General features: G+C 61.6%; 555 protein-coding genes, 27 pseudogenes and 1 other annotated feature (1 of these 583 cut by a window edge). Of the genes and pseudogenes, 342 read left to right on the forward strand and 240 right to left on the reverse strand.

Annotated elements, in window-relative coordinates; genetic code table 11:
• The 3 genes from B0G80_RS40940 to tauA form a co-directional block, all read right to left on the reverse strand.
• On the reverse strand, positions 1-52 hold the beginning of the coding sequence (locus tag B0G80_RS40940) for an ABC transporter permease subunit (RefSeq protein WP_241974999.1). It extends 764 nt beyond the left edge of the window; 52 of the gene's 816 nt are visible here — the first part of the coding sequence; the start codon lies at positions 50-52; its stop codon lies beyond the left edge, outside the window.
• A 97-nt stretch (positions 53-149) separates the two neighbouring features.
• Positions 150-965 (reverse strand): taurine ABC transporter ATP-binding protein, encoded by an 816-nt coding sequence (locus tag B0G80_RS40945; RefSeq protein ID WP_116123225.1) that lies wholly within the window; start codon positions 963-965, stop codon positions 150-152.
• Between the two features lie 32 nt (positions 966-997).
• Positions 998-2,056, reverse strand: a complete 1,059-nt coding sequence (gene tauA, locus B0G80_RS40950) for a taurine ABC transporter substrate-binding protein (RefSeq protein WP_116123226.1) — start codon at positions 2,054-2,056, stop codon at positions 998-1,000.
• A 301-nt stretch (positions 2,057-2,357) separates the two neighbouring features.
• On the opposite strand from tauA, the gene B0G80_RS40955 reads away from it, so the two are divergent.
• On the forward strand, positions 2,358-3,884 hold the full coding sequence (locus B0G80_RS40955; protein WP_116123227.1) for a PLP-dependent aminotransferase family protein: 1,527 nt from the start codon (positions 2,358-2,360) through the stop codon (positions 3,882-3,884).
• 38 nt (positions 3,885-3,922) lie between these two features.
• Here B0G80_RS40955 and B0G80_RS40960 read toward each other — a convergent pair whose 3' ends face one another.
• Together B0G80_RS40960 and B0G80_RS40965 are read right to left on the reverse strand one after the other, a co-directional pair.
• Positions 3,923-4,675, reverse strand: coding sequence for an IclR family transcriptional regulator (locus tag B0G80_RS40960; protein WP_106277671.1), 753 nt, complete (start codon positions 4,673-4,675; stop codon positions 3,923-3,925).
• Between the two features lie 118 nt (positions 4,676-4,793).
• Positions 4,794-5,630 carry an IclR family transcriptional regulator gene (locus tag B0G80_RS40965; protein WP_116123228.1) on the reverse strand — a complete coding sequence of 279 codons (837 nt, stop codon included), beginning with the start codon at positions 5,628-5,630 and terminating at the stop codon, positions 4,794-4,796.
• A 205-nt stretch (positions 5,631-5,835) separates the two neighbouring features.
• On the opposite strand from B0G80_RS40965, the gene B0G80_RS40970 reads away from it, so the two are divergent.
• Together B0G80_RS40970 and B0G80_RS40975 are read left to right on the forward strand one after the other, a co-directional pair.
• Complete coding sequence (locus B0G80_RS40970; protein WP_116123229.1) at positions 5,836-7,491, forward strand: GMC family oxidoreductase; 1,656 nt, start codon at positions 5,836-5,838, stop codon at positions 7,489-7,491.
• A gap of 190 nt (positions 7,492-7,681) precedes the next feature.
• Complete coding sequence (locus tag B0G80_RS40975) at positions 7,682-8,992, forward strand: MFS transporter (RefSeq protein ID WP_106276977.1); 1,311 nt, start codon at positions 7,682-7,684, stop codon at positions 8,990-8,992.
• A 119-nt stretch (positions 8,993-9,111) separates the two neighbouring features.
• Here B0G80_RS40975 and B0G80_RS40980 read toward each other — a convergent pair whose 3' ends face one another.
• From B0G80_RS40980 to B0G80_RS40990, 3 genes are all read right to left on the reverse strand, one after another.
• Positions 9,112-9,489, reverse strand: coding sequence for a type II toxin-antitoxin system VapC family toxin (locus B0G80_RS40980; protein ID WP_116123230.1), 378 nt, complete (start codon positions 9,487-9,489; stop codon positions 9,112-9,114).
• On the reverse strand, positions 9,489-9,719 hold the full coding sequence (locus B0G80_RS40985) for a type II toxin-antitoxin system Phd/YefM family antitoxin (RefSeq protein WP_116123231.1): 231 nt from the start codon (positions 9,717-9,719) through the stop codon (positions 9,489-9,491). The genes B0G80_RS40980 and B0G80_RS40985 overlap by 1 nt, the downstream gene beginning before the upstream one ends.
• A gap of 133 nt (positions 9,720-9,852) precedes the next feature.
• On the reverse strand, positions 9,853-10,617 hold the full coding sequence (locus B0G80_RS40990) for an IclR family transcriptional regulator (protein ID WP_116123232.1): 765 nt from the start codon (positions 10,615-10,617) through the stop codon (positions 9,853-9,855).
• A gap of 204 nt (positions 10,618-10,821) precedes the next feature.
• Between B0G80_RS40990 and sauS the strand changes: the two genes are divergently transcribed.
• From sauS to B0G80_RS41045, 11 genes are all read left to right on the forward strand, one after another.
• On the forward strand, positions 10,822-12,267 hold the full coding sequence (gene sauS, locus B0G80_RS40995; protein ID WP_116123233.1) for an acylating sulfoacetaldehyde dehydrogenase: 1,446 nt from the start codon (positions 10,822-10,824) through the stop codon (positions 12,265-12,267).
• Positions 12,264-13,919, forward strand: a complete 1,656-nt coding sequence (locus tag B0G80_RS41000; RefSeq protein WP_116123234.1) for an AMP-binding protein — start codon at positions 12,264-12,266, stop codon at positions 13,917-13,919. The genes sauS and B0G80_RS41000 overlap by 4 nt, the downstream gene beginning before the upstream one ends.
• Positions 13,920-13,987: 68 nt before the next feature.
• Positions 13,988-15,370, forward strand: a complete 1,383-nt coding sequence (locus B0G80_RS41005) for an MFS transporter (RefSeq protein WP_116123235.1) — start codon at positions 13,988-13,990, stop codon at positions 15,368-15,370.
• A 269-nt stretch (positions 15,371-15,639) separates the two neighbouring features.
• Positions 15,640-15,942 (forward strand): DUF4148 domain-containing protein, encoded by a 303-nt coding sequence (locus tag B0G80_RS41010; RefSeq protein ID WP_116123236.1) that lies wholly within the window; start codon positions 15,640-15,642, stop codon positions 15,940-15,942.
• A gap of 89 nt (positions 15,943-16,031) precedes the next feature.
• The gene (locus B0G80_RS41015) at positions 16,032-16,388 is read left to right on the forward strand and encodes a DUF4148 domain-containing protein (protein ID WP_116123237.1); all 357 of its coding nucleotides are present in this window, start codon (positions 16,032-16,034) and stop codon (positions 16,386-16,388) included.
• 472 nt (positions 16,389-16,860) lie between these two features.
• Positions 16,861-18,414 (forward strand): SulP family inorganic anion transporter, encoded by a 1,554-nt coding sequence (locus B0G80_RS41020; protein ID WP_258879261.1) that lies wholly within the window; start codon positions 16,861-16,863, stop codon positions 18,412-18,414.
• 306 nt (positions 18,415-18,720) lie between these two features.
• Positions 18,721-20,028 carry a TolC family protein gene (locus B0G80_RS41025; protein ID WP_116123239.1) on the forward strand — a complete coding sequence of 436 codons (1,308 nt, stop codon included), beginning with the start codon at positions 18,721-18,723 and terminating at the stop codon, positions 20,026-20,028.
• Between the two features lie 13 nt (positions 20,029-20,041).
• Positions 20,042-21,517 carry an efflux RND transporter periplasmic adaptor subunit gene (locus B0G80_RS41030; RefSeq protein WP_116123937.1) on the forward strand — a complete coding sequence of 492 codons (1,476 nt, stop codon included), beginning with the start codon at positions 20,042-20,044 and terminating at the stop codon, positions 21,515-21,517.
• A gap of 82 nt (positions 21,518-21,599) precedes the next feature.
• Positions 21,600-24,821, forward strand: coding sequence for an efflux RND transporter permease subunit (locus B0G80_RS41035; protein WP_116123240.1), 3,222 nt, complete (start codon positions 21,600-21,602; stop codon positions 24,819-24,821).
• A 6-nt stretch (positions 24,822-24,827) separates the two neighbouring features.
• Positions 24,828-25,508 carry a heavy metal response regulator transcription factor IrlR gene (gene irlR, locus B0G80_RS41040; RefSeq protein WP_116123241.1) on the forward strand — a complete coding sequence of 227 codons (681 nt, stop codon included), beginning with the start codon at positions 24,828-24,830 and terminating at the stop codon, positions 25,506-25,508.
• Positions 25,505-26,896 (forward strand): heavy metal sensor histidine kinase, encoded by a 1,392-nt coding sequence (locus B0G80_RS41045; RefSeq protein ID WP_116123242.1) that lies wholly within the window; start codon positions 25,505-25,507, stop codon positions 26,894-26,896. The genes irlR and B0G80_RS41045 overlap by 4 nt, the downstream gene beginning before the upstream one ends.
• Positions 26,897-27,018: 122 nt before the next feature.
• Here the strand turns inward: B0G80_RS41045 and B0G80_RS41050 are convergent, their stop codons facing one another.
• Together B0G80_RS41050 and B0G80_RS46270 are read right to left on the reverse strand one after the other, a co-directional pair.
• Positions 27,019-27,291, reverse strand: coding sequence for a DUF4148 domain-containing protein (locus tag B0G80_RS41050; protein WP_116123243.1), 273 nt, complete (start codon positions 27,289-27,291; stop codon positions 27,019-27,021).
• A 242-nt stretch (positions 27,292-27,533) separates the two neighbouring features.
• Positions 27,534-27,797 (reverse strand): hypothetical protein, encoded by a 264-nt coding sequence (locus tag B0G80_RS46270; RefSeq protein ID WP_181920172.1) that lies wholly within the window; start codon positions 27,795-27,797, stop codon positions 27,534-27,536.
• Positions 27,798-27,933: 136 nt separating this feature from the next.
• Here B0G80_RS46270 and B0G80_RS41060 point away from each other — a divergent pair, with 136 nt between their 5' ends.
• Positions 27,934-28,242 (forward strand): DUF4148 domain-containing protein, encoded by a 309-nt coding sequence (locus tag B0G80_RS41060; protein WP_116123244.1) that lies wholly within the window; start codon positions 27,934-27,936, stop codon positions 28,240-28,242.
• A gap of 60 nt (positions 28,243-28,302) precedes the next feature.
• On the opposite strand, the gene B0G80_RS41065 is transcribed toward B0G80_RS41060, so the two are convergent.
• The 4 genes from B0G80_RS41065 to B0G80_RS41080 form a co-directional block, all read right to left on the reverse strand.
• Positions 28,303-28,884, reverse strand: a complete 582-nt coding sequence (locus tag B0G80_RS41065; RefSeq protein ID WP_116123245.1) for a hypothetical protein — start codon at positions 28,882-28,884, stop codon at positions 28,303-28,305.
• 34 nt (positions 28,885-28,918) lie between these two features.
• Complete coding sequence (locus B0G80_RS41070; RefSeq protein WP_116123246.1) at positions 28,919-29,647, reverse strand: hypothetical protein; 729 nt, start codon at positions 29,645-29,647, stop codon at positions 28,919-28,921.
• 158 nt (positions 29,648-29,805) lie between these two features.
• Positions 29,806-31,170, reverse strand: a complete 1,365-nt coding sequence (locus B0G80_RS41075; protein WP_116123247.1) for a sigma-54 dependent transcriptional regulator — start codon at positions 31,168-31,170, stop codon at positions 29,806-29,808.
• Positions 31,155-32,663 carry a HAMP domain-containing sensor histidine kinase gene (locus B0G80_RS41080; protein WP_116123248.1) on the reverse strand — a complete coding sequence of 503 codons (1,509 nt, stop codon included), beginning with the start codon at positions 32,661-32,663 and terminating at the stop codon, positions 31,155-31,157. Before B0G80_RS41080 ends, B0G80_RS41075 begins: the two co-directional genes overlap by 16 nt.
• 338 nt (positions 32,664-33,001) lie before the next feature.
• On the opposite strand from B0G80_RS41080, the gene B0G80_RS41085 reads away from it, so the two are divergent.
• Together B0G80_RS41085 and B0G80_RS41090 are read left to right on the forward strand one after the other, a co-directional pair.
• Positions 33,002-34,264, forward strand: a complete 1,263-nt coding sequence (locus B0G80_RS41085; RefSeq protein ID WP_116123249.1) for an MFS transporter — start codon at positions 33,002-33,004, stop codon at positions 34,262-34,264.
• 69 nt (positions 34,265-34,333) lie between these two features.
• The gene (locus B0G80_RS41090; protein WP_181196471.1) at positions 34,334-34,765 is read left to right on the forward strand and encodes a response regulator; all 432 of its coding nucleotides are present in this window, start codon (positions 34,334-34,336) and stop codon (positions 34,763-34,765) included.
• 40 nt (positions 34,766-34,805) lie between these two features.
• On the opposite strand, the gene B0G80_RS41095 is transcribed toward B0G80_RS41090, so the two are convergent.
• A complete protein-coding gene (locus tag B0G80_RS41095) occupies positions 34,806-35,135 on the reverse strand; it encodes a helix-turn-helix transcriptional regulator (RefSeq protein WP_116123250.1) in 330 nt (109 codons plus the stop codon).
• 87 nt (positions 35,136-35,222) lie between these two features.
• On the opposite strand from B0G80_RS41095, the gene B0G80_RS41100 reads away from it, so the two are divergent.
• The 4 genes from B0G80_RS41100 (at position 35,223) to B0G80_RS41115 (ending at position 39,151) form a co-directional block, all read left to right on the forward strand.
• On the forward strand, positions 35,223-36,320 hold the full coding sequence (locus B0G80_RS41100) for an NADH:flavin oxidoreductase/NADH oxidase (protein ID WP_116123251.1): 1,098 nt from the start codon (positions 35,223-35,225) through the stop codon (positions 36,318-36,320).
• A gap of 235 nt (positions 36,321-36,555) precedes the next feature.
• Positions 36,556-37,587 (forward strand): MerR family transcriptional regulator, encoded by a 1,032-nt coding sequence (locus tag B0G80_RS41105; RefSeq protein WP_116123252.1) that lies wholly within the window; start codon positions 36,556-36,558, stop codon positions 37,585-37,587.
• A 29-nt stretch (positions 37,588-37,616) separates the two neighbouring features.
• Positions 37,617-38,240: an RNA polymerase sigma factor gene (locus tag B0G80_RS41110; RefSeq protein WP_116123253.1), complete on the forward strand. Its 624-nt coding sequence runs from the start codon at positions 37,617-37,619 to the stop codon at positions 38,238-38,240.
• Between the two features lie 233 nt (positions 38,241-38,473).
• Complete coding sequence (locus B0G80_RS41115) at positions 38,474-39,151, forward strand: dihydrofolate reductase family protein (RefSeq protein WP_116123254.1); 678 nt, start codon at positions 38,474-38,476, stop codon at positions 39,149-39,151.
• A 94-nt stretch (positions 39,152-39,245) separates the two neighbouring features.
• Here B0G80_RS41115 and B0G80_RS41120 read toward each other — a convergent pair whose 3' ends face one another.
• Together B0G80_RS41120 and B0G80_RS41125 are read right to left on the reverse strand one after the other, a co-directional pair.
• Positions 39,246-40,016 (reverse strand): DUF4410 domain-containing protein, encoded by a 771-nt coding sequence (locus tag B0G80_RS41120; RefSeq protein ID WP_408969231.1) that lies wholly within the window; start codon positions 40,014-40,016, stop codon positions 39,246-39,248.
• A 756-nt stretch (positions 40,017-40,772) separates the two neighbouring features.
• Entirely contained in the window at positions 40,773-41,222 is a 450-nt protein-coding gene (locus B0G80_RS41125) for a hypothetical protein (RefSeq protein ID WP_116123255.1), read from the reverse strand.
• 351 nt (positions 41,223-41,573) lie between these two features.
• Here B0G80_RS41125 and B0G80_RS41130 point away from each other — a divergent pair, with 351 nt between their 5' ends.
• A complete protein-coding gene (locus tag B0G80_RS41130) occupies positions 41,574-41,999 on the forward strand; it encodes a phasin family protein (RefSeq protein WP_106277025.1) in 426 nt (141 codons plus the stop codon).
• A 197-nt stretch (positions 42,000-42,196) separates the two neighbouring features.
• On the opposite strand, the gene B0G80_RS45550 is transcribed toward B0G80_RS41130, so the two are convergent.
• On the reverse strand, positions 42,197-42,481 hold the full coding sequence (locus B0G80_RS45550) for a hypothetical protein (protein WP_147309982.1): 285 nt from the start codon (positions 42,479-42,481) through the stop codon (positions 42,197-42,199).
• Between the two features lie 98 nt (positions 42,482-42,579).
• Here B0G80_RS45550 and B0G80_RS41135 point away from each other — a divergent pair, with 98 nt between their 5' ends.
• Both B0G80_RS41135 and B0G80_RS41140 read left to right on the forward strand, forming a co-directional pair.
• The gene (locus tag B0G80_RS41135; protein ID WP_116123256.1) at positions 42,580-43,029 is read left to right on the forward strand and encodes a DUF2844 domain-containing protein; all 450 of its coding nucleotides are present in this window, start codon (positions 42,580-42,582) and stop codon (positions 43,027-43,029) included.
• 11 nt (positions 43,030-43,040) lie between these two features.
• Positions 43,041-44,318 (forward strand): DUF3443 domain-containing protein, encoded by a 1,278-nt coding sequence (locus B0G80_RS41140; RefSeq protein ID WP_116123257.1) that lies wholly within the window; start codon positions 43,041-43,043, stop codon positions 44,316-44,318.
• 83 nt (positions 44,319-44,401) lie between these two features.
• On the opposite strand, the gene B0G80_RS41145 is transcribed toward B0G80_RS41140, so the two are convergent.
• Positions 44,402-46,243, reverse strand: a complete 1,842-nt coding sequence (locus B0G80_RS41145) for an adhesin (RefSeq protein ID WP_116123258.1) — start codon at positions 46,241-46,243, stop codon at positions 44,402-44,404.
• Between the two features lie 339 nt (positions 46,244-46,582).
• Positions 46,583-47,866: a putative zinc-binding metallopeptidase gene (locus tag B0G80_RS41150; protein ID WP_116123259.1), complete on the reverse strand. Its 1,284-nt coding sequence runs from the start codon at positions 47,864-47,866 to the stop codon at positions 46,583-46,585.
• A gap of 333 nt (positions 47,867-48,199) precedes the next feature.
• Here B0G80_RS41150 and B0G80_RS41155 point away from each other — a divergent pair, with 333 nt between their 5' ends.
• From B0G80_RS41155 to B0G80_RS41220, 14 genes are all read left to right on the forward strand, one after another.
• Positions 48,200-51,673 (forward strand): DUF2126 domain-containing protein, encoded by a 3,474-nt coding sequence (locus B0G80_RS41155; protein ID WP_116123260.1) that lies wholly within the window; start codon positions 48,200-48,202, stop codon positions 51,671-51,673.
• 29 nt (positions 51,674-51,702) lie between these two features.
• Positions 51,703-54,339 (forward strand): circularly permuted type 2 ATP-grasp protein, encoded by a 2,637-nt coding sequence (locus B0G80_RS41160; RefSeq protein WP_116123261.1) that lies wholly within the window; start codon positions 51,703-51,705, stop codon positions 54,337-54,339.
• Positions 54,336-55,226 (forward strand): transglutaminase family protein, encoded by an 891-nt coding sequence (locus B0G80_RS41165; protein WP_106277035.1) that lies wholly within the window; start codon positions 54,336-54,338, stop codon positions 55,224-55,226. Before B0G80_RS41160 ends, B0G80_RS41165 begins: the two co-directional genes overlap by 4 nt.
• A gap of 328 nt (positions 55,227-55,554) precedes the next feature.
• Positions 55,555-57,693 carry a fimbria/pilus outer membrane usher protein gene (locus tag B0G80_RS41170; protein ID WP_116123262.1) on the forward strand — a complete coding sequence of 713 codons (2,139 nt, stop codon included), beginning with the start codon at positions 55,555-55,557 and terminating at the stop codon, positions 57,691-57,693.
• A 456-nt stretch (positions 57,694-58,149) separates the two neighbouring features.
• Positions 58,150-59,103: a hypothetical protein gene (locus B0G80_RS41175; protein ID WP_116123263.1), complete on the forward strand. Its 954-nt coding sequence runs from the start codon at positions 58,150-58,152 to the stop codon at positions 59,101-59,103.
• A gap of 61 nt (positions 59,104-59,164) precedes the next feature.
• On the forward strand, positions 59,165-60,370 hold the full coding sequence (locus tag B0G80_RS41180; protein WP_116123264.1) for an HlyD family secretion protein: 1,206 nt from the start codon (positions 59,165-59,167) through the stop codon (positions 60,368-60,370).
• A gap of 11 nt (positions 60,371-60,381) precedes the next feature.
• Positions 60,382-62,490 carry a peptidase domain-containing ABC transporter gene (locus B0G80_RS41185; protein WP_116123265.1) on the forward strand — a complete coding sequence of 703 codons (2,109 nt, stop codon included), beginning with the start codon at positions 60,382-60,384 and terminating at the stop codon, positions 62,488-62,490.
• Positions 62,483-63,787, forward strand: a complete 1,305-nt coding sequence (locus B0G80_RS41190; protein ID WP_116123266.1) for a TolC family outer membrane protein — start codon at positions 62,483-62,485, stop codon at positions 63,785-63,787. The genes B0G80_RS41185 and B0G80_RS41190 overlap by 8 nt, the downstream gene beginning before the upstream one ends.
• A gap of 176 nt (positions 63,788-63,963) precedes the next feature.
• Positions 63,964-64,386: a MarR family winged helix-turn-helix transcriptional regulator gene (locus B0G80_RS41195; protein WP_106277045.1), complete on the forward strand. Its 423-nt coding sequence runs from the start codon at positions 63,964-63,966 to the stop codon at positions 64,384-64,386.
• 81 nt (positions 64,387-64,467) lie between these two features.
• Entirely contained in the window at positions 64,468-64,890 is a 423-nt protein-coding gene (locus B0G80_RS41200) for a MarR family winged helix-turn-helix transcriptional regulator (RefSeq protein ID WP_106277047.1), read from the forward strand.
• An 85-nt stretch (positions 64,891-64,975) separates the two neighbouring features.
• A complete protein-coding gene (locus B0G80_RS41205) occupies positions 64,976-66,076 on the forward strand; it encodes an HlyD family secretion protein (protein ID WP_181920174.1) in 1,101 nt (366 codons plus the stop codon).
• Between the two features lie 7 nt (positions 66,077-66,083).
• The gene (locus B0G80_RS41210; protein ID WP_116123268.1) at positions 66,084-67,655 is read left to right on the forward strand and encodes a DHA2 family efflux MFS transporter permease subunit; all 1,572 of its coding nucleotides are present in this window, start codon (positions 66,084-66,086) and stop codon (positions 67,653-67,655) included.
• Between the two features lie 10 nt (positions 67,656-67,665).
• Positions 67,666-69,099: an efflux transporter outer membrane subunit gene (locus B0G80_RS41215; RefSeq protein ID WP_116123269.1), complete on the forward strand. Its 1,434-nt coding sequence runs from the start codon at positions 67,666-67,668 to the stop codon at positions 69,097-69,099.
• Positions 69,100-69,169: 70 nt separating this feature from the next.
• On the forward strand, positions 69,170-70,357 hold the full coding sequence (locus B0G80_RS41220; RefSeq protein ID WP_116123270.1) for a thiolase family protein: 1,188 nt from the start codon (positions 69,170-69,172) through the stop codon (positions 70,355-70,357).
• On the opposite strand, the gene B0G80_RS46525 is transcribed toward B0G80_RS41220, so the two are convergent.
• Positions 70,324-70,554, reverse strand: coding sequence for a hypothetical protein (locus tag B0G80_RS46525; RefSeq protein ID WP_147309983.1), 231 nt, complete (start codon positions 70,552-70,554; stop codon positions 70,324-70,326). The genes B0G80_RS41220 and B0G80_RS46525 overlap by 34 nt on opposite strands.
• Here B0G80_RS46525 and B0G80_RS41225 point away from each other — a divergent pair.
• The 5 genes from B0G80_RS41225 (at position 70,553) to B0G80_RS41245 (ending at position 74,711) form a co-directional block, all read left to right on the forward strand.
• Entirely contained in the window at positions 70,553-71,830 is a 1,278-nt protein-coding gene (locus tag B0G80_RS41225) for a NupC/NupG family nucleoside CNT transporter (protein ID WP_116123271.1), read from the forward strand. The two genes, B0G80_RS46525 and B0G80_RS41225, sit on opposite strands and share 2 nt — an antisense overlap.
• 15 nt (positions 71,831-71,845) lie before the next feature.
• Entirely contained in the window at positions 71,846-72,235 is a 390-nt protein-coding gene (locus B0G80_RS41230) for a cytidine deaminase (RefSeq protein ID WP_116123272.1), read from the forward strand.
• A complete protein-coding gene (locus B0G80_RS41235) occupies positions 72,232-73,197 on the forward strand; it encodes a nucleoside hydrolase (protein WP_116123273.1) in 966 nt (321 codons plus the stop codon). Before B0G80_RS41230 ends, B0G80_RS41235 begins: the two co-directional genes overlap by 4 nt.
• Positions 73,198-73,408: 211 nt before the next feature.
• The gene (gene panE, locus B0G80_RS41240) at positions 73,409-74,344 is read left to right on the forward strand and encodes a 2-dehydropantoate 2-reductase (RefSeq protein ID WP_116123274.1); all 936 of its coding nucleotides are present in this window, start codon (positions 73,409-73,411) and stop codon (positions 74,342-74,344) included.
• 67 nt (positions 74,345-74,411) lie between these two features.
• On the forward strand, positions 74,412-74,711 hold the full coding sequence (locus B0G80_RS41245; RefSeq protein ID WP_116123275.1) for a hypothetical protein: 300 nt from the start codon (positions 74,412-74,414) through the stop codon (positions 74,709-74,711).
• An 86-nt stretch (positions 74,712-74,797) separates the two neighbouring features.
• On the opposite strand, the gene B0G80_RS41250 is transcribed toward B0G80_RS41245, so the two are convergent.
• The 7 genes from B0G80_RS41250 to B0G80_RS41280 are packed head-to-tail and all read right to left on the reverse strand — an operon-like array spanning position 74,798 to position 81,681.
• The gene (locus B0G80_RS41250) at positions 74,798-75,844 is read right to left on the reverse strand and encodes an ABC transporter substrate-binding protein (protein WP_116123276.1); all 1,047 of its coding nucleotides are present in this window, start codon (positions 75,842-75,844) and stop codon (positions 74,798-74,800) included.
• 32 nt (positions 75,845-75,876) lie between these two features.
• On the reverse strand, positions 75,877-77,004 hold the full coding sequence (locus tag B0G80_RS41255; RefSeq protein WP_116123277.1) for an FAD-binding oxidoreductase: 1,128 nt from the start codon (positions 77,002-77,004) through the stop codon (positions 75,877-75,879).
• Positions 76,997-78,430 carry an NAD(P)/FAD-dependent oxidoreductase gene (locus tag B0G80_RS41260; RefSeq protein ID WP_116123278.1) on the reverse strand — a complete coding sequence of 478 codons (1,434 nt, stop codon included), beginning with the start codon at positions 78,428-78,430 and terminating at the stop codon, positions 76,997-76,999. Before B0G80_RS41260 ends, B0G80_RS41255 begins: the two co-directional genes overlap by 8 nt.
• On the reverse strand, positions 78,427-78,849 hold the full coding sequence (locus B0G80_RS41265) for a (2Fe-2S)-binding protein (RefSeq protein ID WP_116123279.1): 423 nt from the start codon (positions 78,847-78,849) through the stop codon (positions 78,427-78,429). The genes B0G80_RS41260 and B0G80_RS41265 overlap by 4 nt, the downstream gene beginning before the upstream one ends.
• Positions 78,849-79,643: an ABC transporter permease gene (locus B0G80_RS41270; RefSeq protein ID WP_106277067.1), complete on the reverse strand. Its 795-nt coding sequence runs from the start codon at positions 79,641-79,643 to the stop codon at positions 78,849-78,851. Before B0G80_RS41270 ends, B0G80_RS41265 begins: the two co-directional genes overlap by 1 nt.
• A gap of 39 nt (positions 79,644-79,682) precedes the next feature.
• On the reverse strand, positions 79,683-80,597 hold the full coding sequence (locus tag B0G80_RS41275; RefSeq protein WP_116123280.1) for an ABC transporter permease: 915 nt from the start codon (positions 80,595-80,597) through the stop codon (positions 79,683-79,685).
• Entirely contained in the window at positions 80,590-81,681 is a 1,092-nt protein-coding gene (locus B0G80_RS41280) for an ABC transporter ATP-binding protein (RefSeq protein ID WP_116123281.1), read from the reverse strand. Before B0G80_RS41280 ends, B0G80_RS41275 begins: the two co-directional genes overlap by 8 nt.
• Here B0G80_RS41280 and B0G80_RS45560 point away from each other — a divergent pair.
• Positions 81,680-81,889, forward strand: a complete 210-nt coding sequence (locus tag B0G80_RS45560) for a hypothetical protein (protein WP_147309984.1) — start codon at positions 81,680-81,682, stop codon at positions 81,887-81,889. The genes B0G80_RS41280 and B0G80_RS45560 overlap by 2 nt on opposite strands.
• A gap of 95 nt (positions 81,890-81,984) precedes the next feature.
• Positions 81,985-82,863 carry an IclR family transcriptional regulator gene (locus B0G80_RS41285; protein ID WP_116123282.1) on the forward strand — a complete coding sequence of 293 codons (879 nt, stop codon included), beginning with the start codon at positions 81,985-81,987 and terminating at the stop codon, positions 82,861-82,863.
• 63 nt (positions 82,864-82,926) lie between these two features.
• Here the strand turns inward: B0G80_RS41285 and B0G80_RS41290 are convergent, their stop codons facing one another.
• The 7 genes from B0G80_RS41290 to B0G80_RS41320 all read right to left on the reverse strand — a co-directional run bounded on the left by B0G80_RS41290 (position 82,927) and on the right by B0G80_RS41320 (position 90,950).
• Positions 82,927-84,507 carry an OprD family outer membrane porin gene (locus B0G80_RS41290; protein WP_116123283.1) on the reverse strand — a complete coding sequence of 527 codons (1,581 nt, stop codon included), beginning with the start codon at positions 84,505-84,507 and terminating at the stop codon, positions 82,927-82,929.
• Positions 84,508-84,684: 177 nt separating this feature from the next.
• Positions 84,685-85,710, reverse strand: a complete 1,026-nt coding sequence (locus B0G80_RS41295; RefSeq protein ID WP_116123284.1) for an ABC transporter ATP-binding protein — start codon at positions 85,708-85,710, stop codon at positions 84,685-84,687.
• Positions 85,707-86,705, reverse strand: a complete 999-nt coding sequence (locus tag B0G80_RS41300; RefSeq protein WP_116123285.1) for an ABC transporter ATP-binding protein — start codon at positions 86,703-86,705, stop codon at positions 85,707-85,709. Before B0G80_RS41300 ends, B0G80_RS41295 begins: the two co-directional genes overlap by 4 nt.
• A 1-nt stretch (position 86,706) precedes the next feature.
• The gene (locus tag B0G80_RS41305) at positions 86,707-87,621 is read right to left on the reverse strand and encodes an ABC transporter permease (protein ID WP_181920175.1); all 915 of its coding nucleotides are present in this window, start codon (positions 87,619-87,621) and stop codon (positions 86,707-86,709) included.
• Positions 87,622-87,624: 3 nt separating this feature from the next.
• Positions 87,625-88,563, reverse strand: a complete 939-nt coding sequence (locus B0G80_RS41310) for an ABC transporter permease subunit (RefSeq protein ID WP_012426329.1) — start codon at positions 88,561-88,563, stop codon at positions 87,625-87,627.
• A 16-nt stretch (positions 88,564-88,579) separates the two neighbouring features.
• On the reverse strand, positions 88,580-90,196 hold the full coding sequence (locus B0G80_RS41315; RefSeq protein ID WP_116123286.1) for a peptide ABC transporter substrate-binding protein: 1,617 nt from the start codon (positions 90,194-90,196) through the stop codon (positions 88,580-88,582).
• A 181-nt stretch (positions 90,197-90,377) separates the two neighbouring features.
• Positions 90,378-90,950 (reverse strand): cupin domain-containing protein, encoded by a 573-nt coding sequence (locus B0G80_RS41320; protein WP_012426331.1) that lies wholly within the window; start codon positions 90,948-90,950, stop codon positions 90,378-90,380.
• A gap of 922 nt (positions 90,951-91,872) precedes the next feature.
• On the opposite strand from B0G80_RS41320, the gene B0G80_RS41325 reads away from it, so the two are divergent.
• The 9 genes from B0G80_RS41325 to B0G80_RS41365 all read left to right on the forward strand — a co-directional run bounded on the left by B0G80_RS41325 (position 91,873) and on the right by B0G80_RS41365 (position 103,762).
• Positions 91,873-93,414, forward strand: coding sequence for a peptide MFS transporter (locus B0G80_RS41325; protein ID WP_116123287.1), 1,542 nt, complete (start codon positions 91,873-91,875; stop codon positions 93,412-93,414).
• A gap of 220 nt (positions 93,415-93,634) precedes the next feature.
• Entirely contained in the window at positions 93,635-95,107 is a 1,473-nt protein-coding gene (locus tag B0G80_RS41330; RefSeq protein WP_116123288.1) for a PLP-dependent aminotransferase family protein, read from the forward strand.
• 157 nt (positions 95,108-95,264) lie between these two features.
• The gene (locus tag B0G80_RS41335) at positions 95,265-97,346 is read left to right on the forward strand and encodes a bifunctional 2',3'-cyclic-nucleotide 2'-phosphodiesterase/3'-nucleotidase (RefSeq protein WP_116123289.1); all 2,082 of its coding nucleotides are present in this window, start codon (positions 95,265-95,267) and stop codon (positions 97,344-97,346) included.
• A complete protein-coding gene (locus tag B0G80_RS41340) occupies positions 97,343-98,089 on the forward strand; it encodes a tetratricopeptide repeat protein (RefSeq protein ID WP_116123290.1) in 747 nt (248 codons plus the stop codon). The genes B0G80_RS41335 and B0G80_RS41340 overlap by 4 nt, the downstream gene beginning before the upstream one ends.
• Positions 98,090-98,518: 429 nt before the next feature.
• Positions 98,519-98,971, forward strand: a complete 453-nt coding sequence (locus tag B0G80_RS41345; protein ID WP_035559188.1) for an HU family DNA-binding protein — start codon at positions 98,519-98,521, stop codon at positions 98,969-98,971.
• 402 nt (positions 98,972-99,373) lie between these two features.
• Complete coding sequence (locus B0G80_RS41350; protein ID WP_012426335.1) at positions 99,374-100,783, forward strand: circularly permuted type 2 ATP-grasp protein; 1,410 nt, start codon at positions 99,374-99,376, stop codon at positions 100,781-100,783.
• A 164-nt stretch (positions 100,784-100,947) separates the two neighbouring features.
• Positions 100,948-101,898: an alpha-E domain-containing protein gene (locus tag B0G80_RS41355; RefSeq protein WP_106277087.1), complete on the forward strand. Its 951-nt coding sequence runs from the start codon at positions 100,948-100,950 to the stop codon at positions 101,896-101,898.
• A gap of 12 nt (positions 101,899-101,910) precedes the next feature.
• The gene (locus B0G80_RS41360) at positions 101,911-102,711 is read left to right on the forward strand and encodes a transglutaminase family protein (RefSeq protein ID WP_106277088.1); all 801 of its coding nucleotides are present in this window, start codon (positions 101,911-101,913) and stop codon (positions 102,709-102,711) included.
• Positions 102,712-102,889: 178 nt separating this feature from the next.
• Entirely contained in the window at positions 102,890-103,762 is an 873-nt protein-coding gene (locus B0G80_RS41365) for a proteasome-type protease (protein ID WP_106277090.1), read from the forward strand.
• A 237-nt stretch (positions 103,763-103,999) separates the two neighbouring features.
• Here B0G80_RS41365 and B0G80_RS41370 read toward each other — a convergent pair whose 3' ends face one another.
• Together B0G80_RS41370 and B0G80_RS41375 are read right to left on the reverse strand one after the other, a co-directional pair.
• The gene (locus B0G80_RS41370; RefSeq protein ID WP_116123291.1) at positions 104,000-105,187 is read right to left on the reverse strand and encodes a porin; all 1,188 of its coding nucleotides are present in this window, start codon (positions 105,185-105,187) and stop codon (positions 104,000-104,002) included.
• A 416-nt stretch (positions 105,188-105,603) separates the two neighbouring features.
• Positions 105,604-106,935 carry a YihY/virulence factor BrkB family protein gene (locus B0G80_RS41375; protein WP_116123292.1) on the reverse strand — a complete coding sequence of 444 codons (1,332 nt, stop codon included), beginning with the start codon at positions 106,933-106,935 and terminating at the stop codon, positions 105,604-105,606.
• A gap of 255 nt (positions 106,936-107,190) precedes the next feature.
• Between B0G80_RS41375 and B0G80_RS41380 the strand changes: the two genes are divergently transcribed.
• Positions 107,191-107,730, forward strand: coding sequence for a YbaK/EbsC family protein (locus B0G80_RS41380; RefSeq protein ID WP_116123293.1), 540 nt, complete (start codon positions 107,191-107,193; stop codon positions 107,728-107,730).
• A 232-nt stretch (positions 107,731-107,962) separates the two neighbouring features.
• Here B0G80_RS41380 and B0G80_RS41385 read toward each other — a convergent pair whose 3' ends face one another.
• The 4 genes from B0G80_RS41385 to B0G80_RS41400 all read right to left on the reverse strand — a co-directional run bounded on the left by B0G80_RS41385 (position 107,963) and on the right by B0G80_RS41400 (position 113,006).
• Positions 107,963-109,450 (reverse strand): SulP family inorganic anion transporter, encoded by a 1,488-nt coding sequence (locus B0G80_RS41385; protein ID WP_116123294.1) that lies wholly within the window; start codon positions 109,448-109,450, stop codon positions 107,963-107,965.
• Between the two features lie 249 nt (positions 109,451-109,699).
• Complete coding sequence (locus B0G80_RS41390) at positions 109,700-110,290, reverse strand: YSC84-related protein (protein ID WP_106277098.1); 591 nt, start codon at positions 110,288-110,290, stop codon at positions 109,700-109,702.
• A 213-nt stretch (positions 110,291-110,503) separates the two neighbouring features.
• Complete coding sequence (locus B0G80_RS41395; RefSeq protein WP_116123295.1) at positions 110,504-111,892, reverse strand: FAD-binding oxidoreductase; 1,389 nt, start codon at positions 111,890-111,892, stop codon at positions 110,504-110,506.
• A 352-nt stretch (positions 111,893-112,244) separates the two neighbouring features.
• A complete protein-coding gene (locus B0G80_RS41400; RefSeq protein WP_106277102.1) occupies positions 112,245-113,006 on the reverse strand; it encodes a 3-oxoacyl-ACP reductase in 762 nt (253 codons plus the stop codon).
• Between the two features lie 1,193 nt (positions 113,007-114,199).
• On the opposite strand from B0G80_RS41400, the gene B0G80_RS46275 reads away from it, so the two are divergent.
• On the forward strand, positions 114,200-115,258 hold the full coding sequence (locus B0G80_RS46275) for a hypothetical protein (protein WP_181920176.1): 1,059 nt from the start codon (positions 114,200-114,202) through the stop codon (positions 115,256-115,258).
• A 425-nt stretch (positions 115,259-115,683) separates the two neighbouring features.
• Here the strand turns inward: B0G80_RS46275 and B0G80_RS46280 are convergent, their stop codons facing one another.
• From B0G80_RS46280 to B0G80_RS41425, 3 genes and pseudogenes are all read right to left on the reverse strand, one after another.
• A complete protein-coding gene (locus tag B0G80_RS46280) occupies positions 115,684-116,163 on the reverse strand; it encodes a hypothetical protein (RefSeq protein ID WP_181920177.1) in 480 nt (159 codons plus the stop codon).
• A 266-nt stretch (positions 116,164-116,429) separates the two neighbouring features.
• The gene (pdeM, locus tag B0G80_RS47575; RefSeq protein WP_309568818.1) at positions 116,430-117,122 is read right to left on the reverse strand and encodes a ligase-associated DNA damage response endonuclease PdeM; all 693 of its coding nucleotides are present in this window, start codon (positions 117,120-117,122) and stop codon (positions 116,430-116,432) included.
• A pseudogene (locus B0G80_RS41425) lies at positions 117,102-119,732 on the reverse strand (ligase-associated DNA damage response DEXH box helicase); the annotation flags it as partial. The gene pdeM and the pseudogene B0G80_RS41425, both read right to left, overlap by 21 nt.
• 218 nt (positions 119,733-119,950) lie before the next feature.
• Between B0G80_RS41425 and B0G80_RS41430 the strand changes: the two are divergent.
• The 3 genes from B0G80_RS41430 to B0G80_RS41440 all read left to right on the forward strand — a co-directional run bounded on the left by B0G80_RS41430 (position 119,951) and on the right by B0G80_RS41440 (position 121,786).
• Positions 119,951-120,826, forward strand: coding sequence for a carbon-nitrogen hydrolase family protein (locus tag B0G80_RS41430; protein ID WP_116123299.1), 876 nt, complete (start codon positions 119,951-119,953; stop codon positions 120,824-120,826).
• Positions 120,823-121,224 carry an FKBP-type peptidyl-prolyl cis-trans isomerase gene (locus B0G80_RS41435; protein ID WP_041759096.1) on the forward strand — a complete coding sequence of 134 codons (402 nt, stop codon included), beginning with the start codon at positions 120,823-120,825 and terminating at the stop codon, positions 121,222-121,224. The genes B0G80_RS41430 and B0G80_RS41435 overlap by 4 nt, the downstream gene beginning before the upstream one ends.
• A 100-nt stretch (positions 121,225-121,324) precedes the next feature.
• Positions 121,325-121,786 carry a DUF488 family protein gene (locus B0G80_RS41440; protein WP_116123300.1) on the forward strand — a complete coding sequence of 154 codons (462 nt, stop codon included), beginning with the start codon at positions 121,325-121,327 and terminating at the stop codon, positions 121,784-121,786.
• A gap of 48 nt (positions 121,787-121,834) precedes the next feature.
• Here B0G80_RS41440 and B0G80_RS41445 read toward each other — a convergent pair whose 3' ends face one another.
• The gene (locus B0G80_RS41445; protein ID WP_106277115.1) at positions 121,835-122,065 is read right to left on the reverse strand and encodes a DUF2964 family protein; all 231 of its coding nucleotides are present in this window, start codon (positions 122,063-122,065) and stop codon (positions 121,835-121,837) included.
• A 335-nt stretch (positions 122,066-122,400) separates the two neighbouring features.
• Here B0G80_RS41445 and B0G80_RS41450 point away from each other — a divergent pair, with 335 nt between their 5' ends.
• Positions 122,401-123,474 (forward strand): DUF6765 family protein, encoded by a 1,074-nt coding sequence (locus B0G80_RS41450; RefSeq protein ID WP_116123301.1) that lies wholly within the window; start codon positions 122,401-122,403, stop codon positions 123,472-123,474.
• Between the two features lie 27 nt (positions 123,475-123,501).
• Here the strand turns inward: B0G80_RS41450 and B0G80_RS41455 are convergent, their stop codons facing one another.
• Positions 123,502-123,738, reverse strand: coding sequence for a hypothetical protein (locus B0G80_RS41455; protein ID WP_116123302.1), 237 nt, complete (start codon positions 123,736-123,738; stop codon positions 123,502-123,504).
• A gap of 57 nt (positions 123,739-123,795) precedes the next feature.
• Positions 123,796-124,107 (reverse strand): hypothetical protein, encoded by a 312-nt coding sequence (locus B0G80_RS41460; RefSeq protein ID WP_116123303.1) that lies wholly within the window; start codon positions 124,105-124,107, stop codon positions 123,796-123,798.
• 583 nt (positions 124,108-124,690) lie between these two features.
• Between B0G80_RS41460 and B0G80_RS41465 the strand changes: the two genes are divergently transcribed.
• The 3 genes from B0G80_RS41465 (at position 124,691) to cls (ending at position 127,448) form a co-directional block, all read left to right on the forward strand.
• The gene (locus B0G80_RS41465) at positions 124,691-125,530 is read left to right on the forward strand and encodes an H-NS family nucleoid-associated regulatory protein (RefSeq protein WP_116123304.1); all 840 of its coding nucleotides are present in this window, start codon (positions 124,691-124,693) and stop codon (positions 125,528-125,530) included.
• Positions 125,531-125,552: 22 nt separating this feature from the next.
• Positions 125,553-126,038 carry a hypothetical protein gene (locus tag B0G80_RS41470; RefSeq protein ID WP_116123305.1) on the forward strand — a complete coding sequence of 162 codons (486 nt, stop codon included), beginning with the start codon at positions 125,553-125,555 and terminating at the stop codon, positions 126,036-126,038.
• 147 nt (positions 126,039-126,185) lie between these two features.
• Positions 126,186-127,448 carry a cardiolipin synthase gene (gene cls / locus B0G80_RS41475; protein ID WP_116123306.1) on the forward strand — a complete coding sequence of 421 codons (1,263 nt, stop codon included), beginning with the start codon at positions 126,186-126,188 and terminating at the stop codon, positions 127,446-127,448.
• Between the two features lie 12 nt (positions 127,449-127,460).
• Here the strand turns inward: cls and B0G80_RS41480 are convergent, their stop codons facing one another.
• From B0G80_RS41480 to B0G80_RS41510, 7 genes are all read right to left on the reverse strand, one after another.
• Complete coding sequence (locus B0G80_RS41480; RefSeq protein ID WP_258879183.1) at positions 127,461-128,417, reverse strand: hypothetical protein; 957 nt, start codon at positions 128,415-128,417, stop codon at positions 127,461-127,463.
• On the reverse strand, positions 128,411-129,205 hold the full coding sequence (locus B0G80_RS41485; RefSeq protein ID WP_116123307.1) for a MetQ/NlpA family lipoprotein: 795 nt from the start codon (positions 129,203-129,205) through the stop codon (positions 128,411-128,413). Before B0G80_RS41485 ends, B0G80_RS41480 begins: the two co-directional genes overlap by 7 nt.
• Positions 129,202-130,287 carry a formylglycine-generating enzyme family protein gene (locus tag B0G80_RS41490; RefSeq protein ID WP_116123308.1) on the reverse strand — a complete coding sequence of 362 codons (1,086 nt, stop codon included), beginning with the start codon at positions 130,285-130,287 and terminating at the stop codon, positions 129,202-129,204. The genes B0G80_RS41485 and B0G80_RS41490 overlap by 4 nt, the downstream gene beginning before the upstream one ends.
• Before the next feature lie 7 nt (positions 130,288-130,294).
• On the reverse strand, positions 130,295-132,241 hold the full coding sequence (locus tag B0G80_RS41495; RefSeq protein ID WP_116123309.1) for an arylsulfatase: 1,947 nt from the start codon (positions 132,239-132,241) through the stop codon (positions 130,295-130,297).
• 158 nt (positions 132,242-132,399) lie between these two features.
• Positions 132,400-132,948, reverse strand: coding sequence for a hypothetical protein (locus B0G80_RS41500; protein WP_116123310.1), 549 nt, complete (start codon positions 132,946-132,948; stop codon positions 132,400-132,402).
• A 112-nt stretch (positions 132,949-133,060) separates the two neighbouring features.
• Entirely contained in the window at positions 133,061-133,708 is a 648-nt protein-coding gene (locus B0G80_RS41505; RefSeq protein ID WP_106277134.1) for a response regulator transcription factor, read from the reverse strand.
• Between the two features lie 2 nt (positions 133,709-133,710).
• Entirely contained in the window at positions 133,711-135,120 is a 1,410-nt protein-coding gene (locus B0G80_RS41510) for a cache domain-containing protein (protein ID WP_116123311.1), read from the reverse strand.
• A 256-nt stretch (positions 135,121-135,376) separates the two neighbouring features.
• On the opposite strand from B0G80_RS41510, the gene B0G80_RS41515 reads away from it, so the two are divergent.
• Together B0G80_RS41515 and mctP are read left to right on the forward strand one after the other, a co-directional pair.
• Positions 135,377-135,574, forward strand: coding sequence for a DUF3311 domain-containing protein (locus B0G80_RS41515; protein ID WP_012426370.1), 198 nt, complete (start codon positions 135,377-135,379; stop codon positions 135,572-135,574).
• Positions 135,571-137,052 (forward strand): monocarboxylate uptake permease MctP, encoded by a 1,482-nt coding sequence (mctP, locus tag B0G80_RS41520; protein WP_116123312.1) that lies wholly within the window; start codon positions 135,571-135,573, stop codon positions 137,050-137,052. The genes B0G80_RS41515 and mctP overlap by 4 nt, the downstream gene beginning before the upstream one ends.
• 74 nt (positions 137,053-137,126) lie before the next feature.
• On the opposite strand, the gene B0G80_RS41525 is transcribed toward mctP, so the two are convergent.
• Positions 137,127-138,371 carry an FAD-binding oxidoreductase gene (locus tag B0G80_RS41525; RefSeq protein ID WP_116123313.1) on the reverse strand — a complete coding sequence of 415 codons (1,245 nt, stop codon included), beginning with the start codon at positions 138,369-138,371 and terminating at the stop codon, positions 137,127-137,129.
• A gap of 275 nt (positions 138,372-138,646) precedes the next feature.
• Here B0G80_RS41525 and B0G80_RS41530 point away from each other — a divergent pair, with 275 nt between their 5' ends.
• The 4 genes from B0G80_RS41530 to B0G80_RS41545 are packed head-to-tail and all read left to right on the forward strand — an operon-like array spanning position 138,647 to position 143,345.
• The gene (locus tag B0G80_RS41530) at positions 138,647-139,426 is read left to right on the forward strand and encodes a DUF3348 domain-containing protein (RefSeq protein ID WP_116123314.1); all 780 of its coding nucleotides are present in this window, start codon (positions 138,647-138,649) and stop codon (positions 139,424-139,426) included.
• Between the two features lie 10 nt (positions 139,427-139,436).
• On the forward strand, positions 139,437-142,055 hold the full coding sequence (locus B0G80_RS41535; RefSeq protein ID WP_116123315.1) for a DUF802 domain-containing protein: 2,619 nt from the start codon (positions 139,437-139,439) through the stop codon (positions 142,053-142,055).
• Positions 142,052-142,699 (forward strand): OmpA family protein, encoded by a 648-nt coding sequence (locus B0G80_RS41540; protein WP_116123316.1) that lies wholly within the window; start codon positions 142,052-142,054, stop codon positions 142,697-142,699. Before B0G80_RS41535 ends, B0G80_RS41540 begins: the two co-directional genes overlap by 4 nt.
• The gene (locus tag B0G80_RS41545; RefSeq protein ID WP_116123317.1) at positions 142,692-143,345 is read left to right on the forward strand and encodes a DUF2894 domain-containing protein; all 654 of its coding nucleotides are present in this window, start codon (positions 142,692-142,694) and stop codon (positions 143,343-143,345) included. The genes B0G80_RS41540 and B0G80_RS41545 overlap by 8 nt, the downstream gene beginning before the upstream one ends.
• Positions 143,346-143,398: 53 nt before the next feature.
• On the opposite strand, the gene B0G80_RS41550 is transcribed toward B0G80_RS41545, so the two are convergent.
• On the reverse strand, positions 143,399-143,692 hold the full coding sequence (locus B0G80_RS41550) for a zf-TFIIB domain-containing protein (protein ID WP_116123318.1): 294 nt from the start codon (positions 143,690-143,692) through the stop codon (positions 143,399-143,401).
• A 90-nt stretch (positions 143,693-143,782) separates the two neighbouring features.
• On the reverse strand, positions 143,783-144,535 hold the full coding sequence (locus B0G80_RS41555; protein WP_116123319.1) for a TerC family protein: 753 nt from the start codon (positions 144,533-144,535) through the stop codon (positions 143,783-143,785).
• Between the two features lie 121 nt (positions 144,536-144,656).
• Here B0G80_RS41555 and B0G80_RS41560 point away from each other — a divergent pair, with 121 nt between their 5' ends.
• Positions 144,657-145,535 (forward strand): LysR family transcriptional regulator, encoded by an 879-nt coding sequence (locus B0G80_RS41560; protein WP_116123320.1) that lies wholly within the window; start codon positions 144,657-144,659, stop codon positions 145,533-145,535.
• Here the strand turns inward: B0G80_RS41560 and B0G80_RS41565 are convergent.
• Together B0G80_RS41565 and B0G80_RS41570 are read right to left on the reverse strand one after the other, a co-directional pair.
• Positions 145,511-145,972: a hypothetical protein gene (locus B0G80_RS41565; protein ID WP_106277154.1), complete on the reverse strand. Its 462-nt coding sequence runs from the start codon at positions 145,970-145,972 to the stop codon at positions 145,511-145,513. The two genes, B0G80_RS41560 and B0G80_RS41565, sit on opposite strands and share 25 nt — an antisense overlap.
• A 210-nt stretch (positions 145,973-146,182) precedes the next feature.
• Positions 146,183-146,377: a hypothetical protein gene (locus B0G80_RS41570; RefSeq protein ID WP_116123321.1), complete on the reverse strand. Its 195-nt coding sequence runs from the start codon at positions 146,375-146,377 to the stop codon at positions 146,183-146,185.
• Positions 146,378-146,708: 331 nt separating this feature from the next.
• On the opposite strand from B0G80_RS41570, the gene B0G80_RS41575 reads away from it, so the two are divergent.
• Positions 146,709-147,044: a VOC family protein gene (locus B0G80_RS41575; RefSeq protein WP_309568819.1), complete on the forward strand. Its 336-nt coding sequence runs from the start codon at positions 146,709-146,711 to the stop codon at positions 147,042-147,044.
• A gap of 118 nt (positions 147,045-147,162) precedes the next feature.
• Here B0G80_RS41575 and B0G80_RS41580 read toward each other — a convergent pair whose 3' ends face one another.
• The gene (locus tag B0G80_RS41580) at positions 147,163-147,483 is read right to left on the reverse strand and encodes a DUF4148 domain-containing protein (RefSeq protein WP_116123323.1); all 321 of its coding nucleotides are present in this window, start codon (positions 147,481-147,483) and stop codon (positions 147,163-147,165) included.
• Positions 147,484-147,671: 188 nt separating this feature from the next.
• Between B0G80_RS41580 and B0G80_RS41585 the strand changes: the two genes are divergently transcribed.
• A complete protein-coding gene (locus tag B0G80_RS41585) occupies positions 147,672-147,869 on the forward strand; it encodes a hypothetical protein (protein ID WP_116123942.1) in 198 nt (65 codons plus the stop codon).
• 98 nt (positions 147,870-147,967) lie between these two features.
• Positions 147,968-148,747, forward strand: coding sequence for a hypothetical protein (locus B0G80_RS41590; protein ID WP_116123943.1), 780 nt, complete (start codon positions 147,968-147,970; stop codon positions 148,745-148,747).
• Between the two features lie 165 nt (positions 148,748-148,912).
• Here B0G80_RS41590 and B0G80_RS41595 read toward each other — a convergent pair whose 3' ends face one another.
• Positions 148,913-150,409, reverse strand: coding sequence for a HAMP domain-containing sensor histidine kinase (locus B0G80_RS41595; RefSeq protein WP_116123324.1), 1,497 nt, complete (start codon positions 150,407-150,409; stop codon positions 148,913-148,915).
• Positions 150,406-151,143, reverse strand: coding sequence for a response regulator transcription factor (locus tag B0G80_RS41600; protein ID WP_116123325.1), 738 nt, complete (start codon positions 151,141-151,143; stop codon positions 150,406-150,408). Before B0G80_RS41600 ends, B0G80_RS41595 begins: the two co-directional genes overlap by 4 nt.
• A 266-nt stretch (positions 151,144-151,409) precedes the next feature.
• On the opposite strand from B0G80_RS41600, the gene B0G80_RS41605 reads away from it, so the two are divergent.
• Together B0G80_RS41605 and msrA are read left to right on the forward strand one after the other, a co-directional pair.
• The gene (locus B0G80_RS41605) at positions 151,410-153,284 is read left to right on the forward strand and encodes a cytochrome c biogenesis protein DipZ (protein ID WP_116123326.1); all 1,875 of its coding nucleotides are present in this window, start codon (positions 151,410-151,412) and stop codon (positions 153,282-153,284) included.
• A 55-nt stretch (positions 153,285-153,339) separates the two neighbouring features.
• Complete coding sequence (msrA, locus tag B0G80_RS41610; RefSeq protein WP_116123327.1) at positions 153,340-154,080, forward strand: peptide-methionine (S)-S-oxide reductase MsrA; 741 nt, start codon at positions 153,340-153,342, stop codon at positions 154,078-154,080.
• A 1,420-nt stretch (positions 154,081-155,500) separates the two neighbouring features.
• Here msrA and B0G80_RS47580 read toward each other — a convergent pair.
• A complete protein-coding gene (locus B0G80_RS47580; protein ID WP_258879184.1) occupies positions 155,501-155,752 on the reverse strand; it encodes a hypothetical protein in 252 nt (83 codons plus the stop codon).
• Between the two features lie 268 nt (positions 155,753-156,020).
• Between B0G80_RS47580 and B0G80_RS41615 the strand changes: the two genes are divergently transcribed.
• Positions 156,021-157,790: a hypothetical protein gene (locus tag B0G80_RS41615; protein ID WP_258879185.1), complete on the forward strand. Its 1,770-nt coding sequence runs from the start codon at positions 156,021-156,023 to the stop codon at positions 157,788-157,790.
• Positions 157,791-158,088: 298 nt separating this feature from the next.
• Here the strand turns inward: B0G80_RS41615 and B0G80_RS41620 are convergent.
• Positions 158,089-158,308 (reverse strand): annotated as a pseudogene (locus B0G80_RS41620) (MerR family transcriptional regulator); the annotation flags it as partial.
• Between the two features lie 139 nt (positions 158,309-158,447).
• Between B0G80_RS41620 and B0G80_RS41625 the strand changes: the two are divergent.
• The 3 genes from B0G80_RS41625 to B0G80_RS41635 all read left to right on the forward strand — a co-directional run bounded on the left by B0G80_RS41625 (position 158,448) and on the right by B0G80_RS41635 (position 161,914).
• Positions 158,448-159,122, forward strand: coding sequence for an HAD family hydrolase (locus B0G80_RS41625; RefSeq protein ID WP_116123329.1), 675 nt, complete (start codon positions 158,448-158,450; stop codon positions 159,120-159,122).
• Positions 159,123-159,491: 369 nt separating this feature from the next.
• Complete coding sequence (locus B0G80_RS41630) at positions 159,492-160,454, forward strand: response regulator (RefSeq protein ID WP_116123330.1); 963 nt, start codon at positions 159,492-159,494, stop codon at positions 160,452-160,454.
• 23 nt (positions 160,455-160,477) lie between these two features.
• Entirely contained in the window at positions 160,478-161,914 is a 1,437-nt protein-coding gene (locus tag B0G80_RS41635; protein WP_116123331.1) for a sensor histidine kinase, read from the forward strand.
• 69 nt (positions 161,915-161,983) lie between these two features.
• Here B0G80_RS41635 and B0G80_RS41640 read toward each other — a convergent pair whose 3' ends face one another.
• The 5 genes from B0G80_RS41640 to B0G80_RS41660 all read right to left on the reverse strand — a co-directional run bounded on the left by B0G80_RS41640 (position 161,984) and on the right by B0G80_RS41660 (position 166,573).
• Positions 161,984-162,949, reverse strand: coding sequence for an alpha/beta hydrolase (locus B0G80_RS41640; RefSeq protein WP_116123332.1), 966 nt, complete (start codon positions 162,947-162,949; stop codon positions 161,984-161,986).
• Positions 162,942-163,457, reverse strand: a complete 516-nt coding sequence (locus B0G80_RS41645) for a thioesterase family protein (protein ID WP_258879186.1) — start codon at positions 163,455-163,457, stop codon at positions 162,942-162,944. Before B0G80_RS41645 ends, B0G80_RS41640 begins: the two co-directional genes overlap by 8 nt.
• A 135-nt stretch (positions 163,458-163,592) precedes the next feature.
• The gene (locus tag B0G80_RS41650) at positions 163,593-164,558 is read right to left on the reverse strand and encodes an L-carnitine dehydrogenase (RefSeq protein ID WP_116123334.1); all 966 of its coding nucleotides are present in this window, start codon (positions 164,556-164,558) and stop codon (positions 163,593-163,595) included.
• A gap of 78 nt (positions 164,559-164,636) precedes the next feature.
• On the reverse strand, positions 164,637-165,566 hold the full coding sequence (locus B0G80_RS41655) for a 3-keto-5-aminohexanoate cleavage protein (RefSeq protein WP_106277179.1): 930 nt from the start codon (positions 165,564-165,566) through the stop codon (positions 164,637-164,639).
• A 41-nt stretch (positions 165,567-165,607) separates the two neighbouring features.
• Positions 165,608-166,573, reverse strand: coding sequence for a choline ABC transporter substrate-binding protein (locus B0G80_RS41660; protein ID WP_116123335.1), 966 nt, complete (start codon positions 166,571-166,573; stop codon positions 165,608-165,610).
• Positions 166,574-166,916: 343 nt separating this feature from the next.
• Here B0G80_RS41660 and B0G80_RS41665 point away from each other — a divergent pair, with 343 nt between their 5' ends.
• Together B0G80_RS41665 and B0G80_RS41670 are read left to right on the forward strand one after the other, a co-directional pair.
• Complete coding sequence (locus B0G80_RS41665) at positions 166,917-167,942, forward strand: GlxA family transcriptional regulator (RefSeq protein WP_116123336.1); 1,026 nt, start codon at positions 166,917-166,919, stop codon at positions 167,940-167,942.
• Between the two features lie 109 nt (positions 167,943-168,051).
• Positions 168,052-168,378, forward strand: coding sequence for a DUF4148 domain-containing protein (locus tag B0G80_RS41670; RefSeq protein ID WP_106277185.1), 327 nt, complete (start codon positions 168,052-168,054; stop codon positions 168,376-168,378).
• Between the two features lie 195 nt (positions 168,379-168,573).
• Here B0G80_RS41670 and gabD read toward each other — a convergent pair whose 3' ends face one another.
• Positions 168,574-170,034: an NADP-dependent succinate-semialdehyde dehydrogenase gene (gabD, locus tag B0G80_RS41675; RefSeq protein ID WP_116123337.1), complete on the reverse strand. Its 1,461-nt coding sequence runs from the start codon at positions 170,032-170,034 to the stop codon at positions 168,574-168,576.
• A 10-nt stretch (positions 170,035-170,044) separates the two neighbouring features.
• Positions 170,045-171,328, reverse strand: a complete 1,284-nt coding sequence (locus B0G80_RS41680; RefSeq protein WP_012426408.1) for a 4-aminobutyrate--2-oxoglutarate transaminase — start codon at positions 171,326-171,328, stop codon at positions 170,045-170,047.
• Between the two features lie 123 nt (positions 171,329-171,451).
• Here B0G80_RS41680 and B0G80_RS41685 point away from each other — a divergent pair, with 123 nt between their 5' ends.
• Positions 171,452-172,957 carry a PLP-dependent aminotransferase family protein gene (locus B0G80_RS41685; RefSeq protein WP_116123338.1) on the forward strand — a complete coding sequence of 502 codons (1,506 nt, stop codon included), beginning with the start codon at positions 171,452-171,454 and terminating at the stop codon, positions 172,955-172,957.
• 18 nt (positions 172,958-172,975) lie between these two features.
• Here the strand turns inward: B0G80_RS41685 and B0G80_RS41690 are convergent, their stop codons facing one another.
• The 5 genes and pseudogenes from B0G80_RS41690 to phnC all read right to left on the reverse strand — a co-directional run bounded on the left by B0G80_RS41690 (position 172,976) and on the right by phnC (position 176,891).
• The gene (locus B0G80_RS41690; RefSeq protein ID WP_116123339.1) at positions 172,976-173,548 is read right to left on the reverse strand and encodes a PIN domain-containing protein; all 573 of its coding nucleotides are present in this window, start codon (positions 173,546-173,548) and stop codon (positions 172,976-172,978) included.
• Between the two features lie 3 nt (positions 173,549-173,551).
• Entirely contained in the window at positions 173,552-174,010 is a 459-nt protein-coding gene (locus B0G80_RS41695) for a helix-turn-helix domain-containing protein (protein WP_106277691.1), read from the reverse strand.
• Positions 174,011-174,126: 116 nt separating this feature from the next.
• Complete coding sequence (gene phnE, locus B0G80_RS41700; RefSeq protein WP_116123340.1) at positions 174,127-174,969, reverse strand: phosphonate ABC transporter, permease protein PhnE; 843 nt, start codon at positions 174,967-174,969, stop codon at positions 174,127-174,129.
• A pseudogene (phnD, locus tag B0G80_RS41705) lies at positions 174,966-175,944 on the reverse strand (phosphonate ABC transporter substrate-binding protein). The gene phnE and the pseudogene phnD overlap by 4 nt, the downstream one beginning before the upstream one ends.
• Before the next feature lie 41 nt (positions 175,945-175,985).
• Positions 175,986-176,891, reverse strand: coding sequence for a phosphonate ABC transporter ATP-binding protein (gene phnC / locus B0G80_RS41710; protein WP_116123341.1), 906 nt, complete (start codon positions 176,889-176,891; stop codon positions 175,986-175,988).
• A 291-nt stretch (positions 176,892-177,182) separates the two neighbouring features.
• On the opposite strand from phnC, the gene B0G80_RS41715 reads away from it, so the two are divergent.
• The 4 genes from B0G80_RS41715 to B0G80_RS41730 all read left to right on the forward strand — a co-directional run bounded on the left by B0G80_RS41715 (position 177,183) and on the right by B0G80_RS41730 (position 185,085).
• Positions 177,183-178,217 carry a M14 family zinc carboxypeptidase gene (locus B0G80_RS41715; RefSeq protein ID WP_116123342.1) on the forward strand — a complete coding sequence of 345 codons (1,035 nt, stop codon included), beginning with the start codon at positions 177,183-177,185 and terminating at the stop codon, positions 178,215-178,217.
• A complete protein-coding gene (locus B0G80_RS41720; protein ID WP_116123343.1) occupies positions 178,214-179,014 on the forward strand; it encodes an alpha/beta fold hydrolase in 801 nt (266 codons plus the stop codon). The genes B0G80_RS41715 and B0G80_RS41720 overlap by 4 nt, the downstream gene beginning before the upstream one ends.
• Positions 179,015-179,183: 169 nt before the next feature.
• Positions 179,184-184,025 carry an NAD-glutamate dehydrogenase gene (locus tag B0G80_RS41725; RefSeq protein ID WP_116123344.1) on the forward strand — a complete coding sequence of 1,614 codons (4,842 nt, stop codon included), beginning with the start codon at positions 179,184-179,186 and terminating at the stop codon, positions 184,023-184,025.
• A 154-nt stretch (positions 184,026-184,179) separates the two neighbouring features.
• On the forward strand, positions 184,180-185,085 hold the full coding sequence (locus B0G80_RS41730) for a cation diffusion facilitator family transporter (protein WP_116123345.1): 906 nt from the start codon (positions 184,180-184,182) through the stop codon (positions 185,083-185,085).
• Between the two features lie 16 nt (positions 185,086-185,101).
• On the opposite strand, the gene B0G80_RS41735 is transcribed toward B0G80_RS41730, so the two are convergent.
• The gene (locus tag B0G80_RS41735) at positions 185,102-186,082 is read right to left on the reverse strand and encodes an aldo/keto reductase (protein ID WP_116123346.1); all 981 of its coding nucleotides are present in this window, start codon (positions 186,080-186,082) and stop codon (positions 185,102-185,104) included.
• A gap of 233 nt (positions 186,083-186,315) precedes the next feature.
• Between B0G80_RS41735 and B0G80_RS41745 the strand changes: the two genes are divergently transcribed.
• Positions 186,316-187,389, forward strand: coding sequence for a purine nucleoside permease (locus tag B0G80_RS41745; RefSeq protein WP_116123348.1), 1,074 nt, complete (start codon positions 186,316-186,318; stop codon positions 187,387-187,389).
• Positions 187,390-187,611: 222 nt separating this feature from the next.
• Here B0G80_RS41745 and B0G80_RS41750 read toward each other — a convergent pair whose 3' ends face one another.
• Together B0G80_RS41750 and B0G80_RS41755 are read right to left on the reverse strand one after the other, a co-directional pair.
• Positions 187,612-187,917: a DUF4148 domain-containing protein gene (locus B0G80_RS41750; protein ID WP_106277210.1), complete on the reverse strand. Its 306-nt coding sequence runs from the start codon at positions 187,915-187,917 to the stop codon at positions 187,612-187,614.
• A gap of 242 nt (positions 187,918-188,159) precedes the next feature.
• The gene (locus tag B0G80_RS41755) at positions 188,160-189,164 is read right to left on the reverse strand and encodes a LysR family transcriptional regulator (RefSeq protein ID WP_106277212.1); all 1,005 of its coding nucleotides are present in this window, start codon (positions 189,162-189,164) and stop codon (positions 188,160-188,162) included.
• Positions 189,165-189,347: 183 nt separating this feature from the next.
• On the opposite strand from B0G80_RS41755, the gene B0G80_RS41760 reads away from it, so the two are divergent.
• The 12 genes from B0G80_RS41760 to B0G80_RS41815 all read left to right on the forward strand — a co-directional run bounded on the left by B0G80_RS41760 (position 189,348) and on the right by B0G80_RS41815 (position 204,802).
• Entirely contained in the window at positions 189,348-190,202 is an 855-nt protein-coding gene (locus B0G80_RS41760) for an alpha/beta hydrolase (protein WP_116123944.1), read from the forward strand.
• Between the two features lie 45 nt (positions 190,203-190,247).
• Entirely contained in the window at positions 190,248-191,504 is a 1,257-nt protein-coding gene (locus B0G80_RS41765) for an efflux RND transporter periplasmic adaptor subunit (RefSeq protein WP_106277213.1), read from the forward strand.
• A gap of 56 nt (positions 191,505-191,560) precedes the next feature.
• Positions 191,561-194,746, forward strand: coding sequence for an efflux RND transporter permease subunit (locus B0G80_RS41770; protein WP_106277215.1), 3,186 nt, complete (start codon positions 191,561-191,563; stop codon positions 194,744-194,746).
• 13 nt (positions 194,747-194,759) lie between these two features.
• Positions 194,760-196,352 carry an efflux transporter outer membrane subunit gene (locus B0G80_RS41775; RefSeq protein ID WP_116123349.1) on the forward strand — a complete coding sequence of 531 codons (1,593 nt, stop codon included), beginning with the start codon at positions 194,760-194,762 and terminating at the stop codon, positions 196,350-196,352.
• Between the two features lie 182 nt (positions 196,353-196,534).
• Positions 196,535-197,002, forward strand: a complete 468-nt coding sequence (locus B0G80_RS41780; RefSeq protein ID WP_116123350.1) for a helix-turn-helix domain-containing protein — start codon at positions 196,535-196,537, stop codon at positions 197,000-197,002.
• Positions 197,002-197,604 carry a PIN domain-containing protein gene (locus B0G80_RS41785; RefSeq protein ID WP_116123351.1) on the forward strand — a complete coding sequence of 201 codons (603 nt, stop codon included), beginning with the start codon at positions 197,002-197,004 and terminating at the stop codon, positions 197,602-197,604. Before B0G80_RS41780 ends, B0G80_RS41785 begins: the two co-directional genes overlap by 1 nt.
• Before the next feature lie 343 nt (positions 197,605-197,947).
• Positions 197,948-198,787 (forward strand): MetQ/NlpA family ABC transporter substrate-binding protein, encoded by an 840-nt coding sequence (locus B0G80_RS41790; RefSeq protein WP_106277221.1) that lies wholly within the window; start codon positions 197,948-197,950, stop codon positions 198,785-198,787.
• Positions 198,788-198,830: 43 nt separating this feature from the next.
• The gene (locus tag B0G80_RS41795) at positions 198,831-200,225 is read left to right on the forward strand and encodes an LLM class flavin-dependent oxidoreductase (RefSeq protein WP_116123352.1); all 1,395 of its coding nucleotides are present in this window, start codon (positions 198,831-198,833) and stop codon (positions 200,223-200,225) included.
• A 15-nt stretch (positions 200,226-200,240) separates the two neighbouring features.
• Positions 200,241-201,401: a methionine ABC transporter ATP-binding protein gene (locus B0G80_RS41800; RefSeq protein WP_116123353.1), complete on the forward strand. Its 1,161-nt coding sequence runs from the start codon at positions 200,241-200,243 to the stop codon at positions 201,399-201,401.
• Complete coding sequence (locus tag B0G80_RS41805; RefSeq protein ID WP_116123354.1) at positions 201,394-202,050, forward strand: methionine ABC transporter permease; 657 nt, start codon at positions 201,394-201,396, stop codon at positions 202,048-202,050. Before B0G80_RS41800 ends, B0G80_RS41805 begins: the two co-directional genes overlap by 8 nt.
• Before the next feature lie 160 nt (positions 202,051-202,210).
• Entirely contained in the window at positions 202,211-203,413 is a 1,203-nt protein-coding gene (locus tag B0G80_RS41810) for an acyl-CoA dehydrogenase family protein (RefSeq protein WP_116123355.1), read from the forward strand.
• Between the two features lie 60 nt (positions 203,414-203,473).
• Complete coding sequence (locus tag B0G80_RS41815) at positions 203,474-204,802, forward strand: Nramp family divalent metal transporter (protein WP_106277230.1); 1,329 nt, start codon at positions 203,474-203,476, stop codon at positions 204,800-204,802.
• Positions 204,803-204,947: 145 nt separating this feature from the next.
• Here the strand turns inward: B0G80_RS41815 and flhC are convergent, their stop codons facing one another.
• The 7 genes and pseudogenes from flhC to B0G80_RS41850 all read right to left on the reverse strand — a co-directional run bounded on the left by flhC (position 204,948) and on the right by B0G80_RS41850 (position 209,423).
• Positions 204,948-205,517, reverse strand: a complete 570-nt coding sequence (flhC, locus tag B0G80_RS41820) for a flagellar transcriptional regulator FlhC (protein WP_106277232.1) — start codon at positions 205,515-205,517, stop codon at positions 204,948-204,950.
• Between the two features lie 14 nt (positions 205,518-205,531).
• Positions 205,532-205,852 carry a flagellar transcriptional regulator FlhD gene (gene flhD / locus B0G80_RS41825; RefSeq protein ID WP_007177882.1) on the reverse strand — a complete coding sequence of 107 codons (321 nt, stop codon included), beginning with the start codon at positions 205,850-205,852 and terminating at the stop codon, positions 205,532-205,534.
• Between the two features lie 661 nt (positions 205,853-206,513).
• A pseudogene (locus tag B0G80_RS41830) lies at positions 206,514-206,901 on the reverse strand (YeeE/YedE family protein); the annotation flags it as partial.
• 176 nt (positions 206,902-207,077) lie between these two features.
• Positions 207,078-207,614, reverse strand: coding sequence for a GNAT family N-acetyltransferase (locus tag B0G80_RS41835; protein ID WP_116123356.1), 537 nt, complete (start codon positions 207,612-207,614; stop codon positions 207,078-207,080).
• A 72-nt stretch (positions 207,615-207,686) separates the two neighbouring features.
• A complete protein-coding gene (locus tag B0G80_RS41840) occupies positions 207,687-208,589 on the reverse strand; it encodes a helix-turn-helix domain-containing protein (RefSeq protein WP_116123357.1) in 903 nt (300 codons plus the stop codon).
• A gap of 133 nt (positions 208,590-208,722) precedes the next feature.
• A complete protein-coding gene (locus tag B0G80_RS41845; protein WP_116123358.1) occupies positions 208,723-209,025 on the reverse strand; it encodes an addiction module antidote protein in 303 nt (100 codons plus the stop codon).
• Positions 209,022-209,423: a type II toxin-antitoxin system RelE/ParE family toxin gene (locus tag B0G80_RS41850; RefSeq protein ID WP_408969281.1), complete on the reverse strand. Its 402-nt coding sequence runs from the start codon at positions 209,421-209,423 to the stop codon at positions 209,022-209,024. Before B0G80_RS41850 ends, B0G80_RS41845 begins: the two co-directional genes overlap by 4 nt.
• 245 nt (positions 209,424-209,668) lie before the next feature.
• On the opposite strand from B0G80_RS41850, the gene B0G80_RS41855 reads away from it, so the two are divergent.
• The 6 genes from B0G80_RS41855 (at position 209,669) to B0G80_RS41880 (ending at position 212,592) form a co-directional block, all read left to right on the forward strand.
• The gene (locus B0G80_RS41855) at positions 209,669-210,037 is read left to right on the forward strand and encodes a nuclear transport factor 2 family protein (RefSeq protein WP_116123359.1); all 369 of its coding nucleotides are present in this window, start codon (positions 209,669-209,671) and stop codon (positions 210,035-210,037) included.
• A 25-nt stretch (positions 210,038-210,062) separates the two neighbouring features.
• Positions 210,063-210,590, forward strand: coding sequence for a hypothetical protein (locus B0G80_RS47585; RefSeq protein ID WP_258879188.1), 528 nt, complete (start codon positions 210,063-210,065; stop codon positions 210,588-210,590).
• Positions 210,584-211,048 (forward strand): RbsD/FucU family protein, encoded by a 465-nt coding sequence (locus B0G80_RS41865; RefSeq protein ID WP_116123360.1) that lies wholly within the window; start codon positions 210,584-210,586, stop codon positions 211,046-211,048. Before B0G80_RS47585 ends, B0G80_RS41865 begins: the two co-directional genes overlap by 7 nt.
• 155 nt (positions 211,049-211,203) lie before the next feature.
• Complete coding sequence (locus B0G80_RS41870; protein ID WP_106277696.1) at positions 211,204-211,611, forward strand: VOC family protein; 408 nt, start codon at positions 211,204-211,206, stop codon at positions 211,609-211,611.
• Positions 211,612-211,823: 212 nt separating this feature from the next.
• On the forward strand, positions 211,824-212,255 hold the full coding sequence (locus tag B0G80_RS41875; protein WP_106277245.1) for a DoxX family protein: 432 nt from the start codon (positions 211,824-211,826) through the stop codon (positions 212,253-212,255).
• A 64-nt stretch (positions 212,256-212,319) separates the two neighbouring features.
• A complete protein-coding gene (locus B0G80_RS41880; protein WP_106277247.1) occupies positions 212,320-212,592 on the forward strand; it encodes a hypothetical protein in 273 nt (90 codons plus the stop codon).
• Between the two features lie 116 nt (positions 212,593-212,708).
• On the opposite strand, the gene B0G80_RS41885 is transcribed toward B0G80_RS41880, so the two are convergent.
• From B0G80_RS41885 to B0G80_RS41895, 3 genes are all read right to left on the reverse strand, one after another.
• A complete protein-coding gene (locus tag B0G80_RS41885) occupies positions 212,709-214,187 on the reverse strand; it encodes an MFS transporter (protein WP_116123361.1) in 1,479 nt (492 codons plus the stop codon).
• Between the two features lie 617 nt (positions 214,188-214,804).
• Entirely contained in the window at positions 214,805-216,307 is a 1,503-nt protein-coding gene (locus B0G80_RS41890) for a hypothetical protein (RefSeq protein WP_116123362.1), read from the reverse strand.
• Positions 216,304-217,053, reverse strand: a complete 750-nt coding sequence (locus tag B0G80_RS41895) for a hypothetical protein (protein ID WP_116123363.1) — start codon at positions 217,051-217,053, stop codon at positions 216,304-216,306. The genes B0G80_RS41890 and B0G80_RS41895 overlap by 4 nt, the downstream gene beginning before the upstream one ends.
• Positions 217,054-218,450: 1,397 nt before the next feature.
• Here B0G80_RS41895 and B0G80_RS45565 point away from each other — a divergent pair.
• From B0G80_RS45565 to B0G80_RS41930, 5 genes are all read left to right on the forward strand, one after another.
• Complete coding sequence (locus B0G80_RS45565; protein ID WP_147309985.1) at positions 218,451-218,930, forward strand: hypothetical protein; 480 nt, start codon at positions 218,451-218,453, stop codon at positions 218,928-218,930.
• A gap of 1 nt (position 218,931) precedes the next feature.
• Positions 218,932-220,650, forward strand: coding sequence for a hypothetical protein (locus tag B0G80_RS41910; RefSeq protein WP_116123365.1), 1,719 nt, complete (start codon positions 218,932-218,934; stop codon positions 220,648-220,650).
• 219 nt (positions 220,651-220,869) lie between these two features.
• Positions 220,870-221,430: a hypothetical protein gene (locus B0G80_RS41920; protein ID WP_116123367.1), complete on the forward strand. Its 561-nt coding sequence runs from the start codon at positions 220,870-220,872 to the stop codon at positions 221,428-221,430.
• Between the two features lie 2 nt (positions 221,431-221,432).
• On the forward strand, positions 221,433-222,989 hold the full coding sequence (locus B0G80_RS41925) for an AAA family ATPase (RefSeq protein ID WP_116123368.1): 1,557 nt from the start codon (positions 221,433-221,435) through the stop codon (positions 222,987-222,989).
• Positions 222,990-223,329: 340 nt separating this feature from the next.
• Positions 223,330-223,722: a helix-turn-helix domain-containing protein gene (locus B0G80_RS41930; RefSeq protein ID WP_116123946.1), complete on the forward strand. Its 393-nt coding sequence runs from the start codon at positions 223,330-223,332 to the stop codon at positions 223,720-223,722.
• 61 nt (positions 223,723-223,783) lie between these two features.
• Here the strand turns inward: B0G80_RS41930 and B0G80_RS41935 are convergent, their stop codons facing one another.
• Together B0G80_RS41935 and dcm are read right to left on the reverse strand one after the other, a co-directional pair.
• Positions 223,784-225,418 (reverse strand): hypothetical protein, encoded by a 1,635-nt coding sequence (locus B0G80_RS41935; RefSeq protein WP_147309986.1) that lies wholly within the window; start codon positions 225,416-225,418, stop codon positions 223,784-223,786.
• A 183-nt stretch (positions 225,419-225,601) separates the two neighbouring features.
• Positions 225,602-226,930, reverse strand: a pseudogene (dcm, locus tag B0G80_RS41940) (DNA (cytosine-5-)-methyltransferase).
• A 524-nt stretch (positions 226,931-227,454) separates the two neighbouring features.
• Between dcm and B0G80_RS41945 the strand changes: the two are divergent.
• Positions 227,455-227,985: a hypothetical protein gene (locus B0G80_RS41945; protein ID WP_116123370.1), complete on the forward strand. Its 531-nt coding sequence runs from the start codon at positions 227,455-227,457 to the stop codon at positions 227,983-227,985.
• Positions 227,986-228,276: 291 nt separating this feature from the next.
• On the opposite strand, the gene B0G80_RS41950 is transcribed toward B0G80_RS41945, so the two are convergent.
• The 5 genes from B0G80_RS41950 to B0G80_RS41970 all read right to left on the reverse strand — a co-directional run bounded on the left by B0G80_RS41950 (position 228,277) and on the right by B0G80_RS41970 (position 233,975).
• Positions 228,277-229,305, reverse strand: coding sequence for a transposase (locus tag B0G80_RS41950; protein ID WP_116123371.1), 1,029 nt, complete (start codon positions 229,303-229,305; stop codon positions 228,277-228,279).
• A gap of 1,070 nt (positions 229,306-230,375) precedes the next feature.
• Positions 230,376-231,491 carry a hypothetical protein gene (locus B0G80_RS41960; protein ID WP_116123373.1) on the reverse strand — a complete coding sequence of 372 codons (1,116 nt, stop codon included), beginning with the start codon at positions 231,489-231,491 and terminating at the stop codon, positions 230,376-230,378.
• Positions 231,492-231,709: 218 nt separating this feature from the next.
• Complete coding sequence (locus tag B0G80_RS45570) at positions 231,710-232,540, reverse strand: hypothetical protein (protein WP_147309987.1); 831 nt, start codon at positions 232,538-232,540, stop codon at positions 231,710-231,712.
• Positions 232,541-232,656: 116 nt separating this feature from the next.
• Positions 232,657-233,226, reverse strand: coding sequence for a hypothetical protein (locus B0G80_RS41965; RefSeq protein WP_147309988.1), 570 nt, complete (start codon positions 233,224-233,226; stop codon positions 232,657-232,659).
• Positions 233,227-233,360: 134 nt separating this feature from the next.
• Entirely contained in the window at positions 233,361-233,975 is a 615-nt protein-coding gene (locus B0G80_RS41970; protein ID WP_116123375.1) for a hypothetical protein, read from the reverse strand.
• Between the two features lie 308 nt (positions 233,976-234,283).
• Here B0G80_RS41970 and B0G80_RS41975 point away from each other — a divergent pair, with 308 nt between their 5' ends.
• Complete coding sequence (locus B0G80_RS41975; protein WP_147309989.1) at positions 234,284-234,949, forward strand: hypothetical protein; 666 nt, start codon at positions 234,284-234,286, stop codon at positions 234,947-234,949.
• Between the two features lie 207 nt (positions 234,950-235,156).
• Here B0G80_RS41975 and B0G80_RS41980 read toward each other — a convergent pair whose 3' ends face one another.
• The 4 genes from B0G80_RS41980 to B0G80_RS41995 are packed head-to-tail and all read right to left on the reverse strand — an operon-like array spanning position 235,157 to position 240,724.
• Positions 235,157-236,056, reverse strand: a complete 900-nt coding sequence (locus tag B0G80_RS41980; protein WP_116123377.1) for a TniQ family protein — start codon at positions 236,054-236,056, stop codon at positions 235,157-235,159.
• Between the two features lie 3 nt (positions 236,057-236,059).
• Positions 236,060-237,703, reverse strand: coding sequence for an AAA family ATPase (locus B0G80_RS41985; RefSeq protein WP_116123378.1), 1,644 nt, complete (start codon positions 237,701-237,703; stop codon positions 236,060-236,062).
• Entirely contained in the window at positions 237,687-239,876 is a 2,190-nt protein-coding gene (locus tag B0G80_RS41990) for a Mu transposase C-terminal domain-containing protein (RefSeq protein WP_116123379.1), read from the reverse strand. Before B0G80_RS41990 ends, B0G80_RS41985 begins: the two co-directional genes overlap by 17 nt.
• The gene (locus B0G80_RS41995; protein ID WP_116123380.1) at positions 239,876-240,724 is read right to left on the reverse strand and encodes a TnsA endonuclease N-terminal domain-containing protein; all 849 of its coding nucleotides are present in this window, start codon (positions 240,722-240,724) and stop codon (positions 239,876-239,878) included. Before B0G80_RS41995 ends, B0G80_RS41990 begins: the two co-directional genes overlap by 1 nt.
• 207 nt (positions 240,725-240,931) lie before the next feature.
• On the opposite strand from B0G80_RS41995, the gene B0G80_RS42000 reads away from it, so the two are divergent.
• From B0G80_RS42000 to B0G80_RS42055, 12 genes and pseudogenes are all read left to right on the forward strand, one after another.
• Positions 240,932-241,165 carry a DUF6471 domain-containing protein gene (locus B0G80_RS42000; RefSeq protein WP_116123381.1) on the forward strand — a complete coding sequence of 78 codons (234 nt, stop codon included), beginning with the start codon at positions 240,932-240,934 and terminating at the stop codon, positions 241,163-241,165.
• A 191-nt stretch (positions 241,166-241,356) separates the two neighbouring features.
• Positions 241,357-241,671: a hypothetical protein gene (locus B0G80_RS42005; RefSeq protein WP_116123382.1), complete on the forward strand. Its 315-nt coding sequence runs from the start codon at positions 241,357-241,359 to the stop codon at positions 241,669-241,671.
• Positions 241,672-242,247: 576 nt separating this feature from the next.
• Positions 242,248-242,460 carry a BPSL0761 family protein gene (locus B0G80_RS42015; protein ID WP_147309990.1) on the forward strand — a complete coding sequence of 71 codons (213 nt, stop codon included), beginning with the start codon at positions 242,248-242,250 and terminating at the stop codon, positions 242,458-242,460.
• Between the two features lie 137 nt (positions 242,461-242,597).
• Positions 242,598-242,975 (forward strand): hypothetical protein, encoded by a 378-nt coding sequence (locus tag B0G80_RS45575; RefSeq protein WP_147309991.1) that lies wholly within the window; start codon positions 242,598-242,600, stop codon positions 242,973-242,975.
• A gap of 35 nt (positions 242,976-243,010) precedes the next feature.
• Positions 243,011-244,146 (forward strand): IS3 family transposase gene (locus B0G80_RS42020; protein WP_408967691.1). Its coding sequence is split into 2 segments (ribosomal slippage): positions 243,011-243,275 and positions 243,275-244,146, totalling 1,137 coding nucleotides; the frame shifts between segments, so codons are not numbered across the junction.
• A 537-nt stretch (positions 244,147-244,683) separates the two neighbouring features.
• The gene (locus B0G80_RS42025) at positions 244,684-245,424 is read left to right on the forward strand and encodes a hypothetical protein (protein ID WP_116123385.1); all 741 of its coding nucleotides are present in this window, start codon (positions 244,684-244,686) and stop codon (positions 245,422-245,424) included.
• Positions 245,425-245,591: 167 nt separating this feature from the next.
• On the forward strand, positions 245,592-245,921 hold the full coding sequence (locus B0G80_RS48360; RefSeq protein WP_116123386.1) for a MerR family DNA-binding transcriptional regulator: 330 nt from the start codon (positions 245,592-245,594) through the stop codon (positions 245,919-245,921).
• Positions 245,922-246,341: 420 nt separating this feature from the next.
• Entirely contained in the window at positions 246,342-246,545 is a 204-nt protein-coding gene (locus B0G80_RS42035; RefSeq protein ID WP_116123387.1) for a hypothetical protein, read from the forward strand.
• On the forward strand, positions 246,542-247,228 hold the full coding sequence (locus B0G80_RS42040) for a hypothetical protein (protein ID WP_116123388.1): 687 nt from the start codon (positions 246,542-246,544) through the stop codon (positions 247,226-247,228). Before B0G80_RS42035 ends, B0G80_RS42040 begins: the two co-directional genes overlap by 4 nt.
• Positions 247,229-247,467: 239 nt before the next feature.
• Positions 247,468-247,935, forward strand: a complete 468-nt coding sequence (locus tag B0G80_RS42045) for a hypothetical protein (protein WP_147309992.1) — start codon at positions 247,468-247,470, stop codon at positions 247,933-247,935.
• Positions 247,936-248,128: 193 nt separating this feature from the next.
• A complete protein-coding gene (locus tag B0G80_RS42050; RefSeq protein WP_147309993.1) occupies positions 248,129-248,404 on the forward strand; it encodes a helix-turn-helix domain-containing protein in 276 nt (91 codons plus the stop codon).
• Between the two features lie 443 nt (positions 248,405-248,847).
• Positions 248,848-248,977, forward strand: a pseudogene (locus B0G80_RS42055) (TIGR00366 family protein); the annotation flags it as partial.
• Between the two features lie 525 nt (positions 248,978-249,502).
• Here B0G80_RS42055 and B0G80_RS42065 read toward each other — a convergent pair.
• Entirely contained in the window at positions 249,503-250,681 is a 1,179-nt protein-coding gene (locus tag B0G80_RS42065) for a DNA cytosine methyltransferase (protein ID WP_116123392.1), read from the reverse strand.
• 627 nt (positions 250,682-251,308) lie between these two features.
• Here B0G80_RS42065 and B0G80_RS42070 point away from each other — a divergent pair.
• Positions 251,309-251,587: an HU family DNA-binding protein gene (locus B0G80_RS42070; protein WP_116123393.1), complete on the forward strand. Its 279-nt coding sequence runs from the start codon at positions 251,309-251,311 to the stop codon at positions 251,585-251,587.
• Positions 251,588-252,119: 532 nt separating this feature from the next.
• On the opposite strand, the gene B0G80_RS42075 is transcribed toward B0G80_RS42070, so the two are convergent.
• The 7 genes from B0G80_RS42075 to B0G80_RS42105 all read right to left on the reverse strand — a co-directional run bounded on the left by B0G80_RS42075 (position 252,120) and on the right by B0G80_RS42105 (position 258,849).
• Positions 252,120-253,436, reverse strand: coding sequence for an IS701 family transposase (locus tag B0G80_RS42075; RefSeq protein ID WP_116123394.1), 1,317 nt, complete (start codon positions 253,434-253,436; stop codon positions 252,120-252,122).
• Between the two features lie 62 nt (positions 253,437-253,498).
• Positions 253,499-254,083, reverse strand: coding sequence for a serine dehydratase beta chain (locus tag B0G80_RS42080; protein ID WP_116123395.1), 585 nt, complete (start codon positions 254,081-254,083; stop codon positions 253,499-253,501).
• Positions 254,084-254,232: 149 nt separating this feature from the next.
• Positions 254,233-255,147 carry an ABC transporter substrate-binding protein gene (locus B0G80_RS42085; protein ID WP_116123396.1) on the reverse strand — a complete coding sequence of 305 codons (915 nt, stop codon included), beginning with the start codon at positions 255,145-255,147 and terminating at the stop codon, positions 254,233-254,235.
• Positions 255,148-255,215: 68 nt separating this feature from the next.
• Positions 255,216-255,806 carry a flavin reductase family protein gene (locus B0G80_RS42090; RefSeq protein ID WP_258879189.1) on the reverse strand — a complete coding sequence of 197 codons (591 nt, stop codon included), beginning with the start codon at positions 255,804-255,806 and terminating at the stop codon, positions 255,216-255,218.
• Positions 255,766-257,085, reverse strand: a complete 1,320-nt coding sequence (locus B0G80_RS42095) for an LLM class flavin-dependent oxidoreductase (RefSeq protein ID WP_116123397.1) — start codon at positions 257,083-257,085, stop codon at positions 255,766-255,768. The genes B0G80_RS42090 and B0G80_RS42095 overlap by 41 nt, the downstream gene beginning before the upstream one ends.
• 40 nt (positions 257,086-257,125) lie before the next feature.
• On the reverse strand, positions 257,126-257,920 hold the full coding sequence (locus tag B0G80_RS42100) for an amino acid ABC transporter ATP-binding protein (protein ID WP_181920224.1): 795 nt from the start codon (positions 257,918-257,920) through the stop codon (positions 257,126-257,128).
• Positions 257,921-257,925: 5 nt separating this feature from the next.
• Entirely contained in the window at positions 257,926-258,849 is a 924-nt protein-coding gene (locus B0G80_RS42105; protein WP_116123399.1) for an amino acid ABC transporter permease, read from the reverse strand.
• A gap of 264 nt (positions 258,850-259,113) precedes the next feature.
• Between B0G80_RS42105 and B0G80_RS42110 the strand changes: the two genes are divergently transcribed.
• Positions 259,114-260,022 carry a LysR family transcriptional regulator gene (locus B0G80_RS42110; protein WP_116123400.1) on the forward strand — a complete coding sequence of 303 codons (909 nt, stop codon included), beginning with the start codon at positions 259,114-259,116 and terminating at the stop codon, positions 260,020-260,022.
• A gap of 501 nt (positions 260,023-260,523) precedes the next feature.
• Here B0G80_RS42110 and B0G80_RS42115 read toward each other — a convergent pair.
• A complete protein-coding gene (locus B0G80_RS42115; protein ID WP_116123401.1) occupies positions 260,524-261,768 on the reverse strand; it encodes a CdaR family transcriptional regulator in 1,245 nt (414 codons plus the stop codon).
• A gap of 173 nt (positions 261,769-261,941) precedes the next feature.
• Here B0G80_RS42115 and B0G80_RS42120 point away from each other — a divergent pair, with 173 nt between their 5' ends.
• The 9 genes from B0G80_RS42120 (at position 261,942) to B0G80_RS42160 (ending at position 272,863) form a co-directional block, all read left to right on the forward strand.
• Entirely contained in the window at positions 261,942-263,309 is a 1,368-nt protein-coding gene (locus tag B0G80_RS42120) for a CaiB/BaiF CoA-transferase family protein (RefSeq protein WP_258879190.1), read from the forward strand.
• 40 nt (positions 263,310-263,349) lie between these two features.
• Positions 263,350-264,102: an acetoacetate decarboxylase gene (locus tag B0G80_RS42125; protein ID WP_116123403.1), complete on the forward strand. Its 753-nt coding sequence runs from the start codon at positions 263,350-263,352 to the stop codon at positions 264,100-264,102.
• A gap of 35 nt (positions 264,103-264,137) precedes the next feature.
• Positions 264,138-265,070 (forward strand): 3-hydroxyacyl-CoA dehydrogenase NAD-binding domain-containing protein, encoded by a 933-nt coding sequence (locus B0G80_RS42130; RefSeq protein ID WP_116123404.1) that lies wholly within the window; start codon positions 264,138-264,140, stop codon positions 265,068-265,070.
• A gap of 45 nt (positions 265,071-265,115) precedes the next feature.
• The gene (locus B0G80_RS42135; protein WP_116123405.1) at positions 265,116-265,901 is read left to right on the forward strand and encodes an enoyl-CoA hydratase-related protein; all 786 of its coding nucleotides are present in this window, start codon (positions 265,116-265,118) and stop codon (positions 265,899-265,901) included.
• A gap of 48 nt (positions 265,902-265,949) precedes the next feature.
• Positions 265,950-267,740, forward strand: coding sequence for an acyl-CoA dehydrogenase (locus tag B0G80_RS42140; RefSeq protein WP_116123406.1), 1,791 nt, complete (start codon positions 265,950-265,952; stop codon positions 267,738-267,740).
• A 13-nt stretch (positions 267,741-267,753) separates the two neighbouring features.
• Positions 267,754-269,451, forward strand: coding sequence for an electron transfer flavoprotein-ubiquinone oxidoreductase (locus tag B0G80_RS42145; protein ID WP_116123407.1), 1,698 nt, complete (start codon positions 267,754-267,756; stop codon positions 269,449-269,451).
• A 167-nt stretch (positions 269,452-269,618) separates the two neighbouring features.
• Entirely contained in the window at positions 269,619-270,368 is a 750-nt protein-coding gene (locus B0G80_RS42150; RefSeq protein ID WP_116123408.1) for an electron transfer flavoprotein subunit beta/FixA family protein, read from the forward strand.
• Between the two features lie 15 nt (positions 270,369-270,383).
• Complete coding sequence (locus B0G80_RS42155) at positions 270,384-271,331, forward strand: electron transfer flavoprotein subunit alpha/FixB family protein (RefSeq protein WP_116123409.1); 948 nt, start codon at positions 270,384-270,386, stop codon at positions 271,329-271,331.
• A gap of 233 nt (positions 271,332-271,564) precedes the next feature.
• Positions 271,565-272,863, forward strand: a complete 1,299-nt coding sequence (locus B0G80_RS42160; protein ID WP_116123410.1) for an NAD(P)/FAD-dependent oxidoreductase — start codon at positions 271,565-271,567, stop codon at positions 272,861-272,863.
• A 161-nt stretch (positions 272,864-273,024) separates the two neighbouring features.
• On the opposite strand, the gene B0G80_RS42165 is transcribed toward B0G80_RS42160, so the two are convergent.
• Positions 273,025-274,677, reverse strand: a complete 1,653-nt coding sequence (locus tag B0G80_RS42165; RefSeq protein WP_116123411.1) for a methyl-accepting chemotaxis protein — start codon at positions 274,675-274,677, stop codon at positions 273,025-273,027.
• Positions 274,678-275,147: 470 nt separating this feature from the next.
• Between B0G80_RS42165 and B0G80_RS42170 the strand changes: the two genes are divergently transcribed.
• From B0G80_RS42170 to B0G80_RS42190, 4 genes and pseudogenes are all read left to right on the forward strand, one after another.
• Positions 275,148-276,791, forward strand: coding sequence for a fatty acid--CoA ligase (locus B0G80_RS42170; protein WP_116123412.1), 1,644 nt, complete (start codon positions 275,148-275,150; stop codon positions 276,789-276,791).
• Positions 276,792-277,291: 500 nt separating this feature from the next.
• A complete protein-coding gene (locus tag B0G80_RS42180) occupies positions 277,292-278,032 on the forward strand; it encodes a 3-ketoacyl-ACP reductase (protein WP_116123948.1) in 741 nt (246 codons plus the stop codon).
• A gap of 531 nt (positions 278,033-278,563) precedes the next feature.
• Positions 278,564-278,794: pseudogene (locus B0G80_RS47590) on the forward strand (DUF445 family protein); the annotation flags it as partial.
• A gap of 66 nt (positions 278,795-278,860) precedes the next feature.
• Entirely contained in the window at positions 278,861-279,631 is a 771-nt protein-coding gene (locus B0G80_RS42190; protein ID WP_258879264.1) for an SDR family NAD(P)-dependent oxidoreductase, read from the forward strand.
• 34 nt (positions 279,632-279,665) lie between these two features.
• Here B0G80_RS42190 and B0G80_RS42195 read toward each other — a convergent pair whose 3' ends face one another.
• A complete protein-coding gene (locus tag B0G80_RS42195) occupies positions 279,666-282,377 on the reverse strand; it encodes a LuxR C-terminal-related transcriptional regulator (protein ID WP_258879191.1) in 2,712 nt (903 codons plus the stop codon).
• A 273-nt stretch (positions 282,378-282,650) separates the two neighbouring features.
• Here B0G80_RS42195 and B0G80_RS42200 point away from each other — a divergent pair, with 273 nt between their 5' ends.
• The 8 genes from B0G80_RS42200 to B0G80_RS42235 all read left to right on the forward strand — a co-directional run bounded on the left by B0G80_RS42200 (position 282,651) and on the right by B0G80_RS42235 (position 291,068).
• On the forward strand, positions 282,651-283,907 hold the full coding sequence (locus B0G80_RS42200) for an acyl-CoA dehydrogenase family protein (protein WP_116123417.1): 1,257 nt from the start codon (positions 282,651-282,653) through the stop codon (positions 283,905-283,907).
• A gap of 51 nt (positions 283,908-283,958) precedes the next feature.
• Complete coding sequence (locus B0G80_RS42205; protein WP_116123418.1) at positions 283,959-285,074, forward strand: trans-acting enoyl reductase family protein; 1,116 nt, start codon at positions 283,959-283,961, stop codon at positions 285,072-285,074.
• A 61-nt stretch (positions 285,075-285,135) separates the two neighbouring features.
• A complete protein-coding gene (locus B0G80_RS42210) occupies positions 285,136-286,377 on the forward strand; it encodes a thiolase family protein (RefSeq protein ID WP_116123949.1) in 1,242 nt (413 codons plus the stop codon).
• Between the two features lie 72 nt (positions 286,378-286,449).
• Entirely contained in the window at positions 286,450-288,054 is a 1,605-nt protein-coding gene (locus tag B0G80_RS42215; protein ID WP_116123419.1) for an AMP-binding protein, read from the forward strand.
• A 147-nt stretch (positions 288,055-288,201) separates the two neighbouring features.
• Positions 288,202-288,951 (forward strand): electron transfer flavoprotein subunit beta/FixA family protein, encoded by a 750-nt coding sequence (locus B0G80_RS42220; protein WP_116123420.1) that lies wholly within the window; start codon positions 288,202-288,204, stop codon positions 288,949-288,951.
• Positions 288,952-288,968: 17 nt separating this feature from the next.
• Positions 288,969-289,916 carry an electron transfer flavoprotein subunit alpha/FixB family protein gene (locus B0G80_RS42225; RefSeq protein ID WP_116123421.1) on the forward strand — a complete coding sequence of 316 codons (948 nt, stop codon included), beginning with the start codon at positions 288,969-288,971 and terminating at the stop codon, positions 289,914-289,916.
• Positions 289,917-289,930: 14 nt separating this feature from the next.
• Positions 289,931-290,227, forward strand: coding sequence for an acyl-CoA dehydrogenase C-terminal domain-containing protein (locus tag B0G80_RS42230; RefSeq protein ID WP_116123422.1), 297 nt, complete (start codon positions 289,931-289,933; stop codon positions 290,225-290,227).
• A gap of 139 nt (positions 290,228-290,366) precedes the next feature.
• On the forward strand, positions 290,367-291,068 hold the full coding sequence (locus tag B0G80_RS42235; protein ID WP_258879192.1) for an OmpW family protein: 702 nt from the start codon (positions 290,367-290,369) through the stop codon (positions 291,066-291,068).
• A gap of 69 nt (positions 291,069-291,137) precedes the next feature.
• On the opposite strand, the gene B0G80_RS42240 is transcribed toward B0G80_RS42235, so the two are convergent.
• On the reverse strand, positions 291,138-292,385 hold the full coding sequence (locus B0G80_RS42240) for a CdaR family transcriptional regulator (RefSeq protein WP_116123424.1): 1,248 nt from the start codon (positions 292,383-292,385) through the stop codon (positions 291,138-291,140).
• Between the two features lie 353 nt (positions 292,386-292,738).
• On the opposite strand from B0G80_RS42240, the gene B0G80_RS42245 reads away from it, so the two are divergent.
• The 12 genes from B0G80_RS42245 (at position 292,739) to B0G80_RS42300 (ending at position 304,371) form a co-directional block, all read left to right on the forward strand.
• Positions 292,739-293,011: a YtcA family lipoprotein gene (locus tag B0G80_RS42245; protein WP_116123425.1), complete on the forward strand. Its 273-nt coding sequence runs from the start codon at positions 292,739-292,741 to the stop codon at positions 293,009-293,011.
• 15 nt (positions 293,012-293,026) lie between these two features.
• Positions 293,027-294,082, forward strand: a complete 1,056-nt coding sequence (gene mdtN, locus B0G80_RS42250) for a multidrug transporter subunit MdtN (RefSeq protein WP_116123426.1) — start codon at positions 293,027-293,029, stop codon at positions 294,080-294,082.
• Complete coding sequence (locus tag B0G80_RS42255; protein ID WP_258879193.1) at positions 294,079-296,190, forward strand: FUSC family protein; 2,112 nt, start codon at positions 294,079-294,081, stop codon at positions 296,188-296,190. Before mdtN ends, B0G80_RS42255 begins: the two co-directional genes overlap by 4 nt.
• Entirely contained in the window at positions 296,187-297,671 is a 1,485-nt protein-coding gene (locus B0G80_RS42260) for an MdtP family multidrug efflux transporter outer membrane subunit (RefSeq protein WP_116123427.1), read from the forward strand. Before B0G80_RS42255 ends, B0G80_RS42260 begins: the two co-directional genes overlap by 4 nt.
• On the forward strand, positions 297,671-298,159 hold the full coding sequence (locus tag B0G80_RS42265; protein WP_116123428.1) for a MarR family winged helix-turn-helix transcriptional regulator: 489 nt from the start codon (positions 297,671-297,673) through the stop codon (positions 298,157-298,159). The genes B0G80_RS42260 and B0G80_RS42265 overlap by 1 nt, the downstream gene beginning before the upstream one ends.
• Positions 298,160-298,177: 18 nt before the next feature.
• Positions 298,178-299,116, forward strand: coding sequence for a LysR family transcriptional regulator (locus B0G80_RS42270; RefSeq protein WP_116123429.1), 939 nt, complete (start codon positions 298,178-298,180; stop codon positions 299,114-299,116).
• Positions 299,117-299,393: 277 nt separating this feature from the next.
• Positions 299,394-300,194, forward strand: coding sequence for an acetoacetate decarboxylase (locus B0G80_RS42275; RefSeq protein WP_116123430.1), 801 nt, complete (start codon positions 299,394-299,396; stop codon positions 300,192-300,194).
• A gap of 22 nt (positions 300,195-300,216) precedes the next feature.
• The gene (locus B0G80_RS42280) at positions 300,217-300,999 is read left to right on the forward strand and encodes a 3-hydroxybutyrate dehydrogenase (protein WP_116123431.1); all 783 of its coding nucleotides are present in this window, start codon (positions 300,217-300,219) and stop codon (positions 300,997-300,999) included.
• Between the two features lie 9 nt (positions 301,000-301,008).
• Positions 301,009-302,265 carry a patatin-like phospholipase family protein gene (locus B0G80_RS42285; protein WP_116123432.1) on the forward strand — a complete coding sequence of 419 codons (1,257 nt, stop codon included), beginning with the start codon at positions 301,009-301,011 and terminating at the stop codon, positions 302,263-302,265.
• Positions 302,262-302,519: a hypothetical protein gene (locus B0G80_RS46285; protein WP_116123433.1), complete on the forward strand. Its 258-nt coding sequence runs from the start codon at positions 302,262-302,264 to the stop codon at positions 302,517-302,519. Before B0G80_RS42285 ends, B0G80_RS46285 begins: the two co-directional genes overlap by 4 nt.
• A gap of 145 nt (positions 302,520-302,664) precedes the next feature.
• A complete protein-coding gene (locus tag B0G80_RS42295; RefSeq protein ID WP_116123434.1) occupies positions 302,665-303,522 on the forward strand; it encodes a mechanosensitive ion channel family protein in 858 nt (285 codons plus the stop codon).
• Between the two features lie 165 nt (positions 303,523-303,687).
• Positions 303,688-304,371, forward strand: coding sequence for a Crp/Fnr family transcriptional regulator (locus B0G80_RS42300; RefSeq protein WP_116123435.1), 684 nt, complete (start codon positions 303,688-303,690; stop codon positions 304,369-304,371).
• Positions 304,372-305,059: 688 nt separating this feature from the next.
• On the opposite strand, the gene B0G80_RS42305 is transcribed toward B0G80_RS42300, so the two are convergent.
• Positions 305,060-306,244, reverse strand: a complete 1,185-nt coding sequence (locus B0G80_RS42305) for a serine hydrolase (RefSeq protein ID WP_116123436.1) — start codon at positions 306,242-306,244, stop codon at positions 305,060-305,062.
• Positions 306,245-306,699: 455 nt separating this feature from the next.
• Here B0G80_RS42305 and B0G80_RS42310 point away from each other — a divergent pair, with 455 nt between their 5' ends.
• The 6 genes from B0G80_RS42310 to B0G80_RS42335 all read left to right on the forward strand — a co-directional run bounded on the left by B0G80_RS42310 (position 306,700) and on the right by B0G80_RS42335 (position 315,969).
• Positions 306,700-307,872, forward strand: a complete 1,173-nt coding sequence (locus B0G80_RS42310; protein ID WP_116123951.1) for a porin — start codon at positions 306,700-306,702, stop codon at positions 307,870-307,872.
• 275 nt (positions 307,873-308,147) lie between these two features.
• Positions 308,148-309,071 carry a LysR family transcriptional regulator gene (locus B0G80_RS42315; RefSeq protein ID WP_116123952.1) on the forward strand — a complete coding sequence of 308 codons (924 nt, stop codon included), beginning with the start codon at positions 308,148-308,150 and terminating at the stop codon, positions 309,069-309,071.
• Between the two features lie 22 nt (positions 309,072-309,093).
• Entirely contained in the window at positions 309,094-309,768 is a 675-nt protein-coding gene (locus B0G80_RS42320; protein WP_116123437.1) for a response regulator transcription factor, read from the forward strand.
• 247 nt (positions 309,769-310,015) lie between these two features.
• Entirely contained in the window at positions 310,016-313,294 is a 3,279-nt protein-coding gene (locus tag B0G80_RS42325; RefSeq protein ID WP_116123438.1) for an efflux RND transporter permease subunit, read from the forward strand.
• Entirely contained in the window at positions 313,284-314,489 is a 1,206-nt protein-coding gene (locus tag B0G80_RS42330; protein WP_116123439.1) for an efflux RND transporter periplasmic adaptor subunit, read from the forward strand. The genes B0G80_RS42325 and B0G80_RS42330 overlap by 11 nt, the downstream gene beginning before the upstream one ends.
• A complete protein-coding gene (locus B0G80_RS42335; protein WP_116123440.1) occupies positions 314,482-315,969 on the forward strand; it encodes an efflux transporter outer membrane subunit in 1,488 nt (495 codons plus the stop codon). The genes B0G80_RS42330 and B0G80_RS42335 overlap by 8 nt, the downstream gene beginning before the upstream one ends.
• A gap of 210 nt (positions 315,970-316,179) precedes the next feature.
• On the opposite strand, the gene B0G80_RS42340 is transcribed toward B0G80_RS42335, so the two are convergent.
• Both B0G80_RS42340 and B0G80_RS46290 read right to left on the reverse strand, forming a co-directional pair.
• The gene (locus B0G80_RS42340; RefSeq protein ID WP_116123441.1) at positions 316,180-316,647 is read right to left on the reverse strand and encodes a porin; all 468 of its coding nucleotides are present in this window, start codon (positions 316,645-316,647) and stop codon (positions 316,180-316,182) included.
• Between the two features lie 54 nt (positions 316,648-316,701).
• Positions 316,702-316,845 (reverse strand): hypothetical protein, encoded by a 144-nt coding sequence (locus tag B0G80_RS46290; protein ID WP_181920179.1) that lies wholly within the window; start codon positions 316,843-316,845, stop codon positions 316,702-316,704.
• A gap of 426 nt (positions 316,846-317,271) precedes the next feature.
• On the opposite strand from B0G80_RS46290, the gene B0G80_RS42345 reads away from it, so the two are divergent.
• Positions 317,272-317,562 carry a DUF4148 domain-containing protein gene (locus B0G80_RS42345; RefSeq protein ID WP_116123442.1) on the forward strand — a complete coding sequence of 97 codons (291 nt, stop codon included), beginning with the start codon at positions 317,272-317,274 and terminating at the stop codon, positions 317,560-317,562.
• Positions 317,563-317,904: 342 nt separating this feature from the next.
• On the opposite strand, the gene B0G80_RS42350 is transcribed toward B0G80_RS42345, so the two are convergent.
• From B0G80_RS42350 to B0G80_RS42365, 4 genes are all read right to left on the reverse strand, one after another.
• Positions 317,905-318,591, reverse strand: a complete 687-nt coding sequence (locus tag B0G80_RS42350) for a response regulator transcription factor (RefSeq protein ID WP_116123443.1) — start codon at positions 318,589-318,591, stop codon at positions 317,905-317,907.
• Positions 318,592-318,627: 36 nt separating this feature from the next.
• A complete protein-coding gene (locus B0G80_RS42355; protein WP_258879194.1) occupies positions 318,628-320,028 on the reverse strand; it encodes a HAMP domain-containing sensor histidine kinase in 1,401 nt (466 codons plus the stop codon).
• 7 nt (positions 320,029-320,035) lie between these two features.
• Positions 320,036-320,713, reverse strand: a complete 678-nt coding sequence (locus tag B0G80_RS42360; protein ID WP_116123444.1) for a response regulator transcription factor — start codon at positions 320,711-320,713, stop codon at positions 320,036-320,038.
• Between the two features lie 301 nt (positions 320,714-321,014).
• The gene (locus B0G80_RS42365) at positions 321,015-321,389 is read right to left on the reverse strand and encodes a hypothetical protein (RefSeq protein ID WP_116123445.1); all 375 of its coding nucleotides are present in this window, start codon (positions 321,387-321,389) and stop codon (positions 321,015-321,017) included.
• A 369-nt stretch (positions 321,390-321,758) separates the two neighbouring features.
• Here B0G80_RS42365 and B0G80_RS42370 point away from each other — a divergent pair, with 369 nt between their 5' ends.
• The 8 genes from B0G80_RS42370 (at position 321,759) to B0G80_RS42405 (ending at position 335,733) form a co-directional block, all read left to right on the forward strand.
• Positions 321,759-322,073, forward strand: a complete 315-nt coding sequence (locus tag B0G80_RS42370) for a DUF4148 domain-containing protein (protein WP_116123446.1) — start codon at positions 321,759-321,761, stop codon at positions 322,071-322,073.
• Between the two features lie 373 nt (positions 322,074-322,446).
• On the forward strand, positions 322,447-323,745 hold the full coding sequence (locus B0G80_RS42375; protein WP_116123447.1) for an MFS transporter: 1,299 nt from the start codon (positions 322,447-322,449) through the stop codon (positions 323,743-323,745).
• Between the two features lie 636 nt (positions 323,746-324,381).
• Complete coding sequence (locus tag B0G80_RS42380; RefSeq protein ID WP_116123448.1) at positions 324,382-325,674, forward strand: ATP citrate lyase citrate-binding domain-containing protein; 1,293 nt, start codon at positions 324,382-324,384, stop codon at positions 325,672-325,674.
• Positions 325,675-325,723: 49 nt separating this feature from the next.
• The gene (locus B0G80_RS42385; RefSeq protein WP_116123449.1) at positions 325,724-328,426 is read left to right on the forward strand and encodes a CoA-binding protein; all 2,703 of its coding nucleotides are present in this window, start codon (positions 325,724-325,726) and stop codon (positions 328,424-328,426) included.
• A gap of 116 nt (positions 328,427-328,542) precedes the next feature.
• Positions 328,543-329,880 carry a 2-hydroxycarboxylate transporter family protein gene (locus B0G80_RS42390; protein ID WP_258879265.1) on the forward strand — a complete coding sequence of 446 codons (1,338 nt, stop codon included), beginning with the start codon at positions 328,543-328,545 and terminating at the stop codon, positions 329,878-329,880.
• 130 nt (positions 329,881-330,010) lie between these two features.
• Positions 330,011-331,885 carry an ATP-binding protein gene (locus tag B0G80_RS42395; protein ID WP_116123451.1) on the forward strand — a complete coding sequence of 625 codons (1,875 nt, stop codon included), beginning with the start codon at positions 330,011-330,013 and terminating at the stop codon, positions 331,883-331,885.
• On the forward strand, positions 331,878-333,236 hold the full coding sequence (locus B0G80_RS42400) for a sigma-54 dependent transcriptional regulator (protein ID WP_116123452.1): 1,359 nt from the start codon (positions 331,878-331,880) through the stop codon (positions 333,234-333,236). The genes B0G80_RS42395 and B0G80_RS42400 overlap by 8 nt, the downstream gene beginning before the upstream one ends.
• A gap of 616 nt (positions 333,237-333,852) precedes the next feature.
• Positions 333,853-335,733, forward strand: a complete 1,881-nt coding sequence (locus B0G80_RS42405; RefSeq protein ID WP_258879195.1) for a diguanylate cyclase — start codon at positions 333,853-333,855, stop codon at positions 335,731-335,733.
• Positions 335,734-335,927: 194 nt separating this feature from the next.
• Here B0G80_RS42405 and B0G80_RS42410 read toward each other — a convergent pair whose 3' ends face one another.
• Complete coding sequence (locus B0G80_RS42410) at positions 335,928-337,100, reverse strand: porin (protein ID WP_116123454.1); 1,173 nt, start codon at positions 337,098-337,100, stop codon at positions 335,928-335,930.
• Positions 337,101-337,510: 410 nt separating this feature from the next.
• On the opposite strand from B0G80_RS42410, the gene B0G80_RS42415 reads away from it, so the two are divergent.
• Positions 337,511-337,831: an ATP-binding protein gene (locus B0G80_RS42415; RefSeq protein ID WP_181920181.1), complete on the forward strand. Its 321-nt coding sequence runs from the start codon at positions 337,511-337,513 to the stop codon at positions 337,829-337,831.
• Between the two features lie 370 nt (positions 337,832-338,201).
• Here B0G80_RS42415 and B0G80_RS42420 read toward each other — a convergent pair whose 3' ends face one another.
• The 5 genes and pseudogenes from B0G80_RS42420 to B0G80_RS42440 all read right to left on the reverse strand — a co-directional run bounded on the left by B0G80_RS42420 (position 338,202) and on the right by B0G80_RS42440 (position 342,439).
• Positions 338,202-338,669: a LysR substrate-binding domain-containing protein gene (locus tag B0G80_RS42420; RefSeq protein WP_181920182.1), complete on the reverse strand. Its 468-nt coding sequence runs from the start codon at positions 338,667-338,669 to the stop codon at positions 338,202-338,204.
• A gap of 14 nt (positions 338,670-338,683) precedes the next feature.
• Complete coding sequence (locus B0G80_RS46295) at positions 338,684-339,118, reverse strand: hypothetical protein (RefSeq protein ID WP_181920183.1); 435 nt, start codon at positions 339,116-339,118, stop codon at positions 338,684-338,686.
• 327 nt (positions 339,119-339,445) lie between these two features.
• Positions 339,446-340,451 (reverse strand): annotated as a pseudogene (locus B0G80_RS42430) (IS110 family transposase).
• Between the two features lie 309 nt (positions 340,452-340,760).
• Positions 340,761-341,576 (reverse strand): FUSC family protein, encoded by an 816-nt coding sequence (locus B0G80_RS42435; protein WP_147309995.1) that lies wholly within the window; start codon positions 341,574-341,576, stop codon positions 340,761-340,763.
• A gap of 383 nt (positions 341,577-341,959) precedes the next feature.
• Positions 341,960-342,439, reverse strand: coding sequence for an acyl-CoA thioesterase (locus B0G80_RS42440; protein WP_258879196.1), 480 nt, complete (start codon positions 342,437-342,439; stop codon positions 341,960-341,962).
• 298 nt (positions 342,440-342,737) lie between these two features.
• On the opposite strand from B0G80_RS42440, the gene B0G80_RS46300 reads away from it, so the two are divergent.
• Positions 342,738-342,905 (forward strand): hypothetical protein, encoded by a 168-nt coding sequence (locus B0G80_RS46300; protein ID WP_181920184.1) that lies wholly within the window; start codon positions 342,738-342,740, stop codon positions 342,903-342,905.
• 575 nt (positions 342,906-343,480) lie between these two features.
• Positions 343,481-344,209: a response regulator gene (locus B0G80_RS42450; protein ID WP_116123459.1), complete on the forward strand. Its 729-nt coding sequence runs from the start codon at positions 343,481-343,483 to the stop codon at positions 344,207-344,209.
• Between the two features lie 11 nt (positions 344,210-344,220).
• Here the strand turns inward: B0G80_RS42450 and B0G80_RS42455 are convergent, their stop codons facing one another.
• A complete protein-coding gene (locus B0G80_RS42455; protein ID WP_116123460.1) occupies positions 344,221-346,701 on the reverse strand; it encodes an ATP-binding protein in 2,481 nt (826 codons plus the stop codon).
• A gap of 27 nt (positions 346,702-346,728) precedes the next feature.
• Positions 346,729-347,106 carry a response regulator gene (locus tag B0G80_RS42460; protein WP_116123461.1) on the reverse strand — a complete coding sequence of 126 codons (378 nt, stop codon included), beginning with the start codon at positions 347,104-347,106 and terminating at the stop codon, positions 346,729-346,731.
• Between the two features lie 452 nt (positions 347,107-347,558).
• On the opposite strand from B0G80_RS42460, the gene B0G80_RS42465 reads away from it, so the two are divergent.
• The 7 genes and pseudogenes from B0G80_RS42465 to B0G80_RS42495 all read left to right on the forward strand — a co-directional run bounded on the left by B0G80_RS42465 (position 347,559) and on the right by B0G80_RS42495 (position 355,710).
• A complete protein-coding gene (locus tag B0G80_RS42465) occupies positions 347,559-348,104 on the forward strand; it encodes a sorbitol dehydrogenase family protein (RefSeq protein WP_116123462.1) in 546 nt (181 codons plus the stop codon).
• 33 nt (positions 348,105-348,137) lie between these two features.
• Entirely contained in the window at positions 348,138-349,781 is a 1,644-nt protein-coding gene (locus B0G80_RS42470; RefSeq protein WP_116123463.1) for a GMC family oxidoreductase, read from the forward strand.
• Positions 349,782-349,879: 98 nt separating this feature from the next.
• Positions 349,880-351,208: a cytochrome c gene (locus B0G80_RS42475; RefSeq protein ID WP_258879197.1), complete on the forward strand. Its 1,329-nt coding sequence runs from the start codon at positions 349,880-349,882 to the stop codon at positions 351,206-351,208.
• 56 nt (positions 351,209-351,264) lie between these two features.
• On the forward strand, positions 351,265-352,443 hold the full coding sequence (locus B0G80_RS42480; protein WP_181920185.1) for a porin: 1,179 nt from the start codon (positions 351,265-351,267) through the stop codon (positions 352,441-352,443).
• A gap of 268 nt (positions 352,444-352,711) precedes the next feature.
• Positions 352,712-353,349: pseudogene (locus B0G80_RS42485) on the forward strand (IS6 family transposase).
• 371 nt (positions 353,350-353,720) lie between these two features.
• Positions 353,721-355,313 (forward strand): methyl-accepting chemotaxis protein, encoded by a 1,593-nt coding sequence (locus B0G80_RS47925; protein ID WP_116123466.1) that lies wholly within the window; start codon positions 353,721-353,723, stop codon positions 355,311-355,313.
• 205 nt (positions 355,314-355,518) lie between these two features.
• Positions 355,519-355,710, forward strand: a complete 192-nt coding sequence (locus B0G80_RS42495; RefSeq protein WP_116123467.1) for a hypothetical protein — start codon at positions 355,519-355,521, stop codon at positions 355,708-355,710.
• Positions 355,711-355,720: 10 nt separating this feature from the next.
• Here the strand turns inward: B0G80_RS42495 and B0G80_RS45580 are convergent, their stop codons facing one another.
• Entirely contained in the window at positions 355,721-355,993 is a 273-nt protein-coding gene (locus tag B0G80_RS45580) for a hypothetical protein (RefSeq protein WP_147309996.1), read from the reverse strand.
• 100 nt (positions 355,994-356,093) lie between these two features.
• On the opposite strand from B0G80_RS45580, the pseudogene B0G80_RS42500 reads away from it, so the two are divergent.
• Both B0G80_RS42500 and B0G80_RS42505 read left to right on the forward strand, forming a co-directional pair.
• Positions 356,094-356,560, forward strand: a pseudogene (locus tag B0G80_RS42500) (IS3 family transposase); the annotation flags it as partial.
• Positions 356,366-356,482, forward strand: a sequence feature (AL1L pseudoknot). Its footprint overlaps the pseudogene before it by 117 nt.
• A 405-nt stretch (positions 356,561-356,965) precedes the next feature.
• Positions 356,966-357,889 carry a LysR family transcriptional regulator gene (locus B0G80_RS42505; RefSeq protein WP_116123468.1) on the forward strand — a complete coding sequence of 308 codons (924 nt, stop codon included), beginning with the start codon at positions 356,966-356,968 and terminating at the stop codon, positions 357,887-357,889.
• A 52-nt stretch (positions 357,890-357,941) separates the two neighbouring features.
• On the opposite strand, the gene B0G80_RS42510 is transcribed toward B0G80_RS42505, so the two are convergent.
• Both B0G80_RS42510 and B0G80_RS42515 read right to left on the reverse strand, forming a co-directional pair.
• Positions 357,942-360,023 (reverse strand): FUSC family protein, encoded by a 2,082-nt coding sequence (locus tag B0G80_RS42510; protein ID WP_258879266.1) that lies wholly within the window; start codon positions 360,021-360,023, stop codon positions 357,942-357,944.
• Between the two features lie 359 nt (positions 360,024-360,382).
• Positions 360,383-360,691, reverse strand: coding sequence for a DUF4148 domain-containing protein (locus tag B0G80_RS42515; protein ID WP_116123470.1), 309 nt, complete (start codon positions 360,689-360,691; stop codon positions 360,383-360,385).
• A gap of 376 nt (positions 360,692-361,067) precedes the next feature.
• On the opposite strand from B0G80_RS42515, the gene B0G80_RS42520 reads away from it, so the two are divergent.
• Positions 361,068-362,150 carry an FUSC family protein gene (locus tag B0G80_RS42520; RefSeq protein ID WP_116123471.1) on the forward strand — a complete coding sequence of 361 codons (1,083 nt, stop codon included), beginning with the start codon at positions 361,068-361,070 and terminating at the stop codon, positions 362,148-362,150.
• A gap of 22 nt (positions 362,151-362,172) precedes the next feature.
• On the opposite strand, the gene B0G80_RS42525 is transcribed toward B0G80_RS42520, so the two are convergent.
• Positions 362,173-363,084, reverse strand: a complete 912-nt coding sequence (locus B0G80_RS42525) for a LysR substrate-binding domain-containing protein (protein ID WP_116123472.1) — start codon at positions 363,082-363,084, stop codon at positions 362,173-362,175.
• A 118-nt stretch (positions 363,085-363,202) separates the two neighbouring features.
• Here B0G80_RS42525 and B0G80_RS45585 point away from each other — a divergent pair, with 118 nt between their 5' ends.
• The 19 genes and pseudogenes from B0G80_RS45585 to B0G80_RS42610 all read left to right on the forward strand — a co-directional run bounded on the left by B0G80_RS45585 (position 363,203) and on the right by B0G80_RS42610 (position 380,860).
• On the forward strand, positions 363,203-363,463 hold the full coding sequence (locus tag B0G80_RS45585) for a hypothetical protein (protein WP_147309997.1): 261 nt from the start codon (positions 363,203-363,205) through the stop codon (positions 363,461-363,463).
• 151 nt (positions 363,464-363,614) lie between these two features.
• Positions 363,615-365,291: an NAD-dependent malic enzyme gene (locus B0G80_RS42530; protein WP_181920186.1), complete on the forward strand. Its 1,677-nt coding sequence runs from the start codon at positions 363,615-363,617 to the stop codon at positions 365,289-365,291.
• Between the two features lie 165 nt (positions 365,292-365,456).
• Positions 365,457-365,870 (forward strand): succinate dehydrogenase, cytochrome b556 subunit, encoded by a 414-nt coding sequence (gene sdhC, locus B0G80_RS42535; RefSeq protein ID WP_116123474.1) that lies wholly within the window; start codon positions 365,457-365,459, stop codon positions 365,868-365,870.
• Between the two features lie 2 nt (positions 365,871-365,872).
• Positions 365,873-366,241 carry a succinate dehydrogenase, hydrophobic membrane anchor protein gene (gene sdhD / locus B0G80_RS42540; protein WP_116123475.1) on the forward strand — a complete coding sequence of 123 codons (369 nt, stop codon included), beginning with the start codon at positions 365,873-365,875 and terminating at the stop codon, positions 366,239-366,241.
• A gap of 2 nt (positions 366,242-366,243) precedes the next feature.
• On the forward strand, positions 366,244-368,019 hold the full coding sequence (sdhA, locus tag B0G80_RS42545; RefSeq protein ID WP_116123476.1) for a succinate dehydrogenase flavoprotein subunit: 1,776 nt from the start codon (positions 366,244-366,246) through the stop codon (positions 368,017-368,019).
• Positions 368,020-368,043: 24 nt separating this feature from the next.
• Complete coding sequence (locus B0G80_RS42550) at positions 368,044-368,748, forward strand: succinate dehydrogenase iron-sulfur subunit (protein ID WP_116123477.1); 705 nt, start codon at positions 368,044-368,046, stop codon at positions 368,746-368,748.
• 1 nt (position 368,749) lies between these two features.
• Positions 368,750-369,019, forward strand: a complete 270-nt coding sequence (locus B0G80_RS42555) for a succinate dehydrogenase assembly factor 2 (protein ID WP_116123478.1) — start codon at positions 368,750-368,752, stop codon at positions 369,017-369,019.
• A gap of 137 nt (positions 369,020-369,156) precedes the next feature.
• Positions 369,157-370,563, forward strand: a complete 1,407-nt coding sequence (locus B0G80_RS42560; protein WP_116123954.1) for a lyase family protein — start codon at positions 369,157-369,159, stop codon at positions 370,561-370,563.
• Positions 370,564-370,672: 109 nt separating this feature from the next.
• Positions 370,673-371,962 (forward strand): NAD(P)/FAD-dependent oxidoreductase, encoded by a 1,290-nt coding sequence (locus B0G80_RS42565; protein ID WP_116123479.1) that lies wholly within the window; start codon positions 370,673-370,675, stop codon positions 371,960-371,962.
• Positions 371,963-371,975: 13 nt separating this feature from the next.
• On the forward strand, positions 371,976-372,437 hold the full coding sequence (locus B0G80_RS42570; RefSeq protein WP_116123480.1) for a peptidylprolyl isomerase: 462 nt from the start codon (positions 371,976-371,978) through the stop codon (positions 372,435-372,437).
• A gap of 122 nt (positions 372,438-372,559) precedes the next feature.
• A pseudogene (folC, locus tag B0G80_RS42575) lies at positions 372,560-373,859 on the forward strand (bifunctional tetrahydrofolate synthase/dihydrofolate synthase).
• 56 nt (positions 373,860-373,915) lie between these two features.
• The gene (locus B0G80_RS48365; RefSeq protein ID WP_220377517.1) at positions 373,916-374,071 is read left to right on the forward strand and encodes a thiamine pyrophosphate-dependent enzyme; all 156 of its coding nucleotides are present in this window, start codon (positions 373,916-373,918) and stop codon (positions 374,069-374,071) included.
• Positions 374,072-375,028: 957 nt separating this feature from the next.
• Positions 375,029-375,286, forward strand: a complete 258-nt coding sequence (locus B0G80_RS46535; protein WP_116123481.1) for a transposase — start codon at positions 375,029-375,031, stop codon at positions 375,284-375,286.
• A 7-nt stretch (positions 375,287-375,293) separates the two neighbouring features.
• Positions 375,294-375,434 carry a hypothetical protein gene (locus tag B0G80_RS46540; RefSeq protein WP_220377518.1) on the forward strand — a complete coding sequence of 47 codons (141 nt, stop codon included), beginning with the start codon at positions 375,294-375,296 and terminating at the stop codon, positions 375,432-375,434.
• A pseudogene (locus B0G80_RS46545) lies at positions 375,413-375,886 on the forward strand (transposase); the annotation flags it as partial. The gene B0G80_RS46540 and the pseudogene B0G80_RS46545, both read left to right, overlap by 22 nt.
• A 310-nt stretch (positions 375,887-376,196) precedes the next feature.
• Positions 376,197-377,327 (forward strand): annotated as a pseudogene (locus B0G80_RS42595) (NAD(P)/FAD-dependent oxidoreductase).
• 515 nt (positions 377,328-377,842) lie between these two features.
• On the forward strand, positions 377,843-379,237 hold the full coding sequence (locus tag B0G80_RS42600; protein WP_116123955.1) for a cytochrome ubiquinol oxidase subunit I: 1,395 nt from the start codon (positions 377,843-377,845) through the stop codon (positions 379,235-379,237).
• Positions 379,238-379,281: 44 nt separating this feature from the next.
• On the forward strand, positions 379,282-380,268 hold the full coding sequence (cydB, locus tag B0G80_RS42605) for a cytochrome d ubiquinol oxidase subunit II (protein WP_116123483.1): 987 nt from the start codon (positions 379,282-379,284) through the stop codon (positions 380,266-380,268).
• A gap of 130 nt (positions 380,269-380,398) precedes the next feature.
• Entirely contained in the window at positions 380,399-380,860 is a 462-nt protein-coding gene (locus B0G80_RS42610) for a peptidylprolyl isomerase (RefSeq protein ID WP_116123484.1), read from the forward strand.
• A 446-nt stretch (positions 380,861-381,306) separates the two neighbouring features.
• On the opposite strand, the gene B0G80_RS42615 is transcribed toward B0G80_RS42610, so the two are convergent.
• Positions 381,307-382,356: a LysR family transcriptional regulator gene (locus tag B0G80_RS42615; RefSeq protein ID WP_258879198.1), complete on the reverse strand. Its 1,050-nt coding sequence runs from the start codon at positions 382,354-382,356 to the stop codon at positions 381,307-381,309.
• On the opposite strand from B0G80_RS42615, the gene budA reads away from it, so the two are divergent.
• Complete coding sequence (gene budA / locus B0G80_RS42620) at positions 382,324-383,103, forward strand: acetolactate decarboxylase (RefSeq protein WP_116123486.1); 780 nt, start codon at positions 382,324-382,326, stop codon at positions 383,101-383,103. The genes B0G80_RS42615 and budA overlap by 33 nt on opposite strands.
• 69 nt (positions 383,104-383,172) lie before the next feature.
• Positions 383,173-384,858, forward strand: a complete 1,686-nt coding sequence (gene alsS / locus B0G80_RS42625; RefSeq protein ID WP_116123487.1) for an acetolactate synthase AlsS — start codon at positions 383,173-383,175, stop codon at positions 384,856-384,858.
• Positions 384,859-385,485: 627 nt separating this feature from the next.
• On the opposite strand, the gene B0G80_RS42635 is transcribed toward alsS, so the two are convergent.
• From B0G80_RS42635 to B0G80_RS42655, 5 genes are all read right to left on the reverse strand, one after another.
• Positions 385,486-387,078: an ATP-binding protein gene (locus tag B0G80_RS42635; protein ID WP_116123489.1), complete on the reverse strand. Its 1,593-nt coding sequence runs from the start codon at positions 387,076-387,078 to the stop codon at positions 385,486-385,488.
• 59 nt (positions 387,079-387,137) lie between these two features.
• The gene (locus tag B0G80_RS42640; protein ID WP_116123490.1) at positions 387,138-390,257 is read right to left on the reverse strand and encodes an efflux RND transporter permease subunit; all 3,120 of its coding nucleotides are present in this window, start codon (positions 390,255-390,257) and stop codon (positions 387,138-387,140) included.
• Positions 390,254-391,384 (reverse strand): efflux RND transporter periplasmic adaptor subunit, encoded by a 1,131-nt coding sequence (locus B0G80_RS42645; RefSeq protein WP_181920187.1) that lies wholly within the window; start codon positions 391,382-391,384, stop codon positions 390,254-390,256. Before B0G80_RS42645 ends, B0G80_RS42640 begins: the two co-directional genes overlap by 4 nt.
• 77 nt (positions 391,385-391,461) lie before the next feature.
• Positions 391,462-393,075 (reverse strand): efflux transporter outer membrane subunit, encoded by a 1,614-nt coding sequence (locus B0G80_RS42650; RefSeq protein WP_181920188.1) that lies wholly within the window; start codon positions 393,073-393,075, stop codon positions 391,462-391,464.
• Between the two features lie 113 nt (positions 393,076-393,188).
• The gene (locus tag B0G80_RS42655) at positions 393,189-393,866 is read right to left on the reverse strand and encodes a response regulator transcription factor (RefSeq protein ID WP_116123493.1); all 678 of its coding nucleotides are present in this window, start codon (positions 393,864-393,866) and stop codon (positions 393,189-393,191) included.
• 166 nt (positions 393,867-394,032) lie between these two features.
• Here B0G80_RS42655 and B0G80_RS42660 point away from each other — a divergent pair, with 166 nt between their 5' ends.
• The 5 genes from B0G80_RS42660 to B0G80_RS42680 all read left to right on the forward strand — a co-directional run bounded on the left by B0G80_RS42660 (position 394,033) and on the right by B0G80_RS42680 (position 399,137).
• Positions 394,033-394,716 (forward strand): response regulator transcription factor, encoded by a 684-nt coding sequence (locus tag B0G80_RS42660; protein ID WP_116123956.1) that lies wholly within the window; start codon positions 394,033-394,035, stop codon positions 394,714-394,716.
• The gene (locus B0G80_RS42665; RefSeq protein ID WP_116123494.1) at positions 394,703-396,082 is read left to right on the forward strand and encodes a HAMP domain-containing sensor histidine kinase; all 1,380 of its coding nucleotides are present in this window, start codon (positions 394,703-394,705) and stop codon (positions 396,080-396,082) included. The genes B0G80_RS42660 and B0G80_RS42665 overlap by 14 nt, the downstream gene beginning before the upstream one ends.
• A gap of 535 nt (positions 396,083-396,617) precedes the next feature.
• Complete coding sequence (locus B0G80_RS42670; RefSeq protein WP_116123495.1) at positions 396,618-396,833, forward strand: hypothetical protein; 216 nt, start codon at positions 396,618-396,620, stop codon at positions 396,831-396,833.
• Positions 396,826-398,046 carry a RimK family alpha-L-glutamate ligase gene (locus B0G80_RS42675; RefSeq protein WP_147309998.1) on the forward strand — a complete coding sequence of 407 codons (1,221 nt, stop codon included), beginning with the start codon at positions 396,826-396,828 and terminating at the stop codon, positions 398,044-398,046. The genes B0G80_RS42670 and B0G80_RS42675 overlap by 8 nt, the downstream gene beginning before the upstream one ends.
• Positions 398,043-399,137: a phosphoserine transaminase gene (locus B0G80_RS42680; RefSeq protein WP_116123497.1), complete on the forward strand. Its 1,095-nt coding sequence runs from the start codon at positions 398,043-398,045 to the stop codon at positions 399,135-399,137. Before B0G80_RS42675 ends, B0G80_RS42680 begins: the two co-directional genes overlap by 4 nt.
• A 459-nt stretch (positions 399,138-399,596) precedes the next feature.
• Here the strand turns inward: B0G80_RS42680 and B0G80_RS42685 are convergent, their stop codons facing one another.
• Positions 399,597-399,974, reverse strand: coding sequence for a hypothetical protein (locus B0G80_RS42685; protein ID WP_408969332.1), 378 nt, complete (start codon positions 399,972-399,974; stop codon positions 399,597-399,599).
• Between the two features lie 30 nt (positions 399,975-400,004).
• Here B0G80_RS42685 and B0G80_RS48370 point away from each other — a divergent pair.
• Positions 400,005-400,199 (forward strand): annotated as a pseudogene (locus B0G80_RS48370) (IS6 family transposase); the annotation flags it as partial.
• Between the two features lie 279 nt (positions 400,200-400,478).
• Here the strand turns inward: B0G80_RS48370 and B0G80_RS42695 are convergent.
• Together B0G80_RS42695 and B0G80_RS42700 are read right to left on the reverse strand one after the other, a co-directional pair.
• Positions 400,479-400,847 (reverse strand): dihydrodipicolinate synthase family protein, encoded by a 369-nt coding sequence (locus B0G80_RS42695; RefSeq protein ID WP_116123498.1) that lies wholly within the window; start codon positions 400,845-400,847, stop codon positions 400,479-400,481.
• A 567-nt stretch (positions 400,848-401,414) separates the two neighbouring features.
• Positions 401,415-402,542, reverse strand: a complete 1,128-nt coding sequence (locus B0G80_RS42700; RefSeq protein ID WP_116123499.1) for a porin — start codon at positions 402,540-402,542, stop codon at positions 401,415-401,417.
• Positions 402,543-403,026: 484 nt separating this feature from the next.
• Between B0G80_RS42700 and B0G80_RS42705 the strand changes: the two genes are divergently transcribed.
• From B0G80_RS42705 to B0G80_RS42745, 9 genes and pseudogenes are all read left to right on the forward strand, one after another.
• Positions 403,027-404,058 carry an ABC transporter substrate-binding protein gene (locus tag B0G80_RS42705; protein WP_116123500.1) on the forward strand — a complete coding sequence of 344 codons (1,032 nt, stop codon included), beginning with the start codon at positions 403,027-403,029 and terminating at the stop codon, positions 404,056-404,058.
• A gap of 3 nt (positions 404,059-404,061) precedes the next feature.
• Positions 404,062-404,895 (forward strand): ABC transporter ATP-binding protein, encoded by an 834-nt coding sequence (locus B0G80_RS42710; protein WP_116123501.1) that lies wholly within the window; start codon positions 404,062-404,064, stop codon positions 404,893-404,895.
• Positions 404,895-405,734, forward strand: coding sequence for an ABC transporter permease (locus B0G80_RS42715; RefSeq protein WP_116123502.1), 840 nt, complete (start codon positions 404,895-404,897; stop codon positions 405,732-405,734). The genes B0G80_RS42710 and B0G80_RS42715 overlap by 1 nt, the downstream gene beginning before the upstream one ends.
• A 36-nt stretch (positions 405,735-405,770) precedes the next feature.
• Positions 405,771-407,156 carry an FAD-dependent oxidoreductase gene (locus B0G80_RS42720; RefSeq protein ID WP_116123503.1) on the forward strand — a complete coding sequence of 462 codons (1,386 nt, stop codon included), beginning with the start codon at positions 405,771-405,773 and terminating at the stop codon, positions 407,154-407,156.
• A complete protein-coding gene (locus B0G80_RS42725) occupies positions 407,153-408,334 on the forward strand; it encodes a CaiB/BaiF CoA-transferase family protein (protein WP_116123504.1) in 1,182 nt (393 codons plus the stop codon). The genes B0G80_RS42720 and B0G80_RS42725 overlap by 4 nt, the downstream gene beginning before the upstream one ends.
• Positions 408,331-409,104 (forward strand): enoyl-CoA hydratase-related protein, encoded by a 774-nt coding sequence (locus B0G80_RS42730; RefSeq protein ID WP_116123505.1) that lies wholly within the window; start codon positions 408,331-408,333, stop codon positions 409,102-409,104. Before B0G80_RS42725 ends, B0G80_RS42730 begins: the two co-directional genes overlap by 4 nt.
• Positions 409,104-409,439 carry a ferredoxin gene (fdxA, locus tag B0G80_RS42735; RefSeq protein WP_116123506.1) on the forward strand — a complete coding sequence of 112 codons (336 nt, stop codon included), beginning with the start codon at positions 409,104-409,106 and terminating at the stop codon, positions 409,437-409,439. The genes B0G80_RS42730 and fdxA overlap by 1 nt, the downstream gene beginning before the upstream one ends.
• A 9-nt stretch (positions 409,440-409,448) precedes the next feature.
• The gene (locus B0G80_RS42740; protein ID WP_116123507.1) at positions 409,449-410,363 is read left to right on the forward strand and encodes a LysR family transcriptional regulator; all 915 of its coding nucleotides are present in this window, start codon (positions 409,449-409,451) and stop codon (positions 410,361-410,363) included.
• A 205-nt stretch (positions 410,364-410,568) separates the two neighbouring features.
• Positions 410,569-412,010: pseudogene (locus tag B0G80_RS42745) on the forward strand (NAD-dependent succinate-semialdehyde dehydrogenase).
• 422 nt (positions 412,011-412,432) lie between these two features.
• Here B0G80_RS42745 and B0G80_RS42750 read toward each other — a convergent pair.
• Positions 412,433-412,984: a hypothetical protein gene (locus tag B0G80_RS42750; RefSeq protein ID WP_116123508.1), complete on the reverse strand. Its 552-nt coding sequence runs from the start codon at positions 412,982-412,984 to the stop codon at positions 412,433-412,435.
• A gap of 423 nt (positions 412,985-413,407) precedes the next feature.
• Here B0G80_RS42750 and B0G80_RS42755 point away from each other — a divergent pair, with 423 nt between their 5' ends.
• The 4 genes from B0G80_RS42755 (at position 413,408) to tnpC (ending at position 418,692) form a co-directional block, all read left to right on the forward strand.
• On the forward strand, positions 413,408-414,640 hold the full coding sequence (locus tag B0G80_RS42755; protein ID WP_147309999.1) for a hypothetical protein: 1,233 nt from the start codon (positions 413,408-413,410) through the stop codon (positions 414,638-414,640).
• A gap of 1,671 nt (positions 414,641-416,311) precedes the next feature.
• Positions 416,312-416,728: an IS66-like element accessory protein TnpA gene (tnpA, locus tag B0G80_RS42765; RefSeq protein ID WP_116123511.1), complete on the forward strand. Its 417-nt coding sequence runs from the start codon at positions 416,312-416,314 to the stop codon at positions 416,726-416,728.
• On the forward strand, positions 416,725-417,069 hold the full coding sequence (gene tnpB / locus B0G80_RS42770; RefSeq protein WP_116123512.1) for an IS66 family insertion sequence element accessory protein TnpB: 345 nt from the start codon (positions 416,725-416,727) through the stop codon (positions 417,067-417,069). Before tnpA ends, tnpB begins: the two co-directional genes overlap by 4 nt.
• A 78-nt stretch (positions 417,070-417,147) precedes the next feature.
• The gene (gene tnpC, locus B0G80_RS42775) at positions 417,148-418,692 is read left to right on the forward strand and encodes an IS66 family transposase (RefSeq protein WP_116123957.1); all 1,545 of its coding nucleotides are present in this window, start codon (positions 417,148-417,150) and stop codon (positions 418,690-418,692) included.
• 1,148 nt (positions 418,693-419,840) lie between these two features.
• Here tnpC and B0G80_RS42785 read toward each other — a convergent pair.
• Positions 419,841-421,142, reverse strand: a complete 1,302-nt coding sequence (locus tag B0G80_RS42785; RefSeq protein ID WP_116123514.1) for an MFS transporter — start codon at positions 421,140-421,142, stop codon at positions 419,841-419,843.
• 398 nt (positions 421,143-421,540) lie between these two features.
• Here B0G80_RS42785 and B0G80_RS42790 point away from each other — a divergent pair, with 398 nt between their 5' ends.
• On the forward strand, positions 421,541-422,281 hold the full coding sequence (locus B0G80_RS42790) for a response regulator transcription factor (protein WP_106277253.1): 741 nt from the start codon (positions 421,541-421,543) through the stop codon (positions 422,279-422,281).
• 20 nt (positions 422,282-422,301) lie between these two features.
• Here B0G80_RS42790 and B0G80_RS42795 read toward each other — a convergent pair whose 3' ends face one another.
• Positions 422,302-423,207 (reverse strand): dihydrodipicolinate synthase family protein, encoded by a 906-nt coding sequence (locus tag B0G80_RS42795; protein ID WP_116123515.1) that lies wholly within the window; start codon positions 423,205-423,207, stop codon positions 422,302-422,304.
• A gap of 349 nt (positions 423,208-423,556) precedes the next feature.
• Between B0G80_RS42795 and B0G80_RS42800 the strand changes: the two genes are divergently transcribed.
• The 6 genes from B0G80_RS42800 (at position 423,557) to B0G80_RS42825 (ending at position 428,420) form a co-directional block, all read left to right on the forward strand.
• The gene (locus tag B0G80_RS42800; protein ID WP_116123516.1) at positions 423,557-424,513 is read left to right on the forward strand and encodes a 4-hydroxyproline epimerase; all 957 of its coding nucleotides are present in this window, start codon (positions 423,557-423,559) and stop codon (positions 424,511-424,513) included.
• Positions 424,510-425,637 (forward strand): FAD-binding oxidoreductase, encoded by a 1,128-nt coding sequence (locus B0G80_RS42805; RefSeq protein ID WP_116123517.1) that lies wholly within the window; start codon positions 424,510-424,512, stop codon positions 425,635-425,637. The genes B0G80_RS42800 and B0G80_RS42805 overlap by 4 nt, the downstream gene beginning before the upstream one ends.
• Positions 425,630-425,908: a 2Fe-2S iron-sulfur cluster-binding protein gene (locus tag B0G80_RS42810; protein ID WP_116123518.1), complete on the forward strand. Its 279-nt coding sequence runs from the start codon at positions 425,630-425,632 to the stop codon at positions 425,906-425,908. Before B0G80_RS42805 ends, B0G80_RS42810 begins: the two co-directional genes overlap by 8 nt.
• Positions 425,905-427,191 (forward strand): FAD-dependent oxidoreductase, encoded by a 1,287-nt coding sequence (locus B0G80_RS42815; RefSeq protein ID WP_116123519.1) that lies wholly within the window; start codon positions 425,905-425,907, stop codon positions 427,189-427,191. The genes B0G80_RS42810 and B0G80_RS42815 overlap by 4 nt, the downstream gene beginning before the upstream one ends.
• A 121-nt stretch (positions 427,192-427,312) precedes the next feature.
• Positions 427,313-428,080 carry an AraC family transcriptional regulator gene (locus tag B0G80_RS42820; RefSeq protein ID WP_116123520.1) on the forward strand — a complete coding sequence of 256 codons (768 nt, stop codon included), beginning with the start codon at positions 427,313-427,315 and terminating at the stop codon, positions 428,078-428,080.
• A 10-nt stretch (positions 428,081-428,090) separates the two neighbouring features.
• The gene (locus B0G80_RS42825; protein ID WP_106277267.1) at positions 428,091-428,420 is read left to right on the forward strand and encodes a hypothetical protein; all 330 of its coding nucleotides are present in this window, start codon (positions 428,091-428,093) and stop codon (positions 428,418-428,420) included.
• Positions 428,421-428,536: 116 nt separating this feature from the next.
• Here B0G80_RS42825 and B0G80_RS42830 read toward each other — a convergent pair whose 3' ends face one another.
• From B0G80_RS42830 to B0G80_RS42840, 3 genes are all read right to left on the reverse strand, one after another.
• Positions 428,537-428,797: a hypothetical protein gene (locus B0G80_RS42830; protein ID WP_106277269.1), complete on the reverse strand. Its 261-nt coding sequence runs from the start codon at positions 428,795-428,797 to the stop codon at positions 428,537-428,539.
• A 143-nt stretch (positions 428,798-428,940) separates the two neighbouring features.
• A complete protein-coding gene (locus B0G80_RS42835) occupies positions 428,941-429,273 on the reverse strand; it encodes a hypothetical protein (protein ID WP_106277271.1) in 333 nt (110 codons plus the stop codon).
• 192 nt (positions 429,274-429,465) lie between these two features.
• A complete protein-coding gene (locus B0G80_RS42840; protein ID WP_116123521.1) occupies positions 429,466-431,349 on the reverse strand; it encodes a bifunctional sugar phosphate isomerase/epimerase/4-hydroxyphenylpyruvate dioxygenase family protein in 1,884 nt (627 codons plus the stop codon).
• Between the two features lie 314 nt (positions 431,350-431,663).
• On the opposite strand from B0G80_RS42840, the gene aroQ reads away from it, so the two are divergent.
• Genes aroQ through B0G80_RS42855 form a run of 3 tightly spaced genes read left to right on the forward strand, consistent with a single transcriptional unit; the run spans position 431,664 to position 434,456 of the window.
• Positions 431,664-432,119 carry a type II 3-dehydroquinate dehydratase gene (aroQ, locus tag B0G80_RS42845; RefSeq protein ID WP_116123522.1) on the forward strand — a complete coding sequence of 152 codons (456 nt, stop codon included), beginning with the start codon at positions 431,664-431,666 and terminating at the stop codon, positions 432,117-432,119.
• Complete coding sequence (locus B0G80_RS42850; RefSeq protein WP_116123523.1) at positions 432,116-433,030, forward strand: shikimate dehydrogenase; 915 nt, start codon at positions 432,116-432,118, stop codon at positions 433,028-433,030. Before aroQ ends, B0G80_RS42850 begins: the two co-directional genes overlap by 4 nt.
• Before the next feature lie 49 nt (positions 433,031-433,079).
• On the forward strand, positions 433,080-434,456 hold the full coding sequence (locus B0G80_RS42855) for an MFS transporter (RefSeq protein ID WP_116123524.1): 1,377 nt from the start codon (positions 433,080-433,082) through the stop codon (positions 434,454-434,456).
• Positions 434,457-434,531: 75 nt separating this feature from the next.
• On the opposite strand, the gene B0G80_RS42860 is transcribed toward B0G80_RS42855, so the two are convergent.
• From B0G80_RS42860 to B0G80_RS42880, 5 genes are all read right to left on the reverse strand, one after another.
• Complete coding sequence (locus tag B0G80_RS42860) at positions 434,532-435,227, reverse strand: TetR family transcriptional regulator (RefSeq protein ID WP_116123525.1); 696 nt, start codon at positions 435,225-435,227, stop codon at positions 434,532-434,534.
• 94 nt (positions 435,228-435,321) lie between these two features.
• Positions 435,322-436,602 carry an FAD-binding oxidoreductase gene (locus B0G80_RS42865; protein ID WP_116123958.1) on the reverse strand — a complete coding sequence of 427 codons (1,281 nt, stop codon included), beginning with the start codon at positions 436,600-436,602 and terminating at the stop codon, positions 435,322-435,324.
• Positions 436,603-436,734: 132 nt separating this feature from the next.
• On the reverse strand, positions 436,735-437,517 hold the full coding sequence (locus B0G80_RS42870; RefSeq protein ID WP_116123526.1) for an anti-sigma factor domain-containing protein: 783 nt from the start codon (positions 437,515-437,517) through the stop codon (positions 436,735-436,737).
• Positions 437,517-438,086, reverse strand: coding sequence for an RNA polymerase sigma factor (locus B0G80_RS42875; protein WP_106277286.1), 570 nt, complete (start codon positions 438,084-438,086; stop codon positions 437,517-437,519). Before B0G80_RS42875 ends, B0G80_RS42870 begins: the two co-directional genes overlap by 1 nt.
• A gap of 231 nt (positions 438,087-438,317) precedes the next feature.
• Positions 438,318-439,250 (reverse strand): dihydrodipicolinate synthase family protein, encoded by a 933-nt coding sequence (locus tag B0G80_RS42880; RefSeq protein WP_116123527.1) that lies wholly within the window; start codon positions 439,248-439,250, stop codon positions 438,318-438,320.
• A gap of 132 nt (positions 439,251-439,382) precedes the next feature.
• Between B0G80_RS42880 and B0G80_RS42885 the strand changes: the two genes are divergently transcribed.
• Both B0G80_RS42885 and B0G80_RS42890 read left to right on the forward strand, forming a co-directional pair.
• Complete coding sequence (locus B0G80_RS42885; RefSeq protein ID WP_116123528.1) at positions 439,383-440,366, forward strand: LysR family transcriptional regulator; 984 nt, start codon at positions 439,383-439,385, stop codon at positions 440,364-440,366.
• Between the two features lie 196 nt (positions 440,367-440,562).
• On the forward strand, positions 440,563-443,643 hold the full coding sequence (locus B0G80_RS42890) for a transglycosylase domain-containing protein (RefSeq protein ID WP_116123529.1): 3,081 nt from the start codon (positions 440,563-440,565) through the stop codon (positions 443,641-443,643).
• A gap of 52 nt (positions 443,644-443,695) precedes the next feature.
• Here the strand turns inward: B0G80_RS42890 and B0G80_RS42895 are convergent, their stop codons facing one another.
• The 6 genes from B0G80_RS42895 to B0G80_RS42920 form a co-directional block, all read right to left on the reverse strand.
• Positions 443,696-444,922 carry an ROK family transcriptional regulator gene (locus B0G80_RS42895; RefSeq protein WP_116123530.1) on the reverse strand — a complete coding sequence of 409 codons (1,227 nt, stop codon included), beginning with the start codon at positions 444,920-444,922 and terminating at the stop codon, positions 443,696-443,698.
• Between the two features lie 30 nt (positions 444,923-444,952).
• Positions 444,953-445,750, reverse strand: a complete 798-nt coding sequence (locus B0G80_RS42900; RefSeq protein WP_116123531.1) for an ATP-binding cassette domain-containing protein — start codon at positions 445,748-445,750, stop codon at positions 444,953-444,955.
• Between the two features lie 19 nt (positions 445,751-445,769).
• Positions 445,770-446,756, reverse strand: a complete 987-nt coding sequence (locus B0G80_RS42905) for an ABC transporter permease (protein ID WP_106277298.1) — start codon at positions 446,754-446,756, stop codon at positions 445,770-445,772.
• Positions 446,757-446,846: 90 nt separating this feature from the next.
• Positions 446,847-447,851, reverse strand: coding sequence for a sugar ABC transporter substrate-binding protein (locus tag B0G80_RS42910; RefSeq protein WP_116123532.1), 1,005 nt, complete (start codon positions 447,849-447,851; stop codon positions 446,847-446,849).
• Between the two features lie 447 nt (positions 447,852-448,298).
• On the reverse strand, positions 448,299-449,063 hold the full coding sequence (locus tag B0G80_RS42915; protein WP_116123533.1) for a flagellar brake protein: 765 nt from the start codon (positions 449,061-449,063) through the stop codon (positions 448,299-448,301).
• A 251-nt stretch (positions 449,064-449,314) separates the two neighbouring features.
• Positions 449,315-450,346, reverse strand: a complete 1,032-nt coding sequence (locus tag B0G80_RS42920) for a LacI family DNA-binding transcriptional regulator (RefSeq protein ID WP_106277303.1) — start codon at positions 450,344-450,346, stop codon at positions 449,315-449,317.
• Between the two features lie 194 nt (positions 450,347-450,540).
• Here B0G80_RS42920 and B0G80_RS42925 point away from each other — a divergent pair, with 194 nt between their 5' ends.
• From B0G80_RS42925 to B0G80_RS42945, 5 genes are all read left to right on the forward strand, one after another.
• Positions 450,541-451,695 carry an ABC transporter ATP-binding protein gene (locus B0G80_RS42925; RefSeq protein WP_116123534.1) on the forward strand — a complete coding sequence of 385 codons (1,155 nt, stop codon included), beginning with the start codon at positions 450,541-450,543 and terminating at the stop codon, positions 451,693-451,695.
• 11 nt (positions 451,696-451,706) lie between these two features.
• Complete coding sequence (locus B0G80_RS42930) at positions 451,707-453,692, forward strand: beta-galactosidase (RefSeq protein ID WP_116123535.1); 1,986 nt, start codon at positions 451,707-451,709, stop codon at positions 453,690-453,692.
• A gap of 87 nt (positions 453,693-453,779) precedes the next feature.
• On the forward strand, positions 453,780-455,033 hold the full coding sequence (locus B0G80_RS42935) for an ABC transporter substrate-binding protein (protein WP_116123536.1): 1,254 nt from the start codon (positions 453,780-453,782) through the stop codon (positions 455,031-455,033).
• Positions 455,034-455,329: 296 nt separating this feature from the next.
• Positions 455,330-456,307 (forward strand): carbohydrate ABC transporter permease, encoded by a 978-nt coding sequence (locus B0G80_RS42940; protein WP_106277311.1) that lies wholly within the window; start codon positions 455,330-455,332, stop codon positions 456,305-456,307.
• Between the two features lie 10 nt (positions 456,308-456,317).
• A complete protein-coding gene (locus tag B0G80_RS42945; protein ID WP_106277313.1) occupies positions 456,318-457,169 on the forward strand; it encodes a carbohydrate ABC transporter permease in 852 nt (283 codons plus the stop codon).
• 179 nt (positions 457,170-457,348) lie between these two features.
• On the opposite strand, the pseudogene B0G80_RS42950 reads toward B0G80_RS42945, so the two are convergent.
• Positions 457,349-457,660 (reverse strand): annotated as a pseudogene (locus B0G80_RS42950) (transposase); the annotation flags it as partial.
• 206 nt (positions 457,661-457,866) lie between these two features.
• Complete coding sequence (locus B0G80_RS42955) at positions 457,867-460,224, reverse strand: tetratricopeptide repeat protein (protein ID WP_116123537.1); 2,358 nt, start codon at positions 460,222-460,224, stop codon at positions 457,867-457,869.
• Positions 460,225-460,364: 140 nt separating this feature from the next.
• Between B0G80_RS42955 and B0G80_RS45590 the strand changes: the two genes are divergently transcribed.
• The gene (locus B0G80_RS45590) at positions 460,365-460,790 is read left to right on the forward strand and encodes a hypothetical protein (protein ID WP_147310000.1); all 426 of its coding nucleotides are present in this window, start codon (positions 460,365-460,367) and stop codon (positions 460,788-460,790) included.
• 243 nt (positions 460,791-461,033) lie between these two features.
• Entirely contained in the window at positions 461,034-463,025 is a 1,992-nt protein-coding gene (locus tag B0G80_RS42960) for a tetratricopeptide repeat protein (protein ID WP_116123538.1), read from the forward strand.
• A gap of 60 nt (positions 463,026-463,085) precedes the next feature.
• Here the strand turns inward: B0G80_RS42960 and B0G80_RS48375 are convergent.
• The 4 genes and pseudogenes from B0G80_RS48375 to B0G80_RS46310 form a co-directional block, all read right to left on the reverse strand.
• Positions 463,086-463,218: pseudogene (locus tag B0G80_RS48375) on the reverse strand (transposase); the annotation flags it as partial.
• Between the two features lie 239 nt (positions 463,219-463,457).
• Positions 463,458-464,252 carry an alpha/beta hydrolase gene (locus B0G80_RS42975; RefSeq protein WP_116123539.1) on the reverse strand — a complete coding sequence of 265 codons (795 nt, stop codon included), beginning with the start codon at positions 464,250-464,252 and terminating at the stop codon, positions 463,458-463,460.
• Positions 464,253-464,367: 115 nt separating this feature from the next.
• Positions 464,368-464,718, reverse strand: a complete 351-nt coding sequence (locus B0G80_RS42980; RefSeq protein ID WP_116123540.1) for a DUF4148 domain-containing protein — start codon at positions 464,716-464,718, stop codon at positions 464,368-464,370.
• A 62-nt stretch (positions 464,719-464,780) separates the two neighbouring features.
• Positions 464,781-464,930, reverse strand: a complete 150-nt coding sequence (locus tag B0G80_RS46310; protein WP_181920190.1) for a hypothetical protein — start codon at positions 464,928-464,930, stop codon at positions 464,781-464,783.
• Between the two features lie 466 nt (positions 464,931-465,396).
• Here B0G80_RS46310 and B0G80_RS42985 point away from each other — a divergent pair, with 466 nt between their 5' ends.
• The 4 genes from B0G80_RS42985 (at position 465,397) to B0G80_RS43000 (ending at position 469,188) form a co-directional block, all read left to right on the forward strand.
• Positions 465,397-466,641, forward strand: coding sequence for a Crp/Fnr family transcriptional regulator (locus tag B0G80_RS42985; protein WP_116123959.1), 1,245 nt, complete (start codon positions 465,397-465,399; stop codon positions 466,639-466,641).
• 72 nt (positions 466,642-466,713) lie between these two features.
• A complete protein-coding gene (locus B0G80_RS42990) occupies positions 466,714-467,478 on the forward strand; it encodes a flagellar motor protein (protein WP_012426485.1) in 765 nt (254 codons plus the stop codon).
• Between the two features lie 49 nt (positions 467,479-467,527).
• Positions 467,528-468,196, forward strand: coding sequence for an OmpA family protein (locus B0G80_RS42995; protein ID WP_116123541.1), 669 nt, complete (start codon positions 467,528-467,530; stop codon positions 468,194-468,196).
• A 137-nt stretch (positions 468,197-468,333) separates the two neighbouring features.
• Positions 468,334-469,188, forward strand: a complete 855-nt coding sequence (locus B0G80_RS43000) for a helix-turn-helix transcriptional regulator (RefSeq protein ID WP_116123542.1) — start codon at positions 468,334-468,336, stop codon at positions 469,186-469,188.
• Positions 469,189-469,277: 89 nt separating this feature from the next.
• Here B0G80_RS43000 and B0G80_RS43005 read toward each other — a convergent pair whose 3' ends face one another.
• Complete coding sequence (locus tag B0G80_RS43005) at positions 469,278-469,838, reverse strand: thioredoxin family protein (protein ID WP_116123543.1); 561 nt, start codon at positions 469,836-469,838, stop codon at positions 469,278-469,280.
• Between the two features lie 209 nt (positions 469,839-470,047).
• On the opposite strand from B0G80_RS43005, the gene B0G80_RS43010 reads away from it, so the two are divergent.
• From B0G80_RS43010 to B0G80_RS43020, 4 genes are read left to right on the forward strand one after another with little or no spacing between them, the layout of a single operon-like run.
• On the forward strand, positions 470,048-470,419 hold the full coding sequence (locus tag B0G80_RS43010; protein ID WP_106277324.1) for a GFA family protein: 372 nt from the start codon (positions 470,048-470,050) through the stop codon (positions 470,417-470,419).
• Positions 470,416-470,538, forward strand: coding sequence for a hypothetical protein (locus B0G80_RS47610; protein ID WP_258879199.1), 123 nt, complete (start codon positions 470,416-470,418; stop codon positions 470,536-470,538). The genes B0G80_RS43010 and B0G80_RS47610 overlap by 4 nt, the downstream gene beginning before the upstream one ends.
• Positions 470,539-470,545: 7 nt before the next feature.
• The gene (locus B0G80_RS43015) at positions 470,546-471,286 is read left to right on the forward strand and encodes a response regulator (protein ID WP_012426490.1); all 741 of its coding nucleotides are present in this window, start codon (positions 470,546-470,548) and stop codon (positions 471,284-471,286) included.
• Complete coding sequence (locus B0G80_RS43020; protein WP_116123544.1) at positions 471,283-472,608, forward strand: HAMP domain-containing sensor histidine kinase; 1,326 nt, start codon at positions 471,283-471,285, stop codon at positions 472,606-472,608. Before B0G80_RS43015 ends, B0G80_RS43020 begins: the two co-directional genes overlap by 4 nt.
• A gap of 30 nt (positions 472,609-472,638) precedes the next feature.
• Here the strand turns inward: B0G80_RS43020 and B0G80_RS43025 are convergent, their stop codons facing one another.
• Positions 472,639-474,312, reverse strand: a complete 1,674-nt coding sequence (locus B0G80_RS43025; RefSeq protein ID WP_116123545.1) for a cyclic nucleotide-binding domain-containing thioredoxin-disulfide reductase — start codon at positions 474,310-474,312, stop codon at positions 472,639-472,641.
• A gap of 316 nt (positions 474,313-474,628) precedes the next feature.
• On the opposite strand from B0G80_RS43025, the gene B0G80_RS43030 reads away from it, so the two are divergent.
• The gene (locus B0G80_RS43030; protein ID WP_116123546.1) at positions 474,629-476,545 is read left to right on the forward strand and encodes an SMP-30/gluconolactonase/LRE family protein; all 1,917 of its coding nucleotides are present in this window, start codon (positions 474,629-474,631) and stop codon (positions 476,543-476,545) included.
• 85 nt (positions 476,546-476,630) lie between these two features.
• Positions 476,631-476,963: a DUF2322 family protein gene (locus B0G80_RS43035; RefSeq protein ID WP_116123547.1), complete on the forward strand. Its 333-nt coding sequence runs from the start codon at positions 476,631-476,633 to the stop codon at positions 476,961-476,963.
• Positions 476,964-477,079: 116 nt separating this feature from the next.
• Here the strand turns inward: B0G80_RS43035 and B0G80_RS43040 are convergent, their stop codons facing one another.
• The 5 genes from B0G80_RS43040 to B0G80_RS43060 all read right to left on the reverse strand — a co-directional run bounded on the left by B0G80_RS43040 (position 477,080) and on the right by B0G80_RS43060 (position 482,219).
• The gene (locus tag B0G80_RS43040; RefSeq protein WP_106277333.1) at positions 477,080-478,081 is read right to left on the reverse strand and encodes a transketolase family protein; all 1,002 of its coding nucleotides are present in this window, start codon (positions 478,079-478,081) and stop codon (positions 477,080-477,082) included.
• Positions 478,078-478,923 (reverse strand): transketolase, encoded by an 846-nt coding sequence (locus B0G80_RS43045; protein WP_116123548.1) that lies wholly within the window; start codon positions 478,921-478,923, stop codon positions 478,078-478,080. Before B0G80_RS43045 ends, B0G80_RS43040 begins: the two co-directional genes overlap by 4 nt.
• Positions 478,924-478,961: 38 nt before the next feature.
• Positions 478,962-480,290 (reverse strand): MFS transporter, encoded by a 1,329-nt coding sequence (locus B0G80_RS43050; RefSeq protein ID WP_116123549.1) that lies wholly within the window; start codon positions 480,288-480,290, stop codon positions 478,962-478,964.
• Positions 480,291-480,373: 83 nt separating this feature from the next.
• Entirely contained in the window at positions 480,374-481,123 is a 750-nt protein-coding gene (locus B0G80_RS43055) for an SDR family NAD(P)-dependent oxidoreductase (protein ID WP_116123550.1), read from the reverse strand.
• Between the two features lie 199 nt (positions 481,124-481,322).
• Positions 481,323-482,219, reverse strand: coding sequence for a LysR substrate-binding domain-containing protein (locus tag B0G80_RS43060; protein ID WP_116123551.1), 897 nt, complete (start codon positions 482,217-482,219; stop codon positions 481,323-481,325).
• 383 nt (positions 482,220-482,602) lie between these two features.
• Here B0G80_RS43060 and B0G80_RS43065 point away from each other — a divergent pair, with 383 nt between their 5' ends.
• From B0G80_RS43065 to B0G80_RS43080, 4 genes are all read left to right on the forward strand, one after another.
• Positions 482,603-484,147, forward strand: a complete 1,545-nt coding sequence (locus tag B0G80_RS43065; RefSeq protein WP_116123552.1) for an ATP-binding cassette domain-containing protein — start codon at positions 482,603-482,605, stop codon at positions 484,145-484,147.
• Positions 484,148-484,198: 51 nt separating this feature from the next.
• Positions 484,199-485,194: an ABC transporter permease gene (locus tag B0G80_RS43070; RefSeq protein ID WP_116123553.1), complete on the forward strand. Its 996-nt coding sequence runs from the start codon at positions 484,199-484,201 to the stop codon at positions 485,192-485,194.
• A gap of 38 nt (positions 485,195-485,232) precedes the next feature.
• The gene (locus B0G80_RS43075; RefSeq protein WP_258879200.1) at positions 485,233-486,255 is read left to right on the forward strand and encodes a substrate-binding domain-containing protein; all 1,023 of its coding nucleotides are present in this window, start codon (positions 485,233-485,235) and stop codon (positions 486,253-486,255) included.
• Between the two features lie 98 nt (positions 486,256-486,353).
• Positions 486,354-487,241 carry an amidohydrolase gene (locus B0G80_RS43080; protein WP_220377533.1) on the forward strand — a complete coding sequence of 296 codons (888 nt, stop codon included), beginning with the start codon at positions 486,354-486,356 and terminating at the stop codon, positions 487,239-487,241.
• Positions 487,242-487,383: 142 nt separating this feature from the next.
• On the opposite strand, the gene B0G80_RS43085 is transcribed toward B0G80_RS43080, so the two are convergent.
• Positions 487,384-488,223 carry a metallophosphoesterase gene (locus tag B0G80_RS43085; protein WP_116123555.1) on the reverse strand — a complete coding sequence of 280 codons (840 nt, stop codon included), beginning with the start codon at positions 488,221-488,223 and terminating at the stop codon, positions 487,384-487,386.
• Positions 488,224-489,541: 1,318 nt separating this feature from the next.
• Here B0G80_RS43085 and B0G80_RS43090 point away from each other — a divergent pair.
• The 14 genes from B0G80_RS43090 (at position 489,542) to B0G80_RS43155 (ending at position 502,367) form a co-directional block, all read left to right on the forward strand.
• Positions 489,542-489,718 (forward strand): Flp family type IVb pilin, encoded by a 177-nt coding sequence (locus B0G80_RS43090; RefSeq protein ID WP_116123556.1) that lies wholly within the window; start codon positions 489,542-489,544, stop codon positions 489,716-489,718.
• 141 nt (positions 489,719-489,859) lie between these two features.
• Positions 489,860-490,396: a prepilin peptidase gene (locus B0G80_RS43095; protein ID WP_116123557.1), complete on the forward strand. Its 537-nt coding sequence runs from the start codon at positions 489,860-489,862 to the stop codon at positions 490,394-490,396.
• 37 nt (positions 490,397-490,433) lie between these two features.
• Positions 490,434-491,267: a Flp pilus assembly protein CpaB gene (gene cpaB, locus B0G80_RS43100; RefSeq protein WP_116123558.1), complete on the forward strand. Its 834-nt coding sequence runs from the start codon at positions 490,434-490,436 to the stop codon at positions 491,265-491,267.
• 87 nt (positions 491,268-491,354) lie between these two features.
• Positions 491,355-493,160, forward strand: a complete 1,806-nt coding sequence (locus tag B0G80_RS43105; protein ID WP_116123559.1) for a type II and III secretion system protein family protein — start codon at positions 491,355-491,357, stop codon at positions 493,158-493,160.
• Positions 493,161-493,183: 23 nt separating this feature from the next.
• The gene (locus tag B0G80_RS43110) at positions 493,184-493,477 is read left to right on the forward strand and encodes a hypothetical protein (RefSeq protein WP_116123961.1); all 294 of its coding nucleotides are present in this window, start codon (positions 493,184-493,186) and stop codon (positions 493,475-493,477) included.
• A gap of 46 nt (positions 493,478-493,523) precedes the next feature.
• Positions 493,524-494,726, forward strand: coding sequence for an AAA family ATPase (locus B0G80_RS43115; RefSeq protein ID WP_116123560.1), 1,203 nt, complete (start codon positions 493,524-493,526; stop codon positions 494,724-494,726).
• A gap of 54 nt (positions 494,727-494,780) precedes the next feature.
• On the forward strand, positions 494,781-496,148 hold the full coding sequence (locus B0G80_RS43120) for a CpaF family protein (RefSeq protein ID WP_116123561.1): 1,368 nt from the start codon (positions 494,781-494,783) through the stop codon (positions 496,146-496,148).
• Positions 496,149-496,175: 27 nt separating this feature from the next.
• Positions 496,176-497,153 carry a type II secretion system F family protein gene (locus tag B0G80_RS43125; protein WP_116123562.1) on the forward strand — a complete coding sequence of 326 codons (978 nt, stop codon included), beginning with the start codon at positions 496,176-496,178 and terminating at the stop codon, positions 497,151-497,153.
• Positions 497,154-497,197: 44 nt separating this feature from the next.
• Positions 497,198-498,154 (forward strand): type II secretion system F family protein, encoded by a 957-nt coding sequence (locus B0G80_RS43130; RefSeq protein ID WP_116123563.1) that lies wholly within the window; start codon positions 497,198-497,200, stop codon positions 498,152-498,154.
• Positions 498,155-498,180: 26 nt separating this feature from the next.
• Positions 498,181-499,050 (forward strand): sterol desaturase family protein, encoded by an 870-nt coding sequence (locus tag B0G80_RS43135; RefSeq protein ID WP_116123564.1) that lies wholly within the window; start codon positions 498,181-498,183, stop codon positions 499,048-499,050.
• A complete protein-coding gene (locus B0G80_RS43140) occupies positions 499,047-499,613 on the forward strand; it encodes a TadE/TadG family type IV pilus assembly protein (RefSeq protein WP_116123565.1) in 567 nt (188 codons plus the stop codon). Before B0G80_RS43135 ends, B0G80_RS43140 begins: the two co-directional genes overlap by 4 nt.
• Position 499,614: 1 nt before the next feature.
• A complete protein-coding gene (locus B0G80_RS43145) occupies positions 499,615-500,244 on the forward strand; it encodes a TadE/TadG family type IV pilus assembly protein (RefSeq protein ID WP_116123566.1) in 630 nt (209 codons plus the stop codon).
• 73 nt (positions 500,245-500,317) lie between these two features.
• Complete coding sequence (locus B0G80_RS43150; RefSeq protein ID WP_258879201.1) at positions 500,318-501,646, forward strand: vWA domain-containing protein; 1,329 nt, start codon at positions 500,318-500,320, stop codon at positions 501,644-501,646.
• Between the two features lie 7 nt (positions 501,647-501,653).
• On the forward strand, positions 501,654-502,367 hold the full coding sequence (locus tag B0G80_RS43155; protein ID WP_116123568.1) for an isoprenylcysteine carboxylmethyltransferase family protein: 714 nt from the start codon (positions 501,654-501,656) through the stop codon (positions 502,365-502,367).
• A 65-nt stretch (positions 502,368-502,432) separates the two neighbouring features.
• On the opposite strand, the gene B0G80_RS43160 is transcribed toward B0G80_RS43155, so the two are convergent.
• The 5 genes from B0G80_RS43160 to B0G80_RS43180 form a co-directional block, all read right to left on the reverse strand.
• Positions 502,433-503,599: an MFS transporter gene (locus B0G80_RS43160; RefSeq protein ID WP_258879202.1), complete on the reverse strand. Its 1,167-nt coding sequence runs from the start codon at positions 503,597-503,599 to the stop codon at positions 502,433-502,435.
• The gene (locus B0G80_RS43165) at positions 503,596-504,390 is read right to left on the reverse strand and encodes a DeoR/GlpR family DNA-binding transcription regulator (RefSeq protein WP_106277372.1); all 795 of its coding nucleotides are present in this window, start codon (positions 504,388-504,390) and stop codon (positions 503,596-503,598) included. Before B0G80_RS43165 ends, B0G80_RS43160 begins: the two co-directional genes overlap by 4 nt.
• Before the next feature lie 185 nt (positions 504,391-504,575).
• On the reverse strand, positions 504,576-506,105 hold the full coding sequence (locus B0G80_RS43170; RefSeq protein ID WP_116123963.1) for a PepSY domain-containing protein: 1,530 nt from the start codon (positions 506,103-506,105) through the stop codon (positions 504,576-504,578).
• Between the two features lie 74 nt (positions 506,106-506,179).
• Positions 506,180-508,558 carry a TonB-dependent receptor gene (locus tag B0G80_RS43175; protein WP_116123569.1) on the reverse strand — a complete coding sequence of 793 codons (2,379 nt, stop codon included), beginning with the start codon at positions 508,556-508,558 and terminating at the stop codon, positions 506,180-506,182.
• 82 nt (positions 508,559-508,640) lie between these two features.
• A complete protein-coding gene (locus B0G80_RS43180; protein WP_116123570.1) occupies positions 508,641-509,051 on the reverse strand; it encodes a DUF2946 domain-containing protein in 411 nt (136 codons plus the stop codon).
• Between the two features lie 264 nt (positions 509,052-509,315).
• Between B0G80_RS43180 and B0G80_RS43185 the strand changes: the two genes are divergently transcribed.
• On the forward strand, positions 509,316-511,460 hold the full coding sequence (locus B0G80_RS43185) for a tetratricopeptide repeat protein (RefSeq protein ID WP_116123571.1): 2,145 nt from the start codon (positions 509,316-509,318) through the stop codon (positions 511,458-511,460).
• Here the strand turns inward: B0G80_RS43185 and B0G80_RS43190 are convergent.
• Complete coding sequence (locus B0G80_RS43190) at positions 511,453-512,409, reverse strand: LysR family transcriptional regulator (RefSeq protein ID WP_116123572.1); 957 nt, start codon at positions 512,407-512,409, stop codon at positions 511,453-511,455. The genes B0G80_RS43185 and B0G80_RS43190 overlap by 8 nt on opposite strands.
• Before the next feature lie 103 nt (positions 512,410-512,512).
• On the opposite strand from B0G80_RS43190, the gene B0G80_RS43195 reads away from it, so the two are divergent.
• From B0G80_RS43195 to B0G80_RS43205, 3 genes are read left to right on the forward strand one after another with little or no spacing between them, the layout of a single operon-like run.
• Positions 512,513-513,628: an aryl-sulfate sulfotransferase gene (locus B0G80_RS43195; protein ID WP_116123573.1), complete on the forward strand. Its 1,116-nt coding sequence runs from the start codon at positions 512,513-512,515 to the stop codon at positions 513,626-513,628.
• A gap of 38 nt (positions 513,629-513,666) precedes the next feature.
• Positions 513,667-514,995 (forward strand): uracil-xanthine permease family protein, encoded by a 1,329-nt coding sequence (locus B0G80_RS43200; RefSeq protein WP_116123964.1) that lies wholly within the window; start codon positions 513,667-513,669, stop codon positions 514,993-514,995.
• A 53-nt stretch (positions 514,996-515,048) separates the two neighbouring features.
• Positions 515,049-516,155 (forward strand): porin, encoded by a 1,107-nt coding sequence (locus tag B0G80_RS43205; protein ID WP_116123574.1) that lies wholly within the window; start codon positions 515,049-515,051, stop codon positions 516,153-516,155.
• Between the two features lie 69 nt (positions 516,156-516,224).
• Here the strand turns inward: B0G80_RS43205 and B0G80_RS43210 are convergent, their stop codons facing one another.
• The 5 genes from B0G80_RS43210 to B0G80_RS43230 all read right to left on the reverse strand — a co-directional run bounded on the left by B0G80_RS43210 (position 516,225) and on the right by B0G80_RS43230 (position 520,937).
• Positions 516,225-516,821: a molybdopterin-dependent oxidoreductase gene (locus tag B0G80_RS43210; RefSeq protein ID WP_116123575.1), complete on the reverse strand. Its 597-nt coding sequence runs from the start codon at positions 516,819-516,821 to the stop codon at positions 516,225-516,227.
• A 339-nt stretch (positions 516,822-517,160) separates the two neighbouring features.
• Positions 517,161-518,096, reverse strand: coding sequence for a PLP-dependent cysteine synthase family protein (locus B0G80_RS43215; protein ID WP_116123576.1), 936 nt, complete (start codon positions 518,094-518,096; stop codon positions 517,161-517,163).
• A complete protein-coding gene (locus B0G80_RS43220; RefSeq protein WP_116123577.1) occupies positions 518,093-519,322 on the reverse strand; it encodes an MFS transporter in 1,230 nt (409 codons plus the stop codon). Before B0G80_RS43220 ends, B0G80_RS43215 begins: the two co-directional genes overlap by 4 nt.
• A gap of 4 nt (positions 519,323-519,326) precedes the next feature.
• A complete protein-coding gene (locus tag B0G80_RS43225; RefSeq protein ID WP_116123578.1) occupies positions 519,327-520,124 on the reverse strand; it encodes an alanyl-tRNA editing protein in 798 nt (265 codons plus the stop codon).
• A gap of 30 nt (positions 520,125-520,154) precedes the next feature.
• Positions 520,155-520,937: a serine O-acetyltransferase gene (locus B0G80_RS43230; protein ID WP_258879203.1), complete on the reverse strand. Its 783-nt coding sequence runs from the start codon at positions 520,935-520,937 to the stop codon at positions 520,155-520,157.
• 269 nt (positions 520,938-521,206) lie between these two features.
• Here B0G80_RS43230 and B0G80_RS43235 point away from each other — a divergent pair, with 269 nt between their 5' ends.
• Both B0G80_RS43235 and B0G80_RS43240 read left to right on the forward strand, forming a co-directional pair.
• Positions 521,207-521,755: a carboxymuconolactone decarboxylase family protein gene (locus B0G80_RS43235; RefSeq protein ID WP_116123580.1), complete on the forward strand. Its 549-nt coding sequence runs from the start codon at positions 521,207-521,209 to the stop codon at positions 521,753-521,755.
• A gap of 109 nt (positions 521,756-521,864) precedes the next feature.
• A complete protein-coding gene (locus B0G80_RS43240; protein WP_116123581.1) occupies positions 521,865-522,722 on the forward strand; it encodes a helix-turn-helix domain-containing protein in 858 nt (285 codons plus the stop codon).
• Positions 522,723-522,788: 66 nt separating this feature from the next.
• Here the strand turns inward: B0G80_RS43240 and B0G80_RS43245 are convergent, their stop codons facing one another.
• The 5 genes from B0G80_RS43245 to B0G80_RS48380 form a co-directional block, all read right to left on the reverse strand.
• Positions 522,789-523,982: a porin gene (locus B0G80_RS43245; RefSeq protein ID WP_116123582.1), complete on the reverse strand. Its 1,194-nt coding sequence runs from the start codon at positions 523,980-523,982 to the stop codon at positions 522,789-522,791.
• A gap of 187 nt (positions 523,983-524,169) precedes the next feature.
• Positions 524,170-525,525: a cytochrome c gene (locus tag B0G80_RS43250; RefSeq protein ID WP_116123583.1), complete on the reverse strand. Its 1,356-nt coding sequence runs from the start codon at positions 525,523-525,525 to the stop codon at positions 524,170-524,172.
• The gene (locus tag B0G80_RS43255) at positions 525,522-527,300 is read right to left on the reverse strand and encodes a GMC family oxidoreductase (protein WP_116123584.1); all 1,779 of its coding nucleotides are present in this window, start codon (positions 527,298-527,300) and stop codon (positions 525,522-525,524) included. The genes B0G80_RS43250 and B0G80_RS43255 overlap by 4 nt, the downstream gene beginning before the upstream one ends.
• Entirely contained in the window at positions 527,300-528,034 is a 735-nt protein-coding gene (locus B0G80_RS43260) for a gluconate 2-dehydrogenase subunit 3 family protein (RefSeq protein ID WP_116123585.1), read from the reverse strand. Before B0G80_RS43260 ends, B0G80_RS43255 begins: the two co-directional genes overlap by 1 nt.
• Positions 528,035-528,305: 271 nt before the next feature.
• Complete coding sequence (locus B0G80_RS48380; protein WP_181920191.1) at positions 528,306-528,536, reverse strand: hypothetical protein; 231 nt, start codon at positions 528,534-528,536, stop codon at positions 528,306-528,308.
• 67 nt (positions 528,537-528,603) lie between these two features.
• On the opposite strand from B0G80_RS48380, the gene B0G80_RS43270 reads away from it, so the two are divergent.
• From B0G80_RS43270 to B0G80_RS43285, 4 genes are all read left to right on the forward strand, one after another.
• Entirely contained in the window at positions 528,604-528,924 is a 321-nt protein-coding gene (locus B0G80_RS43270; protein WP_116123965.1) for a DUF1330 domain-containing protein, read from the forward strand.
• Positions 528,925-529,204: 280 nt separating this feature from the next.
• Positions 529,205-530,107 (forward strand): LysR family transcriptional regulator, encoded by a 903-nt coding sequence (locus B0G80_RS43275; RefSeq protein WP_116123586.1) that lies wholly within the window; start codon positions 529,205-529,207, stop codon positions 530,105-530,107.
• 200 nt (positions 530,108-530,307) lie between these two features.
• Entirely contained in the window at positions 530,308-532,263 is a 1,956-nt protein-coding gene (locus B0G80_RS43280; RefSeq protein ID WP_116123587.1) for an aconitase family protein, read from the forward strand.
• Positions 532,264-532,384: 121 nt separating this feature from the next.
• Positions 532,385-533,851 carry an MFS transporter gene (locus B0G80_RS43285; RefSeq protein ID WP_116123588.1) on the forward strand — a complete coding sequence of 489 codons (1,467 nt, stop codon included), beginning with the start codon at positions 532,385-532,387 and terminating at the stop codon, positions 533,849-533,851.
• A gap of 39 nt (positions 533,852-533,890) precedes the next feature.
• Here B0G80_RS43285 and B0G80_RS43290 read toward each other — a convergent pair whose 3' ends face one another.
• Positions 533,891-535,822 (reverse strand): SMP-30/gluconolactonase/LRE family protein, encoded by a 1,932-nt coding sequence (locus B0G80_RS43290; protein WP_116123589.1) that lies wholly within the window; start codon positions 535,820-535,822, stop codon positions 533,891-533,893.
• Between the two features lie 293 nt (positions 535,823-536,115).
• Positions 536,116-536,769: a FadR/GntR family transcriptional regulator gene (locus B0G80_RS43295; protein ID WP_116123590.1), complete on the reverse strand. Its 654-nt coding sequence runs from the start codon at positions 536,767-536,769 to the stop codon at positions 536,116-536,118.
• 222 nt (positions 536,770-536,991) lie between these two features.
• Here B0G80_RS43295 and B0G80_RS43300 point away from each other — a divergent pair, with 222 nt between their 5' ends.
• Genes B0G80_RS43300 through B0G80_RS43315 form a run of 4 tightly spaced genes read left to right on the forward strand, consistent with a single transcriptional unit; the run spans position 536,992 to position 542,095 of the window.
• Positions 536,992-538,776 (forward strand): gamma-glutamyltransferase family protein, encoded by a 1,785-nt coding sequence (locus B0G80_RS43300; RefSeq protein ID WP_116123591.1) that lies wholly within the window; start codon positions 536,992-536,994, stop codon positions 538,774-538,776.
• Between the two features lie 48 nt (positions 538,777-538,824).
• Positions 538,825-540,237, forward strand: coding sequence for an MFS transporter (locus B0G80_RS43305; protein WP_116123592.1), 1,413 nt, complete (start codon positions 538,825-538,827; stop codon positions 540,235-540,237).
• Positions 540,238-540,270: 33 nt separating this feature from the next.
• Entirely contained in the window at positions 540,271-540,825 is a 555-nt protein-coding gene (locus B0G80_RS43310; RefSeq protein ID WP_181920226.1) for a GAF domain-containing protein, read from the forward strand.
• Between the two features lies 1 nt (position 540,826).
• Positions 540,827-542,095, forward strand: a complete 1,269-nt coding sequence (locus B0G80_RS43315) for an MFS transporter (protein WP_116123593.1) — start codon at positions 540,827-540,829, stop codon at positions 542,093-542,095.
• 25 nt (positions 542,096-542,120) lie between these two features.
• Here B0G80_RS43315 and B0G80_RS43320 read toward each other — a convergent pair whose 3' ends face one another.
• Positions 542,121-543,101, reverse strand: coding sequence for an LLM class oxidoreductase (locus tag B0G80_RS43320; protein WP_116123594.1), 981 nt, complete (start codon positions 543,099-543,101; stop codon positions 542,121-542,123).
• A 48-nt stretch (positions 543,102-543,149) separates the two neighbouring features.
• Positions 543,150-545,513 (reverse strand): DNA polymerase II, encoded by a 2,364-nt coding sequence (locus B0G80_RS43325; RefSeq protein WP_116123967.1) that lies wholly within the window; start codon positions 545,511-545,513, stop codon positions 543,150-543,152.
• A 230-nt stretch (positions 545,514-545,743) separates the two neighbouring features.
• On the opposite strand from B0G80_RS43325, the gene B0G80_RS43330 reads away from it, so the two are divergent.
• Complete coding sequence (locus B0G80_RS43330; protein WP_012426540.1) at positions 545,744-546,169, forward strand: PRC-barrel domain-containing protein; 426 nt, start codon at positions 545,744-545,746, stop codon at positions 546,167-546,169.
• A gap of 196 nt (positions 546,170-546,365) precedes the next feature.
• Here B0G80_RS43330 and B0G80_RS43335 read toward each other — a convergent pair whose 3' ends face one another.
• From B0G80_RS43335 to B0G80_RS47620, 12 genes are all read right to left on the reverse strand, one after another.
• The gene (locus B0G80_RS43335; protein ID WP_116123595.1) at positions 546,366-547,376 is read right to left on the reverse strand and encodes a DUF2891 domain-containing protein; all 1,011 of its coding nucleotides are present in this window, start codon (positions 547,374-547,376) and stop codon (positions 546,366-546,368) included.
• 203 nt (positions 547,377-547,579) lie between these two features.
• Complete coding sequence (locus tag B0G80_RS43340; RefSeq protein WP_116123596.1) at positions 547,580-548,920, reverse strand: FAD-binding oxidoreductase; 1,341 nt, start codon at positions 548,918-548,920, stop codon at positions 547,580-547,582.
• Positions 548,920-550,212, reverse strand: coding sequence for an FAD-binding oxidoreductase (locus tag B0G80_RS43345; protein WP_116123597.1), 1,293 nt, complete (start codon positions 550,210-550,212; stop codon positions 548,920-548,922). Before B0G80_RS43345 ends, B0G80_RS43340 begins: the two co-directional genes overlap by 1 nt.
• Before the next feature lie 71 nt (positions 550,213-550,283).
• A complete protein-coding gene (locus B0G80_RS43350) occupies positions 550,284-551,861 on the reverse strand; it encodes a DUF3138 family protein (RefSeq protein ID WP_116123598.1) in 1,578 nt (525 codons plus the stop codon).
• 38 nt (positions 551,862-551,899) lie between these two features.
• Positions 551,900-552,811 (reverse strand): ABC transporter permease subunit, encoded by a 912-nt coding sequence (locus B0G80_RS43355; RefSeq protein WP_106277415.1) that lies wholly within the window; start codon positions 552,809-552,811, stop codon positions 551,900-551,902.
• Positions 552,808-553,782: an ABC transporter permease subunit gene (locus tag B0G80_RS43360; protein ID WP_116123599.1), complete on the reverse strand. Its 975-nt coding sequence runs from the start codon at positions 553,780-553,782 to the stop codon at positions 552,808-552,810. Before B0G80_RS43360 ends, B0G80_RS43355 begins: the two co-directional genes overlap by 4 nt.
• Complete coding sequence (locus B0G80_RS43365) at positions 553,779-554,942, reverse strand: ABC transporter ATP-binding protein (protein ID WP_116123600.1); 1,164 nt, start codon at positions 554,940-554,942, stop codon at positions 553,779-553,781. The genes B0G80_RS43360 and B0G80_RS43365 overlap by 4 nt, the downstream gene beginning before the upstream one ends.
• 212 nt (positions 554,943-555,154) lie before the next feature.
• Positions 555,155-556,276, reverse strand: a complete 1,122-nt coding sequence (locus B0G80_RS43370) for a polyamine ABC transporter substrate-binding protein (RefSeq protein WP_106277421.1) — start codon at positions 556,274-556,276, stop codon at positions 555,155-555,157.
• Positions 556,277-556,349: 73 nt separating this feature from the next.
• On the reverse strand, positions 556,350-557,795 hold the full coding sequence (locus tag B0G80_RS43375; RefSeq protein WP_116123601.1) for an aspartate aminotransferase family protein: 1,446 nt from the start codon (positions 557,793-557,795) through the stop codon (positions 556,350-556,352).
• A 27-nt stretch (positions 557,796-557,822) separates the two neighbouring features.
• On the reverse strand, positions 557,823-559,157 hold the full coding sequence (locus tag B0G80_RS43380; RefSeq protein WP_116123602.1) for a glutamine synthetase family protein: 1,335 nt from the start codon (positions 559,155-559,157) through the stop codon (positions 557,823-557,825).
• Between the two features lie 32 nt (positions 559,158-559,189).
• On the reverse strand, positions 559,190-559,984 hold the full coding sequence (locus tag B0G80_RS43385; RefSeq protein WP_116123603.1) for a gamma-glutamyl-gamma-aminobutyrate hydrolase family protein: 795 nt from the start codon (positions 559,982-559,984) through the stop codon (positions 559,190-559,192).
• 302 nt (positions 559,985-560,286) lie between these two features.
• Positions 560,287-560,508: a hypothetical protein gene (locus tag B0G80_RS47620; protein WP_370577238.1), complete on the reverse strand. Its 222-nt coding sequence runs from the start codon at positions 560,506-560,508 to the stop codon at positions 560,287-560,289.
• Positions 560,509-560,966: 458 nt separating this feature from the next.
• On the opposite strand from B0G80_RS47620, the gene B0G80_RS43395 reads away from it, so the two are divergent.
• From B0G80_RS43395 to B0G80_RS43405, 3 genes and pseudogenes are all read left to right on the forward strand, one after another.
• Positions 560,967-561,518: a cupin domain-containing protein gene (locus tag B0G80_RS43395; protein ID WP_106277429.1), complete on the forward strand. Its 552-nt coding sequence runs from the start codon at positions 560,967-560,969 to the stop codon at positions 561,516-561,518.
• Between the two features lie 102 nt (positions 561,519-561,620).
• A complete protein-coding gene (locus B0G80_RS43400) occupies positions 561,621-563,114 on the forward strand; it encodes an aldehyde dehydrogenase (protein ID WP_116123604.1) in 1,494 nt (497 codons plus the stop codon).
• A gap of 10 nt (positions 563,115-563,124) precedes the next feature.
• Positions 563,125-563,469, forward strand: a pseudogene (locus B0G80_RS43405) (arginase family protein); the annotation flags it as partial.
• A 25-nt stretch (positions 563,470-563,494) separates the two neighbouring features.
• Here B0G80_RS43405 and B0G80_RS43410 read toward each other — a convergent pair.
• The 4 genes from B0G80_RS43410 to B0G80_RS43425 all read right to left on the reverse strand — a co-directional run bounded on the left by B0G80_RS43410 (position 563,495) and on the right by B0G80_RS43425 (position 567,105).
• Positions 563,495-564,691 carry an MFS transporter gene (locus B0G80_RS43410; RefSeq protein WP_116123605.1) on the reverse strand — a complete coding sequence of 399 codons (1,197 nt, stop codon included), beginning with the start codon at positions 564,689-564,691 and terminating at the stop codon, positions 563,495-563,497.
• Positions 564,688-565,221, reverse strand: coding sequence for a MarR family winged helix-turn-helix transcriptional regulator (locus tag B0G80_RS43415; protein ID WP_106277435.1), 534 nt, complete (start codon positions 565,219-565,221; stop codon positions 564,688-564,690). Before B0G80_RS43415 ends, B0G80_RS43410 begins: the two co-directional genes overlap by 4 nt.
• A gap of 113 nt (positions 565,222-565,334) precedes the next feature.
• Positions 565,335-566,354: a VTT domain-containing protein gene (locus tag B0G80_RS43420; RefSeq protein WP_116123606.1), complete on the reverse strand. Its 1,020-nt coding sequence runs from the start codon at positions 566,352-566,354 to the stop codon at positions 565,335-565,337.
• A 334-nt stretch (positions 566,355-566,688) separates the two neighbouring features.
• Positions 566,689-567,105, reverse strand: a complete 417-nt coding sequence (locus B0G80_RS43425) for a cupin domain-containing protein (RefSeq protein WP_106277439.1) — start codon at positions 567,103-567,105, stop codon at positions 566,689-566,691.
• A gap of 176 nt (positions 567,106-567,281) precedes the next feature.
• Here B0G80_RS43425 and B0G80_RS43430 point away from each other — a divergent pair, with 176 nt between their 5' ends.
• A complete protein-coding gene (locus B0G80_RS43430; RefSeq protein ID WP_116123607.1) occupies positions 567,282-567,887 on the forward strand; it encodes a peroxidase-related enzyme in 606 nt (201 codons plus the stop codon).
• Positions 567,888-567,982: 95 nt separating this feature from the next.
• Here B0G80_RS43430 and B0G80_RS43435 read toward each other — a convergent pair whose 3' ends face one another.
• Both B0G80_RS43435 and B0G80_RS43440 read right to left on the reverse strand, forming a co-directional pair.
• Positions 567,983-569,233: an MFS transporter gene (locus tag B0G80_RS43435; RefSeq protein WP_116123608.1), complete on the reverse strand. Its 1,251-nt coding sequence runs from the start codon at positions 569,231-569,233 to the stop codon at positions 567,983-567,985.
• Positions 569,234-569,340: 107 nt separating this feature from the next.
• A pseudogene (locus tag B0G80_RS43440) lies at positions 569,341-570,278 on the reverse strand (LysR substrate-binding domain-containing protein).
• A gap of 234 nt (positions 570,279-570,512) precedes the next feature.
• Between B0G80_RS43440 and B0G80_RS43445 the strand changes: the two are divergent.
• Positions 570,513-571,244: a DUF899 family protein gene (locus tag B0G80_RS43445; RefSeq protein WP_116123968.1), complete on the forward strand. Its 732-nt coding sequence runs from the start codon at positions 570,513-570,515 to the stop codon at positions 571,242-571,244.
• 117 nt (positions 571,245-571,361) lie between these two features.
• Here B0G80_RS43445 and B0G80_RS43450 read toward each other — a convergent pair whose 3' ends face one another.
• Together B0G80_RS43450 and B0G80_RS43455 are read right to left on the reverse strand one after the other, a co-directional pair.
• Positions 571,362-573,335 (reverse strand): bifunctional diguanylate cyclase/phosphodiesterase, encoded by a 1,974-nt coding sequence (locus tag B0G80_RS43450; protein WP_116123609.1) that lies wholly within the window; start codon positions 573,333-573,335, stop codon positions 571,362-571,364.
• 185 nt (positions 573,336-573,520) lie between these two features.
• Positions 573,521-573,904: a hypothetical protein gene (locus B0G80_RS43455; RefSeq protein ID WP_106277448.1), complete on the reverse strand. Its 384-nt coding sequence runs from the start codon at positions 573,902-573,904 to the stop codon at positions 573,521-573,523.
• 350 nt (positions 573,905-574,254) lie between these two features.
• Between B0G80_RS43455 and B0G80_RS43460 the strand changes: the two genes are divergently transcribed.
• Positions 574,255-574,533, forward strand: coding sequence for an HU family DNA-binding protein (locus tag B0G80_RS43460; RefSeq protein ID WP_006049832.1), 279 nt, complete (start codon positions 574,255-574,257; stop codon positions 574,531-574,533).
• A 203-nt stretch (positions 574,534-574,736) separates the two neighbouring features.
• On the opposite strand, the gene B0G80_RS43465 is transcribed toward B0G80_RS43460, so the two are convergent.
• From B0G80_RS43465 to B0G80_RS43475, 3 genes are all read right to left on the reverse strand, one after another.
• Positions 574,737-575,855 carry a 3-deoxy-7-phosphoheptulonate synthase gene (locus B0G80_RS43465; protein ID WP_116123610.1) on the reverse strand — a complete coding sequence of 373 codons (1,119 nt, stop codon included), beginning with the start codon at positions 575,853-575,855 and terminating at the stop codon, positions 574,737-574,739.
• Positions 575,856-575,982: 127 nt separating this feature from the next.
• Positions 575,983-576,822, reverse strand: coding sequence for a DUF72 domain-containing protein (locus tag B0G80_RS43470; RefSeq protein WP_116123611.1), 840 nt, complete (start codon positions 576,820-576,822; stop codon positions 575,983-575,985).
• 92 nt (positions 576,823-576,914) lie between these two features.
• Positions 576,915-577,664, reverse strand: a complete 750-nt coding sequence (locus B0G80_RS43475) for a TetR/AcrR family transcriptional regulator (RefSeq protein WP_116123969.1) — start codon at positions 577,662-577,664, stop codon at positions 576,915-576,917.
• 298 nt (positions 577,665-577,962) lie between these two features.
• Here B0G80_RS43475 and B0G80_RS43480 point away from each other — a divergent pair, with 298 nt between their 5' ends.
• From B0G80_RS43480 to B0G80_RS43495, 4 genes are all read left to right on the forward strand, one after another.
• Complete coding sequence (locus tag B0G80_RS43480; RefSeq protein WP_116123612.1) at positions 577,963-579,144, forward strand: isovaleryl-CoA dehydrogenase; 1,182 nt, start codon at positions 577,963-577,965, stop codon at positions 579,142-579,144.
• Positions 579,145-579,193: 49 nt separating this feature from the next.
• Positions 579,194-580,801: a carboxyl transferase domain-containing protein gene (locus B0G80_RS43485; RefSeq protein ID WP_116123613.1), complete on the forward strand. Its 1,608-nt coding sequence runs from the start codon at positions 579,194-579,196 to the stop codon at positions 580,799-580,801.
• A gap of 41 nt (positions 580,802-580,842) precedes the next feature.
• Positions 580,843-581,628 (forward strand): enoyl-CoA hydratase/isomerase family protein, encoded by a 786-nt coding sequence (locus tag B0G80_RS43490; RefSeq protein ID WP_116123970.1) that lies wholly within the window; start codon positions 580,843-580,845, stop codon positions 581,626-581,628.
• An 81-nt stretch (positions 581,629-581,709) separates the two neighbouring features.
• Positions 581,710-583,764: an acetyl/propionyl/methylcrotonyl-CoA carboxylase subunit alpha gene (locus B0G80_RS43495; RefSeq protein ID WP_116123614.1), complete on the forward strand. Its 2,055-nt coding sequence runs from the start codon at positions 581,710-581,712 to the stop codon at positions 583,762-583,764.
• 38 nt (positions 583,765-583,802) lie between these two features.
• Here the strand turns inward: B0G80_RS43495 and B0G80_RS43500 are convergent, their stop codons facing one another.
• The 4 genes from B0G80_RS43500 to B0G80_RS43515 form a co-directional block, all read right to left on the reverse strand.
• A complete protein-coding gene (locus B0G80_RS43500; RefSeq protein WP_116123615.1) occupies positions 583,803-584,594 on the reverse strand; it encodes a phosphate/phosphite/phosphonate ABC transporter substrate-binding protein in 792 nt (263 codons plus the stop codon).
• 27 nt (positions 584,595-584,621) lie between these two features.
• Positions 584,622-584,900 (reverse strand): DUF1488 family protein, encoded by a 279-nt coding sequence (locus B0G80_RS43505; protein ID WP_012426572.1) that lies wholly within the window; start codon positions 584,898-584,900, stop codon positions 584,622-584,624.
• A gap of 221 nt (positions 584,901-585,121) precedes the next feature.
• Positions 585,122-585,733 carry a uracil-DNA glycosylase family protein gene (locus B0G80_RS43510; protein WP_116123616.1) on the reverse strand — a complete coding sequence of 204 codons (612 nt, stop codon included), beginning with the start codon at positions 585,731-585,733 and terminating at the stop codon, positions 585,122-585,124.
• 45 nt (positions 585,734-585,778) lie between these two features.
• Positions 585,779-586,321, reverse strand: coding sequence for a DUF488 family protein (locus B0G80_RS43515; RefSeq protein WP_116123971.1), 543 nt, complete (start codon positions 586,319-586,321; stop codon positions 585,779-585,781).
• A gap of 143 nt (positions 586,322-586,464) precedes the next feature.
• Between B0G80_RS43515 and B0G80_RS43520 the strand changes: the two genes are divergently transcribed.
• Positions 586,465-587,268, forward strand: a complete 804-nt coding sequence (locus B0G80_RS43520) for a hypothetical protein (protein WP_116123617.1) — start codon at positions 586,465-586,467, stop codon at positions 587,266-587,268.
• Positions 587,269-587,306: 38 nt separating this feature from the next.
• Here B0G80_RS43520 and B0G80_RS43525 read toward each other — a convergent pair whose 3' ends face one another.
• The gene (locus B0G80_RS43525) at positions 587,307-587,885 is read right to left on the reverse strand and encodes a TetR/AcrR family transcriptional regulator (RefSeq protein WP_106277460.1); all 579 of its coding nucleotides are present in this window, start codon (positions 587,883-587,885) and stop codon (positions 587,307-587,309) included.
• Positions 587,886-588,006: 121 nt separating this feature from the next.
• Here B0G80_RS43525 and B0G80_RS43530 point away from each other — a divergent pair, with 121 nt between their 5' ends.
• Positions 588,007-588,984, forward strand: a complete 978-nt coding sequence (locus B0G80_RS43530) for an SDR family NAD(P)-dependent oxidoreductase (RefSeq protein WP_116123618.1) — start codon at positions 588,007-588,009, stop codon at positions 588,982-588,984.
• Between the two features lie 266 nt (positions 588,985-589,250).
• On the forward strand, positions 589,251-589,652 hold the full coding sequence (locus B0G80_RS43535; RefSeq protein ID WP_116123972.1) for a hypothetical protein: 402 nt from the start codon (positions 589,251-589,253) through the stop codon (positions 589,650-589,652).
• 184 nt (positions 589,653-589,836) lie between these two features.
• Here the strand turns inward: B0G80_RS43535 and B0G80_RS43540 are convergent, their stop codons facing one another.
• Entirely contained in the window at positions 589,837-590,292 is a 456-nt protein-coding gene (locus B0G80_RS43540; RefSeq protein ID WP_116123619.1) for a ribonuclease, read from the reverse strand.
• A 425-nt stretch (positions 590,293-590,717) separates the two neighbouring features.
• Between B0G80_RS43540 and B0G80_RS43545 the strand changes: the two genes are divergently transcribed.
• From B0G80_RS43545 to B0G80_RS43585, 9 genes are all read left to right on the forward strand, one after another.
• Positions 590,718-592,964 (forward strand): polysaccharide biosynthesis tyrosine autokinase, encoded by a 2,247-nt coding sequence (locus B0G80_RS43545; RefSeq protein ID WP_116123620.1) that lies wholly within the window; start codon positions 590,718-590,720, stop codon positions 592,962-592,964.
• 92 nt (positions 592,965-593,056) lie between these two features.
• Positions 593,057-594,334, forward strand: coding sequence for a Vi polysaccharide biosynthesis UDP-N-acetylglucosamine C-6 dehydrogenase TviB (gene tviB / locus B0G80_RS43550; RefSeq protein WP_116123621.1), 1,278 nt, complete (start codon positions 593,057-593,059; stop codon positions 594,332-594,334).
• A 77-nt stretch (positions 594,335-594,411) separates the two neighbouring features.
• On the forward strand, positions 594,412-595,443 hold the full coding sequence (locus tag B0G80_RS43555) for an SDR family oxidoreductase (protein ID WP_116123622.1): 1,032 nt from the start codon (positions 594,412-594,414) through the stop codon (positions 595,441-595,443).
• 85 nt (positions 595,444-595,528) lie between these two features.
• Positions 595,529-596,896: a murein biosynthesis integral membrane protein MurJ gene (gene murJ / locus B0G80_RS43560; RefSeq protein WP_116123623.1), complete on the forward strand. Its 1,368-nt coding sequence runs from the start codon at positions 595,529-595,531 to the stop codon at positions 596,894-596,896.
• Positions 596,893-598,053 carry a glycosyltransferase family 4 protein gene (locus tag B0G80_RS43565; RefSeq protein ID WP_116123624.1) on the forward strand — a complete coding sequence of 387 codons (1,161 nt, stop codon included), beginning with the start codon at positions 596,893-596,895 and terminating at the stop codon, positions 598,051-598,053. The genes murJ and B0G80_RS43565 overlap by 4 nt, the downstream gene beginning before the upstream one ends.
• A gap of 52 nt (positions 598,054-598,105) precedes the next feature.
• Positions 598,106-599,230, forward strand: a complete 1,125-nt coding sequence (locus tag B0G80_RS43570; protein WP_116123625.1) for a glycosyltransferase family 4 protein — start codon at positions 598,106-598,108, stop codon at positions 599,228-599,230.
• 70 nt (positions 599,231-599,300) lie between these two features.
• A complete protein-coding gene (locus tag B0G80_RS43575; RefSeq protein WP_116123626.1) occupies positions 599,301-600,491 on the forward strand; it encodes a glycosyltransferase family 4 protein in 1,191 nt (396 codons plus the stop codon).
• A 38-nt stretch (positions 600,492-600,529) separates the two neighbouring features.
• Positions 600,530-601,267: a DUF2334 domain-containing protein gene (locus tag B0G80_RS43580; protein WP_116123627.1), complete on the forward strand. Its 738-nt coding sequence runs from the start codon at positions 600,530-600,532 to the stop codon at positions 601,265-601,267.
• A gap of 109 nt (positions 601,268-601,376) precedes the next feature.
• Positions 601,377-602,309 carry a hypothetical protein gene (locus tag B0G80_RS43585; RefSeq protein ID WP_258879204.1) on the forward strand — a complete coding sequence of 311 codons (933 nt, stop codon included), beginning with the start codon at positions 601,377-601,379 and terminating at the stop codon, positions 602,307-602,309.
• A 22-nt stretch (positions 602,310-602,331) separates the two neighbouring features.
• Here the strand turns inward: B0G80_RS43585 and B0G80_RS43590 are convergent, their stop codons facing one another.
• Positions 602,332-603,507: a glycosyltransferase gene (locus B0G80_RS43590; protein ID WP_116123973.1), complete on the reverse strand. Its 1,176-nt coding sequence runs from the start codon at positions 603,505-603,507 to the stop codon at positions 602,332-602,334.
• A gap of 467 nt (positions 603,508-603,974) precedes the next feature.
• On the opposite strand from B0G80_RS43590, the gene B0G80_RS43595 reads away from it, so the two are divergent.
• The 6 genes from B0G80_RS43595 (at position 603,975) to B0G80_RS46550 (ending at position 612,065) form a co-directional block, all read left to right on the forward strand.
• Positions 603,975-605,036, forward strand: a complete 1,062-nt coding sequence (locus B0G80_RS43595) for an EpsG family protein (protein WP_181920192.1) — start codon at positions 603,975-603,977, stop codon at positions 605,034-605,036.
• Between the two features lie 312 nt (positions 605,037-605,348).
• Positions 605,349-606,485: a glycosyltransferase gene (locus B0G80_RS43600; protein ID WP_116123630.1), complete on the forward strand. Its 1,137-nt coding sequence runs from the start codon at positions 605,349-605,351 to the stop codon at positions 606,483-606,485.
• 181 nt (positions 606,486-606,666) lie between these two features.
• Positions 606,667-607,365: a FadR/GntR family transcriptional regulator gene (locus B0G80_RS43605; RefSeq protein ID WP_116123631.1), complete on the forward strand. Its 699-nt coding sequence runs from the start codon at positions 606,667-606,669 to the stop codon at positions 607,363-607,365.
• 177 nt (positions 607,366-607,542) lie between these two features.
• A complete protein-coding gene (glmS, locus tag B0G80_RS43610) occupies positions 607,543-609,360 on the forward strand; it encodes a glutamine--fructose-6-phosphate transaminase (isomerizing) (RefSeq protein ID WP_116123632.1) in 1,818 nt (605 codons plus the stop codon).
• A 43-nt stretch (positions 609,361-609,403) separates the two neighbouring features.
• On the forward strand, positions 609,404-611,053 hold the full coding sequence (locus B0G80_RS43615; RefSeq protein WP_116123633.1) for a hypothetical protein: 1,650 nt from the start codon (positions 609,404-609,406) through the stop codon (positions 611,051-611,053).
• A gap of 844 nt (positions 611,054-611,897) precedes the next feature.
• Complete coding sequence (locus B0G80_RS46550) at positions 611,898-612,065, forward strand: hypothetical protein (protein WP_158608185.1); 168 nt, start codon at positions 611,898-611,900, stop codon at positions 612,063-612,065.
• A 44-nt stretch (positions 612,066-612,109) separates the two neighbouring features.
• Here B0G80_RS46550 and B0G80_RS43620 read toward each other — a convergent pair whose 3' ends face one another.
• Positions 612,110-613,333 (reverse strand): GDSL-type esterase/lipase family protein, encoded by a 1,224-nt coding sequence (locus tag B0G80_RS43620; protein ID WP_116123634.1) that lies wholly within the window; start codon positions 613,331-613,333, stop codon positions 612,110-612,112.
• Positions 613,334-613,749: 416 nt separating this feature from the next.
• Here B0G80_RS43620 and B0G80_RS43625 point away from each other — a divergent pair, with 416 nt between their 5' ends.
• Positions 613,750-616,815 carry an acetoacetate--CoA ligase gene (locus tag B0G80_RS43625; protein ID WP_116123635.1) on the forward strand — a complete coding sequence of 1,022 codons (3,066 nt, stop codon included), beginning with the start codon at positions 613,750-613,752 and terminating at the stop codon, positions 616,813-616,815.
• 28 nt (positions 616,816-616,843) lie between these two features.
• Here the strand turns inward: B0G80_RS43625 and B0G80_RS43630 are convergent, their stop codons facing one another.
• The 5 genes from B0G80_RS43630 to B0G80_RS43650 all read right to left on the reverse strand — a co-directional run bounded on the left by B0G80_RS43630 (position 616,844) and on the right by B0G80_RS43650 (position 621,611).
• Positions 616,844-617,788 (reverse strand): peptidoglycan-binding protein, encoded by a 945-nt coding sequence (locus B0G80_RS43630; protein WP_181920193.1) that lies wholly within the window; start codon positions 617,786-617,788, stop codon positions 616,844-616,846.
• On the reverse strand, positions 617,788-618,489 hold the full coding sequence (locus B0G80_RS43635) for a hypothetical protein (protein ID WP_116123637.1): 702 nt from the start codon (positions 618,487-618,489) through the stop codon (positions 617,788-617,790). Before B0G80_RS43635 ends, B0G80_RS43630 begins: the two co-directional genes overlap by 1 nt.
• Entirely contained in the window at positions 618,486-620,309 is a 1,824-nt protein-coding gene (locus B0G80_RS43640) for a hypothetical protein (RefSeq protein WP_116123638.1), read from the reverse strand. The genes B0G80_RS43635 and B0G80_RS43640 overlap by 4 nt, the downstream gene beginning before the upstream one ends.
• Positions 620,310-620,527: 218 nt before the next feature.
• Positions 620,528-620,980, reverse strand: coding sequence for a hypothetical protein (locus B0G80_RS43645; protein WP_116123639.1), 453 nt, complete (start codon positions 620,978-620,980; stop codon positions 620,528-620,530).
• 7 nt (positions 620,981-620,987) lie between these two features.
• A complete protein-coding gene (locus B0G80_RS43650; protein ID WP_116145405.1) occupies positions 620,988-621,611 on the reverse strand; it encodes a glycoside hydrolase family 25 protein in 624 nt (207 codons plus the stop codon).
• A gap of 723 nt (positions 621,612-622,334) precedes the next feature.
• Between B0G80_RS43650 and B0G80_RS43655 the strand changes: the two genes are divergently transcribed.
• Complete coding sequence (locus B0G80_RS43655) at positions 622,335-624,020, forward strand: hypothetical protein (protein WP_116123641.1); 1,686 nt, start codon at positions 622,335-622,337, stop codon at positions 624,018-624,020.
• A gap of 163 nt (positions 624,021-624,183) precedes the next feature.
• Here B0G80_RS43655 and B0G80_RS43660 read toward each other — a convergent pair whose 3' ends face one another.
• Complete coding sequence (locus B0G80_RS43660) at positions 624,184-624,696, reverse strand: universal stress protein (protein ID WP_116123642.1); 513 nt, start codon at positions 624,694-624,696, stop codon at positions 624,184-624,186.
• Positions 624,697-624,903: 207 nt separating this feature from the next.
• A pseudogene (locus B0G80_RS47625) lies at positions 624,904-625,104 on the reverse strand (hypothetical protein); the annotation flags it as partial.
• Between the two features lie 44 nt (positions 625,105-625,148).
• On the opposite strand from B0G80_RS47625, the pseudogene B0G80_RS47630 reads away from it, so the two are divergent.
• Positions 625,149-625,418 (forward strand): annotated as a pseudogene (locus tag B0G80_RS47630) (AraC family transcriptional regulator N-terminal domain-containing protein); the annotation flags it as partial.
• A 15-nt stretch (positions 625,419-625,433) separates the two neighbouring features.
• On the opposite strand, the pseudogene B0G80_RS47635 reads toward B0G80_RS47630, so the two are convergent.
• The 3 genes and pseudogenes from B0G80_RS47635 to B0G80_RS43680 form a co-directional block, all read right to left on the reverse strand.
• A pseudogene (locus B0G80_RS47635) lies at positions 625,434-625,580 on the reverse strand (IS630 family transposase); the annotation flags it as partial.
• 97 nt (positions 625,581-625,677) lie between these two features.
• Complete coding sequence (gene cax, locus B0G80_RS43675) at positions 625,678-626,676, reverse strand: calcium/proton exchanger (RefSeq protein ID WP_116123644.1); 999 nt, start codon at positions 626,674-626,676, stop codon at positions 625,678-625,680.
• A gap of 62 nt (positions 626,677-626,738) precedes the next feature.
• Positions 626,739-627,056, reverse strand: a complete 318-nt coding sequence (locus tag B0G80_RS43680) for a potassium channel family protein (RefSeq protein ID WP_181916827.1) — start codon at positions 627,054-627,056, stop codon at positions 626,739-626,741.
• Between the two features lie 1,535 nt (positions 627,057-628,591).
• Between B0G80_RS43680 and B0G80_RS43690 the strand changes: the two genes are divergently transcribed.
• The 8 genes and pseudogenes from B0G80_RS43690 to B0G80_RS43725 form a co-directional block, all read left to right on the forward strand.
• On the forward strand, positions 628,592-628,990 hold the full coding sequence (locus tag B0G80_RS43690; protein ID WP_116123647.1) for a hypothetical protein: 399 nt from the start codon (positions 628,592-628,594) through the stop codon (positions 628,988-628,990).
• Positions 628,991-629,491: 501 nt separating this feature from the next.
• The gene (locus B0G80_RS43695) at positions 629,492-631,888 is read left to right on the forward strand and encodes a phosphoketolase (RefSeq protein WP_116123648.1); all 2,397 of its coding nucleotides are present in this window, start codon (positions 629,492-629,494) and stop codon (positions 631,886-631,888) included.
• A 91-nt stretch (positions 631,889-631,979) separates the two neighbouring features.
• Positions 631,980-634,532 (forward strand): phosphoenolpyruvate--protein phosphotransferase, encoded by a 2,553-nt coding sequence (ptsP, locus tag B0G80_RS43700; protein WP_116123649.1) that lies wholly within the window; start codon positions 631,980-631,982, stop codon positions 634,530-634,532.
• A gap of 22 nt (positions 634,533-634,554) precedes the next feature.
• The gene (gene ptsG, locus B0G80_RS43705; protein ID WP_116123650.1) at positions 634,555-636,384 is read left to right on the forward strand and encodes a PTS glucose transporter subunit IIBC; all 1,830 of its coding nucleotides are present in this window, start codon (positions 634,555-634,557) and stop codon (positions 636,382-636,384) included.
• 18 nt (positions 636,385-636,402) lie between these two features.
• On the forward strand, positions 636,403-638,901 hold the full coding sequence (locus B0G80_RS43710; protein ID WP_181920194.1) for a glycogen/starch/alpha-glucan phosphorylase: 2,499 nt from the start codon (positions 636,403-636,405) through the stop codon (positions 638,899-638,901).
• Positions 638,888-640,978, forward strand: coding sequence for a glycogen-debranching protein (locus tag B0G80_RS43715; RefSeq protein ID WP_116123652.1), 2,091 nt, complete (start codon positions 638,888-638,890; stop codon positions 640,976-640,978). Before B0G80_RS43710 ends, B0G80_RS43715 begins: the two co-directional genes overlap by 14 nt.
• Positions 640,979-641,472: pseudogene (locus tag B0G80_RS43720) on the forward strand (hypothetical protein). It abuts the gene before it with no gap.
• 85 nt (positions 641,473-641,557) lie between these two features.
• Positions 641,558-642,079 (forward strand): annotated as a pseudogene (locus tag B0G80_RS43725) (DDE-type integrase/transposase/recombinase); the annotation flags it as partial.
• Positions 642,080-642,193: 114 nt separating this feature from the next.
• Here the strand turns inward: B0G80_RS43725 and B0G80_RS43730 are convergent.
• Positions 642,194-643,954, reverse strand: a complete 1,761-nt coding sequence (locus tag B0G80_RS43730) for a SulP family inorganic anion transporter (RefSeq protein ID WP_116123653.1) — start codon at positions 643,952-643,954, stop codon at positions 642,194-642,196.
• A gap of 938 nt (positions 643,955-644,892) precedes the next feature.
• On the opposite strand from B0G80_RS43730, the gene B0G80_RS46320 reads away from it, so the two are divergent.
• Complete coding sequence (locus B0G80_RS46320) at positions 644,893-645,291, forward strand: hypothetical protein (protein ID WP_181920195.1); 399 nt, start codon at positions 644,893-644,895, stop codon at positions 645,289-645,291.
• A gap of 221 nt (positions 645,292-645,512) precedes the next feature.
• Here the strand turns inward: B0G80_RS46320 and B0G80_RS47930 are convergent, their stop codons facing one another.
• Positions 645,513-645,824, reverse strand: coding sequence for an RNA chaperone Hfq (locus B0G80_RS47930; protein ID WP_309568814.1), 312 nt, complete (start codon positions 645,822-645,824; stop codon positions 645,513-645,515).
• 264 nt (positions 645,825-646,088) lie between these two features.
• Between B0G80_RS47930 and B0G80_RS43745 the strand changes: the two genes are divergently transcribed.
• Entirely contained in the window at positions 646,089-647,084 is a 996-nt protein-coding gene (locus B0G80_RS43745; protein WP_116123654.1) for a LysR family transcriptional regulator, read from the forward strand.
• Between the two features lie 197 nt (positions 647,085-647,281).
• On the opposite strand, the gene B0G80_RS43750 is transcribed toward B0G80_RS43745, so the two are convergent.
• The 4 genes from B0G80_RS43750 to B0G80_RS43765 form a co-directional block, all read right to left on the reverse strand.
• On the reverse strand, positions 647,282-648,463 hold the full coding sequence (locus B0G80_RS43750) for a porin (RefSeq protein WP_116123655.1): 1,182 nt from the start codon (positions 648,461-648,463) through the stop codon (positions 647,282-647,284).
• Positions 648,464-648,768: 305 nt separating this feature from the next.
• Positions 648,769-649,221: a tyrosine-type recombinase/integrase gene (locus tag B0G80_RS48385; protein WP_408969397.1), complete on the reverse strand. Its 453-nt coding sequence runs from the start codon at positions 649,219-649,221 to the stop codon at positions 648,769-648,771.
• Positions 649,215-649,844: an integrase arm-type DNA-binding domain-containing protein gene (locus B0G80_RS43760; RefSeq protein ID WP_116123657.1), complete on the reverse strand. Its 630-nt coding sequence runs from the start codon at positions 649,842-649,844 to the stop codon at positions 649,215-649,217. Before B0G80_RS43760 ends, B0G80_RS48385 begins: the two co-directional genes overlap by 7 nt.
• Positions 649,798-650,157, reverse strand: coding sequence for a hypothetical protein (locus tag B0G80_RS43765; RefSeq protein WP_408969399.1), 360 nt, complete (start codon positions 650,155-650,157; stop codon positions 649,798-649,800). The genes B0G80_RS43760 and B0G80_RS43765 overlap by 47 nt, the downstream gene beginning before the upstream one ends.
• 157 nt (positions 650,158-650,314) lie before the next feature.
• On the opposite strand from B0G80_RS43765, the gene B0G80_RS43770 reads away from it, so the two are divergent.
• Positions 650,315-651,013: an IS6 family transposase gene (locus B0G80_RS43770; RefSeq protein WP_116123659.1), complete on the forward strand. Its 699-nt coding sequence runs from the start codon at positions 650,315-650,317 to the stop codon at positions 651,011-651,013.
• 72 nt (positions 651,014-651,085) lie between these two features.
• Here B0G80_RS43770 and B0G80_RS48390 read toward each other — a convergent pair whose 3' ends face one another.
• A complete protein-coding gene (locus tag B0G80_RS48390) occupies positions 651,086-651,460 on the reverse strand; it encodes a transposase (RefSeq protein ID WP_408969401.1) in 375 nt (124 codons plus the stop codon).
• Between the two features lie 684 nt (positions 651,461-652,144).
• On the opposite strand from B0G80_RS48390, the gene B0G80_RS45595 reads away from it, so the two are divergent.
• The 3 genes and pseudogenes from B0G80_RS45595 to B0G80_RS48395 form a co-directional block, all read left to right on the forward strand.
• Positions 652,145-652,495, forward strand: a complete 351-nt coding sequence (locus tag B0G80_RS45595) for a hypothetical protein (RefSeq protein WP_147310003.1) — start codon at positions 652,145-652,147, stop codon at positions 652,493-652,495.
• A 478-nt stretch (positions 652,496-652,973) separates the two neighbouring features.
• Positions 652,974-654,275, forward strand: a complete 1,302-nt coding sequence (locus B0G80_RS43780; protein ID WP_243856376.1) for an ATP-binding protein — start codon at positions 652,974-652,976, stop codon at positions 654,273-654,275.
• 182 nt (positions 654,276-654,457) lie between these two features.
• Positions 654,458-654,697, forward strand: a pseudogene (locus tag B0G80_RS48395) (hypothetical protein); the annotation flags it as partial.
• On the opposite strand, the gene B0G80_RS46555 reads toward B0G80_RS48395, so the two are convergent.
• Complete coding sequence (locus tag B0G80_RS46555) at positions 654,587-654,859, reverse strand: hypothetical protein (RefSeq protein ID WP_220377535.1); 273 nt, start codon at positions 654,857-654,859, stop codon at positions 654,587-654,589. The pseudogene B0G80_RS48395 and the gene B0G80_RS46555 overlap by 111 nt on opposite strands.
• Positions 654,860-654,968: 109 nt before the next feature.
• Here B0G80_RS46555 and B0G80_RS46560 point away from each other — a divergent pair, with 109 nt between their 5' ends.
• From B0G80_RS46560 to B0G80_RS48400, 8 genes and pseudogenes are all read left to right on the forward strand, one after another.
• Entirely contained in the window at positions 654,969-655,538 is a 570-nt protein-coding gene (locus B0G80_RS46560; protein WP_258879205.1) for an efflux RND transporter periplasmic adaptor subunit, read from the forward strand.
• 63 nt (positions 655,539-655,601) lie between these two features.
• Positions 655,602-655,859 (forward strand): annotated as a pseudogene (locus B0G80_RS47655) (efflux RND transporter permease subunit); the annotation flags it as partial.
• 28 nt (positions 655,860-655,887) lie between these two features.
• Complete coding sequence (locus tag B0G80_RS47660) at positions 655,888-656,454, forward strand: efflux RND transporter permease subunit (RefSeq protein ID WP_258879206.1); 567 nt, start codon at positions 655,888-655,890, stop codon at positions 656,452-656,454.
• Between the two features lie 203 nt (positions 656,455-656,657).
• Positions 656,658-657,217: pseudogene (locus tag B0G80_RS47665) on the forward strand (efflux RND transporter permease subunit).
• Positions 657,218-657,260: 43 nt separating this feature from the next.
• The gene (locus tag B0G80_RS47670; RefSeq protein WP_116123660.1) at positions 657,261-657,494 is read left to right on the forward strand and encodes a hypothetical protein; all 234 of its coding nucleotides are present in this window, start codon (positions 657,261-657,263) and stop codon (positions 657,492-657,494) included.
• A 527-nt stretch (positions 657,495-658,021) separates the two neighbouring features.
• Positions 658,022-658,396, forward strand: coding sequence for an efflux RND transporter permease subunit (locus B0G80_RS47675; protein WP_258879207.1), 375 nt, complete (start codon positions 658,022-658,024; stop codon positions 658,394-658,396).
• On the forward strand, positions 658,357-658,464 hold the full coding sequence (locus B0G80_RS47680) for an efflux RND transporter permease subunit (RefSeq protein ID WP_258879269.1): 108 nt from the start codon (positions 658,357-658,359) through the stop codon (positions 658,462-658,464). Before B0G80_RS47675 ends, B0G80_RS47680 begins: the two co-directional genes overlap by 40 nt.
• 314 nt (positions 658,465-658,778) lie before the next feature.
• Positions 658,779-659,062: efflux RND transporter permease subunit (locus B0G80_RS48400; protein ID WP_408969405.1), on the forward strand; the 284-nt coding region annotated here is incomplete at its 3' end.

The raw sequence follows: 659,062 nt of genomic DNA on the forward strand, positions 1-659,062 counted from the left end.
GTCCCGGCACGCCGAACGTGTCGCCGGGCCGGGCGGGCTTCTTCGCGAGCATACGAGGTCCACGACCCGGTCTGCGCGGCGGTCGGACCGGCGTGTTCGTCTCCATGGGCGCGGCCTCGCCGTGCAACACGGCATGAGCGGATTTAGAACTAAGCATGAGCGACTCCCGCCTCGGCGCCGTGCATCTTCTCGTCGCCGTAAATGATGTTGAGAACCTGCTCGCGCATCGCGATGAAATCGGGACTCGATTTGATCGCCCGTGCGTCGCGCGTTTCGAGAAAACGGCGATTGAAGTCCAGTTCGTAGGTATGCGTGATGCGGCCGGGACGCGGTGACATCACGATCAGCCGGCTCGCGAGGAACAGCGCCTCCTCCACGCTGTGCGTGATGAAGAAAAACATCTTGTTGGTCTTCTTCCAGACGTCGAGCAGAAGCTCCTGAATGGTTTCCCGAGTGAGCGCGTCGAGCGCGGCCATCGGCTCGTCCATCAGCAGCATCGCCGGATCGCAGGTGAGCGCGCGGGCAATGCCGACGCGCTGCTGCATGCCGCCGGAGAGCTGATAGATCATGTGCTTGTGGAAGTCCTGCAAGCCGACCAGCGCGAGATTGCGCACGGCAATTTCGCGCCGCTGCGCACGCGGCACGCCTTGCAGCTTGAGGCCGAATTCCGCGTTGTCGATCACGTTCAACCACGGCAAGAGCGCATGCTTCTGGAACACCACGCCGCGGTCCGCCCCCGGCCCCGCGATGGGCTCGCCGCCGAGCAGCAACTCGCCGCGGCTCGGTGCGATGAAGCCTGCCATCAGCGATAACAACGTGGTCTTGCCGCAGCCGGATGCGCCCAGCGCGACCACGAAGTCACCCGAGCGGATCGTCAGGTTGATATCGTCGAGCGCCTGCACGGTCTGGCCGGGGCGCCGCCCCGGAAACACCACGCTCACGTTTCTGACTGTCATGTTTTCCATGTTGCCTCCTGATCTCGCGGATCACGGTTACGTCATTTGAGTTGCGCGGCGGCTTCGGCGTAAGCCGGTGTCACGAATTTTGAGTAGTCCGGCAACACGGTGCCGATCTGCTTCTGGCTCTTCAGGAACTCCGACGTGTCCTTCAGTGCGAGCGCGGCGCGGCTCGTCGTACCGCCGCCCAGCCATTGCGCGGATGCTTGTTCGCTCACCGTGGGGAACGCGTACAGCGACAGCGACGCCGGCACTTCCGCCGGCGAGCCGCCGATCATCTTCGCGATGGCCGCCGCTTGCGGCGAGCTGGCATTCCATTGCGACGGATCGTTACGGTACTGCTGGTCGGCGTCGGCGATCGCCTTGACGAGTTTCACCATGAAGTCCTTGTGTTCCTCGCCCCATTTGCGATCGACCACAATGCCGTCGAAGGTCGGCTTGCCGAGCTTCGAGAGGTCGCCGGAGGTGATCAGCACCTTGCCGCTTTTCTTCAGTTCAGCGAGCGCAGGGTCCCACACATAGGCGGCGTCGATGTCGCCGCGCGACCAGGCCGCGACGATCTGATTGGGCTGCATGTTGAGAATCTTCAGGTCAGACGGATTGATGCCCCAGTGCTGCAGCGCGAACATGGTGTGATAGTGGGTTGTCGACACGAACGGCACGCCGATGGTCTTGCCCTTCAGGTCCGCCGGCTTCGTGATGCCCGAGCCGTTGCGCACCACCATCGCTTCGGCCTGGTTGATGTTGTCGAGAATCCAGAAGAGCTGCAGATCGAGGCCCTGGCTCACGGCGGCGGCGAGCGGGCTGGAACCGATCACGCCGACCTTGACGTCGCCGGACGCCAGCGCGGTTGCGACCTTCGCGCCGGACTCGAACTGCCGCCAGTTGATCTTGTAGCCGGTGGCCTTTGCGATCGACCCGTTCGCGATGCCGACCACCCACGGGTCGACGATCTGCTGATAGGCAATCGTGATTTCCTTGTCCTCGGCGTGGGCGGGCGTCGCCGCGAAACACGCCGTGGCGGCGCAAACCAGCGACAGGATGCAACGTGCCGTCCGGTGGAACCACGGCCGTAATGTCGAGTTTTTATGGCGTTTCATAATAGGTCTCACAATAGGTTTGATCAGCGGTTTGATCAGCGGGTTTCAACAGCGGCTGTCGGTGGAGCATGGAACTCGTATGACCACGACGGGTGCTTGTCCCAATCGCGTTGGACGGGGTGAGTCGAGTATCGTCAGTAAAAAATAGAGCAAGTTAGTGCCAGACGGCGCCGATCGTTGAGTCCACATCGGCGCGTCAAGCCGTTCTGGCCGGCCCGCGCCGTCGCCGCTCACGCGGCAGAAGGCTCTCACGTGCAGCGCCGGCGTGACTGGCGCGGCTCGTTCACTTTCAGGAGGAAGCATGTCTAGCCGTACAGCGACGGCCCTTTGGACGCAGCGTTTCCAGCGTCCGAGCGACTCGAACATGAGCCTGCAAGGGCAGATTCGCCAGATGCTGGTGGCTGCGATTCTGGATGGCCAACTGCCGCCGCAGACCGCGTTGCCGTCCAGCCGGGAACTGGCCGATCAACTGAGCGTCGCGAGAAATACGGTCGTGCTGGCGTACCAGCAGCTCGTGGAGGAGGGCTATCTGATTTCCCGCGAGCGCAGCGGGCACTTCGTCAATCCGGCGATGCTGGAGGGACGGCACGGCTTCAAGGCGGCGCAGACGGTGCCCGGCAGCGAGCAGGAGCACGCGCCCGCGCGCCCCGATTGGGGCCAGCGCGTGCAACGTCGGCCGTCCGCGCAGCGCAATATCGTCAAGCCGGGCAACTGGCAGGATTACGAATATCCCTTTATCTATGGGCAATTCGACCAGTCGCTCTTTCCGACCAACGACTGGCGGGAATGCTGCATGAAGGCGCTGTCGGTGATGGAGATCCGCAATTGGGCGCCCGACCTGATCGGCCGCGACGACGACACGCTGATCCAGCAGATCCGCACGCGCGTGCTGCCACGGCGCGGCGTGTTTGCGATGCCGGACGAGATCGTCATCACAATCGGCTGTCAGCAGGCGTTATATCTGATCGCCGATCTGCTCGCGCGTGAGCGCACCGCGGTGGGATTCGAAAACCCGGGCTACCCGGACGCGCGCAACATCTTCGAGAACCGCAACGCGCAACTCATACCGCTGCCGGTCGACGAGGGTGGCGTGCGCCCCGTTGAAGACGCGCACCTGTTCGCCCAATGCGACTATGTCTACGTGACGCCGAGCCACCAATGCCCGACCACGGCCACCATGCCGATCGAACGCCGGCATGCGTTGCTGGAACTGGCGCAGAAGCACGACTTCGTGCTGATCGAAGACGACTACGAGAGCGAGAACAACTTCTCGGGCCTGCCGCATCCGGCGCTCAAGAGTCTGGATAAGGCTGACCGCGTGATCTACATCGGCAGTCTTTCGAAGACGTTCGCGCCGGGCCTGCGGCTCGGCTATATCGTCGGTCCCCGCGAACTGGTGCAGGAATTGCGCGCGTTGCGCCGCCTCATGGTGCGGCATCCGGCGGCGTACATTCAGCGTGCGTTCGCGACGTTTCTCTCGCTCGGCCATCATGACGCGCTGCTTCGCCGATTGGCCCACGCTTATCGCGAGCGCGCGCTGGCGCTGATGGCGGCGCTCGATACGTACCTGCCCGAAGCGCGTCACATCCCGATCACGGGTGGGGCGTCGTGCTGGGTGGAAGGTCCGCCCTGGCTCGACGCCGTACGTCTTGCCGACGACGCCGAACAGCAGGGCATTCTGATCGAACTGGGCGGCGTGTTCTTCATGGACGGCCTGCAGCAGAAGAACTGCTTCCGGATGGGCTTCTCGGCGATCAAGCTCGACAAGATCGACGCCGGCGTTCGCCTGCTGGCCGAACTCGTGCGCAAGCAGAAGCCGGCGCTTTAACCGCGCCTGCCGTCAGAGACACGCGAAGGGCGCTCGCGTCAGAAGGTTGCCGCGAGTTCCCTGGCGGCTTCCTGAAGGCGCGGCACGAATTCGAGCGCGCGTGAGAGCGGCGCGCGCGAAACCGGCGCATGCACGGCGATCGCCGCGATACAGGTGCCGTTCGCATCGACCACGGGCGCCGCCACGCACACGATGCCGGCCAGAAACTCTTCGTTATCGATCGCGATGCGCTTGTGCGCAGTGCGGTCGAGTTCCGCTTCCAGTAATTCCGGATCGGTGATGGTGTTTTGCGTGAAGCGTTCAAGCTTCAGCGCGCGCACGAGCGCCGAGCGCTGTTCACGCGGCAGCATGGAGAGCAGCAGCTTGCCGCTCGCGCTGCAATACGCGGGGACATGCGAACCGGGTTTGAGATCGAGGCGCAGCGGCCACGGCGCTTCCATGCGGTCGAGGTACAGCACCTCGGTTTCATGCAGCATGGTGAGATTGCAGGTCTCGCCGAGATCGGCCACCAGACGCGCGAGGATCGCATGACGCAGGCGCCGCGCGCCGGAATGCATCACGACGCCCAACGCGAGCTGCGCGAGCCGCGGCCCGATCACGTACGCGTTCTTCTGGCCAGGCTCGCGGATCACCAGACCGCCCGCCTCCAGCGAAGCCAGCATGCGATGCAGCGACGCCTTGGGCAGCGCGACATCTTGCGCGATGTCGGCAAGCGAAACCGGGCCGTCCGTGTTGACGAGGTGTTCGAGCAACGCAAACGCGCGCAGCGTCGGAGTGTCCGCTTTGGTCATGCCTGCCGTTCCGGAAAATGGATCGGCGTCATTGTACAACTCGGCTTCGGGTCGTCCGGCCTTGGCGTCGCGGCCCGGGGGCTCTGCCGTGTCTAACGGATCGCTCATGGGAAAGGCCTCAGCGCTCATGGTACGGATGCTCAGTGGAAGGGCCGGCGGATAACAGCGGGGCGAGCTTCAGCGCCGCGTCCTTGAGTCTTGGCACGGCCTTCAGCAAATCGTTCAGACTCGCGCGCGCGGTCGGCGCGTGAATCGCCAGCGCGGCGAGCACGTGCCCATTGCCGGCATCGCGCACCGGCACCGCGACCGCCACCATGCCGCGCACCAGTTCCTCGTTGTCGATGCCGATCCCGCGCACCGCGAGCCGGTCGAGTTCCGCTTCAAGCAGATTCAGTTCCGTCAGCGTGCTCTGCGTTCTGCGCTCCAGCGTCAGCCGCGCGAGAACGGGACGGCGCTCGGCCGGCGGCATCTGCGAGAGAAACAGCTTGCCGCTCGCGGTGCAATGCAGCGGCACGCGCGTGCCGGGCTGCAGATGCAGGCGCAGCGGCTCGGCGGTCTCCACGCGCTCCAGATAGAGGACAGTGTCGCGGTCGAGCGCGGTGAGGTTGCACGTCTCGCCGAGCGTCTCCACCAGTGAGCGCAGCACCGAACGGCAGGCTCGCCCGAACGTGTTATTCGACAGCGTGGTGAGCGCCAGCTGCGCCGCCTTCGGGCCCAGCGTGATGCCGCGATCCGTGCCGCGCGAATCGGGCAGATGCGTTACGTAGCCCTGCACTTCGAGCGATTCGATCAGCCGCATCAGCGTGGCCTTGGGAATGTGCAGGCGCAGCGAGAGTTGCGAAAGCGAAGACGGCTGTCCCGCGGCCGCGAGCTGCTCGAGCACGGCCAAGGCGCGCAGCGCCCGTGAATCCTCGGCGAGAGGTTCACCGCGTGGGGACGAGCAGGGTGCTTGCATACGCTTCCTTGCGATCGATCAGTGGCTGTCCAGCGTCCGCGTACGTTGCGCGGGCCGGCCGGTCATTTCCGAAAGTGAAACAAAAAGCGCTGTTTCTGTTTCAGATGAGCCGATAGTAGCGGGAATTTCTTGATCAGGAAACGGGCTGAACATAAATTTCAACGAAACATACCGTTTTTTATAAAACATGCAGGAGACAGGTCACATGGCAGACCGATTCGACTTCGTCGTCGTCGGCGCGGGATCCGCGGGTTGCGTGCTGGCGAACCGGCTTTCCGAAGGCGGCCGCTACTCGGTGTGTCTACTCGAAGCCGGTCCCGCCGACCGCTTCATGTGGATTCATATCCCCATCGGCTATGGCAAGACGATGTTTCACCCGGTCTACAACTGGGGCTTCTATACCGATCCCGATCCGAACATGCACAATCGCCGGCTCTACTGGCCGCGCGGCCGCACGCTGGGCGGCAGCAGTTCGATCAACGGTCTGATCTATGTGCGTGGACAGCGGGACGATTACGACAACTGGGCACGGCTCGGCAATCGCGGATGGAGCTGGCAAGATTGCCTGCCGTATTTCAAGCGATTGGAACATAACGAACTGGGTGAAGGTCCGACGCGCGGTGTCGACGGACCGTTGTGGGCTTCGACGATCAAGCAGCGCCACGAACTGGTCGACGCGTTTGTCGCGGCCTCGAATTCGTTAGGCGTGGCAAGCATCGACGACTTCAATACGGGCGATCAGGAAGGCGTCGGCTACTATCAGCTCACCACCCGCCGCGGGTTTCGCTGCTCGACAGCCGTGGCTTATCTCAAACCCGCGCGGCAGCGGCAGAATCTGCATGTGGAAACCGATGCGATGGCTTCGAAGATTCTCTTCGAAGGCACCCGCGCCTGTGGCGTGCAGTATCGGCAACATGGCGAGTTGCGCGAAGTGCGCGCCAATCGCGAAGTGATTCTGACGGCCGGTGCATTGCAGTCGCCGCAATTGCTGCAACTGTCCGGCGTGGGGCCGGCCGCGCTGCTGCGCGAGTTCGGCATTCCGGTGGTGGCCAATCGCGCGGGCGTCGGCGAGAACCTGCAGGACCATCTGCAAATCCGTCTGATCTATGAAGTGACGAAGCCGATCACGACCAACGATCAACTGCGTTCATGGACGGGGCGCGCGAAGATGGGCCTGCAATGGGCGCTGATGCGCAGCGGCCCGCTCGCGGTCGGCATCAACCAGGGCGGCATGTTCTGTCGCGCCCTGCCTGAAGAATCGGCGACGCCGGATATCCAGTTCCACTTCTCCACGTTGTCGGCGGACTCCGCTGGTGGCAACGTCCACGATTTTCCCGGCTGCACTTACTCGATCTGCCAGTTGCGCCCCGAATCGCGCGGCGTGGTGCGTATTCGCAGTGCCGATCCGCGTGAGGCGCCGTCCATTCAGCCCAACTATCTGGACACCGATCTGGACCGACGCACGACCGTTGCCGGCGTGCGTTTCGCGCGCCGCGTCGCGGCGGCGCAACCGATGGCCGGGCTGATGAAACGCGAGGTGCGGCCGGGCGCGGACGCACAGACGGACGACGAACTGCTCGATTTCTGCCGGGAGTATGGGCAGACAATTTTCCACCCATCTGGTACAGCGAAGATGGGAACGGCGGGCGATCCGCTCGCGGTGGTCGATGAACGTTTGCGCGTGTACGGCACGCAAGGGCTGCGCGTGGTGGATTGCTCGATCATGCCGACGCTCGTGTCGGGCAATACGAACGTGCCGATCGTGATGGTGGCTGAAAAAGCGTCGGACATGATTCTGCGCGACGCAAGCGGCGTCGATCGAGGTGTGGCGACGACGCCCGCGGCGAAAGTGGCCGCTTGATCCAGCAAATGAAGTCGCAGGTGCAAGACGACGGCGGGCGATGTCCGCCGTAATACGCAGCCGCGCAACGTCCGGTGAATGGATGGCCCGTGGTCTGCACACAAACCGCCCCGGAGGAGACAACTGGGGTTATCGGCCGGGCACGCGTGTCGATACGCGCGGCATGGCCGTCCATTGAGGAGCTGCTGCTATGGCAATCGATCCCCGCGCTATCCGGCGCGTTGCGTTCGCCAGTGTGATCGGCGCAACCGTCGAATGGTATGACTTTTTTCTTTACGGCGTGGTCGCCGGCATCGTATTCAACAAGCTCTATTTTCCCGCCAGCGATCCGCTCGTATCGACGCTGCTCGCGTACTCGACCTTTGCAGTGGGCTTCGTGACGCGGCCTTTGGGCGGCGTGATATTCGGCCACTTCGGCGACCGGATCGGCCGTAAGTCTGCGTTGATTCTGACGCTCATTATCATGGGGATATCGACGGCAGGCGTCGCGTTCGTTCCCACCTACGCGCAGATCGGCATCTGGGCGCCGATCCTGTTGTTGTCGCTGCGCGTGCTGCAGGGGATCGGGCTCGGCGGCGAATGGGGCGGCGCGGTGCTGATGGCCTATGAGTACGCGCCACCTGAAAAACGCGGCCTATATGCGAGCCTGCCGCAGATCGGTTTGTCGATCGGACTTTGTCTCGCATCGGGGATGGTCGCGGCGCTCTCACGCTTACTGCCCGAGACGGCCTTCCTGTCGTGGGGCTGGCGGATCGCGTTCGGCGCATCGCTCGGTCTCGTTCTGATCGGTCTGTACATTCGCGCCAAGGTGATGGAGACGCCGGAATTTCTCGCGCTCAAACGCAATCGGCGCGAAGCGAAGATTCCGTTCGTGGACATGATCACGCGCTATCGCGGCGCCGTGGTGCTCGGCATGGGCGCGCGTTATATCGACGGCGTGTTCTTCAATATCTTCGCCGTGTTTTCGATCGGCTACCTCACGCAACATGTGTCGATGAGCCGTACCGATGCGTTGCTCGGCGTGATGATCGCGGCCGGCGTGATGTGCTTTTTCATCCCGCTGTTCGGCAGCATGTCCGATAAGCTCGGCCGCGCGCGCGTGTATTTCTGGGGCTCGCTGATTTGCGGCGTGTCGGTGTTTCCGGCCTTCTGGCTCATTGAAATGCAGCCGGCCAACACGCTGTTGATCTGGGCGGCCATCGTGGTGCCGTTCGGCATTTTCTACGCGATGGTGTACGGCCCGGAGGCGGCATTGTTTGCCGAACTGTTCGACGCCGAAGTGCGCTACACGGGTATCTCGTTCGTGTATCAGTTCTCGGGTATCTTCGCGAGCGGCCTCACACCGATCATCGCGACGATCCTGATGCGGCTGAACGGCGGCAAGCCATGGACCGTGTGCGCGTATGTGCTGTTCTCGGCTTTGATATCGGCGCTGTCGGTGCGGGCTATAGAGAGGAAGCGGGCGGGTGGGTTCGATGCGGTGGTGCATGCGCGGTCGTGATCTCGCAGGGTGATCGCCGACCGACGCCCATCCCTCTCTACAATCGCTGACACGTGGGCGAGCGATCGAGACCGGTGCGGTGGTCCCGAAACTGCATCTCGGTTGCTCGCCGGTTGAAGCTAGACGGTCAAAACGAGTTCGCTGTATTTCGACAGATGGCCGTCCACACTGATGAGCCGCAACGGTTCCGCCATGGCCTGCGCAAGGAGAATCCGGTCAAACGGATCACGATGGACGTCCGGCAGATTGCGAACCATCGCCGCATGTGCAGCCTTGACAGGCAGTTCAGAAAATCCGCTCGCCTCGATTTCGGCAACGAGCTGATCGATGTCCGCGTCGAGTTTGCCGAGCCCCACCTTGATCGATGCCTCCCAGATGCTCGCGGCGCTGACGAAGACTTCGTCAGCATCGAGAATGATCTTGCGCGCGGCTGCGCTCAATTTCGGATCGTCCGTGACCGCCCAGAGGTAGATATGCGTGTCGAGAAGTACGCGCATCAATTGCCCTCGAATGCTGCGATAACGTCATCAGGCAAAGGCGCGTCAAAGTCATCCGCGATGCGTACCGCGCCCTTGAGGGCGCCAAAGCGCCGGGCAGGCTTAGTGATCGCGACAAGACGCGCCGCCGGCTTGCCGGCTTTTGCGATCAGGATTTCCTCGCCGCCAGCAGCGGCGTCGACCAACCGCGAAAAATTAGTCTTTGCTTCGTGAATATTGACTGTCAACATGATGGCTCCTAGTGGACTTAGTCCATGTTAGTCCATCAGCGTTCTCCGGTCAATCCGCTCATGAAACGCGCTGCCCACGCCGCTTCATGAAGCCGCGCCATATACGCGTACGTCGTTGGGGTTTTCAGCGGCTTCACTCTTGAAACGTCTTCGCCGTCTCTTCCGCCGCGTGGCGCAAATCAGGCACGAACGCGAGCAGATCGTCGAGCGTGACTCTGCCCACCGGCGCCTGCACGGCAATCGCCGCGCAGGCGCGATTGCGATCCAGCATCACCGGCACGGCAATCGCGATCAGCCCTTGCAGATGTTCCTGGTTGTTGATCGCGAGCAACCGCCGCCGCGTGGTGGTCAATTCCTTGCGCAGTGCGTCGCGGTCGGTGATCGTCCGTTCCGAATAGCCGCGCAGCGGCAGCGTCTCGATCACGCGTTCGCGCCGGTCTTTCGGCAGAAAGCTCAGCAGCAGTTTGCCGCTTGCGGAGCAGTGCAGCGGCACATGCGAACCCGGCTGCAAATGCATGCGCAACGGCCATTCGGTTTCTACACGATCCACGTAGACCACATCGTTGCCTGACAGCATGGTCAGATTGCAGGTCTCGCCGATTTTCGCCACCAGTTGTTCGAGCAGCACGTGGCGCGCGGCGGCCGGTCCCGCATGCATCAGCACATTGACCGCAAGCATGCGCACGCGTGGCGAACATTCGTAAAGACGATCGCCCGCGCCGCGCGTGACGAGCCACGCATCCATCAATTGCACGAGGATGCGGTGAACGGTCTGCTTGGGCAGGCCGAGCGCATTGACGAGCTCGGTCATCGAGAGCGGGCTGCCCGCTTCGGCCAGCGTTTCGAGTACACGAAACGCGCGCACTGCAGCTGCATTCGACTGGTTCGATGTCGACATCCCACTCCCGCGCCTGTGTATTCACAGCGTTGATTTTGCATCGACTTCATTGCTTTTCGGGACTATGGAAAGTACCGAATTTTGCGTTTTCCGATGCTGGCGAACCCACTGCGATGGATAGCTCGAAAAACGGGACTTCGCCATCAGCGCGGCTGGCTAGATTGATAGCACTGCAATCAATCTATTCACGCGGAGCGAATCCATATGAACGTCAGGGCCACAGGAGCCGAAATCGCGGGCCACCATGCGGACGGCGAAGCCGAGCGCATCGTCGCCACGCTGGTTGCGAAGGCGCGCGCGGCGCAGCGCGCTTTCGAGCATGCAGGACAACAGGCGCTCGACACCGCCGCCGACGCCGCCGCGTGGGCCATCATGGAGCCCGAGCGCAACCGGCAACTGGCGGAACGCGCCGTGCACGATACGGGCCTCGGCAACGCCGACGACAAGTTCCGCAAGAACTACCGCAAAACACTCGGCCTGCTGCGCGATTTGCACGGGCAAAAGACCACCGGCGTGATCGCCGAAGACAAAGCAAGCGGCCTCGTCGAGATTGCGCGCGCGGTCGGCGTGGTGGCGGCGATCACGCCGTCGACCAATCCGGCGGCGACGCCGGCCAACAAGATCATCAACGCGCTCAAATGCGGCAATGCAGTAATCGTCGCGCCGTCCCCGAAAGGTTACTCGTCTTGCGCGTTGCTGATCGAGTTCATTCACACGCAATTCGCGAAGGCCGGTATCGATCCGGACCTCGTGCAGATGCTGCCCGCGCCGATCAGCAAGGCGGCGACCGCTGCGTTGATGCGGCAGTGCGATCTGGTCGTCGCCACCGGCTCTCAGGCAAACGTGCGCATGGCATACGCGAGCGGCACGCCCGCGTTCGGCGTGGGCGCGGGCAACGTGGCCTCGATCGTCACGGCATCCGCGGATTTGCATGATGCGGCGCGCAAGATCCTGCGCTCGAAGACTTTCGACAACGCGACGAGCTGCTCGTCAGAAAACAGCATCGTGATCGAAGACGCGATCTATCAGCCGATGCTGGCCGAGCTGACCGCGTGCGGCGGCGTACTCCTCGACGCCGCGCAGAAGGCCCGCCTGCAGGCTGCGATGTGGGTCAACGGCAAGCTCTCCGAACAGTGCACCGCTAAATCCGCCGAGGTGATCGCGCGCGTGGCGGGTCTGGAGGAAGTCGCCGCGCGTCATCCCGCTTTCCTGATGGTGGAGGAGAGCGGTGCGGGCAGCAACTATCCATTCTCCGGCGAGAAACTCGCGCCTGTCCTTACCGTATATCGCGCCGCCGATTTCGATGCCGCGGCCGAAGTCGTACGCAGCATCTATGCATACATGGGCGCGGGCCATTCGGTCGGACTGCATTCGAGCGATGCCGCGCAAGCGGTCTATCTCGGCGTGACGTTGCCCGTCGCGCGCGTGATCGTGAATCAGGCGCATTGCCTGGCCACCGGCGGCAACTTCGATAACGGTTTGCCGTTCTCGCTGTCGATGGGCTGTGGCACCTGGGGCCGCAATAACTTCTCGGGAAATCTGGGCTTCCGCCACTATCTGAACACCACGCGGGTCGCCTATCCGATCGAAGAGCGCGTGCCGGAAACGGACGAATTGCTCGGCGACTTCTTCGCGAGGTACGGCCGATGAACACGCCCGCCACCCTTCGCGCGCTGATCGACGAGCGCGCTGCACAGCATCCGGACAAGCCTTTCCTGCTCGCCGCGCTCGACGACGATGAAACACCGATCCCCGATCGGCGCGCGACCGTCCTGACGTTTCGCCAATTGCGCGACGACTGCCGCGTGCTGGAGGCGCGCTTCAAAGAAGCCGGCCTGCAGCCGGGCGACGTCATTTCCGTGTTCATGGGCAACGGCATTCAGACGGCCCGTCTACTGCTCGCTGCCATGTACAGCGGGCTTGTCGCCAATCCGCTCAATCTGCTGTGCCAGCCCTCGCAGGTGCGCTATATCGTCGAACACTCGGATACGCGGATGATCTTCGCCGCACGCGACACGCAAGCTGCGATCGGCACGGCAGTCGCCGAATTGCACGCTGCCGGGCTGACGCGCGAGATCGCGTTGATCCAGACCGAACCGGAGGATGCCGAACCGCCTTCGCTGGCGAGGCACGAACCTGCATTAGTCGAAGCCACGGCACATGGCGCGAGCGCTGCCGCAGCGCCGGCGCTCGCGAAGCGCGGCGCCGCGCCGGGGCAAATGGCGGACCGCGCAACCGCGCACGAACCCACAGCAGCCGACGTCGCATTGCTGATGTACACCTCGGGCACCACTGGCACACCCAAAGGCGTCCTCCTGACGCATCGCAACCTGCTGGCGAACGCGCGCAACATCAGCGCCGAGCACCGGCTGACGCCGGACGATCGCGTGCTCGCGTCATTGCCGCTTTATCACATCAACGGTCTGGTCGTGACGCTTCTCGCGCCGCTGTTTCATGGCGGCTCCGCGGTCATGGCATCGCGCTTCTCCGCCCGCACGTTCTGGCGCGACGTCGCGCTACACGCCTGCACGTGGATCAACGTGGTGCCGACGATCGTCGCCTATCTGCTCAACGCCGACGAAGCATGCACCTACGATCTGTCGGCGCTGAAGTTTTGCCGCAGCGCGTCGGCCGCATTGCCCGCCGATCATCACCGCGCGTTCGAGGCGCGCTTCGGGATCGGCGTGATCGAAACCATGGGCATGACGGAAACCGCAGCGCCGGTCTTCAGCAATCCGTATGAAATGGACCGGCGGCGCGTCGGCAGCATCGGTCTGCCTTCGGGCAGTGAGGCGAGAGTGATCGATCGAGAAGGGCGCGAGTGCGCCGCCAACGAATGCGGCGAACTGGTGTTGCGCGGCGAGCAGGTGATGGGCGGCTATTACAAGCAGCCCGGAGAGACAGCCGCTGCCTTTACGCCGGACGGCTGGCTGCGCACCGGCGACCTCGGTTATCGCGACGCGGACGGCTACTTCTACATCAACGGGCGCGCGAAAGAACTGATTATCAAAGGCGGCGAGAACATTGCGCCGCGCGAAATCGACGAAGCATTGTTGCGTCATCCCGATGTGCTGGATGCCGCGGCGGTCGGCGTGCCCGACGCGGCCTACGGCCAGGAGATCGTCGCTTTCGTGGTGCCGCGTACGAGCGAGGGACGCGGCGCACCCGATCCGGCGGACCTGCGCGAGCACTGCGTGCGCGAACTCGGACGCTACAAGACGCCGAAAGAGTTTCGCTTCGTCGATGAACTGCCGCGCGGACCTTCCGGCAAGGTGCAGCGGCTCAAGCTGGTGCCCACCTGACGCGGCGCCGCTCGCGGCCGTCGTCGACGCGCAGTAGAGATCGATACATACAATAGAAAGGAGACAGCATGGAAACCCGTATCCGGCGTGTCAAGACACGCCATATCATCCTGGCGGTCATGTGCCTGATGTACTTTATCTCGTACATCGATCGCGTGAACATTGCGGTCGCCGGTCCGTTGATTCGTCACGAAATGGGCCTGACGACCGTTCAACTCGGGCTGGTGTTCTCGGCCTTCGCTTATCCGTATGCGGCGATGCAGATTATCGGCGGCTGGCTCGCCGACAAGTACGGGCCGAAACTGGTACTCACCGTGCTGTCGCTGATCTGGGGCGTGGCCACGCTCGCCACCGGTTTCGCGGGCAGCGTCACCATGCTGGTCGTGATGCGCTTTGCGCTCGGCATCGGCGAAGGCGGCGCGTTTCCTACCGCGACGCGCGCCTTCACCTACTGGATGCCGGTGGCCGAGCGCGGTTTCGCGCAAGGCATCACGCATAGTTTCGCGCGTCTGGGCGGGGCGATCACGCCGCCGCTGGTGCTGGCCGTGGTGGCGACCGGCGGCTGGCGCGACGCGTTCATCCTGCTCGGCATCGCGAGCCTCGCGTGGACCGTGCTCTATCTCTTCGTGTTCACCAATTCGCCGGAACAGAACCGCCGCATCACGCCCGAGGAAACCGCGGAAATCGGCTACCGCGCCGGCGATTGCGACCGCGCCAAACATGCGGCCACGCCGTGGCGCAAGCTGGTGCGCCGCATGTGGCTCGTCACGTTCGTCGACTTCTGCTATGGCTGGCTGTTGTGGGTCTATCTGACGTGGCTGCCGTCTTATCTGCGCGAGTTGCGTGGATTCGATCTCAAGCAATTGGCGCTCTTTACCGCGCTGCCGCTGCTGGCGAGCGTGGTTGGCGACACGCTCGGCGGCGTCGTGTCGGACAAACTCTACAAGATCACGGGCCGCTTGCGCTTTGCGCGTTGCACGGTGCTGGTGGTGGGCATGGGCGGCTCGCTGGTGTTTCTGCTGCCGATGGTGTCCGCTACCGATCCGCTGACGGCCGTGTGGTTCCTGTCGGCTTCATTCTTCTTCCTCGAAATCACCAACCCGGTACTGTGGACGTTGCCGCTCGACATTGCCGGCAAGTATGCGGGCACGGCCGGCGGCATGATGAACACGGGCTTCGGCGTCGCGGGCATGGTGTCGCCGGTGGTGTTCGGCTATCTGATCGAGAAGACCGGCAGCTATAACGTGCCGTTCAACATCTCCGCGGGCCTGCTCGCGGTCGGCATCCTGGCGGCGCTTTTCATCGACACCAGCAAGACCGTCGAAGCCGATGAGGAGCGCGAGCGTGCCGCGGGCGTCGAGTTGGGCGGCATGCCGTCTTTCTTGCATGCGGGCGCGAGTGTGAGGCTGGAGCGCCATCACTTGCGCCGGCCGTTGCGGTGGCGCAAGTGATACGCGTGGCGTTAGTGACGTGAGTGACGTGAGCGACGCGAGTCGCGCGGCTCACGTCATGCACGCTTTCAGCCATTCACGCAAGGCGGCGCACGGGTGGCGCCGCCGCTTTTTATCTGCCGACTGGCCTGAGTGCGCATAAGCACGAGACGCTAGCATGGCCATACGGCATCCTGACAAAAACATCATCTTGTAATCATGCTGTCGACCCCTCCGCGAGTCAGACTGGCGTCAAGTTCATAACGACACCAGGTTGAAAGGAGGTTCAGATGAAGTTTCAAAAATTACTTGCCCTTGGTTTGCTTAGTGCTTCTTTATCCACGTTGGCATTCGCAGACGTGGAGCAGGCTTCTCCCAGACAGATCCCCATCGCGCAAGCGGAAATTTACGACGCCGCACCGCCGGTCAAATCAGCGCATCAGGGAAAAACACGTGCTGAAGTTCGCAAGGAGCTCATTCAGGCCTATAGGGACGGGCTCATACCGACTACCGAAGCCGACTATCCGCCGAGCAAATCGACTATCGAGCGCAACAAGGCGCTGTTTGCCGAATCCGAACGCCATTTCAGGTAATCGGCAAGCGTGGATTTTTCTCTCATTGTTGTCTCTCGCACTGTCCCCGCGAGCAGGCGCGACACTATTCGACAGTCACGGAGTCGCATATGAAATTGATCGTCACACTCTGGCTGACCTCGGCCTTACTTATTAGCTCCGCTGTCCAGGCTCAGGGATTGACGCGTGTCGAGGTGAAGCAGCAACTCACCGAGGCACAGGCCGACGGATTGCAGTACGTGACGGAGTCATCTTATCCGTTTGTTCATCCGAGTTTCTCTCACATGGTGAAGGTAAAGGTCGTGGCACAACCGGCGCAAAGCGGCGAGGGTGCGGAAGGTGACGAAGGCGGCGTGCCGGCGGGATCGCAGGAATCTGGCCGCGCGCCGCACGGAAACCCGATGCCTGGCGGCAATCCGCACTGTGTTGGGCCAGTCAGTTTCTGCGACATCTATTCAGGTTCGTGATGCTCGCCCTTGAGCACCGCGCCGCCGCTGGCATGGCAGACGAACCTGCCATGCCCATCCGAGGTAATGCACCGGAGTTTGTCACCGCGTTGCGTCAGCCGCACGCGCAAGCCTGCTTCTGAGCGTCAGCAAAAACGCGTATAGCGGCCAGCGTCACGCGTTGCACCGAAATCCCTTTCAGCAAGATCGCTAGCCAGCGCGCGTACCTGACTGAGTTCTCGTTTGTTGGTCATGTACACGCAGCTTGCGGCCATTAATCAGGCGACCGAAACATCAATCCACGTCACGTCGCGTCACGGATGAATGGATCGGCTTTGCGCGCCCGACGCGCCAGGCCAATCCATTGCCGGCTGCGCGGGCTGCGGCACGACGTGGAGACGATGGCCGGCCGATCCGCGGTGTTTGCGAGTGTGCGTCCCCGAAAACCCGGTCGATCTTCCTACCTTGTACAAAACGTCTGGATTACACAACCATCATGAATCTACGCGAACAGTTTGCATCGTTTCCCCGCGACATGTTTGCCGGCACTGTCGTCTTTCTCGTCGCGCTTCCGCTGTGTCTCGGCATTGCCAATGCAAGCGGCGTCGATCCGTTCGCCGGTCTGCTTTCCGGGATTATCGGCGGCCTTGTCGTTGGCTTGCTGAGCGGATCGCATCTGAGCGTCAGCGGTCCCGCGGCCGGGCTTGTGGTGATCGTCGTCGACGGGATTACCAGGCTCGGCAGCTTTCCTTCGTTTCTGATGGCGGTTCTGCTCGCTGGCGCCATGCAGTTCGGATTCGGCCTGCTTAAAGCAGGCCGCTTCGCCGCTTATGTGCCGACTTCGGTTATCAAGGGCATGTTGGCGGCGATCGGGCTGCTGCTCATCATCAAACAGACGCCGCTGGCGGCAGGGTTGGGCAACGGCGGCGCAGGCGGCACGGCGGGCACCATCACCACGCCGTTCGGCGCGATGTCCGTGGCCGCGTGCGCGATTGCGATCGTGTCGCTGGCGATCCTCACCAGTTGGGAAACCCGTGCCGCGCGACGCTTTGCTCTCGTGCGCTATGTGCCCGCGCCGCTCGCGGTCGTGTTGTTCGGCATTGCGCTCACGCTGTTGCTGGACTTCGTTGCTCCCGGCTTTGCACCGCCGCTCGAACATCGCGTGTCGTTGCCGTCGCTGGCCTCGCTTGCCGCATTGGACCAGGTGTTTAACTGGCCTCAATTGACGCACTTGCTGAACCCCGACGTTTGGCGCCTGGCAATGACCATCGCGATCGTTGCGAGTCTGGAGACGCTGCTCAGTCTCGAAGCCGTTGAGCAGATCGATCCGAAGAAACGCCCCGCGCAACCGGACCGCGAACTCAGGGCACAGGGTATCGGCAACATGGTGGCCGGTGCGATTGGCGGGTTGCCGATCACGTCCGTGATCGTCCGCAGTTCCGCCAACGTCAATGCGGGTGCGCAGAGCCGTTGGTCGGCTGTCGTACACGGCGTATTGCTGCTCGTGAGCGTTTTCGCGCTGACGGCGGTGATCAATCTGATTCCGCTCGCGAGCCTCGCCGCCATTCTGATCTTCACGGGTCTGAAGCTCGCCAAACCGTCGATGTTTGCGGATGCCGCCAGGCAAGGTCTTACGCGTTTCGTACCGTTCGTCGTGACGATCGGCGCCGTGCTGCTCACCGATCTGCTGATGGGCATCGTGCTAGGGATCGTGTGCAGCGTCGCGTTCGCCATTCATGTGCATATGCAGCGGCCGATCACGATGGCTCGGCACGACGACCACATCCTGCTTTCCTTGCGCAAGGACGTGTCGTTTCTCGCGAAGGTCAGTCTCAAGGAACATCTGAAGGCAATTCCTGATCGCGCCACGGTGATACTCGACGGCAGCCGCGCGGACTTCATCGATCCCGACGTGCGAGACATGATCGATGAATTTCTGGAGAACGCGCCGGCGCGGGGGATACATGTGGAGTGCCGGCAGTTGGATCCTGTTACCAGGGACAGCGTGAAGTTTGCGGGCTTCCGGATGTTTCTTCGCCGGCAATGAGCAGTCGCTATAGGGTTGTGATCGACCGGCGCATCAGGTCGTGGGTGGACGACGGTGCTCGACCTCGAACGGCATCGGCAGCACTGCCGTGGGCGAGTCTTCCCAGGCCAACCGTGCGGCGGGCATCGCCGCCGGCTACACACAACTCATTCCAGTCGTCACCGCATTGGGCGCGAGTGCCACCGCCGCCGCGGCTAACCCAGTCGCGTCGGCCGCGAAAGATGACAGAAATCTCATTTTTCCACCATGTTGGCATGGCGGCGGGACCGTAGCATCGGTCGCACCTAGTCAACATGTCACATCACCATGCTCACCCGCATCCTGGCTGCCGCACTCGCGATCGCTGCGGTGAACCCGGCCGTCGCGCAATCCGCTGCGCCGCTGGCGCAAGACAATCGACCTTCATCACCAATCGCACAAGCTGCGCCTCCCGAAGGTGCCGCCCTGTCGCTCGACGAGGCGCTCGGTATCGCCGCCGAGAACAACCCGTTGCTGCGCGGCGCGCGCGCCGAAGCCGACGCGTCGCGCGGCACGTTCATGCAGGCAGGCGCCCGCCCCAATCCGCAAATCTCGCTGCTGCAGGAAGGATTCGGCGGCATGGAGCGCACGTCGACGGCGCTCGTCAATCAGACCGTCGAACTCGGCGGTAAGCGTCAGGCGCGCCTCGACGTCGCCTCTTATGGGCGTGAAGTGGCGCTCGCGTCGCTCGATGCGCGCGGCGCGGCCCTACGCTCGGACGTCATCGCCGCGTTTTACGGCTTGCTCGCGGCGCAGCGTCAGTTGCAGGTGGCGCGCGAGTCCGCGGACATCGCGACGAGATCGGCGGAACTGGCGGACAAACGCGCGCGGGCCGGCAAGGTGTCGCCGGTCGAGGCGACCAAAGCGCGGGTCGCCGCAACCGGCGTTCAAATCGAACAGGCCAACGCGGCCTCGCGGCTGACCATCGCTGCGGAAAGGCTTTCGAACGTGACGGGCAGTCCGCTCGCGCGTGGACGTGCTGTGGCGGGCGACATCGAAAACGTGCCGGCGCTCGAACCGCTCGCCGGACTGTTGCCCCAACTGTCGGACGCGCCGCTCGCGCGCGCCGCCCAGGCTGAGACGCAGCGCAGCAACGCCGCGATCGCCGTCGAGCGCGCGAAACGTATCCCCGATATCACGTTCAGCGCGGGCATGAAGCGGGTCGTGACCGGCGGGGTGCCGGGCAACCAGGCGGTGGTCGGCGTTTCGATTCCGCTTCCGCTGTTCGACACCAACCGGGGTGCGCTGCTCGAATCGGTGCACAAAGCCGAGAAAGCGAGCGCCGATTTCGCCAGTGAAAAGGCGCGCCTGCAACTCGATCTGACTCAGGCGTACGCCAATTACGAGCGGTCGAGCCTGGAAGCGCGGCGTCTGAAAACGGATGTCCTGCCGGCCGCGCGCGAGGCGCTCGACGCAATGTCGCGCGGCTATGAGCTCGGCAAGTTCAGCTTCCTCGACGTCCTGGATGCGCAGCGCACGCTGTTTCAGGGCCAGTCGCAATACGTGCAGGCATTGACCGATGCGCACCTCGCCTACGCCGAAATCGATCGTCTGGTCGGCGTCCCGCTGCCTGGCCGCGCGCCCCGTCTACCTTGAAGGACTTCTCATGCTGAGTAGAAAAAAACTCATGGTCGCCACTGCGGCGACGCTTAGCGGCGTGAGCGTCGCGCTCGCCGTGTTCGCGATGACACGGGTGCCGTCGGAAACCGCGGGTGCTTCGGGCGCTGCCGGCACGTCGGCAAGCGCAACGGCTGCGCCCGGCCAGCATGGCGGCACCGTATTCCGAAATGGCGCGCTAGCCGCCGAAGTCGTCCTGTCCGAGAAGCCGGGCGACGCGCGGCTCGTCGTCTATCCTTTTGTCGAAGGCAAACCCGCCGACAAGGACGTGGGCGTGTCGGGTTCGATCAAGCGTTACGACGGTTCGATCCAGCCATTGCGATTCGCGTGGGCGGGGCAGAAGCTGACGTCCGCGGAACCGATCGCGAAGCCTCACGTCTTCGACGCATCCATCGACCTCCAGTGGCGCGGGCAATCCGCCTCGTTCGTGTTTTCGCGTGCCGATGGGGCGATCGCGCTCAGCGCGGCGCAAATCGAGGCGGCGCGGATTCGTCTCGACCGCGCCGGTCCCGCGCAGATTCTCGCGGCCTTCCAGTTTCCCGGTGAGATCAGATTCAATGAGGATCGGACAGCCCACGTCGTGCCGCGCGTGGCGGGCATCGTCGAGCGGGTAAATGTCTCGATCGGCGAGAAAGTCGTGCAGGGGCAAGTGCTGGCCGTCATCGCCAGCACCGATCTTGCGGATCGCCGAAGCGAGCTGTTGAGCGCGGAGCGCCGCCTCGCTGCCGCGCGGACTTCGTACCAACGCGAAAAGACGCTGTGGCAGGAGCGTATCTCGGCCGAGCAGGACTATCTCCAGGCGCAGGTGGTGTTGCGCGAAGCGGAGATCGCCACGCAAAACGCCCGCGCGAAGCTGGCCGCGCTGAATGCGCCGCCATCGGGCGGCGCGTTGAACCGTTACGAATTGCGCGCGCCGTTTGCCGGAACACTGGTCGAAAAGCACGTGACGCCCGGCGAGGCAATCGCGGCGGATGCCAAGGTGTTCGTTCTCTCCGATCTCTCGTCCGTGTGGGCCGAAATGGCGGTGCCTGCGCAGCGTCTGAACGATGTGCGTGTCGGCCGCGAAGCGACGGTCAGCGCCACCGCGTTCGACTCGAAGTCGAACGGCCCGATCGCCTACGTCGGCGCGTTGCTCGGCGAGCAGACCCGCACCGCGCCGGCGCGCGTCGTGCTGCCGAATCCGGACGGCGTCTGGCGGCCGGGCATGTTCGTCAATGTATCGGTGGATGCCGGCAAGCAAAGCGTGCCGCTCGCGGTCGCGAGCGACGCGCTGCAGGAGATCGACGGCGCGCCCGCGATCTTCGTGCAATCGCCGGGCGGTTTTGTTGCGCAAGCGGTCGAGACGGGACGGCGCGACGACAAGGTCATCGAAGTGCTGAAAGGACTTCGGCCGGGTCAAACGTACGCCGCTGCGAACAGCTTCGTCCTCAAGGCCGAACTCGGAAAGGGCAGCGCCGGGGAAGACTGACGCCTCGCCGCCATGAAGCTGCCGTGATCTGCCTTTGGCAGAGACCGCTTTTCCGAGCCCCGGTTTTCCAAGGACCCTTCGCATGTTCGAAAGACTGATTCGCTTTGCCATCGCGCACCGCTGGCTGGTCATGCTGGCCATGGCCGCCATCGCGGGATGGGGCGTGTACAGCTATCAGAAGCTGCCCATCGACGCCGTGCCCGACATCACCAACGTTCAGGTGCAGATCAACACCGCGGCGCCGGGCTATTCGCCGCTCGAAGCCGAGCAACGCATCACGTATCCGGTGGAGACCGCGATGGCCGGTCTTCCGAATCTGGCGCAGACGCGCTCCATCTCCCGCTACGGCCTGTCTCAGGTCACGGTGATCTTCAAGGACGGTACCGACATCTATTTCGCGCGTCAGCTCGTCAACGAACGGATTCAGGAAGCCAGAGACAAGCTGCCGCCCGGCGCGACGCCGGCGATGGGGCCGACCTCCACGGGTCTCGGCGAAATCTACCTTTGGACGGTGGAAGCCGACGCGTCGGCCGTCAAGCCCGACGGCACCCGCTACACGCCGGTGGATCTGCGCGAGCTTCAGGACTGGGTCGTCAAGCCTCAGTTGCGCAATGTTCCAGGTGTCACCGAGGTGAATTCCATCGGCGGCTACGTCAAGGAGTTCCGGGTCGCGCCGAGTCCCGCCAAGCTCATGTCTCACGGCCTGACGCTCGCGGACGTGGTGCGCGCGATCGACCGCAACAACGCCAACGTCGGCGCGGGCTATATCGAAAAACGTGGCGAGCAGTATCTCGTGCGCGTGCCCGGTCAGGCTCGCTCGGTCGACGACATCGCCAATGTCGTGATCACCAACATCGGCGGCGTGCCGGTTCGCATCAAGGATGTCGGACAGGTGGATATCGGCCGTGAATTGCGCACGGGCGCCGCGACCTCGAACGGCGAAGAGGTCGTGCTCGGTACGGTGTTCATGCTGATCGGGGAGAACAGCCGCACCGTCGCCAAGGCGGTCTCCGTCAAGATGGAGGACGTCAACCGCAGCTTGCCGCGAGGCGTGCGCGCGATTCCCGTGTACGACCGCACCGTGCTGGTTGAGAAAGCCGTGCAGACAGTGAAGAAGAACCTGCTCGAAGGCGCGGTGCTCGTGATCGTCGTGCTGTTCCTATTTCTCGGCAACCTGCGCGCGGCGCTGATCACGGCGCTCGTCATTCCGCTGTCGATGCTGATGACCTTCACCGGCATGGTCAATGCGAAGGTGAGCGCGAACCTCATGAGTCTGGGCGCACTCGACTTCGGGATCATCGTCGACGGCGCGGTTGTGATTGTCGAAAACTGTGTGAGGCGGCTGGCTCACGCGCAGGCGCTCGCCGGCCGGCCGCTGAGCCGCGAGGAGCGTTTCGCCGAAGTCTTCGGCGCGTCGCAGGAAGCGCGGCGCGCGCTGATATTCGGTCAACTGATCATCATGGTGGTCTATCTGCCGATTTTCGCGCTCACCGGCGTCGAGGCGAAGATGTTTCACCCGATGGCGGTGACGGTCGTGATGGCGCTTGCTGCCGCAATGCTATTGACGGTCACCTTCATCCCCGCCGCGGTGGCGTTGTTTATCGGCAAGCGCGTCGAAGAAAAGGAAAACGGCTTGATGGGTTGGGCGAGGCGCGTCTATGAGCCGCTGCTCAGCGCTTGCCTCGCGCGCCCGAAACGCGTGCTGGCGGGCGCGTTCCTGATCGTCACGCTGAGTATCGGCCTCGCGGCGCGCCTGGGCAGCGAGTTCATCCCGAGTCTGAACGAGGGCGACCTGGCCGTCGCTGCATTGCGCATTCCGGGTACGAGTCTGTCCCAATCGGTCGACATGCAAAAATCTATTGAGAAAACGTTGAAGCAACGGTTTCCCGAAATCGAGCGCGTCTTTGCCCGTACAGGGACAGCGGAAATCGCGGCGGATCCGATGCCGCCCAACCTGTCCGACGGCTACATCATGCTCAAGCCGACCGACAAATGGCCGGACCCGAACAAGTCGCGCGACACACTCGTTGCGGAGATCGAAGCCGTTCTTGGTGAATTGCCGGGGAACAGTTATGAATTTTCCCAGCCGATTCAACTCCGTTTCAACGAATTGATCTCTGGCGTGCGCAGCGATGTCGCGGTAAAACTCTTCGGTGACGACATGGGGGTGCTCAGCGACACAGGCAAGAAGATCGCGGCGGCCTTGCAGAAAGTGCCGGGCGCCGCGGAGGTCAAGATCGAACAAACCGGCGGCTTGCCGGTTCTCACCATCAACGTGGACCGAGACAAGCTGGCGCGCTATGGCGTCACGGTAGGCGACGTTCAGGACACGGTCGCGGCCGCGGTGGGCGGCCAGAAAACCGGCACGCTGTTTCAGGGCGACCGGCGTTTCGATATCGTCGTGCGCTTGCCGGACGAACTTCGCTCGGACATCGAAGCGATCAAGCGCTTGCCGATCGCGTTGCCGTTTGCCGCGGCGGCGGGCGGCAGCGTGCCGCTCGCGCAGGCGCCGTATGTGCCGCTCGCCGAACTGGCCACGGTCGATGTCGCGCCTGGTCCCAACCAGATCAGCCGCGAAGATGGCAAGCGGCGTGTGGTGGTGAGCGCGAATGTCCGTGGGCGCGATGTCGGCTCGTTCGTGGCGGACGCGCGCGAGCAGATCCGTCAGGACGTCCAGGTGCCTTCCGGTTACTGGTTGTCGTGGGGCGGCCAGTTCGAGCAGTTGCAAAGCGCGAGCGAGCGCCTGAAGCTGGTGGTGCCGCTTTCGCTCTTCATGGTGTTTGTTCTGCTGTTCATTATGTTCAATAATGCTAAGGATGGCTTGCTAGTCTTCACGGGTATTCCATTCGCACTGAGCGGCGGCGTGCTGTCGCTCTGGCTGCGGGGCATTCCGCTGTCCATTACCGCGGCGGTGGGGTTCATCGCGCTGTCGGGTGTCGCAGTCCTTAACGGGCTCGTCATGATTTCCTTCATCCGGAACCTGCGCGATGAAGGCACGGCGCTGGACGCGGCCGTCCAGGAGGGCGCCTTGACACGGCTGCGGCCCGTGCTCATGACAGCACTCGTCGCGTCGCTCGGCTTTTTGCCGATGGCGTTCGCAACCGGCACGGGCTCGGAGGTGCAGCGTCCGTTGGCAACGGTGGTCATCGGCGGCATCCTGTCGTCCACGGCCTTGACATTGCTGGTCTTGCCCGTACTGTACCGGTCGGCTCATTCGTCGTCATGGCGCGCCGCTGCATCGGGCTGGCTGGCGAAAACGTCGCCCGCTCAGCTGCTGCGGCGGCTGGGCATTTTTTCGAGGTAGCGGCAAATGCGGATTCTGCTGGTGGAAGACGAGCCGAAGACCGGCGCCTATTTGCGAAAGGGCTTGTCGGAGGCGGGCTACGTTGTCGATTGGGCGCAAGACGGTGTGACGGGACAGCATCAGGCGGAGACGGAAGACTACGACCTGCTGATCCTCGACGTCATGTTGCCCGGACAGGACGGTTGGACGCTGCTGCAAAACCTGCGCCGCACACGGTGCACGGCGGTGCTGTTTCTCACTGCGCGCGACGACGTGGGAGACCGCGTCAAGGGACTGGAACTCGGCGCCGACGACTACCTTGCGAAGCCGTTCGACTTCGTCGAACTGGTCGCGCGCGTGAGGTCTATCCTGCGGCGCGGCAAGCCACGCGAATCCGCGTTGCTGAAGGTCGCGGATCTCGAACTGGATCTGACGCGGCGTAAGGCGACCCGGCAAAACGACGTGATCCTGCTCACCGCCAAGGAATTCACGCTGCTGTGGCTGCTCATGCGCAAGGAAGGGGAAATCCTGCCACGCGCAACGATCGCGTCGCAAGTGTGGGACATGAACTTCAATAGCGATACGAATGTGGTCGATTCGGCAATCAGGCGGCTGCGCTCCAAGATCGACGACGCCTACGAACCCAAGCTCATCCACACCGTGAGAGGCATGGGCTATGTGCTGGAAAACCGGGGCGGCGGCAATTGATCAGGCGCGTGGTGCCACGTACGCTGCGTGCAAGGCTCACGGTTCTCATCATCCTGTCCACGTCCGCGATCCTTGCGCTGAGCGGGCTTGCGCTCTATCAGGCGCTGCGCGGCCGCCTCGAGTCGAACTCGATCGAGCAGATGTCCGGCACGATGGCGGCGTTGCGCACGCATCTGGCGGGGATCCAGACTGTGAAGGGCATTGCCGGCGATGCGCAGACGTTGACCGACCACCTGCATGGGCATCCGCACATGGGGCTGGCCATTTACGATACAGCCGGCCGGCGCCTGCTGAGCACGGCGGGGTTCAAGCCGTATGCGCCGCTCTCCGCAACTGGGCTGAAGCGTGCGCGCGTGGCGCTCACGCGCGCCGGTTCGAATCTTCGATATCTGCTGGAGAGCGCGCCGCTCAACGACGGCATCGGACCGCAAATGCGCGTCGTGGTTCAGTACGATCGAACCAGTGATCAGGGTCTGTTGAACGCATACGCGTACACCGCGCTGGTCATTGAAGTGTTGGGTGTGCTTCTGGCCGCCGCGTTCGCCTACGGCATCGCCATGCTGGGTCTGCTCCCGCTGCGCAGGCTGGTGGCCCGTGCAGAGGCGATGTCGACGAGCGGCCTCGCGCAGCCGCTGCCGGAGTTGCATGTGTCGGGCGAGTTGAAGGAACTGGAGCAGGCCTTTAACGGCATGCTGGCGCGGCTCGACGAATCGTTTACCCGGCTGAGCCAGTTCTCCGCCAATCTGGCGCACGATATGCGCACGCCGCTCACCAATCTGCTTGCCGCGGCTCAGGTGGCATTGTCACAGCGTCGAAGCGCGGAAGATTACCGGGACGTGATCGAATCCAGCGTGGACGAGTATCAGCGGCTGTCGCGCATGATCGAAGACATGCTTTTCCTCGCGCGTTCCGATCAGGCCGACACGCTGCTGTCCTTGCGTTCACTCGACGCGGTCGCGGAGGCCGAACGCGTCGCCGGCTACTACGAGACCGTGGCCGAAGACGTGCACGTCAAGATCAAGGTGACGGGCGAGGGCACCGTGCATGCCGATCTGCTGCTCTTTCAACGCGCGCTCAGCAACCTGCTGTCGAACGCGCTCGTGCAGGCACCGCAAGGGACCAGCATTATCATCGACTGCAAGGAGGAGCCGGACGCGACCACGCTGAGCGTGTCGGACTCGGGAGCGGGAATCGAAGCTCGCCATCTCGAACGCATATTCGAGCGGTTCTATCGTGTGGACCCTTCGCGGCACGGTTCGGCATCGGGCACAGGGCTGGGTCTTGCCATCGTGAAGTCGATCATGAAGAGCCACGGAGGACAGTGCGGCTTCGAAAGCCGGCCGCATGTTCGCACCCGTTTCTGGCTGCGCTTTCCCAACCACGGTTGATCACCTCGCGACGTGGCGGCGCGCCCGGCACGCGACGACGTGCGCGAAGCGTGAGGGCGCGCCGTGCATCGGCAACAGGCATACGCATGCTGCCGGGCATCTTCTCCCGGCGGCACGTGTCGTTACTTCGCGGCGAGCTTGTCATGCTGGTCCAGAGAGGGCGACTTTTCACCGCCATGCAACGTAATGGCGTGTGTCTGCTTGTTGCGGGCAATCGTATTGGCGTCTGGCGGGTATTGCGTCTTGCTGGACGGAATCACGCCGGTGTGTTGCGCGTGAACCAGTTCCTGTTTCACCTCCGCGCGAGTCTTGCCTTGCGCCTGCGCAAGCTGCGAGGCCGTGCCGAATATCGTCAGGGCGGCGACTGACAGGGTGAAGAGTTTTGCAGCGTTCATGGTGAAATCTCCTGAGTGACGACCGCCGTTTGGCGATTCGTGAGCTCAGTGTGAAGCGCCGGTGGTGTGCAATCGTGACCGAAACATGAGAAAAATGTCAGGACCCACGGCAGCGACGAAACGGCGATCGCGCGGCCGCGCGCATGAGATTTTTGTCATATTGGCGTGATGCTGGCAGCGAGCTTCGCGGAGCAGGATGACGCATCTTTCTCCGAGAACGACGAGGCGGCGACATGCGCGCGTTACTGCAAAAATCTGCCTTGACGGCGATCCTTGCCACAAGCCTCGCGGGATGTGCCGGCAGCGGTGGCGAGCCGGCGGTTGCCGTCAAGCCGGGTCCGTCCGCGCACAAGGCGCCGACGGACCTGGCACCAGGCGAGCAGATCGACTACGCCGGCCACCGCTGCGGAAATCCGAATCTCCATGTGAAGACGCATCTGTGTCTCTTTCCGCGCCGATAGCGCCTGCGTGCCGACCTTCGCTTCGAGATAGAGCGGCCCAGCCACGCTTTATCCACATTCGAGAACAATCCTCTCCACGCACGGCCCTTATTCTCGAGCACCGACCTTTCTAGACTGTCGTCACTGAATTACGAACAGGGCTGTTCGTAGCAGAACAAAGCGAAGTGTGGAGGTCGTCGTCATGAAGTCCCTTATTCAAGCCGTTGTGGTTGCCGCTGTCCTTGCAGCGCCGGCTGCGGTGTTTGCTCAATCGAACTCGCCTGTGACCCGTGCGCAGGTGCGTGCCGAGTTGCTCGAACTCGAACAGGCCGGCTATAACCCGGGCCGTGGGGAGGATCCGAACTATCCGGCCGATATTCAGGCTGCCGAAGGACGGGTGGCGGCACGCCATGCGGCGAGCGGTTTTGGTGGCGCCGCGGGTGGTTCGTCGGAGGCGGGGCGCGCGCCCGTTCCCAGCGCGGATTGGAATGCGATGTACAACCATCCGTAACGCGTGAGCGGTATGAACGTGCGTGGCGACCGGCGTCGTTGGCCGCCACTTGACATGCGCTCAGGCGTCCGACGCGATTTCCTCGTCGACCAGTTCGGCGATGTCGTGTACATCGACCGTGCAACCCAGCCGGTTTTTCACACCACGGCCCCATGCCTGCACGTGAACGCCCGGCGTCAGATACGCGACGAGTTCGGCGGCGGCATGCGGCGGCATACGCAGCGACGTGCCGTCTTCCAGCAGCGCGCCGCGCAGTTCTCCTTTCGGTCCGTAGAGCGGCATGACGACTTCGCCTTGCACGTCCATCGGCTCGCCGTGGTGCTCGGGGCCGTGTTCATGTTTCGGACCGTGTTCGTGCGGGCGTGGACCGTCATCGACGATCTCGATGCCTTGCCGGCTCGTCAGCGAGACGGCGGCGATCAGTTCGGCGCCGCGCGGTTTCACGCCGCGCACACGTACGGCGTCGCCGGGCGCGATGTGACGCGCGATCTGTTTGCCCAGATGAGGCGGGAAATGCACCTGCTGCTGCGTGCCGTCGGCGTGCTGAAGAATGAAGCCGTCCGCGTCGCCGTGGGGATTGAGCAGGAACAGCACGACTTTGCCGCGCGTTTCGGGCAGGCAGGCGGGGTCGATCCAATGCATGGTGAAACTCCTATGTTCGAGTGATGAGTCGGGATTACCTGGGCGGGACGTCGTAAATCACCGTGAGATTGCCGGGCGTGCCGAAAGCGGTGGCCTGCAGCGATTCGCCATAGCGATTGCGCGTGCCGTAGCCTTGCGCCGCGATCGTCGCGCCCGGTTGCAGCAGGTTGGCGAAGCGCGCGGCCGCGGGCGGCGTCAGCTTGATCACCGTGCCGTCGGTGAGCAGCACGCCGTCGGGTTCGCCGCGCGGCGCGCTGGTGACACGCAGCACGCGCCCGGTTGCATCGAGCTTGACGAGTCCGACGCCGGCGAGCAGCTTCGGCGGACGTTGGGCGTCGGCCGGCGGCGGTTGATCGACAACGCTGCGGCCGTTGTTCGCGTCGGCGATCTGGCGGGCGCGCAGCGTTCCGCCGGGCTGCGCGAAGCCGCTCACGTTGACCGTCGCGCCCGGCGCGAAGGCGGCGGCCACTTGAGTGCCGATATGCGGAGGGAAGCGGACAAGCGTGTTGTCGGCGAGCAGCATGCCGTCGACATCGCCTTCCGGGTTGATCACAAAACGCTGAAGCACGCCGCTCACAGTCGCGGGAGCGCCGTCGCGCGGAGCTTCGGCGAAGGGTGGCGGCAGCGGAGCGTTGGCGCTCGGCGCCGGCGGCGGTAGCGGCGCGCCTGGCTGCGGCGGCACGGGTTGTGCCGCGCAAGCCGCCGTCGTGGCGATCACGGCGAGCACGGACGCCGCGCGGGCGATCGGGTTGAAACGGTTCATGGTCAGACTCCTTCGACTGCAATGTCGTGCAGGAGTCTTTGCAACCACCATGCCATGCCGCTATGCGTTGTCGCGTAAGGCTTTGCGCCACGGCGTCCGGTTCAGGCTGTCGGCTGGCTGGACGCGGGGTGTCAGCCGGATGGACACCGGCAAGCGCATCACCCCAGCTTGTACGCGGCGATCTTCGTATAGAGCGATTGACGACTGATGCCGAGGCGGCGCGCGGCTTCCGCGCGATTGCCGCCGGTCTGTTGCAGCGCGCGTTCGATCGCCGCGCGCTCCAGCCATTCGATCGACTGCTGTAGCGGCAGATCGAGCAGCGCGGCGGGAATCCCGCTCGCGGCGGCACGCGGCGCAGTGAGAAAAGCCAGATCGTCGGCGGTCACGAGCGGGCCGCGGGCGAGTGCCGCGACCCGTTCCATCGCGTTCTTCAACTCGCGTACGTTGCCCGGCCATGTGTGCGCGAGCAGGCGTCGTTCGGCATCGGCGCTTAGGGTCCGCACGGGACCGGCCAGGTTGGCGGCGGCGATGAGAAAGTGCGCGGCCAGCGGGAGAATGTCATCGGGGCGATCGCGCAACGGCGGCAGATGAATCGGAATCACGTTGAGCCGGTAGAACAGATCCTCGCGGAACGTGCGCGCTACCACTTCCTCCGCGAGGTCGCGGTGTGTTGCGGCCACGATCCTCACGTCGATTGGCACACTCGTGTTGCTGCCGACCGGCGTCAGCGTGCGTTCCTGAATCACGCGTAGCAGCTTGGCCTGCATGGGCAACGGCAGGTCGCCGATCTCGTCGAGAAACAGCGTGCCGCCGTTCGCCTCGGCGATGCGCCCGGCGCGTTGCGTCACCGCGCCGGTGAAGGCGCCGCGCGCGTGGCCGAATAGTTCGCTCTCCAGAAGGTCAGCGGGAATCGCCGCGCAATTGATCGCGACGAAGGGCGCATGGCGGCGCCGCGACGCGTCGTGCAGGACGCGCGCCGCGACCTCCTTGCCGGTGCCGGTTTCGCCGGTGATCAGGACAGTCGAATCCGTGGCGGCGGCGCGGCCGATCTGCTTTTGCGCGTCGCGCAGCGCCTCGCTGTTGCCGAGCAGGCGTGGCGTGCCGTCGCTGACGTCTTCGTTCGACGCCGGCAGCGCCGGATTCGCCGCGCCGCGATTGGACGCTTCGATCTTGCGCAGCAGGGACGCAATCGCATCGCGCCCGACCGGCTTGGTCAGGTGCTCGAAAGCGCCGAGCCGCATGGCGTGAATGGTGTTGTCGCTGGTGGCGAAGGCGGTCAGCACGACCACGGGCAGCGCCGCGCGCGGCGGCATGGCGCGCAGACGTTCGAGCACGTCGATGCCGCTCAGGTCCGGCATCCTGATGTCGAGAAACATGCAATCGATGCGGGCGTCGCCGGCAAGCTGTGTAAGCGCTTGCTCGCCTGTGCCGGCCTGTTCGATGACATGCCCCAGGTCGCCGAGCGTTTCGGCGAGGCTTTCGCGAAATGCGTCGTCGTCGTCGACGATCAGGATGTGCGCCATGGGATCTCGATCACAAAACAGGCACCGCGCTCGCGCGCTTCATAAAAGGCTCGCCCGCCATGCGCGGCGGCGATTTCCCGTACTACGGCGAGGCCGAGCCCCGAACCGGCCGCGTGGCCGGTCACGAACGGTTCGAAAATGCGCTCGCGCTCGGCGTGCGGCACGCCGGGTCCGTCGTCGGTCACTTCGATTCGCAGCGTTTCGGCGTGCCGCGCCGCGTGCAACGTGACGTTGCCGCCCGATGGCGTATGACGTAAAGCGTTGAGGAGCAGATTATCGATGGCGCGCGCCATTTGCTCCGCGTCGAAGGATGCCTGGGCGGGAAGCCCTTCGGCGCACTCCAACGCGAGCGCGACACCGGCCCGTGCGGCTGCGTCGTGATGCCATTCCACGCGCCCGGCCAGCCAACCGCGTAAGTCGACGGCGTGGGCGTCGACACGCACGGGTTGCGTCAGCGCCAGCAGACCCGAAAGCTGCCGCTCCACCCGCTGAATCTGTTCGAGGATCGCGCCGAGCGCGCGCTGCTTGCGTTCGGCGTCGCCGTTCAGGGCATTTTCCGCCTTGAGTCGCATCGCGCCGATGGGGTTGCGGATTTCGTGCGCCATTTGCGCGGAGAACCGGCCGATTGCCGCGAACCGTTCCGCGGCTGCGAGTTGCGCATGCAGTTCGCCGGCCTGCTGCTGCAAGGACGTGGCGCGCGCGCCGTAGGCGTTGAACGCGTGGACGATCTTGTCGAGGTCGGGCTCGCCGGTTGGTGCGATCGGTGTGAACAGGTCGGCGGGCCGGCTCAGACCGGCCTCGATACGCGCGAGATTGGCGCGCCAGCGTCGCAGCAGAACGCCAAGGGCGATCGCGATACCGACGATCACCGCGAGCAGCACCGCGAGCGTGGTCACGAGCGCCTTGCCCGACGGCCCGAGCGGTGGATGCACGCGCGAAAGGGTCCATGCGAACAAACCATCCCGATGCGGCACCGGACAGGCGGTGACGATCACGGCGTCCTGCTGGCCTTCGACGAATTCGGATGCCGCCGTATGCGAGGTGGATGCCGCGCGCAAGGTGCGCAGGATCAAGGGCGTCTCGGCATCGGGGATGTCGCGTTTGATGCCGCTGCCTTGATAGGTCGGAAACGCATAGGCGTCGAAGCTGCCGCGCGGCGCGCCTTGCGGGCGCCAGAAGCCGCCTTCCACGCCGTCCATCTGCGCGAGCACGATGTCGAGGATCGCGTGCATCAGGTCGGTGTTCGGCACGTTGGGCGGCGCCGGCTGCGTGGCGGCGGGCTCCGCCGCCCGGTCGACGGACAGGTCGTAGCGCGATCCGATCGTCTCGCAGCCGGCCAGCCCCTGTTGACGGGCGACGCCGATCTGCCGTCCAAGATTCGCTTGCGCCATGAACCACACGATCCCGATCAGGGCGGCACACATCACTGCAACCAGCAGCCAGAAAACGATTAGCTGACTGGCGAACGATAAACGTCGGGGAGCAGCGGCCATGAAGTGCGCGGAGAAGGACAGGAGCTAGACAGTAGCAAAATTCCGGCCCGTGGTGCTCGCGCCGACGCTAGCCGTCCGGCCGGATTGCGGGCCGGCCGGACGCGGGCACGCGGTTGCGCCGTTGGACAGTCGCTGTCCACGAACCGGACAGCGCTGTGCGGCATCGGGGAGCGCCGGCACGCACGCGCGGCATTCGCGTGCCGATGGCATACGAGTTGCATCGGGCTGGCCGCCATCCCGGCACGCTTTGCCAGTGAGGTCGTCCGCATGTTGAAGCCGATACGCCCGAACCATTCGCCGCGCGACGCGCGCCGGCGGTCAACCGTGCAGAGTGCATCGTGAGCCCCCGGCGCGCGCTCGAGGCGCTGAACTTCTTCGTGGCCGATGTGCAAGCGGGTATCGGACCGTTTCTCGGCGTGTTCCTGCAGGCGCGCGGCTGGGGCGCCGATCAGATCGGCACGGTCATGACGATCGGCGGCATCGCGGGCATGCTGGCGACGTCGCCGGCTGGGGCGCTGGTCGACGCGACACGGCATAAACGCACTCTGGTCGTGATCGCCGGCTTGATGACGATGCTGGCGTCCGGCCTGCTGTGGATCTCGCACGGTTACTGGATGGTGGCGGCGTCGCAGGTGGCGACCGCGATCACCGGCGCGGCGATCGGCCCCGCCTTGGCGGGCATGACGCTCGGCATGGTCAGGCAGCAAGGTTTCGACCGGCAGTTCGGCCGCAATCAGGTCGCCAATCATGGCGGCAATGTCGTGGCGGCGGCGCTGTCCGGCTGGCTGGGCTGGCGCTACGGATTCGGCGCGGTGTTCGTCCTGAGCGCGCTGTTCGGCTTGCTGTCGATCGTCGCCGTGGCGTCGATTCCGGGCGACGCCATCGATCACGAGGCCGCGCGAGGCGCCGGCGCCGACACGGACGCCGGCGCATCGGCCGCCACTGGCGAACCGCCGGCGAGCGGCTTGCGAGTGTTGTTGCAATCGCGCCCGTTGCTCCTGCTCGCCGCCGCGCTGGGCCTGTTTCACCTGGGCAACGCGGCGATGCTGCCGCTCTACGGGCTCGCGATCGTCGCCGCTCGTCAAGGCGAGCCGAGCGCGTTCACCGCGCAGACCATCGTCATCGCGCAACTCGTGATGGTCGCGGCCGCCATGCTGGCGAACCGGCTGATTCGCTGGCGCGGCTACTGGTGGGTGATCCTGCTGACTTTCCTCGCGCTGCCGCTGCGCGGGCTGATCGCCGCGTCGGTGATTCACGCGTGGGGCGTGTGGCCGGTGCAAGCGCTGGACGGCATCGGCGCGGGTCTGCAGAGCGTCGCGGTGCCGGCGCTAGTGGTGCGTCTGCTGGAAGGCAGTGGGCGCGTGAACGTCGCCCAGGGAGTCGTGATGACGGTGCAGGGCGCCGGCGCGGCCTTGAGCCCGGCGTTGGGCGGAATTCTCGCGCACCGTTTCGGTTATCCCGCCGCGTTTATCGCGCTCGGCGCGGTGTCGACCGGTTCGCTGGTGTTGTGGCTGGGCTTCGGGGCGTCGCTCAGGCATGCGTGCGCAGCACGTGAAGAAGCGGCGCGCGATACGGTAGAGGCAACGTCCCCGATTTCGTGACGCCGATTCCCGGGCCGTTGGTATGCCGTTTGCTGTCCGCTGATGTTTCTATCGCAAGCGGTCACGCCTATGTCCCGAACCCCCGCTACTTGCCAAAGATGGAGCGCCCGTGAGATCCGGGTATTGCACGAATTGCCGCGCGTACTTGTTGTCGACGACAACGTCGGCGCCGCCGAAGCGCTCGCCACCTATCTCTCCTATGAAGGCGTCGAAGCTCGCGCCGCTGACGGCTGCGAGCAGGCGCTGCGTTGCGTGCGGGACTGGGTGCCCGACGTGGTGGTGCTCGACATCATGATGCCGGAGCGCGACGGCTACGAAACCGCGAGCGCGCTACGCAGCTATCTGCCGACGCAGAGTCTGGGCATTGTCGCGTTCACGTCGCTGGACGAGGATCACGTGAAGGAAACTGGCAAGGCGCGTCACAATTTCGACGGGTATTGTCAAAAAGGCACGGCCCCGACGGCGTTGCTCGCGCTGATGCGAAAGCTTTGGCGGGAATAGAAGCGGCGGATCATCGCGCGCGTGACGCCGCACCGTGACATCAAGCCGGCTCGCTCTCCACGGGTTCCGCGACGATCTGCTTGAGAATCGCCTCCATCAAGCCCGGAAACCGGGCGTCCAGTTCCGCGCGCCGCAGCGAATTCTGATGCACGGTGCCGGCCACGCGCGTGCGCACGAGACCCGCCTCACGCAGGATCCGGAAGTGATGGGACACGCTCGACTTCGGGCGGCCGCCGTCGAGTTCGCCGCAGGTGGCCTCGTCGACCGACGCGAGGCGCCGCACGATCTCGAGGCGGACCGGGTCGCTGAGTGCATGAAAGAGCCGCCCGAGCGCGAAATCCTCGGCGGCGGGGTGGTTATAAGTGCGCATGCTGCAAATGATAAAGGTTTCTGCGATACTTCGTTATTCGATGTTTATCGAACTACCGTACAAGCAAGTCCAGAGGAGTTTAGCCTGATGTCCGCATTGTTCCAGCCCTACAAGCTCAAAGACGTTTCCCTGCGTAACCGGATTGCGATTCCGCCGATGTGCCAGTACACCGCCGAAGACGGCCTGATCAACGACTGGCACCGCATCCACCTGGCAGGACTGGCGCGCGGCGGCGCGGGTCTGGTAATCGTCGAGGCGACGGCTGTGTCGCCTGAAGGCCGCATCACGCCGGGCTGCGCCGGTATCTGGACGGACGAGCAGGCGCAGGCTTTCGCGCCGGTCGTGGCCTCGATCAAGGCCGCGGGCTCGGTGCCCGGCATCCAGATCGGTCACGCGGGGCGCAAGGCCAGCGCCAACCGTCCGTGGGAAGGCGACGACCACATCGCCGACGACGACAGCCGCGGCTGGCAACCCATCGCGCCGTCGGCAATCGCATTCGGCGGCGGTCTGCCGAAGGTGCCGAAAGCCATGACGCTCGACGACATCGCCCGCGTTCGCGAAGACTTCGTCGCGGCCGCGAAGCGTGCGCGTGACGCGGGCTTCGAATGGCTCGAACTGCATTTCGCGCACGGCTATCTCGGCCAGAGCTTCTTCTCTACGCACTCCAACCAGCGCGACGACGCCTACGGCGGCAGCCTGGAGAACCGCAGCCGCTTCCTGCTCGAAACGCTGGCGGCGGTGCGCAAGGTGTGGCCGGAGCATCTGCCGTTGACGGCGCGTTTCGGCGTGATCGAGTACGACGGCCGCGACGAGGAAACCCTTGTCGAATCGATCGAACTGGCGAGGAATTTCAAGCGCGAAGGACTGGATATGCTGAGCGTCAGCGTCGGCTTTTCCACGCCGACGGCGGCGATTCCGTGGGCGCCGGCGTTTCTCGCGCCGATCGCCGAGCGGGTGCGCCGCGAGGCCGGGATTCCGGTTTCGTCGGCGTGGGGGATCGACACGCCGGAACTGGCGGACCGTTCGGTGAAGGACGGTCAACTGGATCTGGTGATGGTCGGCCGCGCGCATCTGGCCGATCCGCACTGGCCGTATCATGCGGCGAAAAAGCTCGGCATCGAGCGTCCGTCGTGGACGTTGCCGGCGCCTTACGCTCATTGGCTGGAGCGCTATAAGGTCGCTTAAGCGACTGAGTTGGCGCATCGGGTCTGTTGCGAAAATTGTGCCGCTTGCTCCGCCGCTTTATGCGGCGGGTCAGGCGGCACATTTCATTCCGTCTCCAGGGTGGCGTGCGTGTAGCCGTTAAAAATCATGGTGCATCAAAAATACCGTTTCAGCGTCGGACAGTGAGTCGATAAATCGTTTCGAAGTACGTGAAACGAACTATGCTTGAAACGAACATCGGCTCATTTAGGGTTTCATGATGACTTCATCTGACGAGCAACAACCGGCTCAACAGGGCTACAGAAGCGGCGAGGCAGCGCGTCTGGCCCGGATGCCGGTTACGACCTTGCGGATCTGGGAGCGCCGTTACGGCGTGGTCGGGCCGGCCAAAACCGCGTCAGGCCAGCGTCTGTACACGGAAGACGACGTCCGGCGACTCAGTCTGATCAAACTGCTGGTGAGCCGCGGCCACGCGGTCGGCGCGATCGCGCGGCTCGACCGCGAGCAATTGCAGTTTCTGGCTGCGCGCAGCGGACGCGAGAGCGGCGGCGCAACCGACCTGCCGCTGGTCGAGTCCGTCGATCTCAGGCTCGCCCTCGTGGGCGGCGGCCTTGCGCAGCGTTTTCGGGCGTCGGGCGTCGATTTGCGGCCCTATGGCGTGAACGAACTGCTCGCGTTTGCCGATCTCTCCATCGCCGCGGCCAGTGGCGAAACGAGCGCCGAGCGCGGCGCGCCGATCGATGCCTTGCTGGTCAGCGTCGACTCCCTGCAAGAGGACGTCGCGTCGCAGGTCATCGCGCTCGGCGACGCGGTCCGCGCGAAAGCGATCGCGGTCGTCTACAGCTTCGGCACCGGTCCGGCGGCGGAGATTCTGCGCGTGGCGGGCGTGCGTCTTTATCGCGAGCCCGACAGCCGCACGGAATTCCGTCAGATGCTCGGCGATCTGTGCGAACGCGTCCGCACTCAGGAACGCATCGGCGACGACGCCGTGTGGTCGCGCGTGCGCCGTCGCTACGACGACCGCGAGCTGGAAGTGATTGCCAGCCGTTCTTCGACAATCGCGTGCGAATGTCCGCGTCACCTCGCGGAACTGGTCATGAAGCTATCGGCGTTCGAGCGCTACAGCGACGCGTGCACGTCGCGCTCGGCGCAGGACGCCGCGCTGCACCGCTATCTGGGCGACGTCAGCAACCGGGCTTGCGCGATGGTCGAGGCGGCGCTTGAGCGTGTCGCGCGGGAAGAGGGCTGGTTTGCCGGATCGCAGTCGCCGCAGCCCGGTCACGAATAAGGCGCGCGCACCGTCCCGGAGGATCTGCAATGTCACATGATGCTTCGACCGACGCGACCATCAGCGCGTCCGCACTGGATCAGAAGAGCGCGTATCTCGCGGCGCTCCTCGAGCGTGTTGCGAGGCACGAGGCCGGCGCGTTCGAGGCGCTGTACCGGGCGTCGGCGCCGTCGCTGTTCGGCCTTGCGGTGCGCGTCACCCGCACCAGCGAATCGGCCGAAGAAGTGGTGCAGGAAGGCTTCGTCAAGATCTGGCGCTTCGCCGGTTCGTACGACCCGGGCAAGGCTTCACCGTCCACGTGGATGTCGACCATCGTGAAGAATCAGGCGCTCGATTATTTGCGGCGCAGTCCGTACTCCGGCATATATGTTGACGAACTGGACGAACGCATTGCCGCGAGCGACGCCTACGTGAACGTCTGGCAGGAGTACGCGCTGGATGCCGAGCGTCTGTCCTCCTATCTCAGCCGGTTGGCGCCGGTTCAGCGTCAGGCGATCGCGCTCGCCTATTTCCGGGGGCAGTCGCAATCGGAGATCGCGCATACGCTCGATGCCCCGGTCGGCACGGTGAAAAGCTGGATCAAACGCGGACTGGAGTCGCTGCGTGCCATGGCCGATGCGCGACCGGCGCCGCATCACGGCGGCCTATATTGAGCCGCTTGCCGCTGGCCGCTGGCCGCTGGCCGCTGGCCGCTGGCCGCCGGCCGCTAGCCGCACGGTATGACATCGCGTCGCGCATTCGCCGCGGCTTGCCTAGCAAGGTCACGGATGGATCGCCCGCTTGCCGCGCGACCGAGGTGACGCACCCTGCCCAAACGGAATCAACGCGATGCGGAACAGCCCTTGCTGCAAGGTTTCTTCATTGACCTGACACGGAGGCTTGACGCATGAACCCTTATATCGTCGCTCACATGATGTCCTCGCTGGACGGCCGCAGCCTGACGGACGGCTGGCATCTCGACTACGCCTCGGACCTGTACGAAAGCACGGCAGCCACTTTCGAAGCCGACGGCTGGATCTGCGGACGCGTCACCATGCAGGAAATTGCGCACGGCAAGGATTATCCGAAAGGGCTCGCCAAGGGCGCCGTGCCGCGCACCGATCACTTTGTCGAACGCAAAGCGGATCAGTACGCGATTTCAATCGATCCGCAGGGCCGCGTGGCGTGGAAGAGCAACACCGCGCTCAAGTCGCACGTGGTCGAAGTGCTGACCGAACAGGTTGCCGACGACTACCTCGCTTACCTGCAATCGATCGGCGTGTCGTACATATTCGGCGGCAAGACCGAACTCGATCTCGGCAAGGTCGTGCAAACGCTGGCGCGTGAACTCGGTGTGAAGAAGCTGATCGTGGAGGGCGGTTCGCACGTGAGCGGCGCGTTCGTGAACGCGGGCCTCGTCGACGAAGTGAGCGTGCTGATTTTGCCGCTAGTGGATGGCCGCAGCGAACACCCTTCCTCGTTCGAAGTGGCAATGGAGAAGTGGCAAGCACCCGCGTATCTGAAGCTCACGTCCGTTGAGCAGAAGGAACACGGTGCGGTGTGGCTGCGTTATACGAAGACCTGAAAGCAAACGGCAGAGTCGGATCGAATTCCGACTCTGCCGCGCGTTGTTCACGCCGTTCACGACCGCTGTGATTCAACCAACCGGCGACCGGTTATCAGCCTTTGACGTGCTCCGTCGAGAGCCAGCCACCGCTTACGCCGATCTCGCCAATCTGCTTGGCCACCGCATCGGCGAGGCGCTTCGCGTCGGCTGAGACGCCGGCGCGTTTCTTTTCCGATACGGCATGCAGACCGCCACCGACTGCCGCCGAGGTTGCGATACTGCCGGCCGCCGCGCCCACGCCGGCAGTCTCGACCATGCCCGGCGCCTTGCCGCTGTCGGCGTTGGCGGTGAAGGTCTGCACCAGACGCGGCGCGCCGCCGGCGGGCTTATACAGAATCTGCACCGAACTGCTCACCTGGCTCTTGCCCGCACCGAGGCCGATCAACAGGCGGCGACGGCGGTTGCCCGAGTCGATCGTATCGAAGCTGCCCTGCACGAGCAGCACATTCTGGTCGGCGGGCGCGGGGATGTCCGAGCGGATCGCGCGCAGACCCATCGACTGCAATTGATGCACGATTTCGTCGGCGACCTGCTCGCGGACTTCGGCGGCATCGGCGGCCTGCTTTTGCGCGGCGGACGAACCTTCGAGCTGCGTCTTCAGTTTCTGCATCATGCCGCCGTCCAGTTTGACCTGGTCCGGATTGGCGTCGAAGGTGTAGACATAGATGTTGTCCGGGCGTACCTGGACCGGCGTGCTCGCCGCGCTTGCATCCTTGATGCTGCCGCCGGCGCAGCCGGTCAGCAGTGCGCTGCAGCAGACCATCGCCACGCAGGCCAGACGGGCGGCATTTTTTCTGAGGAATTTCATTGAAGTAGGCAACATTGTTGATCCTGTCGTCGGCACGCGGTGCCGGAATGTTCGAACGTTCTCTCGATGATCGGGCAACCGTAGGATCGTTGATCATCGGCGAACGTCTCGCACGTGAAGCACCCTTGATCTCATGCGTTTCGTTTCGTACGCACCGGCAGCGAAGCGAAGTATGGGCGCGTGACCTCGCGAACTCCATTCAACAATTATTTCGTCCTATGTCATGGCGCGAAGCGGTGTCGCGTGAGGCTTTCGCGCGTCGTGAAAGTCAGCGAAGTCAGCGGACGCGGCGGAAAAAGGGAGGATGTGCGGATGAGGATCGGCCGCGCCAGCAAGTGGCGTGGGGCCGTCCAATGGCGAGTGCGACGCCGTGCTTATTCGGCCATCAACTCAAGGCAAGCTTGATGATGCAACCAAGGACAAAAACCAATAGAACGGCGGCAACGGCCATGTTCAGCGGGTAGCGCATTCTTCACCAGAGCACGAGTGTTGCGGTGCTCATATCCTAATCACCTGACGGACGATGAGAAGTGGTCAGTGAAGCGGCAATGTGGGAAAGCTAACGCAGGATGCTGAATGGTTAGACCAGGTCCAGGCGGGAGCGCTTCCAATCGTCTGGTGAAAAAACGGCCGCGCCTGACACGCACTGGCTTGCCTGTCGAGCGATCACTCAGCCAGGGACAGACGCAGCGGCGAAGCGCGCCTTAAACCGATCACATCGTTCATGCGCGGCGTCACAGTGAGACTTGCACCACGACGCCGTCGCGCGAATTACTGCGCCTGAGCCGGCGGCGGCATCCCGCCTGGCGCGCCGCGCGCCGCCTTGTTCGCAGCGGCGAGGTCCTCCGACAGACTGGTGCGCAGCGTCGCGATCGCCTGGTCCGGATTAGCGGGCTTCAACTGCTCGCGAGCCAGCGAGTCGTACACGTAATGACGCAGCATCGGATCTTGCGTTTTGTTCAACACGTCGTGATACACGGCGATGATTTCACCTTCATGTCCGCTCATGGCGTAAAGGCGGCGCAACTGTTCCAGATCGTTGATCACGGCGAAGCCGGGGCCCATCGGACCCATCCGGCCAAGCGGCGGCGGCCCGTCGCCGTGCTGCGGCTCGCCGTGCGACCGAGGGGCCGCGGGCGGTGGCGCTTCCTGGGCAAACGCAGCCGTCGCGGCCAGAGTCAGAACGGCGCTCAGCGCCGCGCTCAAGATTGATTTTTTCATGAACTCGCTCCCATCGAGACAAGGCCGGCGCTACGGTGCGCCGGCACATGAGCAACGATAATCGACATGCCAATTCGTAGGGTTACTGAAGCCGCCGCGTAACTTACCGCGCCTTCCATGTTGCGCGGACGGTGGCCGGGCAGGTCCGTCGACGGCGCCGCGTGAGCCAGGGTGTGCCCGCTGGCGCATTGTTTCCGGATGGCGCATGATTGAACGATGTGCCGTCCGACCCCAGAACCCGCCCGTTCCCACGGGCGCACGGCACACGCCATGCCGCCAGTGCATGCGTCACGCAGACATAACGCGGCGATGCACCGCCGGCGAGTATTCAACCGTTAAGGAGGATTTCGCATGGACCGACCTGACGCCGCCAATCCGTTTGGCGATTTCACCAAAATGCTGGAGCAGTTCAAGCTCCCCGGCTTTGACGTACCCGCCATCATGGAAGCGCGACGCAAGGACGTGGAAGCACTGGTTCAGGCGAATCAGACTGCTTTCCAGGGGATGCAGTCGCTTGCGCAGAAACAGGCCGACATGTTGCGCTCGACCTTGGGCGAATTGCAGTCGCTGACGGGGCAGTTGTCAGCCGGCGGCGCCGCGCCTTCGGGCAAAGCTGCCGAGTTGATCCAGCAAAGTCTGCACAAGTCGCTTGCCGATATGCAGCAACTGGCGCAAGCCGCGTATCAGACACAAGCCGAGTCGTACGCGGTGATCGCAAAACGCGTTGAAGAAAACGTGCAGGAGCTTAAATCGCTTTTGCAGCAGCAGAAAAAGTAACGATCGCTGATGCGTTGAACGCTGACGCGTCACGTTCGAATCACCGATGCCGCAGATGACCTTCAAGTTATCCGCGGCATTTTTTTGTTCTGGAAATCACGGGCAACGCATCGATTATCTGGTCATACAAAAACCCTTTTAAGGCCTTGTATTGTCGGACAAAAACCGACATTTTGTTCGATCTTTTCAGTGCCTGCTTACATTTGCTGCGCAACGCTGCGCGCATCAATTTTTTTCTGCGTCGACCTTCGGCCGCGCGTTTCATTGTTCGCTTTAAACGAGCCGCGACGCGAAAATGCGCGCTCAAGCGCCGCCCCTTCGTGATCTGGTCCTGAAATATCAAACCGGCCGAAACGACGCCGCGCCGAGCAAAGGTTTAAATCTCTTCGCAAACGATTGGCGCGCGTCGCTGCCACGCCTAAAGTTTCGCGCCGCCACTCCGTAGACGCATTCACGCAGCCCAACCAGTGTGAATGCAGCACGGCACCACCGGCGAAGCGTGCGCCCCTAGTTTCCCGCTCGTGATCGGCTCGATAGCAAGTCACGAGCGTTTCACCTCGAAGGAACTCACTTGAAACCGATGCTCTATTCCCGCATTGCTCGCGCAATGCTCGGGGCAGGCTGTGTGCTGTCGTTTGGCGCGCATGCGACGCTGGGCCAGAACGTCAGCACCGTCGACGGCGATCAATCCCGCTTGCGCGCGGTGGCCCGCACGGCCACTACGCAAAGCGCGTACTCGGTACACCTGATGACGCTGCCGTCCGGCACGCTGGTGCGCGAGTACGTCGCGCGCAACGGCATCGTGTTCGGCGTCGCGTGGGAAGGGCCGACGCTGCCGGATCTGAAATCCATGCTCGGGACTTTCTTCGACGCGTACGTCGTCGCCGCCACGACGCGCCACGGCGCGCCGCTCGCGGTTTCCAGCAGCGACCTGGTCGTGTACTCCGGTGGGCATCTGCGCGCGTTCTCCGGCCATGCATACCTGCCGCAAGCGGTGCCGGCGGGCGTCGATGTCGGCGTCATTCAATAACGGAGCGGACCATGCGCCTTACGTCTTCGTTCAAAACTTTGCTGTGCGCGGCATTGCTCGCGTTTCTCGTCAGTGCTTGCGGCGGCGGGGGCGGCGGCTCCAGCGGTTCAGGCAGCGCGGCCGGCACCAACGGTTCGACCAGCACCTCGTCCGGTCCGTCAGTGGCCAACACCTCGCCGCTGTCGCAAACGCTGGCTGCAAACGCAGTGCGCGTGACGGTCGATTCCGGCGTGAGCGATGTGCCGAACATGCCGTTCGTGAGCCTCACCATCTGCGCGCCGGGCACGACGCAATGTCAAACCATCGATCACGTGCTGGTCGATACCGGCTCGTGGGGCGTGCGCCTGTTCGCGTCCCAGTTGCCTGCTTCGATGACACTGCCGCAACAGACAGACGCGTCGGGCCATCTGGTCGCCGAATGCATGCAGTTTTTCGACGGCTACACGTGGGGCCCGGTCAAACTCGCCGACTTGCAGATTGCCGGCGAAAAAGCCGCGTCGCTGCCGATCCAGATGATCGACCCGAACTACGCAACGCTGCCCGCCGCTTGCGCGAACTTCGGCGCGGCGCGCAACACGCCGGCCGCGTTGCAGGCCAACGGCATCCTCGGCATTGGCGTGTTCAAGCACGATTGCGGCGCGAACTGCGTCCAGCAGGCGCTGGCCGGCACGTACTACGGATGCAACGGCGCGACATGCACGTCGATTCCGCTCGCCGAAGGGTTGCAAGTGGCCAATCCGGTTCCGTACTTCGCCACCGACAACAACGGTTCGCTGCTGAGCCTGCCGGCGGTATCGGGCGGCGCGCAGTCGGTCAGCGGGCAACTGATATTCGGTATCGGCACGCAGACCAACAATACGCTGGGCGGCGCGCAGGTAATCGGCGTGAGTCCGTCGAATGGTACCTTCACGACCGTGCAGAACGGCATCACGTATTCGCGCAGTATTCTGGACAGCGGCTCGACTGGCCTGTTCTTTCAGACCAGTGCGTTGCCGGTCTGCGCGAGCCCGAACAATTCGTACTACTGCCCGGTGTCGACCGAGCAATTGAGCGCGATGATCCAGGGCGTGAACGGCACCACGAGCGCGGTGAATTTCAGCGTCGGCAATGCCACCACGATCGCTCAGACGTATAGCGGCGATTCGGCGCTGCCGCTTCTGGCGGGACCGGCGTTCGTCACGTCTTCGATCTTCGACTGGGGCTTGCCGTTCTTTTACGGCCGCAATGTGTACGCCGCCATCGAGCAGCAGCCGACTCCCGGCGGCATGGGCCCTTACGTCGCGTATTGAGAAGGCGACAGACGACGGATGTGAAAACGGGCCGCGACGGAGATATTCCGTCGCGGCCCGTGCGTCTGACGCGGTCGAATGACTTACCGTTTGCCGAGACCGTCCAGCAACTTCAACACGCCTTCACCGAACGCCTCGGGGCGTCCCTCGAAGATCCGCTCGACCGCATTTCCGTCGATCAGGCGTTGGCGCAGCGCTTCGCGCTCGTCGTGCTGTTCGGCAAGCCGGGCGGCGGCGCGCACGTATTCGCCGGTCGAGTGAGTCGTGAGCCACGACGGCAGACCAGCGCGCTCGAAGAGGCCGCTGTCGATGTGCTCGAACACTTCACGCCCGCACAGGTTGACGCCGGGCAGGCCCATCGTGAACGAATCGACAATGCCGTTGGTATTGCCGAACGGGAACGGGCTCACGAACATGTCCATCGTATTGAGGATCTTCAGATACTCGGGGTAGCTGAGCGAACCGTAGACATCCACGCTCGATTCCGGCAGCGTCGCGTAGATCGATTTTCTGACATACGCGAGATCGATGCTTTCGCTCCAGCATGTCATGAAATGGAATTTGACCGGCACGCGCGCGGTGTGAACGATCGCCTTGCATGTTTCGAGAAAGTGCGGATTGATTTTCATCGCGCTGGCCGTCACGCCGATGTTGACCACTTCGCCGCGCTCCGGTACGGACGGCACGACGTTGGTGAGCAGCTTCGACGGCACGTACGGTTGGCCGTCCTTCGGCAAACGCAGCATTTTTTCGCTGAAGCAGGCCGGGTCGCCGACGAAATCGTCCTCGACGCTCACGTAGTCCATATGCGCCGCGTGCATCGTCACGGGATGGCCGAGCCCCGCGATCTGCAGCGGCGCGACGCGCAGGTTCGACAGAAAGATCGTGTGCGAGAACATGCCGACGCTCGGCATATAGAGCGCGTCCGGCTTCTCGCGCGCGGCGAATTCCTGGATCTGACGGATGCAGTCGCCGATATATTCCGGATGCTCGAATTCGACGAAGCGGTCGAAAATCGCGCGTCCCGCTTCATCTACGTGCTGCGCCTCGCCGAACGCGACGACTTCGAAATGCTGGCGCGCGGCGAGCATGGTGCGCGAATGGGTTCGATAGATCGAGTGACCGCCCGAGAACCATTCGAGCACGACGAGCATTACCGGCTTGCGGCCTTTGAGTCTGGTGCGGGAGACGCTGGCCTCGTGGCCGAGCAGACCGAGCGTGTCCAGCTTCTTGCGCACCAGCCTGTTGATGCTGCGTTTGATCTCATGCCGCTCAGGCGAAGTCGAATAACTGCAGTGCATGTAGGCGCCGCAGACGGCGCCGGTCGGCAAGTCGTCGAGGTCTTCGATCGTGTCGAGCGCGCCGGGCAACCATTCGAGCAGACGTTCGCGCTTTTCGTGCGCGGCGGGGGAGATGTGTACCGCCCCGGCGACCATCGAAACGCCAAGGCTCGTCGCGAGCACGGGGTCGCGCTGGTGGAGGTCGGCAAAATCGATATCGTATTGCGAGCCCGAGGTATAGAGCACGAGTTGCTTGCGGGTCAATGTGGCGCGCGCTTCATCGTCGTTCTGGGCGGTTTCGAGGAGCTTGCGCACGATGTGATCCGTCGATCCATACGATGACACGGCGAAGATCATGTTGATCCACGGCCGGCCCCAGAACATGACGTTTATCTTCTCCGCCTCGAGCGGATACTCGGGGGCGGAAAACAGCGTTGTGAAACCGTCGGCGATGCGCTGCAAGGTATCCAGCGATTTTTCGTCATCAGGTGAGTTCGGCGTGGTGCGGGCGAAGGGTTCGGCGCCGAGTCTGCCGCGCTTGCCGGACAGCGTCTTGAGTAGCGTGCAGAATTCCTCGTGCGCGGCGTCGTAGTCACGGGACTGGATCTGGGATTCGAAACGTTCGAGGGAAAATTCGGTGCTCATGGCTTGGGTCGATGGTGAACGGCTTGCGGCGTTCCGCATGCGCGTTATGTTCAATGACAGGGAGGCGGGCGGCAGGGCGTTTGCAACCGAAGGCGGGTTGCGACGCGTGATTCGAAGCACGGCGCGCCGACTGAGGCGATCTGCGTTTATTGCGTGTGTCGCCAACTGAGCCTGATTGTCAAAGAATTCGACCGGGCTGCATGTAGGAAGAGTCTTATTTTGAGAGAGGGTTTTTGAGGGGGATCGTGCGAAGACCGGTGCTTGCGCGCGCTGAACGTGTCAGGGATGCGGCTTTTAGAGCCGATCCCCAACCAGAGCGGTTTGCTTCCGAAATACGGGTTACCGTCGTCTCGTAGCCCGTTTGGCCGGGGCTGCCCGAGCGGCGACAGGCGCGGGCTGCGACGGCGGCTCTGCCTGCGCGGCGGAGGCGTCAATCGCATCGCCCGGCGCCGCGCCCGCCGCCGCCTTCACTGCACGCGCCACCCCAGCTTGCGCCTCCGGCTCCTGCACAGCCACCACCGCCGCCTGACCCGGCGGCGTCGCCGCTTCCCGCGGCTGCGATTTATCGCCGGCCGCTTCAATCACCCGATGCACGAAGCGCAGCTTCTCCACCACCGGCGCGGCCAGCGTGAACGGATACCCGTCCGGCATGCCGAGGCTGCGATTCAGGCTGTTCAGCGCATAAGTGAGCGGAAACCAGCGCTTCATCAGATTCTCGAAGCTCGCGTCTTCCACCGGCGTGCGATCGGTCAGAGTCGGTTCGCTCGGGTCGTCGGGCAAGAGCGCCACGCCGTAAGACGTCGACGTATCCAGCACGTCGACGATCAGCATGTAATGCGCCCACGTCTCGGCCCAATCTTCCCAGGGATGCATCGTGGCATACGCGCTGATAAACGACGCCTGCCACTCGGCCGGGGCGCCGTCGCGATAGTAGGCGTTCAGCGCCTCGCCGTAGTCGACGCTTTCGTCGCCGAACAGTTTGCGGAACGGTTCGAGCCAGCGCGGGTTGTTCTCCACCAGTTGGCTAAAGTAGTAGTGCCCGGTCTCGTGCCGGAAGTGGCCGAGCAGGGTGCGATAGGGCTCGCCCATCGCGGTGCGGACTTTCTCGCGATAGGCGTCGTCGGCTTCGGCGATATTCAGCGTGATGAGGCCGTTATCATGGCCGGTCATGACGCGCGAACCGTCGCCGCCGTCCTCGAGGAATTCGAACGCGAGGCCGTGCTCCGGATCGGCCTGGCGCGACTTCACGTCGAGGCCGAGTTCGGCCAGCGTGTAGAGCAGACGGCGCTTGGCCATTTCCAGCCGATACCAGTAGAGCCGGTTGTCGGGCGCGCTCAGATTCGGGATAGTGAGCGTCAACTGGCAGGCGCGGCATAGCAGGTCCGGCGAGTCGGCGGGGATCATCCAGTTGCAGACGTTTTCGACGGCGTAATTGTGGCACTGGCGGAACAGCGCGCCTTGGGCGTCCGGATGCAGGCTGCGGAAGCGGCCTTCGCCGGCATCTTCGAACGCGCTGATTTCCGCCACTTCGGGTACATAGCCAAGCAACGACTCGCAACGTTCGCAGCGAACGTTTTCATAGAAGACGAGGTGCGAGCAATGGTTGCAGTGGAAGGTTTTCATCGGTGGGGCCTGGAGTGGGAGGGCAGTCGTAGAAGAAGCCACTTCGCAATCTTCATGCCGCATTTGCCAGACGTCACTGGTTTAACGCACATTACGTGCATGATCGTGCATCGGCGCTGCGCCGCTTTGGTGCGTAGCCCTCAAAACGGCAGTGGAACGGCGCCTGATCCGATCGACCGGACGGCCGGCGATGCGCGGCAAACTTCACAGCAGGCGATGATCCGGGGAGTCCACGTAGTTCAAGCGGTTTTTCGCACTTGTTTGACAGGCGTTCCATAAACGGCATGAAGCTTGCTTTTTGGCGGGCTGCCATCCTTCGTCCAGGAGTCCGGTGTGTCCATACGCGTCGCGTTGCATCATGTCACACATTACCGTTACGACAGGCTGGTTTCACTGTCGCCCCAGGTCGTGCGTCTCAGGCCTGCGCCGCATTGCCGGACCCCGATCCTGTCGTATTCGATGCGGGTCGAGCCGGCCGAACACTTCATCAACTGGCAGCAGGACGCCTTCGCCAACTACCAGGCCCGGCTCGTGTTCCCCGAGAAGACGCGCGAATTCAAGGTGACCGTCGATCTGGTCGCCGAAATGGCCGTCTACAACCCGTTCGACTTTTTCCTCGAACCCTCGGCCGAGCAGTTTCCCTTCGAGTATTCGCCCGGTCTCGCGCTGGAACTCGCGCCCTACCGCGTCAAGCGGCCCATGACGCCGCGCTTCGCCGAGTTCGTCGCGAGTATCGACCGCACGCCGGCCGCCACCGCCGATTTTCTCGTCGCCCTGAATCAGCGGCTGCAGCGCGAGATCCGCTACCTCATCCGGATGGAGCCGGGCGTGCAGACGCCCGAGGAAACGCTCGTCAGCGCGGCGGGTTCGTGCCGCGACTCCGGCTGGCTGCTGGTCGAGACCTTGCGGCAGTTAGGGCTGGCGGCGCGCTTCGTGTCCGGCTATCTGCTGCAACTGGCGCCTGACGTGAAATCGATCGATGGCCCCAGCGGTACCGAAGTCGACTTCACCGACCTGCACGCGTGGTGCGAGGTCTACCTGCCGGGTGCAGGCTGGATCGGTCTCGATCCGACCTCAGGGCTGCTGGCGGGCGAAGGGCATATCCCCGTCGCCTGCACGCCCGAGCCGGGCAGCGCGGCGCCGATCTCCGGCGCCGTCGACGAATCCGAGGTCGAGTTCGAACACACGATGTCGATCGAGCGTGTTCTGGAGACGCCGCGCGTCACCAAGCCGTTCAGCGAAGCGGTCTGGGCCGACGTGCTGAACATGGGCGCGCAGGTCGACCAGCAATTGCGAGACATGGACGTGCGCCTGACGATGGGCGGCGAGCCGACTTTCGTCTCGGTGCGCGACCGCGACGCCGCGGAATGGAACACCGACGCGCTCGGCCCGACCAAACGCGGCTACGCGGTTGCGTTGATGGACAAGCTGCGCTCGCGCTACGGCGCGAACGGCTTCCTGCATATCGGCCAGGGCAAGTGGTATCCGGGCGAGCAATTGCCGCGCTGGGCGATGTCGCTGTACTGGCGCGCCGACGGCGAGCCCTGCTGGCACGATCCGTCGCTGTTCGCGGACGAACGCGAGCCCGGCACCTACACGGCGGCCGACGCGCAACGCTTCCTCGCGCATCTCGCGACCAAGCTCTCGCTCGACACCGACTGCATCCAGCCCGGTTTCGAGGACGTCTGGTACTACCTGTGGCGCGAGCGCCGTCTGCCGGTCAACGTCGATCCACTCGACGCGCGGCTGGACGACGAACTGGAGCGCGTGCGCCTGCGCCGCGTATTCGACGCGGGCCTGGGCGGCGCGACCGGTTTCGTGCTGCCGCTCGCGCGTGAACGCGATGTCCCCGGCGAGCCGCCGCAATGGGTCAGCGGCCGCTGGTTTTTCCGCGACGAGCGCATGTTCCTGATTCCCGGCGATTCGCCGATGGGTTACCGCCTGCCGCTCGATTCGCTGCCATGGGTCTCGAAGACCGACTATCCGTACCAGCACGCGCACGACCCATTCGCGCCACCCGTGCCGTTGAGGTTGGCCGCGCAGTTGCGCATGCAATACGACGGCGAGCAGCGCAGCATGAGCCCCGCCGACGCGCGGCGCGCGGCCGCGTTGTCGTCCTCGGCGGCAGAGTTGTTGAGCGGCATGCCGGGTGGTGGCGTGCTGGCCTACGCGCGCCAGCCTGGTGACGAAGCGCCGCCCAGACGCGGGCAGTCGTCGAAGGAAACGATCCGCACGGCGATTTGCGTCGAAGCGCGCGACCCGAAACGCGCGGCCGGTCCGAAGGCCGAAACCGAAGCGTTCGGCAGCGGCCGCACACTGCTGCATGTGTTCATGCCGCCGCTCACCGAACTCGACGACTATCTCGATCTGCTGGCCGCCGTCGAGGCGACCGCAGCCGAGTTGCGCATGCAGGTGGTGCTCGAGGGCTATCCGCCGCCGCGCGACGCGCGCCTGAAAATACTGCAGGTCACGCCGGATCCCGGCGTGATCGAGGTCAACATTCATCCCGCGGCGAACTGGGACCAACTGGTCGATCACACGGAGTATCTGTATCAGTCGGCGGCTGAAAGCTATCTGAGCAGCGAGAAGTTCATGACCGACGGCCGGCACACCGGCACCGGCGGCGGCAATCACTTCGTGCTCGGCGGCGCGACGCCCGCCGACAGTCCGTTCCTGCGCCGGCCCGATCTGCTGGCGAGCCTGATCGCGTACTGGCATAACCATCCGTCGCTGTCGTATCTGTTTTCCGGACTGTTCATCGGACCGACCAGCCAGGCGCCGCGTATCGACGAAGCGCGCAACGATCAGGTCTACGAGCTCGAAGTGGCGTTCCGCGAGTTGCAGCGGCAGATCGACATGCTCGGCGGCCGCGATAGCGCGAACCTGCCGGCGTGGATGATCGACCGGTCGCTGCGCAACATCCTGATCGACGTGACGGGCAACACGCACCGCGCCGAGTTCTGCATCGACAAACTCTATTCGCCCGATGGCCCGACCGGCCGGCTCGGCCTGCTCGAATTGCGCGGCTTCGAAATGCCGCCGCACGCGCGCATGAGTCTGGTGCAGCAACTGCTGCTGCGCGCGCTGGTGGCGCGTTTCTGGCACACGCCGTACACGCAGCGGCTCACGCGCTGGGGCACGGAGCTGCACGACCGCTTCCTGCTCGGCACCTTCGTGAAGATGGATTTCGACGACGTGCTCGGCGAACTGAACCGCGCGGGCTACGCGTTCGACAGCAGCTGGTTCGCGCCGCACTTCGAATTCCGCTTCCCGCTGGTCGGCGAGACCACGGTGAACGGCGTCTCGCTGACCATCCGCAACGCGCTCGAACCGTGGCACGTGATGGGCGAAGAAGGCTCGCCGGGCGGCACGGTGCGCTACGTGGATTCGTCGGTGGAGCGGCTCGAAGTGCGTGCGCTCGGGTTGAACGACAATCGCCACGTGCTGACCGTCAACGGCGTGCCGGTGCCCTTGCAGCCGACCGGCCGCGTCAGCGAATATGTGGCCGGCGTGCGCTTTCGCGCGTGGTCGCAGCCGTCGGCGCTGCATCCGACCATCGGCGTGGACGCGCCGCTCACTTTCGATCTGGTCGACACATGGGCCGGCCGCTCGGTGGGCGGATGCCAGTATCATGTCGCTCATCCGGGCGGGCGCAATTACCAGACCTTCCCGGTGAACGCCTATGAGGCGGAAAGCCGGCGGCGCGCGCGCTTCTTCGCGTCGGGTCATACGCCGGGGCCGCTCACGGTCGATGCGCCGCACCGCAGTCTGGAGTTTCCGTTCACACTGGATCTGCGCTACTGGTGAAACCAGCACACTCTTAAAACGACACGACCTTGGCCTTTCAATCGACTTTTCCCTTCGAGACGTCCGCGGCGCGCGCGGACGCTTCGTCCCTGTTGCGCCTGCTGCCGGCCTACGAGGGACATTGGGACGAGTTACGCGACGCCTCGGGCGCGCTGCGCGAACCGTGGCGGCAATTCTTCCAGCGGCTCGGCGAAGACGGCATCGCGCGGCTCGACGATCATCTCGCCTCGGTCGCGCAGCAGATCCGCGACAACGACATCAGCTACAACGTCTACGCGGACAACGGCGAGCCGCGGCCGTGGGCGCTCGACCTGCTGCCGTTCCTGATCAGCGAGGACGAGTGGGCGCATATCGAGCGCGGCGTGACGCAGCGCGCGCATCTGCTCAACGCCATCGTCGCCGATATTTATGGGCCGCAAACCTTGCTGGAGCGCGGGCAATTGCCGCCCGCTCTGGTTTTCGGCCACCCCGGCTATCTGCGCTCGGTGAAGGGCTACGCGCCGCCGGGCGGCCAGTATCTGCAAGTGGTCGCGGTCGACCTGGCGCGCACGCCCAACGGCGACTGGACCGTGATGGCGCATCGCACCGAGGCGCCGTCGGGTCTCGGCTACGCGCTGGAAAACCGCCTGATCGTGTCGACGCTGTTCGCCGATCCGTTCCGCGCCCTGCGCGTGAGCCGGCTCGCGCCGACCTATTCGCAGTTGATCGCGACACTCGTGCAGGCGGCGCAGGCCACGATGCGTCACGAGAGCGACAGCGCCGACCACTCGCCGCATATTGCGCTGCTCACGCCGGGGCCGTTCAGCGAAACCTATTTCGAGCATGTGTTTCTGGCGCGCTACCTCGGCGTGACGCTGGTCGAAGGCAAAGATCTGACCGTGCGCGACGACAAGCTTTATCTGAAGACGCTCGCCGGTCTCGAACGCGTGCACGTGGTGCTGCGGCGTCTGGACGACGCGTTCTGCGATCCGGTCGAGCTGCGCGCCGATTCGAGCATCGGCGTGCCCGGCTTGTTGCAGGTCATGCGCGCGGGCAACGTGATCGTCTCGAACGTGCCGGGTTCGGGCTTTGTCGAATCGCCGGCGTTGCACGGTTTTCTGCCCGGCATCGCCGAAGTGCTGCTCGACGAAGACCTCATGTTGCCGAGCGTGGCGACGTGGTGGTGCGGCGAGGAGGCAGCGCGCGAGCACGCATTCCGGCGGCTCGACGAGGCGTTCATCGTGCCGACCTGGCCCGTTACCGGCCGCGATGCGCCGCCTGGTGTGGAGCAGGGACGCCAGCGCTTGTCGACGTGGCGCGAACGCATCGAAGCCATGCCCGACACGTACACGATCCAGCAGGCGCAGCGCTTTTCCTGCACGCCGCGTTATGAGGATGGCACCGTGGGTCGCCGTCCGTCGGTGCTGCGCGTCTATGCGATTGCGGACGTCAACGGCGGCTGGCATGTGATGCCGGGCGGCTTTACCCGCATGGCGGCCGAACGCCAGACCACGGTGTCTATGCAGTACGGCGGCAGCAGCGTCGATACCTGGGTGCTGTCGAGTCAGCCGACTTCGACGTTCACGTTGCTGCCTTCACCGATGCAGCCCGCCGACCTCGCGCGCAAGCATCGCACCGTGTCGAGCCGCGCGGCGGAAAACCTGTTCTGGGCCGGACGTTACGGCGAGCGCGCCGAGAACAACGTGCGGCTGTTGCGCCTGATCCTCGGTTCGCTGGAAGGCAACGACGCCGACGCGATGTTTCCGACTCTGGTCGAACTCGCCTTGCATTGCGGGCTCGTGCAATCCGGCGACATGTTCGCGCCGCATTCGCCACAAGCTTTCGAGCGCGCGCTGGTCGCTAACCTGATCGAGAGCACCGGCGCCGCGAGCATCGGCCAGAACCTGACTTCGCAGGCGCGATCCAATGGCGAAGTGCGCGGGCGTCTGTCGAACGATCACTGGCGCACGATTCTCGCGGCGCGCAACGACTTCCGCGACGCGCTGCAGATGTTGATGCCGGCGCCGGGCAATGGTGGTGGTTCAGCTTCCTCACAAGCTAACGGTAACGGCCGCGGCGAACGCTACGAGCGTTACGACCGCGTCACGCTGATGAACGCGCTCGAACACCTGTCGGTGCAGTTGTCGGCAATCAGCGGTGCACAAGGCGACCGCATGACGCGCGACGAAGCGTGGCGTTTGCTGTTCGTGGGCCGCCATATTGAACGCGTGTCGGCGATGACCGCGTTCCTGCGCGTGGTCGCCGACAAAGGCCAGCTCTCTACGCCAGCCGGTTTCGATCTGCTGCTGCAGTTGTTCGACAGCACGTTGACGTACCGCTCGCTCTATCCCGGCCGCTTCGAAGTGCCGGCCCTGCTTGACCTGCTCGTCATCGAGCCGACCAATCCGCGCGGCATCTACGGCGTCTATGAGCGGCTGCGTAAAAAGCTCGACGAGATCGCCGTGGCGGCGGGCAGCACGCGGCATCGTCCGTTCGCCAAATTGATGGCGCCCACCGATGTGTTGCCGACGCTGGAATCGCTGTGCGAGGTGGACGAACACGGCGCGTACGTCAATCTGATTGCGGTATGCGATCAGATCGCCGGATTCGTCGGCGCGGCCGGCCATGAGATCAGCGCGCGCTATTTCAGTCACGCCAGCACGGTCGCCTCGCAGGTGTGGTCATGAAGCACACGCCGACCGTGCTGTCCGTCTCGCATCGCACCACTTATCGCTATTCCACGTATGTGGAGACCGCGCAGCATCTCGCGACGATCCGGCCGATTGCCTGTTCGTGGCAACGTGTGGTCTCGCACAGCGAAAAGATCGAACCCGAACCGTCGTATCTGAATAGCCGGATCGACGCATTCGGCAACGACGTGCTGTATTTCGCGCTGGATGCGCCGCATGAGCGCTTGCAACTCGTCAGCGAAACCACGGTGGCGCTCATGCCGCGCTGGACCGATCTCGATCCCGAGGCGACGCCCGAATGGGACGACGTGGCCGATGCGCTGCGCTTTCGCGTCGGCGGCCAGTTCCGGCCCGAAGCGGAATTCTGTTTCGCGTCGCCGAATATCGTGCCGCGGCCGTCGCTGCGCGACTATGCATTGCCGAGTTTTCCAGCCGGCATGCCCATCGCCGCGGGCGCGATCGATCTGATGCACCGCATTCACGAAGACTTCGCCTACAAGCCTTCCGCGACGATGTTCGATACGCCCGCCGAACGCGCCTTCGAACTGAAGAGCGGCGTGTGCCAGGACTTCGCACAGGTGATGATCGGCTGCTTGCGCTCGCTGGGTTTGCCGGCGCGCTACGTGAGCGGCTATCTGCGCAACGATCCGCCGCCGGGACAGCCGCGGTTGATCGGGGCGGATGCGTCGCACGCGTGGGTGTCGGTGTATTGCCCCGGCAGCGGCTGGATCGATCTCGATCCGACCAACGACGTGCTCGCCGATATGGATCACGTGACGCTTGCCATCGGCCGCGATTACAGTGACGTGTCATTGCTGCGCGGGATGATTCTCGGCGGCGGTGCGCATCGCGTGGAAGTGGGGGTGACGGTGCTTGCGCTGTAGGGGCCGCGCCGCGCTTTTCCGCTCTATCTCACATCGATATCCCGGCCTGGACAAGCTTCAGGCCGCGACCCATCTGTCGGGGCTGCCGCGCTTACGGCTACGCTCCTTTCCCGCATTCGCAAATGCCCGTCTGCACCCGGCGATGCATCAACGCCGCCCAATGCTTATACCGCACGTAAAACCCGTGGCCCTTTTGGGAAAGTTCCCGTCTTCTCTCAGTGAAATCGTCTAGCGGGCGCGAGCGCCAGCGCCGATACTTTCCTTCGAAACGCGGTCACACAGAGCCACGTGCGCACCGCTAGACGCATAACGAACACTGACGGTTGAAATGGCGGGGAAAACACAGTCCGAACTCGCGCGGGGACTGAATAAGCATGCATTCAGGCATACCCATGCGCTAATGTTCGGCGCGCTCGGCGCTTGCGTGTCGGCGTCCGGGCACGCACAGGCGCTCGACGGTGCGAGCAGCGTGTTCAGCGGCCAGCGCACTAGCGATGGCGTCGATGCTTCGGCAATCGTGCCCGACGTGCCGGCGCCGACGAGCGAACCTGTCGTGAATCCGTACGCGGACAGCCCGTCGGCAGCGCTTGGCTACGCGTTCAATACGTTTCATACGTCCGGTCAGGGAGTAGCAGATACACAGAGTTATCTTGGCTTCACTGCGGGCGTCGATATTGGCAATTGGCGAGTGCGCGAACAGGGTGTGTTGCAGTCCGATACGGGCCGGGGCACGTCATACGAGAATGTCGCGGCTTACCTGCAACATGACATCCCCTCGTTGAAGAGCCAGATCGCGCTCGGGGACCAGTTCACGGACGGCGCGGTGTTCGACAGCATCGGCGTGCGTGGCGTAAAGATGGAGAGTATCGATAGCGCGGCGTCTGAGTCACTGCCCGGTTACGCACCTGTGGTGCGCGGTGTGGCGATGTCGAATGCGCTGGTCACGGTTACGCAGAACGGCAACCGTTTATACGAAGCGACAGTTGCGCCAGGGCCGTTTGAGATTGATGACGTTGTACCAACCGGGTACGGCGGCAACCTGAACGTTACCGTAACGGAGGCTGACGGCAGTCGGCACAGTTTCACTGTGCCCTATGCATCTGTCGTACCGCTCGTGCGTCCGGCCTCGACGCGCTTCAGCATCGTCGGTGGCGTGACGCGTGACACGCAGGTCAGGCATCAGAGCGCTTTGCTGCAAGGTGCGGTGCAACGCGGTATCAACGGCGTGATAACGGGGTATGGCGGGGCGATCGTCGCGGACGGCTATCTGTCCGGCCTGATTGGCGCGGCGCTCCGTACGCCGATCGGTGCGCTGTCGGCCGATGTTTCGGAGGCTCAGGCCGATCTATCGCAGGCACGAAGGTCGCGCGGCACAAGTTTGCGTATCGGCTACAGCAAGTTTATCGAGCAGACGGATACGAACGTGTCCGTCGCAGCGTACGGCTACTCGTCCGGTGGCTTCCTCACGCTGCGCGACGCAATGCTGCAGCGCGACGCCGTGCAGGCGGGTTCCGGCGCAGACAGCAACGGACGCCGGCGCAACCAGTTGCAGATCACCCTGAACCAACGCGTCGGCGCCGGTGACGGTTCGCTTTATGTAGCCGGCTCGACAGCGAATTATTGGAACCATTCGGGCTCCGATACGCAGTTTCAGATCGGCTACACCGGCGCGTTACGGGTGGTCGAAACGAATCTGAATTACACGGTATCGGTCTCCCGTCAGCGCAACGGGTTGGCAGGGCCAATGAGCAACCAGGTATTCGCAAGTGTCTCGCTGCCGCTCGGCAAGACGGAGCGCGCTTCGTCGCTGTCAGCGGGCCTGATGCATGACAGTCGCGCTGGCTGGTCCGAACAGGCCATGCTCGCGGGATCCGCCGGCACCGCGGATGAACTGCGCTACGGCATATACGGAACGCACTCGGAACGCTCGACTACAGGTGGCGGCAATGCGCAGTACCAGAGTGCTTACGCGACTGTCGGCGGGAGTGCGAGCGGCGGTTCTGGCTACTCGCAGGCGTCGGCGAATATGCGGGGCTCGGTGTTTGTTCATCGCGGCGGCATTGCGCTGGGCAATCGACCTGAAATGGCAGCGGACATTGGGCTGCTGAAGAAAGGCTTGAATGTCGGCGCGTCGGACTCTGTTGACCCGAACGCGAGCAGTCCCGGTTATGTGCCGGTGCCGCATCTGGAGCCGGGCGGTGCGGATCCGATCGACATCGGCGTCCACCGCGATCTGGTCACGGGTGGCACCGAGCCGACGAGCCGGAAGACCGCGTCGCGATGGGACGCGTGGGTCACCAGGCAGGAGCCGGCTGGCGACAACGTCGCTGGGAATGTCGCCACTGCGGACCAGACGGAAGGCGCCGAGCGTCTGATGCTGTTCATGAACGCCGTGCCGATGAAGGTGTATGCACGTAATTCGGTTGTTTTGTGGTCGGACGTCGAGCGCGCGAACGGGCATCACTGATAGGGCTTGGGACGCTCGCGCGATGTCCTGACTCCGGCTGTCAGTAAGACCGCGTGGCCCGGGTAGCTAAAGATTAAAGAATTGGCCGAGCTTCAATAGAAGCAAAGCCATGTTTTGCAGTTCGCAGTCTGTAGTTATAGCTGTACTAACTTTATTTCACTAAAGGCAAGAAAATGCAAAAAATCGATCGTAACGCGCTGGCTCAATCGAAAATCGCTGGTGGCTGCTGCAAGTCATCCTGCGCACCGAAGTGTGCTCCGGCGCCGAAGGCTGCTCCGGCACCGGTAGCAAAGACCCAGTCGCGCGTCTAAGCAGCGTGCAGTAAGGGTGCAAAGGCGGGCTGATTGTCGGCCCGTCTTCTCGCGAAACCCGTCGTTCATGACCGGGTTTCGCGTTCAGATGACGAATGATGGCGTTCCTGCGGGATGGCTATGTCACCGTGACGAAGGAGCCAGCATGGAGTGGTTGAAGGCGTTTCGCGCGCTGCCCGTTGCCTTCAGGCGCGGCGCGAGGCGAAGCCGCGCCTGGGCGCAAGGCGCCTGTCTCGCGCGTATTCCTCTCCGTGCGATCGAGCCGCTTGCCATTTCCGCATGGTATGTGGGGAGTCGTTTCAACGCTCGGCTCCGCTGGAGCGGTATTGAGCGGCGGGATGTCGGGCGCGACGTGTTGAAGCTCGAACGTGTAGACGATCATCGCGTGCTGTCGGGCAGGGTGCTCGAGAAATTGATCGATCAACGGCTTCATTTTGGCCGCCAGCGCAACCGCGCCGAAAACTGGCCGGATCTGCAACGCGCGGCTGGCGTTCTCGCGCAGATCATCAGGAACGTGAAAACAGCGACGCCGGAGCGGGCGATCATCGTTTCGCCGTTTCACTACCTTTCGCAATACGCAAACATTTATCTGATCGACGAATTGCGCCAACAACTCGGTCTCGCATCCATCGGTGTCGTATCCGGCGTGCCGCAAGATATCTACGGAAGCGATGAGGCGATGATTCCGCACATCGAGATCCTTCACACCTATAGCGAAACGAATCGCGGCGGATTGGGTTTGCGCGCGGCGCGCTCGCTTAGACGCAACGGTGTTGTCGTGCTGTTTTCCGACGCACCGCCCTTCACGTTGAGCGGCTATCCCATGGAGACGGTCGGCGTGTCCATTTTTGGCCGTTCGGCGCGTATTCATAACGGCGTATTCCGCATGGGCGCGCCGCTCGACGCGCTGTTGCTGCCGTTCTATCTGCGTTTCGAGCGCGGACGTTTCCGGGCCGTCGTGCTGGAGCCGATCGAGCTCGCGCAAAGGGACGCGCCTCAACGTCTTGCCGACTGTATCGAGAAGGCGCTGAGAGACAACTATGCGCGCTCGCTGGCCGCCGGACATCCTTCAATGTACGCGTTCGCGCCCGCCAGATAGCCCGCGCAACCGGTGTTGAACAGATACATCTCGGCTCCAGAAGAGAGGCGGCAGGACAGTAATGGAACCAACCAGTATTCCGCAGTTCAAGGACATCTCGTGGCGATGGATCGCCTATGTCGCGTCCGCAATCGTGATGCTCGCAATCGGCTTCGGCTTCCTGCATGAAGTCGAACTCAAGCAGGATGTGCAGTGCGAAATCGTGTCGCCGTCCGAAGTGAAGATACGGGGTTTGAGCGGACTCGTGACGTCGGTGTATGTGCACCCGTCGGAACGTGTGGCGTCGGGTGCGCCCTTGTTCGCACTGCAGCGCGATCTATCGCTGTCCAGCGACGGCCGCCAGCGTACTGTGTTCGACTCGCAAATGCGCGACGAGCAGATTCGCGTCGCTGACGAGCAGTACACGCAACGCAAGGCGCAACTCATTGCGCAGCGGGATGCTTCGTCGCTGACCGGCGCGAGCCGGAGAGCGGAACTCAGCGCGCTGGATGAACAGATTGCCCAGAACCGCGAGCTTGCGGACGAATCGCAGCAGAAGCTCGTGCGCCTCAAGTCGGTGTCGGACTACGTGACAGCCGATCGTATCGAGCAGGCCAGCGCCGACGAGCATCAGGTCAAGGTCTCCATTGCTCAGGGCAGGGCGCGCCGCGAACAGTTGCGCGGCGAGATATCCACGTTAAGCGGCACGCTGATCGACCTCGACGCGCAACTGAAAGAGAACGACGCCAGGCACGAGCAAAGCATTCAGGAAATCCAGATGCGCTTCGAGCAGTCGCGCCTCGACGCAACCATCTCGGCACCGCGGGCGGGCGTCGTCATGTTTTCTAAACTCGTGCCGGGCCACACGCTGGAGGCTTCCGACGTCGCGCTTGTCATAGCGACCGACGAGAAGGGCGCGTTGCGGGCGGCCTTACGTATTCCGTCGCGGCGTCGTGGGTTCGTCGAAAAAGGTCAAACGGTGCGGCTTAAATTCGATGCGTTTCCGTACGCGAAATTCGGCAGCTACGAAGCCCGCATCGACGCTATTTCCGACACGACCATGCAGGCGTCCGCGGTGCCACCAGGCGTTCCGGCGTCGCTGGCCGCTCAAGGCGGTGGCGACGGCGACTATCTGGCGTGGGCGACGCTGCGAGGCAAGACGTTCGACTACGGCAGGCAACATTTCGACATCTTGCCGGGGATGCGGGCAACGGCGAGCATCGTCGTCGAGCGCAGGACGATCGCCGAATGGGTGCTGGCGCCGCTTTTCCGCATGATCAGAGGCTGACAGGAGGCCCAGTGCGAACGATCTATCAGAACGAAGTCGCGGAATGCGGCTATGCCTGCCTCGCAATGGTGCTTTCATATCTCGGCCGCGCGACCGAAGTGCGCGAATTGTCCGCGTTCAGGCCAATATCGGCAAACGGTCTGACGTTGATGGATCTCTACGACATGGCGACCGACTTCGGCCTGGCCGTACAGGCCTACCGGTTCGACATGGCGGATCTTCATTCGGTCAAGCGCGGCTCGATTCTTCACTTCGGCGGCGCGCATTTCGTGGTGTTCGAGAAGTGCGGGCATGGCTACGTTCAGGTTGTCGATCCGGCCAGCGGGCGGCGGCGGGTCTCGATGGATACGTTTATGGCGAGCGTGTCCGGTTATCTGCTGGAATGTTCGGCAACGCCTTCCATGCCGCGCGTTCGCGCGAAATCGCCGGTGCCCGGCGCGCTTGCACGCGTGCGAGCACTGAATCCCGTACTGCGCAGACAACTGGCGAAAGTCATGTTCGTCGCGCTGGGAAGCCAGTTCGCGATTCTCGCCATGCCGTATCTCGGCAACCTCGTGCTCGACTACGTGGTCTCCGCGGACAACCTGAATTTGCTGAGCGTGTTGGTGCTGACATTTGCCGGCATTTTCGCGGTCGGGGCACTGAGCCAGTATGTGGAGTCGCGCCTTGTCGAATTGCTGCATCAGCTTACGCAGATCAACATGACCGAGGGATTGCTCGGCCATCTCCTGCGCAACCCGATGTCGTGGTTCGAAAAGCGTCACGTCGGCGACGTTTTTGCGCGCGTCAAGGCGCAGGACGAGATCAGCGTTTATGCGACCCGAACCGTGACGTCGATGTGCATCGACATTGCGGTGGGGTCGCTGGCGCTCGGTCTCATGCTGGTGCAGAGCCGCATGCTGACGGCGGTCGCCGCGGCCATGTTCGTCCTCTATCTTGCCGTCGCGCTCGGCATGTTCGCGCGCATGCGGGACAACCATGCACTCGTGCTGGAAACGTCGGCGCGCTGCGACGACGCGTTGATCGAAACGATCCGGGCTGCGGGCCTGATCAAGCTCGCTCAGGGCGAGACGCGCCGCACGGCGCTCTACATGATCAAGTACAAGGAATATGTGGGCGCGCTGCTGGCGAGTAACCGGTTGAACAGCGCGCGCGACGCGATCCTCAAACTGGTTCAGTACGCGGACACGATTGCGATCACCTGGTTCGCCGCGCGGCTGATGCTGGCCGGCAGCGTTTCCGTGGGCGTGTTCTATTCGTTTCTGATCTACAAGTCGTTGATGTCTGAACGCTTTGCCCATGCCGTCAATGGCGCGTTCGCGTATTTCATGCTGAGCGTGCCGACCGCGCGCGTGGCGGACATCGTCGAGTGCGAGGAAGAGCGGTATACGCCGCTTGCCGAACGCAACCGTGTAACGGAGATACGCATGTTCGAACGTATCGAGGTGCGCAACCTCACGTTTCGCTACGGCGTGTCCGACCAGCCGGTTCTGCGAGACGTGAGCATCGATATCCGTAATGGCGACAAGATTGCCATTACGGGGCCGTCTGGTGCGGGGAAATCGACGTTATTCAAACTGCTGTCGGCTGCCGAGCCGCTTCAGGAAGGCCAGATCATGCTCAACGGCATCGCATGGCCCAATCTGTCTATCGACGAAATCCGCCGGCATGCCGCCCATATGCGGCAGGGTGACCTGATTCTGCATGGCTCGATTGCCGAAAACATCACGTTATTTGCAGCCAGTGTCGACGAAGAGCGCGTCCATGCGCTGCTCGAAGACGTGGGATTGATGCAGGACGTCATGCGTCTGCCGATGCGCACCCGAACCGTGATTAGCGACACCATTGCGAACATCTCCGCTGGCCAGCGGCAACGCCTGCTGCTGGCGCGTGCGCTCTATCAGGGCCGAAGTCTGCTGCTGCTCGACGAGCCGACGTCCAATCTGGATCCGGCTTCGGTGCAACACGTGGCCGGCTTGCTGCGCCGGCTGAAGTGCACGGTCGTTGTGATCACCCACGACCGGTCCCTGGCAGCCGCATTCGACGTTCGGTATCGCCTGATAGACGGCGCACTGGTGCCCGAGCACTTACATCCTCTGCCGGAGCCAGCCCATGTTTAAGTTCCGTGTCGCGCGCGTGGCGGTGCACCTGTTTTGCGCCATGGCGAGTCCCGCATTTGCGGCCGACCTTGTCACCGTCACGCAGCAGACCCTCGGCCGCGACACCGGTCTCGCGCAGGCGCGTGCTGGCTACGCGGCCGCGCAGCAGGCCGTTCCGCAGGCGCGGGCAGGCTTACTGCCGCAGATTTCCGCAGGCTGGGGGCGCACCTACAATCGGCTCGCGACGGATGGTTTCCCGACCACGACCTACTGGCAGTCGGGCTGGACCGTCAATATCGCGCAGCCATTGTTCGACTGGACGAAATGGAGCAACTACAAGCAGGCGGATTTTGTCGAAGCGCGTGGCGCTGTCGAACTGAATGCTGCGCAACAGGCGGCAATTCTGCGGGCCGTGCGTGTCTATTTCGAAGCGCTTGTCGCCGAAGATGAGTTGAGACGCGTCAGCGAATACGCGGCCGCGGTCGATCAGCACCTGCAGTTGATCAATCGAGGCAAAGCGGCGGGTGAAGCAACGCTGATCGATTTGCGCGACGCCCAGACCGCGCGCGAGAAGGTCGCGATCGAGCGGATGGACGCTGAAAACACGTTGCTTGCGAAGCGCCGCGCGTTCGAGCAAGCCACCGGCGTGCCGTTCGAGACGCTCGCGCGATTGCCTGAGTCCTTGCCCATGCCGCGTCTGCAACCGGAGGATATCGAAGCGTGGGCCGCGCAGGCAAAGGATCACGCCTTCAACGTTCAACTGAAACAACTGGACTGGGAGATCGCCCGGACTGAAGTGAGCAAGGCGCAGTCGGAGCACTTGCCCTCGGTGTACCTCACCGGAAGCTATACGCCGGCTGGCGCGGCCTCCGGTTACGCGCGACCCACCACTACGACAACGGGCATGCTGGCCGTCTCGATACCGATTTTTTCCGGGGGTGAGACACAGGCAAAGGTAAAGGCGTCATCGGCTCTGGAAGACAAGGCACAAGAGGGCTTCACAGGCGCGGCGCGAGACGCCGAAGCCGCCGCCCGCGATGATTACAGCCGCTATCAGTACGGGCGCACGCGAATCGACTTGCTTGCCCATCTGGTGGCGTCTTCGCAAGAGGTGTTGGCGGCAAGTCGAGTTGGTTTTCGGGTGGGCAGCCGGACCGCCAGCGACGTGCTCAGAGCGATCGACTCGCTCTATTCTTCGCAACGCGATTTGCTGGCGGCTCGTTATGACGCCATTGTCGCGCTGATGCAACTCAAGGGCGACACAGCCGCCCTGAGCATTGCCGACGTGGTCCAGATTAACAATGTGCTGGTACATTGAAGCAACCGCGATTTGGCCCCGTTGATATGGGATAAATGCTAAAAATACACTCGGAGTGCACCACCCACCCATCTATCGGGAAGCAGCCTTGATGAGGCCGTTGATCAGATTCAGCAACACTGTGTTCAACCCAGCCAAACTTGACGCTGTGCGTATGCACATATAGACTCCACCTCATGAACCGCCCCATCTCCTACGACGAATGCAACTGCTTCGCGCTGCGCCAGGCGGCCCGGCACGTCACGCAAATCTACGAGCGCCACCTCGGCGAAGTAGGCTTGACGGCCGCGCAGTTCACGATTCTCGCCAGGCTCGCGCGCAGGCCGAATCTACCCATGGTGGATCTGGCGGACGCGATGGTGATGGAACGCACCACGCTGGTCCGCGCGATGAAACCCCTGCAGCGCGACGGTCTGGTGGTGGCGGAAGCGGCGGAGCACGACGGCCGCACCTTCCTGTTCAGCCTGACGGAGAAGGGCGAAGCCACGTTCGACCAGGCCGCCATTGCATGGCGCGCCGCGCAGGACGAGTTCGAAAAGAAGTTCGGCCATGCGCGCGCCAAAACGCTGCGCGCCGAACTTTTCAGCATCACTGGCTAGTTGAGGCGCACCCGTTCGTTCCGGCGAGCGTCGGTCCGCCTGTTTGTGTGCATACGCACTCACTAACGAGGAAGCGCAACGATGGAAGGACTTTTCGACGACGACTGCTTTGCCATCCGCCAGGCCGCGCGTTATGTCTCGCAGATATACGACCGGCATCTGGCGAATGTCGGGCTGACCATCACGCAGTTTTCCCTGCTGGGACGGCTCAAACGCACCGGCCCCATGACGATGAAGCAACTGGCTGAAGCCATGCGCATGGAACGTACCTCCCTAGTCCGCACGATCCAGCCGCTGCGCCGCAACGGTTTGGTGTCGAGCGAGGCGCTCGGCGCCGACGCGCGGGCGCTGACGATTGCGCTCACGGCGGCAGGGGAAGAGCGTCTCAAGGCAGGCCGCGAGCATTGGCATGCCGCGCAAGCTGAATTCGAGCATCGTTTTGGCGAACGGCGCGCGGCGGCATTGCGAGGCGAACTGTTCGCTATCACACGAGATCCAGTCTGAAAGTCGCGGCTGCAGCGACGCACGGCCGGCGCGGTCCTCGCGCTTTTTTTTCAACGTAACGAGTGCATACGCACATATCGACATCATGTCCACTACTCCATCGACTATCGCTCCGCCAAGCGCGGCGCAGACCGCCAAACCGGCACGTCGCATTCCGTGGATGTTGCTCGCGATCATCACGGTTCTTGCCGTGCTGGCGCTTGCGGCGTCGTACTGGTTCTTCGTCGGCCGCTTCGTCGAAACGACCGACGATGCCTACGTGGGCGGCGATGTCACGGTGATGGCGCCGAAGGTGAACGGCTTCGTCAAGGACGTGCTCGTGCACGACAACCAGTTCGTCCACGCGAACGAGGTGCTGATCCGGCTGGATGCGCGCGATTACGACGCGCGGCTCGCGCAGGCCACGGCGGAAGTGCAGAGCGCGCAGGCCTCGGTGACCGAACTGCAGGCGAAGAAGTCCTTGCAGCTCGCCACCATCAACGAGCAGGCCGCCGAGGTTCGCGCGTCCGGTGCCGAACTGACGCGCAGCGCCGCGGACCAGACGCGCTACCGCGAACTCGTGAAGGACGACGCGGTGTCGAATCAGGTCGTCGAACGCGCGAATGCCGATTTGACCAGGGCGCGCGCGGCTGTGGATCGCAGCGGTGCCGCGCTGATCGCGGCGCAACGGCAGATCGCCGTGCTCGACGCGCAGATCGGCGACGCCGAGGCGCGCATCGCGACGGCGCAGGCCGCCCAGCGCGTCGCGGCCTTGAACGTGGAGTACACGACGATTCGCTCGCCGATCGACGGCTATGTCGGCAATCGTACGGCGCGTGTCGGCCTGCTGGCGAACACCGGCGTGTCGCTGCTGACCGTGGTGCCGTCGAGCGGGTTGTGGATCGACGCCAACTTCAAGGAAGACCAGTTGAAGAAGATGCGCGTCGGCGACAGCGTCGATGTCGATCTCGACGCCTCGAGCACGCCGATTCACGGCGTGGTTGAAAGTCTGGCGCCGGCCACCGGCGCGACATTCAGCGTGCTGCCCGCGGAGAATGCCACCGGCAACTTCACGAAGATCGTGCAGCGCGTGCCGGTGCGTGTGCGGCTGGATGTACCGAAGTCCATGCAAGGCGTGCTGCGTCCGGGCCTGTCGGCCACGGTGAAAGTGCATGTCGATAGCGGCAACACGCCGGCGCGCGGATGAGCCGATCATGACCCAAGTTCTCGCCAACCCCGCCGACCTGCCGACGCGAATCAAAGTCCTGGCGTTCACGCTGATGTGCGTCGGTTTTTTCATGGCGACGCTCGATATCCAGATCGTGGCGTCGTCGCTCAAGGACATCGGCGGCGGCTTGTCCGCGAGCCAGGACGAACTCTCGTGGGTGCAGACCTCATATCTGATCGCTGAAATTCTGGTGATCCCGATGTCCGGCTGGCTCACCCGCGTGTTCTCCACGCGCTGGGTGTTCGCGTTTTCCGCGCTCGGCTTTACGGTCACCAGCATGCTGTGCGGTCTCGCATGGGACATCAACTCGATGATCCTGTTCCGCGGTTTGCAAGGCGCGCTCGGCGCCGCGATGATCCCGACGGTGTTCACCACTGCGTTCGTGCTGTTCCCCGGCAAGCAGCGCCTGATCGCCTCCACCACCATCAGCGCGCTCGCCACGCTCGCGCCGACCATTGGTCCGGTGATCGGCGGCTGGATCACGTCGCAATGGTCGTGGCACTGGCTGTTCTATCTGAACCTCGTGCCGGGCCTCGCCGTCACGCTGTTGGTGCCGAAGTACGTGCACTTCGACAACGTCGACCTGTCGCTGCTGAAGAAGGGCGATTACCTCGGCATCCTGTTGATGTCCGGTTTTCTCGGTTGCCTCGAATACGTGCTGGAGGAAGGGCCGCGCAAGAACTGGTTCGGCGATCACGTGATCCTGACGTGCGCATGGATCACCGCGATCTGCGGGTTCCTGTTCCTCGTGCATGCGTTCACCGCAAAAGAACCGATCGTGGATTTGCGCGCGTTGGCGATCCGCAACTTCGGCATTGGCAGCCTGCTGTCGTTCATCACCGGGATCGGGATTTTCTGCGCGGTGTTTTTGACGCCGGTGTTCCTGTCCCGTGTGCGTGGTTTCGATTCGTTGCAGATTGGTGTGGCGCTGCTGTCGGTCGGCTGTTTTCAACTGGTGGCGATGGTGGTGTATTCGATAGTCGCGCGCTTTATCGATATGCGGATCCTGCTGGTGTTCGGCCTGGTGCTGTTCGGCGTCGGCTGTTATCTGTATGTGCCGCTGACGAATCAATGGGGCTGGCAGGAATTGCTGATTCCGCAAGCGTTGCGCGGCATCGGCCAGCAGTTCTGCATTCCACCCATCGTGACGATGGCGCTGGGTTCGTTGCCGATGTCGAGGCTTCGTTCCGCCAGCGGCCTGTTCAATCTGATGCGCAACCTTGGCGGCGCGATCGGCATTGCCGTGAGCAGCACGATGCTCAACGACCGGCTGAACCTGCATTACGAGCGGCTCGATGAACATCTGAACGTGGGCCGTCCGGTGGTCGAATCGATCTTGCAGCAGCAAAGCGCGCATTTCGCGGCAGTGGGCGGCAACGTGCTGAACGCGGCCAACGCCGGACTCGGTGAACTGCACGCACTGCTGATGCGCGAAGCACTCGTATTGACGTTCTCCGACACGTTTTACGCCCTGTCGCTGTGTTTCGTCGTGGGCCTGCTGAGCGTGCTTTTCTCGCGCCCGTTCGGCAACACCGCACCGCCGCCCGACGCTCATTGAGGAATCCAACATGAAACCGATCCTTTTCAAAGTACTGGCGAGCGCCGCCTTGCTGACGCTCGCGGCGTGCGCGGTGCAACCGGAAACGCATGCGGATTTGCCGCAAACCGTGAAGACCGTCGCGCCTGCCGCGTGGAATGTCGACGCACCGCAAGACAGCGTCAGCGCCAATGCGTGGTGGGAGCAATTCGGCGACCCGGTCATGCATCAACTGGTCGAATCCGTGTTGACCGGCAATCTCGATGTGCAGGCGGCAGTGGAGCGCGTCAGGCAGGCGCAGGATCTGGTGAAGCAGAATCGCGCCGCCCTGCTGCCGGAATTGAATGCGAGCGCGACCGCGTCCGACTCGCGTCAGAACACGCCGCCGCCGCTCGGCTATGTGCGCCAGGCCGGTGTCGGCTTGACGGCGAGCTGGACGCCCGACGTGTTCGGCGGCGAACGTCTTGCCGTGCTGGCGGCGCAGGCGCAAGTGTCGGGACGCCAGTCCGCATTGAACGAGGTGCGCCTCGCGCTCGCGGCGAATACCGCGGCAGCGTATATCGATCTGCGCTGGGCGCAATCGCAGTTGCAGATTCTGAGCGACAACGAGCAGATCCGCGCACGCGCGCTGAAGCTCACGCAGCAGCGTCTGCACTATGGGCTGTCGACGCAACTCGACGTTGCGCGCGCGCAGAACCAGCTCCAGGATTTGCAGGCGCAGATTCCGCGCGTGCAATCGGCGGTGCAGCATCAATTGAGTCTGATCGCGGTGTATTCGGGGCGCACGCCGGAGAGCGTCGACAGCTTGCTGCTCGCCAACGCACGCGATATCCCGGTGCCCGCGCAAAGCGTGCCGCAGATGCTGCCCTCGGAAGCACTCCTGCAGCGTCCCGACGTGCGCACCGCCTACGCGACGGTCGAGCAGCGCGCGGCGGAAGTGGGCGTATCGAAGGCGCAGCGCTATCCGCAGTTCCGCCTCAATCTCGCCGACGGCCTGCTGGCCTCGTCTTATCTCGGCTTGCCGACGCTGACCGACAACCTTTTCAGCGCCGCGTTGAACGCGACGAGCCCGATCTTCAACGCGGGCCGCATCACCGCGAATATCGACGCGAGCGAGAGCCGCATGCGCGAATCGCAACTCGGTCTGCAGCAGACCATGCTGCAAGCGCTCAAGGAAATCGAGGACAACCGCAGCGATCTGGTGAGCGGCGCGGTGCAGGTGCAACGTCTCGGCGGCGCGCTCGATGCGTCGAATCAGGCGCTGCGTTTGTCGAGCGAACTGTACAAGGGCGGCGCGGCGGATTTTCTCGATGTGCTCACCGCGCAGGAGGCGTATCTGCGTGACGCGGAGTCCTTGAACCAGGCCAGGCGCGAGCATGCGCTCTCGGCGGTCGCGTTGTACCGGTCGCTCGGTGGCGGCTGGGATGTGCCTGACGCGGTCACGGCGGTGTCGTCGAACAACTGAACACTTGAACAAGCGATCGACTGATGCACGGGCGTGGCCAATGAGGTGTTGAACCAACTGGAGAGAAATGATGGCGAATCAGCGAGAAGTAGTGATCTGCAATCCGGTGAGAACGCCGATCGGCGCATTCGGCGGGGCGCTGAAGGACGTGCCCGCAACGGAGCTGGGCGCGCTCGCCGTGCGCGAGACGCTGCGCCGCAGCGGGCTCGACGCGGCTGAGTTGGCATCGGTCGTGATGGGCAATGTGATTCAGGCCGGCAACAAGATGAATCCCGCGCGCCAGGCGTCGATCGGCGGCGGTGTGCCGGTGGCCGTGCCGGCGTTGACGGTCAATCGCGTATGCGGCTCGGGCGCGCAGGCGATCGCGTCGGCGGCCCAGGAAATCCTGCTGGGTCTCGGCGATGCGGCCGTCGCGGGCGGCATGGAAAACATGGACCGCGCGCCGTATCTGCTGGACGGCGGCCGCTGGGGCTACCGCATGGGCAATGCGCAAATCCACGACAGCCTGTTGCGCGACGGCCTGAACGACGCGTTTTCCGGCGAGCATTCCGGCTGGCACACGGAAGACCTCGTCGCGCAGTTCGATATCACGCGCGAAACGCAGGACCGTTGGGCCGCGCGCTCGCAGCGGCGATTCAGCGAAGCCCAAGCGCGCGGCGATTTCGACGCCGAACTGGTTGCCGTGGAAATAGCCGGGCGCAAAGGCCCACAACATTTCACGCGCGATGAACAACCGCGTCCCGACACCACGGTGGACACGCTCGCGAAACTGCGGCCGGCATTTCGCCCCGACGGCACGATCACCGCGGGCAACGCGCCCGGATTGAACAGCGGCGCAGCCGCGATGCTGGTGGCCGAGCGCGGTTTCGCGGAAGCACGCGGCATCGCGCCGCTCGCGCGTCTCGTGTCTTATGGCGTCGCCGCTGTCGAACCCGGCATGTTCGGCCTCGGTCCCGTTCCGGCGGTGCAGATGGCGTTGGCACGAGCCGGTTGGCAACTGCACGATGTCGAGCGCTTCGAGATCAACGAAGCGTTTGCCGCCGTGCCGATCGCGGTCGCGCGCAAGCTCGGCATCGCGGACGAGTTGATCAACGTGCAAGGCGGCGCGATTGCGCATGGTCATCCGATCGGCGCGACGGGCGCCGTGCTGACCACGCGCCTGCTTCATTCGATGCAGCGCGATGGCATCAAACGCGGCATCGTGACGCTGTGTATTGGCGGCGGTCAAGGCATCGCGTTGGCATTGGAAATGCTGTGAGTTTGAACCGATAGCAGCAGGGTGCGTCGACGCGCGATAGACATGTCGATGCACCTCGCTGCGATTCCTGAGATGCGCGGCGCATCAACCTTGGGGTATTCCGCGGCACTAGAGTGACGGCCCATATTTAAAGTTTTTATTCCGGCACCGGTTTCGTTTAGCATCACTGCCACTTTCACGAGAACATCACGAGACATGGCACTGATCGTTAGAAATATCCTGGGCATTGCAGTACTGCTACTCATCGCGTTCATCTTTTCCACCAACCGTGGCGCCATCCGCTTACGAACTGTAATCAGCGCGCTGCTGGCGCAGGTGGGAATCGGCGCGTTCATTCTGTTCGTGCCGCTCGGCAAGTCGATCCTTTCGGGCGCGGCATCCGCCGTCAATCATGTGCTCGGCTACGGTAACGCGGGCATCGAGTTCCTGTTCGGCGGCCTCGTGCAGGCCAAAATGTTTCAGGTCTTCGGCGACGGCGGTTTCGTGTTCGCCGTGCGTGTGCTGCCGGCCATCATCTTCGTCACTGCGTTGATCTCCGTCCTGTATTACCTCGGCGTGATGCGCTGGATCGTTATCGTGCTCGGCACGGTATTTCAGAAACTGCTCGGCGTGTCGAAGATCGAATCGTTTTCCGCGGTCACCACGATTTTCCTCGGCCAGAGTGAAATGCCCGCCGTGGTCAAACCGTTCACGCCCGACATGACCGGCGCAGAACTGTTCGCGGTGATGTCGAGCGGCATGGCGGCCGTTGCCGGTTCGGTGCTGGCGGGCTATGCGGGACTCGGCGTGCGCATCGAGTATCTGCTGGCGGCGTCGTTCATGGCGGTGCCGGGCGGCTTGCTGTTCGCCAAGATCATTCATCCGTCCACCGAGCCGAGCCGCGTTCGTCTCGACAACCTCAACTTCGACGAGAAGCGTCCCGCCAATATCATCGAAGCCGCGAGTTCCGGCGCGACCGTCGGCCTGAAAATCGCGGTGATGGTCGGCGCGATGCTGATCGCGTTCGTCGGTCTGATCGCGTTGGTCAACGGAATCGTGGGCGGCGTGGGCGGCTGGTTCGGCCATCCGCAACTGTCGATGCAATCGGTGCTCGGCGTGGTCTTCGCGCCGCTCGCGTATCTGATCGGCGTGCCGTGGAACGAGGCCACGATCGCCGGCAATTTCCTCGGGCAGAAAGTCATTCTCAACGAGTTCGTCGCGTACGCGTCGCTATCGCCGTATCTGAAGGACGCTGCGAGCGTGACCGCGGCCGGTCTGACGGCGCTCGATCCGCGTACCATTGCTATCCTGTCGTTTGCGTTGTGCGGCTTCGCGAACTTTTCGTCGATCGCGGTGCTGACGGGCGGCTTTAGTGCCGTCGCGCCGGGACGCCGTGCCGAAGTCGCGCGCTACGGCTTGCGTGTCGTGCTTGCCGCGACGCTCTCGAACCTGATGAGCGCCACCATTGCGGGCATGTTCATTACGCTGAATTGAATCGAGGATTGCTGGATGAATATGGAAGAACTGTTGGAACGCGCGGGCCTCGCGCGAGAAAAGGCCTATGCGCCTTATTCGAAGTTCAAGGTCGGCGCGGCGCTGCTGACCAGGGACGGCCAGGTGTTCGACGGCTGCAACGTCGAGAACGCGTCATATGGTTTGTGCAATTGCGCGGAACGTACCGCGTTTTTCAGCGCTATCGCTGCCGGCTATCAGCGTGACCAGTTCGCGGCGCTCGCCGTGATCGGCGATACGGACGGCCCGATCGCGCCGTGCGGCGCGTGCCGCCAGGTCATCATTGAACTGGGCGGCCCTGAACTGCCGATTCGCCTCGGCAACCTGCATGGCGTCACGCGCGACACCACCGCGCGCGAACAATTGCCGGACGCGTTCTATCTATGAGCAAGCACAAGGTCATCTACGACACCGACCCAGGCGTGGACGATGCCATGGCGCTCGTGTTTCAGGCGCTGCATCCGGATATCGAACTGCTCGGCCTGACGAGCGTATTCGGCAACGCGACGATCGAAACGACCACCCGCAACGCGCGCTTTCTCGCCGGACGGTTCGCCGCCGGCGTGCCGGTCGCGCGGGGCGCGGCGGCGCCGCTCAAGCGAAGCGCGCCCGAGCCGCTCGCATGGATTCACGGCGACAACGGGCTCGGCAATATCGCACTGGATACAACGGACGAGGCTCCGCTCGACGCGCGTCCCGCGCACCGCTTCATCATCGACACGGTGCGCGCGCATCCCGGCGATGTCACGCTGCTCGCGGTGGGCCCGCTCACGAACCTTGCGCTCGCGCTGGCCGACGATCCGCAGATCGCCTCCCTCGTCAAACAGGTGGTGATCATGGGCGGCGCGTTCGGCACGGACGGCGTGCTCGGCAACGTCACGCCCGCGGCGGAAGCCAATATCCTGGCCGACCCTGATGCCGCCGACATCGTGCTCGGCGCGGCGTGGCCAGTCGCGATCGTCGGGCTGGACGTCACGCAGCCCACCATCATGAGCCACGAGTATCTGGCGTCGCTACGCGAACGCGGCGGCGCGGCCGGTCAGTTCGTATGGGAAGTGTCGCGGCACTACGAGGCGTTTCACGAGCAAAGCGCGCAACTGGCGGGTATCTACGTGCACGATTCGTCGGCGGTGGCCTATATGCTGGCGCCGCATCTCTATACGACGCGCAGCGGCCCCGTGCGTGTGCTGACGGACGGCATCGCGGTGGGTCAGACCATCCAGAAGCCGGCGACTATGCCCGTGCCCGCGCCGGCTTGGGATAGCCGGCCCGATTGCAAGGCGTGTATCGGGGTGGACGTGCCGGGTATGCTGGCGCTTTACGAGCGCACTATTTGCGGCACGCTGTGAACGTGAAAGAGGCGCTTGCCTGACGCGCCGGCGCATTGCCCGATTGATCTGAGGTAAGCCGCTGTGCAATGCAACACGGCGGCTCGCGTCAATCCTGGCCGGTGCCGATCTTCAATCTTTGCTACATTCTGCACACGCGCCGCATTCGCGCCCCCTGAAGCTCTCGCTCGTGGAGGCAAGCGCGTGATCGAAATCTATCAAGAGGCCAAAGATGCGAATTCTTGTAGTAGGGGCGGGCGCCGTAGGCGGCTATTTCGGCGGCCGTCTCGCAGCGGCGGGCCAGGACGTGACCTTTCTCGTGCGTCCAGGCCGGGCGGAAAAACTCAAGCGTGACGGGCTCGTCATCAGCAGCGTGCGCGGCGATCTCAGCCTGCCCGATCCGCAAACCATTCTCGCCGGCGTCGGCGCCGAGCCGTTCGATCTGGTGCTGCTGAGCTGCAAAGCCTACAGTCTCGACGACGCCATCGACTCCTTCGCGCCGCTCGTCGGCGAGTCGACGCTGATTCTGCCGATGCTCAACGGCATGCGCCATATCGACGTGCTCAACGAAAAGTTCGGCGCGGCGCGCGTGCTGGGCGGCCAATGCGTGATCGCCGCCACGCTCAATGCCGAGCAGCACATCGTGCATCTGAACGACATGCATGCGATCACGTTCGGCGAACAGGCCGGCGGCACCTCGGAGCGTGTTCAGGCGATCGCCGAGGCCATGGCCGGCGCGAATTTCGACACACTGGTCAGCGACAACATTTTGCTGCGCATGTGGGAGAAGTGGGTGTTCCTGGCCACGCTTGCAGCCAGCACGTGCTTGATGCGCGGTTCGGTCGGCGATATTCTGGCTGCGCCGGACGGCAAGCGCGTGATCGAGAATCTGCTCGGCGAGTGCCGCGCGGTGGCCGAGCACAACGGCTTCACCATGGGCCCGGACTTCGACGCACGCGCCACCCAAACGCTCTTCACGCCTTCGCCGCTCACCGCGTCCATGTTGCGGGATGTGGAAAACCATTCGCATACCGAGGCGGATCACATTCTCGGCGATCTGATTTCGCGCGGCGGCGACGCGCAAAAAGGCGAGCACGGCTTGTCGTTGTTGCGCATCGCCTATAGTCATCTGAAGACGTATGAAGCGAGGCAGGCCCGCACGTCCTGAGCGATGCCATGGGCACGAATCGGGACTTCACGGGCATGGCCAACAGCCTAACGATCAGAGGTGAAGCATGCCGAGCCCCATCGGATCAGTGCCCGCACTCAGTGCCGCTTCGGCCACGATCTTCTCGATCGGCATCGTCTTTCTCGGCTACTGGGGTTTGTATGAGCCGACCCAGTGGCGAGTCGCCGACGTCTTCGTGTTCGTGTCCGCGCTGATCGGATTCGCCTGCCTCGGGCTGGTGCCGTGGGTCGCCACGAGTCCTGTCGAACCCGAAGGCAGCGATAGCCGGATTCGCATTGCGCGGCATCTGTTTCTTGTCGGCGTGGTGGGGATCTGGCTGGCGGTGGCGATGTCGGTGATTTTCTAGAACGACACCCACGCTCACGCATAAAAAACGCGCGCCTTGCACAGTTGCAAGGCGCGCGTTTTCGTTGATGCGCAACCAGTCAGCGCTTAGCGCTCGATCTGCCGGTTCCAGCGCGTATCCCACTGCGCGCGGTGCGCGTTGATCGTGTCCCAATCCACCACCGTCACCTTGTGCACCAGGTCGTCGACGTTGCCGAGGCTTTGCTGCATGGGCGGCGTCATCTTCGCGAGACGGTTGGTGGGTATCTGGCGCCCGGCTTCGGCGGCCTTGGTCTGCGCCGGCGCGGACAACAGGAATTGCGCGAGCTTCTGCGCCAGTTGCGGATCGGGGTTGTTGTTGACCACGCACAAGTCGACCAGCAACAGCACCGGACCTTCCTTCGGATTCACATAGCCGACCGGAATGCCCTTGTCCGCCAGATCGCCCACGGCGGTCGGCGTCAACGGGAACAGGCCCGCCTCGCCGGTCTGGACCATTTCGGAAATCTTCGCGGAGTTCGGCACGTACTCGACGACGTTCGGTCCCACCGTGCTCGCCCATTTCGTGAAGCCCGGCTCCACGTTCTGCTCGCTGCCGCCCATCAGGCGGTTGATGGCGAGAAAGCCGTGCAGCCCGAAGGTGCTGCTCGGCGCCGACTGGAACACCACCTTGCCCTTGTATTTCGGATCGGCGAAATCCATCCACGAGGTCGGCGGCGCCCAGCCTTTTTCAGCGAACAGCTTCTTGTTGTACGCAATACCGGTCATGCCGAGTTGCACGCCCGCGCCCATGTCGTCCTTCATGCGCGCGAACGGATAGAGCTCCTTGAGCACGGGCGCATCGTCGAGCTTCTTGCACACGCCCATGCTGACCGCGCGCGCCATCACGCCGTCGTCGAGAAACACCACGTGGATCTGCGGGCTCGCCTTGTTGGCGAGCAGCTTGGCGAGAATGTCCGACGACGTGCCCGGCACCACAACCACCTTCACATTGTTGGCCTTCTCGAAGTCGGGCAGTACCTGGCTCGTATAGGCCTTCTCCATCGGGCCGCCGTTCATGCCGATGTAGATCGTCTTGGTTTGCGACCACGCCGGCGCGGCCGCGCTGAATGCGCACAATGCGGCCAGCGCCGCGAGCGTCTTGAACAGTTTCATTGAGGGGCTCCTGAGGTTCACTAAACGAGGACTTAAGCGACCGGTGAGGTCGCGACAGCAGCAAAGCGGCCAATCGAAAAAGCGTCGAGTGGCGTTGCGGTGGCGCCGTCGACGACGAGATCGGCGAGCAGTTCGCCGACGCCCGGCGCGAGCAGGAAGCCGCCGCCTGAAAAACCGAATGCATGCAACAGACGCGGCACGCCACGGCTCGCACCGATGATCGGATTGCTGTCGGGCGTTTCGCCTTCCACGCCGCTCCATGTGCGGATCAGCAGCGCCTCGCGCAAGGCAGGCAGCAGCGTGCACGCGTCGCGCATCACGGCGCGCGTGGTATCCGTCGACGGCTGGCCGTATTCGCCGTCGCCATGTCCGCGTCCGCCGCCGATCACGCAGTTGCCGCGCGCCACTTGTCGCGCGTAGATGCCGCCGCCGTACACGCCCAGGTTGTGGGTGATGAAGAGCGGCAACGGTTCGGTGACCCACATGTTCGGGTAGATCGGTTTCATCGGCGCGGTTTCGCCGAAGTAGCCCGCCACCGTATTCGCCCACGCGCCTGCTGAATTGATGAGCCAGTCGGCGCTGATGCGCAGATCGCCGGCGCGCAGTTGAAAGCGCGTGCCGTCATGATGAATGTCGGTGAGTTCGGTTTGCTCGCGCACATCCGCACCCGCAGCCCGCGCGGCGCGCGCGAAGGCGGGCGACACCAGCCGCGGGTTCGCATGGCCGTCGGTCGCGCACAGCGAGCCGCCCACGGCGGCCGGCCCGAGCCACGGGTAGCGCTGGCGGAACGCCGCGCCGCTGATCAGTTGCGTGTGCAGTCCATACTCGCGCGCCATGTCGGCCCACGTCTGCAGCGCGGCGAGATCGCTTTCGCTGCGAGCAAGGCGCAAATGTCCCGACATCGTGAACTCGCCGTCGATGCCGATCAACTCCGGCAAGCGGTCCCAGATACGTCGTGCGCGGATTGCGAGCGGCATCTGTTCCACCGGTCGGCCCTGGCAGCGCACGCCGCCGTAGTTCACGCCGCTTGCCTGCGCGCCGCAATAGCGCCGCTCGAACAGGCCCACGCGCAAGCCGCGTTTCGCGAGCGCCAGTGCCGCCGATGAACCGACCAGGCCGCCACCCGCAATCGCGACGTCGTAATGCAGCGTGTTACTCATCGCGCGCCTCCGCGGGGATGTCGGCGACGTCGTCGGCATACATTTCCGGCGCGAGCGGAATCGGTTTGACGGGCGGCTGGCTACGCAAACGGCCGACCGCGTCGAGCGGTTTGCCGGTTTCCCCGGCGAGCAGGGTCAGCGCGGCTTCGCCGCACATGCGTCCCTGGCAGCGGCCCATGCCGGCGCGCGTGAGCGCTTTCAGCCGGTTGATCTCATTCGCTTCGCCGCCCCGGATGCAGCGCCGTAATGTGCCCGCGTCGATCTCTTCGCAGCGGCACACGGTCATGTCGTCGGGCCATTGCGACGCGCAGTTGGCCGGCGGCGCGAAGGCTGTTTCGATGCCCTCGCGAAACACCGCGATACGTTTCAGACTGCGCTCGATCGATGCGGCGTCGGGCATGCCCGCACCACGCGGATGCGCGATGCCGAGATCGTCGAGCAAGGCGAGCGCGGCGCGGCGCCCGGCCAGTTCCGCGGCGTCCGCGCCGGCGATGCCCGCGCCGTCGCCGGCAAGATAGAGGCCGGGCACGGAACTGCGGCCCCCCTGGTCCACTTCAGGCAGCCAGCAACGGTTGGTCGCGTCGAAGCGGAAGCGGCAGCCCGCGAGATCGGCGAGTTGCGTCTCGGGTTTGAGGCCGAAGCTCACGCCGACCGCGTCGCATGCAATGGTTTCAGTCGGCGAGCCTTCGCGCGACGCGCGCCATTCGAGCGCTTGCACACCATCCACGCCACGAATGCCGACCAGCGTCACATCACGCTCGATCCGCACACCATGCGTTTTCAGCCAGCCGACGTAATACAGGCCTTTCGCAAAAGTAGCCGGCAGACGCGCGAGTTTCGGCGCCGCGGCGATCTGCCGCGAGAACGGACTCGTGTCGAGCACGGCCATGACTTGCGCGCCGGCTTTCACGTACTGATACGCCACGAGATATAACAGCGGTCCGGTGCCGGCCAGCACGACGCGTCGGCCGATCGCGCAGCCTTGCGCCTTCAGCGCGACCTGGGCCGCGCCGAGCGTGTAGACGCCAGGCAAGGTCCAGCCCGGCACCGGCAGCACGCGGTCGGTCGCGCCGCTGGCGATGATCAGATGCGAGAACGGCACGCGCAGCTCGCGTCCCGCATGCAACGTATCGAGCCGGCCCGCTTCGCAGGCCCATGCGAGTGTGTCGGGGCGATAGTCGAGATGAGGCAGCAGCGCGGCCATGGTCGAATGCAAGGCTTCGGCCTTGTGCGCTTCGAAACCGTAAAGCGTTTTTTTCGAGCGCTCGAAGCCGCCGTTTTCTGGCGGTTGCCGATAAATCTGGCCGCCCCAGCGCGCGTTTTCATCGATCACGATCGGCTTCACGCCAGCCGCGACCAGCGTCTCGGCAGCGCGTACGCCCGCCGGCCCGGCGCCGACGATTACGATGCGGCGTGCGTCGCTCATCGGGCGTCTCCGGTTTTATTCACGGCGCCGAGACCGGCATCGGCGCCGGCTGCGGTCGTGGCGAGCCGCGTCAGCACGCGCATGCCTTCGCTTACGAGCGTCGAGCACGCTCGCACGCGTTTGCCGTCTTCGGTGCGCATCCAGCAGTCCTGGCATGCGCCGATCAGGCAGAAGCCCGCGCGCGGCGCGCCGCTGAATTCGCTTTCGCGCACGTGGCGCTGCTGCATCAGCACAGCGGTCAGCAGCGTGTCGCCTTGCAGCGCGGCGACCTGTTCGCCGTCGAGATAGAAGTGCAGCGTTGCGCGCCGCGTTTCCGCCACGCGAACGAACTGCGGCTCGCGGCGCGCGGCGTCCGCGTGGGTAGACGGCGAATGGGACGGCAGCGTGGACGGCATGAGAGCGTGGTCGGAAGAGGACATCAGTGCTGGCCGATCAGAATGCGGTTCAGACCGTACACGCGGTCGAGCAGCAGCATCGCGCCGCCGGTAATGAAGATCACCAGCGCGGAGACGGAGGCCATCATCGGATCGATCGATTCGGTCGCGTACATGTACATGCGCACCGGCAGCGTGACGGTTTGCGGCGAGGTGACGAAGATCGACATGGTCAATTCGTCGAAGCTGTTGATGAAGGCCAGCAGCCAGCCGCCGGTAATGCCCGGCAGAATCATCGGGAAGGTGATGCGGCGAAACGTGGTCCACGGGTCGGCGCCGAGCGAGTGCGCGGCATGCTCGATACTGCGATCGAGGCCGCTCACCGACGCCAGCACGAGCCGCATTACAAACGGCGTAATGATGATCATGTGCGCGAGCACGAGCCAGGCGAACGAGCCGGTCGCGCCGATCAGCGCGAAGAAGCGCAGCAGCGCGATGCCGAGTACGAGCCCGGGAATCACGAGCGGCGACAGCAACAGGCCATTGAGAAAGCTGCGCCCCGGAAAACGCGCGCGGCCGATGGCAAGCGCGGCGGGCAGCGCCACGATCAGCGACAGCGTCGCCGAAGCGAACGCCAGCTTCAGGCTGTTAAAGAACGCGCCGATGAAATCCGGGTAATTGAGGATCGCGCGGAACCAGCGCAGCGAGACGCCGTGCGTGGGCAACGTGAGCGTTTCGTCGGGCGTGAAGGCGACCAGCACGACGATCACGAGCGGCGCGAGCACGAACGCAATCACTAGCGTATGGAAAATCAGCGCGATGGGGCCGTTTCTTCTCATGATGTTTTCACTGAATATGCCGATGAAATTGCCGATGAATTAACCGAGGCTTCTGGTGTACCTGCGCTCCAGAACCCGGTAATACGTGAGCATCACGATCAGATTCGCGATCAGCAGCAGGAGCGCGATGGTCGCGCCGAGCGGCCAGTTCAGCGAGCCGAGGAATTCGTCGTAGACGGCGGTGGCGGCGACTTTCAGGCGTCGTCCGCCGAGCAGGCCGGGAATCGCGAAGGCGCTCGCCGACAAACCGAACACCATCAGGCTGCCCGACAGAATGCCCGGCGTCAGTTGCGGCAGGACGATGCGGCGCAGCGTGGTGGCGGGCGACGCCATCAGCGAAAGCGCGGCGTTTTCCGTTTGCGGGTCGAGCTTCTGCAACGCGGTCCACACCGGAATCACCATGAACGGCAGCATCACGTGCACGAGTGCGATGACGATCGCGAAGGTGGTGTACTCCAGCTTGTACGGCCCGAGTCCCACCAGACCGAATGCCTGGTTCACGAGGCCGCCGGTGTTGAGCAGCATGCTCCAGCCGAACGCCCGCACCACTACCGAAACGAGCAGCGGCGCGAGAATCACCAGCAGGAACATCGAGCGATACGGATCGCGCATGCGCGATAGTACGTACGCTTCCGGCGTGCCGATCGCGACGCACAACAGCGTGACGAGAAACGCAATGCCGAAGGTGCGCAAAAAGATGGTGTGGTAATACGATGAACTCAGCACTTCCATGTAATTGCCGAACTGGAACGCGGCGATCGGCCCGCTGGCCGGATCGAAGCGATAGAAGGTCAGCACCAGCGTCATCAGAAGCGGCACCAGCACGAGCGCCACGAACAGCAGAAAGGCCGGCGCGCACATCAGCCAGAGCGGCAAAAATGCTTGCCAGGGCGCGCGGCGGGCGTTGGCGGACTTCATGTCGCGGTCGTCGGCGGCGGGCAGCGTACTAGCCATGATGCGCGTCCCGTTGAATGAAGCGGATCGCCTCGCTGTTCCAGTCGACGCCGACCGCCGCGCCTTCGGGCAGCGGCTCCGTGCCTTCGTTCTGGCAGCACACCAGCACTTCGCCGAGGCGGCTGTCCAATCGATACAACCATTGGCTGCCGAGGAAGAAACGGCTCGTCATGGTGGCCGGCACACGTCCCGCGTTCGGTGCGCACAGCCGCAATTTTTCCGGACGGATGCACAAGGTCACCGCGTCGCCGACGCCGACCACGCGCTCGCGCGCCGGCAACTGCGCCGTATGTCCCGTCTCCGCGAGATCGTGGCCGAGGTCGATGCGGATCGCGTCGCCGTCGCGTGCCACCACGGTGCCCGGCAGCATGTTGGCCTTGCCGATGAACTGCGAGACGAAGCGATTTTCCGGGCGCTCGTACGCTTCGTACGGCGTGTCGATCTGCGTGATGCGGCCGGCTTCCATCACCACCACGCGATCGCTGATCGACAGCGCTTCGGATTGATCGTGCGTCACCATGATGGTGGTCGTGCCGATCTTGCGTTGAATGCCGCGCAGTTCGAACTGCATGTCTTCGCGCAGCTTGGCGTCGAGATTCGACATTGGTTCGTCGAGCAGCAGCACCGGCGGCGCGATCACAATGGCGCGGGCAATCGCCACACGCTGCCGTTGACCGCCGGAGAGTTCGCGCGGAAAGCGATGCGCGAGCGTGTCGAGGCGCACCAGCGACAGCGCTTCGCGGATGCGCTCCTTGCGCTCGGCCTTGTCGATGTTGCGCATCTCCAGGCCGAAGCCGACGTTGTCGGCGACGCTCATGTGCGGAAACAGCGCGTAGCTCTGGAAAACGATGCCGAGGCCGCGCTTGTTCGGTTTCATGTGCGTGATGTCGCGGCCGTCGAGCGTGATGCGTCCGCGCGTCGTCTCGACGAAGCCCGCGATCATCTGCAAGGTGGTGGTCTTTCCGCAGCCGGACGGACCGAGCAGCGAAACGAACTCGCCTTTCTCCACCGACAGGTTCACGTCGGTGACTGCCTGCAGATCGCCGAACGATTTCGTTACGTCCGTGAGTGTGAGGAACGACATGATCTGGCCTTTGGATGGTTCGACACCGGTTCAATCGACTACTGCATCGATGACGCCGACTCTAGCTAGCCAAATTACCGTCAGTCAATTTCAAATTCCGTTTACCGGTACAAGATTAGAAAAAATTCCGCCAAACGGAATCTATTCATTGAAACCGGCGGCAGGTGTTCCGCTGTATGGTCTCCGGAAAATCCCTATGAATCATTGATACAACGGTGCCGCGTGGGAAAACTGGCAGAATTCCGCTGACGGATAAAACGCCTTATAGTGTTCCAATCATTGAAATAATTCAGAGCCAATGAAATGAATCCTGCCGCCAAACGAGATGCCGACACCGACACCGCGGACACGGGCAGCGCCCCCGGTCCCGGCATGCTGGAACGCGCGTTCGCGGTAATCCGCGCATTGTCCGAAGCGCAGCCCGACGGCGGACGCGTCACGCGTCTCGCGAAAGCGGTCGGGCTCACGCAAGGCACGGTGCATCGCATCCTGCATGCGTTGATCGCGGAAGGCATTGTCGAACAGGATGAAAGCTCCAAGCTGTACCGGCTGAGTGTGGATTTTTTTGCGCTCGCGGCGCAGGCCGGCAACCCGAGCGGCATGCGCACGCTGTGCCGTCCCGCGTTGTTGCGTCTGTGCGCAAGTCTCGGCGACACGATCTTTCTGCTCGTCAAAAGCAGCTTCGACGCGGTGTGCCTCGACATCTGCGAAGGGCCGTTTCCGATCCGCTCTTTCACAGGCGATATCGGCGGGCGTGTCGCGTTGGGTGTCGGGCAGGGCAGTCTGGCGATTCTGGCGTTTCTGCCCGAGGCGGAGCGCGAGGAGATCATCCGTTTCAACGTGCCGCGCATTCGCGGCTACGGTGTGCTCGACGAAGTGTATTTGCGCACCGAGATCGAACGTGTGCGCCAGTTGGGCTACGCGGGGCGCAATAGCGGCGTGCTCGACGGCATGGCGGGCGTGGCGGTGCCGATTCTGGACCGCACGGGCGTGGCGGTGGGGGCGTTGAGCGTCGGCACGCTGGCCGCACGTCTGGGCGACGACCGTCTGCCGATGGTGGTCGAGTTGTTGCGTCGGCAGGCCGATGCGATCGGCCCGCAAACCAATCCGTTCGATGTCGCGTTGCGCCGGCCGATGCATGGCCTGTCGCGCGCGATGACCACCGAACGGATCACGGGATAAGCGCACGCGCGATCAACGAGGCAGCGCGCAAGCCGCGCCGCCTGTCGAATCGCCTGAGAGCGTTTAGAACACCTTCACCGGCACATTCACCACCAGCCGGTATTCCATGTTGTTGCCGTCCGAATAGTGATACTGGCTGTTGTGCCACATCGCGATGAACGTGATCTTCGTGTCCTTGAAGCGTCCGCTTTGCAGCGTGTAGCTCGGAATAAAGCCGAATTCGTGATGATGGCCATGTACCGGCTCGCCGTTCTTCCAGTACAGATCATGCAGCGGCGCGGAAGGCGAGGCATTCTCCGCCGCGCCCGCCGACGCATCCGCGCCCCAGCCGTATTGCCCCCAGAACATCGCTTTGAGTCCAGGCACGCCGGCGTATTTGCCGTCGAATGTATAGCGCAATTGCAGCGACTGCTCGTGCGGCGCGTTGTAGTCCACGTCCATCGAGTTGGTCAGATAGATACCGTTGGTCTCGTTGACATAGTCGAAGAACTGGTCGCCGAGCACCTGCTGGTAGCCGAGCAAAAGCGCGTGCGGGCCGTGCTGCGCGGAGACCGACACGCTGTACGCATTGCTGTTGATGTGCCCCTGACGCGACGCGCCGGTGTCGTGCGTCGAGTAAATGTTCGCAAGGCCGCTCCACTTGATGGTGGTCGGATCGCCGAACGACTGGGCGACCGAGCCGTAGTACTGACGCCAGACGTCGTCGGCCTGATCGACGTACAGCGCCATCTCGCCGTTCTTCGCGTAGTGCCAGGTGCCGCCCACATACGTCAGGCGATCGATCCGCGTGCCGCCGTACGAGGTGGTGAGATTGGTCAGATTGGTGTGGCCGCGGGCGTCGACTTTGGTGAAGCTGCCGGCCTGCAATTCAGTGTGCGCGAGATCGTTGCTGACCATCGAGACGCCGAGAAAAGTCGGCGGCAACGCGCGGTTGTCGTGCGGTTCGAGGAACGGGTTTGTCACGTCCTGCAAACCGTACTTCACGACCGTTTCCGAAATGCGTCCCTTGATGTCGTACATGCCGGGATACGCCCACGCGAGTTGCTGCGAACCGCCGCCGTCCTTGCCCACGTGCACCATGTTGCCCGCGCCATTGCCGCCGTCGAGCTTGAGTGCGCCGAACAGCGACGCATCGACGCCGAAGCCGATCAGCCCTTGCGTGTAGCCGGATTCAAAGTTGGCCTGCGCGCCTTGAACCCACGCGTGACGGTAAATCGTGTTGGGCGCCTGGAAGTAGTCGGCGTAGTTGCGAAACTGCAGATTCAGATGGCTGTCCGCGATGAAACCCTTGCTTGCCATTTGGCTCGAAAGCGGCGCGGGCGGCGTCACGGTCTGACTGGCCTCGGCGTTGACGACGGCGTTGGTGGTATCGGGTTGGTCGTTACGCACGTGGCCACCTTGCTCCGCCCGGCGCTTGCCGGAAGCATCGATTTGCTGCGTTGGCGTGGTTTGCGCGAGTTGCGCGGGGGACGACAACGTTTGCGCGACCGTTTGAGTTTTAGACGCCTCGGAGGTGGGCTCCGTGACGCCGTCGTCGGCATACGCGTTGGCGGCTAGTGTCAGTGCGGGAAGCGTGAATGCGCAGTAAAAGAACGTTGCTGCTCCGGTTTTTTTTGACCGGCTTTTTGATCGGGTATCTTTCATTGAGTACGTCTCTGATTATTGTGGTGAATCTTTGGCTGGCGCTTAGCCAGTCCATGCTTATCGCTCGTTCCGCGGTTGGCAGGACGAACGAATCCAGCGGCGCGGCGGCCTGCCGCGCCGGGAATACGGTTTTGATTTCTCGGGTTCTTCGGTGAGCTGGCGGTGCGCCGGCGGCACTTACCTCACGGCGTCGTCAACGCGAATACACGCGACCCGTGTTGCCCTGGCGCCGTGCGTGACGGGCTGCGGAATCTCCCTGGCGCAGGCGTCGATTGCATCCGGGCAGCGCGTGCGAAATGCGCAACCGGAAGGCGGATTCAGCGGCGAGGCAATCTCGCCGCGCAACAGCAGATGACGGCGTGCGCGCTCCACCACCGGATCGGCCACCGGCACGGCGGAGAGCAACGCGCGCGTGTACGGATGGCGCGGTGTGCCATATACCTCGCGCTTGTCGCCGAATTCCATCACCCGGCCCAGATACATCACCAGCACGCGGTGGCTGATCGCTTTGACCACGGCCAGGTCGTGCGCGACGAACAGCAAGGAGAGCGACAGTTCGCGCTGCAAATCGCGCAGCAGGTTGACGATCTGCGCCTGGATCGACACGTCGAGCGCGGAGACCGGCTCGTCGCAGATCACCAGTTGCGGTTCGCCGATCAGCGCGCGCGCAATGCCGACGCGCTGACACTGCCCGCCGGAAAACTCATGCGGATAGCGGCGCAGGTGTTGCGCGTTAAGACCGACGCGTTCGAGCATGGTCAGCACGCGCCGCTGCACGTCGGCACGCGCGATGTCCTGGCCGTGCGTCATCAAAGGCTCGGCGACGATCTGTTCGATCGTCATGCGCGGATCGAGCGAAGCGAGCGGATCCTGGAAAATCATCTGCACGTCGCGGCGCAAACGCGAGGTATCGCGGCGCGCGCCGGGCAGCACGGTTTCGTCGCCGAGCCAGCGCACACTGCCGCTCGCCACCGGCGCGAGTCCGATGATCGCGCGCGCCAGTGTCGACTTGCCGCAACCCGATTCGCCGACGAGTCCCACGGTTTCGCCGCGCCGCACGTTGAACGACACGCCGTCCACCGCGCGCAGCGTCGCTTTGCCGGACCACGGAAAGCCGCCGCGCGGCACGCCGAATTGCACCTTGAGATTGTCGACGCGCAGGAGCGTGGCCGCGTCCTGGCTTGCGATAGGCGTGGCGTTCATACGTGTTGTGCCTCCAGGATTTCGCCTACCGGCTTAAAGCATGCGCGCAGGGCGTCGGGATAGCCTTCTGCAGCAACAAGGGACGGCCGCGATTCGCGGCAGCGTTCGGTGCAATACCCACAGCGCGGCGCGAACGCGCAACCTGCGCCGACTTCGCCAGGCAGCGGCGGATTGCCCGGAATGGTTTGCAGCGGACGGTCGTCGTCATCGTCGGTCAGACGCGGCAGCGCGTTCAACAGGCCGAGCGTGTACGGATGCGTCGGCGCGGCGAACAGCGCGGCGGCGCTCGCCTGCTCGACGGTCTGGCCGGCATACATCACCATCACGTCGTCGCACAGGCCGGCAACGACGCCCATGTCGTGCGTGATCAGAATGATCGCCGTGCCGCGTTCGCGATTCAGTTCGCGCAGCAGTTCGATGATCTGCGCCTGCACGGTGACGTCCAGCGCGGTGGTGGGTTCGTCGGCGATCAGGATTTCCGGTTCGGAGAGCAGCGCCATCGCGATCATCACGCGCTGGCGCATGCCGCCGGAAAACTCGTGCGGATACATGCCGATGCGGCGCGCGGCATCGGGAATGCGCACCGATTCGAGCGTTTCGATCGCACGGCGGCGCGCTTTGCGGCGCGACATCTTGCGATGCAGTTGCAGCGTCTCGGTCATCTGACGTTCGATCGTGAGGAACGGATTGAGCGAGGTCATCGGGTCCTGAAAGATCATGCCGATGCGGTCGCCGCGAATCTTGTTCAGCGCCGCTTCGTTCATGGTCAGCAGATTCTCGCCGCGATAAGTCGCGCTGCCGGACACCTTGCCGTTGCCGGCAAGCAGGCCAAGCAGCGCCATCACAGTCTGGCTCTTGCCCGAGCCCGATTCGCCGACAATGCCGAGCGTGCGGCCCGCCTCGAGTGAAAACGACACGCCTTGCACCGCGTCGACGGGTGCGCCTTCGCGGCGCGTAAAGCGCACGCTGAGGTCTTTGACTTCGAGTAGCGGCATGTCAACGGTCCTTCGGGTCGAATGCGTCGCGCAGACCATCGCCGACAAAATTCACGCAATACAGCGTCACGCACAGCATCACGGCCGGGCACAGCAGCAGCCACGGCATCGATTCGAGCTTCTGCGCGCCGTCCTGAATCAGCACGCCCCAGCTCGTCATCGGTTCCTGCACGCCGAGGCCGAGGAACGACAGCACCGATTCCGTCAACACGATATTCGGCACCGTCACGCTGGCGTACACCACGACCACGCCGAACAGATTCGGCACGATGTGACGCGCGATGATCGAACGCGAACTCACGCCGATCGCCTTCGCGGCGTCGATGAATTCGCGCGAGCGCAGCGACAGCGTCTGACCACGCACCACGCGCGCCATATCGAGCCATGAAAACGCGCTGATGGTGAGCACCACCAGATAGAAGGCGCGGCCGAACATGGTCATCATCAGAATGGCGATCAGCATGTAGGGAATCGCGTACATCATGTCGACGATGCGCATCATCACCGCGTCGACGCGCCCGCCGAGATAGCCCGCGGTCGCGCCATACGCGACGCCGATCAACCCCGACACCAGCGTGCCGAGCAGCCCGACTTCGAGCGACACGCGTCCGCCCTGCAGCGTGCGCGTGAGCAGATCGCGGCCGAGTTCGTCGGTGCCGAACCAGTGCATGTTCTGCAAAGTGGGCGACAGGCTGATCGCGCTCCAGTCGCTATCGATCGGGTTGTTCGGCAAAAGCCACGGACCGGCCACGCAGGCGATCACGATCAGCATCAGCACGACGAAGCCGGCGAAGGCGGCGCGGTTGCGCACGAAGCGCCACGCGGCGGTGGCGAGCGGGCCGCGCGAACGCGGCGCCCTGGCGATGGCCGCGAGCGGATCGAGCGCCGCGGCAGTCGATTGAAGAGAGCGGGGCATGGATCAGTACCGGATGCGCGGATCGAGCCACGCATACGCGAGGTCGACCAGCAGATTGAACAGCACCGCAACGGCGGTGGTCAGCACGACGAGGCCGAGCACGAGGGTGTAATCGCGATTGATCGCGCCGTTGACGACCAGTTGACCGAGACCCGGCAGCGCGAACACCGATTCGGTCACCACTGCCGCGGTGATCGACGAGATGCAGATCGAGCCGAGCAGCGAGACGACCGGCATCAGCGCTGGTTTCATCGCGTGACGCAGGACGATCGTGCGGCCCGGCAAACCCTTGGCGCGCGCCGTGCGGATGAAGTTGCCCGACAGCACTTCGATCATGCTGCCGCGCATCACGCGCGCAATCGCGGCGACGTTGATGATGGTGAGCAGCACGATCGGCAGCACGCGGTAGCGCCACTCGCCTTCGCCCCAGCCGCCGGCCGGCAGCCAGCCGTGTCCTTCGGAGGTTTTCAGCAGGATCGCGAAGATCCACACGAGCACCGGCCCCAGCACGAAGGGCGGCACCACGTTGCCGAGATTGCCGAGCACCATCACGAAGTGATCGACGAAGCGGTCGCGCCGCACCGCGGCCACCGTGCCGAGCGCGACGCCGATCACGAGCGCGATCGGCACCGACACGCCGCCCACGCCGAGACTCACCGGCAGCGCCTTCCACACCAGGTCGTTGACCGACCAGTCGGCGTAGCGGAACGACGGCCCGAGGTCGCCGTGCAGCAGCGAGCCGAGGTAGTGGAGGTACTGCAGCCACAACGGTTCGTCGAGGTGATACTTGGCGTTGAGGTTCGCCAGCACGGCTGCCGAGAGTTGCTTCTCGGTGTCGAACGGGCCGCCCGGGGTGAGATGCAGCAGCAGATAGCACGCGGTGATCACGGCGAGAATCGTCGGGATCGCCCAGAGCGTGCGGCGCAGCGTATAGGCCAGCATGACGGTGCTCCCGCGTTTAGTGCTTGGTCAGATACATGTCTTGCGTGGCGCGCATGTCGAGGTAGTTGGTCGGCTTATAGCCGCCTACGTACGACTTGACCAGCCGGTCTGCCGAATACTGGAAGAGCGATACCACAGGGTAATCGTTCATGGCCAGATCGTGTGCCTGCGTGAACAGCGCGGTGCGCTTCGCGTCGTCGAGCTGCTGGTTGCCTTCGTCAATCAGCTTGTCGACTTGCGGGTTGCAGTAGCGCTGGTCGTTCTGCACGCTGTTGCAGCGGATCAGATCGAAGAACGAGTTGGCGTCGTTGTAGTCGACGAACCAGCCGTCGCGCGAGGCCTGCACCTTGCCTTCGTGGCGTTGCTTGAGCAGCACCTTGTATTCGACGTTTTCGAGCTTTGCCGTGACGCCGAGCTTGGTGCGCCATTCCGACGTGGCGAACAGCGCCACCTTCTTGTGCAGGTCGTTGGTGTTGTAGGTGAGCGTGAACGTCAGCGGCTTCGCGTCCGAATAGCCCGCGGTCTTCAGCAGGTTGCGCGCGTAGTCGATGCGTTTGGGCATCGGCCAGCTGGCCCACTCCGGCGTGAAGACGCCCGAGCCTTCGGTGCCCTTGGCGATCAGGCCGTACATCGGCACTTCGCCGTCGGCGGTCAAACGCTTGGTCAGCAGGTCGCGGTCGAGCACCATTGCCAGCGCCTGGCGCACGCGCTTGTCTTTGAAGGCGGGGTCTTCGTTATTCAGGCTGTAGTAGTACGTGGCGATCTGCAGGCCGGTTTTCAGCTCGGGGCCGAACTGCTTGCTGACCTGCGCGTACACGCCTGACGGAATCGAATACGTGTAGTCGAACTGGCCGGCCTGGTACATGCGCATCGCCGTTTCGTCGTTTTCGATCGGCAGGTAGGTCACTTTCGTGATCACGACCTTGCCGTTATTCCAGTATGTCGGGCTTTTGGTCGCCACGAGACGGTTGCTCGGCTGCCAGTCGGTCAGCGCGTACGGGCCGTTGCCCACGAAGTTGCCCGGACGGGTCCAGTCGCCGCCGAACTTCGTCACGACCGCGCGGTTGACCGGCGTCATCGTCGCCATGGCTGTCAGCTGCGGGAAAAACGTGGCGGGCACTTCGGTGGTGACTTCGAGTGTGTAGGGATCGACGGCGCGCACGCCGAGGCTCGTCAGCGGCGCCTTGCCCGCGAGAATCGCCTTGGCGTTTTTCACGAATTCGACCAGTACCGTGTATTTCGAACCCGTCTTCGGATCGAGCACGCGTTGCCACGAGTAGACGAAATCGGCCGCCGTGACCGGCTGGCCGTTGCTCCAGCGCGCATCGTGGCGCAGCTTGAAAACCCATGTATTCGGTCCGCTACGCGACCACGACTCAGCGACACCGGGCACGATCGCGCCGCTCGCGTCCATGCGCGTCAGGCCCTCGAACAGGTCGAGCCCGATCGTGTTGCCGGTCCATGACTCGATATGCGCGGGGTCGAGCGATTCGGTTTCGCCCGGCACCTGGCGAGTCATCTCCTGGCTGGCGGCGAGCGTGACGCCGGCGGGCACCGTAACGGCGAAAGCGGAAGGGGCAAACGTGAGGACGAGCGCGGTCAGCGCCGCCGTGTAGACGAACGGGGTTTTCATCGGTTGAGATCGCAGGAAAGGTCGAGAGAGAAACGCGCTGGCGCCAGGGCGCCCGTTTAGCTGCGTTGCTCGGGCCAGGGCGGCCCTTGTTGCTCGTGGTGGTAGCGCGACATGCAGGATTCCTTACATTGCGTAATGCAGGCAATCCCTCGCCGGCTCAACCGGATAAGGTGCCCGCCCTTTAGAACAGTCTTGGTGTGCCCACCCAGACGACCACCGACTCGATGCGCGCGGTGTTCACCCAGCTGTGCGGCACCGTCGATTCGTAATGCGCGCTGTCTCCCGCGTGCAACACGAACGTCTTGCCTTCCAGCGTCAACGACACTTCGCCGTCGATCACATAAACAAACTCTTCCCCGGCATGCGTGGTGACTTCCGAGCGCTTCTGCCCGGGCGGCATCCTCACCAGGATCGCTTCGAGCTGACGGCCGCCCGTCAAGTTGGTCAGCCGCGCAAACAGATTGGCCGAGTCCGCAAAACCGAAAAACTTCAACTGATCGCCCCGGCTCACGCAGCGTTCCTCGCTGGGTGTGTCGACGAAATACTGCACCGTGACCCCGAGTGCGTGGGCGATACCGGCCAACGAAGTGATGGACGGTGACGCCAGCCCGCGCTCGACTTGCGACAAAAACGGCTTGGAAATACCCGCTGCGGTTGCCGTGTCATCCAGCGTGCGCTTGAGCCGTTGGCGCAGCGCGCGGATCTTGCTGCCGATTTCTAAAGCCGGATTGCTTTTTTGAATTGTCGTGACCATAGCAGGAGGAAATTAGCCCGTCAAAATTTGTTTGATATAAGTAAATATGGTTTGATTGCGGTCTTGGGCGGGACTGCAGGTCTTTTCAGCCTTGGGTGGTTGCGAGTGACCACATTTCGAGACTGGACTCTATGTTGCCAGAATCGAAACTAACCGCGGCCAAAACGACCGTTTATTTCTGGAAACGGCGAACAATCGGCGTATCGACCGCGGTCTGCATGCTGATAAACGCGGTTATGCAATACGAGTATCAGGACGATTAAGCGTATGACACCAAAGGTTATTTCCGACGGCACTCGTCGATTTGGCGAAAAGACATGGCTGTAAGAGCAAGTAATCGACGCGAACTCAGTGGATTCCCTGAGTGACTTGGGATGTATCTGTTTGCAGAATCAGGCCCGCTTGCGGACGGGCGCGCATTGGGACACCACACGTGCGCATCCGGCCGCTGTTTATCATTTCGCCCGCAGCGATCCTGCGTGGCGGAGCACTGTCCGGCACGTTCCAACCGAACGGCGGCCGGCACAAGGACATGACTATCACCGCCGATTCTTTCCACCGCGCGCTTTACGCCCGCCGCCGCGCGGTAACGCCTCTCTCTGCGGCCCCCGGAATCTCCCTTGTTCGCCATGCTTTATCATTGGGCCCGCTCCGCATGCCGGAGCCCGGGCCCGGTGTGGCGCAGCGTCCTCCAGGAGGACTTGCCGCGGGCCGTTTCGCGAGGCGGGCGTTGATCCTATCCCCTGGTTTATCCGGTGGTTTGGCGCTTTAGCGCGCGCAAGAGCGGGCTAAAGCGCTGCATCAGTGCGCCTGTGCATCCACGTGAGAGTGCACGCTTCGCCGACTGTCTTTCCAGCTTCCGTTTCACGCGCCGCGCGGCCAGTTCGCGCGACGCCGCAACCGTTTGAACAAGAGGTACACGATGAATTCATCCAATCCGGCGGGCGCACGCGTCTCGCAGACCCGTTCGTTTTCGACGGTCTTTCTGATCGAGATGTGGGAGCGCTTCGGCTATTACGGCATGGCCGCGCTGCTGGTGCTGTTCATGATCGACAAGCTGCAGTTCACCGACAGCCACGCCACGCTCACGTGGGGCGCGTTCACGGCGCTGGTGTACGCGTCGCCGTCGATCGGCGGCTGGATCGGCGACAAGATTCTCGGGGCGCGGCGCACGATGATCTTCGGCGCCGGCGTGCTGTCGGCCGGTTATTTCATGCTGGCGCTGCCGAATGACCAACTCGCCTATATGTACGCGTCGCTCGGCGTGATCGTGGTGGGCAACGGCCTCTTCAAGGCCAACGCGGCGAATCTGGTGCGCCGTATCTATGAAGGCGACGACGCGCGCATCGACAGCGCGTTCACGATCTACTACATGGCGGTCAACATCGGCTCGACGGTGTCGATGCTCGCCACGCCGTGGATCAAGGACCATTGGGGCTGGCATACGGCCTTCGCCGTTTGCTGCGCGGGGATGCTGTTGTCGGTGCTGAACTACTTCATCATGTTTCGCACGCTCGCGCATATCGGCTCCGCGCCGGACGCCGAACCGGTGCGCTGGAAGCGCGTCGGCGCGGTCGCGCTGGGCGGTCTCGCGCTCGGCGCTACGACCATGTTCGTGCTGCAGCATAAGGCGATCGCGGTGGCCTGCGTATACACGGCGGGCGTCGCGATTCTGGCGATCTTCGGCTACATGCTGATCAAGTGCGAGCGCTCGGAGCGCTCCGGGCTGGTCGCCGCGTTGATCCTGACGGCGCAGGTGATCCTGTTCTTCGTGTTCTACGTGCAGATGTCGACGTCGCTCACGCTGTTCGCGCTGCGTAACGTCGATCCGCGTTTCATTCTGTTCGGCCAGACGTGGTTCACGTGGAGCGCCGCGCAGTTCCAGGCGCTCAACCCGATCTGGATCATGTTGCTGAGCCCGCTGCTCGCGCTGCTGTATACGAAGCTCGCGAAGAGCGGCAAGGACGTGCCGGTGGCGGTGAAGTATGCGGTCGGCTTCGCCGTGGTCGCGGCCGGTTTCTTCGTCTATGCGGCAAGCGGCAACTACGCGGTGAACGGGCGCGTGTCGTCGTGGTTCATGGTGGGCGGCTACGGCCTGTATTCGCTCGGCGAATTGCTGGTGAGCGGCCTGGGGCTCGCGATGATCGCGCGCTACGTGCCGGCGCGCATGAGCGGTTTCATGATGGGCGCGTACTTCGTGGCGACCGGCGTGTCGCAATATCTGGGCAGCGTGGTGGCGAATTTCGCGCAGATGCCGGCGGGCGATATGGATCCGCTGGAATCGTTGCCGCTTTATACCAAGCTGTTTACCGGCCTCGGCTGGCTCGCGGCGGTGGGCGCGCTGGTGGCAGTTCTGCTGCTGCCGTTGATGCGCAAGCTCTCGCGCGAACATCAGCGTTGCAGCGACGAGGCGCGCGAGAGCGCGCGGCAAACGGCTGCGTTGAATGGGGTGGTGGCGGAGTAATCACGCTCGGGTTGACGAACGAGGCGCACGCCGTGACGTGCGTCGGTAAAACAGGAATGGCGCGCCTCGCAACGCAAGGCGCGCCATTTTTGCATGGGGAAGCGCCGCGCGCGCTGAAGTGCCCAAAGTGTCCATCCGATAGCACAGCCGGAGGTAAGCTAACGGTTGCAATTGGTCTTCCCACGCAACCGTTTCCCAAACACCCGAGGTAGCCACCCGGATGGAAATCCATATCGCGGTAGAAGGTCATCACGATCTGTCCGGCCAGATCTATCGCCAGTTGCGCGCGGGTATTCTCGAAGGACGCCTTGCGGGCGGCACGCGTCTGCCGTCCACGCGCGACCTCGCCACGCAACTGGGCGTGTCGCGCAAGACCACGCTCGACGTGTTCGAGCGGCTGCTCTCCGAAGGCTATCTGAGCGCGCGCGGCGGCTCGGGCACCTTCGTCGCCGACGGTCTGGAGCGTCTGCCGGTGGCGCGCTCGGCACATGCGCGGGCCGCGGAGTCGTCGCGCGAGCGGGCCAAGGCGAAGGCTGCCGCACGCGCCCAGCCGCTGTGGGACGAGATGCCCGAGAGCCTGCCCCTGCCGAAGCCTTCGGTGGCGTCGCCGCAAGACTTCGTCGGCGGCGCGACCGACAAGACGCTATTTCCTTTCGACGTCTGGCGCCGCTGCGTGAACCACGCGTTGCGTGCCCAGGCGCGCGGCCCCGGCATCTATCGCGACACGGCCGGCGAGCAGGAGCTGCGCCTCGCGATCTCGCGCTATCTGGCCTTCAACCGCGCGGTCACAAGCAACTGGGAAGACGTGATCGTCACGCAAGGCGCGCAGCACGCGCTCGATCTGCTGGCGCGCATCACCTTGCGCGCGGGCGAAGTCGCGGCGATCGAGGATCCTGGCTATACGCCGGCGCAGGCGTGCCTGAAGGCCACCGGCGCGCGCGTGGTGCCCGTGCCGGTGGACGCTGAAGGCCTGATCGTCAGCAAGCTGCCGGACAAGGCGCGGCTCGTCTACGTGACGCCCTCGCATCAGTTTCCGCTCGGCATGCCGATGAGCCTCGAGCGGCGTGTGGAATTGCTCGAATGGGCGCAGAAACGCGGCGCGGTGATCATCGAGGACGACTACGACTGCGAGTACCGTTTCGAAGGACGGCCGATGGAGCCGCTGAAAAGTCTCGACCGCGCCGGACTCGTCGCCTATGTCGGCACGTTTTCGAAGACGATCTTTCCCGAGCTGCGCGTCGGCTATGTGGTGCCGCCGGCCTCGCTCTACGGTGCGCTCATCAAGGCGCGCCAGATCGGCGACTGGCACGGCTGCACGCTCACGCAAACGGCGCTCGCGTCGTTCATGCTCAACGGTGAATTCGCCAAGCATCTGCGGCGCATGCACAAGACCTACGCGGCGCGCCGCGCGATGCTGCTCGATCATCTGCACGGCGGTCTCGCGCCCTGGTTCGATCCGATCGTGCCGACGGCCGGCATCCACATGGCGGCGCGTCTGAAAACGCCGCTGACGGAAGAAGCGGTGGTGAGCGCGGCGCGTGAAGCATCGATCGGCTTGTATGGACTCGCGCGGTTTCATGTGCGCGCGAAGGCGCAGCCGGGCCTGATGTTCGGCTACGGCAATATCGCGGTCGAGCACATCGATGCCGCGCTCACGAAGCTCGCCGGCATCCTGCCGCGGCTCGCGCAATAGGCCCGCGATCCGCGCCTGCAGATTACTTATAGCTATCCGATGCCATACAAATCATTGTCATAAAGCCACCGTACGCTTGCGCCTCTGTAATTGTTTGTAAGGCAGAGCCGGCCCGATGGACCGGCATGACAACACAACAAACCGGAGGGCGGTAAGGATGCGAGTGACCTTGATGGCGGGCAAGCGGCTGCGCGCGCGTGGCGCGATCGGCGCGGTGGGAACCTTGGGTGCGCTGAGCGCGATCGGTATCGCCGTGGGTATCACGGCGTGCAGCAGCAGCGTGGACACGCCCGCGCCGGCAGTGGCGAACGGCACGACCGCGACGCTCGCGTTGCTGGAAACCACCGACATCCATACCAATCTGCTGAGCTACGACTACTACAAGCTGGCGGAAGACAAGTCGCTCGGTCTGGAGCGCACGGCGACGCTGATCGCGGCGGCGCGCAAGGAATTTCCCAACACGCTGTTGCTCGACGACGGCGACACGATCCAGGGCACCGCGCTCGCCGATTATCAGGCGCAAGTCGCGCCGGTCGATTGCCAGACCACGCTCGGCGTCTACAAGGTCATGAATCTGCTCAAGTACGATGCGGGCACGATCGGCAATCACGAATTCAACTACGGCCTGCCGTTTCTCGCGCAAGTCACCGGCAGTGCGTTCGATGTGCCGAACATGAGCCCGGTCGCCTCGCAGCCGGCCTGCGCGGGGCCGAACTTTCCGCTGGTGCTCTCCAACGTGCTCGGCGCGAAATCGCAGCAGCCGATCTTCAAGCCATACACGATCCTCGAACGCACGATCACGGCCACGACACCCGACGGCAAGACCGTCAGCGCGCCGGTGAAGATCGGTGTGATCGGCTTCACGCCGCCCGCGATCATGGCGTGGGACAAGCGCTGGCTCGACGGCAACGTCTATACGCAAGGCCTCGTGGAAAGCGCGTCGAAGTACGTGCCGGAAATGAAGGCGAAGGGCGCGCAGATCATCGTGGCAATGTCGCATGGCGGCCTCGATAACTCGACCTATTCGCCGTCGATGGAAAACGGCAGCTATTATTTGTCGAAAGTGGCCGGCATCGACGCGATGCTGATCGGCCACTCGCACCAGGTTTTCCCCGATAAAAACAGCACCGTCACGCAATTCAATCTGCCGGGCGTCGACAAGGTGAAGGGCACCGTCAACGGCGTGCCGACCGTGATGGCGAATTTCTGGGGCAAGCATCTCGGCGTGATCAAGCTCGCGTTGAACTACACGAACGGCACGTGGACGGTGGACCGCACCTCGAGCACCGCGGAAGCACGCTCGATCCAGAACGCGGATAAAAGCTACGTCGCCGTCGATCCGTCGATCTCGCAGGCAATCGCCGCCGAACACGCCGCGACCATCAACTACGTGAAAACGCCGATCGGCACGACCGATTTCCGCATGACCACTTACTTCGCGGATGTGGGCGACGTGTCGGCAATCGAGATCGTGAACCAGGCGCAAGCGGCCTACACGCAGGACTATATCAACGCGAATCTGCCGCAATATGCGGGCATTCCGGTGCTTTCGGTGAGCGCGCCGTTCAAGAGCGGCTTCGGCGGCGGTAACGATTTCACCGACGTCGCGCAAGGCAACGTGGCGATCAACAACGCCGCGGACCTCTACCTGTACCCGAACACGATCTACGCGGTGAAGGTCACGGGCGCCGATCTGAAGGCCTGGCTCGAAACCGCGGCGAAGCGCTTCAACCAGATCGATCCCGCGAACACCGCTTCGCAGGCGCTCGTCAGCACGTATCCCGGTTATAACTTCGACATGATCACGTCGAAGGATTTCAGCTACGAAATCGACGTCACGCAGGCGGTCGGCAGCCGGATTCGCAACCTGAAATATCAGGGCGCGGCGATTTCGGATACGCAGTCGTTCATCGTCGCCACCAACAACTATCGCGCGAGCGGCGGCGGGAATTTCCCGGGGCTCGACGGCAGCAAGACGATTTACGCGTCGCCGGACGCGAGCCGCGACGTGCTGATCGCCTACATCAAGAAAGTGCAGGCCATCAAGGCGGCGAGCAACGGCAGCGATCGTAGCTGGCGCTTCACGAAGGTGGCGACGGCCGGTCCGGTGACCTTCCTGTCGGCGCCGAACCTGACAGCGCTCGCGCAGGCCAACGGCATTACCAACGTCGCGCAGATCCAGGCCGACGACGGCACCGGCAAGGGGCTCGCGGTCTACTCCGTGGACCTCAATCAATGAACGCGCGCTTCGCTTTGACGCTGGCGGCGGCCGTGACGATCTGCGCCGGGACGTTCGCCACGGTGGCTGCCACGCGCGTGTCCAGCGTGCAGATCGACGACTGGCAAATGCAAGGCACGGCGACGCATACGGCCTGGCCGCTGTGGCAATTGCGGTTGACGTCCGCGTTCGGCAACGCGGCGGCGCGCGAAGCGCTCGCGGACGTGCTGGTGAGTTCGCCGCAAATCGACGAGCAACGCGAAGGCGTCGAGCGCTATCGCCGGCTTGCGCACGAGGGCGCACCGCGTGCGCGTGCCACGCTCGGGCATCTTTTGTTGCGCGGGTTGCCCGGCGTCGCGCCGGACTACGTGGAAAGCCGCCGTTGGCTGACGCTGGCGGCGTCGCATAATTCACGCGATGCCCAGGCGGCCTACGATCTCGCGACGCTCTATCGCAACGGCTACGGCGTGGCGCGCGACGCCGGCGCGGCGATTCGCTGGCTCGAACAGGCGGCGCAAGCGGGCTTGCCGCTCGCGCAATTCCAGCTTGCCAACGAGTATCGCTTCGGCGCGACGCTGCCGCACGACGACGCGTTGGCGCTTCAATGGCTCACGCGCGCGGCCAATGCGGAGTTACCCGAGGCCAATCTCGCGCTGGCGATGGCCTATCGCAATGGCGAGCTCGGCATGGCGCGAGACGAGAACGAGTATTGGGCTCACGTGAAGGAAAGCGAACACGATCTTAAACACGTCAACCGGCAGTAAAAGTGTTTTGACGCCCCCCGCGATTTTCTGTCGCAGGGCGAGATTGACTGCCCCCTGCAGCGTTTTTCGCTGCAGGGGGCGTGTTTTTTCTGCCGCGTGAAAGTGCGCGGCGAGCGAGTCATGAAGTGTTTTTCGCGATCATCGAGCGATCCGCCGGCGATGGTCAGGCGCAGAAAGTGCCGTTATTCATGCATCGAAATGACTTGTAACGTACGTTGCGTGTTGGTGTTGCCAGGCTCGCCGACGCATGTTTACCCGCTAAAACAAGCATCAAAATGTGTTGCGCAGTCTGCGCCGCGCAACAAACCTTCGCTGTTATACATAAAAGAGTCGCGCAAATCGTATTAGCGCTTGTAGAATCCGGCGTTGAAGCGTGCGCATACGGTGTGCGCTTCGTGCAATTCACTGACCACAACAGGTAGGAGAAACATGCCGACTTCCGCAAAAAAGGTGGCCAAGAAGGCTGCTGCCCCGGTACCCGCCAAGAAGGTTGCTGCAAAGAAAGTTCCTGCGAAGAAGGCCGTCGCAGCTAAGAAGGTCGCCGTGAAGGCGTCCAGCGCTCCGTCGCCGATCAAGGACACCTTCACGAAGGCCTCGCTGGCTGCACACGTCGCTGAACGCGCTGCTGTGGAACCGAAAACCGCCAAGGCTGTTCTGGCCGCGCTCGAAGACACGATCCTCGGCGCCGTGCACAAGAAGGGCGCTGGCGAATTCACGCTGTCGGGTCTTCTGAAGATCGTCGTGCAAGCTGTCCCGGCGAAGAAGAAGCGCTTCGGCAAAGACCCGTTCTCGGGCGAAGAGCGTTGGTTCCCGGCCAAGCCGGCTAGCGTGCGCATCAAGGCACGTCCGCTGAAGAAGCTGAAAGACGCTGCTGCGGGCTGATCGAGCTTCACGCGTCGCCGCTGTTTTAACAATGGTTGACGCTTGAGGCGAACCGAGGCACATGCCCTCGGTTCGATCCGCAGTACACGTTGTCCGAATCCCCGTGGGTGAGAATCCACGGGGATTTTTTATGCGTACGCGGCGTATTGCGATTTCGCCGGATGCCTCACATGACCTGCTCTGCCCGTGCACCGCCGCGCCGCACATGCACTGTACTAGCGCATCGTGGGCCGCCGCAGTACGATGACAGCGAAGCCATGCCGGCCGGGATGCGCTATTCGCGTGCATGCAGGCGGTTTAGTACGCAGAAAGCTCAATGGCATAGCGCTTGCTTGATCGATTGTCGAACACCGAATGCGCAGCGCATTCGCCTTCTATCCGACAACAAGAGCGGGGCGTGACATGCGATGCTATGACGAGATGCGTCATCATGACGATGCCGTGCGGCCACACTACGCGCGCTTTGAGCGGTGGCTGGTGAAGCAGGGCAACGAGGCGATCGCACGCAAGCGTGCGGAAGCCGACCTGCTGTTTCGCCGGGTCGGCATCACCTTCGCGGTGAACGGCGACCTGTCCGGCACTGAGCGGTTGATCCCATTCGACCTGATTCCGCGCATCATTCCGCGCGGTGAATGGCAGACGCTGGAGGCCGGTTTGCGTCAGCGCGTGCAGGCGCTCAATCTGTTCATCCACGACGTCTATCACGACCGCAATATCGTGCGCGCCGGCATCGTGCCGGCCGAGCAGGTCTACACCAACGCGCAATACCGGCCTGAAATGCAGGGCGTGAATGTGCCGCTCGGTGTTTACGCGCATATCGCCGGCGTCGACGTGGTGCGAGCGGGCGACGAAGGCGAGTTCTACGTGCTCGAAGACAACCTGCGGGTGCCGTCGGGCGTCTCCTATATGCTCGAAAACCGCAAGATGATGATGCGGCTTTTCCCCGAGCTGTTCGTGCAGAACCGCATTGCGCCGGTCGCGCATTACCCCGATCTGCTACTCGATACGCTGCGCTCGGTCGCGCCCGAAGGCGTCGACGATCCGGTCGTGGTGGTGCTCACGCCGGGCATGTACAACTCCGCGTATTTCGAGCACACCTTCCTCGCGCAGCAGATGGGCGTGGAACTGGTGGAAGGCAAGGACCTGTTCGTCGACGACAACTATGTGTTCATGCGTACGACGCAAGGGCCGAAGCGCGTCGACGTGATCTACCGCCGCGTCGATGACGATTTTCTCGATCCGCTCGCCTTCCGCAACGACTCGGCGCTCGGCGTGCCCGGTTTGCTGACCGCGTATCGCGCGGGCCGCGTCGCTCTCGCGAACGCGATGGGCACCGGCATCGCCGACGACAAATCGATCTACCCGTACGTGCCGGAAATGATCGAGTTTTACCTCGGCGAGAAGCCGATTCTCAACAACGTGCCCACGTTCCAGTGCCGCAAGCCCGACGATCTGGCGTACACGCTCGCGCATCTGCCGGAACTGGTCGTCAAGGAAGTGCACGGCGCGGGCGGCTACGGCATGCTCGTCGGACCGGCTTCGACGAAAGCCGAAATCGAATCCTTCCGTGAGCGCTTGATCGCGCGTCCCGCTGGCTACATCGCGCAGCCCACGCTCGCGCTCTCCGCATGTCCGACCTTCGTCGAAGCCGGCATCGCGCCGCGCCATATCGACCTGCGGCCGTTCGTGCTGTCCGGCAAGACCGTCACGATGGTCGCCGGCGGACTGACGCGCGTGGCATTGCAGGAGGGCTCGCTCGTCGTCAATTCGTCGCAGGGAGGCGGGACCAAAGATACGTGGATGGTCGACTGACGCGGTTGCCGATGCGGTTGCACAGGGTTCACGCAACCGCGCCCGCAACCCAACGCGCCGGGCAGCACGTGATACGCAACACGCGCGCCGCCGGTGCACACGGATAACCAGCGCGGGCCTTTTACCTCGACAAGGCCTCGCGTCATCAGATACGGAACGCCGTCATGCTAAGCCGAACCGCCGATCACCTTTTCTGGATGGCCCGCTACATGGAGCGCGCGGAGAACACCGCCCGCATGCTCGATATCAACCTGAAGGCGCTGCTGTTGCCGCAGACGCCCGACCAGGAGGCGCGCGCGCAACGCTCGGTGCTGCGCATCTCCGAACTCGAAACCGCCTTCGCGCAGCGTTACGACGAACCGACCCGCGAACACGTGCTCGATTTCATGGTGGCCGATGCGACCAATCCGTCGAGTATTCATTCGTGTCTCCAGGCCGCGCGCGAAAACGCCCGCGCCGTGCGCGGCACGCTGACGACCGAGTGGTGGGAAACTATCAACGACACGTGGCTCGAATTCAACGAGCGCGCTTCGGCGGGGCAGGCCGCGAGCAATCCGGGCGCGCTGTTCGAATGGGTCAAGTTCCGCTCGCACCTGTCGCGCGGCGTGACGATCGGCACCGCGCTGCAGGACGACGCGTTCTTCTTCACGCAGCTCGGCACCTTCCTCGAACGCGCCGACAACACCGCACGGATTCTCGACGTGCGCTTTGCCGACGTGGAACCGAATTCACGCGATGCCGCGCGCCAGCTCGAAGATTTCTATTACTGGACTTCGATCCTGAGTTCGGTGTCGGCGCTGGAGATCTATCGCAAGGTGTATCGCGACGTCGTCACGCCGGCGCGCGTGGTCGAACTGATGATCCTGAATCAGCAGATGCCGCGTTCGCTGCTGGCGTCGCTCGAAGGCGTCTGCGTGAATCTGGCGATGCTGCGCACCTCCGGTTCGAACCAGTGCGAACGGTTCGCCGGCAAGCTGCGCGCCGAACTCGTGTACTCCGACATCCGGCAGATTTTCGAAGCCGGCCTGCACGCCTATCTGACACAGTTCCTCGCTCGCGTGTTCGAGCTGGGCAATCTGGTTGCGCGTACCTATCTGATGTTGCCAGTCGCCTGACGGAGTTTCTTTATGTACCTGACGATCCGCCACGACACGTCCTATCGCTACGAAGCGACTGTCCATTATTCGATCCAGCAACTGCGTCTGACGCCGGCGAGCGGCGCCTCGCAGGTCGTACGGCGCTGGAGCATCGACGCACCGGGCAAGCTCGACGCGACCTTCGACGCTTACGGCAACGTGCTGCACACGCTGGTCATCAACAAGCCGCATAGCGAGATTCGTCTGCACGTGGCCGGCGAAGTGGACACGATTGCGCTGATCGACGGCCATTTGCCCGACGCCGTCGGCCCGATTCCGCTCGAGCATTTCACCTGCTCGACGCGCTTGACCGAGGCCGATGCGGCGGTCCGTGAGCTGGCCGAATCGGTGCCGAGCTTGACCAGTTCGGCGAATCTGATCGCGCTCTCCGAACAGATCGTGCAGCGCGTGAAGTACAACCCGGGCATTACCGAAGTCACCAGCACGGCGGCCCAGGCGCTCGAACTCGGCAACGGCGTATGTCAGGACCACGCGCATCTGATGCTCGCGTGCTGCCGCGCGCGCGGCATTCCGGCGCGCTACGTAAGCGGCTATATCGAACCCGGCGAGGTGACGCACGGCGCGAGCCATGCGTGGGTCGACGTGTGGGTCGAAGGCAAGGGCTGGATTTCCATCGACGTCACGCATGCGGCGTTTGCCAGCGAACTCTACTGCCGTCTCGCCGTCGCGCGTGACTACGAAGCCGCCGCGCCGGTGCGTGGCCGGCGTATCGGCGGGCTGGAAGAACAGCTTAAAGTGTCCGTTACGGTCAGCGGGCAACAGTCTCAGTAGACGCGCAACGAGGGCGGCTCACAAAAGGGCTCCGGAGGCGCCAGTGAGCGCCAGCCCTCATATCGCCATTCAGAATAGGCCCGCGACGGCCGATAAACGGGATATAACGGGATAGAGGCGCATGCGCGCCGCATTACAATAGCGCCGTTCAGTTGTTTTTTTGCGGGTACCTTTTCTTATGACTTACTGTGTCGCGATGTCCGTCGACGACGGTCTCGTGTTCCTCTCGGACACGCGCACCAATGCGGGCGTCGATCACATCAGCACCGCGCGCAAGATGTCGGTGTTCGAGTTGCCGGGCGAACGCATGCTCACGCTGCTGGGCGCCGGCAATCTGTCGCTGACTCAAGCGGTGCTGCACGAGTTGTCCGAGCCCACCGATCCTTCCCAGCCCACGCTCTGGAGCGCGCCGACCATGGCCGACGCCGCCCGCGTGATCGGCCGCGCGGTGCGTTGCGTGCATCAGCGCGAGGCCGAGGCGTTGCAGGAATTCGGCGTCGACTTCAATTGCAGCTTCATTCTCGGTGGGCAGATCGCGGGCAACCGGCCGCGCCTGTTCATGATCTACGCGGCCGGCAATTTCATCGAGGCGTCGGCGGTCAATCCGTATTTCCAGATCGGCGAGGCCAAGTACGGCAAGCCGATCATCGACCGCGTGTTGACGCCGTCCACGCCGCTCGACGAAGCCGCCAAATGCGCGCTGATCTCCATGGACTCAACGCTGCGCTCGAATCTGTCGGTCGGCCTGCCGCTCGATCTGCTGGTCTACCAGAAGGACACGCTGCGCGTCACGCGCTTCGTTTCGATCGATCACGACAACGCGTACTTCGAAATGATTCACCGGACATGGGGCGAGCGGCTGCGCCAGGTGTTCGGCGAGATCCCCGATCCGGACTGGCAGGAATCGCCGAATGTGCCGCTGTTGCAGCGGGAGCGGGCGCTGGTGCTGCATCGCGCGCCGGTGGGCGCTGACGGCATCGAGCATGAACTCGACGCGAAGCCCGCGCAGACGTTGGCGCAGGCGGAGAGGGGCAAGGCGCAGCGGAAGTAGGCCGAAGACAGACGCGGTCGCACGCGTCGGGCCGGCGTGAAGCGCGGGCTCAGTGCGGGCTCGGCGGGAAGCAGTACAGCAGAGGTCGTCAGGAGCCTGAAGCGGGCTTGCTGGCGGCCTTTTTCATTGGGTCATCGAGAAGCGTCAAAGAACTCAGGACGAAAAAAAACCAGCCACAGGCTTTCGCCCGTGGCTGGTCTTCAACTGCGTGTTGCTTCAGCAGTCCGTCAAGTTCGATTAGAACTTGTGGCGGATGCCCAGGCTGACCAGTTCTTGCGAGCTGGAAGCCGAGTTGTAGCCGTACGAACCGATTGCTGCGCCTGCATCGACCAGCGTACCGGCCGACGTGCGTTGCTGGCCGCTTGCGTGCTGATATGCGCCGACCAGGTAGACGTCCGTGCGCTTCGACAGGTTGTAGTCGCCGCCCAGGGAAACCTGGTGATACGTTGCGCTCGAATCGCCGCTAGCCTTGGTGTAGATGTAGCCCACGCCAACCAGCATTGCCGGCGTTGCCTGGTAACCCAGGTATGCGCCACCGACGTTGTACTTCTGGGTCGAACCGAAGCCCGAGTTCGCGTCCGGCTTGTACTGTGCGTTGCTGTAACGCAGGTTGGCCGTGAACGGGCCTGCGACATATTGCACAGCAACCGAAGCGATGCCGATCGACTTGGCCGCGGCGTATGCGCCGTTGACCTGGTTGTCGAACGTGCCGTCCGACGTGCTGCCGTTCCAGCCAGCCGTCGGCGGCGTGCCGGCGGTGCGGCTAGCCAGCGTGTTGCCGTTGTCCATGCGGAAGTAACCAGCAGCCACGCTGAACGGGCCCGTTGCATACGTTGCAGCGCCCGACCACGATTGACCCGAACCCGTTGCGCCAGCCACGCCGCCCAGAGCGTACATGCCTTCGAACTGGAAGCCGCCCCACACCGGCGAGGTGTACTTGATGGCGCTGTTCGTGCGCGAGGAGTTGTCGTTGTTGTCGACATCGCCCGGCGTGGTGAAGGTCGAACCGAAGTAGTTGTCAGCCGTCAGCGGCTGAACCAGGTCGACCAGCGGGTCGTATTGACGACCCAGCGTGAACGTACCCCACTGATCACCCGTCAGGCCGACATACGCTTGACGACCGAACATACGGCCGCCTTGACTCAGCTTGCCGTTGTTCACGTCAAAGCCGTTTTCCAACTGGAAGATTGCCTTCAGGCCACCGCCGAGGTCTTCCGTGCCCTTCAAGCCGAAACGCGGACCTTGCAGGTTGCCGCCGACCAGGCCGACCTGATTCGAGTTCTTGCCGTTCGCGTCAACCGTGTTGTGAGCGTACTGGATCGATTCGTCGATCAAACCGTACAGGGTCACGCTGCTTTGAGCATGTGCCACGCCAGTGACGCCGAGGAGCGCCAGCGAGAGGGTAGACAGTGCGATTCGTTTCATCCATTTCTCCACGCAGATGATTAGTTTCTTTGTTGCGGAAAGGAGAATAGCTCACCGGGTCAATCGGCAAGAACTGGAAAAAAAAGAGTGTCTCCAAAAACTGACAAATCACGCAAAGCCTTGTATTTAAAGCGCGTTAACGATTATTTCTGTTTCAGCAACATTTATTCGTTGACTCAGCATTATTGTTGTTTTGATGACAGTGACGACTCCAATACGCGTACTTTCGACATTGATTTGTAGGCTAAATGTAATGATGTCGTCTAATTTTCCGGCTCGTTCTGTAGCGTTTCCATAAGAATTGAAGCGGATCTGGCTTGACGGAGCGGCTAGACAGGTTTTCGTCGTTGTGAGCAGGCGCACCCGTGCAGGCGCTTGCAGATGCGGCCCGTGAAGCCGGACCGCGACTGAATGTCTTAGCGTTCGCTGTTATCGGTATTGCGGCGCGCGACCATCGCTGCAGCCAGTCCGGCAGTCGCCGCCACGAGCACCGAAGTCCACGGATGCCGCCTCACATAGCGGTCGGCCGCAACGGCTTTGCGGCTCGCTTCGATCAGTGTGACGGCGGCGATGCGGGTCGCTTGCGCTTCAGCGAGCACGACCGTGCGCCCGACCTTGAGCGCCGTTGCCCGCGCCGACGGCCTGTTTCTGGCTTGCGTCTGGAAAGTCGCCGCCGGCGCGGCGCCGTCCAGCGCGCGGGCCCTCGCGGCGCGCATGGCGGGAGTGCGAGCGGCGTCGCCCCACGCGGCGCGTTCGTCCGCTTGCGCTTCGGCGTGCGGCACCGCATCCGCGCCAACAGTCGATGCCGCCAGCACCGAGGCGAGCTTGGCACGGCTGCCCGGCGGCGTCTCGTTCTGCATACCCCAGCCTCCGCGCGGATCATGCATGCGCCCGCGCGCCGCCGAGAATTCCGCACCGAGCAGCAGCACGGCGGCGGAGAAGTACAACCACATCAGCAGCACGGCGAGCGAACCGGCCGCGCCGAACGAGGTGGCCATGCCGGCGTGCGCGAGATACAGCGCGAACAACTTTTTGCCCGCCGAAAACAGCGCGGCTGCGACTATCCCGCCGACGAACGCATCGCGCCAGCGCACGCGCGCATCCGGCAAAAACTTGAGCAAGCCCGCGAAAGCGAACGCCAGCACGAGCAAGCCGACGCCGAGTTGCAGAAGATTGCCGATCACGACATACGGCGAGTCGCCCCACAGCCACTTGCCGACGAAGGTGATGACGGTATCGAGCACCAGCGACACGATCAGCAAAAACGCGACGCCGAGCACCAGCCCGAACGAAATCAGCCGCACGCGCACGAGTGCGATCACGCTCGACGAACGCGGCCCGGTATTCGGCCAGACTATATTGAGTGCGCTATTGAGCGACGAAAAGGTCGCGGAGGCGCCGATCACCAGCGTCACGAGCGAGATCACGGCCGCGATGCCACCCGCGCTGCCGCTGTGATGCGCGTTCTCGACGATCGTCTGGACGCCCGCGGCGGCCTGATCGCCGAGCAGTCCGTGGATATGGGTGAATAACTCGCCGCGCGCGGCTTCGGCGCCGAAGAACCAGCCGGCCACGGCGATCACCATCACCAGCGTGGGCGCAAGCGAGAACGCCGCATAGAAAGCGATGCTGGCGGCCATGGCCGCGCAGCGGTCTTCGGCGAACTGTTTGAAGGCGCCGATGGCCCAGTTGGCCTGTTTGCGGGCCACTTGCTGGAGGTTCTCGGCGGAAAGCGTGTCGATGTCCATGGTCGTGTTCCCAATGGGTGCTGGCGCCGCGCGGGCAATACGAGGGGGCGGGTGCGGACCGGGTGTGTGCGGACAGATCGGGCAGCTTCGCCGCAGTCTTCGCGTTCAAGCCTTTCGCAAACCTTGTGCCTGTCACTATAACAAGCGCGACCGGCGCGCGCCGCGTGCGTGCCGGTCACGTGCCGGCACCGTCGGCGCACCATGAGCCAGGTGTGCCGTTAGAATGCGCAGGGATCCTCACACACTTTGCTCACTATGCACTCGCACGAACTCGTACAGCGGCTGGACGTCATTGCAGCGGAACAATTGGACGCGCATTTGCCTGCGCATGTGGTCGAGCAGTTGCCGGCGCAAGGCGTCACGGTTTTCTCCGTCACCGACGACGCGTCGGACACCGCCGCATTCAGCGCGCGCTACGGCTTCGGTCTGGAAGACTGCGCGAACACGATCGTGATCCGCCACAAGAAAGACGGCGGCGAGCATTACGCGGCGGTGGTCTCGCTGGGTTCACTGCGGCTCGACATCAACGGCGCGGTGAAGGCGGCGCTGGGCGCGCAGCGGCTTTCTTTCGCCAAACGGGAAGCGGCGGTCGAGCATAGCGGCATGGAGTTCGGCGGTATCACGGCCTTCGGTCTGCCGGACGACTGGCGCATTCTCGTCGATGCCGCCGTCATGGAGCGGACCCAGATCGTCATGGGCGCGGGCGTGCGAGCCGCCAAGTTGTTGCTGGCGCCTGACGTCCTGCGTCAGTGGCCGCGCTGCGAAGTTGCCTCGCTGACGCTGCCGGCGGAATAAATCGTCGCCCACCTCGCGTGCACATAATCAGGTGTGAAGGCGCCGCCGCGTCCGTTGCGTCGTGAGCCGCGCCTCCCACACCCTCGTCCTGGCCCTGCGCCCGAAGCCGATCGGCAAAGCCTGAAGTTTTCTGTCCCGTTCCGCCGTTAATCCGAAGAGTGACATGAATCGCTGCGGCGTCCGCGGCGGTGTTCACGCTGCCGGAACGACGCTAGCCTGCGCTGAGCGTGCGTCAAGCTAGCGCGATACCGGCGCGGCTCAGCAGGCGCCGGTTGCGTTCGGACAAGTTCTTCATGCTCAATTCCTTGCCGGCTTTTCGATAACGTTCGACCAGCGCTTGCAATGCCGCCAGGGCTGAATGATCTGCCAGCAGCAGATCGCGGCAGTCGACGGTGACGCGCTCGGGATCTTCCGCCGGGTCGAAAAGCTCGTGAAAGCGGGTGGTCGATGCGAAAAACAGCGTGCCGCGTGGCGCGTAAATCTTGTCGCCGGCGCGGTCTTCGACATGCGCGTGGATTTCACGAGCGTGCTGCCACGCAAAATTGAGCGCGGCGATCACGATGCCGCACAACACCGCGATCGCCAGATCGGAAAACACGGTGATGACGCTGACCGCCACGATCACCAGCGCGTCGTTGCGCGGCACCTTGCCGAGCACGCGCAGCGAACCCCACGCGAAAGTCTGTTGCGCCACCACGAACATCACACCGACCAGCGCCGCCAGCGGAATGCGTTCGATCAGCGGCGACAGAAACAGGATGTACATCAGGATCATCACGCCGCTGACGACGCCGGACAGGCGCGACCGGCCGCCCGAATTCAGATTGATCATGGTCTGGCCGATCATGGCGCAACCGCCCATGCCGCCGAACAGACCCGAGGCGATATTCGCGGCGCCGAGCGCGAGGCATTCACGATTCGGCTGGCCGCGCGTTTCGGTGATCTCGTCGGTCAGGTTGAAGGTCAGCAGCGTTTCCAGCAGACCGACGATCGCCATCAGCACCGCGTAGGGCAGCACCACATGAAGCGTGTCCAGATTCAGCGGGACGCCCGGCATATGCAGACTCGGCAGGCCGCCCGCAATGTGCGCCATGTCGCCGAGCATGCGGGTCGGCACAGGCAGCCACTGCGTGAAGAGACCCACGCCGACGATCGCCACCAGCGCGGGCGGCGCCGCGCGCGTGAGCCGCGGCAGCAGATAGACGATCGCCATGGTCAGCGCGACGAGTCCGCACATCACGAGCAGCGCGCTGCCGTGCAGCCATTGCTCGCCTTGCGGCGTGCTCTGCCTGAAGTGCGCGAGCTGCGCCATCGCGATGATGATCGCCAGTCCGTTGACGAAGCCGAGCATCACCGGATGCGGGACCATGCGGATCAGTTTGCCGAGCCGCAGCGCGCCGAACAGCACCATCAAGATGCCGCTCAGGATCACGGTGGCAAGAAGATATTGCGCGCCGTGTTGCACGACGAGCGCCACGATGACCACCGCCATCGAACCGGCGGCTCCGGAAATCATGCCGGGTCGTCCGCCGAATAGCGCCGTGATGGCGCAGATGAAGAAGGCACCGTACAGCCCCATCAACGGATTGAGATGGGCGACCAGCGCGAAGGCGATGCATTCCGGCGCCAGCGCGAACGACGAGGTCAGTCCTGCGAGGACATTGCTTTTGATGCCGGGCAGCGTGGCGAGCCAGCCATGAGTGGGACGAGCGGTGTTCATCTTCAGCGAGGTGGGAAGTCCGGGCTGACGGCGTGCATGCAAGCGAGACGCGCGTCCGCAGACAGATGAGTGTCCTGGCCTGGGGCGCAGCGGTGGCCGGGCAAGATTGCAAAAAGCGTGGATTTTACAGCAGGGCGGTCTGGATGACCGGGAGGCGGGTAACGCGGCGGCAGCTTCCGCTGCGCGCGAGTTAGAGATGCCAGACAGCCGGCGAGGCGGCTGTCTGGCAGTGCGCGTGGACGCTCACGTTCAGATCATCAGACGCGAAACCTTGGTGCCTTCGAGCGATACGCCGGCCATCAGTCCGCCGTTCGTCAGCACAAAGGCTTCGACCGGACTGGTGGCGGTAGAGGTATCGACCGCGCCGTTCGCGCCGATCTTCAGCAAAGCGACGGTGGCGTCCGCACCGGCTGCCCAGCCCTGGCTGCTCGTGAATTTGTCGAGTGCTTCTTGCGTCATGAACAGGAAGATCAGCGCCTTGGACTGCGCTCCGATCTGCAAACCGAACGAGCCCGCGACGGTGCTGTAGTAACCCGCCGTGCGGCCACCCACGCGCAATGCGCCTTCGCCGTATTGGCCGCCGACCCAGAAGCCCGCCGAGATGACGTTCGGGAACACCAGAACGCCGCGCGCCTTGGCCACCAGTTCACGTGAGCCTGTGACGTTCTCGTAGAGACGCGACAGCGTGGAATCGACCCCGGCATTGATGCTGTCCCGTTTGCCCGCGTTGGCCGAAGGCGATGCGCTCGAGGACGGCGACGTGGTCGTGCAGCCGGCAAGGCCGAGTCCGGCGGTGGCGAGCGCGGCGCTGGTCGTCATGATGAATTGTCGTCTACGCATGATTGTTTTCCTTTTGCGTTATTGGTGTTATGAAAGTGGCGTTGTTCGTTTACGTTCAGGCGGTAAGGGCGTGACGCCGACAAGCCCGTACGCTGATTGCTAACCAGCACATAGCGTGCCCGACCCCGCGGTGCGCGTGTTCAGTACTGGTGCGGCGCGCGTGGGCGGGGCCACGCGCGAATTGCCGGCGGCCGTCGCCCCGCCCGCTCACTACTACACCGACGGCCGGATGTTCTGGTTGTGACGGAACAGGTTGCGTGGATCGTAGCGGTTTTTTACAGCGACGAGGCGTTCGTAGTTCGGCCCGTACGCGTCGGCGACGCGTCCGCCTTCCTCTTCCGTCATGAAGTTGACGTAGACGCTGCCCAGCGCGAACGGCGCGGCGGCATCGAAAAATGCGCGGGCCCAGCCTACGCAGCGCTCGTCATCGCTCGCATCGTCCCAGCGGCCGTGCACGTTCATCGCGTACACCGTGTCGCGGCTCGAATAGGCGGTGGCTTCGACTGGCACGCTCCGGGTCTGCTCGCCGATCTGCCCGAAGAAAATCTCGCATTGCGGCGTCGGCAGGTTATCGATCGCGTTGAGCAGCGCGTCGATGAGGCCGTCCGGAATGTCGACCAGATTGTGCGATTTCCAGTAGTTGCGCGCGCCCGGCGTGAGCAGCGGGTCGAACGCCTGTTGCCACATGGCATACGGCATTGGGCCGAGATGTTCGCCGAGCGGCGTTCCGAAAGCGCGTACGAATTCCACCGTGGACGGACCGCTTTCGACGGCGCCGGTATAGCACATTGCGAAGACGATCACCGGCTTGCCGTGGACTTCGGGCGGCAGAAACGGCAATGGCGGCGCGAGCCGCAGCACGGCCCACACGCTCAGTTCCTTCGGCATCGCGGATTGCGCCGCGCGGTATTTCACCAAGGCGTCCTTTGCCTGCTCGATCGGCAGGACTACGAGGCCGCCGTAGACCAGCGGTCCGACCGCATGCAGCACGAACTCGAAGCGCGTGACCACGCCGAAATTGCCGCCGCCGCCGCGAATCGCCCAGAACAGGTCTTCGTGCGAATCGGCGCTTGCATGGACCAGTTCGCCTTCGGCGGTGACGACGTCGGCCGACACCAGATTGTCCACGGTCATGCCATATCTGCGGCTCAGCCAGCCGAAGCCGCCGCCGAGCGTCAGGCCCGCGACGCCGGTGGTCGAGTTGATGCCAAGCGGCGTGGCGAGCCCGAAGGCCTGCGCTTCATGGTCGAAATCGTGCAGCGTCGCGCCCGGTTCGACATACGCGCGACGCGCCGCGGGATCGATCTGCACCGATTTCATCCGCGACAGGTCGAGCACGACTCCGTCGTTGCACAATGCGCTGCCGCCGATGTTGTGGCCGCCGCCGCGAATCGCGAGCGGCAGGCCGTTCTCGCGCGCGAACGCCACGCCCTGGCGCACGTCGGCAACGCCCGCGCAACGCAGGATGATCGCCGGATGCCGGTCGATCATCGCGTTCCAGATGCTGCGTGCTTCGTCGAAGGTCGCGTCGCCGGGTAACAGAACCTGACCGCGCATGGCGGTTTTCAGTTCGTCGACGGCGCTGCTGGACACATTAACCATGGCTCAATCTCCTGAGATAGTGGGAGAGATTCGCAGAACACTATTCAGCTGACCAAAGCAAATTGGAAGTGTCCTGAAGGCTTGTTTGCGTCCAGTAAACGAGCCTGCCTTCTGAAGTCAAACCAAGGTAAACCCGCGTTTTTTACCGATTGAGCGCGCGGGCTGGCACGGCAAGCTTGCGGGAGCCTTGACGGTGGCGAAGCCCCGCCGGGCGCCACGGATGGTGGAAATGCTTCGGACAAAGATACTGCGGGAATGTGTTGGGTGCGCCGCTGCGTGGTGGGTGCGCAGCGACACTTCCCGGTCCGGCTCGCTCGCGCGTGGGAGCGCGAGCGAGTGTTCAGCAGATCGCCTAGCTCTTTACGAGGCCGCCGTCGACGATCAGATTCTGGCCGGTCACCGCGCGTGACCACGGCGACAGGAAGAACAGGACCGCATCCGCGAATTCTTCCGGTGTCGTGACGCGGCGCACTGGCGTGGAGCTCGCGATCAGGTCGAAGACGAATTCCGGCGTGGCCGCGCTCGCGTCGGTGGTGCGCAGCAGTCCGCCCGACACCATGTTCACCGTGATGCCGTCCGGACCGAGGTCGTGGGCAGCGGTGCGCGTGAGCGACAACAGCGCCGCCTTGGCCGCCGTGTAGTCGTGATAGGGAACGACGGGGTTCTGAAACAGATTGGTGCCCACGTTGACGATGCGGCCGAACCCACGCGAACGCATGCCGGTAACGGCCGCCTGAATCGTGTTGAGCGCGCCTTTGAGCGAGCCGTCGAGTTGCTGCTGGAAACGCGCCCAGGCGATGGAATCGATTTTCGGGCGAGCATCGCCATCGAACCGGAAGTCGGCCAGCGCGTTGTTGACCACTGACACGATGGGTTGGCCGGTTTGCAACTGCGCTTTGTCAAACAGGCGCGCGACGGCGGCCGCGTCCGTGACGTCCGCTCGAAGTGGCAGCACCCGATTGCCGAATTCCTCTTTCAGTGCGAGCGCCGATGTTTCGCTGTTGCGATAGTTGACGACCACACTCGCGCCTTCGCGCAGCAGTGCGCGCGTGATCGCCGCGCCGAGTCCGCGAGCGCCCCCCGTGACCAGCACCCATTGTTCGGATAGAAGCATCTTTTTCCTGTTGTCGATGGAGTTGCGATGCTCGTATTGTCGCCCGAATCGGAATTCACACCCGGTCCGTGCGATGGCGCATATATCGCTGACGAATTCATAAAGGGAGTGGCCGTGAGTTTGCGCGGCAGTCGGAATGCGCTGCGGGCCGAAAGTTTTATACGGCGAGTAGGGCGGCTGGTCCGATGACGGACTGCTTTTATTCACGCGACGGCCTTATGCGTTGTCGAAGCGCGGGGGCGATCATGGCGCTGGGCAAATAGTCCGAGTTGCGCCGTCTGTGTGATTGCACTCACTCCTGCATGGGCAACTTCTGTTTTGTGTTCGGATGCACACGTATGTTAGGCATTCGAACCATGGTTGCATGGTTAGTCTGATCACGTGGATTAAAGAAAACGTAAAAAATAATAGTTTGTACTGCGTATCTATGGACAAAAACTCTCTCCTATTTATAAAGCCGGTAATTGACGATCTCTGACAGTTCAGCTGCGCAATTCATCGTAAAAACCGTGGCGATATCGCACTGCGTGGGGTAACGCACGGTCGCTGAATGGCACTGCGCATAACTTCAACGTCCATCAGGCCCAGCTGTGCGTTTTCAAAATCGGGGTTCGCGCACAGCCGGTTGTCCTCTCTCGAATCACGTTGAATCGGACCGGGGTTTTCCGTGCGAGAGATGCCGAATGTCATGTGGTTTTAGCGTGACGCGAGGCGATGACGACCGGGCGTTGAGGTTTCATTTTTAACAGTGAACAGAGATTCGCTTGTTACCAGGGCCGGTCGCTAAAAAGCATATAGTTAGGAGAATGAAATGAAAAAGCAAAACGGGGACGCACTGGTGCTGGGGACGCGCCGGGCGGTATTCGCAGTTGCTGTGAGTCTGTATGCGGCGATGGCGGGTGCGCAAACTGATCCGTCCGTGTCGGCCGCGCCGTCGGTCAGTTCGAACGTGATGATGTTGGCGCAGGCGTTGCCGGATGATTGTGCGGGCACGCCCGGCTGCATCCGGCAAAGCAGAAGCCTCGTGATGCCTGGTGGAAGTGGATTCGCCGCGGGTGGGGTGGGGGCGGTAGCGGCCGGGGGCACGCAAAGCGGCGGCGGGACTTCGTCGACCGGGACGGCTACTGCGGGCAATAGCGGCGGGAGTGGTTCGGGCTCGTCGGGACTGGGTTCCGGAAGCACAGGGAGCGGCAGTGGTAACGGCGGAACCGGCACCGGAGGTGATGGCGGCAACGGCGGCGGCACCGGCGGCACCGGCGGGGATGGCGGTGACGGCGGCAGTGGAGGTGACGGTGGCAGTGGAGGTGACGGCGGTGACGGCGGCGGCCATGGTCATGGGCACCACGGTCATCATGGCCACCACGGCGATGGCGGTCATCATGGTGACGGCGGTCATGGCCACGGCCATGGAGGCGACGGTGATGGAGACGGTGGCCATGGTGATGGTGGTCACGGCGACGGTGGCCATGGTCATGGAGATGGTGGTCACGGAGATGGTGGCCATGGCGATGGCGGTCACGGAGATGGCGGTCATGGTCACGGTGACGGTGGCCATGGTGAAGGCGGCCACGGTGACGGTGGCCATGGTGACGGCGGTCATGGTGAAGGCGGTCACGGTGACGGTGGCCATGGTGAAGGCGGTCATGGTGAAGGCGGTCATGGTGAAGGCGGTCATGGCGACGGCGGTCATGGTGAAGGCGGTCATGGTGACGGTGGCCATGGTGACGGTGGCCATGGCGACGGCGGCCATGGAGATGGCGGTCATGGCGACGGCGGTCATGGTGAAGGCGGTCATGGTGACGGTGGCCATGGTGACGGTGGCCATGGCGACGGCGGTCACGGAGATGGCGGTCATGGCGACGGTGGCCATGGAGAAGGCGGTCATGGCGACGGTGGCCATGGTGAAGGCGGTCACGGTGACGGTGGCCACGGCGATGGCGGCCGTGGAGAAGGCGGCCATGGCGATGGCGGTCATGGCGACGGTGGCCATGGCGATGGCGGTCATGGCGACGGTGGCCATGGTGAAGGCGGTCACGGTGACGGTGGTCATGGTGACGGCGGGCATGGTGAAGGCGGTCATGGTGACGGTGGCCATGGCGACGGCGCTCACGGCGAAGGTGGTCATGGAGACGGCGGTCACGGCGATGGCGGCAAGGGCGGGAACGGTCCTGGGGACGGCGGTCATGGCAACGGTGGCCATGGGGAAGGCGGTCACGGCGACGGCGGCAAGGGCGGAAGCGGTGTCGGCGTAGGTGGGTCGGGCAATGGCGGTCCCGGCGCAGGCGGCCCCGGCAACGGCGGCAACGGTGGCTCCGGCAACGGCGGCAAAGGCGGCGGTCCCGGCGCGGGTGGCTCGGGCAACGGCGGTCCTGGCGCAGGCGGCCCGGGCAACGGCGGCAACGGTGGCTCCGGCAATGGCGGCAAAGGCGGCGGCCCCGGCGCAGGCGGCTCGGGCAACGGAGGCCCCGGCGCAGGCGGCCCGGGCAATGGCGGCAACGGTGGCTCCGGTAACGGTGGCAAAGGCGGCGGTGGTCCTGGCGCGGGTGGCTCGGGCAACGGTGGTCCTGGCGCGGGCGGCCCGGGTAACGGCGGCAACGGTGGCTCCGGCAATGGCGGCAAAGGCGGCGGTGGTCCCGGCGCGGGTGGCTCGGGCAACGGCGGTCCCGGCGCAGGTGGCTCAGGCAACGGTGGTCCGGGCAACGGTGGCTCCGGCAACGGCGGCAAGGGCGGCGGTGGTCCTGGCGCGGGTGGCTCGGGCAACGGCGGTCCTGGCGCAGGCGGCCCAGGCAACGGCGGCAACGGTGGCTCTGGCAACGGCGGCAAAGGCGGCGGTGGTCCTGGCGCAGGTGGCCCGGGCAACGGTGGTCCAGGCGCAGGCGGCCCAGGCAACGGCGGCAAGGGCGGCAGCGGTCCCGGCACGGGCGGCCCCGGCAATGGCGGCAACGGTGGTCCTGGCGCAGGCGGTCCAGGCAACGGCGGCAAGGGCAACGGTGGTCCTGGCGCAGGTGGCCCGGGCAACGGCGGCCCCGGCGCAGGCGGCCCCGGCAACGGCGGTAACGGCGGCAACGGTGGCCCCGGCGCAGGTGGCCACGGTCACGGCGGCGACGGCGGCAAGGGCGGAAATGGCCCAGGCGGGGGCAACGGAGGCCAAGGCCATGGAGGCGGCTTCGGCGGCGGCTTTGGCTCAGGCCACGGCGGCGGCTTCGGCGGCGGCTTCGGAGGCCACGGTGGCGGCTACGGCGGCGGTGGCGGAGGCCACGGCGGCGGCAACCACTAACGGAGCGACGTTCCTTCATCGCACGGAGGCCGGGAGACCGGCCTCCCTACCGATGCTAAACGGAGCGAGCGAACGACCATCGTCCGCTCGCTCCATCTTCAACCTCAGCAAACTGATCGCTCAAACAACCAGTACGAAATCCCGCGTCACACCACTTCAATCACCCTCTCCTGCACCACCAGAAAAACCTTCTCCCCAGCGACACGACCGTCCTCTCGCGTCCCTCCAGTAAAGCTCCCGAACGCAGGCAACACGCCGCCCGCCGTCCCGAACCGGAAACACGGAACCCGTACCGAATCGTTGCGCGTCGCAATCCGATACACCGGATGCACATGCCCCGCGAGCGCATACGCACCTTCGGCATTCTGCGGGTAATGACACAGCGCCCACGGCCCGACACGCCAGGGCTCCTGGACATACTCGACGTCGAGCGTCGCCGGCAGCGCGCCCGCATGGCGGTCGTGATTGCCTTCGACCAGCACGACCCGCAGCCGCGCATGCCGCGCGCGCCAGACGTGCAATGCGTCGAGTGTCTCGGCCGCGTGCGCCTCGCGCGCATGCAGCAGGTCGCCGAGAAACACCAGCATGGCCGGTTCGAACTCGGCGATCAAAATATCCAGGCGCATCAGGTTGTCGGCGGTTGAACCGATCGGCACCGGAATGCCGCGCGCGCGAAACACGGCGTCCTTGCCGAAATGCGCATCGGCGACGAACAGACAACGCAGCGCCGGATCGAACGCCGCGCGCAAGCTCGACAGCACGAGAGGATGCCCGGCAATCTCCACCAGCAACGAAGCCGGCTTCATGTGCGGGCCGCCCTTCTCGAGTTCGGCCAGCATCCGCTCGACGCGATCCGCGAGCTTCTCCGTGCTGACTTTTTCTCGCAGGCGTCCGACAATCAGCGGAAACGCGAATGGCGTCGGTTTTTTCGGCCGCGTGACGACCACGCGGCTCGCGTTCATGCGTTCGAGCGCAATGCGAATGCGGTGGGCGTCGAGTTCCTGCAGAAGCACTTCATCGTCGGCCTGATTGAGCAACAGATTGCCGCGATCGTGATTGCGAAAGATCTCGTAGAAGAGACCACTCGACGCCTGCAGTTGCCGCGCGCTTTTCTGCTGCCCGGGATGCCCCTGAAACACCAGCCCCGACACGCGCGCAATCTCGCGAAAACGCCGCATCGAGAGTTCGGAGGAATTGAGGCTGGCGAGAATGTCGTGATCCAGTTCGTTTGACGAGAGCAATCCGCTTTCGAGTTGCGCAGCCCAATCGAATGGTTGCGCGGACAACAGCTCGAAACCATAGTCGTTCATCGAAATAGAAAATGTACCGGGTTTTTCGCGCGCGACGCGCCATGCCAGCAGCGCGCCTAAACCGATATGCGCCGTGCGCCCGGCAAATGGATAGCAAAAGAAGTGGTGCCCTTCGCGCGATTTCACCAACTCCACCACCAGCACGCCCGGTTCGGGCAAGGCCGACCACTTCTGCTGCAATTCGAGCAGCGGCCGCACGGCGCGCATTTCGGGTTCGTCGTAGATGCCGGCGGCGGCGCGTGCGAGCATCGTCAGCGTGGCGTCCGCGAGTTCGGAGGAAAGCGGCATACGGCTGCCCGCCCATTGCGGCATGGCTCCGCGCGAGGAGGTCGCGCGCCGCACCCACGCGGTCATATCCTGTACGCGGATCAATTCGAGTGCACGTCCGCCGAAAGTAAATATATCGCCCGGTTTCAGCCGTGAAATGAACGATTCCTCGATCGCGCCGATCCGGCCGCCGGCAAGATAAGCGACATTCAACGTGCCGTTCGCGACGATGGTGCCGATATTGTTGCGATGCCTTCGCACCAGATCCTCGCGCGGCACGCGGTACAAGCCGTCGCTTTCGCGCACCACGCGATGATAGTCGGGATACGCGCGCAACGCCGTGCCGCCGCCTTCGACGAAGCCGAGCGCCCAGTCGAACTCCGCCTGCGTCAGTTGACGGTAGGCATAGGTGCTGCGAATTTCGCCGTACAGTTCGCGCGCCTCGAAACCGCCGCCGATCGCCACGGTGACGAGATGCTGCACCAGCACGTCGAACGGTTTCTCAGGCGTTTCGCGGCCTTCTATCTGACGCTTCTCGACGGCTTCGCGCGCGGCGGCGGCCTCGACCAGTTCGAGCGCATGCGTGGGCACGATCGTGACACGCGACGGCCGCCCCGGCGCGTGACCCGAACGGCCTGCGCGCTGCATCAAACGCGCGACGCCCTTGGGCGAGCCGATCTGAAACACGCGCTCCACCGGCAGAAAGTCGACGCCGAGATCGAGGCTCGACGTGCACACCACCACTTTCAACAAGCCGCTCTTGAGGCCACGCTCGACCCATTCGCGCACTTCCTGATCGAGCGAGCCGTGATGCAGCGCGATCAGGCCGGCCCATTCGGGCCGCGCTTCGAGCAGTGCCTGATACCAGACTTCGCATTGCGAGCGCGTATTGGTAAACACGAGCGAGGTCTGCGCTTCGCCGATCGCCTCGGCCACGGCGCCGACCTGGCGCATGCCCACATGACCGCCCCACGGAAACCGCTCAATGGTCTCCGGAATCACCGTATCGACGATCAGTGCTTTCGGCAGCGCGCCATGCACGCTTACGCGTGGCGTCTTCACGGACGCAAGCAGAACATCGGCGGCGAAAGACAGATTGCCGAGCGTCGCCGACAAACCCCACACCTGCACTTCAGGACGCCAATGCGCGAGCCGCGCGAGCGCGAGTTGCGTCTGCGTGCCGCGCTTGTTGCCGAGCAGCTCATGCCATTCGTCGACGATCACCAGCCGCACGTGTGCAAGCACATCGCGCGCATCGGGGCGAGTGAGGATGAGCGAGAGACTCTCCGGCGTTGTGACCAGCGCCGACGGCATGCGCCGGTTCTGCCGCGCGCGCTCGGCCGACGACGTGTCGCCGGTGCGCAAGCCGACGCTCCACGGCACGGCCAGTTCCGCCGCCGAACTTTGCAACGCGCGGGCGGTGTCCGCGGCGAGCGCGCGCATCGGTGTGATCCACAGCACTGTGAGCGGCTCCGGGTGCGTGCGGGGCGTGCTGCGTTTTCGCGCGCTTGACGTGGCTGCGAAGGCGGCCAGTGCGCCGAACCAGACGGCCCATGTTTTGCCGGCGCCGGTCGTGGCATGCAGCAAACCGCTCGCGCCGCGGCCGATTTCCTGCCAGACCTCGCGTTGAAATTCAAATGGTTGCCAACGGCGCGCCTCGAACCATTCGGCGAGTTTTTCGGAAAACGGGCGCTGCGCAGCGGCTTCGTCGATGGAAAAGGGCAGCGGCTCGAAGGCTGGTTCGCGTGCGTCGAGCCGCGCCTGCTGCTCACGGCTGCGCGGAATCCGGCGCGGCCGGGGTGCGCGGCGTCGCTCCGGCACAGCGGAAGGTGCCGGGACTGTGGTTTCGTCGGAGTCAGCCGGCTCGGTCATCGAAAGCGCTCTTTAGCATCGGATTCGCGTGTCGGCGAACAACTCGAAGGAGGGGATTTCCTATGTGGACCGCTAAACCGCTCAGGTGGTTCACCTCGAATCTTCGCACTTACATGTGGCGCGCCGCTCATGTTTAAATGCCGGGGCATTGCCTGCCGCGATCCAAGGTCGAACGCGCGCAGTCATAACGCAACAGTCCTTTCATCACGGAGCGCACGTTGAATCACACACAGGCATTGCTGCCGCAAACCTCATTGCGAATCGCGGCTGCACAGGCACAACCGGTGTGCGGCGACGTCGCGGCCAACATCGCCAGAACGGTCGAATTGACCGCTCTGGCCGCCGACGCCGGCGCAAAACTGGTGGTTTTTCCCGAGAAATTCCTGACCGGCTACGAACCCGACCTGATCGCCGGCGATCCCGCAAAATACGCTTTCGATGCACACGACGCGCGGCTCGAACCGATCCGGGCCATCTGTCGGCAGCGTGAAATCGCGGTCATCGTCGGTGCGGCGACGCGCGGCGAGGGCGGCCTGCATATCTCTTCCCTCGTATTCAGCCGTGCCGGCGCGCAGCTCGATTCGTATCACAAGCAATACCTGTACAGCAGCGAGACAAAGATCTATCGACCGGGCACGCAAGGCCGCATGCTCGAACTCGACGGCTGGCGTCTCGCACTCGGCGTGTGCTACGACTCGGGCTTTGCGGAGCATGCGCGGCATGCGGCGGTCAACGGCGCGCACGCGTATCTGGTGAGCGCACTCTTCAGCGTGCAGACCGGCTACCATCAGTCGCGCATCTGGTTTCCCGCGCGGGCCTTCGACAATACCGTGTACGCGTTGCTGTCGAATCATGTCGGCACCACCGGCGGCTGGGCCACGTGCGGCGCGAGCGCGATCTGGAGCCCGTCTGGCGACGTCATCGTGGAAGCGAGCCGCGAGCGTGAAGAAGTGATTTCCGCGCTACTCGATCCGGCCGTGCTGGCCGACGTCCGCGAACGCGAGACAGTGCTCGCGGACTTTCGCGCGCGCAGCGAGGCGCCCCATGCGATCCGTTACAATGAGGCGCACCACCCATCTGGAGACTCGCTTTGAAATCTATCGTTGCATTGGTCGCAGCTGCTCTTCTGTCTTCGACGGCAATGGCCGCCGCGCCCACCACCGAAAAACTGCCTTCCGGCGTCGTGGTCGAACACCTCACGCAAGGCACAGGAGCCCAACCGGCTGCCGAAGATGTCGTGAAGGTCAACTACCGCGGCACGCTCGCCAACGGTACTGAGTTCGATAGCTCGGCGAAACACGGTGGCCCGGCCACGTTCCCGCTAAATCGCGTGATTCCGTGCTGGACGCAAGGCGTGCAGAAGATGAAAGTGGGCGGCAAGGCCAAACTGACCTGCCCGGCTGCGACCGCTTACGGTGATCGCGGCGTCGGCGTGATTCCGCCGAATAGCGATCTGACCTTCGAGGTCGAACTGGTCGGCATCGTCAAATAAGCAGCACGACGTGAACTGAGACTGAGCCCCGCTCCGAATTTCGCAGCGGGGCTTTTCTTTTTCCGGGCACTGCGTCTGCCCACTGCCAGGTACTCCCGCAATGAAGCGCGAAAACAATGCCGTACAGGTGGCCAGCATCGGATTTACCGGCAAGACGGCCCAGCAATTTTTCGATCTGCTGAAAAACGCCGAGGTGCGGACTGTGCTCGACATTCGCCTGAGCAACACGTCGCAATTGGCCGGCTTCGCGAAGAAACAGGATTTGCCTTTCTTTCTCGACAACTTGTGCGGCGCCGCTTACCAGGAAATGCCTGAGCTGGCTCCGGAACCCGACTTGTTCAAGCGCTATAAGGCCAACGAACTGACGTGGGACGAATTCTCCGCGGCCTACGTCGAGTTGATCGCCAGGCGCCGGGTGGAAAGCAATCTGGAGGTCGATCTATTCCGCTCGGCGTGCCTGCTTTGCAGTGAACATTTACCTCACCATTGCCACCGGCGGCTGGCGCTCGAGTATCTGAACTCGCATTGGAATAGCCGCCTGAAAATTACCCACCTGTCGTAACTGCCCGTTCGATAGCGGCGTCTTTGCGCAACTGGAGAACGCCGGATTTCACTCGGACGGCGCGAAAAGCATCGAGATATAAACGATCGTGGAGACGACCGTAATGCCGACTCCGATGAAAACTTTGGTGCGATTGAATTCAAGTCCGCCGTTAATGGCCACGCAGATGCCCACCACGGACGCCAGGGTGCCGATCGTGGCCAGCAAGACGTGAAGCTTGCTGCGTATCAACTTGCGCCGTTCCGGACTGGCGCCTTCTTTCCACTTGTCGAGTTTCACGGGGATTGTCCTTTGCGTTAGCGTGTACTGCCCGAAGGTTTGGACGGGAGAGTGGTGCGGTCCGGTTATGCCCTTTCGCATTACGAATGGTTTCCAATGGCACACAGCATAGCCGAGCCGCCGGACAGTGCAAATAATAAAAGCGGAAAGATTGTTGCAAGTCTATTTGGCGGCGCGCGCGTAGCGGACTCGGCCCGAAACAGGGCGGCGAGCGTTTTTTTAAAGTCCTGGTGCGTTCGGTCGTCTACTATCTACTCACGCGCCGACACGGCATCCCCCTCGCTGCTCAGTCCAGAATCCCCGTCGTCATTCGTCGCGCTTCAGGAGCGCCAGCCATGAATATCGACTTTCACTACGGTGTCATCTATATTGCCGCCCGCGTGGCGGGGATGCCGGCCGACCACGCGATCACCGTGGCGCACGCCTGCCAATATGTGGACGATGCGACGACCGCGGGCATATTACGCTTCAAGGGCGGCGAGACGTTCGAACGCTTCGCCACCGCGCACAAGTTGTTCGATTACGCCACCACGGAGGACGACAAGAACCGGCTGGTGTGGACGCCCTTTCATTTTCTGCCGGCGGCCGAGGGCTCGACGTTGCACGAGAAGGCCGTGTGCCGGCCGGATAGCGCGGTCGCGCGTGAGGTGGTGCGGCGCGCCATCCTGCGCCGGGACACCGAAACGGGACTGCATCGCCTGGGCGTGACGCTTCACACGTATGTCGATACATGGGCGCATCAGGGGTTCGCCGGGATCGAAAGTCCGTGGAATCGGGTTCATCTGCTGGAGGCTCAGGACTGCACCCGCAAAGGCTGGTTCGCCAAACTCAGACTCGCCAGCGAGCACCTGCTCGAACACATCGAGGAGGATGTGCTGACCGTTGCGCTGCCCGTCGGTCACGGTGCTGCCTTGCACTATCCTGACCAGCCGTGGGCGAAATGGCATTACATCGACGGTAGAAACGAGTTCGTCCAGCGACACAATCTGCCGGATTTCGTGCAGGCAGCCGAAATGGCGTGCCGCGCGGTGCGTGCCTATCTGGCGGGTCGGCAAGACTTCGAGAACCTGCCCGGCATGCCGGACGATGTGACAGACGTGCTCACGAACCTGCTCAATACGAACCGGCTCGAGGACGACAACGATCGCTTGCGGCACATTTGCCGCGTCGTGAAGGCGGGCGGCATTCCGGGTTTGAAAGAGTCGATTCCGGACTATGTGCCAAAAGGTCCCGGCTCCTGGAAGTACATGGCCACCGGTTTGATGTTCGGCGACGATACCGGCGAGAAGCCCGAGTGGACGAACGCTTTTGAGAAAAGCGATTACCGTCTATTTCACGACGCGGTCAAACAGCACCGCTTCGTGACCACGCAGGAGATTCTGCCCACGCACGGATTGCGAATCGCCTGAACGGGGCGCGAGCGCCCCGAACCCGGGTTATTGCAATCTGGCCTGCTGACGTTGCGCAGCCTGTTCTTCCGCATGCTTTTTGGCCATATGCCGCCCGACCAGACAGCCGCCGACCGCGCCGGCCACCGCGTGATGTCCGGCATAGTGTCCCGCCACCCCGCCTACAACTGCCCCCTTCATGCAGCCGGCCGCGTTTGCCGTGCCGACTGCAGCCGAAGTAAGCGCCACCGCCGCGAGGGCGGTTCTGATGTAACCAGCTTTCATCTGAAAAGTACCGTGCAATTAAAGAGGGGTTCTAACATGGTGCTATACGGCCTCATTTCAATAGCCGTTCCAGTGCCGCTCACGCCATTCATGTTCGCGCCAGTGCTCGCGGCGCCATTCGCGTTCGCGCCATTCACGACGTTCGCGCCATTCGCGTGCGTGCCAGTCACCGTAGCCGTACCCGTCACCGTAGCCGCCGTAAACAACCGGCACCGGAGCCGGGCCCCGCGCGACATAAACGGGCGGCGGCGCTGCAACCACGCCGACTGGAATACCGACTCCGACCGCCACATCCACGTGTGCCGAGGCTGCCGACGATGCCGCCAGCACTGCCAGACCGAATACCGCGCCGATGATCTTCTTGTTCATTTGCCTTCTCCTTGCATATCGAAGTGCGGTGCTTCCGATTGCCCTAGGTTCACCCTTGCGGGTTTTCCAGAGCTTTGCGTCGAGTTACGGTTTGGAGTGTAGAAGGGCGGTCCGGACACAGGTGAAACAGCGCTGCGAGATTGGTAACGCGGGGTTACGACGCTGCCGCATAGCGCATTGCCTCGCGGGAAGCCCGCGTCTCATGGCTGAAAAAGTGTTTTTATAAGAGCGGGTGGACGTGCAAACGTACTCAGGCAATAAAAAATGTACTACTGCCCTTTGAATCTCCTAATGCTTGCCTATAGTAGAAGCGGCTCTTGCCGCGATGCACGGGGGCTGCCTTTCAGTGCGACACAATGCCGTCGTCGATCGCCGGCCAGGAATTGGAAGGACAGTAAAAGGGAAGGGAGAGTGGCAAAGAAAAAAGTCAGAAAAGTGTGGCGACGAAGTAAAGAACCCGAAAAGTTCGTACTCCACCGAATGCATGATCGACTCAGAGCCGTGTTTTTATAGTCACGCCGATCTGCCTTTCTCGCGTCATTCGTGGCATAGTTCGATCGATTACCACATAAGGAGCAATCAAATGCCCACATTAGAGCAAATCCAGGCAAAGCTTAAAAAGCTTCAGGCGCAAGCTGACGTCCTTCTGGCCAGGAAAGCGCAAGTCGCGGTCGACCAGATTCGTGATCTGATGCTCAAGCATGGCCTGACTACCGCGGATATCGAGGCCAAGGCAAAAGCCCGGCGCGCCGCGAGAGGCTTGAACGGCGGTGGCAAGGCGAAAGCCGTGAGCTCCGGTAAGTCATTGGCAAAGTACCGCGACCATAAAACCGGCGCGACCTGGACGGGCCACGGCCGCGCGCCGGGTTGGATTGCCGGCGTGAAAGATCGCGCGCAGTTCCTGATCGAAGGCGCGAGCGAACTGAAGTCGGCGGCGAAGAGTGCTGTCACCCAGGCGAAAGGCAGCAAAGGTCAGCCGAAAGGCGCGCAACCGCCCAAGTACATCAATCCGAAAACAGGCGCGACCTGGAGCGGCCGCGGCCCGGCGCCGGCATGGCTTGCCACCGTCAAGGACCGCACCAGATTCCTGATCGATAGCGCCTCGGCAACTGTGGCGGATGCGGGTCACAAAGCTGCGAAGAAGGCCGGTAAAGTGAAATCGGCGGCAGCTAGCGGCGTAGTGAGCAAGAAAGCCGCAGCCCGAAAAGTCGTGGCGAAGAAAGCAGGCGCGGCCAAAAAGACGGTTGCAAAGAAAGCCACTGCGGCAACTAAGAAAGTAGCAGCAAAGAAGGGCGCGGCGAAGAAGAGCGTCGTGGCCAAGGCAGCCAGGAAAGCACCGGTTCGCAAGGCCGCGGCCAAAAGAACCGTCGCGACGAGTGCCGCGGCCACGCCCGCAGCAGCGCCGGCGTCAGCCGGCGCATGAGCGCAACCGAGTCGTAAAGTAGATGACCCGTACGCTTGAATCAACCCAGCAGGAAGACCAGGTCGTCCTGCTGGACTCCGTTCCTTATCCGGCAGAAGATGCCGCCGAACCCTTTATCGTCGCGAGTGACCGCCGGGTCATTCTCTCTTATCCGATCGCGGAGTCCGACTTCGAGCGGTTCGGACCATTCGATCCCGACGACGATCCATTTTGCGCAGTGCTATTTCCGGACGCCGTATTTCATCGTCTGGGTCCGCCCGGCGACGCCGATCTCGAGATTCACCCGCTCGCCTCGCAGGGTCTCGCCGGCTATTCGGTTCATGAAGTCATGAATTCGTCGCTGGTGACGGAGCTTGCGGCGGTGGCATCGACAAGTCCCGCGCTGCGCCATTTCGTCATCACGTTTCAGGCCTCCACATTCGAATGCGTGGCGTCGGACTATACGGTGGTCGGTGTCTACGGCGCGGGCGAAATAGCCTCCCGGGAAGCGTTCTCACTAGTCAGGTAACGGGATGGAGTAGCAAGGTGCGGGCCTGCATTGGGCACGCGCAATGCGTCCTGCGTTCGTCGTAAAGGCCGGGCCGAGGTCCGGAATGTTCGTCAAACCGCAGGACGCGCACGCGACACGTCCCGCCTATTAGCATCGAGGCCACGCATGCTGACGATTCCGATTACTGCTTTCGTCACGCTCGTCATCATCCTGGTGATTGCCAATTTATCGAGCGGCGAGAAGAAGATCGAGCATAAGATCGATCGCCTTTACGCGAGCGACGATCCGCAATTCCTTCGCTCAATGGGTCTGCTGCTTGGGCCGCCGGTCATTTCGGGCAATCGCTTCGAGATGCTGCTGAACGGCGACCACATTTTTCCCTCGATGCTGGAAGGCATCCGTTCCGCACGTCGAACGATTACATTTGAAACTTTTATCTATTGGTCCGGCGAGATTGGCGAGCAGTTTGCGCAGGCGCTCGCGGATAAAGCGCGCGAGGGCGTCGCGGTGCATGTGCTGCTCGACTGGGTCGGTTCGTCGAAAATGGATAAGCGCTATTTGGATATGCTTCGCGATGCCGGCGCGGAAGTGATTCAGTATCACAAGCCCCATTGGACCGGTCTGGGCCGCATGAACGATCGCACGCACCGCAAACTGCTGGTGATCGACGGCCATATCGGCTTTACGGGCGGTGTGGGTATTGCGCCGGAGTGGACCGGCCACGCCCAGGATGAAAAGCATTGGCGCGATACGCATTTCCGCGTGGAGGGTCCGGTGGTTGGCCACATGCAGGCCGTATTCATGGACAACTGGGTCAAGGCAACCGGCAATGTGCTGCACGGCCCAGCGTATTTTCCCGATGTCGAGCCAATGGGCGACGGCCTCGCGCATATGTTCAGCAGCTCGCCCTCGGGCGGCAGCGACGACATGCAGTTAATGTATCTAATGGCGATCACGGCGGCGACGCACTCCATTCATCTGGCGAGTGCCTATTTCGTTCCTGACAAGCTGACCATTAACGCGATCGTCGAGGCGGCGAAACGCGGCGTGAAAGTGCGGATCATCATGCCCGGCAAACGGATCGACACGCATACCGTGCGGGAAGCATCGCGCGCGTGCTGGGGCGATCTGCTCAAAGCGGGCGTGGAAATGTACGAGTATCAGCCGACCATGTTTCACTGCAAATTGCTGGTGGTGGACGAATACCTGGTTTCAGTCGGCTCGACCAATTTCGATAACCGTTCGTTCAAGCTCAACGACGAAGCGAATCTGAATATTTACGACCGCGACTTCGCCAGGCAGCAGACCGCCGCTTTCGCCGACGATATAAAGAAGTCGCAACAGATCACGCTCGAAGCATGGATGCATCGGCCATTTACGGAAAAGCTGATCGAGAAGTTTGTCCCGCTGCTGGATTCGCAGCTCTGACGAATCTTCTGATTACCGACCTGCGCCAGAGAGATAGGCTTCGATAGGTGATAGAGAAGGGCGCGCGCCGCTTTCCACTTCCATGGCAGGCAGCGGTGTGCCAAGAAGCGCTTTTGCACGTTGATATGCAAGAGCGAATCCGCGCAACTCCTGTGTCACGGGACGATCGTCCAGGCGGCGTCGCAACAGCGCTTGCTCGATACTGCGGTCGATCAGCGCAAGTTGACTGTCGATATAGTCGACGCATAACTGTCGGCAACGCGACGAAGTACTCGCGACGGCCAATAGTGCCGGCACAATCGAAATCGTCAGAAAGCCGCCGGCCGGAATGCGCGCCAACGCGGCGGGCGAATCGAACAGGTCTTTGCGGAGCGATTCGAATACGGTACGGCCCCACACCTCGCGTTCTCTTTCGAGCGCGCGGCGGCGGCGCGCCAAAGCGTCCGTCGCATTCGCGTCTTTTATCTCGCCGTCCGCGGTCATTAGTACGGCGTCCGCGCGCTCACCTTCCTGAATGCAATCGGTGCCGAGGTACGCGGCGCTCTGATTGCGTCCAGCTAACACGAGATGTTGCAACGTATCCGGTACGAGCGGATCGAGCGGCACCACTTCGCACGTGACCGGTTTGCCATTCAGATGGATGGCGCAGCGTCCGTCGTCAGCGAGTGCGGGGCAGCGTGCCAGTGGAGGGTAATCGTAGCCCTGCGTCATGATGCTGAAGACGTCGCCGGTTCGATAGAGCAGCGTGTCAGCGATCGAATCGAAGGCGGCGATATCGGCCGCGTCGAGCACGGTTTCATGCCGACCCACGCGCAATCGCTCACCCACGCGCCTGCGCGGCACGCGGCCGATCGCAATACAGCCGATGATCCGGTCGCGATGCCGGAACAACTCGGGCAGTGCCATGGCCGGCGGACTATTGCAGCATTTGCCGCACGCCGTGCACACGAACGAGAAAGCGTTCACCACGGCCGTCGCACCGAGTCCTGATAGCGCGTCAGAATGAAATGCGCGACGTCGAGCGAATGGTAAGCGGCCACCAGTTGCGCAACCCAAGGCTGAGTGCGGTCGGCGTCTCGCACCGTCAACACGTTGGCGTAGGGCGAGCGCGCATCTTCGAGACCGAGGCTATCGCGCGCCGGGTAAAGACCCGCGCGCGCCGCGTCGTCGCTATCGATCACGGCGAAGGCCACGCTATCTAGCGTGTCGAACAGACGTGCGCGCGGCACCTGGCGGATCCGCAGATTCAGCCGGTTGCTCGTGATGTCGGCGAGAGTCGCGTGAAGGCCGGCCGTGTCCCTGAAAGTCAGCAACGTGAAGTTCTGTAGCAGGATCAGGGCGCGCGCAGTGCCTTCCCGGTCGTCAGGAATCGCGATCGTCGCGCCGCGTTGCAACTGGCCAAGATTCGTCAGTTTGCGCGAGTACAAGGCGATGGGAAACGTCACGGTGGTGGCGACGCTCGTCAGCGCAAAGCCGTGCTGTTTGCGCTGGGCGTCGAAGCGTGGCTCGTCCTCGAAACTCGCCGCATCGATCTGCTTCGCGGCGAGCGCGGCGTCGATACGTTCGGGCTGATCGAATACGACCACGTCCAGCGTGAGGCCGCGACTGGCCGCCACGCGGCGCACTTCGTCCATGATCTCGGCATGCGTGCCCGGACTCACACCCACTTTGATGACTTGCGGCGCGGCGGCTTGCACGTGCTGAACCATCGAAGCAGCGACCAGCAACGCCGCCGTCACGAATCGCCGAGCCTTCATGACGCGTCCCTCAACACCGTGCGAAAACCGATATGCGACGCCGGCAAATCCGCTTCCTGCTGTTCGCGCGACGCGGCCCGATAGCGCACGCAATAGTCGCGCGAGCACAGGAACGAGCCGCCTTTGATGACCATCGGCGTGTCGTGTTTGCGGCTGAGCGGTGCGACCGCCGCGGTGTCGCCGTTGGTGTGCGACTGGTGCGGACCCGTGTAGACGTCCCTGGTCCATTCCCATGCATTGCCGATCATGTCGTAGAGTTTGAAGTCGTTGGCGGCATAGCAGCCGACGGGCGCGAGACCGACGTGACCGTCCTCATTCGTATTGAGCACGGGGAACACACCTTGCCAGTAATTCGCGCTCGGTTTGCCGTGTTCGTCGCGCGGCGCGGTGTCGAGGTCCGCGCCTTCGCGGCCTGCTTTGCCCGCGTATTCCCACTCGGCCTCGGTGGGCAGATCGCGGCCCAGCCAGCGTGCGTAGGCGAGCGCGTCGGCTTGCGTGACCATCGTCACGGGCTGATTCTGACGGCCTTCGAGCGTACTGCCGGGTCCGGTCGGATGATTCCATGCGGCGCCTTTCACCCATGTCCACCATGCGAGATCGCGCGCGTTCATCTCGTCTCGTGTCGGCGTGTGAAACACCACGGCGCCGCCCTGGCGCTCCGAATCGCTGACGTAGCCCGTCGCCTTCACGAACGCCGCGAACTGCGCATTCGTCACATCGGTCTGATCGATCCAGAAACCGGCGACGCGCGTCTTGCCGTCGCCGGCGGGACGCTCGTCTTCGTAACCGAGCTTGCTGCCGAATACGAAGTCGCCGCCACGCAGATGCACCATACCGGCTTTCGGATCGTCGCGCCAACGCGAGGGTAAGCCGGCGTAGCGCTCGCATTGCTGCTCGGAGCCAAGTGCGGCCAACGGGCGCGACGTGTTGAGTTCATCGAACGCGCCTTGCTTGCCAACGCCGCTAAAGACCGCCGAAGCGGCCGTCGCGGCGGTAAAAGCGGCGGCGAACGCGACCGTGGCGATCGCGGCGTAGATGCTGTACAGCGTCGCGTTGCTCTTCAAACTGAATCTGACGGTCATTGCGTGCTCAGTAGTAACCGTGCGGACGCAACGGTTCCACGCCGCCGACGCTGCTCATATAGCTGTTCCACTGCTGCACGAGACCGTCGATCACCGAGGGATTCTGCGTCGACACGTCCTGCGTTTCGCCGCGATCGGCGCTCATGTCGAACAGTTGCCAATGACCGTCCACGGGGCCGAGCGGCGGTTCCGTCCACAACGCTTTCCAGCGGCCGTCGGCGCTGCGCAGATAGCCGCGGCCGTAGGCTTCGTCGCCGAACGACGCGGTGTGCACCGCGCTCGTCGCCTGATCGTTCAACAGCGGCAGCAGCGACTGCCCGGTGACCGGATACACGTAGCGGTTGTTGTAGACCACCTTGCCCTTGTTCTGATCGACGCCGGTGAGCGTATTGATGAGCGGCGGCGCGGCCTGCGTTGGCGGCGAGATCTGTGCGACGGCGAGGAACGTCGCGGTATTGTCAGCGACGTGCGTGAAGTCGCGCAATGTCGGCTTCTGTGTGGTCTGACCCGGCAGATGGACGATCAACGGCGTGGACACGCCGCCTTCGCCCGAATAACCCTTGGTCAGACGGAACGGTGTGGCGCTGACTTCGGCCCAGCGCAACCCGTATTGCAGACGTTGTGCGTTCTGCTTGCCGTTGTCGGTGCCGAGTGCCGAGTAAACCGGATCGGCGGCGTTGGCGGTGTCGGTCGCGGTCGGGTCGGCGCCGGAGTCGATCGGCCAGCCTTCCGCGCCGTTGTCCGACTGGAACATGATGAAGGTGTTGTCGTACTCGCCGATATCCTTCAGGTGCTGGATCAGCAGGCCGATGTTGTGATCGAGATTCTCGACCATGCCCGCGTAGATTTCCATATATCGCGCCTGGGCCTTCTTCTCGGCGGGCGAGAGGCTCGCCCATGTCTTGTTCACCGTGCCCGCGCCATAGTCGGTATAGCCTTGCGCCGCGCTATGCACGGCGCTCACGTACTTCGCGTTCACCGTGCCGTTGGTCGCCGTGGCCGCCGTGGCGACGAGCGTTTCCGATGCGCCGCCGTACGGCACGAAGTCGTTCGGAATGATGCCGAGCGCTTTTTGTCGCGCGATGCGCGCGTTGCGGATCGCGTCGTAACCGGCATCGTATTTGCCGGCGTAGTTGTGCAGATAAGGCTCGGGTACTTGCAGCGGCCAGTGCGGCGACGTGTAGGCTGCGTAGGCGAAGAACGGCTTGCCGTCGCCCTTGTTCGAATCGATGTACGAGATCAGACGCTGCGTATAAAAGTCGGTCGAATAGAACACTGCGGGGCTGCCACCCACGCCGCCCGGTTGTCCCGGCTGACCGGGCTGCACGTATTTGCCGTCTTCGGTGTAGTTCCGCGAGTTCGCGGGTTCGTGCGCGAAGTGATTGGTCGCGGCGCCGCCAAGCAGTGCATAGCTATGTTCGAAGCCCCATTGGTCGGGCGTTTGTCCGCCGCCCGTCGTGCTGCCGACGATGCCCGAGCCGATATGCCATTTGCCGGCCATGTACGTGTGATAACCGCCGTCCTTCAGCAGTTGCGCAACGGAGAGCGCGCGATCGTTCAGATAGCCCTCATAGCCAGGCAGACCTTTGCGCTCATCGGTCGGCACGCCCATGGTGCCTTCGCCGACCAGATGGTGATCGGTGCCGGAGATCAGCATGGAACGCGTGATCGCGCAAACGGTGCCCGTGTGGTGATTCGTCAGGATACGGCCCGATTGCACTAGCGCGTCCAGATTGGGCGTGTTGATTTCGCCGCCGAACGCGTGGATGTCGGAATAGCCGAGGTCGTCGGCCATGATGTACAGAATGTTGGGGCGCTTCTGGGCGACTACGGGTGTGGGCGTCGGGCCGGGCAGATTGTCGTCGCCGCAGGAGGCGAGAGCGATGAGACTGGCGACGGCGGCGCCGATCATGCGAGGACGAAAAGAAGGGCGCAGCGATCGTTGCGTTGTCATTGTTGTGCGGACCGGATATGTCGGGCCGCCGATGGTAGCAATGACGCCAGAACGCCCAAAGTTCGATTTCTGCGTTGCTTTGTTCGATTGCCGATATAGGCGTTGCAGCGTGATAACGGGTATCAGCCAAGCACCGCATTTAGCCTTTGAGCGTAGATCTAGTTGCCTGGATTGAGCACGGGCTTGTCCGGATTCGCAAGCGTTTTGTAGGGGAGTTGTACGGCGTGCGGATTGGTGACGGTATCGTCGATCACACGTTCGACGTCCGCGGTTTTCGCGAGTTCGGTGAGGAAGCTCTGCTTATCGAAGCCCGGCGCAACGCAGCCTTCCACGTAGATGAAGCGGCGTTGCAGCGTCAGCCAGAGCGTCGACTGTTCGCGCCAGTGCGTGGCGAAATTGATGTTGGTGAGGCGACGCTGCACCGCCTCGGCGATTTCCACGTCGTACAGATAGGCGTTCGATAAACGGCAGCGGCCTTCCACCCAGCAACTATTGCCGCGTTCGATCCGATAATGGCTGTCGTCGAGCCATTCTTTCTCGGTTTCGAGCGGCCCCAATGGCACCGGACAATCGCCGATCGCTTTGGAGATCTGAAAGAACGGATCGTGGCCGCGATTGACGCGCGCCGGTTCGGCATGGGCGTGAATGGCAGTTGCGGCGAAACAGATCAGCAGACTCGCTAGCCGCAATGGGATCGTGCGTTTCATCCTCATCAGCTCCAGGCGTTGGGCGTTGAGTAGAGTGGACGGAACGATAGCAGTGGTTGAGTGTATGCAGCGCCGATTATGCGACGATCGCTGATCTTCATCACTCAGGTATTCACCGGTTCGTGCGCCGGTTTTCGACCGCGAACTTGATCAACTCGGCCTGGCCTTCAATATCGAGCTTGCGTTTCAGATTCAGCCGATGCGTTTCCACCGTGCGCACGGAGAGATCGTTGCGCTGGGCGATCTGCTTACTCGACAACCCTTCGGCAAGCGCATCGAGAATGTCGCGCTCGCGCGGCGTGAGCCGTTCGACGGGCGACTGCATCGCCGAAGCCTGAATCAGACGCGCGCCGAGTCCCGCGCTGAAAAACTGTTTGCCTTCGAGCACCGCGCCAATGGCCTGGATGATTTCGGTGGAGGGCGAGTCCTTCAGCACGTAGCCGCTCGCGCCCGCGCGTACCGCCTGGGTCACGTACTCGAGATTGTCGTGCATGGACAGCATGAGCACGCGAATTGCCGGGAAGCGCTCGTGAAACATGCCGGCCAGCGCGATGCCGCTCATTCCGTTCATGCCTACATCCATCAGCACGAGCTGGGGCTCCGCGCTCGCGGCGAGGGCGAGCGCTTCCTGCGCATTGCCCGCTTCGCCGACCACTTCGAGGTTGCGCACCGCTTCGAGCCGCGCGCGCAAACCGTCGCGCACGAGCGGATGATCGTCGACGAGAATCAGACGGGCGATAGCGGGTGAGGCGTCGTTCATGGTCAGGTTTCCTGCAAGGCCGGCAATGCCGGCTCGGTCGATCCCAGTGGCACGCGCGCGGTGACGAGCGTGTGGCCGGCTTGTGAGCTAAGCGACAGTGTGCCGCCCAGCGCTTCGAGCCGCTCGCGCATGTTGCGCAGACCCACGCCCGAGCGCCGGCCGACGAACACATGCGTCACGTCGAAACCGCGCCCGTTGTCCGCGATGTTCAGCGTGACCGCGTCGTTCGATATTTCCAGCGCGAGCGCCGCGCTCGACGCGTGCGCGTGGCGCACGATATTCGTCAACGCCTCCTGGGCGATCCGGAACAGCACGGTGTTGACCGCATCGGGCAAAGCCGCCGCGTGCGTGTGCGCGATCTGCGTGAAGCCGATCTCGATGCCCGACTGCTCGCTGAGTTCGCGCGAGAGTTGTTCCAGCGCGGCCGCCACGCCGAGATCGTCCAGCATCGACGGACGCAGCGCGTGAGAAATGCGCCGTACTTCGCGCAAGGTATCGCCAAGCCGCGTGAGACTGGTGGTGAGTGCGGCCTCTGCCGCGGGCACGCGCACTTCGCTGCGCTCGAAGCGCGCCAGCGCGGATTCGAGCAGCAGCTTCACGGAGACCATCATCTGGCTGATGCCGTCGTGCAATTCACGCGACAGGCGCGCCCGTTCGTTTTCCTGCGACTCCACCACCTGCTGCGCGAGCCGTTTCAGCTTGGCATCCGCGCTGCGGTATTCAGTGACGTTGAGCACGAGCGCGCACAGCGCGATCACGGCGAGCCCGGCAACGGCGATCGCGTCGATCCATTTCATCGTGCGATCGATATTGGCGGCCGCGCGTTCGTCGATACGCGCGAGCGTGTTATCCACGTCGTCGAGATAGATGCCGGTGCCGATCATCCAGCCCCAGCGCTGCAGCGGCACGACGTAGCCGAGTTTCGACGCCACCTTGCCCGTCGACGGACGATGCCACAGATAGCGCACATACCCGCCGCCGCGCGAGGCTGCGGCGAGCAGTTGCTGAATGGTCAGCGTGCCTTGCGGATCGCGCAGTTCCCACAGATCGCGCCCGACGAGGTCCGGCTCGCGCGGATGCATCAACGAACGGCCGTGCATGTCGTAGACGAAGAAGTAGCCGTCCGTGCCAAAGTCCATTTTCTGCAGCACGTCGAGCGCGCGTGCGCGCAGCGTCGCGTCGTCGCGCGCATTGTCCTGGCCGGCGTCGTAGAGCGGCGCGATCGCGGTGGTGGCGAGCTCGACGTAATGCTTGAGCTCGATCTCCTTGCTGGCCATGTACGCGGCCTGCGTGCTCGCGTGTTGCGTCTCGGCGAGCGCCGTGGCCTGCCGTTGCACACCCACTTCGATGCTCGCGATGGCGGCCAGGAAGGGCACGATCGCCAGCAGGACAATCTTGGCTTTCAGTTTCATCGTTGAAAAGACGGCTAACCGGCTACGTAGTACTACGTAGCCGGCTTACGTAGTTGCGCGCTTGTGAGGACGCTCACGAAGGCGAATACTACATCCCCACGGCATAGTGCGCCTTGCAGGCGGCTGCGCCCACCGTCGCGCGCGTCGCGTGGCGTAATAAGCACCCGGTTTGCCGGCTCATACCCGCTACCCGGTTTCCGCGTGCCGGACCACGAGTCGTGGCGCGTGGTGTCAATAATAGACTTAGGAGACGATTGTGGAGACATCCCAACCTGCCGGCCGTTCATGGCTATGGCTGATCCTGCTGCTTCCGTACATCGCACTGCTGTGGCTGCCGTTCTATAACGACACGCGTCCGTCGTTCGCGGGCTTTCCTTTCTTCTACTGGTATCAGTTCTTGTGGGTGCCGTTGACCTCGCTACTGATTTACGCCGTGTACCGAGGTGTCAAATGAGCGACGTCAATCCTGTGAATCCGGTTGCGATGACCGTCTTTATCGCGTTCTTCGTTCTCGTCACCGTGATCGGCTTCTTTGCCGCGCGCTGGAAACGGGGCGACCTGACGCAATTGCACGAGTGGGGCCTGGGCGGCCGCCAGTTCGGCACGGTCATTTCATGGTTCCTCGTGGGCGGCGATTTCTATACCGCCTATACGGTGATCGCAGTGCCCGCGCTGGTCTATTCGGTCGGCGCGTATGGCTTCTTTGCGTTGCCTTACACGATCATCGTTTATCCGTTCGTGTTCGCCGTGATGCCGAAACTGTGGAAGATCGCTCACGCGAAAAACCACATCACGGCAGCCGACTACGTGCAGGGCGAATACGGCGGCAAGTGGTTCCCGGCGGCTGTCGCGATCACCGGCATTGTCGCGACCATGCCATACATTGCGCTGCAACTGGTGGGCATGCAGGTCGTGATCAAGGGGCTCGGCGTGACCGGCGAAATGCCGCTGATCGTCGCCTTCGTGATTCTCGCGTTGTATACGTATGCCAGCGGCCTGCGCGCGCCGGCCATGATCGCGTTCGTCAAGGACATCATGATCTACATCGTGGTGATCGCGGCGGTGTGGCTGATTCCGGCCAAGCTCGGCGGCTATGCGCATGTGTTCGACGCGGCCGATACGTATTTCAAGGCCAAGGGCGGCGCGACCGGCATCATTCTGAAGCCGACGCAATTCACCGCGTATGCGTCGCTGGCTTTGGGCTCGGCGCTGGCGGCGTTCATGTATCCGCATACGATGACGGCGGTGCTGTCGTCCTCGTCGGCGAATACGGTGCGCAAGAATGCGATCTTCCTGCCGGCGTACACGCTGCTGCTGGGTCTGATCGCGTTGCTCGGCTATATGGCGATTGCGGCCGGCGTGCATGTGAAGTCGGCCTCGGACATGGTGCCGGCGCTGTTCAACACGCTGTTCCCGTCGTGGTTCGTCGGCTTCGCGGCGGCGGCGATTGCGATCAGCGCGCTGGTGCCCGCGGCGATCATGTCGATCGGTGCGGCCAATCTGTTCACGCGCAATTTGTGGCGTCCGCTCGTTTCGCCGAATATCTCGCCGGAAGGCGAGGCTTCCACCGCGAAGATCGTCTCGCTGGTCGTGAAGTTCGGCGCGCTGCTGTTCATCGTGTTCCTGCCGACGCAGTACGCGATCGACCTGCAACTGCTGGGCGGCGTGTGGATTCTGCAGATCTTCCCGGCAATCGTGTTCTCATTGTACACGCGTCGTTTGAACACGCCGGGCCTGTTCCTCGGCTGGCTGGCCGGGATCGTGCTCGGAACCGGACTGGCGATTTCGCAAGGCCTCAAGCCGGTGTACGCCCTGCATTTCGGCGACGCGGTCTATCCGGTGTATATCGGGCTGATCGCACTGACGGTCAATATCGTCGTGAGCTTTGTCGTGTCGGTTCTGTCGCCGCGCAGGGTGGTGGCCGCGGCCTGAACGATTGATGTCGAGGTAGAGCAACGCCGCGGAGCTTGTTTGTCCGCGGCGTTTTTTTATTGCGGCCCGCAGCGCTAACCGTGCCGTGCGAATCGTTCCACACCGAACGGCCGCGGGTCCACGAGCGTTGCTTCGCCCGTCATCATTTCAGCGAGCAGACGGCCGGTTATCGGACCCAGCGTCAGCCCGTGATGCGCGTGGCCGAACGCGAACCACAAGCCCGCATGTTTTTTCGCGGGCCCGATGATCGGCAGCATGTCCGCAGTACAAGGACGGCGGCCCATCCAGGGTTCGTCGTCGAGACGCTTGCCCAAGGGGAACAGCGTGCGGGCGACCGGCTCGACCGCCGCGAGTTGCGTCGGCGTTTTGGGCGCTTCGAGATCCGCGATCTCCGCGCCCGTCGTCAGGCGGATGCCGCGTGCCATGGGCGCGAGCAGGTAGCCGCCTTCCGCGTCGAGCACCGGATGATTCAGGCGTGCCGTGCCCTGCGGCGCGTAGTGCATGTGATAGCCGCGTTTGACGGCGAGGGGCAAGCGGTAACCCAGGCGCGTGCTCGCGCGCTCCGACCACGGCCCCAACGCCACGACCGCGGATGAAGCGGAGATCGTTCCCGCTTCCGTGTCGACGTGCCAGCCATCGCGCAGCGTATCCGCATCGCCGATAAAAAACCGTCCGCCGAGCGCTTCGAAATATCTGGCGTAGGCGGTGACGAGCGCGTTCGGGTCGCTCACAGAATCGGAATCCGGATAGCGCAGGCCGCCCAGCAAGGTCTTGTCCAGATCGGGTTCGAGCTGTTGCAGGCGGGCGGCGTCGAGCGCTTCGAACTCGACTTCATATTCGCGATGCCACCGTTCGGCGAGCCGGGTTTCCGCGTCATGAGCCGCTGCGGTGCGGAACACTTTCATCCAGCCGATCGGGCGTAAAAGCGCGCTCGCGCCGGCCTCGGCGGCGAGCGCGCGGTGCTCGCTCACGCAATGCTCGATCAGCGTCGCGTACGATTTCGCGATGGCGGCGTGCCGCGTTGGATGAGAGTTGCGCCAGTACTGCCAGAGAAATGGCGCGGTCTTGAGGATCGCGTCGGCATGGTAACGAACGTCGGGCGACTGGTTGCGCGCATAGCGCAGCAACGTGCCGAGTCCGCGAGGAAACGCGTAGGGATAAACGCCTTCGCGCTGGATCAACCCGGCGTTGCCGAACGAGGTCTCGTTGCCGGGCAGCTTGCGATCGACCAGCGCGACCTGGCGGCCGCGTTTCTGCAAATGCGCGGCGATGCACACGCCGACAATGCCCGCTCCGAGCACAACGGTATCGAATTTCATTCTGCTTATAGGCCTCGCTTAGAGTCGCTTTGTTCGAAGAGTGCCGCGATCCAGTGGACAAACGTTCGGGTCGCGCGGCGCCGTCCACAGGCGCGTTGAGGCGGGCGTTCATCTTACATGGAGTCGTTCGTCTTATCCGACCTGAGCCGGCCGGTTCGGCGCTCGACCACTCCGCCGCTCAAGTAAAATGCGCCTCGCGCACGGCCTGCGAATCGACTTGCAGCCGCTCAGGCGTCGACAGCGTGTAAACTGGCGACTTTTTTGCCTCCGGTGGTATGTTGCAACCCCCCCAGCGCACCGCCCTCAGCGGCCCGGCGCTCATTCGCCTACTGGCACGCCTCGCGGATGTCGATGTTCCCGAATCCAGGCAATCGCTCTCGGACCGGCTCAGCCAATGGCTCGGCTGGACCGACGCCATTGCGCTGTCCTCGGTACTGAACGGCAACCCGCCCGCCGTTGCCGCCGGCGCGCGCGGCTTCGGCGGCGCGGAGGAGTCGGAGTACGTCCGCGCGCGCAGTTCGCTGGCGAAGACCATCACGGGCGATAGCGTGTTCGCGGCCGACAGGCGGCGCGGGTCCGTACGCGCGTCCGCGCATGCGTCGTCGCAGAGTGCGCCCGCCCAGCCGGTGGCCGATTACGCGGTGTTCCGTCAACGCTATCTCTCCCTCCAGCAGTCGATGGAAATGGCGATCGGCAATCTGCGCGGCCGCCTGCGGGGCATGCTGGCCACCAGAACACCCGCCATGGCGCGGCTCGCCGTGGTGGACGCGGTAATGGAGCGCGCGCTGAGCGAGCGCGAGCGCAATCTGCTGGCCGCCATACCCGCGTTGCTGGCCGGGCACTTCGAGCGCTTGCGCGCGGCCGAGCAGGCGGCGCTGGCCGCCGCCCAGGTGTCGGACGAAGCCGCCGGCGACGCAGCCAGCAACGCCGCGGCGCTCACCGCCGGCGCATGGCTGAATGTGTTCCGCAAGGACATGCAAACCGTGTTGCTTGCCGAACTGGATATTCGTTTACAACCGGTCGAAGGGTTGCTCGCCGCCCTTCGCGCCAGCTAACTGGGACACTATGTCCAGATATCGTTTTGATCTCGTTGTGTTTTTGGCTGGTCTGGCCGCTGTGTGCTGGATCGCCGCCGGCTACCTCGGTTCGAACCCGCTGGCGCTCGCCGTCACCTTATTGATCGGCGTGTGCTATCTGGCGGGTTCGCTCGAATTGCACCGCTACAACCAGGCGACCGCCACGCTCACGCAGGCGGTTGCTGGGCTATCCGGGCCGCCGCCGAGTCTCGGCGCATGGCTCGAGCCCTTGCATCCGAGCCTGCGGCGCGCGGCGCGCCTGCGCATCGAGGGCGAGCGGGTGGCCTTGCCGGGTCCGGCGCTCACGCCTTACCTGGTCGGCTTGCTGGTGCTGCTGGGCATGCTCGGCACGTTGCTCGGCATGGTGGTGACCTTGCGCGGCACCGGCATGGCGCTGGAAAGCGCGACCGACCTGCAGGCGATCCGCGCTTCGCTCGCCGCGCCGGTCAAGGGTCTGGGCTTTGCGTTCGGCACCTCCATCGCGGGCGTGGCGACTTCCGCGATGCTGGGGCTGCTGTCCGCGCTGTGCCGGCGCGAACGCCTGCAGGCCGCGCAGATGCTCGACGTGAAGATCGCGACGACCCTGCGCATCTACTCGCAGAGTCATCAGCGCGAAGAGGCCTTCAGGCTCCTGCAGCGTCAATCCGAGGTGATGCCCACGCTGGTCGACCGTCTGCAGACGATGATGTCGGCCATCGAGCAACAAAGCCTCGCCTTGAACGAGCGGCAGATTGCCAGCCAGGAGGCTTTCCACGGCAGGGCCGAGGCCGCTTATGCGCGCCTCGCGAGTTCGGTCGAGCAGTCGTTGAAGGAGAGCGTGGCGGACAGCACGCGCGCCGCCGGCGCGGCGCTGCAGCCGGTCATGCAAGCTACGATGGCCGGCCTCGCGCGCGAGACGAGCGCGTTGCACGACACCGTTACGCACGCCGTGCAGCGGCAACTGGACGGGCTGTCGAGCGGCTTCGAGACGACCACTGCGACCGTCGCGGATATCTGGAACAAGGCATTGGCGGGACATCAGCGTTCGAGCGAGGAACTGACGCAGCATCTGCGCGCTTCGCTGGATCGCTTCACCGACACTTTCGAGCAACGCTCGGCCGGCCTGCTGGACGGCGTTTCCGCGCGGCTGGAAAGCACGGCGGGCAACGTTTCGAAGGCCTGGAACGAGGCGTTGGCGCGTCAGGAGAGCGTCGGCGAAAAGCTCGCGGCGAACAACCAGCAGGCATTGGCGGCGGCTGCCGCGACTTTCGAGCAGCACGCGGCGTCTCTGTTGCGTGGCGTGGGTCAGTCGCACACGGACTTGCAGACCGAACTGGCTTTGAAGGATGAACAACGGCTCGCCGCCTGGACTGCAACACTCGGTGCGATGGCGGCGACATTGAGCAAGGCGTGGGAGCAGTCCGGCGCGCAAACCGCGAGCCGTCAGCAGGAAATCTGCGAGACGCTGGCGCAAACCGCGCGTGATATCTCGGCACAGACGCAAGCGCACGCCAGCAACACGATCGCGGAGATCGACAGGCTCGTCGAGGCGGCGGCCGAAGCGCCGAAAGCGGCGGCGAGTCTGCAGGCTGAACTGGCTTCGCGAGACCAGCAGCGTCTGGCCGCCTGGACCGAGACGCTCGGCGCGATAGCCGCCACGTTGAGCAAGGAATGGGCGCAGTCCGGCGCGCAGACCGCGAGTCGTCAGCAGGAAATCTGCGAGGCGCTGGCGCAAACCGCACGCGATATTTCGGCCCAAACGCAGGCGCACGCCAGCAATACGATCGCCGAAATCGACCGGCTCGTGCAGGCGGCGGCGGAAGCGCCGAAGGCCGCGGCAAATCTGCAAGCCGAACTGGCCTCGCGAGATCAACAGCGACTGGCCGCCTGGACTGAAGCGCTCGCTGCGATGGCCAGGACCTTGAGCGCGGAATGGGAACAGGCGGGCGAGCGCACCGCGAGCCGTCAGCAGGAAATTTGCGAGACGCTGGCGCAAACCGCGCGCGACATCTCCGCCCAAACGCAGGCCCACGCCAGCGAGACGATCGCCGAGATTGGCCAACTCGTTCAAGCGGCTTCGGAAGCGCCCAAGGCCGCGGCGGAAGTCGTCGCCGAATTGCGTCAGAAGCTCTCCGACAGCATGGTCCGCGATACCGCGATGCTGCAGGAGCGCAGCCGCTTGCTGGAAACGCTGGAAACCCTGCTCGACGCCGTCAATCACGCATCCACCGAGCAGCGCACGGCCGTCGATGCGCTCGTTGCGACATCGGCGGATTTGCTGGAACGCGTCGGCACGCGCTTCACCGACAAGATCGAACTCGAAACCGGCAAGCTGGGTTTGGTGGCCGCGCAAGTCACCGGCAGCGCCGTCGAAGTGGCGAGCCTCGGCGACGCGTTCGGCACCGCCGTGCAAGTGTTCGGCGAGTCGAACGACAAGCTGGTGACGCACCTGCAGCGTATCGAAACTGCGCTCGACAAATCCCTCGCGCGCAGCGACGAACAACTCGCGTACTACGTGGCGCAGGCGCGGGAAGTCATCGATCTGAGCGTGCTGTCGCAGAAGCAGATCGTCGAAGACCTGCAGCAGCTTGCCGCCCGGCGTGCGTCAGCGGGAGCCGAAGCGGCATGAGCGAGGACATCGACGGCGGCGTGGAGCAGGTCGCGCCGATCTGGCCGGTTTTCGGCGACCTGATGTCGGTGCTGCTGGGCGCCTTCGTGCTGATCCTCGTGGGCGTGATCGGCGTGCAACTGGAGCTGTCGAGCAAGCTGGAGCAGGAAGTCAAGCAGCGTCAACTGGAAACGCAGCGCCGCAAGACGCTCGAGCAGGCACTCGCGGGTCCGCTCGCGGCTGGGCGCGTAACGCTGGTGAATGGGCGCATCGGGATCAGCGGCAATGTGCTGTTCGCGCTGAACTCCGATCAATTGCAGCCGCAAGGCCGGGATTTGCTGAAGAGTCTGGCCGGGCCGCTGTCCGCGTATCTCGGCGCCAATGACGAAATCCTGATGGTGAGCGGCTTTACCGACGATCAGCGCTTGCGCGAAGGCAACCGCCGTTTCGCGGACAACTGGGAATTGTCGGCGCAGCGCGCGCTGACGGTGACGCGCGCGCTGATCGACGCCGGCGTGCCCGCGTCGTCGCTGTTTGCGGCGGCGTTCGGTTCCGGACAACCGGTGAGTTCGAATACGGACGAGCAGGGCCGCGCCAAAAACCGTCGCGTGGAAATTGCGCCGGTGCCGCGGCCGTCGACCTCGACGGTAAAGCCTCGTGAGTAACGCGGGCGATAACGACCCGGCAAGCGGAGCCCGTGCGACGCTCGACGCGTGGCGCGAACGCGGCGCCGATCGGCTCGATCCTGTCCGCTTCCATTTCATCGACGCGCTCGAACGGCGCGCGGCCGTCCATAGCGGCGAAGCGCGGCGGATTCTGGACGAAAGGCTGTCCGGTCTGCTGGACGCGTACGCCGGGCACATCGAACGCGCCGCGCCATTGCCGGTTGATGACACTGCTGCGCAAGCCGCCGACGAGCCCGCGCATGCGACGCTGAAGAGCCTCGTCGACTACATCGCGAGTCAGGATCATGTGCCCGCGGCGAGCGGGTTGCCGCGCGCCGCTTCCTATCCCGAGATGCCCGCGCTCGATTACTTCAGGGACGTCTGGTCGAAGGTCCGCACGGAAAAGCAGCTGCGGCAGTCGCTGGAAAAAGTGCCGGGCAACGCCGGCCCGCTCAATTCGAGCAGCCTCGTGCATCGGGCGCTCTCGCTCATGAGCGAAGTGTCGCCGGGCTACCTCAAGCAGTTTCTGTCCTACGTCGATGCCTTGTCGTGGATGGAACAGATAAACGGCGGCGCCGCGCCCGCCGGTAAAGACGCGCCCCGCGCCGGCAACGTCGGCAAGAGCGCTCGCGGCAAAGCACGCTAGTGCGATATGTGCCGGAACGTGCCCGGCCCGTTTTCCCTCACGGCTGACGGCGCTCAGTCGAAATCGAACACGTCGAAAAGGGAGCGCTTTTTCTTCTGCGTTCGATAACCCGATCGATGATCGTCGTAACCGCGGTGGCTGTCGTACGAACGATCCCGCTCCCGGTGGCCGTCGTGGCTTGCGCGCGGGGCGGGCGGCGAGTCGGGTTGGGCCGCGTCCTGCGCGATCAGCTTGTCGAGCTCGCCTCGATCGAGCCACACGCCCCGGCAGTCGGGACAGTAATCGACTTCGATCGAGCGGCGCTCGGTCATCAGCAGGTCGGTGGTCTTGCAAACAGGGCATTTCATAGCGTTGCTCCTCAAGAGTAGAAAGACATCGCATGCTGGACCGGGCGAATGCAAACTCCCGATCCGGGAAAACCGTCACGCGCTTTTCGCTTATTGCCCGCTACTGAGCACGCGATTCGATTTCGCGCGGCGCACCAGCATGTTCATCGCTTCGACGAACGCGGAGAACGCCATCGCCACGTAGATGTAAGCCTTCGGCACATGCGAACCGAAACCTTCCGCAATCAGCGTCATACCGATCACGAGCAGAAAGCTGAGCGCGAGCGTGACGATGGTCGGATTGCGATCGATAAAGCGTGACAGCGGGCGTGCTGCGAACAGCATGGCGAGGACCGCGCTGATCACCGCAATGAACATGATCGGCATGTGTTCCGTCATGCCCACAGCCGTGATGATGCTGTCGACCGAGAACACCATATCGAGCACCAGGATCTGGCCGATCGCGGCCGCCACGGTCAACTGGACGGTGCTGCCCGCTTTGTCGCGTTGCTCCTCGGCATGCGTCACGTGGTGATGAATCTCGCGCGTCGCCTTCCAGACGAGGAACAGGCCGCCGCCGAGCAGGATCAGATCGCGCCACGAAAACGCGTGACTGAACAGCGTGATGGCCGGCGCGGTCAATTGCGCGATCCACGCGACCGTGCCGAGCAGGCCGAGCCGCATGACGAGCGCGAGCATGATGCCGATGCGTTGCGTGCGCGCGCGTTGCGCTTCCGGCAGCTTGTTGCTGAGGATCGAGATAAAGATCAGGTTGTCGATGCCGAGCACGATTTCCATCACGACCAGCGTGAGGAGCGCGGCCCATGCGGCCGGGTCGGCAGCGAGTGTGAGCAGAGTGTCCATGGTGTCCGTAAGCGGATGAATGCGGGTAACGTTGGATTAGCGATCATGATCGCTATCTTCTGGCTTCGGATAAACAAGTGATACTCTGAGCGACATATCGTTTTTTTCGAAGTGTCACGCCATGCTCAATTACCGGCATCTGTATTATTTCTGGATAGTAGTGAAAGAGGGAGGCTTCGCGCGTGCGGCAGAACGTCTCGATATGGCGGTGCAGACCATCAGCGCGCAGGTGCGGGAGCTGGAGAAGTCGATCGGGCGCCAATTGTTGAAACCGGCGGGACGGGGCGTCACGATGACCGAAGCCGGCGAGGCCGCGTTCAATCGCGCGGAGCAGATTTTTCAGCTTGGCGAGGCGCTCCTCGACGAGATGCGCGAGGCCGGTGGAGAAGATGTGGCACGGCTCGCCGTTGGTCTTTCCGATGGCATTTCGAAGCTCGCGGCGCATGCGCTGCTGGCGCCGGTGCTTGGCACGCCGTCGCTCAGGCTTCTATGCCACGAGGGCGAGCACGCGGAGTTGATGTCGGAACTCGCGCTGCATCGGCTCGATCTCGTGCTCGCTTGCCAGCCGGCGCCGCACAATGCCGACCTGCGCGTGCTGAGCCAGCGCCTGGCTGGCTCGCCGGTCGATTGGTATGGCCCGACCGAGATCGTCCGCAAATCCGCGCGCGCGGGCTTTCCGCAGTGTCTCGCGGAGGTGCCCGTGCTTCTGCCGACCCGGCACGCCGCCTTGCGCGCGCGTCTCGACCGCTGGTTCGACGCGCAGGGCATCCGGCCGCGCATCGTCGGCGAATTCGAGGACAGCGCGCTCATGGCGGTGTTCGCCGCGCGCGGCCTCGGCGTGTTTCCACTCGCGGAACTCGGCGCGGAAGATCTGACGCTGCTGCGGGGCCTGCGCTGGCTCGGCCGCGCCGATGGCGTGATCGAGGAGATTCACGCCATCCGATCGCGTCGCGGGCAACATCACGGGCTCGCTTCTCAGGTGGTGGCCGGCGCGCGCTGATAACCGCGCATGACGCGCGACGGCAGTCCGTGACGGTTGACGGCCGGCGTCAGGTCGGGTCCCCACGCGTTCAACATGGCGGCGAGCAGGGCGATTTCGCCGTCCGCCAGATAGTCGTCCGCGACCGCCACGGCGACACACAGGCGAATGACCTTGCGGCGCAACGTGGGATCGTCGATCTCGTCGATCAAGGTCGTGAGCATGGTCGGGTCGAGACGGCCCACCGGCGGCGCGAACGACAGATGCGCGACCGAGTGGTCTTCGCACAGCGTCTGCACGATCTGCTCGAATTGCGAGGGCGCGAGACCGAGTTCGCCGGCGATATTCAATCTCTGCAGCACACGCTCTTCCGAACTGCACACGTGGCCGTCCGCAGTGAGAGCCAGCGCGACGATGCGTGCTGCGGCTTGCGGGCTGTTACGCGGGTAGGTGCGCATGATTCTTTCCTTGCCTGGACGATGTCCGTAGTGAAGATGAAGTCCAGTGTGCGGTAGGTTCGGGATCGGATAAACCTGCTAAATGCGAAGCGAAGGTTCGGAAAAGACGAAGCTTGGGGGGTGAGCCGTTCGAGCGTTTGTCCGGCCGGTCACCGGTGAAGCGCCCGACTTCCAGGCGCCTCATCGGAGAACCAGGCGAACTTTGTCGATTTAGAGCGGATGAAGCTTGCCATTGAGGTCCATCGACCACTTCGAGCCATCGCCGAATGTGAGCACGCCATTCATCGCGTCGATATGGGTCGGCTTGCCGACCGGCTCTTTATCTTTGCCGCCGACGACGCGTGCCATGTCGGCAGAGCTCATTTCTTCGTTGCGCTGCAGTTCGCGGATCTTCAGGTCTTTCATGACGTTCTCCTTTGAGAAAATTACTTGGATGTGCGAGCACTCTTGTGTGTGCTCGCACACTTACACTGCACATGATGTGCCATGCGTGCTTGAAGATCCTCGGCGTGCTGATAACAAAGGAGTCGCCGGCTTGATGAGCTTGCGGCGAAGCTGTGGGTGGTGCGGTAAAACCAACAGTCGGCCAGCCTGCTGTCTGTTGAACCACAACAGATCTACACTGGCGAGGTTCTGTTTCAAACGATCCTGGCTCCACGGATTTTGGCGAGGGGCACTGCAAAGAAAACAATCGAGAATTCAATGCACCCAACCTTGAACCGCATCTTTGCTCTACGTGAGAGATGTCGCCAGGACGTGCGCGTTCTATGAACGGCACTTTGGCTTCGTTTCCAGAATCGACCCAGATGACCGCATCGTTGAGTTGGTGTCGCCGCACGGCGGCGCCATCCTCATGGTTCACCAGGCGGGCAAGGGGGTGAAGTCCGGCCAGGTGACCGTTAAACTCGTTTTCGATATTCGCGACGTGGAGGCGTTCAAGGAGCAGTGTGCAAAGGACGGCTTGCAATTCGGCGCGACGCATCGGGCGGACGGCTACACATTTGCCAATGCCAAGGATCCCGACGGAAATTCCATTTCGATCTCCAGCCGGAGTTTCGCATCCAGCCGCTAGACGCGAATGCTCTCGCAAGTTGAGTTAAACGCGGCAAAAAAAGCAGCGTCGATCCGACAAGGACCGACGCTCAAAGGCAGAACCCGCTGTCCACAGGTCCACACACACCGGGCCGCCATCAATGCATGGGCATGTCCTGCATGGCTGGCTGGTTGTTGTTTAGCGCGCTCTGCTGGGCTGCGTGCATGGCGGCAACTTTTCTTTCCGCTTCCTGAATGTCGGCGGGATAGTCGCTTTCGTCGCCGCGAGACGGATCGTATCCGGCGGCTTCCAGTTCCTCGAGTTCATGGCGCACTTCGGCGCGCGTGAGCGGATGCGCGCCGGGAGTCGCCGACGTTTGCGCATAGGCGCCACTTGCCGTTGCCAGAAGGGCGGCACTTGCAACGAGTGCGCCGGCTGCGGCGCGGACCATGAGACGGTTCAGAGAGATCAGTTTCATGTCAATACTCCTCGATATGCGAGCGCAATCTTCGAACTCGACGTGAGTCGGCGTCAACACGCTCTGAACGGCTAAACCAGGGGATTGGATGTCTTATTCCCGGCAGTGCGTTGAAAAAAAAGCGCGGGAATAATCAGGTCGGATTCGGCGTCTTGCAGAGCGTGAAGACACGAATTGGGGTGAGCAAAATGAACATCATCGATATGGCCCGTGAATCGGGAATGGCCGTTATCCTCGACGCCCGGATCGGCCGGGAGGAATACCACAGCGTATGCGGTTCGCTGTCGGCGCTGGAGAAATTTGCCGACGCTATCCGCCAGACGCCGGTGAATCGCAAAACGGTTAGCGAGCGGCGGAAACGGCCTCTCACGCGAGGCCTGAAATGAATCGAACGCGTATTGCGGCCTGGAAGCCGCTGTATTCGGCCGACATGCTGCGGGCCGCCGGGCGCGCGCCGATTGCGCCTTTTCGGCGGCCGCCGGGTATGGTTGCTCGCGTGGCGAGGGAACCGGCTGTTCATACTCTGCTGCGCCGCTGTCAGCTCGTGTCCGGCGTGGTGCTGCTGGTCTATCTCTCCCTGCATCTGATCAATCACGCGCTCGGCATCTGGTCACTGGACCTTGCGGGTCGCGGTCTTGCACTGGCGTTGCGGGTGTGGCGCAGTGTGCCGGGAACGGTGCTTCTTTATGGCGCGTCGCTATTGCATTTTTCGCTGGCGCTGCGAACGATCTACGGACGCCGTCACTGGAAAATGCCGCTCACTGAATGGGTCCGGCTTTGGGCGGGACTGAGTCTGCCGCTGCTGCTGATCCGTCATGTGGTATCTACCCGGCTTGCCTCGTCGCTGTACGGATTCGAGCCGAACTACGAGCGCATTGTGATATCGCTCATCACCAGCGGTACGCAAGGTTTGCAGCTTGCACTGCTTGCGCCCGGCTGGGTGCATGGTTGTCTGGGACTGTGGCTGCGTATGCGTCATCGTGCGGGGGCGCGGCGCGCGAAACCTTATCTGATGGGGCTGCTCGTTGGTTTGCCCATGCTGTCCGCCGCGGGTTTTGTTCGAATGAAGCAGGCAGTCCTCGCACTCTGCATCGGGCCATTGCGGACCGACCCCAAGCTGGTCGCGCATCAACTTTCACTCGATGCATGGCGCCACAACATTTTGATGTTGTATCTGTCGTTGTTGATCGGCGCCTTCGTCGCGGGTCAGATACGCAACTGGCGGGAACACCGGCAGCTTCGGAAGGCGACGATGACCGTCTGATCCCACCGTTCTGATACCTGGTCCCGTCGACGACGCCACGCACTCTGCAAAGTATTCCGCTGTGGCGCCGAACTCGTGGACTCTTTCCGCACGCAATCTACATGGCGGGCAAGCTGGGCGATGCCGCCAATTGGAGCCGGTCTCAGCAGAGTCAGACACCGTCCGTCACATCACGACACCGGCGGCACTCGACCGGTTGACGGCCGTCGGCAACTCGAAGCAGAAGGTCGTGCCCGTTCCCGCCGTGTCCAGCAAACGTATCTGGCTCTGGTTCAGTTGCAGCATGCGCTGGACGATCAGCAACCCCAGTCCGCCGCCCCGATGCGCGCCGCCGGAGCTGAACGGGCGTTCGAACAGACCTTCGCGCTGTTCGGGCGGAATGCCGGGACCCGTGTCGGTGATCGTCACCGACACCCTACCGTCCTTATGCGCAAGATCCACTTCGATCGATCCTTCAGTGGGCGTGTGGCGAATGGCGTTGTCGAGCAGATTCGTCAGCACGCGCTCGATCATGCCGAGATCGGCACTGACATTCGGCAGGCGTGACGGAATATTCGCGCGCAACTGAATGTGCCGCGCCTCGGCGGGCAATTCGAATTTCTGAAACACGTCCTGCACCAGATCGACCAGCGAGAACTGTTCGAGCGCCGGCTGCACGTTGCCGTGTTCGAGCCTGGCCAGTTCAAACAGAGCTTGCGCGAGCCGGCCCACCTTGACGCTTTGCGCGAGCGCGATGGCCAGATAGCGTTTGCGCTCCGTTTCGCCGAGCGTGTCGGACTTCAGCGAGAGCGTCTCGAGATAGCCGTGCAGCGAGGTCAACGGCGTGCGCAGGTCGTGCGAAATATTGGCGATCAGTTCGCGACGCTGCTGGTCCTGTCGCGTCAGCGCTCGCCATTGTTCTCCGATGCGGTTCGCCATCTGCGCGAACGTCGCTTCAAGCACGGCGATTTCGTCGCGCCGACCGGCCGGCGACGAGCGCGGCACACTCGGTTGGGTGTCGGGCTCGCCCTCGGCGTCGAAGCGGCGCATGGCGTCGGTGAGGCGCCGCAGCGGGCGCGTGATCAGGCCGAATGCGGTCAAGCCGGCCAGCAATCCCAGCAGCGCGACCAGCGCCATCGACCACAAGGTAGTGCGCAGCACGGAACTGGCCGCCACGCGCGCGGCGAGCGCGTCGTGTTCCTCGCCGAGCAGGACCACGTAGATATAGCCGGACGGCGCCTGTCCGCCCAATTGCAGTGGCGCTGCGCTGAACACCTTTTTACCGTCGATGCTGCGCGGATCGTCGCCGAGAATCGGCAGCGCGTCTCCCGCGATGAATTGCCGGATCGGCGCAAGATTCACCTGTTCGCGCTTGACGTGTCCCGCGGGCGCGTCGTCCCCTTTAATGTGCCCTTGATTGTCGAGCAGGTACACCTCGACGCTCGGATTCACCCTCATCAACTGGCCGAATAGCTGCCGGACCGCGTCGGGCCGCAAGCCGTTGGCGTCCATCAACGAGTTGCCATGAGCGATATGGTCGGCGAGATTGCGCGACAGGCTCTGGATGACTTCTTTCTCGTGCAGATCGCTGGAACGGATCTGCAGGAACGCCGACGCGCCGCAGCACGCCAGCAGCAGCACCGAGAAAACGAGCGAGAGCCGCTGGGTCAGCGTCAGATTCACGATGGGTCCTTCGGTGCGCCGGCCGGCTCGCCGGGGACGGCGAGCTTGTAGCCGCGTCCCCAGACGGTCAGGATGCGCTCGGGTTGAGCCGGATCGGCCTCGATCTTCGCGCGCAGCCGGTTGATATGAGTGTTGACGGTGTGCTCGTAGCCTTCGTGCTGATAGCCCCACACCGCATTGAGCAGGTCCATGCGTGAGAACACTTTGCCGGGATGCTGCGCGAAGTAATAGAGCAGGTCGAATTCGCGCGGCGTGAGTTCGATCGGCCTGCCGTCGGCGGCGGCCTCGCGTGTCAACGGATCGATCGACAACCCCGCGATGCGCAGATTGCCGGCTTCGAGTTTCGAGTCTTTCGCCAGCGCGTCGACACGGCGCAGCAGCGCTTTCACGCGCGCCACCAGTTCGAGCACCGAGAACGGTTTGGCGAGATAGTCGTCCGCGCCGAGTTCGAGGCCGAGAATCCGGTGCACTTCGCTCGACCGCGCGCTGGTGATGATGATCGGCGTATAGCGCGTCATCGCGCGGGCGCGCCGGCAGATTTCCAGTCCGTCGACGCCGGGCAGCATCAGATCGAGAATCAGCGCGTCCCAGCCGCCTTGTTCCAGCAGGCGCAGCCCTTCATTACCGTCGGCGCTGTGCACGACTTCATAGCGCTCGTCGCGCAGATGCAGGCTCAGCACGTTAGCGATGTCGACGTCGTCTTCCACGATCAGGATGCGCTTCGGATTGTCCATGGTGGGCTTGAGCCGCGGTTCAGGGAATGGTTGAGGAGGAAGGCCGGGCGCGGCCGCCGGGAAAAGCGGCCATGGCGCCATTGTGCAAAATTTCCGGGCAGCGAGTTATCACATTTAATTTAACTTTTCGTGAGGACTTCGACACCGGCGGCGCTCTAGGATGTGGGCACTTTCTGCAGTATCAGGTTTTGAATGAACTCTACGCCGGCTGTCGCCCGAGCCAGCGTGCCCACTTTAACCGACCTACACGAACGTTCGGAACTGACATGTTACTCATCGTTCTCGCCTATCTCGGCGGCGCCCTCACGATTCTCAGCCCATGCATCCTGCCGGTGCTGCCGTTTGTTTTCGCGCGCGCCGACCAGCCTTTCGCGCGCAGCGGCTTGCCCTTGCTGGCGGGCATGGCGCTGACCTTTGCCCTCGTCGCGACGCTTGCCGCAGTGGGCGGCGGCTGGGTCACGCAGGCTAACCAGTACGGCCGCTGGGTCGCTATCGCGCTGCTGGCGATTTTCGGGCTGACGCTGCTGTTCCCGCGCTTCGCCGATCATCTGATGCGGCCGCTCGTCAGCGCCGGCAATCGCCTGTCGAACTTCGCGCAGGCCGACGGTCAGCAGGTCCGCGCGGGTTCATCGTTTCTGCTCGGCATTGCCACCGGCCTGTTGTGGGCGCCGTGCGCCGGTCCGATTCTCGGTCTCGTGCTGACGGGCGCGGCATTGCGCGGTGCAAGCGTCGGCACGACGCTGCTGCTGGTGGCCTACGCGGCCGGCGCGGCGACTTCGCTGGCGGTGGCCCTGCTGATCGGCGGCAAGGTGTTCACGGCGATGAAGCGTTCGCTGGGCGCGGGCGAATGGATCCGCCGCGGCATCGGCGCATTGATGTTGTGCGGCGTGGCGGCGATCGCGCTCGGTTTCGACACCGGCGTGCTCGCTCGCGTCTCGACGGTTGCGACTGGCGGCCTCGAACAGAAACTCGTCGATAAGCTGTCGCCGAACGCGGCGCCCGGCAAAGCGCCGCTCGCCGGCAATCCGGCCGATGCGTCCGGCGGCGCGATGGCGAACGCCAAGCTCGCGCCGCAATCGGCCGCTAACGCCGATTCGGATTCCACCACGACGAATGCGGCGCAGGGCGGTGCGATGATGCGCACCGCCGCCGAGGCGGCGCCGCTGCCGGTCGAAGGCGTGCTGCCTCAGCTGGACGGCGCGGTCCAATGGCTGAATTCGCCGCCGCTCACCACGCAGGATTTGCGCGGCAAAGTCGTGCTGGTCGACTTCTGGACATACTCGTGCATCAATTGCTTGCGTTCGCTGCCGTATGTCAAAGCGTGGGCGCAGAAGTACAAGGATCAGGGGCTTGTCGTGATCGGCGTGCATGCGCCGGAGTTCGCCTTCGAACGCAATATCGACAACGTGAAGAAAGCTACGCGCGACCTCGGTGTCGACTATCCCGTTGCGATCGACAACAACTATGCAATCTGGCGCGCGCTAAATAATCAGTACTGGCCCGCCCACTATTTCGTCGATGCGAAAGGGCAGATTCGCTATCACCACTTCGGCGAAGGTGATTACGCGGAATCCGAAAAGGTGATCCAGCAACTGCTGACCGAAGCGGGCCACGCGAATGCGTCGAAAGTGGCCATTGGTATCGCCAACGGCGGCGCGCAGGGCGTGCAGGCCGCGGCGGACAACGCCGATATGCAATCGCCGGAAACCTACGTCGGTTATGAGCGCGCGGAGAACTTCGCGTCGCCGGGCGGGGAGGTGGCGGACAAGACGCACGTGTATGCAGCGCCGTCGCAACCCGGCGTCGACGACTGGGGCCTTGCCGGGTCATGGAACGTGGGCGCCGAGCACGCCACGCTCGTGGCACCGGCGGGACGCATCGTGTATCGCTTCCATGCACGGGACCTGCATCTGGTGCTCGGTCCGGGCAAGGACGGCAAACCGGTGCGGTTTCGCGTGAGCGTCGATGGCGCCGCGCCCGGCGCGTCGCACGGCACCGACATCGCCGCCGACGGCAGCGGCACTGTGACCGGACAACGTCTCTATCAACTGGTGCGCCAAACGGGCGATGTCGGGGATCACACGTTCTCGATCGAGTTTCTGGACCCGGGCGTGCAGGCATTTGCTTTCACGTTCGGCTAAGCCGAAGCCGACGCAAGTGGCTCGACTCAACTCTTACTGACCTCAAGGACTGACCATGCGTACGATATCCACCAGCACAGCGTCACTGCGGAAGCGTTTCTCCGTCACGCGAATCATGGGCCTCGTCGTTGTTGCTCTGGGCGCCGTGGCCGCGCAACACGTCGCGCATTCCGCTGAAGCCGCCACGAAGATTCCCGCGCCCGTACAGGACGAGAAAGCTGCCGCGACGCATAGCGAAACGGCGGTGTTCGCCGGCGGCTGCTTCTGGGGCGTGCAAGGCGTGTTCGAACATGTGCGCGGCGTGAAGCAAGTCGCCTCGGGTTACACCGGCGGGGCGGCATCCACGGCGGAATACGAAACTGTCAGCCAAGGTGATACAGGACACGCGGAGTCGGTGCAGATCACCTACGATCCGACGCAGATCACGTATGGCCGCTTGCTGCAGATATTCTTCTCGGTCGCGCACAATCCTACCGAGTTGGACTATCAGGGCCCCGACCACGGCACGCAATATCGTTCAGCGATTTTTCCGGTGAATGCGGCGCAGCGCGGCATCGCGCAGTCGTATATCGCGCAGCTCGATAACGCTCATGTGTTTTCGGCCAAAGTTGTGACGCGCGTCGAAGACTTCAAGGGCTTTTATCCGGCGGAAAGCTATCATCAGAACTTCCTCGCATTGCATCCCGACTATCCGTACATTGCGATCAACGATCTGCCGAAAGTAACCGATCTGAAGCGGATGTTCCCGGATCTGTATCGTAACGATCCGGTGTTGTTCGCGACAGCGTCGCGGTAGGGTGTGGGCTGATGCGCCGCCACGGCCGTAGCCGTGGCGGCATGCGGTGCATTGATGGGAAGTAGTGGTTGAGCCGACACGCGCACGGCCGGATGCTTCCATCCTGATGCAGCCGTCTGCTGTGCGATATGCTCAAGCTTTGTGAGTTGGGTAATGCTTGCTTGCGCATCACTTGCCGGCGGCGCTTGGTCGCGCAGACGCTGCGTTGATCTTCGCTGGCGGCGGCGAAATCGACTCTCTACGGCACGCGGAGATAGTTCGTGATGCGAAGTAACCACTAGCCGCAGACGCCTCGATCTTTGCGTTCCGCTTGTTCCTCGCGGGCTGATTTTCCGATATGAGGATGCGACACCATTTCTGCATGACATTCAAATTATCGGTTTATGGTCAGCTAGCCGTCCCCGTAAGTGCGCGAATATTTGTATTACGATTATAAAAAATTGCACAATCCCAGGCCCGCCTCCAGAAAGTGCCGTTAACCTCCTGACAAATCAAACAATTGCGTTTTACTCGCTGCGGCGAGGCAGAGCTTTTCCATTCCTCTTCTTTTGGAAAAGCTTCAGACGATTCCGATTGCGTTCCTTTGCAATTGTCACTTATCACCCTTGGAACCGGACACGTTACGCGGATGAAACGTTTATAATTCGTCTGCCCAAAGGTTCTGTAACTAATACCGGGAAGATGGGTCGAGCTCAACGCGTCTGTAACAGTTACAGATGGGTTGCTGCGCTGCGGCAAGTGCTGTTGTGGGCCAAGCGGCCTGGTGAATCATGGGTTTTTCGATGGCAAACCTGATTCGCGACGCAAGGGCGCAACTCGACCACTGTCGAACCGGCGGGTTCACGCCAATAATTTGCGGTCAACGGTGAACGAAAAAAATGATATTAATTTTTCGTCATCCTGAATTTTTTAAGCCGTGCATATTGGTGTGAAATTTGTTGATCAAACTGAGGTGCGCTGATCCGTCAGTGTGAGCCTCGCCAGATGTTCGCGTCGCGTCGGCGGCATGCATTGATCCTCGTCACGTTTGCCCGGTCATGCGATCGGCGGGATTCTCCATGCCGGTGTCGACTACATCTTTCACGCAATCGGTGCGCGTTGCGCTCGAAAGCCGCTGTTGAAGATATCGATGTAGTCATTGTTGCGATTGTCGAATGATCGTCTTGCAATGCAATAGTAAGGATGACGTAATAAATAGAATGTTCGCCCGACGCTGGGAAAACATTTCGACTCGGCCGCTGTTCGGTGAAGTCGGAATGCGAGCGGAAGGCAGCGCGTCCGTCAGCGGATAGCGGCACATCAAAGCTTCATCAGCAACGAACGCGGTCAGCGCGTTCTCAGATTCACCTCTCTCTGGACTCAATAACGTCAAGGCGGGACGACTGATCGATCTTGCTGGCTTCTCGGGGGCAACCTGCTTTTAGCGAAACATACGGACAATGACGAGATACTTGAAACTATTGGGTGTTGCATCAGCAACAGTGTTGGCATCGTTTGCCGCGGAAAGCGCGCAGGCCCAGGCAAGCACCATCACGGTCTCCGGGCAGCAATACAAGTTGTGCGCGCAGGAGAACGGCAAGTGCTCGTTCCTTGGCACGGGCTCGGTGGTATTCGGTGCGGTCCCGCCCACGTCGCCGTCGGTGATGTTGAGCGTGCCGCGTACGTTCAGCAACGGCGTCGGCTGTTATGTCGGCGCCGTTTCGCAGTCCGACCCCGCGTACGGATATGGCAAGTCATGCTGGGTTAAAGCGGTTGCGGCAACGCCGACTCCGGCTCCTACCCCGACGCCCGCGCCGACGCCGACTCCCACGCCGACGCCGACTCCCACGCCGACGCCGACGCCAACTCCCACGCCGACCCCGACTCCCACACCAACTCCGACACCCACTCCGACTCCAACTCCGAGCCCAACGCCGTCCCCCACGCCCGGCAGTTCGGCCATGTCATGCAGCACGCCGACGCAAACGGCCGGTGGAACCGCGAACGGCGTGATCAGCGCCGACACGCCGACCACCGACGGTCTGCGCGTGTTCCAGAACAACGCTTCCTTCAAGCTGACGATCACCACGAACGCGCCGAGCGCGGATACCGTCGTTTGGTCCGTCGCGGATTCCAATGGCGCGATCAAGACGCAAGGCAGTTTTGCGGTCAAGGCCGGCGTACAAACCAGCACCATTCCGTGTACGTCGACGTGGTCAGGCTATGGCGCACTCACCGCCACTCTGCGTTCGAACGGCGGCACGTTGCCGAGAAGCGGCACGCGTCCGGTCGGCATCGCCACCTTCGGTGTGTTGCCGAACCTCAGTTCGGTACTGGGCACCGTGACATACGCGCACCAGGATCAGCACCGCTTCGGTATGCAGGGCTTCAACGGCAACATCGCCGCGCTGCACGCGGTGGGTATCTCGTGGACGATCGACGATCGTCAGGTTTCAGCCATGGAACCCAACGGCCCCAACACGTACACGCCCAACGTGAACGACCTCGATCCGTTCTACAAGACCAATCCTGACCAGATGCGTATCGTGCGTCTGGATGGACTGCCGGCGTGGGACTCGAAGACCGGCCAGTTCAACGACAGCTATTACGCGCCGTCGAACATGCCTGAATTCAAGACCTTCATGAGCAAGGTCGGCACCGATACGAGTCTGATCCGCGCTGCCAACTACCCGAATCAGCAAAAGAACTACTATCAGGTAACGTGGGAGCCGAGCCTCGGCTGGGCGGATAGCGACGCGAACTTCGTCGCCATGTACAAGGCTGCCTACGAGGGCATTCACTCGACCGATCCGAATGCGGTCGTGATGGGCACCGGCAATCCGTTTGCTTCCAATTGCGATACCTGTACGACGGGCTATCTGCAGAAATTCGGCGCGCTCGGTCTGTGGAATTACATCGATGCGGTCGCAACGCACGGCTACTGGAATGCGGGCACGTACCCGGCTCATCCGCCCGAACTGCAGGATTCCGATCCGAGCACGGCGAACCAGGCCAACGCGCTCGACAACCAGATGGCGCAGCTGCGTTCAGTCATGCAGGCCGGCAAGCCGAACATGAAGCTCTTCTTCACGGAAGCCGGCGTGAGCTACGACCCGGGCCTCAACTACGGTCCGAATGTGCCGTCGCAGAACCAGTTGTTCGCGCATGCCGCAGTCGGCGTGCGAGCACACATCATCGTGCTCGGCGGCGGTGCGCAGGTAACGACGCTGTTCTACGGTCCGGACTATCCGGGCGAAGTGGGATACGGCTCGTTCTTCGACCTGAACAACGCACAAGGCGCGTTCGGTGCGGCCAACCTTTCGCCGAAGCCCGAAGCGATGGCCTTCGCAACGATGACGCGCGTTCTCGACGGCACGAATACGCTGGGCCGCATCAAGGGCGCGCCTGCTGGAGTCTTCGCCTATGGGTTTCAGCAACTGGGCAACGGCAAGGTCGTGACCGCCGCGTGGACGCACAACAATGCGCAGTGGCCGGCAAGCAACGGCACGTATAGCCAGAGCTATTCGACGAGCTATTCGCTCCAGGTCGACAACGCCGGCACGTCGGGCAATGTGACGAAGATCGACGGTTACGGCAATGTCAGCACGGTGGCCTACACCAACGGTCAGGTCGCGCTGACGCTCACCGAAGTGCCGCAGTACATCGTGTCGAACAACGCCACGGTTGCCAAGGCCAATGCGACTGTTCCGCTCGGTTACACGGGGCAGTGACTGGCTCAATGAGCAGCTAGATAAGCGCGTCAACAAGCAGACTAATAAGCGCTGAAAAAAGATCGACGCGCCGCCGATATCAACGGCGGCGCGTCGATTACGCATTGTTGCCACGTCGGCGACGGCGCGCAATGTAACCATTGCGCGCCGTCGTCGATCGTACGCACTAAATCCACCCGCACTCGCGACGCCTGGACACGGAGAGCGCGGCCCGCGCCGCGCCGTTCTCTGCCGCTCGCAACCCCTACCGCTGCGCGTTCGAAACCTCAACGCGCCTATTCGTGAAGAACCCGCGTCCGGCGACGATCGACACCCACGGCGTCTCCGGCTGCGTCAGCCAGGTCTGAATCTCGGCGAGCGCGAGTCCGAAACGGCGCAGCGCCCGGATCTGGTGAAGCCGGGCGGCAGCCGTTCCCAGCACGCGCCGAAGGCGTGAGCAATCCGATTGCGTCGTAATGGTGAAGCGTGCGGCCATTCAGTCCGCTGCGCCTCGCAAGCTCTTCCACTTTCAACAGCAATCGCCTCCAGTCAGTGTGCACATTGGAGGTTAGGACCTTACGTTATGTGAGGGTCAAGGCGAATCGAGGCGGGATTCGCGCGACCGGCGAACCTCGGACATGGCATATTGGCGAAGCCAGTCATCAACAGGAGCACACCATGCGAATCCAGACCTCTTTCCTCTTCGATCTCGACGGGACGCTCGTCGACAGCGTCTACCAGCACGTGCTGGCCTGGAAGGAAGCGCTCGACAGCGAAGGCATTCCCTTGTCGGTCTGGCGAATTCACCGCAAGATCGGCATGAGCGGCGGCCTCTTCACCGATCAGCTTCTGCGGGAAACGCACGGCGAAATCAGCGCCGACCGGGTCGAGCGTCTTCGTGAAGCTCACGCCGCCGCCTATCAGCGATTGCGCGCGCAGGTGTGTCCGCTGCCGGGCGCGCGGGCGTTGCTCGACGCGCTGACGCAGGCGGGAACACCTTGGGCCGTGGCGACCAGCGGCCGCATGGAGACGGCGGCGCTCAATCTGGAGGCGCTCGGTGTCGATCCCGCGAAGGCCGTGGTCGTCACGCGCGACGACGTCAAATATGCAAAGCCGGATCCGGACCTGTTCATCGCCGCGGCCGGGCGGCTCGGCGTACAGGTCGAAAACACGGTGGTGGTGGGCGACAGCATCTGGGACATGCTGGCGGCGCGGCGCTGCCGGGCGCTGGGTGTGGGCTTGCTGTCGGGCGGGTACGGCACGGAGGAACTCGAGCGCGCCGGCGCGTTGCGGGTCTACGACGATCCGGCCGATCTGCTGGAACATCTGGACGAGGTGGCGTCGCGGCCATAAAGGTGGCCTCTAGTTGCAGATTGCCCAGAACGCATAGGCGCCGCCGTTGATCGCCGCGACGACTTCACGCGATCGATGCCAGGGGCCTGTACTATATTGTTCAGCGGAAAACCGCCTTGGCGACCGGCGTGAGAGAATCCTGCCCATAAGCAGGTGCCAAGCGCGCCGGAATGGTCCATATGCGACCATGCGGGATCCGGAAGCAGCAAAATATATGACGCTCCAATGGGGCCGATGGCCGAGGCAGCGGGGCCCCATGTACTCGGGGATCCGCCGCGCCGCAAAGTGCCGCGCGGGTTGTTTGTGACCCACGGCCGGCGGTCTGCCGCGGTTGTCCTCCAGAGGGGGCGTGACGAACCACGTGAAACCATGAACAATTTTATTCGACCACCTGTTCTCCATCCGTCGACGGTTGTTTTCGTGGATGACAACGACAGCTATCTCGACGCGCTGCGGCGCTTCTTTCCGGATAGCGCCACCAATCTGTTTTTTACGCGGCCTCAAACCGCGCTTGCGTTCATTCGTCAGCACGCTCGCAAGAATTCGCTGGAGTTTGCGCCGGCGTCGGCATGCGTGAGCGAGACGGGTTTTGAGCGCTACATGGAAACCGCGGCGGAACGGGATATCCTGGCCCGCGGCTCCCGTTTCGCGGAAGTCGCGGCCGTAGTGGTGGATTTCGACATGCCGGGCATGAACGGCGTGGAATTCCTCTCGTCCATCTCCAATCTGCGTTGCGCGAAAGTGCTGCTGACCGGGGTCGCGGACGAAACCGTCGCGGTCAAAGCTTTCAATGCGGGCATCGTCGATTTATACCTCAGAAAAACGGATACCGACTCCGCCAACCGGCTGGCCCATTTCCTGACGGACGCCAAGGCCAGGCACTGTTCGGAAGGCGGCTGGCTCGCGTTGGGCGAGAACGGCCTGACGTATTGCGACCCGCGAACGCGTAAGGTCATCGACGAGGTGGTCGCCGCGAACGGTATCGTCGAGTATTACTGGCGCCCGGAGCAGGACGCCATTCTGATGTTCGATCGCGCCGGCAATCCGAGCGTTTTCGTCGCGTGGGCCGAGCACGACTGGATCTCGCAGGGCGAAATCGTCGCGGACGAGGACGGCCCGGCCGACCTTCTCAAGCAAATGGCGGTGCGCGAGGTGATGCCGATTTTCTGGCCGAACCTGGCCTACCGCTCCGGCATGACCGTCAAGACGCTGACGCCGCAAACCATTCCGGGCTGGGACGACGTTTTCTATTGCTGGACCCCGATCGACAGGACCGACGTGGGCATGGACCTGATGACGTTCGCGCAATGGCGGAAGGAACGGACTCGCTAAAGTCTGCCGGGACGTCAAGCCACATGTACGCCATTCCGACTGCCTGCGTGTCCGCGATGTTCGTGGTGTTCGGCCTATACGTCCTGATTACGCAAGGCGCGACGCGTTTGTTCACGCCGTTCATCCTGATGTGCGTCTCGACCTTCGCGTGGCAAGGCGCATGGACGCTGCTGTTTCAGACAGACAACCCACACACCGCGGACCTGCTGGTCAGGGGCGGGTATCTCTTCATTCTTTTTTTACCCACAACGTTCTACCACTTCGTGACGGAAGTGGCGGCGCAGCGCCGGGAACGGCCGATATTGCTCGCGTCGTACGGGCTGTGTTTCGTCCTCGCGGTCCTGCTGCCAGGCAACGAAGTGGTGGCGGGCTACCGGCATTTCTTCTTCGGCTACTATCCGGTCGCCGGCCCGCTGCATCCCGTGCACGTGGTGCAGACCGTGTTGCTGGCCGGCCGCAGCGCTCAGCTTCTGCTCGCCGCGCGCCAGAAGGCGGAGGGCGACGCGCGGCGGCGCCTCGATCTGTGTCTGGCGAGCCTTTGCCTGTACTCGTTCGCCGCGATGGATTACGCGGTCAATTACGGCTTCGGGTTTTATCCGCCGGGCGTCCTGTTCATCGGCCTGAGCCTCGGGCTGCTGGCAATCACCATCGTGCGCTATCACCTGATTCACCCGTATGCGGTGGCGGCGACGATCGCGCATGAAATTTCGACGCCGCTCGCCACCATCGGAATGCACGCCGACGAAATCGCCAGCGTTTGGGGGCACGTGTTCAAAGGGTATCGAACAGCTGTGACGCACGGGCTGTATGACGATCACGACGAGTCCGGACAGTCCGAACGCATCGGCCAGCTGGCAACGGCAATCCGGCGCGAAGTCTCCGGCACCAGCGCGATGGTCGAAATGGCGCTCGCGTCTTTCACGCTAGATCGTCTGGACCGCGGCGACTTCAGCCGGCATTCCGTGTATCAGTGCGTGATGTCGGCGCTGGAACGGTATCCGTTCAGCGGCCGCGAGCGTGAACTTGTCACGGTAAAACCCATCGATCCCGCCATGTCGTTTTCGGGCTCGGATACGGTCGTGGTTTTCGTGCTGTTCAATCTGCTGAAAAACGCGTTGTATGCCATTCGCGTGGGCGGCGATGGCGACATCACGATCAGTGCTGTTCAGGATCGGGACTTCTGCGTGCTGCAATTCCGCGACACCGGGCCGGGCATTGCGCCCGACGTCCTGCCCTATATCTTCGACGCCTTCTTCACGACCAAGCGGCACGGCAGCGGCGCGGGCATGGGACTCGCGTTCTGCCGTCGCGCGACGGAACTGCTGGGCGGAAGCATTGAGTGCAGTTCGACACGCGGCGTCCACACGACCTTCACCGTGCGGTTGCCGGCGCCGGACACGCCCGCCGATCGCGCATTGCGCAAGACACCGGCGCGTTCGCCTCGCCGAAGTCAGAGCTGACAGGCAGCTCACAGGTTGAAAGCGGTGGCCGTAGCGGCTGATTATCCGGCGGCCTGAACCGGAGAGGCGCTAACGACCGGCAGCCGCCGACGCTTGCGTCGCATGGGCGGACAGAAAACGGCACACTTCCTCGTGCAGTTTCTGTACGCCAGGGCTCGATTCGATGGCGCGCCAGCACCCATGCACGAGCCCAGCGCCGATCAGAAGCGTCGCCTCGCCGCCAGCCGCGCTAATACGCTCGGCAAACACGCGCGCGTCGTCCCTCAACGGATCATGTTCAACGCCGATCGCCAGCGTCGGCGGCAGGCCGTCGTAACGTGTTGCATCGAGCGGGATCGTCCACGCGGGGTAGGGCGGGTGGGTGCCCCAATACAGATCGCGGAACGCATGAACGTCGGTTAGCGTGAGCATCGGCGCGTGCGCTTCGCTTTCGCGCGCGGGGGACTGCGGCTCGGTGCCGAGCATCGGATAAACCAGCACAAGACCGCTTATGCCTTGCACCGCTTCGTCGCGCAGCCGCATCGCCACGCTGGCCGCGAGCGTGGCGCCGGCGCTGTCGCCCGCCAGTTGCAGCGGAGCGCCGGCACGCAGATCGAACGGCAAGCGCCCTGCCAAAGCGGCGAGCGTCACCTCCATGCAATCGTCATGCGCGGCCGGCGCGGGGTGTTCGGGAGCCAGCCGGTAGTCGACCGCGATCACGTCGAGACCGGCGTCCGCGGCAAGGCGTGCGGTTACGAGCTGATGACTATCCAGCGAGCCGAGCACGAAGCCGCCGCCGTGAAAGTACAGCACCGCGCCACGCGCCGCCTCATGATGCGTTGCGCGGTTCCGGTATAGCCGCAGCGCGATCGAATGGCCCGCGCCGGTTTGGAAGTCGCCGTCTTGAGTCACGACTTCATCGGGCAGCGCGGGTGTGACCGCCGCCGCATACTCGTCGTAGATCTTGCGCTGTTCAGCCGGCGTCAACCAAGTCGAATGCCCCGGATAAATCGCGGCGGCTCTTTCGATGAACGCGGCCATTTCCGCTTCAAGCATGTTCACTCCCACTCTGCTTCGTTTTCGCCGGCAAGCCGATCACGCGGCCGGCAAAGGCGGCGGGCGGCAGTGCGGCATGCGCGTCGGCCAATGCCCGCACACGCGCCGCGACATCCGGATCGAACGCGGCGGCGCGTGGGCCGCCGGTATCAACATGCAGCAACATCTGCTCGCCGGCCGCCACCGGTTCGCCGCCGTCGCCGGCGAACATCTCGAGGTACAGATGCAGCCGCTTCGCATCGTGCCCGAGCACGCGCATGTCGACGCGCACCTGCGTGCCTTCCTTGATCTCGTGCAGATAGTTGATATGGGCTTCAAGCGTGTAGATCGAGCGCCGGCGTTCTTTGCGCACGGCGTCCGGCAAACCGATCAGGCCGATCAGGGCGTCAGTCGCGAAGCTGAAGATCAGCATGTAGAACGCGTCGCGCAGATGGCCGTTGTAATCGACCCAATCGGCGCGCACCGTGTCGCGATAGCCTGGTAGGGCAATGGGTTGCGGCGTCGGCAAAATCGTCTCCCTCATTTGTGTCAAAGGTGGCGGCTGCGCGCGGGCTTTCCGCCGCCGCTGTGCCCGGCGATCTTTGCGCGCTTCCGCCGCCCGTTCCGCGGCAGCAGGTGCTTCCGCACCTCCACGCGCTCGCCCTCAGTCAGCCGGCAGCAAGCCATGCCGCGCCTTCGCCTCCGCAATCGCCGCCAGCACGCTTGTAATGCAATCGTCGCGGTAACGTTCGAGCTGTTTGATCGAGCGCGGCCCGACCTGCTCGGCGGTGCCGTCCACGACCCGGTCGATCAGTTCATCCGTCAGCTTCGGCGCCACCAGTTTAGTCCAGGGCAACTCCAGCGCGGGTCCGAATTGCTGCATGAAATGGCGCATGCCCGCGTCGCCGCCCGCCAGCGTGTACGTCAGGAACGTGCCCATGAACGACCAGCGGATGCCCGCGCCGAAGCGGATCGCGTCGTCGATTTCGCCGGTGGTCGCCACGCCCTCGTTGACCAGATGCAAGGCCTCGCGCCACAGCGCTTCCAGCAGACGGTCGGCGATGAAGCCCGGCACTTCCTTGCGAACCCGCAGCGGTCGCATCGACAGCGCACGATACACCTCCAGCGCGGCGTCGATGGTTTCCGGCGCGGTGCTTGCGCCGCCCAGCACTTCGACGAGCGGCAGCAGATACACCGGATTGAACGGATGCCCGACGATGCAACGCTGCGGATTCACAGCCCGTGCATAAAAATCGCTCGGCAACAGGCCCGACGTCGATGAGGCGATGATCGCATCCGGCTTTGCCGCGCGGCTGATCTGTTCGTGCAGCGAGAGCTTCAATGCCTCGCGCTCAGGCGCGCTTTCCTGAATGAAATCCGCCTGCCCGACGCAGGCTTCGATCGTATCGACGAAACGTAATCGCTCCGGCGACGCGCCCGCAGCGAGCCCTACGCGCTGCAACGCCGGCCACGCGTTCGCGACGTTTTCGCGCAACTGCTTCTCCGCGCCCGGCGCCGGGTCCCACGCGATGACGTCAAGCCCGTGCGCGAGCGCGCGCGACACCCAGCCGCTGCCGATCACGCCCACGCCGATTGCCGCGAATGTTTTGATATCGACGATCACTGCCATTGCTGATGTTTCCTTTGCCTGTGTGTTGTCTGGTTTCGAAGCGAGTTGCGTCGAGCCGGGTGAATCAAGCCGGGTGAATCAGGCGTACTGTCCCGCTGCACGCCGCTCCAACTGACGTTCGCCACGTGCGGGCAGACCGAGCTTGCGGCGTCCTTCGGCGGGTGTCAGCGCGCGCGCGCCGAGCCGTTCGATAATTTCGACCGCGCGCTGCACCAGCGTGCCGTTGGTTGCAGGCACACCTTTGTCGAGCCAGATGTTGTCTTCGAGGCCGACGCGCACGTGGCCGCCGAGCAGCATCGCCTGCGCGACCATCGGCATCTGCATGCGGCCGATGCCGAAGCCCGCCCATTGCGCGCCGGGCGGCAAATTGTCGGCCATCGCTTTCATGGTGGTGGTGTCGGCGGGCGCGCCCCAGGGAATGCCGAGGCAGATCTGAAATAGCGGCGGCGCGTCGAGCAGTCCTTCCTTGAGCAATTGCTTTGCGAACCACAAATGCCCGGTATCGAAGATCTCCAGTTCGGGCTTCACGCCGAGTTCCTGGATGCGCCGCGCGCCGGCCCGTAACTGTGCGGGCGTCGACACATAGATGTAGTCGCCGTCGCCGAAATTCAGCGTGCCGCAATCGAGCGTGCAGATTTCCGGCAGCAGTTCCTCGACATGCGCGAGGCGCGTGAGGCCGCCTACCAGATCCGTGTTCGCGCCGAAGCGCATCGGGTCTTCGCCCGGACCGATCTCCAGATCGCCGCCCATGCCGGCTGTCAGGTTAATGATCACGTCCGTGCCCGACGAGCGGATGCGGTCGACCACTTCGCGATACAGCTGCGGATCGCGGCTGCCGCGTCCGGTTTTCGGATCGCGCACATGGCAGTGCGCAACGGTCGCGCCGGCCTTCGCGGCTTCGATGGCGGCCTCGGCAATCTGCTTCGGCGTGACGGGAATGGCCGGATGCTTGCCGACGGTATCGCCTGCGCCGGTGACCGCGCAGGTCACGATGACTTCATGATTCATGCGAGCTGGTTCCTGTGGATTGATATGCGCGACATTCGCGATCAAAGACCCAGATAGGCCTTGACCGCGGGCAAGCCATCCTTGCCGTCGTAGGTCTTCACGCCGGCAAGCCAGGCATCGAGTACCTGCGGGTTTTTCTTCAGATACGCCTTGGCGGCGTCGGCGGGCTTTTCCTTGTTCATGACCGATTGCATCACCACGTTTTCGAGCTGCGTCGAAAAGCGCAGATTGCTCACGAGCTTGCCCGCGTTCGGGCAGCGCGTCAGAAAGTCGGGGGACGTCAGCGTATAAACGCGTGCCTCGCCGTCGTTCGGGCCGAATACGCCGTCGCTGCCGGTGAGGTATTTCATGTCGATCTGGATGTTCATCGGATGCGGTTCCCAGCCTAGAAAGACCACCCATTTCTTCTCGCGGATCGCGCGATCGACCGAGACCAGCATGCCTGCTTCACTCGATTCGATCAGCTTGAAGCCGCCGAGGCCGAACTGATTGTTGGCGATCATCTTCAGGATCGCCGCGTTCGCGCTGCTGCCGGGCTCGATGCCGTAGATCTTGCCGTCGAGCTGATCGCGGTGTTTGGCGATGTCGGCGAAGGTCTTCAAGCCCGCGTCGTATTCATAGCTCGGCACGGCGAAGGTGGCCTTGGCGCCGGTCAGGTTGGGCGGCTGCAGCACCTGGATCGATTTCGAATCGACGAACGGCGCGATTGCCTTTTCCTGCACCGGCCACCAATAGCCGAGCGACACGTCGAGCTGTTTGCTCTTCAGGCCCGCGAACGAGATGGGCACGGAGGCGACGGTCGTCACCGGCTGATAGCCGAGCCCTTCGAACACGGTCGAGGCGAGCGCGGTGGTCGAGGTAATGTCGGTCCAGCCAATATCGGCGAAGTGCACCGCGCGGCAGGCGGCGGGATCCTGGGCAAACGCGGGTAGCGCGGTAACAGCGGCGCCGACGGCCGCCGCGAGACACGCAAGACGGGCAAGCAGGGGTTTGATGCGCAACTTCATGACGTTCCCTCTTCTGACTCGGGTGACAACGTGTTTCGAACCGGGCCGCTTCGCCTGAGCGAACGACATGAAGCGAAGCGGCCCCCGGACATGCGATACCGCTTGTGTGATGCCTGAACTGCACGAATGACGTAACGTTAATGCCCCATATTCCAGCCAAAGCGACCGCCAGCGACCGGTTCTTGCTCCCACGCGACCATGAGGGAAAACCTGTGCCGCGCACGTTGCGATGCAACATCGGCTTAGCGCGAATTTTGGCGTGCCTTGCCGGCTTGGCTGCTGCTTGCTACGCTCGCCGGGAACCCGCGTCCGCCTGCGTTTTTCCTGATCGAGTCCGAGCACGATGCCCGAAGATATGTCGTTCCTGTTGCTGCCGGGCTTTTCGGCGATCGGTTTCATGTCGGCAGTGGAGCCTTTGCGCGTGGCGAACCGCTTTCGCGGCGATCTGTACCGCTGGCGCATTCTGAGTCTCGACGGCGCGCCGGTGGCCGCCAGCAACGGCATTTCAATCAACGCGGATGCGGCCATCGGCGACGTCGATGCGGTGCGCACGCTCTTCGTCGTCGCGGGCTTCGAGCCGCTCGCCTGCTACACGCGCGTGCTGGGCGATTGTCTGAAGCGCCTCGCGCGCGCGGGCGCGACGCTCGGCGGTATCGACACCGGCAGCTTCGTGCTCGCGGAAGCCGGGCTCCTCGGCGGCGCGGATAGCGTGACCGTGCACTGGGAAGCGCTGTCGGCATTCCGCGAGCGCTATCCGTCGCTCGATGCGAGCCAGGAGCTGTTCGAAATCGGAGCGCGGCGCATTACATGCGCGGGCGGCACGGCGTCGATCGACATGATGCTCGACCTGATCGGCCGCGAGCATGGCGCCGCGCTGGCCTCGGCCGTCTCGGAGCAATTCGTGGTGAGCCGTATCCGGCAGCGTTCGGACCATCAGCGCATGGAGGTCGCGGCGCGCTACGGCGTGCACAACCGCAAGCTGATTCAGGTGATCGGCGTGATGGAACAGCATATGGAGGAGCCGCTCACGCCGGACCAGCTCGCGCGGGAAATCGGCGTTACGCGGCGGCAACTGGAGCGGCTGTTCTGCGCGTCCCTGAAGGACACGCCAACGCATTTCTATCAGCAGTTGCGCCTCACGCGTGCGCGCGAATTGCTGCAACAGACCGACATGTCGATTACGTCGATTTGCGTGGCATGCGGATTCGAATCGCCTTCGCATTTTTCGCGGACCTACCGCGCGCGTTTCGGGGCGAGCCCGAGAAGCGACCGGCAAGGGACGGGCGGCCGAAACGCCGGTGAACTGGCGCCGTCGCCGGGGCAAAACCTTGTGTCCGCGCCCCAGTTATCCCATTTATCGCAACAGTGAATTCGACGATTGGGGGTTTACCCTATATGCATTGACTCCTAGACTGCCTCCATACGCTGCAGACACAGGTTCGCAGCATGGCAAAAAACAATCTCTGGAGGTAGGTGTCATGAAATCCCTGATCGAAGCTGTTGTTATCGCCGCGCTCATTTCCGCTCCGCTCGCCGCTTTTGCTCAATCGAATCAGCCGGTTACTCGTGCTCAAGTGCGCGCCGAACTGATCCAGCTGGAAAAGGCCGGCTACAACCCGGCCACCGCGAACGACGAAGAATATCCGTCCAACATTCAGGCTGCGGAAGCGCGCGTCGCCGCGCAAAAGAGCGCTGCCCAGACAAGCGGTTACGGTTCGGCCACCAATGGTTCGTCGCAGGCAGGCAGCCGTTCGGACACGACGAACAGTTCGTACTCGGCTCCGGTTGTGAACTACGGTCGTTAATCGATGGCGTAGAGTGTAGAAGCTGTAGCAGGGCGCTGAATCGTCGTGATCTCCCAGCGCCTATAAACGGCCTGACACTGCAAGAGCGGCCGCTGCCACTACACAGCGCGTCTGTATCAACCGGGCCAACGAAAAACGGCCACGTCAGACATGCCGACGTGGCCGTTTTTCACTTTGTCACTTCCAGCTTCGCGTTCAGATCCCGCCGACGCACATGTACTTGATCACCACGTAATCGTCGATGCCGTAGTGCGAGCCTTCGCGTCCCAGGCCCGATTGCTTGACGCCCCCGAACGGCGCGACTTCGTTCGAAATCAGGCCCGTGTTGATGCCGACCATGCCGTATTCCAGTGCTTCGGCGACACGCCACACGCGGCCGATATCGCGGCTATAGAAATACGACGCCAAGCCGAACTCAGTGTCGTTAGCGAGGCCGATCACTTCTTCATCCGACGAGAAGCGGAACAGCGGCGCGAGCGGTCCGAAGGTTTCATCGCGTGCGACCTTCATGGCGGGCGTGACATCGGCGAGCACGGTCGGCTCGAAGAAGCCATGACCGAGCGCATGACGCTTGCCGCCGGTGACGATGCGCGCGCCTTTGGCGAGCGCGTCTTCGATATGCGACTCGACCTTGAGCACGGCCGCTTCGTTGATGAGCGGACCTTGCGTGACGCCTTCTTCGGTGCCGCGGCCAACCTTGAGCTGTTCGACGGCGACGCGCAGTTTTTCGGCGAACGCATCGTAGACCTTGTCGTGCACGTAGAAACGGTTCGTGCATACGCAAGTCTGGCCGCTGTTGCGATACTTCGATGCAATCGCGCCGGCCACCGCGGCGTCCAGATCCGCGTCGTCGAATACGATGAACGGCGCATTGCCGCCGAGTTCGAGCGACACCTTCTTGACCGTCGGCGCGCACTGCGCCATGAGCAAACGGCCGACCGGCGTCGAGCCGGTGAACGACAGCTTGCGCACGATCGGATTGCCGGTCATTTCCGCGCCGATCGCTTTCGGCTCGCCGGTCACGACGTTGAACACGCCGCGCGGCACGCCGGCGCGTTCGGCCAGCACCGCGAGGGCGAGCGCGGAGAGCGGCGTGGCTTCAGCCGGTTTGACGATGATCGGGCAGCCCGCCGCGAGCGCCGGGCCGACCTTGCGGGTGATCATCGCGGCCGGGAAATTCCACGGCGTGATGGCCGCGCAAACGCCGATCGGCTCTTTCGTCACGACGATGCGTTTGTCGTTGGCCGGCGTCGGGATCGTGTCGCCGTTCACGCGCTTGCCTTCTTCGGCGAACCATTCGAGGAACGACGCCGCGTACTGGATTTCGCCCTTGGCTTCGGCGAGCGGCTTGCCCTGTTCCGTGGTGAGAATCGTCGCCAGGTCGTCGGCGTTCTCCATCATCAGGTCGTGCCATTTGCGCAGGATCACCGCGCGCTGCTTGGCGGTCGTGGCGCGCCATGCGGGCCACGCGGCGTTCGCCGTGTCGATGGCGCGGCGTGTCTCCATCGTGCCCATGCGCGGCACCGTTGCGATCGTTTCGCCCGTGGCGGGATTTTTCACTTCGAAGGTCGTGCCGTCGTCCGCGCCTTGCCATTCGCCCGCGATATACGCATGGCTCTTCAGCAGCGATGGGTCCTTCAAACTCAACGTGATCATGTGGGTTTCCTCAAGCTGCGACGGTGACGCTGTCCTTGATCACGTCTTCGAGAATCGCCATGGCTTCGTCGAAGACCGCGTCCTGAATCGTGAGCGGGAACAGGAAGCGCACCACGTTCGAATAGACGCCGCACACCAGCAGCAGCAAGCCGCGTTCGAGCGCGCGCGTCTGCACGCGTTTGGTGAACTCCGCGTCCGGCTCCGTGCCGCCTGCCTTGCAGAACTCGACGGCGACCATGCCGCCGGGGCCGCGCACATCGGCGATTTGCGGCACGTCGCTTTGCAGCGCGATCAGCTTGGCCTTGACGCGGTCGCCCAGCAGCGTGGCGCGTTCGCAGAGCTTTTCTTCGTCGATGATATCGAGCACCGCATGCGCGGCGGCGACCGCCAGAGGATTGCCCGCATATGTGCCGCCAAGGCCGCCAGGCGCCGCCGCGTCCATCACGTCCGCACGGCCGATCACGCCCGACAGCGGCATGCCGCCCGCGAGACTCTTGGCGACCGTCATCAGATCGGGCACCACGTCGTAATGGTGCATGGCAAACAGCTTGCCGGTGCGCGCAAAGCCCGTTTGCACTTCGTCGGCGATCAGCAGAATGCCGTGTTCGTTGCACAGCTTGCGCAAGGCGCGCACGAATTCGGCGGGCGCCGGATAAAAACCGCCTTCGCCCTGAACCGGTTCGAAGATGATCGCGGCCACGCGCTTCGGATCGATGTCGGCCTTGAAAAGGAATTCGATGGCCTTCAGCGAGTCGGCCGTGGTCACGCCGTGCAGCGGATTCGGGAACGGCGCATGGAACACGTCCGACGGGAACGGGCCAAAGCCGATCTTGTACGGCGCGACCTTGCCGGTCAGCGCCATGCCCATCAGCGTGCGGCCGTGGAACCCGCCGGTGAAGGCGATCACGCCCGGACGGCCGGTTGCGGCGCGGGCGATCTTGATGGCGTTTTCGACGGCTTCGGCGCCGGTCGTGAAGAACGCGGTCTTCTTCGGATGATCGCCCGGCGCGCGCTCGTTGAGCTTTTCAGCCAGTTCGACGTACGACGCGTACGGCACGATCTGATACGCCGTGTGGGTGAAGTGATCGAGCTGGTCGCGAATCGCGGCGAGGATCTTCGGATGACGATGGCCGGTGTTGCACACGGCGATGCCGGCGGCGAAGTCGATGAAACGGCGGCCCTCGACGTCCCACAGTTCCGCGTTTTCAGCGCGCTCGGCGTAGAAATCGCACATCACCCCGACGCCGCGCGGCGTGGCGGCGTCTTTACGGCTTTTCAGTTCTGCGTTCTTCATGGTCATCTCCTTCGCTCCTCGGTTTTTGCGGACGCCGCGCGCTTAGCGCAGCACGTGCAGCGACTATAATGAGATTTGGCTCTTAACTTCAGAGCCATTTCAATAAAAATGTAGGAGCCAATCATGCGCGCGAGCGTTTTGTCCGACTGGCTGGCTCAGCGCCTCGACCGGGGCAACGGCCAGCCGATCTATCGCCAGTTGCACCGGCTGTTGCAGCAGGCGATCCTGTCGCGCGAGTTGCCGCCGGGCAGCAAGGTGCCGTCGTCGCGGTTGCTGGCGCAGGAGTTGGGCATTGGGCGCAACACCGTCACGCAGGTGTATGAGCAGCTCGTACTCGAAGGTTATGTCAGTTCAGCGACCGGGCGCGGCACGTTTGTCGCCGACAGCGCGCCGGACGAGATCGTCGGCGTGCCCGATGCCGAGCCGCCCGCCACGCGTTCCGAGCCGGCGCCGCAGCAGGCGCGGCGCGCGCTTTCCACGCGTGGCGCGCGGTTGATCGCCGGAGCGGGGGTGTCCAAGCGGCAGTGGGGCGCCTTCATGCCTGGCGTGCCCGACGTCACGAAGTTTCCGGCGCGCGTGTGGAGCCGCCTGCACAATAAATATTGGCGGCGGCTACGCCCGGACCTGCTGACGTATGCGCCGGGCGGCGGCCTGGCTTCGCTGCGGCACGCGCTGGCCGACTATCTGCGCACCTCGCGCTCGGTGCGCTGCACGCCGGAGCAAATCATCATCACGACCGGGATTCACCAGTCCGTCGATCTGGCCGTGCGTCTGCTGTCCGACCCGGGCGACGTGATCTGGACCGAAGACCCCTGTTATTGGGGCGTGCGCAGCGTGCTGCACGTGTCCGGTCTGGAATCGCGGCCGATCGCCGTCGACGAGGAAGGCATCAATCCTTCCGCCGACGACCTCGCGCAGCCGCCGAAGCTGATGCTCGTCACGCCTTCGCACCAATACCCGCTCGGCATGGTGATGAGTCTCGCGCGGCGCCGCATGCTGCTCGAATACGCGCGGCAGAACCAGTGCTGGATCATCGAGGACGACTACGACAGCGAATACCGCTACGGCAGCCGGCCATTGGCTTCGTTGCAAGGTCTGGATACGTCGGGGCAGGTGATTTACGTGGGCAGCTTCGGCAAGACGCTGTTTCCTGGGTTGCGCATCGGCTACCTCGTGGTGCCGGAAGCGCTGGCGGAGAGCTTTGCCACGGCGAGCGCCGAGTTGTATCGCGAGGGGCAGTTGCTGCAGCAGGCGATGCTCGCGGAGTTCATCGCCGAAGGGCATTTCACGTCGCATATCCGCAAGATGCGTACGTTGTACGGGCAGCGCCGGCAGACGTTGCTGGACGCTGCCGCTCAGCGTTACGGCGACGCGTTGCCGGCGGTGGGCGGCGACGCCGGTCTGCATCTCGTGATGCAGTTGCCCGATGGCAGCGATGACCGGCGGGTCGCAGCCGCCGCGCTGGAGCGCAATATCGTCGTGCGGCCGTTGTCGGGGTATTACGCGCAGCCGTTGCTGGCGCCGTCGGGTTTGCTGATCGGATACGCGTGCGTGCCGGATGAGGAGATCGCACCGGCGTTCAACACGCTGGCCGATGCGATCGATGCGACGTTGCCGGAGTTTGTGTGAGGGGGAAGCGCGCTTTGTTCAGATAGCGATGCTATAGGGCCGAACAGCCGAAACAGTTTGCGTGAGACCGAGGCTGGCCAAAGTGTCGAGATACTCGTCGACGGACTTTGGTGGGTTTTTTAACGATTTCCTGTGCTCGGCCATTGCTCCGAGCACCTTCGCCTGGTTGAGGTCGAACAGATCGGCGATGAAGTCGTCCGGATGTTGCGCGGTTACGTTGAACGTACTCAAGGCGGCGGCAGGAAAGTCTCTTAGATTGAACGTAACAATAAGCTCGGCCCCGCAATGGACCGCGGCGGCGACGACGTGTGCATCAGTGGGGTCCGGCAACTCGATAGCCGCTATCAAATGCTCGAAGTTTTCGACCAGTGCATCGCGAACATGGGCGTCCATGAGTTCGCGAACGCGATAGATTTTGGCGCGATCCAGGTCCGGACGGTTTGCGATCAGGTTGCGTACCCATTCGTCATGGATAGCGCGAGTCCAACGCGCGCGGTAGAGATCAGTCAGCGCCAGACGCATCAACAGGTCACGCAATGGTTGGGAGTACAGAACGCAAGCGTCGTAGACAGCGGTGAAATGTGACGACATCGGCTATTCCAGACCCATGTCCTGTGACAATGCCGCCATTTCGTCCAACGCGTTGCGCCGCTGCGTATCAATGCGATTCTTGTAGGCCATCACGTCTTCGTACCGCACCCGCCGGTGAGTGTTCACCTTGCGGAACGGAATCTCTTTCTTCTCCAGCAACTGCACGAAGTACGGCCGCGACACGTTCAGGAGATCGGCAGCTTCCTGCGTGGTCAGTTCGGCATGAATCGGAATGATAGAGACGGCGTTCCCCTGGCCGATCTCCGTCAGAACATCGACCATTAGACGCACGACCGACGTAGGCAACTCGACGGTGCGCGTTTGGCCCCTGTCGTCCTTGAAGTCGAACTGCTGTGTCTCGGCGCGGCTGGACAGCACCACAGACAGATTCCGGCTGGAGGTGCGGGCAAGCTCGGCCTCCTGTTGGGACGGAAGCGGGGTGGGATGGATGGTGGTGTTCATGGCGCGACTCGGCTCCTTCGATTGCGTCATTCTAAATCGAAATATTCGAAATCGCAATAAACGAAACGGAGCGAAGGGGCGGGGTGAGGGGCCGTCGGTCGTCAGGCCGCCAACTTTCAGGTCACGCGCTCGCGCAGCCACGCCGAAACGAGGTCGATCACCGTCACCACCACGATCACCATGATCATCACGGCGGCCGTTTGCGCATAGTTGAACGAGCGAATCGCTTCGTACAACACCACGCCGATACCGCCCGCGCCGACCATGCCCACCACCATCGCCGAGCGCACGTTCGATTCGAAGCGATACAACGCGTACGAGATCCACAACGGCAGCACTTGCGGCAGCACGCCGTAAATGATTTCGTCGAGGCTGGTCGCGCCGGTGGCGCGCACGCCTTCGGCCGGGCGCGGATCGATGGCCTCGACCGCCTCGGCGAACAGCTTGGCGAGCACGCCGGTGGTGTGCACCCACAGCGCCAGCACACCCGCAAAAGGACCGAGGCCGACCGCGACGATAAACAGCATCGCGAAGACCATCTCGTTGATCGCGCGGCATGCGTCCATGATGCGGCGCATGGGCTGCACGATCCACATCGGCGCCATGTTGTGAGCGGACATCAGTCCGCAAGGCACCGCGCACACGAGCGAAAGCGCGGTGCCCCACACCGCCACCGAGAGCGTCACGTACATCTCGTGCAGATAGCTGCGCCATTCGGTGAAGTCGGGCGGAAAGAAGTCCTTGGCGAACTCGCCCATGTTGCCGGAGTCGGTGAGCAGATCCAGCGGACGCATGTCGGCGCCGTGCCATGCGCCGCCCAACACCGCCAACACCGCGATCCAGCCGACGAGCGAGAGCCAGCTACGCTTGCCGGCCGCCGGCGCGGGATGACGCGCCGCCTGCGCGTCGAGCGCTTCGCTCGCGCGCCCCGGCGACGTGACCAGATCGACCGTGTTCATTGCTTCGATTGCGCGATATTCAGCGCGCTCAGCTTCGCGTCGAGTGCGGCCAACTGAGTCTTGCGATCGTCATCGGAGAGATGCGTGTCGCTCGCGATCTTCTGCTTCTGCTGGAACAACGCGACCTGGCGGATCGGCAGCAACTGCGCATCCGACGATGCCGCGAAACCGCCGTAGCCGAAAATGCCGGCCATTACCGCCTTTTCGTGTGCATCGGTCTTCGCATAGTTGACGAAGAAGTTGCGCAGCTTGTCCTTGGTGGCTTGCGGCAGATCCTTGCGCCACACGATCGGGTCCGACGGAATCAGCGGCGAGGTCCACAGCACGCGCACTTGCGCGAACTTGTCCGGATGCTGCTTCTTCAAGGAATCGAGCATTTCCGTATTGTTGGTCGCGATATCGATCTTGTTGTTCACGACGGCCAGCAGATTCGCTTCATGACTGGAAGGCAGCACGGTTTTTAAACGACGTATTGACCGGCGTGTTGTGCTGGGCGAACAGGTAGTAACCGGGAATCAGCGTGCCGGACGTCGAGTTGGGATCGCCGAAGCCGAGCGTGACATCCTTCGTATTCTTGAATACATCGTCGAGCGTTTTGAAGCGGCTGTTCACGTTGGTGATCAACACGGATTTATATCCGGCGTCGCCATTCGCGTACACGGTCTTGGCAAACACCTCGCCTTGCGAACGATCCACCGCTTCGATCGCCGACGCATTGCCGAGATACGCAACCTGGACCTTGTTGAAACGCATGCCTTCGATAATGCCGGCGTAGTCCGTCGCGAAGAACGCCTTGACGTTCAGGCCGGTTTGCCTGTTCATGTCCTGAATCAGCGGTTCCCAGCGCTGTTTCAGCACGGACGACGAATCGGTCGAAATGATGCCGAGGTTCAGGTCTTCGGCTTGCGCGGTGGCGACAGCGGCAAGGGTCGCCGCGCCGACGGCCAGCGTGATCAATGAACGCAGGAATTTCATTGTTTGAGATCCGGTTGAGTTGACAGAACGAATGGGCGCGCTCAGTTCGAGTGCGCCGGATTGAGTGCGAACGCGTAGCGCATGGAGGCGGGCGCGGTGTCCTGAAGTGGTGTGCCGCCGTTAGCGGTTTTCGTGTCGAGATCGTCCGCGCTTATAGCGGCTTCGGCGAGCAACTCGCGGGCGTCGTCGCCGTAGAGTTTCTTGAGCAACGCAGGCGTGAGCGCGGCGGAAGGTCCGTCGTAGACCACCTTGCCGCGGCGCAGCGCAATCGTGCGCGGGCAGTACTGCATCGCGATGTCGACCTGATGCAGCGACACCAGCACCGTGAGTTGATGCTCGACGTTCAGCGTGCGCAGCATCTCCATCACGCGGCGCGCCGACTCGGGGTCGAGTGAGGCGATCGGTTCGTCGGCGAGCACGATACGCGCGCGTTGCACCAGCGCACGGGCAAGCGCGGCACGCTGCTGCTGGCCGCCGGAGAGATTGGCGGCGCGTTCGCGCGCATGTTCGCCGATGCCGACTTCGTTCAACGCAGCCATCGACAACGCCCGCTCGGCGCGCGGAAAACGGCCGCAGAGTCGACGCCACAACGGCAACCGTGCGAGCGCGCCGATCAGCACATTGCTTTCGACGGAGAGGCGGTTCATCAGATTGAATTGCTGGAACACGAAGCCGATATCGCGGCGAATGCTGCGCACCTCCCGCACAATGCGGCCGTTCTGCTGAATGGGCCGGCCCAGAATCGAAATCTGCGACGGCTGCGCATCCGAAGCCGTGAAGCCCGCGATATGACGCAGCAGCGTCGACTTGCCGGAGCCCGAGGCGCCGATCAACGCAACCATTTCGCCCGGTTCGACGCGCAGATCGATTTCGTCCAGCGCCTTGCGGCCATTGCTGAACGTCTTGCTCAACCGTTCGATACGAATTGCTTCCCGAATTGCTTCCATGACTACCCCTCGATGCCTCCGGCCTCTGCCGGCATGTGTGGGGCTCATTCTAGGAAGCGTCTGTGACGGTTGAGTGAAGGCATCGCAACGTCTAGACGACTATATCTATCCGTGTCTTTTTTGCGTCGCGGGCAAGGCAGATTGGAGTCAATCGTTCGAATGGAAAATGACATGCATGTGACAGGATTTGCGCCCGCCGGCGCCGCTTCAGCATGAGCGCCGCCGGCCAGGCTATATTGCGTCAATCGGTGTGCCGTCCCCATTAACCTTGCAATTGCTTGCGACATCGTCATGCAGCCTCTGAGCTTCCTTCCCGACAGTTTTGCGGAGTACGAAGATCTCAGGACGATCCTCGAGCAGGGCAGTGCGAGCTTCGCGATCCGCACCGTCTGCGAGACGACGGTGCGCGGCCGGCACTTCGCCGTGCAAACCGCGAGCATCGGATCCACCGACCCGCAAGCGCCGGCAATCGGCTTTTTCGGCGGCATTCACGGGCTCGAACGGATCGGCTCGCAACTCGTGCTCGACTACATGCGCGCGCTGCTCGCGCGGCTCGAATGGGACGAACTGCTGGTGCGCCAATTGCAGTCGATTCGTCTGATCTTTATGCCGATCGTCAATCCGGGCGGCATGTGGGCGGCCACGCGCGCCAACCCGAATGGCGTCGACCTGATGCGCAACGCGCCGCAGAACGCCGACGAACGCGTGCCGCTGCTAGCCGGCGGCCAGCGCGTTGGCGCCTGGCTGCCGTGGTATCGGGGCCGCGAGGGCGAGCCAATGGAGCCCGAGGCCTCGGCGTTGCTGCGTGTGGTCGAAACCGAACTGGCCACGCGGCCGCTGAGTATCGCGCTCGATTGCCACTCGGGCTACGGCTGGAGCGACAGCATCTGGTTTCCGTACGCACGCACCCGCAAAGTGATGCCGCATCTGCCGGAAATGTACGTGCTGAAAACCATGTTCGAACGCGCGCATCCCCATCATGGCTACGCATTCGAACCGCAGAGCCACCAATATCTGTTGCACGGCGATCTGTGGGACTTCGCTTACGACCGCGCGCCCGCGCCCAACGTCTTTCTGCCCATGACCCTCGAACTCGGCTCCTGGCTGTGGATCAAGAAGAATCCGCGCCAGTTGTTTTCGCGGCAGGGCATGTTCAATCCGGTGAAGGCGCATCGCACGGCGCGCGTGCTGCGGCGTCACGCGAACCTGCTCGACTTTCTGGCGCGCGCGGCCTTTTCGTCGCAACGCTGGCTGCCGCAAGGCAGTCGTCGCGAGCAATTGCTGCAAAGCGCGATCGACCATTGGTATAACCCGGAAAGCGTATGAGCACGTGGATCCTGCTGCGCGGCCTCACGCGTGAAATCCGCCACTGGGGTCGCTTGCCCGGCTTGCTGCACGGCGCGCTCAATGAAGCGGCCCTTCAGGCGGGCGTGCCTCGCCGTCTGCTGCTGCTCGATCTGCCGGGCAACGGCGAATTCACGCATTTGCGCGCACCGTCGACGGTTGCCGACATGGTCGGCTTCGTGCGCAATGCTGCTCTGCAAAGCGGCATGCCGGGTCCCTATTGCGTGCTGGCCATGTCGCTCGGCGGCATGGTGGCGACAGACTGGGCGCAACGGCATCCCTACGAGATCGAACGGCTGGTGCTGATCAATACGAGCATGCGGCCGTTCAGCCAGATGCAGGAGCGCTTGCGTCCTTCCGCATGGTCTGGCCTGCTGGGCGTGGCCACGCACTGGCGCGACGCGCCGCGCGCGGAACACGGCATTCATCGGCTGACGTGCAATAACGTGCAGACGCTGGGTGACGATCTCGACACCTGGAGCCGCATTCGCCGCAGCGCGCCCGTGAGCCGTGGCAATGCGTTACGGCAACTTTGGGCCGCGGCGCGTTTTACCGCGGGCACGGCGCGGCCGGAATGCCCATTGCTGATCCTCTCTTCGCGGGTCGACAAGCTGGTCGACCCCGTGTGTTCGGCAAAGCTGGCGGCGGCGTGGGGCGCCCTGCATTGCGAGCATCCGTGGGCCGGCCACGACCTGCCGCACGACGACCCGGCGTGGACTAGCGAACAGGTTCGCGCATGGCTCGCGCAGGAGCACGCGGTTCCCCGGGCCGTGCTTTAAATAGCCGGGCATGCCGTAACGATGCATTCACCGGCAGCGGGTATAACCTAAGTGCCGTCGTCCGTCGCATGCCGGTCGTCAGGTGCATAATTCCCCTTCAGACGATGCATGCGAATCAAGCGAGTAGCAGGCCATACCCGCCAATGCCGCCCAGCCGGGGGAGTTGATCATGCAAGCAAAGAACGAAGAAGCCGTTACGCACTTGCTGAACGATGTCGTCGAATTTGCACGAGGGCGATTGCCCGAGCCAACCTTCAAGGTCGTCGAGACCTTTCTGCGGCACTACTACGATTTCGTCGATGCGGACGACCTGCAAAGCCGCTCGATTGCCGATCTCTACGGCGCGGCACTCGCGCACTGGCAAACGGCGCAACGCTTCGTGCCGGGCGCCGAACGGCTGCGCGTCTATAACCCGATTCTCGAACAGCACGGCTGGCACTCCGATCACACGGTGATCGAGATCGTCAATGACGACATGCCGTTTCTGGTCGATTCCGTCTCGATGGCGGTCAACCGGCAGGGCCTCGCGCTGCATTCCGTCGTGCATCCGGTGTTTCGCATCTGGCGCGCGCCCGACGGCAGTATCGCGCGCTTGATCCAGGGCGCCGAAGAAGCCACCGATACGCGTTCGCAGTTGACGTCGTTCATCCACTTCGAAGTGGACCGTTGCGGCGACGCCGCAAAACTCGACGCGCTGCGTGATGAAATCGCCAAGGTGTTGCGCGACGTGCGGGCGGCCGTCGAAGACTGGCCGAAGATCGTCGAACTCGCGCGCGTCACGATCAAAGGCATGAAAGCCGGCGAGGGCGGACCGGAAGGTCTGGAAGCCCGCGCGTTTCTCGAATGGATGGTGGCCGATCATTTCACCTTTCTCGGCCAGCGCGATTACGAACTGGTGCAGCACGACATCGGCTACGGTCTGCGCGCGGTGCCGGGTTCGGGTCTGGGCATTCTGCGCGATGCATTGCGGCCCGCCGGCGCCGCCGAGATCACGCCCTTGCCGCCGGCCGCGGCCGAGATCATTTCAGGGTCGTCGCCGATCTTTCTGACCAAGGCCAATTCACGGGCCACCGTGCACCGGCCGGGCTATCTGGACTATGTCGGCATCAAGCTGACCGGCGCGGACGGCAAGGTGACCGGCGAGCGGCGCTTCATCGGCCTCTATACGTCGACGGCCTATTTCGTGTCGGCCGCCGAGATTCCGATCGTGCGGCGCAAATGCGCGAATATCGTGAGACGAGCCGGTTTCTTGCCGAAAGGTCATCTGGCGAAATCGCTCGTCACGGTGCTCGAAACCTATCCGCGTGACGAGCTGTTTCAGGCCGAAGAGAATCAGCTCTACGATATCGCGCTAGGCGTGCTGCGTTTGCAGGAGCATCAGCGCACCCGGCTGTTCGTACGGCGGGATCGTTTTGATCGTTTCGTGTCGTGTCTCGTGTTCGTGCCGCGCGACAAGTACAACACCGACCTGCGTCAGCGCATTGCCAATCTGCTGGTCGACGCATTCAACGGTGAGAGTGTCGAGTTCACTCCCCTGCTGTCGGAGTCGACGCTGGCGCGCATTCACTTCGTGGTGCACGCGAAGCCGGGCGGCATGCCCAACGTCGATACGCGCGAACTGGAATCGCGGCTCGTGCAGGTCGCGCGCCGCTGGCAGGACGATCTTGCCGACGCCTTGCTCGACGCCTTCGGCGAAGAGCAGGGCAACCGTCTGCTGCAACACTACAGCGATTCTTTTCCCGCCGGCTATCGCGACGACTATCCTGCCCGCACGGCGGTGCGCGATATCGAACTAATCGAACGCGTGCAAGGCAGCGAACGGCTCGCGATGAACCTGTACCGCCCGATCGAATCGGGCCCGCGCGCGTTTCGCTTCAAGGTGTATCGCGCGGGGTTGCCGATCGCCTTGTCGCGCAGTTTGCCGATGCTCGAACATCTCGGCGTGCGTGTCGATGAAGAGCGGCCCTATCTGATCGAGGCGCTGGGCGCGACGCCCGCGTGGATTCACGACTTCGGGCTCGAACTCGCGGACGACGCGGAGTTCGATATTGAACGCGTCAAAGATCTCTTCGAAGAGGCCTTCGAAAAGGTCTGGACCGGCGCGATCGAAAGCGATGACTTTAATCGCCTCGTGTTGCGCGCGCAATTGAATGCGCGCGAGGTGACGATCCTGCGCGCGTACGCCAAGTATCTTCGGCAGGTCGGCTCGACCTTCAGCGACGCGTATATCGAGCGCGCGGTGACCGGCAATCCGGCGATCGCGCGCATGCTGGTCGAACTGTTCGTGGCCCGCTTCAATCCGGTATTGGGCGAGACGCGCGAGGCGCGCGTGGACGGCTGGCTCCATACGATCGACAGTGCGCTTGACCAGGTGCCGAATCTCGACGAAGACCGCATACTGCGGCAATTTCTCGGCGTCATCAAAGCGACCAAGCGGACCAACTACTACCGCTTCGACGCCGACGGCAAACCGAAGCCGTATCTCTCCTTCAAGTTCGATCCCGCGCAAGTGCCCGGCTTGCCCGAACCGAAACCGATGTTCGAAATCTGGGTGTACTCGCCGCGCGTGGAAGGCGTGCATTTGCGTGGCGGCCGCGTGGCGCGCGGTGGCCTGCGCTGGTCGGACCGGCGCGAGGACTTCCGCACGGAAGTGCTCGGCCTGATGAAGGCGCAGATGGTGAAGAACGTGGTGATCGTGCCGGTCGGTTCGAAAGGCGGCTTCGTCGTGAAGAATCCGCCGCCGCAAACCGAACGCGACGCGTGGATGCGCGAAGGCATTGCGTGTTATCAGACCTTCCTGCGCGGCCTGCTCGACGTGACCGACAATCTCGCCGGCACGACTATCGTGCCGCCGCCCGACGTGGTGCGCCACGATCCCGACGATCCCTATCTGGTGGTCGCGGCCGACAAAGGCACGGCCACGTTTTCCGACTACGCGAACGCGATCTCGCAGGAATATGGCTTCTGGCTCGACGATGCGTTTGCCTCGGGCGGCTCGGTCGGTTACGACCACAAGAAAATGGCCATCACCGCGCGCGGTGCGTGGGAGTCGGTCAAGCGGCACTTCCGCGAAATGGGCGTGGATACGCAGACCATGGACTTCACGGTGGTCGGCGTGGGCGATATGTCGGGCGATGTGTTCGGCAACGGCATGCTGCTGTCACCGCATATCAAGCTCGTGGCCGCGTTCGACCATCGGCATATTTTTCTCGACCCGAATCCCGATCCGGCGGTCAGTCTTGCCGAGCGCGGGCGTCTATTCGTTCTCGACCGTTCGAGTTGGGCCGACTACGATCCCTCGCTGATCTCGGCGGGCGGCGGCGTGTTTCCGCGCAGCGCCAAGACCATTCCGCTCTCGCCGGCGGTGCAGTCGGTGCTCGGCATCAGCGCGCCGGCGCTCGCGCCCGCTGAACTGATGCGCGCGATCCTGCAGGCGCCGGTCGATCTGCTGTACAACGGCGGCATCGGCACGTATGTGAAGGCGAGCCGCGAAACACATCTGCAAGTCGGCGACCGTGCCAACGACGCGATCCGTGTCAACGGTTCCGACCTGAGATGCAAGGTCGTGGCCGAAGGCGGCAATCTCGGGCTCACGCAGCTCGGGCGCATCGAGTTCGCACAGCGCGGCGGCCGCATCAATACCGATGCGATCGACAACTCCGCTGGCGTGGACTGCTCGGACCACGAGGTCAACATCAAGATTCTGCTGGGCCTGGTCGTCTCCGACGGCGAGATGACGGAGAAGCAACGCAACGCGCTGCTCGCCGACATGACCGACGAAGTCGGCTTGCTCGTGCTGCAGGACAATTACTACCAGACGCAGGCGCTGTCGATTGCGGGCCGCTACGGCGTCGAATTGCTCGATGCGGAAGCGCGCCTGATGCGCTACCTCGAACGCGCGGGGCGGCTCAATCGCGTGATCGAGTTTCTGCCGACCGACGAAGAAGTCGCCGAACGGCAGGCCGCGAGGCAAGGGCTCACCACGCCGGAGCGCGCCGTGCTGCTCGCTTACAGCAAGATGTGGCTGTACGACGCGCTGCTCGAATCGCCAATGCCGGAAGATCCGCTCGTCAGCGACATGCTGGTGGAGTATTTTCCGAAACCGTTGCGGCAGCGCTTCAGCGAGCCGATGCAGCGCCACCCGCTGCGCCGTGAAATTCTCGCGACGCATCTGACCAACGCACTCGTGAATCGCGTGGGTTGCGAGTTCGTGCACAGGTTGATGGAAGAAACCGATGCACAGCCGGGCGACATTGTGCGGGCCATCATCATGGCGCGCGACGTGTTCAATCTCAACGATGTGTGGCGCAGTATCGACGCGCTCGACAACCGCGTCGCCGACGACATCCAGGCGCGCATGTTCGTCGAAGTCGCGCGGCTGGTCGAGCGCTCGGCGCTGTGGTTCCTGCGGCAATTGCAATCGGGCGCGGTTAGCGACCGCGACGTGGCCGGCCTGCTCGCGCGTTGCCGCGACGCGGCGCAACGCCTCGCGCCGCAATGGCCCGCGCTGTTGCCGAACGCCGATCTCGAAGCGCTCTCCGAGCGGCAGCGCGTATTCGCGGACGCCGGCGTGGATAGCGAGCTGGCGGTGCGAATCGCGAGCGGCGAGATCTCGGCTGCGTTGCTCGATATCGCCGAAGTGTCGTCCACCTGCGGGCGCAGTCTCGAACTGGTGGCCGGCGTCTATTTCGCGCTCGGCACGCTGCTCAGTTCCGGCTGGATCAGCGAGCGCGCGGCCGCGTTGCCGGCGCCCACGCATTGGGACATGCTGGCGCGCGCCACGGCGGTGGCCGACATAGCGCGTCTCAAACGCGCGTTGACGACGAGCGCATTGGCCGACGCCGACGAAGCCTCCACGCCCGAGGCGCTGGTCGAAGCATGGCGTGAGAAGCGCACCGCGCAACTGGAACGCTACGAGCGCTTGCTGGCTGACCTTCGGGCCACCGGCGGTGCGAGCCTGTCGATGCTGCTGGTGATCGTGCGTGAAATGGCGGCGCTCGAAAGAGCGTAACGAGGCTTGAGGCGAAGGAAGGCGAACGAGGTAGAGCGCAAGCGGAGCACGTTGCAAACAACACCCGGTTGGACGCATGCCGCCCGGCATGCCCATAATACGGGCTGTTGCCCATCGAAAGCTCTTTGCAAACTCACGGACGCCTTCCACGACGATGAAAGAAGAATCGCCGAAAGCCATTTTCTACGCGCTCGCCGCCAACCTCGGCATTGCCATCTGCAAGTTCGCCGCCGCCGCGTTCACCGGTTCTGGTTCGATGTTCGCCGAGGCCATTCACTCCACCGCCGATTGCGGCAATCAATTGCTGCTGCTGTTCGGTCTGCGCGAAGCGCGCAAGCCGGCGAGCCCGCTGCATCCCATGGGCGGCGGGCGCGAGATCAACTTCTACTCGCTGCTGGTCGCGCTTCTGCTGTTCTTTGTCGGCGGCGCGTTCTCGGTGTATGAGGGCGTGCATCGTCTGTTCGTGCACGAGCCGTTGCAGTATGCCTACGTAGCCCTGGCGGTGCTCGGCGTGTCCGTGGTGTTGGAGGCGCTGTCCTTGTGGGGCGCCGTCAAGGAAATCCGCAAGACGCATCCCGACAAAAGCATGTGGCGCTGGTTTCGGGAGACGCGCGAGTCCGAGCTGCTGGTGGTAGCGGGCGAGGATATCGCCGCGCTGGCGGGCCTGGCGATAGCCTTCGCGGCCGTGCTGCTCACCATGATGACCGGCAATCCTGTCTACGACGCGCTGGGGTCCATCGGCGTCGGCGTGTTGCTCATGGTGATCGCGTGGCTGGTGGCGCGTGAAGTGAAGTCGATGATCGTCGGCGAATCGGCAAGCCCCGAAGTGCGGCGCGCGATCGAGGCGCATCTGCGCGGGCGCACCGAGATTCGCAGCATCATCAATATGATTACGCTGCAGTGGGGGCGTCATGTGGTGGTGGCCGTGCAGGCGGAAATGATCGACTACGCGAGCGGCCGCGCGATGGTCGATGCGATCAACGTGATCGAAGCGGACTTGCAGGCCACGTTCCCGCAAGTCCGCTGGGTGTTCTTCGAACCGGAAGTGCCGCGCGTTTGAGCGGCACGTCTACGGCTTATTCGAAGCCCGTCACCGCATGCGGCACATACAACTCTTCGAGCCGGCCGATTTCCTCCGCGCTTAAGTTGAGTGAAAGCGCGGCTACCGCATCGTCGAGATGATGCAGTTTGGTCGCACCGACGATCGGCGCGGTGACCGGCTTCTTCTGCAACACCCACGCGAGCGCGACCTGTGCACGCGGCACGCCGCGCTCGCTGGCGATCTGGCTGACCCGTTCGACAATCCGGCGATCGGCGTCTTCCGTCTGCGCGTAAAGCGTGCGGCCGAATTCGTCGGTTTCGGAGCGCGCGCTTTCGGTGCTCCAGTCGCGCGTCAGGCGGCCGCGCGCGAGCGGGCTCCATGGAATCACGCCGATACCTTCGCTTTCGCACAGCGGCAGCATTTCGCGCTCTTCCTCGCGGTACAGAAGATTGACGTAGTTCTGCATTGTCACGAAGCGCGTCCAGCCGTTCTTCTCAGCCACATGCAACGCCTTGGCGAACTGCCATGCATACATGGACGATGCGCCGATGTAGCGCGCCTTGCCGGCCTTCACGACGTCGTGCAACGCTTCCATGGTTTCTTCGATCGGCGTGCCGTAGTCCCAGCGGTGGATCTGATACAGGTCCACGTAGTCCGTGCCGAGGCGCCGCAGGCTGTGGTCGATCTCCGACATGATCGCCTTGCGCGACAGGCCGGCGCCGTTCGGGCCCGGATGCATGCGGCTGTTCACCTTGGTGGCCAGCACGATCTCGTCGCGCTTCGCAAAGTCCTTGAGCGCGCGGCCGACGATTTCCTCGCTCGTGCCGTCGGAATACACGTTCGCAGTGTCGAAAAAATTGATGCCGTAGTCGAGCGCCTGTTTGATGAAGGGACGCGCGGCTTCGTCGTCCAGCGACCACGGATGGGTGCCGCGAGACGGCACGCCGTAGCTCATGCAGCCGAGACAAAGACGCGATACATCGAGGCCGGTGCGGCCGAGTTTCACATAGTCCATCGAGGTGCTCCTGTTATGAAGTGCACAAAGCCGGTGCGCTGCGGACTATCGATTATAAGAAAACGCCGAAGAACGCGTACTGCGCCCATTTGCATGCCTCTCCGGACAGTGCCCGGAAGCGTGGACCGATGGTGCATCGCGTAGTGGAAAATAATTTCTTCGCATCTATACTTCTTTCGGCCTGAAAGCAGCACTCTTTCCCAACCTGCATCACAAGCAAAAGGAAGATCACGATGCTGACTCGCTCACTCGGCGCCGTCTGCGCCATTACCCTCGCGGCATGCGCGGCCCTCTCGTCCGGGCCGGCCAGCGCGGACGACAACGACGGTTTCTCGCGCGGCGACGGCGGCTCGCACGGGCAGCCCGTCAAGGTGATGATCATTTCGATGTTCGGGCCGGAGGGGCAGGTGTGGCTCGACAACCTCGGGCCGTGGCGCGAGATTACGGTGGACGGCCTGTCGCCCGATTACCCGACCGTCCATTGCAACCGGCAGGACGTGTGCGTGATGACCACCGGCATGGGACACACCAACGCTGCTGCGTCGATCATGGCGCTGACGTTCTCGCCGCGTTTCGATTTGCGGCGTACGTACTTCATGGTGGCCGGCATTGCCGGGATCGATCCGCAGCAGGGCACGGTGGGCTCCGCCGCATGGGCGAAATATCTGGTCGACTTCGGGATTCAATGGGAGATCGACGGGCGCGAGATTCCGCCCAACTGGAATACCGGCTACCTCGGCATCAACACGAAGAGTCCGTCGGATAAGCCGCCGCTTGATTACCGCACTGAGGTGTTCCAGTTGAACACGCGGCTCGCGCATACGGCGTTCGCATTGTCTCGCCACGTGACGCTGTCCGATAACGCGCAGGCTCAGGCCGCGCGGGCCAAGTATTCGTATGCGCCGGCGAATCTTCCGCCGACCGTTATTCAATGCGATACGCTCGCGGGCGATACGTGGTGGTCAGGCACACTGCTTGGGCAGCGAGCCCGCGACTGGACCAAAATCCTGACCGATGAAAAAGGCGTCTACTGCACGACGCAGCAAGAGGACAACGCTACCTACGAAGCGCTTAAGCGCGCGGCTTCGGTACACAAGGTGGATTTGAATCGTGTTGCCGTGTTGCGCGCGGGCTCCGATTTCGACCGGCCCTACGACGGGCAGACGAGTGCGGACAACCTGCTGAACTATGCCGCGCAAGGCGGCTTTACGATCGCTATCCAGAACCTGTTTCTCGCGGGCAATCCGCTCGTGCAGGATATCTCCACGCACTGGGGCGAGTGGCGTGACGGCGTGCCGAGGCGCTAGGTCTCTGCAAATGTGACTGTGCCCGCGGACCAGGTCCGCGGGCACTCGCTGCTACTTTCGGCATTTAGTGTTGCGGCGCGCGATACGGCGTCCACACAGGGGTGTCGGTGTCCCAATTGTCGAGTTCCGAGGGTGTCATGATGAGCTCCTTTTTGAAGAGTGCATGGACAGCGTCGCAATGACTATTTCTTTTGGAAACCGAATCATTGCGGCACGCTGGTTTTACTGTCCGTTGGCCACGCGCGTAACGTCGCCGCTCGTGCCTTCCTGCAGCGCGATGCGGGCTGCCTGAGTTTGACCGATCAGGCCTTTATTCGGGTACGTCGTACGATTGAGCGAGGGCAGCGAGCCGTCGCGATAGGCTGCGACGAGTTCGGCCTTCACTTCTTCGCGCGATTTCGCGGTAGTGCTCGGCGTGGGTTGCGTTTCGTATGTACCTGCGCGGCCAATCCCTCCGCCGCCTTGTGCGAACGCCGGAGCGCTCACGATCAGCGAAAGAGCCAGACCTGCTAAGAGATTGCGTTTCATGATTCACTCCTGTCGATTCGTTTGCAGCACGAGCGGCGCTGCGACAGGGTGAAATGTAGACTTCGAGGCAGTGCGGATAAACCGCACTTTCGCGAAATGAATTGTCGCGATTCCAGAACAATCGCGCCGACACCAGATGAAACGCCTTGCCGGCGTTGCCGCAAAAAGAAAACCGCGGCATTAGAGCCGCGGTTGGAATTCACTGTTCCAGATTCTGCGCTTCAAACTTCAATTCGCGCGAATTACGCGACCCATTCCGTTATCACCGGCGTGTCGAGCATTGGAGCGGACTCGCGTTCTTCGAGCGTGCGCTTCGTGCAGGTTGCGTCCAGACTGCCACGTCCGCTCAATAACGGACAACGGTCGAACAGCTCCGCAATCCAGTCTACGAAAACGCGGACTTTAGGCGACAGATGCCGGCTGTGCGGATAGACTGCCGAAATTGGCATCGGCAAGGGCTTCAGTTCCGGCAGCACTTCGACCAGTTGACCCGACCGCAGATGCGGCAGCACCATGAAGAGCGCAGGCTGAATCAGGCCGAAGCCTTCCAACCCGCAGGTCACGTAGGCGTCCGCGTCGTTCACCGAGACGATGCTCTTCATTTTCACTTCAACTTCTTTGCCATCAACCATGAAGGCCCAATCGAGCGTGCGACCCGTGCGGCTCGAAAAGTAATTGACTGCTTTGTGATTCTCCAGGTCTTCGAGCGATTTCGGCATGCCCGCGCGCTCGATGTAGTCGGGGGCCGCGCAGGTCACGCCCTCGAACAGACCGATTCGACGTGCCACCAGCGAGGAATCCTGTAGCGCGCCGACCCGCACCACGCAATCCACGCCTTCCTGCAACAGGTCAACCGGCCGGTCCGTCAGGCCGAGTTGCAGATCGATGTCCGGATAGCGCGTGTGGAATTCACACAGCGAAGGAATCACCAGCAAGCGGCCGATCGACCCCGGCATGTCGATGCGCAGCTTGCCGTGCGGCTTTTTATTGCCGCTTTGAAAACTGGCCTCGGTCTCTTCGACGTCCGCGAGGATGCGCACGCAGCGTTCGTAGTACGCCGCGCCGTCCGGCGTGAGCGACAAACGGCGCGTGGTCCGATGCATCAGACGCGTGCCGAGGAACGCTTCGAGGTTCTGAATAATCGTGGTAACCGATGCGCGCGGCAAGTCGAGCGTTTCCGCTGCACGGGTAAAGCTGTTGGTGTCGACAACACGAGTGAACACTTGCATGGCCTGAAGCCGGTCCATTGCAGACCTCCAATAGGGGCTGGCGCACTGAGCAGGAAAGGACTCCACCACGAATCCGCGGACAATCGCTTTCGATTGTTCAGGGGCGCCGAATTGTGTTGCCGGATTATAGGCATTTATTTACGAGTCTGCCGAACCCACAATTCGCACCATTGAAGTTCTATGCGCATTGCGCGGCTCGACATGGAAGCATTTAAACCGCCGTACTCCTTTGTGCCCGCCGGCAGCAGCCCGGCAGAGGCCGACAGCACGGCACTCGAAGTCACTGACGTGCAGATCGAAGGGCACGCGCAGGACATCACGTTGCGTCTGTACAGACAGGAAAAGAAAACCGCACTGCCGGTACTGCTTTATTTCCATGGTGGTGGATTTACGAAGGGCTCGATCGATCAGGCCGACTACGCTTCGCGTTATTTCGCAGAACACTTACCGGCTCTGGTCGTATCGGTCGGGTACTCGCTGGCGCCGCAGTTTCCGTTTCCGGCTGCGCCTGAAGACGCGCATCGCGCGGCGCTGTGGGTGCAGACCCGGGCGCGCGCGTTTGGCGGGAATAGCAAGAAGGTTGGCGTGGCCGGCCACGACGCTGGCGGCCAGTTGGCCAATTGTCTCGCTTTCATCGCACGGGATCGCGGCGACGTGCGCATTTCCGCCCAAGCGCTGTTCGGGCCCATGCTCGATCCGAGCCTCACGCGCCTGGGCGACGAAAAGCGCCTCGGCTCGGACATCACGGCAAAAGAGTGCGCGGCGTGTTATCGCGCTTATCTGCCGCAAGCGTCGCAGCGTATGCATCCGTACGCCGCGCCGCTCGAATCGTCGCGTCTCGCTGGCCTGCCGGCCACGCTGATCGCGACGGCCCAAAACGACGTCCTGCATGTGGAGGCGGAGAAATACGCCAGCAGTCTGATCGACGCCGGTGTGCTGACCCAGGTGGTCCGCTATCCGAGTGTGTCGCATGCCGCGCTGGCCGATCATCCGCCCGCCTTGCAGGAAGCGGTGCGATTTTTTCAGTGGCGCTTCGATGCACGCGCCCATCGCTGAAACAGAAATAAGCAGAACTTTAATCAACGATCTCGGGAGCTTCACATGACTATCCTTCCTCTTTCCCGTCGCCGCGTGGCGATTGCCGCACTTGCTGTCATCGTCGTGGCCGGGCTGGGCACGTTCGGCGCGATCCGCGTGGACGCGAGCTCGCCCGCCGCGCCAACCATCGTGCCGGAAGTCGATGTGGCCACGGTGGTGCAAAAAACGATCACCGATTGGCAGAGCTACTCGGGCCGTCTCGAAGCCGTCGAGAAAGTGGACGTGCGTTCGCAAGTGCCGGGCACCATCGTGTCCGTCAACTTCAAGGACGGCGCGCTCGTGAAGAAGGGCGACACGCTGTTCGTGATCGACCCGCGTCCGTATGCGGCCGAACTGGATCGCGCGGAAGCGCAACTGGCCGCCGCGCAGGCGCGCACGGGCTACACGCAAAGCGACTGGGAACGCGCGCAACGCCTGATCACCGACAACGCGATCGCCAAGCGTGACTACGACGAGAAGCAGAACGCCGCGCGTGAGGCGAGCGCCAACCTGAAGGCCGCGCAGGCCGCCGTCGAAACCGCCCGCATCAATCTCGGCTACACCAGGATTGTCGCGCCGGTGTCGGGCCGTGTGTCGCGTGCGGAAATCACGGTGGGCAACGTGATCTCGGCCGGCGCGAGCGCTGCGCCGCTGACCACGCTGGTGTCGGTGTCGCCGATCTACGCATCGTTCGACGCGGACGAACAAACCTATCTGCAATACCTGAGCCGGGCGAAAGACGGCAGCAAGGTGCCGGTGGAACTCGGTCTCGCGGACGAAAGCGGCTACTCGCGCAGCGGCGTGATCGAATCGGTGGACAACCGCCTCGACACGTCGTCGGGCACGATCCGCGTGCGCGCCCGTTTCGATAACCAGGACGGTGCGTTGATTCCCGGTTTGTATGCGCGCGTGAAAGTCGGCGGCAGCGAGCCGCATCCGGCGCTGTTGATCGACGATGCGGCAGTCGGCACCGACCAGGACAAGAAATTCGTGCTGGTGGTCGATCAAGGCAATCATGTCGTGTATCGCACGATCGACGTGGGCGGCATGCAGGGCAATCTGCGCGTGGTAAAGGGCGGTCTGAAGGCGACTGACCGCATTGTCGTGAACGGCATCCAGCGTGTGCGTCCCGGTGATGCAGTGCGCGCGCACATGGTGCCGATGACAACGGATGGCGATCCGAACAGCGCGCCGCTTGCGGAAAAGCAGACGCCCGCCCAAGCGCAATCGCAGTCGCAGGCCCAAACGCAAACGCGCACCAAAGCGGACAAGAATTCGTGAGCCTCGCGCGCCATGGCCTGACTGCGCGGCGCACGCTCCAACGTTAAGAGCTTCCCATGAACATATCCAAATTCTTCATCGATCGGCCGATCTTTGCTGGCGTGTTGTCGGTATTGATCCTGCTGGGCGGCATCATTGCGCTCTTCAAGCTGCCGATTTCGGAGTACCCGGAAGTGGTGCCGCCGTCGGTGGTGGTCCACGCGCAATATCCGGGCGCGAACCCGAAGGTGATCGCCGAAGCGGTCGCGGCGCCGCTCGAAGAGCAGATCAACGGCGTCGAGAACATGCTGTACATGCAGTCGCAAGCAAATAGCGACGGCAATCTCACGCTTACGGTGACCTTCAAGCTCGGCACCAATCCCGACCTCGCGACGCAACTCGTGCAGAACCGCGTGAATCAGGCGCTGCCGCGTTTGCCGGAAGACGTGCAGCGCCTCGGCATCACGACGATCAAAAGCTCGCCCACGCTGACCATGGTGGTGCACTTGATCTCGCCGAACAATCGCTACGACATGACGTATCTGCGCAACTACGCGCTGTTGAACGTCAAGGACCGGCTCGCGCGGATCCAGGGCGTCGGCGAAGTGCAGTTGTGGGGTTCGGGCGACTACGCGATGCGCGTCTGGCTCGACCCGCAGAAAGTGTCGCAACGCGGCTTGACGGCGACCGAGGTGGTCAACGCGATCCGTGAGCAGAACATTCAGGTGGCGGCCGGTGTGATCGGCGCATCGCCTTCGGTGCCGGGCACGCAATTGCAGTTGTCGGTGAACGCGCGTGGCCGTCTCAAGACTGAGGGCGAATTCGGCGACATCATCGTCAAGACCACGCCGGACGGTGGCGTGACCTACCTGAAAGATATTGCGCGGATCGAACTCGCGGCCTCGGAATACGGCCTGCGTTCGCTGCTCGATAACAAGCCGGCGGTGGCGCTCGCCATCAACCAGGCACCGGGCGCGAACTCGCTCGCGATTTCCGATCAGGTGCGCTCCGCGATGAAGGAACTCGCGGAAGACATGCCGGCGGGCGTCGAATACAAGATCGTCTACGACCCGACGCAGTTCGTGCGCTCGAGTATCGAGGCGGTCGTGCATACGCTGCTCGAAGCGATCGCGCTGGTGGTCATCGTGGTGATCGTGTTCCTGCAGACGTGGCGCGCTTCGATCATTCCGTTGATCGCGGTGCCGGTGTCGATTGTCGGGACGTTCTCGTTGCTGCTCGCGTTCGGCTTCTCGATCAACGCGTTGTCATTGTTCGGCATGGTGCTCGCCATCGGGATCGTGGTGGACGATGCGATCGTGGTGGTGGAGAACGTCGAGCGGAACATTGAAAACGGGCTCAGTGCGCGTGATGCCACGTATAAGGCGATGCAGGAAGTGAGCGGGCCGATTATCGCGATTGCCCTGACGCTCGTCGCCGTGTTCGTGCCGCTCGCGTTCATGACCGGTTTGACGGGGCAGTTCTACAAGCAGTTTGCGATGACCATCGCGATTTCGACGGTGATCTCGGCGTTCAACTCGCTGACCTTGTCGCCGGCGCTGTCCGCGATGCTCTTGCGCAGCCACGGCGCGAAGGAAGACTTCCTGACGCGCGTGATGAATCGCCTGCTGGGCGGTTTCTTCAAGCGTTTCAACAAGGTCTTTCATCGCGGTTCGACGGCGTATGGCCGCGGTGTGACCGGCGTGCTGCGTCGTAAGGGCGCGATGCTGGCGGTCTACGCGATCCTGCTGGGCGCGACCGTGCTGATCTCGCGCGTGGTGCCGGGCGGCTTCGTGCCGGCGCAGGACAAGGAGTACCTGATTGCCTTCGCGCAATTGCCGAACGGCGCGTCGCTGGATCGCACGGAAAAAGTGATTCGCGACATGAGTTCGATCGCGCTGAAGCAGCCGGGCGTGGAGAGCGCGGTGGCGTTCCCGGGTCTGTCGGTGAATGGCTTCACGAATAGCTCCAGCGCGGGCATCGTGTTCGTCACGCTCAAGCCTTTCAAGGATCGTGGCAGCAAGAAGCTCTCGGCCGGGGCGATTGCCGGTGCGCTGAATCAGCAATACGGTGCGATCAAGGATTCGTTCGTCGCGGTGTTCCCGCCGCCACCCGTGCTCGGTCTCGGCACGCTCGGCGGCTTCAAGATGCAGCTGGAGGATCACGGCGCGCTCGGTTACGCGGAGTTGAACAAGGCCGCGGAAGCATTCGTGAAGAAGGCCGCGCAGACACCTGAACTCGGCCCGACCTTCTCGAGCTATCAGATCAACGTGCCGCAACTGAATGTGGACCTGGATCGCGTGAAGGCCAAGCAGCTCGGCGTGCCGGTCACGGACGTGTTCAACACGATGCAGATCTATCTGGGCTCGCTGTATGTGAACGACTTCAACCGCTTTGGCCGCGTGTATCAGGTGCGGGTGCAGGCGGACGCACCGTTCCGTCAGCGTGCCGACGACATCCTGCAACTGAAGACGCGCAATGCCGCGGGCGACATGGTGCCGTTGTCGTCGCTGGTGACGGTGACGCCGACCTTCGGTCCGGAAATGGTGGTGCGTTACAACGGCTACACGGCTGCCGACATCAACGGAGGACCGGCGCCGGGCTTCTCGTCGGGTCAGGCACAAGCCGCGGCCGAACGCGTGGCGGCGGAAGTCTTGCCGCATGGTGTGAAGCTCGAGTGGACCGACCTGACGTATCAGCAGATTCTGGCTGGCAATGCGGGCTTGTGGGTGTTCCCGATCAGCGTGCTGCTCGTGTTCCTCGTGCTCGCCGCACTGTATGAAAGCCTGACGCTGCCGCTCGCGGTGATCCTGATCGTGCCGATGAGCGTGCTGTCCGCGCTGACCGGCGTGTGGCTCACGGGCGGCGACAACAACATCTTCACGCAGATCGGTTTGATGGTGCTGGTGGGCTTGTCGGCGAAGAACGCGATTCTGATCGTCGAGTTCGCTCGCGAACTGGAGCATGACGGGCATACGCCGCTGTCGGCAGCAATCGAGGCGAGCCGCCTGCGTCTGCGGCCGATTCTGATGACGTCGATCGCATTCATCATGGGCGTGGTGCCGCTGGTGCTGTCGAGCGGAGCCGGTTCGGAGATGCGTCATGCGATGGGTATCGCGGTGTTCTTCGGCATGCTTGGTGTCACGCTGTTCGGTCTGATGCTGACCCCTGTGTTTTATGTGGTGCTGCGCACGCTGGCGGGCGGAACGATTCACGTCGCGCAGAAAGATTCGCCGCACTATGGCGCGCCGGTGACGGACGCTTGAGGAGAAAACAATAATGAAACGCTATGAATCTTTGAGCGGGTGGGGCCGGGCGGCTGCCAGCGGTTTGCTGGTCGCGTTGCTCGCCGCCTGTTCCCTGGAGCCGACTTATAAGCGGCCTGAAGTGGATGCGCCGGCTGCGTTCAAGGAAGCGCCCGCGGCGTCGGCTGCTGCCGCGCCCTCGGGGGCGTCGGGTGTATCGGCGCAGGACAACGGCACCTGGAAACAGGCCCAGCCCGCCGACGACGCGCATCGCGGCGAATGGTGGACGATATTCGGCGACCCGCAACTCAATGCACTCGAAGAGCAGGCGTCCGCCGCGAATCAGGACCTGAAGGCGGCCGCGGCGCGCGTGCAGCAGGCGCGTGCGGTCACGCAAGCAGCGAAGTCGGACTGGTTCCCGAAGCTCGATGCGGGCTTCGGCCCGACGCGCCAGCGTGCTTCGGCGGCGTCGCAATTTCAGCCGGACAGCGCGGGCGGCACCAACGCCACGATCTGGCGCGCGCAAACCACCGCATCGTACGAAGCGGATCTGTTTGGGCGGGTCGGCTCGAACGTGAACGCGTCGCGTTCGGACGAGCAGCAAAGCGAAGCGCTGTTCCGTTCGGTGCAACTGTCCTTGCAGGCAGACGTCGCGCAGAACTACTTCCAGTTGCGCGAGCTCGATACGGATCAGGACCTGTACCGTCGTACCGTGGCGCTGCGTGAGGACACGCTGAAGCTGGTCGAACGGCGCTTCAAGGAAGGCGATATCGGCGAGCTGGATGTATCGCGGGCCCGCAACGAACTGGCGAGCGCGCGTGCGGATGCCGTGGGCGTGGCGCGTCAGCGCGCGGCATCGGAACATAGCCTCGCGATTCTGCTCGGCAAGCCGCCGGCGGATTTCTCGTTCGCGGAAGCGCCGCTGGCTCCGGTGACGGTGCGTGTGCCGCCGGGCTTGCCTTCGGATTTGCTGGAACGCCGGCCGGATATTTCGGCTGCGGAGCGCGCGATGCAGGCGGCGAATGCGCGTGTCGGCCTCGCGAAGTCGGCGTTCTTCCCGAAACTCGACATCACCGGCGCAGCCGGTTTCGAATCGGCGACGCTCGGCGACCTGTTCAAGTGGTCGAGCCGCGCGTTCATTCTCGGACCGATTGCCGGCACGGCGCTGACGCTGCCTCTGTTCGACGGCGGCCGCCGCAAGGCGAATCTCGCGCAAGCCCGTTCGAAGTACGACGAGGACGTGGCGCAGTATCGTCAGCAGGTGCTGGTGGCGTTCCGTGAAGTGGAGGACAACCTGTCCGACTTGCGTTTGCTCGACGATCAGATGCGCGAGCAGAACGACGCGGTTCAGGCCTCGCAACGGGCGGCGCATCTGTCGCGCACGCAGTACACGGAGGGTGCGGTCAGCTACCTGGACGTGATCGACGGCGAGCGGCAGGTGCTGACTTCGCAACTGCAGGCGAGCCATCTGTCGGGCACGCAGGCGGTGGCGACCGTCAATCTGATTCGCGCGTTGGGCGGTGGCTGGGGTGATGTGAAGGCGGCGGACACGGCGGTGGGTGCGGTTGCGCCGGCATCCGCTCCGGTGGCGGCCGCCGCTGCCGTGCAACAGGTGGCGAAGCAATAAATCGTTGAATTACTGAAGAGTGGGAGACGTCGGGTCGCGCGAAAGCGCGGCCCGGCGTTTTTCGTTAACCGAATCCATATAGAAAACGGTGCGATGTGACCGCGTTGCAAATATTTCACATGTTGCGTTTATTGCGTTTGTGGCGAGGATTGACTTATACTCGAAGGTAATTGGAGTCGAACATGACAACCGCCACACCCGATCGCATCATCCTGTCGGACGACGACGCAACCGTGCTGTCCGCCGCAAGCCGCCTCATGGGCGCGGCGCTCGATCATTCGCGCGCGCACAGTGTTGCATTGGTGGAGGAGGGCGCCGACGGAGATCTCGCCCGTATCGAGGTGCCACCCGCCACGCTGCGGGTGCTCTCGCGCGTGCTGGCCATGATGGCCAGTGAGCAGGTGTTCGTTCTCTATCCTGCCGACACCGAATTGACCACCAAGCAAGCGGCGGATTTGCTCGGCGTATCGCGGCCGTTTCTGATCGCTCGCCTTGAAGCCGGCGAACTGCCTTTCCGCAAGGTCGGGCGGCATCGCCGCATGTTGATGGACGACGTGATGCGCTACAAGGAAACCATGCGTGCAACACGTAAGAGCAGCTTGGACGAGATCGTGGCCGACAGCGAATCGATAGGCGGATACGATCTGTAATGCTGTCGGTCGATCGCTTTACCGTCGTGCTGGATGCGTGTTCGCTGTTTCCCATGGTGGTGCGCGACGTATTGCTGACTTTCGCCGATCACGAGTTTTATGCACCGAAGTGGTCGGCGCGCATTCACGAAGAATGGACCCGCAATCTCGCCGCCCGTTTCGCTGACAAAAGCGCGGCTAACGACGCTGCGCCCAAGATCGCTGCGATTCGCAACGCCATGGACCGCACGTTTCCCGACGCGCTGGTCACGCAGGTACTTCCGGATTCCGTTGAAATCTTCGACGTCGACGAAAAAGACCGGCATGTCGTCATGACGGCGGTGGCGGCTCGCGCGGATGCGATCGTCACCTTCAACCTGAAGGATTTTGCAGCAGAACAACTGGAGTCCAGCCTGCGTATCGAGGTAAAGCATCCTGACGTTTTTATCCTCGATCTGATCGACCTGAATGAGAAGCGCGCATTGGCTGCGTTCAGGGACTTGCGAGCACGTAAGCGTCGACCACCGTGGACCGTGGACGAATTGCTGGACCGGCTCATACGCGCCGGTCTGGTTCAAACCAGCGCGTGGTTGTCGAACGCGGACGTGCTGCCGCTGCTGTAACTTCGGATCTGGCCACAACGCGTGGTTGCGCACAAATCATTTTTCCCGCTTTCCATACAAAAATCCCTTCGTAGACCACCGCTTTGCCGCCCACTATGATGAGTCGCACCTCATCTGGAGAGAGGCGATGACCTGTCCGACCTTCCGCTGTCCGCGCTGACCCGTTTGCCCGTCTTGTCGCTGCCACGCGCGGTTTAAGCCGCACGTAGTGGACTTTCCGTCGCCCGACCTATCCGGCAAGCCTGGATGGCCTCTCAAAGTTCATCCCTTTGTAGACGCCTCACAGCATGCCGCTGGATCGGCTCGCCTCGACTCAAACCACGTCCGAAATCACGAGTTCACCATGCGCATTTTTCTGTCAAACGTGCAGCGCTTTTTCCACACGCCCGCCGTCTCGCTCATCAGCGCGTTCGGTCTCGCACTCGCTTTGCAGGCCACGCCCGCTTCAGCGGCCGATTCGCCCACGCTGAAAATCGGCACCGCAACCAGTCCGCAAATCGAAGCGCTCAAAATCGCCGCGCGCGAAGCGAAAGAGCAGGGCCTCGACGTGAAGATCATCGAGTTCACCGACTGGAACACGCCGAACGCGGCGCTCGCCAACAAGGACATCGACGTCAACTATTTCCAGCACATTCCGTTTCTCGAGAATGCGAAGAAGCAGGGCGGCTATGACTTCGTCGCAATCGCGCCGGGCACGATCATGAAGATCGGCCTGTACTCGAAGAAGATCAAGCGCTTCGACGAATTGAAAGACGGCGCCACGGTCGCGATCGCCAACGACCCGGTCAACGGCGGACGCGGCCTGCTGTTGCTGCAGCGTGCCGGTCTCATCAAGCTGAAGCCGGGCATCGACTATCGCGCGACGACGCTCGACATTACCGACAACCCGAAGCATCTGAAGATCGTGCAGCTGGAAGCATCGCAACTGGCGCGTTCGCTCGACGACGTCGATCTCGCACAGGGTTACCCGAGTTTCATCAAGCTGGCCGGCACGACCGATCCGAATAGCGCGCTGCTGTTCGACGGCCTGGAAAACAAGAACTACGCGATTCAATGGGTTGTGCGTCCGGAAAGCGCCAACGATCCGCGTATCCGCAAGTTCATCTCGATCTATCAGCATTCGCCGGCCGTGCGCGCCGCGCTCGACAAAGCCTTCGGCAATCTCTACGCCGTCGCGTGGTAAGCCGCGCGGTCAGCCGAAACTGGAAAGCCCAAGGAGCCGCACGATGGCGAAGAAAAAGATCCTGCTGAACGCGTTCAACATGAATGCGGTCGGCCACATCAATCACGGGTTGTGGACGCATCCGCGCGACCGCTCGGCGCATTACACCGACCTCGACTATTGGACGAGCCTTGCGCAAACGCTGGAGCGCGGCAAATTCGACGGGATTTTTCTCGCGGATATCGTCGGTGTGTACGACGTGTATCAGGGCGGTCCGGAAACGCCGTTGCGCGAGTCGGTGCAGATTCCGATCAACGATCCGTCGCTGATCGTGCCCGCGATGGCGCACGTGACCCAACACATCGGCTTCGGCGTCACGTCGAATCTGACTTACGAGCCGCCGTATCTGTTCGCGCGCCGCATGTCGACGCTCGACCATCTGACCAAGGGCCGGGTGGGCTGGAACATCGTGACGGGCTATCTGGACAGCGCGGCGCGCGGCATGGGACTCGCGCAGCAGATCAGCCACGACGACCGCTACGACCGCGCCGACGATTACATGGACGTGGTCTACAAGCTGTGGGAACAGAGTTGGGAAGACGACGCCGTGGTGCGCGACCGCGCGGCGCGCATCTTCTCGCATCCGGACAAGGTGCATCGCGTGAAGCACGACGGTCCGTACTATTCGATCGACGCGATTCATCTGAGCGAGCCGTCACCGCAGCGCACGCCGGTGTTGTATCAGGCGGGATCGTCGAGCCGTGGCGTCGATTTCGCGGCACGTCACGCTGAATGCGTGTTCGTCGGCGGCCAGAACAAGCAACTGACGCGCTCGATTGTCGACGACATCCGTGCGCGTGCGGTGAGCTTCGGCCGTGCACCGGGCGACATCAAGATATTCGCGGGCATCACCGTTGTAGTCGGCGAAACCGAACGGGCCGCGCAGGAGAAATTCGAGGAATACCGCCGTTATGCGAGCGCCGAAGGCGGCATCGCGCATTTCTCCAGTTCGACCGGCATCGACTTCTCGCAATACGAGCTGGACGAACCGATCTCCTACGTGAAGACCGAGTCGATGCAATCGGCCGTCGAGGCGATCTCGAAGAAGAGCGTGAGCGGAGTCTGGACCAAACGTAAAGTGCTCGAACAGATGACGCTCGGCGGCCGCGCGAAGCCGGTGGTCGGCTCGCCGCAGCAGATCGCGGACGAACTGGTGTCGTGGATCGAGGAAGCGGGCGTCGATGGCTTCAATCTGACACGCACGGTGATGCCGGAATCGTTCGAAGACTTTGTAAATCTGGTGGTGCCGGAATTGCAGAATCGCGGTGTCTATAAGGAAGATTACGATCCCGCACCGACGCTGCGCGAGAAACTGTTCGGCGCAGGGCGTGCCCGGCTGCCGGACGTACATGCGGGCGCGCAGCATCGTCGGCGCGTGCAAGCCGCCGCCGAAGCGTAGGAGAGGAGCGAAACCATGGCCAATCTTTTCGACGTGCCGCAATTCATCGAAGACGCGCCGTCTCTCACCGTCAATCCTGATTCGCATGCAACAGCGACGCAACCCGCCGTGATATTCGACAACGTCGGTAAGGTATTCGCCGACGCTCGCGGCGTGTCCACCGCGGCGCTCGCCAGCGTCACGTTGAATGTGGCGCGGGGCGAAGTGTTCGGCATTATCGGCCGCAGCGGAGCCGGCAAGTCGACGCTGTTGCGCCTCGTCAACGGCCTGGAAAAACCGAGTTCAGGCGCGGTGCGCGTGAATGGCGTGAGCGTCGGCGAACTCGACGAACGCGGACTCGTGGCGTTGCGCCGGCGCATCGGCATGGTGTTTCAGCACTTCAATCTGCTTTCGGCGAAGACGGTGCGAGAGAACATTGCATTGCCACTGAAAATCGCCGGCGTGCCGAAAGCGGCGATCGACAAAAAAGTCGATGCGCTGCTGGAATTAGTGGGTCTGTCCGCCAAACGCGACGCGTATCCGGCGAGCTTGTCCGGCGGCCAGAAACAGCGCGTCGGCATTGCGCGCGCGTTGGTCACCGACCCGGACATTCTGCTTTGCGACGAGGCCACCTCCGCACTGGATCCCGAAACGACGCAAGCCATCCTCGCGCTGCTGCGCGATATCAATCAGCGCCTGAACCTGACCATCGTATTGATCACGCACGAAATGCAGGTGATTCGCGAGGTCTGCGATACGGTTGCGGTGATCGAGCGCGGCGAGGTGGTGGAGACCGGTCCGGTGTGGCGCGTGTTCGGCGATCCGCAACATGATGCAACGCGCGCGTTGTTGCGCACACTGGTGCATGACTTGCCGATCGACCTTGCGCAACGGATCAAGCCGCTGCGCGACATCGCGCAAGTGGACGCGCAGATTCTGCTGGACGTGCGTTTCACTGGCGTCGATGCGCGGGAGCCTGATCTTGGTGGCCTTGCGTCGGCGTTGAGCATCGATGGCGGGCGCGTGAGTTTCGTGCATGGCGGCATCGACAGGATTCAGGGGCATGCGCAAGGGCGCCTCGTGGTGTCAGCGCAAGTGTGTGCGGACGAACGCACCACGGTGCAAAAACAGATTGCGGCGCTGCTCGACAGCGCACGCCGCTATGCCAATCATGTCGAGGTATTGGGCTATGTCTGAGTTGTGGCTTTCCGAACTCGCCGATGCGATTCGCGACACCATCGTCATGGTCGGCGTGTCCGCATTCGTCGCGGCGCTAGTCGGCATTCCGCTGGCGCTGGTACTGGTCACGACGACACGCGGCGGCATCTTCGAGAAACGCGCGGTGAACAGCACGCTCGGCGCGCTCGTCAACGCGTTTCGCTCCACGCCTTTCATCATTCTGCTGGTCGCGTTGCTGCCGCTCACGCGTTTGTTGATCGGCACGACGATCGGCGTATGGGCCGCGATCGTGCCGCTTAGTATCGCGGCGATTCCATTTTTTGCGCGCGTGGCCGAAGTGAGCCTGCGTGAAGTGGACCGCGGTTTGATCGAAGCCGCGCAGGCCATGGGCGCGCAACGCCGCCACATCATCTGGCATGTGCTTCTGCCCGAGGCGCTGCCGGGCATTCTCGGCGGCTTCACGATTACCGTGGTGGCGATGATCGGTTCATCGGCGATGGCGGGCGCGGTCGGCGCCGGCGGCCTCGGCGATCTGGCCATCCGCTACGGCTATCAGCGTTTCGATACGACTGTGATGGTGACGGTGATCGTGCTGCTGATTGCGATCGTCACGGCGGTGCAGTTCGTCGGCGACCGGTTCGTGCGGCGGCTCGCGCAGCGGGTGTAATCGGTTTTTACCATGCGCGCGGCGGCTATTTGCATGACGAATAGGCGCTCACATTTGCGGTGCTCGCGTCGCGGCCTATCATACTGACTACAGTATCAAGCTTAGTCATAGGCGCGCCGTCCGCCGCCGCTCGCCGAACAGATCTTCAAATGGAAATTGCATGAACGATCCTCGTCATGCCGATGCGTTGCAGACGCGTCAGGCATTCGCTGCGCCCAAGGTGCACGATCTCACGGGTTTGCTCGACGCTTTGCGTGCGACGGCCGCCCAGCGCGATATCGACGGCGGCCACGCCGCGCGGGAAAAACAATGGATCGCGGACGCGGGGCTGCTCACGCTCGCGGTGCCGCGCGAATTCGGCGGCCTCGGTGCGCGCTGGCCCGACATCTACGAGACGATCCGCAAGATCGCGCAAGTGGACAGCGCGCTCGGGCATTTGCTGGGCTTCACCTGCCTGCAGGTGGTCAGCGTCAATGTATGGGGCAATCCGGAACAACGCGCCCGCTATCTGAGCGACACGGTCGAAGGACGATGGTGGTGGGGCAACGCCGTCAATCCGCTCGATACGCGACTCGTTGCAAGCGCAACCGATGACGGCGGCTACCTGCTCGACGGCCAGAAGGGCTTTTGCTCCGGCACCCGCGGCTCGCAGATGATGACGGTCTCCGCGCACGATCCGCTCACCGGCAAACCGGTGTTCGGCGTAGTGCCGACGACGCGCGAAGGCATCACCGTTCATGAGGACTGGAACCCGATCGGTCAACGTCAGACCGACAGCGGCAGCGTGTCCTTCACGCGGGTCAAGGTCGAGCCCGATGAAGTGATGGTGCGGCCCGACACGCCGCATGCGAGTTTGCGCACGCTGATTTCGCAACAGCTACTGACCAATCTGTTCGTCGGCATTGCCCAAGGCGCGCTCGACGAAGCGCGCGCTTACGTCACGCAGAACGGCAAGCCGTGGATCTATTCCGGCGTCGACAAGGCCACCGACGATCCCTACCTGATCCAGCGCTTCGGCGAAATGCGCCTGCAGGCGGTAAGCGCCGAAGCGCTGGCGACGCGTGCGGCCTGGTTGCTGGAAGACGCGTGGCAACAAGGTCCGGCGCTTTCCGCGGAAACACGCGCGCAGGTTGCGCTCGCCACGTCGGAGGCGAAGATTGTCGCGCACCGCGCCGCGCTCGACGTCAGCGAAAAACTGTTCGACGCGTGTGGCGCCCGCGCGACGCACGCGCCGCTCGCGCTCGACCGTTTCTGGCGCAACGCCCGCGTGCATACGCTGCATGATCCGCTCGACTATCGCGTACGCGACGTCGGCCGATACGCACTCACCGGCGCGTTGCCGGAAGTTTCTTTGTACACTTGAGGCGGTTCGCGGCGGCCGGCACGAGGCGCCGCGTTTTATCCCCTTCAAGAGACTCCCGGATTGCAGTTCAAACTACCGACTACCGCAACGGCGCCGTTTTGCCCATCCGAAGTGCAAGGCTCCGTGGCCGTCTCGCCGGGCGCGCCGTTCTGGAAGAAGATCCTGCAATTCGCAGGCCCTGGCCTGCTGATCTCGATCGGCTATATGGACCCAGGCAACTGGGCCACCGACATCGAAGCCGGATCGCGCTATGGCTACAGCCTGCTGTTCGTCGTCATGCTGTCGAGTCTCGCGGCGATGGCGCTGCAATGCCTGAGCATGCGCCTGGGCATCGCGACCGGCCGCGATCTCGCGGCGTTGTCGAGAGATCGTTATTCGCCGGCTGTGGCGCGCTTTCAGTGGCTGCTCGCGGAATTGTCGATCGTGGCGTGCGATCTGGCCGAAGTGCTGGGCGGCGCGCTCGCCTTCCATCTGCTATTCAAATGCTCGCTGACCACCGGCGTCCTGCTCACCGCGTTCGATACGTTGATCGTGCTCGGCCTGAAGGGCAAGAACTTCCGCGACCTTGAAGCGATCATGCTCGGCCTGATCGCGACCATTGGCGTGGGATACATCATCGAGCTCGCGCTGGTGCGGCCGCATTGGCCGTCGGTCGCACAAGGGCTGATTCCGTCGTGGCAGGCTTTGAGTTCGCGCGAACCCATGTATCTGGCGATCGGCATTCTCGGCGCGACGGTGATGCCGCATAACCTCTATCTGCATTCGTCGATCGTGCAGACGCGCGCGGTGAAGCGTGATCCCGCCAGCATCCGCTCGGCGATCGGCATGTCGCGCATCGACACGATCGTCTCGCTGGTGTTGGCGCTGCTGATCAATATGGCGATCCTGATTCTTGCCGCCGCGGCGTTCCATGCCACCGGCCACAATCAGGTCACCGAAATAGAAGACGCGTACAAGTTGCTCGCGCCGATCGTCGGCACCGGTTTCGCGGCAGTGTTGTTCGCGGTGACCCTGCTCGCTTCGGGACAAAGCTCGACCTTCACTGGCACCGTGGCGGGGCAGGTCATCATGGAAGGCTTCCTGAAGCTGAAGATTCCGTGCTGGCAGCGGCGCTTCATTACGCGAGCACTGGCACTGATCCCCGCGCTGATCGGCGTGCAGATGATGGGCAACGGTGCGGTCGGCAAGCTGCTGGTCGCAAGCCAGGTGGTGCTGAGCCTTCAACTGCCGTTCGCGCTTTATCCGCTGATCCGCATGACCAGCGACCGTTCGTTGATGGGCGAGTTCGCTAACACGCTGCTGACGCGTTTCGTTGCGTGGACGCTGTTCGTGGTGATCAGCGCGGCGAACCTGTGGCTGGTGGTGCAGACGGTGGGATTGGCCGGCTGATCGGTTTTTCGCCGTGCGCGTTGTGCAGGCGACGGCGCGCATGGGACGAAAAAAAAGTCCGCTCACAGGCGGACTTTCTAATCAAGGCTTCGGTTCGAATCGGGCTGGACCTGCCCTCATCGAGTCAGCGGCGCTCCGCTTTCGCTCACGCTGCTTGCGCGATCTGTGCCGCTTCAAGCGCTTCCTGGCGGGCAGCGGCGGCTTTCTTCGTCTTGCCGGCACGCGACGGCGGCTGGCACGCGCCACACACCACGTTGTGCTGCAGATCGTGTTTGTGCGCTACAAACTTGCCGGTGCAACGGCAGCACTTGGTCAATTGCAGGATTTCGGCGTCGAAGAAACGCACCAGCGTCCATGCACGCGTCAAGTCCAGCACGGGTTCGGTTTCGCTATGCTGGCAATGTTCCAGATACAGCCGATACCCTTTGGTCAGCGCGTCCAGATGCGAGCAGCGCGCTTCGTTCTTCAGAAACAGGTAGGTGTTGTAGAACAGCGACGCGTGGATGTTCGCGAGCCACGTCATATACCAGTCCGCCGAAAACGGCAGCATGCCTTTGGGTGGCGATACGCCCTTGACCTCGCGATACAAGCGGATCATGCGGTCGCGTGAGAGCGTCAATTCACTCTCGAGCACTTGCATGCGTGCGCCCAGTTCGATCAGTGCAATGGCGCGGAATACTTCCTGTGCGTCTTCCGTCAGGCTACGCTTGAGCATCGCAGTCACCTCGATTAAGCGAACTGTTCAGCCGGCTGGCCTGCAAGCAGGATCGCCGCGTGAGTCGGTGCCACTGCAGTGTGCTTCGTCGTTTGCGTCAACGCCGACAACATCGAGTGGTCGTTGAAGCGGAAGAAGCACAAAAGCTGATCGGAAGCGGCCAGCTTGACGATCTGCGCGAGCGACAGCCCGGCAAGCAAATCAGCCAGTTCCGACGACAGTCCCAGCCGGAACATGCCGACCGGTTTGTCCTCACGCAACATACGTTGCGCGAGCATGATGTAAGACAAGTTAATCTCGCGGATTGAATCCAGCGTCTCGCTGCTACGGTCCATTTCTGTTTATTCCGAAGCCCCGAATTACTATGTCGGCATTTTTTGCCGTTATGTCTTTTGTGCCTCACCGGAAACGCTGTCCTCCGGCTACGGGTCACCACCTGATACAGATGGCGACCTTTTGATACATCGCGTTACATTTCGTAACAGCTTGGGACGAATTGTATGAAGGGTAAAACAAGAAATCAATCCCTTCTCAAAAAAATATCTCAAAAAGATACATCAAATTTCGGTAACTCTTTCACGGTCCTGTAATAGACGATGCCGCGTGGATTTTCCGCTATGGAAGAGCTTTGTCTGATCCATGGAAACCCTTGTATTGCGGGCGTTTGGCGTGTTCGTCTGAGGAAACGGAGTGCGTGAGCGGTAAATCGGTAATTCCCGCTCGACGCAGAAAGGAAATAGAAAGCGAGCGCAATAGAGAGTAATAAATACCTGTATTGAGCGCTGCATTGGGGACGCAACAGAGATGTAACAGGTTGGTGCGGCCCCCGTTACAAACAAGGCCGCATTTGTAACGTCCTACGTAACATCTAGCAACCGGTGGATCGAACGCGTTCGACTTCGAGGCCGAAGGCCGGCCGCAGACGCGTGCCCAGCACGTTCCCGGCGAAAGCGGCTACCAGCCAAAGCCAGCCGTGCAAGCTGCCTGACATGATGGCGATGCCCAATATGAAGGCGCCGACCAGTACTGACGTGCCCGCCGGCGCGACGAGTCCGACGACCGGATGGCCTAACAGCGTGCCGGCTTGCAGCGCAGGGAAGAACAGCAACACGCCGAGCGCGAGTCTCAGCATCTGGGCGCGCAGGCCGGCGCCGCGGCCGTCGGCAATAAAAACCCGCGACGCCGACGTGAAGCCAAACGCCGCGTGATACAGCGACATGCCGAGCAGCGCGCCGACAAGATAGAGCGCCGCCTGGCGGCCGCTGACGGTCTGCGCCAGATACACGGTGCCGAGTGCGATCAGAACGAGCGCGACGCCGAGCGGTTTCGGGTCGGTGTCGAAACGGCGCGACACGCGCGGAAGCGAAGTGGAGAGGTCGGACATGTGCGAGTTGACTGACAAGCGATGGGTCGAGGGTAGCTGCGGGACGGCCGGAGCACCGTTTTCGGGGCGGGTGCGGCGACAAGGCAGTCAAAAAAAGCACGGATCGCGTGCCGGGGCAGGGCGGTTGAACGAGGGTAACGGGTAACGGGGTGCGACGTCTGACGCGCCAGTATCTATTAGATAAACAGCGCCATTAGATCCGCGTCATGAAGCACGCCGCCGACATTCAGCGCGCCCACCTCGCAGCCAAATTTGCGAAAGCCGAGCGACTCATACAGTTTTCGCGCTGCCTCATTACGGCTGCCGACGTGCAACTGGATTTGCCGCAAACCCTCCACGCGCCTGGCGCGCGCCAGCAATTCGTTGAGCAGCGCGCGCCCGACGCCGCGGCCCGTCGCTTCCGGCGCGACATACATGCCGATCAGGGCGGCTTTGTGCCGCTGCTTGTCGCCTGGATTGCGGATCAGGCCGACCACGCCGATCAACGGTGTTCCGGCCGATGCGTAAGCGCCGAGCAAAAAATCACCTTCGGCCGCATGCGAGCCCTTCAGCATCGCGTCGTGTTGTGACGGACCTTTGGCGAGCGCTTCCTCGTAACTCTGGCCGAACGAATCCGGATGCGCCCTCAGTCCACGCAGGCGAAGCTGGAAATAGTCGTCGCGGTCGTCGGAACCGAGTTGGCGTACGAGTACGGCGTTGTCGTTCAAGTGCATCTCTCCGCGTCGATCTCGCGAGTGAATGGATAGGGCTTAACGCTGCAGTGTGCCTCGTCTTCTACTGTCAGGCTACGGTTGGCGGGCCGCCTCGGCGCGCAGGCTCTCCCCGAATTCGCGCAGTGCGGCCGCAGTTTGCTGATCGGCTGGAAAGAACGCTTCGATGGCGAGTTCCGAGAGCGTGACGTCGACCGGTGTGCCGAACACCGTGGTCGTGCTGAAAAACGACAGCACGCCGATCGGCGTGCGCAGCCGCAGCGGGACCGCAATCTGGTTGAGGGCCGCATTGTCGTGCTCGGGCGCTTGCGCGTCCGGCGGCGCCGGATAGGCGGTCAGTTCGTCGCGCAGCGCGCTCAGCGTGCTGTCACCGCTCACCTCGATTTGCCGCTGCAACCGCGCCAGAATGTGCTCGCGCCAGGCGTGCCAATTGACGATCGATGCAGCGATGCCCTCCGGATGCAAGCTCAGGCGCAGCGCATTGACCGGCGGCTTCAGCAATTCCGGGCTGGCGCCGGTCAGTAGAGGCGCGAGCGCGTTGTTCGCGGCAATGATGGTCCAGTGCCGGTCGATGGCGAGCGCCGGGTAGGGTTCGTGTCCCTTCAGCACCAACTCGACGGCCTCGCGCGCGGCGGCCAACTGCGGATCCGATAGCGGACGCTCGCGGAACAGCGGCGCATAACCGGCGGCGACCAGCAGCGCATTGCGCGCGCGTAGCGGTACGTCGAGCCGTTCGGCAAGATGCATGACCATTTCCCGGCTCGGCACCGCGCGACCCGATTCGACGAAGCTCAAGTGCCGGGTCGAAATATCGGCTTCAGCTGCGAGCAGCAATTGGCTCATTCTTCGCCGCTGGCGCCATTCACGCAGCAGATCGCCGACCGTGCGGCTGGCAGCCGATGCAGGCGACGGGACGGTTTGCGCAAGAGAGAGTGTGTTCATGCCACCGATGATAGCCAAACCGCGCTCGCCATCCATTACCTGAGAGGTAATGGAAAACCCCGGAAACCACCCGCCGACGCCCTACGAACGTCCGGAAACGCGCCTGCCAGCGCAGCCAGTCCAACGCGCTGACCGACCCCGCGAACACGGTTGAAACGCTAAGCGCGACTCAGGCCGCCGCCACGCCTTCCGGCACCACATTGAGTTTGACGCCGAGCGCGCGCAGCAGCTTGAGCACCGTGTCGATACGCGGTTTGGATCCGGGCGCGAGTGTTTTGTAGAGGCTTTCGCGCCCGAGTCCGGCGTCTGCCGCAACCTTGGCCATACCGCGCGCTTTAGCGATGTCGGCGATGGCGGCAAGCAGCACGTCGGCGTCGCCGTCTTCAAGTGCCGCGTTGAGATACTCGGCAATCGCTTCTTCGCTATCGAGGTAGTCCGACGCGTCGAATCGCGCGGTTTTGATTTTGCTCATGACAGTTCCTTTCTGATTGCTGACCACATTGTTTTGGCATGCTTGATATCGGCCGGCTGGGTGGACTTGGTGCCGCCACAGAGAAGCAGATACACCATGCGCCCTTCACGCGCGAAATAGACCCGATAGCCCGGCCCGCAGTCGATGCGCATCTCGGATACACCGCCTTCGAGCAATTTCACGTCGCCGAAATGCCCGCGTTCCGCACGCCGGATTCGCACGAGTATCTTTGCCCTCGCACGTAAATCCGCGAGCTGTGCAAGCCATGCGTCGAATTCCTCGGTGCGGTTAACCTCGTACACAGGTGGTGAACCGATCTGCTGAGCATTGTATCCTTGTGGATACGGTCTTGCAAGTGTGAAAACCATATTGAAAAAGGCCCCCGTGTTCGTGTTCATCGAATACATCACATGCCGCGCGTCTGTTCCGCGCGGCCCCATTCGCTACACGAGGTTAGCGGCTGCCGCCCGGGCTGACGACTCGGCCGGATGGCCAATCCGATGGACAACGAAGCGCGCGCGAATGCTTACCTCCCACGTAATCGACGCAGCGCGCCCGAGCCGTCAATCTTCACTCCGAGCCCGCCGCCTACAACGTGTCTGCCGAGCGTAGTGCTCAGTCCTGCCAATCAAGGAGTCTGGAGATGAACGCGCATACCGATCTGATCGACCGTTATTTCGACGCATGGAACGAAACCGATGGCACGCGCCGTCGCGAGTTGATCGCCGCGACATGGAGCACCGATGCCGACTATCGCGACCCGCTGCTGTCGGGCACCGGCCACGACGGCATCGACGCGATGATCCGCGCGGTGCAGGAGCGCTTTCCGCATCACACGTTTCGCCGCACGGGCCAGATCGACGGCTTTGCCGACCGGCTGCGTTTCTCGTGGGAACTGGCCACGCCCGCGGGCGACGCGATTGTGAAGGGATCCGACTTCGGCGTGGTTGATCCGCATGGACGCCTGCAGGCCGTCACCGGCTTCCTCGACCAGGTGCCTGACGGCGTCTGACCACCACTTTGTTACGGAGACGATCATGCACGAGCCCGCTGCCGCCACGGCTCCCCAATCGGCCATCACGTTAGCGCGCCTGTCGGGCGCCCTCGACTCGCTGTCCAGCGTGGTTGCCGGTTTCGCGCTGCTCGCCGGAGCGCGCGTGTTCATGTTCATCGCGCTGCTGGGCTGGCGCGAACCGGTGTTGGGCGGCGCGGGTCTCGTGCTGCTGGCGGTGGTCGGCTGGCTGCGCTGGCAGTGCGGTGGCGCCGCGACTCTGCCGGCCATACAGCGCGTTCGGCCTACCGTCCGCTCTGGCAAGGCGAGGTGCAGCCGCCACGCGCCACCTTCGAACAATGCCCACGACGTTGCTTGCTACAATCGTCCGCTGGAATGCGATGCGTCGCGCGGACACGCTTTTGCCGAGCGGGGCGCCTGCTGCTTCGGCCCGACTCGAATGCGCTGTGAACCGCCCGTTTCGCGCGACCGGCTCGCTCCGCGCGACCCGATAACCCACGTCCAAACCTCGGCGGTCAGCCGCCGACCGGACTACAAGGAGACACCGTGCTGAAGAATCTGGACCCGCTGCTGAACGCCGACATCCTGCATGCGCTGCGCGCGATGGGCCATGGCGACGAACTCGTCATCTGCGACGCCAATTTCCCCGGCGACTCGGTGGCGCGCGAAAGCGTGCTGGGCAAGGTGCTGCGCCTCGATGGCGTGAGCGCGCCACGCGCGATTCGCGCGGTGCTGTCGGTGATGCCGCTGGACACGTTCATCGAGCATCCCGCGTCGCGCATGGAAGTGGTGGGCGAGCCGCACACGATTCCGGCCGTGCAGCGCGAGGCGCAGGCTGAGATCAACGCGGCGGAAGGGCGCGACGTGCCGTTCGCGTCGATCGAACGGTTTGCGTTTTATGAACGCGCGCGTAAAGCGTACTGCGTGATCGCGACCGGTGAAGAGCGCGGCTATGGTTGCTTCGTCTTCACGAAGGGCGTTCTGCTCGCGCCCGACGCGCCTCAGTCGTAACCTTCGCCAACTCCACTGCGACGCAAAGCCATGAGCGCGACGCCCCGGCCGCCGCACGCGAATTTCGCGCACGTGCTAATTTTTCATCTGGCCGCTGGCGGCGGGTCGAACTGATCCGTCACGGCGCATCGCCCTACATCACGGTGACGGAAACCATGAGCTTCTCGATAGACACTCTCGATCATCTCGTTCTGAACGTTGCCGATGTGGAAGTGAGCGCGGCGTGGTACGCACGTATGCTCGGCATGCGGCGCACCGAGTTCGAGTCGCGTACCGGCACGCGGGTGGCAATGTTCTACGGCAATCAGAAGATCAATCTGCGTCCCGTGACCGCCGACACCGTCGCGTGGTTCACTAGCCGCGAGCCGGTGCCCGGCAGCGCGGACCTTTGCTTCATCACGACCACGAGCCCGGCCGAGGTCAAGGCGCATTGGCTTGCGCAAGGCGTCGAAATCGAAGCCGGTCCGGTGGAGCGCGACGGCGCGCGCGGCAAGATGACCTCGGTGTATTGCCGCGATCCGGACGGCAATCTGATCGAAGTCGCAACCTATCCTCAAGCATAAATACGGCGGTGATTCCGCCGTCGGCACTTGTCGTGGCCGCCACCGGGCGGGCCGCACGGACGCTTTTTCCATTCCCGGCATGCCGCGGGTTGTGTGCTGCTCATCCTTGTCCGTGCTAGGAAAAGGCGGGCAAACTCCCTATTGTCCGGTGCAAAGTGGGGAACTGCGGGCTGCTGGCCGGGTCTGCTGCTTATTCATTACTGGAGTCCCTCATGTCGCGTCCCGTCGATTCCGGCGTTATCCTCATCGCTCGTATTGCGCTTGCTGTGCTGTTCCTGTGGGGCGGTGTGATGAAACTGCTGGGCTATGCGGGCTTTGTCGGCTACCTGCATTCGAAGGGCGTGCCGTTCGTGCAGATCGCCGCGCCTATCGCAACGGCGGTCGAGGCGCTCGGCGGTCTGTTGCTGATCCTCGGCTTCAAGGTGCGCCCGCTCGCGCTGATCATGGCGGTGTACACGGTGGCGACGGCGGTACTGGGCCACGATTTCTGGAATGTCACCGACGCCGCCTTGCAACGTGACATGGTCATTCATTTCTGGAAGAACATCGGCATTGCCGGCGGCTTCCTGCTGCTGTTCGTGACGGGCGCGGGACGTCTCAGCATCGACGGTGCGCGAGCGCCGCGCGGCGGACTCGGCCTTTGACGCGGCAGCTAAGGTAGTCTGTGCGGATCGCTTTCGATTTCGGCTGTAACCAAGGGAGCAAATAATGATTCAGAGTTTTGAGCAAACCATCGGCGGCAAGGTCACGCAATTGTGCGCGAGTCTTGGTGAAGGGCCTACGCCGCATCGGGTGATTATCAGCCTGGCTGATTCGGCGAAGACGCTGGTGGTTCTGGACGCGTCCGGGTTCATCAGCACGATCAAGGCCGAGATCGAGGAGCCGGAGAAACTGATCGCCGACGCTATCGCCAAAGCGCAGAACGAAGGGCTGATCGAGCGCGCCATCGACACCGGCACGATTCAGGAAGCGTCGCTGTAGGCCGGAACGCGGCGTCGCGAACTAGCCAGCAGGCGTCGAACCGCCGGTAACGACCCCCGCCATGCGCGAGCATCGCGGGGGTCGTTTTTTGCACACGATCCTGACGGGCGACACCCTCAGCGCGAGTCGCCGACCCGTTCGCGACCTGCATGGCGATGAGCGGCGTCCGACGAGTGCGGCTGCGGGTGCACGAAACAACTCAGCACGCCGCCGATCACCAGCAAGCCCACCGACACGGCGGTCGCCGCCCGCATGCCCGAAACGATCTGCGAGGCGGCCGCGCCGCTCGCCAACGCGCCGAAAGCCGCCACGCCGACCGCGCCCCCTGCCTGCCGCGCCGTATTCAATACGGCGGACGCCGTGCCGGCGCGTGGCGCGTCCGTGGAGGCAAGCACGGCGGTGGTCATCGCGGGAACCGCCAGGCCCATGCCCGACGGAATCAGCAGGAACGGCAGCAGCAGGCCGATGAGCGGCGTGCCGGCATCAACGAAATGCAGCAGGCCATAGCCGAGGCCGGCGGTGATCGCGCCCGCGATCATCGGCACCCGCACGCCGAAGCGGCCGACCACCCAGCCGCTCGCCACATTCGACAGCAAAAAACCGCCCGTCAACGGCAGGAACGCGAGGCCCGCCTGCAACGGCGTATAGCCGCGCACGCGCTGCAAATACAGGCTCAGCACGAACACCATGCCGTAGTAAGTGAGATTCACGCAGATGCCGAACAGCACCGCCACACTGAAGGAGCGCTTGCTGAAAAGCGAGAGCGGCAGCATCGGCGCCGCGACGCGCGATTCCACCACGACAAAGGCGCTCGCTGCGATCAGCGCGAGCGCGAAGCCGCCGGCCACGACCGGGTGGCCGAAACCTAGCGGCCGCCATTCGATCACGGCAGCGACGAACGCGGTCAGCGCGACGATGGCAAGGCACTGGCCGCCCAGGTCGATGCCGCGCGGCTTCGTGTCGGAGGCAGGCGCCGCAGGCGATTGCTGCGGGCCGCGACGCGTCGCGGCTTTGGGCCGTGGCACCCACAGCAAGGTCGCCAGGAAGCCGGCTGCGCAAATCGGCAGATTGACAAGAAAGATGCTGCGCCAGCCGAACGCCGCGATCAGCAGGCCGCCGGCCACCGGCCCCGCCGCGATCGCAATCGCGCCCGCCGCCGTCCACAGACCGACCGCGCGAGCCCGCAATTTGGGATCGTGTCCGTACGCTCGATTGAGCAGCGCCAGCGAGTTCGGCAGCATGGCGGCGGCGCCGACGCCTTGCACCGCGCGCGCCGCAACCAGCATGGTCGCGTCGAGCGCAAGGCCGCAGGCGAGCGACGCGAGCGCGAACAGCACGATGCCGGCCGCGTACAGGCGCCGCGCCCCGAAACGGTCGCCGAGCGCGCCGGCGGATAGCATCAGCACGGCGAACGCGAGCGTGTAGGCGTCGACGACCCATTGCAGGTCCGCGACATTCGCATGCAGATCCGCGCCGATTCGCGGCAGCGCGATGTTGACGATGGTCACGTCGAGTTGCGTGACGACGAAGCCGACGCTGACCGTCGCGAGGACACGGCCGAGTGCGGACGAGTGGGGGGAATTCGGTGAGTTCATGCTGGTGACGTGCAAACGAAACCTGTTTTGGCTTATCTCGGTAACTCTTTGATTTTTAACGACATCTATTTCTCTTGAGTTTGAGGTCTGAACAAACAAATTTGACCTATGCGTCGCATGCTTCATCTAGCGAGAGACAAACGAAAGCTGTTCCCGGTTGCTAGCCAACGTCGGTATCGCAATCAGTCTAGCGATTCACCGACAGCAAACGGGCGACTGCCTAAAGTGCGGAAGGACCAACGTCAGCCCACTCTCGGAATGTAGATGTGCGCGCATACGCGCAGGCTCGGCCCCTTTGATAATCAGGCGCCGCATGCGAAAGATTGTGGAAGATTGTTGGCGAGGGTGCTTCAATCCAATCCGGCTGCCGAAGAATAACGGAAGCTGGCCGCACAGAGTTCCACGCCCGAGCGCGACGACCGGCAAGGGCGTTCGGTCTATGCGACCGGCACAGGCCGGCCCCCCTGCGGTCCGTCGACGCCGCGTCGTATCAATGGCCGGTTCCAAGGGCGGATTCAACCGGCCTTTCATTCGCTGTTGCTAGCAGGCAGATGATCAGCCGTTGCAGTCACTCGGGCCCATTGTAGTCTGCACTTCACGGGCGCCTCTCCGGCGCGTTACATCCAAATTGCCTGATACAGAACGTCCCGGATCTGCTGGATTCGAACGTCGCCGATATAGTCGATGTTGTCCAGTTCGTCGTCAGATTTCGTCACTAGCTCGCCGACAGTCTGGATACCCGCACCTCGGAGTCGTTCAACAACGTTCGGACCAAGACCATATGGGTATGCCGGCGATTTCCCGAGAACGTCTACTTCGCGGCCCAGAATGGCCAAGCCATGCTCCTCCGCGAGAGTCGGTAATTTGATGTCGCTGAACGTTTGGCCCAGTAGGTGAATCTCCGCCGCCTCTTGCGTGCTAGCGAGCCATTCGTCGATCATTTCGCTTGTCAGCCGTGTGGATGTGCCGTCAAGCAAGCTACAGAGGTTTATTGCAAACACCGGCCCTCGGCCGCCGGATTTCATAGCTCGGGAAGCCTCGCGCCGCGCCACAAATCCAAGATACTCTAAGATCTCGAAGATTTTGATGTATTGAGACACCAACTGCCTATGGATGAGCACCCGGTCCTGTGCAATGCTTCTCGCCCCGATCTTAACCGGCTTCGAAGAGTGCTCGACGATCGCTTCCATCAGATCTCGAGCAGGCTCGATCAACGGCTCATAAACGCCTAGCTTCGGCGCTACTTCGTCCATCAGTGGCCAGTAGTAGTCCTGCGCCATCTCAAGGAAGCATTTATTGACCTCAGGAATGCCGATCCTATCCTGATCGTCAAAACGATTGCACGCCAAGATGAATCCGCGAAGGTTCCCCACTACGGCACGGCCAAGCAGATTCGCGAACTGGCGCGGGGATAGCCGATCCGAAAACGTGGATCGTTCGGCCAGCCGTGGATAGCGAGCCTGGACGACGTCAGGAAAGAAGTCGGGGAATGCCATAACATCGGACCGGCTAATATCTACGACCGTTGAATCATTGAAGACATCGAACCGCACACCGAATTTTGTAACGCCCGGGTATATTGATGCCTTGCATGATGTCAAATTGCTCGAAAGCGTTCGGAACAGATCGAAGAACACTTCGAGCGGCTTCTCCCGGCCAATGTGTGCGGCATCATCAAAGAGCAGTACGATTCGTCGGCTCAAGGCCTGTGCAAGCTGCGTCAAGCCCAGTTGCAAACGCATCTGTTCCGACACGATCGGAAACTCAAGGGCGTGACCGCACTCTGACAGTTCCTTTTGAATCTGCTCGGACAAGAGCTCGCAGAAGTGATGGATATATTCCTCGCCGTCCGACTGGAGGAGCGGCAGATAGCGAAGGCTAACGTAGATGGGAAAGACGCTGTCTCCAGCGCGCATTCGTCTGTAGGCCTCCAGCAGCAGAGCGCTCTTTCCGCTACCTCGCCCTCCTCTAATCAGCACCGGCCCGTGTGCAGTCAACTTACGAATGATCACGTTATCGTAGCTAGAGAAGCTGTGATATTTCTCAAAGCTTTCAGGCGGACATTCCTCGGCAGCCAGGATCAGTCCCGAGTCGTTATCTTGGTCGTTAGGAAAAGTCATGGAATCGCCCTTCTAAATTCGCAGTACATTGCCAGTGCTTGGTCTGGCCCAAGGGAAGCATGCGCGGTAGGGATAAAGTGAGAGATAAGCCCTAGCTGACTTACCAGAATGCAAGTTTCGCGGATCATATTCTTCACCGTCGCCTCGTCAAACATCAGGGCACTTGTGAAAAACTCCCAGTGAACGCCTTTGGACAGTGCCGAATAGAGCTGCAAACTCTTACCCTTTGTCACGTTGACGTAGGTTTCTGCATCCAGCGACAGTAAGTCCTGCACGTCAACGTCGACACGTTGAGCGTTGACGAAATCGACCATTCCCTCTACAGCCGGTTTCCAAAAAACGTGGGCCACGTATCGCGAGAACAGCGCTCGGCTAATCTTTGGCACGTCGTAATCAAGGCTCCACATTTCTTGCTGCGCTTTTTCGTCGGGTATGACGTCCCCTGACCACGAAAAAGCTGACTTCGCCCGTTTGCCCGCTTCATATTCCGGTTGTGCCTGAAATTCTGCGAGGTAAAGCATTCGAAACGAGTCAAGCCGCCCAACCAATGCCGCGCATGCGTTTTCCAATAAAGCGCGAGCGCAGAATGGGCCGAAACTTACCGCATCCTCCGACGTGCCCTCGTTGAAAAACTTCACGGACTTCTCGGCGAAGTGATCAATCGACCGGGCCAACTGGCCCAAAGCGGACTTTGCTAATCCCTCAGGCTGGTCCCCGCCGCAAAGGAGTGCGCCAAGTTCTCCCATTCTCGTGTTCCCTCTAGATTTGCTTGTTTTTTGCGGTCGACTCGCACCATCGGATGCCGACTGGTACGTGTTAATCCGTAAGACCCTCGCACACCCGCCGCTACGCCGGCGTCAGCCACGCATTGTAACCTGCACCGCGGCGCGTCATTTTGCGTCTAATCGTTCGCGACAAATTAAAGTCAAACCCCGGACTGGCGGCTCTGGCTAACGTCGGGAGGAGCATGATCGACGCTTGAATGTTCCGTATCAGGTTGGAGGAGACGTTCGAGCGTCGGTACCTTTTTGAGCACTGGTTTCCGTCCGCTAGACGCCGTCCCGCTGTGTTAAGCAGCCGGTTACACGAGGTTGTCGGCGCGCAGTTCCGATGTCACGGGCGCCCTGGTTGATTGGTCGAGTAGAAGTTGCTCGGAGGCCGACCCGCTTCAAAGGAATTACGGGAGGCGTCCTCGACGCAACGACCACGGAGCATTCCTGATCTGGCCGGCGCCAGCTAGACGCTATGGGCAAGGCGTGGAGTCTTCCGGCCGACGGCGACGTCGCGCATTGGCCGCTCTAGCTTGTGTCCTACCTCGTGTTTCGGACCGCCGTGATGTGGCTGGTCGTTTTCCGCCAAGTCATGTCGAGGTTGACGATCGAGTCCAGACGCGGCCCTCGCATGTAGATGCTGCGCGTGGTACCCGTGTACCGTTGCGCGGTGGTCATCGCGCCGCCGGGCTACCTGCAAGGACGAGCCGGGATTCGCGTGTGGCTGCCTGGCGCACGGTTCATGCAGCGTATATAGGTGTGGTGCGCGGGCAGTGGCTCGCCACCGGAGCGGCTCGCCGCGCCGGAGTGCAAAAGGTGCCCATGGTGCTGGCGCGCGCGCCACGCCACTCAGCAGGGACAACCGTTCGTCCTGCGACGACAATCTGCATGAGCAGATTTGACTGCGGCGACGTTCCGCTTACGCCGACCGTCAGGTCGACGCTCCAGGAAATATTTAAGCCAACGCTAAAGAAAGCTTCGCTGCTGCCGTTATCTCGGCTAGAAAACTGGACGTGGAGCGTGCCGGCAGGCGAAGCGCGTCGCCACCTTCCTCAGAAGGTCGCCAATGGAATGACCTTGAGCGGCCAAAAATAAACAGCTGAGAGCGCAACAGGGACCGTCAGTGCCGGACCGCGAGCGTAAAGGAAAAATGAGGTGCGTTGTGGTTAAGTTAGGCGAGTCCTGTCACAGGCGGTCGAAGGGATCACAGTACCCCGACTGTCCTGTAAGTCCGTCGCGCGTTTTCATCACAGAGGGCGTAAGTTCAAATCCCAGCCGTCTGGGGTCAAGGCAGTTCGTCACAACACCGCCGGTACGTGGCGCATGCTTGGCACGTTCTATCCCACGGTGCTACCGGTTCTGTTGGGTTTCGCATGATTCGAAAGCTTTTAACGCCCGGCGCCCCTGTTGCTGAGACGAGTACGTTGCTGCGACAAGTCAGTAGGCAGTCAACGAGTCTGTCTCAAGACCAAATTAATGCACGACTTCGAGTCAAGCGCTCCACTGCGTACCTTGAAGCTATCGGGCGACTTGATGCAGGTGGCCACACCCATAATCGACAGGCAGTCGACGCTCTGGTCGCCGCAATCACGGATGAGTTTCCCGACATTACCATCGATCAGCAACCGCTCGGAATCGTATCCAAGTGCTATCTCGGGGCGCCTTATGAGGTCCATACACTGGACCGGGCGGGAAACATCATCCAGCACTACAAAAGTTTTGAATCGTTGCCGCCTTTACTGGCAAAAGGGCGCGCGTTAGCCATGCATGGTCGGTACGCATTCGTTGAAGTTTATTTGGATAAGGTAATCGCCGTCACGTCGAGCGGCGACACTTCGATCGTCAAGGGATGAAATGAGCACCACAGAACGGATTATTCAGGCGGCAGACCTTACTTTTATCAACAATAGCCTGAGGAGCCTCAATCGTGACATTGAGGCTGTGTCTCAACAGGTAAACGGCGTTGGGACCGAGCTTGCTGACACGAGGTCAGAACTGGCACGGCTTGAACAGGCTTTCATGCAGTTTGTTGCCGCCGACCTACGCGCCAAGGAACTGGCACTCGCCGAAACGCGGCAGATCAAGATCCGGCAAGAACTGGAAACGACGTACGGGTACTACGCGGAAGTACGGCGACAGGCCACAGGCATCCTGCAGGCGGCGGATGTGAATGTTGTGCGCGTTGAGACCATCAAATCTGCAACTGAAGGCCTGATGCTGTCGGCGCCGCGCTACTGGTTGGCCCCGGCTCTCGTAGCACTCGCTGCGTGGCTGAACGACCAGCAGGATCTGGCAAAGCGAGCTTTGGCAGAAGCGGTGCGTCGCGACGACGAAAAGACTTCCCTGTTCTTTGCTCTCGTCAGCCGCCGCGCAGATCGCGGCAGTGCTTGCAGGGTTTGGCTGGACCGCTATTTTGGAATGCAGGATCCGAAGAGCCTTGACCGGCAAAGCGTTATTCTTGTTGACGCGCTCGCTAGCGGTATCTTTGGCGGGGAGGTGCGTCTGCAGTGCACACGACGCGTCGAATCGTGGGTCGAAGAGCTGTCAGCGGAAGTCGGCTTTGTGGAAACGCAACGTCATCAATGGAGCGATGGCCTGCTCACGAAACTTCCCGAAAACGACAACTCTCAGCGTTACCGGCATCTTGCACGTTTCAGCTCGACATGGGCTGCTCTAAACCATTCACTCAACGAGGCGACGCTTCACGAAGTCGTTCGTGATCATTTCGTTGGCATATTTGACGGTGCGTTGACGCCGGCACGCAACATCGAAGCCGCAGTTGACGATCTGCTTGATTCCTTGGTCAAGAATTTTGATGACGAGGAGTTGCCCCTGCGTCGCGAAGACCGGCTTAATCAGCTGATTATCGAGAAATCAGGAGACCGGGACGCTGCGCAGCGCAAGCAGGCGTTAGAAACGACGATATTGGACGAGCGTGTGAGTTTCACCCAGTTGCTGACCAATGCGGCGATGAATCCGCAATTGAGCAAGGCAACGCGCGCAACGCAGCGATATGCCACTGCTTTGTCCCGCACGTGGATCCGGGATGCCCATGATGACTTGACGGCCTCTTTCCGTGCACGTGTCCCATCCGATGTAGCCTTGTCCATTGAAGGATGGACAGGCTCGACCCGCAGCGGGGAGAACGAGGAAGAACTGATTGGAAAACTCGGTGCTCACCTGGATGCCGAGCGCGATGCGGCACTGGCAAAACTGAAGATCGGTATCAAGCAATGGGCAGCGATTGCATTCGGCGTTCTCATGATCGTCTTTTCTATTTCTGCGGGCTGGTTCCTCGCGCTGATTGGTGTCGCTTCCATCGGGTGGTTCTTCGCGGAGAAACAGAAAATTGCGAAAGCCAAGGTGCGGGTCGCCGAAGAAGCGGCGAAAAAGAAAGAGCAGTGCGAGCAGGCATTGAAGGCTTGCTTGGCTGAACTCGTCGAGTGGCGCCGCGAGCATGCGCGGCGAGACGCAATTGCCGTCGAGGTTACGAATTTCATAGATTCGATTTCGCCTGACCAACATATCCTCGCGTCCCACGACAACGTCCGTCGCGTTATCTCTGCCGCCTGACAGGAACTATTACGATGAACCGCCAATTTTTGACTGAATCCAGCGACTCGCCCACGCAAAACCAACCGGCAGTTCAACCGACGTCAACTGCGCAGTCGACCGAGCAGTTCATGTTGGAGCGTTCGTTTCATGAGGCGTTGGCCGGAGCGTTTCCGGAGTGGGATCTGCTCCCCGCGACGCCGTTTGTACGCCGTGTGAAGTAATCGAGCCGACACGGCCATGAAAACTCCAGTGACCTATGCTGATTGGTCGGTCTGCCTAGACTCGTTTGAGGCTGGCACCAATGATGACGAAGCGATCGACGCGATGAGTATCGGGTCGCTTAGTTGGACCGGCGGTGTCGCTCCACTGTTCGCGAGAAGAGTCAGCGAAACGGTTGACTCGCGGTTGAAGCGCATTGCAGAGGGTATGTCGCGTGCGCTGCGACTTGGTGGAGATACGACGACTCTCGCAAGGGCCATGCTCGATGCACGCCAGAAGCTCGCTACAGTGTATCGATTGGCAGCATTGCCTGTCTTCGCGGATGAGCTGAGAGAAAGTCTCCAGAAACAGGTCGGGCAATACGCACAGACTGCCCAGCGGGCACTGGAAGATAGTGCGAAGCATGACCGCTCGGGTCACTTGGCCAGCACCATTCGGAACAGCAGCCTGCTTCATTATCAGGCGACCGCAGCAGCCACAACTGTCGTGGAAGGTGACAGGGCGCTTGCTGTCGGCGCTCCCTCGAATAACGGAAATAGCGCTGGTTCTGCGCAACGCCGCCGAAACATTCTTGCATAACCATGAGTGACACAAACGAATTTCGCAGCGCGCTGACGCGTTATCTAAAGGCACGGGTGCCCTTCATCTCGATCCGTAGCGCTGAGCGTTCACGCGTACTCGACATCCTCCGCGAAATTGCGCAAGGCCTTAGCAATGCACCGATATATGTCCATACGCTATCCCAAGGGACGAAAGACCTGGTGAGTGGCCGTGTCACAAACGAGGACCGTTCAGTAGTCGGGGCGCTCGATCACGCGAGCCAGCAGATTGGACAAAGGCAAAATCTAACGTTTGTGCTTACCGAATCACCCGACTCGGAAGACGATACGCCGTTTGCCCGTCAGTTGCAGGACACGGTCATGCTGGCAGCGGAAAGCGGCGGGGTTGTCGTCATCATCACGACAAAGCCGGTGTGGGGGCAGTTGCAGCGCCTCGGGATGTCGCTGACCCTGTCTGCTCCCTCCGAAGACGAGATGCTGGAAATCATCCGTGAGCAAATTGGAGCATATCGGGAGGACTACCGCATCGAATGGGACGACGCGGATGAGAAGGAAGCCGCTGCAATCTTGACGGGAATTTCGCGAATCGAGGCCGAGAACATTATTGCGACGCTGCTGGCGAACGGGAGCATTGTCAAGGACGACCTTGCCCAATTGACTCAGGCCAAAGACCGCATATTTGCCGATATCTCTGGCATTGAGCGCGTTCAGGTTAGAGGCTCTGAGCTCAATGTAGGCGGCCTGGGCGGTCTCAAAGCCTGGCTCGACAAGGAGCGTCCGCTTCTCACAGCCGACTTACGCGAGCGCGGCATTCGTCCGCCGCGCGGAGTCCTGCTTGTCGGCGTGCCGGGCTGCGGGAAATCGCTTTCAGCCAAAGCAATTGCGCACAACTGGAAGATGCCGCTATACAGGCTCGATTTGTCTACGATTCATGGCCAGTATCTCGGTCAGAGCGAAGGGCGACTCAAGGAGGCGCTCAGCACAGCCGACCACGTGGCTCCCTGCGTGCTGTGGATTGATGAGATTGAGAAAGGGTTGGCTGGTGCGACGCAAGGGTCCGGCGATGGCGGCACTTCAACTCGCTTGGTTGGGCAATTTCTTTATTGGCTTCAGGAAGCCAGGTCTCGGGTGTTCGTTGTCGCAACGGCGAATGACGTTTCGCGCTTGCCTCCTGAACTTCTCCGACGTGGTCGATTTGATGAGCTGTTCTTTGTTGATTTGCCGACGCCGGACGAACGCAGGGAAATCATCCAGATTTACGCCCGTCGTGGGCTTAAATACAAGATGAACGACAGCCTGATGAATGAACTCGTTGAAGCGTCGGAGGGCTTTGCCGGTTCGGATCTCGAGTCAGCGGTAAGAGAGGTCGTCAAGGAAGCGTTTCTGAGCGGAGACGCAGCAGTATCGGATGATTTATTCCGACGGAGCTTCCAGAATGTCGTTCCCTTGTCGAAGACGAGCCCGGAGCAGATTGAGGGAATTCGGACTTGGGGCCGCGAGCGAGCTGTTCCGGCGTCTGGTCTTCCGATTGGCGGGGCAGCCCTACATCAACGCAGCCGGCGCGCAGTTCTTGCGTAGGCGAACGTCGCCGAATCAATTGGTCAGCGTAGTGCGCTGGCCGGCAAAGCCAGCGCCAAAACAACGCGGCGATCTCGTGTTCAAGCTATTGCTACGAACCGTAGATCGTTGCGTTGCGCAATCTCTCAACCATCAAACCTCACATGTTTAATTTCATGGCACGACATCCCTGGTCTAAGACTGATGAACTTGCAACTCTCGATAACAACGCCGAAGAGGCCTGTAAGTGTTGCTGGTAAACGCGTTTGAATTTTGTTAACTTCGGCGAACCCATTGCGCCGGAGTCCAGATGAAGTGTGTTGTAGAGCTGAGCGAAGCCGAGGAAAAGACCTTGCAACAGATGTCGTTGAACCACCAGCATCGCGACATGCGCATCCGGGCCGCGGGCGTGATGATGCTCGGCCGCAAGATCAAACTGACTGAAGCGGCTGCGCAGCTCAGCGTGAGCGGGCAGTCACTCTACAACTGGGCGCACGCGTGGCGGGAATCCGGCATAGGTGGGCTGCTGGTCGGTCATAAAGGCGGACGTCCCCGTTCGTTGTCTGAAGCCATGATCGCTACCGCCATCGAGGCGGCCAGCGCCGAATTGATGACTCTCAGACAGATTGCGCAGCGCGTTGAAGAAGCCCATCGTGTGCCGTTTCCCTGCCGCCTGGATGCTCGCAGCACGACGCTCCCAAGGCAGCCTCGGCGGGCGAAGCTCGAAGCGGCGCGATTTGGCCAATTTGTGTGACCGTTGCGCAAAAACGCCGGCCGCACAGATTCGCTTTAGCTTTTCGTCGGCTTTGCTCTTTTCAGTTGAACCAGCCTCCAACCAATCTTTCTACAAGGCCCTTGTCTGCCCCAGGATTCTCGCTCACGTAAGCCTTCCGCAGACTTTTATTTGCCAAAACCTTCGAACGGTCAACGAGATTCGTGAAAATTGCAGGCTTTGTTGTAATTCCATCTATAACCGTCGACATGCGAAGTTCAGCTAGTCTGTCGTTCTTCCATCTGGTATCCGAGATTTCAAGCGTAGGTAAGTGCTTGCGAGGAACATCGGAGACAGCTCGCAAGTCGGAAAAATGGTTGAATCGGTAACGCACCAGGACGCTTTTCCCTTTAAACACGAAGAGCACTGGTATCGAGCGTCGAAACCGGAAGAGCTGAGTCCAAAGATACTCGTCACTGCACCAGAAGCTGCGATTTATGCTCAGTGTCAAGTCTGTGTCTTCGGTGCTGCTGTCCGTCCAGTAAAAGCGCTCCAAATTGGCCGGCGTAGACAGTATGTGCTCCGCCCGCAACCATCGCTCCGGCAATCGAACAGCGAGAACGGAATTTTCATCGGTGAGCGGGCGAAGGCCTTGAGGTAATGCGTCTGCGTCGATGACGTAGCAAGTGCTTCCGCCCCGGAATGCTGTCCGAATATGGTCGACATCGGCATTCCAATCGTCGCTGCATGTCATCGCGCTTGCCGATTGCTCCTGCACTAAATCGCGACGTTTGACCATATCCCAGACACGATGCGTCCACGCGGCGACCTCCGTGTCGCTTTTTCCCGCCTGAAGCACAAATTGCTCAATCACCTGAAGCGCTTCGGACTCGGTCTGTACGGCACGGAGCAGTGCGCGAATCGGATAGCTAATGCCGACCCACAGTGTCTCGACAGCCTGCATCTGTTTTACGTAAGACCAGACATGATTAAAATATGGCGAAACCGCGCCAGTAGCTACTATCCCGGCAGCGACGTCAGGAAGGTCCTCCTCAAGCCAGTCGCCCAAGACTGCGGTATAGATTTTGCCCCAGAACTCTGGGTCATATCCGTTGTCGGACGCCAGCAATTGTTGTCGCGCGTGCCGCAGCGCTATCTTAAGCGTCGGCGACGTATCTGGGTCCAGGCTATCCGGGGCACCGAATTCGGGATTGCCGGAACAAGGAACGTCGAAGAGGCACGGTACAGACAAAGTCTGTTTGGCATGTCGGTCAGCTCGGTCATCTTTATGCCGTTCGATCGCAGTATGTAGTACGAGGCTGATGCTGTCGCGAGCCGCAGTGTCATTGCACTTCCACTTCCCTTTTGCCATGCCATATAGAGCGTCCTCTACGGTAAGGTGGCCCCAGTCCACCTCATGGATTCCGCACTCTTCACAAGCTGAATAAAACGCATCAACACGCAACTTTTCCGCCACATCACGCAGAGAGACATAGTGGCGAAGAAGCTCAATGAGGTTGTCAGTGCGTCCCGTTTCGCGCAAAGGCGTGACGAGAGTCGGTTTCAGTTTTTCAATTGCCCAAACGATGGCGTCGGGGGCAACGATTGGCTTGCCAGGTGCACACGACTCATCCATTTTTGCAAGCAGCCGCACCACGTAATAGAAAGCGCGCTCAACCGCACTAAATTCGGAAGAGCGGTTGGCGTCCAGCTTGATTGTGTATTCTGATGACGACATTGCTTTGACCTGTAGGATTCGGCGTGAGGTGCCGTGATTGAAGAAAAAACGTATATCGATTGTTTTTAGCCGCTTCGGTTGATTTCCCGAGGTCCCCATCGCGGATCGTGCGAACAGTCCTCCAGCCTCCGTAGGCTCGCGACGAAGACCCGAGTCGCAACTGTCCGCGCAGCGTCCCGGCCGTTAGTCATGGATAGCTTTGTACAAAGCCGTGCCAATCCGAGTCACTATGCCGACAATAAGAGCGTTACCCATCAGCATCGCGCGTGCGGTGGCCGAGGCTTTCGGAAGGTCGGTAAAGCCGCGAGGGAAGCCCATCAGTTCCTCAAGCTCTTCGGGCATGAGCCGGCGCAGCAGGCCGGATTTTTCGCGGATGCAATGTTTAGTGCGTGACGGCGTGCTGCCGCCTTCTGAGGTGATGATGGTTCGTGCAGGCCTGTCCTGCGGGTCGGGGAAAGGCATGCTTCCTTCGGAATAGTCGTAGGCGAAGCCATTTGTTTCTCGAGCGATGGTTTTCGCGCCTTTCGCTGCACGCCACGCCGCTTCCGATTCTGGTTTAACGTAGAAATCCGTAGGGACCGGGCCAGACTTGTCAATGACGTCTCCCAACGTGAGCGGGGCGGCGCTGCCCGTAAATTCTGTGAAGTCCTGGATGTCCGACACGCGTGCTGCACACGTCCACACTTGACCTTCGCACATGAATCCAGAGTTAGCGAAGCGCGTTTTCCCATTTGAGAGTGGCCGATAGTTAAGTTGCTCGCTGAACGGGTCGCCTTGAACTGTGAGCGCCGGCGCGTACCCGTCAAGTTCACCCGTAAGCACGCAAGGGAGAGCAGCGTTCAAAATTCCCTCGGAGTGCCACCCTCCGTGCTGCTTTTTTGCCGACGCCTTTACTAGTGCGTGAAGAGCGGTGGTTTCGTGGTAGGCGACGATGAACACGCGCCGGCGTCGCTGAGGGAATCCATATTCACCGGCATTAATCACGCGCCATTCAACGGCATACCCAAGCGCGTGAAGAGCGGCCAAGACGACGGCGAAATCCTTTCCGCGCGAAGACGCTGGAGACGACAACAGGCGGTCAACGTTCTCAAGAATCAGATACGGCACGGGCTCGCCGTCGGCCGCCCGCTGCTCCAGCAACTTCGTAATTGACCAGAAAAGTACGCCCTTTTTGCCTTCGAGTCCCTGCGACTGCGACAAAGGTCTAGCGACGCTGTAGTCCTGGCACGGAAAACCACCAACGACAAGGTCAGGCTTTGCATCTCGAAAGGCCTGCTATCCGACTGTCGACTCGAGCACTTTGGTGATGTCTTCGTTAATATGTGTCTCGTGCGGCCAGTGAGAAACGTAAATTTCGCTTGCGTGCTGCTTTTTCTTCGATGGCTCGAACTGGTTGCTCAGGGTGACCTGATATGGTTTGCCGTGCACAGCCTCTAGTCCGAGCCGGAACCCGCCTACACCTGCAAACAGCTCGACCACGTTTAGTTTCTCGTTACCTTGTTGCGCTGACATCCTGTTTCCTCGTTGATGTGGAAACAGGTGTAAGCAAGTGGTTTTATCCGCGTCGCGGAATAAAGTGAATCAGGAGCAAATCAAATCGACGCTGAGAGGTAGCGGAGAGGAAAAGGGCTCATAGCGCAAGAAGGTTTATGGCGTAGTGCCCGTCGTGCAATGAGAGCCCACACATCATCAGATTCCCGCGGCCTTACGAGGTCGCTGCGCAAGCCGATTCGGGCAGGGTGCTGTAGCTTTTCGATATTGCTGGAATATCTCGAGAACTTGAGATTGGCTGCTGTCCAAGAGCTTAACGCGGCGGATCAGCGCGTCTCGAATAGGTCAAGCTGGCGTCGGTTGACCTGAGCCGGTTTCGGCCTCGGTATGGCATATGTTATCTCATAAATTATGCTATAGTCGCATATATGAGATAATTGCGCTGTGCGAGCGAGTGCGGATAGTGGTCGGCGCCGGTTTGATGGGGAGGCCGGAGTTCGGGTTGAATGCCGGTAAGTTGCAGGGACGCTGAGGGGGAAGGAGCAATGAAAGTCAAAGAGTTGCTGCACGCTCTGCATAATGTTGACGAAGACAGCACTGTATTGTTCCTCGCTGAACACGCAGACGCTGACGACGCCGACGAAATCTGCGAAATCCACATTCCCTCTAATCCTTGGACGCACGAAGTTGGCAGATGTGACGGAAGCGAATATCGCTCGCGGTACCCATACCCAGCGGAAAAGCGGGATGAGGGATACACGTCAGTCAGCTATGCGCGGGAAAAGGTGGTTGTGCTATCGACCGGTCCGACGAATTTGCGGTTTGTGCGAACTGAGCATATGCCGCCGGTTTTCGAGCCCGACGAAGACCAGCAAGAGAGTATTGATAAGGCGCTCGCGGCACATCGGCGCGCGCAAGCGAACGGAATCTATGCGCCAGACCGTCTTGTGGAAAAATGGAGTTCAGAAGTCGGATTTATACCGGCGAAGCACAAAAATTCAGACACTCCCAGGAAACGACACGGAAGACTGCGCGGCGCGATAGCAAAACTAATTACACTGCTCACGCGGTTTTAGCAGGCAGTTAAATGACTTTGCCAAATGCGGTGACGCAAAAAATTCGTCTACATATTGTGCTATGCATCCACTCGGGCGGGCGAAGGATCACAGGTTGCTGCGGCACTTAACGGACTTCAGGACCGTTTTCGGTCGACTGCCTTAACGGCAACTGCATATTGCAATTTCATACGCCGCTTAGGTACGTTCGATTGACCAAAGCGGTTGCACGTCCAACTTAAACACCAGCTTGATCTCAGGGCAAGTCTCGAGAGCTATGTCCGTCGCGACCTTAAATCAAGTTGTCGGACTTCACGAACGATGTGCGCGGCGAATTTCGTTGAGAACCGTGACGACTCGCTCCCAGCGGCCATCGTCTCTCATTCGGCGATGGTAGTTTGCGATGACTGACTTAGTCGCCACTGCACCTCCAACTTCATGCCAGCTTTTGCATGCCCCTAGCTTTTCGATGATGCAGTCGATGATTTGCCGCAAATCGTGAGTGGACGGGCGACCGCGGCGGACGCCAATTGTGTGTATCAATGGCTCCACGACTGCCCATTCTCGGTCCGTTAGCTGCCATTTTCCGTTTCGTGCTAGAACCCGGGAATCGGCCGTTGTAGGTTGGATAGTCTGCTTGGCCTTCGCTCCATGGAATTTGAATTCGCGCCTTATGGATTTCGCCCACTCAAGCGGTTCTTCCAGGGGCGTTATCCTGAAAATGCAGATGTCCCGCGCATAGATAACGTCACCATCACGTTCACCTTGCACAGAGCACTGAATCTCCGCGTTCGGGAGCGTCATTGCAATCTTTCCGTTGGCAGCGTAACGGTACACGCTTTTCCACGTTAGGTACGCCGAGGGAAAGGGGTAGAACCAATCCAGCCGACGGATGAATTTGTCTGCTGTTCGCAACGAGTTTTTAATCGTGCGCTTTTGCAACATGCGCATTTCAATAGTGCCTTCTCCCAGCACCGGTGAGCACATCAAATCGATGCCTTGAGGGTGGTATAGCATACCGACGACCTCAGATGGGCAGGACATCAGGCCACGTTGTAGTTCCAAGGCGGGCACCATTACCGTAAAGTTGCCTTTGCGGAACTTATAGACGACGTGCTGGTTGGTAACGCCTTTGGTAATTCCGAACGCGGATGCGTATTCTGTTGCCGAGGTCTGTGTCCATGAAGAAAAGCTAGTCACGAACATTTTCCTCGGTACTCTCGGTTGTGGCAATCTGTACTGATGCATCTGCTTAAGTGGAATATGGCGCTCTTCGCCTGATTCCGAGATGCCAACAACAACGAGGTCGCCATCGACCCTTCCAAACCTGTCCAGCCACATGCTCCGTCTCCCGTAATTTTCAGGAAACGTATAGACAATGGTCTTTAGCTACTGAAGACGAAGAGAGTAGATTTCGTGTGCTACTGGTTACAGCTAGGGTTACGCACTTAGCGGCTGTTCAAACGGCCGCTCTTTGGGTCTGGAGCCCGTCGCAAAGTCCACTCGTTGATCTAGTGTCGCTTTTCTCTTTTCTTCGGCGCTGGAGATGAAATCGGATAACTCGCGTTCCAAGGATGAATCCCTGACGCCTGGCTTCCACTTCGCGGCTCTATACTGACGACGGGTGATACGGGCCAGAGTCAGTGCAGTCTTTGCAGCTTTGGCACATTCGTATTCGACATGCGCGCACAAATCTGCCGGACCACCGAATTCTCGTACTGCTTCCAAATGCTCTCGTGCGGTGTGGACCGTAGCAGGATACTCGCGGAGCTCAGAGATCATACGTCGACTCAGGACTTGCCATAGCAGTTTGTCCGGATACGCGAAAGCGGGGACGGAAATGCTACTGCTCGACTCATGGCTCGAATGATTAGCCTGCTTCGAAGCCGCCCACGCGGCCTTATGCATCATTGTGCGACAAGTTCGAGCATAGCTTTCTAGTGATATCGCCAGCTCCAGCGCAGTGTCGTGTCGCTGTCTCCTGCGCACCCCCACGTCCCTTACCGAAATCCATGCAAGCGACGCAGCGGATCCAACTGCGCCCGATGTTAGTGCCAATGCTGCAGGAGCGTTCCAGCTAAGCTGCTGAAGATATTCAAGCCATCCGTGCTGCATACGATATGCTTCAAGAAAAGAGATTCACAGAGTATAGGCAATCGTTTGCGGTGGCACGGAAAACAGAAGATGTCACGTGCAATTTCGCCACAAATGCCATGATGACGTTGCCGACGTCTTGACAGAAACGGACGGGCGGGGCAACGATCGTCTTTAACCTCCGGCGCCGGACTCGGCGGGAAAGAGCTGTTTCGATGACCAAGCGTTTGGTGCGTTGCCCTGGCCTGAACGCAGTAACGGTATTCTTGGCCCGCGAGGCAGCCTCGAGCCCTGTCCGTGGACGTTTGAGTTCGAGTCTAAGTCAAGTCCACTACGTTTCTTTTGAGCGCCGGCGCGACGACCGAACCATCGGGAAAACGTGTCGCGAACTGCTGGAGCGTCACTTCGCGAGAACAGAGGTCCGCGTTCATTGTTTTGCTCCAGAGGCGACCCAAGTCTGCGAAGTGACTATAGGAGTACACGACAAATACGGATTTGACAGACCCCACGTACAAGACGGGAATCTCATGTCTCAATAGCCGGAACACGTCCATCGCTTTCTGAGCGTCAAACCAGACTGCGCTCGTTCCAACGGCGAACACCGACAACGGGGCAACGTTGCCCGTAACCCTAACAAATCGATGCTCAAGCTCTTCAAAGGCACTAAGGCGGCTCGGGTTATCAAGCCAATGGTCGGAGACTTTCACCACGATACTGCGCTTTTCTCGTGATTTGCCCTGCAGGCATGTCGGCATGGAATCGTCATCTATCATATAAAAGGTTGTTGCAGACGTTAGGCTGTTTCTCGCTTCATCAATGACGGCACAGGTGTCGGTAGTCTCAATGAAGGGAGGGGTGGAATTGGCCGTCTGCGAAGATTTGGTTTTTTGCCGTCCGACAACAATTCTGAGCGCTTCGCTCGCAATCGTTTCGATTGCAAAATCTTCGTAACCATCATCCTCATCTGAATCATCCCAGTCGTCAGCATAGTCATCCTCATCTTCGTCTCCTTGGCCAAATTGCCACCTGTCAGTGTCGACATATGCCTTCTCGTCGATGTATTTCTTGACTACTTCAATTCTGGATTTCTCATCACTTTGAGCAAGAATGGACTGCATATCGAGCGGTGGCATCTTACGCACCATGGTCTCTGCTTGGCCCCACAGATACAGTCGTTCAGTAAGCCGACGGTGAAATTTCTGCTTCAGATTTTTCTTCCGAACACTTTCGGCGAGCGCAGGCGCGTCCTCTTGCATCCAGCAATAGACGTCATTTGAATCAACACTTGCCCAGAAAGCGAGCGTGTCGCACTCCCAGACATCGTTGAGAAAGGCGACAGCATAAGCAAGCGCCCGCTCGACGATTGCGTCTACTTCCGCACCACGGGGGATCCACTCATCCTTGTCGAATCGGTTGTGAATGTACTGTTCCATAGTCTTTTTTTGCTAATAATGTTTGCGCGTCTAATTCGAAACAATAGACGACATTGTTCCTAACCGAGGCACTCAAGCTCTGCGGTCAGTGGATTTATGTGTATAAATTTACGGCCTGGAAATACGCGACGTCACGTCAATGTCGCGCGGTCGATCGCTTGTGAGATGAAGTCTTGGATAACCGCACCTCTCGCGCCGGTTGAAGGAAGTCGAGGTTACTAAGCAGACTCGCGAGCGCGCGAGGCTGATTTTCCCTTTGCCGCCTTCATTTCTAGCAGAGCACGCTCAAGTGCTCTTGCCGTATCGAGAGCATTCACGAGGTAACCGCCACCGGATTGAGCCAAGCTGGGTGTAACACCATAATAGAAATCGAAATTTCGCACGGCACCGTAGCAATCGGCTGGCAACTCTGACGGGTACTCCTCAAGCAGCCGAGCGGCGTCAGTCAGACTCTTTGTGAGCGAGGCAGTCTCGCCGTTCAATTCGACTGTGCGCCGAAGGTATGTACCATCTGCGAGACGAATCTTGAGACTGAGTTTGCCTGTTTTAACGCAGCTTTGAGCGAATGCCGCAAAACCGGAAGTTCTGCAGTGGCAAAGGAGATTCAAGCTTGCCTTCGCCCCGGCAATCTGAAAGACGCCATATTCACTGCCAGGCGCCGCTGGTTTGAAGTCAGCCTTTAGTGTGCGGGATGACACTATCTCACTTACGTTGTGATATTGAGCAGCGTTTGTCGACTGGATGAAAACGGAGAATTCATAGTCAACGATTTCTCCGTGTCCGCCTCGAACTTGCTCGGGCACGATTTCTCCGCGAGTGTCAGAGGGGCTTCTCGGCGAAGGAGGAGATTTGGCCCAGTCCGAAATTGGGTGACCATAGCGGTCGAAGATGGCTCGTTGTCGGCTCGTTGTTGAACCTTCAATGAACTTTGAAGTAAGGGGATCCCTTGTCTGGCTCGAGCAATTGTCTTGCGCTCTTTGCTGCAAATCCATAATCCTAGCGAAGGCGTCGGCGAATTGTTCGGAGCGGGTGGTTTGAATCTTCGGCATAGCAATAATCAGCTGTATTTGGGTTGAATATCTACGAGAGGCTCCGGGGGAGCAAGCAGAGGATGAGTCCTCTGCTTCAGAAATGTAAAAAAGTCCTTGTCGGATTATCGTTGACCTTACGACGCGATTCGCTCAGCAGGGGCACTGTGCATAACGAAGTTGTCGAACAGCGCAATGGCATGGTCTAGGCTTGTCCCTCCATTGTCGGTCCAATTTTCATGGCTTTGCGCGACTTGCGTCGCCGCCCAGAGGTCTTCATCCGTTTCCGGGGTATACAAGAACTCACACAGCCGCCTCGTGTCCTTGAGCAACCAAAGCGTGACCAGTCGGGAGAACTCGAGTGGACTGGTCGCGAAGACAGCTCGCTCAGAAACAGCTACGGTACCATCCGCTAGCGCGAGACAGGCGACGGAGTCGCCTTCCGGTGTCGCTCGGACCTCGGCGCTCAAAGACCTCGATTCAAGCGGAATGTCCTTTGACGAACTTTCCGGCAAGACGATGACCAGACACTTCTCCTCGCAGGCAGATGTGAGCGCAAATAGAGCGGCGAGTTCGACAACGTAAGTGGCGGACGATGGCTGTTCTGACGCATGACCTAGCAATATCTCGACGAGGTCAAGATTAAGGTCGCTTTCGGTGCAAACCTGCGAGTTCTGATTTGCCGTAGTCACTCGGATAGTATTCATTGATTGCCCTGGTATAGTGGTTGTTCAGCGTTCAGCGTTCAGCGTTCAGCGTTCTGCGATCGCGTTAGCGTCTTGTATAGATAGCGCGACGAGCACACATCAGACTTGGTCTCTTGCGCCTTTTGCGCGGTGCCTCATCCCGCGCTTCTTGAGATCTTCCGCGCTGCATCCCGACATTCCTTAACGGTCTGGCCAAGAAGCGTCAGGTGAGTCTTTCCCTTATCCGCGGCATCGATGCATTGATAGCGGTCAAAGGCACGCGCGCCAGTGGGAGAGCCGTCTGCGGTCGCCTTTTCCAGACCCGCGAATGCGCCAATGCGAACAAGATCGGCATGTATCTGTTTCAGTGCGGCGTTAGCGCTGGTCGGGCGCTCGGCCACGGGAAGCGCGAAAAAGCGTTCGGCGTTTTCTTCATCGAATGCGTTCATCCACATCTGGCGACGGACCTCGACGATAAATTGGTCTAGCGTCATTCCCAGTGGAAAGCGCCGCCAATTCGGCAGGTATCGGTCGAGCGCTTCGAAGACCATCGATGACTCGAATGCCTGCCAGAAGCCGCGAACCGGTTGGTGGGCTGATTCCGCAACGATGATTACATTAAGCAGGTTCAAGTGCTCCTCGGCAAAGCCACAGCCCCGCATGAACGAGACCATCTCGCTGACAAGCTGCTCGCGATGGGCCAACGTTTCGCGTTCGTTGGCAAGCTCGCCGGCTTCTTTCCATTTTGATATTAAGTCTTGAGCGTTCATTTCTAAAAATTAGTCGATTGTGTGGTGTGGAGAATTCATCTTGTGGGCTGAAGATTAATCTGAGTCAATGCGGAAATCAATAGATTTTGATAGATATCCAAGTATTTATACGGGTCGCATCGAAAAGTGATGGGTCACCATATTTTCCAATGTAATCAATGATTTGTAATTTTAGACTCGCTCAGCGGTCGTGCGGAATGCGTTCGATCCAAAAATTTCATGGCTTAAATACTATGTTGCGTTGGTGCGTTTTTTTTAATATCATCATTGAACCGTTTCATTCGCATGATTAAACTTTTTATACGAACATGATTTCAAATATCTCACAATCAAACTCCTCGGTTGAACACGCTGCGCTCCCATTGGGCGCGCTCGATAGAGCCAGCAGCTATGCGCCTTTTTTTGAAGACGCAGCAAAGATGCGCGCCGCAACGCCTGTGTTCGTTACGTCGATTGAGGCGGCACAGGTCGACAGACTGAAAGGCTTGGCGCTATTTCGGATGGGCGCTATGGAAATCAACGACTGCGTTGTGATGACTGCTCGGGTGCAGAAAGGGTCCGCACAGTTCGTATGGCTTGCCGACGCGACGGACCCCGACTTCTGGGCGGCGCTCGACAACCTGCGAAGGTCGGGTCGGGTGGGGTTTGCCTTTCTCAGTGGCGGCGACACTTACTTCATGCCGTACAAAATCGAGCAACCGGGGACTGCAATCGATCGCTATCGGCGGCAGCTAGGTCGTAAAGGTGTCAACTTCATCGAGGCGGCCGGCTCGATGTTTAAGGATGGGACAACGGAGCAGATGACATCAAGCATGATCCCGGGCCTGCCCGTTGAATACTCTCGAGTCAACATTCTGTCGACGCGACGTGTGCGCGCGGCAGCCGAGGCGCTCGGTGGTATGGTTGTTCCTAACGGATCTGGAACTGCATGGGATCCCAGCAGCCTCGTGTCGGCGCCCGGAACCCTGCAGTGACCTTATCATTCAACGGCTCGGTGTGTCATCAGGCATCCACGCGGATGCAGTGACGTCGAGCTTCTCGCGTTGGCCAAAGTCATGTGTGTATTTGCTATCGCCGCAAGAAGGACGAGCCGATGCACTACCCCGTGCCGACGATGGAAGGTTCTTCCCCAGAGTGGACCTTCGCGCAGCGGTCCGAGGGCTCGGGCGCGCAGCGATGGTTCAACGGCGAACAATTCTGGCTGGAAAGTGTTCAAAGAATGTCTGCAGCAGCAGATGCTGGAATGTGGTGAAGGTGATTGCCTCACCGTGACGGACCATCAATGCGGGGCACTGCTCTACGGTTGTTCTGAAATTCAGCCAGGTAACCCCTACAGAATCAAGGTAGGGGCTACCATAAAAATCCTCGAGTTGCCGCGACAGACAATGTGTAATAAGACCTTTTGAACATTTGAGTCCGAGGTTTTCTACCTTTTGCACACGTGCGCGAACATCCTCAAGGCTTGCCGAAAGTTTGCCCTCTAGCGCTTCTTTTGAGTAGGAAGCTACTGCGTCGAGAAGGTGCTTTGAAAGAGGAGGGCTGATCTCGATTCCCGGTTTATCCGCTGGGCACGCTCCGGCGAGAGCGGGCTTGCACCAACCAAGGGGCATAACTGTTCCGAGAAGCGGTAGTCTGTGGCTGGTGCATGTATAAACGCCCGGTAGTTGATGAGATCTGTGCCAGTACGATTCGCCATGCTGCTGCAAGTCCTCACGCAAACACTGAGGACAAAAGCGACGACATGCGAGGTGAGCCCAAGGCACTCCGGCAAGCCAGTCGAAATCGGACCGCATCTGCGGGGTGGTTTCGACCAGGCCTGCGCGTATCAGTTCGCGGCGCCGCATCGTCATAAACGCCGTCACATACGGGTACAGTGTGTGATTGGCGAGAACGTCGTCGTACGTCATGCAGGTCGCCTCAGCGATTTCCATCAGAGCGAACGGATTGGTGAAATGTACCCGCCTCCTACCGCTGCCAGTAAGGTCCTTAACAACCTCGTCGTATCGAATACCGAGATGGCGGGAGGCCCGGATTAAAAGACTGCTCGTCAGTTCGTCGGGGTAGAGGCGCGGAAAATACATTTTCTACCCCAGCTGTAACAGGGAATCCAGGTCGCAGACCACACCCATGCTGCGGAGATTTTCAAAAATTGTGTTGCCTTTGATGACGGAGTCGTTAATTGCTTTGCGATAGTCATCGGGAGCGAACTCCTGCGCGACACGGTCTGTAGCTATAGTTTTGTTGCGCTTTGTACTCTTGTGTGGCTTTATCAGCTCAATTGCGGCTTTGGCTCCATCAAGGACGGTGCCTGCCTTTCCTTCTGCCTCGACAGCATCCGCGATGCTCAGTGCGCGGTCTTTGTCCACGCCAATGCTCACCAGCGCGGAAGCAATTGTCGGAGCGAAGTCCTGATGCCCAGGTCTTACGGAGGCCTTTTGATTGCGTAGGCCCTCGAACTTGTTGAGAGCGCCGTCGAGCAGATTGGAAAATTTGGTGGGCGCAATGTCGCCGTACTGGTCAAGCAGCGTGGCGTCGCCCGAGCGATATGCATCGATCATCGGTTGAACCCGCGTAAAGTCCCGATTCCAGACGAGCTCAAGCATTTGAGCCGTGATTATTTCGCTTCCGTCGATGATTGCCTGCCACTGGCAGCAAGCGAAGAGCTTGATTGCGATATCGATGATTCCCTGACTGTAGTAAAACAGGAGATCAGCGAGCGCCTGCGTGAGCTCGACAGGATTCTTCAGCCATTGAAATGTCCATAGCGTCGTAACAAAGTCCTCCCATTCGAGTGGATCGTCAAGATTATTGCTGGCAGAAAGGTGACCCCACTCCGGGAAGCCGCTGCCCACGGACCTGCGGCCCTGGCTGAAATCAAGGCCAAGCACTTTGATGGCTCTATTTGTACCTACGAACAGAACTGGAACACCGAGTTCGTTGGAGGCTGACACGAGGACAGCCATGAGCTTTTGCATGTTTTTGCCGCCATGCCTGAGATTTTGCACTTCATCAACGATGAGAAGCCCTACGCAATGCATGTGCATCACTCGGGCAACATGGTTCAGCATTGTCTCAACCGACATGGTGCCCCTGCCGTATTTTTGGTAGTAATTGCCGTCGGGAACCAACTGGTCGATTTTTCGAAGAATCGAATGAGCAAGCCCTTTGATTGATGCTCCGTCAGCCGGTGTTTCAATATGAATATAGGTTATCTGCGTTATCTCAAGGTCAGGGTGGTGGATCGCTTGAGGGTAACGTCTCATCAGACGTCTCAAGGTCGTAGTTTTGCCTTGACCGGATACGCCGATTAGCGCGCTCGAGTTCTGGGACGTGACATGCATAAGGTCGTCAACCGGACTGAACGCCTTTCCAGCCTGCTGAGCTTCATACAGTTTTTGAAATACCCGAACATGCTCTGCAGTTCTTGGTGCTCGCCCGACATATCCTTGCCGCAGCATTGTGTCTAGTGCCCATCCGAGCACGACATGTCGCTGCAGGGGCGACATGAACGATGAGAGCTCCGCGACGAGATGCAGCCTCTCGAACGGCGGCCACTCGCGCTGCTCTTTTTCAAAGGAGGGTAAAGCATTCAGGTGCTCTCCCAGCGCTTCGTCGTCGAGAGCCGGTGGCAAGGCCGCGATAAGTTGATTGTTACGATATCGGGGAATTCTCTGCTCCGTATAAACTGCGTTTACGGCTGTCGAAACAGCGTTATTTTGTAATGTCATTGAGCATCTCCTGTTTCTTTAGCCGTAGCTTTTCCTGAATGGAAAGCGGCCTGACTTGTGTTTCCCCCGATTTCATTGCAGGCTGCTGCGGCACGGCTACTGCGGGGGCTGTGGAACGATCTGGCATCGGGACGACATTGTTTGGCAGCCTGTCAGTAGCCGCGGGTGGCTGCGGAGATGTGGGTGTGGCGGGCTCGTCTTGTCTGCGAGCGCGTTTCTCAGCTTCGCGGTCGGCGGCGATGTCTGCTTTGCGGGAAGAACGGGACCTCCCTTTGGTTGCCAGTTTCATCGCGGCATGGGCTGGCTGCGCAATATCCGAGATGAATTTCTTGAGGTCGATTTTTTCCTGAAGTGCGTTGTCCTCGCCGTTTTGCAGAATCCGCTTTATCGTTGTTTGCACGTATTTCACTTCAGCATACGAGTAACCGCGATAAGATTCACTTGTAGTGGTCAGCCCGCACGAATAGGACTTGCGAGCGTCCCGGAGATCGTGGACGACTATCGAATCAACAAGTCGGCGGTCGTAAGAAACGTCAACATCAAATCTTCCACGGTTTGCCGCGCTCACGAACCATCCCTTCTTCTCCACGTCGGCGCATGAATAGAAACAGCCGTTAAACAGGATGCCTTGGTCGGTGACAGTCGCTTTGTCGCGGGGAAGTAACTGGAGACGCAGATATTCCTCGCTATAGCGTGAGATGACGCCAGCGCTATACGCGATGTTGTCCTCCCATATTTCGCGCGGAACGGGGCTGACTCCACGGAGGGCAGCCCTCGGATCGAGCGCATACTTCTTCATCTCGCGGCGGTTATGAGAAATAATCGCGCGCAGGATGATTGCAGCGAACTCGTCAAGCGTAAGACTTGCATCACGGTCGTAATGTTTCCCGCGACGCCGCATTACGTTAGAGGGCGGTTCGTATCCAGGTGTTGCAGGGGCGATTGACGCGTGAATTAGTCGGAAGCCGCACTCAACCGTCCCTTTGTTTTGTGGCGAAAGAGGAGGTGCGTTTGAAATGGTGCTCTCCATTCCGTCGCATATGCGGTTACTGTTACGAGAAATCATTTCGCCGCAATCGCCAAGGAATTTCTGGGGGAAAATCCGGTCGGCCGGCCAGTCAAGAGGGTCGTGCGGCACACCGTACTTGTGGCAAAGCGCTACTTTGTCCTCGGCAAGACTGAGGATTGCCTGAACGGCAGTTTCCCAGCCGGGATGCTCCAGACCGACATAGAAGCCAGCACAAAGGCGGCTATATCTGTCGTAGATGAGGTACAGAGTTGGCTTCCCGATGATTTTCGACCGGTCGTCCCGCGCGACGAGAAACACGTCGGCGATGGTTGCATCAATTTCGTAGATATACCCGACGCCGATGGCTTCATAGAGGGCGCTGCCAATCCGCTGGTCGTGATCCCGCTCGAAGTCCTTGTTCCCTTTCTTTCCACGTAAGATTGTCTCGAGTGAGAAACAGCGTTTGACGACTGTGTAGAACTGTCGATAAGAAGGGCGTTCGCCGGACGGTTTGATGTAGCTCTGGCCGTTCCCATCTTGATAGGAATAGTGCTCTTTCAGCATTTCCTGGAACGCATGCTGGAGCGTAGAGACTTCACCGTCCAGAAAGTGTTCTTTGACGGCAGCGATGACGTGCTTGTCGTCAACGCTGCGGTGCATTTGATAAATTTCATAGCGGCTGTCAGACGGACGGCGTCCCCGGGCGTTCGTAGCCTGGGGCTGGTTGAGGCCAATTTCGGGGAATTTGGGTAGCAGGGCGTCTTGAGTCTGGCCACCGCGCCAGTAATCGCGCAAATACTTATTGACTGTCGTTTTCGACGCGCCTGTCGCTTCAGCGCGCGCCGAAACCAGTGGGCCTCGCAGTTTCGGGTCATAGATTGCGGCGCTGGCGAGAAGGGGTTCGATAATCTTCCACGCGTTTTTACGCCGTGCTTTCGCCGCACTTGTGTATTCAGATACACTACGATGGCCAGTGCTTGATACAAGAGCTAACTTCTGCTTGTCCATGTCATCGAGCAGGGCGGCGTAGGAATACCGTCTCGGCCACGATGCTTCATCGGTCACATTAATGACCCACGCTTCATCGGTTTCAGGAGTGACATGAAGTAGCCGATAGCGAGTCCCGGATTCGTTGTGAAACAGGTCGTTCTTAAAGAGCGCCATTACCGACCTCCCGCCGCGCGAAGATTGTCTGCCTTCAACGTACAACGGAAGCTTGCGAGTGGGGCGCTAGCAAGGTCGGGGTTGCCGAGGTCACAAGTCAGGATGCGCTCATACATCAACAGTTTCGCGATACGAAGACCTTCGCCCGGATTTAAGCCCTGCCGATGCTCAAAATTCCGACAGTATTCCTGGAGTGGCTGATTGCGTGTTGATCCGGCAAGGTCGTGAGACATAATGAGCGATTGTTCGTGCAGGGCGCCCGCATACCGCTCCTCCTCGCCGGTCTTGACCATGCCACCTCGAATCCACTCGATGTTGCGGATTTTCTGCATTGGCAATTCGGAGTGGAAGACGAGGCGATGCGGGACATCCATTCCGGCGAAGTAGGTTCGCGTAATCTGAAGCTTCTCAATCTGACGCGGTTCGTCGGAGTCTTCGGTCCGCTTGCAGTCCAGTGCCTCGAGTCGCGTCTCGCCCTGGTCATTGAAGTCGACCAGAAAATCGACCGTCATGACCGTCGGGACCTTTGTTCCCGGGTAGTACGGATGGGCTATGCCAAGCGCGGCGGCGATTTCGAGCGTAAGTTCACGGTCAAGAGGGTATTCCTCCCGGATGCCGGTGACGCGCTGGGACCACTCAAGAGCGTAGAAGGTGTTTGCTTCCACATCGGACAGCAAGTGCACACTGCGACCGCATTTGGCACTGTACGGGCGGCTGACGCGACCTAATGACGAGATGTCGAACGCCTCCAGCCACGGTTTGTAGTGACCACCTTCCCCGCGGCCTCGGCCTTCGGCCTGCCACTCTTTGATGAGTGCCTCCGTCATCTTCTTTTGACCGCGCCCCATTTCCCCTTACTCCAGTACGTTTCAGCGCCGGGCGGAAAGCGTCCGGCTTCAGGTGCTGTCTAGGTACCAAAATTCGCGAAACGCTTAAGTTGTTATACGAAAAAACATAAATCTTTTATGTGGCGTAATGATCTCATATGTGAGACTATAGGATGGCCGTGACGAAAGCGCGAGCGATACTCGCGTTTTTCGTCAGGTGTGTTGTCAATGATTGACTGGAACCGTGAGGCCAAGCGCCTGCTTCGGGCGGAACTCGTGCGCAGACAGATTGGCTACAAACAGTTGGCTGTTTTGCTGGAGGGGCTTGGAATCGAGGAAACCGAACGTTCGATTGCGAACAAAATCTCACGGGGCGCGTTCACGTTTGTGTTTTTCCTCCAATGCATGAAAGCCTTGCGTCGGCCGGCGGTTCATATCGACCTGACCGACATCGGAGAATGACGCGAGCGACCCGATGGCTAACTCCCGGCAGAACCGCTGACACGCTGACCGAAAATTTGGGGTTGGGCTGATCGAAGTCTTGATAAAGGCACCGGGCATAGCGGGACGAGCGTGGCATTCAAATCGAAATTTCGACAGAATTGTGATTAGGTGTACAGATCATATGGTTGATTCGGGTAGGAATTAATGCCATGACCGTCTTCGAGCTCATCGAGATACTCAGCGAGGTCGACCCAAAGTCCAGAGTTACATTTCTTGCTGGAGGGCACGACGCGCAAGTTGCAGAAGAGATTGTTGCTGTCGCGACGCCCGACTATGTCTGGGTCATGCATGGGAAGTCAGATAAAAAGGAGGGTGAAGCCGACATTCATCACGCCGACAAGCAGGCTGACGGCTCCGATGCCGCCCGAGCGAGTACAGAATCTGAAGCTGTGTCCGTAGTCATTCTTTCAACAGACGAAGATTTTCTTTTTAAGGCTATCGTGAGACGCTTGATGCTGGGTTGACCCCATAACTGGTCTGAACCACGCAGCAGTCACGGAGGCCTCTACGCGAACATGGAGTCAGCCTGCTTCTCCGATATTGACCCGCGTATCCAGGCTCGGCTCTTCGAGTGAGACTAAACATGTCCATTTACATGTCGTCCGGTGCCGAAATGGTTTTGCTTGAAAGATGGTCAATCCGTCAGTCGGACAAGGGTGAGCGGCATTTTGTCGGGTACGACATTCTTGCCTGCGACGGACGTGTGAGTACTCCGATCAGGTCGTTCGACCCAGTGACACGCACCGCAACGACGGCTAGTGGAAGCAAGTATCAGTTGGTCGGGCGGGCGGGGCGGGATTCGGACGGCGAGTACGTTTGGAGCATCGCATCAAAGGCTTGGGGAATCGGGGTGTGGACCGATGTTACCCCCGACCTCGTCCCGGACTGGAGGAGCGCACTTCCACTCGCAGATGACGACTACAGCGACAGCGGCAGTTCGAATGTAAGCGGTACCACTGATTGAAGAGTCCGGCTCACCTTCGTAGCCACTCCAACGCATGCTGGGGATTACAAGGAAGTTCTACCAGAAAGGAGCGTTGATGACACTTCCCTACGAGCGTACTCGTTCAGTAATAGGCGCGCGTCAACTACTTATTGATTTGGCGGCAGCGTCAGACAACGCGGATTTGGAGAAATTCCGGGCCCTGTCTCGAAGATTGCTTCGGCATTTCCCCGAGCCGATTGATCTCCAGCTTTCAGCGGGGTTTGCTCCCGGCATTTGGGCGGACCCCGACGCAACCGGCGATGCATGAACATGTCACGTCTGCATTTTAACCAGTGAGAGGAAAAACTGCTGCACCGCATGCGACGTCTGCCGGTCAGTGCTTAACAGAGGCGCTTGGACGTTTTACCGTGGCTTCCATCAGGCGAGCAGTGCCCGGGCGAAAACGTGATTCGAAAGATTCATACGCAGGCGACCAACGAGGAACTCGCACCTCCCAGCGCCGAAACAGTTGATATCCACAACTTGTGGACATTGCGGTTCACTGCCAAAAAACTTGCTTCTTTGGGGGTAATGATGCTTCGTGCAACTGTGGAAATTTTTCCCAGCGGTAATGAGAGCAGCAGACGAGTCCTCGCCCATGCTGATATTTCAAACGTCAAATCTGGACCGCTCGTAAATTATAAAATCCGGCTTAGCCACGAAATACTGGGCGATTTAGATGCCGTAACACTCAGAGACTATCCGCGTATGGCCGCAACGATCTGGGATAGAGGTGGCTCCGGAAATTCGGACAGTTCATTGAGTGGAAAAGCTGGGGCGTGAGTCGGTCATAATGGCCGGCGACAAGGAACCAGAAGATGACGAAACGAAACCGACGGACACACTCACCGGCATTCAAGGCAAAGGTGGCACTAGCGGCGCTCAAGGGCGACAAGACGCTGGCAGAGTTGGCCCAGCAATTTGATGTCCATCCGAACCAGATCACGGACTGGAAGAAGCAGTTGCAGGAGCGGGTTGCCGATGTGTTCGACGCGGGCAACGCGCCCCCAGCTGCACCGCCAATCGACGTGAGGGTGTTGCACGCGAAGATCGGACAGTTGACGTTGGAGAATGATTTTTTAGAAAGCGCGCTCAGCAAGGCGGGACTGCTGGGCGTAAAGCGATGATCGATCGTGATCACGCCCTGCCGGTGACGCAGCAGGCCCGGCTGTTAGGCATAAGCCGCTCGAGTGCCTATTATCAGCCGCGTGAGGTCAGCGAAGCGGATCTGAAATTGATGCGCCGGATTGACGAGCTTCACCTCGACCATCCATTTGCCGGGGCGCGAATGTTGGCACGTCTACTGCGTCGCGAAAGTATCACAGTCGGACGCAGGCACGTTGGCACCTTGATGAAGCGCATGGGCGTCGAGGCGTTGTATCGCAAGCCAAACACGAGCCGCAAGCATGCAGCCCACAGGATCTGGCCGTACCTGCTGCGCAACCGGAAAATCGATCGGGCCAATCAGGTCTGGGCGCTCGATACGAGCTATATCCCGATGGCGCGGGGCTTCGTCTATCTGACGGCCGTCGTGGACTGGGCGAGCCGCCGGGTGTTGGCGCACCGGGTGGCGATCACACTAGAGAGCTGCCATGCTGTCGAGGCGCTGGAGGAAGCGTTTGCGAAATACGGGCCGCCTGAGATCGTCAACACGGATCAAGGAAGCCAGTTCACCGCAACCGAATTCACCGACGCGGTTCTCGGCCGGAAGGTTCTCCTGTCGATGGACGGAAAAGGCGCCTGGCGTGACAACGTGTTCGTCGAACGGGTGTGGCGCAGCGTCAAATATGAAGAGGTTTATTTGAAAGCGTACGACTCGGTAGGCCACGCGCGTCGCTCAATCGGCAATTACCTGAACTGGTATAACCAGAATCGGCCTCATTCGAGGCTGGCCGATCAGACGCCGGATGAAGCATACTTCGCCACGCTGCCAGCGATAAAATCGGCAGCTTGATTGCCCCAACAATTCCACTTAAAAATCTCGGGACCCTGTCCGAACAAGCGGCGCCACCTCTGATCTCGTCGGGCGAAGCATCGCCATCGCCCTCACTGGGAGAGAGGAACTACCGCCTAGGCCCGAGTTGCCCGACGTCCCGGTTCATACGAGTACGGGAAACAAACCGACGCCCTACGTACGATTCAGAGAGATTCCGGAGCCTGCGCGGACGCTGTTCAAGCGGAATATGAGAAGTTCTACCTGTCCGGTTATCGAGGAAGAACCGGACCCAACGGACTGTGCGTATTTATGGGATTGGGCGGCTTTTTTGGCCGGCAGCAGGTGACGGCCAGAGGCGGGGGCTAGGCTTGTGCTACTAGGGTTGCGTGCTACAGGCAGATAAAGATGCCAACGACTTGACACGAAGCGGCCTACATCCTGATGACTTCGTAACTCCAGTTCAATCTTGGTTTTTCCTACCCTCAAATGGCTTCCTCGTCGCAGCATGTATTCTTTGAAAGGCTCAGGCGGCAGTCCCTCAGGGCGCGCCGGCAGATGATACGAAGCGGCGAACTTCTGACCGAGGAAGAATTTCGGCAGCGCCGACCTATCAGTACCAAGCAGTTGTTGCACTCCCTTGCCAGTGGAAGCATCTTTTCAGTTGAAGTTGAAGGAGCTCAGTACTATCCCGCATTGCTCGCCAATCCAGAGCAGGACTATCGACGCCTGGCGACAATCTGCCGGATCCTGTGGCCGGCAGAGCCGCACTCACGCTTGCACTTCCTGACGGCCCGCAATGCCGCCCTTGGCGGCATGACTCCGCTTGAGGCAATGCGCAACGATGAGAGCTACAGGCGGCTGCTTGTGAAGGCTCGAGGCTGGGCTTCGGAGTGGTCGCGTACGCTCGTTGAAGTACGGATCGGCGAATGCTTGGACTCCGATGCTGTCCTTCCGCTCGCATGCACTGCAGTTACAGAAATCGATCCGCGCATCTCCATCTGGCGCCGTGCATTTGACGCATTGGAATCTGCGGGAAATGTTCAACCGGACGGCCCATACCCGAAGGCAGCAGCCGTTACGGTTTTCATTTCACGGTCTGCTGCGGGACAAGCCGGTGTCACCAGGGAGATGCGGCTAGATATTCTTGTCGAGAAGGGCGTCGCACACGCGGGCGTCGTCGTCGCTGGTTTCCCTCGGTCTGACTTGCCGGCGGTGCGTGTTCATAAGTCCGACGACGTCGTTGAGGTGGCGTTGAAGGTGATCCGGCAGACGAGCAAGCGAGCTTCTCAGCGTTAATGATTTTTTTACTCAATGACGCGGGCCGCTTCAGTCTAGATTCTCTCAAGAAAGCCGGCATGAAAAATCGGTTTTCAGTGTTTCCAGCAGGAGGACGTAAAGCTGCACAAACCTGACCATCGCGTTTAAAAAGTGTTGCTACACCCGGCATCTTTGGGAGATATCGGATGCAACTCTTGTCTATCGGTGAAGTAGCGGCACAACTGGGCGTAGCAGTCGGAACGCTGCGACGCTGGCATCGGCGGGGCCGGCTTGAGCCGTTCGGGCGTACTGTTGTTGGACATCGGCGATACGGGCACGGCACGGTGCGCGCGAGCCAGGGGGGCATGAGCCGACGGGCAAGACTGTCTGTTACGCGCGCGTCTTCTTCAACCGTCTGTATGGCTCGCGCAGCGGCAAGAACCTGCGGGCGCTCGAAGCCTGATGCAGGCGACCACGCAGACCCGGCTGCAGTTGCTGCAGGCCGGCGTAGCATTGCTCAACCGGATATGCGCTGAAGATCCGCATTCCTGACCGGCTGCTCGCTTAGAAAGCGACGGCGCAGACGAGCCCAGGGCAGGCGCGCATGCTCTCGGGACTGCTCTATGCGAAATACCGGCAACTGCTCGAGGCCAAGTGCTTCCGGGCAGGTGGCCGCGAGGAAGATGGACTTCTGTTCCAATGCATGTAGTTTTTAGCGAGCGTCTGGAAAAAGTGACTTCGGCTCTGTCTGTCAGGAGCGTCGTGAGATGCCCATGATTGAGGTCTGTGCCGACTGCCTCCGTCACGCCCCATGACGGGGGCGACGACGGGCTGTTGGGGCACATCGGCCGAATCCGTACGCGCGTTCAGGGGCGGCATTCGTTGTCAATGCAGTCATTGTGGAATAGTGTTCAACAATAATCGGAATTCGCCTTAACGCGCGAAGCAACAATAATATGACTTCCCACTACGTCGAACTCAACCGGGGCTTTGAGGTCTTACAGAACGACGAACCGCTGGATGCGCTGGCTCAACGGAGTTACCCTTCCGGAGGAGCGCGGTCATGGGAGCAGATGACCTGGGAAAAGCTTCTCGAACACAAGCTCGTTGTTGTCCTCGGTGAGCCCGGTAGCGGGAAGTCTGAAGAGCTCAAGCATTGAACCGGCGTACAGAGGGGAGCTTCCTCGTTAGCCTTGAGCGGCTGGTCGACGAGTCGCTTGCAGAAATCCTTCCGGACAGGAAGTTGCAGGAGTTCCAGAAGTGGCGGATCGGCAACGCGGAAGCACTCATTCTTCTTGACGCCGTCGACGAGGCGAAGCTCGAACGTGACGACGATTTCGCGAAAGCTGTTGAGCATATCGGCAAAGAGATAGGGGATGCCTTGCCGAGGGCGCGATTCGTCATCAGTTCGCGCATCAGCGAGTGGCGGCCGCAAACTGATCTCGAGATTGTGCGGCAACTCATAGCCCCAGAGCCGAGGCGGGTCAGGAGCCCAACGTCCTCCGGGAGTCAGACGGTCGACATTGACGAGCCTGCTGCGAATAGCCCTGTTCCGGTTGTTGCCGTGCTGCAACCTCTGACACCGCCACAGGTTCAGCGTTTTGCGGAAGGTCAGGGTGTTCCCGACGCATCCTTATTCCTGAAGGCGTTGCGGGACCGTAATGCACTTGTTTTCGCCGGCCGCCCGCTGGACGTGACGCACCTGTACAACTACTGGCTTGAAAAAGGCAATCTCAGTAGCCTGACTGACCTGGTCGGGTTCATGGTCATAGAGTTGTCGAAGGAAATCGCGAACAAGGAGAAGCTCGACCCACTCTCTCCGGATCGAGTGAGCGAGGGGTAGAGTACCTGGCAACTGCTGCGATTCTGTGCCGAAATCTGAGATTTGAAGTTTCTGGGGATGCCAGTATCGCCAGCAATGTACATCTCTCGGTTCAGGCGGTGTTGCCGCAGGATTGGAATGCCATTGAACGACGCGCACTAATGAATCGTGCGCTATTCGATTCCCCGAGCCGGGGAGCGCTTTCGTTCCATCATCGTAGTCACGCGGAGTATCTCGCTGCGCAGTGGATCGAGCGTCTCATGACGCACAACTGCGGCTTTGAGCATTTGCGGGACCTTTTGACGACTAATATCGGCGGTGAAATCGCGCTTCGCTCGTCGCTCGCCCCCGTCGCCGCATGGCTCGTCGCGGACAGACCGGAACCGTGGCGAAGAATGCTGGAAGACCTGATTCTCGCAACAGCTCCGGAAATTCACCTTTTGTACGGTGACCCGGGTGGGCTTTCGGTCACTTTCGACGCCGGCGGCGTGGTCCATTCCGGCGAGCAGACGAACGGAGTAAATCAGGCAGACTTCGATGGTTTCGACGCGAGTACGGATGACGTTTGTTTCCACATTGGCTCCAGAGTAAGTTATGGAACCTGTAGAAACGCGGTTTTAGCCATGAACTTGATGATGGGCCAGCGTACGCCGGCGCGAATGCCGGCTCCAATCTGCCATCCTCGCCATCGCGAGTGGCGGCCGGTCGAATTTCAATGGCTGACATAGACGATGTACTATGTTTTCGATTGGAGGGCTTCGATGCGCGGTTGTATTGGGTCCAAGGATATGGCGCTATTGGTCGATGGCGGGACGCAGAGGTGCCGTATCACAAGATGTGGGTCGGGTTTGGTGCTCGGCTGGCTTTACTCAGCGATTTCGAGTTCGACCCTAATACGGGTCTGTTTGGGAGGCCATGCTCATGGATAAGGACGAATCGCTGACGATCAAAGAGGCCGCCAAACTTCTTTTTGTCTCCCCAGCACATTTTCGTACACTCCTTCAAAAGAGTGATCTCGCAGCAATTCAGGAAACGCCAGAGAGTGACGTCCGCGTCCTTCGTTCAGCGGTTCTTGAGTACAAGGAACAGATGCGGGCCCGGCAGAAAGCAGGCCTTAAGGAAATGATGGATGCATCTGAACGTCTCGGACTCTATGACCAGGAGATTGAAGGCCCGCCAAATCATAAAAAAGACTAACGGGCGAAAGCGTTGCCACTCCGTGCGGGCTTGGCAGGTGGACTGGTTCCCTGAATCCAGTTCCGTCAATGGCTGAATGAAGCACTGGCCACACGGTCATGCGCAAGCTACAGGCTTTGCTTGCATGCAGTTGAAGGTGCGACGATGCCTCTCAGCAGGCGTTTGTGTTTGTCTTGCGCCGAAAATCTACGCACGGATGAGTCGGCGTCGCATTCGACGAGTATGAACGACAGAGATAGCCGCCGTCCCCCTCTGATAAAAGCGCCGCATCGGTTGATTTGCCGGCCGCGACAGCTTGTGCGCAACAGAACGCGCGCCAGGTCGGAGAACGGCCAGCCAACTTTTCGAGTGCGTGGCAGTAGCCTAGTCTAATCAACTAACAAAGCCGGAGACCACATGATTCAGGGTATGCTCGATTTTTTACTTAGGTTGTTCACCGCTATCTGCCTGATCCGCTGATTTTTTGCGCTGATCCTCACCGCAATAACATTTGCGTTAGCGTTCGGTTTAACGCCACAGACACCAACCGACCTCGTCTACATGTGGGGAAGCGGCTTCTGGAACCTGCTAGCCGCGCGCTATTCTCCGCATCTATAGGGCCAAATATTGACTCCAGTTCCTCGTGCGAAGGATGTGCGAGCAGTCGTCGCAAAGTGCAGGCGTACCCGTGGTAACCGACACAGCTAACCTCAACAAAGCTGACGGCTCGGGCAATGCACAGACTGTCACCGCCTGGAAGGGGACAACAGTCAGATTGCGCAAGAGCATGCCCGCCGCAAAGAGCCCTGATTTGCAGAAGAGCGTGGAGTTGAGTGGCCAGTTGACCGCGTCACGATCAGAGCCATGCCGGATACTCGTGTCGGTCCCAGACGCGGACAAGGCAGAGGTCCTTGCGTGGCTGAATAGCGGAATGCACGCACCTGGTCCGAACGCGAAGCAGGCAGCGGAAAACAAGACGGTGGCGGCGAAACCTGGAGTAATACCTTTTCTTCGAGTCGAGCCAGTCGACCAGCAGCAATTCAGTAACGGATCTGTTGCCTAGGTAGCTTTGTCAGTTCGTATCGGGATCGGGAGGGTCGGCGCTTCACGGCGCCGTGCCTACCCTAGAGCCGACGCAATCCAGCTCCCGGCGACGGCAGCAAGTTGTACTGGCACAGCATTGCCCAATTGACGCATGGCTTGGGACCACGAACCCGGGATTTCGAATGAGTCCGGCAATCCTTGAAGTCGGGCAGCTTCCCGCACGGTGAAGTGACGACTGGTTCCGTCGAGGTCCACCACCATGTTTTCGCCGCCGGGAACCCCGTGGACGCCGGCTTTGAGTGTCTTTGCTGGCTCGTCGATAAGACTGCCAGAGTGGCCCTTGTACTGCTTCCCCGTGCCGCGAGGTTCATGACCGCTTACAGTGGCTTCGAAAGACGGAACACCAAGGCCGTGGAACGCATCACGGCAGGTAAGCCACGGTGCGGCCTCGGTTAATTGAGCCGACGTCGCAAACTCTAAAAGCTTAGCGCGCAGGATACGCGGGATGGCGTCATCGTCCGGGCGATGGAGGTCATGGCGCAGCCAGTATTCGCCGGTAGTCCATTTGTCGCGCAAGAGTCGGTCTTCGCTGTGCGTCTTCACCGGAAACGGAGACAATGTGCCGCAGTCGACTCGAACTCCTGCGATAAGGACTCGCTCGCGTTTCTGCGGTGACCCATAGTCTGCGGCATTTACTTTGGTTATCGTGACGTGATATCTAGGGCTATCACGCAAGTCTTCTGAACCCCCTTGTTCTAGGCTGCGGACTATGTGAGCGAGATATCGGCTGAACGCGGGACGCAGCAGCCCTTTCACGTTCTCGAAAAGAAACGCTCTCGGCTGCATTTCGCGCACTGCGCGTATTGCTTCCGGCCACATATCGCGTACGTCCTTGGGACCCGCCGCACGCCCACCGTTAGAAAAGGGTTGACATGGCGGTCCACCCGCAACCAAGTCGACTCCGTGGTAGCTGCTCCAGTCAATTGTCCTAACGTCTGCCTCCAAGACATGCGGGACGTCGCTACCGTGGGTCCCCTGATAATTTGCATGGAGAGTTGCGCATGCGGCGGCGTTGAACTCTGCCATGACCAGGTGGAGAAAGCCGGCGCTTTCCAAGCCTTTCGCCATCCCGCCGCAGCCGGCAAACAGTTCGACGCATTTCAGACGACTGCATGCCCCGTCAAACACGGATTCACTTTCGACGCCGGCAATTGCGGGCGCGTACTGCTTGATATAGCCTTCGATGGAACGCATAAGACGAGCTCAAGTTAAAGCTCGTGTAGGCGCGGTTTTTATTCAGGTAAGAAAGCGCCCCTGTTGCGTTACTCAGTCCCTTCGCGAAAGGGGGCTGCGCCTCGACGGCAGTTGTTTGCTCGAGGAGCTATTTGGCAGGGCTGGGAGCAGGCATCTATCAGGCTGCCGTTCACGGCGTTGGCAAATACGCTTGCTGCACAAGTGGCGGGTGTGGCTTAGGGGCAAATGCCCCGCGTCGAATCGCAACAGTTACCTTCCGCAAACGCAACGGCTGCAGTTGTGGCGTAACGAATAATCAAATGCAACACCGGTACTTACGCATAAACCTTTAGCTCGGTCCGGGACCTATCTTCTCGTTTTCTGGGAAACGTCTTGTTTTGGCGGCGCGTCCGCGTGAAGCAAAGTGTTCAGCGCTCAGGGATGAGCCGCCGAAGCGTATGAAACCAGGTCCGCGCACGTGAAAGGATCGCGTACCGCCGCGTACCGCCGCGTACCACCGCGTGCGGCCAACATTGACTGCTGAGAGCAAACGGACGTGGAACTTTGCGGCAAATGGTAGGATGCGAACAGAGCCGAGCGGACTGTTTCGGCGCGTCGCAAACATCAACACGTTTTATAAGGACACGTATGAACAAGCAGGAATTGATTGGCGCTGTGGCCGGTGCCACTGGTCAAGACAAGGGTGTTACCGGGCAAGCCATCGACGCATTCATCGAGGTTGTTACCAAGGCGATTTCTGGCGGCGGCAGTGTGCAGCTTATTGGTTTCGGGTCGTTTTCGACTGGCAACAGGGCTGCAAGAGTTGGCCGCAATCCGGCGACTGGCGCGGAGATCCAGATCCCAGCCGCAAAGACCGTTAAGTTCAGTGCCGGAAAAGGCTTCAAAGATCTCGTAAACGGTAGGTAAGTTTTAAGGCTGTGAGGCCGCGCCCAAATGCTTTGGCACGGCCAGCTCAGGTATTCAATTGTCAGCGTCAGGTATTCAATCGTCAGCGGCATTGCCGCAGCCTGCGTGTGGTGATGGACGTCTCAATCGTTGAGGAATGGCATTCGTGCCGTTAGCGCAGCAGGAATTTCTCGGGCGCAGGAGCCATTCTGGAATGGCTGATACCATTTGCCGAGCCAAATTCTCCTCGCGTTAAACACGTCCGCCATGTATCGCAACGCCCCCAGGTCGTCCAGCCGAACCGCATCCGGCTAAGGCATTTGAGCAAACAGATGCTCTTGCCAATTTCTCGGCAGTCTGCCTCCGATACTCGCTCCTGAATCATCTCGCGCTTGCAGTCTGCCGAGAAGGCAAAGGCAATTCGTATCTGATGAATGAGCTTGTGAGGACCGTCTAGTCTTGCTGTGTCACATAATCGGTTGCGCAGTCTATTACCGGACAATGCCATCGTTGCATGAGCCGTAATCCAAGCAGGATGCGCAACGTAATGGAATCAGGAACGTGGCGCTGAGCGCGCTGGACTGCCCCGGGGGATGTAATCCGGGGGAAGGGCAGGCAGCGCGCGTTCAAGGAAGTTTTTTTTACCACGTCCGTCTGATTGCATTCGGAGCCGCTGAGCCATCAGAAACCCATACGCGGCGATACTCAGCGTGGCGTGGTGGTGAAAGCCACGCCAGCCTCTGCCTTCATAATGACCGAGCCCGAACTCCTGTTTCAGGTCCTGATAGTCGCGCTCGATGCGCCAGCGCATCTTGGTCACGAATACAAGCTGCTCAAGTGTCGCCTCCCCGGGGGCAGTAGAGAGAAAGTATTTGAGCGGCTCCGTATCGCCATCGGGCCATTCAATGAGCAGCCATTCTTCGTCGCGAACGGTACTTCGCCAATAGTCGCGATGTGCGGGACGAATCCGTACGGCGGCAAAGCGTGAGGAAAGTGCGGCGTTGCTGCCTTCCCGCCAGGTAACAGCTTGCCAGGCGTTCACGGGTAATTGCGTGGCCAGTTCCTTCACCGCGATCGGCTCGTGACCGGGCGCACGGCGCAACAACGTTGGCGGCTTGCCGCGCCCTCTCCAGGGCTTGGGTGGAAGTGGCGCCGCGCCGGGCGCCCACACTGTGGTACCAGGCCGGATCCCCACCGCGTACAACAAACCCAGTTCCGATACGCCATCCCGAAAAGCGGTTTCGTCGCCGTATCCGGCATCGGCAAGCACGATGCCCGGTGCAACGCCGGATGCCATAGCCTCGCGAAGTTGGGCCAACGCAATCTGGGGCTTGGTCTCGAAAGCCAGATCGTCAGGAATGCCAGCACGACGGGCACGTTCCCGGTCGTCAAGCCATTCCTTGGGGACATACAACCGCCAGGCAACCGGCAGGCTGCCGCGTTGCGTCGCGATCGACAGGCTCACGGCGACCTGGCAGTTGTCCTGTTTGCCGAGCTGCCCACAGTACTGACGTGCCACCCCGACCGAATGACGTCCCTTCTTTGGAAAACCGGTGTCGTCAATAATCCAGTAGTAGCCGGTTTCTTCGGCAGCGTGCGCGTCCAACGCGGGCATCACCCATTCGCGTACCCGCTGCAATACCACTCGGTCAGACCATTCCGCCTTGGCCACAAAGTGGTGAAGTGACTGGTGCTTCGCACTCGCGTGAAGCGGGTCAATATGAGCAGCCATCGGCTCGACGCTCTTACGTGACAACGGCATTACCAGGCCAGAACAGTAACCCTTGAGGCCGGCATGGCGATCGGCGTGCCCTAACGCCTGCGTCAGATGATTCAGATACGCGTCAAATTCGTCGACATCTTCTTTCATCGCGATCGCCCGGAGTCTATATTATTCAATAGTGCCAGGTATCGCTTCGCTGCAAATGGATTTTATGACACAGTAAGACTGGATGTTTCGAAGGCAAATGGTAGCGATGAGGTCGCCAATGTCGTCGACGCTAACGGAGTAGACCCGTCAAGCAACCCGCCGTCTGTCGGTTCCTCATTGGTTTCAACAAAGCCGCCCCCTACTGAATAATAGACGCGCGAAAATTTCGCCTTCTCATAAGCGGCGGTGAACCGCATCGCATTGGGATGCCGTGGCAAGGTCTCATCCATCAAAAACAATACATCGCACGACGGATCGAAGCTGACCTCATGGCAACTGGCGAATCGCAGGACTTTCTCTTCTCGAACACGTCGTACAAGCGTGGTTGCGAGATCGGGATCCACGGTCGCGGGCGCTTCACCTAGCAAGCCAAGAATGATCGTAGAGTCTGTCCCGTGTCCCATGCCTGTCAGTGCCAACGAGCCAAACAACTCAACTTGAATCGAGCGGCAATGCGCTGGAGTAGGCATCTCTGCTATGAATCGTGATGCGGCGATCATCGGCCCAACGGTGTGGGAACTCGAAGGACCGACGCCGACACGAAACAGATCAAACACTCCGATGAATGGTGCGGCCTTGTTCGTCATGAAGCTGACTTTTCGGGAAGATTGGAGAACGCGGATAATGCACGACAGAGATAACGTTATTTCGCGATCCACTGTCCAAGCCGACAGATGAGGGTGAGTGCAAGCATCTACCGACTTAGCCAATCCAGACTCCAATGAAGGCTGACCAGCTATTTCATCGGGTCATTTATGGGGAAGGTCGGTCGACCGTCCTTCGTCGGCAGACCCCATTTTTTCAATAGCTTGTCGTAGGTCCCATCTTGTTGAAGCTTTAGAAGGGCCTGTTGAAATGCCGCAGCCAGGCGGTTTCCGTTTTCGTCGGCACTGAAACCCACTCCATACGACCCGTTGTAGTAGAAATATGCAGCTTGATATTTTTCGGGAAACTTTTGTGTGTTGTAGCCCGCCGCGGGCGAATCGACCCAGGCAGCTTCGCTTGAATCGTTCGTGAGAGCAAGGAGCGTCATGTTGGTGTCCGGATAGGTCGCAACACTAATTGCCTTCTTTCCGTCGGCCACGCATTTGCTACTTACCTCGTTTGCCTTCTCGGCTTGCGCAGTTGCCCGAGGTATTGCCACCTTCAACCCACACAGGTCGCTCAGAGACTTGACTACAAGTCCGCGCTTTGGCGCGCCGACAATGGTCTGTCCCACATTGAGATAATCGATGAAGGTCACCTTACTGTGGCGCGCCGGGAAATCGCCAAGAGAAAGAAGAACATCGTAGCGTCTGGCACTGAGCCCAGGAATCAGCGCGTCAAACGATGACTGCACAAAGTTGACGTTCAATCCCAATACTTTTGCTGCAGCGGAGAGAAGATCCGGAGTAAACCCCGCGATATCGCCGTCATCATTAACGAATTTTATCGGCGCGATCTCAGGATTGACCGCGACAGTCAGGGTTTGCTTGCTTCGGTAGACGTCAGGGACGAGCGCGGTCAGTCTGGCGTCCGTGTGGATGGCCGAAACGCCATTAGCCTCTGACGCATAAGCCTCGAGGGTCAGGATCGGCGTCACATTTAAGAAGAGTGCGGATACGACAACACCGCTTGTGGCAAACCTCGAGAATCGACGGTGAATTTTCATTTTCTTTGCTCTAAAAATTGGGAAGAGCCAACACTGTTCCGTAAGCTGACCTGCGGTAGAGGCACCCGTTACGCGGCCGCAACTGCTGCAAAACCTCTCTGGTGCCAGAGCAAACTTCCCTTGCTCGAATCGTCGCACAACGTCGTAGCGATGATCTCGCCGACAAATATGGTATGCGAATAGCCGTTGTGCTTTGCGTGAACTTTGCACTCGAACGAAAGCACGCTGTCGATCAGGATTGGGGACCCGCTTTGCGCCACCTTCCAACGCGATGCGTCGAAGCGATCCGGGCCTTTCACCGATGAGAATCGTTGCGCGACGTCCTTTTGGTCCGCTGACAGCAGATTTACCGCAAAGATTTCGGAACGCTGGATGACGTCATGTGCAGATGCCGACTTGTTGACGCAAACCAGGATTGTCGGCGGATCGTTAGATAAGCTACATACGGATGTAGCGATCAGCCCCGCCGGGATCCCGTTTTCCATCGTGGTAATGGCCGTTACACAACTCGTGAAACGCGCCATCGCTTCCCTAAATAGCTGGTCTGTCGTATCAGTGCTCATTGGCACACCTCCCATCAGGATCACGGCCACCGCGTTTGCAGTGGCCATTGCCAGGTTATTTACCAAAAACCAGCGGTTGCAATCCAAGGTTCCCACGCAGCGTGCCTGCCTCATATTCCGTTCGGAACAATCCACGCTTGCGAAGCTCCGGAATGACGAATTCAGCGAAGTCATCAATGCCGAGAGGCAGGGTTGCAGGACAGATATTGAATCCGTCAGCCGCGCGGCCCTTGAACCAGGCTTCCATTTCATCAGCGATGTCCGCCGCCGTGCCGATGAGGTGGAAATTGTTGCCTGACGCCAGCCGCTTGTACATTTGCCGGATAGTCAGATTCTCCTTTCGGGCGGTGGCGAGATGGTTTTCTGCAATACTGCGCACGCGTTGATCACCAACGTCGGGAACCGGCCCGTCAAGGTCATATCCTGAAAGGTCACCGAGAACGTTATAGAGAACGGCAAGACCGGTCAGCGGATCGATCAGGTCTTGCAGTTCATCGAATTTGTCCTGCGCCTCCTGACGCGTTCTGCCCACGTAAGGCATTACGCCAGGCATGATCAACAGCTCATCCGGTGAGCGACCATATTTGGCAAGTCGCCCTTTGATATCGTCATAGTAGGCTTTGGCGTTCTCAAAACTCGGGGCGTTGCTATAAACGACATCAGCGCTTTTCGCGGCTAGCTCGCGTCCTGCTTCCGCTGCGCCTGCCTGAACGATAATAGGACGACCCTGCGGCGTGCGCGCGGAATTGAGCGGCCCTCGAACACCGAAATGCTTTCCCTTATGGTTCGGGATATGCAGTTTCGACTCATCGTAGAAGATGCCCGATTCCTTGTTGCGAATAAAGGCGTCGTCTTCCCAGCTATTCCAAAGTTTCTTGACAACATCAACGAATTCATCGGCGCGCTCATAGCGCTCTTCGTATCCAAGATGCTCGTCCCGACTGAAATTCCATGCTTCCTGTTGTGACCAGGAGGTCACGACATTCCAGCCCGCCCGCCCGCCGCTAATGTGGTCGATCGACGCATATTTTCGTGCAATGTGAAATGGCTCGTTGTAGGTCGTCGACGCAGTGGCGACCAGGCCAATTTTCGACGTACAGGCACCTATGGCTGCCAGGAGAGTCAGCGGCTCAAGTTCGGCATTCTTTGAGTCACGCGCAAGGGATCCTTTGGGATCATCGTTTGCCCTGATACCAATGCCGTCGGCGAAAAAAATCATGTCCAGCTTGGCGTCTTCCGCCTTCTTCGCGGTACGCAGGAAATACTGAAAGTCAATGGATCCGTTTGCCGGTACGTGCGGATGACGCCATGCAGCCATGTGATAGCCAAGATATCGCATCGACAATCCGAGCTTCATTTTCCCTTTTTCTTTCATTTCTACCTCGAAGTAATTTCAATTCTCCACTGATACGGAACTACGCACCGACGCTGGAAAGGAACCGCTTGCACCGTGGCGTACCGCCGCCTCCAAAAATGTAGGATGGCGGTCCCTGATCAACGATTTCGCCGCCGTCCATCAGAACGACGCGGGTTGCGACCTTCCTCGCGAACTCCATTTCATGCGTGACGACAACCATCGTGGTTCCCGAAAGAGCCAATTCCTTCATGACGTCCAGAACCTCGTTCACCAGCTCGGGGTCCAGTGCACTGGTCGGCTCGTCGAACAGCATGACCTCGGGCTCCATCGCCAGCGCCCTCGCAATTGCTACCCGCTGTTTTTGGCCGCCTGATAACTGGGCCGGGTAGTGGTTCATCCGTTCGCCGAGTCCCACACGGGTGAGCAGGTATTTGCCGCGCTCAATCACCTCGCTCCTGCTTTTCTTTCCCACGATTCGTGGCCCCGCGAGGACATTGTCAAGAACTGAATAATGTGGAAATAAATGAAATCCCTGGAAGACCATGCCGAAATGACGCCGCTGGCGATCCAGTTCCTTTTTCGGTAGGCGAATACAGCGAGATCCGCGTATTTCACTGCCTAAAACCTCGCCTTTGAAGTTGACGGTCCCGGCATCGATCAGCTCCAGCATGTTGATACAGCGCAGAAGAGTGCTTTTTCCTGAGCCCGATGGGCCGATGATGGCGACTACTTCGCCTTTTTCGAGAGTAAAGTCCACCGACTTTAGGGCGGCAAAGGCGCCAAAATGCTTGGTGACACCTCTCATCTCCAGAAGCAGACCGTTACGCGCGGTCACCTGCCTGTCATTCGGCATATACGTCATGGACGGACTCCCTTTCCAAAGTGGCGCTCCAGCAGCGTCTGGGCAAGCATTGCAATACTGGTTAGAAACAGATACCAGATGCAGGCTACGGTCAGCAAAGGAATCGTCTCGAAATTTGTCGAATAGATCAGTTGCACGCTCGTCAGCAGTTCTACATATCCGATAACCGTGACCAGCGACGTGTTCTTGAACATTGTGATGAGTTCATTCGCGAGCGGCGGGAGGATGATGCGCACGGCTTGCGGCATGATGACGTGCCACATCATCTGCAAATCGCTCATTCCAATGGCTTTGCACGCTTCGCGCTGACCTTTCTCCACAGCACTGATTCCTCCGCGAAAGATCTCCGCGCTGTAGCCGCCGAGATACAGGGCGAGTCCGAGGACAGCCGCGCTAAATCGCGAGATGACGGTGTTCGTCTGAATGTCGAACAGGTTCGCGTGAACGAACGGAAGCGGGAGATAGAGCCGCGGTACGAGCGCAGAAAGGAAAAACAGGAACAGCAACATGACGAGCGTGGGCGTCGCCCGGATAACCCACACGTAGACGTAAGCCGCTGTGCGCAAAATCCCGTTGTCGGACATTCGACATGCTGCTACTACCACCCCGAAGCACAGGCCAAGCGCGCTCGCGAGGACGGTAAGCAGTATCGTGTTTTCCAACCCTGCTATGACACGCTTGTTGAAAAGGTAATGCGCGACCACGTCCCACTGCCAACGTGGATTTTCAATCACCAGTTCCACGAACAGCACGACGGCGACGACCAGCAATCCGTACCAGATCCAGTCTGTTTTCTTCTTGCGCGGATAGATGCGCCGATCCGGGAGGAGTCCGGAATCCGACCTGTTAGAGCCAAGGCTTGGCGACCCGGCGAAAGACGCAGCGTCATGTTGCATATCTTTTCGTACCTTGATTTCCATTTGATGGCCTCGTGAAGCGGCTGTCCAGATACTGGGCAGAAAAGGCGCATCAGGCATGTCAATGGTGATGTCTGTGGGACACGTTGTGCGGAGCGAAGCTGACAGATTTGACGCTGTTGCGACGTTCGACGGACAAAATATAGGGAGGCAAAAATATTACATCCAGTAGAATTTTGTTCGTTTAGACTAACGCTATGTAATGGGCTCGCAAAAAGCCGGGAGGTTTGCAGCGCGCCGCGGTGGTCAGCGAAAGGAGAGCAAGCGTTGGGAAAGTTGAATGCGAAGCAGATGGAGGTATTTGTTGCCGTAATGACGCACGGTTCGATTACCGCTGCGGCTCAACAACTGAGCGTTTCGCAGCCGGCAGTCAGCCGGATGATCGAGCGATTTGAGCAGGCGGCGGGCTTCCATGCGTTCGAGCGCAGACGCGGTAAGCTCCTTCCCACTCCTGAGTCAGAAATCTTCTTTGCCGAAGTGAGGCAGGTCTATCGGGGAATCGAGTATTTGCAGGAGGTCGCGCGAGAGATCGGCTGTACCGGACGAGGCTCTCTGCGTGTCGGGGTATTTCCAGCGTTCGCAGAAGGTTGGATCAGTCAGCGCCTGGCTCAATACCTGGTGGGCCGTGAGCGCCTCTTTACGTCGTTGGCGCCCATGTCGACCGACAGTATCGTCGACGCCGTTTCGCGGCAAACGATCGACTTTGGCATCGCGATGCGCGCTTCGGACAGAGAAGGTATCTGTTGCGAGGAGATATATCGATCGGAGATCGTGTGCATCATGCCGAAGGGACATCGGCTGAAGGGAAAACGATCAATCGGCCCGGCGGATTTATCCGGTGAGGCTTTTGTTTCCATGGCTGATCGGGGGCACGTCCGTTCGTCCGTCGACGCTATTTTCAATTCCGGGGGCATAGAACGAGAGATCCGGGCGGAGAGCCCATGGGCGTCCTCCGTCTGTCATCTGGTATCCCGCGGTATCGGCGTGGCCCTTGTCATTCGTGAGTCAGCGGAGGAATTCGCGCACTTGGGTTACCACATTGCGGCATTCAAGCCGCAGGTCGACTATCGCGCTTATCTCATCAGCTCTACGGCGAGAGCGATGCCTGCGGCTGCGCAGGGCTTTCGCGACATGCTCTTGATGGATTACAGCGAGGCAAAAAAACCGACGCTGTAGCGGATTTGTGTTTCACGGGATTCGACCTCGCGCGCCGTTCCGTGCGGGCCATGGATCGAGACCCGCAGACAGAGCGCAATGTGATCAGGTGGCGAGATGTGGGACACCTCCGCGCTGCCGCAAACCTCCTGCCCAATCGCATCCGGCTCGTCCGGTGCGCGTAATTCCACGCGCCGCCACAGTCCCCGGGTGCCGAGAATGCAAGCAAACCGGAAGAACGGGCCTTTGTACCTTGGAGGCAGTCCTCGCAGGCGCGCGGTGACAAGAGGCAGTTGAGTTGAAGGAGCATTCGATACGCTGGTCTGAACGTCCGTTCAACCGCAGGCCGCCGTCAGCGCGGCGATCGTGCGATAAGGTGAAGGGGGCGGCCCGCAAGCCCTCTTCGAGGCACAGACCATCTGGCGAGTCAAAAAAAATCCTGCCGTCTCGGCCGTCATGACGGATGACCAACGCGCCTGGCCGCTGGCGATGCATGCGTTTTGCTCGTAGCTTTCCTGCTCCCTATCTGCGCTGCTGATGCAAGGTGAGCGCAACCTTGAGTTTGGCGATCCAGCCGACGTCGTCGAGCGCGGCGCCCAACGAGTTTTCGATGCGCTCCAAACGGTAATCGAGCGTGTTCGGGTGTATGCCCAGTGCGCCTGCGGTTACCTTGCGTCGTTGGTTGTGCATGAAAAATGTTTCGAGCGTCAGCAGAATATCGGGTTCGCTAGAAAGGTGATCCATCAGGGACAGCAGATAACGCGATGCACCATCGGTGCTTCGCACGCTTTCTTCAATCACGATGTCTGAATATCGATGTGCCGGCCGTTGCTCGGAATGGACACTGCGTGCGAAGTCCAATGCCCGGATCGCTTCTTCTGCGGAAGTCGCCCAACCTTTTGCGCCGGTGCCAGCGAGGCCAAGTCCGATAGCCTTGATTTCGGATGTCGATTGGGCGAACGCGGTAACGTATTCCGTCATCCTTGTGTCGCTCAAATGCATCGGCTCGCCGTGTTCGCAGGGCACCCATATGATCAGCCGGTCGCGATGCCACACGCTGACAAGATGGTCGTGCGGCAGCCTCAGATGCCTCGCAACCGACAGCACGAGACGATCGAGCTGGCCTTCGGAGGTCGACGAATTGCGGTCGAACTTGCCCAATTCCACGGCGACAGCGATGCGCGACGCTATCGGATCGAGGCCAAGAGCTTTCGCCGTTGCGCGGAAGTCCTCGTCTCCACCCGAGTAGTTGAAAATGATTTCGTGCAGCTGGTAGCGCAACGACTGACGCCAGCGCGCCTGTTGATACTGCTCGTCCAGATATGCCTGAGAGATCAGCTGCGCCATCTGGTCAAAGTAGTCCATCAGGTCGGGCGAGACCACGAACAGCAATTCATCGCGCAGTTCAGGGTTTCTGTTGCCCGTTTGCGCGCACACGTTCCAGACTTCGCGCAGGCCGACACGAAAGGCGCGTAGCAAGGATGGCAGCGCAATGCCCTGATGAACGCGCCTGCGCCCGAATTCCTGGAATGCCTGCAGATCTTCCAGAGAAGGCGCGGCTCCGCTCGTTACCTGATCGAACCACAGCCGCTCGGACAGCGCTATCGAATCCATGATGTCCTTCTTGGTGGCAGCGGTCAGATGTTCGTATCCGTCGATCCGGGTCAAAGCCTTGTACGTCCGTTCGATCCTCGTCGACGAATCCTCCGCGATATCCCTGAGGTTCTCGCGCATCAATGGCGACGTGTCCGGCTTTTCGCTACTCATCGCACTCACATGCTTCTCCCACTTCGGTCGTTGCCGCATTCCGGCTGGGCGTGGCGTTGCAGTTCACGCGGTGGCGGCGCTTAGGCCTTCGGCTTTCGTCCCGCAGGCAATGAATCCTCGCCGCGCGCCCAGCCGTGTGCCCGGCGCTCAGGGCGCGAGATGCCCGTCCCATTGTGAACAGTCACAGTTTCACCCGGAGCTTTCACGGTTCCGGGCCGCATTGGCAAGGGATAACTTACATAGGTGCCGAGCGGGTTTTTCCTTTCGACCCGGTCTCAGTCCGTTCCCTGTTGATCTTGCGAGTTCCTATGAAGAATCCAGATAGTGTCTTTTCCGGCCTTAAAGTCGTCGATTTTGCCAGCTACATCGCGGGTCCGGCAGCCACGACCATTCTTTCAGATTTCGGCGCGACGGTCATCAAGGTCGAACCTCCCGGCGCTGGCGATCCGTACCGGCACTTTTACAAGCTGCCGCCGAACCCCATCAGTGAACACAACTATGCCTGGCAACTGACCAACCGGAACAAGCGGAGTATCGCGCTCGACCTGAAGGCGCCCGAGGCGAAGGACGTGCTGACCCGGCTGGTGCAATGGGCCGACGTCGTGGTGATCAACTTTCCGCCGAAGGTCAAGGAACGACTGGGGTTGAACTACGAGGCGGTGGCGCCGTTGAATCCACGCCTGATCTATGCGGACATCACGGGTTATGGCGCGAACGGGCCGGAAGCCGACAAGCCCGGCTTCGACATCACGGCCTACTGGGCTCGCACAGGGCTCATGCAGGTCACCCGCGATGCGGGCAGCGCCCCGACCCTTCCCATTCCCGGCATTGGTGACCACGCGACCGCCAGCACGCTTTATTCCGCGATTGTGACCGGTCTGTACCGGCGCGAGAAGACCGGCAATGGCAGCCACGTTACCACGTCATTGATCGCCGAAGGCGCATGGGCCGCAGCCGCCTGGATCGAGGGTGGCCTGAATGGGGCGAAATTCTACGGCCCGCACAATCGCAAGATGCCTCCGAACGCCCTCATTAACCCATACCGCACCGCGGACGACCGCTGGCTGTTGCTGGTGCTTCCGCAGAGCAGGGACTGGACGGGCTTCGTGCACGCCATGCGGTTGCCCGGGCTGCTCGACGATCCGCGCTTCGCAGAGGAGCGCGACCGCGCGGCGAACACTCCTGCGTTAGTGGAGATTCTCGACGATCAGTTCGCAACGGAGTCGCTTGCGCACTGGAAGAAGACCTTCGACGAAGCACGCGTGATCTACGGCGTGGTGCAGATCGCCGACGAAATCGTCAACGACCGCCAGATGTACGAGAACGATATTTTCGTGCCCCTGGCCGAGCCGACTGCCAGCGCAACACACACCGTGAACAGCCCGGTGCAGATCGCCGGCGTGCCGAAGGTGGCGCCGGGCCGTGCGCCGCACCTGGGCGAACACAGCGACGAGGTATTGCGCCATATCGGCTTCGCGCCTCACGAAATAGCCGGCCTGTTCTCGAACGGGGTGGTCTTCAGGCAGGACCCGCAAGCCTGAACGCGACGGACCTACCAACTACTTTTACCCTGACACTGCCATGACTGAACAACAACTGCGGGACGAGGCGTATGCGATGCCGCTCGCCCGGCCGTCCTATCCGAAGCCACCTTACCGTTTCCTAAACCGCGAATTCGTCATCATCACGTACCGGACCGATCCGGCTGCGCTCGAGCGCGTCGTGCCGGCGCCGCTGAAGGTCGCGGAACCAATCGTCAAATACGAGTTCATCAGGATGCCGGACTCATCGGGTCTCGGTTCGTACACGGAGTCAGGCCAGGTGATTCCCGTCACGCTCGACGGCCAGGCCGGCGGCTATACCCACGCGATGTATCTGGACAACCTGCCGGCGATCGTGGCGGGCCGCGAGTTACTCGGCTTTCCGAAGACCCTCGCGCAGCCGCAACTCGAAGTGCGCAGCGATGCGCTCGTCGGCACGCTCGATTACAACGGTGTGCGGGTCGCGACCGCAACGATGGCCTACAAGTACCACGCGCTCGATCTCGAGGAAGTACGCCGCTCGCTGGATGCTCCCGGCTACCTGCTGAAGATGATGCCGCACGTCGACGGCTCGCTGCGCACCTGCGAACTGGTCCGCTACAAGGTGACGGACGTCGTCGTGAAGGGCGCCTGGTCGGGCCCCGCGTCGCTAGAGCTGCATCCGCATTGCTTCGCGCCGGTGTCGCAACTGCCGGTTCTCGAAGTGCTGTCGGCGGTCCACATGATCACGGACCTGACGCTCGGCGACGGCGAAGTGGTGCATGACTACATGCAGCCTCACCGCACGCGCTAGGCCGGCCGCGTACCCCCATTTCTGGAGAAGCGAATATGTCGAAGCAAGTCAAACGGGTTGCCATCATCGGTACCGGCGTTATCGGCGCAAGCTGGGCCGCGCTCTTTCTCGCGAAGGGGCTCGACGTCGTCGCGACGGACATCTCGCCCGATGCCGAAGTCCGGCTGCGCGCCTATATCGATCAGGCGTGGCCTGCACTCGAGACGCTGGGTCTCACGACAGGCGCATCGCGCTCACGACTCACTTTCACGAGCGACCTGCCGACCGCAGTAAGCGGCGTCGATCTGGTGCAGGAAAATGGTCCTGAGCGCATCGACTTCAAGAAGGCACTCTATAAGCAGCTCGACGAGCTGTTGCCCCCCGATACGCTGATCGCGTCGAGCTCGTCCGGCCTCACCATGAGCGAAATTCAGTCGGCCTGCGAGCGCCATCCTGAGCGCTGTGTGATTGGTCATCCGTTCAACCCGCCGCATCTGATCCCTCTGGTGGAAATCGTTGGCGGCGCGAAGACCTCGGAAGAGACGATCCAGCGCGTCAACGGGTTCTACACGGCGCTAGGCAAGCGCACGATCCGTCTGAACAGGGAGGTGCCGGGCCACGTTGCCAACCGCCTGCAGGCGGCGTTGTGGCGCGAGGTCGTGCACCTCGTGTCGGAAGGCATCGTCAGCGTGTCGGACGCTGACACCGCGGTGTGCTGGGGCCCGGGTCTGCGCTGGGGCATCATGGGCCCAAACATGCTGTTCCATCTCGGCGGCGGGCAGGGCGGAATCGAGCATTTCTTCGATCAGTTCACCGGACCGATGACCGCGTGGTGGGACGTGCTGGGTTCGCCCACGATCACACCGGAATTGCGCGAGAAGGTCATTGCCGGCGTGCGGGAAGAAGCGGGCAGCCGGTCCACGACCGAGCTCGCGGCTCACCGCGACGAAGTGCTTCTCGGCCTGCTCGCATTACGGGCCAAAGGCTGAAGCAGAGCTTCTGCCATTCCTGTCATATCACCGGATATCCCGACCATGTCAGCGTTGCAAAATCTGTTGTACGAAAAGAAGGCGGGAATCGCCTACGTCACCCTCAACCGTCCGAAGGCATTGAACGCGCTGAGCCGCGCGACGCTGGACGAATTGCGCTCGGTGATGGAAGACGCCCGCGACGATGCCGCTGTGCGCGGTGTGATCGTCACAGGCGCCGGCGACAAGGCCTTCGTTGCCGGGGCCGATATCACCGAAATCGCGTCGGTCTCGGCGATCGAAGCCCAGGCGTTCACGCGCAGCGGCCAGTTCACGTTCGATCTGATCGAGCATCTCGGCAAACCGGTCATCGCCGCGGTCAATGGCTTTGCGCTCGGTGGAGGGTGCGAACTGGCCATGGCCTGCACGCTGCGTCTGGCGACCGTGCATGCGAAATTCGGTCAACCGGAAGTGAAGCTCGGCGTCATTCCCGGTTTTGGCGGCACGCAGCGTCTGCCGCGCCTGGTGGGCAAGGGCCGCGCGTTGCAGCTGATTCTGACGGCCGACACGATCGACGCTGCGGAAGCGCACCGGATCGGCCTCGTCAACGAGATTGTCGAGGCGGACCAGCTGGTCGCGCGGGCCGAAGCCATTCTGAACCGGATCGCGGCCAACGCACCCATCGCCACGCGGCTCACGCTCGAAGCCGTCAATTACGGGCTCGACATGACGCTTGCTCAGGGCCTCGTGCTGGAAAGCGGACTGTTCGCCGTATGTGCATCAACCGCTGACAAGCGCGAGGGCACGGCGGCCTTCATCGGCAAGCGTGCGCCGAATTTCACGGGCAACTAGACATCACGAGTTGTTGTTTTACTCACGACAGAAAATTGGAGTAGTGCAATGAGTTACACCGCGCCTGTAAAAGACATCATGTTTGCGCTGACGGAACTCGCCGGCCTCGACCGGATCGCGGCGCTGCCCGGCTTTGAGGACGCCACGCCGGAAACCGCGCAGGCCGTCATCGAGGAATCCGCGAAGCTGTGTGGTGAGGTGCTGGCGCCGCTGAACGTTCAGGGCGACAGGACTCCGAGCAGTTGGAAGGACGGGGTCGTCACGGCGGCGCCCGGCTTCGCCGATGCATTCCGCCAGTTCGCGTCGGGCGGCTGGCAGGGCGTGCAGCACCCGCTCGAGTATGACGGTCAGGGCCTGCCGAAACTGATCGGCACACCGTGCATTGAAATGCTCAACGCGTCGAATCTGGCGTTCGCGCTGTGCCCGCTGCTGACCGACGGCGCCATTGAGGCGCTGCTGACTGCCGGCACGCAAGCGCAGAAACAGGCCTACGTGCCGAAGCTGATCTCCGGGCAATGGACTGGAACGATGAACCTCACCGAGCCGCAGGCGGGCTCGGATCTGGCGCTGGTGCGCACGCGCGCCGAACCGCAGGGTGACGGCACGTACCGGATCTCCGGCACGAAGATCTTCATCACGTGGGGCGAGCACGATATGGCGGAGAACATCGTCCATCTCGTGCTGGCGCGCACGCCGAATGCACCGGAAGGCGTGAAGGGCATCTCGCTGTTCATCGTGCCGAAGTTCCTGGTGAACGAAGACGGCTCGCTCGGCGAGCGCAACGACGTGCATTGCGTGTCGATCGAACACAAGCTCGGCATCAGGGGCAGCGCGACCGCGGTGCTGCAGTTCGGCGACAACGGTGGCGCGATCGGGCATCTGGTTGGCGAAGAGAATCGCGGCCTCGAATACATGTTCATCATGATGAACGCGGCGCGCTTCGCGGTGGGCATGCAGGGCGTGGGCATCTCCGAGGCGGCATACCAGAAGGCGGCCGACTACGCGAAGGATCGCGTGCAGAGCCGTCCGGTGGATGGCTCGGCGAAGCAGGCGGTCGCGATCATCCAGCACCCGGACGTGCGCCGCATGCTCGCGACGATGCGCAGCCTGACCGAGGCGTCGCGTGCACTGGCGTACGTTGCCGCAAGCCATTGCGACATTGCGCATCACCATCCCGATGCAGCGGTTCGTGCCGAGCATCAGGCGATCTACGAATTTCTCGTGCCGATCGTCAAGGGTTGGAGTACCGAGTCGTCGCTCGAAGTGACGAGCCTCGGCGTGCAGGTGCACGGCGGTATGGGCTTCATCGAGGAAACGGGCGCCGCGCAGTACTACCGCGACGCGCGCATTCTGACGATCTATGAAGGCACGACCGCGATCCAGGCGAATGACCTCATTGGCCGCAAGACGCTGCGCGATGGCGGCGGTGTGGCGAAGACGCTGCTGTCGGGCATCGGCGAAACGCTCGAGGCACTGCGTGCCCACGAAGGCGCGGCGTTCGAATCGATGCACAGGCATCTGGAACAGGGGCAACGTTCGCTGAAGGCGGCGGTCGAGTTCGTCGTGGCGAACGCGAAGCGCGATCCGAACGCCGTGTTCATGGGCGCCGTGCTGTACCTGAAGCTCGCTGGCGTGGTGCTGGGCGGCTGGCAGATGGCCCGCGCGATGCTGGTGGCCTCGGACAAGCTGTCTGAAGATCCGTCGTTCTACGGCGCGAAGATGGCGACCGCGCAATTCTTCGCCGAGTACGTGCTGCCGCAGGCGATGGCGCTGGAGGTGTCCATTACGGGCGCGAAGGGTTCGGAAGGCGTGCTGGCCCTTTTAGAAAGCCAGTTCTGACAGGAGCCTGAGCATGACGATCGCAAGCGGGATCCAGAACCCCAACGCACGATGGATCGAGCAGTACGGTCCGCGGGAGTCGATGGAGTACGACGTGGTGATCGTGGGGGGCGGCCCCGCCGGGCTGTCCGCGGCGATCCGCCTAAAGCAGCGCGCGGCGGAAAAAGGCGTCGAGATCGGCGTCTGCGTACTGGAAAAAGGCTCGGAGATCGGAGCGCATATTCTGTCTGGCGCGGTGATGGATCCGCGTGCGATCGATGAACTGTTTCCCGACTGGAAGGAGCGCGGCGCGCCGTTGAATGTGCCGGTCACCGAAGACCGCTTCCTGTTCCTGTCGGAATCGGGTGCGAGAGCTGTGCCGAACTGGGCGCTCCCCAACAACTTCAGGAATCACGGCAACTATGTGATCAGCCTCGCTAACGTCGCGCGCTGGCTCGGCCAGCAGGCGGAGGCGCTGGGCGTGGAAATCTTCCCGGGCTTTGCCGCTGCAGAGATCCTGTACAACGACGACGGTTCAGTAAAAGGCGTCGCGACGGGCAATCTCGGCGTCGGCAAGGACGGCGAGCCGACCGAGAACTTCCAGCTCGGTATGGAGCTGCACGCGAAGTACACGCTGTTCTGCGAAGGCGCGCGCGGGCATCTGGGCCGGCAGTTGAGCGACAGGTTCAAACTGCGCTCGAAAGCCGATCCGCAGGTGCACGGTCTCGGCATCAAGGAACTGTGGGAAATCGATCCCGCGAAGCACCAGCCAGGTCTGGTGATGCACACCGCGGGCTGGCCGCTGGAGTCCGACACGTACGGCGGTTCGTTCCTCTATCACATGGATAACAACCAGGTAGTGGTCGGCTTCGTGGTGGGTCTTGGCTATACCAACCCGTACCTGTCGCCGTTCGAGGAATTCCAGCGCTACAAGACGCATCCGGCGATCCGCGCGATCCTGGAAGGCGGCAAGCGTGTGTCGTACGGGGCGCGCGCGATCACGGCCGGCGGCCTGATGTCGCTGCCGAAGCTGGTGTTCCCCGGTGGCGCGCTGGTCGGTGACGATGCGGGTTTCCTGAACGCATCGCGGATCAAGGGCTCGCATGCGGCGATCAAGACCGGCATGCTGGCCGCCGATGCGGCGTTCGACGCGGTCCAGGCCGGCCATCAGTCCGACATGCTCGATGCTTATCCGGAAGCGTTCAAGGCATCGTGGCTGCACACAGAACTCTATCGCGCGCGTAACTTCAAGCAGTGGATGAGCAAGGGGCTGTACCTCGGCACGCTGATGGTCGGCATCGAGCAGAAGCTGCTGGGCGGCAACGTGCCATGGACGCTGCATCATCAGCATGCGGACCATGAAACGCTGAAACCGGCTTCGCAATGCAAGCCGATCGTGTATCCGAAGCCGGATGGGAAGTTGACGTTTGACCGGTTGTCCTCCGTGTTCATCTCGAACACGAATCACGAAGAAAATCAGCCGGCTCACCTGACGCTGAAAGATCCGTCCGTGCCGGTAAATGTGAACTTGCAGACCTATGCGGGGCCCGAATCGCGTTATTGCCCGGCTGCGGTGTATGAATTCGTGAAGAACGACGACAACACCGAGCGGCTCGTGATCAATGCGCAGAATTGCGTGCATTGCAAGACGTGCGATATCAAGGACCCGACGCAGAACATCGTGTGGGTCACGCCGGAAGGCGGTGGCGGCCCGAATTATCCGAACATGTAGAGCAGGACGCGCCCGGGTTCGACGTCCGCGCTACGGCGGCGGCGGGGGGCATCCGGGGGTTTTTTATAGGCAGTAATACCGTAGGCGCCGAACCGGTGCCGTCACGGCAGCGGCTGGTCAGTATCGACATTGGCGACTAGCCAGCATCAATTGCTCAGGAGAGTGTTGTGAAAATTCTTGTACCGGTGAAACGTGTCGTCGACGCAAACGTGAAGGTCGGCGTGAAATCGGACGGCACGGGTGTCGACATTGCGAACGTCAAAATGTCGATGAACCCGTTTGACGAAATCTCCGTGGAAGAGGCGGTGCGACTGAAGGAAGCGGGTGTCGCAACCGAAGTGATCGCGGTGTCCGCTGGCGCGGCGCAAGCTCAGGAAACGCTGCGCACGGCGCTGGCGATCGGCGCGGACCGCGCGATCCTGATCGAGTCCAATGAAGAACTGCAACCTTTGGCCGTGGCCAAGTTGCTTAAGGCGCTGGTCGACCAGGAACAGCCTTCACTGGTTATCTTGGGCAAGCAGGCGATCGACGACGATTCGAATCAGACCGGCCAGATGCTCGCAGCACTTTCAGGCATGCCGCAGGCGACCTTTGCTTCAAAGGTGACAGTCGCCGACGGCAAGGCGACGGTTACCCGTGAAGTGGACGGCGGAGCGGAAACGCTGTCCCTGACGCTGCCGGCTGTGATTACGACCGATCTGCGCCTGAACGAGCCGCGCTACGTGACGCTGCCCAACATCATGAAGGCGAAGAAGAAGCCACTCGCGACGATCAGGCCGGAAGACCTCGGTGTGGACGTTACGCCGCGCCTGAAGATGCTTAAGGTTGCTGAACCGAAGAAGCGCAGCGCAGGCGTGAAGGTGGCGGACGTGAAGACGCTGGTGGAAAAGCTCAAGACCGACGCTAAGGTCCTCTGAAAGGAGTAGGGAAAAATGACGAATCTGGTAATTGCGGAACATGACAACGGGTCGCTGAAGGCAGCGACGCTGAATACGGTCGCTGCAGCACAAAAAATTGGCGGCGACATTCACGTGCTGGTCGCCGGGCACAACGCGCAGGGTGCTGCGGATGCGGCTGCAAAGATCGCAGGCGTTGCGAAGGTGCTGCTGGCCGACGCGCCGCAGCTTGAAGCGGGTCTTGCTGAAAACGTCGAGGCGACGGTGCTGACGATTGTGCAGGACCCGGCGAACAACTACACACACATCCTGGCACCGGCAACGCCTGCCGGGAAGAACGTCGCGCCGCGCATTGCGGCGAAGCTCGATGTCGCGCAGGTGAGCGACATCACGGCGGTGGTGAGTGCCGATACGTTCGAGCGCCCGATCTACGCGGGCAATGCGATCGCAACGGTGCAATCGGCCGATCCGATCAAGGTCATCACGGTGCGTACGACCGGCTTCGAGGCAGTGGCAGCCGAAGGCGGCAGCGCAACGGTCGAGAAGCTCGCAGCCGCCGCAGATGCGGGCATCTCTCAGTTCGTGAGCCGTGAAGTGACGAAGCTGGAACGTCCGGAACTGACGTCGGCGAAGATCATCGTGTCGGGTGGCCGCGGTCTGGGCAGCGGCGAAAACTACACCAAAGTGCTCGAGCCGCTGGCCGACAGGCTCAACGCAGCGCTGGGCGCATCGCGCGCGGCAGTCGATGCGGGCTTCGTGCCGAACGACTATCAGGTCGGGCAGACGGGCAAGATCGTTGCGCCGCAGTTGTATATCGCGGTGGGCATCTCTGGCGCGATCCAGCATCTGGCCGGAATGAAGGATTCGAAGGTCATCGTCGCGATCAACAAGGATCCAGAAGCACCGATCTTCAGCGTCGCCGATTATGGCCTGGAGGGTGACCTGTTCACCGTCGTGCCGGAACTGGCCGCGGAACTGGGCTAAGGGCAGTCCTGAGTGTGTTGCGCGCAAGCCGTGCCGTACGCGCTGGAACGGACTGCCGTGGCTTGGGCGAACCGTTTGCATTCGCGGCAAGTCGGCCGTAACCGGCGGGACCGTCAGGTGCGCGTGCCGGTCCGTGACATGGTTGAGTGCGCTGCGAGTTTGCGTTCGCACCGTTTGCGCGGCTTGCGTCTGACTGACGGTCGTCAGTCGATCTGAACTGGATTGCAGACTTCATGAGTCATCGAATCGTTGTAGTGGGCGGCGGGGCGGGCGGGCTGGAACTGGCCACGCGTCTCGGCCGAAAGTTGGGGCGCTCGGGGCAGGCGGAAATCACGCTGGTTGATGCGCAGATGACCCACGTCTGGAAGCCCTTGTTGCACGAGGTAGCGGCGGGCTCGCTGAGCGTGCCCGACAACGAACTGAATTTTCTTGCGCAGGCCAAGTGGAACCACTTCAATTTCCAACTGGGCCGTCTTTGCGGGATCGACCGCAGTCAGCGGGAGATTCGCCTGACGCCGCTTGTCGACGAGGACGGCGCGGAAATCGTAGGGGAACGCATGCTCGGCTACGATACGCTCGTCATCGCAGTCGGCAGCAATACGAATGATTTCGGCACGCCAGGTGCGGCCGAACATTGCGTCTTCCTTGACACGACGCAGCAGGCCGAGCGGTTTCACCGTCAACTGCTGCAGCACTATATGACCGCTCACGCGTTGCGCGACAGCGACTCGCAAGTGAGTATCGCTATCGTCGGAGCAGGCGCCACCGGCGTTGAACTGGCGGCGGAGTTGCGGCATACCGGCATGCAGCTCGCGAACTACGGTCTCGACGGTATTCAGTCGGCGAACATGCACATCACGCTGGTGGAGGCAGGGCCAAGGGTGCTGCCGGCGCTCTCGGAGCGGGCTAGCGACTCCGTCACCGAAGGGCTGCGCAAGATCCGCGTCGAGGTGCGCACGGCTACCAAGGTCAAGCAGGTCCGCGCCGACGCACTGTTAACGGACGGCGGCGAGCTGATTCCGGCCAGTCTGAAGGTCTGGGCAGCCGGCATCCGCGCGCCAGCATTTCTGCGGGACATGGACGGGCTCGAAACGAATCGTCTGAACCAGTTGATGGTCTCCACGACGTTGCAGACGACAACAGACGAGAATATCTTCGCGTTCGGCGACTGCGCGGCGTGCCCGAGGGGCGACGGCACCGACGCCCTGGTCCCGCCGCGCGCGCAGGCGGCGCACCAGCAGGCGGCGCTCCTTGCGAAATCACTGGTGGCGCGACTGAGTGGCAAGGCGCCGCTTCCATACCGCTACCAGGACTTCGGCTCGCTCGTCTCTTTGTCGCGCTTCGATGCGGTCGGCGAACTGATGGGTAATCTGCTCGGCGACGTGAGCTTGAGCGGTTGGCTCGCGAGGATGTTTTATGTTTCCCTGTACAGGATGCATCAGGTGGCGCTGTACGGTTCGCCGCGCGCCCTGCTACGCATCGCGGGCGACTGTATCAGCCGCAGAACGTCGCCGCGACTCAAGCTCCATTGAGCTTCCGCGCCTTTCGCCTCTCGTCGGGTGGCTGAGCGTCGATATATTTTGCGCTCTTTCAAATGCCGTGCGGCGAGCCATGCGTGTGACCCATCGTTAGGTATCGGGAAAACTCGCGCTGTCCGTAGCGGGTGGACAAGGACGTGTCGCGGCAGATTCGGTCACATCACGCAGTGGCGATTCGCGTGCAGTTCGACAGTGAAGGGGCGAATGGCCTTGCCAGAAACTTGATCGACGTCGCTAACAGCCTTTCTGGCGCTGGCCGGGAAGATCTCCAGCCTGAACATCGAAACGGCGGCTTTCATATCCCCGGCCTGTGACTCGAGCGAACTGGCGGCCGCTGCTGCCTGCTCAACCAGTGCCGCATTCTGTTGTGTGACTTCATCCATCTGCGTGACGGCCTGGTTGACTTGACCGATGCCTTTGCTCTGTTCTTGCGACGCGGCGGAAATTTCACCCATGATGTCCGTCACCCGTCTTATCTCGTGAGTGATCTCGCTCATCTTCGCACCTGCTTCGCGCACGTAACCAGCACCTGCCTGCACGCGTTGCACCGAATCGTGGATCAACTCCCTGATTTCCCTCGCGGCGGTTGAGGACCGCTGTGCGAGCGAACGGACCTCGGACGCTACCACGGCAAACCCCCGTCCCTGCGTCCCCGCTCTCGCGGCTTCGACAGCCGCGTTTAACGCAAGAATGTTGGTCTGGAACGCAATACCTTCGATGATGCCAACAATATTGGCTATTTTGGTCGAACTGGCATTGATGCCGTCCATGGTTTCAACCACGCGTGAGACTGCGAGTCCGCCTTGCTCCGCCACCTCGGCGGCTTGCGCGGCAAGCTGATTGGCCTGGCTGGCATTGTCGGCATTCTGGATGACCGTCGAGGTCAATTGCTCCATGCTTGAGGCCGTCTCCTCGAGCGAGGCTGCCTGCTCTTCGGTGCGCTGCGACAGGTCCTGGTTGCCCGCCGCAATCTGCTGGGTCGCGGTGGCGATCGCGTCAGCCGACATCTTGATCGTGCCAATCGTTTGCCTGAGCTGCCCCTGCATGCGCTTCATCGAGAACAAGAGGCTGGACCGGTCATCGGGCGCAGTGCTGACTACCGCAGTCAGATCGTTATTGGCAATTCTGTTTGCAAGCTCGGCGGCATAGGACGGTTCGGCGCCCAGTGAGCGCAGGATGCCGCGGTTGAGCAGTACCACGACAGCCGACAAGGCGCCTGCCATTACCGACAGAAGCCCGAGGCTCTGGTACAGCGTCGACAGGAATGACTTATTGATGTCGTCGACATACACCCCGGACGAGAGAATCCAGTCCCACGGCTGGTACCCCATGCTGAAAGCAATTTTGGGCGACGCTTCGGTTGTTCCAGGTTTGGCGAACGAATACGCGCTAAAGCCCTTGCCGTAGCGCTGCACCACGGCAACGATCTCCCTGTTGATATAGACGCCACCTGGATCCCTTAGGTCGCTGACATCCTTGCCAATCATGTCCGGTTCGGTTGGATGCATGAGGATCGTCGGATGGGAATTCAGGATCGTGAAGTAGCCATCTTTGCCAAACCGCATCTCCCGGATGATGTCCATGGCGCGCCTCTGGGCTACTGCCACAGGCATGGAGCCGGCCGTGGCCTGGTCGCTAAATGTCTTGACTACCGTCATGGCGATTTCCGAGGCGTGTATCAGGTCAGCCTTGCGCTCGTGCAGCTGCACTTCCCTGGTTTGGTAGGCGTCATAGACCGATATTCCCGCGAGACACGACAGACCCAGGATAAGCGGCAGCCATAGCTTCTGGGCGAAAGACAGTTTCATAAGTTAGCGAACCTCGAGTAGAAAGCGATCAGCAGCAGAAGCGTCAACCGTGACGGCCGGAACATGGCGCTTCAAAGAAGCTCTTACGGCGGTGGGCAGGGAATGTTGAGGTGACAAACGGGGGATTGACGGGGAAGCCAAAATATGAACTCTTCTTTCTGGCAAGCGTTCGACGAGCTTCGATGACACGGACACGCGTTGCCTCGCGGCGCCAAAGCGGCGCGCGGCGGTCGTTCGTCCAAATCGATCGACCATCTGGAGAGGCCGCATATGCCGGGACCGCGAGTGCGCCCAGACTTTCAGTACCGCCTGTCCCCGCGTTCAAGCCAACTTTTCTATCCCCCTTTTGGGGGATAGCGCCGGACGATGACAGCAAGGATGATGGAATTACCCGGGACGCAACTGCACGCGTCACCAGCGGAAGAACCCATAAAAGCCCGTGATCCAACATCGGATTCAAGGAGACACAGATGCAGGTTGACGTAAAAGGCCCGACATCACCGGCTTACGCCTATCCGTTGCTTATCAAGCAATTGCTGCACACGCCGTTTTCCCAGGCGGCGGACCAGGAAATCGTCTATCGCGGGAAACTGCGAATGACCTATTCCACTCTGCACGAGCGCATTGCCCGGCTCGCCAACGGCCTGAGCAGTCTTGGCGCCCGATACGGCAGCACGGTCGCGGTGATGGACTGGGACAGTCACCGCTACCTCGAGTGCTATTTCGCGGTACCGATGATGGGCGCCGTGTTGCAGACCGTCAACGTGCGGCTCTCTGAGTCGGAAATCGCCTACACAATCAACGATGCGGGCGCCGAGATACTGCTCGTTCACACCGATTTTCTGCCGGTAATCGACGCAATCAAGGACAAGCTAGAAAAAGTGCGCGCATTCATCTGGATTGATGAGGCGGACAGCGAGGCGTGCGTGCACACCGTCCCGTTTGCGGCCGAATACGAGGCGTTGCTCGCCGCGAGCGCAGCAAGCTACACATTCCCCGATTTCGACGAAAACACCCGGGCCACGACCTTTTACACGACGGGCACCACCGGCTTGCCCAAGGGCGTCTACTTTTCCCACCGGCAACTCGTGTTGCACACGATCACCGTGATGGCCGCCTTGGCGAGCCCCGTGTCGGGTCAGCGGTTTCACCGCGGCGACGTGTACATGCCGCTTACACCGATGTTCCATGTTCATGCATGGGGCATGCCTTACATCGCCACCGTGCTAGGCGTGAAGCAGGTCTACCCGGGCCGCTACGTGCCGGACCGGATCATCCAGCTGGTGCGCGACGAAGGCGTCACGTTCTCGCATTGCGTGAGCACCATCCTGCATATGCTGCTCAGTTGCGCCGAGGCGAAGTCTGCTGACTTCAGCAACTGGAAGCTCGTCATAGGCGGCGGAGCCTTGCCGCATGGCCTCGCACGCGCGGCGATCGAGCGGGGCATCGACGTCTTCACCGGCTACGGCATGTCGGAGACGTGTCCCATTCTGAGTCTCGCGCAGCTCAAACCGGGCAGCGAGGCCGTCGATTTCGACGAACAGGTGCGCCTGCGCTGTAAGACTGGGCTGCCCATCCCGCTTGTCGATGTGCGCATCGTGACGGACCAGATGGTGGATGTTGCGCACAACGGCGAGACCTGCGGCGAGATTGTCGTGCGTGCGCCATGGCTGACCCAGGGCTACCTGAACAATCCAGAGGCGTCCGCGCAGCTCTGGGCCGGCGGCTATCTGCACACCCAGGACATCGCCCATATCGACACAACGGGCAATCTGCAGATCACGGATCGCATCAAGGACGTGATCAAATCGGGAGGTGAATGGATATCGTCTCTTGAAATTGAAAGCCTTATTTCGTTGTATCCGGGCGTCGCGGAAGTGGCCGTGATCGGCGTCAAGGACGACAGATGGGGCGAGCGGCCAGCCGCGCTGGTGGTGCTCAAGGCGGACACGGCGGTGAGCGGGGAGGACATCAGGCAGCATTTGCTGACGTTCGCCACAGCAGGGCGGATCTCGAAGTATGCGGTGCCGCAGATTGTGAAGTTTGTCGACGAACTGAAGAAGACGAGCGTCGGCAAGATAAACAAGAAGTGGTTGCGCGATCAGTTTGCATAATCCGTTAACGTAAGCGGTCATCTGATCGCGGCGGGCGCTTGGCTGGTTGAGAGACGGAATTGGCACGAGGCGTTTCGCATATCGCGAGCATGCTGTACGAGCAAAGCATCCGCGCGGCGGTCAGGGAGACCTTCTCCAGTTTGAAGCATGTCACGGACGTGTCGGCGAGAAAGCGTCCCCGTACGCCCTTCTCCAGACTGGATCGGCGCAGCAGGCCGGAGGCGGTGAAGGTGCTTCATGAGTTCATGGAGCATGGTCGCCTGCCAGAGCAGACATCCGGCGTGCCGCCCGGACCCGGGTCTAACCGGATGCCCGTCGCTCCAATGCAGCGAGCCGCCCAGTCTCTGAAGGGTCGGGGGCCGCAACGGTTGAAGCTATTTGAATGCCACCGGGCGACGCGGCGGAAGGAAGCGTCGTCGGACGCGCACGTCGGAAACGCGGATTAGCTTCCAGGTAAAAGTATGTTGGTCCTTAACCGCAGCAAGAACCGAGGGTTGAACATGTCAAAGCGAATCGCTTATGTAACCGGGGGTATGGGTGGAATTGGAACAGCGATATGCCAGCGGCTACATAAGGACGGCCTGAGCGTCGTGGCGGGATGCGGGCCCAACTCACCGCGACGTGAGCGGTGGCTGGCCGAGCAGGCCGAGCTTGGATTCTCTTTTACCGCCTCCGAGGGCAATGTTGGTGACTGGGAGTCGACCCAAACCGCTTTTGCGAAGGTAAAGAAGGAGATCGGTGAGATTGACGTGCTGGTGAACAATGCTGGCATTACGCGGGACGGCGTGTTCCGGAAAATGTCGCAGGAAATCTGGAACGATGTCATCGACACGAACCTGACGAGTCTCTTCAACGTGACCAAGCAGGTCATCGAGGAAATGGTCGGCAAGGGATGGGGCCGGATAATCAACGTCTCGTCCGTGAACGGCCAGAAAGGGCAGTTTGGCCAGACCAACTACTCAACGGCGAAGGCGGGCATTCATGGCTTCACGATGTCGCTTGCGCAGGAGGTGGCGACGAAGGGCGTCACGGTGAATACGGTTTCACCCGGGTACATCGGGACCGATATGGTCCGCGCTGTGCGCCCCGAAGTACTGGATGCAATCGTGCAGAGCATTCCGGTACGCCGTCTCGGGGAAGCGACTGAGATTGCCTCGATTGTCTCGTGGCTTGCCAGCGACGAAGCGGCGTTCGCGACAGGGGCAGACTTCTCGCTGAACGGTGGCCTGCATATGCGCTAGCAATCACCAGTGGTAAAGGCAGCCCGAATGCTCCTGGCTCTAGCGCTCACGATAGGGCGCTAGGGCGCACTGGCGGCAGCCGCGGCCGAAGACCTTTCAAGAATGCGCAACACAGGGGATTGAGAGATGCATCGATTGTACCGATACAAAGACTTCACCATCGAGGTGAATTCGGAGTCCATCTACGGAATTCCAGGTGGAAAGGTTCTTTCCATACCGCTCAGATACGTCGCAGTCCTTAGCATTTCATCCGGTGAAAGCTCCACAACAATTCAACGGTTGAGCTTCGGTCAATCCGCCGATCGACCATTCGCTACCGAGGCCGAAGCCCTGATGCGAGGCTACGGTGCAGCTCAGAGCATCATTGACGGCATGACAATCGGAAGCGCGCTAGGATCAATGCGGTGAGCGTGCGTTCGCTTCGCATCGACTTTGTGTCACGCAGCTGCAGTCGGCTTGTACACATTAGAGCCTGTCGAGGGGGGCGACTTGGGTATGACTTCGGACTAGGCAAGATTGCTCGGTACGAGCGTGAGGAGCGAGCCTGCGATTCAACGCAAGCTGAATGCGTGGTGGCTGGCGCTCGCCCGGACGCTTGTGGTGCGCGGCCGGCGCCAGCTCTCGATGTGGATCACCGACGTTATGAGAAGCTGGAACAGTGAAGAAGTCAGCCGAAAGATCGAGGCTGAGATCGGCCGCGATCTGCAATTCATCCGCATCAACGGGACGTTCGTAGGCGGCGCGGTCGGCGTGTTGCTCCATGCGGCCACGGTTGTGTCGCGCGCCGAAGCGCATGCCCTGTCGGCAAACACACGAGGAGACGTAATCATGGACATCCAGGGACGTACATTTCTGGTCACTGGTGGCAGTTCAGGTCTGGGCCGTGCGACGGTCGAATTGCTCAATGCGGCTGCGGCAAACGTCGTCATCGCCGATGTCAATATCGAGGGCGGCCAACGACTTGCGGCCGCGCTAGGCGAGAAGGTTCGCTTTGTCGAAACGGACGTGACGAGCGAAACGGACGTGGAGCGTGCCATCGCGAATGCGCTCGATCTGGGCGGCAGCCTGCAAGGTGTGGTTCAGTGCGCGGGCATCGTGATTCCGCAAAAGGTGCTCGGCAAGGACGGTTCCGCTCATTCGCTGGAACTCTTCACGAAGGGCATCCAGGTGAACCTGGTCGGTACATTCAATGTGGTCCGGCTTGCCGCGCTCGCGATGGCCGCGAACTCGCCTTCCTCGGAGGGCGAGCGGGGCGTCATCATCAATACAGCCTCGATTGCGGCATTCGACGGGCAAATCGGCCAGGCTTGCTACGCGGCGAGTAAGGCAGGCGTGGTGGGTATGACGTTGCCGCTTGCACGCGAACTGGCGCGCTCGGGCATCCGGGTGATGACGATCGCCCCGGGTGTGTTCGAAACACCGATGGCGGCAGATGTTTCGGAAACCGTGTGCGAGGCGCTGGCAAAGCTCGTCCTGTTGCCGCCGCGCCTGGGACGCGCGCCCGAATTCGCGAGCCTCGCAGCGCACATATTTGGCAATGTGATGCTGAACGGCGAAGTCATTCGGCTTGACGGCGCGGTCCGGATGCCGCCGAAATGATGGGATGTCGTGAAAGCACACAACGACGCGCAAGCTAGAGACCCCCAATCAGACCAAGCTCCTGCGCGCGAGCCACTGCTTGAGCGCGCTTGTCGACGGACAGCTTTACGAAGATGTTCTTCACGTGAGACTTGACTGTTTCGGGCGTGATTCTGAGCGTGCGCGCGATCTCCTTGTTCGACTGCCCTTGAGAGATTAACTTGACGATGTTACGTTCGCTTGCGCTTAGCGATTCCCGCTCCGCGTCGCGCTCCGGCTTGCCGCTGGGTTGATACTGCCCCCCCCATCCGTCGAGCAGGCGATCAATGTAATGCACCATTTCCCTGGTCTTCGCAGTGGAGGGCGTATCTTCCCGTACCGCCCGCAGCAATGGGCCGATCTCCGGCCCTTGATCCAGAATAGAGCGGTAGATGCCCGCGGGCGCGGCAAGACTCAGTACGTCACGAAAGGTCACGACGGCGAAACGGCTTTTGCCCACCGCCAGCCACACCAGTGCAAGCACGGTTCGCAAGGTCAACGCGAGATAGTCGTTATGCCGGCGTTCGAGCCCGCGCAACGCGGAATTCAACGACTCGACGGCGTCTTCTGTCCGGTTCTGTGCCGTTGCCAGTCGGGATGCGGCAACTGCCCGGTAGGTCTCGATCTCGGGTGACACAGACTGCGTGCGGGAGCAAACGGAAGCCGCGAGCTGATCGAGTTGCGCGACAGACGCGGATGCTTCCGTGATCCTCCCTTCCGTAAGATAGAGCCGTGTGCGCTCGAGGAGGGCAGCGGCGGTCAGCCTGTCCCAACGCCGCGCATGACCCAAAGCCTGGGCACGGTCGAGCAATGCATAGGCCTGGGCGGCGTTTGAGCGCGCCGCAGCGATCCGCACGAGCACACGGTACGCGATCAACACGCTATCCAGCAGCACCGCGGCGTCGACGACCGGCATCAGATCGGCGAGAAGCGCTTCGGCCTCGTCTAGCCGGCCTTGTTCATAGCGGATCTGGGCGAGCATCGGCGCACACAGCGCGGCGGAGATGGACTGCGGGCCCGAGTGATGCTCGACGAGATGCATCGACTCCAGGAAGTACCGCTCGGCCAGCGCCAGGTGCATCTGCTGCATTTCAGCGTGGCCAAGCAGACACAGCCGATAGACCGAAGAAAACATGTTGCGCTGGTCTTCCTCGATCGAATAGGGGATCCAGGGCGTTGCGTAAAACGCTTCGAGGTTGCCTGCTTTCCATTGGCCCAGGCGAACGACGTTGGACACTACGTTGGTCGTCCAGATATCGGTCGACGGTCGAGCAAGACAGCCTTGTGCGATCACGAGCGCGCGTTGTGCATCGTCCTGCAACGCTGCGACGACCGCACGGATCGCCTGGCATTCCAAATGGATATCACCGTGGTCGGTGCTCGCGCCTTGGGTGTCTTGCTCGATCGTATCCAGCATCGCAAGCGCATCGCTGAAGCGCATCGCGAGAGCCATTCCCCACGCGATCGCCAGTGTGACTTTCACCTGCGCTCGCATCAGGTGTGCAGGGAAGTGGCGTTGCCAGCCGAGCAGTGTGAGCAGGTCGCCCTTCTTGACGAGGGCCATCGCGCAATGGCCCATTAACGAGAGGGCATCTTCCGTGGCGCCCGCGGCGATCGCGTGTCTGACAGCGTCTGTCCAGAACTCCTGCTCTGCGTACCACCTGCATGCACGGCGGTGGAGCTCGGGCACTTCATCGCGATACTGCGTTTCCAGCCGCAGACGCAGGTACTCGCCCATCAAATGGTGATGGCGGAACCAGTGTCCTTCCAGATCCATTGGTTCGAGCAGCAACTGGCGCGCAGCGATCGCTTCCAACATACTCTGGCTTCCCGCGATGCCCGTTACGATCTGGCAAAGGGGCGCTGTCAGTCGATCGAGTATCGACGTGCGCAGCATGAACTCGACCATCTCGGCGGGCAGGCTCTTGAGCATGTCTTCCAGATAGGCGGCGAACGGCCTCGAAGCGCCGGACGCCGCGGTCAATTCCAAACCCGGCTTGTATTCCCCGCGCGCGAGCACCGATGCGGAAATGCGCAGCGCCGCGGCCCAACCTTCGGTGCTGGCAAAAAGCGATTTGATGCTGGAATCGCCGAGTTTGCACGGGCATTCGGATTCAATAAAACTGAGTGTCTCGTCGAAGTTGAAACGCAGCATGGGTGCGTCAATCTCGAGCAGATTGTTGCGCGCTCGTAGCCGGGCGAGGGGCAGTGCAGGATCCGTGCGGGTGCACACCACCACATGTACATGCGACGGCACGTTCTCGATGAAGAACGATGTCGCATCGTGAACCGCCGGAAGGGTAATCAGGTGGTAGTCGTCGAGGACCAGATAGACCTCGTCGTCGACGTCGACTAGTTCGTTGATCAGTGTCGACACGACGGAGTTCGCCGGAACGAGGGAGGCCTCGGCCGTCAGGCCGATCGCTGAAGCGCCGACGTTGCCGCAGGCATTCTGGAGCGCATGTGCCAGATGATGAAGGAAGCGCGCCGGTTCGTCGTCCTCGGGATCGAGAGACAGCCACGCGACCTGTGCGCCGCCTGCGCGCAGTTGGCTGATCCATGCGAGCGCGAGAGACGTCTTGCCGAAACCGGCAGGCGCCTTGATTACCGTGAGCCGTTTGCTTTCGGCTTGCTCGGCAAGACAGTTCAGCCGCGGACGGTCTATCAAGCCCGACGAGAGTCGCGGCGGAAAGGCCTTCGTAACGGGAAAGAGAGGTGGCGTCTTCAAGGGCGTCTCCTCAGTCGTTTGAATTGGTTGTTCCAGGCATTCGGGTTGACCCTGAGTTTTGTCCCCGACCTGTGCGATCGTGCTCCCCCGTAAGGGGGATATTGCCTGCGGCGGTGCTGATACACCATGGAGTCACAGAGGAGATCGAAGTCGCAGTTAGCCGAACAACTGTGCAGCTCGCCGCCTGGTCATTGCTGGACGTCCCGCCGTGCGCGACAAGGACCGGTGCGTTGCTCAAGAAATGATACTCCCAACCACGTCGAAGGAGGAGACATGTCAACCGCGTCAGATCATATTGCATCGCACAAGCTCGGGCCACTCGGTGCGGAACCCGAGTTGTCGGAAATGAGCCAGATGGTCCAACAGACAGTCCATCGTTACGCAGAAGAAGTGATGCGTCCTATAGGCGTCAAGCTCGATCGCATGACACCGGAAGAGGCGATCGCACGAGGCTCACCTTATTGGGAAGCTCGTGACATGTACGTCAAACTGGGTTTTGGCGTGGACGGCCTGATGGAACTAGAACCCGCGGAGCGGGCGAAGACGATGTGCATCCTGTTCGAGGAGCTCGGCTGGGGCGATTCCGGGCTTGCGATTTCGTTCGGCGCCGGCTTGCTTCCCGCGGTGATGAGCGTGATGCTCGGCAACACGTTTTGCCGCGGGCTCGCGCCGGATGCGAAGCTCGGCTGCTGGGCGATCACGGAGCCCGATCACGGCTCCGACATGCTCGACGCGAACGGCATGATCTTGCATCCGCAGGGTTCGTACGGCCGGCCCAACTGCGTGGCGACGCTGCGCGGCGACGAGGTCATCATCAACGGGCAGAAGTCGGCCTGGGTATCGAACGGCATCATCGCCGAGGTCTGCATTCTCTATTGCGCGGCGGACAGCGGCGAAGGCGCCGATACCAAGCACGGCGCGGTGATCGTCGTACCGATGGACGCCGAGGGGGTATCACGCGGCAAGCCGCTCGACAAGGTCGGCCAGCGCGCGCTCAATCAGGGCGAAATTTTCTTCGAGAACGTCAGGCTCTCGAAGGAGCACATTCTTGCCGGCCCCGAGCAGTACCTCGATGCGGTCTATGCGATCCATACGTTTGCCAACGCGATCATGGGCACCGTGTTTACCGGTGCCGCACGCGCGGCCTTCGAACTCGCTCTGTCCTACGCACACGAACGCAAGCAGGGGGGCCTGCCCATCATCCGGCACCAGGCGGTCGCGGCCCGGCTCTTTCACATGTTCCGCAAAGTGGAGGCCGCGCGCGCGCTCACGCATCGTGTCGTGCACTACAACTTCACGGCGGCGCAACCCTCGCTGCACGCGGCGATGACGGCCAAGATCACCGCCACCCAGACCGCGTTTGAAGTTGCCAACGACGCACTGCAGATCTTCTGCGGTAATGGGCTCACCCGCGAGTATCCGATCGAGAAGATCTGGCGCGACGCACGCGCGTCGCTGATCGAGGACGGATGCAACGAAGTCCTTGCGATCAAGGGCGGGTACTACCTGATCGACCCGGAACTGCTTTGAACGGCATCGCACGTTCGCGCAATCCGACCAAAACCTGAAGGAGACAACGAAATGGCAACGAGATACGACGTGGTCCTCTATGGCGCGAGTGGCTACACGGGCAAGCTCACGGCATGGAAGCTCGCCGAGCGCGGCATCCCGTTCATTGCCGCAGGGCGCAACAAGGAGCGGCTCGAAGAGGAGATGGCAAAAGTGCCCGAACTGGCCGGACACGACTATCGGTGTGTGGCGGTCGAGAACGAAGCGGGCGCACTCACTGAACTGTTCCAGGGCAAGAAAGCGGTCATCAATATCGTCGGGCCGTTCATGCAGCTCGGCCGTCCTGTGGTCGAAGCGAGCCTCGCGGCGGGCTGTCACTACTTCGACACCACGGGCGAAACCGACTGGATGTCCATGATCAAGCGTACCTACGGAGAGGCCTTCGCCGCCCGGGATCTGGCACTGTGCCCTGGCAACTCGTACATGTGGGCCGAAGGCAATCTCGCTACGGAAATCGCACTGGAGACCCCGGGCATCGACACGCTCGACGTCGTCTACCTTGCGGACTCGGAGGTTAGCGTCGCGTCGACGATGTCGTTTTTGCGGATGTGCACGAAGCCGCAGTTCTACCTGCGCAACAACGAATTGTTGCAGTGGCCGTGGGCGACGCCCTATCAGGTTCATTTGCCCGGTGAGCACATGCTGCTCAACGCATTGCCGTGGGGCGGCGGTGGCGAGCCGATCTGGTACGAAGACGATCCGCGCGTGCGCAACTGCCAGACGCTCGTCTCGTTCAGGAATCAGGAACGCTTCAACGCGGTGGTCGGCCTGTTGAAGAAGTTCGAGGAGGAGTGCAGGCATCTCGACCCGGCCAGACAGGAAGAAGTCACCAATGAGTGGGGCAAGGCCGTTACGCAGGTCGAGCCGCCGCGCGAAAACCCAGACGTCAACCGTTGCACGCTGTCGTGTCAGGGACGGGGCAATACGAACTCCGTCAGCGTGATTCTGCGTGGCAATTCCCCCTATGCGCAAACGGGTGTGCTCGGTGCGGAAGCGGTGCGCCGCGTCTTGCGCGGTCAGTTGCATGCGGTGGGCTTCGTGTCGCCGGCATCTGCGTTCGGCGCGCGCAATCTCGTCGCCGCCCAGGCTGAAGAAGGGTATCTCGCCTACGAGATAAAGAGCGTTTGACGACAAATGGATGGCCCGCGTCACGCTTCGTGGCGCGAGCACGACAGCAGCGGAGGTCGAGATGGGCAAGGAAGTGTACGTCGCAGGCGTCGGCATGACGCCTTTCGGCAAGCATCTGGACACGAGCGTGAAGCAGCTCACACGCGCGGCAGTGGAGGATGCGCTCCGCGACGCCGGCTGTGACAAAGCGCAATTGCAGGGCGCGTTCTTCGGTAACTCCACGCAGGGACACATGGAGGGCCAGCATATGATCCGCGGCCAGCTTGCACTGCGTGCGATGGGTATCGACAAGGTCCCGGTAATCAACGTCGAGAACGCATGCGCTAGCGCGAGCACCGCGTTTCACCTCGCAGTGAATTACATCCGTGCCGGTGCCGCCGACATTGTGCTTGCAGTGGGCGCGGAAAAGATGTTCTCGACAGACAAGGCGCGTACCTTCAGTGCATTCGATGGCGCATGGGACGTCCATGACGCCGAGAACGGCAAGCGCAGGCTGCTCGAGATGGGTCATGGAGTCGAGCCTCCCGAGGGCAGCATCTCGGCTAAACCGTATAGCGTCTTCATGGATATCTACGCGGCGATGGGGCGCATGCACATGCGCGAATTCGGCACGACCCAGCGGCAGTTTGCCGCCGTGTCCGCCAAGAACCATAGGCATTCGGTCCACAATCCGCTCGCGCAGTACCAGCAGGCCTACTCGATCGAAGAGATTCTCGCCGCGCCGCCGATCACTTATCCGCTTACGTTACCGATGTGCTCGCCCATTAGCGACGGCGCGGCTGCGGCGATCGTGTGCAGCGAGGCCGGACTCGAGTTGCTCGGCGGACGACACTCACGGGCGATCCGCGTACTGGCGTCGGTGTTGCAGACGGGTAGTGATCGAGTGGCCACTGCGCTCGACCAGCATCTCGTCCGGCTCGGCTCCTTGAATGCCTATGAGCAAGCTGGCATCGCGCCGCGGGATGTTTCGGTCGCCGAGGTGCACGACGCGACGGCGATCGGGGAGATTATCCAGTCGGAAGTGCTTGGGTTGTGCGAACCGGGCATGGGTGGCGTGGCCGCGGAAAGGGGCGACACGACGCTCGGCGGACGGATTCCCATTAATCCGTCAGGTGGGCTCGAATCGAAGGGGCATCCGATCGGCGCGACCGGCCTGGGTCAACTCTACGAACTGGTCACCCAGCTGCGCGGCGAGGCGGGCGCTCGCCAGGTGCAGCGTGCCCGCATTGCAATTGCAGAGAACGGTGGTGGCCTGTGTGGCGTGGAGGAGGCAGTCGCCAGCATTACGATCCTCGGACGCTGAGCGTCAGGCGGTGACTGCGGGGAGAGCCCCTGCACACGCGCAAAAACACATAACATCAAGGAGACAGGTGCCATGAGCACAAGACCCGAGACTACATTGGCGGCACTGATTGCCAATCGCGTCGAGACCAGGCCGGACCTCGACGTGCTGACCGTCGAAGGCGCCGGGCTCCGGCCCGATGAGGTACGCACATACCGGCAACTATGGGAAAACGGTCAGCGGCTCGCACAGGTGCTGATCGATCTCGGCCTGCGTCCCGGCGAGCACTTCGGGTTGCTGATGGCCAATCACGCGGAATTCGTCGACGCAATGGTCGCGGCGTCGATTTCGGGCACGGTGTTCGTGCCAATCGATCCGCGAGCGAAAGGAGAGAAGCTGGCTTTCATGCTTGCGAGCGCGCAATGCCGCGGTGTCATCGCGGCCGACTACACGCTCGACAACCTCCTCGCCGTACGCGATTCGCTCGAAAAGTTATCCTGGGTTATCGGCCTCGAATCGGACGAGGGTGCGAGGCCGCTCGCGGATTTTCGCGGCGTGTTGTCCTTGCGCGCGTTGCTGCCGCAACGGGTGCCTCAGTTGGACGCGAGTTCCCACGATCCAGACGGCGCGATGCAGCTAATCTTCACCTCCGGCACGACGGGCGATCCGAAGGGCATCGTGATGACGCATCGGCGCTATTGCGCAACGTCGGCGGCAGTATCCGCGCTGTTTGGCTATGCGCCCAACGACAGACCCTATTCGGGGCTGTCTCTGACGCATGCCAACGCACAGATCGTGACCCTCGGTGCGTCGCTTACTGGTGGCATGCGTGCCGTGCTGTCGCGTCGCTTCACGAAATCGCGTCTGTGGGATATCGCGCGCACTTACCGCTGCACCACCTTCACGCTGCTCGGCGGCATGACCACCGCAATCTACAGCGAACCGGCCAAGCCCGATGATGCCGACAACCCGGTGCGCTTCGTGATTTCCGCGGGGATGCCGGCGGCAATCTGGAGCGCCTTCGAACAGCGTTTCGGTACCCACATCGTCGAGTTCTACGGTGCTGCCGAGGGCGGACTGACGGTCAATCCGGTCGGCGACGGTCCGGTCGGCAGCATCGGCAAGCCGGTGCCAAGTCTTAGGCACCGCATCATCGATGAGGACGGCAATGACTGCGCGCCCGGCGCGGCCGGCGAACTGCTGTTCCGGCCGGTGGACGGCTCGCCGTTCAAGGTCGAATACTTCGGCAATCCGGAAGCGTCGGCGAAGAAATGCCGGGACGGATGGCTGCACATGGGCGACGTCGTGCGCGAGGACGAGAGCGGCTGGCTCTTCTTCGAATACCGTAAAGGCGGTGGCATTCGCCACAACGGCGAGTTCGTCAATCCGGCTGCGATCGAGAAGGTTATCGCCGAATCGGGGTTGGTGGAGGACGTCTACGTCTACGGCGTCAAGGCCGCGTCAGGCGCGCCCGGAGAAAAAGATGTGGTTGCGGCGGTCGTGCCCAAGGATGCCGCGGGTTTCGATCCTCAGCAGGTATTCCGCACGTGCCGTGCAACGCTCGAAGCGAGCTCCGTCATCTCCTGGTTGCAGATCGTGCCGCAGATACCGAAGACCGCGTCGGAAAAGCCACTCGAGCGCTATCTGATCGAAATGTTCGATACGCAGCGCAGCAGTGTGATTGCCGAGCGGCCGTGACGGCTCGGGTACGAGCGATCGATTGCGGTTCGTGCGCCGTCTGTATCTGTCCAATGATGTTTGTCCAGTGACCACAACACGACATTCGAGATGACCAACTCGGGTCCCGGGCAGAGTGCTGCGTTTTTTGTGAATACGGAGTAGCCAATGAAAGTACTTGTTCCCGTTAAACGCGTCGTCGACGCGAACGTGAGGGTCCGCGTGAAGGCCGACGGCAGCGCCGTCGATATCGCCAATGTGAAGCTGTCGATGAACCCCTTCGACGAGATCAGCGTGGAAGAGGCCGTGCGCCTGAAAGAAGCCGGCGTGGCAAGCGAGGTGGTCGTCGTTTCGGCCGGCGTTCAGGCTTGCCAGGAAACGCTGCGTACCGCGATGGCGACCGGTGCGGACCGCGGCATCCTCGTCGATACCGAGGCGGAATTGCAACCGTTGGCGGTTGCGAAGCTGCTCAAGGCGCTAGTAGACAAGGAGCGGCCTCAACTGGTGATACTCGGCAAGCAGGCTATCGACGACGACTCGAACCAGGTTGGCCAGATGCTCGCGGCACTGCTCAGTTGGCCGCAGGCGACGTTTGCGTCGAAGGTCACCGTGGATGCAGGAATGGTCACGGTGACGCGCGAGATCGACGGCGGCCTTGAAACCATTGAAGTGGATTTGCCGGCTGTCATTACCGCCGATCTCCGACTGAATACGCCACGCTATGCCACGCTGCCCAACATCATGAAGGCGAAGAAGAAACCGCTCGATGTTGTGACACCGGATGCCCTCGGTGTCGATGTCACGCCACGGCTTAAGACGATGAAGCTCGCGGAGCCGGCAAAACGCGACGCCGGCATTCGCGTGGCCGATGCCGCCGAACTTGTCGACAAGCTGAAGAACGTTGCGCACGCCATCTGATAACCAAGGGGAAAGTAATGCCTGTACTCGTCATTGCTGAGCACGACAATCAGGTGCTCAAGACCGCGACGCTCAACGCCGTCGCCGCCGCCAATCGCCTTGGCGACGAAATTCATGTTCTCGTGGCCGGATCGCAATGCGCAAGGGTAGCCGAACAGGCGGCCAGCGTTGACGGCGTCACTCGCGTGTGGCTGGCCGACGCTGCCTACTACGGCCACGCGTTGGCCGAGAATCTGACGGCGCTTATTGTGAAGATCGTGGCGGATTACAGCCACGTGTTCGCGCCGGCCACTACGACCGCGAAGAATGTCATGCCGCGAGTGGCAGCGCTGCTGGACGTCGCGCAGATCTCCGAGATCGTTGCCGTTGAATCGGCGGATACGTTCGTGCATCCCATCTACGCCGGCAACGTGCTGGCGACGGTGCGGAGCACCGATCGCATCAAGGTCGTCACGGTTCGGACGACGGCCTTTGCGGCGGCCGCCTCGCAAGGAGGCGCGGCTGCGATCGAAGCGTTGGAGCCCGCCACCGAGGTGCCCGGCTCACGCTTCGTCAGCCAGCAACTCACCCGCTCCGAGCGCCCCGAGCTGACATCGGCGCAACGGGTGATCTCCGGCGGCCGCGGCATGGGTTCCAGCGAAAACTTCGCGCTTCTCGATGACATTGCTGACAAGCTTGGCGCGGCGGTCGGTGCGTCTCGGGCCGCTGTGGATGCCGGATTCGTGCCGAACGACTACCAGGTGGGCCAGACTGGCAAAGTGATTGCCCCGCAGCTTTACATTGCGGTGGGCATCTCGGGCGCGATCCAGCATCTGGCCGGTATGAAGGACTCGAAGGTGATCGTTGCGATTAACAAGGACGAGGACGCGCCCATTTTCCAGGTCGCCGACTACGGGATCGTTGGTGACCTGTTCAAGGTATTGCCGGAGTTGTCCCGAGAACTGGACAAACTCCAACAGGGTTGAACCGGGAGAACGTGATGAACACCTATATCGCACCGTTGCGCGACATGCAATTCGTGATGACGGAATTGGCGAGCCTCGACAAAGCACTGATCAACCCGGTCGATTATCCGATACTCATAGGTTATGTGTGCGGTGGATGGCAAATGGCCGGCGCCGCGCTTGCCGCGTCGATAAGCAATGCTGCTGGTGACGATCGGGATTTCGATCTGGCAAAGATCGCTACTGCGCATTTCTATGCAGACAGGATCCTGCCGACGACGAGTGCTCTCCTCGAAACAATCCGTTCGGGCGCGTCTGCCGCGCTCGGCTGACCCAGGAGTGAAGAGGGGAGGAAAAATAACAAGATGCTTTCTAGATCATTTAATTGGCTATACTAATTAAAATATGGAGACAAGAGTGAGGCGATTAGCATGTCTGGTATTGATAGCAGGGGCGACAAGTGGCAACACAATGGCACAAAGCGCGGGCAGCATCGTGGCGAGCGTGGGTGGCGCGTGGCTCGACTTTGGCGGTTCGTCCACGACGGCTTTGCAGAGTTCTTCGGCGGCAGGCACGTTCACGTCAACAGGAACGGGCGGGCAGGTCCACAACACGTTCACCGGCGAGCTTGTGTTGGGCTATTTCATCACCGACAACATCGCCGTTGAGCTAGCTGGCGGCGTGCCACCGAAGCTAAAGCTATACACTCAGGGGACAGCGGCGCCACTCGGGCCGGGAGGGCCAACGCTCAGCCTTGACAACCTGAAACCGATTGAGAGCGCGAGAGCGTGGCCGCCGGTTCTGTTCTTTAAGTACTATTTCGGCGCGGCGCAGTCGAAGCTTCGCCCGTTCTTGGGTGTCGGCGTCAACTACACGTGGTACTCGCATATCGAGCTCAATTCGACTTTCAGCGGCGCGTTGCAGCAATTCGCCGGACCTGGCGGCCAGGTCAAGGCCTCGCTTAGCCCTTCATGGAATCCTGCATTCAATGCGGGCGTCTCTTACAACATAAGCAAGAACTGGTACGGGACCGCCTCGGTGACTTATTTGCCGCTCAAGACGAACGCAACTGTAACCGCGGTCGCTGCCAACGGACAGTCCGTCCTAACCAACACAGCGCGTATTACGGGCAATCCATGGATTGGTTTCGTCGGGCTTGGATACCGGTTCTAGCCAATCCATCGCGACGGCGCGCGTCGGCTTCGTCATTCCCACTCAAATTTGGAGGCGAACTTTCCGGATTCACCGGCGCAGTTTTAACGCGATATCCAGCTTTGCAATCCATTCGGCGCTGTCGAGCGACGCGCCGAGCAGACTCTCGATGCGTTCAAGCCGGTAAACGAGTGTGTTGGGATGGATGCCCAGTGCCTCGGCGGTAGAACGACGGCGCCGGCCTTCAGAGAGAAATGTTGTTAGCGTTGCCAGCAGATCCGGCTCGTTGTCCAAAGGTGTGACCAGTGACTCCAGATAGCGCAGTACGTTTGACTTGGCCCGCACACTTTCTTCCAATGCGATTGACGAGTACCGGTGAACCTTGCGGTTCGCACGGTTCTGCGGCGCCAGTTCCATCGCCCGGATCGCCTCGGCTGCGGACGCAGCCCAGCCGGGCGCGCCTTGATTCATCAACCCGACTCCAATGGCGCGGACGCCGTGTTCCGACGCCGCGACATGCTCAGCACAATCGAGAGCGGCCCGGTCGCACTGGCTGATGGTGCCACTGCGGCCACAAGGCACCCACGCGACGATGCGTCCGCGATGCCATACGTGGACGAGCATCTCGGGCTCGACACTGAAATGGCGCGAAACCGTCAGCGCGAGCCGGTTGCACTCGCTCGTGCGTATGTCCGGTGGGAGCTTGTCCAGCGCTGCATCGATGGCAAGCGCGACGCGTGGCAGCGTCGCGTCGAGCCCCAGCGCCCCGACCGCTTCGAGAAAGCTGTCCTTGTCGTCCGGCGTATGGAATACCACCGTATAGAGCTGGTGAAGAACCGAATCTCGCCACCGGGTCTGGTGGTACTCCTCGACGGCATACGCTTTCGTGACGATCTGCGCCATCCCGTCGAAATAGTCGAACAAGTACTGCGGAATGCTGAAAAACAATTCGTCTGTGAGAACCTGGTTGGCCCGCGCAAGTTCGGTCGTGACGCGCCAGATTTCCCTCGATCCCAACTGAAACGCGCGCAGCATGGATTGCAAGGGCACACGTTGATGTACACGTCGGCGCGCCGATTCTTCGACATCTGCCATGACAGCGCCGGCGGGCGGCGAGCCCGCCAGCAGCATGCCGAACCACAGATCTGCCGCCTTGGTGATGGACTGAAAAATGTCGTCGCGCACAGCTGGCGGCAACGTCTCGTACCCCTCAATCTTCATCAAGGACGAGTAGATGCGTTCGACCAGGATCGATGGATCCTTCGCGAGCGCGGCGATTTTGTCGTGCAGTTGGCTGCTGATTTCAGGAACAGTGAATGACACGGCGGGTTCAACCATGGGGCGGGAAGTATCAGGAGGAAGGCGCAGCGGGGCGATTCCCAGGATCGTACAGGAATCGGCGAAGAATTCACCGAGGGGAGGACCTCGACCGGGTCCTCGTTGAATCCACCAGGTTGACTTGTGCGGATCACCAATTTACGACCATCCGGAACATGCCTAGCATCAAGGGATTCGCTACATCGGTCCAATCCGGAGGCCGATTCAATCGAACTCCAGACACCGTGTGCTGTTCGGACACTTTCCGAACCTATCTTCAGACCTATGCAGCGCCGGACCAATCTCTGCGGTATTCGGCTCATTGCGTGGCTTCAATCTAAAGCGGCATCTCTGTCGATGCAAGAGTTGGTTAGATGAATTTATCGAACGTTTTGAGTTGGGGGTCACTGTCGGCCGGAGGCTTCCTGCTCGATGGCTGCGCGTTGGCGCCGTCGATCCCGCTGTTCGGCGCCGCGTTTCCCGACTGGCTGTTTTGCGTGGTCGGGGGCGTTGCTGCAACAGTCGTCGTCCATTTGATGCTGAACCGGCGCGGCTCGTGCCAGGCGCTCGCGCCGCATGCGATCAGCTATCCAGCGCTCACCGCTGTGTTTGCCATGGCCGCGTGGCTAATATTTTTTTCCCGCTAATGACGCGTATCGTATATGAATGACACCGCTCGCGCGTCACGGCGCACAAAAAGACTGCCGGCTGCGGCGATCCTCCTGCTCGCTGTCATCCTGCTTTGCGTCGTCCTGTGGCGACTCGATCACGCGCCCAGCACCGATGACGCTTACGTGTACGCCGATACCATCAACGTAGTGCCCGAAGTCAGCGGCCGCATCGTTGAGTTGCCGGTCCGGGACAATCAGGCGGTCAGGCAGGGCGATCTCCTCCTGCGGATCGATCCGCGCCCTTACCGGGCCGCGTTGGATCAGGCGCAAGCCCGTCTCGACACGCTCAACAAGCAGATTGTATTGACTCAGCGCTCGGTGAACGCGCAGCAGTACAACGCCGATTCGGTGAAGGCTGCGGTCGAACGGGCTCGCGCAGCGGCCAATCAGGCCACCGACACGCTGCGCCGGACCGAGCCGTTGCTCGGGCAAGGCTACGTTTCGGCTGAGGAAGTCGATCGTGCACGTACCGCGCAGCGCTCCGCACAGGCAGAACTCAACGCGTCGACGCTGCAGGCGCAACAGGCGGCTGCTGCCGTCAGCGGTGTGGATGCGCTCGTTGCCCAGCGCGCCGAAGCAGAGGCTCAGATCAAGATTTCCGAATTGAATCTTGAATTTACTGAGGTGCGGGCGCCGTTCGACGGTCGTGTCGTCTCGCTTCGCACGACGGTGGGCCAGTTTGCTTCAGCGTTGAAGCCCGTGTTTACGTTCATCGATACCCGGCATTGGTACGTCGTCGCCAACTTCCGGGAAACGGAGTTGAAGAACGTCCGGACGGGTACGCCGGCTACCGTGTACCTGATGAGCGACAGCGGAAAGCACTTCACCGGCGTCGTCGATTCGGTTGGCTACGGCGTGTTGCCGGATGACGGCGGCGTGGTGCTTGAGGGACTTCCGCGGGTCCAACGCAGCATCAATTGGGTCCATGTGTCGCAACGCTTCCCCGTCAAGATCGCGGTGAATAATCCGGATCCCGGATCGTTCCGCATTGGCACGTCGGCCATCGCAACACTCGAGCGCGGCAACGCAGCAGCACAGGCGCGATGAAAGCACTCATGGACGCGACCGGCTATCTCCCGAGTGGTTTGCTGCGATTTGCCGGCCTTCTAGGCGACGAGGTCCGTTCTTACCCCGGGCGGGCAAACCTCATGCTCCGCTGCCTGCTAGCAAGCGCGATCGTGATTATTGTCTCGATGGCATTTCAGGTGCCGTTTCTGGCGCTGTCGCTGGTCGTGGTTTTCTTCGTGACGCAGTCGAACGTCGTAATGACGCGTCTCATCGGCGTGCTGTTCATGCTTGGAGCGACGCTCGGGATCGGCAGCGCGATTCTGGTGTTCAAGCTGACCTACGATTATCCGCTGCTGAGAATCCTGATGTCGGTGGCGCTCTTCTTTCTCTGCGTTTACATGACGCGCGTCACAAAAGTCGGCGCCGTATTCTTCCTGGTCGGCATCTTCGTCATCTATTTGCAGTCGTTCGTCGACATGACTGACCAGCCGGAAGCACTCGTTCGCATTTCGCTGTGGATCTGGGTCGCGGAGAGTTACGCGATCGCGGTCACGCTGGTGATCAACACGTTGTGCCTACCTGCGGAGCCAGCAAGGCAACTCGAGAGCGCAATGCTGGGGCAGTTAGCGGCGGTTGACGCGCGCCTGACCGCGCTGGAGTCCGGCGCACCGAGCCCGGGTGGCATCGATGCGGGCGACGTTCAGGCCGGCATGCTGACATTGCAGAAGCTGCTGCGTTTCTCGACGATGCGCGATCGCGATTTCCGGCGATGCCAGACCTTCCATCTCGCGCGCGTCACAGCCGTATCGCGGTTGTTCGCGGCCGCGGCCCATCTGCCTGACGATGCCGTGGGCGTCCAGGCTGGCGTGGTGCGGGCGCTGCGCGAAGCGTGCAAACGCCTCGCCAAGGCCATCCAGACGGGCACGCACTTAACCCTGCCAGACGCGCTAACGAACGCCGCTGACGAAGGCATGCCGGGTGCGCTGCGGGAGATGCAAAACGCGCTCCGGGCTTTCGCCGACCGCTCGGCCACGCCGGACTCCAACGAATCGGAAGGCGAAAAGGAACGCCTGTTCGTGCCCGACGCATTCTCGAACCCGGTATACGGGCAATTTGCCTTGAAGACGCTATTGGCGGCGATGCTCGGGTATTTATTCTACCTGGCGACAGACTGGCAGGGCATTCATACGATCATGCTGACGTCTCTGATCGTTGCGCAACCAAGCCTCGGCGCGACAGGCCGTAGGTCCATTCTGCGCCTTGTCGGCGCTGCGATCGGCAGCATCATCGCGCTCATCATGGTGGTATGTGTCGTGCCGCGCATCGACGGAATCGTCGGGCTGTTGCTCATGTCGCTGCCCGTGCTCGCCCTTGGTGCCTGGTTGACAGCGGGTTCGGAACGGATCAGCTATGCGGGCACGCAGCTCATGTTCACGTTTTCGCTTGCGCTGTTGGAGCAGTTCGGTCCGACGTCCAACCTTACCGAGATCCGGGACCGGATGATCGGTATCGTGCTTGGCGTTGCCATCTCGGCCGTTGTGCACGCAACGCTGTGGCCCGAGGCGGAGGGCGAGGCGCTCCGCCAACGCATCGCCCGGCTGCTGCGCCGGCTTGCGGCGCAGCTTCGGCAGCAGGGCGACAAGGCGGCGCCGGCGGCGCTATGGGCCGAACTTGGAGATTGTGAGGCCATGGCCGCCCGCGTTGCGCTGGAACCCGGCTGGCAATTGAGCGAAGGACAGCAGGAAGAGTTTCAAATCCACGTACAGACGATGCTTGCGCAGACACGCGAGATCCTGTTGGCGGCCCACGCCTTCGACGCGGAACGACGGGCGCAGCCTGTTAAGGCGCCAGGCGCTGACCGTGCGGCCGCAATATTCGGAGAGAGGGCCGGTGCATCGCTGGAGTGTTACGCGCTCGACTTGACCGAGCGCCCGGAGGCCGTGCGCGCGCCGACTCCCGTTCCTCCGGATTCGCCAGCGACAAGTTGGCGCGTCGATCAAGCAGCGTCCCGGACGGAAACAGCCCAAGTTGCCTATGAGCGATTAATTGTGCGCGCCAAACATCTGATCGAGCAGGTCTCAACCTTACCGGGCTGGAGCGTTGCCTCGGCCGACACCACTTTCATCACGCGAGCATCGCAAGCATGACCGCCTTTTCAGTTCCGCTTTTGTGCCGCTGGCTGCGCCGCGGTGTGACCGCCGCATTGGTGTGCTCACTGTCGGCATGCGCGTTGATCCGGCACGATGAGAAACCATTGGCCGAGATTGTGCCCGAGCAAATCCGGATCCCCGACGACATTCAGTTCAAGGGCAGTGGGTGGCCGGCGCAGCAATGGTGGAGCGCATACGGCGATCCGCAACTCGATTCGCTCATCGCTCGCGTGCTTGCTACATCGCCGACGGTCGTGATCGCGCGGACACGAGTTGCACAGGCAAAGTCGGGCATCGACCTCGTTCGCGCCGGAACCAACCTTCAGGTGACAGCGCTCGGTTCCGTGGACCGCGAGCGCGTGTCGTCCAATGGCTTTCTCGGCGCGTATTCGGGCAACGAGCCCGCGATCGGTGCAACAGGACCATGGTACACCGAGGGCATCGTGGGGCTGGGTGCCAGTCTCGACATCGACATCTGGGGCAAGCAGCGAGCGCAGGTCGAGGCCGCCATCGGCGTGCAGAATGCGCGGCATGCCGAGTTGTCGGCGATAGAGCTTGAACTATCCACCGATGTTGCCACGCTTTATTACGGCATCCAGACGACCTATCAGCTGATTGACGTTCTTGAACAATTGCACGAGGTGGCCGCGTTTGCGGTGGATGCGCACGCGGCTCGGGCGGCACGCGGCCTCGAGCCGATGACCCAGACCGAGCTTGCGCGTGCACAGCTATTGGCGACGGAGCGCCAGATCGTTGCGGCGCGCGGCCGGGTCAAGCAGCTACGCGAATCGCTGCGTGCGCTGCTCGGCGCAGGCCCTGATGACCTTGCTGAAATCAAAGCTGTACCGCTGCCGCAGCCCCAGGCTGCACTGCCGCCGACGCTTTCATACGAGCTGCTCGCACGGCGCCCGGATCTGCAGGCGATGCGCTGGTATGTGCAATCGTCGTTCAGTCGGATCGATGCCGCGAAAGCTGCCTTTTACCCGAGCTTCGACATCAAGGCGTTCTTCGGTGTCAACGCGCTGCATCTTGCCGATCTATTCACGCATGCCAGCCAGCAGATCAATGTGATCCCCGGTCTGTATCTGCCAATCTTCGACGGTGGCCGGCTCAATGCGAATTTGGGAAATGTTCGGAGCGCGAGCAACATGTTGATCACGCAATACAACCAGGCCGTCCTGAACGCCGTGCGTGATGTTGCGATGACAGGCAGCAGGCTGCAGGATCTCGACGACGAAGCGAAGCTGCAGGCGCAGAAGATCGATGCGGTCTCGTTCGCGCAGGCGAGCGCGCAGGCGCACTTCGAGCGGGGCGTCGCAAGCCGGCTTACAGCGATGGATGCCCGCCAGGCTGTGCTGGTCGAACGCGTCTCCATGCTGGAGCTGGACGGGCAGCGCTTGAGTCAGGACATCGCGATGTCGAAGGCGCTTGGTGGCGGCTATCGAGCGGAGTCGCCCGTTGTTGTGAAGGTGCGATAGTGTCAACGGCATTGAACAACCCAAATCTGGCCGTGGACGCGAGCGAAGATCTGACTAGCGACTTCAGGCTTCTATTCCGTGTCCAGGCATTGGTGAAGCGACTGGTGAACCAGAAAATGCTGTCAGTTCTAGGCATTACGTTTTCACAGGGAAGCGCGCTTCTCCACCTCATGCGTAGTCCTGAGGTTTCGTGTCAGGAGCTTGCGCAGTTGCTCGGATGCGGTACGAGCCGGGTATCGCGGCTGGTACATGAACTGGAGAAGCAGCGACTCGTTGAAAGCCGGCGTGACGGCACCGACCGGCGCGTATTGCAATTGGCGCTGACTCCAGAAGGTGCCGCGCTTGCACATCGGGTGCCACTGGTCCTGCGCGATGCGGAGCATGCCGTTCTAGCCGTTCTTCCAGGCGACGAGCAGCGATGCTTGCTCAAGTTTCTTTCCCGGTTGGTCCTCAATGTCGATCGGCTTAGTTGCGCCATCGAGGCATGAAGAAAAGCGTGAGAATTTATGGACAGGCTTCAAAATATGCGCGTGTTTTTGGATGTCGTAGAGGCGGGCAGTTTCACCGCCGCGGCCCGAAACGCGCAACTTTCGACCGCGCGCACCTCACGCGCGGTGGCAAAACTGGAAACGCAATTGCGCACGCGCCTTCTGGACAGGACAACCCGGCGTGTCGCGCTCACCGATGCGGGCGAACGATATTTGCAGCGCTGTCAGCAGGTCCTCGCCTGCGTCGAGGATGCGGAAGCCGAGGCGCGTGATGCCTGTGCACCTCCCAAGGGCAAGCTGCGAGTTCACGCAATGACGAGCATTGGGGTGAGCTACATCTTGCCTATCATCCGCGATTATCAACATCGCTACCCGGAAGTGATGGTCGATCTCACGCTCGCGCCGCGTATCCCCGACATGATGGGCGAGGGGTACGATGTTTCGATCATACTCAGTGACCGGGTGCCCGAGTCGGGATTGGGATCGCAACTGCTCGGCCGCGCGTTCAGCGTAGTCTGCGCGTCGCCCGCTTACCTGGCAAAGTACGGAGTTCCTGGAACGCCTGCCGATCTGACGAATCACATCTGTCTACGCATGAGGGCGGTGGAGTCTCCTCAAGGCCAATGGACCCTGGATGGCCCACGCGGCGTCGAAACCGTTGCACTGCCACCGGCTTCTCTGCAGGTCAACCATGTCGGCGGGATGGCGGCCGCAGTGCGTGAGGGCATGGGCCTCGCTATCCTGCCAATTTATACGTTGATGGACTCGCTCATGAGCGGCGACATTGTCCGGGTCATGCCTGACTACATTTCGCATTCGACCAACGTCTACGCACTTTATCCGTCGCGTCAGCACTCTGACGCGAAGACCCGATCGTGGGCCAATTTTCTGCATGATCACCCACTTGAAACATTGATGCCCCAGTTGCCCTCGCCGAGCGAATTGACAGCAGCATGATGTTGCGCGCGTGATAACTGCTCTCTGTGCGAAAAGCGTCAAGTTTGCGTGATCTATGTTAGTGCGTAGAGTTGGTTATCTCGGTTTTGCTGGTTATATGTAGGATTACGTATCATGTGTGTGGTGAATAGCATCGCCAGTTGCGTCCACGTGGATGAAAATGATCCACTGTTGCGCGATGGCAAATAATTTATTGGCGGAATGAAGGTTACCGGATAGAACATTCTGGACTACCATTCGCCGTGCTCCAACAACGCCGAATGATTAGAAGGAAGGTATGGATATCAAATCAATCCGGGAATCCGCTTTTGCGATGCCGGTTCACAATCCCGCTTACCCCCGCCCTCCGTTCCGGTTTATGAATCGAGAGTACTTCATCATCTCGTATGAGACGGACATCGACGCACTGCGCGCCGTGGTGCCGCAACCGTTGAAGCCGGAAAACGCACTGGTTCACTACGAATTCATTCGAATGCCTGATTCGTCCGGTTTCGGCGACTACACGGAAAGCGGTCAGGTGATTTCCGTGCGCGACATGGAAGGGCGCCTCGCTAACTATACGCATTCGATGTACCTCGACGATGAAGGCCCGATCGCGGGCGGCCGTGAAATCTGGGGTTTTCCGAAAAAACTTGCAAGCCCGACGCTTTCCGTAGACGGCAACGATACGCTGCTCGGCACGCTCAATTACGGCACGCAACGCATCGCAACGGGCACGATGGGCTACAAGTACAGCGCTCTCGATATAGAGACCGAGCGCGGCAAGCTTGCCGATACCCCGAACTATCTGCTCAAGGTTATTCCCCACGTCGATGGCACCGCGCGCATCTGCGAACTCGTGCGTTTCTATCTGCGCGACGTGACGGTGCTCGGGGCGTGGAGCGGGCCGGCCGCGCTTGAACTGCATCCTCACGCGCTTGCTCCGATCGCCGATCTGCCGGTGCGTCGCGTGGTCAGCGCGCGTCATGTGATTGCCAACCTCACGCTCGACATTGGCGAAGTTGCGTTCGACTATCTCGCACCCGCTGCCACAGCGAAATCGCACGATGACGCGCTGGAACTCGCGCTCAATTCTTAAGTCTTCTTTTCAGGAAATCAATATGTCGCTTCAAAAAAAGGTCGCTGTCGTCACGGGTGCAGCAAGCGGAATCGGTGAACAATGCGCCCGCCAGATGGCGAGTCTCGGTGCGGCCGTTGTGATCGCCGACCTGAATCTCGAGAACGCGCAGAAAGTTGCGGCGAGCATCGTTGAAGCAGGTGGCAAGGCACTGGCTGTCGCGATGGACGTGACGAACGAAGAGGCCGTCAACGCCGGCATCGACCATGCTGCAAGAGAGTTCGGCGGTATCGATGTACTCGTGTCGAACGCAGGCATCCAGATCGTCGCGCCGATCGAAGAATACGCGTTCTCCGACTGGAAGAAGATGCTTGCAATTCATCTGGACGGCGCATTCCTCACGACGAAGGCCGCTATCAAGCATATGTACGCGGGGAAGCGCGGCGGCTCGATTGTCTATATGGGCTCGGTGCACTCACACGAAGCCTCGAAGCTGAAGTCAGCCTACGTGACCGCCAAGCACGGTCTGCTTGGCCTCGCACGCGTCGTGGCGAAGGAAGGTGGCACGCGCGGTGTACGTGCGAACGTCGTCTGTCCCGGTTTTGTGCGCACACCGCTCGTCGACAAGCAGATTCCCGAGCAGGCCAAGGCACTCGGCATCAGCGAGGAAGATGTCGTGAAGAACGTGATGCTAAAGGAAACAGTTGACGGTGAATTCACAACGGTGGAAGACGTCGCGAACACGGTTGCATTTCTTGCTGGTTTCGAATCGGCGGCTTTGACTGGTCAATCGGTGATTGTCAGCCACGGCTGGTCGATGAACTAAGGAATCTATATGCGCAGCGACACAAAGAAGATCAGCGAACAGCCGGGTGATGCATTTGTGTTGCCGCGTTATGATGAGATCGCCCTCGTTTTGCAGGGCGGCGGTGCGCTCGGCTCCTATCAGGCAGGCGTGGTGGAAGGACTTGTCCAAGCGGGCGTTGAACCGGACTGGATTGCAGGTGTGTCAATCGGCGCACTGAATACGGCAATCGTCGCGGGAAATCCGCCGGAAAGTCGCGTCGCAGCACTGCGCGGCTTCTGGAATGCGATCTGTCATCCGCTCGACTGGGCAGGGAATGTCAGCGCGTGGGCCTTGCCGGGTTTGGGGCTGCACGATTTGTCCCGTAAGTGGGCCAGCATGTGGGCCGCCGGCCGCGCATTGACGGAAGGACAGCCGGGTTTCTTTGCGCCGCGCTTTCCGCTGCCAATGGCTGGCTTCGGCAAGCTCGAGCCGAACCGGATCAGCTACTACGACACAGCCGCGCTCAAGGCGACACTGCTTCAATTCGCCGACTTCGACCGCATCAACGACGGCGGTATACGTGTGTCGGTCGGCGCGGTGAATGTCCGCACGGGCAATCTTACCTATTTCGATAACACGAAGATGCGCCTCGAGCCCGAGCATTTCATGGCTTCGGGCGCGTTGCCACCTGGTTTTCCTGCGGTCGAAATCGAAGGTGAATACTACTGGGACGGCGGCCTGGTGTCGAATACGCCGCTTACTGAGGTCCTAAGAGACTCTGACCACAAGGACACGCTGGTTTTCCAAGTCGACTTGTGGAGCGCGCAAGGCAACGTTCCCGGGGACTTTCTTGACGTCTCGGAGCGTGCGAAAGACATTCAATATTCGAGCCGCACGCGTGCGGTCACGAACATGCTTGCGGAGCGGCAGAAGCACGCGCGCTTCATCAAGGAGCTGATCGAACATGTGCCGAATTCGGTACTCAAGGCCGATCCGCTGTTCCGCCTCGCCGAGCAGGCCGCCGACGGCAGCGCGATTAACGTCGTGCATCTGATCTACAGGAACAAGCCATACGAAGGACACTACAAGGACTACGAGTTCAGCGTCGATACAATGCGTGAACATTGGCAAAGCGGTTTCGACGATATCCGCGACTCGTTTTCGCATCGTGAATGGTTCGACGTACCGAGCCGGGAACAGGGCTTCGTCACTCATGACGTGCACCGTGAGGCTGAGTGGGGGGCCGAGTCCGATCACTCAGTGTTGGATGCGATTGCGCACGCCGCCGGGGAGAAAGCAGCGTGATTGTGGAGGGCTTGTATCGTCAGATTGTGAATCGAGTTGGCGCCGGCGACCAAAAGGGGCAATTTTCGGAGGCAGCAGGACCGGTTGCATGTGTTACTGCGGACACGAAACTTATTCTGTTAGCCATAGCAATCGGAATTGTTAGCGCCGTTGCGCTTATTGGAATTGAGCTCCTCGTTCTGTATAAAGACATTCTCGTCTTCATTCCGGAAATCATTGTTGAAACTCTGCGGATGATCGTCACTCCGTTATAGGATTTTCGCGCAACTCCCTTGTGTGCCGTCGCGATTACACGCGGGCAAGCGTACAAGTTCCCAACGAAGGTCAATCAAGATCGGCATCTCACCAGATCATCAATGTCAGAAGGGCCGAAAGCATGGTCGACACGGAGTCAATGTAATGCACTCCCTACACTTTGAGCCAGTCTTGCTCGCCAGCGCCGCACATTACTTGCTACACGTTCTCGCCGCAACGTTGATAGTCGTTGGGGGCTGGTGGATATCGAACAGAATTGCCAGTCTCTTCCTCCGGGCATTTTCCCATACTCATGCGGATCCGACTCTCGCACCTATGCTCAAATCGATGAGCGCATGGTCAGTGAGGCTCCTGGTTGGCGTGGCGGCCTTGAACGAAGTGGGTATCGCGACCGCCAGCGTGCTCGCTGTGCTTGGCGCCGCCGGGTTAGCAATCGGCCTCGCGCTGCAGGGGACGCTGCAGAATATTGCAGCAGGAATGATGCTTTTGTTGCTGCGTCCATTTCGTGCCGGCGACTTGATTGAAGGCACGGGCGCTACCGCTGGCATCGTGCGCGAAGTAGGGCTCTTTACGACACACGTAGAGCGCACAGACGGGAACGCGGTTTTCGTGCCGAATAGCCAAATCTGGAGTAACCCCGTTATTAACTACACTAGGGGAGGAACTCGACGAATAGAGGTCGAGGTAGACATGGCAGAGCACGCCGATGTGGACGAGGCGCTCGCACAGTTGAAGACACTTGTCGACAATGAGCCGCGCGTGCTGAAGGGCGAGACGCTGGCGCCCGTCGTGAACGTGTCGGCGTATCCGCAATCAGGCGGCGTTCGCTTGAGGATTTCTGCGTGGGTGAGAGAGGCGGACCCACACCATGTACAGGATGACTTGCGAGCTCACGTGCACCGAACTCTCGATCAGGCTGGCGTACTCTGCCGTCAAAGGTGTCCAGTCGATCGAAATGCCAATCGACCTGTGACTGATACGATTTTTCCGTATCGATCTTAGTCTGTTTTTATGATCTTTTACCGCGAGACTGCGAGCCGCGCGGGGTTGCGCCGAGTCGATCGACCAGCCTTGGGCGTCGGGAACATCAAGTGTAAGAGCGAGGACGACACGTGCCCGGTGTCAAACTCCTGAAATTCGGTAACTTTCGGCAGTTACCAAGATGAAATGAAGAAGATAATAGAATTGAAGGCGAGTCTGGCACAACAGGCGTTGTTCGCTACATCGGACGCGAAAACAATTGAGCTTCTTGCGAACGCTGCGCGGGTAAAGGACTTCAAAAGCGGTACCTATGTGACGTTTCAAGGAGAAGTCGAATCACCGCTGCTACTCGTTCTATCGGGGCAGCTAAGAGTGTCGAGTCTGTCGGCGAAAGGCGACGAAGCACCCATCCGAACTGTCTCCGCGGGTGGATCCACGGGAGCGGTTCCAATCATTTCGAACCGACCAAGTAACGTCAATGTGATAGCCAATCGTGAGAGCACGGTTGCAATACTAGGCCGGACGCTCGCTCGCCAATTACTTAGCGAGCCTCGAGTGTCAGTTGCGCTGAACGGCCTTCTCGCGTCGGTGGTTGGACGCCTGGTCGATTTCCACGGCAGGCGTGAATTTCCGCGCGCCGCAGCGCGCGTCGCTGCGGTGATCGTTGATGAACTGGATTTGGCTGCTGATTCGGATGCAGCGCCGGCTGGACCGCCAAGTCAGGCGACAATCGCTGCGATGGCGAAGGTGAGTCGAGAGACAGTTTCACGAGTGCTTTCGTCTCTAGAACTTCGAGGTCTTATCGCCAAGGAGGGTCGCCGTATCCGCATTCTCGGCCCAGATGCATTGCGCGCGCTGGGCAATGGATAGGCTGGCTGTTTCAAATCTCGATAAGCCCGCAGGTCAGCAGTGACCGTCTGAAATAGGCCAATTCGTTCCGCGAAAAGTACTTATTAATACGCGGGAAACACCGGCAGTGACGAACGATATCGTGGAGCGCTCCTCTCAGAGTTTTCCGCGACGGGACATTGCAGCTGTCCGAGGCCGAGACGCGTCTGCCATCTACACGTTGGCGCATACCGTTTCGGTGACGCATTCGTCTCGTGCAGCCGTGCAGCGAACATACGCAGTTTGAAGCGCGCCAAATTGTGGCCTGCAGCGCGCGGCCCCGAACGACCATTCAAACAGACCGTTAGGGGCCATCCATCCAGCGATGAACCGGCCGATGCTATTCGAGCAAATTGATCACGGGAAAATAAAGCCCGTACAAAGATCACCCACCTATTGGCGCGCAAGCGTCCCGCGATAGCCGGCAAACGAAGCGAGAGGCAATTCGTTGACTGGGTTGAAACGTCAAAGCGCACAGGCGTCTGGAGTTGCGAACCGGATAGCCTGAACATTCCGGTTTTGGTCATAAAAATGTACGGAAGCCGCCACGCTACGTGTATTGACTGCATGGGGCGACGGCAGATCCTCGGCGCGGATGCCGCGCGATCAAGCGGCGGCCACGACGGTGAGCAGGTCAGTTTGCAACGGGTCCGTCTCGTGGCGATCATCTTCAGGTGCCGCTGCGATTAGCATCGAGTGCGGTAGCGCGCGGTGGATCGTCCGAGGCTAGAAAAGATCGCAATGTCTCAGCGTCGGTGAAATCGTCGTATCGACGCGCCGAATGGAGCAGTACCATGACGACGGGTTTGCCAGCAATGGTCGCTTGCATGACGAGGCAAATTCCCGCTTCGTTGATGAAACCTGTCTTCTGTAGACCGATGTGCCATCGTGGGTCGCGAATCAGTGCGTTGGTGCTGTGATAGTCGAGGAGGCGTTTGCCAGTATTCACCGTGTAGCCGTGGTCCGTCGAAAAATCGCGAATCAACGGGTACTGATAAGCGGCTTCGACCAACTTGACCAGATCCCGCGCGCTCGACACATTGTGGGTGGTTAATCCTGTAGGGCTCTCGAAGTGCGTATCGGCCATTCCGAGAGCCTTGGCTTTCTCGTTCATTGCCGCAATGAAGGCGGGGCGTCCGCCGGGAAAGTAGCGTGATAACGCGGCTGCCGCGCGATTTTCAGACGACATGAGAGCGATGTGCAACATGTCTTGTCGGCTGAGCACAGAGCCGACGGTTAGCCTCGAGCCGGTGTGCTTTTCGTAATCGCGATCCGCATCGGTCACCTGAATCATTTCTGTCAAGGAAGCTTTCGAATCTAGCACCACCATCGATGTCATGAGTTTGGTGACAGATGCGATCGGCACAACTGCGCGCGAATTTTTGTCGAACAAGGTTTCACCGGTTTTCTGGGCGACTACATAGGCGACAGATGAGCTAAGTTCGGGGCCGCCTGATGTCTTGGGAAATTCGTGCGGAGACCTCGTCAGTCTCGCACGTGGCTCGAAGGCCACGGTATGCACAATTCCGTGAGGCTTGCGCAAGGCCGTCATGTTCTCGGCGACGCCAGCGTTCGCGCGGGTTGCATTCTCGCTAACGTGGCTTCCGCGTAGGTGCTTCGACCTCATATTCCGCAGGGATGCCGGATGGAGGCTTTCTGCTTGCCTCGTCGCGTCGCTAGCTGGAACTGCGGTGGTTAGCGCGGTCCCCTCTGCGCGAAGCGACGGTGCTGCGTGGACCTCCACCGATTTGCCGAAACAGGCGGTGATGACCAGTGCCGGCAGCGTGGCCGACAGGGCGACCGTCTGTGCCATACAGTGCGCCGCTGTAAGCGACGATCGCAGTGTGATTTTCATTGCACCTTTTTTGCATGTATTGCTCGAAAACTTGGGGCGATTTTATTGAGGCACGCGAAGATTAGCAATTGAAATTGCCTAACAGCCTCCATTTGTTTATTTTTCATTAGACAGTATCTACATTTTTTTTTGCGGAGTGAGAAACGATCATTCGAACGTTGCTGATATGCGATGTATGGGACAAGTTCCGGGGCGTCGCACGATCAAGCGGGTGCATCGTTTCTGTGTGGAAAATACAACTTCGTGCCGCGCTGCCGTCATCGAACGTCCGTCCCGCTTATGCGTCGCACTTCTCCATTTTTTGAAATTTTCTCTTTCAGTTTGTGAATTATTTCATGTTCCGGCTTGCGCTTAATCTTCCGCTGCAAACAGCGATTTCATCTCTGGCGCCGTGGAGCAACTCGCACTGCGCGATTGCGATCACGAAAATCAATTTTCCGAAAAAGGCTACTCTGATGAAAAAGAGGATTCTGGGCACAGCGGTGCTCGCGGCGTTCGCGTCGGCAGCACATGCGCAAAGCAGCATTACCCTCTACGGCACACTCGACAATGCCGTAGCGTGGTTTGGAAACCAGCAAGGCAAATCGGGTTCGGGCGGCACTTTCCAACTGTTTGGCGGCAATCTGTCGGCGAACAAATGGGGCCTCAAAGGCACGGAGGATCTTGGCTCCGGACTGTCCGCCATCTTCAACGTCGAAAGCGGCTTCAATGGCAACAACGGGGCTCTCGGCCAGGGTCAGCGCATCTTCGGCCGAACGGCAATCGTGGGCCTGAACTCGAACAGTGCGGGCAAAGTCACGGTCGGTCGCCAGTATGATCCCCTGATTGACCTACTCCAACCGCTCACGGACGACGATACGTTCGGCTCCGGCTTCGCGACGCCTGGAGACATGGACAACTACGACAACAGCTACCGCACCAGCAATTCGGTCAAGTATACGAGCCCGGATTTCAGCGGCCTGCAGATTTCAACCATGTACGCGTTCGGCGGTCAAGCTGGGAGCACGGGTGCGGGTCAGACTTGGGCCGTCGCTGCCGCCTATAACCACGGCCCATTTGGGTTCGGCGCAGGCTACTTCCGCGCGAACAGCAATGGCGGAACGGCTGCTACGTTCGACGGCCTGAATCCAAACGCCGCGAACTTCGCCACAGACTCGCTTGCGATCACGGGTGGCTTTACGTCGGCAAATTCGCTACAGATCATCCGCGCTGCGGGCGACTATGCGTTCGGCAAAGTCACGGCCGGCCTCGCATATAGCAATGTCGAATACAGCGACTACGCCAGTGCGTACGGCAACAACAATAGTACGAAGTTCAACACGGGACAGCTATTCGTGAACTATCAGCTTACTCAGCAGACGGTAATCGGCGCAGGCTACAACTACACGAAGGGTAGCGGCAACGCCGTGAGCGCGAGCTACAATCAGTTCAGCCTGGGTGCCGACTGCTTCCTGTCGAAGCGCACCGACATCTATGCGCTCGCCGGCTATCAGAAGGCGTCAGGCAACACGATCAGTGCGACGAGCGGAGCACTCGTGCCAGCAGTCGCGTCGATGGGCGACTTCGGCAACGATTCGAGCAACAACAAGCAGGCAATGGCGATGGTTGGTCTGCGTCACGCGTTCTGATGTGCGAATGCAGTCGTTAAACTGCGGGCTGCCGTTATTTGCGTGAAACAAAATAACGGCAGCCCGCTTTTTTTGGAAATGCTTGAGAAGTTGGTGGTCGGAGGGCTACTTTGCGGCGTCAGCCTTCATGTTTGGATGATGGCAATTTGACATCGGCTTTCGTTTAGGTCGATGTACCGGGCAGACAACTTAAACAAAATTTCATGAGCGGGGAGTCGTGGCTTTACGCTGCCCAGGCGATGATCTGGACGTCGTTCAATCATCGGATTAGCGTCATGAACCAACTTCAAGCGATGCGAGTTTTTGCCCGTGTAGTTGAACTGGCCAGCTTCAATCTGGCGGCCCGGCAACTAGGCGTTTCACCGGCCGCGGTGACCCGCAGCATCGGCATGCTCGAAGCACATCTGAATACACGGCTACTTAACCGTACCACCCGTGCGCTGTCGCTCACCGAGGCAGGCAGCAAATATCTGAATGGCTGTCGGGCGGTAATCGAGCAGCTTGATGAGATGGAGGCGAATCTCGTACAGTCAACCCGAGCGCCATGCGGCACGCTGCGCATTGCAAGCATCGCGACGTTCGCACATTCAGGCCTGCCGTCGCTGCTTGGGGCTTATCAGGCGTTGCACCCCGGCGTATCGTTCGATGTGACGACATTCGACGTCCATATCGATATGGTCGAAGGTGGATTTGACGTCTGCTTTTCCAACGATCCCAGGCTGTTCAGTTCGTCGCTCATCTGCCGGTCGCTGACCAGCATTCCTCAGATCGTCGTGGCATCGCCGACGTATCTGGCTGCCCATGAGAGCCTACGTTCCCCGTCGGACCTGAACCGGCACATGCTGTTATGTCGTTCGGACAGTGGCATGCGTTGTTGGGAATTTGTCGATGGAACGGGCACTACCCGTCTCACGGTGAACGGTGCGCTGATTTCCCAGAGCTATGCGATGTTGAAGGCGGCGGCGCTGCATCACATGGGAATTGCTTTGGTGCCGCGTCCGTTGGTCGAGCGGGAGCTGCAGCACGGCGCACTCGTGCCGTTATTTGATCAATATGAGGTTGGCGCGGGACCGCGGCATTTGAACATCCTGTATTCGTCGCCGAGCCATTTATCGATGAAAGTACGCAGCTTCGTGGACTTCGTGGTCGACCAGTATCGGACTCCCGGTCGACCGGCAATGCTGAAAGCAGCGGCGTGAGCGTCGAGGATAGTCGAGAAAGATGCCGCATATTCTGACAATCGAAGACGACAGACTGATTGCCAACGACATCGCCTATACGATGCAATCGAGAGGCTTCTCGGTCGACATTGCGAGCACGGGCCGGGAGGGTATGGCGATGGTGATGGGCGGCGAGTACGACGTCGTCACGCTGGACCGCGTGCTGCCGGATCTGGACGGCCTCACCATTCTCTCGACGATGCGCGGAATCGGCATGGAGACGCCGGTTCTCGTGATGAGCGCGCTCTCAGATGTCGACGAACGTATCAAAGGACTGCGCGCCGGCGGTGATGACTATTTGACGAAGCCGTTTTCCCCGGAAGAGATGTCAGCACGCATTGACGTGCTATTGCGTCGTCGGCCCCAGGTTGGGAAGCAGGAGACCGTCTTGCGGCTCGACCCGCTGGAACTCGACCTGGTACACCGCAAGGTCTCGCACGGCGAGAGGAAACTGTCTCTTCAACCTACCGAGTTCAGCGTTCTCGAGTTCATGATGCGCAACCCGGGTCAGGTGCTGACCCGGACGATGATTTTCGAAGCCGTGTGGGGTTGCCGCTTCGACCCGGGGACGAACCTGATCGATGTCCACGTGGGCCGTTTGCGCAAAAAAATCGATCTGCCCGGCGCGCGCCCACTCATACGAACGGTACGTGGTGCCGGCTACCTGTTCGGCTAGCGTCCCTGTTCGCGCATTCGACACAGCCGCAACGGCTGCCTTTTGATGCTTTGTGTCGGTATCTGCCCGGACGCGATGCTCATGCCGATTTACTCCCAGCCAGCTAAAAGTTCTTTCATGTTTCAGGTAGCACGATGTTAGCGGGCGCTCCTCAGAATGAACCGCGAACAGAAGCCCGCGTTTCCATGCGCGCACATCAATACTTGCTCGCGATGACTATCGCGCTTTTCTGAACGGAGCCGTTCCAATGTTGAAACTAGTCCGGCTGGCGTTGACGAGGCCCTACACGTTCATCGTGCTCGCCATGCTTATTTTGCTGATCGGTCCGCTCTCCGCGTTGCGCACGCCGACAGACATCTTCCCCGACATACGCATCCCGGTGATCAGTGTCGTTTGGAGTTATACGGGGCTCCAGCCTGATGACATGGCGGGCCGCATTGTCACCTACTACGAACGCACGCTTGGTACGACTGTCAATGACGTCGCGCATATCGAGTCGCAATCCTTTACCGGATACGGCATCGTCAAGATATTTTTTCAGCCGACAGTCGATATCCGCACGGCGACCGCGCAAGTCACGTCGATCTCGCAAACGGTGCTCAAACAGATGCCCCCCGGCACGACGCCTCCGCAGATCCTGAACTACAACGCGTCGACGGTACCCGTATTGCAGCTCGCGTTGACGAGCGACACGCTCGACGAACAGCAACTCGCTGATTACGCGACGAACTCTATCCGCCCGCAACTGCTGAGCGTTCCGGGTGTGGCGATACCCACGCCTTACGGCGGCAAGACACGCGAAGTGCAGATCGATCTGGATCCGCAAGCGCTCCAGGCGAGAAAGCTGTCCGCTGAAGACGTCGCGTCGGCGCTGGCACGGCAAAATCAGATTATTCCAGCGGGCACGCAGAAGATTGGCGCATTCCAGTACAACATCAAGCTGAACAACAGTCCGCTAGCGTTGCAGGAATTGAATGCATTGCCGGTGAAGATTGTCGGTGACGCCACGATCTATATGCGCGACGTCGCTCACGTGCGCGACGGCAATCCGCCGCAAACGAATGTAGTACGGGTCGACGGGCGTCGCGCAGTGCTGATGAGTATCCTGAAGAACGGTTCGGCCTCGACGCTCGACATCATTTCTGGCGTCAAGGCGCAGTTGCCGCGCGTCGAGGCATCGCTGCCGCCGGATCTCAAGCTTGTGACGATGGGCGACCAGTCGACGTTCGTCAAGGGCGCAGTCAGCGGCGTCGCGCGCGAAGGCATCATTGCCGCGGCGTTGACGTCCGCGATGATCCTGTTGTTCCTTGGTAGCTGGCGCTCGACGCTGATCATCGCTGCATCGATCCCGCTTGCCGTGCTTGCCGCAATCGCCGGACTGTCGGCAATGGGCGAAACACTGAACGTGATGACGCTCGGCGGCCTGGCGCTTGCTGTCGGCATTCTCGTTGACGACGCGACAGTGACGATCGAGAACATCAACTGGCACCTCGAACAGGGCAAGGACGTAACGAGCGCGATCATCGACGGGGCGCAGCAGATCGTCACGCCCGCGCTCGTCTCGTTGCTGTGTATCTGCATCGTGTTCGTGCCGATGCTGTTGCTCAACGGCATCGCGCGCTTTCTGTTCGTACCGATGGCGGAGTCCGTGATCCTCGCGATGGTCGCATCGTTCATCCTGTCGCGCACTTTCGTGCCGATGATGGCGCAGTATCTGCTCAAGGCGCATGCGTCCGGCGGACATGCTTCGGCGGAGTTGGCCGCGCTAATGGACCCGCACGGCAAACATCCTGGCGTCGCCGGACAGATGCGCTCCCGCAATCCGCTTGTGCGCTTTCAGCGCGGTTTCGAACACCGTTTCGAACGCATTCGCGCTGGATACCGGATCGTGCTCGACCTTGCTCTCACGCACCGGGGAAGATTTGTGACCGGTTTCCTGCTCCTCGTCGGTATGTCGTTTCTGTTGGCGCCGTGGCTCGGCCGCAACTTCTTTCCGGACATCGACGCCGGGGAAATTGCGCTTCACGTGCGCGCACCGATAGGCACGCGGATCGAAGTCACCGCAAGTCTTTTCGATCACATCGAGAATACCCTTCGTCAGGTCATCCCGCATGATCAGCTCGCAAGCGTGGTCGACAACATCGGCCTGCCGGTCAGCGGGATCAATCTTACGTACAACAATAGCGGCACGATCGGTCCTCAGGATGGCGACATCATGGTCTCACTGAAGGAGGGGCATGCGCCGACGGCTGACTATGTGCGCAAGCTCCGGGAAGTGTTGCCACGCGCGTTCCCGGGCACGACGTTTGCATTTTTGCCCGCCGATATCGTGAGCCAGATCCTCAATTTCGGTGCGCCGGCGCCAGTCGACCTCCAGGTCGCGGGGCCGGATCGAGCTGGCAATCGTCGATATGCGAACGAACTGCTACGGCGCGTGCGGATGATTGCGGGCATCGCCGATAGTCGCATCCAGCAAGCTGCGACGTATCCGCAGTTCACCATTTCAGTGGACCGGTCACACGCGGGCGAACTCGGCATTACCGAACAGGACGTGACGAATTCCGTCGTGGCGTCGCTGGCGGGTACTAGTCAGGTTGCGCCGACATTCTGGCTCAACCCGAAGAATGGCGTGTCGTATCCGATCGTGGCGCAGACGCCGGAGTACCGGATGCCGTCGCTGTCGAGCCTCGAAAACCTGCCGGTGACGGACCCGGGCGGTCACTCGCAGTTGCTCGGCGGCGTCGCGAGCCTGACGCGCGGCGTCGGCAGTGCGGTCGTCTCGCATTACAACATCGAACCGCTGTTCGACATCTACGCGACCACGCAGGGGCGCGATCTCGGCGCCGTCGCGGCCGACATCGACGACATCGTGCACGCAACATCGAAGGATCTGCCGAAGGGCTCGACCGTCACGCTGCGCGGCCAGGTTCAGTCGATGAACGGCGCGTTCATCGGGTTGTCGCTCGGCCTCGTCGGCGCAATCGTCCTGATCTACCTTCTGATCGTCGTCAACTTCCACTCCTGGGGCGACGCGTTCGTGATCGTCACCGCTTTGCCTGCCGCGCTCGCGGGCATTGTATGGATGCTATTCACGACACACACGCCGCTATCGGTCCCGGCGCTAACGGGGGCAATTCTCTGCATGGGCGTCGCGACCGCCAACAGCGTGCTGGTGGTCAGCTTCGCGCGCGAACGGCTCGCGGTCACGCATGACGCGCGCGTGGCAGCAATGGAAGCCGGATTCACGCGTTTTCGCCCCGTACTGATGACGGCGCTCGCGATGATCATCGGGATGGCACCGATGGCGCTTGGCCTGGGCGATGGTGGTGAACAGAATGCGCCACTCGGGCGCGCGGTGATTGGCGGCCTGATTTGCGCGACCTTCGCCACGCTTCTCTTCGTTCCCGTCGTATTTAGTCTCGTGCATCGACGCGATGTTGTGCGACAAGACCCGAATCCGAGCCCGTCGCACGACGGCTCGCAAGACCATCCTTCTTCCGACCCTGGAGTTGTTCATGTCCACTGAGATCGAGATCAACGCGCCGAGACGGCTGCAGCATATGAAACTTGCAGGAATCGTCGCTCTGCTCATTGCAGCTGGCGTCGTGACGAACGGCATCGCGAGCCGCATCCATGCGAAGCGGCAGATGACGGCATGGTCCGCCGCGCAAGCCGTTCCAACCGTTGTCGCGAATCCGCCGTCGCATGATAGCGCCGGACAGGCGCTGGTATTGCCGGGGCAACTGTCGGCGTTCGTCAACGCGCCGATCTATGCGCGGGTGCCGGGTTACCTGCACGCGTGGTACGCCGACATTGGAACGCATGTCAAGGCAGGACAGCTGTTAGGCGAAATCGATACGCCCGACCTCGATCAGCAGCTCGCGCAGGCTCACGCCGACTTGCGCAATTCGCAAGCGAACGAAACGCTCGCTGCGTCGACAGCCCACCGCTGGACGCAAATGCTCCAGCAGGATTCGGTCTCGCAACAGGAGGCCGACGAAAAGACCAGTGATCTGGCCGCGAAACAGGCCATGGTGGCGGCCAGCGAGGCGAACGTCCGGCGCCTGGAAGCACTCGAGTCGTTCAAGCGGATTACGGCACCTTTCGACGGCATCGTGACCGCGCGCAAGACGGATGTCGGCGCGTTGATCAACGCCGGTGGGGGCAACGGGCCGGAACTCTTCACCGTTTCAGATGCGCACCGCCTGCGCGTTTATGTCAGCGTGCCGCAGAACGAGGCGGCCGCGATCAGGCCTGGGCTCACCTCGACGCTGACCGTCCCTGAGCGGCCGGGCATGCATTTCAACGCGACGCTCGTCGATACGGACGATGCAATCACGCCGTCGTCGGGCACGCTGCTGGTTCAGTTGGAGGTCGACAATTCGAGCGGGCTGCTGATACCGGGCGAATACACCGAAGTCCATTTCGACCTTGCCGCTGACAGCCGCGCGTTGACGATTCCTGCGAGTGCACTGATGTTTCGCGAGGATGGCCTGCGAGTCGCGGTGGTCGGACCGGAAAATCGCGCCGTCCTCAAGCCTGTCACGATCGCCACCGATCTGGGCACCAGGATCGTGATCGCTTCAGGCTTGAGTGCGACCGATCGGGTCATCGACAATCCGCCCGACTCCCTCGCGCAGGGTGACACGGTGCGGCTCGTGTCGCCGCCCGCGACGAGGGCGTTCGCCCAACGACACGACGCGGAGCGCGGTCATGGTTAAGCGCCGGTTATGCGCCGCGCTTGCGGGTGTTGCACTAGTCAGCGGCTGCTCGTTCGCGCCGCTTTACCATGCGCCGCCTTCACCCGTTCCCGCCGCATTCAAGGAAGGTGGAACATGGCAGCAGGCACGCCCCGCGGATCGCGTGCCACACGGGGCGTGGTGGAAGGTGTACCGCGATCCGATCCTGGATGGCCTGGAAACGCAGATCGCGGCGGCGAACCCGGACGTTGCTGCGGCGATCGCCCGCCATGACGAAGCAGTGGCCTATATGGACCAGGCGCGCTCGGGACTTTTTCCGACCATTGGTGCGTATGCGCAGGTGTCGCGCTCGCGTCAATCCGACAACCGTCCGTTGAGAGGCGTCACGCAGCCGGCGGTCTACAACTCCGCGACGCTGGACGTCGGCATTAGCTACGACCTCGACCTGTGGGGCAGGGTGCGCAACCAGGTGGCGGCGGGCAAGGCAGCCATGCAGGCGAGTGAATATGACCTTGAATCGGTGCGGCTCAGCCTGCAGGCGAATCTCGCCAATGCCTATTTCAACCTGCGCGGCCTGGACCAGCAGCAGCAACTGCTGGCCGATACGATCGATACCTATGAACGCGCGCTGCAGTTGACCCGGAGCCGCCATTCGGGAGGTATCGCGTCGGACATCGACGTGTCGCGGGCAAAGGCGCAACTCGAGTCCGCGCGGGCTAGCGCTGAAGATACATCCGCGCGGCGCGCATTATATGAACATGCTATCGCGACGCTGACAGGTACGCCCGCATCGCATTTTTCGCTTGCGCCCTTCATTGGAGGCAACTACCTGCCGTCGATCCCGACCGGATTGCCAGCGATGCTGGTGCAACGCCGGCCCGACGTCGCCGCGGCCGAACGCCACGTTGCGCAGGCGAATGCGCAGATCGGGGTCGCGAAAGCGGCTTTCTTCCCGGACATTTCGTTGGGCCTCGACGGCGGATACCAGAGCGACACACTCTCTCCGTGGCTCGCGGCGCCGAATGAAATGTGGTCGATCGGACCGAATCTGTTGATGACGCTGTTCGACGGCGGCCGCCGCGAGGCGATGACGCAGCAGGCGCGCGCGAAGCTTGCGGAGAATGGCGAGAAATACAAGGCCGCTGTGCTGCTCGCGTTTCAGCAAGTGGAAGACAATCTCGCGCAACTACACTACCTTGGCGACGAAGCCGCAAGCGCAGAGAGCGCGCTCGCAGCGGCGCAGCGCGCGCTCGATCTGTCGATGTCGCGCTATCGTGATGGCGCGGTGAGCTACCTCGATGTGGTCACCGCGCAGACGACGGAACTCGAAACGCGGACGACCGTATTGACTCTGCAGACGCGACGGCTGCTCGCTTCCGTTGGACTGATCAAGGCGCTTGGTGGTGGGTGGTCGGCGGATCGCTCAGAGTGGACAGCGTCTTCGCCGGCTTCGAGTTCGACGCCTTCTACCGCAACGGTCGCATTGGTCAAGATGAACTGAAACCACCACGACGGCTGTGCATAGCGGCACGCATCGCAGGATATTGTCCGCGATGCGTGCCGTTGCCGTTTGTTGTAGCTGTGGCTCCGAGCCGGAGAAGCAATCTTGGAACAGCCATGGCGCTGGGCTCTCCAGATGCGGTGCAGTCATGCGCGCGCCGCAATGCCTTCAATCCTGCCGCGCTGCCGTTAGTCATCGTCAGTCAGGCCTTTAGAAGCGATGCCGCGGACCGAGGCCAACAACGGTTTGGGAGTCGGGCGAAGAGGGGCTCAGGTTGTATACCTGAGCGTTGAATACACCACCGCCTCCTGCGACGCGCTGGTAAATTCTTTCGACGTACACATCCGCGCGGTGCGGCAGTTGATAGTCGGCCTGAGCCACCACCTGGTGCCAGTGCAGATCGAGATTACCTGTTGCTCGAGAAAGTTGAGCCATTGTGTGGAAATAGGCTGCGCCAACGCTCAAAGCCAGCGTAAGGAAATAGTGGCCATTGACTTCGAAGTTATCGAGCTTCACGTTCGAGGCGGGCTTGCCGAACCTGACATCGGGCCGGACAGCCAGATGGCCGCGTATCGTGGACGAACGCGTCCACGATACGCGGCCAGCGGCGCTGGAGAACGCGTATTTTGCGGCGACGCCATTTTGCAGGCAGAACGCGGCGGCCGGGCCACTGCCCATGTCCTCCTTGCCACGCAAGCCCCAGTGCGAGGTCGAGAGCGTACCGTTATTGGGCTACCAGTTGCTCGAGCCCTTCTGATTGCTTGAGTAGACCATGCTGTCATCGAGAAGCCCGAACAGCATCACGCCGCTCTGTGCGTGGGCTGCGGCGCTGTTAAATGCCGTCGCTCCAGCAATGGCCCGATTCCGGTATTTCATTAAGCTGCTCTCCGTGATGCGGTAAATGTCACTCTTTAGAGTGAGTGCAGTGATTCCTTTCAGCGTGCGGCATGCAACGTTGATGCTTTGTCTGGGTGTTCATCGACATGAGAGAGGCCTGTCCAACGCTTGTCGAATTTTCAGGTATGAGATCCCGCGGACAGTGGAAGTGGCGCGACTATAGGGGCACCCCCCGCTTACCGGGAAATGACGAAAGCGGTCGCTTAAGTGAAACTTTTTTGTTGTGATGCGCTCGCGCGACAAGGATGACCGTCTCTCCGGATAACGGACCGAATAAATAATTTTTCATGGTTTCAAAATCGAACCGCTACCGGTGGCTGACTATCCTAGTCATCAACCGGTTGGCGAATAGCGTACTGCTAACGCATCGGCTAATTTCCATAAATATCTTAAGGAATTCGAAAGATGAAACGAGCGATAAGTGGCATTGTTCTTGTTGGAACGTTCCTGTCGGCAGTGACCGCCTTTGCGCAGTCGGCGCCTTCCGATTTGCCGGCTAACTCGCGGCCAGCTATCCAGGCGCCGCAAGTCGCATTGAATACGGTATCGGCTGCTTCGGAGGGGAGCCATCAGGTTGCGCCCTATGATCAACCGGCGCTGGGTAAGACCCGCGCACAGGTTTATCGGGAACTCGTGCATGCCGAGCGGGACGGGCAACTCGCACGTCTGAACTCGACTGTCTACGCCCACCCGTGAGCGCGGTGCGACAGCGATCGGCAACGCCATCAGCGTGCATGCGTTGATGCCGTTCCTTAACTATGCTTCACCGGACGGGATCAGTTCATATAAGCGATGAAAGCTTGCCAATTCATGAAGGCCCGAGCGGCCTGGCTCCTGGGCGGGGTCGCGGTCGCGGTGTTATTGTCGGGTTGCGCGACGACCCAGACGAGCGCCGCCGATCAATGTGTGGGACCGCGCAGCTACTGCAACATCTATTCCGGTTCTTGATCGGCGCGCTTCCTATGACCGGGAAGCGCGTCTTAATACAAAAGAACAAAGCGAATGTGCTTTGGACGGCCATTTATCTGGTCACCAAATCTAGGAACGCGCTACGGTGATCTGATAGCCATAGCGGTTGACGGTATCGATATGTACGTCGAGGTCGTGCTGTGCGAGCTTGCGGCGCAACCGCGATACCACCAGATTGACGGTCGACGGATCGACCTCTTCATGTTCGGGCCACGCGTAGCGGATCAGCTGGTTGCGCGCAACGGGCATATTCGGTTGGCGCAACAGGCACTCCAGCAGCATGTACTCACGACGCGTGACGTCGAGCCGCTGCTCGCCGAACACGAGTTCGCGCGTCGCCGCATCCAGGACGATGGCTGTGCCGAACGTTGCTTCCGCACCCGCAGCCGCAGGAATCGTGCGACACAGTGTGTGCATCCGTGCATGCATTTCGATAAATGACAGCGGCTGGCAGAAGCAGGCATCAGCGCCTGCGCGAAGCACACGTGTTCTGTCGTGCGCGCAGGCAGTTCCCAAGGTCACGATGATCGGTGCGCCGCGAGCCGAGCCTGCCAGATTCGGCAGAGTGTCCAGCAGATGCGAGAATGCCGCGGCTTCCGGGGACATCACGACTACTGTGTCGAAGGTTTCCTGACCGGCGAGAAAGACACCGTCACGCAGATCGTTGACGCGCTGAAGGCTGTGCGCGCTTTCATGCAAAGCTTTGAAGAGCCAGGCTGACTCCGGATGCGATCCGGCGATTAATAACACACGCATAGGCTGTAAGTAAGGGCGTTTAGTCGACGGACGCGGTTAAGCGAGCGTCCTGGTCCAGCATTCGATCGACACACATGTACCAGGGTTTGCGTCGTCAATGCGCATCGCGAAATCATGCAGATTGACGACCGCGGACACGATACTCAGCCCGAGGCCCGAGCCTGCCAGGTGGCGTGTACGTTCACCGCGATAGAAGCGTTGCAGGACGACGTCCCGTTCGTCGGCGGGAATGCCTGGACCATTGTCGATCACATCGATCTGCGGACCCGACGAAGTTTGCTTGAGTTCCAGCTTGACGATACCGCCCTCGGGCGTGAACTTGATTGCATTGTCCAGCAGATTGCTGAGCGCCTCGAATATCAGCGCGCGATCTGCGTGCGTGGCGCCAACAGGCATGGTTTGCACGACGAAGCCGATTGACCTGCTGTCGGCAAGAGGCTCGAACAGCTCGCCGATTTCCTGCACCAGCGTTTCGAGTTGCACTTCGCCAAAACCGCCGCGCCGTTGCATGGTGCCAATTTCGGAGATACGCAGCATTGCGCGGAAACGCTCGAGAAGGGCGTCGGTTTCGCGGCGTGCGTTGTCGATCAACTGCTCCAGCGCGTCGTCGCGCTTGCCGTCGGCGCGTTCGCCAATGCGCATCAGCAACGTGCGCACACGTGCGAGCGGTGTGCGTAGGTCATGCGCAATGCCGTCACAAGCGCCTTTGACTTCGTTCATCAGGCGTTCGACTTCGGCGAGCATGTGATTGACGAGATGCGCGAGCATATCGATCTCGTCGCGCCCGCCGACGGGCAAGCGTTGCCCCAGGTCGCCTTGTGCGATCCGCTGCGTTACGCGTCGAATAGCCTTGAGACGCTTTACCTGTCTGACACTAAGCGCGAGCCCTCCCAGCACGCCCGCGCTCAGGCACAAGATGCCTCCGGCAATTAGTGCGTTGATGATGGTCCTGCGTAGGCGCAGGATGTGGGTGAGATCGCGTGCCACGACCAGCGTCTCGCCATTCGCTCGGCGTTCGGCCATTGCGCGCACGACCGGGCTGCTCTCGTTGCCCGCTGTGTCCAGCACGAGCGCGAGCGTCACGCCTTCGCGATTCACGGAAACCGATTGTGGGCGTTCGAGTATGTCGCCCGCGAGTCTTCGTCCGTCCGCGGCGAACAGCCCGTAATAGTTCGGATGCATGCGCTCGTGCTCGCTGCGCAGGCGAACGGCTTCGGCGAGCGCACCGTCGGCAAATGAGTCGAAATAGATTAGTTGCCAGTGAAGAACAACATCTGTCTCACTCTCCATAGGGGAGATGACCCACCGGCCGATCAGGCCGAGCATCAGCATCACCGACACGGAAAAGATGACTGCGTAGATAGTGAGAAGACGAACCGTGGTGGAATGCCAGCGGCCACCCAGCGTCGGTTGGGCACGAAAAGGAACTTCCGTCAAAGCGTCACTACCCCAGCAGGTATCCTGATCCGCGCACCGTCTGGATCAGTGGTTGAGTGCCCGGCGGGTCGATTTTCTTGCGCAGCCGGCCCATATGCACGTCGATCAGGTTCGTGCCCGGATCGAAGTGATAGCCCCATACTGCTTCGAACAGCATGGTCCGCGTGATCGTCTGTCCTGCATGGCGCATCAAATATTCAAGTACGCGATATTCGGTCGGCAGGAGGGAAATATCTTCGCCGTCACGCTTGACAGTGCGTGCGATCAGATCGAGTTGGAGAGGTCCGACGCTCAGCGTTGGTTCCGGCTGCGGCGGCCGCGCTTGCCGGCGACGCAACAGTACCTCGATACGCGCAGTCATTTCGTCGGGGTCGAATGGTTTCGTCAGATAGTCGTCGCCGCCCGCGCGTAGGCCACGAATGCGGTCGTCGACATCGCCAAGCGCGCTCAGCATCAGCACCGGCGTTTGAATCCCGATGCTGCGCATCGTCGTCAGTATTGTCAGACCGTCGACACCAGGCAGCATCCGATCCAATGTAATGACATCGTAATCGTCACTAAAGGCGCGTGCCATCCCATCACGACCGTTGGCAACCCAATCGACCGTAAACCCGCGCTCTTTCAGTTCACCGACAATTTCACTGGCGGTAATTTCGTCATCTTCGATGGTCAGCACTCGCGACATGGTCGGTCCGTACGCCGCAGCGATCCCTGCCGGGGTGGACGCGCGACGCGAGAAGTTATCAGAAAGACTGCATGATGCCATATTCGATATTACCGGTTCGCACTCGGAGCGCGCTCAATGGCCATGTTTGCCGGAGCAAGTGGTGGCAGTTGAGAGCACTGTAGAAGCGTAACGGAGCGCCGATGATGCCCAGATATCGTTTTCATGAAAAATTATTTAATTTTCGTGCGGCTGCCCTGTCGTTGGGCGCAGCCGATGTGGATGCGTCCGGCTGCGCGCGGCCCGTGTGCTGTGGACCCGGCTAGTTTGGCAGGCAATGCTCTTCCGCTAGCGCAGCGAGATGCTGTGTCATGGCGTCACGCAATTTTTGGAGGCTGTGTGCTGGCAGTGCAAAGCCCACCCAGCCCAAACCGCTGTGTCGAAGGATCAGTACGGCGCCGTCATAAAGCAGGGCCTTTTCAGAATGCCAGCATGGGTCCATCTCGAGCACGTATTGCTGAGCGCGAGAAAGCGCTTTCGGCACTTCCGGACGCATCGCGGCACGAATGTAGCTCAGGTGCTGGATCATAGCATCGACCTCTTCGGCTCCGAGCAATACCGCGGCATCGTCGATCGCTATGCGGACCGTATGTTTGCTATCCTGGTTGACGGATTCGACGCTCATCAGCGGCTGCATCGTGGACTCCTTGAACGTATAACGGTGAAGCGATTATGGGCCGCGTGCGTCGTCGCATTCTGAAATTGCGTGATGCCTCGATGAAACTTTCTTTAAGCGGCACGGCCGCTATCTGGATGGTGCCGGCTTCTATCTGCGGGGCACGCTTTTGCGATATCTCGTCAACCGCTATCCGGGCACCTGGCGTCTGAAGCGTGGCAGTCGCTCGCGAAGCGCGAACGGGTAGTGTGAAAGAAGTTTCATCTTCAAGACCGCTAATCGCATGAAGTGACGCGCTATCGTGATTGCGCGAACACGTCGTCAAACGTACTTCCGCATTGGCGTGATGACGATGTGAACGCGCAATCTTTTACGAACTGGAGTCCTTCAATGAACAGTCAATGGAAACTCGCTTCGATCATCGCATTGCTGACGATAAGTGCGTCTGCAAGCGCAATGGGAAAACTATCGGCAGCGCAATGTCACTCGTACCCGTTTGCACCTGTTAAGGGTGAGGTCACCCATGGCGACCTGATGCGAGAGCTGTCTGAACTTGAATCGGTCGGCTATCAACCGGGGGGGAGCGATCTGAACTATCCGAACAATGTTACGCGCGCGGAGAAGGCCCTGCATGCGAAGTTTATCGCCGATTGCGGAGCGGCCATGCAGGCGTCCGGGCCGAATTCCGTCGGCGGTGCGTCCTGACTGGCCAGGTATGGAGTTGCAGGGTGCCTAACCAGCCCTTTTCTGGCGCATCGATTGATGCGCTCCGCGCTTTGGACGCCGCGCAGTTCCGTTGACCAGCACGGTTGCTTGCGAGGGCGGTGCATTACCGCTTGACAAGAAAGGCTAGCCGCCGGGTTAGGTTATTTAGAACGACGAGATACGCAGTGCAGGGCGCTGACGTCACGTGGCAGATAGCCGAATCTTCGCGCGGGTTCAGAAGCTACGCATGCAATCGTCCGTCGATGTGTCGTAAAAGCGCCCGCGCGGCAGACCACGTCACCTGCGGATGTGCTTCGGTGCCGATGTCTGTCATCGGCGCATGGCTCTCGCTTCGCGCCGTCACGCCATTCATATGAGTGTATTAATGTCCGAATTGTCCAGGGAGTCAAAACTATACGCGGTCTTGCGGGTCACCAGTGGCAACTTTCTTGAGATGTACGATTTTATGGTCTATGGCTACTACGCGTCGGCCATTGCCAGGACCTATTTCCCGGCGGGAAGCGATTTCGCGTCGTTGATGCTTTCGTTGTCGGTATTCGGCGCGGGCTTTCTCATGCGACCACTCGGCGCAATTGTGCTGGGTGCATATATCGATCGATCCGGGCGCCGCAAAGGGCTCATCGTCACACTGTTGATGATGGCGCTCGGCACCGCGACGCTCGCGCTAACGCCGGGTTACGCGAAAATCGGTCTTGCCGCACCCGTGCTAGTGCTGCTTGGCAGGTTGCTGCAGGGTTTCTCGGCGGGCGTCGAACCTGGTGGTGTCTCAGTGTATTTGTCGGAGATTGCGAGCGACGGGCACAAAGGTTTCTATTGCGCGTGGCAGTCGGGCAGTCAACAGGTCGCGGTCATCTTTGCGTCGCTGATCGGCGTGTTCCTGCCGCACGTCTTGCCCGCCACGCAGATGGCCGCGTGGGGCTGGCGCGTGCCATTCCTGATCGGCTGCCTTCTCGTGCCGTTTCTTTTCATTATTCGCCGCTCTCTACACGAGACCGACGAATTTCTTGCGCGCAAAAGCCACCCGTCGATCGCGACCATCGTTGCGTCGATGTTTAGCCACTGGCTTGTACTGATCGCCGGTATGGGGCTGGTCCTGATGACGACCGTCTGTTTCTATCTCATCACTGCGTACACGCCGACTTTCGGCAAAGAGGTGCTTGGGCTGTCGTCGGCGGATACGTTCGTCGTCACGCTTTGCGTCGGCGTATCGAATCTGGTCTGGCTGCCATTGAGCGGCGCATTATCGGATCTCATCGGGCGTCGTCCGGTACTGATCGCGTCGACCGCGCTGGCGATCATAACTGTCTATCCGGCCATGCAATGGCTGACCCACGCAACTTCGTTCGGCCGGCTGCTCTCCGTCGAGTTGTGGCTGTCGTTCATCTACGCGTCCTATAACGGCGCGATGGTGGCAGCGCTTACCGAACTGATGCCGCCGGCCTCGCGTACCGCAGGCTTCTCGTTCGCCTACAGCCTCGCGACGACTGTCGGCGGCTTCACGCCGGCGCTCTCGACCTATCTCGTCGACGCGACCGGCAACAAAGCTGCCCCAGGCTTGTGGATATCCGCGGCAGCCGCGTGCGGGCTGGTCGCGACGCTCGTGCTCTATTGGAAGAACGAATTGCGCGGCCGGTACGGGCTGAACCGATAGCATTCGACGGCACTTCACTGCGCGTTCCAGGTTCGTTGGGCGGATAGAAATGGTCATATGCAATTGATGCGACGATTGCTTACGCTGAACGACCTTTCGAGACTTACCCTGACGGCCGGCCCGGCACCGGCCTTGTCGGTAGACCTGCAGCCACGCTTCATGCGAAGTGTCGACATCGATCAGCGTCGAGCAAGGTGGGGTTTGGATGGATTCGCCTGGCGTCGCAGGCGCATGGCTGAAATCTCAGCCTGCGGGAAGTGGTGATTTCTGAATTTTGGGAATGCCGCTGCCGATCGCGCCTCTTCTGGCAGAAAAACCGCCGTCAAATCAGCGGTTCTGAGCAAGCACTCTGTGTGCTCCCGCAATGGCATGGCTCTTGCCTTATCTCTACTCACCGGGCATCAGGCCACCAAAGCGGTCCCGAAGCCGCCATCACGGAGACGACACCATGATTCTTCCCATCCCGCCTCGCTAGAGCGGGCGACGCTAGTTTCCCTTTGTTCATCCCGATCCGCAGTTGATCGCGTCATGCGGTCGGGGGCGGTACGCCCGTCGATTGACTTGTCACGGCGTGCGCCCACGCGAGGGCGATGCCAACCCGCAGCCCGTTCAGCAAACAACTCGCAAGGAGACGATATGCAAGTCACCGGAATGTTGCATGGCTCACAGCTGCTGCAGTTTGGCGGCTTCCCGACCTCAGAGGTGCTCGGGCCCGACGCCAGCGAAGAGCAGATCAAGGCGTTAATCGATCGACACGGGTCGGTATTCGTCAAGCCGATGTTCAAGGGCGGCATAGGGAAGAAGGGTAAGGCCGGTCTCGTCGGACGCGCCAGCGATCTGCGAACGGCGCTGAAAGAGAAGGAGCGGCTTTATTTCGCGGAACACCGGCATGGAAACCAGACCGCCAAGGCGAACGGCGTGACGTTCGAGGGGGCAGTGCCGGCGGAGCACGAAGTGTATTTCTCGATCACCGACTCGACGCATTTCCGGGCGCCGACGATGACGCTCACGCATCACGGTGGCGTCGATATCGAAGAACTCGAGCCGGGCATGATCGTGCAAGTGCCGTTCGATCCGCTGACCGGTCTGAAGGCATTTGTGGTTGCCAATGCGCTATCACGCCTGAACGCTCCGAAGGAAATCATTTCGCCTCTGGTCCAGCACCTGCCGAAGCTGTGGGAGCTTTATCACAATTTTGGCATGACCACGCTCGAACTCAATCCTATCCGCATGCAGCCGGGCCGCGATGGCCGTCTGACGCCGGTCGCCTGCGACTTCAAATGCGGCTTCGACCGTGACGACGTCCGCTGGCAGCGGCTAAACATACCCGCGCATCTGTTCTCGGTCGACTATTCGGACTTTGAATCGGAGATCAACCGGTTGCGGACCTACCAGGGGCAGAGCGACGTCTATGTGATCAACGAACGCGGCACCATCCTCGCGCCGACCTTCGGCGGTGGGGCCAATTCGCTGGTATCGGAAATGCTCGGCGACGACGCGATCATCTCGTCGGACTTCGGCGGCAACCCGCCCTACGAAAAAATGAAGGAAGTGGCCCGGATCTGCTTCAAGCACTGGCTGAAGCAGACCAATGTCCTGTTCATCATCGGCGGCAAGTCGAACAACACAGACATCTTCGAGACCTTGCGCGCGATGGCCGACGCCTTGCGGGAGCACTTTAGCCAGAACGGTCCAACGCCGCTCTACGTCGTGATCGGCCGTGGCGGTCCGAACCTGGTACGCGGCATGGGCGCAATGCGCGACACCTGCGACGCGCTTGGGCTGCCGTACAGCATTTTTGGGTTCGATTCGGACATCAGCGAAGTCATCCAGTACGCCAGGGCGGCGGACGCGTGGATGAGGGCCGGCGGGCGTGAGCAGGTCGCCGCGACGCTCAACGCCGCTTACGAAGAACCTGCGCAGGCGTGAGCCCGCCGGCACATCGTATTGCGACGCGAAAATCTATCTGGAGGAAGACATGTATAGAGAAGAGGTAGGCGATTTCAAATACTACGTCGGCATCAGTTCGCTCGCGCAGGCAGCCAGCCGCGAGGACAGGGTGTGCGTGCTGAACATACTTGGCGGCGAATCGAAGCAGGTGACGCCGGTTGGCCATGCCTATTCCGGCGGGAACGTAGTGTTCGGCACGTCGCCCGGCCGCCGTGGGCAAGTACTCGAGACGTCGCGTGGCGATATTCCGGTGTACAACAACGTGCTGGAAGGTCTGCAGGATGGACATCGGTTCAACTGCGGGGTCGTCTACTTGCCGCCATCGGCTGCACGCGATGGCGTCGCGGAGCTGATCCGCGTCAATCCCGAACTCAAGAAGATCTTTATCGTCACGGAGAAGTTGTCCGTGCATGATTCGCGCGAGATTCGCGCGATGGGACAGCAGAACGGCATCGACATCTTTGGCGGCAACAGTCTGGGTATCGCCGATTCATGGAACCGTGTGCGCATCGGCGGCGCGCTCGGTGGCGACAGTCCCGACGAGGCGCTCAGGAAGGGATCGATTGCGATCTTCTCGAACTCGGGCAACTTCACGACGACGATCGCCACATACCTGCGCATGGCTGGCTGGGGCACGACCACGCTCATGTCGAGTGGCAAGGATGTCTACATCCATTTCGCCGCACCGGAGTTCGCGTTCGCGCTCGCCAACGATGCGCGCAGCAAGGCAGCGGTGCTGTACTCAGAGCCCGGCGGATATTACGAACTGGATGCGCATTTCAACAAGCCGGTGGTTGCCTGCGTGGTCGGCCGCTGGAAGCAGAAGCTCACGCGTGCGGTCGGCCACGCGGGCGCGCTCGCCGGTGGTCATGACGACGCCACTGCCAAGGAACGCTGGTTCATGGAGAAGTTCGGCGTCGATCGCGCATTCACGCCGGACGATCCGGCGTGCAGTGCGAAAGGCGCGCTCGTCACCAACATCGCTCACATTCCGGCGGCGCTCACCGCAGTGATGCGCGAGAACGGCTCGCGGCCGGACTTCGCGCCGGAGGGCAGCCTCGCACTCAAGCCGTGGTTCCGCTCATCGCGCGGCCTGGTGCTGCCTGCGGAACTCGACTTGCCGGTGGTCACCGCGCTGTCGCCGTATGACGCCCAGATCGCCACGCTTAACCAGCAGGTCGGCATCGTCTTGCCGCGTCAGAACATGAAGGACGCGTCGGGTGCGTCGCAGATGGATGCTGGTACACAGGTGACAAGCCTGTATGGCGTGTCGGTGCTGCAGGCCTCGCAGTATTCGCTGGAATCGAACCTGTGCCTCGCGTTGCTCCACGAAGCAGGTGGCGAGAACGACGCAAAGCTTGTCAGCGTGGCCGTCGGGGCGCTGATCAATCTGTATGGCGACGCGACGCTGGCTGCGGCACAGGCCGCGCGGGAGGCCGGCAATGCGCCGAACTGCGTGCTCGCCGCCGCCGCGAGCATCGTCGGACCGCGCCGTGCCGATGGCGCTTGCCGAGCCGTGCGGGCCCTCGTCGAACTGGGCACCTCGGCTGGGTTGCGCGACGCACTCGACGAAGGATTTGACGCGGCCACGCTCCATGCCGATCTCGCGACTCGGGCATTGCTGACAGGCAGCGAGCCTGATGCAAAGGCCCAGGCGATGCTCGCCGGCCTCGCGCAAAGAGAGGCGAAGTCCGTCTTCATCCGCTATCTGCAGTCGCTCGATGGGCCGCCGAACGCCGATGCGGTGCTGGCCGCGATCACCACCACGCTCGCGTGGGGGCCGCTCATGCGCAAGCGCGTGTCGCGCACGACGGTGGAGGCCTTGCCGTGGTGGGTGCATCTGTTCGGCACGCTGATCGGCGCGTCGGTAGAGGCCGGTCAGCATGAGCCTGCACGCTTCTGCGGCATCGCGATGGACCAGATTCTTGGGCAGCGTTCTCTGACTGAAATCGCTTGTGCCGCTTTACTCGGCAGCACGCCCGACGAGACCGAACTGTTTGGATTCCAGACACTCGTGGGCTTGCTGCTCACGAACGGACCGGGCGCGATCTCCGCGCAAGGGGCGAAGGGCGCGGTGTCCGCGGACGGCCCCGAGACGCCGGAACGCGTGCAACTGAACAAGGCGATGGTCGGCTTTCTCACCCATGCCGGCTATGCGCACGGTGGCAACGGCTTCGAGGGGGTGGCGTTCCTGCTGGAGCGGTTCAGAGGTGTCAGGATGGCCGATCCGGGCGATCCGGCGCACGGTCTCGACCTGAAGGCGATGGCATCGGACTTCGCCCGGGCCTATGGCGAGGAGCGGGCGCAACGCAAGGAACTCGGCGCACAGCAAACGGCGCTGCCGTGTATCAACCACCCGGTGTTCAAGGGCAAACCCGTCAACGTCGATCCGCGCGAGGCATTCGTGCGCCAGCGGTTCGAGGCCCGCGGAGAATATAACGTCTTCCACGACTACTACCGCGCACTGGTCCATGCACTGTACGACGAGAACGTCACACGCAACGTGTTCGCCGTCAATGTCGATGCAGTCATTGCCTCCGTGCTGCTGAAGATGATGTGGGCCCGCCACCAGGCGGGCAGTTTTTCCGAAAAGGCCCTCGAGACCGCCGCATTCACGGTGTTCCTGTATGGCCGGATGATCGGCTGTGCCGCGGAGATCGACGACCACCTGAATCGAGGCCGAAACCTCGATACGCGTACCGCCCAAGGGAGCGTGCGATTCGTTGCATGACCCCCATCCCCTGATCACATCAAAGGCTGGCGCGCACTGGGCCGTACTAACGCAGTGTGTGACCGGCCATCTATTGCAGGAGACATTCCGTGCCCACTACTTCGCAGAGTCCGCGCCTGTCGCGGCCAATACCCACCGAGCAACCGGAGATCAAGCCACGCTTCTGGCCGGAGGGCTGGTGGAAGCTGATGGAATACCGGATCGGCATCATTCCGTTACCGGTCTATGTGATCCTGCTAGCGTTGATCGCAGGCTTCGCGATCACCGGCAAGATGCCCGGCGAGATATCGATGGCCATCGCCGTGCTGGCGTTCTTTGGTTTCACCTGTGCGGAAATCGGCAAGCGCCTGCCAATCCTGCGCAATATCGGCGCGGCGGCGATCTGTGCGACCTTCATCCCGTCCGCGCTTGCTTACTATCACCTGCTGCCCAAGCCGATTCTGGGCCTTACCACAGAGTTCACGAAATCGACCAACTTTCTCTATCTGTTCATCGCGTCGATCATTGTGGGCAGCATCCTCAGCATGGACCGGCGCGTACTGATTCAGGGCTTCCTGAAGATCTTCATCCCTCTCGCTGCGGGGTCCGTCGCCGCAGCGATTGTCGGCACCGCGGTCGGCACGGCGCTCGGCCTTGGGGCGCGCCATACGCTTCTCTATGTCGTCGTGCCGATCATGGCCGGCGGCATTGGCGAGGGTGCGATCCCGTTGTCCGTTGGTTATTCGGAGATCCTTCACCTGCCCCAGGGAGAATTGTTCGCCCAGGTGCTGCCGCCTGTGATGCTCGGCAGCCTCACCGCGATCGTTCTGGCGGGTGCGCTCGACATGGTGGGCAAACGCTTGCCGCACCTCACCGGGCAGGGGCGCCTCCAGGTCGGCGAAGAGGACGCCATGGATCCGGTCCAGGAGGAAATCCGCGGACATGTCGATGTTACTCATATCGCAGCGGCCGGGATCACCGCCATCACGCTGTACCTGCTCGGATTGATGTGCCGCAATATGTTTGGCCTTCCCGCACCGGTCGCCATGCTGTTCCTCGCGGTGCTGGTCAAGCTCGCGCGCGCGGTCTCGCCGCCGCTGCAGGAGGGGGCGTTTGTCGTCTACAAGTTCTTTTCGACCGCCGTGACGTATCCGTTGCTGTTCGCGATTGGTGTCGCAATGACGCCATGGGACAAGTTGATGGCCGCGTTCACTCTGGCCAATATCGTGACCATTGTCGCGACGGTCGCGACGTTGATGGGCACCGGCTTTCTGGCGGGGCGCATGTTGAAGATGTACCCTATCGACACTGCGATCGTGAACGCATGCCACAGCGGTCAGGGCGGCACCGGCGACGTCGCCATCCTGACGGCGGCGAACCGGATGCAACTCATGCCGTTCGCGCAGATCGCCACGCGGATCGGGGGGGCGATTGTCGTTACTTTGACGCTGATCGTGCTTGCGCACAGCGGCTAGCGCGGTGCCTTTGAACCCGCCGGGAAACGGGTACGCAGGTACATTGTCACTGCGCTGGGACCTGCGACGCGTAAACGACGCAGATGGGGAGGCGATCATCCGGCATTCTGGTACCGAAGCGGGGGCGAGTTTGCGAGTGAGGATTAGTGGAATACCCTTGTGGGGCTGGGCGGCCGCGGCGGCGCTGTACTTTGGCATCGCGGCTGCGGCGGTCGAGTTCGCATGGGACCGCTCGATCGATGTGCTCGCGGAGGTCGGCGCCCACCGGCTCGACCTGTATGCCGCCAGTCTTAGGAGCGAACTGGGCCGTTACGAGACGATGCCCGCGATCGTCGCGCGCCAGGAGAGCGTGCGAGCTTTGTTAGCCGCCTCGCCACCCGTGCCGCCTGATCTGCTGCAAACCGTCAATACGTATCTCGATGCCGTGAATCGCGAGGCCGGAAGCCTCGCGGTGGACGTCATCGACCTGCACGGCTCGGTCATTGCCGCGAGCAACTGGGACCAGCCAGTGAGCTTCGTAGGCACCAACGTATCGTATCGACCGTACTTCAAGGACGCGCTCGCACACGGCTCGGGCCGCTTTTTTGGTATCGGCACCAACACGGGCATGCCGGGGCTCTATTTTGCGAGCGCTGTGCGCGATGGCGCGGCGCCCATTGGCGTAGCGACGGTCAAGGTCAGCGTCGACGCGCTCGAATCCGCATGGCGAACGCCGGCCGAAGCAGCCATGGTCGTGGATAGCAATGGCGTGATCGTGATTTCGACGGTGCCCGCGTGGAAATTTATGGCCCTCAGATCCATCACGGCGGAGCAGCAACGCGGCATTCAGGCATCGCGGCAGTATGCTGGACGCACGGTCGAGGCGCTGCCCCATGGCCGCCTCGGCGACTGGGGGGCCAAGGCTTGGTTTGCACGCTTTCCCGACTGGACCCGTCCCGGCCGCGACAGACGCTATCTGAGCATGTCGCGACCGGCGCCGCAGGCCGGCGATTCGATCATAATTCTGCTCGACGTCGCTGGCGCGCGGCGTCAGCAACTCGTCGCGCTCGCGTTCGTCACGGGCGGCTTCCTGATTGTCGGGCTCTATTGCCTGTATGCGATCCAGCGCCGCCGCGCGATTGCCGAAAAACTCAAGGCCCAGGATGCATTGCGCAACGCAAATGACCAACTGGAGATCACGGTTCGGCAGCGCACGGCCGCATTGCTGCAAGCCAACGAAAGGATGCAGCAGGAGATCGCGGAACGCGCGCGCACCGAGCAGCGTCTGCGCGACTCGCAGCAAGAAGTGGTGCACGCGGGCAAGCTGGCGGTGCTGGGACAGATGGCCGCCGGGTTGACGCACGAACTGAACCAGCCGCTCGTCGCCATCAAGACGCTCTGTGACAACGCCCGCACATTTTTCGAACGTAATCAACCGGGATCCGCCGTCGCGAATCTCGAACGCGTTTCGCGCCTCGTCGACGGCATGGCCAACTTGACCGGGGAACTGAAAACATTCGCGAGAAGGCCGGATATCGAACGGGTTGCGGTGTCGCTGAACGATGTCGTGGCGCACGCGCGGCTCATTTTCGAAGCACGGATTCGCGCCGAAGCCGTGCAGCTCGACGTGCGCATTCCGGAGGGGACGACGGTGTGCGCGGAACCCAGCCAGTTGCAGCAGGTGATCGTCAACCTGATCGGCAATGCGCTCGATGCAGTGGCGGATCAGGAAAAGCGCGCCATCGTCATCGACGCAGGCGAGGCAGATCAGCACGGCCGCGTGCTGTTCACCATTGCCGACAGCGGCACGGGCATCGCACCGGAGGTGCTGGCCCATCTGTTTGAACCGTTTGTGACGACCAAGCCCCGAGGGCAGGGCTTGGGCCTGGGTCTCGCAATCACCTTGCGCCTCGTCGAGGGATTCGGCGCGCGTATCTCCGCGGCCAATGGTCCTGACGGAGGCGCACAATTCAGCATTCAATTTGCGGCAGCGACAACGATAGTGCAGGGGGCAGTCCATGGATGACGAAGTTGGTGTCGTAGTGGTCGAGGACGACGAAAACGTTCGCCTCGGCGTAGAACAGGCCGTTGCGCTGGCGGGCTTTCCGGTGCGGGCTTACGCGTCGGCGGCCGAAGCGCTGCGCGAGGTGGCGCCGGGCGCGCCGGTTGTGATCGTGTCGGACGTCAGGATGTCGGGCATCGACGGACTGCAATTGCTCGACCGCGTGCTGACGATCGATGCCCAGATCCCGGTTGTCCTGATAAGCGGGCACGCGGACATTTCGACGGCAGTGGGCGCGATGCGGGTGGGCGCCTACGACTTCATCGAGAAGCCGTTCTCGTCGGATCATATTGCAGGCCGGGTGGCGCGCGCCGTCGAGAAGCGGCGCCTGACGCTCGAGGTTCAAGGCCTGCGCGCTGCGCTGCGCAACTGGCAAGGCATCGAGGGATTGGTACTGGGCAAGTCGCCCGCGATAGAGGTGGTGCGCAAGCGCATCCTGCGCCTTGCCGATACTTCAGTGTCAGTGTTGATTACCGGCGAGACCGGCACGGGCAAGGAATTGATCGCGCGTGCGCTGCATGACTTCGGGGGGCGTCGCGATCATCATTTTGTCGCGCTCAACTGTGGCGGGTTGCCGGAGCAGTTATTTGAGAGTGAACTCTTTGGTCACGAGGCGGGGGCGTTCACCGGCGCGGCCAGGAAGCGCATCGGCAGGATCGAATGGGCAAATGGCGGCACGCTCTTTCTCGACGAGATCGAGTCCATGCCCATTGCGCTGCAGATCAAGCTGCTACGCGTCTTGCAAGAGCGCCAGATAGAACGGCTCGGCGCAAACGAGTCGATTCCAGTCGACTGCAGGATCATTGCGGCATCGAAGGCAGACCTGACTGAGCTTTCGGCGGACGGGCGTTTCAGGGTCGATCTGCTATATCGGCTGAACGTCGCGCAGATCGACATACCGCCGCTGCGTGAACGGCTTGACGATGTTCCGCTGCTATTCGAACATTTCGTGCTTGCGGCGGCGCGGCGATTTGGCTTGTCCGCTCCGATCGTGTCGGCAGCGCAGCTTTCGGAGCTGATGATGCATCAGTGGCCGGGCAACGTACGGGAACTGCAGAACGTAGCGGACCGTTTTGTCCTCGGGCTGAATGGAGACAACCTGCTGACTGAGGGGGGACGTCCGGCAGCAGGCAGTACGCTTGCTGATCAGCTCGCGCATTTCGAATGCATGATCATAGAGGACAGGCTGCGGCGGAACAATGGAAATGTCGCCGCAGCCAGCGAAGACCTAGGAATGCCGAAGAAGACGCTTTATCACAAGATGCGTCAGTACAAGATTCCGACTGGTGATCTGCAAAGCGAACGGATGATTTGATGGGTCCGAAGTGGATGTGGGCGAAATGTGAACCCGATTCGGTGGAGCTAGAAGTGCGAATTGCAATAGTTTCCCGGTTACGAGCGTGTGCATGCGCACCGGCCGGCCGCAGCTGGGACGCTAACCGAACGCGTCGCAGACTCTAGTGCTGCATATGACGCAGTGGTTGTAGCCGATACGGTCGCGGTCGGCTGCGGTACCACGTGGCGCCGAAATTTGCGGTTTCGGGCGGCCGTGTGAGTGATTTGCGGTTCGATCGTTCGTCGGCAAGCAGCGAATTCGCAAGCAGCCTTGTTGGATGAGGGCATAGCGCGACGTTCGATTGCCAATCGCCGGTTCAGGTTCGACAAGAGCCCGTTCCGTGCGCGTAAAGTTATCCCCCTTTTGGGGGATGGTGTTTTCCGGAAACTCTGAACATGCTTTGTCATTAACTTGGCGGCCCGTACCACTTGTAGTTGCAAGGTCGCTCCTGACTCCCGGTTCTTGCGAACGGTTGACGAAAAACAACGGAGTTAGGGAACGTGGTCCAGGACCGAACGTTGCGCCGCAGGGGCGGAATGACACGGTAGCTCAACAGGACGCGTTCCCTGACACGATAAATAAATTGAGAGAAAAAATGGGGCAGCCAGGCGAGAGGCCAACTCCGGAGTTGAGGGCATTTTCCGATACATCACGATCGTCCCGCTTAGCCCAAGGCATTCTGACACTGGTTCTGACACTGGTTGTGACGACAGTCACGTGCCTTACCAGTGGAACGCTAAAGACCATCGCCGGCGAAATCGCACCGATCTGGTTGACCAATGCGGTCCTGCTTGGACAACTGATGGCGGCGCCGCCGAGGCGGTGGTGTTGGGTGCTTGCAGGCGGTTTGCTCGGCAATCTTGCAGCCAATCTCCTGGTTGGCGAAAGTCTGCGAGTGTCCTTCTCCTATTCGGCTGCCGACATTCTCGAAGTGTTGATCGCGTTCTTGTTCGCGCCGCGCATATCAATTATCGCCGAACTACTTCGTCCGAAAGCGCTCGTAAAATTTCTGACCGGTGTGTTAATTGCGCCCATTGTGTCCGGTCTGCTTGCGGTGGCCTTGTTGCACGGTCGGCTAAGTGCCCCCTTGCTGCCGGACCTTTTCAACTGGTTTGTCTCGGATGCCTTGAGTCTTGCCATTTTTACTCCGGCCGCGATAGTCTTTTGGACCGGGGAAGTGACTCACCTGTGTCGCGCTGGCCATCGCGCAAAAAGAGGCTTTTTGCTGCTGCTGGTTGGTGTCGTCACGACGGTTGTCTTTGGGCAAAGCCATTTCCCATTGCTTTACTGGGCGCTCCTGCCCCTCGTGTTGCTGGCATTGACGGCTGACCTGGCCAGCGTGCTGGTTGGATTGCTTCTGTGCCTCGTGATTGCCGTATCGTTCACGATGCGTGGGGCAGGACCATTCTGGATCTATCCTTATTCGAGCATGCAGGGCCGCATCTTTGCGCTGCAACTCTTCCTCGTGGCCGCGCTTGCCATCGCGCTACCGATCAGCGCCATTCAGACGCAGCGGAACCGCCTCATCACGCTACTTCGCGAGGGCGAGCGGCGATATCGAATCCTGGCTGAGAACGCCACGGATATCGTCATGAGCATGGCGCTCGACGGCAGGCTCACTTATGTTTCTCCACGCGCGACCGTCGTGATGCAGGTTGCCCCTGAAGATTTGATCGGCGTGCGTTATCCCGACCTTGTTTTAGCCGACGACCGCGACGCGCTGGCCGTAAGAATCGAAAATCTGACATTGGGTGCGTCCGAGGCTTCGGAGGTCAGCCGCTTCCGCCGTGTGGACGGTCAAATCCTCTGGATGGAAACGTACTTTCGCCTCGTCATCGACCCGTTCTCTGGCATGCCGGAAGCGATCACGGCCACGGCTCATGACATTACGGCGCGCAAGGTGGCGGAGCAACGACTTGACGATGAACGCGCGGAATTGCGGGGGCTCGCCTTCCGGGATGGCCTGACAGGCCTCTTCAACCGTCGGCACTTTGACCGTGTACTGGCGCGTCAGTGGCGAGAGGCTTCGACGCACGAGCGTGGTTTCGTGGCCGTTGTCATGGCCGATGTCGACTTCTACAAAAGTTATAACGACAACTACGGGCATCAGGCCGGCGACGAGTGCTTACGTGTGATTGCCCGAGCCATAGCCTCTTCGACCAAGCGACCCACAGACGTCGTGGCCCGTTACGGCGGTGAAGAATTCGGCTTGATCCTGAAGGATACGGACCAGCAGGGTGCGCTGGTGGTTGCCGAGCGCATCCGGCACGAGGTGGAGAATCTGCGGATTCCACACAAGGCGAGCGTTACAGGCATCGTCACAATCAGCCTTGGCGTGGCGGCCCAACGACCAGCCGATGGCGACGAAGGAGGCGTTTTGGTAGACGCTGCGGACAGAGCGCTGTACACCGCCAAACGGCGCGGGCGAAACCAGACCTGCGTGGCAAACTTCGGCGCAGAGGGGGCATCGATATGACTCGCACCGCATTCACTGCGCCATGACCACCGTTACGTCGGGACCCGCGACCACGGCCACGACACCTCTGGACACGACTTTTCAATCAGGCTGTATCGGTCGTGCCCAGAGGAATTCGCGCCGGCGGGTGCTTTGCAGGCGCACACTGCTGTTGCGCCTTGAGACAGGGCTAAAGCGTTCCGCTTCAGATTTCCTTAGAAGCGCGTGCGCATGCCGACCGTGCCGACCACCTGGTTCGCCGTCGACGACGCACCACCCGATGTATTGATGAAGGCGACAACGTTTTGGCCTATTGCGTGCTGATACATGCCTTCGGCGTAAACATCCGTGCGCCTGGAAAGCGCGTAGACAGCCTGCACATTGACCTGATTCCACTTCGGATCGGTGCCGTAGTGCGTGCCGGCCGCATTAAACGCACCTGACAGATGCGCATCGGTGTACGTGTCAGTGATGCCCAGCGTAATCGCCGGTGTCAGCGTGTACTTGGCATTCAGTTCGTAGTTGTTGAAGCGCTGCGAACCGTTGTTGAGGTTGAACGATCGTGTGCCCTGATAATGGCTGTTCGTATACACGAAGCCGACCACTGCCGGGCCGAAGGTGTAGTTCAGACCCGCGCCAAACGTGCGCCGAACGTCCGCCCCGAAGGTGAAGCCGCCCGTCTGGGCAGGCGCTTCGCCGAGGTCAACTGCACCGCTGGTGTTCGCCTGGGGGACGGCGCCATTGCCGTTGATCTGCAGGTAGCCGGCTGCCATCTTGAACGGGCCATAGTCAAAACTTGCTCCCGCGCTGTAAGCACGGTTCAGCGTGAAGTCAGTACTGTTCGAGAACGCGTAGAGGCCGCCGAACTTCAGACCTGCATAGTTGCTGCTCATGTACTTGACCGCGTTGCTCATCCGCAGCGTGTGGTTCAGATTGTCGTTGTCGAACGGGTGCGCGAAGCCCGTATCGCCGAACGTGCCGGCCGTGCCGGACAGCGGTGCCACGAAGTCGACCAGCGAGTCATATTGACGGCCCAGCGTCACCGTACCGAACTGGTTGCTGTTCAGGCCGACAAACGCCTGGCGACCAAACATCCGGCTGTTCTGGCCGAGCTTGCCGTTCTGCACGTTGAAGCCGTTTTCCAGCACGAAAATGGCCTTCAGGCCGCCACCGAGGTCCTCTGCGCCGCGCACACCGAACCGGCTGCCGTTAATGGTGCCGCTGGTTGCCTGAACAAGGCTGCCGTGCGCAGTGGCAGAGGTCTTGACGTTATTGGTATACATCAGACCAGCGTCGATCAGGCCATACAGGGTGACAGAACTCTGCGCATGGGCGGCCGATGCGGCGAGTGCAGCGGAGAGCGCGAGGGCGATCGGGATTTTTTTCATGAATTAACTCCAGCGGATTCAGGTGGAAACAGCGGCGTGAGTATAGGAGGGCAGGTGCACCACGACGTCATTCCGGGCTGCATTAGAGTCTTCCAATTTGCTGAAGTAAATGTCACAAATTCGAAGCAATGCTGATAACCGCCCTGCCAGTAAAGGAGCAGTACTGCTGTACTTCATTCGTACGGGTCAATTCCTGTTGATCTCTGTTGTATTGAGACGACGGCATCGAGGTTAGTCAACGAGCGCGGATCTGACGTAAAACCTGACCCGACGCGACAGGCTGTTTTCGTTTAGGAAATTTCACCGACGCAACTGTCCAATGCGTCATGCAGCTAGAGGCCGGCAAATGGCCGCTCACGATTAGGCAGCGCCGGGCGTTGGGCCGCTGCGCTGCTCGGCAGGGGCCCAACTTGCTGTTCGTCACGCAAACCGATGTGATCAAGAGGCTGCATGGGGCCCGCGCCACCGGCCTCTGCGAACGCAAGTTCCTGCAGTTCGTGCGCCTGCCGCTGCCGCTGCAGATCATTGACGACTTCGCGCTCAACCCCGCGCACGCCGCACGACGAAGACTTCCGCGACCTGGTGCGGCGAGGTATGAGCGGGGGGCTACCATCCTGACATCCAATCTCGATGTCAGCGGATGCAGTGACTCCTTCCACAAAATGGGGTACCGGCGCCGCGACACTCGACCGGCTACGCCACGGTCCCTACCGCATCGTGATCAAGGGTGAGAGCTTCTGCAGGCCTGACTCGATGCACGAAAACGGCAAAAACGCCGTTGCAAAGCTCAGTAAAAAACCAATTTCTGGAGGCCGTTCGAATCCGCGGTTGACGCCACTTCCAACTGGCATCGTTAGACGAGCGCAACGAGAAATCTGTCAGGCTGAAAAAGTGGCTTCGTTTCACCGTGCCCGTCAGCGCTTCAACAACGCCGCTAACGCAGGAGAAACCTGCTTACGCGACAGGTAGTAGAGGAAGATCCCGGCAAAGGGGGAGCACCAGGCTTCCAATACCCGGACCAGACGCCCGCTCCGATATCAAGTGCTGCCTCATGCTCCAAAACGTACGCAACGCCAAGACCATCGTTCGCGGCCTGGAGCACTAGATCCGCTCATTGAATGTCAGCGGCCCCGCCAGCGCACCCTCTGATTTTTGACCGTCATCTTCAAATCCCATGAGTAAAGGCCACCTGCGGTTTCCATCCGGTAATTGATGCACCGATGATGCTGAAAGGTCGTCCGGCGTACTGGGAGCGCGACGTCGCGTCAAACATTCCGGCGAGGCGACCAAGACCATCCTGAGGGACGGTCCGACCGGCAGTGCCACCATATCCTGTTCGAGCTTCTCTCCTAGCCGTATGGCAACGTCGAAACGTCGGGAAACAAGATCCCTGAACGCATAGTCGGTGCTGACTTCGACGGTTGCCTCCGGATAGCTCTTGCAGAAGTCGGTCAGCATCGGACGCATGACGGCCTCATACTCTTGTGGAGTGGCGGTAATTCGCAGGGTGCCTGAGATGCGATCACGGATTCGACTGAGGTCTCCCAGGGCACCGTCGATCGCAGGCAACGCAGGTCCGGTCGTCAGCGGGAGCGCTTGCCCTTCGAAGGTGGGCGCAACACCGCGGCTGGTCCGTCGAAGTAGTGGGTAGCGGAGGCGATTTTCCAGTCGCTTGATCTTATAGCTCGGCATCGAATTGGATTCAATTCGGCAGCAGCGTGGGAAAAGCTGCGCATCCGCGCGACGACGGCGAAGACCGAGAGGTCATCCAGGACGGGCCACGACTGACCGGCAGCCATGGCCAGGCGATTCCAGCGTTTGACGAACTCCGGCGTGAAATGCTTCGCAGACCGCATGATCGTGGTATGCGCCTGCGGCACACCGCCCTCGGGCATCATTTCAGCGAGGCCGCGAAAGCTCAGTTTGTAATGCCGGTACCAACCCACGCAAAGGACGATAACTTCACGCTCGAAGCGGCGTCTGCATAAAGATCCGTTGAGATCTTTCAACTTACTCATTCGCTCGTGCTCATCAAACGCTTGAGTGTTACAGACCTACACATCCGATTTGCACCATGTATGGACGACTCCCTGTTGTCAAGCAGTCTGGGTTCTCTGGCACTGGGTCGAGATTGCAGCCATGTATCCGGGCTTAGTTCACAGCAATCGCTGTGGGCCCACGATGAATATCCGCAGATGGGTGCCCCATCACAACCACGGGCTTGGTTGCCCTTGGTGCAAAGCGGGTTTGGCCCGCCACGGTCCGACCGTTGTGTCATCGAATTGAAGTCTGCTCAAGCAACCTCTGGAAAGTGAACGGCGTTGCGATGTTAAACGCTGGACCTGTCAATTCCTCGTACTGGGTTGTGCGGGCACATGGCTCGCCTGATAGGCCTGACCTCGTATCAGCATGGCCCACGCTGTCCGTGCATTCTTTGCCGCGAGCGCCACGGCAGCGATGTTTTTGTGTCGGCGTCGACACAGTTTCATCAGCCAGGAATCAGCCATCTCGGGCTTTGCGGCAGCCATGCGGATAACCGCGCGGGCGCCGTGAATCAGAAGTGTTCGTAGTGCTGTATCGCCGCGCTTGCTGATGCCGAGCAGCCGCGGCGTGCCACCGGAGGAATGCTGGCGCGGGACCAGACCCAGCCAGGCAGCGAGCTCCCTGCCGTTGCGAAAGGCTCGGACATCACCGATCGAGGCGGCGAGGGCCGACGCGGTAAGCGGTCCGATTCCGGGTATGGTTTCGAGAAGTTGGCCGGGCGCATCGCTACGATGGATCGCGCGGATACGCCCTTCCAGTTCGGCCACCTTGTTGCCAAGTTCGCGCAGGTGCTCAACAAGCATCTGGATGTGGAAAGAGCCGCTATGGCGCGCTGCCCCAGCAGTTGGATACCTTGTGGCAGCACGATGCCGAATTCACCCAGAAGTCCACGAATCTGATTGGCCAGTGCTGTGCGCGATTTGACCAGCCCGGCGGGCGCGCGATGTAGCGACAGAATTGTCTGTTGCGCCTGCGTGTTGACCGGTACGAAACGCATGTGGGGTCGTTGTATCGCCTCGCAGATTGCTTCGGCGTCGGCCGCATCAGTCTTGTTACTCTTTACGTAAGGCCGGACGAACTGCGGGGCGATCAGTCGAACGGTGTGTCCAAGCTTCGCGAGTTCCCGGCCCCAGTAGTGCGAAGAGCCGCATGCTTCCATGCCAATTACACACGGTTCGAGCGTTGCGAAATACCGGAGTACATCCGTGCGTCTCAGCTGTTTGCGTATAACGATGTGGCCTTGCAATCCACTGCGTGGACTTGCAGCACATTCTTGGCCAGATCCAGTCCAACAGTCGCTATCTTCATGATGAACTCCTATGCCGTGGATATCACGACCTCTCCACTCTGGCACAAACCTCTTGCTGCGTAGCGGGAGTCGTCCATCACATCACAACCCTCCGAAACTGCGCAAACGCTGCGCGGTCGGGGTCTCTGGAGACAGGCTGTTCGTGTCCGCTCCCGCTCGTGTTCATACTCACGAAGGATGAGGTTGTACACATCCGACGAACCAGTTGTCGAACCATACGCGACTCTCGGTTGAAAGGAGTGCGCCGGGACCGATACGCTGGTGAGCAACAAGGCCATTCGCCATTCGGTGCTCAACGATGGTCGGGCTCAACGTCGGCTCGATGCCGCCGGCCCTTTTAGCGACCGCGCGATCAAGTTCGTTCCCAGCACGAAGACGATGCCGATTATGCTGCCGATAGCGACGTCTATTGCGCGGTCGTCGGCTGAAAATATGGCATGACCAGCGACGATGATTGCGACGGCGTGCAGCGCGCATCTCGTGCCGAATGCTACGACATACTGATTGAACGCGACGAGCGTCAATACGATCGCGGCCGTCAATACGTCGGGCAGTAGCGCGGCGTGTGGCATGAGGATTCCCACCAGCATACCGGCAGGCACGCCGACCATCGCCCCCATCATCCGGTCTTTCCATTTGGCGCGGGCCGTCGCAACGTCACCGGTGACGACGCTGGCGGCCGACCAGACCAGCCATTGCGCGTAGTGAACGTGGTGCCACTCGACGAGCGATGCGGCGACGCCGACGGCGAGGCCAGCGGCGATTATCCCTTCGAAATAGCCGGGTGACGGTGTTTCCGAGACTTGCCGAACGGCGAGCCAACCATGGCTGTTCGATCTGTCCACGCACCGATTCGCACGATAAGAAATGATCGCGTGAAGTATGACGGGTAATGCCGCGCAAAGTAGATAGGGGAGCGTGTTGAGGCCGAGGAGACCAAGCTGCGCCAGATTCCGCCCGTTCGCATCGTTCGCCGTGACGCAGGCGAGGTAGAGGACGGGGATGAAGGTGAAGGAGCCTGTCCAGAGCATCTCTGTGCCTGCGGCAGTGACGGCCACGCAGCCCATCGCGAGCAACACTGATGCAATAACGAACAAAGCCGGCTTTCCGGCGGATATGGTCATTGCGACAAAACCGAGACCTACGACGAGCGTATGCAGCAGCACCCAAGTGGGGCGAGGCGCGATCGCTCCGCCGCAATAAACGCTGAAACGGTCACGATTTCGACGCGGAACCACATCGGGTTACCTGCAGTAAACGGGAGACGACTAACGATTTTTTCCTCTTATGGCCACGTCCGGGCCGAGGCGGGGCGCCCATCCGGACTTCTGTACGTCTTATCATACGGGCAGCGGTCCGCGCTCTATCTCAGTCGCCACGAACAGCGCGGACATCGAGTATCGGGTGCCATGCCCCCTACACATGCAGCCGGTTGAGTTCTTCAGCGCACGGGCTACAGCGCGATGCCCGCTGTACGCCCCTCGGAATGACAGGTAGCATAAGCCGCTCAGTGCATCGTATCTGCTTCGACGTGCCCTGCTGCATCAGTGTTGCCCGCCACCGGCGGCACCACAGGCGACATGTTCACGTTCTTGCGGTACCGAGCAAACGCCTCATCCGCATGACAGATCTTCGTCCGCCCGTGCGGTGCCGGCTCGCCGTTCTCGTTGAGATTGACGAACACCATCTTCTCAACAGTCAGAATGCTTTTGCGGGTGATCTTGTTGCGGACTTCGCAGCGCAGCGTGATTGACGTGCTGCCGAAGTGCGTCGCGGTCATGCCGAGCTCGATGATGTCGCCTTCACGCGCAGAGCTGACGAAATCGATCTCCGACATGAACTTCGTGACAACGCGCTCGTTGGCGAGCTGGCAGATCGCATAGATTGCGGCTTCCTCGTCGATCCAGCGCAGGAGGCTGCCACCGAACAGCGTGCCGTTGGGGTTCAGGTCTTCGGGCTTGACCCATTTGCGGGTATGAAAATTCATCGGGTATCCCATCATTGAAAGTAGCACGGCCCTGATTAGGGAAGCGCAATAAGGGTTAACACGTAACTGTCTATGTTAGGGTTTTCCCTTAATGGTGGCAAGGAAGAAAAAAACCGACTCGAGGCCGGCTTGCCCATGCGCTAATCTTGTCGGCGCTTTTATATGTGATATGTCCTGTCCTACTGTGTCAACAACGCGTCGTGACACCGCCTTTTTGACTCCGTCAGAACTCGGCTACGAGGGCGACACTCGCGCGGAGCGCAGGTCAACGCATGCGGGCGTGGGAGTTCTCCCAGCAATGAGTCGGCGCATCCGATTCGAGCTGCCATGGAATGGCAAAAAGATGATGGACCTGTTTAGCGATCGCCTCATCGACACGTTCGCCATGGTTCCGAAAAGCAAGACGCCGCCGGGTGGGAAACACTGGCCGGCGAGCGGTCGACTTACCGCAATCGTCGATGAATGAGAGAAAAAGCGCCCAGCCGCTAAGGTCTGAGCGAAGCCACTGGGAGCCCGACGGCGGAAGTATTCAGATATTGGCAAAACAGGCCTGCTCTCGCCAGAAACTGCGAGAGCGGGCCCTTTCACTTTTCAGGAGCGACACCATGCGGTGCCCGCAACGCGTTCAGGCTCTACCTGCTGAACTGTTGGGCGGGGATTTGGGTGCGACGTAGCAGCACTTCCCAAACCCGCCGGCATCTCTTCGGGTTCGAACGGTTTCGTCAGATGATCACCGCCGCCAGCGCGCAGTCCCCGAGCGCGATTGGAGAAGTAACGGCGGGGAGACCGGATGAGGAGTCCGGTGTTGCGCCAGCCAGTGCCGGGGCCCGCCGTTAGAAGGATTGCCGCCGGTGCCGCAGCCGCTGTCGCATTGCACTCGAGCAAGAGACCTCCTCAGCGCTACAACAATGACGCGCCCTGCCGGTTTGACCGACCCACCTCCGCTTCCCTTTATCACTATAATGTCGCACGCAGCGTTTCGAACGTCGACTGCCCAAGCACAGTACCGCCGCAATCGCGCCTCGCACCAGGCTTCATGGTATGACCGAACACCAAATTCAACACATATTGGTCGTTGACGACGATCCGGCCATGCGCAAGCTCATTTCCGAGTACCTGACGGAGAATGATTTTCGTGTGACGGTCGCGGCTGACGGCAGGAAAATGGCTGCTGCGCTTAGGGAACATTCAATCGATCTAGTTGTTCTCGACCTGCGACTGCCAGATGAGGATGGCATTACCATTGCGCGTCGGCTGCGCGAGCAATCCTCCCTTCCGATCGTCGTCGTATCGGGGCGGCTTCACGAAGCCGACCGCGTGATGGCGCTTGAATTGGGCGCGGACGACTACCTGACCAAACCATTCAGCCTGCGGGAACTGCTGGCCCGTATCCGAACGGTGTTGCGGCGCACGGCGATCAAACAGTCGCAGACCGGACGCCATGCCGATGCGCGCGTGTATCGCTTTGCCGGGTGGGAACTTGACATCAGTGCCCGCCGGCTGACGTCCCCGACGGGGGCGCGCGTCGTGCTGACCAACGGCGAGTTCTGTCTGCTCAATGCGTTTCTGGCGTCTCCTGGGCGGATCTTAACGCGTGAACAGTTGCTGGAAGCGAGCCGTTTGCATGACGACGTCTATGACCGATCGATCGACGTGCAAATTCTCCGGCTGCGCCGCAAGATCGAGGAGGATCCGTCGCATCCGCAATACATCCGGACCGAACGCGGTGCCGGTTACATTTTTTCTGCCGTCGTCGAAACGGCAGCATAGGGCAACGCTGGTCAAGTGGCCGTTTCGTCATCCTCCCGCGCAAGGACGCGGCTCAATGCTCGGGCTATGTCGGCCTGGCGCACGGGCTTGCGCAAGACTGCGGAGATATGGATCGCTTTTGCTTCGCGTTCCAGCACCGCGCTGTTATTTCCGCTCACCAGAAGGATGGGGATGTCAGGTCGAATCGCGTGAATCCGCAAAGCGAGTTCGATGCCCGTCATATTCGGCATCGTCTGGTCCGTCACGACTACATCGAAACGCTGCGGATTCGCGTGAAAGGCTAGCCACGCCGCTTCGCTGGAAGTGAAACCTATGGGTTCGTATCGAAGCTCGGCGAGAACTTCCTCGCCGAGCCCGACAAGCGCCTCTTCGTCATCGACCAGTAGTACCGATTGGCCGTTGCCGAGCGGCAGCGCCGCTCGCAGCGGATCCACATCCGCCTCCACAGCATCGATTACCGGCAAGTACACATCGAAGCTTGCCCCCTCACCCGGCGCACTGCGCACGTTGACCGCACCGCTGTATTCGCGAACGATACCTTCGACTAGCGCAAGGCCCAGTCCCGTTCCTTCGCCTGCTTTGCGGGTAGTGAAGAAGGGGTTAAATATCCGCTCCAGAAGCTCAGGCGAGATGCCGACGCCACTGTCGCGCACACTCAGCCTGACGAAATCGCCTGGCCCGAGCGCTCCGTGCGAAAACGATCGGGGTGCCTCGAGTCGGTGCAGCGCCAGCTCAAGGCGAATCGTGCCGCCGTGCGGCATCGCATGGACCGCGTTGCTGCACAAGTTCGTCACGACCTGATGCAAATGCGCCGGATCTCCAGCAATGAACGCGTAAGGGGCGTCCAGTTGGACATCGAGCCGGATGGTGTCCGGCAACCGGATGCGCATCAGATCGATCGTCTCCGTTATCACCTGCTCGACATGGACGGGCAGCCGCGTGGTTAATCCGCTGCGGCTGAATGTCAGAATTCGTTCGACGAGCGATCGCGCACGGTCACCCGCCTTCAGCATCTGCTCGACATAGCGCTGTTCCGGGGAACCCTTCGCTACTGCGTGAAGAGCCCGCTCGCCATAACCGAGTATCGCGCCGAGGATGTTATTGAAGTCGTGAGCGATGCCGCCCGCAAATGTACCAAGCGCCTCGAGCTTCTGCGACTGCCTGAGTTGGCTCTCGAGCAGGCGCCGCGCCTGCTCGTCGTCACGGCGCTGGGTCACGTCTTCGACGGTGGAGACGAGCAGGTCAGTCAGATGAGGTGCCGCACGATGGGATGGTTCAACCGACACAGTGACACGTGCAATGTTCATGACGGTCCACACTACACGGCCATCGCGATGCAGATAGCGCTTCTCGAAGCGCACGCTGTCATGCTCGCCGCACACCAACTGGTCAATGTGACGCTGTGTCAGTTGGATGTCGTCAGGATGCGTGATGTCCGCAGGCATCATTTGCTCGAGCTCTGCCGTCGAGTAGCCGACCATGCGCTGAAATGAGGGATTGACCGCCATGTAATGGTCTCTCGGACGCAGCAACATGATGCCGACTGGCGCGTTGTCGAATACCGCGCGCCATCGTTGCTGGCTCGATCGCAACTGACTGTTGACCCGCCTCAGATTCCGCAACTGCCGGACTAACGCAACGGCGAGCACCATGATGAACAGCGACAATACGGCGGCGCCGATCAGCTCATCAATGGTCAGAGTGCGCCACATCGCAAGCGCAACGGCTTCTTCGCGCGAGACCTCGATTGCCAGCGGAAAATGGGGCACCGGCCTGTGTACGTAGCGCGTCTGCGTCTGAGTCCGGTCCGCGGGCAGGCGATCTTCGAAAACGACTACAGGTGTTCCGTCGGTCCGCAGCAGCCGAATGGCGGTTCCGGGGCCGAGACCGACCTGCTCATAGAACTTGCGAAAATACTCGTATTCAATCCCGGCAACAATGGCGCCTTTAAACTGGCCTTGTGCGTCTTCGAGCCGCCGCGCGACCACAAACATGGGCCGTCCCTCGGAGAGACTCTTGAATGGCTCGCTAATCGCCAGTGCATTGCCGCTCGCTCTTTGCAGTTGCTGGAAGTATGTTCGGTCGGCGACACTTAGCGGCTTCGTCGTCAACAGTGTGGTGGCAGTCCGGTTGCCGGCCGCATCGAAAATCTCGAGATGGTGAATCTGTGGCACACCGTTGATCTCTTCGCGCAGGAACGCGTCGGAGTCGGCGGGAGATGTCTGCGTGCGCCTCGGATCGAGCGCCCACGTAGACGTGCGCACCAGAATGAATTCAATGCCTTGCAGGGAGCGCGCGGTTTGTTCCGCAAGCGCCCTGGCGAGACTCGACAGCTCCCGCTCGTTGTACTCGAGCGTAAGCCGGCGGAATCGCGCGATGTCGGCGACCGCGCCGACCCATAGCAGAACAATCAGCAGCCCGCCGCCTAACCCAATGAGCCAGTATCTGCCGGGCCACGGAAAGCCGCACTTTGGGCGTGTCGTGTCTACCATGTCGAATCCCCTCTGCAAGCTGGCATTTTAAGGCGGTCCGAGCAGTGCCTTGACTGAAGCAAGGAGTTCCTTGCCACTGAACGGCTTGGCGAGCGCACAGTCCACCCCGAGCTGCTGGATCAATGCGCCAGCTAGCGCTGGACTGGATTTGAAGTAGCCCGAAATCGCGACGATCGCCGCCGCTGGAAAGCGCTCGCGCAACGCGTCGATTGTCTCGATTGCACCGAGTTTCGGCTCTTTCAGGTCAACGACGATGAGCTTCGCGGATCGCATCTCGCGGACGAAATGCGTGCGCTGCCCCCCGGATTCTACGACGTTATATCCAGCGTCCCGCAGCCACAGTGCAATCAGCTCGCGGATGGACGAGTCGTCTTCGATGACGAGAATGTCTGGTTGGGGTTGCACAGTTCAAATCCCGCTTTTCACAGAATTGCCGATATTTTCAAAGAATTGCCCGTAGTACGAGCCAAGCCATAGCGCTCAGCCGCACCCGGTATCAACATTGAGCCAGACGAGAGTCACAGAATTGTTTCATCGGCACAGCAGAAAACTACAAATGAAACAAACGCCGCGAGGCTACGAATAGCGATGTGCGCCTGCTGTAAAGCCGCTTACACCACGTGTGGTACTTGCCTGGCGGGGCAATTACACGGCGCCAGGCCGGTTTCAACTGTAATAAAGGGCGATATCGTCGAAATCTTTTGGTAACCGAAACTACCGATGATGCGTCACCAAGACGCACGCCTGCTTGCATCAGGCTGCCAGTTTCAGCGTTCTCCGCGCAGTGCCAAAGGCACGATCCCTGAGTGAACGAACCAACCAATCCGTTGCAGCCCTTGGGTGTGAGGACACAGCCTATGCCTGATCCATATCGTGATGACTCTCCGACCGCGTTCAGTCTTTCCCGTCGCAGAGTGCTATTAGGCGCCGCATTTCTGGCTGGGAGTCTTGCACTTTCGACACTGCCGGCACTCTCGGCAGAAACGGGAGTGTCGTCAGAGTCCACCGCACAGTTCATGGAGATATCAACACTCTTGATACCGCATCGTCTGGATGCGGACATAGGAAAGCGCATGGCTCAGGCGATGGGTGCATTGCGCCCGTCGCTTCCCAGCGATATAGCGGCGCTTCTCTCGATTGCGAAGAAGTGCAACGCGCGGATAGTCGAGGACTTCTTCCCCGATATTCCCGAAGGTCCGCTCAAGCAAACCGCGCTCGCGATCATTTCCGCCTGGTACATGGGTGTGTTGGTCGATGCGCCCGATGCAGAAGTGTTTGCTTACGAGCAAGCCCTGATGTATCGGCCGACAAGGGATGTGATGACGATCCCCTCCTATGCGAAATCTGGGCCGAACGGGTGGAATGCCGAAGCGCCCCCGCTCACGGACATGCCTCGATTTTAAGTTTATTACGCGTAGAACATAAGGGAATTGCAGATGGCAAGTGATGACAGCGCCGATCTCGTCGTCGTGGGTACCGGGGTAGTGGGATGTTTGATCGCCGAGCAGGCACTTGACGCAGGCTTGTCCGTGCTGATGCTCGAGGCGGGGCCTCGTGTGGAGCGCTGGAGAATCGTCGAGAACTTTCGCAATCTTCCTCCGAGCCTTCGAACACACTGGAACGCCCCGTATCCGCCGAAACCATGGGCGCCGCACCTCGAAACGCGCACGGCGCACGAGCAGGAGGAATACCTTCAACTGGAAGGCCCCAATGCACGTGCGTACATGCAGGGTTACGTACGGTACGCCGGCGGCGCAACCTGGCACTGGGCCGGAATCTGCTGGCGTGTCACGCCGGAAGACATGCGTCTGAAGAGTCTGTATGGCGTGGGCCGCGATTGGGCATTCGGCTACGACGTGTTGGAACCGTACTACACGCGTGCCGAATATGCGTTGGGTGTGAGCGGGCCGTCGGATTCCGCGTTGCAATGGCCGCCAACGGCAAAGCGCTCTAAACCGTATCCGATGGGTCCCATCCCGTTCGGTCCTGGTGAGCAGCGCCTGACAGAAGTGGCCGCCAAGCTGGGGCTCGTGAACTTGCCGGCGCCCCAGGCACGCAATAGCGGCGTGTCGTATCACGGTCGCCCGCCGTGCTGCGGCAATAACAACTGCTTTCCAGTGTGCCCCATCGCGGCGAAATACGATGCGGCAACGGCATTGCCGCGGATCGAGGCGAAGGGTGGCCGCATTCTCGCGAATGCGGTCGTCTATCGAGTGGAAACCGGCGACAAAAACGCGGTGCAGGCGGTGCACTATTTCGACCCGGACAAACGCTCACACAGGGTAACGGGCAAGGTCTTCGCGATCGCGTGCAACGGCATCGAGACGCCGAAGCTCCTGTTGCTGTCCAGGGACGAGCGCAACGCAAACGGCGTGGCCAACAGTTCCGATCAGGTCGGACGCAACATGATGGACCAACCCAAACTGTTCGCCGAGATAGAAATGAGCGAGCCGCTATGGACGGGTGTAGGTCCAGTCCAGAGCAGCAGCATCATGAATACGAGCCAGGGCGAGTTCCGCAGTCGCTACGCGGGCGCCATGTTCCGTATGGAAAACGCGGCACGCAGCGCTAGTGGAGGTGTCGCGGCATTGCAAAAGGGGCTCGTTGGTAAGGCGCTCGACGCGGAGATCCGCCGGCTTTCGGCCTGTACAGCGAAGCTCACCGTCGAGCACGAACCGCTTCCTTTGCCCGACAACCGTCTGACTTTGTCGAGCAAGAAAGATTGGCTCGGTATCAACAAGCCGAACATTCATTATGACGTCGGCGACTACGTACGCCGGAGCGCGAAGGAATATACGGTGCCCCTCCTGCGGCGGCTCGCGGCCGAACTCGGTGCGACCAAGGTGAACTTGACGCCGGAATTTCTCAACAGCGATCACATCATGGGCGGCTGCATCATGGGCGCCGATCCGTCGACGTCCGTCGTCGACGTGGATTGCCGCGCGCACGATCATCACAACCTTTTCCTGCCGGGCGGCGCGGCGATGACCACCGGTGGCAGCGGTAACAGCACGATCACGATGGCGGCACTGGCGCTGAAAGCCGGCGACGCGATCGTCGCTCAACTCAAGCACAGTTAATCATGCGCAACATCAATATTCACCTTGGCCGACTATCGGCGGTCCTAGCCGGAATGTTGGTTGCCGTCTGCGCGCATGCTGCTGACGATTCCGATCAGATGGCATTGATCAAGCGCGGAGCGTATCTGGCGACGGCCTCTGATTGCGTCGCCTGCCACACGGCTTCGCACGGAAAGCCGTTTGCCGGCGGATTGCCCATCAGTACGCCAGTGGGCACAGTGTATTCGACCAACATCACACCATCGATGGAAGACGGGATAGGGCAATACACGGAAGAGGACTTTTCCCACGCGATTCGTCTCGGCATTCGGCGCGATGGCGCAAACCTTTATCCCGCGATGCCGTACACGTCATACGCGCGCTTTAACGATGCGGATACGCAGGCGTTATACGCGTATTTCATGCATGGAGTGAAGCCTGTGGACGAGCCAGCTCCGAAAACAAGCCTGCCGTTTCCAATGGACATACGCGCGTCGATGAAAGTCTGGAACGGGTTGTTCCTCGATACGAAACCGTTTGTTGCGGACCCGCATCACTCGGTCGAATGGAACCGCGGCGCCTATCTGGTGGAAGGCGCGGCCCATTGCAGCGCTTGCCATACCCCGCGTGGCTTCCTGATGCAGGAGGACACGAACCGCGACTTGGCCGGCGCGCAGGTCGGGCCATGGTACGCGCCCAACGTCACGTCCGATACGGCGAGCGGCATCGGCACGTGGACCCAGGAAGAACTCGTAGCGTATCTGCGTTCGGGACGCGTGCCGGGCAAGGCTCAGGCAGCCGGCAGTATGGGCGAAGCGGTCGAGCATAGCTTCCAATACCTCGATTCGACGGACATCGAGGCCATGGCGACTTACGTCAAGAGCGCGCCGGCTGTTCATGACCCAGCCGCTGAAGGAACGCGTTTTACCGCCGGAAACATGTCCTCGGATTTGAGCTCGCTTCGCGGAACCGACGGCATCCGCTCGGTTGACGTCGGGATCCCGACAGGTGCGGAACTGTTCCAGGGGAATTGTGCGTCCTGTCACTCGGCTCACGGTGAAGGCAGCAAGGACGGGTACTACCCGAGCCTCTTCCACAATTCAGCCACGGGTGCACATGACCCGAACAACCTGATCGCCGCCATTCTGTATGGCGTGAATCGCAAGACTTCCGACCGACAGGCTTTCATGCCGGGCTTCGGCGGCAAGCCAACCGATGCCATGCAGCTCAGCGATCAGGACATTGCGCTGCTGGGTAACTACGTCCTGAAGACTTATGGGCGCGCCGATACGGTCATCACGGAGCAAGACGTCGCCGAGGTGCGCCACGGCGGACCGTCGTCGAACCTTATCGCGCTTGCGCGTGGGGGCATGGCTGCAGGCGCGGTGGTCATTGTGCTTCTCGTGCTTGCTTTCGTCGTCCGTCGCAGAAGAAGGCCCTCCCTCTGATTCGTCGGATATTTCCTGGCGCAGTTATCGCAACCCGTTTTCGAATTGAGGATAAGTTGAAGAGATTCCTATTGGCCGCACTACTGGGCCTGGCTTACGCCGGTAGCAGCTACGCCCAAAGCGCGGTGACGTTATACGGCATCATCGATACATCCGTCACCTATGCGAGCAATCAGCGTACGGGCGCCGCTGGGTCGCCAGGAAGCAGCAACGTAGCAATGAGCAGCGGCAACCTCAGTAGTTCGCGATGGGGCCTGCGTGGGAATGAAGACTTGGGCGGCGGCCTGTCGGCGGTCTTCACACTGGAGAACGGCTTCTCGAGCGTGAACGGACAAGCCGCGAACGGTGGCAAAGACATGTTCGGACGGCAGGCTTTCGTGGGCTTGCAATCGAAGCAGTACGGTTCGCTCACATTCGGCAGACAGTACGATTTCATTGAAGCGTTCGCCGATCCGTTGGGTGCGTCCGGTCCGGGCTGGGGAGGCAATCTGGCCATGCACCCCTTCGATAACGACGATTCCGTCAACATCTTTCGTCTCAACAACTCGGTCAAGTACATCAGTCCAACATATCGAGGCCTTAAATTCGGGGCGATGTATGCTTTCTCGAACGTAGCCGGCCAATTCTCGAACAACGCCGCCTACAGTGCCGGGGTCTCTTACGAGAACGGGCCGCTCAGCCTCGCCGCCGCCTATCTGGACGTCAACCGTAGCGCCGACCCTGCGGCCGCCAATGCAACCGGCGCCGTCAGTACGGCGGACGGCACTGCGCCGATCACTGGGGGCAGCCAGCAGATCTGGACGCTGGCCGGGCGGTATCGGGCCGGTCCAGCCTCAGTCGGCCTTGCGTGGTCGCACTCGAGTACCGACTCGTTGACCGGTGTCCTGCACGGTAGCGGTGTCACGCCGTTGGTCGGCAAAAATCTGACCTTCGACAATTTCTCGGTCGACGGCCGCTACTTTTTGACGCCTGCGTTCAGCCTTGGCGCAGCCTACACATACACCGAAGGCCGGTTCAGCACCGATACCGAAACAACACGTCCCAAGTGGAACCAGGTCGTCCTTCAGAGCGACTACAAGCTTTCCAGGCGCACCGACGTTTATCTCGAAGGCGTGTATCAGAGTGTCAGCGGTGGCAATGGTAATCACGTGTTCGATGCGTCTATCTTTACGCTGACGCCCTCGTCCAACAGTAATCAGGTTGTTGTTGCGGCGGGCTTGCGGCACAGCTTTTAAAATCTACCGGTGCCGGCGTGAGATGGAGTTCCACGCGGCGCAGCGCCGTCTCACGAATCAACGAAATACTTACGCATGACCTCGGCCAGTTGCCACGAGGCAAGCGCGGTGCATCCAAACACGACCTCGCGCATTCTCTTGTACCAACGCTTACGAAAGCTCGGTGTCGCGGTCGACACCAATCGTCTGCGCCAGTAGTATTGGCGTTGTCAGGTTGTTGGGCCGGTGACGTACGCTCTATTATGGTCGTCGTGTCCTAGCCGACGTCATCAGCTGCGTTGTGCGCTGGTGTTCCGCTTTCAGTTGCGTTTGCGCGACATCAAGGCGCTGCTCTTCGGGCGCGGCGTGAGCGTGACATACGAGACAATCCGATGCCGGAGCGATAAGACTGGCAAGGCTTCGCTCACCAAGGTGAAAACCGCACTGCGCAATCTCGGTATTAAGTGGCACCTCGACGAGGTGTTCGCTACCCTGCGTGGCGAACTGTATCTGCTATGGCGGGCGGTCGATGAGCATGGCACCGAACTCGACATCCTGATGTGAAAGCGGCGCGACAAGGCTGTGGCCAAACCTTTCTTCAAGAGCGTGCTGCGCTCGAGCCCCGTGCCGCGCAAAATGGTCACCGATCATTTGCGCAGCTATCCGGCGGCAAAAGCCGAGATCCCGGAGCTTGCGAACGTGAAGCACGTATTCGTCAAAGCGACCGCTCGGCTGCACAATCGAGCGGAGAACAGCCACCAACCGAACCGCGGGCGCGAGCGGCGCATGCGCGGCTTTCGCGACCCGAAACACACACAGAAATTTCTCTCGTGCTTCGGACCGATCCGGCAACACTTCGCATTGAAGCGGCATCTGATACCCGCCTCCCTCTATCGAAAACAATTCGCAGCCCGTTTCGTTGCATGACGTGAATTAACCAAACTGGCCCAAATTCCGTCGACTGCTATCTGACAAGTCATCACCTCCGCCGTCGTGCCGTCTCCCTCTCGGCAAGTTGACAATGCCTCATCCAGAGTCTGGGTGGCATTTTGTCGCATCAAGTCAATTTTTGTTAAACGTTCGACCGGCCTGAGCCGATATGTAAATACCCACCACTGCATCGGGTCGACCGGATGGCACAAGAGTCCATCTAGTCTCCACTGCCAACAGTCGATGCAGGTGATGCCTACGGCACGTAGCAGTCCAGCACCCAAGACCTACCGCCGAGATTGAGCTCCTCGCAGGAGCGCTCGATCTGAGGTATGTGACTCTTTCAAAACGCAAAACAGGGGTGAAGCATGAAGTTGAAGATTGGGGTCCGGCTTGCAGCTACTTTCGGCGCTGTACTTGCTTTCTTACTGTTGATCTGCGTGACTGCCAGCGTCCTGATGGCGCACATGAATTCGAACACGCAAAGCATAGTCAGCGATCGCGCTGCGAAGCAGAAGCTCTGGAACGAACTCAAGGACGGGACTTTAGAGGTAAGTCTGCGGGCGTACGACGCGCTCGACGAACCGTCACCCGAAGTACAACGAGACGCGCTCGCGAAAATCCATGCGCAGGTCGACCGGGACCAGGAGATTTACCGAATCATGGCGACCAATGTTAATACGGCAACCGGGCGGATTCTCTTTGATCGCTTGACGCGGGCTCACGATTCTTACTCAGCGGCAATGAAGCCAGTGTATGCGCAATTGGCGGCGCATGACACTAATGGGGCGCGCGCAACGCTGCTAGCGACAGTGCCGCTGCGAGTCACCCTATTCAAGGCGCAGGATGAATTGCTGAATCTTAACCAGACCCTGATGGATGCCGCCGCGAAGGACAGCCTCGACGCATACGACACGGCGCGCGCCGTCCTCTGGGGAGCTGCGATCCTAGCGCTGGTGGTCAGCCTGATACTGTGCGTAGTGGTCACGCGTTCGATCGTCCGTCCTTTGCAGCAGGTGGTCGACGGAGCCAATGCCCTGGCGAAAGGCGACCTTTCCGTTCAGGTAAACGTAGTGCGCCAAGATGAAGTCGGCGCGCTGGCCGATTCGATAAATCGGGCGATTAGCCAGCTGGCGGTCATCGTCGGAGGCGTCAAACAGGCAAGCCATGCGATTTCGTCTGCCACCCAACAGGTGGCGGCAGGAAACACCGATCTGTCACAGCGCACTGAAGAGCAGGCCGCGTCGCTTGAGGAAACCGCCTCGAGCATGGAGGAGCTGACAGCGACGGTTCGTCAGAACGCGCAAAACGCACAGCAGGCGAGCACCCTGGCCAGTCAGGCATCGCTGGTCGCGCAGCGGGGTGGAGATGAGGTCATCCGCGTAGTCGAGACCATGCGCGGGATCTCCGACAGTTCAGCCAAGGTGGCGGAGATTATCAGCGTGATCGAAGGCATCGCGTTCCAGACCAACATCCTCGCGCTCAACGCAGCGGTCGAAGCCGCGCGCGCCGGGGAGCAGGGCCGCGGCTTCGCCGTGGTAGCGAGCGAGGTTCGCTCGCTCGCGCAACGCAGTGCGACGGCCGCAAGGGAAATCAAGAACCTGATTGGCGAATCGGTGGATTGCGTGAATGCCGGTTCGAAACTCGTGGAGGAAGCGGGCGGCACGATCCGGGAGATTGTCCAGTCGGTAAAGCGCGTGACCGACATCATGGGTGAAATCTCGTCGGCGTCGGCAGAACAGAGCACCGGTATTGAGCAGGTCAACCAGGCGGTCAGCCAGATGGACCAGGTGACCCAACAGAACGCCGCGCTGGTCGAGGAAGCCTCGGCCGCCGCGCATTCGATGGCCGAACAGGCTCAGGCGTTGCGTGACGCGGTGGCTGTCTTCAAGGTCGACGACCGGGACCCTCGCGTCTTGGCTGATCGCTTGGCCGACTGGCAGCATTCTGAGTCGAGCTAGATGCCTGTCAGACTTGAAAAGTCGACGCGCAATGCAGGGCGGTCAAACGATTAAGAACTGGAGGCACACCTCTTTGACTGCCCTGTAGTTCGCGGATTTGTCAAACATTTATGCAGTTTCTTGGCGGGCGCCGAAAGTCCGGCAGACTCCTGGGAGTTGGCAATTTGAACGAAATGCTTGCCCGAATTGCTTTCCTCATGACCGCGTGCACGAAGACCATGAACACGCCTGGCGCGAGGACGATGTTCTGAGTAAGTTCTTCAAGCCTTCTTGCCACCTGATGGCGGCGAGGCGCTCGGGGGTCTCCGGCTCACTCCGGCAGGGTATTGGAAAAGCACTGTCGATGATGGACGACGTGCCGCTGCCCGCCGAATATCACTCGACGATGCCTCAATGAGCCCCATACATCAATCCGGAGGGCGGCCGGTTGAAGGTTGAATATTGCCAGTTTCTAGCGCAGGCGGTACGAACGCTGGTGTCGTTGCAAAGCGCACCATTACTTTATCGCCCGTAAGCAGCGCTCGCAACTTACCTTCGGTCTGCTCCACCGAGCGCCTGAGCAGATTCGCGTTCAGCTTGTGATTCATCGCGATGGCGGCAATCCATACGCCGGTCCCCGGCTGGCAGTCTCCACTTTGGCTTTTGAAGTCCGCTATAGTGCCGAGTTCGACGCCGGCCAAGCGGCAAATGTTCTTCGACAGTGTTCACGTGTCCACCTATTTTGAACTGCACCCAAAAAGGAGGACTGAACCGCACCGGATTTTGTGGAGGCTCCAACTCTTGAGACAATGGAGCCATGAACAAGAAGGTAACCAAGTTTTCCCCGAAGTCCGAGGGCACGCAGTGCGTCTGGTGCGCGAGCAGCGTGGCAAACATCCGTCGATGCGGGCGGCGGTCGAATCGAATGCGCCGATGATCGGCTGCACACCGCAGACACTGCACGAGTGGGTCAAGCGCGACCAGGTCGACCACGGTGAGCGCGAGCGCCTCAAGGCCTTGGAGCTCGAAGTTAAGGAGTTGCGTCATGCCAACGAGATTCTCAAGGTCGCGAGCGCGCTTTTCGCCCAGGCGGAGCTCGACCGCCGTTTCAAGTACTGAAGGCCTTCATCGATCAGCATCGCGAAACCTTCGGGGGCGAGCCGATCTGCAAGGTCTTGCGGATTGCCCCGTCGGGCTACCGACGCCATGCCGCGCAGCTTCGTGATCCGGCGCGGCGCTCTGTTCGCGCAATCCGCGATGAATGTCTGCGGCTGTGAACTGCTGTGAGAAACCGACACTAGACGGCGGCGTCGATCAGAGATAACGAATGGTCCAGGTCTGCTGGGCGGTTTGGTAATGGCTTGTGCGAAGTGCAGTCGCAGCCGATTCGGCTCGCTTCAGGAAGAGGTAACGCTGAAGTCGGGATGCGGTAGAAGAAGGCTTACCGTCGAAGAAACAGGCTCGACACCGGCTCAAACCGCCAAGTTCACTCCGATGTCGAACTCCACACGCGCACGGGGCACGGGTGCCGAGCCAGTATGGCACGACCCATTATTCCCGTCGATACCGTTTCGCCATTGACGGGGATTGCCAATGCCGGACACAGGCCGCCCAAAACCCGGCCGGTTTGGCGGGATGGTACGAGGATCGTTCTTTTCAGCTGTGAAGGTATTATGGACACGCTACAAAATATGCGGGTATTCGCCAGGGTCGTCGAAGCGGGCAGTTTCACTGCGGCGGCTCAATCGCTCGACTCGACGACCGGCAGCATGTCTCGCGCGATATCAGATCTCGAAGCCCACCTGCGCACACGCCTGTTGAACCGTTCGACGCGGCGTTTGGCGCTGACACCAGCCGGCGAGCGCTACCTGGAGCGTTGTCGGCAGATCCTAGCCGATCTCGACAACGCAGAGGAGGAGGCGAGCGGCGCGCACGAACGCCCAGCCGGCACGTTGCGGATGTTCAGCTTCGCGAGCATGGGGCAGCACTACGTGTTGCCGGCGATCTCAAGGTACCGTGCCCAGTATCCAGAGGTGACGGTCGAACTCACTCTGTCACAGAGCGCGCCTGATCTGTTCGGAGGAAGCAGCGATGTAGCCGTCATTGCTGCTCCTTCGCTTTCTAACTCGGAGATGGTTTCTCACCTGCTCGGTGCGACTTGCAGCATCCTGTGCGCTTCGCCGCACTACGTGCGTTCGCGGGGCGCACCGGAGAAACCGGGCGATCTGGTGCAGCATGAGTGCCTGATCTTGAACACACCTGCTTTTCCGCCGCACGAATGGTTACTCGAAGGCCCTGGTGGCAGCGAACTGATTGAGGTTCGCGGCCCGTTGCAGGTGAACATCGCCGAATCGCTCGTGGTCGCCATTCGTGAAGGGATGGGTATCGGCATTCTGCCGTTGTATGCCGCCGTCGACGGTCTTCGCGACGGCACACTGGTTCGCGTGCTGCCCCATCACACGTTGCAGAACATGAATATTTACGCGCTCTATCCGTCGCGCAAGTTCATCGATGCGAAGACACGGACGTGGGTCGACTTCCTGCGCACCCATTTGCCAGAAGTCATTGCACGCGACAAAGCACTGCTTGCCGACTGACCGCCGGTGAGCGATAGAGAGGGCCTCCACTCTCGTAAGGCCGGCCTCGCGCTCAGCTCGCGTAAAAGGGTGCATCCCGATCGAGCAGCGCACTTCGGATAAAGTGTAGATAGCTCAGAATCCGCTGCATTCGATGACGTCTTTCGGGATTCTCGCGCAGCGAGTCGCGTAAGGACTGCGCTATCCGGATCGCTGTGTCGACGGATGCCAGCGCATGCGTGAGTCTACTCATGTCGGGGTATTCGAACAGCTCTGCCAGATCGCGCGTGACCGCATCGATCGATGTACGCCATCCCGGTTGCAATCGCGCCGCGTAGGGTACGTCGAGCGCCTCGTTGCGAAGATCGATTGTCGAGTGTCCAACTTCGAGGGTGACGAGCATCCATCGCAACGCATCGCGATGCTGTGCGGAGCGCTTCATCAGGAGCATGCGCAGCTGGAACATCAGGTCGTGTGTGCTCGACTGGAACTGCTGATTGAGTCCGGTGAGCGCTCCCGTGCACGCGGGCACCACTTGTCGCCGTAGATCGCGCTTGATCTTCCCGATCCGCCAATGCATCTCCGTCGGAAAAATCACGGTGAAAACTAGGCAGGAAACGAGCATGCCTGCGACCACCGCGATGCCGTTGTTGATCAGGAGATCTGGCGTATAGACGATCACGTTGTCCGGCCCGGCAAGCAGGCAAAAGAACACACAAAAGCCAACGCCGTAGCCGCTCGTGCCGGGACGCATCGCCAGAAACGCACCGAACGCCAGCAGGGGCGCCAGCGCAACGCACAGCAGCGGAAAGCCGTCGATGTTCGGATATACGTAACACGTGACCAGATAGCCCGCCACGGCTGCAAGTGACGCCCCCGCCGCCATTTGGGAGACGAGCTTTGGCGGGTTCGGCGATACCGAACTGAGGGCGCACGCTATCGCAGCCGCTATTACGGCGAGGCCGCCGCTCGGCCAATCGGTCGCGATCCAGAACGCCCCCATGCCAGCGACGGCCACCGCCGTACGCAAAAACGTGATCGCCACGACGTACACGTTGGTCTTGACGACGTATTTCGTCACCGATCGTTCGAGAACGTGGTTGTGGTCCGCCAGCGACGCGTATGTCTGCGTATAGCGCAGGACTTCAACAACAAAGCGATACAGAAGCTCCATCGTCGTATCGAAGTCGAGCAACGATTCCGGCGCAGACGTCTCAAGCATGCGCCGAGTCTCGCGGACCTGTTGGGGGAGCATTGCCTGGAAGGCACTGAGTTCAGTTGCCGCGCACGCAGCACGCACCTCATCGGTCTTCATCGGACCGTTTTGCCTCGCGAGCAAGCCCGAAAGCTCTCGAAAGTATGGCAACGTCGCTTCAATGACGGGCTTTACCTGCCCCGCATGCATGCGCTTTAACAACTGGTGAAGCGCATGCAGTCGTGTGCACGCGTCCATGAATTCGCTATTGAGTCGCGCAAGCCGTCGGCTTCGGATACGCATGTTCGGATCTTCGAACGAAGCGAAGCCACGCGCCGCTTCGAAGCCCACGATCTCATCGACCAGATCCGCGAACCGAGTTTCGAAAGCGTAGCTTTCAACCCGCTCGCCGAGTACGCTCGCCGCAAAGGCAGAAAAACTGGCATAGCGGGTGCGCAGTTTATATTGCAATGCTGTGCTCGATCGCAGCGGCAGCACCAGCGCGCTGATCGCACCGGAACACAGAATGCCGATCGTCACTTCAGCCGCGCGTGTCATGGCGGCCAGAAACAGACCGTTTGGCTCCATGACCGTTGGGATGCCAATCAGCGCGGCGGTGTACCCTGCGAGCACGAAGCCGTACCACTGAAAATGGCGATACCGGACTGCCGCAGCCGTGCAGGCACCGATCCATAACGTCATCCCAAGCATGTATAGCTCGGGCTGCTGCACAAACAGTCCGCCCAGCACTAACGATGCGATCGTTCCGGCCGCTGTTCCGAGGACCCGGTAGAAGCTTTTGGCCAGGACCATGCCACTCATCGGCTGCATCAGGACGAACACCGTCACCATGGCGGTGCGCGGACTCGGCAGTTCCAGCAGCATTGCGATGCCCATCGCGAGCAAGGCAGCGGTTGCCGTTTTTAAGAGGTGCAGCCAGACAAGACCGTCGCCAACCATCCATTGCCTGGCGACCAGCTTCGTCGCGCGCGCCCAGACCGACAATCGCGCGGATCCGGCCAGGGTTCGCCGCGCCGCTTTCCCGTTGCTCACCAATACGGACCGCTTCGCTTGCATACTAAAAATGAGGCCATTGGACGCGGCGTCGCACTTCGTACCTGAAACCGCCTTACAAGAGGAGCGCAGACCCGGAAGGTATGGGCGAAGCCACCGGGAACCCGGAGGCGGAGGTATTCTGATATTGGCAAAACAGGCCTGCTCTCACGTTTCCTGGCAAGAGCGACCATGTTTCATTCTTCAGGACCGTCGTCACGCGGCGCCCGTAGCGAGTTCAGGACGTACACGCCCGTTTGCTTAACTTAGTGAGCGGTGTAGACCCGGGGCGAATATGTGGACGCCGCAGTGTCAGTTGCACGACCCGACTGCGACGAACCGTCTACTACACCACCTACGGCATTGTTCTGTGCGGCAACCTTAGCTTCAGCAGCCTGGATGTCCGCGGGATAAGTCGTGTTGTCACCATCGCCCGGTTGATAACCAGCCTTCTCCAGCTGGATGAGTTCCGCGCGCACCTGTGCACGCGTGAGAGGCGCGTTCGATTGGGCGAACACGGCAACCGGAGCAGCAATGGCAGCGGCGACAACAACGGCTTGAATCAGGGACTTCATGGTGACTACCTCCAGACTTTGTCTTGACCTTCTACGAACAGCCCTGTTCGTAATCAATGACGACAGTCTAGGTAAATGGGCGCTCAAGATTAAGAGCGATGTCTGGAGAGGATCGTTGTCGAATTCGGGTTAACCCAGGTATCGCGGATAGTTCCGCCCCTGACATCACACGGGCGCCGCGCTAGCTAGCAACGGTCCCTCAAAGGCGGTGTTATTCAAAAATAGATATGGAAATCGCTGCAACGCGTGTATTGCATGCATGATGACCGAAACCGATACTGCGTTGGTAGCGCCGCCGTTGGGAACTGTGGCCGGGCAAGCCCAGCTTCTCAGGCGCGCGTAAAGGAGTTCCATAACAACGACCCGCGTCGATCCGATGCTGGCCATCAGAAGAGTCGTCAATGGACGCAGAGTTGCCACTTATATGTTCAACGGTTTAATCAACAACAGAATGCTGTTGCGCGGTGCCATGTTGCTTGCGCCGGTTTTCATCATGGGGCTCATAACAGGGAACCCGATCTGGTTCCGGGTGGAGATCGTCACGGTGTCGGTCTTCATTGCAGCGGAGCGCTCACGCCTCGCTCCCCTTGGCGTGCTGTTGCACACGCTCGTAGTAGGATGCTGCTTTCTCACCATGACCGCATCGCTTGGGAAGCCGGCAACGTTCGTGATCGCGTCGGTGCTGCTTGCAATCGCATGCGTGGCCATCACCGATGCCGGTGTCGGAATGCGCTGGACCGGCACCTTCACTTTCATACCCGTTCTCTACCTCGCCTGTGCAACCGCTGACGGCGCTAACGGGCATCAATTGGCGCAGACCGGTTTGAAGGTACTGCCGTATCTCTTTTGCTCAGCGCTTCCAGTCGTATTTGCCTCGTATGCATCGTATCTTTGGAAGAAGTTGGTGTGCATGGCGGGTGGCGATGGATGGCGCGCTCTGCGGCAGGTCGCTGAACCACCGGCACCAGGCTGTTTTGAAGGCATTGTTGCCGCGGCCCTCGCCGTCGGCGTGGCTGCTTCGCTCGCCGGGTGGCACGGTATCCACTACGCGCAGTGGCTGGTCTGGTCGGCTGCGAGTGTCGTTACCGGCGATGTCGGGTCAGCCCGCACCAAGTGGAGAGACCGGATGGTGGGTGCGTTCGTCGGGGTTCCTGCAGGCATGCTGGTCGGAATCTTTATGCCGCACACGCCGGTGCTAATCGACGCATTGACGGCTGCAATGGTGTTGACGCTTGTTGCGTTCAACCGGTACGTGGTTGCCTTCGGTGCGAGATGCGCGTTACATGCGGTTGCAATCATCGTCGCGGGTCATGCTGTTTTCACAGCTGACTACCGGGCGATAGACGTCGCTATCGGCAGCGTGATCGGCATCGTCTTCGTATTGGGAACCAATCTGGTTGCGCGCTCCCTTAGAGGGAACCGTCCAGGCGGGGTGCTCCCGCCTCCGCGTATTGACTGATATCTAATGAGGCCAGTCCGATTCACCGCTGCTTCTTTCGCCAGTCCCGGGCCATCTCGCGGGCGACCGCCAGAAAGAGGCGCACGACCGGCGACGGATTATGGCGTCGCCATGCGAGGCTGATCGGAGCTTTGGGTGCACTCCCCGCAATCGGCAGGTACACCACTTCGCCGGTCTGTATCTGAGTCGTCGAGCTTGGAACAATTGAAACGCCGAATCCGGCACCAACCAGCGGCGCGATGGAAACGATCTGCGGCGCCTCCTGCCCAAGTCTCGGAAGAAATCCGGCACGTTGACAAGCTGATGTGATCGCGTCATACAGACCCGCGCCGATTGCGCGCGGGAATAGGAGGAATGTTTCCTCCGCAAGCGCGGACAGTGATACTGGCGCGCCAGCTCGCGCGAGCGGATGGCTATGCGGCAGCACCACCACCATGTCCTCTCTTATCAGCAACTCAACCTCCAGTTCGTCGGCCGTCTCGATCGGTGGCCGGATGAATGCTGCATCGACGCGTCCTTCCACGAGTCCCTCCACCAGTGATGGCGTATTGCTTTGTTCCGGCGACAGCACGACATCGGGACGCCTTGTACGGTACTCGCGAATGATCGCCGGCACCAGCGGCTGGAAGTAGGTCGCGCCTGCAAACCCGACGCGCAAGTGTCCTATGTCGCCGCGGGATAGCTTCTGCACGTCCGCACACGTGCGATCTACCAGAGCGAGGATATGACGTGCATTGTCTAGCAAAAGCGCGCCTGCCTCGGTCAGCTCGACGCCTCGCGACAAACGGCGAAAAAGGGTGGCGCCAATCTCGCGCTCCAGCCGCTGGATTTGCAGGCTCAAAGGCGGCTGCCCGATGCCCAGACGTTCAGCGGCCCGGGTGAAGTGCAGCTCCTCAGCCACCACAACGAAATACTTCAGATGTCTAAGCTCCATCGAGCACACACCTCAGTTATATACCAAAAGATATTGAAATCGCCACTTCCAATATATTGGACTATCCACTGGATCGCAAGATACTACTAACCGAATCATTCAACGGTCCGACGACATCATGGCGAACTCCACGGTAGCCAAAGTCAGGGAAAAGACCCTGAAACAAGCCGGCATCAATGGTACCTGCGGTGCAAATGCTGACACCTGCAACCGTGTGCGCGGAGTGCCCAGCCTCGTGGACGTTTACCAATCCACCTGCGACCCGGTCTACGTGCGGGAGAGCCGCACCGGTGTCACTGAGTTCACCATGCGCGCGTCTCCGTCAGGGTGGTTCATCGGCTCGTGCCTGAGGCAATGGGCCGGCGGCGAGACGTCTTGACCGCGTTGCGCCGCGATAGTGAAAAGCGTGCGGCAAATCGCGATAGTTGGCCTTGCTGCGGAACAACGCTTGCCACTTCTATAAACGTTAGCTGCGGCCGCTTCGTGGGTCGACGGCATCTCAACTTCTGTAATTGCAAGGACGCTAAACAATGACTTTGTCCATGTCCCCTGAACCGGCGGAAACCCGCGTCACTCGCATACCCTCGGATTTGCGCGGCGCGGCACTGTTGCGAAACCCGCATGGAAACAAGTTCACCGCCTTTACCGCATCCGAGCGCGAAGAGTTGGGGCTTACGGGTCTTCTGCCTGAGCAGGTGGAAACGGAGGACGCACAGATTCAGCGCGTTCTGCGACAGATCGATCTGAAAACCAGCGATCTCGAGCGATACATCTTCCTGTCGTCGTTGCTCGATACGAATGAGACGTTGTATTACCGGGTGTTGATGTCGGACCCTGCGCGCTTTATCCCTTTGGTCTATACGCCTACGGTGGGCGAAGCCTGCGAGAACTTCGGCCACATCCTGCGCCGTCCGCGCGGTTTGTACCTGTCTATCAATCGCAAGGAGAGACTCAAGGAGATCCTGCGCAACTGGTCCGAGCCGGATGTTCGATTTATCGTCGTCACTGACGGCGAACGCATTCTGGGTCTGGGCGATCTTGGGGTGAACGGTATGGGCATCCCGGTCGGCAAACTCGCGCTTTATACCGCGTGCGCTGGCGTTCCTCCTCAACTGACATTGCCGATCACGCTGGACGTAGGTACCAACAACGAGAGCCTGCTTGCCGACCCGCTTTACCTGGGCCTGCGCCAGCGTCGCGTGACTGGTGCCGAGTATGACGAGTTTGTCGAAGCGTTCGTCGCCGCGGTCCAGGAGGTATTTCCGCGTGCGTGCATCCAGTTCGAGGACTTTGCGTTCGCCCACGCCGCACCGATCCTGGCGCGCTATCGCGACCGTGCGTGCTGCTTCAACGACGACATCCAGGGCACCGCGGGCGTCGCACTTGCCGGCGTCCTGGCTGCGCTGCGCGTAACCGGTGGTTCGCTTGCGAACCAGCGCTTCCTGTTCCTGGGCGGCGGCACTGCGGGCTCGGGCATTGCCGGCCTGCTTGCCAGGGCAATGATGCAGGCAGGTGTGCCTGAGAGGGAGGCGTTTGGTGCAAGCTTTCTGTTCGACAAGAGTGGCTTGATCCATGCAGGACGTACTGACCTGGCAGACTTCCAGAAGCCATTCGCTCACGACCATGAACCGATTGACGACTTCGTCACCGCGATCGAGACGCTGCGTCCAACGGCCATTATCGGCGTAAGCACGGCAGGCAAGGCATTCAGCCAGCCGGTTATTGAAGCGATGGCGCGCGTCAACGAACGCCCAATCATCTTCCCGCTTTCCAACCCGACGTCGCATTCAGAATGCACGGCGGAAGAAGCGTACCTCTGGTCTGAAGGACGCGCGGTATTCGCAAGCGGCAGTCCGTTTGGACCGGTGCATTTCAATGGCCAGACTTTCACGCCGGGTCAGGGCAACAATGTCTACATCTTCCCGGCTCTGGGTATGGCCATTTATGCCACCGAGGCGCGACGGGTCACGGACGAGATGCTGGTGACCGCCGCTCGGGCGCTTTCGAAACAGGTGACCCAAGCCGATCTCGACAAGGGACTGATTTACCCGCCGCAATCGCGCATCTTCGAGACGTCACTGGCAGTAGCGCGCGAGGTAGCCAGCTTCATATTCGACCAGGGGCTCGCTGGCGTCGCTCGTCCCGACGACCTTGACGCGTTCATCGAGGCCAAGGTGTATCGCCCCGCTTACGCGTCGGCAGATTAAGCATTAAAGGGTCTGTGACGTTGCACGCGCTTCCGCGCCTCGCTATGGCTCGCACCGACTGCGAGCCTGCAGCGAAGGAGCGGAGATGCGCGTGCCACCAACGCCATTACATGAACAGAGTGTTGCATCGCGGATGGGTGCAACCATGACTGGAGATCAGCATGGCTGAAGCCGCAAAAAAAACCGAGACCGGAATTTCGGAACATCGGTATCGGGCAGATATTGACCGCATATCGTCTCCCTCTCGCGGGGCGTGTGTCGATTCTCCATCGCGTGAGCGGTGGGCTGCTGTTTATCTGTCTTCCGTTCCTGCTGTACCTCTTCGAGCAAAGCCTTAGTTCAGATCTGAGCTTTGAAACATTCAAGGTCTTTCTCGCCAACATCGTCGTGAAACTCATCACGCTCGTACTGGCGTGGGCCTACATGTTTCACTTCTGCGCCGGCGTCCGTCACCTTCGGATGGATACCAATCACAACGCGGTCTCAAAGGCAAAAAGTAAGGGAACGTCTGTCGTGGTACTCGTCGTCTCGACACTACTCACCATTGCCTTTGCGGCAAAGCTTTTCGGAGTTTTCTAAAAATGGCAGCTCATAACCGAATTGGCCCGAAGCGTCTCGTCGTCGGCGCGCACTACGGTCTGCGCGACTGGCTCGCCCAGCGCATCACGGCGACCATCATGGCGGTCTACACGGTGATCCTGCTCGGGTGGTTCTTCGGCGCACAGGAATTTTCGTATGACGGCTGGGCGTCGATCTTCGCAGCGCAATGGATGAAACTCGCCACGTTTGTGACCCTGCTGTCCCTGTTTTACCACGCGTGGGTAGGTATCCGCGACATCTGGATGGACTACGTGAAGCCCGTTGGCATCCGCCTGTTGCTTCAAGCGCTGACGATTGTCTGGCTGCTGGCGTGTGCCGGCTACGCCGCGCAAATTCTCTGGAGAGTATGAAGATGGCTGCAATCAAGAATTCTCTGCCGCGCCGCAAGTTTGACGTGGTGATCGTCGGCGCAGGCGGCTCGGGAATGCGCGCTTCGCTGCAACTCGCGCGCGCCGGTCTGTCGGTCTGCGTGCTGTCCAAGGTGTTCCCGACGCGTTCGCACACGGTCGCTGCTCAAGGCGGCATCGGCGCTTCGCTTGGCAACATGAGCGAAGACAACTGGCACTATCACTTCTACGACACGATCAAAGGCTCCGACTGGCTCGGCGACCAGGATGCGATCGAGTTCATGTGCCGCGAAGCACCGCACGCCGTCTACGAACTGGAACACATGGGCATGCCGTTCGACCGCAATGCGGACGGCACGATCTATCAGCGTCCGTTCGGCGGCCACACCGCGAACTACGGCGAAAAGCCGGTGCAACGCGCCTGCGCGGCGGCTGACCGTACCGGTCACGCGCTGCTGCACACGCTGTACCAGCAGAACGTTGCAGCGAAGACGCAGTTCTTCGTCGAATGGATGGCGCTGGATCTGATCCGCGACGCCGAAGGCGACGTGCTCGGCGTGACCGCGCTGGAAATGGAAACCGGCGACGTCTACATTCTCGAAGGCAAGACCACGCTGTTCGCCACGGGCGGCGCAGGCCGGATCTTCGCGGCGTCGACCAACGCGTTCATCAACACCGGTGACGGCCTGGGCATGGCTGCGCGTGCCGGATTTGCCTTGCAGGACATGGAATTCTGGCAATTCCACCCCACCGGCGTGGCCGGTGCGGGCGTGCTGATTACCGAAGGCGTGCGTGGCGAAGGCGGCATTCTGCGCAACGCAAACGGCGATCGCTTCATGGAACGTTATGCACCCACGCTGAAGGATCTGGCGCCGCGTGACTTCGTTTCGCGTTCGATGGGCCAGGAAATCATTGAAGGTCGGGGCGTGGGTCCGAACAAGGATCACATCCTGCTCGACCTGTCGCACATCGGCGCTGAGACCATCACGAAGCGTTTGCCGTCGATCCGGGAGATCGCACTGAGATTCGCGAACGTCGACTGTATCAAGGAACCGATCCCGGTTGTGCCGACCATCCACTACCAGATGGGGGGTATTTCTACGAACATCCATGGCCAGGTGGTGGGCACGTCGAAGGGACACGAAGTGCCGGTCAACGGTTTCTACGCAGTGGGCGAATGCTCGTGCGTGTCGGTGCACGGCGCGAACCGCCTCGGCACGAACTCGCTGCTCGACCTGGTGGTGTTCGGCCGCGCAGCCGGCAACCACATCGTCAAGCACGTGAAGGAAATCAAGGATCACAAGCCACTGCCGGCTGATGCTGCCGATTTTGCGCTGTCGCGTCTCAACAAGCTGGACGAGTCCTCGTCGGGCGAATACACGCAGGCGATCGCAGGCGACATCCGCTCGACGATGCAAAAGCATGCGGGCGTATTCCGCACGCAGAAGTTGATGGACGAAGGCGTCAAGCAACTTGCGCAGCTAAAGGAACGCGTCACCCACGTTCATCTGAAGGACAAGTCCAAGGTGTTTAACACGGCACGTGTCGAAGCGCTTGAGCTCGCGAACATGATCGAGGTAGCGCGCGCCACCATGGCGTCGGCCTCGGCGCGCAAGGAGAGCCGTGGCGCGCATGCACCGGGCGACTACAAGGAGCGGGATGACAAGAACTGGCTGCGCCACACGCTGTGGTTCAGCGAGGGCGACCGCCTCGACTACAAGCCGGTTCACATGAAACCGCTGACCGTCGACTCGGTACCGCCGAAACCGCGCACCTTTTAACGCACACGTCAAAGGAGTTCTGAAATGGCAAAGCGTACTTTTGATATTTACCGCTACGACCCGGATAAGGACGAAGCGCCACGCATGCAGACGTACGAGATCGAGATCGACTCGCACGAACGCATGCTGCTCGATGCGATCGTCAAACTGAAGGCGGTGGATGAAACCCTGTCGTTCCGCCGTTCGTGCCGCGAAGGCGTATGCGGTTCGGACGCAATGAACATCAACGGCAAGAACGGTCTGGCATGCCTGACGAACCTGAACGACCTGCCGCAGAAGATCGTGCTGCGTCCGTTGCCCGGACTGCCCGTGGTGCGCGACCTGATCGTCGACATGACGCACTTCTTCAACCAGTACAACTCGATCAAACCGTACCTGATCAACGATACGCCGCCACCCGAAAAGGAACGCCTGCAGTCACCGGAACAGCGTGACGAACTCGACGGCCTGTATGAATGCATTCTGTGCGCAAGCTGCTCGACGTCGTGTCCGAGCTTCTGGTGGAATCCGGACAAGTTCGTCGGCCCGGCGGGTCTGCTGCAAGCCTATCGCTTCATCGCGGATAGCCGCGACGAAGCGACGGGTGAGCGTCTGGACAACCTGGAAGACCCGTACCGTCTGTTCCGTTGCCATACGATCATGAACTGCGTCGATGTGTGCCCGAAGGGCCTTAACCCGACGAAAGCGATCGGCAAGATCAAGGAATTGATGGTTCGGCGGGCGGTCTGAAATGAGCACGGCACATCAGTCGGACCCGCTGCGCCGTGGGCGTCTTCGCTGGCGCGCTCGACGTGGCCTGCTCGAAAACGACCTGTTCTTCGAGCGTTTCTTCGATAAATACGAGCATGACCTCAGCGACGCCGACGTGGGTGCAATTACGCGCCTTCTCGAACTAAGCGATAACGACCTGATGGACTTGCTGCTTGCGTGCAAGGAACCGGAGGGTGAGCTTGCCGATCCCGAGCTCATTCGGGTACTGACACTGCTGCGGGCAATCTGAGTGTATGCGCGTCGCGTTCGCGCGAAGGCGTCTGTTGGGTGAGGCGCTGCAGATTGCCGTGACACCCAGCTTCGACAGCACGCCCGATGGCGTCACGCGCATGGCGTGAGGACAAAATGAAAGAAAGGATGATTACGATGGACAACGTTCGCATCGAGGCCGACAGCCTCGGAGAAATCCGTGTTCCCGCGGACAGACTGTGGGGCGCCCAAACCCAACGTTCGCTCGAGCATTTCAGTATCGGCCGTGACCTGATGCCACGCGAAATGATTACGGCTTATGCGTACCTCAAGAAGGCATCGGCTAATGCAAACTACGCCGGAAGACGTCTCGACGATCTATCCCATAGGCTGATCACACAGGTTTGCGACGAGATCCTCGGCGGCCAGTATCACGATATGTTCCCCTTGCACGTCTGGATGACCGGCAGCGGAACGCAGTTCAACATGAACGTCAACGAGGTGATCTCCAACCGCTGCTGCCAGCTCGCCGGCACGCCGCTCGGCGCCAAGACACCGGTCCACCCGAACGATCAGGTCAACATGTCACAGTCGTCGAACGACTCGTTTCCTTCAGCGATGTACATTGCCGCTGCTGTCAATACGACGCAACGTCTGATTCCAGCGGTCAAGGCATTGCATGACGCGATCGCAGAGAAGGCTGTGGAGTGGGACGGTATTGTCAAGATTGGCCGCACCCATATGCAGGACGCGACACCACTTACGCTTGGTCAGGAGTGGTCGGGCTACGCCGGGCTGCTTGCCGATAATCTGGCGCGAATTGACGACGCGCTAAAAGGCGTGTACTGCCTGGCGTTGGGCGGCACGGCGGTCGGAACCGGAATCAATGCGGCGCCGGGCTTTGCAGAAGCGGCCGCCGCGGAAATTGCCCACCTGACAGACCTTCCGTTTGTGAGTGCGCCCAACAAATTTACAGTGCAGGGCAGCCATGATGCACTGGTACAACTCTCCGGTACGCTCCGTTCGCTGGCGGTTTCCCTCTACAAGATTGCCAATGATATTCGCCTGATGTCATGCGGTCCGCGCGCGGGATTCGCCGAGCTGATTCTCCCTGAAAACGAGCCCGGTTCATCCATCATGCCAGGCAAGGTCAATCCGACCCAGGTCGAGGCGCTGACGATGCTCGCCGTGCAGGTTATGGCGAACGACGTCGCAGTCGGTTTTGGCGGTGCTGGCGGCTATCTCGAGATGAACGTCTACAAGCCGCTCATCATCTTCAATCTGATGCAGTCGATCACGCTGATGACCGACGGCTGCACGAACTTCCGGCGCTTCCTGGTGGAAGGTACGAGGCCGAACCTGAAGAAGATCAAGGAGGATGTCGGCCGCTCGCTGATGCTGGTCACGGCGCTGGTACCGGTAATCGGCTATGACCACGCCTCGGCCATCGCGCACCATGCCATGCATCACGATCTGACGCTGAGGGCGGCCGCGCTCGAGCTCGGCTTTGTTGATGAAGAGACCTTCGACCGCGTCGTGGATCCGACCAAAATGGTCAGACCTTATGTCGCCAAGGCAGATTGACATGAGAGTCGGCGGGCCGGCAGCGTATTGGACACACGAGGCATGGTGGGTCCAATGTTGCGACCGCGGTACGCCGGCATCCTTAACTTATCACTCGTAGAGAGAAATCATGTCCCAGCCGGTTCGGATTGTCATCGCGGGTGGCGGCATTGCCGGGATTCTGCTTGCAACGAAGCTCGGCGACCAGTTGGGCCGCAGTGGGCGCGCCGCTGTCACGCTGATCGACAGTAGCCCTACGCACATCTGGAAGCCGATGCTGCACACGATTGCCGCGGGCACGCGTGACGTTCAGCAGCAGCAGGTTGTCTATCTCGCGCATGCACGCGAGCATGGCTTGACTTATCTGCCCGGCGAAGTACGAGGATTGGACCGCGAGCGTCGCCGTGTCGAACTCGGCGAGGTCCGGACGCCGGAAGGCGCGGTGATTCTCGATTCCCGTACCGTCGAATACGACGTGCTGGTGATGTCACTCGGCAGCCGGGCCAATGACTTCGGTATGCCGGGTGTGAAAGCCCATTGTCACTTCATTGACAGCCAGAAGCAGGCGGAGAACTTCAACGTCGTACTGCGCAACCACATCCTTCGCAGCGTCGCGAAGGACGAAGCGCTCCGTGTGGCGGTGGTCGGCGCGGGTGCTACGGGCGTGGAGTTATCTGCTGAGCTAAGCCGCCTGCTAGAAATCGGATCGCGTTATGGCGATCCATCCATGCGCAGCCGGCTGTCCCTGACGCTGCTCGAAGCCGGTCCGCGCGTGCTGCCGGCTTTCCCGCCACAGATTTCCGATTCAAGCCAGCAGCAGCTCGAACGTATCGGCTTTCGAGTGATGACCTCGACGCAAGTGTCGTCGGCCGATGCCCGTGGTTTTCATCACAAGGGCTCGCTTGTCGAGGCGGACCTGATGGTCTGGGCTGCGGGCGTCAAGGCGCCAGACTTTATGAGCAACCTCGCGGGCCTGGCGACGAATCGTTCAAGTCAATTGATCGTCGACACGACGTTGCAGACGACGCGCGACGACCATGTATTCGCCATAGGTGATTGCGCGAGCCTCACGCCCGAAGGCCATGAACGTCCGCTGCCCCCGACCGCGCAAGTCGCGACGCAACAGGCGGAACATCTCGCGCGCCATTTGCCGCGCTGGCTGGAGGGAAAACCGCTGCCGGAATTCGTATTTCGCGACTTCGGTTCACTGGTGTCGCTGAGCGACTACAACGCATTCGGCACGCTAGGGCATCTTGGTTTCTTCAAGGGCGGCATCATTCGCGGACGCGCGGCGCAACTGGGGCACGCGTGGCTGTATCGCAGGCATCAGCATGCATTGCACGGCTTCGGCAAAGCGACGCTGCTGTGGACCGCGGAGCAGATCAACGGCCTTGTGCAGCCGAAAGTTCGTCTTACTTGATTGGATAATACACGTGAGCATCCTCAGTATCTCCGAAGTGAAACCCGGTTCACACGTCACGCTTCATTACCGGCTTGCGCTGGCCGATGGCGCCGAAGTCATCAATACCTTCAGCGGGAAGCCCGCTACGCTGCTGTTGGGCGCGGGCCAACTTGCACCGCCGCTGGAAGACATTTTGCTGGGATTGAAGGTCGGTCAGCATTCGACTTTTCAGTTAGCGCCGGGACAGGCATTTGGCCCGCGCAATCCAGACCTGATCCAGCGCGTATCGCTCGCCACGCTGCGTCAAAACAGCATGATCGGCGAGGATTTTTCCCCGGGAGATCTCGTCGAGTTCAACTCGCCGGGGGGCAGACGATACGCAGGTGTGCTGACGGAAGTCGGCGAGACGTCCGCCCTGTTCGATTTCAATCATCCGCTCGCCGGCCAGTCGCTGGCGTTCGAGGTGGAAATGCTCGGGATTCTGCAGGGGTAAGGGCCGCAACTGCCTTCATGATCGTATCGTCAGATACGGCTCCCCCCATCGTTGTATAGACGCATTGACTCCAGGCTGCGTCTGGCCTTCGCACCCTTCGCGTTCGATCACCGGTAAAAAAAATGACCAGTTTCTCTACCCTTGACGCATGGCTTGCGCATCTCGAATCCGCGCAGGCGGTTGGCAATGACATGGATTTGACCCGCATCGACCGGGTGAAGAACGCCCTTGGCCTTTCGTTCGATTGCGCGGTGCTCACGGTCAGCGGCACGAACGGCAAGGGCTCGACTTGTGCGATTCTCGAAACGATTCTGCTGCGCGCAGGGTATCGCGTGGGCTGTTATACGTCACCGCATCTGCTCGCGTTTAACGAGCGGGCGCGCGTGAACGGTGCCGACGCAAGCGATGCCGACTTGCTTGAACATTTCGAGGCAGTGGAGCATGCGCGCGCAAGCCTGGTCGAACCGGTGTCGCTGACCTATTTCGAATTCACAACATTGGCGATCCTGCGGCTTTTCGCCTTGAGCGGGCTGGACGCCGTGATCCTCGAGGCGGGAATGGGCGGCCGGCTGGATGCGGTCAATATCGTCGATGCGGATTGTGCGATCGTGACGAGCATCGATATCGATCACACCGATTATCTCGGCGATACGCGCGAAAAGATCGGTGGCGAGAAGGCCGGCATTTTCCGCGAGGGGAAGCCCGCTATATGCGGTGATCCGACTCCGCCGCAGAGCGTGATCGATTATGCGCAAGCGATCGGCGCAGACATATGGCTGGCCGGCCGCGATTTCCGATACACGGCGCAGGCGGGCAACGAGCGTCAGCAGTGGAGCCACGTGGGACGGTCGCAGCGGCGCGCCGCGCTCGCGTATCCCGCGCTGCGCGGCGCCAATCAGCTGATCAATACCTCGGCTGCGCTGGCTGCGCTCGAAGCATTGCGCGAGCGCATTCCAGTATCGGCGCAGGACATTCGATTGGGTCTTGCGAACGTCGAGTTGGCGGGCCGGTTCCAGGTGCTGCCGGGCAAGCCGCAGCGTCGCGCACAACCCGCACGCCGCCGCTGTTCTCGCGCAAAACCTCGGCAACATGGGCTACTTTCCGTATACCTACGCGATATTCGGCGCGATGAGCGACAGGGACATCCAGGGCGTCACTAATCAATTGAAGGGCGAAATCGACCATTGGAACGTGACAGACTTGCCGACGCCGCACGCGACCTCAGCCAGTGCGCTCGAATCGGCGCTGCGCGCCGCCGGCGTCAGGGACGGCCCCGACAGCAGTGTCACACAGTTCGAGTCGCCTGCCGAAGCGTTTCAAGACGCATTGAAGCGAGCGTCTGAAGGCGACCGAATTTTAGTTTTTGGCAGTTTCAGTACCGTGGCGGGCGTAGTGGCCTACCGTCAATCACAGCGTCATTGAAACAGGCGGCGAGACTTTATCCCCATTAGGGCAGTGAGACAGACTCGCGCGTCACGGTGTGGGAGGAACGCGCGAGCCGTTCGGGTGTCCAGTTCGGATCGATCGATTTCAAGGCCTATGCGGAGTCGTACGGTGCAGCCGGGTTTGCGGTCAGATCCGCAGACGAACTGCGTTCGACGTTGCGTCAGGCGATGGAGGCTGAGCGGTCCTAGACCACGAGGCGTAAAGCGAAGCCGAAGGTCCTGCGGTTGATGCCGTCCCGGTCGACTATTCCGATAACTCCAAGCTAATGGGGCCGCTGCGTGCGGATTACCTGATTTAACGCACCGGCAACGCGGCAGAGAGGAGCGGACCCTACGCTGCCGCCGATCTACGTACCCGTTTCATCGGTCTTCGGGACCTAAGAGGAGGACCTCATGGGGGAGAGATGTTCAAGTGGCATTTTGTTTCGACTAACTCAACCGGCCTGCGCCGGTCGCGACGACGAAGCGCTGTGGCACGGCAATCGTGCGGGTCAATCCGACCGCCTTGCATGCGACGTCGGCTCGCCGCTTGCTGCCGCTTCAAAAGATTCGCCTGCACGCATGCTAAGCGCACATGAAGTCGCCGCGCTCCTGCTGCTAGCCTACACTTCGGTCGAAGCGTCTGCAGCGACGCCTGACGTCTTCGCATTGAAGGATTGGGGGTTGGCAAGCGTTACCCAGTGTACCGAAGGCAATCGGATCGTACTCACGGCACGCGGTCGGGCGGTACTTCGAAGGCTTAAGGCATAGGTCGTCCCTGAACGCCACAGGCGAGCCTTAAGCGGACCGACCCTGTTTAGTTTGAAGGCAAGGGCGCAAGAGGCCGAGCTTCCCTTCCTCAAAGCGACGTTCATGTTTCGCGGGTGCGTAAGTCTGCATCGGCGGATCTGGCATTCAGTGGGATCGGGACCAACACGGCGCGGTGTGAGAGCGATACCGGAACAATCCTTTTCATTTCGGGGCGTGCGTATATGCCTCACGCTTTCCACGTGCATGTGCGTACCGTGAAGGCCGGCATCGATGTGATTATGAACAACTCGTTGCTAGTTTTTCGAGGTCATCGAATTTGTCTGAGAGCCGCGTCAGGACGGGATTTCTGATGGGTGAAGCGAGATCGGATAGAGTCCAGATTTCTGGACGCGGAGAATGAACGGGAAGCCGTGCTGGCAAGTAATTCCAACGAAATTGAGCCTGGAGCAGTTCGAGGAGTTTGTCTTGCCGCATCTGAGCCGGGGCCGGCGCGGACCGCCTCCGACGCTGGCCTTGCACAAGAACTTCAACTACATCCTGGAAGTGCTGTACATGGGTTGTCAATGGAAGATGTTGCCGATCGAAAGGGATGCCATAGGTCGTCCCGAAATCCACTACGCGCATATCTACCGCGCGATGCGCCGCTGGCTGTGATGGTTGCATGGATGCCATCTTTGCGGGTTCGGTGAGTAAGCTGCACGATGACAGGCTGCTTGATCTGACGGTCATTCATGGCGATGGCACGACGACGGCGGCGAAAAAAAAGGCGACAACCTCGGGTACAGCGGCCACAAACATCTGAAAGGCGACAAGGTGGTGGCCCTGTGCGATCGCCACTGCAACGTCATCGCGCCGTTCATCACTGCGCCGGGCAACCGTAACGAATCGCCCCTGCTGCGCGACGCGCTGCCCCGGCTCAGCCAGATAGCGCGCGCCATCGGCATGGACCTGCAAGGAGCGATCGTCAGTCTGGACGGCGTCTACGACTGCCGGCCCAACCGTCGTGCGATTTTCAATCGCGTCATGGTTCCCAACATCCCGGAAAACCTGCGCGGGCGTAAAACGCCGAAGCGGGGCCGCAAGCAGCGCTTTGATCCGGCCATCTTCGAGGAACGCATCAGGACCATCGAGCGCGTCTTCGCCTGGGAGGACAAATTTCGCCGTCTGCTGCTGCGCTTTGAGCGCATCAGTGAGGCGCACTACGCGCTCAAAACGCTCGCCTATACGATGATCAACCTGCGCCACTACTGCTAGGCTTCATCGCAAGGTACGCAGTTCATCAAAGGCGCGGTGCGCCATGAACAATCACGCCATTTAGGTTCGCATCCCCGATAATATTGCAATGCTGAACACACTGATAGCCGCTATTTCTCGCAACTATCCATCATGCTTCGAAGATTTGTGAATGCCATCAGCATTCTGCGAGCCGCCCATCCGCGAAACTAGCAACGAGTTGAATGCGATTGTGCCAGCCGGCAGCGTGTCGGACTCGTGCCGCATGGCGGGGTTCACGCTGCGGCCGCGGCACGCCGGCATCATTCACTCCTCATCGTAGAAAGAAACCATGTCCCAGCCGGTTCGGATTGTCATCGCGGGCGGCGGCATCGCCGGGATTCTGCTTGCAATTAACTCGGCGACCATTTGGGTCGCAGCGGGCGCGGTGCCGTCACGCTGATCGATTGCAGCGCCACGCACATCTGGAAGCCGATGCTCCACACGATTGCCGCGGGCACGCGTGACGTTCAACAGCAGCAGGTTATCTATCTCGCGCACGCACGCGAACATGGATTTACTTATTTGCCCGGCGAAATGCGAGGGCTGGACCGCGAGCTTCGTCGCGTCGAACTCGGCGAGATCCGGACGTCAGCGGGCGACATCCTTCAGCGTCGCGAAGGACGAAGCGCTCCGTGTGGCGGTGGTCGGCGCGGGTGCTACGGGCGTGGAGTTATCCGCTGAGCTAAGCCGCCTGCTAGAAATCGGATCGCGTTATGGCGATCCATCCATGCGCAGCCGGCTGTCCCTGACGCTGCTCGAAGCCGGTCCGCGCGTGCTGCCGGCTTTCCCGCCACAGATTTCCGATTCAAGCCAGCAGCAGCTCGAACGTATCGGCTTTCGAGTGATGACTTCGACGCAAGTGTCGTCGGCCGATGCCCGTGGTTTTCATCACAAGGGCTCGCTTGTCGAGGCGGACCTGATGGTCTGGGCTGCGGGGGTCAAGGCGCCAGACTTTATGAGCAACCTCGCGGGCTTGGCGACGAATCGTTCAAATCAATTGATCGTCGACACGACGTTGCAGACGACGCGCGACGACCATGTATTCGCCACAGGTGATTGCGCGAGCCTCACGCCCGAAGGCCATGAACGTCCGCTGCCCCCGACCGCGCAGGTCGCGACGCAACAGGCGGAGCACCTCGCGCGTCATTTGCCGCGCTGGCTGGAAGGAAAGCCGCTCCCGGAGTTCGTGTTTCGCGACTTCGGTTCGCTGGTAACGTTGAGCGACTACAACGCGTTTGGAACGGTGGGGCGCTTCGGGCTCTTCAAGGGCGGCGTCTTCCGCGGACGCGCGGAACATCTGGGGCACGCGTGGCTGTATCGCAGGCACCAGAAGGCATTACACGGCGTCGGCAAAGCAACGTTGCTATGGACCGCGGAGCAGATCAACGATCTGGTACGGCCGAAAGTTCGCCTTGCTTGAGCCGATAAGCGTCATCGTGCTTGACGAGTCGTAGCGGACCACACCACGCCGCGACGCATCTCGCCGTTCCCCGCGGTTCTTTCCGGTTGTGTCCAACATTGACGTCCCCCGAGTAGTAGTCCTATACCACGGCAGACGACCCGGTCGCGCAGGCCGGTCGATCGTCTCATCCAACATTTCTTCGCACCGACAGCCATGCGCCTGCATGGCACGCGGTCCCGATCCTGTCAGGAAAAGAGAGCGGCGATCGACCCGTGCGCTCGGCGCCGCGAGCATGAGGGACGCGCGTCGCACAGGCGGCGAAATGACGCAGAGGCGCGGGCGCCGCGGGACAGCGTTATTCACTGAAAGATATTGATATCCCCACAGTCGATATATTGGAATGTGGCATGCAAAGAAAGATACTCGTTTCGTTATCCGGAGCGGTGATGGCACCCGCCCAATATATCCCACTAGTACCTGTTGAGCGGAGCGCTTCTACGGTGCGCTCAACATCGATCTGTCCGGTGATTGACATGAATGTCGAAGCTCTGAATCTCGCGCGTGGCCAGTTTGCGATGACCGCAATCTTCCACATCCTGTGGCCTATCCTGACAATCAGCCTGTCGGCCTTTCTCCTGGTTATTGAGGTATTGTGGGTTAAAACGAGTGACCTGGTCTGGTACCGGCATGCGCGTTTCTGGAGCAAGCTGCTGGTGCTCAACTTCGCTGTCGGCGTCGTCAGCGGCATTCCGATGGAATTCCAGTTCGGTACCAACTGGGGCCAGTTTTCGCGGTACACCGGCCAGTTCTTTGGCAACATCCTCGGCTTTGAAGGCGCAATGGCCTTCATGCTCGAAGCCGGCTTCGTCGGCATCATGATGCTCGGCTGGCAACGGGTCCCGAAGGGCGTTCACCTGTTCGCCACTGCAATGGTTGCGCTCGGTTCGACGTTATCCGCGTTCTGGATCATGGTCGCCAACTCCTGGCTGCAAACGCCGGCGGGTGTTTCGGTAGTCGGTGGAAAGCTCGTTGTCACCGACTATCTGAAGGCGATCTTCAACCCCGATATGGTGTGGGGCGTGTCGCACATGTGGTTCGCCGCGCTGGAGACGGGGTTCGTTGTCGTGGCCGGCATTTCCGCTTACTACCTGTTGAAGCGCCGAAATCCGGAGTTCTTCGTCCGCTCGTTCAAGGTGGCTTTGGTGGTGCTCGCCATCGTCGCACCCGTACAGATCTGGCTGGGTGACTCGAGCGGCGTCGACGTGTTCAGGACGCAACCCGCGAAGGGTGCGGCGATCGAAGGCCACTGGCAGACGAATGCGCCGGGCACGGGCGCAAGCTGGTCGCTCCTCGCATGGCCCGATGCGGCGAAGCAGGGCAATGACTGGTCGCTCGAAGTGCCGGGCCTGTTGAGCGTTCTCGGCACGCACAGTCTCCACGGCCAGGTGAAGGGGCTTAAGGACATACCCGTTGCCGACCAGCCGCCGATGCTTCCGCTTCTCTATTACGCATTCCGCTTGATGGCAGGCATCGGTTTCCTGTTCATGGTGCTGGCGTTCTGGACTGTCTATGCGTTACGGAAGGCGCGCGGTCGAGTCGATGCACTACTTGCGCAACGCAAACTGCTTCTCGCGTGGGTTGTGGCCATTCCGTTGCCATACGTCGCGGTGGAATGCGGCTGGATCGTGCGCGAGGTGGGGCGCCAGCCGTGGCTTGTGTATGGGCTACTGCGCACGGAGAACGCTGCGTCGGCAATCTCTTCAGCGGCAATCACCGGCAGCATGGTGATGTTCGCAGTCTTCTACGTCATCCTGCTTGTATCGTTCTTTCACTTCGCGCGCCGCTGGCTCCGGAACGGTCCGGATCTCACGCTGACGCCGGCGCCGGAATCCACGGAGCGTGCGAGTTTGCACGCGATCGACTACTAAACGCACATACACATTTTTGTTTCGTCAGATCAAGAGGCAAGACAATGATTCCCTCATCTACCCAAGACATTCTGAACCACGCGTGGTTTGGCCTGATCGGCCTGATGCTCGTGCTGTACGTGGTCACCGACGGCTTCGATCTCGGCGTCGGCATGCTCACGCTGCTGCGTGGCCGCGATAGCGACCGCGGTCTGATGATTCAATCGATCGGCCATGTATGGGATGCCAACGAAACCTGGCTCGTCGCGCTGGGAGGCGCGCTCTTCGGCGCGTTCCCCGACGCCTACGCCATGATCCTCTCGGACCTGTATGTGCCTGTGATGGTGCTCATCGCGAGCTTCATCATGCGCGGTGCGGCCATCGAGTTTCGCCATTCTGCGCACACTAGCAAGACATTGTGGGACAGGGTTTTCGGCCTCGGCAGTCTGCTCGCGGCGATCAGCCAGGGCATCGTGCTCGGCAAAGTGCTCACGGGCTTCATGCCGGGTGGCCATAGTCTCGCGTTCGTCGTGATCACAGTCATCGGCGTGGTATCCGGCTATTGCCTGCTCGGTGCAACGTGGCTCGTGAAAAAGACGACAGGTGAGATCGAAAGCGCCGCGCGTCGCTACTCGACCTTTGCAGTGTTCACGACCGTCATCGCCGCCGTGCTGGTTTCGTTCGCCACTGTGAAGTTCAGCCCCGTGGGCATCACACGCTGGCAGGATCATGGCGTATTTGACGTGCTGATCGCGCTTGCCGTCGTCGCTGCACTGGCATTTACCTATGTACTGTATTCGGTTCGTATGCGCGGAGAGCATGGCCCTTTCGTGGGTTCGACAATACTCTTCGTCGTGTCCTTTGCGGGTCTGTCTATCAGCCTGTTTCCGTACATCGTGCCGGGTCAGCTGACGGTGGCGGCGGCCGCCTCCGATAGCCCGACGCTGATTTTTATGCTCTGGGGTATCGGCACCGTATTTCCGATCATGATCATTTACAACCTGTACCAGTATTACCTGTTTCGCGGCAAGGTCGTTGCTGTCAAGCACTGACGACCACCGCCATCACGACGCTTCTTATACCAGTCCAGATCATGGTCGCCCTTTCTTCGACCGGCGATGCTGATCCGAACAGAACGTTGTACGCACCTTCCTCTTTCAAATGACGACTGCAACCTCGCTCATGAGCATGCTTAACATATCCGAAGTGACACCTGGTTCACATGTCACGCTTCATTACCGCCTTTCGCTTGGCGATGGCGCGGAAGTCATGAGCACCTTTTCTGAAAAGCCGGCCACGCTGCTGCTAGGCGCCGGTCAGCTGGCGCCTCCGCTAGAGGATGTTTTGCTGGGATTGAAGGTCGGTCACCATTCTACATTCCAGCTACTTCGGGGACAGGCGTTCGGCCCCCGTAATCCCGATCTGATACAGCGCGTGTCGCTGGCTACGCTGCGCGAAAACAGCATGATCGGAGAGCACTTTTCGCCGGGAGATCTCATCGAATTCAACGCGCCGCGTGGCGGACGCTACGCGGGCGTGCTGAAGGAGGTCGGCGAAACCTTTGCGCTGTTCGATTTCAATCATCCGCTCGCTGGCGAGGCGCTGGCGTTCGAAGTGAAAATCATCGGAATTCTGCAGGCATGAGCGCACTGTAACTCGCGCCTTCGGATACTGTTCCCGGTATCGTTCTATAAACGAAAGTATTCTGCGCGGACCTATGGCGGGCTGGCCGCGACGTCGTTCACGAACAACGGATTGGTTTCGCGGATATCGCGCCAGACGGGACAGTGGATCGCAGATCGGTGCACGAGTACGCCATTCAACGTCAGTGCTGCTCGACTATGACGCGGTCTTGCTATGGTGGCAGACGAGCGTGGGGACTGCGACAGGGCGTACCGTCGTCGTGAATGTCGGGTGGACTGTATTGCTCTCGTTCGCGCTGAGTCACTCGGTGCGCGCCTGTTGCGCCGCCAGCGTGCGGAGGCCATCGCGCTGCAGCAGGTTTCCTGTACGTTGATCGACGGCGAGCCTGGAAAGAGCCATGCCGCTCGGCACTGGGCACGGTTGCAGCGCTTGCCGGGTGCGCTACGTCAACTGATCATCTCGATAGTCCCAACCTTGCGATCCCGAACCAGACGTTTTGCCACGTCCACGAAGTCGCGCACGACGCGTGAGAATTCACCTAACCGATAGGCAAGAACAAGCTGCGCCGTAGGCTGAATGCCCTCTATTGCGTGATAACTCACGCCCGCGTGAACCTGACGGATAGAATTGGGAACGATGGAGACACCGAAGCCTGCCGCAACCATACTGACCGCGGACGCAACCTGGGTGGATTCCTGCCCGAGTTGTGGACTGAAGCCGACGCGCTGACACGCGGAGATCACCTCGTCATAAAGAACCGGCGCAATCGCACGGGGAAACATGATGAGCGTTTCGTGCGCGATCGAACGCAGATCGATGCGCAACGACGCTGCCAATGCATGTTGAGGCGGCAGCACAATCAGCATGTCCTCATTGAGGAGTACCTCGGTCTTTACGCGCTCGGACTCCTGCGAAGTCTGCCGAATGACGGCGAGGTCAATCCGTCCCGCCATCAGATCTTCGATCAATGCCGCCACGTTACTCTCCGACGGCGATAGCGTCACTGCCGGGTGTGACTCGCGATACGCGCGAACGATTTCTGCAATGATGGGATGAAAAACTACGGAGCTTGCAAAGCCGACGCGAATGCTGCCGGTTTGCCCGCGGGCTGCACTCTGCGCCCGGCTTTTTGCAAGCTCAACTTCACTCACGATACGCCGCGCGTCTTCATAAAGCACGCGGCCCGCATCCGTCAATTCAACTCCACGCGTCAACCGGCGAAAAAGCTGTGCACCGATCTCGTGTTCGAGCTTGCGTATCTGCTGACTGAGTGGCGGTTGCGCCATCCCCAGACGCTGTGCTGCGCGAGTGAAGTGCTGTTCCTCCGCGACGACCACGAAGTACTTGAGGTGGCGAAACTCCATATCAATCTCGTCTTGAAGAGGACTGTTTTCTATATTAGACGCGTACGTCGCCGGGAAACATACTGTCGCTGTAGACACTTCATTGCAGGAAGCGAGATTATGAAAAATACAGGCGCGTGCACTTGCGTGCAAGACATTGCAAAATCATTTTCATACCTGAATACCGACCAACCTGAGAGCGAAATATTTCAAACCTCTCTGATGAGTGCACTCATCGACGGCGTGTACGACGGTAGCGTGACAATCGCGGAGTTGCTCGAGCACGGCGACTTCGGTCTCGGAACCTTCAACGACCTCGACGGTGAGTTGATCGCATTCGACAGTGAAGTCCATCAATTGCGAGAGGACGGTAGCGCGCGAGTCGCCGGAATGGACCAGAAAACGCCCTTTGCCGTCATGACGCACTTCCGCCCGAGCATCACGGGGCAGTTGACGACCATGCTCGAAAAAGTCGAGGTGCAGGAACTCATCGACAAAATGGTGGGCTCGCTCAATCTCTTTTGTGCGTTTCGTATCGACGGCTACTTTGAGCGCGTCGAGACGCGCACCGTCCCGCGTCAGACAAAGCCATATCGGCCGATGCTGCAGGCAATTGAAAACCAGCCGGTCTTCACATTCGAGAACACGTCAGGGACGCTAGTGGGCTTCAGGTGTCCTCCGTACGTGCAGGGCATCAACGTGGCCGGCTTTCACGTTCACTACATCACCGATGACCGAAAGGGCGGTGGTCACGTGCTCGACTATCGGTTGCTCGAAGGCAAGCTTGAACTGGCAAAGATCTCGAAGCTGCGGATCGATCTTCCGCGTACAGAGAGCTTCCAGCAAGCGACGTTGCATTCGGATGACATGAATGAGGCGATCGAGGCGGCGGAAGGCTGAGCGTCGGCGGCCCGTCCAGGGCTCTGGTATTTGATTTTTCGATTTTAGAAATTTTTGGTGGAGCGAAATATGTTGCAAAGTACAAGTGACGTCGACATGCTTTGGGAGTGTGGTGCCGACCTGGTGGTCCGCAACCTAGAAGCTCAAGGCGTCAAACACGTGTTTGGTATTCCAGGGGCGAAGATCGACCGCGTTTTCAACTCGCTGGTCGATTCATCGGTCGAGACGGTCGTCGTGCGGCACGAGGCAAATGCAGCATTCATGGCTGCGGCCGTCGGCCGTTTGACGGGTAAGGCTGGCGTTGCGCTCGTGACGTCTGGACCAGGGTGCTCGAATCTCGCCACGGGTCTTGCGACGGCCAATTCCGAAGGCGACGCGATGGTGGCGATTGGCGGTGCGGTAAAGCTCGACGACCGCCTGAAGCAGGTCCACCAGACAATGGACACGGTTAGCCTGTTCAAGCCGATCACGAAGTACAGCGCGGAAGTTGTCGCATCATCGACGATTTCCGAGGTGCTGAGCAATGCATTTCGTGCCGCTGAACGTCCTCGGCCGGGTGCTGCGTTTGTCAGTCTGCCAATGGATATCGTCAACGCGCCCGCAAAAGGTGCCGTATTCTCCAATCTCGCGGCAGCGGCGATGGGACCGGCACCCGCGGAGGAAATCCGTGCGGTAGCGGAGTTGCTCAAGCAGGCAAAGAGTCCGGTGCTGTTGCTCGGATTGCTGGCAAGCCGGCCCGAGACAGCGGACGCAATCCGCAAATTCGTTGCGCAGACGGGTGTCGCGGTGACGGGCACGTATCAGGCCGCAGGCGCTATCGACGCCGCGCAGTTCGCGCGCTTTGCAGGACGCGTCGGACTTTGGAATAATCAGCCTGGCGATCAACTGCTCGATCAGGCGGACGCGATCGTGACGGTGGGCTATAGCCCGGTCGAGTACGACCCGCCGTTGTGGAACAAGAATGAGCGGCGTCCGCTCGTTCATATCGATGTCATGCCCGCCGATGCCGACCGGCACTATCGGCCAGCAGTTGAACTGGTCGGCGACATTGCCAGGACGTTGGAGCTGCTTGCCGCCGAGCTTGACACGCTGAATTCGTCGCCGGAAGCGAACGCCATTCTCTCGACGCTCGCCGAGGCGAGGGCGGCACTGATGAGAAAATCCATTACGCTCAGCGGCGGCCCGGTCCATCCGTTACGTATTGTCAAGGAGCTACAGGACATCGTAGACGCTGACACAACGATGTGCGTCGATATGGGCAGCTTCCATATCTGGATCGCGCGCTATCTCCACAGCTTCCGTGCACGGCAGTTGCTGATCACGAACGGGCAACAGACAATGGGCGTAGCGCTTCCCTGGGCAATTTCGGCTTCGCTCGTGCGTCCGGGAGAGAAGGTCATCTCTGTCTCCGGCGATGGCAGCTTCATGCAATCCAGTATGGAGCTGGAAACGGCCGTGCGTCTCAAGTCGAACATCGTTCACGTCATTTGGGTCGACAACATGTACAACATGGTGGAGATTCAGGAAGTGAAGAAGTACAACCGCCGTTCGGCTGTCGAATTCGGAGCGATTGATTTCAAAGCCTACGCGGAATCATTTGGTGCAGCTGGGTTTGCGGTTAATTCTGCAGGCGAACTGCGCTCGACGTTGCGTCGGGCGATGGAGGTGGAAGGTCCGGCCGTTGTCGCCATTTCGGTCGACTATTCCGATAACCCCAAGCTGATGGAGCCGCTGCGCGCCGACTACCGGATTTGAAACTGAATCGCGGTATTGACGGAGCGGCACCCTGCGAACGCAGTCGATGTTTGGCTGGATGCGGCTTTCTGCGCGGCTGCATCCGCCTTCCGATTTGTAAGATTGTGACGCCGTTCCATTGGGACGGCGTCGAACTTTGCTTGGTTATGTTTCAAGAGATTCAAACGATTTCTGACGGAAGCGAAGGCTGTGGCGTCCCCCGCAAAGGGCATGTGCGACAGTGTGACCGGCATACGATAGAACTAGCGCCGCAACCGGTCGCGGTTCGAGTTCTTTGTTCTGTTCCTGCGCTGAGTGCGCATGAGGTCGCAGCGCTAATGGTGTTGGCCTGCGCCTCGGTCGAAACGGATATAGCAAAGGCAGACATCGTCGCTCTGAAGGATAGGGGTTTGGCGAGTATCGTCCCATCTCCCGAGGGTACGAGAGTCGCAGTTACTGCGCTTGGTCAGTCAGTCCTTGGTCGCTTCAACTTTTCCCTTGCCCGGGTCCACACTTCCTACATACACGATAAGGACTCTGACGATTGAGGACGATCCAGGTGTCATCCGCGGCATTGTCGATACTTCCTGTGACTGGGAGTGACCCGTTTCGGTGGACGGTTACGTAGTCGAATTTTGAGCGAATAGGTTACCTCCGTTTAAAGAGGTGCTGTGAGTTGTCCTCGGCCGGCGGCGGGTTGCCTGTCACGATCGCGACGCCTGCCGGCGCTGGACAACTCGCATGTGGATGAGATCGGTTTTTGCGCGGCATGCAGCTGTTCGTAAATGATCGGCGAGAGATAGCCGGGCCCGCTATGACTTGACAACTCCGGGGACATGGCTCCGCAATGCGCTCGGATCGAAAGGCGAGATAGACGCCGAACCCCCGATTGCCAATGCCGCGACCGAATGACAGGTTGGCGTCGAAATGATCGGCAATACGCGAGACGATCGACAGGCCCAGTCCACTGCCGCTCGCCTGGTTGCCGATAACACGGAAAAACCGGCTCGTAAGATGAACAAAATCAGCCGCATCAACGCCAGGACCATCGTCGCGAACAACTAGCCGAACCCCCGCCTCATCAAGCTCGACGAGGACCTCAATCCTGCCACCGGTGACACCATATTTGACGGCATTATCCAGCAGATTGTCGACCAGAATCTTCGTCAATTCCGGCTCCGCGAGGATTTCGGCCTTTGCTTCACCATCAAACGCAACGCTCATTCGTTTTTGCCGCGCGTGTTGCTCCTTTGCGGCGATAGCGTCGCTCGCTATCTTTGCCAGGGAAATGCGCATTACTTTGATCTTCTCGTGCTCGTCGAGCCTGGCGAGCAGCAGTAATTGCTCTGTGAGCCGCGTGCTGCGGTCAACCCCCTGTAGGACGTGCTGCATTGCCAGGCGCTGCAATGCCCTATCCGGCGTAGCAAGGGCAACCTGTGCTTGTACCTTGATGGCGGTAAGGGGCGTTTTCAGCTCATGCGCTGCATCAGCCGTGAAAGCTCGTGCACGCGCGAACGAGTCTTGCAAGCGTGCCTGCATGTCGTTTATTGCGTCGACAAGCGGGCGGACTTCGGTCGGCGTCCGGCCAATATTGATCGGGTCCATCCGGTGAATATGCCGGTAACGAATCGCATCTGACAGTGTCCTGAGTGGGCGTAGACTGAAGCTGACTACGATCCAGACGAAGAGGGTCAAGAATGGCATCGCAATTACAATCGGCCAGGTAATTTGTCGTGCAATGCCACTGACAAGACCGCTTTTGGTGTTCGCAGGTTCGAACACTCGAACCGTTTTGCCACGCGCAGTGTCACGCAACGTATAGGTACGCCATGGCCGACCGCGGAGCAGGATATCCTGTGAACCGCTCGTAACCGGGACAGGGAGATCCCATGCGTGAAGCACGTTGAGTTGTGGACTGCCGGCAAGCACACGATTAGTGCTGTCCCGGACCTGAAATAGTGCATCCCGTGGCAGGGCATCGTCGCCGTCGTCATTGCCTGCATTAGCAATCCCTGCTCGTTCCTCATCACGCCAGTCAATGGAGGCGTTAGCGAGGCTGACCAAACTGGGCTCGTCCAGCAACACAACAATTTGCGCGAGTTCAGCGATGCGAGCATTCTCCCATTTGCTAACTTCACGCGTTGCCTGCCGGTAGCTGGACCATCCCGCGGCTCCCCACACGAAAGGAATGACGATAAACACGAGCAACGTCAGGCGGCGGCGTATGGAGGAGGGTATCATGTCTTTTCCGCACATCGGTCTTACAGGCGCGACTCGGGTTTCGCGCCGTTATCCGCAGATCAGGATTCGGTCTCACTCTCATGTATGAAGGCCGTATCGCCTTCGAGATGGTCTCGTCCCAGCACATCGGCCAGACGGCCAAACCACAAATGCACCACCGGTGTCGTGAATAGCGTCAGCATCTGCGACAGCACCAGACCACCAACAATGGCAATCCCGAGCGGCACACGTAACTCCGCCCCCGCGCCGTGACCGAGCGCCAGCGGCAGCGCGCCGAACAGCGCGGCAAGCGTGGTCATCATGATGGGACGAAAGCGCAGCACGCAGGCCTGGCGGATCGCTGCGGTGGGCGAAAGACCCTGCTCGCGCTCCGCCACCAGCGCAAAGTCGATCATCATGATCGCGTTTTTCTTCACGATACCGATCAACAGAATGATGCCGATCATGCCCATGATAGACAGATCCTGGTGGAACAACATTAGCGCGCATAGTGCACCCACCCCAGCTGACGGCAGCGTCGAGATGATCGTCAACGGATGAATCGGGCTTTCATAAAGGATGCCCAGCACGAGATACACAACCACCAGCGCCGCCAGAATCAGGTAAGGCTCGCTTCTCAGTGAGGCCTGGAACGCCTGCGCGGTGCCCTGGAACGTGCCCGTCAACGAGTCCGGCTTGCCGGCCGCCGCTTCGGCCGCGCGAATTGCCGTCACCGCATTGCCGAGCGATTGTCCGGCGGCGAGATTGAACGAGATCGTCACGGCCGGGAACAGGCCCTGGTGGTTGACCGAAATTGGCGACACGTTGTTCTGGATTGTCACCAGCACGTTCAACGGCACGAGTTCATTCGTCGACGGCGAGCGCACGTAGAGATGCGCGATCGCGTCTTGTGTCATCTGAAACTTCGGATCGACCTCTTCGACTACGTGATACTGGTTCAACTGCGTGAAGAGCGTTGCAATCTGACGCTGGCCGAAGGCGTCGTAGAGCGTGTCGTCGATCGCTTGCGCGGTGATGCCGAAACGCGAGGCCGTACTTCGGTCGATAACCAGTGTCGCGCTCGTCGCCGAAGCTTGCTGGTCCGACGTCACGTCGGTCAATTGCGGCAGCTTCGCAAAGCGGTCCGTGAGCAGTTGCGCCCAGTGATCCAACTCCTGCACATTCGGGTCCTGCAGCGTGTACTGGTACTGCGCAGCGCTGATCCGTCCACCCACCTGAATGTCCTGGCGCACCTGCATCGACAGCGTGATGCCCATTACCGCCGCCAGCTTCGGCCGCAGGCGGTTGACCACCTGCCCCGCGCTCGCCGTGCGCTGATTGAACGGCTTCAGATTGATCATCATGCGGCCCTGGCTGACGGTCGGATTAGGCCCGATCCAGTAGTAGACGTTGTCGACCGCCGGGTCTGCTTCGACGATGTGAGCCAGTTGCTGCATTTTTGCGGCCATCAGTTCCGGCGAGATATCCGGCGCGGCCTGTGCGATACCCTGAATCAGCCCCGAGTCCTCTTGCGGGAAGAAGCCTTTAGGGATCAGCATGAACAGCGCGCCAGTCGCAATCACGGTCGCAATCGTGACGACAAGCATGGTCTTCTGGTGGCGAAGGACCCAATCCAGCCCGTGTTCATAGCGCCGCTCGACCGCCACGAAGACCGCCTCGAGCCATCGCTCCAGCTTGCCGAGGCCGCCGCGGTTGGCCGCCGGCGTGCGGATCAGCCAGCCGCATAGCATCGGCGTAACGGTCAGCGACACCAGCGCCGACATCACAATGGCCGCACTCACGGTCACCGCGAACTCACGGAACAGACGGCCGACAATGCCGCCCATCATCAGGATCGGAATGAATACGGCGATCAGCGATATCGTCATTGAGACGATCGTGAAACGCACTTCGCGCGCACCGAGTAGCGCGGCTCGCATGCGCGGCACGCCCTCCTCAATGTGACGCATCACGTTCTCGATCACAACGATCGCGTCATCGACGACGAAGCCGACCGCAATCGTCAACCCCATCAGAGACAGGTTGTCGAGGCTATAGCCGAGCAGATACATCACGCCGAAGGTCGCGACGAGGGACAGCGGAATCGTCAGGCTCGGAATTACAGTTGCCCAGACGTTGCGCAGGAACGAGAAGATCACCATCACGACGAGCGCGATGGTCAGCATGAGCGTGAACTGCACGTCGTGCACCGACGCGTTAATGGTCTGCGTGCGGTCGCCCACCACATGCACGTGCGCCGCGGCGGGTAACGACGCCTCCATCTCCGGCAAATGAGTCGTGATGTTATGGATCGTGTCGACGACGTTGTAGCCCGGCTGCTTATGGACGTCGAGAATTATTGCGCGTTCATGCTGCAGCCAGGCGGCCTGTTGGGTGTCTTCGGCAGCGTCGATCACGGTGCCGAGGTCTTGCAAGCGAATTGGCGCGCCGTTCTTGTACGCGACGACAAGGTCGCGATAACCGGCTGCAGTGGTGATCTGGTCAGTTGCGTTGAACACGACCGAACGGTCCGGGCCGTTCAGGCTGCCCTTCGGTGCGTTGACGGTTTCAACACCGACGATCGAGCGCACGTCTTCCAGCGTCAGGCCGCGCGCGGCGAGCTTGTCGGGATCGATGCGGATGCGCACCGCTGGACGCTGCTGGCCGTGAAAATCGACGAGGCCCACGCCCGGCATCTGCGAAATCTGCTGCGCGAGAAAATCTTCCGCGTAGCTGTCGAGCTGCGTCAGCGTGAGCGACGGCGACGTCAAGGCGAGCGACAGCAGCGTGAAATCAGCCGGATTGACCTTCTCGTAAGTCGGCGGATTCGGCAGGTTCTTTGGCAACATGCCGCCTGCAGCGTTGATTGCCGTCTGCACGTCCTGGGCCGCCCCATTGATGTCGCGCGACAGGTCGAACTGGATCGCAATGCTTGTCGTGCCAAGAGAGCTCGACGAGGTCATCTGCGTAATGCCGGAGATGTTCGACAGTTGCCGCTCAAGCGGCGTCGCCACCGAGGTCGCCATCGTCTCGGCACTGGCACCAGGCAGATTCGCGATGACCTGGATGGTCGGGAAATCCACTTGCGGCAGAGGTGCGACCGGTAGCAGAAAATACGCCACCATGCCGACCAGCAGGACGGCAATCGCGAGGAAGCTGGTCGCTATCCGTCGCTGGATGAACAGTTCCAACAGGCTCATGACGGCGAGTCCATATTCGCATTGGATGTAGACGCGGAGGCGGCCTCCGCGCTCGCGCTGACGATCTTCGCCGCCACCTTCACGCCCGGATTCAGACGGCTCTGTCCATCGAATACAATCAGCTCGCCCGCCTGAACGCCACGCCTGATTTCTGTCATGCCGTCAACGCTCACGCCGGTTTCCACGGCTTTCATCTGCACCTTGCCGTCCGGCCCTATGGCATACACTTGCGTGCCAGCCTGCGTATTGACGATGGCGCGACTCGGGACGGCGATGCGCTGACGATCGGTCTGCACGAGCACGCGCGCAGTGACGAGTTCGCCCGGCCAAAGCTTGCGATCCTCATTCGTGAACGACGCCTTCAGCTTGATCTGGCCGGTGGCCGGATCGACCTGGCTGTCGATAAAGACGAGCGAGCCTTGAGCGAGCTCGTCGCTGCCGGTACGCGTTGTCACGCTCACCGGCAGCGGCGCCTTCGCCTGATTCGCCAGCAGGTTCGGCAACACGTCTTGTGGCACCGAGAACAGCACGTCGATTGGCTCCATCTGCGTGAGGGTCACAATGCCGATGGCGTCGGCCGGATGGACGATCGCGCCGACGTCGGCCTCGCGCGCGCCCACTCGGCCTGCGAACGGGGCACTCAGCGTCGTAAAGCTCAGTTGCAGGCGGTCGCTTTCAGTCAGTGCCGCGTTCGCGGCGACGGTCGCTGCCAGCGCCTTGACTTGTGCCCGCGTCGTGTCGACGCTCTGCGAGGTCGCGGCGCCAATGCCCACGAGTTTCGAATAGCGGTCCAGGTCGAGTTGCGCGTTCGCCAGACTTGCCTGGTCCTTGCGTTGTGCCGCTTCAGCCTGATGCAATTGGGCGGTGAGCGGCCCTTGATCGAGTTGCGCGAGCAACTGTCCAGCCTTCACGTCCTGACCTTCCGTGAAAGCGACGCGCTTCAACTGCCCGTCGACGCGCACTTTGACATCGACGGTATTGAGCGCCTGGACGGTGCCCACCGAGGTGACGCGGATCGGGAAATCTACAGTGGCGGCGCGGCCGGCATTCACCGGAACGGCAGGCAGCGGCGCGCTAGCGGGGTGTTTGGGCCACTGCCACCACGCTAGCAGGACGAGCGCAACCACGAGGGGCGCCATGACGAGGAGTGGGAAACGGCGCTGCGGCCGGGGCGGTTGCTGAGGAGGCAGATCTGCGGCGTGATTCATGGCGCGAGGGGATGTGTTGAAGAGGGGCGCTGCGCGGAGTTGTCTTCGGCGACGGCGGTGGCGGCATCGGCGTGGTAGACCGGGCGGGTTGGTCCGAGCGAGCTGGTGGAACCCATGGCCACGGGCTCGCCGCTCGCGTTGCCGCCATCGTTCTGTGCGATCACGCCGTAACCGCCGCCGAACGCGCGGAACAGACTGACTGAAGCCTGCAAGCGCGCGAGCCGTGTCTGCACGAGCGTGTCCTCGGCTTGATAGAGCGCGCGTTGCGTGTCGAGCACTGTCAGAAAATCGATCGTGCCAAGTTTGTATTGCGCGTCAGCGAGACTGGCGGCCTTGCCGGCGGCGTCGGCCGCCGCCTGGTCGGCCACTTCCACCTCGCGCTGCTGCGCGGCGGCGGAGAGCGAATCCTCGACGTCCTGCAGCGCGGTCACCACGGTCTGTTGGTAGCCGGCGATGCTTTTGTCCTCGGCTGCCTTGTTCACACGCAGCTGCCCGCGCAGCGCGCCGCCGTCGAAAATCGGTGCCGCCAGCGACGCCGCCAGACTCGAAAACGGACTTGAAAGAAACTGCGCCAGTGAACGGCTACCCAGACCGCCGTCCGCCGTTAACACAATGCTCGGGAAAAAAGCCGCGCGCGCCGCGCCCACGTTATAGTTCGCCGCCTGCAACTGCGCTTCCATCGAACGGATATCGGGCCGGGTATCGAGCAGGCTCGACGGCAGGTTCGGTCGCGGTTGCGGCACAGGAATGCCGGCGAGCTTCGCCTCGGGGACGACAAATCCCTCGGGCGCCGCGCCGGCGAGGGTAGCGAGCAGGTGCACGTTCTGATCGAGTTGCAGTTGCAGCGTCGGAATCGCAGCCTGGAACGTCGCCAGTGCGTTGCGCTGCTGTTGGACCTGCAATTCGGTCACGACGCCGGCCGCCTTTTGAGCCTGCAATAGCGTCAGGATCCTGGCGGCATCGTCCGAGATGGTCTGGGCGAGCGCCACGCGTTGACGCAGGCTATGAATCTGGAACCACGTATCGACCACCGAGGCAGTCAGCGTTAATGCCACCGTGTCGCGGTCGAAATTGCTGGCGCGCGCCAGCATCCGCGCCGAGCTGGCATTGGCGGCGTTCAGCCCCCAGAAGTCCACCTCGTAAGCCGCCTCCGCGAACAGCGTCTGTCCGTGGGTGGTGGTGCTCGAACTGCCCCCTGCACCGCCATGATGGCTGCGCTCGAAGGTGCCGTTTAGCGTCAGCGACGGATACAGCGGCGCGCCGGCCTTTTCTGCATTGGCGCGCGCCTCGGCGACACTGGCGACCGCCGAGGCCAGCGAGAAATTGTTATGCAGGCTACGTTCGACGAGCGCATCGAGCGCCGGGTCCTGGTACACGCGCCACCAACCACTTTTGACCGCCACCGTGTCGGTCAGCGGCGTTTGCGCAGCACTGCTCCAGGCGATCGGCATGGGCACCGTCGGACGCTGATAGACGGGCACGAGTGAGCAGCCAGGCAACAGCCCAAGCGTCAACACGCACGCGATCAGCGACAACCGCGACCTGAAGGGCATGCGCAGCGTGGGCGGCGCCAGGCGACCGAATGGTGGCGAGCCGTACAACCGGGGCATAAAGGGCATTCCTCGCAACATGGACGACGCGAGGATAGCGAGCCCGTCCTGTCGGGCCGTTCGCTCGATTGTTAAAAAAAATTAATGGGGAATGACGCGAGGCCGCCGCGCGCTCAGCCGTTCGCGCGGAGCACGTAGCCAGCACCGACCACGGTGTGAATCAGCGGCTTGTCGAAGCCGCGATCGACCTTGCCGCGCAGCCGGTGCATGTGCATGTCGATGACGTTGCCGCGCGGGTCGAACTGGTAGTTCCACGCGGATTCGAGCAGCATGCTGCGCGTGACGATCTGTTCGGCGTGACGCATCAGGCACTCCAGCAGCAGGAATTCGCGATGCTGCAAATGCAGGTCGCGTCCCGCGCGGCTCGCGCGGCGCCCCCGCCGGTCGAGCACGAGGTCGGCCACCTGCAAGACGTCCTGCAGACGCGCCCGATCGGTCCGGCGCGCCAAGGCTTCGACGCGGGCAAGCAGTTCGGCAAATGCGTACGGTTTTGCCAGATAATCGTCACAGCCCGCGCGAATGCCGTCCACCCGGTCGGTCAGTCCGGCGACGGCGGACAGCATCAGGACCGGTGTCGCGAGATCGTGCGCCCGCAGTTGCGTAACCAGTTCGATACCGTCCAGCGCCGGCAGGCGGCGGTCTGTGACGATGACGTCATAGATGCCCTCGCGGGCAAGTGCGAGTCCGGTGGCTCCATCAGCGGCCGTGTCGACGATATGGCCGCTTTCCGTCAGGCCACGTGCGATGAAGTGACTGCCGCGCGCATCGTCTTCCACGATCAGGATTCGCATGCAGGCCAACCGTAAGCTGTCATTTGAACTGGATTAAATTTTTTTAATGTTGGGGCGAAAGAGGTGTTTCCCGCGCCGAGGCATACTGTGAGTCCATAGCGTAGCGCAAATCCGTCTGCCCGAGCGGCACCATGGCGACTCAATGTGCTCTTACTCTGGATCCTGTATGCCGAACGTTTTGGTCGTCGAGGACGACCGCCGGACACGCGAAGAAATCGTTGATGCACTCACCGATCACGGCTGCCGCGTCGACTCGGCCGAGACCGGCCGTGATGGTCTGATGCTGGCCGTCGCCACCCAGTACGACGCCATCGTGCTCGACCGGATGCTGGCCGGCGGTCTTGAGGGCCTTGGCATGCTGGCCGCGTTGCGCAGTGCAGGCGTCGTCACGCCTGTTCTGATCCTGAGTGCGCTTTCGGGCGTCGACGAGCGCGTGCGCGGCCTGCGCGCCGGCGGTGACGATTACCTGACCAAACCATTTGAATTCATCGAACTGACCGCGCGCCTGGACGCGCTGATGCGCCGCCGCCACGTACCGGTCAGCGTCCAGGAATACCAGGTGGGACCGGTGCGGATGAATCTGCTCACGCGCGAAGTCGTTTGCGCCGGACGTCCGATTGCACTGCTGCCGCGCGAATACAGGCTGCTCGAATACCTGATGCAGCATGCGGGTCAGACGATCAGCCGAACGATGCTTTTCGAAGCCGTATGGGATTACCGGCTCCACGAGCGCACCAACGTGATCGACGTTCACATCAGCCGTCTGAGAAAAAAGCTCGACCCCACCGGTTCGATGCCGATGATCCATACCGTACGTGGATCGGGATATACGCTCCGTGCGCCTGACTGACCTGCATCGCACCACCAGTTTCCGTCTCGCGACGCTGTTTCTCGCGATGTTCGGTGTCGTCTCGCTGTTGCTGTTTGCTTACCTTTATTTCGAAATCACGGGCTTCGAGATCGAGCGCGTCGACGACTGGCTGCAGCGAGAGTATGCGGCGCAGGTACGGGTAGGAACCGACGAGCTGGTGGCGCGCTTTAATCATCAGAGCCAGTTCGATCCGCGCCATCAGCGTCCGTTTGCGTTGTTTGACGCTCAGGGCAAACACATCGCGGGAGGTCTTCCCGGGGACCGGCCGGAACTGCCGTACTTCGACCGGCCGTTTTCCACGCGGCTTGAACTGCCTGAGCAAAATGTGCCCGCGCGCTGCATCGCTGCGCGGATTCGGGATGGCCGTACCGCATTGCTGTGCCAGAACACGCGCGAACTCGATCACTTCGATGAAGAACTGTTGCATGCGTTGGTGTCTGCGGGTGTGCTGATGCTGTTCACCGGACTGATCGGCGCGGCAATCGTTGGGGGCGGTGCGATGCGGCGACTGGACGCGGTGACACAATCGATCGAGGAAATCGTGGCGGGCAACCTCAGCCGCCGCTTGCCCGTGCATGCGAAGCAGGACGACATCGACAGGCTGGTGCGCGTCGTCAACGGCATGCTCGACGAGATCGAGCGCCTGATGCAGGAGGTCAAGGGCGTGTGCGACGCAATCGCGCACGACTTGCGTACGCCGCTGACGCGGCTCATGGCCGGGCTAGATCGCGCGCAACGGCGTGCCGCTTCGGAAGAGGAGTACCGAGCAGCCACCGAGAGCGCGGTAGTCGAACTGGCCGGGATTTTGGGCACCTTCAACGCGCTGCTGCGCATTTCCGAAATCGAGAGCAATGCGCGGCACGGCAACTTCGTGACGGTCGATCTGGCCGCAGTCGTCGACGATGTGATCGAGTTCTATGAGCCGACAGCGGAAGAAAAGGGCGTGACGCTCGAATATCGACGCGCGGCGTCCGGCTCGATCGAGCTACAAGGCGACCGCAATCTGCTGTTCGAAGCGATCGCCAACGTCGTCGAGAACGCGATCAAGTTCGCGCCGGAGGGCGGTCACGTGTCGGTGGACGTCTTGCGCGATGGTGCCGGCTTTGGGATCACAATCGCTGACGACGGCCCCGGGATCTCACCCGACGAGCGGCAGGCAGTGCTGCGCCGCTTCTATCGGGGCGAGGCGAGTCGACACACCCCCGGCAATGGCCTTGGACTGAGCCTGACGCATGCGGTGGCAGGCATGCATGGCATGTCGATCCGCTTTAACGATGTGCCGACGGGTTGCAGTGTAACGCTACTCAGGAATGCACGTCCGGCGATCATCCGAACGGTGGATTGAGATTCTTGTCCAGCTCGGATAGCGTAGCCACTGAAGAAACGGCCGATTGTTTTTGCTGAACGACGACTCGATCCACAGTCGAAAGACTCCTTGAAGACTGCGGACATTCAGGCAGGCTACTGAAGGACTATCTTGGGTCCGTGAATGTAAGGACCTCGATCGGTTCCTTGACTCACCTATTGACGCCGGGTACCGCAAACCGATTGGCTGCCGCCGCCATTCCCATTCCTGTCGTTCCGGCTGTCGTCGCAATGACCCCAGGATAACCGTTTCGTTAACGACTGGCGTGCAGTACATCTGCATTGAGGCGCGTGCCTCGGCATGGTCTCGCTTAATGCCTCGCGGTCTGCGTGAAGTTGCACGAGCCGTTGCATTAATTTTTTTTCATCTTCGTGCGAAAAGGCTGCAAGATCCTCGCGTCTAACATCTTGTCTAAATGGCTGTTATGGCGACGCATAGCTCAAGTCAACTGGGCCTTTGAGATAGCGGTCGTTGGGCGCAGTACCTGTGCCCTTTTTCACCGAAGGGAACACACATGGGCGTACCGAAGCACCACGCAAACCTGATAGGTTTGTCGCTGGTTGTCGATAACTCGACGGCGGATGACAGGGCAACAGATCGCGAAGCGCCGGCCGGGAAGAGTATTCCTGAAGGCTGGTTCGAAGAAGAAGTCGGATACGTCGGCGCGCTGCCTTCGGCGGTTCACGCGGTGCCGGACGCGGATCAAAGCGGACGGGACGGCCATGACTGAAACAACCTGTCAGGCCTATCAATCAATGGGCCTAAGCGTATTGTTAAGGGCAGCAACCGCGGGCAATGATCTGACGCCACTTGGCGTGAGTCTGCTTGAGTACGCGCGTCGCCATGACGATCCTTGCGCGCTGCTCGACCTCTCGCTGGTCCTGGAGATGAAATACGAAAAGCCGGCTGCGCTTGCCGTCCAACGGCAGGCATTGCAGATGCGCCGACTTTACCGGATAAAAAATGTGCTGGTGCTGAAAGCGCCCGGTGACCTGATGGCGAATACGCCAGTCGAGTGCCTTCTTGAACACGCCGACCTGCAGGTCGACGTGCTCTATGTCGACGGGCACTCCACGCAGGAACGCGGGTTGCGAGAGCATGATATCGTGTTGGTGGCGGCGTGCGCACTGGATGAGAATGCCGCGGCTCTTGACCTGATCGCCTCCTTATTACACACGACAACAAAGCGCGTGCTCAACCTGCCCGAAGGTATCGCGCATACGACGCGCGAAGCGGCCTACGCGCTGCTGGGAGGCTCTCGGGGCATTTGTATGGCGCCAACGACACGCGTTTCGCGTGCTCAAATTCTGGATCTGCTCGCAGGTCGTTCCAACAACCTCTTCATGCCGGACGCGAACTATCCGCTCATCATCCGCCCGGTGGGATCGCATGCCGGCGAAGGGTTGGAGCGCGTTTCGTCCGCCGCGGAACTTGTCGATTACGTGGATCGCTCGGCTGTCGCCGAGTTTTACATCGCGCCCTTCATCGACTACAGCAGTGCAGACGGTCTGTTCCGTAAATACCGGATCGTGATGATCGGAATGACGCCTTTTTTGTGTCATATGGGCATTTCGGCGCACTGGATGGTTCACTACCCATACGCGGAAATGATCGAGCATCCTGAGCGTCGGGCCGAGGAGGAGCGTCTGATGGCCAATTTCGACACCACCTTTGCGCTGCGCCATCGCGAAGCTTTGCGCGCTGTAGTCGAGCTGACAGGTCTGGACTACGTCGGATTCGACTGTTCCGAAACAGAGGACGGGAGACTGCTTATTTTCGAAATCGCGACAGCTATGGTCATCCACGATATGGACGACGCGGCCTTGTTTCCGTACAAACTTCCGCAAATGCGCCGCGTGTTCAGAGCATTTCATCAAATGCTGCTCGCCGCGCGCACGGCTTGGAATCCCGCCACCATCACACAGGAATATCGGCCAGAATGAATTCCAATGTTTTGAATTTTTCAGGTGGTCCTGGCGCGCTGCCTGAAACGGTTCTGGAGCAGACTCGTACCGCTATTGTCGCTTTGCCGGAGACGGGCATTTCTGTGCTTGGTATGAGTCACCGTTCGGACTGGTTCCGTTCGATCTTGACCGAAGCGGAAATGAATCTGCGGCAGCTGCTCGGAATCTCGGACGAATACGCCGTCACTTTCCTGCAGGGAGGCAGCAGCCTGCAATTCGCCATGATTCCGATGAACTTTGCGACGCCTGCGTATGCGCCGCCCGAATATGTGACGTCCGGCTATTGGAGCGGCAGGGCTACCGCCGAGGCCGCAAAGGTGGCGACCAGAAAAGTCGCTTGGGACGGCCGCGAAACGGGCTATCGACAACTCCCCAAACTTCAGGATCTTGATATCGATCCGTCAGCCGCATATTTGCACTACGTGTCAAACGAGACGGTTGAGGGGCTGCAGTTTCCGCTCTGTGAGAATGCAGCGAGCGTACCGCTCATTGCGGATATGTCCTCGGACTTTTTGTCGAGGCCGTTTCGTTCAGATCAGTACGCGATGATGTACGCACATGCCCAGAAGAATTTGGGTCCGGCCGGCGTGACAGTGGCGGTGATTCGGCGCCAACTGCTTGAGCGGATTCCGGACGGGCTGCCGGCTATTCTGGATTTCCGCACTCATATTTCTCATGGCTCGAACTTTAATACGCCGCCTGTGTTTGCAATCTATGTGCTGAACCTGGTGTCGCGCTGGCTGCGCACTGAAGTTGGGGGGCTGGAGGCCATGCAGGCGATCAACGTTCGAAAGGCGCAGTGTCTCTATGGCGCGCTCGACGCAATGCAAGGCACGGTCTCCATTCATTCGGCGCCTCGCTGGCGCTCGCAGATGAACGTCTCATTCACGTTCGGTGATGCCCGGCTCGACCATGCGTTCGTCGCCATAGCGGGTGAAGGAGGCATGGTCGGTCTCGAAGGACATCGTTCGATAGGCGGGTTAAGAGCGTCGCTCTATAACGCGGTGACGGAAAATGCCGTAGAAAGTCTCGCCGACGCGTTGCTGGAGTTCGCCCGGCGAAGGGCTTGAGCGCAAGCGAACTAGTCGTTCGTGGCAATTCGCGGAAGTTGTCGCTTCTAAGGCCAGCTCCCGCTCAGCTTCAGCCGCCTGCTTATCGCGACCATCGTCACACAACACGCGCGGATGGCCACTTCACGCTGGCGCTTATCGCCGAAAAGCCACATCCCTATCAAGGCGAGCGGCACGAGATAGATGAAGAAGTCTGCGATCAGGTGCGCGACACTGACCTGTCGATGCCGTCGTGTTGATCATCGGGAAGAGCGCCCGATTTGACGCTTCGATTATAGTCATGCACGAGTCCGTCGATCGAAAGGGAGGGCGCCGATTCATTCGCCCACCTCTCCGATGAAAGGGCTGTGCCCATTCCATCTGGGCCAGATTCGGACGTTCGGCGCCGTCGTTCAATCCTGCGACAATCCGCGCCTGAAGCAAGGGCGCGACGGATCGTTCGGCGCAATAGTGACCTTGTCACCGCATCTCGAACAGTTCCTGATGAAAGTCCTCGTCTCGCAACCCGTTGGCAACTAAGTCCTCTTTTAGTGCACGACCGAATCCGTCAGGTCCGCAGAACCACAGGTCGGCAGACATCCATTCGGGCACCGTCGCGCGCAGGCGCTGAGGTGTCAGTCGGGGATCTCTGCCGCTCACCATGACGTGTAGCCGCACGTTTGCAATTGTGGCCAGCTGTTTCACTTTTCCGATGAAGTCTTCATCCGGCGCATTAGTGCTGTAGAATAAGTCGACAATGCGCTTGTCCTGCGGGAGCCCCCGTGCTTGCATGCGCGCGAGAAAAGGGGTGATACCAATGCCGCCGGCAATCCAGATCTGTCGCGGCGGCTTTGTCACGTTGCCAAGGTGGTCGCGTAGAATCGGGGGATGAATAATTCCCGACCGCTCTATCACGGTCATCGCTTTCCGGCGGTGGTGATCAGTTGTGCCGTTCGTTGGTACTTTCGATTTCAGCTGAGTTTGCGCGACATTGAAGAGTTGCTGTTCGAGCGTGGCATCGTGGTGAATTACGAATCCGTCCGCCGCTGGTGCGATAAATTTGGCACAGGGTTCGCGCATCGCGAAAACACGTATTCGTCAAGGCTGCAGCCCGCGTGAACAATCGGGCCGAAAATGGCCATCAACCTACGCGTGAACGTGAGAGGCGCTTTCGCGGGTTTCGCGACCCAAAGCGCACCCAGGCGTTTCTCTCCAACTTCGGACCGATACGGCAACACTTCGCGCTCAAGCGGCATCTGCTGCGCGCGTCACTGTATCGCAAACAGCTTGCAGCAAGGTTCGTTGCCTGGCGCGAATTTACCGGACAAGCCCAAAGTCCGTCGACTGGCTTCTGAACGAAAGTCACACCTGCCGGCGTTTCGTCTCACTCTCGGCAAGTTGACAACGCCTGCTGCGCCACTGCTCGGCAACCTTCGGGGAATCATCGGAAAGGCTTCGAACAGTTTTTCGCATGTGGGTCATCATTTCCCGCAGTGAGGACGCATGTTCGTCTTGCCAGCGTTCGCAGAGTTGCGCGATGTTCCCCGGCTTGACGTATGCCGTCGCGCTGATGCATCCCGCTGCGCCAAGCGGCAATACTGCGCTCAGCAGCGCCTCGCTCGGAGGGGAGAGTTCGACGCCTTCTTTTGCGAAGACGCCGATCAACGCTCTCTGGTTGCTCCAATCGCCGGACGAAACCTTTACACCAGCAACGGCATCCGGATAGCGGATGGAAAGTCGTCAATCAGTTCAGGCGTGATGGGCGCGCCGGATAGCGCGGGTATGTTGTACGGATAAAAGCGACAGGTAGGCGTCGCTGACCCGTTCGATCAATTGGCGTAGTGGGCAAACAGTCCGTGGGCACTGATTTTCTTATTGAAGAAGCGCGGCGGCACTGACACGCCGCCGCGCCGGAATCGACTGCGTGCCATTTAAGGAGTACGGTGTCGACGAGCAACGGTGTTCCAGTTCCGGGCATCATTGAGGACGCGGGCAGGCCCGCACCCAGTAACGCGTCAGTCGACCGGATCCGCTCCGCAACTGTAAGGGAGTTCGCTTGGGAGTTGGTGCCGAAGATGGCGAGACCGGCTCCTTTTTTCAGTAATCATTTGCAGTGACGCACAAACGCGCCGACGTTCGCATCCAGGTTCATTGCGAAAGGCTGTCACGACAGGGGCAGCACACCACGCAGGCGCGCCGATCGCGCATCGATCATTCAATTTCCTTTAAAGATGATGTTAGAAAGGCGCGGTTCGCAGGGGAAGGGCGCAGTGGCTCGCTCTCCGTTTGGTCCGAAGCTCACCACTTATGCCTCATGCCGATCACCGCGGAAATTTGCGTCTTGGTGGTGGACGGCGACAGCGTGTAGATCTGCGCGTATTGCGCGTCTCCGGCTGCCTTCTGGTAAATGCCGACAAGGAACAAATCGGTCCTCTTGCTTAGCAGGTAGTCGACACCGGCGTTCACCTGATGCCACTTCGGACTATTGTCCTGCGGATGATATTGTCCAGTCGTGAAGATGTACGCGGCGCCGAGCATCAGATCGGGACGCACGTAATCGGTCAACGAAATCTGAGCGTTCTGAAGCGTGAGGCGGGAGGCATCGAGATATTCGAATCGCACATTGGTATAGAGCAGCGAAAGGTTCGCTGATCCAAACGCCCATGCGCCGCCCGCGCCGAACATTCGTTGCTTGCTTACGCCGGCAGCGGTAGCCGGATTCGTGACGAACGGTGATGAGAACCCGTAATCGCCAACCACCGCGCCGTTGGGATTGTTGGGGTCATTCGGCATGTCGACCTGAAGGTACGCCACCCCAAGCGACAGCGGTCCGTTCTTATACTGCGCGGCCGCGCTGTACGCGCTGTTGTCCGAGAAGCCGCCCGCCTTGTTCGAGAAACCGTACAGCCCTTCGAACTGGAGGCCACGGTATTCGATGCTCTTGTACTGCATTGCGTTGTTGATGCGGAAGGTGTCGAACACGTTGTCGCTGTCGCCGATAGGCGCGCCGTAAGCGGCAAACTGGCAGGCCGATGAGAACACACATAGCGTGACGGCTTCGTCGTATTGGCGGCCGAATGTCACCGTGCCAAACGCGTTCGACGATAAACCGGCGAAAGCCTGCCGCCCGAATAGCCGGCCGCCCTGCGACAGGGTGCCGTTGCCCACGTTGTAGCCGCCTTCCAGCGTGAAGATCGCCTTCAGGCCGCCGCCGAGATCTTCCACGCCTTTCATGCCCCAGCGAGGCGTCTGCATCGGCCCGCTTGCAAACTGCCACGTGGCGTGCCCCTGCTTGTCGGTTCCCTTCTGATTGTTCGCATAAACGATGCCGGTAGAGATCAGGCCATACAGCGTCACGCTGCTTTGGGCGGATGCGACCTGGCAGGCAAGTGCGGCTACGGCGGCAACAAAGACACGTCGATTCATGATTCCCCTAGGTGCTTGTATGCAAACGTGAAAATTAGTATGTGAACCACTTAGTAAATTAGGATAACGAAGTGAATGGCTGGCTGAAAGACGCTTCTGCGAACTTCATCCTGCTCCGCTGCACGCCTGAGTCACTGCGGCTTGAATGTGAACGCGGCTTGCAACTCTGCGGGCAGACGTCAGCGCTTCCACCGTCTTCGAGCAGATTCTTGCGGAACAAAATTCGCGCCGCCTAGCACTGAATTTGACTCCGGGTGAACTAATTTTTCGCGCGTCTGTGCGCCGAAGGTGCACGAATCGCGCACGGTCTCGCACCTATCGCACAAACCTCGCGTCGGACTGGCGCTCTAATTTTGGCATCACTGGGCGTCAAAATTGATGCTTGCGGGGACACTTTTGGCTGCTGAGAATGGGTTCCAACCGGCAAGACCGCGGACAAAAAAGGCCGGATTCTTGAACCCGTGAAGGACCATCGGAGATAAAGATGTCAGTAATCGAGAATGCCGCTCGCCGGCGTTTGCTGTGCATGACACTTGCGGCGGGCGGCATGGCTGCAACGGGCGCACTGCTTTCGGTGCGTGCGTTTGCCGGCGACAGGACAACAGTCAACATGCAGCTCGGCTGGGTGCCGGGCGGCAACCAGGTTGGCGAAGTGGTGGCAAAACACCTCGGCTACTACGAGCAGGAGCGGATCGATTTCCATATCCAGCCCGGCGGACCGAACATCGATGGCGTCGCGATCGTTGCCTCGGGTCGTTTCGAGGCCGGCGAAATTTCATCAAGCCCGTCGATCATGCTGGCGGTCTCCGAGGGCCTGCCGATCAAGTGCATCGCGGTCGGACTTCAGCAGCATCCTTACAGTTTCTTTTCGCTCGCGAAGAATCCGATACGTACGCCGCATGACATGATCGGCAAGCGTATCGGCATCCAGTCCACGGGTATGGTGCTCCTCAAGGCGCTGCTGGCGAAGAACAGGATCCCGGAAAGCCAGGTCAACATCGTGCCGATCGGCGCTGACATGATGCCACTTCTGAGCGGTCAGGTCGATGCGGTGACGGGCTGGCAAACCAACACCACGGCGCTCAAGCCGCTCGGGGCGGAACGTGTCGACATGCGTCTGTGGGATACGGGTGTGCGCCTCTATGCGCTGCCGTACTACGTGAGGACCGATACGCTCAAGGATCATCCCGACACCGTGGCGCGCTTTCTGCGGGCAACGGCGCGCGGTTGGACGTATGCGAATGCGCATCGCGACCAGGCCGTCGATCTGCTGGTCAAGGAATACCCGAATCTGAACCGTGCCGATGAGCGGGTCGCCATCGATTTGCTGATGAGCTACGCGTTCGACCAGACCACCAAGACCCAGGGGTGGGGCACGATGGACACGAAGGTTTGGGAGGAGCAGATCACGATGTATGGGCAACTAGGACAATTCCGTGCTCATCAGCCGAAGGTCGAGGACGTCATGACGATGGACGTGCTCAAGGCCACCGAATCTTCTCGCCTCACGGTGTAATCCATGCATGCTGCCACTAGGAATCCGCCGCGCGCGGAGCGGTCCGGTTCGCCCTTCGGCGTGTCGCCAGACGGGGGGCTGTCGATCAGCTGCCGCAACATCAACGTGCGCTTCTTCACCGAGCGGCGCAGCGTGACGGCGATCGAAGGGTTGAGCCTCGACGTCGCCGCGGGCGAATTCCTTACCTTGCTGGGTCCTTCGGGCTGCGGGAAGTCGACGTTTCTGCGGGTGGTCGCCGACCTCATCAAGCCGAGCCGCGGCGAGATCAGTGTGCTCGGCGCCGCGCCGCAAATGGCACGCGAGAGCCGTGACATCGGTTTTGTGTTTCAGGATGCGGCGCTGTTGCCGTGGCGCACGGCCATCCAGAACGTGCAGTTGCCGCTTGAAGTTGCGGGCGGCAAGGCTCGTGCGGGCCGCGCCACGCCGCGCGAACTGCTCGAACTCGTGGGTCTGAAGGGCCGCGAGGACGCTTACCCGCATGAGATGTCGGGTGGCATGCGGCAGCGCGTTGCGATTGCGCGGGCGCTCGTGAGCGATCCGAAAGTGCTGCTGATGGACGAGCCGTTCGGCGCACTCGACGAAATCACGCGCGACCGGCTGAACGAAGAACTGCGCCGGGTGTGGAAGGAGATGGGCCTCACGACGCTGTTCGTCACGCACAGCATCTATGAAGCGGCGTTTCTCGGTCAACGCGTGCTGATGCTGGCGGCCAACCCTGGCCGGGTGAAGGAGATCGTGCCGGTGATGCTGCCTGAAGACCGCACGCTCGATATTCGCGAGAGCCGCGAATTCGTTGAACTCGCCGCCTACCTGCGGCGCGTACTGGAGACCTGCTGATGGCCACGTCCGAAATGCAATTGAACCTGTCGTCCCAGACGGCTGATCCTGAAGCGCAGGCCTGGCTCGCGCGCCGTCGTCAGCGAGTGTGGCGCGCTCGCATCCTGCCGGCGATCGGTGTCGCCGGGTTGCTGTTCGCGTGGTGGGCGATCGTGGCGGGCTTTCATGTCAAGCCGTTTATCGCACCATCTCCGCTACTGGTGCTGCAAACGCTTTTCAGCAAGAGCGACGTGCTGCTTCAGAACCTGGTGCCGACCGCCATCGAGGCGGCCGGGGGATTCCTGGTCGGCAATTTCGCGGCGATCCTGCTTGCTACCGTCTTCGTGCACAACAAGACATTGCAGGACATCTTCTACCCGGTCGCGGTGATGATCAACTCGATCCCAGTGGTCGCAAAAGCCCCGATCCTCGTGCTCATCATGGGCAACGGTCTGGAGCCGAAGATCACGATTGCGGCAATCGTCTGCTTCTTTCCGACGCTCGTGAACATGGTCCGCGGACTGCAGGCGGTGAATCCGCAGGCGATGGAACTGATGCAGATCCTGTCGGCAAGCAAGCGGGAGATCTTCTTCAAGCTGCGCTTGTACGCCTCATTACCTTATCTGTTCTCCGCGCTGCGCATCGCCGCATCCATGTCCGTGATCGGTGCGGTGGTCGGCGAATGGATCGGCGCGACGCAAGGTATCGGCGCGATGATCATTCAGGCGACTTACAGCTTCGATTCGGCTTTGCTGTACACGGCAATCATCATGAGCGCCGTCCTGTCCGGCCTCTTTTTCCTCGTAATCGCCGTGCTCGAGCGCTGGCTCATCCGGTGGCAGCCCGACGGCGGCCTTTGATAACGAGCGACACACCCCATTCCGATAGGAGACGAAATGAATATGATCAGCGACTGGATTCAGGAACCCGCGCGCGATGTGCGCGTGGCGGCAAAAGCAAACGTCGTCGTGGTCGGCGGTGGCCCCGCGGGCCTGTCGGCGGCGATCGGCGCGGCGCGCAACGGCGCGGAAGTGATCCTGCTGGAGCGCTACAACCACCTCGGCGGTCTTGCTTCGGGCGGCATGGTGCTGGTGCTCGACGACATGTGGGACAACCATCTTCAGGAAATTTCGGTGCGCGGCACCTGCATGACCTTCATCGAGCGCATGGCGGCGCGCAAGCTCGCAACGTTCCCGCGGTCGCACGAATGGGGCGAGGATCCCGCCGCGTATCGCCGGTGGGGCCGCTGGGGCACGTTCGATTTTCACAGCCAGAAGACGCCGCATCCCGTGTGCTTCGCGGCTGCGTTCGATCCGGATGCAATGAAGCGCGTCGCGCTTGAAATGGTGGAGTCGCTTGGCATTCAGTTGCGTTTGCACTCGTGGTTCTCGCGCACGCTAGTCGAGGACGGCCAGGTGAAGGGTGTGATCAGCGATACGAAACGCGGCCGCGAAGCCATCCTCGCGGATATCGTGATCGACGCGACCGGCGACCTCGATGTCGCGGCGTCGGCCGGCGTGCCGCATGTGGGCGGCACCTATATCACGACGACTGTGTTCCGTCTCGGCGGCGTGGACACCGAGGCGGCCGAGCGCTTCGAAGCCGAAGAGCCGGAAGCGTTTGCGGCGCTCGATCGCCAGATCAAGCGCATTCTCGGCGGCTCGTGGGGTTACTGGTGGCTCAAGACGCCGCTGCCAGGCGTCGTGTGGTGCAACTGCCCGCACATGGCCGGTCTCGACGGCCTCAAGCCCGAGGACTTGACGCGTGCGGAAGTGCAGGGCCGCAAGCATATTCACGCGGTCGTCGATTTCGTGCGTGAGAAGCTGCCCGGCTTCGAGCAGGCTTACGTGATCGACGTCGCGCCGCAGACGGGCGTGCGCCAGACGCGCCTGCTCGAAGGCGAATATGTGATGACCAAGGAAGATCTCGCGCAGCGCACCCGTTTCGATGACAGCATTGCACGCGGACGCGACTATTACATGCCGTATCGCGTGCTGTTGCCGAAGCAGGTCGACAATTTGCTGGTCGCGGGCCGGCACTACTCGGCGACGTCGCAGGCACAAAAAATGTCGCGCGAGATTCCACCGTGCATGGCCATGGGTGAAGCCGCCGGCGTCGCCGCCGCGCTTGCACTTGGTGCCGCCCTATCCGTGCGCAACGTCGATGTGCGCGCGCTGCAGAAAACACTGCGCACGCAGGGCGCGGATCCCGGTGACCAGACCGGCCGCAACGCCGACGTCCCGCCGCTTGCCGTTCACGTCGATGCGAGGGAGGCAGCATGAGCGTCGCGCATAACACGAACAAGACCCACGACTTGCCGCTCTCCGGCGTGCGCGTCATCGATCTAACGCAGGTCATGATGGGGCCGGTCTGCACCCAGATGCTCGCGGACTACGGCGCGGATGTGATCAAGATCGAGAGAAAGGGCGCGGGGGATCTGAGCCGCTCGACGTTCGAGCCGGTGGCCGGCGCGGACAACCCGATCTTCTGTAGTCTGAACCGCAACAAGCGCAGCGTGGCGCTCGATCTGCGCGACGCCGGGCAGATGGCGGCGCTCAAGACCATGATCGCCGAGGCCGACGTGGTGGTCAGCAATTTTCGCGCAGGCGTCATGGACCGCATGGGTATCGGCTATGAAGATTGCCGTCGCCTCAATTCGCGGATCATCTATGCGGCGGGCTCGGGCTTCGGAGAAACTGGCCCGTATGCGCACAAGGGTGGACAGGACGTGCTCGCGCAGGCGATGAGCGGCGTGATGGCGCGTCGCGCCGACGACTCGCTGCCCATCTCCGTGTACCCGACGGCGCTCGCCGACTATTCGGCCGGCATGCACATGGTGCAGGGCATTCTGTTCGCGTTGCTGCATCGCGAGCGCACCGGCGAAGGGCAAAAGGTCAACGTCTCGCTTTACAACTCGATGCTCGCGATGCAGATGCAGGAAGCCGCGATGATCATGATGGCGGACTCGGAAGTGAACTGGGCCGCGATGCCGCTCTCCGGCGTGTTCGATACGCAGGACGGTGCGCTCGTTCTGGTCGGCGCCTTCAAGGCGAACCCGTTGCGCGACATCTGCGCGGCGCTGCAAATCGACGACCTGTCCACCGATCCGCGCTTTTGCAGCCTCGAACAGCAGTTCGTCCACAAGGCGATGCTGCAAGGCATCTTCCGCGAGCGCTTCGCGAGCAACACGCGCGACTTCTGGCTGGCGCGGCTCGAAGAGCAGGATCTGCTGTGCGCACCGGTACGCGATCTGCGCGAAGCGCTCGTCGATCCGCAAACGCTGCATAACCAGTTGATCATCGAAGGTGAAGGCGAAGGGCAGCCCGTGCGTTTCATCGGCAGTCCGATCGAGTTGTCGCTCGCGCCGGTTGGCTTGCTGCGCGCCCCGCCCAAGCTGGGACAGCACACCGAGGAAGTGCTTCAGCAAATGCGCGGCGGCGTCGCCACGGAGGCGGCATGAGCGTCCGTCTTGTGATCGATCAGCATGTTGCCACCGTGACGCTCGCGCGGCCCGATGCGCTGAACGCCGTCGACCTCGCGACCGAAGCCGAACTGCAACGCATCTGGAGCGAGCTGGAGCATAGCCGCGACGTGCGCGTCGTGGTCCTGACCGGCGAGGGCAAGCGGGCGTTCTGTGTCGGCGCGGACCTGAAGAATCCGTCGACGAGCGGCCTTGAATACTGGGCCGCGCCGCGTCCCGGCGGGTTCGGTGGCATCGCGCTGCGCGAGACCCTGAACGTGCCGGTGATCGCGCGTGTCAACGGCTATGCGCTCGGCGGCGGCTTCGAAATGGTGCTGGGGTGCGATCTCGTGATCGCGTGCGACGAGGCGAGTTTCGGCTTGCCCGAGGCGCTTGTCGGCCGCATGCCGCTCGACGGCGGCATGACACTGCTGCAACGCCAGATTCCATACCGTCAGGCGATGGCGATGCTTTTGACCGGCCGGCGGGTCTCCGCACGCGAGGGGCTCGACATGGGCCTCGTCAACGAGGTCGTGCCGCGCGCCGAACTCGATGCAGCTGTCCAGCGATGGGTCGACGCCGTGCTTGCATGCGCGCCGCTGTCGTTGCAGGCAATCAAGCAGGTGGTCAGGCGCACCTCCACGCTGTCAGCGGCGGAAGCGCAGGCGCTGCGGCTGCCCGCGCTGGTTGCCGCGCTTCAATCCGAGGACGCGCACGAAGGCGTGCGCGCCTTCCAGGAAAAGCGCAAGCCTTGCTGGAGCGGAAGCTGATGGCCTACGTCATCACCTCGCCCTGCATCGATGTGAAAGACGGCGCATGCGTGAAATGCTGCCCGGTCGACTGCATCTACGAAGGCGAGCGCACGCTCTACATTCATCCCCAGGAATGTATCAATTGCGGGGTGTGCGTGTCGGTGTGCCCGACCGAGGCCATCTATCACGACGAAGAACTCCCGCCTGCGGAGGCGTCGTTCGCCGCCGTGAACCGTGAGTTCTTCGACACCCGCGTGAGCGCACTCGGTTCACCGGGTGGCGCGTGCGAAGTCGGTAGGGTAGCCTGCGATCATCCCGAGGTCGCCGTGTGGCCGGTGCGGGCCACGAATTGAGAAAAAACGATGCATGCGACTGTCCTGAAATATTTCGTCGAAGTGGCGCGGTGCAGTTCGATCCGCAAGGCGGCACAGAACCTCTATGTCGCGTCCAGCGCGGTGAACCGGCAAATCCTCAAGCTCGAAGCCGAGATGGGGACCGAACTGTTCGACCGGCTGCCGAACGGCATTCGCCTTAACGCGGCCGGCGAACGCGTGCTGCAGCACATTCGCGCGACGCTGAACGATTTCCATCTGATGCGCAGCGAACTCGACGATCTGAAGGGCGAACGCAAGGGACACGTGTCGGTCGCTGCGATGGACTCGCTGTTCGTGGACTTTCTGCCAGCCACGGTCGAGGAATTCTCGGACGTCTATCCGGCCGTGACCTATTCGATCGTTGCGGTGCCTCCGCACGATGTGCCGCCGAGGCTCGTGAGCGGCGAGTACGACATCGGCATTTCGTACATCACAAAGCTGCCCGCGGGCCTCGATGTCGTGGCGGAAGTGCCGCTACCGCCGGGCGTGGTGATGGCGTCTTCGCATCCGCTCGCGAAGAAGGAGCGCATCAGCTTCGACGAGTGCCGCAACCATGCGTTTTTACGACTCGAAGGCCGCTCGCCGATCCAGGGCGTTGTCACGACCGACTTCCCCGAGTACTGGGAATCGTTGCAGCCCAGCGTGACCTGCAACTCGACGACACTCCTCAAGCGGCTGATCGCATCCGGTCGGGGCATTTCGTTCTTTTCCAAACTGGCTTTCCTCGACGAACTGTCTCGCGGCGACGTGGTTTGGCGTCCGCTCGACGATGCAAACGTGAACGCGCTCACTGTCGGCATCATCGTCCCGAATCAGCGTGCTTTGCCGCACGTGACGTTGGAGTTCGTCGAGCGAATCATACGGCGCCTCAAGCATGTCGAACTGACTCTACGCGAGACTTGATCCACCAGGCAAAGGGCGAGGAATTCTGGACCTGAGCATCCAGTCGCCTTGATTGCCCATGCGGGCCCCAGAAACGGCGCAGCGCGCCCCGTCGCGGGCGGCGCATGAGTGCGTGCTCGGATCAACTCGTCTTTTTCAGCAGACCGATCGACGCCGTTTGCGCGCGAATGGCGGTCTATTGTTTTGCCACCTACGGGAACCCAGCATGGCCAGTTCCAGCTATACCGATACCGACTTCTGATCCACGGCGAATGGTGCGACGCCGCCAGCGGCGAGACGCTCGCGGTCGTCAACCCGGCCACCGGCCAGGCCATCGGCAAGGTGGCCCACGCCGGCATCGCCAATCTCGACCGCGCCCTCGAAGCCGCGCAACGCGGCTTCGACGCATGGCGCAAGGTTCTCGCCAATGAGCGCGCCACGACCATGCGTAAGGCCGCCGCGCTGGTGCGCGAGCGGGCCTCCGAGATCGGCCGTTTGATGACGCAGGAAGAGGGCAAGCCGTTCGCCGAAGCGCGCGTCGAAGTGCTGGCCGGCGGCCATCATCGAATGGTTCGCCGACGAAGGCCGCCGGGTGTATGGCCGGATCGTGCCGTCGCGCAACCTCGCCGCGCAACAACTGGTGCTCAAGGAGCCGATCGGCCCGGTCGCCGCATTCACGCCGTGGAATTTTCCGGTCAATCAGATCGTGCGCAAGCTGAGCGCGGCGCTCGCGAGCGGCTGTTCGTTCCTCGTCAAGGCGCCGGAAGAAACCCCGGCATCGCCGGCTGCGCTGTTGCAGGCGTTCGTCGAGGCGGGCGTGCCGGCCGGTACGGTCGGCCTCCTGTTCGGCGACCCGGCCGAGATTTCCAGCTACCTGATTCCGCATCCGGTGATCCGCAAGGTCACGTTTACCGGCTCGACGCCGGTCGGCAAACAACTCGCCGCGCTGGCCGGCGCGCACATGAAGCGCGCGACGATGGAGCTGGGCGGTCACGCGCCGGTCATCGTCGCTGAAGACGCCGACGTCGCGCTCGCCGTCAAGGCGGGCGGCGGCGCGAAATTCCGCAATGCCGGTCAGGTCTGCATCTCGCCGACCCGCTTCCTGGTGCACAACAGCATCCGCGAAGAATTCGCCGCGGCGCTGGTCAAGCACGCCGAAAGCCTCAAGCTCGGCGACGGTCTCGCGGAAGGCACGACGCTCGGGCCGCTTGCCAACGCGCGCCGCCTCAGCGCGATGAGCAAAGTGCTCGACGACGCGCGCAAGACCGGCGCCAAGGTCGCGACGGGCGGCGAACGGGTGGGCTCGAAAGGCAACTTCTTCGCGCCGACCGTGCTGACCGACGTGTCACTCGAAGCCGATGTGTTCAACAACGAACCGTTCGGCCCGATCGCCGCGACCCGCGGCTTCGGCAAGCTCGAAGAAGCGATCGCCGAAGCCAACCGTCTGCCGGTCGGCCTCGCAGGCTATGCATACACGAAGTCGTTCAGCAACGTGCATCTGCTGTCGCAGCAGATGGAAGTCGGCATGCTGTGGGTCAACCAGACGGCCACGCCTTCGCCGGAAATGCCGTTCGGCGGCGTGAAGGATTCCGGCTACGGTTCGGAAGGCGGACCGGAAGCATGGAAGGTTATCTGGTCACCAAGGCAGTATCGGTGATGGCGGCATAGCGGCCACAGTCAGCATGTTGCCTGAAACCGCGCAGATCGAAGTGTGACTATCTGACCGATGCGGGTGTGATCCTATGTCTACGGCCACTCCGTCGTTGCTTTCGTTCGCTGTGGGCAATCACCTGCCGCATTTTCCCGGTCTATAGGCCGGCAGAGATAGATAGGCAGTGGCCCGCAAAATTGCTGCGTTGCCAGCGCGACAGAGCGTGCCGCGTCGGGCTGTCGTTAGAACCGAGCGTCCGGTTTTGGGCCGACCAGAGTCGTTCGTTGAGTTACTTCGAATGTCCGGATGGGGTGGACGTTATCGGTCGTCGCGGTTGTCCACGTTGTCTGCCGACTGTTCATCGAGTCGGCATCCGGAAAATTCATGTCTGTCACCGGCACCCTATGAAACCCGATAGGGGACCTTTCGAGTGGCACTATCATCGTGATGGTTCAACCGCGACCACGGTGTGCTCGAACACCTCGATGACCTGTTTGCTGGTTCCTCGTGCTTCTGCCGTTTGTCGGAGACCAGCGTGAGCATTGCTCTGGGCAATCTGCTGAGCGGCCTGTAAGTCCTGGATGTTCGTATCCAATAGCATGTACTCAGTGAACTCGAGGCTATCCGCAAACATCCATGCAATGAGGAACTGACCGTTCATGTCGGCACCTGCGGCCTGAATTATTTGTCCGGATATGGCCACAGTTCCGTCGGCGAGCACCACACATTCCGTGTCGGTTCCGTCGGGACGCGTTCGAACCTCGACACGAATCTGCTGCGCGGAGCAGTCAATCTCCCCGGAAGGAATATCCGGCAGCGCAATCACGACGAACCTTCCGGTTGAACGCGTAGGTGAGCGTTCTGACTCGTCAAGAATCTCAGACCGGGGCACGACGTAAGCCGTCCGGTCCGGGTTGGCCTCGCAAGGTTCGAGGATTGCAGTGGCCAACCCACCCTTGATTCCGAGCGCAGTGCCGTGGTTGTCGTACATATCACTTAGTCCTTTGAGTTAGAGCCGGCAGCGATTTGTCGCTCACGGTCTCTTGTCATATAGCAACCTGCTCCAGTTGCGTCGCCGCACGATGATGCAATTTAACAGATCGTCATTTCGTTAAATTAAGACTATCGAATGGGTCAGAAAAATTCAATAGATTGACGAAAATTTATTTTAAGCGGGACATATCGAAGGTGCTCCCCAAGGAAATTGAAAACATAACAATCTATACATTTTCTGGGTTCAGGTGATTTGACAACAAATTATCAAATAAACAATCGTATCGATTTGTAAAAAATTCGTCTGTATGGCCCGCCAAGAAAGCGGTTGGCGGACCTTTGTTGCTGGCGGTTCATGGTGAATGGCGCAAGCACTTTTTGTATAAATATTTAAACTGGTCTAAATACTATGTTGCCTATCTTGAATAACCTGGATATGATTTTCGCAATGCTGGTAACAGCGAATCACATCGGCTCAACGAACCTGGATATAACGGTAATGAATTCCTCAAGCAATACAGAGAAGATTTTTTCGGATTACGTGGACAGCGCGCTCGCGCAGCATGGATTCAGCTTGATTGCCCCGCAACTGGCGGAGCGTCGCTCACCAGGGATGCGGCAGGGCGTCCTGTTTACGGCTGAGGAAATGGTGGGTCGCGACTGGGTCAGCGTGCGCACTTACTCAGTGTTCGACCATGAGCTGGACGACGGCCCAACCCCTGAAAAGCTAACGACTTATGACGTCGTAGCGGGAGTTTGCTCTGGCGGCACGATGGCCGAGGAAGACACTTTCCTGTCGGTGCTCGAGATGACAATGGGAATATTTTTGCCGGATTTTCTGCGTTACGGCACGGTTGATGCAATTGTCCGCGACGTCGAACTTTACCCAGGGTCCGCGAGCCGTCACATCGGTACCAGACCGGTTGCTGCGACGTTCAATCTTGCGCATTGTCTCGAGACAATAGGACGGCGTTCGGAGGCGAAGGCGTTGTACGTCGAAGCTGCAGAACAATTGGAAGAGAGCGACGACGCCTTGGCGCTGGTCTACGCTGAGTTGGCACGACTGCGCGCCGAGACGCTTGAGCGCGCTGATACGACCGAGGGCGCTTTAGCGAAGTCAGATGATGCGACGCACGACGCATTTGACGAGTCGGTGCTCCCTGAGATGGACGAGGCCCTGCGACCGTTCTACACGAGATTGCTGCGATATCTGGAGAGCGTTCGCCAGAACCCAGCGGCTAGTTGCCCGTCTCTGCTGTTTCGAGCCATGGATGAGTTGTATGAGACGGACGCACGACCCGGGTTTTGGAGGTCGGTGTCCTCGAGTGCAGTCATGAACGTTGTCAAAACTTACGCGCCCGATTTCGAGCGAGAAATGACTGCTTTGTCACCGGACGAACTCACGGAGTATGTCGAGGACCTCGAGCTTGGTCTGTACATGCGGTCATTCGACGAACTCTGCGCCGAGCGACTGCTCGCATTGCCGCCGCATATCAGGCCGGAGACCCGGGAAGATGTTTATGAATGGCTGATGGCGGACTTCGACCGTCGAGGTGAAGAGGACGAATCGGAATATCTGGAGCGAGATGGTTTCAAGGGAGCAGATGGTGCCATCAGAGCAATGCGGATTCTGTCCCGAACGGTCACGCCTTGAGACGCCGACCTGTCGGATTGCGTTCGATGGCCAAGACCGCGTCGAAAAAGGGCACGCGGTTCCGACGTCTGTCCCGAATTGGAAAGCGCATTGCCGACCTGATGACCGATATAACAGCAATGCATCGCACGGCCGAACGCAAACATCGCGACGATGGCGTGTTCATCTATCGAGCATCCGGCCGGGTCCGGCTGCGGATTCAAGCGGTCGCTGGACAAGCGATCTGTCGACAGTTCCGAAATGGACGAATGGATCGCAGGGGCTGCATAGCAAAAGTAACTAGATAGCCTGTCGAGGTTATCGAATAGCGCGTTCGTCACGACGCTGGGCGTCGGCTCCGCGTCTGTCATCCGCACTTTGCTACCGCGACGCTGCGATAAAAGCGCAGAGGTTTGCCACTTGTCCGTAACGCAACGCATGGGACATCCGACACCGGTGCCTCATCCGTCCTCGACCGGTCGATCCTGACGAATGCGAGTGAGCAAGGCCGTGGCCGAAGGTCGAAATACCTGAAAACGTTGACGCTCGTCCTGGCGCCGCCTCGGAGTTCTCGCTGGGCGAGCGGAAACTCGAATCTAGAAAGGAATGCTGTCATCCCACGAGCCCTGGCGTACGGGCGGGGGGGGGGTGTCGGCCCCTTGCCAAGGGGCATCGGAAGAATGGTTTCAATCCGTACGCTAGTGGGGAGGCAATCCTGGTCAGGAGGATAAAGCTCCTTATGTGGATGGGTGCTTGCTTCAACCTGCCTTGCTTCTGAAATGAACCGGCGACCGAACGCCATCGGATTCCAATCGTATTCGACGAGTACGATTTCGTCCTTCAGGAGGAAAATGACGGGCAGCTTGTCGCGAAACTTCAGGAAAGTCTCTTCGTGTCGCAACAACGGAATCGTTAGCATGTCCTCAGAGTACGACAACACAAAATCGTCCATGCCGGATTTCGAGCGATTACGTCCCAGACCGGCCTCCGCGTGGCGGGTCAACTCATCGAGCTTGATGTCCCGTTTAACTGGGACCACAATCGCGAAACCCTCGAGAGTCATATTCGCAACTTGAGAAGGAAAATGCTCGTGCCGGAGTAGGTATGCGATTTCTTCGTCGGACGCCCTGACCTTGGTGAGGTCGCACCACTCGCACCCTGAAGCAGCCAGGCGGGAGTATGGCGCAACGCGCTGGCTTTCGAGTCGACTATTGCGGATTCGTCGGCCGAAGCGGTCATACAGCCTTGCTACCATGGGAGGCAACTGCCCGTAGAGCTGCCTTGGGCTCAGGTGGCAGACGTTAGAAAACAGCCCGGTAAAGCGGGGCTCACCTTGAAGCTCGAACGCTTTCCAGTAAGCGTAGTGACCGCATCCAAGGAGCTCGTCGGCTATCGCTCCGGCTTCGGTTAGCTCACTACAAAACTGCAACAGGCTCTCCTGGCATAAGTTGAGCAAGCCCTGTTCTAGTAGCTCGTCTTTCAGACAAGGATTGTCTTCGAATATCCAGCTCTCGATGACTGACGCGTCAAGGTTTTCATAGAACTCTGGACCGCAGTCGAAGGCGTCGATAAGAGCTGTGCGTAGTCGAGCGCACGATTGTCTGCACGTTCTGATTCACCGGCGGCGTGCGCCGAGGGGTAAGCGGCTCGCGATGGCCGTCGTAGACGGGCGCAAGAATCGGCATCAAAGTGATGTCCATCATTTTCGAAGTGGTGGACACCATTTTGTCAGAGCCAACTCAGAGGCCTGGCAGCCGTAAAGGCCGCCCGAACCATAGTCCCGAATTCCGCCGTCGCCTGGCGATGGCAGCTTGTGAATCAGGGGTGTCAGTCGCCAGGTTGGCCCGTGAGAACGGCTTGAACGCGAACCTCGTGTACACGTGGCGGCGCCGGTATCTGGCGGAACAGCAAGCCGAGGCGGTGCAACTCGTTCCAGTGGCGATCGTGAACGAGGTGTCATCGGTCAATGAACCTCCTGCGCTGTCAGAGTCTGAGGTCGTGAGGCCGGCTGGTTCAATCGAGGTTCGGATTGGCCGGGCAGTAGTCAAGGTGGACGGCATTGTCGACGCTGAGATGCTTCGGACGGTGTTGGGGAGTTTGCGCTCGTGATTTCTCTGCCAACGGGTACGCGTATCTGGCTTGTTGCGGGCATTACGGACATGCGCTCCGGCTTCCAGGGACTTGCTGCCAAGGTACACACGGCGCTTGAGGAGAATCCGCTGGGAGGTAACGTCTTCATCTTCCGCGGGCGCCGCGGCGATCTCGTGAAGGTGCTTTGGGCTACTGAGGACGGGCTCTGGCTTCTCGCGAAACAGTTGGAGCGAGGGCGTTTCATCTGGCCACAGGCCGATGGCGGCAAGATCCATCTGACGAACGCACAGTTGTCGATGTTGCTCGAGGGAATCGACTGGCGACAGCCACGACGCACCGCCGCACTCTCGATGTTGTAAACCGCGAGGAAGGCTCGTAAACTGCGACGCATGTCCGATCAGGCGCCGCTTCCCGATACCGTCGCCGAGCTCCGTGCCATGGTGCTCGCGCAACAGGTATCGCTGCTTGAGCACCAGGCATCGATTGCGAAGATGGTGGAGGAACTCGCCGCGCGAGATGACGAGATCGAGCGCCTGAAGGCGCAGATCGACAAGCTCAGGCGGATGCACTTCGGGCGCAAGTCCGAACAACTCGCGAAGCAGATCGACAAGCTCGAGGCGCAACTGGAGGACCTGACGGGCGGTCGGGGTGCTACCGAGGCGCGTAACCAGCGCGACAGGACACCGAATGCGCCGGCCAGCAAATCGCCTTCGCGAGAGCCGCTCCCGCCGCACCTGCCGCGCGAAGAGATCGTACTCGAACCTGATCCGCTCTGCCCAAGGTGCGCGACGACCATGCAGCCGCTGGGCGAGGACGTCTCCGAACAGCTCGCGCGCGTAGCCGCCGCATTCAAGGTGATCCGCACGATCCGGCGCAAATTGCTTTGCCCCGGCTGTAGGCATATCGAACAACTGCGGATGCCGGGCCTGCCGATCGAGCGCAGCATCGCGCATCCAAGCCTGCTGGCCGATATCGCGGTATCGAAGTTCGCGGATCACCAACCCCTTTATCGCCAGTCGGAGATCGCGGCGCGCGACGGCGTGACGCTTGATCGCGCCACCATGGGCCGCTGGGTCGGCCAGATCGTCGAACTCTGCATGGTGCTGGTCGAGGCGATCCAGCGCTACGTGCTGGCTGCCGGTAAGCTCCATGGCGACGACACGACGGTTCCCGTCCTCACGCCGGGCAACCAGAAGACGACAACCGGTCGATTCTGGGTCTATGTGCGCGACGATCGACGCTCGGGCTCGACGGAGCCTGCGGCAGTCTGGTTCTCGTACTCGTCGGACCGCAAGGGTGTTCATCCGCAAACGCACCTCGCCAACTTCAAGGGAATCCTGCAGGCGGATGCCTACGCCGGCTTCGATCAGCTGTACGCAAGCGGCGACGTCTTCGAAGCGGCATGCTGGGATCACGCGAGGAGGTACATATATGACGTTCACGAGCGTACGCCGACTGCGGATACCCAGAAACTGCTCGAGATGATCGGCGAGCTCTACAGCATCGAAGCCGACATTCGCGGCAAACCTCCCGATGAGCGGTTGCGTGTGCGGCAGGAGAAGAGCAAGCCTCTGCTCAACACGTTCGAATCGACGATCAGGGCCAAGCTTGCGACGCTGTCGAAGAAGTCTACGCTCACGGGCGCGATCAACTACTCGCTGAACCACTGGGCGGCGCTCAAGTTCTATTGCGAGGACGGACGCGCCGAGATCAGCAATGTACTCGCAGAAAATGCCCTGCGTTGTGTCGCTCTGGGCAGGAAGAACTACCTGTTCGTCGGCTCCGACAGCGGTGGTGAGCGTGCGGCAGCGATGTACAGTCTCATCGGTACGTGCAAGCTCAACGAAGTCAACCCACGTGCCTACCTCGAATACGTGCTTACTCATATTGCGGACCACAAGGTCAATCGCATCGACGAACTGCTTCCCTGGAACGTGGCCGACAAACTGAAGCTGGCCGCTGCGCTCACGTCCAACGTTTGACCGCGTAGATCCAGATAGATCGTGGCCACGATCATGGAACGATCTTCACTTGGTCTACGCCAGACCTACCCACGCTCTCACATCATGCTCCACGCGCGCGCGAATCGGGGACCGGCCCTGCCGAGCCGCTTACGCCGAGGGTGGTTTCGACTCGGATTCTGTTACCAATGGATGCTCGTAGGTGTTGGGCAACGACAGATTTTCTGTGGACATAGTTCATAACATGCTGGTTTCAGAAGTGCAGTGTTGACATCGGTTTATCCTCAGAATGATTTGAAGACCTCGAATGTCGGGGCGGATAGGATGTCCCTTGTCCGGCCAACTGAAGATCGTCAGTTGGCGTTGATAGGGCCGAAGCATACGGCGGTCTTTTCAATTGACGTTGGCTCGTCACTATCGATCGGCAGCCCTAGGTCCATATACAGCTTTGCCGAGGGCGGCCATCGGGGTGTCTCCGCAGGCCAGGGAATCTGCCGCTCGACAGGGATTGGTGAGACGTGCGGGCTGACTGCGGCAGGCGGAGTCACTGTCCGAGCCAATCGTGACCTGGGAGTCCTAGCGGACGAAACAGTGGTAGACGAGGGTGCCGGGACTGCAGCCAAGTTGTGTCGTCTGATCAATGCAGCTTTGCCGCAGAGCTGCGGAAGGCAGTGAGGTCAGATTTATTTGCAATCGGTTTTAACGAAACCAGTTTTCTTTGTCCCAAAATTTTGCCGATCCCCTACGCACAAGGCTTTGCGTTAGGAAGTCCAGCTTGAGATAGTAGGCGGCCGGGGTTCGGGTGCGTAAGAGTCAACGCCGAGTTGCGCCGCAAGCCGTCGACGAGTTGGTGGCGTCCGAAAAACCTTCATTAAGATCAGCAGGTTAGAGCCAAGTCAGATTTGTTTGTGAGCAGTCTAGACAGGTCAAGCGGGCGCGCAGAACAGTTTTGTTTGTCGAAAACGGCCAAGTCAGGTTTGTTTTGACCGGATCAGGTTTCGATTGAGTGTCACCAATGCGACACATCGTAGGTCCGATGCAGCGCACCATGTTTCGGCGCGGCGTGAAGTGTGGATGTCACGCGCCAGCGCAAGGCGTCGAACCCGATGAGGCAAACAAAAACGGCGCACCGTTGCGGCACGCCGTCGCTGCAAAGCACAAGCAGCCGATCAGTGTTTCTGCGGCGCGTCCTTGATGAACAGCGTGGTCAGTGCCCCGAGAACGCAGATCGCGCCGACGTACATCGGAGCGGCCATCGGGTTCGACTTCATCATCAGCGACACGGCGACCGGCGTGAGCCCGCCGAATATGGCGTACGCCACGTTGTACGAGAACGAAATCCCGGAGAAACGCACCACCGGCGGAAACGCCTTGACCATCACGAAAGGAATCGCGCCGATCACGCCGACGAACAGGCCCGCGACCGCGTACAGCGGCACCAGCGTGGAGGTGTCGACGGCGAGTTGCTGGAACATCACGTAGTACGTCACCGCCAGCGCCAGGCCGCCGATGAAAATCGTGCGCCCCGCGCCGATGCGGCCGGCAATCGAACCCGCCATGACGCAACCGATCGTCAGGCACAGCGTGGCCACGCAGTTCGCCAGCAACGCCGTGGCCGGCGCGATGTGGAACTGCTTTTGCAGCAGCGTCGGCGTCATCAGGATCACGACGACGATCGCGGCTGAGAGCATCCACGTAAGCAGCATCGAGACGATCACGGCGCGGCCGTGATCGCGCAGCACGGCCTTGAGCGGCACTTCGGCGGCGATCGCCTTGCGCTGCTTGAGTTCGGTGAACACCGGCGTTTCATGCAGCCAGCGGCGCAGATACACCGAAAACATGCCGAACACGCCACCGACCAGGAACGGGATGCGCCACGCGTACGCGGAGATTTCCGCCGGCGCGAAGTTGCGGTTCACTGCCGAGGCGATCAGCGAGCCCAGCAGAATGCCCGCGGTCAGGCCGGCCGTGAGCGTGCCGCACGCATAGCCGATGTGCCGCTGGGGCACATGCTCCGAGACGAACACCCAGGCGCCCGGCACTTCGCCTCCGACCGCCGCGCCTTGCATCACGCGGAACAGGAGCAGCAGGACCGGCGCCAGCACGCCGATGCTGGTGTAGGTGGGCAGCAGGCCCATCATCAGCGTCGGCACCGACATGAGCAGCACGCTCAGCGTGAACATGCGCTTGCGGCCGAACAGGTCGCCGAAATGCGCCATGATGATGCCGCCCAGCGGCCGCGCCAGATAGCCCGCGGCGAAGATGCCGAAGGTTTGCACCTGCCGCAGCCAGTCCGGCATTGCCGCCGGGAAGAATAGCTGGCCGATCGCCGGCGCGAAAAATACGAAGATGATGAAGTCGTAGAACTCCAGTGCCCCGCCAAGGGCGGCGAGGCCGAGCGTCTTGTAATCGCTGCGCCCGAGAGGGCGTGGGGTGACAGCCTGCGCTCCACCCAGATTTGTCGCTTGCATTGCTTGTGTCATGTTTTGAATTGGAAGCCACACGTAGCGCGTGGAAATACGGCGGTCGTCGGGCGAGAAGTGTGGCAAGCGCTGGGTAGAGCACGGAACACCGGCGCGCCGGTCCGGGTAGGGCAAGCGCGTTGACGACTGGGGCCAGGCGGGATTTTACAGGATGAAAGCCGATTGCTTCGGGAAGTGCTTAATTCGATTGGGAAAAGTTCCCTCGAACGTGCTTTTTGGCGGCAATTGCGACGACGGTGCGCTGAGGACTTGTCACTAGAGAATGTAGGAATACGGAGCGTGCGCTGTCCGGCCAGATCGATTCATATGTAAATTAGGATTGCTCCTATGGGATGGAATGGGCCCGCCTCTGAGAATCGCGTCCGAGCCATCTTACGAGTCATCCCATGCGTATTGCCATTCTCCAGCGTGACCTGGTCATGCGTCAGTCGATCGAAAAGGTCCTGACGAGCACTGGTCATTCCTGCACCACCTTCGACGACGGCCTGAGCATGTCGAGAACGCTCGCGCGTTCCACGGTCGATCTGCTGGTGCTCGACTGGCAGGGCCTGCGCCTGTCCGGCGCCGAGGTTTTGCGCGCGGCGCGCGCGGTGGGCGGCGACCGTCTGCCGGTCATATTCGCATCGGCGGACACGGCGGAGGAAAACATCGTGCGCGCGTTCGTCGCCGGCGCGGACGACTATGTCGCATTGCCGCTGCGCGCAGCCGAGTTTCGCGAGCGGGTCACGGCGCTGCTGCGGCGGGCGTATCCGGACCGGTTCAGTTCCGCCAGTTTCGATGCCGGTCCATACCACTTCGACACGCATCGTCAACTCGTCATGCTGCGCGGCCAACCGGTCCAACTGTCCGGCACGCAGTACCGGCTGGCGTCGCTGTTCTTCTCCAACATCGGCCGTGTGCTGTCGCGCGATCACATCTTCGCAATGGTGTGGGGTCGCGAGTTCCGCGAATTCACCCGCACCATCGACAGTCACGTTTCGCGGCTGCGCCTCCTGCTCGAGATCGAGCCGCAGAACGAATTCCGGCTGCAACCGGTTTATAAAAGCGGCTACCGGCTGCTGCATCTGCGCCAGGGTGCGGCCGCCGTTGTCGATGCGGATATCGACGTCGAGAAACAGGCGGCCTGACGCCAGCGAGCCGCGCCGGATCAAATCTGCGGCAGCGCGGGCCGCGTTTCGATTGACTTGCGAATCAACGCTTCGACGGCCTTGCGTTCGTCGCCGGCGAGCGGCAGACGGGGCGGGCGCACCGGCTCCGTGCCGAGTCCGACGATCGTTTCGGCAAGCTTGATGTTCTGCACCAGTTTCGCCGACACGTCGAGCGCGAGCAGCGGTGCAAACCAGCGGTAGATCGCGCGCGCTTCCTCCAGGCGTCCCGCCTTCAGCAACTTGTAGATCACCACCGTCTCACGCGGAAACGCGCACACGAGACCGGCTACCCAACCGTGCGCGCCCATCAGGATCGCTTCCATTGCGAGATTGTCGACGCCGCACAGAATCGCAAAACGGTCGCCGACGGCGTTGATCAGGTCGGTCACGCGCCGCACGTCGCCACATGATTCCTTGATCGCGACGATCTTCTTCTCGTCGGCGATTTCCGCGAACATGTCGGGCGTCATGTCGACGCCGTAGGCGAGCGGATTGTTGTAGATCATCAGCGGCAGGGCGCTCGCGTCGGCAACGCTGCGGAAATGATGCAGCGTCTCGCGGCGGTCCGACAGGTAACGCAGCCCCGGCAGCACCATGTAACCGGCCGCGCCATGACGGCTGCCCGCTTCGGCCTGACGGCAGGCGTCGAGCGTGCTGTTTTCGGCGATCGTCAGCAGGACCGGCACGCGGCCGCGCGAAGCCTCGACGGCGATGTCGAGCACTTGCAGCTTTTCATCCAGCGAGAGCGTCGACGCTTCGCCCAGCGATCCGCACACGATGATGCCGTCCACACCGGCGTCGATCTGCGCCTCGATATTCTTGCCGGTCCATACGCGATCTATGCTGAAATCCGCGTTGAATTTGGTAGTGACTGCGGGCAATACACCTTCCCAGATATGCGCCACGACTGCTCTCCTGACTGTTAATGTGTTCAGCGCAGTGTAAGCAGGGAAAATCCTGCCGTCTTGCGTGAATCGCGCGTGACGAATGACGATTTCAGCATAGTCGATCTGCATGGAGAGTCGCCGGATCAAGGCGCATGGCTTATTTCGGGATGCAAAGGCGAGGCGCGTTGAAAGCGCGTAGCCGGCGTGATGCTGGGTGCGCCGAGCCACGCCCGTTGTACGTCCCGCACACGTGCTCAAGCGCCGATAGCGAGATAGAGCAAAGTCGCCACGGCATCGCGTAGCTATGCCGAAATCGTCACAATCCACGCGTAAGCACACCAAGACTCGCCCGGCCGCGGTTTCTAACATGAGCATCATGAAAACCTTGGACATCATCGACTCGCACACCGGCGGTGAACCGACCCGCCTCGTGGTGTCGGGCGGCCCCAATCTCGGCGGCGGCACACTGGCGCAACGACTCGACGTGTTCCGTACGCAGTTCGACGACTGGCGCGCGGGCATCGTGACCGAACCGCGCGGCTCGGACGTCGTAGTGGGCGCGCTGCTCTGCGAGCCGGACGACCCCGCGTGCGCGGCCGGCGTGATCTTTTTCAACAACGTCGGCTATCTCGGCATGTGCGGGCACGGCACGATCGGTCTCGTCGTCTCGCTGGCGCACCTGGGGCGGATCGGGCCGGGGCGCCATCGGATCGAGACGCCGGTCGGCATCGTCGAAGCGACGCTCAATGAGGACGGCAGTGTCGCCGTGCGCAATGTGCCGGCGTATCGCTATCGCGCCTCCGTGCAGGTGGACGTGCCGGGTCACGGCGTGTTGACCGGCGACATCGGCTGGGGCGGCAACTGGTTCTTTCTCGTCGCCGACCACGGGCGCGCGTTGGAGGCGTCGCGGATCGGTGAATTGACCGCGTTCAGCGGCGCGATTCGCGACGCGCTGATCGCGCAGCACATCACCGGCGCCGATGGCACGTTGATCGATCACATCGAACTCTTCGGACCCGGTTCGCGCGATGGCATCGACAGCCGCAGCTTCGTGCTTTGTCCCGGTAGTGCGTACGACCGCTCGCCGTGCGGCACCGGCACGAGCGCCAAGGTGGCCTGCCTCGCGGCCGACGGCAAACTGGCCGAAGACGCGGTGTGGCGGCAGGAGAGCATCATCGGCAGCGTCTTTGAGGCGAGCTATCACCATGCCGGCGACGGCGTTCACGTAATTCCCACCATCACCGGTCACGCGTACGTCACGGCAGAGGCGCGCCTGTGCTTCGACGAGCGCGATCCGTTCGCCTGGGGCATCCGCACGGCATGACGGCGGACGCGCTGATCGTCGGGGCGGGCATTGTCGGCGCGGCGTGCGCGGCCGAACTTGCGGCGCTCGGCATGCGGGTCGAGGTGCTCGACGCGCAGGGCGTCGGCGGCGGCGCGACGGCGGCGGGCATGGGTCATATTGTCGTGATGAACGACTCGCCGGCCGAATTCGCGTTGAGCCGCTATTCACGAGACTTGTGGCTGGAACTCGCGCCGCAACTGCGTCCGCGCGACGCGTTCGCGCGCTGCGGCACGCTCTGGGTCGCCGCCGACGAAGAAGAGTGGCAGGCCGCCCGCGCGATGCATGCGGCGTTCGAGGCTCAAGGCATGGCCGCGCAACTGCTCGACGCGCCCGCGTTGCGGATTTGCGAGCCGGCGCTGGCGGCGTCGATGGCGGGCGGTTTGCGAATCGAGCACGACAGCATCGTGTATGCGCCGACCGTCGCCGAATGGCTGCTGACGCGGTCGCCGGGCGCGGCAAATATCCATGTGCGTTTGGGCGCCGCGGTGGCGTCGGTCAGCGCGAGCGGCGTCGCGCTTGTGGATGGCGAGCGCGTTGGCGCGGCTCACGTCATCGTGGCCAATGGTTTGGGGGCGCGGCAATTGGTGGCGTCGCTGCCGTTGCAGCCGAAGAAGGGCCACCTGCTGATCACGGACCGCTATCCCGAACTGATCCGGCATCAACTGCTCGAACTCGGGTACATCAAGAGCGCGCATCACGCGCTCGGCACCTCGGTGGCGTTTAACGCGCAGCCGCGGCCCACGGGTCAATTGCTGATCGGCTCGTCGCGCCAGTTCGACACCACCGATCCCGCCGTCGAGATGCCCGTGCTCGCGCAGATGCTGCAGCGCGCCGCCTGCTATCTCCCGGCACTGCCGACGCTCAACGGCATTCGCGCATGGACCGGGTTTCGCGCGGCCTCGCCGGACGGCCTGCCGCTGATCGGTCCGGCCGGCGAATTCGCTCCCGGCGTCTGGCTTGCCACCGGCCACGAGGGTTTGGGCGTGACGACCTCGCTTGCCACCGCGAAGCTGCTTGCCGCGCAGATCGCAGGGACCGTTGCGCCGATTCCTGTCGAGCCTTATCTGCCCGTTCGTTTTGTCGAGAAGGTCATTCATGCGTAATGCGAGCGCCGAAGCACGTGTGAGCTTGACGATCGACGGCAACCGTATCGACGTCGCGGCCGGCACGACTGTGGCCGCGGCGCTCGCGTTGGCGGGCGTGCGCGGCACGCGGACCTCGGTGACCGGCCAGCCTCGCGCCGCGCTGTGCGGCATGGGCGTATGCCAGGAGTTTCGCGTGACGATCGACGGCCGGCCGCATGCGCTGGCGTGTCAGACACTGTGCCGCGAAGGCCAGATCGTTCTCACCCGAAACGCGGCGGGCGCGCGATGAGCTACCGCTACGACATTGTCATCGTCGGCGCCGGACCCGCTGGTTTGAACGCCGCGTCCGCCGCTGCGCGCGCGGGGGCTACGGTTGCGCTCCTCGACGACAATCCACGCGCAGGCGGCCAGATCTGGCGTCAAGGTCCGGGCCAGGCGCCGCAGGCGCCGCTGCGCGACTTCCTGACTGCGATCAGCGGGCAAAGCGCCATCACGCACTGGCCGTCGACTCGCGTGATCGCGCCGCTGGGTTCACGCGGCTTGCTGCTCGAATCGGCGGAACGCGGCGGCGCCTGTGTCAGCTATGAGCGCCTGATTCTCGCGACCGGCGCACGTGAACGGCTTCTGCCGTTCGCCGGCTGGACCTTGCCCGGCGTGACCGGCGCTGGCGCACTGCAGGCGCTCATCAAAGGCGGCGTGCCGGTGCGTGGCGAGCGGATCGTGATCGCCGGCAGCGGACCGTTGCTGATCGCGGCGCTCGCGACCGCGCGTGCGGCCGAGGCTCGGGTGGCGGCGGTGGTGGAACAGGCTTCGGCGTTCGACGTCGCGCGTTTCGGCACCTCGCTGCTGGCCACGCCCGGCAAGTTGCGGCAAGCCGTCGGCCTGACGCGCGGCTTCGCGGGCCTGCATTACTGGACCGGCAGCATCGTGGAAGAGGCGCTGGGCGATGGCCGCGTCGAGCAGGTCACCATCCGGCGCGGCCGCGAAGCGAGGCGCGTCGTGCTCGACTGCGACCGCATCGCCAGCGGTTATGGACTCGTGCCGAACATCACGCTGGCTCAGGCGCTCGGTTGCGCGATCAGCGAAGCGGGCGAGATCGTCGTCGACGACGATCAGCGCACGTCTGTCGAAGCCGTGCTGGCGGCGGGCGAGTGCACCGGCGTCGGCGGCGCGGAACTGGCCGGCGTGGAGGGCGAGATTGCCGGCCTCGCCGCAAGTGGCGCTGCCGAAGGCCGTGCCGCGCTCGACGCGCAACGCGAGCGCTGGCGCCGGTTCGGCCGCCGCGTCGAAACCGCCTTCGCCCTGCGGGACGCGGCGCGCACACCGCCCGCCGATGCCACGCTGCTTTGCCGCTGCGAGGACGTGAGTATCGGCGAGGTGCGCGCCTTTGCCAGTTGGCGCGAGGCCAAGCTGCACACCCGCTGCGGCATGGGCGCCTGCCAGGGACGAATCTGCGGCACGGCGGCGAACCTGTACTTCGGCTGGCAGTCCGGCGCGCCGCGTCCGCCCTTCAGTCCGGCGCAAATCGGCACGTTGATGGCGGCCGCCGCGGAGCCGCCCCGGCTTGACTGACCCGCTTGACTAACCCATTTGCCGGCACGCCGGCGGATATTGTCGGCGGCGGCGCGGCCCTATAATCGACCGCACGTCGCCCGACTGCCCCCTCGACGCACGGACCAACGGAACCCGCACGATGAACACGCTCGCTCATCCGCTCGAGCCGGACGACGCAACGCTGTCCGGCATGCTGTCGCACTTCAGGCTGCTCGAGCCGGTGTTCGACGCGATGCCGGACGTCGTGTTCTTCGTCAAGGACGCCGAGGCGCGCTACGCGCTGGTCAACCGCACGCTCGCGTCGCGCTGCGGCTTCAAGGAAAAGTCCGCGCTGCTCGGCCGGACCGCCGAGGACGTGTTCCCGCGCCGCTTCGGACGCATTTACACGGCACAGGACAAGGCGATCATCAACGTCGGCAACCAGATGATCGATCAACTGGAACTGCATCTGTATCCCGGCCGCCAGCCGGGCTGGTGTCTGACCTGCAAACAGCCGCTGCGCGATCCCGCCGGCAAGGTGGTCGGCCTCGCCGGCATTTCCCGCGATCTGAAGGCGGACGAGAGCAGCCATCCGGCCTACAGCCGCCTTGCCGCGGTCGTGCAGTCCATCCAGGAAAATTACGTCCAGCCTTTGAATCTGAAGCAGCTCGCGGCGATGGCGGATATGTCGGTCGCGCAACTGGAACGCTATTTTCACAAGGTGTTTCATCTGACGCCGCGTCAGGTGCTGCTGAAAACCCGGCTGGACGCGGCCACGGCGCTGCTGGTCTCGCATGACAAGGTCACCGACGTCGCCGCGCTATGCGGCTACACCGACCACAGCGCGTTCACGCGGCAGTTCAAGGCGACCGTCGGCATCACGCCGACTGAATACCGCATGCTGTTGCACGGTACTTCGCGGAGCTGAAGCGCTGCACATGGCCCGTCGCAGGCATCATTACTACGTCTACGTGGTCGCGCTGGACGACAAGGTCTGGAACGAGGCGCGGTTTCGCCGTGCGAATCCGGACTACCGGTTCGACAAGCCTTGCGTATATGTGGGAATGACCGGACTGGACCCGGATCTGCGCTTCGACCGGCATAAGGCTGGCATTCAGGCCAATCGCTATGTGCGCGATTACGGCTTGCGGCTCGTGCCCGAACTCTATGAGGTGTTCAATCCCATGCCTTACCGCGGCGCCCAGGACATGGAAGTGGAATTGGCGATTGGACTGCGTGAAGCGGGGTACGGCGTGTGGCAGGCGTAAGCCGTGTGACGCGGCTGTGGTGTTCGTCAGGAGCTCTGAGCGGCGTTCGGCTCGACGAAAGGGCGTGGCCCTTCGCTGTACGCGCGCGTCTTCAAACTCGAATATGAAAGCGCGCGTTACTTCACGCCGAGGCCACGCAGCACGGCGTTGCCTTCGGGCGTCAAGCGGATACGCGAGGCGCCGGCGTCACCGGAAATCGTTTCGATCAGACCGGCTTCGTGAAGCTGCGGAATCTCGGGTTTCGCGGACGCGTCGATCGGCGCGTGCAGCAACAGCAGCAGCGTCGCCAGCTCGTGGTGGCTCAACAGGCGGCGCAGGATGGTGGGCCGCTTGGCCGGCGCCGGTGCGTCGTTCGTGTCGTGATCAGGCTGGTTCATGGGTAGCACCTGTGCGGGTAAGTGTCGGGTGGATGATGCGGACGAAGTCTTAAACGATTCTTAAGAGACCATTGTCCTGTAACACCGTGACATGATGATTGCACCGGCCCATGTTACCGATTGTGACACTTACGCCGGCAACCCTACGGGGCGCAGGTTTTGCCCGCTGATTCGATCCACAGGTTGCTCACATGGCGCTTGCCCGCATAGAAACGGTAAGTCGTGGCGCCGTTGTCGCTGCGCACCTTGACGATATTCGAATCGCCGAAGTCGAGCATCTGGCCTTGCGGGATCGCGGTGGACTTGAACGCGGCGTCGTGGCTGGTGGCCAACTGCGTCAGGCACGCGACCACGTCGTTGACTGAGCGCTGCGTGGTGGTGTCCGTGACGGGCTCGCCGGCATCCGGATTCTTCTGGAAGTACGCGCAAGCGCTGAGGAGCAGGGGAACTGACAGGACTACGGCAAACTTCTTCATATTTCTCCTGACGTTACGTTCGGCCGACACAGGCGCACGTGGCGGCGCTTCTGGCGCAACCGCGCGGCATCGGCCGCGAAATCAGGCGCCATTATATCGGTGCGGCGCGGCTACCCCGCCCATGACGCACGCGCCGTGCCCGCCTGGCCGCAACCGCCGGGCCTGAATTCGCCTGCCTGATGCGCTCAAAGCCTACTTGCGCCGCTGCGCCTGCGCGGCGAGCCGCACGGCGGCATTGGCCGCGCCGTAGCCGTCGTAACCGCCGCGCCGCTCGACGATCTCCATGAAGAAGCGCTGGTCGAGCTGCTCCGTGTAAGCATGGAAAAACTCGCCGCCGCGCTCGTCGCGGTCGTACAGGATGTTATTGGCCCGCAGTGCGTCCAGCGTCTCGTCCGGCAGCGCGTAGCGGGCGGCCAGATCCTCGTAGTAATTGCGCGGGATGCGCAGCACCGGCAAGCCGTCCGCGACGAACTCGGGGATCGCGCTGAAAATGTCGCTGGTGCTGAAGGCGACGTGGTTCAGCCCCGAGCCGTGATAGGTGTGCAATGCCTCGGCCACCGCCGTGTGATGGTCCACGGAGGCATTCAGCACGATACGCACCGAACCGTCGTGGCTGCGCAGCGCGCGGCTGCGCACGAGGCCGTAAGGATCGGGCACCAGCACGCCGGGCTCGGCCTGGAAGCCCAAAGCAGTACGCAGAAACAGCACCCACGTATCCAGCGAATTCGCCGGCACTGACAGGCACACATGGTCGATGCGGCTTAGCGGCCCCACTTCGCTCGGGCCGTTGATGTCGGTGAGGACGAAATCGGCCTCGAACAAGGTGGGCTGGTCCGGGGTTTCGTCGACGAAATAGTTCAGGCTGCTGTCCGGCGCCTGCACGGCGGGCAGCACGCGCTCGTGCGGGCCGATTTGCCCGGAGAACGGCGCATAGCCGAAGCCGGCGGCGCGTTCGAACGCCTGATTGGCGTCGTCCACGCGAAATGCCGACGCGCACAGCGACAAGCCGTGCTGCTGGAAGAACGCGTTGGCGAACGAATCCGGCTCGGCGTTCAGCACGATCGAGGCCGCGCCGTGCTGATACAGCGTGACTTCCTTCGAACGATGCCGGCCCGCTTCGCGAAAGCGCAGCTTGCCGAGCCAGTCGACGAGTTGCGCGCGCGTGCCGTGGTCCACCGCGAACTCCAGGAACTGATAGCCGACGTGCGCGGGCGCCGCGGGCGAGCGGTACAGGTCGCCGACCGGCTGTTGCGTGCTTTCGAGCAGCGCGCGCGTCTGTTCCTCCAGAAAGAGTAGCGAGCGATGACCGTCGGCGGCCGTGATGGTGGTCGGCGCGGCACGAAAGCCGTCGTTGAAAATTTCCAGCGAAAGCGGCCCGCTGTAGCCGGTTTTGACGACCTGCGCCGTGAAATTGGCCAGATCGAAATCGCCTTGGCCCGGGAAGCAGCGGTAGTGGCGGCTCCATTCGAGCACGTCCATGGCGAGCTTCGGCGCGTCGGCGATCTGCACGAAGGCGATGCGCTCGCCCGGAATGTCGGCGATCGCGTCCGGCGTGTCGTTCAACGACAGCGTGTGGAAGCTGTCGAGCACCAGCCCGAGATTGGGATGATTGACGGCGTTCACCAGCTTCCACGCGTGCCGGTAAGTCTTGACGTGCTTGCCCCACGCAAGCGCTTCATAGCCCGCGATCACGCCGGCCGCCTCCGCCGCGCGGGCCAGCGCGCCGAGCTGATCGATCATCAGCGCGTCGTCGCCGATGGTGTCGGGCGAAACGTTGCTGCACACCAGAATTCGGTCCGTGCCCAGTTCATGCATGACGTCGAACTTGCGCTTCGCGCGGTCGAGATTGCGCTCGAGGCGCTCGGGGCTGACACCGTCGAAATCGCGGAAGGGCTGAAACAGCATGATTGTCAGCCCGAGATCTTCGGCGATGCGCCGCACGTCGGCAGGCGAGCCGTCGAAATACAGCAAATCGTTCTCGAAAATCTCGACGCCTTCGAAGCCCGCCGCCTGGATCGCGGTCAGCTTCTCGACAAGGGTTCCGCTGATCGACACGGTGGCAATCGAACGTTGCATGAACGGCTCCTGCTAAAACAGTCGAACGGCTGTTGAATTGGCGCGCAACCAGGCGCGACGCTCGCATGTTCGGCGGCGGCCATGCTGCAATGCGGAAATTGGACCAGTTCGTTACACGGCTCAACAAAACGCAAGCCACAAACTCCCACACTAACCGAAGTCATCGGCAGTTTATACAAACTAACTAGATGGTACAAATTCGTAGAAACCCCAAATGACGGCGGCGCCCAATGCGCGCACACTTCGCTCACGTTGAAAAACCGCGGCGATCGCCGTGGCTGGCTTGTTTGCCTTACCTGGCGGGAGTGGTTGTCATGAATTTTGCGTCAGTACTGGTCCTCAATGGACCGAATCTCAATCTGCTCGGCACGCGCGAGCCGGCTATCTATGGCTCGGAAACGCTCGACGACGTCGCGAAACTTTGCCGCGATGCGGCAGAGCGGCTGAATCTGTCGATCGACTTCTGTCAGTCGAACGCCGAACATCAACTGATCGACTGGCTGCACGCGGCGCGAACCAAGGTCGACGGCATCGTGATCAATCCGGCGGCTTACACGCATACGTCGGTGGCCATCGCCGACGCGCTCACGGCAATCGAAAAGCCGGTCATCGAAGTGCATATTTCAAACGTGCATCGCCGCGAGGCGTTCCGGCATCACTCGTACGTGTCGGCCGTGGCGGACGCGATCATCATCGGTTGCGGCACGCAAGGCTATGTACTGGCTTTGGAGCGGATGGCGACCATTCTTAAGAATAGGGCGGCGAAATGAACGTACAAGCGAACGCACAAGCGAACGTACAAGCCAACGCACAAACCAGCTCACAGGCAACACCGCATTCCTATCTGGTCGGCCTGATCGGCGCGGGCATCGGCGGATCGCTGTCGCCGGCCATGCACGAGGAAGAGGGCAGCAAGCTCGGTCTGCACTATGTGTACCGCCGTATCGACCTCGAAGCGCTGAAACTCGACGTCGCCGCGCTCCCCGATTTGCTGACGGCGGCCGAACGCATGGGCTTCAACGGTCTGAACATCACGTACCCGTGCAAGCAGGCCGTGATTCCGCTGCTCGACGAACTCTCCGACGACGCGCGCGCCCTCGGCGCGGTCAACACGGTGCTGTTCAAGGACGGCAAACGCACCGGCCACAACACGGACTGGTCCGGTTTTGCGCGTGCGTTCCAGCGCGGCCTGCCGGACGTCTCGCTGGAGCGCGTGGTGCAACTCGGCGCGGGCGGCGCCGGCGCGGCAGTCGCGCACGCCGCGCTGAACATGGGCGCGAAGTCGCTCACGCTATTCGACGTGGACGCCGCGCGCGCCGCGTCGCTCGCCGACGAATTGCAGAAGCGTTTTCCGGCCGCCACCGTCAGCGCCGGCAGTTCGCTCGCCGAATCGCTCGCGGCCGCCAACGGCCTGATTCACGCCACGCCCACGGGCATGGCGAAATTGCCCGGCTTGCCGTTGCCGGTTGAATTGTTGCACCGCGATCTATGGGTCGCGGACATCGTCTATTTCCCGATTCGCACCGCGCTGTTGCAAGCCGCCGAAGCCCTTGGCTGCCGCACGCTGAGCGGCGGCGGCATGGCGGTGTATCAGGCGGTCGACGCCATGCGCATTTTCACCGGTCTCGAACCGGATGCTGAACGGGTGTACACCCATTTTCAGTCGTTGTTGCAACGCTAACCGGCAGCGTGTCGACCGGTAACAAGCAGATCGAGGAGACGACCACCCCATGCAGCAACCGATTCAATCCAGTCCCGCCGACACCGCCGCGCCGCAAGGCGCCACCGTCAGCACCGCGCGCCGCTCGAAAGCCCGCTTTCAGATTCTGGCGCTGCTCGCGGTCGGGACCATGATCAATTATCTCGACCGCACGGTGCTCGGCATCGCGGCGCCGCAGTTGACCAAAGAACTCGGCATCAACGCCGCGCTGATGGGGCTGCTGTTCTCAGTGTTCTCGTGGAGCTATGTGGCCGCGCAGATTCCGGGCGGCCTGTTCCTCGACCGCTTCGGCAGCAAGGTGACGTATTTCCTGTCGATGACCTTCTGGTCGCTGTGCACGCTCGCGCAAGGGCTGGTGCACGGCATCGGCGCGCTGTTCGTATTCCGCCTCGGCCTCGGCGTCTCGGAAGCGCCGTGCTTTCCGACCAATAGCCGCGTCGTTGCCACGTGGTTTCCGCAGAGCGAACGCGCGATGGCGACCGGCACGTACACGGTCGGCGAATATATCGGCCTCGCTTTCTTCAGCCCCTTCCTGTTCATGCTGATGGGCACGTTCGGCTGGCGCTCGCTGTTCTACGTGGTGGGCGGCGTGGGTCTCGTGTTCGGCGTGATCTGGTGGATGTTCTACCGCGAGCCGCGCGATCATCCGTCGGCGAATCAGGCGGAACTCGACTATATCGAAGCGGGCGGCGGTCTGACGCATCGGAAGAAGAACGCCGATGCAGCGGCCGCCACGGGCGCGGCGGCACCGGCACAAAGTGGCTTTGAATGGCGCACTATCGGACGCCTGCTCAAGCATCGTCAACTGACCGGTATTTGCCTCGGCCAGTTCGCCGGCAACTCGACGCTGGTGTTCTTCCTCACCTGGTTCCCGACATATCTCGCCACCGAACGCCATATGGCGTGGCTCAAGATCGGCTTCTTCGCGATCATGCCGTTCATTGCCGCGTCGATCGGCGTGATGTTCGGCGGTTTATTCTCCGACTGGCTGTTGCGCCGCGGCAAGTCGCCGAACGTAGCGCGCAAGCTGCCGATCATCGCCGGCCTGCTGCTCGCGTCGACCATCATTCTCGCCAACTATGTGGACAGCAACGTGGCGGTGATCGCGATCCTGTCGGTGGCGTTTTTCGCGCAAGGCATGGCCGCGCTGGGCTGGACGCTGGTGTCGGACATCGCGCCGGATGGCCTGCTCGGCGTGACCGGCGGCATCTTCAACTTCGCGGCGAATCTGGCCGGCATCGTGACGCCGCTGGTGGTGGGATTCATCGTCGCGGCAACCGGCTCGTTCGTCGGTGCGCTGGTGTTCATCGGCGCGATCGCACTGGTTGGGGCGCTGTCGTACATCTTCATCGTCGGCGATATCAAGCGGATCGTGCTGGCGGATTGAGCGCTTCAGCACTGGACAAAAAAAACGGGACGTGGCGAAAGCCGCGTCCCGTTTTTTACTTGAGGCCCGATTGCCTCAATCGTCCTTGCGCACGAACCGCAGCACGGCATCCACGATCATCGCGCGATGCCGCGCACGCAAACGCGGATGCGACGGATCGCGGCCGAACGCCGTGCCGAACGTATGGCGATTGCCGACACGATGAAAGCACAGCGAACTGATCAGCAAATGCAGATCGATCGGATCGATGTCGCTGCGGAACTGCCCGGCCGCAATACCGCGCGAGAGCAGATCTTCGATCGTATGAATCACGGTGACGTTGCGGCCTTTGAACGTCTTGACCTGCTCGACGTATTTGGCGCCGTGAATATTTTCGATCGTGACGAGCCGCACGAAATCGCGCTGGCGGTCGTGATAGTCGAACGTAAACTCGACGAGCGCGCGCATGCCTTCGACCGGATCGAGTTCGCTGACGTGCAGATCCTGTTCGAGCGCGCGAATGTCCCCATACACTTTTTCCAGCACCGCCTGGTACAACCCTTCCTTGCTGCCGAAGTAGTAATACAGCATGCGCTTGGTGGTGTTCGTGCGCTCCGCGATCGCGTCGACGCGTGCGCCCGTCAGTCCCATCGCGGAGAACTCCTGGGTCGCGACATCGAGAATGTTGCGCTTCGTCTGTTCGGGATCGTACTTGCGCCGGGCGTCGGTACGCGGAGTGTCGGACGGGATGCCGGTGGTATCAGGCTCGGCAGCCTTGCTTCCCTTTTTCATTGTGTATTCGAGCGGCGATGACGGCGCATTCTAGCACGGTCAAATCGGCCTCCGGAGCGGGTCTCGGGCATGTGCGGGCGCGTAGCGGCGGACATCAAACCGCAGGGCGGCGGCGCGCGGCGAGCGCGTCGCGTGTCTGCATGGCGGTGTAGGTCAGTTGCGCGGCCGCGAGGCCGAGCGCGCCGTAAGCGGGCGTCAGGCCAAACGACGCAAACGCCTCGGGCACCGGACGCTCACCGGCAATCGCCGCCGCCAGCAACTCGCCGGATACGGTGGTCGGCGCCATGCCGTGTCCGCCGAAGCCGACCGCGTACCAGACGCCGTCCGGGCTGCGGCCGATCTGCGGCATCTTGTGCCGCGCGTAGCTCATCAGGCCGCCCCACGCGTACTCGATGCGCACGTCGCGCAACTGCGGATAGACCTTGAGCAGATCGCGCTGCAACAGCCGCGCGATCACTTCGGGCGCGCGGTCGCGCACCGAGATGCGGCCGCCCCACAGAATCCGGGTGTCGGGCAGCGGCCGGTAATAGTCGAAGGCGAAGCGCGTATCGTAGATGGCGGCGCGCGTGTCGATCGCGTCTTGCAGACGCGCGCCGAGCGGTTCGGTCGCCATCACGTAGGTGGCGATCGGCAGCACCGCGCGTTCGACCAACGGATAGACGCGGCGCGCGTAGCCGCCGCCCGCCATCACCACGTGTTGCGCGTCGAGCGCGCCGTGCTGCGTGTGCACCACGAAGCCGGCGCCGTCGCGCTCGAGACGCACGACCGCCGAATCCTCGTGGATCCGCACGCCGGCGTGCGCCGCGGCGTTAGCCACGCCAAGGACGTACTTCAGCGGATGAAAGTGAAATGCGTTGCGCTCGAACAGACCGCCGTGATAACGGCGCGTTTTCAGTTGCGAAGCGAGCTGCTGCGCCGCTACCGGTTCCCACTCGACGCCGAACGAATCGCGCATCAGGCGCCGCTGCGTTTCCAGTCGAGCCGGTTCGTCGAACCAGTTGGCGAGGATCACGCCGGCGTCGGTCGCGTCGCAGTCAATGTGATAACGCGCGATCCGTTTGCGCATCAGATCGACGGCGTCGGTGGTCAGCGTATAGAGTTCGCGGGCGCGTGCGGCGCCGAGGGTTTTGAGTAGATCGGCGCAATCGAGGCTATAGCCGCCGAACACGAACCCGCCGTTGCGGCCGGACGCGCCGAAACCCACTTGCCGGGCTTCGAGCACGGTGACGTCGGCAACGCCTCGTTCAGCGAGTCCTAACGCCGTGGACAGTCCCGCCATGCCGCCGCCGATGATGCAGACATTGGCGCTACGCCGGCCGGCCAGCGGCGCATAAGCGGACGTACGGACGACAGTGGCTTCGTAAAAGCTTTGCATAGCGGCTAGGGTAGCGGCAATCGCGCCCTTGCGTCCAGCCGGCGCGCGGCCGCCGAGTGGAATCGCGTATGAAACAAGGGCCGGCATCCACATCGAGCGAATAGCGGCCTTGGCCTGTTGCAGATGAAACGTCTAGGACACCGGCAGCAACTTGCCGGTGAACACGACTGGACCGCTCGGCGCGTTGTGATCGGGCGAGCCGCCCGGCGCTTCGATCGACACGGCCAGCGCCGCGTAATTCTCCGGCTTCTGCTGGCCGGCCGTGACCTTGCCGTTCGCGCTGTCCGGCAGCATGCCGAGCGAGACCGGATGGCCGCTCGCCGGAATGCCCCATAGTTCCATCGCCCGGCCGGCGGGCAGGTCGACCTTGCCGAGCGGCTGCACCGTCATGGTCGAATGCGCTTCGTCCCACGCGACCAGCATGACCGGATGCGCGTCCTTGTTGTTCAGCACGGCGACATGCGACACAGCCGTTTCGGGTTGCTGAGCAACGGTCGGCGCCGTGACAGGCGGCGTGGCGGACGGCAGCAGCGAGCGTACGGCGACCACCACGGCCACCGCGGCGAGGCCCGTGACGCCGAGCGCCCAGCCGCGCCAGAACGCCAGGTTCTCGAAGATGCTGCGCGACGGCCGCGCGGGTGTTTCCACCACCCTGCGCGGACGTGCCGCGTCGCGCGTGGCGGCAAGGCCAAGGCGTCGTTCGATGGCGTCCCAGACGGCGGCCGGCGGCATGCGCGGCTCGGCGAGTTCCGCCATCGGCGAGATGCGCCGCTGCCATTCGTCGACGGCTTTGCGGATCGTCGCGTCGTGGTCCGCGTAGCGTTCGAAGCGGCGCCGCGCACTGCCGCGCAACGTGCCGAGCACATATTCGGCGGCCAGCAGATCGACGAGCTGAGGATAGCGATGGAGATTCATCACTCGCCTCCCAGGCAGGTCTTCAGCTTGGCGAGGCCGCGCCGGATCCATGACTTGATGGTGCCGAGCGGCACGCTCAGCACTTCGGCGATCTCGCTATGGCTTTGATCGCGCAGATACGCGAGGGCGACCGCCTGGCGCTGTGCAGGTTCCAGCTGCTGCATGCAGCCGGCCAGCAAACGCGCCTGTAGGCTGACCGCGGTCAGCGCTTCGGGATCCGGGTCGCCGGTCGCCACGAGATCGTCCAACGCATCGCTCCATTCCGTTTCCTGCGTATTGACCCGCCGCAGATGATCGAGAGCACGGTTGCGGACGATCGCCGACATCCACGTCATCGGGGCGGACAATGCGCGGCGATAGTCGCCGGCAAAGCGCCAGATATTGACGAAGCTGTCCTGCAAAACTTCTTCGGCCCACTCGTGCTTGCTCAATATACGGAGCGCGAGGCCGAATAGTTTCGGGGCGGCGAGATCATACAGCTCGCGCAACGCCGCGCCATCTTGTTTGGCGACACGTTCGAGCAGCTCGGCGAGCGTTTCCGGCGTAAGTTCTCGAGGATTGGCGGTCATGGAGGGAGTCAGGGTGAGCTTGCGCGCCTATGTTACTCAACTTCTCCGCTAGCTTGTACGTGGTTTTTTTTCGGCGGCCTGCATCCGTTGGGACGGGGTTTGCGTAGGTGGCTGCGGAGCGCGGCGTTGTGTGTGCTTGCGCCATGACGATAGGGCGCGCCGCGCTGCGCTTTCAGGCAGTCGGCGCGCGCGGGGTGCGTGTGAGTGGGAGCAGGGTCGTTGCGGCGCGCTTTAACGACCCCAGCGCAGCACCAGGGGATCGAGCCGCCGCGCAACCTTCAACAGTCCTTCGCGCGTGGCCGGATGCATCTGCGGCAGCGGATGGCGCACCGCATCCGAGCGGATCACGCCGCCTTCCTTCATCAGCGCCTTGCACGAGGCGAGGCCGCCCTGGCGGTTCTCGTAATTGATCAGCGGCAGCCATTGCTGATAGTGCGCGGCGGCCGCTTCAGTGTCGCCAGCCGCGTAGGCGTCGATGATCAGACGGATGCCGTCGGCGTAGCCGCCGCCCGTCATCGAACCGGTTGCGCCCGCATCCAGATCGGCCATCAGCGTGATGGCCTCCTCGCCGTCCCACGGCCCCACGATTGCATCGCCGCCCAGTTCGATCAGCTCGCGCAGCTTGTTCGCGGCCTGCGGCACTTCGATCTTGAAGTACGACACGTTATCGATCTCGCGCGCCATGCGGGCGAGAAACGGCGCGGACAACGGGGTGCCGCTGACCGGCGCGTCCTGAATCATGATCGGGATATCAATCGCGTCGGACACCGTGCGGTAGAACTCGTAGATGCCACGTTCGCCGATGCGGATGGTCGCGCCGTGATACGGCGGCATGACCATCACCATCGCGGCGCCCGCCGCCTGCGCGGCGCGGCTGCGTTCGGCGCACTGATATGAACTGAAGTGCGTAGTCGTGACGATTACCGGCACGCGGCCCGCGACGTGTTCAAGCACGACGTGCATGAGCGTGTTGCGCTCATCGTCGGAGAGCGCGAACTGTTCGGAGAAGTTCGCCAGAATGCACAGCCCGTTCGAACCCGCGTCGATCATGAAATCGATGCAGCGTTTCTGGCCTTCGAGGTCGAGCCGGCCGGCGTCGTCGAAGATGGTCGGCGCGACGGGGAACACGCCGCGCAATGCAGCAGGATGGGATGACTGGTTCATGGTTGTGTGTTTTGGTGGGTGTGGGAATGTCTCCACTGGCGACTATACGGCGGTGGGGCACCGCGGGTATATTGAATTGTTTCCATCTTGTGATCGCTTTTGCGACTCACCCATGCTTCAATGCGATCCGCCATGAAAAACACCCTCAACGTCCTGCTGTCAAAGCTGCGCATGAAGCAACTCCAGTTGCTGATCGCACTCGACGACCTGAAGTCCCTGCACAAAGCCGCCGGCGCGATGTCCATGACGCAATCGGCCGCCAGCAAGGCCTTGCAGGAACTGGAGTCGATGCTCGACGCGCCGCTCTTCGAGCGCTCGAAGAGCGGCATGATCCCGAACCAGCTCGGCCACTGCGTGATCCGCTACGCGCGGCTCATGACGACCGATCTCACCGCGCTCTGCCAGGACGTTGCCGAGATACGTTCCGGGCGCGGCGGGCGGCTTGCGATCGGCGCGATCATGGGCGCGATTCCGGAGTGCGTCGTGCCGGCGCTGAATCAACTGCACGCGGCCCAGCCGGATCTTTCCGTCGAAGTGGTGGAAGACACCAGCGCGCGCATGCTGCAGCAACTCGACGACGGCCGGCTCGATCTGGTGATCGGCCGCGCGGCGGTGGCGGCCGATCCGTCGAAATATCACTATCGTCCGCTAGGCGACGAGCCGCTCTCGGTGGTGGTCGGCTACGGTCATCCGCCGTTGCCGAAGAAAGAGGTGAAACTGCGCGATCTGGCCGGCCACCGTTGGGTGATGTATCCGTCGCATATGCCGCTGCACGCGCTGCTCGAACGTGAGATGGACCTGGCCGGTCTGCGGATGCCGGATAACCCGGTTTCCACGGCCTCGACGTTCGTGACGGTGGCGCTCCTGCAGAGCAGTCACGATCTGGTTTCGCTGTTGCCCACGGCAATCGCCGGTTTATTCGTTCGGCAAAAAATGCTGCGCCTCGTGCCGGTGAAGCTCAAGTCGCCTTCGCAGACTTTTGGCATCGTGACGCGCAAGGGCGGTGTGCTGTCGCCGCCGGCGGAACAGTTCATTGATCTGCTGTGCGCGCAGCCGGTCGAACAGGCGCAGGGACGGCTGCCGGACCGGCCGGCGAGAAAGCAAAAAACCGCCTGAAGCGGCGGTTTTTTCATCACAGGAAAGCCGCTCAATATCGCATGGCAATTCACGCCGCGCCATGCTTCGCAAACGGGTGTTGTAGCCGCGACACTCTCGGGTAAATCCGAACGGATCGCGGGTTCGCGTTCCGCGCTACACTGCTTCGAAGGTGTGCCGGCCCTGAAGAAACCGGTGCCCGCTCGGGGAGAGCACCATGAATCGGCCGCTGATTCGTTTACCGTTTCGCGCAACGGGCACGATGTCTGTGCGCAAGTGGATCAAATGGGCGCTGGTAGCGGCATTTTTGCTTGCGCTGGCATTGGCGGCACGCTTTTGCCAGATCGAGATCGAAACCTCGCGATTGCAGGCGCACTATCTCTCCGAATTGACTCGCGACGTCGGTTTTTCCGTCGCGGACGGTCCCAGTCACTCCATCCGTTTTCCCCAAACCGACAAAGGCCCTTACGACAGCCGCCTGGGCTACGCGTTGCTGCCGTCCATCCAGCAGCGTCTGTTGCAACGCGGCTTTGAAATCACCACTCAGGCGCGCGACTCCGAGCGGATGCTGTCGCTGGCGGATGACGGCCTCTTTCTGCCGTACGAAGAAAAAGATCAGGCGGGCCTGCAACTCTTCGACGGCACCGGCGCGCCGCTCTTCGCCGCGCAGTTTCCCGGCCGCGTGTACGACAGCTTCGACGCGATTCCGCCGCTGGTCGTGAATTCGCTGCTGTTTATCGAAGACCGCTATCTGCTCGATCCGAACCAGCCAAACCGCAATCCGGCTATCGACTGGGGCCGCTTTAGCCGCGCATTGGCCGATCAGGGCGTGCGCGTGTTCGATCACCATCAGTCGCAGCCCGGCGGCAGCACGCTCGCCACGCAGATCGAAAAATTCCGCCACTCGGCGGGCGGCCGCACGGCGACGCCGCCGGAGAAACTGCGGCAGATCGCGTCGGCTTCGGTGCGCGCCTATCTGAACGGCCCGCAGACCATGCCGGCGCGCCGGCAGATCGTGGTCCACTATCTCAACTCGGTGCCGCTGGCCGCGCAGCCGGGCATTGGCGAAATCAACGGTATCGGCGACGGTCTCGCCGCCTGGTATGGCCGCGATTTCAACGACGTCAACCGCATCCTCGCAGCGCCTTCGACCGAACAGAATCTGCCGGAGCAAGGCGTTGCGTTCAGGCAGGTGCTTTCGTTGATGATCGCGCAACGTGCGCCGTCGTATTTCCTGCATCACGGCTACAAGGAACTCGAACGGCTGACCGACAGTTATTTGCGGCTGCTGGCGAACGGCGGCATCGTGTCGATCCCGTTGCGCGACGCCGCGCTCTCCGCGGTGGTCGATTTGCACCGCGCGCCCGCCAAAACGGCCAGTGCGGATTCCTTCGTGTCGCGCAAGGCGGTGACGTCGATGCGTTCGCATCTGCTCGCCGCGCTCGGCATACCGAGTTTTTACGAACTCGACCGCCTCGATCTGCAGGCGAACGGCACACTCAACAACGCCGTTCAGCAAGCCGTGAGCGACCGGCTCGCCGCTGCCGCCACGCGCGACGGCGCGAAAGCGGCGGGTCTGGTCGGTTTCGAAATGCTGCGCGCGTCGGACGATCCGTCGAGAATCGCCTACAGCTTCACGCTGTTTGAGCGGCGCGACGGCGCCAACCTCGTGCGCGTGCAAACCGACAGCGTCAACCAGCCGTTCGACATCAACTCCGGCGCGCGCCTGAATCTCGGTTCGACGGCGAAACTGCGTACCGTGGTGACGTATTTGCAGATCGTCTCCGACCTGCACAAGCGTTATGCACCGTTGAGCACGGCGCAATTGAAAGCCGTGAAGTACGATCCGAACGATCAACTCACGCGCTGGTCGCTCGACTATCTTGCGCACACCTCGGACCGTTCGCTGCAAGCCATGCTCGACGCGGCCGTTGAGCGCAAATACTCGGCTAGTCCCGGTGAAACGTTCTACACGGGCGGCGGCGCGCAGACCTTCAACAATTTCGAATCCGACGACAACAGCCGCATCCTGACCGTGCACCGCGCGTTCCAGCATTCGGTGAATCTGGTGTTCGTGAGGCTGATGCGCGACATCGTCCACTACGAAATGGTGCAGACCACGGGTCCGTCGGCACAATGGCTGGCCGATCCCGAGATGCGCAAGATGTATCTGACGCGCTTCGCCGATCAGGAAAGCCGCGTGTACATGAATCGTTTCTACACGAAGTATCACGGTAAGACGCGCGATCAGGCGCTCGCACTGCTGCTGCTCGGCGTGCGCAAATCGCCGCCCAAGGTGGCGACGGTATTGCGCAGCGTCGCGCCGGATGAGTCGAATGCGTGGTTCAACGCGCAAATGCGCGCGGCGCTGAAGAACACGCCGGCCGCCTCCGTGCTCGACGACGAAGACCTGGCGAACCTGTACGCCAAATACGCAATCGACCGCTTCAATCTGAACGATCGCGGCTATATCTCGAGCGTGCATCCGCTGGAACTGTGGACGCTCAACTATCTGCGCGAACATCCCGACGCCACGCTCGAACAGATCCAGAGCGCGAGCCGCGACGTGCGTCTGTCGACTTATTCGTGGCTCTTCAAGACGCGCTATCACGCGACGCAGGACCGCCGCATCAAACGGATGGTCGAACTTCGCGCTTACGATGCGATCGGCAAATCATGGCAGGCGCTCGGCTATCCGTTCGCGACGCTCACGCCTTCGTATGCCGCGGCAATCGGCGCGTCGGGCGACCGGCCGGCGGCGCTTGCACAACTGATCGGCGTGATCGCCAACAACGGCAACAAGGTGCCGACGGAAAGTCTCACGCAACTCGACTTCGCGAAAGACACGCCTTACGAAACGCACTTCAAGCGCGCAGCGGTTGCGCCGGAGCAGCAGTTGTCGCCGGAAATCGCGAGCACCGTGAAAGTGTTGCTGCGCGATGTGGTGACGGGCGGCACGGCGAGGCGTCTCGCGCAAGGCATGACGTTCCCCGATGGACAAACGTTGGAGGTCTACGGCAAGACCGGCACCGGCGATCAGCGCTTCAATGTGTTCGCCAAAGGCGCGCGGCTGATCGAGTCGCGCAAGGTGAACCGTAGCGCGACTTTCGTGTTCGCGATGGGCGACCGGTTCTACGGCACGTTGACCGCGTGGGTGCATGAACCGTATGCCGCGCATTACGAGTTCACCAGTGCGCTTTCCGTGCAATTGCTGAAGTCGTTGGCGCCGGTGTTGCAGCCGTTGCTGAACGATGCGCCTGTGAAGACGGCTTCGACCACCAAGGTCGCCGCGCAATGAGCATGGAGTCAAGGATGCCGGCGTTGGCGGTAACGCATCACAACGTCAGCGTTTAGTAGACGGTCTCCGCCGCCGGCTTCAGGAACAACTCATGCACCGGCGCGAAATGCGCATAGAGCGGCAGAATCGCGCCGCCCATCGCGCGCGCATCGGCGCCGATCGCGCCTTCCAGCAATTGCGGACGCACCATGCCTTCCCATTCGAAGCGGTCGAGCACGCGCTCGGTGCGGCGAATGATTTCGCGCAACAGTTGCCGGTCGAGTTCGCCGTCGATCACGATCGCATCGAGATCAAGCAGGGCGGCCGCATTGGTCAGTGCAGTGGCAATTGCGGGGCATGCGCTGTCGAGCCACTGCTCGGTGTGCCGCCACATTTCCGGCGACAACGCGCGATGATCGTGCGCCGCCGCAGCCGGCGCGCCCGCGTCGGTCAACAGCTTTTCCAGCACGAAGCCCGACGCCGCGTGCAGCAGCTGGCGCGCGGGTTTGCGCGTGCCGCCTTCACGCAGCGGAATCGAGCCGACCGCGCCCGCGTTGTCGTGCGGGCCGCCATGCAGACGGCCGTCGATCACAAGGCCGCCGCCGATAAACGTGCCGACGAACAGATACAGGAAATTGTGAATGCCGCGCCCCTGGCCCATCACGAGTTCGGCGGCGCAGGCGGCCGTGGTGTCTTTGGCGAACTCCACGGGCAAGCCCGTCATGGTGGCGATGCGCGAGCGCAGATCGATCTCGTTCCATGCTTCCAGCGCGTCGGGCGGCGCGCCGAGAAAGTCACGCCAGCCGCCGAGCCACAAAGGCGCTGCGACGCCCACGCCGACCACCTGGCTGGCTCTCGCGCCGAGCGTCTGGTTCACGCGCGCCAGTTTATTTTCGAGCGCGGGAAACAGCGTGCGTGGGTCGGGATACGCGTAATCGAAGACATCGCGGTGCACCACGTGGCCGGCAAAATCCATCGCCAGCACGTCGAGACTGCGCCGTCCCACCTTGACGCCGATGGTGTACGCGCCTTGCGCGCGCAACGCGATCGGCACCGACGGCTGGCCGATTCTGCCGCGCACGCGCGCCTGCTTTTCAAGCAGCCCGTCGTCGATGAGACGCTCGACGATCATCGACACCGTCTGCATCGAAAGACGCGTGAGGCGGCCGACGTCGGCTTTCGGCAGCGGCCCATGCAAGCGGATCGCCTGCAACACGATGCGCTCGTTGAACTGCCGCATGCCGACCTGATTCGAGCCGACCGTGCGTTTGAGGGGCGAACGGGTGCCGGTGGTTTCCATGGTAGGCGCCCGCTCAGCAGGATGCGCGCATCATGCAATCGCCTTGACGTCTGCTTCCTTTGCGCCGGTCATGATTGCCACCGCCTCCGACATGTGGATGTCCGCCCGGTTCACGAGCGCCGCGCGCCGGCCGAGTCGCTGAATATGAATGCGGTCCGCGATCTCGAACACGTGCGGCATGTTGTGGCTGATAAGGATCACCGGCAGGCCGCGATCACGCACGCGCCGGATCAGTTCCAGCACCATGTTGCCTTCCTTCACGCCGAGCGCGGCGGTAGGCTCGTCGAGAATCACCACGTGCCGCGCGAACGCCGCGCTGCGTGCCACGGCCACGCCCTGGCGCTGGCCGCCTGAGAGCGTTTCCACGGCCTGGCGCATCGAACGGATACCGATCTGCAGGTCTTTCATATGCGCGGTCGCTTCGTCCAGCATGCGGCGCTTGTCGATCATCTTGAAGATCGAGCCGCGCCAGCCGGGTTTCAGCAATTCGCGCGCAAGGAACAGGTTTTCGGCGATGCTCATGGCCGGCGCCACGGCGAGTTCCTGATACACCGTCTCAATGCCTTGCGCGCGGGCATCCAGCGGGCTGCGGAATTTGACCGGCTTGCCGTCGAGCAGAATCTCGCCTTCATCCGGCACTGTGGCGCCGGAAAGAGCCTTGATCAACGACGATTTTCCCGCACCGTTATCGCCGATCACGGCCATGATCTCGCCGGGCAGCACTTCGAAATCGCAACCGTCGAGCGCGGTCACATTGCCGTAGCGTTTGATGAGTCCGCGCGCCTGCAGAACGGGCATCGTGGAAGAAGCAGAAGTGGGGGTAGACATGACGGATTCCTCTGGCTGTTCAACCGCGACGATGGGAAAGTTTGTCGGCGGCCACCGCGAGAATCACCAGCATGCCGGTGATCAACACCTGGTAAACCGAAGAAACGCCGATCAGGGTCAAGCCATTGCGAAACACGCCGACGATCAACGCGCCGAGCAGCGTGCCGACAATCGAGCCGCGTCCGCCGAACAGGCTCGTGCCGCCGAGCACAACCGCGGTAATACTGTCGAGATTCTCGGTTTGTCCCGCCTGCGGATCGCCCACGCCGGTACGCGACACGGACAACAGCGCGGCGATGCCGTAGATCGCGCCCGCCAGCGAGTACACGGTCAGCAAGATTTTTTGCGACGAGAGGCCCATCAGCCGCGCGGCCTCGGGGTTATTGCCGAGCGCGTACAGATGCCGGCCCGGCACGGTGTCGCGCAACACGAACCACGTGGCCAGATACATCAGCAAGGTGAGCACGGTGCCGTACGTGACATCCGCGGGGCCGAGCTTGAATGTGTTGCCGAAGAACATGATCGCGTCCGGCAGGTTCGACACGCTCTCCGCGTTCGAATAGATCTGCGTGAGCGCGAAAGCGATATTCAACGTACCTAAGGTGACGATGAAGGCAGGCAGTTTGATGCGCGTGATCAACACACCGTTCAGCGCGCCGAACAGCGTGCTCGCGCCAACGCCGCACAGAATCGCGACGACTGGCGGTACGCCGAGCGTGACCGCGAATTTAGTCATGATGATCGAGCCGAACGCCATCACCATGCCGCAGGAGAGATCGATGCCGCCGGTCAGCACGATCAGCGTCTGGCCGATGGCGATGACCGCGACCACCATGGTTTGCTGCAGAATCAGCGAGAGGTTCTGGAACGACAGGAAGCGGTTGCTTTGCGAAATGAAGAAGCCGCACGCCAGTACCAGTGCGATGAGTGGCCCGACTTCGGCAAGCGATGGCATGCGCTCGGCGAACGAACGCGAATGGCCGGCGGGCGCGGAAGGAGTCGACATGATGGATGACCTCGATGCAGAAGCGCGGCGCTTTGGCCACGCGGCAAATGCGATGGCGGCCCCGCGAAGCGGGCCGCTGTTCAGTGCGTGTTACTTGTTGCCCCAACAGTTGTCGAGGCCGAACTTCGTGTCCTTGCTGTCTATGCCAGACATCGGTTTGTCGGTGATCAGCGTCACGCCGGTGTCCTGATAGCCGGAGACCTTCTTGCCGGTCTTCGCGTACTCGACGCCGGCCGTCACGCCGAGCGAGGCCATCTTCAGCGGATACTGCTGCGAGGTCGCGGCGATCGCACCGGCCTTGACGTTGCGCACGCCTTCACAGCCGCCGTCGATCGAGACGATCATCACGCTCTTGTCCTTGCCCGCCGCCTTGAGCGCGCGGTAAGCGCCCGCTGCCGCCGGTTCGTTGATGGTGTAAACCACGTTGATGTCGGGCGACTTCTGCAGGCAGTTTTCCATCGCCGTTTGGCCCTTTGCCTGGTCGCCGCGCGTGTCCTGGCTGCACACCACGGAAGGATCGCCTTCCTTCACGCCGAAGCCTTCCAGGAAGCCGTTATGACGCAGCACGCCGACCGAGACGCCGGGCGCGAGATCGAGCGTGGCGATCTTCGCGGGCTTGCCGTTGAGCGCGGCTTTCGCGTACTTGCCGATCAGCACGCCGGCCTTGAAGTTGTCGGTGGCGAAGAGGGCGTCGGTGGCGTCTTGCGGATCGGTCGGTGTGTCGAGCGCGACCACCATCACACCGGCGGCGCGCGCTTTCTTGATGCTCGGCACGATCGCCTTGGTGTCGCTCGGCGTGATCAGAATCGCTTTCGCGCCGGCCGTCATCATGTTTTCGATGGCGGTGACCTGACTCGCGTTGTCGCCGTCGAACTTGCCGGCCGCGGTGATGAGCTTCGCGCCGTCTTTCGAGGCGGCCGCTTCGGCGCCCTGTTTCATCTTTACGAAGAACGGGTTGGTGTCGGTCTTCGTGATGAGGCCGACGACCGGCTGGTCAGCCGCCTGGCTCGCACTCGCACACCATACCGCCGATGCCGCGACGCACATCGACACGATTTTCCTGGCGACAGGAAGCCTGCGGGAATTCAGATTCATGGGACGCTCCTCCGGTTTTTGGCAACGACGTTGTGGTACTGGCGGTTGCCTGCACGAACGCTGCGCGCTGACAACCTGGTTTGCGATCTGCTGTGCGATGAAGGCGGTGCGAAACGACTTCGAGCTGGGTCGATTCGCGCCGCCTAAATCACTTCAGTTGATTTAGTACAGCAGGCGCGTCGACTTGCGTCAAGGAAATCATTGGCACGGAACGATTGCGCGCGACACTCAGCAAGCTGGCTGAACGCCTTATGTGGCGGGGCTTCGGCGGAATGGTGCGATGCGAGATCGAGCGTCCGGGCTTGGGGAAAGTCCTGGCTCGAATGAAGGTGAATTGAAAGCTGAATGCGGTCTTCCCGACGCCAAATCGTTGGCGTCACGAGGGTATTCAGCGAACCCTGAAGTGCGCGGATATCGTGGTTATCACGATGTCCGTGACGAATCGGCCTAACGGCGCGGTGCGAGTGCTTGCCGCCTCGTTTCGAGTTGCGTGACGACGCGTTGCAAGGTCCGCTCGGCAGAGCCTGGCGTCGCGACGAACTTGCAGCCGATCACAAAGCGCCGGTCGCCCTTCGCCGTGGTCATCTGTCGTGGCGCGACGATTTCCAGATCGAGTCGCAGCATGCCGAAGCTGCCGAGTTGCAGTGCGACGCCACGCAGTACCGTGCCGCGTTCGAGCGAACCGAAGCGTTCGTCGGCGGTCTTTACGGCGATGCCGCCCAGCGACAGATCCTGCAACTCCAGCCGGAAGGAGCCGCCATCCGCATATGGGCCGCTTGCGATGTACGGGTCGAGCACGGGCGTTTGCACGCGGAAAAATTCGCGGCGTTGAATGTAGAAGACCAAAGCAGGGAAGGGCGCTTCGAAAGCCGGCAAACCGTCGAACTGAGTCGGCGTGGCATCAAACGTTGTGAACTCGGTGCGAATGCCGCCGGGCAGGCTGCGGAACGTGAGTTGCCGGGCCGCGGGTAAGGCCTCGTTGTCATCGACCGCGCTGCCGGCATCGAAGACAAAGCGCGCATTGCGCGAGTCGACATCGAGTATCTGCGTGACGATTTGCCGGCCATCGAACTCGATCGTGACGAAGTCCTGTCCGGCCATCAGTTGGCGCAGACACACGGCGATTTGCAAAGGGTGGCGCTGCGCGAAGTTCGAGTCGGCGTGGAGGGTGTGTTCGGCGACGTCAGCGTCCAGCGAGAGATCGGCAATCATTCGAATATCCATGCGTGTTATGGCCTTGGCCCGGCCGGTTGGCGAGCGCGGACGGCCTCTGGGTCGTCGCGGTGCTCGGCCTTTCCCTGTTTAATTGCAGGGACCGTGCCAACTGCATGGATCGCTGGATGAATACGCTGCGCTTGCGGCGGCGCCGCTTGTGGCGGGCGTTTGCGGATACCGCGTGAGGAACACGGCGCGTGCGTAGCGAGGGTTCGCTACGTAACGTCCGCGATGCTGTTACGGCCACATCAGCGCGAACGCGGTACGCCCGTGGATGCACGCACAACCAGTTCGGGCGGCGAGGCGATGCGCATCGGCACGCCGGCCGTTGGGCGGCCCGCCTGTCCATACGACGACTCGATCAGCTCACGCAACAGCGATACCGCGAGCCCGGCGACTTCGACCGTCGGCACCGCGACCGTCGTCAACGCGGGACGCGACTCGCGCGCGAGTTGAATGTCGGTGATGCCGATCACGGACAGGTCCGCCGGCACGTTCAGGCCGAGGTCGGCGGCGGCGTGCATCGCGCCGAGCGCGGGCAGGTCGTTGGTCACGAAGATCGCGGTGAGCTTCGGATCGCTTTCGAGCAGCGCGCGTGCCGCTTCGTAGCCGCCCTGGATCGTATCGGCCGCATGTTTGACACGACCTTTCGGCGCGCCGGCGGCGCGCAGCGCATCGACAAAACCTTCGTAACGGGCCGCATGAATGCCCGAGGCCTTGCTGCCGACAATCGCGCCGATCCGCCGATGGCCGAGTTCCAGCAAATGCGCGCCCGCCAGTTCACCCGCACGCCGGAAATCGACAGCGACGCACGGCAAGCCCGGCGGCTCGTTAGGCCGCTCCCACATGCACAGCACGACTGGCGTGCCGCGCGCTTCGGTCGTATGAAGATCGGCGAAATCGAGGTTCGCGTTCGTGACGAGCACGCCTTCGGAGAGCGTGCCGGCGATCTGGTCGAGATACGCCCGGCCGGTGTGCGGATCTTCGTTCGTATTGCAGATGATCACGAAGTGGCCGCTCGTGCGCGCCGCGCGTTCCACGGCGAGCGCGAACTCCGGATAGAACGGGTTGGCGATGCTCGACACCATCAGCGCGAGCGTCGGTGCGCGACCTTCGGCGAGGGCGCGAGCGGCGAGGTGCGGGCGGTAGCCGAGCGCTTCGACGGCTTCGAGCACGCGCTGCCGGGTGGTCGCGCCGACCCGGCCGCGATTGCGCAGCACGTTCGATACGGTGGCCGGAGTGACACCGGCATGACGCGCGACTTCGCTAAGTGTGGGCATGATGTTTTCATTATTTGGGATGGCTGCCCGACATTTGCATCACGCGCCGAGGCGCGGCACCATCTGTCGCACAGACAAAACGAACTCGGAGACAGGCAAGGCGCAAACGATCCCAAGCGATCGATTTTTTTCGGCCTTGCTGATTAAGCGCTTAATCTCCGACTTCGAGCCGATTAAATCACGGAGTCGATGCAATGGCGAGCATTTCGTTAAGAGGCGTGCAGAAGGCGTATGGCGACGGCGCGCCGGTGATCCGCGACGTGGATCTCGAGATCGGCGAGAACGAGTTCTGCGTGTTTCTCGGTCCGTCCGGCTGCGGCAAATCCACCTTGTTGCGCATGATCGCCGGACTCGAAGACCTCACGGACGGCGACCTCTCGATCGGCGGCAAACTCATGAACGACGTGCCGGCCGCGCAACGCGGCGTGGCGATGGTGTTCCAGAGCTACGCGCTGTTTCCGCACATGAGCGTGTTCGAGAACATGGCGTTCGGCCTGAAGCTCGCTAAAACCCCCAAGGATGAAATCGATCGCAAGGTGCGCGAAGCCGCGCGCATCCTGCAACTGGAAGCGCTGCTCGAACGCAAGCCCAAGGCGTTGTCGGGCGGCCAGCGGCAGCGGGTGGCGATCGGCCGCGCGATCGTGCGCGAGCCCGGCGTGTTTCTGTTCGACGAGCCGCTCTCCAATCTCGACGCCACGCTGCGTGGCCAGACTCGCATCGAAATCGCGCGGCTGCACAAGCAGTTTGCCAAAGCCAGCGTGGTCTACGTGACGCACGACCAGATCGAGGCGATGACGCTCGCCGACAAGATCGTGCTGCTGCATGCCGGCAAGGACACCGAGCGCTACGGCAGCATCGCCCAGATCGGCGCGCCGCTCGAGTTGTACCACCGTCCGAAGAGCCGCTTCGTCGCGGGTTTCATCGGCTCGCCGCGGATGAATTTTCTGCCGGGAAAAGTGGCCTCGGTCGATGCGCAAGGCGTCACCGTCACGCTCGATCACACGCATGAAACCATGCGGGTGCCGGTGAACGGCGCGGGGCTGCAAACCTCGCAAGCGGTCACGCTCGGCGTGCGCCCTGAACACCTGGAATTTGTCGACCCGTCTTCCGTCGCGCCGGACGACGCGGTGCTGACACGCACCGTATCGCTCGTCGAACAACTCGGCGAACACAGCTATGTCCACCTCGATCAGCCCGGCGGCGCCGCGCTGATCGCCAAAGCGCCGGGCAATACGCGCCTCGCGCCCGGTGAGTGCGCGAGCTTGCGCGTGCCCCGTTCCGCCTGCCACTTATTTACCGAAGACGGCTTTGCCGCCGCTTCGCTGGAATCCGTCGAACACTACGCATAGGGGACATTCGGATGCGCCTTGGAGTCTGTTATTACCCGGAACACTGGCCGGAGTCGATGTGGGAAGACGACGCTCGCCGGATGAAAGCCCTCGGCATCGAACAGGTGCGGATCGCCGAATTTGCCTGGAGCCGGATCGAACCGACGCCGGGCGAATACGATTGGGGCTGGCTCGACCGTTCGATCGACGTGCTCGGCGTGGCCGGCCTGCAAGTGGTGATGTGCACGCCGACCGCGACGCCGCCGAAGTGGTTGATCGACCGCCATCCGGACATTCTGCCGGTCGGCGCCGATGGCCGCCCGCGTGCGTTCGGCTCGCGGCGTCATTACGACTTCTCGTCGCCGTCGTATTTCGCTGCGTCGCAGAAAATTTGCACGGCGGTGGCCGAGCGGTACGGCAAGCATCCGGCTGTCGCCTACTGGCAAACCGATAATGAGTTCGGCTGCCACCACACGGTGGTCAGTTATTCGCCGGCCGCGGTGGGTCGCTTTCGCGAGTGGCTCAAAGCGCGCTATCACACCATCGACGCGTTGAACCGCGCATGGGGCACGGTGTTCTGGAGCATGGAATACCGCAGCTTCGACGAGATCGACGCGCCGGTGGCGACCGTGACGGAAGCGCATCCTTCGCATCGCCTCGACTACCGGCGTTTCGCCTCCGACGAAGTGGCGCGCTATAACCGCATGCAGGTCGAGATCATCCGCGCGCATTCGCCGGGCCGGCCGGTTGCACACAACTTCATGCAACTCTTCACCGAGTTCGATCACTACAAGGTCGCCGCCGATCTCGACGTGGCGACGTGGGACAGTTATCCGCTCGGCGCGCTCGAAGAGCAATGGTTCGCGCCGGAGGTGAAAGCGCGTTGGCTGCGTAGCGGGCACCCGGACTTCGCGTCGTTCAATCACGATGTTTATCGTGGCATGTCGAAGCTGCCGTTCTGGGTGATGGAGCAGCAGCCGGGTCCGGTGAACTGGGCGCTGTGGAATCCCGCGCCGTTGCCGGGCATGGTAAGGCTGTGGAGTTGGGAGGCGTTCGCGCATGGCGCGGGCTGCGTGTCGTATTTCCGCTGGCGTCAGGCGCCGTTCGCGCAGGAACAGATGCATGCGGGACTGAATACGCCGGACAACCGCCTGGACGTGGGCGGCAACGAAGCGTCGCAAGTTGCCGGCGAGATTCGCACGGTGCTCGCCGCGAATGCCGACGCCAATGCTACGGTTCGTTCGAAAGTCGCGCTCGTCTACGATTACGAGGCGAAGTGGCTGTTCGAGATTCATCCGCAGGGCGCGGATTTTCACTATCCGCGCTTCGCCTTCGAGTATTACTCGGCGCTGCGCGCGCTCGGGCTCGACGTGGATATCGTGCCGGTGGATGCGCCGCTCGACGGCTACAGCCTGATCGTCGTGCCGCCGTTGCCGGTCGTGCCTGCAGCGCTTGCGGAGCGTCTGGCGTGTTCGGGTGCGCAGGTCGTGCTCGGTCCTCGCACCGGTTCGAAGACTGAAGATCTGCAGATTCCCGCGAATCTGCCGCCCGGCGCGCTGACTTCGGTGTTGCCGTTGCGCGTGTGGCGTGTCGAATCGATGCGGTCGAACGTGACCGAAGCAGTGCGGCTCGCTGACGGCGAAGGGGCTGGCGGAGAAGATGGTTTCGCCCGTCACTGGCGTGATTTCATCGACACCGACGGGGCGCAAGCGCTCGACGTGCGGGCCCGGTTCGCGGACGGCCATCCCGCGTATGTACACGGCGGCGCGTTCCACTACCTGGCGAGTCTGTTCGACGACGCGTTCACGGTGCGTCTGTTCGCGCGGATCGCACAGGAAGCGGGACTCGAAACGACGCCGCTCGGCGACGGCGTGCGAGTGAGCCGCCGCGGCGCGCTGACCTACGTGTTCAACTACGGCGACGAAACGCACACGCTCACCGGCGTACCCGACGACGCCTTCGTGTTCGGTTCGCACGCGATCGAACCGCAGGGCGTGGCCGTCTACCGAACCCGATGACGGCCTGATGCACCGACGCAGTGTCCGATGAAATTCCATGCAGTAACGACAACGACGCAAAATCAAGGAATCAAGGAGACAGGCAACATGAAAATGAAACCACGCAAGATTCTGTTGGCACTCGCGCTGGCCGCCGCGGCGGTGGGGACGTCAGCGGTCAGCACGGCGCAGGCGGGTACGCTTACCGCCAATATCGCGTTCAAGGGCGCGAGCCAGCGCGCGGTCTGGCAGTCGGTCATCGACGACTTCAAGAAGGCGCATCCCGGCATCGACGTGAAAGTGTCGTTCGTCGACGAAGAAGCGTACAAGGTGCAATTGCCCGGCTGGCTGACCACGGTCGCGCCCGACATCGTCAACTGGCATGACGGCGAACGCATGGCCTATTACGCGCAGCGCGGCCTGTTCGAAGACCTGAGCGGCGACTGGGCGAAGAACGGCTGGAACGACATGTATGCGTCGACCAAAGAGGCGTCGTCGTATAAGGGCAAGCAGTATGCCGCGCCGACCGTGTACTACTCGTGGGGCATGTTCTATCGCAAGGATCTGTTCCAGAAGGTCGGCATTAACGGCGAGCCGAAAACATGGGATCAGTTTCTCGAGGACTGCAAGAAGCTGAAGGCCGCCGGCATCGCGCCGATCGCCGTGGCGGGCCGTGACTCGTGGACGCTCGCAGGTTGGTTCGATTATCTGGACCTGCGTTTGAACGGCAACGCGTTCCATCAGAAGCTGATGGCGGGCGAGATTCCATACACGGATCCGCGCGTAAAGAAGGTTTACACGACGTGGAAGCAATTGATCGATGCAGGCTATTTCATCGACAACTCGCTTTCCTACGATCTCGATTCGGTACAGCCGTTCCTGTTCCAGGGCAAGGCCGCGATGATGCTGATGGGCACGTTCATCACCGCGGGTTTCCCGCCGAACGTGAAGCCGGAAATGGGCTACTTCCAGTTCCCGATCATCGACGCAAAGGTGCCGACTGCTGAAGACGGCCCGGTGGAGTCGCTGCATATTCCGTCGAAGGCGAAGAACAAGGCGGATGCGCATACGTTCCTTGCGTTCGTCGAGACGCCGGAAATCGGCGCGAAGCTGGCGACCGGACTCGGCTCGCTGTCGGCGAACAGCAAGTCGCCGGAACCGGAAGATCCGATCTCCAAGATCGGCTTCCAGATTCTTGCGAACACCAAGGGCGGCATCGCGCAGTTCTATGATCGCGACATGACCAAGGAAATGGCCGACGAAGGTATGAAGGGGATGCAGCAGTTCATCTCCGACCCCACGAAGCTAGACGACGTGCTCGCGCAACTTGAGCAGACGCGCAAGCGGATCTACAAGAAGTAAGCGGCGGCGGCCGCGAGGCCGCCTTTCGTTGCGTTGAATTGCATATCGGATCGGAGTAAGTGCTTTGCATGGGGCTGGAGTAACGCGCTAAAGCGCGAACTCCAGCGGACAGCTAAAGCGCCGACTCTGGTCGACAGCTTTGCATGGGACCAGAGTAAGTGCTCTGCATGGGACTGGAGTAACGCGCTAAAGCGCGAACTCCATTCGACAGCTAAAGCGCCAACTCTGGTCGACAGCTTTGCATGGGACCAGAGTAAGGCGCTAAAGCGCCAACTCTGGTCGACAGGAGAACGATTGTGTCGCATTCCGTCACCCGCCACACTGTCGGCGGTCATGCTGAACCCGGCGGCCCGGGGTTGCCCGCGCCGGGCGGCGCCGTGCGCGGCGGCAAGCCGGCCAGTTCGCGGCGGCGCGGGCCGTCGCCCACCGCGCGACGGCAGCGGCGCGCCGCTTTTCTGTTCCTCGCGCCGGCCTGCGTAATGGTGGCCATCTACGTGGTGTGGCCGATCCTCTCCACCATCCGCCTGAGCTTTTTCAACTGGGATGGGATGAGTGAGCCGTCTTTCGTCGGACTCGCGAACTACGTCGAGTTGTTTCATGCGCAGACGTTCTATACGGCGCTCAAGAACAACGTCATCTGGCTACTGCTGTTCCTGCTCGCTCCGCCGATGGGACTCGCCGTCGCGCTGTATCTGAATCAGGCGGTGGCCGGCATCCGTATCGTCAAATCGCTATTCTTCGCGCCGTTCGTGTTGTCGGGCGTGGTGGTCGGTTTGATCTTCTCGTGGTTTTACGACCCGACCTTCGGCCTGCTCGCGATGATTCTCGGCCACGGCGTGCCGGTGCTCGGCGACCCGCGCTATGCGACGTTCGGGATCGTGTTCGCGGCACTGTGGCCGCAAACCGCCTATTGCATGATTCTCTATCTGACCGGGCTGACCTCGCTGAACGCAGAGCAGATCGAGGCCGCGCGCATGGAAGGCGCGCGCGGCTGGTCGATGCTGTGGCATGTGATCCTGCCGCAACTGCGGCCCACCACGTTCATGGCGATCGTCGTGACGATTATCGGCGCGCTGCGCAGTTTCGATCTGATCTCGGTGATGACGAGCGGCGGTCCGTTCGAAAGCTCGACCGTGCTCGCGTATTACATGTACGACCAGGCGATCAAGTACTACCGCATCGGCTATTCGGCGGCGGTGGCGGTCGTGCTGTTCGCCATCATGCTGGTGTACATCGTTTATCACTTGCGGCGGATGCTGCGCGCCGAGCAATAAGGAGCCGACCATGTTTCCGATTCCCATCGATAAATGGAAGCCGGCCACTCGCCGCATCTACAAATTGACGCTGCCGGTCGCGCTGCTGATCTGGCTGCTGCCGATGATCGCCGTGCTCGTCACGTCCGTGCGTTCGACAGAAGAGCTGAGCGAGGGCAACTATTGGGGATGGCCGAAGCACTTCGCGATGTTCGATAATTATCGCGAGGCGCTGACCACGTCGCCGATGCTGCATTACTTCTGGAACAGCGTGTTGATCACGGTGCCTGCCGTGGTGGGCTCGATTGCGTTGGCGGCGATGGCCGGCTTCGCCTTGGCGATCTACCGGTTCCGTGGCAATTCAACTTTGTTCGCGACATTCGTGGCAGGGAATTTCGTGCCGGTGCAGGTGTTGATGATTCCAGTGCGGGATTTGTCGTTGCAACTCGGTCTGTTCAATACGGTCAGTGCGCTGATTCTGTTTCATGTGTCGTTTCAGACCGGGTTTTGCGCATTATTTCTGCGCAACTTCATCAAGCAGTTGCCATTCGAACTGGTCGAGGCGGCGCGCATCGAGGGCGCGAATGAATGGACGGTGTTCTTCAGGATCGTGCTGCCGCTGATCCGGCCGGCGCTCGCGGCATTGGCGATCTTAGTGTTCACGTTCGTCTGGAACGATTACTTCTGGGCGCTGTGTCTGACTCAAGGTGACGATGCCGCGCCGATTACCGTGGGCGTAGCCGCGTTGAAAGGGCAGTGGACTACGGCGTGGAATCTAGTCTCGGCAGGATCGATTCTCGCGGCATTGCCTTCGGTGGCGATGTTCTTTGCGATGCAGAAGCATTTTGTCGCTGGGTTGACGTTTGGAGCGACGAAGGGCTGAAGTGGTTGTGTGTCGTGTTGAGAAGGGTTGCCCGCGAAAGCGGGCTTTTTTTTTGCGGTGGTCAGTTCAATTTCGCTTGGGATATCTGTGCAGTAGCATGCTTCGCGCGATACGCAAAATCGATCTTCGTTTGAGGATCGAGCGCCCACGAGCATCGCCACGCTAGAGCGTGGAGCGTGTTAGGGACTTTGGAGTGGTGCTGCGTGAACAAGCATGAGCATGGTGAAGACCACGAAATGAAGCCCGGCAAGTGTTTCGGGTAGCCTTTCGTAGTCACGCGCGAGGCGGCGGAATCGGTTAAGCCAGCCGAAACTGCACTCGACCACCCGCCGCCGGGGCAGCAGGACAAAGCCCCTTTTTTGCCTCCTGCAGTTTGATCACCTGCAGTTCAATGCCTTTATCACGTGCGGCCTGTGCTGCGTCTTCGCCCGTGTATCCCTGATCCGAAAAAGCCACTTTGAGTGTTGCCCGGTTACCTGCTGAACCTGACGCGCAAGCTCTGCTACTGTGCGCGCCCCTGTTCATGGGTGAGACCAGTGTTTACGGCCATGGCCCGAACATGCGGCTGCAGTCTCCAACCCCGTGACCTGTGCGGCGGCTCTGCTGCCGGTGAGTATTGGAAGGATGCACAGGAGGTGGCGCCCAACAGCCACGAATCATCTACAGGCGAATCCGCTCACATTCGACGCACGATCATTCACGGAGATTCCCGCGAGCGATTCTGCCAGGCTGCCACCCACTCGCCGAGTGCGAAACCAACACGGCTCACGACATCATCCCAATCGCCGTCCGCGTGCTGCCGGAATAGCCGCATGATGTTTGGATACCATGGCGACGCGGCTTCAGGTTCCCGCAGCCAGCGCCAGTCGGCATGACTGCCGTAAGGTAGCAGCACCCAGCACGGCACATTCAGTGCGCCCGCAACGTGTACCGTCGCGGTATCGACTGAAATTAGGAGGTCAAGTTGCGCGACGATAGCTGCCGTATCGGCGAGATCGCGGATATGTGGGCCGAGCGCGGTGATTGCGAACGGGGCGTCGACGGCCTCTGCTTCGCCCGATCCCTTTTGCAGACTGATCCACGTGGCGCCTGTGTTCTCCGCAAGTGGGCGCAGCGTTGCCAGAGACGGCAGCGAGCGAAGTGCATCACGCACATTAGCCGGACTGCCTTTCCATACCAAACCAATCTTCGGGCCCCGCTTGGGCAGACGTGTGCGCCACATGTCGACACGCGCTGGCAGCGTGCGCAGGTAAGGCAGGCGATCAGGAATCGTGTCGATGCGTGTCCCAAGATGGAAAGGAAGGCTCATAAAAAATGCCCAGAAATCGAATTGCGGACGATGTTCGTTAGGCAAGAAGACATGATCGATGCCATCAACAGTTTGCAGCAGTGGCTTGAGCGGCGCCTCGCAAATAATGTTCACGCTGCGCGCACCCAGTGCCTTCAGTAGTGGAACGTAACGCGCGAACTGGATGGAATCGCCGAAGCCTTGCTCGTAAACCAGCAGCAACGTCTTTCCGGCGAGTGATTCGCCGTCCCACTTTGGACACGTTAAATCGAGCCACGGTATTGTCGGCGTTTCATGGTCTGGTGAAAGGCGCGCCTCGTTGAGCATCCATCCTTCTTCATAACGACCTTGCGATAATAACAACTGCCCGAGACCGAAACGCTCGTTGGCGTTGTATGGCTCTCTCGCGATAGCCTCGCGAAACAGCTTCTCCGCATCGCTGACCCGGTCGGTATAACACATGATACCGGCCAGGTTGTGCAGCGCGGTCCGATGCTTACCGTCGATCTGAAGCGCGCGGCGGCACGCCATCTCCGCATCGTTCCAGCGTCGTGTGTGCGCATAAACAGCGGCGAGCGTTGTGTATGTATCCGCTGAATCGGGTTCGAGTCTGAGCGCTTCCTTCAGGACTGCCTCGGCTTCAGCGAAGCTTTTCTTGTGAGTGAAAGCTACACCCAGACCGCGATGCGCCCCCGCATGCGTAGGAGAGCGAGCCATTGCCGCGCGATAGGCGTCGACTGCGTCGTCATATCCCCGGTTCTCAACCAGCAGATCGCCGAGGCTGGTCAGATACACCGCATTTGCGTCGATTGAAATCGCGGATCGGAACAGCTGTTGCGCCTCGTCGGTCTCACCGCGTTCCAATAGGACCACACCAAGCAGATGCAATGCGCCGGCATACTGTGCGCGGCGCTGTGGGCACGCATGGTCGTTCGTGTCGCCTGAGCGCGCGCCGTGGTCATCGCTTTCCGTGAGGATGTTGCGACGAAGAACCGTTTCAGCTTCTTCGAGTCGATCCGTCTTACACAGTACTTTGGCCAGGTTGCAGAGTGCATTCAGATGCGTGGAATCGAGCGAGAGAGCTCGGCGGCACGCTGTTTCCGCATCGATCCATCGCAGCGTGTGGACATAGACAGCAGCAAGGTCCGCGTGGGCCTCCGGACAGTGAGGATCACGTTGGATCGCATCCTGCAATGCTACTTCGGCCTCGGTGAAGCGGGACGCTTTGGTAAGGGCGATACCCAGATCGCGATGCGCAGCGGCTCTTTCAGGATCGAGGTGAAGCGCGCGGCGGTAGGCGTCGACGGCTTCGGTATGGCGCTCGCACTTTATTAGCAGATTGCCGAGGTTGGTCCATGCCTCGTGTAGCTGGGCATCGCAGGCGAGCGCATTGCGCAATGCCCGCTCAGCTTCGTCGAAACGGTTCGTCTCCGCCAGCAGCGTTCCGAGGTTGTAATGCGCTAGTGCGTATGAAGGCGCGATTGCGAGCGCCCGATGAAGCATCGACTCGGCCTCCTGACGGCGACTTGATTCGGCTAGCAGGTTGGCAAGGTTGGTGAGATAGACTGCGTCTTCGCGGATCGCGATGGCCTCGCGCAACAGGCACTCGGCTTCGGTTGTCGAGTCTTTTGCCCAAACAATCAGCCCAAGCAGATGCAGTGCGTCCGGGTGTCGGGGATCGTCTTGTAGCAGCGCGCGATAGCCGCGCTCGGCGTCGCTCAAACGACCGTTGCGATGCGCAGCGAGCGCGGCGTCGAAGACTTCCATAAATGAGTGCGACGGATAGAGAGAAAGGCCTTACATTATGTGCCAACGACCGACGCAATGGCTATCGCAAATATGCCTATAGCTGAGGCGGCCCTACAATTTCGGGGTCACCTTAAAATTAGGCAAGTTATTTCAATTTTGTGGAATGGTTAAAATTTCTATTCGCGGAAAAAGACAATTTTTTACGCATCGTGTGGGCATCTTTAGGTCTGCGTGGCTTCTCGGATGTCGCAGTTTTGGAGAACGATGCCGGTAACGTGTCGAACCTCGCCAACAGCGATACGATTGTTGGCTCGCGCGCAATCGGGACTTCGCTGGCGATTTCTGGAAGCGGAAACGTCATCTCAGTCGAAGGCGATGCAACTGTACGAGATGGTCAAGGATCCTTCCGGGCGGCTAGCAGCGACGCCATCACTATGGATGCAGAACGTTTTGCTATCTGGCTTGGAAATCAGGAGCAACAGTCAACACAACTCAAGGGTGATGTTCTATCGAGTCTGCTGAATCAGACGGATCCCATGGAAGCGAGAGCGTTGTTGCGGGATCGTGATAGGCGGCGCGTTTAAAGCCGCATCAGCGCAAGTAAGCGGCAATGGTAATCAGATTACGTTATTGGCAAACAACAGGCTCAACCTTGGAAGAAGTAATAACATGATTTCGTCGACCGCTGCCGGATCGTATCAAGGGAACATTTCCAGATAGTTTTCAAAACGGGGCCGAGGCAGAATACGGGCTCCGCTCGTTCCCTTGCTCAGCGCAACCCCGTTGCCGTTTGCTAATCCACCGTACAAATCTGAACGAGAATACGCATGTCTATTTTTGAAAATGCGCTAGAGGCACAAAAGGCTGGCCATCTAGATGAAGCCGCCGCAGGCTATCGGCAGATTCTCGAGCACGAACCCCATCACACGGATGCGCTACATCTGCTTGGGGTGATCGAACTGGAGCGGGGGGAGTTGGTGGCCGCCGAGAACCTGATGCGTAATGCAATCTCCATCAACGAGAATGCGATCTATCTAACCAATCTCAGCAACGTATTGCTGGACCAGCAGCGCGTCGACGATGCCGAAAACTTGCTTCGTCGAGCCATTGTAGTGGATCCGCGCTATGTGACAGCTCACTACAATCTTGGATTGCTGCTGATGGAAATGGGTGCGGCGCGTGATGCGAAAACGTCACTGCGCCGCGCGCTGGAGTTGCGTCCGGATTTCGTCGAAGCCGTTGTCAGTCTCGGCGTTTTGCTAATGGAAACCGGAGAACTTGCCGAGTCTGAAACAATGTTGAGGCACGCCCTTTCTCTTGATGACACGCGCGCGACCACATACCGTCACCTTGGCAGGCTCATGTTTCTGGACGAGCGCGCCGAGGAAGCCGAATCTTGTTTGCGCGAGGCCATCCGGCTTGATTCTCAGGTTCCCCTCGCATATGCAGAATTGGCTGCGGCCCTCCTCAAATTAAAACGACCCGAAGAGGCCGAAGCGGCATGTCGCGAAGCGCTGGCAATCGATCCTGCCTGCTTCGAGGCGCATGCCAACCTGGGAGCGGCACTCATGGCACTGGCGCAACCCGAACTCGCTGAATCGTCGCTACGCACTGCGATTCGCTTGAACCCCGATCACGCTTTGTCTCTCTATAACCTTGGCGTGCAGTTGCTCATGGAGCGGCTCGATGAGGCGCAGGCGCTGTTGATGCGAGCGCACGAGCTTGCTCCGTCGCATATCGAGACCTGCCACGCGCTGGGCTATACGTTTACGATACAAAATCGTTTTGGAGAAGCGGAAGCCCTGTTCCGCCATGTGCTCAAACACAAGCCTAATCACGTTGGCGCTCAATGGGATCTGTCGCTAATGCTTCTGGGCGAGGGCCGTTTTGACGAAGGCTGGCGCCTGTATGAGGCGCGTACGGTCGAAGTCGATGGCAAAGCGATTTCGATGCCTCCCGATTTCGACTTTCCGGCGTGGCAAGGTGAACCGTTGCAGGGAAAGACCCTTGTCGTGATGCACGAGCAGGGTTATGGCGATTTCCTGCAGTTCTGCCGTTTTTTGACCTTGCTTAAACGGCTTGGGTTGACTCGTCTAAGTGTGATCTGCAATCCGGCGCTCCAGCCATTGATCGAAAGCATCAAGGGCGTCGATGCCTGCATCGAGCCGGGCCTGGTGCGCGATGTTCCTGACCACGACTACTGGTGTTTCCTGATGAGTCTGCCGCTTCGCTTTGGCACAACCGTCGACAGCATTCCTGCCGGTACGCCATATCTTCGCGTGCCGGATGAAAGGCGGGCACTCTGGAAGCGGCGCGTGCGCCTCGACGGCTTCAAGGTCGGGCTGGTCTGGGCCGGCGAAGCGAAACTGGGCACGGCTGCTGAGAACGCAGCCGACCGTCGTCGTTCACTCAACGCGCAAGCCCTTATGCCTTTGCTTGAAGTGCCGAACGTCACCTTCGTTAGTCTGCAAGTGGGCGAAACCACGCGCCCGCAACTCGAGTGCATTCCGTCGGCTATTCGTCCGCTCGATCCGATGGGTGAAGTGGCCGACTTCGCAGACACGGCCGCGATCATCGAGTGTCTGGATCTGGTGATCGCCGTCGACACTTCAACGGCTCATCTCGCCGGGGCGCTGGACAGGCCAGTCTGGATCCTGTCCCGTTTCGATGCATGCTGGCGATGGCTCAGGGACCGTGATGATTCGCCCTGGTATCCGTCGGCGCGACTTTTCAGACAGCAGAAACCGGGTGATTGGGACGGGGTGATCGAGCGTGTCGTTCAGGCTTTGAGGACGGAAGTGCATTCGCGCACGAATTGACCGGACGAGATGCAAATAGCTGGTAGGGCCGAGGGTTGGAAGAAGCGCTCTCGCTCCGGGTAGCCTTCCGTAGTCACGCGCGAGGCGGCGGAATCGGTTAAGCCGCCCAAACTGCACTCGACCACCCACCGCCGGGGCAGCAGGACAAAGCCCTTTTTGCCTCCTGCAGTTCGATCACCTGCAATTCAATGCCATCTTCATATTTACGCTGCGGCGCGCTGACGTCCATCAGCGTTAGATACGGTGCCGCGAAGCTCCGCTCTTCGTGGGATACATCACTCGGATACCCTTTGCGGTCCGCTCTTTTCATGCCACCAGGATACCAGGTCCAACCCAACGTGCCTAACACACGCTCTAAGAGCAGCGTGGCGGGCAGCGATTACCGGATTAGAAAAAGCTCTTCGAATCGCTCGGGAGCGTCCACAAGCCAGTTCAAGACTGCGCGTGCTTCGCCGCGTCTTCGATGACCGCGGCCACTTCGTTCGGCCGCGATTCATAGACCGAGTGGCTCGCGCCGGGGATCACCGTCGTATGGCTATGCGCTCGTGCGTAGTACCAGCGTTCGAGATCAGGGTTGATGATCTTGTCGTCGGCCGCCACGATGCCCCAACTCGGCTTGGTCGTCCACGCAGCGACTGTCATCGGAGCAGAAAAGACTTTCGCGGCCGTCAAAATCTGCGAGTGCGATTCGAACTGCGCTTGCTTGAGCGGCAGATCGGCAGCGAAATCCTTCGGGAAATCCGCGGGATTCAGGTAAGTGTATCCGTCGCCGGTCTTCATGATCGCGCCCGGTTGCTTTGATGTATAGCTCGGCATACCCTTGCCAAGATCGCTTTCATCTTCGCCGACGGCCGGCGCGTGCGCGGCGACATACACCAGACCCACGACGTTCGGATGCACGCCGGCTTCGGTGATGACCGAGCCGCCGTAGCTGTGAGCGACGAGAATCGTCGGGCCGTTCTCCTGATCTAGCACGCGTTTCGTTGCGGCGACGTCGTCGTCGAGCGAGGTCAGCGGTTCCTGCACGATGGTGACGTGATAACCGTCCTTGGTCAGTCTGTCATAGACCGGCTTCCAGCCGGAACCGTCCACCCATGCGCCATGTACGAGAACAATATTGTGGACGGGCGCGGTCTGCGGCTTGGCGTCTTGTGCCATCGCGGCAGTCGAGGCGAAAAGGGCGGCAGACAACGACAACGCCGTAGCGACGAAGGGCAAAACTTTCATGACACACTCCGGTTTTAGGTAAGAAATTTTTCTTGAAAAATTATTTCGAATCGCTTGATAAAAGTAGGAATCCTGTTGATATGAAGCGAGAAACAGGATTCCCGATACGTGTCATTCAGCTGCCGAAGAAGACATTGCAGAAACTGACGGGGCCGACACAGCTGGAATCGGTCGACGCGTGCTTGCGCATACCGGACGAAGACCCGCCGTTCTGCGCCATGCCGCCATACGACGACTGCGTCGATTGCGGAGCGGTCTGCGCGGCGACCTTTGCTTCGGCAGCCTCAATGGCCGCTGGGTAATCGGCGTCATCCCCACGCGAAGGGTTGTAGCCAGCCTGTTCGAGGCGCACCAGATCGGCGCGCACTTCAGCGCGCGTGACGGGGCCGTTCGATTGTGCGAAGCTCAGAACAGGAGCGGCCAACGTGCCGATGGCGAGAGCGAAACAAACGAGAGCTTTTTTCATGATAAAAATTCCTTTAAATGCGATGAGTTGAGAGGCAACGATTGCCTGGAACGTATGCTGATTTAGCTGCCGAAGTACGGGGTGCAGAAACCTGCGGGGCCGACACACTGCTGCGTGTTCGTGTGCACATGTTCTTTCGCTGAGACTTGCGTAGCGAAACCTGCCGAAGCAAGAACGATCAGCGAGAGAATGATGGAAAGTTTGCTTTTCATTTGGATGCCTAACTAGTTAGAGATTAAAGATGCCTTGCGAATTGAGCGAAGCTACGTCTTTGCTTGTCCACCTACATGACCCGCTTGCAATGAGAGTCGCGTGTACATGCCTGTTTCGTCACTGCCGTGCAGCGTTTGTTGCTGTCATGTAGGGGCGAACACATCGGGTTTCCGCTTATTCCAAATTTTTTCGCGGTTGTGAAGAAAAATTTGAGTCTTACATTTTCCTGAACGTTTAGCGCGCCGGCGGCTGGTGCTTCTGCCATGAAATGAAACAGCCGGCATCGCGCAAAGCCTTATCCAGTCAGGCTCCCAAACGTTTGCGCGATTAAGTCTGACGATTACATTTATTAAAGCTTTGCGTTTTGCATGTCGTTATCCAGTCAAATAATCAGGACCATCGGACATGCGCGAGGCTTCTGCACGGCAAGCGCTGACGAGGAAATCGCTCTTCGGGGGAATCATCTTGAATCACCAACGATCGCCATGGTCGCGCACAGCGGCTCCGGGTGAAGTCATCTATTCCGAAGGCTTCGCGGGCGACGCCGTCGTCTACGTCATTGCGGATGGCAAAGTCGAAATCTCCACCCAGTGCGACGAGAAGAAGGTGATTCTCGCGACGCTGGGTAAAGGTGAGTTTTTTGGCGAGGCGGCTTTGTTGCCGCCCGAACCACGAGCGCACACCGCGAAAGCACTGAGCTTCTGCCAGTTGACCGTCATCGCGGCGAACGTGGTGGAGGCGGAACTCGAGCGTGTCTCGCCATTGCTTCGCCATATCGTACGCACGCTGATCCGGCGGATAAAAAAGAAGGACGACGTCCTTGCCACCAATACGCACGCTGACTTTCTGCCGGGTGTCGTCTCCTATGCACACGTCCTTTCTTTGATGGCCGGCGGCGAGAACGCCGACAGGCTGGACGGCCGCATGCGTCGCGCGCAAGGCGAGGAGTTCTCGGTACCGCTGCCCGACGTAATCAGAAAGTGTCATGCCATCGCCGGCCATTCGCGTCCGCATGTAATGGCCATGCTCAAGCGAATGGAGAAACTCAACCTCGTGTCGCTCGAACCCGGCCGGTCCGATCGCCCGAGCACCGCCTCGGCACGCTATTCCGCGCAGGACGGTGCAACGAGCCGGCAACTGGTCACGTTCGATCCCGTGCGAATCACCGAGCGTGCCCAACAGGTGGCGGACCACGATCTCGATCTCTCCATTAGCAGCGAACTGGAACTGATCGAACTGGACGACCTGGAAGCCCTGATCGGCGTCGAAAAGAAGGTGATTCTCAACAAACTCTCCCACGCGGAAATCGCGGAAGACCTTTTTGCGTTTCGCAAGACCAAGGTGCTGAATTACGTCGAGGAGAAAGGCATTAGCTATTTCTCGCGCCGCAATACCCGCGGTCTGAGCGACCTGAAGTCGCTCGACGATCTGGAGTATGTCGACCAACGAACCTTGTTCGAAGCGGTGAGCGCGTTCGACACATACGACCTCGCAAAACTGCTTTCCGCCATGACGGGTCAACCGGTCGGCGAGCGGCTGCTTTCGGTAATGACCGAAGCGAGAAAGAAAGAAGTCTCGTGGGTCATGCGTCGCGAGATCAAGATCGATCCGCTCGAAGTCGCCGAGATCGAAGAACGCTTTCTCGAGATCGTGCGAACGATCAAAGCTCCGGCGGCCATGGCTGCGCCGCTTTCCAATCTGGGCGCCTGACGCGCAGCACGCAAACGGCAGGCCGTATCGGCTTCGAGGTTCGAAGTCGCGGCCGGCCATTCGAGAGGACATATGGATCTGTTGACGCTATTTGGCGCGGTGTTCGGCGTGACGGCGATCGTCGCGGGTTTCTCGCTCGAGGGCGGCCACTTTACTTCGCTGTTTCAGTTGGAGGCGTTCGTCATCGTTCTGGGCGGCACCTTCGGTGCAGTGATGATTCAGAACACCTGGGCGAGGTTTTTCGACGGCATCAAGCAACTGCGCCTTGCTTTCGTGAAAGCGCGGCAGGTCGATCGCGAGAGTCTGTCAGTTCTGCTCGAATGGGGCGATCAGGCGAAGTTGAACGGCATGCTGGTGTTCGAGTCGATCGAGGCGGGCGGCATCAATCCATTTGCCAAGCGAGGTCTTGAGTTGCTGGCAAACGGTGTTTCGACGGCCGTGCTGGAAGACGCCTTGCAACGGGAACTGGATGCGTATGAGCGCAATCACATGTTGGCCGCGCGGATCTGGCAACAGGCAGGCGGTTACGCACCGACGTTCGGTATTCTCGGCGCGGTGCTCGGTCTGATTCAGGTGACCGGTCATATGCTTGAGCCCGCGCAACTCGGGCAAGGTATCGCCGTGGCTTTCGTTGCGACGCTATACGGCCTTGCTTTGGCGAATCTGGTCTTTCTGCCGTTGTATGGAAAGATCCGGGCGCAAGTGGACAGCGAATTGCGTTTCAGGCGTTTATATCTCGACGGCTTGCTCGCGATCTCGCGCAAGGAGTCGCCTCACACCATCGAGACGCGGCTCGCGGGTGATGTGCGGGAAAGATCGGCCGAGTTGCTGGGCTAGTGTGCTTCGACGGCAATCACACATAATCTCGGGTGCAAACTTTTCGGATATGAACACCTCCTCGGGTAACAAGCGCCTCATGGCGGACAAAACGGGCTACGACGCCGCCGATGAAGGCGAGGCGCAATCCGGGCGCTGGCTGATCTCTTACTCCGACCTCATCACCACGTTGATGGTGTTGTTCCTCGCACTCTACGTGCTGCAATTGGCCAAAACGAGAGAACTCGAAATCAAGGCCCTGGAGCGCCACGTGGTGACGGAAGCGGCGTCCGCCACGCCGGATGTTTCGAAGAAGCAGCTCCTTTCTCTGCTGGAGCCGCTGCGGGACAACCGCCAGATTACGATTTCGAACGCGGCCCAGGGCGTGGAGATCGCCATCAACGCAAAAATTCTATTCAATTCTGGCGATGCGCGTTTATTGCCGGACTCATTCGACGTGTTGAATCAGATTGCCGGCGTGCTGCGCGAGCGATCGAAGAACAACATTCTCGTGGAAGGGCATACAGACAATGTGCCCATTTCCACGGCGAAATACGAATCCAATTGGGAGCTGTCTTCCGCGAGGGCCGGCGCGGTGGTTCGTTTTTTCGCCGACAAAGGCATCGAAGCGCACCGGATGGCAGCGATCGGCCGGGCCGACAATTTCCCGCTGATCATCGGCGATGACGCAGCGGCGCGCGCAGCGAATCGTCGCGTGACGATTCTCGTCGAGTACTAGGTTGTCGCCTACGCAGAGCAAGCTGGCGCACGCCCGGCAGCATTCAGGCTTCCATTTTCCATTCGCGCTAGAGTATCGACAGTAGCGTCGGCGCAATGACACGGATCCGACGCAAGAGAAAATTGTCGAGATCCCTTATGCCCGTCAACACCCCGCCTGATCCACTCGGCGCTGCATGCACTTCATTGGGCGGCTTTCTGCGCGATCGCCGCTCACGTTTGCAACCGGCACCGGACGCGCCGAGCCGGCGTCGTACACCGGGTTTGCGGCGCGAAGAAGTGGCGGCGCGGGCTAACGTCAGCGTCGCGTGGTACACATGGCTGGAGCAGGGGCGTGGCGGCCTGCCCTCGAACGAGGTGATTGAACGGCTCGTGCGTGCGTTGGAACTCGACGCGGCGGGCCGCGAGATGCTGTTCCTGCTCGCGCAACAGCGACCGCCGCCGCTTGGCCCGTTCGCGCCGCAGCAAGTCACGCCGGCATTGCAGAGAGTACTCGATGGCATGCCGAGCAGTCCCGCCATCGTGAAGACGCCGACGTGGGACGTGGTGGCCTGGAACGCGGCCGCGGTCGCGGTGCTCGGCGACTACGCCGCGGTGCCGGCGCGCGAGCGCAACGTGCTCAGACGTCTGTTCGGCGGGCCGGCCGTGCGTGAAAGCCAGCCGGATTGGGAGGAAAGCGCGCGTGCCGCGCTCGCGGTGTTTCGCATCGATATCGCGCGTATCGGCGGGTCTGCGGAAGCTGCGGCGCTTGTCGTCGAACTGCAGGCGAGCAGCGCGGACTTCCGCCGCTTATGGGCGGAGAACGACGTGCGCAGTCACTGGATCGGCATGAAGCGTCTGCGCCACTCGCAGGCCGGCCCGATCACGCTGGAGTATTCGGCCTTCGCCGTAGATGGCGGCGAAGGTCTGAGCATGGTCGTCTTTGCGCCGGCCTCGGCCGCGGACCTTCGCGCCGTGCAAACGCTCATCGCGCGAACCACTCAAGCTGCGTGACCAACGATCGGGCGTGTGTCGCGAAAGCGGCGAATTGCAATGCTGCGTATCGCCGGAATCCGCGGATACATGCCGATACGAACCCGCGTTTATCCTTGTTGCGCGAGCAGGGCTTGAATCTTCGCTTCCGTTTTCGCATAGTCGCCTTCGCCAAAATGCGTGTAGACAATGCGGCCCTGCTTGTCGAGCAGATAGAACGCCGGCCAGTACTGATTGTTGTACGCGTTCCAGGTCGCATAACGATTGTCCTGTGCGACGGGATAAGTGATGCCGAAGCGTTTGATGGCGGTTTTCACGTTGTCGGTATCGCGCTCGAACGGATACTCGGGCGTATGCACACCGATCACCGTCAACCCTTGGTCCTTGTATTTCTGATTCCAGCTTTTCACGTAAGGCAGCGTGTTGATGCAATTGCCGCAGGTGTAAGTCCAGAAATCGACCAGCACCACCTTGCCGCGCAATTGCTGCAACGTGAGCGGATCGCTGTTGAGCCACTGCGAAATGCCGGTGAATTCGGGCGCCGCCGCGTTGGCTGCGAGGCCGGGCGCGACCGGTTCGGGCGACCCCGCGAAAGCGGCAATGCCGCTCGCGGCCGCGGCGGCGAGCGCGCTTGCGACGGCGAGCGTTTTGATCTTGGAGGCGGAGAGCATGTCAGTGTCCTTCAGGAAGAGGCTAAAAACGGCAGTTCGCGTATCGGCCGCGAATGACCGTATTGAAGCGTCCACAGGTATCTGGCATGTGTCGCCCAAACCGCGCGGGTGCAATGTTGTGTATCTGTACGAGGTCCAGATACACTGCGACACAAATCCGCGTGCGAGCCAGGCTATAAAGCAGGCATTGCCAAAACACGGAGAGCACCATGAGCGCCGACTTGCTGCAAGGATCCTGCCATTGCGGGGCCGTCAAATTCGAAGTGCGTAGCCCGGTCACCCCGGCCGGCCGCTGCAACTGCAGCCTGTGCCGCCGCAAGGGCGCGTTGATGACGCCGCCGTTCCCGGCAAGCGAGTTGAAGATCCTGAGCGGCGAAGATTCATTGACGCTCTACCAGTTCAACACGCGGGTGGCCCGGCACTATTTCTGCAAGCATTGCGGCATCTATCCGTTTCATCAGACGCGTAAAGACCCGCAGTTGTGGCGAGTCAACATCGGTTGCCTGGAAGGCGTCGATCCGTATAGTCTGGAAGCCGGAGTCGCGGACGGCGCGAGCCTCTCCGTGCTGGAGGACGCATGAAACGCCTGCTGGCTATCGCCGTCTTCCTGACCGGCGGCCTTGCCGCCGAACTGGCGCATCCGGTGCAGTGTTCATTGATGGTTGCGAGCCGGGTGAAATTGAAACGCCAAAAGAGATGATGCATTGATGGAAACCATCGATCACGTACTGATTGTCGACGACGACCGCGGCATCCGCGAATTGCTGGCCGGTTATCTCGAGAAGAACGGCATGCGCGTGTCGCTCGCGGCGAACGGGCGCCAGATGCGCGCGGCGCTGGAGCAGGGCGCGCCCGATCTAATCGTGCTGGATCTGATGATGCCCGGCGAGGACGGTCTGGTGCTGTGCCGCGAACTGCGCGCCGGCAAATTCCGTGCTGTGCCGGTACTGATGCTGACGGCGCGCAACGAGGAGGCGGACCGCATCGTCGGACTGGAAATGGGCGCGGACGACTATCTGCCCAAGCCCTTCGCCGTGCGCGAGTTGCTGGCGCGCATCCGCGCCGTACTGCGGCGCGCGCGCATGCTGCCGCCCGGCATGCAGGTGACCGAATCGGCGCCGATGCTGGCGTTCGGCGACTGGCGCCTCGACACCACCGCGCGTCATCTGCTGGACGCCGAAGGCACCATGGTCGCGCTGAGCGGCGCCGAGTACCGCTTGCTGCGCGTGTTTCTCGATCATCCGCAGCGGGTGCTGACGCGCGATCAACTGCTCAATCTCACGCAGGGCCGCCAGGCCGATCAGTTCGACCGTTCGATCGATCTGATGGTGAGCCGTCTGCGTCAACGCTTGCGCGATGTCGCGCGCGAGCCGCGTTACATCAAGACGCTGCGCAGCGAGGGTTACGTGTTTTCCGCGGCGGTGACGGCCATCGGGGATCCGCAATGACCCGCTGGTCCTGGCTGCACTGGCCGCGCACGCTGTTCGCGCGGCTCGCGCTGATTCTGTTCGTCGGCCTCGCGCTGGCGCAGACCTTGTCGTTCTGGCTCACGCTGACCGAGCGCGACCAGACCATGACCAACGTGATGATGGGTTACATCGAGCGCGAAGTGAGCAGTTCGGTGGCGCTGCTCGATCATCTGCCGCCGAACGAACGCGCGCAGTGGCTGCCACGGCTCGCGCGGCGCAGCTACGAGTTCATCCTGGGTCCGGGCATAGCCGGCAGCCCGATCGATGCGCATCTGTCCGAGCGTGTGGCGCAGTCCATCGCGGACGGCATCGGCACGCGATATCCGCTCACGGTGAATGCCGTTCCCGGCGACAAGGAACGCTTGCAGGTTCATCTGCAATTGAGCGACGGCACGCCGCTGACCATCGACATGCGCCCCATGTCGGGCGCGCCGTTGTCGCGCTGGCTGCCGCTCGTGCTGGCGTTGCAACTGGCGGTGCTCGTGGCGTGTTGCTGGCTGGCGGTGCGGCTCGCCACGCGTCCATTGCATCAGCTGGCGCTCGCGGCTGATACGCTCGGCCCGGATTTGAAGGCGGCGCGCCTGCCGGAGGACGGGCCGTCGGAAGTGTCGCGCGCCGCGCGCGCCTTCAACGCGATGCAGGATCGCATCGCCACCTATATGACCGAACGCATGCAGATTCTGGCGGCGATTTCGCACGACCTGCAAACGCCGATCACACGCATGCGCCTGCGCGTCGATGTGATGGACGACGACGCGCAGGGCGCGAAGCTTCGCCAGGATCTGCAGGAAATGGAAAGCCTGGTGAAGGAGGGCGTGACGTACGCGCGCACGCTGCATGGCGCGACTGAAGTGCCGTGCCGCGTGGACCCCGACGCACTGCTCGACAGTCTCGTCTGCGATTATGTCGACGCCGGTCAGGCGGTCAGCCTGGAAGGGCGGCTCGGCGATTCGCTGGTGACGCGTCCGCAAGCCTTGCGCCGCATACTCGGCAACCTGGTGGACAACGCGCTGAAATTCAGCGGCGCGGCCGAGATCACGGCGGCCAGTTTGCCGAGCGGAGAGACAGCGATCGCCGTACTCGACCGCGGCCCCGGCATACCGGCGGAGTCGCTGGAAGCGGTGTTCGAGCCGTTCTACCGGCTCGAAGCGTCACGCAATCGCGATACCGGCGGCACGGGGCTCGGCCTTGCCATCGCGCGGCAACTGGCCATGGCAATGGACGCGACCCTCACGCTGCACAACCGTTCCGGCGGCGGTCTGGAAGCGCGCTTGACGTTGAGGAACCTGCGCAACGCGTAGCGGCCGTCGCGAATCATCAGGCGCCCGACCTCAGCGGATCAGCGCCAGGTATTGATGCAGCGACTGAATCGCGGCCGCTCCTTCGCCGACCGCGGCGGCGACCCGCTTGACCGACCCGCTACGCACGTCGCCCACGACGAAGATGCCGGGCCGGCTGGTCTCCAGATAATGCGGCGGGCGGTCCGACGACCACTGTGGCATTGCATCGGGACCGGTGAGCACGAAGCCGTGCTTGTCGAGCGCGACGCAATCACCTAGCCAGCCGGTACTCGGCTGCGCGCCGAGAAACAGGAACACATGGCGGATCGGTTTCTCCTCGATGTGGCCTTGACTGTCCCACTTGATCGATTCGAGTTGCGTCTCGCCGTTCAGTTCGACGATCTGCGTGCGCACATGAACGCTGATGTTCGCCGCGGCTTCAATGCGTCGGATCAGATAGTTCGACATGCTCGCGCTGAGTCCGTCGCCGCGAATCACGATATGCACGTGACGCGCGAATCCCGACAGAAACACAGCGGCCTGCCCAGCCGAATTTCCCCCGCCGACGATGATCAATTCCTGGTTGTTGCAGAACGCGGCTTCCATATAGGTCGCGCTGTAGTAGATGCCGCTCCCCTCGAATTCTTCGAGGCGCGGCAGCAGCGGTTTCCGATACCGCGCGCCGGTCGCTATAACAACCGCGCTGGCATAAACGTGCTCGCCGTAATTAAGGCGCAGGTGAAAGGGCGGCGCGTTCTCACATTCGATGCCGAGTACTTCGATGGGTACGCCGACTTCCGCGCCGAACTTGCGGCATTGAGACAAGCCACGGCCGGCGAGCGCTTGCCCTGAAATGCCGGTAGGGAATCCGAAGTAATTTTCTATTTTCGAACTGGTGCCGGCCTGGCCGCCTGGCGCCTTGGTGTCGACCACCGCGACTCTCAGCCCTTCTGAGGCAGCGTACACCGCGGCCGCGAGGCCTCCCGGTCCCGCGCCGACCACGACCACGTCGAACCGCTCGCCGTTCAGCCGGTCGGGGCTCAGCCCGATCGCATCGGCCACCGCGCGGTTGGTCGGCTGCTTCAGCACGTTGCCTTGCCCGGTGACGATCACCGGTATGTCGGCTTCGGTCGCGTCGTAACGCTCGAGCAGCCCTTTGGCTTCCTCATGCTCGACGATATCGAAGTAGGCGAAAGGCTGCGCGTTGCGGCTCAGGAAATGCCGCAGCACGAGCGTACTCCACGAAGCCGAACTGCCGATCACCAGCGTGCCGCCGTGCTGATCCTGAATGAACGCGACGCGCCGCAGGATATAGGCGCGCATGATCGTTTCGCTCAACTCCGCTTCCGCGACGACGAGCGCCCGCAGCGATTCCTCGTCGATCACGATCACTTCGCAATCGCTGGTGGCGCGTGCCGTCGCGACCGCGCCGCGGCCGGCGAGCGTTCCCACTTCGCCGGTGAAGCTGCCGGGGCCGTGCGTGCCGAGAACGTGATGCTTGTCTCCGGCGCCTCGCGACGCTTCGATCGTGCCGGAGACGATGGTGAACATGGGAATGTGCCGTTCACCTTCAGTGAACAGAACGTCGCCTGCTTTCAGCCGCCGGCGTTCGCCATATCGTTCGAGCACCGCAAACTGCTTTTCATTGAGCCTTGGAAAAATCTGATGATGACGGCTGCCGCCCGCCACCAGGTCTTCGGGTCTGCTTGACGATTTATTGCCCATGGAGCGTTCCGAATGGAGGGCGCGTGTTGCGCGCCGGGGTGAACTCGCGGCCGGATGCCGCATTGGCGCGAACGGTCCGAATGATCGGAGAGGACGGCGGACCGTCTTGTCCGCAGAGATTGTGCGCCTGAGTTTAGTGGTCGGTAAAGTGCGAAAAATAGGGGTATGCCGCTTGCCAGCGGGCGGCTGCTCTCCATTTACATGCACGCTGCATGGTTTAACCACTGGGCGCGGAACGTTTCTTCATACCAAACACCAAGCTTTCATATCTGGCGAGGTACATTGTCGAGGAACGATTGTTCGGGGAGCAACACTCATGATCAAGCATCGCGTCCTTGCCGCGCTTCTATGCGCGGCAACCTTCATGTTCGCGCCGCTCAGTTACGCGCAATACACCACCGACTGGCTGGGCAATACGTTCGGCACACTCGCCACGCATGTGGGCAACACCGCGCGTTCGCTGTGGGTCGCGCCCGAAGGCGTGATCTACACGGCTTCGTTGTGGGACGAGAACGAGGGCGGCGTCGCGATCTATCAGAACGGCCAGAGCCTCGGCTCGATCGGCACGCACGCCGACTTCCAGGGCAGCGCGATTACTGGCAATGGCACGTCGATCTTCGTAGCGTTGCAATACAACAGGTCGTTCGGCAGCGGCTCGGTGGGACGCTACAACCGTGCCACGCAGACGCGCGACCTGATCATTCCCGTCAGCGTGTGGACTTCGATACCGCATGCCGATGTCATCACCGGACTCGCGACCGCGGGCTCATTGCTGTATGCCAGCGACTTCTTCGGCAATCGCGTACGTGTCTTCACGACCGACGGCGTCTGGCAGCAGGACATCAAGGTATCGGCTCCCGGCGCGTTGGCGCTGGATAGCGTGGGCAACCTGTGGGTCGCGCAGCAGAGCGCGGGCACGATCGTCGAATTCAGTCCGGCCGGCGCGCTGCTCAATACGATTCAGATGCCGGCGGCGTCGCGGCCTTCCGCGTTGTATTTCGATACCGCGTCCGGGCAACTCATGGTCGGCGACCAGGGGCCGGACATGAACATCAAGCGCTACACGATTGCGGGCACGCCGGCGCTTGCCGGCACATTCGGCGTTCAGGGCGGCTATCTCGACACTAGCAGCGGCATCAAAGGGCAGGTGGGCGACAAGCGCTTCACACGCGTGGCGGGCATCGGCAAGGACGCCGCCGGCAACCTGTACGTGTTGAACAATCCGTGGGGCGGCGGCTGGGACCTCGGCCGCAACGGCGCTACCGACCTTCACGCGTACGACAGCGCCGGCAACCTCGAATGGAAATTGCAGTCGCTCAATTTCGAAGCGATCGCCGCACCGGACCCATCGACGGACGTGGCCTACTTCTATAGCGGCACGCACATCTACACCGGCACGGCGGGCGGCACCTTCGTCGCGAACACGGTCGATCCGTTCACGTATCCGTCCGATCCGCGCCTGAACATGAACGACACGCAACGCGGCCAACACTTCGGCCAGCTCGTCACGGTCGGTGGCAACCGGATTCTGGTGGCGTCCGGACAGAACCCAGGCATCTTCAACTTTTTTCATTTCAACCCGGCGAGCGGCTACATAGCGATTCCGGACGCGTCGATTCCGGGGACGGCGTTCAATACGAACCTGCAGGTCACGGGCGGCTTTTGCATCGACAGCCGGGGCGATGTGTGGGCCGGGCTGGACCGGACCAATCACATCTATCACTATCCGCTCGCCGGCTTCGACGGCAATGGCAAGCCGTCATGGGGACCGGCGGTTACGATTTCCATTCCGCAAAGCATCCGGCCGCTCACGCGCATCCTCTACCTTGCGGAGAGCGACACCATGATCCTCGCGCAGGGCATTGCCGGCAGCTGGGACTGGACCGCCATGCAGTCGCGCATCGAGGTCTATCACGGCTGGAGCGCGGGTAACACCACGCGGCCCGATCCGGTGATCACGCTCACCAGTGCCAATCCCAAGTCGATCACGGCGGCGGGCAATTATCTGTTCGTCGGCTACGTGCACACGGTGCCCAATATCGACGCTTTCAATCTCACCACCGGCCAGCTCGTTACCACGCTGATCAATTCGAGTCCCGCGACCGTGGATGTCGGCAACGATGTCGATTCGATGTACGGCCTGCGCGCGTATCTGAGAGCGGCGGGCGAGTACGTGATCACGAAAGACAACTACAACGGATCGAGCATCGTGGTGTATCGCTGGACGCCGTGACGGCCGTGCGCATAGGCATGGCACGCCATCCTTCGGATAAGATACGGCCCGCGCCGCAATTTTTCGAACACAGGGAGTGGTTTCAATGATTCAACCGGGCAACGTATTCAAGGACAACCTCGCGCAGATGCCGGGTATCGACGCAATCGCGCGTATCGATCTGGTGGACGGCAAGGGCGCCGTGGTGGCCAGCATCGAGAACAAGCCGGGCAAGCAGGGATCGCTGGCGGTGTACAACTATCTGCAGCAGACCTTCGGCACGCTCGACGCCAAAGCGGCCGAGCATGGTCTCGTCGTGTTCGCCGAGCACACGGCCGATGCGCGTCACCGTCCGGGCGCGCATCCGAACGTCGATATCCTGCTCGCGATTGCCGCGGGCGGAGAGGCTTTGCGGATCGATGTGATCGCTGCGGGCTGAACTGGGTTGGTGATAATCGGTGCGGCGCTGCTGAACGAGCCGGTACGCGCGGCCGCGCCGTGCCGTGCCGATCAGGCGACGCCGGCTGCATGCCGGCGTCGTCCATCGAGACACGCTCAGTTCAACCAGCCCTTGATCGCCTCCGACATCGTGGCGGTCGAAATGCCGTAGCGGTCGTGCAGTGTCGGCAACGCGCCGGCATCGAGGAACGCATCGGGCAGTCCCACTTGCCGGAAATGACACGCCACGCCCGCGCGCATCAGTTCGGCCGCGACCGCCTCGCCCAGACCGCCGATCACCGTATGGTTCTCGGCGACCACCACGAGCCGTCCCGAGCGCTTCGCTTCGCGCACGATCGTTTCCGTGTCGAGTGGCTTGATCGTCGGCACATGCAGCACGGCGACGCCGATCCGGTCGCTTTCCAATGCCTTCGCCACTTCGAGTGCGCGCATGGTCATGATGCCCGACGAGATGACCAGTACTTCGGCGCCGTCGCGCAGCAGCTTGGCTTTGCCGAGTTCGAAGGTGTAGTCGTATTCGTCGAGTACGGCCGGCACATTGCCGCGCAGCAGGCGGGCATAGACGGGGCCCTTATGTGCGGCGATCGCGGGCACCATCTGCTCGATGTCGAGCGCATCGCACGGATCGATCACGGTCATGTTCGGCATGGCGCGCATTAAGGCGAGATCTTCCGCGGCCTGGTGACTCGGACCGTAGCCGGTCGTCAGGCCCGGCAGCGCGCAGACGATCTTCACGTCGAGATTGTCTTCGGCGATCGTCTGATGCATGAAGTCGTACGCGCGGCGCGTGGCGAATACCGCATACGTAGTGACGAAAGGCTGTGCACCTTCATGCGCGAATCCCGATGCCGCGCCCATCAGCAATTGCTCGGCCATGCCCATCTGGTAGAAACGCTCCGGAAACTCCTTCGCGAAGATGTGCAGGTCAGTGTATTTGCCGAGGTCGGCCGTCATGCCGATCACGTTCTGCTTTTGCCGCGCCAGTTCGACCAGCGCGTGGCCGAAGGGTGCGGACCGCGTGACCTGTCCTTCGCCCGCGATCGAGGCGATCATCGCGGAGGTCTTCAGGCGCGGTTTGCTCGCGGTTGCGTTGCTCATGCTTGTCTCCCTTCTTTGAGTGCTTCCAGCGCCAATTGCCATTCATCGGCATCGACGCGGATAAAGTGGTTCTTCTCGCGTTGTTCGAGGAACGGCACGCCGCAGCCCATGCGCGTGTCGGCGACGATGATGCGCGGCTGCGCCTCAGGATGCGCGCGCGCCGCATCGAACGCGGCCGCCACCGCGGCGATATCGTTGCCGTCCACGCGTTGCGTGAACCAGCCGAACGATTCGAGTTTTTCGACGAGCGGCTCGAACGCCATGATCTGCGTCGACGGGCCATCGGCCTGCTGGTTGTTCACGTCGACCACGGCGATCAGGTTGTCGAGCTTCCAGTGACTCGCGGACATCAAGCCTTCCCAGATCGCGCCTTCGTCAAGTTCGCCGTCGGAGAACAGCGTGTACACGAACGACTTCGACCCCTTGCGCTTCAATCCGAGGCAGCGGCCCACCGCGATCGTCAAGCCCTGGCCGAGCGAGCCGCCGGACATCTCCATGCCGGGCGTGTAACTCGCCATGCCCGACATGGGCAGGCGGCTGTCGTCGCTGCCATAGGTCTCGAGTTCCTCGGCGGGCAGAATGCCGGCTTCGAAGAGCGCCGCATACAGCGCGATCGCGTAATGCCCGTTCGACAGCAGGAAACGGTCGCGCTCTTCCCAATCGGGATCTTCCGGCCGGTGGCGCATCGCGCCGAAGTAAGCGACTGCGAGAACATCGGCGATGTCGAGTGCCTGACCGATATAACCCTGGCCCTGGACCTCACCCATCAACAATGCGTTTCTACGGATACGGTATGCGTGTTCGGCAAGGGTTGCCGTCGGCACGCGTTCTGGACTGTTCATGTTGTCTCCTGTGATCAGTCGTAAAGAGTAAGAAGGGTTCAGCGGTTCACGGACTTCGCGGGCACCAGAAACACGAGGCAGGCGCCGAGCGTGACGGCCACCGAGATAAAGATCAGCCCGGCGGTCGATTTGCCTGTCAGGTCGTTGAGCCAGCCGACAATCGCCGGAGAAAAGAAGCCCGCAAGATTGGCGACGCAGTTCACCGCCGCGATCCCGGCTGCGGCCGACATGCCGCCGAGCAACGCGGTCGGCAACGACCAGAACTGTGAAGACGACGCGAGAATGCCGGCCGCGGCGATGCTCAGACAAACAATAGAGGCCGGCACACTGCCGATGGCCGGCAGCAGAATGAAGCCCGCTGCGGCGATCAGCATCGGAATCGCCAGATGCAGACGGCGTTCACGATGACGGTCCGCACTCATGCCGACCAGCGGCAGCGCGATGATGGCGCACAGATAAGGAATCGCGGTGAACACGCCGATCCACAGCGGGTCGGCCACACCCGATTTGCGGATGATGGTCGGCAGCCAGAACGTCAGGCCATATTGACCGAGCACCACGCAGAAGTAGATGGCCGCCATCAGCCACAAGCGGCGGTCGCCGATGAACGATTTGACCGACACGTGGGCGATCTTATGCGCGTTGTCGCCGGCCACGTTGCGGGCGAGCAGCGTCTTTTCGGAGTCCGTCAGCCACTTCGCTTTCGTGATGCCGTCGTCGAGATAGAGCAGGATTGCGACGCCGAGCACGAGCGAAGGCACGGCTTCCAGCAGGAACAGCCACTTCCAGCCGGCCATGTTCATCGCGCCTTGCAGCGAGTGCATGATCCAGCCCGACAGCGGGCCGCCGATAATGCCGGCCAGCGGAATCGCCATGAAGAACAGCGACAGCGCTTTGGCGCGGCGCGCAGCGGGAAACCAGTAAGTCAGGTAGAGAATCACACCGGGTGCGAAGCCCGCTTCCGCGACGCCGAGCAGAAAGCGCAGCACATAGAAGGTTGTAGGCGACTTCACGAAGATGAACGAAGCGGAGATCACAGCCCACGTCAGCATGATCCGCGCGAGCCACTTGCGCGCGCCGACGCGATGCAGCACCAGGTTGCTCGGCACCTCGAATAGGAAATAGCCGAGAAAGAAAATTCCCGCGCCCATGCCATACACGGTTTCGCTAAAGCGCAGATCGTTGAGCATCTGCAGCTTCGCGAAGCCGACGTTGACGCGGTCGAGATAAGCGCCGAGATAACACAGCATCAGGAATGGGATCAGGCGACGGCTGACTTTCGCGTAGGTCTTCGACTCGAAGCTCGTCGAGTCCGTTTGCGGCAGCACGTCGGCGGCAAGGGATGCCGCGGGGTATTTCGGTTTCATGTGCGTCTCCTTCCATGGCTCCGGGTTGGCCCGGATGCCGGTCATGTTGCCGCTCCTCACGAGCGGCAACGCGTCGCTATCAATCAATGAATCAGCATGCCGCCGTTCACGTCGAGGGTGATGCCCGTGAGATAGGTCGACAGATCGCTGACGAGGAACAGGCACGCGTTCGCCACGTCGCTCGCGTTGCCGAGTCGGCCGAGCGGAATGCCCTTGATGATGTCGACGCGCATTTCCGCGGTGAGCTTGTCGCCGGTGATATCGGTTTGAATCAGGCCGGGTGTGATCGAGTTCACGCGAATGCTGTCGCCGCCGAATTCGCGAGCCATTGCGCGCGAGAGACCGAGCACGCCGGCCTTCGCCGCGCTGTAATGCGGGCCGCCGAAGATGCCGCCGCCGCGTTGCGCGGAGACCGACGACATGCACACGATGCTGCCGCCTTTCTGCTCTTTCATGGCCGGCAGCACGGCTTGCGACATGTAGAGCGTGCCGCGCAGATTCACGTCGACGACAGCGTTGAAGCCTTCGGCGGTGATGTCCAGTGTGCGCACCGGCTGCGTGATGCCGGCGTTGTTGATGAGGCCGTCGATGCGGCCGTAGCGCTCGAGTGTCGCTTTGGCGGCCGAGACGCACGCGTCTTTGTCGGTGACGTCGCAGGCGAGGCCGAGATGCACGCCGCCGAGATCGGCGGCGGCACGCTTCGCGTCTTCTTCGCGTAGATCGAGTATGACGATGCGGGCGCCCTGAGCGGCGAGTGCCTGAGCGGTTGCCTTGCCGATTCCGCGCGGTGAGGCGGCGCCGGTCACGATGACGACTTTGTTCTCCAACAGCATGATTGTCTCCTGAGTGTTGATGTGATGGCCGAAGTGTCTACTGCGCGGCCGGTCGCATCAACGACGTACTGCTCAACTATGTTTGAGAAATTTTCAGGTGACGTGCTGCTTCAACGCAGGTGCCGCATGCTGCGACGCCGCATCTGGAATGTCTTGCGAGCGCGGTGCAGGAAAACCCTGGCAAGGATCGAAGCCGCTCTCAGGCTTTGCGCTCCATGCGCCCGACCTCGCGCTCGATCCACGCGATAAAGCGCGTGACGCGCGGCAGTTCGGCGTTTTGCGGCGGATAGACCAGATGATGCGCGCCGACCTCCACGGCGTGCGTGTCGTCGAAGACCGGCACGAGCACGCCTTCCTTGATCCGGACCGAGGCGAGCATCACGCTTTCGAGCGCGATGCCGAGGCCAAGCGCCGCCGTTTCCAGCGACATGTACGAGCGATCGAAAGAGAAGTCGAAGGTCTTATGGGCGGCCGACACGCCGGTGCGTCCGAACCACTGCTTCCATTGCACGAGCGGCGTCTCCGAGTAGATCAGCCGATGTTGCAGCAGATCTTCGGGCGTCTTCACCGGATTGTTCGCCAGATATTGCGGCGACGCGAGCGGCGCGATGAACTCGCCGCGCAGCGTTCTGACTTCAAGGTCGCGCCAGTTCGCGTAGCCGTGGCGCAGATCGATGTCGTAATAACCGCTGGTAAACGAGACGTCCTCATATGAGCAGGCGAGATTCAACTGGATATCGCCATTGGCCTCCTGGAACGACGCAAGCCGCGGCAGCAGCCACATGAGCCCGAAGCTGGGACTCGAATGCACGCGCAGGATATCGACGTCGGTGCGGCTCGATGCGCGCTCAGTGGCGCGGCTCAGATCGGCCAGCGACCCCGTCACGTCGGACAGATAACGCTCGCCGGTCGGCGTGAGGACGAGCCCACGACCCGAGCGATAGAAGAGCGGCTGGCCGATTACCGACTCCAGGTTGCTGATCTGATGACTGACCGCCGATGCGGTCAGCCCGAGCTCTTCCGAGGCCCGGTTGACGCTTTTTGTTCTGGCCACGCTCTCGAACGCGACGATGGCCTTGACCGGTGGAATGCGCATAGTGGAATTTTTTTCAGATGCAGTTGAATGAAACCGCCTTGTTCGCACGCCATTCGCACTGCCATTCTGTCGACAAGCCGCGCAGCCAGGGATGTATGGGGTCCTGTCGGTACTAACCCGGCAGTTTCACTGCCGCCAGGCGGCTAAATCATAAACATAGGTTGCGCAGTGCAACAACTGTGCAGGAGACGGTAATGGATTATCCGACTTTCCCGGTGAGCGCGCGATCAGCACACGCTCACACGCAGCGCTCTCGTCCTGTTCGCTTCCATATCGAGTAAAGACATTTCGCCGGTTAGCGCCTGTGCGGCGTACTGGCGACTGTCGTACTACGCATTCGCAAAACATGCGCGATGCGCGGAAAACGCGAAAGGAGAAAGGACATGGCTAAGCAGCGTTACTTGTTGACGGCGCGCGCGATCGTCAAGAGCTTTGGACCGACCAGCGTATTGAAGGGCTTCGATATTTCGATTGCCCCCGGTGAAGTGCATGCTTTCCTGGGTGGCAACGGCGCGGGCAAGTCGACGCTGATCAAGATCATCTCCGGTCAGTTCGAGCGCGACGGCGGCACGCTCGAATTCGACGGGCAAGCAATCGGTGCATCCGTCGGCGGGCATATTGCCGCCGGCACCATCGCGGTCGTCAATCAGGAACTTGCGTTGCTGCCGCATCTATCGGTGGCCGAGAACATCGCGATGCCGCGGCTGCGGCGCGGCGCCGCGAAATATAGCGAACGCGCGTCGATGGAGATTGCGGTCGAAGCGCTGTCGCTGATCGATCCGCAGTTCGCGCGTGAATCGTCGGGTCGGCTGGTCGGCGATCTGACCTTGCACGAGCGCCAACTGGTGGAGATCGCGCGCGCCCTCGGTTCGGGCGCGAAGCTGTTGCTGCTCGACGAACCGACCGCCAATCTGACCGCTGCGGAAACGATCCGGCTCTTCGCCGTACTACGGCGCCTCATCGCCGATACGGGACTCGCAGTGCTGTTCGTTTCGCACCGCATGCGCGAGATCCGCCAGATCGCCGATGTCTGCACGATCATCCGCGACGGCAAGACGGCCGTCGATCGCGTCGCGCTCGATGCGATCACGGATCGCGAGATCATCGAATGCATGGGTCAGAGCGTTGTTGTCGATGACGCGGCCGCGCGCGTCGCGGAGTCGGCGGAATCGGGGCAGGCACACCCGGCAGGGGACCAGAGCATCGGTGACGGCGGCGGTCGCATTCACGCGGGCGCATTGCGGATCGAACGCGACGGTGTGGCGATCGAAGTGCCGGCCGGCGCGATTGTCGGCCTCGCCGGAGCGCCGGTGGGTCCGTCTTCGTTGATCGATGCGCTGACCGGCATCGCGCCCGCCGGCTCATGGGCTATTACGCGCGACGGCGCTCGTGTCAGCTATTCGCATCCGTCGGCCGGCGCGCGCGACGGCGTCGGCTTCGTCTCGGGCGACCGCTCGAACAAGGGCGTGCTCGCCACGTTGCCGATCGTCGACAACCTCGTCGCGGCGGCGCGCGTCGTCAACCGGCGCAGTGTCGTGAAGCGCGAGGAGATCGAGCAGAGCACGCGGCTGCTCGACGCCCTGAAGATTCGCGCCGGCTCGCTGTGGGACTTGCCGGCCACACTCAGCGGCGGCACGCAGCAGAAACTGCTGATCGCCCGTTGGTTATTGCTGGCGCCGAGGCTGCTGGTGCTCGAAGAGCCGACCCGCGGCGTGGATATCCGCACGAAGCGCGAAATCTACGCGCTGATTCGCAAGATGGCGCAGCAGGGTACGACGATCGTCTGGTGGTCCACCGAATATATCGAACTGGTCGAACTGTGCGACACCGTGCTCGCATTCGATCTGGACGGCAAGCCCACCGAAGTCCTGCGTCACGCCGACGTCAACGAAACACAACTCGCGGCCGCAACGGGTATGGCCGCCTAACGTCGGTTAGCGCCGCCGCGCGCCAAAACATCATTAAATCTGGAGACAGCCATGAAATCAGCCACTCATCCCATCGCGGAGGCGCAGCCAAAACGCAGCAGAGCGGGACGCCGTTTGCTGTCGGCCTACCGCACCGAAATTGCGATTGCCATTGCGATCATCGTGATCGAACTTGCGGTGGGCACGATCGTACCGGCGGCGCTGTCGGGCGGCAATATTTCCAACGTGACGCAGGCGGCCGCGCCGCTCGTCATCATGGCATTCGGCGTGTTGCTCGTGATCATTACCGGCGGCATCGATCTGTCCGTCGGTTCGGTGTTTTCTTTGACGGGCATGGTGACCGGTCTCGCCATGGCGCATGGCTACGGCGCGGTGGCGAGTAGTGTTGCCGGACTCGCGGTCGGCGTCGGCATCGGCGCGCTCAACGGTGCGCTCGTGACCTTCGTCGGACTCGCGCCGTTCGTCGTGACGCTTAGCACGTATGCGATTGCCGGCAGCCTCTCGTTCATCGTAACCGACGGCCACTCGCTGCCGATCTCCAACCCCGACTACTGGCTGCTCGATTCAGGAACGCTGATTCCCGGCCTGCCGAACTACGCGCTGTGGTGCGTGCTGCTGCTCGTCGCGATCGAATTCTGTTTGCGCAAGGTGGTGGCGGGCCGCTGGCTGTATGCGATCGGCAGCAGCAGTTCGTCAGCCCGCGTGATCGGGATTCCGGTCAACCGCGTGCGGCTCGGCGCGTATCTGCTCTCAGGTTTGCTGGCTTCGTTCGCGAGCATCGTCAGTGTGTCGTACATCAGCAATGCCGAGGCCACCGCGGGATCGAGCCTGATGCTGCAGGCCATCGCGGCCGTGGTGATCGGCGGCGCGAGCCTGTTCGGCGGGACCGGTTCGGCCATCGGCGCGCTGCTCGGCGCGCTGATGATCACGATCATTCAGAACGGCGCGAATCTGATCGGCGTGAACAGTTTCTGGCAAGGCACCGTGACCGGTGTCGTCATTCTCATCGCGGTTCTCGTGGATCGCGTTACCAAAGCCCGGCGTTGAGCACGGGTTCGCAAAAACTATCTGGAAGGAGACACATCATGAACAAGCGCACATTCAGGTCGGCCGGCGCATGCACGAGGCAGCCGGTTGCACGGATCGCAATGGCGTCGATCGTCGCACTCGCCGCGGCATTCGCTTCGCAGATGGCGGTCGCGGCGGACAAGCAGACGGTTGCGTATATCGCGCCGTCGCTGGATATTTCGTACTGGCAGTGGGTCGCGTACGGCGTCAAGCAACGGGCGCAAGAACTCGGCATGGACTATGTCGAGTTCACCTCGGAGAATTCGCCGGCCAAGCAGATGGACAACGTGCGCACGGCCATGACGCGCGGCGTCAACGCCATCGTGATCGGGCCGGTCAGTTCCACCAGCACGCCGCCCGTGCTGCGTCTTCTGAAGTCGAAGTCGGTGCCGGTCGCCTTCACGGGCATCGGCCCGCAGGCGGGGCAGACGGACTATACGTCGGCCGTCACGGCGAATAACTACGATACGGGCAAGGCTCAGGGCGCATACGTATGCAAACTCGCGAAGGATCGCGGCAGCAACAAGGTCGCGATGCTGTCGCTGCCGCAGGATCGGGAGAATGCGCAGAAGTACATGAAGGGCGCGCAGGAGTCGTTCAAGGCCGATGGCTGCGAACTCGTGCAGGTGCTCGAGACGCACGGGCTCACGGTCAACGAAGCGGTGCAGCAGGCCAACGACGTGCTGACCGCTCACCCCGATGTCAAAGCCATCTACGGCATGTACGACGAAGCCGCGACGGGCGCCGCCAAGGCGCTGCAAACGCGCGGTGCTGTCGGCAAGGTGGCGGTCGTCACGGCCGACGGCAGCCCGACGACAATTAAGCTGCTGCGCGACGGCGCGATCCAGGGCATCTTTTTGCAGGAGGCGGTCGGGCAAGGGATCGACGCGACCACGCAGGTGTTCAACGCGCTGAATCATAAGCCGACGACGCAGGAACTCGCGCTGAAGGAACCGCTCGTGACGAAGGAAACGATCGATCAACCGGATGCGCAGGCCACGGTGAAGCGTGTCTATCCGCCGTCCGCGGGCAAGTACTGAGAAAACGGTGTTGACCTGATTGCGCGGCCGTTCGTTTAGTGGTGTTTCGACGCGAGCGCCGCGCGTCGTATAACTTCAAAGGAGGCGCTGTGGACAATCTGCCTATCATCGACCCGCATCATCATCTGTACGATCTGAAGACCGGCAACTACCCTTGGCTGCAAGGGCCGATGCTCGACCGCGTGTTCGGCGATTATTCGGCCATTCGCAAGGACTACCTGATCGATGACTTTCTCGCCGATATCAAAAATCAGAATGTGGTGAAGACGGTTCATCTGCAGGTCGAATACGATCACAACGATCCGGTGGCCGAAACGCGATGGCTTCAGAGCGTCGCGGACAAGCACGGCTATCCGCACGGCATTGTCGGTTTTGCCGATCTGTCTTCGCCGAACGCACAGGCGGTGATCGAAGAGCACTGTCAGTACAAGAATGTGCGAGGCATTCGCCAATGCCTGAATTTCCATCGCGATCCGGTGAAGACGTTTATCGACAGTCCGCATCTGATGAGCGATCCGCAATGGCGGCGCGGCTATGCGCTGCTCAAGGAGCACGACTTGTCGTTCGATCTGCAACTCTATTACACGCAGATGGAAGAGGCGCGTGCGCTAGCGCGCGACTTCCCCGATACGCCGATGGTGCTCAACCACACCGGCATGCCGGTCGACCGTAAGCCCGAAGAGATCGAGGCATGGAAAAAGAGCATGACCTTGCTCGCTTCGGCGGACAACGTTTTCTGCAAGATCTCCGGTCTGGGTATGGGCGACTGGAAGTGGACGGTGGACAGCATCCGTCCGTTTGTCCTGCACGCAATCGAAGCATTCGGCGTGAAGCGCTGCATGTTCGCGAGCAACTTTCCGGTCGACAAGCTGTTCAGTAGCTATGACGATGTGTTCAACGCCTTCAAGGAGATTACGCGGGAGTTCGCGGCGGACGAACGGGCGGCGCTGTTTCATGACAACGCGGAGCGGGTGTACAGGCTGTGAGGGCTATCCGCCGCGCGTCCAAGGCGCCCAGCATTTCGACAATGCCGGCGCGGCTCGCTGATCGAGATCGAATGCGTGGCGATACAGCAAACGTGAGGGGAGTATCGACGCGCTGCCGTCGAGCGCGCTTTTGCCCGCGCGATCACGCGCCCGAACCTGCCGGATATCCTTTCGACCGGCCGAATGCCGGTTGTTCGCGAGTCGCGCGGTTGAGCAGCATGGGGATCTCGTCCAGACCCAGCAGCGTGAGCGCTCCGCCGTACACGAGCCCCGTATCGACATTGATGACGTTGCCGCGAACCATGGGCTCCCGCACCGGCGTATGCCCGACGATCACCGCGGCCACGCCGTCGATGCGGCTGCCCGGGTCCGGCCATCCCGGTGCAAACCGTTGGCACAGTTGCGCGAAGGCCCGGCGCATCGAAATAAAACCTGCTGTCTTGCCAGCGATCCAGCGGGAGCGATCCCAGATCACCTTGCGCCGCACGGGTCCGTTGCGGTCCTCCTGTTCCAGCGCCTGCACCATCTTCGGCCACGATTGCATGGGGACGTTGGCGTGCACGATGCCGACCAGGCCGTCGTCGGTTTCGATTTCGATCGCGTAGGGAAGGGCCGCCATATACGTCACGATGTCGTCCAGCGCCGCTTTGTCGTAGACCATATCGAACAGCCACTCGCCGCCGGTGGATCGAATCGACGCGTTCTTGCCGCCGTAGCGATGCCAACGAACGATTGTGTCTTCATGATTACCGCGCACCGACTGAATGCGATACCGATCCACGAATTCGAGCACGGCCGGCGATTCGATGCCCCTGTCCACCAGATCACCGACGGCAAACAGTCTGTCGCGCGACGGGTCGTAACGGCGCAGCTCCAGCTCTTTCGCAAGCCGGCTGAAACAGCCGTGCAGATCGCCTACGACGAAGTCGCGACCGGCCGTGTTCTTTTTGAAGCGTCGCACGGGTATGAAAGTCTGCTGCATGTTTTCACCGCAATCAGTTGACGTGAAATGACGGAAGACTTCTGTATGGTTGCTGCGTGAAGCCCAGACGGTTGGGCATGGCGCGCGCAGTGTCGCCGCCGTCACACAGTGTTGACCGCCAATTGAGTGCTTTCAGTGTCGATTTGTAACGAGGTGTTTGAACCAGAACGCAGTCCCCATCGCCCCGATCGAGGAAGGGGTGCAGACGGAGCGGCGACATCGTCGCATTGATCCCGTGGCATAGGCAGTGTCTTTTACGCTCGGTTACAAGTGGCGTATCAAAGGCCTCAACGCATCGGCAGGTTTTTTCGACGGTCGTCGTCCGCGCATCGACTTATGTGGCCCGGCTCGCATTGCTGAGCGAAACCGGACACGTCCGCCTTCGTCGCGATCCGGACCGTATTGGCGCGTGAGAAGAGCGATGTTTTTTTCGGTGCGTTCGCGAAACCGCGATGCCGAGTCGGGCCTAAATCGCTCTGACAGGCGCGACTAACAAGGCGCCGCGGGTCGCTAGGAAGCAACCGAAGCCCGTCTTGGGGCGCCCCAAAACGGTTGCCGCCTGCGTCGAACCCGATGGATTTGGCCCGACGCGAGAACGACACGGCGATCCACCGTCAATCGCGCAATGCGCGCTACCCCACATAGTGAGGTGGGCGGACATCGCTTTTCGTCGCCATGCCGCCGGCTCGTTCTGCGGCCACCCGTCTCACGCTTGCAACATCCCGGGCGGGCTCAGTAAAACCTACTTTTGTCGGCTCAATGCCAGCATCTTTGACCGAAGTATTTGTCGAACCATTGCCTGCCAATGGTCCTACGGGTTTTCCACGCTGCAGAAATAATGCGTGAAGCACGGCAAGCGGGCTCCGCTCCTTCGCTTTCCAGTGTCTCAAATCCGAACCATCGCGCGCTGCGAACTCCCTGCCGCACCCTTCCGCCGAAGCGTCGATCATTGCCCAGCAAGGCTTTGAGGCTTGTTGGCATAGCCGTTGCAAATAGAGAGTCACAAGACGAAAAAACATGTTGCAGACGGAAAGCAGCAACAGAACTCCGGCAGCAACAAAAGTCTTCGTAAATCGCGTTCGGGGCGGTCCACGCGTTTTGCGGGGTGCGGCGGGGCCAGCGAAAACGGAAGTCGATAAACAACGACACGGCGATGGATACGGGGTATTCAGCCTCTCGTGATCGTGACGAAGTAAAGCACTGGCCTCGCCACTTTTTCCGTCCTCGTGACGGGCATGAACGCCGCTTCGGCGCACCTGTTCTCAGGTGGCTGCAGACGGCATAAACCGAAGTCAACTTTCACTCTACGGGGGTTAGCATGAAGAACACGATCAAGAAGTTTTGGCGCGAAGAAGACGGTGTGGCGGCGATCGAATACGGCCTGCTGGCCGGCTTGATCGCAGTGGCGATCATTGCGACGGTGACGACGATGGGCGCGAACCTGAGGGCCGTGTTCACGACCATTTCGAACAAGCTGGCCACCGCCGCGGCCTGACGCACCGCGCAGCATCAGGTGCAAAAGCCGATCGCCCGCCCTGGCTCGACGGTCCTTCGAGACAGGGTAGCGACGGCCCCGCCCTTAAAAGAAACGACTCCAGTAAAGAAGGGCAATTTGATCCTCGAAACGGAGCAGGCAATGAACGGGGTTCCTTTTCCGGTTGGACCGTGCGTGATGACGCTGGTACTCATCGCCGCGCTGTGGGATATGCAAACGCGCCGGATTCCTAACTGGTTGGTGGCGGCGGGACTGGTTGTGGCGATACCGGTGCAATGGTTCACACACGGTGTCGTCGACGGAATGCAGTTGTGGTTGGGCGGCATGCTGACCGGCGGCGTGATTTTCCTGCCGGGCTACGCGATGCGGCTGCTGGGCGCGGGCGACGTGAAGCTGATGGCGGCGATCGGCGCTTTCTGCGGCGCTTACGGCGCACTCGAAATTGGTTTGGCGGCCTGTGTGATCGGTGCGATCGGGTCGCTCGCAATATGGTTCCGGCGTCGCCAGATGCGCGCCGGACTGCACGGGGCGGCAGCATTGCTGATCGACTGCGCGACGCCGGGCAACGGCGCGCTGCGCAGGTCGGGCAGCGTGGCTGAAAGCAGTGCGACGGGGACCATGCCTTACGGCATTGCGATAGCAATAGGCAGCGCATGCGTGTTGTTCGCCAGCGTATGACGCGTGCCGGGGGCAGGGCAATAATCAGGGGTTGAAAATGAAAAACGCGCGCGCTGTAACGATGCTGCTGATCGCGACGCTGGCGGGCCTCACCGCGGTGGTGTTCGCCTCGCGCTGGATGGTCTCGCAATCGTCGAATGCCACGACGCGGGTCGTGGTGGCGGCAGCCGATATCAATCTCGGTCAACGGATCGGCCCGGACTACCTCAAGCTCACTGACTGGCCGTCCAACAGTGTGCCGCCCGGCTCGTACACCGACATCCAGAAACTCGACGGCCGCGTGCTGAAGGAAAGCCTGCTGCGCGGCGAACCGATTCTCGATGCGAAGCTCACGCCGGTCGGCACGCTCGGCGGCCTCTCGGCGGTGATCGGCGAAGGCAAGCGCGCCATCACGGTGCGCGTGAACGACGTGATCGGCGTGGCGGGCTTCGCGCTGCCGGGCAATTACGTCGACATCATCGTCAACACGCAAAATGATGCCCGCGATCCAGGCACCCAGCGTGATCAGAACATCTCGAAGATCGTGCTCGAAAAGATTCTCGTGCTGGCCGTCGCCCAGGAAGTGGGCCGCGACGAAACCAAGCCGAAGGTGGTCGACGCGGTGACGCTCGAAGTGTCGCCGGAACAGGCCGAGAAGATCGACCTTGCACGCAGCATCGGCACGCTCTCGCTGGTGTTGCGTAACCAGATCGATCCGAAAGCGATCGACACCGCCGGCGCCACCAAGGCCAGCCTGCTGCAAACGCCGGTCGCCGTGGTGCCCGCACCCGAACCGAAGCCGGTCCATATCGTGCGCAAAGTGGCGGCGCGCGCGCCGGCCAACTGTGTGCGGGTACTCGACGGCGCCGACGTAAGACAAGAATGCTTTTGACAGGCTCGAGCCTGCAGGCCGTGACCGATGCGTGACCGACGTTCAGAGCGGCACGCAAAAAAATGCGGCACATAACGGGGGTAGGACATGAACGCCAGAACCACTCAGCGCGCTAGCGCGCCGCGGCAGCCGCTCGGCCCGCGCGAAGCGAATTCGCGGCTGCCGCGGGGCCGTACCCGGATCGCCGAAGCCTGCACGTGTGTACTGCTGGGCATGTATCTGACGATGCTGCCGGTGGCGCAAGCGGCCGGCCAGAACACCGCAGCGGGCGTGCCCGGATTGCCGGACGTGCCGCTCACGGTGGCGTCGAACGGTTCGGTACATCTGACCATCGCCGCGAGCGGCATGGGCGCGGGTGCTTCGTCCGGCGGGGCGCAGCAGGGCGCCCGTGGTCCGAACTGCAGCGGCCCGGTCGCCGAACACAGCTCGGTGACGATTCCGGTCGGCAAATCCACGATGGTCGATGTGCGCGAACCGGTGAAGAGCCGCAGCGTCGGCAATCCGGCAATCGTGCAGGCCATGCTCGTGTCTCCGCAAACACTGTATCTGCTCGGCTCCGATGTGGGCACCACCAACATGATCGTGCAGGGCCGCAGCGGCTCCTGCACGATCATCGACGTGAGCGTCGGCGCGGATCCCGGCGGTCTGCAACAAACTCTCGCCGCGCTGATGCCCGAGGAAACCGGTATTCAGGTGAAGGCCGCCGCCGACACGCTGGTGCTGACCGGAACGGTCTCCGATGCGGTCAAGGCCGAACGCGTGCTCGAACTGGCGCGCGCCTTCGTGGCCCGTCCGACCGCCGCCCTGCAAGCCGCCGCGCCGATGGGCAGCGGCCCGTTGCCGGTCGGCGCCGCGCCACGCGCGATGGGTATGCCGGCACCGACGCTCGGCGGCGCCGGCGGCGAACGCATCATCAACATGATGCATGTGGCCGCGCCGCAGCAGGTCATGCTCGAAGTGAAGGTCGCCGAAGTCTCGAAGACGCTGATCGACCAGCTCGGCGTGGCGGCCAATATCAACGGCGGGATCGGCAGCTGGAGCTTCGGCTTGCTGGCCGATTACCTGTCGGGCGGGCTGAGCGCGTTGACCGCATCGAAAGCGAACAATGCGCCGCTCAGAGCCGCGATCGATGCGCAAAAGACCGATCAGCTTGTGAAGATTCTCGCCGAGCCGAACCTGATGGCGATCAGCGGCCAGGAAGCGAGCTTTCTCGCGGGCGGCAAGGTCTATATTCCGGTGCCGCAAAGCAACGGCGCGAACGGCACGACCATTGTCCTGCAGGAAGAACAGTACGGTGTCGGCCTGACCTTCACGCCGACCGTGCTCGAAGGTGGCCGCATCAACCTGAAGGTGTCGCCGGAGGTGTCCGAGCTGTCGTCTACTGGCGTGGTCGTCAGCGCCGGCAACTCGAACAACCAGACCATCCTGCCGCTGATCACCACGCGGCGCGCCTCCACCACGCTGCAGGTGTTCGACGGTCAAAGTTTTGCGATCGGCGGCTTGCTGAAGAGCAACATCACCGGTTCGATCAAGGGCTTGCCAGGCGCCGCGGAACTGCCGGTGCTCGGCGCGCTGTTCCGCAGCACGAGCTACGAACAGGACAAGACCGAACTGGTGTTCGTCGTGACGCCGCGCCTCGCCAAACCGCTGCCGCAGCACTATCCGTTGCCGACCGACGGTTTCGGCGACGCCAGCGAAGCGAACGTGTACCTGACCGGCCACATGGAAGGCACGAAGCGCGTCGCGCCGGCCGCGGGAGCTTCGGCGCCAGTCGGGGCACCGGCAACCGCGCCTGCACCCATACCGGTTCCCGCACCCGCTCCCAGCGCCGCTGCCGCTGTTGCCGTGATTCCGGCCACGCCGGAAACCAGCGGCTCACACGCCTCGCAGTAATGCGCGGCCTACCGGAGATCGACATGACAAGCACCAAGACACTGATCCGCACGGCACTGTGCGCCGGCTTGAGCGCCGCGCTCGCCGGCTGCCTGAGTTCGACGCCGCACTGGGACGCGACGTTCGGCGACTCGATCAACCAGATCAAGCAAATGCAGACGCTCAACCCGAACGCCTCGGCGAACACCGATCCGGTTGCGGGAATCGACGGCACGGCTGCAGCCGCGGCGCAGAAGAGCTACGCCAAATCCTTCACGGCGCCGCCCCCGCCCACCAATTCCTTGACGATCGGCGTCGGCTCATCGATTTCGTACTGAAGCGGCACAACCAGGCGGCTCGCTGTAGAGCCAACGGAGACTTACCATGATCGACACCCTTCTGATTTCGTCCAGCGCCGAGCGCGCGCCGCACATCGCGGCGCGTCTCGAGGCAAGCGGCATCGCGTTTCGTCTGCGTACGCTGCACGGTACGGCAAAGCAATTGCGCGTGCACGCCGCGGCGATCAGGAGCGCCGATCTGCTGATCGTCGACGACGCCGATCTGACGCCGCGCGATCTGAACGGTGTCGAAGAAGTGCTGTCGCTCCTGCCGAATTTGCATTGCATGCTGATCACGCCTGCGCCGTCGACCACGCTGCTGATGGCGGCGATGCGTGTCGGCGTGCGGCACGTGCTCTCCTGGCCGCTGAACGACGCCGAGATCGCCGACGCGCTCGCTCACGTCTCGGCAAAGAAACACGCCGGTGTGCGCCGCGACGGCCGTGTGGTGTCGTTCACCTCCTGCAAGGGCGGCAGCGGCACGACACTGATCGCCGTGAATCTCGCTTACGCGCTGGCCGCCTTGCGCGACAAACGCGTGCTGCTGATCGACCTGAACCAGCAATTCGCCGACGCGAGCCTGCTGGTCGCCGACAAAGCGCCGCCCGCCACGCTCGCGGATCTGTGCTCGCAAATCGACCGGCTCGACGCCGCTTTCTTCGAATCTTGCGTGATGCATGTGCACGCGAATCTCGACGTGCTGGCCGGCGCGGGCGATCCGGTCAAGTCGGGCGAACTGCGCGCCGCGCATCTGGAACGGATTCTCACGCTGGTGCGCGAGCAATACGACGCGGTGCTGATCGACGTCGGTCAGAACATCAATCCGCTCGCGATTCATGCGCTCGATCACAGCGACTCGATCTGCATGGTGGTGCGGCAAAACATTCTGTACCTGCATGCGGGCCGTCGGATGCTCGACATTTTCAAGGAGCTCGCCTATCCGGCGAGCAAGGTGAAAGTGATCGTCAATCAGTACGACAAGAACGCGCGCATCAACCTGTCCACGCTCGAAGAAACGTTCGGCGCGAAGGTCGCGCATCACTTGCCGCGCGACGAAAAGCAGGCCACCGAGGCGCTGAATCACGGCGTGCCGCTCGTGACCGGCGCGAAGGGCGGCGCGCTTGCCCAGGGCATCTCGCAACTGGCGGCGCTGCTGTGGCCGTTGCCGGTTGCGGAGCGCAAGAGTGTGCTTGGGCGTCTGTTCCAAAGCCGGCCGAATTCGCCGCCGCAACTCAAGCCCGGACACTGAGCCGCCTGAGTTCGTTCAGGGCAGCTTGCCATCGAAAAGAATGCGGAGAGCACCATGTCATTGCGCGAACAGTTGATGATCCAGAGCGGCACGATGCCGTTCGACGGCGCCAGTCCCGCAGCGGCCTCGGAAAGCCTGGCCGCGCGGCGCGCGTATCAGCAACTCAAGATGAACATTCATCAGGCGATCATCGACCGGGTGGAGCTCGACAAGCTGCAACGCCTGTCGCCCGAGCAGATCAAGCGCGAGCTGGCGCAACTGGTGGAACGGATCGTCGACGAAGACAAGATTCCGATGAACGAACTCGAGCGCCGCCGTCTCGCTCAGGATGTGCACGACGAAATGGTCGGCCTCGGCCCGCTCGAACCGCTGCTCAACGACCCGACCATTTCCGACATTCTGGTCAACACGTCGCAGCACGTGTACGTGGAACGGCGCGGGCGCCTCGAACACACCGACGTGACCTTCTACGACGACGCGCATCTGATGAAGATCATCGAGCGCATCGTCTCGCGCGTGGGCCGCCGGATCGACGAATCCACGCCGATGGTCGATGCGCGCCTGCCGGACGGCTCGCGCGTCAACGCGATCATTCCGCCGTCGGCGATCGACGGACCGCTCGTGTCGATTCGCCGTTTCGCGGTAAATCCGCTTACCGTGACCGACATGGTGAACAACCAGAGCTTCACGCCCGCGATGGCGCAACTGCTCGAAGCGCTGATCAAGTCGAAGCTGAACGTACTGATTTCGGGCGGAACCGGCAGCGGTAAAACCACGCTGCTCAATCTGCTTTCCGGCTTCATTCCCGAGGACGAACGGGTCGTGACAATTGAAGACGCGGCCGAATTGCAGATGCGCCAGCAACACGTGCTGCGCCTCGAAACGCGGCCGCCGAATATCGAAGGTAAGGGCGAAATCTCGCAACGCTCGCTGGTGCGCAACGCGCTGCGGATGCGCCCCGACCGCATCGTACTCGGCGAAGTGCGCGGCGCCGAAGCGCTCGACATGCTGCACGCCATGAACACCGGCCACGAAGGTTCGATGGCGACGCTGCACGCGAACACGCCGCGCGACGCGCTCACGCGGCTGGAGAACATGGTCGGCATGGCGGGTCTGACGATGCCGATCAAGGCGATCCGCCAGCAGATCGCGTCGGCCATCACGGTAGTAGTGCAGGCTTCGCGCCTCACCGACGGACGCCGCAAGCTGATGAGCATCTCCGAAGTCACCGGCATGGAAGGCGACATCATCAACATGCAGGAGATCTTCGCGTTCAAGCGCACCGGTGTCGACGAGAACGGCATGATCAAAGGCTATTTCTGCGCGAGCGGCGTGCGGCCGAAATTTTGCGAGCGGCTGGCGGGCTTCGGCATCGTGCTGCCGGACCAGATGTTCGATCCGGCACGGCGTTTCGAAGTATGAACGCGCATCGGGTTTGAGGAGAGGGACATGAACACGTCGTTTATCGGCTTTGCGGTGCTCGCGTTTCTCGCGGTCGTGCTGGCCATCGAGGCTGTTTATCTGCTCTGGAGCAGCCATCGCGGCAAGGACGTCAAGCGCATGGACGAGCGCATTCGCGCGCTCTCCGCCGGCGGCAACGTGAGCAGCCAACAGCTCTCGATCCTCAAGCAGCGCATGCTGAGCGAGTCGCCGTTCGTCACGCAGCTACTGCTGCGCATACCGCGCGTGCACACGCTCGACCGGCAATTGCAACAGTCTGGGCTGAAATGGTCGGTGGCGCGCTTCGTCACCTACACGCTGCTGTGCGCTGTGCTGGGCGCCTTGGGCGGGTTTGTGCTGCAATTTGCCGCGCCGGTGATGGGCGTGTTCGCCGTGGTGGCGAGCCTGCTGCCTACGCTGATTCTTCGCCGCAAGCGCACCAAACGCGTGCTGCAACTCGAGCGCCAATTGCCCGATGCGGCTGATCTGATCGCCCGCGCGCTGCGCGCCGGCCACTCCTTTCCGGCCGCGCTCGGCATGGTCGGCGAAGAACTGCCCGAGCCGCTCGGCGGCGAATTCGCGCTGGTGTTCGACGAGATCAACTACGGCGTGTCGATGAACGACGCGCTTCTGAACATGGTGAGCCGCGTGCCGGTGGAAGATCTGCGCTACTTCGTGATCGCCGTGCTGATCCAGCGCGAGGCGGGCGGTAATCTCGCCGAGATTCTCGGTTCCATCGCCGGCATCATTCGCGAGCGGCTCAAGCTGCTCGGCAAGGTGCGCGTGCTATCGGCGGAAGGACGCTTGTCGGCCTGGGTGCTCGGCGTGTTGCCGTTCGCGATTCTTGGGCTGCTGTCGGTGCTCAATCCGGGTTACATCAGCGTGTTCTGGACGGATCCGGCCGGCGTGCAGCTCGCCGGCGTGGCGATGACGATGATGCTGTTCGGCATCTTGTGGATGCGCAAAGTCGTGCACATTCATATCTAGACCACCGCTTTCGACACGAGGAGCGCGGGCTTGGCCCGCAGACCATGAAAATAGAACAGATCGTGCTGCTGGGGGTGATGTTTCTGATCGTGTTCGGCGCGGCGCTGAAGGCCATGGCTCTGCTGCGCCCTGATCCGGTGCAGCGGCGCATCGAGGAATTCGGGCAGCCGGGCGTCGCCAGCGAGGTCGAGGCAAGCACGCAGAAGAACTGGATCGAGACGGTCACGAAGGTGTCCGAGCGGGTCGCCAAACTGTCCTTGCCGAAGGACGATTGGGACAAGTCGGCGCTACGTCTGCGCTTCGCGAACGCGGGCATCCGCACACCGTCCGCGCCAGCACTCTATTTCGCTGCCAAGACGGTCCTCGCGCTCGCACTGCCGGCCCTTGCGCTGATTCTGTTCGGCAACGCCTTCGAAACCGATCAGCGCATCTATCTGCTGCTGACGGTGCTGGCCGCGTCGGCGCTCGGCTTTTATCTGCCAAATCTGGTGATGACGCGCCTCGTCGAAAGCCGTCAGCGCAAGCTGTTCGAAGATCTGCCCGACGCGCTCGATCTGATGACCGTCTGCGTGGAAGCGGGCCTCGGCCTCGACGCAGCGATGATGCGCGTCACCCAGGAAATCGGCGTGAAGAGCCACACGCTAAAAGACGAATTCGACATGGTGCTGCTGGAGCTGCGTGCCGGCTCGGGCCGCGACAAGGCGTTGCGCAACCTGTCGCTGCGCACCGGCGTGGAAGACATCGACACGCTTGCCGCGATGCTGATTCAGGCTGACCGCTTCGGCACCAGCGTGGGCGACTCGCTCCGTGTTTATACCGACAACCTGCGCACGAAACGACGCTTGCGCGCGGAAGAGCAGGCTGCGAAGATCGCCTTGAAGCTGCTGTTTCCGCTGATGTTTTTTATCTTTCCGACTCTGCTGGCCGTGCTTGTCGGTCCGTCGGCAATCCAGGTCATGCGTCAGCTGTTTCCGGCCATTAACGGCATCGCGGGCGGTTGAACGTCAGGCATTCACCGGGGAATCACATGTTCGCTTCCAGCCTGTTTCCTGATCTGATGAATCATGCGGGCCTCTGGCTGCGCGCGTATGCGCTCGGCCTGGTAATGATGGCGGCGGGCGCGGCGCTGGAACGGCGCTGGCCCGCCGCGATGCTGCAATCGCGCGCAGGACAGCGTTTCAACGTGGCCTACGCGGGGATATATCTGGCGATCGCCGAAGCGATGAGGCCGCTGACGGCGGCGGCGAGCATCGCGATTGTGAATGCGCTCGGCGGCGGCATGGTAGTCCTGAACTCGCACGGGTTCGGCGCGGTGGCCTCGTTCGTGATCGTGCTGTTGACCATCGACGTGCTTGAATACGCGTTTCACCGCCTGCAGCACGCGTGGCCCGTGCTGTGGAAGCTGCATTCGCTGCACCATAGCGCGGTCGAGTTCAATGTCACGGTCACGTGGCGGCACCACTGGGTCGAATCGCTCATCAAGGGCTGTCTGCTGTATCCGCTCGTCGGCGTGCTGTTCAAGGTCGAACCATGGATTGTCGGTTTGACTTCGGTCGTGTTCATGTTCGGCAATTACTTCGCTCATCTGAACCTGCGCGTGGACCTGGGCCGATACGTTACCTGGCTCAACAATCCGCAATATCACCGCCTGCATCATTCGAACCGCAGCGAGCATTTCGACCATAACTTCACGCAACTGCTGCCGTTGTGGGATCACCTGTTCGACACGCAGTGGGTGCCGGCCAGAGAAGAGTGGCCGGCCACCGGTCTCGACGACGGCGCGCAACCACGTTCGCTGCTGGAAGCGTTCTGCTGGCCGCTGCGCCTGCGCGCCGAACGCGGCGCGGGGCTCGGTAGCGGCAAGCCGGTGCTGGTGCTGGACAAGGAAACGAAATGAAAGCCGCTCGCCGCAACGCCGCCGTTCGCGCGGAAGCTCGTGCAGGAGCTCGTGCAGGAGCTCGTGCAGGAGCTCGCTTAGGCAGGCGCGACCTCACAAGCAAGCAGCGCGGCGCCGCCACGATCGAGTTCGCGCTGGTCGCGCCGCTGCTGTTTCTGCTGCTGTGCATCGCCATGGATCTCGGTGTCGCGCTGTGGGTCAATCTGACCATGCAATACGCGGTGCGGGAAGGCGCGCGTTATTCGGTAACGGGGCAGACCAACCTCGACCCGAACGCGACCAACCAGCAACGTTATCTGGCCGTCGTGCAGGAGATCAGGGACAGTTCGATGGGTCTCTATTCGCTCGTCTCACCGAGTTACGTGATCACTATCAATGGCGCGACCCAGACCTACAACACGCAGACGAGTTATAGCACCGGCATGTTCGGTAAGCCCGGCGACATCGTGGTGCTGCAGATCAACTGCATCTGGCCGCTTCTCACGCCGCTAGTCAAGCCGTTCTTCGCCAACGGCAATTTCAGTTTCAGCGTCGCGGCGACGATGCGCAACGAGGGCTTCTGACATGCGCACACGTTCCTTACGAAGCCGCCGCGCGTCCAAAGGCATCGTCAGTGTTGAAATGGCATTGTTGCTGCCGATGCTGGTGGCACTCGCGCTGCCGGCGTACGACATTGCGCGCAACGTTCAAGCGCAGATGATTTTGATCAACGTGAGCCGCGAGGGCGCGAGCCTGTCCTCGCGAGCGTCGCTCACGTTTCCGATGCAGACCATTATGTCCTCGCTCACGTCGACCACGCCACCGCTGAACATGACCGCGAACGGCATGATCTACATCACCGAGATCATGGGCAATAACAACTGCGACAGCAGCGGTAACAATTGCACGGGCGTGGTGGTCGCGCAATATCGCTGGAACGGCGGCAACTACTACCCGGCAAGCCGGCTATGGAACTGCGGCAGCGCCGGCACACGCTGGGCGACGGACGGCACCGGCGGTTGCAGCGGCATTCCGGCGGCGGGGAAATTGTCGCCGGTGGTGAACCTGCTGCAAGGCAAGCTCTCCGACGGGCAGATCGCGTACGTGGTGGAGGCGTTCTATTTGCAGACGCCGCTCATCGGCTCTCTGGATTTGGGCGGCGGCTTCACCACACCCGCGCTCTCCCCGAATCTTTACGCAATGACGGTGTTCTGAGCCGGCGAAAAAGCCGAGCCAAATAAAAAATGCAGTACCGGGGGTAGTAATGACAACAGTTGCGAAAAGAACGGTGGCATTGAGAAGACGGCAGAGGGGATCGGTCAGCATCATTGTGGCGGTGTCGCTGATCGCGTTGTTAGGCATCCTCGGTCTCGCGGTGGATTCCGGTCTCGGCTACATGATCAAGGCGCGCCTCGACGCCGCCACCGACGGCGCGGTGATCGCGGCCGGCGAGGCCGTCACGCGCGGCAGCAACCAGACGGAGCAGACCAATAACGCGCAGCAGGCGGCAACGGCCTTTTTCGCGGCGAACTATCCGGCGGGTTTTCTCGGCTCCAGCGTGACCGCGGGTACGCCGTCGATCGTGTTCAACGCCGGCACCGTGACCATCGGCATGACGGCGCAAGCGAGCGTGCCGGTTACTTTCACGAAGGTACTTGGATTCAATGTGCTGAACGTGAGTTCGTCCTCGCAGGCGATTCGCAAGACGTTGGATATGGCGTTCGTGATCGATACCACGGGCTCGCTGAATTCTTCCGGCGTGCCGGCGGCGGTACGGTCAAATGCGGTGGCCTTCCTCAATAATTTCGATATCACCAACGACCGTGTGGCGCTGACGCACTTCGCCTATGGCACGGTGGTCGATGTGCCGTTCAAAGGCAATGCGCGCGGTTTCGATCGCGCGACGATGACTGCCGACATCAAAAAATATTCGTTCAACGGCAGCACCAATTCGGCCGAAGCGATCTGGAACGCGCGCAATCAGTTGAATACGGTGATCACGCAGCCGTCCAGTTTGCGGGTGATCGTGTTCTTCTCGGACGGCGCGCCGAACAGTTTCTCTTCGTTCTTCACGACCAATCAGAGCGGCTGCAACAACAACGCCGGCACGATCGCGAGCCCGGACAGCGCGGGCACGATGTCTGGGCTGTACGACATGAATTCGCTCAACCAGACGCTCGGTTCGCCGTGCTACCAGAGCAACGCGACCAAGCTCGTGACGGCCATGCCGAACTGGTACAACGCGCACGACAAGAACGAACAGGTCTTCCCGATCTGGCCCGTGAGCGCGCCGCGCGCCGTGCCGAACGGCGACATTACGTATGTGAACGTCAACCGCGCGTCGCGCAATCTGCTCGAAGCGATGGCCGCGGCGGCGCGCGCCGAAGGCACTTACGTGTTCACGCTCGGGTACGGACCCGAACTGGTGCAGCCCGCCGGCCCAGACAACGAACTCGGCCAGGATGTTCTCAAGTGCATGGCCAACACAGCCGATTCGCTATCGCGCTGCTACAACCCGAAACAGCCGGTCGGCGTGTACTGCTACGCCGCGACACCGGCCGATCTGAAGCCGTGCTTTTCGCAACTGGCTTCGCAAATCCTGCGTATTTCCAAGTGAGCGCGCCATGACACCGACGACACCTTTGCAAGACCTGCCACCCGCTGTGAGTACCGAAGGCGCCACCCTGACCAGTGCCATGTCCGCGGAGCCGGGCAATGCCGGCGGCTTGCGCGAGGCGCTGGTGGAAGTCGCCGCGCGCGCGGGCGCGGCGACCATGCTGAGCCTGTTCGCCTATGCCGCGATCACGCAATGGCGCGCGGCGCCCTCGCGGATCACGCTGTTGTTTCTGGTGGTTTCCGCATGTTTCACGGTCGGCTTGTCGCTCGTGACGCGGGTGCCGATGAAACGCGATTGGCGGCCGTTCGCTTTCATGTGCGCGATGGGCGGCACGTACTATTTCCTCGCCGTGCGTCTCGCGCCCGGCGTGCAACTCGTGCCTGAGGCTGTGGGTGCCACGCTGCAACTGCTGGGGATATGCTGGCAACTGTTCGCCAAGGTGTCGCTGCGCCGCTCGTTCGGCATCTTGCCCGCCAATCGCGGCGTCGTATCGCGCGGTGCCTATCGCTTCATTCGGCATCCGATGTACCTGGGTTACTTCATCACCGACATCGGCTTTCTGCTGGTGAACTTCGGTCTGCAAAACCTGCTGGTGTACGGGTGCCAGTTCGCGTTGCAAGTGGGGCGCATCGTGCGCGAGGAGCGGCTTCTCTCCGCGGACGAAGGCTATCGCACCTACAAGGGCCGCGTGCGTTATCGTGTGATTCCGGGCATTTTTTAGGGCCGCGGTCCTTGCGCCTGGCCCTCCCATGGCCGGCGCAAGTCCGTTATCCACGTGAGATTGACCTAAGCAAGCCGCGCTCCGCGCACCGCCTTGCCGCCAACCACACAAACGACCAGCGTCGCCATGACAAGCACGCACAACGCAACGCGCAAACCGAGCAGGCCCGCGCCGAATCCGATCAATGGCGGCCCGACCAGAAAGCCCGCATAACCGAAGGTGGCGGCCATCGACACGCCGGTCGCCGGCGTCAGCGTCGAGCGACCCGCCGCACTAAAAATCACCGGGACGATATTTGCTAGGCCGACGCCCACCATCGCGAAGCCCACGCAAGCAGTGAAGACCGTCGGCCAGCTCAGCACGAGCGCCAGCCCGGCCACCGCGATCAAACCGCCGAGCGCAACGACCTTGCTCGAGCCGAAACGGCGCACGGACACGTCGCCGACCATGCGGCACGCGGCCATCGAGAACGCGAACGCGGAGTAGCCGATCGCGGCGACGCTCGCTTCGCGGTTCAGCGCCGAACGCAAATAGACGGCACTCCAGTCGGCGACCGCGCCTTCCACCAGCATGCAAAGGAACGCAAGCAACGCGAGCTTCATCACGGCGGATGAGGGCCATGCCAGGCCGCTTGACGCGGCAGCCGTCCTCGGACCAAGATCACGCAATGCAAGCACCGCCGCACCGACGATCAGGGCCGCGATAAGCGCGGCCGGTATCAGCAGGCCGCCGATCACCCCGACACCGCTCTTCTGCAATACCGCACCCATGGCGGCGCCGAGCAGGCCGCCCGCGCTCCAGGCCGCATGAAACGACGACATGATGGGCGTGCGCCACTGCGTTTCGATCGTGCTGGCGTGGCCGTTCATGGAGACATCGAGCGCGCCGTTCGCCGCGCCCAGCAGAAACAGCACAACGCACAGCGCAATCATGCCTGGCGCGAAGGCCGGCAGCGGCAGCGTGATGACGAACGCCGCGCCCAGCAAGGCGGTGGCGCGGCCGCTGCCGAAGCGCGGCGCCAGTTGGCCCGCCAGCGGCATCGCAATGATCGCGCCGAGCGCGAAAGCGAACAGCGCAATGCCGAGCGAGGCGTCGCCAAGCGCGAGGCTTTCCTTGATGCGCGGGACTTCGACGGCCCATGCGCCGATCCCGAAGCCGTTGGCGAGAAACACGCCGACGGTCGCGGCGCGTTCCTTGACCGGTTTGATCTGGGGCATAGCGGACGATGTCATGAGCGCGCCACCATGACGTTGTCGCAGACGGCTTCGAGACTGGCGAGGCGCGCCGCAGGCAGGTCGGCTTCGACGAACAGGTAGTCGACGGCGGAAGCGGGGGCCACCGAGAACGGCGCCGCAGTCATCAGCTTTTCCGAGGTCATGGCGATGGCGATCTGGCCGCTTGCCTTGATCATCGCCCGCTTCAGTTCCGCATCTTCGGCGTCGAAGGCGGCGACGCCTTCGTCCGGATCGAGCGCGCATGCGCCGAGGAAACAGAGGTCGGCGCGGATCTGCTGGATCTGCAGCAAGGCGGTCGCGCCGAGCGAGCCCGCCGCACCGCGCGCGATCCGTCCGCCGACCAGAATCACCTCGAACCCCGGACGGTTCAGCAGGCGCGCGGCAGCCTCGGGCGAATTTGTCACGACGGTCAGCTCCGCGTCGTCGGGCAGCGCCTCGGCAATCGCGACATTGGTCGACCCCGCGTCCAGAAGAACGATCTGCTTCGCGCGGACGATCGACACCGCCGCGGCGGCGAGACAGGCCTTGCGATCCACAGCCTCGCCCATGCGCACCGACGCGGGTTTGTCGGCCGGTGAGATCAGCAGGGCGCCGCCGTAGACGCGCTTGCAATGGCCCTGCTCGGCGAGATCGCGCAAATGGCGGCGCACCGTGTGTTCCGAGGTCTGGAGTTCAGCGGCGAGCGCCGACGCCAGCACGCGCCCGTGCGTTCGCAGCCGTTCGAGAATCAGCTGTTCGCGTTGCTCGGGCAACAGCCCGTCGATGGCTTCCTGTCGCGTTCGTTGCATGTCTTCACCCCGCTCGGTCTACGAAACGATCATAATCGAGCAAAATGTATCGTAAACGAGCGCGGTGCGCAACTGGCTACGAAGACCATGGTCCACGCTGGTTTTCAAGGGACATGAGCAGTCGAGCGCAGAGCCGCGCCGCTTCCATCTCAGGGTGCAGCGTCACGACGGCGGGGTGGTTGCCGTCATGGCGTCGCCGCGCGCCGCGCGGCACGGCCGAAGATCGCCCGATCCGCGAGCCATACCGCGAGCAGCGTGGCGCCCATCAATGGGAACACGATGCCGAGCAGGGTGAGGCCGATTTTCCAGCCGCGCATCGGCGGCGCGGCACCTTCGCGCGACGGTGCGCCGAGCGAGCGTTGCGGCCGCCGCTTCCACCACATCACGCAGCCGGTGACGGCCATCGCCGCCAGTCCTAACGAAATCGCGGCGCAGAGAATCTGGTTGGCGACGCCGAAATAACGGCCCATATGCAGCGACGTGCCGTACGACACGGCCTTCGACACCGCGCCGTAATCGCCATAGCGGATGTCCTTCAGAATCGCTCCGCTGTATTGGTCGATGTACAGCGTGCGTTCGTTTTTCGGATCGTCCGGAAAGTACGAGATGGTGTAGACGCCGGTCGCGGAAGCCGGCAGCACGATGTTGTAGCCGTCCGTCACGCCGAGCGAGGCAGCCAGTGCGACGACGCGCCCGAGCGGCAGCGGACGCGCGGCGTTTGCCTCGTCGGCCGAGGAGAGGGAGTGGGAGTCGGGCACGCGTGTGTTGCCGACGGCCCAGGGCGTGAGCGGCAGGGGCAGGTCGTCCATCACCATGCCGGGCATCGAGTCCGTGCCGGCGGCGTGGGCGCCGTGGCCGTTGTGCTCATCGTGCGCTCTGTTTTCCGCGCGCGTCTCCGTTGCGGCAGTCTGCGCGCCGCTCTTTGCTGGCAGCGCAGAGCGCAACGGCAAACCGCCCCACGAACCCGGCGGTGCACCGAGATTCGCGGCGGTCGCGAGCGCCTTGAACTGCTTGCCCCACGAACCCGTCCACGGCAGTCCCGTCAACACGAACGCGAGCGCGCCGAGCGCGAGCCAGATGCCCATCACCGCATGGACGTTCTTCCACAGCGCGCGTCCCTTCAGTGCGAAGCGCGGCAACAGCGCCGCACGTGCCGTGGTTTTCTCGCGCGGCCACCACAACGCGACGCCGGTGCCGATCATCACGAGCGTCCAGCATGCGGCCAGTTCCATCAGCAACTCGCCGGGCTTGCCGAGCAGCAGCTTGCGATGAAGCATCCGGTCCACTTGCATGAAGCGGCGTTCGACGCTCAGCGTGCCCAGCACCGCGCCGGTATAGGGGTTCACATAGACGCTCTGCTTATCGCCGTCCGCGAGACGGAAGACGAATTCGGCACTGCGCTCCGGTGCGCTCGCGACGACCGCGGTCAGCGCGACCGCGGTCGCCGGCAGTGCCGAACGTGCCCTTGCCAGCAGTACGTCTTCGGGCAATCTTGGGAGCGCTTGCGGTGCGACGATCAGGCGCCCCGGATACAGCAGCGGCTCGATTTGCGGCTGAAAACAGTACAGCGTGCCGGTAATCGCCAGTACGACCAGAAACGGCATCACGAAGAGGCCCGCATAGAAATGCCAGCGCCAGAGCGTGCGATAGCCTGGATGGACGGCGGTAGTCGCCGACGTGGCGCGCCGGGCGTCGGTGCCAGTGGTGGTGGACATGAAATCCTCCTGAAGCAGAGATGAATCGATCAGTTCGTGCGACGTGGATGCGTAGGCGGTCGGTTTCAGCGCGCTCACATGCGCAGCTTCGCTTCCACATAGAACGTGCGGCCGGGATACGGGTGATAAACGAAGTAGCGGGCATCGAACAGGTTGTCGACGCCGATGCCGATTTGACTCAGCCTGGTCGGCTTGTAGGTGAATTTCGCGTCGGCCACCGTGTACGAACTGGTGCCGCCGAACACGTCCGGATTTGTGTCGGTGTTGGTGAGCGTGTTGTACTGACGGCCCGAATAGCGTGCGCCGAGCGTGAGCGCCGCGCGTTCGTCGAAGTGATACGTCGCGGCGAGATCGGCGCGCCACAGCGGGATCCGGTAAAAGTACTTGCCGACCGTGGCCGGGTTCTGCGCGTTGGCGATGATCTTCGACTGCGTGTAGGCCACGCTTGCCAGCAGGTCCAGGCCGCGCACCAGCACGTCCTCTCCCGAATAGCTCGTTTCGACGCCGCGCGAGCGGACCTTGCCGATGTTCTGAAAGTTCGTCACGTTCGGAATCACGGTCGTATCGGTCTGGCTGAAGATCGTGTTCTTCACGTCGTCCTGAAACAGCGAGAAGCGGAATACGCCATTCCAGTGCGCCCATTCGGCGGTCAGCTCCTTCGAGAGATCGTCTTCGGGCTTCAGGTTCGGATTGTTGTTGACGATCGCGGAGCCGTTGATCTGCCCTTGAAACAGCTCGCTCACCGTCGGAAACCGATAGGCGCGGCCGATGGACGCGCGCAAGGTCAGATCGTCGGTGACGTCGAACGACAAGGAGGCTTTCGGCGAGAAGTGCTGCTGGCTCACGTCGCTATACGGCAGCGTCGTGCCGCCCAGCGACTGCGAGCCGCCATAGGCCTGCCAGTCTTCGTAGCGCACGCCGTAGACGAGCTTCCAGCGCGGCAGAAAGCGCCAGGCGTCCTGCGCGTAGAGCGCCTGAGTCTGCGTCTTGCCGGCGAACGCATTGGCGAACGACGTGGCTGCGCCGTCGCGCCAGTTCAGCGTGTTGTAGCTTTCGTTGTCGACGAAGTAGTTGTCGTAGTGATAGCCGAAGCTCAGCGAGTGATTCGCGAGTCCGGCCTGATTCGTCGCGGGCGTGTAGGTGCTGCGCAGATCGAGCGTTTTCCAGCCGGCGCCGTCGCCGAAGATCACGGTGCCCGGACCGTTGCCCGGCGCGCCGGAATTCGCGGTGCGCGCGACGCTGTTGCCGACGTCGTAGTACGAAGCGATCGCTTCGCCGTTCCAGCCGGTCGCATTGCGCGTTTTCAGCGACACGCCATAGAGCCAGTTCTCGCTATGGCCGAGGCTCGGCGCGAATGCGGCGGTGGGAATCGTGTATTCATAGCCGTCGATCGCGACCTTGCCGCTGTACACCGCGTTGCCGTTCGCATCGCGCAGAAAGCTCGAGGTCTGGCTGTTGTAGCTCTGATGCCAATAGCCGAGCGTGAAGCCGGCCTGCAGTGTCGGCGTGAAGTCGTACTGCATCTTCAGCTTGAACTGGTCCTGCACCGTGTGTTCGATCCCTTCACCGTTCACGCCGAGCACTGCCGTCGGCGTGTTGGTCTGGTTGTTGTAGAAGTACGCGCCGGTGACCGGCGTGTCGCCGGCTTTGGCGGGTGTGCCGGACTTGGCGAGTGTGGCGAATTGCAGCGGCTGGCTGGTGTTTTCCAGGTGATTCACACCGAGCAGAAACGAGAATTTGCCGATGCGGTTGCCGAGCGTCGCGCTGGCTTCGCTGCCGTTGAAATTCTGGTTCACGCCGAACAGGCTGAAGTGCTGGGTGAAGGCTTTGACGTCGGCGGTCGCTTCGAACTGTTTCGGCATGCGCGTGCTGATGAGCACGGTCGCGCCGAGCGAGTTGCCCGGATAGAGCGCGGAAAACGGCCCGTAGATCACATCGACCTGCTGGATCTCGTCGGGAAACACCATCGACCAGCGCGGCGGAAACGAGTAGCTGTTGCCGAGCAGATTGCTGAGCAACAGACCGTCCGCATAGACGAGACCGCGCGCGCTTTGCGTGTTGCTGGTGCCGCGCACGGCGATGATCGAATTCAGATCGCCGATAAAGCGCTTGCGCACGGCGAGGTTCGGCATGTACTTCAGAACGTCTTCGGTGTTGACGACGTTCCAGTTGTCGAACTGCTCGCGGGTGACGGTTTCGACCGAGGCCGGCAGGTTGGGATCGACGGCACGCGGCGCGGCGGCGGCATTCGCGCTGACGCTGATGGCGGGCAGCGCGGCGTCGGCGCTCGCGCTCTGCGCATGAGCGGGCGAGGCGATGAAGGCCGGCACGAACGCCGGCACGATGGCAGGCAGACAGGCGGAAAAAAACGGCCGGGGCAACGGTTGAAGCGAGACGCAGCGTGCGCCACGGCGGGCGCAAAAGGGCAGTCTTCGCAGGGCGAAGTTGAACATGAGCGTTTCCTCGATGCATGGAACAAACGATCGCGCGCCCCCTCGACGGGTGCGACGACTGCGCGATCAGGACCGATGGCGATCAGGAAACGACGGGTGGGGCTCGAGGACGGCCGGACGGAAAGGCGCCGAGCGGCGTGAAGCGGGTGGAAAGCGTGGGCGGCGCGGTGCCTGCAAGTGTGAGGGCGGCCGGCGGCTCGGCCGCGGCGACCGTCGGCATGGCGACGTGGTGCTGAAGCAGATGACAGTAGCCGCACGCGCCGAATGCGTCGTCATGGCTCAAACGGACCGGCGCCGGGGCGGCCTGGGTCGTCACGCTCGCCGCGCTGACCACGCTGAAATCGCGCGGCTGCAACGCCGAACAGAGCGCGGCGATGGGCTCGTGCGCACGGTTCGACATCAACATCTGACTCACGACCGGCGCGAACACGACGAGGCACATGGCGAACAGGCCAAGCCATGCGGTCATGTGAATGCGGGAGCGTGGATTCATGATGTTGGGCGTAAAGACGCGGGCGATTCTAACATCGCCGCGCGGACTTTTTGCTCGTAATCCTCGTTATAGCGTGGGATTAGAAGGCCGAAAACCGCTCATTTCGCCGCGTTACAGGCGCGCCGGTTCACGTAAGCTGCGTGGTACATGTTCCGCTTTCGCGGCCGCACCGAGACTTCGGCACGCCAATCCGGCAGCCGGGTCAGGACGCGGCACATGCGATCGACCCGGCCGGCTCATCGCCGGCTCCAGTGACCACGACTCATGAACCACACGCAGCTCGCAACCTCGATCGACGATATCAACCAGCAGGCCGTCTCGTTGTTCTCGGCCGGACAATTCGCCGAGGCTTTGTCGATGGTGACGCCATTCGTCGACGGCGATGCGCTGCCGGACGACGCGCTTGCCGACGCGTTGAATATCGCCGGGGCCTGTTCGTTCGCCTTGCAGCGTCCCGCGGAGGCGGAAAGCTATTGGCGCCGCTGTCTGCAACGCAAACGGGGCTATGCCGAGGTGTACGGCAGTCTCGGCATGCTGCTCAAGTCGCTCGGGCGTCTGTCCGCCGCCAAGGCGATGTACCGGCAACTGGTCGCGCTGCGGCCCGCCGACGCCGACGCCCGCAATCATCTCGGCGCCGTGCTCTACGGGCTCGGCTACAAGGAGGAAGCGGAAGCGTCGTATCGCGAGGCGCTGGCGCTTCGCTCCAACTACCCCGAAGCCCACTACAACCGCGGCATCGTATTGCACGAACTGCGCCGCCTGGCGGAAGCGGAAGTGGCATTCCGCGAGGCGCTGCGGGGACTGCCGGCTCACGCCGAAGCCCATAACAATCTGGGCAACGTGCTGATGGAGTTGGGCCGCTTCGCCGAAGCGGACGTTGCCTATCGCGAGGCGCTGACTATCCGGCCACAGTATCCCGAGGCGCTCAACAACCTGGGCGGCGTGCTGAAGGCCACTTTCCGTCTCGCCGAAGCCGAGCTGGCTTTTCGCCTTGCCCTTGCCATTCGTCCGGATTACGCGGAAGCCCTCCTGAATCTCGGCACCGTGCTCGCCGATCTTGAACGTCTGCCCGAAGCCGAGGCGGCGTATCGCGACGCCATCGCACAACGTCCCGGCTACGCTGAAGCGCACTACAACCTCGGCGTGGCGCTGTGCAAAATGGAGCGTCTTTGGGAAGCCGAATTGGCTTACCGCGAGGCGATTCGCCTGCGGCCCGATCTCGTTCATGCGCACAACAACCTGGGCTGCGCGCTTCGCCGGCTCGACCGACTGCCGGAGGCTGTCGAGGCTTTCGAGCAGGCGCTCGGCCTGCGTCCCGATCTGGCGGAAGCGCACTACAACCTCGGCGCAGCGCAGGCGCAACTCATGCAATGGCCCGAGGCCGAGAGCGCTTATCGCCGCGCGTTTGCTTTACGTGCCGATTACGGCGATGCAAAATTCGGCCTGGCCGTGTTGCTGCTCGCCATGGGCCGCTTCGAAGAGGGGTGGCGTCTTTACGAATGCCGTTACGAGCAGCCCGGTTTCGTCCATCACAAGACTAGGTCGATGCTGAGTTGCCCGCAGTGGCAAGGCGACACGCTCGCCGGCAAGTCGCTGCTGGTGTGGCAGGAAGATGGCCTCGGCGACATGATCCAGTTCAGCCGCTATCTCGCCTTGCTGAAGGCACAGGGCGCCTCGCATATCGCCTTTGCGTGCGCACCGTCGTTGCACCGGCTGATGGCAAGCGTCGACGGCGTGGATGCCGTGCTCGATCACGATACCGCGCGCGCAGAGGCGTCCACTTACGACTGCTGGACGAGCCTGCTGAGCGCGCCGCTGCATCTGCGCACGAGCGTGGACACGATTCCGCGCGCCGTGCGTCTCACGGCCGAGCCGGCGCTGGTCGAGCATTGGCGCCCCATGCTGGACGCGCTGCCTTCCGGCCGCAAGATTGGCTTGGTATGGAGAGGCAACGCGAACCATCATAACGATATGAACCGCTCGATACCCTCGCTCGCTATGCTGGCGCCGCTCTGGCGCGTGCCGGGCCTGAGCTTCGTGAGTCTGCAAAAAGGATGTGGCGAAGACGAGGCGCGCCATCCACCCGCCGGTCAACCGCTGCTGGACCTCGGCTCGCGCGTGACGGATTTCGCGGACAGCGCTGCGATAGTCGCGCAACTCGACCTGGTGATTTGCGTGGACACATCTACCGCGCATCTGGCCGCGTCGCTCGGCACGCCGTGCTGGGTGATGCTGCCGGAAAAAGATATCGACTGGCGCTGGCTGCACGATCGCAGTGATTCGCCGTGGTATCCCCACACGCTGCGGCTGTTTCGCCGCGCGCCGGGCGAGGATTGGTCGATGCCGGTCGAGCGGGCGCGTCAGGCGTGCGTCGAGCGATTCGGCGCAACGGTCCGCGCGCTTACCTGATTCGCGTGCCGCGCTTGCGGGCCGATTGCGTCGACGTGTGAAAGCGGTCCTCGATTGTTTCGATCGCCTGGCCGAGGAACTGCAGGAACATGCTCATCGCGACCGTGCTCGTCAGATCCGAGCGTTGATACAGACAACTGAACGATTGGGCGCCGGCATCGGCGAGCGGGGTCCATGCCAGCTTACGCTCGGCCACGTCTTCCGCGACGTTCTCCGCGATCAGAAATCCGATGCCGACACCGTCCGCCACGAGACGGCGCACCATCGAAACAGAACTGGTTTCCACCAGAGGACGTGCCTTGCGTCTTTCGCGATGATCGATCTGGTCCACCATGGCGCGTAATTCGGTATCCGGCATCATCAGGATGAGCGGGTAGTCGAGACATTCGCGCAGGCGCGGACGTTTCTGAAGCTTCGTGAGCGGATGCCCCGGCGGCGTGACCAAGCCGAGATACTGCGCGAACGCGCGCACTTCCACGACGCCTGGCGGCGGCTTGCGGCGCAGGCCGTAGCCGATGTCGGCCTCGCCGGTCTCCACCCACTTCAGGATGCTTTCGCCGTTGCCCGAACGCACGCTGTAGGTCACGCCGGGATAGCGCTCCATCGCGGCCTGAATCGCATCGGGCACCAATTGCTCGGCCGACGACGGCGACACCGCCAGATTGACATGCCCGCGCCGCAGCGAGCGCAGATCTTCCACCTGCGTCATGGCGTTGTCGAAATCGCGCTGGCCGCGCCGCACTGCCGCAATGATGATCTCGCCGGCGGTGGTGAGCTGCATGCCGCGCGGCAAGCGGTCGAACAGCGGCGAGCCGACCTGTTCCTCGAGATTGAGGATTTGCTGGTGCACTGCGGCAGCGGTCAGATGCAGCGCTTCCGCCGCTTTACGGATCGAACCGCGCCTGACCACCTCGTCGAAACAGCGGAATGTCTGTGATATTGGACGCATGACTAGCCCGTATAGTTTTCTCGAACGGCCCGTATAGAACAATCAGATTTTCCTGACGCAGCGAATGGCCTAGATTTGTTCCAACATCTTAACGGAGCGAATCGTGACCACCTCAGTCGATCAGATTACCCAGCGCCGCCGCGGCGTCGGCCTCATTGCTCACGACCCGAAACTATCCGCCGGCGGCTATACGCTGATCGCGCCGCAGACAGCGGGCGGACGCGTGTATCTCGTGGATATCGGCGGCGAGGTCGTGCACGAATGGCAGATGCCGGTGCGTCCCGGCCGTCACGCGGTGATTCTCCCGAACGGCAATCTCGGCTACAACGGCAACCATGCGGACTCGGAAGACCGTTACGCACCGTGGTCGATGTGGCATGGCGGCGATTTCTACGAAGTCACGCCGGGAGGCGAAGTGGTCTGGCGTTACGAAGATCCGGCGCATCACCACGACGCGCAGTGGCTGCCGAACGGCAATCTGCTCTATGCCGCATGCGCGCCGGCGCCGGCAGGTTTCGCCGATCGCGTGCCGGGTGGCACCGCGCATGGTCCCGAAGAAGTGATGTACGGCGACGTGATCCGCGAAGTGAATCGAGCGGGCGAACTCGTATGGGAATGGAAGGCCTGGGAGCATCTGAATCCCAAAGACTTTCCCATCGCGCCCGGCTTCGGCCGCTATCACTGGCCGCTCGTGAACGGGCTTGGTGTGAACGCACAGGGCGAGGTGCTGATGAGTTTGCGCACCACGTCGGGCATCATCGCGGTCGATCGTGAGACGGGCGCTGTGCAGACGCACATTCCACCGAGCGTGGTTTCGCATCAGCATGCGCCGGTGGTGCTCGCCAACGGCAACATTCTCACCTTCGACAACGGCAATTTCCGCGCTGGCGCGCACGTGGTGTTCTCGCGTGTGCTGGAGATCGATCCCGTTAGCCGCGAAGTGGTGTGGTCATACGCGGATGACATGGTGAACATGTTCTACAGCGCGTTCATGGGCAACGCGCAGCGCCTCGCGAACGGCAATACGCACATTACCGAGTCGGCCACAGGGCGTTTATTCGAAGTGACGCCGGCAGGCGAGGTGGTGTGGGAGTACGTGATTCCGTGGTTCGGCGAATACCCGGATGAAGCGGCGCGTAAAACCGGTCCCGGCCAGTTGAACAGCGTGTTCCAGACCTTCCGCTACAGCCGCGAGCAATTGCCGTGGTTGCGCGCTTGACTGCCGCGCTTCATCGCACTTCAAACCCCGAGGGCAACGTGAATCCAGAACCCGCCATTCATAGCGTCGACGCGCGCCTGCCCGCGTGGCAACTCGTGCTGTTCGGCCTGCAACATGTGCTGTCGATGGCCGCCTCGCCGGTCACCGCGGTGTTTCTGGTGTCGCGCATGTTGTCGCTGCCATCGGATGTGACCGTGCATCTGATCGGCGCGACCTTCTTCGTGTGCGGGGTGGGCACGCTGCTGCAATCGCTCGGCGCGGGATCGATCGGCGCACGGCTGCCGTTCGTGATGGTGCCGGGCGGCGCGCCCGCGATGCTGTTCGCGGTCATCGCGACGCAAACGGACTTGCGGACGGCGGCCGGCGCCGCGATTCTCACCAGTCTGTTCTACTGGATCGTGCTGCCGGTATTCGCGCGCTGTCTGCGGTTCTTTCCCCGCGTGGTGGTGGGCACGATGCTGGTGCTCGTGTCGGTGAGTCTGATCAAAATATATGCCGGCATCGTGGTCGGACAGCCCGGTACGCCGGGCTTCGCGCGGCCCCAGTCGCTGGGACTTGCGCTGCTCACGATCGTGGCCACACTCGTCGTGGCGCGACTCTTCAAGGGCACGGTGGGCCGGCTGGCCGTGCTGCTAGGTCTTGCCGCCGGCACCTTTGCCGCCTGGGCGATGGGCTTGATGCCGGCCAACGGGCTGTGGAGCGGGCCGCTCCTCACGCTGCCGACGCTGCTGCCGTTCGGCATGCCGCGCTTCGATGTGCTGGCCGCTCTGCCCATGCTGATCTTCAGTGTGATCTCGATGGCCGAAGCGACGGGGCAGACGGTGGCCGTCGGCGAGATCACGGGCAGGAAGATCGACATGCGCCGCGACGTGCCGCGCACGATTCGCGGCGATGCGCTGGCGTCATTGATCGGCGCGCTGCTCGGCACTTCGCTCATCATCACCAGCGCGGAGAATATCGGCGTCGTGCAAACCACGGGCGTGCGTTCGCGCTACGTCACCGCGACGGCCGGTGCCATGCTGATGCTCATTGCGCTGTTTGTGCCGCTCGGACGCTTTGCGTACGCGATTCCCGCACCGGTGGTCGGCGGCACGGCCCTGATCGTGTTCGCGATGATCGGCGTGATGGGCATCAATCTGCTCGGCACGGTCGACCTTCACGTGCGGGGCAATCAGTACACGCTTGCCGCCGCGCTCGTCATGGGACTGATACCGGTGCTGGTCCCCAATGTCTACGCGGCGTTTCCCGCCTCGTTACAGATCGTGCTGGGCAACGGCATGGCTGCGGGCACGCTCACGGCGATCGTCGTCAATCTGGTGTTCGGCGCATGGCGTCTCGCACCGGCGGAGAAAGTGCAGACCATCTGATTTCGGCTTTCCACGCCCCACGCAGTTTTCCTTCCAACGTTTCACCACACGCCATGAAAATCAAAATCGCTTGCCTCGCGACGCTCGTCGCGGGCTCGGCTGCGCTCGTTGTTTCCTCGACGGCTTTCGCGCAGAGCAGTGTCACGCTGTATGGCAGTCTCGACGCAGGTCTCGGCTATGTGAGCAATCTGCACGGCTCATCGGCTTATATCGCGGAGCAGGGCACCATGCAGGCCGATCGCTTCGGCTTTCAGGGTGTGGAGGATATCGGCGCGGGCCGTTCGGTCGTGTTCAGACTCGAGAGCGGTTTCGTCACGACGACCGGCGCTTCCGCGAGCAGCACGACATTCTTTAATCGCCAGGCGTACGTGGGACTATCGGATCCGCGCTTCGGTACGGTGACGCTCGGCCGTCAGACCGACTGGAATTTCGACTGGCTCGGTTCGGTCTCGACCGGACAACTACTCGGCGACTTTTCCGCGTTTCACCCCGGCAATCTGGATGGTCTCGGCAGCACCTTGCCCGTGCAGTTGTCGAGCACGGTGAAATGGAAAAGCGCCAGCTATGGCGGCCTGACGCTCGGCGCGCTCTATGGATTTCCCGGCGCGGCAGCCAGCAACACCAACGGGCGGACCATCAGCTTCGGCGCCAACTATACGAATGGTCCGCTCAAACTGGTGGCGGCGTATTCCGAGTATCGCGACCGTTTGCTGCCGCTGTCGAACGGACTCGGGTTGACTTCGTTCGAAGGGCAGACGCTCGCACCCGGCGCGACCTTCAACGCAAAACAGGTGCGCGATATGGGCATCGGCGGATCGTACCGGTTCGAGCGGGTGACGCTGCATGCGCTTGCCACCGATGTGCGGATCGCCTCGAACGGCGGCAGCGAGCACTTTCGCAGCTTCGACGGCGGCGCCAATCTGCGTTTGACGCCCGCCGAGGAAGTCGCGGCGGCCGCATGGACCGCGACGCTCGATGGGCGTCGCTGGACGCAGTTCACGGTGGCGAACGTGTATTCGTTGTCGAAGGCGACGCAGCTTTACGCCGATCTGATGTTCGAGACCGCAGGCGGCGGCGCTGTGGCGAATACGCTTGGTATTGGGGCTGCGTCAGGTGGGCGGCAGACTGTTGTTCTTGGGGGGATTCATCATTTGTTTTGAGGTGGCGCGTGTGCCGGGTTTGCCATCGCTGGCGAGCGTTAAGCCAAGGTCGGCGGCACGCCTTAGCCTTTAAGCCTCGGTGACCTGCAGATGATACAAGCCCCAAGGCGACAGTTCGAAACGATCTTTGAGCGGCTTGCTCGACAACTCAGGGATATTATCCGCGTTGTAGGTGGCCCACAGCGGACCGACTCCGCCAAGCGGCAGTGGCTTGCCGTCCATTTGTGTCGCCACGATGAATTGATAGGCGCGCACTTTATCGAGTGTCGTCGCGACTGCATAGCCGTCCACCGCGTGCATGACGATTTGCGTGCTGCCCGCAGTGGGCGCGCCGACGTGCTCGAGCACATGCGTGAGCAGCGGGCCGCTCAAGGCGTGCTGATGGGAATCGTATTCGGTGGTGGGCTTGATCGTTACCGCTGGCATGCCGGCGAGCGTAGCGAAATCGACGGAGTACGCTTCGGAGAACTTCACCTGATGCTTGGCGAGCAACTGGTCGAACGCGGGATCGAGCGCGCCGCGATTGTGGCGCTTGATCGCGCCGGTGATCGTCAGAACGGCGGGCGATGCCGCACAGGCTTCTTTCCGGACGCGCTGGCTGCCCAGTGCAGGCGCAGCTGTCACGCCCAGCAGCGCGGCGCTGGTCAGGAACTGGCGTTTGTTCATGGCATGGTCTCCGGACGATGAGAAGGGCGACGGGGCGGCAAGGTTGTCGCAGCTTCTATTGTCGGGTAATTGCCGCTGACTGTGTCACGGCTGGGCTTTATATAACGCGTTGAGCCCTATGCTGCGTGGCGTAGGTCATACTTCTGCCGTCACGGCGAGGACTCAGTTCGGCGCTGGCCGCGAAAGGCGTGCAGGTGTCGATTCAACGGCGGCGGAGATGCGGATTATTCAACGCTCCTGATTGGGTTGTGTTTCTTGGCGGGGAAAAAGCCGGTCGTGATGGCCCGGTTTTTTTGCGTGTGCCGAGCGAGCTTAGTGGTCGCTAGTCGCATCGAATGTCTACCGGAGGTACCACAGGCCGTGGTCGTACAGGATTGACAGGATCTTGTGCTCAGCGGTTGCGCCGGCGGCCAGACTGTTCGCCACGGTGAGGCACGCGGCAGCAGTGTTGCCCACCAGGAACCCAGAATCGCGTGCAAAGGTTCTGCGCGTGTTCAAGACTTCATCGTACGTCACTGTTCTGATTTCACTGATCAGGTTCCACTCGATAAAAGGCGGTACGACGCCCACCGACATGCCCTCGAGCTTGTGATCCAAGAAAACGCCATTTCGCGAGTCGCATCCCTGCGGTTCGACGAGGACAACGGTGACGCTATAACCCGCCAGTTTCAACGCCTTTGCAATGCCGACGAGGCTGGCGCCCGTGCCAGCACACGAAACAAAGGTCAGTTCTCTGACCTCCGGCCACGCCTTGAGTTGCGCGGCGATTTCGGGCCCGGTTTCCAATTCGTGAGCGGCGACGCTCGCGGCGTTGCGAAATTGATCGGTGTAGAAGTAACTGCGGCCATGTTCCGCCGCATGCTCCAAGTGCCATTGCACGACCTCGCGCGGAGTCGCACCGCGTTCGAGCATGTCCAAGCCGATAAGCCGGGCGCCGAACAATTCGAGGCAGCGTCGTTTGACGGCGCTGAATCCCAATCCAACGGCAAGCTCGACGGGTATGGCGTGTGCCTGGCAGGCGAGGGTAAGTCCAAAGCCAAAGTTGCCACCGGTCTTTTCGATTATGGTGGTTCGGCCAGGAACGATTTCGCCGCTCGCGATCGCGCTCCGAACGATGAAGCGTGCAGCCCGCACTTTGTGGCTACCGCCGGGATTATCGCATTCAAACTTGAGAAGAAGTCCGGGCCTAACCTCGCGAAGCGGCGTGGCTGTGACATCGCCTCGTCCGGTAGCGACGCTAGCGAAAGGGCGCTTGTCAATGAGATTGAGCGTCATGACGGAAGCACCTCTGCAGTCGGCGCGCCGGCTTTGCGCATGCACATCCATGTGAGGCAGGCCGCAATAGCGCAAAGAGTGAGGCACAGCAGGTTCGTATTTTTCCAGCCGATGAAGGCCTGTAATACGGCAGGAAAAAAAGCGCCAACGGTTGCACAGATCGCGATGACGGAGTCGTTGATGCCCTGCATCCGATGACGATTGCTGTCGGTCAACACGCAAGCCAACAAAGCGCCGCCGCCCACGTAGCCGAAATTCCAACCCACGCCGAGCATGATCAAACCTGCGATCAATGCCCAAAGATTTGAGCCCCAGACTCCCAAAGCAGCTGCGCAGGCCAGTAATGCATAACCGGCGAGAAGCGAGTTGCGGTGGCCTGCGCGGATGAGAATGGCCCCGGTCACGAGGGATGGAGCAAACATGGCTATGACATGCCCTTGAATTGCAAGTGAACTCGCATGGAACGACACGCACACCGATTCCATGACAAGCGACGCCTGAACCATCAGCATATTCATGATGAGATAGCTTAGCGCGGACGCGACTATTGCAACCGTAATTGGCGCGGTCGCGGCGATGTTGCGGGCTTCGACTGAGCGCTGAACCGTTGCCGGAGATTCAATCGGACGCCAGATTGCGATCAGCGCGATGGTGGCGAGCCCGAGCAGCACAAATGACGCATAACACAGCGAGAATGTCGCAAAGCCATCCACATCTTTCAGGCCCATCGATAGAAGGGGGCCGCTAATTGCGGCAACGATACCGCCTGCCACGACTAGCGACAAACCCTTCGGACGCACCTCCGCCGCGAGTCCATCGACCGCGGCAAAGCGGTAGAAGTTCGCAAAAGCGACATACAAGCCGAGCATTCCATGCGCCACGATCAGTTGCGCAAAGCTACTCTGTGTCGTTGCGTTATAGCCGATGCAGCCTGCGGCAATCAGAAACAAGGCGCCGAGCTGAAACCCTTTTTTGCGGCCATGACGGCGCATGAAACTTGCGGCCGGGTACGTGGCGATAGCAACCACTGCAAACTGGCAACCGTATGGCACCGTCGCCCACGCGTGACTGGGCGCGAGCTTACTACCGACGAGTGCGGCGATGGTGACAGAGACCACGGCTGCAGTCAGATTGATGGCCTGGCATAGCGTGAGAAGATAAGTCGTGGGCGGCAGCTTTTTTAGCCCGCCACGGTTCGCATGTGAGGTGACGCGAATTCCATTCATGACACTAATCCCCGCGAAGCGCTACGCCGTCAGCAGCGTGGAAAGAAACCGTATCGAAGCGCGCGTTGTCGAATTGACACGACAGACGTTCCTTACCCGACCCCATGCTCTTGCGGCGGACGCTTATCCGCCCGATGGGTGCGGTGTTGCCGATGTGGGTGCCCCCGCAAGGTATGAGATTGTCCTCGCATTGCCAATAGCGGGCTTCGATATGGTCCGGATGGGCGCGCGTTGTAACCGCGCTGCCGCGAGCCACGAAGTCGTTCGCGATCTGCTCGATGGCCAGGACTTCGTCAGGCGTAAAGCGGCTACCGACGCCGAAATCGAAGCGAGCGCCATCTGTCCGGATGTGGCATCCCAGTGTCCATGCAATGGCGTCAGGTCTGATCTTGCCGACACCCAGATATAGCAGATGCGACGCAGTGTGGCTCAAGGACAATTGAGCCCTACGCATCGTGTCGATACTGATCTGCACTTCGTCATCTACTTGCAGCGCGGCGAGATATTGAATGTCTTCGGGGTGAATCACATGTTCGATAATCCCGCCTAGCTGAATGTCCGGAAAGCCAGGAATATTGGCGCGTCGGCCGTACATTTTACGCACGTGAATGAATCGGATCGCATTGCCGCACGGCAGTGCTAGCGTGCCTGTGTCGGATTCCTGGCCACCTCCCTCGGGATAAGCAACAGTTGCGTTCAGTTCGACATAGTCGCTACCGATCTTTGAAACAACGGACCGCGTTTTATATAGCAAGTTATCCGAATAATAGAGTCTGACCGTATGTCTGGGGAATGAGAGCATTAATTGGGTGACCTCGACTATGCAATCCGGTTAAACGCATTTGGCGGCGTTACCGCCACGTACAACTTGCGTCTCCGACCGAAGCGTAACAATGGAATCTGAAGGGATATCTTGTGTGATACAGCAATGCGTGCCGATGAATACATCGTTGCCGATTTGAATGTTGCCGAAGATACGGGCGAACGCGCCAATCTGTACGCGATCCCCCAAACTGGGGTGACGCCTGGCTGACGGGTTGTTTGCAATACCCGCGGCGCCTAAGGTCACACCTCCGAGCATGTAGCAATCGTGACCAATCACGCTCGTCTCGCCGATGACCGATCCCCAGCCATGATCCAGAACAAAACGCCTGCCGATTTCGCATCGAGGATGTATCTCCGCGCCGGACAGCAGTTTGCCGCGACTTGAAACGAGGGCGGCATAGGCTTCGAGTTCGTTAAATGCAAACTCGCCGGCATCGCCTATGGCAATCAACGCGTGGGCAAGCCGGTAATGCAGGATCGCTTTGTATGACGTGGAGCCAGTCAGCGTGATCACCGCTGAACCGCGTTGAGCCGGATCTTTGGACAGAAACGCATCCAGATCCTCATGTGCGGCAAAGCATGCTTGCGTAAAGCGGCGATGGACCACGATCGCCTTTGTGACCGCAGGCGGCGCGCATTCCATCAAAGCGGCGCGTAGAAGGTCGAAAACGGACTGATAGGAGTCTGCGGAAGCGGACGTGGCGACGGGTGCTGCATTGCCCTCGGTTGAATTGCAACGAATAGCGGACGGCACCTCAAATTCACCGGGTTCGGTTAAGACGTCTCTCATGTTTATTGTTCGTGTATATAGGGATGCACATAATCAAGTTTGCACCAATCTGGCGAAATCATGGTGTGTGAAATTTCCCAAATTCGGTTGCGGATAAACAGAATTTTCACGCCTCATGTGTGCGTCGAGTGACCCACTGGCTAGTAGACACGGTTGCCCCATTCGCCGTTTCTATTACATCCAAGGTAATTGCCGACCCTCACCCCCAAGCCTAATCTTCGGTGGTCGCGCGGTTCACCCCGAACCGCGTTCACTATCAAGGACACATCATGTCGACGTTTCAGGTTCACACCATCGACTCCGCGCCGGAGCAATCCAAACCGGTATTGCAACAACTCCGGCAGACCTTTGGCTTCATCCCCAACATCGCGGGAGCCATGGCCGAGTCGCCCGTGCTGATCGGTGCGTTCATCAATCTGTTTCAGAAAGTCCATTCGGGCACGTTCACCGAAGCGCAGATCCAGACGCTGTTGTTGACGAACGCCGTCACCAACGCATGCACGTGGGCGGTCGCGTTTCACACGGCATTAGCGCTGAACGAGGGACTCACGCCCGCCGATGTCGAAGCGCTTCGCGCGGGCCGCACGCCTGCTGACCCCAAGCATGCCGCGCTTGCCACGTTGACGAAAAATGCGATCCAGAAGCGCGGCCATCTCGACGAGCGCGACGTGAGCGCATTTCTCGAAGCCGGTTTCCGTCGCGATCAGGTACTCGAAGTACTCGCGGTGGCGGCAGCATCGACTATCACCAACTACGTGGGCAGCATCACGCAACCGCCGTTGGAAGCGCAGTTTCAGGTCCACGCCTGGACGGCTTGATTCCCGCAAGGAAGGCGCACTCACCGCTAGCGAGTATCCTGACCGACGAGGTTCGCCGAGCGTCGCTCGCCGAACCTCTTACCGGTAACATCTTGCGGACAGGAACACGATGAATCCTGCGAACCCAGTCAAAAAAGCGCCACCGAACGATCTCGGCGTCTTGTTGCGTCACTGGCGAGACGTGCGCGGCATCAGCCAGTTGGACCTGTCGTTCAATGCCGGCATCTCGCAGCGTCATATCAGCTTCATCGAAAGCGGACGCAGCGTGCCCAGCCGTCAGATGCTGATGGATATCGCGCAGGCGCTCGACATCCCTCTGCGCGAACGCAACACGTTGCTGCTGGCAGCAGGGTACGCGCCAATGTATGCCGACGCCGCATGGAATGCACAGGAAATGCATAGCGTCACGAATGCGCTTGGACGCATGCTGCGTCAGCATGAACCGTTTCCAGCGCTCGTCATGGACCGCTACTGGAACGTGCTGATGACCAATGAGGCGGCGCCACGTTTTTTCAATTGCTTTATCGACATGGCGGCGCGCAAGGGGCCGCGCAACATGCTGCATCTGGTGTTCGATCCGGAAGGTATGCGCCCTTTCGTGGCCGACTGGCAGACCGTGGCGGATAGCTTGATTCAGCGCGTCTACCGCGAGTCGGTGGGGCGCGTGATCGATGATCGGACGCGCGAGTTGCTCGATGCGTTGCGCGCCTACCCGGATGTGGAAAAGAACATGCAGCCGGGGCATCCCGAGTCGGCGGCCGAAACCGCGTCGGCGGCGGCCATGCCGGTGATCCCGATCGGTTTCGTCAAAAACGGCCACGTCATGAAGTATTTCTCGGTGGTCGCGACCGTGGGCACGCCGCAGACGATCGCGGCGCAGGAGTTGCGCCTCGAATGCATGTTCCCCGCCGACGACGAGACCGAAGCGCGTCATCTGGAGATGCTCGACGCGGCGGCGCAGCCGTAGCGCTAGATCAATCGGCAGGCCGTCGCCACAGCAGCCGCCGTTGAACCACGGCGCCGCGTCGAAGTTTTAAAACTTATGCCGCACGCCGATGCTGACAATCGCCTGCGATTGCGTCGCCGACGAGTGGCCATTACCCTTGTCGCTAACCGATGCAGTCGCCGCGACCGGATGGCCGAGCGCATCCAGCGTGCCGCCCGACGCGTGCTGGTAACCACCCATCAGATAGACAGTCGAACGCTTGGACAGCGCATACTGCGCGCCGAGCGTCACGTTGTGATATTGCGCGCGCTCATCCACGCCATCCACTTCGCCGCCACGCGTGTAGCTGTAGCCCGCGAACAGTTGCACGGCGGGACGGACCGTCCATTGTCCGAACACGCCGGCGATGTTGAACGTAGCGTGACCCTTGAACAGCGAGTCCGCCCCGGAGCGATACTGCACGTTGCTGTAATTCACACCGACGATCGCCGGCCCGAAGTCGTACGTCGCACCCGTCGCGATGATCTGTTGCGACTGCGCGCTGGCGTAGCCTTCGTTGATCGATGAATTGAACAGGCCGTCGTCCGTGCCGCTCCATTTGCCGTAGGTCGTGTCCTGCGTGCCGGTCTTGCTGTTGTCGGAGCGTTCGTAGCCGACGCCCACGTGCAGCGGGCCGTTGCCGTAGGCGGCGCCCACGCTCCAGGTGTTCTGCTGCTTCAGGCTGCCGGGCTGGCCGCCGAAACCGTACAGCGCGCCGAACGTGAAGCCTGCATAGTTCGCGCTCGTGTACTTGATCGAGTTGTTGACGCGCGCGGTCTGATCCAGATCGTCGATATCGCCCGGATGCGCGCCGTAGCCGCCGACCATCGCCACCGGAGCGACCGGCGAAACGAAGTCGTTCAGCGAGGTGTACTGGCGGCCCAGCGTGATCGTGCCGTACTGCTTGCTGCCGATACCCACGTACGCCTGACGCCCGAACAGGCCGCCGTTCTGGCCGGTCTTGCCGTTCGTGATGTCGAAGCCGTCCTCGAGCTGGAACAACGCGTTCCAGCCGCCGCCCAAGTCCTCCTGACCCTTGATGCCCCAGCGGCTGCCGGAGAGGTTGCCGCTCGTCACGGCGACGTTCGAGTGGCCGCTATAGTTGCCGGCCGTGCCGGTGCGCTCGTTGCTGCGGTACGAAATGCCCGCATCGACGATGCCGTACAGCACGACGGAACTCTGCGCGGACGCAATGCCGGCGAACGTCATCAAGAGGGGTGCGGCAATCCATTGGTTCTTCATCGTAGTCATAGCCTGGTTGGAACTTCTATCTCAAGTCGCCTGAATGGCGATCTTTCTTTTTTCCGCGCACGCGGAAGCCCGCTCCTGAATGACGGAGCGGACTGCATGAAGCGGGTATGCGCAGCGGCGCTTGCCATATCTGTGACGCGTCCCTCGAGCGGGACGCGTCACGCGAGGCCACGTGCGATCAGTGAGCCAGGGCGGCCCCTGGCGGCATGTCGGGCGCGCGCACCGTGACGGTCTTGCGGACGCGGGCGACATCCGTCGCGCTGACCGTTGAACCGCGGTTGCCCCAACTGTTGCGCACGAAGTTGGTCACATCCGCGACTTCCTGATCGTTCAGACGCCAGCCGAAGGCCGGCATCGTGAACGAGGAGGGCGCGGTCTTCGTGCCTTCGAGCGTGCTGCCGGTGAGCAGCACGTGGATCAGCGAGGTGGCGTCCTTACCCTGCACGACCGGATTGCCGCCCAGCGCCGGAAACACGCGGTTGTAGCCGCGACCGTCGCTGCGGTGGCAGGCCGTGCAGTTGTCGCGATAGACGGCCGCGCCCGGCGCGGTGGCGTCCCCCATGCGCAGCGCGCGCGCTGCGGTGTCGTCGTATGCGTACGGCGTTTCCTGCGGATCGGTCGACGGCAGCGTCTTCAGATAACGCGCAATCGCGGTGAGATCGGCGTCGCTCATATGCTGCATGCTGTGCTGCACGACGTCCGTCATGCCGCCGAAGGCCGCGCTGTGCTGCGTGCGTCCGGTCTTCAGGAATTGCACGAGATCGGCTTCGCTCCACGCGCCGATGCCGGTGCGCGGATTGCCGCGCAGGCTCGACGGAATCCAGCCGTCGATCGCCGCGCCGCCCGCGAGAAACGCCGGGCCGTCGAGGTCGCTCAGCGCGCGCTCCTGCATCGTCGCCGCGCGCGGTGTGTGGCACGCGCCGCAATGGCCGAGGCCTTGGACCAGGTACGCGCCACGCGCGATCACCGGATCGGCGTAACGCTTCGCGTCGAACGAAACCGGCTCGGGCGCGAACAGGTGACGCCAGATGCCGAGCGGCCAGCGCATCGATAGAGGCCAGACGATGTCGACCGGTTTGTTCTTCTGGTTCACGGGCGCCACGCCTTGCGTGAAGTACGCATACAGCGCGTGCATGTCGTCCTGGCTCAGGCGCGCATACGATGGGAACGGCATGGCCGGATACAGCGTGTCGCCGTTCGGCTTCACGCCGGCGCGCACCGCGTGATCGAACTGCGCGAAGGTCCACGCGCCGATGCCGGTGTTGCGCTCCGGTGTGATATTGGTCGAGTAGATCGCGCCGATCGGCGTGTCGAACTTCAGCCCGCCAGCGAAAGGCTTGCCTGAGGGCGCCGAATGACACGCGATGCAATCGCCGGCCCGCGCGAGATATTCGCCGTGCGCGATCAGCGTTGCGTCGTTCTGGCTTTGCGGCGCTGCCGCGTGTGCGGCAAGCGTGCTCATGCCCAGCACAGCCGCCGCGCCCGCGCGTTTGAGCGCTCGCGCGAAGCGTTTGTTATGGATCTTCTTCGTCATACGCTCACCAGCGGCCCGGGGTTCTTCAGATACTGCGTGCGGATCGCCCGCGCCGACCAGTAAGCCAACGCCGCGACGAGGCCGGTCGGGTTGTAGCCGATGCCCTGCGGAAACGCCGAGGCGCCCATCACGAACACGTTGTGCACGTCCCAGCTTTGCAGGTAGCGGTTCAGCACGCTTGTCTTCGGATCGGTGCCCATCACCGCGCCGCCCACCAGGTGAGTGGTCTGATAGCGGCGCGAGTCGAAGTGCGCGCCGAATTCGCGTGTGTAGACGTTGATCGACTTCGGGCCCATCTGCTGCGCGATCTTGTGCATCTGGCCGGTCACGTAGCGCGCCATCTTGATGTCGTTGTCCTTCCAGTCGAAGGTCATGCGCAACAGCGGCTGGCCGTACGAATCGCGATAGGTCGGATCGAGGTCGAGGAACACGTCGCGGTACGACATGTTGCTGCCGTGCGCATCCATCGAAATGGTGTGCGCGTAGTGGTCTTTCACCGACTTCTTCCAGTCGGCGCCCCAGTTCGGCGTGCCGGCCGGCGTGGCGATGCCGCTGACCGGCTTGGTGCCGGCCTGATTGACCCACAACGGCGAGCCGCCGACGAAACCGAGCGGACCGTGATCGAAGTTGTCGGCATTGAAGTCGTCGACCGCGACGCCGTTGCCGCCCGCGCCGATGAACGGATTGGTGAAGGTGTCTTTATCGAAGAACGCGGTGATGGTCGAAAGGTTCTGGTACGCAAAATTGCGGCCGACCACGCCTTCGCCCGAGATCGGGTCATACGGCTTGCCGATGCCCGACAGCAGAAGCAGATGAACGTTGTGATACTGGAACGCCGCGACGATCACGAGATCCGCCGGCTGAAACACTTCGTTGCCCGCCGGATCGACATACGTCACGCCCTTGGCGCGCTTTTTCGTATCGTCGAGTTCGACGCGCAGCACGTGGCAGCGCGAGCGCAATTCGAAGTTCGGCAACGGCTTCAGGGCGGGCAGAATGTTGAGATTCGGCGAGGCCTTCGAATACATGTAGCACGCGTAGCCGCTGCAGAATCCGCAGAAATTGCACGGACCCATCTGCACGCCATACGGGTTGGTGTACGGCCCCGATGTATTCGCCGACGGCAAACGGTACGGATTCAGCCCGAGTTCGCGCGCGGCCTTGCCGAAGCGCTCAGCCGAATAGGTGTTCAGTTGCGCGGCGAGCGGAAAGTTGTCGCTGCGCGGCGCTTCGTAAATGTTGCCATCGCCGACCACCTTGCCGTTCACCTTGTACGCCTGGCCCGAGGTGCCGAACACTTTCTCCGCGAAGTCGAAATGCGGTTCGAGTTCGTCGTAGCTGACGCCGTAATCCTGAATCGTCATGCCTTCGGGAATGAAGCGCTTGCCGTAGCGTTCCTCGTAGTGGCTCTTCAGGCGCAGTTCTTCCGGCGTGATGCGGAAATGCACGCCCGACCAGTGCAGGCCTGCGCCGCCGACGCCTTCGCCCGGCAGGAACGCGGCCAACTGGCGATACGGCAGAGCGGTATCGCTCGGCGCGTGACGGATCGAGACCGTGGTCTTCGAAAGATCGAGAAAGAGCTTCTTGCGGACGTTGTAGGTCAGCTCATCGATGGTGTTGGGATACGCGCCGTCCGGATAGGTGTCGCGATATTCGCCGCGTTCCAGCGCGACGACTTTCAGGCCGGCTTCGGTCAGTTCCTTCGCGAGGATCGCACCGGTCCAGCCGAAGCCGACGATCACCGCGTCGACGTGCGGTTTGGTTTGAGTAGACATCAGGTGCGCTTTCCTTCGATCGACACGGGGCCATACGGATAAGCCGCGCCGTTCTGATTGACGAAGTCCATGAAATCGGCTCGCGCGCCGGGGAAGCCGATCATCTTCCAGCCGCCCATGTCGCGGTTGCCGCCGTGGATCGGATCGCAGAAGTAGCCTTCGCGCGTGTTTTGCAGCAGTTGTCCGAAGAACACGCCGGCCGGCACGTTCTCCAGATCGACCTTGTCTTTCTCGAGCGCGCCGAGCACGGTGTCGCGCGTGGCGGCGTCGAGGGCGTCGAACGGATGCGCGTAAGTCTTCGTGCAGTACGCGTTGACCGCCGCGATGCCGAGGCGGTAGAGATCGCGCGGCACGAGCTTGAACTGGTAGCCGAGTTCGGGCGCGCCCTGCGTGAACGGTCCCTGCATGTACCAAAGCGCGCCGTGTGCGTACGGCGTATCCATCTGCCGGTCGATGAATTCGGGCACGCCGGCTTCGACGGCGCCGGGACCTTCGCTGTCCGACGGAATCAGACGGTCGACCGCGGCGTGGATGAACGCCCATTCCTTCGCGTCGAAGAAATGCGGCTTATAGTCCGCGCCGGACGCGCGGCCCGCGTTCGCGCTTTCGCCCGAACCCGGCGCGGAGGCCGTCGTGGCTTGCTTGACCTCGCAGCCGGCGAGCGTGCCGGCCGGGACCAGAGCGATAGCCGTACGTAAAAAGCCACGGCGAGAGCTGATAGGGGATGAGGGCATATTGTTCTAGTCACCAGATTGGAGCGCGCGATTGCGTTCCGGCATTCATGGGATTGCCGGCGGGATGATAAATGGAACCGGTTCCAAAGTCTTTTAGCTTTTTTACAATAGCTTGTTTCGTGGAGCGATGAAATGCCGCGATTTTGCAAAAAATCCGTTTTAGATCAAAGGTGTTCTAGGCGTAGGGCAACGCGGCAGCGAGGGCGCCAGGCGTATCAGGGCGGATGTGAAAAAGCGACGGCGTCGCGGGCGAGACCCGAGCGGCGGGCGATCAGCGCGGGCCGTGCGCGAAGCGCTGCTCCAACTGACCGCGGCCGGCATGGTGGAGATGCGGCCGCGACATGGCGCCGTGGTCGCGAAGATCAGCCTGCACAGGCTGATCGAGATGTTCGAGGTGATGGCCGAGCTGGAGGCGATGTGCAGCCGCCTCGCCGCGCGGCGTGCTTGCCGCACGCGCGACGCGGCGAGTTCTTTTACCTCGCAGGTAATCGACACGCGTCATGTCCGAGTCGACCATGAGCGGCATGCAAGTTTTCGATCCGCATCCACTCATGACCAGGAGCCACGCCATGACCGCCTACGCGATTGCCCATCTGCACGACGTCGAACTGGGCGACGAGATCGTCGAATACCTCAATTGCATCGACGCCACGCTCGCGCCGTTCGGCGGCCATTTCATCGTGCATGGCGCACGCCCCGAGATACTCGAAGGCGAATGGCACGGCGATCTGATCGCGATCGCGTTCCCCGATCTCGCTGCCGCGCGCGCCTGGTACACGTCGGACGCGTATCGGCGCATCCTGCCGCTGCGCACGCGGCACGCGCGCGGGCCGGTGATCCTGATCGACGGCGTGGACGAGCGGCACAAGGCGACCGATATCCTGCGATGAACGCGGCGGCATCAGCGCGTGAACGTGCCGGGACCTTCCGCGTTGTAGTACTCGGGCGTCACCTGATCGCTGAGGAACGACACCTTGGAGATCGTCTCCGGCGCGGCGTTTTCGTAGCGTAGGCAGCAATCAAGCGAATCGAAAGCCGCTTACGGGAATGGCAGGCATTCTGGTTTCAGAAGGGCGTTACACTGGCCCATCTTTTTTGCCAGAGTCCCTTCATGCCGATGCCGGGTTTGCTGTCGGGTTCTTCAGCCTCACCGTGTATGAAGCATCAACAATGGAAAACCTTCTCAAGAAACTCGACCTCACCTCGCTGCGCCTGTTCGTTGCCGTCTGCCAGGAGCGCAATATCGCGCGCGCGGCGGAGCGCGAGTTCATCGCATCGTCCGCGGTGAGCCGGCGCATCGCCGAGATCGAGGCGGTGATCGGCTTGCCGGTGATCCAGCGGCAGTCGCGCGGCATCACCGTGACGCCGGTCGGCGAGACCGTGCTGCGCTACGCGCTGGCGATCATCGGCAATATCGAGCAGATGAGCGCGGAGCTGTCGCGTTTCTCGTCAGGTGCGAAAGGGCGCGTGCGGGTGGTGGCGAACCTGTCCTCCATCGTGCAGTTTTTGCCGGAAGATGTGGCCGCGTTCGGGCGCGCGTTTCCGGAGGTGTCGATCGAACTGGAGGAGGAAAATAGCGCCGACGTGCTGCGGATTGTCGGTGAGCACGCGGCGGACTTCGGCATCTGCAATTCGGTGGCGGGCAGCGAGGCGTTCGAGCAGGTGCCGTACCGGCAGGATCGGCTGGCGGTGCTGGTGCCGGGCGGCCATCGGCTCGCCGGTGCGTTGCGGGTGAGCTTCGACGACCTGCTCGATGACAGCTTCGTCGGGCTGCGCAGCGAGAGCGCGCTGACGCAACTGCTCACGCAGCAGGCAGCCGGCGCGGGGCGGCAACTCGATGTGAAGATTCGCGTCAGCAGTCTCGACGCGCTTTGCCGGATGGTGCATGCCGGGCTCGGCATCGCGGTCGTGCCTGAACAGGTCGGGCTGCTCTATCTGAATGCACTCGACGTGAGCCTACTGTCTTTGAGCGATGCCTGGGCGGTGCGCCGCCTCATCATGATCTTCAAGTCACGCGATCAGTTGAGCGCGAGCGCAGCGGCGCTGGTCGGGTTTCTCGGCAAGGGCGGTTGACGCGCGCCACGGCGGGCGAATCGGCAGAGGCGTGTCTGCGTCGGCGGCCGGAAGTCTTATCCGGCGGCGACGCGCCGATGCCCGGACAACCGTGTCGAGTACGATCGCGCCCATCATCGCCAAACGAGAGGTCTGCGTTGCCGCACCGGCACTTCGGCATTGCCGATGCGCACCGTATAGTGGGTGCAAGGAGAATGCCCATGAGCGACACGATTCGTCTGGACGGCCGCGTGCTGTACCTGTCCCAGGACCCCGCGGTGATCGAGGCGCAACTCGCCGGCGAGAACTTCACGCGCGCCACGGCCGGTCCGCTGCGCGACAACGTCTCCACCGACGAGATCACGCCGGTCACCGTCATGCTCACCTACGACGAGCGCCTCGGCCAGTATCCGTACGTCGGCTTCAAGGCCGGCGAATGCATGCCGATCGGCCGCGATGCGGTGAAGCACGGCGGCTTCCAGGTGACGGTGGCGGGCAAGCGCTACGGCAAGGGATCGTCGCGCGAATCGAGTCCGTTGGCGGAACTCTCGGCCGGGATCCGGTTGATCGTCGCGGAAAGCTTCGAGCGGATCTATCAGCAGAACTGCGACAACATCGGCATTCTCACCACCACGGACTTTTCCGTGCTCGATCGTTTGAGCGCGGGTGAAGCGGTGCCGATCGACGAATTCCTCAAGGGACGCGACGCGCTCACGCAGCAGATCATTCGCAGCGGCGGCCTGCTCGCATATAGCAAGTTCGCCGACTGGCCCGCGCCGCGCACAAGCGATAGCGCTGACGCTGACGCGGCGCAGGCCGAGGAGCCGAAGACGCTGGTCGAGAAGATCATCGAGCGCCATCTGCACCCGGCCAGCGTGGGCGCGCGGCGCGGCGACGGCGTGTTCATCGCCGCGGACTGGCGCTTCAGCCACGATTACTTCACCGGCATGTGCGCGCATCTGATGCATCGCGCGTTCGGCAAGCCGGCGCCGCTGCATGCGCCGGATCACATCATCGCGTTCCAGGATCATCTGGTGCTCGCATCGCAGAGCATTCCGCACGTGCGCGACGGTCTGCTGCCGGGCGTCGCCAATCTGATGGAAGGGCATACGTCTTTTTCGCGTGACTATCCGGTGCGCTCGCACGGTGCGCTCGACAGCATGCCGGGCTCCGAAGGCATCTGTCATGCGTTGATGGCTGAGCAATACGCGTTGCCGGGGCAAGTGGCGTGCGGCACCGATTCACATACGCCGCATTCGGGTGCGCTCGGCTGCCTCGCGTTCGGTGCGGGCGCAACGGAAATCGCCAATAGCTGGGTGACGGGCTATGTGCGCTGCAAAGTGCCGGAGACTTTGCGCATTGAAATCAGCGGTCACTTGCGCGATGGAGTGACCGCAAAGGACGTGGTGCTGCATCTGCTGCAAATGGATGCGATCCGCTCGGGTGACGCGATCGGCCTCGTGTTCGAATATGGCGGTGCAGCCGTGCGCGCGATGTCGATCGACGAGCGCGCGACCTTGACCAACATGGTCGCGGAACTGGGCGGCTTCACCGGCATCGTCGAACCGGACGAACGTACAGTGGTGTTTCTCAAAGAGCGGCGCGGTGTCGATTTCACCCTTGAAAACTGGATGAAAAGCGATGCGGGCGCCACCTATCGCGACACCATCCGTATCGACGCAGGCGCGATCGAACCGATGCTCGCGCGTCCCGGCGACCCCGGCAACGGCGTGCCGGCGCCGCAACTGGAACAGGACGTCGCCATCGATATCTCTTACGGTGGCTCGTGCACGGCGGGCAAGCGTGAAGACTTCGATTTCTATCACGAGGTGCTGCATTGGGGCGTCGAACACGGTCTTGGCGTGCCCGAGGGAACGCGTCTCTACTTGCAGTTCGGCACCATGGCAGTGCGCGCGTATTGTGAGGAGCGCGGCTATTTGCCGGTCTTCGAGCGCGCGGGCGTGACGCTCGTCATGCCGGCCTGCGGGTCGTGCGCGAATTGCGGGCCGGGCCAATCGGCCGAGGCGAACGAAGTGACGATCAGCGCGATCAACCGCAATTTCCCGGGCCGTTCGGGGCCGGGCAATGTGTGGCTCGCGAGTCCGTACACGGTGGCGGCGAGCGCGCTGGCCGGAAAAATCACCACCTTCGAACAATTGAAGCGCGCACGCGGCTAGAATGCTGGCCGGACCTTGGGCCCGGCATCGTGGTACGCGTGACGCGCGAAAGTACAAGAGGCCGGCGAGACCGGTCCAGCGAACCCTATCGTTTCGCGAGTATCACCAGGAGACATACAACATGGCATCCCCCGATCACGCCGGCTCCGTCGCGAAGAAAAGCGGCGACGCGGCGCATTCCGATAACACGGCCAAGCGCGCCGCCGCCGCCGCGCCGCTCGACGCCGGTAGCATTTCCGCGCGCCTCGACCGGCTGCCCGCCACGCGCTCCGTCTGGAAGCTGGTGGTGTTGCTGAGCCTCGGCTTCTTCTTCGAACTCTACGATCTGCTGTATTCCGGGTATGTCGCGCCAGGCCTCGTCAAAAGCGGTCTGCTGAGCGCGACCACGCACGGCCTGTTCGGTTCGACCGGTGTCGCGAGTTTCATAGCGGCGCTGTTTAGCGGCCTCTTTATCGGCACGATCGCGTGCGGCTTTCTGGCGGATCGCTTCGGACGCCGCGCCGTGTTCACGTATTCGCTGCTCTGGTATACGGTGGCCAATATCGTGATGGCATTCCAGGAAACGGCTACCGGATTGAATTTCTGGCGCTTCGTGGCAGGGATCGGCATCGGCGTCGAACTGGTGACGATCGGCACGTACATCTCCGAACTGGTGCCCAAGCAGATTCGCGGCCGGGCGTTCGCGTGCGAGCAGGCGGTCGGTTTTACGGCCGTGCCGGTGGTGGCGTTCCTGTCGTATCTGCTGGTGCCGCGCACATTGCTCGGCCTGGACGGCTGGCGCTGGGTCGTGCTGATCGGCGCGCATGGCGCGCTGTTCGTGTGGTGGATTCGTCGCGCGTTGCCGGAAAGCCCGCGCTGGCTCGCACAGCAAGGACGCCTTGCCGAAGCCGACCGCGTGATGACGGCGCTCGAAGCGAAAGTGCGCCGCGAATACGGCCGCGAGTTGCCGCCGCCCGCGCCGCCGGTGCCGGTAGCGCCACGCGGCAGCTTCCGCGATATGTGGGTGCCGCCGTATCGCAGCCGCACGCTGATGATGACGATCTTCAATATTTTCCAGACCGTGGGCTTCTACGGCTTTGCGAACTGGGTGCCCACGCTGCTGATCAAGCAGGGCATTACGATCACCACGAGCCTGATGTATTCGAGCGTGATCGCTTTGGCGGCGCCCGTCGGTCCGCTCATCGGACTTTTCATCGGCGACCGCTTCGAGCGCAAGACCGTGATCGTGGTGATGGCGGGGGTGAACATCGTCTGCGGCCTGTTGTTCAGCCAGGCTGCGGGCGCCGTGTTGCTGGTCAGTCTCGGTGTGTGTCTGACGCTTGCGGGCAACATCATTTCATACAGCTACCATGCGTATCAGACCGAGCTTTTTCCGACCAGCATTCGGGCGCGCGCGGTGGGATTCGTCTATTCGTGGAGCCGTTTTTCGGCGATCTTCACAGCCTTTCTGATTGCCGCTGTGTTGAAGCAGTTCGGTACCACCGGGGTTTTCGTCTTTATCGCTGGAGCGATGCTGATCGTCATGCTGGCGATCGGGTTGATGGGACCGCGCACGAAGGGTATCGAGCTGGAAAAAATATCGCGGTAGACAACTTCAAAGCGGTGGAATGCGACGTCTTACACCCGATCACGGCGTCCAGCGATAAACGGCGATGCTGGAGCCCTTGACGTTGTTCTTCGTGACCACGTACTCGCCGGTCGATCGAAGGTAGGCCTTGACGCTGTACATCGCATCGATCGCGCTGCTGGCGTCCACGGTACGGCTGCTGGTGTTCACGAGCGTTGCGTCGAGGTTACCTGTGGCGAGATTGAAGGCGTCGATGTCCGGCAAAGCGGGCCCGCTGCCGAACCAGTAGCCGACGAAAAGATAGCGGCCGGCCGCGTCGATCGACTTGGCGCCGGCGTGGGCGAGGTTGATCACCGGATTGGGCGTGGTGGTATTGCCCGCGCTCCAGCCGTGATACACCTCGATCCGCGTGCCGATCCCCGTCCAGTCCGTACTCCCGACAACACCCTGTCCGAGGATCATCGTGTCGCTGTCCGCGAGGTAGAGAATGCGTGTCAGCGGCTGGATGCTCGCGGGAATGCGGATGGGGATTCCGGGTCCCCACGATGGTTTGCCGCTGGCGTCGAAGCCGGTCAGCGGGTAGTGATAGATATAGCCTGTCTTGTCCAGACCGGCCCACACGCCGCCCTTGCTGTCGATGCAGAACCCGTCCCTGACCAGTGCGGTGGTTTTGAACGCCGCACCCGGAAGCGTGGCGTCCGGTATGGCGATATAGCCATTCGCGGCATTGAAGTGGAAGAAGTAGTAGACATCGGGATTCTGGCCGGACGCCACGAGGATCCGGTTGGCGCCGACGGTGGCAAGGTGAGCGAAGTGCTCGTCGCGTGAAGTATCGTTGATGTTGATGCGCGGGTCCGACGGATAGGCGAACGGATCGACGGTGTTCGCGACGAAGGCGCCGCCGGCGCTACCGCTGTAGATGTTGGTGCCGCCATAGAACATGGTGCCGTCCGTGAGCGGGTCCGGTACGGCGTCGCCCTCGAGGTTGAGGGACCGCAGCGTCCACTGCAGATTGCCGGCGCTGCTATACGCATGAATGTCGGTGCCGCCGTTGCGGCCGAGGTCCCAACTGCCGCCCCACGGGTTGTTGAGCACATAGAGGTTGCCCGCGGTGTCCTTGCCGATGCCGGCAACGCGGGTGAAGCGCTTCGCGCCGACCTGGCCTTTGATCCCCGTGGTGGTGTCGAGATACCCGCCCTGAACGCCGAACGTTCCGGCCAGCGTCGGCGTACCCGAGAGCGTGTAGCGCTTGATGTTCATGTCGGGCCCTTCGTCGCCCACCATGAGCTGTCCCGACGACGCATCGAAATAGAGCGCCGACGGCTGCGATCCGGCGGGCATCTGGATGGTATTCAGCAGTGCCCCGCCTGAACTGAACTCGACGATCGTGCCCGCACTTTTCTGTGCGATCCAGACGTTGCCCGCGCCATCCACAGCGAGCGCGCCTGGGCCCGGGACGTTGATGTCGCGCTGCCAGACACCGTCGGTGGTGTAGATACGCACGCGATTGCCGTCGATGTCGCTCGCATAAAGCAGCGAGCCCGCCGTGGCAAGTCCGGTGATGACGTCGACCCGCGTTTGATTCTTCGAAGCAGTGACCTGGATGAAAAGATCGCGAGCGCCAGTAGCGCGGCTGTATCGTCCCACCGCGCCGCTTCCGTACGACGCGCTGTACTGCAGCGCCACGAAAATCGACTTCGCATTACCGGTGATGGCGCTGCCCTGAAATTCGCCATGAGCGCCGATGGAGCCGGCGCTGCGGTGGTTCTGATAGATCGCGACGCCGCCCTCGTACTCGTCCCACATGGAGGCCGTATAGAGGACGCCTTCGGGCGCAACCCACATGGAGCGCGCGGCGTTACCGACGTGGGCGGCGAGAGTGCCATACGTGTTCGCGAGCCAGTCGGTGGTGTTTTGCGCCTGACTGGCCGGTGCAATCGCGGCGATCATCGCGGCGAGGAGCGCAGCATGAATTCGTTTTCTTGCGACCATGACTGATGCTCTCCTGAGCGTAGCGATGATTGATATGAATCGTCGGCTGACTTTGTTCCTGAAATGCGTGATGGGTAAAAGCTATTTCGAGCCGGTCTCGTGCACGCTGTATTGCATCCAGCGTACCGTCGGCAAGTGGCAGGAGAATGACTCGTTTAACTCAATACGAATAACGGGTAATTTGCGCATCCTCATTTCTAGGTCAAATTGCGGATGGACTCAAGCGTTTCGTGCGGCTCGGTGTGTTCGTTACGTTCGACTACTTTGCTCGCAAACATCGCCTGCGCCGCGAGTCATTCCTTACCCGATGCGCGCCCTTGAACGCTCAGCAGATGCTCGCGCATGCAACGGGCCGCTGTCTCGCCATCACGCGCTTTCATCGCATTGACGACAGCCTGATGTTGCTGGGCGAAATACTGCCGGGTTTCCTGGGCCACCGTCTTTTCGCGTACGTCCGGTTTGACGCGCATGCTGTTGATGACTTCCATCAGCGCAATGAGTGCGGGATTGCGGGTGGCCTGGCCGATCAGCAAGTGAAAGCGATGATCCCATTGCTGCCACTCTTCGTCGTTCTTCGCGGCTGCGTTTTTGCGCGCGCACTTTTCCAGTTCCAGCAGATCGTCCCGACTGGCTTTGGCGGCGGCGAGTTCCGCGAGTGCGGGTTCGAACAGCAGCCGCATTTCGGCGATATCCGCCGGACTCGTTCCCGCGCGCAGTCCACGCAGCGTGGGGCCGAACTTCAGCGGTCGCGCGCCCAGATAGGTGCCGCGCCCGACACCGCGCCACACCCGGCCCGATGCCTCCAGTGAAGCCAGCACCGAGCGCAGTTCCCTTCGGCTGACGCCAAGGTCTTCGGCCAGCTTTCTTTCGGGCGGCAGCGCGTCGCCGTCCTTGAGTTGATGGGCGGCGATGTAGCCGAGCAAAGCTTCCAATGCTGTCTGTTCCATTTTTTGCGTGAACCAATGTTTATTGGTTCCAAAGATAGCAGAATGGAGGCAGTGTGGTGCGCAGGTTCCCGAAAATATTTTGACTCGGTATATTGCGTGTAGATTTCGGGTTAGCATCACGTGAAATTGATTGGATCGAGCAGCATCTTTATCGCTTGTTCAACGTGTACCTATAGGGATTGGTTCAGCCGCCAGTCGCCCGCGATCACAAAGGAGCAGCGCATGTCGTTTACCACCCGCCCGGAACTGATCGGCACATTCGGCATGGCCGCTTCCACGCACTGGCTGGCCAGCGCGTCGGCCATGGCCGTGCTTGAGAAAGGCGGTAACGCGTTCGATGCCGCCGCCGCCGCCGGTTTTGTTCTGCAGATCGTCGAACCGCATCTGAACGGTCCGGGCGGCGAATTGCCGGTCGTGTTCTACAGCGCGCGCGAAGACCGCGTGCGCGTGCTGTGTGGGCAGGGTGTGACGCCCGCGAGCATGACCATCGAGCGCATGCGCAAGTTAGGACTGGAAGTCGTGCCGGGTACGGGACTGCTGCCGGCCGTCGTGCCCGGCGCATTCGGCGGGTGGATGGCCATGCTGCGCGATTACGGCCAGTTGCCGCTTGAGGATGTGCTGAGTTACGCGATCGGTTACGCGGAAAACGGCTACCCGGTGCTGCCGCGCATGACCTCATCGATCCTCGCCATCAAGGATTTCTTCCGGACAGAATGGACGACTTCGGCCGAGCAATGGTTGCGCGACGGCGACGCGCCGATGCCGAATCAGCTATTCGCCAATCCGGCCATTGCGAACACGTATAAGCGCATTCTGCGCGAAGCGAATACCCGGCGTGACCGCAGCGAACAGTGTGAGCGCGCCCGCGAGGTTTTTTATCACGGCTTCGTGGCTGATGCCATCGACCAGTATTTTGGTTCGACGGCCGTGCTCGACACGTCGGGTCAGCGCAACCGCGGGCTGCTCGATGCCGGCGACCTCGCGCGCTGGGAACCGTCCTACGAAGACCCCGTTTCGTACGACTATGGCGAGCTCCGTGTCCACAAGACCGGCCCATGGGGCCAGGGGCCGATGTTCCTGCAGCAGCTCGCGCTGCTCAAGGGATTCGATCTCGCGGCCATGGACCCGATGGGACCGGATTTCGTGCATACGGTCATCGAATGCTCGAAGCTCGCGTTCGCCGACCGCGAGGTGTTCTACGGCGACCCTGCGTTTGCGCACGTGCCCATGGACGTGCTGCTGAGCGACGCCTATAACGACGAACGTCGTCGGCTGGTCGACCCGCGCCGGGCATCGCTCGAATTTCGTCCGGGCACGCTCGGCGACAGCGAGCGGCGCGCCGCGCGCATCATGGCGCTGGCCGGCAAGGAACAGTTCGGCGGCTTCGGCCAGGGTGAGCCGACCTTCGCGCCGTTGCCCGAACTGCGAGGCGATACGGTTCATCTCGATGTCGTCGACCGCTGGGGCAACATGGTGTCGGCCACGCCGTCGGGCGGCTGGCTGCAGGCGTCGCCGGCGGTGCCCGGCCTCGGCTTCAACGTGACCACGCGCGCGCAGATGTTCTGGATGGAGGAGGGCTTGCCGTCGTCGCTCGGGCCGCGGCGCCGTCCGCGCACCACGCTTTCGCCGACGCTGGTCACTCGCGCGGGCAAGCCCTATGCGGCGTTCGGCACGCCGGGCGGCGATCAGCAGGATCAATGGTCGATCCAGCTCTTCCTCAAACACGTGCACGCCGGCATGAATTTTCAGGCAGCTGCGGATTCGCCGTCGTTCCAGACCGCGCATTTTCCGGGTTCGTTTTATCCGCGCGCCATGCATCTCGGCAAGATGTCCGCCGAATCCCGCTTTCCGGAAAGCACCCTTGCCGAATTACGCGCGCGTGGCCACGACCTGACAGTGGCCGAACCCTGGTCGCTCGGGCGCGTCTGCGCGGTCGGAATCAGAAACGGTCTGATGCGTGGTGCAGCGACGCCTCGTCAGATGCAGGCCTACGCGGTCGGGCGATAACCTCGGCATGGCGGAGATCGTGTCCATTCCTTCAGGGAGAAAGTTAACGTGTCCGCCGTAGCCGCTCGTCTTGAAAGACTTCCGTTGTCGGGCTTTCACCGCAAACTCCTGCTCATCGGAGGCTTGGGGTATCTGTTCGATGGACTCGATTCATCGTCGCTCGCGTTTCTGCTGCCTGTCGTGAGCAAACTGTGGCACCTGAGCAGCGCCGAAACCGGCCTCGTCGCGAGCAGCACCTATATCGGGTACTTCTTCGGAGCGTTCCTGTCAGGCGTGTTCGCCGATCTGATCGGCCGTCGGCGCATCATGATGACGGCGCTGGCCATCTACTGTGTCGCGTCGCTCGCGAGTGCTGCCGCGACGGACTGGCACACGTTCTTCGCGCTGCGCATCGTCGCGGGATTTGGTTCCGGCGCGGAGACGGTGGTGATCGCGCCATTCCTCGCGGAATTCGTTCCGCGTCGCTACAGAGGCATGTTTTGCGGGGCGCTGGTCGGCTTCATGTCGTTCGGCTATCTGAGTTCGTCCATACTCGGCTTCGTCGTGGTGCGAAACTATGCCGACGGCTGGCGCTACCTGGCCGTGGTGACGTCGTTGCCGGTCGTCATGCTGCTCTGGTGGCGCAGAACGTTGCCTGAGTCGCCGCGATGGCTCGAGAGCCAGGGTCGAACGGACGAAGCGAACCGGATCGTGAACACGATCGAGTCATGGTTTGCCGGCAGAGGCATTCATCTGCCGCCGGTCGGCTCCGTTGGCGTGCTTCCCGCGTCGGCGCGTGCAAGCGGCAGCGCGTTGCAGAACGTGCTCACGTTGTGGTCGCCGCGACTCGCGCGCACCACGGCGGTCAGCTGGCTGATGTGGTTCTCGGTTGCATTCGCGTACTACTCGTTCTTCTCCTGGATACCGAGCCTGCTTCTCAAGGAGGGGCTCACCATGACGAAGAGCTTCGGCTATTCCATCGCGATCTACGGGGCGCAGATTCCGGGCTATTTCTCGGCCGCCTGGCTCAATGAACGGATCGGGCGCAAGGCGGTGGTCGCGTCGTACATGTTGCTGGGCGGCATAGCGGCCATCGCGCTCGCGTTCTCTCACACCGGCATCGCGATCATGGTCGCGGGCATCTGCCTGTCGTTCTTCATGAACGGTGCGTTCGCAGGCGTGTATGCGTACACCCCGGAAGTATTCCCGACCGCGGTGCGCACGACCGGCACCGGCTCGTCATCATCGTTTGGACGCATCGGCTCGGTGAGCGCGCCCATTCTGGTCGGCCTCGTCTATCCCACGCTCGGCTTCCTGGGCGTGTTCGCGATGACCACGACGGTTCTGCTCATCGGCGCATGCGTGGTGTTCTTCCTGGGTATCGAGACTCGCAATCGTTCGCTCGAAGACATCGAGGCCGAGGAATTCGGTCGCACGCAAGATGTTCCGGGCCCGCTCAGTTCCACTGAACTACACGGCTGAATGCCGTCATCCGCCAACTTTCCCATACAGACCATGCAAGGCATCCAGATCGAAACTGCGCAGCCCGATCCGCAAGCGCTGGACATGTCGAACCTCGAACAACTCGCGAGGGCCATGCGGATCAAGGGTCAACCGATGGCGATTTTCCGTGCGGTTCACGACGTGGCGGCAAGCGCAATCGGCTTCAGCCTGTTCACGATCATGTCCTACGATGCGCAAAACCAGGAGGTGGAGCGCGTCTACACGAACATGCCCGACGTCTATCCGGTTGGCGGGCGCAAGAAAAAGCACGGCACGCCGTGGGCCAAACAGATCCTGCTCGATCTCAAGCCCTTTCGCGCGGAAACCGCACAGGGCATTCGCGAAGCGTTCGACGATCACACTGTGATGACCGGGATGGGCCTGGGATCCATATTGAACATCCCGATTGCGTACGACGGCGTGTGCATCGGCACGATGAACCTGACGCATCGGGAGAGGTGGTACACAACGCGGCATGAAGAGTTGGGATTACTGATCGGTTCCTTCCTGGCTCCCGCTCTTATTACTCGCCATACGCTATCCACCGGCAGTTTGACTCCGCTCTGACATGACCACTACCCAACGTGTTGCGACAGCGTCGCCGGCGAGCCAGACTTCCGTGTCGCAAGGCCGCTGGCTGCTTGTTTTCATCCTCGGTTATCTCGCGCTCATGGCCGATGGCGCGGACGTCATGATGTACGGCCTCACGCTGACGCGTATCAAGGACGACTTCGGACTGAGCAATGTCCAGGCCGGCGCGTTGGGCAGCCTGACGTTGCTAGGCATGGCAGTCGGCGGGATTCTCGGCGGCTGGGCGAGCGATCGCATCGGGCGGGTGAGGGTGGTGGTCTGGGCGTTGGCGCTTTTTTCGCTCGGCGCGGGGCTGCTTGGACTTACGCACAGCTTCGTGGAGTTCGCGGTCGTCCGCTTTATCGGTTCGTTGGGCATCGGCTCCATGGTGCTGGTCACGACGCTCGTTGCCGAATACGTGCCCACGGAACGGCGCTCGCTGATTCTGGGAGCCTTGCAGACCGGCATTTCGGCCGGTTATATCGTGGTCATTGCGCTGAGCAGCTGGATTTTGCCGCACTACGGGTGGCGCACGCTGTACTACGTGTCAGCCATACCCGTGGTGTTTGCGTTGGCGATCAAGTTCGCGGTGCCCGAGCCGGCTAGCTGGAGGGCGAGCCAGGCCATCGAGCGCACGAGCCAGCGTCGCTGGCGCGACAGCCGCTACCACGTGATTTTCAGCAATCGACAGACGCGAACTCTGTTTATCTTGTGGACGCTGGCCTCGGTTTTCATTCTTTCCGGGTTCTACGGCCTGAATAACTGGCTGCCGACGTACCTCGAAAAAGAGCTGCATATCAAGTTCAGCTCACTGGCCGGGTACATGATCGGGACTTACGTCGTCGCGTTCATCGGCAAGATCTTCGCCGGCTGGCTAGGCGACCGCTGGAGCCGGCGTGGTGTGTATGTCCTCGGCTGCGTGGGCGCCGCGCTTTTTCTGCCGGTGATCATCTTCTGGCACACGCGGGAGAACATTGCCGTTCTCATGCTTTTCTTCGGGTTCCTGTACGGCGTACCACTGGGCACAATCGGCACGTTCATGTCCGAGAGTTTTGCCACTTCCATCCGCGGCACTGCGGTGGGCGGCTCCTATAACCTGGGGCGCTTCTGCTCGGGCGCGGCGCCTATCGTCATCGGTTTCCTGGCCACGCAGTTTTCCATCGGTCTGGGTTTCCTCGTGGTCGGCGCGGTGTTCTTCCTGAGTGGCGTGACCGCGCTGTTTATCCCGGACCGCTTGTACGACACGGACCGGCCATCCACGCCGTGAGTCGAAGCGGGTGCGCAGCGCGCCTCTACGTCTCCTGATGAAACTGCGGCAACACGTCATCGGCGAGTTCGTTGACGATCTCAGCGACGGGACGCTCCGACGACGGATTGAACGTCACATGGTGCGTCCCGTCCGCGCGCAGCGATTTGAGTATCTCGATCAACGCGAGCCGGCCGGTCCGGTAGCCGAGCGTCACGGCCTGCGCCGGCTCATGCGGATCGCTGCTGAGTTCGAGCCGCATCGCGACGCCGAACGCACGAAACGCTTTGGGCGCCGCGCGTTCGACGGCGGCGCGCCACATGCTGTAGCGGGCGCGCTGCGCGTCCGGCTCGCGATGATAGGTCATCCATCCCAGCGAATGGCGCGCGATCCAGTCGACGCTCTGACCGCCCGAACCCACGGCAAGCAGCGGTACTGCGCGCGAATGCTCGGGCAACAGCTGAAAGGTAGGCGCACCTTCGGGCGTGCGATCGGGGATCACGCGCGAGGGTGCGCCGAGCGCGGCGGCAACCGTCTCCCAGTGACTGCGATACAGTTCGCGCCGCTCGTCGGCGTCGCGCCCGAATGCGGCATATTCCGGTGGACGGTCGCCTGAACCCAGACCCAGAATAAAGCGTCCGTGACTGAGCGTATCGACGGACAGCGCCGCCTTGGCAATATGCAGCGGATGACGCAGCGTGAGGACGATGGCGCCGCTCACAAGCGCGATACGCCGCGTATTCGCAGCGAGCGCACCAAGGAATACCCACGGGTCGAGGTGGCCGACAGGGTCCGGGTAGTCCGCGCTGTTCAGCGGGACGTCGCGTATCCAGAGCGCGCGAAAGCCGCGCTCGTCGGCGAGACGCGCGAGCGCCAGCTGCTCGTCGAAATCGGCCACGATCGTGCCGGCGCGCAGCATGGGGAGTGTGAGTCCGAGACTGAGCGCACCGTCGGAAAACACGCGGTTCGCGGTGGTTTGCGGTTCGGATTTCAGCGCGTCTGCCGCAATCAGGTGCGACTCGTTCATGCGTGGCCTTTGCAGTGCGTCGTCGATACGCCCGATGCTAACACTGCGTCAGAACAGCTGCTTCTGCCCTGACATCAAGGTCGTGAAATCGTCGCGCAGGAGCGGCAGGATAGCGTCGGCGACGGGCTGCAATTGACGCGTCAGATAATGTTCGTAATCGATTGCCGAGCGCAGCGTTTCCAGCGGCTCGGGTCCGGCAACCGTCATCACATAGCTGATCCACCCGCCGTTCTGGTATTGCAGCGGGCGCCCTTGCCGCCGGTTGAACTCGTCCGCCACACGCGCCGCGCGCACATGCGGCGGCACGTTGCGCTCGTATTCTTCGAGCGGCCGGCGCAGCCGTTTGCGATACACGAGCTGATCGTCGAGCTTGCCGTCGAGCGTGTCGCGCACGTAGTCCTGATACGGTTGCTGCGTAAAGATGCGCCGATACAGTTCCTGCTGAAACTGCTGCGCGAGCGGCGTCCAGTCGGTGCGTACCGTTTCGAGTCCCTTATAGACGATGTCTTCGCTGCCGTCCGGCAACACTGTGAGGCCGGCGTAGCGTTTCTTGCTGCCTTCTTCGGCGCCGCGAATCGTCGGCATGAAGAAGCGCCGATAGTGCCGTTCGAATTGCAGTTCGAGCGCACTGTCGAGCCCGAACCTTTCCTGCAGATTCTGCCGCCACCACGCGTTGATATGCTCGACCAGCGCGCGGCCGATGCGGCTCGCGTCTGCCTCGCTATGCGCGTGTTTTAGCCACACGAAGGTCGAATCCGTATCGCCGTAGATGACTTCGTAGCCTTCGGCTTGAATCAGTTCGCGCGTGGCATGCATGATTTCGTGGCCGCGCATGGTGATCGACGAGGCGAGACGCGGATCGAAGAAGCGGCAACCGGTCGATCCCAATACGCCGTAAAAGGCGTTCATGATGATCTTCAATGCCTGCGAAAGCGGCTTGTTGTTCTCGCGTTTGGCCGTTTCGCGGCCTTGCCACACTTGCCCGACGATCGACGGCAAACAATGGCGCGTGCGTGAAAAGCGCGCGCCGAGAAAGCCCGGAACCGATTGATCGTCGGCGGGATTCAACATGCCTTCGACAAGACCGACAGGGTCGATCAGAAACGTGCGAATAATCGACGGATACAGACTCTTGTAATCGAGCACCAGCACGGAGTCGTAGAGACCGGGGCGCGAATCCATCACGAAGCCGCCGGGGCTCGCGGCGCCGGCCACGTCGCCGAGATTGGGCGCGACATAGCCTTGCCGATGCATACGCGGCATATACAGATGCGTGAACGCCGCCACCGATCCGCCGCTGCGATCCGCCGGCAAACCGGTCACGCTCGCGCGTTCCAGCAGAAACGGCAGCAACTCTGTTTTAGCGAAGATGCGCGTGACCAGCTCGCAGTCTTTGAGGTTGTAGCGCGCGAGCGCGGGCTTGTCCTCGTCGAAGCGGCGCTGGATTTCGTCCATGCGCTGATACGGATTGTCGATCGCCTTGCCTTCGCCCAGCACGGTGCGCGAGACATGTTCGAGACTGAACGAAGGGAAACTCCAGGTCGCCGAGCGCAGCGCCTCGATGCCGTCGATAATCAACCGTCCCGCGGCGCCGGCGAAGAAGTGGTTCTGCTTGAGCCCGTGCTCGCGCCATTCCATCACCGCACCGCCACGGCCGAGCCGCAGCGGTACGCGATATTGTTCGGCATGCTGCTGTAGCACACGCAGATCGAACTGCACCAGATTCCAGCCGATGATCGCATCGGGATCGTACCGTTCGAGCCACGCGTTCAGTTTCTCCAGCAACTGCGCGCGGGTTTCGCAGTATTCGAGCTCGAAGTCGAGCGTGCCCGCGTCGCCGTTCGGCGGCCCCAGCATATACACCTGACGCTGGCCGCATCCTTCCAGCGCGATCGAGTACAACTCGGCGTGAGCGCTGGTTTCGATATCGAGCGACACGAGCTTCAAGGGCGGACGATAGCCGGCGGCCGGCTTGAGTTCGCTGTTCACGAGCGGGCCGCTCTTTCCGGTGCCCTGCGCGTCGCCGCTGAACCACACGGGCGCCGTGATGAAGCGCTCCATCATGTAGCGCTCCGGCGGAAAGATATCGGCTTCGTAGACATCGACGCCGCCTTGCTTCAGGCGTTTCTCGAAGCCCGTCAATTGCCGGTACTGCGGGCAGTAAAGCCCCATGACCGTCCGATGCTGAAAGTCGCACAGATCGAGCGCACGCAGATCGAGCGGCGCTTCGCGGCGCAGGATCGTTTCGGCGCGCTCGCGATGTTCGGTGGGAATGAATGCCACCGACGGTTGAGGGCGTAAGCGCACGTGCCGGGGCCCACTGTCCGTGGCCAGCCAGAAATCGACTTCGGTGCCGGCGGGCGTGTCTCGCCAATGCCGGGTCAAGATGAAACCCTGTTCAAGCTTAGTCAAACTGCCACCTCGAAAACCGGCGTGATCGCCTTGCGCGATTTTACCGCCATGCGCTGCGGGCCGTGACGTCATCCCCGAGCGTGGCGGCGTCGGCGCGTCGAGGTGTGCGCGTGCGACCTTGCGGCACGCTGGATGCAACCGCGCCGCGCAGTCTGTATGATCGTGGTGCAGCGATTCCATTCGGCGCGGGCCATGCGCCGGTCAAGTCTACTAAGAAGGGAGTAAGCGATATGACGTTGGGCAAACTTGTTGTTGTCGTCGCGGTAGCTGCAACCAGCCTTGGTGCACAGGCGCAAGTCGCCGGCACGCAACCGCTGAGCGTCACGGTCGAGCAGTCGAATGCGCTGCTGAGCGGCTGGAGTGTGAAGAAGAGCATTCTCGGCAAATCGGTCTACAACGACCAGAACGCGAAAATCGGCACGGTCCGCGATCTGGTGATCGCGCCGGACGGCTCGCTGTCCGCAGCCATCGTCTCCGCGGGCGGTTTCCTGGGCGTGGCATCGCACGACGTGGCGGTGCCTATCGCAGCGCTGGATATTCGCGAGGGGAATTTCTATCTGGCGGGCGCCACCAAAGATGCCTTGAAGGCAACGCCCGAGTTCCAGTACAACAAGGTTCAGGCGCCGCCGAAGCCTAAAAAGCTGACGGGGCAGTAAATGTGGGAGGCCGGCGCATCGTCGCCGGCTGGGCCGCAATGGGCGGTTCTGGTTTGACGTGATCATGAAAAAGCGGCGCCCGCGGCGTGAATCGGTTGGTGTGAGAAACCGTTTCGCGCGTGCGGCGCCGCTTTCGCTTTTCAGTCGACCATGCCGCCGGTCGAGTTCGATTCGAAGTCTCGAATCAGGCCTTAATTCAAGCTTCCAATGCAAGCGTGGCAAATGTGCCTAGCCAGTGCTCGCCCATATAGTCGCCGGCCACATGCGGCAGTGCGGTTTGCAGATGCCGCTCGGCCGCGTCGAACAGGACCGTCCGGCGAATATCGCCTGCGGGCAATGCGCGGGCGAGCGAACGTTGGCACCACGCGCGGCTAAGATTCAGACCGTCCAGGTGCGCGATCTTGCCGTCGGTGCGATCCGTCACGGTGACGGGCTCGAACAGCGTAGCGGGCTTTTTCAAGCCGAGATCCGGCAGAAAGCGGCCGAACCAGTCGACGAATTGCGCGGGCGGCAGTATGCGGCGCATGAGCTCGGCTTCCATGAGCGAAGGCGAGAGGAATTCGTCGCCGGCAGGCTCCCATGCCTGACACGCGACGTCGTTCACAAACCAGCGTTCCGCAGTATTCACGACCAGTGCTTCCAGAGAATCACGCGATGTTTGCCGCGCAAAATCCAGCGTCAGCGCCAACGCGAAGGCCATGTTGAAGTGCGTGCCCACGCGCAGCGGGTAGGTGGCTTTCGGCAGAAAGTCCTCGAAGCGCTCGACAAACAGTTTGGTAAGCGGCGCAAAGATTTTCGACCAGCGCACGGCTTCCGAGAGCTTCAGCGAACTGAGTTGTGCGCTCAACGCGAGCAGCCAGGCCCAGCCATACGGACGCTCGAAACCACGGTTGTGCGGCAGTTCGAGATACGCCACTTCACCGGCCACGTTAGCCGCGGTGAAATGCTCGTCGACCACCGCGACGATGCGCGCCGCTTCAGGCAGATCGGGAAAACGATCGAGTAGATGCAGAATCAACCAGTAGCCGTGCACGCACGAATGCCAGTCGTAGCTGCCGTAAAAAATCGGATGCAGCGCTCGCGGGCCTTGCACGTCTTGCGGCCCGGCGAGCGAATGCGTCAGCTTGTTCGGGTATTCGCGCGTGAGATGGGCAAGCGCCAGGTTGGCGAATTTTGACGCGAATTCGCGAGTGAGTTGAGTGGTCATCGGCGCCTCCTCAAAAGCGGCATACGAATAAGTATGACAGTATGCTGTCGAGGGTCACCAATAGTAAAGTGGCCGGCAAGGGGAGACCGGATTGCGCCGTGCCTCATTCCGGTGTTATAGCAGCGCTGTCGGCGCGATATGGAGGACGAGTGTCGTCGCGGTTGTCGGCGCAACGTGAGCGCTGCGCCGCGTGCCGGCCGTGCCTAGAACAACTCCAGAATCCGGTGATACATCATCCCCAGTTCCAGCGCCGGGCCGCGCAACGCAGGGCCACCCGGAAAGCGGGCATGCCGTAATTGCGCGAACAGATCGAAAGCTTTCGTCTCGCCGGCCATTGCCTGGGCCACCACGCGGCCGGCGATACCGGTCAACGCGACGCCGTGCCCCGAAAACCCCTGCACGTAAAAGTAATTCGGATCGATCGATCCAAAATCGGGCGCGCGATTGCGCGTCACGTCGACAAAACCGCCCCACGCGTAATCGATTTTCACGTCGCCGAGTTGCGGGAACACACCGATCATGCGCTGGCGAATCTCTTCGCCGAGCTGCGCCGGTGATGCACCGGTCGAGCTCGCCCGCCCGCCGAACAGCACGCGATGGTCCGCCGACAACCGGAAATAGTCGAGGAAGAAGTTGTTGTCGCAAATCGCCTCGCGCCCTTTGATCAAAGCATCGGCTCGTTCCTTGCCTAGCGGTTCAGTAGCAACGATATACGACGCGATCGGCGCGATACGCGCGGCCACCGGCGCGGGCAGCACGTCGCCGATCGTGGCATTGCCGCACGCCGCGACGAACCGGCAGCGCACTTCGCCACGAGCGGTACGCACGACAGGCCGCGCGCCTCGCACGACTTCGATCACGGGCGAATGCGCGAACAGCTGCGCACCTTCGCGGCGTGCCGCATCGGCAAGACCGAGACAGTACTTGAGCGGATGCAGATGGCCGGAAACCGGATCGTAGACGCCGGCCAGATAGCGCTTCGAAGCGACGCGCGAACGGACCGCGTCAGTATCGAGCCACGAGAGTTTCGAATAGCCCCAGCGTTGCGAAGCCGACTCCATCCACGAACGCAAATCGGGCACGCGTTTTGGTTTGGTGGCGACGGTCAGATAGCCGGACGTGAAATCGCAATCGATGCCGTAACGTTCGATGCGCTCGCGCACTAACGAGACGCCTTCCACCGACATCGCCCATGCCGCACGCGCGCCGTCGAGACCGAGCTGGCGTTCCATGACCTCGTCTTTCGCGAAACCTACCAGCGTCTGCCCGCCGTTGCGGCCCGACGCGCCCCAACCTGGACGATGCGCATCGAGCACGACAACCGACAAGCCGCGCGCCCGGCACTCCAGCGCCACCGACAAACCGGAGAAGCCCGCGCCGATCACGCACACGTCGGCTTCGAGCGTGCCGTCAAGCGCGGGATCGTCGACGAGCGGGCGGGTCGCGCTCGCTTCATAGTAGGAGTTGGCGATCAGCGCATCGGCGCGGCGGTCGAGCGTATTCAGCGTGTGAAGTGTGTCGGAGCCGGGAGTCGGAGCATTCATCAAAGCAGGTCCTTCATTCGATACCAGGCCATCGCGAGTACGAGGGCAGGGGTGCGCAGTGTAGCGCCGCCGGGAAAGTCGCGGTGACGAATCTTGCCGAACAGATCGAAGCGCGACGCCTGGCCGTCGATCGCTTCGGCGATCAGTTTGCCCGCGAGACCGGTGGTATTCACACCGTGCCCCGAGAAGCCTTGCGCGAAATACACGGTCGGCGAGAGCCGGCCGAAATGCGGCGCCCGGTTCATGGTGATGTCGACGAAACCGCCCCACGCATAGTCGATTTTGACATCGTCGAGTTGCGGGAAAGTCTTCAGCATGTCGCGGCGCATCGCTTCGCCGAGGTTGCGCGGCGCGAGCTTCGAGTAACTCACTTTGCCGCCCCACAGCAGGCGGTGATCGGGCGCCGGACGGAAGTAATCCAGTACGAAGCGGCTGTCGCACACGGCGGCTTTCGCGGGCATCAGCGCTTCGGCGCGATCGGGGTCGAGCGGTTCGGTGGCGATCACGTAGGTGCCGACCGGCATGATCTTGTTCGCGACGTCCGGGGCGAGCTGACCAAGATAAGTATTGCAGGCGAGCACGACGAAGCGTGCCTGCACTCGTCCGCGTGCCGTTTCAGCCACATGTCGGCCGTTTTCTTCACGTAAGGCCGTGACGCAATTGTCCTCGAAAATTTGCACGCCGGCTTCGCGCGCCGCACGTGCCAGCCCCAACGTGTAATTCAACGGATGCAGATGGCCGCTGTCCGCGTCGAACAGGCCGCCCAGATAGCGCTGCGATTGAACATAGTTGCCGACGCCGTCGGCATCGACGTAGCTGAAGCGATCGTAGCCGAAGCGCCGTTGAGCTTCGTCACGCCATTTTTGCAGCGCGTCGGTATCGCGCGGCTTATTCGCCGCGGTCAGGTAGCCCATGGTCAGATCGCAATCGATCCGATGTTTCGCGACGCGTTCCTTGACGATATCGAGGGTTTCGATCCCCATGTCCCAAACACACTTCACGTCGTCCGCGGGCAGGTACTTCGCGAACGTATCGATATCGCACGCGAAGCCGCCGATCAACTGGCCGCCGTTGCGACCGCTCGCCGCCCAGCCGACTTTCGATGCTTCGAGCACCGCGACCGAATGGCCGCGTTCGGCAAGATTGAGCGCCGTGGAAATGCCGGTCAGTCCCGCGCCGATCACGCACACGTCGACGCTGATGGTTTCGTCGAGCGCGGGATGGCGGGTGCTGTCGTTGGCAGTGGCGGCGTAGTACGAGGCGACGTGAGGCTGGTTCGAGAATCGGAGCATAGGCAGAGCATGCGGAAAGAGCCTGTGCGCGTGGCCTTTTCGACAACGAGGCCACGCGCCGGCAGAACAGATTAGAACGAGTAGATGAACTGGGTTGCGAGCAGGTCGTTGGACTTGCCATACGAACCGTCGTTCTTCAGGAACACCTGCTTGTTGGCCCAGTCGTGGCGGTATTCCACCTTGACCGTGATCTGCTGGGTCGGATAGAACAGCAGATCGAGCGAAACATCCTGGCGGGTCGCGCCCTTGCATTCGAAGCCCAGGCCGCCGTTCGCCTGCGAATTGGCGAGACAGTCCGCGCCGATACCGAAGCCGTTCGCTGTGTCCATGCCGTTGCCGTTCAGCGCGATGCCACCGCCGCCGCCACCGTTCTTGCTGTCGACCAGCAGGTCGTAACGCACCGTCGCGCCCATGCGGCCTACCACCGGCAGATTGAACTTGCGGTGCGCGAGCAGCGACAGGCCGTACCACTGAGCCTGGCCGCCGTTGTACGCGGCGTTCTGCTGCTGGCCGTAGTCGAGCTCGGCGTTGTACTGCACGTCGGCGAGCGTGTAGGTCAGGTCCGCTTCGGTGAAGAAGAACGTGCCGCCCGAGCTCGGCGCCTGGCCGCCCACGCCGTAGCTGACCGTGCCGTTCGCGTCGATCGAGCTAGGCAAGGTCTGACGGCCGATGTTGATCGACGCGCCGAGATCCAGCGCGCTCGACCACGTGTAGTCGGTGCGAGCCGTGAACGTCGGAATCTTGTTGCTGGTCGTGATCGGATCGCCCAGCGCGTTCGTGCCCGTCTGCGTGACTGCGCCGAACGTGCGGTACTGCTCGTTGCCGAGGAAGAACTTCCACGCCCAGTTGCCGGCCGTGTAGTTCGCGCCGATCCCGACATAGCTGCCCGGATCGGAGAAGTCGTACAGCAGGTTGTGCGTGAGCGTGAGCATCTGATTCGACTGCTGCACTTCATAGCCGCCGAAGCTCGGAATCAAACCGGCCACGAGTGTCGTGGTCGCCGTCAACGGCACATTCACCACGGCCGTGTTCAGGATGTTGTTGCCGATATCGCCGTGCGAGTTTTGCAGCAGCGTAATGCCGTTGCCGCGGTTCGGCATCAACGTGATCTCCGCCGACGGCGCCATCGGGCCGACACCGAAGGTCTTCTTGATGTCGAGGTACAGATCGCCGAACGTGCTGTTGAAGTAGTTGTAGCTGCTTTCGTGGTTCGCGAACAGGAACGACGAGCTGCTCTGTGCACGGTTGTACAGGTACGTCGGGTCGATATAACCCGTCACCGACAAACCGGCGATCGGCCCGGTCTGCGCCGCGTCTTCGAGCGAATCGACCTTCAACTGCTGATTGGCGATCTGTTGCTTCATCGCCGTCACGTCGTCGTTGGTCAGCGTCGCCTGAGCCTTGCCGTAATCAGGCGACGAGACATCCACCGGCGCGGCCACTATCGCCGGGGCAGGGGCCGCTGTCGCGGCCGTCGCCGCGGTGGCTGCCTTCGGCTTGGTGGCGACTTCAGCCCGCAACTGCTTGACCTCCTTTTGCAGTGCATTGAGTTGGGCCTGGAGCGCCTTGATCTGGTCGCTGGTGGCATCCGCCATGGCCATGCCAGGCAGACTCCCCGCCACCAACAGACAGATGAGCTTCTTTCTCATTCAAATTCTCCTTATTGGTCGTATTGCGAATGGACTTCTTATGCGCGTGCCGTATCGAGCGACTTTCGTACGGCAGCTTGTTGTGGTGCGGCGGGCAAGGGGTCAGCGGCTTCGGCGAGGGCGAAAGCCATCTGCATGTCGCGATTGCGTTTGCGTTCGCGCAATTGCATCCAGCGGTTTACGGCAATCACGCCAATCGTCACCGTGGTGATGAAGATCGTGGCGAGCGCGTTCATTTCCGGATTCAGGCCGAGACGTACCCGCGAGAACACCACGAGCGGCAGCGTGGTCGAACCGGGACCGGACAGGAATGCGGAGAGTACGAGGTCGTCGAAAGACAGCGTGAACGACAGCAGCCAGCCCGACATCAGCGCCTGCGAGATCAGCGGCAGGGTGATCAGGAAAAACACCTTGAACGGCGTGGCGCCGAGGTCGAGCGCGGCTTCCTCGAGCGACTTGTTGAGCTCTTTGACACGCGATTGCACGATGATCGCCACGTACGACACGCACAGCATCACGTGGCCGATCCAGATCGTGAAGAGGCCGCGGCCCTTCGGCCAGCCGAGCATCTGTTCGAGCGCGACGAATAGCAGCAGCAGCGAGATGCCCTGAATCACTTCAGGAATCACGAGCGGCGCGTTGATCATGCCGGCGAACAGCGTGAAGCCGCGAAAGCGCCCGAAGCGCGCGAGCACGAAGCCGGCCCACGTGCCGATCACGACCGAAGCGCATGCGGTCAGGAGGCCGATCTTCAGCGAGAGCCACGCCGCATTCAGCAACTCGCCGTCCTGCAACAGCGCGCCATACCATTTGAGCGAAAAGCCGGACCACACCGTGACGAGCTTCGACTCGTTGAACGAGTACACAATCAGGCTGATGATCGGAATGTAGAGAAACAGAAATCCGAACGTCAGCACGCTGTTGGAAAGCGTCTTATTAGGCTTGATCATTTCGCGCCCTCCAGTTCCTTGACCTGGTAGTACTGGAACACGGCCATCGGCACGAGCAGCAGTAGCACCATTGCGACGGTGACGGCGGATGCCATCGGCCAGTCCATATCGTTGAAGAATTCATCCCACATCACGCGGCCGATCATCAGCGTGTCGGCGCCGCCGAGCAGTTCCGGAATCACGTATTCGCCGACCGCCGGAATGAACACGAGCAGACTGCCGGCGATGATGCCGTTCTTCGACAGCGGCAACGTGATGCGCGTGAAAGCGGTCCACGGTTTGCAGCCGAGGTCGTAGGCCGCTTCGAGCAGCGTCAGATCCATCTTCACGAGGTGCGCATACAACGGCATCACCATGAAGGGCAGGTAGGAATAGACCATGCCGATATAGACGCCAATATCCGTGTGGTAGAGGCGCAACGGCGAATGAATCATGCCGATCGCCATTAGCGTGTGATTGAGCAGGCCGTCGTCTTTCAGAATGCCGATCCATGCGTAGACGCGGATCAGGAATGACGTCCAGAACGGCAGCATCACGCCCATCATCAACAGGTTGCGTTTCGTCGGTTCCGAGCGGGCGATGTAGTACGCAATCGGATACCCGATCAGCAGGCAAAAGAAGGTCGACACCGCGGCCATCTTCAGCGAGCTGATATACGTGGCGACGTAGAGATCGTCCTGCAGCAGAAACGCATAGTGGCTGAGCTGCATGGCGAAATGCACCATGCCGTCCTTGACCGTGACGAGATCCGTGTACGGCGGAATGCCCAGACGCAGATCCGCGAAACTGATCTTCAGCACCAGCACGAACGGCAACGCGAAGAACACCGTGAGCCAGAGGAACGGCACACCGATCACGGTCGAGCGGCCCGACGGCACGAACATCGACAGGCGTTTTTTCAGCGAGCCGAACAGGCGGCTGCCGGACGGCGCGCCGAGCGCCGCGGGGGAGGAGGTAGTGGGATTGCTCATTGCGTCAGCACCACGCCGCTAGCCGGCGACCAGTAGACGAACACGTCGTCGTTATAGGAAGGCGCACCTTCGGCCATCAGATGCGAGCTGGAGAGATTCGACACGACGGTCTTGCCGCTCGGCAGACGCACGTGATACAGCGAATAACTGCCCATGTACGCCACATCGGAGACCACGCCGCGCGCCCAGTTGTGCGGCGTGCCCGGTTTGTCGAGCGAGACCTTGATGCGCTCCGGACGCACCGAGATCCCTACCGGCATACCAAGCGGTCCGGTAATACCGTGGCTCACGTAAATGCGTGATTCGAGGTCTTCGCTTTCCACGAAAATATGGTCCGGCTCATCCGCGACCACCGTGCCTTCGAACAGATTGGTCGAGCCGATGAATTCAGCGGAGAAGCGGCTATTCGGAAACTCGTACACCTGGCTCGGCGAACCGATCTGCACGATGCGGCCTTCGCTCATCACGGCGAGGCGCCCGGCCATCGTCATTGCTTCTTCCTGATCGTGTGTGACCATCACGCAGGTCACATCGACCTTCTCGATGATGTTCACGAGTTCGAGCTGGGTCTTCTGGCGGATCTTTTTATCGAGCGCCGACATCGGCTCGTCGAGCAGCAGCAGCTTGGGGCGCTTCACGAGCGAACGCGCGAGCGCCACACGCTGCTGCTGGCCGCCTGACAGTTGATGCGGCTTGCGCTGTGCGTATTTGCTCATCTGCACGAGATGGAGCGCATCGGCGACGCGTTCCTTGATCTCGTTCTTCGGCGTGCCTTCCTGCTTCAGGCCGAAGGCGATGTTCGCCTCCACGCTCATGTGCGGAAACAACGCATACGACTGGAACATCATGTTGACCGGCCGCTTGTACGGCGGCATCGCGGCGAGATCTTCGCCGTCGACGAAAATACGCCCGGAGGTCACCGTCTCGAGCCCCGCGAGCATGCGCAGGAGCGTGGACTTGCCGCAGCCTGAGCTGCCGAGCAGCGCGAACAACTCGTTCTTGGCGATGCTCAGGTTGACGTTGTCGACAGCGGTGCTGTCGCCGAATTTCTTCACGACATTTTCAATGCGAACGAATTCGTCCGATTTCGATTTTGTCGTCACTGCGGGGCGGGCCATCTGGGTGGCGCCGGCTGCGCTTTTTGAGGTCGTCGAGTTCATGATGTAACCATTCCTTGCGGATCGCGGGCGCAAGTGTCTCCATACGAGGCGCGGGAAGCGTCTCGCAACGTGCGCTGCGATCGGAAAACATGGGACTGCGCGCGGGTGGGACTGTTAAAACAAACGCGCAGGCTGACTACCGTTACGGCTATTCATGCGCTCAGGGTTCGAGCGATCCCTGAGCGCGGGATCGATTAATTAATGTGGCCAGGTTAATGACCGGTTTTAAGCTGTGCCCAAAGGCGGTTTTCAAGGCGCAGAATGTCGGTCGGCATCGGCTTCATGAGCGTCATTTTGCTCAACACCTCATCGCCCGGATAAACGGTCTTGTCCTGTGCGACCGCCGGCGTGACGAACTGGCGCGCGGCCTTGTTCGCGGTTGGGTAGAACACTTCGTTGGTGATCGCGGCGTTAACCTTCGGGTCCGAGATGTAGTTGATCCATTTCAGCGCGGCTTCCGGATGCGGCGCGTCTTTCGGGATCACCATCACGTCGAACCACAAGAGGCCGCCTTCCTTCACGTTCGAGAACTTGATCTGATACGAGCGCTTGGCTTCTTCGGTGCGGCGGCTGGCAATGCCGACGTCGCCCGACCAGCCCAGGACCACGCACACATCGTTATTGGCGAGGTCGTTGATATAGCCGGACGAATTGAATTGGGTGATATACGGGCGGATCTTTTTCAGTACTTCGAATGCGGCCTGATAGTCGGCGGGGTTCGTGCTGTTCGGATCCTTGTGCATGTATTGCAGCGTGGCGGCGAAGACGTCGACGGCCTGATCGAGGATCGACACGCCGCAGCTTTTCAGCTTGGAGAGATTGGCCGGATCGAAAATCAGTGCCCAGCTATCCACCGGTGCATTGGCGCCGAGCGCTTTCTGTACGGCCTGCACGTTGTAACCGATGCCGTCCGTACCGTATGCCCAAGGCACACCGTACTGGTTGCCCGGGTCGGCGTCGGCAATCATCTTCATCAATACGGGGTCGAGATTCGCGAGGTTCGGCAGCTTCGATTTGTCGAGCTTCTGGTATACGCCGGCCTGAATCTGCTTGGCCATGTAGTTCGAAGTGGGCACCACGATGTCGTAACCCGAACTGCCGGCGAGCAGTTTGGCCTGCAAGGTGTCGTCGCTATCGTAGTTGTCATATTTGACCTTGATGCCGTCCTGCTTCTCGAAGTTCGGAATCGTGTCCTTCGCGATGTAGTCCGACCAGTTATACACATTCAGTTCCGTGTCGGCCGCAAGGGCCGGCGTAACCGACAGCGCCGCAAAACCGGTGAAGGCGAGAAGCGCGGCCCCCGCGACCGCATGACGAAGATGACTAACGCTCATGGTTTTTTCCCTTGATATGAAGAACCGGCATGAGCGTAAGTTGTGGGTGTGCTCATGCCGGAACGGACTGCCGTTACGAAATGCCGAGTTGTTGTGCTGTCGCGTCGATGGCTTTTTTGGCCTTCGAAACGATTTCGTCGATTTCCAGCTTATTGATCACGAGCGGCGGCGACAGCAGCATGCGGTCACCGGTGGCGCGCATGATGAGGTTGCCGTTGAAGCAGAAGTCGCGGCAGATCGTGCCGACATCGCCGCCGTTGGCGAAACGCTTGCGCGCTTTCGGCTCTTGCGCGAGTTGCAGGCCGGCCACCAGACCTGCACCGGAGATTTCGCCGACGATCGGGTGATTGGCGAAGGTCTCGCGCAACTGTTTCTGGAAATACGGACCGGTGTCGTTCTTCACGCGATCGACGATCTTCTCGTCGCGCAGCAACTTGAGGTTCGCGACCGCGACGGCGGCGGCAACCGGGTGGCCCGAATACGTGAGACCGTGATTGAAGTCGCCATTTTCGATGATCGCCTTCGCCACGCGGTCATGCAGACCGACCGCGCCCATCGGCACATAGCCGCTCGTCAGACCCTTGGCCAGCGTGATCAGATCCGGCTCGAAACCGAAGTGCTGATGCGCGAACCATTCGCCGGTGCGGCCGAAACCGCCGATCACTTCGTCCGCTACGAGCAAAATGTCGTACTTGCGGCAAATGCGCTGAATTTCCGGCCAATACGTCGAAGCCGGGAAGATCACGCCGCCCGCTCCCTGGAAAGGCTCACCGATGAACGCGGCAACGTTGTCCGCGCCGATTTCCAGAATCTTCGCTTCAAGTTGCTGCGCACGGGCCAGCGCGAATTCTTCCGGCGTCAGGTTGCCTTCTGCTTCGCCGAAGAAATACGGCTGGTCGATATGCACGATGTTCTCGACTTTCGAGGGCATCTGTTCATGCATGTAACCCATGCCGCCGAGCGTGCCGCCCGCGATCGTCGAACCGTGATAGCCGTTCTTGCGCGAGATCACGAACTTCTTCGCATGCTTGCCTTGCGTCGCCCAATATTGATGGACGATACGCAGCACCGTGTCATTGCCTTCCGAACCGCTGTTGCAATAGAAGAAGTGATTGAACGGTTCCGGCGCCAGCTCCGCGAGCAAGGCCGACAGTTCGATTACGGGCGGGTGCGTCGTTTTGAAGAAAGTGTTGTAGTAGGGCAGTTCCTGCATCTGCCTGTACGCGGCATCGGCCAGTTCCTTGCGGCCATAACCGACGTTCACGCACCACAGGCCGGCCATGCCGTCGATTACCTTGTTGCCATCCGAATCCCACAGATACACGCCTTGCGCTTTCACGATCACGCGGCTGCCGCTGCGGTTGAGCGAACCCATATCCGAAAACGGATGGATGTGGTGAGCGGCGTCGAGCGCGCGATATTCGGCGGTGCTGCGTTGTTGCGTAGCTTGTGCTGCCTGTGCGCTTGCGGCCGGCTGGGCCGGTTGCACGTAAGCGACTTCTTCTGTTCTGTAGCTCATTACTGCCTCCAATTTTTTGCGTTTGCCTTACACGTGCAGCAGCAAATGCCGGCGTTCCCACGAACTGATCACGCGGAAGAACGCTTCGTATTCGGTTTCCTTCAGGGCGAGGTAGGCTTTGACGAATTTCTCGCCGAGTACTTCGGCGATCGGCTCGCATGCGCCCATCAACGTCAAACCCTCTTCGAGATTGCGCGGCAACTGGTACGGCAATTCGTAACCGTCGCTGAGCAGCGGCTCGGTGGCTTTCAGTTTCTGCGTCATGCCGAGATAGCCGGCGGCGAGTGTCGCGGCAATCGCGAGATACGGATTGCAGTCCACACCAGGAATACGGTTTTCGATGCGGCGTGCAGCCGGCCCCGAATGCGGAATCCGGAAGCCCACCGTGCGATTGTCGTAACCCCAGGCCACATTGATCGGCGCGGCCATGAAGCGCGACAGGCGACGATACGAGTTGATATACGGCGCGAAGATCGGCATTAATGCGGGCGTGTACTTCTGCAAACCGGCGATATAGCCCGTAAACAAAGAAGTGGGTTTGCCGTCCGGGCCGGTGAACAGGTTGTGACCGGTTTCTTCGTCCACGAGGCTTTGATGCATGTGCATGGCCGAGCCCGGTTCGCCTTCCATCGGCTTGGCCATGAAGGTCGCGTACATCTTGTGGCGCAGCGCGGCTTCACGCACCGTGCGCTTGAAGAGGAACACGCTGTCGGCGAGCTTGAGCGGATCGCCGTGCATGAAGTTGATTTCCATCTGCGCGGCGCCGACTTCGTGAATCAGCGTGTCGACTTCGAGTTCCTGCACCTCGCAGTACTCATAGATATCTTCGAAGAGCGGATCGAATTCGTTGACCGCTTCGATCGAGTAAGCCTGACGGCCGGTTTCCGGACGGCCAGTACGGCCGATGGGCGGTTGTAGCGGAAGGTCCGGATCCTTGTTCATATCGACCAGATAGAACTCGAGTTCGGGCGCGATAACCGGCTTCCAGCCTTTGGCCTTGTAGAGTTCGAGCACGCGGCGCAGCACACGGCGCGGCGAGATCGCAACGGGCGTGCCGTCGAAGTGAACGCAATCGTGGATCACCTGAGCGGTCGGATCGACGGCCCACGGGATCATGCGGATGGTGCTGGCGTCGGGCACGCACACCATGTCCGGATCGGTCACGCCGGTGAGCGTGCCGTCTTCCGGATAGTCTCCTGTGACGGTCTGGATCATCACCGCCTGCGGCAAGCGCATGGACTCGCCGGATTCGAACTTGCTGCGCGGAATGATCTTGCCGCGCGCGATCCCGGCCATATCCGGAATGATCGCTTCGATTTCGGTGACACGGTTCTTCTTCAGAAAATCGTCGATGTCATGCATGTCTATTCTCTCTGTTTTGGTGCGCGACCGGCTCAGGCATGCGTGGCAGCGGCGGATGCCGCGCCATAGCCGGCCTTGGTGCGCATTCGATCGCGGCAGGCGTCGCCGAATGCCCGAAAGATCGCGGTGGACAGTGCGTCGCTGGCATGCTTCCACTCCGGGTGCCATTGCACACCCAGCGCGAAGGCGCGCGCATCGTTCACGCTCACCGCTTCGATCAGGCCATCCGGCGCGGTGGCTTCGGCCGTGAGGCCGACGCCCAGCCGCTCGACGCCCTGACCGTGCAATGAATTCACACGCGCTTCATTCGTGCCGCCCGCGAGGCGCTGCAACAAGCCGCCCTGCGTCAGCGTGATCGAATGCGACGGTGCGTATTGCACGTCGAGGTCGTCTTCCTTGTTCTCGCGATGATCGTTCAGACCGTCCACCGCGTGAACGCTTTGATGCAACGTCCCACCGAAAACCACGTTCAGTTCCTGAAAGCCCCGGCAGACGGCCAGCACCGGCACGCCGGCGGCAATTGCCGCGCGCATTAGCGGCAGCGTCGTCGCATCGCGTGCGGCGTCGTGCAGCGTGCCCGGCGTGCTGGGGTGGCCGCCGTAGCGGTGCGGCTCGACGTTCGAGTAGCTGCCTGTAAACAGCAGGCCGTCGACTGTCGCCAGCACGTCTTCAACGGACTGACGCTCGCCGAGCGCGGGCAGCAGCATGGCCAGCGCCTGTGAACCGTCCACGATCGCGGCGATGTATTTCTCGCCGACCACGTGCGACGGGTGGACTCCCATCATCGTTCTGTCAGCGCTGATGCCGACCAAGGGTTTCTTTCGCATAACGAATAGACGTGTGTGTTCCCCGCGGGATGCGGCACGAACAACGTTAAACATAGCGCGGCACGATTGCGCAGCCGTGCGCAAGGCGCAAGGCCACCGGGTAGTGCAGGCGGTCGTCGTCAGGAAAACGCGCCGCGCGTGACAGTCAGATGGGCCGTTCGATTCGATCCGCTGCGGTGCGCAACTGATCCGGCAGGTGTGAAATGCACAGGCGGCAGACGGCACCGCACATGCACAAACGCACGGCTCGAAAGAGCGCGCTCACGCAAACGGATGAATCGAACGGCGAAAAGGGGGAGGCGCTACGGCAGCAGCGAGGCGACTTCGTCCGTACGCACGGCAATGAAGGCGCGCGCGGAGATAGAGTTGTGACGTCGAACTGAACGGCGGGACAGGATCGTGAAGACGGACAGAAAGCGGCGGAACGCAAGGCTGCCGCTGCTGCCGTCGGCGATGGCGCCGTCAGCGCGAGGACAACTCGCCTGACTACGATTCCATCTCACCAAAGGGCCTCGGACTCTCACGATTACACTCGACTGGCGACGTTGAAAGTATTGAACGGCCTGCTCGAAACCCGCACGGGGCGTTTAAAGAAACAGGACGCTGGGATGATCGCCTTGCACCGATGCGAGCCGAATTCGCTGCGCCGCGAAACACCGTTCGGTGTCTCATGACGTCGGTATGACGATCGCCTGGGAACCAGCATATACGAGCCAATAAAGCCGTCAAACCCTTTTTGAGAAAACATTTATCAGGGCTTTCCCGAGGGTGCGGCTAGAATCGCGGCCGATGGGAACGTTCATTGCGCCATTCATTTGCGCTATTCATATTTCGGAATCCTTTCAGGGTTTTCCCCCAAAGGCGCAACGATCAAAGTGATTAGAATATTCAACACTCGCGAGCAGCGCGTTGCCCGAGTCTTGTGTTTCATTCATCTGATCACTTGGCGCCCCGATCGTCTTCAATGTCAGAGAACCTAACGATGTCCATAGAAGTAGCGACCCGTCTGCAATACATCCGCAAGAAGAACGGCTTGTCCCAGCGTGAACTGGCGAAACGGGCGGGAGTGACGAACGGCACGATCTCGCTGATCGAACAGAATCGCGTGAGCCCCTCGGTCGGCTCGCTGAAGAAACTGCTCGAATGCATACCCATGAGTCTCGCCGAATTCTTCACCTTCGAAGTGGAAGTAGAACGTTCGGTCGTGTCGCGCCGTGCCGACATGCCAAACCTCGGCAATGAGTCGATCGAGTTCTATCTCGCGGGTTCGAGCGTGAAAGATCGCAACATGGGCATTCTGCGCGAGGTCTATCAGCCGTTGTCGGACACGGGGCCGGAAATGCTGGAGCACGAAGGGCACGAGGGCGGGGTGGTGGTCAGCGGTCAGATCGAACTGACGGTGGACGGCACCACGTGGCTGCTCGACCCCGGTGACAGCTACTACTTCGAAAGCCGTCTTCCGCACCGTTTTCGCAATCCCAGCGCGGAGCATCTCTGCGAGATCGTGTCGGCCAATTCGCCGCCCACTTTCTAAAGACTCCGCGCCAACGCGCCTCGACTCAACTCACTGCCGCGGTTCGGTGCCGCATGAGGTCGGTGCAGGTTTGCGTCGAGCGCATAACATTGAGGCATCCTGATGGACAAGAAATCTCTCGCTTTCTGGCAAGACAAGGCCGCTGCGCTATCGATTGAAGGCCGCGCGTTTATCGACGGCGAATACCGTGACGCCGAAGGCGGCCGCACTTTCAACTGCCTGAGCCCGATCGACGGCAAACTGCTCGCGAAAGTTGCCGACAGCGGCGCGGCCGACGTCGACGCCGCCGTTGCCGCCGCGCGCCGCGCCTTCGACTCCGGCGTATGGTCGGGCCTCAACCCGCGTCGACGCAAGGCGGTGCTGCTGCGCTGGGCCGCGTCGATTCGCGAGCACATGGACGAGCTCGCGCTGCTCGAAACGCTCGACGCCGGCAAGCCGATCGCCGACACCACCAGCGTCGACGTACCGGGCGCGGCGTATTGCGTCGAATGGTTCGCTGAAGCCATTGACAAAATCGGCGGCGAAGTTGCGCCGGCCGATCATCATCTGGTCGGACTCGTCACGCGCGAGCCGATCGGCGTGGTGGCTGCGGTCGTGCCGTGGAATTTCCCGATCCTGATGGCGTCGTGGAAATTCGGCCCGGCGTTGGCGGCGGGCAATAGCGTGGTGCTCAAGCCATCGGAGAAGTCGCCGCTCACCGCGATCCGCCTCGCGCAACTCGCACTCGACGCCGGTATTCCCGCCGGTGTGTTTAACGTCGTGCCGGGCGCGGGCGAGCCGGGCAAGTTGCTGGCGCTGCATCACGACGTGGACTGCCTCGCCTTCACCGGCTCGACCAACGTCGGCAAGCTGATCATGCAGTACGCCGGGCAATCGAACCTGAAACGCGTGTGGCTCGAACTCGGCGGCAAATCGCCGAACATCGTGATGCCGGATTGCCCGGATATGGACCGCGCGGCGAACGCCGCGGCGGGTGCGATCTTCTACAACATGGGTGAAATGTGTACCGCAGGTTCGCGCCTGCTCGTGCATCGCGACATCAAGGACGTATTCCTCGACAAGCTGATCGCCGCGGCGCGCAGCTATACGCCGGGCAACCCGCTCGACCCGAACACGTCAATGGGCGCGATCGTCGACAAGGTTCAGCTCGAACGCGTGCTTGGTTATATCGAGGCAGGCCGCGCTGAGGCGAAGCTGCTGCTCGGCGGCGCGCGCGTGAAAGAGGAAACCGGCGGCTTTTATATCGAGCCGACCATCTTCGAGATTCCGGCTTCCGGCGCGAAGGTTGCGCGGGAGGAAATCTTCGGGCCGGTGTTGTCGGTGATCACGTTCGACACGGTGGATGAGGCAATCAGGATCGCTAACGACAGCGAATATGGTCTTGCCGCCGCAGTCTGGACCTCGAACCTGACCACCGCGCACGAGGTGTCGCGTCAACTTCGGGCCGGCACGGTATGGGTCAATTGCTACGATGAAGGCGGCGACATGAACTTCCCGTTCGGCGGCTACAAGCAATCGGGCAATGGCCGCGACAAGTCGCTGCATGCTCTGGAAAAATACACCGAGCTGAAGTCCACGCTCGTGCGGCTGCGCTAAAGGATTCGCGAATATTCTCGACGCCGCCTGGGTGCACGAGCATGGCACGCGGGCGGCGGTGGAGCGGATTACGTCGATTGTGGGCGCATGTCCCGCGTATTTGACGTTCGATATCGACTGTCTCGATCCGGCCTTCGCGCCGGGTACCGGGACGCCGGTGGCGGGCGGTTTGTCGTCGGCGCAGGGGCTCGCGATCGTACGCTCGCTCGGCGCGTTGAATCTGGTGGGCGCGGACGTCGTGGAAGTCGCACCGGCTTACGATCAGAGCGAGATCACGGCGATCGCCGCGGCGCATATCGCGTGTGACCTGCTGTGTCTGTGGCGGCAGCGCAAGGTTGCGGGACGCGAGGCTTAGGCGCGCTCAATCGAGGCGAACCGGCTCAGCCCATCGACGACGATTGTTCGGGCTGGCGCCGGCCTTCACGCAGACCCAGTATGTAGATCACCAGCGCGCCGCTCATCAGCGCGAGTTGCCACATCAGCATATCGCTGCCACGCGCGTTTATCGCAAAGCCCGCGACGAGCGGCCCCACGATCGAACTCGCGGTGAAGGTGAGCGACAACAGCCGCATGTTGCGCGCGAGCGCGGCCTTGTCGCTGCAAGCCGCCGCATACATGCCGAGCGTGATGAACGAACTGTTCATGCCGCCGAGCAGCAGCGCGCTCGCCGCCGCGAGCCACGATGCGGGGGCGGCCAGCGCGAAGCCGCAGATGGCGAGCGTGCTGAGCGCGGCGCACACGATCACCGTGGCCGCGAGCCCCGCGCGATCGGCCAGCCAGCCAACCGGAAATTGCAGCGCCATGCCGCCGACCCCGAACAGCGTTAGCAGCGTGGCGGTTTGCGTGGCGTTGAGGCCGTGCGCGTCGGCGAATAGCGGGAAGAGGCCGTAAAGCGCACCGTCGCCGATACCGCCTGCCGCGATGACCACCATGCCGAGGCTCACCAGCGGGCCGAGGACCAGACGTCGTTGAGCGCTCTTTCTTCGCGCAGGCGGCGCGGCTTGCAAAGCTGGCGCGTTCTTATCGGATGCGGTCAGCCAAAGCGGCAGCGCCGCTGCAAACGTGAAGGCCGCGCCGGCCACGAACGTGATGCGCCCATCGACATCGCACCACACCGCGATTGCAGGCCCGATGACACCGGCCGTGGCGATCAGCGCTTCGTGTACGCCCACCACGCGTCCGCTCGACTCAGCGGGGACCAGACTGTAGAGCCATGTTTCATTGGCGATCCATCGCAAGCCGATGCCGAACCCCGTCAGCAGACCGGGTACGAGCCACAGCGGCCACGACAACGTACCCATGATGGCGAAGGCCACCAGCGTGGCCAGCAGACCTAGCGACACCGTGCGTTTCGCGCCGATGCGCGCCATCAGCCACGGCGCGATCAGCAAACCGGCCAGCATGCCGGTCCACTGCGCGGCGGAAAAGAGGCCGGCGCGTGGCGCATCCAGGCCGCGATGGGCGAGCCACACCGGCAGCACCATAAAGCCGATGCCGAACTGGCCGACCTGCGAGAGCGTCGACACCACGGTCAGCGCAGCGATTGCCGGCCAGCGCACCGGCGCGGCGGGTTTCATGGGCTGCTCCGCGCGGGCATGGGCAGACCCTGCTCGCGGCATTCGACCGGACAGCCGGCTTTCAGGCACGGACCGTCGTCGCACAGGCGGCACAGTTGCATGGCGTGCGCGGGGTCGCGAGTCTCGTTCCACAAGATCTTGATCAGCAGGCTTTCCAGCACCTCGCGCTCGCTGTCTTCGAGCCGGCCGACTATGCGTTGCAGCATCCTGTCGCGCGCCATTTGCAGACGCCTGGCCTCACGTTTCCCGGCTGTGGTCAATGCAAGTGCGACAGCCCGTTTATCGGCGCCCGATTTTTTCTCGACGAGCCCCGCCTCGACCAGTCCCGCCACGGCGCGCACGGCGGCCGGATGCGACAGATCGACCGCCTCGCGCAGCACTTCAATGGATGAATCGGGGTATTGGCCGACCGCGTTGAGCATGGCGCGGGCGGTGGGGCCGGCGAGCGCGTCCACGGTGGGTTGCGCGTTCATTTCGTCCGTGACCAGCAGGGCGAGCACGCCGAGCAGATTTTCTGTGCGCTGCGTCATGGGGATGCCTCAATGTGTGCAACGTGCATATATGCATGTTGCACACATTGAAGTCGAAGCGCAAGCGGAATTTTGACGGCAACGCGGGCGATACGCGAGGCACGCGTGGAGCGTTATTTCGCCAGCCGCGCCCGTACCGTGTATTCGCCTTCTTCGCCCTCGTCCTCGATCATGTGGGCCTTCGCGGTGTGGAAATCGGCCGGCAACGGTTCGACCGGATAGCCGCGTTTTTGCCACGCATCGAGGCCGCCCTTGAGCGCGCGGATATGGTGGATATTCTTACGATGCAACTGTTCGACGATTCGCTTTGCCGTCGCTTCATTCGGACACACGCAGTAGACGACAATCGGCCGCTTCAGCAGTTCGGGGTCGATCGGCTCGGGCGAATCGAGATCCAGCGGCCGTGCGCCGGCAATCCGGTGCGATTCCTTCGCGCGCACGCTGCGTGGCCGCGCGTCGAAGATCAGCGGCGGCTCGTTTGACTTCATCATCTCGTCGAGCTGATCAGGTGAAATACGCGTATGTGCGAGCCAGCGGCGAAACTGCCAGCGGCGCACGCAGCGATACAGCAGCACGGCCACGAAGATCGCGGCGAACGCGTCGAAAATCGTGCCGCCGTTGTGGCGCACGAGCAGCATCAGTTGCACGATCTGGCCGTGCAGCGCGGCGCCGCCAATCACCCATACGCTTGCCCACAGCGTCGTGCCGACAAAATCCCACAGCAGAAACACGCCGAAATTGATGGCTGTCGTGCCGAGCAGCGGCGCGGAGATCAGGCCGAGGCCGGGCAGGAACTTCGCGACGGTGAGAATCGGCGCGCCGTACCGTTCGTAAGCATTGCGCGCGATCCGCGTCGTAGTGTCGAGCGAGAGAGAGAAGCGTACGAGATAGTTCAGAAGGCGGCGGCCATAGGCCCGTCCGGTGAAAAACCATAGCGAGTCGGCGATCAGCGTGGCGGCGACCGCGGCGCACACGACGCTCGCATACGAGGTTTGCCCCATGGCGGCCATGGTTCCACCGAGAATCAGCATCGGCGCGGCCGGAATCGGCACGCCGAGCTGCGTGATGAGCACGCTCATGAACACGGCCCATACGCCCAGCGAGGGTGGAATAGCAACCGGAAAATGCCACACAACCGCGCTCCTGAGAATGCACTGAAAAGATTTGCAACGTGCGCGCCAGGGCGGCGCATGGCGAACAGGCTGCGCATGTTCCGTTCCCGCACGACGGCGAGCCACGCCGCATCGGCACGCGGCCGCCCCGTAAAAAAGACATGAAAGGCGGATTTAAGCACAGGTGGCAAAACGGCGCTGCGGAGAAGGCTGAACGCCGGCTTGATTGAGTCAGGATGGCGGGGCGGAGAATGGGCGCGGCAAAGATCAGCGGGCGAGCCCTGATGCAGTCGGCCGTTATTAACTGGCCGGCCGCGCCGCCCCTCACTTACTGGATTACGTACTCGAAGCCGATTCACGCTTCAGTGGCGGGATCGTATGGCACGACACGTTCGTCCTCATTCGCATGATTGCGCGCCACGATGGCGCGCGCCGCGTGATTGGCGTCCAGGTTGAACGGCTGATGCGGCACGCCAGGCGGAATGAACAGGAAATCGCCCGGTTCGGTGATGACGGACTCGCGCAAGCCGGGCCCGTAGCGGGTCTCGATCTTGCCCTCGAGCTGATAGATCGCGGTTTCGTAGTCGGCGTGGAAATGCGGCTCGGCATGGCCGCCTGGCGGCACCACGACCATGTACATCGACAAACCCGTGCTGCCCGCGGTGCCGGTGGAGATGCCGACAAAGTAAGGCAGTCGCTGGGTCGTCGCCATTTCCCGGTCGGGTCGAACCTTGACGACGGGCGCTCGCGCGTCGTGCGAAACGTCTGACATGGTCTGCTCCTGCTGAAATCCGGCCGGCGCCGGTCGTCGCGGCGCGGCTCATGCTCCCTTGAGTGCAAAGTCTAGACGATATGGGCGCCGATATCGGACCTTGTCGAGCGCATGCTGCGGTCGTGCGGCTTGCTAGAATCGTCGTCATACCCAAACAGATACGACGGAGACACAGCATGACAAAGCCTCAGCCGATCAGCCGCTACCCCGTGCCCAAACCAGACGCATGGCCGGACGACATTCGCGCGCGGATTCTCGAAGTGCAGGAAAAAGCCGGTTTCGTGCCGAACGTGTTTCTGACGCTGGCGCACCGCCCGGACGAGTTCCGCGCGTTCTTCGCTTATCACGACGCGTTGATGCTGAAAGAGGGCGGCCTCAGCAAAGGCGAACGCGAGATGATCGTGGTCGCCACCAGCGCGATCAACCAGTGCCTCTATTGCGTGGTCGCTCATGGCGCGATTCTGCGCATCTACGAAAAAGCGCCGTTGGTGGCCGATCAGGTTGCCGTCAATCACCGCAAGGCGGATATCACGCCGCGTCAGAAGGCGATGCTCGACTTCGCCGTCAAGGTTTGCAGCGCGTCCGGCACGGTCGGCGACGCCGATTTTCAAACGCTGCGCGAGCACGGCTTTTCCGACGAAGACATCTGGGATATTGCGGCGATCACCGCGTTTTTCGGTTTGTCGAACCGCATGGCCAACGTCATTTCCATGCGTCCGAACGACGAGTTCTATCTGATGGGGCGCGTGCCGAAAGCCACGGCGGACACGCCGAAAAAGTAGCCGCACACGAGCGTTTCCCGCTGTTTTTGACTGAGTGCAGGTGGCCTCGTCCGCAGCGGCCACCGGCATGCACGCTCACGCAGGCTCACGCAGGCTCACGCAGCCGCCGGTTCAACTCGAAGCGCGGGCGTGCTCACGGTGGTGTCGTCGATCGGGAAGTGCAGCAGCGCGGCCACGAGGCCGGCGACCACCGTCGCTTCCCACAACAGCGAATACGAGCCGGTCAGATCGAATACCAGACCGCCGAGCCACGCGCCGAGAAACGAGCCGATCTGATGGCTCAGAAAGCAGACCCCGAACAGGCTGCCGAGGTGGCGCGTGCCGAACACTTTCGCGACGAGCCCGCTCGTGAGCGGCACGGTGCCGAGCCAGGTCAGGCCCATCACGGCCGCGAAGATCACTACCGACGCCGGGCTTTTCGGCAGTAGAAAGAACGCGCCGATCGTCACACTGCGAATCACGTAAAGCCAGCCGAGCACATGGTGCTGCCGGAAGCGGCCGCCCAGCCAGCCGCACGCCCAACTGCCCGCCATGTTGAACAGGCCGATCAGCGCGAGCGCGGTGGCGCCGAGCCCGACCGGCATATGGCAAAGCGACAGATATTCGGGCAGATGCGTGGCGATGAAGGCAAGCTGGAATCCGCAGGTGAAGAAACCGAGCGACAGCAGCCGGTAGCCGCGATGCCCGGCCGCTTGACCCAGCACCTTGCGAAGCGGCGCGGCCGGCGCTTCCTGAACGGGCGTGCCGACCCGCGCGCGGCGGTCGAGCACCATGCCGAGCGGGGCGATCAGCAGCATCAGGAAAGCGAGCACGAATAGCGACGTCGCGATGCCCGAACTGAGCCGGATGCCCTGTACGAGCGGGACCATCAGCACCTGGCCCGCGGAGCCGCCCGCGCTGACGAGGCCCATCGCCATGCTGCGTTTTTCCGGCGAAGCGATGCGGCCGACCGCCGGCAGCACCACGCCGAAAGTCGTGCAACTCACGCCAATGCCGACCAGCAGTCCCATTCCGACGATCAGCATGGCGCCGCTGGGCGCCACGGCCGCGAGGCCGAGCCCCGCCGCGAACGTCGTTGCGCCGAATGCCACCACCGGCGCCGAGCCGTAGCGATCCGCGGCGGCGCCGGCGAACGGCTGGGCGAAACCCCACACGAGATTGTGCAGCGCGATCGCGAAGGCGATCAGTGTGACCGGCAAGCCGCGGTCGAACGAGAATGGTCCGATGAAGAGGCCGAAGGTCTGCCGGATCCCCATCGCGGCGCTCAGAATGAGCGCGCCGGCGAGAATCACGAGCGTCGTCTGATTGAAGGCGGGGGCGAAGCGTCTGCTGTTGGCGGTGGACATGGTTCTGATCTCCTTGGACACATGGTCGCAGCGAGCGGCAGAAGCGGCAAAAGATAAGTTTTCGACGACAGGTGAGCGCGGCTCACCTGTGCGAACGGACATGCGGTTTAGCTGGCGGTGCTTTGCAGGGCTTGGTCGGCAGCGTTGGTGCGTGCGTCGATGTGCGCGGCCTCGCTCACCAGCCAGCGCTTGAAATCGACAAGCTCAGGTCGGCGATCCGCGTTTTCAGCGCTCACCAGCCAGTAGGCCGTGGTGGATTCGATCGTCGCCGGATGAGCCTGCACCAGCACGCCGCTGTCGATATCCCGATCCACCAGCGGCCGTCTGCCGAGCGCGACGCCAAGGCCCATCGCGGCGGCTTCGAAGGCAAGCTGGATCGTGTCGACGCGCAGGCCCGCCGTGGTGTCGATGCCTTCGGTGCCGGTCGCATCGAGCCATGCCTGCCAGTCCTCGCTGGCGGCGTTCACATGATGAGCGTCGCGCGACGCAGGTCCGCGTTGCCCTGCTCGTCGCGCAGATTCGCCAGATACGCGGCGCTGCATACGGGCACGAAGCGCTCGCCGAACAGCCGCGTCCAGGCGGTGCCGGCAACCGGCGCACGGCTCATGCGGACCGCGAAGTCGAACCCGTCGACGGGAAACCCGACTTGCCGATGCGAGGTGTCGACGCTCACGTTCACGTTCGGCCAGCGCGCGCGAAAGCCGGCAAGGCGCGGCAGCAGCCAGCGCGACGCGAAGGTCGGCGCGCAACTCAGTGCGATCGGGCGATCCGCGCGATGGTTCGGCAGACGCTGCGTGCCGATGGCGATCAGCGAAAACGCTTCAGAGACGTACGACAGATAGTCCGCGCCGCTCGCCGTGAGCGAGATGCCGCGCGGCTCGCGCACGAACAATTCGACGCCGAGCGCCTGTTCCAGGCCGACAATGCCGTGGCTGATCGCGCTCGGCGTGACGTTCAGTTCCGCGGCGGCAAGTTTGAAACTCTGATGCCTGCCGGCCGCTTCGAAGAAACGAAGCGCCGGCAGCGGTGGCAGACGAAGCGGCATGTTGCATCCCCATGGACGGCGCGCCCGGCGCGCGTGCTGTTGCGCTCAAGCATACCTTGCCGGGCGCTTCCGGTTGCCGTTGCGGCGGGCGCAGGCATTGCGGCAAAAAATTTCGGCGATGCTGTCGATTTGCCGCTGCACGGTTCGTCGTGGCTATATGGGGACGAGAACGCGCCCGCGGTCGCGGCGCGCGACTTGCGCCCTTTATCCGTGTTCCGTGACAGGAGATGGCTGATGACTGACGTACACGCATCCGCACCAACGCTCAAGCCGGCCCGGCAACTGGCGGCCGGCACACCGAGCCGCTTTCCCGGTGAAAGCGCCGACTATCGCCGCGCGCGCAACGAATTGCTCGCTGAGGAAATCGAGTTGCGCCGCCATATCGAACGGGTCGCCGAACAGCGCCGCGCGCTGCCGCCCGGCGGTGTGGTGCCTGAAGATTATCTGTTCATGGGCGAAGCAGGCCCGGTGACGCTATCGGAAATGTTCGGCGACCATGACACGCTCGTCACCTACAACTGGATGTTCGGCCCGCAGCGCGCCCGGCCGTGTCCGATGTGCACCTCGCTGCTGAGCGCGTACGACGGCGAGATGCCCGACATCCTGCAGCGTGTCGCGTTCGCGGTGATCGCGCGCTCGTCGATCGAGAAGCTGGTGGCGTTCAAGCGGGAACGCGGCTGGCGGCATCTGCGGCTGTATTCGTCGGGCGGCAACACCTTCAATCGCGATTACGCGGCGGAAGATCCGGCGGGCGACGACAATCCCGCGTTCAACGTGTTCACGCGCTCGGGCGGGACGGTGCGGCATTTCTGGGCAGAGGAGATGGGACCGGCGACTGCGGACCCCGGGCAGGATCCACGCGGCGCGCCCGACGTGATGCCCATCTGGACCGTGCTCGACATGACGCCGGGCGGACGCGGCACGGATTGGTATCCGAAGCTCGAATACGGGAACGCGGCGCGTTAGCGACCACGGTGAAGGCGGCCAGGCGTCGCCTCGCCCGTTCACCCCAGAAGAAAAAAATCCGGCGGCGCGGACAGCGTGGGGCGAGAGAGAGCAGGGCGACAGGACGCGGGCAATCGACTACGGCAGCACTTGCACAGCGTAGTCGTGCCCTTGCGCCGTCTGCAGATACGCGGCGATTGCGCTCGCCCGCATCGGGCGGCTGAACAGATAACCCTGCGCCGCGCGTGCGCCAAGCATCTTGACGACCTCGACTTGCGATGCCGTTTCGAGTCCTTCCACCACGCATTCGAGTCCAAGGTTGCGGCACAGGTCGAGTACCGACTTGACGATCTTCTTCGACGCGCTGTTGGTATCCACGTCCGTCATGAAACTGCGGTCGATCTTGATCGTATCGAAGGGCAGGCGGTGCACGTAGCTGAGGCTCGAATAACCGGTGCCGAAGTCGTCGAGCGACACGCGGCAGCCGGCTTTCTTGATCATGGTGAGCGAACAGCGGGCCTGTTCGAAATCGCGCGTCACGGCGGTCTCGGTGATTTCGAACGACACGCGATGCGGCGGCACACCGCTAGCCAGCACGATATCGATCAGCCGGCGGGCACGCGCGGAAGTGCAGATATCGATCGCCGACAGATTGAACGACAGATAAAGCTCGCACGGCCAGCGCGCGGCTTCGTCGAGTGCTTTGTGCAGCAGGACTTCCGTGATGCGCAGAATCAGTTCGGTACGCTCGGCAATCCGAATGAATTCTTCCGGCCTGACCGCGCCAAGCCGCGCGTTATGCCAGCGCCCAAGCGCTTCCATGCCGAGGGTGCGTTGCGTGACCACGTCGTAAATCGGCTGAAATTCCAGAAACAGTTCCGACTCGAGGTCTGCATGACGAAGCTCCTGGGTCACGAGACTCGAACGGCGGATGCGCGTTTCATGTTCAGTCGAGAAGATGACCGGCGTGCCGCGCCGGCTTTCCTTGCCGACGTACAGCGCCGCGTCGGCGCGTTCGAATACCTGCGCCACCGTCGTGCCGGCCTCGGGAAATGCGGCCCAGCCGATCGTGCCCGACAACTCGGCGACATTGCCGGCGACCCGATACGGCTGACCGAGCGCCTCGCAGATGCGCTCGCCCAGCTCGACGAGCGTCTGGTCCGTCAGTTTGTGCTGCGCCAGCACGCCGAATTCGTCGCCGCCGAGGCGTGCGAAGAAAATGCCGGGCTCGGCAAGCGCGAGCAAACGCGAGCCGACTTCCTGAAGCACGAGGTCGCCGCTGGCGTGGCCGTAGATATCGTTGACCTGTTTGAAACCGTCGAGATCGATCAGTCCGACATTAAAGCCGCCACCGGTGACGATCGCCTGTTCGGACAGCGCGCGCAGCGAGGCGAAAAAACTGCGCCGGTTGGGCAGGTCCGTCAGACTGTCGATGCTCGCGAGCCGGAAGTTGTCGTCGCTCAGGCGTTGCGTCTTTTGCTGGCTCGCCTGCAATTCGCGCTGTGCGTGCACCACGTCGGCGAAGGTCCGGCAATATAGTTGAATGATGAAGGCAAGTGCGACGCCGACGAGGGTCATGTCGACAGCCATCGCGATGAAGACCGGATAGCCGGTGAACACCAGAAAGGTCGAAAAGCTTAGGATGACGATCGACAGCAGCAGCATCGCAGCCGCGCGCAGGTGCATCAGGCAGAACACGCAGCCGACCAGCGTGGTCGCCATGTAGAACGCGACCTGCGTCTGTTCGTACGCGGTGCCGTAGGGGAAAAGGAACAGCGACCAGGCGCTGAATGCGACGGCGAAGAGGCCGGCAAGCCAGGTCAGCTTGCGCAGTTCGGGCTCCGCTTTGTCGAGAGTCAGGACGCGGTGCCGAAGATGCCACCATCGTATGCACCGGATAATGCACAGCGTGCACAGCGCCGCGGGAAAGTAGATCGACAGCCAGGCCGGCGCGCAGCTCAGGTGCGTGACGGCGACGGCCGCCGTATTGACGAGCAGGATGAAATACAGAAGGGGGACCTGGTGGCTGAATGCTTCGAGCTGCGAACGTATGAGCTCGGGGTCGCGTTTCGCGACCGACAGCGCGTCCCTCAATTTGGCTAGCAGAATCATCCCCGTCCTCTTTAAACGTTTGCGCAGCACACGCAGCTTTGTATATCGGCAGGACGGGTGGGACCTTGAGGGCGTGTCAGACAGAAATCGATCGCTGTGCGAATAAACGGTAAGTGCGACCGGAAAGCATGCCTCGATGTGTCATTTGTGCCGCGTCGAGACGGGCGGAATCGCGGTTCGCCGTGTTAAAGCGCCGGACAGGAGAGCACGCGTTGCGGTGCGAGTGTCGTGCCGGGTTGGCCGTTTTGCATCCGCGTGCCTTGCGGCGGCGTCGAAACGAGCCGCACGCTATCCACACCGGCATTCGCGAGCGCGTATTTTTCCTGGCTGTTCTCGGGCTGCCAATAGGCGCGGAACACGCCGCCGTCGCCGAAAACCAGCAGCTTGCCGTGCACCGTTTCGGCGCCGCTGACGAGGTCGACCGGCTCGCCGTCACGTATCTGAAAGCTCTGCGGGGCGGGTGAATTTGCCGTGCCGACGAGGGTGGCGCAGCTTTTGTCGTCGGCTGCGAGGGCGGCGCAGGACGTCGCAGCGAGCAGCGCACATGTTGCAATATGGCGAAATTTCATTTTTTTATTCCTCCCGGATTCTTTATTTAGTGCCGCCGCGCCTGACAAACGCGGAGTCTTGGCGAACCACCATAAGATAGTAAAAAAGCCCGCCGGTGGCGGCTCGCGACGCGCTAAAGCACTGAAATTGCAACGGATTGTGATAACGCGAAAACCCGTCTCCAGCCAACGAATCGTCTAAGCGCGCGATTCTTATGGCACTTTGCCGGAAAAAATCGTCAAATTCCCTGTGGGCGGGTGATACAAGCCTTACACCCAAGGTTTGCGCGAACCCGCGCGTATGCGTTAGTGTGTCGGTCCCGGCGCAACAGATGTGGCGCCGGTTCCATGATTACCATACGGGAAGTGCTATGAACAAACAGGAACTGATTGATGCAGTCGCCGCAGCGACGGGCGAAAGCAAAGCGGCCACCGGCCAAACCATCGACGCGATCGTCGAAGCGGTGACCAAAGCCGTGGTGGGTGGCGATACGGTGCAACTGGTCGGTTTCGGTTCTTTCTCGACTGGCGCGCGCGCAGCACGCGTGGGCCGCAATCCGTCGACGGGTGCCGAGATCCAGATCGCGGCTGCCAAGACGGTGAAGTTCACCGCAGGCAAGGCGTTCAAGGAAGCTGTCAACGCGTCGTAATGCAACGCGCTTCGCGCCGGAGCATTCATGCGCGCTGAAGTGGCGCGCGGTGAGCGATGTGTCGGGCGTGAGGAATCACGCGCTGCCCAACCCCGGTCGGTTTGGTCGATCGGCGGGTGGTGCGGCGCGTGTGTTTTTGTGCTCTCCCCCAAGGGCTTTCCCGGGGGCCGTGCTTGATGCGGCGTTGGCGGCCCGGCGCGCGCTCAGCCCGCGCGACGTTTGCGGGTGGCCTCGGCCAGGGTCTCGAGCGCCGGCTCGGTCTGAGCCCAGCTCACGCAGGCATCCGTGATCGACACGCCGTGACGCAACGGCACACCTGGCTTCAGATCCTGACGGCCTTCCTCCAGATGACTTTCCAGCATGACGCCGATGATGCGGCGCTCGCGCTGCGACAGTTGCTGCGCCAGATCCTGCACCACCTCCAGCTGACGCAAATGCGACTTGCCCGAGTTCGCATGCGAACAGTCGACCATGACCTGCTCGCGCAATCCCGCTGATTTGAGCGCCACGCAGGTGGCTTCCACCGACGCGCTGTCGTAGTTCGGCCCTTTCTTGCCGCCGCGCAGGATCACGTGCGCGTCGTCGTTGCCGCGCGTTTCGAAGATCGCGGCCATGCCCATTTTTGTCATGCCCATGAACGCGTGGCTTGCGCGCGCGGCGACGATCGCGTCCGCGGCGATCTGCACGCCGCCGTCGGTGCCGTTCTTGAAGCCGATCGGGCAACTCAAACCCGACGCCAGCTGACGATGGCTCTGACTCTCCGTCGTGCGCGCGCCGATGGCGCCCCACGCGATCAGATCGGCAATGTACTGCGGGCTCAGCAGATCGAGGAACTCGGTGGCCGTGGACAAGCCAAGACCGTTGATGTCGAGCAGCAGTTGCCGTGCAAGACGCAGACCTTCGTTGATGCGGAAGCTGCCGTCCAGACGCGGGTCGTTGATATAGCCTTTCCAGCCGACCGTGGTGCGCGGCTTCTCGAAGTAGACGCGCATCACGATCAGCAGATCGTCCTTGTAGGCGTCCGCAGCGACTTTCAGTTTGTGCGCATATTCGATTGCCTGATCGTGGTCGTGAATCGAGCACGGTCCGACGATCATCACGAGCCGGTCGTCGCGGCCATGCAAAATGTCGGCGATTTCCGCGCGGGTTTTCTCGACCAGTGTTTGCACCGAGGGCGGCACCGGCAACTCATCCTGCAGCAGCGCAGGGGAAATCAGTGGACGTACTGCGCCGATCCGAACGTCGTCGATGCGCGTGGTGTCCTGGGTGGCGTCGGCCGAGCCGACTTCCTGATCGTGCAAAGGATTGTCGATGGCGCTCAAAATATTCTCCCGGACCTTGGTGATGAAGCGGCCTTGCGGCCTGACTGCTTGTGTGTGGGTGCGTCGATCGTGCTTGTCTTCGCTGCCGGGATTATGACACTCGCGCGATGCGGCCGGGAGCCGCGTGTCAGAGCCGTTTGATCAGCGCCATGGCGGCCGCCGGATTGCGTTCCTTGAAGCCGCTGATCACGTAGAGGTAGACGTCGCGTGCGACCGTTTTCGCCGGCGCATCCGCGGCGGTTTCCAGGTCGTCCGGTGTGATGCCTGCTGCCAGTTGCCGCGCGCGTTCGGCCCATGCGTCGAGCGCTTTGGTCGAGTAGCCTTTGGCCTGTTTGTCCGTGGTGCCCATGATGCGGGCATACACGAAGGGCGCCGTGAGGTCGGCGATCTGCGGGTATTCGCTGTCGCCGGCGAGCACGACGGCAACTTTGTATTTGCGGGCGAGCGCGATGAAGTCCGGCGTCTTGAACGTGTCGTTGCGGACTTCGATCGCATGCCGTAGCTTCTGGCCTTCTATGCTGGCCGGCAGCAACTTCAGAAAGGCTTCGAAGTCTTCCTTGTCGAATTTCTTGGTGGGAGCGAACTGCCAGTTGACCGCGCCGAGTTTCTGTTTGAGCAGCAGCACGCCACTGTCGAAGAAACGTTCAATGGTTTCGCCCGCTTCGGAGAGCACTTTTCTGTTGGTCGCGTAACGCGGCGCCTTGAGCGAAAAGACGAAATCGTCCGGGGTTTCCTGATACCACTTTTCGTAGCTCGCCGGTTTTTGCAAACCGTAAAAGGTGCCGTTGATTTCAATCGATGTGAGGTTCTGGCTCGCGTATTCGAGTTCGCGGCTCTGCGTGAGGTCGGACGGGTAGAAGGTGCCGCGCCATGGCGCGTAGGTCCAGCCGCCTATGCCGACGCGGATGTTCGATGTTTTTGAGGTCTTCGAGGTATTCGTTGTCTTTGCGGCGGGTTCTTTCGGCACTTGGCTTCTCCATCTGACTTCGCGCGGGGAAGCAGTAGATTAGCCGTTTTTTTGCCGTAGAACTGAAGTGCACAGCTACGAAATCGCGGCCGCTATTCGCTGCCGTCAACAGGCGTATCCGTTGGCCCGCGTGTGGCGTCCTCAAACCGCCGGTTCGCCTCCGCCACTTCCACCCTGAACTGCTGCAATGCGCTCACCGCAAGATCCGGCGGCGTGAGTGCGGCCCACAATACGTCGATCAGTTGATCGGCCGTCGCATCGATATCGATGTGCCGGTTGGCGAGCGTGGCGTCCCACAGCACATGCTCCATCGGCCCGAACACGATCGAGCGCAACAGGCGCAACGGCATGTCGCCACGAATCTGCCCGCTTTCCTGGCCCTGCGCCAGCACGCGCATCAACGGCGCGGTATAGCGACGCTGCAACTCCGTGAGCGCCTCGCTCAGCTCATGATGCCGCGCCCGGCCTTCGGACAACACCAGCGCGCAGAGATCCGTTCCGTTCACCAGCATCAACCGCAAATGCGTGCGAACGATAAACGCAAACTGCTGGCGCACATTGCCGTCGCGCGGCAAGCCGGATTCGATCGCATCGATGATCTCGTCGTACCAGTCGCCGATCACGCGCGCGCACAACTCGCGTTTGCCGCGGAAATAGCTGAACACGGTCGCCTCGGAAATGCCGAGGCGCTGCGCGATTTCGGCGGTGGTCGCGCGTTCGTAGCCTTTTTCGGAGAACACGTCGCGCCCCGCCTGAAGAATCTCCTTCACGCGTTGCTGCGACTTGCGCCCGGCCGGCTGGCGGCGCGAGGCGGGCAACTCGGCCTTCGTGGCAACCGTCATATGAGTCCAGTTCAGATTTGTGAGGCCCATCGCGCCCGAAAAGGTGCGAAACAAGCCGGATAAGTGCGATGCTAGCACGCCTTAGTGATGTTGTAGGCGGTCGCTTCAGTTTCTGAGTAACACTCAAAAATACCTATTGACGCTTACGTAAATCTAGCGTGAAATGCGCCTTGAACGTTTCGCGCCTCGTGCGTGACGATAGGGGCGGCCCACAAGGCCGCCGCCGTCCGCCGAGCCGCAACCGGACCAGCCGGCGCCCACCCAAGGCCGGCCGCCAACGAACTCTGGAGACACTGCAATGAGCAACCTGCCCGGTTTGCAATTCCCGCTCGGCGAAGAAATCGAAATGCTGCGCGACAGCATTGCGGGATTCGCCGCCAAAGAAATCGCCCCGCGTGCCGCGGAAATCGATCGCACGGATCAGTTTCCCATGGACCTGTGGCGCAAGTTCGGCGATCTGGGCGTGCTCGGCATGACGGTCTCGGAAGAATACGGCGGCGCGAATATGGGCTACACGGCGCATATGATCGCCATGGAAGAGATATCGCGCGCGTCGGCCTCGGTCGGTCTCTCGTACGGCGCGCATTCGAATCTGTGCGTCAACCAGATTCATCGTAACGGCACGGAAGCGCAAAAACAGAAGTATCTGCCCAAGCTCGTGTCGGGCGAACACGTCGGCGCACTCGCCATGAGCGAGCCGAACGCAGGCTCGGACGTGGTCAGCATGAAGCTGCGCGCCGAGAAGAAGGGCGACCACTACGTGCTCAACGGCACCAAGATGTGGATCACCAACGGGCCGGATTGCGACACGCTGGTCGTCTACGCCAAGACCGATCCCGAAGCGAATTCGCGTGGCATCACGGCGTTTATCGTCGAGAAGGGCATGAAGGGTTTCTCCGTTGCGCAAAAGCTCGACAAACTCGGCATGCGCGGCTCGCATACCGGCGAACTGGTGTTCCAGGACGTGGAAGTGCCGGAAGAAAACATTCTCGGCCAATTGAACGGCGGCGCGAAAGTGCTGATGAGCGGTCTCGACTATGAACGCGCGGTGCTCGCGGGCGGCCCGACCGGCATCATGGTGGCGGTCATGGACACCGTTGTGCCATATATCCACGACCGCAAGCAGTTCGGCCAGTCGATCGGCGAATTCCAGCTCATTCAGGGCAAGGTGGCCGATCTCTACACCACGTTGCAGGCGTGCCGCGCGTATCTCTACGCGGTGGGCCGTCAACTCGATACGCTCGGCAAGGAACATGTGCGCCAGGTGCGTAAAGACTGCGCGGGCGTGATTCTCTACACGGCCGAAAAAGCCACGTGGATGGCGGGCGAGGCGATCCAGATTCTCGGCGGCAATGGCTATATCAACGAATACCCGGTCGGCCGTTTGTGGCGCGATGCGAAGCTCTATGAAATCGGCGCCGGTACGAGCGAAATCCGCCGCATGCTGATCGGCCGCGAGTTGTTCGCCGAAACGGCGTGAGCGCAACGGCCCGAAGCGAATAAGAAGCGGCGAACAGGAGAGCCACGCAATGCCGATCATCGAATCAAAGCTGAATCCGCGCTCGGACGACTTCCGCGCCAACGCGGCGGCGCTCGAAGCGCTGGTCGCCGACCTTCGCGCGAAAGTCGAGAAGCTCGCGCTGGGCGGCGGTCAGGCGGCGCGCGACAAACACACCGGACGCGGCAAACTGCTGCCGCGCGAGCGGATCGAAAAGCTGCTCGATCCGGGCACGCCGTTTTTGGAGTTCTCGCAACTCGCGGCCTACGGTATGTACAACGACGACGCGCCAGGGGCGGGCGTCATCACCGGCATTGGCCGGATCGCAGGGCAGGAGTGCGTGATCGTCTGTAACGATGCAACGGTCAAGGGCGGCACTTACTATCCGGTCACGGTGAAAAAGCACGTGCGGGCGCAGGAAATCGCCGCTGAGAATCACTTGCCGTGCGTGTATCTGGTCGATTCGGGCGGCGCGAATCTGCCGAACCAGGACGATGTGTTCCCGGACCGCGATCACTTCGGCCGCATCTTCTTTAACCAGGCGAACCTCTCGGCGGCAGGCATTCCGCAGATCGCCGTCGTGATGGGTTCGTGCACGGCAGGCGGCGCGTATGTGCCGGCCATGAGCGACGAGTCGATCATCGTCAAGAATCAGGGGACGATTTTTCTCGGCGGCCCGCCGTTGGTGAAAGCGGCGACGGGCGAAGTGGTGAGCGCGGAAGACCTTGGCGGCGGCGACGTGCATACGCGTCTGTCCGGCGTCGTCGATCACCTCGCGCAAAACGACGCGCATGCGCTGGGGATTGCGCGCAGCATCGTCGGCAATCTGAATCGCACGAAGCAGGTGCCGGTCGCGTTGCAGGAGCCGAAGCCGCCGCGCTACGACGTGAAGAGCATGTACGGCGTGATTCCCGTGGATACCCGCAAGCCGTTCGATATCCGCGAGGTGATCGCGCGGATCGTCGACGACTCGGCCTTCGACGAATTCAAGGCGCGCTACGGCACCACGCTCGTCACCGGTTTCGCGCATATCTGGGGTCATCCGGTCGGCATCATCGCGAACAACGGCATCCTGTTTTCGGAGTCGGCGCTCAAGGGCGCGCACTTCATCGAGCTGTGCTGCCAGCGCAAGATTCCGCTCGTGTTCCTGCAGAACATCACCGGCTTCATGGTGGGCCGCAAGTACGAAAACGAAGGCATCGCGCGCAACGGCGCGAAGATGGTGACGGCGGTGGCCACAGCCAAGGTGCCGAAGTTCACGGTGATCATCGGCGGTTCGTTCGGCGCGGGCAATTACGGTATGTGCGGCCGCGCGTATTCGCCGCGCTTCCTGTGGATGTGGCCGAACGCGCGCATCTCGGTGATGGGCGGCGAGCAGGCGGCGTCGGTGCTGGCCACGGTCAAGCGCGACGGCATCGAAGGCAAGGGCGGTGCGTGGAGCGCCGAGGAAGAAGAGGCGTTCAAGCAGCCGATCCGCGAGCAGTACGAACATCAGGGTCACCCGTACTACGCGAGCGCGCGTCTGTGGGACGACGGCGTGATCGACCCGGCGCAAACGCGCGACGTGCTCGGTCTCGGCTTGTCGGCCACGATGAACGCGCCGATCGAAGACACGCGGTTCGGCGTGTTCAGAATGTGACGATGCGCCAGGCAACGCAACCACGCGCGGGAGCAGCGACGATGCAATACGAAACACTGAATGTCGAATTCGCCGGACCGATCGCGACGGTCACGCTGAATCGTCCGGACGTGCGCAACGCGTTCAACGAAACGATGATCGCTGAAGTGACCTCGGCCTTCACGGCGCTCAACGACCGCGACGACGTGCGCGCGGTGGTGCTCGCCGCGAACGGCAAGGCGTTCTGCGCGGGCGCGGATCTGAACTGGATGAAAAAGATGGCCGGCTACTCGGACGACGAGAACCGCGCCGACGCCATGCTGCTGGCGAACATGCTGTCGTCGATCTATCGCTGCGGCAAGCCGGTGATCGCGCGCGTGAACGGCGACGCGTACGCGGGCGGCATGGGTTTGATCTCGGCGTGCGACATCGTGGTGGCGGTCGACAGCGCGCGCTTCTGCCTCTCGGAAGCGCGCCTCGGACTGATTCCGGCCACCATCGCGCCGTACGTGATTCGGGCGCTGGGCGAGCAGGCATCGCGCCGCTACTTTACGACTGCCGAGCAGTTCGATTGCGCGACGGCATTGCGTCTCGGGCTCGTCAGCGAAGCCGTCGGCATGGATCAACTCGACGCCACCGTGCGGCAGATTGCTGATACGGTGTGCGCGAACGGTCCGCAAGCAGTGCGCGCGTGCAAGCAACTCGTGCAGGACATTGCGGGTCGCGAGTTGAACGACGCGATGATCGAGGACACGGCGGCGCGCATCGCACGTACGCGTGCCGGCGCGGAAGGCCGCGAAGGCGTCGCGTCGTTCCTCGAAAAACGCACGCCGGCCTGGCGCAACTGAAGCACACATTCCAGGGCGCCCGCCGCGCCTTGATCAGAACAACAGCCCCGAAAAAAACGGCTCACTTCATCGAGACACTTCATGTTCAACAAGATCCTGATTGCCAACCGGGGCGAGATTGCGTGCCGCGTCGCCGCGACCTGCAAGCGGCTCGGCATCGCGAGCGTGGCCGTCTATTCTGATGCGGACGCCAACGCGAAACACGTCGCCGCGTGCGATGAGGCCGTGCACATTGGCGGCTCGACGGCGGCGGAAAGCTATCTGCGCGTCGAACGGATTATCGAAGCCGCGCGCGCCACCGGCGCGCAGGCGGTGCATCCGGGCTACGGCTTCCTGTCGGAAAACGAGGACTTCGCGCATGCGTGCGAAGCGGCCGGCATCGTCTTCATCGGACCGCCGGTCGAAGCCATCGCCGCGATGGGTTCGAAGGCTGCCGCGAAGGCGCTGATGCATGCAGCCGCCGTGCCGCTCGTGCCGGGTTATCACGGCGACGATCAGGACCCGCAACTGTTGCACCGCGAGGCGGATGCGATCGGTTATCCGGTGCTGCTCAAAGCCAGCGCCGGTGGCGGCGGCAAGGGCATGCGCGTGGTCGAGCGCAGCGAGGACTTCGCGGCGGCGCTGGCGTCGTGCAAGCGCGAAGCGGCGAGCAGCTTCGGCAACGATCGCGTGCTGATCGAAAAGTATCTGACGCGTCCGCGTCACGTGGAAGTGCAGGTGTTCGCGGATCGTCACGGCGGCGCGGTCTATCTGTTCGATCGCGATTGCTCCGTGCAGCGGCGTCACCAGAAGGTGCTGGAAGAAGCGCCGGCGCCCGGATTGTCCCCTGAAATCAAGCGCGAAATGGGCGAGGCGGCGGTAGCGGCCGCGCGTGCGGTGAATTACGTCGGTGCGGGCACGGTCGAGTTCATCATGACCGGCACGGGCGACTTCTACTTCATGGAAATGAACACGCGCCTGCAGGTCGAACACCCGGTCACGGAGATGGTGACCGGCCAGGATCTGGTGGAATGGCAACTGCGCGTCGCCGCCGACGAACCACTGCCGCTTACCCAGGAACAGTTGAAGATCGACGGTCACGCGATCGAAGCGCGTATCTATGCAGAACATCCGGCGCGCGGCTTCCTGCCGTCGACGGGCACGCTCAAGCATCTGCGCATGCCGGAAGGCGTGGAGTTCGCCCTCGACGCGGCGGGCCTCGGCGAATCTGGACGCAAGGCGCCGGTGCGGATAGACAGCGGCGTGCGGGAAGGCGACACCATCACGCCGTTCTACGATCCGATGATCGCCAAGCTGATCGTGCACGGCGCGACGCGTGAAGAGGCGCTTGCGCGTCTGAGCCGCGCGTTGCATGCGTGCGAGGTGGTCGGCCCGCATACCAACGTCGAGTTCCTGCAAAGCATCGTGACGAGCGAACCGTTTGCAACGGGCGACCTCGACACCGGTTTGATCGAACGTCATCACGACGCCCTGTTCGCGCCGCGCAAGAAGCCGTTCAAGGAAGCGCTCGCGCTGGCTTGCGCGGCGTTGCTCAAGCGCGAAGGCGGCACGGCGCATGGCGCGTCGCCGTGGGATGCGCTGTCGCACTGGCGCCTGAACGGCGGCTATACGCAGACGCTCGGCTGGCGCGATCTGGAGAGCGGTAACGCGGGTAACGACAACGAAAGCACCTTCACCGTCACGTTCGCGCGCGACGGCGGCACGCAAACGCTCGAACACGACGGCGTGCGCGAGGATTTCAGCTGGTCGGACGGCAGCGGTCCGCACGAATTCCGCGCGACGATCGGCGATGCGCGCGCAACGGGCCGCGTGTTCGTCGACGGCGATACGTTCCATGTGTTCTGCCTTGGCGAAGCGCTGTCGTTCGAGTGGCAGAACCTGCTCGCGCACGCCGCGGATGCCGAAGGCGGCGAAGGCCGCCTGACCGCGCCGATGCCGGGCAAGGTGATCGCGGTGCTGGTCGAGCCGGGCACCGTGGTGGAGAAGGGCACGCCGCTGATCGTGATGGAAGCGATGAAGATGGAGCACACCATTGGCGCGCCGGCGGCCGGTACGGTGTCGGAAGTGCTGTATTCGGTCGGCGATCAGGTTGCCGATGGCGCGCAGCTTCTGGTGCTGGACGTGCAGCAGAAATAAATCCGCGGGGACTCAGGGCTCAGACTCAGGGCTCAGCCTCAAGCGAGGCGCGTATAGCCGACGGCGCGCGCCTCGTTTTCGAGTTGCTCGATGCGTTCGTAGTCCGAGGGCGGCAACACGGAAAAGCCCTGCAAACGCAGGCGTTTCGCGCGTTCTGGCTGGATCACAAGGGCTTCGTTCAGCGCTTCGCGCAGTGCCTCGATCGTCGCCGGGGGCACCGTGTCGGAAGCAATCAAAGGCAGGCCCGGCGACGGCGCCGTCGTGCCGATCCGGCGAACCTGGCGGGCCAGTTCCGGCATTTCGTCGCACACGAAAGCGAAGGTCACGCAATCGATCGCGGCGACGTCCGCGCGATTTTCCGCCACCGCGCGCAACGAGCCGAGATGCGAGCCGGTTCGCAACACCGAGCTGAAGAACATGCCGGCGCGCGAGAACGGCGCCACGGCGTGACGAAACACATTCATGCCGCTATTCGAATCGTCCTGGTTGTAGGCGGCGCGCGCGCCGTGGCAGGCCCCAAGCGTATCGAAGTGGGCGTCCGCGCGCGTGACCAGCACGCTCGAATAATGCGCGCCTTCGCAGCCGGGTGCGTCGAAGCGCGGCGTCGCGACCAGTTGAACCTGCTCCTGCAGACCATGCATGAACGGATAACCGCAGGTCTGCGAGATCAGCAGATTGGGGCGCCGCCAGAAGCCATGCAATTCCTCATCCGGTTCGACGATGCGGCACGCGGGCTTGACCATGCGCAGCACGTCGGCAAGCCACTCGCGCCACGCGAGGTCGAGCGCGGGCGTGACGTTATACATTGGCAGGGCGGCGATCCAGGTCATGATGCGGATTCTGGCATACCCGTTGTTTCAATGTCTGACCATTCGGAATTCGTCGAGGCCGAGACGCACCGGCTCTGTCGGTCTGAATGCCCATTTCTGCGCCGCGACCGAGAGAATCTCGAACTGCGCATCCTCGAATGCGACGAGCAGGTCTTCCTTGCGTTTGCTCGCCGCGCCGCAGAAAGTCACGAGTGCGTCGGCGCTGACCTCGAAAATCTGCGCGCGATCGTCACAACACACCCGGAACGCGACCGTCGCGCATTCCGTCACACAGGGCCTGAACCCTTCATCGACATAGACCGACATAGCCATCTCCCGCCAAAACACACGCCTGAGCCATCAGGATGACAAGTCGTAATCTGTCGGTATGTGGGAAAACCGGCATTTGCGGCGAAATGGCCACGACTTCATAGGTTGCGCCGGGCAGAAACTGAACACTTCTGCGTAAGCGTTTGTATTCGACTGCCTCGGGGCGATGAAGGCGAAGGTCCGGCAGCTTGTCGTACCGCGTCGATCACCGCGGATTTTCACGCGTCGGGCGTCGTCAATGCCGCCGCGACGCGCTCGCGCAAGGTCGGCAAAACGCTCGCATCGAACCACGGATTGCGTTTGAACCAGGCAATGTTGCGCGGCGACGGATGCGGCAGCGGCACGACCTGTGGGCCGAATTCGCGCCACCGGACGAGCGTGTCCGTCAAGGTCGGCCCGAATGCCTTGCCCAGCGCGAATCGCTGCGCGTATTGTCCGACCAGCAGCGTGAGCCGGACCGACGACATGTGCGCAAGCAACTCCTTGTGCCAGCGGGCGGCGCACTCGGGCCGTGGCGGCAGATCTCCGCTCGGGCCGCGGCCCGGGAAACAGAAGCCGATCGGCACGACGGCGAATTTCGACGTGTCGTAGAACGTGGCGTCGTCGACGTCGAGCCATGCGCGCAGCCGCGCACCGCTCGCGTCGCTCCATGGAACGCCGGACGCATGCACGCGCGCGCCCGGCGCCTGGCCGATGATCAGAATGCGCGCCTTTCCGGACGCGGCCAGCACCGGCCGTGGCGCGTGCGGCAGCACCGGCGCGCAAAGTGTGCAGGCGCGAATCTCGCGAAGAAGGATATCGAGCGACGTGGCTTGTGTGGTGACGGTCATGCAATCGTGCAATACGGCGGACGGGCGGTCGCTTCGCGTGCCGGTTCAGGCCGTGGTTTGAGCCGGATAGACCAGCGTGCCGTCGGGTTGTGGTTGCGCGCCGGGCGTCATTGTTGCAACGGTTGTGTGACGCGCGTCCATGATGTGCAGCACGGTTTCGCCGTGCAGCAGCAGGTAATCCGTGATGATACGCCTGTGACAGCGCCACCAGACCGCCTCCGCGCACATGATCGCGCAGCGGCGTCGGTGGCCGAGCGCGAGAAGCTGCGTGAGGCCATCGCGGAAAGCGTCGCTCATCGCATAGTCCGCGTAATTGCGAAACGCCGGATGGGTCCAGTACAGATTCGGCGACGGTGCATCGTCTTTGCGCCGGCTGCGGCGCCCACCCAGTTCGGCAAGATGCGCGTAGTCGATGTGTTCCGGCGCGAGCGCGTCCGGCAGCGTGTCCCGATTGAACTGCGGATTGGTTCGTGAGCGCGGAATACTGCGCACATCGATCAGCGTCGCGACCTCCGCTTCTTTCAGCAGACTCGTGAATTCGGGCAACGGACGGTTGGAGTGACCAATCGTGAAAAAGGGGCGGCTCATCGTGCCTTCCTGAAACGCTTGCGTCCATCCCATGTTGTGTACAGCGTGGGTTGCGAAAGGTCAACGTGCCGACGTTAGCGATCGCCATGTCCCCACGGAACGATCGGCAACTTGGAACTATACTGGGGCACCTGGAGGTTTCGATGGCTGAACAAGACAGACTGCATCCACTACGTCCGCTCCTGAAAAACTGGATTTGGGAGCATGGTCGAGTCGGCACCCGCTATCTGGATTGCGCCGATGGCGCGATCAAATTCGACGAAGGCAAGAAATCGCATTTCGCCGCCGAGAAATATACCTACGTGCCCCTTGGCAAGGACGCTCAAGACAATGCGTCCGAGGAAGGGCCCGCGATCCAGGAAGCAGGACTTGCGCGCTTTTTGCGGGCCGCGCAGTTGGGCAAGCCAGAGGAAGCCGGTTCCCTGGCGGAGGTTCAGCGCGCGGTGCAGGACTGCGTTGCACTCGGCCTGTTTAGCGCGTATCAACGCGAGGCTCGTGAGGCATTTGCCCGCTACGCGCAGGAACCCATGTTCGACGATGAAATCCGCGCGGCTGTGGTCGAGGACATCCGCCGTATTTACGCCGGCATGCCGGAACAACTGGCGCTTTACGATTTCAGTGTGCTTTACGGCTTGCCCACACCGCTGCTGATCAGCGAGACGCCTTTTATCGACTGGCGCGTGAGCGCGAGTCCGGCGCTTCCGTTTGTATCGCTTCCGCTCGGACCTTATTGCCTGCTTGTCGGCGCGCCGTCGGGCAGGCAAAGCCGGGTCGCCCCGGTGGTCTGGAAGGCCGCTGCCGCGCTAGGCCCTTTGAAAGACCACAACCGCCGGATCGCGGAGCGGGCACGTCTGTGGCTGGTGGCGACGACGGATGACCAGCTCGTTGCCGCACAGAGCCGGATTGTTGCGGCGATGGGGGCGAGGCCGGAGGATGGGAAGCGCTGATATCGTTCGAATGGCCGCTCCGCGTCCAGTCGCCAAACCTACTCCGTCGGCTTCGACCCAAGTAAAAGTATATCGACCAGCCTCTTCGCACTTTGCTGCCAGTCTGGCGCCGACGCGACATTCGAAACGCCGACGAGCGCGCGAAGCAGATCCAGTGGCTCGATATCCGCGCGGATGTCGCCACTCGCTACGGCGTTCGTGACGAGCAAGTGAATCGCGTCCATGATCTGCGCACCGGACGATTCGAATAGCTTGGTCGGCCCTCCGACGATCGAATTCAATGCCGGCGCAATGATCTTCTTCGTTGCGATGTAATCCACGAAGAGCAGCATCCACGATCGCAGCGCATCGGGAGGGGGCAGCGAGTCGGACAGTCTGCGCTGCTCCTCGGCAAGCTTCGCCACCTCGGCACGGTAGACGCTCTCCAGCAACGCATCGCGCGTGGGGAAGTGCCGGTACAGCGTGCCTGCGCCAACCCCTGCCTGGCGCGCGACATCCTCGAGGCTGATTTCGCCGCCGGCGCGCGTGAACGCCGTTTTTGCCTCTTCAAGGATGCGCTCGCGGTTACGCAGCGCGTCCGCTCTGGGTTTTCGTTCTTTGGGCGTCGAGTCGGTCATTTACAGTTGGGCTCTTGCAAACGGAGGGTGTCTCCGTTTAATATCAAAAAAACGGAGGTAAGCTCCGTTTTTATCCCGGGCGGGGAATGACGTCAATCTTCATTGTGCTGGAGCGGCGGAAATGACTGAGAAATTTGGGGCGACTTCGACGACTGACGACGTGCTCGCAGGCGTCGATCTTCATGGCAAGCGAATTCTGGTGACCGGCGTGTCGGCGGGTTTGGGCGTAGAGACGGCGCGAGCACTGGCGGCGCGCGGGGCCAGCGTGATCGGCGCGGCCAGAGATCTGGAAAAAGCCACGCGGGCGATTGCCGATGCGCGGCGGGAGGCCGACGCGGCGGGCGGCAGCATCGAGCTGATCGCGCTCGATCTGGCGAGCCTCGCGAGCGTCAGGGATTGTGCCGACAAGTTGCGGGCGGAAGGCAAACCGATCGACGTCATCATCGCGAACGCGGGCGTGATGGCGACGCCCTTTGGCAAGACCGCGGACGGCTTCGAGACGCAGTTCGGCACGAACCATCTGGGGCATTTCGTGCTGGTGAACCGGCTGGCGCCGCTGATCCCAGCGGGTGGCCGAGTCGTGATGCTCGCGTCGTCGGGACACCGTTTCGCTGACGTGAATCTCGACGACCCGGGCTTCGAGCGAACGCCTTACGACCCGTTCGTTGCCTATGGGCGCGCCAAGACGGCGAATATTCTCTTTGCGGTGGCCTTCGATCAGCGGCATCGAGCGCGCGGCGTTCGCGCCGCCGCGGTTCATCCGGGCGGAATCCACACGGAACTCGCGCGTCACATGGACGAAGGCCAGATGACTGCGTTGCTCGAAGGTATCAACAAGCAGCTCGAGTCGGACGGGAAGGCGCCGTTTCAGTTCAAGACCGTGCCGCAAGGGGCCGCGACATCCGTGTGGGCGGCGGTGGTGGCGGCAGCTGACGCCGTCGGCGGCAGATACTGCGAGAACTGCCATGTCAGCCAAATCGTTGCCGACGATGTTGTCATCACACCCGTCAGCGAAGGCGTTCGACACTATGCGCTCGACGCTGCGAACGCTGACGCGCTCTGGCGCAAGAGTGAAGAAATGGTGGGCGAATCATTCTGACGCGACGCTGCGGATGCTACCGAGATGGTCGTCCGCAGCGCTGTATCGATCCCGTTACGCACCCTCCCATCGCTAGCGGCCGTTACCCAACGCTAAACGGCGGCGCTCCAACCGCGGTGTAGTATCCCATCATGTCCACGCTATTGCGCGGCCTCGACGGCACTGATGCGGCGCATCTTGACGAGCCGGTCAAAAGGCGCGCAAAGCGGTCCAACGGCACCTATGCCGGCGTTGGCCGTAACAGTGGCATTGGTGGGATAAACATCATGTCAATCGAGTGGAAGCGCCGCTTCAAGCTGTTTGTCCAGCGTTTCTGGCAGCCGACCAGCGCATGCATGACCTGCATGCCTGGGAGCTGGGGCAACATCATGAGTCTTGCCCATTGGACGATCGCATTCCATACCGGTCTGCTCACCGGACTCCTTGCCGTGCTTTTGACCTTCACGCCCGTTGCGAAACTGTACGGGAATCGATATGGCAATGCGGTGATCGTCGGCTTGCTGACAGCCGCAGGCGACGCCTATGCGCATGCGAGTCACTACCGCATCCCCTATGTCGAGCACATCGTGACGGGTGTTGTTTCAGGTCTCTTGACGCTCGCTGCTTCATATCTGTTTGAAGATCGCGCGCGACGTCTTCGGGTGGCATGGACCAAGGTTTTCGGATGACGCTAACGACATCTCATGGATGTCTGTAGAGAGCGACATTTCGGCTCTGATAATCGGCTTGAGTCCTAGTCGCGGTACATCGTACGTTGTACTCGGAATGCTCGACGTGAAAGTGTCCAGCGCGTCGAGCACTACGAAGTCGGCCTTTACCGCTCGCGCGATACATATCGCGGTCAATTCGCCTTCACTCTGCAATGCGCTTGAAACTGACGTAGTAATCGTCGGTGTAATAGCAGTCGCCTGTCTGCTTGCGCGGTCCACCGCATATGATCCGGCGCTGCCCGCGATCCGTCGTCCCAGGCGTGCGAACGGTGTAAGTGTGGTAATAGCCGCGTGGATGCTGGGGCAGCAATGCCGCGCTGTTACGGAACACGACGCCGTCCTCCGAAAAGGGGAAAGGGCCGCCCGCTTTAATCAGCCGCAATGTTTCGGCTGCTTCCCCCGGCAACTGTGTTTTGGTGACGGTGCCGAGTGCGCCTGACGCGACGGTTGTACCGCTCGCGCCCTGCGCCGGCTGAGCCGGCGCCGCGCTCGCGGATGCGCCCGACGCCTCGGTGGCGTTTTGCGATCCCCCCTTGCCGCATCCGCCGAGGATCGCGCTCAAGGCGACGATGCAGGAGAAAGCCCACGCTCTTTTCACGAAACGGGTCTCCTCTCGTTGACCGCAATTCGACGACCGGAATAGACGTAAAGGTATCGCTAATGGCGGAGCAAATCAACGCGGATCATGATCCGCAATGAGGCCGACGATCCGCGCCCGCTGCCGATCGCGCAGTCTGGCGTGGCGATCATCCTCCGCCTTGCGTGAAAACACGAATCCGTCTGGTCGGACATTTTGTGGTTTTCCCTTATTTAAAAAAATCCGTTTCCCGCTTCCCGCGGCCGTTTGCAAGTCGCTTATAGCGAATAAAGTCCGGGATTTTTTGTGTGCACTACCGCGCATACTTGGTGCAGCCTGTGCCGTACTGTTGCGTCAGGGAAAGGACCAATACCGTTAATCGCACATTTCCCTCGTTCGAATCCGCTTCCTGGCGGTCAAATAAAACCACGTGACGAGACGTGCCCATGAAACTCAAATATCAAGCGTCAGAGGGATTATCCGAACGTAACGACGAATTCGATCCTGGATCGATCATCGATACGTTGATTAATCACCGCAAAATGATTGTCGCTATAACAATGGCATTCATTCTGGTGGGCGCGCTGTACGCGTTTTGTGCGACGCCCATCTATCGAGCCAGTATTTCGATCAGGGTGGAGGACAATTCGCCAACCGCATTGCCGGATTCGAAGGATCTGGTGCGCAATGCGTCGTCGCTGTTCCAGGAGAAGTCCTCGGCGGAAAGCGAAATGCAGATCCTGAGGTCGAAAGCCATCGCCATGCAGACGGTGGATTACCTCAAGCTCTACATCGACGCCGAGCCGAAGCGCCTGCCGGTGCTCGGCGGCCTGATCGCGCGTCACACCGACACACGGATGACGCCCGGAATCTTCGGCTGGGGCGGCTTCGTCTGGGGTGACGAATCGATCAGCGTGACGACGTTCGAAGTGCCGAGGAAGCAGGAAGGCAACCCGTACACCGTCACCGCATTGACCGGCGGCCAGTACCAGTTGCGCGGGCCGGGCCTGGAGCAGCCGGTCACCGGACACGTGGGCGTCGACGAGCAATTCGAAACCAGCCACGGGCCGGTCAATCTGCTCGTGAGCAAGATCGACGGCGAGAGCGGGGCGGAGTTCAAGCTCACGCGACACTCGCGTCAGCAAGCCCTGGAACAACTGCAAAAGGGCCTGCAGATCGACGAGCAAGGCAACAAGTCGAATGTGCTGGGTGTCATGCTGGAAGGCCGCGACCCGGTTCTCGTGACCAACATCCTCAACGATATCGGCGCGGTGTATGTGCGCCAGAACGTGAATCAGAAGGGTGCCAACGCTGAGAAGTCGCTGAACTACCTCGAGCAGCAGCTGCCCGGTGCGAAGCGCCAGATGGAGCAGGCGGAAGAAGCCTACAACACCTATCGCAACAGTCACGGTCTGCTTGATGCCGACGAGGAAAGCCGGCTCATCCTGCGCCAGGCTACTGAAGCGGACTCGCGCCTCTATGACCTGAAGCGTCAGCGCCAGGACCTCACGGCTCACCTGACCGCCGAGCACCCGAGCGTGGTGGCGATCGATCAGCAGATCGCCAGCACCAACAAGTACGTCGAGAGTCTCGCGGCACGCGTCAAGTCCATGCCGTCGGCGGAGCAAGGTGCGCTGCGCCTGATGCGCGACATGCGCATGACTTCGGACATGTACGCGGCGTTGCGCAGCAACATCGACACCCTGCGGCTGGTCAAAGCCGGCCAGTCCGCTTCGGTGCAGCTGCTGGATACCGCGGACGTCCCCGAGCGGCCGGTCAAACCGGCAAAAACGCTCGTGCTGCTGATCGCCGCGGTGCTGGGGCTGTTCGTCGCTATCGGGCTGGCCTTCCTGCGTGACTATCTGTTCAAGGGCGAGGCCGATCCGGAAGAGCTGGAATCGCGCACCGGCCTGACCGTGTACGCGACGATTCCGGTCAGTGCCCAGCAGGAGCAACTGACGCAGAAAATGGCAATCCGCGGCCCCGAGAAACTGGCTCTGGCTTTCCGCTACCCGATGGACCCGGCTGTCGAAGCACTGCGCACGATGCGGGCAGCACTGCAATTCGCGCTGAACGGCGAGCGCAACAACGTGGTGATGCTCGCGGGGCCGCTGCCGGGTATCGGCAAGTCGTTCCTGTCGGCCAATCTCGGCACCTTGCTGGCCTCGGGCGGCAAGCGTGTACTGCTGGTGGACGGCGACTTGCGTCGCGGCCATCTGAACCAGTACTTCGGCTTGCAACGCGGTGCGGGCCTGGCCGATCTGATCACGGGCGAACGTTCGCTCGAAGAGACGGTGCACAAGGAAGTTCTGCCGAATCTCGACGTCCTGCAGTGCGGCGAGTATCCGCACGACCCGGCCGAACTGCTGTTGAGCGCCAATTTCAGGGCAACCATTCGCGCCGCTTCGGAACAGTACGACATTGTGCTGCTCGACGCGCCCGCCATTCTCGCCGTGTCCGACACGGTGACCATGGCGCCGGTCGCCGATTCGATCTTCATGGTCGCGCGTTTCGCCGATACGCGTGCTGGAGAGATCTCGGAATCGGTCAAGCGTCTGGCGCAAACCGGTTCGAAAGTCGAAGGCATTCTGCTGAACGGATTCAAGGTGAGCCGCGGCAATTACTCTCAGTCGCGCCGGTACGGCGGCTACGCATACGACGCTTACTACTCCGATTCGGCCACGACGAAATAACGCGCGTGGCTCCGGGCACAGATTCAGTGCTGCTGAATCGCGCCCGGGGTTCGGACAAAGACGCGAATCCATAATAAAGGGGAGCAAGAATCATGCATTCGTTAAACGAGCTGAAACTCGCCGTGATCGGTCTGGGCTATGTCGGCTTGCCGCTTGCAGTGGAGTTCAGCAAGCATCGCCCGGTAGTGGGTTTCGATATCAACGGCGCCCGCATCTCGGCGCTGCGTGAAGGACGGGACGTCACACTCGAAGTCTGCAATGAAGAACTGGCCGCTGCCACGGGCATGACGTTCACGTCCGACGTGCAAGAGTTGAAAGCCTGCAACGTGTTCATCGCAACCGTTCCGACGCCGATCGACGACTACAAGCGGCCCGATCTCAGGCCCTTGATCGGCGCCAGCGAAACCATCGGCAGCGTGCTGAAAAAGAACGACGTGGTCATCTACGAATCGACCGTCTATCCCGGTGCGACGGAAGAGGAGTGCGTGCCGGTTCTCGAGCGGGTTTCGGGATTGAAATTCAACGTGGATTTCTTTGTCGGCTACAGTCCGGAGCGCATCAATCCGGGCGACAAGGCGCACCGCGTGACGGATATCCGCAAAGTCACTTCGGGATCGACACCGGAAACCGCCGAACTCGTCGATCAGCTGTATCGCGAGATCATCGTCGCGGGCACGCACAAGGCGAGCAGCATTCGCGTGGCCGAGGCGGCCAAGGTCATCGAGAACACGCAGCGCGACGTCAACATCGCGCTGATCAACGAACTGTCGATCATCTTCAACAAGATGGGAATCGACACGGAGTCGGTCTTGCTGGCAGCCGGAACCAAATGGAACTTTCTGCCATTCAGGCCGGGTCTGGTGGGCGGCCATTGCATCGGCGTCGATCCGTATTATCTGACGCACAAGGCGCAGGCGATCGGCTATCACCCGGAGATCATCCTCGCCGGCCGGCGTCTGAACGACAGCATGGGCGGGTACGTCGCGTCGCAGCTCGTGAAGGCGTTGACCAAGCGGCAGATCGGCGTCTCCGGGGCTCGCGTGCTGATCATGGGGCTGACCTTCAAGGAAAATTGTCCGGACCTGCGCAACACCAAGGTCGTCGACATTGTTGCCGAGCTGCGCGAGTACGGCGTTGAAGTCGATGTCTACGATCCATGGGTCTCGAAAGAAGACGCCCGTCGCGAACACAACCTCGACCCGATCGAGCATCCCGCCAAAGGTGTCTACGACGCGACGATCCTGGCCGTCGCGCACAGCCGGTTCCTGGAATTGGGCGTGGAAGCCATTCGCGTCTTCGGCAAGCCCGAGCATGTGCTGTACGACCTGAAATACCTGCTGCCTCCCGAGGCCAGCGATCTGCGTCTCTAACCCATGCCAGATGCCGCGCACATCGCACGCAACGCCATCACGACGTGATGGCTTCCTCATCTGATCCGGAGGCACTGATGCCAGATCGCTACGACACAATACGGCAACAACTCGCCGGACGCCCGCAGCAGTGGCTGATTACCGGCGTGGCCGGTTTCATCGGTTCGAATCTGCTGGAGGCGCTGCTCAAGCTCGATCAGACCGTGGTCGGACTCGACAATTTTTCCACCGGCTACCAGCGCAATCTCGACGAAGTACGCTCCGTCGTTTCGCCGGAGCAATGGAAGCGCTTCAGATTCATAGAAGGCGATATCCGCCGGCTGGAAGATTGCGTGAGCGCCGTTCATGGCGTGGATCACGTGCTGCATGAGGCGGCGCTGGGTTCGGTTCCGCGTTCGGTGGCCGACCCGATCGCGACCCACGAGGTGAACATCAGCGGCTTCCTCAATATGCTGGTGGCCGCGCGCGATGCGCAGGTGTCGAGCTTCACGTATGCCGCGTCGAGCTCGACGTATGGCGACCATCCAGGCTTGCCAAAAGTCGAAGACCAGATCGGCCAGCCGCTTTCGCCGTACGCCGTCACCAAGTACGCCAATGAACTGTATGCGTCGGTGTTTGCTCGTGCGTACGGCTTCAAGACGATCGGCCTGCGCTACTTCAATGCATTCGGAAAGCGCCAGGATCCGGACGGCGCGTATGCCGCGGTCATTCCCAAATGGACGGCGGCGCTGATTGCCGGCGACGACGTCCTGATCAATGGCGACGGCGAAACCAGCCGGGACTTCTGCTTCGTCGACAACGTGGTGCAGGCGAATATCCTCGCGGCGATGTCGGACGAGGCGGCCAGGAACGAGGTGTACAACGTTGCCGTCGGCGATCGCACGACCTTGATCCAGCTCTACGACGGCTTGCGGGCCGTGCTCTCCGACAACGGCGTGCGCTGCGACAAGCGTCCGGTGTTCGGCCCGTTTCGCGCCGGCGATGTCAGGCATTCACAGGCCAATGTCGAGAAGGCCGAACGGCTTCTGGGCTATGAAAACAAAATCCCCTTCGTCGAAGGCTTGTCCAGAGCGATGCCCTGGTACATCGAATTCGTATCGAAACGGTAATGCCTTCAGTCGCCCAAGCTCACCGGCCCACTCGGCATGACAGGCTCATGCGCGGCGCGCCGATTCTTTTAAGGCGGTAACGTCAATGTCTCAGATCGCAGGTTGGCGAAACCGTCTTGCGCAGATCCATCCTGACCATAGCCGGATCGCACGCAGTGCGGTCTGGGTTTCCATGTTCGCGCTCATCGGCAAATCGGCGGGCGCGCTCAAGGAAATGGCGATCGCGTATCGCTATGGCATCAGCAATGTCGTCGATGCCTATCAGCTCACGCTCACGCTGATCACTTGGCTGCCGGCCACGTTCGTCGCGGTGCTGAGCGTCGTGCTCGTGCCGGCGCTGGTCGAACTGCGTTCGCGGCCCAAACAGGAGCAGGCGAAGTTTCTCGGTGAACTCGACGTGATGGCGATAGCCGTCGGCGTGGCGTTCGCGGTCCTTCTCTATTTCTCCTGGCCGTATGCGCTCGACCTGATGGCGCGCAACCTGTCGGAAGAAACCCGCGTGATGTCGCGCAGGATGATGCTCGGCATGGCGCCGGTCGGCATCGTCATGCTGACGATCTGCGTCTATGCGGCCCGCCTGCAGGCGCGCGAAAAGCACGTCAACACGCTGCTGGAGTGCGTGCCGGCACTCGTGCTGCTGGGCTTCGTGCTCGTCTGGCACGATGCAAGCTCGCCGGCGCCGTTGATCTGGGGCAGCACGCTCGGCTTCATCCTCCAGGCAGTGCTATTGGGCGTGCTCTCCGGGCGCGCCGATCAGATCCGCGCGCGGCTCAGCTTCTCTCTCAGCTCACCGCAGTGGCCGCACATGTACCGCGCGGTCGGTGTGTTCATGATCGGCCAGCTCGTCATGAGTCTGGCCACACCGCTGGATCAGTATTTCGTGGCCGGTCTCGGCGACGGCAACATCGCGACGCTCGGCTATGCGAGCCGCGTGCTCGGCCTGCTAGTCAGCATGGGCGCGGTGGCGATCAGCCGGGCGACCTTGCCGGTTTTATCCGAGCTGTTGAGTGCAGGAGATAACGTTCGTGCCCGAAGCATCGCGCTAAAGTGGTCGCTGTTCATGCTGGCGATCAGCGGCGTGGTGGTGGTGGTGGCGTGGCTTCTCGCGCCGTTCGTCGTGAAGCTGCTATTTCAGCGCGGCGCCTTTAGCGCGGCCGATACGCTGGCGGTGTCTAGCCTGTTTCGCTGGGGATTGATTCAGATTCCTTTCTATTTCTCGGTACTGGTGCTGGTGCAGCTTTTCGCGAGCCAAGGTCGCTTCAAGGCAATGGCTTTGATCGCGGTCGTGAACTTTGCAGTAAAGGCAGTCGCGAATTTTTTCCTGATTCGTTGGCTCGGCATTACGGGGGTTGTCCTTGCAACCGGTGTCATGGGCGCCAGTTCGTTCGTTTGCTATCTGTCTCTCACACTGTCACACGGATCATTAGAGAATAAAAAGGCAGGTCCGCTATGAAGATTCTGCTGTTCATCCATTCACTGCATTACGGCGGCGCGGAACGCGTGGCCATGAACCTGTCGAGCGAATGGGCGGCACAAGGTCAGGAAGTCTGTGTCGTGACGCTGACCTCTACCGCGAGCGACTTTTATTCGCTACACGACTCGGTCAAGCGCATAACGCTCGATCTCGCGGGCGCCACTAACGGCCCGGCCGGCGCGGTCTTCGCGAATGCGCGGCGGATGCTGGCATTGCGGCGCGTGCTCAAAAAGGTGCGCCCGGACGTGGTGCTCGGTATCGAGACGAGGCCGTCGATTCTGGCGATCCTGGCCGGCTTGGGCTTGCCGTGCAAGGTCATCGCAACCGAGCACATTCATCCGCCGATGCTGTTCGAAGGCAGATTCTGGGAATGCCTGCGCCGCTGGACTTACCCGTTCGCGGACAAGGTGGTCGCGTTGACGGAGAAAAGCAGGCTATGGCTGCAGGAGCACTGCCATTGCAAAAGGGTCACCGTCATTCCAAATTCGATCTCACTGCCGATTCCCGTTGTGGAACCGCTCGTCTCGCCGCAGGCGGTCGTGGGCGCACAGCGTCGCGTATTGCTCGCGGCGGGACGGATGGCCGAACAGAAGGGCTTCGATATCCTGATCGATTCCTTCGGCCGGATCGCGAGCGATTTTCCCGCGTGGGATCTCGTCATTCTCGGCGATGGCGATGACCGGCGCGCACTCACTGCACAAGTCGCGGCGGCGGGATTGGGCGATCGCGTGCTGCTGCCGGGACAGGTCGGCAATATGCCCGACTGGTACGAGCGTGCGGACCTTTACGTTCTGAGCTCGCGCTTCGAAGGCTTCTCGATGACGATCGTCGAGGCGATGGCAAGCGGCTGCGCGGTGGTGAGCTTCGACTGCGACGCCGGCCCTGGCGACATCATCACGCACGGCCACGACGGCCTGCTGGTTCGTCAGGTCGGCGATCCGCAGGCACTCGCCGATGCCTTGTCGATCCTGATGAAAGACGACGAGACCCGCGCGCTGATGGCGTCGCGCGCGCGTGCTGTCGTCGATCGCTTCTCGGTAGCGAGGGTGTTCTCGATGTGGCGCGACGTGTTCACGCAAACCGGCGCGAAACCTTCGGGACTCGTCGAGCGTCCGTCCGTACGGGTGACGGAATGAGTACCGCGCGCTTTGCATTCCATCAATCACATGGGCCGAATCCGGACCGTTCATGAATATCGTCTTGTTCATTAGCGCGATGCAGGATGGCGGTGCCGAAAGCGTCGCCGCGACGCTTGTCAACGCATGGGTCGAGCGCGGCGACTCGGTCACGCTCGTCGCCACGTATTCCGGCCGCGGCGCCTGCAACTACCCCGTTTCACCGGCGGTGAAGTTCGTCTACCTGGCTGACCTGGTGAAGCGGCGCGGCCGCGGACCGCTCAACTTTATCCAGCGCATGGCGGCCTTGCGTGCCCTCATGCGCGAAAGCAGGGCGGACGTGATCGTGTCGTTCCTGACCAATGTGAATGTCGCAACGATTCTCGCGTCGCGCGGGCTCGGCATTCCCATCATCGTGAGCGAGCATACGAATCCTCTTGCCGATAACCGTTCGTTGTTATGGCGACTGCTGTGCCGGTTTGTCTATCCGAAGGCCGATCTGCTGACGCTGCTGACCGACGATGTGGTCGCGCCGTTCAGGAAAGTCGTGCCGGGCATGAAGGACATCGCGGTGATGCCCAATCCGCTGCCCGATGGACTGTTCCTCCAGCAACGCCAACCGGCTACGCCACGCAAACGCGTCATTTCGCTCGGACGGCTCAACAAGACGAAGCAGTTTGATCTGCTGATCCGCGCCTTTGCACTGCTCGCCCACGAGTGGCCTGATTGGGACTTGTGGATCTGGGGCGAAGGACCGGAGCGCGCGGCGCTGGAGGCTCAGATCGAGCAACTGTGCATGGGCGAGCGGATTTTCCTGCCGGGACGCACGCTGACCCCGTGGAGTGAACTGGCCACGGGACAGGTCTTTGCAATGTCGTCGAGCCATGAAGGGTTGCCCATGGCGCTGATGGAAGGCATGGCGCTTGGACTGCCCGTCGTGTCGTTCGACTGCCCTAGCGGACCGCGGCAATTGACGCGCAACGGCGAGGACGGCCTGCTCATTCCGCCAGGCGACGCGAACTCCATGGCTGCCGCGTTACGCAGGCTGATTTCGGACGACCCGTTGCGCGCCGAACTGGGCAGGAAGGCCGCCGTCTCGGTACGGGAACGCTATTCGTTGAAGGCGGTATTGCAAATCTGGGACCAGTTGTTCGAACGGGTTGGGGCGCGTGCGAAGGCTGCTGAGTCGACGCACTGAATAACCCAACGGCATGGTTGCGGTCGTGATCTGCCGTATTTACACACAGCTCAGAGATTCAGGAGCGGACATGAACGGACGTAAAGTAGTTCTCTTTGCCAATACCGACTGGTATCTGTACAACTTCCGGCTCTCGCTGGCGCAGAGACTGAGGCAAGACGGATATGAAGTGGTCCTGCTGTCGCCGCCGGGAGAATTCGGACCGAAGCTGCAGGCACTCGGCTTCAGCTGGCACGCCGTGCCGATGAATCGCCGCAGTCTCAATCCGTTGCGCGAAGTCGGTGTGCTCGCATGGATTGTCCGGTTTCTCCGCCGCGAAAAGCCCGACCTCGTCCACGGATTCACGATCAAGAGCGCTGTGTACGGCTCGCTCGCGAGCAAGCTTGCCGGCGTGCCCGCGCGGATCAATGCTGTGGCGGGGATGGGCTACGTCTTCACGAGCCGCGATTTGAAAGCCCGCGTGCTGCGGCCTATCGTGCGCCAACTGATGCGCTCCGCGCTTAACGGCCGGCGCAACGCGCTGATTCTGCAGAATCCCGACGACGTCGCGATTTTCAAACGGGCGAGAATTGTCGACGACCGGTCCATACAGCTCATCAAGGGCTCCGGCGTGAACTGTTCACGTTTCTCAGCCCGGCCGCAGACCGATGAAGACACGCAGGCCCCGTTGCGGGTCGTGCTGGCTGCTCGCCTCTTGTGGGACAAAGGGATTGCCGAGTACGTCGAGGCGGCCCGGGCACTGAGAGATGAAAACCGCTCGGTGCGGTTTCTGCTCGCCGGCTCCCCCGACGATGGCAATCCCGCCTCTGTTCCCCGCGAGCTCGTCGAAGGCTGGGCTAACGACGGGCTTCTCACGTGGCTGGGCCATGTCAGCGATATGCCGAAGCTGCTCTCCGAAGTGGACGTCGTGGTGCTGCCGAGTTATCGGGAGGGCTTGCCCAAGACGTTGATCGAGGCGGCCGCGTGCGCGTTGCCGCTGATCACCACCGATGTCCCCGGCTGCCGTGAAGTCGTCAGCGCGACGGGAGAAGACGGCTTGCTCATTCCGGTGCGCGATGCCGCGGCGCTGGCCAACGCAATTCGCCTGCTCGACGACGATCGCAAGCTTTGCCGGAAACTCGGCCTTGCGGCTCAAGCCAAGGCGCTGAGTGAATTCGACGAGTCGATTGTGATCAGCAAGACGTTGCGGGTGTATAGCGAATTGCTGGATCCGGCGCCTCGCGAAGTCGTCGTGGCGAGTCAGCGCGAGCGGCAGATTTGACGGTTTCAGCGAAACATCCTGAAGGAGATTGAGTGGCCATGGTCGTTCCGAAATTCATACTGCGCTTCGATGACATCACTCCGGAAATGGCGTGGTCGCGATTCGATCCCTTCGATGAGCTTTCCATGGATCAGGACCTGCCGTTGCTCGTCGGCGTCGTACCGAACTGTCTCGATCAGACGCTCGTCGTCGAGCCGGCGCGAGACGCGTTCTGGGATACGGTGCGTGGTTGGGTCGATCGCGGCTGGAGCATCGCGCAGCACGGTTATACCCACCAGTACGTCACCGAGCACCCTGGGCTGTTGCGTCTCGGCAGCAAATCGGAGCTGGCCGGTCTCTCCTACGAGGAGCAATTCGCCAAGTTGCAGGCGGGAAAGACGATCCTTCAGCAACAGGGCGTTTGGCAGCCGGTATTCATGGCGCCCTCCCATTCGTTCGATGAAATGACGCTCCGCGCACTGGCCGATCTGGACTTCAAATATCTGACTGACGGCAGCGGCGTCTATCCGTACAAATTCGGCGCCCTGACTGCGGTGCCGCAGTTGTTTGCAACGCCGCTGCATTTTGGTTTCGGCGTGTATTCCATCTGCTTGCATGTCAATACGCTCAGCGAGGCCGAGATCGACAGGATTGTCGGATTCGTGAAGAAGAATCGCTCGCGGTTCATTTCCTTTGAAGACGCCGCGAGCGTCAGAACACCTATCCCGGGCGTCGCGATGGCGATGCGCTTTTTAACCTCTACCCCGTTGCGCGCCATGCGCCGCTTGAGGGGCTGAACTCTTGATGAGGTGCACGGTGCGCAACAGCCGGAGAGCCGTCAATGCTTTTCTCCTCAGCAGCATGGTGGGTGCAATCACGCGACCTCTCGCTGCGGTGGCCGACGTCGTGACCAACAAGCATGTCGCGCCCGACGAGGTCATCGACCGATCGTTCGGCGTCAAGGCGGACGGTACGACAAACGACCGCGCCGCGCTTCAGAAGGCAGTCGATAATTCGGTCGGCAAGACGCTCGTCATTACGGGCCCATGCAGGATCGACGCCGAAGGACTGCATATGCGCACCAACAGCCGCGTGCGTTTCGCGCCCGGCGCCTCGATCAAACTGCTTCCTCACGACACGCAAAACTACGAGGTCATCCGTGTCTGGGACGTGCGGCATGTTGTGCTGGAAAATCCTCGCCTCGACGGCAGTAAAGAGCTGAACACCGTGAAGGGCGGAGAGTGGGGCATGGGCATTTCCATTGCCGGAAGTACGGATGTGACGATACTGTCGCCCAGCACGACCAACTGCTGGGGAGACGGCATCTATATCGCCAACAGCTTCGGCAACGGATTGCCCTATTCGAGCGACGTCCGGGTCATGAATCACTACGCGTCCGGTTGCCGTCGGCAAGGTGTGTCGATTATCAGCGGCAAGAATATTCTGTTCGACAGTCCGGTATGGGAAAACATAGCCGGTACGCTTCCTTCCGCCGGACTGGATATCGAGCCGAACGCAAACACGGACATCGTGGAAAACATCCGGATTGTGAATCCGACCACGCGGCACTGCCAGTTCGGCATTCTGGTCTATTTGGAGGCACTGCCGGGCAGCCGGGAAAAGAACGTCAGCGTCGTGATCAGCGGACACAAGGACGAAGACAGCAGGGAAGCGGCCTTCAGCGTATCCGGATTGAAGATGAAAGGCAGCGTGGTCACCGGCTATATCACGAGCAATTCGCCCACGTGGATTCGCCCGAGGCGAGACGCCTTTGTCAGCGCCGACTACGACCGTGCCGGGCCGAAGATCGATATCACGAATCCCACCATCGTCCGCTAGCCGCTTGCGAGCGGTGCGGCGCTCAACGCGTCACACCTTTCGCGCGTAGCAATGTCGTGTACATGTCCCGGTACTGTTGCCAGCACACCGTAATCGAAAAGGATTCGACGATCCGCTCGCGCGCCAGCCGTCCCAGTGTCTTGCGTTGCTCCAGACTCAAAGTCGCCATCTGCTCGAGCGCGTCCGACAAACTGACGGGATCGCGTGGCGGAACAACCAGACCGGTGTCGCCGACCAGTTGGCCGGTATCGCCCACGTCCGTGACCACGCATGGAACGCTGCAGGCCATCGCTTCGCCCACAACCGTGGGCAAGCCTTCCGTTCGGGATGAGAGGCATAGCATGTCGAACGCCGGCATGATTCGATGCAGGTCATTCCGGGCGCCCAGCAAGTGACAGACGCCGCCCAACCCAAGCTCGTTCATCGTGCGTGCGAGCGCCTTGTTGTTGGCGTCGACGTCCTTGCCGACCATGACGAAATGGCATTCCGGTACACGCTGATGAAGCATCGCGGCCGCGCGCAGAAAGTTATCGTAATCCTTGGCGGGATTGGAGCGTCCTACGATTCCGATCAGTATGGAAGCCGGCGGCAGGCCGAGCTCATTGAGCAGCGCAGTCCTTGCGGTGGCGTCCGGCACAAACTTGCGGACGTCGAAGCCGTTATGAATCACCTGCATCTTCGTGCGCTCGTAGCCGTATTCGACGTGAGTTCTGAACGACGCGTTGGCGCAGCAAATGACCGAATCCGGCAAACGGTTCGAGGTCGCCGCGCCCATTCGTGCAAGCGTATTCAGAACGCGCCCGACTTTGGGCGTGGGCACTTCGGTACGGTGAATACCCCACACGAGCACGAAGCGATGGCGCTGCCTGCTGAGGCGGAACATGAGCCGCGCCAGCAACACCGCCACGCCGCCGAAAATATCCGCGTGATACATCCAGGTCTGGACGACATCGGGGCGCGCTTCGACGATCCACCTTGCCAGTCGAATCAGGAGCAGCGGATTCGGAACGCCAGACCGCATTCCCAGAAACCTGACTTCAGCACCCGCCGCACGCAGACGGTCGGCCATCTTGTCGATGGCGGACAGGGAGATGACGACGTGCGTCTCTCCGGCGGTGCGGGACTCCGAAACCAAGTTCAGAAGCAACGTTTCGGCACCGCCTACCCCGAGTCCCGAAATAATATGGACAATTTTCATTTTGTTTGCACGGTACGGCATTCGGTGACGTAGAACCGCTGCTATTTCAATCCGGTCCGCCTGTGTCGTGTGTATTTCACGGATCGATATCCGTCATCACGAAAGGATAATGGAAGGCTAAGTGATCGAGCCGTCGCTATACCGTTCGCCATCCAACACAGCCCGGGACAATTGTCGCTCGCTATTCCCGAATGCGATTTATTGTGCATACGAGTCTATGGACCCGTCCTCCGGAATCGATGCGAATCTTATGTGCCGTTCCGCTCGTAAGGTCCAACCGAAAGCTGATAGCGTGCAGGGGCATAAGGCAAAGTTAGTTTCAAAAGCATTCAATGGCCAGATAGCAATACCGGTCACTGAGCGCGCTCCGCTGAACGGCGCTTGCCGAAAGCATGAGTGAGCGGCATAAAAATCAACGCACCTCCTCCGGTTTGCGCAGCATTGGCAAGCTGACGGGCAAGAGAGGGATGAAAGTGGCAGAACAACTCAACTCCAAGTTCCAGATCCATCCAATCGGCTACCGGTGGCTGCGGCCTTCCATGCTTGGATTCCTGGCGTTGTCGGCGTTCATTCTCCTGAAGATCGCCCTCGGCGATCGGAGCACGCTGCTCGATCAGGACAATTACGTTGCGTACTTCAGGGACGCCGATCCGCTCTGGATCGTTCATCTGTGGTCCAGCAGCCAGTCGGTGGTGTTTTTCATCGTGAAGACGATCACGGATGAACTCGGCTGGCGGCTGTGGGTGTTAGGCCTCGATTCACTGGGCCTCTCACCGGACACCGCGGTCCGCGTGACGGTCGTCGTGCTGAATGTGCTGATGGCGCTTGCTCTTAGCCGGACGCGCCGGCCGCTTCTCGGCCTGCTTTTGTGGGCGCTGATCCCCACCGGCCTCGCGACGGTCGGTCTATTCCAGATCCGTCAGGGTTTCGCCCTATCGATCGCCATGTACTTCGCGATGTGCCGGCAGCAACCCGTTCGAGGCGCGCTGCTCGCGAGTATTGTTCACACCACCTTCGCGTATCCGGCCTTGTTCCTGATTCTCGCGCACTTTCTCATGAAGCGAAGCAAGGCGTTGGCGATCGTGGGCGTGGTCGGCGCGGCGCTTGCGATGTCGCTGGCGTCGGCGTGGCTTTTCGCCAGGTTCGGCGGCCGCCGGCTCGAGGAATACACGCAGCAGGAAGAATTCACCGTGAACTTCCTGATCTCGCTCGCTCTGTATCTGATCGTACCGATGCTCGTGATCGTGCTGCGTCGAAAGCATATCGAGCATGTCGTGCGCGAAATGGTCGTTCATGAGATCGCGATCATGCATATCGGGCTGATCATGTTCCTGATCATTTCCTTCTTCGTCTATCCATTCGGGACCCAGCGCATTGTCTACTATGGACCGCTGCTGCTGGCCTTCATGCTGCCGGAGATCCGTATCAAGAATTCGCTGGTCCTGTGGATGGTCGCATTTATCCTGGCTATTTTGACTTACGACATTCACAAGAATTATCTGCTGGACACTTATAAGTACTTTCTCTGAGCGCCTGTCCGCTGGCCGCAAGGTAATGCTTGCCGGTACGAAGCGCGCCTCCTCCCGGAGCGCGTGCAAGAGCGGGCAATGATCATTTCATAGACATATTCCGCTGCGTCGATAAGTTGATTCGGCGTATGCCGTGGCACGTCGTATTTACGCTTATTTGTCGGCTCATAAAATGATCGTGTCCGGGTTGTGTTGGGAATGCCACAGAGGAAAGACTCAAAGTGAGAGACGGTGTGCATCACTAACCTTGTCCTAAATGTGCTTTAAAGCGACAAGAAAATAAAAATTCGTATGTTTATGTTGGAGACCGAGATGTTAAATCTTGCGTTTGGCTTTGTTGTCTCATTCCTGGTTATCTTTTTTATCGTACGAAGTTCGGGCTTGCACGGGTCGCTTACGATGGACCACGACTTGCGGGGCATTCAGAAGAACCACGCCTATGCGGTGCCGCGAATCGGCGGAGTCGGCATTGCCTGCGCCGCCACGGTCGTGGCGCTTATCCAGCCGCTGTGGGCGACCGCCCCGGGGACCGGTCAACTGCTGCTCCTGTTGTGCGCCGTGCCCGCCTTCGCAGGCGGCGTGGTCGAAGACATGACCAAGCGCGTGAGCCCGCGCGTGCGGCTGCTGTGCGCGCTCGCTTCGGCGCTCGCGGCCTGCCTGCTGATGCACGCCACGCTCACGCGGGTGGACTTGCCGCTTATCGATCAGTGGCTGCGCATTCTGCCGATCGGGATCGGCTTCACCATGCTCGGCGTCGCCGGGCTGACGAACGCGGTCAATATCATCGACGGCTTCAACGGACTCGCCTCGGTCGTCACCATGCTGATCTTCGCCTCGATCGGTTATGTGGCCCATAGCGTCAACGACTGGCTTGTCATGAGCATGGCGCTGACCATGATCGGCGCGATCGGCGGCTTCGTGCTCTGGAACTTTCCGGTGCCTTCCGTTTTCCTCGGTGATGGCGGAGCTTATTTCATCGGTTTCGTCGTGGCGGAGCTGCTGGTCCTGCTGATCGTGCGCAACCCGGGCGTGTCGGCGTGGTACGCGATGGCCGTCGCCATCTATCCGACCTTCGAGACGCTCTTTTCCATCTATCGCCGCAGGATCGTGCGCGGCAGGCCGGCGGGCGCTCCGGACGGACTTCATCTGCATACGCTCGTGTATCGGCGTGTGGTGCGAAAGGGTATCGACGGCGGCAATCTGCGCCGGCGTGCGATGCGCAATTCCTGCACCTCGGTTTATCTGTGGGTGCTGAGCCTCGTCAGCATCGTGCCGGCCACGTTCTTCTGGGACACACCTGTCGCGCTCGCCGGGGCGACTATCGCCTTCGTCACGATCTACGTTCACGTCTATGTGTCGATCGTGCGCATCAGGACGCCGCGCTGGCTGGTGATCACGGGACACGCGCCGGTCGTCGCGCCGCGTGGGGCCGAGGAGCCGCGCCACTGACCCGGCGCTGCGATTTCCATTCATTTACACGGGCAGTGTGTGAGGACGTACGTTGCGGGAGCGAAACCCGATGCACCATATGAACATACAAAGGCACGGGGACAAGCCTTGAAAACCGCGGCCAGGGTCCGGGAAAAGACGGACCTTGCAGGTAACGCCCATAGGACCACGAGAAGACAAAATGAACCACGGATACGAAACATCGCTAGTCAAGCGAGTGGTCAACCAGGTGGTGACCGGTATCATCAACGGGGATTACGACGGCGACATGCTGCCTCCGCAGGTCATCCTGTCGAAGAAGCTCGGCGTGAGCCGCTCGATCATGCGCGAAGCGATCAGCATCCTGATTTCACGCCAGATTCTCGACGTCCGGCCGAAAACGGGTACACGCGTCAAGCCGACGAAAGACTGGCTCATCATCGATCATGAAGTTGCCGAGTGGCGGCTTCGCGCCACGCCCGATCCGGAGTATCTGCACGGGCTGATCGAATTCCGCAAACTCGTCGATCCGCGCGCGGCTGCGTTCGCGGCGATCCGGGCGAGCCGGCATCAGCGCATTGCCATCGCCGCCATGTATCAGAATCTCCAGCAGGCAAGCGGGGATCCCGTCGCGCGCAAGGCCGCCGAAGACGCGCTGCAACTGGCGATCATCGACGCCAGCGGCGACAGCTTGCTCAGCCAGATGGGCAACATCGTCCGGATGGGGCTGAAGTCCGTGCAGCCGGTCTCCCGCATGCAAGCGCTGGCGTACGAGGCGCGGGTCGCCGATTACGGCAAAGTCGTGCGCGCGATCGAACTCGGCGATGCGGACGGCGCGAAGGCGGCGATGATGCAACTCATCAGCCATAGCGCGGACCAGTTGCTCGCGGAAACGGTTTGAGCTGGATGCAGGCCGATACCTGGGTCTGGAGGCGGCCGATTTAATTCGGATGCCTATTTAGAATAAGGATGCGCGAAGCAACGGGCCGCTGTAGCGCAACAGAAGACGCTTTATGAAGTCCACGCGATATTCCAACACGGTTGAGTCGCGCAACGGACTAAACCATCGGAGGGGAATATGTGTGGAATCGTGGCTGGGATCGCGGAACGCAACGTCGTTCCGGTATTGCTCGAAGGCTTGCGGCGGCTGGAATACCGCGGCTACGACTCCTGCGGCGTGGCGGTGCTGCGAGACGGCGCGCCACACCGCGTGCGCAGTCTGACGCGCGTTCGCTCGCTGGATCGCGAGGTCCGCGAGATGGGGCTCGAAGGCTGGACGGGCATCGCTCACACCCGCTGGGCGACGCACGGCGCGCCGGCGACCCAGAACGCGCATCCCATCTTCTCGCAGAACGAGATCGCGATCGTTCACAACGGCATCATCGAAAACTTCGAGGCGCTCAAACTCACGCTGAGCGGCGCGGGCTATGAATTCGCGAGCCAGACGGACACGGAAGTGATCGCCCATCTGATCCACAGTCACTACCAGGGCGATCTGGCGGAAGCGGTGCGTCGCGCCGTGAGCGAGTTGCGCGGCGCCTATGCGATCGCAGTCTTCTGCAAGGCCGAGCCGGAGCGCGTGGTGGGGGCGCGCTATGGCTCGCCGCTCGTGATCGGGATAAACGGCAAGGAATCGTTTCTTGCGTCGGATCCGCTTGCGCTTTCCGACGTAACCGACCGGTTCATCTTCCTGCAGGACGGCGACATCGCCGATCTGTCCCACAACGGCACCCGGATCATGAACCGTAACGGCCAGCCGGTCGAGCGCGAGGCGCGCACGTTGCTCCATCCGCCCACCGAGGCGGCGCTCGGGCCGTATCGTCATTTCATGCAGAAGGAAATTTTCGAACAGCCGCTGGCTGTGTCCAAAACATTCCCCCGCAACAGTGCGTTCGACGCCACGCTTTTCGGGGCCACCGACCCGCAGGCGTTCGCGCAGATCGACCGCATCCTGCTGCTCGGCTGCGGCACGAGCCACTATTCCGCGTTGACCGCCAAGGCGTGGTTCGAGTCGATCGCGAAGATTCCGACGCAGGTCGAGATTTCCAGCGAATACCGCTACCGCGAAACGATCCCGGGCAAGAACACGCTGGTGGTGCCGATTTCGCAATCGGGAGAGACCGCCGACACGCTCGGCGCCCTGATGCATGCGCAATCGCTCGGTCAGGACCACACGCTTGCAATCTGCAACGTGGCGACGAGCGCGATCGTGCGGCAGTCGCGCTGGTCGTTCATCACGCAAGCCGGTCCCGAGATCGGTGTCGCATCGACCAAGGCGTTTACCACGCAACTCGTGGCGCTGTTCGTTCTCGCGGTGACGCTCGGCCGCTCACGCGGGTATGTCGATGCACAGCAGGAAGCGAACTACCGCTCGCAGCTCTCGGGCCTCTCCACGGCGCTGCAGGGCGTGCTGGCGCGCGAGCCGCAAATCATCGCGTGGGCGCACGAGATCGCGCGCACGGACAGCGCGATCTTCCTCGGCCGTGGCGCGCACTTTCCGATCGCACTGGAAGGCGCGTTGAAGCTCAAGGAGATTTCGTACATTCACGCCGAAGGCTATCCTGCCGGCGAACTGAAGCACGGACCGCTTGCGCTTGTGACCGATGCGATGCCGGTCGTCGTGACCGCGCCAAATGACGGCTTGCTGGAGAAGCTGAAGTCGAACATCCAGGAGGTTCGCGCCCGCAGGGGCCAGGTGTACGTGTTCGCCGATGCCGATGCGAATCTGTCGAACGAGGAAGGTCTGCGCGTCATTCAGATGCCCGAGTACTACGGGCCGCTGTCGCCGATCCTGCACGTGCTGCCTTTGCAACTGCTCGCGTATCACACGGCGTGCACGCGAGGAACCGACGTCGACAAGCCGCGCAACCTCGCGAAATCGGTGACGGTGGAATGAGGCGCGGGGCACGTTGCATATCGATCCATCAAGACAATCAGCGATGAACACGATCAAGGTTGGGGTTCTCGTCGACGACGTGGCGTTGCCGGCCTGGGTGAATCACATGCTAGGGCTAATTGCCGCCGAGCAAGGAATGGAGATCGCCCTTGTCGTCAAATATGCGTACCAACGGCGCCCGGGGACGAAAACCGCTTCGCAGTCCGGTCCGTGGCCTTTGTCGCTGTGGATGGCGCTCGACAAACGCCTCGTCAAGGTTGGACACGACGCGTTCAGGACCGAGTCGCAGCCTTTGGCGCTGGCAGCTGTGCCCACATTGAATGTCGAGGTGGAGAGCAAGGAATGCGGGGATCATTTCGATCCTCGCGACCTGGCGAAAATCGCCGCGCATGGCATCACCGTATTTCTGCGGCTGGGCCCGTTGCGGCCGTGCGGCGAAATCTTCGATACAGCTTCGTGCGGGATATGGTCATACCGGCATGGCGATGAAATGGTCGAACGTGACGGACCCGTCGGCGTGTGGGACATTCTTCTGGACCGGACAACGACGGCGTCCGCGTTGCAATTTCAGACCCGGGCAGGCGAACGCCCGCACACGTTGCAAAAATCATGGTCGATGACCTATCCGGTGTCGATTCACCGGAATCGCAGCCACTGCTACTGGAAGACGCTTTCGTTCGCGCCGCGAAAGTTGCGTGAGCTCAGGGACATCGGCGAAGACAACTTCAGGCGGAAATACACGCAGGCTGATGCGCCACCCGCGTTTTATTCCGGCGAGAAGATCGCCGAGCCGACCAGCGGCGCTTACGGTAAGTTTATTGGCCAGTTGATGGCGAGAACCGTCGCCAGGAAGGCAAGCGGGCTGCGCAAGTTCGAACAGTGGATGTTGCTGTATCACTTCGGCGAGAACGCTCAAATCCCTGAGCGTCTTTTCGAGTTCAAGCAACTGCTGCCGCCCAAGGACCGCTTCTGGGCAGACCCGTTCGTGGTGGAAAGAAATGGCGAGTATGCGGTCTTTATCGAAGAACTCGAATACTCGAAGAACAGGGGGCATCTCTCGGTTATCCGTTTCGATGCGAACGACCAGCCGATCCTGCCTCCCGTGAAGATTCTGGAGCGGCCTTATCACCTGTCCTATCCGTTCATGCTGGAGGAAGGCGGCGATCTCTACATGATCCCGGAGACCAACGAGAGCAAGGCCATCGAGCTTTATCGGTGCACGAGGTTCCCGGATCAGTGGGAGCACGTCATGAACCTGATGGATGACGTCATGGCCGTGGACACGACAATCTGGCATCACGACGGCAAATACTGGCTCTTCGCCTGCATGCGGGAAAACGAGCACGCACCGCTGTCCGACGAGTTGTTTCTGTTCTGGTCGGATACGCTGTTGAGCAAGGACTGGCATCCTCATCCCAGCAACCCGATCGTGTCGGATATCAGAACTGCTCGTCCCGCGGGGAGCATTTTCGAACATAACGGACAGTGGTATCGGCCCGCGCAGGACTGCAGTGGCAAATACGGGCGCGCGTTGTCGTTTCAACGTATCGACGCTATCGACGAAACCACCTATAAGGAAACGTCGGCAAGCCGGATCGAAGCCAACTGGGACGCAAGCATAGATCGCGTGCACACGTTCAACCGGGCGGGGCGATTGACGCTCATCGACGGGATGAAGAAGCGCGCTAAATAGTCAGCAACTCACCGCGGTATCCGACGCGTGGCGCCGGATCTTCCTTTGATCGTATGGCGCACAGCCCCGCATTACGCCGGGGCTGTTTCAATTGGCGTCCATCCAGATCACGGTGTTCTTTTTCTTCCGGACGGCCCATGAAACTCGGGTGAGTCTGCGTGGCCGTTAGCGGCGTCTCCATAGCGCCGTTCGGACGCGGCTCGCGCCTTCTGCCCATTTGCGGGCGGACTTTCGTATTCTGCGCGCTCTCGTAGAGCACCGTGGCGAACCAGCAGCCAAAGCAGGACTACGACGGTAACCCATACGCAAACGATAAAAATAATTGTGGTTGATGTGAACATGGCGAGCCTGCTTATTGGAATTGATTTATGGGCGTGAACGGCGGTAAAGCGTTCAATCCAGGCGACTCAACCTGGTGCCTCAAATTTACTGATTGCCACCTTGTCCCCCCGCGTTTTGAGTATTTGCTGCCGATGTTGAGGCGAAAGACGAGCCCTTTCTGCGGCGCGGCGCACACAGAAATCAAACTACCCAGGAATGCGCGGACGATAGACAACCCGGCTTATGGGCGTCGATCCGGGAGTTTTGAATGCCGTTATGGGTATACTCTGATGAATGGAATTCACGCGACGGCCAGGCGGATGCCGGCATCCGGTAGGCAGGACAGGAACGCCAGGCCGGACCCGCGTGTCTTGCTAACAAATTAATGGAGCGTTATACGAGAGTGCAGGGTCGAGCCGGCTGATCGGTTGTGGCGGAGCGTGCAGCGTTGCAATTCGCGGCCACGCCCGTCGGAATGATAAAGTGCGCGTCGATCGGCTTTCCCTCAACTCACGGAGGACCTATGGCACTTTTGAGCATCATCGGGACGGCTGTTTTCGTCGCGATTGTCGTGCTCTCGCTATTGGCGGTGATGGATGTCCTGTTCTTTACGCCCGGTAGAAAGAAAATGATGAAGAGCGGCGCCGGCGCGCGAAAACTGGGCGGACATCGAAGATGTTTGCGTAAATAAGTCGTTTCGCCTGCGCAGCAGTCGATCGTCCGACGGACGCGCCATCAGGGCGCCTGGACGGGCGCCCCGGCCGTGAGCGCACCCAGATCCATCGCGTCGGCAATGGCTTGCAGGCCCGCCTCGTTCGGATGGAGGTTATCGCCGCTGTTATAGGCCGGCAGCAAAACAGTGGGATTGGCGGGGTCGCTGACGGCCTTCGCCTGGTCGAGTACCGCATCGCAACCGCTCGTCGGACTCAGGATGAAGGCGTTAATGTCCTGCCGCGCGGCTTCGAGGGATCCCGTTGCGGCAAACGGCGTGAGCGTGGAGCATATCGCCTTGATGTTGGCACGATGCGCGCGCTCGGTGAGTTGTCGCAATGCACCGATCAACCGGCGAGCCGTGGGCGCTGTGTCGGTGTTCAGGTCGTTGATCGCGTCGTCCGAGATGACGACCCATTCCACGCCCGGTTGCTGGAGCACGTCGCGATCAAAGCGCTTGAGACCAGCCTGTCCGGCGTTATTGGTGAAGAAGGTATTGCCGCTGATGCCCTGGTTGAGCACGCCCACGGCCATGCCAGCCTGCTGCAGCCGGGTCGCGAGGCGATTGGGCCAGCGCCGGTTGCCATTGACACTCGACTTGATACCGTCCGTTATGGACGCGCCGAATGTGACCACCGCCCCCGTCGCGGCGGGGTTCAACACGTCGAGACTCGTCAGAAAATAGTAGGACTGGCCGCCGGGTGAGAACGTGCTTCCGCCGGTAAAGACCGGGTCGGCGGCCACGTCTCCGGCGGCGATATAGATGTCTTGCAGGCCGTCGACGTGGCCGGTCGAACGCGGCGCCGTCTGCACGGGCAGATAGAGGCTGATGGCGACATCGGCGAGCGGCGGAACCTCGAACGCGACCGGGTCGCTCAAGACTGAAGCCCCCACGGGAATCGTCACGTTCGGCTGACCGCCGAACGTGACCGCGCGGTCGCTGCCGACCACCGTTTCCTGACCTCCAGCGCCCCGCGCGATTCGCGCTTCGCCAATCACCAGCGGCTCTGAACCGAACAGGTTCGACAATTGGATTCGCGCCGATCCTCCACCGATGCTGGTGTGCACTATCTGCCGCAACGTCTGGTTATTGAAGCCGGCATCGTCGGTGATGGAGGGCGAAGCGGACCACGTGCCTATCCAGGGCGCGGACGTCTCGACGCCTTGCACGCCCTTGCTGACTATATCGGGCAGCACGATGCAAAGTACCAGGGCCGCTTTAAGAAGCGCCGGAATCCATCGGTTCACGTCCTTTTCCTTGTGGAAGACAGAGCTTCCGCGAGTGCAACGACTGTGGCAGACGCATCGCACAGCGCGAGCCCGATCCTCTTTTTGCGGTTTGATCGCTGTCTGCCGATTTAATCGTTCTTTTGTGTATGCGTTCGGTGCGGTAGATAACACAGCGCCGGGCGGCAAGCGAATTCAATTGCCTGCGCGCAACGGGCGGGCGGTCAAAAGTTCATGCCGCGAGACATTGCTCGGCAAGGCGTGTAATTTTGTGTGAGGTCGCACATAGCGTCGTTGTCTCGCGCAGTAATCTGTTTGCGAGGGCAGAGTGCTCAAGGCCAGATAAGAGGCACTGTCGGAATGCGACTGCCTGCCGGCGCCCGCCGGCAACAGGCAGATAACTATATATAACGCTTTATTCCACTACTGGTGGCGGGATGAATCACGAGAATTTCGTCGGGGCCAGCATGCGCATGTATGCGCGCGAACCCGTATTTCAGAACTTGCCGGAACGCGTTGCCGAATCACGAATATCACGCTTTACCGCGGCGCTGGAAACTTTCACAGGCGAGCGTTTCGCGGATTATCCGGAACTGCATGCTTATTCGACGCGCGAGTTCCGCCGGTTCTGGCAGTGCTTTCTGCAATGGACTGACGGAATGGCATGGGGCGGCGCGGCCGAGCCGGTTTGCGTCGGCGACGAATGCGAGACCGCGCGTTTCTTTCCGAACGTCGAGCTGAATTACGCCCAAAGCGTTCTCGGGCGAAAGATCGCGCCGGACGACTCGCCGGCACTCACCGCGCGTTATGCCGATGGCCGCCGCGAAACGATGACGCGCGGCGAGTTGCGCGAGCGTGTCGCGCGCCTTGCCTGTTCGCTCAACGAGCTCGGTCTGCGTCCGGGCGACCGTGTGGTCGCGATGATGCGCAACGACGCGCACGCAATCGTTACCGCGCTCGCAGTGACGGCGCTGGGCGCGACGCTCTCCACCGCGGCGCCTGAGACCGGCGTGCAGGCGATCCTCGACCGCTTCGAGCCGCTCGAACCGCGCATGCTGTTCGCACACACGACGCAGCGCTCGTTCGATACGGCCGGCTCGCTCGCTTCGCACGTCGCGGCAGTAGCTGCGGCATTGCCGACGCTCACGAACGTTGTCTGCCTGGACGAAACGCCGCTGCCGAGCACGGTGAGCCAGCCTCAGCATTCACTGCGCGATCTCATCGTTCAGGGCGACGCCGCGCGGTTCGAATGGCGGCGCTTTCCGTTCAATCATCCGCTTTTCATCATGTTCTCGTCGGGCACGACAGGAAAGCCCAAGTGCATCGTGCACGGCGCCGGCGGCACCTTGCTCGAACATCTGAAAGAGCATCAGTTGCACAGCGACCTGGGTCCCGGCGACAAGCTCTACTTCCACACGAGTTGCTCGTGGATGATGTGGAACTGGCAGTTGTCGGTGTTGGCGTCGGGCGCCGAGATCGTCACGTACGACGGACCGGTTGCGGAAGTGGACACGCTTTGGCGGCTGGTCGCCGATGAGCGCGTGACCGTGTTCGGCACGAGTCCCGCCTATCTGAAGATGTGCGAGGACGCGGGCCTGAAACCCGGCGAGCAGTTCGGGCTGGACGCGCTGCGCGCGATGATGTCGACCGGTGCCGTGCTCTACGACTCGCAGTTCGAATGGGTGCGCGCCTATGTCAAGCCGCTGCAGCTCCAGTCGATTTCCGGCGGCACGGATATCATCGGTTGCTTCGTGCTCGGCAATCCGAATCTGCCGGTCTATTCGGGCGAAGCGCAGTGCAAGAGTCTCGGCCTCGATGTTCAGGCGTGGAACGAAGGCAAGCCCACCTCCATGACCGGCGAGCTGGTTTGCGTCAATCCGTTTCCGTCACGCCCGCTCGGCTTCTTCGGCGACGCGGACGGCTCGCGCTTTCACGCCGCCTATTTCAAGGCGAATCCTGGCGTGTGGACGCACGGCGACATCATCGAATTTTCGGCGCAGGGGTCGGCGCGCCTGCACGGACGCAGCGACGGCGTGCTGAATGTGCGCGGCATCAACGTCAGCCCCGGCGAGATCTACCGCATTGTCAGCAGTATTGGCGAGATCAATCAGTCGATGGTGGTCGCGCAGACTGCCCATGACGGGAGCGGATCGGGCCAGCGCGTCGTGCTGCTGCTCGTGTTGCGCCGGGGCGCGAAGATGAGCGCCGCACTCGCTTCGCGCGTGCGGCGTGAACTGATGCTGCAGGGTTCGGCGGCGCTCGTGCCCGACGTGATCGCCGAAGTCGAAGCGCTGCCCGTCACGCACAATGGCAAGCCATCGGAGGCGGCCGCGCGCGATGCAGTGAATGGTTTGCCGGTGCGCAACCTGTCGTCGCTGGCGAACCCCGGATGCGTCGAGAAGATCAGTGCGCATCCCGCGCTCGCCCGCACACGTCGCGAGTTGCCGGAGCCCGGTGAATTGGCCGAACAGGTCGAAGTCTATCTATGCGCGCTCTGGGAGCAGCTTTTCAGTTTCGCGCCGGTCAGTCTGGACGACAACTTCTTCGAACTCGGCGGCCATTCGCTGCTCGCCGCGCAGATGCTCGCCGAAATACGGCTGGCAACGGGCCGAACGCTGCCGCTTGCAACGCTCATCATCGCGCCGACCATTGCGCGGCTCGCGGCCGTTATCACAGGCGAGCGAGCGCAGGACACGCATCCCAACATCGTGCCGATGCGTGCGGGCCGCGGAAGGCCTGTGTTCATGCTTCATAGCATCACGGGTTCAGTGATGGAATGCCTGACGCTGGCCGGTGCATTGGAAAACGAGCGGCCCGTGTACGGTCTGCAGGCGCGCGGGCTCGATGGCGAAGAGGAGCCGCAGCGAAGCGTCGAGGAGATGGCGAGGGTGTATGTCCAGCAGATGCGCGCGGTGCAGCCGAGCGGCCCGTATGCGCTGGTCGGTTATTCGTTTGGCGGCCTGGTCGCGTTCGAGATAGCGCAGCAACTTGTCGCGGCGGGCGAGAAGATCGAGTTGCTGTGCCTGCTGGATACCTACGTGGACGAACGCTATTTGCCGTGGCACGAGTGGTTGTCCTTCCAGTGCGAAGTCATGGCTGAGCGCGTGCGAGCGTTCCGCACGCTTTCCACACGAAGTCGCGTCGCCTATATGAAGGAGCGGGTGTTCGGAGCCGCCGACCGGATTCGCATGCGGCTCGGCAAGATGGCCGCGAGGCCGGCCGCCGATACGCAGGGGCTGCCGCCGGCACTGCGGCAGGTACGCGAGTCGATGCGCGTCGCGATGGCGACGTACCGCCCGCGCCGCTATCTCGGCAGCCCGATCGTCTACGTGCGCGCTTCCGCCAGGGAGGGCGGGCAGGGCGATCCATTGCCGGCCTGGCAGCGCGTGGCAAACAGTGGGCTGCTGGTGAAGACCATCGACGGCGCCCATACCGATCTGGTTGTCGAACCGCACCTGGCCACCGTGGCCGATACGCTCGCGCGCAGGCTGGCCGGCGCGTAGCGAGTCGAAGGGCCGCTGGCGGCGTCGCTCACGGCAGCAGGTTGCGCAAACTCGGCAGCCGGTTGCCAAGCGACGCGTTGAGCGTGGCGATATCGTCCAGACGCATGGCGGCATTGAACGCGCCGACGAAACGGTCCACATGCGCGGACGTACCGACCGGATATTGAACGAGCTTCCAGCGATTCGTCGGGCTGTCGTTAAAGCGCAGTCCGCCCGCGTTGTAAGCCGCCGCGACGAGTGGCGGATCGAAACCGGTCAGACGCGCCTGCCGCCAGATATAAGTCGCGCCGGCTTCGATGGAGATAAGCGGATCGCACAGGTCGTCGAGAGCCAGTGCCGGGCGGCGCAGCGCATCGCGCGCCGTGCCGAGCAGCGTCTGCATCAGACCCACGGACACGCGCCCGGGCGTGAGCGCCGGGTCCACCTTGCTGCAGCCGGGTTCGCGCCGCTCCGCTTTCACGCGGCCGCCGCTCTCCGCGCAGATGCACGCGATCACCAGTTCGATCGGCACGGCGACTTTGCTGAGGATCGTGGCGAGCGCCTCCTTCTGTTCGGTGAAGACCTTCAGTGCCTGCGCGTGGTCCGCATCCGTGCAACTTGCATTGGCCTCGGTCTGCAGGGTGATACCGTCATGGCTGAGCCGCCACAGCTCGCTCGACGAGAAATAACGGTGCGGCTGCGTGAGCCGCGTCAGCTGGTCGGCGCTCAGAATATCGCTTGCGGTGCGGTCGGGCAGCACCGGTGCGGTCTCGCCAAATAGCATCGCCCAGGTCTGGCGGCCGAGCACGCCATCGGCGACGAGCGCGCGGTTGTGCGTCTGAAAATCGACCACGGCGTCGCTGGTTGCGCGGCCGAACAAGCCGTCGCTGACGAGCTTGCTGCCCATCTTGACGAGTTGCGCCTGCGCCTGGGCTACGTCGGCGCCACGCATCATCGGCGAGGTCAGCCAGAGGTTTCGCATGAAAGTTGGCATCACGGGCATCCTTTTGCGGCAGAGAAGTTATCGATGGAGTTCGCCAGCGTTCCCATCCGTTTCGACAGGTCGGCGCTCGCGCCGGCGTCGGGTGTCAACTGGCTGCGCGCATTGCGCAATGCAGGGCGCACCTCGGCGGGCGGCACGCGGCCATTCATGGCTCGCACCGCCTGCTCGTCCGCCCGGAAGTAGCGTGCGTAGGTCTTGCCGTCGGGCTGCGCCTGCAGCTTTGCCACGGTGTCGTCGAAACGCTGCGTAAGCGCCGCGGCATCGGTTCCGGGCGCGGGTTGCGAGCGCATCGTCTTCAGCGCATCGGCAAGACCGGCCAGCAGTTTCGTGCGGTCCCGGTCGGCGGGCGGATCGGGGAGCAGGGCGATCGCCCGCTCGTAGTCGGATACCGCACACTGACGCGACGCCGCGTCCTGCGCCGCGTCGCCGGTGTTCGTCAATTGCGCGCAGGCGCTGGCCCGATAGCCGTACAGCTCTTCGCAAAGCGTATCGCTGCGGCGCTCGCAGTTGATCTGTTCCGCGGCCATTGCTCGCAACGGCGCGCGACTGCCGGTTGTCCTGGCGTTATCCGATGCCTGCTTCATGCGTTGCAACTGAGTGACGGACGGATCGGTGACGAACGGCACCGTCCCCGTCGTGCAACCCGCGATCGCGACCAACGCCGCGCCGCGCGCCAGCGCTTTCGTGATCATGGCGATTCCTCGGTCCTGGTCAGGACCAGCGCGGACTGTGCGGCCACGCTCAACGCATCCGTGACGAGGTTGACTGCCTGCTGCTTGTCGATCGGCAGTTTGCCGAGTGCTTCGCCGAGATAGACGAGGCGCTCCAGTTGCGCGGCGGCCTTCGGATCAGGCAGAAGTTGACGCGCCGCGTCGGCGAGCATCTGCAGGCCCGGTTGCGGTGCGGCGTCGGCTGTGCCGGCCGTAAGGGTGGCGTCGGCGGGAAGCGCCTGCTTTGCGTTGAGATGCACGAGCGAGCCGAGGTATTCGTCGAAAGCGTGGGTGAGCTCCGCAACCGACGTGAACTCCGTGTTGGGCCCGCGCGCCGGCAGCACGTTGGCGGTCCGGTTCGCGATGTCGTCCGCGCAGGGCTGCGCGATGTCCGCGGCGTTGCGGCGTGTGCCGTCCTCATTCTTGTGTGTGGCGAGCGCCATCAGGGCGAGGCGAGTGGGCGGGTCGGCGTTCGGGAAGTGCGCCTGCATCAGCGGCGAAATGGCAAAGGCCGCGGCAGCCTGGGCTTCGTCCGGCGCGTCCGGCAGGAGGACAGGATCGAATGGTTTGCTCAGCAATGCGGCCTTGAACGTGTTCAGGTCGCGTTGACGCCCAGCGAGCCGTATGCCGGCAATGAGCACGCCGCCGACGATTCCGACCGGTCCGCCCGGCAAGCCGGCAAGGATCGGCGAGGCCGCCGTGCGCAGTACTTCGATCGACTCCGCCAGCGCCCCCGGCAGTCCGGCCGCTTCGAGCGTGGGCAAACTGGCGCCGGCTTCCTGCAACACGCCGGTGATGCTCGCCGCATCCGCTTTGCCGCTCAGAAGCGGTTGAATCTTGCCGAGCAGATCACTCACGGTCGCAACGGTTGCCGCCGCGGCCGGCAGCGTCTCGCCGCCGAGTCCGAGATCGCTGACACCGCGCGCGACCTGTTGCATCGCCGTCAGCCGGTCACGCAGTGAAGACAGCTGCGACTGCGCGCTCGGTGCGGCGTCCGCGGCGCTGGCGCCAGTCGCGCCCGCCGCGGTATCCGCGATGGTGCGCAGGGCGATCGTCGCGGTCTCCGCCGATTTGTCGAACACCGACTTCGTGACGGCGGTCATGCGGTCGGAGTTTTCCCGCTGCGCGGTCGTGGCGGCGTCGGCTGCCGTCTGAATGACGTTGGCGACGTTGGTGGCGGTGGCGTCGGCGGCGGCGTGCGCCTGGAGAATTGCTTTGCGCGCTTGTTCGCTGTTGCGCGAGGTGAAGTAAAACGTGATCACCGCGCCGACAAAACCCGCGATCGCTTCCGTATTGCCGAGGCTGAGATAGCCTTGCAGCGCAATGACGAGAAAGCCGAACACCACGACGAAGAGTGAAAGAAGCGCCCGCACACTGCCTTCTGGAGCGCCGAGCGGCAACTGCAGCAGATAGGTGCGCCATTTATGCGGCCCTTCCAGCGACGCCCGTCTCCAGAACGACCATCGCACGAGTCCGACCACGAGCAACATGATGATGAGGCTCAGCGCGACGAACGAAAAGCTGGCGATGATGAGCGTGAACATCACGCGGTTGCGCTGGGCGTCGGAAGTGCCGCCTAGAAGACGCATGGCCTGCTCGCGAGTGAGCTGAACCTGATCGTCGTGACCAGGCACATTCGCCGCGCCGAGCATGCCCAGCAGCAGGTTGCGATCGAACACGAGCGTTGGCGACGCGGCTTCCTCGGCGCTGGCGCCGGTCGCACTCTGTGCGGCGCAGGGTTCAGCCGTCCCCAGCGCAAGGACGGTGAGCAGCAGGCAAAGCGCCCGCCAGAAGATCGACATGGCATGACTCCCAAGGACGGGACGAACCGCCATCCGGGCTGATGCATTCCGGGGACGATAAGTCCGACCGCGACTCTGCGGCAGCCCGATCAAGGGCGGAAGAACAAACGGCAGATGTTCCTGATCTGGCCGTTGCGTGTGATAACGCGTGTTGTTCAGAAGGTCGAGGTTTGGATTGCACATTGGAACGTAGCGGTTCTATCTGAGCACTCGCTGAATCAATCCGGCGGTAATAGCCGCAACGTCAGGCGAAACCGACCGTCTGCGCCCTCGGCCATCGTGTCGGCGGACAGAGCCAGTACATATCGGCCGGAACCAGGCAGCGTAATGGCGGGTGGCAGAAAGGGGCCGTCCGAGTCGCCATCCGGATAGGTCAGCACCATATGCGCGGGCGGCCCGGAGAACGACCATTCCAGACGCATGCCTGAGCGAGCGGAGAAGGCATAGCCGACGCTATCCGCGTTGTGACGAAGCTGGCCGCTGACCACGATAGCGTCGGCGCTCGCGCCGACGGGCACCGTGATTTCGAGCGGAACAGATCGAACCGCTGGCCCGCAAGTCGACGGACAATCGTTACCGGCCGGCGTGTGGTCCGCGCAGGCACCGGTCAGGCAAGTGAGCAGTGTCCACAGCACCACGCGAACAATCGGCGGCTGAGCGTACCCGTGCATAGGATGCTCATGTGCCCCAGAAGGAGCGCAGTTCGTCCTCGTTGCCGTTGAAGATGTCGCGGTCGAACCGGCCAACGCCTGGTATTTCCGTAGGCGGCGGCCCGAGTGCGCCGTCGGTGTATTGCCACAGCGTCCAGCGGGTCCAGTTCGCCGGCACCACGGCGGTCGGTCCGTACTGCGCCAGCCAGAACCAGCAGTTGGATAGCACCGTGTCGGTGCCTGTTCCGAGTAGCTGCTTGATATCGTGGCCCGAATAGAATCCCGGGTATCGGCCAGTCGCTGACGCGACGTGCGTGACAAACGCGCGTGCTTCCTCGAGGCTCATGCTCGGTCCCGTCGGGTTCGATTCGAAATCGAGCGCGATCAGGGTGTTGGACACATCGCCGACAGCGTTGAGGAAGCTAACGGCTTGCTGCACCCCGTCGCTGTCCGTGCCGAAATGATAGGCGCCCCAAAGCAGCCCTTGCTGCTGTGCGCTTGCGCGATGACTGGCATACGTCGGATCCACACCCGTTACGCCCTGTGTCGCTTTGTGAATGACGCCGACTATTCCTGCCGCTTTTAGCGCGGAGAAGTCGACGTTGGCGTTGTGGTGGGATATATCGACGACAACGTTCGAACCGGTTGGCATAAGTTGCCTCGCTCGATTGACTGGTTTCGAAATGCGACGCGCGTCGATAGACCTGACATCGATCAGCAACGACATCGAGGCCCGGTTCGGGAGCACTCACAGGCATCGCGGCTCGAAAGACGAGCCGTTTCCTGCAAGCGATTGAGGGTTTCGCGCATCACGTCAATGCGCCGATCACACGCGGAGTGTTGGATTCAACGTTGCGGTCAGAGGCGGGCGCTCGAGTTTCAGGAAGCGTTCCGATTGCCGCACGTTGCGTTGAGTCTGGTACCTGCAAGAAAACAATAAGCGCTGCGTAAAGGTCTGAAACACAAAACTTCAACGCTGTGTGTGCTACCTCACATTCTTTTTCCGCCAGCTCAAATTGGCCGCGAGCGGCGATCATACGGACGATCGGTTTGAGAAGTTTTGTATGTGGTCTAGCGTGGTCGCTAATACTAGGAGTCCATACTGTCAAAAGCAGATGCAGTCGATTCGTTTATCTGTATATGCATAAATACGGGACCATTTTCCATTCCTGTTCAAATGCGCAATACATCGTTCGTCCAATCAATGCGCTTGACCTGCTCGCGGTGGGAAGGGTTTCGCCATGCTTGCGTGTCCGATCTTCTCCAGTACTATCCCGCCACAGTTTCGCCTCCGGAAGACCGAAGCGTCGATCTGGAGAGTGCAGGGACCGCATAACCTCGGGGCACAGCTGGCCTGGCGGCCGCGGCGGAGGACATGATGAGCGACGATCAGAAGGTCGGACAGGCGCTTGGCGATGCGACGCGTCAATGCTGGTTACTGCGGCGCGCGCTCAAAGCGAAGATTTCCGAGGCCGAGCGGTTGATCGCGCAGGCGTTCGAAGGCGGTATCGAGATCGACCCCGCGGACATCGCAGTTGTCAGACGCGCGCGCCACGCCATATGGCATTTCACCGGTTCGGAAGCTCTCGAAATCGCGCTCGACCGAACGCTGATGCGGCTCGTGAAGCAGGTGCGATATCCCAATGCGCAAGTTGCCGAAGACTTGCGCCGCGCCGATGAACTCGCGTCGTACGCCGCTTTTTCCGGGCATAACCTCACGCCCGCCGACATCGCGGTTTTCTCGCGAGCGCGAGCCGCACAGAAGCAGGGGACTTGGGACGCGGATGTCGAGTCGGCTTTCTACCCGGCCGTGGATCGCCTGGCGAGCAGCACACTACCGGTGGTCGCGGAAACGGCGGGCGGCGAAGCGAGACGCGGCGCGCGTCGGGCGATCCGGATTTATACGTGGTCCGCCGTGGTGCTGACCTTCGCTGTCGTTTCGCTCTCGTGCCTGCTTTTCACGGTCAATCAGGTGTCTGACGACGTGCTGCATACCGTTCAGCTCAACGACGCCGGCTCGATGGCGCTGCACAATCAACTGGTGAGCTACGGCGAGAACATTGTGGTGTCGAAGCAGAAGACCGACCGTGAACTTCGCGCGCTGCTGGGATCCGCCTATCAGGAGACTTTCGAATCGGGCAACGCTACGCCCGAGGTGATCGACGCGAGAGAGAAGGCGAGCAACGAATTGTATGCGTTGAGCAACTCGCAGCCCGCGTTGCAGATCAAAGAGAATCTGCAACAATTCGCGACCAACAACAGGCAGCTATTCAACGATGTCCATCGCATCCGGCTGATCGGACGGGTGCTGAATCTATCCGTGACCAACCGGTACACGGATCGTGATCCGGATTGTCCCGAAACCGCGCCGAAAGCGGTGCTCGTTCCGGTCAACGCGGCTTCGTCTCCCGTAGCATCGGATTGGATCTGTGACCAGAAACGGATTCGCGACAGTCTGGAAATCAAGGTGCCGATGCTGCAACCGGTCGTCAACGAGGGCAAGGACAAAGACAAGGACGATGACTTTTCACTCCATCCGGAGGGTGTGATAAAAGACGGATTCGTCAAGATCGCTGCCTATCAGGACATCCGGGCAATGGCGCTGTATGGGCGCGAGATCATCCTTTCCTTTGTCGGCGCGTTGACCGGCTTTGTCCTTCCCGTGGTTTACGCGTGGCTAGGCGCATGCGCGGCGATCCTGAGGAAGATAAAAATCGAGTGTGAGACGAGCCGGTTTCATCCCGAGTACTCGAAGGTGGGGAACCGTTCGCATGTCACGTGCGCCATCATTGTCGGGATAGCGATTGGGTTATTCAGCGACCTTGTTCAGGGCGGCAAGAACATTTCGCCGCTGGGAGTCGCGTTCGTGGCCGGATATGCTTCGGATAAGTTCTTCTATTTCGTGGACCGGTTGGTCGATGTGATTTTTCCTTCGCGACAAGCGGGCAGCGGTCCCGTTGCAACGGATGAGCGCAGCACCACGGCGACCGTGACTTATTCAGGCTTGCCGGTAAGCGGCGCTGCGTTTGCGGAACAGGTCGAGAAGCCGAAGTTCACGTGATCGATCCCGAATGAGCAAACGCGGACAGCTCGTGCCGCCGATCGAGCGGTTCGGCACCGGGATGATCCGACGCAGGCGTTCGCTGCATACAAACCTCGTAAGCGCCGTATGTGGATATCGATCAGGCTCTCGTCGATTTCACTCGCGAGAGCCCGACGCCTGATCACTTGTTGACGGACGCCAGGAACGGCATCGACCTTTGCGACTTGTCGAGCGAGGCGGTATAGCGTTCGACGCGCGGCCGTGCCGCGATCTGGACTGGCCTGCCGGAACAGCGTGCGACCTCCGCCGCCACGTCTTCGTTCAACCAGTTCCACCAGGACGTATTCCGTTCACCGAGAAGAATCAGGTCCGCCGCCGTCTCTTCGGCAACAGAAGCGATCGCGCGCCCGATCGTCATTCTCGTTAGCGGCAACGTCATCATGCGGACTTCGACTGAACGCGCCTGACCGTCCAGCACGTCCCTGGCACGTGTGATCACCTGGCGGCCATGCTCCTCCATTGACTCGACGATCAGGTCGACGTAACAGTCGGCGGCGCCAATCAAACAGGGCGTCAGGTCGACTACGTGGAGCGCGACGATTTGCGCGTCGTACTTTCGTGCGGCTTCAATGGCGGATGCGAGGATAGTATCCGCGGGACTTGCACTGATTGCGACGAGTATCTTCGTGAACATTCTGGGTACCTCTTAAATGGTCAGATGAGCTATCTTGACCATGCAGAATGAGCGCTGAATGAGCAGAGGTAGATTCAAAAAAGACAGCGACCCGCTTCGGCCCGGAGGCCGCGTATCGGTTCGCGCAGACGCTGGGGCGATTGCCCATGATCGACATGGGTCGGTTTTGCGTCGCGGAGGCGGGCACGCTTGGGAGATCGGGGCAATTCAGAATGTGAGGGGACTTCCCCGTTCCGATGCGACGCTGAAGGCGTCGACATCGAAATCGGGCAGCTTGCCATGCGCCGGATGCGCAACCACAGCGAATGCGTAAAGTCTCAACCACTCGCTGTAGCCTTGTACGAGAAAGCCTCCTGAGCGTTCTATATATTGCTGGCGGGACGTCTCATAGACCTCCCGAAGCGCAAACCTGAACCGTCCCGGGAATCCGGGGCGGTTCATGTTCTCGTCTCGTGCGTTTACTGGACGAGCCAGCGATGATCACCACACTCGCACCCCTGATCACGCGCGAAATCTTCTACCGGTTACTGCACGGGCAGCACGGCCCCATGCTTCGCCAGTCGTTCGCAGACAGCGGTCGCACTGCGCAGATCGCAGATGCCATCCGCTGGATTCGCAGCCACTTCGACGAACCGTACTCGTCAGAGACGCTCGCAGCGACTGTGCACATGAGCGTTCCCTCGCTCAATCGCCATTTCCGCGCAGTCACGGCGATGAGTCCGTTGCAGTATCAGAAGCATGTGCGCATGCAGGAAGCACGCCAGCCACTGCTGCACCGCGGGGTGCTTGTGCGTGGCGCAGTTGTCGGCGATCAGATGCAGCGTCTTGTCCCTGGGCGTCTCGCGATCGATCTTGAGCAGGAACTTCAGCCACGCGACATGCCGTATGGCGCTGCTCCCGTGACTGCCAGAGTCGGACAGCTGCGCCGCCGCGGCGAGCGAAACGTGGCTGCGCAGCCGTAAAGTATTCCGATAGCGTTCGTTAGAGTATCGGCGGCAGTAGGTACAGCGTCGTCGCAAACGTGAGATAGACCGCGATGACCAGCACCCCCAGGAACCATGCGCTGCGCCCGCCATTGCACACGAGCGAGACGGTGAGCGTGGCAAGAAACATCATCGCGACGGCGCCCGGCCAGAACTGCAGGGTCATGGGCGCCGGGCCGAGAAAGTAGCTGGCGAGCACGAGCACGGGTGCCACGAACAGTGCGATCTGGGTAGCGCTGCCTAGCGCGATGCCGACACTCAAGTCCAGGCGGTTCTTGCGGGCGCCGGAGAAGGCCGCGGTCATCTCGGCGGCGGCCCCCACCAGTGCCACGACGACGAAACCGACGAAGGTGTCGGTCATGCCCATAGCCACCGCAGCTTCCTGCACCGACGCCACGAAGATCTCGCTGACCAGCCCCACGAGCACCGTGACGGCGCCCAGGATGCAGATCGCCAGCCTCAGCGGCCAAGGCTCGCCGTCCTCCTCGCCCTTTACGTCGCCATGCCTGACCGAACCGAAGAACTCCCTATGGGTCTTCAGCGAGAAAACCAGGCCCAGGGCATAGGTTACGATGAGCACGATTGCGAGGCACACACTGAGTTGCTGCAGGAACGCCTGCCCCGGCGCTTCGCCCGTGCCAGAAGCCAGCGAGGGCACGAGCAGCGCGATCGTGGCCAGGAACAGCTGGCCCGCCTGGAGCCTGGCGCTAGCCGCGTTGAAATCCTGCGTGTGATAGCGCATGCCGCCCAGAAGCAGGGAAGCGCCGAGCATGAACAAGGTGTTGGTGACGATGGCACCAGCAATCGATGCCTTCACCAGCATATACTGCCCCGCGCCCAGGGCGGTCAGCGCAATCACCAGTTCGGTGAGGTTGCCCAGTGTCGCGTTGAGCAGGCCGCCGACGGCGTCGCCGGTCTTGGCAGGTGCTCCGCAGCGAGCACTGTGGGCACGAACACCAGCAGCCAGAGCAGCGGACTCTTGCGGATTTCGTGCCATAGCAGCGTCATTGCGTCACTCCGGTTTCGGTGCACCAGCGATTGATCGCGGTGCCCCTGGTGTCACTCATCGGTTGCGGCCGTAATTGCCTTGACGGCGACGGCAGCGACCAGCGCCGTCAGGATGATGCCGCACATGCCGATGAGGATGGCGAGCACGCGCCCGAGAAGGGTCTTGGGTGCGAGGTCTCCGTAGCCGATTGTCAGGCCGGTGACAAACGAGAAGTAAATCGATTCCTGGACAGACCAGCCTTCGCGCAGGCCGACAATGATGCCGAGCCCGACAAACAGCACGAGCACGGCTGACATGACGGGCCACACCAACCGCAGGCCAAAGAGCATGCCTTGAAGGAATCTCCGTCGCGTGGTGCGGCGATCCATGTCCTCTCCCGACTGGAGTGTAAAAAGCGGATCAATGAACGGGTTATCGGGCTTGCATGAGCATCATGCGCAGCCGCACATGAATGAGCGGATGCTCCTCCTGGAAAGTCGATCGATCTGAACGATCTAGTTCCGGCAGACCATCGAATCAATGGACTGCCAGTTCACCGCATACGCACCCGCAACACGCTGGCTAAAACCCACCCGATCACCGGGTCTTCGCAACATGTTTCCTTTCCCGAGGGAGGTGAGAATACGAGTGCACCACCGCGAGGTAGAGATTATTTTGTCGTTCACGCTTTCGATACAGTCAGGATCTGCGACGGCCACCGGCTGTATCAGCTACCTACGCTGGCACGCAACTCACGACCTCGTCTTCAGGACGCGGCGCGCTGACACCCAGCTCACCGATTATCCAATGAGTTTTAACTCGCGAGAATCGGCGCAGTAGCCTTGTCGGATTATAGGTGTCACCGGGTGGATGACGGCATAGGGCCTTCGTCCTATGCTTGCCCAGTGGCGGTCGAACCCTTCGCTGGAGCAAACCTCGGGCACTGGACAGACAGCTTTGTTCGCATGGGGGGCAGCAGGAGCGCCGGAACGGCATTCTACTGGCAGTCGCAGAGTTAGTCGTTCACCAAAGGTTTCGACCGATTGCGCGAGCATTTGTCGACCGGAGAATCATTCCGGAATCGTCGACAATTCCTTGCCGATCGCCGCAGCGATACATCACCACAAGCCGAGTTCCGACGTCGCATACTTTGTCGAGGATCTGTTCCCGTTTGAGTTTCATCGAACTTAAGCCAAGGATAGTCAACGTTGCGGGTCGAGCAAGGCATCTCGAACGAGGTGCATCCTGCTGGTCAACGTCAGCGTCTCCTCGCTCTTGCTAGCCGGGTGACCTCGTTTTGCGACGCTGTGGAACTGGCGCTTTCGGGCGCGCCGCGCCCGGATGAGCCGTTTTGCGATTGGATGCCGTGGGCGGCCTCGATGGCAGCACGGCTGACCGCACTTGCATACTAGGGCGTAGCGCACGGTAGCGCTTTGGGGATCGCTGCGGAAAGCCGCTGTGGCAGCATCGCGCTCTTTTTTGGCCGCTGCCTTTTTTCATCGAAAATTTTTTAGCGGCGGCTACCTGCTTGCTGTACCCACGATTGGCCGCGGCCACCTGTTGGCGCATCCTCAAGATTTCGTCGGGATGCTCTGCAGCCGCCGGTGCACCTGTCGCGGAATTGTTTCGAGCCCGAACGGACGGGCTTGAATGCAGTGCAACCAAAATGGGCGAAGCGGTAACCACTAGAAAATTCATGATGGAAGTCGCCCCCTTTGCACTATAAAGTGCCCTATAGCGCCACAAATGCTGTGGCGGCCTCGCCGGGGGCGCATTCGATATGCACGTCGGAAAACTCGGAGTAAATTGTGTTTGCACCCGATATCGCCGTTGCCGTAGTAGTGACGGCTGCGTAGCGCTCGCTTTGTTCTACGACGCGGCCGCCAAAGTTCGCTAACCAGTCACCTCGGCTCTGGAGAACCTCATGACAGATATCGCACTTGCACGCAAAAATGCCTGCCTCGCCGTGGTTTATGCGGTATTGACGGACCTGATTGACGACAGCAATCTAATCAATGCGGCTCTACGTGTTGCGGATTACCTGGCGGATGATCTTGAAGGCAAGATCACCGAGACTGACGCCGTACTACTTGCTGTCGACGCATTAACCAAAGTTAATCGCGCGACTCGTCAGTGGTACGACGTCGACGGTAACTCGATGGACGCGATGAGAGTCGCAGACTTTGTCATCGATGAGCAAATGAACGGGTACGACTGCGCAACCAGTCCACATAAAACGACTTCGTCTGCGGCGAGAATCCAGGCGCGAGCGGCCGCGGTAATTCGGCCAATGGGATCATCGATGCGGCCCGTTCAACACTGAGGCGCGAGCCTTGCGACGGCGGGCATCCGCAGTGGGAAACCGAGAGCGGGCTCAGCAGACGCGGGTGATGATAAGACGCGTCTACTACGCCGCTATCGGCCGCCCATCGAGGAAACTCAGGCGGACGCGGCCGTAAAGCTCGTGTTCGACGGCCACTAGCTCATGCCTTCCCTCTGATTTCGACGTGCGCCAAGAGAGCGCGGAAGTTTGTACTTGTTCGGGAAAGGCTGTGGCGGGCTTCGCTAAGCGGATAAAACAGAAACTTGAAAAACGTAACAGGCCAAACAGTAAAGACCGCCTTCGCGCGCCAGAAATGCGCCGTAGCTTGCAATCTGCGTTCAGTAACATATGCTTTTTTCAGAGTTCTTTCGGGCTTCTTTCCCGAACTCCATGCAACGGGCCGTCAGGCGCGAAACGGCCCGACAAAGCGACAGCGCCGCCGCAGCGCCCAACGCTTTTTCGTTCATCTCAGATCGAGGCGCATGGACAGGAGACGTCAGCATGAGCAACGATGGCGCATCGGACGCTTCGTATCCCTCCACGCTTTCCAGCGACGAACTTGGGCGCATCGACGCCTGGTGGCGGGCCTGCAATTATCTTTCGGTCGGGATGATTTATCTCAGGGACAACCCGCTTTTGCGTGAACCCCTGAAAGTCGACCATGTAAAGCACCGTCTGCTCGGACACTGGGGCGCAAGCCCCGCGCTGTCGTTTGTCTGGGCCCATTTGAATCGCGTGATCAAGCGCGACGATCTCGACGTGATCTTCATGGCCGGCCCCGGACACGGTGCGCCGGGCGTACTGGGCCCCGCCTATCTGGAAGGCACCTACTCGGAGGTGTATCCGGACAAAAGCGAAGACGCCGAAGGCATGCGGAAATTCTTCAAGCAGTTCTCGTTTCCGGGGCATATTGGCTCGCATGTGACGCCCGAAACACCCGGCTCGATTCACGAAGGCGGTGAACTCGGTTACAGCCTCTCGCATGCTTATGGCGCCTCACTCGACAACCCCGATCTGATCGTGGCCTGCGTAGTCGGCGATGGCGAGGCCGAGACAGGTCCGCTTGCTACCGCGTGGCATTCGAACAAGTTCATCAATCCCGCGCGCGATGGCACCGTGCTGCCGATCCTGAACCTGAACGGCTATAAGATCGCCAATCCGACGATCCTCTCGCGCATCAGCCATGAAGAACTGGCGGCACTATTCGAGGGATACGGTTATACGCCGTACTTCGTCGAGGGATCGGACCCGTCGGAGATGCATCAGAAGATGGCCAGCACGCTCGATACGGTCATCGGCGAAATCCGCGCGATTCACGAAAGAGCGCGCGCAAACGGCAACACCGAGCGCCCGCGCTGGCCGATGATCATCCTGCGCTCGCCGAAGGGCTGGACGGGACCGAAGGAAATCAACGGCCACAAGGTCGAGGGCTCGTGGCGCTCGCATCAGGTGCCGTTTTCCGATGTGCGCGGCAACCCCGCGAATCTCGAACTGCTGGAAAGCTGGCTGCGCAGCTACAAGGCCGATGAGTTGTTCGACGACAACGGCCAGTTGCTCGCCGAACTGCGCGAGCTTGCGCCGCAAGGGTCACGCCGCATGAGCGCCAATCCGCACGCGAACGGCGGCGTACTGCGCCGCGAATTGAAGCTGCCGGACTTCCGCGACTACGCGGTTGAGGTCACGCACGCCGGCAAGGTGCTGCGCGAGAACACCCAGCCGCTCGGCCAGTTCCTGCGCGACACGATGCACTGCAACATGGACACGTTTCGCGTCTTTGGCCCTGACGAGACCGCATCCAACCGTTTGCAGTCCATTTACGAGGTCAGCAAGAAAGTGTGGATGGCCGACATGCTGCCCGAGGACGACGACGGCGGCGAACTCGCGCGCGACGGCCGCGTGATGGAGATGCTCTCGGAACACACGTTGATGGGCTGGCTCGAAGGCTATCTGCTGTCCGGCCGTCATGGCTTCTTTCACACTTACGAAGCGTTCGCGCACGTGGTGGACTCGATGTTCAACCAGCACGCGAAGTGGCTCGACGTGTGCAAGAATCATGTGCCGTGGCGCGCTTCCGTGGCCTCGGAGAACATCCTGCTTTCTTCGACGGTATGGCGTCAGGATCATAACGGCTTCTCGCATCAGGACCCCGGGTTCATCGACCTCGTGACCAACAAGAGCCCGTCGGTCACGCGCGTCTATTTACCGCCTGACGCCAATACGCTGCTCGTCGTGGCGGATCAATGCCTGCGCTCGACCGATTGCATCAATGTAATCGTCGCGGACAAGCAGAAGCATCTGCAATTTACGACCATCGACGAAGCGGTCGTCCATTGCGCGAAGGGCATGGGCGTGTGGCGGCGCGCGAGCAATGACGAAGATGTGGAGCCCGATGCGGTGATGGCTTCATGCGGAGACGTCGCCACGCAGGAAGCACTCGCGGCGACGGCTATTTTGCGCGAGCGTCTGCCCGAACTGCGACTGCGCTTCGTGAACGTGGTCGATCTGTTCAGGATGCAGCCGGTGACAGAGCATCCGCACGGCTCTACCGAGCGCGAGTTCGACAGCCTGTTTACGGTCGACAAGCCCGTGATTTTCAATTTTCACGGCTACCCGTGGCTGATTCACAAGCTCGCATATCGTTTTCGCAATCACGAGAATCTGCACGTTCGTGGCTACACGGAGAAAGGCAACATCAATACGCCGCTCGAACTCGCGATTCTCAACAAGGTGGACCGTTTCAACCTGGTGCTCGACGTGCTCGACCGCGTGCCGCGCTTGCAGGGCAGAACCGCGCATCTGCGAGACGACATGAGGAATGCAATTATCCTCAACATGAATTACGCGCACGAGCACGGCACCGATAGCCCGGAGATTTCCGAATGGGTGTGGCCGTATTGACCGGTTCGTCGTCTGCGCCATGCATCTCGCGCTCGCATGGCCCGAATCAGACTCTTTCTGGCGAGCGTAAAAAACATTAGGAGTTGTCGCAATGCAAGCTCCTGAGGGTCCCCTGCGCATCGCGTTGAGCGCGCCACTTTCGGGCGTGCTGGTGCCGTTGGATAGCGTGCCCGATCCGGTCTTCGCGCAGAAGATGGTCGGCGACGGCGTGTCGATCGATCCGACGTCGGATGAGTTGCTGGCGCCGCTTTCCGGCAAAGTCACGCAACTGCATAGCGCGAGCCATGCGCTGACTATCACCGGCGACAACGGGCTGCAAGTCCTGTTGCACATCGGGCTCGACACTGTGCTGTTGCGCGGCGAGGGCTTCATGCCGCTCGTCAAGGAAGGCGACACCGTCGCGGTCGGCACGCCGCTGATCCGCTTCGACCCGGTGGTGGTCGGTGCGAAGGCAAGCAGCTTGCTCACGCAGATGGTGATCGCCAACGGCGAACTCGTCACCCGCTATGTGCCCGCTAAAGGCCTCGTCAACGCGGGCACCGACACGGCCCTGTATGTCGAGCTGGCCGGCAGCATCGCGGACAAGGAGACGGCGGGGGCGGCCCGCGCAATCCTCTCTGGCGAAATCACGCTGCCCAATCCGGCGGGCCTGCATGCGCGGCCCGCCGCCGTCGTCGCTGTGGAAGCGAAGAAGTTTACGTCCGAGATCCGCCTGCTGCGCGGCAGCGACAGCGTCAACGCGAAGTCGGTCGTCGCGATCATGGGGCTCGCCACCACGCTCGGAGACAAGCTGCGCGTCGAGGCCCGCGGGCCCGACGCAGCGGAAGCAGCGAGCGTGCTTGCGCGACTGCTCGCCGACGGTTCTGGCGAAAAGCCCGGCGACGCACCCGCGTCTGCCGCAACTTCAGCGCCTCCGGTTTCAAGCGCCGAGCCAATCGCCACCCGCGCCGCAGTCACCGAGGCCGACCCTAACGAGTTCACCGGGGTCTGCGCTTCGCCGGGAATCGCCGTCGGCAACGTGGTGCAGTTCCGCCAGCAAGTGATCGACGTGAACGAAGCGGGCGAATCGCCGCAACGCGAGCGCGCGAAACTCGAAGCGGCGCGGCACCAGGCGCGTCAGCAGATCGAAGCGCTGAAAGCGACGCTCGCCGATGCGTCGAAGGCGCAGATTCTGGCTGCGCATCTCGAACTGCTGGACGACCCCGACCTGAGCGATATGGCGATCGCCAGCATCAGCGAAGGCAAGGGCGCGGGCTTCGCGTGGCGCGAGGCTTTCCAGAGGCAGGCGAGCACCCTCGGGAAGCTCGACAACCCGCTGCTGCGCGAACGTGCGGGCGATGTCCGCGACGTCGGCCGGCGGGTGCTCGCGTTGCTCGCGGGCGTCAGGCAGGCGCAAATCGACGTGCCGCAGGACTCGATTCTGGTTGCCGAAGAACTGTCTCCGTCTGACACCACGTCGCTCGATCGCAGCAAGGTGCTCGGCTTCTGCACGACGACCGGCGGGGCGACGAGTCATGTTGCGATCCTCGCGCGTTCGCTCGGCATTCCCGCGATTTGCGGTATCGACGCCCGCGCGCTGCAAGTCGCCGATGGCACGCCCGTCGTGCTCGACGGTTCGCGCGGCCGCTTGCGGCGCCACCCGAGCGCCGACGAACTGGCGCAGGCGCACGAACGCATCGGGCGCCAGGCCGCCAAACGCGAAGCCGAAAAGCTCGCGGCGAGCAAGCTCGCAATGACGGCCGACGGCCACCGCATCGAAGTCGTCGCGAACATCCGCAATGCGCAGGAGGCGCGCGACGCGGTGGCGGCCGGCGCCGAAGGCGTGGGCCTGTTGCGCTCCGAGTTCCTGTTCGATGCGCGCGACACCGCGCCATCCGAAGACGAGCAGGCCGCCGAATATTGTGCGGTAGCCGAGGCGCTCGGCCGCGAACGTCCGCTTGTGGTCCGCACGCTCGACGTCGGCGGCGACAAACCGCTGTCGTATCTGCCCCTGCCGAAGGAAGACAATCCGTTCCTCGGTTTGCGCGGCGTGCGGGTGAGCCTGGCACGTCCCGACATTTTCCGCACGCAATTGCGCGCGATCCTGCGCGCGGCGCCACTCGGCAATCTGCACGTGATGTTCCCGATGATCGCGACGGTCGAGGAAGTGAAGGCCGCGCGCAAAATCCTGCTCGAAGAAGCCGGCGACCACGCGGCGAGCGTCAAGGTCGGCGTGATGATCGAAGTGCCTGCTGCCGCGCTGATCGCCGAGCCGCTCGCGCGCGAAGTTGACTTCTTCTCGATCGGCACGAACGACCTGACGCAATACACGCTCGCGATGGACCGTGGTCATCCTCAACTCGCAAAGCAGGCCGATGCGCTTCACCCTGCGGTACTACGTCTGATCGGCATGACGGTCGAGGGCGCGCACCGGCACGGCAAATGGGTCGGCATTTGCGGCGGCATCGCGTCGGATGCGACGGCCGTGCCCGTGCTCGCGGGCCTCGGCATCGACGAGCTGTCGGTCAGCATTCCCGCTATCGGTTCGGTCAAGGCCCAGCTTGCGCGGCTGACGATGGCCGAGGCCAGCAAGCTCGCCGCCGACGTGCTGCGTCTGGGCACCGCCGCGGAAGTCCGCGCGCAACTTTCCCGTTTTTCCGACTGAGCGGATCAAGAGGAGACCTGCCATGTTTTCGCATGCGTTCGGAGTCTTGCAGAAGGTCGGCAAGTCGCTGATGCTGCCGGTCGCGGTACTGCCAGTGGCCGGCCTGCTGCTCGGTCTCGGCGCAACCGACTTTCACGGTTACGTGCCGGCGGTCGTGCTCGCGCTGATGAAGAACTCGGGCGACGTGATCTTCGCGAACCTGCCGCTGATCTTCGCGATCGGTGTCGCGCTCGGCTTCACCGAGAACGACGGCGTCTCGGGCATTGCCGCGACGATCGGCTATCTGGTGATGACGGCGACGCTCGGCGTTATCGCGAAGGTCGAAGGCATCGAGCCCGACATGATCATGGGCATCCCGTCGATCCAGACCGGCGTGTTCGGCGGCATCCTGGCCGGTGGCCTCGCGGCATGGATGTTCAACCGCTACTATCGGATCACATTGCCGTCGTATCTAGGCTTCTTCGCGGGCAAGCGCTTCGTGCCGATCGTCACGGCGATCGGCGCAATCGTGCTCGGCGGCATCCTGTCCTTCATATGGCCGCCGATCGGCAGCGGTATCAAGGCATTCTCGCACTGGGCGGCGGTGTCCGACCCGCGCACCGCAGCAACTGTTTACGGTTTCGTCGAGCGTCTGCTGATTCCGTTCGGCCTGCATCACATCTGGAACGTACCGTTCTTCTTCGAAATGGGTAGTTACCTCGATCCGACGACCGGCAAGACGGTGCACGGCGACATCACCCGTTTCTTTGCGGGCGATCCGAGCGCGGGCATCCTCGCGGGCGCGTTCCTGTTCAAGATGTTCGGTCTGCCCGCGGCGGCGATTGCGATCTGGCACTGCGCGAACCCGGAGAAGAAAGTGGCCGTCGGCGGCATGATGATTTCGGCCGCGCTGACGTCGTTCCTCACCGGCATCACCGAGCCGATCGAATTCGCGTTTCTGTTCGTCGCGCCGCTCCTTTACTTCATCCACGCGTGCCTCGCGGCGTCGGCGCAGTTCGTCGCGAACACGCTGGGCATGCGCATGGGCTTTACGTTCTCGCAAGGCGGGATCGATTTCCTGATGTTTAACCTGGTCGGTAATAAGGGCACGCACGCCTGGTACGTTTTGGTTCTCGGCCCAATTTACGCGGTGATCTATTACGGCGTGTTCCGCTTCTTCATCGCGCGCTTCAACCTGAAGACGCCCGGCCGTGAGGACGACACGGTCGAAACGGCGCCGCCCGCCACGAGCGGCACAGGCGGGCGTCCGCGCGAACTGGTGCTTGCGTTCGGCGGACGCTCGAACATCACCAGTCTCGACGCGTGCATTACGCGTCTGCGCATATCCGTGAAAGACCCCGCGCGCGTCAACGAAGCAAAGCTGAAAGCACTCGGTGCAGCGGGCGTGATGCGCGTCGGCAATGGCGTGCAGGCGATCTTCGGGCCGCCGTCGGAGAATCTGAAAACCGACATGCAGGAGTATCTGAAGACGGCAGGCAGCGACGCCGACCTGGCCCCGGCCGGCACGCCCGTCACACCGGACGAACCAATGGCTAACGCGGGCGCTACGGCTGCTGCGGTGCTGGCGGGTTCAGCGCAAAGCTCGGCGCAGGAAATCGCGCGTGCGGAGAGGATTCGCGCGGCGCTCGGCGGGGCGGCCAATATCATCAAGCTCGAAGCGCTAGCGGCCACGCGCTTACGCGTCGAGCTGTCCGACATCTCGCGGATCGACGCGGCGGCGCTCAAGGCTGCGGGTGTGCCTGCCACGCAAGCGTTGAAGAACGGCGCGATCGACCTGCTGGTCGGACTCGGCGCCGAGAATCTCGCGAATGCGCTGCACTGGACACCGACAGCCCATCCAACTCCGGCATGACATGCGAGGGAAGCGATCATGAACGATGTTTCCGTAGCGGATGCGGCTTCGAACGCGAAAGCCGCGTCGCTCGATGTGAGCGGCTACGCATTCCAGCACGACGTGGTGAGGAATCTGATTTGCCGCGCGGGGCGCTACCCGGACATTGCGGGCCCGCACGACTGGTACATGGCGCTCGCCTTCAGCGTGCGTGATCGCATGCTCGCGTGCTGGGCTGCATCGACGAAAGTCTATGCGGCGAAGGACGTCAAGGTGGCCTGCTATCTGTCGGCGGAGTTCCTGATCGGACCGCAACTCGGCAATAATCTGCTCAATCTCGGCATGCAAGACGAAGCGCGCGAAGCCATGCACGCGCTCGGCCAGGATCTCGACGTGCTGCTCGCGATCGAGGAAGAGCCGGGACTCGGCAACGGCGGACTTGGACGCCTTGCCGCGTGCTACATGGATTCGCTGTCGACACTCGAAATACCGGCAATCGGTTACGGCATCCACTACGAGTTCGGCATCTTTGATCAGGAGATTCGCGACGGCTGGCAGGTTGAGGTGACCGACAAATGGCTGCAGAACGGCAACCCATGGGAAATCGTGCGGCCGGATGTGAGCCACTACGTAGGCTTCGGCGGATACACACAGCAGCAGACTGACGACGAAGGCCGCCTGCGCGTGAGCTGGATACCGGCGCGGCAAGTGAAGGGCGTCGCCTGCGATCTGCCAGTGCAGGGCTATCGTGTCGATACCTGCAATGTCCTGCGGCTGTGGAAGAGCGAAGCGGTGGAGTCGTTCGACTTTCAGGACTTCAACGCCGGCCAATACTACGAGGCGGTGCAGGAAAAAGTCGTGTCGGAAACCTTGTCGAAGGTGCTCTATCCGAACGACGAGCCGGAAGCGGGCAAGCGCCTGCGTCTCGCGCAGCAGTACTTCTTCGTTTCGTGTTCGCTGCAGGACATGCTGAGGCTGATGGAACTGAAGGGCACTTCGATCGACCATTTCGCGGACCTGTTCGCCGCGCAACTCAACGATACGCATCCGTCGATCGCGGTGGCCGAGTTGATGCGTCTGCTGCTGGACGTGCGCGGGCTTTCGTGGGATACCGCGTGGGACATCACGCAGCGCACCTTCGCATACACTAATCACACGCTGTTGCCCGAGGCGCTCGAAACCTGGGGTCTGCCGCTCTTTCAGAGCCTGTTGCCGCGCCCGCTCGAAATCATCTACGAAATCAATCGACGTTTTCTTGACGACGTGCGGCGCATTTTTCCCGGCGACGACGCGCGCGTGACGCGTATGTCGCTGATCGACGAACGCGGCGACAAGAAAGTGCGCATGGCGCATCTGGCGACGGTTGGCAGTCATGCGGTCAATGGCGTGGCCGCGTTGCATTCGGATCTGCTACGCCAAACCGTGCTTCGCGATTTCGCCGAGATATATCCGCAGCGCTTTCTCAACGTCACGAACGGCGTGACGCCGCGCCGTTTCCTGATGTTGAGCAACCCTGGTCTCACGCGTCTTCTCGATCAAACGATCGGCCACGAATGGAGCACCGATCTCACGCAGCTCGACGCACTTGCCGCGCACGCCGACGATGCCGGCTTTCATGAAGCGTGGCGCGCGATCCGACGCGACAACAAGGCCGCGCTCGCGGCGCGGATCGCGAGCGCAACGGGCATCGACGTCGATCCGACCGCGCTGTTCGACATTCAGGTCAAGCGCATTCACGAATACAAACGCCAGCATCTGAACGCGCTGTACATCATCAGTCTGTATCACCAGCTATGCCGCAATCCCGCGCTCGACATCGCGCCGCGCTGCTTCATCTTCGGCGGCAAGGCCGCGCCGGGCTACGCGATGGCTAAGCTGATGATCCGCCTTGTCGCCGGCATCGCGGAAGTCGTCAATCATGATCCGCTAATCGACGGCCGGCTGAAAGTGGTCTTCTATCCGGACTTCAACGTGAAGAACGGACATTGGGTCTATCCCGCCGCGGACTTGTCCGAACAGATTTCGACAGCGGGCAAGGAAGCATCGGGCACCGGCAATATGAAGTTCATGATGAACGGCGCGGTGACGATCGGCACGCTCGACGGCGCGAACGTGGAGATCCGCGAAGAAGCGGGCGCCGACAATTTCTTCCTGTTCGGCTTGACCGCGCAGCAAGTCGAAGAGGCCAAGCGCAACGGCTATCGCCCGTCCGACTACGTGCAATCCGACGACGACTTGCGCGAAGCGCTCGCGCAGATCGCACAAGGGCGCTTCTCGCGCGGCGATGCGGACGTGTTCAGGCCGCTCGTCGACAATCTGCTGCACGCGGACCCATTCCTCGTGCTGGCCGATTTCGCGGATTACGTCGCGTGTCAGCAACGCGTCAGCGACGCGTGGCGCGACTCGAGCAGATGGACGCGAATGTCGATCATGAACACGGCGCGCTCGGGTAAGTTCTCGTCGGATCGCGCGATCAGCGAGTATTGCGAGCGCATCTGGAACGCGCGTGCGGTGAGGATCGACCTTGGTCAGCCGTAACACCGACATTACGCGCGGCTACGAGGCGCGGCCCGGTTCGCGATTTCCGCTCGGTGCGTCGGTCGTGCCGGAAGGGGTCAACTTCTGCATTTTTTGCCGGCATGCGACTCACCTCGAACTACTGCTTTACGCTTCCACGGATAGCATCGAGCCGTTTCAGATCATCGGACTCACGCCCGAAAGGAACCGCACGTTCTATTTCTGGCATGTGCTGGTCGAAGCGCTTCCTGTGCCGTGTTGCTACACGTGGCGCGCCTACGGCCGTCATGGCGTGCCGCAACTCGACGACGAGGCACTGGGCCGTCGCGAGTTGCTCGACCCCGCCGCGCGCGCGGTCAGCGACCGCCAGTGGCAGCGCGAGCCCGCAGCCGATGGGCACGAGCCCGGGCATACGTCCTATAGAGCCATCGTCACCGAACCGCTGGACAAACGCGAAGAGGTGGCCGTGCGCACGCTCGACGACGCGGTTATCTACGAACTGCATGTCGGCGGCTTCACACGCGATCCATCGAGCGGCGTACGACATCCGGGCACGTTCGCGGGGCTGATCGAGAAGATCCCTTATCTGAAGGAGCTGGGCATCACGCACGTCGAGCTGCTTCCTGTGATGGCCTTCGATGAGCAGGACGTGCCGACATCGGCCGCCGCCAAAGGGCTCGTCAATTACTGGGGCTATAGTACCCACAGCTTCTACAGCCCGCATCCGCGCTATTGCGTCGAGCCTGAGCGAGCACCGCAGGAATTTCGTGCGCTGATCGACTCGATGCACGCGGCCGGCATCTGCGTGCTGCTCGACGTGGTGTTCAATCACACCGCGGAAGCGGGCCTGAGCGGTCCGGTGATCAATTTCAAGGTGCTCGCCAACGAAGTCTTCTATCACGTCGATCCGGCGGACGGCGGGCGTTATCTCGACTACACCGGCTGTGGCAATACGGTCAACTGCAATCATCCGCTGGTGTCGGCGTTCATCCTCCACTGCCTCGAGTACTGGGTGGAAGAACTCGGGGTGGACGGCTTTCGCTTTGATCTGGCGAGCGTCTTCACGCGCGGTGAAGGCGGCGCGCTGCTGCGCACGCCACCGTTGCCGTGGGCGATGGAAGCGTCGCCAGTGCTTGGGCGCGTGCCGCTGATCGCCGAGGCGTGGGACGCGGCGGGCTTGTATCACGTCGGTGCGTTTCCGGGCATGGCGTGGGCCGAATGGAACGGCCGCTACCGCGATGTGATCCGCCGTTTCGTGCGGGGCGATCCGGGACTGATCGGCCTGATGTGCACGTGCCTCGCGGGAAGCGCGGATCTCTATGAAGCGGACGGCAGACTGCCCACAAACAGCATCAACTTCGTGACCTGCCACGACGGCTTCACGTTGCGCGATCTCGTCAGCTACGACGCGAAGCGCAACGAGGCGAACGGCGACGGCAACCGCGATGGCAGCAACGAGAACCTGTCGTGGAACTGCGGCGCCGAGGGCGACACGGACGATCCGTCTACCGTCGGTCTGCGTTTGCGGCAGGCGCGCAACTTCATGGCGATCCTGTTGCTAAGCCAGGGCGTGCCGATGCTGCTCGCCGGCGACGAAATCCTGCGTAGCCAGCGCGGCAACAACAACGCGTACTGTCAGGACAACGCGCTATCGTGGATGGACTGGCACTTCTCCGATGGCGCGCTCGACATGCTACGTTTCGTGCGCGAGATGATCGGGCTTCGCAGGCGTCACGCGAGCCTGCGCCGGCGCCGATTCCTCACGGGCCACGCCGGGCATGGGCAAACGCATCCCGATGTCGCCTGGCATGGCGAACGGCTCGGCGTCCCCGCATGGGGCGACCCGGACGCCCGGCTGGTGGCGTTCACGCTTGCGGGACATGCGCCGGGCGAACCCATGTTGCACATCGTCCTCAACATGAACGCGGATGCGCGCGACGCGGAGCTTCCCGCCCTCGACGACGCGAAGTGGCGGCGGATGGTCGATACGGCCGCGGAACCACCGGCGGACATTGTTTCGACTGTTGAAACAGCCCGCGTCGAGCGCGTTACCTGTCGTGTAGAGGCGCGCAGTGTCGTGGTGCTTGAATCACGATGAATGTACGCGACGCATGGCGTGTGCGCCGTTGCGCTCGTGCTCGGCGCTTGCGCACAGCCGGAGCAGCGGTGCAAATCGGGATGAATGAACAGGCGGTTATCGCGAAGCTCGGTCCGCCGAAGGAGACGTACGATCTGCCCGACGGTGGCAAGCGCCTCATGTGGCCTACTCAGCCCATGGGAACGACGACCACCGCCGTTGATCTCGATACGTCGGGCAATACGACCAGCGTGCGGCAGGTACTTCAGGAAAACGAGTTCTATCGCGCCGAGGTCAACAAGTGGACGCGCAACGACGTGCTGGTCGCGTTCGGGCGACCGTTCGAAACGGCGCATTTCAAGCGGATGGATCGCGAGGTGTGGTCGTATCGATACATGGAGAACAACATCTACCACATGATCTTCAATTTCTATTTCGACCCGCAGGGCGTGCTTAGGCAAACGCAGAAGCAGCCAGACCCAAAATTTGATCCGAGCCTGCGCAACAGGTTTTGAACGTAGACGCGAGGCGATCTCTTCTGGGGTCGCGGTTAGCACCGCTATTTCGCGAATCAATTCCTGCGCGCCCTGCATCTTCATGGCGCCTCACAAGCCCCGCGCGACATGGCGCCTAGACGAAGTATTTGTCACCTTGCGCGGCGAGCCTTGCCTGCTATGGCGCGCTGTTGATCAACACGGCGCTGAACTCGATATCCTGCTACAGAAGCGCCGCGACAAGGCAGCAGCAAACAGTTTTTCAAGCGCGTGCTTGCCTCGTGTGCTGAAGTACCGCGCAAGATCGTGACCGACCAGCTGCGCAGCTATCCGGCGGCGAAAGCTGAGATTCGCGAGCTCGCTCATATGAAGCACGTTTTTCGTCAAAGCCAGCGCGCGAATCAATAGCCGCGCTGAAAACAGTTATCAGCCGGCGCGCGAACGTGAGCGACGCACGCGCGGCTTCCGTGATCCTGAACGCAGGCAGGTTTTCTGGTCGAGCTTCGGTCCGATTCGTCAGCACTTCGCGCTCAAGCGACACCTGCTATGCGCCTCACTCTGTCGAAAACAGCTCGCCACACGCTTCGCCGCCCGGCGTTGTTTCACTGAGGCCACCCAAATTCCGTCCGTTTTCTGTGCAAGCGTCTGTCCTCTCCGCTATCGTGTCGCCAACAATTCATGTGACAGCGCCGCAGTGGGCAACCCGCGCTGCGATGACAATTGATTTGCGCTCTCGACGCGCTCAACGATGGTCAGACGCAGGCGTCTGGCCTGCACCCGCGGCATCAAGGTACGCATCGACCGCGCTGCCTATGGTCGGATGAAAGCACGCATCGGGAAAGATTGGCGACAGCTCCAGGCGCCTGAGCTTGTCACGGACGGGGTCTTTCATCTCGGCGAAATGCAGCTCGATGCCGCGGTCCTGTAACGTGCGGTGCAGCTCGCGCAGCATGTCGGCCGAGGTGACGTCCACGCTCGTCACCGGCTCGGCAGTCACGACGACTCGTTTGACGGGCGTAGTGGCCTGCTGCGCCGCCTCGATCACGCGCTCCTGGAACAATTCTGCGTTCGCGAAGAAGAGCGGCGCATCCCAGCGAAACAGCAGCAGCCCCGGAATCTGTGTCGCGTGCGGGTAACGCTTCATGTCATGATAGCCGCGCAATCCGTCGACGCGGCCGAGTACGGCGTAATGGGGACGCCATCCGTCCCATAGAAATTCGATGATAGCGATGACCACGGCAATGCAGATGCCGGGAATCGCGCCGAACACCGCGACGCCGGCGAAGCAGCAAATCGACAGCCAGAACTCCCATTGCTGAATGCGATAGATGCGCTTAAGCTCGCTGAACTCGAAGAGGCCGATCGCCGCGGCGATCACGACTGCGGCGAGTGCGCTACTCGGAAGATGGCGCAGCAGATTTGGTCCCGCGAGCAGAACGGCCGCGACCGCGAGCGCGCCGACGATGCCCGTCACCTGCGTCCGGGCGCCCGCAGCTTCCGCAACCGGCGTGCGCGATGAACTGCTGCTGATCGGAAAGCCTTGGAAGAGCCCGGTTGCGAGATTGGCGACCCCCAGTCCAATCATTTCCTGATTCGGATCGACTCGCATGTTGGAGCGCGCGGCAAACGTGCGCGACAGCACACTCGTGTCCGCGAAGGAAATCAGCGCGACCGCGCAACTGCCCAGCACGATGCGCCCGAAATCGACGTCGCTTACAACGGGCAGCGAGAACGTGGGCAATCCCTGCGGAATCGTGCCTAGTACTTTCACGCCCATGCGATCGAGCTGGAACACGCTCACGCAAAGCGTCGCGAGCACGACGGCGATCAGGATGCCCGGCACCTTGTCAAAGCGCTTGAGAAGCAGAATGAGCGCGAGACTGCCCGCGCCGACCGAAAAGCTATACCAGTTCGCCTGCCCGGCGCCGACAGCTTTGACGAGATTGAGCAGATCCCGCAGCGGCCCGTGATCTTCGAACGATATCGCAAACAGCTTCGGCAACTGGCTGATCAGTACCGTCAGCGCGATGCCGTTCATGTAGCCGTATCGAATCGGCGTGGACAGCAGCTCAGTCACGAAACCGAGCTTCAACACGCCGAAGACGACGCACACAAGTCCCGAGATGAGCGCCATCATGCTCGCCACGGCGATCGCGCGCGACGGCTCCCCTGACGCGCTCAGCACGACGACAGCGAGCACTGGTGCGGCGAGCGCGGAGTCGGGGCCAAGCACGAGAATGCGGCTTGGGCCGAAGATTGCATAGGCGAGCAGCGGGACAATGGTCGCATACAGGCCGCACACGCCGGGCACGCCCGACGCCTCAGCATAAGCGACGCCGACCGGAACGAGCATCGTGGTCAGCACAAGGCCCGCGGTGATGTCGTTCCTGAGCCACGTGGCGTGATAGCCCTTGAGCATCGCGACGCCGGGCACATAGCGCAGCCACCTTTTGGGGATGCTGTCGGCGCGCTGCCGTGGTTGAAGAGGTTGATCGGATGACATGGTTCGGCAGCCGTAAGGCGTTTAGTGACGAAGGCACCCCGCACGATCACGTAGAGTGCTGTGATCGCGCGCTTGCACGCCCCGAACGGCAATCCGCGACGCAAGGAGAGCCCCAAGCCGACCGGCGCGCCTTGTGCGAGCAGATCACCTCGCGACGATATTCGCCGCCGACCCGACGAGCGTCGCGTCGTATATCATGCTGTGACGCCAGCAAAGGTCAGCAGCGCTCCCGCGCCCGGCTTTGCTGCTGTGCCTGAATGCAACTAACCGTCAAGTCTTGGTCAAAAACCCACTCGCGGTTGCACCGCTCAAAAACTGCCGTCAGGCCGGGGAATAGGGTATCGCTGCAAGGACCCGGATGACGCAAAGGCACACAACGTCGCACGCGGGCTCACGCCGTCTGGCGCAACAGTCAACGGGAGCGCAAAAGCGAGCGGGAAACCTCGGGGTCGGCGTAATCGAAGACGCGCGGCATTGCGGCGCAAGCGATGCCGCAAGACGCCCATGTCATCCGCCAATCATCGCCCATACCCTTTGTGACGGGAGGGGTCGTGCACGCCATGCATTGTCCCCTTCCACGCATCGTCGGCGTGTCGCTGGGCATTTTTGAGTGTGCGCGTAATGCGAGCGTTGGCTTTGGGCTTGAACGCTAAAGTCAGGCCCGAAAATGCCCGTCGGACAGTTTTCGTGGTGACCATGGTGAGCTTCCAGTCATGTCGGTGAAAGTAAGTTTACGCGGTTTTATGCTGCCTGTCGCGTGTCGACATCGACGACGCTCGGGCATACGCGCATGGGGTCGTCAGTGATGGCGCAGCCAATTCGGACACCTCCTCCCGTGCGACTGGCGCCCCGGTATGCGGGAGCAAGCCGAGCACGTGACAGTCGGCTCGTGTGACAGCCGGCATGATCTGCCGCCCTGAATTTGACGGAGGAGGGTGATGGGGCATCGGCACCAGCGCGGCGAGGCGGTATTCGGTGGCCCCGTGATACGCCCTGTAGAAAACGCCAATCTAAGCGGTGTCGTCATTGGCGCGCCGACCCAGGTGCATCGCGCCGGCATTGGCGCTCTGAAACCGCGCTTCGCGTGGAACTTCAACGGTAATCCAGCGCTTACGCCCGAGGAGACCCGACGCGAGCAAGTTAAAGACGAGGGCGACCCAGCCTTGCATCTTCCCTCGACCTATCGAGCGCGGAAAACGAACATCCCGGCGGCCTGGATCGCCGCGTGCGTCGCGCTCCTTCTGTCGCCGCCAACCGTCCTTGCCAGGGACGAAAAGCCAGGTATCGCCTTTTCCGAGATCGACCCCGACGCGCCGTCTCAGGCCATCCGCACATGAGTCAACATCCGAGTACCTCATCGACACTGCGCGAGTTAGCGCGGCGCAGAAACCCAATGGTACGGGGACGGGTGAGGCTTGGCGTAGCGGCAGCATGTCATGGCAGTTCTCATCGGACACGGCGCCGTAATTGGTCCGTCGTGTCACCGGTTAACGGCACCTCGGTGGGCTCACGTACTTGGCCCGTGCCATTGACGGGCAGCACGGTCGAAATGGCATGTTTAAAAAACAAGTTGCGAACCTGAGCCAGACACTAGCAGAATTGAAAATCTGTCAAAGGCGGCCAGTTGACCGCTCAGTCTTATGCCGTTCACAAGGAACACGTTCACGGCGGCCTTGTTCTTTATAAGCATGTGCAAAAAATCGTCCTGTACGTCCGGGCGTGTAGTCATGTTCGAAGTCCATGCGTAGATGCTTCGGTCGTACCGGCGACACCTGAAGCCACCGAGCCAGTCCAGGTAAAGTGCGTTAGTCTCACCCGGCGGCGCTGATCGCATGGCGCGAACACGGACCGGATGCAGTTCTCCGGTCATGGCGAAGGTAGCATTATCGCTCTGCCCTAAGCGGATACTGCTCGAGCGCGCCAACTCGGGCGCGACACCAAGTATTGCGAGGCAACGAGAATAAGATTGTTATTCTGTCAACGAGCCACGCGAAAACCGCGCGCTCTTTCGACTAAAGTACCTAGTGGGGCACATCCGAATTGCCCAAAAAAGGGCTGGCATGTGCCGCTGGAATGCCGGGTTGGTTTCTCACAATTGACGAACTGAAACGCCTTAACAGATTGAAGGCGACCCATGGATATGCTGCAGGCCATACGTGCCTTTTCCCGAGTTGCATCAGTTGGCAGCTTTACTGCGGCAGCGCAAGAACTCAACCTCGTTACATCTCAGGTTTCGCGTGCTATCGCAGATCTTGAGACGCACCTGCAGGTACGTCTGTTGCAGAGGACGACCCGGCGCGTGGCATTGACTCAAGCAGGGGAGCGATATCTTTCGCACTGCGACGTGATCCTGAATCAATTGGCACAGGCGGAGGCGGAGGCATCGGAAGTGGGCGCTGAGCCGGCCGGGACACTTAGGATCGGCGTATCCGCGAGTTTTGACCGATATCACCTATCAGGGCTACTTTCGAGCTACCTGGAGCGATTCCCTCAGGTTTCGGCGAGCGTGACACTGTTGCCGCAGATGCAGGACGCGCTGCCCGGCGACTACGACGTCGTACTGCTTTGCTCGTCCGAACCGCCCGGCCCTGGCATAGTCTCCGAGCGACTTGGGGCAGTTTCTTCGATCCTATGTGCTGCACCCGTCTATCTGGCGCGATACGGCGTGCCGAAGACGCCTTGCGACCTCAAACAACATCGGTGCTTTGATCACGCTGGCGACGTGTCATCCGGGCAATGGCAGTTCGAGGGGCCATTTGGCCACGAAACGTGTTCGGTCGGCGACCCGATTCTTCATAGCGACCTGAGCGATGTACTCGCTGATGCAATTGAGGCTGGTCTTGGTATAGGCCCATTGTCGCTGCGGGCGGGGATGCAAAAATTACAGGCTGGAACGATGATGCACGTCTTGCCCAGGTACAGGATGCAGGCGCGCAATGCCTACGTGCTTCTTTCTTCGCCGCGCTCTCACGACAAGAAAGTAAGTACATGGGTCGAATTTCTCAAGGAAACATTGCCCCAGCGTCTCGTACGGGACGAGGCGGCGTTCACGCCTCACCTGGCGCCGGCCTCTGGCGATGAAGCAATGTCCGCACACGACGTACAAAAAAGAGGAAATCAGGATGCCTGATATGAAAGCTACTTTTGGAGTCGGAGGGACAGAGAGTCGATAGAGGTCTTAATCCGAGAAAGCGGTGACCGCCCACGGTGACCCGTCCTCTTGCGAAGTCGACAAGATGACAGCGGAAAAGCCAACCTTCGGGCTCGCGTCCTGGGCCGGCTTCGTGCCGCGGCCAGACGTCACTGGCCGCATCCAATGCATTTCTCCTAGAACTTATGACGGATACCCAGGCTGATAATCGCTTGCGAGCTGGATCCTGCCGTTAATCCGTACGAGCCAACCGAAGCATCCGCCGTGACGTGGCTACCATCGGCCGCTCGTTGCGTGCCGTTTGCGTGCTGGTAAGCGCCAATCAGGTACAGGTCGGTACGCTTCGACAGGAGGTAGTCCGCACCCAGCGAACCCTGGTGATACGTAGCCGACGTGTCGCCAGCGCCGTGCGTGTAGATGTAGCCCAAGCCGATCAGCATGGCAGGCGTGAGCTGGTAACCCGCGTAGCCGCCGGCGACGTGAAATTTCTCCTGATTCTGGAAGAGCGAGAAGCCGTCTGGCTTGTACTGCGCGAAGCTATAACGGATATTGAAAGTGAACGGACCCGTGACGTACTGGGCTGCTGCCGATGTGATGTCGATCGACTTGGCCGATGAGTATCCGCCGTTGATGGCTGAGTCGAACGTACCGTCGGACGTTGCGCTGGAGCCCCAGTGCGACAACGAATTGGTCGTGCTCGCACGGCCGGCCGCCGAGTTAGCGTTCTCCATGCGGATGTAACCGGCTGCAAAGCTCAACGGACCAAAGGCGTACGTCGCCGCGCCCGCCCACGTCTGGCCTGCGCCCGTTGAGCCCGCAACGCCGCCGAATGCATACATGCCTTCGAACTGGAAGCCGCTCCACACCGGCGATACGTACTTGACTGCGCTGTTGGTACGGGAGCTGTTGTCATTGTTGTCGACGTCGCCCGGCGTCGTGAACGTGCTGCCGAAGTAGTTATCAGCCGTCAGCGGCTGGACCATGTCGACAAGCGGGTCGTACTGGCGACCCAACGTGAAGGTACCGTACAGGTCCTGCGTCAGGCCGACGTACGCCTGGCGGCCGAACAGGCGACCGCCCTGGTTCAATCCGCCAGTGTTCACGTCGAAACCGTTTTCCAGCTGGAAGATAGCCTTCAGGCCACCGCCCAGGTCTTCGGTGCCCTTCATGCCCCAGCGGCTGCCCTGCAGGTTGCCGGCGTACGTTTGAAACAGATGATTGTTCGCCGAATCTGCGTGATATACGTACTGGATTGATTCATCGATCAAGCCATACAGCGTCACACTGCTCTGTGCATGCGCTGCGCCTGTTGCGCCGAGCAGCGCAAGCGAGAAGGTCGACAATGCGATTCGTTTCATGCGTTTCTCCCGGCAGGATGATTGTTGTTGCGAACATGAGGGTAACTCCGCATCGTTCGGTTACCGAAGCAAAAAAAGTAACCTGTCGTGAATTTCTGACACTGACGCACATTTGTCCGAGGAAAAGAATCGCCGATGGATCAATTTGGATTGCTCTGTTTCCGCGGTTTCTGTGGCGACTGCTTAAATCTATGCGCGTCACCTTGTACTAGACGGTCGGCTGGCGCGACGCATGGACAGGCGTAGAATGAAGCGCGAGAATCGGGGAGGCAGATTCGTCAGGAATCCTTGCTTCCAACGTCGGCTCACGGTCTGTTCAGTTCACGTACCTCGTGTGCCGTGTGCCCGAAGAGGCGTTCGTGATTAAATCCAGCGCGAACCAAGGCTGCATTGATTGTCGTCGCCGCCATGGACCGGGAGTTATTTCTGACGTTCGGGAAGAGGTAGTTGTCAGCGTTCGTAGGTCGAGTATTTTCTCGAACTTTTTTCAAAATCTCGATTGACTGTGAGCTGAGCGGCACTACGTGCGGACGCTCCATTTTCATGCGCTCCGCTGGGATGGCCCATATCGCTGATTCAAGGTCGATCTCCCTCCATGTCGCACCTCGCAACTCGATAGTACGCACTGACGTAAGCAACAGTAAGTGCACCGCTGGACGTGTGCGCTGAGTTCCCGTGACAGAAAGTGCCTCCATCACGTGTTTGAGTTCATCAGCTTCCAATGCCCGATTGTGACGCGTAGGCGGGAGCGTCACCACGTCGGATGGTTTAAGCGCCGCAACAGGACTTGCGTCGACCCGTCCGCTGATAATCGCTCGCCTGAATATTGCGTCGAGGTGTTGGCGCAGACGTATCGCGATATGAGGAGCACCCTCGCCTTGCGTTCATCTTGCGCAAGCGCTTTGCGCTTCGCAATCGATTGCATCAGGTCATAAACGTGTGCCACCGTGATATCACGCACCGGCGTTTCGCCGAGTGACGAACCCTTCACGTAGCGTGTAAGGAAACGGGTAGCTTGCCCATGGTAGTACGCTGTCCAGTTGGCACGGTTGTCATTCAGCCATTTCCCGCATACCGACCAAAGCGTGTTCTTCTGATGTGCGACAGTCTGCTGTTGAAGTTGCTTCTCGTGCGCCTTCGGGTGGATGCCGGAAGCCACCAGCTTGGCCGCAGCGTTGCGGAGTTCGCGAGCGTCGGCTATTGAAACATCAGGAAATCGGCCTGGAGTGTAACTGCAGTCCTTGCCTTCCAACCGATAGTCAAATTTCCAGACTTTCGAGCCGGGGACCGAGACACGCAAATACATAGAGTCTCGGTCGCGGATTTTATAGGGCTTACTCCGCCGTTTGGCGTTTTGCAGGAGTGGGTAGGTGAGCCTCATGGAGTTCTCCTTGACGGATACCTACCATGAGCCGCAAATTACCCGCAAAACTGCCGGAAGCACCCGGATTTCTTCGGCTTGCGTCGGATGCACCGGCGGTTACCGGATGGGCAACCATGGCCAAAAAATAGCGCTTGATCCATTCGCTGTAACCCTTTACCAGAAAGCCTCCCGAGCGCTCCAGGTACTGCTGGCGGGACGTTTCATACACTCCCCGCAGTGCGTACCAGGGAATGTGAGGCAAGTCGTGATGCACCAGATGATAGTTATTGTTCACAGCCATTACAAAAGAGCGGGATGCTTTGCTGAGCAAGACGTTTGCCGTCGTTGGTGAATGCGCACCTGACTTTTACCCGCAAATTACCCGCAACGTCCGTCTTCGGGTTTTGTCGCAATAGCGATGCTGCGGTAAAGTGCAAGTTGCCAAAACTTTGCTTGTGCCCACGATGAAGAAGACCGCAACACGACGAATGGCCCTTGCTGCCGGCGTTGCCAAGGTGCTGCAGCGGTTGCACTATCCGCTGGACGTGATGTTGTTGTGCGTGCGGTGGTATGTGGCCTATTCGCTAAGTCTTCGGAATCTTGAGGAGATGATCGCTGAGCGCGCCATTGGCGTGGATCATTCAACAGTGCATCGTTGGGTCATCAAGTTGGTGCCGTTGTTCGAAAAGACCTTTCGCAAGCACAAGCGCCGGGTGGGCAGGAGTTGCCGCATGGATGAAAGTTATGTCAAGGTCAAAGGCTCGTGGAAATATCTTTATCGCGCCGTGGACAATGCGGGCAACACCATCGACTTTCCGTTTAGAGCCAAGCGGGACAAGGCTGCTGCCCAGCGGTTTTTTGAAAAGGCAATCGGTCAGAACGGCTCGCCCGAGACGGTGACCATCGACAAGAGCGGTTCCAATCTGGCAGCACTTCATTTGGTGAATGCCGAGCGCGAGACGCCCGTCAAGATTCGTCAAGTCAAGTATTTGAACAACGTGGTCGAACAGGACCATCTGGCCATCAAACGCATCACTCGGTCGATGCAGGGGTTCAAGGACTTTGACTGCGCTCGCGTTATTCTCAGTGGCATTGAGACCATGCACATGATCAAGAAAGAGCAGATGAAATGCCGGGGTAAAATCCCGCTGTCCGCTGTGCAGCAGTTCTACTCGCTCGTTTCATAAGGCACCCTTTGGATATCGCATTTTCTCGTCCCTCCCGTCTTACTGCGACACAACCCGTATTGAGGTTGGGCCTTACCACCACAGCGGTTCGCTCTTTTTGACCGCCAGCAGAAATGGTTGCGTGCGCGACTCGAGCCATAGCCGCAGGGGACGGTCACCGCCGTACACCTCGTCGCCGGTGATCCAGCCACAGGGCACCCCCGTAAGGACATTGCGAGCCGCGTCGGGATCCCACTGCGCCCGCTCAAGGAGGTGCTGCACGCCATCGGGTGCGGCCTCGCCGATCCGTTCTGCGAGCTGCCAGCCGTTCTTGCGTTCGACTGTACCCAGCAGACCCTTTAGACAAACCAGCGAACGCTGCCGCGGCTCGGCGCGCCTGAACAGGCCAGCCAGTCTTTCATGCAACAGATCGATTTCATGTTCCCACGCTTTCGCGATCTCTTTCACGGCCCTATACAAAGTAGTAGTACTATTTTGGTTTAGAAAAAATAACTACGGCTGTAGTGCTAAGTGAGCGGGCTGAATCCTTGCCGGCGAGGATATGAGAAGTCGCGGCAAGTATAAACCCCTAATGCCGGGTAAGGTGGGCCGACACCGACTCTTGTACCGTTTCCGCCCGTAGTCGGTCCGGCATCGACCCGGTCTTCCGCTAAAACCTGTGAACGCTGGGGGCAGCTAGAGGTGCGGGTGGCCCCGTAATCGGCATGTCCGATGTTTGAGCAAGCCGAAACGGGTCGTCCAGCGTCTTCCCTGGACGCTGCCCGACGTGAACGCGGCGGCGCAGTTCGACATTTCGAACAAGCCGCGCCCGATACGACCGATCTCGCGCAGTGGCCCGGCGCAGCCGTTCTGCCGCCGAAAGCTGCAAGGCTTGCGCAGCATCAACCAGGCAGTGACGGTGGCCTGCCGGCCAGTAGCGGCTGTGAAGTTCGAACAAAACCCATATCCTCGTCCCAACAGAAGCGCATCGGTCTCGTAGTGCCAGGCGCGCAATCGTGGATCGTCACTCCCGCGCCGGTGCCAAAGTGACACTTTTTGACATACCTTTTCAACAGATTTTAGGATCCGATCCCTGTACATTTCCCTCTCATCACGTGATACACCTCGTGCTCTCTGTAAGGGAAGATGCTCATGAAGACTCGAACGTTTGCCATGCTGCTGGGTGGGGCTTTGCTCACATTCCTGACTGGTTCCGCATCCGCCGCCGTGGTCGTCGGCTTCGCGGTGCCGCGTCCCGTCGTCGTGGTTCCGGCGGCACCTGTCTATGCGCCGCCGACCGTGGTCGTGCAAGGCGGTTACCCAGTTGCCGCAGCGCCGACGACAGTCACGCCGGTTGTGACGGTTGCGCCAGCGCCCCCACCTTCCACGGCGGTGGTCGTCCTGCCACGTCGTCCTGTGGCGTTTGTAGTTCCGGCGCCGCACCCCTTCTGGGTGCCTGGACACTGGGTAGGTAGGGTCTGGGTGGCCGGTCACTGGTTGTGAAATGTCTGCGCCGTACCTGTCTCGCGCGATACATCACCCCCGTCCGTCAAAGCAACAAAGCAATGTTGCACATCACTTCGGCGCCAGGGCTGCTCGTCGGGGTCTGCGGGTTGCCGACTTTGTGCTACTGGTCGTCCTGGGTGCACTTGCGCTCGGAGGGTACATCAGCCTGAATGAACGTACACCGAAACGATTATCCCCCGCCGTGATACCTTCACGATCGTTCAATAGCCTGGCATCACAGTGCACAGTGCCGTATGCGGCACTGATGGACTTGGCGCAGCTCGCGCGACGCTATGGCAATTCGTCCGCCAACTTTTTGGACGCGCTGTACGGCATGACCGCGCAAGTGGATAAGTGCCTTTCCCAGGCAACGATGCAGAGGACCGGCCGCGGTCCCGGGACCGGTCAATCGAATGCCAAAGGCACCTGACTGTTTTATGTATAACCTGCGTAGCAGGTCAATCGAGAAAGCGAGATGAAAGGAAGCGGCATGTCGGTATGGCGGGGTTCCCTTTTCGCCCGCAACGTATTGCTGTTGATTGTACTGATGCTGACAAGTCAGATCCTGGTCTTTGGCGTCTATCTGAACTTTATCCAGAAGCCGAGAGTTGACGATGGGGCAGCGCTCGTGGCATCGCAGATCCGGATCCTGAACCGGCTGTTGTCGGTCCTGCCGGACGACGAGCGAAACCGGCAACTGCTTGAAATGAATCGAGCGCCCCAGAGTGAACTGCCGCCGCCGCAGGCTCACGACGGGTTGCCTCCCGACTACATGGCGCACCGCTTTTTCGGTCGGCTCGCATCGGAGCTTGCCCCGGACGAACAGTTTCGCTGGGAACGCGACGGGCACCGGATCTGGGTGCGTCTACATGTGCAGGATGTGTGGTACTGGGTGGCGCTGCGTGGAACCTCGGCCATGAGCAGTACGCTGCCCTGGGCGCTGATCGGCCTGTTGTTAGGTGCGGCTACCCTTCCTGCTCTTGGGGCCTATCTGATCCACCGGCCGGTCGAACAGGCGCTGCGCCGGCTGGCGCGCGCTGCCGGCACCATCGAGCGTGGCGTCTGGCCCGAAGCGGTTCCCGTGAGCGGCCCGCGCGAGCTGGCAGCAGTAGAGGAGGCGTTCAACCGGATGGCGTCGACACTCGAAGATCTCGAAGCGACGCGCGCCGAAATGCTTGCGGGCATATCGCATGATATCCGCACGCCGCTGACCAAGCTGCGCATGGCCATCTTCGCACCCGAGTCATTCGAGGCACCGGCCGCCAGCGCGGAACGCTTTGTCGAGGAGATCGACGCGATCGTCCAGCAGTTTATCGATTTCGCCCGTGGGTGGGATAGCGAACCGGCGACGCACGGCGATCTGAACGCGCTGATCGAACAGCTCGCTGCCGACTATGCAGGTCTCGGTCGCACCTTCGAACTGTCGCTCGCGGAATTGCCACCTGTTGCGTTCCGACCGGTTGGCATGCAGCGCCTTCTGATGAACCTGATGCAGAACGCGGTCGTGCACGGTCAGGTCGGACTCGCAGTCAGGACTGCCATCGACGCGCGAACTCTCTCGATTGCGGTTGAGGATCGGGGACCGGGTGTGCCTCAAGCGCTTCTGTCGTTGATAAAGCAACCATTCAGGCGCGGCTCTGAGGCGGATCGAAAGGGCGGAAGCGGCCTCGGTCTCGCGATAGCGGAGCACATCGCACAGCAGCATGGCGGCACGCTCGATCTCTTCCAGAATGCACCGTCCGGACTCAAGGTCGTGGTGCAAATTCCCATTCCTTAACGGGCGCTTGTCAGCGCGATGACTGCACCGTCGTCGTGTCGTAAAGACTACGATTCAATGTGATCCTCGAGCCCCGCCCAAAGGTCCGGCAGGGCAGCGTGAGCATTTGATGAGATGGCCATTTTTTTTCAGGTCGTATGATGAAGAACCTTACAAGATACTTTGCAATACTAAGTATATTCATGGCCGGCGTCGTGGCTACTGGGTGGCTCCACCAGACTCACGGTCACCGTCAGACGGCTGTCGCACCGGATCCGATCCCCGTGAGCGCAGTCGCGGCTTCGTTTACCGATGTTCCTGTCTACATCGATTCACTCGGCACCGTGACACCGACGCGTACCGTCACGGTCATCACGCAGGTCAACGGGATACTGCGTTCCGTCGATTTCGGCGAGGGGCAGACGGTCAGGAAAGGACAGGTGATTGCACGCATCGATTCGCGGGCGCTCGACGCGCAGTTGCTGCAGGCACAGGGTACGCTGCGCCATGACCAGGCTGTACTCGCAAACGCGAAACTGGACCTGCAACGTTATCAGCAGCTGATCAAAGCGGGTTCGATTACACAGCAGACGCTCGATACGCAAGTTGCTAGCGTCCAGGAGGACGAAGGTACCGTGCTGGCAGACACGGGCAACGTGAAACAATCTGCAGGTTCAGGTCGGCTATTGCACCATCACGTCTCCGGTGGACGGCGTGGTGGGTCTGCGCCTGGTCGACCCCGGCAACTACGTGAGCAGCACCAGCACGACCGGTATCGCGGTCATCACGCAGATGCAGCCGGCGACCGTGATCTACTCGGTGCCGGAGGACGACGTGGGACAGATCCGGCGGGCGATGTCGCACGGGGAGGTTCAGGTGCTGGCCTACGACCGTGACGGCAAATCGTTGCTGGCGAAGGGCTCGCTGCTTGCGGTCGACAACCTCGTCAATACGAGCGCCGGCACGATCAACGTCAAGGCCGTCTTCCCCGATTCCGGCAGCGCGCTGTTCCCAAACGAATTCGTGAATGTCCGGATGCAGGTCGACACGCTGCGCCGGATTCCGGTCGTGCCGACTACGGCAATCCAGCATGGCGCGAACGGCAATTTCGTTTTCGTGATCGGCGGCGCAGGCGCAGTGGTATTGCGCAACGTGAAGACCGGGCCGGTAAAAGGCGACGACACGGCGATTCTCGATGGCGGTGTGAAGGCAGGAGAACGGGTCGCGACCGACGGTGCAGACAGGCTTGATACCGGCTCGCTCGTGAAAGTCGTGGCGCACTGAGCGGAGCTGACGATGAATGCTTCACGAATCTTTATCGAGCGGCCCATTGCGACCGCGCTGTTGATGATCGCGTTGTTTCTGGCCGGGGTGCTGGGATACATCCTGCTGCCTGTTTCGGCGCTACCGGAAATCGACTATCCGACGATCCAGGTCTACACGCAGTATCCCGGCGCAAGCCCGGATGTGGTCAGTTCGTCGATCACCTCGCCGCTCGAAAGACAGCTCGGCCAGATGTCGGGGCTGAAGGCGATGAACTCGACGAGCTCGAACGGCACGTCGGTGATCACGTTGCAGTTCGATCTGTCGTTTTCGCTCGACGTCGCCGAGCAGGAAGTGCAGGCCGCGATCAATGCGTCCTCGAGCTTTCTGCCGGCTAATCTGCCGTATCCGCCTGTTCTACAGCAAGGTCAACCCTGCCGACGCCCCGGTGCTCACGCTGTCGCTGACATCCGACGTGCTGCCGCTGACGAAGGTCGAGGACCTGGCCGATACCCGGCTTGCGCAGAAGATCTCGCAGATTTCAGGCGTGGGCCTGGTCACGATCAGCGGCGGTCAGCGGCCGGCCGTGCGGGTGCAGACCGATACCGGCGCGCTCAACGCACTCGGCATGTCGATCGACGACGTGCGTACCGCGCTCGGCAGTGCCAACGTTGACCTGGCGAAGGGCAGTCTCGACGGAAAAGTACCAGTCGTACTCGATCGGCGCGAACGACCAGCTGCAATCGGGCGGCAGACTATCCGCGACCTGATCATCGCGTACCGGCAAGGCGCAACCGGTTTCGGCTGGCGCAGATCGCCAAATCCATCGACAGCGCCGAGAATTTGCAACAGGCGGCGTGGACCAAACAGCACGCCGTCTATCGTGCTGAACATCCAGCGGCAGCCGGGCGGCCAACGTGATCGATGTGGTCGATAGCGTGCAGAAGCTGTTGCCGCAAACTGCGGGCGAGCTTGCCCGCATCGGTGAAGGTCGCCGTGCTGACGGATCGCAACAAAGACGATCCGCGCGTCGGTTGCCGACGTCGAAAACGGAGTTGGCAATCGCCGTGGCGCTCGTCGTGATGGTGATATTCGTATTCCTGCGCAAATGTGCCCGCTACCGTGATTCCCGCAGTCACCGTGCCGCTTTCGCTGGCCGGCACACTCGCGCTCGCGTACGGGCTCGGGTTTTCGCTGAATAACCTCACGTTGATGTCGCTGACCGTCGCGACAGGCTTTGTCGTCGACGACGCGATCGTAATGATCGAGAACATTACGCGCTACATCGAGGCCGGGGAAACGCCCCTGAGGGCCGCGATCAAGGGTGCGAAGGAGATCGGCTTACGATCATCTCGTTGTCCGTGTCGCTGATTGCGGTCATGATCCCGTTGCTGTTCATGGGCGACGTGGTCGGGCGCCTGTTCCGTGAGTTCGCGCTGACGCTGTCGGCGGCGATCGTCCTGTCGGCGTTGGTGTCGCTGACGCTTACGCCGATGATGTGCTCGCGCATGTTAAAAGCACGGCCACACTCGCATCGGGTCGATTTCTTCGACCGGCTCAACAGCAGGTACATACGCGGTCTCGACTGGTATTGTCGATCGGCGCCTGACGATCGCATCGGTGGTGTTGACGGCCACGCTGACGTTCGTCGCACTGATGTGATGCGAAGGGCTTCTTTCCCGAGCAGGACACAGGTCTGATCGAAGGTGTCGTGCAGGCGCACCGACCATTTCATTCCAGCGCATGATCGGCCAACAGCAGCAGGTCGTCGACCGGATCGCACGCGATCCGGCAGTCGCAAGTCCTCGTCGTTTGTCGGCATCGACCAGACGAGACGACGATCAATCAGGGCACGCTCTTGATCAATCTGAAGGACAAGGGCGAGCGAGCGGCATCGACGAGGTGATCCGCCGCCTGACCGGTGACACCGCGGACCTCGCGGGCGTGCGCCTGTTCTGCATCCGGTGCAGGATCTGACGCTCGACGAACCATCTCGACGACGACTACGTCTCGGCGTACAGTCGACTGATCCGGCGCTGCTTAATCGGCTGGACTGGCGAGTTGGTTGGCGCGTTGCGCCGCGATCCGGCGTTTGCCGATGTGCAGAGCGAGGCGATGCAGTCAGGCAATCAGGTGCAACTCACGTTCGACCGCGATACCGGCGTCGCGCCTTGGCATCACGCCGCAGGCGATCGACGACGTGCTGTACGACGCGTTTGGTCAGCGCAGGTGTCGACGATCTACACGCACTGAACCAGTATCACGTGTACTGGTCGCGAGAAACAACGCCGACGACCTTGCGCATCTGCTTTCAGGACTCTATGTCGATACGTCGTCGGGCAGCCTCGCGCCGCTCGCGTCGATGGCGACGATGAAGGTCATGCCGCGCCGCTGAGGATTGATCGCAAGGGCCAGTTCCCATATGCGGACGTGTCATTCAATCTCGCTCCGGATACAGCCTCGCACTGCGATTGCCCGTCTTGAGAGGGTCAGGAGCAGATAGGTTGCCGCAGTCCGTCCAGGTGTCGCTGGAAGGATCGGCCGCGACCTTTCAGTCGTCGCTGGCGAGCGAAGGTATCTGGTCGCCGCTGGCCGTGATCGTGGTCTATTTGATGCTCGGCATCCTGTACGAGAGCTTCATTCATCCCGTCACGATCCTGTCCACGCTCCCTCGGCGGCGCTTGGCGCTGCTGGCGGCTGCTGATGGCCGGGACGCAGTTCGACATCATGGGCCTGATCGGTATCGTGCTGCTGATCGCATCGTGATGAAGAACGCGATCATGATGATCGACTTCGCGTGGAAGGGCAACGCAACCACGGCCTGTCCGCACACGATGCGATCCGGCGTGCGGCTGAACAGCGCTTCCGTCCCATTCTGATGACGACGATGGCGTCGCTGTTCGGCGCACTGCCGCTCGCGTTCGCTCCGGCATGGGCTCCGAGTTGAGGCATCCATCGCATCGCGATTATCGGCGGCCTGTGCGTCAGCCAGTTGCTGACCTTGTTCTCGACGCCGGTGATCTATCTGGCAATGCATCGTCTGGAAAGACCTTTGTTGCGGACGAGCCGATCGCAACGGAGTATGTGCAATGAACTGTCTGGCCCATTCGTCAGGCGGCCCATCGCGACGACGTTGCTGGCGGTCGCCCTTGCGCTGTTCGGTATCCTGGCATTCAGGCTGCTGCCGGTCGCGCCACTGCTGAAATCGACTTTCCTACGATCCTGGTGCAGGGGCAACTGCCCGGCGCCGATCCGACGACCGTGGCCACTCGGTCACGACGCCGCTCGAGCGGCAGTTCGCCATATTGCGGGCCTGGCCCAGATGACGTGGTCAGCTCGCGCGGACAAACGCAGATCACGTTGCAGTTCGACCTGAGCCGGAATATCGACGGCGCGGCACGCGACGTGCAGGCCGCGATCAACGCGGCGAAAACCAACCTGTCGCCGAACATGGACGGCAGCCCGACGTATCGCAAGGTCAATCCCGCGGATTCGCCCATCCTCGTGATCAGTCTGACCTCCGACACGGCCACGCCAGCGCAGCT

It is taken from the genome of Paraburkholderia sp. BL6669N2 (genome assembly GCF_003387275.1).
Lineage (GTDB): Bacteria > Pseudomonadota > Gammaproteobacteria > Burkholderiales > Burkholderiaceae > Paraburkholderia.

Coding starts and splice junctions, on each gene's coding strand:
- B0G80_RS43745 (WP_116123654.1), top strand. CDS start 646,089: ATGGATATGCTGCAGGCCATACGTGCCTTTTCCCGAGTTGCATCAGTT.
- B0G80_RS43055 (WP_116123550.1), bottom strand. CDS start 481,123: ATGCTGTTGGAGAACAAAGTCGTCATCGTGACCGGCGCCGCCTCACCG.
- B0G80_RS42410 (WP_116123454.1), bottom strand. CDS start 337,100: ATGAAAAAAATCCCGATCGCCCTCGCGCTCTCCGCTGCACTCGCCGCA.
- B0G80_RS42530 (WP_181920186.1), top strand. CDS start 363,615: ATGACTTTGTCCATGTCCCCTGAACCGGCGGAAACCCGCGTCACTCGC.
- B0G80_RS43695 (WP_116123648.1), top strand. CDS start 629,492: ATGAGCAACGATGGCGCATCGGACGCTTCGTATCCCTCCACGCTTTCC.
- B0G80_RS41950 (WP_116123371.1), bottom strand. CDS start 229,305: ATGTGGCTGGACAGGTTTGGAAGGGTCGATGGCGACCTCGTTGTTGTT.
- B0G80_RS43650 (WP_116145405.1), bottom strand. CDS start 621,611: ATGCCAACCGGTTCGAACGTTGTCGTCGATATATCCCACCACAACGCC.
- B0G80_RS41050 (WP_116123243.1), bottom strand. CDS start 27,291: ATGAACGCTGCAAAACTCTTCACCCTGTCAGTCGCCGCCCTGACGATA.
- B0G80_RS43110 (WP_116123961.1), top strand. CDS start 493,184: ATGACAAGCACCAAGACACTGATCCGCACGGCACTGTGCGCCGGCTTG.
- B0G80_RS42085 (WP_116123396.1), bottom strand. CDS start 255,147: ATGAAAATTCACCGTCGATTCTCGAGGTTTGCCACAAGCGGTGTTGTC.
- B0G80_RS43730 (WP_116123653.1), bottom strand. CDS start 643,954: ATGTCATCCGATCAACCTCTTCAACCACGGCAGCGCGCCGACAGCATC.
- B0G80_RS41165 (WP_106277035.1), top strand. CDS start 54,336: ATGAAGCACACGCCGACCGTGCTGTCCGTCTCGCATCGCACCACTTAT.
- B0G80_RS41760 (WP_116123944.1), top strand. CDS start 189,348: ATGGAAGCATTTAAACCGCCGTACTCCTTTGTGCCCGCCGGCAGCAGC.
- B0G80_RS41845 (WP_116123358.1), bottom strand. CDS start 209,025: ATGAGCAAAATCAAAACCGCGCGATTCGACGCGTCGGACTACCTCGAT.
- B0G80_RS41070 (WP_116123246.1), bottom strand. CDS start 29,647: ATGAACCGTTTCAACCCGATCGCCCGCGCGGCGTCCGTGCTCGCCGTG.
- B0G80_RS48380 (WP_181920191.1), bottom strand. CDS start 528,536: ATGACGCGTGTCGATTACCTGCGAGGTAAAAGAACTCGCCGCGTCGCG.
- B0G80_RS41235 (WP_116123273.1), top strand. CDS start 72,232: ATGAGCAAGCACAAGGTCATCTACGACACCGACCCAGGCGTGGACGAT.
- B0G80_RS46310 (WP_181920190.1), bottom strand. CDS start 464,930: ATGAAAAGCAAACTTTCCATCATTCTCTCGCTGATCGTTCTTGCTTCG.
- B0G80_RS41170 (WP_116123262.1), top strand. CDS start 55,555: ATGGCGGGGAAAACACAGTCCGAACTCGCGCGGGGACTGAATAAGCAT.
- B0G80_RS41335 (WP_116123289.1), top strand. CDS start 95,265: ATGCGAGTGACCTTGATGGCGGGCAAGCGGCTGCGCGCGCGTGGCGCG.
- B0G80_RS43230 (WP_258879203.1), bottom strand. CDS start 520,937: ATGAGAGACGTCTTAACCGAACCCGGTGAATTTGAGGTGCCGTCCGCT.
- B0G80_RS46300 (WP_181920184.1), top strand. CDS start 342,738: ATGAGTCGGCGCATCCGATTCGAGCTGCCATGGAATGGCAAAAAGATG.
- B0G80_RS41680 (WP_012426408.1), bottom strand. CDS start 171,328: ATGAAGAACGCAGAACTGAAAAGCCGTAAAGACGCCGCCACGCCGCGC.
- B0G80_RS43500 (WP_116123615.1), bottom strand. CDS start 584,594: ATGACCTGGATCGCCGCCCTGCCAATGTATAACGTCACGCCCGCGCTC.
- B0G80_RS41190 (WP_116123266.1), top strand. CDS start 62,483: ATGTTTAAGTTCCGTGTCGCGCGCGTGGCGGTGCACCTGTTTTGCGCC.
- B0G80_RS42955 (WP_116123537.1), bottom strand. CDS start 460,224: ATGGAAGTCTTCGACGCCGCGCTCGCTGCGCATCGCAACGGTCGTTTG.
- B0G80_RS41440 (WP_116123300.1), top strand. CDS start 121,325: ATGAAGCGCGAAAACAATGCCGTACAGGTGGCCAGCATCGGATTTACC.
- B0G80_RS42560 (WP_116123954.1), top strand. CDS start 369,157: ATGGACAACGTTCGCATCGAGGCCGACAGCCTCGGAGAAATCCGTGTT.
- B0G80_RS43515 (WP_116123971.1), bottom strand. CDS start 586,321: ATGAGCCGCCCCTTTTTCACGATTGGTCACTCCAACCGTCCGTTGCCC.
- mdtN (WP_116123426.1), top strand. CDS start 293,027: ATGAATGACACCGCTCGCGCGTCACGGCGCACAAAAAGACTGCCGGCT.
- B0G80_RS42855 (WP_116123524.1), top strand. CDS start 433,080: ATGCAGCAACCGATTCAATCCAGTCCCGCCGACACCGCCGCGCCGCAA.
- B0G80_RS43380 (WP_116123602.1), bottom strand. CDS start 559,157: ATGCATGACATCGACGATTTTCTGAAGAAGAACCGTGTCACCGAAATC.
- ptsG (WP_116123650.1), top strand. CDS start 634,555: ATGTTTTCGCATGCGTTCGGAGTCTTGCAGAAGGTCGGCAAGTCGCTG.
- B0G80_RS42660 (WP_116123956.1), top strand. CDS start 394,033: ATGCCGAACGTTTTGGTCGTCGAGGACGACCGCCGGACACGCGAAGAA.
- B0G80_RS41295 (WP_116123284.1), bottom strand. CDS start 85,710: ATGAACGCCACGCCTATCGCAAGCCAGGACGCGGCCACGCTCCTGCGC.
- B0G80_RS43145 (WP_116123566.1), top strand. CDS start 499,615: ATGCGCACACGTTCCTTACGAAGCCGCCGCGCGTCCAAAGGCATCGTC.
- B0G80_RS42850 (WP_116123523.1), top strand. CDS start 432,116: ATGAACGTACAAGCGAACGCACAAGCGAACGTACAAGCCAACGCACAA.
- B0G80_RS42170 (WP_116123412.1), top strand. CDS start 275,148: ATGCAGGTTGACGTAAAAGGCCCGACATCACCGGCTTACGCCTATCCG.
- B0G80_RS43025 (WP_116123545.1), bottom strand. CDS start 474,312: ATGGGCAATAAATCGTCAAGCAGACCCGAAGACCTGGTGGCGGGCGGC.
- B0G80_RS41530 (WP_116123314.1), top strand. CDS start 138,647: ATGTTGCAACCCCCCCAGCGCACCGCCCTCAGCGGCCCGGCGCTCATT.
- B0G80_RS47610 (WP_258879199.1), top strand. CDS start 470,416: ATGAAACGCCTGCTGGCTATCGCCGTCTTCCTGACCGGCGGCCTTGCC.
- B0G80_RS41255 (WP_116123277.1), bottom strand. CDS start 77,004: ATGAGTAACACGCTGCATTACGACGTCGCGATTGCGGGTGGCGGCCTG.
- phnE (WP_116123340.1), bottom strand. CDS start 174,969: ATGAACACGGTCGATCTGGTCACGTCGCCGGGGCGCGCGAGCGAAGCG.
- B0G80_RS42385 (WP_116123449.1), top strand. CDS start 325,724: ATGTATAGAGAAGAGGTAGGCGATTTCAAATACTACGTCGGCATCAGT.
- B0G80_RS41110 (WP_116123253.1), top strand. CDS start 37,617: ATGTCACATGATGCTTCGACCGACGCGACCATCAGCGCGTCCGCACTG.
- B0G80_RS42880 (WP_116123527.1), bottom strand. CDS start 439,250: ATGAACCAGTCATCCCATCCTGCTGCATTGCGCGGCGTGTTCCCCGTC.
- B0G80_RS42975 (WP_116123539.1), bottom strand. CDS start 464,252: ATGAAAGTTTTGCCCTTCGTCGCTACGGCGTTGTCGTTGTCTGCCGCC.
- B0G80_RS42310 (WP_116123951.1), top strand. CDS start 306,700: ATGAAAAAGAGGATTCTGGGCACAGCGGTGCTCGCGGCGTTCGCGTCG.
- B0G80_RS43340 (WP_116123596.1), bottom strand. CDS start 548,920: ATGAATGCTCCGACTCCCGGCTCCGACACACTTCACACGCTGAATACG.
- B0G80_RS43235 (WP_116123580.1), top strand. CDS start 521,207: ATGTCGACGTTTCAGGTTCACACCATCGACTCCGCGCCGGAGCAATCC.
- B0G80_RS41890 (WP_116123362.1), bottom strand. CDS start 216,307: ATGACTTTTCCTAACGACCAAGATAACGACTCGGGACTGATCCTGGCT.
- B0G80_RS42750 (WP_116123508.1), bottom strand. CDS start 412,984: ATGTACGACAACCACGGCACTGCGCTCGGAATCAAGGGTGGGTTGGCC.
- B0G80_RS43185 (WP_116123571.1), top strand. CDS start 509,316: ATGAACCACACGCAGCTCGCAACCTCGATCGACGATATCAACCAGCAG.
- B0G80_RS43575 (WP_116123626.1), top strand. CDS start 599,301: ATGAACGGACGTAAAGTAGTTCTCTTTGCCAATACCGACTGGTATCTG.
- B0G80_RS41660 (WP_116123335.1), bottom strand. CDS start 166,573: ATGAAGTTGCGCATCAAACCCCTGCTTGCCCGTCTTGCGTGTCTCGCG.
- B0G80_RS43395 (WP_106277429.1), top strand. CDS start 560,967: ATGTCCATAGAAGTAGCGACCCGTCTGCAATACATCCGCAAGAAGAAC.
- tviB (WP_116123621.1), top strand. CDS start 593,057: ATGCATTCGTTAAACGAGCTGAAACTCGCCGTGATCGGTCTGGGCTAT.
- B0G80_RS43355 (WP_106277415.1), bottom strand. CDS start 552,811: ATGATCAAGCCTAATAAGACGCTTTCCAACAGCGTGCTGACGTTCGGA.
- B0G80_RS42525 (WP_116123472.1), bottom strand. CDS start 363,084: ATGGAGCTTAGACATCTGAAGTATTTCGTTGTGGTGGCTGAGGAGCTG.
- B0G80_RS40970 (WP_116123229.1), top strand. CDS start 5,836: ATGGCAGACCGATTCGACTTCGTCGTCGTCGGCGCGGGATCCGCGGGT.
- B0G80_RS43015 (WP_012426490.1), top strand. CDS start 470,546: ATGGAAACCATCGATCACGTACTGATTGTCGACGACGACCGCGGCATC.
- B0G80_RS43155 (WP_116123568.1), top strand. CDS start 501,654: ATGACACCGACGACACCTTTGCAAGACCTGCCACCCGCTGTGAGTACC.
- pdeM (WP_309568818.1), bottom strand. CDS start 117,122: ATGCTGGCCGAACTCGAGAAGGGCGGCCCGCACATGAAGCCGGCTTCG.
- B0G80_RS42670 (WP_116123495.1), top strand. CDS start 396,618: ATGGGCGTACCGAAGCACCACGCAAACCTGATAGGTTTGTCGCTGGTT.
- B0G80_RS41400 (WP_106277102.1), bottom strand. CDS start 113,006: ATGCTTCTATCCGAACAATGGGTGCTGGTCACGGGGGGCGCTCGCGGA.
- B0G80_RS43485 (WP_116123613.1), top strand. CDS start 579,194: ATGCCGATCATCGAATCAAAGCTGAATCCGCGCTCGGACGACTTCCGC.
- B0G80_RS41625 (WP_116123329.1), top strand. CDS start 158,448: ATGCGAATCCAGACCTCTTTCCTCTTCGATCTCGACGGGACGCTCGTC.
- B0G80_RS43065 (WP_116123552.1), top strand. CDS start 482,603: ATGGCTAAGCAGCGTTACTTGTTGACGGCGCGCGCGATCGTCAAGAGC.
- B0G80_RS42205 (WP_116123418.1), top strand. CDS start 283,959: ATGGCAACGAGATACGACGTGGTCCTCTATGGCGCGAGTGGCTACACG.
- B0G80_RS42865 (WP_116123958.1), bottom strand. CDS start 436,602: ATGCAAAGCTTTTACGAAGCCACTGTCGTCCGTACGTCCGCTTATGCG.
- B0G80_RS41455 (WP_116123302.1), bottom strand. CDS start 123,738: ATGAAAGCTGGTTACATCAGAACCGCCCTCGCGGCGGTGGCGCTTACT.
- msrA (WP_116123327.1), top strand. CDS start 153,340: ATGCGTACGATATCCACCAGCACAGCGTCACTGCGGAAGCGTTTCTCC.
- B0G80_RS42180 (WP_116123948.1), top strand. CDS start 277,292: ATGTCAAAGCGAATCGCTTATGTAACCGGGGGTATGGGTGGAATTGGA.
- B0G80_RS43085 (WP_116123555.1), bottom strand. CDS start 488,223: ATGCAGCAGACTTTCATACCCGTGCGACGCTTCAAAAAGAACACGGCC.
- B0G80_RS41220 (WP_116123270.1), top strand. CDS start 69,170: ATGGCGAATCAGCGAGAAGTAGTGATCTGCAATCCGGTGAGAACGCCG.
- B0G80_RS41365 (WP_106277090.1), top strand. CDS start 102,890: ATGACTTACTGTGTCGCGATGTCCGTCGACGACGGTCTCGTGTTCCTC.
- B0G80_RS43125 (WP_116123562.1), top strand. CDS start 496,176: ATGAACACGTCGTTTATCGGCTTTGCGGTGCTCGCGTTTCTCGCGGTC.
- B0G80_RS41080 (WP_116123248.1), bottom strand. CDS start 32,663: ATGGCCGCTGCTCCCCGACGTTTATCGTTCGCCAGTCAGCTAATCGTT.
- glmS (WP_116123632.1), top strand. CDS start 607,543: ATGTGTGGAATCGTGGCTGGGATCGCGGAACGCAACGTCGTTCCGGTA.
- B0G80_RS42980 (WP_116123540.1), bottom strand. CDS start 464,718: ATGAAAAAAGCTCTCGTTTGTTTCGCTCTCGCCATCGGCACGTTGGCC.
- B0G80_RS43210 (WP_116123575.1), bottom strand. CDS start 516,821: ATGAACAAACGCCAGTTCCTGACCAGCGCCGCGCTGCTGGGCGTGACA.
- B0G80_RS41550 (WP_116123318.1), bottom strand. CDS start 143,692: ATGAAATGCCCTGTTTGCAAGACCACCGACCTGCTGATGACCGAGCGC.
- B0G80_RS43365 (WP_116123600.1), bottom strand. CDS start 554,942: ATGAACTCGACGACCTCAAAAAGCGCAGCCGGCGCCACCCAGATGGCC.
- cydB (WP_116123483.1), top strand. CDS start 379,282: ATGATTCCCTCATCTACCCAAGACATTCTGAACCACGCGTGGTTTGGC.
- B0G80_RS43170 (WP_116123963.1), bottom strand. CDS start 506,105: ATGTCCACCACCACTGGCACCGACGCCCGGCGCGCCACGTCGGCGACT.
- B0G80_RS41835 (WP_116123356.1), bottom strand. CDS start 207,614: ATGCACTTGAACGACAACGCCGTACTCGTACGCCAACTCGGTTCCGAC.
- B0G80_RS41755 (WP_106277212.1), bottom strand. CDS start 189,164: ATGGACCGGCTTCAGGCCATGCAAGTGTTCACTCGTGTTGTCGACACC.
- B0G80_RS43760 (WP_116123657.1), bottom strand. CDS start 649,844: ATGAGGCTCACCTACCCACTCCTGCAAAACGCCAAACGGCGGAGTAAG.
- B0G80_RS41205 (WP_181920174.1), top strand. CDS start 64,976: ATGTCCACTACTCCATCGACTATCGCTCCGCCAAGCGCGGCGCAGACC.
- B0G80_RS43020 (WP_116123544.1), top strand. CDS start 471,283: ATGACCCGCTGGTCCTGGCTGCACTGGCCGCGCACGCTGTTCGCGCGG.
- B0G80_RS41300 (WP_116123285.1), bottom strand. CDS start 86,705: ATGCCGCTACTCGAAGTCAAAGACCTCAGCGTGCGCTTTACGCGCCGC.
- B0G80_RS40965 (WP_116123228.1), bottom strand. CDS start 5,630: ATGCAAGCACCCTGCTCGTCCCCACGCGGTGAACCTCTCGCCGAGGAT.
- B0G80_RS43220 (WP_116123577.1), bottom strand. CDS start 519,322: ATGAATGGAATTCGCGTCACCTCACATGCGAACCGTGGCGGGCTAAAA.
- B0G80_RS43555 (WP_116123622.1), top strand. CDS start 594,412: ATGCCAGATCGCTACGACACAATACGGCAACAACTCGCCGGACGCCCG.
- fdxA (WP_116123506.1), top strand. CDS start 409,104: ATGGCCTACGTCATCACCTCGCCCTGCATCGATGTGAAAGACGGCGCA.
- B0G80_RS41285 (WP_116123282.1), top strand. CDS start 81,985: ATGAATCCTGCCGCCAAACGAGATGCCGACACCGACACCGCGGACACG.
- B0G80_RS41150 (WP_116123259.1), bottom strand. CDS start 47,866: ATGAAAACCTTCCACTGCAACCATTGCTCGCACCTCGTCTTCTATGAA.
- B0G80_RS41490 (WP_116123308.1), bottom strand. CDS start 130,287: ATGACCGTCAGATTCAGTTTGAAGAGCAACGCGACGCTGTACAGCATC.
- B0G80_RS41960 (WP_116123373.1), bottom strand. CDS start 231,491: ATGGAACAGTACATTCACAACCGATTCGACAAGGATGAGTGGATCCCC.
- B0G80_RS41060 (WP_116123244.1), top strand. CDS start 27,934: ATGAAGTCCCTTATTCAAGCCGTTGTGGTTGCCGCTGTCCTTGCAGCG.
- B0G80_RS41360 (WP_106277088.1), top strand. CDS start 101,911: ATGTACCTGACGATCCGCCACGACACGTCCTATCGCTACGAAGCGACT.
- B0G80_RS42380 (WP_116123448.1), top strand. CDS start 324,382: ATGCAAGTCACCGGAATGTTGCATGGCTCACAGCTGCTGCAGTTTGGC.
- B0G80_RS41115 (WP_116123254.1), top strand. CDS start 38,474: ATGAACCCTTATATCGTCGCTCACATGATGTCCTCGCTGGACGGCCGC.
- B0G80_RS43320 (WP_116123594.1), bottom strand. CDS start 543,101: ATGAACGAGTCGCACCTGATTGCGGCAGACGCGCTGAAATCCGAACCG.
- B0G80_RS41665 (WP_116123336.1), top strand. CDS start 166,917: ATGCCCGAAGATATGTCGTTCCTGTTGCTGCCGGGCTTTTCGGCGATC.
- B0G80_RS42065 (WP_116123392.1), bottom strand. CDS start 250,681: ATGCGTTCCATCGAAGGCTATATCAAGCAGTACGCGCCCGCAATTGCC.
- B0G80_RS41290 (WP_116123283.1), bottom strand. CDS start 84,507: ATGAAAGATACCCGATCAAAAAGCCGGTCAAAAAAAACCGGAGCAGCA.
- B0G80_RS41735 (WP_116123346.1), bottom strand. CDS start 186,082: ATGGACTATGTGAAACTCGGCCGCACCGGCCTCGATGTATCGCGTCTT.
- B0G80_RS43030 (WP_116123546.1), top strand. CDS start 474,629: ATGATCAAGCATCGCGTCCTTGCCGCGCTTCTATGCGCGGCAACCTTC.
- B0G80_RS41140 (WP_116123257.1), top strand. CDS start 43,041: ATGCGCCTTACGTCTTCGTTCAAAACTTTGCTGTGCGCGGCATTGCTC.
- B0G80_RS46320 (WP_181920195.1), top strand. CDS start 644,893: ATGGGGCATCGGCACCAGCGCGGCGAGGCGGTATTCGGTGGCCCCGTG.
- B0G80_RS47925 (WP_116123466.1), top strand. CDS start 353,721: ATGAAGTTGAAGATTGGGGTCCGGCTTGCAGCTACTTTCGGCGCTGTA.
- B0G80_RS42280 (WP_116123431.1), top strand. CDS start 300,217: ATGTCGCTTCAAAAAAAGGTCGCTGTCGTCACGGGTGCAGCAAGCGGA.
- B0G80_RS43430 (WP_116123607.1), top strand. CDS start 567,282: ATGACAAAGCCTCAGCCGATCAGCCGCTACCCCGTGCCCAAACCAGAC.
- B0G80_RS42800 (WP_116123516.1), top strand. CDS start 423,557: ATGAGCATCATGAAAACCTTGGACATCATCGACTCGCACACCGGCGGT.
- B0G80_RS41885 (WP_116123361.1), bottom strand. CDS start 214,187: ATGAACTCACCGAATTCCCCCCACTCGTCCGCACTCGGCCGTGTCCTC.
- B0G80_RS42375 (WP_116123447.1), top strand. CDS start 322,447: ATGAGTGTATTAATGTCCGAATTGTCCAGGGAGTCAAAACTATACGCG.
- B0G80_RS41230 (WP_116123272.1), top strand. CDS start 71,846: ATGAATATGGAAGAACTGTTGGAACGCGCGGGCCTCGCGCGAGAAAAG.
- B0G80_RS41350 (WP_012426335.1), top strand. CDS start 99,374: ATGCGATGCTATGACGAGATGCGTCATCATGACGATGCCGTGCGGCCA.
- B0G80_RS43270 (WP_116123965.1), top strand. CDS start 528,604: ATGACCGCCTACGCGATTGCCCATCTGCACGACGTCGAACTGGGCGAC.
- B0G80_RS42810 (WP_116123518.1), top strand. CDS start 425,630: ATGCGTAATGCGAGCGCCGAAGCACGTGTGAGCTTGACGATCGACGGC.
- B0G80_RS43710 (WP_181920194.1), top strand. CDS start 636,403: ATGAACGATGTTTCCGTAGCGGATGCGGCTTCGAACGCGAAAGCCGCG.
- B0G80_RS41105 (WP_116123252.1), top strand. CDS start 36,556: ATGATGACTTCATCTGACGAGCAACAACCGGCTCAACAGGGCTACAGA.
- B0G80_RS42015 (WP_147309990.1), top strand. CDS start 242,248: ATGACACTTCCCTACGAGCGTACTCGTTCAGTAATAGGCGCGCGTCAA.
- B0G80_RS41280 (WP_116123281.1), bottom strand. CDS start 81,681: ATGTCGTTCCTCACACTCACGGACGTAACGAAATCGTTCGGCGATCTG.
- B0G80_RS41340 (WP_116123290.1), top strand. CDS start 97,343: ATGAACGCGCGCTTCGCTTTGACGCTGGCGGCGGCCGTGACGATCTGC.
- B0G80_RS42600 (WP_116123955.1), top strand. CDS start 377,843: ATGAATGTCGAAGCTCTGAATCTCGCGCGTGGCCAGTTTGCGATGACC.
- B0G80_RS41790 (WP_106277221.1), top strand. CDS start 197,948: ATGCGCATTTTTCTGTCAAACGTGCAGCGCTTTTTCCACACGCCCGCC.
- B0G80_RS43300 (WP_116123591.1), top strand. CDS start 536,992: ATGTCGTTTACCACCCGCCCGGAACTGATCGGCACATTCGGCATGGCC.
- B0G80_RS41505 (WP_106277134.1), bottom strand. CDS start 133,708: ATGAACGACGCCTCACCCGCTATCGCCCGTCTGATTCTCGTCGACGAT.
- B0G80_RS41525 (WP_116123313.1), bottom strand. CDS start 138,371: ATGAAATTCGATACCGTTGTGCTCGGAGCGGGCATTGTCGGCGTGTGC.
- B0G80_RS43130 (WP_116123563.1), top strand. CDS start 497,198: ATGAAAATAGAACAGATCGTGCTGCTGGGGGTGATGTTTCTGATCGTG.
- B0G80_RS43455 (WP_106277448.1), bottom strand. CDS start 573,904: ATGAAATTTCGCCATATTGCAACATGTGCGCTGCTCGCTGCGACGTCC.
- B0G80_RS41250 (WP_116123276.1), bottom strand. CDS start 75,844: ATGAAACTGTTCAAGACGCTCGCGGCGCTGGCCGCATTGTGCGCATTC.
- B0G80_RS41035 (WP_116123240.1), top strand. CDS start 21,600: ATGTTCGAAAGACTGATTCGCTTTGCCATCGCGCACCGCTGGCTGGTC.
- B0G80_RS41005 (WP_116123235.1), top strand. CDS start 13,988: ATGGAAACCCGTATCCGGCGTGTCAAGACACGCCATATCATCCTGGCG.
- B0G80_RS45585 (WP_147309997.1), top strand. CDS start 363,203: ATGGCGAACTCCACGGTAGCCAAAGTCAGGGAAAAGACCCTGAAACAA.
- B0G80_RS43330 (WP_012426540.1), top strand. CDS start 545,744: ATGACGTTGGGCAAACTTGTTGTTGTCGTCGCGGTAGCTGCAACCAGC.
- B0G80_RS46540 (WP_220377518.1), top strand. CDS start 375,294: ATGGATGCCATCTTTGCGGGTTCGGTGAGTAAGCTGCACGATGACAGG.
- B0G80_RS45595 (WP_147310003.1), top strand. CDS start 652,145: ATGAAGACTCGAACGTTTGCCATGCTGCTGGGTGGGGCTTTGCTCACA.
- B0G80_RS42680 (WP_116123497.1), top strand. CDS start 398,043: ATGAATTCCAATGTTTTGAATTTTTCAGGTGGTCCTGGCGCGCTGCCT.
- B0G80_RS43075 (WP_258879200.1), top strand. CDS start 485,233: ATGAACAAGCGCACATTCAGGTCGGCCGGCGCATGCACGAGGCAGCCG.
- B0G80_RS43750 (WP_116123655.1), bottom strand. CDS start 648,463: ATGAAACGAATCGCATTGTCGACCTTCTCGCTTGCGCTGCTCGGCGCA.
- B0G80_RS42145 (WP_116123407.1), top strand. CDS start 267,754: ATGACGATCGCAAGCGGGATCCAGAACCCCAACGCACGATGGATCGAG.
- B0G80_RS43625 (WP_116123635.1), top strand. CDS start 613,750: ATGAATCACGAGAATTTCGTCGGGGCCAGCATGCGCATGTATGCGCGC.
- tauA (WP_116123226.1), bottom strand. CDS start 2,056: ATGAAACGCCATAAAAACTCGACATTACGGCCGTGGTTCCACCGGACG.
- aroQ (WP_116123522.1), top strand. CDS start 431,664: ATGAATTTTGCGTCAGTACTGGTCCTCAATGGACCGAATCTCAATCTG.
- B0G80_RS41920 (WP_116123367.1), top strand. CDS start 220,870: ATGAAAACTCCAGTGACCTATGCTGATTGGTCGGTCTGCCTAGACTCG.
- B0G80_RS43005 (WP_116123543.1), bottom strand. CDS start 469,838: ATGCTCTCCGCCTCCAAGATCAAAACGCTCGCCGTCGCAAGCGCGCTC.
- B0G80_RS43165 (WP_106277372.1), bottom strand. CDS start 504,390: ATGCAACGAACGCGACAGGAAGCCATCGACGGGCTGTTGCCCGAGCAA.
- B0G80_RS41450 (WP_116123301.1), top strand. CDS start 122,401: ATGAATATCGACTTTCACTACGGTGTCATCTATATTGCCGCCCGCGTG.
- B0G80_RS41880 (WP_106277247.1), top strand. CDS start 212,320: ATGATTCAGAGTTTTGAGCAAACCATCGGCGGCAAGGTCACGCAATTG.
- B0G80_RS40945 (WP_116123225.1), bottom strand. CDS start 965: ATGGAAAACATGACAGTCAGAAACGTGAGCGTGGTGTTTCCGGGGCGG.
- B0G80_RS42400 (WP_116123452.1), top strand. CDS start 331,878: ATGGATGACGAAGTTGGTGTCGTAGTGGTCGAGGACGACGAAAACGTT.
- B0G80_RS42100 (WP_181920224.1), bottom strand. CDS start 257,920: ATGCCGAATGACAGGCAGGTGACCGCGCGTAACGGTCTGCTTCTGGAG.
- B0G80_RS43250 (WP_116123583.1), bottom strand. CDS start 525,525: ATGACGAAGAAGATCCATAACAAACGCTTCGCGCGAGCGCTCAAACGC.
- B0G80_RS41465 (WP_116123304.1), top strand. CDS start 124,691: ATGCCCACATTAGAGCAAATCCAGGCAAAGCTTAAAAAGCTTCAGGCG.
- B0G80_RS42925 (WP_116123534.1), top strand. CDS start 450,541: ATGGCGAGCATTTCGTTAAGAGGCGTGCAGAAGGCGTATGGCGACGGC.
- B0G80_RS41720 (WP_116123343.1), top strand. CDS start 178,214: ATGAGCACGTGGATCCTGCTGCGCGGCCTCACGCGTGAAATCCGCCAC.
- B0G80_RS42345 (WP_116123442.1), top strand. CDS start 317,272: ATGAAACGAGCGATAAGTGGCATTGTTCTTGTTGGAACGTTCCTGTCG.
- B0G80_RS42225 (WP_116123421.1), top strand. CDS start 288,969: ATGCCTGTACTCGTCATTGCTGAGCACGACAATCAGGTGCTCAAGACC.
- tnpA (WP_116123511.1), top strand. CDS start 416,312: ATGTCCATCATTTTCGAAGTGGTGGACACCATTTTGTCAGAGCCAACT.
- B0G80_RS42155 (WP_116123409.1), top strand. CDS start 270,384: ATGACGAATCTGGTAATTGCGGAACATGACAACGGGTCGCTGAAGGCA.
- B0G80_RS43225 (WP_116123578.1), bottom strand. CDS start 520,124: ATGCTCTCATTCCCCAGACATACGGTCAGACTCTATTATTCGGATAAC.
- B0G80_RS43605 (WP_116123631.1), top strand. CDS start 606,667: ATGAACCACGGATACGAAACATCGCTAGTCAAGCGAGTGGTCAACCAG.
- B0G80_RS42275 (WP_116123430.1), top strand. CDS start 299,394: ATGGATATCAAATCAATCCGGGAATCCGCTTTTGCGATGCCGGTTCAC.
- B0G80_RS41980 (WP_116123377.1), bottom strand. CDS start 236,056: ATGTATTTTCCGCGCCTCTACCCCGACGAACTGACGAGCAGTCTTTTA.
- B0G80_RS41745 (WP_116123348.1), top strand. CDS start 186,316: ATGCTGACTCGCTCACTCGGCGCCGTCTGCGCCATTACCCTCGCGGCA.
- B0G80_RS41805 (WP_116123354.1), top strand. CDS start 201,394: ATGTCTGAGTTGTGGCTTTCCGAACTCGCCGATGCGATTCGCGACACC.
- B0G80_RS42335 (WP_116123440.1), top strand. CDS start 314,482: ATGGTTAAGCGCCGGTTATGCGCCGCGCTTGCGGGTGTTGCACTAGTC.
- B0G80_RS41775 (WP_116123349.1), top strand. CDS start 194,760: ATGAAACGCTATGAATCTTTGAGCGGGTGGGGCCGGGCGGCTGCCAGC.
- sauS (WP_116123233.1), top strand. CDS start 10,822: ATGAACGTCAGGGCCACAGGAGCCGAAATCGCGGGCCACCATGCGGAC.
- B0G80_RS41695 (WP_106277691.1), bottom strand. CDS start 174,010: ATGAACACCACCATCCATCCCACCCCGCTTCCGTCCCAACAGGAGGCC.
- B0G80_RS42235 (WP_258879192.1), top strand. CDS start 290,367: ATGGCACAAAGCGCGGGCAGCATCGTGGCGAGCGTGGGTGGCGCGTGG.
- B0G80_RS43180 (WP_116123570.1), bottom strand. CDS start 509,051: ATGAATCCACGCTCCCGCATTCACATGACCGCATGGCTTGGCCTGTTC.
- B0G80_RS41225 (WP_116123271.1), top strand. CDS start 70,553: ATGGCACTGATCGTTAGAAATATCCTGGGCATTGCAGTACTGCTACTC.
- B0G80_RS42565 (WP_116123479.1), top strand. CDS start 370,673: ATGTCCCAGCCGGTTCGGATTGTCATCGCGGGTGGCGGCATTGCCGGG.
- B0G80_RS43660 (WP_116123642.1), bottom strand. CDS start 624,696: ATGTTCACGAAGATACTCGTCGCAATCAGTGCAAGTCCCGCGGATACT.
- B0G80_RS42450 (WP_116123459.1), top strand. CDS start 343,481: ATGACCGAACACCAAATTCAACACATATTGGTCGTTGACGACGATCCG.
- B0G80_RS42995 (WP_116123541.1), top strand. CDS start 467,528: ATGAACACCTCCTCGGGTAACAAGCGCCTCATGGCGGACAAAACGGGC.
- B0G80_RS42895 (WP_116123530.1), bottom strand. CDS start 444,922: ATGGAAACCACCGGCACCCGTTCGCCCCTCAAACGCACGGTCGGCTCG.
- B0G80_RS42200 (WP_116123417.1), top strand. CDS start 282,651: ATGTCAACCGCGTCAGATCATATTGCATCGCACAAGCTCGGGCCACTC.
- B0G80_RS41560 (WP_116123320.1), top strand. CDS start 144,657: ATGCTCAATTACCGGCATCTGTATTATTTCTGGATAGTAGTGAAAGAG.
- B0G80_RS41010 (WP_116123236.1), top strand. CDS start 15,640: ATGAAGTTTCAAAAATTACTTGCCCTTGGTTTGCTTAGTGCTTCTTTA.
- B0G80_RS42835 (WP_106277271.1), bottom strand. CDS start 429,273: ATGAAGAAGTTTGCCGTAGTCCTGTCAGTTCCCCTGCTCCTCAGCGCT.
- B0G80_RS41075 (WP_116123247.1), bottom strand. CDS start 31,170: ATGGCGCACATCCTGATCGTCGACGACGACGACGCATTTCGCGAAAGC.
- B0G80_RS41380 (WP_116123293.1), top strand. CDS start 107,191: ATGCACTCGCACGAACTCGTACAGCGGCTGGACGTCATTGCAGCGGAA.
- B0G80_RS42675 (WP_147309998.1), top strand. CDS start 396,826: ATGACTGAAACAACCTGTCAGGCCTATCAATCAATGGGCCTAAGCGTA.
- B0G80_RS43495 (WP_116123614.1), top strand. CDS start 581,710: ATGTTCAACAAGATCCTGATTGCCAACCGGGGCGAGATTGCGTGCCGC.
- B0G80_RS42125 (WP_116123403.1), top strand. CDS start 263,350: ATGACTGAACAACAACTGCGGGACGAGGCGTATGCGATGCCGCTCGCC.
- B0G80_RS41750 (WP_106277210.1), bottom strand. CDS start 187,917: ATGAAACGCAATCTCTTAGCAGGTCTGGCTCTTTCGCTGATCGTGAGC.
- B0G80_RS41800 (WP_116123353.1), top strand. CDS start 200,241: ATGGCCAATCTTTTCGACGTGCCGCAATTCATCGAAGACGCGCCGTCT.
- B0G80_RS43360 (WP_116123599.1), bottom strand. CDS start 553,782: ATGAGCAATCCCACTACCTCCTCCCCCGCGGCGCTCGGCGCGCCGTCC.
- B0G80_RS42330 (WP_116123439.1), top strand. CDS start 313,284: ATGTCCACTGAGATCGAGATCAACGCGCCGAGACGGCTGCAGCATATG.
- B0G80_RS41615 (WP_258879185.1), top strand. CDS start 156,021: ATGTCATGCAGCACGCCGACGCAAACGGCCGGTGGAACCGCGAACGGC.
- B0G80_RS43400 (WP_116123604.1), top strand. CDS start 561,621: ATGGACAAGAAATCTCTCGCTTTCTGGCAAGACAAGGCCGCTGCGCTA.
- B0G80_RS41395 (WP_116123295.1), bottom strand. CDS start 111,892: ATGGTTAATGTGTCCAGCAGCGCCGTCGACGAACTGAAAACCGCCATG.
- B0G80_RS42875 (WP_106277286.1), bottom strand. CDS start 438,086: ATGACCGCCAATCCTCGAGAACTTACGCCGGAAACGCTCGCCGAGCTG.
- B0G80_RS42105 (WP_116123399.1), bottom strand. CDS start 258,849: ATGGAAATCAAGGTACGAAAAGATATGCAACATGACGCTGCGTCTTTC.
- B0G80_RS43780 (WP_243856376.1), top strand. CDS start 652,974: ATGAAAGGAAGCGGCATGTCGGTATGGCGGGGTTCCCTTTTCGCCCGC.
- B0G80_RS41135 (WP_116123256.1), top strand. CDS start 42,580: ATGCTCTATTCCCGCATTGCTCGCGCAATGCTCGGGGCAGGCTGTGTG.
- B0G80_RS43120 (WP_116123561.1), top strand. CDS start 494,781: ATGTCATTGCGCGAACAGTTGATGATCCAGAGCGGCACGATGCCGTTC.
- B0G80_RS41685 (WP_116123338.1), top strand. CDS start 171,452: ATGCGCGCGAGCGTTTTGTCCGACTGGCTGGCTCAGCGCCTCGACCGG.
- B0G80_RS42555 (WP_116123478.1), top strand. CDS start 368,750: ATGAGCACGGCACATCAGTCGGACCCGCTGCGCCGTGGGCGTCTTCGC.
- B0G80_RS46290 (WP_181920179.1), bottom strand. CDS start 316,845: ATGAAATACCGGAATCGGGCCATTGCTGGAGCGACGGCATTTAACAGC.
- B0G80_RS41730 (WP_116123345.1), top strand. CDS start 184,180: ATGAAAGAAGAATCGCCGAAAGCCATTTTCTACGCGCTCGCCGCCAAC.
- B0G80_RS42725 (WP_116123504.1), top strand. CDS start 407,153: ATGAGCGTCGCGCATAACACGAACAAGACCCACGACTTGCCGCTCTCC.
- B0G80_RS43630 (WP_181920193.1), bottom strand. CDS start 617,788: ATGCCAACTTTCATGCGAAACCTCTGGCTGACCTCGCCGATGATGCGT.
- B0G80_RS42160 (WP_116123410.1), top strand. CDS start 271,565: ATGAGTCATCGAATCGTTGTAGTGGGCGGCGGGGCGGGCGGGCTGGAA.
- B0G80_RS41095 (WP_116123250.1), bottom strand. CDS start 35,135: ATGCGCACTTATAACCACCCCGCCGCCGAGGATTTCGCGCTCGGGCGG.
- B0G80_RS41355 (WP_106277087.1), top strand. CDS start 100,948: ATGCTAAGCCGAACCGCCGATCACCTTTTCTGGATGGCCCGCTACATG.
- B0G80_RS41375 (WP_116123292.1), bottom strand. CDS start 106,935: ATGGACATCGACACGCTTTCCGCCGAGAACCTCCAGCAAGTGGCCCGC.
- cls (WP_116123306.1), top strand. CDS start 126,186: ATGCTGACGATTCCGATTACTGCTTTCGTCACGCTCGTCATCATCCTG.
- B0G80_RS41850 (WP_408969281.1), bottom strand. CDS start 209,423: ATGAACACGAACACGGGGGCCTTTTTCAATATGGTTTTCACACTTGCA.
- B0G80_RS42945 (WP_106277313.1), top strand. CDS start 456,318: ATGTTTCCGATTCCCATCGATAAATGGAAGCCGGCCACTCGCCGCATC.
- B0G80_RS41540 (WP_116123316.1), top strand. CDS start 142,052: ATGAGCGAGGACATCGACGGCGGCGTGGAGCAGGTCGCGCCGATCTGG.
- B0G80_RS43410 (WP_116123605.1), bottom strand. CDS start 564,691: ATGAAACCCGCCGCGCCGGTGCGCTGGCCGGCAATCGCTGCGCTGACC.
- B0G80_RS43040 (WP_106277333.1), bottom strand. CDS start 478,081: ATGAGCAACGCAACCGCGAGCAAACCGCGCCTGAAGACCTCCGCGATG.
- B0G80_RS46525 (WP_147309983.1), bottom strand. CDS start 70,554: ATGTCTCGTGATGTTCTCGTGAAAGTGGCAGTGATGCTAAACGAAACC.
- cpaB (WP_116123558.1), top strand. CDS start 490,434: ATGAAAAACGCGCGCGCTGTAACGATGCTGCTGATCGCGACGCTGGCG.
- sdhA (WP_116123476.1), top strand. CDS start 366,244: ATGGCTGCAATCAAGAATTCTCTGCCGCGCCGCAAGTTTGACGTGGTG.
- B0G80_RS43175 (WP_116123569.1), bottom strand. CDS start 508,558: ATGTTCAACTTCGCCCTGCGAAGACTGCCCTTTTGCGCCCGCCGTGGC.
- B0G80_RS42650 (WP_181920188.1), bottom strand. CDS start 393,075: ATGCCCCGGTTGTACGGCTCGCCACCATTCGGTCGCCTGGCGCCGCCC.
- B0G80_RS43375 (WP_116123601.1), bottom strand. CDS start 557,795: ATGAGCTACAGAACAGAAGAAGTCGCTTACGTGCAACCGGCCCAGCCG.
- B0G80_RS42705 (WP_116123500.1), top strand. CDS start 403,027: ATGTCAGTAATCGAGAATGCCGCTCGCCGGCGTTTGCTGTGCATGACA.
- B0G80_RS41130 (WP_106277025.1), top strand. CDS start 41,574: ATGGACCGACCTGACGCCGCCAATCCGTTTGGCGATTTCACCAAAATG.
- B0G80_RS43545 (WP_116123620.1), top strand. CDS start 590,718: ATGAAACTCAAATATCAAGCGTCAGAGGGATTATCCGAACGTAACGAC.
- ptsP (WP_116123649.1), top strand. CDS start 631,980: ATGCAAGCTCCTGAGGGTCCCCTGCGCATCGCGTTGAGCGCGCCACTT.
- B0G80_RS41385 (WP_116123294.1), bottom strand. CDS start 109,450: ATGAACACCGCTCGTCCCACTCATGGCTGGCTCGCCACGCTGCCCGGC.
- budA (WP_116123486.1), top strand. CDS start 382,324: ATGAAAAATACAGGCGCGTGCACTTGCGTGCAAGACATTGCAAAATCA.
- B0G80_RS43310 (WP_181920226.1), top strand. CDS start 540,271: ATGCAAGGCATCCAGATCGAAACTGCGCAGCCCGATCCGCAAGCGCTG.
- B0G80_RS41875 (WP_106277245.1), top strand. CDS start 211,824: ATGTCGCGTCCCGTCGATTCCGGCGTTATCCTCATCGCTCGTATTGCG.
- B0G80_RS47660 (WP_258879206.1), top strand. CDS start 655,888: ATGCGTCCTCGAGCTTTCTGCCGGCTAATCTGCCGTATCCGCCTGTTC.
- B0G80_RS43050 (WP_116123549.1), bottom strand. CDS start 480,290: ATGAAACCGAAATACCCCGCGGCATCCCTTGCCGCCGACGTGCTGCCG.
- B0G80_RS42215 (WP_116123419.1), top strand. CDS start 286,450: ATGAGCACAAGACCCGAGACTACATTGGCGGCACTGATTGCCAATCGC.
- B0G80_RS43535 (WP_116123972.1), top strand. CDS start 589,251: ATGTCAATCGAGTGGAAGCGCCGCTTCAAGCTGTTTGTCCAGCGTTTC.
- irlR (WP_116123241.1), top strand. CDS start 24,828: ATGCGGATTCTGCTGGTGGAAGACGAGCCGAAGACCGGCGCCTATTTG.
- B0G80_RS41180 (WP_116123264.1), top strand. CDS start 59,165: ATGGAACCAACCAGTATTCCGCAGTTCAAGGACATCTCGTGGCGATGG.
- B0G80_RS48360 (WP_116123386.1), top strand. CDS start 245,592: ATGCAACTCTTGTCTATCGGTGAAGTAGCGGCACAACTGGGCGTAGCA.
- B0G80_RS43565 (WP_116123624.1), top strand. CDS start 596,893: ATGAAGATTCTGCTGTTCATCCATTCACTGCATTACGGCGGCGCGGAA.
- B0G80_RS41780 (WP_116123350.1), top strand. CDS start 196,535: ATGACAACCGCCACACCCGATCGCATCATCCTGTCGGACGACGACGCA.
- B0G80_RS46535 (WP_116123481.1), top strand. CDS start 375,029: ATGAACGGGAAGCCGTGCTGGCAAGTAATTCCAACGAAATTGAGCCTG.
- B0G80_RS42825 (WP_106277267.1), top strand. CDS start 428,091: ATGGCCCGTCGCAGGCATCATTACTACGTCTACGTGGTCGCGCTGGAC.
- B0G80_RS41100 (WP_116123251.1), top strand. CDS start 35,223: ATGTCCGCATTGTTCCAGCCCTACAAGCTCAAAGACGTTTCCCTGCGT.
- B0G80_RS41855 (WP_116123359.1), top strand. CDS start 209,669: ATGAACGCGCATACCGATCTGATCGACCGTTATTTCGACGCATGGAAC.
- B0G80_RS43690 (WP_116123647.1), top strand. CDS start 628,592: ATGACAGATATCGCACTTGCACGCAAAAATGCCTGCCTCGCCGTGGTT.
- B0G80_RS43655 (WP_116123641.1), top strand. CDS start 622,335: ATGATGAGCGACGATCAGAAGGTCGGACAGGCGCTTGGCGATGCGACG.
- B0G80_RS41565 (WP_106277154.1), bottom strand. CDS start 145,972: ATGCGCACCTACCCGCGTAACAGCCCGCAAGCCGCAGCACGCATCGTC.
- B0G80_RS41840 (WP_116123357.1), bottom strand. CDS start 208,589: ATGGATGGCGAGCGCGGTTTGGCTATCATCGGTGGCATGAACACACTC.
- B0G80_RS42465 (WP_116123462.1), top strand. CDS start 347,559: ATGCCTGATCCATATCGTGATGACTCTCCGACCGCGTTCAGTCTTTCC.
- B0G80_RS43640 (WP_116123638.1), bottom strand. CDS start 620,309: ATGTCGATCTTCTGGCGGGCGCTTTGCCTGCTGCTCACCGTCCTTGCG.
- B0G80_RS41965 (WP_147309988.1), bottom strand. CDS start 233,226: ATGAATACTATCCGAGTGACTACGGCAAATCAGAACTCGCAGGTTTGC.
- B0G80_RS43240 (WP_116123581.1), top strand. CDS start 521,865: ATGAATCCTGCGAACCCAGTCAAAAAAGCGCCACCGAACGATCTCGGC.
- B0G80_RS42860 (WP_116123525.1), bottom strand. CDS start 435,227: ATGAAAAAGGGAAGCAAGGCTGCCGAGCCTGATACCACCGGCATCCCG.
- B0G80_RS42285 (WP_116123432.1), top strand. CDS start 301,009: ATGCGCAGCGACACAAAGAAGATCAGCGAACAGCCGGGTGATGCATTT.
- B0G80_RS41345 (WP_035559188.1), top strand. CDS start 98,519: ATGCCGACTTCCGCAAAAAAGGTGGCCAAGAAGGCTGCTGCCCCGGTA.
- B0G80_RS41510 (WP_116123311.1), bottom strand. CDS start 135,120: ATGAAACTGAAAGCCAAGATTGTCCTGCTGGCGATCGTGCCCTTCCTG.
- B0G80_RS43415 (WP_106277435.1), bottom strand. CDS start 565,221: ATGACGCAGCGCACAGAAAATCTGCTCGGCGTGCTCGCCCTGCTGGTC.
- B0G80_RS40980 (WP_116123230.1), bottom strand. CDS start 9,489: ATGCGCGTACTTCTCGACACGCATATCTACCTCTGGGCGGTCACGGAC.
- B0G80_RS43070 (WP_116123553.1), top strand. CDS start 484,199: ATGAAATCAGCCACTCATCCCATCGCGGAGGCGCAGCCAAAACGCAGC.
- B0G80_RS43260 (WP_116123585.1), bottom strand. CDS start 528,034: ATGCCCTCATCCCCTATCAGCTCTCGCCGTGGCTTTTTACGTACGGCT.
- B0G80_RS42435 (WP_147309995.1), bottom strand. CDS start 341,576: ATGACCATATCCGCCGGAAAGCCGGCTTTGTTCGTTATTGCATCAGTG.
- B0G80_RS45570 (WP_147309987.1), bottom strand. CDS start 232,540: ATGCCGAAGATTCAAACCACCCGCTCCGAACAATTCGCCGACGCCTTC.
- B0G80_RS42700 (WP_116123499.1), bottom strand. CDS start 402,542: ATGAATCGACGTGTCTTTGTTGCCGCCGTAGCCGCACTTGCCTGCCAG.
- B0G80_RS42325 (WP_116123438.1), top strand. CDS start 310,016: ATGTTGAAACTAGTCCGGCTGGCGTTGACGAGGCCCTACACGTTCATC.
- B0G80_RS41120 (WP_408969231.1), bottom strand. CDS start 40,016: ATGTTGCCTACTTCAATGAAATTCCTCAGAAAAAATGCCGCCCGTCTG.
- B0G80_RS47670 (WP_116123660.1), top strand. CDS start 657,261: ATGATCGGCCAACAGCAGCAGGTCGTCGACCGGATCGCACGCGATCCG.
- B0G80_RS42115 (WP_116123401.1), bottom strand. CDS start 261,768: ATGAGTAGCGAAAAGCCGGACACGTCGCCATTGATGCGCGAGAACCTC.
- B0G80_RS43190 (WP_116123572.1), bottom strand. CDS start 512,409: ATGCGTCCAATATCACAGACATTCCGCTGTTTCGACGAGGTGGTCAGG.
- B0G80_RS42000 (WP_116123381.1), top strand. CDS start 240,932: ATGATTGACTGGAACCGTGAGGCCAAGCGCCTGCTTCGGGCGGAACTC.
- B0G80_RS40960 (WP_106277671.1), bottom strand. CDS start 4,675: ATGACCAAAGCGGACACTCCGACGCTGCGCGCGTTTGCGTTGCTCGAA.
- B0G80_RS42990 (WP_012426485.1), top strand. CDS start 466,714: ATGGATCTGTTGACGCTATTTGGCGCGGTGTTCGGCGTGACGGCGATC.
- B0G80_RS42920 (WP_106277303.1), bottom strand. CDS start 450,346: ATGCCCACACTTAGCGAAGTCGCGCGTCATGCCGGTGTCACTCCGGCC.
- B0G80_RS43525 (WP_106277460.1), bottom strand. CDS start 587,885: ATGACCGACTCGACGCCCAAAGAACGAAAACCCAGAGCGGACGCGCTG.
- B0G80_RS41725 (WP_116123344.1), top strand. CDS start 179,184: ATGCAAGCAAAGAACGAAGAAGCCGTTACGCACTTGCTGAACGATGTC.
- B0G80_RS43215 (WP_116123576.1), bottom strand. CDS start 518,096: ATGACGCTCAATCTCATTGACAAGCGCCCTTTCGCTAGCGTCGCTACC.
- B0G80_RS42720 (WP_116123503.1), top strand. CDS start 405,771: ATGAATATGATCAGCGACTGGATTCAGGAACCCGCGCGCGATGTGCGC.
- gabD (WP_116123337.1), bottom strand. CDS start 170,034: ATGATCACGTTGAGTTTGAAGGACCCATCGCTGCTGAAGAGCCATGCG.
- B0G80_RS41535 (WP_116123315.1), top strand. CDS start 139,437: ATGTCCAGATATCGTTTTGATCTCGTTGTGTTTTTGGCTGGTCTGGCC.
- B0G80_RS42455 (WP_116123460.1), bottom strand. CDS start 346,701: ATGGTAGACACGACACGCCCAAAGTGCGGCTTTCCGTGGCCCGGCAGA.
- B0G80_RS42080 (WP_116123395.1), bottom strand. CDS start 254,083: ATGACGAACAAGGCCGCACCATTCATCGGAGTGTTTGATCTGTTTCGT.
- B0G80_RS42935 (WP_116123536.1), top strand. CDS start 453,780: ATGAAAATGAAACCACGCAAGATTCTGTTGGCACTCGCGCTGGCCGCC.
- sdhD (WP_116123475.1), top strand. CDS start 365,873: ATGGCAGCTCATAACCGAATTGGCCCGAAGCGTCTCGTCGTCGGCGCG.
- B0G80_RS43280 (WP_116123587.1), top strand. CDS start 530,308: ATGAGCGACACGATTCGTCTGGACGGCCGCGTGCTGTACCTGTCCCAG.
- B0G80_RS43010 (WP_106277324.1), top strand. CDS start 470,048: ATGAGCGCCGACTTGCTGCAAGGATCCTGCCATTGCGGGGCCGTCAAA.
- B0G80_RS42820 (WP_116123520.1), top strand. CDS start 427,313: ATGAACACGCTCGCTCATCCGCTCGAGCCGGACGACGCAACGCTGTCC.
- B0G80_RS41570 (WP_116123321.1), bottom strand. CDS start 146,377: ATGAAAGACCTGAAGATCCGCGAACTGCAGCGCAACGAAGAAATGAGC.
- B0G80_RS43770 (WP_116123659.1), top strand. CDS start 650,315: ATGGCCCTTGCTGCCGGCGTTGCCAAGGTGCTGCAGCGGTTGCACTAT.
- B0G80_RS41145 (WP_116123258.1), bottom strand. CDS start 46,243: ATGAGCACCGAATTTTCCCTCGAACGTTTCGAATCCCAGATCCAGTCC.
- B0G80_RS41635 (WP_116123331.1), top strand. CDS start 160,478: ATGTACGCCATTCCGACTGCCTGCGTGTCCGCGATGTTCGTGGTGTTC.
- B0G80_RS46550 (WP_158608185.1), top strand. CDS start 611,898: ATGGCACTTTTGAGCATCATCGGGACGGCTGTTTTCGTCGCGATTGTC.
- B0G80_RS40985 (WP_116123231.1), bottom strand. CDS start 9,719: ATGTTGACAGTCAATATTCACGAAGCAAAGACTAATTTTTCGCGGTTG.
- B0G80_RS43435 (WP_116123608.1), bottom strand. CDS start 569,233: ATGTCCACCGCCAACAGCAGACGCTTCGCCCCCGCCTTCAATCAGACG.
- B0G80_RS43315 (WP_116123593.1), top strand. CDS start 540,827: ATGACCACTACCCAACGTGTTGCGACAGCGTCGCCGGCGAGCCAGACT.
- B0G80_RS41985 (WP_116123378.1), bottom strand. CDS start 237,703: ATGACATTACAAAATAACGCTGTTTCGACAGCCGTAAACGCAGTTTAT.
- B0G80_RS40975 (WP_106276977.1), top strand. CDS start 7,682: ATGGCAATCGATCCCCGCGCTATCCGGCGCGTTGCGTTCGCCAGTGTG.
- B0G80_RS42885 (WP_116123528.1), top strand. CDS start 439,383: ATGAAAAACACCCTCAACGTCCTGCTGTCAAAGCTGCGCATGAAGCAA.
- B0G80_RS42350 (WP_116123443.1), bottom strand. CDS start 318,591: ATGCGTGTGTTATTAATCGCCGGATCGCATCCGGAGTCAGCCTGGCTC.
- B0G80_RS41015 (WP_116123237.1), top strand. CDS start 16,032: ATGAAATTGATCGTCACACTCTGGCTGACCTCGGCCTTACTTATTAGC.
- B0G80_RS41175 (WP_116123263.1), top strand. CDS start 58,150: ATGGAGTGGTTGAAGGCGTTTCGCGCGCTGCCCGTTGCCTTCAGGCGC.
- B0G80_RS42320 (WP_116123437.1), top strand. CDS start 309,094: ATGCCGCATATTCTGACAATCGAAGACGACAGACTGATTGCCAACGAC.
- B0G80_RS42210 (WP_116123949.1), top strand. CDS start 285,136: ATGGGCAAGGAAGTGTACGTCGCAGGCGTCGGCATGACGCCTTTCGGC.
- B0G80_RS43255 (WP_116123584.1), bottom strand. CDS start 527,300: ATGTCTACTCAAACCAAACCGCACGTCGACGCGGTGATCGTCGGCTTC.
- B0G80_RS42910 (WP_116123532.1), bottom strand. CDS start 447,851: ATGAATCTGAATTCCCGCAGGCTTCCTGTCGCCAGGAAAATCGTGTCG.
- B0G80_RS43290 (WP_116123589.1), bottom strand. CDS start 535,822: ATGGTCGCAAGAAAACGAATTCATGCTGCGCTCCTCGCCGCGATGATC.
- B0G80_RS41270 (WP_106277067.1), bottom strand. CDS start 79,643: ATGAGAAGAAACGGCCCCATCGCGCTGATTTTCCATACGCTAGTGATT.
- B0G80_RS42370 (WP_116123446.1), top strand. CDS start 321,759: ATGAACAGTCAATGGAAACTCGCTTCGATCATCGCATTGCTGACGATA.
- B0G80_RS43445 (WP_116123968.1), top strand. CDS start 570,513: ATGACTGACGTACACGCATCCGCACCAACGCTCAAGCCGGCCCGGCAA.
- B0G80_RS41315 (WP_116123286.1), bottom strand. CDS start 90,196: ATGAAAACCCCGTTCGTCTACACGGCGGCGCTGACCGCGCTCGTCCTC.
- B0G80_RS41585 (WP_116123942.1), top strand. CDS start 147,672: ATGAACATCATCGATATGGCCCGTGAATCGGGAATGGCCGTTATCCTC.
- B0G80_RS45565 (WP_147309985.1), top strand. CDS start 218,451: ATGATTCGAAAGCTTTTAACGCCCGGCGCCCCTGTTGCTGAGACGAGT.
- B0G80_RS43530 (WP_116123618.1), top strand. CDS start 588,007: ATGACTGAGAAATTTGGGGCGACTTCGACGACTGACGACGTGCTCGCA.
- B0G80_RS42470 (WP_116123463.1), top strand. CDS start 348,138: ATGGCAAGTGATGACAGCGCCGATCTCGTCGTCGTGGGTACCGGGGTA.
- B0G80_RS42475 (WP_258879197.1), top strand. CDS start 349,880: ATGGCATTGATCAAGCGCGGAGCGTATCTGGCGACGGCCTCTGATTGC.
- B0G80_RS43135 (WP_116123564.1), top strand. CDS start 498,181: ATGTTCGCTTCCAGCCTGTTTCCTGATCTGATGAATCATGCGGGCCTC.
- B0G80_RS42245 (WP_116123425.1), top strand. CDS start 292,739: ATGAATTTATCGAACGTTTTGAGTTGGGGGTCACTGTCGGCCGGAGGC.
- B0G80_RS41370 (WP_116123291.1), bottom strand. CDS start 105,187: ATGAAACGAATCGCACTGTCTACCCTCTCGCTGGCGCTCCTCGGCGTC.
- B0G80_RS47585 (WP_258879188.1), top strand. CDS start 210,063: ATGCACGAGCCCGCTGCCGCCACGGCTCCCCAATCGGCCATCACGTTA.
- B0G80_RS43475 (WP_116123969.1), bottom strand. CDS start 577,664: ATGACGGTTGCCACGAAGGCCGAGTTGCCCGCCTCGCGCCGCCAGCCG.
- murJ (WP_116123623.1), top strand. CDS start 595,529: ATGTCTCAGATCGCAGGTTGGCGAAACCGTCTTGCGCAGATCCATCCT.
- B0G80_RS41945 (WP_116123370.1), top strand. CDS start 227,455: ATGAAAGTCAAAGAGTTGCTGCACGCTCTGCATAATGTTGACGAAGAC.
- B0G80_RS41870 (WP_106277696.1), top strand. CDS start 211,204: ATGAGCTTCTCGATAGACACTCTCGATCATCTCGTTCTGAACGTTGCC.
- B0G80_RS43510 (WP_116123616.1), bottom strand. CDS start 585,733: ATGACCGTCACCACACAAGCCACGTCGCTCGATATCCTTCTTCGCGAG.
- B0G80_RS43590 (WP_116123973.1), bottom strand. CDS start 603,507: ATGAAAATTGTCCATATTATTTCGGGACTCGGGGTAGGCGGTGCCGAA.
- B0G80_RS47930 (WP_309568814.1), bottom strand. CDS start 645,824: ATGACCGGAGAACTGCATCCGGTCCGTGTTCGCGCCATGCGATCAGCG.
- B0G80_RS42505 (WP_116123468.1), top strand. CDS start 356,966: ATGGACACGCTACAAAATATGCGGGTATTCGCCAGGGTCGTCGAAGCG.
- B0G80_RS41765 (WP_106277213.1), top strand. CDS start 190,248: ATGACTATCCTTCCTCTTTCCCGTCGCCGCGTGGCGATTGCCGCACTT.
- B0G80_RS42405 (WP_258879195.1), top strand. CDS start 333,853: ATGGGGCAGCCAGGCGAGAGGCCAACTCCGGAGTTGAGGGCATTTTCC.
- B0G80_RS43090 (WP_116123556.1), top strand. CDS start 489,542: ATGAAGAACACGATCAAGAAGTTTTGGCGCGAAGAAGACGGTGTGGCG.
- B0G80_RS40955 (WP_116123227.1), top strand. CDS start 2,358: ATGTCTAGCCGTACAGCGACGGCCCTTTGGACGCAGCGTTTCCAGCGT.
- B0G80_RS43505 (WP_012426572.1), bottom strand. CDS start 584,900: ATGTCGGTCTATGTCGATGAAGGGTTCAGGCCCTGTGTGACGGAATGC.
- B0G80_RS42220 (WP_116123420.1), top strand. CDS start 288,202: ATGAAAGTACTTGTTCCCGTTAAACGCGTCGTCGACGCGAACGTGAGG.
- B0G80_RS43490 (WP_116123970.1), top strand. CDS start 580,843: ATGCAATACGAAACACTGAATGTCGAATTCGCCGGACCGATCGCGACG.
- B0G80_RS42815 (WP_116123519.1), top strand. CDS start 425,905: ATGAGCTACCGCTACGACATTGTCATCGTCGGCGCCGGACCCGCTGGT.
- B0G80_RS41650 (WP_116123334.1), bottom strand. CDS start 164,558: ATGGCAGTGATCGTCGATATCAAAACATTCGCGGCAATCGGCGTGGGC.
- B0G80_RS43160 (WP_258879202.1), bottom strand. CDS start 503,599: ATGACATCGTCCGCTATGCCCCAGATCAAACCGGTCAAGGAACGCGCC.
- B0G80_RS42305 (WP_116123436.1), bottom strand. CDS start 306,244: ATGAAAATCACACTGCGATCGTCGCTTACAGCGGCGCACTGTATGGCA.
- B0G80_RS41320 (WP_012426331.1), bottom strand. CDS start 90,950: ATGGTCACGACAATTCAAAAAAGCAATCCGGCTTTAGAAATCGGCAGC.
- B0G80_RS43140 (WP_116123565.1), top strand. CDS start 499,047: ATGAAAGCCGCTCGCCGCAACGCCGCCGTTCGCGCGGAAGCTCGTGCA.
- B0G80_RS41990 (WP_116123379.1), bottom strand. CDS start 239,876: ATGGCGCTCTTTAAGAACGACCTGTTTCACAACGAATCCGGGACTCGC.
- mctP (WP_116123312.1), top strand. CDS start 135,571: ATGAGCGACGTCAATCCTGTGAATCCGGTTGCGATGACCGTCTTTATC.
- B0G80_RS42050 (WP_147309993.1), top strand. CDS start 248,129: ATGGATAAGGACGAATCGCTGACGATCAAAGAGGCCGCCAAACTTCTT.
- B0G80_RS43385 (WP_116123603.1), bottom strand. CDS start 559,984: ATGCGAAAGAAACCCTTGGTCGGCATCAGCGCTGACAGAACGATGATG.
- B0G80_RS46280 (WP_181920177.1), bottom strand. CDS start 116,163: ATGGCCTTGGCCTCCGTTGCCCCCGCCTGGGCCATTTCCGCCCTTGCC.
- B0G80_RS42515 (WP_116123470.1), bottom strand. CDS start 360,691: ATGAAGTCCCTGATTCAAGCCGTTGTTGTCGCCGCTGCCATTGCTGCT.
- cax (WP_116123644.1), bottom strand. CDS start 626,676: ATGGCACGAAATCCGCAAGAGTCCGCTGCTCTGGCTGCTGGTGTTCGT.
- B0G80_RS41065 (WP_116123245.1), bottom strand. CDS start 28,884: ATGCATTGGATCGACCCCGCCTGCCTGCCCGAAACGCGCGGCAAAGTC.
- B0G80_RS41640 (WP_116123332.1), bottom strand. CDS start 162,949: ATGCTTGAAGCGGAAATGGCCGCGTTCATCGAAAGAGCCGCCGCGATT.
- B0G80_RS43570 (WP_116123625.1), top strand. CDS start 598,106: ATGAATATCGTCTTGTTCATTAGCGCGATGCAGGATGGCGGTGCCGAA.
- B0G80_RS41605 (WP_116123326.1), top strand. CDS start 151,410: ATGTTACTCATCGTTCTCGCCTATCTCGGCGGCGCCCTCACGATTCTC.
- B0G80_RS41260 (WP_116123278.1), bottom strand. CDS start 78,430: ATGAGCGACGCACGCCGCATCGTAATCGTCGGCGCCGGGCCGGCGGGC.
- B0G80_RS42715 (WP_116123502.1), top strand. CDS start 404,895: ATGGCCACGTCCGAAATGCAATTGAACCTGTCGTCCCAGACGGCTGAT.
- B0G80_RS43600 (WP_116123630.1), top strand. CDS start 605,349: ATGTTAAATCTTGCGTTTGGCTTTGTTGTCTCATTCCTGGTTATCTTT.
- B0G80_RS42440 (WP_258879196.1), bottom strand. CDS start 342,439: ATGAATTTTCATACCCGCAAATGGGTCAAGCCCGAAGACCTGAACCCC.
- B0G80_RS41500 (WP_116123310.1), bottom strand. CDS start 132,948: ATGAAACGCACGATCCCATTGCGGCTAGCGAGTCTGCTGATCTGTTTC.
- B0G80_RS43480 (WP_116123612.1), top strand. CDS start 577,963: ATGAGCAACCTGCCCGGTTTGCAATTCCCGCTCGGCGAAGAAATCGAA.
- B0G80_RS42270 (WP_116123429.1), top strand. CDS start 298,178: ATGGACAGGCTTCAAAATATGCGCGTGTTTTTGGATGTCGTAGAGGCG.
- B0G80_RS41910 (WP_116123365.1), top strand. CDS start 218,932: ATGAGCACCACAGAACGGATTATTCAGGCGGCAGACCTTACTTTTATC.
- B0G80_RS41580 (WP_116123323.1), bottom strand. CDS start 147,483: ATGAAACTGATCTCTCTGAACCGTCTCATGGTCCGCGCCGCAGCCGGC.
- B0G80_RS42190 (WP_258879264.1), top strand. CDS start 278,861: ATGGACATCCAGGGACGTACATTTCTGGTCACTGGTGGCAGTTCAGGT.
- B0G80_RS41925 (WP_116123368.1), top strand. CDS start 221,433: ATGAGTGACACAAACGAATTTCGCAGCGCGCTGACGCGTTATCTAAAG.
- B0G80_RS42005 (WP_116123382.1), top strand. CDS start 241,357: ATGACCGTCTTCGAGCTCATCGAGATACTCAGCGAGGTCGACCCAAAG.
- B0G80_RS42230 (WP_116123422.1), top strand. CDS start 289,931: ATGAACACCTATATCGCACCGTTGCGCGACATGCAATTCGTGATGACG.
- B0G80_RS42295 (WP_116123434.1), top strand. CDS start 302,665: ATGCACTCCCTACACTTTGAGCCAGTCTTGCTCGCCAGCGCCGCACAT.
- B0G80_RS42365 (WP_116123445.1), bottom strand. CDS start 321,389: ATGCAGCCGCTGATGAGCGTCGAATCCGTCAACCAGGATAGCAAACAT.
- B0G80_RS42070 (WP_116123393.1), top strand. CDS start 251,309: ATGAACAAGCAGGAATTGATTGGCGCTGTGGCCGGTGCCACTGGTCAA.
- B0G80_RS41795 (WP_116123352.1), top strand. CDS start 198,831: ATGGCGAAGAAAAAGATCCTGCTGAACGCGTTCAACATGAATGCGGTC.
- flhD (WP_007177882.1), bottom strand. CDS start 205,852: ATGGACCGTAGCAGCGAGACGCTGGATTCAATCCGCGAGATTAACTTG.
- B0G80_RS41770 (WP_106277215.1), top strand. CDS start 191,561: ATGAACATATCCAAATTCTTCATCGATCGGCCGATCTTTGCTGGCGTG.
- B0G80_RS42900 (WP_116123531.1), bottom strand. CDS start 445,750: ATGTCTACCCCCACTTCTGCTTCTTCCACGATGCCCGTTCTGCAGGCG.
- B0G80_RS41930 (WP_116123946.1), top strand. CDS start 223,330: ATGTCGTTGAACCACCAGCATCGCGACATGCGCATCCGGGCCGCGGGC.
- B0G80_RS41125 (WP_116123255.1), bottom strand. CDS start 41,222: ATGAAAAAATCAATCTTGAGCGCGGCGCTGAGCGCCGTTCTGACTCTG.
- B0G80_RS41325 (WP_116123287.1), top strand. CDS start 91,873: ATGAATTCATCCAATCCGGCGGGCGCACGCGTCTCGCAGACCCGTTCG.
- B0G80_RS41460 (WP_116123303.1), bottom strand. CDS start 124,107: ATGAACAAGAAGATCATCGGCGCGGTATTCGGTCTGGCAGTGCTGGCG.
- B0G80_RS43275 (WP_116123586.1), top strand. CDS start 529,205: ATGGAAAACCTTCTCAAGAAACTCGACCTCACCTCGCTGCGCCTGTTC.
- B0G80_RS42740 (WP_116123507.1), top strand. CDS start 409,449: ATGCATGCGACTGTCCTGAAATATTTCGTCGAAGTGGCGCGGTGCAGT.
- B0G80_RS42890 (WP_116123529.1), top strand. CDS start 440,563: ATGAATCGGCCGCTGATTCGTTTACCGTTTCGCGCAACGGGCACGATG.
- B0G80_RS43595 (WP_181920192.1), top strand. CDS start 603,975: ATGAAAGTGGCAGAACAACTCAACTCCAAGTTCCAGATCCATCCAATC.
- B0G80_RS42165 (WP_116123411.1), bottom strand. CDS start 274,677: ATGAAACTGTCTTTCGCCCAGAAGCTATGGCTGCCGCTTATCCTGGGT.
- B0G80_RS42655 (WP_116123493.1), bottom strand. CDS start 393,866: ATGCGAATCCTGATCGTGGAAGACGATGCGCGCGGCAGTCACTTCATC.
- B0G80_RS43205 (WP_116123574.1), top strand. CDS start 515,049: ATGAAAATCAAAATCGCTTGCCTCGCGACGCTCGTCGCGGGCTCGGCT.
- B0G80_RS41090 (WP_181196471.1), top strand. CDS start 34,334: ATGTCCCGAACCCCCGCTACTTGCCAAAGATGGAGCGCCCGTGAGATC.
- B0G80_RS43635 (WP_116123637.1), bottom strand. CDS start 618,489: ATGATCACGAAAGCGCTGGCGCGCGGCGCGGCGTTGGTCGCGATCGCG.
- B0G80_RS43035 (WP_116123547.1), top strand. CDS start 476,631: ATGATTCAACCGGGCAACGTATTCAAGGACAACCTCGCGCAGATGCCG.
- B0G80_RS41630 (WP_116123330.1), top strand. CDS start 159,492: ATGAACAATTTTATTCGACCACCTGTTCTCCATCCGTCGACGGTTGTT.
- B0G80_RS43680 (WP_181916827.1), bottom strand. CDS start 627,056: ATGGATCGCCGCACCACGCGACGGAGATTCCTTCAAGGCATGCTCTTT.
- B0G80_RS43245 (WP_116123582.1), bottom strand. CDS start 523,982: ATGAAGAACCAATGGATTGCCGCACCCCTCTTGATGACGTTCGCCGGC.
- B0G80_RS41195 (WP_106277045.1), top strand. CDS start 63,964: ATGAACCGCCCCATCTCCTACGACGAATGCAACTGCTTCGCGCTGCGC.
- B0G80_RS41555 (WP_116123319.1), bottom strand. CDS start 144,535: ATGGACACTCTGCTCACACTCGCTGCCGACCCGGCCGCATGGGCCGCG.
- B0G80_RS42550 (WP_116123477.1), top strand. CDS start 368,044: ATGGCAAAGCGTACTTTTGATATTTACCGCTACGACCCGGATAAGGAC.
- B0G80_RS43350 (WP_116123598.1), bottom strand. CDS start 551,861: ATGAGAAAGAAGCTCATCTGTCTGTTGGTGGCGGGGAGTCTGCCTGGC.
- B0G80_RS42790 (WP_106277253.1), top strand. CDS start 421,541: ATGCGTATTGCCATTCTCCAGCGTGACCTGGTCATGCGTCAGTCGATC.
- B0G80_RS41310 (WP_012426329.1), bottom strand. CDS start 88,563: ATGCTGGCCTATACGCTGCGCCGCACGCTCTGGGCGATCCCGACGATT.
- flhC (WP_106277232.1), bottom strand. CDS start 205,517: ATGCTCAAGCGTAGCCTGACGGAAGACGCACAGGAAGTATTCCGCGCC.
- tnpC (WP_116123957.1), top strand. CDS start 417,148: ATGGTGCTCGCGCAACAGGTATCGCTGCTTGAGCACCAGGCATCGATT.
- B0G80_RS42840 (WP_116123521.1), bottom strand. CDS start 431,349: ATGCAACGTTCGATTGCCACCGTGTCGATCAGCGGAACCCTTGTCGAG.
- B0G80_RS42785 (WP_116123514.1), bottom strand. CDS start 421,142: ATGCAAGCGACAAATCTGGGTGGAGCGCAGGCTGTCACCCCACGCCCT.
- B0G80_RS41245 (WP_116123275.1), top strand. CDS start 74,412: ATGCCGAGCCCCATCGGATCAGTGCCCGCACTCAGTGCCGCTTCGGCC.
- B0G80_RS41210 (WP_116123268.1), top strand. CDS start 66,084: ATGACCCAAGTTCTCGCCAACCCCGCCGACCTGCCGACGCGAATCAAA.
- B0G80_RS42730 (WP_116123505.1), top strand. CDS start 408,331: ATGAGCGTCCGTCTTGTGATCGATCAGCATGTTGCCACCGTGACGCTC.
- B0G80_RS41995 (WP_116123380.1), bottom strand. CDS start 240,724: ATGGGGCGCGGTCAAAAGAAGATGACGGAGGCACTCATCAAAGAGTGG.
- B0G80_RS43425 (WP_106277439.1), bottom strand. CDS start 567,105: ATGTCAGACGTTTCGCACGACGCGCGAGCGCCCGTCGTCAAGGTTCGA.
- B0G80_RS43345 (WP_116123597.1), bottom strand. CDS start 550,212: ATGCTCCGATTCTCGAACCAGCCTCACGTCGCCTCGTACTACGCCGCC.
- B0G80_RS42130 (WP_116123404.1), top strand. CDS start 264,138: ATGTCGAAGCAAGTCAAACGGGTTGCCATCATCGGTACCGGCGTTATC.
- B0G80_RS41935 (WP_147309986.1), bottom strand. CDS start 225,418: ATGTCGTCATCAGAATACACAATCAAGCTGGACGCCAACCGCTCTTCC.
- B0G80_RS41975 (WP_147309989.1), top strand. CDS start 234,284: ATGATTTCAAATATCTCACAATCAAACTCCTCGGTTGAACACGCTGCG.
- B0G80_RS43335 (WP_116123595.1), bottom strand. CDS start 547,376: ATGACCACTCAACTCACTCGCGAATTCGCGTCAAAATTCGCCAACCTG.
- B0G80_RS42915 (WP_116123533.1), bottom strand. CDS start 449,063: ATGATTGCCGATCTCTCGCTGGACGCTGACGTCGCCGAACACACCCTC.
- B0G80_RS42710 (WP_116123501.1), top strand. CDS start 404,062: ATGCATGCTGCCACTAGGAATCCGCCGCGCGCGGAGCGGTCCGGTTCG.
- B0G80_RS42805 (WP_116123517.1), top strand. CDS start 424,510: ATGACGGCGGACGCGCTGATCGTCGGGGCGGGCATTGTCGGCGCGGCG.
- B0G80_RS42360 (WP_116123444.1), bottom strand. CDS start 320,713: ATGTCGCGAGTGCTGACCATCGAAGATGACGAAATTACCGCCAGTGAA.
- B0G80_RS42140 (WP_116123406.1), top strand. CDS start 265,950: ATGAGTTACACCGCGCCTGTAAAAGACATCATGTTTGCGCTGACGGAA.
- B0G80_RS46295 (WP_181920183.1), bottom strand. CDS start 339,118: ATGAGTAAGTTGAAAGATCTCAACGGATCTTTATGCAGACGCCGCTTC.
- B0G80_RS41655 (WP_106277179.1), bottom strand. CDS start 165,566: ATGAATCATGAAGTCATCGTGACCTGCGCGGTCACCGGCGCAGGCGAT.
- B0G80_RS41330 (WP_116123288.1), top strand. CDS start 93,635: ATGGAAATCCATATCGCGGTAGAAGGTCATCACGATCTGTCCGGCCAG.
- B0G80_RS43095 (WP_116123557.1), top strand. CDS start 489,860: ATGAACGGGGTTCCTTTTCCGGTTGGACCGTGCGTGATGACGCTGGTA.
- B0G80_RS42640 (WP_116123490.1), bottom strand. CDS start 390,257: ATGAGCCTGTTGGAACTGTTCATCCAGCGACGGATAGCGACCAGCTTC.
- B0G80_RS42095 (WP_116123397.1), bottom strand. CDS start 257,085: ATGAAAGAAAAAGGGAAAATGAAGCTCGGATTGTCGATGCGATATCTT.
- B0G80_RS43460 (WP_006049832.1), top strand. CDS start 574,255: ATGAACAAACAGGAACTGATTGATGCAGTCGCCGCAGCGACGGGCGAA.
- B0G80_RS42830 (WP_106277269.1), bottom strand. CDS start 428,797: ATGAACCAGCCTGATCACGACACGAACGACGCACCGGCGCCGGCCAAG.
- B0G80_RS43580 (WP_116123627.1), top strand. CDS start 600,530: ATGGTCGTTCCGAAATTCATACTGCGCTTCGATGACATCACTCCGGAA.
- B0G80_RS43615 (WP_116123633.1), top strand. CDS start 609,404: ATGAACACGATCAAGGTTGGGGTTCTCGTCGACGACGTGGCGTTGCCG.
- B0G80_RS43450 (WP_116123609.1), bottom strand. CDS start 573,335: ATGATTCTGCTAGCCAAATTGAGGGACGCGCTGTCGGTCGCGAAACGC.
- B0G80_RS41485 (WP_116123307.1), bottom strand. CDS start 129,205: ATGAAGGCTCGGCGATTCGTGACGGCGGCGTTGCTGGTCGCTGCTTCG.
- B0G80_RS43105 (WP_116123559.1), top strand. CDS start 491,355: ATGAACGCCAGAACCACTCAGCGCGCTAGCGCGCCGCGGCAGCCGCTC.
- B0G80_RS42075 (WP_116123394.1), bottom strand. CDS start 253,436: ATGAAAGAAGATGTCGACGAATTTGACGCGTATCTGAATCATCTGACG.
- B0G80_RS43115 (WP_116123560.1), top strand. CDS start 493,524: ATGATCGACACCCTTCTGATTTCGTCCAGCGCCGAGCGCGCGCCGCAC.
- B0G80_RS42315 (WP_116123952.1), top strand. CDS start 308,148: ATGAACCAACTTCAAGCGATGCGAGTTTTTGCCCGTGTAGTTGAACTG.
- B0G80_RS42340 (WP_116123441.1), bottom strand. CDS start 316,647: ATGGGCAGTGGCCCGGCCGCCGCGTTCTGCCTGCAAAATGGCGTCGCC.
- B0G80_RS41265 (WP_116123279.1), bottom strand. CDS start 78,849: ATGTCCTCTTCCGACCACGCTCTCATGCCGTCCACGCTGCCGTCCCAT.
- B0G80_RS41970 (WP_116123375.1), bottom strand. CDS start 233,975: ATGAACGCTCAAGACTTAATATCAAAATGGAAAGAAGCCGGCGAGCTT.
- alsS (WP_116123487.1), top strand. CDS start 383,173: ATGTTGCAAAGTACAAGTGACGTCGACATGCTTTGGGAGTGTGGTGCC.
- B0G80_RS42045 (WP_147309992.1), top strand. CDS start 247,468: ATGACGCACAACTGCGGCTTTGAGCATTTGCGGGACCTTTTGACGACT.
- B0G80_RS41895 (WP_116123363.1), bottom strand. CDS start 217,053: ATGGGAGAACTTGGCGCACTCCTTTGCGGCGGGGACCAGCCTGAGGGA.
- B0G80_RS42520 (WP_116123471.1), top strand. CDS start 361,068: ATGCTGGCCATCAGAAGAGTCGTCAATGGACGCAGAGTTGCCACTTAT.
- B0G80_RS41670 (WP_106277185.1), top strand. CDS start 168,052: ATGAAATCCCTGATCGAAGCTGTTGTTATCGCCGCGCTCATTTCCGCT.
- B0G80_RS41200 (WP_106277047.1), top strand. CDS start 64,468: ATGGAAGGACTTTTCGACGACGACTGCTTTGCCATCCGCCAGGCCGCG.
- B0G80_RS45560 (WP_147309984.1), top strand. CDS start 81,680: ATGATCTGGCCTTTGGATGGTTCGACACCGGTTCAATCGACTACTGCA.
- B0G80_RS42035 (WP_116123387.1), top strand. CDS start 246,342: ATGACTTCCCACTACGTCGAACTCAACCGGGGCTTTGAGGTCTTACAG.
- B0G80_RS42025 (WP_116123385.1), top strand. CDS start 244,684: ATGATACGAAGCGGCGAACTTCTGACCGAGGAAGAATTTCGGCAGCGC.
- B0G80_RS41000 (WP_116123234.1), top strand. CDS start 12,264: ATGAACACGCCCGCCACCCTTCGCGCGCTGATCGACGAGCGCGCTGCA.
- B0G80_RS41590 (WP_116123943.1), top strand. CDS start 147,968: ATGGTTGCTCGCGTGGCGAGGGAACCGGCTGTTCATACTCTGCTGCGC.
- B0G80_RS41025 (WP_116123239.1), top strand. CDS start 18,721: ATGCTCACCCGCATCCTGGCTGCCGCACTCGCGATCGCTGCGGTGAAC.
- B0G80_RS41390 (WP_106277098.1), bottom strand. CDS start 110,290: ATGCGTAGACGACAATTCATCATGACGACCAGCGCCGCGCTCGCCACC.
- B0G80_RS41495 (WP_116123309.1), bottom strand. CDS start 132,241: ATGACAACGCAACGATCGCTGCGCCCTTCTTTTCGTCCTCGCATGATC.
- B0G80_RS42870 (WP_116123526.1), bottom strand. CDS start 437,517: ATGAATCTCCATCGCTATCCTCAGCTCGTCGATCTGCTGGCCGCCGAA.
- B0G80_RS40990 (WP_116123232.1), bottom strand. CDS start 10,617: ATGTCGACATCGAACCAGTCGAATGCAGCTGCAGTGCGCGCGTTTCGT.
- B0G80_RS42930 (WP_116123535.1), top strand. CDS start 451,707: ATGCGCCTTGGAGTCTGTTATTACCCGGAACACTGGCCGGAGTCGATG.
- phnC (WP_116123341.1), bottom strand. CDS start 176,891: ATGGAAGCAATTCGGGAAGCAATTCGTATCGAACGGTTGAGCAAGACG.
- B0G80_RS43045 (WP_116123548.1), bottom strand. CDS start 478,923: ATGAACAGTCCAGAACGCGTGCCGACGGCAACCCTTGCCGAACACGCA.
- B0G80_RS42510 (WP_258879266.1), bottom strand. CDS start 360,023: ATGGTTGGCGACGGTCTTGTCTGGCTGCACCTCTTAAAAACGGCAACC.
- B0G80_RS42635 (WP_116123489.1), bottom strand. CDS start 387,078: ATGATACCCTCCTCCATACGCCGCCGCCTGACGTTGCTCGTGTTTATC.
- panE (WP_116123274.1), top strand. CDS start 73,409: ATGCGAATTCTTGTAGTAGGGGCGGGCGCCGTAGGCGGCTATTTCGGC.
- B0G80_RS41810 (WP_116123355.1), top strand. CDS start 202,211: ATGAACGATCCTCGTCATGCCGATGCGTTGCAGACGCGTCAGGCATTC.
- B0G80_RS43060 (WP_116123551.1), bottom strand. CDS start 482,219: ATGCGCATTCCACCGGTCAAGGCCATCGTCGCGTTCGAGAGCGTGGCC.
- B0G80_RS42610 (WP_116123484.1), top strand. CDS start 380,399: ATGAGCATGCTTAACATATCCGAAGTGACACCTGGTTCACATGTCACG.
- B0G80_RS41215 (WP_116123269.1), top strand. CDS start 67,666: ATGAAACCGATCCTTTTCAAAGTACTGGCGAGCGCCGCCTTGCTGACG.
- B0G80_RS41470 (WP_116123305.1), top strand. CDS start 125,553: ATGACCCGTACGCTTGAATCAACCCAGCAGGAAGACCAGGTCGTCCTG.
- B0G80_RS41785 (WP_116123351.1), top strand. CDS start 197,002: ATGCTGTCGGTCGATCGCTTTACCGTCGTGCTGGATGCGTGTTCGCTG.
- B0G80_RS42960 (WP_116123538.1), top strand. CDS start 461,034: ATGTCTATTTTTGAAAATGCGCTAGAGGCACAAAAGGCTGGCCATCTA.
- B0G80_RS43645 (WP_116123639.1), bottom strand. CDS start 620,980: ATGCACGGGTACGCTCAGCCGCCGATTGTTCGCGTGGTGCTGTGGACA.
- B0G80_RS43520 (WP_116123617.1), top strand. CDS start 586,465: ATGGCTGAACAAGACAGACTGCATCCACTACGTCCGCTCCTGAAAAAC.
- B0G80_RS43370 (WP_106277421.1), bottom strand. CDS start 556,276: ATGAGCGTTAGTCATCTTCGTCATGCGGTCGCGGGGGCCGCGCTTCTC.
- B0G80_RS42300 (WP_116123435.1), top strand. CDS start 303,688: ATGAAGAAGATAATAGAATTGAAGGCGAGTCTGGCACAACAGGCGTTG.
- B0G80_RS41715 (WP_116123342.1), top strand. CDS start 177,183: ATGCAGCCTCTGAGCTTCCTTCCCGACAGTTTTGCGGAGTACGAAGAT.
- B0G80_RS41690 (WP_116123339.1), bottom strand. CDS start 173,548: ATGTCGTCACATTTCACCGCTGTCTACGACGCTTGCGTTCTGTACTCC.
- B0G80_RS43295 (WP_116123590.1), bottom strand. CDS start 536,769: ATGGAACAGACAGCATTGGAAGCTTTGCTCGGCTACATCGCCGCCCAT.
- B0G80_RS42135 (WP_116123405.1), top strand. CDS start 265,116: ATGTCAGCGTTGCAAAATCTGTTGTACGAAAAGAAGGCGGGAATCGCC.
- B0G80_RS41600 (WP_116123325.1), bottom strand. CDS start 151,143: ATGGACAATCCGAAGCGCATCCTGATCGTGGAAGACGACGTCGACATC.
- B0G80_RS43000 (WP_116123542.1), top strand. CDS start 468,334: ATGCCCGTCAACACCCCGCCTGATCCACTCGGCGCTGCATGCACTTCA.
- B0G80_RS42260 (WP_116123427.1), top strand. CDS start 296,187: ATGACCGCCTTTTCAGTTCCGCTTTTGTGCCGCTGGCTGCGCCGCGGT.
- B0G80_RS42240 (WP_116123424.1), bottom strand. CDS start 292,385: ATGGTTGAACCCGCCGTGTCATTCACTGTTCCTGAAATCAGCAGCCAA.
- B0G80_RS43285 (WP_116123588.1), top strand. CDS start 532,385: ATGGCATCCCCCGATCACGCCGGCTCCGTCGCGAAGAAAAGCGGCGAC.
- B0G80_RS42905 (WP_106277298.1), bottom strand. CDS start 446,756: ATGTCGACTCCTTCCGCGCCCGCCGGCCATTCGCGTTCGTTCGCCGAG.
- B0G80_RS42255 (WP_258879193.1), top strand. CDS start 294,079: ATGAAAGCACTCATGGACGCGACCGGCTATCTCCCGAGTGGTTTGCTG.
- B0G80_RS41305 (WP_181920175.1), bottom strand. CDS start 87,621: ATGCCCCGCTCTCTTCAATCGACTGCCGCGGCGCTCGATCCGCTCGCG.
- B0G80_RS41275 (WP_116123280.1), bottom strand. CDS start 80,597: ATGGCTAGTACGCTGCCCGCCGCCGACGACCGCGACATGAAGTCCGCC.